The organism is Mycobacterium branderi (assembly GCF_010728725.1).
In the GTDB taxonomy this organism is placed as follows: Bacteria; Actinomycetota; Actinomycetes; order Mycobacteriales; family Mycobacteriaceae; genus Mycobacterium; species Mycobacterium branderi.
Genome location: NZ_AP022606.1, coordinates 2,802,455 through 3,725,200 on the forward strand (window position 1 = coordinate 2,802,455; position 922,746 = coordinate 3,725,200).

The 922,746-nt window shown below is 66.4% G+C and carries 717 protein-coding genes, 10 tRNA genes, 3 rRNA genes, 1 other RNA gene and 24 pseudogenes (1 of these 755 running past the window's edge); 428 read left to right on the forward strand and 327 right to left on the reverse strand.

Annotation, left to right across the window (positions count from 1 at the left end; translation table 11 throughout):
• The first annotated feature begins 469 nt into the window (after nt 1-469).
• Nucleotides 470-775, forward strand: a complete 306-nt coding sequence (locus G6N47_RS14410) for a hypothetical protein (RefSeq protein ID WP_083134399.1) — start codon at nt 470-472, stop codon at nt 773-775.
• A gap of 9 nt (nt 776-784) precedes the next feature.
• Here the strand turns inward: G6N47_RS14410 and G6N47_RS14415 are convergent, their stop codons facing one another.
• On the reverse strand, nt 785-1,783 hold the full coding sequence (locus G6N47_RS14415; RefSeq protein WP_083134398.1) for a diacylglycerol/lipid kinase family protein: 999 nt from the start codon (nt 1,781-1,783) through the stop codon (nt 785-787).
• Nucleotides 1,784-1,948: 165 nt separating this feature from the next.
• Here G6N47_RS14415 and G6N47_RS14420 point away from each other — a divergent pair, with 165 nt between their 5' ends.
• Nucleotides 1,949-2,818, forward strand: a complete 870-nt coding sequence (locus G6N47_RS14420; protein WP_083134397.1) for an oxidoreductase — start codon at nt 1,949-1,951, stop codon at nt 2,816-2,818.
• Nucleotides 2,819-2,890: 72 nt separating this feature from the next.
• Nucleotides 2,891-3,787 (forward strand): DMT family transporter, encoded by an 897-nt coding sequence (locus G6N47_RS14425; protein ID WP_083134396.1) that lies wholly within the window; start codon nt 2,891-2,893, stop codon nt 3,785-3,787.
• Here the strand turns inward: G6N47_RS14425 and G6N47_RS14430 are convergent.
• Nucleotides 3,784-5,355, reverse strand: a complete 1,572-nt coding sequence (locus G6N47_RS14430; RefSeq protein WP_179966384.1) for a PucR family transcriptional regulator — start codon at nt 5,353-5,355, stop codon at nt 3,784-3,786. The two genes, G6N47_RS14425 and G6N47_RS14430, sit on opposite strands and share 4 nt — an antisense overlap.
• 83 nt (nt 5,356-5,438) lie before the next feature.
• On the opposite strand from G6N47_RS14430, the gene pruA reads away from it, so the two are divergent.
• Complete coding sequence (gene pruA / locus G6N47_RS14435) at nt 5,439-7,070, forward strand: L-glutamate gamma-semialdehyde dehydrogenase (protein ID WP_083134395.1); 1,632 nt, start codon at nt 5,439-5,441, stop codon at nt 7,068-7,070.
• 55 nt (nt 7,071-7,125) lie between these two features.
• A complete protein-coding gene (locus tag G6N47_RS14440; protein WP_083134407.1) occupies nt 7,126-8,133 on the forward strand; it encodes a proline dehydrogenase family protein in 1,008 nt (335 codons plus the stop codon).
• A 9-nt stretch (nt 8,134-8,142) separates the two neighbouring features.
• Here the strand turns inward: G6N47_RS14440 and G6N47_RS14445 are convergent, their stop codons facing one another.
• The 4 genes from G6N47_RS14445 to G6N47_RS14460 are packed head-to-tail and all read right to left on the reverse strand — an operon-like array spanning nt 8,143 to nt 10,444.
• On the reverse strand, nt 8,143-8,379 hold the full coding sequence (locus tag G6N47_RS14445) for a hypothetical protein (RefSeq protein ID WP_083134394.1): 237 nt from the start codon (nt 8,377-8,379) through the stop codon (nt 8,143-8,145).
• On the reverse strand, nt 8,376-9,827 hold the full coding sequence (locus tag G6N47_RS14450) for an MFS transporter (RefSeq protein ID WP_083134393.1): 1,452 nt from the start codon (nt 9,825-9,827) through the stop codon (nt 8,376-8,378). Before G6N47_RS14450 ends, G6N47_RS14445 begins: the two co-directional genes overlap by 4 nt.
• 48 nt (nt 9,828-9,875) lie before the next feature.
• Nucleotides 9,876-10,250 (reverse strand): type II toxin-antitoxin system VapC family toxin, encoded by a 375-nt coding sequence (locus tag G6N47_RS14455; protein WP_083134392.1) that lies wholly within the window; start codon nt 10,248-10,250, stop codon nt 9,876-9,878.
• On the reverse strand, nt 10,247-10,444 hold the full coding sequence (locus G6N47_RS14460; protein WP_083134391.1) for a type II toxin-antitoxin system VapB family antitoxin: 198 nt from the start codon (nt 10,442-10,444) through the stop codon (nt 10,247-10,249). The genes G6N47_RS14455 and G6N47_RS14460 overlap by 4 nt, the downstream gene beginning before the upstream one ends.
• Before the next feature lie 124 nt (nt 10,445-10,568).
• On the opposite strand from G6N47_RS14460, the gene G6N47_RS14465 reads away from it, so the two are divergent.
• Complete coding sequence (locus tag G6N47_RS14465; protein ID WP_083134390.1) at nt 10,569-11,402, forward strand: esterase/lipase family protein; 834 nt, start codon at nt 10,569-10,571, stop codon at nt 11,400-11,402.
• A gap of 119 nt (nt 11,403-11,521) precedes the next feature.
• On the opposite strand, the gene G6N47_RS14470 is transcribed toward G6N47_RS14465, so the two are convergent.
• The gene (locus G6N47_RS14470) at nt 11,522-12,121 is read right to left on the reverse strand and encodes a TetR/AcrR family transcriptional regulator (protein WP_083134389.1); all 600 of its coding nucleotides are present in this window, start codon (nt 12,119-12,121) and stop codon (nt 11,522-11,524) included.
• Between the two features lie 44 nt (nt 12,122-12,165).
• On the opposite strand from G6N47_RS14470, the gene G6N47_RS14475 reads away from it, so the two are divergent.
• From G6N47_RS14475 to G6N47_RS14485, 3 genes are all read left to right on the forward strand, one after another.
• A complete protein-coding gene (locus G6N47_RS14475; protein WP_083134388.1) occupies nt 12,166-12,996 on the forward strand; it encodes an alpha/beta fold hydrolase in 831 nt (276 codons plus the stop codon).
• A 176-nt stretch (nt 12,997-13,172) separates the two neighbouring features.
• On the forward strand, nt 13,173-14,585 hold the full coding sequence (locus G6N47_RS14480; RefSeq protein ID WP_083134387.1) for a WS/DGAT/MGAT family O-acyltransferase: 1,413 nt from the start codon (nt 13,173-13,175) through the stop codon (nt 14,583-14,585).
• A gap of 54 nt (nt 14,586-14,639) precedes the next feature.
• On the forward strand, nt 14,640-14,969 hold the full coding sequence (locus tag G6N47_RS14485; protein ID WP_083134386.1) for a cupin domain-containing protein: 330 nt from the start codon (nt 14,640-14,642) through the stop codon (nt 14,967-14,969).
• A 15-nt stretch (nt 14,970-14,984) separates the two neighbouring features.
• On the opposite strand, the gene G6N47_RS14490 is transcribed toward G6N47_RS14485, so the two are convergent.
• Nucleotides 14,985-15,860: a universal stress protein gene (locus G6N47_RS14490; protein WP_083134406.1), complete on the reverse strand. Its 876-nt coding sequence runs from the start codon at nt 15,858-15,860 to the stop codon at nt 14,985-14,987.
• A 243-nt stretch (nt 15,861-16,103) separates the two neighbouring features.
• Here G6N47_RS14490 and G6N47_RS14495 point away from each other — a divergent pair, with 243 nt between their 5' ends.
• Complete coding sequence (locus tag G6N47_RS14495) at nt 16,104-17,096, forward strand: Acg family FMN-binding oxidoreductase (protein WP_083134385.1); 993 nt, start codon at nt 16,104-16,106, stop codon at nt 17,094-17,096.
• 3 nt (nt 17,097-17,099) lie between these two features.
• Here G6N47_RS14495 and G6N47_RS14500 read toward each other — a convergent pair whose 3' ends face one another.
• The 7 genes from G6N47_RS14500 to G6N47_RS14530 form a co-directional block, all read right to left on the reverse strand.
• Complete coding sequence (locus G6N47_RS14500; RefSeq protein ID WP_083134384.1) at nt 17,100-18,785, reverse strand: GAF domain-containing sensor histidine kinase; 1,686 nt, start codon at nt 18,783-18,785, stop codon at nt 17,100-17,102.
• Nucleotides 18,778-19,464, reverse strand: a complete 687-nt coding sequence (gene dosR / locus G6N47_RS14505) for a hypoxia response regulator transcription factor DosR/DevR (protein ID WP_083134383.1) — start codon at nt 19,462-19,464, stop codon at nt 18,778-18,780. The genes G6N47_RS14500 and dosR overlap by 8 nt, the downstream gene beginning before the upstream one ends.
• On the reverse strand, nt 19,461-20,306 hold the full coding sequence (locus G6N47_RS14510; protein ID WP_083134382.1) for a universal stress protein: 846 nt from the start codon (nt 20,304-20,306) through the stop codon (nt 19,461-19,463). Before G6N47_RS14510 ends, dosR begins: the two co-directional genes overlap by 4 nt.
• A gap of 11 nt (nt 20,307-20,317) precedes the next feature.
• On the reverse strand, nt 20,318-21,298 hold the full coding sequence (locus tag G6N47_RS14515) for an Acg family FMN-binding oxidoreductase (protein WP_083134381.1): 981 nt from the start codon (nt 21,296-21,298) through the stop codon (nt 20,318-20,320).
• A 112-nt stretch (nt 21,299-21,410) separates the two neighbouring features.
• A complete protein-coding gene (locus G6N47_RS14520; protein WP_083134380.1) occupies nt 21,411-22,208 on the reverse strand; it encodes a slipin family protein in 798 nt (265 codons plus the stop codon).
• Nucleotides 22,205-22,831 carry a hypothetical protein gene (locus G6N47_RS14525; RefSeq protein ID WP_083134379.1) on the reverse strand — a complete coding sequence of 209 codons (627 nt, stop codon included), beginning with the start codon at nt 22,829-22,831 and terminating at the stop codon, nt 22,205-22,207. Before G6N47_RS14525 ends, G6N47_RS14520 begins: the two co-directional genes overlap by 4 nt.
• A gap of 2 nt (nt 22,832-22,833) precedes the next feature.
• Entirely contained in the window at nt 22,834-25,173 is a 2,340-nt protein-coding gene (locus G6N47_RS14530) for a nitric-oxide reductase large subunit (RefSeq protein ID WP_083134378.1), read from the reverse strand.
• Nucleotides 25,174-25,352: 179 nt separating this feature from the next.
• Between G6N47_RS14530 and G6N47_RS14535 the strand changes: the two genes are divergently transcribed.
• The gene (locus G6N47_RS14535) at nt 25,353-26,159 is read left to right on the forward strand and encodes a universal stress protein (protein WP_083134377.1); all 807 of its coding nucleotides are present in this window, start codon (nt 25,353-25,355) and stop codon (nt 26,157-26,159) included.
• Here the strand turns inward: G6N47_RS14535 and G6N47_RS14540 are convergent.
• A pseudogene (locus G6N47_RS14540) lies at nt 26,154-26,606 on the reverse strand (hydrogenase formation protein HypD); the annotation flags it as partial. The gene G6N47_RS14535 and the pseudogene G6N47_RS14540 overlap by 6 nt on opposite strands.
• On the opposite strand from G6N47_RS14540, the pseudogene G6N47_RS29695 reads away from it, so the two are divergent.
• From G6N47_RS29695 to lipL, 4 genes and pseudogenes are all read left to right on the forward strand, one after another.
• Nucleotides 26,607-26,720, forward strand: a pseudogene (locus G6N47_RS29695) (hydrogenase nickel incorporation protein HypB); the annotation flags it as partial.
• Between the two features lie 129 nt (nt 26,721-26,849).
• Nucleotides 26,850-27,200, forward strand: coding sequence for a ferredoxin (fdxA, locus tag G6N47_RS14550; RefSeq protein ID WP_083134376.1), 351 nt, complete (start codon nt 26,850-26,852; stop codon nt 27,198-27,200).
• A 10-nt stretch (nt 27,201-27,210) separates the two neighbouring features.
• Nucleotides 27,211-27,684 carry a pyridoxamine 5'-phosphate oxidase family protein gene (locus G6N47_RS14555; protein ID WP_083134375.1) on the forward strand — a complete coding sequence of 158 codons (474 nt, stop codon included), beginning with the start codon at nt 27,211-27,213 and terminating at the stop codon, nt 27,682-27,684.
• Nucleotides 27,685-27,974: 290 nt separating this feature from the next.
• Nucleotides 27,975-29,288: an esterase/beta-lactamase LipL gene (gene lipL, locus G6N47_RS14560; protein WP_232080213.1), complete on the forward strand. Its 1,314-nt coding sequence runs from the start codon at nt 27,975-27,977 to the stop codon at nt 29,286-29,288.
• 15 nt (nt 29,289-29,303) lie between these two features.
• Here lipL and G6N47_RS14565 read toward each other — a convergent pair.
• Nucleotides 29,304-29,642: pseudogene (locus G6N47_RS14565) on the reverse strand (sigma 54 modulation/S30EA ribosomal C-terminal domain-containing protein); the annotation flags it as partial.
• Between the two features lie 296 nt (nt 29,643-29,938).
• Between G6N47_RS14565 and G6N47_RS14570 the strand changes: the two are divergent.
• A complete protein-coding gene (locus tag G6N47_RS14570; protein WP_249025621.1) occupies nt 29,939-30,367 on the forward strand; it encodes a hypothetical protein in 429 nt (142 codons plus the stop codon).
• Between the two features lie 126 nt (nt 30,368-30,493).
• Here G6N47_RS14570 and G6N47_RS14575 read toward each other — a convergent pair whose 3' ends face one another.
• The 7 genes and pseudogenes from G6N47_RS14575 to G6N47_RS14605 all read right to left on the reverse strand — a co-directional run bounded on the left by G6N47_RS14575 (nt 30,494) and on the right by G6N47_RS14605 (nt 36,809).
• Nucleotides 30,494-31,411: a universal stress protein gene (locus tag G6N47_RS14575; protein ID WP_083134372.1), complete on the reverse strand. Its 918-nt coding sequence runs from the start codon at nt 31,409-31,411 to the stop codon at nt 30,494-30,496.
• A gap of 26 nt (nt 31,412-31,437) precedes the next feature.
• Nucleotides 31,438-32,274: a slipin family protein gene (locus G6N47_RS14580; RefSeq protein ID WP_083134371.1), complete on the reverse strand. Its 837-nt coding sequence runs from the start codon at nt 32,272-32,274 to the stop codon at nt 31,438-31,440.
• 95 nt (nt 32,275-32,369) lie between these two features.
• Entirely contained in the window at nt 32,370-32,813 is a 444-nt protein-coding gene (locus G6N47_RS14585) for a hydrogenase maturation protease (RefSeq protein ID WP_083134370.1), read from the reverse strand.
• A pseudogene (locus G6N47_RS14590) lies at nt 32,810-34,094 on the reverse strand (Ni/Fe hydrogenase subunit alpha). Before G6N47_RS14590 ends, G6N47_RS14585 begins: the two are co-directional and overlap by 4 nt.
• The gene (locus G6N47_RS14595) at nt 34,091-34,849 is read right to left on the reverse strand and encodes an NADH-quinone oxidoreductase subunit B family protein (RefSeq protein WP_083134369.1); all 759 of its coding nucleotides are present in this window, start codon (nt 34,847-34,849) and stop codon (nt 34,091-34,093) included. Before G6N47_RS14595 ends, G6N47_RS14590 begins: the two are co-directional and overlap by 4 nt.
• Nucleotides 34,850-35,704 (reverse strand): FAD/NAD(P)-binding protein, encoded by an 855-nt coding sequence (locus G6N47_RS14600; RefSeq protein WP_083134368.1) that lies wholly within the window; start codon nt 35,702-35,704, stop codon nt 34,850-34,852.
• Entirely contained in the window at nt 35,697-36,809 is a 1,113-nt protein-coding gene (locus G6N47_RS14605) for a 4Fe-4S dicluster domain-containing protein (RefSeq protein ID WP_083134367.1), read from the reverse strand. The genes G6N47_RS14600 and G6N47_RS14605 overlap by 8 nt, the downstream gene beginning before the upstream one ends.
• Nucleotides 36,810-36,884: 75 nt before the next feature.
• On the opposite strand from G6N47_RS14605, the pseudogene G6N47_RS14610 reads away from it, so the two are divergent.
• Nucleotides 36,885-38,554 (forward strand): annotated as a pseudogene (locus G6N47_RS14610) (sensor histidine kinase).
• Nucleotides 38,555-38,560: 6 nt separating this feature from the next.
• Here the strand turns inward: G6N47_RS14610 and G6N47_RS14615 are convergent.
• The 10 genes and pseudogenes from G6N47_RS14615 to G6N47_RS14660 form a co-directional block, all read right to left on the reverse strand.
• Nucleotides 38,561-38,815, reverse strand: coding sequence for an acyl carrier protein (locus G6N47_RS14615; RefSeq protein ID WP_083134365.1), 255 nt, complete (start codon nt 38,813-38,815; stop codon nt 38,561-38,563).
• Nucleotides 38,816-38,822: 7 nt separating this feature from the next.
• Nucleotides 38,823-39,998 carry a dihydrolipoamide acetyltransferase family protein gene (locus G6N47_RS14620; protein WP_083134364.1) on the reverse strand — a complete coding sequence of 392 codons (1,176 nt, stop codon included), beginning with the start codon at nt 39,996-39,998 and terminating at the stop codon, nt 38,823-38,825.
• Nucleotides 39,995-40,972 (reverse strand): alpha-ketoacid dehydrogenase subunit beta, encoded by a 978-nt coding sequence (locus tag G6N47_RS14625; protein ID WP_083134363.1) that lies wholly within the window; start codon nt 40,970-40,972, stop codon nt 39,995-39,997. Before G6N47_RS14625 ends, G6N47_RS14620 begins: the two co-directional genes overlap by 4 nt.
• On the reverse strand, nt 40,969-41,940 hold the full coding sequence (gene pdhA / locus G6N47_RS14630; protein WP_083134362.1) for a pyruvate dehydrogenase (acetyl-transferring) E1 component subunit alpha: 972 nt from the start codon (nt 41,938-41,940) through the stop codon (nt 40,969-40,971). Before pdhA (G6N47_RS14630) ends, G6N47_RS14625 begins: the two co-directional genes overlap by 4 nt.
• A complete protein-coding gene (acsA, locus tag G6N47_RS14635) occupies nt 41,937-43,712 on the reverse strand; it encodes an acetate--CoA ligase (protein WP_083134361.1) in 1,776 nt (591 codons plus the stop codon). The genes pdhA (G6N47_RS14630) and acsA overlap by 4 nt, the downstream gene beginning before the upstream one ends.
• A 7-nt stretch (nt 43,713-43,719) precedes the next feature.
• Nucleotides 43,720-44,007 carry a hypothetical protein gene (locus tag G6N47_RS14640; RefSeq protein ID WP_232080214.1) on the reverse strand — a complete coding sequence of 96 codons (288 nt, stop codon included), beginning with the start codon at nt 44,005-44,007 and terminating at the stop codon, nt 43,720-43,722.
• Nucleotides 44,008-44,056: 49 nt separating this feature from the next.
• On the reverse strand, nt 44,057-46,336 hold the full coding sequence (locus G6N47_RS14645; RefSeq protein WP_083134359.1) for a heavy metal translocating P-type ATPase: 2,280 nt from the start codon (nt 46,334-46,336) through the stop codon (nt 44,057-44,059).
• Nucleotides 46,333-48,612, reverse strand: coding sequence for a phosphoenolpyruvate synthase (gene ppsA / locus G6N47_RS14650; RefSeq protein WP_083134358.1), 2,280 nt, complete (start codon nt 48,610-48,612; stop codon nt 46,333-46,335). Before ppsA ends, G6N47_RS14645 begins: the two co-directional genes overlap by 4 nt.
• Before the next feature lie 14 nt (nt 48,613-48,626).
• A pseudogene (locus G6N47_RS14655) lies at nt 48,627-49,693 on the reverse strand (IS110 family RNA-guided transposase).
• Nucleotides 49,694-49,984: 291 nt separating this feature from the next.
• Nucleotides 49,985-51,490, reverse strand: a complete 1,506-nt coding sequence (locus tag G6N47_RS14660) for a bifunctional aminoglycoside phosphotransferase/ATP-binding protein (protein WP_083132505.1) — start codon at nt 51,488-51,490, stop codon at nt 49,985-49,987.
• A gap of 129 nt (nt 51,491-51,619) precedes the next feature.
• Between G6N47_RS14660 and G6N47_RS14665 the strand changes: the two genes are divergently transcribed.
• The 8 genes from G6N47_RS14665 (at nt 51,620) to G6N47_RS14700 (ending at nt 60,295) form a co-directional block, all read left to right on the forward strand.
• Nucleotides 51,620-52,603: an Acg family FMN-binding oxidoreductase gene (locus G6N47_RS14665; RefSeq protein ID WP_083132506.1), complete on the forward strand. Its 984-nt coding sequence runs from the start codon at nt 51,620-51,622 to the stop codon at nt 52,601-52,603.
• Between the two features lie 95 nt (nt 52,604-52,698).
• Complete coding sequence (gene ppk2, locus G6N47_RS14670; RefSeq protein ID WP_264007033.1) at nt 52,699-53,496, forward strand: polyphosphate kinase 2; 798 nt, start codon at nt 52,699-52,701, stop codon at nt 53,494-53,496.
• Nucleotides 53,497-53,622: 126 nt separating this feature from the next.
• A complete protein-coding gene (gene gap, locus G6N47_RS14675) occupies nt 53,623-54,630 on the forward strand; it encodes a type I glyceraldehyde-3-phosphate dehydrogenase (RefSeq protein ID WP_083132508.1) in 1,008 nt (335 codons plus the stop codon).
• Between the two features lie 54 nt (nt 54,631-54,684).
• The gene (locus G6N47_RS14680) at nt 54,685-54,969 is read left to right on the forward strand and encodes a DUF1876 domain-containing protein (protein WP_083132509.1); all 285 of its coding nucleotides are present in this window, start codon (nt 54,685-54,687) and stop codon (nt 54,967-54,969) included.
• Nucleotides 54,970-55,187: 218 nt separating this feature from the next.
• The gene (locus tag G6N47_RS14685) at nt 55,188-55,853 is read left to right on the forward strand and encodes a chemotaxis protein CheB (protein ID WP_083132510.1); all 666 of its coding nucleotides are present in this window, start codon (nt 55,188-55,190) and stop codon (nt 55,851-55,853) included.
• A 246-nt stretch (nt 55,854-56,099) separates the two neighbouring features.
• Nucleotides 56,100-56,984 carry a universal stress protein gene (locus tag G6N47_RS14690; RefSeq protein WP_083132511.1) on the forward strand — a complete coding sequence of 295 codons (885 nt, stop codon included), beginning with the start codon at nt 56,100-56,102 and terminating at the stop codon, nt 56,982-56,984.
• Nucleotides 56,985-56,994: 10 nt separating this feature from the next.
• Nucleotides 56,995-59,733, forward strand: coding sequence for a cation-translocating P-type ATPase (locus tag G6N47_RS14695; protein WP_083132512.1), 2,739 nt, complete (start codon nt 56,995-56,997; stop codon nt 59,731-59,733).
• Entirely contained in the window at nt 59,693-60,295 is a 603-nt protein-coding gene (locus tag G6N47_RS14700; protein WP_139799558.1) for a hypothetical protein, read from the forward strand. The genes G6N47_RS14695 and G6N47_RS14700 overlap by 41 nt, the downstream gene beginning before the upstream one ends.
• A gap of 33 nt (nt 60,296-60,328) precedes the next feature.
• Here the strand turns inward: G6N47_RS14700 and G6N47_RS14705 are convergent, their stop codons facing one another.
• The 6 genes from G6N47_RS14705 to G6N47_RS14730 all read right to left on the reverse strand — a co-directional run bounded on the left by G6N47_RS14705 (nt 60,329) and on the right by G6N47_RS14730 (nt 65,243).
• Nucleotides 60,329-61,144 carry a universal stress protein gene (locus G6N47_RS14705; RefSeq protein ID WP_083132514.1) on the reverse strand — a complete coding sequence of 272 codons (816 nt, stop codon included), beginning with the start codon at nt 61,142-61,144 and terminating at the stop codon, nt 60,329-60,331.
• Between the two features lie 39 nt (nt 61,145-61,183).
• Nucleotides 61,184-62,329 (reverse strand): site-2 protease family protein, encoded by a 1,146-nt coding sequence (locus G6N47_RS14710; protein WP_083132515.1) that lies wholly within the window; start codon nt 62,327-62,329, stop codon nt 61,184-61,186.
• 62 nt (nt 62,330-62,391) lie between these two features.
• Complete coding sequence (locus G6N47_RS14715; RefSeq protein WP_083132516.1) at nt 62,392-62,826, reverse strand: CBS domain-containing protein; 435 nt, start codon at nt 62,824-62,826, stop codon at nt 62,392-62,394.
• An 82-nt stretch (nt 62,827-62,908) separates the two neighbouring features.
• On the reverse strand, nt 62,909-63,805 hold the full coding sequence (locus tag G6N47_RS14720) for a universal stress protein (protein WP_083132517.1): 897 nt from the start codon (nt 63,803-63,805) through the stop codon (nt 62,909-62,911).
• A 38-nt stretch (nt 63,806-63,843) separates the two neighbouring features.
• Nucleotides 63,844-64,509 carry a PIG-L family deacetylase gene (locus G6N47_RS14725; RefSeq protein WP_083132518.1) on the reverse strand — a complete coding sequence of 222 codons (666 nt, stop codon included), beginning with the start codon at nt 64,507-64,509 and terminating at the stop codon, nt 63,844-63,846.
• Nucleotides 64,510-64,517: 8 nt separating this feature from the next.
• A complete protein-coding gene (locus tag G6N47_RS14730; protein ID WP_372517464.1) occupies nt 64,518-65,243 on the reverse strand; it encodes a peroxiredoxin in 726 nt (241 codons plus the stop codon).
• 416 nt (nt 65,244-65,659) lie between these two features.
• Here G6N47_RS14730 and G6N47_RS14735 point away from each other — a divergent pair, with 416 nt between their 5' ends.
• Together G6N47_RS14735 and G6N47_RS14740 are read left to right on the forward strand one after the other, a co-directional pair.
• Nucleotides 65,660-66,091: an MmpS family transport accessory protein gene (locus G6N47_RS14735; RefSeq protein ID WP_083132519.1), complete on the forward strand. Its 432-nt coding sequence runs from the start codon at nt 65,660-65,662 to the stop codon at nt 66,089-66,091.
• Entirely contained in the window at nt 66,088-68,994 is a 2,907-nt protein-coding gene (locus tag G6N47_RS14740) for an MMPL/RND family transporter (protein ID WP_083132520.1), read from the forward strand. The genes G6N47_RS14735 and G6N47_RS14740 overlap by 4 nt, the downstream gene beginning before the upstream one ends.
• 8 nt (nt 68,995-69,002) lie before the next feature.
• On the opposite strand, the gene G6N47_RS14745 is transcribed toward G6N47_RS14740, so the two are convergent.
• Both G6N47_RS14745 and G6N47_RS14750 read right to left on the reverse strand, forming a co-directional pair.
• A complete protein-coding gene (locus G6N47_RS14745) occupies nt 69,003-69,989 on the reverse strand; it encodes an NAD-dependent epimerase/dehydratase family protein (RefSeq protein ID WP_083132521.1) in 987 nt (328 codons plus the stop codon).
• A 188-nt stretch (nt 69,990-70,177) separates the two neighbouring features.
• Complete coding sequence (locus G6N47_RS14750; protein WP_083132633.1) at nt 70,178-70,549, reverse strand: carboxymuconolactone decarboxylase family protein; 372 nt, start codon at nt 70,547-70,549, stop codon at nt 70,178-70,180.
• Between the two features lie 144 nt (nt 70,550-70,693).
• Here G6N47_RS14750 and G6N47_RS14755 point away from each other — a divergent pair, with 144 nt between their 5' ends.
• Complete coding sequence (locus G6N47_RS14755) at nt 70,694-70,942, forward strand: metal-sensitive transcriptional regulator (protein ID WP_083132634.1); 249 nt, start codon at nt 70,694-70,696, stop codon at nt 70,940-70,942.
• Nucleotides 70,943-71,010: 68 nt separating this feature from the next.
• On the forward strand, nt 71,011-71,424 hold the full coding sequence (locus G6N47_RS14760) for a DUF302 domain-containing protein (protein WP_083132522.1): 414 nt from the start codon (nt 71,011-71,013) through the stop codon (nt 71,422-71,424).
• Between the two features lie 378 nt (nt 71,425-71,802).
• Here the strand turns inward: G6N47_RS14760 and G6N47_RS14765 are convergent, their stop codons facing one another.
• On the reverse strand, nt 71,803-73,896 hold the full coding sequence (locus G6N47_RS14765; protein WP_083132523.1) for an adenosylcobalamin-dependent ribonucleoside-diphosphate reductase: 2,094 nt from the start codon (nt 73,894-73,896) through the stop codon (nt 71,803-71,805).
• Between the two features lie 24 nt (nt 73,897-73,920).
• Nucleotides 73,921-74,604, reverse strand: coding sequence for a hypothetical protein (locus G6N47_RS14770; RefSeq protein ID WP_083132524.1), 684 nt, complete (start codon nt 74,602-74,604; stop codon nt 73,921-73,923).
• 171 nt (nt 74,605-74,775) lie between these two features.
• On the opposite strand from G6N47_RS14770, the gene G6N47_RS14775 reads away from it, so the two are divergent.
• From G6N47_RS14775 to G6N47_RS14795, 5 genes are all read left to right on the forward strand, one after another.
• A complete protein-coding gene (locus tag G6N47_RS14775) occupies nt 74,776-75,207 on the forward strand; it encodes an HSP20 family small heat-shock protein (RefSeq protein ID WP_083132525.1) in 432 nt (143 codons plus the stop codon).
• A gap of 85 nt (nt 75,208-75,292) precedes the next feature.
• Nucleotides 75,293-77,326: an erythromycin esterase family protein gene (locus tag G6N47_RS14780; protein ID WP_179966385.1), complete on the forward strand. Its 2,034-nt coding sequence runs from the start codon at nt 75,293-75,295 to the stop codon at nt 77,324-77,326.
• Between the two features lie 24 nt (nt 77,327-77,350).
• Nucleotides 77,351-78,334, forward strand: a complete 984-nt coding sequence (locus G6N47_RS14785) for a 1-phosphofructokinase family hexose kinase (protein WP_083132527.1) — start codon at nt 77,351-77,353, stop codon at nt 78,332-78,334.
• Nucleotides 78,335-78,415: 81 nt separating this feature from the next.
• Nucleotides 78,416-79,717 (forward strand): acyltransferase family protein, encoded by a 1,302-nt coding sequence (locus G6N47_RS14790; RefSeq protein WP_083132528.1) that lies wholly within the window; start codon nt 78,416-78,418, stop codon nt 79,715-79,717.
• A 126-nt stretch (nt 79,718-79,843) separates the two neighbouring features.
• Nucleotides 79,844-82,519, forward strand: coding sequence for a GH92 family glycosyl hydrolase (locus tag G6N47_RS14795; protein WP_083132529.1), 2,676 nt, complete (start codon nt 79,844-79,846; stop codon nt 82,517-82,519).
• On the opposite strand, the gene ligD is transcribed toward G6N47_RS14795, so the two are convergent.
• Together ligD and G6N47_RS14805 are read right to left on the reverse strand one after the other, a co-directional pair.
• The gene (gene ligD / locus G6N47_RS14800; protein WP_232080215.1) at nt 82,503-83,495 is read right to left on the reverse strand and encodes a non-homologous end-joining DNA ligase; all 993 of its coding nucleotides are present in this window, start codon (nt 83,493-83,495) and stop codon (nt 82,503-82,505) included. The two genes, G6N47_RS14795 and ligD, sit on opposite strands and share 17 nt — an antisense overlap.
• A gap of 6 nt (nt 83,496-83,501) precedes the next feature.
• The gene (locus tag G6N47_RS14805; protein ID WP_083132636.1) at nt 83,502-84,875 is read right to left on the reverse strand and encodes a nicotinate phosphoribosyltransferase; all 1,374 of its coding nucleotides are present in this window, start codon (nt 84,873-84,875) and stop codon (nt 83,502-83,504) included.
• Between the two features lie 216 nt (nt 84,876-85,091).
• Between G6N47_RS14805 and G6N47_RS14810 the strand changes: the two genes are divergently transcribed.
• Together G6N47_RS14810 and G6N47_RS14815 are read left to right on the forward strand one after the other, a co-directional pair.
• The gene (locus tag G6N47_RS14810; RefSeq protein WP_083132530.1) at nt 85,092-85,460 is read left to right on the forward strand and encodes a SpoIIAA family protein; all 369 of its coding nucleotides are present in this window, start codon (nt 85,092-85,094) and stop codon (nt 85,458-85,460) included.
• A 137-nt stretch (nt 85,461-85,597) separates the two neighbouring features.
• Nucleotides 85,598-87,397, forward strand: a complete 1,800-nt coding sequence (locus tag G6N47_RS14815; RefSeq protein WP_372517465.1) for a sensor histidine kinase — start codon at nt 85,598-85,600, stop codon at nt 87,395-87,397.
• Here G6N47_RS14815 and G6N47_RS14820 read toward each other — a convergent pair.
• Nucleotides 87,339-88,226, reverse strand: a complete 888-nt coding sequence (locus G6N47_RS14820; protein WP_083132531.1) for a universal stress protein — start codon at nt 88,224-88,226, stop codon at nt 87,339-87,341. The two genes, G6N47_RS14815 and G6N47_RS14820, sit on opposite strands and share 59 nt — an antisense overlap.
• Nucleotides 88,227-88,448: 222 nt before the next feature.
• On the opposite strand from G6N47_RS14820, the gene G6N47_RS14825 reads away from it, so the two are divergent.
• Both G6N47_RS14825 and otsB read left to right on the forward strand, forming a co-directional pair.
• Nucleotides 88,449-89,429, forward strand: a complete 981-nt coding sequence (locus tag G6N47_RS14825) for an Acg family FMN-binding oxidoreductase (RefSeq protein WP_139799560.1) — start codon at nt 88,449-88,451, stop codon at nt 89,427-89,429.
• A gap of 22 nt (nt 89,430-89,451) precedes the next feature.
• Complete coding sequence (otsB, locus tag G6N47_RS14830) at nt 89,452-93,099, forward strand: trehalose-phosphatase (protein ID WP_083132532.1); 3,648 nt, start codon at nt 89,452-89,454, stop codon at nt 93,097-93,099.
• Here otsB and G6N47_RS14835 read toward each other — a convergent pair.
• A complete protein-coding gene (locus tag G6N47_RS14835) occupies nt 93,068-94,486 on the reverse strand; it encodes a WS/DGAT/MGAT family O-acyltransferase (protein WP_083132533.1) in 1,419 nt (472 codons plus the stop codon). The two genes, otsB and G6N47_RS14835, sit on opposite strands and share 32 nt — an antisense overlap.
• 111 nt (nt 94,487-94,597) lie before the next feature.
• Here G6N47_RS14835 and G6N47_RS14840 point away from each other — a divergent pair, with 111 nt between their 5' ends.
• The gene (locus G6N47_RS14840; protein ID WP_083132534.1) at nt 94,598-95,038 is read left to right on the forward strand and encodes a pyridoxamine 5'-phosphate oxidase family protein; all 441 of its coding nucleotides are present in this window, start codon (nt 94,598-94,600) and stop codon (nt 95,036-95,038) included.
• Nucleotides 95,039-95,056: 18 nt separating this feature from the next.
• Here G6N47_RS14840 and G6N47_RS14845 read toward each other — a convergent pair whose 3' ends face one another.
• The 5 genes from G6N47_RS14845 to G6N47_RS14865 form a co-directional block, all read right to left on the reverse strand.
• Entirely contained in the window at nt 95,057-97,453 is a 2,397-nt protein-coding gene (locus tag G6N47_RS14845; RefSeq protein ID WP_083132535.1) for a cation-translocating P-type ATPase, read from the reverse strand.
• 143 nt (nt 97,454-97,596) lie between these two features.
• Nucleotides 97,597-98,064 carry a hypothetical protein gene (locus G6N47_RS14850; RefSeq protein WP_083132536.1) on the reverse strand — a complete coding sequence of 156 codons (468 nt, stop codon included), beginning with the start codon at nt 98,062-98,064 and terminating at the stop codon, nt 97,597-97,599.
• A gap of 274 nt (nt 98,065-98,338) precedes the next feature.
• The gene (locus G6N47_RS14855; RefSeq protein WP_083132537.1) at nt 98,339-98,611 is read right to left on the reverse strand and encodes a DUF1918 domain-containing protein; all 273 of its coding nucleotides are present in this window, start codon (nt 98,609-98,611) and stop codon (nt 98,339-98,341) included.
• 106 nt (nt 98,612-98,717) lie between these two features.
• Entirely contained in the window at nt 98,718-99,599 is an 882-nt protein-coding gene (locus G6N47_RS14860) for a 3-oxoacyl-[acyl-carrier-protein] synthase III C-terminal domain-containing protein (protein WP_083132538.1), read from the reverse strand.
• Entirely contained in the window at nt 99,583-100,686 is a 1,104-nt protein-coding gene (locus tag G6N47_RS14865) for a 3-oxoacyl-ACP synthase III family protein (RefSeq protein WP_083132639.1), read from the reverse strand. Before G6N47_RS14865 ends, G6N47_RS14860 begins: the two co-directional genes overlap by 17 nt.
• A gap of 257 nt (nt 100,687-100,943) precedes the next feature.
• Here G6N47_RS14865 and G6N47_RS14870 point away from each other — a divergent pair, with 257 nt between their 5' ends.
• On the forward strand, nt 100,944-102,590 hold the full coding sequence (locus G6N47_RS14870) for an NAD-dependent malic enzyme (RefSeq protein ID WP_083132539.1): 1,647 nt from the start codon (nt 100,944-100,946) through the stop codon (nt 102,588-102,590).
• 25 nt (nt 102,591-102,615) lie between these two features.
• Nucleotides 102,616-103,524, forward strand: coding sequence for a universal stress protein (locus tag G6N47_RS14875; protein WP_083132540.1), 909 nt, complete (start codon nt 102,616-102,618; stop codon nt 103,522-103,524).
• Between the two features lie 49 nt (nt 103,525-103,573).
• On the opposite strand, the gene G6N47_RS30435 is transcribed toward G6N47_RS14875, so the two are convergent.
• A complete protein-coding gene (locus G6N47_RS30435; protein ID WP_428839062.1) occupies nt 103,574-104,248 on the reverse strand; it encodes an Rv1733c family protein in 675 nt (224 codons plus the stop codon).
• Nucleotides 104,249-104,326: 78 nt separating this feature from the next.
• Here G6N47_RS30435 and G6N47_RS14885 point away from each other — a divergent pair, with 78 nt between their 5' ends.
• Both G6N47_RS14885 and G6N47_RS14890 read left to right on the forward strand, forming a co-directional pair.
• Nucleotides 104,327-105,148 carry a universal stress protein gene (locus G6N47_RS14885; RefSeq protein ID WP_083132542.1) on the forward strand — a complete coding sequence of 274 codons (822 nt, stop codon included), beginning with the start codon at nt 104,327-104,329 and terminating at the stop codon, nt 105,146-105,148.
• Nucleotides 105,149-105,208: 60 nt separating this feature from the next.
• Complete coding sequence (locus G6N47_RS14890) at nt 105,209-106,090, forward strand: universal stress protein (protein ID WP_083132543.1); 882 nt, start codon at nt 105,209-105,211, stop codon at nt 106,088-106,090.
• A gap of 17 nt (nt 106,091-106,107) precedes the next feature.
• On the opposite strand, the gene G6N47_RS14895 is transcribed toward G6N47_RS14890, so the two are convergent.
• From G6N47_RS14895 to G6N47_RS14915, 5 genes are all read right to left on the reverse strand, one after another.
• The gene (locus G6N47_RS14895; protein WP_083132544.1) at nt 106,108-107,949 is read right to left on the reverse strand and encodes an AMP-dependent synthetase/ligase; all 1,842 of its coding nucleotides are present in this window, start codon (nt 107,947-107,949) and stop codon (nt 106,108-106,110) included.
• Complete coding sequence (locus G6N47_RS14900; protein ID WP_372517466.1) at nt 107,946-108,167, reverse strand: hypothetical protein; 222 nt, start codon at nt 108,165-108,167, stop codon at nt 107,946-107,948. Before G6N47_RS14900 ends, G6N47_RS14895 begins: the two co-directional genes overlap by 4 nt.
• 769 nt (nt 108,168-108,936) lie before the next feature.
• The gene (locus G6N47_RS14905) at nt 108,937-109,341 is read right to left on the reverse strand and encodes a group III truncated hemoglobin (protein ID WP_083132546.1); all 405 of its coding nucleotides are present in this window, start codon (nt 109,339-109,341) and stop codon (nt 108,937-108,939) included.
• Nucleotides 109,334-110,005, reverse strand: a complete 672-nt coding sequence (locus tag G6N47_RS14910; RefSeq protein ID WP_083132640.1) for a helix-turn-helix transcriptional regulator — start codon at nt 110,003-110,005, stop codon at nt 109,334-109,336. Before G6N47_RS14910 ends, G6N47_RS14905 begins: the two co-directional genes overlap by 8 nt.
• A gap of 174 nt (nt 110,006-110,179) precedes the next feature.
• On the reverse strand, nt 110,180-110,461 hold the full coding sequence (locus G6N47_RS14915; protein WP_083132547.1) for a DUF1876 domain-containing protein: 282 nt from the start codon (nt 110,459-110,461) through the stop codon (nt 110,180-110,182).
• Nucleotides 110,462-110,750: 289 nt separating this feature from the next.
• On the opposite strand from G6N47_RS14915, the gene G6N47_RS14920 reads away from it, so the two are divergent.
• On the forward strand, nt 110,751-111,272 hold the full coding sequence (locus G6N47_RS14920) for a GNAT family N-acetyltransferase (RefSeq protein ID WP_163659653.1): 522 nt from the start codon (nt 110,751-110,753) through the stop codon (nt 111,270-111,272).
• A gap of 103 nt (nt 111,273-111,375) precedes the next feature.
• Entirely contained in the window at nt 111,376-112,770 is a 1,395-nt protein-coding gene (locus tag G6N47_RS14925; RefSeq protein ID WP_083132549.1) for an acyl-CoA synthetase, read from the forward strand.
• A gap of 66 nt (nt 112,771-112,836) precedes the next feature.
• On the opposite strand, the gene dapD is transcribed toward G6N47_RS14925, so the two are convergent.
• On the reverse strand, nt 112,837-113,781 hold the full coding sequence (gene dapD, locus G6N47_RS14930; RefSeq protein WP_083132550.1) for a 2,3,4,5-tetrahydropyridine-2,6-dicarboxylate N-succinyltransferase: 945 nt from the start codon (nt 113,779-113,781) through the stop codon (nt 112,837-112,839).
• 42 nt (nt 113,782-113,823) lie between these two features.
• On the opposite strand from dapD, the gene dapE reads away from it, so the two are divergent.
• On the forward strand, nt 113,824-114,894 hold the full coding sequence (gene dapE, locus G6N47_RS14935; RefSeq protein WP_083132551.1) for a succinyl-diaminopimelate desuccinylase: 1,071 nt from the start codon (nt 113,824-113,826) through the stop codon (nt 114,892-114,894).
• Here the strand turns inward: dapE and G6N47_RS14940 are convergent.
• A complete protein-coding gene (locus G6N47_RS14940; protein ID WP_083132552.1) occupies nt 114,873-116,963 on the reverse strand; it encodes an ATP-binding protein in 2,091 nt (696 codons plus the stop codon). The two genes, dapE and G6N47_RS14940, sit on opposite strands and share 22 nt — an antisense overlap.
• A 75-nt stretch (nt 116,964-117,038) precedes the next feature.
• Here G6N47_RS14940 and G6N47_RS14945 point away from each other — a divergent pair, with 75 nt between their 5' ends.
• From G6N47_RS14945 to G6N47_RS14975, 7 genes are all read left to right on the forward strand, one after another.
• Nucleotides 117,039-117,587: a TIGR00730 family Rossman fold protein gene (locus tag G6N47_RS14945; RefSeq protein ID WP_083132553.1), complete on the forward strand. Its 549-nt coding sequence runs from the start codon at nt 117,039-117,041 to the stop codon at nt 117,585-117,587.
• A gap of 45 nt (nt 117,588-117,632) precedes the next feature.
• The gene (gene fadD6, locus G6N47_RS14950; RefSeq protein ID WP_083132554.1) at nt 117,633-119,408 is read left to right on the forward strand and encodes a long-chain-acyl-CoA synthetase FadD6; all 1,776 of its coding nucleotides are present in this window, start codon (nt 117,633-117,635) and stop codon (nt 119,406-119,408) included.
• 69 nt (nt 119,409-119,477) lie between these two features.
• Complete coding sequence (folP, locus tag G6N47_RS14955) at nt 119,478-120,302, forward strand: dihydropteroate synthase (protein WP_232080340.1); 825 nt, start codon at nt 119,478-119,480, stop codon at nt 120,300-120,302.
• The gene (locus G6N47_RS14960) at nt 120,299-121,219 is read left to right on the forward strand and encodes a glucosyl-3-phosphoglycerate synthase (protein WP_083132556.1); all 921 of its coding nucleotides are present in this window, start codon (nt 120,299-120,301) and stop codon (nt 121,217-121,219) included. The genes folP and G6N47_RS14960 overlap by 4 nt, the downstream gene beginning before the upstream one ends.
• 15 nt (nt 121,220-121,234) lie before the next feature.
• On the forward strand, nt 121,235-121,540 hold the full coding sequence (locus G6N47_RS14965; RefSeq protein ID WP_083132557.1) for a DivIVA domain-containing protein: 306 nt from the start codon (nt 121,235-121,237) through the stop codon (nt 121,538-121,540).
• Nucleotides 121,537-122,103: a DNA-3-methyladenine glycosylase I gene (locus G6N47_RS14970; RefSeq protein ID WP_083132558.1), complete on the forward strand. Its 567-nt coding sequence runs from the start codon at nt 121,537-121,539 to the stop codon at nt 122,101-122,103. Before G6N47_RS14965 ends, G6N47_RS14970 begins: the two co-directional genes overlap by 4 nt.
• A gap of 158 nt (nt 122,104-122,261) precedes the next feature.
• Nucleotides 122,262-122,429 carry a DUF3117 domain-containing protein gene (locus G6N47_RS14975; protein ID WP_003406247.1) on the forward strand — a complete coding sequence of 56 codons (168 nt, stop codon included), beginning with the start codon at nt 122,262-122,264 and terminating at the stop codon, nt 122,427-122,429.
• 3 nt (nt 122,430-122,432) lie between these two features.
• Here the strand turns inward: G6N47_RS14975 and glgA are convergent, their stop codons facing one another.
• Nucleotides 122,433-123,596 carry a glycogen synthase gene (gene glgA, locus G6N47_RS14980; protein WP_083132559.1) on the reverse strand — a complete coding sequence of 388 codons (1,164 nt, stop codon included), beginning with the start codon at nt 123,594-123,596 and terminating at the stop codon, nt 122,433-122,435.
• An 85-nt stretch (nt 123,597-123,681) separates the two neighbouring features.
• On the opposite strand from glgA, the gene glgC reads away from it, so the two are divergent.
• On the forward strand, nt 123,682-124,896 hold the full coding sequence (gene glgC / locus G6N47_RS14985; protein ID WP_083132560.1) for a glucose-1-phosphate adenylyltransferase: 1,215 nt from the start codon (nt 123,682-123,684) through the stop codon (nt 124,894-124,896).
• 28 nt (nt 124,897-124,924) lie between these two features.
• Here the strand turns inward: glgC and G6N47_RS14990 are convergent, their stop codons facing one another.
• The 5 genes from G6N47_RS14990 to G6N47_RS15010 all read right to left on the reverse strand — a co-directional run bounded on the left by G6N47_RS14990 (nt 124,925) and on the right by G6N47_RS15010 (nt 129,574).
• Nucleotides 124,925-125,599 (reverse strand): methyltransferase family protein, encoded by a 675-nt coding sequence (locus G6N47_RS14990; RefSeq protein ID WP_083132561.1) that lies wholly within the window; start codon nt 125,597-125,599, stop codon nt 124,925-124,927.
• 11 nt (nt 125,600-125,610) lie between these two features.
• Nucleotides 125,611-127,248, reverse strand: a complete 1,638-nt coding sequence (locus G6N47_RS14995) for an ABC transporter permease (protein WP_139799563.1) — start codon at nt 127,246-127,248, stop codon at nt 125,611-125,613.
• Complete coding sequence (locus G6N47_RS15000) at nt 127,245-128,177, reverse strand: ABC transporter ATP-binding protein (RefSeq protein WP_083132562.1); 933 nt, start codon at nt 128,175-128,177, stop codon at nt 127,245-127,247. Before G6N47_RS15000 ends, G6N47_RS14995 begins: the two co-directional genes overlap by 4 nt.
• Complete coding sequence (locus G6N47_RS15005; RefSeq protein WP_083132563.1) at nt 128,167-128,805, reverse strand: TetR/AcrR family transcriptional regulator; 639 nt, start codon at nt 128,803-128,805, stop codon at nt 128,167-128,169. The genes G6N47_RS15000 and G6N47_RS15005 overlap by 11 nt, the downstream gene beginning before the upstream one ends.
• Before the next feature lie 100 nt (nt 128,806-128,905).
• Nucleotides 128,906-129,574 carry an O-methyltransferase gene (locus G6N47_RS15010; RefSeq protein WP_083132564.1) on the reverse strand — a complete coding sequence of 223 codons (669 nt, stop codon included), beginning with the start codon at nt 129,572-129,574 and terminating at the stop codon, nt 128,906-128,908.
• A gap of 187 nt (nt 129,575-129,761) precedes the next feature.
• On the opposite strand from G6N47_RS15010, the gene sigE reads away from it, so the two are divergent.
• The 4 genes from sigE (at nt 129,762) to tatB (ending at nt 132,969) form a co-directional block, all read left to right on the forward strand.
• Nucleotides 129,762-130,514: an RNA polymerase sigma factor SigE gene (gene sigE / locus G6N47_RS15015; protein WP_083132642.1), complete on the forward strand. Its 753-nt coding sequence runs from the start codon at nt 129,762-129,764 to the stop codon at nt 130,512-130,514.
• Between the two features lie 104 nt (nt 130,515-130,618).
• Nucleotides 130,619-131,005 (forward strand): anti-sigma E factor RseA, encoded by a 387-nt coding sequence (gene rseA, locus G6N47_RS15020; protein WP_083132565.1) that lies wholly within the window; start codon nt 130,619-130,621, stop codon nt 131,003-131,005.
• A 74-nt stretch (nt 131,006-131,079) separates the two neighbouring features.
• The gene (gene htrA, locus G6N47_RS15025) at nt 131,080-132,582 is read left to right on the forward strand and encodes a serine protease HtrA (protein WP_083132643.1); all 1,503 of its coding nucleotides are present in this window, start codon (nt 131,080-131,082) and stop codon (nt 132,580-132,582) included.
• Nucleotides 132,583-132,969 carry a Sec-independent protein translocase protein TatB gene (tatB, locus tag G6N47_RS15030; protein ID WP_083132566.1) on the forward strand — a complete coding sequence of 129 codons (387 nt, stop codon included), beginning with the start codon at nt 132,583-132,585 and terminating at the stop codon, nt 132,967-132,969.
• An 11-nt stretch (nt 132,970-132,980) separates the two neighbouring features.
• Here tatB and G6N47_RS15035 read toward each other — a convergent pair whose 3' ends face one another.
• The 4 genes from G6N47_RS15035 to G6N47_RS15050 form a co-directional block, all read right to left on the reverse strand.
• On the reverse strand, nt 132,981-134,129 hold the full coding sequence (locus G6N47_RS15035; RefSeq protein WP_083132567.1) for an Mrp/NBP35 family ATP-binding protein: 1,149 nt from the start codon (nt 134,127-134,129) through the stop codon (nt 132,981-132,983).
• Nucleotides 134,130-134,154: 25 nt separating this feature from the next.
• A complete protein-coding gene (locus G6N47_RS15040) occupies nt 134,155-135,555 on the reverse strand; it encodes a lytic transglycosylase domain-containing protein (RefSeq protein WP_083132568.1) in 1,401 nt (466 codons plus the stop codon).
• Nucleotides 135,556-135,771: 216 nt separating this feature from the next.
• Entirely contained in the window at nt 135,772-136,308 is a 537-nt protein-coding gene (locus tag G6N47_RS15045) for a DUF1003 domain-containing protein (RefSeq protein ID WP_083132569.1), read from the reverse strand.
• Nucleotides 136,305-137,600 (reverse strand): magnesium transporter MgtE N-terminal domain-containing protein, encoded by a 1,296-nt coding sequence (locus G6N47_RS15050; RefSeq protein WP_083132570.1) that lies wholly within the window; start codon nt 137,598-137,600, stop codon nt 136,305-136,307. The genes G6N47_RS15045 and G6N47_RS15050 overlap by 4 nt, the downstream gene beginning before the upstream one ends.
• Before the next feature lie 24 nt (nt 137,601-137,624).
• Here G6N47_RS15050 and G6N47_RS15055 point away from each other — a divergent pair, with 24 nt between their 5' ends.
• Nucleotides 137,625-138,581 carry an HpcH/HpaI aldolase/citrate lyase family protein gene (locus G6N47_RS15055; protein WP_083132571.1) on the forward strand — a complete coding sequence of 319 codons (957 nt, stop codon included), beginning with the start codon at nt 137,625-137,627 and terminating at the stop codon, nt 138,579-138,581.
• A 1-nt stretch (nt 138,582) separates the two neighbouring features.
• Here G6N47_RS15055 and G6N47_RS15060 read toward each other — a convergent pair whose 3' ends face one another.
• Both G6N47_RS15060 and G6N47_RS15065 read right to left on the reverse strand, forming a co-directional pair.
• Nucleotides 138,583-139,020: a DUF4190 domain-containing protein gene (locus G6N47_RS15060; protein ID WP_083132572.1), complete on the reverse strand. Its 438-nt coding sequence runs from the start codon at nt 139,018-139,020 to the stop codon at nt 138,583-138,585.
• Nucleotides 139,020-139,355 (reverse strand): DUF4190 domain-containing protein, encoded by a 336-nt coding sequence (locus tag G6N47_RS15065; RefSeq protein ID WP_083132573.1) that lies wholly within the window; start codon nt 139,353-139,355, stop codon nt 139,020-139,022. Before G6N47_RS15065 ends, G6N47_RS15060 begins: the two co-directional genes overlap by 1 nt.
• Nucleotides 139,356-139,497: 142 nt before the next feature.
• Here G6N47_RS15065 and G6N47_RS15070 point away from each other — a divergent pair, with 142 nt between their 5' ends.
• From G6N47_RS15070 to G6N47_RS15095, 6 genes are all read left to right on the forward strand, one after another.
• Nucleotides 139,498-140,025, forward strand: a complete 528-nt coding sequence (locus G6N47_RS15070) for a general stress protein (RefSeq protein WP_083132574.1) — start codon at nt 139,498-139,500, stop codon at nt 140,023-140,025.
• Nucleotides 140,026-140,121: 96 nt separating this feature from the next.
• Nucleotides 140,122-141,528, forward strand: a complete 1,407-nt coding sequence (locus G6N47_RS15075; RefSeq protein WP_083132575.1) for an extracellular solute-binding protein — start codon at nt 140,122-140,124, stop codon at nt 141,526-141,528.
• Nucleotides 141,525-142,409: a carbohydrate ABC transporter permease gene (locus G6N47_RS15080; protein WP_083132576.1), complete on the forward strand. Its 885-nt coding sequence runs from the start codon at nt 141,525-141,527 to the stop codon at nt 142,407-142,409. The genes G6N47_RS15075 and G6N47_RS15080 overlap by 4 nt, the downstream gene beginning before the upstream one ends.
• Before the next feature lie 4 nt (nt 142,410-142,413).
• Nucleotides 142,414-143,238, forward strand: coding sequence for a carbohydrate ABC transporter permease (locus tag G6N47_RS15085; RefSeq protein WP_139799567.1), 825 nt, complete (start codon nt 142,414-142,416; stop codon nt 143,236-143,238).
• 4 nt (nt 143,239-143,242) lie between these two features.
• On the forward strand, nt 143,243-144,421 hold the full coding sequence (locus G6N47_RS15090; protein ID WP_083132577.1) for an ABC transporter ATP-binding protein: 1,179 nt from the start codon (nt 143,243-143,245) through the stop codon (nt 144,419-144,421).
• A complete protein-coding gene (locus G6N47_RS15095) occupies nt 144,402-145,040 on the forward strand; it encodes a suppressor of fused domain protein (protein ID WP_083132578.1) in 639 nt (212 codons plus the stop codon). Before G6N47_RS15090 ends, G6N47_RS15095 begins: the two co-directional genes overlap by 20 nt.
• Before the next feature lie 60 nt (nt 145,041-145,100).
• On the opposite strand, the gene corA is transcribed toward G6N47_RS15095, so the two are convergent.
• Nucleotides 145,101-146,204 (reverse strand): magnesium/cobalt transporter CorA, encoded by a 1,104-nt coding sequence (corA, locus tag G6N47_RS15100; RefSeq protein WP_083132579.1) that lies wholly within the window; start codon nt 146,202-146,204, stop codon nt 145,101-145,103.
• 161 nt (nt 146,205-146,365) lie between these two features.
• Between corA and G6N47_RS15105 the strand changes: the two genes are divergently transcribed.
• The 3 genes from G6N47_RS15105 (at nt 146,366) to G6N47_RS15115 (ending at nt 149,390) form a co-directional block, all read left to right on the forward strand.
• Nucleotides 146,366-147,355, forward strand: coding sequence for a malate dehydrogenase (locus tag G6N47_RS15105; protein ID WP_083132580.1), 990 nt, complete (start codon nt 146,366-146,368; stop codon nt 147,353-147,355).
• Nucleotides 147,356-147,450: 95 nt separating this feature from the next.
• Nucleotides 147,451-148,545: an NAD(P)-dependent malic enzyme gene (locus tag G6N47_RS15110; protein ID WP_083132646.1), complete on the forward strand. Its 1,095-nt coding sequence runs from the start codon at nt 147,451-147,453 to the stop codon at nt 148,543-148,545.
• Nucleotides 148,542-149,390, forward strand: a complete 849-nt coding sequence (locus G6N47_RS15115) for a glycine betaine ABC transporter substrate-binding protein (RefSeq protein ID WP_372517467.1) — start codon at nt 148,542-148,544, stop codon at nt 149,388-149,390. The genes G6N47_RS15110 and G6N47_RS15115 overlap by 4 nt, the downstream gene beginning before the upstream one ends.
• Before the next feature lie 31 nt (nt 149,391-149,421).
• Here the strand turns inward: G6N47_RS15115 and G6N47_RS15120 are convergent, their stop codons facing one another.
• From G6N47_RS15120 to G6N47_RS15130, 3 genes are all read right to left on the reverse strand, one after another.
• Entirely contained in the window at nt 149,422-150,252 is an 831-nt protein-coding gene (locus G6N47_RS15120) for an SDR family NAD(P)-dependent oxidoreductase (protein WP_083132581.1), read from the reverse strand.
• A gap of 141 nt (nt 150,253-150,393) precedes the next feature.
• Nucleotides 150,394-154,077, reverse strand: a complete 3,684-nt coding sequence (locus G6N47_RS15125; protein ID WP_083132582.1) for a multifunctional oxoglutarate decarboxylase/oxoglutarate dehydrogenase thiamine pyrophosphate-binding subunit/dihydrolipoyllysine-residue succinyltransferase subunit — start codon at nt 154,075-154,077, stop codon at nt 150,394-150,396.
• Between the two features lie 142 nt (nt 154,078-154,219).
• The gene (locus G6N47_RS15130; RefSeq protein ID WP_083132583.1) at nt 154,220-154,972 is read right to left on the reverse strand and encodes a hypothetical protein; all 753 of its coding nucleotides are present in this window, start codon (nt 154,970-154,972) and stop codon (nt 154,220-154,222) included.
• A 146-nt stretch (nt 154,973-155,118) separates the two neighbouring features.
• Here G6N47_RS15130 and G6N47_RS15135 point away from each other — a divergent pair, with 146 nt between their 5' ends.
• Together G6N47_RS15135 and G6N47_RS15140 are read left to right on the forward strand one after the other, a co-directional pair.
• The gene (locus G6N47_RS15135) at nt 155,119-155,679 is read left to right on the forward strand and encodes a PadR family transcriptional regulator (RefSeq protein WP_163659657.1); all 561 of its coding nucleotides are present in this window, start codon (nt 155,119-155,121) and stop codon (nt 155,677-155,679) included.
• A complete protein-coding gene (locus G6N47_RS15140) occupies nt 155,676-157,469 on the forward strand; it encodes an MFS transporter (protein ID WP_083132585.1) in 1,794 nt (597 codons plus the stop codon). Before G6N47_RS15135 ends, G6N47_RS15140 begins: the two co-directional genes overlap by 4 nt.
• Here the strand turns inward: G6N47_RS15140 and G6N47_RS15145 are convergent.
• Together G6N47_RS15145 and G6N47_RS15150 are read right to left on the reverse strand one after the other, a co-directional pair.
• Nucleotides 157,466-160,858: a TM0106 family RecB-like putative nuclease gene (locus G6N47_RS15145; RefSeq protein ID WP_083132586.1), complete on the reverse strand. Its 3,393-nt coding sequence runs from the start codon at nt 160,856-160,858 to the stop codon at nt 157,466-157,468. The two genes, G6N47_RS15140 and G6N47_RS15145, sit on opposite strands and share 4 nt — an antisense overlap.
• 91 nt (nt 160,859-160,949) lie before the next feature.
• Nucleotides 160,950-161,525, reverse strand: coding sequence for an LppP/LprE family lipoprotein (locus tag G6N47_RS15150; protein WP_083132587.1), 576 nt, complete (start codon nt 161,523-161,525; stop codon nt 160,950-160,952).
• 45 nt (nt 161,526-161,570) lie between these two features.
• On the opposite strand from G6N47_RS15150, the gene G6N47_RS15155 reads away from it, so the two are divergent.
• From G6N47_RS15155 to G6N47_RS15165, 3 genes are read left to right on the forward strand one after another with little or no spacing between them, the layout of a single operon-like run.
• The gene (locus G6N47_RS15155; RefSeq protein ID WP_083132588.1) at nt 161,571-163,226 is read left to right on the forward strand and encodes a DEAD/DEAH box helicase; all 1,656 of its coding nucleotides are present in this window, start codon (nt 161,571-161,573) and stop codon (nt 163,224-163,226) included.
• Nucleotides 163,223-164,362, forward strand: coding sequence for an acyltransferase family protein (locus G6N47_RS15160; protein WP_083132589.1), 1,140 nt, complete (start codon nt 163,223-163,225; stop codon nt 164,360-164,362). The genes G6N47_RS15155 and G6N47_RS15160 overlap by 4 nt, the downstream gene beginning before the upstream one ends.
• Before the next feature lie 51 nt (nt 164,363-164,413).
• Nucleotides 164,414-165,142: a siderophore-interacting protein gene (locus G6N47_RS15165; protein ID WP_083132590.1), complete on the forward strand. Its 729-nt coding sequence runs from the start codon at nt 164,414-164,416 to the stop codon at nt 165,140-165,142.
• Here G6N47_RS15165 and G6N47_RS15170 read toward each other — a convergent pair.
• From G6N47_RS15170 to G6N47_RS15185, 4 genes are all read right to left on the reverse strand, one after another.
• Entirely contained in the window at nt 165,126-165,701 is a 576-nt protein-coding gene (locus G6N47_RS15170; RefSeq protein WP_083132591.1) for a TetR/AcrR family transcriptional regulator, read from the reverse strand. The two genes, G6N47_RS15165 and G6N47_RS15170, sit on opposite strands and share 17 nt — an antisense overlap.
• On the reverse strand, nt 165,701-166,924 hold the full coding sequence (locus G6N47_RS15175; protein ID WP_083132592.1) for a cytochrome P450: 1,224 nt from the start codon (nt 166,922-166,924) through the stop codon (nt 165,701-165,703). Before G6N47_RS15175 ends, G6N47_RS15170 begins: the two co-directional genes overlap by 1 nt.
• 31 nt (nt 166,925-166,955) lie before the next feature.
• Complete coding sequence (locus G6N47_RS15180; protein WP_083132593.1) at nt 166,956-168,536, reverse strand: FAD-binding oxidoreductase; 1,581 nt, start codon at nt 168,534-168,536, stop codon at nt 166,956-166,958.
• A gap of 89 nt (nt 168,537-168,625) precedes the next feature.
• Entirely contained in the window at nt 168,626-169,945 is a 1,320-nt protein-coding gene (locus G6N47_RS15185) for an FAD-binding oxidoreductase (protein WP_083132647.1), read from the reverse strand.
• 109 nt (nt 169,946-170,054) lie between these two features.
• Between G6N47_RS15185 and G6N47_RS15190 the strand changes: the two genes are divergently transcribed.
• Genes G6N47_RS15190 through G6N47_RS15205 form a run of 4 tightly spaced genes read left to right on the forward strand, consistent with a single transcriptional unit; the run spans nt 170,055 to nt 172,609 of the window.
• The gene (locus tag G6N47_RS15190; RefSeq protein ID WP_083132594.1) at nt 170,055-170,300 is read left to right on the forward strand and encodes an antitoxin VapB family protein; all 246 of its coding nucleotides are present in this window, start codon (nt 170,055-170,057) and stop codon (nt 170,298-170,300) included.
• Entirely contained in the window at nt 170,285-170,689 is a 405-nt protein-coding gene (locus tag G6N47_RS15195) for a type II toxin-antitoxin system VapC family toxin (RefSeq protein WP_083132595.1), read from the forward strand. The genes G6N47_RS15190 and G6N47_RS15195 overlap by 16 nt, the downstream gene beginning before the upstream one ends.
• A gap of 52 nt (nt 170,690-170,741) precedes the next feature.
• Entirely contained in the window at nt 170,742-171,551 is an 810-nt protein-coding gene (locus G6N47_RS15200; RefSeq protein ID WP_083132649.1) for a uracil-DNA glycosylase, read from the forward strand.
• A 20-nt stretch (nt 171,552-171,571) separates the two neighbouring features.
• Entirely contained in the window at nt 171,572-172,609 is a 1,038-nt protein-coding gene (locus tag G6N47_RS15205; protein ID WP_083132648.1) for an LLM class flavin-dependent oxidoreductase, read from the forward strand.
• On the opposite strand, the gene G6N47_RS15210 is transcribed toward G6N47_RS15205, so the two are convergent.
• From G6N47_RS15210 to G6N47_RS15220, 3 genes are read right to left on the reverse strand one after another with little or no spacing between them, the layout of a single operon-like run.
• The gene (locus G6N47_RS15210; protein ID WP_083132596.1) at nt 172,606-173,055 is read right to left on the reverse strand and encodes a nitroreductase family deazaflavin-dependent oxidoreductase; all 450 of its coding nucleotides are present in this window, start codon (nt 173,053-173,055) and stop codon (nt 172,606-172,608) included. The two genes, G6N47_RS15205 and G6N47_RS15210, sit on opposite strands and share 4 nt — an antisense overlap.
• A gap of 4 nt (nt 173,056-173,059) precedes the next feature.
• Nucleotides 173,060-173,494 carry an HIT family protein gene (locus G6N47_RS15215; RefSeq protein ID WP_083132597.1) on the reverse strand — a complete coding sequence of 145 codons (435 nt, stop codon included), beginning with the start codon at nt 173,492-173,494 and terminating at the stop codon, nt 173,060-173,062.
• 13 nt (nt 173,495-173,507) lie between these two features.
• Nucleotides 173,508-174,659, reverse strand: a complete 1,152-nt coding sequence (locus tag G6N47_RS15220; RefSeq protein ID WP_083132598.1) for a MalY/PatB family protein — start codon at nt 174,657-174,659, stop codon at nt 173,508-173,510.
• Nucleotides 174,660-174,678: 19 nt separating this feature from the next.
• Between G6N47_RS15220 and G6N47_RS15225 the strand changes: the two genes are divergently transcribed.
• Nucleotides 174,679-176,070 (forward strand): amidase, encoded by a 1,392-nt coding sequence (locus tag G6N47_RS15225; protein WP_083132599.1) that lies wholly within the window; start codon nt 174,679-174,681, stop codon nt 176,068-176,070.
• Here G6N47_RS15225 and G6N47_RS15230 read toward each other — a convergent pair.
• Nucleotides 176,065-176,559, reverse strand: a complete 495-nt coding sequence (locus tag G6N47_RS15230; RefSeq protein WP_083132600.1) for a DNA-deoxyinosine glycosylase — start codon at nt 176,557-176,559, stop codon at nt 176,065-176,067. The two genes, G6N47_RS15225 and G6N47_RS15230, sit on opposite strands and share 6 nt — an antisense overlap.
• 39 nt (nt 176,560-176,598) lie before the next feature.
• On the opposite strand from G6N47_RS15230, the gene G6N47_RS15235 reads away from it, so the two are divergent.
• Together G6N47_RS15235 and G6N47_RS15240 are read left to right on the forward strand one after the other, a co-directional pair.
• The gene (locus G6N47_RS15235) at nt 176,599-177,705 is read left to right on the forward strand and encodes an adenylate/guanylate cyclase domain-containing protein (RefSeq protein WP_083132601.1); all 1,107 of its coding nucleotides are present in this window, start codon (nt 176,599-176,601) and stop codon (nt 177,703-177,705) included.
• A 269-nt stretch (nt 177,706-177,974) separates the two neighbouring features.
• Nucleotides 177,975-178,523, forward strand: a complete 549-nt coding sequence (locus tag G6N47_RS15240) for a hypothetical protein (RefSeq protein WP_083132602.1) — start codon at nt 177,975-177,977, stop codon at nt 178,521-178,523.
• A gap of 7 nt (nt 178,524-178,530) precedes the next feature.
• On the opposite strand, the gene G6N47_RS15245 is transcribed toward G6N47_RS15240, so the two are convergent.
• The 3 genes from G6N47_RS15245 to G6N47_RS15255 form a co-directional block, all read right to left on the reverse strand.
• Complete coding sequence (locus G6N47_RS15245; RefSeq protein ID WP_083132603.1) at nt 178,531-179,832, reverse strand: trypsin-like peptidase domain-containing protein; 1,302 nt, start codon at nt 179,830-179,832, stop codon at nt 178,531-178,533.
• Nucleotides 179,833-179,908: 76 nt separating this feature from the next.
• Nucleotides 179,909-181,807, reverse strand: a complete 1,899-nt coding sequence (locus G6N47_RS15250; RefSeq protein WP_083132650.1) for an ABC transporter ATP-binding protein — start codon at nt 181,805-181,807, stop codon at nt 179,909-179,911.
• An 8-nt stretch (nt 181,808-181,815) separates the two neighbouring features.
• Nucleotides 181,816-183,561, reverse strand: coding sequence for an ABC transporter ATP-binding protein (locus tag G6N47_RS15255; RefSeq protein ID WP_083132604.1), 1,746 nt, complete (start codon nt 183,559-183,561; stop codon nt 181,816-181,818).
• Nucleotides 183,562-183,663: 102 nt separating this feature from the next.
• Here G6N47_RS15255 and G6N47_RS15260 point away from each other — a divergent pair, with 102 nt between their 5' ends.
• Complete coding sequence (locus G6N47_RS15260; protein WP_062539543.1) at nt 183,664-184,212, forward strand: DUF3558 domain-containing protein; 549 nt, start codon at nt 183,664-183,666, stop codon at nt 184,210-184,212.
• Nucleotides 184,209-184,754 carry a DUF3558 domain-containing protein gene (locus tag G6N47_RS15265; protein ID WP_083132605.1) on the forward strand — a complete coding sequence of 182 codons (546 nt, stop codon included), beginning with the start codon at nt 184,209-184,211 and terminating at the stop codon, nt 184,752-184,754. The genes G6N47_RS15260 and G6N47_RS15265 overlap by 4 nt, the downstream gene beginning before the upstream one ends.
• Before the next feature lie 21 nt (nt 184,755-184,775).
• On the opposite strand, the gene G6N47_RS15270 is transcribed toward G6N47_RS15265, so the two are convergent.
• The 3 genes from G6N47_RS15270 to G6N47_RS15280 form a co-directional block, all read right to left on the reverse strand.
• Entirely contained in the window at nt 184,776-185,174 is a 399-nt protein-coding gene (locus tag G6N47_RS15270) for a hypothetical protein (protein WP_083132606.1), read from the reverse strand.
• Nucleotides 185,171-185,806, reverse strand: a complete 636-nt coding sequence (locus tag G6N47_RS15275; RefSeq protein WP_083132607.1) for a nucleotidyltransferase domain-containing protein — start codon at nt 185,804-185,806, stop codon at nt 185,171-185,173. Before G6N47_RS15275 ends, G6N47_RS15270 begins: the two co-directional genes overlap by 4 nt.
• 288 nt (nt 185,807-186,094) lie before the next feature.
• Nucleotides 186,095-186,592: a SixA phosphatase family protein gene (locus G6N47_RS15280; RefSeq protein ID WP_232080219.1), complete on the reverse strand. Its 498-nt coding sequence runs from the start codon at nt 186,590-186,592 to the stop codon at nt 186,095-186,097.
• Nucleotides 186,593-186,685: 93 nt separating this feature from the next.
• Here G6N47_RS15280 and G6N47_RS15285 point away from each other — a divergent pair, with 93 nt between their 5' ends.
• From G6N47_RS15285 to G6N47_RS15295, 3 genes are read left to right on the forward strand one after another with little or no spacing between them, the layout of a single operon-like run.
• Nucleotides 186,686-187,831, forward strand: coding sequence for a metallophosphoesterase family protein (locus tag G6N47_RS15285; RefSeq protein ID WP_083132609.1), 1,146 nt, complete (start codon nt 186,686-186,688; stop codon nt 187,829-187,831).
• Nucleotides 187,828-190,440 carry an AAA family ATPase gene (locus G6N47_RS15290; protein ID WP_083132610.1) on the forward strand — a complete coding sequence of 871 codons (2,613 nt, stop codon included), beginning with the start codon at nt 187,828-187,830 and terminating at the stop codon, nt 190,438-190,440. The genes G6N47_RS15285 and G6N47_RS15290 overlap by 4 nt, the downstream gene beginning before the upstream one ends.
• 43 nt (nt 190,441-190,483) lie before the next feature.
• The gene (locus G6N47_RS15295) at nt 190,484-192,085 is read left to right on the forward strand and encodes a GMC family oxidoreductase (protein ID WP_083132611.1); all 1,602 of its coding nucleotides are present in this window, start codon (nt 190,484-190,486) and stop codon (nt 192,083-192,085) included.
• A 43-nt stretch (nt 192,086-192,128) separates the two neighbouring features.
• Here the strand turns inward: G6N47_RS15295 and G6N47_RS15300 are convergent, their stop codons facing one another.
• Genes G6N47_RS15300 through G6N47_RS15315 form a run of 4 tightly spaced genes read right to left on the reverse strand, consistent with a single transcriptional unit; the run spans nt 192,129 to nt 197,518 of the window.
• Nucleotides 192,129-193,784, reverse strand: a complete 1,656-nt coding sequence (locus G6N47_RS15300; protein ID WP_083132612.1) for an ABC transporter family substrate-binding protein — start codon at nt 193,782-193,784, stop codon at nt 192,129-192,131.
• On the reverse strand, nt 193,777-195,618 hold the full coding sequence (locus G6N47_RS15305) for a dipeptide ABC transporter ATP-binding protein (protein WP_083132613.1): 1,842 nt from the start codon (nt 195,616-195,618) through the stop codon (nt 193,777-193,779). The genes G6N47_RS15300 and G6N47_RS15305 overlap by 8 nt, the downstream gene beginning before the upstream one ends.
• Nucleotides 195,615-196,544 (reverse strand): ABC transporter permease, encoded by a 930-nt coding sequence (locus G6N47_RS15310; RefSeq protein WP_083132614.1) that lies wholly within the window; start codon nt 196,542-196,544, stop codon nt 195,615-195,617. Before G6N47_RS15310 ends, G6N47_RS15305 begins: the two co-directional genes overlap by 4 nt.
• Complete coding sequence (locus G6N47_RS15315; protein WP_083132615.1) at nt 196,541-197,518, reverse strand: ABC transporter permease; 978 nt, start codon at nt 197,516-197,518, stop codon at nt 196,541-196,543. The genes G6N47_RS15310 and G6N47_RS15315 overlap by 4 nt, the downstream gene beginning before the upstream one ends.
• A 168-nt stretch (nt 197,519-197,686) precedes the next feature.
• On the opposite strand from G6N47_RS15315, the gene G6N47_RS15320 reads away from it, so the two are divergent.
• The 5 genes from G6N47_RS15320 to G6N47_RS15340 all read left to right on the forward strand — a co-directional run bounded on the left by G6N47_RS15320 (nt 197,687) and on the right by G6N47_RS15340 (nt 202,360).
• Nucleotides 197,687-198,178, forward strand: a complete 492-nt coding sequence (locus tag G6N47_RS15320) for a beta-class carbonic anhydrase (protein WP_083132616.1) — start codon at nt 197,687-197,689, stop codon at nt 198,176-198,178.
• A gap of 203 nt (nt 198,179-198,381) precedes the next feature.
• Entirely contained in the window at nt 198,382-199,311 is a 930-nt protein-coding gene (cysD, locus tag G6N47_RS15325; RefSeq protein WP_083132617.1) for a sulfate adenylyltransferase subunit CysD, read from the forward strand.
• A complete protein-coding gene (gene cysC, locus G6N47_RS15330; protein ID WP_083132618.1) occupies nt 199,311-201,155 on the forward strand; it encodes an adenylyl-sulfate kinase in 1,845 nt (614 codons plus the stop codon). Before cysD ends, cysC begins: the two co-directional genes overlap by 1 nt.
• Nucleotides 201,152-201,880 (forward strand): 3'(2'),5'-bisphosphate nucleotidase CysQ, encoded by a 729-nt coding sequence (locus G6N47_RS15335; protein WP_083132619.1) that lies wholly within the window; start codon nt 201,152-201,154, stop codon nt 201,878-201,880. The genes cysC and G6N47_RS15335 overlap by 4 nt, the downstream gene beginning before the upstream one ends.
• A 9-nt stretch (nt 201,881-201,889) precedes the next feature.
• Nucleotides 201,890-202,360: an Rrf2 family transcriptional regulator gene (locus G6N47_RS15340; protein WP_083132620.1), complete on the forward strand. Its 471-nt coding sequence runs from the start codon at nt 201,890-201,892 to the stop codon at nt 202,358-202,360.
• A gap of 3 nt (nt 202,361-202,363) precedes the next feature.
• Here G6N47_RS15340 and G6N47_RS15345 read toward each other — a convergent pair whose 3' ends face one another.
• Both G6N47_RS15345 and G6N47_RS15350 read right to left on the reverse strand, forming a co-directional pair.
• Nucleotides 202,364-202,753 (reverse strand): VOC family protein, encoded by a 390-nt coding sequence (locus G6N47_RS15345; RefSeq protein ID WP_083132621.1) that lies wholly within the window; start codon nt 202,751-202,753, stop codon nt 202,364-202,366.
• Between the two features lie 84 nt (nt 202,754-202,837).
• Complete coding sequence (locus G6N47_RS15350) at nt 202,838-203,251, reverse strand: VOC family protein (RefSeq protein ID WP_139799565.1); 414 nt, start codon at nt 203,249-203,251, stop codon at nt 202,838-202,840.
• 39 nt (nt 203,252-203,290) lie between these two features.
• Here G6N47_RS15350 and G6N47_RS15355 point away from each other — a divergent pair, with 39 nt between their 5' ends.
• Both G6N47_RS15355 and G6N47_RS15360 read left to right on the forward strand, forming a co-directional pair.
• Nucleotides 203,291-204,169, forward strand: a complete 879-nt coding sequence (locus G6N47_RS15355; protein WP_083132623.1) for an LLM class flavin-dependent oxidoreductase — start codon at nt 203,291-203,293, stop codon at nt 204,167-204,169.
• Between the two features lie 31 nt (nt 204,170-204,200).
• Nucleotides 204,201-205,295: a sulfite oxidase gene (locus tag G6N47_RS15360; protein WP_083132624.1), complete on the forward strand. Its 1,095-nt coding sequence runs from the start codon at nt 204,201-204,203 to the stop codon at nt 205,293-205,295.
• Between the two features lie 16 nt (nt 205,296-205,311).
• Here the strand turns inward: G6N47_RS15360 and G6N47_RS15365 are convergent.
• A tRNA-Arg gene (locus G6N47_RS15365) sits at nt 205,312-205,384 on the reverse strand.
• Nucleotides 205,385-205,498: 114 nt separating this feature from the next.
• Here G6N47_RS15365 and argS point away from each other — a divergent pair.
• The 22 genes from argS (at nt 205,499) to G6N47_RS15475 (ending at nt 228,767) form a co-directional block, all read left to right on the forward strand.
• Nucleotides 205,499-207,151, forward strand: coding sequence for an arginine--tRNA ligase (gene argS / locus G6N47_RS15370; protein ID WP_083132625.1), 1,653 nt, complete (start codon nt 205,499-205,501; stop codon nt 207,149-207,151).
• A 35-nt stretch (nt 207,152-207,186) separates the two neighbouring features.
• Complete coding sequence (gene lysA, locus G6N47_RS15375; protein ID WP_232080344.1) at nt 207,187-208,566, forward strand: diaminopimelate decarboxylase; 1,380 nt, start codon at nt 207,187-207,189, stop codon at nt 208,564-208,566.
• A 3-nt stretch (nt 208,567-208,569) separates the two neighbouring features.
• Entirely contained in the window at nt 208,570-209,895 is a 1,326-nt protein-coding gene (locus G6N47_RS15380) for a homoserine dehydrogenase (RefSeq protein WP_083132627.1), read from the forward strand.
• Nucleotides 209,892-210,974, forward strand: coding sequence for a threonine synthase (gene thrC, locus G6N47_RS15385; RefSeq protein ID WP_083132628.1), 1,083 nt, complete (start codon nt 209,892-209,894; stop codon nt 210,972-210,974). Before G6N47_RS15380 ends, thrC begins: the two co-directional genes overlap by 4 nt.
• Nucleotides 210,975-211,919, forward strand: a complete 945-nt coding sequence (thrB, locus tag G6N47_RS15390) for a homoserine kinase (RefSeq protein ID WP_083132629.1) — start codon at nt 210,975-210,977, stop codon at nt 211,917-211,919. It abuts the gene before it with no gap.
• A gap of 269 nt (nt 211,920-212,188) precedes the next feature.
• Complete coding sequence (gene rho, locus G6N47_RS15395) at nt 212,189-213,946, forward strand: transcription termination factor Rho (protein WP_083132630.1); 1,758 nt, start codon at nt 212,189-212,191, stop codon at nt 213,944-213,946.
• A gap of 80 nt (nt 213,947-214,026) precedes the next feature.
• Entirely contained in the window at nt 214,027-215,631 is a 1,605-nt protein-coding gene (gene fadD1, locus G6N47_RS15400; RefSeq protein WP_083132631.1) for a fatty-acid--CoA ligase FadD1, read from the forward strand.
• 104 nt (nt 215,632-215,735) lie between these two features.
• Nucleotides 215,736-215,978 (forward strand): 50S ribosomal protein L31, encoded by a 243-nt coding sequence (rpmE, locus tag G6N47_RS15405; RefSeq protein WP_083132651.1) that lies wholly within the window; start codon nt 215,736-215,738, stop codon nt 215,976-215,978.
• 327 nt (nt 215,979-216,305) lie between these two features.
• Nucleotides 216,306-217,379, forward strand: coding sequence for a peptide chain release factor 1 (prfA, locus tag G6N47_RS15410; protein WP_083134776.1), 1,074 nt, complete (start codon nt 216,306-216,308; stop codon nt 217,377-217,379).
• The gene (gene prmC / locus G6N47_RS15415; RefSeq protein ID WP_083134775.1) at nt 217,376-218,224 is read left to right on the forward strand and encodes a peptide chain release factor N(5)-glutamine methyltransferase; all 849 of its coding nucleotides are present in this window, start codon (nt 217,376-217,378) and stop codon (nt 218,222-218,224) included. The genes prfA and prmC overlap by 4 nt, the downstream gene beginning before the upstream one ends.
• Nucleotides 218,217-218,870, forward strand: coding sequence for an L-threonylcarbamoyladenylate synthase (locus G6N47_RS15420; RefSeq protein ID WP_083134774.1), 654 nt, complete (start codon nt 218,217-218,219; stop codon nt 218,868-218,870). Before prmC ends, G6N47_RS15420 begins: the two co-directional genes overlap by 8 nt.
• A 7-nt stretch (nt 218,871-218,877) precedes the next feature.
• Nucleotides 218,878-220,062, forward strand: coding sequence for a glycosyltransferase family 4 protein (locus tag G6N47_RS15425; RefSeq protein WP_083134773.1), 1,185 nt, complete (start codon nt 218,878-218,880; stop codon nt 220,060-220,062).
• Between the two features lie 227 nt (nt 220,063-220,289).
• Nucleotides 220,290-220,757, forward strand: a complete 468-nt coding sequence (locus G6N47_RS15430) for an ATP synthase subunit I (RefSeq protein ID WP_083134772.1) — start codon at nt 220,290-220,292, stop codon at nt 220,755-220,757.
• Nucleotides 220,750-221,505 carry a F0F1 ATP synthase subunit A gene (atpB, locus tag G6N47_RS15435; RefSeq protein ID WP_083134771.1) on the forward strand — a complete coding sequence of 252 codons (756 nt, stop codon included), beginning with the start codon at nt 220,750-220,752 and terminating at the stop codon, nt 221,503-221,505. The genes G6N47_RS15430 and atpB overlap by 8 nt, the downstream gene beginning before the upstream one ends.
• Before the next feature lie 88 nt (nt 221,506-221,593).
• The gene (locus tag G6N47_RS15440) at nt 221,594-221,839 is read left to right on the forward strand and encodes a F0F1 ATP synthase subunit C (protein WP_099539703.1); all 246 of its coding nucleotides are present in this window, start codon (nt 221,594-221,596) and stop codon (nt 221,837-221,839) included.
• A 9-nt stretch (nt 221,840-221,848) separates the two neighbouring features.
• A complete protein-coding gene (locus tag G6N47_RS15445) occupies nt 221,849-222,382 on the forward strand; it encodes a F0F1 ATP synthase subunit B (protein ID WP_083134770.1) in 534 nt (177 codons plus the stop codon).
• Nucleotides 222,383-222,387: 5 nt separating this feature from the next.
• Nucleotides 222,388-223,728 (forward strand): F0F1 ATP synthase subunit B/delta, encoded by a 1,341-nt coding sequence (locus tag G6N47_RS15450; protein ID WP_083134769.1) that lies wholly within the window; start codon nt 222,388-222,390, stop codon nt 223,726-223,728.
• 46 nt (nt 223,729-223,774) lie between these two features.
• Nucleotides 223,775-225,427: a F0F1 ATP synthase subunit alpha gene (gene atpA, locus G6N47_RS15455; protein ID WP_083134768.1), complete on the forward strand. Its 1,653-nt coding sequence runs from the start codon at nt 223,775-223,777 to the stop codon at nt 225,425-225,427.
• 6 nt (nt 225,428-225,433) lie between these two features.
• Nucleotides 225,434-226,357, forward strand: coding sequence for a F0F1 ATP synthase subunit gamma (locus G6N47_RS15460; RefSeq protein ID WP_083134767.1), 924 nt, complete (start codon nt 225,434-225,436; stop codon nt 226,355-226,357).
• A gap of 23 nt (nt 226,358-226,380) precedes the next feature.
• Complete coding sequence (atpD, locus tag G6N47_RS15465) at nt 226,381-227,910, forward strand: F0F1 ATP synthase subunit beta (protein ID WP_083134766.1); 1,530 nt, start codon at nt 226,381-226,383, stop codon at nt 227,908-227,910.
• Between the two features lie 32 nt (nt 227,911-227,942).
• Nucleotides 227,943-228,308, forward strand: coding sequence for a F0F1 ATP synthase subunit epsilon (locus G6N47_RS15470; RefSeq protein WP_083134765.1), 366 nt, complete (start codon nt 227,943-227,945; stop codon nt 228,306-228,308).
• Between the two features lie 15 nt (nt 228,309-228,323).
• Nucleotides 228,324-228,767: a DUF2550 domain-containing protein gene (locus tag G6N47_RS15475; RefSeq protein ID WP_045380045.1), complete on the forward strand. Its 444-nt coding sequence runs from the start codon at nt 228,324-228,326 to the stop codon at nt 228,765-228,767.
• 11 nt (nt 228,768-228,778) lie between these two features.
• On the opposite strand, the gene G6N47_RS15480 is transcribed toward G6N47_RS15475, so the two are convergent.
• Nucleotides 228,779-229,369 carry a cob(I)yrinic acid a,c-diamide adenosyltransferase gene (locus G6N47_RS15480; RefSeq protein WP_083134764.1) on the reverse strand — a complete coding sequence of 197 codons (591 nt, stop codon included), beginning with the start codon at nt 229,367-229,369 and terminating at the stop codon, nt 228,779-228,781.
• A 59-nt stretch (nt 229,370-229,428) separates the two neighbouring features.
• Here G6N47_RS15480 and murA point away from each other — a divergent pair, with 59 nt between their 5' ends.
• The 4 genes from murA to rrf all read left to right on the forward strand — a co-directional run bounded on the left by murA (nt 229,429) and on the right by rrf (nt 235,990).
• Nucleotides 229,429-230,682 (forward strand): UDP-N-acetylglucosamine 1-carboxyvinyltransferase, encoded by a 1,254-nt coding sequence (gene murA / locus G6N47_RS15485; protein WP_083134763.1) that lies wholly within the window; start codon nt 229,429-229,431, stop codon nt 230,680-230,682.
• 222 nt (nt 230,683-230,904) lie between these two features.
• Nucleotides 230,905-232,439, forward strand: a 16S ribosomal RNA gene (locus G6N47_RS15490).
• Between the two features lie 252 nt (nt 232,440-232,691).
• A 23S ribosomal RNA gene (locus G6N47_RS15495) occupies nt 232,692-235,802 on the forward strand.
• Nucleotides 235,803-235,875: 73 nt separating this feature from the next.
• A 5S ribosomal RNA gene (gene rrf / locus G6N47_RS15500) occupies nt 235,876-235,990 on the forward strand.
• The 16S, 23S and 5S rRNA genes sit together here, the layout of an rRNA operon.
• Nucleotides 235,991-236,030: 40 nt before the next feature.
• On the opposite strand, the gene G6N47_RS15505 is transcribed toward rrf, so the two are convergent.
• The 3 genes from G6N47_RS15505 to G6N47_RS15515 form a co-directional block, all read right to left on the reverse strand.
• Nucleotides 236,031-236,528: a methylated-DNA--[protein]-cysteine S-methyltransferase gene (locus G6N47_RS15505; RefSeq protein WP_083134665.1), complete on the reverse strand. Its 498-nt coding sequence runs from the start codon at nt 236,526-236,528 to the stop codon at nt 236,031-236,033.
• Nucleotides 236,525-238,012, reverse strand: coding sequence for a DNA-3-methyladenine glycosylase 2 family protein (locus G6N47_RS15510; protein WP_083134666.1), 1,488 nt, complete (start codon nt 238,010-238,012; stop codon nt 236,525-236,527). The genes G6N47_RS15505 and G6N47_RS15510 overlap by 4 nt, the downstream gene beginning before the upstream one ends.
• 63 nt (nt 238,013-238,075) lie before the next feature.
• Nucleotides 238,076-239,680, reverse strand: a complete 1,605-nt coding sequence (locus tag G6N47_RS15515) for an adenylate/guanylate cyclase domain-containing protein (protein ID WP_083134667.1) — start codon at nt 239,678-239,680, stop codon at nt 238,076-238,078.
• Between the two features lie 49 nt (nt 239,681-239,729).
• On the opposite strand from G6N47_RS15515, the gene nucS reads away from it, so the two are divergent.
• Together nucS and G6N47_RS15525 are read left to right on the forward strand one after the other, a co-directional pair.
• Nucleotides 239,730-240,401 (forward strand): endonuclease NucS, encoded by a 672-nt coding sequence (gene nucS, locus G6N47_RS15520; RefSeq protein ID WP_083134668.1) that lies wholly within the window; start codon nt 239,730-239,732, stop codon nt 240,399-240,401.
• 3 nt (nt 240,402-240,404) lie between these two features.
• Nucleotides 240,405-240,701: a hypothetical protein gene (locus tag G6N47_RS15525; protein ID WP_083134669.1), complete on the forward strand. Its 297-nt coding sequence runs from the start codon at nt 240,405-240,407 to the stop codon at nt 240,699-240,701.
• Here G6N47_RS15525 and mce read toward each other — a convergent pair.
• Nucleotides 240,698-241,174 (reverse strand): methylmalonyl-CoA epimerase, encoded by a 477-nt coding sequence (gene mce, locus G6N47_RS15530; RefSeq protein WP_083134670.1) that lies wholly within the window; start codon nt 241,172-241,174, stop codon nt 240,698-240,700. The genes G6N47_RS15525 and mce overlap by 4 nt on opposite strands.
• 80 nt (nt 241,175-241,254) lie before the next feature.
• Here mce and G6N47_RS15535 point away from each other — a divergent pair, with 80 nt between their 5' ends.
• Nucleotides 241,255-242,436 carry an acetyl-CoA C-acetyltransferase gene (locus G6N47_RS15535; protein ID WP_083134671.1) on the forward strand — a complete coding sequence of 394 codons (1,182 nt, stop codon included), beginning with the start codon at nt 241,255-241,257 and terminating at the stop codon, nt 242,434-242,436.
• Nucleotides 242,437-242,537: 101 nt separating this feature from the next.
• On the forward strand, nt 242,538-243,449 hold the full coding sequence (locus G6N47_RS15540) for a tetratricopeptide repeat protein (RefSeq protein ID WP_083134672.1): 912 nt from the start codon (nt 242,538-242,540) through the stop codon (nt 243,447-243,449).
• A gap of 5 nt (nt 243,450-243,454) precedes the next feature.
• Here the strand turns inward: G6N47_RS15540 and glgB are convergent, their stop codons facing one another.
• Both glgB and G6N47_RS15550 read right to left on the reverse strand, forming a co-directional pair.
• A complete protein-coding gene (glgB, locus tag G6N47_RS15545) occupies nt 243,455-245,650 on the reverse strand; it encodes a 1,4-alpha-glucan branching protein GlgB (RefSeq protein ID WP_083134673.1) in 2,196 nt (731 codons plus the stop codon).
• A 7-nt stretch (nt 245,651-245,657) separates the two neighbouring features.
• Entirely contained in the window at nt 245,658-247,736 is a 2,079-nt protein-coding gene (locus tag G6N47_RS15550; protein WP_083134698.1) for an alpha-1,4-glucan--maltose-1-phosphate maltosyltransferase, read from the reverse strand.
• A 144-nt stretch (nt 247,737-247,880) separates the two neighbouring features.
• Here G6N47_RS15550 and G6N47_RS15555 point away from each other — a divergent pair, with 144 nt between their 5' ends.
• Nucleotides 247,881-250,493, forward strand: coding sequence for a glycosyltransferase family 1 protein (locus G6N47_RS15555; RefSeq protein ID WP_083134674.1), 2,613 nt, complete (start codon nt 247,881-247,883; stop codon nt 250,491-250,493).
• Here the strand turns inward: G6N47_RS15555 and G6N47_RS15560 are convergent.
• Together G6N47_RS15560 and G6N47_RS15565 are read right to left on the reverse strand one after the other, a co-directional pair.
• Entirely contained in the window at nt 250,462-252,438 is a 1,977-nt protein-coding gene (locus tag G6N47_RS15560) for an ATP-dependent DNA helicase (protein ID WP_083134675.1), read from the reverse strand. The two genes, G6N47_RS15555 and G6N47_RS15560, sit on opposite strands and share 32 nt — an antisense overlap.
• A 21-nt stretch (nt 252,439-252,459) precedes the next feature.
• Nucleotides 252,460-253,800: a nicotinate phosphoribosyltransferase gene (locus G6N47_RS15565; RefSeq protein WP_372517551.1), complete on the reverse strand. Its 1,341-nt coding sequence runs from the start codon at nt 253,798-253,800 to the stop codon at nt 252,460-252,462.
• Here G6N47_RS15565 and clpS point away from each other — a divergent pair.
• The 11 genes from clpS to rdgB all read left to right on the forward strand — a co-directional run bounded on the left by clpS (nt 253,785) and on the right by rdgB (nt 261,159).
• Nucleotides 253,785-254,087, forward strand: coding sequence for an ATP-dependent Clp protease adapter ClpS (gene clpS, locus G6N47_RS15570; protein ID WP_083134676.1), 303 nt, complete (start codon nt 253,785-253,787; stop codon nt 254,085-254,087). The two genes, G6N47_RS15565 and clpS, sit on opposite strands and share 16 nt — an antisense overlap.
• A gap of 9 nt (nt 254,088-254,096) precedes the next feature.
• Nucleotides 254,097-254,669, forward strand: coding sequence for an oxidative stress transcriptional regulator AosR (aosR, locus tag G6N47_RS15575; protein ID WP_083134677.1), 573 nt, complete (start codon nt 254,097-254,099; stop codon nt 254,667-254,669).
• The gene (locus tag G6N47_RS15580) at nt 254,666-255,715 is read left to right on the forward strand and encodes a P1 family peptidase (RefSeq protein WP_083134678.1); all 1,050 of its coding nucleotides are present in this window, start codon (nt 254,666-254,668) and stop codon (nt 255,713-255,715) included. The genes aosR and G6N47_RS15580 overlap by 4 nt, the downstream gene beginning before the upstream one ends.
• 12 nt (nt 255,716-255,727) lie before the next feature.
• Nucleotides 255,728-256,162 (forward strand): Mov34/MPN/PAD-1 family protein, encoded by a 435-nt coding sequence (locus G6N47_RS15585; protein ID WP_139799767.1) that lies wholly within the window; start codon nt 255,728-255,730, stop codon nt 256,160-256,162.
• Nucleotides 256,162-256,446 carry a MoaD/ThiS family protein gene (locus tag G6N47_RS15590; RefSeq protein WP_083134679.1) on the forward strand — a complete coding sequence of 95 codons (285 nt, stop codon included), beginning with the start codon at nt 256,162-256,164 and terminating at the stop codon, nt 256,444-256,446. The genes G6N47_RS15585 and G6N47_RS15590 overlap by 1 nt, the downstream gene beginning before the upstream one ends.
• Nucleotides 256,443-257,402: a cysteine synthase gene (locus G6N47_RS15595; protein WP_083134680.1), complete on the forward strand. Its 960-nt coding sequence runs from the start codon at nt 256,443-256,445 to the stop codon at nt 257,400-257,402. The genes G6N47_RS15590 and G6N47_RS15595 overlap by 4 nt, the downstream gene beginning before the upstream one ends.
• Nucleotides 257,393-258,049, forward strand: coding sequence for a rhomboid family intramembrane serine protease (locus tag G6N47_RS15600; RefSeq protein WP_083134681.1), 657 nt, complete (start codon nt 257,393-257,395; stop codon nt 258,047-258,049). Before G6N47_RS15595 ends, G6N47_RS15600 begins: the two co-directional genes overlap by 10 nt.
• Nucleotides 258,046-258,867: a glutamate racemase gene (gene murI / locus G6N47_RS15605; protein WP_083134682.1), complete on the forward strand. Its 822-nt coding sequence runs from the start codon at nt 258,046-258,048 to the stop codon at nt 258,865-258,867. The genes G6N47_RS15600 and murI overlap by 4 nt, the downstream gene beginning before the upstream one ends.
• 73 nt (nt 258,868-258,940) lie before the next feature.
• Nucleotides 258,941-259,717 (forward strand): cyclic nucleotide-degrading phosphodiesterase, encoded by a 777-nt coding sequence (locus G6N47_RS15610; RefSeq protein WP_083134683.1) that lies wholly within the window; start codon nt 258,941-258,943, stop codon nt 259,715-259,717.
• 18 nt (nt 259,718-259,735) lie between these two features.
• Nucleotides 259,736-260,515 (forward strand): ribonuclease PH, encoded by a 780-nt coding sequence (rph, locus tag G6N47_RS15615; protein ID WP_083134684.1) that lies wholly within the window; start codon nt 259,736-259,738, stop codon nt 260,513-260,515.
• Between the two features lie 47 nt (nt 260,516-260,562).
• Entirely contained in the window at nt 260,563-261,159 is a 597-nt protein-coding gene (gene rdgB, locus G6N47_RS15620) for an RdgB/HAM1 family non-canonical purine NTP pyrophosphatase (protein ID WP_083134685.1), read from the forward strand.
• Between the two features lie 73 nt (nt 261,160-261,232).
• Here the strand turns inward: rdgB and G6N47_RS15625 are convergent, their stop codons facing one another.
• From G6N47_RS15625 to G6N47_RS15635, 3 genes are read right to left on the reverse strand one after another with little or no spacing between them, the layout of a single operon-like run.
• A complete protein-coding gene (locus G6N47_RS15625) occupies nt 261,233-261,562 on the reverse strand; it encodes a DUF3817 domain-containing protein (RefSeq protein ID WP_083134686.1) in 330 nt (109 codons plus the stop codon).
• Complete coding sequence (locus G6N47_RS15630; protein WP_083134687.1) at nt 261,559-261,939, reverse strand: hypothetical protein; 381 nt, start codon at nt 261,937-261,939, stop codon at nt 261,559-261,561. Before G6N47_RS15630 ends, G6N47_RS15625 begins: the two co-directional genes overlap by 4 nt.
• A 16-nt stretch (nt 261,940-261,955) precedes the next feature.
• Nucleotides 261,956-262,699 (reverse strand): LAGLIDADG family homing endonuclease, encoded by a 744-nt coding sequence (locus G6N47_RS15635; protein ID WP_083134688.1) that lies wholly within the window; start codon nt 262,697-262,699, stop codon nt 261,956-261,958.
• Nucleotides 262,700-262,782: 83 nt separating this feature from the next.
• On the opposite strand from G6N47_RS15635, the gene G6N47_RS15640 reads away from it, so the two are divergent.
• Nucleotides 262,783-262,866 (forward strand) — tRNA-Leu (locus G6N47_RS15640).
• A 358-nt stretch (nt 262,867-263,224) separates the two neighbouring features.
• The gene (locus tag G6N47_RS15645) at nt 263,225-264,466 is read left to right on the forward strand and encodes a hypothetical protein (RefSeq protein WP_083134689.1); all 1,242 of its coding nucleotides are present in this window, start codon (nt 263,225-263,227) and stop codon (nt 264,464-264,466) included.
• Nucleotides 264,467-264,592: 126 nt separating this feature from the next.
• Here the strand turns inward: G6N47_RS15645 and G6N47_RS15650 are convergent, their stop codons facing one another.
• The 3 genes from G6N47_RS15650 to G6N47_RS15660 form a co-directional block, all read right to left on the reverse strand.
• Nucleotides 264,593-265,015, reverse strand: coding sequence for a lipoprotein LpqH (locus G6N47_RS15650; protein WP_083134690.1), 423 nt, complete (start codon nt 265,013-265,015; stop codon nt 264,593-264,595).
• 302 nt (nt 265,016-265,317) lie between these two features.
• Entirely contained in the window at nt 265,318-266,160 is an 843-nt protein-coding gene (locus G6N47_RS15655) for an SDR family oxidoreductase (RefSeq protein WP_083134691.1), read from the reverse strand.
• 95 nt (nt 266,161-266,255) lie between these two features.
• Nucleotides 266,256-267,545, reverse strand: coding sequence for a TetR/AcrR family transcriptional regulator (locus G6N47_RS15660; RefSeq protein WP_083134692.1), 1,290 nt, complete (start codon nt 267,543-267,545; stop codon nt 266,256-266,258).
• Between the two features lie 216 nt (nt 267,546-267,761).
• Between G6N47_RS15660 and G6N47_RS15665 the strand changes: the two genes are divergently transcribed.
• The 6 genes from G6N47_RS15665 (at nt 267,762) to G6N47_RS15690 (ending at nt 274,706) form a co-directional block, all read left to right on the forward strand.
• Nucleotides 267,762-269,390: a nitric oxide reductase activation protein NorD gene (locus tag G6N47_RS15665; RefSeq protein ID WP_083134701.1), complete on the forward strand. Its 1,629-nt coding sequence runs from the start codon at nt 267,762-267,764 to the stop codon at nt 269,388-269,390.
• Nucleotides 269,387-270,202, forward strand: a complete 816-nt coding sequence (locus G6N47_RS15670) for a CbbQ/NirQ/NorQ/GpvN family protein (protein ID WP_083134693.1) — start codon at nt 269,387-269,389, stop codon at nt 270,200-270,202. Before G6N47_RS15665 ends, G6N47_RS15670 begins: the two co-directional genes overlap by 4 nt.
• 88 nt (nt 270,203-270,290) lie before the next feature.
• Nucleotides 270,291-271,403, forward strand: coding sequence for an ABC transporter substrate-binding protein (locus G6N47_RS15675; protein WP_083134694.1), 1,113 nt, complete (start codon nt 270,291-270,293; stop codon nt 271,401-271,403).
• A gap of 3 nt (nt 271,404-271,406) precedes the next feature.
• Nucleotides 271,407-272,531 carry a spirocyclase AveC family protein gene (locus G6N47_RS15680; RefSeq protein WP_083134695.1) on the forward strand — a complete coding sequence of 375 codons (1,125 nt, stop codon included), beginning with the start codon at nt 271,407-271,409 and terminating at the stop codon, nt 272,529-272,531.
• Nucleotides 272,524-273,489 carry an SDR family oxidoreductase gene (locus G6N47_RS15685; RefSeq protein ID WP_083134696.1) on the forward strand — a complete coding sequence of 322 codons (966 nt, stop codon included), beginning with the start codon at nt 272,524-272,526 and terminating at the stop codon, nt 273,487-273,489. The genes G6N47_RS15680 and G6N47_RS15685 overlap by 8 nt, the downstream gene beginning before the upstream one ends.
• The gene (locus tag G6N47_RS15690; RefSeq protein WP_083134697.1) at nt 273,489-274,706 is read left to right on the forward strand and encodes a cytochrome P450; all 1,218 of its coding nucleotides are present in this window, start codon (nt 273,489-273,491) and stop codon (nt 274,704-274,706) included. Before G6N47_RS15685 ends, G6N47_RS15690 begins: the two co-directional genes overlap by 1 nt.
• Before the next feature lie 103 nt (nt 274,707-274,809).
• Here G6N47_RS15690 and G6N47_RS15695 read toward each other — a convergent pair.
• Nucleotides 274,810-276,035, reverse strand: a pseudogene (locus tag G6N47_RS15695) (IS110 family RNA-guided transposase).
• Nucleotides 276,036-276,405: 370 nt separating this feature from the next.
• Between G6N47_RS15695 and G6N47_RS15700 the strand changes: the two are divergent.
• Together G6N47_RS15700 and G6N47_RS15705 are read left to right on the forward strand one after the other, a co-directional pair.
• A complete protein-coding gene (locus tag G6N47_RS15700; protein WP_083133699.1) occupies nt 276,406-277,890 on the forward strand; it encodes an aldehyde dehydrogenase family protein in 1,485 nt (494 codons plus the stop codon).
• A 3-nt stretch (nt 277,891-277,893) separates the two neighbouring features.
• Complete coding sequence (locus tag G6N47_RS15705) at nt 277,894-278,964, forward strand: phosphotransferase family protein (protein ID WP_083133698.1); 1,071 nt, start codon at nt 277,894-277,896, stop codon at nt 278,962-278,964.
• Between the two features lie 10 nt (nt 278,965-278,974).
• Here the strand turns inward: G6N47_RS15705 and G6N47_RS15710 are convergent, their stop codons facing one another.
• Nucleotides 278,975-279,796, reverse strand: a complete 822-nt coding sequence (locus G6N47_RS15710) for a mycofactocin-coupled SDR family oxidoreductase (RefSeq protein ID WP_083133697.1) — start codon at nt 279,794-279,796, stop codon at nt 278,975-278,977.
• A complete protein-coding gene (locus tag G6N47_RS15715) occupies nt 279,793-280,962 on the reverse strand; it encodes an acyl-CoA dehydrogenase family protein (protein WP_083133696.1) in 1,170 nt (389 codons plus the stop codon). The genes G6N47_RS15710 and G6N47_RS15715 overlap by 4 nt, the downstream gene beginning before the upstream one ends.
• A 48-nt stretch (nt 280,963-281,010) precedes the next feature.
• Between G6N47_RS15715 and fabG the strand changes: the two genes are divergently transcribed.
• From fabG to G6N47_RS15740, 5 genes are read left to right on the forward strand one after another with little or no spacing between them, the layout of a single operon-like run.
• The gene (gene fabG / locus G6N47_RS15720) at nt 281,011-281,793 is read left to right on the forward strand and encodes a 3-oxoacyl-ACP reductase FabG (protein ID WP_083133695.1); all 783 of its coding nucleotides are present in this window, start codon (nt 281,011-281,013) and stop codon (nt 281,791-281,793) included.
• 2 nt (nt 281,794-281,795) lie between these two features.
• Complete coding sequence (locus G6N47_RS15725; protein WP_083133694.1) at nt 281,796-283,013, forward strand: acetyl-CoA C-acetyltransferase; 1,218 nt, start codon at nt 281,796-281,798, stop codon at nt 283,011-283,013.
• Nucleotides 283,014-283,015: 2 nt separating this feature from the next.
• Nucleotides 283,016-284,203 carry a CoA transferase gene (locus G6N47_RS15730; RefSeq protein WP_083133693.1) on the forward strand — a complete coding sequence of 396 codons (1,188 nt, stop codon included), beginning with the start codon at nt 283,016-283,018 and terminating at the stop codon, nt 284,201-284,203.
• A gap of 12 nt (nt 284,204-284,215) precedes the next feature.
• The gene (locus G6N47_RS15735) at nt 284,216-285,409 is read left to right on the forward strand and encodes an acyl-CoA dehydrogenase family protein (RefSeq protein WP_083133692.1); all 1,194 of its coding nucleotides are present in this window, start codon (nt 284,216-284,218) and stop codon (nt 285,407-285,409) included.
• Nucleotides 285,406-286,095, forward strand: a complete 690-nt coding sequence (locus G6N47_RS15740) for a GntR family transcriptional regulator (RefSeq protein WP_083133691.1) — start codon at nt 285,406-285,408, stop codon at nt 286,093-286,095. The genes G6N47_RS15735 and G6N47_RS15740 overlap by 4 nt, the downstream gene beginning before the upstream one ends.
• A 5-nt stretch (nt 286,096-286,100) precedes the next feature.
• On the opposite strand, the gene G6N47_RS15745 is transcribed toward G6N47_RS15740, so the two are convergent.
• The 8 genes from G6N47_RS15745 to G6N47_RS15780 form a co-directional block, all read right to left on the reverse strand.
• Nucleotides 286,101-286,538 (reverse strand): type II toxin-antitoxin system VapC family toxin, encoded by a 438-nt coding sequence (locus G6N47_RS15745; protein WP_083133690.1) that lies wholly within the window; start codon nt 286,536-286,538, stop codon nt 286,101-286,103.
• A complete protein-coding gene (locus G6N47_RS15750) occupies nt 286,535-286,789 on the reverse strand; it encodes a type II toxin-antitoxin system Phd/YefM family antitoxin (protein WP_083133689.1) in 255 nt (84 codons plus the stop codon). The genes G6N47_RS15745 and G6N47_RS15750 overlap by 4 nt, the downstream gene beginning before the upstream one ends.
• A 99-nt stretch (nt 286,790-286,888) precedes the next feature.
• Nucleotides 286,889-288,391, reverse strand: coding sequence for a class I adenylate-forming enzyme family protein (locus G6N47_RS15755; protein ID WP_083133688.1), 1,503 nt, complete (start codon nt 288,389-288,391; stop codon nt 286,889-286,891).
• On the reverse strand, nt 288,384-289,943 hold the full coding sequence (locus tag G6N47_RS15760) for a class I adenylate-forming enzyme family protein (RefSeq protein ID WP_083133687.1): 1,560 nt from the start codon (nt 289,941-289,943) through the stop codon (nt 288,384-288,386). The genes G6N47_RS15755 and G6N47_RS15760 overlap by 8 nt, the downstream gene beginning before the upstream one ends.
• Nucleotides 289,933-291,354, reverse strand: a complete 1,422-nt coding sequence (locus tag G6N47_RS15765; RefSeq protein ID WP_083133711.1) for a class I adenylate-forming enzyme family protein — start codon at nt 291,352-291,354, stop codon at nt 289,933-289,935. The genes G6N47_RS15760 and G6N47_RS15765 overlap by 11 nt, the downstream gene beginning before the upstream one ends.
• Nucleotides 291,354-292,133 carry an enoyl-CoA hydratase/isomerase family protein gene (locus G6N47_RS15770; protein WP_083133710.1) on the reverse strand — a complete coding sequence of 260 codons (780 nt, stop codon included), beginning with the start codon at nt 292,131-292,133 and terminating at the stop codon, nt 291,354-291,356. The genes G6N47_RS15765 and G6N47_RS15770 overlap by 1 nt, the downstream gene beginning before the upstream one ends.
• A complete protein-coding gene (locus G6N47_RS15775; protein ID WP_083133709.1) occupies nt 292,130-292,933 on the reverse strand; it encodes an enoyl-CoA hydratase/isomerase family protein in 804 nt (267 codons plus the stop codon). The genes G6N47_RS15770 and G6N47_RS15775 overlap by 4 nt, the downstream gene beginning before the upstream one ends.
• A gap of 13 nt (nt 292,934-292,946) precedes the next feature.
• Nucleotides 292,947-293,765, reverse strand: a complete 819-nt coding sequence (locus G6N47_RS15780) for an enoyl-CoA hydratase/isomerase family protein (protein WP_083133686.1) — start codon at nt 293,763-293,765, stop codon at nt 292,947-292,949.
• Between the two features lie 122 nt (nt 293,766-293,887).
• Between G6N47_RS15780 and G6N47_RS15785 the strand changes: the two genes are divergently transcribed.
• Genes G6N47_RS15785 through G6N47_RS15795 form a run of 3 tightly spaced genes read left to right on the forward strand, consistent with a single transcriptional unit; the run spans nt 293,888 to nt 296,218 of the window.
• Nucleotides 293,888-294,556 (forward strand): hotdog family protein, encoded by a 669-nt coding sequence (locus G6N47_RS15785; RefSeq protein ID WP_083133685.1) that lies wholly within the window; start codon nt 293,888-293,890, stop codon nt 294,554-294,556.
• Between the two features lies 1 nt (nt 294,557).
• Nucleotides 294,558-295,343: a FadR/GntR family transcriptional regulator gene (locus G6N47_RS15790; protein WP_083133684.1), complete on the forward strand. Its 786-nt coding sequence runs from the start codon at nt 294,558-294,560 to the stop codon at nt 295,341-295,343.
• The gene (locus G6N47_RS15795) at nt 295,340-296,218 is read left to right on the forward strand and encodes an enoyl-CoA hydratase/isomerase family protein (RefSeq protein WP_083133683.1); all 879 of its coding nucleotides are present in this window, start codon (nt 295,340-295,342) and stop codon (nt 296,216-296,218) included. The genes G6N47_RS15790 and G6N47_RS15795 overlap by 4 nt, the downstream gene beginning before the upstream one ends.
• A gap of 76 nt (nt 296,219-296,294) precedes the next feature.
• Here the strand turns inward: G6N47_RS15795 and G6N47_RS15800 are convergent, their stop codons facing one another.
• Nucleotides 296,295-297,071, reverse strand: a complete 777-nt coding sequence (locus tag G6N47_RS15800; protein WP_083133682.1) for a TetR/AcrR family transcriptional regulator — start codon at nt 297,069-297,071, stop codon at nt 296,295-296,297.
• A gap of 129 nt (nt 297,072-297,200) precedes the next feature.
• On the opposite strand from G6N47_RS15800, the gene G6N47_RS15805 reads away from it, so the two are divergent.
• Complete coding sequence (locus G6N47_RS15805; protein WP_083133681.1) at nt 297,201-297,998, forward strand: SDR family NAD(P)-dependent oxidoreductase; 798 nt, start codon at nt 297,201-297,203, stop codon at nt 297,996-297,998.
• Nucleotides 297,999-298,007: 9 nt separating this feature from the next.
• Complete coding sequence (locus G6N47_RS15810) at nt 298,008-299,015, forward strand: dihydrodipicolinate synthase family protein (RefSeq protein ID WP_083133680.1); 1,008 nt, start codon at nt 298,008-298,010, stop codon at nt 299,013-299,015.
• A gap of 6 nt (nt 299,016-299,021) precedes the next feature.
• Here the strand turns inward: G6N47_RS15810 and G6N47_RS15815 are convergent, their stop codons facing one another.
• Nucleotides 299,022-299,342, reverse strand: a complete 321-nt coding sequence (locus G6N47_RS15815) for a hypothetical protein (RefSeq protein ID WP_083133708.1) — start codon at nt 299,340-299,342, stop codon at nt 299,022-299,024.
• Nucleotides 299,343-299,521: 179 nt separating this feature from the next.
• Between G6N47_RS15815 and G6N47_RS15820 the strand changes: the two genes are divergently transcribed.
• From G6N47_RS15820 to G6N47_RS15845, 6 genes are read left to right on the forward strand one after another with little or no spacing between them, the layout of a single operon-like run.
• Nucleotides 299,522-300,343 (forward strand): enoyl-CoA hydratase, encoded by an 822-nt coding sequence (locus G6N47_RS15820; protein ID WP_083133679.1) that lies wholly within the window; start codon nt 299,522-299,524, stop codon nt 300,341-300,343.
• Complete coding sequence (locus G6N47_RS15825) at nt 300,340-301,542, forward strand: amidohydrolase family protein (protein ID WP_083133678.1); 1,203 nt, start codon at nt 300,340-300,342, stop codon at nt 301,540-301,542. Before G6N47_RS15820 ends, G6N47_RS15825 begins: the two co-directional genes overlap by 4 nt.
• 3 nt (nt 301,543-301,545) lie before the next feature.
• A complete protein-coding gene (locus G6N47_RS15830; protein WP_083133677.1) occupies nt 301,546-303,165 on the forward strand; it encodes an acyl-CoA synthetase in 1,620 nt (539 codons plus the stop codon).
• On the forward strand, nt 303,162-303,986 hold the full coding sequence (locus G6N47_RS15835; protein WP_083133676.1) for an amidohydrolase family protein: 825 nt from the start codon (nt 303,162-303,164) through the stop codon (nt 303,984-303,986). The genes G6N47_RS15830 and G6N47_RS15835 overlap by 4 nt, the downstream gene beginning before the upstream one ends.
• 2 nt (nt 303,987-303,988) lie before the next feature.
• Nucleotides 303,989-305,023 (forward strand): acyl-CoA dehydrogenase family protein, encoded by a 1,035-nt coding sequence (locus G6N47_RS15840; RefSeq protein ID WP_083133675.1) that lies wholly within the window; start codon nt 303,989-303,991, stop codon nt 305,021-305,023.
• 10 nt (nt 305,024-305,033) lie between these two features.
• Nucleotides 305,034-306,197 carry an acyl-CoA dehydrogenase family protein gene (locus G6N47_RS15845; RefSeq protein ID WP_083133674.1) on the forward strand — a complete coding sequence of 388 codons (1,164 nt, stop codon included), beginning with the start codon at nt 305,034-305,036 and terminating at the stop codon, nt 306,195-306,197.
• 229 nt (nt 306,198-306,426) lie between these two features.
• Here the strand turns inward: G6N47_RS15845 and G6N47_RS15850 are convergent, their stop codons facing one another.
• Nucleotides 306,427-306,669, reverse strand: coding sequence for a hypothetical protein (locus G6N47_RS15850; protein ID WP_083133673.1), 243 nt, complete (start codon nt 306,667-306,669; stop codon nt 306,427-306,429).
• Nucleotides 306,670-306,863: 194 nt separating this feature from the next.
• On the opposite strand from G6N47_RS15850, the gene G6N47_RS15855 reads away from it, so the two are divergent.
• From G6N47_RS15855 to G6N47_RS15865, 3 genes are all read left to right on the forward strand, one after another.
• Nucleotides 306,864-307,286, forward strand: a complete 423-nt coding sequence (locus G6N47_RS15855) for a MarR family winged helix-turn-helix transcriptional regulator (protein ID WP_232080220.1) — start codon at nt 306,864-306,866, stop codon at nt 307,284-307,286.
• 219 nt (nt 307,287-307,505) lie between these two features.
• Nucleotides 307,506-310,115, forward strand: a complete 2,610-nt coding sequence (locus G6N47_RS15860) for a helix-turn-helix transcriptional regulator (protein ID WP_083133707.1) — start codon at nt 307,506-307,508, stop codon at nt 310,113-310,115.
• 268 nt (nt 310,116-310,383) lie between these two features.
• A complete protein-coding gene (locus G6N47_RS15865) occupies nt 310,384-310,878 on the forward strand; it encodes a MarR family winged helix-turn-helix transcriptional regulator (RefSeq protein WP_083133671.1) in 495 nt (164 codons plus the stop codon).
• A 17-nt stretch (nt 310,879-310,895) separates the two neighbouring features.
• Here the strand turns inward: G6N47_RS15865 and G6N47_RS15870 are convergent, their stop codons facing one another.
• From G6N47_RS15870 to G6N47_RS15880, 3 genes are read right to left on the reverse strand one after another with little or no spacing between them, the layout of a single operon-like run.
• A complete protein-coding gene (locus G6N47_RS15870; protein ID WP_083133670.1) occupies nt 310,896-312,044 on the reverse strand; it encodes a thiolase family protein in 1,149 nt (382 codons plus the stop codon).
• On the reverse strand, nt 312,041-313,255 hold the full coding sequence (locus G6N47_RS15875) for a CaiB/BaiF CoA transferase family protein (RefSeq protein WP_083133669.1): 1,215 nt from the start codon (nt 313,253-313,255) through the stop codon (nt 312,041-312,043). Before G6N47_RS15875 ends, G6N47_RS15870 begins: the two co-directional genes overlap by 4 nt.
• A gap of 21 nt (nt 313,256-313,276) precedes the next feature.
• Nucleotides 313,277-314,485: a cytochrome P450 gene (locus tag G6N47_RS15880; RefSeq protein WP_232080345.1), complete on the reverse strand. Its 1,209-nt coding sequence runs from the start codon at nt 314,483-314,485 to the stop codon at nt 313,277-313,279.
• A 59-nt stretch (nt 314,486-314,544) separates the two neighbouring features.
• Between G6N47_RS15880 and G6N47_RS15885 the strand changes: the two genes are divergently transcribed.
• Together G6N47_RS15885 and G6N47_RS15890 are read left to right on the forward strand one after the other, a co-directional pair.
• Entirely contained in the window at nt 314,545-316,011 is a 1,467-nt protein-coding gene (locus tag G6N47_RS15885) for a coniferyl aldehyde dehydrogenase (RefSeq protein WP_264007130.1), read from the forward strand.
• Nucleotides 316,008-316,853: an acyl-CoA thioesterase domain-containing protein gene (locus G6N47_RS15890; RefSeq protein WP_083133666.1), complete on the forward strand. Its 846-nt coding sequence runs from the start codon at nt 316,008-316,010 to the stop codon at nt 316,851-316,853. Before G6N47_RS15885 ends, G6N47_RS15890 begins: the two co-directional genes overlap by 4 nt.
• Here G6N47_RS15890 and G6N47_RS15895 read toward each other — a convergent pair.
• The 4 genes from G6N47_RS15895 to G6N47_RS15910 form a co-directional block, all read right to left on the reverse strand.
• Nucleotides 316,850-317,386 carry a hypothetical protein gene (locus G6N47_RS15895; protein WP_083133665.1) on the reverse strand — a complete coding sequence of 179 codons (537 nt, stop codon included), beginning with the start codon at nt 317,384-317,386 and terminating at the stop codon, nt 316,850-316,852. The genes G6N47_RS15890 and G6N47_RS15895 overlap by 4 nt on opposite strands.
• 58 nt (nt 317,387-317,444) lie before the next feature.
• Nucleotides 317,445-319,094: an acyl-CoA synthetase gene (locus tag G6N47_RS15900; protein ID WP_083133664.1), complete on the reverse strand. Its 1,650-nt coding sequence runs from the start codon at nt 319,092-319,094 to the stop codon at nt 317,445-317,447.
• A 115-nt stretch (nt 319,095-319,209) separates the two neighbouring features.
• Nucleotides 319,210-319,827 carry a cysteine hydrolase gene (locus tag G6N47_RS15905; RefSeq protein WP_083133663.1) on the reverse strand — a complete coding sequence of 206 codons (618 nt, stop codon included), beginning with the start codon at nt 319,825-319,827 and terminating at the stop codon, nt 319,210-319,212.
• 48 nt (nt 319,828-319,875) lie between these two features.
• Nucleotides 319,876-320,868: a Rieske 2Fe-2S domain-containing protein gene (locus G6N47_RS15910; RefSeq protein ID WP_083133662.1), complete on the reverse strand. Its 993-nt coding sequence runs from the start codon at nt 320,866-320,868 to the stop codon at nt 319,876-319,878.
• Between the two features lie 73 nt (nt 320,869-320,941).
• Between G6N47_RS15910 and G6N47_RS15915 the strand changes: the two genes are divergently transcribed.
• Complete coding sequence (locus tag G6N47_RS15915) at nt 320,942-321,385, forward strand: nuclear transport factor 2 family protein (RefSeq protein ID WP_083133661.1); 444 nt, start codon at nt 320,942-320,944, stop codon at nt 321,383-321,385.
• Here the strand turns inward: G6N47_RS15915 and G6N47_RS15920 are convergent.
• Entirely contained in the window at nt 321,382-322,296 is a 915-nt protein-coding gene (locus G6N47_RS15920; RefSeq protein ID WP_083133706.1) for an LLM class F420-dependent oxidoreductase, read from the reverse strand. The two genes, G6N47_RS15915 and G6N47_RS15920, sit on opposite strands and share 4 nt — an antisense overlap.
• Nucleotides 322,297-322,367: 71 nt before the next feature.
• On the opposite strand from G6N47_RS15920, the gene G6N47_RS15925 reads away from it, so the two are divergent.
• Genes G6N47_RS15925 through G6N47_RS15940 form a run of 4 tightly spaced genes read left to right on the forward strand, consistent with a single transcriptional unit; the run spans nt 322,368 to nt 326,363 of the window.
• Nucleotides 322,368-323,369 (forward strand): NAD-dependent epimerase/dehydratase family protein, encoded by a 1,002-nt coding sequence (locus G6N47_RS15925; protein WP_232080346.1) that lies wholly within the window; start codon nt 322,368-322,370, stop codon nt 323,367-323,369.
• Nucleotides 323,370-324,494, forward strand: coding sequence for an alpha/beta fold hydrolase (locus tag G6N47_RS15930; RefSeq protein ID WP_083133659.1), 1,125 nt, complete (start codon nt 323,370-323,372; stop codon nt 324,492-324,494).
• The gene (locus G6N47_RS15935; protein WP_083133658.1) at nt 324,475-325,521 is read left to right on the forward strand and encodes a TIGR03857 family LLM class F420-dependent oxidoreductase; all 1,047 of its coding nucleotides are present in this window, start codon (nt 324,475-324,477) and stop codon (nt 325,519-325,521) included. Before G6N47_RS15930 ends, G6N47_RS15935 begins: the two co-directional genes overlap by 20 nt.
• 5 nt (nt 325,522-325,526) lie before the next feature.
• On the forward strand, nt 325,527-326,363 hold the full coding sequence (locus G6N47_RS15940; RefSeq protein ID WP_083133657.1) for an SDR family oxidoreductase: 837 nt from the start codon (nt 325,527-325,529) through the stop codon (nt 326,361-326,363).
• Between the two features lie 15 nt (nt 326,364-326,378).
• Here the strand turns inward: G6N47_RS15940 and G6N47_RS15945 are convergent, their stop codons facing one another.
• The gene (locus G6N47_RS15945) at nt 326,379-327,875 is read right to left on the reverse strand and encodes an acyl-CoA carboxylase subunit beta (protein WP_083133656.1); all 1,497 of its coding nucleotides are present in this window, start codon (nt 327,873-327,875) and stop codon (nt 326,379-326,381) included.
• Nucleotides 327,876-327,931: 56 nt separating this feature from the next.
• Here G6N47_RS15945 and G6N47_RS15950 point away from each other — a divergent pair, with 56 nt between their 5' ends.
• The 5 genes from G6N47_RS15950 (at nt 327,932) to G6N47_RS15970 (ending at nt 333,260) form a co-directional block, all read left to right on the forward strand.
• Entirely contained in the window at nt 327,932-328,918 is a 987-nt protein-coding gene (locus G6N47_RS15950) for an LLM class F420-dependent oxidoreductase (RefSeq protein WP_083133655.1), read from the forward strand.
• An 11-nt stretch (nt 328,919-328,929) separates the two neighbouring features.
• The gene (locus G6N47_RS15955; RefSeq protein ID WP_083133705.1) at nt 328,930-330,150 is read left to right on the forward strand and encodes a cytochrome P450; all 1,221 of its coding nucleotides are present in this window, start codon (nt 328,930-328,932) and stop codon (nt 330,148-330,150) included.
• A gap of 81 nt (nt 330,151-330,231) precedes the next feature.
• Nucleotides 330,232-332,544 carry an FdhF/YdeP family oxidoreductase gene (locus G6N47_RS15960; RefSeq protein ID WP_083133654.1) on the forward strand — a complete coding sequence of 771 codons (2,313 nt, stop codon included), beginning with the start codon at nt 330,232-330,234 and terminating at the stop codon, nt 332,542-332,544.
• Nucleotides 332,541-332,972, forward strand: a complete 432-nt coding sequence (locus G6N47_RS15965) for a VOC family protein (RefSeq protein WP_083133653.1) — start codon at nt 332,541-332,543, stop codon at nt 332,970-332,972. The genes G6N47_RS15960 and G6N47_RS15965 overlap by 4 nt, the downstream gene beginning before the upstream one ends.
• 81 nt (nt 332,973-333,053) lie before the next feature.
• The gene (locus G6N47_RS15970) at nt 333,054-333,260 is read left to right on the forward strand and encodes a DUF2191 domain-containing protein (RefSeq protein WP_083133652.1); all 207 of its coding nucleotides are present in this window, start codon (nt 333,054-333,056) and stop codon (nt 333,258-333,260) included.
• Nucleotides 333,261-333,615: 355 nt separating this feature from the next.
• Here the strand turns inward: G6N47_RS15970 and G6N47_RS15980 are convergent, their stop codons facing one another.
• From G6N47_RS15980 to G6N47_RS15995, 4 genes are all read right to left on the reverse strand, one after another.
• Nucleotides 333,616-334,773: a Zn-dependent alcohol dehydrogenase gene (locus tag G6N47_RS15980; protein ID WP_083133651.1), complete on the reverse strand. Its 1,158-nt coding sequence runs from the start codon at nt 334,771-334,773 to the stop codon at nt 333,616-333,618.
• Complete coding sequence (locus tag G6N47_RS15985; protein WP_083133650.1) at nt 334,770-335,972, reverse strand: cytochrome P450; 1,203 nt, start codon at nt 335,970-335,972, stop codon at nt 334,770-334,772. Before G6N47_RS15985 ends, G6N47_RS15980 begins: the two co-directional genes overlap by 4 nt.
• 147 nt (nt 335,973-336,119) lie before the next feature.
• Complete coding sequence (locus G6N47_RS15990) at nt 336,120-336,647, reverse strand: hypothetical protein (RefSeq protein ID WP_232080347.1); 528 nt, start codon at nt 336,645-336,647, stop codon at nt 336,120-336,122.
• A gap of 89 nt (nt 336,648-336,736) precedes the next feature.
• The gene (locus tag G6N47_RS15995) at nt 336,737-337,498 is read right to left on the reverse strand and encodes a hypothetical protein (RefSeq protein WP_083133649.1); all 762 of its coding nucleotides are present in this window, start codon (nt 337,496-337,498) and stop codon (nt 336,737-336,739) included.
• Nucleotides 337,499-337,631: 133 nt separating this feature from the next.
• Here G6N47_RS15995 and G6N47_RS16000 point away from each other — a divergent pair, with 133 nt between their 5' ends.
• Both G6N47_RS16000 and G6N47_RS16005 read left to right on the forward strand, forming a co-directional pair.
• Nucleotides 337,632-338,765: an acyl-CoA dehydrogenase family protein gene (locus G6N47_RS16000; RefSeq protein WP_083133648.1), complete on the forward strand. Its 1,134-nt coding sequence runs from the start codon at nt 337,632-337,634 to the stop codon at nt 338,763-338,765.
• The gene (locus G6N47_RS16005; protein WP_179966453.1) at nt 338,762-339,982 is read left to right on the forward strand and encodes an acyl-CoA dehydrogenase family protein; all 1,221 of its coding nucleotides are present in this window, start codon (nt 338,762-338,764) and stop codon (nt 339,980-339,982) included. Before G6N47_RS16000 ends, G6N47_RS16005 begins: the two co-directional genes overlap by 4 nt.
• A gap of 60 nt (nt 339,983-340,042) precedes the next feature.
• Here G6N47_RS16005 and G6N47_RS16010 read toward each other — a convergent pair whose 3' ends face one another.
• Both G6N47_RS16010 and G6N47_RS16015 read right to left on the reverse strand, forming a co-directional pair.
• Nucleotides 340,043-341,236: an amidohydrolase family protein gene (locus tag G6N47_RS16010; RefSeq protein ID WP_083133647.1), complete on the reverse strand. Its 1,194-nt coding sequence runs from the start codon at nt 341,234-341,236 to the stop codon at nt 340,043-340,045.
• Between the two features lie 83 nt (nt 341,237-341,319).
• On the reverse strand, nt 341,320-342,333 hold the full coding sequence (locus tag G6N47_RS16015) for a hotdog fold thioesterase (RefSeq protein ID WP_083133646.1): 1,014 nt from the start codon (nt 342,331-342,333) through the stop codon (nt 341,320-341,322).
• 203 nt (nt 342,334-342,536) lie between these two features.
• On the opposite strand from G6N47_RS16015, the gene G6N47_RS16020 reads away from it, so the two are divergent.
• Together G6N47_RS16020 and G6N47_RS16025 are read left to right on the forward strand one after the other, a co-directional pair.
• Nucleotides 342,537-344,078 (forward strand): MFS transporter, encoded by a 1,542-nt coding sequence (locus tag G6N47_RS16020; protein ID WP_083133645.1) that lies wholly within the window; start codon nt 342,537-342,539, stop codon nt 344,076-344,078.
• 236 nt (nt 344,079-344,314) lie between these two features.
• Nucleotides 344,315-345,586 carry a glycosyltransferase gene (locus tag G6N47_RS16025; RefSeq protein ID WP_083133644.1) on the forward strand — a complete coding sequence of 424 codons (1,272 nt, stop codon included), beginning with the start codon at nt 344,315-344,317 and terminating at the stop codon, nt 345,584-345,586.
• Between the two features lie 74 nt (nt 345,587-345,660).
• Here the strand turns inward: G6N47_RS16025 and G6N47_RS16030 are convergent, their stop codons facing one another.
• Nucleotides 345,661-346,395, reverse strand: coding sequence for an O-methyltransferase (locus G6N47_RS16030; protein ID WP_139799655.1), 735 nt, complete (start codon nt 346,393-346,395; stop codon nt 345,661-345,663).
• Nucleotides 346,396-346,499: 104 nt separating this feature from the next.
• Here G6N47_RS16030 and gmd point away from each other — a divergent pair, with 104 nt between their 5' ends.
• The 3 genes from gmd to G6N47_RS16045 are packed head-to-tail and all read left to right on the forward strand — an operon-like array spanning nt 346,500 to nt 349,201.
• Nucleotides 346,500-347,522 (forward strand): GDP-mannose 4,6-dehydratase, encoded by a 1,023-nt coding sequence (gmd, locus tag G6N47_RS16035; protein WP_083133702.1) that lies wholly within the window; start codon nt 346,500-346,502, stop codon nt 347,520-347,522.
• Nucleotides 347,519-348,487, forward strand: a complete 969-nt coding sequence (locus tag G6N47_RS16040; RefSeq protein ID WP_139799660.1) for a GDP-L-fucose synthase family protein — start codon at nt 347,519-347,521, stop codon at nt 348,485-348,487. Before gmd ends, G6N47_RS16040 begins: the two co-directional genes overlap by 4 nt.
• A gap of 39 nt (nt 348,488-348,526) precedes the next feature.
• Nucleotides 348,527-349,201, forward strand: a complete 675-nt coding sequence (locus G6N47_RS16045) for a methyltransferase family protein (protein ID WP_083133641.1) — start codon at nt 348,527-348,529, stop codon at nt 349,199-349,201.
• 259 nt (nt 349,202-349,460) lie between these two features.
• On the opposite strand, the gene G6N47_RS16050 is transcribed toward G6N47_RS16045, so the two are convergent.
• The 5 genes from G6N47_RS16050 to G6N47_RS16070 form a co-directional block, all read right to left on the reverse strand.
• The gene (locus G6N47_RS16050; RefSeq protein WP_083133640.1) at nt 349,461-349,787 is read right to left on the reverse strand and encodes a hemophore-related protein; all 327 of its coding nucleotides are present in this window, start codon (nt 349,785-349,787) and stop codon (nt 349,461-349,463) included.
• Nucleotides 349,788-350,071: 284 nt separating this feature from the next.
• Nucleotides 350,072-352,987 (reverse strand): MMPL/RND family transporter, encoded by a 2,916-nt coding sequence (locus tag G6N47_RS16055; RefSeq protein ID WP_083133638.1) that lies wholly within the window; start codon nt 352,985-352,987, stop codon nt 350,072-350,074.
• A 22-nt stretch (nt 352,988-353,009) separates the two neighbouring features.
• Nucleotides 353,010-355,895, reverse strand: coding sequence for an MMPL/RND family transporter (locus G6N47_RS16060; protein ID WP_083133637.1), 2,886 nt, complete (start codon nt 355,893-355,895; stop codon nt 353,010-353,012).
• Entirely contained in the window at nt 355,892-356,311 is a 420-nt protein-coding gene (locus G6N47_RS16065) for an MmpS family protein (protein ID WP_083133636.1), read from the reverse strand. Before G6N47_RS16065 ends, G6N47_RS16060 begins: the two co-directional genes overlap by 4 nt.
• 466 nt (nt 356,312-356,777) lie before the next feature.
• Complete coding sequence (locus tag G6N47_RS16070; RefSeq protein ID WP_083133635.1) at nt 356,778-358,181, reverse strand: hypothetical protein; 1,404 nt, start codon at nt 358,179-358,181, stop codon at nt 356,778-356,780.
• A gap of 283 nt (nt 358,182-358,464) precedes the next feature.
• Here G6N47_RS16070 and G6N47_RS16075 point away from each other — a divergent pair, with 283 nt between their 5' ends.
• The 7 genes and pseudogenes from G6N47_RS16075 to G6N47_RS16105 all read left to right on the forward strand — a co-directional run bounded on the left by G6N47_RS16075 (nt 358,465) and on the right by G6N47_RS16105 (nt 365,859).
• On the forward strand, nt 358,465-359,313 hold the full coding sequence (locus G6N47_RS16075; RefSeq protein WP_083133634.1) for a phthiotriol/phenolphthiotriol dimycocerosates methyltransferase: 849 nt from the start codon (nt 358,465-358,467) through the stop codon (nt 359,311-359,313).
• Between the two features lie 71 nt (nt 359,314-359,384).
• Nucleotides 359,385-360,224 carry a class I SAM-dependent methyltransferase gene (locus G6N47_RS16080; protein ID WP_139799653.1) on the forward strand — a complete coding sequence of 280 codons (840 nt, stop codon included), beginning with the start codon at nt 359,385-359,387 and terminating at the stop codon, nt 360,222-360,224.
• 634 nt (nt 360,225-360,858) lie between these two features.
• A pseudogene (locus G6N47_RS16085) lies at nt 360,859-361,971 on the forward strand (DegT/DnrJ/EryC1/StrS family aminotransferase); the annotation flags it as partial.
• 119 nt (nt 361,972-362,090) lie between these two features.
• Nucleotides 362,091-363,362: a glycosyltransferase gene (locus G6N47_RS16090; RefSeq protein ID WP_083133633.1), complete on the forward strand. Its 1,272-nt coding sequence runs from the start codon at nt 362,091-362,093 to the stop codon at nt 363,360-363,362.
• Nucleotides 363,363-363,508: 146 nt separating this feature from the next.
• A complete protein-coding gene (locus tag G6N47_RS16095; RefSeq protein ID WP_083133632.1) occupies nt 363,509-364,156 on the forward strand; it encodes a class I SAM-dependent methyltransferase in 648 nt (215 codons plus the stop codon).
• 86 nt (nt 364,157-364,242) lie between these two features.
• Nucleotides 364,243-364,983 (forward strand): FkbM family methyltransferase, encoded by a 741-nt coding sequence (locus G6N47_RS16100; RefSeq protein ID WP_083133631.1) that lies wholly within the window; start codon nt 364,243-364,245, stop codon nt 364,981-364,983.
• A gap of 6 nt (nt 364,984-364,989) precedes the next feature.
• Nucleotides 364,990-365,859 (forward strand): glycosyltransferase family 2 protein, encoded by an 870-nt coding sequence (locus G6N47_RS16105; protein WP_269476095.1) that lies wholly within the window; start codon nt 364,990-364,992, stop codon nt 365,857-365,859.
• Nucleotides 365,860-365,885: 26 nt separating this feature from the next.
• On the opposite strand, the gene G6N47_RS16110 is transcribed toward G6N47_RS16105, so the two are convergent.
• Nucleotides 365,886-366,701, reverse strand: coding sequence for a GAP family protein (locus G6N47_RS16110; protein ID WP_083133629.1), 816 nt, complete (start codon nt 366,699-366,701; stop codon nt 365,886-365,888).
• Nucleotides 366,702-367,162: 461 nt separating this feature from the next.
• Between G6N47_RS16110 and G6N47_RS16115 the strand changes: the two genes are divergently transcribed.
• The 4 genes from G6N47_RS16115 to G6N47_RS16130 all read left to right on the forward strand — a co-directional run bounded on the left by G6N47_RS16115 (nt 367,163) and on the right by G6N47_RS16130 (nt 372,628).
• Entirely contained in the window at nt 367,163-368,476 is a 1,314-nt protein-coding gene (locus G6N47_RS16115) for a hypothetical protein (RefSeq protein WP_083133628.1), read from the forward strand.
• A gap of 186 nt (nt 368,477-368,662) precedes the next feature.
• Nucleotides 368,663-369,931: a glycosyltransferase gene (locus G6N47_RS16120; protein WP_083133627.1), complete on the forward strand. Its 1,269-nt coding sequence runs from the start codon at nt 368,663-368,665 to the stop codon at nt 369,929-369,931.
• A gap of 148 nt (nt 369,932-370,079) precedes the next feature.
• Nucleotides 370,080-371,339: a glycosyltransferase gene (locus G6N47_RS16125; RefSeq protein WP_083133700.1), complete on the forward strand. Its 1,260-nt coding sequence runs from the start codon at nt 370,080-370,082 to the stop codon at nt 371,337-371,339.
• A gap of 14 nt (nt 371,340-371,353) precedes the next feature.
• Nucleotides 371,354-372,628 carry a glycosyltransferase gene (locus G6N47_RS16130; protein WP_083133626.1) on the forward strand — a complete coding sequence of 425 codons (1,275 nt, stop codon included), beginning with the start codon at nt 371,354-371,356 and terminating at the stop codon, nt 372,626-372,628.
• An 18-nt stretch (nt 372,629-372,646) separates the two neighbouring features.
• Here G6N47_RS16130 and G6N47_RS16135 read toward each other — a convergent pair whose 3' ends face one another.
• Nucleotides 372,647-373,729 carry an NAD-dependent epimerase/dehydratase family protein gene (locus G6N47_RS16135; protein ID WP_083133625.1) on the reverse strand — a complete coding sequence of 361 codons (1,083 nt, stop codon included), beginning with the start codon at nt 373,727-373,729 and terminating at the stop codon, nt 372,647-372,649.
• A 232-nt stretch (nt 373,730-373,961) separates the two neighbouring features.
• Between G6N47_RS16135 and G6N47_RS16140 the strand changes: the two genes are divergently transcribed.
• The gene (locus tag G6N47_RS16140; RefSeq protein WP_083133624.1) at nt 373,962-375,122 is read left to right on the forward strand and encodes an acyltransferase family protein; all 1,161 of its coding nucleotides are present in this window, start codon (nt 373,962-373,964) and stop codon (nt 375,120-375,122) included.
• A 38-nt stretch (nt 375,123-375,160) separates the two neighbouring features.
• On the opposite strand, the gene G6N47_RS16145 is transcribed toward G6N47_RS16140, so the two are convergent.
• The gene (locus G6N47_RS16145; RefSeq protein WP_083133623.1) at nt 375,161-377,344 is read right to left on the reverse strand and encodes an acyltransferase family protein; all 2,184 of its coding nucleotides are present in this window, start codon (nt 377,342-377,344) and stop codon (nt 375,161-375,163) included.
• A gap of 538 nt (nt 377,345-377,882) precedes the next feature.
• On the opposite strand from G6N47_RS16145, the gene G6N47_RS16150 reads away from it, so the two are divergent.
• The 4 genes and pseudogenes from G6N47_RS16150 (at nt 377,883) to G6N47_RS29700 (ending at nt 396,678) form a co-directional block, all read left to right on the forward strand.
• The gene (locus G6N47_RS16150) at nt 377,883-378,983 is read left to right on the forward strand and encodes a class I SAM-dependent methyltransferase (RefSeq protein ID WP_083133622.1); all 1,101 of its coding nucleotides are present in this window, start codon (nt 377,883-377,885) and stop codon (nt 378,981-378,983) included.
• A gap of 451 nt (nt 378,984-379,434) precedes the next feature.
• Nucleotides 379,435-379,665, forward strand: a complete 231-nt coding sequence (locus tag G6N47_RS16155; protein WP_062538383.1) for an MbtH family protein — start codon at nt 379,435-379,437, stop codon at nt 379,663-379,665.
• A gap of 23 nt (nt 379,666-379,688) precedes the next feature.
• Nucleotides 379,689-382,150 (forward strand): annotated as a pseudogene (locus tag G6N47_RS30160) (AMP-binding protein).
• Nucleotides 382,132-396,678: an amino acid adenylation domain-containing protein gene (locus G6N47_RS29700; RefSeq protein WP_408633079.1), complete on the forward strand. Its 14,547-nt coding sequence runs from the start codon at nt 382,132-382,134 to the stop codon at nt 396,676-396,678. Before G6N47_RS30160 ends, G6N47_RS29700 begins: the two are co-directional and overlap by 19 nt.
• 5 nt (nt 396,679-396,683) lie before the next feature.
• Here G6N47_RS29700 and G6N47_RS16165 read toward each other — a convergent pair whose 3' ends face one another.
• Nucleotides 396,684-398,096, reverse strand: a complete 1,413-nt coding sequence (locus G6N47_RS16165; protein ID WP_083134651.1) for a condensation domain-containing protein — start codon at nt 398,094-398,096, stop codon at nt 396,684-396,686.
• A gap of 322 nt (nt 398,097-398,418) precedes the next feature.
• Here G6N47_RS16165 and G6N47_RS16170 point away from each other — a divergent pair, with 322 nt between their 5' ends.
• Nucleotides 398,419-399,333, forward strand: a complete 915-nt coding sequence (locus G6N47_RS16170; RefSeq protein ID WP_139799764.1) for a sulfotransferase family protein — start codon at nt 398,419-398,421, stop codon at nt 399,331-399,333.
• A gap of 13 nt (nt 399,334-399,346) precedes the next feature.
• On the opposite strand, the gene G6N47_RS16175 is transcribed toward G6N47_RS16170, so the two are convergent.
• Nucleotides 399,347-400,144, reverse strand: a complete 798-nt coding sequence (locus G6N47_RS16175) for a GAP family protein (protein WP_083134653.1) — start codon at nt 400,142-400,144, stop codon at nt 399,347-399,349.
• A 166-nt stretch (nt 400,145-400,310) separates the two neighbouring features.
• On the opposite strand from G6N47_RS16175, the gene G6N47_RS16180 reads away from it, so the two are divergent.
• From G6N47_RS16180 to G6N47_RS16190, 3 genes are read left to right on the forward strand one after another with little or no spacing between them, the layout of a single operon-like run.
• Entirely contained in the window at nt 400,311-401,579 is a 1,269-nt protein-coding gene (locus G6N47_RS16180; RefSeq protein ID WP_083134654.1) for a glycosyltransferase, read from the forward strand.
• 40 nt (nt 401,580-401,619) lie between these two features.
• A complete protein-coding gene (locus G6N47_RS16185) occupies nt 401,620-402,927 on the forward strand; it encodes a hypothetical protein (protein ID WP_083134655.1) in 1,308 nt (435 codons plus the stop codon).
• A 40-nt stretch (nt 402,928-402,967) separates the two neighbouring features.
• Nucleotides 402,968-403,975, forward strand: coding sequence for a Gfo/Idh/MocA family protein (locus tag G6N47_RS16190; protein ID WP_372517543.1), 1,008 nt, complete (start codon nt 402,968-402,970; stop codon nt 403,973-403,975).
• A 7-nt stretch (nt 403,976-403,982) separates the two neighbouring features.
• Here the strand turns inward: G6N47_RS16190 and G6N47_RS16195 are convergent, their stop codons facing one another.
• A complete protein-coding gene (locus tag G6N47_RS16195) occupies nt 403,983-405,608 on the reverse strand; it encodes a GMC oxidoreductase (RefSeq protein ID WP_083134657.1) in 1,626 nt (541 codons plus the stop codon).
• Nucleotides 405,609-405,779: 171 nt separating this feature from the next.
• Between G6N47_RS16195 and G6N47_RS16200 the strand changes: the two genes are divergently transcribed.
• Nucleotides 405,780-406,592, forward strand: a complete 813-nt coding sequence (locus G6N47_RS16200; protein ID WP_372517542.1) for a TylF/MycF/NovP-related O-methyltransferase — start codon at nt 405,780-405,782, stop codon at nt 406,590-406,592.
• A 15-nt stretch (nt 406,593-406,607) separates the two neighbouring features.
• On the opposite strand, the gene G6N47_RS16205 is transcribed toward G6N47_RS16200, so the two are convergent.
• The gene (locus tag G6N47_RS16205) at nt 406,608-407,396 is read right to left on the reverse strand and encodes a GAP family protein (RefSeq protein ID WP_083134658.1); all 789 of its coding nucleotides are present in this window, start codon (nt 407,394-407,396) and stop codon (nt 406,608-406,610) included.
• Between the two features lie 178 nt (nt 407,397-407,574).
• Between G6N47_RS16205 and G6N47_RS16210 the strand changes: the two genes are divergently transcribed.
• From G6N47_RS16210 to G6N47_RS30455, 11 genes and pseudogenes are all read left to right on the forward strand, one after another.
• Nucleotides 407,575-409,011 carry a non-ribosomal peptide synthetase family protein gene (locus G6N47_RS16210; RefSeq protein ID WP_232080221.1) on the forward strand — a complete coding sequence of 479 codons (1,437 nt, stop codon included), beginning with the start codon at nt 407,575-407,577 and terminating at the stop codon, nt 409,009-409,011.
• Nucleotides 409,012-409,198: 187 nt separating this feature from the next.
• Nucleotides 409,199-410,500, forward strand: coding sequence for a nucleotide sugar dehydrogenase (locus G6N47_RS16215; RefSeq protein ID WP_232080222.1), 1,302 nt, complete (start codon nt 409,199-409,201; stop codon nt 410,498-410,500).
• A 14-nt stretch (nt 410,501-410,514) separates the two neighbouring features.
• Nucleotides 410,515-411,480, forward strand: coding sequence for an NAD-dependent epimerase/dehydratase family protein (locus G6N47_RS16220; protein WP_232080223.1), 966 nt, complete (start codon nt 410,515-410,517; stop codon nt 411,478-411,480).
• A 77-nt stretch (nt 411,481-411,557) separates the two neighbouring features.
• Complete coding sequence (locus tag G6N47_RS16225; RefSeq protein ID WP_083134661.1) at nt 411,558-412,829, forward strand: glycosyltransferase; 1,272 nt, start codon at nt 411,558-411,560, stop codon at nt 412,827-412,829.
• A complete protein-coding gene (locus tag G6N47_RS16230; protein ID WP_083134662.1) occupies nt 412,826-414,091 on the forward strand; it encodes a glycosyltransferase in 1,266 nt (421 codons plus the stop codon). The genes G6N47_RS16225 and G6N47_RS16230 overlap by 4 nt, the downstream gene beginning before the upstream one ends.
• 348 nt (nt 414,092-414,439) lie before the next feature.
• Nucleotides 414,440-432,907: pseudogene (locus G6N47_RS16235) on the forward strand (amino acid adenylation domain-containing protein).
• Nucleotides 432,858-433,610 (forward strand): annotated as a pseudogene (locus tag G6N47_RS30165) (condensation domain-containing protein); the annotation flags it as partial. The pseudogenes G6N47_RS16235 and G6N47_RS30165, both read left to right, overlap by 50 nt.
• A 95-nt stretch (nt 433,611-433,705) precedes the next feature.
• The gene (locus tag G6N47_RS30440) at nt 433,706-435,436 is read left to right on the forward strand and encodes an AMP-binding protein (RefSeq protein WP_456299303.1); all 1,731 of its coding nucleotides are present in this window, start codon (nt 433,706-433,708) and stop codon (nt 435,434-435,436) included.
• Between the two features lie 14 nt (nt 435,437-435,450).
• Complete coding sequence (locus G6N47_RS30445) at nt 435,451-437,358, forward strand: condensation domain-containing protein (RefSeq protein ID WP_456299300.1); 1,908 nt, start codon at nt 435,451-435,453, stop codon at nt 437,356-437,358.
• A pseudogene (locus G6N47_RS30450) lies at nt 437,345-438,562 on the forward strand (condensation domain-containing protein); the annotation flags it as partial. The gene G6N47_RS30445 and the pseudogene G6N47_RS30450, both read left to right, overlap by 14 nt.
• 135 nt (nt 438,563-438,697) lie before the next feature.
• Nucleotides 438,698-446,636 (forward strand): annotated as a pseudogene (locus G6N47_RS30455) (amino acid adenylation domain-containing protein); the annotation flags it as partial.
• Nucleotides 446,637-446,701: 65 nt separating this feature from the next.
• Here G6N47_RS30455 and G6N47_RS16260 read toward each other — a convergent pair.
• A complete protein-coding gene (locus tag G6N47_RS16260) occupies nt 446,702-447,376 on the reverse strand; it encodes a methyltransferase family protein (protein ID WP_083134354.1) in 675 nt (224 codons plus the stop codon).
• 594 nt (nt 447,377-447,970) lie between these two features.
• Between G6N47_RS16260 and G6N47_RS16265 the strand changes: the two genes are divergently transcribed.
• The 3 genes from G6N47_RS16265 to G6N47_RS16275 are packed head-to-tail and all read left to right on the forward strand — an operon-like array spanning nt 447,971 to nt 472,004.
• On the forward strand, nt 447,971-448,201 hold the full coding sequence (locus G6N47_RS16265) for an MbtH family protein (protein WP_083134353.1): 231 nt from the start codon (nt 447,971-447,973) through the stop codon (nt 448,199-448,201).
• An 18-nt stretch (nt 448,202-448,219) separates the two neighbouring features.
• A complete protein-coding gene (locus G6N47_RS16270) occupies nt 448,220-471,031 on the forward strand; it encodes a non-ribosomal peptide synthetase (RefSeq protein ID WP_083134352.1) in 22,812 nt (7,603 codons plus the stop codon).
• Between the two features lie 16 nt (nt 471,032-471,047).
• The gene (locus tag G6N47_RS16275) at nt 471,048-472,004 is read left to right on the forward strand and encodes a TauD/TfdA family dioxygenase (RefSeq protein ID WP_083134351.1); all 957 of its coding nucleotides are present in this window, start codon (nt 471,048-471,050) and stop codon (nt 472,002-472,004) included.
• A gap of 152 nt (nt 472,005-472,156) precedes the next feature.
• Here the strand turns inward: G6N47_RS16275 and G6N47_RS16280 are convergent.
• The 5 genes and pseudogenes from G6N47_RS16280 to htpG form a co-directional block, all read right to left on the reverse strand.
• Nucleotides 472,157-472,342: pseudogene (locus G6N47_RS16280) on the reverse strand (Txe/YoeB family addiction module toxin); the annotation flags it as partial.
• A 29-nt stretch (nt 472,343-472,371) separates the two neighbouring features.
• Nucleotides 472,372-472,800, reverse strand: coding sequence for a PIN domain-containing protein (locus G6N47_RS16285; RefSeq protein WP_179966387.1), 429 nt, complete (start codon nt 472,798-472,800; stop codon nt 472,372-472,374).
• Between the two features lie 327 nt (nt 472,801-473,127).
• Nucleotides 473,128-473,802 carry a methyltransferase family protein gene (locus G6N47_RS16290; RefSeq protein ID WP_083134349.1) on the reverse strand — a complete coding sequence of 225 codons (675 nt, stop codon included), beginning with the start codon at nt 473,800-473,802 and terminating at the stop codon, nt 473,128-473,130.
• A 56-nt stretch (nt 473,803-473,858) separates the two neighbouring features.
• A complete protein-coding gene (gene pks2, locus G6N47_RS16295) occupies nt 473,859-480,131 on the reverse strand; it encodes a sulfolipid-1 biosynthesis phthioceranic/hydroxyphthioceranic acid synthase (RefSeq protein ID WP_232080350.1) in 6,273 nt (2,090 codons plus the stop codon).
• Between the two features lie 303 nt (nt 480,132-480,434).
• Nucleotides 480,435-482,363, reverse strand: a complete 1,929-nt coding sequence (gene htpG / locus G6N47_RS16300) for a molecular chaperone HtpG (RefSeq protein WP_083134347.1) — start codon at nt 482,361-482,363, stop codon at nt 480,435-480,437.
• Between the two features lie 176 nt (nt 482,364-482,539).
• Between htpG and G6N47_RS16305 the strand changes: the two genes are divergently transcribed.
• Nucleotides 482,540-484,276: an AMP-binding protein gene (locus G6N47_RS16305; RefSeq protein WP_083134356.1), complete on the forward strand. Its 1,737-nt coding sequence runs from the start codon at nt 482,540-482,542 to the stop codon at nt 484,274-484,276.
• Between the two features lie 2 nt (nt 484,277-484,278).
• Here the strand turns inward: G6N47_RS16305 and G6N47_RS16310 are convergent, their stop codons facing one another.
• The 6 genes and pseudogenes from G6N47_RS16310 to G6N47_RS16330 form a co-directional block, all read right to left on the reverse strand.
• Entirely contained in the window at nt 484,279-485,736 is a 1,458-nt protein-coding gene (locus G6N47_RS16310; protein WP_083134346.1) for a class I adenylate-forming enzyme family protein, read from the reverse strand.
• Nucleotides 485,733-486,662, reverse strand: a complete 930-nt coding sequence (locus G6N47_RS16315; RefSeq protein WP_083134345.1) for an acyl-CoA dehydrogenase family protein — start codon at nt 486,660-486,662, stop codon at nt 485,733-485,735. The genes G6N47_RS16310 and G6N47_RS16315 overlap by 4 nt, the downstream gene beginning before the upstream one ends.
• Nucleotides 486,659-487,807 carry an acyl-CoA dehydrogenase family protein gene (locus G6N47_RS16320; RefSeq protein ID WP_083134344.1) on the reverse strand — a complete coding sequence of 383 codons (1,149 nt, stop codon included), beginning with the start codon at nt 487,805-487,807 and terminating at the stop codon, nt 486,659-486,661. The genes G6N47_RS16315 and G6N47_RS16320 overlap by 4 nt, the downstream gene beginning before the upstream one ends.
• A gap of 3 nt (nt 487,808-487,810) precedes the next feature.
• Entirely contained in the window at nt 487,811-488,248 is a 438-nt protein-coding gene (locus G6N47_RS30335) for an acyl-CoA dehydrogenase family protein (RefSeq protein WP_408633080.1), read from the reverse strand.
• Nucleotides 488,249-488,278: 30 nt separating this feature from the next.
• Nucleotides 488,279-488,902, reverse strand: a pseudogene (locus G6N47_RS30340) (acyl-CoA dehydrogenase family protein); the annotation flags it as partial.
• Nucleotides 488,899-489,936 carry an acyl-CoA dehydrogenase family protein gene (locus G6N47_RS16330; RefSeq protein ID WP_083134342.1) on the reverse strand — a complete coding sequence of 346 codons (1,038 nt, stop codon included), beginning with the start codon at nt 489,934-489,936 and terminating at the stop codon, nt 488,899-488,901. The pseudogene G6N47_RS30340 and the gene G6N47_RS16330, both read right to left, overlap by 4 nt.
• Nucleotides 489,937-490,006: 70 nt before the next feature.
• Between G6N47_RS16330 and G6N47_RS16335 the strand changes: the two genes are divergently transcribed.
• Nucleotides 490,007-490,828 (forward strand): LLM class flavin-dependent oxidoreductase, encoded by an 822-nt coding sequence (locus G6N47_RS16335; RefSeq protein WP_083134341.1) that lies wholly within the window; start codon nt 490,007-490,009, stop codon nt 490,826-490,828.
• A gap of 9 nt (nt 490,829-490,837) precedes the next feature.
• Here G6N47_RS16335 and G6N47_RS16340 read toward each other — a convergent pair whose 3' ends face one another.
• On the reverse strand, nt 490,838-491,551 hold the full coding sequence (locus G6N47_RS16340; protein ID WP_083134340.1) for an SDR family oxidoreductase: 714 nt from the start codon (nt 491,549-491,551) through the stop codon (nt 490,838-490,840).
• Nucleotides 491,548-492,363: a FadR/GntR family transcriptional regulator gene (locus G6N47_RS16345; protein WP_083134339.1), complete on the reverse strand. Its 816-nt coding sequence runs from the start codon at nt 492,361-492,363 to the stop codon at nt 491,548-491,550. Before G6N47_RS16345 ends, G6N47_RS16340 begins: the two co-directional genes overlap by 4 nt.
• Nucleotides 492,364-492,466: 103 nt before the next feature.
• Between G6N47_RS16345 and G6N47_RS16350 the strand changes: the two genes are divergently transcribed.
• Nucleotides 492,467-494,806 carry a CaiB/BaiF CoA-transferase family protein gene (locus G6N47_RS16350; protein ID WP_083134355.1) on the forward strand — a complete coding sequence of 780 codons (2,340 nt, stop codon included), beginning with the start codon at nt 492,467-492,469 and terminating at the stop codon, nt 494,804-494,806.
• A 12-nt stretch (nt 494,807-494,818) separates the two neighbouring features.
• Here G6N47_RS16350 and G6N47_RS16355 read toward each other — a convergent pair whose 3' ends face one another.
• Nucleotides 494,819-495,556: a GAP family protein gene (locus tag G6N47_RS16355; protein WP_083134338.1), complete on the reverse strand. Its 738-nt coding sequence runs from the start codon at nt 495,554-495,556 to the stop codon at nt 494,819-494,821.
• Between the two features lie 810 nt (nt 495,557-496,366).
• Between G6N47_RS16355 and G6N47_RS29710 the strand changes: the two are divergent.
• Both G6N47_RS29710 and G6N47_RS16375 read left to right on the forward strand, forming a co-directional pair.
• Nucleotides 496,367-532,484: pseudogene (locus G6N47_RS29710) on the forward strand (non-ribosomal peptide synthase/polyketide synthase); the annotation flags it as partial.
• Nucleotides 532,485-532,514: 30 nt separating this feature from the next.
• Complete coding sequence (locus tag G6N47_RS16375) at nt 532,515-533,699, forward strand: pyridoxal phosphate-dependent aminotransferase (RefSeq protein WP_163659802.1); 1,185 nt, start codon at nt 532,515-532,517, stop codon at nt 533,697-533,699.
• Between the two features lie 3 nt (nt 533,700-533,702).
• Here the strand turns inward: G6N47_RS16375 and G6N47_RS16380 are convergent, their stop codons facing one another.
• Nucleotides 533,703-534,455, reverse strand: coding sequence for a class I SAM-dependent methyltransferase (locus G6N47_RS16380; RefSeq protein ID WP_083134742.1), 753 nt, complete (start codon nt 534,453-534,455; stop codon nt 533,703-533,705).
• Nucleotides 534,455-535,738, reverse strand: a complete 1,284-nt coding sequence (locus tag G6N47_RS16385; RefSeq protein WP_083134741.1) for a cytochrome P450 — start codon at nt 535,736-535,738, stop codon at nt 534,455-534,457. The genes G6N47_RS16380 and G6N47_RS16385 overlap by 1 nt, the downstream gene beginning before the upstream one ends.
• A gap of 90 nt (nt 535,739-535,828) precedes the next feature.
• On the opposite strand from G6N47_RS16385, the gene G6N47_RS16390 reads away from it, so the two are divergent.
• Nucleotides 535,829-536,020, forward strand: a complete 192-nt coding sequence (locus tag G6N47_RS16390) for a ferredoxin (protein WP_083134740.1) — start codon at nt 535,829-535,831, stop codon at nt 536,018-536,020.
• Here the strand turns inward: G6N47_RS16390 and G6N47_RS16395 are convergent, their stop codons facing one another.
• Nucleotides 536,021-537,253, reverse strand: a complete 1,233-nt coding sequence (locus G6N47_RS16395) for a cytochrome P450 (RefSeq protein WP_083134739.1) — start codon at nt 537,251-537,253, stop codon at nt 536,021-536,023.
• A gap of 73 nt (nt 537,254-537,326) precedes the next feature.
• On the opposite strand from G6N47_RS16395, the gene G6N47_RS16400 reads away from it, so the two are divergent.
• From G6N47_RS16400 to G6N47_RS16420, 5 genes are read left to right on the forward strand one after another with little or no spacing between them, the layout of a single operon-like run.
• Nucleotides 537,327-538,436, forward strand: coding sequence for an aromatic ring-hydroxylating oxygenase subunit alpha (locus tag G6N47_RS16400; protein ID WP_083134738.1), 1,110 nt, complete (start codon nt 537,327-537,329; stop codon nt 538,434-538,436).
• On the forward strand, nt 538,436-539,986 hold the full coding sequence (locus G6N47_RS16405; RefSeq protein WP_083134737.1) for an AMP-binding protein: 1,551 nt from the start codon (nt 538,436-538,438) through the stop codon (nt 539,984-539,986). Before G6N47_RS16400 ends, G6N47_RS16405 begins: the two co-directional genes overlap by 1 nt.
• Before the next feature lie 17 nt (nt 539,987-540,003).
• Nucleotides 540,004-540,420, forward strand: coding sequence for a nuclear transport factor 2 family protein (locus G6N47_RS16410; RefSeq protein ID WP_083134736.1), 417 nt, complete (start codon nt 540,004-540,006; stop codon nt 540,418-540,420).
• Nucleotides 540,393-540,938 carry an FAS1-like dehydratase domain-containing protein gene (locus G6N47_RS16415; RefSeq protein ID WP_372517526.1) on the forward strand — a complete coding sequence of 182 codons (546 nt, stop codon included), beginning with the start codon at nt 540,393-540,395 and terminating at the stop codon, nt 540,936-540,938. The genes G6N47_RS16410 and G6N47_RS16415 overlap by 28 nt, the downstream gene beginning before the upstream one ends.
• Nucleotides 540,935-541,369: a MaoC family dehydratase gene (locus G6N47_RS16420; protein ID WP_083134735.1), complete on the forward strand. Its 435-nt coding sequence runs from the start codon at nt 540,935-540,937 to the stop codon at nt 541,367-541,369. Before G6N47_RS16415 ends, G6N47_RS16420 begins: the two co-directional genes overlap by 4 nt.
• Nucleotides 541,370-541,427: 58 nt before the next feature.
• On the opposite strand, the gene G6N47_RS16425 is transcribed toward G6N47_RS16420, so the two are convergent.
• Entirely contained in the window at nt 541,428-542,888 is a 1,461-nt protein-coding gene (locus tag G6N47_RS16425; protein ID WP_083134734.1) for an aldehyde dehydrogenase, read from the reverse strand.
• 67 nt (nt 542,889-542,955) lie between these two features.
• Here G6N47_RS16425 and G6N47_RS16430 point away from each other — a divergent pair, with 67 nt between their 5' ends.
• The gene (locus tag G6N47_RS16430) at nt 542,956-544,110 is read left to right on the forward strand and encodes a lipocalin-like domain-containing protein (protein ID WP_139799775.1); all 1,155 of its coding nucleotides are present in this window, start codon (nt 542,956-542,958) and stop codon (nt 544,108-544,110) included.
• Here G6N47_RS16430 and G6N47_RS16435 read toward each other — a convergent pair.
• The gene (locus G6N47_RS16435) at nt 544,062-545,213 is read right to left on the reverse strand and encodes an aromatic ring-hydroxylating oxygenase subunit alpha (protein ID WP_083134733.1); all 1,152 of its coding nucleotides are present in this window, start codon (nt 545,211-545,213) and stop codon (nt 544,062-544,064) included. The two genes, G6N47_RS16430 and G6N47_RS16435, sit on opposite strands and share 49 nt — an antisense overlap.
• A 40-nt stretch (nt 545,214-545,253) precedes the next feature.
• On the opposite strand from G6N47_RS16435, the gene G6N47_RS16440 reads away from it, so the two are divergent.
• On the forward strand, nt 545,254-546,108 hold the full coding sequence (locus G6N47_RS16440; RefSeq protein WP_083134732.1) for a MerR family transcriptional regulator: 855 nt from the start codon (nt 545,254-545,256) through the stop codon (nt 546,106-546,108).
• Here G6N47_RS16440 and G6N47_RS29425 read toward each other — a convergent pair whose 3' ends face one another.
• Nucleotides 546,109-547,650 (reverse strand): serine/threonine-protein kinase, encoded by a 1,542-nt coding sequence (locus G6N47_RS29425; protein WP_197945481.1) that lies wholly within the window; start codon nt 547,648-547,650, stop codon nt 546,109-546,111.
• 205 nt (nt 547,651-547,855) lie between these two features.
• Between G6N47_RS29425 and G6N47_RS16450 the strand changes: the two genes are divergently transcribed.
• A complete protein-coding gene (locus tag G6N47_RS16450) occupies nt 547,856-549,064 on the forward strand; it encodes a Fic family protein (RefSeq protein ID WP_083131637.1) in 1,209 nt (402 codons plus the stop codon).
• Nucleotides 549,065-549,106: 42 nt separating this feature from the next.
• Here G6N47_RS16450 and G6N47_RS16455 read toward each other — a convergent pair whose 3' ends face one another.
• A complete protein-coding gene (locus G6N47_RS16455; protein ID WP_083131482.1) occupies nt 549,107-550,684 on the reverse strand; it encodes a serine/threonine-protein kinase in 1,578 nt (525 codons plus the stop codon).
• Nucleotides 550,685-550,812: 128 nt separating this feature from the next.
• Between G6N47_RS16455 and G6N47_RS16460 the strand changes: the two genes are divergently transcribed.
• The 4 genes from G6N47_RS16460 to G6N47_RS16475 all read left to right on the forward strand — a co-directional run bounded on the left by G6N47_RS16460 (nt 550,813) and on the right by G6N47_RS16475 (nt 563,076).
• Nucleotides 550,813-551,535, forward strand: coding sequence for a DUF1906 domain-containing protein (locus G6N47_RS16460; protein WP_083131483.1), 723 nt, complete (start codon nt 550,813-550,815; stop codon nt 551,533-551,535).
• Nucleotides 551,536-552,025: 490 nt separating this feature from the next.
• Complete coding sequence (locus tag G6N47_RS16465) at nt 552,026-561,292, forward strand: type I polyketide synthase (protein ID WP_083131484.1); 9,267 nt, start codon at nt 552,026-552,028, stop codon at nt 561,290-561,292.
• Complete coding sequence (acpS, locus tag G6N47_RS16470; RefSeq protein WP_083131485.1) at nt 561,289-561,681, forward strand: holo-ACP synthase AcpS; 393 nt, start codon at nt 561,289-561,291, stop codon at nt 561,679-561,681. The genes G6N47_RS16465 and acpS overlap by 4 nt, the downstream gene beginning before the upstream one ends.
• Before the next feature lie 69 nt (nt 561,682-561,750).
• Complete coding sequence (locus G6N47_RS16475) at nt 561,751-563,076, forward strand: dipeptidase (RefSeq protein WP_083131486.1); 1,326 nt, start codon at nt 561,751-561,753, stop codon at nt 563,074-563,076.
• Here the strand turns inward: G6N47_RS16475 and bcp are convergent.
• A complete protein-coding gene (gene bcp, locus G6N47_RS16480; RefSeq protein ID WP_083131638.1) occupies nt 563,073-563,546 on the reverse strand; it encodes a thioredoxin-dependent thiol peroxidase in 474 nt (157 codons plus the stop codon). The genes G6N47_RS16475 and bcp overlap by 4 nt on opposite strands.
• A 109-nt stretch (nt 563,547-563,655) precedes the next feature.
• On the opposite strand from bcp, the gene G6N47_RS16485 reads away from it, so the two are divergent.
• The 3 genes from G6N47_RS16485 to G6N47_RS16495 all read left to right on the forward strand — a co-directional run bounded on the left by G6N47_RS16485 (nt 563,656) and on the right by G6N47_RS16495 (nt 564,638).
• Nucleotides 563,656-563,883, forward strand: coding sequence for a DUF3618 domain-containing protein (locus G6N47_RS16485; protein WP_062538427.1), 228 nt, complete (start codon nt 563,656-563,658; stop codon nt 563,881-563,883).
• A gap of 128 nt (nt 563,884-564,011) precedes the next feature.
• Nucleotides 564,012-564,224 (forward strand): hypothetical protein, encoded by a 213-nt coding sequence (locus tag G6N47_RS16490; protein WP_232080224.1) that lies wholly within the window; start codon nt 564,012-564,014, stop codon nt 564,222-564,224.
• Between the two features lie 3 nt (nt 564,225-564,227).
• Nucleotides 564,228-564,638, forward strand: a complete 411-nt coding sequence (locus tag G6N47_RS16495) for a PIN domain-containing protein (protein WP_083131488.1) — start codon at nt 564,228-564,230, stop codon at nt 564,636-564,638.
• A gap of 43 nt (nt 564,639-564,681) precedes the next feature.
• Here G6N47_RS16495 and G6N47_RS16500 read toward each other — a convergent pair.
• Nucleotides 564,682-564,754, reverse strand: a tRNA-Lys gene (locus G6N47_RS16500).
• Between the two features lie 143 nt (nt 564,755-564,897).
• Between G6N47_RS16500 and G6N47_RS16505 the strand changes: the two genes are divergently transcribed.
• Nucleotides 564,898-566,088, forward strand: coding sequence for a L,D-transpeptidase (locus G6N47_RS16505; RefSeq protein WP_083131489.1), 1,191 nt, complete (start codon nt 564,898-564,900; stop codon nt 566,086-566,088).
• Nucleotides 566,089-566,091: 3 nt separating this feature from the next.
• Here the strand turns inward: G6N47_RS16505 and G6N47_RS16510 are convergent, their stop codons facing one another.
• Both G6N47_RS16510 and G6N47_RS16515 read right to left on the reverse strand, forming a co-directional pair.
• On the reverse strand, nt 566,092-567,171 hold the full coding sequence (locus G6N47_RS16510) for an NAD(P)H-dependent amine dehydrogenase family protein (protein WP_139799460.1): 1,080 nt from the start codon (nt 567,169-567,171) through the stop codon (nt 566,092-566,094).
• A gap of 14 nt (nt 567,172-567,185) precedes the next feature.
• Entirely contained in the window at nt 567,186-568,181 is a 996-nt protein-coding gene (locus G6N47_RS16515; protein WP_083131490.1) for a Rieske 2Fe-2S domain-containing protein, read from the reverse strand.
• 59 nt (nt 568,182-568,240) lie between these two features.
• Here G6N47_RS16515 and G6N47_RS16520 point away from each other — a divergent pair, with 59 nt between their 5' ends.
• Complete coding sequence (locus tag G6N47_RS16520) at nt 568,241-568,876, forward strand: TetR family transcriptional regulator (protein ID WP_083131491.1); 636 nt, start codon at nt 568,241-568,243, stop codon at nt 568,874-568,876.
• 16 nt (nt 568,877-568,892) lie between these two features.
• Here the strand turns inward: G6N47_RS16520 and G6N47_RS16525 are convergent.
• Both G6N47_RS16525 and orn read right to left on the reverse strand, forming a co-directional pair.
• Nucleotides 568,893-568,968 (reverse strand) — tRNA-His (locus G6N47_RS16525).
• A gap of 35 nt (nt 568,969-569,003) precedes the next feature.
• Nucleotides 569,004-569,651: an oligoribonuclease gene (gene orn, locus G6N47_RS16530; RefSeq protein WP_083131640.1), complete on the reverse strand. Its 648-nt coding sequence runs from the start codon at nt 569,649-569,651 to the stop codon at nt 569,004-569,006.
• 105 nt (nt 569,652-569,756) lie between these two features.
• Here orn and G6N47_RS16535 point away from each other — a divergent pair.
• Nucleotides 569,757-571,161, forward strand: a pseudogene (locus G6N47_RS16535) (helicase HerA-like domain-containing protein); the annotation flags it as partial.
• 209 nt (nt 571,162-571,370) lie between these two features.
• On the opposite strand, the gene cmrA reads toward G6N47_RS16535, so the two are convergent.
• Entirely contained in the window at nt 571,371-572,177 is an 807-nt protein-coding gene (gene cmrA, locus G6N47_RS16540; RefSeq protein WP_083131641.1) for a mycolate reductase, read from the reverse strand.
• Nucleotides 572,178-572,226: 49 nt separating this feature from the next.
• Here cmrA and G6N47_RS16545 point away from each other — a divergent pair, with 49 nt between their 5' ends.
• Nucleotides 572,227-573,561, forward strand: coding sequence for an MFS transporter (locus tag G6N47_RS16545; protein WP_083131493.1), 1,335 nt, complete (start codon nt 572,227-572,229; stop codon nt 573,559-573,561).
• Here G6N47_RS16545 and G6N47_RS16550 read toward each other — a convergent pair.
• Both G6N47_RS16550 and G6N47_RS16555 read right to left on the reverse strand, forming a co-directional pair.
• Nucleotides 573,558-574,298 carry an MmpS family transport accessory protein gene (locus G6N47_RS16550; protein ID WP_083131642.1) on the reverse strand — a complete coding sequence of 247 codons (741 nt, stop codon included), beginning with the start codon at nt 574,296-574,298 and terminating at the stop codon, nt 573,558-573,560. The two genes, G6N47_RS16545 and G6N47_RS16550, sit on opposite strands and share 4 nt — an antisense overlap.
• Nucleotides 574,299-574,305: 7 nt before the next feature.
• Nucleotides 574,306-574,935, reverse strand: coding sequence for an SACE_7040 family transcriptional regulator (locus G6N47_RS16555; protein ID WP_083131494.1), 630 nt, complete (start codon nt 574,933-574,935; stop codon nt 574,306-574,308).
• Between the two features lie 82 nt (nt 574,936-575,017).
• Between G6N47_RS16555 and G6N47_RS16560 the strand changes: the two genes are divergently transcribed.
• The 8 genes from G6N47_RS16560 (at nt 575,018) to G6N47_RS16595 (ending at nt 584,390) form a co-directional block, all read left to right on the forward strand.
• Nucleotides 575,018-576,568, forward strand: a complete 1,551-nt coding sequence (locus tag G6N47_RS16560; protein WP_083131495.1) for a carboxyl transferase domain-containing protein — start codon at nt 575,018-575,020, stop codon at nt 576,566-576,568.
• Between the two features lie 5 nt (nt 576,569-576,573).
• Nucleotides 576,574-578,553 (forward strand): acetyl/propionyl/methylcrotonyl-CoA carboxylase subunit alpha, encoded by a 1,980-nt coding sequence (locus G6N47_RS16565; protein WP_083131496.1) that lies wholly within the window; start codon nt 576,574-576,576, stop codon nt 578,551-578,553.
• A gap of 55 nt (nt 578,554-578,608) precedes the next feature.
• Entirely contained in the window at nt 578,609-579,769 is a 1,161-nt protein-coding gene (locus G6N47_RS16570) for an acyl-CoA dehydrogenase family protein (RefSeq protein WP_083131497.1), read from the forward strand.
• Entirely contained in the window at nt 579,766-580,260 is a 495-nt protein-coding gene (locus G6N47_RS16575) for a MaoC family dehydratase (protein ID WP_083131498.1), read from the forward strand. The genes G6N47_RS16570 and G6N47_RS16575 overlap by 4 nt, the downstream gene beginning before the upstream one ends.
• The gene (locus tag G6N47_RS16580; RefSeq protein ID WP_083131499.1) at nt 580,250-581,068 is read left to right on the forward strand and encodes an HpcH/HpaI aldolase/citrate lyase family protein; all 819 of its coding nucleotides are present in this window, start codon (nt 580,250-580,252) and stop codon (nt 581,066-581,068) included. Before G6N47_RS16575 ends, G6N47_RS16580 begins: the two co-directional genes overlap by 11 nt.
• Nucleotides 581,069-581,134: 66 nt before the next feature.
• The gene (pdhA, locus tag G6N47_RS16585) at nt 581,135-582,229 is read left to right on the forward strand and encodes a pyruvate dehydrogenase (acetyl-transferring) E1 component subunit alpha (protein ID WP_083131500.1); all 1,095 of its coding nucleotides are present in this window, start codon (nt 581,135-581,137) and stop codon (nt 582,227-582,229) included.
• Nucleotides 582,226-583,257 (forward strand): 3-methyl-2-oxobutanoate dehydrogenase subunit beta, encoded by a 1,032-nt coding sequence (gene bkdB / locus G6N47_RS16590; RefSeq protein ID WP_083131501.1) that lies wholly within the window; start codon nt 582,226-582,228, stop codon nt 583,255-583,257. The genes pdhA (G6N47_RS16585) and bkdB overlap by 4 nt, the downstream gene beginning before the upstream one ends.
• Nucleotides 583,254-584,390 carry a dihydrolipoamide acetyltransferase family protein gene (locus G6N47_RS16595; protein WP_083131502.1) on the forward strand — a complete coding sequence of 379 codons (1,137 nt, stop codon included), beginning with the start codon at nt 583,254-583,256 and terminating at the stop codon, nt 584,388-584,390. The genes bkdB and G6N47_RS16595 overlap by 4 nt, the downstream gene beginning before the upstream one ends.
• Here the strand turns inward: G6N47_RS16595 and G6N47_RS16600 are convergent.
• Nucleotides 584,361-585,152: an enoyl-CoA hydratase gene (locus tag G6N47_RS16600; protein ID WP_083131503.1), complete on the reverse strand. Its 792-nt coding sequence runs from the start codon at nt 585,150-585,152 to the stop codon at nt 584,361-584,363. The two genes, G6N47_RS16595 and G6N47_RS16600, sit on opposite strands and share 30 nt — an antisense overlap.
• A gap of 275 nt (nt 585,153-585,427) precedes the next feature.
• Here G6N47_RS16600 and G6N47_RS16605 point away from each other — a divergent pair, with 275 nt between their 5' ends.
• Nucleotides 585,428-586,897, forward strand: a complete 1,470-nt coding sequence (locus G6N47_RS16605; RefSeq protein ID WP_083131643.1) for a wax ester/triacylglycerol synthase family O-acyltransferase — start codon at nt 585,428-585,430, stop codon at nt 586,895-586,897.
• Here G6N47_RS16605 and G6N47_RS16610 read toward each other — a convergent pair.
• Nucleotides 586,859-586,932 (reverse strand) — tRNA-Arg (locus tag G6N47_RS16610). The genes G6N47_RS16605 and G6N47_RS16610 overlap by 39 nt on opposite strands.
• 172 nt (nt 586,933-587,104) lie before the next feature.
• On the opposite strand from G6N47_RS16610, the gene lipQ reads away from it, so the two are divergent.
• From lipQ to G6N47_RS16660, 10 genes are all read left to right on the forward strand, one after another.
• A complete protein-coding gene (gene lipQ, locus G6N47_RS16615; protein WP_083131504.1) occupies nt 587,105-588,364 on the forward strand; it encodes an esterase LipQ in 1,260 nt (419 codons plus the stop codon).
• A 160-nt stretch (nt 588,365-588,524) separates the two neighbouring features.
• Nucleotides 588,525-590,051 (forward strand): wax ester/triacylglycerol synthase family O-acyltransferase, encoded by a 1,527-nt coding sequence (locus G6N47_RS16620; RefSeq protein ID WP_083131505.1) that lies wholly within the window; start codon nt 588,525-588,527, stop codon nt 590,049-590,051.
• A complete protein-coding gene (locus tag G6N47_RS16625; RefSeq protein WP_083131644.1) occupies nt 590,048-591,646 on the forward strand; it encodes an HAD-IB family hydrolase/lysophospholipid acyltransferase family protein in 1,599 nt (532 codons plus the stop codon). Before G6N47_RS16620 ends, G6N47_RS16625 begins: the two co-directional genes overlap by 4 nt.
• On the forward strand, nt 591,643-593,982 hold the full coding sequence (locus G6N47_RS16630; protein ID WP_083131506.1) for a glycerol-3-phosphate 1-O-acyltransferase: 2,340 nt from the start codon (nt 591,643-591,645) through the stop codon (nt 593,980-593,982). Before G6N47_RS16625 ends, G6N47_RS16630 begins: the two co-directional genes overlap by 4 nt.
• A 19-nt stretch (nt 593,983-594,001) precedes the next feature.
• Nucleotides 594,002-595,981: a cytochrome c oxidase assembly protein gene (locus G6N47_RS16635; protein ID WP_083131507.1), complete on the forward strand. Its 1,980-nt coding sequence runs from the start codon at nt 594,002-594,004 to the stop codon at nt 595,979-595,981.
• A 188-nt stretch (nt 595,982-596,169) separates the two neighbouring features.
• Nucleotides 596,170-596,619, forward strand: a complete 450-nt coding sequence (gene ssb, locus G6N47_RS16640; protein WP_083131508.1) for a single-stranded DNA-binding protein — start codon at nt 596,170-596,172, stop codon at nt 596,617-596,619.
• A gap of 181 nt (nt 596,620-596,800) precedes the next feature.
• Complete coding sequence (ettA, locus tag G6N47_RS16645) at nt 596,801-598,477, forward strand: energy-dependent translational throttle protein EttA (RefSeq protein ID WP_083131509.1); 1,677 nt, start codon at nt 596,801-596,803, stop codon at nt 598,475-598,477.
• 49 nt (nt 598,478-598,526) lie between these two features.
• The gene (locus G6N47_RS16650; RefSeq protein WP_083131510.1) at nt 598,527-603,332 is read left to right on the forward strand and encodes an NAD-glutamate dehydrogenase; all 4,806 of its coding nucleotides are present in this window, start codon (nt 598,527-598,529) and stop codon (nt 603,330-603,332) included.
• 44 nt (nt 603,333-603,376) lie between these two features.
• A complete protein-coding gene (locus G6N47_RS16655; RefSeq protein ID WP_264007111.1) occupies nt 603,377-603,793 on the forward strand; it encodes an acyl-CoA thioesterase in 417 nt (138 codons plus the stop codon).
• Nucleotides 603,781-604,425 (forward strand): hypothetical protein, encoded by a 645-nt coding sequence (locus G6N47_RS16660; RefSeq protein WP_083131511.1) that lies wholly within the window; start codon nt 603,781-603,783, stop codon nt 604,423-604,425. The genes G6N47_RS16655 and G6N47_RS16660 overlap by 13 nt, the downstream gene beginning before the upstream one ends.
• 4 nt (nt 604,426-604,429) lie before the next feature.
• Here the strand turns inward: G6N47_RS16660 and G6N47_RS16665 are convergent, their stop codons facing one another.
• Both G6N47_RS16665 and G6N47_RS16670 read right to left on the reverse strand, forming a co-directional pair.
• Nucleotides 604,430-605,995, reverse strand: a complete 1,566-nt coding sequence (locus G6N47_RS16665) for a glycoside hydrolase family 13 protein (RefSeq protein ID WP_083131512.1) — start codon at nt 605,993-605,995, stop codon at nt 604,430-604,432.
• On the reverse strand, nt 605,995-606,393 hold the full coding sequence (locus tag G6N47_RS16670; protein WP_045380678.1) for a globin: 399 nt from the start codon (nt 606,391-606,393) through the stop codon (nt 605,995-605,997). Before G6N47_RS16670 ends, G6N47_RS16665 begins: the two co-directional genes overlap by 1 nt.
• A 134-nt stretch (nt 606,394-606,527) precedes the next feature.
• Here G6N47_RS16670 and G6N47_RS16675 point away from each other — a divergent pair, with 134 nt between their 5' ends.
• The 4 genes from G6N47_RS16675 to G6N47_RS16690 all read left to right on the forward strand — a co-directional run bounded on the left by G6N47_RS16675 (nt 606,528) and on the right by G6N47_RS16690 (nt 608,532).
• Entirely contained in the window at nt 606,528-607,163 is a 636-nt protein-coding gene (locus G6N47_RS16675; RefSeq protein ID WP_083131513.1) for an HNH endonuclease, read from the forward strand.
• Nucleotides 607,164-607,201: 38 nt separating this feature from the next.
• Nucleotides 607,202-607,423 carry an aa3-type cytochrome oxidase subunit CtaJ gene (gene ctaJ, locus G6N47_RS16680; protein WP_083131646.1) on the forward strand — a complete coding sequence of 74 codons (222 nt, stop codon included), beginning with the start codon at nt 607,202-607,204 and terminating at the stop codon, nt 607,421-607,423.
• On the forward strand, nt 607,410-607,877 hold the full coding sequence (locus tag G6N47_RS16685; protein WP_083131514.1) for a DUF5130 domain-containing protein: 468 nt from the start codon (nt 607,410-607,412) through the stop codon (nt 607,875-607,877). The genes ctaJ and G6N47_RS16685 overlap by 14 nt, the downstream gene beginning before the upstream one ends.
• 151 nt (nt 607,878-608,028) lie before the next feature.
• Entirely contained in the window at nt 608,029-608,532 is a 504-nt protein-coding gene (locus tag G6N47_RS16690) for a cupin domain-containing protein (RefSeq protein ID WP_083131515.1), read from the forward strand.
• 7 nt (nt 608,533-608,539) lie between these two features.
• On the opposite strand, the gene pepN is transcribed toward G6N47_RS16690, so the two are convergent.
• On the reverse strand, nt 608,540-611,098 hold the full coding sequence (gene pepN, locus G6N47_RS16695; protein WP_083131516.1) for an aminopeptidase N: 2,559 nt from the start codon (nt 611,096-611,098) through the stop codon (nt 608,540-608,542).
• A 118-nt stretch (nt 611,099-611,216) separates the two neighbouring features.
• Here pepN and G6N47_RS16700 point away from each other — a divergent pair, with 118 nt between their 5' ends.
• The 4 genes from G6N47_RS16700 (at nt 611,217) to G6N47_RS16715 (ending at nt 613,636) form a co-directional block, all read left to right on the forward strand.
• On the forward strand, nt 611,217-611,828 hold the full coding sequence (locus tag G6N47_RS16700) for an Rv2466c family mycothiol-dependent reductase (protein WP_083131517.1): 612 nt from the start codon (nt 611,217-611,219) through the stop codon (nt 611,826-611,828).
• 81 nt (nt 611,829-611,909) lie between these two features.
• Nucleotides 611,910-612,392, forward strand: a complete 483-nt coding sequence (locus tag G6N47_RS16705; RefSeq protein WP_083131518.1) for a ribose-5-phosphate isomerase — start codon at nt 611,910-611,912, stop codon at nt 612,390-612,392.
• Between the two features lie 4 nt (nt 612,393-612,396).
• Complete coding sequence (locus G6N47_RS16710; RefSeq protein ID WP_083131519.1) at nt 612,397-613,191, forward strand: Fpg/Nei family DNA glycosylase; 795 nt, start codon at nt 612,397-612,399, stop codon at nt 613,189-613,191.
• 91 nt (nt 613,192-613,282) lie between these two features.
• Nucleotides 613,283-613,636 carry a hypothetical protein gene (locus tag G6N47_RS16715; RefSeq protein WP_163659665.1) on the forward strand — a complete coding sequence of 118 codons (354 nt, stop codon included), beginning with the start codon at nt 613,283-613,285 and terminating at the stop codon, nt 613,634-613,636.
• Nucleotides 613,637-613,702: 66 nt separating this feature from the next.
• On the opposite strand, the gene G6N47_RS16720 is transcribed toward G6N47_RS16715, so the two are convergent.
• The gene (locus G6N47_RS16720; protein WP_083131520.1) at nt 613,703-614,887 is read right to left on the reverse strand and encodes a serine hydrolase domain-containing protein; all 1,185 of its coding nucleotides are present in this window, start codon (nt 614,885-614,887) and stop codon (nt 613,703-613,705) included.
• Nucleotides 614,888-614,918: 31 nt separating this feature from the next.
• Nucleotides 614,919-614,989, reverse strand: a tRNA-Gly gene (locus G6N47_RS16725).
• Between the two features lie 126 nt (nt 614,990-615,115).
• On the opposite strand from G6N47_RS16725, the gene G6N47_RS16730 reads away from it, so the two are divergent.
• The 4 genes from G6N47_RS16730 (at nt 615,116) to clpP2 (ending at nt 617,932) form a co-directional block, all read left to right on the forward strand.
• Nucleotides 615,116-615,189: transfer RNA gene (locus tag G6N47_RS16730), tRNA-Pro, on the forward strand.
• A gap of 51 nt (nt 615,190-615,240) precedes the next feature.
• On the forward strand, nt 615,241-616,608 hold the full coding sequence (tig, locus tag G6N47_RS16735) for a trigger factor (RefSeq protein ID WP_083131521.1): 1,368 nt from the start codon (nt 615,241-615,243) through the stop codon (nt 616,606-616,608).
• 107 nt (nt 616,609-616,715) lie between these two features.
• Nucleotides 616,716-617,300, forward strand: coding sequence for an ATP-dependent Clp protease proteolytic subunit (locus tag G6N47_RS16740; protein ID WP_083131522.1), 585 nt, complete (start codon nt 616,716-616,718; stop codon nt 617,298-617,300).
• Nucleotides 617,297-617,932: an ATP-dependent CLP protease proteolytic subunit ClpP2 gene (gene clpP2, locus G6N47_RS16745; RefSeq protein WP_083131523.1), complete on the forward strand. Its 636-nt coding sequence runs from the start codon at nt 617,297-617,299 to the stop codon at nt 617,930-617,932. Before G6N47_RS16740 ends, clpP2 begins: the two co-directional genes overlap by 4 nt.
• Here clpP2 and mmuM read toward each other — a convergent pair whose 3' ends face one another.
• Nucleotides 617,933-618,790, reverse strand: a complete 858-nt coding sequence (gene mmuM, locus G6N47_RS16750; protein WP_083131647.1) for a homocysteine S-methyltransferase — start codon at nt 618,788-618,790, stop codon at nt 617,933-617,935.
• Nucleotides 618,791-619,034: 244 nt separating this feature from the next.
• Here mmuM and clpX point away from each other — a divergent pair, with 244 nt between their 5' ends.
• From clpX to G6N47_RS29715, 5 genes are all read left to right on the forward strand, one after another.
• Complete coding sequence (clpX, locus tag G6N47_RS16755) at nt 619,035-620,312, forward strand: ATP-dependent Clp protease ATP-binding subunit ClpX (protein ID WP_083131524.1); 1,278 nt, start codon at nt 619,035-619,037, stop codon at nt 620,310-620,312.
• 310 nt (nt 620,313-620,622) lie between these two features.
• The gene (locus G6N47_RS16760; protein ID WP_083131525.1) at nt 620,623-622,581 is read left to right on the forward strand and encodes a 2-oxoacid:acceptor oxidoreductase subunit alpha; all 1,959 of its coding nucleotides are present in this window, start codon (nt 620,623-620,625) and stop codon (nt 622,579-622,581) included.
• Entirely contained in the window at nt 622,578-623,645 is a 1,068-nt protein-coding gene (locus G6N47_RS16765; RefSeq protein ID WP_083131526.1) for a 2-oxoacid:ferredoxin oxidoreductase subunit beta, read from the forward strand. Before G6N47_RS16760 ends, G6N47_RS16765 begins: the two co-directional genes overlap by 4 nt.
• A 1-nt stretch (nt 623,646) precedes the next feature.
• Nucleotides 623,647-624,261 carry a molybdenum cofactor guanylyltransferase gene (gene mobA / locus G6N47_RS16770; protein WP_264007105.1) on the forward strand — a complete coding sequence of 205 codons (615 nt, stop codon included), beginning with the start codon at nt 623,647-623,649 and terminating at the stop codon, nt 624,259-624,261.
• Nucleotides 624,262-625,240: 979 nt separating this feature from the next.
• Nucleotides 625,241-625,798, forward strand: a complete 558-nt coding sequence (locus G6N47_RS29715; protein WP_083131648.1) for a transglycosylase family protein — start codon at nt 625,241-625,243, stop codon at nt 625,796-625,798.
• Between the two features lie 50 nt (nt 625,799-625,848).
• Here G6N47_RS29715 and G6N47_RS16780 read toward each other — a convergent pair whose 3' ends face one another.
• Nucleotides 625,849-627,000 (reverse strand): FAD-dependent monooxygenase, encoded by a 1,152-nt coding sequence (locus G6N47_RS16780; protein ID WP_083131528.1) that lies wholly within the window; start codon nt 626,998-627,000, stop codon nt 625,849-625,851.
• A 43-nt stretch (nt 627,001-627,043) separates the two neighbouring features.
• Here G6N47_RS16780 and G6N47_RS16785 point away from each other — a divergent pair, with 43 nt between their 5' ends.
• The 7 genes from G6N47_RS16785 (at nt 627,044) to ndk (ending at nt 635,876) form a co-directional block, all read left to right on the forward strand.
• On the forward strand, nt 627,044-629,032 hold the full coding sequence (locus tag G6N47_RS16785) for a S9 family peptidase (RefSeq protein ID WP_083131529.1): 1,989 nt from the start codon (nt 627,044-627,046) through the stop codon (nt 629,030-629,032).
• A complete protein-coding gene (locus tag G6N47_RS16790; protein ID WP_083131530.1) occupies nt 629,029-630,282 on the forward strand; it encodes a saccharopine dehydrogenase family protein in 1,254 nt (417 codons plus the stop codon). Before G6N47_RS16785 ends, G6N47_RS16790 begins: the two co-directional genes overlap by 4 nt.
• A gap of 91 nt (nt 630,283-630,373) precedes the next feature.
• Nucleotides 630,374-630,949, forward strand: coding sequence for a DUF937 domain-containing protein (locus G6N47_RS16795; RefSeq protein WP_083131531.1), 576 nt, complete (start codon nt 630,374-630,376; stop codon nt 630,947-630,949).
• 56 nt (nt 630,950-631,005) lie between these two features.
• Nucleotides 631,006-633,639: a valine--tRNA ligase gene (locus tag G6N47_RS16800; RefSeq protein ID WP_083131532.1), complete on the forward strand. Its 2,634-nt coding sequence runs from the start codon at nt 631,006-631,008 to the stop codon at nt 633,637-633,639.
• On the forward strand, nt 633,636-635,018 hold the full coding sequence (gene folC, locus G6N47_RS16805; RefSeq protein ID WP_083131533.1) for a bifunctional tetrahydrofolate synthase/dihydrofolate synthase: 1,383 nt from the start codon (nt 633,636-633,638) through the stop codon (nt 635,016-635,018). The genes G6N47_RS16800 and folC overlap by 4 nt, the downstream gene beginning before the upstream one ends.
• Complete coding sequence (locus tag G6N47_RS16810) at nt 635,015-635,392, forward strand: DUF4233 domain-containing protein (protein ID WP_083131534.1); 378 nt, start codon at nt 635,015-635,017, stop codon at nt 635,390-635,392. The genes folC and G6N47_RS16810 overlap by 4 nt, the downstream gene beginning before the upstream one ends.
• 73 nt (nt 635,393-635,465) lie before the next feature.
• On the forward strand, nt 635,466-635,876 hold the full coding sequence (gene ndk / locus G6N47_RS16815; RefSeq protein ID WP_083131649.1) for a nucleoside-diphosphate kinase: 411 nt from the start codon (nt 635,466-635,468) through the stop codon (nt 635,874-635,876).
• Between the two features lie 18 nt (nt 635,877-635,894).
• Here ndk and G6N47_RS16820 read toward each other — a convergent pair whose 3' ends face one another.
• Complete coding sequence (locus tag G6N47_RS16820) at nt 635,895-637,901, reverse strand: transposase (RefSeq protein ID WP_083131535.1); 2,007 nt, start codon at nt 637,899-637,901, stop codon at nt 635,895-635,897.
• Nucleotides 637,902-637,908: 7 nt separating this feature from the next.
• Between G6N47_RS16820 and G6N47_RS16825 the strand changes: the two genes are divergently transcribed.
• From G6N47_RS16825 to proB, 6 genes are all read left to right on the forward strand, one after another.
• Nucleotides 637,909-639,087 (forward strand): transposase family protein, encoded by a 1,179-nt coding sequence (locus G6N47_RS16825; RefSeq protein ID WP_163659667.1) that lies wholly within the window; start codon nt 637,909-637,911, stop codon nt 639,085-639,087.
• The gene (locus tag G6N47_RS16830) at nt 639,023-641,716 is read left to right on the forward strand and encodes an Rne/Rng family ribonuclease (protein WP_083131537.1); all 2,694 of its coding nucleotides are present in this window, start codon (nt 639,023-639,025) and stop codon (nt 641,714-641,716) included. Before G6N47_RS16825 ends, G6N47_RS16830 begins: the two co-directional genes overlap by 65 nt.
• 152 nt (nt 641,717-641,868) lie before the next feature.
• Nucleotides 641,869-642,180 (forward strand): 50S ribosomal protein L21, encoded by a 312-nt coding sequence (gene rplU / locus G6N47_RS16835; protein ID WP_083131538.1) that lies wholly within the window; start codon nt 641,869-641,871, stop codon nt 642,178-642,180.
• An 18-nt stretch (nt 642,181-642,198) separates the two neighbouring features.
• Nucleotides 642,199-642,459 carry a 50S ribosomal protein L27 gene (gene rpmA, locus G6N47_RS16840; protein ID WP_083131539.1) on the forward strand — a complete coding sequence of 87 codons (261 nt, stop codon included), beginning with the start codon at nt 642,199-642,201 and terminating at the stop codon, nt 642,457-642,459.
• A 59-nt stretch (nt 642,460-642,518) separates the two neighbouring features.
• Nucleotides 642,519-644,006, forward strand: a complete 1,488-nt coding sequence (gene obgE, locus G6N47_RS16845; RefSeq protein ID WP_083131540.1) for a GTPase ObgE — start codon at nt 642,519-642,521, stop codon at nt 644,004-644,006.
• On the forward strand, nt 644,003-645,100 hold the full coding sequence (gene proB, locus G6N47_RS16850) for a glutamate 5-kinase (protein ID WP_083131541.1): 1,098 nt from the start codon (nt 644,003-644,005) through the stop codon (nt 645,098-645,100). The genes obgE and proB overlap by 4 nt, the downstream gene beginning before the upstream one ends.
• Before the next feature lie 5 nt (nt 645,101-645,105).
• Here the strand turns inward: proB and G6N47_RS16855 are convergent, their stop codons facing one another.
• A complete protein-coding gene (locus G6N47_RS16855; protein WP_083131542.1) occupies nt 645,106-645,738 on the reverse strand; it encodes a TetR/AcrR family transcriptional regulator in 633 nt (210 codons plus the stop codon).
• 59 nt (nt 645,739-645,797) lie between these two features.
• Between G6N47_RS16855 and G6N47_RS16860 the strand changes: the two genes are divergently transcribed.
• On the forward strand, nt 645,798-647,042 hold the full coding sequence (locus G6N47_RS16860) for a cytochrome P450 (protein WP_083131543.1): 1,245 nt from the start codon (nt 645,798-645,800) through the stop codon (nt 647,040-647,042).
• On the opposite strand, the gene G6N47_RS16865 is transcribed toward G6N47_RS16860, so the two are convergent.
• Nucleotides 647,005-647,853: an NAD-dependent protein deacetylase gene (locus G6N47_RS16865; RefSeq protein WP_083131544.1), complete on the reverse strand. Its 849-nt coding sequence runs from the start codon at nt 647,851-647,853 to the stop codon at nt 647,005-647,007. The genes G6N47_RS16860 and G6N47_RS16865 overlap by 38 nt on opposite strands.
• 10 nt (nt 647,854-647,863) lie before the next feature.
• Complete coding sequence (locus G6N47_RS16870; RefSeq protein ID WP_083131545.1) at nt 647,864-648,406, reverse strand: cysteine hydrolase family protein; 543 nt, start codon at nt 648,404-648,406, stop codon at nt 647,864-647,866.
• Between the two features lie 58 nt (nt 648,407-648,464).
• Here G6N47_RS16870 and G6N47_RS16875 point away from each other — a divergent pair, with 58 nt between their 5' ends.
• The gene (locus tag G6N47_RS16875; RefSeq protein WP_083131546.1) at nt 648,465-650,507 is read left to right on the forward strand and encodes an NAD(+) synthase; all 2,043 of its coding nucleotides are present in this window, start codon (nt 648,465-648,467) and stop codon (nt 650,505-650,507) included.
• A 3-nt stretch (nt 650,508-650,510) separates the two neighbouring features.
• Here the strand turns inward: G6N47_RS16875 and G6N47_RS16880 are convergent, their stop codons facing one another.
• From G6N47_RS16880 to G6N47_RS16900, 5 genes are all read right to left on the reverse strand, one after another.
• Nucleotides 650,511-650,903, reverse strand: a complete 393-nt coding sequence (locus G6N47_RS16880) for a PIN domain-containing protein (RefSeq protein ID WP_083131547.1) — start codon at nt 650,901-650,903, stop codon at nt 650,511-650,513.
• Nucleotides 650,900-651,121, reverse strand: a complete 222-nt coding sequence (locus G6N47_RS16885; protein ID WP_083131548.1) for a ribbon-helix-helix domain-containing protein — start codon at nt 651,119-651,121, stop codon at nt 650,900-650,902. Before G6N47_RS16885 ends, G6N47_RS16880 begins: the two co-directional genes overlap by 4 nt.
• 127 nt (nt 651,122-651,248) lie before the next feature.
• Nucleotides 651,249-651,857 (reverse strand): methyltransferase family protein, encoded by a 609-nt coding sequence (locus G6N47_RS16890; protein ID WP_083131549.1) that lies wholly within the window; start codon nt 651,855-651,857, stop codon nt 651,249-651,251.
• Nucleotides 651,854-652,681 carry an enoyl-CoA hydratase/isomerase family protein gene (locus G6N47_RS16895; protein ID WP_083131550.1) on the reverse strand — a complete coding sequence of 276 codons (828 nt, stop codon included), beginning with the start codon at nt 652,679-652,681 and terminating at the stop codon, nt 651,854-651,856. Before G6N47_RS16895 ends, G6N47_RS16890 begins: the two co-directional genes overlap by 4 nt.
• Before the next feature lie 14 nt (nt 652,682-652,695).
• Nucleotides 652,696-653,547, reverse strand: a complete 852-nt coding sequence (locus G6N47_RS16900) for a ribokinase (RefSeq protein ID WP_083131551.1) — start codon at nt 653,545-653,547, stop codon at nt 652,696-652,698.
• A gap of 85 nt (nt 653,548-653,632) precedes the next feature.
• On the opposite strand from G6N47_RS16900, the gene G6N47_RS16905 reads away from it, so the two are divergent.
• The 9 genes from G6N47_RS16905 (at nt 653,633) to G6N47_RS16945 (ending at nt 661,631) form a co-directional block, all read left to right on the forward strand.
• Complete coding sequence (locus G6N47_RS16905) at nt 653,633-654,880, forward strand: glutamate-5-semialdehyde dehydrogenase (RefSeq protein ID WP_083131552.1); 1,248 nt, start codon at nt 653,633-653,635, stop codon at nt 654,878-654,880.
• Between the two features lie 10 nt (nt 654,881-654,890).
• Complete coding sequence (locus G6N47_RS16910) at nt 654,891-655,766, forward strand: AAA family ATPase (protein ID WP_083131553.1); 876 nt, start codon at nt 654,891-654,893, stop codon at nt 655,764-655,766.
• Nucleotides 655,766-657,211, forward strand: a complete 1,446-nt coding sequence (locus tag G6N47_RS16915; protein WP_083131554.1) for a vWA domain-containing protein — start codon at nt 655,766-655,768, stop codon at nt 657,209-657,211. The genes G6N47_RS16910 and G6N47_RS16915 overlap by 1 nt, the downstream gene beginning before the upstream one ends.
• Nucleotides 657,157-658,164: an alpha/beta fold hydrolase gene (locus G6N47_RS16920; RefSeq protein WP_083131555.1), complete on the forward strand. Its 1,008-nt coding sequence runs from the start codon at nt 657,157-657,159 to the stop codon at nt 658,162-658,164. The genes G6N47_RS16915 and G6N47_RS16920 overlap by 55 nt, the downstream gene beginning before the upstream one ends.
• Nucleotides 658,165-658,471: 307 nt before the next feature.
• Nucleotides 658,472-659,065, forward strand: coding sequence for a nicotinate-nucleotide adenylyltransferase (gene nadD, locus G6N47_RS16925; protein WP_264007113.1), 594 nt, complete (start codon nt 658,472-658,474; stop codon nt 659,063-659,065).
• Nucleotides 659,062-659,430 (forward strand): ribosome silencing factor, encoded by a 369-nt coding sequence (rsfS, locus tag G6N47_RS16930; RefSeq protein WP_083131557.1) that lies wholly within the window; start codon nt 659,062-659,064, stop codon nt 659,428-659,430. Before nadD ends, rsfS begins: the two co-directional genes overlap by 4 nt.
• The gene (gpgP, locus tag G6N47_RS16935; RefSeq protein ID WP_083131558.1) at nt 659,427-660,089 is read left to right on the forward strand and encodes a glucosyl-3-phosphoglycerate phosphatase; all 663 of its coding nucleotides are present in this window, start codon (nt 659,427-659,429) and stop codon (nt 660,087-660,089) included. Before rsfS ends, gpgP begins: the two co-directional genes overlap by 4 nt.
• Entirely contained in the window at nt 660,079-660,801 is a 723-nt protein-coding gene (octT, locus tag G6N47_RS16940) for a diglucosylglycerate octanoyltransferase (protein WP_083131559.1), read from the forward strand. The genes gpgP and octT overlap by 11 nt, the downstream gene beginning before the upstream one ends.
• Nucleotides 660,798-661,631 carry a DegV family protein gene (locus G6N47_RS16945; RefSeq protein ID WP_083131560.1) on the forward strand — a complete coding sequence of 278 codons (834 nt, stop codon included), beginning with the start codon at nt 660,798-660,800 and terminating at the stop codon, nt 661,629-661,631. Before octT ends, G6N47_RS16945 begins: the two co-directional genes overlap by 4 nt.
• Nucleotides 661,632-661,709: 78 nt before the next feature.
• Here the strand turns inward: G6N47_RS16945 and G6N47_RS16950 are convergent, their stop codons facing one another.
• The 4 genes from G6N47_RS16950 to G6N47_RS16965 form a co-directional block, all read right to left on the reverse strand.
• Complete coding sequence (locus tag G6N47_RS16950) at nt 661,710-662,198, reverse strand: pyridoxamine 5'-phosphate oxidase family protein (RefSeq protein ID WP_232080225.1); 489 nt, start codon at nt 662,196-662,198, stop codon at nt 661,710-661,712.
• 121 nt (nt 662,199-662,319) lie between these two features.
• Nucleotides 662,320-665,202 (reverse strand): MMPL/RND family transporter, encoded by a 2,883-nt coding sequence (locus tag G6N47_RS16955; RefSeq protein WP_083131562.1) that lies wholly within the window; start codon nt 665,200-665,202, stop codon nt 662,320-662,322.
• Nucleotides 665,199-665,618 carry an MmpS family transport accessory protein gene (locus G6N47_RS16960; protein ID WP_083131563.1) on the reverse strand — a complete coding sequence of 140 codons (420 nt, stop codon included), beginning with the start codon at nt 665,616-665,618 and terminating at the stop codon, nt 665,199-665,201. Before G6N47_RS16960 ends, G6N47_RS16955 begins: the two co-directional genes overlap by 4 nt.
• Before the next feature lie 191 nt (nt 665,619-665,809).
• Nucleotides 665,810-666,853, reverse strand: coding sequence for an NAD(P)H-dependent amine dehydrogenase family protein (locus tag G6N47_RS16965; protein WP_139799463.1), 1,044 nt, complete (start codon nt 666,851-666,853; stop codon nt 665,810-665,812).
• Nucleotides 666,854-666,889: 36 nt separating this feature from the next.
• Between G6N47_RS16965 and G6N47_RS16970 the strand changes: the two genes are divergently transcribed.
• Both G6N47_RS16970 and G6N47_RS16975 read left to right on the forward strand, forming a co-directional pair.
• Nucleotides 666,890-668,092 carry an enhanced intracellular survival protein Eis gene (locus tag G6N47_RS16970; protein ID WP_083131564.1) on the forward strand — a complete coding sequence of 401 codons (1,203 nt, stop codon included), beginning with the start codon at nt 666,890-666,892 and terminating at the stop codon, nt 668,090-668,092.
• A gap of 417 nt (nt 668,093-668,509) precedes the next feature.
• A complete protein-coding gene (locus tag G6N47_RS16975) occupies nt 668,510-669,250 on the forward strand; it encodes a hypothetical protein (protein WP_456299301.1) in 741 nt (246 codons plus the stop codon).
• A 24-nt stretch (nt 669,251-669,274) separates the two neighbouring features.
• On the opposite strand, the gene G6N47_RS16980 is transcribed toward G6N47_RS16975, so the two are convergent.
• Genes G6N47_RS16980 through G6N47_RS17000 form a run of 5 tightly spaced genes read right to left on the reverse strand, consistent with a single transcriptional unit; the run spans nt 669,275 to nt 677,322 of the window.
• Nucleotides 669,275-669,925 (reverse strand): GAP family protein, encoded by a 651-nt coding sequence (locus G6N47_RS16980; protein WP_083131566.1) that lies wholly within the window; start codon nt 669,923-669,925, stop codon nt 669,275-669,277.
• A 31-nt stretch (nt 669,926-669,956) separates the two neighbouring features.
• The gene (locus tag G6N47_RS16985) at nt 669,957-671,690 is read right to left on the reverse strand and encodes an AMP-binding protein (protein ID WP_083131567.1); all 1,734 of its coding nucleotides are present in this window, start codon (nt 671,688-671,690) and stop codon (nt 669,957-669,959) included.
• 37 nt (nt 671,691-671,727) lie between these two features.
• A complete protein-coding gene (gene pe / locus G6N47_RS16990) occupies nt 671,728-672,858 on the reverse strand; it encodes an acyltransferase PE (protein WP_083131568.1) in 1,131 nt (376 codons plus the stop codon).
• 44 nt (nt 672,859-672,902) lie between these two features.
• Nucleotides 672,903-675,893, reverse strand: a complete 2,991-nt coding sequence (locus G6N47_RS16995) for an MMPL/RND family transporter (RefSeq protein WP_264007108.1) — start codon at nt 675,891-675,893, stop codon at nt 672,903-672,905.
• Between the two features lie 7 nt (nt 675,894-675,900).
• Entirely contained in the window at nt 675,901-677,322 is a 1,422-nt protein-coding gene (locus tag G6N47_RS17000) for a condensation domain-containing protein (RefSeq protein WP_083131651.1), read from the reverse strand.
• 293 nt (nt 677,323-677,615) lie between these two features.
• Between G6N47_RS17000 and G6N47_RS17005 the strand changes: the two genes are divergently transcribed.
• On the forward strand, nt 677,616-688,496 hold the full coding sequence (locus G6N47_RS17005; RefSeq protein ID WP_083131570.1) for a type I polyketide synthase: 10,881 nt from the start codon (nt 677,616-677,618) through the stop codon (nt 688,494-688,496).
• 13 nt (nt 688,497-688,509) lie between these two features.
• Here the strand turns inward: G6N47_RS17005 and G6N47_RS17010 are convergent, their stop codons facing one another.
• From G6N47_RS17010 to G6N47_RS17025, 4 genes are read right to left on the reverse strand one after another with little or no spacing between them, the layout of a single operon-like run.
• On the reverse strand, nt 688,510-688,932 hold the full coding sequence (locus G6N47_RS17010) for a PPOX class F420-dependent oxidoreductase (protein WP_083131571.1): 423 nt from the start codon (nt 688,930-688,932) through the stop codon (nt 688,510-688,512).
• A 2-nt stretch (nt 688,933-688,934) separates the two neighbouring features.
• Complete coding sequence (locus tag G6N47_RS17015) at nt 688,935-690,026, reverse strand: acyl-CoA dehydrogenase family protein (RefSeq protein WP_083131572.1); 1,092 nt, start codon at nt 690,024-690,026, stop codon at nt 688,935-688,937.
• An 8-nt stretch (nt 690,027-690,034) separates the two neighbouring features.
• Complete coding sequence (locus tag G6N47_RS17020; protein WP_083131573.1) at nt 690,035-691,192, reverse strand: acyl-CoA dehydrogenase family protein; 1,158 nt, start codon at nt 691,190-691,192, stop codon at nt 690,035-690,037.
• A 51-nt stretch (nt 691,193-691,243) separates the two neighbouring features.
• A complete protein-coding gene (locus G6N47_RS17025; protein WP_083131574.1) occupies nt 691,244-692,230 on the reverse strand; it encodes an NAD-dependent epimerase/dehydratase family protein in 987 nt (328 codons plus the stop codon).
• A gap of 240 nt (nt 692,231-692,470) precedes the next feature.
• Here G6N47_RS17025 and G6N47_RS17030 point away from each other — a divergent pair, with 240 nt between their 5' ends.
• Genes G6N47_RS17030 through holA form a run of 3 tightly spaced genes read left to right on the forward strand, consistent with a single transcriptional unit; the run spans nt 692,471 to nt 695,828 of the window.
• Nucleotides 692,471-693,307 carry a ComEA family DNA-binding protein gene (locus G6N47_RS17030; RefSeq protein ID WP_083131575.1) on the forward strand — a complete coding sequence of 279 codons (837 nt, stop codon included), beginning with the start codon at nt 692,471-692,473 and terminating at the stop codon, nt 693,305-693,307.
• Between the two features lie 47 nt (nt 693,308-693,354).
• A complete protein-coding gene (locus tag G6N47_RS17035; protein WP_083131652.1) occupies nt 693,355-694,869 on the forward strand; it encodes a ComEC/Rec2 family competence protein in 1,515 nt (504 codons plus the stop codon).
• An 8-nt stretch (nt 694,870-694,877) separates the two neighbouring features.
• The gene (holA, locus tag G6N47_RS17040; RefSeq protein ID WP_083131653.1) at nt 694,878-695,828 is read left to right on the forward strand and encodes a DNA polymerase III subunit delta; all 951 of its coding nucleotides are present in this window, start codon (nt 694,878-694,880) and stop codon (nt 695,826-695,828) included.
• 60 nt (nt 695,829-695,888) lie between these two features.
• On the opposite strand, the gene rpsT is transcribed toward holA, so the two are convergent.
• Nucleotides 695,889-696,149 carry a 30S ribosomal protein S20 gene (rpsT, locus tag G6N47_RS17045; protein ID WP_083131576.1) on the reverse strand — a complete coding sequence of 87 codons (261 nt, stop codon included), beginning with the start codon at nt 696,147-696,149 and terminating at the stop codon, nt 695,889-695,891.
• A 167-nt stretch (nt 696,150-696,316) separates the two neighbouring features.
• Here rpsT and G6N47_RS17050 point away from each other — a divergent pair, with 167 nt between their 5' ends.
• Both G6N47_RS17050 and G6N47_RS17055 read left to right on the forward strand, forming a co-directional pair.
• On the forward strand, nt 696,317-696,973 hold the full coding sequence (locus G6N47_RS17050; protein ID WP_232080226.1) for a hypothetical protein: 657 nt from the start codon (nt 696,317-696,319) through the stop codon (nt 696,971-696,973).
• A 93-nt stretch (nt 696,974-697,066) separates the two neighbouring features.
• Entirely contained in the window at nt 697,067-697,495 is a 429-nt protein-coding gene (locus G6N47_RS17055) for a CBS domain-containing protein (protein WP_083131577.1), read from the forward strand.
• A gap of 4 nt (nt 697,496-697,499) precedes the next feature.
• Here the strand turns inward: G6N47_RS17055 and G6N47_RS17060 are convergent, their stop codons facing one another.
• Complete coding sequence (locus tag G6N47_RS17060; RefSeq protein WP_083131578.1) at nt 697,500-698,087, reverse strand: type II toxin-antitoxin system PemK/MazF family toxin; 588 nt, start codon at nt 698,085-698,087, stop codon at nt 697,500-697,502.
• On the opposite strand from G6N47_RS17060, the pseudogene lepA reads away from it, so the two are divergent.
• Nucleotides 698,078-700,043: pseudogene (lepA, locus tag G6N47_RS17065) on the forward strand (translation elongation factor 4). The gene G6N47_RS17060 and the pseudogene lepA sit on opposite strands and share 10 nt — an antisense overlap.
• A gap of 3 nt (nt 700,044-700,046) precedes the next feature.
• Here the strand turns inward: lepA and G6N47_RS17070 are convergent.
• Entirely contained in the window at nt 700,047-702,047 is a 2,001-nt protein-coding gene (locus G6N47_RS17070) for a glycoside hydrolase family 15 protein (protein WP_083131579.1), read from the reverse strand.
• Between the two features lie 112 nt (nt 702,048-702,159).
• Between G6N47_RS17070 and G6N47_RS17075 the strand changes: the two genes are divergently transcribed.
• From G6N47_RS17075 to G6N47_RS17095, 6 genes are all read left to right on the forward strand, one after another.
• A complete protein-coding gene (locus G6N47_RS17075; protein WP_083131580.1) occupies nt 702,160-702,354 on the forward strand; it encodes a hypothetical protein in 195 nt (64 codons plus the stop codon).
• Nucleotides 702,355-702,465: 111 nt separating this feature from the next.
• Nucleotides 702,466-702,558 (forward strand): Ms4533A family Cys-rich leader peptide, encoded by a 93-nt coding sequence (locus tag G6N47_RS30345; protein WP_372517527.1) that lies wholly within the window; start codon nt 702,466-702,468, stop codon nt 702,556-702,558.
• 114 nt (nt 702,559-702,672) lie between these two features.
• On the forward strand, nt 702,673-703,701 hold the full coding sequence (locus tag G6N47_RS17080) for a sulfate ABC transporter substrate-binding protein (protein WP_083131581.1): 1,029 nt from the start codon (nt 702,673-702,675) through the stop codon (nt 703,699-703,701).
• 46 nt (nt 703,702-703,747) lie between these two features.
• Nucleotides 703,748-704,578 (forward strand): sulfate ABC transporter permease subunit CysT, encoded by an 831-nt coding sequence (cysT, locus tag G6N47_RS17085; RefSeq protein WP_083131582.1) that lies wholly within the window; start codon nt 703,748-703,750, stop codon nt 704,576-704,578.
• Complete coding sequence (gene cysW / locus G6N47_RS17090; protein WP_083131583.1) at nt 704,575-705,390, forward strand: sulfate ABC transporter permease subunit CysW; 816 nt, start codon at nt 704,575-704,577, stop codon at nt 705,388-705,390. Before cysT ends, cysW begins: the two co-directional genes overlap by 4 nt.
• The gene (locus tag G6N47_RS17095) at nt 705,387-706,424 is read left to right on the forward strand and encodes a sulfate/molybdate ABC transporter ATP-binding protein (RefSeq protein ID WP_083131584.1); all 1,038 of its coding nucleotides are present in this window, start codon (nt 705,387-705,389) and stop codon (nt 706,422-706,424) included. Before cysW ends, G6N47_RS17095 begins: the two co-directional genes overlap by 4 nt.
• Before the next feature lie 69 nt (nt 706,425-706,493).
• Here G6N47_RS17095 and G6N47_RS17100 read toward each other — a convergent pair whose 3' ends face one another.
• From G6N47_RS17100 to G6N47_RS30350, 4 genes are all read right to left on the reverse strand, one after another.
• Entirely contained in the window at nt 706,494-707,186 is a 693-nt protein-coding gene (locus tag G6N47_RS17100) for a sirohydrochlorin chelatase (RefSeq protein WP_083131656.1), read from the reverse strand.
• Nucleotides 707,183-707,911, reverse strand: coding sequence for a phosphoadenylyl-sulfate reductase (locus G6N47_RS17105; RefSeq protein WP_083131585.1), 729 nt, complete (start codon nt 707,909-707,911; stop codon nt 707,183-707,185). The genes G6N47_RS17100 and G6N47_RS17105 overlap by 4 nt, the downstream gene beginning before the upstream one ends.
• A complete protein-coding gene (locus G6N47_RS17110) occupies nt 707,908-709,575 on the reverse strand; it encodes a nitrite/sulfite reductase (RefSeq protein WP_083131586.1) in 1,668 nt (555 codons plus the stop codon). Before G6N47_RS17110 ends, G6N47_RS17105 begins: the two co-directional genes overlap by 4 nt.
• 114 nt (nt 709,576-709,689) lie before the next feature.
• Nucleotides 709,690-709,803 carry an Ms4527A family Cys-rich leader peptide gene (locus G6N47_RS30350; RefSeq protein WP_369126343.1) on the reverse strand — a complete coding sequence of 38 codons (114 nt, stop codon included), beginning with the start codon at nt 709,801-709,803 and terminating at the stop codon, nt 709,690-709,692.
• A gap of 148 nt (nt 709,804-709,951) precedes the next feature.
• Between G6N47_RS30350 and G6N47_RS17115 the strand changes: the two genes are divergently transcribed.
• The 3 genes from G6N47_RS17115 to hemW are packed head-to-tail and all read left to right on the forward strand — an operon-like array spanning nt 709,952 to nt 712,051.
• Complete coding sequence (locus tag G6N47_RS17115; RefSeq protein ID WP_139799466.1) at nt 709,952-710,485, forward strand: Mce protein; 534 nt, start codon at nt 709,952-709,954, stop codon at nt 710,483-710,485.
• Entirely contained in the window at nt 710,482-710,862 is a 381-nt protein-coding gene (locus G6N47_RS17120) for a transglycosylase family protein (protein ID WP_083131587.1), read from the forward strand. The genes G6N47_RS17115 and G6N47_RS17120 overlap by 4 nt, the downstream gene beginning before the upstream one ends.
• A 31-nt stretch (nt 710,863-710,893) precedes the next feature.
• Nucleotides 710,894-712,051 carry a radical SAM family heme chaperone HemW gene (gene hemW, locus G6N47_RS17125; protein ID WP_083131588.1) on the forward strand — a complete coding sequence of 386 codons (1,158 nt, stop codon included), beginning with the start codon at nt 710,894-710,896 and terminating at the stop codon, nt 712,049-712,051.
• On the opposite strand, the gene G6N47_RS17130 is transcribed toward hemW, so the two are convergent.
• The gene (locus tag G6N47_RS17130) at nt 712,048-712,698 is read right to left on the reverse strand and encodes a TetR/AcrR family transcriptional regulator (RefSeq protein WP_232080228.1); all 651 of its coding nucleotides are present in this window, start codon (nt 712,696-712,698) and stop codon (nt 712,048-712,050) included. The genes hemW and G6N47_RS17130 overlap by 4 nt on opposite strands.
• Nucleotides 712,699-712,837: 139 nt before the next feature.
• On the opposite strand from G6N47_RS17130, the gene G6N47_RS17135 reads away from it, so the two are divergent.
• The 3 genes and pseudogenes from G6N47_RS17135 (at nt 712,838) to G6N47_RS17140 (ending at nt 713,772) form a co-directional block, all read left to right on the forward strand.
• Nucleotides 712,838-713,152: a hypothetical protein gene (locus tag G6N47_RS17135; protein WP_083131589.1), complete on the forward strand. Its 315-nt coding sequence runs from the start codon at nt 712,838-712,840 to the stop codon at nt 713,150-713,152.
• 74 nt (nt 713,153-713,226) lie between these two features.
• Nucleotides 713,227-713,333 (forward strand): annotated as a pseudogene (locus G6N47_RS30355) (Rv3717 family N-acetylmuramoyl-L-alanine amidase); the annotation flags it as partial.
• Between the two features lie 175 nt (nt 713,334-713,508).
• The gene (locus G6N47_RS17140) at nt 713,509-713,772 is read left to right on the forward strand and encodes a hypothetical protein (protein WP_083131590.1); all 264 of its coding nucleotides are present in this window, start codon (nt 713,509-713,511) and stop codon (nt 713,770-713,772) included.
• A 49-nt stretch (nt 713,773-713,821) separates the two neighbouring features.
• On the opposite strand, the gene G6N47_RS17145 is transcribed toward G6N47_RS17140, so the two are convergent.
• The gene (locus G6N47_RS17145; RefSeq protein ID WP_083131591.1) at nt 713,822-714,913 is read right to left on the reverse strand and encodes a Zn-dependent alcohol dehydrogenase; all 1,092 of its coding nucleotides are present in this window, start codon (nt 714,911-714,913) and stop codon (nt 713,822-713,824) included.
• A gap of 49 nt (nt 714,914-714,962) precedes the next feature.
• Between G6N47_RS17145 and G6N47_RS17150 the strand changes: the two genes are divergently transcribed.
• From G6N47_RS17150 to G6N47_RS17175, 6 genes are read left to right on the forward strand one after another with little or no spacing between them, the layout of a single operon-like run.
• On the forward strand, nt 714,963-716,405 hold the full coding sequence (locus G6N47_RS17150) for an aldehyde dehydrogenase family protein (RefSeq protein WP_083131592.1): 1,443 nt from the start codon (nt 714,963-714,965) through the stop codon (nt 716,403-716,405).
• Between the two features lie 37 nt (nt 716,406-716,442).
• Nucleotides 716,443-716,706, forward strand: coding sequence for an antitoxin (locus G6N47_RS17155; RefSeq protein ID WP_083131593.1), 264 nt, complete (start codon nt 716,443-716,445; stop codon nt 716,704-716,706).
• On the forward strand, nt 716,703-717,098 hold the full coding sequence (locus G6N47_RS17160) for a type II toxin-antitoxin system VapC family toxin (RefSeq protein ID WP_083131594.1): 396 nt from the start codon (nt 716,703-716,705) through the stop codon (nt 717,096-717,098). The genes G6N47_RS17155 and G6N47_RS17160 overlap by 4 nt, the downstream gene beginning before the upstream one ends.
• 60 nt (nt 717,099-717,158) lie before the next feature.
• The gene (locus G6N47_RS17165; protein WP_083131595.1) at nt 717,159-718,355 is read left to right on the forward strand and encodes an amidohydrolase family protein; all 1,197 of its coding nucleotides are present in this window, start codon (nt 717,159-717,161) and stop codon (nt 718,353-718,355) included.
• Nucleotides 718,340-720,061 (forward strand): N-acyl-D-amino-acid deacylase family protein, encoded by a 1,722-nt coding sequence (locus tag G6N47_RS17170; RefSeq protein ID WP_083131596.1) that lies wholly within the window; start codon nt 718,340-718,342, stop codon nt 720,059-720,061. The genes G6N47_RS17165 and G6N47_RS17170 overlap by 16 nt, the downstream gene beginning before the upstream one ends.
• Nucleotides 720,058-721,266 carry a cytochrome P450 gene (locus G6N47_RS17175; RefSeq protein ID WP_083131597.1) on the forward strand — a complete coding sequence of 403 codons (1,209 nt, stop codon included), beginning with the start codon at nt 720,058-720,060 and terminating at the stop codon, nt 721,264-721,266. The genes G6N47_RS17170 and G6N47_RS17175 overlap by 4 nt, the downstream gene beginning before the upstream one ends.
• Here the strand turns inward: G6N47_RS17175 and G6N47_RS17180 are convergent.
• Complete coding sequence (locus tag G6N47_RS17180) at nt 721,263-721,463, reverse strand: hypothetical protein (RefSeq protein ID WP_083131598.1); 201 nt, start codon at nt 721,461-721,463, stop codon at nt 721,263-721,265. The genes G6N47_RS17175 and G6N47_RS17180 overlap by 4 nt on opposite strands.
• 349 nt (nt 721,464-721,812) lie before the next feature.
• Here G6N47_RS17180 and G6N47_RS17185 point away from each other — a divergent pair, with 349 nt between their 5' ends.
• The gene (locus tag G6N47_RS17185; protein ID WP_083131599.1) at nt 721,813-723,162 is read left to right on the forward strand and encodes a salicylate synthase; all 1,350 of its coding nucleotides are present in this window, start codon (nt 721,813-721,815) and stop codon (nt 723,160-723,162) included.
• On the opposite strand, the gene G6N47_RS17190 is transcribed toward G6N47_RS17185, so the two are convergent.
• The 7 genes from G6N47_RS17190 to G6N47_RS17220 form a co-directional block, all read right to left on the reverse strand.
• Nucleotides 723,159-724,370, reverse strand: a complete 1,212-nt coding sequence (locus G6N47_RS17190; protein ID WP_083131600.1) for a sodium-dependent bicarbonate transport family permease — start codon at nt 724,368-724,370, stop codon at nt 723,159-723,161. The genes G6N47_RS17185 and G6N47_RS17190 overlap by 4 nt on opposite strands.
• Nucleotides 724,371-724,550: 180 nt before the next feature.
• Nucleotides 724,551-725,462, reverse strand: a complete 912-nt coding sequence (locus G6N47_RS17195) for a MerR family transcriptional regulator (RefSeq protein ID WP_083131601.1) — start codon at nt 725,460-725,462, stop codon at nt 724,551-724,553.
• Nucleotides 725,462-726,952, reverse strand: a complete 1,491-nt coding sequence (locus G6N47_RS17200; RefSeq protein ID WP_083131602.1) for a flavin-containing monooxygenase — start codon at nt 726,950-726,952, stop codon at nt 725,462-725,464. Before G6N47_RS17200 ends, G6N47_RS17195 begins: the two co-directional genes overlap by 1 nt.
• A gap of 3 nt (nt 726,953-726,955) precedes the next feature.
• On the reverse strand, nt 726,956-727,876 hold the full coding sequence (locus G6N47_RS17205; protein ID WP_083131603.1) for a reductase: 921 nt from the start codon (nt 727,874-727,876) through the stop codon (nt 726,956-726,958).
• Between the two features lie 19 nt (nt 727,877-727,895).
• Nucleotides 727,896-728,738: an SDR family NAD(P)-dependent oxidoreductase gene (locus G6N47_RS17210; protein WP_083131604.1), complete on the reverse strand. Its 843-nt coding sequence runs from the start codon at nt 728,736-728,738 to the stop codon at nt 727,896-727,898.
• A 2-nt stretch (nt 728,739-728,740) separates the two neighbouring features.
• Nucleotides 728,741-729,715: an alpha/beta hydrolase gene (locus tag G6N47_RS17215; protein ID WP_083131605.1), complete on the reverse strand. Its 975-nt coding sequence runs from the start codon at nt 729,713-729,715 to the stop codon at nt 728,741-728,743.
• A 57-nt stretch (nt 729,716-729,772) separates the two neighbouring features.
• The gene (locus G6N47_RS17220) at nt 729,773-731,356 is read right to left on the reverse strand and encodes a (2,3-dihydroxybenzoyl)adenylate synthase (protein WP_083131659.1); all 1,584 of its coding nucleotides are present in this window, start codon (nt 731,354-731,356) and stop codon (nt 729,773-729,775) included.
• Nucleotides 731,357-731,487: 131 nt separating this feature from the next.
• Here G6N47_RS17220 and mbtG point away from each other — a divergent pair, with 131 nt between their 5' ends.
• Nucleotides 731,488-732,774 carry an NADPH-dependent L-lysine N(6)-monooxygenase MbtG gene (mbtG, locus tag G6N47_RS17225; protein ID WP_083131606.1) on the forward strand — a complete coding sequence of 429 codons (1,287 nt, stop codon included), beginning with the start codon at nt 731,488-731,490 and terminating at the stop codon, nt 732,772-732,774.
• 7 nt (nt 732,775-732,781) lie between these two features.
• Here mbtG and nbtC read toward each other — a convergent pair whose 3' ends face one another.
• The 4 genes from nbtC to G6N47_RS17245 all read right to left on the reverse strand — a co-directional run bounded on the left by nbtC (nt 732,782) and on the right by G6N47_RS17245 (nt 738,537).
• On the reverse strand, nt 732,782-735,790 hold the full coding sequence (gene nbtC, locus G6N47_RS17230) for a nocobactin polyketide synthase NbtC (RefSeq protein ID WP_264007114.1): 3,009 nt from the start codon (nt 735,788-735,790) through the stop codon (nt 732,782-732,784).
• A 7-nt stretch (nt 735,791-735,797) separates the two neighbouring features.
• Nucleotides 735,798-737,105: a beta-ketoacyl [acyl carrier protein] synthase domain-containing protein gene (locus G6N47_RS17235; protein WP_083131608.1), complete on the reverse strand. Its 1,308-nt coding sequence runs from the start codon at nt 737,103-737,105 to the stop codon at nt 735,798-735,800.
• Entirely contained in the window at nt 737,102-737,860 is a 759-nt protein-coding gene (locus G6N47_RS17240) for a thioesterase II family protein (RefSeq protein WP_083131660.1), read from the reverse strand. Before G6N47_RS17240 ends, G6N47_RS17235 begins: the two co-directional genes overlap by 4 nt.
• A 71-nt stretch (nt 737,861-737,931) precedes the next feature.
• A complete protein-coding gene (locus G6N47_RS17245) occupies nt 737,932-738,537 on the reverse strand; it encodes a GNAT family N-acetyltransferase (protein WP_232080230.1) in 606 nt (201 codons plus the stop codon).
• A 95-nt stretch (nt 738,538-738,632) separates the two neighbouring features.
• Here G6N47_RS17245 and G6N47_RS17250 point away from each other — a divergent pair, with 95 nt between their 5' ends.
• Genes G6N47_RS17250 through G6N47_RS17260 form a run of 3 tightly spaced genes read left to right on the forward strand, consistent with a single transcriptional unit; the run spans nt 738,633 to nt 751,563 of the window.
• The gene (locus G6N47_RS17250; RefSeq protein WP_083131609.1) at nt 738,633-743,624 is read left to right on the forward strand and encodes a non-ribosomal peptide synthetase; all 4,992 of its coding nucleotides are present in this window, start codon (nt 738,633-738,635) and stop codon (nt 743,622-743,624) included.
• On the forward strand, nt 743,606-748,135 hold the full coding sequence (locus G6N47_RS17255) for a non-ribosomal peptide synthetase (RefSeq protein WP_179966389.1): 4,530 nt from the start codon (nt 743,606-743,608) through the stop codon (nt 748,133-748,135). Before G6N47_RS17250 ends, G6N47_RS17255 begins: the two co-directional genes overlap by 19 nt.
• A complete protein-coding gene (locus tag G6N47_RS17260; RefSeq protein WP_083131611.1) occupies nt 748,132-751,563 on the forward strand; it encodes a non-ribosomal peptide synthetase in 3,432 nt (1,143 codons plus the stop codon). Before G6N47_RS17255 ends, G6N47_RS17260 begins: the two co-directional genes overlap by 4 nt.
• Here the strand turns inward: G6N47_RS17260 and G6N47_RS17265 are convergent, their stop codons facing one another.
• On the reverse strand, nt 751,564-752,922 hold the full coding sequence (locus G6N47_RS17265; protein WP_169717258.1) for a SagB family peptide dehydrogenase: 1,359 nt from the start codon (nt 752,920-752,922) through the stop codon (nt 751,564-751,566).
• A gap of 156 nt (nt 752,923-753,078) precedes the next feature.
• Between G6N47_RS17265 and G6N47_RS17270 the strand changes: the two genes are divergently transcribed.
• Together G6N47_RS17270 and G6N47_RS17275 are read left to right on the forward strand one after the other, a co-directional pair.
• Nucleotides 753,079-753,570 carry a hypothetical protein gene (locus tag G6N47_RS17270; protein ID WP_083131612.1) on the forward strand — a complete coding sequence of 164 codons (492 nt, stop codon included), beginning with the start codon at nt 753,079-753,081 and terminating at the stop codon, nt 753,568-753,570.
• Between the two features lie 43 nt (nt 753,571-753,613).
• Nucleotides 753,614-754,126: a hypothetical protein gene (locus G6N47_RS17275; RefSeq protein WP_083131613.1), complete on the forward strand. Its 513-nt coding sequence runs from the start codon at nt 753,614-753,616 to the stop codon at nt 754,124-754,126.
• Here the strand turns inward: G6N47_RS17275 and G6N47_RS17280 are convergent.
• The 3 genes from G6N47_RS17280 to G6N47_RS17290 all read right to left on the reverse strand — a co-directional run bounded on the left by G6N47_RS17280 (nt 754,123) and on the right by G6N47_RS17290 (nt 755,964).
• Nucleotides 754,123-754,992 carry a sigma-70 family RNA polymerase sigma factor gene (locus G6N47_RS17280; RefSeq protein WP_083131663.1) on the reverse strand — a complete coding sequence of 290 codons (870 nt, stop codon included), beginning with the start codon at nt 754,990-754,992 and terminating at the stop codon, nt 754,123-754,125. The genes G6N47_RS17275 and G6N47_RS17280 overlap by 4 nt on opposite strands.
• Nucleotides 754,989-755,585, reverse strand: a complete 597-nt coding sequence (locus G6N47_RS17285) for a carboxymuconolactone decarboxylase family protein (RefSeq protein ID WP_083131664.1) — start codon at nt 755,583-755,585, stop codon at nt 754,989-754,991. Before G6N47_RS17285 ends, G6N47_RS17280 begins: the two co-directional genes overlap by 4 nt.
• Nucleotides 755,586-755,652: 67 nt before the next feature.
• Nucleotides 755,653-755,964 carry a type II toxin-antitoxin system VapB family antitoxin gene (locus G6N47_RS17290; RefSeq protein ID WP_083131614.1) on the reverse strand — a complete coding sequence of 104 codons (312 nt, stop codon included), beginning with the start codon at nt 755,962-755,964 and terminating at the stop codon, nt 755,653-755,655.
• 181 nt (nt 755,965-756,145) lie between these two features.
• Here G6N47_RS17290 and hrcA point away from each other — a divergent pair, with 181 nt between their 5' ends.
• The 8 genes and pseudogenes from hrcA (at nt 756,146) to era (ending at nt 763,355) form a co-directional block, all read left to right on the forward strand.
• Entirely contained in the window at nt 756,146-757,189 is a 1,044-nt protein-coding gene (gene hrcA / locus G6N47_RS17295; RefSeq protein WP_083131615.1) for a heat-inducible transcriptional repressor HrcA, read from the forward strand.
• Between the two features lie 38 nt (nt 757,190-757,227).
• Nucleotides 757,228-758,364 carry a molecular chaperone DnaJ gene (gene dnaJ / locus G6N47_RS17300; protein WP_083131616.1) on the forward strand — a complete coding sequence of 379 codons (1,137 nt, stop codon included), beginning with the start codon at nt 757,228-757,230 and terminating at the stop codon, nt 758,362-758,364.
• Between the two features lie 6 nt (nt 758,365-758,370).
• A pseudogene (locus tag G6N47_RS17305) lies at nt 758,371-759,247 on the forward strand (16S rRNA (uracil(1498)-N(3))-methyltransferase).
• A 7-nt stretch (nt 759,248-759,254) separates the two neighbouring features.
• Complete coding sequence (locus tag G6N47_RS17310) at nt 759,255-760,310, forward strand: PhoH family protein (protein ID WP_083131618.1); 1,056 nt, start codon at nt 759,255-759,257, stop codon at nt 760,308-760,310.
• A 7-nt stretch (nt 760,311-760,317) separates the two neighbouring features.
• Nucleotides 760,318-760,854 (forward strand): rRNA maturation RNase YbeY, encoded by a 537-nt coding sequence (ybeY, locus tag G6N47_RS17315; protein ID WP_083131665.1) that lies wholly within the window; start codon nt 760,318-760,320, stop codon nt 760,852-760,854.
• Nucleotides 760,851-762,149: a hemolysin family protein gene (locus G6N47_RS17320; RefSeq protein WP_083131619.1), complete on the forward strand. Its 1,299-nt coding sequence runs from the start codon at nt 760,851-760,853 to the stop codon at nt 762,147-762,149. Before ybeY ends, G6N47_RS17320 begins: the two co-directional genes overlap by 4 nt.
• A gap of 49 nt (nt 762,150-762,198) precedes the next feature.
• Nucleotides 762,199-762,462: a cytidine deaminase gene (locus G6N47_RS17325; protein ID WP_232080356.1), complete on the forward strand. Its 264-nt coding sequence runs from the start codon at nt 762,199-762,201 to the stop codon at nt 762,460-762,462.
• Nucleotides 762,459-763,355 carry a GTPase Era gene (gene era / locus G6N47_RS17330; protein WP_083131621.1) on the forward strand — a complete coding sequence of 299 codons (897 nt, stop codon included), beginning with the start codon at nt 762,459-762,461 and terminating at the stop codon, nt 763,353-763,355. The genes G6N47_RS17325 and era overlap by 4 nt, the downstream gene beginning before the upstream one ends.
• A gap of 4 nt (nt 763,356-763,359) precedes the next feature.
• Here era and G6N47_RS17335 read toward each other — a convergent pair whose 3' ends face one another.
• Together G6N47_RS17335 and G6N47_RS17340 are read right to left on the reverse strand one after the other, a co-directional pair.
• Nucleotides 763,360-763,797 carry an LGFP repeat-containing protein gene (locus tag G6N47_RS17335; protein WP_083131622.1) on the reverse strand — a complete coding sequence of 146 codons (438 nt, stop codon included), beginning with the start codon at nt 763,795-763,797 and terminating at the stop codon, nt 763,360-763,362.
• A 29-nt stretch (nt 763,798-763,826) separates the two neighbouring features.
• Nucleotides 763,827-764,870, reverse strand: coding sequence for an oxygenase MpaB family protein (locus G6N47_RS17340; RefSeq protein WP_139799467.1), 1,044 nt, complete (start codon nt 764,868-764,870; stop codon nt 763,827-763,829).
• Between the two features lie 62 nt (nt 764,871-764,932).
• Here G6N47_RS17340 and G6N47_RS17345 point away from each other — a divergent pair, with 62 nt between their 5' ends.
• Complete coding sequence (locus G6N47_RS17345; protein WP_169717259.1) at nt 764,933-765,577, forward strand: TetR/AcrR family transcriptional regulator; 645 nt, start codon at nt 764,933-764,935, stop codon at nt 765,575-765,577.
• A gap of 1 nt (nt 765,578) precedes the next feature.
• Here the strand turns inward: G6N47_RS17345 and G6N47_RS17350 are convergent, their stop codons facing one another.
• Nucleotides 765,579-767,036 (reverse strand): amidase, encoded by a 1,458-nt coding sequence (locus tag G6N47_RS17350; RefSeq protein ID WP_083131667.1) that lies wholly within the window; start codon nt 767,034-767,036, stop codon nt 765,579-765,581.
• A gap of 62 nt (nt 767,037-767,098) precedes the next feature.
• Here G6N47_RS17350 and recO point away from each other — a divergent pair, with 62 nt between their 5' ends.
• Genes recO through G6N47_RS17365 form a run of 3 tightly spaced genes read left to right on the forward strand, consistent with a single transcriptional unit; the run spans nt 767,099 to nt 769,171 of the window.
• Nucleotides 767,099-767,914, forward strand: coding sequence for a DNA repair protein RecO (recO, locus tag G6N47_RS17355; RefSeq protein ID WP_083131624.1), 816 nt, complete (start codon nt 767,099-767,101; stop codon nt 767,912-767,914).
• Nucleotides 767,889-768,770 carry a decaprenyl diphosphate synthase gene (locus G6N47_RS17360; RefSeq protein WP_083131625.1) on the forward strand — a complete coding sequence of 294 codons (882 nt, stop codon included), beginning with the start codon at nt 767,889-767,891 and terminating at the stop codon, nt 768,768-768,770. Before recO ends, G6N47_RS17360 begins: the two co-directional genes overlap by 26 nt.
• The gene (locus tag G6N47_RS17365) at nt 768,770-769,171 is read left to right on the forward strand and encodes a hypothetical protein (RefSeq protein ID WP_083131626.1); all 402 of its coding nucleotides are present in this window, start codon (nt 768,770-768,772) and stop codon (nt 769,169-769,171) included. Before G6N47_RS17360 ends, G6N47_RS17365 begins: the two co-directional genes overlap by 1 nt.
• Here G6N47_RS17365 and G6N47_RS17370 read toward each other — a convergent pair.
• Both G6N47_RS17370 and G6N47_RS17375 read right to left on the reverse strand, forming a co-directional pair.
• The gene (locus tag G6N47_RS17370; RefSeq protein ID WP_083131627.1) at nt 769,168-769,560 is read right to left on the reverse strand and encodes a Fur family transcriptional regulator; all 393 of its coding nucleotides are present in this window, start codon (nt 769,558-769,560) and stop codon (nt 769,168-769,170) included. The genes G6N47_RS17365 and G6N47_RS17370 overlap by 4 nt on opposite strands.
• Nucleotides 769,557-769,934, reverse strand: a complete 378-nt coding sequence (locus tag G6N47_RS17375; RefSeq protein ID WP_083131628.1) for an ArsR/SmtB family transcription factor — start codon at nt 769,932-769,934, stop codon at nt 769,557-769,559. Before G6N47_RS17375 ends, G6N47_RS17370 begins: the two co-directional genes overlap by 4 nt.
• A gap of 110 nt (nt 769,935-770,044) precedes the next feature.
• Between G6N47_RS17375 and G6N47_RS17380 the strand changes: the two genes are divergently transcribed.
• Nucleotides 770,045-771,436, forward strand: a complete 1,392-nt coding sequence (locus tag G6N47_RS17380) for a glycine--tRNA ligase (RefSeq protein ID WP_139799469.1) — start codon at nt 770,045-770,047, stop codon at nt 771,434-771,436.
• A 26-nt stretch (nt 771,437-771,462) separates the two neighbouring features.
• Here the strand turns inward: G6N47_RS17380 and G6N47_RS17385 are convergent, their stop codons facing one another.
• Entirely contained in the window at nt 771,463-773,454 is a 1,992-nt protein-coding gene (locus tag G6N47_RS17385; protein ID WP_083131629.1) for a TPM domain-containing protein, read from the reverse strand.
• A gap of 48 nt (nt 773,455-773,502) precedes the next feature.
• On the opposite strand from G6N47_RS17385, the gene G6N47_RS17390 reads away from it, so the two are divergent.
• Together G6N47_RS17390 and dnaG are read left to right on the forward strand one after the other, a co-directional pair.
• Entirely contained in the window at nt 773,503-774,762 is a 1,260-nt protein-coding gene (locus tag G6N47_RS17390) for a deoxyguanosinetriphosphate triphosphohydrolase (RefSeq protein ID WP_083131630.1), read from the forward strand.
• 92 nt (nt 774,763-774,854) lie between these two features.
• Nucleotides 774,855-776,738 (forward strand): DNA primase, encoded by a 1,884-nt coding sequence (gene dnaG, locus G6N47_RS17395; RefSeq protein ID WP_083131631.1) that lies wholly within the window; start codon nt 774,855-774,857, stop codon nt 776,736-776,738.
• 16 nt (nt 776,739-776,754) lie between these two features.
• On the opposite strand, the gene G6N47_RS17400 is transcribed toward dnaG, so the two are convergent.
• Nucleotides 776,755-776,997 carry a hypothetical protein gene (locus tag G6N47_RS17400; RefSeq protein WP_372517528.1) on the reverse strand — a complete coding sequence of 81 codons (243 nt, stop codon included), beginning with the start codon at nt 776,995-776,997 and terminating at the stop codon, nt 776,755-776,757.
• A gap of 129 nt (nt 776,998-777,126) precedes the next feature.
• Between G6N47_RS17400 and G6N47_RS17405 the strand changes: the two genes are divergently transcribed.
• Together G6N47_RS17405 and G6N47_RS17410 are read left to right on the forward strand one after the other, a co-directional pair.
• Nucleotides 777,127-777,199, forward strand: a tRNA-Asn gene (locus G6N47_RS17405).
• A gap of 710 nt (nt 777,200-777,909) precedes the next feature.
• Entirely contained in the window at nt 777,910-779,016 is a 1,107-nt protein-coding gene (locus tag G6N47_RS17410) for a transposase (RefSeq protein WP_139799470.1), read from the forward strand.
• Nucleotides 779,017-779,490: 474 nt separating this feature from the next.
• On the opposite strand, the gene G6N47_RS17415 is transcribed toward G6N47_RS17410, so the two are convergent.
• The gene (locus G6N47_RS17415) at nt 779,491-781,407 is read right to left on the reverse strand and encodes an acyl-CoA dehydrogenase family protein (RefSeq protein ID WP_083131634.1); all 1,917 of its coding nucleotides are present in this window, start codon (nt 781,405-781,407) and stop codon (nt 779,491-779,493) included.
• A 56-nt stretch (nt 781,408-781,463) separates the two neighbouring features.
• Between G6N47_RS17415 and G6N47_RS17420 the strand changes: the two genes are divergently transcribed.
• The gene (locus G6N47_RS17420) at nt 781,464-782,159 is read left to right on the forward strand and encodes a VIT1/CCC1 transporter family protein (RefSeq protein WP_083131635.1); all 696 of its coding nucleotides are present in this window, start codon (nt 781,464-781,466) and stop codon (nt 782,157-782,159) included.
• Here G6N47_RS17420 and G6N47_RS17425 read toward each other — a convergent pair.
• Together G6N47_RS17425 and G6N47_RS17430 are read right to left on the reverse strand one after the other, a co-directional pair.
• Entirely contained in the window at nt 782,140-784,680 is a 2,541-nt protein-coding gene (locus G6N47_RS17425) for an ATP-binding cassette domain-containing protein (protein WP_163659671.1), read from the reverse strand. The two genes, G6N47_RS17420 and G6N47_RS17425, sit on opposite strands and share 20 nt — an antisense overlap.
• 88 nt (nt 784,681-784,768) lie before the next feature.
• On the reverse strand, nt 784,769-785,257 hold the full coding sequence (locus G6N47_RS17430) for a MarR family winged helix-turn-helix transcriptional regulator (protein ID WP_083133358.1): 489 nt from the start codon (nt 785,255-785,257) through the stop codon (nt 784,769-784,771).
• A gap of 126 nt (nt 785,258-785,383) precedes the next feature.
• Between G6N47_RS17430 and G6N47_RS17435 the strand changes: the two genes are divergently transcribed.
• Together G6N47_RS17435 and G6N47_RS17440 are read left to right on the forward strand one after the other, a co-directional pair.
• Complete coding sequence (locus G6N47_RS17435; protein WP_083133357.1) at nt 785,384-787,420, forward strand: ABC transporter ATP-binding protein; 2,037 nt, start codon at nt 785,384-785,386, stop codon at nt 787,418-787,420.
• Entirely contained in the window at nt 787,417-788,247 is an 831-nt protein-coding gene (locus tag G6N47_RS17440) for an energy-coupling factor transporter transmembrane component T family protein (RefSeq protein ID WP_083133356.1), read from the forward strand. The genes G6N47_RS17435 and G6N47_RS17440 overlap by 4 nt, the downstream gene beginning before the upstream one ends.
• Here G6N47_RS17440 and G6N47_RS17445 read toward each other — a convergent pair.
• From G6N47_RS17445 to G6N47_RS17455, 3 genes are all read right to left on the reverse strand, one after another.
• On the reverse strand, nt 788,244-789,563 hold the full coding sequence (locus G6N47_RS17445; protein WP_083133355.1) for an ABC transporter substrate-binding protein: 1,320 nt from the start codon (nt 789,561-789,563) through the stop codon (nt 788,244-788,246). The two genes, G6N47_RS17440 and G6N47_RS17445, sit on opposite strands and share 4 nt — an antisense overlap.
• A gap of 61 nt (nt 789,564-789,624) precedes the next feature.
• Entirely contained in the window at nt 789,625-790,440 is an 816-nt protein-coding gene (locus tag G6N47_RS17450) for a carbohydrate ABC transporter permease (RefSeq protein ID WP_083133354.1), read from the reverse strand.
• Nucleotides 790,427-791,290 (reverse strand): carbohydrate ABC transporter permease, encoded by an 864-nt coding sequence (locus tag G6N47_RS17455; protein WP_083133353.1) that lies wholly within the window; start codon nt 791,288-791,290, stop codon nt 790,427-790,429. The genes G6N47_RS17450 and G6N47_RS17455 overlap by 14 nt, the downstream gene beginning before the upstream one ends.
• Nucleotides 791,291-791,323: 33 nt before the next feature.
• On the opposite strand from G6N47_RS17455, the gene G6N47_RS17460 reads away from it, so the two are divergent.
• The 8 genes from G6N47_RS17460 (at nt 791,324) to G6N47_RS17495 (ending at nt 798,507) form a co-directional block, all read left to right on the forward strand.
• Entirely contained in the window at nt 791,324-792,841 is a 1,518-nt protein-coding gene (locus G6N47_RS17460; RefSeq protein ID WP_083133352.1) for a TldD/PmbA family protein, read from the forward strand.
• Nucleotides 792,838-794,202 carry a metallopeptidase TldD-related protein gene (locus G6N47_RS17465; RefSeq protein ID WP_083133351.1) on the forward strand — a complete coding sequence of 455 codons (1,365 nt, stop codon included), beginning with the start codon at nt 792,838-792,840 and terminating at the stop codon, nt 794,200-794,202. Before G6N47_RS17460 ends, G6N47_RS17465 begins: the two co-directional genes overlap by 4 nt.
• Nucleotides 794,203-794,209: 7 nt before the next feature.
• Nucleotides 794,210-795,025 carry a carboxymuconolactone decarboxylase family protein gene (locus tag G6N47_RS17470; RefSeq protein ID WP_083133350.1) on the forward strand — a complete coding sequence of 272 codons (816 nt, stop codon included), beginning with the start codon at nt 794,210-794,212 and terminating at the stop codon, nt 795,023-795,025.
• 37 nt (nt 795,026-795,062) lie between these two features.
• Nucleotides 795,063-795,139, forward strand: a tRNA-Ile gene (locus G6N47_RS17475).
• A gap of 292 nt (nt 795,140-795,431) precedes the next feature.
• Nucleotides 795,432-796,685, forward strand: a complete 1,254-nt coding sequence (locus tag G6N47_RS17480) for a cytochrome P450 (RefSeq protein WP_083133349.1) — start codon at nt 795,432-795,434, stop codon at nt 796,683-796,685.
• Nucleotides 796,678-797,319, forward strand: coding sequence for a TetR/AcrR family transcriptional regulator (locus G6N47_RS17485; protein ID WP_083133348.1), 642 nt, complete (start codon nt 796,678-796,680; stop codon nt 797,317-797,319). The genes G6N47_RS17480 and G6N47_RS17485 overlap by 8 nt, the downstream gene beginning before the upstream one ends.
• A 182-nt stretch (nt 797,320-797,501) precedes the next feature.
• Nucleotides 797,502-797,858 (forward strand): type II toxin-antitoxin system prevent-host-death family antitoxin, encoded by a 357-nt coding sequence (locus G6N47_RS17490; protein WP_083133347.1) that lies wholly within the window; start codon nt 797,502-797,504, stop codon nt 797,856-797,858.
• Between the two features lie 13 nt (nt 797,859-797,871).
• Complete coding sequence (locus G6N47_RS17495; protein ID WP_083133346.1) at nt 797,872-798,507, forward strand: zeta toxin family protein; 636 nt, start codon at nt 797,872-797,874, stop codon at nt 798,505-798,507.
• Between the two features lie 12 nt (nt 798,508-798,519).
• On the opposite strand, the gene G6N47_RS17500 is transcribed toward G6N47_RS17495, so the two are convergent.
• The 4 genes from G6N47_RS17500 to G6N47_RS17515 form a co-directional block, all read right to left on the reverse strand.
• Nucleotides 798,520-798,774: a hypothetical protein gene (locus tag G6N47_RS17500; RefSeq protein ID WP_083133345.1), complete on the reverse strand. Its 255-nt coding sequence runs from the start codon at nt 798,772-798,774 to the stop codon at nt 798,520-798,522.
• Nucleotides 798,775-798,792: 18 nt separating this feature from the next.
• Entirely contained in the window at nt 798,793-799,209 is a 417-nt protein-coding gene (locus tag G6N47_RS17505) for a ferritin-like domain-containing protein (protein ID WP_083133344.1), read from the reverse strand.
• 170 nt (nt 799,210-799,379) lie between these two features.
• Nucleotides 799,380-799,757, reverse strand: a complete 378-nt coding sequence (locus tag G6N47_RS17510; protein WP_083133343.1) for a type II toxin-antitoxin system VapC family toxin — start codon at nt 799,755-799,757, stop codon at nt 799,380-799,382.
• The gene (locus G6N47_RS17515; protein ID WP_083133381.1) at nt 799,754-800,011 is read right to left on the reverse strand and encodes a ribbon-helix-helix domain-containing protein; all 258 of its coding nucleotides are present in this window, start codon (nt 800,009-800,011) and stop codon (nt 799,754-799,756) included. The genes G6N47_RS17510 and G6N47_RS17515 overlap by 4 nt, the downstream gene beginning before the upstream one ends.
• A gap of 147 nt (nt 800,012-800,158) precedes the next feature.
• Between G6N47_RS17515 and G6N47_RS17520 the strand changes: the two genes are divergently transcribed.
• A complete protein-coding gene (locus G6N47_RS17520; RefSeq protein WP_083133342.1) occupies nt 800,159-800,935 on the forward strand; it encodes an esterase in 777 nt (258 codons plus the stop codon).
• A gap of 5 nt (nt 800,936-800,940) precedes the next feature.
• Here the strand turns inward: G6N47_RS17520 and G6N47_RS17525 are convergent, their stop codons facing one another.
• Nucleotides 800,941-801,834, reverse strand: a complete 894-nt coding sequence (locus tag G6N47_RS17525; RefSeq protein WP_083133341.1) for an IclR family transcriptional regulator — start codon at nt 801,832-801,834, stop codon at nt 800,941-800,943.
• Nucleotides 801,835-801,898: 64 nt separating this feature from the next.
• On the opposite strand from G6N47_RS17525, the gene G6N47_RS17530 reads away from it, so the two are divergent.
• The 4 genes from G6N47_RS17530 to G6N47_RS17545 are packed head-to-tail and all read left to right on the forward strand — an operon-like array spanning nt 801,899 to nt 806,106.
• The gene (locus G6N47_RS17530; RefSeq protein ID WP_179966391.1) at nt 801,899-802,837 is read left to right on the forward strand and encodes an SDR family oxidoreductase; all 939 of its coding nucleotides are present in this window, start codon (nt 801,899-801,901) and stop codon (nt 802,835-802,837) included.
• Nucleotides 802,834-803,613, forward strand: a complete 780-nt coding sequence (locus G6N47_RS17535) for an acetoacetate decarboxylase family protein (protein ID WP_083133340.1) — start codon at nt 802,834-802,836, stop codon at nt 803,611-803,613. The genes G6N47_RS17530 and G6N47_RS17535 overlap by 4 nt, the downstream gene beginning before the upstream one ends.
• A gap of 2 nt (nt 803,614-803,615) precedes the next feature.
• Entirely contained in the window at nt 803,616-804,830 is a 1,215-nt protein-coding gene (locus G6N47_RS17540) for an amidohydrolase family protein (RefSeq protein WP_083133339.1), read from the forward strand.
• A 13-nt stretch (nt 804,831-804,843) separates the two neighbouring features.
• Nucleotides 804,844-806,106, forward strand: a complete 1,263-nt coding sequence (locus G6N47_RS17545; protein WP_083133338.1) for an amidohydrolase family protein — start codon at nt 804,844-804,846, stop codon at nt 806,104-806,106.
• A 26-nt stretch (nt 806,107-806,132) separates the two neighbouring features.
• Here G6N47_RS17545 and G6N47_RS17550 read toward each other — a convergent pair whose 3' ends face one another.
• From G6N47_RS17550 to G6N47_RS17575, 6 genes are all read right to left on the reverse strand, one after another.
• On the reverse strand, nt 806,133-806,621 hold the full coding sequence (locus G6N47_RS17550; RefSeq protein ID WP_083133337.1) for a hypothetical protein: 489 nt from the start codon (nt 806,619-806,621) through the stop codon (nt 806,133-806,135).
• A 1-nt stretch (nt 806,622) separates the two neighbouring features.
• Nucleotides 806,623-806,943, reverse strand: a complete 321-nt coding sequence (locus G6N47_RS17555; protein WP_232080231.1) for a helix-turn-helix transcriptional regulator — start codon at nt 806,941-806,943, stop codon at nt 806,623-806,625.
• Between the two features lie 46 nt (nt 806,944-806,989).
• Nucleotides 806,990-808,468 carry a biotin carboxylase gene (locus tag G6N47_RS17560; RefSeq protein WP_139799632.1) on the reverse strand — a complete coding sequence of 493 codons (1,479 nt, stop codon included), beginning with the start codon at nt 808,466-808,468 and terminating at the stop codon, nt 806,990-806,992.
• A 30-nt stretch (nt 808,469-808,498) separates the two neighbouring features.
• Nucleotides 808,499-809,188 carry a Type 1 glutamine amidotransferase-like domain-containing protein gene (locus tag G6N47_RS17565; protein ID WP_232080232.1) on the reverse strand — a complete coding sequence of 230 codons (690 nt, stop codon included), beginning with the start codon at nt 809,186-809,188 and terminating at the stop codon, nt 808,499-808,501.
• Between the two features lie 363 nt (nt 809,189-809,551).
• Nucleotides 809,552-809,938 carry a DUF2237 family protein gene (locus G6N47_RS17570; protein WP_062541088.1) on the reverse strand — a complete coding sequence of 129 codons (387 nt, stop codon included), beginning with the start codon at nt 809,936-809,938 and terminating at the stop codon, nt 809,552-809,554.
• A 2-nt stretch (nt 809,939-809,940) separates the two neighbouring features.
• Nucleotides 809,941-810,912 (reverse strand): aldo/keto reductase, encoded by a 972-nt coding sequence (locus G6N47_RS17575; protein ID WP_083133334.1) that lies wholly within the window; start codon nt 810,910-810,912, stop codon nt 809,941-809,943.
• 73 nt (nt 810,913-810,985) lie between these two features.
• On the opposite strand from G6N47_RS17575, the gene G6N47_RS17580 reads away from it, so the two are divergent.
• The 5 genes and pseudogenes from G6N47_RS17580 (at nt 810,986) to G6N47_RS17600 (ending at nt 816,076) form a co-directional block, all read left to right on the forward strand.
• The gene (locus tag G6N47_RS17580; protein WP_083133333.1) at nt 810,986-811,765 is read left to right on the forward strand and encodes an SDR family oxidoreductase; all 780 of its coding nucleotides are present in this window, start codon (nt 810,986-810,988) and stop codon (nt 811,763-811,765) included.
• 24 nt (nt 811,766-811,789) lie between these two features.
• Nucleotides 811,790-812,224 (forward strand): SRPBCC family protein, encoded by a 435-nt coding sequence (locus G6N47_RS17585; protein WP_083133332.1) that lies wholly within the window; start codon nt 811,790-811,792, stop codon nt 812,222-812,224.
• A gap of 8 nt (nt 812,225-812,232) precedes the next feature.
• Nucleotides 812,233-813,413, forward strand: a pseudogene (locus G6N47_RS17590) (acyl-CoA dehydrogenase family protein).
• 23 nt (nt 813,414-813,436) lie between these two features.
• Complete coding sequence (ngg, locus tag G6N47_RS17595; RefSeq protein WP_083133331.1) at nt 813,437-815,218, forward strand: N-acetylglutaminylglutamine synthetase; 1,782 nt, start codon at nt 813,437-813,439, stop codon at nt 815,216-815,218.
• 168 nt (nt 815,219-815,386) lie between these two features.
• A complete protein-coding gene (locus G6N47_RS17600; RefSeq protein ID WP_083133330.1) occupies nt 815,387-816,076 on the forward strand; it encodes a sensor domain-containing protein in 690 nt (229 codons plus the stop codon).
• Nucleotides 816,077-816,081: 5 nt separating this feature from the next.
• On the opposite strand, the gene G6N47_RS17605 is transcribed toward G6N47_RS17600, so the two are convergent.
• The 4 genes from G6N47_RS17605 to G6N47_RS17620 all read right to left on the reverse strand — a co-directional run bounded on the left by G6N47_RS17605 (nt 816,082) and on the right by G6N47_RS17620 (nt 821,047).
• The gene (locus tag G6N47_RS17605) at nt 816,082-816,675 is read right to left on the reverse strand and encodes a hypothetical protein (protein WP_083133329.1); all 594 of its coding nucleotides are present in this window, start codon (nt 816,673-816,675) and stop codon (nt 816,082-816,084) included.
• 60 nt (nt 816,676-816,735) lie between these two features.
• Nucleotides 816,736-818,322: a Na+/H+ antiporter gene (locus G6N47_RS17610; RefSeq protein WP_083133378.1), complete on the reverse strand. Its 1,587-nt coding sequence runs from the start codon at nt 818,320-818,322 to the stop codon at nt 816,736-816,738.
• Between the two features lie 45 nt (nt 818,323-818,367).
• A complete protein-coding gene (locus G6N47_RS17615; RefSeq protein ID WP_083133328.1) occupies nt 818,368-820,137 on the reverse strand; it encodes a serine/threonine-protein kinase PknD in 1,770 nt (589 codons plus the stop codon).
• Nucleotides 820,138-820,276: 139 nt separating this feature from the next.
• The gene (locus G6N47_RS17620; protein WP_083133327.1) at nt 820,277-821,047 is read right to left on the reverse strand and encodes a cutinase family protein; all 771 of its coding nucleotides are present in this window, start codon (nt 821,045-821,047) and stop codon (nt 820,277-820,279) included.
• A 284-nt stretch (nt 821,048-821,331) separates the two neighbouring features.
• On the opposite strand from G6N47_RS17620, the gene G6N47_RS17625 reads away from it, so the two are divergent.
• Genes G6N47_RS17625 through G6N47_RS17645 form a run of 5 tightly spaced genes read left to right on the forward strand, consistent with a single transcriptional unit; the run spans nt 821,332 to nt 824,684 of the window.
• A complete protein-coding gene (locus G6N47_RS17625; RefSeq protein ID WP_083133326.1) occupies nt 821,332-821,856 on the forward strand; it encodes an OsmC family protein in 525 nt (174 codons plus the stop codon).
• Nucleotides 821,857-821,861: 5 nt separating this feature from the next.
• Nucleotides 821,862-822,929: an acyl-CoA dehydrogenase family protein gene (locus G6N47_RS17630; RefSeq protein WP_083133377.1), complete on the forward strand. Its 1,068-nt coding sequence runs from the start codon at nt 821,862-821,864 to the stop codon at nt 822,927-822,929.
• Entirely contained in the window at nt 822,926-823,543 is a 618-nt protein-coding gene (locus tag G6N47_RS17635; protein WP_083133325.1) for an RNA polymerase sigma factor, read from the forward strand. Before G6N47_RS17630 ends, G6N47_RS17635 begins: the two co-directional genes overlap by 4 nt.
• Entirely contained in the window at nt 823,534-823,800 is a 267-nt protein-coding gene (locus G6N47_RS17640; protein ID WP_083133324.1) for a hypothetical protein, read from the forward strand. Before G6N47_RS17635 ends, G6N47_RS17640 begins: the two co-directional genes overlap by 10 nt.
• Nucleotides 823,800-824,684: a formate/nitrite transporter family protein gene (locus G6N47_RS17645; protein WP_083133323.1), complete on the forward strand. Its 885-nt coding sequence runs from the start codon at nt 823,800-823,802 to the stop codon at nt 824,682-824,684. The genes G6N47_RS17640 and G6N47_RS17645 overlap by 1 nt, the downstream gene beginning before the upstream one ends.
• On the opposite strand, the gene G6N47_RS17650 is transcribed toward G6N47_RS17645, so the two are convergent.
• From G6N47_RS17650 to G6N47_RS17670, 6 genes are all read right to left on the reverse strand, one after another.
• Nucleotides 824,681-825,025 (reverse strand): hypothetical protein, encoded by a 345-nt coding sequence (locus G6N47_RS17650; protein WP_083133376.1) that lies wholly within the window; start codon nt 825,023-825,025, stop codon nt 824,681-824,683. The genes G6N47_RS17645 and G6N47_RS17650 overlap by 4 nt on opposite strands.
• A 67-nt stretch (nt 825,026-825,092) precedes the next feature.
• A complete protein-coding gene (locus G6N47_RS17655) occupies nt 825,093-825,791 on the reverse strand; it encodes a hypothetical protein (RefSeq protein WP_083133322.1) in 699 nt (232 codons plus the stop codon).
• Nucleotides 825,788-825,916, reverse strand: a complete 129-nt coding sequence (locus G6N47_RS30075; protein WP_264007110.1) for a hypothetical protein — start codon at nt 825,914-825,916, stop codon at nt 825,788-825,790. Before G6N47_RS30075 ends, G6N47_RS17655 begins: the two co-directional genes overlap by 4 nt.
• A 17-nt stretch (nt 825,917-825,933) precedes the next feature.
• Complete coding sequence (locus tag G6N47_RS17660) at nt 825,934-826,716, reverse strand: CbbQ/NirQ/NorQ/GpvN family protein (RefSeq protein WP_083133321.1); 783 nt, start codon at nt 826,714-826,716, stop codon at nt 825,934-825,936.
• Nucleotides 826,713-828,233: a nitric oxide reductase activation protein NorD gene (locus G6N47_RS17665; RefSeq protein WP_083133320.1), complete on the reverse strand. Its 1,521-nt coding sequence runs from the start codon at nt 828,231-828,233 to the stop codon at nt 826,713-826,715. Before G6N47_RS17665 ends, G6N47_RS17660 begins: the two co-directional genes overlap by 4 nt.
• 127 nt (nt 828,234-828,360) lie before the next feature.
• Nucleotides 828,361-828,969 (reverse strand): TetR/AcrR family transcriptional regulator, encoded by a 609-nt coding sequence (locus G6N47_RS17670; RefSeq protein ID WP_083133319.1) that lies wholly within the window; start codon nt 828,967-828,969, stop codon nt 828,361-828,363.
• A gap of 201 nt (nt 828,970-829,170) precedes the next feature.
• Here G6N47_RS17670 and G6N47_RS17675 point away from each other — a divergent pair, with 201 nt between their 5' ends.
• Together G6N47_RS17675 and G6N47_RS17680 are read left to right on the forward strand one after the other, a co-directional pair.
• Nucleotides 829,171-829,875, forward strand: coding sequence for a hypothetical protein (locus tag G6N47_RS17675; protein ID WP_083133375.1), 705 nt, complete (start codon nt 829,171-829,173; stop codon nt 829,873-829,875).
• Between the two features lie 48 nt (nt 829,876-829,923).
• Nucleotides 829,924-830,265 (forward strand): hypothetical protein, encoded by a 342-nt coding sequence (locus G6N47_RS17680; RefSeq protein ID WP_083133318.1) that lies wholly within the window; start codon nt 829,924-829,926, stop codon nt 830,263-830,265.
• Here G6N47_RS17680 and G6N47_RS17685 read toward each other — a convergent pair.
• The 3 genes from G6N47_RS17685 to G6N47_RS17695 are packed head-to-tail and all read right to left on the reverse strand — an operon-like array spanning nt 830,238 to nt 831,274.
• Nucleotides 830,238-830,660 (reverse strand): hypothetical protein, encoded by a 423-nt coding sequence (locus tag G6N47_RS17685; protein WP_179966392.1) that lies wholly within the window; start codon nt 830,658-830,660, stop codon nt 830,238-830,240. The genes G6N47_RS17680 and G6N47_RS17685 overlap by 28 nt on opposite strands.
• A 38-nt stretch (nt 830,661-830,698) precedes the next feature.
• On the reverse strand, nt 830,699-830,920 hold the full coding sequence (locus G6N47_RS17690; protein ID WP_083133317.1) for a hypothetical protein: 222 nt from the start codon (nt 830,918-830,920) through the stop codon (nt 830,699-830,701).
• 30 nt (nt 830,921-830,950) lie between these two features.
• Nucleotides 830,951-831,274: an MmpS family transport accessory protein gene (locus tag G6N47_RS17695; RefSeq protein WP_083133373.1), complete on the reverse strand. Its 324-nt coding sequence runs from the start codon at nt 831,272-831,274 to the stop codon at nt 830,951-830,953.
• A gap of 293 nt (nt 831,275-831,567) precedes the next feature.
• Here G6N47_RS17695 and G6N47_RS17700 point away from each other — a divergent pair, with 293 nt between their 5' ends.
• Both G6N47_RS17700 and G6N47_RS17705 read left to right on the forward strand, forming a co-directional pair.
• Complete coding sequence (locus tag G6N47_RS17700; protein ID WP_083133316.1) at nt 831,568-832,641, forward strand: NAD(P)H-dependent amine dehydrogenase family protein; 1,074 nt, start codon at nt 831,568-831,570, stop codon at nt 832,639-832,641.
• A 51-nt stretch (nt 832,642-832,692) separates the two neighbouring features.
• A complete protein-coding gene (locus tag G6N47_RS17705; protein WP_083133372.1) occupies nt 832,693-834,435 on the forward strand; it encodes an Hsp70 family protein in 1,743 nt (580 codons plus the stop codon).
• Here G6N47_RS17705 and G6N47_RS17710 read toward each other — a convergent pair.
• The 3 genes from G6N47_RS17710 to G6N47_RS17720 are packed head-to-tail and all read right to left on the reverse strand — an operon-like array spanning nt 834,432 to nt 836,769.
• Nucleotides 834,432-834,695, reverse strand: coding sequence for a hypothetical protein (locus tag G6N47_RS17710; RefSeq protein ID WP_179966393.1), 264 nt, complete (start codon nt 834,693-834,695; stop codon nt 834,432-834,434). The genes G6N47_RS17705 and G6N47_RS17710 overlap by 4 nt on opposite strands.
• A 39-nt stretch (nt 834,696-834,734) precedes the next feature.
• Nucleotides 834,735-835,823: a class I SAM-dependent methyltransferase gene (locus G6N47_RS17715; protein WP_083133315.1), complete on the reverse strand. Its 1,089-nt coding sequence runs from the start codon at nt 835,821-835,823 to the stop codon at nt 834,735-834,737.
• Nucleotides 835,816-836,769 (reverse strand): SDR family oxidoreductase, encoded by a 954-nt coding sequence (locus G6N47_RS17720; protein ID WP_083133314.1) that lies wholly within the window; start codon nt 836,767-836,769, stop codon nt 835,816-835,818. The genes G6N47_RS17715 and G6N47_RS17720 overlap by 8 nt, the downstream gene beginning before the upstream one ends.
• A gap of 90 nt (nt 836,770-836,859) precedes the next feature.
• On the opposite strand from G6N47_RS17720, the gene G6N47_RS17725 reads away from it, so the two are divergent.
• A complete protein-coding gene (locus G6N47_RS17725) occupies nt 836,860-837,564 on the forward strand; it encodes an SHOCT domain-containing protein (RefSeq protein WP_083133313.1) in 705 nt (234 codons plus the stop codon).
• Nucleotides 837,565-837,572: 8 nt separating this feature from the next.
• Here G6N47_RS17725 and G6N47_RS17730 read toward each other — a convergent pair whose 3' ends face one another.
• Both G6N47_RS17730 and G6N47_RS17735 read right to left on the reverse strand, forming a co-directional pair.
• Nucleotides 837,573-838,190, reverse strand: coding sequence for an MBL fold metallo-hydrolase (locus G6N47_RS17730; RefSeq protein ID WP_083133312.1), 618 nt, complete (start codon nt 838,188-838,190; stop codon nt 837,573-837,575).
• A complete protein-coding gene (locus G6N47_RS17735) occupies nt 838,187-839,272 on the reverse strand; it encodes an S-(hydroxymethyl)mycothiol dehydrogenase (protein WP_083133311.1) in 1,086 nt (361 codons plus the stop codon). The genes G6N47_RS17730 and G6N47_RS17735 overlap by 4 nt, the downstream gene beginning before the upstream one ends.
• A gap of 99 nt (nt 839,273-839,371) precedes the next feature.
• Between G6N47_RS17735 and G6N47_RS17740 the strand changes: the two genes are divergently transcribed.
• Nucleotides 839,372-840,196 (forward strand): serine hydrolase domain-containing protein, encoded by an 825-nt coding sequence (locus G6N47_RS17740; protein ID WP_083133310.1) that lies wholly within the window; start codon nt 839,372-839,374, stop codon nt 840,194-840,196.
• A 112-nt stretch (nt 840,197-840,308) separates the two neighbouring features.
• Nucleotides 840,309-840,821, forward strand: a complete 513-nt coding sequence (locus G6N47_RS17745) for a DUF3145 domain-containing protein (protein ID WP_083133371.1) — start codon at nt 840,309-840,311, stop codon at nt 840,819-840,821.
• A gap of 30 nt (nt 840,822-840,851) precedes the next feature.
• Here the strand turns inward: G6N47_RS17745 and G6N47_RS17750 are convergent, their stop codons facing one another.
• Nucleotides 840,852-841,772, reverse strand: a complete 921-nt coding sequence (locus tag G6N47_RS17750; RefSeq protein WP_083133309.1) for a diacylglycerol kinase — start codon at nt 841,770-841,772, stop codon at nt 840,852-840,854.
• Nucleotides 841,769-843,349, reverse strand: a complete 1,581-nt coding sequence (locus G6N47_RS17755) for an FAD-binding oxidoreductase (protein ID WP_179966456.1) — start codon at nt 843,347-843,349, stop codon at nt 841,769-841,771. The genes G6N47_RS17750 and G6N47_RS17755 overlap by 4 nt, the downstream gene beginning before the upstream one ends.
• 41 nt (nt 843,350-843,390) lie before the next feature.
• Between G6N47_RS17755 and G6N47_RS17760 the strand changes: the two genes are divergently transcribed.
• The 6 genes and pseudogenes from G6N47_RS17760 to G6N47_RS29725 all read left to right on the forward strand — a co-directional run.
• Nucleotides 843,391-843,954, forward strand: a complete 564-nt coding sequence (locus G6N47_RS17760; protein WP_083133307.1) for a TetR/AcrR family transcriptional regulator — start codon at nt 843,391-843,393, stop codon at nt 843,952-843,954.
• Nucleotides 843,954-845,486 carry a glycerol-3-phosphate dehydrogenase/oxidase gene (locus G6N47_RS17765; protein WP_083133306.1) on the forward strand — a complete coding sequence of 511 codons (1,533 nt, stop codon included), beginning with the start codon at nt 843,954-843,956 and terminating at the stop codon, nt 845,484-845,486. Before G6N47_RS17760 ends, G6N47_RS17765 begins: the two co-directional genes overlap by 1 nt.
• 46 nt (nt 845,487-845,532) lie before the next feature.
• Nucleotides 845,533-846,132 (forward strand): TetR/AcrR family transcriptional regulator, encoded by a 600-nt coding sequence (locus G6N47_RS17770; protein WP_083133305.1) that lies wholly within the window; start codon nt 845,533-845,535, stop codon nt 846,130-846,132.
• A gap of 78 nt (nt 846,133-846,210) precedes the next feature.
• Nucleotides 846,211-847,812 (forward strand): FAD-dependent monooxygenase, encoded by a 1,602-nt coding sequence (locus G6N47_RS17775; RefSeq protein WP_083133304.1) that lies wholly within the window; start codon nt 846,211-846,213, stop codon nt 847,810-847,812.
• 23 nt (nt 847,813-847,835) lie between these two features.
• Entirely contained in the window at nt 847,836-848,528 is a 693-nt protein-coding gene (locus G6N47_RS17780; RefSeq protein WP_163659675.1) for an SGNH/GDSL hydrolase family protein, read from the forward strand.
• Between the two features lie 10 nt (nt 848,529-848,538).
• Nucleotides 848,539-848,840 (forward strand): annotated as a pseudogene (locus tag G6N47_RS29725) (SAM-dependent methyltransferase); the annotation flags it as partial.
• On the opposite strand, the gene G6N47_RS17785 reads toward G6N47_RS29725, so the two are convergent.
• Nucleotides 848,837-849,712, reverse strand: coding sequence for a LysR family transcriptional regulator (locus tag G6N47_RS17785; RefSeq protein ID WP_139799630.1), 876 nt, complete (start codon nt 849,710-849,712; stop codon nt 848,837-848,839). The pseudogene G6N47_RS29725 and the gene G6N47_RS17785 overlap by 4 nt on opposite strands.
• 88 nt (nt 849,713-849,800) lie before the next feature.
• Here G6N47_RS17785 and G6N47_RS17790 point away from each other — a divergent pair, with 88 nt between their 5' ends.
• Nucleotides 849,801-850,550: an SDR family oxidoreductase gene (locus G6N47_RS17790; RefSeq protein ID WP_083133302.1), complete on the forward strand. Its 750-nt coding sequence runs from the start codon at nt 849,801-849,803 to the stop codon at nt 850,548-850,550.
• Nucleotides 850,551-850,572: 22 nt separating this feature from the next.
• Here the strand turns inward: G6N47_RS17790 and G6N47_RS17795 are convergent, their stop codons facing one another.
• The 7 genes from G6N47_RS17795 to aceE form a co-directional block, all read right to left on the reverse strand.
• Nucleotides 850,573-851,994 (reverse strand): acyl-CoA carboxylase subunit beta, encoded by a 1,422-nt coding sequence (locus G6N47_RS17795; protein ID WP_083133301.1) that lies wholly within the window; start codon nt 851,992-851,994, stop codon nt 850,573-850,575.
• 33 nt (nt 851,995-852,027) lie between these two features.
• The gene (gene kasB, locus G6N47_RS17800; protein ID WP_083133300.1) at nt 852,028-853,287 is read right to left on the reverse strand and encodes a 3-oxoacyl-ACP synthase KasB; all 1,260 of its coding nucleotides are present in this window, start codon (nt 853,285-853,287) and stop codon (nt 852,028-852,030) included.
• 81 nt (nt 853,288-853,368) lie between these two features.
• Nucleotides 853,369-854,619 (reverse strand): 3-oxoacyl-ACP synthase KasA, encoded by a 1,251-nt coding sequence (gene kasA / locus G6N47_RS17805; RefSeq protein WP_083133299.1) that lies wholly within the window; start codon nt 854,617-854,619, stop codon nt 853,369-853,371.
• Complete coding sequence (gene acpM, locus G6N47_RS17810) at nt 854,616-854,963, reverse strand: meromycolate extension acyl carrier protein AcpM (protein ID WP_045378203.1); 348 nt, start codon at nt 854,961-854,963, stop codon at nt 854,616-854,618. Before acpM ends, kasA begins: the two co-directional genes overlap by 4 nt.
• Nucleotides 854,964-855,033: 70 nt before the next feature.
• Nucleotides 855,034-855,942, reverse strand: coding sequence for an ACP S-malonyltransferase (locus G6N47_RS17815; protein ID WP_083133298.1), 909 nt, complete (start codon nt 855,940-855,942; stop codon nt 855,034-855,036).
• 129 nt (nt 855,943-856,071) lie between these two features.
• Nucleotides 856,072-857,379, reverse strand: coding sequence for a PucR family transcriptional regulator (locus G6N47_RS17820; RefSeq protein WP_083133297.1), 1,308 nt, complete (start codon nt 857,377-857,379; stop codon nt 856,072-856,074).
• A 58-nt stretch (nt 857,380-857,437) separates the two neighbouring features.
• Nucleotides 857,438-860,227, reverse strand: coding sequence for a pyruvate dehydrogenase (acetyl-transferring), homodimeric type (gene aceE / locus G6N47_RS17825; RefSeq protein ID WP_083133370.1), 2,790 nt, complete (start codon nt 860,225-860,227; stop codon nt 857,438-857,440).
• A 192-nt stretch (nt 860,228-860,419) separates the two neighbouring features.
• Here aceE and G6N47_RS17830 point away from each other — a divergent pair, with 192 nt between their 5' ends.
• From G6N47_RS17830 to G6N47_RS17845, 4 genes are all read left to right on the forward strand, one after another.
• Nucleotides 860,420-860,917, forward strand: coding sequence for a hypothetical protein (locus G6N47_RS17830; RefSeq protein ID WP_232080359.1), 498 nt, complete (start codon nt 860,420-860,422; stop codon nt 860,915-860,917).
• Between the two features lie 69 nt (nt 860,918-860,986).
• Entirely contained in the window at nt 860,987-861,406 is a 420-nt protein-coding gene (locus tag G6N47_RS17835; protein WP_083133296.1) for a DUF3052 domain-containing protein, read from the forward strand.
• Complete coding sequence (locus tag G6N47_RS17840) at nt 861,406-861,867, forward strand: peroxiredoxin (RefSeq protein WP_083133295.1); 462 nt, start codon at nt 861,406-861,408, stop codon at nt 861,865-861,867. Before G6N47_RS17835 ends, G6N47_RS17840 begins: the two co-directional genes overlap by 1 nt.
• Before the next feature lie 129 nt (nt 861,868-861,996).
• Nucleotides 861,997-862,068 (forward strand) — tRNA-Val (locus G6N47_RS17845).
• 46 nt (nt 862,069-862,114) lie between these two features.
• On the opposite strand, the gene G6N47_RS17850 is transcribed toward G6N47_RS17845, so the two are convergent.
• Together G6N47_RS17850 and G6N47_RS17855 are read right to left on the reverse strand one after the other, a co-directional pair.
• Nucleotides 862,115-862,798 (reverse strand): cutinase family protein, encoded by a 684-nt coding sequence (locus tag G6N47_RS17850; protein ID WP_179966394.1) that lies wholly within the window; start codon nt 862,796-862,798, stop codon nt 862,115-862,117.
• Between the two features lie 46 nt (nt 862,799-862,844).
• Nucleotides 862,845-863,240, reverse strand: a complete 396-nt coding sequence (locus G6N47_RS17855) for a VOC family protein (protein ID WP_083133294.1) — start codon at nt 863,238-863,240, stop codon at nt 862,845-862,847.
• 104 nt (nt 863,241-863,344) lie between these two features.
• Here G6N47_RS17855 and G6N47_RS17860 point away from each other — a divergent pair, with 104 nt between their 5' ends.
• Nucleotides 863,345-863,488: a hypothetical protein gene (locus G6N47_RS17860; protein ID WP_163659677.1), complete on the forward strand. Its 144-nt coding sequence runs from the start codon at nt 863,345-863,347 to the stop codon at nt 863,486-863,488.
• 3 nt (nt 863,489-863,491) lie between these two features.
• Here G6N47_RS17860 and G6N47_RS17865 read toward each other — a convergent pair whose 3' ends face one another.
• Nucleotides 863,492-864,298, reverse strand: a complete 807-nt coding sequence (locus tag G6N47_RS17865) for an oxygenase MpaB family protein (RefSeq protein ID WP_083133293.1) — start codon at nt 864,296-864,298, stop codon at nt 863,492-863,494.
• A 35-nt stretch (nt 864,299-864,333) separates the two neighbouring features.
• Between G6N47_RS17865 and G6N47_RS17870 the strand changes: the two genes are divergently transcribed.
• Entirely contained in the window at nt 864,334-865,272 is a 939-nt protein-coding gene (locus G6N47_RS17870) for a cobalamin biosynthesis protein (RefSeq protein WP_083133292.1), read from the forward strand.
• Here the strand turns inward: G6N47_RS17870 and G6N47_RS17875 are convergent.
• From G6N47_RS17875 to G6N47_RS17885, 3 genes are read right to left on the reverse strand one after another with little or no spacing between them, the layout of a single operon-like run.
• Nucleotides 865,244-866,032 (reverse strand): SURF1 family cytochrome oxidase biogenesis protein, encoded by a 789-nt coding sequence (locus G6N47_RS17875; RefSeq protein WP_083133291.1) that lies wholly within the window; start codon nt 866,030-866,032, stop codon nt 865,244-865,246. The genes G6N47_RS17870 and G6N47_RS17875 overlap by 29 nt on opposite strands.
• Entirely contained in the window at nt 866,032-866,520 is a 489-nt protein-coding gene (locus G6N47_RS17880) for a low molecular weight protein-tyrosine-phosphatase (protein ID WP_083133290.1), read from the reverse strand. The genes G6N47_RS17875 and G6N47_RS17880 overlap by 1 nt, the downstream gene beginning before the upstream one ends.
• The gene (locus tag G6N47_RS17885; RefSeq protein WP_083133289.1) at nt 866,513-867,139 is read right to left on the reverse strand and encodes an HAD-IA family hydrolase; all 627 of its coding nucleotides are present in this window, start codon (nt 867,137-867,139) and stop codon (nt 866,513-866,515) included. Before G6N47_RS17885 ends, G6N47_RS17880 begins: the two co-directional genes overlap by 8 nt.
• Nucleotides 867,140-867,220: 81 nt before the next feature.
• Between G6N47_RS17885 and cobC the strand changes: the two genes are divergently transcribed.
• From cobC to G6N47_RS17905, 4 genes are read left to right on the forward strand one after another with little or no spacing between them, the layout of a single operon-like run.
• Complete coding sequence (cobC, locus tag G6N47_RS17890) at nt 867,221-868,252, forward strand: Rv2231c family pyridoxal phosphate-dependent protein CobC (RefSeq protein ID WP_083133288.1); 1,032 nt, start codon at nt 867,221-867,223, stop codon at nt 868,250-868,252.
• Entirely contained in the window at nt 868,249-869,376 is a 1,128-nt protein-coding gene (locus tag G6N47_RS17895) for a Nif3-like dinuclear metal center hexameric protein (protein WP_083133287.1), read from the forward strand. The genes cobC and G6N47_RS17895 overlap by 4 nt, the downstream gene beginning before the upstream one ends.
• Nucleotides 869,373-870,107 carry a zinc ribbon domain-containing protein gene (locus tag G6N47_RS17900; RefSeq protein ID WP_083133286.1) on the forward strand — a complete coding sequence of 245 codons (735 nt, stop codon included), beginning with the start codon at nt 869,373-869,375 and terminating at the stop codon, nt 870,105-870,107. The genes G6N47_RS17895 and G6N47_RS17900 overlap by 4 nt, the downstream gene beginning before the upstream one ends.
• A complete protein-coding gene (locus tag G6N47_RS17905; RefSeq protein ID WP_083133285.1) occupies nt 870,104-871,186 on the forward strand; it encodes a bifunctional RNase H/acid phosphatase in 1,083 nt (360 codons plus the stop codon). Before G6N47_RS17900 ends, G6N47_RS17905 begins: the two co-directional genes overlap by 4 nt.
• 4 nt (nt 871,187-871,190) lie before the next feature.
• On the opposite strand, the gene G6N47_RS17910 is transcribed toward G6N47_RS17905, so the two are convergent.
• Nucleotides 871,191-871,907, reverse strand: coding sequence for a 2OG-Fe(II) oxygenase (locus G6N47_RS17910; protein WP_179966395.1), 717 nt, complete (start codon nt 871,905-871,907; stop codon nt 871,191-871,193).
• A gap of 42 nt (nt 871,908-871,949) precedes the next feature.
• Here G6N47_RS17910 and rnpB point away from each other — a divergent pair.
• Nucleotides 871,950-872,348, forward strand: an RNA gene (gene rnpB / locus G6N47_RS17915) — RNase P RNA component class A.
• A gap of 6 nt (nt 872,349-872,354) precedes the next feature.
• Here the strand turns inward: rnpB and G6N47_RS17920 are convergent.
• Together G6N47_RS17920 and panB are read right to left on the reverse strand one after the other, a co-directional pair.
• Entirely contained in the window at nt 872,355-873,806 is a 1,452-nt protein-coding gene (locus tag G6N47_RS17920) for a CYTH and CHAD domain-containing protein (protein ID WP_083133284.1), read from the reverse strand.
• A 31-nt stretch (nt 873,807-873,837) separates the two neighbouring features.
• Complete coding sequence (gene panB, locus G6N47_RS17925; protein ID WP_083133368.1) at nt 873,838-874,677, reverse strand: 3-methyl-2-oxobutanoate hydroxymethyltransferase; 840 nt, start codon at nt 874,675-874,677, stop codon at nt 873,838-873,840.
• A 182-nt stretch (nt 874,678-874,859) separates the two neighbouring features.
• On the opposite strand from panB, the gene G6N47_RS17930 reads away from it, so the two are divergent.
• The 12 genes from G6N47_RS17930 to mddA all read left to right on the forward strand — a co-directional run bounded on the left by G6N47_RS17930 (nt 874,860) and on the right by mddA (nt 889,737).
• Nucleotides 874,860-876,251 carry a WS/DGAT/MGAT family O-acyltransferase gene (locus G6N47_RS17930; protein ID WP_083133367.1) on the forward strand — a complete coding sequence of 464 codons (1,392 nt, stop codon included), beginning with the start codon at nt 874,860-874,862 and terminating at the stop codon, nt 876,249-876,251.
• A gap of 52 nt (nt 876,252-876,303) precedes the next feature.
• A complete protein-coding gene (locus tag G6N47_RS17935) occupies nt 876,304-877,869 on the forward strand; it encodes an alpha/beta hydrolase (RefSeq protein ID WP_139799629.1) in 1,566 nt (521 codons plus the stop codon).
• 72 nt (nt 877,870-877,941) lie between these two features.
• On the forward strand, nt 877,942-879,471 hold the full coding sequence (locus tag G6N47_RS17940) for an alpha/beta hydrolase (protein ID WP_139799634.1): 1,530 nt from the start codon (nt 877,942-877,944) through the stop codon (nt 879,469-879,471).
• A gap of 20 nt (nt 879,472-879,491) precedes the next feature.
• Nucleotides 879,492-880,832 carry a type I glutamate--ammonia ligase gene (gene glnA / locus G6N47_RS17945; protein WP_083133282.1) on the forward strand — a complete coding sequence of 447 codons (1,341 nt, stop codon included), beginning with the start codon at nt 879,492-879,494 and terminating at the stop codon, nt 880,830-880,832.
• A 39-nt stretch (nt 880,833-880,871) separates the two neighbouring features.
• Nucleotides 880,872-883,838, forward strand: a complete 2,967-nt coding sequence (locus G6N47_RS17950; RefSeq protein WP_083133365.1) for a bifunctional [glutamine synthetase] adenylyltransferase/[glutamine synthetase]-adenylyl-L-tyrosine phosphorylase — start codon at nt 880,872-880,874, stop codon at nt 883,836-883,838.
• A gap of 33 nt (nt 883,839-883,871) precedes the next feature.
• Nucleotides 883,872-884,477, forward strand: coding sequence for a PaaI family thioesterase (locus G6N47_RS17955; protein ID WP_083133364.1), 606 nt, complete (start codon nt 883,872-883,874; stop codon nt 884,475-884,477).
• Nucleotides 884,474-885,334, forward strand: a complete 861-nt coding sequence (locus G6N47_RS17960; protein ID WP_083133363.1) for a TIGR03619 family F420-dependent LLM class oxidoreductase — start codon at nt 884,474-884,476, stop codon at nt 885,332-885,334. The genes G6N47_RS17955 and G6N47_RS17960 overlap by 4 nt, the downstream gene beginning before the upstream one ends.
• A 164-nt stretch (nt 885,335-885,498) precedes the next feature.
• Nucleotides 885,499-886,863, forward strand: coding sequence for a 13E12 repeat family protein (locus G6N47_RS17965; RefSeq protein ID WP_083133281.1), 1,365 nt, complete (start codon nt 885,499-885,501; stop codon nt 886,861-886,863).
• 66 nt (nt 886,864-886,929) lie between these two features.
• Entirely contained in the window at nt 886,930-887,454 is a 525-nt protein-coding gene (locus G6N47_RS17970) for a GNAT family N-acetyltransferase (protein ID WP_083133280.1), read from the forward strand.
• Nucleotides 887,455-887,512: 58 nt separating this feature from the next.
• Nucleotides 887,513-887,746: a hypothetical protein gene (locus tag G6N47_RS17975; RefSeq protein ID WP_045378126.1), complete on the forward strand. Its 234-nt coding sequence runs from the start codon at nt 887,513-887,515 to the stop codon at nt 887,744-887,746.
• Complete coding sequence (locus tag G6N47_RS17980) at nt 887,743-888,864, forward strand: epoxide hydrolase family protein (protein WP_083133279.1); 1,122 nt, start codon at nt 887,743-887,745, stop codon at nt 888,862-888,864. The genes G6N47_RS17975 and G6N47_RS17980 overlap by 4 nt, the downstream gene beginning before the upstream one ends.
• A gap of 108 nt (nt 888,865-888,972) precedes the next feature.
• Nucleotides 888,973-889,737: a methanethiol S-methyltransferase gene (gene mddA / locus G6N47_RS17985; protein WP_083133278.1), complete on the forward strand. Its 765-nt coding sequence runs from the start codon at nt 888,973-888,975 to the stop codon at nt 889,735-889,737.
• Nucleotides 889,738-889,751: 14 nt separating this feature from the next.
• Here the strand turns inward: mddA and G6N47_RS17990 are convergent, their stop codons facing one another.
• Genes G6N47_RS17990 through glnA (G6N47_RS18005) form a run of 4 tightly spaced genes read right to left on the reverse strand, consistent with a single transcriptional unit; the run spans nt 889,752 to nt 892,593 of the window.
• Nucleotides 889,752-890,189, reverse strand: a complete 438-nt coding sequence (locus G6N47_RS17990) for a VOC family protein (RefSeq protein ID WP_083133277.1) — start codon at nt 890,187-890,189, stop codon at nt 889,752-889,754.
• A 31-nt stretch (nt 890,190-890,220) separates the two neighbouring features.
• Nucleotides 890,221-890,661, reverse strand: coding sequence for a helix-turn-helix transcriptional regulator (locus G6N47_RS17995; protein WP_083133276.1), 441 nt, complete (start codon nt 890,659-890,661; stop codon nt 890,221-890,223).
• Nucleotides 890,658-891,131, reverse strand: coding sequence for a DoxX family protein (locus G6N47_RS18000; protein ID WP_083133275.1), 474 nt, complete (start codon nt 891,129-891,131; stop codon nt 890,658-890,660). Before G6N47_RS18000 ends, G6N47_RS17995 begins: the two co-directional genes overlap by 4 nt.
• Before the next feature lie 25 nt (nt 891,132-891,156).
• On the reverse strand, nt 891,157-892,593 hold the full coding sequence (gene glnA / locus G6N47_RS18005; protein ID WP_083133274.1) for a type I glutamate--ammonia ligase: 1,437 nt from the start codon (nt 892,591-892,593) through the stop codon (nt 891,157-891,159).
• A gap of 174 nt (nt 892,594-892,767) precedes the next feature.
• Here glnA (G6N47_RS18005) and G6N47_RS18010 point away from each other — a divergent pair, with 174 nt between their 5' ends.
• Nucleotides 892,768-893,220: an RDD family protein gene (locus G6N47_RS18010; protein WP_083133273.1), complete on the forward strand. Its 453-nt coding sequence runs from the start codon at nt 892,768-892,770 to the stop codon at nt 893,218-893,220.
• Here the strand turns inward: G6N47_RS18010 and G6N47_RS18015 are convergent, their stop codons facing one another.
• The 5 genes from G6N47_RS18015 to sucB form a co-directional block, all read right to left on the reverse strand.
• The gene (locus tag G6N47_RS18015) at nt 893,221-893,973 is read right to left on the reverse strand and encodes a DUF4191 domain-containing protein (protein WP_083133272.1); all 753 of its coding nucleotides are present in this window, start codon (nt 893,971-893,973) and stop codon (nt 893,221-893,223) included. It abuts the gene before it with no gap.
• Between the two features lie 4 nt (nt 893,974-893,977).
• A complete protein-coding gene (gene lipA / locus G6N47_RS18020; RefSeq protein ID WP_083133271.1) occupies nt 893,978-894,910 on the reverse strand; it encodes a lipoyl synthase in 933 nt (310 codons plus the stop codon).
• On the reverse strand, nt 894,907-895,593 hold the full coding sequence (gene lipB / locus G6N47_RS18025; RefSeq protein WP_083133270.1) for a lipoyl(octanoyl) transferase LipB: 687 nt from the start codon (nt 895,591-895,593) through the stop codon (nt 894,907-894,909). Before lipB ends, lipA begins: the two co-directional genes overlap by 4 nt.
• Before the next feature lie 66 nt (nt 895,594-895,659).
• The gene (locus G6N47_RS18030) at nt 895,660-896,568 is read right to left on the reverse strand and encodes a TIGR01777 family oxidoreductase (RefSeq protein ID WP_083133269.1); all 909 of its coding nucleotides are present in this window, start codon (nt 896,566-896,568) and stop codon (nt 895,660-895,662) included.
• Between the two features lie 4 nt (nt 896,569-896,572).
• The gene (gene sucB / locus G6N47_RS18035) at nt 896,573-898,309 is read right to left on the reverse strand and encodes a 2-oxoglutarate dehydrogenase, E2 component, dihydrolipoamide succinyltransferase (RefSeq protein ID WP_083133362.1); all 1,737 of its coding nucleotides are present in this window, start codon (nt 898,307-898,309) and stop codon (nt 896,573-896,575) included.
• Nucleotides 898,310-898,513: 204 nt separating this feature from the next.
• On the opposite strand from sucB, the gene G6N47_RS18040 reads away from it, so the two are divergent.
• Complete coding sequence (locus G6N47_RS18040; protein ID WP_083133268.1) at nt 898,514-900,274, forward strand: SDR family oxidoreductase; 1,761 nt, start codon at nt 898,514-898,516, stop codon at nt 900,272-900,274.
• A 74-nt stretch (nt 900,275-900,348) separates the two neighbouring features.
• Here the strand turns inward: G6N47_RS18040 and G6N47_RS18045 are convergent, their stop codons facing one another.
• Both G6N47_RS18045 and G6N47_RS18050 read right to left on the reverse strand, forming a co-directional pair.
• A complete protein-coding gene (locus G6N47_RS18045) occupies nt 900,349-901,869 on the reverse strand; it encodes a leucyl aminopeptidase (RefSeq protein WP_139799628.1) in 1,521 nt (506 codons plus the stop codon).
• A gap of 11 nt (nt 901,870-901,880) precedes the next feature.
• Nucleotides 901,881-902,969: an adenylate/guanylate cyclase domain-containing protein gene (locus G6N47_RS18050; protein WP_083133361.1), complete on the reverse strand. Its 1,089-nt coding sequence runs from the start codon at nt 902,967-902,969 to the stop codon at nt 901,881-901,883.
• A 22-nt stretch (nt 902,970-902,991) separates the two neighbouring features.
• Between G6N47_RS18050 and gcvT the strand changes: the two genes are divergently transcribed.
• Nucleotides 902,992-904,086, forward strand: a complete 1,095-nt coding sequence (gene gcvT, locus G6N47_RS18055) for a glycine cleavage system aminomethyltransferase GcvT (RefSeq protein WP_163659679.1) — start codon at nt 902,992-902,994, stop codon at nt 904,084-904,086.
• A gap of 22 nt (nt 904,087-904,108) precedes the next feature.
• Nucleotides 904,109-905,215 carry a branched-chain amino acid aminotransferase gene (locus G6N47_RS18060; RefSeq protein WP_083133265.1) on the forward strand — a complete coding sequence of 369 codons (1,107 nt, stop codon included), beginning with the start codon at nt 904,109-904,111 and terminating at the stop codon, nt 905,213-905,215.
• Here G6N47_RS18060 and G6N47_RS18065 read toward each other — a convergent pair.
• Genes G6N47_RS18065 through G6N47_RS18080 form a run of 4 tightly spaced genes read right to left on the reverse strand, consistent with a single transcriptional unit; the run spans nt 905,212 to nt 908,197 of the window.
• Nucleotides 905,212-905,946 carry an adenosylcobinamide-GDP ribazoletransferase gene (locus tag G6N47_RS18065; protein ID WP_083133264.1) on the reverse strand — a complete coding sequence of 245 codons (735 nt, stop codon included), beginning with the start codon at nt 905,944-905,946 and terminating at the stop codon, nt 905,212-905,214. The genes G6N47_RS18060 and G6N47_RS18065 overlap by 4 nt on opposite strands.
• Nucleotides 905,943-906,989, reverse strand: a complete 1,047-nt coding sequence (gene cobT, locus G6N47_RS18070; protein WP_083133263.1) for a nicotinate-nucleotide--dimethylbenzimidazole phosphoribosyltransferase — start codon at nt 906,987-906,989, stop codon at nt 905,943-905,945. Before cobT ends, G6N47_RS18065 begins: the two co-directional genes overlap by 4 nt.
• Nucleotides 906,986-907,522: a bifunctional adenosylcobinamide kinase/adenosylcobinamide-phosphate guanylyltransferase gene (locus G6N47_RS18075; RefSeq protein WP_083133262.1), complete on the reverse strand. Its 537-nt coding sequence runs from the start codon at nt 907,520-907,522 to the stop codon at nt 906,986-906,988. The genes cobT and G6N47_RS18075 overlap by 4 nt, the downstream gene beginning before the upstream one ends.
• Before the next feature lie 6 nt (nt 907,523-907,528).
• A complete protein-coding gene (locus G6N47_RS18080) occupies nt 907,529-908,197 on the reverse strand; it encodes a DUF3043 domain-containing protein (RefSeq protein WP_083133261.1) in 669 nt (222 codons plus the stop codon).
• A 157-nt stretch (nt 908,198-908,354) separates the two neighbouring features.
• Here G6N47_RS18080 and G6N47_RS18085 point away from each other — a divergent pair, with 157 nt between their 5' ends.
• A complete protein-coding gene (locus tag G6N47_RS18085) occupies nt 908,355-909,428 on the forward strand; it encodes a glycerate kinase family protein (RefSeq protein ID WP_083133360.1) in 1,074 nt (357 codons plus the stop codon).
• Between the two features lie 59 nt (nt 909,429-909,487).
• Nucleotides 909,488-909,844: an iron-sulfur cluster assembly accessory protein gene (locus tag G6N47_RS18090; RefSeq protein WP_045378061.1), complete on the forward strand. Its 357-nt coding sequence runs from the start codon at nt 909,488-909,490 to the stop codon at nt 909,842-909,844.
• A 1-nt stretch (nt 909,845) separates the two neighbouring features.
• On the opposite strand, the gene G6N47_RS18095 is transcribed toward G6N47_RS18090, so the two are convergent.
• The gene (locus G6N47_RS18095) at nt 909,846-910,529 is read right to left on the reverse strand and encodes an Rv0361 family membrane protein (protein ID WP_083133260.1); all 684 of its coding nucleotides are present in this window, start codon (nt 910,527-910,529) and stop codon (nt 909,846-909,848) included.
• Nucleotides 910,530-910,650: 121 nt separating this feature from the next.
• Here G6N47_RS18095 and G6N47_RS18100 point away from each other — a divergent pair, with 121 nt between their 5' ends.
• The gene (locus tag G6N47_RS18100) at nt 910,651-911,625 is read left to right on the forward strand and encodes a carbohydrate kinase family protein (protein WP_083133359.1); all 975 of its coding nucleotides are present in this window, start codon (nt 910,651-910,653) and stop codon (nt 911,623-911,625) included.
• 7 nt (nt 911,626-911,632) lie between these two features.
• Here the strand turns inward: G6N47_RS18100 and asnB are convergent, their stop codons facing one another.
• Nucleotides 911,633-913,552 carry an asparagine synthase (glutamine-hydrolyzing) gene (asnB, locus tag G6N47_RS18105; RefSeq protein ID WP_083133259.1) on the reverse strand — a complete coding sequence of 640 codons (1,920 nt, stop codon included), beginning with the start codon at nt 913,550-913,552 and terminating at the stop codon, nt 911,633-911,635.
• 166 nt (nt 913,553-913,718) lie between these two features.
• On the opposite strand from asnB, the gene ctaC reads away from it, so the two are divergent.
• The 4 genes and pseudogenes from ctaC (at nt 913,719) to G6N47_RS18125 (ending at nt 916,918) form a co-directional block, all read left to right on the forward strand.
• Nucleotides 913,719-914,771, forward strand: coding sequence for an aa3-type cytochrome oxidase subunit II (gene ctaC, locus G6N47_RS18110; RefSeq protein ID WP_083133258.1), 1,053 nt, complete (start codon nt 913,719-913,721; stop codon nt 914,769-914,771).
• A gap of 18 nt (nt 914,772-914,789) precedes the next feature.
• Complete coding sequence (locus G6N47_RS18115; RefSeq protein ID WP_045378049.1) at nt 914,790-915,209, forward strand: cytochrome c oxidase subunit 4; 420 nt, start codon at nt 914,790-914,792, stop codon at nt 915,207-915,209.
• A 193-nt stretch (nt 915,210-915,402) separates the two neighbouring features.
• Nucleotides 915,403-916,283, forward strand: a pseudogene (locus G6N47_RS18120) (MmpS family transport accessory protein).
• Nucleotides 916,283-916,918, forward strand: a complete 636-nt coding sequence (locus tag G6N47_RS18125; RefSeq protein ID WP_083131992.1) for a DUF2561 family protein — start codon at nt 916,283-916,285, stop codon at nt 916,916-916,918. The pseudogene G6N47_RS18120 and the gene G6N47_RS18125 overlap by 1 nt, the downstream one beginning before the upstream one ends.
• A gap of 50 nt (nt 916,919-916,968) precedes the next feature.
• On the opposite strand, the gene qcrB is transcribed toward G6N47_RS18125, so the two are convergent.
• Genes qcrB through ctaE form a run of 4 tightly spaced genes read right to left on the reverse strand, consistent with a single transcriptional unit; the run spans nt 916,969 to nt 921,243 of the window.
• Nucleotides 916,969-918,609, reverse strand: coding sequence for a cytochrome bc1 complex cytochrome b subunit (gene qcrB, locus G6N47_RS18130; protein WP_083131991.1), 1,641 nt, complete (start codon nt 918,607-918,609; stop codon nt 916,969-916,971).
• On the reverse strand, nt 918,606-919,802 hold the full coding sequence (qcrA, locus tag G6N47_RS18135; protein ID WP_372517468.1) for a cytochrome bc1 complex Rieske iron-sulfur subunit: 1,197 nt from the start codon (nt 919,800-919,802) through the stop codon (nt 918,606-918,608). Before qcrA ends, qcrB begins: the two co-directional genes overlap by 4 nt.
• Nucleotides 919,799-920,635, reverse strand: coding sequence for a cytochrome bc1 complex diheme cytochrome c subunit (qcrC, locus tag G6N47_RS18140; protein WP_083131990.1), 837 nt, complete (start codon nt 920,633-920,635; stop codon nt 919,799-919,801). The genes qcrA and qcrC overlap by 4 nt, the downstream gene beginning before the upstream one ends.
• The gene (gene ctaE, locus G6N47_RS18145; RefSeq protein WP_045382917.1) at nt 920,632-921,243 is read right to left on the reverse strand and encodes an aa3-type cytochrome oxidase subunit III; all 612 of its coding nucleotides are present in this window, start codon (nt 921,241-921,243) and stop codon (nt 920,632-920,634) included. Before ctaE ends, qcrC begins: the two co-directional genes overlap by 4 nt.
• 133 nt (nt 921,244-921,376) lie before the next feature.
• On the opposite strand from ctaE, the gene trpD reads away from it, so the two are divergent.
• Nucleotides 921,377-922,381, forward strand: a complete 1,005-nt coding sequence (gene trpD / locus G6N47_RS18150) for an anthranilate phosphoribosyltransferase (RefSeq protein WP_232080360.1) — start codon at nt 921,377-921,379, stop codon at nt 922,379-922,381.
• Here the strand turns inward: trpD and G6N47_RS18155 are convergent.
• Nucleotides 922,319-922,746: pseudogene (locus G6N47_RS18155) on the reverse strand (DEDD exonuclease domain-containing protein) (its annotated part continues 1,381 nt past the right edge of the window); the annotation flags it as partial. The gene trpD and the pseudogene G6N47_RS18155 sit on opposite strands and share 63 nt — an antisense overlap.

The window sequence follows — 922,746 nt, forward strand, 5'->3', positions numbered from 1 at the left end:
TGAAGTGGGTGCGGCATTTACGGGCGGTGTGTCGATGTGTTTCTGCTCACTGAATCAACCCCAACAGGGCGCTATTAGTCCATAGATACTGCGATCAGTAGCTCAGTGGATCATAAATTCCCAGGTAAGACGTCTTTAATTCTGCGGATACGCTATTACTGGACTACTGAAACGTAATTTTCTGTAACCGCTGATATTTCGCGTCCGGTTTGTGCTCTGGCCCGGCCGACCGGCTTTTGGTCGTCGCCGGATTAGTAGAAATGTGTGCAAGAAAGATCCATAGCGCGGTCGGTATATGGACAAATCCCCGCAACCCCAGCAAACACTGTCTGTCATCGCCGAGGGCGATGGCTCCTGGGTTGCCGCCCGTCGGCGACGCCAGGCAACGGCATCGACCCGCGGCGCTACAGAAGTCATAATGTACTGAGATACGGATTACTGAGATACGTTGCCGAGAAGGAGGCCGACGATGAGCGGTATCAGAGGCGACGACGGGCGGCCTCGCGCCGCAGGTGGGCGGGTCACACCCGCGGTGGCGGCGGCGCCGACCGAACCGTTCGCCATCGGCCGGACACGGACTGCCCGAACACGACGGACGGTCGATCTTTCAGCCGCCCAGCACCGGGCCCTCGACATCTGGCAGCGAGAAGCCGCCGACCGGCTCGGACTCGCCCGCGTCACCGGACAAGAGGTCCTCGTTGCACTCGTCGACCAACTGCTGAGCGACCCGAAGCTCTCCACGCAGATCATCCGCACCATCCGCGCTCGGCGGTGAAGGGCGCGGCTAGCCGTGCGCTACCGGGGCGACGCGGATGCGCGGCCCGGCGCGGGCGACAAGCCTGACGATGCCGTCGAACCGCTCGCCGTCGATGATCGGTGACAGCGGCTCGTCGTCGGCCTCGATGATCATCTCTTTGCCGTTGACGTCGCGGACCCCGCTACCGCGCAGCCTGCCGTAGGTGAGCGCTGCGGGAAGCTGCACGACAATGCTCGACGGCCTGATCTCCCCGGCCTGGAAATGCAGCGCGCCGGGTTCGGACGCCCGTGGGAACAGCCGGAACGGACCCCCGATGCGCAGGTCGATCGCGCCGGCGTGCAGCACCCGGTGCGTCCGGGTCGGAACCTCCTCGCCGTCGATGACGACGCGGGCATGCGTCGGCGCGAACAAGTGGGCCGCCCAGTTCTCCCTGTCCATGTGGCCGGGAGCGACCTTGTTGGTGATGTAGTCGCCGAAGGTGCGACCGATCACCCGGGCGACGGCCGCACGGCCGTGATCGGGGTTGGCGTAGTACTTGTCGTAGAACCGGTTGCCCACACCTCCGGCGGCCATCCCGAAGCACAGCCGGTGAAACGGCGCACCGTCCGCGGTTGCGCCGTCGAGCTCCAGGGTGTCGAGCGACATTTCGGGCGGGAACCTGTCTTTGGCCGCGGCAGCGGTCAGTGTGCGAACGATCGCGTCGGCGCGCCCGCGCACCCGTGCCTTGCGCGCGACGGCGTTGACGCTGCCGCCGTTGGTGGGCACGAAAGCCGGCCATTGTTCCGGATCGCCGACGCAGTGCTGCATTTCGTTGACCAACCAGTGCAGGGCGCCGTCGCCGCCGTCACCCACCAGATGCGTGACCCGCGGATGGAGCTCCTCGATGACCTTGCGGAGCTCCTCGATCGAGGCGGTTTCGTGCACTTCGCCCCACGGCCCGACGATGCGGCGCAGCTCTTCGCTGCGATCTCCCCGCGCGGCCAGGTTCTTGCGTGCGCGCGGATTGACGATGACGCCTAAATACATCCGCAGATCTCCGTTGAGGGAATGCTCCTCGGCGGGTGCGCGGGTGCGCTCAGGTGGGATTTCGCACGCATCCCGTGGACGATACCTGCGACGGCGTTTTCGCCGGGCAATCGGCTGACCGGCGGCGGTGTTCGACGCTCATGCGGACTCATTACTGTGTCTGCCATGCCTGGTTGGACCGCAGCAGACCTGCCCTCGTTCGCCGGACGCACTGTCGTCGTCACCGGCGCCAACGCCGGGCTGGGTGAGGTGACCGCCCGCGAGCTGGCTCGTGTCGGTGCCCACGTCATCCTCGCGGTGCGCAACACCGAAAAGGGTGAGGCCGCCGCCCGGCGCATGACCGGAGACGTCGAGGTACGTCGGCTCGACCTGGAAGATCTGTCGTCGGTGCGGGCTTTCGCCGACGGCGTGGACGCGGTCGACGTCCTGGTCAACAACGCCGGGATCATGGCCGTCGACCACGCGCTGACCGTCGACGGCTTCGAGCGCCACATCGGCACCAACCACCTCGGCCACTTCGCGCTGACCAACCTGCTGTTGCCCAGGCTCACCGACCGCGTGGTGACGGTGTCGTCGCTCATGCACATGTTTGGCTACATCAGCCTCAAAGACCTGAACTGGCAGTCCCGCCCGTATTCGCGGTGGCTGGCCTATAGCCAGTCCAAACTGGCCAACCTGCTGTTCACCAGTGAGCTGCAGCAGCGCCTGCAGACCGCCGGCACGTCGCTGCGGGCGCTGGCCGCCCACCCCGGCTGGTCGCATACCAACCTGCAGGGCCAGTCCGGACGCACAGTCAGCGACGCGGTGGTACTGGCCGTCGACCGGGTGGTGTCCACCGATGCCGACTTCGGTGCCCGGCAGACGTTGTACGCGGTGTCGCAGGATCTGCCCGGCGACACCTACGTCGGCCCGCGGTTCGCGTTTTACGGTTCCAGCGGGCCGACCTGGCGTAACTGGCCGGCGAAGCGGTCGAGCACCGCGGCGGCGCTCTGGGAGTTGTCCGAGCAGCTGACCGACACCAAGTTTCCGCTCTGAGGGTGCACAGACGTCGCGGTTTCGCCGCGAAGCTCGTCGAGCACACTTGTGAGCACTAGGCAAGGAGGTCAGATGTCGAATACGGATATCGCGGGGTTTCTTGCGCTCTGCGCCGCGCTGGCCGCCGCGATCGGCAGTGTGGTCCGCCAGCGGATCGCACAGCAGATCACCGACGAACAGGTCGGCCACTTGGCGCTATTCGGGATGTTGGTGCGCGACGGCCGGTGGTGGCTCGGCGGTTTGGGGGACGTCGCCAGTTACTGCCTGCTTGCCGCTGCACTCGACAAGGGGTCGGTCATGTTGGTCACGGCACTGCAGGTGACCGTGCTGCTGTTCGCCCTGCCCATCTATGCGCGGGTGACCCGTCATCGGATTACTCGCCGGGAGTGGATCTGGGCGGTCGTACTGGCCGCAGCCTTGGCGGTTGTCGTCACGGTCGGTGATCCGACGGCCGGCCAATCCCGCGGCTCGCTGGAAACCTGGATCGTCGTGGCCCTCGTGATGGGCCCGGCATTGGCGTTGTGTGTGGTGGGCGCCCGGATCTGGTCGGATCGCCCGGCCGCGGCGGTCCTGCTGGCGGCGGTGTCGGGTTCGGCGTTGGCGCTCTTCGCGGTGCTGACCAAGGGCATTGTCGACGTGCTCGAACACGGGGCAGGTGCGCTCTTGCGAACCCCGGAGTTGTATGCCTGGATCTTGGCCGCGGTGGTCGGAATGATCTTCCAGCAGTCGGCTTTTCGGGCCGGCGCGCTGACGGCTTCCCTTCCGACGATCACCGTGGCGAAGCCGGTGGTGGCCACGGCGCTGGGGATCCTCGTGCTCAAGGAGACCTTGGAAGCCGATGGGCCGGAGTGGCTTTTGCTGGTGGCGGCGGCGGTGCTGGTGATCGTGGCGACCGTTGGCCTGGCACGCGGAGAGGCCGCCACGATGACGGCCGGCGCCGGGCACGACGCGAAGGTCGACGCGCTTTAGCGCTCTGTGGCCCGCAGGCTCAGCGAAAGCACCAGCCGCACATCGGGTTCGGCGAGCGACGTCGACAGCAGCCGTTCGATCCGGCGGACCCGGTAGCGCACGGTGTTGGGATGCACGTGCAGCTGCTGTGCCGCCGCGCCGACATCGCCGAAGCTGTCCAGGTACGTGCGCAGCGTTTCGGCCAGCGCCGGCTCACGGGTACGTAGCTCGCGGACCCGTGGGTCGACGAGCCGGTCGTCGGCACCGACCATCGTGACGATCTCGTCGAGCAGCACGGTGGTGCGCGCCTCGGCCAGCGAGCTGACCTGACCGATCGAATCCGGGTGGCGCGCAGCGCTATCCAGCACGCGGTCGACCTCGGCACGGGCCGCGGCCACCCCGGCCAGTCCGTTGACGGGCGCTGCGATGACGGCCCGCAGGCGCAGCCCCAGCTCGGTGTGCAGAGAGCCGATGGTGCCGCGAACCCAGGATGCGACCGACGCGGGTTTGGCGGTGTGGGGAAGCAACACATATGTCCGCGAGCCGCTCGACGTGACCTGGGCGTCGGCGCGAAAAGCGCTGGCGCTCAATGCGATTATGTCGGGCAGTCGGGTGTGTCGATCGGCGGAGTCGACGCCGAGAAGTGCGGCGCTGCCGTCGGCGGCAATGCCCAGTTCGTGGGCGATGTCGCTGGTGTCGAGGCGTTCCTTGTCGGCCAGGCCCAGCAGCTGCTGGACCCGCAGCGCGTGCGTCGAGGGCCGCGCCGCCAGCCGCGACATGGTCCGGGCAGCCAGCACCGCGGCGCCGCGCAGCACTTCCTCGGCATCGTCGGCCAGCGGCCGCGAGCCGCGCTGCACCCAGATGGTCCCGACGAACGCAGGAGGGCGCCGCGCGTCGACCGGTGGCTGGTGAATGCCGATCGCCAGCCGCGAGCGCAGGCCCAACTCCGGGCGCTCCTTGACGTGCACCACCTCGTCGCCCGCCCGCAGCGCGTCGAAGATGCCGGCGCGGCTGATCCACTCCAGATGCTCGGGCGGACCGGCGCGGCCGAGGATCGACAGCCGCCGCAACTCGTCGGCCTCGTCGTTGGACGCCGAATAGGCCAGCACATGCGACTGCTCGTCCTCGATGCTGACCATGCCGTGGATGCGGTCGGCCACCGACTGGGCCAGACCGAAGAGGTCTGTCCCCGAGTCGTAGCGGGGGTCCGTTCGATGATGCTCCAAGACGTGATTGACCAAGCGGTACAACCGTTCCCAGCGGGCCCGCGGGTCCACGGCGACCACCGCTGACCCGGCCTTGGCGGCACGACCCACCAGCGCACCGGAGGGCTGCTTGGCGAAGATGGCCACCGGCGCACTCGACTGCGTGCCGATCCAGCGCTGCGCCTCGTCGTCGCTGACGCCGAGCAGGAAAAACACGTCGGCCGAATCCGCGCCCGGCGCCAGGCCGAGACGTACGTCGTCGGAGTCGATCAGCGCCGCCGACGCCACCGGCAGATCCAAGCCGCGCGGGGCGTCGACCAGGCTGACCATGGTCGCGTCCAGGGCCAGCAGCAACTGGCCCAGCCCGACGCCCGTCACCCGCATATTGTGCGATTCTACTGTCGAAAGCCCCTCGGGTTGTCTGATCGGCCAAAGGCTGTGCGCTTCTTGGCGGGGATCCTGAGGGCATGGACGCGATCACTGATGTTCCGCTGCCCGTCAACGAACCGGTTCACGACTACGCGCCGCGTTCACCGGAACGCGGTCGGCTGCTTACAGCGCTGAGCTCGCTTGCCGACAACCCGATCGACCTGCCGCATGTGATCGCCGGCGAGCATCGGATGGGCGGCGGCGAGCGGATCGACGTCGTGCAACCACACCGCCATGCCGCCCGGCTGGGCACGTTGACCAACGCGACGCACGCCGACGCCGCGGCGGCCGTCGAGGCCGCGATGGCCGCGCGGTTGGATTGGGCCGCAATGCCGTTCGACGAGCGCGCTGCGATCTTCTTGCGGGCCGCAGACCTGCTGGCCGGGCCGTGGCGGGAAAAGATCGCGGCCGCAACCATGCTCGGCCAATCCAAGACCGCCTACCAGGCCGAGATCGACGCGCCCTGCGAGCTGATCGACTTCTGGCGGTTCAACGTCGCGTTTGCCCGCCGGATCCTGGCGCAACAGCCTCTGAGCGGGCCCGGCGAATGGAACCGCACCGACTACCGGCCGCTGGACGGATTCGCCTACGCGATCACGCCGTTCAACTTCTCCTCGATCGCCGGGAACCTGCCCACCGCTCCGGCGTTGATGGGCAACACCGTGGTGTGGAAGCCGTCGATCACTCAGACTCTGGCGGCCTATCTGACCATGCAGCTGCTCGAGGCCGCCGGGTTGCCGCCGGGGGTGGTCAACCTGGTCACCGGCGACGGCTACGCGGTTTCCGATGTGGCGCTGGCGGATTCGCGGCTGGCCGGTATCCACTTCACCGGGTCGACGGCCACCTTCCAACGGCTGTGGCGCGAGGTCGGCGCCAACATCGACCGTTACGTCGGCTATCCGAGGCTGGTAGGCGAGACCGGTGGTAAGGACTTCGTGGTGGCGCACGCGTCGGCGCAGCCGGATGTGCTGCGCACCGCGTTGATCCGCGGCGCGTTCGACTACCAGGGCCAGAAGTGCTCGGCGGCATCGCGGGCGTTCATTGCGCATTCGGTGTGGCAAAAGATGGGCGACGACTTCCTGGCCGCCACAGCCCAATTGCGCTACGGCGACATCACCGACTTCACCAATTTCGGCGGGGCACTGATCGACAGTCGGGCGTTCACGAAGAATGTGGACGCCATCGAGCGGGCCAAGGGTGCGGCCGGTGTCACCATTGCCGTCGGCGGCGAATACGACGACAGCGAAGGCTATTTCGTGCGCCCGACGGTGCTGTTGTCCGACGACCCGACCGACGAAGCGTTCGCCACCGAGTACTTCGGCCCGCTGTTGTCGGTGCACGTCTACCCTGACGACGCCTACGAGCGGATCCTCGACGTGGTCGACACCGGATCGCGTTACGCCCTGACCGGGGCGGTGATCGCCGATGACCGCGACGCGGTGCTGACCGCGCAGAACCGGTTGCGATTCGCCGCCGGCAACTTCTATGTCAACGACAAGCCGACGGGAGCGGTGGTGGGACGTCAGCCGTTCGGTGGTTCGCGGGGCTCGGGCACCAACGACAAGGCGGGTTCGTCGTTGAATCTGCTGCGCTGGACGTCGGCGCGCACGATCAAGGAGACGTTCGTGCCGGCCACCGAGCACCTGTACCCGCACATGGCGGCGGACTGATGGCCGGGCGATCACAAGCGCGGCGAAGCCGGGCGCAGTGGGTCGCCCGCAAATGATGTCCGGGCGATCACAAGCGCGGCGAAGCCGGGCGCAGTGGGTCGCCCGCAAACCCCGCATTTTCGCCAGGACGGTGCGTCCGGCGGTCCTGGCGGCGAGCCGCTCGCACCGGTTGCGGCGCGCCGCGGAGCGGTTACCGGTAACCAGCAAGGTGGTGCACCGGTTCGTGCCGGGGGAGACGCTCGACTGTGTGCTGGACAGTGTTGCGGCGCTGCGGGATTCGGGACGCTTTGTCAGCGTCGACCACCTGGGTGAGGACGTCGCCGACGTCGACGCCGCCACCGCGAGCATGCAGGCCTACCTCGACCTGCTGGATGCGCTGGGCGGGCGGCCCGACGCGGTGCACGACGGGGCCCGTCCGCTGGAGGTGTCGGTCAAGCTTTCGGCGCTGGGCCAGGCGTTGGAACGCGACGGCGAGAAGATTGCGCGCGAGAATGTCCACACCATCTGTGCGCGCGCCCAGCGGGTCGGCGCCTGGGTGACCGTGGATGCCGAAGACCACACCACCACCGATTCCACCTTGTCCATCGTTTCCGATCTGCAGGACGAATTCCCTTGGCTGGGCGTGGTTTTGCAGGCCTATTTGCGACGCACGCTCGGCGACTGCCGCGACTTCGCCTCCGCTCGGGTGCGGTTGTGCAAAGGCGCCTACGACGAGCCGGCGTCGGTGGCCTACCGGGATGGCGCCGCCGTCACCGCCTCGTACTTGGACTGCCTTCGGGTGCTGATGGCGGGATCGGGATACCCGATGGTGGCCTCGCACGACCCGGTGATCGCCGACGCGGCGGCGGTGGCAGCCCGCGAAAGTGGCCGGGGGGCTGCCGATTTCGAATACCAGATGTTGTACGGCATTCGCGACGGCGAGCAGCGGCGGCTGGTTGGCGACGGCTACCAGGTGCGGGTGTATGTGCCGTTCGGTACCCAGTGGTACGGGTATTTCATGCGACGTCTGGCCGAGCGGCCGGCCAATCTGGGGTTCTTCCTGCGGGCGCTGAGGCAGCGCTGAGAACCGTTGTCAGGACCGACGCGCCTTGCGCCACAACCGAAGTGGCAGCAATCCGATCGGCGGCGCCCGGTTGCCCAACTCGCCGGTGCGGTCAAACGCCGCGGCATACCGGCGCGCCTCCTCGGCGGTGCGGTATGCCTTGCTGCCGGCGTGTCCGCATCCGCGCTCGCATTCCCAGTGCAGCGTGCGGCCTTCGGCGCGAAATCGCGGTCGATGCCCGACCAGCCGGCACACCCACGGCGTCATGCGGCATCCGCGGTAGTCAGCGGCATCGCGAGGTCCTCCAGTTTCTGGCCCTCGGCCTTGACGCCCAAGATCAGCTCGACCACGCCGCCGATCGCCATGACGGCCGCACCGATCAGAAATGACAGGGCGGCCTGATGCCGGTCCCCGGATTCGATCAGGTCGCCGAACAGCAGGGGGCCGGTGATTCCGCCGATCGCGGTGCCTACCGCATAGAAGAAGGCGATGGCCAACGCCCGGGTCTCCATCGGGAATATCTCGCTGACCGTCAGGTATGCCGCGCTGGCGCCGGAACCGGCCAAAAAGAAGCACAGCATGAGCACGGCGAGAAACGTCCAGACGCCGCCGAATTGGCTCACGAAGATGCCCGCCAGTACCACCGCCAGCGCGGCGGAGCCGAGGTAAGTCAGCGAGATCATCGGTTTTCGCCCGACCGAGTCGAACAGCGGCCCGAGTAGCACCGGCCCGGCGAAGTTGGACAGCGCCCACAGGATGAAAAACACTGGCACCATGCCGGAGGCCACCGAGTAGAACCCGCTCAACAGGGTGCCGAGGTTGAAGGTGACCCCGTTGTACATGAACGCTTGGCCGATGAACAGCGCAAGACCGAGGACCGCGCGGCCAGGATAGAGCGTGAAGGCCACCTTGGCGATCTCGGCGAGCGAGATGGTCTTGCGCTGCCGGATGGTCAGCGATCCCTCCGGTTCCGGCAGCGATTCCTGCATCTCGAGCTCGACCTCGTCCTCGATACCACGGACGATCTCCTCGGCCTCCTCTTCACGGCCGTGAATGAAAAGCCAGCGCGGGCTTTCGGGAACACTGCGGCGCACCACAAGCACCGCCAACCCGAAGACGGCGCCGATGCCGAACGAGATTCGCCACCCTATGCCGATCGGGAAAATGGACGTGTTCAAGAAAAGCAGCGCGCCGGCCGCGCCCAGCGCCGATCCCAGCCAGAATGAACCGTTGATCGCCAAGTCGACGCGGCCGCGGACCCGCGCGGGGATCAACTCGTCGATCGCCGAGTTGATCGCGGCGTATTCGCCGCCGATGCCGGCACCCGCGAAGAACCGCGCAGTGAAGAAGTACCAGGGTGCGAAGGAGAATGCCGTCGCCGCGGTGGCCGCCAGGTAGATCACCAGGGTGGTGACGAACAGCTTCTTACGACCGAAGCGGTCGGTGAGCTGACCGAAGAACAGCGCACCGCTGCAAGCACCGGCAATGTAAAACGCTGCGGCGACGCCGATTTGCGCGATGCTGATCTTGATGCCGCTGCCAGGCTCGGTGAGTCGGGCCGCGACGTTGCCCACCATGGTGACCTCGAGGCCGTCCAGAATCCAGACGCCGCCCAATCCGACAACCACCCGCCAGTGGAACCGCGACCAGGGCAGGCGATCCAGCCGGGCGGGGACCTGTGTGGTGATCGTGCCCGTCTGTACGCCTTCGCTCATTGCAGCCCTCCCGGTCGGTGTGCGGCACATACCCGAAACCATCGTGTTCTATCCGGACTCGGCGAGAGAAGGCACTCCGGTGTCGCGGCACACAGCGATCAGCCGCTTGTCGCGGGTCCACAGCCGCGCCCCGCCGACGAGCGACACCGACCCGAGGAGGTGAGCGTCCACCGCGCTCAGGCCACGCCCGAAGAGCCTGCGGCGGTCGACGAGCGTCATCACCTCGGCGTGCGTGAGAACGGGAAATCGATGCAAACTGCCGAGTAGTTCAATGACTATGGCGCGCTGTTTGATCGATCCAAGCGCCAATTCGTCGATCACGTATGGGTGACATCCGACTTCGTCTGCATTCAGGAGAGCGACCAATCGGGGGTCCGTGTGGTGGAGATGATCGATCCACACCGAGGTGTCGACGAGGATCACCCGGCGGAGCCCCGTCGCCGGGGCGCCGCAGCGGCCTCCTTCTCCGACCCTCCGAGAGCGGCCAGTCGACGGGCGCTTTCGACACGTATCAGGGTCGTCAACCCGTTGCGCAGCAGCACCGACTTCTCGGTGATTCCCGTCAGCTCGCTCGCGCGGGCCAAGAGTTCGTCGTCGATCGTCACCGTCGTCCTCATCGGGGCTCCTCGCATCTAAATCAGCATCATTTGATGCTACTAATGATGTCAGCTGCGAGCCGTCCTGCCAATACTCGCGGCGAACACCCGCGCATCGCGCCCGACTGATGGCAGGCTGGCAGTTATGTCGGAGCAGATCTTCGAACCCGCCGAGAGGCGACCAGGCGCCCCACCGTTGTCGCTGTCGCTGACCGATCCGGCGCGTGCGGCGGTCGAGTTCGGGCTGCTGCTCGGGTCGCTGCCGCTGCGGCGCGCCCTGCCGGTCGGCGACGGCCATCCGGTTCTGGTGCTGCCCGGCCTGCTGGCCGGCGACGGGTCGACGCTGGCGTTGCGCCGTATCCTGCGCGGCCTGGGATACCGGGTACACGGCTGGCGGCTGGGCCGCAACATCGGTCCGACGGCCCAGGCCGTCGCGGGCATGGGCGAGCGCCTGCACGACTTGCACACCCGATACGGCACGCCAGTCAGCGTGATCGGCTGGAGCCTCGGCGGCATCTACGCGCGGGCCATGGCGCGGCGCCGGCCGTCGTCGGTACGCCAGGTGATCACCCTCGGCAGCCCCTTCCGTCTCACCGACCAAAACCAAAGTCGTGCCAGCGCGGCGTTCAACCGCTTCTCTCATTTGCACGTCGAGCGGGCTGCCGCGCCGCTCGACCTGGAAACCGAGCCCCTGCCGGTCCCCGCGACGTCGATCTACTCCAGATACGACGGTGTGGTCGCCTGGCAGGCGTGTCTGGATCTGCGCTCGCCGCGCGCGGAAAACATCTCCGTGATCGGCAGCCACTTCGGCTACGGCCACAACCCCGCCGTGGTGTGGGCTGTCGCGGACCGACTGGCGCAGCCGCGCGGCGAGTGGGCCCCGTTCCGGCCACCGGCTGCCCTGCGGCCACTGTTCCCAAGGCCCGACTGGCCGGCCGAGCGGTCCGGGCCGGACGGTTCGCGGGTGAATTTTGCGTAGAACGCTCAACGGTTCGCGCTGAACCCCAGCCGGCACCTAACGGCAAGTTGTCAAGGCCTGTGGATCGGGTGTTTGGCCACCCGAAGCGGGCATGTTGACATGAGCCTTCGGGAACCGCGTCAGCCGTTGTAGCGCAGGCCTTCGAGCAGGCGGCGCACGGCTGCGCCGATGTCTTGGCGGGCGCGTAGCGGATTTTCCGCTCCGGCTATCGCCGCCACCGCCTGGTTGCTGAGCCCCATGAGGAGTAGCGCGAGGGGCGCCACGGGCTGGGGCGCGAGCACACCGTGTTCGAGGAGGAGAACCAGGCCGGCCTGAATGTTTGCGATGGTGTAGCGGGCGTTGCGCTCCTGCCACTTTCGCCATCCGAGTACGGCGGGGGCGTCCACAACGCGGATGCGCTGAAGCGGCTCATCGACGGCGGTGTCGAGGACCGCCTCCCATCCGGCCACGAACACCGACCATGGATCCTCGCCTCGCTCGATGGCCGCACTCGCCGCGGCACGGACCTGCGAACTGACCCTTTGCTCTGCGCGGTCGAAGACCTCTTCAAAAAGCGCCGATTTGTCGGCGAAGTGGTGGTAGAGCGAGCCACGGGTCACGCCGCTGCGGCGGACGATCTCCTCGGTACCGGTTTGGTGGTACCCGCGCTCACCGAACAACTCGGTCGCCACCGCGATGAGCCGTTCGCGCGCGTTCAGGGTTTCCTTGACTGCGGCCATACAGTCTGTATGGTATCAACATACTGCCTGTATGGAGGTGCGCCATGACGGCCCACGCCACCAATTCCGATCTGGTGTCCACCTGCCTTGGGCCGCTGCACATTGGGCGCTTCGGTGCGGGCCCACCGGCGGTGTTATGGCACAGCCTGTGGGTCGATTCGCGTAGCTGGGGTCCGCTGGTTGACGCGTTCGCCGCCCATCGTCAGGTGGTGACGATTGACGGACCCGGATATGGCCTCAGCAGTCCGATTCGCCGTGACTTCACTCTCGAGGACTGCGTGCAAGCTGCCTGCGAGGTGCTCGATGCACTCGGTGTCACCGAGCCGGTGGATTGGGTGGGCAATGCGTGGGGCGGGCATGTCGGGATCACGCTGGCGGCTACCCGGCCACACCGGTTGCGCAGCCTAGTGACGATCGCCGCACCGGTCACTCCGGTCGGTCGGACCCAACGCTGGACGCAAACGTATCCACTCGCGTTGCTTTACCGACTACTGGGCCCGAACCGCTTGCTCACCAAGGTGCTGTTCGACGTGCTACTCGGTTCCGATGCGATTGCGGCACAGCCTGATCGGGCTGCGGAGATGATGGCTGCCTTCCGGGCGGCCGACCGCGAATCGATATGGCGCACCATCCGATTCATGCACAGTTGGCGCCCGCTCACCGACAAGCTCCGAGCCGTCACCGTTCCGACCGTGCTGATCACCGGCGACCTCGGCGGCCAGCACTGGCGACCAGCTGACGCCCAGGCCGCTGCCGCGACGATGCCGACCGCGCGAGCAGTGGCCGTCACCGGCTCGGGACACGTCGGCCCGCTGCTGGTCGACGTCGACCAAATCGCCAGTACTGTCATCGATTTCTGGAATTCGATCCCATAGCGCCCGGGATAACTGTCCGGTCCCGACTGGCTCTTGCCTCCAGCGAGAGCTTCTGATCGTTACTCGCGGGGGCAACACGGTAAGTCAACGCACAATCGGGACCTTTGGCCCTGCTGGCATGGTCGATCCGTCAGATGCTGGTACTAGCAGTTACGCATAACCCGGGAGGTCGAGCCGTGGACCACTTGACAACTTTGGACGCGGGATTTCTCCACGCCGAAGATTCAGACCAGCGCGCGAATTTGGCGATTGGTGGGCTTGCGGTTATCGAGGGGCCGATGCCAGATCACGATTCCCTGATGTCGACCCTGGCCCAACGGATCGGTACCTGCCCGAGATTCGCTCAGCGGATCCGATTGCGCCCGTTCGACCTTGGCGCACCGCAATGGGTGGACGATCCCCGTTTCGACATCGCCCACCACGTACGACGTATCGCGCTGCCACATCCGGGCACCGATCGAGAGTTGTTCCGCGCCATTGCCGATGTGATGTCATGGCGGCTGGACCGAAGTCGCCCGCTCTGGGAGATCTGGGTCATCGAGGGGTTGGCCGATGGCCGTTGGGCCATGCTGATGAAAGTCCACCACTGCATCGCAGACGGTATAGCGACCGCCCACATGCTTGCCGGACTGTCCGACGGCGGTATTCGTCACAGCTTCACGGGTCAGATTCGCGCCGCCAAAGAGGGCCAGACACAGCGACTTTCGCCGCCCAAGGCCGGCATTAATCCGATCGCGTTGATGAGCGAGGTGTGGAGCACATCCACCTCTGTCGCGGCGAACGTCCTAAGGAGCGCCCGCGGCGCCGCGGAACTCGCCACAGGACTGATGCGCCCGTCTGCCGGCCCATCTCTGAACGGCCCGATCACCAGCCTGCGCCGCTACAGCGCGGCGCGCGTCTCGCTCAGCGACGTCAAGGAGATCTGCGAAGCGTTCGACGTCACCGTCAACGATGTCGCTTTGGCCGCACTGACGGAGAGTTACCGCGCCTTGCTGACCCGCCGCGGTGAACAGCCGCTGCCGGATTCGCTGCGCACGCTGGTGCCGGTGTCGGTGCGCTCCGCCGCGGCCCTCGGCAAGGCCGACAACCGGGTTTCGGTGATGCTGCCGTATCTGCCGGTCGAGGAGAAGAGCCCGATTCGGCGGTTGAGAATGGTCCATTCCCGGCTGTCCAAGGCGAAGGCCACCGGACAACGCCAAGCTGGAAATGCGTTCGTATCGATGGCCAACGCCATTCCATTCGCTCTGACGGCGCCTGTGGTGCGGTTGTTGACCCGGTTGCCCCAGCGGGCCGTCGCCACGTTGGCCACGAATGTCCCAGGCCCGTCTGAACCGCTAAAGATCATGGGACGCACGGCGATAGCGGTGATGCCGGTTCCGCCGATCGCCATGCGCCTGCGGAGCGGCGTCGCGATCCTCAGCTATGCCGACGGCCTGTTCTTCGGCATTCTTGCCGACTTCGACGCCATGCCCGACGTCGACGAACTGGCCCGGGGTATGGAAGTCGCGGTAGCCCGCCTGGTAGCAAGTAGCAAACGGCGCAAGCGAGTACGCGAGGATCACGGGCTGACGCTGGTGGTGAGCGCCTGAGTACCAAATCATCCGCGGTTGACTCAGGTGGCCGGTTCGAATGAAATAGTGCGTGTGCAGCGGATTTCATTGGAGGCTTTGGCCCGACAACAGCTGGAATTGGCGGCATCTCATGGCGGTCGAGCCGCCGACACCGTCGTCGGAGGCCATGAACGCGTGCTGCGCCAGACCGTTATCGCTTTGCTTGCGGGGACGACGCTGTCGGAACACGCAAATCCTGGAGAAGCCACCGTTTATGTTTTGCGCGGTCGTGTCCGACTGGCCGCCGGCACTAATTCATGGGACGGCCGCACAGGCGATCTGCTCAAGGTGCCCGATGCCTCACACAGTTTGGAGGCAGTGGAAGATTCCGCAGTGTTGTTGACCGTCGCGAAACTACCTTAATTGTCTTGTGGCGAGCTATGACTGGCGCGCCACGATCACCGGTATGCGCGCCGAGTGCACCACCGCGGCACTGACGGAGCCGAGCAGCATGCCAGCGAAGCCACCGCGGCCGTGACTGCCGACCACTACCAGCTGCGCGATCGCTGACTGTTCGATGAGCTGGCGCGCCGGCCGATCGCACACCACCATGCGACCCACTTTGACGTCGGGGTAGCGCTCCTGCCAGCCCGCCAACCGCTCGGCCAGACTCAGCTCTTCCTGTTGTTTGACGATCTCCCAATCCAGGCCTGGCAGCTCGAAGATTTCCCGGTCGCTCCAGGCGTGCAGAGCCAGCAGCTCGACACGTCGCCGGGAAGCCTCGTCGAAGGCGATCGCCGTCGCCAATTCCGAGGCCGGCGACCCATCGATACCGACCAGCACCGGCGCGTCACTCAGTGGCGGGTTTTCGTCGTGCACCACCGCGACCGGGCAATGGGCGTGATAAACCAATCCGGAGCTGACTGACCCCAGCAGGAAGCTGGTCGGCCCGCCGCCTCGCCGGCAGCCGACCACGATCATTTCGGCCTCTTTGGAAAAGTCGACGAGCGTCAGGACCGCCGCAGCGAACAGCATGTAGCTGTGGACCTCTGGTCGCCCGGCCGCCGCAGCATTTTCCCTGGCGATGTCGACGGCGTCGTCGAGGAACGCCCGCCCTCGCTTTGCCAGCCACTCCTCAAAATTCGGCACCGGAGCATGCGGCCACGTCGACAGGGCCGCATCTACCGCGTGAACCAGTGTCAACGGCACATCGCGCATCGCAGCCTCGTGCACCGCCCAGCGGACAGCCGCCTGCGAGGCGACCGAGCCGTCAACCCCGACGACTATTCCCGGATGCTTGATTGAAGCCGGCATCATTTGGTCCCTTCGGTCGTCGGCAAGCGGAAGCATGCACTACCGACGGTAGGGCGATAACCGGCGTGGGTCAGGGGCCTTTTGTCACTCACCTGGATGGCCCTAATGCTCGTCGGTGATGGCTATGCGCCGTCGATTCGCCCGATTTCCCAAGTCCTTTCAACCTGGGGTCTTCCGTCCCTAGTCCGAGCGCTCTGGCCGCGACAGGGTGGAGGAGAGCCGACCGAATAAGAGGTATCAGAAATGAGCGCAACGTTCCCGGATGCCGAGACCATCCGGACCGCCCTTACGTTGGCGACGCAGGCGCCGTCGGTGCACAACACCCAGCCGTGGTTGTGGCGTGTAGGCGACAAGAGCATCCACCTCTACTCCAACAAGGACTTACAACTACACAGCACCGATCCGGACGGTCGCGACCTGATGATCAGCTGCGGGATATCGTTGAACCACTGTGTTGTTGCCTTCGCGGCGCTGGGTTGGCTGGCCAAAGTACACAGGTTCCCCAATCCCGCTGACAACAACCATCTCGCGGCTATTGAGCTCATGCGGTGTCCCGCGACTGACACCGATATCGCGCTGGCAGCGGCGATTCCGCGCCGGCGTACCGACCGGCGGCGCTACAGTTCACAACCGGTACCCGCAGTAGACATCACATTGATGGGTTCGCGTGCTGCACGCTTAGGTGTGATGCTGCGCAAAGTGGAAGCACTCGGTCATCTGAGCGCTCTCGTAGCGCAGGCCGCTCTGCGGCATGCCGAAAGCGCGGACTACCTCTACGAATTGACGACGTGGAGCGGAAGATACGCCTCTCAGGCCGGCGTACCGGCCCGCAACGCCCCCCAGCGAGACCCGGAAGCGGCTATCCCGAGACGCGCGTTTGCGGGTCCCGCACTACACGAGTCAATGGGGACCGCACCTACCGTAGACAACGCGGTCGTTATGGCGCTTGGCACCCGTGACGACGACGCCCTGGCGCGGCTGCGCGCCGGAGAGGCTACGAGCCTCGTCCTGCTGACGGCCACATCGTTGGGGCTGGCAAGTTGCCCTATTACTGAACCGTTGGAAATCCCCGAAATTCGCGAGGAAGTGCGCACCGACGTCTTCGGGACCAGTGGATTCCCGCAGATGCTGCTGAGGGTGGGTTGGCCACCCGCTGGCACCGATCCGTTACCGGCGACGCCGCGTCGGCCGCTAGGAGATGTCGTCACTCGACTGGACGGCACGCCGTTCGAGTAGCGGCTAGGGCAGCGGCACCGACCAATGCAGAGCGGTGCCGCCGTCGGGTGCGTTGGTGATCGTGAACTCGCCACCGGCCTCCTCGGCGCGACGCCGCAGGTTGGCCAAACCGCTTTCGGTGACCGGCCCAGCGATGCCGCAGCCGTTGTCTACGACGTCGATACCCAACTCGTCTTCTACCCTGACGTCGATGGTCACCTCTGTCGCATTGGCGTGCCGCACCGCGTTGCTGACGGCTTCGCGTACCACGGCTTCGGCGTGATCGGCTAAGTCGGAATCGACGACCGACAGCGGTCCGACGAACTGAACCGTGGTGCGTACCCCCGAATCGGCGAATTGGGCGATCGCCGCGTCGAGGCGCTGGCGCAAATGGCCGGTACCGGCCGGGCCGCCGTGCAGGTCGAAGATTGCTACGCGGATCTCTTGAATGACGGCCTGCAAGTCGTCGACAGCATTCGAAAGTCGCTGCCGGACTTCGGGATAGCGTGCGCGGGGGATGGTGCCCTGCAATGCCAGTCCTACTGCGAACAGGCGCTGGATGACATGGTCGTGCAGGTCACGCGCGATGCGGTCACGATCAGTCAGGACATCGAGTTCGCGCATGCGGCGCTGCGTGGTGGCCAGTTGCCACGCCAGCGCGGCCTGGTCGGCGAACGCTGCCATCATTGCCAGCTGTTCGTCGTCGAAGGGGGCCGCACCGCTCTGCCGAAGCACTACCACCACCCCGGCGATGGTGTCGGCAGCGCGGAGCGGCAGCAACAGAGCGGGTCCACCGTCTACGCCGTCGAAGTCGATGTGTTCAACCCGTTGCGGTTCGCGCTTGGCGAAGGCACCGCCAACTGGTGTATCCGCCACCGCAATCGTCTGTCCAGCAACGGATGTCGGCGCTTCGCCCACCGTTTCGGCCACCAGAAGCTCGGTTACGTCGTCGGTTGCGGTCTGGTCATCGGCGGGGATGGCGACCAATGCCGCGGTGGCGCCAGTCAGCTTGAGCGCCTCGTCGGCGACACGTCGAAAGACCGTCGCTGGTTCGGCGCCGGAGAGCAATTCTGTCGCAATGTCGCGAGTCGACTCAATCCATGCTTGACGCGCCCTGGCCTGTTGGTACAGCCGGGCGTTCGCGATTGCGATCCCCGCCGCCGCCGCCAGCGCCTGCACCAGCACCTCGTCGTCCTCGCTGAACAGCTGCCGGTTGGCCTTCTCCGCCAAATACAAGTTGCCGACGACGTCGTCCCCGACCCCGATCGGCACCCCGAGAAAGGTGCGCATCGGTGGATGGTGCGGCGGAAAACCCACCGACACTGGATGATCGGCGATGTTCGCCAGGCGTAACGGTTTAGGGTCATCGATAAGCAGGCCAACCACACCGCGGCCCTCGGGGAGATGACCGATGCGACGGACCGTCTCTTCGTCTATCCCCTCGTAGACAAACTGCACCACTCGCTTGTCCTGGTCGTGTACCTCAAGTGCCCCATACCGGGCGTCGACGAGTTTGATGGCCGACTGCACGATCGACCGCAGGGTCGTGTCGATATCGAGGCCGGAGGTGACCACCAACATCGCTTCGACCAACCCGTCGAGGCGGTCGCGGCTTTCCACGATCTGCTCGATACGGTCTTGCACTTCGACGAGAAGTTCTCGCAGCCGCAGCTGGGAAAGCGTGTCACGAAGAGGGGAAGTGCTATCCATCGACGTGGCGCGGGCGGTCGAGCTTGGATGCGAACACCGCCGCCTGGGTGCGCCGTTGCATGCCGAGCTTCGCCAGCAAACGGGAGACGTAGTTCTTCACGGTCTTCTCGGCGAGGAACATCCGGTCGGCGATCTGTTTGTTGGTCAACCCTTCGGCCAACAGATCGAGCAGCACGCGTTCCTGCTGTGTGAGCCCGGACAGTGGGTCGGGCCGCTCGGCTTCGCCGCGAAGTTTGGCCATCAGCGCCGCCGCTGCGCGGTTGTCAAGCAGCGAGTGTCCCGCACCGACCTCTTTGACGGCGTGCGCCAATTCCATGCCTTTGATGTCTTTGACGACGAATCCGCTGGCGCCGGCCAGAATGGCGTCCAGCATCGCCTCGTCCGAGCTGAATGAGGTCAGCATCAGGCAGCGCAGCTCCGGCATTCGAGACAGCAGGTCGCGGCACAGTTCGATGCCGTTGCCGTCGGGCAAGCGCACATCTAGCACGGCAACGTCGGGCTGCAGCGCCGGCACTCGTGCCAGGGCTTCGCGCACTGAACCGGCTTCACCGACGACCTCCAGTTCGGGGTCGGCGCTCAGCAGGTCGATCAGGCCGCGTCGGACCACTTCGTGGTCGTCGACCAGGAAAACCTTGACCGGGGCGGCGGTGGTGGGCACATCGGATTCGCCAAGGTTCATAACCACCACTTTCGGTCGCAAACCATCACGGTGCAACCCGCGGCATCCAGGGCGGCCCGGCCGGAGGGCGCCAAGAGGACATCGAGTGGACCGGGCCGCAAGGGGTCCACCACGACTAGCTGGACTGGCGTTGCGGCGCGCTGCAGATGCTCGAGGTAATTGAGCAAGCCGTCATGCTCGGGCACCAGCTGGATGTCGAGATCGGGAAGGTTTCTCCGCCAGTGGGTGAAACGGTGTTCAAGTTGTACGCCGTCCCGGCTCCGCCCGGGTACCGCGGCGGCGTGCGGCATCCTGAAAACGCGCACCGGCGCGGCGCGAAGGCGCGCTTCGGCGACACTGTGCTCGAGCACCGTGTTGTCGGCCGGTGATCCGTCCACGACTGCGAGGATCAAACCTGCGTCGTGCCGTTTCAAGCCGGCGGTTGCCGGCACGATTGCCATTGGGCAATGCGCCGAAGCCGCAACCGCAGCCGCCGTCGAGCCGAGGCGGCCCTGCGTGGCGTGTACAAAACCTGCCGAGCCGACGCAGAGCAGGGCTGCCGAGCGGGATGCCTCGACCAGCGCGGTGACCGGGTAGCGATGCACGATGTCGGCCTCCAGCTTGACCGGCTTGCCCGTCGACTCGACCCTGGCCAGCACCTCCTGGACCGCATTCTCGGCGGACGCGGCTTCAGTAGCCTTGTCGTCCGGATCGTTGCTGACGGACTCGATCGCATACAACAGCTGCAGTGGAACGTCGCGATCGATCGCCTCATCGACGGCCCACATCGCCGCTTGTATGGCTGAGCGTGAACCGTCGACGCCGACGACAACAGATGGGGATGGGGAGTATGGGTCACGCATTGCGGGTCCTTTCAGCTCTGCACACGGAAGACGTCTTCGAGCGGTCGCCGCGGTGTGGGCGGCGGTATTTCTGCCATGGCCGGTGCCACGCCCACCCGTATCAGGGCTTGTGGGACGGTGTCGTGCTCCATGCACGACTTGACCATGTCGCGGGTGACATGGACTTCGGTGATATGGGTCACCGTGCAGGTGGCCAAACCGGCCATGGTGCATTCCAGCAGAACCGCCGACAACGTTTCGCCGGTTGCCAATGCGTCGGCCGGGGTGTCGGCATCGGTGGACAGCAACAGAATCGCCGCGTGGTCTTCGGGGACTTCGGTGCGCCTTTCGCCGTTGTGAGTGAACGGGAACACTCGCGCCACGTCGACCCGGTCGCTTTCGGCGGCGGACACCAGCGCACTGTACGGAATACCCTCTGATGCTTCGAATGGCGCTGTCCACCAGCCTAATTCGGCGTGATATGTCGAATCGTATAGTCGCAGCGACTCGGCGAGCTGGGATGCGTCGGCCAGGCAGCGGTGCAGGTCGTCGGGCATCACATGCAGATAGACGGCGTCACCGTCGACAGCGTTGCGCAGCACGGGCTCAAACGATGCCCAGTTTGTTGGAGCGGTGAACGGCAGCCGATCGGTGCGTCGCAGCAGGATCGCGTCGGCGCGGCGACGATGGCCCTCGGTCACGTAGTCCATCGGGGTGAAGGAAATAGTCGCCAAGTGGTTCGGGTCGTTGGGATTCGGGAACCGGTCGACATGAGATCGCCACCCGACGGCGGCCATCGCCACCCGAAGGTGGTCGAGCGCGGCGCCGCAACTGATCAGCGCTTGCCGGCGTGACCGGTCGTAGTTCACAACCCGGTTAGGCTCGAGGAACAGCCGCAGTCCAGCGCCGTCGAAAACCCATTGCCAGGGCTGGGTGTTGTGCAGTGACGGGGCGCGGCATGCTAAGTGCACCGCATCCTTGACGACGTCGGTTTCTACCATCGCGGCAGGCATCTGGACCTCCGATTTCTACCTGCCCTAAGCGTTCTCCGAAACCGGACGCGGTTACAGGGCCATTGGTCCCTGGCCCGGTGGCCCTTTGGCCCGGGTGAGCGTTCACACCTGTTTAGCGCCGGTCGTTCAGCGCGCTTGAAATGTCTTCCAACACCTCTGGGTGTTTCAAGAATGGCGTGATGATGTCGACAGGCAGTGGGAACACGACGGTCGAATTCTGGTCGGCACCAAGCTCCAATAGCGTTTGCAGGTAGCGCAATTGAAGTGACGCCGGATTTTTCGACAATGTCTCGGCGGCTTGGCGCAATTCCTCGGACGCCTGGAGTTCGCCGCGTGCGTTGATGACTTTCGCCCGCCGTTCGCGTTCGGCTTCGGCCTCCCGGGCCATCGCCCGCTGCATCGATTCGGGTATTTCGACGTCCTTGATCTCGACAACCCGCACCTGCACCCCCCATGGCTCGGTCTGCTTCTCGATGATCGTGCGCAGGTCGCTGTTGAGGTCTTCGCGGTGTGCCAGCAGGGTGTCCAGATCCGCGCGGCCCAGCAGCGAGCGCAGCGTGGTCTGGGCGATCTGTGAGGTCGCGACGGCGTAGTTCTCCACAGCCAGGATGGCTTTCGACGGGTCCATGACCTGGAACATGACGACGGCGTTGACGCGGGCCGGGACGTTGTCTCGGGTGATGACCTCCTGCGGCGGGATGGTCAGGGTGACGACCCGTTGATCTACCCGAATCATCCTGTCCACCAAAGGGATCAGAAACCGCAACCCCGGCCGGTACAGCGGCCGGACGTGTCCCATCCGGAAGACGACCCCGCGCTCGTATTCGCGCAGCACCACGAGGGAGAAGTATGCCAGCACGGCAAGTACGGTGAGCGCGACCACCGCAACCGCGATTACCCCGGCGCTCACTGCGGGCCGTCCTGCTTCTGCTTCCAGCCGCCCCACCGGGTGGAGTATCGGTCGATCGCCGCCGCCACCTGCTCCTCGAGACCGGTGCGGTGCGGCAGGTATTCGGGAGCGTTGGACGGGCTGTTCCACAAGTGCCGCGCCAGTGGCAGCCCAACGATCACGACAACCAGGGCAGCGCCGCCCAACATCAGCACGTCGACTGGAGTGTGGTGGCCGATCAGCATCGCCAGCGGCATGATGACGCCCAGCGCTGCCACGAAACAGGCGATGCCGCGGTGGAACCGGCCGGCGTCCGAGTACGGCCACGGATCGATCTCCCGGGTGATCTCCCGGCCGTGATCCGACGTTGTGCATGTCGACTTCACTGGGCAACCGTTGCATACCACCGGCAGCGCCCGGTACCGCATCACCCGGTGTTGCGGGTCGAACGACGTCGGCCACAGCCACTGGTCCTGGGGGCACACCCAGGCGTCGTGGTCGGGCCGGTAGACGAATTTGCCGGTGCGCCACCGCGCGGCGACCCCCGACACTCGCTTGGCCATCGCGTCGAAGCCCCATCCGACGGTCACCAGGAACAATGCGTATCCGGCGACCAGCCACACCGACGTGGCGGGCGCAGCCATCGTCACTCCTTCGCCGGCGCCGCGGACTCGGCTTCCGCGGCAGGGGTTGTCTCGGTGTAGAGCGGATGTTCCGGCAACTCCTGGGCCACCGAACCCGATCGGAAGTTGCGGACGGCTGTCCACGCGATCCAGATGAAGGGCAGCACACCGCCGAGAATCAGAATCAGATCACCGGGCATTCGCAGCCACTCGAGCACCGAGTTGCCCGGCCGGGTGATGTAGCCCAACGAGCGGGCCTCGAAATAGCCCTCGTTGACCGAGTGGTAGAGCTGCATCACGCCCAGCGGCAACAACGTTGCGAACACCATCCAGGCCAGCCCGATGTTCATGCCCCAAAACGATAGTCGTGCAAGCTTTTCCGGCCACTTCTCGGCCGGGATGATGTAGCGGAACGCGAACATCGCCAGGCCGACTGCGAGCATGCCGTAGACACCCATCATGGCGGCGTGCCCGTGGTTGGCGGTCAGCGCGGTGCCGATTTGGTAGTAGGACACCACTGGCAGGTTGATCAGGAACCCAAAGATGCCGGCGCCCAGGAAGTTCCAGAAGCCAACGGCCACCAGGAACATCACCGCCCAGCGGTGGGGGAAGGGCTTGGCGTCACCGGACTGCTGGCGCGACCCGAGCTGCAGGAACGCCCACGCCTCGACGGTCAGGAACGTCAGCGGGATGACCTCGGCGGCCGAGAAGAACGCGCCGAGCGCCATGTGCTCGACCGGGGTGCCCGAGAAGTACAGGTGATGCATGGTGCCGATCACGCCGCCGGCGGAATACAAGATGATGTCGAGGAAGATCACCCCGAGCGCAATCCGTTCCCGCACCACCCCGAGCAGAACGAAGATGTAGGCCACCATCACGGTGGTGAACAGCTCGAGGAAGTCTTCCACCCACAGGTGCACCACCCAGAATCGCCAGAAGTCCGCCACCGAGAAGTGGGTCTTGCTGCTGGCCAGCAGGCCCACCGCATAGAACACCGGGATAGCCAGCCCGGCGAAGAAGAACATCCACGGCATGTTGAGTTTCGATTCGCCCCGCAGCCGGGCCCGCATCCCGCGCCAGATGATCGCGATCCACAAAAACAGGCCGACGATCAGCAGGATCTGCCACAACCGCGGCAGGTCGAGGTATTCCCATTGCTGGGAGAACAGCGACCCTTCCGGGATCATCCCGTAGATGGACAGCGCTTCGGTGATCAGGGAGCCGAATACGACCAGCGCGACCGCGCCCAGTAACCCGTACGCCAGCCAACTCTGGCGTTTCGGCTCCCGGCGGGCGATGAATGGCACCAGGAAAATGCCGCCGGCCAGAAACGCCGCCGCGGTCCAGAACAGGGCCAGCTGCACATGCCAGGTGCGGGCCAGGTTGTAGGGCAGCACCCGGGCCAGGTCCAAACCGAAGAAATTCGACAGGTCGGCCCGGTAGTGCTCGGCGGCCGCGCCCACCAATGTCTGCGCCAAGAACAGCACCGACACGATCGCGAAGAACCAGACCGTGGCGCGCTGAGCCGGTGTCAGGCCCACCTCGCCCGGCTCGCGGAACGACAACGTGGTTGCCTGCTCGCCGTGCCAGCCGACCTGTTGGCTCCAGCGGCCGTACACGGCGAACATGATCCCGATGCCGCCCAGCAGCGCGATCAGAGACAACGCAGAGAACACGATCACCGACGCGGTTGGGCCGTTGTCGACCCGGGGCTCCGATGGCCAGTTATTGGTGTAGCTGTAGACGTGGCCGGGTCGCTGCGCCGCGGATGCCCAGGCAGTCCAGGCGAAAAACGAAGTCAGATCATGGATCTCGGCCTTGTCGGTGATCAGGCGCGGCAGCAGACCGTATTTGGTGGAGTCCTCGCCGAAGAAGGACGCGTAGTGCCGCTGGATGTTGTCGAACGCCCGGGTCTGCTTGTCGGTGAACACCAGAGTCTTGGTGTCCGGGTTGTAACGGTTGGTGCGAAACTCGGCGACCACCCGATCGTGTGGCTCGCTGACACCTTCTGCCCGGTATTGGCCGGCGACGTCCTCGGTGGCCATCCGCAGGTATTCGGCGGTGCGGTCGGGCCCCAGGTAGGCGCCGTGGCCGAGCACGGAACCGTACTCCATCAGACCGCGAGCTTGGAACAGTTCCTGGCCATGAGTGATGTCGTCCTTGGTGAACAACACCTGACCGGACTGGCTGACAACCTTGTCCGGCATCGGCATCGACGCTGTGTAGGCCCGGTAGGCCAGGATGCCCAGCACCAAGAATCCGAAGATCAACACCAGGGCCACACCCTGGGCCCAGCCCTTGCCGATCAGTGGCTGTGCAGTCGCGCCATTCGAAGCCGGCGATTGAGCCGGTTTGGTTGCCATACCGGTGACCCTCCTCGACCGTGGGCGGATTGCCCGAATTTAACTCGTTTGTGACGCGCGACACGCCGGATTGGCAGGTATTGACCATTGCCGGAGAACGGGGGACCAATGGCCCTGGGGAACGCCATTTTCCGACGCCTAGCTTGAAATCAGCAAAGCACTCGGCAAAGGAGGACGTGATGCGCGACATACGTCCAGCCCCCTCAATGGTTGTTGGCATCGACGGATCACTGGCGGCAACGCACGCGGCTTTGTGGGCGGTCGACGAGGCCGTCAGCCGGGATATCCCGCTGCGACTGGTCTACGTGATCAATCGTGCAGACGGTGGCGGTGTCGACGACCACAGCCGACTGGCGTCCGGTCGTGCGGCGTTGCGTGCAACGCAACGGGCAGTTGAGAAGACCGGTCAACCGGTCAAGGTGGAAACCGACATCGTGTGGGGAACGCCGCTTACGAAACTGGCCGAGGAATCGCGTTCGGCGGTGATGGTCTGCATCGGTTCGATGGGGATGAAACACGCTTGTCACGGCGAGGGTTCCGTCGCGTCCGCCTTGCCCGGCATCGCACGGTGCCCGGTCGCCGTGATCTGTGGCTCTGTGCACCGGCCGGCAACTTTCCGCGTCGGCGCCGTTGCCGTCGAAGCAAATGACGATAGGGCGCTTCAACAAGCCTTCGAGGAGGCGAGACTACGCGGAGCGCCGTTGCAGGCCATCGCCTCGTGGGAGGCGGAGGCGCCCGACGACATCATCGACGGGAACCGGTTGGCCGAAGCGCAACTGAATCGCCGGATCGCCCGCTGGACGCGGCAGTATCCCGACGTGTCGGTCGAGGCAATCGCGGTTCGCGGCAGCGTATGTCGCTATGTAGCCGAGAACGCGGGATCCATCCAGCTTCTCGTTTCGGGTGTGCGCAGTCGCGGGTGCGATGCGGGCAAGCCGGCCGCGGTCAATTGTTCAGTGCTGACCGTGAACGGTAACCACTTATAGGATGCGGGATTCCACCAGCTTGACCGCGTCGCGGTGCATGCGGCCGAAGTTGTAGTAGGCGGCGCAGGCGTCTTCGGGGGACACCATGCAGGTGCCGATCGGGGTCTCCGGAGTGCATGCGGTGCCGAAAACCTTGCATTCCCAGGGCTTGAGCACACCCTTGAGCACTTCACCGCATTGGCACGCCTTGGGGTCGGCGACCCGCACGCCGGGCATGTCGTAGCGCAGCTCGGCGTCGAAGTCGGCGAAGTCGTCGTGCAGCCGCAGCGCGCTCTGCGAGATGAAGCCCAGGCCGCGCCATTCGAAGTGCGGGCGCAACGCGAATACCTTGCCCATCAATGCCAGCGCGGCCGGGTTGCCGTTCTCGGGCACTACCCGCCTGTACTGGTTTTCCACCTCGCAGCGGCCCTCGCGGATCTGGGTCAGCAGCATCGCGACCGACGCGATGTTCGTGAGGTCAATCCGACGGCGACGATTCTGCCGGTCAGTGCCCGCACTGGTGCAGGTATGACAGCTTGGTTGGCCTGGCTGCGGCGATTCGTGGCAAGCGGCGTGGCCTGACAGTTATTGACGCGCCGGTGGCTGTGATGGCCAGGCAGCCTGGCGAGTGCCTGTTGAGGACTTTGGTCCCTGCAGCACAGGGCTTCCGGCTCCGGTTCTCGACGTTCGCCTCTCGCTAGCTTCTGAGGCATGACATACGTGATCGGCAGGGCATGCGTGGACGTCATGGAAAAGTCCTGCGTCCGGGAATGCCCGGTGGACTGCATTTACGAGGGCGCCCGGTCGTTGTACATCAACCCCGACGAGTGCGTGGACTGTGGTGCATGCAAACTAGCGTGCCGGGTCGGCGCGATCTACTACCAGACCGATCTGCCCGACGACGAGCAGCAATACCTCGCCGACAATGCCGCGTTCTTCGCGGAGACGCTTGCCGGCCGCGACGCACCGCTCGGCTCCCCCGGGGGCGCGGCCGCAATCGGCCGGCTGGGGGTCGACACGCCCTTGGTCTCGGCAATGCCACCACGCGTCAGGCCCGGCTGAGGGAATCGTCATGGTGCTGCGACGCGAGCTCGAAGTCCTTGAGCGCCAACAGTGTATGGCATTACTGCAGAAGGTCCGAGTGGGTCGCTTGGTCTTCACTGAGCATGCGCTTCCTGTGGTGCAGCCGGTGAATTTTCGGTTGTGGCACGACGATATCGTGCTCCGCGTTGGCGGCGGCGCAAAGCTCGACGCTGCGGTGCACAACGTTGTCGTGGCGTTCGAGGCAGACGAGCTCGACCCGGATCTGCGCACCGGGTGGAGTGTGACTGTCGTCGGGCACGCGCAGCTGATCACATCCGTCGACGATCTGGTGGAGCTGTCCGGGGTGTTCTTGCAGCCGTGGGTTGAGGGCCGGCGCGACTACTTCGTGCGCATTCTGACAGAGCAGGTGACGGGCCGCCGGATGCGAACACCGGTGGAAGCGACTGACAGCGGCCGGCTTTCGGCACTAGCGCCAAGGGGCGACACTGCATCGAATTGTTGAGCGAGCGCTTCGCAACCGACCGCGTATCTTGACGGCTTTGCCGCCTCACCTGGTCTGCGTGCTGGCGCATCTTTTTGTGCGTCGCTGGGCGGCTCAAGCCTTTTCTCCAGACACCAGGCACTGGTGGAGCCCGGCGATTCCACGCTATTGTCAACGGACGGCGCCACATTCACCAGTTGAGCATGGAAGTCATGAGTGACTTTCGGCCTTGCCCTACGGTGACTTACGACCGTGATCACCAAGCCATCCGGCACTCGCGTCGCTTGCTGCGATGGTCGATTCTGAGCTTTGTGGCACGCGTACGCATTCATCGTTTCGGTGGCAGGCTGCCGGGCGGGGTTTACGGCGCGGCTGATGCGAACTTTGCTTGCGCTGTCCGTAGTTTCGCCGACTTATTCCCGACTCGCCGACTCGGTGGCGGCGCGCTGTCCGTGTACCTCGACGGCTGGCCGGTAGTTGACGTGTGGACCGGGTGGGCAGACCGCCGTGGCACTGTCCCGTGGTCGGAGAACACCGGCGCGATGGTGTTTTCGGTAACCAAGGGGTTGGCTTCGACGGTGATCCATCGGCTTGTCGACCGCGGATTGCTCGCGTACGACGTGCCGGTCGCCGAGTACTGGCCGGAGTTCGGCGCGAAAGGCAAGTCCGCCATCACCATTCGCGATGTCATGCGGCACCGCGCCGGCCTGTCACACCTGGGCGGCGCCACCGGCGCCGAATTGATGGACACCCACACCATGGAGGCCAGGTTGGCGGCAGCGCCAGTGGGGTGGCTGCTCGGCAAGCCGGCCTATCATGCCCTGACCTACGGGTGGCTGATGTCTGGTCTGGCTCGGGCGGTTACCGGCAAGGGAATGCGTGAGCTGATCCGCACGGAGCTCGCCCAGCCGCTCAACACCGACGGGCTGCATTTGGGCCGTCCACCGGCCCACGCACCGACTCGCACGGCACAGATCATCGCGCCGCAGCGCAGTAGGGCCAACCCGCTGTTCAACTTCGTGGCACCGAAGATCGCCGCCTTCCCGCTGTCGGCCGCGTTCGGCGCAATGTACTTCCCGGGCATGAAAGCTTTTGTCCAAGGCGATATGCCGATGCTCGACGGTGAGCTGCCGGCGGCAAACGGGGTGTGTACCGCACGCGCGCTGGCCCGGTTGTACGGTGCGGTTGCCAACGGCGGCCAGCTCGACGGAACACAGTTCCTGTCGCCCGAACTGGTAGCCGGATTGACCGGCAGGCTCAGCCTGCGGCCCGACCACAACCTCTTGCTGCCGTTGGCCTGGCACATGGGATATCACGCGATCCCGCTACCCATCCCGGGTGTGCTGCCCGGATTCGGTCACGCCGGTATGGGCGGATCGATCGGGTGGGCCGATCCGGCCAGCGGGATGGCGTTCGGCTTCGTGCACAACCGTTTGCTGACCCCGATGGTCTTCGACCAGGCGACGTTCATCGGGCTGGGTGCACTGCTGCGGCGCGGTGTCGCTGCGGCGCGACGGCATGGCTACTACATCATGCCCGAATTCGGGGCGCCGTTCCCCGAATCGGCGAACGGCTCCGCCGGGGGAGCCGCTATGCCGACCCGCGGAGTCCGGCGGTTGGGTTGACGGTGATTCTCCGCATCAATTGCTTGGCGAAATCAACCCGTAGTGCCCGTCGTAGCGGTGATACAGCACGCCGGCACGGCCCTCGGCCACGTCGATGAAGAACAAAAACGGCAGCCCGAGCAAACAGAGCTCTTCCTTAGCCCGCTGTAGGGTGAGCCGCGGAGCGGGCTGCGGGCTTAAGGTCACCGGCAGCTCGAAGGGCGCGAGCTCTTCGACCGAGGGTTTGAGCTGTGCGACACGGTAACCGGTTGGCCCCGCCCTGTACACGACACTGGCTTGCCGCGTGCCCTTCTCGGTGAATAGGTGGAAGTCGTAGTCGAGCAGCTCCATCTCCTGCACGGCCTCGTCGAGTGTTCGGGTTGTCGTTATCTCGACTTCTCCTCGGGCAGCTGGAGTTTGGCTCGCAGCCTGCGACCAAGATCAGGCCCTCAGTTGCAGCGCGCAGATGCCCTTGACCGTGCTCGCGGCGTTTGGAATTCATGCCACAACATGCCATCTGCCAGCGAACTGACGAACGCCCCGCACGAAGGGACTTCGGTCCCTATCGCCGGGATTCCCTCGCCTGCTCCGATGGGTGATAGGCCCCAAGGGCCAGTAGTACAGGAGGTATCACAATGAATGCTTCACCGCAATCGCAGGTCCGGACACGCATGTTTGCCCGTGTGCTTGGCCCATTCTTGGTTGTTGTCGACGTGACTGCATTGGCACGCGCGTCGGACATGCGGGGACTGCTCTCCGACTTCGAGGCGAACTCCCTGTGGACCTGGGTCACAGGCGCCTTCATCCTGCTCTTCGGCCTCATCGTCGTTGCTGCGCACCAATACTGGCGTGGTGCCCCGGCGATCATCGTCTCCCTGCTGGGCTGGCTTATCGCGCTGCGCGGGTTGATCCTGCTGGCCTTCCCCAAGGCTTTCGTTTCGCTCGCCAACAGCATGATCGACGCCCAAGGTTGGTGGATGACCGCCTGCGCCGCTTTCGGTGTGGTCGGACTGTACCTGACCTACGTCGGCTGGATGCCGGTCAGCGGACCGGAATCACGAGCACCTAGCTCGGCGGCGAATCTGCGCCGCGCTGCGTAACGCTCGCACAGGGGACGCCTAGTGCCGCCAGGGGCGATGAGGATTCATCGAGTTTGACGCTGGCGCGAAGAAGTGCGAGTGACCAGCGCGCTCACGTCGATCTCGCTTACCGAACCCTATGCGTGATCACTCGGCGATTGGGGTGCGCGGACGCGCCACGATGACCGGTATGTGCGCGGCGTGCACCATCGCATTAGCCACGGATCCGAGCTGCATACCGGCGAAGCCGCCGCGACCGTGGCTGCCCACCACAAGGAGTTGCGCAGACTCGGAGTGGTCGAGCAAATGCCGTGCCGGGTGTTCTGCCACCACTACCCGGTGCACGATGACGTCGGGGTAGCGTTCTTGCCATCCGGCCAAACGCTCGGCCAGCGTCTCCTCCGCGACGGATTGGGCATCGGGCCACGGCGCACCAGGAATGTAGTCAAGACGATCGGCATCGGTGAAGGCATGCAGCGCAACCAGTTCCACGCCGCGCCACGATGCCTCCTCGAATGCGATCGCGGTAGCCAATTCCGAGCCCGGTGAGCCGTCGATGCCGACCAGCACCGGCGCGTGCGAGAGCGTGTTCGGCAGGATGGTGTCATCGTGGATAACCGCCACGGGGCAATGGGCATGATGGACAAGCGCGGTGCTCACCGAGCCGAGGAGCCCACGGCGCAGCGCCCCGTAGCCGCGGGAGCCGACGACGACCATGCGAGCCAGCCCGGACAGCTCGATCAGGGTGGGCACGGGCGGGCAGAAGAATACGCGGGTGTGCACCGTCAATTTTCCGCTGCCGGCGCTAGCGTCAACCACCCGCATTGCCTGATCGATCACCTGCCGGCCACGCTCCTCTTGGATCACCCCGAAATCCTCGGGCAGCGGGGTCGTCACCAATCCCAAACCGCCCCACCCGCGCAATGGGGTTGTGACGATGTGGATGAGATCAAGCGGAACCGAACGCATCAATGCCTCGCGAACTGCCCAGCGGACCGCCGAGTGCGAGTGCTCCGACCCATCGACGCCAACCAGGATTCCGTCGCGTCCAAACCTCTCGGGCATATCGGTGTGCTCCCTAGCATCCGGTTTCAGTGCCGCACCGCGACATCGGCGAACCTCTGGTCGGGTAGACCATCGGGCTGGGCCAACCTCGAAGCGGACGACTCACGCATCAGGAAGCCGGTGAGTTCTCCGATCGCGCTCATCAGGGGGGCGGGAAAGACGACAGTCGTGTTTTTCTCTACTCCGAGTTCGGCGAGTGTTTGCAGATTGCGCAGCTGCAACGCCAGCGGGTGCTCCATCATCGTGTCTGATGCATCGCCCAGCGCGGCGGCGGCACGCGCTTCACCCTCGGCGGCAATGATTTTGGCTCGCTTCTCGCGTTCCGCCTCGGCCTCGCGGGCCATCGCGCGCTTCATGCTATCGGGAAGCTGAATGTCCTTGAGCTCGACCAGGGTGACCTCGACACCCCATTCGACAGTAGTGGTGTCGAGGATTTGGCGGATGCTGCCGTTGATCTTCTCCGTTTGGGCAAGCACCTCGTCGAGGGAATGCTGCCCGACGACATTGCGCAGGGTGGTCTGCGCAATCTGATCGATGGCGGCGTGGACGTTTTCGATCACGACAACCGATTTGCGGGCATCGACGACGCGGAAGTAGGCGACTGCGGCGATGTCTACGCTGACATTATCGCGGGTGATGATTCCCTGCGACTGAATCGGCATGGTCACGATGCGCATCGAAACCCGCAACATCCGGTCGATGACCGGGATGATCAATCGCAGCCCGGGTTCGCGAACGCCGATGACCCGGCCGAGCCGGAAATGTACACCGCGCTGATATTGCTGCACCACGCGAATCGAAGCGATTATCAACAGCGCCACGGCAACCGCGAGGGCCGTGAGGGCTGTCGCGTTCTGGTTCACGACGACTCCAATCTGTCGATCCGACTCAGCTCATCCGACCATTTGCTCCGGGCCATTCGATAGGGACCGAAGTCCCACTTTTCTTGCTCGCGCGGTCAGCCGCGGAACTCGGCCAGTATCGCGTCGACGACTTTGGGCACTGCGGCAGCGACCGCCGGAGTCAGTCCGACACCGTGTCCGGTATCGGCAACATCAACCGTGAACACCACCAGTTCGCCGGGCATTCGGCCCAACGCCCGGCCTAGCGCGACGGTTTGCGCCAGTCCGAGCGCATGGGAACTCACCACTACTTCGGGATCGAGCTCGGCTGCCGCAAAGCGCCGGATACAGCCAGGTGTCGGGCCCACCGCCGCATCCACCACAAGGGCCCGGGCAGCCTTGTTCCACGCCTCGAGCAGCGCGGCGGGTTCGCCAGTTGCGGTCACGGCGCGCAAACCAGGCACACCACACTCTGCGATCTGCTCTGCAACCACGACGCCGACGCCGTCATCGCGGCGGAAGCTATTGCCGATCCCGATAACGACCGCAGTTTCGGTCAATGCCGCTCGACTGTCAAGGTCAGGAAATGCGCCGAACACGAGATGCAGGGATCGTAGTTGCGAATCGCCCGCTCGCACAACGAGGTCAGCGTCGCGTCGTCCAACGATGCGTTGGCGGCCACCAGTTGTGCCATGTCATGTTCAATGGCGGTCTGGTTCTGCGATGTAGGGGGGGATGATTGTCGCCGCCCGGATCAGGCCGTCCGCGCCGATCTCGTAGCGGTGATATAGCAATCCGCGCGGCGCCTCGCTGACACCGTGGCCGACGCCGGCGCGGGCGGGCACCTCGACGAACGGCCGGGACGGTCGCTGATACTCGGCGATGATGCGCAGCGCCTCCTCGATCGCGTACACCACTTCGACGGCACGAACAATGATGCTGCGGAACGGATTGCGACACTCATCGCCGAGTCCCGCCTCGGCAGCGGCTTGCCGGGCGGTCGGTGACAAAGTAGTCGAATTCAGCGAGTAGCGGGCCAACGGCCCCGTCAGAAAGCGGCCGCCGTCGAGTGTCGCGTGCAGCGCGGTCGAGTGCGGCACTTGCAACTCGGCCACGTGGTCGCCGAACTCGGCCACCGGGAACGCCGCTCCGGCGCTGCGGGCAATAAACCCGTTTTCGATCGCGTACCGATCTGAGGTCAGCGCTAACAGCTCATGGTCGAGTTCGGCGTCGGGGAAGTCGAATTCGGCGACGGTGCGAACGGTGTAGAGCGCATCCTCCATCGCATGGCGCAGCATCTCGGCCAGCGGTTTGAGCTCATCGGGCGACGGCACCGAATAAAAGCCGCCCAACCGCACGTTGATGGGATGGATGGCCCGGCCACCGAGCTGCTCCATCAACCGGTTGCCGGCTTTCTTCAGTGCCAGTCCCCGCTCGACGAATTCGCGGCGGTCCTTGGCGAGGCTGATCGCATCGGGATAGCCGAGAAAGTCCGGCGCGTGCAGCAGATAGATGTGCAGCACGTGACTGTGGATCCACTCGCCGCAGTACAGCAGGCGGCGCAGCGCCACCAGCTCGGGATCAACCGTTATCCCGCACGCATTTTCAATCGCGTTGCACGCGCTGACCTGGTAAGCCACCGGGCAGATGCCGCAGACCCGGGCGGTGATATCCGGCGGCTCGGTATACGACCGGCCGCGCAGGAAAGCCTCGAAAAACCGTGGTGGCTCATAGATGTTCAGCTCGGCGGACTCGACCGCGCCGTCCCTCAGCCTGACCCGCAGTGCGCCTTCCCCTTCGACACGGGTCAGCGCCCCGACGTTGAGGATGCGGGTGTTCACCGGTCGTTTCGCTTCCCGGCGAAGGTGGCGACGTTGAATGTCGAAAACACCCGTTCCACCTCCCCGTCGGACATTCCGTCGCGGCGCAGCAGCGGGACCAGGGCCGCGGAATTCGGAGTGGCGGCAGGACCGAAGCACCCGTAGCAGCCTCGCCGATACGACGGGCACAACGCCCCGCATCCGGCATGGGTTACCGGACCCAGGCACGGGATGCCATCGGCGACCAGAACACATGTCACTCCACGCATCTTGCACTCGGTGCATACCGTCTTGGCGGGCAACCGCGGTTTCCGGCCAACCAGCAGCGCGGCGAGGGTTTCCAGCAGCTGACCCCGATCGATCGGGCAGCCCTGCAACTGGTAGTCGACCGTGACGTGCGCCGAGGCTGGCGTCGAAGTAGCCAGTGTCTCAATGTATTCCGGTTGTGCGTAGACGACCGATGCGAACTCCTCGACGTCGGCGAAATTGCGCAACGCCTGCACACCGCCGGCGGTGGCGCAGGCACCGATCGTGACCAGCACCTTGGACTGCTCGCGGATCTCTCTGATGCGCCGCTCGTCGGCAGGAGTGGTGATCGACCCCTCGACCAGCGACACGTCGTAGGGCCCGCCGACCACCGCGCTGGAGGCTTCCAGGAACGTGTTGATCTGCACCTGCTCGGCGATCATCAGCAGTTCGTCTTCGCAGTCCAGGAAGGTCAGCTGGCAGCCGTCGCAGGAGGCGAACTTCCACACGGCCAACGTCGGAGGACTCATCTACAACTCCTTGATCCGCAGTAGCGGTTCGGCAACCTCGTAACTGACAACGGGGCCATCGCGGCATAGGAGCAGCGGTCCCAGCTGGCAGTGGCCGCACCAGCCGATGCCGCATTGCATGTTCCGCTCCAGCGAGACTCGAATGTCACTGGGCGCTATGCCCTTGTCGAGCAGTGCTTGGGCGGCAAACCGCATCATGGCCTCTGGCCCGCAGATCAACGCGGTAGTAGCAGATGGGTCCAGTGTGAGAGCGCGTAGCGGTTCGGTGACCAAGCCAACCGTCCCCGACCAGCCGGATTCGGTGGTATCGACGGTCAGTTCAACTTCGAGAGCGGAATCTTGCGCCCATGCGGCGGCCTCCGTACGAAACAAGAAGTGCTGTGGCGTCCGCGCTCCGGCGATCAGTACCACCCGGCCGTATCGGGACCGCTCGGCCAGCACCTGCAGTATCACTGGGCGCAGCGGGGCCAGCCCGCAGCCCCCGGCGACGATCACCAAATCCCGGCCGGCGCAAGATCCCAAGTCCCAATCCGTGCCAAACGGTCCGCGAACCCCGAGGATCGTGCCCACCTCAGCATCGTGCAGCGCGCGGCTGACCGCTCCGACCAATCGGATAGTGTGTCCGAGGGTGCCCTCGAAGTAGGACGGAACGTCGCTCACCGACATCGCGATCTCACCGACCCCGAAGGCGTACAACATCATGAACTGGCCCGGCGCCGGTCGTGGCAGTCGCTGCGAAAGTGGTTCCAGCCGAAGCGTTGCCGATTCGAAATTCTCGACGACCCTGCTGCGGACCCGATGCGGGACCGGCGCCATCGCCGACGTCGGCGACGGCCACGCCGCGACGTCAGTCATCGCTCGGCCGCCAACGATCGTCGTCGGCAAGTCCGGCGAGCGCGTTCATTTCCTCGGTGATGTCGATTCCGGTGGGACACCACGCGATACAGCGTCCGCAACCCACACAGCCGGTGCTGCCGAACTGGTCATGCCAGGTCCCCAGTTTGTGGGTGATCCAATGCCGATAGCGTGACTCACCCGATTTCCGCACACTGTCGGGATGGGTGTAGGTGAAGTCGAACTCGTAGCACGACGCCCAGTGCATCCAGCGTTCGGCGTGCTCGCCGGAGAGGTCGGTGACGTCTTCGGTGCTGGTGCAAAAACAGGTGGGGCACACCATCGTGCAGTTCCCGCAGGTCAAACATCGGCCGGCCACGTCTTCCCAGCGCGGTGACTCCCGCGAGACAATCAGCAGCTCACGCAAGTCACCTTCGGGCATTTGGCGACCCATGTGATTGGCTGCTTCGCTGACATCGCTTCGGGCCGAATCGATTTCGTTCTGCTCGGCGTCGCGGTGGGGCAGCGCGGCAAGCACGTCAGCACCGTCGTCGCTGCCGACGTCGACCACATAGTGACAGCCGTCGTCGTCGATGCGCTCGGTGAGCGCGAGATCGTAGCCCGGGCCCACCTCGGGGCCAGTCCCCATCGATGCGCAAAAGCACAGTCCGCCCGGTTCGGTGCAGTTGACCGCCACCACGAAGATCCGCCGTAGCCGGCCGACGAAGCCCTGGTCCGGGTGGGCGCCGACGCCGAGGACACCGTTGAGGATCTTGATCGCCGACAGGTCGCATGCCCGCACCCCGATGAAGGCGTACCGCGGCGGCTCTTCCGGTGGGGTTCCGTCGGACGACCACAGCCGCTGTCGTGACGGGTGCAAAAACTGCTTCCATGACTGCGGACCGGCCGAATGGCCGAAGAGCGCATTGTCGTCGCGTCGGCGCAGTCGATAACGCCCGCGCGCGACGTCGACGCCCCAACCGCGCGGCAGATCGTCGGCGGAACTCAGCTCGCCCAATACGATCGCGTCGTCGGAGCGCCTGGGGCCCACCACCCGGTATCCGCGGTCGATCAAGGTGGATATCAGGTGTTCTAGTCCGGTGGCGTCGATCACCGCACTGCCCATTGCTCTATGGTGCCGTGAGCCGGTTCGTAAGATAGGGCCTTTGGGCCATTGCTCGGCTAGAGTTATTTTGACGTCATGGCCAGCGACCAGGATGAATCCGCGTTCACCCGGCTGGGCGAGCGTGACCTGGTGCGCCGAATGCACGAGCAACTCGACGAGTTGCTGGCGGCCCGCGACCAGATGGAACAACTCCTGCGAATCATCGTCGACATCGGCTCTGACCTGAACCTCGACGTGACATTACGTCGCATCGTCAAAGCGGCGATGGAATTGACAGGTGCCCGATACGGGGCGTTAGGAGTCTACGGATCCGCGGGCGGTCTGGTCTCATTCGTCCAGGCCGGCATCGATGCCGAAATGATACGGAGGTTGGGCAGTCCGGCGGTCGACGAGGTCGTTCGTGTCGACGATCTGACAGCTCATCCGCACATCGGCCTTGGTCAAGACGACGACTCCTCGATGCGGGCGCTCCTCGGTCTGCCGATTACCCTTCGTGGAGTCGTCTTAGGCAGCCTCTACCTGGGCGACGACCGGGCGGGCCGGGTGTTCTCCGACGCCGACGAGGCCGCCGCGCGGGCGCTGGCCGCGGCTGCGGCCGAGGCCATCGACAACGCGCAGTTATTCGAACGCGAACGCGCAACGGCCAAGTGGATTCGGGCCAGCCGCGAGATCCTGACCGCTCTGCTGTCCGCGGAGCCGCAGACCGGGCCACTGCAACTGATCGTGGACCGAGCACTGGAATTGACCGATGCCGAGCAGGCGATACTGCTGATTCCGAGCGAGGCGGACCTCTCCGCCGACGAGGTCGACGAGCTTATCGTCACCGCGATGGCCGGCCAGTACGCCCCGGAGGCGATCGGACAGGCAGTACCGGTGGAGGGTTCTACGATGGGCGGGGCAATCCGTCGCGGCCTACCGCTGATCACGAACTCGTTCCTGTATCCGATCGAGGGGTTCACCGATGTCGGTGAACGCTCCGCGATTGTGATGCCGCTATCCGCGAACGGCTCGGTGCTCGGGGTGATCGCCGTGGCCCGCGAGGCCGAAAAGCCACCGTTCAGCGACGATTATCTCGAACTGGTCAGCGACTTCGCCAGGCACGCCGCGATCGCGTTAGCTCTGGCGGCGGGCCGCGAGCATGCCCGCGAACTCGCGATTCTGGCCGACCGCGAGCGGATCGCCCACGACCTGCACGACCACGTGATCCAGAAGCTGTTCGCGGCAGGTCTTGATTTGCAGGGCACCATCGCTCGGTCCCATTCGCCGGAAATCGTCAACCGGCTGACCCACACAGTCGACGACCTGCAGGGCACCATCGAAGACATCCGGGCGACGATCTTCAGGCTGCAAACACCCGGTGAGCTCGGCGTGGATTTCCGGGAGCGAATCCAGAACAGGATCGCCGAGTTGACCGAAGACCGTGACATCGCGACCACGGTGGATATCGCAGGAACGCTGACTGCCGTCACCGGCAACCTGGCCGATCACGCCGAGGCCGTTGTCACCGAAGCTGTCAGCAACGCCGTTCGTCATGCGCAGGCCAGCCGGCTGACCGTTCGGATCGAGGCGAATCGCCGGTTGGTCATCGAGGTCAGCGATGATGGCCGTGGCATTCCGCCAGGCAACCAACGTCGCAGCGGCCTGGCCAACATCGAGCGCCGGGCCGCGCAAGTCGGCGGCGAATGCTCGATCACCATGCCAGCCGGGGCGGCACCCGGCTGTACTGGGCGGCACCGCTGTCGTGAGCAGCATCACCCGGGCGCCCCGTGCTCCTCGACGTAACGAACGACGTCTGTAAGGGTCCGCAGCGATCCATAGTCGGCCTCGGGAATGTCGACATGCAGACGCTTGTGAATTCCGACCAGGAAGTTCAGCCAGTCCATCGAATCAAGATCAACTTGGTTGCGCAGCAGTACGTCGTCTTCGATCTCGGCCGGATCCACTTCGGGGGCGATGTCCGTTAGCACCGACAAGACTTCGGCGCGAAGGCTTTTCATGCTCGTCATGGCGCACTCATTTCTCCAGTTCTTGCGGATGTTGGAGCAACTCGTCGATGGCCGCGAGGAACAACGCCCCGCGGTGGCCGTCGGTGGCGCGGTGATCCGCCGAGAGCGTGGCTTGCACGGTGGTGACGACCCGGATTCCGCCGTCGATGACGCACACCCGCTGCGCCGGTTTGCCGAAACCCACCAGCGCCACCTGGGGCGGGTAGATCACCCCGAAAACCGCGTCCACCCCGCGGTCGCCGAGATTGGTGACGGTGATGGTGGGGTCCGACATCTCCGAGCTGCGCAGCGAGCCGGCCCGGGCCCGCGCGACCAGATCGGTCAGATCGCTCATCAAGTCGTCGAGCTTTTTGTCCGGCACGTCGTGGATGGCCGGGGCGACCAGCCCGCCGCCGCGCAGGTTGATCGCCACGCCGACGTGTACTCCGGTGGCGGGCTGGAAGGTGTCGCCCTGCCAGAATCCGTTGAACTCGCCGAACTGCCGGGCCGCCAGCCCGACGGCCTTGAGCTGCAGCACGGCCGGCAGCACCCGCTCGGTGATCGGGCGCGCCGCGTTGCGCTGGGTCAGCCACGCCAGCGCCTTCTCCAGCTGGATTTCGTGCGAAAGGTAGTAGTGCGGAATCTCGCGTTTGGATCGGCTCATCGCGGCGGCGATCGAGCGTCGCATCGCGGCGCCGCGATCGGCCGCGGCGGCCTTGGGCTGCTGCGGCTTTCCCGACGCGGCGGCGTGCTCGACGTCGTGGATGGTGACCGCTCCCTGTGGGCCGGTGCCGCTGACCGTGGTGACGTCGATCCCGAGCGACTCGGCGAGCCGCCGCGCGGCCGGGGACACCCAGCGGCGGTGCGGCGGCGCGGGTTTCGTGCCCGTCGGCGCAGACTTTGCCGGTGGTTTGGCCGGTGCCGCGGCTTTGCGTGCTACGCGTTTGCGCGGCGCGGGCACGGTTTCGCCGGGTTCCAGCAGCGTGGCCAATACCGTTCCAACTCCGACAGTTTCACCGACTCCAACCAAGAGCTCGTGCACGACGCCGTCGTGCCAGCATTCGACTTCCACTGCCGCCTTGGTGGTTTCGACGACGGCGACAACCTGGCCGCGCGACACCGTGTCGCCCGGTTTGACCAGCCATTCGTTGAGTGTTCCCTCGTCCATGTCCGCGCCGAGCGCGGGCATCTTGAACTCGATCATCCGCCGTCCCCGAGCAGGCTTTTCACGGCGGCGACGATCGTGTCCGGCTGCGGAAGCGCGGCCTGTTCGAGGTGCTTGGCGTACGGCATCGGCACTTCTGCGCTGCATACCCGGGCGATCGGCGCGTCGAGGTCGAAGAACGCGCCCTCGACGATTCGCGCGCTGACCTCCGCGGCCAGACTTCCCGAGCGCCACGCTTCGTCGATCACCACCGCGCGGTGCGTCTTACGCACCGACTCCAGGATCGTGTCGGTGTCGAGCGGCCGAAGTACCCGCAGATCGATCACCTCGCAGTCGATTCCGGCCAGGGACAACTCGTTGGCGGCATCCAGCGCCTTGGGCAGCGACCCGCCATAGGCGATCACGGTAGCGTCGGATCCGCTGCGCCGCACGGCCGCCCGCTCGATGTCCGTGGGGGTGAGCGCGTCGACGTCGCTGGCGGTGTTGTAGAGCTGGACGTGTTCGAAGATCACCACCGGATCGGGGTCGGCCAGCGCCGGGGCGAGCATGCCGTATGCGTCGGTCACCGTCGCCGGGGCGACCACCTTGATGCCCGGGATGTGCGCGTACCAGGGTTCGAGGCTGTGCGAGTGCTGGGCGGCCAGCTGTCGGCCTGCCCCGGTTGCCATCCGGATGACGATCGGCACCGAGAACTGCCCGCCGGACATGTGCCGCAGCGCCGCGGCGGTGTTGACCACCTGGTCGAGCGCCAGCAGGCTGAAGTTAACGGTCATCACCTCGACGATCGGGCGCAACCCGCCCAGCGCCGCACCGATTCCGATACCGACGAAACCCAACTCCGACAACGGCGTATCGCGCACCCGGTCCTCACCGAACTCGTCGAGCAGCCCCTTGGACGCCGCGTAGGTGCCGCCGTAGCGGCCGACGTCCTCACCCATCAGCACCACCCGCGGGTCGTCGCGCAACGCGTCGCGCAGGGCGTCGTGTACGGCGGTGCGGTAGCTGGTCTTCATCGCGACGGCTCCGGTGTCAACACGTCGCGCTCGAGGTCGTCGACGCTCTCCCAGGTTCCGGCTTCGGCGAAGGCCACCGCGTCGGCCACTTCACGGTCGGCGGCCTGCTCGATCGCCGCGACGTCAGCGTCGTCGAGGGTGCCGTCGCTCAGGCACTGGTCGGTGAACGCGGGGATCGGGTCGCGCTGGCGCCACTGCGCGACTTCGGCTTTGTCCCGGTACAGCTCGGGATCGAACATCGAATGGGCCCGGAACCGGTAGGTGCGGAATTCGATGAAGAACGGCCCGCCGGTGCCGCGGATGTGATCGACGCCCTGCCGGGTGGCGTCGCGGCAGGCCAGCACGTCCATCCCGTCGACCGCGATGCTGGCAACGTTGTACGACGACGCCTTGACCGTGAGATCGGTCTGTGACTGAGCACGATGCAGCGCGGTGCCCATCGCGTAGAAGTTGTTCTCGCACAAGAACAATACCGGCAGTTTCCACAGCGCGGCCATGTTCAGCGACTCGTGGAACGCCCCCTCGGCGACCGCGCCGTCGCCGAAGTAGCAGGCGGTGACCCGGTTACGTCCCAGCATCGAGTCCGCCAGCGCCAGGCCCACCGCGAGCGGCAGCCCGCCGGCCACGATGGCGTTGCCGCCGTAGAACCGGGTGGCGGCGTCGAACAGGTGCATCGACCCGCCCCGGCCTCGCGAACACCCTTCCTGCTTGCCGAACATCTCGGCCATGATCGAGTTCATGCCGATGCCGCGCAGCAGCGCATGCCCGTGCTCCCGGTAGGTGGCCACCACTGCGTCGTCGGGATCCAGCACGGAAAGCGATCCAGCGGCGACGGCTTCTTCTCCGACATACAGATGCAGGAATCCGCGTATCTTGGCTTTCCCGTACAGCTCTGCGCACTTTTCTTCCATGCGGCGCACCCGCACCATCGACGACAGCAGCGTTCGGGCCAGTTCGCGGTCGGTCATGACCGTACTTTCTCCGCCGGTGGCTCGACGGTGGAGGTGTCACCCTCGGGCAGCCCCAATTCGCGGGCCTTGAGCAGGCGGCGCATGATTTTGCCGCTGCGGGTGTGCGGCAGCGTGTCGACGAACTCGATTTCCTTCGGCGCAACGGTGGCGCCGAGCCGCTTTCGGGCGTGTCCCAACAACTCCCGGCGCAGCTCGTCGTTCGCGGTGAAGCCGGTTTTCAGCAGCACGAACGCCTTCACCACTTCGCCCACCATGGGGTCGGGCTTGCCGATCACCGCCGCCTCGGCGACCGCCGGATGGTCGGTCAGCACATTCTCCACCTCGAACGGCCCGATCAGATGCCCGGCCGACTTGATCACGTCGTCGGCTCGCCCGACAAACCAGAAGTAGCCGTCGGCGTCTCGTTTCACCAGATCACCGGTCAGATACCAGCCATCGGTGAAACACTTGCGGTACCGCTCGTCCTCATGCAGATAGCCGCGGAACATTGACGGCCAGCCGCGCGCCAGCGCCAACTCGCCCTCGACTCCGGGTTCGTCGATGACCGTGACGGTGCCGTCGTCGTCGCGGCGCACCACACACGCGTCGACGCCGGGAAGTGGCCGGCCCATCGACCCGGGTTTGATGTCGAATGCCGGGGTGTTCGCGATCATGATGCCGCCGGTCTCGGTCTGCCACCAATTGTCGTGAATCGGCAAGCCCAGCACCTGTTTTCCCCAGATGACCGCTTCGGCGTTCAGAGGCTCGCCGACACTGGCGATGAACCGCAGCCGCGGGAAGTGGTACCGCTTGGGCAGCTCCGGCCCAGCCTGGATCAGCATGCGCACCGCGGTCGGGGCGGTGTACCAGACCGTCACATTTTGGGACTGCAGAATGCGGTACCAGCGCTCGGCGTCGAACTCCGCCTGGTCGACGATCGAGGTGACACCGTGCAGCAGGGGGCTGATCACACCGTAGGAGGTCCCGGTGACCCAGCCGGGATCCGCTGTGCACCAATAGATGTCATCAGGGTGAAGGTCCAGTGCGTACAAGCCGGTCACGTAGTGCATCGCGACGGCGCCGTGCACATGCAGCGCGCCCTTGGGTGTTCCGGTGGTGCCGCTGGTGAAGTGAAGTAACGCCGGATCGTCGGCGGTGGTGTGCTCGATCGGGGCGGTGTCGTCGGCGCCGGCTATCCATTGCGAAAAGTCGAGAGTCCCGGGTACGGGGCCGTCATCGACGACGAAGATATGCCGCACCGTGCTGAGCCGGCCGCGGATGCCGGCGATCTTGCGTTGGTAGAGCGCCTTCGTTGTGACGAGGACTTTCGCCTCACCGATGCCGATCCGGGTGGCCAGTGGTTCCGGACCGAAGGCCGAGAACAGCGGCGAGACCACGCAGCCGGCGCGCAGCGCACCCATGATCGTGATGTACAGCTCGGGTGTGCGGCCCATGATGGTGAACACCCGATCGCCCTTGTTGACCCCGAGCGAACGCAACACGCTGGTGAACTGACGGGACAGCGCGGCAAGCTCCGCGTAACTGAGGTCGCGGGTGCTCAACGCGCCATCCCAGCTGGTCTCGTTGACGAACCGCAATGCCGTCCGCGTCGCCGATGCGCCGTCCGCGTGCCGGTCCACCGCGGCGTAGGCGATGTTGCAACCGTCACCGCCCATCCCGGCGCACAGCGCCGGCGCGGCCGACCAGGCGAAGGTCGCCCGCGTCTGCTGGTAGTCGGTCAGATGCGGGGTGACCGGCCAGTCGGCGGGCGTCTTGCGGATGAGCTTCACGGTGGTCCTAGACGGCCTTCCCGTTGCCCCTTGCCGATGCGATGTTGGCCATCGCGCGGTCCAACAGTGCCGCGCAAAGTGTTCCGTCGTTGGCCACGTTGCTCAAACCTCTGTGCAGCAGGTAGGTGTGTAAACGCCGGTCGATCGGCCAGTTGGCAAAGCGAGGCCCCGCATACTCGGAACCGAGAAACTCCCGTGCCAGTGCATCCAATTCGGCTTCAAGTGATTCGACGGCAGGTTGCGGCATTATTGTTCCTCTCCGTGCGCTGACCCTTCGATAGTCGTTCTCGGCCATCGCGAGGACCTAGTGCCGAAAGTCATCAGGCCAACGGGTAGTCGTGCTCTCAAGTGGTGCGGCTTGGCAGCAGAACGAAGTAGTTCTCCTCTTCTTCGGCGAAGTGCAGTGTCAGCAGCGCATGCAGCCCGTAAAGGCAGGCCAGCAGGTCATCGATCTGGTCGTCCCCAATACGGCCCCGGGCTTGGGCGATCTGGACGTGCGAGTGCAACTTGCGGGCCAGCCGGTCGATTTCGCCGTGCATGCGGCTCATCGTCGCGGTGGCCTCGGGACTGCCCAGCGGTGCGGCCAGCGCGGGATAAAGGTTGCGGTCCTCAGCGTGCTCGTGCGGCAGCAGTGTCTGGTGGAGAAACTCGTCAGCACTGCACAGGGCGGTTAGCGCCGCGCGGCGTTCCCCGCTGCCCAGTAGCTGGGCGGCATCGCGGAACATCGCGAGGCTTTCCCGCATCCGGTCATGCTCGGTGGAAAACCTGCGGATCAGCTCCTCGGCCTCCGCTCCCAGCGCCGGTGGGGCATCGGCGCCGCGCAGCGCACGCAGAGCATTGAGAATCACCGCGACGTCGATGGCCTCTTGTAGGAGGGCTCCGATGGCAGGCGCAAGCACGCCGGCCGCCGCGAATCCCATCGCGAGTAGCGACAAACCCATCCCGACAACCGCGCTCTGCAGCGCGATCCCCCGCGAGCGGCGGGCGATCACCATCGCGTCGGCCAGCCGGTCGAGCCGGTCGGTAGTCAAGACGATGTCGGCAGCTTCCGAGCTCGCCGTGGCGCCGTGCGCGCCCATTGCCACGCCGACCGTTGCCGCAGCCAGTGCCGGCGCGTCGTTCACCCCGTCACCAACCATCACAGTGACCGCCCGCTGCGCTTCGGCTTGGACGCCGGCCACCTTGTCGGCGGGAGTCTGGCGCGTCCGTACCTCATCGAGTCCCAGGACAGCCCCGATCTGTTCGGCGGGACCCGGCCGATCGCCGGTGAGCATGATGGCCCGGGTTATACCCGCCGCACGTAGCCGCCGGATCGTGCGCCACGCGTCCGGCCGCAGCGGGTCTGCCAGCAAGATCGCGCCTGCCAACCGGCCATCGACAAATACCCACGCCACCACAGCGCCCTCCGGGGCGGCGCGGGACAGCGCCGCCAGTGCCCATGGCGGCGGCTTCGCAGGCAGCTCATGGCCGCCGACGCTGACCTTGTGCCCGTCGACGGTCGCCGTGACGCCTCGACCCGCTTCCTCGACGGCGTCTACGGGCATACTCAGCGACAGCCCGCGGAGCGCCGCTTCGTCGACGATCGCACGAGCAAGCACATTCGGTGAGAACTGGTCGGCGGATGCGGCAAGCCGAAGCACCTCGGCGACCGTCCAACCGGGGGCCACCAGAATCTCGGTGCCACGCGGGCGGCCCCCTGTCACCGTTCCGGTCTTGTCCAGCACCAAAGTGGTGGCACGGCCCAGGTTTTCCAGGACTGCGCCGCCGCGCACCACGAGTCCGAGGCGCGACGCTCGCGACATCCCTGACACGATCGCCACTGGTGCGGCCAAGATCAGCGGGCACGGTGTCGCGACGACGAGCACCGCGACCGCGCGGGTGGGCACCCCGCTGAGCAGCCACGCTGCGCCGGCCACCAGCAGCGTCGCCGGCACGAACCACGCGGCGACGCGATCGGCAAGTCTGACCACGGGTGCGCTTTCCGCGGCGGCCTGCTGTGCCAGGCGCACGATGCCGGCATAGGTACTGTCCGCGGCGGCGGCCACTGCCTTGATCTCGATGACGGCGCCGGCGTTGATGGCGCCGCTGCAAACCCGCTGACCCGCATGGCGCCGCACTGGAACGGACTCGCCAGTGAGCGCGGACTCGTCGAAAACGGCTGAGTCAGAAACGATTTCCCCATCCACGGGAACCATTTCACCGGTGCCGACCACCAGCAGGTCACCAGCCACCACGTCGTCGAGCGGCACGGAAGCGACGTCGTCGGCGTTGCGGCGCCACGCCTGCTGCGGGGCCCGTTCGAGCAGCGAATTCAGGTCTTTGGCCGCCCGGCGCTCCGCTCCGGCTTCCAGCGACCGGCCGGTGGCGAGCATGACACCGATCAGGGCACCAGCCAGGTATTCTCCGACCGCGAGCGCGCCGGCCAGTGAGAGCACCGCGATGATATCCACACCCAGTCTTCCGCGGCGCAGCGCTGTGACCGCCCACCAGGTCGCGGGTATGATCGCAATGATTGTGCCTGCAGCCCAGCATGTTTCGGCAGTGGCGCGGGCCCCCAATAGCCAGGCTATGCAGCCGCTGGCGAGTGCCGCGAGCGTTACTGCCAGCGGAGTGCGAACCGTCACCGGGTGTCGCCTCGTGCCGACTCCAGTAGCAGGCGCTGCTCGGCGGCGGCCACTGTGCGCCGGGCCGCAGCCGCGGCGTCCGGGTTCACCGAAACCGATGTGATGCCCATCCGGACCAGGTGTTCGGCGAACATCGGGTTGGTGGACGGCGCCTGCCCGCACAGCGAGGACGAAATGCCGAACCTTCTTGCCGTGCCGATGATCTGGCCGATCGCGTCGAGTACCGCTGGGTCGGATTCGTCGAACAGCTCGGCGCAGACGTCCGAGTCCCGGTCGACGCCCAGCATCAGCTGGGTCAGATCGTTGCTGCCGATCGATACCCCGTCGACACCCATCCCGATGTAGCTGGGCAGCCAATGCATCACCGACGGCACTTCGGCCATCACCCAGCGATGCAGACCGCGCTGGCGGCCGAGCGGGCTGGCGTCGACCAGCGACAAGCACTCCTCGAGCTCCCAACGGGTCCGCACGAACGGAATCATCAAATGCAGGTTGGGGTTTTGCTCACGAACTCGGGCGATCGCCTCAAGCTCGAGCGCAAACAGGTCCGGTTCTTTGACGTAGCGATAGCAGCCGCGATAGCCGATCATCGGGTTGTGCTCGACGGGTTCGTACTGCTCACCGCCGAGCAGACCGCGGAATTCGTTGCTGCGGAAGTCGGTCGTGCGATACACGACTGGTCGGGGTTTGAATGCAGCAGCAATGCGGCCTACGGAGCCCACCAGCGCGTCAACCAAGCCGGCTTGCTCACCACGCGCAATGAGGTCCCGCGGGTGACGCCCGGAAAGTGCTTGGGTGAGCATGAATTCGGCGCGCAACAGCCCCACGCCGTCCACGTCGTGTGCGGCGACCGTCTCCGCCGTGTCTGGCATCGCCAGATTGACGTAGATCTTGGTAGCGGTGACAGGTCCAGCGGCGACGGGCGAGGTGACGGCCCGGTCGATAACCGCGACTCGCGGTGTGGCGGCGCGTCCGCTGGTGACCTCTCCGCGGGTGCCGTCGACAGTGACCATCGTCCCGTCGCGTAGCTCGGTAGTGGCGCGTCGCGCACCGACCACGCACGGCACGCCGAGTTCGCGTGCCACGATCGCGGCGTGACAGGTCATGCCGCCGGTTTCGGTAACCAGCGCAGCAGCCCGCCGGATGGTGGGCAGCCAGTCGGGATTGGTCATCGGGGCGACCAGCACCTCGCCGTCGACCAGCCGAGTGCCCTCTTCGGGCCGCGTGAGCACCCGCACCTGCCCCGACGCTGTCCCCGGCGCGGCCGGAAGGCCACGTACCAGAACGGTGCCCTGCCCGGAATCGCCGCGGCCAGCACCGCCCAGGACCGTGATCGGCCTGGCTTGCACCAGCCAGGTTTTGCCCGACGAAATCGCCCATTCGACGTCTTGCGGGCAACCGTTGTGCCGCTCGGCGGCGATCGCCAACTCAGCGATCTCGCGTAGCGATCCGTCGTCGAGAACGCGCGAGTTGGCTTGTGCTGCATCGAGTTCCACGACAGTGTCGGTGCCGTCCGGACCAGGCACGATCTTGAATGCCTGATATCCGACCTGGGAGTCGACGACCCCTACCGTCTGCTTGTCGACGACATAGGTGTCGGGTTGCACCTTGCCGGACACCACCACTTCGCCCTGTCCGAACGCAGCTTCGATGACGACGTGATCGGCTCCGGTGCTGGGGTCCTTGGTGAATGCGACACCGGCTTGCTCGGGTGCGACCATTTGTTGGACCACCACTGCCATCGCCGGATCAGCGGTGAACCCGCGGCTGGCCCGGTAGGTGAGCACGCGCGGCGTGAACAGTGACGCCCAGCAGCTCTGGACCGCATCGATGAGCGCGTCGGTGCCGGCCACGTTTGTGATTGTCTTGTTCATCCCGGCGAAAGAGGCATCGCGGCCGTCTTCTCCGGTGGCTGAGGACCGCACCGCAACCACGACATCGGTGCCGAGCCGCCGGTATGCGGTGACTACTTGATCGCGAACGACGTCGTCGACGCCCGCTTTGGCCACCAGCGCACGCATGCGATGACAGAGCTCGTCCAGGCGAGCAGCGTCCCCGACGCATGCCAACGCCTCGCTGTGCAACGCGGCAAGGTCTGTGTCGACGCCGCCCGCCACCATCGAATCCAAATAGCCTGTCCGCATCAGTACGAAGCCGCCCGGAACCGGTAGGCCTGCAGCCACCAGCTCGCCCAGGTTGGCGCCTTTGCCACCCGCGTCGTCGGCGTCGCCGATGCGCAGCGAGGCGATATCACGTACATAGGTGTGAGTTCCCATGAGTTTCTCCTATGTCAAGCCGCTGCGGGTTGGCAAGGCTGGGTTCGGTTTTGGTGGTCGGTGTTTAGGTGGCCGAAGACGACGCGGGCCAGGCGGCGTTTGAGGCAGCGCAGGGCTTCGGTTTTGGAGTCGCCGGCGGCGATGCGGTGCCGGTAGTAGGCCTGTCCGACGCCTGGAAGGCGGATCTGGGTGACGGCGATGCGGTGCAGGGCGGCGTTGAGTTGGCGGTTGCCCGAGCGGGTCATGCGCACCCGGCCGGCGGTATTGCCCGACCACACCGGGACGGGCGCCACTCCGGCATGGCGGGCAAAGGCGGCCTCGCTTTTGAACCGGGTTACCCCGGCGGCCTCGCCGACCAGTTTGGCAGCGGTCAACTCCCCACAGCCCGGAAGGGAAAGCAGCGCTGGGGCGACGGCGCGGACACGCTCACCGATTCGTTTGGCCAACGCGTTGATGGTTTCGGTGAGCCGGGTGATGTCGGCAAGCTCATCGCGGGCGAGCTCGGCGACCAGTCCGGGCACGCTGGCCAGCCAGTCGCCCAGGATTCGGCGATGCTTAGGCAGGTCCAGCGAACGGGCCTTCGGGGCGTGTTCGGGATCGAGTTCATGCACCCGCCACAGCAACCGGTTGATCGTCGCGGTGCGTTGGGCCACAAGGACTTCGCGGCGATCCACCAATAACTTCAACTCCCGTGAGACCTCGTCATGCGAAGCGACCGGCAGATCCGGTTCGCGCAGAAACCCCCGCGCGACTGCTAACGCATCGATCGGGTCAGACTTGCCCCGCGTGCGCGCGCTAGGGTTTGGGCCATCAACTTCGGCGGCACCCGCACCACCTGTTGACCGGCGGTCAGCAGATCACGTTCCAGCCGCGCCGATAGGTGCCGGCAATCCTCGATCGCCCACACCACATCGGTGCCGAAGCGTTCCCGAGCCCACATCACCGCCTCGGCGTGCCCAGCCGTGGTGGCTTTGACGACCTTCTCGCCGAGCTTGCGGCCCACCTCGTCGACGGCGACGAACGTGTGGGTGCGCTTGTGCACATCGGCTCCAACAACAACCATGGAGGTTGCCTCCTTCACTGTGAGGTGACGGTTGGGCCGGTCGGCGGACAAACCTCAGTGGGGGCGATGCCACGCTCCTATCAAGTCACGCCGGCCGGTCCTTCACACCTGATGCCGACAAAACGCATGCACGCCAACCCGAAGGCGGCACCGACGCTACGAGCCAGACACCAGGTGATCAGGATCCAACCACCGCAACAAGCGGCGACCTCACCCTGACACTGATTGTGACGCTAGTGACGCTCCGCGCTCGAGGTAGCGGCCAGTGGACACCATCGCGTGTGACCAAAGTCCTTTGTGGTGGCCTGTTTACCGCGTGCGCTGCCCGGCGAAATGCCATAGCTCCTCGGCAGTGCGAACTGCTTCCGCCGGGGGCCGGCTGGTGTCGACGGTGTGCGCCTCCGGCCATTGCCGAGCATTGTCGGCCAACGCGCAGGCGATTTCCGGAGTTGCGTCGGAAATATTGCCGGCCTTCCGTGCCTCGACTCGTCGTGCGGCGGTATGCACCGCTGTGTCGCACCGCAATTCGAGGATGGCAGCATGTGTTTGGGCGGCAAGCTCTCGCGCCTGCTGGCGGCGGCGGGGATCTCGCCAGGTGCCATCGAGGATCACCGATCGGCCGTTGGCCAGAAGGAGGTGGGCTCGGCGCAACACCTCCTCGTAGACGGCTCGGACATTCTCGTCGGCGTACAGCCGGGCGTTGAGCACGCCTGCCTCTCCACGGATAGCACCCGAACTTTGCATGTCTCGGCGCACTTCGTCGGTGGAGACCACATGGGCCCCGACTTGCCGCGCCAATCCCTGCGCCAGGGTGGTCTTGCCGGTGCCGGGCCCACCACCGACCACAACCATGCGCACCCTGCCCGCCTGCAGGTGCTGCTGCGCGATATCCATGTGACGCAAGGCATCCGCGGTGGCATCAAGATGCCCCTGGGCGAACCGCACGCAATCGACTTTGGCCCGCACCAGTGCCCGGTATGCAATGTAGAAATCCTTCAGCGACTGCGGTGCTGGGTCCGCGGCCAGCCGGCTGTAGTGGTCCAGGAAGAATTCGGCGAGATCCTTGTGGCCCAAAAATTCCAAATCCATGGCCAGAAACGCGGCGTCGTCGAGCATGTCGACGTATCGAAGGTGATCGTCGAATTCCAGGCAGTCCAATATCTCCGGGCCGTCGGGCAAGCAGAAGATGTCGTCGGCGAGCAAGTCGCCGTGTCCGTCGACGATCCGCCGCTCTGAGATGCGCTCGGCCAGCAGCATCCCGCGACCGGCGAGGAATTGCGAGGCCAGGTGATCTACCGCGTCGAGACGCTGCCGGTCCAAGATCGTGTCGGCGAATCGCTGCAACTCTGTAATGTTGGTCGTCCAGCGCGTTTTGACGGCATCGACGGTCCCGTGCGACGCGATGGATCGACCACGCCGGGCGGTTTTGTGGAAACGGGCCAGCACCTCGGCAATCGCGATCAGCGCGTCGGTGACCGGTTGGCCGCCTCGCACCATGGTTGCCAACCGGGACGAGTCGGGGTGGCGCCGCATGACAACCACTGGCTCGGCTGCGACGTTGCAGGGCATGTTCAGGTGGGCGACACCCAAGTAGCTGGCCGGGGCCAGCCTCCGGTTTAGTTCTACCTCACGCTGGCAGACCTCCTCACGCCGTTCCGGCGTGCTGAAATCGAGGAAGTCGGTGCGTACCGGTTTCTTGCATTTGAAGGCCAGGTCGCCGACTAGCACCACAAGCCCGGTGTGGGTTTCGCGCACAGTCGCATACGGCTCGGCCGGTGTTAGCGGCGGTTGACCTCGTCCGTCGGTGTGACCCATGAGCACAGTGTGCTTCGTAAGCGGGCCTGAGCGAAGCGGTCGCAAGACCCCGTCAGCCAGGGACCAAGGACCCTGGCATCTGTTATATCGATTGGCAAAGGTCAAGCACAGAGAAGGACGGATGATGGTATGACGAAAACTGCGGTGGCCACCGAAGTGATCTCGCGTGCCGTTGAATTGGCTTGTCGCGCTCCGTCGCTCCATAACAGCCAACCGTGGCGGTGGGTGGCTACAAGTACCACCGTCGAGTTGTTCGTCGATCCGCACAGGGTGGTGCGCTCCACGGACAGTTCCGGGCGAGAGGCACTGATCGGCTGCGGTGCCGTGCTGGACCACTTCCGGACCGCGATGGCTGCCGCCGGCTGGAACACCCGTATAGACGAGTTCCCCAACCCGAACAAGCTCGAACACCTCGCGTCAATCGACTTCGCCCCGCTCGATGATGTGAGGCAGGTATGGCGCGACCGCGCCGATGCAATTTCACGTCGCCGCAGCGATCGCCTGCCGTTTCGGACACCCAAGGATTGGGAGTCGGTGGAACCCGCACTGCGCAGCTGGTTCACCGACAGTCTGGCCGAGATCGACGTGTTGGCAGACGATGTGCGCCCGCAGCTGGCCCAAGCGTCGCGGCTAACCGAGTCCCTGCGCCGCTACGACGACTATTACCATCACGAACTGCAGTGGTGGACAGCGCCTTGCCGAGTGTCAGAGGGAATTCCACCCAGCGCGTTGGTGTCGCGGTCAGAACGCGATCGAGTCGGCATCGACCGGTCATTCCCACCCCGTTGGTACGGCGAGCGACGAATCACGGTTGCCCAGGATGAGGCAAAGATCCTCGTGCTGTCCACGCCTGATGACACTCGTGCAAACGCATTCCACAGCGGTCAAGTGCTATCAGCGGTGCTGCTGGCATGCACGGTAGCGGGCCTGGCCACATGCCCGCTCACCCATATCACCGAGCTGGAGGCCAGCCGCAACGTCATCAGAGATCTGATCGGACGAAATGTCATGCCGCAAGTACTGATCCGGGTTGGAACGGCGCCGGATGTCGACGACATTCCACCGCCCACCCCGCGGCGGCCTGTGTCCGAAGTTTTAGAGATTCGTCGCTGAGGGCTACGGCAGCAACTGAAGTGAACGAAGTAGGCGCCGGCGGCGCGTCGGCAAAAACCAAGAGGCATAAGACATCGAAGCAGTCGAAGCCGAAGATCCCTAACGGCATCTATGCGGCCGAAATGTTCCGGTTGCAAACAGAGTTCGTCAAGTTACAGGAGTGGGTCCGCCATTCCGGCGCTCGTATCGTGGTGATCTTCGAAGGCCGTGACGGCGCCGGCAAGGGCGGCACGATCAAACGAATCACCGAATACCTCAATCCGCGGATCGCTCGGATCGTCGCGCTGCCTGTACCGACCGAGCGCGAACGCGGCCAGTGGTATTACCAGCGTTACGTCGGGCATCTACCGGCCAAGGGGGAGATCGTGCTGTTCGATCGGTCCTGGTACAACCGTGCAGGTGTCGAGAAAGTCATGGGTTTCTGCACCCCGCAGGAACATGCGCTGTTCCTGCGGCAGACACCAATCTTCGAGCAGATGCTGATTGAAGATGGGATCGTGCTGCGGAAGTATTGGTTTTCGGTGTCGGAGGAGGAGCAACTGCGCCGATTCAAAGCGCGCCGCAGTGACCCGGTCCGCCGATGGAAACTGACCCCGATGGACCTGGAATCGGTCTACCGGTGGGAAGACTATTCGCGAGCCAAAGACGAAATGATGGTGCACACCGACACCCCGGTAAGCCCGTGGTATGTCGTGGAGTCTGATGTCAAAAAGCATGCGCGGCTGAACATGATGGCTCATCTGCTGTCCACGATCGACTATCGGGAGGTGGAAAAGCCGGTGGTCGAGCTGCCCGCACGTCCGGTGGCGACTGGCAATTATCACCGTCCGCCGCGCGAATTGTCGACTTATGTCGACGACCATGTGGCAACGCTGCTGGGCGACCGCGAATAGTCGGCCTGACCAACGACCTTCCGAAGCGAGGACTTCCGGCTCTGCCACCGCGTTGCGTCACGTGGTCGGATCGAAAGGTCAATTGCCGCAGCGAAGAACTAGCCAACGGGTAGGGAGGTGGGCGCTATGGCGGTGGTAGCCATCAACGGCTTCGGACGGATCGGTCGGGCCACGCTGAAAGTCCTGGCGGAGCTGGATGGCATCCGCGTGGCGGCGATCAACGATGTTGTGCCCGTCGATAGCCTGGCTTACCTGCTGCGCTACGACAGCGTGTATGGCCGCTACCAGCGGTCGGTCTCCGTCGACGGCGACGCTTTGGTGCTCGACGGTCGGCGGATTCCGGTGTACTCGCGCTACGATCCTGCCGAGCTGCCGTGGTCGGAATTCGGTGTCGACCTGGTCTTCGAGTGCAGCGGTGTGTTCCGACGGGAACCGGAGCTCGTCGGCCACCTGAAGGCAGGTGCCAAGTTCGTGCTCCTATCGGCGCCCGCCCGCACCGAGTCCGTCACCACGGTGGTGCACGGAACAAACCGCGCAGCCCAAGATCAACAGATCATCTCCTGCGCCAGCTGCACCACCAATTGCATCACCCCGGTGATGGAAATCCTGCAGCGTCGAATCGGGGTGGCCCGCGCGGTCATGACCACGGTGCACGCGTACACGGCAAGTCAGCAGTTGATCGACGGGCCCAGCAAGGACGCGCGCCGCGGACGGGCGGGCGCGCTGAACATGGTGCCCGCTTCCACCGGCGCCGCGTTGGCCACCACGCGCGCGCTGCCTGATTTGACCGACCGGTTCGACGGTGTGGCGGTGCGCGTGCCCATACCAGTCGGCTCGATCGCCGACATCGTGGCGGTGACCACGCGGCCCACGAACACGGACGAGATCAACGAGATTTTTTGCGATGAGGCCGATAGCGACCGCTACCGCGGGATCGTCGGCGTCGCCAAAGATCCGATTGTGTCGACCGACATCGTGGGTGATCCCCGGGCGTCGGTGATTGACGCCGCGATGACCCGCGTCGTGGACGGCACCCTGATCAAGATCATGGCCTGGTATGACAACGAGTGGGGCTTCACCAACCAGATGGTCCGCACCGCGTTGGCCGTGCTAGGCATCGATCACAAACTCTAAACGTCCCAAGTCATTTGGGATTTACATTCGCCACGATCACTCCGGAGGCAGCAAATGAAAGAGAAGGAATCGACATCCCAGACCAAGCATTGGGCAGTCGAGATCTCGATTGACGAACACCGCAAGCGCACTCGCGCGAGGGCGCGGCTGCACTGGCGGGGCAGGCAGCTGACTGGTCTTGGTATCGCCCGGGTCAACCCCAGCGACCGCAACATTCCGGAGATCGGCGACGAGCTGGCCGTCGCCCGTGCGCTATCCAATTTGGCCGACGAGTTGTTCGCCGCCGCGGCGTATGACATCCATACCGCCACCCACGAACCGGTTGTGCTGGTGCACTGAGCGTTTAGGTCCCGCTCGGCCTCGCGTGCAATCGGCGCTGGTGTACGGACGCATCACCGTCGGTCAGCGGCTAGAAGACCCGGCTTTGGTGGCCGAAAAGGCCTTTCGTGACGTAGATGTGGGGGCTTAAGGCCCTTGGGTCCGGTCTGTGGGCGACCCATGCTGGAGACGCTATGGAGATTGTCTCGAAGCAGAATGCGGTGAAGGTGTGATTCGGCATGGCACGCACAGGGACGGCGTCAGAGGGTGTGGTGGCGGTTGGCGCGTCTGCCGGCGGCATCGAAGCACTCACCGAACTGGTGGCAAGTCTGCCGCCCGACTTTCCGTTCGCGGTGATGGTGGCGATTCACATGTGGGCAGGAGGACCCTCAGTGCTGGCCGAGATCCTTGATCGCAGTGGGCCATTGGCGGCGACGGCGGCCACCGACGGTGCCATCCTGGAACCCGGACGCATTTATGTAGCGGTGCCCGACAATCACCTGCTGGCGCGCGACCACCGAGTAATGCTGTCGGATGGTCCGTCGGAAAGCGGTCGGCGGCCCGCGATCGATGTGCTCTTCCGTTCGGTCGCACTCGATTATGGCTCGCGAGCGATCGGCGTTCTGATGTCCGGCCTGCTTGACGACGGTGTTGCCGGATTGGGGGCGATCAAGGCGGCCGGCGGAACAGCGGTTGTTCAGGACCCGATGGATGCGCTTTTTCCCGACCTGCCCCGCAACGCTCTCGAGTCCGGAGTGGCAGACTATGCGCTTGCCGCGAAGGACATCGGTGGTCTTCTTGGACAGCTGGGCGATCGTGGTGTCCAGGATGAGGAGATGGGCCCCGACGGGCGGTCCGCGGTCTCGGTCGACCCAGAACAGGTCGGGTTGCGATGCGCGTCCTGAAGAACAAGTCCAAGCCGTGGCGCAGGCTTGCTGAAAAGCCTTGCTCGGGGCCAGATCTCGTATGTCAGCGGACCGAATGGGAGAAGTGAAAATGTCCGATAATCGCTACCTGGAAGCTATCAAGCATCTGCTGTTTGCAGAGACGTACTTTCGTCGTCGGGAAGAAGCTGAAGCTGCCGAGTCGAAACGACGACCATCCCACGAAAACCCTCAGAGATAACACCGAGTGGGTGGAGGGAGAATGGGATGACCGAAGGGACGACGAAATACGGGATATTGGTCGCGGTCGACGGTTCAGCGGAATCGCGGGCCGCGGTGAGCTGGGCGGCGCGCGAGGCATCGATGCGCGACGAAGTCATCACGCTGACGCATGTTGTGCAACCCGTAGTTGTGAGCTGGCCGGTGGCGGCAGAACAGGTCGCTGTCGCGAAATGGCAAGAGGACAACGCGCGCGACGTTATCGTGCAGGCCCGCAATGATTTGACCGACGCCATGGATAAATCGCAGTCGCCGGAGGTACAGAGCGAGCTTCTGTACGCAAATCCCGTGCAGGCGCTCGTCGACGCCTCCCAGGACGCTCGGATGGTAGTGATGGGAAGCCGCGGGAGGGGTGCGTTCGGGCGCCTGCTGTTGGGTTCGGTCAGCAGCGGAGTGCTCCACCATGCCCACTGCCCTGTGGCGATTATCCATGCCGGCAAAGCGTCAGTAAGGGATCCGGACGGCCCGGTGTTACTGGGCATCGACGGTTCGCCCGCGTCCGAAGCTGCCACCGCCTTCGCGTTCGAGGAGGCGTCGCTGCGCGCGGTGTCGCTCGTTGCGTTGCACGCATGGAGCGATGTCGCGGTCTTCCCGATCCTGGGCATGGATTGGCGCGCGTATCGGGATCAAGGGGAGGAGCTGCTGGGTGAACGTCTGGCCGGCTGGCAGGAACTGTACCCAGATGTGCGAGTCGAACGGCGACTCGTCTGTGATACGCCGGCTCGCTGGCTGATCAAGGAGTCTCAGCACGCGCAGCTGGTTGTGCTGGGTAGCCGCGGCCGCGGCGGTTTCAGCGGCGCGCTCCTCGGCTCCGTCAGTTCCGCAGTAGCGCAGTCGGCGGAGATCCCGGTAATCGTGGTCCGGACCCAGTAGCGCGATAGCGATGGCCGATACGCTCAACGCCACCCACGAACCGCCCTGGCAGCTCGTACATGGCCGGGTATCCACCAAAACCGGTCTCAGCTCACGGGAGGCCGCACGTCGTCTGCAGGTGTACGGTCCGAACGAATTGCCGGCTGCTGCCGGTCGACACTGGTTGCGCAGTCTGTCCCGGCAGTTCACCCATCCGCTGGCGCTGTTGCTCTGGGTCGCGGCTGCGCTGGCCGCGGTGTCGAAATCCCTTGTGCTCGCTGCCGCCATCGTTGGGGTGATCATCCTGAACGCGGTGCTGGCATTTGTCCAGGAACAACACGCGGCACGCGCCGTGGAGGCATTAAGCGCGTATCTGCCGCAACGAACCTGGGTGCTACGCGGCGGACGCCGGACCCAGGTGCTTAGCCGTGAACTCGTGCCCGGCGACGTTTTGTTCGTCGAAGAAGGTGACCGGATTCCGGCTGACGCTCGGCTAGTCAGGGGCAGCCTCGAAGTCGACATGTCGGCGCTGACTGGCGAGTCCAACCCCGTCGAGCGCGCCGCCGGCCACGTCGGTTCTGCAGAACGCTCCATCGATTCGCCGGTTCTGGTGTTCAGCGGAACCACCTGCGTGGCCGGCTCGGCGACCGCGATCGTGTACGGCACCGGCAGCCATACCGAGCTGGGTCGCATCGCCGCATTGTCTCGGAAGGTCCGTACCGACATGAGCCCGTTGGAGCGGCAGGTCCGTCGGGTGGCGTGGCTGATTTCCGGTGTCGCAATTGCGGTGGGCGTGTTGTTCCTGCCGCTGGGCTTGCTGGCAGGCCTGACTCTCAACGCGGCGTTGCTGTTTGCGATCGGGCTCCTTGTGGCCAACGTTCCGGAAGGGCTCCTGCCCACAATCACTCTGGCATTGGCTGCCGGGGCCCGCTCGCTGGCCCGGCAAGGCGCGGTTGTCAAACGGTTGTCGTCGGTGGAGACTTTGGGATCCGTTGCGACGATCTGTACCGACAAGACGGGAACCCTGACGCAAAACCGGATGCAGGTCGTCGACGTGGCGGCGGCGGATGACGATCACGCTCTGCTCGGCGCGGCGGCGCGGTGTACGACCGCCACGTTGGGGGCTAACCAAACCGGGGACCCCACCGAGATCGCATTACTCGAATATGCGGCTCTAAATGGCATCAGCGTGGATGTCGCGACGCGAGATAGCCAGCGTCACAAGCTTTTCCGCTTCGAACCCCAGCTGATGCGGATGTCTACCCTGGACAGGGTAAACGGTCGATTGGCCCTGCATGTCAAGGGTGCGCCGGAGCGCATAATGCCGCTCTGCGAGCTCGACGTCGCGCAGCGCGCGCTGTGGGAGCACCGGGTAGATGAAATGGCCGAGCGTGGATTGCGGGTGCTGGCGATCGCAACCCGCGATATGACCGGCGAAAACCCTGATGCCGACCGCGACACTGCTGAACAGCAGCTGGCGTTTCTCGGTCTGATCGGTATTCTCGACCCGCCGCGGCCCGAAGTGTCTGCCGCCGTGCGGCAGTGCCATACCGCCGGGATCCGGGTGCATGTCGTCACCGGTGACAATGGGCGGACTGCTTCCGAAATCGCACGCCGGATCGGCATAGGCGCCCACCGCGTGGTCGATGGGGTCGAACTGGACCGGATGAGCGAGCCACAGCTTGACGAATTACTCACCAGCGGTGAGGAAATCATCTTCTCCCGGGTCTTGCCGGAGGCGAAGCTACGCATCGCCGATGCGCTGCACCACCTCGGCACTGTCGTGGCGATGACCGGCGACGGTGTCAACGACGCACCGGCCCTACGTCGTGCCGACATCGGAGTCGCCATGGGCCGCAGCGGTACCGACGTCGCACGCGAGGCAGCCACGATGGTGATCACCGACGACAACTTCGCCACGATCACCGCGGGTATACGCGAGGGGCGTCGCGTCTTTGCCAACATTCGTAAGTTCGTGCTGTACATCTTCGCGCACGCGGTGCCTGAAGTGGTGCCGTTCATGGTCTTTGCGCTCTCTGGCGGTGGTATTCCCCTGCCGCTTACCGTGCTGCAAATACTCGCCATCGACCTCGGAACCGAAACCCTCCCGGCGTTGGCCCTCGGCCGTGAGCCGGCCGAGCCAGGTCTGATGCATCAACCGCCACGCCGCCAATCGGAAAACGTGATCACGCGTCAAATACTTTGGCGCGGCTGGGGGTTGATGGGGCTTCTCTCAGCCGCGCTGGTTATGGCGGCCTTTTTCGCGGTGTTGTTGGACAGCGGTTGGCATTTGGGTGACACCATCAGAGACGGGACACCGCTTCACCGCGCATACCTCCAGGCGACCAGCATGTCGTTCGCGGCAATCGTCGCATGCCAAGTTGGCACGGCGTTTGCCTCTCGGACTACTTGGGCGTCGCTGCGCTCGGTAGGGCTTACCACAAATCGATTCCTGCTCGGTGGGATTGCTTTCGAATTGACTTTCGCCGCGATGGTCGTCTATTGGCCGCCACTGCAATACATATTCGGAACCGCGGCGCTCGACGGTTGGATGCTGCTGATGCTCGTCCCGATGCCGCTGGCGGTCTGGGGCGCCGACGAGCTCTATCGTTGGTGGTCGCGATCCCGGGACCAAAGAACCCGTCAGCTGGAGGCTAACGACCCTGCTGGCCCACGGGTCGTAACGCATACCGTCGATTGTGCGCAACGTAACCGAACGGGAGCACGACATGGTGAGTTATCCCACCGGGCAGCCCGGCTCGCCAGGTGAGCAACCATATTGCCAGGGGAGTTTCCCCGTCACATCGGCTGTTCCACCGCCCAGAACCGCGTCGCGCCGCCGGACAAAATGGCTCATCGCCGCCGCAGGGATCACCGCGGTCCTCTGGGTCGCAGGCGGGGCGGCCGGCATCGTCATGACCAAGAGCGCGGAGCACGCCCGGGCCCCGCAACCGACGATGTCGAGTACCGCTGCAATGCAGCAATGGTGGTCAGCGGCACAAGACGATTTCACCGAGACGCAGAGGGCGGCAGGAGACGTGCAGGCTGCGATGAACGTTTTCCGGCCAGGCGCACTGGCGGCAGCCTGCCAGCGTGTGCACGATTCTGCCGAGGTTGGGCTGAAGAGCCATCTCCCCAGTCCCGATGCTGAACTCACCGCCGAACTCCATGCGGCGATCGAGGATTATCACTCCGCGGCACATCTGTGCCTTGCCGTCGTTGCCGGATCACCGGTCAACTATGACGGCGAGTTCCTCTCATCGATGGCTCAAGCTGATAAGCATCTGCGAGCGGCCCGGAACATCATCAAAAGGATACTCACCAGCGTCTGATCCGCTGCTGCCGCGCGTGGGTTCGGCGCGAGTTCAGTCACGGACGATCAGTACCGAGGCTTCGGTATGCCGGAAGACCGGATGCTGCTTGGACCCGATGATCTGTGCGAGCCGGTCGGCGTCGTCGCTGCTGATAACGGCGAGCGGGGCCCAGTTGTCGTCGTTGTCGTGCAAAAACCGGGCAACGTCGGTTCCTGTGGCGACGGGGTAAACATGGACGTCCGGATACCAGCGCCGCCAGGGTGTCAGGCGCTCGTCGAGTTCGTCGGGCGCGGTGCCGGCGATCCCTCGCTGCGTGACACCGATGGCCAATACCGGCAGCTTGCGCAGCTGTGCTTCGCTCATGGCTTGGTCGACGACGAGGTCCTCGTTACTTGCTTCGTCGACTGCGACCACGATCCAATCGATATCTTTCCGCGGTTGGTCCGGCCGCGAGCGGATCACCGCCACCGGGCAATGCGCCTGCTCCGCCACACTTGTCGCCGTCGAACCAAGCAGGGCCCGGGAATAGCGACCGATGCCCACAGAACCGACGCAGAGCATATCGGCATCGTGTGATTCCGAAACGAGGACGGCAGCGGGCTGCCCACGCCGGATTTCGGTTTCGACCTTCACCGGCAAACCCATGGCTTCAACCGCGGCCTGGGCTGCACCAACCGACGTTTCGGCGTGCTTGAGATCGCGATAGTAGTCGTCGTTAGAGGAATGGGTGGCCTTCATGACCGCAAGCAGCCGTAGCGGGATACCCCGGACGCGGGCTTCATCGACGGCCCACTCAGCGGCGTGGATCGATGCTTGCGAGCCGTCCACACCGACGATGACCGCCGATCGTATCTCACTGGCGTTCATGGCTTCTCCTGCTTCTTGCTCGCCCGGGCCGATGCACGATCAATGCGTCTCGACGGAGTCCGCGCGGGGCCGCGCGAGCCGATACACATCGACCAACCGGGTGAGATCACTTGCAGTGACGATGCCGACGACACGACCTTCGTCGACTACCAGGGCGCGACTTTGCTGTGTGGCGCTCAGACGTTCCAGCAGCGCGGTGACCGGTTCGTTCGGTGCCGCCGTCGGCACGCGGTCCAGCGGCACGGCGATCTCGCCCACCAGGGTTTCGCCCCGCCGACCCGGCGGGACCTGACGCAGTTGGGTCAGCGTGACGAGCCCAGAGATCGATCCATCGCGATCCTGGACGGGATACGCAGAGTGCCGGTCACCGAGCAGATAGCGTTCGATGAAATCCGCTACCGTGATCCCGGCGGGTGCTGTATGCGGATGGGCGGTCATCGTATCGGCGACGCGCACTCCAGTGAGCGCATTTCGCGCCAAGATCTGCGTTTCATCGGTGTGTGCGGCAGTGAAGATAAACCATCCGATAAACGCCAACCAAATACCGGCAACAAAGGCTCCCGCCAGGAATTCCACGAATCCCAAGCCGATCAGGACGAGGGCGAGAGCCCGCCCCGCCCGCGCTGCGCCGACGGCAGCGCGAACGGGGTCACCGTATCGTCGCCAAAGCCACGCGCGCAGTACCTGACCACCGTCCAACGGTGAGCCCGGCAGCAGGTTGAACAGGCCCAGCAGCAAGTTGATCCCGGCCAGCCACCAGAACACGCTCGTCGCGATGTCGGGGCCGCCGATAGTGGCCAATCCCGCAGCGGCAGCAGCGAATCCCGCTGCCAGCGCCAAACTCGTCACCGGACCTGAAACGGCGATCCGGAAGGCTGTCTGCGGCGTCTTCGCTTGACCGCCCAGTCGGGTGATACCGCCGAAAAGCCACAGCGTCACATCGATCACCTTGACACCGGCACGCCGGGCGACAATCGCGTGCGCGAGCTCGTGAGCCAACAACGAGGCCAACAGCACCACAGCCCCGCAGGCGCCGGCGAACCAGTAGGTCGCAGCCGAGTACCCCGAAACTGCGCTGGGCAGAGTCGAAGCCAGGCTCCAGGTGAACAGCCAGAGGATGACCAGCACACTCCAGTTTGCGGTTACCGGAAACCCGGCGATTCTGCCCAGCGGAATACCGCCCATCGATCAGACCTCCAAAGGCATTGTGGTGCAAAGCTGTTGCGATGTACCGGTGATATCCACTGCTAGTGGCTGGTGAGGGCCTTGGGGGAAGACATCGCCTTGACGAAGCGTACGATTGCGTATTCAGGCAACAGACGTGCGATGTCGGCCTGAGCGACGATGCCGACCAGCCGGTGGCTCTCGATAACCGGCAACCGGCGGATCTGGTGTTCCTCCATGATGTCGAGCATTTCCTCGATGCTCGCATCCGCGTCGATGTAGTAAACACTGCCTTGTGCCAGCTCGCCCGCCGTCGTGGTCGTCGGATCCAGGCCCGCAGCCACGCATTTCGTGACCAGGTCGCGGTCTGTGATCATGCCGTGTAACCGGTCGTCGTCGCCGCAAATCGGCAAGGCACCCACATCGAGGTCTCGCATGTGTTGTGCTGCAACGGCTAACGTGTCGTGTTCACCGATGCAAGTGACATCGGTAGTCATGATGTCGCGTGCGGCGGTCATGGTGTTCTCCTCAGGTTGTGGGCCTCTAAGTCACAAGCTAAAGAGCAGGCCGACCTATCTGTAGGGTCGTTAGTCCTCTGAATCAGCGGCGACGGGCCACGATCACCGGTACCCGCGCTGCTTGTGCCACCGCCGTGCTCACCGATCCCAGGAGCATGCCTGCGAATCCACCCCGGCCATGACTGCCGACGACGACGAGCTGGGCGGACTTGGCGGCGTCGAGCAGGTGCCGGGTCGGGCGGTCCGCCACGATCCGACGATCCACGCTGACGTCGGGGTAGCGCTCCTGCCAGCCCGCCAGACGCTCGGCCAAAACTTCGACTGCGCCGGCCTGCTGGGCCGACCATTCGGTGCTGCCGATGTCGAACTCGTCGGCATCGCTCCAGGCGTGCAGCGCTATTAATTCCACGCCCCGCCAGGAAGCCTCGTCGAAGGCGATCGCGGTCGCCAACTCTGACGCCGGCGAACCGTCGATGCCGACCACCACCGGCAGTTGGCAAGGCTGCAACGACGGCGGGTTCTCGTCGTGAATCACTGCGACGGGGCAGTGGGCGTGATGGACCAATCCGGTGCTGACTGACCCCAGCAGAACCCGGTCCAGCAAGCTCTGGCCCCGGCAGCCCACAACCAGCATCCGCGCGTGCTTGGACAAGTCGACAAGCTCGGAAACGGGTTGGCCCAACAGCACTTCGCGATCAATCTGGGTTGGACTGAATTCGAGGCCGTCGACGATGCGTGTAGCACCGGCGATGATTCTCTGGCCCGTCACTTCTTGCTCAGGGCTGATTTCAGCAACGGCAGAGGCCGGGGGTCTACCAAACGCCGTCGGGCCCCAAGGCGCTGCGAAAATGACGTGTACGAACGTGAGCGGAAGCTCGCGCATCGCTGCTTCACGGACGGCCCACAGTGCCGCCGCCGTGGACGCGGGTGACCCGTCGACTCCGACTACGATTCCCTGGGGTGGCAAGCGGTTTGACATTTTCGACCTTCCTGTTTGGGGTTGGCCCGGACACAGTCCTACGCGTGAAGCCAACGCAGGTATTCGAAGGGGCCCAGTAGCTCGAGGCGTCGCCAGAGCGCGCTGGTCGGCAGGGCCTGACTGGCGTGGAGGCACACTGCCTGGTTCTGCCGGCTTCGATCGACCGGGACGACGAGGTCGATATCTGCGAGTCCATGCCCGATGAACGACATGCCGTATTCGCGATTGAGGATGTCCGCAACGGTGTCGGGCAGCGTCCAACCCAGCGTTGGCAGCGCAAGCTTCCTTGCGACCGCGGTTGCAGCAGCTGTTGCCTGCCGATGATCCGGGTGCCCGGTGACTCCCGTTGGGTCGAACACGAGCAAGCCTTGCGCACTGACCCTTTCCGCGAGGGCGATGGTCGGGATGGCCAACTCGTCACTGGACTTGTCGGCCAAATGCCCGTCGGGGTAATGCAACAGCTCCACCGTGGACACGCCGAGCGCTTTGGCCGCCGCGGCAAGTTCACCGGCCCGGATCTCGCCCAGGTCGCCCGCCACGCCTTGCAGAGTCGACGCCTCACCTCGGGTCAGGGAGAGCACAGCCAACTCCGCGCCGCGCTCAGCAAACGTAGATAAGATGGCACCCAGACCGAAGGATTCGTCGTCGGGGTGTGCGACCACGGCGAGAACGGATCGCCACGCGGGCAGTCCATTGGCGATCATTGGAACATCTACATGATCCGGATGGCGGATTCGACTTCCTGGGCGGACAGTTCTTTGGTGCAGAAGAACCAGTCCTCGCAGTTGATGCCCTCAGCGGACCCTTCCATTCGTTCCTGCGCGGCAGCCGAGGAGTCGGCCGTCGGCACGATGACCGGTTCGCCGGGACGCCAATCCGCCGGAGTGGCGACGCCAAAGTGCTCGGTTGTCTGCAGCGCCTTGACGATACGGAGTAACTCCTCGAAGTTGCGCCCCAGGCTCAGTGGGTAGTAGATGATCGCGCGGATCGTGCCCACCGGGTCGACCACGAAGACCGCCCGCACCGCCTTCCTGGAATCCTCACCCGGCATGATCATGCCGTATTTTCGCGCGATTTCCATTGAGACGTCCTCGATCAGCGGGAAGGTGACGTCGACGCCGGCGAAATCACGGAAGGTGATCTTCTCCCTGATCGTTCGCAGCCAGGCGATGTGGCTGTACAGCCCGTCGACGGAGAGGCCCACAAGCTCGGTGTTGTATGCGGCGAACTGCTCCTGCATCGACGCAAACGTGACGAACTCGCTGGTGCAAACCGGCGTGAAGTCAGCGGGGTGAGAAAACAAGATCACCCACTTACCCACGTAGTCGGCCGGAAAATGGATGTGGCCCTGGGTGGTGACCGCTGTGAACGCGGGAGCCGGGTCACCGATGCGTGGCATCTTGGTCGTGATGGCAGGCGCCTCTGTAATCGTGGTCATCGTCACGGTTCCTTCCTTGCGAAGCAGGGCATGCTAGCGACGCTAAGCAGCCGCCGGGATCGAATCAGGAGGCTTTGGTCCTCAACCGGTGGGCACTAGGGCCTACACCACTGCTGCACAACTACTTTCGCTGGTGCCGGGTCACCGGCTCACGTCGGGCGTGGGATCAACCCGTCGGCGGCGGGAAGGGCGTCGGCTGCGATCCGCCGCCGCCAAGCGCGGTGCGCACTGTCGAGATATCGGCGCGGAAGCCGTAGCCAATCCGAATGCAGCCACTCCAAATTATATACCCGGTGGGGTATAGTACCTCTCATGTGACGGAGGAGCCGAATGGGACGAATGACTCTGTTCGGCGCAGCGCAACGGGCGTGAAACTAGTTACCGAGGGCCGATGCCGCGAGCGAAGGGAAAGGTCCATGCTCACGATTCTCAAGCGCACGTGGGTACCGCTCGTGGTGGTGGCGGCGGTTGCTCTCGGCGGCGTTGCCGTCGACCGGCTGCGCGGTGTCTTCGGTTCCGACGAGATCTTTTCCGCGACCGGCAGCAGCGCCGAACCGTTGGTGCCCTTTCACGTCAAGGAGGTGACGTACGAGGTTTTCGGCCCCCGCGACACGACGGGCAGCGTGAGCTATTTGAACAAGGGCGCCCAACCCGAACAAGCGAGCTTCACCGCGCTGCCGTGGGCCCACACGATCACCACGACCGTGCCGGCCGTGATCGCCAACCTGGTGGCACAGGGCAACAGCGACAACATCGGATGCCGCATCACGGTCAACGGTGAGGTCAAAGACGAGCAAACCGGCGTCGGCCACCACGCCCAGACCTTCTGTTTGGTGAAAGCCGCATGATCACCGATCATCACGCCCGTCCGAAATTCATGCGGTTCGTCCGCAGGTTTGCGGTGCCGATCATCGTGGCCTGGCTGCTGCTGACGGTCGCCGTGAACGTGCTTGTGCCGCCGATCGAATCGGTCGCGAGAAGCCACGCCGTGACGATGTCGCCGCAAGATGCGCCGGCGATGATCGCCGCCAAGCGCATCGGCGCGAAGTTCCACGAATCGGATTCCGACAGCATCGCGATGGTGGTATTGGAAAGCGACCAACAACTCGGCGAGCACGCGCACCGGTACTACGACGGGCTGGTGGAAAAGCTGCAGGCCGACTACCAACACGTGCAGCATGTCCACAACGTGTGGGGGGATCCGCTGACTGCTGCCGGCGTTCAGAGCCGCGACGGCAAAGCCGCGTATGTCCAACTCAATCTGGCCGGCAACCAGGGCAGCACCTTGGGCAACGAGTCGGTCAAGGCGGTCCGCGACGTCGTCGACGGTTCAGCGCCGCCTCAGGGACTCAAGGTGTACGTCACCGGACCGGCGGCGCTGACCACGGACATGAACGAAGCCGCCGATAAGAGCATGTTCAAGATGATGGGTGTAACCGGCGTGGTCATCATGATCATGCTGTTCATCACCTACCGTTCGATCAGCACGGTGCTCCTCGTTCTGGTGATGGTCGGTTTCGAAATGGGTACGGCGCGAGGCGTTGTCGCGATCCTCGGGAACTACGGCCTGCTGGGGTTTTCCACATTCGTGGTGGCCATGCTGTCCTCACTGGCGATCGCGGCGGGAACCGACTACGCGATATTCCTCATCGGCCGATATCACGAGGCACGGCAGGCCGGCGAAGACCGGGAAACGGCGTACTACACGATGTTTCGCGGGACCTACCATGTCATCTTGGGCTCCGGGCTGACGATCGCCGGCGCGACTTTCTGCCTGCACCTGGCGCGACTGTCGTACTTCAAGGCGCTGGGCATCCCGTCCGCGCTGGGGCTGCTCGTGGTGATAGCGGGAGCGCTGACCGTGGGGCCGGCCGTTGTCGCGGTGGCCAGCCGGTTCGGGCTGCTGGAGCCGAAGCGGATGGCCAAGACCCGCGGGTGGCGGCGCATCGGCGCCGCGGCCGTGCGTTGGCCCGCTCCGGTGTTCGCCACTTCGTTGGCCATCGCCATCGTCGGCATCCTGATCATGCCGAGCATGAAGGTCAGCTACAACGATCGCTTCTACATACCCCACGCTCTGCCCTCGAACGTCGGATATACGGCGGCAGAGCGCCACTTCAGCGCAGCCACAATGAATCCCGATATCCTGATGGTCGAAAGTGATCACGATATGCGGAACACCGGCGACATGATCATCTTGGATCGGATTTCCAAAGACATCTTCCGTTCACCGGGAATCGCGATGGTGCAAAGCATCACCCGGCCGTTGGGCGGGCCGATTGAGCACACGTCAATACCGTTCCAGATCAGTGCCGGGTCGATTCCGATACGAGAGAACCTGCAGTTCATGAAGGACCGGTCGGCCGACATGCTCACGATGAGCAACGACCTCGGTGCCATGATCAGCTCGATCGAGCGCATGTACGGCCTGATGGGACAGATGAGCGATACCACGCATCACATGCTCGGCGACATGAACGAAATGAAGGCCACCGTGGACGAGATGCGGGACCATCTAGCAGATTTCGACGATTTCGCGCGACCGTTCCGCAGCTACCTGTACTGGGAGCCGCACTGCTTCGACATTCCCGTCTGCTGGGCGTCGAGATCGGTGTTCGAGGCAATCGACGGTGTCGACAAGTTCAGCGACGACATGAGAGCGCTTTTGAACGACGTGAGCAGCATCGACACGATACTGCCGCAGATACGCCAACAGTTCCCGCCGATCATCGCCGTCGCGCAATCCATGCGCGCCAGCTTGCTGACCATGCAGAGCAGCTTCTCGGGTTTGATCACGCAAATGTCGAAGATGACCGACACGGCGAGCGCGATGGGTGAGGCGTTCGACGCCTCCAGGAGTGGCGACTACTTCTACCTGCCGCCAGAAGCATTCGACAATCCTGACTTTCAGCGCGGTCTGAAACTCTTCCTGTCGCCGGACGGCAAGGCCGCGCGGTTCATCATCACCCACGACACCGACCCGGCAACCCCGGCAGGCATCTCGGCGGTTATGCCGGAACTGACCGCCGCGCATCAAGCGGTGAAGGGTACCAACCTGACCGACGCCAAGTTCTACCTCACCGGCACTGCGGCCATCTACCGCGATATCCAGTCGGGTTCGCACTACGACCTGCTGATCGTCGGAATAGCTGCGCTCACACTAATTTTCGTCGTCATGGTGATGATCACCCGTGCCCTGGTCGCCTCCCTGGTGATCGTCGGAACGGTGTTGATCTCGCTGGGCGCAGCCTTCGGGCTCTCGGTCTTGGTCTGGCAGTACATTTTCGGGCTGGCGCTGAACTGGATTGCGCCCGTGTTCGGGTTGATCATCCTGCTGGCCGTCGGCTCCGACTACAACCTGCTGCTGGTGTCGCGGTTCCAGGAGGAAATAAGCGCGGGACTGAAGACCGGCATCATCCGTTCGGTGGGTGAAACGGGCCAAGTCGTCACCGCGGCGGGCCTGGTGTTCGCCTTCACCATGATGTCCATGGTCGCCAGTGATCTGCGCTCCATCGGCCAAGCCGGCAGCACGATCGGGCTGGGCCTGCTGTTCGACACCCTGGTCGTGCGCTCGTTGATGACGCCCTCGATTGCCGCGCTATTGGGACGCTGGTTCTGGTGGCCGCTGCGGGTGCGCCCGCGCCCGGCCAGCTCCATGCTTCGCCCGTTCGGACCACGACAGCTGGTGCGGTCCCTGCTTCTGGGTGAGAACGGGGAGGTGGCAAAAACCAACCTCCAGAGCTCCGCCCGTTGACGCCCGGGTCACAGCGATGCGGTCAGCGCCTGCAGCGCCTGGGCGGCGGTGTATCGCGGCGTCCAGCCGAGTTGCGTCTTGGCCTTGGTGGTGTCCATCACCAGCGGCGTGCGCAAAGTTTGCAACCACTCCACGAAGGACGGAACGAACGGTAGCCACGCGATGGCCGCAGCCGCGAACGTCGCTGCGGCGGCTGGTATTCGCACTGGCCGCCCGCCGAGCGCCGCGATCACCCGGGACGTGGATACCACGCCGTCCCCGGCGATGTTGTAGGCACCCGGCGGCGCCGCGGTGGTGACCGCGCACGCGATGGCCGTCGCGACGTCGGTGGGATGTACCAGCTGCAGCGGAGTGCCGGGGTCGGGGATCAGCGGCTTGAGAATCGGCAGCATCCGGGTCGCGCCGGCCAGGTAGGGGACCTGGTTCCACGGCATCGCCTCGGCCAGTAGGCGTGCTCCGGGGCCGGCGACGATGCACGGGCGCAGAACGAATGCCTGCAGCTGTGATCCGGTGGTGGCTTCGGCGAGCGCGGCTTCGCAGGCCGCCTTCTGTGCGGAATAGTAGTGCGCCGCTGAGCCCCGGGGCGGGACCTGCTCGGTGAGCGGAACGGGATTGTCGGAGTGGTAACCGTATACGGCCACCGACGAGGTGTACACCAGGCGACGCGGGCGCCCGTGAGCGGCACCGGCTGCACAGGCTTGGAAGACGTTGCGACAGCCGGTCAGGTTGACGCGTCGAGTCTCCTTGCGGGAGCCCATGATGACGAATGCGAGATGGAGCACCACATCGGCGTCGGCAATCAGCGCGGCCACCGCGTCGGGATCGCCGATGTCGCCCTGTTGGTAGCTGGTCTTCGTCCAACCCAGTGACGACGGGTCGAAGGGCCGGCGCGCCATGCCGACGATGCGGTCCACCGCCGGATCGCTTTCCAAGGCCAGCACCGCCGCGGTGCCGATCTGTCCGGTGGGGCCGGTGACGGCCACGCTCAGTCCCATGAAATACCGCCTTCGCTAAGGCGCTGAAGGCTTTTCAGAAAGTTGTTTTCGTCTTCGAGCATGCGCCGGTCACCGGTCGAGAGCGCAGAGTCTTTAGTCCCCGCCGTCGGCGCTCAAGGTCCCGAAACGACCGCTCGGTATCGACGGTCGGTTGACATCCTTAGCTGTGTCGGGAATAGGCGGTGAACTCAGCCCGCCGTGGTGCCGACCTCGGCGTCGGCGAATTCGCAGAACGCGTCGTACGCGCGAGCGCCGTAGATAGTGGCCGGCCCGCCATGCATTTGAATGCTGACGCCGATGGCCTCGGCGGCTTCCTGTCTTGTCGCTCCAGCGCGGGCCGCCCCCCGGGCGTGTGAGGCAATGCAGCCGTCGCATCCGGCCACAATGCCGATGGCCAGCGCGATGAGCTCCTTGGCCTTCTTGTCCAATGCGCCAGAAGCCAGTGCAGCCGTCTGCATCTCTGCGAATCCGCGGTAGACCTCCGGGATCATTTGCCGCAGAGCGCGGTGCTGGGGATTCAGGTCGTTGAGTACGTCGTGGTAGTGGTTGTTGTCGTTCATGTGCTCCATGATACGGATACCCTAGGGGGTATACAAGTCGAAAGTGGACTTTGCGTGTCACGGCAATCGGTTATACCCCCTGGGGTACGATGGTCTTGTTGGATTACAGAAGGGGCGTAAGCAGTGAAGCGTGACGAAGAGAGCATGACCGCGGTGCTCAACCGGTTGCGGCGAGCGCAAGGACAACTCGCCGGGGTGATCTCAATGATTGAGCAAGGCCGGGACTGCAAGGATGTCGTGACGCAGTTGGCGGCGGTATCTCGCGCGCTGGACCGGGCCGGATTCAAGATCGTCGCAAGCGGCCTTCGGGAGTGCATCAGTGGTAGCGGCCGGAGGGGCGCGTCAGCGCTAACCGAGGCCGAACTGGAAAAACTGTTCCTCGCTCTGGCCTAAGCCTCACCGAGCATGGCCCGGTCCAATATCGTCCGTCGAGAACGTCCTTTGACATTCAAGGAGTACCAATGACTTTGGCTTTGAGCACTAGACTTCACACTTCTTTCCAGGACGCCGTGGAGCGGACCAGTCAGGCCCTGGCTGATCAAGGTTTCGGCGTGCTGACCACAATCGACGTCAAGGCCACGCTGAAGCAAAAGCTTGGTGAGGACATGGAGGACTATCTGATCCTGGGCGCCTGCAACCCGGCGTTGGCGCACCGGGCCCTAGCGGTGGATCGCCAGATCGGCCAGCTATTGCCGTGCAACGTCGTGGTGCGAGCCGACCCCCACGGCGACGCAGTTCTCGTCGAGGCCATGGACCCGCAAATCATGGTCCAGGTGACCGGGCAACCAGGAGCGCTGCAGGATGTCGCCGACCAAGCCGCCGCCAAACTCCACGCCGCCATCAGCGCACTCGGCCAAGCCGGTGAGACAAACTAGCGCCATGCGACAAAACCGATCCGCGAGGGCGACTGTGCCCCAAGCATTCCGGAGGCCGCCGGCCACCATCAGCGGCAGCGCGACTCCGGTCGTGGACGGCCTCACGGTACAAAAGCCGGGTGGTCAGTCACTTTGCGGGGCAATAGGGGATCTGCTCGAAGGCGGATTCCCCGTCTTGGGACGGTGGGTCAAACGAGGTCCTACTGAACCTCATTACTTCCTGCCCTTCGAGCAGATCGCAATACCTACTGTCCGCTTGCACCGTTCTGGGCTGTAGGGCCGAAGGTCCTTTCGTCTACGTCCGAAGGTCCCGGCGTACGCTGGCACGCATTGGTCGGGTCGACGGTCATCCCAAACCGCGGGTAGGTCTGCGCCCGCTCAGAATTCACAGATGCGGCCAACACAGCCGCCGGCGAAGTCGCTGTCGGCCTGCGGAATTGCGGGTTCCGGCGCGGCGAAGCTGAGTACCTGGCCTTGGCGGCTGCCGTAGCGGTAAACGGTGATGCCCTTGGCTTTTGCCTTCCAAGCAGCCAGGTAGATCCGGCGAATATCCTCGACGGTCGCGTCGGCGGGCAGGTTGATCGTCTTGGATACGGCTGCGTCGACATGGCGCTGGATGGCGGCCTGCATGCGTAGATGCCACTCGGGTGCGATCTCGGCTGCGGTGGGGAAGGCCGCCCGCACCTCGGCCGGCAGGTGCGGATAACCACGCACGCCGCCACGTTGTGCGATCTCGGTGATCAGTTCGTCGCGGTAGAAGCCGCGGTCGCGAGCCAGCCGGTCGAAGCACGGGTTGACCTCCAGCAGGTGCCTGCCCATGATCGCGCGGGTGAAGGCGATCGCGAACATCGGCTCGATCCCGGCGGTGGTGCCGGCGATCAGTGAAATCGTGCCGGTCGGGGCGATCGAGGTGATCTGAGAATTGCGCAGTGGCCCAGAGCCAGCCCACCGGCTGTCAGCGATCGCCGGAAACGAGCCACGCTCGTCGCCAAGTTGCGTCGACACGATGTGTCCCGCCTGCTGGATGCGGCGAGTGACTCGGCCGGCCAACCGTACGCCCTGTTCGCTGTCGTACGGGATGCCCAGGCTGGCCAGCATTTCTGCTAACCCCATGACACCCAGCCCGATCTTGCGCGTCGCCCGGGTGGCTTCGCCGAGTTCGGCAAAGGGGTAACGGCTGACGTCGATGACGTCATCGAGGAACCGAACCGCCAGCCCCACGACCTCGGTCAGTCGATCCCAGTCGACGCGTCCGTGGCTGGTCATGCGGGCCAGGTTGATAGACCCGAGGTTGCAGGACTCGTAAGGCAGAAGTGGTACCTCGCCGCACGGATTAGTCGCCTCGATTCTGCCCAGGCCGGGCAGCGGGTTGGCGCGGTTGATGGTGTCGACAAACACCAGTCCCGGGTCGCCGCAAGCATGCGCCGCTTCGCAAATCGCGGCGAACAGCTGCGCTGCGCGCACCCGGGCGACCGTTTTGCCGGTTCGGGGATTGACCAAACGGTGGGTGCCGTCGCGTTCGACGGCCCGCAGAAACGCGTTGCTGACACCGACGGAAAGGTTGAAATGGGTGAGCTCGTACGGTGATTGGGCCTTGGCAGTGACGAAATCGTAGATGTCTGGGTGCGAACAGTCCAGCACGGCCATGCACGCACCGCGGCGACGCCCGCCCATCGAGACCACGCTCGCGGCGGTGTCGTATAGCCGGAGGAACGATACTGGGCCGCTGGCCGTGCCGCCGGTGCCGGCCACGCGATCGCCCGCCGGCCGCAGATGGGTGAAGGTGTAGCCGGTGCCACCACCGGCACGTTGAATCTCGGCTGCGTGCCCGAGTGTGGTGAAAATCGAACGAATCGAATCCTCGACGGGCAGAACAAAACATCCCGCGAGCAAGCCAAGATCGGTGCCGGCGTTCATCAGCGTCGGCGAATTCGGCAGGAACTCCAGTCTCCGCAGCCGCGTGGAAAATTCTTCAGCCCAGCGCCGCGATGAGCCGCGCTGGTAGCGGTCCTCAGCGGCGGCGACAAAGGTCGCTACCCGGTCCATCATCTCGCCCGTCGACTCCACCGGGCGGTCGTTTTCGTCGCGGAGCAGGTAGCGTTCCCGCAGCACGGTCGCCGCTGCCAAACTCAGCTTGAGCTCATCGCGTACCTCCAACAGCTCTTTGGCCGAACGTAATTCGGCGCGGCGCTGCCGGTACAGGATGTATGCGCGCGCCACGTCGTCGAAGCCGGCCGCAGAGAGCTTCTCCTCGACGAGATCCTGAATTGCCTCGACGGTCGCGGTGTCCCGCCGTCGCTGTGCCAGCGAATCGGCAACCGCGGCAGCCACGCCGGCGGCCAGGTCCGGATCCGGCCTTCCGGTTTCGCGTGCCGCCCGCGCGATCGCGGTTTCGATCCTGGCCAGGTCGAAGGTCACCAGCCGCCCGTCGCGCCGGCGGACCCGCGCCGGCCACCGGACAGCAGGGCGCATTGTTCTCATCGTTCGAGTATCGGACTATCGAGCAGGCTCGGCGCTACGCGACTGCGTCGCGGCGCCTTCATTCTCCAATTGTCGACGCCGGTTCTCGGCGCGGCGCTTGATGCCGGTGAGCATGCCGCGCGTCAGCAATGCGGTAACCGGGCCGGCGAATTCGACCGCAAGTACCTCTCCGGGGTGGCGCATTCCAGCCCGGCGGCGAATGACCAGCCGGCAACGGTCCTCCCAGTGCGGCATGACGTGGAACGACCACACCGAGTCCCAGGGGAGCTCGGGAGGCCTAGCCCGCAAGACAATCCGCTGTTTCGGTACCAAGTCCGCCACACGCAACACCACGCCGTCGCGCAGACCCATCCAGCCCTCGGGTGCCAGTCGGACGGCATCGCCGACGTCGAGCCGCTGCCACTCCGGGTGGATACGATGAGCGTTGCGGAATCGCAGTCGGATCAAATTCTCCAGCGCCTCGAAGCTATAAAGACCACCGCGATCCTGGCCCATCTGCACCAGCCAGGGCCAAACCTCATCGACGGACGCATCGATCGATACCGCCTCGGTTGTCTGCACCGCCGGGGCTTTCACCAGCTCGTCGCCGGGCAGGGCCATTTTGCACTCTTCTTTGGTGGCCCCCCAATTGCGGTAGTAGCGACGGGCAGCGTACAAGCATGCACCTAACAACCCCAGCCGAACCACGGTGTGCCTCATGGCACAACGCTTTCCAGACGTGCCACGGGTTCGATAGGGCCGGAAGTCCTCTGTTGCCCGGGAGTTAACCAATGGCCCGGTGACGTAGGACTTCCGCCCCTACTGCGGCGTCGGGTCGGGGTGGTCGAATCGCTGCGTAACCAAATCCGATCTGTCCGAAGGAGGCAAACTATGACCGCCCTTCCCGTTCAGCGTCAGCCGCGCTCGCGATTTCGGGAGTTCTCTGAGCTGTTCGCGGCGTTTCCGTCGTTCGCCGGGCTTCGTCCTGTTTTCGACACCCGGTTGATGCGGCTCGAAGACGAGATGAAGGAGGGCCGCTACGAGGTGCGCGCCGAGCTCCCCGGGGTTGACCCGACCAAGGACGTCGACATCACCGTGCGCGACGGACAGTTGACCATCAAGGCCGAGCGCAGCGAGAAGAAGGATTTCGACGGCCGTTCGGAGTTTTCCTACGGCTCGTTTGTCCGCACCGTGACACTGCCGCCCGGCGCCGACGAAGATGACGTCAAGGCAACCTATGACAAGGGCATCCTGACGATTTCGGTGGCGGTTTCGGAGTCCAAGCCCGCCGAAAAACACGTGCCGATCGCGGCAGCGAGCTGACGTGATTCCCAGCGGGCCCGCGGCGGTTTCACTTGCCACCGCGGGCCCGCACCACCGCAATACCGCAGGTTGGTGAGCACCCACGATGACCAGAGGGATCCGCACCCGAAAATCCGTAAGGGACCGGATGTTTCGCGACCGCCGTGAGGCCGGCCGCGTGTTGGCCGGTCTGCTAGAGGCTTACCGCGACCGACCCGACGTCGTTGTCTTGGGCCTGGCCAGGGGAGGAGTGCCGGTCGCGTGGGAGGTCGCTGCCGCGTTGCACGCGCCCCTGGACACATTCATCGTGCGCAAGCTGGGTGTGCCAGGCCACGAAGAATTCGCGGCCGGCGCACTCGCCAGTGGTGGTCGCGTCGTAATCAACGACGACGTGGTGCGAGGCCTGCAAATTACTCCCCAGCAGTTGCGGGATGTCGCCGAGCGAGAAGGACGCGAGCTGATCCGGCGGGAAGCGGCCTACCGCGACGGCCGCAAACCGATCGACGTGGCCGGCAAAACCGTCATCCTCGTCGACGACGGACTGGCCACGGGCGCCAGTATGTTCGCCGCGGTGCAAGCCCTGCGTGAGGCCGAACCGGCACACATCGTCATCGCTGTACCGGCTGCGCCCGAGTCCACCTGCCGCGAATTCGCGGGCCTCGTCGACGACATGGTGTGCGCGTCGATGCCGACCCCGTTCCTGGCGGTCGGAGCATCGTTCTGGGATTTCCGACAGGTCAGCGACGACGAGGTCCGTACGCTACTGGCCACCTCGACGACCGGGGTGGCGACGACGTCGGTTGCGGAGACGGCAGCTGAGATCATCGGGCGAGTCGCCGTCGACGCGCCCGGTGGTGTACCACCGGGGGAGGTGTTGTCCGATTTGATCGGCGACGCGCGGATCGTGCTGATCGGCGAAAGCACGCACGGCACCCAGGAGTTCTATCAGGCCCGGGCCGAGATCACGAAGTGGCTGATCGACGAGAAGGGGTTCTGCGCGGTGGCCGCGGAAGCGGACTGGCCGGACGCCTATCGGGTCAATCGGTACGTGCGTGGTCAGGGCACGGACACCACCGCCGAAGAGGCATTGCGGGGATTCGAGCGCTTCCCCTCGTGGATGTGGCGCAACGTCGTGGTCCGCGACTTCGTCGAGTGGCTAAGGGGCAACAACCGGCGACGCGAAGCACAGTATCGTCGCCAAACGGGTTTCTACGGTCTGGATCTCTACAGCTTGCATCGGTCGATGCACGAGGTGGTCTCCTACCTGGACCGGATCGACCCGATGGCCGCGGCTCGCGCGCGGGCCAGATACGCCTGCTTCGACCATTCATCGGCCGACGACGGTCAGGCGTACGGATTTGCGGCCGCCTTCGGTGCCGGCCCGTCGTGTGAGCGGCATGCCATTGAGCAGCTCGTCGACATCCAGCGCAACGCGCTCGACTATGCACGCCGCGACGGACTGCTTGCCGAGGACGAGCTGTTCTATGCGGAGCAGAACGCACAGGTAGTACGCAACGCCGAGCGTTACTACCGCGCAATGTTCGGCGGTCGCGTCACGTCGTGGAACTTGCGCGATCAGCACATGGCCCAAACGCTGCAGGCGCTACTCGCGCACCTGGACCGCCACTACGAGGTACCGCCGGCGCGAATCGTGGTGTGGGCGCACAATTCCCATGTCGGCGATGCCCGCGCGACCGAGGTATCCGCGGACGGCCAGCTGACGCTCGGTCAGCTGGTCCGCGAACGCTACCGCGACGACTGCCGGCTGATAGGGTTCACCACCTACACCGGCACCGTGACCGCAGCCAGCGAATGGGGCGGGGCGGCCGAACGAAAGACGGTCCGCCCAGCGCTACCCGGCAGCGTGGAAGAGATGTTCCACGAGACCGGCAAGAGCGCGTTCATGGTGTCTTCCGACAGTGACGCTACGGCAGCGTTGGATATGGTCAGGCTGGGTCGTGCGATCGGTGTGATCTATCTGCCGGCGACGGAAAGACAAAGCCACTATTACCATGTTCGGCCCGCGGATCAGTTCGACGCGATGCTCCACATCGAGAAGACCGAGGCGCTCGAGCCGCTGGAAATGACCAGCCAATGGATCACCGGCGAGACACCCGAGACCTACCCAACAGGCCTGTAGGCCGCGCGCATCGGAGCAACCCGAATGATCAAACGCATTGCGCTCAACGGACATCGAGCCACGATCGTAACGTTGACGATGAATCCTGCCCTCGACATCACGACCAGCGCCGATCGGGTGCTGCCTACTGACAAGATCCGCTGCCGCGGTACTCGCTACGACCCTGGCGGCGGCGGGATCAATGTGGCGCGCGTCGCGCGTGTACTCGGTGCATCCGTGTCGGCGGTCTTTCCCGCCGGCGGACCAGCCGGCGATATGCTAGCGAATCTACTTGTCGGGGAACAGGTTCCGTTCCACAGGGTCAGAATCGCTAGCTCCACCCGGGAAAGCCTCACCGTCAATGAAGAAAGCAGTGGGCAACAATATCGGTTCGTGCTTCCTGGACCGCAGTTGACTTTCAGCGAACGCGCGCAATGCCTCGACGAACTTCGCATGGCGGCCAGTTCTGCGAGGTTCGTGGTGGCAAGCGGCAGCTTGCCACCAGGCGTGCCCGCGGAGTTCTATCAATCGGTAGCAGATGTCTGCCGGGAACTCGGTGCGCGACTGGTTCTCGACACGTCCGGCACCGGCTTGCAGCACATCACATCCGGGGTATACCTGCTCAAACCTAGCGTGCGAGAACTACGTGAGTGCATCGGGCGTGACCTCGGCACCGAGGCAGAGCAAGTCGACGCTGTGCAAGAGCTGATTGCGCGGGGCGTCGCCGAGGTCGTCGTGGTGTCGCTGGGCGCCCAGGGTGCCTTGTTGGTCACGAAACAAGGGGCCCAACGGTTTCCGGCGATTCACATGCGTTCCGGTAGCGGGGTGGGTGCGGGAGATGCGATGACCGCTGCGGTTACGGTCGGATTGTGCCGCGGATGGCCGCTCGCCAAGTCGGTCCAGTGCGGGATCGCCGCCGGTGCCGCGATGCTGATGACACCGGGGACGGCCGTCTGCCGCCGTGACGACGTCGAGCGTCTTTTCGAACTCGCCGCCGAGCCGGTGGATCTCAGCTCAGTGAGCCGCTAGCTGCTCCGATGCCGCTGGCAGCTCCGAGAAAGGCTCAGAGGAGGTTGATATGACGATAGCCCCTCTGACTTGCGACCTCTGATGGGCCACGCAAACACCACGCGCCCGGTTCGCGATCTGGCGGTGGACTTTTACCGGGTATCGGGCGTGGCCCTCATTGTGCTGGGACATTGGCTGTTGTCCTGCGTGACATACCACGATGGGGACTTCGGTCGGCAGAACCCGCTCATCGATTTGCCGTGGACACAGTGGCTGGTGTGGCTATTCCAGGCGGTGCCGGTGTTCTTCCTGGCCGCCGGCTACGCCAGCGCGGTGTCTTGGACGCATCGGTGTGCCGACGGTATGCGACAGCACGCCTATATTCGGCATCGACTGGCCCGAGTACTCGGCCCGACGGCCGTGTACGTCGGGCTGGTGTCGACAGTTGTGGTGATTCTTGGCATCCGGGGTGTGGCCCGTTCCGCGCTGGATTACGCCGGTTGGGCGCTAGCGATGCACCTGTGGTTCCTCGCCGTCTACCTGCTTGTGGTGTCGTTGACACCCATCGCGATTGCCGCACAACGCCGTTGGGGACTGTTGGTGCCGGCTGCGTTGGCGGTTGGGGTCGTGGTGGTGGACATCGGCTCGGTCGGCGCCCACGTGCCCTATCTCGGCATGGTGAACTACCTGCTGTGCTGGGGGACGCTCTACCAGCTCGGGATCGCTTGGCGTGAAGGGCTGCTGGTGGGCCGTAGATCCCTGCTGCTCGCAGCCGGGTCGGCAGTCGCACTGGCACTGCTGATCTGGCTGGGACCTTACCCGATCAGCATGATCGGCGTGCCCGGCCAAGCGGTGCAGAACTCGTCGCCGCCCACGGTGGCGATGCTGGCGTTCGGGTGTGCACAGGCCGGCGTAGCCATGGCGGTGGCACCTCTGCTCAACCGTGTGCTGCGCCCCAGTCCAGCCCAATGGATCCTGCGCACCGCTAACAACAATGTGATGGCGCTTTACCTGTGGCACATGGTGCCGGTCATCATCGTGGTGCTGGTCGGCTACCCGACCGGGTTACTGCCGCAACCGATCGAGGGAACCGCGGCGTGGTGGCTGGCCCGGCTGGAGTGGGTGCTCGTCCTCTGTGTCGCGACAGGGGTTGAGATGGCAGTGTTGAGTTGGCGGCGAGGCTTTTTCGCAGCACCACTACCCGTGTTCGGTGCGCCGGTCGCACATCGCTGGGTCGAACCGATCATGCTGGCCGGGGTCGCGATGGCGGCGTATGGCCTGGGGCTGTTCTCCGCTACGGGTTTTGCTCCAGGGGGCCATTTTCCGTGGGTCACCGGCCTTGCCTTCGGTGTTGGGCTGGTCCTGGTGGCGCTGCGAACCGCAGAGATCGATCGTCCCGGATGACGCTTTCCGTGGGCCTGAGCAAACTGCCTGCCAGGCAACTGAATCAGCGCGTTGCGGCACATCACCGGTGCGGTTGAGAGAAGCTTGAGGTGGCGGTTAGGGGCGGCTCGAGAGGAACAGGCAGCTATGCGGTCGCGGAGGGCCATTGCCGCGCTGACAGGCGTGGTGATTCTCGGCGTCATGCTGATCAGCGCCCCGCCCACGGCTTACGAATACGAGCCCGTGTTCGTCGCGAACCCGGTCGAGTACGTCGACACCCTGATCGGTACCGGGACGGGAGGCGAGACGGTCGGGGAGATCAACGACTTTCCTGGCCCCTCGGTGCCGTTCGGTATGGTGCAGTACTCGCCGGACACGGTCGACACCTACGCCGGTTACGACTACGGCGTCGAACGCTCCACCGGATTCAGCATGACCCACGCCTCAGTGGGTTGCGCAGCGTTCGGGGATATTTCGATGCTGCCGACCACTACCGCGATCGGCACGCAGCCGTGGGAAGCCGCCGAACAGATCGCTCACGGCGACGCCGAGGTAGGTGTGCCCGGGTATTACACGGTGCGGTTCCCCAAAACCGGTGTGACTGCGGAACTCACCGCCACCACCCGTACCGGCGTCGGACGATTCAGCTACCCGCACAACGGTCGGCCCGCCCTGCTCTACGTGCGCTCCGGTGGGTCACTCGCGGGCAACTCGGCAGCGAGCATCCAGGTCGTCCAGGACAACACCACGATCACCGGATCGGCAACCAGTGGGGGATTCTGCGGCAAAAGCAACGTCTACACAGTGTATTTCGCGATGAAATTCAGCCGGCCGTTCACGTCGTATGGCACCTGGGACGGCTACTCGGTGTATCCCGATGCCCGCAGCGCGTATTCGAGTTATCGAGGGTCCAGCGGGGGGTACGTGGAGTTCCCGGCCGGCTCGGTGTTCGAGGTCCGGACCGCGTTGTCCTACGTCAGTGTGGACGGGGCGCGTGCGAACCTTGCCGCCGAGGGCGGCGCGAATTTCGACGATGTGCGCGCCGCCGCATCGAGCGAATGGAACGCGGCGCTATCGCACATCCGGGTGGCCGGCGCCGATGACAGCGACCTGACGACCTTCTATACGGCTCTTTATCATTCGTTGTTGCATCCCAACACCTTCAACGATGTCGACGGTCGCTACATCGGATTCGACGGTGTCATCCATACCGTGGCCAGGGGGCATACCCAGTACGCCAACTACTCCGACTGGGACACGTACCGGGGTGTCGCCGCCCTGCACGGACTGCTGTTTGCGGAGCGAGCCAGCGACATGGCGCAATCGCTGGTGAACGATGCCGAACAGAGCGGGGCGTTTCCACGTTGGGCGCTGGCGAATACCGCGACCGCGGAGATGACCGGAGACAGCGTGGTACCGCTGATCGTCAACCTGTATGCGTTCGGCGCCAGGGACTTTGACGTCAACACGGCACTGCGCTACATGGTCGACGCGGCAACCACGGGCGGCGTCGGGCGGGGCGGTTATGTGGAGCGGCCGGGAATCGCCACCTACCTGCAGCGCGGCTACCTGCCGACGACAGGGACGTCTTGCTTGAGGGGTTCGATTCCCGGCACCTCGATCACCCTCGAGTGGTCGGTCGACGACTTCGCGATCTCCCGGTTCGCCGATGCGCTGGGCAATTCCGCTGCCGCCACGGAATTCCAGAACCGCGCACAGTATTGGCAGAATCTGTTCAACCCCACCACCCACTACATCTCTCCGCGCAATGCCCTCGGTTTCTTTCCCGAGGGTCCCGGGGTGGTTAAGCCCGCTCCGGGCTGTTTCAGCCAGCTCGGATACGACGAGGGCAATGCCGAGCAATACATCTGGTGGGTGCCGCACAACATCGCCGGCCTGGTGACCGCGCTGGGCGGCCGAAAGGCGGTCGCCGATCGGCTGGACCGCTTCACCAAACGGCTCAACGCGGGTCCCGACCAGCCGTATCTGTGGATCGGTAACGAGCCCGACTTCGGGGTGCCGTGGCTATACAACTACATCGGTCAACCCTGGAAGACCCAGCGCACGGTCGACCGGGTGCGTAGCAAACTATTTGGCCCCACACCCGACGGGGCGCCGGGCAACGATGACCTCGGCGCGTTGTCCAGCTGGTACGTCTGGGCCGCACTCGGGCTGTACCCGGCCACCCCGGGGACATCGATCCTCACCGTGAACACGCCGCTGTTCGATCGCGCCGAAATCGAGCTTCCCGCAAGCAAATCCATCCGGATCTCCGCGCCGGGGGCTTCCGGGGCGCATCGCCTGAAGTACATCGACGCTCTCAGCATCGACGGCCGGCCCACCGGTCAGACGTCACTTCCCGAGTCGATCGTCCGCACCGGTGGCGAGCTTGGCTTCGCACTCTCTGCCAAACCCAACACGGTCTGGGGCACCGCCGAATCCGCCGCGCCACCGTCGTTCGGTGCGGGCAGCGTGGCCGTGACCGTCAACGTCAGGCCGGCCGTCGTCGCGATTGCGCCGGGAGCCACCGGAACCGTGACCGTAGACGCGCAACGGATGATCGAGGGGCCAGACGACTACACCGTCACCGGCACGTCCTATACCGCGGGGATCACGGCATCACCGGTATCCGGTGCCTTCGCCCCCGACGGATCCGCCAGCCGGAGCCTCACGATTGCGGTGGCCCAGTCCGCGCCCCACGGCTACCACCCGGTCGATCTCACCACCGTCGTCGGCGGAACCGGTAGGACCTTTATGCTCTCGGTCGCGGTTGGCCAGGCCGGCGTGGACGAATGGCTGACCGGCCTCAGCGTGTCTCCCTGACCACCTGGCGAGGGTCCTTGTCGGTACGTAGGCCGGTGTAGCGCGGGTGGCGCAGCTTGCTATCGCGTGTCCATTCGGTAAAACCCACCTGTGCAACGAGTTTTGGCTGTACCCAGTGGATGTCGGCGGAGCGGACCGTCCCACGGGTGAAAGGCGAGGCGTCCCGCTCGATGGCAGACAACCGCTCGTGCAGGCTTCGCAACGTGACCGTGTCGAAGCCGGTCCCCACCTTGCCGGCATACACCAGGTCGGTCCCCTCGTAGTAGCCCACCAAGAGCGCGCCGAGCCCGACTCGACTACCCTTCGGCGCGGTATAGCCGCCGATGATGAATTCCTGGTCGTGAACGCACTTGAACTTCAGCCAATTTGGCGAGCGCCGGCCCTCGTAGGGCGAGTCGGCCCGCTTGGCGATGACGCCTTCATCGCCGCGCTCGCATGCTTCCCGGTAGGCGTCCTCGCCGTCTTTGACGCGGTATGTCGTATGGCGCAGCGGATCGTGAAACTCAAATGCGTTGTAGAGCAGCTGTTTCCGCCAAATCAGTGGCAGGGCAGTGGTGGCCTTGCCGTCGAGGTGCAGCACGTCGAACAGGTAGTAAAACACGGGTATGCCGCTGCCCAGGGCCCGGTCGGGATCGGTGATACCCAGTCGGCCCTGCAGTCGCGCGAAGCTCGTGTGCCGTCCTTTGAAGGCCACGATTTCGCCGTCGACAACAAACCGGGGAGCGGCCTGCGCGCGCAGCGCATCGACGAGTTCCGGATAAGTCGCGTTGAGAACCTGGCGATTGCGGGACATCAGCCGCACCCGCCGGCCGTCGCGATACGCCAGGCACCGCTCCCCGTCGAGCTTGGGTTCGAAGATCCATCGCGGATCAGAGAACCGCCGCTGCGTCAGCGTCGCCAGCATCGGAGCGCGCCAGTCGGGGACCGCCTCGTCGTGCAGCAAGGTGCGCACCTTGGCGGGCAGTTCGGTAAACACAGCGATTCAGCCAGCATACGTTGAGATGTTCTTTTCCCAGGTACGACGCAGCCTTTCAAGCTCGCATTCAATCCCCGGGCTGACGTCGACCGGATATGGCCCCCCACTGCGGTCGAGCGAACGAAGCTGAGCCGGGAGCGCGTCAACCTGGGAACGCGCGCGTTGTCGCACCGCCTCCAGACTGAAATCGTGCCCAGAGAGACGTCGGCCATTCTTCATGACTGGCACCAGCAACGGCTCGCCGTCGAGCTGTTCGTCGGGCTTACCGATCGTGTCGCCGGCGAAGACTCCGTGATCGAGCCTGCGCAAAACCTGCTTTCGCCCCGGGTATATCACCTTGCCGCTGGAGAACTTGGTGCGCCCGACGCCGTCGTACTCGACGAGCTTGTAAGCCATATCCAACGCAGGCGCATCTTGGGCGACCACCACCTTGGTACCAACCGCGAACCCGTCGATCGGGCAGTCGTCGTCCATCAGCGCCGCCACCCGATACTCGTCAAGACCCGACGAGGCAAAAATTCGGACCTGGGTCAAACCTGCGGCGTCGAGCTTGGCGCGCGTCGCCTTCGACAGCGCACCGAGATCCCCCGAATCGAGCCGGATTGCGCGCACATCGAAGCGATCCCCGGAACGCTCTGCGAGCTTGACGACCTGATCGACCCCACGCAGCGTGTCGTAAGTGTCGACGAGCAATGTGGTGCCTGGATAGAGCCGAGCGAACGCCTCGAACGCGTCGAGCTCGTCATCGAACGCTTGGATGAAGCTGTGCGCCATGGTGCCGTACGCGGGAATTCCGTAGAGGCAGGCGGCGAGCAAGTTCGACGTGCCCGCCATGCCGGCCAGGTAGCCGGACCGGGCGACCTTGACAGCGGCGTCGGTGCCGTGTGCGCGCCGGGCTCCGAAATCCACGACTGTCCGCCCCCGAGCGGCTTCGACCACCCGGGCCGCCTTGCTCGCGATCACACTTTGCAGGTGGATCTGGTTCACCACAAGTGTTTCGGCAAGTTGGGCTTCGGCAATCGGCGCGATCACCTGCACGATCGGCTCGTGCGGAAAGACCAGAGTCCCCTCCGGCACCGCCCACACGTCCCCGGTGAAACGTACGCCGGCGAGCCGATGCAGGAACGCGGGGCTAAACAGGCCCAATCCCCGCAGGTACTCAATGTCATCCGGCTGGAAGCGCATCGCTTCGAGGAAGTCGAGCACGTCCGATAGGCCAGCGGCCATCACGTAGGAGCGGCCTTGCGGGAGTTTGCGGAACATCGTTTCGAAGACGGCCGTGCCCGACATCCCTTCGGCCGCATAGGCCTGCGCCATGGTGATCTCGTAAAGATCCGTGAACAGCGCACTGACGTGCTGCGGGAGCGTCCTGACGGTCATCACGGCCACCTGGTTAGCTGCCACGCGTTCATTGCGATACCTCCGTGTCGAACGGGTTGTCCGCTGAGATGGCAACCGCGCCAGAGTTATCCGACCATTTCGCGCGAGTCCGACGGTAGGGACGTAAGTCCTGCCCCTTCAGGCCGTTTGTCGGTTGGGCAGGCACCGTCGACTCGGGCAGCATGACTGAGGTGACGAGCGAGGAAGGAGAATTCGATGATCGAAGTACTGCCAGATATGCCAAAGGGAGTCACCGGTATTCGGGTGTCGGGCCGGCTGCGTGGTGACGACCTACGCGAGTTCCGGCCTGCCATCGAGGAGCTGCTGAAAACCGGCGAGGTCAGGATCGTGGAAGTCATCGCGTCCGACTACGAGGGCTTCGGGCCCGGCGGATTGGTCGAGGACCTGAAGCTGGGTTTTGGCGCTGTCTTACAGCATCATTCGGCTTTCAAGCGAATCGCGGTAGTGTCCGACAAGGAATGGGTCGTCCATACCTTGCATGCGCTGGCGTGGATGATCCCCGGCGAGCTGGCCGTGTTCGGCCTCGACGAATTCGAGCGTGCAAAGGAATGGGCGGCCGGCTGAACGCTCTGGCCCGTGCGAGCGTTGTAGCTGTGTCAGCCCGCTTGATGGCAGCGGTACTAGTACGTACCAGGGCGGCATCGTCGGACAGCAATCCTATTGTGCATGCGTAGAGCGTGCGCCGGTGCCACAATCCTGGTGTGACCGACGACTTCCGCCAGTACGGGGATCGCGGGATGCACCCCCTTCGCGAGACCCTGTCGCAACTGCGCCTGCGTGAGCTGCTGGTCGAAGTGCAGGCCCGTGTCGAGGAAATCGTCGAAGGCCGTGACCGGATTGACGGGCTGGTCGAGGCGATGCTGGCTATCACGTCGGGTCTTGAGCTGGACGCGACGTTGCGCAGGATCGTGCATACCGCGAAAGAACTGGTTGACGCCGAGTACGGCGCCCTCGGAGTACGCGGGCAGGGCCACGACCTGGTCGAGTTCGTCTACGAGGGCATCGACGAGGACACCCGCGCGCTCATCGGGGAGCTTCCGCAGGGCCGCGGTGTTCTCGGCGTGCTGATCGACGACCCGAAACCAATTCGGTTGGACAACATCCAACAACATCCGGCGTCCGTCGGCTTTCCGCCCAATCACCCACCCATGCGAACTTTTCTCGGTGTTCCGGTGCAGATTCGCGACGAAGTGTTCGGCAACCTCTACTTGACCGAAAAAAGGAACGGTCAACCGTTTAGTGAGGACGACGAGGTTCTGGTGCAGGCTTTGGCCGCCGCGGCCGGTATCGCGATCTCCAACGCCAGACTTTACGAGCAGTCACGAACCCGTCAGGTCTGGATTACGGCAACGCGCGACATTGCCACGGAAATGCTGTATGGCGCCGATCCCGCGACGGTGTTCCGGCTGGTCGCCGACAAGGCGCTGCTGCTGACCAAGGCCGCAGCCACCCTGGTTGCGGTGCCCGCCGACCCCGATATGGCTTCCTCGGAGGTCGTCGAACTGGTGGTCACCGATGCGGCGGGTGCGGTGTCGATCCCGGTCGGTGGAGCCGTGATTCCGGTGCACGGCACACCCGTCGGTGAAGCGTTCCGGCTCCGGACCCCGCGACGATTCGACGACTTGGATCTGGGCATCGACCCGCTCATTCCCCCAGGTCCCGCACTGGTACTTCCGCTACGTACCAGCGACGCGGTCGCGGGTGTGCTTGTTGCGCTCGGCCACCCTCGCACACACCAGTTCGACGACGAGCAGCTCGACATGTTGGCCGCGTTCGCCGACCAGGCCGCACTGGCGTGGCAGCTCGCGAGCTCTCAACGCCGGATGCGGGAACTCGACGTGCTGACCGACCGCGACCGGATTGCACGGGACCTGCACGATCACGTTATCCAGCGTCTGTTCGCCGTCGGACTCACGCTGCAGGGAGCCGTACCGCGAGCGCGGGTACCGGAAGTGCAACAACGCCTCTCCGAGAGCATCGACGATCTCCAACAAGTGATCCAGGAAATCCGTACGGCGATCTTCGACCTGCACACCCCACCGGCGGCCGGCAGCCGGCTGCGGCAACGGCTGGAGGAGGCGATCGCCCAATTCTCCGGCAACGCCCTACGGACCACCGTCGAGTTCATCGGCCCGCCGGCAGTGGTGGACGCAGACGTCGCTGATCATGCGGAAGCCGTTGTGCGGGAAGCGGTCAGCAACGCCGTCCGGCACGCCCACGCCACCGTACTCAACGTCATTGTCAATGTCGGAGACGACCTGTGTATCGAAGTCGCCGACAACGGTCTAGGCATGCCGCAGAAGATCAACGGTGGCGGTTATGGCCTGAGGAACCTGCGCCGTCGTGCTGCCGAAATCGGTGGCAGCCTGACGATCGAGACCCCACCCGACGGTGGGACGGTGCTGCGGTGGTCGGTGCCACTGCACTCATGGCGATACGCTGCTACGCCTCGCGAGCAACGATCACCGGCATCCGGGCCGAGTGGGCCAGCGCCGCACTGACCGAGCCCAGCAACATACCTGCGAATGCACCCCAGCCATGACTGCCCACAACCGTCAGCTGCGCCGATTCCGACTGCTTTATCAGGTGGTAAATGGGGTGGTCACACTCCACCAGGCGTCGCACGGTCACGTCGGGGTAGCGCTCCTGCCAGCCGGCCAAACGCTCGGCGAGGATCTCCTCCGCTTGCGGTTTCATCGCGGGCCAGTCGATGGCGGGGAAATCGTTCACTTCGACGTCGCTCCAGACGTGCAGCGCGACGAGCTCCACACCTCGCCACGAGGCTTCGTCGAAGGCGATCGCGGTCGCCAGCTCCGACATCCGCGAACCGTCAATCCCCACGAGCACCGGGGCTTGCGCCGGATGCGGCATCAACGGGTCCTCGTCATGGATGATCGCAACTGGGCTGTGCGCGTGCTGGATCAGGTTAGAACTCACCGAGCCCAGTAGGGTTCGGGCTACTGCCCCTCGCCCCCGGGAGCCGACCACGACCAGCTGGGCCTCTTTGGACAAGTCGACCAAAGCAGGAACGATGGGCGCGAACAACACCCCGCTTTCGATCTTGACCGGACCGCCGCTCCGGCTGCTTTGCTGCGCGATCTTGACGGCGTCGTCGATGACCTCCTGCCCCCGCTCTACCTGCCACCGCGCAAAGGCTGTAGGCATCGGCGCTTTGGGCAGCGTCACCCCTAGAGGCTTGACGGCGTGCACGATCGTGAGTGGCACGTTGCGCATCGCGGCGTCGCGTGCCGCCCAATCGACGGCACAGTTCGAGGCAGGTGATCCGTCGACGCCGACCAAGATGCCCGAATAGCTTGTCGGGGCAGACATTTTGCATCTCCTTACAGCTAGGACGAGGCCACAGGGGCCGCTGTCGCCAACGTTAGGAGCATGCGATTCGGTGGTTGAGGAGGCTTAAGTCACTCGAAACGTGGCCATAAGCCCTTGGTGCGGACCGGGTCAGTGCTCTGCCCAATGGGACCAAGGACCCTGGAGGGCGAATGGGGCGATGGCTAGCGTCGACGTCAGAGAACCTCAACCAAGGAGCCCGACATGTCTCGAGCGGCCCCGGACATCGCGGTCATTGAGAGAGCGGTGTTGCTGGCGTGCCGCGCTCCATCCGTGCACAACAGCCAGCCGTGGAACTGGGTTTCCAATGGACAAGTGCTGCAACTTTTCCTCGATCGGCATCGGCGGGTGCCTAGGGCGGATCGTTCCGGTCGAGAAGCGATCATCAGTTGTGGTGCTGCCCTTGATCACCTTCGCATCGCGATGATGGCGGCAGGTTGGCACGCAATTGTCGATCGGTTTCCCAACCCCAACAACTTGGACCATTTGGCGTCAATCGAATTCGCAGCGCTCGATTTTGTCACCGACGCCGCCCGTCAGCGCGCAGACGCGATCCTGCAACGCCGAACCGATCGGCTTCCACTAGGGCGTCCGACCTACTGGCCGGCTTTCGAACCAGTGCTGCGCAGCCGTGTCGACGAAAGCATCGCGATGCTTGACGTGCTCGACGATGACGCCCGGCCGCAACTGGCCAAAGCCTCGCAGCTCACCGAAGCGCTGCGCCGGGACGATGCTTCGTATCATGCCGAACTCCAATGGTGGACATCGCCATTCGCGTTATCTGAGGGTGTACCGCCGGAGGCGCTGGCATCCGCCTCGGAACGGCGGCGGGTGGACGTGGCGCGCGATTTCCCCGCTCGTGGCCTTGGCGAGCGCCGCAGCGAGGTCGCAGTGGATTGGGCGAAGATCCTTGTGCTGTCCACCGCGGAGGACAGCCGACGCGACGCGCTTGGTTGCGGCGAAACTCTGTCCACTGTGTTACTGGAGTGCACGATGGCCGGCTTGGCCACGTGCACGCTGACCCATCTGATCGAACTGGACCAAAGCCGTGACATCGTGCGTGGGCTTATCGGCGGGCGCGGGGAGCCACAGGTGTTGATTCGCGCTGGTATAGCACCACCCATGGAAGACCTGCCTGCACCGACGCCGCGACGGCCGCTCGGCGAGGTACTGGAAATCCGTTAGTTCCGGAGTTCGAGCGATGGATATGGCGCCGGTGACGGTCGATCCGCGCTACTACGATGCGGTGGTCTTCGACCTTGACGGCGTAGCGACCGATGCAGCGGTGGCCGCTTCCGTCGTCGCGTTCGTACGCAAGTTGCGTGACGCCGGGGTGCGCGTCGGCATCCATTCATCTTGCCCTGATTGGCGGCAAGGCTTCATTACTCCCGGTATTGGCGACATTTCTCCCGTTGAAGTCGACGGCGCTGTAACGCTGGATGCGACTGTATTGCTCGAAACCGCAAGACGCCTTGATGTGGCGGCCGGCCGGTGCGTCGCTATCGAAGGCTCCGCCGCCGGCGTGAGCGCGGGCCGTGATGCCGGGTTCGGCCTCGTTATCGGTGTCGATCGAACTGAGCATGCCGACGAGTTGCGCCGAAGCGGTGCGGATACGGTGGTGGGCGACCTCGCTGCTATTGCAGTGCGCGCCGGTGACCGTCGGATGCCAACGCTTCCCGATGCGTTGCAATCCTACGGCCAAATCGCCGCGGCGGCCGCGACGCGACGCCTTGCGGTCCTGCTGGACTTCGATGGAACTCTGTCGGACATCGTCGACGATCCCGACGCTGCAACGTTGGTCGAGGGTACCGCAGAGGCACTCAAGGCGTTGGCCGCCCAGTGCGAGGTCGCTGTGCTGTCCGGACGTGACCTGGCCGACGTCGCCGCGCGTGTCGGACTGCCCGGTATCTGGTACGGGGGCAGTCACGGCTTTGAGTTGACGGCACCCGATGGCTCACGGCACCGGTACGAGGCCGCCGCGTCGGCCGTCGAGGTGCTTGGAAGCGCGGCCGCCGAATTGCGGGAACGGTTTGCGCATTCACACGGTATTCGTGTGGAGCACAAGCGGTTCGCGGTGGCTATTCATTACCGCCACGCCGCCCCGGAGGTAGTTCGCGAGGTGACAGCCACCGTGCGCGCGGTAGGGCTGCGCAGCGGCCTTCAGGTCACTACCGGACGCAAAGTCATCGAACTTCGACCGGACGTCGCGTGGGACAAAGGGACGATGCTGGAGTGGATCCTGCATCGGATTGCCCAGCCCGATCCACTCTTACCGGTCTACATCGGTGACGATCTCACTGACGAGGACGCTTTCGACGTGGTGCGAGACATCGGCGTCGGGATCGTCGTGCGCCACGACGAGGACGGTGACCGTCCCTCGGCTGCCCGGTTCGCGTTGGACGGCCCCGACGCGGTGCGCGAATTCCTCTATCGGTTGGCGCAGGAGCTAGCGGCAGCGCACGACCAAAGCAGCAATCCGTGGACTTTCACGTTCGGAGGTTATGACCCGGGCGCCGAGCCGCTGCGCGAGGCATTGTGCACGGTGGGCAACGGCTACTTCGCCACTCGCGGCTGCGCGCCGGAGTCGTCTGCCGGAGAAGTTCATTATCCGGGCACCTACGCCGCCGGCATCTACAATCGCCTCACCGACCGGATCGAGGGCCGGACCGTCAGCAACGAAAGCCTTGTAAACCTGCCGAACTGGCTGCCGTTGACATTTCGGATCGGGGCCGGGCCGTGGCTCGACACCGACAATGTCGAGCTGTTGTCCTATCTGCAAACTTTGGACCTGCGCGGGGCGACATTGACCACCGAGTTCCGCTTCCGCGACCCTGAAGGCCGGGTCAGCTCGGTGACCCAACGCAGATTCGCGTCTATGCATCAACCCCATGTAGCCGCCCTGGAAGCGACGGTGAGAGCTGAGAACTGGTCCGGCACAATAGAATTCCGCTCCGCCATACACGGTGACGTGCAGAACCGGTTGGTGAAACGTTACCGGAATCTGTCCAGCAAGCACCTCACAGTGACCCAGGCGCGCGAGTTGTCCGGCGACTCAGTGCTTTTGGGAGTTGCCACCGTGACGTCCCGGATACGGATCGCCATCGCGGCGCGCACCACCGTGTGGTGTGGCGACAAACCGGCACGGGCCGATTATCGCCTAGTGCGGGATCCGGCGCGCATCGGCCACGATATCGCGATCAACCTGATGGCCGGGCAATCGGTGACCCTGGAGAAGGTCGCCACCATTGTCACCGGCCGCGACCGAGCGATATCCCGACCGGCCGACGAGGCTGAACAACAGCTACGCCGCCTCGGTCGGTTCGCCCAGCTTCTGCGAAGTCACACGCTGTTGTGGGGACATCTGTGGGAACGATTCAACGTCGATATCGGCGACAACCCCGACGAACTTCGCATTGTGCGCCTGCACTTGTTGCACCTCTTGCAGACCCTGTCACCACACACTGCTGACCTCGACGTCGGGGCGCCGGCGCGCGGCCTGCACGGCGAGGCCTACCGCGGGCACATCTTCTGGGACGAATTGTTGATCTTTCCCGTCCTGAACATGCATCTGCCGATGGTCACCCGATCGCTTTTGCAGTATCGCTATCGGCGGCTGCCGCAGGCCCGCCGCGCCGCCGCTGAGGCCGGTTATGCCGGCGCGATGTTTCCCTGGCAATCGGGCAGTGACGGTCGCGAAGAAAGTCCGGAGCTGCACCTGAACCCGCGTTCGGGCCGATGGAACCCCGATCCCAGCGCACGCGCCCACCATAGTGGTATCGCCGTCGCCTACAACGTCTGGCAGTACTACCAGGTGACCGGCGACACCGACTACCTGGTCGACTACGGAGCGGAGATGCTCGCCGAAATCGCCAGATTCTGGGTGAGTTTGGCCAGTTTTGATACTGAACGCGAACGCTACGCGATCCGCGGCGTCATCGGGCCCGACGAGTTTCACTCGGGCTACCCGGGGCGCATCTACGACGGTGTCGACAACAACGCCTACACCAACGTGATGGCAGTCTGGGTGATCGTACGCGCCATGGAAGCACTCGAGTTGCTGCCGTTGTCGGACCGACTCGATCTATTGGAAAGGCTCAGTATCGACGGTCCGGAACTCGACCGGTGGGACGACGTGAGCCGGCGCATGTTCGTGCCGTTTCACGATGGCGTGATCAGCCAATTTGAGGGCTATGAGCAGCTTACCGAGCTGGATTGGGCCGCGTATCGCAGGCGATACGGCAACATCGGTCGTCTGGACCGGATTCTGGAGGCTGAAGACGACAACGTCAATTACTACAAGGCATCGAAGCAAGCCGACGCGCTGATGCTGTTCTATCTGCTCTCCGCCGACGAGCTGCGCGAACTGTTCGGTCGGCTCGGCTATCGATTCACCCCTGACCAGATCCCGAAGACCATCGACTACTACCGATCCCGCACCTCACACGGATCGACCTTGAGCGCCGTCGTGCATTCGTGGGTGCTGACCCGCGGTGACCGCGACCGGGCGCTGGAATATTTCCGGCAGGCCCTGCTGTCCGACATCGCCGATATCCAGGGTGGCACAACCGCCGAGGGCATTCACCTGGCGGCCATGGCTGGCAGCGTCGACTTGATCCAGCGATGTTTCACCGGTCTGGAATTCCGCTCCGATCGCATCGTTCTCAGTCCGTTGTGGCCAGAATCCCTAGGGAAGCTCGCATTTCCGCTGCGGTATCGCGGCCACCGCCTACACTTGGAGGTACACGGCCGTCGCGCCAAGGTCAGTTCGGATTCCGAACAGAGTTACGGGATCGACATCGAGTGCCGTGGTGAGGTGCAACGCGTCATGCCCGGGCATACCGTCGAGTTCGGGTGACGGGTCGTGTGCGCTGGCGTCGACGACGCCGACTGAGCGCCGCTAGTCGTGCCACCGCATGTTCGATACCAGTACTGAGTCGATCGACGTCGGGGGCGCTGTCGTGGTCGGCGGTGATACCGAAGATAAAACTGTCCGCATAGCTCACCATTGCGATACCCGTGCGCAGGCCCAGCGCAATCGGTGGTACCGGCAAAACTTCCAGCACCTCGCGGCCCAACAGTTTTTGCCGACTACGAGGTCCGGGGACATTAGTGGCCAAGGCTGACACCGCACGCTGCGGCAACCGGGTTAAGAATCGAACTGTCCAGGCGGACAATGCAAACGGGACTGTGTTGGCCATCGACAGGAATGCGGTGGCACCTTCGCGCTGGCCACTGTCCTTGGCTGTCATCAGGCGAGAGTGTATGAGTTCAAGCTGCCTGACCGGATCCGGCTCGTCGACCGGTAATAGCGGTAGCATCGCTGAGGCTCGATTGTCGGTTCGGTGAAAGTCTTTCATCGACCGGACTGACACCGGAACCAGGGTGCGCAACGAATCGTGTCGGGGCTGTTCACCCCGGCCGATCAGCAGATTGCGGTAGCTGTCGGTGATCGCGGCCAATGCCACATCATTGATCGTGACATCGAAAGCGCGGCAAACCTTTTCCATCTCGGCGAGTTTGACTCTCGCCGCAGTGTAGCGCCGCAGCGTGGTCAACGGTCCCGTCAGCGACGACTCCGGCCGCGAACTCAGCAGACTCGTGGTCAGCTCAATCACGCCCACCGCGGCGTGTTGTGCGGCAGCGGTTGCCGCGACCGCGGCATGCCACGTACGGGACAACCAGGCCATCGGGTTCGTGTTCGTCGGGAGTAGGGGCAGGGCGCGTCCTTCCGGTTCCCTGGCAGCGCGAATGTTTTTCGCGAACGTATCGCCCGGGCCGCTGTCACTGAGCTTCGCCAGCATCTGGGTGGTGGCAATGCCGTCGGCGATGCAGTGGTGGAGTTTCACAAGGACCGCCCACCGGTCGTCGGTGAGGCCTTCGATGATCCAGCACTCCCACAGTGGGCGCTCACGGTCGAGGCGCTGCTGCATGAGAGTCGCGATCATCCGGAACAGCTCAGCATCGTCGCCGGGGTCTGGCAGTGCGACACGATATACATGATGCGAGATATCGAAATGCCGGTCCTCCACCCACTCCGGTGGGCCGAGGTCGAATGGATGGGTATGAAGTGTCTGCGTGCAGCGGGGAATTGCGCGTACCCGCTTGGCGAAAGCGGAGACGAACTCGTCATACCGGGGAGCCGGCCCAGCGACTACGGACACCGCACCGATCGCCAAGCTCACGTGCGGATCTGAGTCCTCGGCCTCAAGAAAGCTGGCGTCCAGCGCTGTCAGGCGCTCCATGACGCCACTGTCCGCCCGGCACGCCGCCAATAGCAGGGTCGGAAGTCCTCATGTTGGAGGACAAAAGATGCTGTAAAAGCCGGCCGCGGCGGTCATATCGTTGACAACGTGATGAACAAGGAATCGGGTTGCGAGCCGGTCACGATCCTTTCAGTCAGCGAAAGTTGGGATCTCCTGGGCAGTGTGGCGCTTGGGCGCCTCGTCACAAGCGTCGAGGGCCAGACCGAGATCTTTCCGGTCAACTTCGTTGTACAGCGACGAACCATCCTCTTTCGCACCGCGGAGGGAACCAAGCTGGTCAGCACCGCCATCAACAATAACGTTCTTTTCGAGGCCGACGACCACAATGCGGCCGAGGGCTGGAGCGTGATCGTGAAGGGTACGGCCCGCACGCTGCATACCGACGAGGAGCTAAAAGACGCTCAGCGGGCACAACTGCTGCCCTGGACCGCCACGCTCAAGCAGCATTACGTTCGTATTCTTCCGACTTCGGTGACGGGCCGCCGTTTCCGGTTCGGCCCCGAACCCAGCCCGGAATCCACTTTCGCCTAGAAGCCGGTGGCGCGAGAGTCACACCTCCGACTGGCGCCACAAGCGCGGCGATGCTCCGCGCGTCGAGGCTTGCCACCACCACAGTGCTTCGACAATCGCTGCGCCGAAAACGCCAATCTCCAGCGCGGCAGCGGTCAATGCGACATTCGACGGATCGAGCCCGAACTTGTGCTGTGTCAGCGGAATATTGAAGATCACGACGTACGCCGCACCCGACAGCGCAACCAATGCCACCCGCCACCAGCTGTAGGGCCGGGCCACCACCGCCAGCACCCACACAGCGATCACCAGCAGGGTGATCAACGCTGAGGTCGACGCCTGCATCTGCTGCGCACGGGTGGCCGCGGGCCCTCGGAAAGCCAACAGGTAACACGCAAACGTGGCGATCCCGGCGACCGCGCCGTTGGGTACCGCGGCCATCATTACCCGGCGAACGAACCCGGGTTGGGCGCGTTCGTTGTTGGGCGCCAGCGACAGAATGAATGCGGGGACCCCGATGGTGAACCACGCCGCGATCGTCACCTGAATCGGCTCGAACGGAAACATCAGCGACTTGGCACCCGTCGCTTTGGCGACCAGGCCGGCCATGCCAACCAGCAGCGCCAACAGCACCGAGTAGACCGTCTTGGTAAGAAACAGGTTGGCTACCCGCTCGATGTTGCCGATCACCCGGCGGCCTTCGGCCACCACATACGGCAAGGTGGCGAACTTGTTGTCCAGCAGCACGATCTGGGCGACCGCCCGCGACGCGGAGCTGCCGGCTCCCATTGCAACGCCGACATCGGCGTCCTTGAGAGCCAGCACGTCGTTGACACCATCCCCGGTCATCGCGACGGTGTTGCCGCGCGATTGCAGTGCCCTCACCATCGCGCGCTTCTGGTCCGGCCGGACCCGGCCGAAGGCGGTGTACCTCTCCAGCATTTCAGCCAGTTGACCCGCGTCGGCGGGCAAGTCACGAGCGTCCACCGCATTCCCGGCAAGGCCCAGTGCTGATGCCACCGCGCCCACTGAGACGGCATTGTCACCGGAAACCACCTTTACGGAAACACCCTGTGCACCAAAGTAATCCAAGGTTTCACGGGCGTCGGCGCGGATACTTTGCTGCAACACGACCAATGCGGCCGGGATGACTGGGCTTGGTGCGTCTGGATGGTCGACCGGCAGGTCGATGCGGCCCAGTAGTAGTACCCGTAGTCCGCGTGATCCGAGCTGCTCGGCCCGCTCGGCGACCGCTGAGGATGAGTCCAGCAACACGTCGGGTGCCCCGAGTACCCAGTTGCCGTGCTCGCCAAAGGAGAGCCCACTCCACTTGGTGGCCGACTTGAACGGAGTGCTGGCTGTGACGGTCCAGCCGGGCGGGTTGTTGTAGGCGTCGGCGATGGCCTGGATGCTGGCATTGGGGCGGGCATCGGAGGCGGCCATCGACGCCAGGACATCCGTGAGCGTGTCCATATCCGCCGTGTTCAGCTGCTGCAGATCGGTTACATGCATCCGGTTTTCGGTCAATGTGCCGGTTTTGTCGGCGCATACCACGTTGACCCGCGCCAGGCCCTCGATGGCGGGGAGTTCTTGGACCAGGCATTGTCTCCGTCCGAGGCGAACCACGCCCACGGCGAACGCGATCGAGGTCATCAACACCAGGCCCTCGGGAACCATCGGGACCAGTGCGCCCACCATACGCAATACCGACTGCCGCCAGCCGACGTGCGTGGTGAACAGCTGGGTATAGATGATCAGCAGCCCGGCCGGAAGCAGCAAATAGGTGATGAACTGCAGGATCTTGTTGATTCCGGTCCGCAGCTCGGAGCGCACCAAAGTGAACTTCCTGGCTTCTTCGGTCAGCCGCGCGGCGTAGGCGTCGCGTCCGACCTTCGTGGCCCTGTAGGCGCCGGCACCCGCGACGACGAAACTGCCGGACATCACGGCGTCGCCGGGCGCCTTCAAAACCGAATCGGCCTCCCCGGTGAGCAGTGACTCGTCGACTTCGAGTCCGGACTCCTCGACGACCACACCGTCGACGACGATCTGATCACCCGGGCCCAGCTCGATGATGTCGTCGAGCACCACCTCGTTAGGTGACAATTCACGTGTTTCGGCTGCGCGGCGCACCCGCGGTTTGGCCTGTCCGACGATCGCGAGTCTGTCCAGCGTCTGCTTGGCGCGCAGTTCTTGAACCATGCCGACAAAGCTGTTGGCGATGATCAAAACTCCGAACAAGCCGTTGATCAGCGAACCCGTCGCCAGCACGATGGCGAACAGTATCCCCAGGATCGCGTTGATCCGGGTGAAGACGTTGGCCCGCACGATATCGGCCGCGCTGCGGGTCGCCCGGCTGGGAAGATCGTTGGTCTTGCCGTTGGCAACTCGTTGGGCCACCTCGGCGTCGGTGAGTCCGGCAGCGAGCGAAGCGGTCATGAAGCGCAAGCCTATCGAGCAAGCACGGTGATCCGTCGATTCCAGAGCCTAAAGTCACTCACGGCATCTGGCGTCGACCTCTGGCGCACGACGTGACTCCCTGCGACCTGAGTGACCGCGGACGCCAGTCGTGCTGTTCAACATCACGCGGCACGCGGCACGTCGGGCGTCGAACGGGTCGTCTGGGATGTGGGCCGACTCGGTGCAGGAACCCAACCAACGTAGGTCAAGTACAAACCGATCAGGCCCATAATGGCGAAGCCGGCCCACCACCAGCTGGTTGCGTCAAGCGCAGAGTCGGCGAGCGAGACATAGGTCTGGGGAAAAGCCATCAGGAACAGGCCCTTGAGCACCGTCAACCATCCGAGCGCGGAAACGATGATGGCGGCGGCACCACGCCAGTACTGATGAAGCGCAACGACAACCAGGCCGCTCAGCAGAATGAACGCGCCAGTGACCCAAGGCCACACGGAGTTTGCGCCGAACTCCGAAAGGAGCGTTCGCATGTCGGAGGTGCGGGCCACAGTCGTCGCAATCACCAGGACGAGGAACGGACCGATCACCCGGGCGAATTGGCGCGTCCTGGGCTGAGCCTGTTGCAAAGTACTCATTACCTATACCTCTTTCTGGTATTCGAATCCCATTGCGATAGCTCACTACTTGGCGGCCGGTCGGGGAAGGGACGGAAGTCCCGACTTGCTTGGACGTTCGTCAATTCCGCGACCCGCGCCCGAAGGGATGGAATGGCACTTCCGCGACAACGGATGCCGGCACCATGCCCACAGCGCTGACAACACGATGTATGTCTGCAACCGAGTCAGCTGCCGGTGTTCCGGGATACGCGAGTACATCCGGGCAGTCCCGATGTGCGTCGCACGGACCAGATTAATCATCGTCGGAACGGTTGTGTCGAATTGCAGCTTGCACCAAGGCGAATCGTGACCGAGCCCGCTCATCAGCCGCCTGTTGTTCCGCCGGGGTGACCACAATCGCATCAGGCCCCGGGAAAAACAGAGCATGGTGGCCGTTGTCGACCCAGCGCACCATATAGGGAGGTGAGCCGTCTGCGCCCCGCACCTCGGTGATCAACCCGCGGTGCTCCTCGTGTTCATTGGTCCTGCCCTTGACCACCAACCAATCACCCACGTTGGCCTTCATCACATATCCCTTTCGCCCGGATTGGCTTCCAGCATTGCAACGCCGTGAACCCGCGTGGTAGGGCATTACGCCACACGCGAACCGAGTCGAAAGCCTCTTGGGCGCACTAGTTCCCGAAGGGCTGGCAATACAGCGCGGCTCCGGCGGTGATCCCGGCGCCCGCCGCGACGAGCAGCACCCGAGCGCCGGCCGGAAGGCGACCGGTGATGCGGTGTAGCGCTGCCGGCAGTGAGGCGGTGTGGACCTTTTCGTCAGCCGCGACGGTGATCCGTTCGAGCGGAAGGCCGAGTTGGGCGGCAAGGGCCGCGCGGTACCCGCGAAGGGCTGGCGCTGCGACGACCGCGTCGATGTTGTCGAGTTCGAGCGACGACTTGGTAAGGCAGCCGCGTGCCGCCTCGGCGGCGACGGCGGCGATCCGCTGTTCGGCGGTGGGGGAACCATCAAACCGAAGCACGTTGCGCGCATCGCCGAGTCCGACTGTGGCACGGAAGGTCTCACCCTCGTCGGGGCAGTTGGCCCAGTGAAATTGGCTCAAGCCGTCGCCGTTGCTGCTCCACCCGCACAATAGGGCCGCACCGGCCGGGGAGAAGGGGAAGTGTTCGCTCATACCATGTCCTGGGTCGGCATCACCGGTCACGACGAGAGCGCAGTCGATCGTGTGTGACCGAAGGAATCCGTCAACGACCTGCAGCGCGGTCAGCACGCCGCAGGTGCCGTTCGCAATGTCGAAGGAGAACGTGCCGTGCGCGCCCGCGTGCGGATTTTCAGGGTTGGCGCCGATGTCCTCTTGGATCAGTGCGGCAAGGGCCGGTTCCCCAAGGTTGCGGTCGCGGTAGATGCCGGCATTGACCAGGAGGTCCACGTCGTCGGCGTTCCGTCCGGCCCGTTGCAGGCATTGTCTGGCTGCCGAGACCGTCAGCCGCAGCGCGCTGTGGCGGGTGCGCCACCGGCCGCCGGTGACGTCGAGCCGCTCAATGACCGTGCCCATAGCGCTTCACCAAATCCTCGTCGAGGGTGAGCAGCACGACGCCGATCTCCAAACCCGATGCCAAAGCGATCAGCGCGACGGTCTCTCCCGGTTGAATGTGCCCGGCCTCCAGTTCTTCGACCAGGGCCACGGTATGGGTGGTAGAGGCGGTGTTTCCGTATCGGTCTACGGTGATAACCGCATCATGACGGGGGGACTCGCCGAACGACGCCGACACCGCCGCCATGCCTTTGCGGATTGCCCGGGCAGAGGTCTGATGGGTGATCACATGGTCTATGTCGTGAATCGAAATGCCAGCGGCCTCGAGGACTTCGTGCAACAGCAGCGGAGTATTCGAGATCGCCGCACGATGAATGCCCCGAGAATCGGTGAACATTCGGGCGCCCGGATCGCGGCCCTTGGGATAGGCCAGGCACAGTCGACTGTAGTCGGCAACGGTGGTGAACCCGGCCAGCCGTATCCCAGAGGATCCAACTGGTGCACGTTCAAGCAGCAGCGCCGCACCCGCGTCGCCCAGCGTCAGCGAGGCCAGCTCTTTGCTCATGATGTTGCGTATGTGCTTGGCGGCGTTCTGTCCGAGTTGGGAAATGTATTCCCCACTGATCACCAGCCCTCGCTCGACGGCGCCCTGCCGGATCCAGTTGTTGAGTACTGTGACACCGGTCAACATTCCGGCGCACGCATTGGAAACGTCGAATGTCATGGACTTCCCGGCGCCGATCGCCCGGGCCACGGCGCTACTCATCGACGGTTCCAGCCATTGGGTAAGTCCGCCGCGGAACTTCGTGATACTGCAGTTGATCACCACGTCGATCGACGCCGGGTCCTGCTGGGCCCTGGCCAGGCAATCGAACGCTGCCGAGGTCGCGAGACTGTAGGAGTCCTCGTCTCCGATCGAGATCCGGCGCTCATATATGCCGGTCAGTCTTTCGAGGTCGATATGTGTGTGATGCTTTGTGGTGGACATCAATTCGTGAGTCGTCAGATGTGTCGGCGGCAGATATCGGCCGGCGCCGGCTAGCCGGGTACTGAAGGGTGCAGTGGCCCCGTCGCCAGAGACGTCCATCACCAGCCAATGAGTGCCCATCAGGACGGTCACCTCCTTCGCATGGCCGCCGCACCGAACTCGAACTCGACGCTAGAGAGTCTGTGCCGGGACACCAGGGTCGTAGGTCCTCGAGTAAATGGGCCTTCTGACTTGATTGCGCAATGCACAGCGGTACCTGGGGCACCTTGCCGGTCCAGAGTCCAAGGACCCTAGCGACGGCTCGATTGCGGCCATATCGTCAAAACGGCGTAATAAGCGCAGCGCATCGGTCGCAGCAGTTGCCGAAAGGATGTCCGATGACTGACGGCTGTGTGCCGCAGATCCCCTTAGCTCTGGTCACGCCGAGCCTCAATCGAGGCGTCGGCTTTACCCACGAGGAACGGCGACGGCTGGGGCTGACGGGGCGGCTGCCGCCGGCAGTGCTCACACTTGACCAACAGGCAGAGCGCGTATGGCATCAATTACAAAGCGTATCTACGGATTTGGCCCGCAATCTTCTTCTCGAACAACTTCACTACCGCCATGAGCTGCTCTATTACAAGGTGCTGATCGATCACCTGCCTGAATTGATGCCGGTGGTGTACACGCCCACGGTCGGCGAGGCCATCCAGCGTTTCTCCGATGAGTATCGCGGGCAGCGGGGGCTTTACCTATGTATCGACCGACCCGATGAGATCGCCGAATCGTTCCAAACGTTCGGCCTCGGACCTGACGATGTCGATTTGATCGTGTGCACCGACGCCGAATCAATCCTGGGCATTGGCGACTGGGGTGTGGGCGGTATTCAGATTGCCGTGGGAAAGTTGGCTCTCTACACGGCGGGGGGCGGTATCGATCCGCGGCGCAGCATCGCGGTGTCACTTGACGTCGGCACCGACAACGAGCAGCTGCTTCGCGACCCGTTCTATCTGGGCAACCGCCATGCCCGGCGACGCGGGCCCGAGTACGACCGGTTCATCAGACGCTACATCGAAACCGCTCATCGGCTATTCCCCCGGGCGATGCTGCATTTCGAAGACTTCGGGCCGGCCAACGCGCGGGCGATCCTTGGCACATACGGTGGGAAATACTGCGTGTTCAACGATGACATGCAGGGAACCGGTGTGGTGGTTATGGCCACTGTGCACAACGCGCTGAAGGTGACCGGCATCCCGATGCGTGACCAGAAAGTGGTTGTATTCGGCGCCGGAACGGCCGGCATCGGGATCGCCGACCAGATCCGGGATGCGATGGTGGCCGATGGCGCGAGCGTCGAAGACGCCGTGTCGAAGATCTGGCCGATCGACAAGCAGGGCCTGCTCTTTGACGATATGCACGATCTGCGTGATTTCCAGGTTCCCTACGCAAAAAGCCGCCAGCGACTCGGAGTGCGCGCCGGGAACCGGGTGGAATTGGTCGATGCCATCAAGATGGCCGCGCCGACCATTCTCGTGGGCTGCTCGACGGTGCATGGAGCTTTCACTCGCGAGGTCATTGAGGCGATGATGGCATCCTGCGAGCGACCGCTGATCCTGCCGCTGTCAAATCCCACCTCGCGCATGGAATGCACACCGGCCGACGCCTTGGCGTGGTCGGAAGGCAAGGCGCTGTTGGCCAGCGGTAGTCCGGTGCCTCCGGTGGAATACTCCGGGATTACCTACGCGATTGGCCAGGCCAACAATTTGTTGGCGTTTCCGGGCATAGGCCTGGGTGTGGTTGTCGCCGGCGCAAAACGGGTGACCCAGAGGATGCTGCACGCCGCAGCGAAAGCAATTGTGCGAGAAGCTGACCCGATGACTCCCGGCGCTTCACTCTTGCCGGATGTCCAAAACCTGCGAGCGGTGTCGGCAATTGTGGCAGAGGCGGTCTATCACGCCGCCGTCGATGATCAGGTTGCTACCGAGACATACGACCATGTCGCGCAAGCCATGCGGGAAGCGATGTGGCGGCCGAAATACGATTAGACATCCAAGGAGGCATGAGCCAAAAATGTCCAGTCGCGCAATACATTTGGACATCGTGGTAGGTGTCGACGGTTCACCAACGTCTAGTAGTGCTGTTCGTTGGGCCGCGCACGAGGCCAGGATGCGGAAGGTGCCGCTTGTTCTTGCTCACGTCGTGGTTACACCGGCCTGGGGTCCAGCGCCTTGGCTCTTGTCGACTGCCCCGCTGCCTCTTCCTGCCGAGGACGACCGCGCCCTGGATGCCTCGGGCAGAAAGATTATCGCCGATGCCATCAAGATCGTTGAAGAGAGCAGCCGCGATGGTGCGCTTCCGCAAATCAAGAGCGAGCTGTTCTACTCGGTGCCGGTATCCACGCTTGTTGCCATGTCCAAGAAGGCGCAAATGGTGGTGGTCGGCTCTCGTGGGCAGCATGCCTTGCATCGCCTATTGCTCGGCTCGGTCAGCACCGGGTTGGTCCATCACGCGCACTGCCCGGTGGCAGTCATTCACGACGCGATCCCGCCCGCGCCGGACCGTTCCAAGCTGCCGGTGCTGCTGGGCATCGACGGGTCGCCGGTTTCCGAATTGGCAACTGAGATCGCATTCGACGAGGCATCGCGGCGCGGCGTGGACTTGGTTGCCCTGCACGCCTGCACAGACGCCGACGTGTCAAGCGTTCTGTCCATGGAATGGTCTGCCCGGCAGGCTATCCCGCAGGAGACGCTTGCGGAGCGGCTTGCCGGCTGGCGCGAGCGTTATCCGGACGTCGCCATTCATCCCCGAATCGTGTGGGACAACCCCGCCCGCCATCTGCTCGACCAATCCGACTCAGCCCAGCTCGTTGTAGTCGGCAGCCACGGCCGCGGCGGATTCGCCGGAATGCTGCTGGGATCGGTCAGCACGGCGGTGGTCCATGCGGCCCGCGTTCCGGTGATTGTGGCTCGCCAGCGCTAACGGGACGTTGCGCAGCTTTTGCGCTACCAGCAGATGCAGTTGCGAGGATTCATTGTGCCCAGTTGGTGCGCCCACCGTCGCCCTCGACGAGGTTCCAGATCTCCTGTTCCCACTGGACGTCACGCATGTGGCCGACATGGGTGCGCACGGCATCCACCGCCCACATGGCGGCCAACACCACGCTCAACCAAGTCACGATCGCAATAACCGCCGCGTCGGTTGTTGCGCGCGATATCGGCGTTGGTGAGGCGACCCGCTTACCGTCGTCGTCTACCCAAATATGCAGTAGCTCACCGGCTTTGACGTCACTATCCCAGGTGAGACTGCCAGCGTGGTCCGTGTCGTTCAGTCGCCATCTCGCGTAAACGGTGTAAGGGATCTCCGGGGAAGGCATGGCGTTGGCGTCATCGATAGCGATCGCCACGACGGCATGTCTCGTACGGGCCTGCTCGGCGTATTGCTGAGTGCGAGCGTCGTGTACCACGGTGCCGAGTGCGCCCGCACAAGCAGCGGCCAGCAAAACGACCAAGACGGACAGTGCGAGTACGGCTGCCTCAATGCGATCGCTCCTTCGGACGAGTGGATTGCGGCTGAACATCTGAAGAACCGGCCAACTCGCAGGACGAAGCACGAAAGTCTCCATGGCTACTCCAACAGCGTTCCCGTTTCGAGCTCCAGGATGCTTGGCCCACAAGTAACCTCCGTAGAGTCGAATGTCCACCATCGAAAGGGCCCTATGGCTCCTGTCCGGCGGCCGGCCGACCGATAGCGTCGATGTCGACCAACAGATCGGGAGTATGCAATGGCCAATGTGGAATCGCCCGGACCGATTGTCGTTGGTATCGATGGTTCGGAGGCGGCGAAGAAAGCCGCCGAATGGGCGATCAGGGAAGCTATCCACCAAGATGTTCCGCTTCGGCTAGTCCACGTCATCCAACGGGCAAACGTAACCAGCCAGCCGATCGAGACATTCGCGCTCGAACTTGAGTACGCGCAAGGTGCTCTGCGTGACGCCTCTGCGATGGTCGAGGGTGCCGGTATGCCGGTGAAGTGCGAGACAGCTGTGCTCAGAGGCGATATCGATTCGGTGCTCGTCACCGAGTCGAGCGAGGCAAGCCTGATCTGCGTCGGATCGGTGGGCATCGGGCAAGTCGCGCGAAAATTGCTCGGTTCGACTGCCGCCGCACTTGCCGAACACGCACACTGTCCCGTGGCGATTATCCGCCACGACGAACGTGAACCGTGGCGCCAGAACGGCTTTATCGTGGTGGAGGTTGCTGACTACGCCGGCAACGATGACGTCATGCGCTGGGGCATGGAGGAAGCTCGGGTGCGCTCAGCTCCGCTACTGGCCGTTGGGCTACGGCGGTGGACGAATTTCGAGATCGGCTATGCCGGCCTCTATCGTCGCCTCGACCCTTGGCTGCGGCAGTACCCCGACGTGCAAGTGGAAGTCGCTGCCACGCGTATGAGCCTGGCGCGATACCTCGAAGGTTACCGCGACACAATTCAACTCGTCGTCATTGGCAGCGAAAGTGCAGGGAACGCACCGCACCTCCTGGGTCCGCACAGTCCGGCACTCGTTGCTCACGCCGATTGCTCCGTGCTCATTGTGCGGCCGTGATGCCACTGGACGCTTTCGCTATTCGGATGGTTCTGCGGTAGAAGAGATGAGGGGCACGGAATGCCTGACACGACAATGAGATACGGCGTAATAGTCGGTGTTGACGGGTCAGCTGAATCCGACGAAGCGATTGCCTGGGCGGCCCGCGAGGCCATAATGTTCCACTTGCCCCTTACTTTGCTGCACGTTGCTGCACCAGTGACTGTCTGGCCGCTTGGATCGGTGCAAGCAGACATCATTGGATGGCGGAAAGACACCGCACAAGCCGTAATCGACGAATCCTGCAAGACGCTGCGCGCGAACGCGACTGAGCTGGAACTACCTGACGTGCGCACCGAGGTGGTTGATGCGAAGGTGGTGCCGACGCTGGTGGATGCGTCGAAGGATGCGCGGATGGTCGTGGTGGGCAGCGTGGGAATGGGTGCGGTCAGCGGCATGCTGCTGGGCTCGGTCGCCACGGGCCTGATCAGCCATGCGCATTGTCCAGTCGCCGTGATCCATGCGGAGCAGGGCGCGACGCCCGCCCGGGATGCACCGATTCTCTTAGGTATTGACGGATCGCCCGCATCGGAAGCGGCGACCGCGCTGGCCTTCGAGGAAGCCTCGCGACGAGGGGTTGAGCTGCTGGCGCTACATGCGTGGAGCGATGATAATGGGCTGTTAGCGATCCTCGGGAGGGGCTGGGAAGATCGCGAAACCCAGGGCCACGAGGTGCTTGCAGAACGGTTGGCCGGCTGGCAGGAGCGATATCCCGATGTGCGCGTGGAACGGCGGCTGGTGCCGGATGCTCCCGCTCGCTGCTTGCTTGACGAGTCGGAACACGCACAGCTCGTGGTGGTCGGCAGCCACGGCCGCGGCGGGTTTTCCGGCATGCTCCTAGGTTCGGTCAGCTCGGCGGTGGCCCACGCGGCGAAAGTTCCGGTAATCGTGGTGCGAACCTAGCAAGCGCACTACTCGAATCATTCCTCGTAAAGAGCCGACAACTGCTCGGCGAACTTCTCGACGACAACCTTGCGGCGTAGCTTCATGCTGGGCGTCAAGTCGCCGGCCTCGATGGAAAGTTCGCGGTCGATGATCGTGAACTTTTTGATCTGCTCCCAGCGATTCAGTTCCTCGTTGAGCTCGTCGATGTACCCGATGATTAGTTCCCGCGTCTGCGGATCGCGTGCAATCTCGCTGAACGACTTACCCGCCAGCCCGTGCGTGGCGGCCCAGTGGGTGATCTCCTCGTCGTCGAGGGCGACCAGCGCCACGCAGTACGGCTTGCCCTCCCCGTAAATGATCAGCTCGGCCACGTATGGGCAGACGCCCTTGAATCTCGCGGTAATCGCCGAGGGCGCAACGTATTTGCCCTGCGAGGTCTTGAACATGTCTTTCTTGCGGTCGGTGATCCGCAGAAATCCGTCGCCATCAATTTCACCGATGTCGCCGGTGTGCAACCAGCCGTCTTGGTCGAGTGCCTGGGCCGTGGCGTCGGGCAGGTCGTGATAACCGCTCATCACACCGGGACCCTTCAGCATGATCTCGCCGTCGTCGGCAATCTTTACCTCGGTGGCCGGAAACGGCCAGCCAACAGTTCCGAACCGGTATGCGTGGGGACGGTTGATAAACGACGCGGCAGCCGTCTCGGTGAGGCCGTAACCTTCGAGCACGATGATGCCGATTGCGTCGAACCACTGCGCCACGTCCCGGTCCAGGGCCGCGGCCGCGGAGACGAAAAACCGCAGCCGGCCTCCGAACCGTTCCCGGATCCTGGCAAACACCAGCCGGTCTGCGGCCTTGTAGGCCAACGACCAGGACAACGACGGCTTCTTGCCTGCTTGCCGTGTTGCCGACACCTTCAAGCCCACCCCGAGCGCCCACTCGAAGACCCTTTTGGCCACCCAACCCCGCTCGGCGATCATCTGCTCGACGTGAGCATGCGCCTTTTCGAAGATCCGCGGCGCCGCACCCATGATGGTCGGATGTAGGGCCCCGAGGTTGTCGACAATTCTGTCGACGCGACCATCGATCGCGGTCGGAAACCCGATCTGTAGCGGCAGCGCCAGCATGACCTTGCCGAATGCGTGGGCCAACGGGAGCCACAAGAAATTGAGGTCGTCGGGACCGAGGATCCCGAGAGCGTCGATAGCTGCTGCGGTGTAAGTCCACGCGCCATGGGTCAGCCGCACACCCTTCGGCCGTCCAGTAGTGCCCGACGTGTAAATGAGACTCGCAAGGTGGCCGGGTCCGACGGTTGCGGTGCGCTCCTCCACGGCCTTGGGGGAGTCAGCGAGCAATTGCTTGCCCCGCTGCTCGAGTTCGTCGAGGGTGATCACCCAGTCGCCGTCACCTTGGCCGTCGATGATCACGACCTTGCCTACGTCCGGCAGTTCGGCGCGATGCTCGAGCAGCTTGTCCAGCTGCGTCTGGTCTTCGGCGGCCACGACACGGCTGCCGGAGTTGGCGACGATATATGCGACATCGGCGTGGATAGTGGTCGGGTAGACGGTGGTGGTGGCCGCGCCGGCGCACATCACGGCGAAGTCGATGAGAACCCACTCGTAACGCGTCGACGATGCCAGCGCGACCCGGTCTTCGGGGGCGATCCCCAGCGAGATCAGCCCAGCGGCGATGTGGCGCACCCGTTCGCCGACCTGCTGCCAGGTCACGCTTTCCCAGCCGTGGTCTTGCGGATACCGGAAAGCCTCTGCCTGCGGGGTGGCGGCGATGCGGTCGAGGAACATCCGTGCTACCGACGGTGCCCGCTTCTCGATCTTGGCGACGTCGGGATGCTCGATGGGGGCGAAAAGCTTCTTCATACCGGGGTTGTGACGCTGACGTCGATAGACAAATGAGTGCCGATGGTATGTGCGGCCGCCCAGTCGCCGGTTCGCACTGCGTATGAGAAATCGTCGGCCAGCGGGCTGTGGACGCCCAACTCCGCCAGCCACGCCGATACCGTGGCCGCGATCTGCTCTCCGGGTACCCGGGCCGTCCGGTTTTCGTGAAGACAATCGGTCAGCTGGTAGACCGTCATCGTCTGCATGCCTCTGTGTGACTTGTGGAGAGGCCACCGCCATCTGAGGTGATGGTCATCCGTAATTGACGAACCCACCGACGGGGCTGGGACGGCAGAGACGTCGGTCTGGTGCGTCATCGCGCCCGTGACGGCAGCGAATGAACCTGGTGACGTTCCGGTCATGCGTGCGAGGCGGGCTGCCGAATTCATGATCGCCTCCTCATCGAGCTGTATCGGAAGATCCGATCATTTCCGCTGGTTTGGGCAATAGGGCCAAGAGCACCGATCCAATAGGGCTTCTGTCGCGCTTGGAAGAGCCGAAGTGCTAGTCCAAATAGGGTCTTTGGTCGGTGGCCAGCTGCGGGGCTACGCGGTCATCAGTGACGTTCGGCGAGTGCGCGGGGTCGAAAGGCTCTTTTCGGAAACCGCGACAGCGCGAAATGTGATGACTACCAACGCTGCAAAGGATTCGGAGTTGTTCGGCAAGATCAAGCAAGTGGCCGGCACCGGAGCCGTCGTTGTCGGCGTCGGGTGGGTAAGTGTCGCAAGCCTGCCTGTGGCGCACATGCAGCCGATGCGTATCCCCACTGGCGAATTCAACGCCTGTCCCAGCGGCGACGTCGCAGAGCTCCAATACGTGCGGGATCCTCGTGATCCGAATGCGTTCTACGTCTGTGCGGGTGGAGTGCCGCAGCAGCACCGGCGGTGTCGATCAGGGTTCATATTGAACATGCACAGGACGCCGCCCGTATGTCTTCAGTTCACTAATCCCTACAAGCCTTAGCGGTCAGCGCGCGACCAGTACGTCGAGTTCAGCCGCATCGCGGCCCGTCAGCCGGCGGTGCATGGCCCAAGCGATTCGGGCGGCCTGAACCTTGGCGCGCTCGGCGACTGGCCCGCAATACATCTCGTCGACGGTGTCATGCCAGGTGGTCAGCCAACGCACGAAGTGATGACCGGACAGCGGGGTGCGATGGTGCACACCTCGATGAGCATCCAGCGCGCTGCCGCGGTAACGGCCAGCCCGAAACAGCACCGTTTCCCAGAAGTCGCACATCACCGGGATGTGCGAATCCAGCCCTCTGGCACGCACTTCCGTGAATGCCTCGGCGAGGATGTCGTCGTCGAGTACCCGGCCGTAGAACCGCCGCAGCAGGCCCTCAATATCGTTGCGATTGCATAGATCAGTCATGGGCGATCACCCGGGCGATGCACAGTTCGGGTTCGACGAAAGGCTCGAGCTCGGCCCGAAGTGCCGGCCGCTTCGGATTAGTGCCGAGCAATCCCTCCAGCAGTCCACGGTGCAGCGCGCATCCCACCTCCGGGTGAGCGGCAGCCAGTTCGCGTACCGGGCAGGCGTGCAGGCGGATGGTTCGCCTGGTTGGATCTTCAGTCGGAATCAATTCCGGCCCGAATCCCATCCGGTCGAAAACGTCTGCTGTCAAGGCTGTCCGCCGATCAAGAACGTCCCCTGGCGAGTCGGCTGGCTGTGTCAAGCCTGCGGCGATGCGTTGGGCCCAGCGCTTTCCGGCGCGCTCCGCGCGGCACCGACGCTTGTCGACCGTCGCGCCGAGTTCCAACGAAAGAATCTCGGCGAGAGTTTGGTAGCCCAGCTCGGCCTGTCTGGCGATGTAGCCGGTGCGGGGACGGCCAACTCCCGTCGGACTTAATCGTGTGCGTGCGACGACACCTTGCTCGCACAGCGCGTCGAGGTGGAAGCGGACGGTAGTCACATGCAGTTTCAGCTTCTCGGCCAGGGCGGGCGCGTCGACCGGCCCGTCGTGTTCGCGGACCAGCTGAAGAATGCGGTCACGTTGCCGATTACGCGGTCTGCGGGCGGACTGCTGTTTGCCCACCACCGTTGTCTCCCGCCTCCGGGTATTTAGAGGAATTGTTTCCTCGATATTAATGGCTGTCGCGCCTGTCGTCGACGTCCCCGGGCGGTAATCTCGCTCACGTATTGCTGGCCTCGTTGAACCTCGCCGAACGGGATGACGACGACGCGGTGGGCTGGTCAACTCTGGCGTCGGCTAGTGGAAGATAACCACCGGTTCGTGCGTGATGTCGTTGATGTCGGAGGCTGTTGCGGCGAACAACTGGTCCGCCAGATCCGTCAGGGCTCGTGCGACCGCAAGTTGGTCGCCAATGGCTGGGACATCGCGGTCGGCCGGATTGCGATGCGCCAGACCGGTTCCGGTCAATTCACGACCTCGCCAGTGAACCGTAGCCTTGGCGCGGGTATCGTTCGGATGCTGGTCTACTGCGACCTCAAATGTCCACTTCTTCTGGCGTTGCGAATCGTCCTTATTCATCGCTGGTCTCCTGCCGTTGTCGAGTAGCCTCTTCGAATCTGACCATTTCCACCAGTCGGCCACTAGAGCCCAAGGTCCCGCGGGCGAGAGGTCGTTTGTTCGCATTCGGCATCGCATGCAGCGTTCGTCGCGAACGGTTGTGCCTGGAGAGCTGAGAGGGGCCGGTCAAGATCGAACCCAAGTCGTGGAGGGCACGATAAATGGGGTCTAAGGTCCCTGCCTATTCGCTCCGAGGAGCAATAACTTGGTGTCAAGTGTTTTGGCTGTTCGATCGTTAGAGGAGAAGTCGTTGGATACGCAAGCGGCGGAGTCTGCGGCGACGGTTACGCTGCTCGACGGGCGACACGTGCAGCTGCGTCGCCTTTGTGCCGGCGACGCCAGCGCTGTCCTGGCGCTCCACCAGAACCTCTCCGATCGTGATCGTCTTTTTCGTTTCTTCACCCTTCATCCCAGGCATCTGGATGAGCTTGTCCGGCAACTGACTACGCAGGGAGACAAACAAACCGCGATTGGTGCGTTCGAGGACGACCGCCTGATCGGAGTGGCAAACTTCGTGGTGTCTGACGATCCCAGTGTGGCTGATGTAGCGATTGTGGTGACTCATGAGGAGCACTTGCACGGTGTGGGTACGGCTTTACTAAAGCACCTTGCCCACCTCGCTCGTTCCCAGGGAATTCAACGCTTTCTGGCTGATGTCATGGCAGAAAACACACTCATGCTCCAAGTATTGTCCTACTTCGGCTGGCCGAGTCACCGACTAGATTTCGGATCGGTTCTTCACGTCGAGGTCGAATTGCCCGAGAGCTTCTAACGTGAGCGAATGGCCGCCTGCTCCGCGACGCATCGCGCTTGCACCGACAATGGAACTCATGTACTTGGGAGCGTGACGGTGCCGAGCAGGTAACCTCGCTCACGTGTTGCTGGCCTCGCTGAACCCCGCCGCTGCTACCGATCTGAGCGATGCGGTGACGATCGGCGGCGTCACGTTCAGCCGCAGCGACCTGGTCGGCGCCGCGACATCCGTCGCCGAACGGGTCGGGGGTGCGGATCGGGTCGCGGTGCTGGCCACGCCGAGCGCGCCCACCGTGCTGGCGATCACCGGCTGCCTGCTGGCCGGCGTACCGGTGGTGCCGGTGCCCGCCGACGTCGGGCAGGCCGAGCGACGCCACATCCTCACAGATTCGGGTGCCCAGGCGTGGCTAGGGGAGGCGCCCGAGGAGACCGAGGGCCTGCCGCACATTCCGGTGCGGCTGCATGCCCGCTCGTGGCATCGCTATCCGGAGCCGGCGCCGGAGTCCACCGCGCTGATCATCTACACATCGGGTACGACCGGTCCTCCCAAGGGGGTGCAGCTGAGCCGGCAGGCGATCGCCGCCGACCTGGACGCCTTGGCCGAAGCGTGGCAGTGGACGGCCGACGACGTCCTGGTGCACGGGTTGCCGCTGTTTCATGTACACGGTCTGGTGCTGGGGCTGCTCGGCTCGCTGCGCGTCGGAAACCGCTTCGTGCACACGGGAAAACCGACGCCGGCGGCCTATGCTCAGGCCGGCGGCACGCTGTATTTCGGCGTGCCGACGGTGTGGTCGCGGGTGGTGGCCGACCCGGCCGCGGCCGAGGCGCTGCGAGGCGCGCGGTTGCTGGTGTCCGGCAGTGCGCCGCTGCCTGTGCCGGTGTTCGACCAGTTGGTTCGGCTCACCGGCCATGCGCCCGTCGAACGCTACGGCAGTACCGAGTCGCTGATCACGCTGTCGACCCGCGCCGACGGCGAACGCCGCCCCGGCTGGGTGGGCCTGCCGCTGGCCGGCATCGAGACTCGGCTGGTCGACGACGCCGGCGGCCCGGTGCCGCATGACGGGGAAACCATTGGGCGGCTTCAGGTTCGGGGGCCGACGCTCTTCGATGGCTACCTGAACCGGCCGGACGCCACCGCCGAGGCGTTCGACGCCGACGGCTGGTACCGCACCGGGGACGTCGCCGTCGTCGACTCCGGCGGTATGCACCGCATCGTGGGCCGCGAGTCGGTCGACCTGATCAAGTCCGGGGGTTACCGCGTCGGTGCGGGCGAAATCGAGACGGCGCTGCTGGGGCATCCGGGTGTGCGTGAGGCGGCGGTGGTCGGGTTGCCCGACGAGGATCTGGGCCAGCGGATAGTCGCTTTCGTTGTGGGCGACGTGGACTCGGGTGCGTTGATTGACTATGTCGCCCAAGAGCTTTCGGTGCACAAGCGACCGCGTGAGGTGCGCGTCGTCGACAGCTTGCCGCGCAACGCGATGGGCAAGGTGCTCAAGAAAGAGCTGCTGAGCTCTTAGCGCCGAGAGTGAAACCTACGACGGTGCCACGGCGTGTCGCGTCGCCGATTTCACAGTCGGCAGAGGTTAGTTCGCGTGCAGGTCGGCGTTGAGTGCAATGCCCTGGCCGTCGCGCGAGACCACCTCGACGGCGCCGGTCAGCGAATTGCGGCGAAACAGCATGTTGCTGCCGCCGGACAGCTCGCGTGCCTTGACCGAGCTGCCGTCGGGCATCGCGACCTTGGTGCCGGCGGTGACGTACAGGCCCGCCTCGACCACACAGTCGTCGCCCAGCGAGATGCCCAGCCCCGAGTTGGCGCCGAGCAGGCAGCGTTTGCCCACCGAAATGACCTCACTGCCACCGCCGGACAGCGTGCCCATGATCGACGCGCCGCCGCCGACATCGGAGCCGTCGTCAACCACCACGCCCGCCGAGATGCGGCCCTCGACCATCGAGGCGCCCAGCGTGCCGGCGTTGTAGTTGACGAAGCCTTCGTGCATCACCGTCGTGCCCGCCGCCAGATGCGCGCCGAGGCGCACCCGGTCGGCGTCGGCCATGCGCACCCCGGTCGGCAACACGTAGTCGACCATGCGGGGGAACTTGTCGACGCCGTACACGGCGACCGGCCCGCGGCGGCGCAGCCGCGCCCGCACTGTCTCGAAACCCTCGACGGCACAAGGGCCTTGGCTGGTCCACACCACATTGGTCAACACGGAAAAGAAGCCGTCGACGTTGAGGCCGTGCGGCGCGACCAGCCGGTGCGAAAGCAGGTGCAGCCGCAGATACGCGTCGTAGGCGTCGGTCGCCTTGTCGTCCAGCGAGCCGATCACGGTGCGCACCGCGACGGTCTCGGTGCTGCGAGCGTCGTCGCGGCCCACCAGCGCAGCCAGCTCGTCGGGCACCTCGGCGACCGACAGCCGCACGGTGCCACTCTCGCCGCCGTCGATCAGTTCCGGTGCGGGAAACCAGGTGTCGAGGACCGACCCGTCGGCGGCCAGCGTCGCCACCCCAATACCCGAAGCTCCAGTCACGGTGGCAACGCTACTAGATGCCCGGCGGCTACCCTTGAGACCGTGCTGGACCTACGCGGCGACCCGATCGAGCTGACCGCGGCGTTGGTCGACATCCCCAGCGAGTCGCGGCACGAAGCCCGCATCGCCGACGAGGTCGAGGCGGCGTTACGAGCCCAAACGTCCGGCTTCGAGATCATCCGCAACGGCGAGGCCGTGCTGGCCCGCACCCAACTGGGCAAGCCCACCCGGGTACTGCTGGCCGGCCATCTCGACACCGTCCCGATCGCCGACAACGTGCCCAGCCGCCGCGACGGCGACATCCTGCACGGTTGCGGCACCGTCGACATGAAGTCCGGCGACGCGGTCTTTTTGCACCTGGCCGCCACCGTGCCCGAACCCGCCCACGATCTGACCCTGGTGTTCTACGACTGCGAGGAAATCGAAGCCGCCGCAAACGGTTTGGGCCGCATCGAGCGTGAGCTGCCGGACTGGCTGGCCGCCGACGTGGCGATCCTGGGCGAGCCCACCGGCGGCTACATCGAGGCCGGCTGTCAGGGCACGCTGCGCGTCGTCGTGCACGCAACGGGCACCCGCGCGCATTCGGCGCGATCGTGGTTGGGCGACAACGCAATTCACAAGCTGGGTGCGGTGCTGGACCGGCTCGCGGCGTACCAGGCCCGCGATGTCGAGATCGACGGTTGCACCTATCGCGAGGGGCTTTCGGCGGTGCGCATCGAGGGCGGGGTGGCCGGCAACGTCATCCCCGACGCGGCGTCGGTGACGGTCAACTTCCGCTTCGCGCCGGACCGGTCGGCGGACGCCGCGCTGCAACACGTGCATGAGGTGTTCGGCGGGCTCGACGTGCGCATCGAACAGACGGATTCGGCGGCGGGCGCGCTGCCGGGACTCGCCAAACCCGCCGCCAAAGCTCTGGTCGAGGCGGCCGATGGGCGGGTCCGGGCGAAATACGGCTGGACCGATGTGGCCCGGTTCGCGGCCCGCGGCGTTCCAGCCGTCAACTACGGGCCGGGCGACCCCAACCTGGCGCACCGCCGCGACGAGCGGGTGCCGGTCGAGCAGATCACCGCCGCCGCCGAGATGCTGCGGCGCTACCTGACCAGCTTTGCCTGAGCAGCCGCGTCGGCGGCGGCGGGCTGCAGCCCGGCGTCGGCCAGATCGGCGGCCACCTCGGCCAGCGCCGCGGAATCACCGGCAGCCAGCGCCCGGGCATGCGCCAGCGTGAGCCTGCCGAGCACACAGTTCACCTCGACGGCCAGCCGTTCGGCGCGATACACCGCCCGGGTGTCGCCGAGCCGCGCCGCGTCGGCCAGCGCACGCAGCGTGATCGCCGACTGCCCGCCGCGCTCGGCCGCCTGCGCGGCTTCGCGGGCTGCCTCGATCGCGCCGGTGGTGTCGCCGCGAGCCGCTTTCGACCACGCCTTGGCCAGCGCCAGCTCCGGAGTGAAGAGCGCCGACTTCAGGCCGTGCCGCGACTCGGCCCGGCTCAAAGCCTTTGCCGCTTCGGCTTGTTCGCCCTGTTGGCCCAGCGCCTGTGCCAGCAGCATCAGCGACAGGGGGCCCCACGAGTAGCCGGTCCGCGCCAGCGTGTCGGCGGCCGGCCCTAGCAGCGACACCGCAGCGTCGAAGTCACCCTGGGCGATCGCCGCATAGGCGACCAGCACCTCGCCGATCGCGCGGCCCGGCTGCTGCAGCTCGGCGAAATCGGTGTAGCGCTGCGCCACCGTGCGCGCCGCATCCGGCCGGCCCGCCATCACCAGCGTCGTGACCAGCGCGAACCCGCTGGTGAACCGCAGCAAACCGGGGTGCTCGCCGGCCAGCGCCCGGCCCGCCAGCGCCTCGACGTCGTCGAACCGCCCGATGCGGGCCGAGCACAGCGCCGCCGTCGACGCCGCCCATCCGACGCCGACCTGGTCGGCGTGCGGCGACGCCAGGACCTCGCCGGCGATCCGCAATGCGCTCAGCGGCGTGCCGGCGTTCATCGCGAACGTCGCCGCCAGCGCGTCGAGGGTGGCCCGGGCGGTCGGCGACGCGACCCTGTTACGGGTGGTGCGCAGAAACGCGGTGGCGCGTTCCGGCTCGTCGAGCATCCAGAACTGGTTCGCCGCCCGCGGCAGCGCCCACGCCATCAGCTCGCCGTCGGTCAGGGTGTCGGGGTCGACCTCGGCCAGCACCGCGCCGGCCTCTCGGCCGCGACCCTGCCACCCCAGCGCGTAGCCCAACGTCAACCGCGCCGCCAGCGCGCCCGATCTGTCCAGCGCCGCGCGGGCCAGCCGTTCGGCCAGAACCAGCGCGCCGAGCCGCAGCGCTTGCTGTGCGGCGCCCGAGAAGTCCTCAAAATGTGCGTCGCTGTCGATCGCCAGCGCTGCGAGTCGCAGCTGGTCAACGATGTGGTCGGAGCGACGGGCGGACAGCTGGCCGACGACCGCCGTGCGCAGCGCCCGCGCGTCTGCCGGCCCCAGCCCGGCGCGCACTCGTTCGGTGTAGAGCGGGTGGCCCGCATGGACCATTTCGCCGTCGGCGGCGCTCACTGCGCCCGCTGCTTCGGCCTGCTCGACGGCCTGTTCACCGGCCAGCCCCGCCAGGTCGCTGCGGACCAGCGGTTCGGCGACGGCCAGATAGTCCAGCGCCGTGCGAACCGGGGCAGCCAGGCCGCTCAGATACTCGTCGACCAGCCCGGGCAGCGGGGCAGTCCGGTCCGGCGGCTCGACCTCGATGCGGGTGAGCAGGTCGTCGGTCCACAGCGCGGCCACCGCATCGGGTAGCTCGCTCTCGGAGCGGACGGTGACGATCAGCCGCGCCGAGCGCTTCAACGCCAACTGGTACACCAGTCCCGCCGACAGACTGTCCAGCTCGTGCGCGTCGTCGACCACGACCAGCAGATCGCCGCCGGCCACCAGCGAGTCGTGCGCGGCGCGCAGCAGCGCGGCGGGCCGGCCGATCTCCGCCACGTCGACGAGATGCCCGAACGCGCCGAACGGCACCATTCGCAGCGACGGGGTGCCCGTCACCCACCGAACCGTCGACGGCCGGCGCGCGGTGAACCTGTCCGCGGCCGCCCGAGCGGTCAGCGTCTTGCCGGCGCCGTCGGCCCCGACCAGTACCGCACCGGACCGGTCGAGTGCGGCCGCCACCTGATCCAGCACGGCTTTGGCCGGCGCGGCAACCCACCCAGTCGGCATCGCCGGATTTTATTGCCCGTCGCATGCCTGGCACGGCGATAGGCCGAAATACGCGCCTGGATTAGGTTTCGGTGTGTGACTGGCAAACAGTGGGCAGTCTGTGTGTACTGCGCGTCCGGGCCGACGCACCCGGAGCTGCTGGCGCTGGCCGCCGCGGTCGGCGAGGCGATCGCCGAGCGTGGCTGGACGCTGGTGTGGGGCGGGGGCAACGTCTCGGCGATGGGCGCGCTGGCCACCGCCGCGCGGACCCGCGGCGGATGGACCGTCGGCGTCATCCCGAAGATGCTGGTCCACCGCGAGCTCGCCGACACCGATGCCGACGAGCTGATCGTCACCGACACGATGCGTGAACGTAAGCAGGTGATGGAGGACCGCGCCGACGCGTTCCTGGCGCTGCCCGGCGGGATCGGCACCCTCGAGGAGCTGTTCGAGGCGTGGACCGGGGCCTACCTCGGCATGCACGACAAACCAGTGGTGATGCTCGACCCGAGCGGTCACTTCGACGGGCTTCGGGCGTGGCTGTACGGGCTGGTCGACAGCGGGTACGTGTCGCAGGCGGCGCTGGACCGGCTGGTGGTCGTCGACGAGCTGGATGCGGCGTTGGCCGCGTGTTCACCCGCCTGAACGTTGGGGGTTAGGCTGGCCGCCAAGTTCGTCAGAGGGGAAACAGTGGCTGAACACGACGCCCGCAAATCGGTCGGGCTAGTCGACATCGCAAGCCGGGTGCCGAGGGTAATAGCCGACTTGCCGGTGATGGCGCGCGGGGTGCTGACCGGGCTGGTGGCCCGGCCGACCTCCAAGACGTCGATCGGCAAGGTGTTCCAGGACCGCGCCGCCCGCTACGGCGACCGGGTCTTCCTGAGGTTCGGTGACCAACGGCTGACCTACCGCGAGGCCAACGCGACCGCCAACCGGTATGCCGCGGTGCTGGCCGCGCGGGGTGTCGGGCACGGCGACGTCGTCGGGATCATGCTGCGCAACTCGCCCAACGCGGTGCTGATGATGCTGGCCGTGGTCAAGTGCGGCGCGATCGCCGGCATGATCAACTACCACCAGCGCGGCGAGGTGCTGGCCCACAGCCTGGGTCTGCTCGACGCCAAGGTGCTGGTCTCCGAATCCGACTTGGTAGACGTCGTCGCCGAATCCGGCGCGCCCGGCGCCGAGCCGCTGACCATCGAGGAGATGGAGCGCCTGGCCGCCACCGCGCCGACCACCAACCCGCCGTCTGCCTCGGCGGTGCTGGCCAAGGACACGGCGTTCTACATCTTCACCTCGGGCACCACCGGACACCCCAAGGCCAGCGTGATGACCCACCGCCGGTGGCTGGCCGCGCTCGCCGCGTTCGGCGGGTTGGGTTTGCGGCTGAAGAGCAGCGACACCCTGTACAGCTGCCTGCCGCTCTACCACAACAACGCGCTGACGGTCGCGGTGTCGTCAGTGATCAACTCCGGTGCGACGCTGGCGCTGGGCAAGAAGTTCTCGGCGTCGCAATTCTGGGACGAGGTGATCGCCTACGACGCGACGGCTTTCATCTACATCGGCGAGGTCTGCCGCTATCTGCTCAACCAGCCGCCCAAGCCGACCGACCGCGCCCACAAGGTGCGGCTGATCGCCGGCAACGGCCTGCGCCCGGAGATCTGGGAGGAGTTCACCACCCGGTTCGGCATCGAGCGGGTGTGCGAGTTCTACGCCGCCAGCGAGGGCAACACCGCGTTCATCAACATCTTCAATGTGCCCAAGACAACCGGGATCTCGCCGTTGCCGTTGGCCTACGTCGAGTACGACCCTGACACCGGCGCCCCGCTGCGCGACGAGAACGGCCGGGTGCGCCGGGTGCCGCCGGGTGAGCCGGGTCTGCTGATCAGCCCGGTCAACAAACTGCAGCCCTTCGACGGCTACACCGACCCGGCGGCCAGCGAAAAGAAGTTGGTGCGCAACGCTTTTCGTGAGGGCGACTGCTGGTTCAACACTGGTGACGTGATGAGCCCGCAAGGTATGGGACATGCCGCTTTTGTCGACCGGCTCGGCGACACGTTCCGGTGGAAGGGCGAAAACGTCGCCACCACCGAGGTCGAGGCGGCGGTGGCGGCGGAAAAATCCGTCGAGGAGTGCGCGGTATTCGGGGTCGAGATCCCGCGCACCGGCGGGCGGGCCGGGATGGCCGCCGTCAAACTGCGCGACGGCGCCGAGTTCGACGGCAAGGCGCTCGCGCGCGCGGTGTACGACCGGCTGCCGGTGTATGCGCTGCCGCTGTTCGTGCGGGTGGTGGACTCGATGGAGCACACCACCACGTTCAAGAGCCGCAAGGTCGATCTGCGTGAACAGGGCTACGGGCCGGGCATCGAGGATCCGCTGTACGTGCTGGCCGGCCGCGACGAGGGCTACGTGCCGTTCTACGACGACTACCCGGACGAGGTGGCGGCCGGTAAGCGGCCGCAGGGGTAGGCCGGGCACGATAGACGGGTGCAGTCAACGCTCTGCGGCCGCCCGGTCGCCGGTGATCGCCCGCTGATCATGGCGATCGTCAACCGCACCCCGGATTCGTTCTACGACCGCGGCGCTACCTTCACCGACGACGCGGCCAAGGCCGCCGCGCACCGGGTCATCGCCGACGGCGCCGACGTCGTCGACGTGGGCGGCGTCAAGGCCGGTCCCGGGCAAAACGTCGACACCGCCACCGAAACCGCGCGGGTGGTGCCGTTCATCGAATGGCTGCGCGACGCCTACCCCGAGCAGCTGATCAGCGTGGACACCTGGCGTTCGGACGTGGCCCGGCAGGCCTGCCGGGCCGGCGCCGATTTGATCAACGACACCTGGGGCGGCGTCGACCCCGAAATGCCCGCCGTCGCAGCGGAATTCGGGGCCGGTCTGGTGTGCTCGCACACCGGCGGCGCGCCGCCCCGAACCCGGCCCTTCCGGGTCAGCTACGGAACGACCACCCGCGGCGTGGTCGACGACGTGATCCGCGAAGTCACCGCCGCCGCCGAGAAGGCCGTCGCCGCCGGCGTGGCCCGCGACCGGGTGCTGATCGACCCGACTCACGACTTCGGCAAGAACACCTTCCACGGCCTGGCGTTGTTGCGCCACCTGGAAGATCTTGTTAACACCGGATGGCCCGTGCTGATGGCGCTCTCCAACAAGGATTTCGTCGGGGAGACTCTGGGCGTGGAGCTGACCGAACGCCTGGAGGGAACGCTGGCGGCCACCGCGCTGGCCGCCGCGGCCGGCGCCCGGATGTTCCGGGTGCACGACGTCGGGCCCACCCGGCGGGTGCTGGAAATGGTGGCGTCGATCCAGGGGCGACGGCCGCCGACACGGACGGTGAGAGGACTGGCGTGACTGAGCTTCTCGCTGCCTTGCCGGGTGACACCTGGCTGTCGGACCGCAGCTGGATCCGCCCGAGCTGGACGGTCGACGAATTAGTGGCCGCCAAGGCCGGCCGGACCATCTCGGTGGTGCTGCCCGCCCTCAACGAGGAAGACACCATCGAATCGGTCATCGATTCCATCTCGCCGGTGGTCGGCGGGCTGGTCGACGAGCTGATCGTGCTCGACTCGGGCTCCACCGACGACACCGAGATCCGCGCGATCGCGGCCGGCGCGCGCGTCGTCACCCGCGAGCAGGCTCTGCCCGACGTTTCGTCGCGGCCCGGCAAGGGCGAGGTGCTGTGGCGCTCGCTGGCCGCCACCAGCGGCGACATCGTGGTGTTCGTCGACTCCGACCTGATCGACCCGCACCCGATGTTCGTGCCGTGGCTGGTCGGCCCGCTGCTCACCGGCGACGGCGTTCACCTGGTCAAAAGCTTCTACCGTCGGCCCCTCAATGGCGAAGGCGCCACCGGCGGCGGGCGGGTCACCGAACTGGTCGCGCGCCCGCTGCTGGCGGCGCTGCGGCCCGAGCTGAGCTGTGTGCTGCAGCCGCTCGGCGGCGAATACGCCGCCAGCCGCGAACTGTTGATGTCGCTGCCGTTCGCGCCCGGCTACGGCGTGGAGATCGGCCTGCTGGTCGACACCTACGACCGGCTGGGCCTGGACGCGATCGCCCAGGTCAACCTCGGTGTGCGGGCGCACCGCAACCGGCCGCTGGCAGAGCTGGGGCCGATGAGCCGTCAGGTGGTCGCCACGCTGCTCTCGCGCTGTGGCATCCCCGACTCCGGCGTGGGCCTGACCCAGTTCTTCGTCGACGGCGACGGCTACAGCCCGCGCACGTCGGCGGTGTCGCTGAGCGACCGGCCGCCAATGAACACCATGCTTTAGGGCAATATCGGTGCCGTGGCGTTGGTATTGCTCTATCTGGTGGTGCTGATCCTGGTCGCGATCGTGCTGTTCGGCGTGGCCAGCCTGCTGTTCGGCCGCGGCGAGCAGCTGCCGCCGCTGCCCCGGGCGACGACGGCGACGGTGTTGCCGGCGTCCGGCGTGACCGGCGCCGACGTCGACGCCGTCAAGTTCACCCAGGTGCTGCGCGGCTACAAGACCAGCGAAGTGGACTGGGTGCTGGACCGCCTCGGCCAGGAACTTGACTCGCTACGCGGCCAACTCGCTTCCATGCATGCCATCGAGGAGAAAGACCCGGAGTGACCGACGCGCTGGTCCGCTGCGGCTGGGCTGTCGGGGAGCTCTACCGCGACTACCACGACAACGAATGGGGCCGCCCGGTGCGCGACGGCGTCGCGTTGTTCGAGCGGATGAGCCTGGAGGCATTCCAGAGCGGCCTGTCGTGGCTGACGATCCTGCGCAAGCGGGAAAACTTCCGGCGCGCGTTCGACCGCTTCGACATCGAGACCGTCGCGCGCTACACCGACGCCGACGTGGCCCGGCTGATGGCCGACGAGTCGATTGTGCGCAACCGCGCCAAGATCGAGGCGACGATCGCCAACGCCCGCGCCGCCGCCGACCTGGGACCCGAAGACCTCGCCGAACTGCTGTGGTCGTTCGCGCCGGCACCCCGGCCCAGGCCTGCTGATCCCTCCGAAGTGCCTTCGGCGACTGCGGAATCCACCGCGATGGCGCGCGAATTGAAGCGGCGCGGCTTCCGCTTTGTGGGACCGACCACCGCCTATGCCCTGATGCAGGCGACCGGGATGGTCGACGACCACCTGCGCAGTTGTTTTGTGGCACCGATCACCCGCGCAGACAGTTGAACCCGGGTCTTGTGCACCCCGTCGTCGTCCATAGGGAACAATGGGGGAGTGAATTGGCAGTTCAACGCCGGGTATGGCCGGGATTTCACTGGCGGCGCGTACCCGGCGCCGACCAGGTCCGCGACGGCGGGCCCGTTCGAAGCTGGAGGGAGCACTCGATGGCGGCGATGAAGCCCCGGACCGGTGACGGTCCACTGGAAGCGACCAAGGAGGGGCGCGGCATCGTGATGCGGGTACCGCTGGAAGGCGGTGGCCGACTCGTCGTCGAGCTGACGCCCGACGAAGCCGCCGCACTGGGTGACGAACTCAAGGGCGTCACCAGCTAAGCGTCACGCGCAGACCTTCCGATAGATCTCCAACGTCTGCTCGGCGATGTGCGCCCAGGAGAATTCCGCGATGCAGCGCTGGCGTCCCGCCTGACCGAAGCGCTCCGCCCTCTCCGGATCGGCGAGCAGAGCATTGACCGCCTCGGCCAAATCCGCCGGATAATCGGCGGGTTCGCCGGGGTTGTAGTGCACCAGTAGCCCGCTGACGTGATCGGCAACCACTTCGGGTATCCCGCCGACGTCGGAGGCCACCACCGCCGTCGCGCAGGCCATGGCCTCCAGGTTGACGATCCCCAACGGCTCGTAGACCGAAGGGCACACGAAAACTGTTGCAGCCGAAAGTATCTCGCGTATTTTGCCGATTGGGAGCATCTCGCGGATCCAGAACACCCCGGTTCGCGTGCGGGCCAGGTCGGTGACCGCCGCGGTGACTTCGGCGGCAATCTCGGCGGTGTCGGGCGCTCCCGCGCACAGCACCACTTGCGCGTCGGCGTCGAACCGGTGCGCGGCGGCCAGCAGATGGGCAACGCCTTTCTGACGTGTGATCCGCCCGACGAATGCGACGACCGGCCGCTGCGGGTCGACACCCAGCTCGGCCAGGATCGACCCATTCGGGTCGCGCCCCACCGGGTACCACACGTCGGTGTCGATCCCGTTGCGCACGACGTGAACCCGGCTGGGGTCCAGTGCCGGATAGACCCGCAGCACGTCGTCGCGCATGCCGGAGCTGACGGCGATGACGGCGTCCGCGGCCGTCGCCGCCGTGTGTTCCACCCAGGACGACAGCCGGTAGCCGCCGCCGAGCTGTTCGGCCTTCCACGGCCGCGACGGCTCCAGCGAATGGGCGGTCAGCACGTGCGGGATGTCGTGGAGGAGGCCGGCCACATGTCCTGCCAAGCCGGTGTACCAGGTATGGGTGTGCACCACGTCGGCACCGGCGGCCGCGTTGGCCATCAACAGATCAGCCGACAGCGTCGACAATGCCGGGTTGGCGCCCTGCAATCGGGGGTCGGGCTGATACGCCGCGGCCGTCGGGCGGGGCGCCCCCATGCAGTGCACGTCGACCCGGCACAGGTTGCGCAGGTGCGCAACCAACTGGGTGACGTGCACCCCGGCGCCGCCGTACACCTCGGGCGGATACTCCCGCGTCATCATCGCCACCCGCATATCCGGCACGGTAGCTCAAATTGCTTGACGGACAGTCGGTCGATTGCCCTGGCAGCGGTTCGAGGTGGCCGATAGGTTTGAACCCATGAGGGAAGCGCCACACGTGCTGGGCATTGTCCTGGCCGGTGGGGAGGGCAAGCGGCTGTATCCGCTGACGGCGGACCGGGCCAAGCCGGCAGTTCCCTTCGGCGGCGCCTATCGGCTGATCGACTTCGTGCTGTCCAATCTCGTCAACGCCCGCTACCTGAGGATCTGCGTTCTCACGCAATACAAGTCCCATTCGCTGGACCGTCACATCTCGCAGAACTGGCGACTTTCCGGTCTGGCCGGCGAGTACATCACCCCGGTGCCGGCGCAGCAGCGGCTGGGCCCGCGCTGGTACACCGGCTCGGCCGACGCGATCTACCAGTCGCTCAACCTGATCTTCGACGAGGACCCCGACTACATCGTGGTTTTCGGCGCCGACCACGTCTACCGGATGGATCCGGAACAGATGGTCCGGTTCCACATCGACAGCGGGGCCGGGGCGACGGTGGCCGGGATCCGGGTGCCGCGCGCGGAGGCGACGGCGTTCGGTTGTCTCGACGCCGACGATTCCGGGCGCATCCGCAGTTTCGTCGAGAAGCCGGCCGACCCGCCCGGCACTCCTGACGACCCGGAATCCACCTTCGTCTCGATGGGCAACTACATCTTCACCACCAAGGTGCTGATCGACGCGATCCGCGCCGACGCCGAGGACGACCACTCCGACCACGACATGGGTGGCGACATCATCCCGCGGCTGGTGGCCGACGGGCTGGCCGCGGTCTACGACTTCTCCGACAACGAGGTGCCCGGCGCCACCGACCGTGACCGCGCTTACTGGCGTGACGTCGGAACCCTGGATGCGTTCTACGACGCGCACATGGACCTGGTGTCGGTGCATCCGGTGTTCAACCTCTACAACAAGCGCTGGCCGATCCGGGGTGCGACGGAAAACCTGGCGCCGGCCAAGTTCGTCAACGGCGGCTCCGCGCAGGAATCGGTGGTGGGCGCGGGCAGCATCATCTCGGCGGCCTCGGTGCGCAATTCGGTGCTGTCGTCGAACGTCGTCGTTGACGACGGTGCGATCGTGGAGGGCAGCGTGATCATGCCGGGCACCCGGGTCGGCCGCGGCGCGGTGGTGCGCCACGCGATTCTGGACAAGAACGTGGTCGTGGGACCCGGCGAGATGGTCGGAGTGGATCTGGAGAAGGATCGCGAGCGCTTCGCGATCAGCGCCGGCGGGGTGGTCGCCGTCGGCAAGGGCGTCTGGATCTAGCCCTGCCCTCGCGGCAGACGTTCCGTCGTCACCACACGTAGGGCACCAGGCGGTAGTGCACCTGCTCGGCGTACTCGCGGTATCCCGTCAGCTCGTGGGTGAGCAATTCTTCTTCATCGCGAATTCGAATGGCAAGCACGGCAATGCCGGGAATGAGGAACAGAAGTCCCCAATACGAGCCGAGCGCCAACGGAATGCCCACCATCATGATCACGTTGCCGGTGTACATCGGATGCCGGACCAACCCGTACAGGCCGGTGGTGATCACCTTCTGGTCCGCCTCGACGGTGACATTGGCTGCGGCATAACTGTTCTGGATGACCACCAGCATGGCCACACCCAGTCCGATCGCGACCAGGACATCGCCGACAAGGCACACCGTGGCGGGCACCGACGACCAGCCGAAGCGGTGGTCAAGCGCACTGAGCACAATCGTCCCCAGCATCGACAACAACGCGATGGAGATGATGATCCTTTGCAGCACTCTGGTTTCCGCGAGCGGGCCGGCGCGCAGGCGCCGCTCCAGGGCGGCCGGGTTGGTGCGCATCAAGTAGATGCTGGGAATCCAGGTGGAGACCGTGAAGACGGCAAGAAATACCCACGCCTGCCAGTAATGCAGGGTGCCCGCCGGCCAGAACAGCATCAGGCCGAAGGCAGCAAATCCGATGACAGCTGAAAGTAGCGTTTTGGCAAGCGTTTTCATGATAACATCCTCTAGTTGCGCAGATCGCGACGCCGGAATGCCGCCGCTCCCAGCGCAATCAGTGTCGTGTCGATCGCCAGCAACCACAGCAGCGGAACAGCGGTGAAGTCACCGCCGCCCACCCGCGGAATGTGCGCGAACGGTTCGATGTCGAGCAGCCACTGCGGAAAGCCGGCCAGTGAACCGATCAGATACAACGCGACGAACGCCACCAGCACGCCCCACGCCACCGGTGTGAACCGCGGCGCCACGCCGAATAGCGCGGCCGTGACCGCGGCCAGCAGCCACACTGCCGGAAGCTGTGCGGCCGCGGTCCCGATCACTGTGGACACCTTGCCGGCGACGTCGTCAGCGGCGAGGCCATAGGCCAGTCCGGCGGTGAGCCCGGCGAGCAGCAGCGCAGCGGCGGGCCCGATCAACGCTATCCCCAGATGACTTGCCAGCCAACGGGTTCGGCTCGTCGCGCCGCTCAGCAGCGTCTCGGCGCGCTGGCCGGTCTCCTCCTGGTGCAGGCGCAAGGATAGCGAGATGGCGAATGCCGCCGCGGCCATGCCCAGCATGCAGAACGCCACCGCGAGGAACGCCCGCTCCAGCGCCGTGGTGCCACCCATCCGTGCGACGATGTCGCGGACCGAGGCGCTGCCGCCGATTTCGTCGCCGATGCCGTGCACGATGCTGCCGACCAGCAAGCCGTAGAGGCACAGCCCGACGGTCCACAGCACCAGTGAGCCGCGGTCGAGCCGCCATGCCAGTCCGCCGGCGCCCTGCAACGTCGGTGCGGCGCTCGCCGGCCCCGGGCGTTCGGCGATCAGCCCCGCGCCCACGTCCCGGCCGGCGAGCAACCGGTAGGCCACCATTGTGAGCACCGCGGTCGTCGCTATGTGCAGCAGTAGCACCCACCACCGCTCACCCGCGTACGGCCGGGCCTGCAGGGACCACCCGAGCGGCGAAAGCCACGACAAGGTTCCCGAGCCGGCGTCGCCGACCGCGCGCAATGTGAACGCTGCGGCCAGCACGGAAAACGCAGTGCCACGGGCGAATCGGGCGCTGGGTGACAATTGAGCGGCCACCGCGGCCACGGCGGTGAATACCAAGCCGGAGCCGGCCAGTGCCGCCCCGAACGCCAGCGACCCGCCTGGTGCGACGTTGGTGGTGAGCAGCCCCGCCGCACCGATCGCGCCGGTGGTGACCGACGCGCCGAATGACAGCAGTAGGGCCGCCGTCAGGTTGGCGTAGCGGCCCACCACCGTCGAGTCGAGAAGCTCGGCGCGGCCGGTCTCCTCGTCGGCGCGGGTGTGCCGAATCACCGTGAGGATCACCGCCACCGCGATGAGCAGATGGAACATGCCGGCCTTCCAGATCCCGACGGCGCCGATGTTGTCCGCGTAGACCTGGCCGTAGAGTGCACGCTGGGCAGGGCTGGCCATGATCGAGGCCGCGAACGCGTCACGCGCTGCCTGATCCGGGTAGACCTTCTCGATAGAGCCGACATACACAGTTGCCAGCGGTACCGACAACAGCAAGACCCACAGCGGCAGCACAATCCGGTCGCGACGCAGGTAGAGCCGCAGCATCCCGAGTGTTCCGGTGAAGGGCGAGCCACGTTGCGGCGCTTTGTGTATGGGCCGGTCCAGAGTGGCGGTACTCATGCCCGCACCTCCTGTTGGCTGCGGCCACGCTGTCCGTCGCCATAGTGGCGCAAGAACAGCTCTTCCAGAGTTGGCGGCTGGCTGACCAGGCTGCGCACACCGGCATCGCCCAGAACCCGGATGAGTTCGCCGAGGCTTTCGCTGTCGACCTGGGCGTGCACCGTGTTGCCGTCGATGCTGACGTCCTCGACGCCGCGGATACGGGTGAGATCACCAGGGTCGCGGATCATTTCGGCCTTGATCGAGGTGCGACTGAGATGACGCATCGACTCCAGCGAGCCGCTCTCGACGGTCTTGCCGGCTCGGATGATCGTCACGCGCTCGCACAGGGCTTCGGTCTCGGCGAGGATGTGGCTTGACAACAGCACGGTGACGCCGCGGGCCCGCGCCTCGGCCACGCACTGCTGGAATACGTTCTCCATCAACGGGTCCAGGCCGCTGCTGGGCTCGTCGAGCAACAGCAGCCGCGCATACGACGAGAAGGCCGAAATGAGAGAAACCTTCTGCCGGTTGCCCTTCGAGTATGTGCGCGCCTTTTTGTGTGGATCCAGGTCGAATCGCTCGATCAGCTCCGCGCGGCGTTTTTCGTCGAGGCCGCCGCGCATGCGGGCCAGCAGGTCGATCGTTTCACCGCCGGTCAGGTTGGGCCACAGGGTCACATCGCCTGGTACATAAGCGATCTGTCGATGCAGCTCGACGGCGTCGTGCCACGGGTCGCCGCCGAGCAGGCGGGCGGTTCCGCTGTCGGCTTTGACGACTCCGAGCAGAATGCGAATCGTCGTCGACTTCCCGGCGCCGTTGGGTCCGAGGAAGCCGTGCACCTCGCCCTCGCGGACCGTGAGATCGAGGCCGTCGAGCGCTCGAACGGCACCGAAATCCTTTGTCAGATTGCGGATTTCGATAGGGGCCCGGCCGTGGTCAACTGACATTGGCTTCTCCTTGTTCGGCTTGAGCGAGGAATGCTTCGTACATGGTCTTGTCCGCCATGAGTCCTTCGGTGTAGAGCTCGAGGGCGGGCAGGATCATGTCGCGGGCGTAGTCGCGCAATACGGCACGAATGTCCGTGGCGTTGTCGTGCAACTGCAGATACATCAGAAACCCACCGCCGCCGGTGATGGCGAGGTATTTGGCACGGGCCTTGGGGTCGCGACTGGGTTTGAGCGTGCCGATGCGCACCCCTTCGTCGAGGTAATCCTCAGCATCGTCGATCATCTTGCGCCACAACGTCTTTGCCAGGTCGCCGCCTTCCTGCATGCTGCGCATCAGGTAGGCCATCAGCGGCGCATAGGACTCGATCTCGGCCAGCGCGGCGAACCAGGTAGCAGGATCGGTGGACCGCATTGCCTCCAACTTCCCGCTGCGGACCTCGTCGGCGATGTAGTCGTCGCAGGCCCTGCGCAGCCCTTCCTTGGAGCCGAAGTGGTGGATGACCAGGGCGGCGCTCACCCCGGCGGCATCGGCGATCGCCCGCAGTCCGACGCCGAAACCCTGCTGTCCGAATTGCTCGATCGCGGCGTCGCGGATCCGCGCCGCTGCGGTCAAGTCGGCTGAACGCATGTTCAGTACATTAAACGCGCGTTCAGCCGCCGTCAAGCATGGACGCGCGAGCAGACACAAAATTGCATGGATGAGGGCTGAAGAATGTGCTCGGCAGTAACTAGTCGCGGACGGCGGCCAGCAGGCCGTCGCCGAGCGGCACCAAGGCCGGTGTGAGGCGCTCGTCCTCGGCGATCAGCCGTGCCGCCTCGCGCACTGCGGTCACCTCGGGGTCGTGGGCAGCGGGATCGCCCGCCCGTCCGCCCAGCGCGGCCCGGTGGATGACGATCAGCCCGCCGGAACGCAGCAGCCGAACCCCCTCGACGACGTAGTCGGGTTGGTCGATCGGGTCGGCGTCGATGAACACGAGGTCGTAGGAGTCGTCGGCCAGCCGGGTCAGCACCTCCTGCGCGCGGCCGCTGATCAGCCTGGTGCGTGACGGCCCGACGCCCGCGTCGCTGAACGCCTGCTTGGCGATGCGCTGGTACTCGGGCTCGATGTCGATCGTGGTCAGCACCCCGTCGTCGCTCATCCCGGACAGCAACCACAGTCCGCTGACGCCTGCACCGGTGCCCACCTCGACGAGGGCTTTACCGTTGCTGAGCTTGGCCAGCAAGCTCAGCAACGCGCCGACCGCCGGGGTGACCGCGCCCGCACCGATGTCCATGGCGCGCTCCCGGGCCGCCGCCAAGATCGCATCCTCGGAGATCGACTCCTCGGCATGGGCATAGATGGCCGCGGCACGACTGGACTGGGCCGCCTGGCCGGGTGGGTGGTCGGTGCTGGCCATGCCCCGCAGCGTAGAGCCAACCCCGGCCACGGTCAGGCAGGCGCGCCCCTAACGAGCCGACACGCCCGGACGCCAACGCCGTTCAACGTCACAAAGTCCCAGCGCCGACGCGGTGCCGGCCGGGTTTCTCAGCGAAAGCTCAGTCGCGTCACATGCCGGCCACACCCCGATAGGCAACGGTATGTACATGGATCGCGGAGGACGCTGGGCCGGGAATACAGCATGCAGTCTCGGCGTTGCCCGCGGTGACGCGCTGCCATATGGCAGCGGGACCAATTCGGAGGATCTGACCATCACCACCCTGATGAGCCCGGCGAGCATGTCGCACCCTGAGCGCTACCGCGACGCCGACTGGGTTGAGCCAACTGACGAGCCGTACGGCACCGCGATCTTCGACGCGACCGGTGACAAGGCGGCGATGCCGTCGTGGGACGAACTGGTACGTCAACACGCCGACCGTGTCTACCGGCTGGCCTACCGGCTGTCCGGCAACCAGCACGACGCCGAGGACCTCACCCAGGAAACCTTCATCCGGGTCTTCCGGTCGGTGCAGAACTATCAGCCGGGTACCTTCGAGGGCTGGTTGCACCGCATCACCACCAACCTGTTCCTCGACATGGTGCGTCGACGTGGCCGCGTCCGGATGGAGGCATTGCCCGACGACTACGACCGGGTGCCCGCCGACGAGCCCAACCCCGAGCAGATCTACCACGACGCCCGCCTGGGTCCGGATTTGCAGGCCGCGCTGGATTCGCTGCCGCCGGAGTTCCGCGCCGCGGTCGTGTTGTGCGACATCGAGGGCCTGTCCTATGAGGAGATCGGCGCCACCCTCGGCGTGAAGCTGGGCACGGTAAGAAGCCGTATCCACCGTGGCCGGCAGGCGCTGCGCGACTACCTGGCGGCGCACCCCGAGCACGCCGACCGTTCCGCCACCGCCTGACGACACTCGGCCTTCCGGGCTGTTCAGTGGTATTGCGCACCGGGGTAGCGCGCTACATTCGAGGTAGTGCCGTGCATTCGCGCGATACCGAGAGGAGCTTGGCGATGGTCGACCGGGGACATGTGTTCCGCCGTGCGTTCTCCTGGCTTCCCTCCCAATTTGCCTCGCAGAGCGACGCACCGGTCGGCGCGCCCCGCCAATTCGGCTCCACCGAGCACCTGTCCACCGAGGCCATCGCGGCGTTCGTCGACGGTGAGCTGCGGATGACCGCACACCTGCGCGCCGCCCACCACATTTCGCTGTGTCCCGAGTGTGCCACCGAAGTCGAGGATCAGAGCCGAGCGCGCGCCGCGTTGCGCGATTCCAGCCCGATCAGTATCCCCAGCTCACTACTGGGGTTGCTGTCCCAGATCCCGCAGACGCCCCCCGACGACACGTTCTCCGACCCGTTGGCCGGCGGCAGCGCGCGTGACCGGCGTAAGCGCCGGTAGGGTGGATTAGCCGGTGTCAGACGCCGTGCTCGTACCCACAGCGGGTGTTTCTCCAGCGCTCGGAAGAGGATGACGTGACCTCCGACCAAGACAAGTACGGCGGCCACCGGCTGGCGCCGCGACCCGTTTCGCGGCCACCGGTCGACCCCGCGTCGCAGCAGACGTTCAGCCGCCCCAACGGCGTGCAGGGCTCGTTTGTGGCGGAGGCGGTGCGCCCGCCCAAGTACCGCAACCAAAGCGAATTCACCCCGCACGACGAGCCGGCCGACCCGGTGCTCGCCGAGGCCTTCGGGCGCCCGTTCCCGGACGCCGAATCGCTGCAGCGCCACCCCACCGATGCCGGCGCGCTGGACGCCGAAAAAGACCAGGATCAGCCCTCAGACGCCGACGACCCGTGGCGCGACCCGGGAGCGGCCGCCGCGCTGGGTAGCCCTGCGCTGGCGCCGTCGCCTCCGCGTGGTGCCGCGGGGCTCGGCGGCAAACTCGGTGTGCGCGACGTGCTGTTCGGCGGCAAGGTCTCCTATCGGGCGCTGGCCGTCCTGATCGCCATCGCGCTGGTCATCGGGATACTCGGCGGCTGGGTCGGTCGCAAGACCGCCGAACTCGCCGAGGCGTTCACCACGTCGAAGGTGACGCTGTCCACCAGCGGCAACAAGGAAGAGCCGGCCGGCCGGTTCGCCAAAGTGGCCGCCGCGATCGCCGACTCGGTCGTGACGATCGAATCTGTCAGCGACCAGGAGGGCATGCAGGGCTCCGGGGTGGTGATCGACGGCCGCGGCTACATCGTCACCAACAACCACGTCATCTCCGAGGCGGCCAACAACCCCAGCCAGTGGAAGACGAGCGTCGTGTTCAACGACGGCAAGGAAGTACCCGCCAACCTGGTGGGCCGCGACCCCAAGACCGACCTGGCCGTGCTCAAGGTCGACAACGTCAACAACCTGACGGTGGCCCGCCTGGGCGACTCGGACAAGGTGCGTGTCGGCGACGAGGTGCTGGCCGCCGGTGCGCCGCTCGGGCTGCGCAGCACCGTCACGCACGGCATCATCAGCGCGCTGCACCGCCCGATCCCGTTGTCGGGTGACGGCTCGGACACCGACACCGTCATTGACGCGGTGCAGACCGACGCCTCGATCAACCACGGCAACTCCGGGGGCCCGCTGATCGGGATGGATTCCCAGGTGATCGGCATCAACACGGCCGGCAAGTCGCTGTCCGACAGCGCCAGCGGGCTGGGTTTCGCGATCCCGGTCAACGAGGCGAAAGAAGTGGCGCAGACGCTCATCAAGGACGGCAAGATCGTGCACCCGACGCTGGGGCTGAGCACGCGCTCGGTGAGCAATGCCATCGCCTCCGGCGCTCAGGTGGCCAACGTGAAAGCCGGCAGTCCCGCGCAGCAGGCCGGGATTTTGGAGAACGACGTCGTGGTCAAGGTCGGCAACCGGCCCGTCGCCGACGCCGACGAGATGGTTGTTGCGGTGCGCCAGTTGACAATTGGTCAGGATGCCCCCATCGAGGTGGTGCGCGACGGGCGGCACGTGACGCTGACGGTGAAGCCGGGTCCGGACAACAGTTAAGTGTTCGCCAACGTCGGCTGGGGGGAGATGCTCGTCCTCGTGGTGGTCGGGCTGGTGGTCCTCGGCCCCGAGCGGCTGCCGGGTGCAATCCGCTGGAGCGCCAACGCTCTTCGGCAGGCCCGCGACTACCTCAGTGGGGTGACCGAGCAGCTGCGCCAAGACATCGGACCCGAATTCGACGATCTGCGTGAGCCGTTGAGCGAGTTGCAGAAGCTGCGCGGTATGACGCCGCGGGCGGCATTGACCAAGCATCTGTTCGACGGCGACGATTCGCTGTTCACCGGCAAGTTCGACCGGGTGGAGGAAGGTGTTCCGCCGCCAACCGCCTACCCGCCGTCCCCCGAGCCGCTCGACGGGCCCGCGCCGTTTGATGCCGACGCGACGTAGCGCACAGTCGCTCAGTGCTTGGTCGGATCGAGGCCCAACGACATACCGGCCAGCCCTCGCCGCCGCGACGACAGGGCGTCGGCGACCCGGCGCAGTTCCTTGCCCACCGCCGAATCCGGCGCGCTGAGCACGATCGGCACGCCGGAGTCGCCGGCGGTCACCAGCGCGGGATCCAGCGGGATCTGCCCCAGCAGCGGCACGTCGGCGCCGACCGCGCGGGACAGCCGTTCGGCCACCTGCTGGCCGCCGCCCTCGCCGAACACCTGCAGCTGCGAACCGTCGGGCAGCATCAGCCAGGACATGTTCTCCACCACGCCGACGATGCGCTGACGGGTCTGCAAGGCGATGCTGCCCGCGCGTTCGGCGACTTCGGCCGCCGCGTGTTGCGGTGTGGTCACGACCAGGATTTCGGCGTTGGGGATCAGCTGCGCCACCGAGATGGCGATGTCGCCGGTGCCCGGCGGTAAGTCGAGCAGCAGCACGTCGAGATCGCCCCAGTAGACGTCGGCGAGGAACTGCTGCAACGCCCGGTGCAGCATCGGCCCGCGCCACACCACCGGGGTGTTCCCCTGGGTGAACATCGCGATCGAAATCACCCGCACGTCATGGGCGATCGGCGGCAGGATCATCGATTCGACTTGCGTGGGCCGGTCGGTGGTGCCCATCATCCGGGGGACCGAATGGCCGTGGATGTCGGCGTCGAGCACGCCCACCGACAAGCCGCGCGCGGCCATCGCCGCGGCTAGGTTGACCGTGACCGTCGACTTACCGACGCCGCCCTTACCGGAGGCGACCGCATAGACCCGAGTCAGCGACCCCGGCTGGGCGAACGGGATGACCGGCTCACGGGCGTCGCCGCGCAGCTGCTTGCGCAGTTCGGTGCGCTGCTCGTCGCTCATCACGTCCAGGCCGACGGTGACCGCGCCGGTTCCGGGCACGTCGGCGACCGCCTGGGCGACCCGCTCGCTGATTTCCGTTTTCTTCGGGCACGCGGCCGTGGTCAGGTAGACCTCTACATGCACGGCGCCGTTCGGCCCGACGTCAACGCTCTTGACCATCCCGAGTTCGGTGATCGGGCGCCGCAGTTCGGGGTCGATCACCTTGGCCAGCGCCGCGCGGATCGCGGCCGTGAGGTCGGCGTCGTCGTGGGTTTCAGACATCACCGCCGAGTGTAGGCGGCGTCGGTCAGTTGGCCGGACCTGGCAGGGGGCCCGGGCCCGACGCGGGGTTGGTCGCCGCCGGAGGCTGCGGTGCGCCCTGCTGGGGTGGACCCGGCGCGGCGGGCGGGGCGCCGACCTGCGGGCCGGCCGCCGGCGGGGCCGCAGGTGATCCGGGTGCTGCCACCCCCGGGGGCGCGGGAGGCAGACCGGCCGGCGGCGGCGCAACCAACGGTGGTTGGCCGGGCTGCTGGCCGGGCACCGCCTCCTGCGGCCCGATGCAGATCACCGTGCAGCTCGACGAGCGGGCAGGCAGCTGTTGCTGTTGTTGCTGCGCCCACGGCCACATCGGCTGCTGGCCGGCGGCGGCGGATTGGCTAAGGTCGATCAGCGGCATCTGCGCCAGCGGGTCGGTCGAGGGCAGGCCGTGGATGTTGAGCGGCAGCCCGGGCCCGATGCCCTCGGCATTCTCCAGGTGTTCCAGATGCATGTCGGCCAGCGGCGGCGGGGCTCCTGTGAGCGGCGGCAAGTCGACCGGCACCACGCCGGTGGCATAGGCAGCCGCCCAGCCCAACACGTTCTGCGCGTAGGGCATCGAGTTGTTGTAACGCAAGATCGCGGACAGCACCTGCGACGAGTCGCGCAGGTCCAATCCGCCGCTGCACAGATAGCGGGCCGCGGCCAGCGTGGAGTCGTAGAGGTTCTGCGGATCGGCGACGCCGTCGCCGTCGCCGTCGGAGGCATACCGCGCCCAGGTGCCGGGCAGGAACTGCATCGGCCCCATCGCGCGCGCGAACGTGACCCGGCCCGGCGCTGTGCTTTGGACAATGACCTCGTTTCCGGGCAACGTGCCGTCGAGGGCGGGGCCATAGATCGGCCGCACCGCCGTGCCGCGCGCGTCCGTGGCACCGCCGTTGGCATGCATCGATTCGATGCGGCCGATCCCCGCCAGCAGGTTCCAGCTGATCCCGCATGCCGGGGCGTTTGCGGCCATGATCCGCTCCGCGTTGCGGTACGCGGACAGCGCCATCGACGGAATCCCCAGGGCGCCAGGCGAATTCACCACGACGGTCGGCGGCGGCGCCGACACGGTGGCCGCCGCGATGTGGAAGGCCTTGAGGGGCCGCACCAGCGAGACGACCATCGGGCCCGACGGGTCACTGGAGACCGGCGCGACCGCGGCAACCGGGGTGATGCCGGCATTGCGCACCGTTGGCATCGGCGCGCGGAAGGGTGGGGCGGCGGCGCCCACGGCTCCGGCGAAAACCAGTGCGACGATCACGGCCACACCGAAGACCGGGGTCTGCGTCACACCGCTGAGCTGCCGCGGCAGCGCCGCTCTGAATACCGGGGCCTGGGTCAGACGGCGCAGCTGCCGTCGCACCATTGCAAGGGCCGGGTGTGCACCCCAGCGTCCCCCTATGCGCACTCGACCGTCCTTGAGTATTCGAGCCTTATCCGGGCGCTCCCGACGCCCGAAGTGGGCCTCGTGAACTAAGTCACCATACATAACAGTTGTGACCGCTGTGGCGGCAATGGCGGAGTATGTGATCGCAGATTCCGCGCGATCGCGCCGCGCTTGCGATCGCGCTGGGCTGTTGAGCGCGACCCGCTGCGCCCGGCTTCGCCGCGCTTGCGATCGCGCTCAGGATTTCCTGGCGCGGCCGTCTACACCGTCACCCGTGCCCGCCGGCTCGCTGATGTCGGCCTGGCGATCTTCCAGCAGGCTTCGCAGGCTCTCCAGTTCGTGGCGCAGGTAATCGCGGGTCTTGGCCACCTCGCCGATCGCCAGCCGCAACGCGGCCAGCTCGCGGGCCAGGTATTCGGTGTCGGCCTTGGTCTGGGCGGCGCGCCGACGATCCTCTTCGAGCGCTACCCGGTCGCGGTTCTCCTGCCGATTCTGGGCCAGCAGAATCAGCGGCGCGGCATACGCGGCCTGGGTCGAGAACGCCAGGTTGAGCAGGATGAACGGGTAAGGGTCCCAGCGCAGCCCGACCGCGAAAACGTTCAGCGCAATCCAGGCCACCACCACGACGGTCTGCAGCAACAGGTAGCGGCCAGTGCCGAAGAACCGGGCAACCGATTCGGTGACCTGACCCACTGCCTCGGGATCCACCCGCGGCGCGAGCGTGCGCGACGTGCGTGGCGTGTACAACCGCGCCCGCGCCGACGTTTTACTCACGACGCTCCTCCGGCCACATCCAGCGCCGGCTCCTCGCTGCTGGCCCGCCAGTCGTGCGGCAATAAGTGGTCGAGCACGTCGTCGACCGTCACCGCCCCCAGCAGGTGGTTCTGCTCGTCGACGACCGGGCCGCAGACCAGGTTGTACGCCGCGAAGTAGCGCGTCACCGCGGGCAGTGAGGTGTCCGGTGTCAGGCGGGGCAGATCGGTGTCGACGATGCCGCCGGTCAACGCGGCCGGCGGCTCGCGCAGCAGCCGCTGCAGGTGCACACAACCCAGGTACTGACCGGTCGGGGTGGCGGTCGGCGGGCGCACCACGAAGACCAGCGACGACAACGCCGGAGTCAGGTCGGGATCGCGGACCCGGGCCAGCGCCTCGGCGACCGACGTGTCCGGTGTCAGCACCACCGGATCGGATGTCATCAAGCCGCCCGCGCTGTCGGGGGAGTGGGTCAGCAGCCGTCGTACCGGATCGGACTCGTCGGGATCCATCCGGCGCAGCAACACCTCCGCCTCGGTGGGGTTCATCATGCCGAGCAAGTCGGCGGCGTCGTCGGGATCCATCTCCTCGAGCACCATTGCGGCCCGTTCGGTGCCCAGCTGCGTCAGCACGTCGGCCTGGTCCTCCTCGGGCAGTTCCTGCAGGATGTCCGCCAGCCGGTCGTCGTCGAGCGCCTTGACCACCTCGTAGCGCCGCTTGGGCGGCAGCTCACGCAGGGCGTCGGCCACCTCGATCGGCCGCCCCTCCTCGAACTGGTGCAGCAGCTGCGCCACGCCCTGCCCGGGCATCGCCAGCGCGGAGGGCGTCAGGCCAATCACGTTGTGCCAGTCGACGACGTAGACGCCGCCACGCCGACCCAGCCGCCGCATGCTGCGCACGGCGACGCGGGTCACCATCCAGTCGCGGGTTCGGGTCTGTTCGATGCCGAGATCGGTGATCACCACGTCGGTATCGGCCAGCTGCGGCAGTTCGGGATCGTTGACCCGCACCTTGGTGTCCAGAACCTGGCCCAGCACCAGCACTTCGCCCGGCCGCTGCTCGAACCGATGCAGCGACACGCTGGTGGTGTTCAACGTCACCGCGTTGGGCTCGATTGCGGCGACGCGTCCGATCGGCACGAAAATCCTTCGGCGCGAAGGCAATTCGACGACGAGGCCGAGCACGCGCGGCTGTTGGCGCACGATGCTGATGCTGACGACGACGTCGCGCACCCGGCCGAGCGACTCGCCCATCGGGCCCAGCACCAGCATTCGCGCCAGCCGTGCCACGTACACCCGGTTGATCGACGTCATGGTTCAAACTGTAGGAGTGAAACGGTGAATAACGCCTATCGACCCCGCCGGACCTGCCTGTCGGTTCCCGGTAGTAGCCAGAAGATGATCGACAAGGCCAAGGGATTGCCGGCCGACGAGGTCTTTCTCGACCTCGAAGATGCCGTCGCACCGGACGCCAAGGAACCGGCCCGCAGCCGGGTGGCCGCTGCGCTCGCCGAGCCGGGGTGGGCCGGGCAGTTGCGTGGCGTGCGAGTCAACGGCTGGACGACGCCGTGGACCCACGCCGACGTCATCGAGGTGGTCTCGGCCGCGGGCCCGCAACTCGATGTCGTTGTGCTGCCGAAGGTTTCCGACGTCTCGCATGTCACCGCGCTGGATCTGCTGCTGACCCAGTTGGAAACCATCCACGGACTCCCGGTGGGCGGCATCGGCATCGACGCGCAGATCGAAGACGCCCGCGGCCTGCTCAACGTTGACGCGATCGCTGCTGTCCCGCGGGTGCAGGCCCTGGTGCTGGGTCCGGCGGACCTGATGGCCAGCCTCAACATGCGCACGCTGGTCGTCGGCGAGCAGCCCGAGGGCTACGACGTCGGCGATGCCTACCACCACGCGCTGATGACGATTCTGGTGGCGGCGCGCGCGCACGGCATCGCCGCCGTCGACGGGCCGTACCTGAAGGTGCGCGATGTCGAGGCCTTCCGGCGGGTGGCGGGCCGGTCGGCGGCGCTGGGCTACGACGGCAAATGGGTCCTGCATCCCGACCAGATCGCGGCCGGCAACGAGATCTTCAGCCCGCGCCAGGACGAGTACGACCACGCCGAGCTGATCCTGGAAGCGTACGAATGGCACACCTCGAGTGCCGGTGGCGCCCGCGGCGCGGTGATGCTCGGCGACGAGATGATCGACGAGGCCAGCCGCAAAATGGCATTGGTGATCGCGGCCAAGGGACGCGCGGCGGGCATGCAGCGCCGGTCGGATCCGTTCGTTCCGCCTGCCTAACTCAAGAGCGGGTCATGATGCTCAGGCCCACAAACAAAAGCCCGATGATGGCCAGCACCAGCAGCGCGAAGATGGCCGCACCCACCGCAATGCCGGCGATCGCCAGCCCGCGGCCCTGTTGGTGGGTGTGCTTGATCTGGTTGAGCGCGACGACGCCCAGCACGACGCCGACCAGCGGGATCAGCAAACCGAGGTAGCAGAAGAACGTCAGCGGTACACCCAGGAAGATGCCGGCGATCGACGTGGTCAGCGACGCGATCGCCAGACCGTTCGTTCCTGCCGGGCCGTAGGGGTATCCCGGTGGGCCGCCGTACCCGAACGGACCACCCGGATACGGCGGTGGTGGCGGATACACCGGATAGTTCACCGGCGGGTTGGGGTCGACGGGGTTCCACGGGTATTGCTCTTCGCCCGGGTACGGCTGGTTGGGGCCGGTCACTAGCGCAACCGGACGGTCATGAAGAAAACGATGCCGACCACCAGGGTCCCGATGCCGACCACGATGCCGGTGACGGCCAGGCCGTAACCCTGCTGCCGAGTCTGCTTTATCTGGTTGACGGCGACGGTGCCCAACACAATGCCCACGATGGAGCCGACGCCGCACAGCAGGCCGACCAGCGACGCGACCAAGGAAGCTATCGCCAGGGTGTTGGTTCCGGGCTGTTCTGGATAGCCGTCGTAGCCGCCCTGCGGATAACCGGGCGGCCGGTAGGCCGGCGGCTGGTTGGGCCCGTCTGGCGCTCGCTCGCCGAACTCGCCGCCGGGAACTGTCATGGCGTTCAACCTAAACGATGCGGGCGACGGGCGGCCCGGACTGGCAGAGCCCGCCTGCGGCGCGAGCCTCTACCGTATGTGCTGGTAGAAGATCGAAGGCGGCCCGCTGCCACCCGGCACGTCGGCAGAGGAGAATAACAGCATGACCAGCCCTTACCAGCCCGGACAGGTTCCCGGCTCCACACCCGCCACCCCGGCGGCCGGGCGGCGTGGCGCACCCGGACTGCCGACCCCGCCCAAAGGCTGGCCGGTTGGGTCGTACCCCACCTATGCGGAAGCGCAGCGAGCCGTCGACTACCTGTCCGAGCGAGCATTTCCGGTGCAGCAGGTAACGATCGTCGGTGTCGACTTGATGCAGGTCGAACGGGTCACCGGCCGGCTGACCTGGCCGAAGGTTCTCGGTGGCGGCGTCTTGAGCGGCGCCTGGTTGGGGCTGTTCATCGGCTTGGTGCTGGGGTTTTTCAGCCCCAACCCGTGGGCGGCGCTGGCCACCGGTCTGATCGCCGGGGTTTTCTTCGGCCTGATCACGTCGGCGGTGCCCTATGCGATGGCGCGTGGCACCCGGGATTTCAGTTCGACGATGCAACTGGTCGCCGGCCGCTACGACGTGCTGTGCGATCCGCAAAACGCCGAGAAAGCCCGCGACCTGCTCGCCCGCCTGGCGATCTGACCCCTCACGACCGTGGCATGCATACCGGGCGTGTTGCATCTCACGTGTAGCCGGCTCTACCGTTCTGCCGCGGGCGACGAGAGAAAGGCGGGTGCCGTGGTTGGTCGCGGGCGGGCACGCCAACTGGCCGCGGCCGTGCTGGCGGCGCTGACCACCGCCTCGGTTTCGTCGTGCGGATCGTCCGACACCGGTGTGGTGGTGAGCCTCTACACGCCGGCCAACGAAGCCGCGACACTCACTGCGCTCGCCCGGCGTTGCACCGACCAGCTCGGCGGCCGGTTCACCATCCGGCAGTTCAGCCTGCCCCGATCGGCGGACGACCAGCGGCTGCAGTTGGCCCGCCGGCTCACCGGCAACGACCGCACCCTGGACGTGATGGCCATCGACGTGGTGTGGACCGCGGAGTTCGCCGACGCGGGCTGGGCGCTGCCGCTGTCCGACGACCCCTCCGGCCGGGCCGAGGCCGACGCCACCGCCGACACGCTCCCGGGCCCGCTCGCGACCGCCCGCCGTCGACACAAGCTCTACGCGTCACCGCTGACGACGAATACCCAATTGCTTTGGTACCGCGCAGATTTGATGGACAAACCACCGACCACCTGGGATGGCATGGTGGCCGAGGCGACGCGGCTGCACGACGCCGGCAAACCGAGCTGGATCGCGGTGCAGGCCAAGCAATACGAGGGGCTGGTGGTGTGGTTCAACACGCTGCTGGTCAGTGCCGGCGGCCAGGTGCTGTCCGACGACGGCAAGGCCGTCACGCTGACCGACACCGCGGCCCACCGCGCGGCGACCGTCCGGGCGCTGCAGACCCTGAAGTCGGTGGCCACCGCGCCCGGCGCGGACCCGTCGATCACCCAGACCGACGAGGGCGCAGCGCGATTGGCGCTCGAGCAAGCCAAAGCCGCTCTGGAGGTCAACTGGCCGTTCGTGCTGTCCTCCATGCTCGAGAACGCCATCAAGGGCGGTGTGGCGTTCCTGCCGCTGAATCGGCGTGCGGACCTGGCGGGCAGCATGGACAGCGTGGGCAATTTCGATCCGACCGACGAGCAGTTCCGTGCGGCCTACGAGGCCGCCAAGTCGGTGCTCGGCTTCGCGCCTTATCCGGGTGTGCAGTCCGGTCGGCCGGCCAAGGTGACGATCGGCGGATTGAACCTGGCGGTGGCCAAGACGACTCGCCACAAGGCGCAAGCCTTCGAGGCGGTGCGCTGCCTGCGCAGTCTGGCCAACCAGAAATACGTCTCGATCGAAGGCGGCCTGCCGGCGGTGCGCGCGTCGCTGTATTCCGACCCGCAGTTCCAGGCGAAGTACCCGATGTATGACGTGATTCGCCGACAACTCACCGACGCAGCCGTGCGCCCGGAGACACCGCTGTACCAAGCGGTGTCCACCCGGATCTCGGCGACGCTGGCCCCGATTACCGCCATCGATCCGGAGAAGACCGCAGACGCGCTCACCGAGCAGGTGCAGAAGGCCATCGACGGTAAGGGTTTGATCCCATGACCGCGACCGAGGGCCGGCGCTCGGAGCGCCGGTTGGCGTTTGCATTGGTGGCGCCCGCGGTGATTCTCATGCTGGCGGTGACGGCGTACCCGATCGGCTACGCGGTGTGGTTGAGCTTGCAGCGCTTCGGTTTTGCCACACCGGGCGACGCCAAGTTCGTCGGTCTGGCCAACTACCAGACCATCTTGACCGACCGGTTGTGGTGGACGGCGTTCGTGGTCACGCTGGCGATCACCGTGGTTTCGGTGTCGCTCGAGTTCGTGTTGGGCTTGGCGTTGGCGTTGATCATGCACCGGAGCCTGTTCGGCAAGGGCGTGGTGCGCGCGGCGGTGCTGATCCCGTACGGCATTGTCACGGTGGCCGCGTCGTACAGCTGGTACTACGCCTGGACGCCGGGCACCGGGTATCTGGCCAACCTGCTTCCGCAGGGCAGCGCGCCGCTGACCCAGCAGATTCCGTCGCTGGGCATCGTGGTGCTCGCCGAGGTCTGGAAGACGACGCCGTTCATGGCCCTGTTGCTGCTGGCCGGGTTGGCGTTGGTGCCCGACGACCTGCTCAAGGCCGCGCAGGTCGACGGCGCGGGTGCCTGGCGACGGCTGTTCAAAGTCATCCTGCCGCTGATCAAACCGGCGATCCTGGTGGCGCTGCTGTTCCGCACCCTGGATGCCTTCCGGATCTTCGACAACATCTACGTGCTCACCGGCGGCTCCAACAACACCGATTCGGTGTCGATGCTCGGCTATGACAACCTGTTCAAAGGCTTCAATGTTGGCCTGGGCTCGGCGATCTCGGTGCTGATCTTCCTCAGTGTGGCGATCATCGCGTTCGTCTTCGTCAAGGTGTTCGGCGCCGCCGCACCGGGCGGTGATGGCCGTGGCTGAGCGGATCGGCACACGGCGCGCGACCGCCTGGGTGGTGGCCGACGCGCTGGTGGTGATCTATGCGCTGTTCCCGGTGTTGTGGATCTTGTCGCTGTCGCTCAAGCCGACGTCAACGGTCAAAGACGGCAAGCTGATCCCGTCGTCGGTGACGTTCGACAACTATCGCGCTATTTTCCACGGAAACTTCTTCAGCTCGGCGTTGGTCAATTCGATTGGTATCGGCGCGATTACCACCGTGATCGCAGTGGTCATCGGCGCCATGGCTGCTTATGCGGTGGCGCGGCTGGATTTTCCCGGCAAAGGGCTGTTGATCGGCGCGGCGCTTTTGATCGCGATGTTTCCGCAAATTTCGCTTGTCACACCGATATTCGACATCGAACGCAGCGTCGGCCTGTTCGACACCTGGCCGGGGCTGATCATCCCGTACATCACTTTCGCGCTGCCGCTGGCCCTCTACACTCTGTCGGCGTTTTTCCGGGAGATCCCGTGGGATCTGGAGAAGGCGGCCAAGATGGACGGCGCCACACCGGGCCAGGCATTCCGCAAGGTGATCGCGCCGCTGGCGGCGCCGGGAATCGTGACTGCGGCCATCCTGGTGTTCATCTTCGCCTGGAACGACCTGCTGCTCGCGCTGTCGTTGACCGCGACCAAGGCCGCGATCACCGCCCCGGTGGCCATTGCCAATTTCACCGGAAGTTCGCAATTCGAGGAGCCAACCGGATCAATCGCGGCCGGTGCGATGGTCATTACCGTCCCGATCATCGTTTTTGTTCTAATCTTCCAACGACGGATAGTTGCCGGATTGACGTCTGGCGCTGTGAAGGGATAGCTCGATGGCCGAGATTGTGTTGGAGCGGGTGACCAAGAGTTACCCCGACGGCGCGACGGCCGTAAAGGATCTGAGTATTACCATCGCCGACGGCGAATTCCTCATCCTGGTCGGGCCTTCGGGCTGCGGCAAGAGCACGACGCTGAATATGATTGCCGGGCTGGAGGATATCTCGTCGGGGGAGTTGCGGATCGGCGGCGAGCGGGTCAACGAGAAAGCCCCCAAGGACCGCGACATCGCGATGGTGTTCCAGTCCTACGCCCTGTATCCGCATATGACGGTGCGCCAGAACATCGCCTTCCCGCTGACGCTGGCCAAGATGAAGAAGGCCGAGATCGCCCAGAAGGTCGAGGAAACCGCGAGAATCCTTGACTTGACCGATTTTCTGGATCGCAAGCCTTCGCAGTTGTCGGGTGGTCAGCGCCAGCGGGTGGCGATGGGCCGCGCGATCGTGCGTCATCCCAAGGCATTCCTGATGGACGAGCCGCTGTCCAACCTGGACGCCAAGCTGCGAGTTCAGATGCGCGGCGAGATCGCCCGTCTGCAGCGACGGTTGGGCACTACCACCGTCTACGTCACTCACGACCAGACCGAGGCCATGACGTTGGGTGACCGGGTGGTGGTGATGCGCGGCGGCGTGGCCCAGCAGATCGGCACTCCCGACGAGCTCTACGAGCGGCCGGCGAACTTGTTCGTGGCCAGCTTCATCGGCTCGCCTGCGATGAATTTCTTCCCCGCCACCATGACGCCCACCGGCGTGAGCCTGCCGTTCGGCGAGGTGACGCTGACCCAGCCGGTCCACGACGTGCTCGCAGCGCACCCGACGCCGCAGAACATCATCGTCGGCATCCGGCCGGAGCATCTGCAGGACGCCGCGCTGATCGACGCCTATCAGCGCCTCAGCGCGTTGCTTTTCGAGGTCAAGGTCGACATGGTCGAGTCGCTGGGCGCCGACAAATACGTGTACTTCACCACCGAGGGCGCGGCCGTGCATTCGAAGCAACTGGCCGAAGAGGAATCCGACGGCGTCGAGCACGAATTCGTGGCGCGGGTCCCGTCGGCGTCGAAGGCCGCAAAAGGGCAGTCGCTCGAATTAGCTTTCGACACACTGAAATTGGCAATCTTCGACGCCGATTCCGGTGTCAACCTGACGGTTCCACCGAGTGACACAGATTCTGGCTGAAGTCCGTAAACACCTGCGCGCGCAGTTCGCCGACGCGGAGCCCGATGTCGCGCGCGTGACCTTCCTGGGCACCGAGCCCATCGAGGTGCTGCGATTCCCGCCGGACAGCGACGGAATAGTGCACTACGTGTCGCTGGGTTGTTCGCGGCATCCGATGGTCGACCCGACAGCTGTTCTGGCCGATCCATTGCGGGGTCCGCGTGCGGAAGTCGTTCTGCGCCTGCGTGATCCGAGTGGCGATCGCAAGCGCGGCGAAGCCGGGCGCAGCGGGTCGCCACCATGGGCCCGGCCGATCACCGGGTTGGCTCGCAGCTTGGCCGTGGTCGCGGCAGCGCCGGCGGTCGAGGGTGTGGTGCTGGTGCCGGACGCCTTGATCGACCTCGGCTCGCCGCTGTGGGCGGGGCCCGCGCCGTTCACCGCGGTGTTGTTGGGCCGCAGCGACATCGGCGAGTTGCCGCTGGAGCCTCCCCGCGAGCCGGTGACCTTTCTCTCGGCGACGCCGATCACGGCGACCGAGGCGGCGTGGGTGCGCCTCAAAGGCGCCGATGCCATGCGGCAGGCATGGCAGGCCGACGGCGTCGACGTCCTGGATCCGAACCGCCGCGCTTCTTCTGCGTGAGCAGACGCAGAATCGCATGAATTCGCCTGCGGTAACGCGATTCTCTGTCTGCTCGCCAAACTAGAGCCAGTCTCTGCGCCGGAAGTTGCGGTACAAGAGCAGACACACCGTCGCCATGAAGACCATCACCACCGGATAACCCCATTTCCAACTCAGTATGGGCATCCAGTCGAAGTTCATCCCGTAGATCCCGGCGATCATCGTGGGCACCACCGCAAGGCCTGCCCAGGCCGATATCTTGCGCATGTCGATGTTCTGTTGCATGCCGACCTGAGCCAGCGCCGCCTGCACCAGTGAGGTCAGCATTTCGTCGTAGCTGGTGATCTGGTCGGCGGCCTGAGTCTGGTGGTCGGCGACGTCGCGCAGGTAGCGCCGGACTTCCTTGGAGATCAGGTCCTTGTGCTCGGTCTGCATCCGCTGGAACGGCACCGACAACGGGCTTACGCACCGACGCAATTCGACGACTTCGCGCTTGAGTAGATAGATCGGTTCGACGTCGATGTTGTGGCCGGGCGTGAACGCGACTTCCTCGAGGTTGTCGATATCGGTCTCGATGAGATTGGTCACCTCGAGGTAGTGGTCCACCACGTAGTCGGCGATCGCGTGCATCACCGCGTAGGGGCCCAGCCGCAGGTGACCCGGATCGGCGTCCATGCGTTTGCGAACCTGGGAGAGCCCGCCGTGTTCGCCGTGGCGGACGGTGACCACGAAGTTCCTCCCGACGAAGATCATGATCTCGCCGCTTTCGACCACCTCGCGGGCCAGCACCACCGAGTCGTGCGGGACGTAGTTCACGGTCTTGAGAACTAAAAACAGCGTCTCGTCGTAGCGTTCCAGCTTGGGCCGCTGATGGGCGTGCACGGCGTCCTCGGCGGCCAGCGGGTGCAGGCCGAAAACGTCTGCGACGTCTTTCATCTGCGTTTCGTCAGGTTCGTGCAAGCCGATCCAGACGAAAGCCTCCCGGCCGGCCTGTTCGACCTCACGTACCTTGGCCAGCGCCTCGGCGTGCGTGTAGGGACCGGGCAGCCGCTCGCCGTCGACGTAGACGCCGCAGTCGACCATGACGTGCTCGACGGGCGAGGCGACGGGCGGTGTGCCCGGCGCGGCGGCCTTCGGCCGGGCGGCCGGTCGCAGTGATGGCGATAACGCGCGAAACGATGGCATCGAATCACCTCCGTCGTCAGCGCAGCACGGGCCAAGCGTCGGCAATGCTACGCGTCCTGGCAGATCAACACCTGTGAGCCGCTGCGGGCGACCCGAGGTTTGTCTCCGGCATCCGTGCGCTAGTTTCGACGCGACGCAATACTGCCCAAGGAGCAACCGACGTGAGCACAACACCCCTCAAGGTCGCCGTCACCGGCGCCGCCGGCCAGATCGGCTACAGCCTGTTGTTCCGCCTGGCGAGCGGCTCGCTGCTGGGCCCGGACCGCCCGATCGAGCTGCGGCTGCTCGAGATCGAGCCTGCCCTCAAGGCGCTCGAGGGTGTGGTCATGGAGCTCGACGACTGCGCGTTCCCGCTGCTGGCCGGCGTCGAGATCGGGGCGGACCCCAACAAGATCTTCAGCGGCATCAACTTAGCGCTGCTCGTGGGCGCGCGGCCGCGCGGCCCGGGCATGGAGCGCAGCGACCTGCTGGAGGCCAACGGGGCCATTTTCACCGCCCAGGGCAAGGCGCTCAACGAGGTTGCCGCCGACGACGTCCGCATCGGCGTGACCGGAAACCCGGCCAACACCAATGCGCTGATCGCAATGAGCAACGCGCCAGACATCCCCAAGGAGCGGTTCTCCGCGCTGACCCGGCTGGACCACAACCGCGCGATCTCGCAGCTGGCGAAGAAAACCGGCGCCAAGGTGACCGACATCAAGAAGATGACGATCTGGGGCAACCACTCGGCCACGCAGTATCCCGACATCTTCCACGCCGAGGTGAAGGGCAAGAATGCGGCCGAGGTCGTGGGCGATCAGTCCTGGATCGAGAACGATTTCATCCCGACCGTCGCCAAGCGCGGCGCGGCGATCATCGACGCACGCGGCGCCTCGTCGGCCGCCTCGGCCGCGTCAGCGACCATCGACGCCGCCCGGGACTGGCTGCTGGGCACCCCCGACGGCGACTGGGTGTCGATGGCCGTGGTGTCCGACGGGTCTTATGGAGTGCCGGAGGGCCTGATCTCGTCGTTCCCGGTGACCACCAAGGGCGGCGACTGGAGCATCGTGGGCGGGCTCGAGATCGACGACTTCTCCCGTGGGCGAATCGACAAGTCGACCGCCGAGCTCGCCGACGAGCGCAAGGCGGTCACCGAACTGGGCCTGATCTGAGCCGCAGTACGCTCAGGGACGTGTCCGAACCAGGCCCACACATCGTCTTAGAGGACGAGGAGATCTTCGAGGCGCACCAAGCCGGGAAGCTTTCCATGCAGTTGAGGGCCCCGCTGGACTCCCAACGCGCGCTGTCGATCGCCTATACCCCGGGCGTGGCACAGGTCAGTCGCGCGATCGCCGCCGACCACACACTGGCCGCTCGCTACACCTGGGCGCACCGCCTGGTGGCCGTGGTCAGCGACGGCAGCGCGGTCCTGGGTCTCGGCGACATCGGCGCCGCGGCAGCGCTGCCGGTGATGGAGGGCAAGTGCGCGCTGTTCAAGGCGTTCGCGGGCCTGGACTCGATCCCGATCGTCTTGGACACCAAGGACCCGGACGAGATCGTCGACACCTTGGTGCGGTTGCGGCCGACGTTCGGCGCGGTCAACCTCGAGGACATCTCCGCGCCGCGGTGCTTCGAAATCGAACGCCGCCTGATCGACGCGCTGGACTGCCCGGTCATGCACGACGACCAGCACGGGACTGCGATCGTGGTGCTGGCGGCGTTGATCGGCGCGACCAAGGTGCTCGGCCGCGACATGGCCTCGCTGCGGGTGGTGATCTCCGGTGTCGGCGCGGCGGGCTTGGCATGCGCGAAAATCCTGATGTCCGTGGGCATTTCACACATCACGTTGCTGGACTCGCGTGGGATTTTGCACCCCGGGCGCGACGACCTGACCACCATCAAGGCCGACCTGGCGCGGTCCACCAATCCCGACGGCCTCACCGGCGGCATGGTCGAGGCGCTCAAGGGCGCCGACATGTTCCTGGGTGTGTCGGGCGGCGTGGTTCCCGAGGAGCTGATCGCAACGATGGCTCCCGACGGCATCGTGTTCGCGCTGTCGAACCCCGATCCGGAGATCCATCCCGACGTGGCGGCCCGGCACGCCGCGATCGTCGCCACCGGCCGCAGCGATTTTCCCAACCAGATCAACAATGTGCTGGCCTTCCCCGGGGTCTTTCTCGGCGCGCTGGACGCCGGCGCTCGCCGGATCACCGAGGCGATGAAGGTGGCTGCGGCGGAGGCGATCGTCTCGGTCGTCGCCGACGACCTCGCGCCGGACCGGATCGTGCCGAGCCCGCTGGACCCGCGGGTGGGACCGGCGGTGGCGGCCGCGGTGGCAGCAGCCGCCGATACCGCCGAGTGACCGCCAGCAAGTTTGCCGCGCTGGCGCTCGCCGCGTCCGTTGCGCTGGCCGCCTGCGGCGATATGCAACACCACGCGCGAGAGCTGGTCGTCGGTTCTCGCGCGGACGCTGCGTCGGTGCTGCTCGCCGACATCTATGTCGGGGCGCTGCGGTCGTATGGCTTCCCGGCGCGCAGCGAGCCCGCCCCCGACCCGCTGAGCAAGCTGGATTCCGGGGACTTCACCGTCGTACCCGGGTTCACCGGGCAGGTGTTACAGGTGTTCGAGCCGGGCGCCAAGGTGCGCTCCGACGAACAGGTCTACCGGGCGATGATCGGCGTGCTGCCTGAGGGGATCGCCGCCGGCGACTACGCGACCGCCGCGGAGGACAAACCCGCGCTGGCGGTCACCCAGTCGACAGCGAAAGCGTGGGGCGGCACCGAACTAAGCCTGTTGCCCCGCCATTGCGACGGCCTGGTTGTCGGGGCGACCGGCGGCAGCCAAACTCCCACCGCGGTGAGCCGATGCCATCTGCCCGCTGCACGCCAATTCCGAGACGACGCAACGATGTTCGCTGCGCTGCGGGCCGGGCAGCTTACCGCGGCGTGGACAACCACGGCTGATCCCGACGTGCCCGGCGATCTGGTGGTGCTGGGCGACGGGAAGCCGGCGCTGGTGCAGGCCGAGAACGTGGTGCCGCTGTATCGCCGCAACGAGCTGGTCGACCGCCAGCTGCTAGCCGTCAACGAGGTGGCCGGTGTGTTGGACACCGCCGCGCTGGTCGACATGCGGCGGCAGGTGGCCAAGGGGGCCGACCCGCAGGCGGTGGCCGACGCGTGGCTCGGTGAACACCCCTTGGGGCGCTAGTTGCCTTTGCCGCTTGCTCGTCCTGCGCTGGTCAGCGAGTCGAGGGCATCGCGCGGCCCATCACCGCCGAGAACAGCCGCTGATAGCCAGAACCAGTCGCCCTCACGAGCAGATCAAGCACCTTGGCGTCCGGACCGACCAGCACCCGGGCCTTGTTCTTGCGCACTGCTTCCAGGATGATCCGCGCGGCTCGCTGCGGGCTGGTGCTGGCCAGGCGCTTGTCGAAGAACTCGGTCAGCTCGTTGACGTCTACCCCCTCGGCGGCGGTGGCGTTGCGGGCGATCGCGGTTTTGATGCCGCCGGGGTGCACGGTGGTCACCTTCACGGGATGGCCAGCCAGGATCATTTCCTGCCGCAGCGCCTCGGTGAAGCCGCGCACGGCGAATTTGGCCGAGTTGTAGGCCGCCTGCCCCGGCACGGAGAACAACCCGAAAACGCTGGAGACGTTGACGACGTGCCCGTCGCCGGAGGCAATCAGGTGCGGCAGAAAGGCTTTGGTGCCATTCACGACGCCCCAGAAGTCGACGTCCATCACCCGTTCGATGTCCTTGAACTGGCTGACCTCGATGTCGCCCGTGAACGCGATCCCGGCGTTGTTGTAGATCTGGTTCACCTTGCCGAAATGCTCGTTGACCGCGTCGGCGTAGACCAGGAAGGCCTCGCGCTCGGCGACGTTGAGGCGGTCCGCCTTGACAGGCGCGCCGATGGCCTTGAGGCGCTCCTCGGTCTGCGCCAGCCCTTCGGTGTTGATGTCGCTGATCGCCAACTTGGCGCCCGAACGGGCCAGCTCGACGGCCAGCGCTTGGCCGATTCCCGAACCGGCGCCGGTGACCACGGCCACCTTCCCGGCAAACCCCTCCATGGAGACTCCTTACTCAGTTAGCTCTCGATGAGGCTAGCCGGTACCTGGGGTACCGCGGCCAGCGACCCCGCGAGCGTGCACAGAATGCCGCACCCCCGCGGCGTGTCGTGGACAAACACGCACGCTCGCCGCGAAACAAGATCAGCCGAAGGCCAGGTCGATGATCTCCTGCTGCTCGACGGCGTGCACCTTCGACGAACCTGACGACGGCGCCGACATCGCGCGACGTGAAATCCGTTTGATGCCAGTCAGTTTGTCCGGCACCATTTCGGGCAGCTCCAGGCCAAACCGCGGCCATGCGCCCTGGTTGGCGGGTTCTTCTTGCACCCAGAAGTACTCGTTGACGTTCGGGTAGCGGTCCAGCGTTTCGTTGAGCCGCCGCCGCGGCAGCGGCGCCAGCTGTTCGATGCGCACAATCGCGACGTCGTCGCGGTTGTCCTTGGCCTTGCGGGCGGCCAATTCGTAGTACAGCTTGCCGCTGGTCAACAGGATCCGCTTGACGTTGCCGCGATCGCCGACGCCGTCCTCGTAGGTCGGTTCTTCGAGCACCGAGCGGAACTTGATCTCGGTGAAGTCCTTGAGGTCGCTGACCGCGGCCTTGTTGCGCAGCATCGACTTCGGCGTGAATACGATCAGCGGCCGCTGGATGCCGTCGAGTGCATGCCGGCGCAGCAAGTGGAAGTAGTTCGCCGGGGTCGACGGCATCGCGATCGTCATCGAACCCTCCGCCCACAGTTGCAGGAAGCGTTCGATGCGGCCCGACGTGTGGTCGGGACCCTGGCCTTCGTGCCCGTGCGGCAGCAGCAGCACCACGTTGGACAGCTGCCCCCACTTGGCCTCGCCGGAGCTGATGAACTCGTCGATGATCGACTGCGCACCGTTGACGAAGTCGCCGAACTGCGCCTCCCACATCACAAATGCGTCCGGGTTGCCCACCGTGTAGCCGTATTCGAAACCGACAGCGGCGTATTCGGACAGCGGTGAGTCGTACACCAGGAACTTGCCGCCGGTTGGGCTGCCGTCGGGGTTGGTGGCGAGCAGTTGCAGCGGGGTGAACTCGGCACCCGTCACCCGGTCGATGATCACCGAATGCCGTTGCGAGAACGTGCCGCGCCGAGTGTCCTGACCCGAGAGCCGCACCAACTTGCCTTCTGCCACAAGCGAACCCAGCGCCAGCAACTCGGCGAACGCCCAGTCGACCTTGCCCTCGTAGGCCATCTCCCGGCGCTTCTCCAGGACCGGCTTGACGCGCGGGTGCACGGTGAACCCTTCCGGCATCGCCAGGTGGGCATCCCCGATACGCGCCAGCAGCGACTTATCCACCGCCGTCGAGAGCCCCGCGGGAATCATCTGGTCGGACTCCACCGATTCGCTGGGCTGCACGCCGTGCTTTTCCAGTTCGCGGACCTCGTTGAACACCCGCTCCAACTGGCCCTGATAGTCGCGCAGCGCGTCTTCGGCTTCCTTCATCGAGATGTCGCCGCGACCGATCAGCGCTTCCGTATAGCTCTTGCGCGCACCGCGTTTGGTGTCGATCACGTCGTACATGTACGGGTTCGTCATCGACGGGTCGTCGCCCTCGTTGTGGCCGCGGCGGCGGTAGCACAGCATGTCGATGATGACGTCCTTGTGGAACTTCTGCCGGAAGTCCACCGCCAGCCGCGCCACCCACTCGCAGGCTTCGGGGTCGTCGCCGTTGACGTGGAAGATCGGCGCCCCGATCATCTTCGCGACGTCGGTGCAGTATTCGCTGGACTTGGAGTGTTCCGGCGAGGTGGTGAAGCCGATCTGGTTGTTGACGATGATGTGGATGGTGCCGCCCACCCGGTAACCGGGAAGCAAAGCCAGGTTCAGCGTCTCGGCCACCACACCCTGCCCGGCGAACGCGGCGTCGCCGTGCAGCATCAACGGCACCACCGAGAAGCCGTCGTCGCCGAGGCCCTTGTCGAGCAGATCCTGCTTGGCCCGCACCAGCCCCTCCAGCACTGGGTCGACGGCCTCGAGGTGCGACGGGTTGGCGGTCAGCGACACTTGAATGTCGTTGTCGCCGAACATCTGTATGTAGACGCCGGTCGCGCCGAGGTGGTACTTGACGTCGCCGGAGCCGTGCGCCTGTGCCGGGTTCAGGTTGCCCTCGAACTCGGAAAAGATCTGCGAGTAGGGCTTGCCCACGATGTTGGCCAGCACGTTGAGCCGCCCGCGGTGCGGCATGCCGATGACCACTTCGTCGAGACCGTGTTCGGCGCACTGGTCGATCGCGGCGTCCATCATCGGGATGACGGTCTCGGCGCCCTCCAGCGAGAAACGCTTCTGCCCAACGTATTTGGTCTGCAGGAAGGTTTCGAACGCTTCGGCGGCGTTGAGCTTGGACAGAATGTACTTCTGCTGGGCGACGGTCGGCTTGTCGTGCTTGACCTCGATCCGCTCCTGCAGCCACTTCTGCTGTTCGGGTTCGAGGATGTGGGTGTACTCCACACCGACATGCCGGCAGTAGGCATCGCGCAGCACCGACAGCACGTCGCGCAGCTTCTTGTACTCTGCGCCCGCAAAGCCATTGACCTTGAACACCCGATCGAGGTCCCACAGCGTCAGCCCGTGGGTCAGCACGTCGAGGTCGGGGTGGGAACGGAAGCGGGTGTTGTCCAGCCGCAGCGGGTCGGTGTCGGCCATCAGGTGACCGCGGTTGCGGTAGGCCGCGATCAACTCGACGACACGGGCATTCTTGTCGACGATCGAGTCCGGGTTGTCCGGGCGCCAGCGCACCGGCTCATACGGGATGGACAGCTCACGGAAGATCTCGTCCCAGAAGCTGTCGGACAGCACCATTTCGTGGATGGTCCGGAGGAAGTCGCCGGATTCCGCGCCTTGGATGATGCGGTGGTCGTAGGTCGACGTCAGCGTGATCAGCTTGCCGATCCCGAGTTCGGCGATGCGTTCCGGGCTGGCGCCCTGGAATTCGGCCGGGTATTCCATGGCGCCGACGCCGATGATGGCGCCCTGGCCGGCCATCAGCCGCGGCACCGAGTGCACGGTGCCGATGGTGCCTGGGTTGGTCAGCGAAATCGTCACGCCGGCAAAGTCTTCGGCGGTCAGCTTGCCGTCGCGGGCCCGTCGCACAATGTCTTCATACGCGGTGACGAACTGCGCGAAGCGCATTGTGTCGCAGCGCTTGATCCCGGCCACCACCAACGAGCGCTTACCGTCCTTGCCCTGCAGGTCAATTGCCAGGCCCAAATTGGTGTGCGCCGGAGTGACCGCGCTGGGCTTGCCGTCGACCACAGCGAAGTGGCGGTTCATGTTCGGGTACTTCTTGACCGCCTGCACCACCGCGTAACCCAGCAGGTGGGTGAACGAGATCTTGCCGCCGCGGTTGCGCTTGAGCTGGTTGTTGATGACGGTCCGGTTGTCGATCAGCAGCTTGGCCGGGATGGCCCGGACACTGGTGGCCGTCGGCACATCCAGCGACATGGACATGTTCTTGACGACGGCGGCGGCGGCCCCGCGCAGCACCTGGACCTCGTCGCCCTCGGCGGGCGGGGGACCGGCCGGCTTGGCGGACGTCACCGGTGCGGTGGTTGCGCCGTTGCCCGGGGTGGCGGTGGTGACGGGTGGCGCGGCGGGCTTGGGCGCCGGCGCCGGCTCGGGGGCGGCGGTAGCCGTGGTAGCCGGTTTGCCGTCACCGGTGTCGGTGGTCGGCTCGGGGTTGTAGTCGACCAAAAACTCATGCCAACTCGGGTCGACCGAGGAGGGGTCGTCGCGGAATTTGCGGTACATCTCCTCGACCAGCCATTCGTTCTGACCGAATGGTGAACTCGTACTGCTCACGGCAGCTGCTCGCCTCGATTCCTCTGTCTGGCAAGCCCGCTACTCACGACACTTGCCCCTCAACTGCGCCTGCTGTGCCGGCGCAACTCCCAGCTGCGGCGGACTTGACGATGGCCGCCCCATAAAGGCTAGCTCTTTGCCGCTAACCCGCGTCGCGAACCGTCGGCAGCAGGTGCAGCGTCACCGGCCAGCGTGCCGGGGGCTCGCCGAATGCCTTGCGGGCGTTGCGCACGATCTTCTTGCCGACCAACCGGTTGCCGATCGCCCCGACCAGTGCGCCGATTCCCACCGGCAGCAGCTTGCCGAACAGCAGCGCTCCGCGCCGCAGCGTGTAGCGCTTGACGGCGTATTTGAGCAACCGCGAGTTGAGTTGCGACACGGCGGGCATCGGCAGCGACGCCACCCCGTCGGACAGCCACGCGCCGCTGGTGCGGCCCGGCCCGATCAGTTCGGCGAGCGCGTGCTTGCTGTCGTCGCCGACCAGGATGGACAGCACCAGGGCGCGGCGGCGCTCCCGGTCCTCGATCGGGACGCCATGCACGGCGGCGACGGCTAACGCGAAGAACGCGGTGGCCTCGAGGAACACGGCGGTCTCCCCGGCGGCTGCAGAGAGCGCGGCAAGCGTGCCGACCCCCGGCAGCGCCGCCGCCGAACCGACCGCGGCGCCGCTGGCCATCACCGCGGCGAGGTAACGCTTCTCCAGCTTCGCGACGACGGTGGCCGGTGCGGCCCCCGCGCTGGCGCGCCGCAGCCGGTCCACGTAGGCCTTGGCGGCCGGTCCCTGCGACCGGGACGCACGTTCGATGACATGCGCCAACGCGCGAGCGGACGCTTTGGGTTTGCCGTTGCCGGCTGTCTGCGGGTCCGCCGTCGACCCGCTCCGTCGGGCGTTCATGGTGCCTCCGTTAGCTGGAATGGCGTCACTTCAGGCTAGCGCCGGCACAGTCGAAGGCGGGGGAGGCGTCGCATCCGATTACTCCACCCGGAATAATCCGGTCCGGTTATTCCGGGATGCGGCGAGCCGAACGGGGCGGATGGTCGATGGCCTACGAATTGACGGCATTGGGTATCTCGGTGTTGGCGCTGCTGCGGCAGCGGCCGATGCACGGCTACGAGATGTTCCAGACCTTGGTCCGCCGGCAAGCGGACCGCATCGTGAAACTCCGGCCGGGTTCGCTGTATCACGTGGTGGACCGGCTGACCGAGGAGAAATTGGTTCGCCGCGCCGCAACCACCCGGGCAGGCAACCGGCCCGAGCGCGCCGTCTACGAGATCACCGACGCCGGGACCGAGGCGCTGAGCGAGCGCGTACGCGAGTTCGTGGCGACGCCGGGCGACGAGTTCCCGCAGTTCGTTGCGGCGCTCGCCGCGATCGATACTCTCGATCTGGATGCCGCGACGACTGCGGTCGACGATCGGGTCGGGGCTTTGGAGGCCCGCGCCGCCGAGATCACAGCGCTGCGGGACGCGGGGACCACGCCGGGCGCCGGCTATCGGGTCGCCTTCGACTACTTGCTGGCGGCAACGCGGGCCGAAATCTCGTGGCTGCGCGGATTTGCCGACTCGCTGCGGGTGAACAGCCGAGACGAGGTGCCGACATGACCACGGCGACGAGCAGGGCGCGCGCCCAGCGCACCGCTGCCGTGACGTCCAGGAACCGGGGGAATACCCCGAACCCGTGGCACGCGCTTTGGGCCATGATGGTCGGCTTTTTCATGATCCTGCTCGACTCGACCATCGTCGCCGTTGCCAACCCCAGCATCATGGCCAAGCTGGAAACCGGCTACGACACGGTGATCTGGGTGACCAGCGCATACCTGCTCGCGTACGCGGTGCCGTTGCTGGTGGCCGGTCGACTCGGAGACCGGTTTGGTCCCAAAAACCTGTATCTGGGAGGGCTGGCCGTATTCACCGTCGCGTCGTTGTGGTGCGGCGTGTCCGGCAGCGTCGGCATGTTGATCGCTGCGCGGGTGGTACAGGGCGTCGGCGCCGCATTGCTGACCCCGCAGACCCTGTCGACAATCACCCGCATCTTCCCGCCCGAGCGTCGCGGCGTGGCGATGAGCGTGTGGGGCGCCACCGCCGGCGTCGCCACTTTGGTGGGCCCGCTGGCCGGCGGTGTCCTGGTCGACGCGATGGGCTGGGAGTGGATCTTTTTCGTCAACGTCCCGATCGGCGTCATCGGCCTGGCATTGGCGGCCTGGCTGGTTCCGGTCCTGCCCACCCATATGCATCGCTTCGATCTGGTCGGCGTCGCCTTGTCGGGGGTGGGGATGTTCCTCATCGTCTTCGCCCTGCAGGAGGGCCAGTCCGCGGGCTGGGCGCCGTGGATCTGGGCGGTGCTCGTCGCCGGCATCGGGTTCATGGTCGCGTTCGTCTACTGGCAGTCGATCAACACGCGCGAGCCGCTGATCCCGCTGGACATCTTCCGCGACCGCGACTTCAGCCTGTCCAACCTCGGAGTGGCGGTCATCGGATTCGCCACGACGGCGATGATCCTGCCGCTGATGTTCTACGCGCAGGCGGTGTGCGGACTCTCGCCGACACGCTCGGCGCTGCTGACCGCGCCGATGGCGATCACCAGTGGCCTGCTCGCCCCGGTCGTCGGCAGAATCGTCGACCGCACTCATCCGCGGCCGGTGGTCGGTTTCGGGTTCTCAGTTCTGGCCATCGCGCTGACCTGGCTTTCCATCGAGATGACGCCGGGCACGCCGATTTGGCGGCTGGCGTTGGTGTTCGTCGTCATGGGCGTCGGGATGGCGTTTGTCTGGCAGCCGCTGGCCGCCACGGCGACGCGCAACCTGCCGGCGCAGCTGGCCGGCGCGGGTTCGGGGGTGTACAACGCGACACGGCAGGTCGGCGCCGTGCTGGGCAGTTCCAGCATTGCCGCGTTCATGACCCTGCGGATCACCGCGGAGTTGCCGCCGATGCCGGGCGGCCTGCACCCCGAGGCGACCGAGGACCGCGGGGCGCTGCAGTTGCCGGAGTTCCTGCGTGAGCCGTTCGCCGCTGCGATGTCCCAGTCGATGCTGCTGCCGGCGTTCATCGCGCTGTTCGGGGTGGGCGCAGCGCTGTTCATGGTCGGCTTCACCGCGTCGCCGGCCCGTCAATCGCAGCCAGTCGAGGGCGACGCCGGGACCGAGCGGATCCGGGTGATGCCGAACGTTTCGGACGATTTCGACGACTACGTCGAGTACGTGGTGCCTCGTGCACCCGAGCCGCGCGTCGACGAGCACGATACCGAGCCGATCGGGTTCGCGCACAACGGTTTCCATGTGGACGATGCGCAGCGCGTCCGGCCCGTCGCGGAGTTCCCGCCGCCACCGCGCAGCAGGCACTACCCCGCCGATCCCGATGACGCGCCCGGCTACGGCCGACACTCGTACGACTAGCCGTCGGTCAAAGCCAGGAATGCGCCCAGCTCGACCAGCCCCGACGGCGTGGCGGGCAGGTACTCGGTGAGCGTCTCCGCCCGCACGATCAGTGCCGCGTACTGCGCACGGCTGACCGCAACGTTCAACCGATTCCGGTTGAGCAGGAACGGGATTCCGCGCGGGATGTCCTCGATGGACGACGCGGTCATCGAGATGAGGACCACCGGCGCCTGCGCGCCCTGGAACTTGTCGACGGTCCCGACGCGGACGTCGCCGAGACCGGCGGTCGCCAGTCGCTGCCGCAGCAGCACCACCTGGGCGTTGTAGGGCGCCAGCACCAGCACGTCGGTGGCCCGCAGCGGCCGGGTGCCGTCCTCGTCGGTCCAGGACGAGCCCAGCAGTCGCCCGATCTCGTCGGCAATCGCGTCGGCCTCTTCCGGGCTCTCCGTCGAATTGCCCTCGTGGCGCACCGAAAGCACCTGTACCCCAGGAGAATAGCCGTCGAGACGACGCGCGGCGGTGCGTTCGACATGGGAATGCAGCCGTCCCTCGTAGGCAAGCCTCGACACCGGCCCGCAGATCGCGGGATGCATCCGATAGGACCGGTCCAGGAAGTAGCCGCGTTCGGCCGGCAACGTGCGCTGGTTCTCGACCAGCCACCCGAGTGCCGACGTGTCGACCGGTTCGGGATGGGTGCCCTGGCTGACTTGCGGCAGCTGCTGTGGATCACCCAGCAGCAGAAGGTTTCTGGCCGCCGGTGCCACGGCGATGGTGTTGGCCAGGCAGAACTGGCCGGCCTCGTCGATCACCAGCAGGTCCAAATTGCCCGGCGGCACCCGAGTGCTGTTGGCGAAATCCCATGCGGTGCCCCCGATCACGCACCCCGCGGTCCCGGCGACGAAGCCGGCGTACTCGTCCTCGTCGATGTGCTGCCAGGTCGGATCGTCACGGTCGTGTCGCTTCTTGGCCACCCGCTGCGGATCGATCCCGACCGCGACCGCGCAGTCGAAGAGGTTCTCCACCACCGCGTGTGATTGTGCGACCACACCGATCCGCCAGCCGTGTTCGGCGACCAGTTGCGTGATGGCGCGCGCCGCGGTGTACGTCTTGCCCGTCCCCGGCGGCCCGTGCACCGCCACGTACGACGAATCCAGGTCCAGCAGCGCCGCGACGATGTCCGCAGCGGTGTCGGTACTGCGTGGCAGCGAGGCGCCGCTGCCCAGGCGGGGGGCCCGTCGCAGCAGAATGTCGACGATGGCGGTGTCGGGGAGTCGCGGCAGCGCGGCAGCGACCTCGGCCGCCGTGGCCTCGATCGATTCCCGCAGCTTCGTCGTCGCGATCGGCGGCCCGGGTGCAAGCGCGAAGGGTAATTGATGAAACATGTTGCCGTTCTTGGGTGTTCGTTCCAGGACCACCACCTCGGTGGGCACCGCCGGGTCGTCGGCCTCGACGACCTGGGCGTGGCCGGCCGCGCGACGGTCGGGATCGTCGGTCATGCCTTCGGGCGCCGGGGGCTCGTAGAGCGCGAACACTGTCGAGCTGAGTTCGCCGCGGGCCAGCTCGCCGGTCAGCCGCACCCTGCGCTGCGGCTTGCGGGCGCGCGGCGGCTGATGCCAGTCCACCGCCACGGCGGCTTTGTCGACGACGAAAACGTCGCTGTTGTCGGCCCATTCCTCGAGCGGATAGTTGAGCCGGTCGAAATGCGCCCACCAGAACGGCTTGTCCTCGCGCCGGTGATAGCCGCGCGCCGCTGCAAACAGCGCGACCGCCGTCTGCTCGGGAGTGCGGTCCCCGACGGACGCGAAATCCGCCAGTGTCACCGCCAGCGCGTCGTGTTGCTCGACGCTGCCGCCATCTGAGACAGGTTGGGCGCCAAGCGGTGTGATGCCGCATTCGAAGGCCCGCATCAGCAGCCAGTCGCGCAGTGCCCGGGTTGACCGGCAGTCGTAGTGGTTGTAGTCCTCGATCTCTTTGAGCACCGTCGCGGCTTCGTCGTCGCGGCCGTCGGCGCGCAGCTCGCAGAACCGGGCGTACTGGGTGATCGAATCGGCGGCGGTGGTCACGTCCCCGGAACGCAGCTGCCGCCCCATGAACAGCGGCTCGAGCGCCTTGAGGCTGAACGAGTCGGCCCCCACCCGGAAACTCTTGCGCACCAACGGATACAGGTCCACCAGGATGCCGCTGCGCAGCAGATCGTCGACGTCGTCCTCGCCGACGCCGTGCCGACCGGCTAGCCGCAGCAGCGCGGTCTTCTCGTAGGGGGCGTAGTGGTAGATGTGCATGTTCGGGTAGCGCTTGCGGCGCTTGGCCACCATCGCCAGAAAGTCCGTCAACGCCTGCCGCTCGTCGGCGCGGTTATGCGCCCACAGGGGGCGGAAACCGCCGCCGGCGTCCAAAACTCCGAACAGATACTCCAGACCCCACTGCCTGCCGTCGGCGGTCCACAGCGGGTCGCCCTCGAAGTCGAAGAACAGGTCGCCGTCGTCGGGGTCCGGTAATAACGCCAGCGGCTGTGGATCGGCGATCTCGAACTGCGGCTCGCCGGTCTCGCGTTCGACCACCTGCAGCCTGGCTTGCGCGGTGAGCTTGGCGAGCGTGCGGGGCGCGAAGCCGGGCACCGGCCCGGCGTGGCCGGCCAATTCGGCAACAGTGGTGACGCCCGCGTCGATCAGCTTGGCTCGCTGGCTGACGCGCATGCCGGCGACCAGCAGCAGGTCGTCGCTGAGCCGGACCTGCTCCTCACACTCCGGGCAGCGGAAACACGCCCGCACGCGTTCGTCCTCCCAGCGGACCGGTTCGGTTGCGGCGTAATGCTCGTCGAGCAGCCGCTGCACCAGCGCGCGTTGAGAGCGATAGACCGGGATCAGCTCGTCGACCGCGTAGCGTAAGACGGTGCCGTCGCCGAGGATCAGTTCGGCGTCCGGCGCCACCGGCACGCCCGAGCGGCTCAGCGTGTCGGCGTAGGCGGCCAGTTGCAGCAGCGCGGTGACCTTGGCCGAGCGGGCCAGTTTGGTGTCGGCGACGCGGTATCGGCCGTTGTCGCGGACCAGGAAGTCGGCGAACCCGACGAAGCGGCCGTCGAACATCGCCGCCTGGTACACCACCGGTGCGCCGTCGGCGATCGCGCGCCGAGTGGCCTCGGCGGCGGCGGTCAGCCCGGCGATCGTGTAGGCCGGACGACCGATGACGGCGACCGCGTCGCCGAATTCGGCACGGAACTCCTCGAGTTGCCGTTGCTCGTGCTCGCGGCCGAGATCGGCAGTGCGGGCGAGCAACTCGTCCTCGACGGTGACCGCGGGCCCGCGGCCCAGCTTCGCATCGAAGGCGCGCAGCAGCGCGTATTCGCAGCGGGACGCGGCCGCGAGATCCGACGCGCTGTAGATCACGCCGTCGTCGGTGACGAACACAGGGCCACCCTAAGTGAAGGCACCGACAACGCCGCGGACCTTTCGCCCGCGAGCGTGCGCAAACCCGGGAACGCTCGAGGCGCAAAAGGGGTCAGCTGGCCGTGTTGCCGATCAGCTCGACCCCGTTGCCATTCCAGTGGAACTTCACCACGCTGGCCAACCCGCTGATACCGCTGGCGGCGGTCAGCGCCACCGTGTCGCCGGTGGATTGCGACGTGTCCACGCCGTTGAACCCGTAGGTGTCGGGCACTCCTTGCGGGATGTATTTGCCGAGATGAAACATCACCGCCCTGGTGTTGGGGTTCGCGGCGTTGGTATTGGCCTTGACGATCACCGCCGACAGCTGGGCGCACTGGTTGTAGTTGCCCGCCAGCGGCTCGGGATTCCACGGCTGCTGGCTGCGCGGGTCACGCGGCAGCTCGGAGACCGCCCTGGCGATGGCGGGGTCGGCGAGGTCGATCGCGCAGGGGTCGGCGGGCGCGGCGGAGGAGGTGGGCGGCGGCGGGGCAGCGCGTGACGCGCCCGGTGTGCTGGCCGGATGGGGGGTGCTGGCCTGCGGCGTCTTGGCGACGGTCGAGTCGCCCGATCCGCAGCCGGTCAGCGTCGACGTGGTCAGCACGGCAGCAACGGTCAACCGCTTCCACACAACGCTGCACCGTACCGGCATCGGACTCGCGGGTGTGGCAGGCGCGGCCACTAGACTCCTTGGGAAATGGCTTCCCCGGACGACGCGCCCGTCACATTCGCCGACCTGCAGATTCACCCCGCGGTGCTGCAGGCCGTCGTCGACGTCGGCTACGAGTCGCCGTCGGCCATCCAGGCGGCGACCATTCCCGCGCTGATGGCGGGCTCCGACGTGGTGGGCCTGGCGCCGACCGGCACCGGCAAGACAGCGGCGTTCGCCATCCCGATCCTGTCCAAGATCGACACCGCCAGCAAAGCGACCCAAGCGCTGGTGCTGGCACCCACCCGCGAGCTCGCGCTGCAAGTGGCCGAGGCGTTCAGCCGCTACGGCGCCCACCTGCCGCAGATCCACGTGCTGCCGATCTACGGCGGCTCGTCGTATGCCGTGCAACTGGCGGGGCTCAAGCGCGGCGCGCAGGTGGTGGTCGGTACCCCGGGCCGCGTCATCGATCACCTGGAACGCGGGACACTGGATCTGTCCCGAGTGGACTATCTGGTGCTCGACGAGGCCGACGAAATGCTGCAGATGGGCTTCGCCGACGACGTCGAGCGCATCCTGTCCGACACCCCGGAGTACAAACAGGTCGCGCTGTTCTCGGCGACGATGCCGCCGGCGATCCGCAAGCTCACCGCCAAGTACCTGCACGAGCCGCTCGAAGTCACCGTCGAAACCAAAACCGCTACGGCGGAAAACATTTCGCAGCGTTACATCCAGGTCGCCGGCCCCCGCAAGATGGACGCGCTGACCAGAGTGCTCGAGGTCGAGCCGTTCGAGGCGATGATCGTCTTCGTACGCACCAAGCAGGCCACCGAGGAGGTGGCCGAAAGGCTGCGCGCGCGAGGGTTTTCCGCGGCAGCCATCAACGGCGACATCGCGCAGGCGCAGCGGGAGCGGACCATCACCGCGCTCAAGAATGGCAGCATAGATATCCTGGTCGCCACCGATGTGGCCGCCCGTGGACTGGACGTGGACCGGATCTCGCACGTGCTCAACTACGACATCCCGCACGACACCGAGTCGTATGTGCACCGGATCGGCCGCACCGGCCGGGCCGGACGGTCGGGCACCGCGCTGCTGTTCGTCTCGCCGCGGGAACGCCATCTGCTCAAGGCAATCGAGAAGGCGACGCGGCAAAAACTCACCGAGGCCGAGCTGCCCAGCGTCGAGGACGTCAATGCGCAGCGGGTGGCCAAGTTCGCCGACTCGATCACCGACACGCTCGGCTCGCCGGGAATCGAGCTGTTCCGCAGTCTGGTCGAGGATTACGAACGCGAGCACGACGTCCCGATGGCCGACATCGCGGCGGCGCTGGCGCTGCAGTCCCGTGACGGCGACGCGTTCCTGATGCAACCGGAGCCACCGCCCGAGCGGCGCCCGAAAGAGCGCCGCGACAAGCCGGTCCGCAAGCCGAAAGACGGCTTCGCCACCTACCGCATCGCCGTCGGCAAGCGGCACAAGGTCGGCCCGGGAGCGATCGTCGGCGCCATCGCCAACGAGGGTGGTTTGCACCGCAGCGATTTCGGCCACATCACGATCGGGCCGGACTTCTCATTGGTGGAGTTGCCGGCCAAGCTGCCGCGCTCGACGCTCAAAGCGCTTGAGCGCACCCGTATTTCGGGAGTACTGATCAATCTGCGGCCCGACAATCGTGGCGCCAAGCCCCGCCGGAAACACGCCGGATGACGGTATTTGACGCCACCACCGACCAGGGCGGACTCGAGCAGGTCTCCGGCCCGGACCGGGTCGCGTCGCTGACCGGTATCCGCGCGGTCGCCGCCCTGCTGGTGGTCGGCACGCACGCCGCCTACACCACCGGCAAGTACACCCACGGCTATTTCGGACTGGTCTGTGCACGCATGGAGATCGGGGTGCCGATCTTCTTTGTGCTGTCCGGGTTTCTGCTGTTTCGCCCGTGGGTGCGCTCGCTCGCCACCGACGGCCCGTCGCCGTCGGTGAGTCGCTATGCGTGGCATCGCGTTCGGCGCATCATGCCGGCGTACGTCGTCACGGTGCTGGCCGCCTACGTCGTCTACCAATTCCGCACCGCCGGGCCCAATCCCGGCCACACCTGGATGGGGTTGTTCCGCAACCTCACGCTGACGCAGATCTACACCGGCAACTACCTGGACTCGTACCTGCATCAGGGCCTCACCCAGATGTGGAGCCTCGCAGTGGAAGCCGCGTTCTACGTGGTGTTGCCGCTGCTGGCCTACCTGCTGCTGGTGTGGGTGTGTAAGCGTCGGTGGCAGCCGGTGCGGATGCTCGTGGCCCTGGGCGCGTTGATGTTGATCACCCCGGCGTGGATTGCCTTCGTGCATGCCGCCACCTCCGTGCCCAACGGGGCGCGGCTATGGCTGCCCACCTATCTGGCTTGGTTTCTCGCCGGCATGATGCTGGCGGCGCTGCAGACGATGGGCGTGCGCTGCTACACGATCGTCGCGCTGCCCCTGGCGATCATCAGCTACCTGATCGTCTCCACCCCGATCGCGGGCGCCCCGACGACGTCGCCACAGGGGCTGCCCGAGGCGCTGGTGAAGTCGGCGTTCTACGCCGCCATCGCCGCGCTGGCAGTCGCGCCGCTGGCACTCGGTGACCGCGGCTGGTACAGCAAGCTGCTGGCGAGCCGGCCGATGGTGTGGCTCGGCGAGATCTCCTACGAGATCTTCCTGATCCATCTGGTGACGATGGAGATCGCCATGGTCGAGGTGGTGCGCTACCCGGTCTACACCGGCTCGGTGGTCAACCTGTTCGTGGCGACGCTCGTGATCACTATCCCACTGGCCTGGCTGCTGCACCGGTTCACCCGCGTGCCGAGCTAACTGTGTTAGGTTAACCTTCCCTAAGTCGTGAGGGAAGGTAGCTTGACGCAGATGGCCGAACAAAAGGGATCCCGTGGCTTCGCGGGCGCGGTGCTGAAGCTGTTGCGAGCCGGTGACTACCGGCTGACGGTGACCGGTAAGCGGGAGATCAGCCCGCACTACCTGCGGCTGGGCTTCGACGCCGGCGGCATGCTCGCCGAGCACCCGGTGCACCCGACCATGTGGATCCGGATGTGGTTCGCCGACGGCGACAAACAGCATCAGCGCGGGTACACGCTGGTCGACCCCGACCCCGCCGCCGACACCTTCGACATCGAGTTCGCGCTGCACGGCGGGATTGCGTCGCGGTGGGCGCAGGACGCGCAACCCGGCGACACCATCGAGGCGACGGTGTTGGGCAGCAAGTTCGCCATCCCCGAGCCACCGCCCGCCGGGTACGTCATCGTCGGCGACACCGCGTCGCTGCCGGCGATCAACTCGCTGCTGTCGGCGATCGGGGACGCGCCGGCACAGGTTTTCCTCGAGGCCGGCTACGACGACGACAAGGACTTGCCGGTGGCCCGCGACGCGAACATCACCTGGGTGGACCGCAAGAACGCCGGCGAAGCGCTGGTGCAAGCGGTGCGGTCGGCGGCGTTCGACGCGGGCGACCACTTCGGTTGGGTGGCCTGCGACCACCGCACGACGCGGTCGGTGGTCAAGGTGCTGCGCGACGAGTTTGGCATCCCGCGCAATTCCATTGCGTCGCGGGCGTATTGGATGGCTAACCGGGGAGCGTAGTCCCCACCACGATCGGGGCGACGAACTCCTCGATCATCGCCTGTTCGTCGGCTTCGTCACGGCCGGGGAAGATCAGCAGCGACACGATGACCCGCACCAGCCAGCGGGCACGGCGTTCGGCAGCAGCCGGGTCCTCGGGCCCGAGCGAGGTGACGAATGCCGCAACCATTGTCGTGATCACCTCGGACCGGTCGGCCATCTCACCACCGATCGGCGACTTGGCGAACCATGCAGCCAGGGCCGGACTCTGTCGTACCAATGCGATCGAGCGGGTGATACCGGCGATCAGCCGGTCGTGGGGATTGTCGATGTCGGCGAGGCTCTCGGTCATCCGGCGGTACACCGCGTTGGCCTCGCGATGCACGTACGCGGTGTACAACGCCTCGCGATTCTCGAAGTAGCGATAGAGCGTCGCACGCGAACATCCTGCGGCGCTGGCGATTTCGTTCATCCCCACCGTGCTGGGATCCTGGCGGGTGAAGAGCTGCTCGGCCGCGTCGAGAATCCGGTCCGCGGCCACCTCGGTGCGCCGCTCCGCCAGCCAGTCGGTGCGGGGCATCACGACCTGACCTTGAACGGCACCGACAGCGGACGCCGCACATAGCTGCCTGCCGACCATACGATGCCGGATTCGTCGACTTCGAATTCCGGACAGCGCGAAAGCAATTCGGTCAGTGCCACCCGCGACTGCATCCGGGCCGCGGCCGCGCCCAGACAGTGGTGTGCGCCGTGACTGAAGGTCAGGATGTTGCGCGGGCAGCGGCGCACGTCGAGCTCGCCGGCATCCGCCCCGTATTGGCGCTCGTCGCGGTTACCCGAGCCGTAGAGCAACAGCACCTTGCGGCCGGCCGGCACGGTTGTGTCGCCGATCGTCACGTCGCGAGTGGTGGTGCGGGCCAGACCTTGCACCGGCGAGGTCAGCCGCAGCAGTTCGTCGACCGCGTCGGGAATCAGGTCGGGGTCGTCGACCAGCAGCTGTCGCTGGTCGGGCCGCTGGTGCAGCAGTTGCACTGAGCCGCCCAGCATTCCGGTGGTGGTGTCGTTGCCGCCGGTGACCATCGTGAAGGTGAACGCCAGCACCGACAGCGTGCCGGCGATGTCGCCGTCGGCGCCGACCCCCGCCGCCACCAGGTGCGAGATCGTGTCGTCCTCGGGTTCACGGCGGCGCCGCTCGATCAGCCCGGTGAAATAGGCCATCATCGACCCGACCGCGTCGCCGGCGGATGCAACGCCGGCCTCGGCGGCGTTGGCCGCGACGATGGCCTGGGTCCAGCCGTCGAACTGGGCCCGGTCCTCCTCCGGAACGCCCAGGTAGTGCGCGACGACCATCGACGGTAGCGGCTTGAACAGCTCGGCAACGATGTCGCCGCCGCCCTCGGCGCGCAGCCGCTCGAGGCGCTGCACGACGAACTCGCGCACCTTCGGCTCCACCGCCTCGACCTGCCGGGGCGTGAAACCGCGCGACACCAGCGTGCGGAACTCGGTATGCACCGGCGGGTCCTGCATGACCATCGGCGGATTATCTTGCAGCCCAATGAGTTCCATGTCGCCGTAGGTGACGGTCAGCCCGTGGGCGGACGAGAACGTCTCGTGGTCGCGCGCGGCTGCCCAGATGTCGGCGTGCCTGGACAGCACGTAGTAGTCCTCGTCGGGCCTGCCCGCCGGCACCACGTGGTGCACGGGGTCGTGATCGCGCAGCGCTTTGTACATCGGCCACGGGTTGGGCCAGGTGTCGGCCGTCGCGAGCTCAAACCGGGCCTCGTGAGACAAACTCGTCGTCATGTCTTATTTGTACGACAGTCCTGCCTATCTGTCAACCGCCGATCAGCACGCCGGGGTTGAGGATCCCTGCAGGATCCAGTGCGGCCTTAGCGGCGGCCAGCGCGCCCGCGAAGGGGTCGGGGCGTTGCCGGTCATACCAGGGTCGGTGGTCGCGGCCGACGGCGTGGTGATGGGTGATGGTGCCGCCGGCGTCGATGATCGCTTGCGAGACAGCGGCTTTGATATCGTCCCATTGACTGACCGTGCTGCCCCAACGACCGGCTGCGTAGATGCCGTAGTAGGGCGCCGGGCCGTCGGGGTAGACGTGGGTGAACCGGCACGTCACGACGCCGGCGCCGCAGACCTCGGCGATGGCGGCGCGCGCCGCGTCGGTCACGGCTTGGTGCAGCGACTCGAAACCGTCCCAGGTGCAAGCGGTTTCGAACGTTTCCACGACCATCGAGCGGCGAGCCAGGGCGTCGCGCTGGTAGGGCATCCGCAGAAACGCCGAGCGCCAGGTCGATGCGGCATCATCGGTTTGCGAATCTTTGCTGCGCCTGGCCGTGACGGTGCCGCCGTGGTCGGCGGCCAGTTGCAGCGCGCGCTCCAGCCAGACGTCGACGGGATGGTCCGCGGATTCGAACGCGACGAGCAACAGGCCTCCGCCGGCAGTGACGCCGGCGTTGATGAAAGCCTCGGCGGGATCGAGAAGCCGGCAGTTAGCGGGGTACAGCCCGGCTTGGGCGATCGCCCGGGTCGCCGCGACCGCCTGCTGGTGCTGCTCGAAGGTGATCGACGCGGTGACTTGCCAGCGGGGGCGGTGTTGCAGCCGCATCCAGGCTTCGGTGATGATGCCGAGAATTCCCTCGGAGCCGAGAAACATCCGGTCCGGCGACGGCCCCGCACCCGAGCCGGGCAGTCGCCGCGACTCGACGACGCCGGATGGAGTGACGAGCCGCATCGACTGGGTGAGGTCGTCAATGTGGGTGTAGAGCGTGGCGAAGTGCCCGCCGGCCCGGGTGGCGAGCCAGCCGCCGAGGGTGGAGTAGGCGAACGACTGCGGGTAGTGCCGCAGGGTCAGCCCGTGCGGGCGCAGCGCATTCTCCAGGGCGGGCCCATAGATGCCGGCCTGGATCCGCGCCGCGCGACTGACTGGGTCGACGTCGACGACGCGGTCGAGGTGGCCGAGATCGAGTGAGACTGCGGGCCCGTCGAACCGGGGCTCGATGCCCCCGACGACCGAGCTGCCGCCGCCGTATGGGATCACGGCCGTCGCGGTGGCCGAACACCAATCCAGCAGGTCGACCACGTCCTGCTCGGTGCGAGGCCGTGCGACGAGGTCCGGCACGTGCGCAACCTGCCCCAGCAGGTTGCGCACCACGTCCCGGAACGCCTTCCCCCGGGTATGCGACAGCCGGTCGACGGGGTCGTCGTCGCACAAACTCGCCAGCGTGGCCGGCGGACGGACCCGCGCTGCAGCGATATCCAGCGTCGCCGGGTCCGGTGGGGCATGGTCGGTGAAGTCGTGGCCGGGCAGCAGGGCCGCGGTACGCGCCACCAGATCGGCGCACTCGGCCGCCGTCAGTTCCTCGGCGCTAGCGCCCCAACCCCACCAGGATCGCGCTGTCGACATGTGAATTCCTCCCTCGACCCGCTGCCGAGTGGGAATCTGACGACGCGACACGCGGCCCAGCCGTCGCCAAATTCACAGTCGGCAAGAACTCAAATGCCCGAGCCCGGGTTGAGGATGCCCAACGGGTCGAGCGCGTCCTTGATGCGGCGGTTGAGCGCCATCGCGTCCGGACCGAGCTGGTCGGCCAGCCACGGCCGCTTCAACCGGCCGACGCCGTGCTCACCGGTGATCGTGCCGTCGAGGCGCAAGGCGAGGTCCATGATCTCGCCGTAGGCCAGCTGCGCGCGTTCGGTCATGGCCGGGTCGTCGTGGTCGTAGACGATCAGCGGGTGGGTGTTGCCGTCGCCTGCGTGCGCGATCACGGAGATCATCAGTTCGCGCTCGGCGGCGATCCGGGCTATCCCGCTCACCAGGTGGGCCAGCGCCGGCACCGGCACGCCGACGTCTTCGAGCAGCAGCGGGCCCTTGGCCTCTACCGCGGGGATGGCGAACCGGCGGGCGGCGACGAACGCCTCGCCCTCTTCTGGGTCGTCGGTCGAAAACACTTCGGTCGCATCGTGTTTGGTGAACACCTCGGCGATGAATTCGGTGTCCTCGCTGCCCGCGCGGCCCCGTTCGTCGGAGCAGGCCAGCAGCATCGCGGCCGCGCCGCGGTCCAGGCCCATCCGCAGCTTGTCCTCGACGGCGTTGATCGCCACCGAATCCATGAATTCCAGCATCGCCGGACGAATCCGGGAACTGACCGCGAGCACCGCCTCGGCGGCGGCTTCCACAGACGCGAAATTGGCGACCACCGTGCAGGACCGGGGTTGCGGCGGCACTAGCCGCAGTATCACCTCGGTGATCACGCCGAGGGTGCCTTCGCTGCCGACGAACAACTTAGTCAGCGACAGCCCGGCCACGTCCTTGAGCCGGGGGCCGCCCAACCGCACCGCGGTGCCGTCGGCCAACACCACCTGCACGCCGAGCACGTAGTCGGTGGTGACGCCGTACTTGACGCAGCACAGCCCGCCGGCGTTGGTGGCGATGTTGCCGCCGATGCTGCAGATCTCGTACGACGACGGGTCGGGCGGGTACCAGAGCCCGTATTCGGCGACGGTCTTTTTCACCTCGGCGTTGAGCAGCCCGGGCTGACACACCGCGGTGCGGGTGACCGGGTCGACGACGATGTCGCGCATCTTCTCCGTCGACAGCACGATCCCGTTGTCGACGGCGGTGGCCCCGCCGGAGAGGCCCGTGCCGGCGCCGCGCGTCACCACCGGCACCCGATTCGCGCTGGCCCACCGCATGACGATCTGCACGTCCTCGGTGCGGCGCGGCCGCACCACCGCTAGGGGCTTTCCGGCCGAGGGGTCGAACGCGCGGTCCTGCCGATAGCCCTCGGTCACCGCCGGGTCGGTGACCACCATGCCTTCCGGCAGTTCGGCGGTTAGCTGGGCCAAGGCATCCACAACGCGATCCTACGAGGTAGCCGACCTCCCCATTGCATACACAGATCCATGCATGTATACATGCACCATGGCGACCAAGACGATCTCGATCGATCTCGAGGCGTACGAGCGCCTTCGGGAGGCCCGGCGTTCGCCGAACGAATCGTTCTCCCAAGTCATCAAGCGTGCGCACTGGCGTAACGAAGTCCCCACCGCCGCAGCGCTGCTCGGTGCCCTCGCTGAGCTACCGACCATTGGTGACGACGTACTCGAGCGCCTCGATCAAGCGCAGCGCATGGACACGCCACCCGAGGACCAGTGGCGCTCCGGCTGAGCATCGACACGACGTTCCTCATCGACCTGCAACGAGAGCGATCCGCGGGTGATGCCGACGGCCCGGCGCATCGGCTCCTGAAACGCTCCCCGGATGCCGAGCTGTTTTTGTCGACGATCGCATTGGGCGAGTTCGCTGAAGGGTTCGACCAAGCCGACAACCCGGTCGTCACAGCAGTACGCGAAGGACACACCCTGGTCCCGGTCGACGATCAAACGTCGTTCGTCTACACGAAAGTCGTTCGCGGGCTACGCAGTCGCGGCGAGCTGATAGGCAGCAACGACCTCTGGATCGGTTGCACCAGCCTGCGTTTGGGCGTTCCGATCGTCACCGCGAACGTCGCGGATTTTCGGCGTATCGACGGCCTGGGCATCGTGCAGTACCGGTGACGTCCTGGTGCAGAGTAGAGCGGTGAAGCTCGCCCATCCGCGTACCGGAGCGATGTTCGAGTCGCCGGTGCCGCCCGGCACCGGCTGGCCCGGCGACCCCGCCACCCCGGATACGCCGATCGCGTCGACGCCGGCGCAGGTCGTCGCGATGGCCGAAGCCGCCGAGGCGCCTGGGCAGCTCGACGCGGAGGTGTCGGTATGCCGGGCCTGCCCGCGACTGGTCGAGTGGCGCGAACAGGCCGCGCGCACCAAGCGCCGGTCGTTCGCCGATCAGCCGTACTGGGGCAGGCCGGTGCCGGGCTGGGGCGCCGAGCGCCCCCGGGTGCTCATCGTCGGGTTGGCGCCGGCCGCCCAGGGCGGCAACCGGACCGGCCGGGTCTTCACCGGTGACCGGTCCGGCGACGTGCTCTATGCCGCGATGTATCGGGCAGGGCTGGCGAATTCACCGATCAGCGTGGACGCCGCCGACGGCCTGAGGCTCATCGGCACTCGGGTGGCCGCGGCCGTGCGCTGCGCGCCGCCGGACAACGCGCCGACACCGGTCGAGCGAGCGACCTGCGCGCCGTGGCTGGCCGCCGAGTGGCGACTCACCGGCGGCGACGTGCGGGTCATCGTGGCGTTGGGGGGCTTCGGCTGGCGGTCGGCGCTGGAGATGGTCCGCTCCGGCGGCGGTCAGGTGCCGCGGCCGCAGCCGAAGTTCGGCCACGGCGCCACCGCCGCACTGCAGGCCGGTCACGGCGAGGTCACGCTGCTCGGCTGCTATCACCCCAGCCAGCAGAACACCTTCACCGGCAAACTGACCACCGCGATGCTCGACGATGTCTTCGGCCGGGCCGCGGCGCTGGCAGGACTATCCGAATGACCGAAGGCGTTGACGCCGACATGCGGCTATCCGTCCTCGACCTCGTCCCGGTCCGCACAGACCAGACCACCGCCGACGCGCTGGCGGCCACCGTGGCCCTGGCGCAGACCGCCGACCGGCTGGGCTACACCCGGTACTGGGTCGCCGAACACCACAACATGCCGTCGGTCGGCGCCACCAGCCCGCCGGTGCTGATCGCCTACCTCGCCGCCCAGACCACACAGCTGCGGCTGGGCTCCGGTGGCGTGATGCTGCCCAACCACGCGCCGCTGGCCGTGGCCGAGCAGTTCGCGCTCCTGGAAGCCGCCGCGCCCGGCCGCATCGACCTCGGCATCGGCCGTGCCCCCGGCTCGGACCCGGTGACCTCGTACATGCTGCGGGGCGCGGCCGGCCGCGACGATCGTGACATCGACCAGTTCCCCGACTACCTGGACCATGTGCGGGCGATGATGAGCCGAAGCGGTGTGCGGGTGCAACTGCGCGACGGGGACTACGTCCTCAAGGCCACCCCCGCCGCGGCCACCGAGCCGCGGCTGTGGCTGCTCGGCTCGTCGCTGTATTCGGCCCGGCTGGCGGCGGCCAAGGGCTTGCCGTATGTGTTCGCGCATCACTTCTCGGGCAAGGGGACCGAGGAGGCGCTCGAGCTGTACCGTTCGCAGTTCGTGCCCAGCGAGCTGGCCGCCGAGCCGACCACCTTTCTGACGGTCAACGCCGTCGTTGCCGAAACACGCGACGAGGCAACGGCTTTGATCCTGCCGAACCTGCAGATGATGGCGCGGCTGCGCACCGGCCAGCCGCTCGGGCCGCTGCACCTTGTCGAAGACGCGCAACACGTCGAGCTCACCCCGCCACAGCAGCACATCGTCGAAAGCGGCCAGAAGCGTGCCGTTCTCGGCACCCCCGCGGAGGCCGCCGAGCAATTGCGGGCGCTGGCCGAAAGATTCGACGTCGACGAGGTGATGGTGCACCCGGTCGCGTCGGCCCACCGCGGCACCGACCCGGCCACCTCGCCGGGCCGGGAGAAGACGCTCGAGTTGCTGGCGAAAGAACTGTTCTAAGCAGAAGGCGTCAGCACGATCACCGGGATCGGCCGCGACGTCCGCCGCTGGTAGGCCTTGTACCGGTTGGCGTTGGGCTTGTTGACGATCTCCCACAGCCGGTCATAATCGGGGTCGCCGGGCATGACCCGCCGCGCGGTGACACCGAAACGCTTTGGGCCGACGTTGATTTCGACGTCAGGACGCTTGCGCAGGTTGTGGTACCAGCCGGGATAGGTGTCGGCGCCGCCGTTGGAGGCGACGATCAGATACGAATCGCCGTCGCGGGCGTACGTGAGGGAGGTGGTGCGCGGCCGGCCGGTTTTCGCGCCTGTCGTGTGCAACAGCAGGCTCGGCGGCGCCCCCGGTATCCGATGACCGACCCAGCCGTTGGTCTTCTGGTAGATCATGTCGTGGATACGCAAAAGCCGGATGCCCACCTGCTCGATCGGCGTGAGGTTACTCATCGGCTCAGTCTGACTGCCGGGCGTCGATCCGCGCCAGCGCGTCGCGCAGGATCTGTCCGGTGGACTCGCGGTCGGGGTCGCGGCGCAGCAGCATTCCCTTGGCGACCGACAGCTTGTCGCCGTTGCGCCGCGGCAGCACATGCAGGTGGATATGGAACACCGTCTGGAAGGCGTCACGCCCGTCGTTGATCGCGATATGCGTGGCGTCGGCCAGCTCTGTGGTGCGGGCCGCCTTGGCGATGCGCTGCCCGATCGTCACCATGTCGGCCAGCGTCTCCGGCGGGGTGTCGGTCAGATCGACGGTGTGGCGCTTGGGCAGCACCAGGGTGTGGCCCCGGGTGAACGGGCGGATGTCGAGGATCGCCAGGTAGTTGTCGTCTTCGCAAATGCGGATGGCGGGCGCCTCGCCGGCGACGATCGCGCAGAACACACAAGACATAAGGCCACCGTAGTCAGGCCGACAGCGCCGCGGCCATCGCCTCGATCGCGCGGTCCAGGATCCGCCGGGTGGTCGCGAAGTTCAGCCGCGCGAAACCGGAGCCGACGCTCGCGCCGAACGGAATGCCGGGCGACAGCGCCACCTTGGCCTTGGCGAGCAGGTAGTCGGCCGGCTCGGCGGGCAGGTCGAGCGCCCGGAAATCCACCCACGACATGTACGTGGCCTCCGGGGTATTGATTTTCAGCCCCGGAACCGCCTCCGGCAGCGCCCGGGCCAGGTGGTCCCGGTTGGCCCGCAGATACCCCAGCAATTCGTCGAGCCAGCCGGCGTCACCCTCATACGCCGCGATGTTGGCACGAATGCCGACCGTGGCCGCGCCCATCTTGTGCAGCATGTTGATCCGGTCCCACTCGTCGATGTCGCGGGGATTGGACAACACCACCTGAGCGCACATCAGCCCGGGAAGATTCCAGCCCTTGGAGGCCGACAGCAGCGTGACCACCGTGTCGGCGGCGGTGTCGGACACCGACGCGGAGGCAACGTGCGGCCGGTCGTACACCAGCGGTGCATGGATCTCGTCGGCGATCACCCGGGCGTTGTGCCGGGCCGCGATATCGACGATCGCGCGGAGCTCGTCGGCGGTGAAGGCGGTGCCCAGCGGGTTGTTCGGATTGCACAGAATCAACGACCCCGCCCCGCCGGCGAATGCGGCGTCCAGCGCATCCAAATCCAGCACATACCGTCCCGAATCCTGTTGCGGCGACGGGATTTCCACGCGTTGGCGGCCGGTGACCCGCAGCACGTCGAAAAACGGCATGTAGGCGGGGACGGGCAGCACCACGGGGCTTTCCGGGCGGGTGAGGAAGTTGACGACAGTCTGCATGCCCTTGAGCACGTCCGGAACGACGCGAACCCACTCGGGTTCGACGTGCCAGCCGTAGCGGCGCCGGCACCAGTCGGCGGTGGCCCGCGGCAGTGTGTCCTCGCCGACCGGCGGGTAGCCGAACTCCTCGTTGGCAACACAGGCGCGCACCGCGTCGCGCACCGCCGGCGCGGTGGGGAAGTCCATTTCCGCGATCCACAACGGCAACACGTCGGGTGCAAACACGTTCCACTTGATCGTGTTGCGCGCGCGGAGCTGATCTTCGGTCAACAGATCGAACATGTCAGTAGTCTGCCTGCACATGGACCCCCGTGAGTTGGCGTTCGCCGGCGCGGCCGAGCAGGCGCGGATGTTGGCGGACGGCGTCGTCACCGCGCCCGCGCTGCTCGAGGTGTATCTGGAGCGCATCGCCCGGCTCGACCCGCAGCTGCGCTCCTACCGCGTCGTGCTGGCCGACAGCGCCCGCGAGGAGGCCGCCGCTGCGCAGCGCCGCATCGACGCCGGTGAACGCCTGCCCCTGCTGGGCGTGCCCATCGCGATCAAGGATGACGTCGACATCGCCGGGCAGACAACAACTTTCGGTACCAGCGCGCACGGGCCGGCGGCCGCGGAGGACGCAGCCGTGGTGCGCGCGCTGCGCGAGGCCGGCGCGGTGATCCTCGGCAAGACCGCGGTGCCCGAGTTGATGATGCTGCCGTTCACCGAGTCGGTCAGCTTCGGCGCCACCCGTAACCCCTGGGACGTCTCCCGCACGCCGGGCGGCAGCAGCGGCGGCAGCGGCGCCGCGGTGGCCGCCGGGCTGGCCCCGATGGCGCTGGGCTCCGACGGCGGCGGCTCGATCCGTATCCCGTCGACGTGGTGCGGGGTGTTTGGTCTCAAACCGCACCGCGACCGGGTCTCCGTGTCGCCGCACGACGACGCCTGGTGCGGACTCTCCGTCAACGGCCCGATCGCGCGCTCGGTGCGCGATGCGGCGCTGTTCCTGGATGCGACGACGACATTGCCGGCCCCCGACGGCGGATTCGTCGCGGCGGCGTCGCGAGCTCCCGGCCGGCTGCGAATTGCGTTGAGCACCAAGGTGCCACCGCCGTTGGTGATCCGGGCCGGCAAGCAACAGCGGGGGGCCGTCGAGCAGGCGGGCCGGCTCCTTGCCGACCTGGGCCACGACGTCGTCGCCCGCGATCCTGACTACCCGCCCGCGGCGATTGTCGGCAACTACCTGCCCCGCTATTTCCGCGGCATTTACAACGACTTTCGCTTGTTGGCCCACCCGGAGCGGTTAGAGGCCCGAACCCGCAACATGGCCCGCATCGGCTCGTTGTTCTCCGAGCGGCGGATGGCGGCGGTGCGCGCGGCGGAGGCGGCGCTGGCCGCCAGAATCCAGACAATCTTCGACGACGTCGACGTGCTCGTCACTCCCGCCAATAACACCGGACCGTCCCGCGTCGGCGCCTATCAGCGCCGCGGCGCGGTGTCGAGCTTGCTGCTGGTGTCGGCTCAGGTGCCGTTCTTCGAGATCTGGAATCTGACCGGCCAGCCGGCCGCTGTGGTGCCGTGGGGACTCGACGCCGACGGCTTGCCAATGTCGGTGCAGCTCGTCGGCCGGCCCTACGACGAGGCCACGCTGCTGGCGCTGTCCGCCCAGATCGAAGCGGTTCGGCCGTGGGCGCATAGACGTCCGCCGGTGTCATGACTGCACAATCACTCGCCAGGCGGCGAGTTTGTCGCCGGCTCGCATCGCACGAGCCGGACTGCTCGACGGCAGCAGATGGTAGGTCATCGGCCGGTCGACAGCGGCCAGCCGGCGAAACAGCGTGGCCGCCCTCTGCCCGTTGAAGCACACCGTGGTGATTCCGCGGTAGCGGTCGAATAGCCGATTAAAGTCGTTGACTACCAATCCCTTCCGGGCTATCCGCGCGTCGGCGCTACCGACTCGGCGGCACTTGTCCACCACATCCCACAGCGCGATCCCGTGCGATTGCAGTGCGGCCAGCCGACTTTCGTAGGCCAGGCCCGCATCGATGCCGAACAGCTCAGCCATCATCGGCCAGAACGCATTTCGCGGGTTGGCATAGTACTGGCGGCGCGCAAGGGACTGGACGCTGGGAAAAGATCCGAGGATCAGCAACCGCGCGGCGTCGTCGACCACCGGCGGGAATCCTTGCAGAAGCGGTGTGGGCATCGACCCACATGATGCCCCGCCGCGTTATACGTTGACGGCGTGGACGTGCCCGAAGATCTGCTCGCCGGTCTGGAGGGCTCCGCACGCGACGAGCGGGCCGAGCTGATCGAGTGGCTGCTCGGGCGGGGCTTCATCGTCGACGAGATCCGGGCCGGGGATCCGCCGATGTTGCTGGCGTCGCGGCGAATCCTCGGCGACGACGGCGTCTACGTGTCGGCGCGGGAAATCAGCGAGCGCTACGGCATCGACCTCGACCTGCTGCAGCGCGTGCAACGCGCCATCGGACTGGCCCGGGTGGACGACCCCGACGCGCCCGTGCACATGCAGGCCGATGGCGCGGCCGCCGCCCACGCGCAACGCTTCCTCGAGGTCGGCCTGGAGCCCGAGCACCTGGTGCTCGTGGTTCGGGTGCTGGCCGAGGGCCTTTCGCATGCCGCGCAGGTCGTGCGCTACACCGCGCTGGCCACCATCCTGCAGCCGGGCGTGACCGAGCTGGAAGTCGCGAAGCGCTCGGAAGCGCTGGTCAGCCAGATCGCGCCGCTGCTGGGGCCGTGGATCGAGGACATGCTGTTCATGCACCTGCGGCACCAGATGGAAACCGAAGCCGTCAATGCCAGTGAACGCGCTGCCGGCAGGGCACTTCCGGGTGCCCGGGAAGTCACCGTGGCGTTTGCCGACCTTGTCGGTTTCACCCGGCTGGGGGAGGCCGTGCCGCCCGAGGACCTGGTGCAACTCGCCAACCGGCTGGCCGATCTTGCCCGCGACGCGGCGGTCCCGCCGGTGCGCTTCGTCAAGACCATCGGCGACGCGGTCATGCTCGTCAGCCCCGAACCGGCCCCGCTGCTGGATGCCGTACTCAAGCTGGTCGAGGTGACCGACACCGACAACGAGCTGCTGCGGCTGCGGGCCGGCATCGCCACCGGGCTGGCGGTGAGCCGGGTGGGCGATTGGTTCGGCAGCCCGGTGAACATGGCGAGCCGGGTGACCGGGGTGGCCCGGCCGGGCACTGTGCTCGCGGCCGAATCGACACGAGAGGCTCTCGGGGACTCCGCGGGATTCAGCTGGTCGTTCGCCGGTGGCCGTCACCTCAAGGGCATCAAGGGCGAGGTGAAACTGTTCCGCGCCCGGCGCGGCGACAGCACCTAGTCCAGACATGAGGGCAGGCCCGGAGGGCACTGGGGCTGCGTCTCACATATCCTGCGCGGCCGGCTCTCTTACCCCTTACACCGGCTCTTTGGATCAGCCACTCTCGGGCCTGCTTCGCTGTCAAAGCTACAACGTTCGACGCGTCATATCAATGGTTTTCGCGCATGGGGGCGGTATCGCCACCGCCGGCCATCACCGCGCGCAGGGCGGAGTTTCGCTCGCGGTGAAACACTCTTTCGGCCCGGTTGTAATGATGTAATCATGTAAACATGAGACACCATCACACACACCGGCGGCCCGGCGGCTGGCAGCAGGCCCAGCAACCCGACGCCAGCGACGCTGCCGAGTGGTTCGCCGGACGCCTGCCCGACACCTGGTTCGACGGCGATCCGACCGTGATCGTCGACCGTGAGGAGATCACGGTGATCGGCAAGCTGCCCGACAGTTCCGAGAAGGACGAGAGTGAGGCACGCACGTCCGGCCGCGTCTCCCGGTTCCGTGAAGAAACTCGGCCAGAGCGGATGAACATCGCCGACGAGGCGCAGGAACGCTACGGCCGCAAGGTTTCCTGGGGCGTGGAGGTCGGCGGCGAGCGAACCTTGTTCACCCACATCGCGGTACCGGTCATGACGCGCCTCAAGCAGCCCGAGCGGCAGGTGCTCGACACCCTGGTCGACGCGGGAGTGGCCCGATCCCGATCCGATGCGTTGGCCTGGACGGTCAAGCTGGTAGGCGAGCACACCGAAGAGTGGCTGGCCAAGCTGCGCGATGCCATGTCGGCCGTCGACGACCTGCGGGCGCAGGGACCCGACCTGTAAACCGCGGTCAGGACACGGGCTTACCGCAGCGCGGGCAGAAGCGGTCCAGCTGCCGGCGCGGCGCGCCGCACGCCGGACAGACTTTGATCTCGGTGGTCACCGAGTCGCTGCCGGGCACTGGGTTGCTCGGCCTCGGAATCGGTTGGGGCGGAACCGGACCGGCGGGGCCGCGTGGCGGCGGCGGAGGCGGAGGGGGGTTAGGCGCGGCCCAGCCCTGCACCGGCGACGGCGGCGGAATCGGGTAGCCGGGCATTGGCGGGCCGCCTATGCCCGCAAATTGCGGCCTGCGCCGGCGTCGTCGCACCAGCAGCATGAGCAACAGGAGTGCTCCGACGCCAACCAGCGCCACCCCGCCGACGATGTACCACAGGTTGCCCAGTCCGGTATCGGGCGGAGCCGGGGGCTTGACAAGAGTTACGTTGTGCGACAACGCAAATGATCGAAGGTCGGGTGTGTTGGTGATGAAGTTGAAGCCGGCTGCCGTGGTCAGGCCCCGGCTGTTCACGCCAACTACCTGGCCGTCCTTGTTGACGGTCGGCCCGCCCGACATCCCGGGCGCGAGTTCGGTGCTGACCTCAATTTGCACCACCCCCGACGGCGTCACTTGATTGCTGGAGATGGTGCCGGATTTGAACGACGCCCGCGCGATCTGGCTTTGGTCGGCGATGTCCTGGATATCACCGGGGAACCCGATCGACGTCACCGGATCACCGACTTGCGGTGCGTTCTGCGCGATGACCAGCCCGGGGGTGGACCTGGTCATGTTGGGGACGTGCAGCAACGCGACATCGCCGGCGTCGGGCGCCTTGAAGTCGACGACCTCGACGGTGGTGGGACTGGTGATCGTGGCACCGTCGACCCCGTTCGGCTGGATAGCCCGGACGGTGCGCTCGACGGGCGAACCGCCCATTGCGCCTTCGACACGCCAGTTGGCGTACGCCTGGTCTTTGAACTTGGTCGCCTTCTGATCGTGCAGAAAACCATCGAGGATGACCAGCCGGCCCTGCCCGGGATCCACGCAATGGCCGGCCGTGACGATCTGCGCCGATGTGCTGACGTACCAGCCGGTGCAGGTCACCGAATACTTCAGCGGTTTGGTCCAAAAGCCCTCACCGTCTGCATCGGCACTGGGTGGCACTTGGACCGCGCCGACCCATTGCGTCACGAGAAACACGATGGATTTCTCTAAGCTGCTCAGGGCTTCTTTGTTGTCCGATGACGCAGCGGGGGCTCCGACCAGCCCGACAGCGGCAGCCAACAAAGAGGCCGTGAACAGGCGCAATCCGCGGCTGATGAACGTGGCCACCATGCGGTTTACCTTAATCCACCCGCAATCGGTGAGTTTGCAGAATTCTGCTCTCCGGGTGGCAGATTGCCCAGACTCCTCAGGCCTGCGTCATCGCGTAGTACGCCCCGCGACGCGCCATCAGCTCGGCGTGATTGCCGTGCTCGACGATCTTGCCCGCTTCCATCACCAAAATGACGTCGGCGTCTCGGATCGTTGAAAGCCGATGGGCCACAAGGAAGCTCGTTCGGCCGCGACGAAGCTCGCGCATTGCGTGCTGGACGAGCAGTTCGGTGCGGGTGTCCACCGAGCTGGTTGCCTCGTCGAGAATCAGCAGTTGGGGCCGGGACAGAAATGCCCGGGCAATGGTGATCAGCTGCTTTTCGCCGGCGCTGATGTTGCCGCCGTCGTCGCTGACCCGGGTGTGGTATCCGTGCGGCAGCGTGTGCACGAATCGGTCGACGTAGGCCGCCTTGGCGGCCTCGATCACCTCGTCCTCGGTGGCATCGGGCCGCCCGTAGGCGATGTTCTCCGCGATGGTCCCGCCGAACAGCCAGGTGTCCTGCAGCACCATGCCGATCCGCGACCGCAACGAGTGCCTGCTCACCGATGCGATGTCGACGCCGTCGATCAGGATCCGGCCCGAATCCACGTCGTAGAAGCGCATCAACAAATTCACCAGGGTCGTTTTGCCTACCCCGGTGGGGCCGACGATCGCGACGGTGCTGCCGGGTTCGGCAACCAGCGACAGGTCGTCGATCACCGTGGTGCCCGGGCGGTAGGCGAAGCTGACATGCTCGAATTCGACGCGGCCGGTGGGGCTTTGCCCGTTGAGCGACGGCAGCGACACCGAGCGGTCGGGTGACTCTTCGGGCTCGTCGAGCAACTCGAAGACCCGTTCGGCGCTGGCCACCCCGGATTGCAGCGTGTTGTACATCGCGGCCACTTGGCCCAGCGGCCAATTGAATTGGCGGACATACTGGATGAACGCCTGAATGCTGCCGACGGTGATCTGGCCGGTCGCGACCTGCAGTCCGCCAACCACCGCCACCGCGACATAGCTGAGATTGCCGATGAACGTCGTCGCCGGTGACACCAGCCCGGAGAAGAACTGGGCGCCGAAACTCGCTTGATACACATCGTCGTTGAGGCGGCGGAACTGCTCTTCAGCCCGCGCTCGATGGCCGAAGGTCTTGACCAGCGTGAAACCGCTGTAGGTTTCCTCGATGTGGGCGTTGAGCCGTCCGGTGTTGGCCCACTGCGCGACGAACAACCGTTGCGAACGCCGGGTGATCGCCCGGGTGGCGAAAAGCGACAGCGGCACGGTCAGCACGGTGAGCGCGGTCAGCAGCGGCGAAATGCTCAGCATCATCACCAGCACGGTCGTCACGGTCAGGAACGCGGTCAACAGCTGGCTGATGGTCATCGACAGCGACGTCGCGACGTTGTCGATGTCGTTGGTGACCCGGCTGAGTACTTCGCCGCGCTGCCGGCCATCGAAGTAGGCCAGCGGCAGCCGGTGCAGTTTGTCCTCGACATCGGAGCGCAATGCCCGCAGGGTCCGCTGGACCGTCAGGTTCAGCAGCCGGGCTTGCGCCCAAACCATCGCTGCGGCAATCAGATACAGCGCCAGCGCCAGCGCCAGCGTCCGGGCCACCGCGGCGAAGTTCACTCCCTGGCCCGGGACCACATTCATCCCGGACAGCAAATCGGCGAAGGTGTTGTTGCCGCGTGCCCGCGCCGCCGCGACGGCTTGCGCCTTGGTCATGCCGGCTGGCAACTGGCGGCCGATCACGCCGTTGAACAACAGGTCGGTGGCGTGGCCGAGGATCCGCGGCACCACCACGCCGATACCGGTGCCGACGACACTGAGCGCGATCACCGCGGCGGCCAGCCCGCGTTGCGGCGCCAGACGTTTCACCAGCCGCACGGCCGAGCCCGTGAAGTCGCGGGTGCGTTCCGTCGGAGCCTGCACCACACCGCGGATCGGCCGGTCCATCGACGCGGTCACCGCTGGCCTCCCACCCCACTGCCCACCGACTGCGACTCGGCGAATTCACGATAGGCGGGGCAGTCGACCAGCAGCGATTCGTGCGTGCCCGCACCGACCACCCGCCCGTCGTCCACGACGACCACCTGATCTGCCTGAGCCACAGTCGAAATACGTTGCGCGACAATGATCACCGTCGCGTCGGCGGCGAACTCGCGCAACGACGCGCGGACCTGGGCGTCGGTGTGCACGTCGAGCGCGGAGAACGCGTCGTCGAACAGGTAGATGGCGGGGCGGCGGATCACCGCCCGCGCGATCGCCAGCCGCTGCCGCTGACCGCCGGAGAAGTTGACGCCACCCTGAGCCACTCGCATCGCCAGCCCGTCGTCGTGTGCCTGCACGAACTCGTCGGCGGCCGACACCCGCAGTGCTTCCCACATCTCGGCATCGGTGGCGTCGGCTTTGCCGTAGCGCAGGTTCTCGGCGACGGTGCCGGAGAACAGATAGCCGCGTTGCGGCACCAGCCCGATGCGCGCCCACAGCCGCTCGATGTCGTGGTCGCGCACGTCGACGCCGTCGACCAGAACTGCGCCGGCGGTCACGTCGTAAAGCCGGCAGATCAGCGAGACCAGTGTCGACTTTCCCGAACCCGTGCTGCCGACGATCGCGGTGGTGGTACCTGGTCGGGCAGTCAGCGAGACTTCCTGCAGCACAGGGCGATCCGCGCCGGGATAGCAAAACGTCGCGTTCTCGAGGCGCACCACGCCCCAGGCCTCGGCCGCGGGCGGCAGCGGCTGGTCCGGAGTGCTGATCGCGGGACGGGTGGCCAGCACCTCGGCGATGCGGTCCGCGCACACCGAGGCCCGCGGCCACACCATCATCATCGTCGTCGCCATCAACACCGACATCAGGATCTGGGTGAAGTAGACAAGGAAGGCGATCAGCGAGCCCACCTGCATCTGGCCGGCATCGATGCGCAGGCCGCCGAACCAGATCAGCGCGACGGAAGAGCAGTTGACGGTCAGCGTGGTGACCGGCAACATCAGCGCCTGCCAATTGCCCGCGGCCAGCGAGGTGTTGGACAGCGCCAGGTTGGCTTCACCGAATCGCCGTCGCTCGAACGGTTCGCGGGCGAATGCCCGGACCACCCGGACACCGGACAGTTGCTCGCGCATCACCCGGTTGATGTTGTCGATGAGCCGCTGCATGCTGCGGAAGAGCGGCAGCGTGTGCGAGACGATCCAGTAGTTGGCCACCGCCAGCACCGGGACGCTGACCAGGAGCAGCCACGACAGCCCCGCGTCCTGGTGGATGGCCATGAAGATTCCGCCCACGCTCATGATCGGGGCGGTCACCAGCACCGTGCAGGTCATCTGCACCAGGAACTGGATCTGCCGGATGTCGTTGGTGGTGCGGGTCAGCAGCGACGGCGCGCCGAACCGGGCGGTCTCGTGTGCGGAGAACGTGATGACGTGGTGGAACATCGCCGAGCGCAGATCCCGGCCGAATCCCATCCCGGTCCGGGACCCGAAGTAGACCGCGCCGACGGCGCACAGCACCTGCAGCCCGGTGACCGCGAGCATCACCCCGCCCAAGCGGACGATCGTCGCGGTGTCGCCCTTGGTGACGCCGTCGTCGATGATCGCGGCGTTGACCGTCGGCAGGTATAGCGACGCCAGCGTGCTGACCAACTGCAGCGTCATCACCGCCGCGACCAGCCAGCGATACGGCCGGACGTACTGGCGCAGCAGTGCCAGGAGCATCTGGTAACTGTATTAGAAAGACCTGGTCAGCGTGGTGTCTGGGTCGGCCACAGATGCTGCCGCTACAGTGCATGCTGTGACGAGAAGCAGGTGCGTGTAGCGGTGCGGCGCAGTGTGGCGGCGCTGGCCCTAGCGGCAGCGACCTTGATCCCGACGGTGGCCGCATGCTCCGGTTCCGACTCCAACCAGGCCAAGTCGACGGAGTCGTCGGCCCCGGCGTCCGGAGAAGGACATCACGGCCCGTTCTTCCCGCAGTGCGGCGGCGTCACCGACGAGACCGTTGCCCAGCTCACCCAGATCACCGGGCTGATCAACACCGCCCAGAACTCGGTGGGTTGTCAGTGGCTGGCCGGCGGCGGCATCCTCGGCCCGCACTTCTCCTTCTCGTGGTATCGCGGCAGCCCGATCGGCCGGGAACGCAAAACCGAGGAGTTGTCGCGCTCGAGCGTCGAAGACATCAACATCAACGGTCACGGCGGCTTCATCGCCATCGGCAACGAGCCCACGTTGGGTGACTCCCTGTGCGAGGTCGGAATTCAGTTCAACGACGACTTCATCGAATGGTCGGTCAGCTTCAACCAAAAGCCGTTCCCCGATCCGTGCAACATCGCCAAAGAGCTAACGCGCCAGTCGATTGCGAATTCAAAATGACCAGGCGGATTCTGATTGTTGCGGCCGCACTGCTTACCGCGCTGGCCGTGGTGACCGGCTGCACCAGGTCGGTCGGCGGCACCGCGGTCAAGGCCGGCTCGGGCGACACGCAGCGCAACAACACCTCAGAACAGCAGTACCCCAACCTCCTCAAGGAATGTGAGGTGCTGACCACCGACCTGCTCGCCAAGACGGTCGGCGCCGACCCGCTCGATATCCAGAGCACCTTCGTCGGTGCGATCTGCCGCTGGCAGGCGGCCAACCCTGCGGGTCTGATCGACATCTCCCGGTTCTGGTTCGAGCAGGGCAGCCTGGCCAACGAGCGCAAAGTCGCCGAGGGCCTCAAGTATCAGATCGAGAACCGGTCGATCGCAGGTGTGCAGTCGATCGTGATGCGGCCCAACGACCCCAACGGCTCATGCGGGGTGGCCAGCGACGCCGCCGGGGTGGTCGGGTGGTGGGTCAACCCGCAGGCACCCGGGATCGACGCGTGCGCGCAGGCGATCAAGCTCATGGAGCTGACGCTCTCGACGAACTCGTAGGTTCTTGTCGCGGCGTAAACCCTAATCCCGACGACTGCCCGGTATCGAAGTACGACGAGCGGCCTCAACAAGCACTTCGGCCGCGCGCCTGGCTTTCTTGCGCTTGTCGGTGGTGGCTGATCGGTGGGTATAGGCCACCTTCGACTTAACATTCAGCAGAGCGCGCAAGTGCTTTTCCGTCTTGGGTTCCGACTGCGCAAGTAACGAAACCGCCTCATTGTGATTCTCACCGACCGCGTACTTTCCCAGTCGCGCACAACATATGACGTCCGCCGCAGCGATGCCCGCGAGAACAAACAGGTTCATCGACGCATCTGGCATCTCGTCCTCGATGTAGAGAGCGGCATCAAGAAACTCGGTGGCGTTCTTCAGCCGACCTAGCCGGATAGTTTCCGAACACGCCTTGGTTCTTCCGGTCATCGACTTTCGCGCTCTCTTGAGGTCTGCCGGATCTCCTTTAGTAGCCAGGCTCTTGATCCCGCGACGGTCAGTCCGTGATCGAGGACGTCGTGGACCATTGGTTCACCTCGAGCATCACGCAGCTCGGCGATCGTGTACTCGACGACACGAGCGTCGTTTCCAGTCCACTTACTGACCGTCGCGGCGAGCTCGTTAACCTGGCGCGTCCACAAGGGTTGCGGCGTCTTGTCATCCTCTACCAGGAAGAGGTCCACATCGCTGTGAACGGTCATGGTGCCGCGTACTGCGGAACCGAATACCGCCGCGTATTTCGGGGGACGCTCCCAGTTGCTGAGTTCCAGCTCGAGTCGGGCCAGGAAGGTGTTTGTCAGCTTTGCGAGCGCAAGGATCGGCTCTGCCGCCAAGTGTTCGGCGTTGAGCCGATAAGCGAATGCATTGCCCACCCGGTCGGCGTGCACCACGCCTTGTAGGGCCAGCCGTGAAAGGACCTTGCGGATGCCCTCTTCCGAGAAATTCTTCAGGATGCGATGAATCTGTCCGGTGGTGAACGTGCCCTCGTAGGTCGCGAGCACAGTGAGGACGTCGCCGTCCAATGTCGGTGTCACCGTCGTGAACGGACGGTTCAGCTCCATTGGGCACCTCCCATCGCCACCAACTATAGTTGACAAACCCGTACTTTTATTGGCTTTGCCGTATTATTGTTGGCTAGAGGCTGAGTCGCCGTGCGCCGGCAACCGCGGGCCCGGGACACGTGCTTGCGTGCACGCAATGGATTACCGAGCAGCATCGGTGTCGATAGCGCCATGAGGCTGTGCTGGGCTCCTCCGCCAGATCGCCATGTGCGTCGTTCAGCAACGACGCGCTAGGGGAATGGTTTACAGAAAGCCGCGCGAGCCAGAAATGCTTGGTTGATTCGGGAACTAACGAGGCACGTGAAAGTCGACCAGCGCGGCGCCGCCCAGCTCCAGATCGGCCCATGGGCCGGCCACCTCGAGCACCGCGATGGCTGAGGTCGGGAACTTCTCCGAAATCGCTTCGAGCGCATCGGCATTGGTGCCTTCGGCGCCGGCCAACCCGATGGCCACATCTGACGTGGTCGGCTCGTGCCCGACGACGAGCAAGACGGTCACCTCGTCGGGAACACCGTTGATTTCGTCGAGCACCATTCCCGGCGTCGCGCCGTACAGGCGATCGACATAACGTACCGGCGCGTCGATACCGCTGCGCGCCAAGGTTTGCCGCGCGCGAGTCGCCGTCGAGCACAACACCAAGTCGATCGACGGCAGGGTGGCCCGCAGCCAGTCGCCGGCCAGCGCGGCCTCTCGTTCGCCCCGCGGCGCCAGCGGCCGCTCGTGGTCGGCTACCCCGTCCGGGTACGCCGACTTCGCGTGCCTCAGCAAGACCAGAGTTCCCGTCACCCGACCCACGGTAGGGCATGCCGATCGAGGTCCCCGGGCTTGTCGGTGGCCGGCCATACACTCGCGATGCCTGGCTAGAGAAGGGATGGGAGCATGCGGTTCATCCACACCGCCGACTGGCAACTCGGCATGACCCGCCACTTCCTGGCCGGCGAAGCCCAACCCCGGTATTCGGCGGCCCGCCGCGACGTGGTGGCCGGGCTCGGGGCGCTGGCCGTAGAGGTCGGCGCCGAGTTCGTCGTGGTCGCCGGCGACGTCTTCGAGCACAACCAGCTCGCCCCGCAGGTCATCAGTCAGTCGCTGGAAGCCATGCGCGCCATCGGAATTCCGGTCTACCTCCTGCCCGGCAACCATGACCCGCTCGACGCGTCGTCGGTGTACACCAGCGCGCTGTTCAAAGCCGAACGCCCGGACAACGTCGTGGTACTCGACGGCGCCGCCGTGCATGAGGTGCGGCCCGGGCTGCAGATCGTCGCCGCGCCATGGCGGTCCAAATCGCCCACCACCGACCTGGTCGCCGAGGTGCTCGACGGCCTGCCTGCCGATGGAGTCACCCGCGTCCTGGTCGCGCACGGCGGCGTCGACGTGCTCGACCCCGACCCCACCAACCCGGCACTGATCCGCTTGGCCGCGGTGCAGGACGCGCTGGCCCGCGGCGCCGTCCACTACGTCGCGCTGGGCGACAAGCATTCGGTTACCGAAGTTGACGCCCGCATCTGGTATTCCGGGTCGCCGGAGGTCACCAATTTCGACGACATCGAACCCAATCCCGGTCACGTGCTCGTCGTCGACGTCGACGAGAACGATCCGCGCCGCCCGGTCACCGTCGACGCCCGCCGGGTCGGCCGCTGGCGGTTCGTCACCCTGCGCCATCAGGTCGACAACAACCGCGACATCGCCGATTTGGATCTGAACCTGGACCAGATCGCCGACAAAGACCGCACAGTGGTCCGCCTGGCGTTGGTCGGGTCGCTGACGGTCACCGACCGCGCCGCCCTGGATGCCTGCCTGGACAGGTACTCGCGGCTGTTCGCCTGGTTGGGCACTTGGGACCGACACACCGACCTCGCCGTGATCCCGGGCGACGGCGAATTCGACAACCTCGGGATCGGGGGCTTCGCCGCCGCCGCGGTCGACGAGCTGGTCGCGACCGCACGCGCTGGGGACGACGAAACCGCCGACGATGCCCAGGCGGCGCTGGCGCTGCTGCTGCGGCTCACCGATCGGGGTGCGGCATGAGGCTGCATCGACTGGTCTTGCGCAATTACCGCGGCATCGGCCACCGCGAGCTCGATTTCCCCGACCACGGGGTGGTGGTCGTGTGTGGCGCCAACGAGATCGGTAAGTCGTCGATGATCGAGGCGCTGGATCTGCTTCTGGAATCCAAAGACCGCTCGACCAAAAAAGACGTCAAGCAGGTCAAGCCGACCCATGCCGACGTCGGCTCGGAGGTCACCGCCGAAATCAGCACCGGCCCTTACCGTTTCGTCTACCACAAGCGCTTCCACAAGAAACCGGAGACGCAGCTGACGGTGCTGGTGCCGCACCGCGAACAGCTGACCGGCGACGAGGCGCACGAGCGGGTGCGGGCCATGCTGGCCGAGACGGTGGACATCGAGCTGTGGCGTGCCCAACGCGTCCTGCAGGCGGATTCGACGGCGGCGGTCAACCTGTCGGGCTGCGACGCGCTGTCGCGGGCACTCGACGTCGCGGCCGGTGACGCCGCAACCCTGTCGGGTACCGAACCGGTGCTGATCGAGCGAATCGACGCCGAATACGCCCGCTACTTCACCCCGACCGGTCGTCCGACAGGGGAGTGGTCCGCGGCGATCGCTGCGCTCGACGACGCCGACAGCGAAGTCGAGCGGTGTGCGGCGGCGGTCGCCGAGGTCGACCAGCGGGTACAACGGCACGCCGCGCTGACGGCCGAACTGGCCGAGTTGTCGCAGCAGCGGCAGGTGGCCACGGCCCGGCTCACCGCCGCCCGAACTGCCGCCGACAAGATCGCCAAGCTCACCGAGCAGTTGCGGGAAGCCAAGCTGATCGCCGCAGCCGCAACCGCAACCAGCACCACGTCGATGGCCGCGCACACCGAGCGGCTGCGGCTGCGCACCGAAATCGATACCCGCACCGCGGCGGTCGCCGCGTCGGAAGCCGAGGTTCGCGAGGCCACCGAGGCGGAGTCGACGGCACGCGAGGTCGTCGAGGCCGCCGACGCCGTCGTCGAGGAGGCCGAGGAGGCCCTGTCGGCCGCGCAGCAACGGGCCGAGTCCGCCCGTCGCATCGTCGACGGGCTGGCCCGCCGCGACGAAGCCGAGCGGTTGGCGGCCCGGCTGGCCAAGATCGACGCCGCCCAGCGCGAACTCGACCAGGTCAACGCCGAGCTGGCCGCAATCACGTTGACCGACCAAGCATTCCAGCGGATCGAGCAGGCTGCCGCCGCCGTCGACCGCGCCGAAGGACAGCTCGCGCTGATCTCGACGACGGTGGAATTCACCGCGGTCAGCGACATCGAACTCGCCGTCGACAACCAGCGAGTGCCGTTGCCGGCCGGGCAGAGCTGGTCGATGACCGCCGGCGCCGGCACCGAGGTCGAGGTTCCCGGGGTCTTGACGGCGCGGTTCAGCCCCGGCGTCACCGCAGTCGAAGTGCAAGCCAAATTCGCGGGGGCGCAAGAGGAATTTGCCGCCGCACTGGCCGCCGGGCAGGTGGCTGACGTCGCGGCGGCGCGTTCAGCCGACAAGCTGCGCCGCGAACTGCAGCAGGCCCACGATCGGCTGACTGCCACCCTGACCGCGCTGTGCGGTGACGACGACGTCGACCAGCTGCGCTCGCATCTGGCAGGGCTGCGTGCCGAACCGCTTCCCGACGACGCGACGGACAGCGCGGCCGCCGCCGCCGAACTCGACGCCGCCGAAGCCGCCCGCGCCCAGGCCGCCACAGACTGCGAAACGCACCGGCGAGTCGCGGCGGCCGCGGCGCGCAAATTCACCGAAATAGCCACGCAGGCAAAGCTTTTGTGCGACAAAGTGGCCAGTCAGCGTACTGATCTGGCCGCCGTCGCCGACCGGCTGGCCCAGCAGCGCGCCTCGGTAGCAGACGACCAACTGGCAGCCACCGCCGACGCCGAGCTGCGTGCCGCGCAAACCGCCGAACGGCGGGTTGCCGAGCTCTCCGAACAACTGGCCGCCGCGGCACCCGATGCCGTCGCAGCGGAATTGGCCGAGGCCGCCGACGCGTCCGACGCGCTGCGCGCCCGCCACGACGAGGCCGCACGGGTGCTGCACGAGATCACCGTCGAGCTCGCCGTATTCGGCACCGAAGGCCGCCAGGGCAAGCTCGACGCTGCCCAGATCAAACGCGAACATGCCCACAGCGAATACCTGGGGGTGCAGCGACGAGCCCGCGCCGTGCAGCTGCTGCGGTCGGTGATGACGCGTCACCGCGACACCACCCGGCTGCGCTACGTCGAGCCGTTCCGCGCCGAGCTGCAGCGACTCGGCCGCCCGGTGTTCGGGCCCAGCTTCGAGGTCGACGTCGACAGCAACCTGTGTATCCGCAGCCGCACTCTCGACGGCTGCACCGTCCCGTACGAGTCGTTGTCCGGCGGAGCCAAGGAGCAACTCGGCATCCTGGCCCGGCTGGCCGGGGCGGCGCTGGTCGCCAAGGAGGACAGCGTGCCGGTCCTCATCGACGACGCCCTCGGGTTCACCGATCCCGAACGGCTGGCCCGGATGGGCGAAGTATTCGACACGTTGGGCGCAAACGGCCAGGTGATCGTGCTGACATGCATGCCCGCCCGCTACGACGCCGTCAAGGATGCGCACCGCATCGAATTGAGCGCCTAACGCCCGGCGCCGACATACACTCACCCGCAATAGGGGGTGAGCGATGGACCTGAACTGCGATTACGTGGTCGTCGGCACGGGGTCGGCGGGGGCGGTGCTCGCCAATCGGCTCAGCGCCGACCCGGCGGTTTCGGTGGTGGCGCTGGAGGCGGGGCCGCGCGACGCCAACAAGTTCATCCGCATCCCCGCGGCATTCTCCAAGCTTTTCCGTACCGAGGTGGACTGGGATTATCTGACGGAGCCGCAGAAGGAGCTGGCCGGCCGCGAGATCTATTGGCCCCGCGGCAAGATGCTCGGCGGATCATCGTCGATGAACGCGATGATGTGGGTGCGCGGGTTCGGCGCCGACTACGACGAGTGGGCCGCCAAGGCAGGCCCGGAATGGTCCTATGCCGAGGCGCTGAGCTACTTTCGCCGCATCGAAAATGTCGCCGATGCTTGGCATTTCGTCAGCGGCGACGAGAGCGGAGTGACCGGTCCGCTGATCCTGTCCCGCCAGCGCAGCCCGCGCAGCTCGACCGCGGTCTGGCTGGCCACCGCGCGAGAATGCGGATTCGGCAGTGCCCACCCGAATTCCGCTGCCCCGGAAGGCTTCTGCGAAACCGTCGTCACCCAGCGCAAGGGCGCCCGGTGGAGCACCGCCGATGCCTACCTCAAACCAGTGCTGCGCCGCAAGAACCTCGACGTGCTCACCGAAGCGACCGCCACGCGGGTACTTTTCGACGGCAACCGCGCCACCGGGGTGGAATTCGACCAGGACGGCGGGCGCCGCGTCGTGAATGCCCGCCGCGAAGTCGTGCTGTGCGGCGGTGCGATCAACACACCGCAGCTGTTGATGCTCTCCGGGATCGGCGATTCCGACCACCTCGACGAGCACGGCATCGACACCGTGCACCACGCACCCGAGGTGGGTCAGAACCTGCGTGACCACCTTGTCACCCCGCTGGGCTTCGACGTCGAGCAGGACAGCCTGTTCGTCGCCGAGAAGCCCAAGCAGCTGGTCAACTATCTGTTGCGGCGGCGCGGCATGCTGACGTCCAATGTCGGTGAGGCCTACGGGTTTGTCCGCAGCCGACCTGAGCTCGAGCTGCCCGACCTGGAGCTGATTTTCGCGCCGGCACCCTACTTCGACGAGGGAATCGGCGAGCCGTACACCGGGCACGCGGTGGTGTTCGGGCCCATCCTGCTCAAGCCGCACAGCCGCGGGCAGATCCTGCTGCGATCGGCCGACCCGCTCGCCAAGCCGATCATCGACCCGCGCTACCTCTCGGACCCCGACGGCGTCGACCGCGCCACGATGATGGCGGGCCTGCGGATCTGCGCGCAGCTCGCCGAAACCTCGCCGCTGAAGGGCCTGCTCGGCGCCATCGCCCGGCCGCGGGGTGCCACCGAACTGGATGACGCCACCCTCGAGGAGGCGCTCAACACCTGCTCGCACACCCTGTACCACCCGGTGAGCACCTGCCGGATGGGCAACGACGACGCCAGCGTCGTCGACCCGCAACTACGGGTCCGCGGTGTGGAGGCGTTGCGGGTGGCCGACGCGTCGGTGATGCCGAGCATCATCCGCGGCCACACCCATGCGCCTACAGTGCTGATCGGCGAGAAGGCCGCCGACCTGATCTCCTCGAGCGGCCAGTTATGACACGCTTTTTCGTCGGACGCGTGCAATAAGTGGCCACTGGGCACTACCGGGTGAACCCGATCGCGGTATAGACCACGTCGGCAAGCCCGTGCGCGCCGAAGTTGGCCAGCGTGCTGCGCACCGCGATGTCGCCGGGTGACTGGAACAGCGGCAGGTTGAAGCCTTCCTGCCAGATCATCGTGTCGACCTGGTTGGCCAGCGCGCGCGCCTTGTCTGGATCCAGCTCGGAGAGCGTCTGCGCGATCTTGGCGTCGATTTCGCGATTGCCGATCTTGCCGAAATTGCTGTCCCCGTCGGAGGTGTAGATCTGCGGCAGCGCGGACAGCGGGAAAGCGTTGCCTACCCAGCCGAATTGGGTGATGTCGAAGTCGCCGACGGACACGTGCTGGCTGAAGAATCCGGTACCTGGCTTGGGGTCGAGCTGCAACTTGACCCCGATCTGCGCCAGGTTCTGCTGAGCCACCAGGGCGATTTGCCGGGCCGATTGCCCGTCGTAGAACACGTCGCGGATCACCAGCGGTTTGCCGTTCTTCTCCCGCACCGCCCCGTTGAGCTTCCAGCCCAACGCGTCCAAATCCCGGCGGGCCTGCTCGGGGTTGTAATCGGCTGGCGCGCTGTTGTTTTGGTAGCCCACCTGGCCGGCGACGTAGACGTGATTGTTCAGCGGCGCCGGATGGGCCGTCAGACCATGCTGCACGACGTCGACGATCGCCTGGCGGTCGATGCCTCGGCAAATCGCCAGCCGCAACTTCTCGTCGGCCACAATCGATCCGGGTGCGCCGTTGAATGTGAAGTGGTACCAGGTGGGGGCCGGAGCGCTACGGATCACGATTCCCGGCGTGCGCTGCGCGGTGACCATGTCATCGAGGGTGCTCACTCCGGCCGCATCGATCGCGTTGTTCTGCAGCGCGGGAATGACGGCCGCGGCGTCGAGCACCAGGAACGTGATGGAGTCCAGCCGCGGTTTGGCGCCCCACCAACGCGGATTGCGGGTCAGCACAATGCGCTGCGCGGTCCGGTCGATGGTGGTCACGATGAACGGTCCGGCCGACGGACCGGGCGCGTTGAGTTGGCCCTTGTTGAAGACGTCCGGGTTCGCGGTCATGCTGCGTGGCTGCATCCCGCCGGCGAACATCCCTCGCCACTCCGCGTACGGTTCGGCGAAAGTCACGATCGCCTGGCGATCGTCCACGCCTCGGGTCACCGACTTCACCCGCTCGAATCCTGCTCTGCTGGCGATCAGGTAGCGCTTGTCGCGGCCGCTGCACGCGTCGACCTCGGATTTGAGGTCTTCCCAGGTGATCGGGGTGCCGTCGCTCCACACTGCCTTCGGATTGATGGTGTAGGTGACGACCTGAGGTGTGGTGCTGGTCAATTCGACGTTGGTGAAGTAGTCGGTGTTGAGCTTCAGCGAGCCGTCGGGCTGGGTGATGAACGCGCCCGGCAGCGTCGGCGCGACAATGGAGCCGACGTCGGCGGTGTTGCCGTCGATGCTGAGCTCGTTGAAGTTTTCCGGGAACGATGTCAGCGCAAGCCGCAGGTTCCCGCCGTCGCGCAGCGTCGCCGGATCTCTCGGGTTGATGTCGCTGGTGCTGCCGACCCGCGCGGCGTGGGTCTGTCGAAGGTCGCGGTACCCGCTCGAGCAGCCGGTGACGACCAACAGCACCACCGCCGCCAGCACCGCGAGCCGGCTAGGCATCGGCGTGGGCCCGCGGGACCGCGGCCAGTAGTCGTCGGGTGTACTCGTGCTGCGGATCGGTGAAGACCTGCTCGCCGTCGCCCTGTTCGACGATCGTTCCCTTGTACATCACCGCGACCCGGTGAGCCAGGTGCTTGACCACCGAAAGGTCATGCGACACAAACAGATACGACAACCCGAACTGCTCCTGCAGGTCCAACAACAGGTTGATGATCCCTGCCTGTATCGACACGTCGAGCGCCGACACCGGCTCGTCGAGCGCAAGAATCTTCGGCTGCAGAGCCAACGCCCGCGCAATGCCGATTCGCTGCTTTTGCCCGCCGGAGAACTCGGCGGGATAGCGGCTGGCATCGGCGTGGTCCAGCCCGACGATGTCCAGCAACTCGGCGACCCTTTCCTCGCAGCGGCGCCTGTCGAACCCATTGGCTACTAACGGCTCGGCGATGACGTCGAAGACCGGCAGCCGGGGGTCCAGGGAGGCGACCGGGTCCTGGAACACCACCTGCAGCTCCGTGCGGAGCCTGCGGCGGGCACTTGAGTCCAAGGCCGCGACGTCGGCGCCGAGTATCTCGATGGACCCCGCCTGCGGCCGGGCGAGGTCGAGAATTTGGGACAGCGTGGTCGATTTGCCCGAACCTGATTCGCCGACAATGCCCAGCGTGCGGCCCTGCTCCAGGGTGAAGCTGACGCCGTCGACCGCGCGCACCTCGCCGACCCGCCTGCGGAACACCACACCCTTGGTCAGCGGGTAGGTCTTGACCAGATCCGCCACTTGCAGCACGACCGGCGGTTCGCCGGCCGCGGTATCGGTGTACGACGGTCCGGTTGACACACCGAAGATTTCGGCCGCACTGCGGCCGGCGACATGGTCGGTGCGAATGCACGCCGCCCGGTGGCCGTCGGCAATAGTGACCAGATCCGGTTCCGCTGACCGGCATTCGTCGATGGCCAGCGGACAGCGCGGGGCGAAGGTACAGGCGCCGGGGGACAAAGACGTCATCGTCGGCGGCGCGCCGGGAATCGGGATCAGCCGGGTGCCCTGCGGGGCGTCGAGGCGCGGCACCGAACCCAGCAGCCCGACGGTGTAGGGCATCCGGCGGTCGCGGTAAATCTCGTCGACAGTAGCGATCTCGACAGGCCGCCCGGCGTACATGACCAGCGCCCGATCCGCGAACTCCGACACCACACCCAAGTCGTGGGTGATGATCAGCACGCCGGCGCCGGTGACGTCGCGCGCGGTTCGCAGCACGTCGAGGATCTGCGCCTGCACGGTGACATCCAGCGCGGTGGTCGGCTCGTCGCAGATCAGCAGGTCCGGATCGTTGGCGATCGCGATCGCGATCACCACCCGCTGGCGCTCACCGCCGGACAGCTCGTGTGGGAAGGCCTTGGCGCGGTGCTGTGGCTGCGCGATACCGACCAACTCGAGCAGTTCGACGGCGCGCTTGCGGGCATCGGCTCGGCCGATCCCGCGGTGGTGGACCTCGACGGCCTCGGCGATCTGGTCACCGACGGTGTAGACGGGCGTCAGCGCCGACATCGGGTCTTGGAACACGGTGCCGATGGTCTTGCCGCGGATCCGCGACATCGCCTGGTCGGACCGCCCGACCAACTCCTCGCCGTGCAACCGCACCGATCCTGACACCCGGGCGTATTCCGGGAGCAATCCGACGACGGCCATCGCGGCCGTGGTTTTGCCGCAACCGGACTCCCCGACGATGGCGACCACTTCGCCGGGGTCGATGTGGTAGCTGGTGCCGCGCACGGCGGGTACGACCACGTCCTCGGTTTCGAAGGTCACGGTCAAATCCGTTACGTCGAGCAGCGCGGTCATTTCGCACGCCGCTTTCTGCGGCGCGCTGCTCCGCTGCTGGGATCAACCGCGTCGCGCAGCCCGTCGCCGGCGAGGTTGGCGCACAACACGATCAGCACCAGCGCCCCGGCCGGGAACAGGAAAACCCATGGGAATGTGGCGGTCGACGGTGTGCCGTCGGCGATCAATGTGCCCAGCGACACGTCGGGAGGCTGGACGCCGAATCCCAGGAAACTCAAGCCGGTTTCGGCGAGGATCGCGGAGCCCACGTTGAGCGTGCCGTCGATGATGAGGATCGAGGCGACGTTCGGCACGATGTGCCCGATGATGATGCGGCGGCTCGACACGCCCATATACCCTGCCGCACGGACGAATTCGCGTTCTCGCAGGCTCATCGTCAGGCCGCGCACCATCCGCGAGCTGACCATCCAGCCGAACGCTGCCAGCAGCACGATGAGCCACAGAATGTGACCGGACTGCTTGGTGCGCGGCGTGACAATGGCGATCAGGAGAAAGCTCGGAACCACCAGCAGCAGGTCCACCAGCCACATCAACGCCCGGTCGCGCCAGCCGCCGAAATAGCCCGCCACCGACCCGACCGTGGCGGCGATGCTGGTGGAGATCACGGCGACACAGAAACCGATCAGCATCGACTTCTGCATGCCCCGCAGCGTGCGTGCCAACAAATCCTGGCCGAGCGCGTTGGTGCCGAACCAGTGCTGCAGCGACGGTGGCTGCAGCAGCGCGTCATAGTCCAGCGCGGTGTAGCTGTAGGGGAGTAGCGGCGGCAGCGCGTAGCAGCCGATGAACAGCAGAATCAACAGAACCAGCGCAACCACGGCAGGCTTGTTACGGATGAACCGGCGCACCAACAGGTTTCGCCGCGAGGCGAACGCCGCCGGGTGAACACCGGACCGGACTGCCGTCGTCTCTGCCGGCGCGGTCATGACACCCGAATCCTGGGATCCAGCATCGCGTAGATGACGTCGGACAGCAGCCCGGCGATTAGAATCGCCGCCCCGGTGAACACCGTGATCGCGACGACGACGTTGGTGTCCTGAGTCGAGATGCCTTGCACCACCCAGTCGCCCATGCCGTGCCAGCCGAAGATCTTCTCGACGAACACCGCGCCGACGACCAGGCCGCTGACGCCGTACGCGAACAAGGTGGCCATCGGGATCAGCGCGGTGCGCAGGCCGTGTTTGAATAGCGCGCGTCGGCGGGTCAGGCCTTTGGCGCGGGCGGTCCGGATGAAATCCTCGCCCAGCACGTCGAGCATCGCGTTGCGCTGGTAGCGACTGAAACCCGCGATCGCGCCGAGCGCGAGCGTCAGAGTCGGCAACACGATGTGCTGGATGCGGTCGACGATCCGGTCCCATGCGCTGCCGAACGGAATGGGCGAGGTCTCGCCGGTATAGAGGAAGATCCGCACGCCGGTGAGCATGTTGACTCGGAGCCCGGCCAAGATGAGCAGGCCCGCCAGCACGAACGACGGGATGCTCAGGATGAGCAACGACAGCACCGTGACCACCCGGTCGCTCAGCTGATACTGCCGGATCGCGCCCCAGGCGCCCACCACGACGCCGATCACGGTGCCCAGCACGGAGCCGATCACCACCAGGCGCAGACTGACGCCGATCCGCCGCCACAGCTCCTCGGAGACGGGATGGCCGGTCACCGTGGCGCCGAAGTCACCGCGAACCGCGCCGGAAACCCAGTTGGCGTACCGGACGGGTACCGGTTTATCCAGGCCAAGCTCAACGACTTTGGCGTGAATGGCCTCCGGCGGCGGCTGTGGGTGCCGCTGGACGAAACTGTCCAAGGGATGAAACGTCACCGACGCCAGGCAGAACGCCAAGAACGACGCCAGCGTCAGCAGCACGAGATAGTTCAGCAAGCGACGCGCCAAGAAGCGGATCATGCCTGCCGGCCTCGCCCGTGTCGCATGGGCACAGGGTAAGAGATGTGCTCGCCGGCTGCCGCGAACAGATGCGATCCCGCTGATTCGTACCGGTGAACGCCAACGGCTGAATTGTTAGAATCAGCCACCCGAAATGCTCGATCCAGCAAACAACGCAAGGAGATTGGCGTGACGGTTACCGACGACTATCTGGCCAACAACGCCCAATACGCGAGCTCCTTCAGCGGTCCGTTGCCGATGCCGCCGAGCAAACACGTGGCGATCGTCGCATGCATGGATGCCCGGCTCGATGTGTACCGCGCGCTGGGAATCAAAGAGGGCGAGGCGCACGTCATCCGCAACGCCGGCGGCGTCGTCACCGACGACGCGATCCGTTCACTGGCGATCAGCCAGCGATTGCTGGGCACTCGCGAGATCATCCTCATCCACCACACCGACTGCGGGATGCTCACCTTCACCGACGACGACTTCAAGCGCGCCATCCAGGACGAGGTCGGCATCAAACCTGCCTGGGCCGCCGAGGCCTTCCCGGAGCCGGCCGAGGATGTGCGCCAGTCGCTGCGCCGCATCGAAGCCAACCCGTTCGTCACCAAGCACGAGTCATTGCGTGGCTTCGTGTTCGACGTCGCCACCGGCAAGCTCAACGAGGTCACGCTCTAGCGCGTCGAGTGTGAACCCTGGGCGCCGACTGTGAATCGTCGGCGGCCCCGGTCGCACAATTCCCGCCCTCACCGCACACTCGAATCCCTCAATTCACACTCGATCGGGGTTGTTGACACCGGCCGCCCGTCTCGGTAAATTCCCGGTAAGGCTCATAAATCAGGCCAATCTACCCAACTTTACCAGGAATAGGCGAAGGCTCTATGACCAGCCAAGCAACAGCCAGCCCGACAGCCGGGCAGTACGAGTTGAGCCATCTGCGCTCGCTGGAGGCCGAGGCCATCCACATCATTCGCGAGGTGGCGGCCGAATTCGAGCGCCCGGTGCTGCTGTTCTCCGGCGGCAAGGACTCGATCGTGATGCTGCACCTGGCGCTCAAGGCGTTCCGGCCGGGCCGGCTGCCGTTCCCGGTGATGCACGTCGACACCGGCCACAACTTCGACGAGGTCATCGCCACCCGCGACGAGTTGGTCGAGCAAACCGGGGTGCGGTTGATCGTGGCGAAGGTGCAAGACGATATCGACGCCGGCCGCGTCGTCGAGACCATCCCGTCACGCAACCCGATCCAGACGGTGACTCTCCTTAGAGCCATTCGCGAGAAAAAGTTCGACGCGGCATTCGGCGGCGCCCGCCGTGACGAGGAGAAGGCGCGGGCCAAGGAGCGGGTGTTCAGCTTCCGCGACGAGTTCGGCCAGTGGGACCCCAAAGCCCAGCGACCCGAGCTGTGGAACCTCTACAACGGCCGCCACCACAAGGGCGAGCACATCCGCGTCTTCCCGCTGTCGAACTGGACCGAGTTCGACGTGTGGTCCTACATCGGCGCCGAGAAGGTCATGCTGCCGTCGATCTACTTCGCCCACCGGCGCAAGGTGTTCGAGCGCGACGGGATGCTGCTGGCCGTGCACCGGCACATGCAGCCCCGTCCCGACGAGGAGGTGTTCGAGGCGACGGTGCGCTTCCGCACCGTCGGTGACGTCACCTGTACGGGATGTGTGGAGTCGACGGCGGCCACGGTCTCGGAGGTGATCGCCGAGACGGCGGTGTCGCGGCTGACCGAACGTGGGGCGACCCGCGCCGACGACCGGATCTCCGAGGCAGGCATGGAAGACCGCAAGCGGCAGGGGTACTTCTGATGACGACATTGCTGCGTATCGCGACGGCCGGCTCCGTCGACGACGGCAAGTCCACCCTGATCGGGCGGCTGCTGTACGACTCCAAGGCCGTGATGGAAGACCAGTGGGCATCGGTGGAAGCCACGTCGAAGCAACGCGGCCACGACTACACCGACCTGGCGCTGGTCACCGACGGGTTGCGCGCCGAACGCGAGCAGGGCATCACGATCGACGTCGCCTACCGCTATTTCGCCACGCCCAAGCGCAAATTCATCATCGCCGACACGCCCGGCCACGTTCAGTACACCCGCAACATGGTGACCGGGGCGTCCACGGCCCAGCTGGCGATCGTGCTAGTCGATGCACGCCACGGTCTGCTGGAGCAGTCGCGCCGGCACACCTTCCTGGCGTCGCTGCTGGGTATCGAGCACATCGTGCTCGCGGTCAACAAGATGGACCTGATCGACTGGGACCAAGAAGCTTTCGAGGCCATTCGCGACGACTTCCACGCCTTCGCCACGCGCCTCGATGTGCATGACGTGCTCGCCATCCCGATGTCGGCGCTGCACGGCGACAACGTGGTGACCAAGTCCGACAAGACGCCGTGGTACGACGGACCGGCGCTGCTGTCGCACCTCGAGGAGGTGTTCATCGCCGGTGACCGCAACCTGGTCGACGTGCGGTTCCCGGTGCAGTACGTCATCCGGCCGCAGACCCGCGAGCATCACGACTACCGCAGCTACGCAGGCTCGGTGGCCAGCGGTGTGATGCGTCCCGGCGACGAGGTCATCGTGTTGCCGGCAGGCAAGACCAGCCGCATCACCGAAATCGAAGGGCCCACTGGGCCGGTGGACGAAGCGTTTCCGCCGATGGCGGTCTCGGTGCGACTCGCCGACGACATCGACATCTCGCGCGGGGACATGATCGCCCGCGTCACCAACCAGCCGCGGGTCACCCAGGAGTTCGACGCGACGGTCTGCTGGATGGCCGACGGCTCGGCGCTGGAGGCGGGGCGCGAGTACCTTGTCAAGCACACCACCCGCACCACGCGGGCGATCGTCACCGGGCTGGACTACCGCCTCGACGTCAACACGCTGCACCGTGACAAGAGCGCAACGGCGTTGAACCTCAACGAACTTGGCCGCATCTCGCTGCGCACCCAGGTGCCGCTGCTGCTCGACGAGTACACCCGCAACGCCAGCACCGGGTCGTTCATCCTGATCGACCCGGCCACCAACGGCACGGTGGCGGCCGGCATGGTGCTGCGCGACGTCGCCGGGCGCACGTCGAGCCCCAACACCGTGCGGCACAAGTCGCTGGTGACCGCCGAGGACCGGATGGCACGGGGCCGCACGGTGTGGTTCACCGGGCTTTCCGGTTCGGGAAAGTCGTCGGTGGCCATGCTCGTCGAGCGCAAGCTGCTCGAAAACGATGTTCCCGCTTATGTTCTCGACGGCGACAACCTGCGCCACGGCCTGAACGCCGACCTGGGCTTCTCGATGGCCGATCGCGCCGAGAACCTGCGCCGGCTCGCACACGTCGCGACCCTGCTCGCCGATTCCGGCCACACCGTGCTGGTGCCGGCGATCAGCCCGCTCGCCGAGCACCGCGAACTGGCCCGGCAGGTGCACGCCGAAGCCGGGCTCGACTTCTTCGAGGTGTTCTGCGACACCCCGATCGAAGACTGCGAAAAGCGGGATCCCAAGGGCCTTTACGCCAAGGCGCGTGCCGGTGAGATCACCCACTTCACCGGGATCGACAGTCCCTATCAGCGGCCCAAGAACCCGGATCTGCGCCTGACACCCGCAATGTCGGTCGACGAGCAGGCGCAGCAAGTCCTCGATCTGCTCAAGTCGCGCAGGTGAGCGATCACGAGCTGGCGGCGCGGCTGGCCAGCCTGGCGGGCGAGTTGCTGCTTGCCGTGCGCGAGGAATTGGCCGGGGCGACCGAGGCGGAGCGAAAAGCGGCGGGGGACAAGCGTTCCCACGATTTTCTGATCGAGGCTCTGGAGCGCGAACGGCCTGCTGACGCGGTGCTGTCCGAAGAGGGCGCCGACAACCGGGTGCGGCTGAGCTCGGAGCGGGTGTGGATCGTCGACCCGCTGGACGGCACGCGCGAGTTCTCCGAACTCGGCCGCGAGGATTGGGCCGTGCACGTCGCGCTGTGGCAATCCGGCGAACTGGTCGCGGGAGCCGTCGCGCTGCCCGCGCAGGGCATCACGCTGGCCACACCCGACGTCGCGTCGCCACCGCCGCATTCGGGCCCGCCCCGGGTGGTGGTGTCCCGCACCCGCCCGCCGGCGATCGCACTGCAGGTACGCGACCACCTCAACGGCACGCTGGTGGAGATGGGGTCGGCGGGAGCGAAAGTCGCCGCGGTCATTCAAGGCTTGGCCGACGTCTACGTCCACGCCGGTGGGCAATACGAATGGGATTCGGCCGCACCGGTCGCGGTGGCCCGCGCCGCGGGTCTGCACACCTCGCGCATCGACGGGTCGCCGCTGGCCTACAACCAGAGCGACCCGCTGCTGCCGGATCTGGTGGTGTGCCGGCCCGAATACGCCGAGGCGGTGCTGGCCGTCACTGGCTAACCTCAGATCATGCGGATGTCGGCCAAGGCGGAGTACGCAGTGCGGGCGATGGTGCAGCTCGCAACGGCCGACAGCGGCACGCTGGTCAAGACCGAAGACCTGGCGAACGCCCAGGGGATCCCGCCGCAGTTTCTGGTCGACATCCTGTCGGACCTGCGCACCGATCGGTTGGTGCGCAGCCACCGGGGCCGAGACGGCGGCTACGAGCTGGCGCGTCCGGCCACCGAGATCAGCATCGCCGACGTGTTGCGCTGCATCGACGGGCCGTTGGCCAGCGTGCGCGACATCGGTCTGGGCGACCTGCCCTATTCCGGTCCCACCGCGGCGCTGACCGACGTGTGGCGGGCGCTGCGGGCCAGCATGCGCTCGGTATTAGAGGAAACGACGGTTGCCGACGTCGCCGCGAATGCCCTGCCCAAGCATGTCGGCCAGCTCGCCGACGCGTATCGGGACCAGGAACGCAAGCGCCACGGCAGGTAGCGCTCAGCCACCCGAGCCGTAGGGGCGGGTGATGATCTCCAGGAAATGACCGCCGGGGTCTTGGAAGTACACGCCGCGGCCACCGTCGTTGTGGTTGATCTCGCCGGGGTGCTGCGCGCGGGGATCGGCCCAGTGCTGAATTCCGCGTGATTGGATCTTGCCGTAGATGGCGTCGAAGTCGTCCTCGGAGACCAGAAACGCGTAGTGCTGTGGCCGGATGTCCTCTGTCTCGGGTACATCGGCGTAGTCGAGGTCGACGCCGTGTTCGAGTTTGACGGTCAGGAAGTGGCCGAACGGCACCGGATCCGGTAGCCCGAACAACTCGGTGAGAAACTCTGCGGACTCCCGCTTGTCGCGTGCGGCGACGATGGTGTGGTTCAAAGCAATAGGCATCTCTCCATTCTGCGCGAGCGTGAGTGTTTGTCCGTCGATACGCCGCGTCTGATGTCATTCTGCGCACGCTCACGGGGGTGGCGACTACTTCGGCGCGGTCAGCTCCAGGGCGATGTTGTCCGGGTCGCGGAACTCCAGGATGTACGACGGCCCGATGTCTTTGACCGGCTCATGGTGGATACCCAGCTCGTCGAGATGCGTTGCTGCAGCGTCTAATTCGTCTCTGTCAGCGCATCGGAACGCGATGTGGTCCAGGCCCACACGATCTTCGTCGAAGCGGTCGCTGGCAACCGGCCGCAGCCCGATCAGCGCGCCACCCAGGTCGTAGATGACGCCACCGAACAGAAAACCCAGTTGGTTGCGGGTCGCTTCGTCGGCGTTTTCGGGAAGCTCGACCAAAACCGGCCAGCCGAAGACGCTCTCGTAGAACTGCCGGGATCGCTCGATATCGGTGACGGTGAGCCGGACATGCGCGATGGAGGTGGTGGTGATGGCCACGCGGCACATGCTGCCAGAATCGCGGTCGTGCAGATAGGGATGACCATGCCCGTGATGGAACCGGACTTGGATGCGCGCGTGCTCCGTGACTGGGCTTGCGCGATCGACGAGGGCCCGTTCTCGTCGCTGTGCTGGGGTGAGCGCATCGCGTTCGACAACCCGGAGACGTTGACGCTGCTGGGCGCACTGGCCGCCTGGACCGATCGGGTACGCCTGGTGACGACGGTGATCGTGCCCCAGTTGCACGACCCGGTCATGCTGGCGAAAGCCCTGGCCACCGGCGACATGTTGTGTGATGGGCGGCTGACCGTCGGCATCGGTGTCGGCGGCAGGACTGAGGATTACGAAGCAGTTGGCGCAGATCCGGCGACGCAGACGATGCACGGCATGGCCGAGCGGGTGGCGGTGATGAAGCGCGTCTGGGCGGGGGAGAAGATCACCGAGTCGGTGCTGCCGGTCGGGCCGACGCCGGTTCAGTCGGGCGGCCCGCCGCTGCTGGTCGGCACCATCGGCCCGAAGACCGTCCGCAGCGCCGCTGCCTGGGCCGACGGGCTGGCCGGCACCACGTTGGACCTCGACGTCGCCAAGCAAAACGAGCTGTTCGATGTGGCGCGGATGGCGTGGGCCGAGGCGGGCAAGCCGAAACCTCACCTGGCGACGTCGTTCTGGTTCGCGCTCGGCCCCGCCGACGACGCCCGCCAGCAGATGCATCGGCATCTGCGCCGCTACATGAACTGGATACCGGCGGAGTATGTCGACGCGATGGCGCCGACGACCGGATTTGCCGGCAGCGACGACGAACTGGTCGCGGTGCTACGGAAGTTCGAAGCGATCGGCACCGACGAAATTCAGCTCATCCCAACCAGTTCGGATCTGGTCCAGCTGCGCCGGGTAGCCGAGGTGGTTGCCGGCCTTTAAGTCGGCGGTTGCCACCAGGCAAGCTGGACAGATGTGGGGTAAGAGCGCCGCCGCCGTCATCGTGCACGGCCAGTGCCCGTTTAATGCGGAAGCGGCTCCCGTGGCGCTGGCCAGTGACGGAATCACACCGCTGGACGTCTTCTACTGCCGCAACCATGGCCCCATCCCCGACATCCCGCCCGACCAGTGGCGGCTCACCGTCGATGGACTGGTCGCCAACCCGCTCAGCCTGACCTTCGATGAGCTGACCAGCAGATTTCGTGCGCACACGGTCGTCGCGACCCTGCAGTGCGCAGGAAACCGTCGGGCCGAATTCAGCGAGATCCGCGAGATCGTCGGCGAGGACCCGTGGGGACCGGGGGCGACATCGACGGCCGAATGGCGCGGTGTGCGGTTGGCCGACGTTCTCGACGCCGCCGGGGTCCGTCGCGCCGGTTTACACGTTGCGTTCGTGGCGCCCGACGTGTCGCCGCTGGCTGTTCCGGCCCAGCCCTTCGGCGGCTCGATCCCTGTCGAGAAGGCCAGCTCGGAAGAGGTTCTGCTGGTTTTCGAGATGAATGGCCAGCCGCTCCCGAGAATCCACGGCGGTCCCGTGCGGGTACTGGTACCGGGATACATCGGGGCCCGCAGCGTGAAATGGGTCAACACGATCACCGTGCGAGAAACGCCGTCGCACAACTACTTTCAAGCCGTTGCCTATCGAATCCTTCCCGCCGATGCCGATCCAAATACCGCAGGACCGGACGAAGGCATCTCGTTGTCGTCCGTGGCGCTGAATTGCGACATCCTGGTTCCGGAGAACGGTGCTGAGATCCCCGCAGGGCCGTTAACCATCCGCGGTTATGCCCTTACCGATGGCGATCGCGGCATCGCCCGCGTCGACGTGTCTCTCGACGACGGGCGCAGCTGGCGTCAGGCCACACTCGAGCCGGCGCTCAGCCGGTGGGCGTGGCGGCATTGGTCGCTGACCGTGAATGCCGAGCCGGGGCCGCTGACGGTGACGGCTCGGGCATGGGACACGGCCGGCAACACCCAACCTGAATCGGCGGCATCACTGTGGAACCCCAAAGGCTACGGCAACAACTCGTGGCCCCGGACGCACGTCGAGGTCAAAAACCACGTCTGACCTGCGGAAACGTGGGTGCCCCCGGCAGGATTCGAACCTGCGGCCTTCTGCTCCGGAGGCAGACGCTCTATCCCCTGAGCTACGGGGGCGCATGCGCGAGATGCTGCGCCAATGGGCCCAGCCAGACTAGCGCATCAAAGCGGACAGCCGACCACCGGAACGGATTCGGGTCGTGAACACCTCAGCCAATAGGATGGAGCCTCGTGACCCCCGCTGACCTGGCTGAGCTGCTCAAGGACACCGCCACCGCGGTGCTGACCGAGCGCGGCCTCGACACCGACGCGCTGCCGGCCACGGTCACCGTAGAGCGGCCACGCAACCCCGAGCACGGCGACTACGCCAGCAACCTGGCGATGCAGGTCGCGAAAAAGGTCGGCGCCAACCCGCGCGAACTGGCCGGATGGCTGGCCGACGCGCTCGCGCAGACCGACGGCATCGCCTCGGCCGAGGTAGCCGGACCGGGCTTCATCAACCTGCGGCTGGCCGCGTCGGCGCAGGGCGTCATCGTTAACAACGTCATCGACGCCGGCGCCACATACGGCCACTCCGACACCCAGGCTGGCCACAAGATCAACCTGGAGTTCGTCTCGGCCAACCCCACCGGCCCCATCCACATCGGCGGCACCCGCTGGGCGGCCGTCGGCGACGCCCTCGGCAGGTTGCTGACGACCCAAGGCGCCGACGTCACACGCGAGTACTACTTCAACGACCACGGCGCGCAAATCGACCGGTTCACCAACTCGCTGATCGCCGCTGCCAAAGGCGAGCCGACGCCCGAGGACGGTTACGCGGGCAGCTACATCACCGACATCGCCGCACAGGTGCTTGAAAAAGCACCTGACGGACTACAACTCCCTGAGGCACAGCAGCACGAAACGTTTAGGGCGATCGGCGTCGACTTGATGTTCACCCACATCAAGCAGTCGCTGCATGACTTCGGCACCGACTTCGACGTCTACACCCACGAAGAGTCGATGCACACCAGCGGCCGGGTCGCCCAAGCCATCGAGAAACTCCGCGAAAACGGCAACATCTACGAGAAGGACGGCGCAACCTGGTTGCGCACCAGCGCATTTGGCGACGACAAGGACCGCGTCGTGATCAAGAGCGACGGCCGGCCCGCATATATCGCCGGCGACCTGGCCTACTACCTCGACAAGCGCCAGCGCGGCTTCGACCTGTGCATCTACATGCTCGGCGCCGACCATCACGGCTACATCTCCCGGCTGAAGGCCGCCGCGGCCGCCTTCGGTGACGACCCGGCGACCGTCGAGGTGCTCATCGGACAGATGGTCAACCTGGTCCGCGACGGCCAGACGGTCCGGATGAGCAAGCGGGCCGGCACGGTGATCACGCTCGACGACCTGGTCGAGGCGATCGGTGTCGACGCTGCCCGCTACAGCCTCATCCGCTCCTCGGTGGACACCCCGATCGACATCGACCTCGCGCTGTGGTCCTCGGCGTCCAACGAAAACCCGGTCTACTACGTGCAATACGCGCATGCCCGGCTCTCGGCGCTGGCCCGTAACGCCGCCGAACTCGGCCTCATCCCGGACACCAGCCACCTCGAACTGCTCACCCACGACAAAGAGGGCACGCTGATCCGCGGCCTGGGCGAGTTCCCCCGGGTGCTCCAAACCGCTGCGTCGCTGAGAGAGCCGCATCGGGTGTGCCGCTACCTGGAAGACCTCGCCGGCGACTACCACCGGTTCTACGACTCCTGCCGGGTATTGCCGCAAGGCGACGAGGAACCCAACGAGCTACACACCGCGCGACTTGCGTTGTGCCAGGCCACCCGTCAGGTCATTGCCAACGGCTTGGCAATCCTTGGCGTCACCGCTCCGGAGCGAATGTGAGCGCACATCCGGCCGGCCCACGACACGCCGAAGAAATCCATCACGCGGGCGCACCACCGCGGCCGCAGACCTCGCAGGAACTGCTCAACCTTGCGCCGAACGTCTGGCCGCGCAACGCCGTTCGCAACAAGGACGGCGACGTCAGTATCGCGGACGTGACGGTGACCGAGCTGGCGCGGCGGTACGGCACCCCGCTTTTCGTCATCGACGAAGACGACTTCCGCTCACGCTGCCGCGAGATGGCCAAGGCATTCGGCGGCGGGGAGAACGTCCACTACGCTGCCAAGGCGTTCCTGTGCACCGAAATTGCCCGCTGGATAAATCAAGAAGGTCTGTCGCTCGACGTGTGCACCGGCGGCGAGCTGTCCGTCGCGCTAGAAGCCGGCTTCCCACCCGAGCGAATCGCCTTTCACGGCAACAACAAATCGGTCGCCGAGCTGACCGCCGCGGTCAAGGCCGGGATCGGGCATGTCGTGCTGGACTCGATGACCGAGATCGAGCGCCTCGACGCGATCGCCGCCGACGCCGGCGTGGTCCAGGACGTGCTGATCCGGGTCACCGTGGGAGTGGAGGCACACACCCACGAGTTCATCTCCACCGCCCACGAGGACCAGAAGTTCGGGTTGTCGCTGACCAGCGGCGCGGCGATGGCCGCCGTGAAACGCGTCTTCGCCACCGACAACCTCAGACTGGTTGGGCTGCATAGTCATATCGGTTCGCAGATCTTCGACGTGGCGGGGTTCGAGCTGGCCGCACACCGCGTCATCGGCCTGCTTCACGACATCGTCGCCGAGTTCGGTGTCGACAAGACGTCGCAGATCTCAACCGTCGACCTCGGTGGCGGTCTTGGGATCTCGTACCTGCCACCCGACGATCCGCCGCCGCTCAGCGATTTGGCGGCCAAGCTCGGCGCGATCGTGCGCAATGAATCCGCTGCGGTCGGCCTGCCGGCGCCCCGGCTCATCGTCGAACCCGGCCGGGCGATCGCCGGGCCCGGGACCATCACGCTCTACGAGGTCGGCACAGTCAAGGACGTCGACGTGAGCGCGACGGCACGGCGCCGCTACGTCAGCGTCGACGGCGGCATGAGCGACAACATCCGCACCGCGCTCTACGCCGCGGAGTACGACGTCCGGCTGGTCTCCAGGACCAGCGACGCCGAGCCAACGCTGGCCCGCGTGGTCGGAAAGCACTGCGAGAGCGGCGATATCGTCGTGCGTGATGCCTGGGTTCCGGCAGACCTGCAACCCGGCGACCTGGTGGCCGTGGCGGCAACCGGCGCATATTGCTACTCGCTGTCGAGCCGCTACAACCTGATCGGCCGCCCGGCAGTGGTGGCCGTGCGCGACGGACAGGCCAGACTGGTCCTGCGCCGGGAGACGGTCGATGACCTGTTGAGCTTGGAGGTGAGGTGAGGCGTGAGCGGTAACGGAAAGCCGGTCGGTGTAGCGGTGCTGGGCTTGGGCAATGTCGGCAGTGAGGTTGTCCGCATCATCGAGGACAGCGCCGACGACCTCGCGGCCCGGATCGGTGCCCCCTTGGTGCTGCGCGGAATTGGTGTGCGCCGGGTGGCCGCCGACCGCGGCGTGCCCATCGAGTTGCTCACCGACAACATCGAAGAGCTGGTATCCCGCGAGGACGTCGACATTGTCGTCGAGCTGATGGGGCCGGTCGAACCGGCGCGCAAGGCGATCCTGTCGGCGCTCGAGCACGGCAAGTCCGTCGTCACCGCGAACAAGGCGCTGCTGTCGATCTCCACCGGCGAACTCGCCCAGGCGGCCGAAACCGCCAACGTCGACCTGTATTTCGAGGCCGCCGTGGCGGGTGCCATCCCGGTCATCCGCCCGCTGACCCAGTCGCTGGCAGGCGACACGGTTCAGCGGGTGGCCGGCATCGTCAACGGCACCACCAACTACATCCTCTCCGAGATGGCCAGCACCGGCGCCGACTACGCCGCTGCGTTGGCCGACGCGAGTGCGCTCGGCTATGCGGAGGCCGATCCCACCGCCGACGTCGAGGGTTACGACGCCGCCGCCAAGGCCGCCATCCTGGCGTCCATTGCCTTTCACACTCGCGTTACCGCCGACGACGTCTACCGGGAGGGCATCACTCACATCACTCCCGACGACTTCGAGTCGGCGCGCGCGCTGGGCTGCACCATCAAACTGCTGGCCATCTGTGAACGCGTCAAGGTCGACGGTGGCCAGCAACGCGTTTCGGCGCGGGTCTATCCCGCGCTGGTGCCGTTGAGCCATCCGCTGGCCGCGGTCAACGGCGCCTTCAACGCGGTGGTGGTCGAGGCCGAAGCCGCCGGTCGATTGATGTTCTACGGCCAGGGTGCCGGGGGAGCGCCGACCGCCTCGGCGGTAACCGGAGACTTGGTGATGGCCGCCCGCAACCGTGTGCTGGGCAGCCGCGGCCCACGGGAGTCCAAATACGCTCAGCTGCCGGTCATTCCGATAAGCCTCGCTTCGACCCGCTACTACGTCAGCATGCACGTCGCCGATGAGCCCGGCGTATTGTCCTCGGTGGCAGCAGAATTCGCCAAACGGGAAGTGAGCATCGCCGAAGTCCGGCAGGAAGGCGTGGTCGACCAGGGCGGCCAGCGGGTCGGGGCTCGCGTCGTCGTCGTCACCCACCGGGCCACCGACGGCGCACTGTCCGAAACGGTCGCCGCGCTGGAGGATCTGGATGTGGTGCAGGCCGTGGCCAGTGTGCTGCGGCTGGAAGGAACCAACCCATGAGTGTGCCGAAGACCAGCACCCATCAGCCGTGGCCGGGTGTGATTGCGGCCTACCGTGACCGGCTGCCCGTCGGCGACGACTGGACCCCGGTCACCCTGTTCGAGGGCGGCACCCCGTTGGTCCATGCGACCGGGCTGTCCGAGTTGACCGGCTGCACAGTGCATCTGAAGGTCGAGGGCCTCAATCCCACCGGCTCGTTCAAGGACCGCGGCATGACCATGGCGGTCACCGACGCGGTGGCCCGCGGCCAAAAGGCCGTGCTGTGCGCGTCGACGGGAAACACCTCGGCGTCGGCGGCCGCCTACGCTGCGCGCGCGGGCATCACCTGTGCGGTGCTCATACCACAGGGCAAGATCGCAATGGGCAAGCTGGCCCAGGCGGTGATGCACGGCGCCAAGATCATCCAGATCGACGGCAACTTCGACGACTGCCTGGAACTGGCCCGCAAGATGGCCAACGATTTTCCGACCATCTCACTGGTCAACTCGGTCAATCCGGTGCGCATCGAGGGCCAGAAGACGGCGGCATTCGAGATCGTCGACGCGCTCGGCGTCGCGCCTGACGTGCATGCGCTGCCGGTCGGCAACGCCGGCAACATCACCGCGTACTGGAAGGGCTACACCGAATATCACCGCGAGGGTGTCATCGACAAGCTGCCCCGCATGCTGGGAACCCAGGCGGCCGGCGCGGCGCCGCTGGTGCTGGGCCAGCCGGTGAGCAAGCCCGAGACCATCGCCACCGCGATCCGCATCGGCTCGCCGGCGTCGTGGACGTCGGCCGTCGAGGCGCAGCAGCAGTCTGGCGGGCGCTTCCTGGCTGCCACCGACGACGAGATCCTGGCCGCCTACCACCTGGTGGCCCGCTCCGAAGGGGTCTTCGTGGAGCCGGCGTCGGCGGCCAGCATCGCCGGTCTGCTCAAATCCATCGAGGACGGCTGGGTGCCGCGCGGCTCGACCGTCGTGTGTACGGTGACCGGCAATGGCCTCAAGGATCCCGACACCGCACTGAAAGACCTGCCGAGCGTGTCGCCCGTACCCGTCGACCCCGTCGCCGTCGTCGCGAAGTTGGGGCTCGTTTAGATGACCCCGGTGCTGCCTTCCGGGCTCTTGGCCAGCGCCGTCGTCGCGGCGTCGACCGCCAATCTCGGCCCGGGCTTCGACAGCATCGGCCTGGCGTTGAGTCTTTACGACGAAATCGTCGTCGAGACAACGACTTCCGGCTTGACCGTGCACGTCGAAGGTGAGGACGCCGAGCAACTCTCGCGCGGCGCCGATCACTTGGTGGTCCGGGCCGTCGAATGCGGCCTGCAGGCAGCCGGCGTCAGCGCTTCCGGCCTGGCCGTGCGATGTCGCAATGTGATCCCGCACTCTCGCGGGCTCGGCTCGTCCGCCGCGGCGGTGGTCGGAGGCCTCGCGGCAGTGAACGGCCTTCTGGCGCAAGTAGATTCGACTCCGCTCAGTGAAACGCAACTCATCCAGCTGGCCTCGCAGTTCGAAGGCCATCCGGACAACGCCGCGGCCGCAGTGCTCGGTGGCGCGGTGGTGTCGTGGACCGACAGCACCCGCGAGCCGCCCGGCTATGCCGCGGTGCCGTTGCGGCTCCACCCCGACATCCATCTGTTTCCGGCGATTCCCGAGGCCCGCTCGTCGACCGCGGAGACTCGGGTGCTGCTCCCCGCGCAGGTCAGCCACGGCGACGCGCGCTTCAACGTGAGCCGCGCTGCGCTGTTGGTCGTCGCCCTCACCGAACGGCCGGACCTGCTGATGGCCGCCACCGAGGATGTGCTGCACCAGCCCCAGCGGGCGCCCGCGATGCCGGCGTCGGCGGAATACCTTCGGCTGTTGCGGCGTTACGGCATTGCAGCTGTACTTTCCGGTGCCGGACCTGCGGTGATCGCACTGAGCACGGAGCCGGAGTTGCCCCCCGAGGCCATCGAGTACGGCATGGCAAACGGGTTCATCGTCCGCGAGATGAGCGCAGGCGACGGAGTTCGCTGGAGTTCTGGAGTTGCGGTTCCCAGTTGACGTCGACAGGCGGGAGACGGGTTTCTTGCTTCCGGCAAAAAAGCGGGTTATCCTCGGAGCCGTCCAGCAATCGCAGCTTCTGCATCATGCATAGACACTGCGTGCCACCAGGACAACCACCAATTCTTCTCGTGGACGATGGTTCGCCATTTAACTTGCCAGTCTTGGCGATCACCGTTGCAGAGTCGATGGTTGGCAGCACTCGGCGATTTGGCTGAATGCAACGAACCCCTCGCGTGATCCGATCAGCGAGGGAAGAAAGGAAATCCGTGACTGATACGGACCTCATCACGGCTGGCGACAGCACCCAGAACGACAAGCTGTCGAATTCCGTGACCCCAGACACTCCCACCGCTTCGGACGCATCCACGCCGGCGGTGAATACCAAAGACGGTTCGCTGTCCACGATGGTGCTTCCCGAATTGCGTGCGCTGGCCAACCGGGCCGGCGTCAAGGGCACCTCGGGCATGCGCAAGAACGAACTGATCGCGGCGATCCGGGAAATCCAAGGACACGCCAACGGCGCGGCGGCCAAAGAGGACGACAAGGCCGAACCGGCGGCTGCGCAAACCGATACGGTCTCCGACGAGGCTCCCCGCCGCGAACGACGCAGCGCTCCTCGCGATGCCGACTCCGCCGCTGCCGAGCAGGGCGACAAGCAGACCGAGACACGCGACCAGCAGGACACCAAGACCGACGAGCGCGAGTCGGACAAAGGTGCGGACCAGCAGGGCGGGCAGCAGAACCGCGGCGGCTCGAACCAGCAAGACGACGACGGCGAAGGACGCCAGGGCCGGCGGGGCCGCCGGTTCCGGGAGCGCAGGCGCCGCGGCGAGCGGTCCGGTGACGGCGGTGAAGCCGAACTGCGTGAAGACGACGTCGTCCAGCCTGTGGCCGGCATTCTCGACGTCCTGGACAACTACGCGTTCGTGCGCACCTCCGGCTATCTGGCCGGCCCGCACGACGTCTACGTGTCGATGAACATGGTGCGCAAGAACGGCTTGCGCCGCGGCGATGCCGTGACCGGCGCGGTGCGGGTGCCCCGAGAAGGGGAAGGCGGCGGGCAAAATCCCCGGCAGAAGTTCAACCCGCTGGTGCGTTTGGACACCGTCAACGGCGGGCCTGTCGAAGACGCCAAGAAGCGTCCGGAATTCGGCAAACTCACCCCGCTGTACCCCAACCAGCGGCTGCGCCTGGAAACCACCCCCGAACGGCTCACCACCCGGGTGATCGACCTGATCATGCCGATCGGGAAGGGCCAGCGTGCGCTGATCGTGTCGCCGCCGAAAGCGGGTAAGACGACGATCCTGCAGGACACCGCCAACGCGATCGCCAAGAACAATCCGGAATGCCACCTCATGGTCGTGCTCGTCGACGAGCGGCCCGAGGAGGTCACCGACATGCAGCGCTCGGTCAAGGGCGAGGTCATCGCCTCGACCTTCGACCGGCCACCGTCCGACCACACCTCGGTTGCCGAGCTGGCCATCGAGCGCGCCAAGCGGCTGGTCGAGCAGGGCAAGGACGTCGTGGTGTTGCTCGACTCGATCACCCGGCTGGGCCGCGCCTACAACAACGCCTCACCGGCGTCGGGCCGCATCCTGTCCGGTGGTGTGGACTCCACCGCGCTGTACCCGCCCAAGCGATTCCTCGGCGCTGCGCGCAACATCGAGGAAGGCGGGTCGCTGACCATCATCGCCACGGCGATGGTGGAGACCGGATCCACCGGTGACACAGTGATTTTCGAAGAGTTCAAGGGCACCGGTAACGCCGAGCTCAAACTGGACCGCAAGATCGCCGAGCGACGGGTGTTCCCCGCGGTCGACGTGGCCCCGTCCGGTACCCGCAAGGACGAATTGCTCTTGTCGCCAGACGAATTCGCGATCGTGCACAAACTGCGCAGGGTGCTCTCAGGGCTGGATTCGCATCAAGCGATCGATCTGCTGATCTCGCAGCTGCGCAAGACCAAGAACAACTACGAATTCCTGGTGCAGGTGTCCAAGACCACTCCGGGCATGGACAACGACTAACTGGACGTAGCACATCACTGCCAACCGCCAAACCGCCGTCCCGCTAACCAATTGACGTCGCGCCGGTAAGGTGCGAGTCCGTGGCGGACACTCTGCAGCAACTGCTTCGCGAACGCGTTGCCGACGACGGTCCGGCCGTGAAGTACGGCGACCGCGTGTGGAGTTGGCGCGAGCATCTCGCCGGCGCCTCGGCCGTCGCCGCCACCTTGATCGGCATCGCCGACCGCCAACGCCCACTGCATGTCGGCGCGCTGCTGGGCAACACACCGGAGATGCTCACCGCGACGGCGGCGGCTGCGCTGGGCGGCTATGTGCTGTGCGGCATCAACGACACCCGCCGCGGCGAGGCCCTGGCCCGGGACATCGTGCGGGCCGACTGCCAGATCCTGCTCACCGATGCCGCGCACCGCGGCCTGCTCGACGGTCTGGAGCTGCCCGGAGTACGGGTCTTCGACACGTCGAGCGGCGATTGGGCGAAGCTGCTCGCAACGGCCGGGCCGCTTACCCCGCAACGCGAGGTCACGCCCACCGACACCTTCATGATGATCTTCACCTCAGGCACCAGCGGCGAGCCGAAGGCGGTGCAGGTGACCCACCTGACCGTGCTGTTCGCCGGCACGACGCTGATCGAGCGGTTCGGGGTCACCCACTCCGACGTCTGTTATCTGTCGATGCCGCTGTTTCACTCCAACGCACTGTTGGCCGGCTGGAGCGTGGCGGTGGGCTCCGGGGCTGCGATGGTGCCGGCGACCTTCTCGGCGTCGCGTCTGCTGGCGGACCTGCGCCGCTACGGCGCGACGTACATGAACTACGTCGGCAAGCCGCTGGCCTACGTGCTGGCCACTCCCGAGCAGCCCGACGATCACGACAACCCGCTGCGGGTGGCGTTCGGCAACGAGGCCAGCGACCGCGACATCGCCGAGTTCAGCCGGCGGTTCGACTGCACGGTGTGGGACGGCTTCGGCTCCACCGAAGGCGCGATCATCATCACCCGCGAGGACGGCTGTCCGCCCGGCTCGCTGGGCCGCGGCTTTCCCGGCGTGGCGATCTACAACCCCGAAACGCTCACCGAGTGCCCTCCCGCCCGATTCGACGACGACGGCGCCCTGACCAACGCCGAGGAGGCGATCGGCGAGCTGGTCAACACCACCGGCGCCGGGCTGTTCGCCGGCTACTACAACGACCCGGACGCCACCGACGCGCGGCTGCGGGACGGCATGTACTGGTCGGGTGATTTGGCCTATCGCGACGACGACGGCTGGATCTATTTCGCCGGGCGCAGCGGGGACTGGCTGCGGGTCGACGGGGAGAACATGACGACGGCGCCCATCGAGCGCATCCTGCAGCGGTTGCCGGCGATCAGCCAGGTCGCGGTGTATGCGGTGCCCGACGAGCACGTCGGCGACCAGGTGATGGCCGCGATCGTACTGGCCGACGACGCCGAGTTGACACCGCAGGAGTTCGGCGAGTTCCTGGCCGGCCAGCCCGACCTTTCACCCAAGGCCTGGCCGCGCTACGTGTGGATCACCGACAGCCTGCCCAGCACGGCGACCAACAAGATCCTCAAGCGGGAGCTGCGGGCCCGCGGCACCGCGGTCTACGGCGGGGTGCTGTGGACGCGTGCGCCCCGCGAGAGGACCTATGGTGCTCGGGAATGCGCGCCGACGTCCCCGCGTTTGGGCTGAGGGCGGCTGAGCTGGCATAATCAACCGCCAACCCCTCAGGTTCCGGTTCACGTCCCATGACTGTGATGCGGGCGACCCGGCGGCCGACGATTGAAGAGGAAACCATGAAAACAGGCATTCACCCTGCGTACGTCGAGACCACCGTGGTCTGCGGGTGCGGCAACACTTTCACCACCCGCAGCACCAAGGAGAGCGGCCACATCGTGGTCGAGGTCTGCTCGCAGTGCCACCCGTTCTACACCGGCAAGCAGAAGATTCTGGACAGCGGCGGTCGTGTGGCCCGCTTCGAGAAGCGCTACGGCAAGCGCAAGGCCGGCGCCGACAAAGAGCCCAACGCCGACAAGTAGCGCCGACGCCCGAACCTGTCGCGGAACCCCGCGCAGGTCGGGCGTCGTTTTGTGTTCGGAGGTTCACATGACGCCGCGCCGGCGACGATGCAGAGCGAAGCGATGAGGAGGAGCGGCGCATGACGCCGCGCCGGCGACGATGCAGAGCGAAGCGATGAGGAGGAGCGGCGCATGACGCCGCGCCGGCGACGATGCAGAGCGAAGCGATGAGGAGGAGCGGCGCATGACGCCGCGCCGGCGACGATGCAGAGCGAAGCGATGAGGAGGAGCGGCGCATGACGCCGCGCCGGCGACGATGCAGAGCGAAGCGATGAGGAGGAGCGGCGCATGACGCGAAGCGTGCAAGCTATCGACGCGCTGCTGGCCGAACACGCCGAACTCGAGCGTCAGCTGGCCGATCCGGAACTGCACAGCAATCCGGCCAATGCCCGCAAAGTCGGCCGTCGCTTCGCCCAGTTGGCGCCGATCGTCGCCACCCACCGCAAACTCGAGACGGTGCGCGGCGACCTGGAGGCCGCACGGGAGCTGGCCGCCTCCGACGACTCGTTTGTCGCCGAGGTCGCCGAACTCGAAGTGCGGGCCGCCGAACTGGACACCCAGCTCACCGACATGCTGGCGCCTCGCGACCCGCACGACGCCGACGACATCCTGCTCGAGGTGAAATCCGGTGAGGGCGGCGAGGAATCGGCGTTGTTCGCCGCCGATTTGGCCAGGATGTACATCCGCTACGCCGAGCGGCATGGCTGGACGGTGACCGTCCTGGACGAGACCACCTCGGATCTGGGCGGCTACAAGGACGCCACACTGTCGATCGCCAGCAAGGGCGACTCCGCCGACGGCGTGTGGTCGCGAATGAAATTCGAGGGCGGCGTGCACCGCGTACAGCGCGTGCCGGTCACCGAATCCCAAGGGCGCGTGCATACTTCGGCGGCCGGCGTGCTGGTCTATCCGGAGCCCGAGGAAGTGGGGGAGGTGCAGATCGACGAGTCGGACCTGCGCATCGACGTCTACCGCTCGTCCGGCAAGGGCGGGCAAGGTGTCAACACCACCGACTCGGCGGTGCGTATCACCCACCTGCCCACCGGCATCGTCGTGACCTGCCAAAACGAGCGTTCCCAGCTGCAGAACAAGACCCGTGCCCTGCAGGTGCTGGCCGCCCGGCTGCAGGCGATGGCCGAGGAGCAGGCGCTGGCCGACGCCTCCGCCGATCGGGCCAGCCAGATCCGCACGGTGGACCGCAGCGAACGCATTCGCACGTACAACTTCCCGGAGAACCGCATCACCGACCACCGCATCGGCTACAAGTCACACAATCTGGATCAGGTTCTCGACGGCGACCTCGACGACTTGTTCGACGCGCTGAGCGCCGCAGACAAGCAGTCCCGACTGCAGCAGGCATGACTCAACTGCGGCACGCGATCGACTCGGCTGCTGCGAGATTGGCGGAAGCCGGAATCGACTCTGCCCGTTACGACGCTGAGGAGTTGGCCGCGTATCTGGCCGGCACCGAGCGCGGACGCCTCCCGCTGCTGGACTCACCCGGCGACGAGTTCTTCGCCCGCTACCAGTCGGTTATCTCGGAACGTTCGCGACGGGTGCCCCTGCAACACCTCACCGGCACGGTGGCCTTCGGGCCAGTGACGCTGAACGTCGGGCCAGGCGTGTTCATCCCGCGTCCGGAAACCGAGGCCATGCTGGAATGGGCTACCGCGCAACGTCTTCCCATCCCGCCGGTCATCGTCGACCTCTGCACCGGATCCGGCGCGCTGGCCGTCGCGCTGGCGCACTACTGGCCGTCGGCCCGGGTGCTGGGCGTCGACGACTCCGCCGTCGCCCTGGACTACGCCCGACGCAACACCGCCGGCACGGCGGTGAAACTGCTGCGCGCCGACGTCACCACCCCCGGCCTGCTCAGCGAGCTCGACGGCCACGTCGACCTGGTGGTGGCGAACCCGCCATACGTTCCTGACAACGCCGAGCTGGAAGCCGAAGTGGCACAACATGATCCGCCCCATGCGGTGTTCGGTGGCCCGGACGGGATGACGGTGATCACCGCGGTCACTGCGCTGGCCGGTCGGCTGTTGCGTCCGGGCGGCCTGTTCGCTGTCGAGCACGACGACACCACCTCGGCGCAGACATCTGAATTAGTCACCGGCACAGGGCTTTTCGACGAGATCGTGGCGCATGCTGATCTGGCCCGCCGGCCCAGGTTCGTGACCGCCCGCCGAAAGGGCAGCTATGACTGACGTTTTCGACTGCACCGACCCCGACCAGCGTGCTCGCGGAATCGCTGCGGCGGCCGGCGCGGTCAAGAACGGCCGGCTGATCGTCATGCCGACCGACACCGTCTACGGCATCGGCGCCGACGCCTTCGACAGCGCAGCAGTCGCCGCGCTGCTTGCGGCGAAGAGACGCGGTCGGGACATGCCGGTCGGAGTGCTGGTCGGCTCCTGGAACACCATCGACGGCCTGGCCCTCAACGTGCCACAGGGGACTCGGGACCTCATCCGCGCATTCTGGCCCGGCGCGCTCAGCCTGGTTGTCCAGCAGGCTCCGTCGCTGCAGTGGGACCTCGGCAATGCCCGCGGCACCGTGATGTTGCGGATGCCGCTGCACCCGGTTGCCATCGACGTGCTGCGCGAGGTCGGTCCGATGGCGGTGTCCAGCGCCAACGTCTCCGGGCAGCCGCCCGCCGTCGACGCCGACGATGCCCGTCGGCAACTCGGAGATTCCGTCGAGGTCTATCTCGACGCGGGTCCCTCCGCGCAGCAGGCGGCGTCGACGATCTTGGACCTGACCGGGCCGACCCCGCGCATCCTGCGGCCCGGGCCCGTGAGCGCAGACGCCATCGCCGCGGTGCTCGGGGTGGACGCCGCAGCTTTGATGGGCTGATCGGGTCATGCAGTACGGTCGCGAAGTGGTCAGCGTGCTTGCGCTTTCGGATCGCGGCACCGGCGTCCCGTTGCGCGAGCTTGCGCTGGTGGGGCTCACCGCCGCGATCATCACCTACTTCGCTACTGGACCGGTCCGTGTGATGGCGACCCGGTTCGGTGCGGTGGCCTACCCGCGCGAACGCGACGTCCATGAAACGCCGACGCCCCGGATGGGCGGACTGGCCATGTATCTCGGTGTCATCGCAGCTGTCTTTCTCGCATCCCAGCTTCCGGCGCTCACGCGCGGCTTCGTCTATTCCTCCGGCATGCCCGCCGTGCTGGTGGCCGGCGGCGTGATCATGGGCATCGGTCTGATCGACGACAAGTGGGGCCTCGACGCGCTGACGAAGTTCGCCGGCCAGATCACCGCGGCCAGCGTGCTCGTCACCATGGGCGTCGCCTGGAGCGTGCTCTACATCCCGGTCGGCGGCGTCGGAACCATCGTGCTGGACCAGGCTTCGTCGATCCTGCTGACGCTGGCGCTGACCGTGTCGATCGTCAACGCGATGAACTTCGTCGACGGCCTCGACGGACTGGCCGCGGGTCTCGGGCTCATCACCGCGCTGGCAATCTGCATGTTTTCCGTCGGCCTGCTTCGTGACCACGGCGGCGACGTCCTGTTCTATCCGCCCGCGGTGATCTCGGTGGTGCTTGCCGGGGCCTGCCTGGGATTCCTGCCACACAACTTCCACCGGGCCAAGATCTTCATGGGCGACTCCGGGTCGATGCTGATCGGCCTGATGCTGGCGGCCGCCTCGACAACGGCAGCGGGACCCATTTCGCAGAACGCCTACGGCGCCCGCGATGTGTTTGCTCTGCTGTCCCCGTTCCTGTTGGTGGTAGCGGTCATGTTCGTGCCCATGCTCGACATGTTGCTGGCGGTGATTCGTCGCACCCGCGCCGGTGTGCACTTCTCCACCCCGGACAAAATGCACCTGCATCACCGCCTGCTCCAGATCGGTCACTCACATCGCCGCGTGGTCCTACTCATCTATCTGTGGGTGGGCATCGTCGCGTTCGGGGCGGCGAGCTCGATTTTCTTCGACCCGCGTGAGACCGGAGTGGTGATGCTGGCCGCGATCGTTGTCGCGATCATCGCCACGTTGATCCCATTGCTACGACGCGGCGACGACGTCTACGACGAGGAGTAGTAGGGTCGCCTTCCGTGTGGTACGGTGCAGCTAGAACCCGAAATAAACCTCGCGGGTTGCCGGCCACCGGCCGTCGGATTCAGTTCCGATCGCGCCGACCTACGACCGACATGGGGAGCTACTCCTTGGGTGATTCGAGCGCGGTATTTGCCCTCCGATACGCTGTGGCGGGCCACGCACGAATCAACCAGGCCACTCTTCCCCCGAGCGAGGACTGAGGTGCAGCTGTGACAACGCCAGCGCAGGACGCGCCGTTGGTGTTTCCGTCCGTTGCGTTCCGGCCGATCCGGCTACTTGTCATCTCCGTTGTCCTGACCGCTGGGGCGATCGCCGCGGCCGGTTGGCTCGACCATCCGATGCTCGGCGTCTTCTTCGGGATCGGGCTTCTGATGGGTTTGCTCAACGCCCTCGGTGTGCGGCGTTCGGTCGCGGTGATCACCGCCGACGCGCATCCGCTGAAAAAGAAGATGGCGTTGAATTCGGCGGGGCGGCTCCTGGTTATCTCCGTGATCGGACTGATCATCGCGTTTGCCTTCCGGCCGGAGGGGTTGGGCGTAGTTTTTGGACTGGCGCTTTTCCAGGTGCTGCTTGTGCTCAGCACCGCTCTGCCGGTTTGGCGGAAGATGCGCGCGGGAACCGTCGAGCCGGCTGCGGGCGGCAGCGGTACTGAGGGGAGGGAAGGCAGTGATGACTGAGGCGCTGCTGGCCGAGGCAAACATCGAAGTCGGCGAGCACACCACCGCCAATTGGTTCGGGCTGACGGTCAACACCGACACGGTCCTGTCGAGCGCCATCGCCGCGGTCATCGTGATCGCGCTGGCATTCTTCCTGCGCGCCAAGGTCACCTCGAGTGGTGTGCCGGGCGGTGTGCAGCTGTTCTTCGAGGCGATCACCATCGGCATGCGCAATCAGATCGAGAGCGCGATCGGCATGCGGATCGCCCCGTTCGTGCTGCCGCTGGCGGTCACGATCTTCGTCTACATCCTGATCTCCAACTGGCTCTCGGTGCTGCCGCTGCAGTACACCGACGCTGCCGGTCACACCACCGAGTTGCTCAAGTCGGCCGCGGCGGACATCAACTACGTGCTGGCTTTGGCGCTCTTCGTGTTCATCTGCTACCACGCGGCCGGTTTCCGTCGGCGCGGCATAGTGGGACACCCGGTCGGGGTGCTCAAGGGTCACGTCGCTTTCATGGCCCCCTTTAATCTCGTCGAAGAGGTCGCAAAGCCGATCTCGTTGTCGCTCCGACTTTTTGGCAACATCTTCGCCGGTGGGATCCTGGTCGCGCTGATCGCGCTCTTCCCGCCGTATATCTTGTGGGCGCCCAACGCCATCTGGAAGGCATTCGACCTGTTCGTCGGGTTGATCCAGGCCTTCATCTTCGCGTTGCTGACGATCTTGTACTTCAGTCAGGCAATGGAAATGGAAGAAGACCACGGGTAGACGATTCACGAGTTCGCCTGAGGCAAGGACCACTACAGGAATCTGGTAGACCGCTACCAGACGTCAAGGAGGATATGGAATGGCAGGACTGGACCCACAAATCGCAGCCGGCGCGCTCATTGGCGGCGGGCTGATCCTGGGCGGCGGCGCTGTCGGCGCGGCTATCGGTGACGGCATCGCCGGTAACGCGCTGATCTCCGGTGTAGCCCGGCAGCCCGAAGCCCAGGGCCGGCTGTTCACCCCGTTCTTCATCACCGTCGGTCTGGTGGAGGCCATGTACTTCATCAACCTGGCATTCATGGCGTTGTTCGTCTTCGCCACACCAGTCAAGTAATCCGCAGGAATGGGTGACATGAGCGCTACCGTCCTGGCCGTCGCAAGCCGGGCCGCCGAGGAAGCAGAAGGCAACAACTTCCTCATTCCCAACGGAACCTTCTTCGTCGTGCTGATCATCTTCTTGATCGTGCTCGGCGTGATCGGCACCTTTGTCGTGCCGCCGATCATGAGGGTGCTCCATGAGCGCGAGAACATGGTCACCAAAACCCTGGAGGACAACAGGAAATCGGCTGAGCAGTTCGCCGCTGCCCAGGAAGATTTCGAGAAGGCGATGTCCGAGGCCCGGGTGGAAGCGTCGGCCGCCCGCGACAATGCCCGGGCCGAAGGACGCAAGGTCATCGAGGACATGCGCGGTCGCGCCGAAGAACAGGTGGCCGCGACGCTTCAGGACGCTGCAGAGCAACTCAAGCGGGAGGGCGACGCCGTGGCTGCGGAGCTGCGCTCCCGGGTCGAGGGCATGGCCACCACCCTGGCCAGCCGCATCCTGGGCGTCGAGATCACCACCTCCGTCACGACGACCGCCACCGGGTCGAGGCGGTAAGGCCGATGTCGACTTTCATCGGGCAACTGGCCGGGTTCATCGCCATCGTGTTGTTGGTTTGGCGCTATGTCGTGCCGCCGGTGCGCAAGCTGATGGTCGAGCGGCAGGAAACCGTTCGGCAACAGCTGGAAGACTCGGCGGCTGCCGCCAAGCAGCTGGAGGAAGCCAGCCAGGCTCACACCAAGGCTCTCGAAGACGCCAAGGCTGAGGCCAAGCGGGTCACCGAGGAGGCGCGCACCGACGCGGAACGTATCGCCGAACAATTGCGCGCCCAGGCCGACCTCGAAGTCGAGCGCATCAAGACCCAGGGTGCCAAGCAGGTCGAGCTGCTGCGCGCGCAGCTGATCCGCCAGCTGCGAGCAGACATCGGCGCCGAATCCGTGCAGCGCGCAGGCGAGTTGGTGCGCGGCTACGTGGCCGAACCGGAGCAGCAGGCGGGCACCGTCGACCGTTTTCTCGACGAACTCGAGGCGATGGCGCCCTCAGCAGCCGAAGTCGAGTATCCCGTCCTGGCCAAGATGCGTTCGGCCAGCCGACGTGCGCTGGCCGCCCTCGTTGACCGGTTCGGCGAAATCGCCGAGAACCTCGACGACGACGGATTGTCCACCCTCGCCGACGACTTGGCATCGGTGGCATCGTTGCTCAATCGCGAGATCGTGGTCACCCGGTATCTCACCGTGCCCGCCGAAGATGCGGGACCCAGAGTCCGTCTCCTCGAGCGGCTGGTGTCCGGGAAGGTGGGAGAGCCGGCGCTCGAGGTCCTCAAGAGCGCAGTCGCCGAACGTTGGTCCACCGGTTCTGATCTGGTCGACGCCGTGGAACACGTTGCGCGTCATGCACTGTTGATGCGCGCCGAACAAGCCGGTCAGGTCGACGAGGTGGAAGACCAGCTGTTCCGGTTCAACCGCATCCTCGACGCCGAGCCGCGTCTGGCCATCCTGCTGGGCGACTACTCTGCCCCCGCCGAAGGACGGGTTCGGCTGCTGCGCAAGGTGCTCGACAGCGCGGACACCCCCGTCAACCCGGTCGCATCGGCGCTGCTCTCCCAAACCGTCCAATTGCTGCGCGGGCAATCTGTCGAGGACGCCGTGCTCCAACTCGCCGAAGTGGCGGTGGCCCGCCGCGGCGAGGTCGTCGCACACGTCAGCGCTGCAACCGAACTCAGCGACACCCAGCGCAACCGCATCACCGAGGTGCTGAGCCGTATCTACGGCCACCCGGTGACGGTGCAGATGCAGATCGATCCCGAGCTACTGGGCGGACTGTCGATCTCGGTCGGCGACGAGGTGATCGACGGGACGCTGTCGTCTCGTCTCGCCAAAGCGCAGACCCAGCTACCGGACTGAACAACCACCTAATCACCACAATCAACAAGCAGGAAGACGAAAAGCCATGGCAGAGTTGACAATCTCCGCTGACGACATTCAGGGCGCGATCGAGGAATACGTAAGCTCCTTCACCTCCGACACCGCCCGGGAAGAGGTCGGTACCGTCATCGACGCGGGCGACGGTATCGCGCACGTCGAGGGCCTGCCGTCGGTGATGACGCAGGAGCTGCTCGAATTCCCCGGGGGGGTCTTGGGCGTCGCGCTCAACCTCGACGAGCACAGCGTCGGTGCGGTGATCCTGGGTGACTTCGAGAAAATCGAAGAGGGCCAGCAGGTTAAGCGCACCGGCGACGTGTTGTCGGTCCCGGTCGGCGACGGGTTCCTGGGCCGGGTGGTCAATCCGCTCGGTCAGCCGATCGACGGTCGCGGCGACATCGAAGCGCAGGAACGCAGGGCGTTGGAGATCCAGGCGCCGTCGGTGGTGCAGCGTCAGGGCGTCAAAGAACCACTGCAGACCGGGATCAAGGCCATCGACTCGATGACCCCGATCGGGCGCGGCCAGCGCCAGCTGATCATCGGCGACCGCAAGACCGGCAAGACCGCGGTGTGCGTCGACACCATTCTCAACCAGCGTCAGAACTGGGAATCCGGCGACGAGCAAAAGCAGGTGCGCTGCGTCTACGTCGCCATTGGGCAAAAAGGCACCACGATCGCGTCCGTTCACCACACCCTCGAAGAGGGCGGTGCGATGGACTACACGACGATTGTCGCCGCGCCCGCATCGGACTCCGCCGGCTTCAAATGGCTTGCGCCATACACTGGCTCGGCGATCGCTCAGCACTGGATGTATGAGGGCAAGCATGTGCTGATCGTGTTCGACGACCTTTCCAAGCAGGCTGAGGCATACCGCGCGATCTCGCTGCTGCTGCGCCGCCCGCCGGGCCGCGAAGCCTACCCGGGCGACGTGTTCTATCTGCACTCGCGGCTGTTGGAGCGCTGCGCCAAGCTCTCCGACGAGCTCGGCGGCGGCTCGCTGACCGGCCTGCCGATCATCGAAACCAAGGCCAACGACATCTCGGCCTACATCCCGACCAACGTCATCTCGATCACCGACGGGCAGTGCTTCTTGGAATCCGACCTGTTCAACCAGGGTGTGCGACCGGCGATCAACGTCGGCGTGTCGGTGTCCCGGGTCGGTGGCGCCGCACAGATCAAGGCTATGAAAGAAGTAGCCGGGTCGCTGCGACTGGACCTGTCGCAGTACCGCGAACTGGAGTCGTTCGCGGCCTTCGCCTCCGACTTGGACGCCACATCCAAGGCGCAGTTGGCCCGTGGTGAGCGCTTGGTCGAATTGCTCAAGCAGCCGCAAAACCAGCCGGTACCGGTTGAGGAGCAGGTGGTTGCGATCTTCCTCGGCACCGGCGGTCACCTGGATTCGGTTCCGGTGGAAGACGTTCGGCGCTTCGAAAGCGAGTTCCTCGACCACGTTCGCGCTTCCGAAGAGGCCATTCTGTCCGAGATTCGGGAATCGCAGAAGCTCAGCGACGAGTTGGCCGACAAGCTGACCGAGGTGGTCAACGAGTTCAAGAAGGGCTTCGCGGCGACGGGCGGCGGCTCGGTGGTGCCCGACGAGCACGTCGACGCCCTTGACGAAGACAAACTGGCGAAGGAGGCGGTGCAGGTGCACAAGCCGGCGCCGCCGAAGAAGAAGAAGTAAGCGAAAATGGCTGCCACACTTCGCGAACTGCGGGGTCGGATCCGCTCCGCCGGGTCGATCAAAAAGATCACCAAGGCGCAAGAAATGATCGCTACCTCGCGCATCGGCAAGGCGCAGGCTCGGCTGGAGGCTGCCCGCCCGTACGCCACGGAAATCACCCGGATGCTCACCACCCTGGCCGAGGAAGCGGCTTTGGACCATCCGCTGCTGGTCGAGCAACCGGAGCCCAAACGTGCCGGGGTGCTGGTGGTCTCGTCTGACCGCGGCCTCTGCGGCGCGTACAACTCCAGCGTCTTGCGCCGAGCCGAGGAGCTCTTCTCGCTGCTGCGGGAGGAGGGCAAGACGCCGGTGCTCTACGTCGTGGGTCGTAAAGCGTTGAATTACTACACGTTCCGCAACTGGGACATCAGCGAATCGTGGACGGGGTTCTCGGAGCGACCCAGCTATGAGAATGCGGCCGAGGTCGCCGAGACGTTGGTGAATGCGTTCATGGCCGGGGCGGCGGAAGGCGGTGAGCCACAGGGACAGGGTGGTCCTGCCCCCGTCGACGAGCTGCACATCGTCTACACCGAGTTCAAATCGATGATGTCGCAGTCCGCGGAGGCGCACCGGATTGCGCCGATGGTTATCGAGTATGTCGAGGAAGAAGCCGGACTGCACACGCTGTATTCATTCGAGCCGGATGCCACGACGCTGTTCGAGTCGTTGCTGCCGCGGTACCTGACCACCCGGGTATATACGGCGATGCTGGAGTCCGCGGCGTCCGAGTTGGCGTCACGCCAACGGGCAATGAAATCAGCGAGCGACAACGCCGACGATCTCATCAGGGATCTCACGCTGCAGGCTAACCGCGAGCGGCAGGCACAAATCACCCAGGAAATCAGCGAAATCGTCGGTGGCGCAAACGCGCTCGCCGAAGCCGCTGGATAAGCCCCTCTAGGAAGCGAAGAGATATGGCTGCTACCCAACAGACTCAAAAGTCGAACAACGCCAAGACCAACGACAACAACGGGCGCGTGGTGCGGGTGACCGGACCCGTCGTCGACGTCGAGTTTCCGCGCGGGTCCGTGCCGGACCTGTTCAACGCGCTGCACGCCGACGTCACCTTCAAATCACTGGCGAAGACGCTGACACTCGAAGTGGCCCAGCACCTCGGCGACAACCTGGTGCGCACCATCTCCCTGCAGCCCACCGATGGGCTGGTGCGCGGGGTCGAGGTGATCGACACCGGCGCCTCGATTTCGGTTCCCGTCGGCGACGGAGTCAAGGGCCACGTCTTCAACGCGCTGGGTGACTGTCTGGATGACGAGGGCTACGGAAAAGACTTCGAGCACTGGCCCATCCACCGCAAGCCACCGGCGTTCGACGAGCTGGAGCCTCGCACCGAGATGCTCGAGACCGGCCTGAAAGTCGTCGACCTCCTGACGCCCTATGTACGCGGCGGCAAGATCGCGCTGTTCGGCGGTGCGGGCGTGGGCAAGACGGTGCTCATCCAGGAGATGATCAACCGCATCGCTCGAAACTTCGGCGGTACTTCGGTTTTCGCCGGCGTGGGTGAGCGGACCCGCGAGGGTAACGACCTGTGGGTCGAACTGGGCGAAGCCGACGTGCTCAAGGACACCGCGTTGGTGTTCGGCCAGATGGACGAGCCGCCCGGCACCCGTATGCGGGTGGCGCTGTCGGCGCTCACCATGGCCGAGTACTTCCGCGACGAGCAGGGCCAGGACGTGCTGTTGTTCATCGACAACATCTTCCGGTTCACCCAGGCCGGTTCGGAGGTGTCGACGCTGCTTGGCCGGATGCCCTCGGCGGTGGGTTATCAGCCCACGCTGGCCGACGAAATGGGTGAGCTGCAAGAGCGGATTACCTCGACGCGCGGCAAGTCGATCACCTCGATGCAGGCGGTGTACGTCCCCGCCGACGACTACACCGACCCCGCGCCTGCGACCACCTTCGCCCACCTTGACGCCACCACCGAGCTGAGCCGGTCGGTGTTCTCGAAAGGCATCTTCCCGGCAGTGGACCCGCTGGCGTCCAGCTCGACCATCCTCGACCCGGCCGTGGTCGGCGACGAGCACTACCGGGTGGCGCAGGAAGTCATTCGGATCCTGCAGCGCTACAAGGATCTTCAGGACATCATCGCGATTCTTGGTATCGATGAGCTCTCCGAAGAGGACAAGCAGCAGGTGCAGCGCGCACGGCGTATCGAACGCTTCCTCTCGCAGAACATGATGGCCGCCGAGCAGTTCACCGGTCAGCCGGGTTCCACGGTGCCGGTGAAGGAGACCATCGAGGCCTTCGACCGGCTCTGCAAGGGCGAGTTCGACCACGTCCCCGAGCAGGCCTTCTTCCTGATCGGTGGTCTGGACGACTTGGCCAAGAAGGCGGAGACGTTCGGCGCCAAGCTGGACGGCGGCGGTTCGAAGAAGTCCGGCGCCAAGAAAGACAATGGCGGCAACGGGACAGCCAAAGACGGCGACTGAGCGAGGGTTCAGCGGCGAAAGGTTAGTGTGAGATGGCCGAATTGGACGTCGAGATCGTCGCCGTCGATCGCAAGATCTGGTCGGGCAAAGGGACTTTCGTCTTCACCCGGACCACTGTTGGCGAGATCGGCATTATGCCAAGGCATATTCCGTTGGTAGCCCAGTTGGTCGACGACGCCATGGTGCGTGTCGAGCGTGAGGGCGAAAAGGATTTGCGCATCGCGGTGGACGGCGGCTTCCTATCGGTCACCGAGGAAGGCGTCAGCATTCTCGCCGAGTCCGCGGAATTCGAATCCGAGATCGACGAGGCGGCCGCGAAACAGGATTCCGAGTCCGACGATCCCCGCGTCGCGGCCAGGGGCCGCGCCAGATTGCGCGCGCTCGGCGCGCTCGACTAAAGGGGCTCGCGGCCGATGAGCGCGCCCATGGTCGGCATGGTCGTGCTCATCGCCTTGTTGGGACTTGCGGTCCTGGCATTGAGTTTTCGGCTGTGGAAGCTGCGCCAGGGCGGTACGGCTGCCATCATGCGCGACATTCCCGCCGTGGGCGGACATGGCTGGCGCCACGGCGTAGTCCGCTACCGCGGCGGCGAGGCCGCGTTCTACCGGCTGTCGAGCGTTCGGCTATGGCCGGATCGCCGACTCAGCAGGCGTGGTATCGAAATCATTTCGCGGCGCGCACCTCGCGGAGACGAGTTCGACATCATGACCGAAGAGATCGTCGTACTCGAACTGCGTGACACAACCCAGGACCGAAGGCGGGGTTATGAAATCGCTTTGGACCGAGGCGCGTTGACGGCATTCTTGTCCTGGCTGGAATCGCGTCCCTCACCACGCGCACGCCGCCGCAGCACCTGACGTCCTAGCGCCTATGTGGCGGACTGCTCGGATTGTCCGCCGCCCGGCTGCCAGAGCACGTCGCCCTCCGGGTTGGCCAGCCGGGACAGGATAAACAGCAAGTCCGATAGTCGATTCAAATACTTTGCCGGCAGCGGGCTGACATCCGAGGGGTGCGAGTTTATGGCACACCATGCCGAACGTTCGGCTCGGCGGACCACAGTGCGCGCGACATGCAGCAGCGCCGAAAGCTGCGAACCCCCAGGCAGCACAAAGGAATTCAGTGCCGACAGTCCTTCGTTGAACTCGTCGCACCAACGCTCCAGCCGGTCTATGTAGGGCTGCGTGACACGCAGTGGAGGGTGTTTCGGATTTTCTACCACCGGCGTGGAAAGGTCGGCACCCGCATCGAACAAGTCGTTCTGGATCTGCCGCAACACCTCGACGATGCGCTGCTCGGGGTTTCCCAACGCGATCGCGGCGCCGATAGCCGCGTTGGCCTCGTCGCAATCGGCATAGGCAACCAGCCGGGCGTCGGTCTTGGAGACCCGCGAAAAATCGCTCAATCCCGTCGTCCCGTCATCGCCGGTGCGGGTATAGATGCGGGTCAGATGTACTGCCATGGTTCAAAACGTTACCGGGCTGACTGACAGGGGCGATACCGCTCACTAAACTAACGCGGGTGGCGGAGCGTTTCGTGGTGACCGGTGGCAACCGGTTGTCGGGCGAAGTTGCTGTTGGGGGCGCCAAAAATAGCGTTCTCAAGTTGATGGCCGCAGCGCTGTTGGCCGAGGGCACCAGCACCATCACCAACTGCCCCGACATTCTTGACGTCCCGTTGATGGCAGAGGTGTTGCGAGGCCTCGGCGCCACCGTCGAACTCGCCGGCGACACCGTCCGGATAACATCCCCGGACGAGCCGAAATACGACGCGGACTTCGCCGCCGTGCGTCAATTCCGAGCATCAGTCTGCGTATTGGGGCCGCTGGTTGGTCGATGCAAGCGGGCCAAGGTTGCGCTACCTGGCGGTGACGCCATCGGCTCACGTCCGCTGGACATGCACCAGGCCGGCCTGCGGCAGTTGGGCGCACGCTGCAACATTGAGCACGGCTGCGTGGTTGCGCAAGCAGAAATGTTGCGCGGCGCGGAGATTCAGCTGGAGTTCCCTTCGGTGGGAGCCACCGAGAACATCTTGATGGCTGCTGTTCTGGCCGACGGAGTCACCACAATTCACAATGCGGCGCGCGAGCCGGACGTGGTCGACCTCTGCACGATGTTGAATCAGATGGGCGCACAGGTCGAAGGCGCGGGCTCACCGACGATGACGATTACCGGTGTCCCGCAGCTGCATCCCACCGAGCATCGGGTGATCGGGGATCGGATCGTAGCCGCCACCTGGGGGATCGCCGCAGCCATGACCCGCGGCGACATCACGGTGTCCGGGATCGACCCGGCGCATCTGCAGGTCGTACTGCACAAACTGCACGACGCCGGCGCCACCGTCACCCAGACCGACAACAGTTTCCGGGTGGTGCAGTACGAGCGCCCCAAGGCCGTCAATGTCGCGACGTTGCCGTTCCCGGGATTCCCGACCGATCTGCAGCCGATGGCGATCGCGTTGGCTTCGATCGCCGACGGAACGTCGATGATCACCGAGAATGTCTTCGAAGCGCGATTCCGGTTCGTCGAGGAGATGATCCGCCTCGGCGCCGACGCTCGCACCGACGGACACCACGCCGTCGTGCGTGGTCTTCCGCAACTGTCCAGCGCGCCGGTGTGGTGTTCCGACATCCGCGCCGGTGCCGGGCTGGTACTCGCCGGGCTCGTGGCGGACGGCGACACCGAGGTCCACGACGTCTTCCACATTGATCGCGGATATCCGTTGTTCGTGGAGAACCTGGCCAGTCTCGGAGCTGAGATCGAGCGGGTAGAATAGCGAGGACTTAACGACTCCTGCTGGTCCTAGAGCGGAGCAGTTACCGGAGTTGACCGGGCCTTTGTCGCGGAGTATAGTGGCAGGGTTGCCTGTTCATGGGTGTTGTTTGAGAACTCAATAGTGTGTTTGGTGGTTTTGTTTGTTGTTGTTTTTGCCATGCCTTGACTGCCCCGTGGTTGGGGTGTGGTTTTTGTTTTGTTGTAGTCAGGTTTCTCTGATTTTTGTTTGGAGAGTTTGATCCTGGCTCAGGACGAACGCTGGCGGCGTGCTTAACACATGCAAGTCGAACGGAAAGGTTCTTTCGGGAACACTCGAGTGGCGAACGGGTGAGTAACACGTGGGTGATCTGCCCTGCACTTCGGGATAAGCTTGGGAAACTGGGTCTAATACCGGATAGGACCACATGCTGCATGGTGTGTGGTGGAAAGCTTTTTTGCGGTGTGGGATGGGCCCGCGGCCTATCAGCTTGTTGGTGGGGTGATGGCCTACCAAGGCGACGACGGGTAGCCGGCCTGAGAGGGTGTCCGGCCACACTGGGACTGAGATACGGCCCAGACTCCTACGGGAGGCAGCAGTGGGGAATATTGCACAATGGGCGCAAGCCTGATGCAGCGACGCCGCGTGGGGGATGACGGCCTTCGGGTTGTAAACCTCTTTCACCATCGACGAAGCTTCAGCGTGTTGTTGGGGTGACGGTAGGTGGAGAAGAAGCACCGGCCAACTACGTGCCAGCAGCCGCGGTAATACGTAGGGTGCGAGCGTTGTCCGGAATTACTGGGCGTAAAGAGCTCGTAGGTGGTTTGTCGCGTTGTTCGTGAAATTCCCTGGCTTAACTGGGGGCGTGCGGGCGATACGGGCAGACTGGAGTACTGCAGGGGAGACTGGAATTCCTGGTGTAGCGGTGGAATGCGCAGATATCAGGAGGAACACCGGTGGCGAAGGCGGGTCTCTGGGCAGTAACTGACGCTGAGGAGCGAAAGCGTGGGGAGCGAACAGGATTAGATACCCTGGTAGTCCACGCCGTAAACGGTGGGTACTAGGTGTGGGTTTCCTTCCTTGGGATCCGTGCCGTAGCTAACGCATTAAGTACCCCGCCTGGGGAGTACGGCCGCAAGGCTAAAACTCAAAGGAATTGACGGGGGCCCGCACAAGCGGCGGAGCATGTGGATTAATTCGATGCAACGCGAAGAACCTTACCTGGGTTTGACATGCACAGGACGGCATCAGAGATGGTGCTTCCCTTGTGGTCTGTGTGCAGGTGGTGCATGGCTGTCGTCAGCTCGTGTCGTGAGATGTTGGGTTAAGTCCCGCAACGAGCGCAACCCTTGTCTCATGTTGCCAGCGCGTGATGGCGGGGACTCGTGAGAGACTGCCGGGGTCAACTCGGAGGAAGGTGGGGATGACGTCAAGTCATCATGCCCCTTATGTCCAGGGCTTCACACATGCTACAATGGCCGGTACAAAGGGCTGCGATGCCGTGAGGTTTAGCGAATCCTTGTAAAGCCGGTCTCAGTTCGGATCGGGGTTCGCAACTCGACCCCGTGAAGTCGGAGTCGCTAGTAATCGCAGATCAGCAATGCTGCGGTGAATACGTTCCCGGCCTTGTACACACCGCCCGTCACGTCATGAAAGTCGGTAACACCCGAAGCCCATGGCCTAACCCGCAAGGGAGGGAGTGGTCGAAGGTGGGATCGGCGATTGGGACGAAGTCGTAACAAGGTAGCCGTACCGGAAGGTGCGGCTGGATCACCTCCTTCTAAGGAGCACCACGAAATGGGGTGCGCACTGGGCGCATTCCGAGCCGTGAGGAGTTCTCGCCTGTAGTGGGTGGGGGCTGGGTGCACAACAACGTTGAAAACAAGATCGCCGGCACACTGTTGGGTCCTGAGGCAACACCTGTGTGTTGTCGCCTCGCTTGGTGGTGGGGTGTGGTGTTTGAGTTGTGGATAGTGGTTGCGAGCATCTGAAAGCAAAAGCTGTTGTTTGACGGTTTTTGTCGAGTGTTTTGTGTGTAAGTGTGTTAGGGCGCATGGTGGATGCCTTGGCATCAGGGGCCGATGAAGGACGTGGGAGGCTGCGATATGCCTCGGGGAGTTGTCAACCGAGCGTGGATCCGAGGATGTCCGAATGGGGTAACCCGGCACCAGTGATGTGGTGTCACCACACGTTGAATGTATAGGCGTGTGGGGGAACGCGGGAAGTGAAACATCTCAGTACCCGTAGGAGAAGAAAACAAGTGTGATTCCGTTAGTAGTGGCGAGCGAACGCGGAGGATGGCTAAACCGTATGCATGTGATACCCGGCGGGGGTTGTGTGTGCGGTGTTGTGGGGCGTTTTCGTTTCGGGTCCGCCGGCCTGGGCGGGAGTGAGAAATCGTGGTGTTAGTCGAAGTGGCCTGGGATGGTCTGCCGTAGACGGTGAGAGCCCGGTAGGCGAAAACATCATGGCTCCTGTGGAAGCGTTCCCGAGTAGCAGCGGGCCCGTGGAATCTGCTGTGAATCTGCCGGGACCACCCGGTAAGCCTGAATACTTCCTGATGACCGATAGCGGATTAGTACCGTGAGGGAATGGTGAAAAGTACCCCGGGAGGGGAGTGAAAGAGTACCTGAAACCGTGTGCCTACAATCCGTCAAAGCCTCTTTGTGGGGTGATGGCGTGCCTTTTGAAGAATGAGCCTGCGAGTCACTGACATGTCGCGAGGTTAACCCGTTGTGGGGGAGCCGCAGCGAAAGCGAGTCTGAATAGGGCGTATCCCCACGTGTGGGGTGTAGTGGTGTGTTGTGGACCCGAAGCGGGGTGATCTACCCATGGCCAGGGTGAAGCGCGGGTAAGACCGCGTGGAGGCCCGAACCCACTTAGGTTGAAGACTGAGGGGATGAGTTGTGGGTAGGGGTGAAAGGCCAATCAAACTCCGTGATAGCTGGTTCTCCCCGAAATGCATTTAGGTGCAGCGTTGCATGGTTCACTGCGGAGGTAGAGCTACTGGATGGCCGATGGGCCCTACTAGGTTACTGACGTCAGCCAAACCCGAATGCCGTAGTGGGAAGTGTGGCAGTGAGACGGCGGGGGATAAGCTCCGTGCGTCGAAAGGGAAACAGCCCAGATCGCCGGCTAAGGCCCCTAAGCGTGTGCTAAGTGGGAAAGGATGTGCAGTCGCAAAGACAACCAGGAGGTTGGCTTAGAAGCAGCCATCCTTGAAAGAGTGCGTAATAGCTCACTGGTCAAGTGATTGTGCGCCGATAATGTAGCGGGGCTCAAGCACACCGCCGAAGCCGCGGCAACGGCCCTTCGGGGTTGTTGGGTGGAGCGTCCCTCACCAGCGAAGCCACAGGGTGACCTAGTGGTGGAGGTGTGGGGAGTGAGAATGCAGGCATGAGTAGCGATAAGGCAAGTGAGAACCTTGCCCGCCGGAAGACCAAGGGTTCCTGGGCCAGGCCAGTCCGCCCAGGGTGAGTCGGGACCTAAGGCGAGGCCGACAGGCGTAGTCGATGGACAACGGGTTGATATTCCCGTACCCGTGTGTGCGCGCCCGTACCGAATCAGCGGTACTAACCACCCAAACGGTGCGTGATCGGTGATCTTCGGATCAGTGACGCGTGCCTGCTGCGTGGGATCTTCGCTGGTAGTAGGTAAGCGATGGGGTGACGCAGGAAGGTAGCCGTACCAGCCGATGGTGGTGCTGGGGCAAGCCCGTAGGACGAACGATAGGCAAATCCGTCGTTCATGAGTCCGAGAGGTGATGCATAGCCGATTGGGGTGAATTCGGTGATCCTATGCTGCCGAGAAAAGCCTCTAGCGAGTGCACACACGGCCCGTACCCCAAACCGACACAGGTGGTCAGGTAGAGAATACCGAGGCGTACGAGTCAACTATGGTTAAGGAACTCGGCAAAATGCCCCCGTAACTTCGGGAGAAGGGGGACCCCAACACCGTGAACCCACTTGCTGGGGGAGCGGGATGGGGTGGCACAAACCAGTGAGAAGCGACTGTTTACTAAAAACACAGGTCCGTGCGAAGTCGCAAGACGAGGTATACGGACTGACGCCTGCCCGGTGCTGGAAGGTTAAGAGGACCGGTTAACCGAAGTAATTCGGTGAAGCTGAGAATTTAAGCCCCAGTAAACGGCGGTGGTAACTATAACCATCCTAAGGTAGCGAAATTCCTTGTCGGGTAAGTTCCGACCTGCACGAATGGCGTAACGACTTCTCAACTGTCTCAACCATAGACTCGGCGAAATTGCACTACGAGTAAAGATGCTCGTTACGCGCGGCAGGACGAAAAGACCCCGGACCTTCACTACAACTTGGTATTGATGTTCGATGCGGTTTGTGTAGGATAGGTGGGAGACTGTGAAACCAGAACGCCAGTTTTGGTGGAGTCGTTGTTGAAATACCACTCTGATCGTATTGGACATCTAACCTCGAACCCTGAACCGGGTTCAGGGACAGTGCCTGGCGGGTAGTTTAACTGGGGCGGTTGCCTCCTAAAATGTAACGGAGGCGCCCAAAGGTTCCCTCAACCTGGACGGCAATCAGGTGGCGAGTGCAAGTGCACAAGGGAGCTTGACTGCAAGACGGACATGTCAAGCAGGGACGAAAGTCGGGACTAGTGATCCGGCACCCCCGAGTGGAAGGGGTGTCGCTCAACGGATAAAAGGTACCCCGGGGATAACAGGCTGATCTTCCCCAAGAGTCCATATCGACGGGATGGTTTGGCACCTCGATGTCGGCTCGTCGCATCCTGGGGCTGGAGCAGGTCCCAAGGGTTGGGCTGTTCGCCCATTAAAGCGGCACGCGAGCTGGGTTTAGAACGTCGTGAGACAGTTCGGTCTCTATCCGCCGCGCGCGTCAGAAGCTTGAGGAAACCTGTCCCTAGTACGAGAGGACCGGGACGGACGAACCTCTGGTGCACCAGTTGTCCCGCCAGGGGCACCGCTGGATAGCCACGTTCGGCCAGGATAACCGCTGAAAGCATCTAAGCGGGAAACCTTCTCCAAGACCAGGCTTCTCACCCTCTAGGAGGGATAAGGCCCCCCGCAGACCACGGGATCAATAGACCAGACCTACACACCCGGCAACGGGCGCAGGGAACTGGCACTAACCGGCCGAAAACTTACCCACACGCAACCACACCACAACCCCCACAACCCCACCCCACCACCAACAACTAAACTAGAATAGAATTCAATAAAGTTACGGCGGTCCATAGCGGCAGGGAAACGCCCGGCCCCATCCCGAACCCGGAAGCTAAGCCTGCCAGCGCCGATGATACTACCCACCCCGGGTGGAAAAGTAGGACACCGCCGAACACCCACAAAAAGGGCACCCACAAGGTGCCCTTTTTCAATTCTAATCGAAAAGCGTGAGAGTCGCGGATTTATGGCGTTTCTCTAATTCGAGAAGTGATCGCTTACGGTCCAAACCGCCGCCATAGCCGGTAAGGCTTCCGCTCGCGCCGATTACCCGGTGGCACGGCACGATAATGGCAATAGGGTTACGGCCATTGGCCAATCCGACCGCCCGTGCCGCGCCAACAGCCCCAATCTGTCTTGCGATTTCGCCGTAGGAGCGAGTTTCGCCGTAGGGGATCGTCGTAAGCGCGTGCCAGACTCGGCGCTGAAACTCGGTCCCGGCCATGTCGAGTCTCAGCTCGAATTCGGTGCGATTGCCGGCGAAATATGCTTCAAGTTGATCGACGGCGTCCTGAAATGCGTCCTCATCGAGCGTCCAGTCAGCACGGCTGGGCTCATACGTCTGATCGACCATGCGCAGGTTTGTCAAGACGTCGCCGCGCCCGGCCAGCGTCAGCGGGCCAATCGGGCTGTCGATGGTGCGGTAGTGGATCATGCGATCTCCTTTGAGGGCCAATGGTTCACCGGATGGTCCAGCGTCGTCCAGAGATGCTGGGTGGCGTAGGACCGCCATGGGCGCCACCGCAGGCTGCGCTCGATGAGCGCCCGCTGATCCGCCGGTAGACCCAGCTGTTTGGCGGCCAGTCGCAGTCCGAGGTCGCTGGCCGGAAAAGCATCCGGGTCGCCCAGTGCACGCATGGCAATCACTTCGGCCGTCCAAGGACCCACGCCGGGCAACATCAGCAGCTGCTGGCGGGCCGCCTCCCAGTCGCAACCCGAGTCGAGCACCACGCGGCCGTCGGCGAGTCCCGCGACCAACGCCGTCACTGTGCGTCGCCGCGCCTTGGGCACCGCCAGATGAGCCGGGTCGATCTCGGCCAGTTGCTCGACCGACGGGAAGGTGTGTGACAGGCTGCCACCGGCATCCGGTACCGGTTGCCCGTAAGCGGCGACCAGCCTGCCCGCGTGGGTGCTGGCGGCTTTTGTCGAGACCTGTTGAGCCAGCACGGCGCGGATGGCCAGTTCGCTTTCGTCGACGGTGCGAGGAATGCGTTGGCCCGGCGCCTTGGCTACCACCGCGGCGAGCTCAGGGTCAGCCGTCAACACGTCGATCACCGCCTCGGGGTCGGCGTCGAGGTCCAACAGCCGTCGGCACCGGGCGATCGCCGTCGTCAGGTCGCGGAAGTCGTCGAGCACCAGCTGGCAGCGGACGTGATCGGGTGCCGGCGCGAGGCTGACGACGCCGTTGCCCGCCGGGAGTCGCAGTGAGCGGCGGTACATGCCGTCGCGCACTTCTTCGCAGCCGGGGACCGCGCCCGCGGCCAGGTGACCGAAGACGCCTTCGTAGGCGAACGGTGTCCGTACCGGCAGGCGCAGTGTCACCGACCCCGGTGAGGTGTGGTTGCACCCGAAGTGGGCCGCGGCCCGTTGGCGTAACGCGGTGGGAGTGCTGTCGCACACTGCCCGCAGCGTCTCGTTGAACTGGCGGATGCTGGAAAATCCCGCGGCGAACGCGACGTCGCTGAATGGCAGGTCGGTCGTCTCGATCAGCACGCGGGCGGTCTGCGTGCGCTGAGCGCGGGCCAGCGCGAGCGGTCCCGCGCCGAGCTCGGCCTGCAGCAACCGCTCCAGCTGACGCGCGGTGTAGCCGAGGCGGGCGGCCAGGCCGCCGACGCCTTCGCGGTCCACGGTGCCGTCGGCGATGAGTCGCATTGCCCGCGCGACGACGTCACCGCGCACGTTCCATTCCGGCGAACCCGGCGACGCGTCCGGCCGGCACCGCTTGCACGCCCTAAAGCCGGCCCGCTGGGCGGCCGCCGCGGTCGGGTAGAACCGCACGTTCCGGGCAAACGGTGGCCGCACGGGACAGCTGGGCCGGCAATAGATGCCGGTGGTTAATACGGCGGTGACGAACCAGCCGTCGAACCGGGCGTCCTTGGACTGCACGGCCCGATAGCAGCGGTCGAAGTCTTCATGCACGATTCGACCATTACACCTGGGCGCCGACAGCACTAGCGGAAAAGCGACATCAACGTGATGGCGCTAGGCGAGGGTGGCCAGCCGGGTGGGCTCGTCGTGGCCGCGGAGCGTGACAGTCTCACCGAACGACCAATGGGCACGCTCCTCGTCGCTGGCGCACTCGATCGCATCCGACGACGCCAACAACCGCGTGGGTTGCGACTTGGCCAGTTCGCTGAGCCGCGCCGCTTCGTTGACCGGCTCACCGATCACCGTGTATTCGAATCGTTCCTTGGCGCCGACGTTGCCGGCGACCACCTGTCCCGCCGCCACCCCGATGCCGGCTTGGCACTCCGACACCTCGCGCTCCAGCCGCTCGGCGATGGCGCGAGCGGCGGCCAGCGCGTGGTCCTCGGGATGCTCCAGGCGATTTGGCGCACCGAAGATGGCCAGTGTCGCGTCACCTTCGAACTTGTTGACGAGTCCGCGATGGCGGTCGACCTCGTCGACGATCACCGCGAAGAACCGGTTGAGCAATTTCACGATCTCCGTGGCCGGTCGCTTCGTCACCAACTGCGTCGAAGCGACGATGTCGACGAAAATCACTGCCACATGGCGTTCTTCGCCACCGAGCTGGGGCCGCTCCCGTTCAGCGGCCGCGGCCACTTCGCGACCGACATGGCGGCCGAACAGGTCGCGCACGCGTTCGCGCTCTCGCAGTCCGTTGACCATCGCGTTGAAACCGCTTTGCAATTCCCCGAGTTCGGTGCCGTCGAACGCCACCAAATCGACCTTCAGGTCGCCCTGTTCGACGCGCTTGAGCGCGGCGCGCACAACCCGCACGGGTGTTGCGATGAGCCAGGACAGCAGCCACATCAGCGTGAATCCGAACACCAGCGTGGCCGCCGACAAGATCAGCACCGCCACCCCGAACTGCGTCTCGGTCATGTTGCGCAGTACCAGCGCGAAAAACGCGGTCAGCGCGATGCCGATCACTGGCACACCGGAACCCAGCATCCACACCATCATGGTCCGGCCCATGATGCCCGGGGCGAAACGCCGTGGCGGCGGCCCGGCCTCGAGCGCCTGGGCGGCCACCGGCCGCAGCGTGAACTCGAAAATGAGATAGCACGCTGTGGCGACCAAGACACCGCAAAAGCTCACCGAAAACAGGGTTTGCGGAATGAACAGGCTGTTGGTCAGCCCGTAGAGAGTCGTGAACAGCGCCGCTCCCATACCCCACAGGATGAAGTTGACGGCCGCCGCCCGCGCCGGAGCCTGGAAGGTGTTGCGCTCGTCGGACCCGCTGGGCTTGCGTTCTTCGATCGCCCAGCGCAGTACGCCGACCGTGCGCCGGGTGATCCAATAGGTACCCAGTACCAGCGCGACCCCGATATAGGCCGGCACGGCCGCGAAGGTGAGCCATGCGGGCGCGTCGGAAAAGACGCTGGGTACCGGAAAGGCGATGCTGAGCAACAGCAGATCCACGCCGATCCCGATCAGGTTCACCCCGACGATGAACACCGTGAGGATGACCTGAATGCGCACCCGCCGGCGCCGTTGGCTTTCCGATACCTTGCCGAGCAGCCAGGAGCCGTACGCCGGGGTCTCGGGTAGCCGACCGCTCTGCCGGGTCACGCGCTCCAGCAGCCGGCCCAGCCGTTGGGCCAGTGTTCTCTGGGCCATCATGGTGGCGTCAGCCTAATTTGTCCGCTCGACGGCCCTTAAGGTGAGTCGCGTGCGTCTCGTGATCGCCCGGTGCACGGTCGACTACCTGGGCCGGCTCACCGCCCATCTGCCGTCCGCGCGTCGGCTTCTGCTTTTCAAGGCGGACGGCTCGGTGAGCGTGCATGCCGACGACCGGGCCTACAAACCGCTGAACTGGATGAGCCCGCCGTGCCGGCTCACCGAGGAGCTCGACGGGCCGCAGCCGGTCTGGGTGGTCGAGAACAAGGCCGGGGAGCAGCTGCGGATCACAGTCGAGGAGATCGAGCATGACTCCTGTCATGAGCTGGGCGTGGATCCCGGGCTGGTCAAGGACGGCGTCGAGGCGCATCTGCAGGCGCTGCTCGCCGAACATGTCGAGCTGCTCGGCGCCGGATACACCCTGGTGCGTCGGGAGTACATGACCCCGATCGGGCCGGTCGATCTGCTCTGCCGTGACGAGCAGGGCCGCTCCGTCGCTGTCGAGATCAAGCGGCGCGGCGAGATCGATGGTGTCGAGCAGCTCACCCGCTACCTCGAATTGCTCAACCGCGACAGCTTGCTGGCACCGGTGAGCGGGGTATTCGCGGCGCAACAGATCAAGCCACAGGCCCGGACTTTGGCCATCGATCGTGGAATCCGTTGTCTGACATTGGATTACGATCAAATGCGAGGCATGGATAGCGACGAATACCGGCTATTCTGAAATATGGCCCGGCGTCGCACACCACCACGTCGGCAGCAGCCGGCAAGGCCGCTGCCGGGTATGCGACGGCTGGAAACCGGGCCTGACGGCTACGAGTACGAAGTGCGGCCCGTTGCCGCCGCTCGAGCCGCCAAGACATACCGATGCCCGGGCTGCGACCACGAAATCCGTTCCGGGACAGCACATGTGGTGGTATGGCGCGCTGATGCGGGGGAGGCCGCGGTGGAAGACCGCCGACACTGGCACACGCCGTGCTGGGCCAACCGCGCAACCCGCGGGCCTACGCGCAAGTGGACTTAGTGGGCCGAATCGGCTGCCGGCTCGACCAACTCGATCAAAACGCCGCCGGCGTCTTTCGGGTGGATGAAGTTGATCCGCGAATCCGCGGTGCCGCGCCGCGGCGCGTCGTAGAGCAGCCGGACGCCCTGGCTGCGCAGCCGCTCGGTCAGCGCCTCCAGGTCGCTGACCCGGTAGGCCAGTTGCTGGATGCCCGGCCCGCGCTTGTCGAGGAATTTCGCGATCGCCGACGACTCGTCGATCGGGGCCATCAGCTGGACCTGCGCGCTGCCGACCGGAGCGCCGCGCACCGAAAGCATCGCCTCGCGGATGCCCTGCTCGTCGTTGACTTCCTCGTGCAGCACGATCATGCCGAGGTGGTCGTGGTACCAGGCGATCGCCGCGTCGAGGTCGGGCACCGCGATGCCGACGTGATCGACCGCCGTCACCAACGCGCTGGCCAGCGTACGACGGACATCAACGTGTTCGGTGGTCATAACGTCACGGTAACCTGACGGGAAAGATTGCGCTTCATCGGCCACAAAATCGGCCGTTTTCGCCCCTTTCGGAGGTTCTCATGACGACGTCGGTGATAGTTGCTGGAGCACGGACGCCCATCGGCAAGTTGATGGGCTCGCTGAAGGATTTCTCGGCCAGTGACCTGGGCGCCATCGCGATCGCCGGCGCTCTGGAGAAGGCCAAGGTGCCCGCGTCGGCGGTCGAATACGTGATCATGGGCCAGGTGCTGACGGCAGGAGCCGGGCAGATGCCCGCCCGTCAGGCCGCGGTCGCCGCCGGCATCGGTTGGGATGTGCCCGCGCTGACCATCAACAAGATGTGCCTGTCCGGCATCGACGCGATCGCCCTGGCCGACCAGCTCATCCGGGCAGGCGAGTTCGACGTCGTGGTCGCCGGCGGCCAGGAGTCCATGACCAAGGCCCCGCATCTGCTGATCGACAGCCGGGCCGGCTACAAGTACGGCGATGTGACGGTGCGCGACCACATGGCCTACGACGGGCTGCACGACGTGTTCACCGACCAGCCGATGGGTGCGCTGACCGAGCAGCGCAACGACACCGACAAGTTCACCCGCCGCGAACAGGACGAGTTCGCCGCGCGCTCACACCAGAAGGCGGCCGCCGCCTGGAAGGACGGCGTCTTCGCAGACGAGGTTGTGCCGGTGAATATCCCGCAGCGCAAAGGGGATCCGCTGGAGTTCAACGAGGACGAAGGCATTCGCGCCAACACCACGGCGGAATCGCTGGCCGGCCTCAAGCCGGCGTTCCGCAAGGACGGCACCATCACGGCGGGGTCGTCGTCGCAGATCTCCGACGGTGCGGCCGCGGTCGTCGTGATGAACAAGGCCAAGGCCGAAGAACTCGGGTTGTCGTGGTTGGTGGAGATCGGAGCGCACGGCGTGGTGGCCGGTCCGGACTCGACGCTGCAGTCGCAGCCCGCCAACGCAATCAAGAAAGCGCTTGGCCGCGAGGGCATCTCGGTCGACCAACTTGACGTGGTGGAGATCAACGAGGCGTTCGCAGCGGTGGCGCTCGCGTCGACCAGGGAACTGGGTGTCGACCCCGAAATCGTCAACGTCAACGGCGGCGCGATCGCGGTCGGTCATCCGATCGGCATGTCGGGTGCGCGCATCACGCTGCATGCGGCTCTCGAATTGGCGCGCCGCGGCTCCGGCTACGGCGTCGCAGCCCTGTGCGGCGCCGGCGGTCAGGGCGACGCGCTGATCCTGCGGGCCGGCTGATAGTTGCTGGCGTTGCCCCGGGAGGGCGGCTGTGATTTTGGTCACCGAAGCCCCGCGACCGGGTGGCGGGACACCGGTGGCGTCGTGCCAGACTTGACGACGTGAGCCGTCCCCGACCCCCGATTGGGCCCGCCCTCGCGGGAGCGGTCGACCTGTCCGCACTCAAGCAGCGGGCCCAGCAGAGTTCATCCGCAGGCCGCGACGCCGGCGCCGGCTCGGGGAAGCCGGCCGGGGTCGAGATCACCACCGCCAACTTCGAAGACGAGGTGTTGGTCCGGTCCAATCAGGCGCCGGTCGTGGTGTTGTTGTGGTCGCCACGCAGCGATGTGTGCCTGCAGCTTGCCGAGATCCTGGGCGGTCTGGCCGCCGACGACGGCGGCAAGTGGTCACTGGCGACCGTCAACGTCGACACCGTTCCCGAGGTGGCCCAGATCTTCGGCATCCAGGTGGTGCCGACCGTGGTGGCATTGGCCGCCGGGCAGCCGCTGTCGAGCTTTCAGGGCATGCAGCCGGCCGACCAGCTACGCCGCTGGGTGGACTCGCTGCTGTCGGCGACCGCCGGAAAGCTCAGCGGCGCACCCGATTCCGAGGGCGCCGAGGAAGTCGACCCGGCGCTGGCGCAGGCACGCCAACAGCTTCAGGACGGTGACTTCGTCGCGGCGCTCGACTCGTATCAGGCGATCCTGGACGCCAATCCCAACCATGCCGAAGCCAAGGGCGCGGTCCGCCAGATCGCTTTCCTGATGCGCGCGACGGAACAGCCGCCGGATGCGGTGGCGGTCGCCGACGCGGCGCCCGACGACATCGACGCCGCCTTTGCTGCCGCCGACGTGCAGCTCCTCAACCAGGATGTGACCGGCGCCTTTGACCGGCTGATCGCCCTGGTGCGACGGACTTCCGGCGACGAGCGCACGAAAGTTCGCACCCGGCTCATCGAGTTGTTCGAGCTGTTTGATCCGGCCGACCCTGAAGTGATCGCCGGCCGGCGCAACCTCGCCAACGCGCTGTACTGAGCGCCTTACTCAGGTTCCAGCCAGAGCGCCGAGTTGGGCGGCAACACCAGCACCGCCGACGCCGGGCGGCCGTGCCATGGCTCGTCGGTCGCTTCGACGCCGCCGAGGTTTCCGATACCGCTGCCGTGGTAGTCGGCCGCGTCGGTGTTGAGCACCTCGCGCCAGCGGCCGGCCGTGGGTAGGCCGAGCCGGTAGTTGCTGTGCTCGACGCCGGCGAAATTGAACACGCACGCCATGACCGAGCCGTCGCTGCCGTAGCGCAGGAAGCTCAACACGTTGTTAGCCGAGTCGTTGGCGTCGATCCAGGAGTAGCCGTCGGGGGTGGTGTCCTGACTCCACAGTGCCGGGCGGCTGCGGTAGATCGTGTTGATGTCACGCACAAAATGCAGGATGCCGGTGGAGAAGCTGTTCTCGTCGAGCTGGAACCAATCCAGACCGCGCTCCTCGGACCATTCGGCGCGCTGCCCGAATTCCTGTCCCATGAACAGCAGCTGCTTGCCGGGGTGGGCCCACTGGTAGGCCAGCAGGCTGCGCAGCCCGGCCGCCTTGAGGTGGTCGTTGCCGGGCATGCGTCCCCACAGCGTGCCCTTGCCGTGCACCACCTCGTCGTGGCTGAGCGGCAGCACGAAGTTCTCGCTGAACGCGTACAGCATCGAGAAGGTGATCTCGTGGTGGTGATAGCTGCGATGCACCGGGTCGTGGCTGATGTAGTCGAGCGTGTCGTGCATCCAGCCCATATTCCACTTCATCGAAAAGCCAAGGCCGCCAACATTGGTCGGTCGTGACACACCGGGCCATGACGTCGACTCCTCGGCGACGGTGACGATGCCCGGCGCCACCCGGTGCGCGGTGGCGTTCATCTCCTGCAGAAACTGCACTGCTTCCAGGTTTTCCCGGCCGCCGTAGATGTTCGGCGTCCAGCCGCCCGCGGGCCGCGAGTAGTCCAGGTAGAGCATCGAGGCGACGGCATCCACCCGCAGGCCGTCGACGTGGAACTCCTGCAGCCAGTACAGCGCGTTGGCCACCAGGAAATTGCGAACCTCTGGGCGGCCGAAGTCGAACACGTAAGTGCCCCAGTCCAGTTGCTCGCCACGCTTGGGGTCGGAGTGCTCATAGAGCGGCGTGCCGTCGAACCTGCCCAGCGCCCAGGCATCCTTCGGGAAGTGCGCGGGGACCCAGTCCACGATGACGCCGATGCCGGCCTGGTGCAGGGTGTCGACCAGGTAGCGGTAGTCGTCGGGTGTGCCGAATCGCGACGTCGGCGCGTAATAGGACGTGACCTGGTAGCCCCACGAGCCCGCGAACGGGTGCTCGGCGACCGGAAGCATCTCGACATGGGTAAAGCCATGCGCCACAACGTAATCGGTCAGCTCACGCGCGAGGTCGCGGTAGCTCAGCCCGGGCCGCCATGATCCCAGGTGGACCTCGTAGGTGCTCATCGGCTCGAAAACCGGGTTGCGCCGGACGCGCTGGGTCATCCAATCGGAGTCGCCCCAGGTGTAGTCGCTGGCGTAGACCCGCGACGCGGTGTGCGGCGGCACCTCGGTGGCGAACGCGAACGGGTCGGCCCGGTCGGTGACGCTGCCGTCGGCGCCGTGCACCCGGAACTTGTAGAGGCCGTCGAGCGGGAAGTCGGGCCAGAACAGCTCCCACACACCGGAGGAGCCCAGTACCCGCATCGGTGCGTCGTTGCCGCCCCAGTGATTGAATTCCCCGATCAGGCTGACGCCCTTGGCATTCGGCGCCCACACGGCGAACGACACACCCTCGACGACACCGTCGGCGGTGGTGAACGAGCGGCGGTGCGCGCCCAGCACCTCCCACAGCCGCTCGTGGCGGCCCTCGGCGAACAGGTGCAGGTCCACTTCACCCAGCGTCGGCAGGAAGCGGTACGCGTCGGCGACGGTCTGGGGGTCAGCGCCGTCGTAGCTCACCTCCAGCCGGTAGTCGATGAGGTTGGTGAACGGCAGCGCGACGGCGAACAGACCGGAATCGATGTGTTGCAGCGGATAGCGGTCCCCGCCGACGAGTGCGACAACTTCGGACGCGTGCGGCCGAAATGCCCGCACCACGGTGTGATTACCGTATTCGTGGGCACCCAGGATGCTGTGCGGGTCGTGGTGCACGCCGGCTACCAGGCGATCCAGATCACTGGGCTCGGGCGTCAGGTGAGTCCTGGCGAGTTGGTCGGTCGGGGTCATTGCGGCGTCACCTCCGGCGCAGCAGCGGGTATCGGGCTTCGGACGGGATCAGCGGCATGTTGATGATGTGGGCGACCGCCCGGGCAGGATCGATGCGCACGTAATTGGCTTGGCCCCACTGGTATTCCTCACCCGTTATCTCGTCGCGCACCCAGAACCGTTCGTAGGGCTCCATACCCAGTGCGGCCATGTCCAACCACAACGTCGCCTCTTCCGGTCCGAACGCATTGAGCGTCACCACCACCAGCACGCAGTCGCCGGTGGTCGAGTCGAACTTGCTGTAGGCCAGCAGCGCGTCGTTGTCGATGCTGTGGAACCGAATGGTGCGCAACTCACGCAGCGCCGGATGCAACCGGCGAATGTTGTTGAGCCGGGCGATGAACGGCTCCAGCGACCTGCCCTCGGCCAGGGCACCCGCGAAGTCGCGGGGCCGCAACTCGTACTTCTCCGAGTCCAGGTATTCCTCGCTGCCTTCGCGCACCGCCCGATGCTCGAAAAGCTCGTAACCGGAATACATTCCCCAGGCCGGGCTCATCGTCGCGGCCAGCACCGCCCGAATCGCGAACATGCCCGGGCCGTTGTGTTGCAGCACGGCGTGCAGGATGTCGGGAGTGTTGACGAACAGGTTGGGTCGGCGGAAGTCGGCGAGTTCGGCGATCTCCTGGCCGAATTCGGTGAGTTCCCACTTGGCGGTGCGCCAGGTGAAATACGTGTAGGACTGGGTGAAGCCGAGTTTGGCGAGCCCGTACTGGCGGGCCGGCGGCGTGAACGCCTCCGACAAGAACAGCACATCGGGATCGGCTGCTTTCACCTGAGCAATCAGCCACGCCCAGAAATTCGGCGGCTTGGTGTGCGGATTGTCGACCCGAAAGATCTTGACGCCGTGGTCGATCCAATGCCGCACCACGCGCAGCACCTCGTCGTAGAGGCCCGCCGGGTCGTTGTCGAAGTTGAGCGGATAGATGTCCTGGTACTTCTTCGGCGGATTTTCCGCGTAGGCGATGGTGCCGTCGGGCAGTTCGGTGAACCACTCGCGGTGTTCGCGCGCCCACGGATGATCGGGCGCGCACTGCAGCGCCAGATCCAGCGCCACCTCCATCCCGAGGTCGCGGGCGGCCGCCACGAAGTCGTCGAAGTCGTCGATGGTGCCCAGCGCCGGATGCACCGCATCGTGGCCGCCCTCGTCGCTGCCGATCGCCCAGGGTGATCCGACGTCGCCCGGTACGGCGGTGGCGGTGTTGTTGCGGCCCTTGCGGTGGACCTTGCCGATCGGGTGGATCGGCGGCAGGTACACGACGTCGAAGCCCATCTCCGCGATGCGGGGCAGCGCCGCCGCGGCGGTGGCGAAGGTCCCGTGCACCGGGTTGCCGTCGGCGTCCCAACCGCCGGTCGACCGCGGGAACATCTCGTACCACGCGCCGAAGCGGGCCTCCGGGCGGTCCACCCAGACCCCGTACTGGTCGCCGCGAGTGAGCAGGTCGCGCAGCGGATACTGCGCCAGCAGTTCCTCGACCCGGGGGCTCAGCGCGGCGGCCGCGCGGGTCAGCGGATCGCCCGGTTTGCGCAGCGCGGCCGCGGCCGTCAGCAGGGGTTCGCGTTGGCTGCGCGGCACGCCGGTGGCCGCCCGTTCCAGCAACCGGGCGCCGACCAGCAGGTCGTTGGACAGCTCCGTCTCGCCCTGGCCGGCGTCCAGCTTGGCCACGACCGCGTGTCGCCAACTGTGGATCGGGTCACCCCAGCCGTCCACCCGGAAGGTCCACAGCCCGACGCTGTCGGGGACGAACTGTCCGTGGAACACGTAGGGCTCTTCACCCATCGTCATCGGCAGCAGCAGTGGCTTGACCCGCGTCGTCGTCTCGAGCGCGTCCTTTTCGGCCACCTGCACGGCCTTGACCCGCCGTGTCTCGCTGACCTGCGGGTAATGGGGTCCCAGGTAGCGAACCACCAGCGTGGCCGCCACGGCCTCATGGCCTTCGCGCCAGACCGATGCCCGGACCGGAACCACCTCGCCGACCACGGCCTTAGCCGGGTACGCGCCGCAGGACACGACGGGCTGGACGTCATCGATCTCGACACGACCTGGCACCGCGACTCCGCCCTCCTTTTCGGGGACATTCGGGAACACCCCTTGCGCCCAATACCCACCGTAGTGTCGGGCCACACCCGGAGCCGGCTAAGCGGCCGCTGTCGACACGTCGGCGCAGGCCCGTCGTCAGTAAGGTATGGATCCGTGAAAGCCCTCCGCCGGTTCACCGTCCGCGCGCATCTGCCCGAACGTCTGGCGGCGCTGGAGAGGCTGTCGACCAACTTGCGGTGGTCATGGGACACGCCGACGCAGGATCTCTTCGCGGCCATCGACGCGGAGCTCTGGACGCAATGCGGGCAGGACCCGGTGGCGTTGCTGGGCGCGGTGCGTCCCGCACGCCTCGACGAATTGGCGGCCGACGGCGAGTTTCTGGACCGGCTCGACGGGCTGGCGGCCGATCTGGACGATTACCTGACCAGGCCGCTGTGGTATCAGCATCAGCAAAACGACGGCGTCGCAATGCCTTCCGGGATCGCCTACTTCTCGATGGAGTTCGGGGTAGCCGAGGTGCTGCCCAACTATTCGGGCGGCCTGGGAATTCTGGCCGGCGATCATCTCAAGTCGGCGTCGGATTTGGGTCTGCCGTTGATCGCCGTCGGCTTGTACTACCGGTCGGGGTATTTCCGTCAGTCGCTGACCGTGGACGGCTGGCAGCAGGAGACGTATCCGTCGCTGGACCCGCAGGGCTTGCCGCTGCGGCTGCTCACCGACGCCGATCGCCACCCGGTGTCGGTGGAGCTGGCGCTGCCCGACGCCGGCCGGCTGCGGGCCCGGATCTGGGTCGCACAGGTCGGCCGCGTCCCGTTGCTGCTGCTGGACTCCGACATCCCGGAAAACGAGCACGACCTGCGCAGCGTCACCGACCGGCTGTACGGCGGCGACCAGGAGCACCGCATCAAACAGGAGATCCTCGCCGGGATCGGCGGCGTGCGGGCGATCCGCGCCTTCGTCGACATCGAGGGGCTGGCCTCGCCGGACGTCTTCCACATGAACGAGGGCCACGCCGGCTTCCTCGGCGCGGAACGCATCCGTGAGCTGGTCACCGACGCCGGACTGGATTTCGATACCGCGCTGACCGTCGTGCGCTCCAGCACCGTGTTCACCACCCATACCCCGGTGCCCGCCGGCATCGACCGGTTCCCGATGGAGATGGTGCGGCGCTACTTCGACGACACCCGCGACGGCTCCGTGCTGCTGCCCGGGGTCGCGACCGAGCGGATCCTGGAGCTGGGCGCCGAGGAGGACCCGGAACTGTTCAACATGGCCCACATGGGTCTGCGGCTGGCGCAACGGGCGAATGGCGTCTCGCTCCTGCACGGCCGGGTGAGCCGGGTGATGTTCAACGGGCTCTGGCGGGGCTTCGATCCCGACGAGGTGCCGATCGGGTCGATCACCAACGGTGTGCATGCGCCCACCTGGGCCGCGCCGCAGTGGCTGCAACTGGGCCACGAGCTGGCGGGCTCGGACTCGTTGACCGAACCCGAGGTGTGGCAGCGTCTCCAGGGTGTCGACGCCGGGCACCTGTGGTGGATCCGCTCGCAACTGCGGGCGTTGCTGATCGACGACGTCCGGGCGCGGCTGCGCCGGTCCTGCCTGGAGCGCGGCGCGTCGGAGGCCGAATTAGGCTGGATCACAACGGCTTTCGACCCCGAGGTGCTCACCGTCGGGTTCGCCCGCCGGGTGCCGACCTACAAGCGGCTGACGTTGATGCTGCGCGACCCGGATCGGCTCGAGCGGCTCCTGCTGGACGAGGAAAAGCCGATCCAGCTGATCGTCGCCGGCAAGTCGCATCCCGCCGACGACGGCGGCAAGGCGCTGATCCAGCAGGTGGTGCGGTTCGCCGACCGGCCGACGGTGCGTCACCGCATCGCGTTTTTGCCCGACTACGACATGTCGATGGCGCGACGGCTGTACTGGGGCTGCGATGTATGGCTGAACAACCCACTGCGCCCGTTGGAGGCCTGCGGCACGTCGGGAATGAAAAGCGCGCTCAACGGCGGGTTGAACCTGTCCATCCGCGACGGCTGGTGGGACGAGTGGTACGACGGCCAAAACGGCTGGGAGATACCGTCGGCCTCGCGGATGGCCGACGAGGACCGCCGCGACGACCTGGAGGCCGCCGCCCTCTACGACCTCCTGGAGCACTCAGTGGCGCCGACGTTCTACGAGCGCGACGACCGCGGGGTGCCGCCGCGGTGGATCGAAATGGTGCGGCACACCTTGCAGACGCTCGGGCCGAAGGTACTGGCCTCGCGGATGGTGCGCGACTACGTCGAGCAGTACTACCGGCCGGCGGCCCAGTCCCTGCGCCGCACGGTCGCGGTCGACGCCGACGGCGTGGTGAGGTTCGACGCCGCCCGCGAGCTGGCCGCCTACCGGCAACGCGCTCTTGCGGCCTGGCCCAAGATCCGCATCAACGACGTCGACAGCACCGGGCTGCCCGACACCCCGGTGCTCGGCTCGGAGCTGACCCTGACCGCGACCGTGCAGCTGGCCGGTCTGGCGCCCGACGAAGTGACCGTGCAGGCGGCGGTCGGTCGGGTCGACGCGGGCGATGCGCTGCAAGACCCCGTCACCGTCGAGATGTCGCACACCGGCACCGCGTTCGGCGGCGACGAGGTCTTTTCGACGACGATGCCGCTTCCGGTGGCCGGGTCGGTCGGCTACACGGTGCGGGTGCTGCCGCGCCACCCGATGCTCGCCAGCGACGCCGAGCTGGGCCTGGTCACGCTGGCTGAACGCTCGGCGACGGAGTAACCGGGCGGTCCTGTAACGCGGTCCGCAGCCGCACCAGCGCCTCGCGCACCTTCGCGGGGTCAGTGGTCGCCCAGAACGGCGGCAGTGACGCGCGCAGGTAACCGCCGTAGCGCGCGGTGGCCATCCGGGAGTCGAGCACCGCGACCACTCCGCGGTCGTCGACTCTGCGCAGGAGCCGTCCCGAGCCCTGCGCCAGCAGCAGCGCGGCGTGGCTGGCGGCGACCGCCATGAAGCCGTTGCCGCCGTGCGCGGTCACCGCGCGCTGCCGCGCGGAGAGCAGCGGGTCGTCGGGCCTCGGGAACGGGATGCGGTCGATGATCACCAACGACAGCGACGGACCGGGCACGTCGACGCCCTGCCACAGCGACAGCGTGCCGAACAGCGACGTGGTGTGGTCGGCGGCGAACTGCTCGACCAGCGCGCCGGTGGCGTCGTCGCCCTGGCAGAGCACCGGGGTCTCCAGCCGTTCGGCCATGGCCTCGGCGGCCGCGCGGGCCGCCCGCATCGACGAGAACAGGCCCAGCGTGCGGCCGCCCGCGGCCGCGATCAGCTCGGCGATCTCGCTCAGCTGCTCGGCCGAGCCGGTGCCGTCGCGGCCGGGCGGCGGCAAGTGGGCGGCCACGTAGAGGATCCCCGCCTTGGCGTGGTGAAACGGCGAGCCGACGTCCAGCCCACGCCAGCCGTCGTCTCCGGCGAGACCCCACGCGCTGGCCATCGCGTCGAAGCTGCCGCCGACCGTCAGGGTCGCCGACGTGAGAACGGTGGTGGATCGCTCAAACACGCTGTCGCGCAACAACTCTGCCACCGACAGCGGCGCCACCTTCAGCACGGCGCGATTGTCCTCGCGCTCCAGCCAGACGACGTCGGTGCGATCGGGGATCGGCGGGGCGAACGACGTCAGGATCCGGGCGGCGGTGTCGGCGATCTCGGCGAGGGCGGCCACCGCCTCGGCGCGCGCGGCCGCCGCCTTCGGGTCGCTGGGTGCGGTGTCGATCGCGGACCGGGCCTTGCCCGCCGCGTCGCGGAGCGCCGCCAGATAGCTGGCCAGCTCGTCGTCGAGCCGGTCGATACGCCCGGGTGACGCGTCGTGGATTGCCGACGAGAACGTCGCCGTCGCGGCCTCGAGCCGTTCGGACAGCTCGGGGTCGATCAGCCGCGCCGCGCGCCGGTGGGCGACCGCCAGGGAAGTGGCCGACAGCTCGCCGGTGGCTACCGCGGTCACGCGGTCGGTCAGCTCGTGCGCCTCGTCGACGACCAGCAGCTGGTGTTCGGGCAGGACGGCCGACCCGGAGACGGCGTCGATGGCCAGCAACGCGTGGTTGGTGACGACGATATCGGCCTGGCCGGCCTTGGCGCGGGCCCGTTCGGCGAAACACTCGCCGCCGAAGGGGCAGCGCGCCACGCCCAGGCATTCGCGGGCGGACACGCTGACCTGGGCCCACGACCGGTCGGCCACGCCCGGCTTCAGGTCGTCGCGGTCGCCGGATTCCGTCGTCGACGCCCACGCGGTGAGCCGCTGCACATCGCGGCCCAGCGCGGTGGCTGCAACTGGCTCGAAAAGCTCGTCCTGCTCCCCGTCGTCTGCGGCCCCGTTGTGAATCTTGTTGAGGCACAGGTAGTTACGCCGCCCCTTCAGTAGCGCGAACCGCGGCCGGCGGGGCAGTTCGTCGGCGAGCGAGTCGACCAGCTGGGGCAGATCGCGGTCGACGAGTTGGCGTTGCAGCGCAATTGTCGCCGTCGACACCACGACGGTAGTGTCGTCGGATACCGCCCGAACAATGGCAGGAACCAGGTACGCCAACGACTTTCCGGTTCCGGTGCCCGCCTGCACCGCGAGATGCTCGCCGGTGTCGAAGGCGTGCGCAACCGCGGTGGCCATCTGCAGCTGACCGCTGCGCTCGCTGCCACCGAGCGCCGCCACCGCAGTGGCCAGCAGAGCGGGCACCTCGGGCGTGGCTACTCCTGGTTATCGGTGTGAGGCCGGGATTTGCGTGGTCGGGATCGCGGGATCGCCGTGCGACAACATCAGACCCTCCCAGGGCAAGCTTCGCAAGCCCGACGCCACCAGCTTGCGCGCCACGCCGAGATCCGCCTCGGCCACGGGTTGGCCGTCGCGCACCAGCGGGACCGTCAACGCCCGGCACGGCTCGGCGGTGTCGGGTGGCTGACCCGCGGGATACACGATCTCTTCGGTGATCGTGCCGGTCGGGCGGCTCGTCCGCACAGCTTGTTTGCGCCCGCCGTGCGACTCCTTGTGGGTGCTGCGCTTCTGCACCGGGATCCCGTCGACCTCGACAAGCTTGTAGATCATGTTCGCGGTCGGCGCCCCCGAGCCGGTGACCAGCGACGTGCCCACCCCGTAGCTGTCCACCGGTTCCGCCCGCAGCGCGGCGATCGCGAACTCGTCGAGGTCACCGGAGACCACGATCTTGGTCTGCGTCGCGCCGAGCCGGTCGAGCTGCTCGCGGGTTTGGCGGGCCAGCACGCCCAGCTCGCCGGAGTCGATGCGGACCGCGCCGAGTCCGGTCCCGGCGGCCGCGACGGCGTTGGCGACGCCGGTCGTCACGTCGTAGGTGTCGACCAGCAGGGTGGTGTCAGCACCCAGCGCCTCGACCTGGGCGCGAAAGGCGGCCGGCTCGTCGGGGCCGTCCGGGCCGGTGTGCAGCAGGGTGAACGCGTGGGCGGCGGTGCCTTCGGCGGGTATGCCGTAGCGCCGCTGCGCTTCGAGGTTCGAGGACGCCGTGAAGCCGGCGATGTAGGCGGCCCGGGCCGCCGCGACGGCGGCTTGCTCGTGGGTCCGTCGGGAGCCCATCTCGATCAGTGGCCGGTCGGCCGCCGCGCTGACCATCCGCGCGGCCGCCGATGCGATCGCGCTGTCGTGGTTGAAAATCGACAACGCCAGTGTTTCCAGCACGATGCATTCGGCGAAACTGCCATGCACCGAAAGCACCGGCGATCCGGGGAAGTACAACTCGCCCTCGGCGTAGCCGTCGACGTCGCCGCGGAACTGGAATCCGCGAAGGTACTCCAGGGTGTCGTCGTCGAGAAATTCCGCCAGCGACGTCAGCGCGGCGTCGTCGAACCTGAAGTGCGGCAACGCTTCCAGGAAGCGGCCGGTGCCGGCGACCACGCCGTAGCGCCGCCCGTCGGGCAGCCGGCGGGCGAACAACTCGAAGGTGCTCCGCCGCGCCACGGTGCCGTCGCGCAGCGCGGCCGCCAGCATCGTCAACTCGTATTTGTCGGTCAGCAACCCAAGGGTCACGACGCAACGGTATCGGTATCCTGGAAGCCATGGTTGCGTCAGCACCGACCAAGCCGGGAACCAGTGGTTCGCAGCAGGTTGATCCCGTCGACGTCACGGCCAGTCCGTGGGTCACGATCGTGTGGGACGACCCGGTCAACCTGATGAACTACGTGACGTACGTCTTCCAGAAGTTGTTCGGCTACAGCGAACCGCATGCCACCAAGCTGATGTTGCAGGTGCACAACGAAGGCAAGGCGGTGGTGTCGTCGGGCAGTCGGGAAGAGATGGAAGTCGACGTGACCAAACTGCATGCCGCGGGCCTGTGGGCCACCATGCAGCAGGACCGGTGAGATCGAGGCGTGCGCAAGTGGAAGCGGGTTGAGACCGCCGACGGTCCCCGTTTTCGGTCCGCGTTGCTGCCGCACGAAGCGGCACTGCTCAAGAGCCTGGTCGGCTCGATGATGGGCCTGCTCGACGAACGCGAATCCTCTTCGCCGCGAGACGAACTCGAGCAGATCACCGGCATGAAGACCGGCAACGCCGAACCCCCGAACAACGAGACGCTGCGGCGGCTCTTACCGGATTTCTCCAAACCCGACGAGGATGCGCCGGACGCCGCGGAGGCGCTGAACGCTGCCCTGCGCAGCCTGCACGAGCCCGAGATCATCGAAGCCAAACGTGTTGCGGCACAGCAACTTTTGGATACCGTTCCCGACGACGGCGGCCGGTTCGAGCTGACCGAGGACGCCGCCAACGCGTGGATCGCCGCCGTCAACGACGTCCGTTTGGCGTTGGGCACCATGCTCGACATCCGCCCCGACGGGCCGGATCGGCTGCCCGACGACCATCCGCTGGCCCCGCACCTCGACGTCTACCAGTGGCTGACCTTCCTGCAGGAATATCTCGTGCTGGCGCTGATGGGGTCCCGGTGAATTCGGTCACCGACGTCGGCGGCATCCGCGTCGGACACCACCACCGACTGGACCCCGACGCGACCCTCGGTGCCGGGTGGGCGAGCGGCGTCACCGTCGTCCTGACCCCGCCGGGCACCGTGGGCGCCGTCGACTGCCGCGGCGGGGCACCCGGCACCCGCGAGACCGATCTGCTCGACCCGGCCAACACCGTGCGCTATGTGGATGCGGTGCTGCTCGCCGGCGGCAGCGCCTACGGGCTGGCCGCCGCCGACGGCGTGATGCGCTGGCTGGAGGAACACGATCGCGGTGTGGCGATGGACGGCGGCGTGGTGCCGATCGTGCCGGGCGCGGTCGTCTTCGACCTGCCGGTCGGCGGCTGGGATTGCCGGCCGACCGCCGAATTCGGCTACGCGGCCTGCGAAGCGGCCGGCGCCGATTTCGCCCTCGGCAGCGTCGGCGCCGGAACCGGGGCCCGCGTCGGGGTCCTCAAGGGCGGCGTCGGAACGGCGTCGGTGACGCTCCCGTCGGGTGTCACGGTCGGGGCGGTCGCGGTCGTCAACGCTGCGGGGGAGGCGGTCGACACCGACAGCGGGCTGCCGTGGCTGGCGTACCTGATCGACGAGTTCGGCCTGAAGCCGCCGCCGGCGGAGCAGCTCGCGGCGTTCGCGCAGCTGAACGCCGAGCAGAGCCCGCTGAACACCACGATCGCCGTGGTCGCCACCGACGCCGCGCTCAGCCCGGCCGCGTGCCGCCGGGTCGCCATCGCCGCCCACGACGGCCTGGCCCGGACCATCCGGCCTGCGCACACTCCGCTGGACGGCGATACGGTATTCGCGCTGGCCACCGGCGCCGTCGAGGTGCCGCCGGCCGAAACACCGGCTGCGCTCTCCCCGGAGACCGCGCTGGTCACCCAGGTCGGCGCGGCGGCGGCCGATTGTCTGGCCCGCGCGGTGCTGGACGGTGTGCTGGCCGCCGAGTCGGTGGCCGGAATACCGACCTACCGCGACCTGTTGCCCGGAGCGTTCGAGCGCGCCGGTGACGATGCAGAGCGGAAGCGATGCTGAGGAGCGGCGCTAATGACCGAGAAGGAGCCTGACGTGCTGGTGATTCGTGCCGACCTGGTCGACGCGATGGTCGCCCACGCCCGCGCCGACCATCCCGACGAAGCCTGCGGTGTGCTGGCCGGCCCGGAGGGCTCGGATCGCCCGGAGCGGCACATTCCGATGGTCAACGCCGAACGCTCGCCGACGTTCTACCGCTTCGACTCGGCCGAGCAGCTCAAGGTGTGGCGCGCGATGGACGAGGCCGACGAGGCACCGATCGTGATCTACCACTCGCACACCGCCACCGAGGCATACCCCAGCCGCACCGACATCAGCCTCGCCGCCGAACCCGATGCGCACTACGTGCTGGTGTCCACCCGCGAACCCGAGCAGCACGAGCTGCGCAGCTACCGCATCATCGACGGCGTCGTCACCGAAGAGCCCGTCACCATCGTTGAGGAGTACTGATGAGCGTCACCGTGTCCATCCCGACCATCCTGCGTACGCACACCGGCGGCGAGAAACGCGTCGAAGCCAGCGGCGACACGCTGAAGGCGGTGATCAGCGACCTGGAAGCCAACTACTCGGGCATCTCCGAGCGTCTGGTCGACTCGGCTAATCCAGGCAAGCTGCACCGGTTCGTCAACATCTACGTCAACGACGAGGACGTGCGGTTCTCCGGCGGGCTGGACACCGCGATCGCCGACGGCGACTCGGTGACGATCCTGCCCGCCGTCGCCGGTGGCACATGAGATACGACTCGTTGCTGGAGGCGCTGGGCAACACCCCGCTGGTCGGCCTGCCGCGGCTGTCACCACGCTGGGACGACGAGCCGCATGTGCGGCTGTGGGCCAAGCTCGAAGACCGCAATCCGACGGGCTCGATCAAGGACCGGCCCGCGCTGCGGATGATCGAGCAGGCCGAGGCCGACGGGCTGCTCGCGCCGGGCGCGACGATCCTGGAACCCACCAGCGGCAACACCGGTATCTCATTGGCGATGGCGGCCCGGCTGAAGGGCTACCAGCTGATCTGCGTGATGCCGGAGAACACGTCGATCGAACGACGCCAACTGCTGGAGCTCTACGGCGCGCAGATCATCTTCTCGCCCGCCGAGGGCGGGTCCAACACCGCGGTCGCCAAGGCCAAGGAGCTGGCGGCGGCCAACCCGTCGTGGGTGATGCTCTACCAGTACGGCAACCCGGCCAACACCGACTCGCACTACTACGGGACCGGCCCTGAGCTGCTGGCCGACCTGCCGGAGATCACCCACTTCGTGGCGGGGCTGGGGACGACGGGCACGCTGATGGGCACCGGGAGGTTCCTGCGGGAGCACGTCCCCAATGTGCGGATCGTCGCCGCCGAGCCCCGTTACGGCGAGGGCGTCTACGCGCTGCGCAACATCGACGAGGGGTTTGTGCCGGAACTGTACGATCCCGAGGTGCTGACGACCCGCTACTCGGTCGGCAGCGTCGACGCCGTGCGCCGCACCCGGGAACTGATCGAGACCGAGGGCATCTTCGCCGGAATCTCGACCGGCGCGGTGCTGCACGCCGCGCTGGGGGTGGCCGCAATGTCGGTCAAGGCCGGCGAGCGTGCCGACATCGCGTTCGTCGTCGCCGACGCCGGATGGAAGTACCTGTCCACCGGCGCTTACGCCGGTACCTTGGACGAAGCCGAGGACGCGTTGGAGGGCCAGCTATGGGCGTGAGCCGACCGGTGGTGCCGCCCGCCCAGCAGCCCAAGAAGCGCTCGACGGTGGTGGTGGGCGCGGCCACGATCATCAGCTTCGTGGTGCTGCTCTACGTCGTCGAGCTCTTCGATCAGCTCGGCGGACATGAGTTGGACCGCAACGGAATTCGCCCGCTGGAGACCGACGGGCTGTGGGGCATCATCTTCGCGCCGCTGCTGCACGCGAATTGGGCGCACCTGGCCGCCAACACCGGCCCCGCATTGGTCCTCGGTTTTCTGGTGACGCTGGCCGGGCTGTCGCGGTTTCTGTGGGCGACTGCGATCGTGTGGATCGTAGGTGGCTTCGGCACCTGGCTGATCGGCGACGTCGGCTCGCCGTGCGGGGAGACCGACCACATCGGCGCGTCGGGGCTGATCTTCGGGTGGCTGACCTTTCTCTTGGTGTTCGGGTTCTTCACCCGCTCGGGCTGGCAGATCGTGATCGGGATCGTGGTGCTGTTCCTGTACGGCGGAGTGCTGTGGGGCGCGGTGCCGGTGCTCAACGTGTGCGGCGGTGTGTCGTGGCAGGGGCATCTGTGCGGCGGCATCGCTGGGGTGCTCGCGGCCTACCTGCTGTCCAGCCCGGAACGCAAGGCCCGCGAACGCCGTCGGGCATTGCCGCGATGAAGAGCTCGATGGCGCCCGTCGGGATCTTCGACTCCGGCGTCGGCGGGCTCACGGTCGCGCGCGCGATCATCGACCAACTGCCCGACGAGGACATCGTCTACGTCGGGGACACCGCCAACGGCCCCTACGGTCCACTCACCATTCCCGAGATTCGTGCGCACGCGTTGGCCATCGGCGACGACCTGGTCGAGCGCGGGGTCAAAGCCCTTGTCATTGCGTGCAATACGGCGTCCTCGGCCTGCCTGCGCGACGCCCGCGAACGCTACGACGTGCCAGTCGTCGAGGTCATCCTGCCCGCCGTGCGCCGCGCTGTCGCCGCCACCCGCAACGGCCGCATCGGGGTCATCGGCACCCAGGCCACCATCACCTCGCACGCCTACCAGGACGCGTTCGCCGCCGCCCGCGACACGGAGATCACCGCGGTGGCCTGCCCGCGTTTCGTCGACTTCGTCGAACGCGGCATCACCAGCGGACGCCAGGTGCTGGGCCTGGCGGAGGGATACCTCGAGCCGCTGCAGCGCGCGGGCGTCGACACCTTGGTGCTCGGTTGCACGCATTACCCATTGCTGTCCGGGCTCATCCAACTGGCGATGGGTGACACCGTCACGCTGGTTTCCAGCGCCGAAGAGACCGCCAAGGAGTTGCTGCGGGTGCTCACCGAACGTGACCTGTTACGCCCGCACGATGCGCCGCCGGCGAGCCGCGTCTTCGAGGCCACCGGCGACCCCGAGGCGTTCACCAGGCTGGCCGCGCGGTTTCTGGGACCCGCCATCACCGGCGTCCAGCCCGTCCATCGTCACGTCGGTATATCGAGATAGTCGCCGTCGCGTAGTAAAGCCGTGATGTTTTCGCCAACAGGGTGCCGAACATGGCACAGTAGTCAGCGTGCGAATGACCGTCCTCGGCTGCTCCGGCAGCGTGGTGGGTCCTGATTCGCCGGCATCGGGATATCTGCTGCGGGCGCCGGACACTCCACCGCTGGTCATCGACTTCGGGGGAGGCGTCCTGGGGGCGCTGCAACACCAAACCGATCCCAGCGCGGTGCATGTGTTGTTGTCGCATCTGCACGCCGACCACTGCCTCGATCTGCCCGGGCTGTTCGTGTGGCGTCGCTACCACCCGACACCGCCGACGGGCAAGGCATTGATGTACGGCCCGAGCGACACCTGGTCGCGGCTGGGCGCGGCGTCGTCACCGTACGGCGGCGAGATCGACGACTTCTCCGACATCTTCGACATCCACCACTGGGTAGACAACGAGCCGGTGACGCTGGGCACGCTGACGGTCCTGCCGCGGGTGGTGGCACACCCGACCGAGTCGTACGGCCTGCGGTTCACCGATCCCGACGGGGTGTCGTTTGTCTACAGCGGCGACACCGGCTACTGCGATGCGCTCATCGACCTGGCCCGCGACGCCGACGTCTTTCTGTGCGAAGCGTCGTGGACGCACTCGCCGCATCGTCCGGGCGGCCTGCATTTGTCGGGCACCGAGGCCGGCCGGGCGGCGGCGGAAGCCGGTGTGCGGGAGTTGCTGCTCACCCACATTCCGCCGTGGACGTCCCGCGAGGACGTGATCAGCGAAGCCAAGGCCGAGTTCGACGGGCCGGTGCATGCGGTGGTGTGCGGCGAGACGTTCGAGATCATGCACACGGGCAGCCCCGCGAGCTGAACGGTTACCCTTGGCGGCGTGTCCAGACGAGAAGACGGCCGCCTTGACGACGAGCTTCGCCCGGTGGTCATCACCCGCGGCTTCACCTCACATCCCGCGGGTTCGGTGTTGGTCGAATTCGGCCACACCAAGGTCATGTGCGCGGCAAGCGTCATCGAGGGAGTGCCGCGCTGGCGCAAGGGCTCCGGGTTGGGTTGGCTCACCGCCGAATACGCGATGCTCCCCGCGGCCACCCACACCCGCTCTGACCGCGAGTCGGTGAAGGGTCGCCTCGGCGGTCGCACGCAGGAGATCAGCCGGCTGGTCGGCCGGTCGTTGCGCGCCTGCATCGACCTTGCGGCGTTGGGGGAGAACACCATTGCGATCGACTGCGACGTGCTGCAGGCCGACGGCGGCACCCGCACCGCCGCGATCACCGGCGCCTACGTCGCACTGGCCGACGCGGTGACCTATCTGTCTGCGGCCGGCAAGCTGTCCGATCCGCGGCCGCTGTCGTGCGCGATCGCCGCGGTCAGCGTCGGCGTGGTCGACGGTCGCATCCGGGTGGACCTGCCCTACGAGGAAGACGCGCGCGCCGAGGTCGACATGAACGTCGTCGCGACCGACACCGGGACGCTGGTCGAGGTGCAAGGGACGGGCGAGGGTGCGACGTTCCCGCGCTCGACGCTGGACAAGCTGCTCGACGCCGCGCTGGCCGCGTGCGACAAACTGTTCGCCGCGCAGCGCGAAGCGTTGGCGTTGCCCTATCCGGGTGTGCTGCCCGAAGGCCCTCCGCCGCAGAAGGCGTTCGGAAGCTGACGCGTCGGCGACGATGCAGAGCGCAGCGATGAGGAGGAGCGGCGCCGGTGCCTGAGCTGCTGGTGGCCAGCCGCAACCCGAAGAAGCTGGCCGAGCTGCGGCGGGTGCTGGACGCGGTGGGGCTGACGTTGGAGTTGGTTTCACTCAACGATGTCGCGCCGTTCGAGGAATCGCCGGAAACCGGTGCCACATTTGAAGATAACGCGCTGGCCAAGGCTCGTGATGGGTTTGCCGCCAGTGGGTTGCCTTGTGTCGCAGACGATTCAGGGCTGGAAGTGGACGCGTTGAACGGCATGCCCGGGGTGTTGTCGGCCCGATGGGCCGGTGTGCATGGCGACGACGCCGCCAACACCGCGCTGCTGTTGGCTCAGTTGCGCGACGTGCCCGAGGAGCGGCGCGGCGCGGCGTTCGTGTCGGCATGCGCGCTGGTGTTCGGGTCGGGCGAAGTCGTGGTGCGGGGCTCGTGGCCGGGCAGGATCGCGTACGAACCGCGCGGCGGCGGCGGCTTCGGCTACGACCCGGTCTTCATCCCCGACGGCTCGGACCGCACGGCGGCGCAGCTCAGCCCCGACGAGAAGGACGCGGCATCGCACCGCGGCCGTGCCCTGAGGCAGTTGGTGCCGGCGTTACGTGAGCTGTCATAGCCGCGCCGTCGCGACTGTGCCGTTTCATACGCGACACGCCGGTGTGGCCGTATCAAACCGCAGAGTCGACGGGCTATAACCCAAAGCGCGCCTTGACGTTTCGGGTCTGGAAGTGCTCGACGATGATGCCAAGCAGCGGAATGGTGCCGGCCAGCAGCACGCCGATCGTCTTGCCAATGGGCCAGCGGACCTTGACCGCGAGGTTGAACGCGGCCAACACGTAGACGAAGTACACCCAGCCGTGGACCACTTCGATCCACCGGATCTCGTGGTGGAAGACCAGATGCGACACGATCTCGTAGCACAGTGCGATCAGCCAGATGCCCGTCGTCCAGGCCATGACGCGGTAGCCCAGCAGCGCGGTGCGGATCTTTTCAACCGGCACGGTCCCCGGTGTGGTCATGTGGTGGTCCTCTTCTGTCTCTGGTGGTCGGATTTCGCCAGCTCGGCCAGGTAAGCGTTGTACTCACGCAGTGCGGGATCGTCGTCCGCTTGGGCTACCGGTTTCGGTCGCTCCGGTAGAAGTCCGTCGGGTATCTCCGTCATGGCGTGGTCGTGCGGCGGCTCGGGCGGCGCTTCTTCGTAGCGGACGAATTTGCGGTAGGCGTACACACAGAACCCGGCGAACAGCGGCCACTGCAGTGCGTAGCCCAGGTTCTGGAAGGTGCCCGACGCCGATTGAAACCTCGTCCACTGCCACCAGCCCAGCGCCAGACAACCGCAGGCAGCGACGATCACGAGCGCGACGAGCGCCCATCTCCGACGTCGTGTAGTGGACACGATTAGACGGTACCGCTCACCCCTTCGGTCCGACGAACTCGTCGAGTCGCGCGACCGCCGCCTTGCGGTAGATCGCGACCTGGTATTTGCTCGGCAGAGTCCACGGAATCCCGAGGTCGTCGAGCGCGGCACAGAACAAGCCGCGGATATCGTCGGAGCGGTTCGAGAAGTGATAACGGACGCTTCGGACGCCGCGGTCGTTGGCCACCACGCGGCAGCCGTCGCTGTCGATCAGGCCGCGGATGAACTCTTCGGTGGCCTGCTTAACGAGCACTTCCTGCCAGGGCTCCAGTCGGATCGGTCTCAAGTGTTTTTTACCGGGGCCGTGCTGCGGCAAAAGGCACGGCCAGTGCTTGGAGTAGAGCGTCACTTCGATGCAATTATCCGAACGACATAGCATTGCGGCGCGCTGACCCGGCATCAGCGCGTCGATCGCATTGCGGCAGCGGTCGACGATGCCGGGGTACTTGGCGTCAAGTGTGATCCTTAGCTGCCATGCTCGAGGATGTCGTGAGATGCAGCCATCACCCAGATACAGGCCGAGCAGATAGCAGTACGCAGTTGCCGGCAGTTCGGAAAAGTCATGATCAATGCTGCAGCCTAACGACGAACTCGTGCTCCTCGCCAGGAGTGGCACTCTGCCGGAGCGCCACTCCCACACCGTCCTTCGCGGTATCCCCGTCTGACGGGCGATCGCGCAGTCGTTCATTCCGGTTGAGATCAGGCGCTGAACAGCTTCGAATTCGTCCGCGGATCGCATGGCCCCTCCTGGCGTTGGAACTCAAGGTAGGCCGCGCCACCGACAGATGGCTCGCTCGATTGCAGCGATAGGATCGTTGGCCTGCGGGCGTGGCGAAACTGGCAACCGCTCGGGTTTTAGGTGCCCGTGCTCGAAAGAGCTTGAGGGTTCGAGTCCCTCCGCCCGCACAACATGTGGACTGCAGCGCATGCAAGCTGTCTTGCAGCGCAAGCACATTCGTCCCCCGGACTGATACCTCGACCGGCCTTCCTGCCTCGGACTGCACCGCCCGCTCGTCGTTGAGCTAGCTCGCCTAAGCAGTCAAAAAGCACCCGACTTGTAAAGACATCTTGGCCACAAGCGAGTGGTTATCCCGCCGTCGCGAGGGCTGTGGCAGTACGCTACAGCCGGTATCTCCTCGAAGGAGAGGGATCATGCAGTGGTTGCGGTGGTCTCCGAGAAAATAGGGGGCCGGGTCGGCATCCGCGGGCGGCGAGGGCGTCCGCGGGGTCCGTTATTACCGCGGCGCGGTTCTAGGACGCGGCCATGATGAACTGGCCAGACAGCGCGGCTGTGGCTTTTGCGGTGCCACTGACGATCGGGCTGGCCGGCCTGGCCCTAGGCGTAGTGGATTTCTTCAACGGCCCGAAGAAGGCGGTTGCGCGACCGGCACACGTCACGCCGGCCCCGCCGAAACGCAGCCGCCAACCGCGCGACAGCCACGCGAGGCCACCGACCCCGCGAAAGCTGCCGCGAGTCAAGTTGAGAGCCGAGGATCGGGCGCAGGCACGAGCCGGCGCAGCAGACGCTCTGGCCGATGAAGCGCGGGCGCGGGCAGGGGCGGCGGAAGCCGAAGCGCTAGCCGCCGAAGCCGGAGTTCTGGCCGCTGAAGCGGAAGCGCTGGCTGCTGAGGCGCGGGCGCAGGTAGAAGCCGGCGAATCGGAAGCTTTGGCCGCTGACGCGCGAGTGCGGGCAGAAGCCGCCGAAGCCGAAGCTTTGGCCGCCGAGGCGCGGGCGCGGGCAGAAGCCGCCCAAGCCGAAGCGCTAGCCGCTGAGGCCCAGATGCGGAGGCGGGCGCGGGCCGAAGCCGCTGACGCCGCGGCTGTAGCCGCCCAGGCGAGGAAGCGGGCAGAAGCTGCCGAAGCTGAAGCCGCTTCCGCCCAGGCGCGGGCGAGGGCGGAAGCGGCAGAGGCCCAAGCTGTGTCGACCCAGGCGCGGGCGAGAGCGGAAGCGGCTGAGGCTCAAGCCGTGTCGGCGCAGGCGCGGGCGCGCGCCGAAGCCCACCAAGCCGAAGCGCTGGCAGCCCAGGCCAGGTCGCGACGACGGGAGCGGGCGGAAGCCGCTGATGCCGAAGCTGTGGCCGCGCAAGCACGGAAGCGTGCAGAAGTTGCAGAGGCCGAAGCCGTGGCAGCCGAGGCGCAAGCGCGGGCAGCGGCGGGCGAAGCCGAAGCGCTGGCCGCCCGGGCCCGGGAGCGGGCAGAAGCCGCTGAGGCCCAGGCTGTGTCGGCACAGGCGCGGGCGCGCGCCGAAGCCCGCGAAGCCGAAGCGCTGGCCGCCGAGGCACGGTCGCGAGCACGGGCGCGGGCGCAAGCCAGCGAAGCAGAAGCGATGGCGGCCGAAGCGCGAGCGCGGGCAGAAGCCGCCGAAGCTGAAGCCGTGGCTGCCCAGGCGCGAGCGCGGGCAGCGGCGGGCGAAGCGGAAGCCCTGGCCGCCGAAGCGCGGGCGCGGGCGATCAGGCTGCGGCTTGAGGCGGACGCGATTGCCAAAGGGGCTCCTCCGCCCGATTAAGCACGGTAACCCTCAGCGATTGCGACCGCCGCGCTGGACGAGCCAAAGGCTTAACAGAACGGAGGCGATCACCGCGACGCTGAGCAGGATGGTGCTTGTCATTGCAGTAAATCTATCCGGTGACGATCAACAACTCACTTCGATCTTGAAGTCGGCCGTGGCTGGCGTGTTGACATTGTTCGGGTCAGTCCCCTGGGCAGTGCCCGTGATGGTGTAGGTGTCTCCGGCAAAAGCTGCCTTGGCCTTGCCAACTCCAGCGTCGGCAACGCCGGTGAAGCCGTCGAAGTTGTCGATGTGCACCGACTCAGGTTTGGGCTTGTCCGCATCGAGTCGCACGACCGCTTGGACGTGTGCAGGCGCCGCGCCGATGTCGGCGGTCAGCAACCACTGCACCTGACTACAGGAAACCGCATGCGATGTCCGAGTGGTGTTGTTGACGGTGACCCGTGCCGTTTTCTGCGGCACCTTCTCCGAGTGCATGAAGCAACCGGAAGTCCCTAGCGCCAGCACCGAAGCCGTCACCGCGGCCGCGACGAACCGGACCCGCACCGGCTACCTCCATTCCCACGGGTACGTCGCACGTCTTTCTACCAGTGCGCCGTCACTTTTGGGCGGCTGTTGGTCGAATCGGGGAAGCGGCTGCCGCCATCGTGTTGGAACAAAGATTAGGTGGTATCGGCCTGCGGCGTCGAAGACGGACATCTACCCCGTCGGGCAGCGGAGCTGCGACCAAGCGGCGGCCGGCCATGTATTGTGATTTATCGCGCAGGCAGATCCCCTGGGGCTCAAGGAGTTTCCTGTGGAATCCGTCGATGTACGAGGGCGCCGCTCACGTTGCCCCGCCACGCGCTCTAGGCGAGCGAAACGCGGCCCATGATCAGATCCATGATGGGCTTTCCGGGCGGGAATGCTCCGGTGAGCGAGGACATCACGTGCCCGTTGTCGACGAGCAGGGTCACACCGCTGATGCCGCTTGCCGCCTGGCTGTTGAGGAAGCACATCGTATTGGCCATCTGCTCGGGAGTGTGGACCTGGCAGCCGGTGGCGTCCCGGTAATCCTGGGCGAAGGTGAGCCACAGGTCGGCGTTGGCGCGGGCCAGCGGCGTGTCGGTCGGTCCGGGGCAGATGGCGTTGATGCGCACGCCCTCTTTCAGCAGGGGGAAGGCCTGCGTCGCCACGTAGGCATTGATGGCCTTTTTGCTGAAGCCGTAGTGGATGATGCCCTCCGGCTCGTGGGCCGCGACCCATGCATCGGCCGATTCGTAGTCGGGGGTGGCCAAGAATTCCTGAAGTAGCGGCAAGTCGTTCTCCCAGCCCATCCCGGCGACCGACGAGATAAAGCAGATTGCCGACCCGCGCGAAAGCTTGCCGTCGGCCCGCACCCGGTCGATGAGATGGCGGTGACCGATGAAGTTGACTCTCATCAGCTTTGGCCCGTCGGCAACGCCGGCGGCCGAGAAGATGGCGTCGATGGGCCCGTCGACCTGGTCGATCGCGGAGTCGATCGATGATCGGTCAGACAGATCGACTCTCACCTCGTGGGCAGCCTCGTAGGAGACCGGCGCGTAATCCATCACAATCACCTCGGCGCCGAGGGCGGCTGCCGTCTGGGCGGCGGCTGCGCCCATGCCGGTGGCGCCACCCACGACGAGCACTCGCTTGCCGTCGTACCGGAATTGCTCGATGCCGGTCATTGCTCTCCCTCTTCTCGTGGCCCGCCACTCTGCGGGCACGCAAAAACTCTACGGGGAACATATTTTTGGTTCAATACCCGATTTCGGGCTGGTGGTTAAGCGGCGTCCCGCTGCGCGACGCCGCGCACGACCGTGTCACGGGCATGGACAAGGGCCACGGTCTTGCCCTGGTCCCGCACGATGTTCTCGGGCATCCAAATGACATCCATCACGCATCTGGCGAGCATCTCGATGGAAGGAGTCTCGACACGGATATCACCCGACCGAATCCCTTCGGACAGCAGGGTTTTGAGCTGCCGCAGGCGTGTGGTGAACAGCAGACCGGGATTCGGCGTATCGGGCGGGGATTGGCGCATCCAGGCCAGCTGGATCTTCCACTCATCCGGAAACTGATCCAGCGCGTTGATGTTGACCCAGGCCAGCGCGTCCAGCTTCTCGACGGGCGTCGCATCCGCGCGAAGGACACTGACGAAGCCACCCCCGGCTTTCTTGCCGAACGACTCCATGATCGAGGCAAGTAGCTCGTCCTTCGAGCCGATCAGCCGATAGACGGTCCCGGTGCCCAGACCCGCCGCCGAAGCGATGTCGCGGATCGTGGTGACTTCATATCCTTTGCGGCCGAACTCGGCTCGGGCAACCGCACGGACATGTGCCGCCTTGTCGTTGGCCCCTTCGGTCTCTTCCGGCCATGTCTTGATCGCCGCTTCCGCGGCCACAAATGCATTGGAGCGATCCAACTCTTGATCGCTGTGCTCGCGACTGGCCAGCCCCTGCAACATGATGCGGCACAGCAGCGCGGCGGCCTGATCGGCGGCGGCAGTGTGGCGGATGACGTCCAAGCCGACGTGCATCATCGACTGGCACAGCCGGTCCGCCAGCGTCGGAAGATCGATGTCTGCCCGGATGTAGCCGCTCCACCTTCCCGCGCGCAGAGTTTGCAGCATCGCCTGCTGAACGGCATTCGGGGGGTGGCGCAGCAAGTCGACCAGTTCCCGATTTGCGCTCGGCGCCTCGTAGAACGACATCTGTAGCGCCGCACGATGCGCCACAGCGCAGCGTGCGATTGCCGAGCCCAGCTCGGTGATCGTTTCGGAGACCGGCCGCGAGCCCGGCTCGTCCAATTTCTGGTACGCGACGTCGCCGATGCGTTCCAGATCCGCGTAATAGCGCCGGACCAGTTCGACCAGAATCGCTTCTTTGGACTCGAAATGGTGATACAGGCTTCCCGGCAGAATGCCCGCGGCGTCGGCGATTTCCTGCAGCGAGGTACGTAACCCGGAGGAGGCGATCAGCGACGCGGCGGTTTGGAGGATCTCGGTCCGGCGCGTTCCGTCGTCGTAGGCGCCGCTGGAGGCTGCCGCCTCGGCTGATTGCTGGCGCCCCACGTCACCTCCACAGCTCCCGCTAGAGGACCTACTGACCGAATGTTTGGTTAAACGCTACCAGACAGTAGCTACTTTGCCGGGAGTCCGGCGTCGAGCGGAGTTCATTGACTGCGGACAGCACGGACTCTAGGGTGGAACAGATATTTGGTCAGTAATTGGGCGGTGAGGGAGTCCTTGACAAACCACACTGCAACCGATGCCGTGCAGCGGTGGAGCATGCTGGCGTCTGCGATTGCCGGCCGCAGTGTCGAGGTCGCGGCAGCCCGTGCAGGTGAGCTGGCGTGGACGGACGGCAGGACGATATTTCTTGACGCCGACGCCGGCCCGCGGCACCGGTTGCAAACAGTGGCGGTTCAAGCCTGTCTCTTGGCGGAAGGGAGCCTGCAGCCGGCCATCGCACGACGGCTGGGTCGGCGGACTGCCCTGGCCGCGCGATACCTTGCGATAGAGGGACATCGGGCGCTCGCGGCCAACGAGGAGCTGCTGCCGGCCGCGGTGTCTTTGCTTGTGGACCGCGACGTCGCGGGCCGCAGTGACTCGCCGGCATCCTCGTTAGCCTTGGCGAGAAGCCGCGCACTCGACAGTCAGCCGCCAGCAGTATTCGGAACCATCCATCCACGAAAGCTGTTGGCTGCCAGCAAGAGTCGAGGCACGGACGAACACGGTAAGCATGTTGCCCAACAGCGCAAGCCCTTGGCAGAGCTCGAGGACTCCGATCCGGAAGACGTCGCGGACTGGTTCTCCAGCCCGGTCGGCGGCGGAGGTGCTCTCGGCCGGTGGCTCAAAAAGATGCTGGACTCGGTGCGCCGGCTCAACGGCAATGGACCACCCGGCGCGGACGCACCGACGCACCGGTTGCGATCGGGCATACGCGGTGGCGGCTCTGCCGTCGTATCGAACGCGACGGTAGGCGTCGACAAGTACCACCTCGTCGGCGAGGCTGCGGGAATCAAGTACCCCGAGTGGGACTTTCGCCACAAGCAATATCGGCCGAACTGGTGCACCGTGCAGGAAGTCGCGCCTCGACCCAGCGACGCCACGTCGGTCAGCGTGTCCGACGGGTACCGGTTGCGTCGAGCACTCGCCCGACTCGCGGTCGGGCTCGATCGATATCACCGCCAGGTTCAGGGCGACGACGTCGACATCGACGCGGCTGTCGAGGCGCGGGTGGAGACCATCGCCGGGTCGGCGCCCGACGAAGCGGTCTACCTCGACAGTCTGCGACGCCGCCGCGACCTTTCCGTCCTGATCCTTCTTGACATCTCGGGTTCGTCAGCCGAACCGGGAACGATCGGCCATACCGTGCACGAGCAACAGCGCACCGCAGCCGCCGCGTTGACCGCGGCGTTGCACGATCTGGGAGATCGGGTGGCGTTGTACGGTTTTCATTCGCAAGGGCGATCCGCGGTGCATCTGTTACCGGTGAAACGGTTCGACGACGATCTCGACGCCGTGGCGATGCGGCGTTTGTCCGGTCTGACGCCCGGCGGCTATTCGAGATTGGGTGCGGCGATCCGGCATGGCGCCGCCGTATTGGACCGTCGGGGAGGCACGCCGCGGCGGTTGCTGGTCGTGTTGTCCGACGGGCTGGCGTACGACCACGGTTACGAACGCGATTACGGCGCGGCTGATGCGCGTCGGGCGCTGGCCGAGGTCCGCCGGCGGGGCACCGGCTGCCTGTGCCTGACCATAGGAGCGGCTACCGACGTCGCCGAGTTGCAGCGAGTATTCGGCAGCGCCGCGCATGCAACTATTCCGCGGCTCGACCAACTGAACCAACTGATCGGGCCGCTGTTCCGGTCAGCGCTGGCCTCGGCAGACCTTCGACGACGGATGGTGGCATGACAAGCCAAACACACGGACCACGGCCGTACTACGTGCCTGTCGGCAACGAGGAGCAGGTGTTCAAAGCGGCGTTCCGCCAAGGCATGTCGGTAGTGCTTAAAGGTCCCACGGGTTGCGGAAAGACGCGCTTCGTGGAGGCCATGGCGTACGACCTGAACCGGCCGCTGATCACGGTGGCCTGCCACGACGACCTCACCACCGCAGACCTGGTGGGCCGATTTCTACTGCGCGGCGGCGAAACCGAGTGGGTCGACGGGCCGTTGACGCGCGCCGTGCGCGAGGGCGCCATCTGCTACCTCGACGAGGTGGTGGAGGCCCGCCAGGACACCACCGTCGTGCTCCATCCGCTGGCTGACTACCGCCGCCAGCTTCCCATCGAACGGCTGGGGGTGACGCTGGATGCGGCGCCCGGCTTTTGCTTGGTGGTCTCCTATAACCCGGGATACCAAAGCGTTTTGAAGGATCTCAAGGACTCGACGCGTCAACGCATGGTGGCCATCGAGTTCGGTTTTCCGACACCCGACGTCGAGGAGAAAATCGTTGCCTGCGAGGCAGGCGTCGATCACGAGACCGCAGTCGAGCTGGTGCGGTTCGGGCAGGCGATTCGGCGTCTGGACACCGCGGGGCTGCGCGAGGTGGCCTCGACCCGGGTGCTGATCGCCGCCGGGCGGCTGATCGCCGAAGGACTGAGCCCCCGCGAAGCGGCTCGGACCGCCATCGCCGGGCCTCTCACCGACGATGCCGCAGTGACCAGTGGCCTGGACAAGATGATCGACGTGTACCTGCCGGGGCAAGGCGGACACGATGATTGACGACCCGACGCGAGCCGCGCTAGGGTCTGAACAAATTTTAGGTTCCATAGTGGGTCGGCGGCCGTAGCGCTGCACCAATGGAGGTGAAATGTCCTACGAGAGCACCGCAGAACCGATCAAGATCGGCTACCTGATGGACTTCAGGTTGCCTGAAGGTTTTCCGAAGACGTACTTCGAGGACCTGACGCAGCCGTTCGACCTCGTCTTCAAGCAAGCAGGCGAACAAGGCCTGCTCGACCGACCCATCGAGATCATCTACCGCGAGGTGGAAGGTCTGCCGAAGGGATCGGTCAAGGCGGTCATCGACGCCTACGGCGAACTGTGCGACGAGGGATGCCTGGCCGTCTTCGGCCCGAACATCACCGACAACGTCGTGCCCACCCGGGAAGCCATCGAGGAACGCTTCAAGGTCCCGGCCATCAGCGTCACCGGATCCGATGCGGCGCTGGGAGAGTGGGTCTTCTCGTTCCCGATGGGGTCGCTGACCGACGAGCCGATCTTCTGGTCGGACTTGCTTGCCAAAGGCGGGCACACTGAGGTGGGCGTTCTAGTCGAACAATCGCTGGTCGGCAAGACTTATCTGGAGAACTTCCGTAAAGCCTGCCAGCGCAAAGGTATTCGCATCGTTGCCGAGGCGGCCATCGCGCAGACGGCGCAAGATGTCAGCGAGGCCGTCCGAATCGTTCACGACGCCAAGCCGAGCGCGCTGGTGCACTGCGGCTTCGGGTTCGGGATTGTCTTCATCAATCCGGCACTCGAGGCGCTGGACTGGAATCCACCGCGTTTCACCAGCACCGCGTTCCAAAACGCCTGGCTCAACCCGATCATGTGGAACGGGTTCATGGGTTGGACCGGCGTGGACCAGTACGACGAGGGCAACATGGTCGGGCAGAAGTTCCTCGACGAATACCACCAGGCCTACGGCCGCCGCCCGGAATGGTGTGTGCCCGTTGTCAACCGCGACGTCGCGATGACGTTGGTGCGCGCATTGAGCGACGCGCATCCGCTGAGCCCGCGCGGGGTCAAGGAGGCCCTCGAGCGGGTGAAGATGATGCCCGCCGCCTCCGGCGCACCGGGTACCCGCGTGTCGTTCGGGAACTGGACCCGGCGGGCCTGGATGGGTGCCGGCTACCTGGTGGCGCGCAAGCTCGATCCCGACGGCGTCAACTCCCATCTCGTCGACCGCTTCGGAGAGGAATAGCCGATGACTGCTGAACAGACAACACCTTCGGCGACAGCTCCGACCGTCGAGCCCAGACGAGGATCGCCCTGGACCTGGGTATGGGTAGTAGCCGCGCTAAGTGTGCTCGGATTCTTTCTCGCCAATGCCCGCACGGGTTTGGAGTCCGACCGGGTTCGTAATCCGGCGGTCACCGGGACACCGCGACCAGTGCAAGTGCTGTTCGGATTCCAACACTGGCTCGGGCTCCTGGAGGCGTTCACCGTTGTCGTGATGGCTCTCATCGCGGTCACCTACGTGATCGCGTGGCGCCGCCACCCGTATCACCCGGTGCTGTTGATGGGCATCGTCACGACCTTGATCGTCTGGCAGGACCCCATCATGAACTGGGCGCCGTTCGCGGTTTACAACCCGCAGTTGCATCACCTGCCCGAGGACTGGCCACTGGTGTCACTGTCACCGACCGTCGAGCCGTTGTTGGTCCTGGGCTACATCATGTTCTACCTGGGGCCCTACTTTCCGGGCATCTGGCTGCTGCGCCGGATCCAGGCCCGTCGGCCCGTCGATTCATTCGTGTGGCGCCATCCCTTGATCAGCCTGGCGATCTGCATCCTCCCGTTCGGGATGGCGCTGGACGCGGCACTGGAGATCACCCTGGTCCAAACCGGGATGTACATCTATTCCCAGGTCCCGATCGGGTCGATTTTCGTCGGCCAGACCCACCAATTCCCCTTCATCATCGAGATATTGGCGGTCAACTTCGTGATGGTGCCGGCCGGGGTGCTGCTCTACCGCGACGACACCGGCCGCACCGCGGCCGAGAAATTGGCGCAGCGGGCGAAAATCTTCGCCAGCCGTCCCACCCTCGGGATGTTCGTGGTGATGCTGGTCCTGATCAACGTCGGCTACTTCTGCTACGGCGGTACGTTCGCCCTGGTCAAAATGGCCCACCTGTCACGTACCGTCGCCTGCCCCTGGCCGTATCCCGAAGCCAAAATCTATGACCCACAAGGCTTTTACGAAAAAGAAGGCCAACCCGGTCCGTACTCGGTGGGCATCTGGTCGACCTGGTTGAGTGGTCAACCCAACGGACGCCCGAACGTCGAACTACCGGCTGACGGCGGACGGTGCGGGCCGGGCAATGGGTGATCCGCGCAGCGTCGTCATCACCGGTGCATCGCGCGGGCTGGGATTCGCATCGGCCGTGCGCTTGTATGGCGAGGGGTGGCGGGTGGTCGCGGCGATGCGGACACCCGACTTGGGGATTCCGCTTCTACGAGAGGCGACGGGGGCCGGCGACGACGACGACCGGTTGATCGGAGTGCAGTTGGACTTGTTGGACAGCGCCTCGATCACCGCTGCGGCCAAGGCGATTGAAGAGGCCGTCGGGACGCCCTACGCGCTTGTGCACAACGCCGGGATCTCCGCCGCCGGAATGGTGGAGGAGACCGATATGTCGTTGTGGCAGAGGCTATTCGCCACTAGCGTCCTCGGTCCCGTCGCGTTGACTCAGGCTCTGCTTCCGTCGATGCGAGCGGCGGGCGAGGGACGCATCGTGCTGGTTTCCAGCGTGGCCGGGGTACGTGGTCAGCCCGCCACTGCGCCGTATTCGGCAGCCAAGGGAGCATTGGAGCGCTGGGGTGAGTCGATGGCGTGCGAGATCGCGCCGTTCGGCCTCGGTGTCACCGTCTTGGTCGCCGGCGCCTATGACACCGAGATCATCACCGACGCGGGCACCACGGACGACCGCGACTTAGCCGGCCCGTACGCCCGGCTGCATCACACGATGAACACGCGCGGACGGTTCGCCATGCGCCTTGCCAGACCACCGGAGCGGTTCACCGACGGCCTGCTCAAGGCGCTGGACGACCGGGCGCCGTTCCGTCGCCGCGGTGTGGGCCCGGATGCTTCGATGCTGTTGGCTCTCAACAGGGTTCTTCCGTCGTCGGGTATGCACCACCTGTCGCGGATCGTGCTCGGCATACCCAGGCAGGGATCAATGCGGGGCGGGGCATGGCCATTGACAGCGAGCCAAAAGGCCATGGTCTGGGCCGCACGCGTTCTTCCGGCACCGCTGTTACGGCGCTTGGCACCAAAGGAGCAGTGATGGAACAGCTTTTCGACGACCTGGAAGACTTCGGCGCCTTCGACGACGCGATCTCCGGCGATGTGCGCGACCCCTACACCGAATTGGCGCGGCTGCGCCGCGAGGAGCCGGTGCAGCGACTCGAGACGTCGGGCGCGCTTCCGCACGAGGAATCGCTGCCGATCTTCATCGTGTATCGCCACGAGGACATCCAGCAGATGCTTCGCGACAACGAGACGTTTTCGTCGGCGGCTGTCATCGCGGCGTTCGGCCCCGTATTGGGGGAACACGTCATGCTCGGCATGGACGAGCCGATCCACGGCCGACTGCGGTCGCTCGTGTCAAAGGCCTTCTCGCAGAAGTCATTGGCGCGCTGGCAGGACGAGTTGGTCGCCCGGGTGGCCAACAGCCTGATCGACAACTTTGCACCTAACGGCAAGGCGGATCTGGTCAAGGAATTCACCTTCGACTACCCGAGCCAGATCATCGCGGGACTGCTGGGCCTGCCGGAAAAGGACTACCCACAGTTCCAGCGGTGGTCGATTTCGCTGCTGAGTTGGCTGATGAACCCCGAGCGCGGGCTCGCGGCCTCGGCCGCCCTGTGCGACTACTTCGCGCCCATACTCGAGGCCCGCCGGGCCGAGCCGAAGGACGACCTGATCAGCGCGCTCGCTGCGGCCGAGATCGACGGGGAGAAACTCGCGGACGAGGAGATCTTCTCGTTCCTTCGACTGCTGCTGCCCGCCGGCGTAGAGACGACCTATCGGGCGCTGGGCAGCCTGCTTTTGGCGCTGCTGTCCGACCCGGAGCAGTTGGATGCCGTCCGCGCGGATCGGTCGCTGCTGCCACAGGCGATCGAGGAGGGCGTGCGGTGGGAGTCACCGTTGCTGACCATCACCCGGGTGGCGACTCGCGACACCGAACTCGGCGGCGTGGCGATCCCGGCCGGCGCGACGGTGATGCCGATGCTCGGTTCGGCGAACCGGCAAGAGGACCGCTACCCCGACCCGGACAAGTTCGACATCCACCGAGAGGCCCGGGCGCACCTGGGCTGGGGCCACGGCGTACACGTGTGCCTCGGCATGCATTTGGCACGGCTCGAAATGCGCACGGCCATCAACCTTTTGCTCGATCGGCTGCCAAACCTCCGACTGGACCCCGATGCGGACGATCCGCACATCCGCGGTCAAGTTTTCCGGTCGCCGACGTCGGTCCCGGTTCTGTTCGACCCCCAATAGGCGGCCCCGCAAAGGTTGCACCTTGCCAATCGGTTAGTTTCCAGTAAGGCTCTCCATAGGGTCCTCTGACGAGTTAGAGAAAGACATCTCACGAAGTTAAGAGTCAAGCCACGAGCGAGAGAGGAGGTGGAAACGCCAGGTGTTCGTTGTAGAGCCGGCCGGTCTGCAGGCAGTGGTGGAGTTGGCCGAGAAACTTGTTGAACAGGTGCCGTTGGGCTTGGTGGTTCCAGTCTCCGGCGGCGCGGCGGGCATCGTAGTGGCGACGCGCGCCCGGCGAGGCGCGCAGCGATCCCAGTGCCCAGATCGGGCCGACGGCGGCCAGTCGCCGGTTCTTGATGTGGCGGTGCAGGACAACGGTTTTCTTGCCGCTGGCGCGGGTGATGGGGCGGATCCGGCGAAGGCTTTGAGTCCGCGGGCCTCAGCGAAGCGGGTTCGGTCATCGCCGATCTCGGCGAGCACCCGGGCGCCGGCCAACATCCCCAGGCCGGGGAAGCTGGTGATGATCTTGGCGTCCGGGTGTTGCTCAAAATGGGCGATCGCCGCCTCGGCCAGCTCGTCGGCCGCGGTGCAGGCGGCCTCGAGTTGGCGCAACAACGCCGCCAGTTGGATGCCCATCGCGTTTTCCACGGCCGGCGGTTGGTGCAGGTAGGTGTCGGTGAACACGGCGCGCAACCGCTCGATATCGCGGTCGAGATGGCGTCGGCGGCCAGCTTTGGTCAGCAGTCGGCGCAGCCGGGCGGGAGTCAGCGTCGCCGCCTGCGTTGGGGTCGGCGCAGCGGCCAAGATGGTGCGGGCGTCGGCGCGGGCCAGTCCACCCTCGGGCAGCCCGGCGAACGCGGCGATGGCGGCCGGGTAGAAGTCTTTGAGCAGGTCGCGGATCTGGTTGCCGATCTGCTGACGCGCCCAAACCGCATCTTGCTGGGCGCGGGCGAGCACCCGGATGGCTTGGGCCAGCTCGGTGTCGGCGGGCAGCGGTCGGTGCGCGGCGGCATCGGTGCGCACGATATTGGCCAGCAGCACCGCATCGGTGGCATCGGATTTGGCCCCCGACACTGCATGCCGTGCCCGGTACCGCGAGGCCGCCAGTGGGTTGATCGGGTAGATCACCCGGCCGGTTTCGCGCAGCGCGGCCACCCACAGTCCGCGATCGGTTTCGATCCCCACCGGGATTGGATGCGCGGCGCTGTCACCGGCCTCAGCCAGCAGCGTCAACAGAGCCGCGAACCCGGCCGCATCATTGCTGACCCGTCCGCGGGCCACCACACGCCCGTCGTCGTCGATGACGGCGACATCGTGATGTTCAGTGGCCCAATCAATTCCACAAAACAAGCCCAAGGTGTCATCACTCCTTCGATCGATGGTTATGCCGTCACCGGTGGACTCACGCGGCGCCCTAATCGCGGGACTCTTAGGTCCGTCATCTCACTAGCCGTCCGTGACTCCAGCTCACCGCAGGACCTCGTTCTATCGAAGAGCTCAAGGCTCGGGAAACACAGTCGGGAGGTCAACCCTGCGGTGGGCTCGGGCAACGGCATCCCACCACCACCGGAGGTGATCTGCCGCCAGGCGCGCCGTTCTTTCTCTAGACGTCGAGCGTCGGGACAAACCAGGCATCACCTGACAGCAGACCAACCAGGAAACAGACCCTGGTCGCCACCACGACCAGCAATCCATCCCTACTAAACGATTAGTGACAGACATGACTGAGGCTGTAAAGGTCCGCTTCGAGTCCAAGATGATGATCGACGGCAAGCTCGTCGATGGGCAGGCCGGCACTTTCACCAACATCAATCCGGCAACCGAAGAGCCGCTCGGCGAGGTCGCGGACGCGTCGAAGGAGGACATGCACCGGGCCATCGACGCCGCCCGGCGGGCTTTCGACGAGAGCGATTGGTCGACCAACCGCGAACTGCGCAAGCGCTGCCTGTTGCAGCTGCACGACGCGATCGAAGAGGAGAAGGAAGAACTGCGCGAGGAACTCATCCTCGAAGTTGGCTCTCCCCGGGCGATCACGTTCGGCCCGCAGCTGGACGCCCCGCTGGCAGATGGCCTGAAGTACCCCGCCAGGCTGATCGACGAGTACGCCTGGGAAACCGACCTCGGCGACAGGGTTATCAGCCTCACGGGCACCAACACGTCCGTCAAGGTCTGGCGGGAGCCGGTCGGCGTGGTCGGCGCGATCGTGCCGTGGAACTTCCCGTTCGAGGTCACCATCAACAAGCTCGGCCAGGCGCTGGGAACCGGCAACACCGTGGTGCTCAAACCGGCGCCCAACACCCCGTTCAACGCGACCCGGCTGGGCCGGCTGATCGCCGAAAAGACCGACATCCCCGCGGGTGTCGTCAACGTTGTCACGGCATCGGATCACTTTGTGGGCGAGGAGCTCACACTGTCACCAAAGGTTGACCTGATCTCGTTCACCGGCTCCACCGTGGTCGGCCAGCGGATCATGGAAAAGGGCGCGGCGACCATGAAGCGGCTGTTCCTCGAGCTCGGTGGCAAGTCGGCCACCATTGTCTTGGACGACGCCGACTTCGGGCTGGCGTGCGCGATCGGCATCGCGCCGTGTATGCACGCCGGGCAGGGCTGCGCCAACCCCACCCGGATGCTGCTGCCACGGTCCCGCTACGACGAGGGCGTGGCGATTCTCAAGGGCATCTACGAGAACGTCACGTGCGGCGACCCGCAGGATCCGGGGACGCTGTGCGGTCCGGTGATTTCGGAAAAGCAGCGTGACCGCGTGATGGGCTACATCCGCAAGGGTGTCGAAGAGGGCGCTACCGCGCTGGTCGGCGGACCGGATGCACCGACCGGATTCGACAAGGGATTCTTCGTCCGGCCAACACTTTTCACCGACGTCGACAATTCGATGACGATCGCGCAGGAGGAGATCTTCGGCCCAGTCCTCTCCGTCATTCCCTTCGACGACGAGGAGGACGCCATCCGGATCGCCAACGACAGCATGTACGGGTTGGCCGGCAACGTGATGTCGGGCTCGCTGGAACGTTCACTGGCGGTGGCGCGCAGGATCCGGGCCGGCTTCATGGGCGTCAACGGCGGTGCTCCGTATGGCGCCGACACGCCGTTCGGCGGGTACAAGTACAGCGGGGTCGGCCGGCAGAACGGCGTCGCCGGCTTCGACCAGTACACCGAGATCAAGTCTGTGGGATACCCCGCGGGCTGACGAATGTTGGCCATTCCCCGCTACCCGGACGACGTCACCTGTGAGTGGCTGTCGGCTGTCCTCAGCAGTGACCGGACGCCGGTCGAGGTCTCCCACGTCGATGTCACGGCGATCGGCACCGGTCAGACCGGGGCGACCTACCGGGTGTCGGTGCGCTATGCGCGCAATCCTGATGGCCTGCCGGATACGTTTGTGATCAAGCTGCCGGCCCAGGACGACACGGTGCGCGACCGCGTCACGATCGGCTACCGCAGCGAATGCGCCTTCTACTCCGCGGTGGCCGACCGCGTCCAAGTGCCAGTGCCGCACTGCTTCTACAGCGAGATCACCGACGACGCAGTGGAATATGCGCTGCTGCTGGCAGACCAGGCACCTGCAGTGCAGGGCGACCAACTTGCGGGCTGCGGTGAGCAGGAGGCGCGGCTGGCGGTCACCGCACTGGCCGGCCTGCACGGGCCCAGTTGGTGCGACCCGGTGTGGCTCGACTTCGCCGGCATCGCATTCGCGCGCCCGGACGAGGCATCGGCCCAGGGTCTCGGTGAGGTCGCACAGATGAGCGCGGACATCACGCTGGACAAGCTCGGTGACCGGATGAGCGCCGCAGACCGTGAGACCTTTACCGCGGCAATGGGTTTGGTGACGCCCTGGCTGCTGGCCGAGCGGGACCGGTTTGCCTTGCTGCACGGCGATTACCGGCTCGACAACATGCTGTTCGACCGCGAAGCCAACACGGTCAGCGTGGTGGACTGGCAGACGCTAGGCGTCGGCCTTCCCGCGCGTGATCTCGCCTACTTCACCGCCACGAGCCTCAAGCCGCAACTACGCGCAGCGATCGAGGCGGATCTCGTTGACAAGTATCACCGGGCACTCATCGGCTACGGCGTCACCGACTACGACCGCGAAACCTGTTGGCGCGATTACCGACTCGGCATGCCGCAAGCGCTACTGATCTCTGCCCTGGGGTTTGCATTCGCCACCGCCACCGACCGCGGTGACGAGATGGTGCTGACGATGCTGGCGCGCGGCTGCCAAGCGATCCGAGACCTAGGCACGCTAGACCTAATCGGGAAATAGCCGACGGGGATCAGTATTGCGTAGAGCCCTGATCGACTGGGATCGCCGCCGCGGTGACATTGCGAGATTCGTCGCTGGCCAGCCAGCAGACCGCGTCGGCGATGTCTTCCGGCTCGGCCACCCAACTCGGCAGGAACGGCGTCAGCATATGAGCCAACTGCGGATTTGTTTCTGTGGTGGCGGTGATCGCGGCAACCATGTCACCGCTTCCCATCGCGGTGTTGACCGGGCCAGGATGCACGCTGTTCACCCGGATCGAATGCTTACCCAACTCGGCAGCGAATGCGCGGGCCATCCCGGCCACGGCGTGCTTGCTAGTCGCGTAATGCACCATGAACGGCTGGATCTTGAGACCGGCGGCCGAGCTGATCAAGATGATCGACCCACCGCGGCCCCCGTCGATGATCTTCGGCGCGCCGGCCATCACGGAGTTCCACGTGCCAGTTACGTTGACCTCCATGACATCCCGAAAGTCTTCGGGAGTAATGTCGTTCCAGGCTTGCGGCGCCGAAATACCGGCGTTGGCGACGATGATGTCCAGCCGCCCCAGCGTGGCCACCCCGTCGTCGACCGTGTCGCGCAGTCCGTCGAAGTCACGAACGTCGATTTCTGTGGCCAGGATTCGACGACCGGTGGCCTCGACTAGCCGAACGGTCTCGGCCAAATCTTCGGGGCTCGCCGAATCGTAAGGGACGCAGGGCGGTAGCTTGCCTGCCACGTCGACCGCGATGATGTCGGCGCCCTCACGGGCCATCCGCACCGCATGCGCGCGGCCTTGTCCCCGTGCCGCACCGGTGATGAACGCTACCTTGCCCGCGAGCCGACCGCTCATGCTCGTTGTCCTTTCGACGCCGCCCTCACCAGATTCGATCCGACGATCAACCGCTGAATCTCACTGGTTCCCTCGTAGAGTCGCAGCAGGCGAACGTCGCGATAGATTCGCTCCACCGGAACCTCGCGCATGTAGCCGCTGCCGCCGTGGATCTGCACGGCGAGATCGGCGACTTTCCCGGCCATTTCGGTGCAAAACAGCTTCGCTGCCGACGGCGCGATCCGGCGGTCTTGATCGGTGATCCACAACCGGGCGGCCTCACGCACCAGCGCGCGTCCGGCCATCACTCCGGTCTGCTGGTCGGCCAACATCGCTTGCACCAACTGGAAATTGCCGATCGGTGTGCCGCCCTGCGTCGCGGTGGCCGCATAGGTCACCGATTCGTCGAGTGCCCGCTGTGCCGTTCCCACGGCGAGCGCGGCGATGTGGATCCGGCCGCGCGCCAGCGACGTCATCGCCGCCCTATAACCCAGGTCCTCGCTGCCGCCGACAAGTGCGCCGGCTGACACATGCACATTGCTGAGACTCACGTCGGCCGTCCAGGCGCCCTCTTGGCCCATCTTCGCGTCCTTGGTGCCGACCTGGACGCCGGGTGTGTCGGCAGGGACCAGGAAAACCGCGATGCCGGGGCCTTTGTCATCGGCGGGCCGAGTACGGGCGAATACCACGAACAAATCGGCTACGGGCGCGTTGGTGATGAAACGCTTCTCTCCGGAAATCACCCAATTGTCGCCGTCGCGAACGGCTTTGGTGCGCAAGCCTGCGGGGTTGGAGCCGGCCCCGGCTTCGGTCAACGCGAAGGATGCGACGACCTCGCCGGAGGCCATCGCGGCCAGCCAGCGGGACTTCTGCTCGTCCGTGCCGAACCCGACCAGGACCTGACCCGCGATGCCGTTGTTGGTGCCGAACATCGAGCGCAACGCCAGTGACGTGTAGCCGAGTTCCATCGCGAGCTCGACGTCCTGCGCCAGGTTCAGTCCGAGCCCACCCCAGTCCTGGGGGATGGCGTACCCGAACAAGCCCATCTGCTTGGCCTGGTCGCGCAGGTCGTCGGGCACCCGGTCGTTGGCAAGGATCTCCTGCTCGCGCGGGACGACGGCGCTGCGGACGAACTCGCGGGTCTGCGCCAGGATCTGCTGGAAATCGTCGTCGTCGACCGTCGCCATGGAGCTCCTTCCGGACCGCTACCCGCCGGCGATCATATATGAAATAGGATGTCTGAGATTACGGAGGGTCGACGGGAGGACGGTGATCAGGTGTCGTTGTTGACTGGTCAGACGGCGGTCGTCACGGGCGGTGCGCAGGGCCTGGGATTCGCGATCGCCGAACGGTTCGTCGCCGAGGGAGCGCGGGTAGTGCTCGGCGATGTGAATCTCGGGTCGACGGAGGCGGCGGCGAAGCATCTCGGCGGGGACGACGTGGCATTGGCGGTGCGCTGCGACGTCACCGTCGCCAGTGACGTTGACGCGTTGGTTGCGACCGCTGTCGAGCGGTTCGGCGGCCTGGATGTCATGGTCAACAATGCTGGGATCACCCGTGACGCGACCATGCGCAAGATGACCGAGGAACAGTTCGACGAAGTGATCGCGGTGCATCTGAAGGGCACCTGGAACGGCACCCGCAAGGCGGCGGCGATCATGCGGGAAAACAAGCGTGGCGCCATCGTGAATATGTCGTCGCTGTCGGGCAAGGTCGGTCTGGTCGGGCAGACCAACTACTCGGCGGCCAAGGCCGGCATCGTCGGCATGACCAAGGCCGCCGCCAAGGAACTGGCGCACCTCGGCGTGCGGGTCAATGCCATTGCGCCTGGATTGATCCGCTCCGCGATGACGGAGGCTATGCCGCAACGTATTTGGGATGAGAAGGTGGCCGAGGTGCCGATGGGCCGCGCCGGCGAGCCGGCCGAGGTGGCCAACGTCGCCCTTTTCCTGGCGTCGGAGCTGTCGTCGTACATGACCGGCACCGTGCTGGAGGTCACCGGCGGGAGGTTCATGTAGCCATGCGTACCCCTGTGATTTGCGAACCGGTTCGCACGCCGATCGGCCGCTACGGCGGGATGTTCAAGTCGCTCACTGCCGTCGACCTCGGCGTCGCCGCGCTGAAGGGGTTGCTGGACCGAACCGGCATTGCGCCCGAATCGGTGCAGGACGTCATCCTCGGGCACTGCTACCCCAGCAGCGAGGCGCCGGCGATCGGTCGCGTGGTGGCCCTCGACGCAGGGCTGCCGGTCACGGTTCCCGGCATGCAGGTCGACCGCCGCTGCGGCTCGGGTCTGCAGGCGGTCATCCAGGCCGGTTTGCAAATCGCCAGCGGTGACAGTGATCTCGTCATCGCCGGCGGCGCGGAAAGCATGAGCAACGTCGTCTTCTACTCCACCGACATGCGCTGGGGCGGCGCGCGCACCGGCATCCGGGTGCACGACGGGCTCGCCCGGGGACGCACCACCGCCGGCGGCCGTCACTACCCGGTACCGGGCGGAATGCTGGAGACGGCCGAGAACCTGCGCCGCCAGTACGACATTTCGCGGCAGGAACAGGACGAGCTCGCGGTGACGTCGCATCGGCGGGCGGTGGCCGCGCAGAAGAACGGCATCTTGGCCGAGGAGATCATTGCGGTCACTGTGCGCAGCCGCCACGGCGATGAGCTGATCGATACCGACGAACACCCGCGCGCCGACACCACAGTGGAATCGCTCGGCAAGCTCAAACCCGTTCTGCTGGGCGATGATCCGGATGCGACGGTGACTGCCGGCAATGCCAGTGGGCAAAACGACGCGGCGTCCATGTGCGTGGTGACAACGCCGGAGAAGGCCGACGAACTGGGGCTGACGCCGCTGGTGCGCCTGGTGTCGTGGGGGGTTGCGGCGGTACCGCCGAACGTCATGGGCATCGGCCCGGTTCCCGCCACCGATATCGCGCTCGCCAAAGCGGGCTTGCGACTCAGCGACATCGACCTGATCGAACTCAACGAGGCCTTCGCCGCGCAAGCGCTTGCGGTGATGCGGGAGTGGGGGTTCACTGCGGCCGACCGGGAGCGCACCAACGTGCACGGTTCCGGGATTTCGCTGGGCCATCCGGTCGGCGCGACGGGCGGGCGGATGCTGGCCACACTGGCTCGCGAGCTCCGTCGCCGCGGAGCTCGCTACGGCCTGGAGACCATGTGCATCGGCGGCGGCCAGGGCCTGGCCGCGGTGTTCGAACGGGTTGCGTCCCAGTGACTATGCCGTTGACGGACCTCACCGTCGTCGAGGTATCCAGCTTTGTCGCCGCGCCGCTGTGCGGGATGACGCTCGGCCAGCTGGGCGCCGACGTGATTCGGGTCGACCCGATCGGCGGTGCCTCCGATGTGCATCGCTGGCCACTGGCGGCCAGCGGGGCGTCGATCTACTGGACCGGATTGAACAAGGGAAAGCGCTCGGCGACAATCGATTTGCGGTCCGCCGACGGCCAGGAGCTGGTTCAGCGGCTCGTTACAGAGGGCGACGGCGTCGTGGTGACCAACGCCGCGGGCCTGTCTTGGCTGTCGTATGAACAGTTGGCTGCGCTGCGCTCCGATGTGATCCATGTGCAGTTGCTCGGCCGGGGTGACGGGTCCACCGGTGTCGACTACACCGTCAATGCGGCGACGGGATACCCGTGGGTGACCGGTCCCCCCAACCATGCCGGGCCGATCAATCATGTGTTGCCGGCCTGGGATGTGTGCTGCGGGCTGTATGCCGCTCTGGCCGTGACGGCCGCGGTGCGTCGTCGTGACCAAACGGGGGCGGGAGCCCAGATCAGCATTGCGCTCGAAGATGTCGCGCTGGCCACGGCCGGCAATCTGGGCTTGCTGACCGAACCCCAAGTCAACAGTACCCAACGCGAACGGCTGGGCAATGCGATCTACGGTCAGTACGGCCAGGATTTCACCAGCAGCGACGGCGTCGCTTTCATGGTCGTCACGCTGACCGGCCGGCACTTCCGGGATCTCGTCGAGGTAACGGGGACCGGTGTTGCAGTGTCGGCGCTCGCCGAGGCGCTGGGCGCTGACTTCAGCGCCGAGGGAGACCGCTACCGGTATCGCGATGTGCTGAGCGGGTTGTTCGCAACCTGGTTCGCCGACCAGACCGCGGCGCAGATCACCGAGGCGCTGTCGGCGACCACCGTGCTCTTCGAGCGCTACCGCACCTTCGCAGAGGTCGCCGACGACGAGAAGGTGACGGCCAATCCGTTGTTTACCCGGCTGCACCAAGACGGCCTCGGCGACTATCTGGCACCGGGCCTGCCCGCCGCATTCGACGGTCGCCACCCGGCAAGCAAACCCGCACCCGCGCTGGGCCACGACACCGCTGACGTGCTCACCGAGCGGCTCGGGTTGAGTGCCGCTGAGGTGGAGCGGCTGACACGCGCGAAAACGATCGCCTGCTAGGAGGGGTACGTCATGACCAAGCTGGCCCAGACGGTGGGTCTTACCGAATTTCAGAGCGAGATCGTCGCGACGGTACGCCAATTCGTGGAGAAGGAAGTCATTCCCAACGCGCCGGAACTCGAACGCACCGATAGCTATCCGCAGGACATTGTCGACCAGATGCGGGAGATGGGTCTGTTCGGTCTGATGATCCCGGCCGAGTACGGCGGGCTGGGCGAGTCGTTGCTGACCTATGCGCTGTGCGTCGAAGAGCTGGCGCGGGGCTGGATGAGCATCTCCGGGGTGCTCAATACGCACTTCATCGTGGCCTACATGTTGCGCCAGCACGGCACCGACGCGCAGAAGCAGCGGTTGCTGCCGCGGATGGCGACAGGGGAAGTGCGCGGGGCGTTTTCGATGTCCGAGCCGGAGTTGGGTTCCGACGTGGCGGCGATCCGCACCCGGGCGGACCGCAATGCCGACGGCACCTACACGATCAACGGCCAGAAGATGTGGCTGACCAACGGCGGCAGCTCGACGTTGGTGGCGGCGTTGGTGCGCACCGACGAAGGAGCCGACACGCCGCATCGCAACCTGACGGCGTTCCTCATCGAAAAGCCGGTCGGATTCGGCGAAGTCGCACCAGGTCTGGTGATACCCGGCAAGATCGACAAGTTGGGCTACAAGGGCATCGACACCACCGAGTTCATCTTCGACGGCTATGTGGCCAGCCCCGACGACATCCTCGGCGGCGTCCCCGGGCAGGGCTTTTACCAGATGATGGACGGCATCGAGGTCGGCCGGGTCAACGTGTCGGCGCGGGCGTGCGGGGTGGCTCTGCGGGCGTTCGAGCTTGCGGTGCGCTACGCGCAGCAGCGCCATACCTTCGGCAAGCCGATTGCCGAGCATCAGGCCATCGCGTTCCAAATCGCCGAGATGGCAACCAAAGTGGAAGCCGCGCACCTGATGATGGTCAACGCAGCCCGGCTCAAAGACTCCGGCGAGCGCAACGACGTCGCCGCGGGCATGGCGAAATACCTGGCCAGCGAATTCTGCTCGGAAGTCACCCAGCAGAGCTTCCGCATCCACGGCGGCTACGGATACTCCAAGGAATACGAGATCGAGCGGCTGATGCGCGACGCCCCGTTCCTACTCATCGGCGAGGGAACCAGCGAGATCCAAAAGCAAATCATCAGCAAACGACTGCTCGCCGAGTACCGACTGTGAACATCCCCGAGTTCGCCGCGCGGCCGCAGCTGTCGGAAGACGTTGCGCGCTATGTCCGCAAGCGGATTTTCGACGGCACTTACTCCGCCGGAGAGTACGTGCGGCTCGATCAATTGGCTGCGGAGCTGGGGATCAGCGTCACCCCGGTACGTGAGGCGCTGTTCGAGCTGCGCGCCGAGGGCCTACTGGCACAACAGCCCCGACGTGGGTTCGTGGTGTTGCCGGTGACCGGGCGCGATCTCGCCGACGTCGCCAACGTCCAGGCGCACGTCGGCGGTGAACTTGCCGCACGCGCAGCGGTCAACATCACCGAGGACCAGTTGCGCGAACTGAAGGAAATCCAGGCGCAGCTGGAGGACGCCTATGCCGGCGGCGACGACGAGCTCACCGTGCGTCTCAATCACGACTTTCACAGGGCCATCAACGTTGCCGCCGATTCGCCGAAGCTGGCGCAACTGATGTCCCAGATCACCCGTTACGCACCGGAATCGGTGTTTCCGACCATTCCCGGTTGGCCGGATCAGTCGATCAAAGACCACCGCCGGGTGTTGGCTGCGTTGGCGAAACATGACGCAGAGCTGGCCCGCAAAGCGATGTCGGAGCATCTCGCCGCCGGGGCTAAGCCATTGATCGAACACCTCGTCGAGCACGGGGTCGTCGACGAAACCAACAGCCCGAAGTCATGAGCGCCCTATGGCGTTGCCTCCTGGGTGGTGTCGTAGGTTGCCATGCCGACCTCCAACCATGCGTTCAGCAACTGTTGGTCTCCTGACGCGGCGACGACATCCTCGTCATCGAGCTGCTCCGCCGACGCACAGTGAACAGCGTCATAGCCGCGCAGCGAAAGACGGTGCGCCAGCTCAGCTGCCTGAATCACGACTTGCTCGTCCACTTCGATGATGTCCATCTCTGACCACATCTGGTCTAGACGTCGACGGGCCTGCCGGTGCTGATTTTCGGTCAGGCGTCGCATCCGTCGCGCCTGTGCCAATGCCGCGGCGGCTTCCACGTAAAGCAGCCTCGACGACACAACTACGTCGGCGTCATCCCAGAACCGCCGGCACGCGCCGCTGGTTGGCTCACCGATAAGCAAAGGTACGAACGCGGAGGTGTCCAGATAGCCGATCACCTACGCTGCTCGCCGATCAGGTCGCTGACCGTTCCGCCTGTTGACAAAGGGGCCGGAGCGGGTCGTTTGCGCTTTCGCGCGCGCTGGATACGCCCCTCCTCGCGCAGCTGCTCCAGCTTCGTGGGGCGTTGTACCGGCACGATGCGCGCGATCGGACGTCCGTGATCCGTCACAGTTACGATGCTGCCTTCGCGGACCTCCGCGAGGTGGCGGCTCAGCTGGTCGCGCAGCTCCCGAACACCGACTTCCATGCCCACCCCTTCACCAATGTGGCTATATTTAGCTCTTACATTATAGCCATAAGAACTGGTCCGATGTGGCGACTGGGATAGCGCAGCTGATCCGCTCGATCAAGCCTGCTCGGTGAGCATCTCCCGCAACCGTCCGACGTCGACTTTGCCGGTGGCGCCCCGCGGAACCGCATCATCCGAATCCACCAAAAGCCACACCGTCGGTACCTTGAACGAGCTGAGGAGTGTGCGCGCCGATGTGCGGAGCTGTTCGACGGTCCTGTCGGCGGTCACCACGACGGCGCCGACGCGAACACCTTGGGGGCCGGGCACATTGGTGACATAGGCGGCTTCGACTCCGTCGATCTCCCGCAGAGCGCGTTCGACCTCGCCGGGATAGACGGTGGCGCCGCTGACTTTGAACATGTCGTCGGACCTGCCGTGGTAGAACAGGAACCCGTCTTGGTCCAGACGGCCGAGGTCGCCGGTGGGGTAGAAGCCGTCGGCGGTGAACACATCCTCGCGGCTGCGCCGGCAGATGCCACGCAGCGTATGCGGTCCCCGAATCTCGATCGTTCCAACGGTTCCCGCTTGAACCGGCTCTCCGGTGTCGGTGTCGGTGATACGAACCTCCATCCCGGGGAAAGGCTTTCCGCAACTGCCCCAGGCGGATCGCGGCATATCGGTGTCGGCGGGATAGCCGCAGTAGGGGCCGAACGCCTCCGTCATGCCGAACAGCGTCGCCCGCGCTCCGGGTTCCGATCGTTGCTCGGGCGGCAGCAATGCCTCCAGGCTGCCTGGGCGCAGCGCCGACAGGTCAGCCGACCCCGCATGGCGCGCCAGCGTTTCGGCTTGGTCGGGCCAGCCACGAAACAGCGTCACCCGCTCACGCTCGAGCAGCCGCAGCGTGGTTTCCGGCCGGGGAATTTCCTCGGTCACCAGCGTGGCGCCGGCCAATAACGCGGAGAGCACACCGCCGCCGAAGCCGCCGACCCAGAAGAACGGCATCGGCAGATATAGCCGGGTATCCGCGTCGATGCAGCGGCTGGCCAGACCGGATTTCACGGCGCCCAGCGCGCTACCGTGCGAATGCACCACGCCTTTCGGCGGCCCGCTGCTGCCGGACGTGAACATGATGACCATTGGGTCGCTGGGTGTCACCGTCTCGGCCAGCGAGTCGACGACCCGCGCGGCACGCTCGGTCGCGGGGAGCGGCGCCAACTCGTCAGCGGTCCACACTTGCCGCAGCGCAGGGAGTTGGTCACGCTGAAGGCCGTCGAGATAGCGGTGCCCGCGGAATTCCTCGACGCTGACCAGAAATTGCACCGAGGCGACCCGGAGCTGCGCTGTCAACTCCCGCGACTGCAACAGCGTGCTCAACGGCACCAGTACCGCGCCGATGCGGGTCAACGCGATCGCGATCTGCACCCAGCGTGCACCGTTGGGCATGATCAGCCCGACCCGGGTGCCTTTCCCAACGCCGGCCTCGATGAACGTCGCGGCCAAATCACGCGTGCTCGCGTCGAGTTCGTTATAGCTGAGCCGGCTGGCAGGATCGATCACCATCGGTTTGGCGTCGTGCTCGGCGCGGACGCGTACCACCCGGTCGACGGTGTCAGTCATCGAACACCTTCTGCAACCGACGCAGATCGACCTTGCCACTGGCCAACAGGGGAATGTCGGCCGGCCGCACCGCCGCAAAGCGCTTGGGAATCTTATAGGTCGACAGTTCGGCGCGCAGTTTCTCACGAAGTGCCGCTTCGTCGAACGAGGTGCTATTGTCCACGGCTACCACCGCCGCAACCACCTGCCCGCGTTCCGGATCGGGAATGCCGAGCACATGCGCGACGGCGCCCCCGGTGACTTTGGTGATCGCCTTTTCCACCTCGGCCGGTGAGACGTTGGCGCCCGCCGCTTTGATCATCGAGTCGCGACGGCGGATGAAATACACGAACCCGTCCCGGTCGACGGCCACCAGGTCACCGGTGTGGAACCAGCCGTCGGCGTCGAAACATTCTTCACGACTGCGTTTGTAGTACCGCTGCATGAGATACGGTCCGCGGAGGCACAGTTCGCCGAGTTCACCCTCCTGTACCTCTCGGCCGAACTGGTCAATGACCTTCATATCGAAGCCGGGCGCGGGCTTACCGAACGATCCGCGCCGATTCTCGGGCTGGTCGCTTTCGTCGCCGCTGAGCAGCACGACGCTGCCGGCTTCGGTGAGCCCCAGCATGTTGTGCCGCAGCTCGGGGTCGGCCGGCCGCACCTCGGGGGCCATGATCGGATACAGGTTGCCGCGTCGCATCGACGACAGGTCGCGACCAGCGAAACTTGGATGCCGCGCCAGGTGAGCGACCCCGGCGACGAAACCGTTGGTGATCGTGGGTCTTTCAGCTTCGAGCAGGTCAAGCGTTGCGGCGGCGTCGGTCGCGTTGGAGCACACCAAGGTGCATCCGGCGACCAACGTGGCGAGCACCGCGAACCCGAAACCGCCGATCCAAAAGAACGGCGAATTGCAGAACAGCTTGTCGTCGGCGGTCAATCCGCGGATCTCGTTGAGATTCTTCTGGTGGCCGAGCAGCGCAGCGTGCGTGTGTACCACCCCTTTAGGCGCACTGGTGGTACCCGAGGTGTAGATGATCGCCAGCGGATCTGATCTGTCGACGTCGTCTTCCCGCGCCGTCAGCAGCCGATCGTCGGCCAACCCGCACACATCGTCGGTAGCGAAGAGCACACGGCGCAGCTGCGGCACCCGGGGGCTGAATAACCGGTCAGCAGAGTCGAACTCGACATCCGAGAGCACCTCCGCCAGCCGTCGCCGGTAGTCGTGCGAGCGGTACGACGGGGCCGCGAGGAGGATCTCGACGTCGCTGTCGACCAATTGCTCGCGTAACTCCGACGCAGTGACGAACGTGGAGAACGGGACGACGACCGCACCGATCCGCGCCGCCGCCAGCATCGCCACTAGGAACGCAACGCCGTTGGGGTACAGCAGCCCCACATGAGTCCCCTTGCCGGCGCCGAGAGCGACGAGCGTACGAGCCAGCAGCGCCGAGCGCCGTTCGGCCTCGCCGTAGCTGATGCGCTCGGCGTCGCAGACCAGCAGCGGATGCTCTCCGCGCGCGCTCGCCTGGCGCCGTAGGACTTGGCTTACGGTGGGCGAGTCAGCCCGCACGAGCCGACTCGTTGAAGTAGGCGCGCACCGCAGCGAGGTCCGGCTTGCCCGAGGGCGTTCGCGGAATTTCGTCGACGATCGCGATGTCGGTGGGGATCTCGTAACGGGCCAACCGCGCCCGAAGATAGTCGGCCAACGCGGCAGCGTCCGCGGAGCCTGGCTCGCGTAGCTCCACCATCGCGACCGGCGTCTCCCCGAGGCGGTCGTCGCGCCGCCCGACCACCGCTGCGCCCGCCACTGCCGGGTGGCTCTCCAGGGCCAGCCGCACGTCGTCGGGCATCACCTTGAAACCGCCACGGATGATTGCCTGGTCGGAGCGCCCGACGATCCACAGAAAGCCGTCGGCGTCGATGCGTGCCATGTCGGTGGTGCGCATCCACTCCGCCGACGGTCCCAGCTGCCCGGGTTTGACTTCGAGCAGCCCGACTTCGCCGGGGCCGAGCGGTGTGCCGTCGTCGCCGACCACACGCAATTGCGCGCCGAGGCTGGCGCGTCCCACGCTGCCCCGCTTGGCCGTCCAGTACTTTTGGTAATCGGCCAACGTCCAGCCGGCGACTCCGCCCCCGAATTCCGTTGCAGCATAAGAGGTCAACACGGGAATACCGAATTTGTCATAAAACGCATCCGCGTCATCAGCCGACAGCGGGGCAGTGCCCGACGTCACCGCTCGGATGCTCTGCAGATCCTCGCGCGTCAAGTCGGAGTGCAACACCATGCGCAGGGCTGCCGGCACCAGCGACACCGCCCGCGGCTTGTGCCTGCGCACGGCGTCGGCCCACCGCTCGAGCTCGAACCGCTCCAAAAGCACGAACGGCCTTGCCTCCGTCACGCATTGCAGTACCCGGAACACTCCGCCGATATGTACCAGCGGCGAGTTGACGATTGCCACGCCGCGGCGCAGCTCCGTGGGTGCCGGCGTCCGGTTGCCCTCGGGGCCCATCACGCTGTGGGCCAGCATGTCGTAGGTGAGGTCAATTCGTTTGGGCGGTCCGGTGGTTCCGCTGGTCAACATCCGCACGGCGACCCCGGGCCGTCGGGTGCCCTCTGCGGCGCCAGACCTCACTACCGCCAGCTCACCGATCGGTTCCGCCGAACGGGCGAGATCACTGGGCTCGCCGATGATCAATGGGAGAGCGAGCTGTTCGATGTCGGCCTTAGTGCGGGCGTCGCCGCGCGACGGGTTGATGGTGACGACGGTCGCGCCGCTCAGCAGTGCGCCCAGCAGCGCGGCGACATGAGCCGGCTTGTTGCGCAGCAGGATGCCGATCTGTCCGGTTCCGGCGAGCGAACGGAACGCGGCTGCCGTCTCGTCGAGCTCGCGCCACGACAACCATTGGCCCTCATACTCGATGGCCGGCGCGTCGGGTTGCAGAGCGAGAACGTCGGCGATGCGCCGACTGAGCCGATGCATCACCGGATCCTCGGCTGCACCGCGGCGCGGCCTTGCGCGGCGAGTTCGGCGGTGCCGATCGGGTTACCGAGTCGCGTGTAGATGAGGTTCTGTTCCATAGCCGCGCGATAGGGCTTGTCGAGCGATTCCCAGACGGCCTTGACCGTGCCCTGGGTCGCCGACGGTGGTTTGGCCGCAATGGTCGCGGCGATCTCGTGTGCGCGGGCCCAGAGTTGCTCGGGGGAGACCACTTCGGAGACCAATCCGATCCGCAGCGCGGTGTCCGCCCCGACGCGTTCGTCGTTGCCCATCAGCGCCATTCGCAGCGTTTCGCCCAGGCCGATGCGGCGCATCAAACCGATGGGCTCCAGCGCGCAGACCAGACCCGCCGATACGTGCGAGTCGAAAAACGTGGCGTCCGTGGAGCAGATCACCACGTCGGACTCGTTGACGAAGTAAAACGCGCCGGCCGTGCACATGCCTTGCACGGCGCACACCACGGGTTTCCACATCTTCTGCCACTTGGGGCTGAGCAGTTCGCCGGGATCCTCGTGGTTCCAGATGTTGTCCGGCTGGCTATACGGCGTCTTGATGTCGAGTCCGGCGCTGAATGCGCGGTCACCCGCCGCGCGCAGCACCACCGCGTTAACCGCGTCTTCGGCCTTGACGGCGCGCCATGCGTCGGCCATCTCCTCGCACATCGTGCGGTTGAATGCGTTGAGTTGCTCGGGCCGGTTGAGCGTGATCGTGGCGACCCGGTCGTCGGGATCAACGTCAAGCAGGATGGTTTCGAAGCTCATCGGCACTGCCATTCCGGTGCCCGCTTTTCGACGAAGGCTTTGGGACCTTCGAGCGAATCCTCGGTGTGCAGGTTGCGTTCGCGGAAGGATTCGGCGAGCATCTCGGCTTCGTGCAGTGGCAGATCCAGGCCTTTGAGGATCGCCAAGCGGGTGCCGCGCACGGCCAGCGGTGCGTTGGAGTTCACGATGTCGGCGATCTCGTGGGCGCGTTCCAATAACCGGTCATGCTCGACGATTTCGCTGATCATTCCCAGCTCGTAGGCCCGCTGAGCGCTCATCCGCTCGTGCTTGCCCATCAGCGCCATCCGCAGCGCGATCGAGCGCGGCAACACTCGCGCCACCCTGACCACCTCGCGCCCCGCCACCAGCCCGATGCTGACGTGCGGGTCGAAGAACGTCGCCTTGTCGGATGCGATGACGATGTCTCCGGTGGTGACCCAGTCGAGCCCGGCGCCGCAACATATTCCGTTGATGGCGGCCAGCACCGGCTTTGCCATCGCGCGAAACGGCGGTGTGCCCTCCTGCGGCGCCTCCCACTGTTCGTAGGTCGACAGATACGGCCGTTCGTTGATCACCTTTCCGTCACCGGGTATGGCTTTGACGTCCGCGCCGGTGCAGAACGCCCGTCCGGTGCCGGTCACGATGAGAAGCCAGATGTTGTCGTCGTTTTCGGCCTCGTGGTAGGCGGCGCGCAACTCGGTGATCATGTGCGGGCTGAGCGCGTTGAGGGCGTCCGGGCGGTTCAAGGTGATCGTGGCCTTGTGCCCGTCGACCTCATACTTGATGGTGTCGAACGACATGGTCTTCCCTTCGTCAGCGCCCACGAAAATCGGGCTCCCGGCGTTCCCGAAACGCGGCCAGGCCTTCTTTGAAATCACCGGTGCGACAGGACAGCTCGAGGTTGAAAAGTTCCTGCGTCATCGACTGGCTCAGCGTCGCGTGCTGACCGTAGTGGATGGCCTGCTTGGCCAGCCCGATCGCCACCGTGGGCCCGGATGCCAACCGCGCCACCAACTCTTCGGCTGTTGCGTCGAGGTCCGCCGGGCTGACGGCGCGGTAAATCAAGCCCCAGTCGGCGGCGTCCTCGGCGCCGACTTGCTCACCGAGCAGCAGCATCTGCTTGGCTCGGGTCAACCCGACCAACCGCGGCAGCAGCCAGCTGGAGCCCGAATCCAGGCTGAAGCCACGGGCCAAAAACGGCTCCCAGAACAGCGCATCCGACGCGGCCACCGTGAAGTCGGCGGCCAACGCCAGATTGCAGCCCAGGCCGACGGCCCATCCCCGCACGGCGCATACCACCGGCAGCTGGATGCTGTGGAGGAGTTCGATAACCCGGTGGGCGGCGTGGGGGATACGACGGACCAGATCGCCGGTGCGTGGTCGTTGGCCGGCTTCGTTGGTGGCGACCCAATCAGCCCCTGCGCAGAAGTGGTCGCCCGCGCCGCGAATGAGGATGGCGCGCAACGAGTCGTCGGTCGCAGCGTCGGTCAGCGAGTGGACGAACGCGTTGATCATCGAATGGCTCAAAGCGTTGCGCCGCGACGGCCGGTCGAGCGTGAGCCGCAAGACCGGCCCGTCCCGACGCACCGTGAGCGAGCCGTCATCGGCCGTGGGATGGAGCTCTTGACTCACCGTTGAATCCGCCCTTCCCCGCCGCTACGGTTAGCCCTACAGTAGGCAATACGATTGCTGCCCTGTATAACTTAGCAAGGAAAGCCGCTCGGCGGAACATCCGCGTCGGGAAAGAGGACACAATGGCGCAGGCCAGCGGGCCCGGAAGCGCCCGGTTCGGCGAACAACCGCTGCCCCAGACCGTCGCCGCTGCCGGCGCCATCCGGCGCCTGAGCTCGTTGCTGCTGGCGCTGGAACATCCGCATCCCGCGGTGGACGCGATGCTCGTGCAATGCACCGAATGGGAACGTGAGTTGGCCGCCGCGGTACCGCCGGACAGCACACCCCGGATCGGTGACGACGACGACGGCAGTCGGCGGGTATATCTCGACCACGCCACCGACATCGGCGCGTTCAACCCGTGCTTTCCCGAATATCGGTTCGATCACCTCGACGGCCGGACCGCGTCGGGCCGGGTCACCTTCCCGCTGGTGTACGAAGGCCCGCCGGGCCTGGTACACGGCGGGTTTCTGGGTGTCTTCTTCGACTGTGTCATCCAGCACCAGAACTGCGTCAGCGGGCTGTCCGGCAAGACACGTTCGCTCAACGTCACGTTCCGGCGGCCGACACCGATACTCACCGAACTACGCTTCGACATCACCCGCTCCGAGGTCGAGCGGGGCATCACGTCAACGGCGCGGCTAGCGCTCGACGACGAGGTGCTGTGCACCGGCGAGGTCAACACGCTGGCGATGCCGCCAGAGAGATTGACCGGATACGGGTTCGGCATGCGACGAGCCGAGAAGTCCTGACATGGCGCACATTCGCCAACCACGTGTCGCCGAAATCGTGGCGTCGCGATTGCGCGACGACATCCTGTCCGGACGGCTCAAGGAAGGCGACGTGCTGCCGTCCCAGGAGAGCATGTTCGGCGAATTCGGGGTGAGCCCCCCGGCGCTCCGCGAGGCGATCCACATTTTGGAGGCGGACGGGCTGATCTCGGTGCGCCGCGGCAACGTCGGCGGCGCGGTGGTGCATCAGCCGACGGCCGAACGCACGGCACAGATGATCAGCATGGTTTTGCAGGCGCGGGCCGCGACACCCGCCGACGTCAGCGAAGCGCTGCTGCATCTGGAACCGATCTGCGCCGGCATGTGCGCTGCCCGCGAAGACCGGATGACCGAAGTGGTGCCCTATCTGCAGGCTGAAATCGACACGCAGGAAGAACAATTCGACGATATCGAGCGCTACGTGCCCAATGCCCGGCGGTTCCATGAGGCGCTGGTCTCCCGATGCGGCAACGAACCGATGATCCTGCTGATCGGCTCGCTGGAACTGATCTGGTCCGCGCACGAGTCGTCGGTGTGGAGCGACGACGGCATCCACGCGCCGATGGCAGGCAAAACCAGGCGCGCCGCATTACGTGACCATCAGCGTCTGCTCGACGCCATCCGCGACGGCAGTGCGGCGCGAGCGGTCCGGCTGGCACAAGACCACCTGGCCGCCGCGCGTCGCAACACTCTTGCCTTCGGCACCGACAAAACCATTGAGGCCAATCGGATGTCGAATGGCGGGCGCAGAAAGGAGTCGCTCAGATGACAGCCGCAGACGACCGCGTCCTCTTCGAGGTCGATCCCGCAAAGCGAATCGCCACGATCACGTTGAACAATCCCCAGCAACGCAACTCCTATGACGCCACAATGCGCGACGCCATTGCGCGCTACCTGGATCGGGTTGCCGACGACGACGACCTCACCGTGGTGCTCTTGCGCGGAGCCGACGGCGTTTTCAGCACCGGTGCCGACATGAACAACGCATACGGCTGGTACGGCGAGCGCGGCAAGCCGGATGCCAAAAGCCGTCCCAGTCAGCGCCGCCGGCTGGCGGTGGATCGCAAATCGTTTGGCTTTTACCACAACCTGATGGGTTTTCCGAAGGTCACCGTCGGGGAGATCAGCGGCTACGCACTCGGCGGGGGCTTCGAGATAGCGCTGATGACCGACATTTCGGTGATCGCGCGCGACACGAAAATCGGTATGCCCGCCACCCGCTTTCTGGGTCCGGCGCTGGGCAGCCTGCATATGTTCTTCCACCGGCTGGGGCCGGTGCTGGCACGGCGGTTACTTTTGACCGGCGACATCATCGAGGCCGGCACCGTCGAACATCTCGGAATCTTCACCGACACGTGCGATCGCGGCATGGTCACCAAGCGGGCACGGTATTGGGCGGAGAAGGCCGCGAAAATGCCCGCCGATGGCGTGGTTATCGCCAAGGAGGCGTTCCGGCTCGTCGAGCAGAGTCAGGCGTACCAGGGGGAGGAGGTGGCCAGCTACCTGTTCCACGCATTCGGAACGAACTTGCAATTCGCGCCTGGGGAATTCAACTTCGTCAAGACCCGCGCGCAGCACGGAACCAAAGAAGCATTCCGGTTACGCGACGAACACTTCGACGTCCCGGAGCCCGACGCGCCGTAGACGCCGAGCGCCGAACGTGTAATCAGGGCGAGAAAATGGCCGAAATTTCACCCTCAGTGCACGTTGGGTGCGTGCGTCAGCGTGCCGACTTAGTTCGTCTCGGCTTAGCTGGTTTGCGTTGCCGGGCAGCTGGTTTCGATCTCTGTTCGATCAACCGGCTGGCGTGGTCGAGGATGCACTCCAGCCCGTATTCGAAGTTGTTGTCGTCGGGAGCGCCGATGTGGTAGCCCTTTGCCGTCATCTTGGCAAGCAGCGGCGTGGTTTCGGCGTCGATGACCATGGCGTCCTCGATGGTGCGCCCGCCATTCTCGGTCGCCTGGTTCTTCTGGTGCAGCCGATGCAGGACCACCGATCCGCGAACATGCACCGACACCGCGGAGTAGGTGTCGAACGCCTCCTCCGGCGACAAGCCCGCTTCGACCAGACCCGCGATCGCCTTCTCGATTTCCTGAACTCCCAGTCTCGCTGCTTTGGGACTCAGCGCGGACCGAATCAAAATCAGGTCGCACAGGATCGGGTTGCCCAGGAATGTCTTCCGCATCGAGCGGGCGTGATTGCGCAACGTTTCGCGCCAGTCGCTGGCTTCGACGTACGGTGTGGCGAACACGTACTTGCTCAGCGCGCGGTCGGTCATCGCGTTGAGCAGGTCGTCCTTTTTCCGGAAGTACCAGTAGATGCTGGTGACTCCCACGCCGAGGTGCTTGCCGAGCAGCGGCATGCTCAGGTTGTCGATCGACACCTGCTCGGCGAGCTCGAACGCACCGCTGATGATGTCGTCGGGATTGATGGATCCGCGTTCGCGTCGCTGACGCTTTTCGGCGGTCGCTTGCTTGGCCACGAGGGGCACCTCCATCGACTTCAATGCTGTGCGGGCCGGTGAATCGAATCTACCGGCAGTTTGCTCACCGAACTGCGCCGTTGCAGCCGTGTCGCCGCTACCATCAACTACTGTAATACCTATCGTAGGGGTTTTGATAAGCAGATGGATCTAGGACTGGCGAACGCCGCCGCGGCTGTCGTCGGTGGCGGACGCGGCATGGGTCTGGCCACGGCGCGGTGTCTGGCTGACGACGGTGCTCGGGTAGCGATTATCGCGCGCTCGCGAACCGACCTCGACCGGGCGGCAGCGGACTTGGCCAGTCGGGGCAGCCCCGACGCGTTCGGGCTAGTGGCCGACATCACCGACGCCGGCGAGGTGGACAAGGCGTTCGCCGAGTTGGGCGACCGGTGGGACGGCGAACTCAACATCCTGATCAACGCGGTCGGTCCGACGGTGCGGGGCGACTTCGAATCGCTCACCGACGACCAATGGCGCCAAGCCGTCGACGAGGGCGCGATGGGAATGGTGCACTGCGTCCGCTCGGCGCTTCCCCTGCTGCGCAAGGCGGCCTGGGCGCGCATTGTCAACTTCTCCGCGCATTCCACGCAGCGGCAAAGCGTCGTGCTGCCCGCCTACACGGCCGCCAAGGCGATGCTGACGAGCATTTCCAAGAACCTGTCGTTGCTGCTCGCCAAGGACGAAATTTTGGTCAACGTGGTCTCGCCGGGCAGCATCGCATCCGAGTCACTGGTCGGCTGGGCCAAGTCGGTCGGTGTCGACGGCGACAACCCGTATCGGTTGATGGACGCCATCGCCAAGCACTTCGGGCATCCGGCGCACCTGCCCCGCGCCGGGCTGCCCGACGAAATCGGTCCCGTCGTCGCGTTTTTGGCGTCGCGACGCAACTCCTACATGACCGGGGCGAACATCAACGTCGACGGCGGCTCGGACTTCACGTAAGGAGGCGACATGGCGACGGCAGCTGAGGCACGCGTGTGGGCGCGTAGCGCGTTGCGGGGAATCGGCGACTCGTTGTACACGCCGTTTTGTGGGGCCGACGGCGACGACATCGACTGGGACGCGTATCGGACGCTGGTGCGTTACTGCGTCGGCGACCTCGGTCATCCAATGTTGTGGTGCACCAGCGGTATCGCCGAGTTCTGGTCGCTGACGCTCGACGAGCGTAAGCAGTTGCTGGAGGTGGCGATCGAGGAGGGCCGCGCCGCCAACCCCGACGTCGTCATACAGGCGTGCACGGCGGCCATGTCGGCCAAGGACTGCCTGGATTTGACGCTGCATGCCCAACAGGCCGGCGCCGACATCGCCTACATCCAGACGCCGATGATGGAAACGCACGGCGGCGAGGGTGTGCTGCGCTTCTTCAAATACATTGGCAGCCATACGGATATCGCGCTAGGAATGTTCAATTCGCCGTCGTCGGGCTACGTGCTGACCCCGGCCGAAAGCGCGCGCATCTATGACGAGGTTCCCGCTGTCTGCGCCACCAAGGAGGGCGCATTCCGGCCGGCCGCCAGTCGTCTGCTGCACGAACTGGCGCCTGGCCTCGTGCTCTGGGAATGCGACAAAACGGTCTACCGGGCCGGGTGGCTGCGCGACGGCATCGTCTGCCCGGCGCAGCTGGGCACCGCCGGTTACCTGTTTGAAACCCCGCAGCGACGGCTGCTCTCCGGGTACTGGGACCTGATCGTCAACGACAAACTCGTCGAGGCGATGGACTACGGACGGGAATCGGGTCTGGACCAGTTCGACATGGACCTCGGATCGTGGTTCATCTGCTATCCGGGGCGGCCCGACTATTTCACCCACTGGGGTGGTGCGTTCAAGTACGCCGCGTCGCTGATGGGCCTGCCGATCGGGGACTACCCGCATTCCCGGCCGCCGCAAGCCAAGCTGCCGCCGGAAGCCAAGGTTCAGATCGAAAACGCCTACCGGCGGCTGGGACTGGTCGGGGCGTAAGCCGACTCAATCCTGGTCGGCGATCAGCCGTTCGAGAAGTTCGACGATGTGCTGCTGGCCGGCGGCCGCCGTGTCGAGCTTGCCGTGGATTACATCGACATGCCCCCGCAGGTCGGTGATGTCTTCGCGTACGGCGTTGAAGCTGGCGGTGGTGGCGCGCCGGAAGTCACGCAGCTCGTCGCGAAATTCGGTGACATCGCGGTCGGCCGCGCCGGCGAGGACACGCGCCGCAGCGGCGTCCTGTTCGCTTGCCCGAACCCGCTCGCTGAGTTGGTGCACCTGCGACTCCAACTTGGTCACGCGAGCTTCCAGGTTGTCGGGCGGCATGCTCGTGAGCTTACCGAGTTTGCGTCGCGCTGCCATGCACTCGGCCACCGCAATCAAATCCGACTGCTGACCAGCAACTGACGGCGCATCCGGCGCCCGCCGTCACTTGCGAGGCCCCGCTATCGAAAGGTATACAGTATGAGTAATTATTTTCGTCGGACAGCCGCCAGGAGCGTCATGTGAGCACACCTGATCATGACGCGGTGCTCTACGAGAAGACACCGACCGGTGTCGCCGTCCTGACTCTCAACCGCCCGGACCGGCTCAACACCTGGGGCGGCGACATTGCCACCGCCTTCTACGCCGGCATGGACCGCGCCGAGGCCGACCCGGAGGTCCGAGTGATCGTGGTGACCGGTCGGGGCAAGGCATTTTGCGCCGGCGCCAACCTGGGGTCGACGGCAACGGTGGGGGAGTCGCTGGGCAACGGTGAGCAACGTGATCTGTCGGAGCTGGTCGGCGACCGGCAACCGTACTACCTGACCACGCTGAGCAAGCCGGTGATTGCCGCTGTCAACGGCGCCTGCGTTGGTATCGGGCTCACCCAGGCACTGATGTGCGACGTCCGATTCGCCGCTGCCGGAGCCAAATTCGCCGCATCGTTCGCACGCCGCGGCCTGATCGCCGAGTACGGCATCTCGTGGATACTCCCGCGGCTCACCGGCTGGGCCGTCGCTCTTGACCTGTTGCTGAGCGGCCGGACCTTTCTGGCCGAGGAGGCCGCCGAGCTGGGTCTGGTCAAGGAAGTCGTGGCCCCGGAAAATCTGCTGCGGCGCACGATGGACTACGCCGAAGACATCGCCCGCAACTGCTCGCCGGCATCGATGGCCGTCATCAAACGGCAGGCCTACGGTGATGCCATGCGCGACGTCGCCGAGGTCAGCGCCCGGGCCGAAATCCTTCTGCAGGAATCGCTGCAACGCCCGGATGTCATCGAAGGAATCACAAGCTTCTTGGAAAAACGGAGCCCCAATTTTCCCGGGCTGAAAGGATCATCATGACGAACTTGGGCTATCAGGCAATCGACGTCGACAACCATTACTACGAGCCGCTGGACGCGTTCACCCGTCACCTGGACAAGAAGTTCAAGCGGCGCGGCGTGCAGATGCTGAGCGACGGCAAGCGCACCTGGGCGGTGATCGGGAACCGCGTCAACCACTTCATCCCCAACCCCACCTTCGACCCGATCATCGTGCCGGGCTGTCTGGACTTGTTGTTCCGCGGCGAAATTCCCGAAGGCGTCGACCCGGCGTCGCTGATGAAGGTCGAGCGGCTGGCGGATCACCCCGAGTACCAGAACCGCGACGCCCGCATCCGCGTGATGGACACCCAGGGCATCGAAACCGTGTTCATGCTGCCGACATTCGCGTGCGGCGTCGAGGAGGCGCTCAAGCACGACATCGAGGCGACGATGGCATCGGTGCACGCGTTCAATCTGTGGCTCGACGAGGACTGGGGCTTCGACCGGCCCGACCACCGAATCGTTGCGGCGCCGATCATCTCACTCGCCGATCCGGCCAAGGCGCTCGACGAGGTCGAGTTCGTGTTGTCACGCGGCGCCAAACTGGTGCTGGTCCGGCCGGCGCCCGTGCCCGGAGAAATCAAGCCGCGATCGCTGGGCGACCGCAGCCACGACCCAGTCTGGGCCCGGCTGGCTGAGGCGGGCGTTCCGGTGGGATTCCATTTGAGCGACAGCGGTTATCTGCACATCGCGGCGATGTGGGGCGGCAAGTCGACATTCGAGGGGTTCGGCGAGAAGGATCCGTTAGACACCGTGCTTCTCGACGACCGCGCGATCCACGACACGATGGCCTCGATGATCGTGCACGGTGTGTTCACCCGGCATCCCAAGCTGCGGGTGGTCAGCATCGAAAACGGTTCGTACTTCGTGTACCGACTGATCAAGCGACTGAAGAAGGCGGCCAACAACTATCCGCGGCACTTCCCCGAGGATCCGGTGGAGCAGCTGAAGAACAATGTGTGGATCGCGCCGTATTACGAGGACGATTTACCGGCGCTGGCCGAGACCATCGGTGTCGACAAGATCCTCTTCGGGTCGGACTGGCCCCACGGCGAAGGCCTGGAGAACCCGGTGGCGTTCACCGAGGAACTCGCCGGCTTCAGTGAAACCGATATCCGAAAGATCATGCGCGACAACTCATTGGATCTGCTGGGCGCCAAGGTGGGATCGGCGGCCTAAGCGGTGCCCGAGTGGACCATAGGCGCGGTGCTCGACGCCATCGCCGACGCCATTCCCGAGCGGACGATGACGGTGTGCGGCCACCGCCGCAGCACTTTCGCGGAATCCGCGGACCGAACCCGTCGGCTGGCAAACTTCCTCGCAGGCAACGGGTTCGGGACGCATCGTGAGCGGGACAGCCTCGAGCGCTGGGAGTGCGGCCAGGATCGGGTAGCACTGGTCATGCACAACGATCTGTACCCCGACATGGTGGTCGGGTGCCTGAAGGCACGCACTGTTCCGGTGAACGTCAACTACAACTACACGCCGCGTGAAGTCCTCGAACTGTTCGACTACATCCGACCGAGGGCAGTCATCTACCACCGGTCATTGGGCACGAAGTTCGCCGAGGTGTTCGGTGATACCGACCTGTTGGTGTCCGTCGACGACGGCAGCGCGGCGCCCGAGTTGCCCGGCGCTGTCGAACTGAATGACGCACTGGCGCAAGGTGATACCGACCAGTCTGTGACACCGTCGCCGGACGACGTGCTGATGATTTGCACCGGAGGCACCACGGGTCGCCCCAAGGGCGTCCTGTGGCGCCAATCCGATATCTACGTGTCCTCGATGGTCGGCGCCGACCATGAGTCAACGGTCGACATCCAGGACAAGGTACGGGGACCGGCCGGGGCGCCGTGGTTTGCGGTGTCTCCGCTGATGCACGCGGCCGGGATGTGGACGGCGTTCTCGGCGATCATGCATGGCATCCCGGTCGTGCTGTACGACACCAGCAAGAAGCTCGACCCGCGGCTGGTGTGGCAGACCGCCGAACGGGAGAAGGTCGGCATGATGACGATGGTCGGCGACGCCTACGCCGCGCCGCTGGTCGAGGAACTTCAACGGGGCAGCTACGACCTGTCGTCGCTGTCTGCGATCGGCACCGGCGGCGCCGCGACCAACCCCAAATACCAACGGGCGCTGCTGGAATCACTGCCGCAGATCACGCTGATCAACGGCTACGGCTCGTCGGAAACCGGAAACATGGGCTTCGGCCACAGCCGGCACGACGCGCGAACCGACACCTTCACACTCCGCGACGGCGGGCTGATCCTGTCCGAGGACTGCACACGGTTCCTGGGGCCGGGTGACCCGGAGGTCGGCTGGGTGGCCCGGGCGGGCCGCATTCCGCTCGGCTACTTCAACGACCCGGACGCCACTCGCCGGACCTTTCCGGTGGTCGACGGCCGGCGAGTGGTGATCTCCGGGGATCGGGCCCGCTTTGAGGCCGACGGCACGCTGCGGTTGTTCGGCCGTGATTCGTTGGTGGTCAATACCGGCGGCGAGAAGGTGTTCGTCGAAGAGGTCGAAGAAGTTCTGCGGGCGCACCCGGCCGTCGCCGACGCATTGGTGGTGGGCCGGCCGAGCGAGCGCTGGGGCGAAGAGCTCGTCGCGCTCGTCGCAGTGCGGAATGGCGCCGGCCCCGAGCGTGACACGCTGCACGCCCATTGCACGACGCAGCTGGCGCGGTTCAAGGCGCCCAAGGAGTTCATCTTCGTCGAGCAGGTTCGCCGCTTGGGCAACGGCAAACCCGATTACCGGTGGGCGAAAAGGCAAGTGACAGAAAAGGCGCCGATGTCGACATGAAAGCGATCGATTGTCTGGTCAACGTGCATTTCGGCGAAAGCGAGAAGCAGCCCAGCTGGATGCTCAAGGTCCGCGACGACTACTTCAAGGGCCCGAAGTCGATGTTCGAGCCGGTCGACTTGGCCGAGCTGCTCGACGAGATGGACGAACAAGGCGTGCAGAAGGCGATCCTGATGGACTCGCTGGCCAAGCCGTCGGTGACCGCGCGTAAGTTCGTCGAGGCGAAGCCGGAACGCTTCGCCTTGGCGATGGGCGGCATGAACCTACTGCGGCCGATGCCGTCGCTGAAGGAACTCAGCGCGATCGTCAACGACCTCCCGGTCGCATATGCGGCTGTCGGGCCGAGCTTTTGGGGTGACGGCCAGTACCCACCCAGCGACGCCGTCTACTACCCGCTCTACACGAAATGCGCCGAGCTGGAGCTGCCGCTGTGCATCAACACCGGACTGCCCGGCCCTCCCATTCCGGGAGAGGTACAGAACCCCATCCACCTCGACCGGATCTGCGTGCGGTTCCCCGAACTCAAGCTGTGCATGATCCACGGCGCGGATCCCTGGTGGGACATCGCAATCCGGCTTCTGATCAAGTATGCCAACTTGCGCCTGATGACGTCGGCATGGTCGCCCAAACGACTGCCGGAGAGCCTTCTGCACTACATGCGGACCCGCGGACCCAACAAGGTGATCTTCGCCTCGGACTGGCCGGTGCTGAAAATGCGCCGCGTCGTGCCGGAAGCGTGCGCGCTCGATCTCCCGGCCGAGGTGCTGGAGAATTATCTGTACCACAACGCAGCGGAATTCTTCTTCGGACAGGAGCAGTGATCATGGACCGCTTCGAGCTGCGCAGGCTGGACTACAGCCTGTCCGAAGACCACGAGGCGCTGCAAGCCGCATACCGTGATTTCTTCAGGTCGTACTGCCCGATCGAAACCGTCCGTGCCGCCGAGCCTTCCGGCTTCGACAAGAACCTGTGGGAGCGGTTGTGCGCCATGGGCGCGACGACGATGGCGCTGCCGGAATCCGTCGGCGGTGACGGGGCGACGCTGGTGGACCTGACGCTGGTGGCCGAGGAGATCGGCAGATCGCTGGCGCCGGTCCCATGGATCGACCATGTCTGTGCCGCAAGGCTTCTCGTCCGGCTGGAAACCGTGGACCCGGACATCGTCAACGGCACGCAGCTGGCGGCGCTGGACCCGCAAGTCGACAGCACCGCGGGACCCAGGTTGATCCCGACCGGGTCGATCGCCGACCAGGTGATCCTGCGTGACGGCCAGGACATCGTGCGCCTGACGTTCGCGACCCGGCCCGCGAAGGTCGACAACATCGGTCGGCTGCCGATCGCCTGGGTCGATCCGGCCGCTGCGGACACCCGAACTGTGCTGGCCACCGGTGCCGATGCGCTGGCGAAGTACCGTCGCGCGCTTGACGAGTGGCGACTCTTGACCGCCGCGGCGTTGACCGGCCTGGTCGAAGAGACGATGAACATCGCCGCCGAATTCGCCAAATCCCGTTACACGCTGGGTGTTCCGATCTCGACCCTGCAGGCGATCTCCCATCCGCTGGCCAACATGGCGATCACCGTGCAGGGGGGACGCAACCTCGCTCGCCGCGCCGCGTGGTTTTTGGACAACGAACCCGACGAGCGACCCGAGTTGGCGCCGTCGGCGTTCGTGTTCATGGCCGAGGAGGCGGCCAAGGCCGCGACCATGGCGGTACACATCCAGGGCGGCCTGGGAGTTTCGGCCGAAGCCGCCGCAACGGCGTATCTGGTCCGGGCCAGGGGATGGCCGCTGGCCGGTGGGGATCCGGGCGCTAGCGCACGTCAGGTCGCCGAAATCGTTGCGGCGCGGGAAAGCTAGGAGCACAGCGGTGGATTTCTCACGGGTTCAGCTGTCCGACGAAGACAAGGCCTTCCTCGAGGAAGTACGCACGTTTCTGGCCACTCATGTCACCGATGACGTCAAGCGGCGCGATCGCGAGACCGGCGACAACTTCGACGAAGGCGTGCACCTGGCGCTGGGGGAGGCCGGCTACCTGGAAGCGGAATGGAAGCCGGCGTCCGAGGGCGGTTTTTCCCGGGTGCGACGGCGGATTTGGGAATTGGAGAAGCGCCGCGCACACGTGCCGTGGGTGACGTGGGGGACCACCGCGATGGTGGCGCGGTCGGTGGCGAAGTTCGGCTCGAAGAAGTTGCAGGACGAGGTGCTGCCCGGTGTCTTCAGCGGGCACGTCCGGCTCTGCCTGGGCTACACCGAACCCGAGGGCGGCTCGGATGTGGCCACCTGCAAGACCCGCGCGGTGCGCGACGGCGACGGCTGGATCATTAACGGCTCCAAGATGTTCACCACCGGCGCGCACAACTGCCAATACGTTTTCCTGATCACCAACACCGACCCGGACGCGCCGAAGCACCAGAGCCTGACCATGTTTCTGGTGCCGCTGAATTCGCCCGGCATCGAAATCCAGGGCATCCGCACCATCGACGGCGATCGCACCAACATCGTGTACTACAGCGATGTCCGCGTCGACGACAAATACCGGCTCGGCGAGGTCAACCAGGGCTGGACGGTGCTGCGCGAACCGCTCAACGTCGAACACGGCGCCGTCGCGGCAGCTCCCGACGGGCTGCAGGACGTGTCGATCATGATGCACCAGGCCGGGTTCATGGCCGAGGCGGTCGACAAGGCGGCGGCGCGGGTGGGCCGACGCCTGATCGACGACGGCTCGGTGGCATTCCGATTGGGCCGCAGCGTCGCCCGGATGGAAGCCGCGCTGTCCACCCCGGGCATCTTCGGCCGCGTCGCGATCGCCCAAACGATGCGCGACATCTCGCCGGACCTCATGGACATCCAAGGAGCAGCCGCGGCCCTGCCGTTCGGCACTGACGGCGCCACCGACGACGGCGCGTCCGAATACGTCTACCGGTTTGCTCCGCTGGTCGGCATCTACGGCGGCACCCTGGAGGTGTTCCGCAACATGATCGCCCAGTACGTCCTTGGCCTCGGCAAGCCGGCCTACGCCAAGCCCCAGTAGCGCGAGCACGCTCGCGGCGTCGAGACCGGCCCGCCCCCGCCTGTCACGAAAAATGGCTCGCGAGTGTGAATCTGCTGCGACTCTCGTCGGCGTGTCGTCGCAACAGCTTCACGCTCGGCGTGGCTAGGTGGTGAAGTTTTAGTGGAGTTCGAGTTTTCGTTAGGCCAGCGAGCCGAGCCCGGTCACGTGTGACGCGACCGGGCTCGCTCGCGATCCCGCCGTTAACGAACTACGGCACGAACGGCATCATGTGGTCGGGCATGAAGAGCATTTCGTGACCAGTAGGTGCGACGAACGACTCGCCGCCACTTGGGGCGACGTTGACGCTCGGGTCAAAGCTGGTGGTCACGATGGTCGTGCCGCCAGCAGTCTCCACCGCGTGACTGAAGATGGTGTAGTCCGTCGCGGTGCCCGTAACTCCGGCTGTGCTTCCGGGGTTTTGCGCGGAGGCCGAGTCGAAGCTGCCGAACACAACGTATGCGCCCGGCGATACGGCCTCGTTGTTTGGTGGGCCAACGCTTGTGACCGGCCCCGTGTTGAGGGCCGTCGCCGAGCTGTAGTTAGCGTCTGCAATGGAAGCCGTACCGTTGTTGCCGTTGACCGTATCGAAGACGACCGGCTGGGTGGCAGCACCGGCTGCGCCAGCTCGGCTTCCACTCCACCACCGTGTTCGCCGAGCAGCTTGCGACCCTCGATCTAACCGCGGCGCACGCGGGCATCCTGCGGGCTATCGCGGCAGAATCGGGCCGCAGTCAGCATGACCTCAGTGCTTATCTGGGCGTGGTGCCTGCTCGGTTGGTTGGTTACCTGGACGAGCTCGAGGAGCGCGGATACCTCGAGCGTCGCCGCAACTGCGCTGATCGCCGGCGCAACGCGCTGTACATCACCGCCGAGGGAAAGAAACTGTTGCGTAGGGTTGTTGGGCTGGCCCGTCAGCATGACGACCAGCTCGGCGCCGCGCTCGGCCCGGAAAACACCTGTGTATTGCTGGATCTGCTCACGACGGTGGCCAGGCACCAGGGCCTTACGCCGTATGTCCACCCTGGTTATGGCGCTCTGGACCGGTGGATGGCTCAGTCGCGCCCGTGACCCCGACGGGCCGCGGTTTTCGGCCCGCAGGCCAAACATCTCCTATACAGCTCGATTAATTGGAATGATGTCAATTAATTTTTGGCCGGTGCGTACCTGCAATTGTGGTATTCGGCATAAACCGCCGATGGAGCCGCAGTAGCGTTTGCAAAGGACCTTGCTCTTAGAGAGGTTCGGCGTCGGGTGCAAGCGCGTAGCAGCTGGTCGGGGTGGCCGTTGGTGGGCCGCGATGATGAAGTTCGCCAAGCGTTGGCGGCACTTGAAAACGATAGTGAATTTCAGGGTGTCGTGTTGGTGGGCGACACCGGGACAGGCAAATCGGCACTGGCTCATACGCTCGCGGAGGCCGTCGAGCGGCGCAAAAACACGGTGCGGTTTGTGCTGGGCACCGAAACCAGCAAGGCGGTGCCATTAGGTGCGTTCTACTGGCTGATGACGCTTGATGCGGTACGCGAACCTGCCGTGATGCTCGCTGCTGCGCAAAGAACCCTGGAGCAGGAAAAGGATCTTATTGTCGTCGTCGACGACGCCCACTTGCTCGATCCGTTGTCGGCGACGTTGGTGTATCACCTTGCAGCGCTTGGTGATACCCGACTCATCGTGACAATCTGCTCCGGCAACCCCGTGCCCGATGCGGTGACGGCACTCTGGAAAGAGCGAGTGTTGCTTCGCCTGCACCTCGAAGGGTTGACCTGGCAACAGACGGAAGAGCTTGCTCGCGCCGTGCTCGACGACGCGGTCGACGCTCGGCTTGTCGACGAATTGCATCGCCAGACGGCGGGAAATCCGCTGATGCTACGCAGCCTGCTGAGCGAGGCCCGCGAGGCTGGTGTGCTGGTGCGGTCGAAACACGGCTGGCAGCTGCGAGGTGCGCTGCATGCGGACCGCGACCTTTCCGATCTTCTGGAGGTCCGCCTGCAATCCCTGGCTGCCGAGGAACTCGAGGCAATAGAGGTGCTGGCTGCGGCGGAGGCCCTGAGCTGGGAAACCTTGCGTGGGATTTGCGATGCCGACGCGGTGGCACGTCTGGAACGCGGCGGAATGATCCACGCGGTCGACGACGAATCACACACCGTGGTTCGGTTGGCAAACCCGCTGCTCGGTGAAGTGGCCCTCAAGCGCGGTGGACTCGTGCGTGCGCGGCAGCTCAACGGCATGTTGGCACAACATCTTCGGAAGAAGATGCAGGACAAAGAGCAGCAGTCAAGATCGCCTGACGTGCGCACCCGGATACGGGTGGCCCAGTACATGATGCGAAGCGATCTGGCGCCAGACCTCGACCTGATCGTCGAGGCCGCGGCGAGTGCGGTGGCCATGTCGAACGTGGCCCTTGGCGAGGAGCTGGCTCGATTCGCCTTCGACCATGGTGGTGGGCTGCCGGCAGCCATCGTGCTGGGCGAGACCCTGAGATGGCAGGGGCGGGCCGACGAGGCCGAAGCGGTGCTCGCCGACGCTGCCCCCTCCGATGACGCCGCTGGGTGGTTGACCGTCCAGTGGGGTTGTCTGCGGGCCGCGAATCTCTTTTTCGGTTGCGGGCAGGTTGAGCAGGCACGGCTATTACTTGGTCGGATGAAGGATCGCGTTGACACCCGGGAGATGACCGATCTGGTCACGGCCATGGAGGCGGCGTTTGCCTGCTTTTCCGGTGATATCCCCACGGCGATCGAGCTCGGGTTGCCGCTGTGCGCATCTGATCAGCAACCGTTGACGATGACGTGGGCGGTTATCTCGACCGCCTGGGCATTGGCGCTCGCTGGCCGGGTCGACGAGGTTCACCGGATAGCGAATGCCGGCGGCGCTGAGGTGCTCGGCCAAATGGGACCGCACCGCTTCGTGATCGCGATGGCCGAGGTCATGGCGGCGACGGTCGCCGGTGATTTTCCAGCGGCCGACCGGGTTTGGGAGCGCTACGGTCCCACGGCCACGCTGGGTCCTGAGGCAGGCGCCTTCGTGCACGCGATACTCGGATTCGTGCACCTTGGTCGCGGTGCACTGCCATCGGCATGTGCTGCGTTTCGCGACTCTCTCTCGGCGATGCCTCAAGGTTTTCGCATTGGGGTGATGGCGGTGGCGGCCTGGGACGCGCAGGCTGAAGGCGCGCGAGGGGATAGTGCGGCTGCCGCCGCCGCCCTGCGCACTGCGGAGGAGGCATACGGACCTCAGGTCGCGGTGTTCTTACCGAAACTCGAGCTTGCCCGCGCGTGGGCGCGGGCCTCAGTCGGCGAGACGACGGCCGCCCGGACGCATGCGATGCGTGCCGCGCAGGTCGCCCAACGATCCGGGATGTACGCCATCGAGATGCGCGCACTGCACACCGCTGTCCGCTTCGGTGATCGATCGTGCGCCGCGCGGCTCGAGGAACTTGCCACGATGCTGAACACTCGCCTAGCCAAAGTGATCGCTACCCATGCTCGCGCCCTTTCCAGGCACGACGGTGATCTGCTCGACCTCGCGGCCGCCGGGTTCGCCGATCTGGGCGCAAAGGCGCTTGCCGCCGACGCTGCTGCCCAGGCAGCCGACGAACACACCCGCAAAGGCGACCATGGCAAGCAAGTGGCGTCGTCCACCCGGGCATACGGGCTGGCCAGCCAGTGCGGGCTCCATACACCGGCAGTCGAGGTTGCGGCTCACCCGGTCCCGCTCACCGACCGCGAGCACGAGATCGCGATGCTGGTCGTGGCCGGTCTGTCCAACCACCAAATCGCCGAACGGCTCGTTGTCTCGACGCGGACGGTGGAGGGACACCTCTACCGCATATTCGCCAAGCTTGGCATCAACAACCGCAATCAGCTCATCCACCTGATGAGCCTGGAGCGGTCGGGACGCTAAAGCCGGCCGGGGGTTGAAAACTCTTGCTAGAACTAACGCGACCGAATTGCGAAGTCGCACCACTACTCTAATTGGGCGTAACAGCCACTCTACTTCGGTCAATTTGCTGACAGGAGTTCAAGGGACCGTCAGGCTCCGGTGCATCACAGGTAGTTGAGGTGGCCAGGCGGGCTGTGGAGCGCCTGCGTACAAAACAGGTAGTGCACTACTCGTGCGCATTTCGGCATTACAGGCGAACCTGACCCGAGTACACGGGAGGAGTGGTTCCATGATGGCTGAACCTCGTCTGACACATACAGATGGCGTGGGTTTTCTTCTGGCCCAACTCGGCCACCATGCGGCCAACCTGTTCGCCGAACAGATGGCAACGATCGAGCTGAGCCTGACACAAGCGGGCATCTTGCGTGCCATTGCCGCGATGCCCGGCACCAGTCAGCATGCTCTTGGTGCTTACCTGGGCGTGTTGCCCGGTCGTCTAGTCGCCTACGTCGACGAGCTCGAGGAGCGCGGGTATGTCGAACGCCGGCGCAACCCACTTGACCGCCGCCTACATGCCCTGTATCTCACAGAATCCGGAAAGAAGCTGATGCGCAAGTTGTCCTGTCTTACGCGCCAGCACGAAAGCAAGCTCACTGCCGGACTTGACCCCGAAGAATGCGGCGCGCTGCGCGACCTTCTTGTCACGGTGGCTCGACACCGGGGACTGAGGCCGCATTCCCACATTGGTCATGGCGCCCAGCACGTGGCTATCGCGGCCGGATGAAGTAGCGCGCTGCCTCGTCACCTGGTCAGCACCGTCGCAGCGGCCGTGCCCGGCGCGCCGTAGAGCTGGGCGAACCCGACGCGCGGCTTGCCGGCCACCTGCCGATCGCCCGCCTCGCCGCGCAATTGCCTTACCAGCTCGTGGATTTGGCGCAGACCGGACGCTCCGATCGGCTCGCCGTTGGCGATCAGGCCGCCGTCGGTGTTGACCGGCATGGCGCCGGTGATCTCGGTGGCGCCGTCGGCCAATAGCTTTTCCTGGTCGCCGTCGGCGCAGAATCCGCATTCGGCCATGTGGATGATCTCTGCGCCGGCGTCGGTGTCCTGTAGCTGGATGACATCGACGTCTTCCGGTGCGACGCCGGCCTTTTCGAACGCCGCCCTGGCGGCGTAAACGGTCGGCGACACGTCCTCGTCGACCGGCGCGAACGTGGTGTTCACCTCGTAGGCGCCGTAGCGGCGGGTGCGCACCTCGACCGCCCGCACAAAGACCGGCGTGGACGTGTAGCGGTGTGCGATGTCCGCGCGGCACATCACCACCGCGGCCGCACCCTCGTCGGGTGCGCAGAACATGTACTGGGTCAGCGGATAGTTCAACATCGTAGAGCCAAGGATCTCCTCCTCGGAGATCGGCTTGCGGCGGAATGCATTCGGGTTCAGCGCGCCGTTACGGAAGTTCTTGGCCGCCACCTTGGCGAGCGTCTGCTGCGAGATGTTGTGGTCGTGCAGATAGCGGTTGGCTTTCATGCCGAAGAACTTGGTGGTCAGATACTGCCCGTTCTCCGCATACCAGCGTGGCATCCCTACCAGTGCGGGATCCTCGGTGAAGGCGCCGCGCGGATGCTTGTCCAGCCCGACGGTGATCCCGATGTCATAGTCGCCCAACCGAATTCCGTCGACGCAGGCCTTGGCGGCGCTGGCCGCCGTCGCGCACGCATTGAACACGTTGGTGAACGGAATGCCCGACAGCCCGACCATGCTGGCGATCGCATCGGGATTTGCCACCGTCCAGCTGCCGCCGGTGGCGGCCTGAATGTCGGACCATTGCACACCCGCGTCGGCGACAGCGGCGAAGATCGCGTCTACGCCCATCTGCATCGCCGACTTGCCCTCGAAGCGGCCGAACGGATGCAGACCCACTCCGATGATCGCCACGTCACTAGTCACGCTATGGCTCCTGATTCCTTCAGTTCTGCAATCCGGTCCCAGTCCATGCCGAGTTCCATCAGCACGATCTCGGTGTGCTCCGACGCCTGCGGGGCCCGGGTGGTGGCGAGCGGCTCGTGGTTGAACTGGACCGGCCCGCGCACAACCTTGAACGGCGGCCCGCCGTCGGTGGCGTCGACTTCGACGATCATGTCGTTGGCAATGGCCTGCTCGTCCTCGGCAAGGTCAACCAGGCTCTGGCACGGCGCCCACTGGCCCTTCATGGTCTTCAGGTGCTCGCGCCAATACTCAAACGGCTTGGCCCCGATAGCTTTTGCAATCAACTCGCTGGCCGCGTCGGCGTTCTGCATCAGTGGCAGCACCTCGGCGAAGCGGGGATCGTCGGCCACCTCGGGAATGCCGAGGTGTTCGAAGGTGTCCCGGATGTGGCCGGTCGGGCTGACGATGCACAGGTTGATCGTTCCGCCGTCGGAGGTTTGGTAGTTGCCCAGGAACGGATTGACCGGCGAGCCGCCGGACTGCGGCATGGCGGCGCGCATGGTCTCGCCGGTATCCATGCCCTGGGTCACGCTGGCGCCGGCCGCCCACCAGGCGGTGCTCAAAAGGGACACGTCGACCTCGAGGGCTTCGCCGGTGCGTTCGCGGTGCAGCAGCGCGGCGGCGATGCCGCCGGCGATGTTCATGCCGCCGATCGAGTCGCCGAAGGCCGGAATCCCTTGCGCCAGCGGGGCACCGAGTTCCGGCGGTGTCAACGCGTGGCCGATGCCGCTGCGGGTCCAAAACGCCGTGCCGTCGTAGCCGCCGACGTCGCGCTGCGGACCCTTGTCGCCGTATGCCGTGCCACGCGCGTAGACGATATTCGGGTTGACCGCGCGGATGTGCTCGACGTCGAACCTGTTCTTCTGCCGCGCGGCCGGCAGGTAATTGGTCAGAAACACATCGGACGTCCGGGCGAGCTCATGCAACACGTCCTGCCCGCCCGGGGTGGACAGGTCGATGCCGACGCTGCGCTTGCCACGGTTGGGATGTTCGATGAGTGGATGCCGGTCGGGATTGAGCTGGACGCCGCCCATGTTGAGGAAGCCGCGCTGGGTGTCGCCACGCACCGGGTGCTCGACCTTGATGACGTCAGCGCCCCAGTCGGCGAGGATCGCGCCGGCAGCGGGCACGAACGTGAACTGCGCGACTTCCAGGACCCGGAAACCCTCCATAACTTTGACCATTTCCGAAACCTACTTGGCGTCGAACGTCACGGGAAGCGCGGTGGGAGAGCGGAATGGCTGGCCGTAGATGTGCGGGTCGGTGTCGGTGACGAGCTGGATGTTTGCCAGCCGATCCAGCAAGCATTCCAGTGCCACTCGGGTCTCCATGCGGGCCAAATGTAAACCCAGACAGGTGTGTTCGCCGGCGGCAAAGGAGATGTGCGGCGTGTGCGGACGGAAGATGTCGAATTCTTCTGGCCGCTCCCAGCGTTGCTCGTCGCGGTTCGCCGAACCGATGCACACGTCGACCACCGATCGGGCCGGAATCTTGACCCCTTCCAATTCGGTGTCCTCGGTGGTGAACCGCTGCACCGTCGTCAACGGCGTCTCGAAGCGCAGCCCCTCTTCGATAGCCTTGGGAATCAGCTCGGGATCCGCTTGCACCGCGGCGAATTGCTCGGGGTGGGTGAGCAACATGTAGAGCAGATTGCCCGACGAGCGATACGTGGTTTCCAGCCCGGCGGGCAGCAGAAGGCGCAGGAACGAGTAGATGGCTTCGTCGCTGAGTTTCTCGCCGTCGATCTCCGCGGTGACCAGATCGCCGATGATGTCCTCGGTCGGGGCGGCTTTGCGGGCCTCGATTTGCTCGAGGAAATAGTCCTTCAGCGCCGCTGACGCCTCGAAGGCGCGTTCATAGCCAACGGTGTAGCTGATCAATTCCACTGCGCGCCGATGGAACATCGGTAGGTCTGTCTCCGGCAGGCCGAGCAGCTTGGCGATGACCCGGGTAGGGAACTCGAACGTGAACTGCCGGACCAGATCCGCCTCGCCGGCATCGATGAATTCGTCGATGAGCGCATTACAGATCGGCCGCACAATCGTCGGCTCCCAGCGCGCGAGGGCCTTCGACTTGAACGCAGCGCTCACCAGGTTGCGGTGTTCGCGATGCTTCTTGCCCTCCATCGCCAAAATGGTGGGGCCCATGAACAGGCCAATCGTGGTGTCGTACATCTTCGAGCTGAACACCCGGCCGTCGCGGAGAGCTTTGTTGACCGCGTCGAACGACACGGCGGCGAAGGATCTTTTGGGCCGCAGCGACTCAGGGGTTTTCGAATAATCCATGACCGTGCCGTCGAACACCCCGGCCGCTCGGCGTTTCTGCGCGAAGTACGGGTAGGGGTCGCGGAGGTAGCCGACGGGTTTGTCGTCAGTGGCGGCGTCTTGAACTTGACTTTCCACGGCTGCTCTCCGGCTCGGGTAGGCGATCATACTGTAAAGATTACAGTAGACTATATCGGGTGGAGTCATCTGAGCATCCGGGCATCCGCGCAATGTTGGAGCGCCAGCGGCAAGCGTTCGCGGACGAGGGACCGCCAAGCCTCGAGGTCCGGCGTCACCGCATCGATCGGCTGATGGCACTGCTGCTAGACAACAGCGACGCCTTCATCGAGGCGATGGCCGCCGACTACGGCACCCGGTCGAAGGCGGCGTCGTTGTTCACCGAGATCGTCGGCATCATCTCGGTTGTCGAGCACACCAGAAGCCATGTGGCGCAATGGATGCGTCCGACGAAGCTGATGCGGGTCGCGCGGTTGTGCGGCCTGCGCGCCGAGGTGCAGCCGACACCGTTGGGCGTTGTCGGCATCATCGGCCCGTGGAATTTCCCGGTCAACCTCGTGGTCTTGCCCGCGTCGGCGGCGTTCGCGGCGGGCAACCGGGTGATGGTCAAGATGTCGGAGATCACCGCGCACACCGCGGAGTTGATGAAGGCGACCGCGCCGAAATACTTCGATCCGACCGAGCTCGACGTCGTGACCGGCGGCCCGGACGTCGCGGCCGCGTTCGCGGCACTGCCGTTCGACCACCTGTTCTTCACCGGCTCGCCGTCCGTCGGTGCGCTGGTGCAGCGGGCAGCCGCCCGCAACCTGGTCCCGGTGACACTCGAGCTCGGCGGCAAGAACCCGGTGGTCGTCGCGTCGAATGCTGACATCCGGCGATCGGCTACCCGCATCGCCCGCGCCCGCATGGTCAACGGCGGACAGGTCTGCGTCTGTCCCGATTACGTCATGGTGCCCGACGAACACGTCGACACCTTCGTCGACACCGCACGCGAAACCCTGCGCGGAATGTTCCCGACCATCATCGGCAACGACGACTACTGTTCGGCCGTCAACCACGCCAACTTCGACCGGGTCATCCAGCTGGTCGAAGACGCAGCGGCCAAGGGTGCAACGATCGAAACCATTGCACCCGAAGGCGAGTCACTGCCAGACCGGGCCAGCCGAAAGATCGCCCCGACGATCGTGCGCGGCATCGACGATGGCATGCGGATCGCTGACGAGGAAATCTTCGGTCCCGTGCTGGCCGTTACGGGATATTCGCGGCTGAGCCAGGCGATCGACTACATCAACCAGCGGCCGGCGCCGCTGGTGGCCTATTGGTTCGGACCGGACGACGACGACTTCCGCACGTTCATACGGAGCACCCGCAGCGGCAGTGTCGCACGCAATGACTTTGCCGCACAAATGATTCCCTCGGCCGCGCCGTTCGGGGGAGTGGGCCGCAGCGGAATGGGCGCCTACCACGGCAAGGCCGGCTTCGACACGTTCAGTCATTACCGCACCGTGGTGGGAAACGATCTGCCGTTTTCCATCACCGGGACCGCGGCGCCACCATTCGGCATGCCGTTGCGGCTGGGCGCCAACGCAGCCATGCGGATGGCTCGGATGCGCACCCGCCGCCGACTCAAGGAGACATCTCGATGACTGAGCCGAAGACCGTCGCGCCTGATCTCGAGCCGACGGCGTCCCCCGCGTACTTTCTGCGTGACGAAAACCGCTACGTGCCAACCGCAATCGCACGTGGCGGGTGGGGCCCGACAATCAGCGGGCATGTCGTCGGCGGCCTTCTGGCCTGGGCGGTCGAACACGCGGTCGACGACCCGGATTTGCACCCCGCGCGGCTGACCGTCGACCTGCCCGCGCCCACCGCACTGGAACCGGTGGAGGTGCACACTCGCGTCCACCACGACCGGCGGCGGTTGCGGCTCGTGGAGGCTGTGCTCATGCAGCGGGGAGCCGCCGTGGCGCGGGGGAGCGCACTGTTTTTGCGGCGCGGCCAGCAGCCGGAGGGAGATGTGTGGTCACCACCCGTGCAGATGCCGCCGCTACCTGTCGAGCAGAACGGCGACCACCCGTCGCTTTTCATCCGGACCTACGGCTGGGGCGCCGGGGTTCAGAATCCCGAGCCCGGATGGGATGACGCGCCCGGACCGAAATACACCTGGTTGGAGGAGACGCATCCGTTGGTCGACACGGAACCGCTGACCGCGTTCACGCGCGCGGCGATGGCCGGCGACGTCACGGCCGCCATCGCCAATTGGGGAACGCGCGCGTTGCAATTCATCAACGTCGACTACACCCTCACGCTGAGTCGCCTGCCTGAAGGGCCTCACATCGGCTTGGCCTCACTGGTGCACTACAGCAACGACGGGATAGCCGTCGGCTCCGCCGTGCTCGTCGACCGCAATGGTCCGGTGGGGAGTGGAATGTCTGTTTCGTTGGCGCACTCGGGGTTTCGCCCGCCGTCTGCAATGCCGCCGACCTAGAGCCAGCCGGTCCGCGCGGCAGCAACCGGCTCTGCGGGGGCGGGCGCCAGTTCGCCGTCGCGTACGCCGTCAAGCAAGCGTTTCACTGCGGCGACGATGTCCGGCGCAACCGCGGCGAGGCCGGTCTTATCGGCTTCGCTGATCTCGTCCGGGTCGATGCCTGCCCGCACAAGCACGGCGGCCGGGTCGGCCAGCTGACCGGCCAGCCAGGACACCGGGTTGGCCGACAGCTCGGGGACGAAGTGCCGGCGTCCGGGTTCCCAACCGTTGAATCGCGGGTGGTGATGGGCCCGATCCAGCGTGCCGGGCGGGCTTTCGGTGGATCCGAAAAGGTCCACCCGCCAGACCGGGCGGCCGAGGGTGATCGGGACGCCGGCGTAGATGGAACCTTGGGGCTCGGCCCGGTCGACGACGCGGAGCTCCAGTCGGACACCCCGTTCCGGTGTTTCCTGACCTTCCAGCGGAGTGGGGTCGACGAAGTACATATCGGCGATGACGACACCGAGGGTCTCGAATCCGAACGCTGCAAACATCGCGTGCCTTTCCTGAGTACCTCTTCGAGCGTAGACCCAGGCTGTGGTAGGTGATTGCCTAGCTGTTGCTGATCGCCTGCTCGCGTGCCCACCGGTAATCGGCCTTGCCCGACGGGCTGCGCTCGATGACCGGCCGGAACACCACCGCTTTGGGAAGCTTGTAGCGCGCCAACGACTTTGCGGCGTGCGCAATCAACTCCTCGGCGTCGGCTTGCGTGCCGTCGCCGAGTGCGACGACGGCGACGACCTCCTGGCCCCAGCGTTCGCTCGGCCGTCCGGCGACCACCACGTCGGCCACTGCGGGATGCGACGCGATCGCTGTCTCGACCTCCTCGACGAAGATCTTCTCGCCGCCGGAGTTGATGCACACCGAGTCGCGGCCCAGCAGTTCGATTGAGCCGTCTTCGCGGTGGCGTGCCCGATCGCCCGGAACCGCGTAACGGACGCTGTCGATGACCGGGAACGTCTTGGCGGTTTTGGCGGCGTCGCCCTTGTAGCCAAGCGGAACGTAACCACACTGCGCGAGCCAGCCCATGCCGTCATGGCCGGGCGCCAGCACCGAGCCGAGATCCTCGGCGACCACGAACGTATCCGGGCCGGGGTTGAACGTGCCGGTCGACACCGCGCCGGTTGTCGACAGGTGGCTCATCTGGGCACCGGTCTCCGACGATCCGACGCCGTCGACGACCATCGCATTGGGCAGCGCCTCGATCAGTCGCTGCTTGACGTACGGGGTCAGCAGCGCGCCGCCGTTGGCGATCACCGCTAGCGACGACACGTCCGCGATGCCCTTTTCGATGGCGGCGAGCAGTGGCCGGGCCACCGCGTCACCGACCACCGTCACCACCGACACCTTCTCGCGTTCGATCGTGCGGACCACGTCGTCGCCGTCCAAATGGTCGACGACAGAGGGGAATACGACGGTCTGCCCGGTGGTCAGCGCCGTCATCACCGTCCACTGCGCGGCGCCGTGAATCAGCGGCGGCAACACCATCAGCTTGGTGCCCGGCCCGGCGGTGACGCCCGCGACGATCTCGTCGAGGGAGCCGAAGGGCTCACCGGTCACCAGATTTCGGCCGCCGAACGACGTCATGAAGATGTCGTGCTGGCGCCACAGCACGCCTTTCGGCATCCCGGTGGTGCCGCCCGTGTACAGCACATACAGGTCGTCGGGCGAGTGCCGCACCGGTGGTGGGGTCGGCGAACTGGATCCGACGACCTTCTCGTAATCGACTGCGCCATAAATCAAGTCGTTACCGGAGTCGTCGGCGATCTGGATGAGCACCCGCAGCTGCGGAAGATCCGGCAGCACTTCGGCCACCCGCGGCGCGAACGCGGCATGGTAGATCAGCGCCGTCGCGCCGGCATCGGCGAGCAGGTATTGCAACTCGCTTTTGACGTAGCGGAAGTTGACGTTGAACGGGGCGACCCGCGCGGTGAAGGCGCCGAGCAACCCTTCGACGAATTCGTTTCCGTTATACGCGTAGAGCCCGACGAGGTCCTGGCCCACCTCGTGCCCGGCGAGCGCAGAGCGTTCGGTGTGGCAGCCCAGCCCACGCGAATGCAGGTAGGTCGCGAGCCGATTGGACCGCTCGAGGATCTGCGCATACGTGTAGCGCTTGTCGCCCTGGACGACGAACTCCCGGTCCGGGATGGCCGCGGCGACGGCCGCCGCCACGTCCGGCACCGTGAATTGGGTCTCTGACATCGTGCCTCTCACGGTTGGTGGGGGAGCAGGCGGACCATGCAGGTCATACAAAAGTGGTATCACGCCGCCGTGCAGCGTGTTCTTGCCGCCCACGTGGTAGCGGGTGAACCGCCGGTCACGACGTCTTCCACGCGCTGAGCAGCTTGTCGGTCGTGGTGATCGTGGCGAGCAGCGACAGCGAGTTGTCGATGACCGCGGCGCCGTACTCGGCCGGGACGCCGGCAACCGCATCGCGCGGTACGACGACGCGGTAGGCGGCGTTGACGGCGTCCATGACGACGTTCGGGATGGCGATGTTGAGCGAAACCCCGACCACGACGATCGTGGACACCCCGAGATTGCGCAGGATCGCGTCGAGGTCGGTGCCGCCCATCGGCCCGACGCCGTGCCAGCGGCTCAGCACCAGATCGGTTGGCTCCGGACCCAATTCGGGCAGCAGGGAAGCTCCGGGAGTGCCCGGCGCGATGTCGACATCGGCGCGGCCGATCGCGAAGATCTTGGCGTTGTGGTTGGAGCCGAGCCCATCGGGTCGTCGCTGCACCAGGCAGTGCACGACCCGCACCCCGGCAGCCCGGGCCGCCGGCAACAACCGCACAATATTGGGCAGCGCAACACGGCGGGCCTCCCTCGCCAGCACCGCCAGCCCGGCGTCGGGCCCGATCACCGCGCCCTGGCACTCCTGGGTGATGATCGCGGTGTGGGCGGGGGCCGCGAGCTCCTCGAGCTCAGTCAATGGCGCCGCTCCTCCTCATCGCTTCGCTCTGCATCGTCGCCGGCGCGGTCATGCCGGGACGTCGTAGAACTGTGTCGCCCACTTCCGCAGCGCCATATAGCCTTTCGCGTCGGTCTTGGACAGGGGAGGGTGCTCGACGTACTTCTGGTAGCGCCAGATTCGCAGGTCGTCGAAGACAGTGGACAGAAACTGCTTTTCGATGACCTCGCGTAGCTTGCCGGACGGCACGTCGGCGGTGTCGCCGGGGTTGCGTGGCCACCAGATGGAGTAGAACAGGTCGGAACACTCGTCGTCGACCGGCGTGCAGGTGAAGATCAGCCGATGGTTCTGCGCGCCTTCGAAGACGCTGATCGCCCCACCGAGTCCGAACAGGTGGCTGTGGAACCGCAGCGCGAGGTCGTCGGGGTTGTCGCTGCCGGCATCCGGCCAACCAGCGACGAATTGCCATTCGTGGTCCACGATCTTCCAGTCCAGCACCCGGGGCGTCACCGTCGCGTGGTGTACGTACTCGAAATGGGCGCTGTCCGGGGCATTTTCGGCCACGATCTGCGGATGCACCGGTTCGCGTTCCGCACGGCGGGAGAACTCCGGATATGCGCGGTAGTAGGCCGCGGGGTCGGTCTCGAATTGCGGGAATTTGCCGAAGATGTCCGGCATCTCCCACTGCGGGTCTCTGCCGTGCGGTTGATGCCAGATGAACACGCAGTCATGCTGTTCCATGACCGGGTAGACGCGTAACTTAAGTGCGCGATTGGGCCGCTCCGGCTGGTACGGAATGTATTTGTTGCAGCCGTCGGGGCCCCAGCGCCAGCCATGGAAGGGGCATTCGACGCAGTCGCCGACCACCTTGCCGCCGTGGCCGATGTGTGCGCCGAGGTGCTTGCAGTGCGCTTCCAGGACGTGGAGCTCACCGCCGTCGTCGCGGTAGGCCACCAGATCCTCGCCGAAGTAGTGCAGCGGCCTGACCTCACCAATCGGAAAGTCCGGCGACCAGCCGATCATGAACCAGCCGGTGACCTTCCAGGTGAATGGGACTTTCACGCCGTCGCCTCCCGCATCCGTGCCCAGATACTAAGAACATTACAGTAGAGATTTCAGGCGTAGAGGAGGCACGGTGGACGACGAACTCGAGGCGATCCGGCAGCTGAAGGCGCGCTACTGCCGTTTCCTGGACACCAAGGATCTCGACTCGTGGCGCAGTGTGTTCACCAGCGATGTGGTGGTCACGCTGGACATGGCGGTCTCCACCGGCGGCGCCGACCCGCTGACCGCCCCGCCGATCGAGGGCGTCGACAACTTCGCGCCGACGGTGATGGGCGGTCTTGACGGCGTGGCGACCATGCACCACTGCCACACCCCGGAGCTCACGCTCACCTCGGCCACCACGGCCACGGGCGTCTGGGCGATGGAGGACTGGCTGATCTTTCCCGACGGCCGGGAGTTGCACGGCGCCGGTCACTACCACGAGACCTACGTCAAGCAGGACGGTGCATGGCGGATCAAGACCCTGCATCTGACCCGAACCATCCTGCGGGTGTCGGGTGATTCGCCTGACTAGGGCTTCTTGATGACCGCTTCGCCGAAGAAAGTGATGAAGTCCAGTGCGGCCTGCGGGCTGGAGCCGTCGACATGCGCGACGGCCCAGTTGGCGCCGTAGCCGGCCAACTCGTCGAGCACATCGAGCGCCTGCCGCAGCGATGCGGCGTCGTCGAGGTCGATGTGCGGACAGACCACCTGGACGTCGACCGACATCGGATCGCGGCCGGCGTCGGCCAGCCGTCCGCGCAGCTCGTCGAGGACGGCACCGAATTGGGCGGCGTCCTCGATGGCCGCAGTGCGGATCACGGACGCCATTCCCGCCGAGGTGATCAGCGGCATCCAGCCGCTGCCGTAGTCGACGACGCGCCGCAACGCGGCCTTGCCGTTGCCGCCGATCCAGATCGGCGGGTGCGGCCGTTGCGCCGGAGGCTGTAACCACACCGGTCCGACCGCGTCGAAACCGCCGCCGCTGACCGGAGTTTCGGGATCGGTCCAGATCGACCGCAGCGCGCCGAGTGTTTCGTCGAGCAGCTCGGCGCGCCGGTCGAAGTCGACGCCCACCGCGGAGAACTCCGAGCGCAGGTAGCCGGCACCGACGCCGGCGATCAACCGGCCGCCGGAGACCACGTCGAGGCTGCCCAGCGCCTTCGCCGACAGATACGGGTTGCGAAACGGCAGCACGTACAGGTTGGTCATCAGCTTGACGTTGCTCGTCACCGCGGCCATGAAGCTCAACGCCGCGATCGGGTCCAGCGTGTTGTGTCCGCCGTTGCGGCGCCACTTGACCGACGGCGCCGGGTGTTCGCTGAGCGCCACCGCCGAAAATCCTGCAGACTCGGCATGTACTGCGACGTCGCGAATCACGTCCGGTCGCAGGAAATCATCGACAGCATCGGGAAGTTCGCTGGGGTATTCCAGCGTGTACTTCATCGACTCCACTCCTGCGGGCCCCGGATCAGATACTGTAACCGCTACAGTAACATCCGGTCGTGGGAGCAGCGATGGAAAGTCATACCCGGCGCCGAGCGCTCGTCATGGGCGCGAGCGGCTTCGTGGGTTCACACGTCACCCGCCAGCTCGTCGAGCGCGGCGATGACGTGCGGGTGCTGCTGCGGCGAACCAGCTCGACGCGGGGAATCGACGACCTGGATGTCGAGCGTCACTACGGCGACATCTTCGACGAGCCGGCGGTGCGCGGTGCGATCGCCGACCGCGACGTCGTGTACTACTGCGTCGTCGACGCCCGTGCGTCGCTGCGTGATTCGACTCCGCTGTTCGCCACCAATGTGGAGGGGCTTCGTCGCGTCCTCGACATTGCGGCCGGGGCGAACCTGCACCGCTTCGTGTTCCTGAGCACGATTGGCACCGTCGCGGTCGGCTCCGCGAACAACCCCGCCGACGAGGACACGCCGTTCAACTGGCACGGCAAGGGCGGCCCCTATATCGAGTCTCGCCTGCAGGCCGAGCAGCTGGTTTTGCAGTACGCGCGAGAACGCGGCCTGCCAGCGGTGGCGATGTGCGTCTCCAACACCTACGGTCCGCGAGATTGGCAGCCAACACCGCACGGTTCGCTCGTGGCGCGGGCCGCGATGGGGAAGATGCCGTTGTATGTCAGGGGTGTGGCAGCCGAAGTGGTCGGCATCGAAGATGCGGCCGCGGCATTGCTGTTGGCCGGGGAGCACGGCCGCATCGGCGAACGCTACATCGTCTCCGAAAGCTTCATGACCATGCGCGAAACCCTCGAGACCGCCGCCAACGCCGTCGGCGCCGCTCCGCCGCGCATCGGTGTCCCGTTGTCGCTGGTTTCGCTTCTCGGTTATGCGACCAGCGTGGGCGGCAAGCTGCTACACCGCGATTTCCCGGTGAACGCCACCACCGTGCGATTGATGCGGCTGACCTCGCCCCTGGATCACAGCAAGGCCGTCCGCGAGCTGGGCTGGCAGCCTCGTCCGACGGCCGACGCGATACGGCGCGCGGCCAAGTTCTACGTCGAGCGCACCTAGATGTCCTACCGCGCACTCGACGTCACCCGCGACCTGGCCCTCGTGCTGCCGCGCGCGCTCTCCGGCATCGCCGCATCCACGAGATGGTCCCCGGCCTCGCCTTGCGGTATCCGCCAGCTCGGCGACGTGGTGATGGACGAGCTTGTGCTGGCGGGCTTTTCGCTGTTGCCGGTCGATTTGGCGGTGCGGCCGCTCGACGCTTGCGCCGCAGCGGCCGAGCAGCTGTCCGCGCTGGGAACCGACGGTGCGCACGCCGACCCGCACGCGTTGCGGGTGCGGTCAATTCGGCGTCGTCGCCTCGGGATGCTCGCCTACGAGCAGGTGACCTACGAACACGACCCCGCGTTGCCGAGCACGCTGGAGGCGGCGGGCTTGGGTGGCCCCGCGACCGCGGTGATGCACCTGTGCCGGCACCGCGACGGGCCGCGGCCGTGGTTGGTGTGGGTGCACGGCGCCGGGCAAGGCCGACCCGACGACCTGTTGGTGTCGCGGGCCGGCCGGCTGCAGCGACGGCTTGGCTTCAACGTCGCGGTCCCGGTGCAGCCGGGCCACGGCAGCCGGCGCGGCCAGTGGCCGCCGTATCCGGACATGGATCCACTGACCAACGTCGCCGGCATGACGCGCGCCGTGTCGGAGGTTCGGGCCGTCGTGCGATGGGTGCAGCCGCAGGCGACAGCGGTTGTGGTATCCGGGGTTTCGATGGGCAGTGCGGTGGCAGCACTGGTCTCGCACTTCGAGAAGCGGGTCGACGCGGCTGCGCTGTACACGCCGATCCTGGGCCTCAACGCGATGATCGCGCGGCACCTGGCACGCTGGGGCGCGTCGCGTAACGGCGTCCGGCAACTCCTGGAGTCACCGGTGGTGTCGGCGCTGACGTCGGTGATCGACCCGCTGACCGTCGAACCTGCGCCGCCGCCGCATCGCCGGCTCATCGTCGGGGCGTGGCATGACCGGATGGCGATGCGCGAGCCGGCGCTGGCCTTGCAGGAGCGGTGGGGCGGCCAGTTCTATTGGTACGACGGCAGTCACGTCGGCCACGTCTTCTCCCGCCGCGTGCAGGCGGTTTCGGAGCGATTTTTGCGCGAAGTGGTGAAGGAGTTGGGCATTGAGCGATCGGGTACTTGACGAGCTGGGCTACTACTTGCTGGCCGGCGCCGGCGGTGACGGGCCGGCGACGTTGATGGACGAGGCGCGCCGCGGCGAAGAGCTGGGCTTCGGCACCGCGTTCATCTCCGAACGCTGGAATGTCAAGGAGGCGTCGTCTCTGGTCGGCGCGGCGTGCGCGGTCACCAGCCGCATGCAAATCGCCACGGCCGCAACCAATCACAACACCCGCCATCCGCTGATCACCGCGTCGTGGGCAACGACCATGCATCGACTGTCCGGCGGGCGGTTCACGCTGGGCATCGGCCGCGGGATCGGCGCTATCTACAGCGCATTCGGCATCCCGCCGGTGACGACCGCGCAGATGGAAGACTGGGCTCAGGTCATGCGTCGGCTGTGGCACGGCGAGGTGATCTTCAACCACGACGGCCCGATGGGCAAGTACCCGGTGCTGTCCCTCGACCCCGATTTCGACGAGGACATCCGGCTGGCGTTGGTGGCGTTCGGACCGAAGTCGCTCGCCCTGGGCGGCCGGATGTTCGACGACGTCATCCTGCACACCTATTTCACGCCCGAAACGTTGCAGCGCTGCGTCAAAACCGTCAAAGGCGCGGCGGAAATGGCGGGCCGCGACCCGTCGAACGTGCGGGTGTGGTCGTGTTTCGCAACGGTGGGTGACCACCTTCCCGAGGAGCTCCGGCTCAAGAAGACGGTCGCGCGATTGGCGACCTACCTGCAGGGCTACGGCGATCTGATGGTGCAGACCAACAGCTGGGATCCCGCTGTGCTGCGACGCTTCCGGGAAGATCCGGTGGTGACCTCGATTGCCGGTGGCATCGACCACAAGGCCACGCCCGAGCAGATCGAGCACATCGCGACGTTGATTCCCGACGAGTGGCTGGAGCCGTCAGCCACCGGATCGGCGCAGCAATGTGTCGACCGCATCCGCAAGGAGTTCGACTACGGCGCCGACGCGGTGATCATGCACGGCGCCACGCCCGACGAACTCGAACCGATCCTCGCCGCATACCGCGCCGTGCGACCATGAGCGGTATGTCGAAGTACCTCAAGGACAAGGTCATTATCGTCACCGGAGCCGGAAGTGGCTTCGGGAAGCTGATCTCCGAAAAGTGCGCCGCCGGCGGAGCGAAGGTCGTCGGCGTCGATGTCAACGGTGAGAGCCTGACCGAGGTTTTCGACGGGATCCGGGCCGCTGGTTTCGTAGGCGCGTCCCACGTCGCCGACGTCACCGACATGGCCCAGCTCAAAGCGGCGGCCGAAACCGCCGTCGACACCTACGGCGCGATCGACGTCATCGTAAACAACGCAGGCGTGATGCCGCTGGCCTTCTTTGCTGACCACGAACGCGCATGGGAGAAGTGGCACAAGGCAATTGACATCAACATCAAGGGCGTGATCAACGGCATCTCGGCCGTGTACGACACGATGATCGAGCAGGGCCGAGGTCACGTCGTCAACATCTCGTCGATCTACGGCAACGCCGGGACCGAAGGCTCCGGCGTCTACAGCGCGACCAAGGCGGCCGTGGATGCGCTGTCGGAGTCGTTGCGTGTCGAGGCCCAGGGCAAGATCAAGGTGACGAACGTCAAGCCGACCGGTGTGCTGGGAACCAATCTCGCCAGCTGGGTCGTCAACGAAGCGGCGGTGATCGGCATTGTCGGACAGAAGGCCGCCCAATTCCTGGAGAACGTCGCCAATTTGACGAACGGAGCACTTTCGCCGGAGCAGACGGATATCGACTCGATGCAGTACTGGCTGATCACTCCGGACGACCTGGCGAACGCCGTCGTGCATGTCATCGACCAGCCGTGGGGGATCAACATCAGTGACGTCACGGTGCGGGCCAGCGGCGAGAACTACGTCTACTGAGCCGGCGAGCGTGAACTACGGCAGGATGACCGTCCGCGACACCGGCTCGGCGATCGCTTGGCGGCTGTGCAGGCCGCGCTGCAGCGCGGCGAGCAGCGCGTCGCGGGTCTCGCGGGGGTCGATGAGCTCGTCGAAACCCATGTGCTCGGCCGAGCGATACGACGCCTGCAACTCGGCGTTGCGCAATCGGGCCGACAGGTCTTCGCCGGCGTGCGACGCCCGGCTCAACGCGGCGGCGCTCATCGCGCCCATCGTCGCGCCGGGATAGGCAAATGTGGCTACCTGCGAGTCGAATCCGAGCAGCGACATCACCATCGACCCGAACCCGTAGGCCTTGCGTAACGTCAGATGCAGTTTCAAAGTGGTGGCCGCCGTCTGGGCGGCGAACATTCGTGCACCGGCGCGCAGTACTCCGGAACGTTCCGACCGGCTGCCCGGCAGCATCCCGGGATTGTCGGCGAGGAAGACGATCGGCAGATGGAACGAGTCGGCCACCATGATGAAATGCGCTGCCTTGTCGGCGGCGTCGGCGTCGATCGAACCGGCCAGCACCTGAGGCTGGTTGGCCACCACCGCCACCGGATGGCCACCGAGATGCGCCAAAGCGCAGATGATCGCCCGGCCGAACTGCGGCTGCACCTCGAACCAGTCGGGCCGGTCGAACACCACGTCGAGCACCGCTCGCATGTCGTAGACGCGGCGGTTGTCGCGCGAGACGATGTCGAGCAGCTCGGGTGTGAGCCGCGGTCCGGTGGTTTCGTCGTCGGGCAGCGACGGCGGATACGACCACGCACTGGACGGGAAATACGACAGATACCGCCGGACGGCGTCGAGCACCGCTTCGTCGTCCTCGGCGACGTTGTGGATCACCCCGCTGGGCAACGCGACGTCCGGGCCGCCCAGGTCCTCCTTCGAAATGTCTTCTCCCGTTGACTCTTTCACCACGGGCGGGCCGGCGGTGAAGATGGCACCCTGGTTGCTCATGATCCGGAAATCGCACACCGGGGCCACCAGCGCGCCGTGGCCGGCCGACGGCCCCAGGACCGCGGCGACGGTAGGGACCCGCCCCGAGCACTGCGTCTGGGCGAGCAGGTCGGTGGGGCTGCGCCCGTAATGCCCACCGGTCGGGCGGAAGCCGGCGCCCTCCAGCAGCATCACCAACGGAATCTTGTCCCGCAGCGCCAATTCGGCGATGCGGTACCGCTTGGAGTTACCGCCGGGCCCGATGCTGCCCGCCAACGTAGTGAAATCCTCGGCGCCCACCATCACCGGTGAGCCGTTGACCAAGCCTGAGCCCACGATGATCGCGTCCGCGGCCGCCTCACCGCCGACCAGCGTGCCCAATTCGCGAAACGTGCCCGGGTCCAGCAGGCGCTCCAACCGTGCCCGCGCGTCGAGCTTGCCTTTGCCACGGTGCTTGGCGAGCCGCTCCGGCCCGCCCATGCCCCGCGAGTACTGACGACGGCGATCGAGATCGTCGAGCGTGTCTTCCCAGTCGGGCGGCTTCGTCATCGTCGTATCCTAACGTCCGTTGATCCTACTGAAGTGCTTACTGTAGTGTCAGCGAGATGAAGGTCGACGGTGGCCTGTTCAGCGACCTCGCTCGGGTGCCGGAGTTGGCGCGCACTCTCGAGGGACAGGGCTACGACGGCTGCTGGACCGGGGAGATCAACCACGACCCGTTCCTGCCGCTGCTGCTGGCCGCCGAACACACGTCGCGACTGGAACTGGGCACCAGCATTGCGGTGGCGTTCGCGCGCAACCCGATGACCGTCGCCAACCTCGGCTGGGACCTGCAGACCTACTCGCAGGGCCGCTTCATCCTCGGGCTCGGTACACAGATCAAGCCGCACATCGAAAAACGCTTCAGCATGCCGTGGAGTCACCCGGTGCGGCGGATGCGCGAATTCGTGCTGGCGCTGCACGCGATCTGGTCGGCCTGGCAGGACGGCACCCCGCTGCGCTTCGAGGGCGAGTTCTACACCCATAAGCTGATGACGCCGATGTTCACCCCCGAGCCGCAGCCCTACCCGGCGCCGAAGGTATTCATCGCCGCGGTGGGCGAGGCGATGACCGAGATGTGCGGCGAAGTCGCCGACGGCCTACTGGCCCATGCCTTTACGACCACACGCTACCTACACGAGGTGACAATGCCGGCGCTGCGACGCGGCATGCAGCGCTCCGGCTGTGACCGGGCCGACTTCGAGGTGGCGTGCCCGGTTTTCGTGGCGACCGATGAAGACACCGCCAGAATCCGCAAGCAGATCGCCTTCTACGGGTCGACGCCCGCCTACCGCAAAGTCCTCGAGCTGCACGGCTGGGGTGATGTAGCGACCGAGCTGCATCAGCTTTCGCTGCAAGGCAAGTGGGATGCGATGGGTTCGCTGATCGACGACGAGATGCTCGGCGTGTTCGCCGTCGTCGCACCAGTCGAAAAGCTGGCCGCCGCGCTGCGCAGTAGGTGCGACGGCGTGATCGACAGGGTGATGCCGTCTCTTCCGCACAGCCTCCCCGAGACAACCGTTACTGCCGTATTGAAGGAGTTGCGACAGTGAGCACACAGACGATGGACGACGCCGCCAAGCTGCTGGCCGATCCGATGGCCTACACGGACGAGCCGAAACTGCATGCGGCGCTGGCCCATTTGCGCGCCAACGCTCCGGTGTCGTGGGTTGACGTGCCTAACTATCGGCCGTTCTGGGCGGTCACCAAGCACGTCGACATCATGGACATCGAACGCGAGAACATGCTGTTCACCAACTGGCCGCGTCCGGTGCTGGTGACCAGGGAATCCGACGAATTGCAGGCCTCCGTCAGGGTGCGCACGCTGATTCACATGGATGACCCGCAGCACCGGGTGGTACGGGCGATCGGCGCGGATTGGTTTCGTCCGAAGGCGATGCGGGCCTTGAAGATTCGCGTCGACGAGCTGGCCAAGATCTACGTCGACAAGATGGCGGCCGCCGGGCCGGAATGCGATTTCGTGCAGGAGGTCGCGGTCAATTACCCGCTCTACGTGATCATGTCGCTGCTGGGTATCCCGGAGGCGGACTTTCCGCGGATGCTCAAACTCACCCAGGAGTTATTCGGCAGCGACGATGCCGAATTCAGGCGCGGCACCACCAACGAAGACCAACTGCCCGCACTGCTGGATATGTTTCAGTACTTCAACGGCGTGACCGCGTCGCGGCGCGAACACCCGACCGAGGACCTGGCATCCGCGATCGCCAACGCCCGTGTCGACGGTGAGCCGCTGTCGGACATCGACACGGTGTCCTACTACCTGATCGTCGCCACCGCCGGCCACGACACCACCAGCGCGACGATCTCCGGCGGCCTGCACGCGCTGATCGAAAATCCGGACCAACACCAGCGGCTGGGCGACGATCTCGGGTTGATGCCCTTGGCCACCGAGGAGATGATCCGCTGGGTCACCCCGGTCAAGGAGTTCATGCGGACCGCCGCCGAGGACACCACGGTGCGCGGTGTGCCGATCGCCGCGGGGGAGTCGGTGCTGCTGTCGTATGTGTCGGCCAACCGCGACGAGGACGTCTTCGCCGACCCGTTCCGCTTCGACGTCGGCCGCGACCCCAACAAGCACCTGGCCTTCGGCTACGGCGTGCACTTCTGTCTGGGCGCGGCACTGGCTCGTATGGAAGTCAACAGCTTCTTTACCGAGCTGCTGCCGCGACTGAAATCCATCGAGCTCACCGGGGATCCGCAATTCATTGCCACCACCTTTGTGGGTGGGCTCAAGCACCTGCCGGTGCGCTACTCATTCCGATAGCCGTCCGAGACCGCACCACTATCCCTTTCGCGCGCGTCATCAATCGATGACGCGTTTTGAGGAAGTACCGGCTCGGGCAAGATGGACGTCGTGAAGGATCGCGACGTCGAGGTTCGCTACGACGAGCACGCGGTGGTGGCGGCGGGACCCAAACGCGAAGCCGCCGGGGTGAAGGCGGTGCTGGTGTCGCTGCAGCGCGGGCTGGCCTCGATGGGCGCCGTGCGCACCGCGGCGGCGCTGGCGCGGGTGAATCAGCGACACGGTTTCGACTGCCCGGGCTGCGCCTGGCCGGAGGAGCACGGCGGCCGCAAGCTCGCCGAGTTCTGCGAGAACGGGGCCAAGGCGGTCGCTGAGGAGGCCACCAAGCGGGTGGTCACCGCCGACTTCTTCGCCCGGCATTCCGTCGCCGACCTGCAGGCGCGCCCGGAGCACTGGCTTTCCCAGCAGGGCCGGCTCGCCCAGCCTGTGGTGCTGCGCCCCGGCGACACCCACTACCGGCCGATCGACTGGGACGACGCTTACCGGCTGATCGCCGACGAACTGCGCGGCCTCGACAGTCCGGACGAGGCGGTGTTCTACACCTCGGGGCGCACCAGCAACGAGGCGGCGTTTCTGTATCAGTTGATGGTGCGCAGCTTCGGCACCAACAACCTGCCCGACTGCTCCAACATGTGCCACGAGTCCTCGGGCGCGGCTCTGGTCGACGCGATCGGCGTCGGCAAGGGATCGGTGACCGTCGAGGACATCACGCTGGCCGACCTGATCGTCATTGCCGGGCAGAACCCGGGCACCAACCATCCGCGGATGCTGTCGGTCCTGGAGAAGGCGAAAGCCAACGGCGCCAAGATCATTGCGGTCAACCCGCTGCCCGAGGCCGGGCTGATCCGGTTCAAGGATCCGCAGAAGGTGCACGGGGTGGTCGGGCGCGGGGTGCCGATCGCCGACGAGTTCGTCCAGATCCGGCTCGGCGGTGACATGGCGTTGTTCGCCGGGTTGGGCCGGCTGCTGCTGGAGGCCGACGACCGCGCGCCGGGCAGCGTGGTGGACCGCGAGTTCATCGCCGCACACTGCTCGAACTTCGCCGAGTACGAAGCACATACCCGCGCCGTCGACCTCGACACCGTGCTGGAAGCCACCGGCATTTCGGCAGAGCAGCTGCACCGTGTCGCCGACATGATGGCGCAGTCGCAGCGCACGATCGCGTGCTGGGCAATGGGGCTGACCCAGCACCGCCACGCGGTGCCGATGATCGCCGAGATCGCCAACCTGCTGTTGATGCGCGGCATGATCGGCAAGCCGGGCGCCGGCCTGTGCCCGGTGCGCGGACACTCCAACGTGCAGGGCGACCGCACGATGGGCATCTGGGAGAAGATGCCCGAGACGTTCCTCGCCGCACTCGACGCCCAGTTCGGCATCGTCAGCCCGCGCAAGCACGGCCTGGACACCGTCGACGCGATCCGTGCCATGCGCGACGGGCGGGCCAAGGTGCTCATGGGCATGGGCGGCAACTTCGCGTCGGCGACACCGGACACCGCGGTCACCGAGGCCGCGCTGCGCAGCTGTTCGCTGACCGTGCAGGTGTCGACGAAGCTGAACCGCAGCCACCTGGTGCACGGAAAGACGGCGTTGATCCTGCCGTCGCTGGGCCGCACCGACCGCGACATCCAGGGCGGCGTCAAACAGCAGGTGTCCGTGGAGGATTCGATGTCGATGGTGCACCTGTCACGGGGCAGCCTGCACCCGCCGAGCGACCAGGTGCGAAGCGAGGTAGCGATCATCTGCCAGCTGGCCCGCACCCTGCTGGGCCCGCAGCACCCGGTGCCGTGGGAGCGGTTCAACACCGACTACGACACCATCCGCGAGGCGATCGCCGCCGTCGTGCCCGGCTGCGAGGACTACAACACCAGGGTGCGCCAACCCGACGGGTTCCAGCTGCCGCATGCGCCACGCGATTCCCGCGAATTCCCTACCAGCACAGGCAAAGCCAACTTTGCGGTCAACCCGCTGCAGTGGGTGCCGGTACCGGAGGGACGGCTGGTGTTGCAAACGCTGCGCAGCCACGACCAGTACAACACCACGATCTACGGCCTCGACGACCGCTACCGCGGCGTCAAGGGCGGCCGACGGGTGGTGTTCGTCAACCCCGCCGACATCGCGAAGTTCGGCATAAAAGCCGGCGACCGGGTGGACCTGGTGTCGGAGTTCACCGACGGTGACGGCGCGGTTCAGGAGCGCCACGCCAAGGACTTCATGGTGGTCGAGTACTCCACCCCGGTCGGCAACGCCGCCGCCTACTATCCGGAGACCAACGGGTTGGTGGCGCTGGACCACGTTGCGGCCCAATCCAATACGCCGGTGTCCAAGGCGATCGTGATCAGACTAGAGCCGGCATGACCGGCCTGGATCACGTCGGCCTGTGTACGGCCGATCTCGAAGTCTCGCTGAAGTTCTACCGCGACGGTTTGGGGCTCGAGGTCTTGGCCGACTTCACGCTGGACGCCGATCTGGAACCGCTGCTTGGTGTGGCGACCAGCCATGTTCGGACGGTTTTCCTGGGTGCGCCCGATGATGGTGGCATGCTCGAGCTCATCGACCTCGGCGAGCCGCGGCCGGAACCTCCGGGTTCTGGTCTGCCACACCGCGGGCTGTTTCTGGTGTCGTTCGTGACGCCGGTGCGCGCGGCGCTGGATCGGCTGGCGGCATTGGGCATGGGCGGAGCGCCAAGGATGATGACCGGACCCGACGGGAGTGTCAATGCCACCGTCGTGGATCCGGACGGCGTCACGGTCGAGCTGCTCGACCGCCCTGTTGCTCAGGTCTGAAATCGACGACGCCACAACGCTGCGGTGGTATATACGTCCAGCAATAGGTATGTATATATTCGCCCCGGAGGGGTGGTTCGCATGACCAAGCGACTGATCGACCTAGACGACGATCTCATTGCCGCGGCACAGAGTGAACTGAATACCACGGGTGTTTCGGACACCGTGCGAATGGCGCTGCAGCAGGCGGCAGCACGGTCGGCCCGGGCGCGCCAGATCGAATGGCTTGAGCAGGGTGGTCTGGACAGCATGGCCGACCCCGATGAACGCGGCGAAGTGTGGCGCTGATCGCGCGTATTTGATCGACACCAGCGCCGCAGCGAGAATGCGCCATCCAGAGGTGTCTCGCCGTTTGCGGCCGCTGATCGAAGGCGGCTTGGTCACCACCACAGCATCGCTGGACGCCGAAGCGCTCTACAGTGCACGCGGGCCGGCCGAATACGAACAGCTCTAGGCGGACCGCCGCATCGCGTACGAGTATCTCCCGACCAACGACGAGCATTGGCCGACCTGCTCACTGCCACCCTTGCCGCCGCGCACCGACTCATCGTTGTCCACTACGACGCTGACTTCGAGACAGCCGCAACGGTATTGAGGTTCCAGCACCGCTGGGTGCTACCGCGAGGGACCATCTAGACGCGGGTCAGTCAGTTGCGAAATCGATGACGCCGCGGATTATCTCGCCGCCCCGCAGATCGGCGTAGGCGTCGTTGATGTCGTCGAGGCGGTAGCGCCGCGTGATCATCTCGTCGAGCAGGAGCTGGCCGGTCTGGTACAGCCGCGCCAGCCGGACGACGTCGGCCCTCGGGTTGCAGGACCCGAACACCGTGCCGGCCAACGTCTTGTTCATCAGGATGAAGTCCTGCAGGTCCAGGTTGACCTTGCGGGTCAGCTGCGACGTCATGCCTGTGAGCACACAGGTCCCGCCCTTGCGGGTGAGCTTCAGCGCGCCGCGGACGTCGTCGGGCGTGATTAGCGACGGCGAGACCACCACCGCGTCGGCCATCACCCCAAAGGTCAAGTCGCGCACCAGATCCAGGGCCTCGGCGGCGGTCGCCGCGCTGTGGGTGGCGCCGAACCGCCGCGCGGACTTCTGCTTGAATTCCACCGGGTCGACCGCGACGATCTGCGCCGCGCCGTTGATGCGGGCGCCCTGGATGGCGCCGGTGCCGATGCCGCCGGCCCCGATCACCACGAGGGTGTCGCCACCGCGGACCCCGCCGCGGTTGACCGCCGACCCGTATCCGGTGGGAATCGCGCATGCCAACAGCGCGGCGGACACAAGCGGCAGCTCGGGATCGATCTTGACCAGCGAATCTGCCGCCACCACGGTGTGTTCGGCGAACGCGCCGATCTTGGAGATATGCCCCAGCGGCTTGCCGTCCGCGGTGTGGTGGCGAAACGTCCCGTCGGTCGGCATGCCCGGGGTTAGCGTGCCGATGCCGGCGTCGCACAGATATTCCATTCCCGTTGCGCACCAACGACATTGCCCACACACCGCAACGAACGAGGTCACCACGTGATCGCCGGGCGCGAATTCGGTGACCCCGTCGCCGACGTCACGGACGATGCCGGAACCCTCGTGGCCGCCGATCGTCGGGAACATGGTCGGCAGCCCGAGCGAGCGCAAGACGTCGTTGGGCGCGGACATGTCACCCTTGAGGATGTGGTCGTCGGAGTGGCACAGCCCGGCGGCGGCCATCTCGACCAGCACCTCCCCGGCGCGGGGCGGGTCGAGCTCGAATTCCTCGACAGACCAAGGGCCTCCGACGTCGTGCAGGATCGCCGCGCGGCTTTTCATGACACCGGCGTGAAGGTGACCGGAAGTTTGTTGGGGGAGCGGAACGTGAGTCCCACGATCCTGGCGTCGTCGTCGGGCGTCAGCGCCAGATTCGTGACCCGGTCGAACAAGCTGTTCAACATGATCCGGGTTTCCAGCCGGGCCAGGTGCATGCCGAGGCACATGTGGATTCCGCCGGCGAATGCCAGATGCGCCTGCCGGGGCCGGTGGATATCGAAGGTGTTGGGATCGGTCCAGCGGCTTTCGTCGCGGTTGGCCGAACCCATGCACAAGTCGACCTGTGCGCCGGAAGGGATTGTCTGCCCGCCGATTTCGACGTCTTCGGTGGTGGTGCGCGGAACATTGGTCAGCGGCGTTTCGTACCGCAGTCCCTCTTCGATCGCCGCAGGGATCAGGCTGCGGTCCCGGTACACCTCCGCCAACTGCTCCGGATGAGTGAGCAACAGATACAGCAGATTGCCCGACGAGCGGTAGGTGGTCTCCAGGCCGGCGGGCAACAACAGCCGCAGGAACGAGATGATGGCCTCGTCGGTCAGTTTCTCGCCATCGATTTCGGCGCTCACCAGGTCGCCGATGATGTCGTCGGTGAGTTTGCGCCGTCGTTGCTCGACCTGGTCGAGGAAGTAGTCGTAGAGGTCGATCGACGCCTTGAGTCCCGCCTCGATGTCGACCGGGATCGAGATGAGGTCGAACGACAACCGGCGGAACAAGTCGAGATCCTCGCGCGGCAGCCCGAGCAGCGTGGCCGCCACGCGGGTGGGGAATTCGAACGTCACAGCCTGGACCAAATCGGCTGCGCCGTCGTGCTTGATCTCGTCGACCAGCTGATCGCAGACCGGCCCGATCACCGCCGGTTCCCAGCGCTCCAGCGCGGTGGCCCGAAATGCCTTGGCCACCAGGTTGCGATGATCGTGATGCTCTTTGCCGCCCATCGCCAGAATGGTGTGCCCGATGACCAGGCCGATGGTCTGGTCGTAGCCGTGCGAGCTGAACACCCGGTCGTCGCGGAAGGCGTGGAAGACGTCGTCGTAGCCGAACAACACCCATTCATCGCTTGGTTTGAGCTCCTCCGGGAGCTGCGATTGGTCCGTGAGCGAACCATGCCAGACCGGTTCGGTGCGCCGCTTGTACTCGAAAAACGGATACGGGCTGGTTTGGCCGGTGAAGTCGAGCGTGACGGTGCTGATTGCCATCAGCATCCTTCCTGAGCAGCCGGGGCCGGGAACTGAATATAGCTATCATAGTATAAATAGCAACGTAGCCCAACGACGGCTGTGCGCACCGCAGCACAGGAGAGCCTCAGCCGCCGATGTCCTTGCCGCGGCCGGGAATTCAGAGTTGTCTTATTAGACTGGTTCGAATTTCGTGATCAGCCACGTGTTGTCGACTTTGGTCATCGACACCAGCACGCTGCTGGCCGCCATGGCCGGGTCGGGCCGGTCCTTGCTGATCGTGCTCTGGTTGACGAAGACCAGCACGACCGCCGAGTTCGGATGCATTTCCGTCACTGCGGCCTGCACCACCTGGGCGGTGGTGGTCACCGCTTTCTCCTTGGCCGCGGGAGTCACGATCTGCCGGGTGAACTCGTCGTAGTAATTCAGGAAGTCGCCCGTGAGGTGTGACTTGGCGGCCGCGAAATCCTGGTCGAGCGTTTCGGGTTTGTAGGTCAGCAGCGCGACGGTGCCGTCCTTTGCGGCGTTGACCGCCGCCTGCGCGGCGGCGTGGTCGGTCTGCTGGTCGGGCCGGTACTGCTTGAAATACAGCCATGCCGCCAACCCGGCGGAGGCCAGCAGTAACAGCACCAACACGACCGGAACGACCTTGACTCGCAGCGTGATCTTCCCGCGAGTGGCCTTCGGCGGTGCTTGCTTCACGTCGGTGGCTTTGTCGATCTCCACGCCTTCGGTGGCCTCGACGTCACGCGTCTCGTCGGCGTTTTCCGTCTCGGTCTTGTCGTCCACGTTCACAACACGAACTCGACTTTCGACATCTTGATCTGATCGCCGTCCCGGGACACGGTGACGCGTAACCGGAACGATCGCGGTTCTTCTTTGGCGCCAGCGGCATTGGTGACGCGTTCGTTGGCCAGCACCAGGACGACGGCGGAATCCTTGCCCGTCGATTCGATCCCGGTTGTCTTCGCCGAACCTTCGGTGACGACCTTGGACTGCTCGACGACCGAGGTGAAATCGGCTGCGCGCTTTTGAAAGTCGTCGCGGAATTCGCCGGTGGAGCTGTCGATGACCCGCTGGACGTCCTCTTTGGCCTTGTGGAAGTCCAGCGACATCATGTTGACCACGCCTTGCCGGGCCGCCGCCATAAACGCGGCATCTCGCTGGCGTTGCTGATCGACGGTGTGGTGGTGCCACAGCATGTATCCGCTGGCGCCGAGCAGAGCGCAGATCGCGACGATCGCGGCGGCGGCCAGCGTCCTGGCCGCGATGCGCGCCCACCGCCGGGGAGGTGCTGTGACGGCCGGCGACTCGGCTGGTTCGGTGGGCTCGGGGCTAACCTCGTCCGTCTCGGTGGTCTCGGCCTCGGTGTCCTCGGCTGGGGCCTTGGCCTCAGCCTCGGCCTCGCGGCGCAGTCGAATGGCCCGCGCCCGGGCGCGCGCCGCGGCGGCCAGCGCTTCGGCTTCGGCGGCTTCGGCCTCGGCCTGCTCGGCCAGCGCGAGGGCGTCCTCTTTCGTCTTGGCGTCGTCGGGCCGGTCTGCGTCGTCAGCCACGGCCGACCCACCTTCTCAACGTCATTATCGACTGAACTCCGGTATCTCTTACTGTACGGCTCATTGCTACCATCGGGGGACCAGCGAACCCCCGACTGGGACCGATCGGCGAAGGAAGGCCGTAGCCCGCACCATGACTGCCGTCGACTCCCCCGAAAAGATACTCTTCGCCTCCACCACCCAAGCATTTCTCCAAAAAGAGGTGCCGCTGAGCCGGGTGCGTGAGCTGCATGCAGCGGGTATCTCGTTCGACCGGGACTGGTGGCGACGCGCCGCCGAGCTGGGCTGGGCGGGCCTGCTGGTCCCCGAGGAGCTGGGCGGGGGCAGCGTCTCGGAGAGCGGCGTCGCGGATCTGGCCATGGTCGCCGAACTGCTCGGCAAGACCGTCGCTCCGGGGCCGCTCTATCCGGTTAGCGTCGTGCTGGCCGGGCTGGTGGATTGCGCCGAGCCGGAAACCCATGCGGCGACGATCGAATCGCTGATAGCCGGCCAGACCGTGGCGTCCTGGGCCGTCTATGAGCCAGGCCGGGGCTGGGCGCCGCACCAGCCGTCGGTGACCGCCACCGCGACCGGCTCGGGTTACCGCATCGACGGTGTGAAGGACCGCGTGGAGGCGGGCGCCCAGAGCGATCTGCTGTTGGTGGTGGCGCGCGGCGACGACGGTGTGCGGCAGTTCCTGGTGCCCACGGATGCGCCCGGGGTGAGCGTCGAGCCGCAGCAGTCCATCGATTTGGTCAAGCAGTACGCCCGGGTGCGATTCGACGGCGTGCCTGTTGAGGCCGCGGTCGGCAGCGCTGCCGAGACCGCCGCGCTGATCGAGCGGCAAAGCCAGATCGCGCAGGTGCTGCAGTGCGCCGAAGTGGTAGGGATCTTGCAGACGGTGTTCGACTTCACCGTGCAGTGGGCGCTGGACCGGCACACCTTCGGCCGACCGTTGGCGTCGTATCAAGCGCTGAAGCATCGCTTCGCGGATATGAAGATGTGGTTGGAGGCATGCCGGGCGACGACGGGCGCGGCGGTCGCCGACATCGCCGCTCGCTCACCAGAAGCCGGGTTGTCGGCCAGCATCGCCAAGTCCTACGTGGGCGAGATGTCGCCGCAGATCGTGCAGGGCTGCGTGCAAATGCACGGCGGGATCGGGGTGACCTGGGAGCACGACCTACACCTGTATCTGCGTCGAGTTGCGTTGTACCGCTCCATGTTCGGCACACCCGAAGATCACAACCTGGCGGTGTACGCGTGGAAGGAAGCCGCGAGGTCGGCGTGATGGCCGAATCCGTTGAGCAGTTCCGTGCGCGTGCCCGGGCCTGGTTGGCCGAGAACATGCCGCGGATCGACCCGGCCGCTCCGCCGGCTGCGCATCGCGACGACGAACGCAGCTGGCGCCGGGCCCGGGAACTGCAAAAGCGGCTCTACGGCGGCGGTTTCGCCGGTATCTGCTTTCCTCGCGAATACGGCGGGCTGGGTCTGGACTACGAGTACCAGAAGGCGTTCGACGAGGAGAGCGCTAATTACGAGATGCCGCTGATCCTCAACACGCCGACGTTCACGATCTGCTGCGCGACGCTGCTCGACACCGGCAGCGAGGAGCAGAAGAAGCAACACATCGCGGCGGCGCTGCGTGGCGACGAGGTGCTGGTGCAGCTGTTGAGTGAACCCAGCGGGGGATCGGACCTGGCTGGTGTGCTCACCCGCGCCGACCGCAACGGCGATCGCTGGGTGATCAACGGCGCAAAAACGTGGAGCACCAGTGCTTTTGCCGCCGACTACGGGTTGTGTTTGGCGCGCACGAACTGGGACGTGCCCAAGCACGACGGCCTGACCATGTTTTTGGTGCCGATCGCTCATCCCGGAATCACGTTGCGGCGCATCACTCAACTCAACGGCTCGACGGAGTTCTGCGAAGAGTTCCTCGACAACGTGGATGTCGGCGACGACGCGGTCGTCGGCGAGGTCAACAAGGGGTGGGTGGTGGCGTCGCGGCAGCTCTATCACGAGCGCCGCGCGGTGGGGCAGAGCTCCGAATTCGCCAGCGGCACAGGCAGTGAGGGCGGCCGGTCGACGCCGGTGGACTATGTGGCGCTCATCGAGAAGACCGGGCAGGCCGGCAACGAGCGGCTGCGGGAGATGGCCGGGCGGGTGCTGGTGCATCGCGCGGTCAGCGACCAGTTGTCGGACCATGTGTATCGCAGCGTGCGCGACGGCACACTGCCGCCGGCCGGTGGCACGCTGATCCGGCTCTTCCACGCCGAGACGGTGACGTTGGATATGGACACCGGGTTGGCGATCACCGGGTCGACCGGGGTGGTCGGCGAGCCGGGGCAGGGCCTGGAGACCGGGCTGCGGTATCTGGCCCGCCAGACGGTCTGCCTGGGCGGCGGCACAACGGAGATGGCGCGCAACGTGATTGGCGAGCGGGTGCTGAACTTCCCGCGCGAGTACGCCGCCGACCGCGGCGTGCCGTTCAAAGACGTCCGACGCTGAGCAGACGCAGAATCGCACTGTGCTGGAACGAAACGTGCGATTCTGCGTCTGCTCGCGCGGTTAGGCGGGTACCGGCTTGGCGATCTTGAATAGCTCCATCATGTTGCCGCCCATGATCTTTTCCACGTCGGCCTGGTCGAGTTCGGTGAGCTCGTCGACGAACGTAAGCGGATCGGCGAGGCCTTCGGGATGCGGCCAGTCCGAACCGAACACCACCCGATCCGAGCCCACCATGCTGACGATCTCGGCGAACCGATCCTCCCAGAACGGGCTGATGTAGATGCACCGCTTGAAGGCCTCGATGGGATCCTCGCTGAACGCGTTGGGCATCTTCTTGTAGACACCCTTGAGTGCCTTGAACAGGTGCGGCACCCACTCAGCGCCGTTCTCGATGGAGAGGATTCGCAGTTCCGGGTTGCGGGACAACGCGCCGTGGCAGATCAACGCCCCCATCGCGTCCTCGATCGGGCGATGGCCCATCACCAGCATCCGAAACGCGGTCGGCCGGAACGGCAGGAACTCGTCACCGGGTTCCCACACGTTCGCGAATTCGGCGTACCCACTGTCGGATGCGTGCATCGATACGGGGATGCCCGCCTTGACGCAGGCCTGCCAGAACGGGTCGAACTCCTCCAAGCCGAATGAGCGGGTGCCCTTGTAACCCGGGACCGGCGCGGGGCGGACCAGCACCGTGCGCGCGCCGCGCTCCAGACACCACTCGAGTTCTTCCAGGGCCCGCTCGACGATGGGCAGGGTGATTACCGGGGTGGCGAAGATGCGGTCCTTGTAGTTGAACGACCACGTCTCGTACATCCATTGGTTGAGCGCGTGGATGACGTCGTGGGTCATCTCCGGGTCGTCCTTCATGCGCTCTTCGACCAGGCTGGCCAGCGTCGGGAACATCAGCGCGTAGTCGACGCCGAGCTCGTCCATGACCTCCAGCCGCGGGCCGGGCTCGCGGAAGGCGGGAATCGCCTTCATCGGCTCGCCCATGATCTCGCGGAAGCTCTTGCCGCCGCTGCCGTGCCGGAAGTACTCCTCCTGGGCGCCGGGACGGGCCACCACCTCGAAGGTGGGGTTGGGAATGTATTCGCTGATGTGGCCGCGGACCACGATCTTGGTCCGGCCGCGGACCTGCACGTAGTCGATGACGTGCTTGCGGTTGTCCGGCAGGAACTTGGTCAGCGCCTCCTGCGGCTCGTACATGTGGTTGTCAGCATCGAACACCGGAAAGGACAGTTCGCGAGACGGCATGGCGACTCCTTGCAGTGGTGGCCCAGCGTAGTGGTAATGACATTACCACCCTAATCCGTAATGCGTAACAGTCGGCGGCGCTTTCAGGACTGACCGGCGTCTCGGCGGCTGACGACCGCGAAATTCACCGTTGCGGTGGCGGCGAGTTCGTCGTCGCCGTTGCCGAAAATGTCCACCTGGGTGACGACGGCGCGCCGGCCGGCCCGCAGCACGCGAGCGACCGCCCGGGCCGAACCCGCCGTGATCGGCCGCAGGTAGCGGATGAACAGGTCGGCGGTGGTCAGCCCTGCGCCGGCGGGCAGGTAGTTCAGCCCCAGCTGTCCGCCGGCGACGTCGGCGAGGGTGGCCAGCAGGCCGCCCTGCACTGCTCCGGAGGTGTTGACCACCTGCGGGCTGACCGGCAATTCCATCGCGTAGCCGTCGTCGGTGGCGGCGTCGCGTAGCCCGATTTGGTCGAACAATTCACTCAGCGTGGGTGGCGTCACCTCGTGCTCGTCGTCGGCGCCGAGCGCCCGGATGCAGAACTCGTACAACTGTGCGGCGTCGATCGGCGCGCCACTCAATTCCGCGCCCAGCCAATGCAATCGCTGTGCGCCCAACACGGTCTGCATGACGATCGCGGCCGCGGCACCGATATCGATGCCCGGCCGGAAAACCCCTTCGGTGATGCCGCGCTGCACGATGTCGCGAATCAGCTGGTGCAGCGGTGAGAGCACCCGGGCGTAGTCGCGGGGGCGGGTTTCGGCCAGATGCTGGTTGTACAGGCTCAGTGCCCGGTTGAGGCTGTCTTGCTTGCTTGATTCCGGCTGGGCGCTGATCCGGTCGATCACCAGCTTCATCGCCGCGGTGCTGTCAAGCCCGGTGGTTTCGGCGCGCCAGGACCGTGCCGTCTGGGCCATGGTCCTGTCGAACAGGGCGAGCAGCAACTCGTCCTTGCTGGCGAAATGCTGGTAGAACGCCCGCAGCGACGTCTTGGAGCGGGCAACCACTTCCTGGACGGTGAAATCGGTGCGCCCGGTTTCGCCGAGAATTTCGACCGCTGTCTTGATGAAGCGCTCGCCGCGCGTTACTTCGACTTCCTCGTCCGGGCCGGCCATCGCGCTCTCCTCTTTCCGCCGCGCAACAAAGGCGCTTCGAGAATGAGATTACCGCAGCTGATCGCGGATCGTCGCATGCCCTCGTACCCTGGCAAAGAATTTTGCAAAGCGCTTGGCGCAGGCCAAGTTCGTACGTTTCAGCGGCTGCGACCCATTCGCAATTTCGTCCGCGGCTGCGAGGGGTTCGAGTAGGGTAGCCCGCTATGGCGGCTCGCGAGGATGCAGAGCAAGCATGCACGACCGAGCGCATGGAACGAGCGACCCCGATGTCCGTCGACAAGCCCACGCGACTGCTGTCGCGCCGATTCGTCGACGTGGTAATCGCGCTCGGCGGAATGCAACTGATGGTGACGATGGATGGCTCTATTGCTGTTGTGGCGCTTCCTAAGATCCAGAACGACCTAGGTCTGTCCGATGCCGGGCGAAGCTGGGTGATCACCGCCTATGTGCTGACCTTTGGCGGTCTGATGCTGCTTGGCGGACGCCTTGGCGACACCATTGGCCGCAAACGGACATTCCTCGCAGGGGTAATCCTGTTCACCGCCGCCTCGGCGATGTGCGGCATCGCGTGGGATGAGGGCAGCCTTGTTTTGGCCCGACTACTGCAGGGCGTGGCCGGCGGGATCACCGCACCGATTTGTATGGCGCTGACGGCGACCATGTTCCCGAAGGGCCCCGTGCGCAACGCCGGGATGGCGGTATTCGGTGCGACCGCGAGTTTCAGTTTGGTGGCAGGCCTAGTTGTTGGTGGGGCACTGAGCGAAGTGTCATGGCGGTTGGCGTTTTTGGTGAACGTGCCGATAGGGCTGCTGGTGATTTACCGCGCCCGCGCCACGCTGGAGGAAAGTCAGACGGCGCGGATGAAACTGGATGCCGCTGGAGCTGTGCTGGCCACGTTGATCTGTACCGTTGCTGTTTTCGGCTTCTCGATAGGGCCGGAAAAGGGCTGGCTGTCACCGACGACGATCTGTGCGGGCGTGGCGACGGTGGCCGCTTGCGTAGCATTCGTCGTGGTGGAGCGCAGGGCAGAAAACCCCATCGTCCCGTTCAACCTGTTCTTTGACCGCAACCGCCTGGCAACGTTCGCGGCCATCTTCCTGGACGGCGGGGTGCTGTTCACTCTGACCGTCCTGGTCGCCGTCTATGTGCAGGACATCATGGGCTACAGCGCGCTGCGCGCAGGCTTCGCCTTCATCCCGTTCGCGGTTGCCGTTAGCGCGGGCGCAGGTGTGTCGTCACGGCTGGTGACATGGTTTCCGCCGCGGATGGTCGTGATCGCCGGGAGCATCCTGGTGCTAGGTGCAATGCTGTTCGGGTCGACGCTCGACCGCGGCGTCCCGTATTTCCCGAATCTGGTGATGCCGCTTGTCGTCGGCGCATTCGGTATCGGCTTGATCGATCTGCCGCTTGCGCTATCAGTGATCGCCAGCGTCGGCCTCGACCGGATCGGACCGACATCGGCGATCTCGCTTATGCTGCGGTGCCTCGGCGGCCCGGTGGTGCTGGCAGTCATCCAGGCCGTTATCACGCTGCGCACGCTGCAGCTGGGCGGGACAACGCGACCGACGAAAGACTTGAACGCAGTCCAGTTGAATGCGCTGGACCATGGCTTCACCTATGGTCTGCTCTGGCTGGCCGGGGTGGCCGTCCTCGTCGGGGGAGTGGCGCTACTCATTGGTTACACCGCGCAGCAGGTGGCTCGTGCCCAGGAAGTCAAGAAGGCCATCGACGCCGGGGAGTTGTAACTCGTCGCCGGCGAGGGGCTTTGAACACGCTGCCAACTTTGGATACTGCTCCGATTCACGCTTTGTCAGCAAATCGCCATTGCAAAACTGGCATGGGGCGCTTGCCCAAACCTTCTGAATGTCAGGCCGATAGCGCGGTTAGCGGGTTATACTTCCGGGCGGTTGTGCCGCGGAAGCGAGGTCGGCGCTTTCATTTTCGCAAAATGTGCACGGAAAGTGTAAAGGCCAGGATCGTAATGAAAATTGTGGTCGCAAGCTATGGCACGCGCGGCGACATCGAGCCCAACGCCGCGGTCGCCCGTGAACTGATGCGCCGGGGTCATGAGGTGCGCGTGGCCGTCCCTTCGGACCTGGTTGGCTTTGCCGAATCGCTCGGGTTTGCGGCGGTAGCCTACGGACCTGATGCGCAGGCCTCGCTGGACGTGCACCATGAGTTCTGGACATGTTTCTTCCGCAGCCCTTGGAGAATCCCGGATCTGATCAGGTTGTACCGCGAAGCCGCCGAGCTGCTTACCCAGTGCTGGGAGGAGGCGACCAAGACCCTGGTGTCGCTGGCCGAAGGAGCCGACCTACTGTTCACCGGCTTGGTTTTCGAGCGACTCGCTGCCAACGTTGCTGAGTACCACGACATTCCGTTGGCCACACTGCATTACAACCCGAAGCGGGTCAATGGCCAGCTACTGCCATTCCTGCCGGCGGCACTAAACCGCTCGCTGACGAAGGCCAGCGAGTGGATGGTTTGGCGCGCAAGCAAAAAGCTCGAGGACACCCAACGCCGTGAACTGGGCCTACCGACGGCGACTTGTCCTGCGCCGCAGCGGATCAGCGAACGCGGATCGCTAGAAATTCAGGCATATGAGGAGGTGTGTTTTCCCGGACTGGCAGCCGAATGGGCGAAATGGAAGGGTCAACGGCCGTTTGTCGGGACGCTGACGATGGAGTTGCCGACCGATGCCGATGACGAGGTCTTGTCGTGGATTGCCGCAGGAACACCGCCGATCTACTTCGGCTTTGGCAGCATCACGGTTAAATCCTCGGTCGACACGGTTGCCATGATCAGCGCGGTCTGCGCCGAGTTGGGCGAGCGGGCGTTGGTTTGCTCGGGCAGGGGAACAGACTTCAGCCACATACCCCATCAAGACCACGTCAAGGTGGTGGACAACATGAACCACTCAGCGATCTTTCCGGCATGCCGCGCGGTCGTGCACCACGGCGGCGCGGGCACCACGGCTGCGGGTTTGCGCGCCGGTGTTCCGCAATTGATGCTCTGGACGGCGCTCGATCAGATGCTGCGCGGCGCTGCAGTTAAACGACTGGACGTGGCAGTCACCCGGCGTATTTCCGGCATTACCCAGAAGTCGCTGCTCGCTGACCTTCGCCGGATCCTTGCGCCCGATTACGGCGCCCGGGCACGGGAGATCGCGACCCGGGTGCCCAAGCCGGCCGAAAGTGTCGCGGCCGCCGCCGATGCAATAGAGAATTTCGCCCATCTTAGGCGCGTTGGCTGACCGACCGCGACGGAGCGGTAAAAGACGAAAAAGGCTGGTGTTAAACGCTTCTAGGGCCTGTCCGCGCGGAGGCCTCAGGCGGGCCTCAGCAACTCAATACGGCTAAGTTGCTCCTGCGTCTCCGGATCGTTGCACAAGACGATGCAGCCGCGCTTGTATCCAGTTTCTTGCTCGGCCGGTAGGCTCGGATAGAACCTGAACATGTCGGTGCGCCCCAGGGCGTCGAGGTATTCGGCATTGAGGACAGCACCGGGGCCGTAGTCGTCGTAGTGATACGAATCGCCGGGTACCGCGAAGTCGTCGACCATGATTATCGAGCGCTTCCACGAGCCGAATATCGTGTCGATCTCGTCCGCCAGCGGCAGGTCGAAATGCCAGTGCGCATCAAGGTAGAAGAAGACATTGTCTTTGGGGAACGCAGGGTCGGTGGCCAGCTGGCGCAGCAATGCGCGGCTATCGGCCAGCACAACGTGCACCCTGTCACTCGCCGAACGGAATCGTTCTTCGGCGAAGGCGTAGAAACGCGGCGTTACTTCCGCCGTATACACCGGAACACCGAATTCGGCAAAGAACTCCGTCGTCGTTCCGCGGAACGTGCCCGTTTCGACGATCGCGACCGGCCGTAGCTCCGCAAAGATCTGCCGAAAGAGCTTCTGCCTGCCAACCTGGCCGTTCATCGGACCACCCCAACTGGAACGCGCCGACCGCCTGAACCGGTATTCAAGTCGGCCCATTCTGGCGCCACCGAAGCCGTAAAGTCGAGACAGAACAGAAACAACGAATCGGCGGCCGGACGAATAAGCGGTCACGGCCTCGTAGCGTACCCGTCGCCGGGCCACGCGTGCGGTACTTTGAAGCCAGCCAGAAAGGCCGTTTGCGACAAGCATTCACCGACAACGGAAGTGGCAATCCAGTGAAGCGAGCTCTGATAACTGGGATCACCGGCCAGGACGGCTCATATCTTGCCGAGCTGTTGCTGAGCAAGGGATACGAGGTTCATGGCCTGATCCGTCGAGCTTCGACGTTCAACACGTCGCGGATCGACCACCTGTACGTCGATCCGCACCAACCTGGCGCACGACTGTTCTTACACTACGGCGATCTCACCGACGGCACCCGTTTGGTGACATTGCTCGCCACCATCGACCCCGACGAGGTGTATAACCTTGCGGCGCAGTCGCATGTGCGGGTCAGCTTCGACGAACCGGTACACACCGGCGACACCACGGCAATGGGATCGATCCGACTGTTAGAAGCGGTGCGCCTGTCCGGGGTGCACTGTCGCTTCTACCAAGCGTCATCGTCGGAGATGTTTGGCGCGTCGCCGCCACCGCAGAATGAGCAGACGCCGTTCTACCCGCGCTCACCGTATGGTGCGGCAAAAGTTTATTCGTACTGGTTGACTCGCAATTATCGTGAGGCGTACGGATTGTTTGCGGTGAACGGTATCTTGTTCAACCACGAATCTCCGCGGCGCGGTGAGACATTCGTGACTCGCAAGATCACCCGGGCTGTCGCGCAAATTAAGGCAGGCATCCAGTCCCACATCTACCTGGGCAATCTCGATGCGGTCCGCGACTGGGGGTATGCGCCTGAGTATGTCGAAGGGATGTGGCGGATGCTGCAGACTCCCGAGCCGGAAGACTTCGTCCTCGCCACTGGGCGGGGTTTCAGTGTGCGAGAGTTCGCCCAGACCGCGTTCGAACATGCCGGACTCGACTGGCAAAGACATGTGAGGTTTGACGAACGCTACCTGCGACCAACTGAGGTGCATGCACTGATTGGCGATGCAACCAAGGCCGCCCAATCACTTGGCTGGAAGGGTTCGATACACACCGCAGAACTGGCGCGCCTGATGGTGGACGCAGACGTTGCCGCGCTGGAATGCGATGGCACGCCATGGATCGACAAGCCGATACTGCCCGGTTGGAGCTGAGGATGGGCACTTCGGTGGGCATCCTTGACCGCGCGTCTCCGGTATACATCGCGGGACACCGAGGGCTGGTCGGGTCTGCGCTGGTAAACAAGTTTCGGACGGAGGGATTTACCAATCTCCTGGTGCGGTCACGCAGTGACCTCGATCTGACGGATCGCGCCGCGACGTTTGACTTCATTCTCGAATCGAAGCCCCAGGTGATCATCGATGCGGCGGCCAGGGTCGGCGGGATCATGGCGAACAGCACACACCCTGTCGACTTCCTCTCCGAAAATCTCCGGATACAGGTCAACCTGCTCGATGCTGCGGTTGCCGCGCGCGTGCCGCGGTTGCTGTTCCTCGGATCCTCTTGCATCTACCCGAAATACGCCCCGCAGCCCATTAAGGAGACTGCGCTCCTTACCGGGCCCTTGGAGCCGACAAATGACGCGTACGCGATCGCGAAAATCGCGGGCATCATTCACGTCCAATCGGCCAGGCGGCAGTATGGCCTGGCCTGGATTTCTGCCATGCCGACGAACCTGTATGGCCCGGGTGACAACTTTTCCTCATCCACTTCGCACCTGCTGCCGGCGCTTATCCGCAGGTATGACGAGGCCAGGGCTAGCGGCGCGCCCGAGGTGACGAACTGGGGCACCGGAACCCCCCGCCGTGAACTACTGCACGTCGACGATCTGGCGAGCGCGTGTCTGTTCCTCCTCGAACATTTCGATGGGCCGAATCCCGTCAACGTTGGGACAGGCATCGATCACACCATCAGCGAAATCGCCGACATGGTGGCCCTAGCCGTGGGTTACGAGGGCGAAACCCACTGGGACGCAAGGAAACCGGACGGAACGCCACGCAAACTGTTGGATGTCTCGGTTTTGCGGGAGGCGGGCTGGCAGCCCACAATCCCGCTGCGGGAGGGCATCGACGCAACGGTGGCGTGGTACCGCGCCAATGCCGACGCGGCAAGGAAATAAGTACGTGGGCAGAGGTCCGGATCGACGTCGGGAGAAGCCTTGAAATTCATTCCCAAAATGTTGGTATTCGGGCTTGTTCAGCTCGTCGCATTTGGATCGATGCTGTTTTTGCCAGCGGGTACGTTTGATTACTGGCAAGCGTGGCTTTTTCTGGCGGCGCTTACGCTTTCGACCTGGATTTCCGGCGTCTACTTGCTGCGCAAGCATCCTGCCGCGCTTCAGCGGCGGATGGGTGGGGGGCCAATCAGAGAGAGCCGAACGGTGCAGAAGTTCATCATGGGCGGCGTGTGGTTGTCGTTAGCAGCGATGGTCGTGGTCAGCGCCCTCGACCATCGCTGCGGTTGGTCGTCAGTTCCCACGGCAGTCTGTTTGGGTGGCTATGCGTTGGTCGCTGCTGGACTGGTGGTGGCGATGCTTGTGGTCATCCAGAATAGCTATGCAGCCGCAACCGTACAGGTCGAAGCAGGCCAGCAGGTCATTTCCACCGGCCTGTATGGGTTGGTGCGGCACCCTATGTATGCCGGCTATGTGATCATGATGGCCGGCATACCGTTTGCACTCGGTTCCTACGTGGGACTCGTGTTCGTCGTGCCTGGCTTCATTGCACTCACGTTGCGAATTCGCGACGAGGAGAAGCTGCTCCAGGAAAAGTTGGACGGATATCGTGAGTACACACAGCAGGTTCGCTACCGCTTGGTGCCATGGATCTGGTAACAGCCGTATGACTCGCAGCGGAAATACTGAGCAGTCCCCGGACCCATCGGTAAGTACCCGCTAGCCAGGGTTAGCCGGCATATGCCGATCCACCGCGATAGGGTTGCAGCACCCTACGGCACCGCGGCGACCTGTACTACCGCTGATGGTGCCCAAAAGTAGCGCCGCTGTAGGCCCCCTAGCGACCGGGCGAAGGTGTTGCCATGAAAGCAGACGTGGTTAGGCCGGATGGTCTGCTTCGTAGGTATCCGGCGGTCCCTCAGTAGTTATTGCAGGTGGCGGCAATCTGTTGGATAACGCCGAAGTACGGCGAGCCCTGAATCTGCTGGGCCATCTGCGCGCGTCGACTCGGTGGCGCGGCGAGGAACTGACGCAACGCGGACTGCGCGGGCGGTGATGCGTTGAATTGCGCTGCAGCGTCCGGGTTCTCCGCGTTCAACGCCGCCACTGCCTGCGGGTAGGTGCAGGTTGTGTTGACGATCGGGTCCAGAGCGGGGTCTGCGGACGCGATTCCGGCTCCGGCGGTCAAGGACAGTGCCAGACCGCCAATGGTCACCGTCAGCCTGGTCAACGACAGTTTCGTCATTTATGGTCTCCTCCCAACTGATTCCACCGACTCTAACGGCTCGGCGCAAACCTTGCCTCGGCTTTTCGCAACCCGCTAGGGCGCCGACCGCCCCGAGCCCCACGACGAAGATCTTTCGGGCGTTGTCGCGTAACCACATCGTGCAACTGTTGTACAGCCAGGCTCACCTGCTTGGGCTGCCCCTCTGGATGCCGATGCAAACATTCTGACAGGCAAAGTGTTTGCAAATTCGATGCGAACAGCAACGCCGCGTGCGTATCCGCGGCAGCGGATAACGGTGGGGGTCAACCCCGAGGGACCGCTCTTGGGATAGGGGCCGTGATCGCGTCATCGTCCGCGTCCCTCAGCAGCACGGATCGAACCAACGGCCGCGGCCCGTACGGGCGAAGCAAGGCGCTCGCCGGGCGTGGGCGCACCACTTGTGGCCACCAGAACCAACGTCCGAGCAGCGCGGCAATCGACGGCGTCATGAACGAGCGCACAACCAACGTGTCGAACAACAGACCGAGACCGATCGTGGTACCCACCTGAGCGATGATGGTCAGGTCACTGACTGCCATGGACATCATCGTGAAGGCGAACACCAATCCCGCGTTCGTCACGACCTTCCCGGTACCACCCATTGCGCGGATGATGCCCGTGTTTATTCCCGCGGCGATTTCCTCTTTCATTCGTGATACCAACAGCAGGTTGTAGTCAGACCCCACCGCCAACAGGATGATCACCGACATCGGAAGCACCATCCAGTGCAATTTCATACCGAGAATGTATTGCCAAATCAGCACCGACAGCCCAAAGGACGCACCCAACGAAACTGCCACCGTGCCCACAATGGCCAACGCGGCGATAAAGCTCCGCGTGATGATGAGCATGATGATGAAAATGAGGCACAGCGAACCAACTCCGGCGATCAAGAGATCATATTTGGAGCCGTCTCCCCAGTCTTTGTAGGTCGCCGCCGTACCGGCGACATAGATCTTGGCGTTCGACAGAGGTGTTCCTTTAAGGGCTTCCTCGGCGGCCGTCCTCACCTTGTCGATACGTCCGGTGCCCTCGACCGACGCGGGATCGCCGCGCTGCGAAATAATGAACCGCGCAGCCCTACCGTCGGGGGAAAGGAAGGAACTCATCGCACGTTTGAAGTCTGCGTTCTCGAAAACTTCCGGGGGCAGGTAGAAGGAATCGTCGTTCTTGGCGGCGTCGTACGCCTGGCCCAAGGCCATGGCGTTATCGCTCATTTCGTCCATCTCATTGAAGACCCCGGACATGGTGCTGTGCATCGTCAACATCATGGTCCGCATGCTCTGCATGGTTGCGATCATGGTCGGGAAATTTTGGAGCAGCTGAGGCATCAGCACATCGATTTGATCGAGATCTTTGATGAGGTCACCCATTTTATCGGTGAGCTCATCAACACCATCGATACCATCGAAAATCGATCTCAGCGACCAGCAGATCGGGATGTCATAGCAATGCTTTTCCCAATAGAAGTAGCTGCGGATCGGCCGCCAGAAATCCTCGAAATCCGCGACGTGATCCCGCAATTCATCGGTGATGAGCTTCATTTCCTTTGTGCGGGTGATTGTGGAATGCGTGATGCTGTTCATCTGTTGCATCAGGCCGTATAGGTGCTGCATGATGGCGATCATCTTCGCCATGTCGTCGGCCTGCTTGAGCATGTCGCCCGTGCGCGCCTTCACATACTGCATGATTTCTAGCTGCGTCGCATTTTGCATGCTGAGCAGAAACGGTATCGACGTGTGGCCAATCGGCGTTCCTTCGGGCCGGGTTATACCCTGTACCCGGGAGATTCCCGGCACGCGAAAGACGCCCTTGGCTAGTTTGTTCAGCACCAGAAAGTCTGCCGGATTACGCATATCGTGGTCCGACTCGATCATCAGAATATCCGGCATCATCCGCGATTGGGAGAAATGACGGTCAGCCGCCGCGTATCCCATATTGGCGGGAAGGTCCTGCGGGATATACAGCCGGTCATTGTAGCTCGTCTTATAGCCCGGGAGCGTCACCAGACCAATCAGCGCGATCGCGCAAGTGGCGGTCAGAATGGGCGCAGGCCAGCGGACAATCGCGGTGCCGACCCGGCGCCAGCGACGGACCCCGATCATGCGCTTAGGGTCGAATAACCCAAAGCGGCTGCCGAGGCCGATCACTGCCGGAACCAGCGTCAGCGCAACCGCGACGGCAACAAACATGCCGATGGCGCAGGGGACGCCCATGGTCTGGAAGTAGGGCATCCGTGTGAAGCTCAGACAGAAGAGTGCCCCAGCGATGGTCAGACCGGAGGCCAACACCACTTTGGCGACGCTGCGATATGTGGTGTAGTAGGCAGCTTCCGGGTCCTCGCCGGCCTGTCGCGCCTCTTGATATCGACCGAAGAAGAATATCGCGTAGTCGGTTCCGGCCGCGATGCCGAGGGATACCAACAGGTTAATGGCAAATGTCGAAAGGACCAGAATATTGTTATGACCGAGAAACGCGACGATTCCGCGGGCCGCGCCTAATTCGATCCCGACCGTGACCAACAGCAGAACCACGGTGATGACCGAACGGTACACCAGGAGCAGCATCGTGAAGATCATCGCGACGGTTACCGCGGTAATCTTCAAGATGGATTTGTTGCCGCTGTGCTGCATATCGGTAATTAGCGGTGCGGCACCGGTGACATAGGCCTTCACCCCGGGGGGCGGCGGCGTGTGCTTGACCAGATCCCGGACCGCCGCGACGGACTCTTCGCCCAACGGCGTGCCCTGATTTCCGGCCAGGTTCAATTGCACATATGCGGCCTTGCCGTCGGGGCTCTGGGCACCCGCCTGCGTCAGACGATCTCCCCACAAATCCTGGACGTGCTGAACATGCTTGGAGTCATCTCGTAACTTGCCGACCAACTCGGCGTAGTACTTGTGAGCGTCTTCGCCGAGCGGCTGCTGCCCCTCCAGCACGATCATCGCGAAACTGTCTGAATCCGACTCTTGGAAGTCCTTGCCCATCCGCACCATCGCCTGGACGGACGGCGCGTCAGGGGGACTCATTGAGACGGAATGCTGTTGCCCGACTCGCTCGAGCGATGGAACCGCGAAAGTCACAAGCAGTGTCAGTGCCACCCAACCCAGGATGACCAGCACCGAAAACCGGTGAATTACCCGGGCTATCAACGATGGCCGGGTGTGTTCGGTGCTCATGCGGTGTTCACCAAGCACCCGCTTAGTCCTTCAGTAACAGGGAACGGACCAATGGGCGGGGTCCGGTTGGCCGAAGTAACGCACTGGCGGGGCGGGGGCGCACTTGTTGCGGCCACCAGAACCAGCGTCCCAATAGTGCGGCGATGGACGGCGTCATGAATGCGCGCACAACCAGCGTGTCGAAAAGAAGACCGAGGCCGATGGTGGTACCGAGCTGACCGACGATGCGGAGGTCGCTGACCACCATGGACATCATGGTGAAGGCGAACACCAGTCCGGCGTTCGTCACGACCTTGCCCGTACCGGCCATGGCGCGGATGATGCCTGTATTTATTCCGGCGGCGATTTCCTCTTTCATTCGTGATACGAGCAGCAGGTTGTAGTCAGAACCCACCGCCAAAAGGACGATCACCGACATCGCCAGAACTACCCAGTGTATTTGGACGCCGACAAGGTATTGCCACACGAGTACTGACAGCCCAAATGATGCTCCAAGCGAGAGCGCTACGGTACCCACGATCACCAGAGCGGCAATGAAACTTCGCGTCATGATCAGCATGATGATGAAAATCAAGCAGAGCGCTGCGACTGCCGCGATCAACAGATCATATTTGGAGCCGTCGATGATGTCTTTCACCATCGCCGCCGTGCCGGTGAGGTAAATCTTGGCATCTTCCAGGGGTGTGCCTTTGAGCGCCTCCTCGGCCGCGGTTTTTATTGCATCAACCCGCGAAACGCCCTCAACTGTCGCAGGATCGCCGCGTTGGGAAATGAGCATGCGGGTCGCCTTCCCGTCGGGCGACACGAAGACTTTCAAGATTCGTTGGACATCTTTGTTTTTCAAGACTTCCGCCGATATGTAGAACGAGTCGTCGTTCTTGGCGGCGTCGAAAGCCTTCCCCATGGCGGTCGCGTTGTCGCTCGAGTCCTCCATTTGGTTGAAGATCCCGGACATAGTGCTGTGCATCGTCAGCATCATGGTCCGCGTGCTCTGCATGGTCGCGATCATCGGCGGGAACTGGGTCAGCAGCTGCGGCATGAGCAGATCAAGCTGGTCGAGGTCTTTCACAAGGTCTTCGAGCTTGTCGCTCACCTCGTCAATCCCGTCAATGGAATCGAAGATGGATCTGAACGACCAGCAGATGGGGATGTCGTAGCAGTGCTTTTCCCAGTAGAAGTAGCTCCGGATAGGCCTCCAGAAGTCCTCGAAATCCGCAATGTGATCCCGCAGTTCTTCGGTGATAGCAACCATTTCGTGCGTCTCGCCGACCATGTGATGAGTCGTGGCGACGAGCTGTTGCATCAGCGCGTACATGCGCTGCATCAGGCTGATCGTCGTTGCCAAATCGTCTGCCTGCTTGAGCATGTCATTCATGCGGGCTTTCTGGAACTGCATATTCTGCAGCTGACTCGCCTGTCCCATGCTCATCATGAACGGTATCGACGTGTGCTGGATCGGTTCGCCAGTTGGCCGAGTTATGGCCTGCACGCTGGAAATGCCTGGAACGGCAAAGACGCCCTTCGCCAGCTTGTTCAAAACCAACATATCGGCCGGGTTGCGCATATCATGATCAGCTTCGATCAACAGGATCTCGGGCGTCATCATGCGCGCCTGGGGGAAATGCCGCTGAGCAGCGGCGTATCCCAGATTGCCGGGGATGTCTTTGGGGATGTACTGCTGGTCGTCGTAGTTAGGTTTGTATCCGGGCAACGCCAGCAGCCCGACAAGCGCGACTGCCATTGTCGCGGCGAAAATGGGTGCGGGCCAGCGGACGATCGCCGTGCCTATCCGTCGCCATCCATGGCCCCTGACATTGCGCTTGGGCTCGAACAGCCTAAACCGGCTGCCGAGTGCGATAACTGCCGGAACCAGGGTGAGCGCCACCGCGACGGCGACGACCATGCCCACCGCGCACGGGACGCCGATGGCTTGGAAAGCGGACAGTCGGGTAAAGCTCAGGCAGAAAAGGGCGCCGGCGATTGTCAGACCGGAGGCCAGGACAACGCGCGCGACCCCGTGGTAGGTGGTGTAGAAAGCAGTTATCCGGTCTTCGCCGGCCTGACGAGCCTCTTGATAGCGACCGAAGAAGAATATGCCGTAGTCGGTTCCGGCCGCGATCGCCAGGGACGTCAGCAGATTGACGACGTAGGTGGTTAGGCCACCAATAAGCTGATGATGACCGAGAAATGCGACTGCACCACGGGCTACCTGCAGTTCTATCCCGACCATGAGCAATAGAACAATGACGGTGACAACCGAGCGGTAGACGAGCAGCAACGTCGTAAAGATCACCGCGAGGCTCACCACGGTGATTGTGATGACGGTCCGGTCCCCGCTGTGGCCCATATCCGCCGCGATTGCCGCCGGGCCGGTTACATACACCTTGAGCCCGGGCGGTGGCGGCGTGCGCGCCACGATGTTTCGGACGGCTTCGGTGGATTCGTTGCCTAGGGTTTGGCCCAATTCACCCGCGAGGTCCAATTGGACATATACGGCCTTACCGTCGGCGCTTTCCGCGGCGCCCGCCGTGAGCGGATCCCCCCAGAAATCTTGAACGTGCTGCACATGCTTCGGATCGTCCCGGAGCTGACGAATCAAATGGCTGTAGTAGTGGTGCGCCTCGTCGCCCAGGGGTTGCTGGCTTTCCAGGACGATCATCGCCACACTGCCGGAAGTAGCTTCCTTGAAGTCCTCCACTACGCGGTTCGCCGCCTTGAATGAGGGCGCGTCGGGAGGACTGAGCGATACCGTGTGTTCTTTTTCGACTTGCTCTAATGAGGGAACCGTGGCGCCCACGAGGAGGATGAGCGCCACCCACCCCAAAATGATCGGCACCGAAAATCGATGGATCGTCCGCGCTGCGAATGGCGGCGCGGTGTGCTGGTTGCCCGGGTAGATGTTGCTCATGCGGCCTTCAGCAGACAGAAGGTAAAGGCGTTCACTTCGTGCGAAACTCGTTCGGCTTTGACTTCACCGTCGACGGAGATGCGGCAGCCGATGCTGTTGCTGTCGCCCTGCGCCACAACGCTTCCCACGGCCGTCGCCTCGGTTGTCGCCATGTCCAACGTCCATGGCAAGTGGGCCCCCTCGATTCGTTGCGGATCGGCATTGACGTCGAAATAGCTGATGTCGGCCGTGGTTCCCGGCGGCCCGAAAATTTCGTACTTCAGGTGCTTGGGGTTGAACGGCTTGGTGTCGTTGACTTTGGTGTCGGCATACGACGGGCGTTTCTCATTGCCGAATACATTGTGGAGTCGTGTCACGGTAAACCCTCCGCCGGCGATGACGACCAGTATGACCAGCGGAATCCACACCCGTCTCAAAACGCTGAAAATCGCGAATCCTCTCCACCCGTTTCCATACCCGACGTCATGTCACCCGGCCGCCCATGCAACTACACATCGGTCACGACACGCCAGACCGGCATCTCGAGTGCGATGAGCGTCGCAGGCCAGCCGTGCGGCGATCACCTCAAACGAGCGGCCCCCGCGGGAGCGCGACCAGATCTTGACGAGTAAATCATGATGGCGGCCTCCATAACGGCTTGTTCCCGACGCGATATCGGATCGTAATGCATGGCACGTGCGTAACGGGGCGGTACGGCGCTATGCGCCCGTCATGGACTCGGCACATAGTGCCTTCCTAGTGCTCGACCAGTGCCCGGATGTACCAGCCAATCGAGTCGGAATGCCGTCGAACAGCGGCACGCCGTCGGTGTCCGCGGGCTTGAACAGAGCGCCACCAGGTTCCCTGCGGAGCATGTCTGCGCGCGGCCGCCACCGGCGCTCGCTAGTCGATCTCGCCGGTCAGGCCGAACTCGGCCAGCGTCTGCGCGGCCAACTCACGTAAAGCGGACTTTGTGTTCTCGGCGCCTGGTTGATAAGCGACGACGGTGATGAAGACCTTGCCACTGAGGCGCCCGGACAACACAGTCAATTGACCGCCAATTCGCTCAAGCCACTGCCGCGTTATGCGCTGCCCGGTCACGCGTGCAGCGGCGTACTCGGCGTCAGTGCCATCGAGGCGTGACAGCACCGAGCCGAGGTCGCCCAGAGTAGAACAGAACACCGGCCGATCAGGGTCGGTGAACCCGGCATCGACCATCCGCTTCATTGCCCGTTTTGGTGTGAAGGGTGTCAGCCAAAGCACTTGGGACGACTCATCTGCCGCTTCCCGCACCGATCCCAGCGCCTCCCTGATCGCGGCACGGGCGTCACCCAAATCCGTTGTTACGTGGGTCGGGTCGACACTGACGCGCGCATACGACAATGCGAACGCGCGCGTGTCACCCTCGACTCGCTCGCTTATGGGCAGTTGCAATGTCACAGCGCCGTCGCTGGCTCGTCGACGTCCCACGCGCTCTCCGAGCTTCGCAGCCAGCCCCGCGGCCAGCGTGTTACTCGTTCCGCCAAGCGCTTTCGCACGCGCGTCCCATTCATCCAGGCCGACGTAGATAGTGATGGTGGGCACGACGACCACGTCGTCGCCGTCAGTTCCATGGACCGCGACGGGTCGCGGTGCCGGTGATTGCGCCACCTCAAGCCGGCCACGGCGGGCCAATTTTGCCGCCGAGACGACCGCCCGGACAACCTCGGGTATGTCCTGCGCGGTTTGGCGAGCGTCCTGGACGACGGCGCGCAGCCGACTTCGCGAATGCGGCGGCGGGTAGCCGAGGTCGTGCGTGTTGCCCAAGATCGCGTCGGCAAGCACGAGGGCAAGCCCAAGGCCGTCGATTAAGTAGTGGGCGAGCACCAAGCTGACCGCGGTCGAACCGTCGGTAAGTGGGAGCACGCCAAGATGCCAACCCGGGCCCCGCTCAGGATCGACTGGTAGTTGAGAGCGTTCATCGGCCCAGTCGCTGAGTTCCGCCCGTGGCCGGGCGCGCTCAGCGATATCGATGTCCGATGGGCCCCGATCTACAACCCACCGATGCCGGCCGAACGGGAGCGGAGAACGCTCGATGCGCCGCCCCAACAACCCGTAACCAAGATTGCGGTGAAAACGCCTCAACCCGTCGAGGTTGATGCCGTGCTCATAAACCCATACGACTTCGATGATTACCTTCTGGCTGGCTGCCCGATGCCCTGCAAATAGGGCTTGGTCCACCAAGGCGAGCCGATTGTCCGGTCGCGCAACGTGATTGGATGTGTGGCTGCGGAAGGACTCGCGTGCAGGACGTAACCGAATCGGCACGGATCAGCCCCTTAGAACACGGGATTCGCCCGTGGTGCCCAGTGGGGTGTACACCTGACCATTAAGGGTGCCTCTGCCCGAGACGGCGTGGCCCGTGGTGGGGTCCAACCGATCCATGAGCTGAGATTATCTGATTCGCCGTGGCGGGATGGGCGAGCGCCGATCGGTGTCCGCCGACCCGCGCGAGCGCTTTAGGTAATCGAGTCCGGCACCCGCGGCAGGGGTCTACATTCCGGTGGACGGGTTGTTGACGCATGGCGTCGTTATAGAAGGGGGAGTGTTGATGGCCACCACCATCGCACGCGCGTTACGCGACGGCGTGATTGAGCCCGCCACGAAGGCAGTCATCTATTCCGCGCAGAGACGGCTATATCGCTATCTGACTGGCCGTGTCGCCGACGATGCGGTGTTCCTCAACTACGGCTACGAGCAAGACCCGCCGATGGGCCTGCCGCTGGATGCCGCCGACGAACCCGAGCGGTACCCGATCCAGCTGTATCACGCCACCGCCACCCAGGCTGGGGGCCTCGCCGGCCAGCGGGTACTAGAGGTGGGCTGCGGGCATGGCGGCGGCGCCTCGTATCTGACGCGCGCGCTGGCACCGGCTTCCTATATCGGAATGGATGTCAATGCCGCCGGTATCGAGTTCTGCCGCCGGCGCCACCAGGTGCCAGGACTGGATTTCGTTCACGGCGACGCGGAAAACCTTCCCTTCCCTCCCGATTCGTTTGATGCGGTCATCAATGTCGAGTCATCGCACTGCTACCCGCATTTCGACCGATTCCTCGCCGAGGTCTCCCGTGTTTTGCGGCCCGGCGGGAAGTTCCTTTACACCGACCTACGTCAGCGATCCGTGTGCGCCCAATGGGAGGCAGAGCTGAACAGTGCGCCCGGCCTGCAAGTGGTGTCGTGGCGAAACATCGACGCCGAGGTCCTGCGGGGGATGACACTGAACTCGGAGCGAATGCAGGCATCGATGGAGAACGCGGCACCGCGTTTTTTGCGGCGTTGGGTGCGCGACATGCTGCCCGTACATGGATCGGCGATCTATCGAAACATCCAGAGCGGACGAGACGCATACCGGATGTACTGTCTGACCAAGGAGACGAACCGCCCAGCTGAGCCACAGTAATTGCATGGGTTGAAACGCACAAAATCTGACCGAGAGACCACGATCAACAATCAGAGAAAAGCACGAGGAATATGACCGGGCTGACAACCGCGACCAAGATTCGTTGGTCCATCCGATACGTCGTTTTTCTATTGCGTATCGGGAGTAGACACCCTTCCGTATTGTGGCACTTCCTCACATGCAACTTGCGCTATCTTCTGGTTAAACTTGGAGTTGTCCCCAGTGCGGCGAGACACATTGCGGAGGTTCGCGCTGCATTCGAGGAGCATGCCGCGCAGGGTCAGTTCAAGGAACGATGGTTTGATATGAATGACGTGATCGTCACTCAATGGTGTGGTGTTTTTTCCAAAATTTTTGATCGTGTAGACCCCTTGCGGATCCTTGAAATCGGATCGTGGGAAGGCCGGTCGAGCCTGTTTCTTTTGACCTACTTTACCCAAGGCCACTTAACCGCAGTAGACACATGGGCCGGCATCGACTATTACTTGTACAACGCAACTCCAGACGCGCGGGACCTGGAAGCGCGATTCGACGGCAATCTTGCCCCGTGTGCAGCCCGCCTTACAAAGCGCAAGGGGTCATCCTTACATGTGTTGCCGCAACTGCTGGATGAACAGCAAGAATTCGATCTGATTTATGTCGATGGATCCCATTTTGCCGACGATGTTTTGATGGATGGGATCACGGCATGGCGCTTGTTGAAACAGGGCGGAATAATGATTTTCGATGACTTTTTATGGCCGTGCTATCCGCGCGCTCGGGCTAACCCCTGGTGGGCAATCGATCAGTTTTTGACATACCATCCCGGCGAATACAAGGTCCTAGCCGCCTACGACCAAATAATTCTGCAGAGAAAAACAAAGTTTACCGATCGTGTGACCGCTGATCTCACCGCTGTTCAATGGCAATGATTGCGCACGTGTAACAGGCAACAACTGCGTCAAGAGAACAGGTGTAACGGCGACGTCCGCGATCAACCGATGACTGCGCACATGAGGCACCGGTCCGCTGCGGACTCCGCGGTTAAGGAAGCCCGCCCTGCGGCCTAAGCAGCCGAATCGTAATCGACGGCGAGACTGCGACGCGCGGTTCGCGGCCAGTAACGTCGTTGGACAGATGTTGAAGACCAGGGTTGGATCCGCGTCAGAGATAAGCTTCGCCAGTGCCGCGAGCCCACATATTCAGCATGTGTGCAAAAGGCCGTACAAGCTGCGCCTTTATTGAACTTGGTCGAATTAGGCCTATCGAAAACTAATTTGCTGAAGTTTGGTCATTTGACTCGAAATTCGGCGAACGTGGCGTACCTTCTGCGCAAAGCCCCCGCCTGGGAGCTTCGAGTTCCCTGAAAAGGGGGGAGCGGGTTGGAGCGGCTGATGGCCCGCGTCGACGAGTTTCGCCCTGCGTCGACGGCGTTCAATGAGCGCACGGGTTACGGTGGGGCGCTGCTGAGCGATGGCGGCGTCGCTAGGTCAACGACGCCGCGGAGCGGGCCATCCCCGGGTGCTCCTGCACCAGCACTTGTCCGGATTCGGGATCGGTGGCTCGATGCCCGCTGAGATCCCGTTTATCCGTCCAAGCTTTCCCACGCCAGCCGAACTCGCCGAGGAGTTCGACGACATCGTCAGCGCCAACTGGTACACGAATTTCGGCCCGAAGGAACGACGGTTCGCATCGGCGCTCGGCGAGTATCTCGGGCCCGACCTGCATGTCGCCACCTTCGCGAACGGCACGATGGCGTTGATCGCAGCGCTTCATGCCGCCGTTGGCCCCGGAACACGTGACCGCTATCTGCTAATGCCGTCATTCACCTTCGTCGCTGTGGCCCAAGCTGCGCTGTGGGCCGGTTACCGGCCGTGGTTCGTCGACATAGACGCCGACACCTGGCAGCCAAGCGCCCCCTCGGCACGGGCCGTCTTGGAGCGCTCCCGCGACCTGATCGCGGGGATCGTGCTCCCCAACGTGTTCGGCGTCGGTAACCCGGATATCGATGCCTGGGAGGCGTTCGCCGCCGAGTGGGAGTTGCCGATCGTGCTCGACTCCGCCGCTGGCTTCGGCTCCGCGTACACCGACGGGCAGCGCCTCGGCGGGCGCGGCGCCTGCGAGATCTTCTCTTTCCATGCCACGAAGCCGTTCGCGGTGGGTGAGGGCGGCGCGCTGGTCTCTCGCGAGCCCCGGCTGGTCGAGCAAGCGCGCACGTTTGCAGACTTCGGCTTCACCGGGCGGCAGACCACGCAGCTCGGGATGAACGGGAAGCTGCCGGAACTCAGCGCGGCGATCGGACTGCGCCAACTCCGTGGGCTCGACGATCGTTTGGCCAGCCGCCGCACCGTCTTCGAGCGCTATCGCGCCGAACTGACTCCCGTCGGTCTGCGGTTTCAGCCCAATGCTGATGCTTCCTCGGTCTGCTTCGCCAGCGCATGCTGCGAGTCCGCGGACCACAAGGCCGCGGTGCTCGCCAAGCTGCGGCGATATGCGATCCGGGCCCACGACTATTACAACCCACCGCAACACCTGCACCCATACTTCATGGCCAACCCCCGGTTGGTGAGGTCAGCCGACCTCACCAACACGGCGGATGTCTGCTCTCGGATCGTCTCGTTGCCAGTTCACCACTACATGGCCTCGGACGACGTCGCCCGCGTCGTTGCCGCGGTGCAGCGGGGCTCGCAGCTCGTCCACGCGCCTGTTGGCCTGCGAACCGGTCGAAGTAGTAGGGGCAACGACCGTTACTCCGGGGCTTGCCAACGCGCACAGGAAGTGGAGGGTTCGGAGCCGCGATGAAATTTGTGTTGGCAGCCTGGGGAAGTCGCGGCGAGATTGAGCCTTGTGCCGCTGTCGGTCGTGAGCTGCTGCGCAGAGGCCACGACGTGTGCATGGCCGTACCGCCTGACTTAGCCGACATCGTTGAGGTGGCTGGGATTGCGGCGGTCCCGTACGGGCTCGAGATGCAGGCGGTGATTGATGCATACCGTGACTTCTGGACGAGCTTGTTTCGCAATTTCTGGAAGATCAGGGATGTCAGCAGGTTGGGGCGCGAAGTGGTGGAACCCGGTAAGCGGTGCTGGGAGGAGTTGAGCAGGACCTTGACGTCGCTGGCGGACGGGGCCGACCTGCTGTTCACCACCCTGTCTTTCGAGGATGCCGCAGCCAATGTCGCGGAGTACCACGACATTCCGTTGGCCACGCTGCACTGGTTTCCGTTGCGGCCCAATGGCCAGCTCCTGCCATTCCTACCGAAAGGGTTGTGCCGCTCCGCGATGACGTTTTACGAGTGGCTGACGTGGCGCATGACGACCAGGAAGCTCGAGGACGCGCAGCGCCGTGAGCTCGGTTTGCCGAAGGCGACAACGCCCGCGCCGCGACGGATGATCGAGCGTGGAGTACTGGAAATCCAGGCCTACGACGAGGTTTGCTTTCCGGGGCTGGCCGCCGAATGGGCGCGATTCGACGGCCAGCGGCCCTTTGTCGGCACCTTGACTCTGGAGTTGCCCACGGATGCCGACGACGAGGCCTTGTCGTGGATTGCGGCGGGAACACCGCCGATTTTCTTCGGTTTCGGCAGCATCCCGGTTGCGTCTGCTGCGGATACGCTGGCCATGATCAGCGAGGCTTGCGAGGAGTTGGGCGAGCGGGCATTGGTTGGCGCCGGCTGGACTGACTTCAGCGACGTCCCCCAGTGGGAGCATGTCAAGGTCGTGGGCGAGTTGAATTACGCAGCGATCTTTCCGGTCTGCCGCGCGGTCGTGCACCGCGGTAGCTCGGGTATCACCGATGCGGGCTTGCGTGCCGGGGTGCCCACGTTGATCCTGTCGACGGACCTCAACCAGACGCTCACAGGTGCGATGGTCAAACGGTTGAAAGTAGGCACGGCGCGGCGCTTTTCGAGCGCTACTCGTAAATCGTTGATCGCTGACCTGCGGACGATCCTCGGCCCGGACTATGTTGCCCGGTCCCGCGAATTCGCCAGGCGGATGACCAAATCGGCCGAGAGCGCTGTCGCTGCTGCTGATCATCTGGAAAACTTCGCCCGACTGCGGCGTGTCGGCTGATCGGCGAAGGCTTGCGTGCCGGCATCGAGATAACAGTGGTGTGGTACCGCACCAACGTCGGTGCGGCGGGGCAGTGACCCTTTGTGGCTCGTACCGACAGGCTGGTGTTCTCGACCGCTGCCCTACCATCAACCGTTATGTCGAGGATGAGGCAAAAGCTCATCGATATCGCGCTGAAGTTGGTCCGCAGTAGAAACTCACTCGAGCCCAACCGCCTTGCCGCTGCACACGGCTGGTTCCGGGGCATGCACCTGGTATCACCACCCGCAATCGCCAAGCGACGGCACCTGCTCAATACGCTGAAATCGCGGGGGCACAGGATCTTCGTCGAGGCCGGCACGTACAAAGGTGAAACCACCGCATTTTTGATACCGCACACGGATCAAGTCTTCTCCGTCGAACTACATGACGAGCTCTATGCCGCAGCCCAACAGCGGTTCGCCGATCATCCCAATGTCACCGTCATCCATGGTGATTCGCTCGTCGAGATCCCGAAGATCGTCGCAAATTGCTCGACCCCGCCGCTGGTGTACCTAGACGGGCATTTCTCCGGCCCTGGGACAGCCGAAGGTCAGGAGATGGAGCCTGCAGAGTCGACCCTGCGGCGCCTCGCCGACGTAACTCCGGCGGGCAGCACCATCGTGATTGATGATCTCCGTCTCTTCGGCTCCGGACTCGCCGGATTTCCCCAGCTCGACGCGATCACGGCGGCCGCGCGCTCGACATTCCCCACCGCAGTGATCCGCGCCGGCCTGGACTCGATCGTCGTCGAGATCCCTGGACAAAATGGTTGAATTCAGCGAGCGCGGCGAATCTCGAGGCAGCCGCCGACCCTCGCGTCCATCTCCCCGGTGCGCTATTTGGGTGTTAATGTTGTGCAGTGCATTTGTTGGACAGTGCTCGATTGATCGCCCGTAGCGCTGCTTTCGAGGTATCGCGACGCTATTCCGAGCGGAACTGGAAGCGTCAGATTGTGCAGCAGCTGGAATCGCATCGCGTAAATGTCGTTCTGGATGTAGGCGCCAACTCGGGACAATACGCTGCCGACCTTCGCAAGGCGGCTTACAAGGGTCGTATCATATCGTTCGAACCCTTATCTGGTCCATTTTCGGTTTTGGCGAGGAGAGCATCGGCAGATCCGCTTTGGGACTGTCGGCAGTATGCGCTAGGCGACGTTGATGGAACGATCTCGATAAATGTCGCCGGCAACGCCGGTCAGAGCAGTTCCGTCCTGCCCATGCTGAAAAGCCATCAAGACGTCTATCCACCAGCAAATTATATCGGGGTCGAAGACACGCCGATACATCAGCTCGATTCCGTCGTATCAGAAATTTTACAGCCGGATGATGTTGCCTTTCTCAAGGTCGATGTTCAAGGATTTGAGAAACAGGTGCTGGCCGGTAGCAAGTCAACCGTCGATGACCGCTGCGTTGGCTTGCAACTCGAACTATCGTTCGTACCTTTGTATGAAGGCGGTATGCTCGTCCGTGAGGCGCTCGACCTCGTACATTCTTTGGGCTTCACGCTGACGGGGTTGCTGCCCTGCTTCACCGATTTCCGCAATGGTCGAATGCTTCAGGCCGACGGGCTCTTCTTTCGTGAGGAAGGACCGAGTCTTTGAGCCGAAATTTCTGGGACGAAGCGGTACGCCGGGCTGACCGCTGCTAACGTGACAAGTGGTATGACCGCACCGATGTTTTCGATCGTCGTCCCCACATTGAACGCAGCGGCAACTCTGCATACTTGCCTTGACAGCGTCATATGCCAAACCTGCGGTGATTTCGAGCTCGTCGTGGTCGACGGCGGCTCGACCGACGAAACCCTAGACATCGTGAACGGCTTGGCCGCCGATCTCGGTACGCGCCTGGTCACTCATTGCGGCCCGGACCGGGGTGTCTATGACGCCATGAACCGCGGGGTCGGCATGGCTACGGGGTCGTGGTTGCTCTTTCTGGGCGCCGACGACACCCTGCACGAGGCGACCACCCTGGCGCGCGTGGCCGCCTTCATCAACGAACACCAGCCGAGTGATCTGGTCTATGGCGATGTGATCATTCGCTCAACCTGGTCCCGCTGGGGTGGGGCCTTCGACCTTGACCGCCTGCTGTTTGAGACGAACATCTGCCATCAAGCGATCTTCTACCGCCGCGACCTGTTCGCCGGCATCGGACCCTACAACCTGCGTTACCCGGTATGGGCCGACTGGGACTTCAACATCCGCTGCTTCTCCAACCCAGCACTTGTCACGAGATACATGGACATCGTGGTTGCTCACTACAACGACATGACTGGGGTCTGTGCCAGCAAGGGCGCGGACAAGGAGTTCAGAAAGCGGCTGCCCGTGTTCTTCTGGTGGTCAGCCTTCGAGACCTGTCGCCGACAGGTAGCGCTCTTGAGGCGAAGGGATGCCTGGCGGCAAGCGCCGCTGGCTGTGCGTCAACAGCTGATCAGGACCAGGGCCGCGCGGGAGGCCAGATCGGACTCCTCCGGACACTGACCACGCGGTGTCACACACGACGGTTCTTAACCGCCAGCTGCGGCGCTGCCCATGCCGGTGCCCACGAGGGCGAGCCCGCCCACTGCGCACATAGCTATCAGGATCTTTCGACGGTGCGTCCGCGCCCAATCGTGCAGCCGTTGCACGATCGCCTGGGTTTTGGCTGGCGCGGTCAGATAGCTGGCGAGCGTGAATTCGATAACCGCAAGCATCCCGATGACGAACGCGACGGCGGCAACGGCCTGCGTCCCGGTCGCAGCTCCCGATGCGACGATAAACGCGAGGAGGAACAGAACCCCGTCTAGTGGCGGCCCCGTTCCGAGGCCGAGCGCGCCCGCAACCCACAAGGATCCGTTTTCCCACGCGTTGTGGGCACGGTGGAGTAACCGCCGGAATGCAGATACACCCTCGGACGGCACATCTTGTGGGCGGCCGAACAGTCGTGAGATTGCACTCGGTTTATCCGAGTCCAGCACCTGGGTCGAGGTACCACCGCGCGCTGCGGGTGCATGCGCCCGCTGGCGCCGACGCGTTAACGAATGCACCGCCAGCAGGGCACCGATCGATAGCGCCACCACACCCATCGCGAGTTGAATGTGCTTGACCGTCGGATTTGTGGCCAAATTGTCCGCAAAAGATTTCAGCATGGGTGTGTTGTGCAGCATCGTCAGCGGCAGCACCACGGTGAAAATGCATGCGATCAGGTTTCCGGCCCCGTATGCGAGCAGGTTTTGTACAGGCCTGGGCCGGGAGATCACGAGAAGGGCCAGGCCGAGACGCATCGGATCAAACCCCGTCAGAAGCCCGGAACTCAACCCCACCAACACCAGTGAGCTCCACATGGCCGGAACACTACCTTGGTGGCACGGGTCCGTTGATTGTTCTATAGCTCTGAGCGTTGTTTAGGTCGTTGACGCACGGGCTGTAGCAGGCAGTGACGGCCGGCCCGGCGGCCAAGGGCGTCTCATAGGTGGCTCATAGCGAAGACGTCAGGTGATCGTAACCGTCCAAAATGTATGTGGGACACGGCGTTCGCTCATGACCAGTCGACCGCTGCTCGGAGCTCGGCGTTGAACCGACCTATAGTGGCCAGGAAAGGGCGGGTCGTGCATTGTGCACGGCTGGTTGAGAGACATGCTGCTGATGCCGAATTGATCAGATTGGTTAACGGGCCTGATCGGTTCTGATCGTTTGTTGGACACCACCCCCGTTCCGTCCATATCCCAAGTGACGTGCGATGGTTTGGTCGTTACTGAAGGTAAAACGGCATCTACGGCTAACGATGAGAAAGTACGGTACGCAAATGGACAACCTGCTCGACCCGCTCGACCAGGCCATGTTTGAGTTCGGGCGAGCGACAGGAGTTACCGTCGTCATTCAGGCTGTTTGGGTGTACAACCGTGCTGTTGATATCGAGGGTCTGCGGAAGTTTCATGACCATCTTCAGCGGGGGCGGTTGTCTCGCCGTATCGAACGTTCGCCGTTGCCGTTCGGTCGGCACCGCTGGGTCGCGCCCAACGGCTCGCCCACACTCGAGGTGGTCTCATCCGCGCGGCCGCGCGAGGAATTCGACGCGTGGCTGACCGAGCAGGCCAGGATCGCGCTGGATTGCGAGCGGGGACCGGGATGGCATCTGGCGGTGCTGCCGTTCACCGATGGGGGTGCCGGGGTGAGCCTGCTCGTGCCGCACTCCATCACCGATGGTCTGGGGTTGTTCGAGGCGCTGGCCGATGCCGCGCTGGGCCGCGACGACCCGGTTAGGTGGCCTGCGGCCGGATCGCGCCGGCGGTGGCAGGCCGTGCGCGAGGATGCTCGCCAAACCGCGCGCGATGCCCGCGCGATCGGCCGCGGCGTCGCCGCCGCAATACGGGTGGCCCGTAGCAGTCGCAGCAAAGCTGGACCTGCCGCCCCGCTGCCTGCGCTTCCCCCCTGCGCATCCGACCGATCAATCACGGTCCCGATTGCGACGATGTTCGTTGATGCCGACGAGTGGGAGGGCCGTGCAGACTCACTCGGCGGCAGCAGCGCGACGCTGCTTGCGGGATTGGCGGCTCGGCTCGCCGAACGACGGGGACGGGTCACCGCCGACGGCTTGGTCGACTTGAGGATCCCATTCAACGAGCGCACCGCTGGCGATACTCGCGCCAACGCCGTCAGCAATGTCGACATCATGGTCGACCCGTCCACCGCGGCCACCGACCTGCGCCAGATCCGTGCCGCCATGAGAGAGGCGCTGATGCGCCACCGGGAAGTGCCAGACGACGAGCGGGCAATGTTTTCTGCCGTTCCTCTGGTGCCTAAGCGGCTCATCAGGAACATCAGCGGTAATGGGGTCGGCGTCGTCTCAACCAGCCTTGGGGTGATCAATCCGGCGGCCACCAGGCCGGATGGCACGGACGCCGATTACCTCGGCATGCGGATGCATTACCCGACCGTGACCGAGGCGATGGTGCACCGGTTCGGTGGACTGCAGATCATGGGGGCCGGAAGAGCGCATGAACGAGTCTTTGTGTCAGCACTTGCTTATCAGCCGGGCCGTACCAACACTAACGATGCTTTGCGGCATGACCTTGCGAGCGTCCTGAAGGAGTTCTCCCTCACCGGCACGCACCTCTGAGCGCTCGCACGGGATGCTTTGTCCTGCAGCACAACTCGCCGAGCGCTAGTAGATAGTCCAACCACAATCGCCCTGCTTTCGCGCCCAAAAGCCGAAAAACCCTACCAACAATCCGAGAATTCGGAATAATAACCGACGCCCTGACGCCGACCACGCCCACGCGAAGTGAAAGGTCAGGACCGCGCAATGAAGTTTGTGCTGGCAAGCTGGGGAAGTCGTGGCGATGTCGAGCCCTTCGGGGCTGTTGGTCGTGAACTGCAGCGCCGCGGACACGAAGTGTGCATCGCCGTCCCGCCGGATTTGGTTGGTTTCATCGAGGCGGCCGGTGTTACGGCGGTCGGCTACGGACCGGATTTGCGTGGCATCGCGGACGCGCACCGCGACTACTGGACGTGTTTCTTCCGCCACTTCTGGAAGCTCGGGGATTTGAACAAGCTGCGGAGCGCAGTTTGGGAGCCCGTCGCTGAGCGCTGGGAGGAGATGAGCTCGACGCTGACATCCCTGGCGGACGGTGCAGACCTGCTGTTCACTGGCCTGAATTTCGAGAACGCCGCGGCCAACGTGGCCGAGTACCACGACATTCCGCTGGCAACACTGCATTTCTTCCCGTTGCGGGCGAACGGCCAACTCCTCCCATTCTTGCCGGCGCCGTTGGGCCGCGGCGCAATTTCAGTGTTCTGGTGGATGTCTTGGCTTGGGAGTAAGAAGCTCGAGGACACGCAGCGCAGCAACTTGGGCCTGCCGAAGACAAAGGGGTCGGCGCCGCGACGGATCACCGAGCGCGGATCGCTGGAAATCCAGGCCTACGACGAGGTTTGCTTCCCCGGGTTGGCAGCTGAATGGGCCAAGTGGAATGGCCAACGGCCCTTCGTCGGTTCGCTGACGATCGAGTTGCCGACAGATGTCGACGACGAGGTTGTGTCGTGGATCGAGGCGGGCACTCCGCCGATCTTCTTCGGCTTCGGTAGCATCCCGGTGGTATCTCCCGCCGAGAAGGTCGCCATGATCAGCGCGGCGTGTGCGCAGTTAGGTGAGAGGGCGCTGGTATGCGCCGGTTCGAGCGACTTCAGCAATGTCCCCCATTTCGAGCACGTCAAGGTAGTGGACACGCTGAATTACGCCGCCGTCTTTCCCGCATGCCGTGCTGTCGTGCATCACGGCGCCCCAGGTACCACCGCCGCGGGGCTGCGCGCCGGAATCCCCACGTTGAGCCTTCCGACAGACCTCGATCAGACTCTGTGGGGGGCTGCGATCAAACGATTGAAGGTGGGCACGGCTCGGCACTTTTCGACCGCCACGCAGGAAACACTGGTCGACGACCTTCGAACCATCCTTGCCCCGCAGTACGCCGCCCGGGCGCGCGACATTGCCTCGCGAATGACCAAACCAGCCGAAAGCGTTCTGACCGCAGCCGATCTCGTGGAAAAGTTTGCCCGCGTGGGCCGCGTTGGCTGAGCGGTTTTCTCGGCACGGACCTAGGTAAGCGTTGCCGCACGCCGAATGCGTGAACCGGATCAGGGCTGCGCAGGAGGCGCTCGACGGGCGGGTGAAGCCCGTCGGTTCGCTGAACTCGCACGACAAGCGAAAGGCTAGGATCTCCGCAATGAAATTTGTGCTGGCATGCTACGGATCTCGTGGCGATGTCGAGCCTTGTGTCGCCATCGGCCGTGAGTTGCTGCGGAGAGGGCACGAAGTGCGCATGGTCGTGCCGCCTGACCTGGTTGGATTCGCCGAGTCGGTCGGGCTCTCCGCAGTCGGTTGCGGACCTGATATGCGGGCGGTTCTGGAGGCGCACCGCAAGTTCTGGACATGTCTATTCCGCAACCCATGGCGGGTGCGGGATCTGATCGCTTTCCGGCGGGCCGTCGGGGAGCCGATCATCCAGTGCTGGGAAGAGATGAGCACGACGCTGAGGTCGCTGGGGGACGGAGCGGACCTGCTCTTCACCGGCCTGAATTTCGAGGACGCGGCCGCCAACGTCGCGGAGTATTACGACATCCCATTAGCCACGCTGCATTACTTCCCGCTGCGGCCCAACGGCCAACTGCTCTCATTCCTGCCGGCGCCGCTGGGCCGCTCCGCAATGAGGGCATTCTGGTGGCTGTCGTGGCGGGGTACGAAGAAGGTCGAGGATGCACAGCGACGCGAACTCGGCCTGCCCAAGGTCCCGGGACCGTCGCCGCGGCGCATCAGCGAACGCGGATCGCTGGAAATCCAGGCCTACGATGAGGTTTGCTTTCCCGGGCTGGCAGCCGAATGGGCGAAATTCGGTGACCAGCGGCCGTTTGTCGGCGCGCTGACGATGGAGTTGCCGACGGACGCCGACGACGAGGTCGCGTCGTGGATTGCCGCGGGAACACCGCCGGTGCTGTTCGGCTTTGGCAGCATCGCGGTCGAATCTCCGGCCGCCACGCTTGGCATGATCAGCGAGGCGTGCGCGCGATTGGGTGAGCGGGCGCTGGTGTGCTCTGGCGGAACTGATTTCAGCGGCGTCCCCCATTCGGGCCATGTCAAGGTGGTGGACGTGGTCAATTACGCGGGTGTTTTCCCGGCCTGCCGCGCGGTGGTGCATCACGGTGGCGCGGGCACCACGGCCGCCGGGCTGCGCGCCGGAGTCCCCACGTTGATTCTCTCGACGGACCTCGATCAGACGCTTTGGGGAGCCCGGGTCAAACGATTGAAGGTGGGTACCGCCCGGCGCTTTTCGACCACCAACCAGCAAACGCTCCTTGACGACTTGCGCACTATCCTCGCTCCGGAGTACGTCGCCCGAGCGCGCGAGATCGCGACTCGGATGACTAAACCCGCCGAAAGCGTCGCGGCCGCGACCGATCTCGTGGAAAATTTTGCGCGCGGGAAGTGAGGGGTGGAGCTGCGATGAAATTTGTGCTGGCGGCCTATGGGACCCGCGGCGATGTCGAGCCTTTCATCGTTGTCGGTCGGGAGCTGGTGCGTAGAGGACACGAAGTGCGCGTGGCAGTGGCGCCCAACCTGGTTGGCGACGTCGAGGCGGCCGGGCTTCCGGCGGTCGCTTACGGAATGGATTCGCAGGCCGTGATCGACATGCACCGTGACTTTTGGACGAGCCTCTTCCGCAACTTCTGGAAGATCCGGGAAGTAATCCGGCTGTGGCGCGAAATTTGGGAGCCCGGTATTCAGTCGTGGGAGGAGATGAGTGCGGCTCTCACTTCGTTGGCAGAAGGGGCCGACCTGCTACTCACCGGCATCAGTTTCCAGGAGGGCGCGGCCAACATCGCTGAGTACTACGACATTCCGTTGGTCACGCTGCACACGTTCCCGATGCGGGCCCACGGCCAGTTCATTCCGATGCTCCCGGCGCGGCTGGCCCGCTCCCCGATGACGGCACTCGAATGGGCGCATTGGCGCATGACAAGAAAGATCGAGAACGCGCAGCGCCATGAACTCGGTCTACCCAAGGCGACACGGCCCTCGCCGCGACGGATCGCCGAACGCGGATCGCTGGAAATCCAGGCCTACGACGAGGTTTGCTTTCCCGGGCTGGCCGCCGAATGGGCCAAATTCGGTGACCAGCGGCCGTTTGTCGGCGCGCTGACGATGGAAACGCCCACGGAGGCCGACGCCGAGGTCGCCTCATGGATCGCGGCGGGAACACCGCCGGTTCTCTTCGGCTTCGGCAGCATCCCGGTCGGCTCGCCCGCCGAGACGCTCGCCATGATCAGTGCGGCCTGCGCGCATCTAGGCGAGCGCGCGTTGGTGTGCGCCGGCTGGAGTGACTTCAGCGACGTCGCGGAGATCGAACACGTCAAGGTGGTGGGCGCGGTGAATTACGTGTCGATATTCCCGGCCTGCCGCGCGGTGGTGCACCATGGCGGCGCCGCCACCACCGCCGTGGGCCTGGGCGCCGGAGTGCCCACGTTGATCCTCTGGACGTGGCCCGACCAGTCGCTGCGGGGAACTGCGGTGAAACGATTGAAGGTGGGTACTGCCCGGCGCTTTTCGACCACCACGCAGGAATCGCTGATTGCGGATCTGCGCACCATTCTTGCTCCGCAATGCGTCGCGCGGGCCCGCGAGATCGCGAGCCGGATAGCCAAACCCGCCGAAAGCGTGGTGGCCGCCACCGATCTCGTCGAGAACTTCGCCAGGCAGGGGCGTGTTGGCTGCCGCTAGACGTAGCGATGCACTGACCTACATTGCATGATCGCTTGGAACGCAAGGCAATTCATCCTGCCCACCGATCCATTCGAGCAGCGCACGCAGACCGCCCTCAAGTGACCAATTCGGATGCCAGTCGAGCTCGGTTTTGGCCGGCTCGATGCTGCAGCTAGCGGCGCGTACGTCACCGTCCCGAAATTTCGCTACGACAACCGGTTCGGGGGCATCGCAGATGGCGGCGAGCTTGAGAGCAAGCTCGTGGATGGTGGTCGCGTTGCCCGAGCCAATGTCTAGACAGCGTGACTGCGCCGCAGGCCCTTGCAGCGTCGCGAACAGTGCGTCGACTACATCGTCGATAAATACGAAATCGCGCACGATGCGACCGTCTTCATAGACTTCCAAAGGGCGCTGCTCACACGCCAACCGCGCGAAGAGAGCTACGATCCCGGTGTACGAATTGGACAACGACTGGCCCGGCCCGTAAACATTCTGCAGCCGCAGCACACTCAGACTTGCGTCATGTGCGGTCGTCCAAGCGGTCAACATGTGCTCCTGAGCGAGCTTGGTCGCGGCGTAGATGTTGGTGGGTCGTGGCTCAGTTCGTCCTGCGCGACTCGGAAGCGGCACGGCTGCTTCGCCGGTGGGCCCTTGCGGATCCCAGATTCCGGCGAGCAACTGAGCGTGAGTGCGAGGCCGCGGATAGAAGACTTCTTTGCCGGATTGCCAAGCGCCCTCGCCGTACACCGCCCGTGACGACGCCAGCACGAACTGGTCGGGTACGTGTCCGGCGCGGCTCAAGGCGTCAAGAAGCTGGGCCGTGCCTGCGACGTTCACCGAGGCATGACGTGTCGCCTCGGTGAGCGACTGTGCGGTTCCGGTCTCCGCCGCCAAATGCACGATCTGCGAAGGACGAAATAGCCGAAGCACCGCATCCCAGTCGGGCGCATGGGTGACATCGCCGGTGAACAACCGCACAGATGGCGGCAGGTCGATCGTGGCGTGTCCGGCGTGCACTTGCGGGTGCAAGACGTCCATCACGGCGACGTCGCAACCGTCTTTGACGAGACGGTGCGAGAGCGCGGACCCGATGAATCCTGCCCCACCGGTGACGAGCACGGACGTTGACAAGAGCCGAGGCCTCCGGTTCGTCTGTTGAGCAGTAGTGACCGACTGGCGTCTAGAGCGCGGTCGGATTCGATCATATCTGGCAAGGGCCGACCGGCATCGGGATCAGCGCCCGGGTAACGAGAAATCCCATTGTGCTGCCGGTGAGGCGAGCGCGAACTCTAAACTTGCTGCGTTGGCGGAGCATCGATTGCCGGCCACAGCGGATGCGGACGGGGGAGCCATGAAACTCGGCCAGGAATTCGACCCGCGAAACAACGCGCTGAACGCCTGGCGGTTAACGTTGGCGACTGGAGTTATCCTCTCCCACTCGTTCGGGCTCACCGGCCACGGGCTCACCGGATACCCCGCATTCGACAAGCCGGCTAACCAACTCCTCAGAGACGTATGGGTCGACGGGTTCTTCGCGATCTCGGGATTTCTCATCACATGGAGCTGGTTCAACAAGCCGCAGCTGCGCACCTATTTCATCGCTCGCGGCCTTCGCATCTTGCCAGGGTTGTGGGCCTGCCTGATCGTGACCGCGTTCCTGATCGCCCCGATCGCGGTGGCGATTCAGGGTGGTTCGGCCGCAAGGCTGCTGCTGTCAACCGCACCGATCGAGTACGTCCTGAAAAACTGCGCAGTGGTGATGCTTCAGTTCGATATCGGCGGAACACCGAGCGGGATCCCCTGGCCGCACGAGTGGAACGGTTCGCTGTGGACCCTCCTGTGGGAGGTGTTGTGCTACATCGCTGTTGCCGTTCTCGGTGTCGTCGGACTCCTGAGTCGCCGGTGGTTTATTCCTGTGGCATTGGCACTCGCGCTAACGTGGTCGGCGCTTCTGCCCTCGTGGGTTTTGTCTTTGTTGGAAGAACCAGCCGACACGCCGCGACACATCGAGGCTGCCAAAGACCCCGCGATCATCGCGCTGGTCATGCAGGCGATCGCCGCGCGTTTCGCGGTGATGTTTCTGGCTGGTGCGCTCCTCTACCGGCTCCGAAACGTGATTCCTGCTCGATGGTCACTTGTCTCGGTGAGCCTGGTCATCGTGCTGGCGGCGAGCCTGTTTCCTAATTACCGCTTGCTCGGCGCCGTTCCACTGGCTTACTTGATCATCGCTTCGGGTGCCCTGGTTCACAACAAGCGATTGAGGCTGCGCACAGATCTGTCCTACGGCGTCTACATTTACGCATTTCCGATCCAGCAGTTGCTAGTCATCTGTGGGCTCGGCATTCTGAATCCGATCTTGTTCGCGGTCGTCGCAACATTCGCCACCGTACCCCTCGCCGCAATGAGCTGGTTCCTGGTCGAAAAGCGCGCTCTATCCTTGAAATCCCGGCTCAGGCGAAGAAATGGGGTCCCGGCGCAGGAAGCTCAGCCTGGGCAGACGGTCTCGGGTTAGACTATCGACCGTCGGGTCGCATTTGCGTTTTGCCAGGGTTACTTTCGCGCGAGAGCGCGGTCGGCAAGCGCCCCGATTACCGGCGTCAACACTCGTGAGTAGCCGCGCGCCACGTGATTCCTGTCGAAGTAGACCAAGGTGTTGCCCACGATGACGGGGCAGCGGTCGGCTGTGCAGAATAGCTCGGTGAGATCGACGTACTCTCCGCCACCGGCTGTGGTGGCAGTCGACTCAGCCGTGATGCCGGTTGCGTTGACCGCGGTCGACCGTAGCGGCGAGCAGGCCGTTACGTCGTCGAGATGCGCCGACAGGCAAAGCGGCACCGTCGACTGGGGATCCGGGATCGGCCCGAGGACCAGCACCCGTGCGCTGGTATCGCGCAGTTGCTGTACCAGGTGGGCCAGGCCGTCGATCCAGGCCGGGTCATATGACGTCAATCCCGACGGAAAGCCATGGGCGGCACCGTAGCGCCGCCACAAGCTGAGCACGACGAGTCGGGGGTGCTCGATGCGCAGCCGGTCGATGATCTGGCCGCGCCACTTCTCGCACTCGGTGTACTCCCGGTGAAGTAATGGGTTGATGAGCGGCACGTTCATCAATGGGCAAGCTGCCTTGCCCAGCGTCTCTAGCCGCCAGTGCCGCTGCGCGGCGAGCTGCTGGAAGGCCGGGTTCCACATCGCCGCGTTCGAGTCGCCGACCAGTGCCACTGTGGTCGCCGAGGTGGTGTCGCCGGTCGCGCATTCCGGCTGTGCGACTTGGTAGAACTGGCGCGCACAGCTGTCGACGTACGTGGCAAATCTCTCGGCTGCCACGTTGGCAAGCGGCGGATCCAGGTTCGACGGTACGGCCTTCAGGCCGGCAGCTGCCGCGACCGCGTCCTGCACTTGCGCGAACGCGTGCCGGACCGCCGCGTCGTAGGCGTTGACGTTGTGGCCCGCCGGCACGGGTGCCGCATTGACGGTCAGCGTTGCAGCCGGCGCACCACGGCCGACCGGGGCCGGCACCACTACCAGCAGCGCCACTGCTACACAGACCGCTACGGCGGTCGCGACACCGCCAAGCGCAAGGCTGCGGAGAGGAGAGCGGCGAACAGGAGCGGCGAATCGCAACGGATTCTCGATCAAATGCAGTGTGACAACGGCCAACCCGGCCGAAACGAGTGCCGCAGTTAGCCTTCCGGCCAGCCCCAGCGGGTGGCCCAGCAACGGCGGCGCGAGCAGCAGCACCGGCCAGTGCCACAGATACCACGAATACGACACCCGGCCGATCGCCCGCATCGGCCACAACGACAGGACGCGACCGCATCCCCGAGAAGCCGAACCGCAGCCAGCGCCGATCACCAGTGCCGTGCCCAGCACGGGCAACAGTGCGGCCGTACCCGGATACAGCGTCCCGGTGCCCAACACGGTGCATGCCAGCAGGACGAGGGCCAGCCCTCCCCATCCCGCGATCGCTGCCGGTAGCGGCGGTAAGCGGTGCCACTGGTCGGCCGTGAGGGCCACTAGTCCGCCGACAGCCAACTGCCAGGCCCGGGTGGGCAACGAATAAAACGCCACAAAAGGTATCCAGTAGGTGATCGCCAGCGATAGCGCAAACGACACCGCCGCGACCAACGCAAGGACTACGAGATACGGAGTTGCTGAAGACGTGTGGTGCGCCGTGCGGCGTCGACGCGCGCGTCGGATGAGCCAGGCCGTGCCGATTATCAGGGGCGGCCACACCAGGTAGAACTGCTCTTCTACACCCAAAGACCAGTAATGCAGAAACGGCGATGGCGGCATCTCGCTGAAGAAGTAGTCGGCTCCTTGGACCAGAAACCGGTAGTTGCTGACATATAACGCGCTGGCGATGCCGTCGCCGAAGACGGTCCGAGCCTGCAACGGGGGCAACAGAATTGCCGCGCCGATCGCGGTAACGACACCTACCGTGGCCGACGCCGGCAGCAATCGGCGGGCCCGCGCTCCATAAAAGCCGCGCAGTCGGACGGTGCCGGCGGTGCGCACCTCGCGGAAGAGCAGACCGGTGATGAGGAAGCCCGAGATAACGAAGAAAACGTCCACGCCGACGTACCCACCGCCGACGCCGGGAACCTCAGCATGAAAGAGGACAACGGCCAACACCGCGACTGCGCGCAGGCCCTCGATGTCTCGGCGAAAATCCTTCTGGGGCGCGCGCCCGGCCTGCACCCCCTTGATGGGGCTAACGGTGTCATCCAGGCGCATGGCGGCATTGTCGCATTCCCCGCAGCACCGAAGGGGTGGATTCGAATCGAATACGTTGGCGGATCCGCGCTGGTCACGGTTTCATGGCCGGCTGTCCCCGTGAGCTGCAGGCGAGGATCGACGCGACAGTTTACCGGTGAAGCCAACCCAAGCTTGGATCTCAAGGATGAAGTCGCCCAACCGATCTCGAACGCCGGTGCACTGAGTCGCGGATCTCGCTGCGGCGCCTTCACCGGCCATCATCAGCTACCCGGCAATCGGATGTACAGCAAGCACCCGACGACGCACGAATCGAGAGGTCGTTACGGCGACATGGTGTAAAGTCCCGCTCTATCAAGAGCTTTGCACACGGCGCCGCACACCCCGGTGTGTACATGTCGTTGCGAGAGCGAATGCTGCAGTTGTGGTCGGCCGCGTCGTACGGCGAGCGATACACCACCCACGAAACAAGAGGGCACACTACATCGATGGTCCAGAGCCGCGAGGTTGAGGCGTTGCGCGTTCAGTCCGACCTAGCCCAGAACCTGCAGGCGAACCGATGGGTGTAGTCGATAGGCGCGTCGCAGATCGGACGACCCTCCATCGGGTCTGGAAAGCGATTCTCGTCGGTATCGCGCTCAGTGTGGCTTTAGCATGCTACTTTCTACCGGCTCTGGCCGTCGCCATCGGCCTCGTTGTGCTAGTCGTTCTCTGCGCACGCGTTTTCTACCGGGATCGCGACCGCTACATCCCGAACTTATATGCCCGGGACACCACGGCCTATGACGACGCATATCGTGCATTTATCGGCCGCACGCTTTCCGGCCTGCGCCGGTGCAGGATTCGAGGCCACACACTGTTGTGGGAAGCATCCCGCCTGCCGGAGCCAATCGGAAAGAATTCCGACGAACTTCTTCTCGATCTAGGCGTCTGGATTGGCTGGTCCACGCGACTCATATCCGATGCCTCCGGACGCATGGTGTACGGCTTCGATACCTTTACGGGCCTTGTTGAAGACTGGCAACTCGAAAACCAGGTCCTGAAGCGCGGCACGTTCTCGCTATCAGACCCGTTAGCGCAACGTGCGATGCGAGAAACAGGCGTCAGTTTGCATGACGGCGTACCCGCCGCGCTCGGTCGCAACGTCGAATTCATCAAGGGGAGCACCTATGACACGTTGGCACCATTCCTGGCGGACCGACCGGCCGCGTCGATCCGCCTGTTCCACATGGATTTGGACACATATGAAAGCTGTCTCCATGCACTAGAAACCTGTAAGGACCGGTTTATCGAAGGCTCCATACTTGTCTTTGACGAGTATCTTGTTACTAGTGGCGAAATGCGCGCTTTCTACGAATTTCAAGACCGTTACCAGCTGAACTGGCGATACCGAGCCTGGGGCCTTGAGATCATGGAGATGAATGTCGAGATGATCCGTGCCCGCCGGAAGCGTGTGTTGTATTATCTGCTCTGGATCGCATCGTATTGGTTGGCCGGAGAGGGCCGCTATGTCTGGACCTGCTTTGGCAGGCCGTTTTGGCGATTCTGGTTGGGTGCGCCGATAGGAGATATCCTTTTCATGCTCGGTGCAGCTGGGCAGCGGAAGTCGGTCAGCCTTGAGATCACCGGTCTGGGTAAACTTCGTTCCGCTTCGTCGTAAAGGCGTGAGAAGATAACTAGCTCATGCCGACAAATTGATGCGCTGAGAAATTCGAGCTGATCGATGATCCAAAGCGCGCGGCAGGAAAGGAGCTCCGGGGTCCGCCGCCGGCTCAGCGGCGGGGCGCACGCTAGTCTGTTCGCGCGCTACCTGGCGAGAACAGCAAACGCTGCTAGCGAGTAATCGACTACTCTACTTCGCGCCGCCAGAGGGGATGGTCCTCGCGAGGCCAATGGCCGCCTGTAGCGAACCGCGAGGCGAAGGCTGTCGCTGCTGGTCACGACCCCAGCAGTTACAATCGTCGCGAGCGCATGCCAGGAGCAAAACGCTGAGCTGCGTCGGGCACCTTGGGATGATCTGAGGAACTTTGCCGAAAACTGGACCCACTCTGTTGGCTCCAGTAGAGTTTGGACCTGTTGTGCTCGTGTCGATTAGACAGCAGGGGGACCTCGTGAGCGTCAATCCCTTTGACGATGAAAATGGAAGCTTTTTTGTGTTGGTCAATGATGAGGAGCAACACAGCTTGTGGCCGACCTTCGCCGATGTTCCCGCCGGTTGGCGGGTCGTTTACGGCGAAGCCGACCGCGCCGCGTGTCTGGAATACATCGAACAAAACTGGCCCGACATCAGGCCGAAAAGCCTACGCGAAAGGCTAGCGAAGAGTCAGGGATCTGATAGCTAGACCGTCCGGGTTCGGTGAGTCCGATGGAAATTGATGACGAGGCACTGCCGCTCTCGCGCGGGCAACTCGACATCTGGCTTGCTCAGGAGACGGGCAGCTTTGATGAAGAATGGCATATAGTCGCACATGCCATAATCGAGGGTGCCGTTGAACGGAATGTGCTTGAACAAGCAATCCGTCGCGTGGTGGCAGAGGCCGAGCCGATCAGGGCCGGCTTTTTCGAGGTGGATGGCCAGGTTTTTCAGAAACCAATTGACAACCCCGAGGTCGAGCTCCCATTCTACGATCTCACGCACCTTTCGGATCCGCTGCAGGAGTTTCGCCGGATAGCCGAGTCGATCCGGCGCACTCCAATGCCGCCGTCTGGGCCGCTATTTAAATTTGCGCTGTTTCAAACGCGGGCGAACCAATCCTATTGGTTCTTGTGCTTCCACCATCTGGTGACCGACGGGTTCGGCACAGTGCTTTTCGCCAACCGGGTAGCCGCGGTCTATTCAGCCATGATTGCCGATACACCCGAGCCGCCAGCCTTTTTCGGCTCGCTGCAGGATTTGGTTGCATGGGAGACCGAATACCAGGAATCTGAGCAGTACGCCGAGGACTTAGCGTATTGGAGTGAGAACCTCCCGCCGGAAAGTGCGCCAAATTCCGGCCTGTCGCAATCGGTCGACCAACGCGACTCGTCTGCGGTTTCTGATTCTGTTCAACTGGATCCTCGGGTTGTCACCAGCGTCCACGAGTTGTCTGACATCTTGGGGATGCGGCGGTCATCGGTGATCACGGCGGCCTGCGCGCTACTGGTGCGAGGGTGGTGTGCCGAGGGCTCACAGGTGGTGCTCGACTTTCCAGTGAGCAGGCGAACAAGTCCGGAGTCTGGAACGTTTCCCGGAATGGTTTCCGGCGTTGTCCCACTGGTGTTGACGGTTTCGCCGGGATCGACGGTTGCCGATTTTTGCGAGCATGTCGACGCGCGGATACGCGAGGCGCTGGCGCATCAGCGGTTCCCGGTGCCCGCCCTAGAACGCAAAGCCCATCACCGGGGTCCAGGGCGGCCACGCAATAGGGTCGGCGTGAATTTCGTGCCGTCGATAAATGTTCTGCCCTTCGCTGATACGCCGGCAACAGGAGCGGTTACTCGTTTCGGCCGCGTCGACCATTTCGAACTGTTTTTCTTGAGCGCCGACGGCCAACTGTCCTTGAGCACGGCGGGCGCCGCGCAGCCATGGTCGAGCTTCGACGTCCCCGATCTGGCAAGGCGGTTGGAGCGGGTGTTGGTGGGGATGGCGGCTGATCCGGGTGGGTTGGTGTCGTCGGTGGGTGTGGTGGATGAGGTTGAGTGTGCCCGGTTGTTGGGGTGGGGTAATTGGGGGGTGTTGAGCGCGCCGTCGGTGTCGGTGGGGTCGATTCCGGCGGTGTTTGGTGAGCAGGTGTTGCGTGCGCCGGAGGCGGTGGCCGTCAGTTGTGGTGACCGTTCGGTGACGTATCGGGAGCTTGATGAGGCGTCGAATCGGTTGGCGCGCTTGTTGGTTGCTCATGGGGCGGGTCGTGGGCAGCGGGTGGGGTTGTTGTTGCCGCGTTCGGTTGAGGCGGTGGCGGCGATTTTGGCGGTGTTGAAGTCGGGTGCGGCGTATGTGCCGATTGATCCGGCGGTGCCGGTGTCGCGGGTGGCGTTTGTGGTTGGTGATGCGGCGCCGGTGGTGGTGGTTACGTCGGGGGGGTTGGTTGATCGGCTGGATGGTTTGGGTGTGCCGGTCATTGATGTGGATGACCCGGTGGTGGATGCCCAGTCCGGTGTGGGGTTGGCGGTGCCGGCTGCTGATGATTTGGCGTATGTGATTTACACCTCGGGTACGACGGGTGTGCCCAAAGGGGTTGCGATTTCTCATCGCAACGTGATCGAGCTGATGGCGTCGCTGGGCGAGGGCTTGGAGTTGGCCGGGCAGGTGTGGTCGCTGTGGCATTCGTTGGCGTTTGACGTCTCGGTGTGTGAGATGTGGGGTGCGTTGCTGCATGGGGCCGGTTGGTGGTGGTGCCCGAGTCGGTGGCGCGTTCGCCGGAGGATTTCCACGCGTTGTTGGCCGCCGAGCAGGTCAGTGTGTTGAGTCAGACGCCGTCGGCGTTTTATGCGTTGCAGACTGCTGATGCGTTGGCGCCGGAGTTGGGTCGTCAGCTCAAGTTGGAGACGGTGATCTTTGCCGGGGAAGCGTTGGAGCCGGCGCGTCTTGGGGGGTGGTTGCAGCGTCATCCGGGGGCGCCGCGGTTGGTCAATATGTATGGCACTACCGAGACGACGGTGCATGCGTCGTTTCGTGAGATCGGCGCCGGTGATGTCGATGGTGTGGTGAGCCCGGTGGGGGTGCCGTTGGCGCATCTTGGGTTTTTTGTGCTGGATGGGTGGTTGCGTCCGGTGCCCGCGGTGTGGTGGGTGAGTTGTATGTGGCCGGTGGTGGTGTCGGGTTTGGGTATGTGGGCCGGGCGGGGTTGACGTCGTCGCGGTTTGTGGCGTGTCCGTTCGGGGGGTCGGGGCAGCGGATGTATCGCACCGGGGATTTGGTGCGTTGGGATGCTGCGGGGCAGTTGAGCTATTTGGGGCGTGCCGATGAGCAGGTCAAGATTCGTGGGTATCGCATCGAGCTTGGTGAAATCCAGGCAGCCTTAACCGGTTTGGATGGGGTCGGGCAGGCGGCGGTGATTGTGCGTGAGGACCGCCCGGGTGATAAGCGGTTGGTGGGGTACATCACCGGCAGCGCTGATCCGACCGACGTACGCCAGCGGCTGGGCGAACGGTTGCCGGCCTATATGGTGCCGGCGGCCATTGTGGCGCTTGATGTTATCCCGTTGACGGTCAACGGCAAGCTGGACAAGCGGGCGCTGCCGGCACCGGAATATGCCGACGCCGATCGCTACCGCGCCCCGGCCAACGCCATCGAAGAACTGCTGGCCGGCATCTACGCCCAAGTCCTGGGCCTCGAGCGAGTCGGCGTCGACGACTCCTTCTTCGAACTCGGCGGCGATTCCATCTTGTCGATGCAGGTGGCGGCGCGGGCCCGGGCTGCCGGTCTGTTGTGTCGGCCGCGTGATGTGTTCGTCGAGCAGACGGTGGCCCGGCTGGCCGGTGTGGCCGTGTTGGCCGATGGTGAGGCCGGCCCGGTCGACGAGGGCACCGGGCAGGTCGCGCCTACCCCGATCATGCGCTGGCTGGCCGACATGCGCGGCCCGGTGGATCAGTTCAACCAGACGATGCTGTTGCACGCCCCGGGCGGGGTTTCCGAGGCCGATGTGGTGGCGCTGTTGCAGGCGCTGCTGGATCGACATGCCATGTTGCGGGCGCGCGTCACGGATGGCGGCGGGGATTGGTCACTGTGGGTGCCCGAGGCCGGGTCGGTCGATGCGCGCGATTGCGTGCACTCGGTGGATGTGTTGTCGGTGCAGGCGGTGGCGGCTGCCCGGTCGCGGTTGGACCCGGCGGCCGGGGTGATGCTCAGCGCGCTGTGGGTGGCCTCGGCGGGCCAGCTGGCGTTGATCGTTCATCATCTGGCCGTCGATGGGGTGTCGTGGCGAATCCTGTTGGAAGACCTCAACACTGCGTGGGCGCAGCGCCGGGCGGGCCAGCCGGTGGTGTTGCCCGCAGTCGGTACGTCGTTTGCGCGGTGGTCGTCGCTGCTGGCCGAGTACGCGCATGCGCCCCACGTCGCGCAACTGGTGGGGACGTGGCGGCAGGCGGCGACGGCGCCTGCGGTGCTGCCGGCGGTGCGCCCGGAGGTCGATACCTATGAAAGCGCCGGGCACTTGTCGACGGAGCTGGATGTGGAAACCACCCGCATGCTGCTGGGGGAGGTACCGGCGGCGTTTCATGCCGGGGTGCACGACATCCTGCTGATCGCGTTCGGGTTGGCGTTGACGGAGTTCTTCCACACTGGTGGCGCGCCGATCGGCGTCGACGTGGAGGGTCATGGCAGGCACGAGGAACTCGCTGCCGATGTCGACCTGTCGCGCACGGTGGGCTGGTTCACCACCAAATATCCGGTGTCGCTGAATCTGACGGGGCTGTCCTGGGGGCAGGTGGTGGCCGGCGAGGCCGGGCTGGGAGCCGTACTCAAAGACGTCAAGGAGCAGTTGCGCGCCCTGCCTAACGAGCTGACCTACGGTGTGCTGCGTTACCTGAACACCGAGGTCGACTTGGCCGGCTCGGACCCGCCGATCGGCTTCAACTACCTTGGGCGGCTTGGTGTTTCGGCTGCCGAGGTCGGCGACGATGTATGGCGAATCAGCGATGAGGGCTTGTCGTTGACCGCTGCCGGTGCGGCGCTGCCGATGCCGCTGGCCCACACGGTAGATCTCAACGCCGCCACGGTGGACACCGATTCCGGTCCGCAGCTGCAGGCCAACTGGATCTGGGCGCCGTCCGCCTTGGATGAGTCGCAAATCGGTGAGCTGAACCGGTTGTGGTTCGAGGCGCTGGCCGGGATCTGCGCGCATGTGCGCCGCGGCGGAGGCGGGCTGACGCCCTCGGATATCGCCCCCGCCCGCCTGAGCCAGCGCCACATCGACCAGTTGGCCCAGCACTACCAGATCGCAGACATCCTGCCGCTCACGCCGCTGCAGCAGGGGTTGCTGTTTCACACCCGCACCGCCCTCGAGGGTGGCGAGGACTTGTATGTGCTGCAACTGAATCTCGCGTTAAGCGGCCCGCTCGACCAGCACCGGTTGCGTGAGGCGGTGCACCACGTCGTCGACCGGCACCCGACTCTGGTGGCCCGATTCTGCGAACAATTCGACGAGCCGGTGCAGATCATCCCGGCCGATCCCGCGCCGGGATGGCGCTACCTGGAACTCGATGCCGACCCCGATGAGATTCAGCGAGTCTGTGCTGCCGAGCGCGCCGCGGTCCGTGACCTAGCCGAGGAGCCGGCGTTTCGGGCGGTGTTGATTCGCACGGGCGATGAGCGACACCAGTTGGTGGTGACGGTTCATCACATGGTCGCCGATGGGTGGTCGTTGCCGATTGTGGTGGGCGAGATTTTCGCCGGCTATGGCGGGCAACGGTTATCGGCAGCCACGCCGTACCGCCGCTTTGTGGACTGGCTGGCCGAACGCGACCATGACGCGGCACGCGCCGCATGGGGTGAGGTCTTGGCCGGTTTTGACACACCCACGTTGATGGCCGAGCCGGGCCGGTCGGAGTCGGGGCGGCGCGGTGTGGCCTCGTTCACGGTGCCGGCCGAGACCACCCGGGCGCTGGGCGAGTTGGCCCGCGCACGGCACGTCACGGTCAACACGGTGCTGCAGGGCGGCTGGGCGGTGCTGCTGGCCACGTTGACCGGCCGCCACGACGTGGTTTTCGGTACCACGGTGTCGGGGCGGCCCGCTGAGCTGCACGGCGCCGAGTCGATGGTGGGAATGTTGATCAACACGGTGCCGGTGCGCGCACACATGACCGCGGCCACCACCACCATCGACTTGTTGAATCAGTTGCAGCACAACCACAACCACACGCTTGAGCATCAGCATGTGGCGCTTGCCGACATCCATCGCCTCGTCGGTCATGACCACCTGTTTGACACCCTGTTTGTATTCGAGAACTATCCGCTCGACACGACCGCGCTGTCGAAGAGCGGCGGCGTGGCGATAACCGAGTTCAGCAACTGGGAATACAACCACTACCCGCTGGCCGTGCAGGCCCTGCCGGGTAATGAACTCGGTTTGCGCGTCGAATACGACACCGAGCTGTTCAGCCCCGCCGACATCCGCACGCTCATCGCGCGGTTGGAGCGGGTGTTGGTGGGGATGGCGGCTGATCCGGGTGGGTTGGTGTCGTCGGTGGGTGTGGTGGATGAGGTTGAGTGTGCCCGGTTGTTGGGGTGGGGTAATTGGGGGGTGTTGAGCGCGCCGTCGGTGTCGGTGGGGTCGATTCCGGCGGTGTTTGGTGAGCAGGTGTTGCGTGCGCCGGAGGCGGTGGCCGTCAGTTGTGGTGACCGTTCGGTGACGTATCGGGAGCTTGATGAGGCGTCGAATCGGTTGGCGCGCTTGTTGGTTGCTCATGGGGCGGGTCGTGGGCAGCGGGTGGGGTTGTTGTTGCCGCGTTCGGTTGAGGCGGTGGCGGCGATTTTGGCGGTGTTGAAGTCGGGTGCGGCGTATGTGCCGATTGATCCGGCGGTGCCGGTGTCGCGGGTGGCGTTTGTGGTTGGTGATGCGGCGCCGGTGGTGGTGGTTACGTCGGGGGGGTTGGTTGATCGGCTGGATGGTTTGGGTGTGCCGGTCATTGATGTGGATGACCCGGTGGTGGATGCCCAGTCCGGTGTGGGGTTGGCGGTGCCGGCTGCTGATGATTTGGCGTATGTGATTTACACCTCGGGTACGACGGGTGTGCCCAAAGGGGTTGCGATTTCTCATCGCAACGTGATCGAGCTGATGGCGTCGCTGGGCGAGGGCTTGGAGTTGGCCGGGCAGGTGTGGTCGCTGTGGCATTCGTTGGCGTTTGACGTCTCGGTGTGTGAGATGTGGGGTGCGTTGCTGCATGGGGGCCGGTTGGTGGTGGTGCCCGAGTCGGTGGCGCGTTCGCCGGAGGATTTCCACGCGTTGTTGGCCGCCGAGCAGGTCAGTGTGTTGAGTCAGACGCCGTCGGCGTTTTATGCGTTGCAGACTGCTGATGCGTTGGCGCCGGAGTTGGGTCGTCAGCTCAAGTTGGAGACGGTGATCTTTGCCGGGGAAGCGTTGGAGCCGGCGCGTCTTGGGGGGTGGTTGCAGCGTCATCCGGGGGCGCCGCGGTTGGTCAATATGTATGGCACTACCGAGACGACGGTGCATGCGTCGTTTCGTGAGATCGGCGCCGGTGATGTCGATGGTGTGGTGAGCCCGGTGGGGGTGCCGTTGGCGCATCTTGGGTTTTTTGTGCTGGATGGGTGGTTGCGTCCGGTGCCCGCGGGTGTGGTGGGTGAGTTGTATGTGGCCGGTGGTGGTGTCGGGTTTGGGTATGTGGGCCGGGCGGGGTTGACGTCGTCGCGGTTTGTGGCGTGTCCGTTCGGGGGGTCGGGGCAGCGGATGTATCGCACCGGGGATTTGGTGCGTTGGGATGCTGCGGGGCAGTTGAGCTATTTGGGGCGTGCCGATGAGCAGGTCAAGATTCGTGGGTATCGCATCGAGCTTGGTGAAATCCAGGCAGCCTTAACCGGTTTGGATGGGGTCGGGCAGGCGGCGGTGATTGTGCGTGAGGACCGCCCGGGTGATAAGCGGTTGGTGGGGTACATCACCGGCAGCGCTGATCCGACCGACGTACGCCAGCGGCTGGGCGAACGGTTGCCGGCCTATATGGTGCCGGCGGCCATTGTGGCGCTTGATGTTATCCCGTTGACGGTCAACGGCAAGCTGGACAAGCGGGCGCTGCCGGCACCGGAATATGCCGACGCCGATCGCTACCGCGCCCCGGCCAACGCCATCGAAGAACTGCTGGCCGGCATCTACGCCCAAGTCCTGGGCCTCGAGCGAGTCGGCGTCGACGACTCCTTCTTCGAACTCGGCGGCGATTCGTTATCGGCGGTGCGCCTTGTCGCAGCGATCAACACCGGTCTGGATGCCGGACTCGAGGTGCGTGCGGTGTTCGAGGCGCCCACAGTTGCGCAGTTGGCGCACCGCATCGGCGGCGCGGCGCGTCGGCTCGAGCCGTTGGCAGCGGTGCAGCGGCCGGCAGTGATCCCACTGTCGTTCGCCCAGCAGCGGTTGTGGTTCATCGACCAGCTGCAGGGACCCTCACCGATGTACAACATGGCGACCGCGTTGCGGCTGCGCGGGCGCCTTGACGTCGATGCATTGGGCCAAGCGCTGCGCGACGTGGTGGGCCGCCACGAGAGCCTGCGCACCCTGTTCGTCGCGCCGGAGGGCATTCCGCACCAGGTGGTAATACCGCCCGAGCGGGCCGATTTCGGGTGGGACGTCGTTGACGCCACCGCGTGGTCGCGAGCCCGGCTGGATGAAGCCGTAACCGCGGCAGCGCATCACACGTTCGATTTGGCTTCTGAAACCCCCTTGCGGGCAAGGCTTTTCCGCGTCCGCGACGACGCGCACGTGCTGGTAATCGTCGTGCACCACATCGCCGCCGACGGCTGGTCCATCACCCCGCTGGCGCGTGACCTGGGCGCGGCATATGCCAGCCGGTGCAGCGGAGAACCCCCCGAATGGGGCGAATTGCCGGTGCAGTACGCCGATTACGCGCTGTGGCAACGCGACCAGTTGGGCGATCTCGACGAGAGCGATAGCCCGATCGCCGCGCAGTTGGCGTTCTGGGAGGACGCGCTGGCCGGGTTGCCAGAGCGGCTGCAGTTGCCCACCGATCGGCCCTATCCGCCGGTTGCCGACCACCGCGGCACCCGGGTAGCGATCGACTGGCCGGCCGAATTGCAGCAGCGGGTGGCGCGAGTGGCCCGCGAGCACAACGCGACCAGTTTCATGGTGATGCACGCCGCCCTGGCTGTGCTGCTGGGAAAGCTCAGCGCCAGTGCCGATGTGGCGGTGGGATTCCCGATCGCGGGGCGCCGTGACCCCGCCCTCGATGAGCTGGTCGGGTTCTTCGTCAACACCTTGGTGCTGCGGGTTGATCTAACCGGCGATCCCACGGTCGCCGATCTGCTCGCTCAGGTGCGCGCGCGCAGCTTGGCCGCCTACGAACACCAAGACGTGCCGTTCGAGGTGTTGGTGGAGCGGCTCAACCCGACCCGAAGCCTGACCCATTCCCCGTTGGTCCAGGTGGCGTTGGCCTGGCAGGACCGGGATCCCGCTACCGGATTGGCGCTTCGGGATCTGCATGTCACGCCGATGCCGATCGATACTCGCACCGCCCGAATGGATTTGGTGTTTTCGTTGGGCGAGCGTTGGGACGAGGCCGGTGCCCCCGCCGGGATCCGCGGCGATGTGGAGTTTCGCACCGACGTATTCGACGCGGCCAGCATCGAGGCGCTGATCGAGCGGCTGCGGCGGGTGTTGTTGGCGCTCACGGCTGATCCCACGCGCGCGCTGTCATCGGTGGATCTGCTCGGTGAAGACGAGCGTGCCCGGCTGGACGTCTGGGGTAACCGGGCGGTGTTGACCGCGCCGATGACCGCGGTGTCGGTGCCGGTGTTGTTCACCGAGCAGGTGGCCCGTGTGCCCGAGGCGGTGGCGATCAGCTGCCAGGGCCGCACGATGACGTACCGCGAACTCGATGAGGCGTCGAACCGGTTGGCGCACCTGTTGGTTGCGCACGGTGCGGGCCCGGGTCAGTGTGTGGCGCTGCTGTTTTCGCGGTCGGTCGAAGCCATCGTGGCGATCATGGCGGTACTCAAGTCCGGCGCGGCGTACCTGCCGATCGACTCAGGGCTGCCGTCGGCCCGCATCGAGTTCATGCTGGCCGATGCCGCGCCAATGGCCGCGATCACCACCGCAGCTCTGGCCGACCGGCTCGGCGGCCAGCACGTGGCGGTCATCGATATCGACGACCCCCGCATCAACGCTTATCCCGCAACGGGTTTGGCGGCACCGGCGGTCGACGACGTCGCCTACCTGATCTACACCTCCGGCACCACCGGGGTGCCCAAGGGCGTGGCCATCACCCACCGCAACGTCACTGCGCTGTTGGAAACCCTGGACGCCGGGCTGCCCGCCGCCGGAGTGTGGTCGCACAGCCACTCGTTGGCCTTCGACGTCTCGGTGTGGGAGATCTTCGGTGCGCTGCTGCGCGGCGGCCGGGTGGTGGTGGTGCCCGAATCGGTGGGCGCCTCCTCGGAGGACTTGCACGCCGCGTTGGTCGATGAACGCGTCAGTGTGCTGACCCAGACTCCGTCGGCGGTGCAGGTGCTCTCCCCGCAAGGGTTGGAGTCGGCGGCGTTGGTGATGGTCGGCGAGGCATGTCCGGCCGAGGTGGTGGACCGCTGGGCGCCGGGGCGGGTGATGGTCAACGCCTACGGGCCCACCGAGACCACGATGTGCGTGGCGATCAGCGCGCCGCTGACACCGGGGTCGGGAGTCCCGATCGGCTCCCCGGTGTCGGGCGCGGCGTTGTTCGTGCTCGACAGCTGGTTGCGGCCCGTGCCCGTCGGGGTGGTGGGTGAGTTGTATGTCGCCGGCGCCGGGGTGGCGTTCGGCTACGTGGGCCGGGGTCCGTTGACGGCGTCGCGATTTGTGGCCTGCCCCTTCGGAAGTGCCGGATCGCGGATGTATCGCACCGGAGACTTGGTGCGCTGGCGCGCCGATGGGCAGCTGGATTACCTGGGCCGCATCGATGAGCAGGTGAAGATTCGCGGGTATCGCATCGAACTCGGCGAGGTTCAGGCGGCGCTGGCCGGATGTGACGGTGTCCAGCAGGCGGTGGTGATCGCCCGCGAAGACCAGCCCGGTAACAAGCGCCTTGTCGGCTACGTCACCGGCACCGCCGATCCCGCCCAGATACGCGGCGCGCTCGCTGAGCGACTCCCGGCCTATATGGTTCCCGCGGCTGTAATGGCGCTTGACACATGGCCTTTGACGCCCAACGGCAAACTCGACACCCGGGCCCTGCCGGCCCCGGACTATCACGATGCCGGTTACCGCGCTCCGAGCAGCCCCACCGAAGAGATCCTGGCGGGCATCTACGCGCAGGTTCTCGGCCTCGAGCGTGTCGGCGTCGACGACTCCTTCTTCGACCTGGGTGGCGACAGCATTTCGGCGATGCGGCTGGTTGCGGCGATCAACACCAACCTCGATGCCGGCCTTTCAGTGCGGGCGGTGTTCGAGGCGCCCACGGTGGCCCAGTTGGCGCCCCGAACCGGTCGGACCGCACGGCGGCTGCAGCCGCTGACCGCGCGGCAACGGCCCGCGGTGGTGCCGTTGTCATTTGCCCAAAACCGGCTGTGGTTCATCGACCAGTTGCACGGCGCCTCACCGGTTTACAACATCGCGACCGCGCTGCGGTTGGGCGGGCCGCTGGATGCCGACGCGCTAGGACGGGCGCTTACCGATGTGGTCGGCCGCCATGAAAGCCTGCGCACTCTCTTCCCGGCAGTGGAAGCAACACCACGGCAGGTCGTCACCCCGACTGAGCGGGCCGACTTCGGGTGGGAGATCGTCGACGCGACCGGGTGGTCGGCAGACCGGCTGGATGACGCCATCGGCACGGTAGCGCGCTACACGTTCGAGCTTGCTACCGAAATCCCCTTGCAGGCAAGGCTTTTCCGCGCTGCCGGCGACGAGCACGTGCTGGTGATCGTGGTGCACCATATCGCCGCCGACGGCTGGTCGATTACTCCGCTGGCGCGTGACCTGGCGATCGCTTACGCCAGCCGGTGCGCGGGGCAGTCCCCGGAGTGGGCCGAGCTGCCGGTGCAGTATGTCGACTACACGCTGTGGCAGCGTGAGCAATTCGGCGACATCGACGACGACGACAGCCTGATCGCCACGCAACTGGCGTTCTGGGAGCAGGCTTTGGCCGGAATGCCCGAGCGGCTGCAACTGCCCACCGATCGGCCTTATCCGCCGGTTGCCGATCAGCGCGGCGCCACGGTGGCGGTGGAATGGCCGGCCGAGCTGCAACAGCGTGTGGCCCGGGCGGCCCGGGACCACAACGTCACCAGCTTCATGGTGGTTCAGGCCGCGCTGGCGGTGCTGTTGTCCAAGCTCAGCACGAGTTCCGATGTGGCGCTGGGCTTCCCGATCGCCGGACGCCCCGACCCGCTGCTGGACGACCTGGCCGGGTTCTTCGTCAACACCTTGGTGCTGCGGGTTGACCTGGCCGGTGACCCCACGGTCGAAGAACTGCTGGCGCAGGTGCGGCAACGGGGAGTGGCCGCCTACGAGCACCAGGACGTGCCGTTCGAGGTGTTGGTGGAGCGGCTCAACCCGATCCGAAGCCTGACCCACCACCCGCTGGTCCAGGCGATGCTGGCCTGGCAGAACTTCACCGGGCAAACCGACCCCACGGCCGGGGTGGGGTTGGGTGATCTGCAGGTCACGCCGTTGCCGTTGGATACCCGCACCGCCCGGATGGATCTGACATTCTCCCTGGCCGAACGCTGGAGCGAGACCGGGGAACCCGCTGGCATCGGCGGCACAGTGGAATTCCGTACCGACGTGTTCGACGAAACCTCCATCCAGACACTGATCGAGCGATTGGAACGGGTGTTGGCGGCGATGACCGCCGAGCCGGCCCGGCCGTTGTCTTCGATCGATCTGCTGGACGCCGCCGAACATGCCCGCCTGGACGAGATCGGCAACCGCGCGACATTGACCCGGCCCGCACCGTCGCCGGGCTCGATTCCGGAGCTGTTCGCGGCACAAGTGGCTCTCGCCCCCGACGAGGTGGCGGTGACCTTCGACGGCGTGCCGATGACCTATCGGGAACTCGACGAGGCGTCCAACCGCTTGGCGCATCTACTGGCCGAGCGGGGTGTGGCAGCGGGACAGCGTGTGGCCCTGCTGTTTTCGCGCTCGGCCGAGGCGATCGTGGCCATCATGGCGGTGCTGAAGACCGGGGCCGCATATGTGCCGATCGACCCGGTCATGCCCGCGACGCGGATGCAGTTCATGCTCGCCGATGCCGCGCCGATCGCCGCAGTCACCACCGCGCAGCTGCGCTCGCGGCTCGACGGATACGACCTGACGGTCGTGGATGTCAACGACCCCGCGGTGGATGCCCAACCCGGCACCGCGTTGCCGGCGCCGGCCCCCGACGACATCGCCTACCTCATCTACACCTCCGGCACCACCGGGGTGCCCAAGGGCGTGGCCGTCGCGCACCGCAACGTCATCGAGCTGCTGGAGGCACTAGACACTGAGCTCGAGCTGTCACCGGGACAGGCGTGGTCGCAGTGCCATTCGTTGGCGTTCGACTTTTCGGTGTGGGAAATCTTCGGCGCGCTGCTGCACGGCGGACGGGTAGTGGTGGCACCCGATTCGGTGGTCCGCTCGCCGGAAGACTTGCACGCCTTGCTGGTTGCCGAACAAGTGAACGTCCTGAGCCAGACCCCGTCGGCGTTTTATGCACTGCAAACCGCCGATGCGCTGGCACCCGAGCTGGGCCGAGCGCTCAATCTCGACGCTGTGGTGTTTGGCGGGGAAGCCCTTGAGCCACAACGCCTTCGGACGTGGTTTGACAACCACCCGGGTTTGCCGCGCATGATCAACATGTATGGCATCACCGAGACCACCGTGCATGCCTCGTTCCGGGAGATCGTCGACGCCGACGTCGTCCGCAATGCCAGCCCCATCGGGGTGCCGTTGGCACATCTGGGCTTCTTCGTGCTCGACGGGTGGATGCGCACGGTTCCTGTCGGAGTGGTCGGGGAGTTGTATGTGGCCGGCGCCGGGGTGGCCTGCGGGTATGTGGGCCGTGCCGGGTTGACCGCGACGCGGTTTGTGGCCTGTCCCTTTGGGGCGCCGGGAACGCGGATGTATCGCACCGGAGATCTGGTGTCCTGGGGCGCCGATGGGCAACTGCGGTATCTGGGGCGCGCCGACGAGCAGGTCAAGATCCGCGGGTATCGCATAGAACTCGGCGACGTGCAGGCAGCCCTGGCCGGCTGCGAAGGGGTGCAGCAGGCGGCGGTGATCGCCCGCGAAGACCACCCCGGTGACAAGCGGCTGGTGGGTTATGTGACCGGGACCGTCGACGCCGCCGCGGTGCGCAGCGCGGTGGCCGAGCGGCTGCCGGCATACATGGTGCCGGCCGCGGTGGTGGTGATCGAGGCGCTGCCGCTGACCCCCAACGGCAAACTCGACACCCGCGCCCTACCTGCACCCGAATACCAGAGTGGCGATCGTTTCCGCGCGCCGGACAACGTCACCGAGGAGATCCTGGCCGGCATCTACGCCCAGGTGCTCGGCTTGGAGCACGTCAGTGTCGACGAGTCGTTCTTCGAACTCGGCGGGGACAGCATTTTGTCGATGCAGGTGGTGGCGCGCGCCCGCGCCGCCGGACTGGTCTGCCGGCCGCGCGATATTTTCGTCGAGCAGACCGTGGCCCGCCTGGCCCGGGTGGCCCGGGTGGCCGACGGCGAGAGCGGCCCCCTCGACGACGGCAGTGGTCGGGTGGCCGCGACACCGATCATGCGCTGGCTGCACAGCATGGACGGCGCGGTTGAACAGTTCAACCAGACGATGCTGCTGCAAGCCCCGGCGGGAGCCACCGAGACCGATGTGGTTGTGCTGCTGCAGGCCTTGCTGGATCGGCATGCCATGCTGCGGGCGCGTACCGACGACGACGGATTGACCGTGCCGGCGCCCGGTTCCGTCGATGCCGGGGACTGCCTGCAGACCGTTGACGCGCTCTCCGACGAGGTGCTGGTGGCGGCGCGCGCTCGGCTGAACCCGGCCGCCGGGCTAATGCTCAGCGCGCTCTGGGTTGCCTCCACGGAGCAGCTGGTGCTGATCGTTCACCACCTGGCCGTCGACGGGGTGTCGTGGCGAATCCTGTTGGAGGACCTCAACATCGCCTGGACCCAGCGTCGCAGCGAGCAGCCGCTTGCATTGCCGGCGACGGGCACCTCGTTTGCGCGATGGTCCTCGCTGCTCGCCGAGCACGCGCGCCAGCCGGAGGTGGTGCAGCAGGCGGGCGTGTGGCGCCGGGTGGCCGCAGCGCCCGCAGCGTTGCCGCCAGTGCGCCCGGAGGTCGACACGTTTGCCACCGCCCGGCATCTGACGGCGACCTTGGACGTCGACGCCACCCGCATGCTGCTGGGCGAGGTGCCGGCGGCGTTTCACGCCGGGGTGCACGACATCCTTTTGATCGCGTTCGCCTTGGCGTGGACGGAGTTCTTGGACAATCCCGGCGCGCCGATCGGCATCGACGTCGAGGGGCACGGGCGCCACGAGGAGCTCGCCGCCGATGTAGACCTGTCCCGCACCGTGGGGTGGTTCACCACGAAGTATCCGGTGGCCTTGACGGTCGGTGGACTGGACTGGACGCACGTCAAGGCCGGTGACACCGGACTCGGCGCGCTGATCAAGGACGCCAAAGAACAGCTTCGCGCCCTGCCCGATGCTTTGAGCTACGGCGTGCTGCGCTATTTGAACCCCGATGTCCAGTTGGACGCGGCCGACCCACCGATCGGGTTCAACTATCTGGGGCGTCTTGGTGCCGCGGGAGCCGACAGGTCCGGCGATGGCTGGCGGGTCTGCCAGGACGGCGCGGCGATCACCGGCGCCGCCACGGCGGTACCCATGGCGTTGGCGCACACGGTAGAACTCAACGCCGGCACGGTCGACACCGACTCGGGCCCGCAGCTGCACGCCGATTGGATGTGGGCGCCCTCGGCGCTCGACGGCGCCCAAGCTAACCGGTTGAGCCAGTTGTGGTTTGAGGCACTGGCCGGGATCTGCGCGCATGTGCGAGACGGCGGGGGCGGGCTGACCCCGTCGGACATCGTTCCTGCCCGTCTTAGCCAGCAGCAGATCGACGAGTTAGCGCGGCGATACCCAATCGCCGATGTGTTGCCGCTGACCCCTTTGCAGCAGGGGCTGCTTTTCCACGCCAGTGCAGCGCAAGGCAGCGATGACGATGTGTATGCGGTGCAGCTCGATTTCACGTTCACCGGCCCGCTGGACCCCGACCGCCTGCGCGACGCGGTGCACGCGGTGGTCAACCGGTATCCCAACCTGGCGGCCCGATTCTGCGCACACTACGACGAACCGGTACAGATCATCCCCCGAGATCCCGTGGCGCCGTGGCGATACGTCGAGCTCGACGGCGGCGACATCGAGGAACAGATCCAGCGCCTGTGCGCCGCCGAACGTGCCGCGGTCTATGACCTCGCCGATCAGCCGGCCTTCCGAGCGGCGCTGGTCCGAACCGCACCAGATCGGCACCGGTTTGTGCTGACCAATCACCACATCCTGGCGGATGGCTGGTCGATGCCGATCCTGCTCTGGGAGATATTCGCCGGCTACTTCGGGCAGCGACTGTCCGCCGCTGCGCCATATCGCCGCTTTGTCACCTGGCTGGCCGATCGGGATCGGGCTGCCGCCCAAGCGGTTTGGCGTGATGTGCTGGCCGGTTTCGGCACGCCGACATTGGTGGGGCCACCGGATCGGTTGGGGCTGGGGCCACGAGCCATTGCATCGTTTCAGGTATCGGCGGAAACCACGCAGGCGATCAACGACCTGGCCCGCTCGTCACACACCACCGTCAACACGCTGCTGCAGGCCGCCTGGGCTGCGGTGTTGATGTGGCTGACCGGTCAGCGCGACGTGGCGTTCGGTGCCGTGGTCTCGGGGCGGCCGGCCGAGGTGGTCGGCGCGGAATCGATGGTGGGGCTGTTGATCAACACGGTGCCGGTGCGGGCGACCATCACCGCGGAGACCACCACCACCGACTTGCTGGATCAGCTGCAGCGCACGCACAACGACACATTCGAGCACCAGCATCTCGGGCTGAGCGACATTCACCGACTCACCGGCCAGGAAAGACTGTTCGACACCGTTTTGGTTTACGAGAATTATCCGATCGACACCCCGGCATTAGCAGAGAACCTCGAGACGACGATCGCCCAGTTCACCGTTCGCGACTATTACCACTACCCGCTGGCCCTGCAGGCCGTGCCGGGCAGCGAACTGGACCTGCGCGTGCAATACCGCACCGACGTGTTCGACGAGGTAAGCATCGAGGTGTTGATGGAGCGGTTCACAACCGTGTTGATGGCCATGACCGCCGACCCGGCACGGCCGTTGTCGTCACTGGACCTGCTTGACGGAAGTGGGCGTCCCCAGTTGATCTCGGCGGCGCCGGCACTCCAAAAGCGCGGCAACGGCAACGGTTATCGCAATCCGGCTAACCTCGTCGAGCAGATCCTGGCCGACATCTACGCCCAGGTGCTGGGAGTCGACCATGTCGGGGTCGACGAGTCGTTTTTCGATCTGGGCGGCGACTCGCTGTCGGCGATGCGGGTGATCGCCGCGATCAACTCGGCCCTTGATACCCGGCTTGCGGTCTCGGCCTTGGTCGACGCGCCGACCGTCAGAGGCTTGAGCCAGGCGGTGGCGGACGTCTCTGCTGCGAGTCCGGCCAGCGATTCATAATTCGTCTAGTCGATCGTGCCGGTCAGGTCGAACTCAGCCAGCGTGCGCGCCGCTAATTCGCGCAACGCGGACTTGGTATTTTCCGCGCCCGGTTGATAGGCGTTGACCGTGAGGTAAACCCGGGCCCCTCCAGTCCGCCAGGATTGCAGCGTCATTTGGCCGCCCACCCGCTCGAGCCACCCTCGGCTGAATCGCTGCCCCGTTGCTCGTGTCATGACGAGTTCCCCGTCGGTGCCGTCGAGGCGGCACACCAACGGACCGAGGTCGCCGAGATTAGAACACAGCACGGGAACGTCGGGGTCGCTGAAACCCGCGTCCACCATCCGCTTCAAGGCTCCCTTCGGCGTGAACGAAATCAGCGAACGCAACAGCAACGACTCGTCCGGCGTCTCGCGGACAGTTCTCAGCGCCTGCTTGATGGCAGCGCGGGCATCGCGCAGGTCCGTCGCGACCCGGGTCGGGTCGACGCTGACAATCGCAATGGACATCGCGTTCGCACGGGTGTCACCCTCGGTGCGTTCGTTGATGGGCAGGTGCAACGTGACGGTGCCGTCACCGTCACGCCGGCGCCCCAGGCGCTCAGCCAGTTTCGCGGCGAACCCGGCGACCAGCGTATGACCCGTTCCGCCGAGAGCTTGCGCGCGGGCATCCCACGCATCCGAATCGACGTGAATCGAGACGGCAGGTACGACGACGATGTCCTCACCGTCGCCGCCGGACAGAGCAAGGGGTCGCGCCGTCGGTCGGGCGCTATCGCGCCGCGCACGGGCCTGCCTTCGCGCCAGCCTTGCCGCCGCGAAAAACGCTCGGGCAACGTCGGGCACATCCTGCGCTGTCTGCCGGATGTCCTGAACTACCGCGCGTCGTCGAGTGCGGGAACACGGCGGCGGGTAGCCAAGGTCGCGCGTGTTGCCAAGTGCCGCATCAGCGATCGTGAGGGCCAGACCGAGGCCGTCGACCAAGTAGTGAGAAAGCACCAGACTGACCGCGGTCGAGCCATCCGTAAGAGGAAGGACGCCGAGGTGCCAGCCGGGCCCGCATTCCGCGTCGATAGGCAGCTGTGAACGTTCGTCGGCCCAGTCGCTGAGTTCAGCCCGCGGGCGGGCACACTCGGCGATATCGATATCGGCCGGCCCCCGATCCAAGACCCAGCGGGGTCGGCCGAACGGCAACGGCGAGCGCTCGATGCGTCGCCCCAACAATGTGTCACCGAGATTGTGGTGAAAACGCTTGAGCCCGTCGAAGTCTATGCCGTGTTGATACACCCATACGCATTGGATGACCAGGTTCAGGCCGGCCGCTCGATGTCCCGCAAACAAGGCTTGGTCCACCAACGCGAGCCGATTGTCCAGTCGCGCAGCACCATTGGATGTGCTGCTGTGGGGAGACGCGCCCGCGCGTCGTGTCCGGAGCGGCACCGATCAACTCCGGCGGCGGAGGGCGGCACTGGGTGTGACGGCGTCGGCGTCCTCGACATTCATGAACCGTAGAGTAGCCGGATATCCGAATATCGGTGATCCAATCCGGAACTGTGCACTATGGTGCATGTATGAGCTACAGCCTGTGGCCTGCCGTCGAGCGCGCCGCAGTCGCTTGTTCATACCGACGGTACCGGTCCGGCCTTGTGCCGGACCATTTTTTGGGGGAAGAGGTCTCGCGCAGGGGGTCGAACACCGAGCTCTGGTGGTGAGCCCCGCCGCGGACCGGGGGCCTGCTGCCCGACCGGTCGCCCTGTTCGTGATGGGGGTGAACCGGTCCGGAACGTCGGCGCTCACGCGGGTCCTCTCGCTGTGTGGCGGTGCGCTCCCGGCCGGGCTGGCCGGGGCCAACTCGGGCAATCCGCTTGGCTATTGGGAACCGCGCGCGGCACACCGCATCAACTACAGAATCTTGCGCCGCCACCGTAGCGTGTGGTTCGACCCGACGTTGCGTTTGCAAGAGCAGGATGCGTTCGACGGCGAGGAGAAGGCTGCCTACGTCGCCGAGATCGGGGAGTTTCTCGCCACGCTGCCGGCCGCGCCGCTCGTAGTCATCAAGGACCTGAACATCACCGCGCTGGCCGGCCTGTGGTTCGAGGCGGCACGCCAGCTCGGATTCGGCATCGTGACAGTGATAACCGTGCGCCACCCGCAGGAGGTCGCCGCGTCGCTCGCGGCGTTGAATCGAACCTCGCCGCAACTCGCGAGCGCTTTGTGGCTGAAATACACCCTGCTCGCCGAGAGGAACACGCGCGGCATGCCGCGCGTGTTCGTCGATTACGCCAACCTTCTCGATGATTGGCGCCGTGAAGTGAAGCGGATCTCGGCGGCGCTCGCAATCGATCTCGACGCCCGGGATGAAGACGCAATCGATGAATTTCTCAGACCGGAGTTGCACCGCCAGCGATTCGCCGGCCAGGTGACAGAGCCGTTCGGCTCGAACTGGATTTCCGTTGTGTACGAGGCGCTGTGCGCGGCCGCGCGCGACGAGGCATGGGATGAGTCTGCACTCGATCGCGTTTTCGACGCGTATCAGGCGAGCGAACGTGGTTTCCGGACGGCAGCGGAGGATTTTCACCGCCTGCACCGGTTCAACTGGCTCGTCCGCCCGACCATCCTGAACCTGCTCTATGAGGTGCTCGCGATCGCGCACCGGCGCAGGGGACCCTGGGCCTAACCGGCAGGCGGCTTCAGAGTATGCCCAGGCCTTTGCTTAACTGAAGGAACCCGACCACTACCAGGATCGCTATCACGACCTGCCGGCGGCGTGCCAGCGCCCAGTCGTGCAGTGGGCGCAGCAGCGCTTGGGTTTTGGCCGGCGCAACCAGGTAGGTGACCAGGGTGATCTCGATAACCGCGAACATCCCAATGACAAACACGATGGCCGCGACGAATTGTGTGCCGATCGGAGCTCCCGAAGCCACGATCATCGTGTCGACGAACAGCACCAAGAGGGGTGGTGGCAAACCGCCGATGCCGAAAACGAACGCGACCCATAACGAGCCGTTCTCCCAGGCAGTTTGGAGGCGGCCGAGCAGCCGCCGCAACGGCGACCCGCCCTCCGCCGCCGCGTCCTGCGGGAGGCCCAACGGTGAGAACTCGGTCGGTCGATCCGAATCGAGTACCAAGACCGACGTGTTGCCGCCCGGTGTCGCCAGCCGCGCCCGCTGACGCGACGCGGAGCGCATTGCCATCACGGCTGCGATCGATAGCGCGACCACACCTATGCCGAGCTGAATGTGCCGGACTGTGGAGCTCGCGGCGCTGGCCGGAATGGTCGAATCATGCGCGAAAGAGGTGAACGTCGGTGTCGAGTGCAGCACGACCAGCGGAACCAGCACACACACAAGATTGACGATCAGGCCGCCGACCAAGTAGGCCAGCAGGTTTTGCAGGGTCCGCGGCCGGGAGACCATCAGAAGGATGACCGCGAGCAGCACCGGGTTGAACCCCACCAGCAACGCCAGCCCGAGCAGTGAGCCCCACACGGCCGGAACCCTATAGCACGCTGCGCCCAGACCGGCCAGACTTGCAGATTTCAGGTCGAAAGTAATCGATATCGAGTTATGCTGCCGGGCGGCTGAGGCGCGGAATGCGAGGCCGCGGTTTTCATTTCGCAGAACGCGCACGGGAAGCGAGAGGCCGGGATCCGCGATGAAGTTTGTGCTGGCAAGCTATGGAACTCGCGGCGACGTCGAACCCTGTGTCGCTGTCGGCCGTGAGCTGCTGCGTCGCGGCCACGACGTCCGCATGGCCGTCCCGCCCGACCTGGTTGGCTTCGCCGAGTCGGCAGGGCTTACGGCGGTCCCCTACGGACTGGACATGCAGGAGCCGTGGGAAGTGACGCGCAACTTCTGGGCGTACTTTTTCCACAACTTCTGGAAGATCCGGGATCTGATCCGGCTGTGGCGCGAGGGTTGGGAGCTGTTCGCCCGGTGTTCGCGGGAGACGAGCACCACGCTGAAGTCACTGGCGGATGGGGCGGACTTGCTGTTCACCGGCCCGGGTTTCGAAAACGTCGCTGCCAATATCGCGGAGTACTACAACATTCCGTTGGCGACGTTGCACTGGTTTCCGCTGCGGGCCAACGGTCAGCTGGTTCCGGTCCTGCCGGCCACGCTGGCGCGGTCGGTGATGACGGTGTATGAGTGGCTGGCCTGGCGCCTGAACAAGAGGCTCGAGGACGCGCAGCGCAGCGACTTGGGCCTGCCGAAGGCTAAGGCTCCCGCGTCACGACGGATAGCTGAACGCGGATCGCTGGAAATCCAGGCCTACGACGAAGCTTGCTTTCCCGGGCTGGCAGCAGAATGGGCTAAAGAAAATGGCCGACGGCCCTTTGTCGGCACGCTGACAATCGAGTTGCCGACGGATGTCGATGACGAGGTCACCTCGTGGATTAAGGCGGGCAGCCCGCCGATTTTCTTCGGCTTCGGCAGCACAACGGTCGAATCCCCGGCCGAGACGCTCGCGACAATCAGCGGGGCGTGCGCGCAGTTGGGTGAGCGGGCGTTGGTGTGTGCCGGCTGGAGCGACTTCAGTGACGTGCCCGACGTCGAGCACGTCAAGGTCGTCAGCGAGATGAACTACGCCGCTACCTTTCCGGCCTGCCGCGCCGTCGTGCACCACGGTGGGACGGGCACTACCGCCGCCGGCCTGCGTGCCGGAGTTCCTACGCTGATCCTCTGGATGTTGCCGGATCAGCGGATCTGGGCAGGCGCGGTCAGCCGACTGAAAGTCGGTACCGCCCGGCGCTTTTCGAGCACTACCCCCGAATCGTTGGTTGCTGACCTGCGCCGGATCTTGGCGGCGGACTACGCCACCCGGGCCCGTGACATTGCGGCCCGGATGACCAAACCCGCCGAAAGCATCGCAGTAGCCGCCGATCTCGTGGAAAACTCCGCCCGCCTCGGACGCGTCGGCTGACGGCGAAGTTGCCTCCAAGGGGTCGAAGTATGGTGAGGCAATGGACAACCTGCTCGACCCGCTCGACCAGACCATGTTCGATCTTGGCCGGGCAACAGGAGTAACCGGGCTGATCCAGGCTGTTTGGGTGTACAACCGTGCTGTCGATATCGAGGGTCTGCGGAAGTTTCACGGCCATCTTCAGCGGGGGCGGTTGTCTCGCCGTATCGAACGTTCACCGTTGCCGTTCGGTCGGCACCGCTGGGTCGCGCCCAACGGGTCGCCCACACTCGAGGTGGTCTCATCCGCGCGGCCGCGCGAGGAATTCGACGCGTGGCTGACCGAGCAGGCCAGGATCCCGCTGGATTGCGAGCGGGGACCGGGATGGCATCTGGCGGTGCTGCCGTTCACCGATGGCGGCGCCGGGGTGAGCCTGCTCGTGCCGCACTCCATCACCGATGGTCTGGGGCTGTTCGAGGCGCTGGCCGATGCCGCGCTGGGCCGCGACGACCCGATCAGGTGGCCTGCGGCCGGATCGCGCCGGCGGTGGCAGGCCGTGCGCGAGGATGCTCGCCAAACCGCGCGCGATGCCCGCGCGATCGGCCGCGGCGTCGCCGCCACGGTAAGGGCGGCGCGGCGTGCCCGTGATACCGCCCCACCCTTGGCCACCAACGCAGCTGCGCCTGCTGGTACCGACGATCCCATCATGCTTCCGACAGCGACGGTGTTCGTGGATGCCCGTGAGTGGGACGCCCGCGCCCACGCACTCGGCGGGACCAGCAATGCGCTGCTCGTCGGACTAGCCGCCCGGCTTGCCGAGCTGCGGGGGCGGCTCACAGCGGATGGCATGGTCGCCATGAGGATTCCGGTCAGCGACCGCACCGTCGGCGACAGGCGCGGCAATGCCGTCAGCAATGTCGACGTCAGGGTCGACCCCGCCGCCGCGACGACGGATCTGCGGGAGATTCGGGCCGCGGTCAAACAGGCGCTGACGCGCCACCGGGAGGTGCCCGACGACGAACGGGTGATGCTGTCGCTCGTTCCGCTGTTGCCTCAGGGCCTCCTCAGGGTCACGGGCAGCGCGACCAGCGTCATCGCCACCAACCTCGGTATGGCCGACCCTGCCGTCACCCGGGCAGACGGCCGCGACGCCGACTACTTCGCCGCGAGGCTTCTCTACCAGGGCGTGAGCACCGCACTGATGCATCGGTTGGGCGGACTGCAGGTTTTGCCCTCGGGACGAGCACACGGGCAGGTCTTTGTCTCGGCCATCGCCTATCAGCCGGGCGGCCCCAACTCGAATGACGGCCTACGGCACGACCTTTCGATTGTTCTGAAAGACTTCTCGCTGACCGGCACACATCTGTGAAGCTGTTGAATTGTCCCTCATCGAGGGACCAGGTGCTAGCATCCGGTCCGTGTCTGGACGCGCGGCCCCGGTGCGGATCGGCGTCCTTGGCGCAGCTCGCATCGCCCCGTTGGCTCTGATCAATCCCGCGCGGGGACACTCCGAGGTTGTGGTGGCTGCGGTGGCGGCACGCGACGTGTCCCGTGGTCAAGCCTTTGCCGCCAAGCACGATATCGGTCAGGTGCATGACAGCTACGAGGCGCTGATCGCCGATCCGGACCTCGATGCCGTGTACAACCCGCTGCCGAACGGCTTGCACGGCAGGTGGACCCGTAAGGCGGTTATCGCCGGCAAGCACGTGTTGTGCGAAAAGCCGTTTACCGCCAATGCCGTCGAGGCCCGCGAGATCGCCGAACTGGCCGCGAAGTCGGACCGGGTTGTGATGGAGGGGTTCCATTATCGCTATCATCCGTTGACTTTGCGCGCCGAGGAGATCATGGCCTCGGGGGAGTTGGGCAAGCTGCAGCGGGTAGAGGCGGCGATGTGCTTTCCGCTGCCGAAGTTTTCCGATATCCGCTACGACTACTCGCTTGCCGGTGGTGCCCTGATGGATGCCGGCTGCTATGCGGTTCACATGGTTCGCACATTCGGCGGCTCGACCCCGGAAGTTGTTTCGGCACAGGCGAAGTTGCGCGATTCCAAGATCGACCGCGCGATGACGGCGCAGTTGAGTTTCGTCGGCGGGCACACCGGCCAGGTCCGCTGCTCGCTGTGGTCGTCGAGCCTGCTGCGGTTCAGCGCGAAGGTAGTCGGCGATCGCGGGGAGCTGCGTATGCCCAATCCTGTGGCACCCCAGGTGTTCAATCGGCTCACGGTCCGAACGGCCGACGGCAAGCGGGTAGAGCGCTTCCCGCGCCGCGCCTCGTATGCGTATCAGCTTGACGCATTCGCCGGGGCTGTATTGCGTGGCGAGCCGGTGAAGACATCGCCGCAGGACTCGGTCGAGAACATGGCCGTCATCGATGCGATCTATCGCGCTGCCGGGCTTCCGCTGCGTGAGCCGGCCTGAGACCCGATCAGGTGGCGAACTGCACTTGGTCGATGTGGTCGGCAACCCGCAGGGCGTTGGCTGCGATCGTCAGACTGGGGTTCAATCCGGTGCTGGACGGGAAAAACGAGGCGTCCACCACGTAGAGGTTGTCGACCTCGTGTGCCCGATTGTGTGGGTCGAGCACACTGGATTTGGGATCGTCGCCGAAGCGGCACGTGCCGCACGCGTGCGCCAGGTTCTGGTTGTTCTTGGCGGTCGGGAACGTGATTTTTCGAAGCGGCTCCAGCGTTTCCTTCAGCTGCCGCAGAAATGCTGCCCGGCGCTCCATTTCGCTTGCGTGGCAACGATATTGAATCCGCACCCGCGGGTTGCCGTCCCCGCCCGGCAGGACGCGGTTGTCCAGATACGGCAGGTCCTCCATGATCGCTGCCAGCACCAGCCCGCCGTTGAAGTACTCGTAGATGCGGCGCGTCGCCGGGCTCATCAGGCGCAGCGCCTTCGGCCGCCAGCCGGGCTGGTTGGTCATCACGTCCACGGGCGGCATCGAGCCAGCCGACTGCAGGGTGCCGTACTTCTGCCCGTCCCGAAAATAGAAATCGTTCAGCCCGATCTGCTTGCTGGGTGCAGTGACCTTGCGGCCGGGCTGCGGCCAGACGGCGATGTAGTCGATCAGGTGACGCATCAGGTTGCGCCCCACCCAGTCTGAGCTGTTGGCCAATCCGTGCGGCCAATCACCCGAACGGGAATTGAGCAACAGCACGGGAGTGGCCAGCGCGCCGGCGGCCAGCACCACCACCTTGGCCTTCAGGGCAAGCGCGCCGTAGCGATGCTCGCAGATCACCTGCCGGACGTGAGTGCGGTCCGCGTCGAGGCGCACGGCCCGACATTGGGCCAGCAGTCGGGCGCCGTACTCGGTAATGGCCGGCAGCAGGCAATTGCGCGCGGCGTCATTCTTGCACGACTGGTCACAGAGATAGCCGTCACAGGTGGTGCACCCGTCGGTGTAGTCACATGCCATCGGCAGGTGGTACGGATGCAAGCCGCGGCCTGCCAGGTGGTCGAACAGCGGCTGGTTGTCTGCCGAAAACGGCGGTGGTGCAGGCAAACCCGCGTCGGCTGCCTCCGGCCGGAGCGGATCGGGCTGGCCGCGAACCCCCAGCAGCCTCTCGGCAGCCGAGTACCACGGTCGCATTTGCTCGTAGGTGACCGGCCAGGCCTCCGGCACCGTGGATTCGCCGGGGTCAGGGAAGTCCTGCCGCGGACTGAAGTCGCGAGCGAAGAATCGTTCACAGACCATGCCATAGATGGCCGACGAGCCTCCTGTTCCGCTGCCCATCAACGGCACAAACCGCCGCGGGAAGCGCCCGCTGATGTCTTCGGCTTCGTCGGTCGAGCGTCCGGCGCGAGCCAACGCATCGCGATAGGTCTTTGCGGAGCGACACGCCAGCGGCTCGGCCAGTTCGGGCATCGAAGAGCGAATCGTTCCGGGCACCCAAGGGAGTGTCGAGCGGCCCTTCTCGACGAACAGCACTCTGCGCCCTGAGCGGGCCAGCGAATAGCCGAGCATCGCGCCACCCATGCCGGTGCCCACGACAACGACGTCCCACACAACGTCTTCTGCCTCGCGAGAATTCAACTCGCCGTCAGCCAAATCGACTTCCTAGCGGAGGGGCCCAAGCTTTGCCCGGTTCGGGCGAATCACGAACGTACCATTCGTTGCCACGCGCAGATGCGTTTTCGGCATTCTGAATTCCCTTCGCCGCGAACTACTCCCAGCAACGAAACGCACACCTCGAAAGAATGTCATGCCTTTGATGCTGCTATGGTTCCCGCCATGGCAATCGGGCGGCCGCTTAGGGCTCGCCTCGCGCAGTGGGCGGTGCGCGCTCCGTTGCGCGCTCCGTACCGGCTTACGCGTGTTGTTTTACCCGGTGCCTACGCGAGCGACGGGCTGATCAGTATTCACCGCCACGCGTTCCTCGACGACCCCGCGTTCCAGCGTGCTTACCAGCGAGGCGTGCGCGCTCTTGGCGGCAAGGACTTTTATCAGTGGCAGTGGCGCGTGCACATCGGGCTATGGGCAGCGGCCAACGCCAGCCGGCTTGATGGTGATTTCGTCGAATGCGGGGTCAGTTACGGGTTTTTGAGCAGCGCCGTGATGGAATTCCTCGATTGGGATCGCCTGGGCAAAACGTTCTACCTGTTGGACACGTTCGCCGGACTGGACCCGCGCTACATCACCGCCGCCGAACGCCCGGCCAAGACGCTGAGGAAAAGTCGGCGATGGCTGCGCAACGGTTTCTATGCGAGCTCGGCCGACAGCGTCCGCGCCAATTTCGCGCAGTGGCGTAACAAGCGGATCGTCGTCGGGGCGGTTCCGGAGACGCTCGGCCAGGTCGACGCGAATGCGGTGGCGTTCCTCCATATCGACATGAACTGTGCCGCACCCGAAGTCGACGCTCTGCGCTTTTTCTGGCCGCGCCTGTCTCCCGGTGCTTTCGTGCTGCTGGACGACTACGCGTTTCTCGGAGCAGATGAGCAGCGACTCGCCATGGATGAATTGGCGAGCGAATTGGGCGTGCCGATCTGCGCATTGCCAACGGGCCAGGGCCTTCTCACCAAGCCCGCAGGATAAGACGCGGAGCGCAGTTCAGATGCTGCCGATGCCGTTGACCACCAGCGAGACGCCGCCCACAGCGAAGATGCCGATGAGGACGTGCTGACGGTGGGCCAACGCCCAGTCGTGCAAGCGTCGCAGTACCGCTTCGGTTTTCGCCGGCGCGATCAGATAGCTGAGAAGGGCGAGTTCGGCAATCGCAAGCACCCCGACGACGAATGCGATCGCGGCGCCCACCTGTGTGCCGATCGCAGCTCCAGAGGCAACGATGATCGTGAGGACAAATACCAGCAGCTCGGGCGCCACCCCTCCGAGCGCAATGCCGATCACGAATGCGACCCACAAGGACCCGTTTTCCCACGCGGTGTGGACGCGGCCGAGCAGTCGCCGGAACGGCGAGCCGCCCTCCGTCGCAGCGTCTTGCGTGCGGCCCAGCAGCCGCGAGAGTAGGTCCGGCGGATTCGACTCCCGCCCAGCCGTCGGCGCGTCGCCGGCTGGTGCCATCGCATAGGCTCGCCGCTGCGCCCGCAGGCGCACCGTCATCACCGCAGCGATCGCCAATGCGACCACACCGATACCGAGCTGAACGTGGCGGACGGTGGAGCTCGTGGCCAGGTGGTCCGCAAAAGATCTGAACGTCGGCGTGACGTGCAGCAGTGTCAGCGGAATCCCCACCGCGGGGATGAACGTCGTCACGCAGCCGGCCCAGTAGGCGAGCAGGTTTTGCGTGGGCCGTGGCCGGGAGATCACGAGAAGGGTGATGGCGAGACGCAGCGGATCAAGACCAACCACCAGCCCCAGCACAAGTACGGAGCCCCACATGGGCCGGAACACTACCCTGTGGGTTTCCCAGGTAGTAAGTGGCACCTGAGGCGGCTGAGACCGCTGACGACTAAGTGGACGTCGCAAATGTTGCCGCGGCCGCGACGCCTCCGCACATTCGCATGACTTTCGAGGTGAAACAGGTCGTCAGCGAACGTTACGGCAGTATCGTGCGCCAATGAGCAACGTGCTGGACCCGCGCGATCAGGTCTGGTTCGACTACGGGCGAGCCACCGGAGTCAGCACCCTGGGGCAGTGGGTCTGGGTGTACAACCGTCCGATCCACCTAGACGGTCTGCGACGGTTCCACGACCATCTTCAGCGCGGACGCTTATCTCGCCGCATCGAACGGTCGCCGTTGCCGTTCGGCCGCCACCGCTGGGTATCAGCCGACGGGTCCTCCGACATCGAGTTGGTCGCCACGGCCCGCCCGCGAGAAGAATTCGACGCCTGGCTCAGTGAGCAGGCCAAGTCCCCGCTGGATTGCGAGCACGGACCCGGATGGCGCCTCGCTGTGCTTCCGTTTACCGACGGCGGCACCGGACTGAGCTTGCTGACCTCACATTGCCTCACTGATGGCCCCGGCCTCTGTGAAGCGTTGGCGGATGCCGCGGTTGGCTGCGACGACCCGATCAGCTGGCCTGCCGCCGCATCGCGGCGGCGGTGGCGGGCGCTGCACGAGGATGCGCGCCAAGCGGTGCGCGACACTCCCGCTGTCGGCCGCGCCGTCGTCGCCGCCGTACGGTTGGCCCGGCGCAGCCGCGGTGATACCGGGGCGGCGATGACGTCAACGCCACTCATGGTGCCCGCCGGCGGCGACGAACCCGTCACGCTCCCCACGGCGATGATCTTCATCGATGCCGACGAGTGGGACGCCCGCGCACACTCACTCGGCGGGAACAGCACCGCGCTGCTTGCGGGAGTGGCGGCTCGCCTCGCCCAACGAGTGGGGAGGGTCACCGCAGACGGCTCGGTCAGCTTGGTGATGCCAGTCAACGAACGCGCCGCCGGCGATACTCGCGCCAACGCCTTCAGCGACGTCAACATCAGGGTCGACCCTGCATCTGCCACGACGGACCTGCGTGAGATCCGCGCCGCAATCAAGCAAGCCCTGATGCGCTACCGGGAGTTAGCCGACGAACAGCGGGCGCTCTTCGCTGTCATTCCCTTGCTACCCAAGCGACTCTTCAAGGTCGCCGGCACCGCGACAAGCGTCGTCTCATCCAACCTCGGAGTGATCGGCCCGGCCGCCAGTCGGCCAGATGGCACAGACGCCGACTACTCCGCTGTGCAGAATTCGTACCGGGGTATGACCGAGGCGATGCTGCACCGGTTGGGTGGACTGCAGGCTTTGGTCTCGGGAAGAGCCTGCGGACGCGTCTTTGTCTCGGTCATGGCTTATCAGCCGGGTCGTCTCAGCTCGAATGACGGCTTAAGGCATGAGCTTTCGAGCGTTCTGGAGGACTTTTCGCTCACCGGAACGTATCTGGGCGAGTCCTCGAATCAGCCACCATCGAGGAAATCACCACGCCGAATCGACGACACAGGCGCTCGATCCGCTCCACGGGGGTTTCGGCATCATTCGGCTCGGCCCGCGTCACCGCCAATTCAGTAGCGCGTGATTTTTAGCGGTGCTCGTGTGCTGATACTCGTGCAGGAGCACGGCAGGGCATGGCACTCTGTGAAAGTGTTTGGAGCGGGGGGCCTGACGAGTTAGGCGGGCGATGCCTGAAGGCGTGTTCGGACGTAGCGACGCTGAGATCGACCTCTTGGTCCGTGGCAAGCAGTCAGGGATCGCAGTTGTGGGCTTCGGCTACATCGGCACAGTGATCGGGGCCGTGCTGGCTTCTCGCGGTTGGCCCGTCACGGGAATCGACGTGAGACAGAGCGTCGTCGACGAAATCAACCTCGGCAAGACCACTGTGCCAGAACCAGGGCTCGATGAGCTCGTCGCCAACAGCGTACGAGTCGGGCGGCTCCACGCCACAACCGATTTCGGCGTCCTCGCGGACAACGACTTCGTCATTGTCAACGTCGGTACGCCGCTTGACGACTTCGAACCCGTCGTCGACCACATCAAGGCAGCGGCGCGGTCTGTGGGAGAGCATCTACATGCCGGTCACCTGGTCATCCTCAAAAGCACGGTGCCACCCGACACCACCCAGAATCTCGTCCAGCCGATCCTCGAAGAGGTCTCAGGACTGCAAGCTGGGGTCGACTTCGGGTTGGCGTTTTGTCCTGAGCGATTGGCCGAGGGCCGAGCCATCTACGAACTGACGTCGATCCCGATCGTCGTCGGCGCCATCGACGAGCGCAGCGCCCGTGCATGCGCCACACTGTGGCGCCACACCCTGGGCGTGGACTCCGTTGTCGTCGACGATCCGCGGACCGCAGAGATGGTCAAACTGGCGGACAACCTCTGGATCGACCTCAACGTCGCACTGGCGAACGAGCTGGCCAAGGTATGCGACCGGATCGGGATGGACGTCCTTCAAGTCATCGACGCGGCCAACACGATGCCGAAAGGCAGCCACGACGTGAACATCTTGATGCCGAGCATGGGCGTAGGCGGCTACTGCCTGACGAAGGATCCATGGTTCGTCCACCACTTAGGCCAAACCGTGGGCTTGGACCTCGCGATTCCGCGGACGTCGAGGACCGTCAACGACACGATGCCCGCCTACACCTACGAGCTGCTCGAGCAGCTCCTCGCCGATCAAGGCAAGGCGATCGAGACGAGCAAGATCGCGGTGCTGGGCATTGCGTTCAAGAACAACACCGGCGACTGCCGCCTCACGCCGACCAAGCACTTCGTCGCCCTGCTCGAGGAGAGCGGCTGCGAGCTTTCGGTCCATGATCCGTGGGTGACCGACGACGAGGCCGCCACGGTGACAAGGATCCCGCTGACCGCAGACATCGAGTCGGCGGTCGAAGATGCCGATGCCTTGGCGGTCCTCGCTGCCCATCGAGACTTCCACCAGGTTCCGTTGGTCCGGCTCGCGGATTTGGTGAGCACCAACTGCGTGTTCCTCGACGGACGCAACAGCTTCGACCCGGCAGCAGTGCGTGCCGCGGGCTTCGTCTACAAGGGCATCGGTCGATAGTGTCCAACGTCCTGGTGACAGGCGGCTACGGCTTCATCGGATCACATTTGGTCTCCGCACTGCTGCGCCGCGGCGACACCGTCACGGTTTTCGACCTTGCAAAGGACACCCGCGACAGCGCTGTCGACTTCGACCGCCATGCCAACTTCCGGTTCGTGCGCGGCGATGTCACTGATTTGTCTGCCCTGGAAAAAGCACTGATACCCGGCGTCGACACCGTCTTTCACCTAGCCGCCGTCGTCGGCGTCAAAAGATACCTCGAAGACCCGCTTCAGGTTATCGACGTCAACGTGACCGGCACTCGCAACGTCCTCGAGCTGAGCCAGCGGCATGGAGCTCATGTGGTGTTGGCCAGCACGTCTGAGGTATTCGGCAAAAACCCGAACCCACCGTTCGCCGAGGATGACGACCGTGTGCTCGGTTCGACGAGGACGGCGCGGTGGAGTTATAGCACGAGCAAGGCGATGGCCGAGCATCTCGCTTTCGCGATGCACACCACCTACGGACTGCGGGTGACGGTGGTCCGCTACTTCAATGTCTACGGCCCGCGGCAGCATCCGATCTTCGTGATCTCCCGGACCATCCACCGGATTCTCAATAATCGCCGACCGTTGCTCTACGACGCAGGCGAGCAGACTCGTTGCTTCACTTACGTGGACGACGCCATCGCCGGCACCTTGCTTGCGTCGGAGAGCAAAGCGGCGGTCGGCCAGGCATTCAACATTGGCAGCATGACCGAGACGACGGTGCGCGATGTGGTCGCATTGGCGATCAAGATCGCGAACGTCGACTCGGTGTCCAGCGCCGAATCTATTGATACTGCAGCACATTACGGGGCTCGCTACGAGGACATCCCTCGTCGTATCCCGGATTCGACCAAGGCGCAGCGGGAGCTGGGATGGCGCCTGGAGGTCGATCTCGAGGAAGGGATCCGTCGCACCATCGATTGGGCGCGGGCCAACCCGTGGTACCTGTTGTGACCCGACCGGGATCCTGTTGCGATCGCCGGATACATTTCGCAGCACGCGCACGGTAGATGAAGGGCTAAGGATCCGCGATGAAGTTTGCGCTGGCGTTCTATGGAACTCGCGGCGATGTCGAGCCGGGCGTTGCCGCAGGGCGCGAGCTGCTGCGCCGCGGGCACGACGTGCGCTTGGCCGTTCCGCCAGAACTGGTTGGGTTCGCCGAATCGGCCGGGGTTGCGGCGGTGCCATACGGGCCGGACGCGCGGATGTGGCAGGACTTGCACCGCGACTTCTTGACGTGTTTGTTCCGTAACCCTTGGCGGCTTCGGGATCTGAAAACGCTGTGGCGCCAGGATCGGGGACTGCTTGCCCAGTGCTGGGAGGAGACCAACGCGACGTTGAAGTCGTTGGCGGACGGGGCCGACCTGGTCTTTACCAGCGTGCTTGGCGAGGAGCCCGCTGCCAATGTCGCGGAGTATTACGGCATTCCATTGGCCACGCTGCATGCTTTCCCGTTGCGGCCCAATGGGCAGCTCGCTGCGATTCCGGCGCCGTTGGCGCGCTCAGCGATGAAGCTGTCCGAGGGGTTCGGTCGGCCGTTGACGAAAAAGCTCGAGGACACCCAGCGCCGTGAACTGGGCTTGCCGAAGGCTACGGGCCTGCCGTCGCGGCGAATCAGCGAACGGGGAGCGCTGGAGATCCAGGCTTACGACGAGGTTTGTTTTCCCGGGCTGGCGGACGAGTGGGCATCGGTGGATGGCCGACGGCCGTTTGTCGGCACGCTGACGCTGGAGATGGCGACGGACGCCGATGACGAGGTCGCATCGTGGATCGCCGCGGGAACGCCGCCGATCTTCTTCGGCTTCGGCAGCACTCCGGCCAAATCTCCGGCCGAGACGATCACGATGATCGGAGCGGCGTGTGCGCAGTTGGGTGAGCGGGCGTTGGTGTGCGCCGGCGGGACGGACTTCAGCGGGGTGTCCACTGCCGAGCACGTCAAGGTGGTGGGCGAAATGAACTACGCGGCGGCCTTTCCGGCCTGCCGCGCAGTGGTCCACCACGGTGGTACGGGCACCACGGCCGCGGGTCTGCGGGCCGGCGTGCCCACGTTGATCCTGTCGACGTGGGGCGACCAAACGATTTGGGGTGCTGTGGTCAAGCGACTGAAAGTCGGTACCACGCGGCGCTTTTCGAGCACTAGCCAGAATTCGCTGGTCACAGACCTGGGCCGGATCCTGGACCCGCAGTATGTCGCCCGGGCCCGTGAGCTCGCCACCCGGATGACCAAAGCCGACCAAAGCGTTGCGGCCACCGCTGATCTTGTCGAGAACTTCGCCGCACGGAAAGTGAAGGGCCCGCGATGAAATTTGCGCTGGCAAGCTACGGAAGCCGCGGCGATGTGGAACCGTGCGTCGCCATCGGCCGCGAGCTGGTGCGCCGCGGGCATGACGTGCACATGGCCGTCCCGCCTGACCTGGTGGGCTTCGCCGAGGCGGCCGGGCCTGCGACGGTCGCTTTCGGGCCCGAAGTGCAACCCATCTTGGACGCGCATCGCAGCTTCTGGACCTACTTCTTCGGCAACTTCTGGCGGATACGGGATCTGATCAGGTTGCGGCGCGAAATCGCCCAGCCGGTCATCGAGCGCTGGGAAGAGATCTGCGCGACGCTGACGTCGCTTGCGAACGGCGCTGACCTGCTTGTCACCGGCCTGAATTTCGAGCAGCCCGCTGCCAACGTCGCCGAGTACTACGGCATTCCGTTGGCGAGCGTGCACATTTTCCCGGTGCGGGCCAGCGGCCAGTTCTTGCGGTTCGTGCCGTCGTGGCTGGGCCGCTCCGCCATGAGGGTCTTTTGGTGGCTTTCGTGGCGGCTGGCCAAACGGGTTGAGGACACGCAGCGTCGCGCGCTAGGCCTGTCGAAGGCCACGAGTTCTGTGCCGCAGCGCATGGCCAAGAACGGATGGCTGGAAATCCAAGCCTACGACGAGGTTTGCTTCCCGAGGCTGGCTGCCGAATGGGCGACGCTCGATTGCCGGCGGCCGTTTGTGGGCGCGCTGACGATGGAGTTGCCCACCGACGCCGACGAAGAAATCGCGTCATGGATCGCGGCCGGGACACCGCCGATCTACTTCGGCTTTGGCAGTGTCCCGGTCGAATCTCCGGCCGCGACGCTCGGCATGATCAGCGCGGTGTGCGCGCAGTTGGGCGAGCGAGCGTTGGTGTGCGCCGGCTGGAGCGACTTCAGCGACGTCCCCCATTTCGAGCACGTCAAATTGGTCGGCGCGGCGAATCTCGCGGCCGTCTTTCCGACGTGCCGCGCGGTCGTGCATCACGGCGGCACCGGCACGACCGCCACCGGCCTACGCGCCGGAGTGCCCACGTTGATCCTCTCGACGGACATCGACCAGACGGTGTGGGGAAGTCGGGTCAAACGACTGAAGGTCGGCACCTCCCGACGCTTTTCGACCACCACCGAGAAAACGTTGGTCGCGGACCTGCGGCGGATCCTGGCTCCGGATTACGTCAGCCGTGCCCGCGAGATCGCCACCCGGATGACCAAAGCGACCGAAAGCGTCGTGGCGGCTGCTGATCTCGTGGAGGAATTCGCTCGGCGTAATGGTCGATGACGTGAAAGCCTGTCTCTTGCGCCGACGAATTCTCTAATCAAACTCCAATAATTCTCCAATAAGCCATCCTTGCCGCTACGACACCTCGACTTGCTGTTGCCGGGCAGCACCGGGAGCGCCGCTCACGCCTTTGTGAGGCAGGTCACATTCCGGGAACCTGGAAGCTTTTACAAAAAAGCGGACCAAAGCTGTGGCCTCCAGTATGGTTCGTTCGACGCGTGTCGACTAGACGTCTGGAGAGCTGGTGAGCATCGATCTGACCGAACAGCTGGACCGATATATGACAGAAGAGTCTGGGGGGACGTTGGCTGGGGGCGGGCTTTCACACCGTAAGTGGTGAAAGCCTCGATGGCACTTGATGATCGTGCATTGCCGCTTACGCGGAGCCAGCTCGACATCTGGCTTGCGCAGGAAACGGGCACCTTAGACGCCAAGTGGCAGCTGGGCATGCTCGGGCGAATCGAGGGCGTCCTCGACCCCGAGTTGCTTGCCAAGGCGGTCCGTCAAGTGGTGGCCGAGGCCGAACCGCTCAGAGCTACCTTTTTCGAGGTTGATGGCCGCGTTTTCCAAAAGGCCGTTGATTATCCGGACGTCGAGCTCGCTCGCTACGACCTCACGGGCTCGCACGACCCCGCGCGAGACGCATATCGGCTGGCGTATTCGATTCAGCGCACGCTGATGCCGCTGACCGGGCCGCTATTCAAATTTGCGCTGTTCCAAACCGCGATCGATGAATTCTATTTGTTCGTGTGCTGCCATCATTTGGTGATAGACGGGATCGGCATTGGCCTTATTTCGCATCGGATTGCGACCGTCTATTCTGCGATGGCCTCGGGGACGCCGGTTCCGCCCGCCTTTTTCGGGTCGCTGAGAAGCTTGGTCGAATGCGAGTCGGACTACGAGGCCTCGGCCGATTACCTCGCTGACAAGACCTATTGGGCCAACAACCTTCCGCCTGAAAGCCAACCGCGTTACCAGCCGGCGCGTACGGCCGGCGGGCGCGACGCCGGCGAGTCCTCTGCGCCCGTTCAATTGGGCCCCGACGTCGTTGCGGAGATCACCCAATTGTCGCGGGCGCTGGGGGTGCGTCGAGCCTCGGTGATCACCGCGGCCTGCGCGCTGCTGGTGCGAGGGTGCGACGTCGAGGGCTCGGAGGTGGTGTTCGACTTTCCGGTGAGCAGACGGGTGCTTCCGGAAACCACCACGGTGCCCGGGATGGTTTCCGGGGTTGTACCACTGGTTTTGAAGGCTTCCCCATGGCAGGCGGTGGCCGCTTTTTGCGAACACGTCGATGCGCGAATGCAGGAGGCGCTGGAGCATCAGCGTTTCCCAGTGCGTGTTCTCGAGAACAGGTCGCGGCCGCGCGGCTCCCAGCAGCCGTCGAATCGGGTTCTCCTGAATTTCATTCCGACCACGCGCCTAGCGGATTTCGGCGGTGCGGCTGGATCTGGAGCCGTCACCCATTCTGGCTTCGAGGATCAGCTCGAGCTGTGGTTTATCCGCGCCGAGGATCAACTTTTTCTCGACACCGCCGGGCCGGGACAATTGCTTGCCGATTGTGATGTCCACGGTCTAGTGGGCCGGCTGGAACGGGTCATGCTCGCGATGACCGCCGACCCGGCGCGAGCGCTGTCGTCAATCGAGGTAGTGGATGCCGGTGAGCGCGCCCGACTGCACGGGTGGGGCAACGAGGCGGTGTTGACTGCGCCGCCGACTGCGCCGTCGTCGATTCCGGCCCTGTTTGCCGCGCAGGTCGCCCGCGTTCCCGATGCGGTGGCGGTGACCTTCGAGGGCCTGTCGATGACATACCGGCAACTCGATGAGGCGTCGAACAGGTTGGCGCACCTGCTGACCCACCACGGTGTGGGCCCCGGCCAGTGCGTCGCGCTGCTGTTGCCTCGCTCCGCTGAAGCGGTCGCGGCGATTTTGGCGGTCCTGAAGACGGGGGCGGCCTATGTGCCGATCGATCCGGCGGTCCCGGCGGCCCGGGTCGAGTTCGTCGTACGCGATGCCGCGCCCGTCGCAGCAATCACCACTGCCCGGTTAGCCGATCGGCTGGATGGTTTCGACGTACACGTCATCGATGTCGATGACCCGGCGATGAGTGCGCAGCCCAGTTCTGCTTTGCCGGTGGCGACTGCTGATGACGTCGCGTACGTCATCTACACCTCGGGCACCACGGGCGTGCCCAAAGGAGTGGCCGTCACCCACTCCAACGTGACTCACCTGCTGGAATCCGTCGACGACGACGTGGAGCGCACCGCGGTGTGGTCGCAGTGGCATTCGTTGGCTTTTGACGTCTCGGTGTGGGAAATCTTCGGTGCGCTGCTGAGCGGTGGGCGACTGGTGGTGGTGCCCGAGGTGGTGGCCCGCTCGCCGGAAGACTTCCATGCCTTGCTTGTCGCCGAACAAGTCAACGTATTGAGCCAGACGCCGTCGGCGTTTTATGCGTTGCAGACTGCTGATGCGCTGGCACCGGAATTGGGTCGTCAGCTCAAGCTCGAGACGGTGGTGTTTGCCGGGGAAGCGCTTGAGCCGCAACGTCTTCGGACGTGGAGCGACAACCACCCGGGATTGCCGCGTCTGATCAACATGTACGGCACCACCGAGACCACGGTGCATGCATCGTTGCGCGAAATCACTCCTGGCGACATCGACAGTCCCGCCAGCCCGGTGGGGGTCCCGTTGGCCCACCTCGGGTTTTTCGTGCTGGACGGATGGTTGCGTCCGGTGCCCGCCGGTGTCGTCGGCGAGCTGTATGTGGCCGGTGCCGGGCTGGCATATGGCTATGTGCGCCGCGCGGGGTTGACGTCGTCGCGGTTTGTGGCGTGCCCGTTCGGGGCGCCGGGGCAGCGGATGTATCGCACCGGGGATCTGGTGCGTTGGGATGCTGATGGGCAGTTGAGCTATTTGGGGCGCGCCGACGAGCAGGTCAAGATCCGCGGATATCGCATCGAACTCGGCGAGGTGCAGGCCGCGCTGAGTGCGCTTGAGGGAGTAGATCAGGCCGCGGTGATAGCCCGCGAGGACCGCCCAGGTGACAAGCGGTTGGTGGGATACGTGACCGGCACCGTCGACCCGGTGACCGCGCGTGCCGCACTGGCCGAACGGTTGCCCGCCTATATGGTGCCGGCGGCCATTGTGGCGCTTGACGTTATCCCGTTGACGGTCAACGGGAAACTCGACAAGCGGGCGCTGCCGGCACCGGAATACGCCGACGCCGATCGCTACCGCGCCCCGGCCAACGCCATCGAAGAACTGCTGGCCGGCATCTACGCCAAAGTCCTCGGGCTCGAGCGAGTCGGCGTCGACGACTCCTTCTTCGAACTCGGCGGCGATTCCATCTTGTCGATGCAGGTGGCCTCGCAGGCACGCGCCGCCGGTCTGTTGTGTCGGCCGCGTGATGTGTTCGTCGAGCAGACCGTGGCCCGGCTGGCCCGGGTGACCCGGGTGGCCGACGCCGCTGGCGGCCCCGTCGACGAGGGCATCGGACAGGTGCTGGCCACCCCGATCATGCGCTGGCTGGCCGGCGTGCCCGGCCCGGTGGATCAGTTCAACCAAACGATGCTCTTGCAGGCCCCGCCGGGGGTGAGCGAGGCCGATGTGGTGACGCTGTTGCAGGCGCTGCTGGATCGGCACGCCATGTTGCGGGCGCGCGTCACGGATGGCGGCGACGGGGATTGGTCACTGTGGGTGCCCGACGCCGGGTCTGTGCAGGCTGGCGACTGCCTGCACTCGGTGGACGTGTTGTCGGTACAGGCGGTGACGGCGGCGCGATCCCGGTTGAACCCGGCCGCCGGGGTGATGCTCAGCGCGCTGTGGGTGGCCTCGGCGGGCCAGCTGGCGTTGATCATTCATCATCTCGCCGTCGACGGGGTGTCGTGGCGAATCCTGTTGGAAGACCTCAACACTGCCTGGACCCAGCACCGGGCGGGCCAGCCGATCGCGTTGCCGACTCCGGAGACGTCGTTTGCGCGGTGGTCATCGCTGCTCGCCGAGTACGCGTGCCACCCGGATGCGCTGGCACAGGTCGAGGCGTGGCGGCAGGCGGCGACGGCGCCTGCGGTGCTGCCGGCGGTGCGCCCGGAGGTCGATACCTATGAAAGCGCCGGGCACCTGTCGACGGAGCTGGATGTGGAAACCACCCGCATGCTGCTGGCCGAGGTGCCGGCGGCGTTTCACGCCGGGGTGCACGACATCCTGCTGATCGCGTTCGGGTTGGCGTTGACGGAGTTCTTCCGCGCTGGTGGGGCGCCGATCGGCGTCGACGTGGAGGGTCATGGCAGGCACGAGGAACTCGCTGCCGATGTCGACCTGTCGCGCACGGTGGGCTGGTTCACCACCAAATATCCGGTGTCGCTGAATCTGACGGGGCTGTCCTGGGGGCAGGTGGTGGCCGGCGAGGCCGGGCTGGGAGCCGTACTCAAAGACGTCAAGGAGCAGCTGCGCGCCCTGCCTAACGAGCTGACCTACGGTGTGCTGCGTTACCTGAACACCGAGGTCGACTTGGCCGGCTCGGACCCGCCGATCGGCTTCAACTACCTTGGGCGGCTCGGTCTTTCGGCCGCCGAGGCCGACGATCTTTGGCGAATCAGCGAGGAAGGCGTGTCGCTCACCGGCGCCGCATCCGCGGTGCCCATGCCGCTGATGCACACCGTGGAGCTCAACGCCGCCACGGTGGACACCGATTCCGGTCCGCAGCTGCACGCCGACTGGATCTGGGCGTCCTCGGTATTGGATGAGGCGCAAATCGGTGAGTTGAGCCGGTTGTGGTTCGACGCACTCGCGGGGATCTGCGCGCATGTGCGCCGCGGCGGAGGCGGGCTGACGCCCTCGGATATCGCCCCCGCCCGCCTGAGCCAGCACGAGATCGACGAACTGCAGCGGCACTACCGGATCGCCGATGTGTTGCCGCTGACCCCGATGCAACAGGGCCTGCTGTTTCATGCCAGCACCGCGCAGGGCAACGACGACGTCTACGCGATGCAGCTGGAGATCACGTTGAGCGGCCCGCTCGACCAGCAGCGGCTGCGCGACGCCGTGCACACCGTGGTGACCCGGCATCCCAACTTGGCCGCCCGATTCCGCCAACAATTCGACGAACCGGTGCAACTCATTCCCGCCGATCCCGAGATGCCATGGCGCTACCTGGAACTCGACGCCGACATCGACGAGCAGATCCGGCAGGTGCGTGCGGCCGAACGCGCCGCGGTATGCGAGTTCGCCGACCAGCCGGCGTTTCGGGCCGCGCTGCTTCGCACCGCCGAAGATCGGCACCTGCTTGTGCTGAGCTATCACCACATCGTGCTGGACGGGTGGTCGCTGCCGATCCTGGTGCAGGAAATATTCGCCGGCTATCACCAGCAGCGGCTCGCCCCCGCAGTGCCGTACCGCCGCTTCGTCACCTGGCTGGCCGAGCGCGACGTTGCCAGCGCCCAAGCGTTGTGGCGCAACGTGTTTGCCGGTTTTGACACCCCCACCTTGGTCGGCCCGCCAGATCGGCTGGAGCCGGGGCGGCGCGCCGTCGCCACCTTCGGGGTACCCGAGCCGATCACGCGCGCCCTCGCTGAGCTGGCGCGGGCGCATCACACCACCGTCAACACCGTGCTGCAGGGCGGCTGGGCGTTGCTGCTGACCACGCTGACCGGACAGCACGACGTCGCCTTCGGTATCGCGGTCTCTGGCAGGCCAGCCGAGATCGCCGGCGCGGATTCGATGGTGGGCCTGTTCATCAACACGGTGCCGGTCCGCGCGCAGATCACGTCTGCAACCACTACCGCAGATCTGTTGGGACGGCTGCAAGCTGCGTACAACGACACACTCGAGCATCAGCATCTGGGACTCGGCGACATTCACCGCGTCACGGGCCACGACCAGCTGTTCGACACCCTATTCGTGTTCGAGAACTATCCGATCGACACGGGCGCCTTGTCGGGCGCCGACGGGTTGACCATCACCGAATTCAGCAACCACGAGTACAACCACTACCCGCTTGCGGTGCAGGCCCTGCCCGGCGAGCAACTAAGCCTGCGCGTCGAATACGACACCGACCTGTTCGGCCAGGCCGGCATCCAGACACTGATCGAGCGGCTGCAGCGCACACTGGTCGCGATGACCGTCGACCCGGCCCGGCGGCTCTCGGCGATGGATGTCTTGGATGCCGGTGAGCATGCCCGGCTGCGTGAGTGGGGCAACCGGACCGTGTTGACCCGGCCCGCACCGCACGCAGCATCGGTTCCGGAGTTGTTCACCGAACAGGTCGCGCGCACTCCGCAGGCAGTGGCGGTCAGCTACGAGGGCCGTTCCATGACCTACCGCGAGCTCGACGAGACGTCGAACCGGTTGGCGCACCTGCTGGCCGACCACGGCGTAGGCCCGGGACAGTATGTGGCACTGCTATTTTCGCGGTCGGCAGAGGCCGTCGTCGCCATCCTGGCAGTGCTGAAGACCGGGGCGGCCTACCTGCCGATCGACCCGGCGTTGCCGCTGGCGCGCATCCTGTTCATGGTGGCCGATGCCGCACCGATCGTCGCGCTCAGCACAACCGGGCTGCGATCCCGGCTGGACGGATGCGACCTGCGAGTCATCGATATCGATGATCCCGCACTGGAGGCCCAGCCCGTCACCGCGCTGCCGGCGCCGGCCCCCGACGACGTCGCCTACCTGATCTACACCTCGGGTACCACCGGCGTGCCCAAAGGGGTTGCCATCACTCACCACAACGTGGCTCGACTGTTCGACACCGTGGACGCCGACCTGCAGGCATCGGGCGTGTGGTCGCAGTGGCACTCGTACAGCTTCGACGTCTCGGTGTGGGAGATCTTCGGCGCGCTGCTACACGGCGGGCGACTCGTGGTGGTCCCCGAGCCGGTGGCCGGCTCGCCGGATGACTTGCACGCCTTGCTGATTGACGAACGAGTCGACGTTTTATGCCAGACGCCTTCGGCAGCGGGGATGCTCTCGCCGCAGGGTTTGGAGTCGGCGGCGTTGGTGGTGGCCGGAGAGGCCTGCCCACCCGAGCTGGTGGATCGGTGGGCTTCGGCGCGGATGATGATCAACGCCTACGGTCCCACCGAGACCACCGTGTACGCGGCGATCAGTGCGCCGCTGACAGCCGGCTCGGGAGTCGTGCCTATCGGTGCGCCGGTAGCAGGAGCGGCGCTGTTCGTGCTCGACGGTTGGCTGCGCCCGGTGCCGCCCGGTGCAGTCGGGGAGCTGTACGTGGCCGGCGCCGGCGTGGGATGTGGCTACGTGCGGCGACCCGGGTTGACCGCGTCGCGGTTTGTGGCCTGCCCATTCGATGGGTTCGGTGAGCGGATGTATCGCACCGGCGATCTGGTGCGGTGGCGTACCGATGGCCAGCTGGATTATCTGGGCCGTGCCGATGAGCAGGTCAAGATCCGTGGGTATCGCATCGAACTCGGTGAGGTGCAGGCGGCGCTGAACGCGCTCGACGGCGTGGACCAGGCGGTGGTGATCACCCGCGAGGATCGCCCCGGCGACAAACGGCTGGTTGGCTACATCACCGGCACCGCGGACCCGGCCGGCACACGCGAGAAGCTGTCCGAGCGGCTGCCAAGCTACATGGTGCCCGCCGCAGTGGTGGCGATCGAGACGCTGCCTTTGACGGTGAACGGCAAGCTCGACAAACGGGCCCTGCCGGCCCCCGACTACAACCGCGGTGACTATCGCGCGCCGGCCAACGCGGTCGAGGAGATCCTCACCGGCATCTATGCCCGAGTTCTCGGGCTCGAGCGGGTCGGGCGCGACGACTCCTTCTTCGAACTCGGCGGGGATTCGCTGTCCGCAATGCGTCTGGTTGCCGCAATCAACAAATCTCTGGGTGCCGGGCTTGCGGTGCGTGCCGTGTTCGACGCGCCCACGGTCGCCCAGCTGGCGCTGCACATTGGTGACGGCGCGAGGCGGCTGGAGCCGTTGGCAGCTATGCCGCGACCGGCGGTGGTGCCCTTGTCGTTTGCCCAATCCCGGCTCTGGGTTCTGGACCAGGTGCAGGGGCCGTCCCCGGCCTACAACATGACGACAGCATTGCGGCTGCGGGGACCGCTGGATGTCGACGCCTTGGGTGACGCGCTACGCGATGCGGTGAGCCGCCACGAAAGCCTGCGGACAGTGTTTTCGGCGCGCGACGGAATACCCCAGCAGGTGGTCCTGCCTGTCGAGCAGGCCGATTTTGGCTGGGACGTCGTCGACGCCACCGGGTGGCCGGACAGCCGGCTGCAAGAGGCCATCGACGAAACGGCACGGCACACCTTCGACTTGACCGCTGAAATTCCTTTGCGGGCGAGGCTTTTGCGTCTTGACGAGGATGAGCATGTGTTGGTGGCGGTGGTGCACCACATCGCCGCCGACGGCTGGTCGATCACTCCGCTGGTGCGTGATCTGGGTGCGGCCTATGCCAGCCGGCGGGCGGGCCGGGTGCCCGAGTGGGCGCCGTTGCCCGTGCAGTACGTCGACTACACGCTTTGGCAGCGCGCGCAATTCGGCGATCTGGACGACAGCGGGAGTCCGATCGCCGCACAGCTGGCCTACTGGCAGGACGTCCTGGCCGGCCTGCCGGAGCGGCTGCAGTTGCCCACCGATCGGCCCTATCCGCCGGTGGCCGATCACCGTGGCGCCGGCGTGGCGGTGGACTGGCCGGCCGAGTTGCAGCAGCGGGTGGCGCGGGTGGCCCGGGAGCACAATGCGACGAGCTTCATGGTGGTGCAGGCCGCGTTGGTCGTGCTGCTGGCCAAGCTCAGCGCGAGTCCTGATGTGGCGGTGGGTTTCCCGATCGCCGGGCGCCGCGACCCCGCCCTCGACGAGTTGGTCGGGTTTTTCGTCAACACGCTGGTGCTGCGGATCGACATGTCCGAAGACCGCAGTGTCGCTGAGCTTTTGGTTCAGGTGCGACAGCGCGCCCTGGCTGCCTACGAACACCAAGACGTGCCGTTCGAGGTGCTGGTCGAGCGGCTCAACCCCGCGCGAAGCCTGTCCCATCATCCGCTGGTGCAGGTGGCGTTGGCATGGCAGAACCAGCCGGCACAGCTGACCTTGGCCGATCTGGAGGCCACGCCGGTTCCTGTGGAAACCCGTTCTGCCCGCATGGATTTGGTGTTCTCCCTGACCGAGCGCTGGACCGAGGCCGGTGCGCCCGCCGGGATCGGCGGGGAGGTGGAGTTCCGAACTGACGCGTTCGGCGCGGCCAGCGTCGAGAAGCTGGCCGCGCGGCTGCGGCGTGTGCTGGAAGCCATCACCGCCGATCCGGGGGCGATGTGGTCGTCGGTGGATCTGCTCGACGAGAGGGAGCGTGCCCGGCTGGATGCGGTGGCCAACCGGGCGGTGCTGACCCGGCCCGAACCGTCGGCGCCGTCGATTCCCGAGTTGTTCGCAGCATGGGTGGCCCGCGCACCGGAGGCAGTGGCAATTCGCTGCCAAGGTCAGTCGATGACCTACCGCGAGCTCGACGAGGCGTCGAACCGGTTGGCGCACATGCTTGTTGCCGAAGGCGCGGGATCGGGGCAGTGTGTGGCACTGCTATTGTCGCGGTCCGTCGAGGCGGTCGTGGCGATCCTGGCGGTACTGAAAACCGGGGCAGCATATCTGCCGATCGACCCCACCGTGCCGGCGGCCCGCATCGGGTTCGTGGTTGGCGATGCCACACCGGTCGCCGCCGTCACCACCGCGGATTTGGCGGAACGGCTGGCCGGGTTCGACATGCCGGTCGTCGACGTCGACGACCCCTGCATTGGCGCGCAGCCCGCCACAGCACTGCCTGCGCCAGCCGCAGACGACATTGCCTACCTGATTTACACCTCGGGGACCACCGGAGTTCCGAAAGGCGTTGCGGTCACCCACCGCAACGTCACCCGTTTGCTGGGGTCGTTGGATGCGGGTCTGCCGGCGACGGGGGTGTGGTTGCACGCTCACTCCCTGGCGTTCGACGTGTCGGTGTGGGAGATCTTTGGCGCGTTGTTGCGTGGCGGTCGGGTGGTGGTGGCGCCCGAGGCGGTGACCGGTTCCCCGGAAGAGTTGCGCGCCCTGCTGATTGACGAACAGGTCGACGTGCTGACGCAGACTCCGTCGGCCCTGCACGTGCTTTCGCCTGAGGACTTCGACTCCGTGGCACTGGTGACGGTCGGTGAGGCATGTTCGGCCGAGGTGGTGGACCGGTGGGCGTCGGGGCGGTTGATGGTCAACGCCTACGGCCCCACGGAGACCACGATGTGTGTCGCGATCAGTGCCCCGCTGACGCCGGGGTCCGGGGCGCCGCCGATCGGTTCGCCGGTGCCGGGTGCGGCGTTGTTCGTGCTCGATGGCTGGCTGCGGCCGGCGCCGGTCGGTGTGGTCGGCGAGTTGTATGTGGCCGGCGCCGGGGTGACCGCCGGGTATGCGGGACGTAGTGCGTTGACGGCGTCGCGGTTCGTGGCGTGCCCGTTCGGCGGTGCGGGGGCGCGCATGTATCGGACCGGCGATTTGGTGCGTTGGCGCGCAGATGGGCAGCTGGATTATCTGGGCCGCGTCGACGAGCAGGTCAAGATCCGCGGTTATCGCATCGAGCTGGGCGAAATCCAGGCCGCGCTAATCGCTTTGGACGGCGTCGAGCAGGCGGCGGTGATCGCGCGCGAGGACCGCCCGGGTGACAAGCGCCTGGTCGGCTACATCACCGGCACCGCCGACCCGACCGACATCCGCGCCCAACTCGGTGAGCGGCTGCCGGCGTACATGGTGCCGGTCGCGATCATGGCGCTGGACAGTTGGCCGTTGACACCCAACGGCAAACTCGACACCCGCGCCCTGCCGGCCCCCGAATACACCACCGGCGACCGGTACCGCGCCCCGGCCACGATGGTCGAGGAGGTCCTGGCCGGCATTTACGCCCGAGTGCTCGGGCTGGAGCGCGTCGGCGTCGACGACTCCTTCTTCGATTTGGGCGGGGACAGCATCTCGGCGATGCAGGTGGTGGCGCGAGCGCGGGCCGCGGGTCTGCTGTTCCGGCCGCGCGATGTGTTCGTCGAGCAGACTGTGGCCCACCTGGCACGGGTGGCCGACACAGCCGGTGCCGGCGGCCCGGTCGACGAGGGCGTAGGCGAGGTCATCCCAACCCCGATCATGCGCTGGCTGAACAGCATTGACGGCCCGGTGGATCAGTTCAATCAAACCGTGCTGATCCAGGCCCCGCCAGACGCATGCGAAGCGGATGCAGTGCTGCTGTTGCAGGCGTTGCTGGATCGGCACGCCATGCTGCGCGCGCGCATCGACGACGGCGGCTGGGTGCTGACAGTGCCCGAGGCCGGATCGGTGGACGCACACGCTTGCCTGCACACCGTCGACGCATTGTCCGACGAGGGGCTCGTCGAGGCGCGGTCGCGTTTGAACCCTTCCGCCGGGGTGATGCTCAGCGCGCTGTGGGTGGCCTCGACGAGCCAGCTGGCATTGATCGTTCACCACCTGGCAGTCGACGGGGTGTCGTGGCGAATTCTGTTGGGAGACCTGAACATTGCGTGGGCCCAGCATCGCAGTGGGAAACCGGTGGCGCTGCCGGCCAGCGGAACGTCATTTGCCAGGTGGGCGAAGCTTCTCAGCGAGCACGCCCACGCTCCGGACGTCGTCGCCCACGCGGAAGTCTGGAAACAGGTGGTGGCGACCCCGCCGGCACTGCCAGCGGTTCAGCCGGACGTGGATACCTATGCGAGCGCCGGCCATCTGTCAGTCTCGCTGGATGCCCAGACGACAACGATGCTGCTCGGTGACGTAGCGGCGGCGTTTCACGCCGGGGTGCAGGACATCCTGCTGATCGCATTCGGGTTGGCGTTGACGGAGTTTCTGGGCACTGGTGACGCACCGATCGGCATCGACGTCGAGGGCCATGGCCGCCACGAAGATCTGGCACCCGACGTCGACCTGTCGCGCACCGTCGGGTGGTTCACCACCAAGTACCCGGTGGCGCTGAAACTGGGCGGACTGCGCTGGAGCCAAGTGATCGCCGGTGAGGCGGCGCTCGGGGCGGTGATCAAAGACGCCAAAGAGCAACTGCACGCTCTCCCGGACGGCCTGACCTACGGCGTGCTGCGTTATCTGAACAGCGATGTCGACCTGGCGCAGCCCGAGCCGCCGATAGGATTCAACTACTTCGGGCGTCTTGGCGCCGGTATCGCCTCCCGCGAAGTTTGGCGGATCTGCCAGGAAGGCCTGTTGTTCGCGGGCTCGAGCGCGGCGATACCGATGCCGTTGGCGCATACCGTGGAGCTCAACGCGGGCACCGTCGATACCGACGCCGGCCCGCACCTGCACGCCGACTTAGCTTGGGCGCCATCGTGTTTCACTGAAACTCAGGCCAGCCGGCTGAGCCGGCTGTGGGTCGACGCCCTGTCCGGAATCTGTGCGCACGTGCGGGCCGGTGGCGGCGGCCTCACCCCGTCGGATATCGCCCCGGCCCGCCTGAGCCAGCCGCAGATCGACGAGCTCGAGCGCCACTATCCCATCGTGGACGTATTACCGCTGACGCCCTTGCAGCAGGGCCTGCTCTTTCACGCCCGCAGTGGGCACGACCGCGATCTCTATGCGGTGCAACTGGATATCACCTTGAGCGGCCGGCTCGATCATCAACGGCTACGCGATGCGGTGCACGCGGTGATCAACCGCCATCCGCAACTGGCGGCCCGATTCTGCGAACAGTTCGACCCGCCGGTGCAGCTCATCCCGGCCAATCCCGAAGCCCCTTGGCGATACGTCGATCTTGAGAATAACGCCGCCCCCGACGAACAAATCGAACAGCTCTGCGCCGCCGAACGCGCCGCGGTCTGCGACCTGGCCAATCCGCCGGCTTTTCGGGTCGCGTTGATCCGCACCGCGCCGGAACGGCACCGCTTCGTGCTGACCAATCACCACATCGTGCTCGATGGTTGGTCGCTGCCAATCCTGCTGCAGGAAATCTTTGCCGGCTATCACGGACAACGGCTGCCCGCCGCGGTGCCATTCCGCAGGTTCATCACGTGGCTGGCCGAGCGTGACCATGAAGGTGCCCGCACTGCCTGGCGCGAAGTGCTGGCGGGATTTGACACCCCCACTCTGGTCGGCCCGCCGCAAAACCCAAAGCCGGCGCAGCGAGGCGTCCTCTCATATCGACTGCCCGAGAACATCACTGGCTCGCTCAACGAACTGGCCCGCGCACACCACACCACGCTCAACACCGTGCTGCAGGCCGGCTGGGCGCAGCTGCTGACGTGGCTGACCGGCCAGCACGATGTCGCATTCGGCACCACGGTCTCCGGCCGGCCCGCCGAGGTGCCCGGCGCGGACTCGATGGTCGGTTTGCTGATCAACACGATACCGATGCGGGCGCGCATCACCGCCGAAACCACAACCGTCGAACTGCTCGACCAACTGCAGCGAGTCCACGCCAACACCCTTGAGCACCAACATCTATCGCTGAACGAGATTCACCGCATCACCGGCCACGACCAACTGTTCGACACCCTGATGGTGTTCGAGAACTACCCCATCGAAACCAGCGCAATGTCGGGGGTCGACGGGCCGGCCATCACCGGGTTCACCAGCCGCGAATCGACCGACTACCCGCTGACAATGCAAGCCATCCCCGGTCACGAACTTGGCCTGCGTGTCGAATACGACACCGAGGTGTTCGACCCCGAATACATCGAATCACTCGTCGGCCGGTTGGAGCGGGTGCTGGCGGCGATGACCGCGAACCCGACCCGAGCGCTCTCGTCGATGGATCTGCTCGATGCTGACGAGCACGCCCGGCTGGACGGCTGGGGTAATCGGGCAGTGCTGAACCGGCCTACGTCCGGAGCGACGATTCCGGTGTTGTTCGCCGAACAGGTGACCCGCACACCGGATGCGGTGGCACTGAGCTGCCAGGGTCGCTCGTTGACGTATCGGGAGCTGGATGAGGCCGCGAATCGGTTGGCGCACTTGCTCGCTGAGCGAGGTGTAGGTCCGGGCGAGCGGGTGGCGCTGCTGTTTACCCGATCGGCCGAGGCGGTCGTCGCAATTCTGGCGGTGCTCAAGTCCGGTGCGGCCTATCTGCCGATCGACCCAGCGGTACCGCCGGCCCGCATCCGGTTCATGATCGACGACGCCGAACCGATCGTCGCGATCACCACCGCTGAGCTCGCCGGGCGACTCGACGGCTGTGAGATACAGGTTGTCGATGTTGATGATGCTGGGCTTGGTGGGCAGCCTGTTACGGCGCTGCCGGCACCAGCGCCCGACGACCTCGCCCACATCATCTACACATCGGGCACTACCGGTGTCCCTAAAGGCGTTGCCGTCACCCACCACAACGTCACCCGACTGTTCGACTCGTTCGACGCCGGCCTGCACCCACACGCCGGACAGGTGTGGACACAGTTCCATTCGTATGCGTTCGACTTTTCGGTGTGGGAGATCTGGGGCGCACTGTTCTTCGGTGGCCGGCTGGTGGTGGTCCCCGATTCGGTGACACGCTCAGCAAAAGACTTCCACGACTTACTCGTCACAGAGCGCGTCAGCGTCCTGACGCAGACTCCGTCGGCGCTGAGTGCGTTGTCGCCGCAGGGTTTGGAGTCGGCGGCATTGGTGGTCGGAGCTGAGCCGTGTCCCACCGCATTGGTGGATCGCTGGGCGCCGGGGCGGGTGGTGCTCAACGTCTACGGCCCCACCGAAACAACCGTGTTCGCAACGGCCAGTGTGCCATTGGCACCAGGGGCGGGGACGCCGCCGATCGGTTCATGCGTGCCAGGCGCGGCGTTGTTTGTGTTGGATGGGTGGTTGCGGCGGGTGCCGGTGGGGGTGGTGGGGGAGTTGTATGTGGCTGGTTTGGGGTGGGGGTTGGGTATTGGGGGCGGGCTGGGTTGTCTGCGGCTCGGTTTGTGGCGTGTCCGTTTGGTGGGGTTGGGCAGCGGATGTATCGCACGGGGGATTTGGTGCGGTGGCGTGGTGATGGGCAGTTGGAGTATGTGGGGCGGGTTGATGAGCAGGTCAAGGTTCGTGGGTATCGGATTGAGTTGGGGGGAGGTTCAGGCTGCGTTAAGTGGTTGTGCGGGGGTGGATTCGGCGGTGGTGGTGGTTCGTGAGGACCGTGCTGGTGATCGGCGGTTGGTGGGTTATTTCACTGGTGATGCGGATTCGGGTGGGTTGCGTGAGCAGTTGGCGGCGCGGTTGCCGGGGTGGATGGTGCCTGCGGCGGTGGTGGCCCTTGATGCGATCCCGTTGACGGTTAACGGCAAGCTTGATGTTCGGGCGTTGCCGGCGCCGGATTACCGTGGGCAGGTGTATCGGGCTCCGGCCGGCCCGACCGAGGAGATCTTGGCCGGTATCTACGCCCAGGTGCTCGGGCTCGACAGGGTCGGCGTCGACGACTCCTTCTTCGATTTGGGTGGGGACAGCATTTCGGCGATGCGTTTGGTGGCGGCGGTTAATGCTGTTTTGGGTGTTGATGTTTCGGTGCGTGTGGTGTTTGAGGCGCCGACGGTGGCGCGGTTGGTGCCGCGTCTTGGTGAGGGTGGGGGTGGGTTGGCGCCGTTGACGGCGGTGCAGCGGCCGGCGGTGGTGCCGTTGTCGTTTGCGCAGTCTCGGTTGTGGTTTGTCGATCAGTTGCAGGGGCCTTCGCCGGTTTACAACATGGCGGTGGTGTTGCGGCTGGTTGGGCGGGCTGATGTGGGGGCGTTGGGTGCGGCGTTGGCCGATGTGGTGGGTCGTCATGAGAGTTTGCGGACGGTGTTCCCGGTGGTTGGCGGTGTTGCCCGGCAGTTGGTGGTGCCGGTGGAGCGGGCTGATTTCGGTTGGCAGGTTGTTGATGCGACTGGGTGGCCGGTAGGCCGGTTGCAGGAGGCGGTCGAGGCGACGGCGGGGCATTGTTTTGATTTGGCTGTCGAGATTCCGTTGCGGGCGCGGCTTTTCCGTGTTGGCGATGACGAGCATGTGTTGGTGGCGGTGGTGCACCATATCGCTGCTGATGGGTGGTCGGTTACTCCGTTGGTGCGTGATTTGGGGGTGGCGTATGCCGCTCGGTGTGCGGGGCGGGCGCCGGGGTGGGCGCCGTTGGCGGTGCAGTATGCCGATTACACGTTGTGGCAGCGCGCCCAGTTCGGTGATTTGGATGATCCGGACAGTGTGATTGGTGCGCAGTTGGCGTATTGGCAGGATGCGTTGGCGGGTATGGCTGAACGTGTTGATCTGCCTACGGATCGGCCGTATCCGGCGGTGGCTGATCAGCGTGGTGCCCGGGTGGAGGTGGATTGGTCGGCGCAGTTGCAGCAGCGGGTGGCGCGGGTGGCCCGGGAGCACAATGCGACCAGTTTCATGGTGGTGCAGGCGGCGTTGGCGGTGTTGTTGGCCAAGCTGAGCGCGAGTTGCGATGTGGCGGTTGGTTTCCCGATTGCCGGGCGGCGTGATCCGGCTTTGGATGAGTTGGTCGGGTTTTTTGTCAATACGTTGGTGTTGCGGGTCGATGTGGCCGGCGATCCGAGTGTTGCTGAGGTTTTGGGGCAGGTGCGGGCGCGCAGCCTGGCCGCTTATGAGCATCAGGATGTGCCGTTCGAGGTGTTGGTGGAGCGGCTCAATCCGGCTCGGAGCTTGGCGCATCATCCGCTGGTGCAGGTGATGTTGGGTTGGCAGAACGTGCCCGGGGGTGGCGGGGATGCTGTTGGCGGGTTGGCGTTGGGTGATATGCAGGTCAGCGAGGTGCCGATCGACACTCATACCGCCCGCATGGATCTGTCGTTTTCGTTGGCCGAACGTTTCACCGACTCCGGTGAGCCCGCCGGGATTTGCGGGATGGTGGAGTTTCGCACCGATGTGTTTGACGCCGCCAGTGTTCGGTTGTTGGTGGAGCGCTTGGAGCGGGTGCTGGCGGCGATGGCCGCGGACCCGACCCGAGCGCTCTCGTCGGTGGATGTGCTGGGTGAGGCTGAGCATGCCGGGTTGGATGTGGTGGGTAATCGGGCGGTGTTGAGCCGGCCGGTGACGGCGGTGTCGGTTCCGGTGTTGGTGGCCGAGCATGTGGTGCGCGCTCCGGAGGCGGTGGCGATCAGCTGTGGTGCGGTGTCGTTGACGTATCGGGAGCTGGATGAGGCCGCGAATCGGTTGGCGCATCTGTTGGTTGGCCGTGGGGTGGGTGCGGGGCAGTGTGTGGCGCTGCTGTTGGAGCGCTCCGCGCAGGCGGTGGTGGCGATGCTGGCGGTGCTCAAGTCTGGTGCGGCTTATCTGCCGATCGATGCGGCATTGCCTGATGCGCGGGTCGAGTTCATGCTCAGCGATGCCGCGCCGGTCGCGGTGATCACCACGGCCGCGTTGGCGCAGCGGGTGGCCGGGTATGGGGTGGCGGTTGTCGATGTTGATGATGTTGGGCTTGGTGGGCAGCCTGTTACGGCGCTGCCGGCGCCGGGCGCCGACGATATTGCGTATCTGATTTACACCTCGGGCACGACCGGGGTGCCCAAAGGGGTGGCGGTCACCCACCGCAACCTGGCTCACTTGGCGCGGTCGATGCCCCCGGATCTGCCGGCGGCGCAGGTGTGGACGCAGTGTCATTCGTATGCGTTCGACTTTTCGGTGTGGGAGATCTGGGCTGCCCTGCTTGGCGGTCACCGGCTGGTGGTGGTGCCCGAGTCGGTGACAGCTTCTCCAGATGAGTTTCACGACTTGCTGATTGGTGAACAGGTCAATGTGTTGACGCAGACTCCGTCGGCGGTGGGTGCGTTGTCGCCGCAGGGTTTGGAGTCGGTGGCGTTGCTGCTCGGTGGTGAGCCGTGCCCGGCCGAGGTGGTCGATCGCTGGGCGCCGGGGCGGGTGGTGATCAACGCCTACGGGCCCACCGAGGCCACCGTGTATGCCTCGATGAGCACCCCGTTGCCGGTCGGCGCCGATGTGGTGCCCATCGGTGCGCCGGCATCGACCGCGGCGTTGTTTGTGTTGGATGGGTGGTTGCGGCGGGTGCCGGTGGGGGTGGTGGGGGAGTTGTATGTGGCTGGTTTGGGGGTGGGGGTTGGGTATTGGGGGCGGGCTGGGTTGTCTGCGGCTCGGTTTGTGGCGTGTCCGTTTGGTGGGGTTGGGCAGCGGATGTATCGCACGGGGGATTTGGTGCGGTGGCGTGGTGATGGGCAGTTGGAGTATGTGGGGCGGGTTGATGAGCAGGTCAAGGTTCGTGGGTATCGGATTGAGTTGGGGGAGGTTCAGGCTGCGTTAAGTGGTTGTGCGGGGGTGGATTCGGCGGTGGTGGTGGTTCGTGAGGACCGTGCTGGTGATCGGCGGTTGGTGGGTTATTTCACTGGTGATGCGGATTCGGGTGGGTTGCGTGAGCAGTTGGCGGCGCGGTTGCCGGGGTGGATGGTGCCTGCGGCGGTGGTGGCCCTTGATGCGATCCCGTTGACGGTTAACGGCAAGCTTGATGTTCGGGCGTTGCCGGCGCCGGATTACCGTGGGCAGGTGTATCGGGCTCCGGCCGGCCCGACCGAGGAGATCTTGGCCGGTATCTACGCCCAGGTGCTCGGGCTCGACAGGGTCGGCGTCGACGACTCCTTCTTCGATTTGGGTGGGGACAGCATTTCGGCGATGCGTTTGGTGGCGGCGGTTAATGCTGTTTTGGGTGTTGATGTTTCGGTGCGTGTGGTGTTTGAGGCGCCGACGGTGGCGCGGTTGGTGCCGCGTCTTGGTGAGGGGTGGGGGTGGGTTGGCGCCGTTGACGGCGGTGCAGCGGCCGGCGGTGGTGCCGTTGTCGTTTGCGCAGTCTCGGTTGTGGTTTGTCGATCAGTTGCAGGGGCCTTCGCCGGTTTACAACATGGCGGTGGTGTTGCGGCTGGTTGGGCGGGCTGATGTGGGGGCGTTGGGTGCGGCGTTGGCCGATGTGGTGGGTCGTCATGAGAGTTTGCGGACGGTGTTCCCGGTGGTTGGCGGTGTTGCCCGGCAGTTGGTGGTGCCGGTGGAGCGGGCTGATTTCGGTTGGCAGGTTGTTGATGCGACTGGGTGGCCGGTAGGCCGGTTGCAGGAGGCGGTCGAGGCGACGGCGGGGCATTGTTTTGATTTGGCTGTCGAGATTCCGTTGCGGGCGCGGCTTTTCCGTGTTGGCGATGACGAGCATGTGTTGGTGGCGGTGGTGCACCATATCGCTGCTGATGGGTGGTCGGTTACTCCGTTGGTGCGTGATTTGGGGGTGGCGTATGCCGCTCGGTGTGCGGGGCGGGCGCCGGGGTGGGCGCCGTTGGCGGTGCAGTATGCCGATTACACGTTGTGGCAGCGCGCCCAGTTCGGTGATTTGGATGATCCGGACAGTGTGATTGGTGCGCAGTTGGCGTATTGGCAGGATGCGTTGGCGGGTATGGCTGAACGTGTTGATCTGCCTACGGATCGGCCGTATCCGGCGGTGGCTGATCAGCGTGGTGCCCGGGTGGAGGTGGATTGGTCGGCGCAGTTGCAGCAGCGGGTGGCGCGGGTGGCCCGGGAGCACAATGCGACCAGTTTCATGGTGGTGCAGGCGGCGTTGGCGGTGTTGTTGGCCAAGCTGAGCGCGAGTTGCGATGTGGCGGTTGGTTTCCCGATTGCCGGGCGGCGTGATCCGGCTTTGGATGAGTTGGTCGGGTTTTTTTTGTCAATACGTTGGTGTTGCGGGTCGATGTGGCCGGCGATCCGAGTGTTGCTGAGGTTTTGGGGCAGGTGCGGGCGCGCAGCCTGGCCGCTTATGAGCATCAGGATGTGCCGTTCGAGGTGTTGGTGGAGCGGCTCAATCCGGCTCGGAGCTTGGCGCATCATCCGCTGGTGCAGGTGATGTTGGGTTGGCAGAACGTGCCCGGGGGTGGCGGGGATGCTGTTGGCGGGTTGGCGTTGGGTGATATGCAGGTCAGCGAGGTGCCGATCGACACTCATACCGCCCGCATGGATCTGTCGTTTTCGTTGGCCGAACGTTTCACCGACTCCGGTGAGCCCGCCGGGATTTGCGGGATGGTGGAGTTTCGCACCGATGTGTTTGACGCCGCCAGTGTTCGGTTGTTGGTGGAGCGCTTGGAGCGGGTGCTGGCGGCGATGGCCGCGGACCCGACCCGAGCGCTCTCGTCGGTGGATGTGCTGGGTGAGGCTGAGCATGCCGGGTTGGATGTGGTGGGTAATCGGGCGGTGTTGAGCCGGCCGGTGACGGCGGTGTCGGTTCCGGTGTTGGTGGCCGAGCATGTGGTGCGCGCTCCGGAGGCGGTGGCGATCAGCTGTGGTGCGGTGTCGTTGACGTATCGGGAGCTGGATGAGGCCGCGAATCGGTTGGCGCATCTGTTGGTTGGCCGTGGGGTGGGTGCGGGGCAGTGTGTGGCGCTGCTGTTGGAGCGCTCCGCGCAGGCGGTGGTGGCGATGCTGGCGGTGCTCAAGTCTGGTGCGGCTTATCTGCCGATCGATGCGGCATTGCCTGATGCGCGGGTCGAGTTCATGCTCAGCGATGCCGCGCCGGTCGCGGTGATCACCACGGCCGCGTTGGCGCAGCGGGTGGCCGGGTATGGGGTGGCGGTTGTCGATGTTGATGATGTTGGGCTTGGTGGGCAGCCTGTTACGGCGCTGCCGGCGCCGGGCGCCGACGATATTGCGTATCTGATTTACACCTCGGGCACGACCGGGGTGCCCAAAGGGGTGGCGGTCACCCACCGCAACCTGGCTCACTTGGCGCGGTCGATGCCCCCGGATCTGCCGGCGGCGCAGGTGTGGACGCAGTGTCATTCGTATGCGTTCGACTTTTCGGTGTGGGAGATCTGGGCTGCCCTGCTTGGCGGTCACCGGCTGGTGGTGGTGCCCGAGTCGGTGACAGCTTCTCCAGATGAGTTTCACGACTTGCTGATTGGTGAACAGGTCAATGTGTTGACGCAGACTCCGTCGGCGGTGGGTGCGTTGTCGCCGCAGGGTTTGGAGTCGGTGGCGTTGCTGCTCGGTGGTGAGCCGTGCCCGGCCGAGGTGGTCGATCGCTGGGCGCCGGGGCGGGTGGTGATCAACGCCTACGGGCCCACCGAGGCCACCGTGTATGCCTCGATGAGCACCCGTTGCCGGTCGGCGCCGATGTGGTGCCCATCGGTGCGCCGGCATCGACCGCGGCGTTGTTTGTGTTGGATGGGTGGTTGCGGCGGGTGCCGGTGGGGTGGTGGGGAGTTGTATGTGGCTGGTTTGGGGTGGGGGTTGGGTATTGGGGGCGGGCTGGGTTGTCTGCGGCTCGGTTTGTGGCGTGTCCGTTTGGTGGGGTTGGGCAGCGGATGTATCGCACGGGGGATTTGGTGCGGTGGCGTGGTGATGGGCAGTTGGAGTATGTGGGGCGGGTTGATGAGCAGGTCAAGGTTCGTGGGTATCGGATTGAGTTGGGGGAGGTTCAGGCTGCGTTAAGTGGTTGTGCGGGGGTGGATTCGGCGGTGGTGGTGGTTCGTGAGGACCGTGCTGGTGATCGGCGGTTGGTGGGTTATTTCACTGGTGATGCGGATTCGGGTGGGTTGCGTGAGCAGTTGGCGGCGCGGTTGCCGGGGTGGATGGTGCCTGCGGCGGTGGTGGCCCTTGATGCGATCCCGTTGACGGTTAACGGCAAGCTTGATGTTCGGGCGTTGCCGGCGCCGGATTACCGTGGGCAGGTGTATCGGGCTCCGGCCGGCCCGACCGAGGAGATCTTGGCCGGTATCTACGCCCAGGTGCTCGGGCTCGACAGGGTCGGCGTCGACGACTCCTTCTTCGATCTCGGCGGCGACAGCATCCTGTCCATGCAGGTCGTGGCGCGGGCTCGTGCCGCCGGACTGATATGCAAGCCACGCGACATCTTCGTCGAGCAGACCGTCGCCCGGCTGGCCCAGGTGGCCGTCGTCGCCGACAGCGGCGATGTATCGGTTGACGAAGGCGTGGGCGAGGTCGTCGCTACTCCAATCATGCGATGGCTCAACAGCATCGGCGGCCCGGTTGAGCAGTTCAACCAGACGATGGTGGTGCAGACCCCGAAGGGGATCAGCCAAGCCGACGTCGTCGTCGTCCTGCAGGCCCTGCTGGATCGGCATCCCATGCTGCGGCTGCGCGTCGACGATGACGGCGCCGCGTGGTCATTGCAAGTGCCCGAGGCGGGTTCGGTGGACGCCGCTGAGCGCCTGCATCCGGTGGAGGCGCTATCCGACGAGGCGCTGATCCAGGCGCGGGCCCGGCTGAATCCCGCCGCCGGGGCGATGCTCAGCGCGCTGTGGGCGCCCGACACCGCACAGCTGGTCTTGATCATCCACCACCTGGCCGTCGACGGAGTGTCGTGGCGAATCCTGTTGGAGGACCTCAACATCGCGTGGGCGCAGCATCGCGCCGGGCAGGAGGTGCGATTGCCGGTGACCGGCACGTCGTTTGCCCGGTGGGCTGCACTGCTGGCCGAGCACGCCTATGCCGCCGAAGTCGTTGAGCAGGCTGAGGTTTGGCGAACAGTGACGGCCGCCCCCGCCGCGCTGCCACCCGCGTGCCCCGACGCGGATACCCACGCGAGCGCCGGGCACCTGTCGGCGGCGCTGGAGGACGTGGAGATCACCCGCATGCTGCTCACAGAGGTGCCGGCGGCGTTTCGTGCCGGAATCCAAGACATCCTGTTGATCGCATTCGGGTTGGCGGTGGCGGAGTTTCTCGCCACAGGTGGCGCGCCCGTCGGCATCGACGTCGAGGGCCACGGACGCCACGAGGACCTGGGCCCCGATGTTGACCTGTCGCGTACCGTGGGATGGTTTACCACCAAATATCCGGTGTCGCTCAATGTGGGTGGGCTGCGCTGGGCGCAAGTGACCGCCGGCGAGGCGGCGCTGGGGACGGTGGTCAAAGACGCCAAGGAACAGCTGCGCGCCCTGCCGGACCCGTTGACGTATGGCCTGCTTCGGTACCTGAACACCGACGTCGACCTGGACGGGTCCGATCCGCCAATCGGATTCAATTATCTCGGGCGGCTAGGCGCAGCAGCGACCGACGTGTCCGGCGACCTGTGGCGCATCAGCCCAGAGGGCTTGTCTCTCACCGGAGTTGCCGGCGCGGTGCCGATGCCGCTGGGGCACACCCTGGAACTCAATGCCGTCACTGTCGACACCGACGCCGGCCCGCACTTGCACGCCAACTGGACGTGGGCAGCCTCGGTTCTGGGCGAAGCACAGGTAAACCGCCTGAGCCGGTTGTGGTTTGACGCCCTGACCGGTATCTGCACGCACGTGCGATCCGGCGGCGGCGGGCTGACGCCATCGGATGTCGCGCTCGCCGGGCTCAGCCAACAACAGATCAACGAGCTCGAGAGGCAATATGCAGATCGCTGACGTGTTGCCGCTAACCCCCCTACAGCGGGGGCTGCTGTTCCATGCCAGGGCCGCGCAGGGCAACGACGACGATGTCTACGCGATGCAGCTGGACATCACCGTGACCGGACCGCTTGACGCCCAACGGCTGCACGACGCCATGAACAATGTGGCCAGCCGCCACCCCAACCTGGCGGCACGCTTCTCCGAAAAGTTCGACACACCAGTGCAAATCATCCCGGCTGATTCGGTGGTGCCCTGGCGGTATCTCGAGCTGGACGGCCAAAACCCCGACGTCGAGGACCAGGTGCAGCGGACCTGCGCCACCGAACGCGCCGCGGTCTGCGACCTGGCCGACCAGCCCGCCTTCCGGGCGGCGTTGATCCGCGTCGCACCCGATCGGTACCGGTTTGTGCTCACCGCTCACCACATCGTGATCGATGGCTGGTCGCTGCCGATCCTGCTCCGCGAAATATTCGCCAGCTACTACGGCCAGCGCCTGCCACCGGCCGTCCCGTACCGCAGATTCGTTACCTGGCTCGCCGATCGAGACCTCGACGCTGCCCACGCGGCGTGGCGCGAGGTGCTCGACGGTTTCGACACCCCAACGTTGGTCGGGCCGCCGGACCGGCTGGGGGCAGGGCGGCGACACTTCGCTTCGTTCCGGCTGTCCGAGGAGACCACCCGCGCCGTCAGCGAGTTGGCGCGCGCATGCCACACGACGGTCAACACCGTGCTGCAGGGCGCCTTCGCGCAGCTGCTGATGTGGTTGACCGGCCAGCACGACGTCGTCTTCGGTGTCGCGGTCTCGGGTCGGCCGGCCGAGGTGTTCGGCGCGGAATCGATTGTCGGGCTGTTGATCAACACCGTGCCGGTGCGGGTGCGCTTCACCCCCGCAACCACGACCACCGACCTGCTCGACCAGTTGCAGAGCGCCCACCACAAGACGCTCGAACATCAACACTTGGCGCTCAGCGAAATTCACCGCGTCACCGGCCACGACCAACTGTTCGACAGCCTCTTCGTGTTCGAAAACTATCCCGTCGACACCGCGGCGCTGTCCAGCGTCGACGGGCTGGCCATCACGGAGGTCAACAACCGCGAATACAACCACTACCCGCTTACCGTGCAAGCCCGCCCAGGCGACGAACTGCACCTCCGAGTCGAATTCGACGCGGATGTGTTTGGTGTGGGGGGTGTTGGGGTGTTGGTGGGGCGGTTGGAGCGGGTGTTGGTGGCGATGGCGGCTGATCGGGGTGGGCGGTTGTCGTTGGTTGATGTGTTGGATGTGGGTGAGCGCGGTTTTTTGGGTGGGGTTGGTAATTGGGGGGTGTTGGGGGGTTCTGGGGGGCCGGGGGTGTCGGTGCCGGTGTTGTTTGCCGAGCAGGTGGCTCGTGCGCCGGAGGCGGTGGCGATCAGCTGCCAGGGTCGCTCGGTGACGTATCGGGAGCTGGATGAGGCGTCGAATCGGTTGGCGCATTTGTTGGTTGGTCGTGGGGTGGGTGCGGGGCGGTGTGTGGCGCTGTTGTTGCCGCGGTCGGTTGAGGCGGTGGTGGCGGTGTTGGCGGTGCTTAAGGCGGGGGCGGCGTATGTGCCGGTTGATCCGGGGGTTCCGGTGGCGCGGTTGCGGTTTGTGCTCGGTGATGCCGGCCCGGTCGCCGCCATCACCACCGCTGAGTTGGCGGGGCGGCTTGATGGCTGCGGTGTGGCGGTGATCGATGTTGATGATCCGGGGCTTGGGGCGCAGCCGGGTTGGGCGCCCGCGGCGCCGGGGGCCGATGAGGTGGCGTATGTGATTTACACCTCGGGCACGACGGGGGTGCCGAAGGGGGTGGCGGTTACCCATCGCAGTGTGGTGGGGCTGTTGGAGTCGATCGGCGGCGAGTTGGAGCTGTCGGCGGGTCAGGTGTGGTCGCAGTGTCATTCGTTGGCGTTTGACTTTTCGGTGTGGGAGATCTTTGGCGCGTTGTTGCATGGTGGGCGGTTGGTGGTGGTGCCCGATGCGGTGGTGCGTTCGCCTGAAGAGTTGCATGCGGTGCTGGTTGGCGAGCAGGTCAATGTGTTGAGTCAGACGCCGTCGGCGTTTTATGCGTTGCAGGCAGTCGATGCGCTGCAGCCGGAGTTGGGGGCTCAGTTCAAGCTTGAGACGGTGGTGTTTGGTGGGGAAGCCCTTGAGCCGCAGCGTCTTCGGACGTGGCTGGGTGCTCATCCGGGGTTGCCGCGGCTGATCAACATGTATGGGATTACCGAGACGACGGTGCATGCGTCGTTTCGGGAGATCGTGGCCGCTGATGTGCAGGGCAGCGTCAGCCCGATTGGGGTGCCGTTGGCTCATCTGGGGTTTTTTGTGCTTGATGGGTGGTTGCGTGCGGTGCCGGCCGGTGTGGTCGGTGAGTTGTATGTGGCCGGTGACGGGGTGGCGTGTGGGTATGTGGGCCGGGCGGGTTTGACTGCGGCGCGGTTTGTGGCGTGTCCGTTCGGCGGGGTCGGGGCTCGGATGTATCGCAGCGGGGATTTGGTGCGCTGGCGCGCCGATGGGCAGTTGGAGTATGTGGGGCGCGCCGATGAGCAGGTCAAGATCCGCGGGTATCGCATCGAGCTCGGCGAGGTCCAGGCCGCGCTGGCCGAGTGCGACGGGGTAGCGCAGGCGGTGGTGATCGCCCGCGAGGACCGTCCCGGTGATAAGCGTCTGGTCGGGTATGTGACCGGTCGTGTCGATGCGGGCGGGTTGCGTGCCCGACTGGCCGAGCGGTTACCGGGCTACATGGTGCCCGCGGCGGTGGTGGTCCTTGACGCGTTGCCGTTGACGGTCAACGGCAAACTCGACAAACGGGCCCTGCCCGCACCCGAATACAGCGACACCGACCGCTACCGCCCCCCGGCCACCCCCACCGAAGAGATCCTGGCCGGCATCTACGCCCAAGTCCTAGGCCTCGACCGCGTCGGAGCCGACGACTCCTTCTTCGACCTCGGCGGCAATTCGTTGTCGGCCATGCGGTTGGTCGCCGCGATCAACACCGGCCTGGCCGCCGGCCTTTCGGTGCGCGCAGTGTTCGAAGCACCCACAGTGGCCCAGTTGGCTCCCCGAATCGGCGGGGATACGGGTCGGCTGGAGCCGCTGGCAGCTGTCGAACGACCGGCCGTGGTGCCGTTGTCCTTTGCCCAGCAGCGACTGTGGTTCATCGACCAATTGCACGGCCCCTCACCGGTGTACAACATCGCCGTGGGTCTGCGGCTCTGCGGGCGACTGGATGTCGACGCCCTAGCGACAGCGCTGGCCGATGTGGTGGGCCGCCACGAGAGCCTGCGCACACTGTTCTTGGCGCCCAAGGGAATACCCCAGCAAGTGATCGTCCCCGTCGAGCAGGCCGAGTTTGGTTGCGACGTCGTCGATGCCACCGCATGGCCGGTAAGCCGACTACAGCAGGCCATCGAGGAGACGACCCGGCACAGTTTCGATTTGGCGGTCGAGATCCCGCTGAGGACAAGACTTTTCGCCGTTTCCGGCGATGAACACGTACTGGTGGTTGTGGTGCACCACATCGCGGCGGATGGCTGGTCGATCGTCCCGTTCGTGCGCGATCTCGGGGTGGCCTACGCCAGCAGGTGCGCGGGGCAGGCCCCCGACTGGGCGCCGTTGGCGGTGCAGTATGCCGACTACACGTTGTGGCAGCGCGCCCAGCTTGGCGATCTCGACGACAAGAACAGCCGCATCGCCACGCAGCTGGCCTACTGGGAGGACGCGTTGGCCGGCATGCCCGAGCGGCTGCAGCTTCCCACCGATCGCCCTTACCCGGCCGTTGCCGATTACCGCGGCGCCAGGGTGGCGGTGGAGTGGTCGGCCGAGCTGCAACAGCAGGTGGCGCGGGTGGCCCGGGAGAACAACGCGACCAGCTTCATGGTGGTGCAAGCCGCGCTGGCGGTGCTGCTGGCCAAGCTCACTGCGAGTTCCGATGTGGCCATTGGGTTTCCGATCGCCGGGCGCCGCGACCCCGCACTTGACGAGTTGGTCGGGTTTTTCGTCAACACCTTGGTGCTGCGGGTTGATCTGACCGGAGACCCCACCGTCGCAGAACTACTCGCCCAGGTGCGACAGCGCAGCCTGGCCGCCTACGAGCACCAGGACGCGCCGTTCGAGGTGCTGGTCGAGCGGCTCAACCCGGCCCGATCGCTGGCCCATCACCCCCTCGTGCAGGTGATGTTGGCCTGGCAGAACCTACCCGGAATCACCGGCGACGCCGCCGCCACGCTGGGTTCGGGTGATCTGCACGTCACCCAGATACCAATCGAAACCCACACCGCCCGCATGGATCTGACGTTCTTTCTGGCCGAACGCTGGAGCGAGGACGGAGAGCCCGCCGGTATCGGCGGGATCGTCGAATTCCGCACCGATGTGTTTGGTGTGGGGGGTGTTGGGGTGTTGGTGGGGCGGTTGGAGCGGGTGTTGGTGGCGATGGCGGCTGATCGGGGTGGGCGGTTGTCGTTGGTTGATGTGTTGGATGTGGGTGAGCGCGGTTTTTTGGGTGGGGTTGGTAATTGGGGGGTGTTGGGGGGTTCTGGGGGGCCCGGGGTGTCGGTGCCGGTGTTGTTTGCCGAGCAGGTGGCTCGTGCGCCGGAGGCGGTGGCGATCAGCTGCCAGGGTCGCTCGGTGACGTATCGGGAGCTGGATGAGGCGTCGAATCGGTTGGCGCATTTGTTGGTTGGTCGTGGGGTGGGTGCGGGGCGGTGTGTGGCGCTGTTGTTGCCGCGGTCGGTTGAGGCGGTGGTGGCGGTGTTGGCGGTGCTTAAGGCGGGGGCGGCGTATGTGCCGGTTGATCCGGGGGTTCCGGTGGCGCGGTTGCGGTTTGTGCTCGGTGATGCCGGCCCGGTCGCCGCCATCACCACCGCTGAGTTGGCGGGGCGGCTTGATGGCTGCGGTGTGGCGGTGATCGATGTTGATGATCCGGGGCTTGGGGCGCAGCCGGGTTGGGCGCCCGCGGCGCCGGGGGCCGATGAGGTGGCGTATGTGATTTACACCTCGGGCACGACGGGGGTGCCGAAGGGGGTGGCGGTTACCCATCGCAGTGTGGTGGGGCTGTTGGAGTCGATCGGCGGCGAGTTGGAGCTGTCGGCGGGTCAGGTGTGGTCGCAGTGTCATTCGTTGGCGTTTGACTTTTCGGTGTGGGAGATCTTTGGCGCGTTGTTGCATGGTGGGCGGTTGGTGGTGGTGCCCGATGCGGTGGTGCGTTCGCCTGAAGAGTTGCATGCGGTGCTGGTTGGCGAGCAGGTCAATGTGTTGAGTCAGACGCCGTCGGCGTTTTATGCGTTGCAGGCAGTCGATGCGCTGCAGCCGGAGTTGGGGCTCAGTTCAAGCTTGAGACGGTGGTGTTTGGTGGGAAGCCCTTGAGCCGCAGCGTCTTCGGACGTGGCTGGGTGCTCATCCGGGGTTGCCGCGGCTGATCAACATGTATGGGATTACCGAGACGACGGTGCATGCGTCGTTTCGGGAGATCGTGGCCGCTGATGTGCAGGGCAGCGTCAGCCCGATTGGGGTGCCGTTGGCTCATCTGGGGTTTTTTGTGCTTGATGGGTGGTTGCGTGCGGTGCCGGCCGGTGTGGTCGGTGAGTTGTATGTGGCCGGTGACGGGGTGGCGTGTGGGTATGTGGGCCGGGCGGGTTTGACTGCGGCGCGGTTTGTGGCGTGTCCGTTCGGCGGGGTCGGGGCTCGGATGTATCGCAGCGGGGATTTGGTGCGCTGGCGCGCCGATGGGCAGTTGGAGTATGTGGGGCGCGCCGATGAGCAGGTCAAGATCCGCGGGTATCGCATCGAGCTCGGCGAGGTCCAGGCCGCGCTGGCCGAGTGCGACGGGGTAGCGCAGGCGGTGGTGATCGCCCGCGAGGACCGTCCCGGTGATAAGCGTCTGGTCGGGTATGTGACCGGTCGTGTCGATGCGGGCGGGTTGCGTGCCCGACTGGCCGAGCGGTTACCGGGCTACATGGTGCCCGCGGCGGTGGTGGTCCTTGACGCGTTGCCGTTGACGGTCAACGGCAAACTCGACAAACGGGCCCTGCCCGCACCCGAATACAGCGACACCGACCGCTACCGCCCCCCGGCCACCCCCACCGAAGAGATCCTGGCCGGCATCTACGCCCAAGTCCTAGGCCTCGACCGCGTCGGAGCCGACGACTCCTTCTTCGACCTCGGCGGAGACAGCATTTTGTCGATGCAGGTGGTGGCGTTGGCCTTTGCCGCCGGAGTGGTCTGCCGACCGCGCGACATCTTCGTCGAGCAGACCGTGGCGAGGCTGGCCCGGGTGGTCACCGTGGGTGGCGGCGCGGGTGGCCCGGTCGACGACGGCACCGGGCAGCTGCCCGCGACCCCGATCATGTGTTGGTTGCGCGGCCAGCAGGGCCCGATCGAGCAGTTCAACCAGACGGTGGTTTTGCAGGCACCCGAAGGAGTGACCGAGGCCGACGTGGTGGTCGTGCTTCAGGCCCTGTTGGATCGCCACGCCATGTTGCGGCTGCGCGCCGAGGACGACGGCGCCGGCGGCTGGTCGTTACAGGTGCCCGAGGCGGGCACGGTGGATGCGGGCGCTTGCCTGCAGTCGGTGGACGTGCTCTCCGAAGAGGCAGTGGTAGCGGCGCGGTTGCGGCTCGACCCGGGTGCCGGGGTGATGCTCAGCGCGTTGTGGGTGGCCACCACTGGCCAGCTGGTGGTGATCGCTCACCACCTTGCGGTCGACGGGGTGTCGTGGCGGATTCTGTTGGAAGACCTCAACATTGCCTGGGCCCAGCATCGCGGCGGGCGCCAGGTGACATTGCCGGTGACGGGAACCTCGTTCGCGCGGTGGGCATCACTGCTGGCCGAGCAGGCGCGCCGCCCCGAGATCGTCGACCAGGCGCAGGCATGGCGGCAGGTGGCGGCAACCCCGGCTGCGGTGCCGTCGGTGCGCCCGGAGGTCGACATGTTCGCCACTGCCGGACACCTGGCGGAGTCGTTGGATGTCGAGACCACCCAGATGCTGTTGGCCGAGGTGCCGGCGGCGTTTCACGCCGGGATACACGACATTCTGTTGATCGCGTTCGCGTTGGCCTGGGCGCAGTTCTTGGGCAAGCCCGGCGACCCGCTCGGCATCGACGTCGAAAGCCACGGGCGTGACGAGCACCTGGCCGCCGATGTCGACTTGTCGCACACCGTGGGGTGGTTCACGACGAAGTATCCGGTGGCGCTCACCGTCGGTGAGCTGTCCTGGGCGCAGGTGGTGGCCGGCGAGGCGGAGCTGGGAGCGGTGATCAAGGACGCTAAGGAGCAGCTTCGCGCCTCTCCGGACCCGGTGACCTATGGTCTGCTGCGGTATCTGAACCCCGACGTCGAGCTGACCGGGTCCGAGCCGCCAATCGGGTTCAACTATCTGGGGCGCCTCGGTGCGCCGGCAGCTTACGCCTCCGGTGACGTGTGGCGGTTCAGTCAGGAGGACCTCTCGCCGGCCGGCGCCGCGACGGCCATCCCGATGCCATTGATACATACGGTGCTGCTCAACGCCGGGACCATCGACGACGCCGAGGCCGGACCGCAGCTGCAAGCCAACTGGGTGTGGGCGCCCTCGGCCCTGGATCGGGGCGCGGTCACCCGGTTGAGCCGCTTGTGGTTCGAGGCTCTGGCCGGCATGTGTGCGCATGTACGGCGCGGCGGCGGCGGGTTGACGCCGTCGGATATCGCGCCCGCACGCCTCAACCAGCAGCAGCTCGACGAGCTGCAACGGCAATACCGGATCGACGATGTGTTGCCGCTGACCCCGCTGCAGCAGGGGCTGCTCTTTCATGCCGGCGTCGCGCAGGGCATCGACGACGTGTACGCGGTGCAGCTGGACATCACGCTGCACGGCCCGCTCGATCCCCATCGGCTGCACGACGCGATGCACACGGTGGTCAGCCGTCATCCGCACCTGGCGGCCCGATTCTGCGCAGAATTCGACGAGCCGGTGCAGATCATCCCGGCCGATCCCGTCGTGCCTTGGCGCTATGCGGAATTGGATGCCCAGGATGCCGATATCGACGAGCAGATCCAGCGGCTGTGCGCGGCCGAACGCGCCGCCGTGTGCGACCTTGCCCACTTGCCGGCCATCCGAGCGGCGTTGATCCGCACCGCGGCAGACCAGCACCGGTTCGTGCTCACCAATCACCACATCGTGCTCGACGGCTGGTCGACGCCGATCCTGCTGAGCGAAATATTCGCCGCTTACAGCGGGGAGCCCCTGCACTCGGCCGCGCCGTATCGTCGGTTTGTCGCCTGGTTGGCCGGTCGGGATCATGCTGGCGCCCAAGCTGTTTGGGGCAAGGTGTTGGCCGGTTTCGACACACCGACACTGGTGGGTCCACCGGATCGGCTGGGGCTGGGGCCGCGAAGCGTTGCCACGTTCCACGTGCCGGAGACGACCACACGTGCCGTCAGCAAACTGGCCCGCTCATGCCACACCACCGTCAACACCGTGCTGCAGGCCGCCTGGGCAGTGCTGCTGAGCTCGCTGACCGGTCAGCGTGACGTCGCCTTCGGCGCCGTGGTCTCCGGTAGGCCGGCGGACGTGGCCGGCGCGGAATCGATGGTGGGCCTGTTGATCAACACCGTCCCGGTGCGGGCGAACCTCGCCGCGGCGACCACGCCCGCAGACCTGCTGGCCCAGCTGCGCGACACCAACAACGACACGCTCGAGCATCAGCACTTGGCGCTCAACGAGATTCACCGCCTTACCGGTCTGCCCAGACTGTTCGACACCGTGTTCGTCTTCGAGAACTACCCGATAGATACTCCCCTGCTGGCGCACAAACTCGAAACGACCATCACCGAGTTCAGCGTCCGCGACTACTACCACTACCCGCTGGCAGTGCAGGCCGGGCCCGGCAAAGAATTGGAGCTTCGCGTCCAATTCCGCACCGATGTGTTCGACGTGGCCAGCATCGCGGCGCTGATGGAGCGGTACACGCAGGCGTTGGCGACCATGACCGCAGACCCGACGCGGCCGTGGACGTCGATGGATCTGTTCGACGAGGGTGAGCGGCGCTATCGGGCGGCGCCGACCCCCGTCGAAAACCGCGACGCCCGTTGTGATTATCGCGCGCCGGCTACCCGTGTCGAGCAGATCCTGGCTGACATCTACGCCCGAGTGCTGGGCCTGGACCGGGTCGGGGTCGACGAGTCGTTTTTCGACCTTGGCGGGGACTCGCTCTCGGCGATGCGCGTAATCGCCGCGGTCAACTCGGTCCTTCAGACGCGCCTGGCGGTGTCCGCCTTGTTCGATGCGCCGACCATTACCAGCTTGAGCCGGTTATTGGCTGAAGTTCCTGCCGCGAACCCGCCCGGCAATCAGTAACATTGCGGCGGCCGCTACCACATACACGGCACCAGGCGATAGCGGACTTTCTGTGCGTACTCGCGGTATCCCGCCAACTCTTCCCGGAGCATCTTTTCTTCGTCGCGGATGCGCAAGGCCAGCACAAAAAGGCCGGCGAGGACGCCGAGAAGTCCCCAGTAGGAACCGAGCGCAAGGGGAATAGCGACCATCATGATCACATTGCCGGTGTACATGGGGTGGCGCACCAGCCCATACAGGCCGGTGGAGACCACTTTCTGACCGTCCTCCACGCGGACCGTCGCGGCAGCGTGGCTGTTTTGGACGACCACCAGCATCACCACGACGAGGGCAACCGCGACCAGCGCATCACCAAGCAAGCAGACCGGCGTCGGCACCACCGACCAGCCGAAGCGATGGTCGAGGGCGCTGAGCACGAATATGGCCGCCAGCGACGAGAACCAGCCGGCGCTGATGACCTTCTGCGCCATTCGGGTCTCCGCGCCCGGGCCGGCCCGCATTCGCCGCTGGAGCGCAACGGGATTCGTACGCAGCAAGTAGACGCCCGGAATCCACATCGAAAGAGTGAACACCGCCAGGAAAACCCACGCTTGCCAGTAATGGAATGTGCCTGCCGCGAGAAAAATCAACAAGCCGAACGCCGCGGGCTCAACGAGCCCGAATACCAACGTTTTAGGAAGGGTCTTCACCGAGCCTCCTTACCGTCCATCCGGTTCTGCACGCTAACAGTGCGCGTGGGGAGCCGGAAAGGCGCTATACCCGCCGGCTCGATTGCCGCCACCGCAACAGTGTTGCAAGGATGAAAATACCGGTAGCCGCGCGCAGGATTTGCGTGAATCGTTCAGGTCGTCGCGGCGGTGAACCGTTGTCCGGCAACAAACTTAGCGTCCAGGTGTTTGCCAGCGTGTGTCGGAGGCCGGACGGCGATGGCGAACCGGTTGACGAACGACTGGTCGATGGGGTAGAGCGCAACGAGGTGGGCGCATTACAGCTCACCGGGCCGGCAATTTCCGCGCGAGGTAGCGAGCGTCGTCTGTGTCGCCTGCGGCGTGTCTCCGTTGACAAAGTGGCACTAAAGCAGACAACGAAACACCACAAAGCCAAACCGTTGCGCGCGGCGGGGGAGCGAAAGCAGGCAGCGCGCAAGCGGGTGTCGCGTATCAATTTCATGCGACATCGGGAGCCACACCAGGGACTTTGCCGAAACACCGGACCGACCCTCTGGGACTTCAGTACAGTTTGGAACGGTTACACTCATGTCGACTAGGCGCTCTGGAGAGCCGGTGAGCATCAATCCGTTTGACGACGACAATGGCAGCTTTTTTGTCTTGGTCAACGACGAAGAGCAACACAGTCTGTGGCCGACCTTCGCCGATGTACCCGCCGGTTGGCGGGTCGTTTACGGAGAAGCGGACCGTGCTGCGTGTCTGGACTACATCGAGCAGAACTGGACTGATATACGGCCCAAGAGTCTGCGCGACAGGCTGGCAGAAGGTCGAGCTTTTGTTCAGTAAATCCGTGGGGGGAGCCGAATGGAACTTGGTGACCGCGTCTTCCCGCTGACGCGGGAACAACTGGATATCTGGCTTGCGCAGGAAACAGGTCAGTCCAGTACGGGGTGGCAGCTAGGCCTGTTAGGGCTGGTCGAGGGCACGATCGAGCCTGATTTGCTCGAGTGGGCGATCCGGCGGACGGTGCGCGAGGCCGAACCGCTTAGAGCGTCCTTTTTCCAGGTGGACGGCCAGGTCTTCCAAAAATTAGTTGACGACCCACACGTCGAGCTTGCTCGCTACGATCTCACCGCGTCCGAGGATCCGGTCGCAGAAGTCCATCGGATAGCCTCGTCAATCCAACGCATCCCGATGCCGCTCAGCGGGCCGCTGTTCAAATTTGCCTTATTGCAGACACGGGCCGATGAGTTCTATTTGTTCGCGTGCTGCCATCACATCGTTGTCGACGGAATCGGTCTCGGGCTTATTTGCCATCGGTTCGCGGCCGTATATTCTGCCATTGCCTCGGGGGCGTCGATTCCGCCGGCTTTTTTCGGGTCGCTGAATGATCTGATTGATTGCGAAACAGAATATGAAGCCTCCGCCGACTATCGCAACGATGAGGCGTATTGGGCCGAGAACCTGCCGCCGGAAAGCGAGCAGGATTATCGGTTGGCGGGTACCGAGGCAGACGCGCGTCAGCCGGATGAATCTTCACCACCGGTTCGATTGAATCCATCCGTCGTTGCCGCTGTCGACGAGTTGGCGCAAAGGTTGGGGGTGGATCGGCCGTCGGTGATGACGGCGGCGTGCGCCCTTTTGGTGCGCGGCTGGAGCCTCGACGGTTCGGAGGTTGTGCTCGATTTTCCGGTGAGCAGGCGGGTGCGTCCGGAGACGAAGACGGTGCCCGGGATGGTGTCCGGGATCGTGCCGTTGGTGTTGAAAGCCTCGCCGGGATCTGCGGTCTCCCACTTTTGCGAACATGTGCACGCGCGAATGCAAGAAGCGCTGCAGCATCAGCGGTTCCCGGTGCACGTTCTCGAGAACAAGATGCGTCGCGGCTCTGGGCAACCGTCGAATCGGGTCGTGGTCAATTTCATTCCGACCACACGCATGGGGCAGTTCGGTGGCGCGCCGGCATCGGCCACACTGACCCATGCCGGGCTGGCGGACCAGTTTGGAATGTTCTTTTTCGGCTCGGGCGATCAGCTATTCCTCAGCACGCCGGGAGCCGGCCGGTTGCTTCCCGACTGTGATGTCAGCGATTTAGCCGAGCAATTGGAGCGGGTGTTGGTGGCGATGACCGCCGACCCGCAGCGGCCGCTGTCGTCGGTGAATCTGCTCGACGAGCGACAGATCACCCGGTTGGACGACATTGGTCATCGGGCGGTGCTGAGCCGGCCCGCGACCAAGGTGTCGATTCCGGCGTTGTTCGCCGCGCAGGCGAGCCGGACACCGGAAGCCGTGGCGCTGGTGTGCGGCGACCGCTCGTGGACCTATCGCGAGCTTGAGGAGGACGCCAACCGGTTGGCGCACCTGCTTGCCGAGCGGGGTGCGGGTCCGGGGCAGTGCGTCGCGCTGCTGTTGGGTCGCTCGGCCGAGGCCGTCGTGGCGATCCTCGCGGCGCTCAAGACCGGTGCGTCCTACATGCCCATCGACCCGGCGCACCCGCAGGCGCGGATCGAGTTCATGCTCGCCGACGCCGCGCCGATCGTCGCGATCACCAGCGCGCGGCTGGTCGACCGGCTGGCCGGGTGCGACATGCCGGTCATCGATGTCGATGACCCCGTTGTCCGCCACCACCCCGCAACGGCGCTGCCGGAGCCGGACCCGGACACCGTCGCGTACGTCATCTACACCTCGGGCACCACAGGTGTTCCCAAGGGTGTGGCGGTGGCCCACCACAACGTCACGCAGCTGCTGGAGACGCTCGATGCCGGTCTGCCGCGGCCAGGCGTGTGGACGCAATGGCACTCCCTGGCGTTCGACGTGTCGGTGTGGGAGATCTTCGGCGCGCTGCTGCGCGGTGGACGGCTGGTGGTGGTGCCGGAGTCCGTGGCGCGCTCCGCGGACGACTTTCATGACTTGCTGGTTGCCGAGCACGTCGACGTCTTGAGCCAGACTCCCTCGGCGGTGGCGGTGTTGTCGCCGCAGGGCCTGGAGTCGACGGCGTTGGTGGTGGCGGGTGAGGCCTGTCCGGCCGAAGTGGTGGACCGCTGGGCACCCGGACGGGTGATGATCAACGCCTACGGCCCCACCGAGACGTTCTATCCGGCGATGACCGCGCCGTTGGCCCTGGGCTCAGGAGTGCCGCCGATCGGTTCGCCCGTGGCGGGGGCGGCGTTGTTCGTGCTCGATGGCTGGTTGCGTCCAGTACCTGCCGGCGTGGTCGGCGAGTTGTATCTGGCCGGCCGGGGCGTGAGCTATGGGTATGTGCGCCGGGCCGGGCTGACCGCGTCGCGGTTTGTCGCCTGCCCGTTCGGCGGTGCCGGGGCTCGGATGTATCGCACCGGGGACCTGGTGCATTGGCGCACCGACGGGCAGCTGCAGTACGTGGGGCGCGCCGACGAGCAGGTCAAGATCCGCGGGCATCGCGTCGAACTCGGTGAAGTCCAAGCGGCCCTGACGGGGCTGGACGGGGTCGAGCAGGCGGCGGTGATTGCCCGCGAGGAGCGCCCCGGCGACAAACGCCTGGTGGGTTATGTGACCGGCACGGCGGATCCTGCCGAGCTACGAGCCGCGCTCGCCGAGCGGCTGCCGGCCTACATGGTGCCGGCCGCGGTGGTGGTGTTGGAGGAGCTGCCGCTGACGGTCAACGGCAAACTCGACAAGCGGGCTCTGCCGGCACCGGAGTACACCGCCGGCGGATATCGAGCGCCGGGCAACCCGGTCGAGGAGATTCTGGCGGGCATCTACGCGCGGGTGCTGGGCGTGGAGCGGGTCGGGGTCGACGACTCGTTCTTCGACCTGGGCGGGGATTCACTGTCGGCGATGCGGATGGTGGCCGCCGTCAACAGCAGCCTGGACGCCGACCTCGCGGTGCGCACCGTGTTCGAGACGCCCACGGTTGCCCAGTTGGCATCGCGGATCGAAGTGGGTGCCAGCCGGCTGCCGCGGCTGACGGCCGCCCAGCGGCCCGCGGTGATTCCGTTGTCGTACGCCCAGAGCCGGTTGTGGTTCATCAACCAATTGCAAGGACCGTCAGCGGTTTACAACATGGCAGCGGCGTTGCGGCTGCGCGGGCGACTTGACGTCGACGCGCTGGGTGCGGCGATGGGCGACGTGGTGGGCCGACACGAGAGCCTGCGTACGCTGTTCCCGGCGGTCGACGGCACACCGCAACAAGTGGTCATCCCCGCCGAGCAGGCCGACCTGGACTGGCAGATCATCGATGCCAGTGGCTGGCCGACAAGCCGGCTGGACGAGGCCGTCGGCGCCGTGGTCCGGCACACATTCGACCTGGCCACCGAAATCCCTTTGCAAGCAAGGCTTTTCCGCGTCAGCGATGACGAACATGTGCTGGTGGCCGTGGCGCACCACATCGCCGCCGACGGGTGGTCGATCACCCCGATGGTGCGGGACCTGGGTGCCGCCTACGCCAGCCGGTGCGCCGGACAGGCCCCGCAGTGGGCCGCGTTGCCGGTCCAGTACGTCGACTACACGCTGTGGCAGCGAGAGATCCTCGGTGACCTGGCAGACGGCGACAGCCCGCTGGCCGAGCAGCTGGCCTACTGGGAGGAAGCGCTGGCCGGCATGCCGGAGCGGCTGGAACTGCCCACCGATCGGCCTTACCCCGCGGTTGCCGATCAGCGCGGGGCCACCGTATCGGTGGACTGGCCCGCCGAGTTGCAGCAACAGATTGCCCGGGTAGCCCGCGAGCACAACGCCAGCAGTTTCATGGTCCTGCAGGCCGCGCTGGCGGTGTTGCTGTCGAAACTCAGCTCGAGTTCCGATGTGGCCGTTGGGTTTCCGATCGCCGGGCGCCGCGATCCGGCACTGGATGACCTGGTCGGGTTCTTCGTCAACACGCTGGTTCTGCGGGTCGACCTGACCGGTGATCCCAGCGTGGCCGAGCTGCTGGCTCAGGTGCGCCAGCGCAACCTGGCCGGCTACGAAAACCAAGACGTGCCCTTCGAGCTGCTGGTCGAGCGGCTCAATCCCGTTCGGAGCCTGGCCCATCACCCGCTGGTGCAGGTGGTGTTGGCCTGGCAGAACTTCCCCGGGCACGCCAACGAACCCACCGGCGGGTTGGCGTTGGGTGATCTGGAGGCCACGCGGCTGCCGGTGGACACCCGCACCGCCCGCATGGACGTGACGTTCTCGCTGGCCGAGCGCTGGAGCGACTCCGGCGAGCCGGCGGGCATCGGTGGGGACGTCGAGTTTCGCACCGACGTGTTCGACGCCGACACCATCCGGGCGCTGATCGGGCGGTTCGAACGGGTATTGACAGCGATGACCGCCGACCCTGCGCGGCGGCTGTCGTCGGTGGATCTGCTCGACGGCCCCGAGCACGTCCGCTTGGAGGAGTGGGGCAACTGGGCGGCGCTGACTCGGCCGGTGACCGCGGTGTCGGTTCCCGCACTGTTCGCTGCGCAGGTGGGGCGGACGCCGGATGCGGTGGCGCTGCGCTGCGACGGCCGGTCACTGTCCTACCGCGAGCTTGACGAAGCGGCTAATCGGTTGGCGCACTTGCTGGTTGACCATGGTGCGCGCCCGGGCGCATGCGTGGCGCTGCTGTTGCCCCGTTCGGCCGAGGCGATCGTGTCGATGCTGGCGGTGCTCAAAACCGGTGCGACGTATCTACCGCTCGACCCGGAACATCCGCAGGGGCGGATCGAGTTCGTGCTCGCCGACGCCGCACCGGTGGCGGTGATCACCACCGCCGGTCTTGCCGAGCGGGTAGCCGGGCATGACGGGGTGGTCGTCGATGTGGACGACCCTGCGATCGGCACCCAGCCTTGCAGCGCACTGCCCGGACCGGTCCCCGCCGACATCGCCTACATCATCTACACCTCCGGCACGACCGGAGTCCCCAAAGGGGTAGCGGTCGGCCATCACAACGTCGCCCAAATACTTCCCCCCGTCGACTTTGGCTTCAACCCTGGGCCGGGTCAGGTGTGGAGCCAGTGTTTTTCGCACGCCTTCGACTTCTCGGCATTGGAGATCTTCGGCTCGCTGTTACACGGCGGACGGCTGGTGGTGATACCGGACTCGGTGACGCGTTCCCCCGCCGATTTGCACGATGTGCTGGTTGCCGAGCGCGTCAACGTCATTGGTCAAACCCCTTCTGCCGCAGCGATATTGTCCCCGCAGGGGCTGGATTCAGCGGCGTTGATTGTCGGCGGTGAGCCATGTCCGCCCGAGGTGGTGGACCGGTGGGCGCGCGGGCGGGTGATGATCAACGGTTACGGTCCCACCGAGACCACGGTGTATGTGGCCGTCAGTGCGCCGTTGACACCAGGGTCGGGCGGGCCGCCGATCGGCTCGCCGGTGGCGGGTGCGGCGTTGTTCGTGCTGGATCGCTGGTTGCGCCCGGTGCCCGCCGGAGTGGTCGGTGAGCTCTACGTGGCCGGTGCCAGGGTGGCGGTTGGGTATTGGCGCCGGGCCGGCTTGACGGCGTCGCGATTTGTGGCTTGCCCGTTCGGAGGCGCGGCAGCGCCGGGAACACGTATGTATCGCACCGGGGATCTGGTGCGCTGGCTCCGTGATGGTCAGCTCGACTATGTGGGCCGGGCCGACGAGCAGGTCAAGATCCGCGGGTATCGCATCGAGCTCGGTGAAATCCAAACGGCCATGGCCGCCTGCGACGGGGTGGATCAGGCCGTGGTGCTCGCCCGCCAGGACCGCCCAGGCGACAAGCGCCTGGTGGGTTATTTCACCGGCACGGCAGACCCAGCCGATATCCGCGCGGCGCTGGCCGAGCGGCTCCCGACCTACATGGTTCCGGCCGCGGTGATGGTGTTGGGGGAGCTGCCGTTGACGCGCAACGGCAAAGTCGATACGCGCGCCCTGCCCGCACCCGAGTACAGCGCCGCCGGGTATCGCGCGCCGAGCACCCCTGTCGAAGAGATCCTGGCCGGTATTTGCGCAGACGTGCTCGGCGTGGAGCGAGTGGGGGTCGACGACTCGTTTTTCGACCTGGGCGGGGATTCGCTGTCGGCGATGCGCCTGATTGCCGCGATCAACGCCAGTCTGGACGCCGATCTTGCGGTGCGTGCCGTGTTCGAGGCACCTACGGTCGCCCAGTTGGCGTCGCGCATCGAAGTCGGCGCCGGCCGGCCGCGGTTGGTGCCCGCGCAGCGGCCCGCGGTGGTTCCGCTGTCCTATGCGCAGCAGCGGTTGTGGTTCATCGACCAACTGCAGGGGCCGTCGGCGATCTACAACATGGCGGCGGGGTTGCGCCTGCGCGGTCAACTGGACGCCGACGCACTGAGGGCGGCGCTGGCCGATGTGGTGGGCCGGCACGAAAGCCTGCGCACGCTGTTCCGGGCGGTCGACGGAACACCCAGGCAGGTGGTTATCCCTTGCGACGACGCCGATTTCGGGTGGGAGGTCGTCGACGCGAGCGGCTGGCCGGCAAGCCGGCTGGACGATGCCATCGAGGCAGCAGCATGCCTGACGTTCGACTTGACAAGCGAAATCCCTTTGCGGGCAAGGCTTTTCCGCGTCACCGACGAGGAACACGTGCTGGTGATCGTGGTGCACCACATCGCCGCGGACGGCTCGTCGCTGAAACCGCTGGCCGCCGACCTGGGCATGGCGTACGCCAGCCGGTCGGCGGGGCATGCCCCCGGCTGGTTCGAATTGGCAGTGCAGTATGTCGATTACACGCTGTGGCAGCGTGCCCACCTCGGTGACCTGCAGGATCCGCACAGCCCGATCGCCGCCCAGCTGGCGTACTGGGAGCAGGCGCTGGCCGGCATGCCTGAGCGACTTGATCTGCCGACCGACCGGCCCTACCCGCCGGTTGCCGATCAGCGCGGCGCCAGCGTGGTGCTGGAGTGGTCCGCAGAGCTGCAGCAGCGGGTCGCCCGAGTGGCTCGCGAGCACAACGCGACCAGCTTCATGGTGATCCAGGCGGCGCTGGCGGTACTGCTGTCGCGGCTCAGCGCCAGCAGCGACGTCGCGGTGGGCTTCGCGGTCGCCGGCCGCGACGATCCGGCCCTTGACGACCTGGTCGGGTTTTTCGTCAACACCTTGGTGCTGCGGGTGCAAGTCCCGGGTGATGGCACCTTCACCGAACTCTTGGGCCAGGTTCGGGCACGCAGTTTGGAGGCGTACGAACACCAAGACGTGCCTTTCGAATTGCTGGTGGAGCGGCTCAATCCGTCCCGGTCGTTGGCTCATCATCCCCTGATTCAGGTGATGGTGGCCTGGCAGAATTTCGCCGGCCACACGGACCCGGCTGCCGGTTTGGTGTTGGATGGCCTCGACGTCACGCCGATGCCGGTGGACACCCACAGCGCCCGGATCGATTTGGCGTTTTCGGTCGGCGAGCGTTTCACCGAGGCCGGGGAGCCCGCCGGTATCGGCGGGGCGGTGGAATTTCGCACCGACGTGTTCGACGCGGAAAGCATCGAAACGCTGATCGAGCGGTTGGAGCGGGTGCTGGTGGCCATGACCGCCGATGCCACCCGGCAGTTGGCCTCGGTCGACCTGCTCGACGAGCCCGAGCACGCCCGGCTGGACGAGCTCGGCCACCGGGCCGTGTTGACTGCGGCCGCGTCGTCGCCGGCGTCGATCCCGGTGTTGTTCGCCGCCCAAGCGGCGCGGACTCCGGATGCGGTGGCCATCAGCTGTGAAGGCCGCTCGCTGACCTACCGCGAGGTGGACGAGGCGGCTAACCGTTTCGCGCACCTGTTGGCCAGCCGTGATGTGGGGCCGGGGCGCGTGGTGGGGTTGCTGGCGGAGCGGTCGGCCCAGGCCGTCGTCGCGATCCTGGCGGCGCTGAAGACCGGCGCGGCCTACCTTCCCATCGATCCGGCGCACCCGCGGGCGCGGATCGCGTTGATGCTCGCCGACGCCGCGCCGGCGGCGGTGATTGCCACCGCCGAACTGGCCGGGCGCCTGGAAGGTCACGACGTGCTCGTCGTCGACCTCGACGATCCCGCCGCTGCGACGCAGCCCAGCACCCCATTACCGGCCCCGCGCCCCGACGACATCGCCTACATCATCTACACCTCGGGCACCACCGGGGTGCCCAAGGGCGTGGCCGTCACTCACCGCAACGTCACCCAGCTGGTGGAGTGGTCGGAGCCACCGCTGCCGACTGGCGCGGCACGGGTGTGGGCGCAATGCCATTCCTATGCCTTCGACCCGTCCGTCGAGGAGATCTGGGGCACGCTGCTGCACGGCGGCCGGCTGGTGGTGGTGCCCGAACCGGTGACGCGCTCGCCGGACGACTTCCACGCCCTGCTGGCCGCCGAACAGATCACCGTGTTGAGCCAAACCGCGTCCGCGGTAGCGATGCTGTCCCCGCAGGGCCTGGATTCCCTGGCATTGATCGTGGGCGGTGAGCCCAGCCCGGCCGAGGTGGTGGACCGCTGGGCGCCCGGGCGGGTGATGGTCAACGCCTACGGCCCGACCGAGACCACGGTGTGTGCATCCCGGAGCGCGCCGTTGGCGCCGGGGTCCGGGGTGCCGCCGATCGGCTCGCCGGTCGCGGGGGCGGCGCTGTTCGTGCTCGACGCCTGGTTGCGGCCGGTGCCCGCCGGGGTGGTCGGCGAGTTGTACGTGGCCGGTCGCGGCGTGGCCTGCGGCTATTGGCGGCGGGCCGGGTTGACCGGGTCGCGGTTCGTGGCCTGCCCGTTCGGGGCGCCGGGAGCCCGGATGTATCGCACCGGCGACCTGGTGCGTTGGCGTGCCGACGGTCAACTCGACTATGTGGGCCGCGCCGACGAGCAGGTCAAGATCCGCGGATATCGCATCGAACTCGGCGAAATCCAGGCCGCCCTGCTCGGCCTGGTTGGGGTGGAGCAGGCGGCGGTGATCGCCCGCGAAGACCGCCCAGGCGACAAGCGGCTGGTCGGTTACGTCACCGGCACCGCGGACCCGGTCGACGTCCGCGCCGCGCTCGCCGAGCGGCTGCCGGCCTACATGGTTCCCGCCGCGGTGGTGGCGATGGAGGCGCTGCCCCTGACCGTCAACGGCAAACTCGACACACGTGCCCTGCCCGCGCCCGAATACACCGATGTCGAGCGATACCGCGCACCCAGCAGCGCGGTCGAGGAGATCCTGGCCGGCATCTACGCCCAGGTGCTCGGCGTCGAGCGCGTCGGCGTTGACGACTCCTTCTTCGACGCGGGCGGCGACAGCATTTTGGCGATGCAGGTGGTGGCGCGCGCCCGCGCCGCGGGCCTGATGTGCCGGCCCCGTGATGTTTTCGTCGAACAGACCGTAGCCCGGCTCGCCCGCGTGGTCACCGCCGCCGACGGCGAGCCCGGCGCGGTCGACGAGGGCGTCGGGCCGGTGATCCCGACGCCAATCATGCGCTGGCTCAACAGCATTGACGGTCCCGTGGATCAGTTCAACCAGACGATGCTGGTGCAGGCCCCGGCCGGGGTCACCGAGGCCGACGTCGTGGTGCTGTTGCAGGCGCTGCTGGATCGGCACGCCATGCTGCGGGCGCGCGTCGACGACGGCGGGGGCGACTGGTCGCTGACCGTGCCCGAGCCGGGTTCGGTGGATGCGCGCGATTGCCTGCAGTCGGTCGATGCGTTGTCCGACGAGGCAGTGGTCAAGTCGCGGTCCCGGTTGAACCCGGCCGACGGCATGATGCTCAGCGCGCTCTGGGTGGCCGACAGCAGTCAACTGATGCTGATCATTCATCACCTGGCGGTCGACGCGGTGTCGTGGCGGGTGCTGTTGGAGGACCTCAACACGGCCTGGGCCCAGCACCGCGGCGGGCAGCCAGTGGTGTTGCCGCCGTGGGGGACTTCGTTTGCCCGGTGGGCGGCGCTGCTGAGTGAGCACGCGCATGCCCCGGAGGTGGTGGAGCAGGCCGACGCCTGGACACAGGTGGCGGCGGCCCCGGCCGTGCTGCCCGCGGTACGCCCAGACGTGGACACGCTGGAAAGCGCCGGGCTCCTGTCCGTGTCGCTGGATCCCGAAACCACCGCCACGCTGCTCGGCGAGGTGTCGGCCGCGTTTCACGCCGGGGTGCACGAAATCCTGTTGATCGCATTGGCTTTGGCCGCGGCGGAGTTCGTCGGCAACGGCGGCGCCCCGATCGGCATCGACGTGGAGGGTCACGGGCGTCACGAGGAGTTGGGCGCGGACATCGACTTGTCCCGCACCGTCGGCTGGTTCACCACCAAGTACCCGGTGTCGTTGACGGTCGGCCGGCTGGACTGGCAGCAGGTGGCCGCCGGCCAGCCCGTGCTGGGAGCGCTGGTCAAGGACGCCAAGGAGCAGCTGCGGGCCCTGCCGCACCCGTTGACCTACGGTCTGCTGCGCTACCTGAATCCCGATGTCGACCTGGGCGGGTCCGATCCGCTGATCGGGTTCAACTATCTGGGGCGGCTGGGCGCCGCGGCGGGCGAGGGCTTCGACGAGCTGTGGCGGATCTCCCCGGACGGATGGGCGCTGACCGGCGTCGCCGCGGCTGTTCCCATGCCGCTGGTGCACACCGTGGCGGTCAATGCCGGCACCGTCGACACCGGCACCGGCCCGCAGCTGCACGCCGACTGGAGGTGGGCGCCGTCGGCGCTCGACGAGGCTCAGGTCAGCCGGCTGAGCAGGCTGTGGTTCGACGCCCTGGCCGGTATCTGCGCGCACGTGCGCAGCGGCGGCGGCGGGCTGACACCGTCGGACATCGCGCCCGCGCGGTTGACCCAGTCGCAGATCGACGAACTGCAGCGGCAGTACCAGATCGCCGACGTGTTGCCGCTGACCCCGCTGCAGCAGGGCCTACTGTTCCTCGCCGGCACCGCCCAGGGCGGCGACGACGTGTACGCGGTCCAGTTGGCGATCACGTTGAGCGGCCCGCTCGACCCTGATCGCCTGCGCCACGCGGTGCAAACGGTGGTCAACCGGCACTCCAACCTGGTGGCCCGATTCTGCGACCAGTTCGACGAGCCGGTGCAGATCATCCCGGCCGATCCCGTCGCGCCGTGGCGCCATGTCGAGCTGGACGGCGGCGACGTCGAGGACCGGGTGCAGCAGGTGTGCGCCGAAGAGCGTTCCGCCGTTTGCGATCTGACCGGCCAGCCGGCCTTCCGGGCGGCGTTGATCCGCGTCGCACCCGATCAGCACCGGTTTGTGCTGACCAATCACCACATCGTGTCCGACGGCTGGTCACTGCCCGTGCTGTTGCGGGAGATTTTCGCCGGCTTCAGCGGGCAGCGACTGCCCGCGGCCGGGTCCTATCGCAGCTTCCTCGCCTGGCTGGCCGATCGTGACCTCGACGCCGCCCGCGCCGCGTGGGGCGATGTGCTCGCCGGTTTCGACACGCCCACTCTGGTGGGCCCGGCGCACAAGATGGGGTTGGGGAGCCGAGGGGTCAAGTCGTTCACGGCGGCCGAGGAGACCACGCGGGCGGTCAACGATCTGGCGCGGTCTTGCCACACCACCGTCAACGTCGTGCTGCAGGCCGCCTGGGCGCAGCTGCTGATGTGGCTGACCGGCCAGCACGACGTCGCCTTCGGCACCACGGTCTCGGGCCGGCCGACCGAACTGGCCGGCGCGGACTCGATGGTCGGCCTGTTCATCAACACCGTGCCGGTGCGGGCGCGCATCACGGCGGCCACCACCACCGCAGAGCTACTCGACCAACTGCAACACGCCCACAACCACACACTCGAGCACCAGCACTTGGCGCTCAACGAGATTCACCGCATCACCGGCCACGACCAACTGTTCGACACCATCTACGCCTGCGAGAACTACCCGATCGACACCGGCGCATTGGCGGGCGAACACGAGTTGGCCGTCACCGGCTTCACCAGCCGCGAATTCAACCACTATCCGCTGACGATGCAAGCCCTGCCTGGCCGCGAACTGGCCTTCCGGCTGGAATACGACACCGACGTGTTCGACGCGGCGAGCATCGAGGCGCTGCTCGGCCGGTTGCAGCGGGTGTTGGCGGCCATGACCGCCGACCCTGAGCGGCGGCTGTCGTCGATGGATCTGCTCGACGACGGTGAGCGCGCGCGCTTGAATGACTGGGGCAACCGGGCGGCGTTGGCCCGGCTTGCGACCGGGACGTCGGTTCCCGAGTTGTTCGCCGCGCAGGTGACCCGTAATCCCGACGCGGTGGCGATCAGCTGCCAAGGCCGCACGATGACCTATCGCGAGCTCGATGAGGCGTCTAATCGGTTGGCGCACTTGATGATCGGCCATGGTGCGGTTACTGGCGCGTGCGTGGGCCTGCTGTTGTCGCGGTCCGCTGAGGCGATCGTGGCGATGTTGGCGACGCTCAAGACTGGGGCGGCATATCTGCCGATCGATCCCGGGCATCCACCGACCCGCATCGGTTTCATGATCGATGACGCCGCGCCGGCGGCGGTGATCACCACCGCGGAGCTTGCCGACCGGCTGCACGGGTTCGATGTTGCGGTCGTCGACGTCAACGACGTTGGTGTCCAACCGAATACAGCGCCGCCGTTGCCGGCGCCCGATGACGTCGCTTACCTGATCTACACCTCAGGTACCACCGGGGTGCCCAAAGGCGTTGCCATCACTCACCGCAACGTCACCCAGCTGCTGTCGTCGCTGGATGCGGGACTGCCGGCGGCAGGCGTGTGGTCGCACGCCCACTCCCTGGCCTTCGACGTGTCGGTGTGGGAGATCTTCGGCGCACTGCTGCGCGGCGGGCGCGTGGTCGTGGTGCCCGACGCCGTGGTCGGCTCGCCAGATGACTTGTGCGCCTTGGTGACTGGTGAACAGGTCGATGTCCTGACCCAGACCCCGTCGGCCGTGCGGGTGCTGAACCCCGAGGCGCTGGACTCTGTGGCGGTGGTGACAGTGGGTGAGGCCTGCCCGGCCGAGGTGGTGGACCAATGGGCACCCGGGCGGGTGATGGTCAATGCTTACGGGCCGACCGAGACCACAATGTGCGTGGCCATCAGCGCGCCGCTGACACCCGGCTCCGGTGTGCCGCCAATCGGGTCGCCGGTGGCCGGGGCAGCGCTGTTCGTGCTCGACGCGTGGTTGCGCCCGGTGGCGGCTGGGGTGGTCGGCGAGTTGTATGTCGGCGGCGCCGGAGTGGCAGCCGGCTACGTGCGGCGGCCAGGGTTGACGGCATCTCGTTTCGTGGCCTGCCCGTTCGGCGGTACCGGCGGGGCGCGGATGTATCGCACCGGGGACTTGGTGCGCTGGCGCTTTGACGGCCAGTTGGATTATCTGGGCCGCGTCGACGAGCAGGTCAAGATCCGCGGATACCGCATCGAACTCGGCGAAGTCCAAGCCGCGCTGGCCAAGCTGGACGGCGTCGAGCAGGCGGTGGTGATCGCCCGCGAGGACCGCCCCGATGACAAGCGGCTGGTCGCCTACATCACCGGCATCGCAGATCCGGTCGAGCTCCGCGCACAGTTGGGTGAACGCTTGCCGGCCTACATGGTTCCGGCCGCGGTGGTCGTACTCGACGCAATGCCGTTGACGCCCAACGGCAAACTCGACACCCGCGCCCTGCCGGCACCCGAATACAGCGCCGGCCGGTACCGCGCTCCGGCTAACGCGGTCGAGGACGTGCTGGCCGGCATCTACGCCCAGGTGCTCGGCCTCGAGCGGGTCGGCGTCGACGACTCCTTCTTCGACCTTGGCGGGGACAGCATTTCGTCGATGCAAGTGGCGGCGCGGGCGCGTGCCGCGGGGTTGATATGCCGGCCGCGCGATGTGTTCGTCGAGCAGACCGTGGCCCGGCTGGCCCGGGTGGTCGCCACGGCCGAAGCGCATAGCGGTCCGGTCGACGACGGTGTCGGCGAGGTCGCTGCGACCCCAATCATGCACTGGCTGAACAGCATTGACGGCCCGGTCGATCAGTTCAACCAGACGATGCTGGTGCAGGCCCCCGTGGGGGCCACCGAAGCCGACGTCGTGGTGCTGGTGCAGGCGCTGCTGGATCGGCACGCGATGCTGCGTGCACGCGCGGGTGACGGGATGCTGACCGTGCCCGAACCGGGGTCGGTCGATGCGCGCGATTGCCTGCAGACCGTCGACGTGCTCTCCGACGAGGCGCTCATCGGCGCACGGTCGCGGCTGAACCCCGCCGACGGGGTGATGCTTCGCGCGCTGTGGGTCAGTTCGACCAGCCGGCTCGCGCTGGTCGTTCACCACCTGGTCATCGACGCGGTGTCGTGGCGAATCGTGTTGGAGGACCTCAACATTGCGTGGGCCCAGCACCGTGGCGGGCAGCAGGTGGCGTTGCCGGCCTGGGGAACCTCGTTCGCCCGCTGGGCATCGCTGCTCACCGAATACGCGCACCGGCCCGACGTGGTGGAGCAAGCCGATGCCTGGAAGCAGGTGGCGGCGGCCCCGAGCGCGCTGCCCGGCGTCAGACCGGACGTCGACACCTACGAGAGCGCCGGACATTTGTCGCTGTCGGTCGATGCCGACACCACCGAGATGCTGCTCGACGATGTGTCGGCGGCGTTTCACGCCGGCGTGCATGAAATCCTTTTGATCGCACTGGCTTTGGCGGTAGCGGAATTCGTCGGCAACGGCAGCGCGCCGATCGGCATCGACGTGGAAGGCCACGGGCGTCACGAAGAGCTGGGCGCCGACGTCGACCTATCGCGCACGGTGGGGTGGTTCACCACCAAATACCCGGTGTCGCTAACGGTCGGCGGGCTGTCCTGGGCCCAGGTCGCGGCCGGTGAGGCGGCACTGGGGGCACTGATCAAGGACGCCAAAGAGCAGCTTCGCGCCCTGCCACACCCGTTGACCTATGGCGTGCTTCGCTATCTGAACGACGACGTCGACCTGGACGGGTCGGATCCGCCGATCGGGTTCAACTACCTGGGCCGCCTGAACTCCGCCGGCGACGCGGTCGGGGAGGGCTGGCTGCCCTGCCAGGACGCGTTGTCGTCCATCGGCGCCAGCGCGGCGATACCGATGGCGCTGGCCCACACCGTGGAGCTCAACGCCGGCACGCTCGACACCGATGGCGGCCCCCGGCTGCACGCCGACTGGCGTTGGGCGCCTTCGGCTCTCGACCAGGAAGCGATCGGCGAACTCAGCGGCCTGTGGCTGCAGGCCCTGGCCGGCATCTGCGCCCACGTGCGAGCCGGCGGCGGCGGGCTGACCCCGTCGGACGTCGCACCGGCGCCGGTAACCCAGCAGCAGATCGACCTGCTGCAGCGGCAATACGACATCGCCGACCTGTTGCCGCTGACCCCGGTGCAGCACGGCCTGCTCTTCCACGCGAGTACCGGGCACCACAGCGACGACGACGTCTACGCGCTGCAGCTGGATTTCACCGTCGTCGGCCCGCTCGACCCGCACCGGCTGCACGAGTCCCTGCAAACGGTGGTCAACCGGCATCCCAACCTGGTTGCGCGATTCTGCGACGAGTTCGACGAGCCGGTGCAGGTCATCCCCGCGAATCCCGTTGCGCCGTGGCGCTATGTCGAGCTGGACGGCGGCGATGTCGAGGACAAGATGGAGCAGCTGCGCGCCGCCGAACGCGCCGCGGTATGCGAAGTGCACGGCGGTCCGGTGTTCCGGGCGGCGCTGGTCCGCACCGCAGAAGATCGGCACCGGTTCGTGCTGACCAATCACCACATCGTGCTCGACGGCTGGTCGATACAGATCCTGCTGCGGGAGATGTTCGTTTGCTACTACGGCCAGCCGCTGCCTGCACCCGCGCCGTATCGCAGCTTCCTTACCTGGCTGGCCGGCCGTGACCTCGACGCCGCGCGCGCCGCATGGCGTGACGTGTTCGCCGGCTTCGACACCCCCACACTGGTCGGGCCCGCGCAACGGTTGGAGCTGGGCACTCGGGGCGTCAAGTCGTTCCAGATCGCCGAGGACACCACGCGGGCCGTCAGCGAGCTGGCACGCTCCTGCCACACCACCGTCAACGTCGTGCTGCAAGCAGCATGGGCGCAACTGCTCTGCTCGCTGACCGGTCAGCACGACGTCGCATTCGGCACCACGGTCGCGGGCCGGCCCGCCGATGTCGCCGGTGCGGAGTCGATGGTGGGCCTGTTCATCAACACCGTGCCGGTACGGGCCCGCATCACCGCGACCACCAGCGCCGCCGACCTGCTGGACCAACTGCAACGCGCCCACAACCACACGATCGACCACGAGCACCTGGCGCTCAGCGAGATCCACCGGGTCACCGGCCAGGAGCAAATGTTCGACACCCTGCTGGGCTACGAAAACTACCCCCTGGACGCGGCCGCGCTGTCCGGGGACTACGAACTGGCCGTCACCGAGATCACCAGCCGCGACTACAACCACTATCCGATCGCGATCCGGGCCATGCCGGGCCGCGAACTCGGGCTGCGCGTCCAATTCGACACCGACGTGTTCGACCCGAACAGCATCGAGGCGTTGCTCGGTCGGTTGCAGCGAGTGTTGGTGGCGATGACCGAGAACCCCACGCGGGCACTGTCGTTGGTGGATCTGCTCGATGCCGACGAGCACGCCCGGTTGGACGGCTGGGGTAACCGGGCGGTGCTGACCCGGCCCGCGACCGGAGCGTCGGTTCCTGAGCTGTTTGCCGCCCAGGTGGCGCGCACCCCGGACACGGTGGCGCTGTGCTGCGAAGGCCGCACGATGACCTACCGCGAGCTCGACGAGGCCGCGAACCGCTTGGCGCACTTGTTGACCGAGCAGGGTGCGGGCCCGGGACAGCGTGTGGCACTGCTGTTTTCCCGGTCGGCCGAGGCGATCGTGGCGATGCTGGCGGTGCTCAAGACCGGCGCGGCGTACCTGCCGATCGACCCGGCGCTGCCCGCGGCGCGGATCGGGTTCATGCTCGGCGACGCCGCGCCGATCGCCGCGGTCACCACCGCCGAGTTCGCCGGGCGACTCGACGGCGCAGACATGGCGATCATCGACGTCGCCGACGCTCGAATCCAGACCTATCCGACCACCGCTCCGCCGACGCCGGCCCCCGACGACATCGCCTACGTCATCTACACCTCGGGCACCACCGGTGTGCCCAAAGGCGTTGCGGTTACCCATCACAACGTCACGCAGCTGATGGCGGCACTGGATGCGAGCATGACCGCGCCGGGACCGGCGAAGGTTTCGACGCAGTGGCACTCCTACGTTTTCGACGCCTCGGTCCGGGAAATCTGGGGTGCGCTGCTGCACGGCGGACGACTTATCGTGGTGCCCGAGTCGGTGACACGCTCGCCGGACGACTTCCACGCTCTGCTGGTCACGGAACACGTCGACGTCGTCAGCCAAACCCCGTCTGCGGTGGCGGTGCTGTCGCCCGAGGGCTTGGGATCGGCGGCATTGCTGGTCGGCGGCGAGGCCTGCCCGGCCGAGCTAGTCGACCGGTGGGCGCCCGGGCGGGTGATGATCAATGCCTACGGCCCCACCGAGACCACGGTGGACGTGACCGTCAGTACGCCGCTGACGCCGGGCTCGGGTACGCCGCCGATCGGCGCGCCGGTGCCGGGGGCGGCGTTGTTCGTGCTCGACGGGTGGCTGCGGCCGGTGCCGGCCGGTGTGGTCGGCGAGTTGTACGTGGCCGGCCGCGGCGTCGCCTGTGGCTACCTGAATCGAACGGGCTTGACCGCATCGCGGTTCGTGGCCTGCCCGTTCGGCAGCCCGGGAACACGGATGTATCGCACCGGCGATCTGGTGCGCTGGCGCGACGACGGCCAGCTGGATTACCTGGGCCGCGCCGACGAGCAGGTCAAGATCCGCGGGTACCGCATCGAACTCGGCGAAATCCAAGTGGCACTGGCGAATTGCGACGGTGTGGAGCAGGCGGCGGTGATCGCCCGCGAAGACCGCCCCGGCGACAAGCGCCTGGTGGGTTACGTCACCGGGACGGCAGACCCGGCTGTGCTGCGCGGCCAGCTGGCCGACCGCCTGCCCGAGTACATGGTCCCCGCCGCGGTGGTGGCACTGGAGCAGCTGCCGCGGACGGTCAACGGCAAACTCGACATTCGCGCGTTGCCGGCGCCGGAGTATCTGGACACCGATCGTCACCGCGCCCCGGCCAACGCGGTCGAGGAGATCCTGGCGAGCATCTACGGCCGGGTCCTGGGTGTCGAGCACGTCGGCGTGGACCAGTCGTTCTTCGACCTGGGCGGGGATTCGCTGTCCGCGATGCGGATGGTCGCCACGATCAACTCCAGCCTGAACGTCCGCCTGTCGGTGCGCACGGTGTTCGAGGCGCCGACGGTCGCCGAGTTGGCGCTGCGGGTCGGTGGCGACGAGGGCCGGCTCGAGCCGTTGGTGGCGGTGGAGCGCCCGGCGGTGATTCCGTTGTCGTACGCGCAGAGCCGGTTGTGGTTCCTGGACCAGTTGCACGGGCCGTCCCCGGTGTACAACATGTCGGCCGCCTTGCGCCTGCGCGGGCCGCTGGATGCCGATGCATTCGGCGCGGCGCTCGCCGACGTGGTGGGCCGCCACGAAACCCTGCGCACGCGGTTCGCGGCGCCCGACGGGATACCTCAGCAGCTGGTGGTACCCGCCGAGCAGGTCGACTTGGACTGGCAGGTCATCGATGCCGGCGGCTGGCCGGCGGACCGGCTGAGTGAGGCCATGGAAGCCGCGGCCCGTCACCCGTTTGATTTGGCAACCGAGATCCCGTTCCTGGCAAGGCTTTTCCGTATCGCCGACCACGAGCACGTGCTGGTGGCCGTCGTGCACCACATCGCCGCCGACGGCTGGTCGATCACTCCGCTGGTGCGTGACCTGGGTGTGGCCTATGCCAGCCGGCGGGCGGGACGGGCGCCCGCGTGGGCGCCGCTGCCCGTGCAGTACGCCGACTACACGCTGTGGCAGCGCGCGCAGTTCGGTGATCTCGACGACACCGACGGCCCGCTGGCCGCGCAGCTGGCCTACTGGGAGGACATCCTGGCCGGGATGCCTGAGCGGCTGCAGCTGCCCACCGATCGGCCTTACCCGCCGGTTGCCGATCAGCGCGGTGCGATCGCGATGGTGGATTGGCCGGCCGAGCTTCAGCAGCGGGTGCGTGCGGTGGCCCGCGAGCACAATGCGACCAGCTTCATGGTTATCCAGGCCGCCTTTGCGGCGCTGCTGTCGAAGATCTGCGCCACCAGCGATGTGGCCGTCGGGTTCCCGATCGCCGGGCGGCGCGACGCGGCGCTCGACGAATTGGTGGGCTTTTTCGTCAACACCTTGGTGCTACGCGTCGACCTGACTGGTGATCCGACCGTCGCCGAACTGCTGGCCCGGGTGAGGCGGCGCAGCCTGGCCGCCTACGAGCATCAGGACGTGCCTTTCGAGGCGCTTGTCGAGCGGCTCAACCCGACCCGAAGCCTGACCCATCATCCGCTGGTCCAGGTGTCGTTGGCCTGGCAGAACCTGCCCTGGCATGCCGGTGGCGCCGAGGCCGGGCTGACGCTGGGTGACCTGGAGGTCACGCCGCTGCCGACGAACGCCGACACCGCGCGGATGGACCTGACGTTCTCTCTGGCCGAACGCTGGACCGACGCCGGTGAGCCGGCCGGGATCAGCGGGGCGGTCGAATTTCGCACCGACGTGTTCGATGCGGCCAGCATCGAGTCGCTGATCTGGCGGTTCGAGCGGGTGTTGGCGGCGATGACCGCCGACCCGGGGCGGCGGTTGTCGTCGGTGGATCTGGTCGACGAGGCCGAGCAGGCCCGGCTGCACGGCTGGGGTAACCGGGCGGTGCTCTCCCAGCCTGTGACTGCCGTGTCGGTCCCGGAGTTGTTCGCCGCGCAGGTGACCCGCGCGCCGGAGGCGGTGGCGATCAGCGGTGCGGGCCGCACGATGACCTATCGCGAACTCGACGAGGCGTCAAACTGCTTGGCGCACTTGCTGATTGGGCAGGGTATTGGTCCGGCTTCATGCGTCGGATTGCTGTTGCCCCGGTCGGTCGAGGCCATCGTGGCAATCCTGGCGGTACTGAAGAGCGGGGCTGCCTATCTGCCGATCGACCCGGTGATGCCGGCGGCCCGGATCGGGTTCATGCTCGACGACGCCGCACCTGCCGTGGTGATCACCACAGCCGATCTGGCCGACCGGCTCGACGGGTTTGACGTGACGGTCGTCGACGTCAACGACGTTGGTGCCCAACTGAATACGGCACTGCCGCTGCCGGATCCCGACGCCATCGCCTACCTGATCTACACCTCGGGTACCACTGGGGTGCCCAAAGGCGTTGCCATCAGCCACCGCAACGTCACCCAGCTACTGGGGTCCCTGGATGCCGGCCTGCCGGCGGCGGGAGTGTGGTCGCACTCGCACTCGCTGGCGTTCGACGTGTCGGTGTGGGAGATCTTCGGTGCGCTGCTGCGCGGTGGCCGGGTGGTGGTGGTGCCCGAGTCGGTGGTGGCTTCGCCCGAGGACTTCCACGACCTGCTGGTCACCGAACGGGTCAGCATGCTGACCCAAACCCCGTCGGCGGTGAAAGCACTTGCCCCCGAGGGGTTGGAGTCGGTGGCGCTGGCGACAGTCGGCGAGGCGTGTCCGGCCGAGGTGGTGGACCGCTGGGCGCCGGGGCGGGTGATGGTCAACGCCTACGGCCCCACCGAGACCACGATGTGCGTGGCGATCAGCGCGCCGCTGGCAGCGGGATCCGGTGCGCCGCCGATCGGCTCGCCGGTGCCCGGGGCCGCGTTGTTCGTCCTGGACGGGTCGTTGCGGCCGGTGCCGGCCGGCGTCGTCGGCGAGTTGTACGTGGCCGGCCGCGGCCTCTCGTATGGGTACGTGGGCCGCGCCAGTTTGACGGGGTCGCGGTTTGTGGCTTGCCCGTTCGGCGAGCCCGGGGCCCGGATGTATCGCACCGGGGACTTGGTGCGCTGGCGCGCCGACGGGCAGCTGGATTATCTGGGCCGGGCCGACGAGCAGGTCAAGGTCCGCGGGTATCGCATCGAGCTCGGTGAAATCCAGGCCGCCCTAACCGCTTTGGACGGGGTCGAGCAGGCGGTGGTGATCGCCCGCGAGGACCGCACCGGCGACAAGCGTCTGGTGGGCTACGTGACCGGCACCGCCGACACTGCGGTGCTACGCGCTCAGCTGGCCGAGCGGCTGCCGGCCTACATGGTGCCGGCCGCCGTCGTCGCACTCGACGCAATGCCCTTGACACCCAACGGCAAACTCGACACCCGCGCCCTGCCGGCGCCGGAATACCTCGACGGCGAGCATTACCGGCCCCCGTCCAACGCCATCGAGGAAATTGTGGCCGGCATTTACGCCGAGGCGCTCGGACTCGAACGCGTGGGCGTCGACGACTCGTTCTTCGACCTGGGTGGGGACTCGATGTCCGCGGTGCGGGTGATCGCCGCGATCAACAAAGCCTTCGACATTCACCTCACCGTGCGTGCCCTGTTCGACGCGCCGTCCGTGAGCACCCTGAGCCGGCTGCTGGTGCGCAAGCCCAAGGCCAACGGGCCCAGCTTTGCCTCAGTGCATGGCTCGGCGAACGCCACCGAGGTGCACGCCCGCGACTTGACGCTGGACAAGTTCATCGACGCCGCCACACTGTCCGCGGCCCCGGCGCTGCCGGGCCCCAGCCCCGAGGTGCGGACGGTCCTGCTGACCGGGGCGACCGGTTTCCTGGGCCGCTACCTGGCGCTGGAATGGCTGGAGCGGATGGAGTTGGTGGACGGCACGCTGATCTGCCTGGTACGGGCGAAAACTGATGAAGATGCCAGGGCCCGTCTGGACAAGACCTTCGACAGCGGAGACCCCGAACTGCTGCTGCACTACCAGGAACTGGCCGAGGACCACCTCGAGGTCATCGCCGGCGACAAGGACGACGTCAACCTCGGCCTGGACCAGCGGACCTGGCAGCGGCTGGCCGACACCGTCGACCTGATCGTCGATCCCGCCGCCCTGGTGAGCGGCGTGCTGCCGTACAGCGAGCTGTTCGGTCCCAACGTCGTGGGCACCGCTGAGCTGATCCGGCTCGCGCTGACCACCAAACTGAAGTCCTACACCTATGTGTCGACCGCCAATGTCGGTGACCAGATCGAGCCCGGCAAGTTCACCGAGGAAGCCGACATCCGGGTCGTCAGCCCCACCCGCACCGTCGACGACACCCGCGCCAACGGGTACGGCAACAGCAAGTGGGCCGGCGAGGTGCTGCTGCGGGAGGCCAACGATCTGTGCGGGCTGCCGGTCGCGGTGTTCCGCTGCGACATGATCTTGGCCGACCCCACCTACGCCGGTCAGCTCAACGTCGCCGACCTGTTCAGCCGGATGGCGCTGAGTCTGGTCGCCACCGGCATCGCGCCCGCCTCCTTCTACCGGCTCGACGCCGACGGCAACCGGCAGCGCGCGCACTTCGACGGGCTGCCAGTGGGATTCGTCGCGGAAGCGATCGCCACACTGGGCGCCCAGGTGTTCGACGGGTTCGAGACCTACCACGTGATGAACCCGCACGACGACGGGATCGGGCTCGACGAGTACGTCGACTGGCTGATCGAGGCCGGTTACCCGATCGAGCGCGTCGCCGACTTCGGGGAGTGGTTGCGGCGGTTCGAGGCCGCTCTGCGAAACCTGCCCGAACGGCAGCGCGAGCACTCGGTGCTGCAGACGGTGCAGACCGTGTTGCGCAATTACGCGGACGTGCAGCCGCCCGAGCCGACGAACGGTCCTCTGGCGCCCGCCGACCGGTTCCGTGCTGCCGTGCAAGAAGCGAAAGTCGGCCCTGACAACGACATTCCGCACGTTTCGGCGCCGGTCATCGTCAAATACGTCACCGACTTGCAACTGCTCGGACTGATCTGATCAAGGAGGGTGGAGCGTGACCGATACGCAGACACGGACCCTGCCGCGCGTCATGTCACCGGAGCACATCGGGCAGGACCTGCTGCGATGGCTCACCGACAGCCGCGAGACGTGGGAACCCGCGTTGCGCGACAGTGGCGCCCTGCTGTTTCGCGGCTTCGGGGTGGACAGCCCCGAGGCGCTGCGCAGCTGCATCGAGGCGACTTCCACGGAGTGGGCGAGCTATCGCGAGCGTGCCACCCCGCGGACCGCCGTCGGGGACAACATCTTCACCTCGACGGAGTATCCGGCCAAAGAAGTTATCCCGTTGCACAACGAGAACTCCCACTGCACGTCGTGGCCGCAGAAGCTGTACTTCTGCTGCGTGACGCCGGCCGCCACGGGCGGGGAGACACCGCTCGCCGACTGTCGAGACGTACTCGCCGCGATCCCGGCGGCAATCCGCGACGAGTTCGCCGAGCGGGGATGGCGGTACCGGCGGCACTTCGGGCTCCTCGGATTCAGTTGGCAGGACGTGTTCGGTTCGAGCGAGCGCGATCAGGTGGAGGCCTATTGCCGGGAGAACGCGATGGACGTCGAATGGGGTGCCGACGACTCGCTGACAGTCACCTACGTACGCCCAGCCATCCACGAACACCCGATCACCGGAGAGCAGCTGTGGTTCAACCACGGGCTGTTCTTCAACCCGTTCTCGCTGGATCCCGAAATACGTGAGGTGCTCATCGATTCCGTCGGGGTCGAAGGCCTGCCCTACAACACCACCTACGGCGACGGGGAGACCGTGCCCGAGCCCGTGCTGCAGGAAATCGCCCAGGCGTACCGCGCCCACACCCGAACCTTTCCGTGGCAGCGCGGGGACTTGTTGCTCGTCGACAACATGCTCGTTGCGCACGGGCGCCGGCCGTTCACCGGGGACCGGCGCATCCTGGTCGGCATGGCCGACCCCTGGCCGCCCGACGTCCGGTCCGCGTAAAGCACACGGCGTCAGGCGCATTCAGCCCGCGGATGGTGGCCGATGGCGGTGACGTCGGCGGGATTGACTCTAGGAGCCACAATGCCGGGGGCCCGACCGGCTCAGACGGGTTGTCGAATCGAGGTAACGACGACGGTCCGGCGAGGCGCTCGTCAATAGTGGTATCGGGCTTTGAGGACCTTGACTTCGTCTTCGTCTGCTCGGTACACGAGCCGATGCTCGTCGTCGATCCGCCGGGACCAGTACCCGGAGAGTTCGCCCTTAAATGGTTCTGGCTTTCCAATCCCCTTGAATGGGTCGCGCTGTATTTCTCCGATGAGTCGGGTAATCCGACGGGACAGCACTGTGTGCCTCGAATTCGGGGCCCTCAAAGGCTTCCGCGCCTGGCCAGCCAGACACTTGGGAAGCGAAGATCGGTCTTTTCTGCGAGGGTGTCGTAGTCGTGGTCGTAGTGCAGCACACCAACACTGTGCCGATCCGCGAGCGCGGCGATGATGAGATCGACGGGCGGCAGGCGATGGTGCCCAGCCCGGGCGAGTTGGCGCTGTGCGTCGATCGCACGCCGCTCGACCTCGGTGTCGATGTGCAGCATCGGCAGTGCCATCAACTCGTTCAGCAGTTCACCGTGATCGGTCGCGTTGCGCGCCGAGTACCCGGCTTCGAGCAGGAACGGCAGGCAGACGCCGATCAGGCGCTGCTCGAGCGCGTCGGCGATCTCCTGTGCCCGGCGCTCCGCCAGCGCTGGCGATGCGAGGCGGACGAAAGCTGAATTGTCCAGCAGCAACTCGACGCTCAACCGCGGGCCCATCCGGTGCGACGTGCCATCTTTGCGGCATCGACGTCGACCGGAAGGCTGCGCGACCGTACTCGGTCAGCCAGTCGTCGCCGAAGCTTTGCGTCGCTATCGCGCTCGGAGCGGATCGATGCGAGCTTTACAGCGGCGCCAAGGACGACAAGCTCGCTGAGTTCGACGCGATCCGTGCCCAACTCACGACGAAGTTCGTCCAGGGCCGCCTCTACAGGCGGTGTCTCGGTGATCGCATGACGGCGACGTTTTGTAGGCACAGTACGAGTGTAACACCAGTGCGACACCGAACGAGCGTGGTCGAGATCGGGTCAGCTGTCACCACATGCACGGCACGAGGCGGTAGCGAACCTTCTGCGTGTACTCGCGGTAACCGTCCAACTCCTCGTGGAGCAGCTTTTCTTCGTCGCGGATACGCAAGGCAAGCGCCACAACGCCGGGGATGACGAAGAGGAGACCCCAGTAGGAACCAAGCGCAAGGGGGATACCGATCATCATGATCACGTTGGCGGTGTACATGGGATGCCGCACCAACCCATACAGACCAGTGGACACCACCTGCTGGCCCGACTCGACGCGGACTGTTGCGGACGCGTAGCTGTTCTGAATGATCACCAGCATCGTCACACCGAGTCCGACCGCCACCAAAAGATCTCCGGCCAAACAGATCGCCATCGGTACTGCGGACCACCCGAAGCGGTGGTCAAGCGGGCTGACTATGAACATCGCCGCCAGCGACAACCAGGCAACGCCCATGCTAAGCCGTTGAGCCATCCGGGTCTCCGCCCTTGGCCCACCACGCATTCGGCGTTGCAGCGTCTCGGGTTTCGCGCGCAGCAAGTAAATACTGAACGCCGATGTCGAGCCGACGAACACCACGACGAACACCCACGCCTGCCAGTAGCTGAGCGTGCCGGCAAGCAAAAACAACAGCAAGCTCAACCCGACCAGCCGAAGAAGCGCGAATAGCAACGTCTTAGAGGTAGCGCTCACGCATTATCCTTCCCGCCGCTCGCCATCATTGACGGCACGCTAGCAGGTCAGCTCGCTTACGCCGGCGCGAGCTTTTCGCGCAACAGTTCTGCCAGGCCGCGAATGGTGCCGATGGAGGTGAGGTCGGCGGGGTTGATGCGTATGCCGGTTTCCGATTCGATGCGGGTACGCAGTTCGAGAGCGCCCAGCGAGTCCAGGCCGTACTCGGGTAGCGGACGGTCTGGGTCGATGCTGCGGCGCAGGATCAGGCTGACCTGATCGGAGATCATGCGCCGCAGTCGGGTGGGCCATTCGTCTGGGGGTAGCTCGTCGAGTTCGGCGAGGAATTTGCTTGTGCCCGCGGCGTTTTGACCCGTCGAACGGAACGCTTCGGCGAACGGGCTGCGTTCGGCGAACGCGGCCAACCATGGTGCGCCGGTGACGGGCGCGTAGCCGCTGTACGCGCGGTCGTGGCGCAGCAGCGCCTCCAGCGCGTAGGCGCCCTCCTCGGGAGCGATGGCCATGCCGGCACCGCCCTCCGCCAGGTCGGTGGCGCGCCCGATCTCGGCCCAGGCACCCCAGGCGATCGCGGTCGCCGGCAGGCCCTGAGCCCGGCGCCAGCGGGTGAAGGCGTCCAGCCAGCTGTTGGCCGCGGCGTAGGCGCCCTGCCCCGGCGAGCCCACCAGCGCGGCCGCCGAGGAGAACGAGCAGAACCAGTCCAGCGGCTGCTGGGCGGTGGCGGTGTGCAAGTTCCACGCGCCGTAAACCTTTGGCGCCCAGTCACGTTCGACGAGTTCGTCGGTGATGTTGGTCAGGGTGGCGTCCTCGATCACCGCCGCCAGATGCAGCACACCGCGCACCGGCAGCCCGGTAGCGGTCGCGGCCGCGACCAACCGCTGCGCCGTCTCGGCCTGCGCGATGTCGCCGTTCTCCACCACCACATCGGCACCGAGTGCGCGGATGCGCTCGATGGTGTGCGCCGCCTCGGGTGTGGGCTGCGAGCGCGACGACAACACGATGCGTCCGCAGCCGGACGCGGCCATCTTCTCGGCCAGGAACAAGCCCAGGCCGCCGAGCCCGCCGGTGACGATGTAGGCGCCGTCGCCGCGGAACACCGGCACTTGCGCTGGCGGCACCACCACCCGGCTGTGCCCGGTGTGCGCGATGTCGAGCACCAGTTTCCCGGTGTGTTCGGCGGCGCTCATCACCCGAATAGCCATGGGCGCCTCGGCCAGCGGGTAGTGCGTGCTCTGTGGCATCGGCAACGTGCCGTCGGCGGTGAGCCGGTACACCTTCTCCAGCACTTCGCGCAGCCGGTCCGGGTGGGTGACGGTCATCAGCGCCAGGTCGACGCCGTAGAACGCGAGGTTGCGCCGGAACGGGAAAAGCCCCAGCCGGGTGTCGCCGTAGATGTCGCGCTTGCCGATCTCGATGAACCGGCCCCCGTAGGCCAGCAGTTCCAGGCCCGCGCGTTGCGCGGCGCCGGTGACCGAGTTGAGCACGATATCCACGCCGTAACCCCCGGTATCGCGGCGAATGCCGTCGGCGAACTCCAGGCTCCGCGAGTCGTAAACATGCTCAATCCCCATGTCGCGCAACAATTGCCGGCGCTGCTGGCTGCCCGCGGTGGCGAAGATCTCGGCACCGGCGGCGCGCGCGATCGCGATGGCCGCCTGGCCCACCCCGCCCGTTGCGGAGTGGATCAACACTTTGTCGCCGCCGTTGATGCGGGCCAGATCGTGCAGGCCGTACCAGGCGGTGGCGTGCGCGGTGGTCACCGCCGCCGCCTGGGCGTCGGATAGCCGGGCGGGCAGCGGTACGGCCAGGCGCGCGTCGCAGGTGACGAAGGTGCCCCAGCAGCCGTCGGGGGACAGACCCCCGACATGGTCGCCCACCTTGTGGTCGGTCACGTCCGGCCCGACCGCCGTCACCACCCCGGCGAAGTCGGTGCCCAGCTGCGGCAAATGCCCCTCGATGGCGGGGTAGCGGCCGAACGCCACCAGCACGTCGGCGAAGTTGATGCTCGAGCAGTTGACCGCGACCTCGATCTTCCCGGGGCCAGGCGGAACCCGGTCGCGCGCAACGAGTTCCATCGATTCCAGATCGCCGGGCGTGCGGATCTGCAAATGCATTGCGTCGCTTTCGTGGTTGGCGACGGTGGTTTTGCGGTCCTCGGGCAGCAGCGGAGCCGCGGACAACCGCGCCGTGTACCACGCGCCGTTGCGCCAGGCGGTTTCGTCCTCGTCGGAGTCGACCAGCAGTTGGCGTGCCAACTGCTCGGCGTCGACGGCGTCGTCCACGTCGATCTGGCTGGCGCGCAAGTGCGGATGCTCGGTGCCGATCACCCGCATCAAACCGCGCAGCCCGGCCTGCTCCAGGTTGGGCTGGTCGCCGGCCAGCACCACTTGCGCGTTGCGGGTCACCAGGTAGACCCGCGGCGACTCGCCGGGAGCCTCCGGCAGTTCGCGGGCGATCCGCACCAGATGCTGTACATACTCGCGGCCCAGCTGCGGGGAGTGGTCCAAGGCGTCACCGTTTTTCGGTCCCGTCAGGATCACCACGCCGGTGAAGCCACCGGGACTCAACTGGTTTTCCAGCTGTTTGCGGTTGGATTCATGGTCGGCATGCGGCGGCCAGCACATCGTGGTGCATTGCGCACCAAGGTTTTTCAGGGCATCGGTCAACCTGGTGGCCACCACGTCGGCGGTGGCAGTGGTGCTGATCAGCAGCCAGCTGCTGGCATGGTCCTGGTCGGCCTCGGGCAACTCGCGGAGCCGCCATTCCAGGCTCAGCAGCCGCTCGTTCAAAGTCCGTTCTTTCTGGGCGCTTCCCGAGACCCGGGCACCCCATCGCGCCCCCTGCAGGGTGAGAAGGACTGCGCCGTTTTCGTCGAGCAGTTCGAAGTCGGCCTCGACGCCGGTCGAATCGGCTTTGTTCACGCGGGTGTAGCAGTAGCGGGCATTGCGAACCGGACCGTAGACGCGTATCCGCCGGGCACCTTGCGGCAATCCCAGCACTTCTTCGCTCAGAGCCTTGACCCCCGGGTGCGACTCGATGCACTGGAAGCAGGTGTCCAGCAGTGCCGGGTGCACGCCGTATGCGTCTTGCTGCGAACGGATTTGACGCGGCAGCGCGACTTCCGCGAGCACGGTGTCGGCCCCCTCGTCGCCGGTGTGCACGACGCCCAGAGCGGCGAACGCGGGACCGAACTGAACACCACGCTGGTCCAGACGCGCGCGCACGTCGGCGCCGTCTTCGCGACCAGGGTGCGCGGCAAGCAGCGCCGGGATATCCCGCGCGGGCGGCTGCTCGTCGTCAACGGCATGCAGGGCCGCGGTGGCGTGTCGCACCTGTTGACCGCCGGGGTTCGTCTCCACGGTGAAGTCGAGCACGCCCGGCGACGAAACCGACGCCGAGGCGCCGACCGTGGTCTGCTCGTCCAGCCGCAGCGCCGCCTCGAAGCGGATGTCGCGGACCTCTGCGGCCTCGCCCAGCACCTCGCGCGCGGCCGCCAGCGCCATCTCGCAGTACGCGGCGCCCGGCATTACCGCGATATCGCGGATCCGGTGATCGCCCAGCCATGGCTGGGCGCCGGTACCGACCTCGCCTTGCCACACGTGGCGCTCCGGCTCCTCGTGCAGGCGCACGTGCGGACCCAGTAGCGGATGCACGGAAACAGTGCAGCCGCCGTGTATTTGGGTTTCCTGACCGTCGCGGCTCCACATCAGCGGACGGTGCGTCCAGGTCGGCAGCGGCGCGTCCACCAGGCGCCCACCGGGATACAGCACCGAAAAGTCCACTGCGGCACCAGCACTGTGCAGGTCGGCCACGAAGCTGCGCAGGCCGTGCGGCAGCGTCTGCTCGCGGCGCATACCGGCGAGCGCGGCCAGCGGCATGTCGAGGCTTTGGGCGGTCTGCTGGAGAGCGTGGGTCAGCAGGGGGTGCGGCGCCACCTCGGCGAAGACCCGGTAGCCGTCCTCCAAAGCGGCCTGTACAGCCGCCGAGAACCGCACCATGCGGCGCATGTTGCTGGCCCAGTAGCGGGCATCGCAGACCGGTTCTTCTCGCGGGTCGAACAGGGTCGCGGAGTAGAACGGAACTTCCGGGGTCATGGGGTTGAGGTCTGCCAGTGCCTGGGTCAGATCATCGAGGATCGGGTCGACTTGCGGCGAGTGGAAGGCGACGTCGGTGGGGACCTCGCGGGCCATCACATCACGCTGCTCCCAGGCCGCGACCAGGTCGCGAACCGTCTGTGCGGCACCGGCGATCACCGTCGACTGCGGCGAGGCCACGATCGCCACCACGACGTCGTTGATGCCGCGGGCCGTGAGCTCCGAAAGTACTTGCTGGGCAGGCAGTTCCACCGTTGCAGTGGCTCCGGTGCCGGCGACGCGGGACATCAGCTGCGAGCGGCGGCAGATCACCTTGAGCCCGTCTTCCAACGACAGCGCGCCCGCGGCCACCGCGGCCGCGGCCTCGCCGAGCGAGTGCCCGATGACCGCGCCCGGACGCACCCCGTAGGCCCTCAGCGTCGCGGCCAGCGCGACCTGCATGGTGAACAGCGTCGGCTGGATCCGCTCTTGGTTGGTCACCACCTGCGGCGCCGAGATCGCTTCGGTCACCGAAAATCCCGACTCGCGGGCAATCACCGGCTCGGCCTCCGCGACGGTGGCGGCAAACACCGGTTCGTCGGCCAGCAGCTGCGTGCCCATGCCCGCCCACTGCGAACCCTGCCCGGAAAACACCCACACCGCTCCGCGGTTGTCTTGTCCGACCGCGGGCTGATACGGCGTGTCGCCGTCGGCGACCTCGCGCAACGCCTGGGTGAGTTCGGTGCGGCTGCTCGCAATGACGGTGGTGCGCACCGGGCGATGCGCGCGCCGGCGTGCCAATGTGTAGGCCAGGTCCGGCAACGCGATGTCTTGGTGGGCTTGCAGCCAATCGGCCAGCCGGCCTGCGGTGCGGCGTAGTTCGTCGGCCGAGGTGGACGACAGCGGGAACAACAGCGGTTCGGTTGCACCTTGGGCGTGCCCGTTTTGCGCTGCGGTTTCGCGCGGCTCGGGGGGTTGCTCCACGATGGCATGGGCGTTGGTGCCCGAGAATCCATACGCCGACACAGCCGCCCGCCGGGGCACCCCGCCGTTGCGTGGCCACGGCGTATTCTCCTGCGGCACAAAAAGGTTGGTGTCTATTTGAGTGAGCTCGTCGGGCAGCTGAGTGAAGTGCAGATTGCGTGGAATAACGCCGTGCTGCAGGGCGAGGACGGTCTTGATCAACCCCAGCGTCCCGGCCGTGGACTGGTTGTGGCCGAAGTTGGTCTTCGCCGCGCCCAGCGCGCAGGGTCCGTCGATGCCGTAAACCTCAGCCAGGCTGGCGAATTCAACCGGGTCACCGGTGGGGGTGCCGGTGCCGTGGGTCTCCACCATGGCCACGCTGCCCGCATTCACGTTCGCGACAGCCAACGCGGCCCGATAGGCCGCGGCTTGGGCCGCGCGCGACGGCGCAGTGATGGTCGCCGTGCGGCCGTCGTTGTTCAGGGCCGTGCCGCGCACCACCGCCAAGATCCGGTCGCCGTCGCGCAGCGCATCCGGCAGCCGCTTGAGCACCACCACGGCAGTGCCCTCGCCCGGCACAAACCCGTCGGCGGTGACGTCGAACGCGTGGCAGCGCCCGGTCGGCGACAGCATGCCGCCGGCCGACCCCGCGGAGAACTTTCGCGGATCCAGCGCCACCGCCGAACCGCCCGCCAGGGCAAGGTCGCATTCGCCGTCGTGCAGGCTGCGGCACGCCATGTGCACGGTGACCAGGCCGGCCGAGCAGGCTGTGTCCACCGTCAGTGCGGGACCGTGCAATCCCAGGGCATAGGAGATTCGCCCGGAGGCCATGCAGTAGCCGTTGCCCAGGAACCCGTAGGGACCCTCCAGTGCGTGGGCGTCGGCGGCCAGCAGCTGGTAGTCGTTATGCCCCAACGCCACGTACACGCCGGTGCGGGAGCCGGCCAGCTTTGCCGGGTTGAGCCCTGCGTGCTCGACTGCCTCCCACGATGTTTCCAGCAGCAACCGGTGCTGCGGGTCGATCGCGGTGGCCTCCGCCTCGCTGATCCCGAAGAAGTCGGCGTCGAAGCCGGCAACGTCGTCGAGGAACGCGCCCCATTTCGAGACCGAGCGGCCCGGTACCCCTGGCTCGGGGTCGTAGTGTTCGTCGACGTCCCAGCGGTCCGGGGGAACCTCGGTGACCAGGTCGTCGCCGCGCAGCAATGCCTCCCACAACAGCTCGGGGGAGTCGATGCCGCCGGGAAGCCGGCACGCCATGCCGATGATGGCAACCGGAGTGACCGTCGTGGTGCTCATCGTGGGGGAAGAGTCCGCCGCTTCGCGTGCACCGTCATCGATCGCTCCGTACGAAACCATTCCGCCTCCTGCAACGACTGGGTGGCTTGGTCCGCCGCATGGCTCAGGCCGTGGCGTTCCTCGACCCCCCGGGGTGCCAAACGTCATGTGTCAACTGATGTCGTTACCCGCGTCACGGGCTTTCATACACGTCAGCGACGGCAGTCGCGACGCTATTACGCACCTGCCGAAGATGTGGGTGTTCGACCGAACCGTTATCCAGCCGTGATGTTTGCTCAGGTAGGCCGAATTCCAGGTCATGCCCTAGACGGTGCGAGTCAGGCGGTCGGCGAGTAGTGCGGCGAACTTTGCCGGGTCCTCGGGTATGTCGCCTTCGGCGAGAAGGGCGGCGCCGTAGAGCAATTCGGCGGTCTGGGCCAGTGAGGGATCCTCCCCGCCGCGCTCCTTGTGGGCTTGCTGCAGACCGGTGACCAGCGGATGGTGGGGATTGAGTTCCAGAATGCGTTTGCTGGCCGGTACCACTTGCCCGGAGGCCCGGTAGAGGCGGGCGAGCGCCGGGGTGATGCCGAAGGCGTCGGTGATCAGGCAGGCCGGCGACTCGGTCAGCCGGGTGGACAGCCGCACCTGTTTGACGTGATCACTGAGGGTCTCGGTCAGCCAGGCCAGCAGGCCGGCGAACTCCTTTTCCTGCTCTTCGCGCTCGGCCTCGCTCTTTTCGTCCTCGGAGTCGAGGTCGACCTCGCCCTTGGCCACCGATTGCAGCGGTTTGCCGTCGAATTCGGTCACCGACCCGACCCACAGCTCGTCGACGGGGTCGGTGAGCAGCAGCACCTCGTAGCCCTTGGCCTTGAACGCCTCCAGGTGCGGCGACTTCAGAAGTTGGTCACGCGACGTGCCGGTGGCGTAGAAGATTTGCTCCTGACCGTCCTTCATGCGCTCGACGTACTCGGTCAGGGTGGTCGGTTGCTCGTCGCTGTGGGTGGAGGCGAACGACGAGATGCGCAGCACCGTGTCCTGGTTGTCGTAGTCGGACATCAGGCCCTCTTTGAGCACCCGGCCGAACTGGGTCCACAGCGTGCGGTAGTCGTCGGGCCGCTGGGACTGGATGTCCTGGACTGCAGAGAGGACCTTCTTGGTGAGCCGGCGACGAATCGCGGCGATCTGCCGGTCCTGCTGCAGGATTTCGCGGGAAACGTTGAGCGACAAGTCCTGTGCGTCGACGACGCCCTTGACGAAGCGCAGATAGTGCGGCAGCAGCTGGTCGCAGTCGCCCATCACGAAGACCCGCTTGACGTACAGCTGCACCCCGACCTTGGCGTCGCGGTTGAACAGGTCGAACGGGGCGTGGGTGGGGATGAACAACAGCGCCTGGTATTCGAAGGTGCCCTCGGCCTTCATCGCGATGACCTCCAGCGGGTCATCCCAGGCATGCGCGATGTGCTTGTAGAACTCCTTGTACTCCTCCTCGGAGACCTCGTCCTTGGACTTCGCCCACAGCGCCTTCATCGAGTTGAGCGTCTGGGTCTCGATCGTGACCTGCTCTTCACCGCCCTCTTCGGTGGCGGGGGTGCGCTTCTCCACCTCCATCCGGATGGGCCAGGCGATGAAGTCGGAGTACTTCTTGACCAGCTCCTTGATCTTCCATTCCGAGGTGTAGTCGTGCAGGCCATCCTCGGCGTCCTCGGGCTTGAGGTGCAGCGTCACCGACGTCCCCTGCGGGGCGTCCTCGACGGATTCGATGCTGTAGGTGCCGTCACCGCTCGACACCCACCGGGTGGCCGCGCTTTCGCCGGCCTTGCGGGTGAGCAGCTCGACCTTGTCGGCAACCATGAATGTCGAGTAGAAGCCGATTCCGAACTGGCCGATCAGCTCCTCGGAGGCGGCGGCGTTTTTCGCCTCACGCAGCTTCTGGCGCAGCTCGGCGGTGCCGGATTTGGCCAGGGTGCCGATCAGGTCCACCACCTCGTCGCGCGTCATACCAATGCCGTTGTCGCGCACGGTCAGGGTGCGCGCTGGCTTGTCGGTCTCGATCTCGATGTGAAGATCGGACGTGTCGACATCGAGGTCCTTGTTGCGCAGCGCTTCTAGCCGCAGCTTGTCCAGCGCGTCTGAGGCGTTGGAGATCAACTCCCGCAGAAACGAGTCCTTGTTGGAGTACACCGAGTGGACCAGCAGATCCAGCAGCTGGCGTGCTTCGGCCTGAAACTCCAACTGCTCCACGTGTGCAGTCATCTGACTTCCGTTCTACAACACAATCTTCCGCTACCGGATACCGCAAAAATAATACCGGGGACGTCGCGGCACTGGGCGCCTGACCTGGAGAGCCGTCTGCGTCTGCGCCGAATGGTCGTCAACTTAGATGAACTTTTCGACCGTACGGCGGCAACGGTCGCGGTAACGTGACGGCCGTGGTGGACACCATTTTGGACTTGCTGCGCGAGCGCGCCGGTCTGCAGGCCGATGACACGGCAGTGACCTATATCGACTACGAGCAGGATTGGTCCGGGGTTGAGCAGAGCCTGACGTGGGCGCAGCTGTACCGGCGGACCCGCAATCTTGCGCGGGAACTCGAATCTCGCGGGTCGACGGGTGACCGCGCACTCGTCGTTGCACCGCAGGGTCTCGAGTACATCGTCGCGTTTCTCGGCGCGTTAGAGGCGGGACAGATCGCGGTTCCACTGTCGGTTCCACTGGGCGGCGTCAGCGACGAGCGGGTGAGTTCGGTGCTGCGCGACGCGTCGCCGTCGGTGATTCTCACGACGTCCGCAATCGCAGGCACCGTGACCCAGTACGTCGAGTCGGAGTCCGGCGAATGCGCTGCGTCGATTGTCGAAGTCGACTCGCTGGACCTGGACGCCCGCGGCTCGTCCGGCCCCGGCCTCGAAAACCACCCGGGCACAGCGTATTTGCAATACACGTCCGGGTCGACCCGTACGCCGGCGGGCGTCGTGATGTCGCACCGCAACATCCTGGCCAATTTCGAACAGATTATGGCCGCCTACTTTCCGCAATACGGAGGAGTGCCCCCAGCGGACACCACGATTGTGTCCTGGCTGCCCTTCTATCACGACATGGGCTTGTACCTGGGAATTTGCGCGCCGATCATGACCGGGAAGCCCGCTGTGCTGATGAGCCCGGTGGCCTTTTTGCAGCGGCCGGCCCGGTGGATGCAGTTGATGGCAAGCAACTCTCGCGCGTATTCGGCCGCGCCGAACTTCGCGTTCGAGCTGGCGGCGCGCAAGACGTCGGACGAGGACATGGCCGGGTTCGATCTCTCCGACGTGCTCGTCATCGCCACCGGCAGTGAACGGGTACACCCGGCGACGCTGCGGCGGTTCACTCAACGGTTCGCCAAGTTCAACCTGCGGGACGAGGTGATCCGGCCGTCGTACGGGCTCGCGGAGGCAACGGTGTACGTGGCGACGCCCACGGCTACCGAGCCGGCGACCATTGTGCGGTTCGAATCCGAGAAGCTGACCGCCGGAAAGGCGGAGCGATGCGAAAGTGGGGGCGGCACACCGCTGGTCAGCTACGGGGTGCCGGATGCGCCGATGGTTCGCATCGTCGATCCCGACACCCGTGTCGAGTGTCCGGCGGGAACGGTCGGTGAAATCTGGGTGCACGGCGCCAACGTGGCGATGGGCTACTGGCAGAAACCGCAGGAGACCGAAAGCACGTTCGGTGCAAGGCTTGTCGCTCCCTCGGAGGGCACGCCCGAGGCGCCCTGGCTGCGGACCGGCGACTCGGGATTCCTTTTCGACGACGAGCTGTTCATCATCGGCCGCATCAAGGACCTTCTGATCGTCTACGGGCGTAACCACTCTCCCGACGACATCGAAGCGACTGTCCAGGAGATCAGCGGGGGCCGCTGCGCGGCGATCGCGGTTCCGGACGAGCACACCGAAAAGCTGGTGGTGATCATCGAGACCAAGAAGCGGGGCGACTCGGAGGAGGAAGCGGCGGCCAAGCTTGCTGCCGTCAAGGGTGAAGTCACCTCGGCGATCTCCAATGTCCACGGTCTGGCCGTCGCGGATCTGGTTCTGGTGCCGCCCGGTTCGATACCGATCACCACCAGCGGCAAGGTCCGGCGGGCGAGTTGTGTTGAGCAGTATCGGCAGGGTCAGTTCGCCCGGGTGGACGCCTAGAATCACCCGCCTCGGGCTTCGATCATCGCCGAGCGGTTGATTTTGGTGGCCGCGGTGCGGGGTATCTGGTCGACGAACTCGACCGTCTTGGGCACCTTGTAGGCGGCGAGCCGGGTTTTCGCGAAGTCGATCACCTGCTGCTCGGACAGCGGCGCGGTGGCTTGCACGACGGCGTGCACCCGTCGGCCCCACTGCGGATCGGAGAGCCCGATCACGACGACGTCGGCGATCTGGTCATGTTCGGCGAGTGCGCATTCCACTTCTGCCGGAAAGACATTGGCGCCGCCGGTGATGATCATGTCGGCGCGGCGGTCGGCGACGTAGAGGTAGCCGTCGGCGTCAAGGTGGCCGATGTCGCCGGCGGACCGGAACCCGTCGGGTGTCGACGGCAGCGGCGGCGCCCCGCCCAGGTAGCGGTAGCCGGCGCTCATCGGCGCCCGGAGGTAGATCTCGCCGAGCTCGCCGGGCGGCAGCGTATTGCCCTGCGGGTCGAGGATCCGGATCTCGGTGTCCCGGAAGCCGCGACCGACACTGCCGGGGTGGGCCAGCCACTCGTCGCCGCGCAGCGCGGTGAGCCCGAGGTTCTCGGTCATCCCGTAGGCCATCACGATCTGTTCGGGGGACAGCAGGTGAAACCAGGTATGCATCAGCGCGTGCGGCATCACCGCGGCGCCCGCCAGGATCCACACCACGCTGGACAGGTCGCGGGTTTTTATGCCGGGCAGCGCGGCGATGCGGCTCAGCATCGTCGGTGTGGCGGTGAAGTTGGTGATCCGATAGCGTTCGATCGCGTCGACAACCATTGCGGCGTCGAACTTTTCCAAGACCACCAGCCGGTCGCCGCCCAACAGGTTGTTCAGCGGGGCGAAGCCGTTGGTGTGGTACATCGGCCCGGGCACCAGGATGGTCTGCGGCAGGTCCACCGAAGTCCAGGCCGCCAGAAACGGTGTGGACAGCAGCGGCGTCCACAGCGCCGGCGCCAGGTTCAGGATCACTTTGGGCAGGCCGGTCGACCCGCTGCTGCAGATGCCGTTGACGGTGGGGGAAACGACGGCGGGCAGCGGCTCGTCGGATTGGTCTTTGGCTTTGGACGCCAACTTCTCCCGGCTTTGTTCGTCGACAACGACGGCCGCGTCGATCACGCCGAGCACGCGGGAGCGTTCCCAGTCGGGCAGATCCCAGCGCATCGGGACGGGGACTGCGCCGAGCTTCCAACAGCCCAGTGCGGCCAGGACCAGTTCCTGGGAATTCGGAATGGCCAGCGCGACAAGCGAACCGGCATCGGCACCGGCGTCTGCCAGCGCGCGACCCCACTGGTTGGCCCGAGTATCGAGCTCGGCGAAGCTCAACGTGCGCGCGGCGCCGTCGGACGCCAGCGTGGTCACGGCCGGCGCCTCGCCGAGTTCCTGCGCGAGCTGCTGGAGCCGCAGCCCGAACGGCACTCCTTCTTCCTGGCTCATGCTGGCACTGTAAACAGCGTTTCCAGGTCGCCGCTGCGCACGTCGGGGATCAGCCGCAGCGCAAGCACTTCGGTGCTCACTGGCAACCGGATGAGCGGCTGGGTGTGCCGGTCGAGCACGCTGACGTCGGACTCATCGCAGAACCCCAGCGCGCCGAGCAGTTGGTGCGATGTGCGCAGCAAGTGGCGTGCGGTGTCGGCGGCCTTGAGCCGTAGCATCGTTGCATCCGCCGAGCGTACCTGTGCCGGCACCGAATTGACCCGCCAGATCGTGTATTTGGCGAGCTCCTCGAGTCCCCGCGCGGCGACCGACGCGTCCGCGACCGCGAACCGGACGGCCTGGAAGTCGGCCAGCGGCTTGCCGAACTGGATACGGCTGCGGACGTGCTCGCAGGTGATCTCCAGCAGCCGCTCCACGGCGCCGAGGATCCGCCACGACCCGAGCACCAGGTGCAGGTCGACGTCGGCGGTCGGCACGGTGCCGTCGGGCTCGCCGAGTGTGGCCGGCACCAGAAACGGGCCGAGCTTGGCGTTGGTGCGCGACGACGGCTGCGGCCGGTAGCGGGTTCCGTCCAGGTCCGCAGCGAGCCACTCGCCGGGCAGATCGCCGTGGTCGATCCGCGGCGCCTCGGGGTTGACCAGCGCCAGCCGGGCGCCGTCGACGGCCAGCAGCTCCTCGACCAGCGGGTAGGGCAGCGCGGCGGCGCCGGCCGCCCGGCACAACACCGCGGCGGCCAGCAGGTCGTCGGGTCCGGAGCGGACGTCGAGGTCGAATGCGCCGACGTCGGCCAGTGCTTTTCGCGCGTGGCGGCGGACGTCGTCGTCGGTCTCGGCGCGCAACGCCGCCTGCGGCCCGCCGAACCTTGTCAGCCGCTTGGCCGCGACGGCGGCAAACTCTTGAATGTCTTCCGGCAGAGCAGTATTCATCGATGTTCTCCCAGTACCTCGCGTGCGACGAGCATGCGCTGCACTTCGATGGTGCCCGACGCGACGGTGGCCGCCTGGGCATAGCGCCAATGGTCCTCGGCGGCGCCGTGCAGCGGCGCTGTGGTGCCGCTGTCCAAAGCCGTCGGCCCCAGCACGTCGAACAACAGCTCGGCAACCTGCTGGTCGCAGGTGGTGGTGGCGATGCGGGCGGCGCTGGCGGCTGGACCGGCCGCGGGATCGTCCTGCAGCGACACCGCCCGATAGGCCAGCAGCCGGGCAACCCGCAGGTCGATCAACGCTTTGACCCAGCGCGCGCGGATGGATTCGGGCAGCCGGTCCCAGTCGTCGCCGAGTTCGGTCTGCATGCGCATGAGCAGCGATTCGCACCTGGCATACCGCGCGATGCCCACCCGCTCGAACGCGAGCGCCTCGCGCATCACCCGCCAGCCGTCGCCGACCTCGCCCAGCACGTCCTCGGGGGATACGCGGACGTCGTCGAGGAAGACTTCGTTGAGGTGGTGGGGCCCGAGCATGGAGCGGATTGGTCGCACAGTGATCCCGGGCCGGTCCATCGGCACCAGGAAAAGGGTGAGCCGCTTCGGTTTCGGCGCGTCGGGGTCGGTGCATGCCGCCAGCACGCACCACGACGCCATCTGCGCGTACGACGTCCACACCTTTTGCCCGGTGACCCGCCAGCCGTCGCCGTCGGGCACCGCGCGGGTACGCAGCGACGCCAGGTCAGTTCCGGCCTCGGGTTCGGAAAAGCCTTGGCACCAGATCACTTCGCCGGCGGCGATCGCCGAGAGATGGCGTTGCTTTTGCTCCGGCGTCCCGTAACGCATGAGGGCGGGCCCGACCCAGTTGATGCCCATGTACTGCGCGCCGCGCGGCTCGTGGTGGGCCCACATTTCCTCGCGCAGCACGGTCTGCTGCCAGATCGAACCACCGCCGCCGCCATGCTCTTTCGGCCAGGCCAGGGCCAGCAACCCGTCGGAGGCCAGCAGCTTGCAGAACGACTCGGTGGTCGCCAGATCGCGCGGGTCGTCGGTGCAGGCACCCAGAAAGCCTTCGGGGATGTGCGTAGCGATCAAGTCCCGCAGGCGTTGTCGCAGTGAGACAGCGTCGGGGCCGAGGTCGTAATCCATTCGTCATCCCTTCGGCAGTCCGAGCAGCCGCTCGGCGATGATGTTGCGCTGGATTTCGGAGGTGCCGCCGTAGATCGTCGCCGCCAGCGCGTCCTGGCGTTCGAAGAGCAGGTCGGGGTCGGTGCTCGAGGCGGGACCGGCGGCCGCCGCGCTCAATTCCCAAACACGTTGCAGGGTAACCGATCCGAGCAGCTTGAGGATGTCGGCTTCCGGGCTGGGCCGGTTTTCCAGCTCGTTGTGCAGCGCACGGTAGCCGGTGGCGCGCAAGGCCTCGGCGTCGGCGAGCAGCGACCCGAGCTCAACCAAGTCGGGCGCTTTCTGCGCGAGCGTGAACTGGAGGCCGCGCTGGATCTCCACCCAGTTCATGATCCAGATCATCTGGCGCTCGTGATGCAGCGACGCCAGCGCGACATCCCACCCGCCGTTGCACGGGCCCAGCAGGTTGGCGACCGGAACCTCGACGTCGTCGAGGAATACCTCGCAGAACGTCTCGTCGGACACCGACGCCATCCGGATGGGCTCGATCCGAACGCCGGGTGACTGCAGGTCGAGGATCAGACACGAGATCCCGCGATGCTTGGGGGCTTGCGGGTCGGTGCGGGCATACAGCGTGCACCACCGCGACAGGTGTGCCTGGGTGGTCCAGATCTTGTGGCCGTTGACCCGGAACACGTCACCGTCACGCTCGGCGCGGGTGCGCAATCCGGCGAAGTCCGAACCGGCTTCCGGCTCCGACATTCCCAGCGCCCACCACTCGTCACCGCGCAGCAGCGGAACCAGCAACCGCTCGATCTGCTCGGGCGTCCCGAACTGGCGAATGGCCGGGGCCGCGACGTTGGGGCCGGCGATGTTGGGCAGTTTGGGCGCCGAGCGCATGGCGGCCTCGAGCCGGATCTCCATGGCGTCGCGAAGGCCCAGCGAGCGGCCGCCGTGTTCGCGCGGCCAGGTCGGCTGCAGCCAGCCGGCCTCAAAACATGCCCGCTGATAGTCGCGGCGCAGCCCCAGGTCCCAGCGGTATTCGCGATACCCGGTGTAGTAGTCGTCGGGCAGGAAATCCGTCAACCACGCGCCGAACTCGGCGACCACGTCACTCATGCGGCGCCTCCTGCGAATCGGCGGCCCACCTGGTGGTAGAGCGCGCGGCTGTCGCCCAGCGCGGCGGCACCCTGCCAGGCGTGCCGCAGATACAAATGGATGTCGTGCTCCCAGGTCTGCGCGAGTGCGCCGTGCACCTGGACCGCGTTGCGACAGCAGCCGACCGCCGCGTCGCCGGCGGCTGCTTTGGCCAGCGCGGCGGCGGTCCAGGAGTCGGGGCGGGCGGCGGCCGCATAGGTGAGGCTTCGGGCTCGCTCCAGGGCGACGTAGTTGTCGGCCAGCGCGTGCTTGACACCCTGGAACGCGCCGATCGGCTTGCCGAACTGCTGCCGGGATTTCGCGTGCTCGACGGAACGAGACAACGCGGCGCTGGCCACGCCGACCAGGTCGGCGGCCGCAGCGAGAAGCGGTGTAGCTAAAGCGGTTTCGACGTCCACCACCGCGACGGCCAGTGGTGTGGTGTCGATGTCCACGTCTGCGACGGGCTGGGCGGGATCGGTGCACTCGCCCGGCGTGACGGCGACGCCGTCACCGATGCGCGCCACCGCGGCCACCACGCCGTCAGTCGTGTCGGCCAACGTGACGAGCAGCTCTGCGCTGGAAGCCCACGGCACGGCGACCGCACGGCCGCGCAGGCGTCCATCGCGCAGCGTCATCGGCACACCGGGCAGCCGATGCCCGGGCGGATGTACGGCCAGGGTGGCGACGACGCCGCCGCTGATGTCGCGCAGCACGTCGTCGAGACCGGCAGCACGCAGCACGCCCCCGGCGAGGCCGACGCATGCCAGCAGCGGGATCGGCGCAATGGCCGCACCGCACTCTTCCAGCACCACGACCAAGTCGAGGCGGCCGAAGTCGGAGTCGGGGGCCGCGAGTTCGGTCCAGCCGAGGTCGACGACCGTCTTCCACACAGTGCGCCAGCACTCCGGATCGATCATCGCCTGCCGCGCGACGCCCGGTGGACACTCGGCGCGCAGCACGTCGCGCACGCTGTCGCGCAGCGCCAGCTGCCCGGAACTCAGACCCACTTCCATAACAGGCCTAACATAGCAAAGATAGCAATACTAGGCACCAGCAGCGGGCCGCTACGTATGGTGGTCAGCCATGACCGAGTGGTATCTGTTCCTGCCGCAGGTGCGGTTGCCGATCGCCGACATCGTGGTGCGCGCGCGCCACGCCGAGGCCAGCGGGTTCGACGGGATCGCGTTCATCGACCATCTCGAGGCCCCCGGCCTGCCCGACGAAAGCATCTGGGAGGCAATGGGTATCGCCACCTGGGTGGCCGCCAAGACCGAGCGGTTGCGGATCGGCCACCTGGTGCTCTGCGACGCATTTCGCCATCCCGCGGTGCTGGCCAAGCAAGCGGTCACACTGTCGGCGGCATCCGACGGCCGATTCGAGCTGGGCCTGGGCTCCGGCTCGTGGCCCGCCGAGTTCGCCAAATTCGATGTCGGCCAGCAGGATCCGGGCGCTCGGGTGGAACAACTCGGGCGTCATCTCGATCTGCTCACGCAGTATTGGGACACTCAGCAGCCCCAGCCGGCGCATCGGATACCGCTGCTCCTCGGCGGAACCGGGCGCCGCACGATGGAACTCGTTCGTCGACACGCCGATTGGTGGAATATGCCCGCCAATCACCTCGATCGGCTGCCGAAGTTGATCCCGTCCGCCGGCTCGGCGCGGGTGTCGGTGCAACAGATGGTGGGTTTCGTCCGCCGCGGCGCCGACCCGGACGCGGTCCGCGAGGTGAGCACCCGGCGATTCGGCTACCTGGGCAACGGCCTTGTCTGCGGTGACGCCGGTCAGCTCGTTGAACACTTCGCGGGCCTGGCCGCTCAGGGGGTCGAACGGTTCTACGTGTGGTTCGCCGACTTCGCCGCCCCCGAATCGCTGCGCGAATTCGGCGAAACGGTGATCACCAGGTAGCGCGTCTGCTCACCCTCGTTGACGTCGCCGCGCCTCGGTAGGCACCACCGGGTCGCGGGCGAACGGGCCGCGGCGCACGGCGTTGAGCCGGATCTCGGGCAGATCCACCGACGGGTCTACGGTGTCCAGCCACGCGACCGCCTCGGCAACGTCGGAGACCTGGATCGCATACATCTCGAACGGAACATCTTGCAGCATCTCGGTTTCCACCGGGCCTGGCGTCACGATGTGCACGGCGATACCGTCCCGGTCGACCTCCAGAGCTAGCGCGCGGGCGAACGCGTTCATCCCGGCCTTGGACGCCGAGTAGGCGGTGCGGGCCATCATCGGCTCGTGCGCCGCCGACGAGGAGATGAACACCAGCCGCGAACCGGCGCGCATCCGCGGCAGCACCGCCGCGGTCACCACGAAGCACGAGTCCAAGTTGGCCGAGATGATCGCCTGCCACTGCTCGAAGGTCTGCTTGCGCGCGTAGGTGCCGCCCAGCATCCCGGCGGCGTGCACGACGAGATCGATGGTCTCCAGCGGGCTTATCGCCCGCTCGAACCCGACCGGATCCGACGCGTCGGCCACCAGGTAGCGCGCGCCGATCTGCTCGGCCGCGGCCCGCAGCGGCGCTTCGCGCCGTGCCGAGAGCACCACGTCGTAGCCGCGTTCGTGAAGCTTGGCCGCACACGCCTTGCCGATTCCACCGCTGCCGCCGGTGACGAGGGCGGTTCTCACGGCCCGGGCCGCGGGCGCGACAACGCCTGCGGTGACAGCGCATAGATCCGTTGATCGGTCCGGCCGGCCAGCACGTGGCTTTGGGTGTCGGCGAGGTGCCGTGCGGAGATGCGACGGGCCCGCTCGACGTCGCCGGCTTCGATCATCTCGGTGAGCTTGACATGCGTGTTGAGCGCGGCGCGGCGCTGGCTCAGCGACGGGTAGGTGCCGCGGGCCGCGCTCTCGTCGGCCCACTGTTGCTCGTGGCTGCTCCACAGCGTTTCCAGCGTGCCGACGACGGCGATGATGGTGCGGTTTCCGCAGCCGCGCACGACGAGATCGTGGAAGCGGCGGCCGATTTCGGTGAATTCGGGCCCGTCGTCGAGATGCTCGGCCATCGCCTCGTTGACCTGCTTGAGCTCGGGCACCAGCGTGTCGGCGCGGTCAGGCCGTTGCGCGGCCAGCGCTGCGCAGGCGGGTTCGAGTTCCAGCAATGCCGCGCCCAGATCGGCCACGCCGACCGACTCGCTTTGCAGCAGCAGGCCGAGCATGTAGGCGGCGCTGGTCTTCGCCGGTGCATGGACGACGGCGCCGCCCCGGTTGCCCCGTCGCACCGACACAAGACCCTCAGTCTCCAAAATCCGCAACGCTTCCCGCAACGAGACCAGGCTGACGTTGAACTGCTCGACGAGCACTTCCTGCCGCGGCAGCAGGTCGCCGTCGGCCAACTCGCCATCGATGATCTGGCGGCGCAACTCGTCGGCGACGATCTCGGCAATCCGCGGCGCCGACAGCCGGCGTCGTGCCTCGGGCCCAATTCCCAAAGCCGTCATCCGATCTCGGCAGCGACGCAGGACACAGCGGCGATCATCCGGCTATTTTAGCAGTAATGGCACAATAGTCAGGGTGAACGGCGGACCGACACCGTTGCAGGACATGCGCGTCGTCGAGATCAGCGACCGCATTGCCGGCAGTTACTGCGGCAAGCTGCTGGTCGACGCCGGCGCGGACGTCCGGAAAATCGAACCGCCACAAGGAGATCCGTTGCGGCAGTTCACCGCGAGCGGCTCGCCAGCGGCTACGGATTCACCGCTGTTCGGCTATCTCAACGCCGGAAAGCGCGGCCTGACCTGCGCGCCGAACTCCGAGCGGTACCGCGCCGAGTTGGCCGGCGCCGACGTGGTGGTGGTTTCCGCCAACCGGTCGCGGGCCGCCGAGCTGGCGATAGATCCACAAGCTCTGCTCACGCGGTGCCCGCAGGCGATCGTCGTGACGATCTCCGACTTCGGCTGGACCGGGCCCTACACCGACCGCGCCGCAAGCGAATTCACGCTGCAGGCCTGGGCCGGGTCGACCGGTTTCCGCGGCGATCCCGCGGGTCCGCCGATCGCCATCGGCGGCGACTTGGGGGAGTACATGGGCGGCGCGTTCGCGGCGTTCGGCGCGCTGGCGATACGCCGCCGCGTCGAGGGCGGCGGACCGGGCGAGCATCTCGACATGTCGATGCTCGAGGCGATGACTCTGATGCAGAGCAGCGAATGGCTGCACTCCCAGCTGTTGCAGGTTCCGCCGGTATCCCGCACCGTCGAGGTGCCCTCGATCGAGCCGGCCAAGGACGGCTATGTCGGGATCACGATGGTCACCGGCCAGCAGTGGCTGGACTTCGCCGCGATGGTCGAATGCCCCGAGCTGACCGAGATCCCCCAGTTGCGGTTCCAGATCGGCCGTTGGGAATACCGCGATTTCATCCGTGAGCGAATCGGCCCATGGCTGGCCGAACGCACCGTCGACGAGATCGTCGAACTCGGCCAGCTGTTCCGGCTGCCGATCGCTGCGCTGGGCAACGGCTCGACGATCCGCGACATGGCCTACATGACCGAACGCGGCGTGTTCATCCGCAATCCGGCCGGCTTTCATCAGCCCCGCACCCCGTGGCTGATGTCGCGATGCCAACCGGCGCCGCTGCGCAGCGCGCCGAAACTGGGGGAAGCGGACGGCGAAAGACCTTGGTCGCCACGGGAATCCGCGATCGAGAAGCCGGAGCACCGACTGCCCCTCCAGGGCGTTCGGATCGTCGACCTGACCGCGTTCTGGGCCGGCCCGGCCGCCACGCATCTGCTTGCCGCATTCGGCGCAGACGTCGTCAAGGTCGAGTCCATCCAGCGCCCCGACGGCATCCGCTATTCGGGCGGCATGCGCACCGACGTCGACGACTGGTGGGAGTACGGCTGGGTGTTTCACGCCATGAACACCAACAAGCGGTCGGTGACCCTGGACCTGGGATCAGACGACGGCCGTCGTCTCTTCATGTCGCTCGTTGCCGGTGCCGACGTGGTGATCGAAAACTTCTCGCCGCGGGTGATGGAGCACTTCGGGCTTACCGCGGATGCGCTGCTGGCGGTGAACCCGCGGCTGGTGGTGGCGCGCATGCCGGCGTTCGGGCTGGAAGGCCCGTGGCGCGACCGGGTCGGTTTCGCGCCGACCATGGAACAGATCGCCGGACTGGCCTGGGTGACCGGGCTGCCGGACGGTCCGCCGGTCGCCCCGCGGGGCGCCTGCGACCCGCTGGCCGGAGTTCACGCCGCGTTCGCCGTGCTGGCGGCGCTGGACCACACCGGGCGCACCGGGGAAGGCCAACTCGTCGAGCTGCCGATGATCGAAACAGTGTTGAACGCCACCGCAATTCAGCCCATGGAAGCCGAGGTCTTCGGCGTGACACTGAGCCGGCGGGGTAACCGCGGACATGGTTCGGCCATCCAGAATCTCTACCGCTGCGCCGGTGACGACGATTGGATCGCCGTGACAGTGGCCACCGACGAGCAGTGGCGTGCGCTGGTCGCGCTGATGGGCGGGCCGTCGTGGTGCGACGACGGGCGTTTGGATACCGTGGCCGGCCGACGGGCCTGCGCCGACGAGATCGATCGCCGGCTGGCCGACTGGCTCGCAGGCCAAGAGCTGGCCGCTGCGGTGGAAAGCCTTGCCGCAGTGGGGATTCCCGCTGCGCCGGTGGTGTCGCCGTCGCTGGTGACGGACAACCCGCAACTGCACGACCGCGGGTTCTTCGAGTCGCTTGAACATCCCCGAATCGGCACGGCGCTGTATCCGCGTCCGCCGTTCGCCCCGCTCACCGGACACTCGCGGTGGCTGCTGCGCCCGCCGCCCACCCTGGGTGAGCACAATGCAGAAGTACTTCGCGGCTTGTGCGGGTTGAACGACGCCGACCTCACCCGGCTGGCATCGGCCGACGTGATCGGCACCAGACCCAAGGGCGTATGACCGAGCGCAACGTCAGACGATGCCGACGCCCTGCGCCACCTGGGAAACCCCGACCACGGCGAAGATCGCAATGAGGACGTGGTGACGATGAGCCGACGCCCAGTCATGCAGCCGTCGTAGCACCGCTTGGGTTTTCGCCGGCGTGGCCAGGTACGCGACGAGGATGACCTCGACGACCACATACAGCAGAACGAGGTAGGCGACCGCTGCGGCGGCCTGCGTCCCGATCGCGGCTGCGGAGGCAACGATGATCGCGGCCACGAAGAGAACCCCGTCGACCGATACCGATACAACCCCGATGACCCATGCGACCCACAACGACCCGTTCTCCCACGCATCCTGAGCGCGGCCCAGCAGCCGCCGGATTGCGATCGGTGCATCGGAGTCCGCCGCCATGCTCGACGGGTTGTTTCCCGGTGCCACCAGGCGCGTTCGCTGCCGGGACAAGTAGCGCACCGTGATCAGCGCGGCGATCGACAAGGCAAACACACCTATCCCGAGTTGGATGTGCCGGACGGTGGAACTCGCGGCCGCGGTGCCCGACTCGTGCGTAACAGATTTGAACATCGGTGTGGAGTGCACGACGACAAGCGGGACAAGCAGGACGGGAACGCTCAACGTCAGTCCGCCAAGCCAGTAGGCGAGCAAGTTCAGCACGGGCCGTGGCCGAGAGATGATCAGGAGAGTCAGACCGAGACGCACCGGATGGAGTGCCCCCAGGAGCGCCAGCCCCAATACGGAGCTCCACATGGCCCGAACACTACCTTGTTGCCTCTGTGTTCTCCGTCGGGAGTTTTGAGGTTGGAGTGCTGCGCGGTGCAAAAGGGAGACCTGAGGAAATTGCGCAATCAGAGCACAACAGATTCACAAGAAATGCTCATTTAAGGTGCGCGACGGTGGCCGATTTAGTGTTATCCGACACGCGACGAATTGCTTGTTATGTGACATGCGGCGAATTAGCGCGAACGGAGTGCGATATTTTCCGGCCAAAAGCACATGTTTATCCCGATGTCCAGGGGGTAGCCTCGGGGCATGCCGACCAGCAGTACCGCGGTGCGGTCGTCGCTGTTCAGCTTGTTGGGGGGGCGTAGGGGACAACCAACTCGCCTGAGTTCGGTGCCCACCTCTTGCCGGCTGGCCGACGGCGGGGTGCCAGCAGATAGCAAGCGCCGCAGTATCTTTCGTGCGTATGCCGCGGGCGACTCGAGGGTCGTGGCGGCAGGGCCGAGATGGTCGGCGGGTCCGCCCGGGACCTCGCGTAATTTCCTCCTCGGTGGCATTTCCGTCCCATTTTTAATTAAACGAATGCCAAATACGTTGACGACGAGGAATGGCGCTGCTTATGAGCGACCTTCGCTCATGTTCCGGCGGTGGACTGGCGGGTGGTTAACGCCGAGCGGGCGCGCGCTAAGAGGCTGGACTATGTGGAACGCAATTGTCGCGAAATAGGGCCGAACTGTTTTGCATGAAAGGCCGGCGCGGGTTCGCGTATGTGATACATAGATGGGGTTCTCCCTCGCAGGGAGCCCTTCAATGGGGGGATGGTACAGGAGCACTTCAATGGAGGTTTCTGGCCGATACTTTCCGCTGACGCGGGGTCAGCTCGACATATGGCTTGCGGCTGAAACCGGGCATTGCGGTGCGAAGTGGCAGCTGGGCGTACTTGCGCGGATCGAGGGCACGATCGAGCCTCGTGTGCTGGAGCGTGCGGTCCGCGAAGTGGTGCGCGAGGCCGAACCGCTGAGAGCCGCCTTCTTCGAAGTGGACGGGCAGGTTTTCCAGCGGGCGGTTGATTACCCCGAGGTTGAGCTTGCCCGCTATGACCTCACTGGTTCGCAAGATCCGGCTCGAGACGCCTATCGGCTGGCGGCGTCGATTCAGCGCACGGTAATGCCGCTGAGCGGCCCGCTGTTCAAATTCGCGTTATTCCAGACAGCGGCCGACGAATTCTATTTGTTCGTGTGCTGCCATCACATCGTCATTGACGGAATCGGCGTCGCCCTGGTTTCTCATCGGATCGCCGCAGTGTATTCTGCGCTGGCTTCCGGTGCGCCGGTTCCGCCGGCTTTCTTCGGCTCTCTGCAAGATCTGGTGGAATGCGAGTCGCAATACGAGGACTCCAGCGATTATCTCGACGACCAGGCCTATTGGGCGAGCAATCTTCCGGCGGAAAACCCATCACGCAACCGGTTGGCACCCGCGCCGTCCGGCGATCCGGCCGATTCTTCTGTGCCGGTTCAATTGGATCCCGTCGTCGTTGCCGAGCTGCGCCGGTTATCGCAGGCGTTGGGAGTGCGACGGGCGTCGGTAATTACCGCGGCCTGCGCACTTTTGGTTCACGGTGGTGACGTCGAGTGCTCGGAGGCGGTGCTCGACTTCCCGGTCAGCCGCCGGGTGCGCCCGGAAACGGCGACGGTGCCCGGCATGTTGTCCGGGACGGTGCCGTTGGTGTTGACGACGTCGCCGCAGACTTCGGTTGCGGAGTTTTGCCGGCATGTCGATACGCGAATGCGAGAAGCGCTGCAGCATCAGCGGTTCCCCGTGCATATTCTGGAGAAAAAGGCGCGCCTTGGCGCTTCCGGGGAGGCATCCGGCCGGGTCATTGTTAATTTCATTCCGGCGACCAGGTTAGCGGACTTTGATGGTGCTCCCGGATCGGGTGCCGTCACCCATTCTGGTTTCGAGGATCAGCTCGAACTATGGTTTATTCGGGGCGGTGAGGAGCTTTTTCTCGACACCGCCGGTCCCCGGCAATTGTTCTGCAATTGTGAAACCCGCGATCTAGTCGAGCGCTTGCAGCGCGTGTTGGTGGCGATGACCGCTGACCCCGGCCGGTTGTTGTCGTCGGTCGATGTCGTCGATACCGGCGAGCGCGCCCGTCTCGGTGAGTGGGGCAACCGGGCGGTGTTGACTCAGCCCGCGACGGCGTCCGCGTCGGTCCCGGTGTTGTTCGCCGAGCAGGTGGCCCGCACCCCAGATGCGGTGGCGCTGATGTGCGACGGACGGTCGCTGACGTACCGGGAACTGCAGGAGGCCGCAAACCGGTTGGCGCACCTGCTGGTCCGACACGGTGCGGGGCCGGGACGGTGTGTGGCGCTGCTGTTTTCGCGGTCAACCGAAGCGATCGTGGCGATCCTGGCGGTTTTGAAGTCCGGCGCCGCGTATCTGCCGATCGACCCGGTGGTGCCGGCGGCGCGCATCGCGTTCATGCTCGCCGATGCCGCGCCCGTCGCCGCGGTCACCACCGCGGACCTGCGCTCCCGACTCGACGGGTGCGACGTGGCGGTCATCGATGTCGACAACGCCGCTATTGACAGGGAACCCAGCACACCACTACCTGCGCCGTCCCCCGAGGACATCGCCCACATCATCTACACGTCGGGCACAACCGGCACCCCCAAAGGCGTGGCGGTCACCCACCACAACATCACCCGACTGTTCGACTCACCCGATGCCGTCTTGCAACCCGAGCCGGGACAGGTGTGGACGCAGTGTCATTCGTATGCCTTCGACTACTCGGTGTGGGAGATCTGGGGTGCCCTGCTGCACGGCGGCCGGCTGCTGGTGGTTCCGGAGCCGGTGACTCGCTCCCCGCGAGATTTCCACGAGCTGCTGGTCAGCCAACGGGTCGGCGTGTTGAGCCAAACCCCTTCGGCGCTAGGTGTTTTGACGCCCGAGGGGTTGGATTCGACGACGTTGGTGGTCGCCGCGGAGGCGTGCCCGGCCGAGATGGTGGACCGGTGGGCGCCGGGGCGGGTGATGGTCAACGCCTACGGGCCGACCGAGACCACGGTTTATGCGTCGATGAGTGCGCCGTTGAGGCCGGGGTCGGGGTCGCCGCCGATCGGGTCGCCGGTGCGGGGGGCGGCGTTGTTCGTGCTCGATTCCTGGCTGCGCCCGGTGCCGACGGGTGCGGTGGGCGAGTTGTATGTGGCCGGCACCGGTGTGGGAGTGGGGTATGTGCGCCGAGCACCGTTGACCGGGTCGCGGTTTGTGGCGTGCCCGTTCGGGGCTTCCGGGCAGCGGATGTATCGCACCGGGGATCTGGTGCGCTGGCGGGTTGATGGGCAGCTGGACTATCTGGGGCGCGCCGACGAGCAGGTCAAGATCCGCGGGTATCGCATCGAACTCGGCGAAATCCAGTCGGCCCTAAGCGCTTTGGACGGGGTGCAGCAGGCTGTGGTGATCGCCCGCGAGGACCGCCGCGGCGACAAACGCCTGGTGGGCTACGTCACCGGCGCCGTCGACACCGCGCAGGTCCGCGAGGAGCTGGCAAAGCGGCTGCCCGACTACATGGTGCCCGCTGCGGTGGTGGCCCTCGACTCATTGCCGCTCACGCCCAACGGCAAGCTCGACACGCGCGCCCTGCCGGCGCCCGAATACACCGGTGGCGGATCCCGGACCCCTGCCAACGTCGTCGAGGAGATCTTGGCCGGCATCTACGCCCAAGTGCTCGGACTGGAACGCGTCGCGGTCGACGACTCCTTCTTCGATTTGGGCGGGGATTCGCTGTCGGCGATGCGGGTGATCGCCGCCATCAACACCAGCCTGGACGCCGGCCTTGCAGTGCGCGCGGTGTTCGAGGCGCCGACGGTGGCTCAGTTGGCGTCCCGTATCGGCGTGGGCGCGGGCCGGCTCGAACCATTGCGGCCGGCGGAGCGACCTGCGGTGGTGCCGTTGTCGTTTGCCCAGCAGCGGTTGTGGTTCATCGACCAGTTGCAAGGTCCCTCACCGGTTTACAACATCGCGGCGGCGTTGCGGCTGCGCGGCAACCTGGATACCGACGCGCTGCATCACGCATTGGGCGACGTGGTCGCTCGCCACGAGAGCCTGCGCACGCTGTTCATGGCACCTGAGGGGATTCCACGACAGGTGGTCATCCCGGCCGAGCGGGCCGAATTCGGGTGGGACGTCGTTGAAGCCGCCGAGTGGCCGGCGAGCCGGCTGCAGGACGCGATCTCCTCGGCAGTTCGCTACACGTTCAACCTGGCGACTGAGATCCCTTTGCGTGCAAGCCTTTTCCACGGTGTCGACGACGAGCATGTGCTGGTGGTGGTGGTTCACCATATCGCCGCCGACGGCTGGTCGCTGAGGCCGCTGGCCGCTGATCTGGGTGCAGCCTATGCCAGCAGGTGTGCCGGCCGGACTCCCGAGTGGGCCGAGTTGCCAGTACAGTACGTCGATTACACGCTGTGGCAGCGGGCGCAGTTCGGCGAGTTCGACGATCCGGACAGCCCCATCGCCGCGCAGCTGGCCTACTGGGAACAGGCCCTGGCCGGGATGCCCGAGCGGCTGGAGCTGCCGACCGACCGGCCTTATCCGCCGGTTGCCGATCACCGCGGCGCCAGCGTGACGGTGCAGTGGCCGGCCGACTTGCAGCAACGGGTCCGCAATGTGGCTCGTCAGCACGACGCGAGCAGCTTCATGGTGGTTCAGGCCGCCCTGGCAGTGCTGCTGGCCAAGCTCAGCGCCAGTTCCGATGTGGCCGTGGGGTTTCCGATCGCCGGGCGCCGCGATCCGGTGCTCGACGAGCTGGTGGGGTTTTTCGTCAACACCTTGGTGCTGCGCGTCGACCTCTCGGGTGACCCCACTGTGGCCGAGTTGCTGGCCCAGGTGCGGCGGCGCAGCCTGGCCGCCTACGAGCACCAGGACGTGCCGTTCGAGGTGCTGGTCGAGCGGCTCAACCCGACCCGCAGCCTGACCCATCACCCGTTGGTCCAGGTGCTGTTGACGTGGCAGAACTTCCCCGGGCACACGAGCGGTCCCGCGGCCGGACTGAACCTGAGGGAGCTGGAGGTCACGCAGCTGCCGGTCGACACCCAAACGGCCCGCATGGATTTGGTGATTTCGCTTGCCGAACGGTGGACCGAAAGTGGCGAACCCGCGGGGATCAGCGGGGACGTCGAATTTCGCACTGACGTGTTCGACGCTTCCAGCGTCGAGGCGCTGATCGAGCGGTTCGAGCGGGTGCTGGCGGCGATGGTCGGCGACCCGGGCCGGCCGTTGTCGTCGGTCGATCTGCTCGACGAGCCCGAGCGTGCCCGGTTGGACCAGGCTGGTAACCGGGCGGTGTTGACCGCGGCCGCACCCGCCACGGTGTCAATTCCGGACTTGTTCGCCGCCAGGGTGGGCGAGGCCGCGGATGCGGTAGCGCTGGTAAGCGGTGAGCGTTCATGGACTTATCGCGAACTTGACGAGGCGGCCAACCGGTTGGCGCATCTGCTGGCCGGTCACGGCGCCGGCCCGGGACAGAGTGTGGCCCTGCTGTTTTCGCGGTCGGCCGAGGCGATTGTGGCAGCTTTGGCGGCGCTGAAGGCCGGCGCCGCCTACCTGCCGATGGACCCGGCGTTGCCGGACGCGCGAATTGCGGTCATCCTTGCCGACGCTGCGCCGATCGCCGCGATCACCACTGCGGACCTGCGCACGCGGCTGGACGGGTTGGATGTGACCGTCGTCGACGTCAACGACCCCGCCATCGCCGCACAGACGGGTACCGCCCTGCCGTCGCCGCGCCCCGACGATGTCTCCCACATCATTTACACCTCGGGCACCACAGGCGTCCCGAAGGGGGTGGCCGTCAGCCATCACAATGTGACCCAGTTGTTCGACTCACTGGACGTAGGTCTGCCCGCACCGGGGGTGTGGTCACAGTGGCATTCCTACGGTTTCGACGTTTCGGTCTTCGAGATCTGGGGTGCGCTGCTGCGAGGCGGGCGATTGGTGATGGTGCCCGAGTCGGTGGCCCGCTCACCCGAAGACTTCCACGCGTTGCTGGTCAGTGAGCAAGTCAGCGTCTTGAATCAGACACCATCGGCTGTGGCCACGTTGTCGCCGCGGGATTTGGACGGGGTGGCCTTGCTGGTGGGCGGTGAGCCGTGTCCGCCCGAGGTGGTGGATCGCTGGGCGCCACGGCGGGTGATGATCAACGCCTACGGGCCGAGCGAGACGTGGTACACGGCGTTGAGCGCGCCGCTGAGGCCGGGTTCGGGTACGCCGCCGATCGGGTCGCCGGTGCCGGGCGCGGCGTTGTTTGTCCTGGACAGGTGGTTGCGCCCGGTGCCCGCCGGCGTGACGGGCGAGCTGTATGTCGCCGGTCGGGGTGTCACGTATGGGTATTGGCGGCGGGCCGCTTTGACCGGGTCGCGGTTTGTGGCGTGTCCGTTCGGGGCTGGCGGGCAGAGGATGTATCGCACCGGTGATCTGGTGCGCTGGCGCGCGGATGGCCAGCTCGACTATGTGGGCCGCGCCGACGGTCAGGTCAAGGTCCGCGGGTATCGCATCGAACTCGGCGACGTGCAAACTGCCCTGGCCGACTGCGACGGGGTGGAGCAGGCGGCGGTGATCGCGCGCGAGGACCATCCCGGCGACAAGCGCCTGGTCGGTTATGTCACCGGGAAGGCGGACCCGGCACAGATCCGCGACAAGTTGGCCGAGCGGCTGCCGGCCTACATGATCCCGTCCGCGGTCGTGGTGTTGGACTCGTTGCCGCTGACGGTCAACGGCAAACTCGATACGCGCGCCCTACCGGTACCCGAATACACCGGCGCTCGGTACCGCGCTCCTACCAACGCTATTGAGGAGATCCTGGCCGGCATCTATGCCCAAGTCCTCGGGCTTGAGCGTGTCGGCGTCGACGACTCCTTCTTCGATCTGGGTGGGGATTCGCTGTCGGCGATGCGGGTGATCGCTGCGATCAATACGTCACTGGATGCCGGCCTTTCGGTGCGCGTCGTGTTCGAGGCGCCCACGGTGGCGCAATTGGCTCGGCGTGTCGGTGTGGGCGCGGGCCGACGGGAGCCGTTACTGCCGGTTGAGCGGCCGGCCGTCGTGCCGTTGTCGTTCGCGCAGAACCGGTTGTGGATCCTGGACCAATTGCAGGGCCCCTCACCGGTTTACAACATGGCCGCGGCGTTGCGGTTATGTGGCCGCCTTGATGCCGACGCGTTGGAGGCGGCGCTGGGCGATGTGGTGGGTCGCCATGAGAGCCTGCGCACACTGTTCGTCGCTCCCGACGGGATACCCCGGCAGGTGGTGGTGCCTGCCGAGCGCGCCGATTTCGGCTGGGAGATTGTCGATGCCGGCGGCTGGTCGGAAGGCCGGCTGGATGAGGCGATCGGTGCGTCGGCCCGTCATACGTTTGATCTGTCCGCCGAAATCCCATTGCGGGCACGCCTTTTCCGCGTAACCGAGGTCGAGCACGTACTGGTGGCGGCCGTGCACCATATCGCCGCGGATGGTTGGTCGATCACGCCGCTCGTGCGCGATCTGGGTGTGGCCTATGCCAGTCGGTGCGCCGGGCAGGCTCCGGACTGGTCACCGCTGCCTGTGCAGTATGTCGATTACACGCTGTGGCAGCGCGCCCAGTTCGGTGAGCTCGACGATCCCGATAGCCCGATCGCCGCGCAGCTGGACTATTGGGAACGGGCGCTGGCGGGGATGCCGGAGCGGCTGCAGTTGCCGACCGATCGGCCTTATCCGTCAGTGGCCGATTATCGCGGGGCCAGTGTGGCGGTGGAGTGGCCGGCCGAGTTGCAGCAGCAGGTGGCGAGGGTGGCCCGCGCGCACAACGCCACGAGCTTCATGGTGATCCAGGCTGCCTTGGCGGTGTTGTTGTCGAAGCTCAGCGCCAGTTCCGATGTGGCGCTGGGATTTCCGGCCGCTGGGCGGCGCGACCCGGCACTCGACGAGCTGGTGGGGTTTTTCGTCAACACCTTGGTGTTGCGGGTCGATGTCACCGGGGATCTGGCCTTTGCGGAGTTGCTGGCGCAGGTGCGGGCGCGCAGCCTGGAGGCTTTCGAGCACCAGGACGTGCCGTTCGAGGTGTTGGTGGAGCGGCTCAACCCGACCCGAAGCCTGAACCATCATCCCTTGGTGCAGGTGGCGTTGGCCTGGCAGAACAACGAGCCCGCGAGGCTGGCTTTGGGTGATCTGCAGGCCATACCGCTGCCCGTCGAGACGCGCAGCGCCCGTATGGATCTCACATTCTCCGTGAGTGAGCGTTTCACCGAGGCGGGTGAGCCTGCGGGGCTTGGTGGTGCGGTGGAGTTTCGCACCGATGTGTTCGACGCGGGCAGCGTCGAGGCGTTGATCGGGCGGTTGGAGCGGGTGTTGGTGGTGTTGGCTGCTGAGCCGTCGCGTCGGTTGTCGTCGATTGATGTGCTCGACGAGACGGAGCGCGTCCGGTTGGACGGCTGGGGTCACCGGGCGGCCTTGACCCGGCCCAGCGCTGCTGCGGTGTCGGTTGCGGGGTTGTTTGCCGTGCAGGTGGCTCGGATGCCGGATGCGGTGGCGGTTCGTTTCCGGGGCCGGTCGTTGACGTATCGCGAGTTGGATGAGGCGGCGAATCGGTTGGCGCACTTGCTGGTTGCTCAGGGTGCGGGGCCGGGGCGGTGTGTGGGGCTGTTGTTGTCGCGGTCGGCGGAGGCGATTGTGGCGATGTTGGCGGTGCTCAAGACCGGGGCGGCTTATCTGCCGATCGACTCGTCGCTGCCGGCGGCGCGTATCGAGTTCGTGCTCGATGATGCCGCGCCGGTGGCCGTGGTCACCACCGGCGAGCTGCGGGGGCGACTGGACGGGTTCGGTGTGGCGCTCGTCGATGTCGATGACCCCGGCATCGAGGCCCAGCCCGCCACTGCGTTGCCGGTGCCGCACCCGGATGAGGTTGCGTACTTGATTTACACGTCGGGCACTACCGGTGTGCCTAAGGGTGTTGCGGTGACGCATCGCGGTGTGACGCAGTTGTTGGGGTCGTTGGATGCGGGTCTGCCGGCGGCGGGGGTGTGGTCGCATAGTCATTCGTTGGCGTTTGACGTGTCGGTGTGGGAGATCTTCGGTGCGTTGTTGCGTGGTGGCCGGGTGGTGGTGATACCCGAGGAGGTGGCGCACTGTGCGGAAGACTTGCATGCGTTGCTGGTTGCCGAGCAGGTCAGCGTACTGACTCAAACCCCGTCGGCGGTGGGTGTTTTGACCCCGGAGGGGTTGGAGTCGGCGGCGTTGGTGGTGGCCGGGGAGGCGTGCCCGGTTGAGGTGGTGGATCGCTGGGCGCCGGGGCGGGTGATGCTCAACGCCTACGGGCCGACCGAGTCCACGATGTGTGGCGATCAGCGCCCCGTTGACAGCCGGTTCCGGGTCGCCGCCGATCGGGTCGCCGGTGGCGGGGGCGGCGTTGTTTGTGCTCGATGCGTGGTTGCGTCCGGTGCCGGCCGGGGTGGTCGGGGAGTTGTATATCGCCGGCGCCGGGGTTGCCCTCGGTTATGTGGGTCGGGCGCCGTTGACGGCGTCGCGGTTTGTGGCCTGCCCGTTCGGGACTCCCGGGATGCGGATGTATCGCAGCGGGGATGTGGTGCGCTGGCGCCCTGATGGGCAGCTGGAGTATCTGGGGCGCGCCGATGAGCAGGTCAAGATCCGCGGGTATCGCATCGAACTCGGTGAAATCCAAGCAGCCTTAAGCGCACTCGATGGGGTGGAGCAGGCGGTGGCGATCGCCCGCGAGGATCGCCCCGGCGACAAACGCCTGATCGGCTATGTCACCGGCCACGCCGACCCGGCGCAGATCCGCCAGAAGCTCGGTGAGCGGCTGCCGGCCTACATGGTGCCGGCCGCGGTGGTGGCCCTCGACGCGTTGCCGTTGACGCCCAACGGCAAACTTGACATTCGCGCCTTGCCCGCACCGGACTACACCGCTGGCCACTATCGGGCCCCGGGCAACGCGGTCGAGGAAGTGTTGGCCGGCATCTACGCCCAGGTGCTCGGTATGAAGCGGGTCGGGGTCGACGAGTCGTTCTTCGATCTGGGCGGCGACAGCATCTCGGCGATGCAGGTGGTCGCGCGCGCCCGGGCGGCGGGTTTGATGTGTCGGCCCCGTGATGTGTTCGTCGAGCAGAGTGTGGCCCGGCTGGCCCGGGTGGTCAGCAGCGCCGGTGAGACCGGCCCGGCCGACGAGGGCCTGGGCCAGGTGGTGGCCACCCCGATTATGCGCTGGCTGCACAGCATTGACGGCGCGATAGATCAGTTCAACCAGACCGTTCTGCTACAAGCCCCCCACGGCGTCACCGAGGCCGACGTGGTGGTGCTGGTGCAGGCGCTGCTGGATCGCCACGGCATGCTGCGGGCCCGGCTCAACCCCGACGGGCAGTCGTTGACCGTGCCCGAGGCCGGCACGCTCGAGGCCCGCGACCGCGTGCGAACAGTCGACGAGCTCTCCACCGAGGCGCTGATCGCGGCGCGCTCGCGGCTGGACCCGGCCGACGGGGTGATGCTTCGCGCGCTATGGGTAGCCCAGAGCCGGCAGCTGGCGTTGATCATTCACCATTTGGCCATCGACGCCGTGTCATGGCGAATCCTATTGGGAGACCTCAACGTCGCCTGGACCCAACGCCGCAACCGACAGCCGGTGGTCTTACCGGCCTGGGGCACTTCGTTTGCGCGGTGGGCGTCGCTGCTCACCGAGTACGCCAGCCGCCCCGAGGTCGTGGAGTTGGCCGATGCCTGGAAGCAGGCGGCGGGAGCCTGGACCGCTCTGCCGGCGGTGCGCCCCGAGACCGATACCTACGAAACCGCGGGACATTTGTCGGTTTCGCTGGACGCCGAAACCACCCGCACGCTTCTGGACGAGGTACCAGCGGCCTTCCACGCGGGGATGCACGAAATCCTATTGATCGCTTTCGGTTTGGCGGTTGCGCGGTTTGTCGGAAACGGCAGCGCGCCGATTGCCATCGACGTGGAGGGCCACGGCCGCCACGAGGAACTGGCCCCCGACGTGGACCTGTCACGCACGGTGGGGTGGTTCACCACCAAATACCCGGTGGCATTCGCGGTAGGCCGATTGGACTGGGCGCAAGTGCATTCCGGCGCAGCGGACCTCGGGACGATGCTCAAGTACGCTAAAGAGCAGCTTCGCGCCCTGCCCCACCCGCTGAGCTATGGGGCGCTGCGTTATCTGAATCCCGATATTGGTCTGGACGGGCAGGATCCGTCGATCGGGTTCAATTATCTGGGTCGGCTGGGCGCCTCGGATGAGGTGTCCGGCGAGGTGTGGCGGGTCTGCCCCGACGGCATGTCGGTTACCGCCCCGGCCGCGGCGATACCGATGCCGCTGGCGCACACCATCGAGCTCAACGCCGGCACCGTCGACACCGACGTGGGCCCGCGGCTACACGCCGACTGGAGATGGGCGCCCTCGGCTCTCGATGAAGCACAGGTAAATCGGTTGAGCCGGTTGTGGTTTGAAGCCCTGGCCGGCATTTGTGCCCATGTGCGAGCCGGTGGCGGCGGGCTGACGCCCTCCGATATTGCTCCCGCCCGGCTGGACCAAGAGCAGATCGATGAGTTGCAGCGGCAATACGAGCTCGCCGACATCTTGCCGCTGACCCCGCTTCAGCAAGGGCTGCTCTTCCACGCCGGCGCCGCTCAAACCGGTGACGACGACGTGTATGCGGTGCAGCTGCAGATCACCTTGAGCGGTGCGCTGGATCCCGATCGTTTGCGCGAAACGTTGCACATGGTGGTCAACAGGCATCCCAACTTGGTGGCCCGCTTCTGCGATCGGTTCGACGAGCCGGTGCAGATCATTCTCGCCGAACCGGCCGTGCCCTGGCGCTACCTCGAACTGGACGGCGGCGACGTCGAGGAGCAGATCCAGCAGCTGTGCGCCGCCGAGCGGGCCGCGGTCTGCGATCTCGGTTACGAGCCCGCCTTCCGGGTGGCGCTGATCCGTATCGGGCCCGATCGGCATCGGTTTGTGCTGACCAATCATCACATCGTGCTCGACGGCTGGTCATTGCCAATCCTGTTGCGAGACATCTTCGCCGGCTACAGCGGACAGCCGCTACCGGCCGCCACGTCGTATCGGAAGTTTGTTACCTGGCTGGCCGACCGTGACCTCGACGCCGCCCGCACCGCCTGGCGCGAGGCACTCGCCGGCTTCGACACCCCGACGCTGTTCGCCCCGCCGGATCGGTTGTCGCTGGGCGCCCGTAGCGTTGAATCGTTTTGGGTGTCAGCCCAAACCACAGCGGCCGTCACCGAGCTGGCGCGCTCGTCTCACACCACCGTCAACACCGTGCTGCAGGCCGCTCTCGCGCAGCTGCTGTGCTGGCTGACCGGTCAACACGATGTCGCCTTCGGTGCTGCCGTCTCGGGCCGGCCCGCCGACCTGGTCGGCGTCGACTCCATGGTGGGTCTGTTCATCAACACCGTGCCGGTGCGGGCGCGCATTACCGCGACCACCACCACCGCAGACCTGCTCGAGCAGCTACAAAACGTCCACAACGACACACTCGAGCACCAGCACTTGGCGCTCAACGAGATTCACCGCGCCACCGGTCATGACAAACTGTTCGACACCGTTTTCGCCTACGAAAACTACCCACTGGACGGTGCCGCCTTGGCGGGCAACGAGTTGGGCATCGGCGATGTCAGCATTCGCGAATACACCCACTACCCGCTGACAGTGCAAGCCCTGCCCGGCAGTGAAATCGGCTTCCGGGTGGCATACGACACCGATGTGATCGAGGCAGACACCATCGCATCACTCATCGGGCGGTTCGAGCAGTTGCTGGCGGCGATGGCCGCCGAGCCGACCGGCCGGTTGTCGTCGATCGACCTGCTCGACGCCGCCGAGCACGCCCGCCTCGACGAGATCGGTCACCGGGCGGAATTGAGCCGGCCGCCGAGCACACCGACGTCGGTTCCGGCGTTGTTCGCCGCCCAGGTCGCCCGTACCCCGGACGCCGTGGCGATCAGCTGCCAAGGCCGCTCACTGACCTACCGCCAGCTTGACGAGGCCGCCAACCGGTTGGCTCACCTGCTTGCCGAAAACGGTGCCGCCCCGGGACAGTCTGTGGCACTGCTGTTTTCGCGATCGGCCGAAGTTATCGTCGCAATCCTGGCGGTGCTCAAAACCGGAGCTGCCTACCTGCCGATCGACCCGTCGCTGCCGGCGACCCGAATCGGGTTCATGCTCGACGACGCCGCACCGATCGCCGCGATCACCACCAGTGGGCTGGCCAAGCGGCTCGACGGGCATGACGTCGCGGTCATCGACGTCGACGATCCTGCTGTGCGCTCCCAGCCCAGCACCGCGCCGCCGCCGCCGGCCCCCGACGACATCGCCCACATCATCTACACCTCGGGCACCACCGGAGTTCCGAAAGGTGTGGCGGTCACCCATCACAACGTCGCTCGGCTTTTCGAAACATGCTGTGCCGGTTTGAAATTAGAACCGGAGCAGGTGTGGACCCAGTGTCATTCGTATGCCTTCGACTTCTCGGTGTGGGAGATCTGGGGTGCCCTGCTACACGGCGGGCGGCTGGTGGTGGTGCCCGAGTCGGTCGCCGGGTCACCAGATGACTTCCAGTCCTTGTTGTCCGCTGAAGAAGTCAGTGTCTTGAGCCAAACCCCGTCTGCAGTGGCGGCGCTCTCACCGCAGGGGTTGGAATCGACGGCGTTGGTGATCGCCGCCGAGCCCTGCCCCGCCGAGGTGGTGGATCGGTGGGCGCCCGGACGGCTGATGGTCAACGCCTACGGTCCCACCGAAACCACGGTGTACGCGGCGATCAGTGCGCCGCTGAGGCCGGGCTCGGGTGCGCCGCCGATCGGGGCGCCGGTGCCGGGGGCGGCGCTGTTCGTGCTCGACGGCTGGTTGCGCCCAGTCTCCGCGGGTGTGGTCGGGGAGTTGTATGTGGCCGGCACCGGGGTGGGAGTGGGGTATGTGCGCCGAGCGCCGTTGACGGCGTCGCGGTTTGTGGCGTGCCCGTTCGGGGCTTCGGGGCAGCGGATGTATCGCACCGGCGATCTGGTGCGCTGGCGGGCCGACGGACAGCTGGATTACCTGGGCCGCGCCGACGAGCAGGTCAAGATCCGCGGGTATCGCATCGAACTCGGCGAAATCCAATCGGCCCTAAGCGGTTTGGATGGCGTGCAGCAGGCGGCGGTAGTCGCCCGCGAGGACCGTCCCGGCGACAAGCGCCTCGTCGGCTACGTCACCGGCGGCGCCGATCCGGCCCAGATCCGCGATCAGTTGGCCGAGCGGCTGCCGGCCTACATGGTGCCAGCCGCTGTCGTGGCACTCGACTCGATACCGTTGACGCCCAACGGGAAACTCGACAAGCGCGCCCTGCCGGCACCCGAGTACACCGGCGCCGACCGCTACCGCGCCCCGGCCACCGCGGTCGAGGAGATCCTGGCCGGCATCTACGCCCAAGTACTCGGCGTCGAGCGTGTCGGGGTTGACGACTCGTTCTTCGACCTGGGCGGAGATTCGTTGTCGGCGATGCGCCTGATCGCCGCACTCAATACGGGCATGGATGTCGACGTCTCGGTGCGCACCTTGTTCGAGGCGCCCACGGTGGCCCAGTTGGCGTCCCGTATAGGTGAGGCTGCGGGTCGGCTCGAACCATTGCGGCCGGTCGAACGGCCACGGGTGGTGCCGTTGTCGTTTGCCCAGCAACGATTGTGGTTCCTCGAGCAATTCCAGGGCCCTTCACCGGTTTACAACATGGCAGTGGCATTGCGGCTCAGTGGACGGCTCGACGCCCACGCCCTCGGTGTCGCGCTTGCCGATGTGGTGGCCCGCCACGAGAGTCTGCGCACAGTGTTCGGCAGCGTCGAGGGGGTGCCCCGTCAGATCGTTGTCCCTGTCGAGCGTGCCGATTTTGGGTGGGACGTTGTCGATGCCACCGGGTGGCCGGAAAGCCGGCTGGATGAGGCCATCGACGAGGTGGCCCGTCACACGTTCGACTTGGCAGTCGAGATCCCGTTGCTGGCAAGGCTGTTCACTGTCAGCGCTGACGAACATGTCGTGGTTGCAGTGCTGCACCATATCGCCGCGGATGGCTGGTCGATCGCGCCGCTCGTGCACGATCTGAGCTCGGCCTATGCCAGCCGCGCCGCGGGGCGGGTCCCCGACTGGGCACCGTTGCCAGTGCAGTACGTCGATTACACACTCTGGCAACGCGCCCAGTTCGGTGACCTCGATGACAGTGGTAGCCCAATCGCCGCGCAATTGGCCTACTGGGAGGATGCGCTCGCCGACATGGCTGAGCGCCTTGACCTTCCGACCGATCGGCCCTACCCGCCGGTCGCTGATCACCGCGGCGCGAGCCTGGTGGTCGACTGGCCGGTCGAGTTGCAGCAGCGGGTGGCCCAGGTGGCCCGTGAGCACAACGCGACCAGTTTCATGGTGATCCAGGCGGCGCTGGCAGTCTTGCTGTCCAAGCTCAGTTCCAGTTCCGATGTGGCCGTGGGGTTCCCGATCGCAGGCCGCCGCGACCCGGCACTCGACGAACTGGTCGGGTTTTTCGTCAACACCTTGGTATTGCGAGTCGACCTTGCCGGGGACCCAACCTTTGCCGAGCTGCTGGCCCAGGTGCGGCGGCGCAGCCTGGCCGCCTATGAGCACCAGGACGTGCCGTTCGAGGTGCTGGTCGAGCGACTCAACCCGACCCGCAGCCTGACCCATCACCCGCTGGTGCAGGTGGTGTTGGACTGGCAGAACCTTCCCGGGCGCGGCACCAACTCCGCCGCCGGCTTGGCTTTGGGGGACCTGCAGGTCACGCCGATGTCCATCGAGACCCGCACCGCCCGCATAGATTTGGCGTTCCACTTGACCGAACGCTGGAACGAGTCCGGTGACCCCGCCGGCATTGGCGGCGACGTGGAGTTTCGCACCGACGTCTTCGACGCGGCCACCATCCGTTCGCTGACCGAGCGGCTGGAGCGGGTGTTGGTGGCGATGACAGCCGATCCCGTCCGGCGGTGGTCGTCGGTGGATGTGCTCGACGAGCGTGAACATGCCCTGTTGGATGAGGTCGGCAATCGGCAGGTATTGACCAAACCGGTGACCGGGTCCGGGTCGATTCCGGTGTTGTTCGCCGCGCAGGTGGCCCGCACCCCGGATGCGGTGGCGATCAGCTGCCAAGGCCGCTCGTTGACGTACCGCGAGCTCGACGAGGCCGCGAACCGGTTGGCGCACCTGCTGGTCCGACACGGTGCGAGGCCGGGACGGTGTGTGGCGCTGCTGTTTTCGCGGTCAACCGAAGCGATTGTGGCGGTACTGGCGGTGCTCAAGGCCGGGGCGGCCTATCTGCCGATCGACCCGGCGCTGCCCGCGGCCCGCATCAAGTTCATGCTCGACGACGCCGCCCCCGTCGCCGCGATCACCACCACGGACCTGGCCGCGCGGTTACACCGGCACGACCTGCCGGTCATAGATGTCGATGACCCCGCCGCAAAGAGCCAACCGGACACGGCACTGCCCAGCGCCGGCCCAGGTGACATCGCTTACCTGATCTATACCTCCGGCACCACCGGGGTGCCCAAAGGCGTTGCCGTTACCCATCGTAACGTCACCCAGCTGATGGAGTCCCTGGATGCGGGTCTGCCCGTGATGGGAACGTGGGCACAGTCGCATTCCTTGGCGTTCGACGTGTCGGTGTGGGAAATTTTCGGCGCGCTGTTACGCGGCGGGCGGCTCGTGGTGGTGCCCGAAGCGGTGGTCCGCTCACCGGAGCACTTCCACGACGTTCTTGTCGCCGAACAGGTCACGGTGCTCACCCAGACACCATCTGGGATAGGGGTGTTGGCGCCGGCGGGGTTGGAGTCGACGGCATTGGTGCTGGCCGGGGAGGCCTGTCCGGCCGAGGTGGTTGATCGGTGGGCGCCGGGGCGGCTGATGGTCGACGCCTACGGCCCGACCGAGACCACGATGTGCGTGGCGATCAGCGCGCCGCTGAGGCCGGGGTCGGGATCGCCGCCGATCGGGTCGCCGGTGGCGGGGGCGGCGTTGTTCGTGCTCGACGCCGGGTTGCGTCCGGTGCCGCCCGGGGTGGTCGGCGAGTTGTACGTGGCCGGCACCGGGGTTGCCCTCGGTTACGTGGGACGCGTGGAGTTGACGGCGTCGCGGTTTGTGGCATGCCCATTCGGCGGGTCCGGGACACGGATGTATCGCACCGGGGATTTGGTGCGCTGGCGGCCCGACGGACAGCTGGACTATCTGGGGCGCGCCGACGAGCAGGTCAAGATCCGCGGGTATCGCATCGAACTCGGCGAAATCCAAGCCACCCTAAGCTCATTGGACGGGGTGCAGCAGGCAGCGGTGATCGCCCGCCAAGACCGCCCCGGCGACAAACGCCTCGTCGGCTACATCACCGGCACCGCCGACCCGACCGAGATACGCGACCAGTTGGCCGAGCGGCTTCCGGAGTACATGGTCCCGGCCGCGGTAGTGGTGTTGGAGGCATTGCCGCTGACCCCCAACGGCAAACTGGACGTCCGCGCCCTGCCGGCACCCGAACACACCCCGGGTGGATATCGTGCTCCCACCAACCCCGTCGAGGAAATCGTGGCGGGCATCTACGCGCAAGTGTTCGGACTCGAACGCGTCGGGGCCGACGAGTCGTTTACCGACCTCGGCGGAGATTCACTATCGGCGATGCGGGTGGTCGCCGCGATCAACACCAGCCTGGGTGCTGATCTTTCGGTGCGCAACGTGTTCGAGGCGCCGACGGTGGCCCAGCTGGCATCTCGTATCGGCGCGAGTGCGGACCGGGTCGAACCATTGCGGCCGATGGAGCGGCCCGCGGTGGTGCCGTTGTCGTTTGCCCAGCAGCGGCTGTGGTTCATCGACCAGTTGCAAGGTCCCTCACCGGTTTACAACATCGCGGTGGCATTGCGGTTAAGTGGACCCCTCGACGCCGATGCCCTGCATGCGGCGCTGGCCGACGTGGTGGGCCGCCATGAAACCCTTCGCACCTTGTTCGTCGCAGCCGAGGGCATCCCTGCACAGGTGGTGGTACCCGCAGCACAGAGTGATTTCGGGTGGGATGTTGTCGATGCCACCGGCTGGCCCGGCGACCAACTGGATGCGGCCATTGGCGCGGCCACGCGTCACACGTTCGACCTGTCAACGGATGTCCCTTTGTGGACAAGGCTTTTCAAGCAAAGCGCTGACGAGCACGTGTTGGTGGCCGTGGTGCACCACATTGCCGCCGACGGCTGGTCGATCGCACCGCTGGTGCGTGATCTCGGACTGGCCTATGCCACCCGGTGTGCGGGGCAAGCCCCGGACTGGGACCCGCTGGCGCTGCAGTACGCCGACTACACGCTGTGGCAGCGAGAGCAGCTTGGCGATCTCGACGATCCCGACAGCCCCATCGCCGCGCAACTCGCCTATTGGCAAGATGCCCTGGCCGGGATGCCTGAGCGCATTGAGCTTCCTACCGATCGGCCCTACCCACCGATCGCCGACCAGCGCGGCGCCAGCATCGCGGTCGACTGGCCAGCGGAACTGCAGCAGCAGGTGACCCGGATGGCGCGCCAACACAAGGCGACCAGCTTCATGGTCATGCAAGCCGCCCTGGCGGTCCTGCTGGCCAAGCTCAGCGCCAGTTCCGATGTGGCCGTGGGGTTTCCGATCGCCGGGCGGCGAGGCCCCGCGCTCGACGAACTGGTCGGATTTTTCGTCAACACCTTGGTGCTGCGCGTCGACCTTTCGGGTGACCCCACGGTGGCCGAGTTGCTGGCCCAGGTGCGTCGGCGCAGCCTGGCCGCCTACGAGCACCAAGAGGTGCCGGTCGAGGTGCTGGTCGAGCGGCTCAACCCGACCCGCAACCTGACCCATCACCCGTTGGTGCAGGTGTTGTTGGCCTGGCAGAACCTGCCCTGGCTGCATACCAACACCGCCGCCGAGCTGGCCTTGGGCGACCTGGACGTCACGCCGCTGCCGATCGAGACACAGTCTGCCCGCATGGATTTGGTGGTTTCACTGGCTGAACGGTGGAGCGCGGACGGCGAGCCGGCCGGGATCAGCGGGATGGTGGAATTTCGTACCGACGTGTTCGACACGGCCACCGTCGAGACGCTGATCGAGCGGCTGCGGCGGGTGCTGGCTGCGATGGCCGGGGACCCGGCGCGGTCGTTGTCGTCGATTGACGTGCTCGACGAGCCCGAACACGCCCGCGTGGATGAGTGGGGTCACCGGGCGGTGTTGACCACACCGACGACTGCGCCGGTGTCGGTTCCGGGGTTGTTCGCCACTCAGGTAGCGCAGACGCCGGATGCGGTGGCGCTGGTGTGCGGGGAGCGTTCGTGGACTTATCGCGAGCTCGATGAGGCGGCCAACCAGTTGGCGCATCTGCTGGCCGGCCACGGGGCCAGCCCGGGACAGTCTGTGGCGCTGCTGTTTTCGCGGTCGGCCGAGGCGGTCGTCGCGATCCTGGCGGTGCTCAAAACCGGGGCGGCTTATCTGCCGATCGACCCGGCACTGCCGGCGGGGCGAATCGCGTTCATGCTCGCCGATGCCGCGCCCGTCGTCGCGGTTACCAATGCGGATCTCCGATCGCGCCTCGACGGGTTTGAATTGCCGGTTGTCGATTTCGGCGACCCCCGCATCGAGGACCAGTCCGTAACAGCGTTGGTGCCGCCGGCGCCGGATGACATCGCCTACCTGATCTACACCTCGGGCACTACCGGTGTGCCCAAGGGCGTGGCACTCACCCACCGCAATGTCACCGGGCTGCTCGGATCGCTGGATGCTGTCCTGCCCGCGACGGAGGCATGGTCGCATAGTCATTCGCTGGCTTTCGACGTGTCGGTGTGGGAGATCTTCGGAGCGCTGTTGCGTGGTGGCCGGTTGGTGGTGGTACCGGAGTCGGTAGCCGGCTCACCCGAGGACTTCCACACCGTGTTGGTTGCCGAGCACGTTGGTGTGCTCACCGAAACACCCTCTGCGGTGAGCGTTTTGTCGCCTGACGGGCTGGAGTCGACGGCGTTGGTGGTGGCCGGGGAGGCGTGTCCGGTCGAGGTGGTGGATCGCTGGGCGCCGGGGCGGCTGATGGTCAATGCCTACGGCCCGACCGAGACCACGATGTGTGTGGCGATAAGCAGGCCGTTGAAGCCTGGGTCGGGGACGGTGCCGGTCGGATCGCCCGTACCGGGGACAGCCCTGTTCGTACTCGATTCCTGGTTGCGCCCCGTGCCGCCAGGTGTGATCGGCGAGTTGTATGTGGCCGGCACCGGGGTGGGGCTTGGGTATGTGCGCCGGGCGCCCTTGACGGCGTCGCGGTTTGTGGCCTGTCCCTTCGGTGGTACCGGGACACGGATGTATCGCACCGGCGATCTGGTGCGGTGGCGCCCCGACGGCCAACTGGATTATCTGGGCCGCGCCGATGACCAGGTGAAGATCCGCGGGTATCGCATCGAACTGGGCGAAATCCAAAGGGCTCTGGTCAGTTTGGACGAGGTGGAGCAGGCGGCGGTGATCGCGCGTGAAGACCGTCCCGGTGACAAGCGCCTGGTCGGTTATGTCACCGGCATGGCCGACCCGGCCGAAATACGCGACAAGCTGGCCGAGCGGCTGCCGGCCTACATGATCCCGTCCGCGGTCGTGGTGTTGGACTCGTTGCCGCTTACGCCCAACGGCAAACTCGATACGCGCGCCCTGCCTGCTCCCGAATACACCACTGGCGGGTATCGGGCCCCAGCCACAGCTGTCGAGGAGATCCTCGCCGGCATCTATGCTCGAGTCCTCGGGCTGGAGCGTGTCGGCGTCGACGACTCCTTCTTCGACCTTGGCGGCGACAGCATTTCGGCGATGCGGGTGATCGCCGCGATCAATACGTCACTGGATGCCGGCCTGTCGGTGCGCGTCGTCTTCGAGGCGCCCACAGTTGCCCAATTGGCCCGGCGTATCGGCCTGAACGCGAGTCGGCTGCCACGGCTCACGGCGGTGGAGCGGCCGGCCGTCGTGCCGTTGTCGTTCGCGCAGAACCGGTTGTGGATCCTGGACCAATTGCAGGGCCCCTCACCGGCTTACAACATGGCGGCGGCGCTGCGGCTAAGCGGGCGACTCGATGTCGACGCGCTGGGTGCGGCGCTGGGCGATGTGGTGGGCCGCCATGAGAGCCTGCGCACACTGTTCGTGGCTGCCGACGGGATACCCCGGCAGGTGGTGGTGCCTGCCGAGCGCGCCGATTTCGGCTGGGAGATTGTCGATGCCGGCGGCTGGCCGGAAGGCCGGCTGGATGAGGCCGTCGGTGCGACGGCCCGCCATACGTTTGATCTGTCCGCCGAAATCCCATTGCGGGCAAGGCTTTTCCACCTCGCCGAAGACGACCATGTGCTGGTGATGGTGGTGCACCATATCGCCGCGGATGGTTGGTCGATCACGCCGCTCGTGCGCGATCTGGGTGTGGCCTATGCCAGTCGGTGCGCCGGGCAGCCCCCCGGGTGGGCCGAGTTGGCTGTGCAGTACGTCGATTACACGCTGTGGCAGCGCGCCCAGTTCGGCGAGTTTGACGATCCCGACAGCCCGATCGCCGCGCAGCTGGACTATTGGGAACGGGCGCTGGCGGGGATGCCCGAGCGGCTGCAGTTGCCGACCGATCGGCCTTATCCGTCAGTGGCCGATTATCGCGCCGCCAGTGTGGCGGTGGAGTGGCCGGCCGAGTTGCAGCAGCAGGTGGCGAGGGTGGCCCGCGCGCACAACGCGACCAGCTTCATGGTGATCCAGGCCGCGCTCGCAGTACTGCTGTCGGAGCTCAGCGCCAGTTCCGATGTGGCCGTGGGATTCCCGATCGCCGGACGTCGCGATCCGGCACTCGACGAGCTGGTGGGCTTTTTCGTCAACACCTTGGTACTGCGCCTGGATGTGGCGGGCGACCCCACTCTTGCCGAGTTGCTGGCGCAGGTGCGGGCGCGCAGCCTGGAGGCTTTCGAGCACCAGGACGTGCCGTTCGAGGTGTTGGTGGAGCGGCTCAACCCGGTGCGCAGCATGGCTCATCATCCGCTGGTGCAGGTGATGCTGGCCTGGCAGAACCTTCCCGGGCAGAACAACGCCGCAGCGGGAATGGCGTCGGATGATCTGCAGATCAGCCCGATCCCGGTGGACACTCACACCACCGCCGGTATGGACGTGGCGGTTGCCTTGGCGGAGCGTTTCACCGAGGCGGGTGAGCCTGCGGGGCTTGGTGGTGCGGTGGAGTTTCGCACCGATGTGTTCGATGCAGAGACGATCGAGGCGTTGATCGGGCGGTTGGAGCGGGTGTTGGTGGCGTTGGCCGTCGAGCCCGAGCGTCGGTTGTCGTCGATTGATGTGCTCGACGAGACGGAGCGCGTCCGGTTGGACGGCTGGGGTCACCGGGCGGCCTTGACCCGGCCCAGCGCTGCTGCGGTGTCGGTTGCGGGGTTGTTTGCCGTGCAGGTGGCTCGGATGCCGGATGCGGTGGCGGTTCGTTTCCGGGGCCGGTCGTTGACGTATCGCGAGTTGGATGAGGCGGCGAATCGGTTGGCGCACTTGCTGGTTGCTCAGGGTGCGGGGCCGGGGCGGTGTGTGGGGCTGTTGTTGTCGCGGTCGGCGGAGGCGATTGTGGCGATGTTGGCGGTGCTCAAGACCGGGGCGGCTTATCTGCCGATCGACTCGTCGCTGCCGGCGGCGCGTATCGAGTTCGTGCTCGATGATGCCGCGCCGGTGGCCGTGGTCACCACCGGCGAGCTGCGGGGGCGACTGGACGGGTTCGGTGTGGCGCTCGTCGATGTCGATGACCCCGGCATCGAGGCCCAGCCCGCCACTGCGTTGCCGGTGCCGCACCCGGATGAGGTTGCGTACTTGATTTACACGTCGGGCACTACCGGTGTGCCTAAGGGTGTTGCGGTGACGCATCGCGGTGTGACGCAGTTGTTGGGGTCGTTGGATGCGGGTCTGCCGGCGGCGGGGGTGTGGTCGCATAGTCATTCGTTGGCGTTTGACGTGTCGGTGTGGGAGATCTTCGGTGCGTTGTTGCGTGGTGGCCGGGTGGTGGTGATACCCGAGGAGGTGGCGCACTGTGCGGAAGACTTGCATGCGTTGCTGGTTGCCGAGCAGGTCAGCGTACTGACTCAAACCCCGTCGGCGGTGGGTGTTTTGACCCCGGAGGGGTTGGAGTCGGCGGCGTTGGTGGTGGCCGGGGAGGCGTGCCCGGTTGAGGTGGTGGATCGCTGGGCGCCGGGGCGGGTGATGCTCAACGCCTACGGGCCGACCGAGTCCACGATGTGTGTGGCGATCAGCGCCCCGTTGACAGCCGGTTCCGGGTCGCCGCCGATCGGGTCGCCGGTGGCGGGGGCGGCGTTGTTTGTGCTCGATGCGTGGTTGCGTCCGGTGCCGGCCGGGGTGGTCGGGGAGTTGTATATCGCCGGCGCCGGGGTTGCCCTCGGTTATGTGGGTCGGGCGCCGTTGACGGCGTCGCGGTTTGTGGCCTGCCCGTTCGGGACTCCCGGGATGCGGATGTATCGCAGCGGGGATGTGGTGCGCTGGCGCCCTGATGGGCAGCTGGAGTATCTGGGGCGCGCCGATGAGCAGGTCAAGATCCGCGGGTATCGCATCGAACTCGGTGAAATCCAAGCAGCCTTAAGCGCACTCGATGGGGTGGAGCAGGCGGTGGCGATCGCCCGCGAGGATCGCCCCGGCGACAAACGCCTGATCGGCTATGTCACCGGCCACGCCGACCCGGCGCAGATCCGCCAGAAGCTCGGTGAGCGGCTGCCGGCCTACATGGTGCCGGCCGCGGTGGTGGCCCTCGACGCGTTGCCGTTGACGCCCAACGGCAAACTTGACATTCGCGCCTTGCCCGCACCGGACTACACCGCTGGCCACTATCGGGCCCCGGGCAACGCGGTCGAGGAAGTGTTGGCCGGCATCTACGCCCAGGTGCTCGGTATGAAGCGGGTCGGGGTCGACGAGTCGTTCTTCGATCTGGGCGGCGACAGCATCTCGGCGATGCAGGTGGTCGCGCGCGCCCGGGCGGCGGGTCTGCTGTGTCGGCCCCGCGATGTGTTCGTCGAGCAGAGTGTGGCCCGGCTGGCCCGGGTGGTCAGCAGCGCCGGTGAGACCGGCCCGGCCGACGAGGGCCTGGGCCAGGTGGTGGCCACCCCGATTATGCGCTGGCTGCACAGCATTGACGGCGCGATAGATCAGTTCAACCAGACCGTTCTGCTACAAGCCCCCCACGGCGTCACCGAGGCCGACGTGGTGGTGCTGGTGCAGGCGCTGCTGGATCGCCACGGCATGCTGCGGGCCCGGCTCAACCCCGACGGGCAGTCGTTGACCGTGCCCCAGGCCGGCACGATCGATGCCCGCGACCGCCTGCACACCGTCGACCAACTCTCCACCGAGGCGCTCATCGCGGCGCGCTCGCGGCTCAACCCCACCGACGGCACCATGCTCAACGCGCTCTGGGCGCCCGACAGCCGCCAACTGGTGCTGACCATCCACCACCTAGCCATCGACGCCGTGTCCTGGCGCATCCTGCTCGAAGACCTCAACACCGCCTGGACCCAACACCACAACCAACAACCCGCGACATTACCGGCGACCGGGACGTCGTTCGCGCGCTGGGCGGCGCTGCTGGAGCAGCACGCACATCACCCGAAGGTCATGAGCCAAGCCGACACCTGGCGGCAGATCGCGGCAACCCCGGCCACCCTCCCGGCGGTGCAGCCGGCGGTGGATACATTTGCCACTGCGGGCCAGCTGTCCGTGTCGCTGGACGCCGAGACCACCCGGATGCTGCTTGGCGAAATACCGACGGCGTTTCATGCTGGGATGCACGAAATCCTTTTGATCGCCTTCGCTTTGGCGCTGACGGAGTTTGTGGGCGACCCCGCCGCGCCGATCGCCATCGACGTGGAGGGCCACGGCCGCCACGAGGAACTGGCCCCCGACGTGGACCTGTCACGCACGGTGGGGTGGTTCACGACTAAACACCCGGTGTCGCTGGCCGTCGGCGGGTTGAAGTGGGCGCAGGTGACGGCCGGCGAGGCCGCGCTGGGGCCGGTGATCAAGGACGCCAAGGAGCAACTGCGGGCCCTGCCCGACGATCTGACGTACGGGCTGCTGCGGTATTCGAACCCCGATGTTGAGCTCCCCGAATCGGATCCGGTGATCGGGTTCAACTATTTGGGGCGGCTCGGCGCCCCCGCAACCGGCGCCGACACTGACGCATGGCGAATCAGCGGGGAAGGCACGTCGGTCATCGGCGCGGCCACGGCGATCCCCATGGCGTTGCCACATACCGTCGAGCTCAGCGCCGGCACCGTCGACACCGACACCGGCCCGCGACTGCATGCCAACTGGACCTGGGCGCCCTCCGCACTCGATGAAGCCCAGGTAAACCGGTTGAGCCAGTTGTGGTTTGAAGCCTTGGCCGGCATCCGGACCCACGTCAAACACGGCGGCGGGGGATTGACCCCCTCCGATATCGCGCCGGCCCGGTTGAGCCAGCAGCAGATTGACGAGCTGCAGCGGCAATACGAGATCGCCGACGTCTTGCCGCTGACCCCGTTACAGCGGGGCCTGTGCTTCCATGCCACCGCTCAAACCGGCGACGACGACGTGTATGCGGTGCAGCTGAATATCGCGTTGAGCGGTCGGCTCGATAGCCACCAGCTGCGCCATGCCGTGGATACCGTGGTGCACCGGCATCCAAATCTGTTGGCGCGCTTCTGCGATCAGTTCGACGAGCCGGTGCAGATCATTCCCGCCGACCCGGCCGTGCCCTGGCGTTACGTCGAGATCGACGGCGACAACCCCCAAGAGATCCAGCGCTTGTGCGCCGCCGAACGCGAGGCGGTTTGTCACCTCACCGACCAGCCGGCCTTCCGGGCGGCGCTGATTCGCACCGCACCTGACCGGCACCGGTTGGTGCTGACCAATCACCACATCGTGCTCGACGGCTGGTCACTGCCGATCCTGCTGGGCGAAATATTCGCCAGCTTCAGCGGACAGCGACTGCCCGCGGCCGCGTCGTATCGCAGGTTTGTGGACTGGCTGGCAGGTCGTGACCTCGACGCCGCCCGCACCGCCTGGCGCGAGGTACTCGCAGGCTTCGACACCCCCACACTGGTGGGCCCGGCACAGACGCTGGGGCAGGGCCACCGAGGCGTCAAGTCCTCGCAGCTGTCCGAGCAGACGATGCGGGCGCTCACCGACCTGGCGCGGACGCATCACACCACCGTCAGCACCGTCTTGCAGGGTGCCTGGGCGCAGCTGCTCTGCTGGCTGACCGGGCAGCGTGATGTCGCCTTCGGTGTCGCGGTTTCGGGTCGACCCCCAGACGTCGTCGGCGCGGACTCGATGGTGGGCCTGTTGATCAACACCGTGCCCGCCCGCGCCAACATCACCACGACAACGACCACCGCAGATCTGCTCGAGCAGCTGCAAACCGAGCACAACAACACACTTGAGCATCAGCACTTGGCGCTCAACGAGATTCACCGGATCAGCGGACACGACCAGCTGTTCGACACACTGTTCGCCTACGAAAACTACCCTGTGGATACTGCCGCGTCGACCGGCGACCACCAGGTGGCCGTCACCGACTTGTCGGTATGGGAATCCACGCACTACCCGCTGACGCTGGTGGCCATGCCGGGCCAGGAACTGGGCCTCCGCATCGAATACGACGCCGACGTGTTTGACGAACGCAGCATCGAGGCGCTGATCGCGCGGTTGGAGCGGGTGTTGGTGGCAATGACCGTCGAGCCCACGCGGCGGCTGTCGTCGATCGATCTGCTCGACGAGGCTGAGCACGCCCGCCTCGACGAGATCGGTCACCGGGCGGAATTGAGCCGGCCGCCGAGCACACCGACGTCGGTTCCGGCGTTGTTCGCCGCGCAGGTGGCATGTACCCCGGATGCCGTGGCGATCAGCTGCCAGGGCCGCTCACTGACCTACCGCCAGCTCGACGAGGCCGCCAACCGGTTGGCGCACCTGCTGGCTGGCCACGGTGCCGCCCCGGGACAGTCTGTGGCACTGCTGTTTTCGCGATCGGCCGAGGCAATCGTGGCGATCCTGGCAGTGCTCAAAACCGGAGCTGCCTACCTGCCGATCGACCCGTCGCTGCCGGCGACCCGCATCGGGTTCATGCTCGACGACGCCGCACCGGTCGCCGCCGTCACCACGGCGGACCTACGACCGCGGCTCGACGAGTTCGACGTGCCCGCTTTCGATGTCGATGACTCCCGCATCAAGGCCCAGCCCGCCACAGCGTTGCCGCCACCGTCCCCCGACGACATCGCCCACATCATCTACACCTCGGGCACCACCGGCGTGCCCAAGGGCGTCGCGATCGCCCACCACAGCGTCGCCCGGTTGCTGCACTCACTGGATGCGGGGCTGCCCGCCGAAGGCGTGTGGACGCAGTGGCATTCCTATGCCTTCGACGTGTCGGTGTGGGAGATCTGGGGTGCCCTGCTACACGGCGGGCGGCTGGTGGTAGTGCCCGACTCGGTGGCCCGCTCCCCGAAAGACTTCCACGACCTACTGGCCGCCGAACACGTGACCGTGTTTACCCAGACCCCCTCGGCGGCAAGTGTTTTGGCGCCCGATGGTTTGGAGTCGACGGCGTTGGTGGTAGCCGGAGAGGCGTGCCCGGCCGAGCTGGTGGATCGGTGGGCGCCCGGTCGGGTGATGATCAACGGCTACGGCCCGACCGAGACGACGGTGTACGCGACGTTCAGTGCGCCGCTGAAGCCGGAATCGGGAACGGTGCCGATCGGGGCGCCGGTGCCGGGGGCGGCGTTGTTTGTCCTTGATGGGTGGTTGCGCCCGGTGTCCGCCGGTGTGGTCGGCGAGCTGTATGTGGCCGGCACCGGGGTGGGAATCGGGTATGTGCGTCGGACGGGTTTGACGGCATCGCGGTTTGTGGCGTGCCCGTTCGGGCCCTCGGGGCAGCGGATGTATCGCACCGGAGATCTGGTGCGCTGGCGCGCCGACGGTCAACTGGATTACCTGGGCCGCGCTGATGACCAAGTAAAGATCCGCGGGTACCGCATCGAACTCGGCGAAATCCAGTCGGCACTAAGCAGTTTGGATGGCGTGCAGCAGGCGGTGGTGATTGCCCGCGAGGACCGTCCCGGCGACAAGCGCCTCGTCGGTTACATCACCGGCGGCGCCGATCCGGCCGAGATCCGCCAGCAGCTCGGTGAGCGGCTGCCGGCCTACATGGTTCCGTCTGCGGTGGTGGTGTTGGATTCGTTGCCGCTCACCCCGAACGGCAAGCTCGACAAACGGTCCTTGCCGGCACCGGAATTCGCCCTTGTTGGCTATCGGGCTCCGGCTACCGCGATCGAGGAGATCCTGGCCGGCACCTACGCTCAAGTGCTCGGACGGGAGCGGGTCGGCGTTGACGACTCGTTCTTCGATCTGGGTGGGGATTCGCTGTCGGCGATGCGCCTGGTCGCGGCGATCAACACCAGCCTGGATGCGGGCGTTGCGGTCCGCACCGTGTTCGAGGCGCCCACGGTGGCCCAGTTGGCAGCCCGTATCGGTGAGGCTGCGGGTCGGCTCGAGCCGTTGCGGCCGGTGGAACGGCCGACGGTGGTGCCGTTGTCGTTTGCCCAGCAGCGACTGTGGGTGCTCGACCAATTGCAGGGTCCTTCACCGGTTTACAACATCTCGGCGGCGTTGCGGTTAAGTGGCCGGCTCGATGCCGACGCGCTGGGTGACGCACTCGCCGATGTGGTGGACCGTCATGAAAGTCTGCGCACACTCTTCGTGGCTCCCGACGGGATACCCCGGCAGGTGGTGGTGCCTTCCGAGCGCGCCGATTTCGGCTGGGAGATCGTCGACGCGACCGCCTGGCCGAAAGACCGCTTGGGTGAGGCGATCAGCGAGACGGCGCACTACACATTCGATCTGGACACCGAGATCCCTTTGCGGGCGAGACTATTCCGAATCAATGACGACGAGCATGTGCTGGTGGCGGTGGTCCACCATATCGCCGCCGATGGTTGGTCGATCATGCCGCTAGTGCGCGATCTGGGTGTGGCCTATGCCAGCCGCTGCGCCGGGCAGCCCCCCGGGTGGGCCGAGTTGCCTGTGCAGTATGTCGATTACACGCTGTGGCAGCGCGCCCAGTTGGGCGACCTCGACGACGCCGACAGCCCGATCGCCGCGCAGCTGGCCTACTGGGAGCACGCGTTGGCAGGGATGCCCGAGCGGCTGCAGTTGCCGACGGATCGACCCTATCCGCCGGTTGCCGATCAGCGCGGAGCCAGTGTGGCGGTGGATTGGCCCGCCGAGTTGCAGCAGCGGGTGGATGCGGTGGCCCGTGAGCACAATGCCACCAGTTTCATGGTGATCCAGGCGGCGCTGGCAGTCTTGCTGGGCAAGCTCAGCGCCAGTTCCGATGTGGCCGTGGGGTTTCCGATCGCCGGGCGGCGCGACCCGGCACTCGACGATCTCGTCGGGTTTTTCGTCAACACCTTGGTGTTGCGGATCGACCTGAGCGGGGATCTGGCCTTTGCCGAGTTGCTGGCGCAGGTGCGGGCGCGCAGCCTGGCCGCCTACGAGCACCAGGACGTGCCCTTCGAAATATTGGTGGAGCGGCTGAACCCTGTCCGCAGCATGGCTCATCACCCCTTGGTGCAGGTGGTGTTGGCCTGGCAGAACAACCAGCCTGCGACCCTGGCGTTGGGTGACGTGCAGGTGGCGCCGATGCCGGTCCAGACTCAATCGGCGCGGATGGACCTGACGTTCTCGTTGGGCGAACGCTGGACCGAGGCCGGGGAACCCGTCGGGATCGGCGGCGCGGTGGAGTTCCGCACCGATGTGTTCGACACCGACACTGTCGAGACGTTGATCGAGCAATTGCGGCGGGTATTGGTGGCGATGACTGCCGAACCGACGCGGCGGCTGTCGTCGGTCGATCTGCTCGACGAGACTGAGCGTGCCCGGTTGGACGGCTGGGGTCATCGGGCGGCGTTGACCGCGGCAGCGCCTGCGTCGGTGTCGGTTCCCGCGTTGTTCGCCGCGCAGGTGGCATGTACCCCGGATGCCGTGGCGATCAGCTGCCAGGGCCGCTCGCTGACCTACCGCGAGCTCGACGAGGCCGCCATCCGGTTGGCGCACCTGCTGGCCGGGCAGGGCGTGGGCCCGGGACAGTGTGTGGCGCTGCTGTTTTCGCGGTCGGCCGAGGCGATCGTGGCGATGTTGGCGGTGCTCAAGGCCGGGGCGGCTTATCTGCCGATCGACCCGTCGCTCCCGGCGGCCCGCATCAGCTTCATGCTCGACGATGCCGCGCCCATCGCCGCCGTCACCACCGCCGAGCTGGCCGGGCGGCTGGAGGGCCGCGACGTGGCGCTCACCACTGTCGACGACCCCCGTATCCGGACCCAGCCCACCACCCCGCTGCCGATGCCGGCCCCCGATGATGTCGCTTACCTGATCTACACCTCGGGCACCACCGGCACACCCAAGGGGGTGGCGGTTACCCACCACAACATCACCCAGCTGATGGGCTCTCTGGATACCCAGCTGCCCGTAGAGGCATGGGCGCAATGCCATTCGTATGCCTTCGACGCCTCAGTCGAAGAGATCTGGGGTGCGCTCTTGCACGGCGGGCGGCTGGTGGTGGTGCCCGAGGAGGTGGCGCACTCACCGGAAGACTTCCAGGCATTGCTCGCTGCCGAACAGGTCAGTGTGCTCACTCAAACCCCATCGGCAGTAAATGTTTTGGAGCCTGAGAGGTTGGAGTCGGCGGCGTTGGTGGTGGTTGGCGAGGCGTGCCCGGCCGAGGTGGTGGATCGCTGGGCGGCCGGTCGGGTGATGCTCAACGCCTACGGCCCGACGGAGACCACAGTATGTGCGTCCAGAAGTATGCCGCTGAAGCCGGGATCGGGTATGCCGCCGATTGGGTCACCGGTGGCGGGGGCGGCATTGTTCGTGCTCGACGCCTGGCTGCGTCCGACACCTGCTGGGGTGGTCGGGGAGTTGTATGTGGCCGGCACCGGGGTTGCCCTCGGTTATGTGGGCCGGGCGGGGTTGACAGCGTCGCGGTTTGTGGCCTGCCCGTTCGGTGGGTCCGGGATGCGGATGTATCGCACCGGGGATCTGGTGCGTTGGCGCGGCGACGGGCAGCTGGACTATCTGGGCCGCGCCGATGACCAGGTCAAGATCCGCGGGTATCGCGTCGAACTCGGCGAAATCCAAGCCACTCTAGGCTCATTGGACGGTGTGCAGCAGGCAGCGGTGATCGCCCGCGAGGACCGTCCCGGCGACCAGCGCCTGGTCGGTTATATCACCGGCAGCGCAGACGCCACCGAAGCGCGCATCCAACTCGGTGAGCGGCTGCCGGCCTATATGGTGCCGGCGGCGGTGGTGGCACTCGACGCATTGCCGTTGACGCCCAATGGCAAGCTTGACACCCGGGCGTTGCCGGCACCGGACTACTCCGCCGGTGAATATCGCGCCCCGAGCAGTGCGGTCGAGGAGATGCTGGCCGGCATCTACGCGCAAGTGCTCGGATTGGAGCGGGTCGGGGTCGACGAGTCGTTCTTCGACCTGGGCGGCGACAGCATTCTGGCCATGCAGGTAGTCGCGCGCGCCCGTGCGGCGGGTCTGCTGTGTCGGCCGCGCGATGTGTTTGTCGAGCAGAGTGTGGCCCGGCTGGCGCAGGTGGTCCGGATAGGCGACGCTGCGGACGACGTAGTCGATGAGGGCCTCGGCCAGGTGGTGGCCACCCCAATCATGCGGTGGCTGCACAACATTGACGGCGCGGTGGATCAGTTCAACCAGACCGTTCTGCTACAGGCCCCCGCGGCAGTTACCGAGGCCGATGTGGTGGTGCTGCTGCAGGCGCTGCTGGATCGCCATGCCATGCTGCGGTCCCGGCTCAACGCCGACGGTTGGTCGTTGACCGTGCCCGAGATCGGCTCGGTCGATGCCCGCGATTGCCTGCAGACCATCGACGCGCTCTCCAACGAGGCGCTGATCGCGGCGCGGTCGCGGCTCAATCCGGCCGCGGGGGTGATGCTTCGCGCGCTATGGGTGGCCGAGAGCCGGCAGCTGGTGCTGATCGTTCACCACCTGGCCATCGACGCGGTGTCCTGGCGGATTGTGGTGGAAGACCTCAACATTGCCTGGGCCCAGCATCACAGCGGCCAGCCGGTGGTGTTGGCGGCGACCGGAACGTCGTTCGCTCGCTGGGCCTCGCTGCTTCAGCAGCACGCACGCCACCCGCAAGTAGTGGATCAGGCCGACACCTGGCGACAGGTGGCGGCAACCCCGGCTCTGCTGCCGGCTCCGTCGCACGATACCTATGAAAGCGCCGGGCACCTATCGGTATTGCTGGACGCGGAGACCACCGGGACATTGCTCGATGAGGTCCCTGCGGCGTTTCATGCCGGGCCGCAGGAGATTTTGTTGATCGGGCTTGCCTTGGCGGTGACAGAATTTGCGGGCAACGGCAGCGCGCCGATTTCCATCGACGTCGAGGGCCACGGCCGCCACGAGGAGCTGGCCCCCGATGTGGACCTGTCCCGCACGGTGGGCTGGTTCACCACCAAATACCCAGTGGCGGTGACGGTCGCCGGGCTGAACTGGGCGCAAGTCGCGGCCGGTGAGGCCGCACTGGGTGGATTGGTCAAGGCCGTCAAGGAGCAGCTTCGCGCACTGCCCCACCCCATCACCTACGGGCTGCTGCGCTATCTGAATGCCGACGTGGATCTCGTCGGCTCGGATCCGCCAATCGGATTCAACTATCTGGGGCGCATGGTCGCCTCGACCCCCGAGGCGCCCGCCGATCTGTGGCGGCTGTGCGAAGGCGGCGTCCCGGTCGCCGGCGCCGCCGCCGCAACGCCGATGACTTTGGCACATACGTTGGAACTCAACGCCGCCGCCGCCGAAACCGACACTGGCGCACAGCTGTACGCCGATTGGACCTGGGCGTCGTCGGTTCTCGATGAAGCACAGGTAAATCGGTTGAGCCGGTTGTGGTTTGAAGCCCTGGCCGGCATTTGTGCCCATGTGCGAGCCGGTGGCGGCGGGCTGACGCCCTCCGATATCACTCCCGCCCGGCTGGACCAAGAGCAGATCGACGAACTGCAGCGGCAATACGAGCTCGCCGACATCTTGCCGCTGACCCCGCTTCAGCAAGGGATGCTCTTCCACGCCAACACCGCGGAGCACAGCGACGACGACGTGTATGCGGTGCAGCTGCAGATCACCTTGACCGGTGCCCTGGATCCGGATCGCCTGAGCAATGCCTTGCGCACAGTGGTCAACAGGCATCCAAACCTGGTGGCGCGCTTCTGCGACCGGTTCGACGAGCCGGTGCAGATCATCCCCACCGAACCGGTGGCGCCCTGGCGGTATATCGAGCTCGGCGGCGACAACCCCACCGAGATCCAGCGGCTGTGCGCCGCCGAGCGGGCCGCGGTGCGCCAGCCCACCGACCAGCCGGCCTTCCGAGCGGCGCTGATCCGCACTGCACCGAATCGGTACCGGTTGGTGCTGACCAATCATCACATCGTGCTCGACGGCTGGTCGCTGCCGATCCTGCTGCGGGACATCTTCGCGGGGTACAGCGGACAGCCGCTACCCGCGGCCGCGCCCTATCGCCGGTTTGTGAGCTGGCTGGCCGACCGTGACTTCGACGCCGCCCGCGCCGCCTGGAGCGAGGTACTCGCCGGCTTCGACACCCCGACCCTGGTAGCGCCGGCGCGCCGGATTACGTTGGGGCAGCGAAGCATTCGATCGTTCCGGGTCCCCGAGGCGACGACGGGCGCGCTCACCGACCTCGCCCGCTCGGGCCACACCACCGTCAACACCGTGCTGCAGGCCGCCTTCGCGCAGCTGTTGACAGCACTGACCGGCCACCACGACGTCGCCTTCGGCACCACGGTCTCGGGCCGGCCCGCCGAGGTGGTCGGCGCGGACTCGATGGTGGGCCTGTTGATCAACACCGTGCCGGTGCGGGCCAACATCACGGCGACGACAACCACCGCAGATCTGCTCGACCAGTTGCAGACCGAGCACAACAACACACTGGAGCATCAATACCTGGCGCTGGGCGAGATTCACCGGCTCACCGGCCAGGAGCAGCTGTTCGATACCCTGTTCGTCTACGAGAACTACCCGATCGACACCGGCGTGCCGCTGGGCGGCCACCAGGACCTGACCATCACCGACTTCACTGTGCGGGAATCCACCCACTACCCGCTGACGGTGCAAGCGCTGCCTGGCCCACAACTGGGTTTCCGCGTCGAATACGACACCGATGTGTTCGACGAGGACGGCATCGACGCGCTCATCGAACGGTTCGAGACGGTGTTAGAAGCGATGACCACCGAGCCCACGCGGCCGCTGTCGTCGATCGACCTGCTCGACGAGCCCGAGCACGCCCGCCTCGACAAGTTCGGCAACCGGGCGATGCTGACCCGGCCGTCGGCAGCGCCTGCACCGGTGTCGATTCCGGCGTTGTTCGCCGCGCAAGCGGCCCGCACCCCGGACGCCGTCGCGGTCAGCTGTGCAGGTCGCTCACTGACCTACCGTGAACTGGACGAGGCCGCCAACCGGGTTGCGCACATGCTGGCCGACCACGGCGCGGGCCCGGGACAGTCTGTGGCACTGCTGTTTTCCCGGTCGGTCGAGGCGATCACGGCGATCATCGCGGTGCTCAAAACCGGAGCGGCGTATCTGCCGATCGACCCGGCGCTGCCGGGGACGCGGGTAGCTTTCATGCTCGCCGATGCCGCGCCGATCGCCGCGATCACCACCACCGAACTGGCAGACCGTCTGGAAGGCCATGACTTGCCGGTCGTCGACGTCGACGACCCTGAAATCTCGGCCTATCCCGGCACGGCCTTGCCTGCGCCCGGGCCCGGCGACCTCGCCCACCTGATTTACACGTCGGGCACCACCGGTGTGCCCAAAGGTGTGGCGGTCACCCACCACAACGTCATCCAGCTGTTCGACTCGCTGGACGTCGGCATCGAACTGGGACCACGGCAGGTGTGGACGCAGAGCCACTCATACGCCTTCGACTTCTCGGTGTGGGAGATCTGGGGCGCGCTGCTGCACGGCGGGCGGCTGGTGGTCGTGCCCGAGTCGGTGGCCCGCACCCCGCAAGCCTTCCACGACCTGCTGACCACGGAACACGTCAGCGTTCTCACCCAGACCCCCTCGGCTGTAGGTGTTTTGGCGCCGGAAGGGTTGGAGTCGACGGCGCTGGTGATCGGCGCTGAGGCCTGCCCGGCCGATCTCGTGGATCGGTGGGCGCCCGGACGGGTGATGGTCAACGTCTACGGCCCCACCGAGACCACAATGTGGGCGTCCAAGAGCGCGCCGCTGACGCCGGCATCCGGTGCGCCGCCGATCGGTTCGCCGGTGCCGGGTGCGGCGTTCTTCGTGCTCGACGGCTGGTTGCGTCCGGTGCCGACCGGTGTCGTCGGCGAGTTGTATCTGGCGGGCCGCGGCGTGGGCTGCGGGTACTGGCACCGGTCCGGGTTGACCGCGTCGCGGTATGTGGCGTGCCCGTTTGGGGCTCCCGGGCAGAGGATGTATCGCACCGGGGATCTGGTGCGCTGGCGTCCCGACGGCCAACTGGACTATCTGGGCCGCGCCGACGAGCAGGTCAAGATCCGCGGGTATCGCATCGAACTCGGCGAAATCCAATCGGCGCTAAGCGGTTTGGACGGGGTCGAGCAGGCCGCGGTGATCGCACGAGAGGACCGCCCCGGCGACAAACGCCTCGTCGGCTACGTCACCGGCACAGCAGACCCGGCCCAGATCCGCGAGAAGCTGGCCGAGCGGCTGCCGGGCTACATGGTCCCGGCCGCAGTGGTGGCCCTTGACGCAATGCCGTTGACGCCCAACGGAAAACTCGACACCCGCGCGCTGCCCGCCCCTGAGTACAGCGTTGGCCATTACAGTGCCCCGGCCACGGCTGTCGAGGAGACCCTGGCCGGCATCTACGCCCAAATACTCGGCGTCGAGCGCGTCGGCGTCGACGACTCGTTCTTCGACCTTGGCGGCGATAGCATTTCGGCGATGCGCCTGGTGGCCACCATCAAGGTCGCGCTGGCCGCCGATGTCGCGATACCCACCGTGTTCGAGGCGCCCACGGTACGAGGTTTGAGCCAGCGGATCCAAACAGATACGGCTTCGCTGCCCGACGTGCTTCCGGTCCAGACTCTGAAGAACGGCACCGGCGTCCCGCTGTTCTGCATTCATGCTGCCAGCGGTGTGAGCTGGCCCTACCAGGCCCTCGGCGCTCACCTGGACTGCCCGATCATCGGCCTGCAACAGACCCTGCAGGGCGAAGAAGACGAACCCCGGTCAATTCGCGAAATGGCCGAAAACTATGCCGACCGAATCCAGAACATCTATCCGAGCGGGCCTTACAAGCTTCTCGGCTGGTCGTTCGGCGGCGTCGTCGCCCACGAAGTCGCCGTCGAACTTCAGCGACGCGGGCGCGTCGTCGCCGGCCTTGTCCTCCTGGACGCTCAACCCGCCCTCGATAGCAGCATGCTTAGGCCAAATGCTCTGGCCGAGAAGGACATACTCGAAGAAGTCTTGCGGCTCTGTCGCATAGACGTTCCGGAGCAAGACGAGCCGCTGACGTACGAGCAGGCAGAAAAACTAGTAGGCGAGCGCGGTGCCGGAGAGCTTGGCCGATACCGCCAGGTTCTGGATTCGATCGTCCGACACACCAACGACAACGTGGCGCTGTATCAAGCACACCAGCCCGATGTATTCGAGGGCAACGTCGCCATATTTGCTGCCGCGCATCGGGGCTCGTATCTTCGGCGAAGCTGGCGGCCCTATGTGGCCGGCGGCCTCGCCGTGCACCCGACCGACTGCACGCATCAAGAAATGCTGACTGCGCAAGCGCTCAGCAAGTACGCCAACCAACTCGGACAAGTCGTCGCGCCCGTACACGTCCCGCGTCCGGCCACCGTGGCGGTGTCCCGGCTACAGCCGTACGCGGCCCCAGCCTTTGCCGAAATGTCAGCGCTGGGCGCGCACAACGGCACGGTGGATCTCGGGGTCGGATATCCCGACGAGGACGGACCCCCCGCGATGCTGCAGGCGGCCCAACACGCGATTGCCGACGGCTTCAACCAGTACCCGCCCGGAACGGGCATCGCGGCCCTGCGGCAGGCCATCGCCGGCCAGCGCAAGCGGCATTTCGGCGTCGAATATGACCCGGACAGCGAGGTATTGGTGACGGTCGGGGCCACCGAGGCCGTCGCGTCGGCGGTGCTGGGCCTGGTCGAGCCGGGGTCTGAGGTGGTGTTGATCGAGCCGTTCTACGACTCGTATTCGCCGGTGGTAGCGATGGCCGGTGCCCGGCGGGTGATCGTGCAGTTGGTGCCCGACGGCAATGGCTTCGCCCTTGACGTCGACGCGCTGCGGCGCGCGGTGACACCACGGACCAGAGCGCTGATCGTCAACTCGCCCCACAACCCGACCGGCTTGGTGCTGACGGCGGACGAACTTGCCGCCGTTGCGGAAATCGCGGCGGACGCCGACCTGCTGGTGATCAGCGACGAGGTGTACGAGCAGCTCGTATACCCCTCGCCCCGCGGGCACCGCCACCTGCCCCTGGCCGGCTTCGACGGCATGGCCGAGCGCACCATCACCGTCTCGAGCGCGTCCAAGATGTTCAACTGCACCGGGTGGAGGATCGGATGGGCTTGCGGCCCAGCGGAACTCGTAGCCGGGGTGCGCACGGCCAAACAGCACCTGAGCTACGTGGGCGGCGCGCCGTTTGAGCACGCGGTGGCCTTGGCGCTGAATTCCGAGGATGCCTGGTTGGTGGCACGGCGAAACTTGCTGCGGGCCAGGCGTGATCGGCTGGCGACTGCTTTGGCCCAGCTCGGATTCGGCGTTCACGACAGCGCGGGCACCTACTTCCTGTGCGCCGACCCGCGTCCGCTGGGTTACGACGACAGCACGGCGTTCTGCGCCGCGCTGGCCGACAACGCGCAGGTGGTCGCGATGCCGATGTCGGACTACTGCGACTCGGCGGCCGAACATGCTGCGGTGTGGAATCACCTGGTGCGCTTCAACTTTGCCAAGAAAGACACCACCCTTGACGAGGCGATCAGGCGACTCGCCGCGCTCCGGAACGGGCGGTAGCGATCAGCCCCGGCTGGCCAGCACGATCTGCGGCTTGAACGGGCCGCGGCGCAACTCGACCGTGATGGCCGGATCGGCATGGCGGGCAAGCGCCCGCAGCGCCGACGGACTGTAGGCGCGCAGCGAACTGATGAATCCGTCGTGCGCACTCGGTCGTATCGGCGCCAATGGCAGGCGAAATGCCAACCCCACGAGGTGCAGCCATGACGGCGGGCGCGGCAAGTCGATGATCAACAGCTTGCGCGCGGCGCGAGCGCCTTCGGCCAGCGCCCGACTAGCCATGGCCGGCGCCAGGTGGTGGAAGGACAGCGCGAACACCGCTAGGTCGTAGCTCCCGTCGGGCGCGTCGATGGCGGTGGCGTCCATCTCTCGCACAGTGGCGCGCGGGTGACTGCCAAGGTCACTCGCAGCGATGGCGGCCACCGACGTGGGCTCGACGTCGGTGACCGTCACCCGGGCCGTGGGATGCATGGTCAGCAGCGCGCGCGATATGCCGCCCAGGCCGGCACCCAGTTCGAGGATCTCGGGATCGGTCACGTCGGTCACCTCGCCCAGCGCGATGCGCGCGAAGTTCTTGTGCCAACCGAGAATTCGTCCGCTGCGGTCCAGGGAGCGGATCACTTTGTCTTTCTTGTCGCCGACGTCGTCGCGGTCCAGATATTCCAGACGGTCGGTCTGCAACCGCCGGTCCAGCCACGACGCGTCCGGGCCGCCGCGCGGCATGCTGTCGATGTCGAAGGTCGCCATGTTGCCCATCATGACGTCTTTGGGGCAGCTTCTGGAGGCGAAGCAGGCACGACCGTCACCTCGGCGACTTCCTGACCGTGCAGAAAGTTCGACTGCCGCAGCACTTCGCGGCCCGTTACCGCGATCGAGGAAACACTGCGCGCCAGAACCCTCAGCAGACAGCGCAACTCGAGGCGGGCCAACACTGCGCCCACGCAGTAGTGCGGACCGCCGCCGAACGACAGATGCGGGTTGGGGTGGCGGTCCAGCACAAATCGCTCCCCGTCGGGGAAGACACCCTCGTCACGGTTGGCAGAAGGTATCCACAGCACGACCCGGTCGCCGGATCGAATCTCGGCCTCGCCCAAGGATATGTCGGCGGTGGCGGTGCGCAGCACATGCCCCGGGGGCGACGTCCACCGGAGGATTTCTTCCACCGCCGAATTGATCAGCTCCAGATCCTCGCGCAGCCGCCGCCAGCAATCGGGATCCTGAGCGAAGGCGACCATGGCGCCGGATACCGCCAGCGGGGTCGTTTCCAGCCCGCCGGTGAGCATGCCGTCGCAATTCAGCAAGATCTCGTCGTCGCTGAGCGGGCGGCCGTCGACGGTTGTCTGCGACAGCGCGGTGACAAAGTCGTCCTGCGGGTCAGCCCGGCGCTGCTGCAGCAGCTCGTCGAGATACATGAACAGTTCACCGTGGGCTTCGGCGGAGTCTTGCGCAACATTGGTGGCGTAGGCGGCGTCGATCAATTTGCCCAATTTCGCCCAGTCCGCATGCGGAATTCCCAGCACTCGGGCAAGCACCTGGCGCGCGATGACGGCGCCCAGGTCTTTGACGGCGTCAAAAGAGCACCCGCCCGCAATCAGCTCGGCAAGCAGCTTCTCGATGTCGTCCTCGATCGCGGATTGCATCCGGTCAACCGCGGAACTCGACAGCCACGCCGAATGTGCGGCGCGCAATCTGCGGTGATTGGCGCCGTCGGTGACGACCAGCATTTTTCCCGACGCCAACGCGACCGCGCGGGCGTTGGAGCCCAGGCGCATGCCCGAGCCCGAGGCGAAGTCTCGAGGATTCTGCAGCACTTCACGCGCTAACTGGTGAGTGGTGACGGACCAGAATTCGCCGTGGGTGGCCGAGTGGGTCCAGGCGACCGGATGCGCGCGGCGCGCCGCCTCCCACACCTGGTATCGATTGGGCGCAGCGTGAAACGACGGGTCGGCCGGGTCGCCAGATGTTGCGTCCAGCTGCCACATGGGCCAGCGCCCGTTCAGCGCACGCGACGGGTGTTGGGGCGCGTCCCTTTGATCCATGCTCGAAATCGAGCGTAACCAGCCGGGCGCGAATCGGTCCAGTACGCACGCGTACCCTCGTCGTTACCTTTGAAAGACAAGGAGCATCGGATGCGAGTAATCGTCGACGAGTCGCTGTGCGAGGCCAACGGGTTCTGTGAATCGTTGGCCCCGGATGTGTTCGAAATCGGCGACGCCGACGTGGTGCAGATTGCCGACGGCGATGTGCCTGAGCACTTGGAGATCGACGTGCGCGCCGCCGTCGACCAGTGTCCGAAAGCCGCTCTGCGGCTTATCGATTGATCACCGTAACGCGATCGACATCTCGTCGTAGATCGACATGTTGGTAACCAGGCTGGGGTAAGCAACTTTCGGCGGACCCAGCTCGATGCGGTCGGCCCGCAACAGCAGCTCGTCGAACACCGCGCGCAGCTCGGCGCGAGCCAGGAACGCGCCCAGGCAATGGTGCGGGCCGCCGCCGCCGAACGCCACGTGCGGGTTGGGCGCCCGGCCGATGTCGAAGGCGAACGGCTCGTCGAACACTTCCTCGTCGCGGTTCGCCGAGCGCAGCATCGACACGATGCGCTCACCGGCAGGGATGTGCTGGCCGTCGAGCTCGATGTCGACTTTGGTGGTGCGCGTCCAGTACGCGACCGGGGTGGCCCAGCGCAGCACCTCCTCGACGGCGCCGGCCCGCACCGACTCCTCGGCGCGGTAGCGCTCGATCTGATCGGGGTTGGCGACGAACGCCTGCAGCCCGGCGGCCAGCGCGTTCTTGGTGGTGTCGCTGCCGGCGAAGGCCAGCACGAAGAAAAAGATCTCCAGCTCGTTGGCGGGCAGCCGGAACTGCTCGCCGTCGTCTCCGACGATCTCCGCCGAGGCCAGCGTGCTCCAGATGTCGTCGGCCGGATTGCGCCGCTTCTCCGCGGTGAGCGCGAGTGCGTAGCCGAAGATCGTGCCGTAGAGATCCAGTTCTTCCTGCTCGGTCAGCCGGGCCTTGGGGGAGCGGGCGGTCAGGATGCGGTCGAAGACGCCGAAGATACGGGGCCGGTCTTGATCCGGGATGCCGATGATGTCGCCGATCACCGTCATCGGGAGCGCGTCGGCGACGTCGGCGATCCAGTCGCCGCCGCCGCGAGCCAGCAGGTCGTCGACCATCCGCGCGGCGCGGGCGCGGATGCCGTCCTCGAGCTTGGCGATCGCGCGCGGAGTGAACGCGCTGGAAATGAGCTTGCGGCGCTTGCTCAACTCGGGCGGGTCCATGTTGATGATCGTCGGGTACGACGAGAACGTGTCGAGCGGCTGGACGAGCGGGCCGTCCTTCGCCGTGAACGAGTCGGCGTCACGGTGGATGCGCACGGCGTGCCGGTGTTTGGTGGTGATCCAAAACTCGCGTTGGGCGCCGACCTTGGCCGCTCCAGGAGTCAGCTGGTGGCGGAAAAGCGGCCGGTTGCGCCGCAGGTCTGCGAATAATGCGTCGGGAAAACCATTGCGCCACAATGCGAAGTCCGACAGGTCCAGTTCGGCTGTGGTCACACTGAACCTCCGAGCGTTGACGTTCAATACTTAAAATAGTAAAAATAGACCGAGACTTCCAGGTGGAGAGGTAGTGACGCACACTGTTTCGGACGCAGACCCGTCGGAACGCGAATTCGGGTCGACGGGTATCGCGCTGTCCAAGTACCGCTTCCCGACCGGGTGGTTCATCGTCGGATTCGCTTCTGAGCTGGCGTGCGGCGAGGTCAAGCGCGCGCACTACTTCGGCGAGGAGCTGGTGCTGTTTCGCACCGAGTCCGGTGAGGTGCACGTGCTCGACGCGTACTGTCAGCACCTCGGTGCGAACATGGGCGTCGGCGGCACCGTGGAGGGCGAGAACATCGTCTGCCCCTGGCACGGTTGGCGCTGGCGCGGCGACGGCACCAACGCGCTGATCCCGTACAGCAAGATCGGCTGCAAGCAGAACGTGCGCATCCGCACCTATCCGGTCACCGAGTGGTACGGCTTCATCCTGGTCTGGCACGAGCGCCACGGCCGCGCGCCGTACTGGCAGCCGCCGGTGCTGCCCGAATTGGAGACCGGCGAGTACTACCCGCTGCACCCGCACAGCCGAATGCTCAACCGGGTCAAGGTGCACGCGCAGATGATCATCGAAAACGCCGCCGACCCATATCACGTGCAGTACGTGCATAAGGCCGCCAACCCGGCGAACACCGCGTCGTTCGAGGTATCCGGCTATCACCTGCACGCCACGGTCAACGCTCACTTCGGGGGCGGCCGCGCGCAGACCTGGCTGACCCCGAACGGCCCGGTGGACGCCAAGATCATCTACGACAACTACTCGCTCGGGCTGGGCGTGGTCCGATTCCCCAGCGACCTGGTCGCCACCATTCAGGTCACGGGACAGACCCCGGTCGACGAGGACTACACCGACTACTTCTACACCCAGGCCTCGGTGCGCGAGCCCGGCGACACCGGCGACAGGCCTACCGGCCGCGCCGCGAGATTCCTTGCGCTGCAACAAGAAGTGATCAAACAGGATTTCTTCACCTGGGAGAACATGAAGTATTTGGAGAAGCCGAACCTGGCGCCCGAGGAAGCCCGCGACTATGCGGCCCTTCGCCGTTGGGCGCATCGCTTCTACCCTGGCGAACAACCCTGTGCCGACGACTTCGGATACACCCCTGACGGTCAGCCCGACCCGGCAGCCGCGCACGCCTGATGCCGATCGGGCCGGCTGATTTCGGCGTCGAACGATTCAGCGTCCCAGCGGTGCTCGACCGTCGCGCCGAGCAGTGTCCCGACCGGGTGATGATGTCGGTGGCCGGTACGCCGGTGACCTTCGAGCAGATGCGACAGCGATCCCGCGCGGCGGCGAAGGTATTGCGGGACAAAGGCATTGGCCGAGGAGATTGCCTGGCGCTGTTCACCGCGACCTGCCCGGAGTGGATCTACTTCTGGTTGGGTGCGGCGCGGATCGGCGCGGTGACGGCCGCCGTCAACGCCGCTTACAAGGGTGAGTTCCTTCTGCATGCGCTGCGGCTCTCGCAAGCCAAGGCGATCCTCACCGACGCCGAGCGACGCCCACGCGTCGACGCGGTGGCTGACGGGCTGCCGATGCTCAAAGAGCTGCTGATGCAAAGTGATTCGCTCGACGAGCGTGGTGCAGTAGCGGATGACCCGGCTGACGCCGGCGAAATCGGATCGCTGTTTTTCACCTCCGGCACCACCGGCGCGTCGAAAGCGGTTGCCACCAGCTGGCACTACCTGTTCACCGCGGCGGCGACGGTGGCGTCGGCGTGGAAATTCAGTGCGGGCGAGGTGCTGTGGACGGCGATGCCGTTGTTTCATCTCAGCGCGGCGCCGTCGGTGCTGGCGCCGATGCTGGTCGGCGGGACCACCGTGCTGGCGCCGGCCTTTCATCCCGGTTCGGTGTGGGACGAGGTGCGCGCGTGCGGGGCGGTGGGCTTCGCCGGCGCCGGCGCCATGGTGTCGATGCTTCAGAACCTGCCGCCCGACCCGCGCGACGCGCAGCTGCCGCTGCGGTTCATCTCCGCCGCGCCGATCGATGCCGGGCTCTATCGCGACGTCGAAAAGCGGTACGGCTGCCGCATCGTCACCATGTACGGCCTGACCGAGGCTTTCCCGATCACCGTCAAGGGCGTCGACGAAGGCGGGGTGCCGGGAACGTCGGGCCGGCCCAACCCGAGCTTCGACGTGGCAATCCTCGACGCCAACGGCGATCCGGTGCCGGCCGGGATTGTCGGCGAGATCGCCTGCCGGCCCAGGTATCCGCATGTGATGAGCGAGGGTTATGTCGGCAGCGGCGGGGCGGTCGAGCCGCACCCGCAGTGGTTTCGCACCGGCGACCTCGGTGTGCTGGACGACGAGCAGAACCTGACCTACCTGGACCGCGTGAAGGATTCGCTGCGCCGCCGCGGCGAGAACATCTCGTCGGTGGAAGTCGAATCAACCGTGCTGCGCCACCCGGCGGTCGCCGAGGCGGCAGCGGTCGGGGTGCCCAGCGAGTTGGGCGAGGATGACATCCTGCTGGTCGTGACGCTGCAGCCCGAGTCGTCGCTGGACTACGTCGAGTTGCTGGACTTCTGCTCGGCGCGGATGCCGTACTTTTGCGTGCCCCGCTATGTCGAGGTCGTGGACGAGATTCCCAAGACCGTCATCGGGCGGATACGCAAAGATGTGTTGCGGGCCCGCGGACTCGGTCCGGGAGCCTGGGACCGGGAACGTCACGGATACATCGTCAGCCGGTGAGGTGGGGAGGAACCACGATGAGCATGACCTACCAGCAGCAGTACCTTCTCGACGGCGCGACGGGACGCGACGCCATCCTGGATCTCACCGCCCGGCACAACCGGTGCTACTCCGACGGCGACCGCGACGGCTGGATCGCGACGTTCCGGCACTCCGGCGCCAGTTACGTCCGCGGCGGTGAGGAGTTCACCGACCTGCGCGCCGCCTTCGACGGCGGGGGCGGGCAGCGGCTGGTCAGCGTCGATCACGAGATCAGCGTCGACGGCGTCAACGCCACGCAGCGCTGCGTCGCGCTGCTTTACGCTGTTGGCGACGACGGCGTCCCCGCGCTGCGGGCCACCGGCATCTATCAGGATCGGCTCATCTACGAACGCGGCGGCTGGTACTTCACCTCCCGTGAGCTGCAATGGGATTCGGCGCCGGCCCGGGTATGACGGGTATTCAACTCGCCTTCGGCACCTACGAGGACGCGTTGCGCATGGTCGGGACGGTGTCCGAACCGCGCACCGCGGGCAGCGCGGTGACCGCGGCGCGCATCCAGATGTTCGCGGCGCTGGTGCGCGACGCCAACCCGTCCTACTGGGACGCCGAATTCGCCGCCGCGACCTGGGGCGGCCTGCTGGCGCCGCCGGCGCTGTTGATGAGCTGGCTGATCCCGCCTCCGTGGCTGCCGACGGGGGAGCCGCGGGTAACGGCGATCGCGCTGCGGGTGCCGCTGCCCGGGACCACGTTCGTCAATGCGGCCAACGAGGCCGAATTTCTGCTGCCCATCGTCGACGGTGACTTGCTGACCGTGGTCGAGGAGGTCGTGTCGGTGTCACCGGAAAAACGGACCCGCCTCGGCGTCGGGCATTTCGTCGAGACGCTCGACACGTTCACCCGCCAGGACGGTGCTGTGGTGGCCCGCAACCGAAACACGTTGTTCCGCTTCACCCCTGAGCCGGCGTCATGAGCGTGCAGTGGGATCAACTCGCTGTCCCGGTGGAGCTTCCGGTTGTGCTCGACGACATCGACTATCAGCGGGTGGTGATGAACTCCGGTGCCACCTGGGACTACTTTCCCGGCCACTTCGACCCTGGCTATGCCTATAACCAAGGCCACCCAACGATTTTCGTCAACACCATGCACCTGGCCGGGTTCGCCGACCGCATCGCGACCGACTGGGCCGGTCCCGACAGCCGGGTGATACGCCGCGCGATGCGCCTCGTCGCGCCGATCTATGCCGGCGACACGATGGTCGGGCGGGGACGCGTCGTCGCCAAGCGCACCGACGCCGGTGTCGACCCGCCGCGGCATCTGGTGGACCTGCAGATCGAGGTGAGCAACCAGCGCGGCGAATTGTGCTGTCCGGTCGAACTCACGCTGCAGCTACCTCCCTCGTAGGCGCCGAGTGTGGGCTGGGGGCACGCGAATTCGCGGGCAGGCTCAACTCCGCACTCGGCTAATTCAGCGGGCTCTTGCTGACCACCGACTGCAGCTCGACGTACTCGGCCAGGCCTTCGGGGCCGAACTCGCGCCCGATGCCCGATTGCTTGAAACCACCGAACGGGGTGGCGATGTCGAGCATGTACATGTTGATGCCGTAGGTGCCGGCGCGCACCGCCGAGGCGATCTCCATGCCGTGGGCGGCATCTGCCGTCCACACCGACCCGGCCAGACCGTAGTCGCTGTCGTTGGCGATGCGCACCGCGTCGTCCTCGTCGGTGTAGGTCAGCACGGTCAGCACCGGGCCGAAGATCTCCTCGCGCGCGATGCGCATGTCGTTGGTGGCATCGGTGAACAGCGTCGGCCGCACGTACCAGCCGCGGTCGCTCGGCGGATCCTCGCCGCCTAGGACAATGCGGGCGCCCTCTTTGCGTCCGGACCGGATGTAGTCCTGCACCCGGCGCTGCTGGCGTTGGGCCACAAGCGGTCCGATGTCGGTGGCCTCGTCGAACGGATCACCTACCTGCAGTCCGGACATCATGTCGGCCAGCGCATCGACGACCTCGTCGCGGCGGCGTTCGCTGACCAGGATGCGGGTCTGCGCGACGCAGGCCTGCCCGTTGTTCATCAGCCCGGCGGTCTTGAGCCCGGCGACCGTCTTGTCGATGTCGGCGTCGTCGAGGATGATCGCCGCCGACTTGCCGCCCAGTTCCAGGCTCACCCGTTTGAGCTGCTCCCCACAGATGGCGGCGATGCGCCGGCCCACGGCGCTGGATCCCGTGAACGCGATCTTGTCGACGCCGGGGTGGCGGACGAGCGCCTCGCCGACGTCAGGTCCGCCGGTGACCACCGACACCACCCCGTCGGGCAGGCCGACCTGCTCGAGCATCTCGGCCAACCACAGTGCGTCCAACGGTGTTTCCGGTGCCGGCTTGACGACCACCGTGCAACCGGCGATCAGCGCGGGAATCAGCTTGGGCATGATGAGGAATTGCGGCACGTTCCACGGCACGATCGCGCCGACCACTCCCACCGGTGCACGACGAACGAGCACCTCGCCGCGCACACCCTGGCGGCGTTCCGTCCACGAGAAGTCACGCGCGGCCACCAGCGCCAGGTGCATCATCGACGCCGCACCGGCCCCTTGACCGAGCCGGCTGAAACTGCGCGGCGATCCCATCTCGGCGGTGATCAGATCGGACATTTCGTCGACGTGGGGCGCGTAGATGGCGGCGAGCTCTTCGATCTTGGCCATCCGCTCGCGCGGTTCCAGCCGCGGCCACGGCCCGTGATCGAAGGCATGCCGGGCGGCGGTCACGGCGGCGTCGACATCCTCGGGACTGCCGGCCGGCGCCTCACCGATGGGCTCCTCGGAGTGCGGCGAGATCACCGTGAGCCGGCCCCCGTTCACGGGTTTGCGCCACTGTCCGCCGATGAAAAGCTCGTCGTAGCAACGATGGTCAAGCAGCTCGGGCATGCGGCACCGCCTCCTGACATGGCTATTACTGCTAACATAGCAAGAAAACGTGGGAACAGGAGTCCATGTGGGCGACGACTGGCGCTGTTACCCGTTTTCCCTGGTGCCCGACGACCCGATGCTGGAATTCCCGGCTGCCGAAGGCGAGCACCCCGGCCAGGAGTCCGACACCTGGTTCATCGCCGGCGAACTGGATGGCGTGTCGGGCCGGTCGTTCGCGTTCCTGACCATCTTCAACAAAAACCGCCCCGGTGGATCGGTGATCGCCGACTTCTACACGATGGCGCTATTCGACTGCGACGCAGGCACATACGGCACCTACACCGACTACGACATGCCGCCGCGCAATGCGGCCACCCCGAAACTATCCGCGACGGCGGACCACCTCGACATCCGCTACGCCAGCAGCGCCGGCACCGGCACCTGGACCACCTGCCGCGACGACGACGGCCATCTGCTGCCCTACACTTACCGGGTCGACGTGGTCGGCGTGGATCAGGCGGGCCGGTCGATGGGCTTGGAGCTGGCGGTCACGCCGACCCGCAAGCCGGTTCCGCTCGGCGCAGCCAAGTACGGCGGCCGGATCGCCTGCTTCGGCCAGGACGACACGTATTCGTATTTCCAGACCCGGATGGCGATGACCGGGACGCTGCGCTGGGGCGACGCCCATGAACGTGTCAGCGGCAGCGCCGGGCACGTCGACCGGCAGTGGTTTCCGCGCTATGCCGGCGGCGGCGGGACCGGGGGAGACCCGCGTGCCCGCTCCCACGAGTGGCGCACGATCAATCTGGACAACGGCGTCGACCTGAGCATCTGGCGACAGTTCGACCGCACCAATCACAATGCGCTGCAGCCCTTCTCGGGGGTGACCGTCAGCTACCCGGACGCACCACCGCAGTGCGCCGAGGACGTCGACGTCACCGTCGACAGCTACGTCCGGTGGCCGGATTCGATCCGTCCCCTGGTGCCGCCGCTCTCGCAGGTCCGCTACATGCCCGACCGTCACCGACTCACCTGCGCCACCTTGCAACTCGACCTCACCGGCGAGCCGCTGGTGGCCGCGCCGGCGCATGCGTTGCCCATCGAATACATGGAGGGGCCGTACCGCTACCGCGGAACGCTGCGCGGAAAACCGGTGAGCGGCTTCGGGTTCTACGAGCGCTCGCTGGCGCTCTACCGGGACTGGGAACTTGCCGACATTGCGTCGGCCCAACTCTTATGACGATGCTGCAACCCGGGTTCGTTGCGGCCGAACAACAAGTGGTCGCGCACGCCCGATTCGAGGTTGGCCTGTAACCCCTCGACCAGCCGGTAGTCTTCGTCGCGCACGGTGGCGTGCGCATAGTCGAACACGGCCTGGGCACCGGCCGCCACGGACTCGTCGGAGGTGTCCAGCGGCGTCGAATTCTGGTGCACGGTAACCGATCTGCCCGGCTTGTCGCCCGGATAGATTCGGAACAGTTCACCGTTGGCGATCGTCACCGACAGCACGATGTTGGGGAACAGCGCGTAGATCACCACCATGTTCTGGAACGGATCCCACTGTTCTTCGGGTACGTTCTCCAACTCGAGGATGGAGTTGAGCGGGAAGATCAACCGGTGATGTGCGCCGAACGCGTCGAAGACCGTGCAGTTGCTACGCGCGATCGTCGCGAAGGTCTGGCGGTGCACGGTGGCGAAGTGGTAGTTCTCCGAAAAGGTGTCGACCGCGAGCTTCCAGTTGATCGGGGAGTCGAGGACCTTCTCGCCCAGCGGTGACCACCGTCCGATGCCCCACGAGTCGAGTTCGTCGGCCAGCGGACCCAGGTGCGCGGCGACGTCCAGCTCGGCATCGGGTTGCAGTGAGACCCAAAGGAATCCGGCGAACTCAGTGGCCGGCAACTCGGTGAGCCCGTCGGATTTCACGCCCACCCCCGGAAAGCCCTCCCGGCCGGGCACTCCCACCAGTCGCCCGGTGTTGTCGTAGGTCCACGCGTGATACGGGCAGCTGAACCGCTTTGCCGTGCCGCAGCCGCTCACCACCTGCGACTGCCGATGCAGGCACACGTTCTCGAACGCCTTGACCGACCCGCCGGATATCCGGGTCAGCAGGATTGATCGGCCCATCACGGTTTTGGTGCAATATGCGCCCGGCGCCGGCAATTCGGAGCCGTAGCCGACCAGCTGAGGGCTGGCCAGCAGCATCGCGACGTCACGGTCGTGGCGGTCGAGTGACGTGTATTCCCGCGCGGCAACGGTCTGCTCCGTCGGCGCCAGGTCGGTCGTGTTGTCGCGCGCCAGTTTGACGGCGCGTCGAGTCAAGTCGATCAGCTGGTCGCGCTCCATGCTCTCAGTACAGACCTTGTCATGGTTGTAAGGTCAAGCTGTGGCTGAGCAGTTGCTGATCGGCGACGTCACGGCCTTGACCGGGATCGCGCCGGGCCGCATCCGCCACTACGAGAAGATCGGGCTGCTGCGGGCCGAGCATCTGTCCAACGGCTACCGCGTCTTCGACGTCGGGCAGGTGCTCGACCTGCTGCGCATCGATTTGCTCCGAAGCCTCGGCCTGGCCATCAAAGACATCCAGCGACTGGCCGACCAGAACACCTTGGCCGATGTCCTCGGCAACCACCGCGCGCTGCTGGCCGCCCAGCGTGACCGGCTCGATCAACTGATTGCGGCCATCGACGCCGCCACCGGTATCCACGACGCCGACGTCCTGCGTCAACTGGCGACCTCGCATCGCGACAGCATCGGTGTCATCGGTCGGCTGAGCACCCCGTTGTCGCCGGCAACCGCCGCGATGTACGCCCAACTGTTCGACGGCTGGCAGCTTCCGGTGCCAGCGCTGTTCGGCCAGATGGTGCTGCCGCCGGCAGCCAGCACCCTGCTAGAGGAACTCGCCGAGACGCCGGGACGCGAGGTGTTGTTCGACCGACTGCGAAAGCTTGCCGGCGAGGTCGTCGGGCTCGGCGAAAACAACGCCGCGGCAACCGAATTGGCGCACACGTGGATCGACCGGCAACTCGCTGACCCGCTACCCGACGACGTGGTCGGCGTGCTGCGGTGCGTACAACCGCTGCTGGGGCACGACCCGGTCATCGTCCAGGGATTTCGAACCTGGGCGGCGTCGATCAACCCCGCCGCGGCTCATTTCATCGACGAGCTGACCCGCGAGACCGCCCGCCGCGGCCTGGAAACGGTCAGCGTCATCGTGCTGCCGCCGGCGCGGCGCGGTTAGTCAGCCACCCGGTGGCTGCCAGGCGAATCCGCCGGGTGTGTCGACGCAGCTGACAGGTGTACCCGAGTTGGAGGTGGTCGTTGTGCCGGCCTGCTGGGGGCCGCAGGGCATGCCGACGGCCGGCCGGGTGTCCAGGGGAGGCGGGGGCGACGAAGAGGTGGTTGTCGGGGCGGTGTGCGTCGCGGCCGGCGCCGACGTGCTCGTGGGTGGCGTGGTGGTCGCGGCAGACGACGGCACGGCGCTGATCTCCGGCGGCAACGGCGGCGGCGCGGGTACCACAGGGGCAGCGGGGGTGGGCGGCAGGGTAGCCCTCGGTGGCGGCGGGGCAGCGGGCCGGACGGTGGTCACCGGCGCCGGTGTTTCGACGCCTGGCGTGTCGTGGAACGAGCGCGAGCGCAGCAGCATGACCGCGAAGTAGCCGAGCAGCGCGACGGCCACGATCGTCAGGGCGAACGCCCCTGTTTGCAGCAGCTTGCGCCGGCGCGCTGTCGCCGAGGTGTCGGTGTTGGTCGCGCGGGATACCGCTGGTTCGAAGAACGGGGCGGAGTCGTCGAATTCAGTGTCGTGCCAGACATCTGGCGAGCCTTCGTCGGTTTCGTCCGTCGTCGTGTCGGACACTGCAGGTTCGGGGAACGTGGCCGCATCGTCGAATTCCGCGCGGTCATCTGCAGGCATGGCGTCTGGCGCCGGCCATCCGAGGACGGCAGTGGCGTCGGCATCTGGCAGGTCGGACCGGTGATTGGTCTCGAGCGCTTCGGCGAAGTCTCGACAGTGCGGGAACCTGTCGGCCGGCGCTTTGGCGAGTGCGCGGGTGAAGGCCTCGTCGAAGTACGCCAGCTCCGGTTTGACATCGCCCGGCCGCGGCGGTGACTCATTGAGGTGCTTGCTGATTACCACGGCCGGGTTGTGATGCGCGAACGGCGGCGAACCCGTCAACAGATGAAAAGCGGTGCACGCCAACGCATATTGGTCGGCACGGCCGTCGACTGAATCGTCCATCAGCTGCTCGGGCGCGGCATAGCTGACGGCGCCGATGGTCATGTCCGTCTGCCGGGGCACACCCAAATCTGCCAGCAGGATGCGCCGCTTACCCGATTCGGGTTTGGTCAGCAGGATGTTGCCGGGCTTCACATAGCCGTGCACCAGCCCATGGTCGTGGGCGTAGTCAAGCGCCTCCGCGATCGCGGTGACGATCTCGCGAACCTCGTCGGGCGGGACGCCGTCGGGATAGGCATCGCTGAGCAGCCCAGTCGCATCCGCGCCGTCGACGTAGTCCATCAAGAGCCACAGCCGGCCCTCGAACTCGCCCCGGTCGTACAGGCCGACGATGTTCGGGTGCCAGAGCGTGGCCGCCAGATCAGACTCACGGTAGAACCGTTCCTGGTACACCGGGTCGGCCGATACGTCGGCGGGCAGAATCTTGAGCGCGTGACGGCGCGGCAGCCTCGGCCGCTCGGCCAGATAGACCTCCCCGTGCTGGCCAGATCCCAGCGGCCGAACAATGCTGAATCCGGCGGCCGTCGCACCAGTGACCAGCGGCATGGGGAGGATCGTACAAGCTGGTGCTCGCCCGGCAGAATTTCAGGCTTCGTCAACCGGGACGCCACCAGAGCTATGGGAGTTGTGCATCTGGCCACAACTGCCTCGGGACGTGTCAGGGGGCGCCGGGACGGGCAGTGCGAACTAAGTGATGCTGACATAGAGACATAGCATCACATAATCAATTAACTGATGCTATGGTTGGATGATGGCATCAGTTAGTGGGGGCACCGCGGTTGGGTACGAGACCCTTACCTGGGAGATGCCTGCTGAGGCAGGCTACGGCCGGTCTCATCTGCGCGCTGAGCTTCGCCAATCCGGCAAGTACAAAGCTGCAGTACCGGCTGTCATCGCCGACCTGGACGTCGTCCTGCCTCCGGCTGTTTTGGCTGATGCCGAGGAAGCTGGCCAGCAGATCACCCGGTTCGATGCGGAACTCGGGGAGGAGATCGCACCGTTCGCGTCAGTGCTGCTCCGGACGGAGTCAGCGGCCAGTTCCAAGATCGAGAACCTGACGGCCTCCGCGCGTGCTATCGCCGAAGCCGAAACTTTGGGAGATGCCAGCCGGCGTAATGCCGCGATGATCGTCGCTAATACCGAGGCAATGCAGGCGGCCGTCGCCCTGGCAGACCAAATTGACAGTGACGCCATCCTCGCAATGCACTCCGCGCTGATGCGTTCCAGCGAGCCCAGCATGGCGGGGAAGTGGCGCACTGAGCAAGTCTGGATCGGCGGAGGAGATTTCGGTCCGCATGGCGCCGATTTCATTGCGCCCCACCAAGACAAGGTCCCCGCGGCTATTGCCGACCTGATCCAGTTCGTCAAACGCGGTGATGTTCCGATGCTGCCACAGATTGCCATAGCGCACGCCCAGTTCGAGACCATCCACCCCTTCCGGGACGGCAACGGGCGCACCGGCAGGGCGCTGATCCAGGCGATGCTGCGGAACAAGCGGCTGACTCTCCAGATGACAGTGCCCGTCTCGGCCGGATTGTTGACTGACACCGGCGCCTACTTCCGCGCACTCGATCGCTACCGAGAGGGAGACCCCGCGGCGATAGTCGAAAGGCTTTCAGCCGCATCAGTTCTGGCGGTAGTCAACGGTCGGCGCCTGGTGTCGGACCTGCGGGCGATCAGGGAAGGCTGGCGATCGAAGATCACGGCCCGCCGAGACTCGGCTGTGCACCGTGTCGCGGACCTTCTGCTCAAACACCCAGTCATCAACGCACAACTGCTTCAACGCGAGCTGAACATCTCGACCGGCAATGCGCGCCGCTACCTGGACCCGCTTGCTGAGGCCGAAATCATTGTCGAATTCACGGCGCGTAACCGTAACCGCGCCTGGCGCGCTCCCGAAGTTCTGGGAGCGCTCGATGCATTCGCCGAACGGGCGGGACGGCGCGGGCTTCACGCGTAGCAGCGAGACGCCCGCGGTGCACGCTGCGGGCAGGCCCGGAGTCTAGGGCCAGCCGCTGGTGGGCGGCCGCAGGCCTGACCCCTCGGCACGCCCCTTGCGGACCCACGGCGTGCACCCCGCGGTGCTGAACCGCGCGACCAGCGGCCCGATGACCACGTCCTGCGCGTCGCTGCCGGCCTCCAGCAGGTTGCCGGCGTTGTCGTAGGTGCGCCAGGAGCAGCCGGCGCCGGCGACGCCGTTTGCCGCCGCGTAGACGCCCGGCGACATCTCCCTGGGAACCGCATACGTGCCGGGCGGGATGAACGGCCCGGTGGACCCGGGTGCGCCGGCCAGGACCGCCGCCGCGGCCTCGCATTTGCCGCGCGGAAACTCCTTGAGGCAATTGCGCCAGCCGTATGCGCCGGCGATCAGCGGATACATCCGTTCCACCTCGGCGTTGGGTTGCCACAACGAGCCATGCCGAACGCTCATACAGCGAATCGGCGTGTTCGAGTTCGAGAAGGTGGTCGTGTTGATTTCCTCACGGGCACACGGTGCGCCGATCGGTGGTCTGCCGTGGTCGGCTGCCAGAACCGCCGGCGGTCGTGGCTGTCCGAGTACGCCGGCCACATGGGCGGTGGACGGCGCCGATCGCCGTGCGTCGCTTGGCCGCGTCCCGGTGACGATGACCGACCCGGTCAGCATCATGGTCACGAGCGTCGGCACGACGACGGCGGCGCGCACCAGCCGATTGATCCGCGGCGCCGACGGCTTCCCGGCCGCCGGCCGACGGCGCCGCCGCTTGCGCCGATCCCCCTTGAGCGCCTTCGCGAAATCCCGGCAGCAGGCGAACCTGTCGGCGGGGTCTTTGGACAGCGCGCGGGCCAGCACGGCATCGAGGTGCGCCAGTTCCGGCTTGATGTCGCTCAGCTTGGGCGGGACCCCGTTGAGATGCTGGCCGATCACCACCGCGGGATTGCTGTGCCGAAACGGCGGTGACCCGGTCAGCAGATGAAACGCGGTGGCGGCCAACGCATATTGGTCGGCCCGCCCATCGATGGGGGCGTCCACTAGCTGCTCGGGTGCCGCGTAGCTCATGGTGCCGACGGCCATGTTCGTCACCGTCAGGCCGCTGATGTCGTCCAGCCGCCGGGCGATCCCGAAGTCCGCGAGCAGGATTCGCCGCCACCCACAGACCGGCTGGGTGATCAGAATGTTGCTGGGCTTCACATCGCGGTGCAGCAGGCCGCTGTCGTGTGCGTAGTCGAGGGCGTCGGCGATCGCGCTGACGATCTCGACGACCTCATCCTCCGGCATTCCGTCGGGATAACGCTCGTGCAGCAGCTTGGCGGCGTCGGGGCCGTCGACGTAATCCATCGAAATCCACAACTGGCCGTCGAATTCGCCCCGGTCGTGCAGGCCGACGATGTTCGGGTGCCACAGCGCCGCGGCCAGATCGGCCTCCCGGTTGAACCGCTCGCGGAACTCCGGGTCGGCTGACACGTCGGCGGGAAGCACCTTGAGCGCATCGCGGCGAGGCAATCTCGGGTGCTGGGCCAAATAGACCTCACCCATCCCGCCCGACCCAAGATGCCGGACGATGCGGAAACCGGCACACGTCATGTCGCTCGCCAACGGCATGGGCGAATACTACCGATGTAATTTGGGCCGTCGCAGCAGTCACCGCCGAGGCGCAATATGACTACTGATACAGGCGTGGCTTGTGGCGTTGATGTGGTAATTGATGCATTTGTCGTACTCTGTGGTTCGTGCCAGTGTCCCGGCGCGAGGTGCTCAAATGCGCGGCCGTGACGCCTGCCCTGATCGGTTTGGGCGTCGCGGCCTCGTCGCTGCGCGCCGCGATCGCCTCGGCCGGCCCACTGGGTGTGCTGTTGGACTATGCGGCCGGGGTGATCCCCGCCAGCGACATCAAGGCCGCCGGCGCGGCAGGGTCGATCCGCTACGTGTCCGATCGCCGGCCCGGCGGCGCCTGGATGCTCGGCAAGCCGATCCAACTGGCCGAAGCCCGTGACCTGTACGGCAATGGGCTCAAGATCGTGTCGTGCTACCAGTACGGCAAGCAGGACACCGCCGATTGGCTGGGCGGCCAGAATGCGGGTGTCGCGCACGCGAAGCGGGGCTGGCAGCTGCACACCGCCGCGGGCGGCCCCACCGGCGCGCCGATCTACGCCTCCATCGACGACGATCCGTCCTACGAGCAGTACAAGCAGCAGGTAGCGCCGTATTTGCGGGGCTGGGAGTCAGTGCTCGGCCATCAACGCGTCGGCGTCTACGCCAACTCGAAGACCATCGACTGGGCGCTGCAGGACGGCCTGGGCTCCTACTTCTGGCAGCACAACTGGGGTTCGCCGCGCGGATACACCCATCCGGCTGCCCACTTGCACCAGGTGGAGATCGACAAGCGCAGTGTCGGCGGCGTCGGGGTCGACATCAACCACATCTGCAAGCCGCAGTTCGGTCAGTGGGACTGACGCGACCGCTTTCACACCTGACTCGCGGGTAAGGTTCCAGCAAACTTTTGAAACGCCGTCTGGCGGCTCGATTTTCATCGCCGGCGGCGCGGCCCGGCGGACGACGCGCCGCGGCGCGCGCAGTGAAGCCGAAAATTCGAGCATAACGATTTGATAACAATACTGCCTTGATCTGCGCCGTTGTGCCTACTCGACCGTAACCACCTGCACGCAGCAGGTTTGTTCCGCGCGCTGGCGGGCGCGATTCCACGCAGTGTTACCCACGTAACCGCTACCCGTGCGTAGAACTCGCCAGTAACCGATCTGGCCGGAAAAATCCCAGGGTTCTTATGACACTCTTATTGCAGCCGATGCAGTCCACCGCCCCCTTGGGCCGGCCGCCGCGGCCCCCAGGTCAGCGGGGAATCGGCCGGATTCGACGGGGAATCAGACGACGCCCAGGGCAGCGCAGCTCTGAGAGACAAGCGATACGTACAGGGAGATACGCAACGTGACGATCCACGAGCACGACCGGGTGTCCGCCGAGCGCGACGGAGCGACCGCCGAGGCCACGCACGGCACCCACGCTCTGGTCGATCGTCTGACCGCCGGCGAGCCGTACGCGGTCGCGTTCGGTGGCCAGGGCAGCGCTTGGTTGGAGACCCTGGAGGAGCTGGTGTCCTCGGCCGGCATCGAGTCGGAGCTGGCGACGCTGGTCGGCGAGGTGGACCTGCTGCTCGAGCCCGTCGCCAAAGAGCTGGTCGTGGTGCGCCCCATCGGCTTTGAGCCGCTGAGCTGGGTGCGCGCGCTGGCCGCCGAGGACCCGGTTCCGTCGGCCAAGCAATTGACCTCGGCCGCAGTGTCCGTGCCCGGCGTGCTGCTCACCCAGATCGCCGCGGTACGCGCGCTGACGCGCCAGGGGATGGACCTGTCTGCGACGCCGCCGGTGGCCGTCGCCGGGCACTCGCAAGGCGTGCTGGGTGTCGAGTCGCTGAAGGCCGCCGGCGCCCGCGACGTCGAGCTGCTGGCCCTGGCGCAACTCATCGGCGCCGCCGGCACCCTGGTTGCGCGCCGGCGTGGCATCTCGATCCTCGGCGACCGCCCGCCGATGGTGTCGGTGACCAACGCCGACCCCGAGCGCATCTACCGGCTGCTCGAAGAGTTCGCCCAAGATGTTCGGACCGTGTTGCCGCCGGTGCTGTCCATCCGCAACGGCCGCCGATCGGTCGTCATCACCGGAACCCCCGAGCAGCTGTCGCGCTTCGAGCTCTACTGCAAGCAGATCTCGGACAAAGAGGAAGCCGACCGCAAGAACAAGATCCGCGGCGGCGACGTGTTCGCGCCGGTTTTCGAGCCGGTCCAGGTCGAGGTGGGTTTCCACACGCCGCGGCTCTCCGACGGCATCGACCTCGTCGGCGGCTGGGCCGAAAAGGTCGGCATCGACGTCGAGCTGGCGCGCGCGATGACCGAAGCCATCCTTGTCCAACCTGTCGACTGGGTCGACGAGGTGGTCTCGCTGCACGAGGCCGGCGCCCGCTGGATCCTTGACCTGGGTCCCGGCGACATCCTGACCCGGCTGACCGCGCCGGTGATCCGCGGCCTGGGCATCGGCATCGTGCCGGCGGCCACCCGAGGCGGCCAGCGCAACCTGTTCACCATCGGCGCCGTGCCCGAGGTGGCACGCCCGTGGTCGAGTTACGCCCCGTCCGTGGTGCAGCTGCCCGACGGCCGGATCAAGCTCTCGACGAAGTTCACCCGGCTCACCGGCCGCTCGCCGATCCTGCTGGCCGGCATGACGCCGACCACCGTCGACGCCAAGATCGTCGCCGCCGCGGCCAACGCCGGGCACTGGGCCGAGCTGGCGGGCGGCGGGCAGGTCACCGAAGAGATCTTCAACGACCGCATCGACGAACTGGGCGGTTTGCTCGAGCCCGGCCGCACGTATCAGTTCAACGCGCTGTTCCTCGACCCGTATCTGTGGAAGCTGCAGGTCGGCGGAAAACGCTTGGTGCAGAAGGCCCGTCAGTCCGGCGCGCCGATCGACGGGTTGGTGGTGTCCGCCGGCATCCCCGAGCTTGAAGAGGCCGTCGAGCTGATCGACGAGCTGAACGAGATCGGCATCAGCCACGTGGTGTTCAAGCCCGGCACCGTCGAGCAGATCCGCTCGGTCATCCGCATCGCCACCGAGGTGCCGACCAAGCCGGTGATCATGCACATCGAGGGCGGGCGCGCCGGCGGGCATCACTCCTGGGAAGACCTCGACGACCTGCTGCTGGCGACGTACTCCGAATTGCGGTCGCGGCCCAACATCACCGTCTGCGTCGGCGGCGGCATCGGCACCCCGGAGCGGGCGGCCGAATACCTCTCCGGGCGCTGGGCGCAGGCGTACGGTTTCCCGCTGATGCCGGTCGACGGCATCCTCGTCGGCACCGCGGCGATGGCCACGCTCGAGTCCACCACTTCGCCGTCGGTCAAGCGGATGCTGGTCGAAACCCAGGGCACCGACCAGTGGATCAGCGCCGGAAAAGCCCAGGGCGGCATGGCATCCAGCCGCAGCCAGCTCGGCGCCGACATCCACGAGATCGACAACACCGCCTCCCGGTGCGGACGGCTGCTCGACGAGGTCGCCGGCGACGCCGAGGCAGTCGCCAAGCGCCGCGACGAGATCATCGCCGCGCTGAACAAAACCGCCAAGCCGTATTTCGGCGACGTCGGCGAGATGACCTACCTGCAGTGGCTGCAGCGCTACGTCGAACTGACCATCGGCGAAGGCAATTCGACCGCCGACACCGCTTCGCCGGGCAGCCCATGGCTGGCCGACACCTGGCGCGACCGCTTCCAGCAGATGCTGCAGCGCGCCGAAGCGCGTTTGCATCCCAAGGATTTCGGCCCGATCGAGACACTGTTCGGCGACTCGGAGTTGCTCGAACGCCCCGACCAAGCGATCGATGCGCTGCTGGCCCATTACCCCGACGCGTCAAGCGTGCAGCTGCACCCCGCCGACGTCCCGTTCTTCGTCACGCTGTGCAAGACGCTGGGCAAGCCGGTCAACTTCGTGCCCGTCATCGACAAGGACGTCCGCCGTTGGTGGCGCAGCGATTCGCTGTGGCAGGCGCACGACGCCCGCTACGACGCCGACCAGGTGTGCATCATCCCCGGCACCGCGTCGGTGGCCGGCATCACCCGGATGGACGAGCCCGTCGGCGAGCTGCTCGACCGCTTCGAGCAGGCCGCCATCGACGAGGTGCTCGCATCCAACGGTCAACCGGCGCCGGTGACCGCGCGCCGGCAGGGCCGCACCGACGTGACCGGGCCGCTGGCCGTCGTCCTCGACGCCCCCGACGTGCTGTGGGCCGGCCGCGCCGCCACCAACCCGGTACATCGCATCGCCGATCCCGCAGACTGGCAGGTGCACGAAAACCGCACCGCCACACACTCTTCCACCGGAGCACGGCTGCAAACTGACGGCGAGCAGGTGGTGTTGAGCGTGCCGATCTCCGGCACCTGGATCGACATCCGCTTCACGTTGCCCGCCTGCACCGCCGACGGCGGAACCCCGGTCATCGACACCGACGACGCGGCCGCCGCGATGCGGTCGGTGCTGGCGATCGCCGCCGGCGTCGACGGGCCCGACGCCCTGCCCGCGGTGCACCGCCCGGCGACGATGCAGAGCGCGAAGCGCGATGAGGAGGAGGCGGGCAATTACTGCGGGACGGCCACCGTCACCGTCGACTGGAACCCCGAGCGGGTCGCCGACCACACCGGCGTCACCGCCACCTTCGGCGAGCCGCTGGCCCCCGGCCTGACCACCGTGCCCGACGCGCTGGTCGGCAGCTGCTGGCCCGCCGTGTTCGCCGCCATTGGCTCGGCCGTCACCGACACCGGTGTCCCGGTCGTCGAGGGCCTGCTGAGCCTGGTGCACCTGGACCACGCTGCACACCTGGTCGGCAAGCTGCCCACGGTGCCGACCGAATTGAGTGTCACCGCAACGGCTTCCACCGCCACCGACACCGAGGTCGGCCGGGTCGTCCCGGTATCGGTGACCGTCGCCGACGCCGACGGCAAGACGCTGGCCACCCTCGAGGAGCGCTTCGCGATCCGCGGCCGCACCGGTGTCGCCGAGCTGACCGACCCGCTGCGTGCCGGCGGCGCGGTGTCCGACAACGCCACCGACACGCCGAGGCGCCGCCGCCGCGATGTCACGCTGGCCGCACCGGTCGACATGCGCCCGTTCGCGGTGGTCTCCGGCGACCACAACCCGATCCACACCGACCGGGCCGCCGCGCTGCTGGCCGGACTGGAATCGCCGATCGTGCACGGGATGTGGCTCTCGGCCGCGGCCCAGCACGTGGTGACAGCCACCGACGGCAAGGCCCGCCCGCCGGCGCGGCTCGTCGGCTGGACCGCGCGCTTCTTGGGCATGGTCCGCCCCGGCGACGAGGTGGACTTCCGGGTCGACCGGGTCGGAATCGACCAGGGCGCAGAGGTTTTGGAGGTCAGTGCAAAGATTGGCCCGGATCTCGTCATGTCGGCGACGGCCCGGTTGGCAGCGCCCAAGACCGTCTATGCGTTTCCCGGCCAGGGCATCCAGCACAAGGGTATGGGCATGGAGGTCCGGGCCCGCTCCAAGGCTGCCCGCAAGGTCTGGGACTCGGCGGACAAGTTCACCCGCGAAACCTTGGGCTTCTCGGTGCTGCACGTGGTGCGCGACAACCCGACCAGCATCATCGCGTCGGGCGTGCACTACCAGCACCCCGAGGGCGTGCTGTACCTGACCCAGTTCACCCAGGTCGCGATGGCGACCGTGGCCGCTGCCCAGGTCGCCGAAATGCGCGAGCAGGGCGCGTTCGTGGAAGGCGCCATCGCCTGCGGGCACTCCGTCGGCGAATACACCGCGCTGGCCTGCGTCACCGGCATCTACGAGCTGGAAGCGTTGCTGGAGATGGTGTTCCACCGCGGCTCCAAGATGCACGACATCGTGCCGCGCGACGAGCTCGGCCGCTCCAACTACCGGCTCGCCGCGATCCGCCCGTCGCAGATCGACCTCGCCGACGCCGACGTGCCTGGGTTCGTCGCCGAGATCGCCGAGCGCACCGGGGAATTCCTGGAGATCGTCAACTTCAACCTGCGCGGCTCGCAGTACGCGATCGCCGGCACCGTCCGCGGCCTCGAAGAACTGGAGGCCGAGGTCGAGCGGCGACGCGAAATCACCGGCGGCAAGCGGTCTTTCATCCTGGTGCCTGGCATCGACGTCCCGTTCCACTCGCGGGTGTTGCGGGTCGGCGTGGCCGAGTTCCGCCGGTCGCTGGACCGGGTCATGCCGCGCGACGCGGATCCCGACCTGATCATCGGCCGCTACATCCCGAACCTGGTCCCGCGCCCGTTCACGCTCGACCGCGACTTCATCCAGGAGATCCGCGATCTGGTGCCGGCTGAGCCGCTCGATCCGATCCTCGCCGACTACGACACCTGGCGTCGCGAGCGGCCCCGCGAGATGGCGCGCACCGTCTTCATCGAGCTGTTGGCCTGGCAGTTCGCCAGCCCGGTGCGCTGGATCGAAACCCAGGACCTGCTGTTCACCGAGGAGGCCGCCGGCGGCCTGGGGGTGGAGCGCTTCGTCGAGATCGGCGTGAAGTCCGCGCCGACCGTCGCCGGGCTCGCCACCAACACCCTCAAGCTGCCCGAATACGCGCATTCCACAGTCGAAGTGCTCAACGCCGAGCGTGACGCCGCGGTGCTGTTCGCCACCGACACCGACCCTGAGCCGGAGCCGGAGATCGAGGAAGCGGAGCCCACTGCGGAATCTGCTGCGCCGCAAGCCGATGCGGCCCCGGCGCCCGCGCCGGCTACGGCCCCGTCCGGGGCTCCGCGACCCGACGACATTCCGTTCGACGCGGCCGACGCCACGCTGGCGCTGATCGCGCTGTCAGCCAAGATGCGCATCGACCAGATCGAGCCGCTGGATTCCATCGAGTCGATCACCGACGGCGCGTCGTCACGGCGTAACCAGCTGCTGGTCGACCTGGGCTCGGAGCTGAACCTGGGCGCCATCGACGGCGCCGCCGAGGCCGATCTGGCCGGGCTGCGCTCGCAGGTCACCAAGCTGGCCCGCACCTACAAACCTTTCGGCCCGGTGCTTTCCGACGCGATCAACGACCAGCTGCGCACCGCGTTCGGCCCGTCGGGCAAGCGACCGGCCGCCATCGCCGAGCGGGTCAAGAAGACCTGGGAACTCGGCGACGGCTGGGTCAAGCACGTCACCGTCGAGGTCGCGCTGGGCACCCGCGAGGGCACCAGCGTGCGCGGCGGCGCACTGGGCCACCTGCACGAGGGTGCACTGGCCGACGCCGCTTCCGTCGACAAGGTCATCGACGCCGCGGTGGCGGCAGTGGCTGCGCGCCACGGGGTTTCGGTGGCGCTGCCGTCGTCCGGCGGCGGCGGGGCGACCGTCGACGCCGCGGCGCTCTCCGAATTCACCGACCAGATCACCGGCCGCGACGGCGTTCTCGCCTCGGCGGCCCGCCTGGTGCTCAACCAGCTCGGACTCGACGACCCGATCAGCGCGCCGGCGACAGCCACCGACGCTGAACTGATCGACCTGGTCACCGCCGAACTCGGCGCGGACTGGCCGCGGCTGGTGGCGCCGGCCTTCGACGCCAAGAAGGCCGTCGTGTTCGACGACCGATGGGCCAGCGCCCGCGAAGATTTGGTCAAGCTGTGGCTGGCCGACGACGACGACATCGACGCCGACTGGGCGCGCCTCTCCGAACGGTTCGAGGGGGCCGGACACGTAGTGGCGACCCAGGCCACCTGGTGGCAGGGCAAGGCGCTGGCCGCCGGGCGGCAGATCCACGCGTCGCTGTACGGCCGGATCGCCGCCGGCGCGGAGAACCCCGATAAGGGCCGCTACAGCGACGAGGTCGCCGTGGTGACCGGCGCGTCGAAGGGCTCGATCGCCGCATCCGTCGTCGGCCAGCTGCTCGACGGTGGCGCCACCGTCATTGCGACGACCTCGCGCCTGGACGACGAGCGGCTGGCGTTCTACCGCGCGCTGTATCGCGACCACGCCCGCTACGACGCCGCGCTGTGGGTGGTGCCGGCCAACATGGCGTCCTACTCGGACATCGACGCGCTGGTCGACTGGGTGGGCAGCGAGCAGACCGAAAGCCTTGGGCCGCTGTCGATTCACGTCAAGGACGCGCAGACCCCGACGCTGCTGTTCCCGTTCGCGGCGCCGCGGGTCGCCGGCGACCTGTCGGAGGCCGGGTCGCGCGCCGAGATGGAGATGAAGGTGCTGCTGTGGGCCGTGCAGCGGCTCATCGGCGGGCTGTCGGCCATCGGCGCCGAGCGCGACATCGCCTCGCGGCTGCACGTGGTGCTTCCGGGCTCGCCCAACCGCGGCATGTTCGGCGGCGACGGCGCCTACGGCGAAGCCAAGTCGGCGCTCGACGCCGTGGTCACCCGCTGGCACGCCGAGTCGTCGTGGGCACAGCGGGTCAGCCTGGCGCACGCGCTGATCGGCTGGACCCGCGGCACCGGGCTGATGGGACACAACGACGCGATCGTCAGCGCCGTCGAAGAAGCCGGTGTCACAACGTATTCCACCGACGAGATGGCCGCCATGTTGCTGGGGCTGTGCGACATCGAGTCCAAGGCGGCCGCCGCCAACGCGCCGCTGAAGGTCGATCTCACCGGTGGGCTCGGCGATGTCGAGCTGGACATGGCGGAGCTGGCCGCCAAGGCCCGCGAGGAGATGACGTCCGAGGCCGCGGCCGAGGACGACGCCGCGCCCGAGGGCACCATCGCCGCGCTGCCGTCGCCGCCGCGCGGTTACACGCCGGCGCCGCCGCCGGAGTGGGACGACCTCGACGTCGACCCGGCCGACCTGGTGGTCATCGTCGGTGGCGCGGAGCTCGGGCCGTACGGCTCGTCGCGCACCCGCTTCGAGATGGAAGTGGAAAACGAGCTGTCGGCTGCCGGGGTGCTGGAGCTGGCCTGGACCACCGGTCTCATCCGCTGGGAAGACGATCCCCAACCCGGTTGGTACGACACGGAATCCGGCGAACTCGTCGACGAAGCCGAGCTTATCGAGCGCTACCACGACGCGGTGGTGGAGCGCGTCGGGATCCGCGAGTGGGTCGACGACGGCTCGATCGACCCCGACCACGCCTCACCGCTGCTGGTGAGTGTGTTCCTGGACAAGGACTTCACGTTCGTGGTGTCGTCGGAGGCCGAGGCGCGCGCGTTCGTGCAGTTCGACCCCGAGCACACCGTCATCCGGCCGGTGCCCGACTCCACCGACTGGCAGGTGACTCGCAAGGTGGGCACCGAGATTCGGGTGCCGCGCAAGAACAAGCTGTCGCGCATTGTCGGCGGCCAGATCCCGACCGGCTTCGACCCGACGGTCTGGGGCATTCCGCCGGACCTGGCCAGCTCGATCGACCGGCTGGCGGTGTGGAACATCGTCGCCACCGTCGATGCGTTCCTGTCCGCCGGGTTCAGCCCGGCCGAGGTGATGCGCTACGTGCACCCGACGCTGGTGGCCAACACGATGGGCACCGGCATGGGCGGCGGCACCTCGATGCAGACCATGTACCACGGAAACCTGTTGGGCCGCAGCAAGCCCAACGACATCTTCCAGGAAGTGCTGCCGAATATCGTTGCCGCGCACGTGGTTCAGTCCTATGTCGGTAGCTACGGCGCGATGATCCATCCGGTCGCCGCGTGCGCGACGGCCGCGGTGTCGGTCGAGGAGGGCGTCGACAAGATCCGGCTGGGCAAGGCCGAACTGGTGGTGGCCGGCGGCATCGACGACCTGACGCTGGAAGGCATCATCGGCTTCGGTGACATGGCGGCCACTGCCGACACCGGCATGATGCGCGGCCGGGGGATCAGCGACTCGAAGTTCTCGCGGCCCAACGACCGGCGCCGGCTGGGCTTTGTGGAAGCCCAGGGCGGCGGCACCATCCTGCTCGCCCGTGGCGACCTGGCTTTGAAGATGGGTCTGCCGGTGTTGGCCGTGGTGGGCTTCGCGCAGTCGTTCGGCGACGGGGTGCACACGTCGATTCCCGCGCCTGGCCTCGGTGCGCTGGGCGCCGGTCGTGGCGGCAAGGACTCGCCGCTGGCCCGCGCGCTGGCCAAGCTCGGCGTCGGCGCCGACGACGTCGCGGTGATCTCCAAGCACGACACCTCGACGCTGGCCAACGATCCCAACGAGACGGAACTGCATGAGCGGCTTGCCGATTCGCTCGGCCGCTCGCCCGGCGCGCCGCTGTTCATCGTGTCGCAGAAGAGCCTGACCGGGCACGCCAAGGGCGGCGCGGCGGTCTTCCAGATGATGGGGCTGTGCCAGATCCTGCGCGACGGCGTCATCCCGCCCAACCGCAGCCTGGATTGCGTCGACGACGAGCTGGCCGGCTCCGGGCACTTCGTCTGGGTCCGCGACACGCTGCGGCTCGGCGGCAAGTTGCCGCTCAAGGCCGGCCTGGTGACCAGCCTGGGCTTCGGGCACGTGTCAGGCCTGATCGCGCTGGTGCACCCGCAGGCGTTCCTGGCCACGCTGAGCCCGGAACAGCGCGACGAGTACCGGCAGCGCGCCGATGCCCGGCTGCTGGCCGGTCAGCGGCGGCTGGCGTCGGCGATCGCCGGCGGCAAGCCCATGTACGAGCGGCCCGCCGACCGTCGTTTCGACCACGCGACGGCGGAAAAGCCACAGGAAGCGGCGATGCTGCTCGACGCGGCGGCGCGGCTGGGCGACGGGGACGTCTACCAGCGGTGAGCATCGTCGGAGTGGGGATCGACTTGGTTTCCATCCCGGAGTTTGCCGACCAGGTCGATCAGCCCGGCACGGTGTTCGCGGAAACCTTCACACCCGGTGAGCGGCGCGACGCCTCAGACAAGAGCTCGTCGGCGGCGCGGCACCTGGCCGCCCGCTGGGCGGCGAAGGAGGCGGTGATCAAGGCGTGGTCGGGCTCGCGGTTCGCGCAGCGGCCGGTGCTGCCGGAGGGCATTCATCGCGACATCGAGGTGGTCACCGACATGTGGGGCCGGCCGCGGGTCCGGCTGACCGGTGCCATTGCCGAGCACTTGAAAGACGTGACGATCCACGTATCGCTGACCCACGAGAAGGACACCGCCGCCGCGGTAGCCATCCTCGAGATTTCGTAAGCGTCAGCGTGCGTGTCGGCGGGTCTACGCACGCTCGCGCGGGATTGGCGACCCGCTAGCCTCGAAACCATGAGCGATTTGGCCGAGCGCGTCCGCGAGGTGCTGCCGTCGGTGCGACGGGACCTGGAGGACCTTGTGCGCATCGAGTCGGTGTGGGCCGACCCGGCCCGGCGCGAAGAGGTGCACCGCAGCGCCCAGGCCGTTGCAGACCTGTTGGCACAGGCCGGTTTTGGTGACATACAGATCGTCAGCGCAGACGGTGCTCCGGCGGTCATCGCCCGGCATCCGGCGCCGCCCGGAGCGCCCACTGTGCTGCTCTACGCCCATCACGACGTGCAGCCCGAAGGTGACCATTCCCAATGGGTGTCGCCGCCGTTCGAGCCGACCGAGCGCGACGGCCGGCTCTACGGCCGCGGCACCGCCGACGACAAGGCCGGCATCGCAACGCATTTGGCGGCGTTTCGGGCACACGACGGCAAACCACCGGTCGGTGTGACGGTATTCGTCGAAGGGGAGGAGGAATCCGGGTCGCCGTCGCTACGACGGCTGCTGGCCGCCCATCGCGATACCCTGGCCGCCGACGTGATCGTGATCGCCGACTCCGACAACTGGAGCACCGACGTTCCCTCGCTGACGGTGTCGTTGCGCGGTCTGGCCGACTGCGTGGTCGAAGTGGCCACTCTCGATCACGGACTGCACTCCGGCCTGTGGGGCGGCGTCGTTCCGGACGCGCTGAGCGTGCTGGTGCGGCTTTTGGCCAGCCTGCACGACGACGACGGCAACGTGGCGGTGGCCGGTTTGCACGAAAGTGCCGTTGCCGCCGTCGATTACCCCGCCGAGCGGGTGCGATCCGAGACCGGGCTGCTCGACGGTGTCAGCGAGATTGGTTCCGGCTCAGTGCCGCAACGACTTTGGGGCAAGCCAGCGATCACGGTCATCGGCATCGACACCACATCGATTGCGGCGTCGTCGAACACGCTGATCCCGCGCGCTCGCGCCAAGGTGAGCATGCGGGTCGCTCCCGGCGGCAACGCCGAAGCGCACCTCGAGGCGCTGCGCACCCATCTGGAGCAGCACGCACCGTGGGGCGCGCACGTGACCGTCACGCCCGGTGATGTCGGTCAGCCGTACGCCATCGACGCCAGCGGGCGCGTCTACGACGCCGCGCGCGCCGCGTTCCGGCAGGCCTGGGGCACCGAGCCCGTCGACATGGGAATGGGCGGGTCGATTCCGTTCATCGCGGAGTTCGCCACCGCATTCCCGCAGGCCACAATCCTGGTCACCGGGGTCGAGGACCCGGCCACGCAGGCGCACAGCGTCAACGAGAGCCTGCACCTCGGGGTGCTGGAACGGGCGGCGATCACCGAAGCGCTGCTGTTGGCCAACCTGGCCTAGACCGACAGGTCGCGCCGCAGTTTGGCCACGTGGCCGGTGGCCTTGACGTTGTACTGCGCGACGGCGATCTTGCCCTTCTCGTCGACCACAAACGTCGAGCGGATGACGCCCTGGGTTTCCCTGCCGTACAGCTTCTTCAGCCCGTACGCGCCCCACGCGGTCAGCACCTTGCGGTCAGGGTCGGACAGCAGCGGAAACGTCAGCCCTTCGGCGTCGCGGAATTTAGCCAGCTTGGCCGGTTTGTCAGGGGAGATGCCGACGACGTCGATGCCGGCGTCGTTGAGTTCGCGCAGATTGTCGCGAAAGTCACAAGCCTGCTTGGTGCATCCGGGCGTCAACGCGGCCGGGTAGAAGTACACGACGACGCGACGGCCGCGGTAGTCGGCCAGCGACACCGTGTTGCCGTCGGCGTCGGGCAGGCTGAAAGCGGGAGCTTTGTCGCCGGGTTGCAGGCGTGGAGTCTCGGTCAACACGGTCCCTTTCTACTCACCGGAGCATCGGCCCAGCGCCGGCTGCCATTAGGGTAGTGCGGGTGCGCCCGGGCCAAGCCTCAGGTGCAGGAGGACAGGGAGGACAACAGTGGCGGACCGGGATCCCGACACCATCAAGCAGGAGATCGACCAGGCCCGCGAACAGCTGGCCTCGACCGTCGATTCACTGGCTGAGCGGGCCAATCCCCGCCGCATCGCCGACGACGCCAAGGCCCGGGCGATCGCGTTCGTCAAGAAGCCCGCGGTGGCCGTCTCACTGGCCGGTATCGCGGCTCTGGCCGCCGTGCTGGTGGTCCGCAGGATCCGCAACCGCTGAGCCGCTAGCCGCAGCCCTACAGCTCATCTCGAAGTTCCACGATCGTGACAGCATCGCCTGCGAGCCAGAATGGACTGTGATCCAGTGCTACACTGATTCACATGACCACGAGGAACATTACCCTATCGATGCCGGACGAACTCGTCCGTCGTGCGAAAATCCTCGCCGCGCAACGCGATACCTCCGTGTCCGGACTGGTGGCGCGGCTGCTGGAACAGCTTGTCGGTGACGTCCGCGACTATGACGACGTCGCGGCGCAAGAGCACCGCTTGATGCAGGAAGGCATCGGCTTGCGGGTGGGCGACATCGCCTGGTCACGCGACGAGGTCCATGAGCGCTGACCTATGGAGTTCGTCGACACGAATGTCCTTCTATACGCCTACGACACCGCGGCAGGACAGCGTCATGACGCGGCCGCCGACCTTGTCGCCCGTCTCTGGCGCGAGAGAAACGGTGCAATCAGCGTGCAGGTGCTGCAGGAGTTCTTCGTCAATGCCACCCAGAAGGTCGCTGCGCCGCTCACACCCGAGGCAGCGATCGACCGGCTTCGCAGCTTGTCCCGGTGGCGCGTCCATTCGCCGCTGGCGGACGATGTGGTTGCCGCGGCCTCGTTGTCGCAACGGCATCAGCTGTCATTCTGGGATGCGATGATTGTGCGCAGCGCCACCGAGCTTCGCTGCGGCACCCTTTGGTCGGAGGACCTCAACGACGGCCAGCTCATCGAAGGTGTTCGTGTGCGCAATCCGTTCGAGTGAGCCGCCATAGCGCTCAAAGGGTGTGGCTGCGCGTCGGCCTCGGTGCGCCGTCAGGGTTTCGAACCCCGGACCCGCTGATTAAGAGTCAGCTGCTCTACCAACTGAGCTAACGGCGCCTGGATTTTCTAGCCACGCAACCATAACAAGCCCGCCGCCGCGGGGTGAAATCCCCGACGGGGAGAACGGTGGTTGCTCGTGCAGCCACTAGAATACTCGCCAGTAGTGCCGGGTCGGTGGGTCACAAGGGGGACAAAGCTAGATGGCAGGTCATCGCGGCTGGTTGGCCGCGCTGATGGTCTCTTTTGTCGTATTGGGCCTCGGCGCGTGCAGCAGCGGCGGCAACAAGCCCCCGGAAAACGCCATCTTCGACAAGGGCACCCCTTTCGCCGACCTGCTGGTCCCCAAGCTGACCGCCTCGGTGACCGACGGCGCCGTCGGGGTGGGCGTCGACGCGCCGGTGACGGTCAGCGCCGACAACGGTGTGCTGGCCTCGGTCACGATGGTCAACGAGAACGGCCGATCGATCGACGGTCAACTCAGCCCCGACGGTGTGCACTGGAAGACCACCGAACCCCTCGGCTACAACCGCCGCTACACCCTGACCGCCAAGGCACGCGGTCTCGGCGGTGTGGCCACCCGCCAGATGACCTTCGAAACCCAGTCGCCGGATTACCTCACAATGCCGTACGTCGTGCCCCGCGACGGCGAGGTCGTCGGCGTCGGCCAGCCGGTGGCGATCCGGTTCGACGAGAACATCGGCAACCGCGAGGCGGCCGAAAAGGCCATCACGGTCACTACCGATCCGCCCGTCGAGGGCGCGTTCTACTGGCTGAACAACCGCGAAGTGCGTTGGCGGCCAAAGGATTTCTGGAAGCCCGGCACGTCGGTCAACGTGGCGGTCAACACCTACGGCGTCGACCTGGGCGACGGGTTGTTCGGCGAAGACAACATGAGCACCCACTTCACCATCGGTGATCAGGTCATCGCGACCGCCGACGACACCACCAAGACGCTGACGGTGCGGGTCAACGGCGAAGTGGTCAAGACGATGCCGATCTCAATGGGCAAGGACAGCACCCCCACCGCCAACGGGATCTACATCATCGGCGAGCGGTTCGCCCACATGATCATGGACTCGTCGACCTACGGGGTTCCGGTCAACTCGCCCAACGGGTATCGCACCGAAGTGGATTACGCGACGCAGATGTCCTACAGCGGCGTGTTCGTGCACTCGGCGCCGTGGTCGGTGGGCGCCCAGGGCCACACCAACACCAGCCACGGCTGCCTCAACGTCAGCCCCAGCAACGCGCGATGGTTCTACGACCACACCAAGCGCGGCGACATCGTCGAGGTGCTGCACACAGTGGGCCCGACGCTGCCCGGCACCGAAGGGCTCGGCGACTGGAACATCCCGTGGGACCAGTGGCACGCCGGCAACGCCAAGACATGACCGTCATCGCTTGAACCGTCCGGCGAAGCCGCGCAGCGGAAGGTCTGCGCTGGTGAGCAGTCCGGGCGGTGCCGCGACGACGGACGCGATCGCGTTGAGCGCCGGCAGCCCGGTGACCGTCATCCCGATCGAGGCGAACGACGCCGGATCAGACAGGTCCACACCGGGTTTGGGAAAGATCATGTGCTTGTTGTAGATGCACGGATCGCCGTTGATCTGGGTGATGTAGCAGCCCTTGATATCCCAACTCGGGTCGGTGTGCGGGGTCATCTGCCACTCCAGATGCGTTTCGATGCGCGGAATCCCGTCCACCATGCCCTGGTACTTGATGTAGTTCGCGCCAAGCGACCCCTTCGGCAGCCGATACCAGCCCAGATCAACGTCTTTGGTGCACGCGCCCAGTTCGTAGTTGAACGTGACCTCGTCGAGGTGTAGGTCGAAGCAGTCGGCCATCATCAGCACGCTGTCGGCGAAGACGCGGGTGTACTTCTCCAGCATCCCCGGGACTTCCGGGTCGTCGACCGGCCGACCGTATCCGACTTCTTTCCACGTGTCGGCCGAATGGTGACAGGACACGTCGACCGATTCGATCGTGATGATGTTCTCGATCTCTGCGACGTCGGCCGAGCACACGATCCCGAGGATCTGGTTGAGGCCAGGGTTCATGCCCGTGCCATAGAAGGTCGCGCCGCCCTTCTCGCACGCCTCCTGCAAAAGCTGCGTCACGGGTTTGCCGGACGGATGGGGATGATTGGTGTCGCGGTGCCAGCCGGTGATCCAGTCGGCGGTTGTCACAACGTTGATGCCCGCTTCGAGTACGCGGACGTAGAGATCTTCGTCGGGGAAGACCCCGTGAAAAGTCAGCACGTCGGGTTTGGCGGCGATGATGTCGTCGACCGATCCGGTCGCGATGACGCCGATGGGCGCGAGGCCGGCGATCTCCCCCGCATCGCGACCGACCTTTTCCGGTGTGTAGCAGTGCAATCCGACCAACGCGAGATCCGGATGGTTGCCGATGCGCTTGATCATTTCGGTGCCGACATTGCCGGTGGCGACCTGGAAGACACGGATCGGTTTCTGCACTGCCGTAGGCCTTTCTAAACGGAGCTTGTGGTGGCTGGGGGATAGAACTGGGTGGCCCACTTGCGGATTGCGGTGAAGCCCTCGTTTTCGGCGGCGGCCAGCGCGGGGCGGTCGGAGTACCGCTGGTGCTGCCAGATGTTGACGTCGGCAAGGAACTGGTCGATGACGTCTTGAGCGAATTGTTGTGCTCTGGCTTCGGCTTTGGGGGAATCGTTGCCGGGAGTGCGGCCGATGTAGACCATGAACCGCACATCGGAGGTGTGCTCGTCGACCGGGGTGATCGCCGAGATCGTGCGGTTGTCGACCATGCCCCAGCTTTTCGTCACCGCCACGCCCAATCCGCCATTGATCGCCTCGACACCGCTTGTGACGTCGTCGATCGACTGGCCATCGTCACCTTCGAAGGTGATTGTGAAGTCGACGTAGGACACCGGCTCGTCGAAGTCGTGGCGGGTGAACACCGGGACGATCGGCGTCTGGTGGACGAACTTGAAATGCGCGAAATCCACGCCGTTTTCAAGCACATATTGCGGATGCAGTTCCAGCTGTGGGCGGTACAGCCGGGCTTGCGGGTAGTAGTCAGCGGCGCTGGTGTCGTCGTCAAAGCTGGCGAACACGTCGGGAACGTCGAAGTACGGCTGGCGTCCCTCGATGTCATGCCAGATAAAGACGGATTCGTTGCGCTCCACCACGGGATACGTGCGGATGCGACGCCCGCGGTTGGGGCGGTCCTGATACGGGATGCAGACATTGCGACCCTCGTGGTTCCACTGCCAACCATGAAACGGGCATTGGATGACCTCGCCGTCGACCCGCCCGCCGTATCCGAGGTGCGCACCCAGGTGCTCGCAGTAGGCGTCCATGACCGTCAGCAGGCCCGATTGGGCGCGCCAGGCGACCATTTCGCGCCCGAAATACGTCATCCGGTGGACGTCGCCGATGCCGATCTCGTCAGACCAGGCGACCTGAAACCACCCGCTGGGCGTCATCGACAGAGGCGGTTTGGCCATGGTCTAGCGGAGTCCCTTCCCATCGACACCAGAATCATAGGGGACTCTATGATAATTTCATGGTTCGTTCAACGAAAGCCGACAGCGCTCGCCGGCGGCCCAACCGTCGAGGAACGGCGACCCGTGAGAACCTGCTCGAAGCTGCGCTAAGGGCGTTGGCCTCGGGAGATCCTGGCACGATCTCCGCCAACTACATTGCGCGAGAGATCGGCGCGACGTGGGGCACCGTGCAGTACCAGTTCGGCGACACCGACGGATTCTGGGCAGCGGTGCTGCGTTACACGGCCGAGCGACGAGCCGATCTCTTCGCCGATCCGGACACTTCGCGCAGCCTGCGTGGGCGCGTAGCCGACATCATCGACACGCTTTATGACGGCCTGACCAACCGCGATTCACGAGCAATTGAGCATCTTCGGGCCGCGCTGCCGCGCGATCCTGCCGAGCTTGAGCGGCTCTATCCGCAGACGGCATCCGAACTGTATTCGTGGGGGCAAGGGTGGTTGGAAACGTGTCAGAAGGCATTCGCCGACCTGCACATCGATCCTCGTCGCGTTCGCGAAGTGGCGTTTCTGATTCCCGGCGCGATGCGGGGCATTGCCTCCGAAAGGCAACTTGGCACCTACTTCGACCTTGACGAAGCTCGCCGCGGCCTGACCAACGCGATTGTGGCCTACCTCGATGACCGCGATCGATGAAGTGCCGTCCGGCTCTTGGGGTGGCTGACGGGACTCGAACCCGCGACACCCAGGATCACAACCTGGTGCTCTACCAGCTGAACTACAGCCACCATTGCCGCCAGCCCAGCCGGCGGCGACGTCGATACTAGCCGCTCGGGTGCTCGGCAGCCGAATCGATTCCCTCCGCCGAGTTCACCGGCGCCCCCAGCTCGGCGGCTACCGCCGCGATCTCGCTGGTAGCCGGTCCCGGCGGCGGCACGAACGCGGTCCGTCGGTAGTACTGCAGTTCGCGGATCGACTCGTGAATGTCGGCCAGCGCGCGGTGCGCCAGACCCTTGGCCGGCTGCCCGTAGTAGATGCGCGGGTACCAGCGCCGGCACAACTCCTTGATCGAGCTGACGTCGATCATCCGGTAGTGCAGGTAGGAATCCAGAGCCGGCATGTCGCGGGCGATGAAGCCGCGATCGGTCGCGATCGAATTGCCCGCCAACGGCGCTGTCTTGGGTTGTTTAACGTGCTCCCGGATGTAGTCGAGCACCATCGTTTCCGCGGTCGCCAGGTCGACGGTGGAGGCGCGCACCTCGTCGATCAGCCCCGAACGGGCGTGCATGTCCCTGACCACGTCGATCATCGACGACAAGGCCGCATCGTCGGCGTGGATCACCACATCGATACCGTCGCCGAGGATGTTCAACTCGCCATCGGTAACCAGGACGGCGATCTCGATCAGCTTGTCCGTGCGCAGGTTAAGCCCGGTCATCTCGCAGTCGATCCACACCAGGTGGTCACGCACAGCGTTCACAACCAACACACGTTAGCCGCAGCACCTGCCGACACGCGCAGCTGGCAGTAATGTCGACCAGTGCTGGCATGAATCAGGGGAGAGGACACGCGCGTTATGAGCAGCGAATCGACAGCAACCCCCGCAAAGCAGATCGCGGCCGGCTACGCCGTCGACGGCCAGGCGCTGGAGCTGGGCACCGTCGTCGTCGACGGCACCGCCGATCCCGCCGCCCAAGTCCGCATCCCGCTCGCCACCGTCAACCGGCACGGTTTGGTGGCCGGGGCCACCGGTACCGGCAAGACCAAAACGCTGCAGCTGCTCGCCGAGCAGCTCTCGGCTGCGGGCGTGCCGGTGCTGATGGCCGACGTCAAGGGCGACCTGTCCGGCCTGTCCAAGCCGGGAGAGAGCAGCGACAAAATCACCGCGCGCGCCAAGGAAACCGGCGACACGTGGGAGGCGAGCGCCTTTCCCGTGGACTTCTTGTCGTTGGGCACCAAGGGAATCGGTGTTCCGGTGCGGGCCACCATCGAGAGCTTCGGCCCCATCCTGCTGGCGAAAGTCTTGGGGCTCAACGCAACTCAAGAATCGACACTGGGCCTCATTTTCCGCTATGCCAAAGATAAGAACTACGAGCTGCTGGACCTGAAAGACCTGCGCGCGGTGATCAGCAAGCTCACCAGCGACGAGGGCAAGCCCGATCTGAAAGAACTCGGTGGCGTCTCCGCGCAAACGGCTGGCGTCATCCTGCGTGCCCTGGTCAATTTGGAAGGCGAAGGTGCCGACACCTTCTTCGGTGAGCCGGAACTAAAACCCAAGGACCTCTTGCGTTTTGACGACAAAGGCCATGGGGTCATCTCCCTGCTGGAGCTGGGCGACCAGGCAGCACGCCCGGTGCTGTTCTCCACCTTCCTGATGTGGGTTCTGTCCGATCTATTCAAGTCCCTGCCCGAGATCGGCGACGTCGACAAACCCAAGCTGGTGTTCTTCTTCGACGAGGCCCACCTGTTGTTCAGCGAAGCGTCAAAGGCGTTTCTGGAGCAGGTCGAGCAGACCGTCAAGCTGATCCGCTCTCGCGGTGTCGGCGTGTTCTTCTGCACCCAGCTGCCCACCGATATCCCCAACAGCGTGCTGTCGCAGCTGGGCGCGCGCATCCAGCATGCGCTGCGCGCGTTCACGCCCGACGACCAGAAGGCGTTGACGAAAACGGTTCGTACGTATCCGAAAACTGATGTCTACGACCTCGCTTCGGCGTTGACTTCGCTCGGCATCGGCGAAGCGGTGGTCACGGTGTTGTCGGAGCGCGGCGCCCCGACCCCGGTGGCGTGGACCAGGCTGCGCTCACCCCGTTCGCTGATGGCCGCGATAGGCGACGAGGCGATCGGCAAGGCGGCGCAGGTCAGTCCGCTGTGGACGACGTACCATGACACCGTCGATCGCGAATCCGCCTACGAGAAAATCGAAGCCGAAAAGAAGCAAGCCGCCGAGGCGGGCCCGCCCGCGGAGGCGCCATCGAAGCCCGCGGCGGTCGAGAAGAAGCCCGGCTGGTTCAGGCGGTTCATCAATAGCAAGGGCTTCCAGACTTTCCTCAACGCGCTTGGCCGGGAACTCGTGCGCAGCATGATGGGCACCAGCCGACGGCGCCGCTGACTTAGGCTCCGCGAAAGTGCAACTAGCGACGCGTTGTTCGAGAGCGAGCGTCGGCAGTTGCACTTTCGCGACGAAACAAACCTATCCGCCGCCCAGCTTCTTGTAGAAGCTGCCGACGATCGGCGCGACGATCGCGCGCGGCGCGTACCCACTGGCCACCGACATCGCCTTGGATGTCAGGCCTGGAACGACGCGCATCTTGTTGCGCTCCAACGCATCCAGCGACACCTTGGCTGTGTGCTCGGTCGAAATCCACAGGAAGTCGGGCACCAACCTCTCCACCAGCGAGGCCTCGGACTCATCGGGTAGCTCGGTGCGCACCGGCCCGGGCGCCAGCAGGGTCACATGCACACCGGAGCCGCGCAGTTCGCCGCGCAGCGATTCGCTGAAAGTGTTCGCGAACGCCTTGGTGGCCGCGTACGTCGCGTTATAAGGAATCGGCGAATTGCCCGCCGCCGAACCGGAAATCAAGATACCGCCCGCCCGGCGCTCGACCATGCCCGGCAGCACAGCCAGCGTAAGATCATGCACCCCAAGGACATTCAGCTGCACCTGAGCCTTCTCACCTTCAGGGTCAAGGCCGGCCACTGGGCCGAACGTCGCAGTGCCCGCGTTGGCGCACAGAACCGAGACGGGACGGGCGGCCAGCTCGTCGCACAGTTTCGCCCGGTCTGCCGGGTCGGCCAGGTCGGCCGGCCGCACATCCACGGCGACTCCGTACTGGGAGACCAGGCGCGCGGCAAGCTCGTTGAGCAGGTCCTCGCGTCGCGCCGTGACGATCAGGCTGTGGCCGCGCGCGGCCAATTCGGTGGCCAGCGCTTCGCCGATGTTCTGCGATGCGCCGGTGACAACAGCCCGCGCATCGGGGCTGGGAGCGGGTACAGGCATGCGGCCCATCGTAAGCATGCGGGTCGCTACCAGCGGTTACCCTCCCAGCATGGGCAACCCGGAGCCGGGCGGGCGCGCACCCGGGCGATCCGGGGTGCTGGCGTGGGCGCTGTGGGACTGCGGCGCCACCGGCGTGAGCGCGATCGTGGTGACCTTCGTGTTCTCGGTGTATCTGACCAGCACCGTCGGCGAGGGCATGCCCGGCGGCAGCTCACCGGCCAGCTGGCTGGGACGCGCCTTGGCCGTCGCCGGGTTGACGATCGCGCTGCTGGCGCCCGTCATCGGCGTGTGGGTGGAATCCCCTCGCCGCCGGCGCACCGCGCTGATGCTGCTGACCGTCCTCGCCGTCGTCCTGACCAGCGCAATGAGCCTCATCCGCGACCAACCCGCCTACCTGTGGCCCGGCCTGGCGCTGCTGGCCGGCACCGCCGCCTGCGGCGATCTCGCCAGCGTCCCGTACAACGCGATGCTGCGTCAGCTGTCCACCCCGCAGACCTCCGGACGGATCTCCGGGTTCGGCTGGGCCGCCGGCTATGTCGGCAGCGTCGTGCTGCTGCTGATCGTCTACCTGGGCTTCATCTCCGGCACAGGCGACACCCGCGGGCTCCTCCACCTGCCCAGCGGCGACGGCATGAACGTGCGCGCCGCGATGCTGCTGGCCGCCGCCTGGCTGGCACTGCTGGCCCTGCCGCTACTGCTGACCGCCCACCGGCTGCCCGCATCGACTGAGACGGCGCCAGCCGCTAAGGGCGTACTGGGCGGCTACCGCAGACTGTGGGCCGACCTGACCGCCGAATGGCGGCGCGACCATAACCTGGTGTACTTCCTGCTGGCCAGCGCCGTCTTTCGGGACGGCCTGGCCGGGGTGTTCACCTTCGGTGCGGTCCTCGGCGTCAATGTGTACGGCATCTCGCAGGCCAACGTGCTGATCTTCGGAGTGGCCGCCAGCGTGGTCGCCGCATTCGGCGCGGTGCTGGGCGGGCTGGTCGACGACCGGCTCGGATCCAAGACCGTCATCGTGGGGTCACTGGCCGCGATCATCACGATGGGGCTCACCTTGATGACGCTGTCGGGTCCACGCGCGTTCTGGGCGTGCGGGCTTCTGCTGTGCCTGTTCATCGGCCCGGCGCAGGCTTCGGCGCGCACGCTACTGCTGCGAATGTCCAAACACGGCAAGGAAGGTGTTGCCTTCGGGCTCTACACGATGACCGGGCGGGCGGTGTCTTTCCTTGCACCGTGGCTGTTTTCGGTCTTCGTCGACGTGTTCGGCGCGGTCCGCGCCGGGATGGGCGGGCTGTGCCTGGTCCTCGGCATCGGGCTGGCGGCCATGGTGATGGTGCGCGCACCGCGCCGCGCCGCCGTCGTGCCGCAAAGCGCCGGTTAAGAGGGCGCGTCGCAGACGGTCAAACCCGAGCCGGTGTGCTCGCGCACCTGGACACCGGCCACCGTGACCGTGCACGTGACCTTGTTGCCGATGTTGATGATCGTGACGTTGGCCTTGCGATCGCCGGACTTGGGCAGGCTGACTTGTTTGCTCCACGGCAGCGCCACGTTGAACTCGGTCTGCATCACGCCGCCGGTATCGACGTAGGTGATGCTGATTGCCCGGCCCTCCCCGCTGACGTTGTAGACGACTGCCTCTTCGCCGGCGGCACTGGTGGTCTCGCTCGATTCCGACGGCTCCGACGTCGACGTAGTGGCGCTGGGCGCCGATGTAGTTGTCGACGGCGACGCCGCCGACCCGGACGTCGTGGAACCCGGCATTGCGGGCAACGGCTCGACCGCGGTCTGTTTTCTGGCCGCGCCGTTGGCGATCACCAGCGCGATGACGAGCGCCGCCACCAGCAACGCCGCGGCCGCCACGGCGACCCACAACCAGCGCGGCGGCTTCGGCCGCCCGGGCGGAGGCGTGGTCGGCTGATCCGGCAGCCAGTACTGCGGCAACTTCTCGGTCGGGTTGGTTTCGGTCGGTCCCGGGCGCGGCGGAGAACCCTGGTAGTACGGCGTTTGACCGGCGTAGGCGGGGTCGTTGTACGGCGAATAGGGCTGGCGGAGCCGCTCGGTCGGTTCGCCGCCGGGCCGAGCCGGACGGGTGTAGTCGGGTCGACGCGGATCGTTCATGCCCACCTCACCCTGGCAGGGTACCTGCCCTGGCGGTCAACGCGGCGACGGTCATCGCCCGCATCACCGCCCGCGACCGCGCGGCCCTGCTCTCGGCGCGCTTCATGCTGTGCGGGGTCGAGTTCAGCAGCCCGAACACGGCATGCGCCATCAGCCGCGCGTCGGCTTCGGCAAGGCCGGGTTCCAGCTCGCGCAGCACACCGACCCACACCTCGACATACTGCCGCTGTGCCCGTCGCACCTGACGCTCGGCGGTCGCGGGCAGATGCGCGAGATCGCGGTCCTGGATGCGGATCAAATCCGGTTCACCCAAGGCGAATTCGAGGTGGAAGTCGATCAGGCCGTCGAGAGCCTCGGCCGGGTCAGCACTGCGGGACTTCACGTCTCGGGCGCCTGCGAGTAGCCGGGTGCTGATGCCGACGAGCAACTCGACCAGCAGCGACTCTTTGTTGGGGAAGTGCCGATAGATAGCCGGACCGCTGACGCCGGCCGCCGCGCCGATGTCCTCCAGCCGCACCGCCAGGAACCCGCGCTCGGCGAACAGTCGCTCCGCTGCCGCCAGCAGTTGCGCCCGCCGGTCGGACTTGAGCTGGCTACGGCGGTTGACTGCCTGGCCGGCTGGGGCAGACGGTGCCATGAACGGCCTCCTAGACAGTTCGGTTAATCTCCACTAACATAGCACGAGTTAGTCATCATTAACCGAAATCGGCGGGTAGCGGATGACCACTGCAGTCGTGAATCGCGAGGCGCACCAGGCGCTGGTGGCCCAGCTGCGCGAGAAGCTGGCCGTGGCCGCGCTCGGTGGACCGGAAAGCGCGCGCGAGCGACACGTGGGCCGCGGCAAGCTGCTGCCGCGCGACCGGGTCGACGGTCTACTCGATCCCGGCAGCCCACTGCTGGAAGTAGCGCCTCTAGCCGCCAACGGCATGTACGACGACGAGTGTCCCGGCGCGGGCATCATCACGGGGATCGGCAGGGTCTCGGGCCGCGAGTGCATGATCGTCGCCAACGACGCGACGGTCAAAGGCGGGACCTACTATCCGATCACCGTCAAAAAGCACCTGCGGGCCCAGGAGATCGCCGGGCAGAACCGGCTGCCCTGCATCTATTTGGTCGACTCCGGCGGCGCGTTCCTGCCGCGACAGGACGAGGTGTTTCCCGACCGCGAACATTTCGGCCGAATCTTCTACAACCAGGCCAACCTGTCCGCCGAAGGCATCCCTCAGATCGCCGCAGTGCTCGGATCCTGCACGGCCGGTGGGGCTTACGTTCCCGCGATGAGCGACGAGGCCGTGATCGTGCGAAACCAGGGCACGATCTTCCTCGGCGGACCGCCGCTGGTGAAGGCCGCCACCGGAGAAGTCGTCACCGCCGAAGAGCTCGGCGGCGGCGACCTGCATTCCAAGACCTCTGGCGTCACAGACCATCTCGCGCACGACGACCGCGACGCACTCAACATCATTCGGCGCATCGTTGCCACCTTGGGACCGCGGGGGCCGCGCGCCTGGGACGTGCTGCCGACCGTCGACCCGATCGCCGAGCAGACCGAGCTCTATGACGTAGTGCCCGTCGACCCCCGGATTCCCTACGACGTACACCAGGTGATCACCCGCATCGTCGACGGCGGCGAATTCGGTGAGTTCAAAGCGGAATACGGCACCACGTTGGTCACCGGATTCGCCCGCATCCACGGCCATCCCGTCGGGATCGTCGCCAACAACGGCGTCTTGTTCGGTGAATCTGCTTTGAAGGGCGCTCATTTCATCGAACTCTGCGATAAGCGCATGGTGCCGCTGCTGTTCTTGCAGAACATCTCCGGGTTCATGGTGGGCCGCGACTACGAGGCCGGCGGCATCGCCAAACACGGCGCCAAGATGGTCACCGCGGTGGCCTGCGCGCGGGTGCCCAAGCTGACAGTGGTGATCGGCGGCTCCTACGGGGCGGGTAACTATTCCATGTGCGGGCGGGCGTATTCGCCGCGGTTCCTGTGGATGTGGCCGAACGCGCGAATCTCGGTGATGGGCGGCGAGCAGGCCGCATCGGTGCTGGCAACAGTCCGTGGCGAGATGACGGCCGAGGAGGAAGAGGCATTCAAGGCGCCCATCCGCGCGCAGTACGAACACCAGGGCAACCCGTACTACTCGACGGCGCGGCTGTGGGACGACGGGGTGATCGACCCTGCTGACACCAGAACAGTTGTGGGGCTTGCACTTTCAGTAGTCGCCAATGCGCCAGTCGAGCCGGTCTCCTACGGCGTGTTCCGGATGTGAGTGTGATGGGTTTCGATACAGTTCTGGTCGCCAACCGCGGAGAGATCGCCGTCCGGGTGATCCGCACGTTGAAGGCGATGGGCATCCGGTCGGTGGCCGTCTACAGCGACGCCGACGTCAACGCGCGTCACGTCGCGGAGGCGGACGTCGCCGCGCGCCTCGGTCCCGCACCGGCTCGCGACAGCTACCTCAACATCGCCGCGGTCCTCGACGCCGCCGTGCGCACCGGCGCGCAGGCGGTGCACCCGGGATACGGCTTCCTCTCGGAGAACGCGGATTTCGCGGCGGCGCTGAGTGCGGCCGGGTTGACCTTCATCGGCCCGCCCACCAATGCCATCCAGACGATGGGCGACAAGATCGCCGCCAAGGCCACGGTGTCGGAGTTCGGCGTGCCGGTGGTGCCCGGCATCGCCCGGCCGGGCCTGACCGACGCCGAACTGATCGCCGCCGCCGAGGAGATCGGCTACCCGGTGCTCGTCAAGCCGTCGGCCGGTGGCGGCGGCAAGGGCATGCGGCTGGTGGAACGGGCCGCGGACCTGCCCGCCGCACTGAGCGGCGCTCGCCGCGAATCAGCCGCCGCCTTCGGTGACGACACGTTGTTCCTGGAGCGATTTGTGCTGCGGCCCAGGCACATCGAGGTCCAAGTACTGGCCGATACCTACGGCAACGTGGTGCATCTCGGCGAACGGGAGTGCAGCCTGCAACGGCGGCACCAGAAGGTCATCGAGGAGGCGCCGTCGCCGCTGCTGGACGCGGCGACACGGGCCCGGATCGGCGCCGCCGCCTGTGACACCGCGCGCAGTGTGGACTACACCGGAGCCGGCACGGTCGAATTCATCGTCTCCGCCGACAAGCCGGAGGAGTTCTTCTTCATGGAGATGAACACCCGGCTGCAGGTCGAGCACCCGGTCACCGAGATGGTCACCGGCTGGGACCTGGTCGAGTGGCAGGTGCGCATCGCCGCGGGGGAGAAGCTCACCGCGACCCAATCCGACATCACCCTGCACGGTCACGCGATCGAAGCCCGGATCTACGCCGAGGACCCGGCCCGCGGATTCCTGCCGACCGGTGGCGACGTGCTGACGCTGGTGGAGCCGAAAGACCCTGGGGTGCGGGTTGATTCCGGCCTGTCGGCCGGGATGGTGGTCGGCAGCCAGTACGATCCGATGCTGGCCAAGGTGATCGCCCACGCCGCCGACCGGCCCGCCGCGCTGAGAGCGCTGGACCGAGCGCTGGCCGACACCGCGGTGCTCGGGGTGGTCACCAATGTGGAGTTCGCCCGGTTCCTGCTCGCCGACCCCGACGTCGTCGCGGGGCGGCTGGACACCGGACTGCTGGACCGGCGAGCCGGCGATTTCGTCGCGGCGCCGGCGTCGGACCAACACTTCATCGCCGCGGCGGCCTACCGCTGGCTGGGGCTGTGGCCGGTGCCCGGCGCCGACCTGTGGCAGGTGCCCTCCGGCTGGCGCGTCGGCGCCGCCGCGCCCGTCAGTGTGCGGCTGCGGGCCGGCGAGCGCACCGACCACGTGCACATCACCGGCACCCCCGCCGACGCGACGGGCCGCATCGAAGACGGCGAAAACCATTCGCTGCAAGCATATCTGGCGGACGGGCGGCTGGTGCTGACACTCGACGGCGTGCGAACGGAGTACGCCGTCGCGGCGGCGGAGCACCAGATCTGGCTGCACGGTGCCGGGACCACCGCCGTGCTCGAGGAGGTGCGGGAAGCGCCGGTGCGCCCCGACGACGCGCACAGCGGCGACGCCGAATTGACCAGCCCGATGCCGGGATCGGTCGTCGCAGTAGGGGTCGACGACGGCGTCGACGTGCAGACCGGGGCGATGGTGGTCACCGTCGAGGCGATGAAGATGGAGCACGCGCTGGCGGCGCCTGTCGACGGTGTGGTGGAGCTTCTCGTCGCGGTCGGCGATCAGGTCAAGGTGGGCCAGCCGCTGGCCCGGATCAAGGCGAACACGAAAGGCTGAGCATGCCACACGCTGGCGACGATGCAGAGCGAAGCGATGAGGAGGAGCGGCGTCAATGACACAGTTCATTGCGACCGGGATGCTTCCCGACGAGTATCAGCAGTTGGCCAAGACGGTCCGCGACTTCGCGCAGAGCGTCGTCGCGCCGGTCGCGGCGCGCCACGACGCCGAGCATTCCTTCCCCTACGAAGTGGTGGCCGGGATGGCCGAGATGGGGTTGTTCGGGCTGCCGTTCCCGGAGGAGTGGGGCGGCATGGGCGGTGACTACTTCGCGCTGTGCCTGGCGCTCGAGGAACTGGGCAAGGTGGACCAAAGTGTGGCCATCACTTTGGAGGCCGGGGTGTCGCTGGGCGCCATGCCGGTGTACCGCTTCGGCACCGAGGCGCAGAAGCGAGAGTGGTTGCCGCAGTTGGCCAGTGGCCGCGCGCTCGGCGCGTTCGGGCTGACCGAGCCCGGCGGCGGTAGCGACGCCGGCGCCACCAAGACCACCGCACGCCTCGACAACGGCGAGTGGGTGATCAACGGATCCAAACAGTTCATCACCAACTCCGGCACCGACATCACCAAGCTGGTCACCGTCACCGCCGTCACCGGCGAACAGGGCGGCCGCAAGGAGATCTCGTCGATCCTGATACCGGTGCCCACACCGGGTTTCACCGTCGAACCGGCCTACGACAAAGTGGGCTGGAAGGCGTCCGACACCCATCCGCTGACGTTTCAAGACGTGCGGGTGCCGCAGGAGAACCTGCTCGGCGAACGCGGCCGCGGCTACGCCAACTTCCTTCGCATTCTCGACGAGGGCCGGATCGCGATCGCCGCGCTGTCCACCGGCGCCGCACAGGGCTGCGTCGACGAGAGCGTCAAGTACGCCCGTGAGCGTGAGGCTTTCGGTCGGCCGATCGGCCGGTATCAGGCCATCGAGTTCACCATTGCCCGGATGGAGGCCCGCGCGCACACCGCTCGCACCGCCTACTACGACGCCGCGGCACTGATGCTGGCCGGTAAGCCGTTCAAAAAGCAGGCGGCGATCGCCAAGCTGGTCGCCAGCGAGGCGGCGATGGACAACGCCCGCGACGCCACCCAGATCCACGGCGGCTACGGGTTTATCAACGAGTTCCCGGTCGCCCGGCACTACCGCGACAGCAAGATCCTGGAAATCGGTGAAGGGACCAGCGAAGTGCAGTTGATGTTGATCGCCAGGGAGGTGGGGCTGTGACGAGTCCCGAGCAGCGCGCCGTCGTCCAGCGCGGGCTGTGGTTCGAGGAATTCGAGATCGGGGTGCGCTATCTGCACCGGCCCGGCCGCACGATCACCGAGGCCGACAACGTGTTGTTCACGACGTTGACGATGAACACTCAAGCGCTGCACCTGGATGCCGCGTTCTCCGACGCGCTGCCGCCGTTTCACCAGCGGCTGGTCAACTCGATGTTCACCCTCTCGACATTAGTGGGATTGTCGGTCGCGCAGCTGACCCAGGGCACCATCGTCGCCAACCTCGGATTCTCCGAAATCGCCTTCCCCAAGCCCCTTTTCCACGGCGACACGCTGTACGCCGAAACCGAGATCACCGACAAACGTGAATCCAAGAGCCGCCCCGGGGAGGGCATCCTCACGTTCGCCCACACCGGACGCAACCAGCACGGCGACGTCGTCGCCACCGCGACCCGCAAAACCCTGGTGCGCATGAGGCCGGCCGATGACGCTTGACAATCCGGGCCCGGCGTGGCTGTTCTGCCCGGCGGATCGCCCGGAGCGCTTCGAAAAGGCAGCGGCCGCAGCCGATGTCGTGATCCTCGACCTCGAGGACGGATGCGCTGCCGCGGATCGGCCGGCGGCGCGCAAGGCCCTCGTCGACGTTCCGCTCGACCCGGCCCGTACCGTCGTGCGGGTCAATCCGTCCGGCACCGACGATCAGGCACACGACCTGGAAGCCCTGTCCAACACGCGTTACGACACCGTGATGCTGCCCAAATGCGAAGCGCCCGAACAGGTCACCGCGTTGGCGCCGCGGGACGTCATCGTTCTCGTCGAGTCACCGTTGGGCGCGCTGACCGTCACCGACAACGTCCGCGCCGACAACGCCATCGCGGTGATGTGGGGCGCAGAGGATCTGTTCGCCGTGCTCGGTGGTACGGCCAACCGCTACCCGGACGGCACCTACCGGGAGGTGGCCCGGCATGTGCGCTCGCAGTCGCTGCTGGCGGCCAAAGCCTACGGCCGCCTGGCGCTGGACTCGGTCTACCTCGACATCAAGGATCTCGACGGGCTGCGCGCCGAGGTCGACGACGCGGTCGCGGTCGGCTTCGACGCGAAGGTTGCTATCCATCCCAGCCAGGTGCCGGTGATCCGGGCCGGTTATGCCCCAACACCCGAGCAGGTGCAGTGGGCGCGACACGTGCTCGCCGCGGCCGCCGATGAACGCGGTGTCTTCGCATTTGAAGGCATAATGGTAGATGCGCCAGTGTTGCGGCGAGCCGAGCGAATCGTGCAACTGGCGACTGACTCAGGCTCGTAGCAGTCCCGGTTGTCCGGGTTTGCTCTGGCCCGCCGCGCACCCGCGTGACCGCGGGAAGGAGGCGGTGTGACCGAGCTTGCGCAGACGCCGACGACGGTCGACCTCGAGCCGGTGCAACTGGTCGCACCGGACGGGACGCCGACCGCCGAAGACCGTTACAGCCGGGAGCTTCCGGACGAAGCACTGTGCTGGCTCTACGAGATGATGGTCGTCACCCGCGATGTGGACACCGAACTGGTCAACCTGCAGCGCCAGGGCGAATTGGCGCTGTTCGCGCCGTGCCGCGGCCAGGAGGCGGCGCAGGTCGGCGCGGCGGCCTGTCTGCGCAAGGCCGACTGGCTGTTTCCGCAATATCGCGAATTGGGCGTGTTTTTGGTGCGGGGTATTGCGCCCAGCCACGTCGGCGCCATGTGGCGCGGAACCTGGCACGGCGGCTTGGAATTCACCAAGAAATGTTGCGCTCCGATCTCGATTCCGGTCGGCACGCACGCCTTACACGCCGTCGGGGCGGCGATGGCCGCGCAGCGCCTCGGCGAGGATTCCATAACGGTCGCCTTCCTGGGCGACGGCGCCACCAGCGAAGGCGACGTGCACGAGGCGCTGAACGTGGCGGCCGTTTTCGGAGCACCGTGCGTGTTCTACGTGCAGAACAACCAGTGGGCGATCTCGGTGCCGCTGTGCCGGCAGACCGCAGCGCCGTCGATCGCGCACAAGGCGATCGGCTACGGGATGCCCGGTATCCGGGTGGACGGCAACGACGTGCTCGCCTGCTACGCGGTGATGGCCGAGGCGGCGGCGCGGGCCAGGGCCGGCGGCGGGCCGACGCTGATCGAGGCCGTCACCTACCGACTTGGCCCGCACACCACCTCCGACGACCCGACCCGCTACCGCAGCCGCGACGAACTCGAGCACTGGCTGGCGCTCGACCCGATTCCGCGCTACCGGGCCTATCTTGAGGGCCGGGGGCTGTGGTCGGAGCGGCTGGCGGGCCGTGTTGCCGCCCGGTCCCAGCGGCTGTGTACCGAGTTGCGCGACATGCTGTTCGGTGCGCCTGACGTCGACATCGACGAGGTGTTCACCACTGTCTACGCGGAGATGACGCCCGCATTGGAGGCGCAGCGCCGAGATCTGCGGGTGGAACTGGGGGAGGAGCCGCGATGACGCAGATCGTCGAACCCCCCACTCGCGCCGCGACATTGCCAGGTGCCGAGAAGACGCTGACCATGGTGGCCGCGCTCAACCGCGCGCTGCACGACGCGATGGCCGCCGACGACCGGGTGCTGGTGTTCGGCGAGGACGTCGCCGCCCAGGGCGGGGTGTTCCGGGTCACCGAGGGGTTGGCCGAGACGTTCGGTTCCGATCGCTGCTTTGACACACCGCTGGCGGAGTCCGCGGTGATCGGCATTGCGGTGGGCCTCGCGTTGCGCGGCTTTGTGCCCGTGCCGGAAATCCAGTTCGACGGGTTCGCCTATCCGGCGTTCGACCAAATAGTCAGCCATCTGGCCAAGTACCGTACCCGCACCCGCGGCGAAATCGGCATGCCGGTCACCGTGCGGATCCCGTCCTTCGGCGGTATCGGTGCGGTCGAACACCATTCGGAATCCACCGAGTCGTACTGGGCGCACACCGCCGGTCTGAAGGTCGTGGTCCCATCGTCGCCGTCGGACGCGTATTGGCTTTTGCGCCATGCCATCAACTGCCCGGATCCCGTGATGTTCTTGGAGCCCAAGCGGCGCTACTGGGGCCGCGAAATCGTCGACACCCAGCGGCCCGGGCCACCGATCGGGCAGGCGGTGGTGCGCCGGGACGGCGCCGACGTCACCGTGCTGACCTACGGCGGCCTGGTGACCACCGCGTTGGCTACCGCGGAAACCGCTGCTGCCCAACGGGGTTGGAGTCTGGAAGTGGTCGACCTGCGGTCGCTGGTGCCGCTGGACTTCGACACCGTGGCCGCGTCGATCCGCCGCACCGGACGCTGCGTCGTGCTGCACGAAGGGCCGCGAAGCCTCGGCTACGGCGCCGGGCTGGCCGCCCGCATCCAAGAGGAGATGTTTTACGAATTGGAGGCCCCGGTGTTGCGCGCGTGCGGGTTTGACACCCCCTACCCGCCGGCGCGGCTCGAAAAGCTGTGGCTGCCCGGGCCCGACCGGCTGATGGACTGCGTCGAGCGCGCCCTGGAGCTGCCGTGAGCGTCAAGCCGTTCGTCGTACCCGATCTTGGCGAAGGGCTCGAGGAAGTGACGCTGTCGAACTGGAACGTCGCCGTCGGTGACGACGTCGAAATCAACCAGCCGCTGTGCTCAGTGGAGACTGCCAAGGCAGAAGTCGAAATCCCGAGCCCGTATGCGGGGCGGATCGTCGAAATACATGGCGCCGAAGGCGATGTCCTGCCGGTCGGCGCGCTGCTGGTGCGTATCGACACCGCGTCTGGCGCCCCGTCAAACGGCGAATCGCCCACGCGCACACCGGTCCTCGTGGGATACGGCGCCGACGACACACTCGACGCCAGCCGCCGCCCGAAAGCCAAGCCGTCGGTACGCAAACTGGCCGCCGAATTGGGTGTCGACCTGACCGACGTGCCACCCGGTCCGGACGGCCTGATCAGTCGCGAAGCGGTGCTGGCGGCTGCCGAGCACGCGGACGTCTCCTACGACGTGCTGCCGGTGCGGGGCGTGCAGGCGGAGATGGCTCGACGAATGACGTTGGCCCACAGCCAGATTCCCGACGCCCATGCCAGCGTGCAGGTGGACTGCACCAATCTGTTGCGGCTGCACGATCGGCTGCAGGTGACGCCATTCGCGCTCACCCTGCGGTTCGTGGCCCTCGCGCTTCAACACCACACGATCCTCAACTCCACCTGGGTCGACGGCCCCGACGGGCCGCAGGTGCACACCCACCGTGCCGTGCATCTGGGTTTCGCGGTCGCCGCACCCCGGGGTCTGCTGGTGCCCGTCGTCGCCGACGCGCACCAGATGACCACCAGGCAGCTCGCCGACGCGGTGGCCCGGCTGACCGAACAGGCGCGCGCCGGCACGCTGAAGCCCGCACAGCTGACAGGCTCCACGTTCACCGTCTCTAACTTCGGTGCGCTCGGACTCGACGAGGGCGTGCCGGTGATCAACTATCCGGAGGCGGCCATCCTGGGGATGGGCTCGCTCAAGCCGCGGCCGATGGCCCTCGACGACCAAGTCGTCGTGCGTCCCCAGATGACCTTGACCTGCGCATTCGACCACCGTGTTGCCGACGGCGCGCAGGTCGCCGCGTTCCTGGGCGAGCTGCGGGGCCTCCTCGAGTCACCGGAGACGGCGCTGCTGGACCTCTAAAGCGTGTTGCCCCGGGGCCGCGGCCAACCGGGCCGCGAACTCTGGTGAGCGGATCGACGCGGCCTGCGGGCCCAGCTCGGTGTCCTTGGCCAGCTCGTGCTGCTCGTCGTCGAGCGATCCGGGGCTGGCGGTGGCGCGCATGGTGGCCTTGGTCGCCAGCACAACCTCCCGCGGCGCCGCAGCGGGCCCGGCCGCCAGTTCCAGGGCAGCGGCCACCGGGTCGTCGGCAACGGACAGCGCAAGGCCGTGGCGCACAGCGGATTCCGCGTCGAAGCGCATGCCGAACAGCAAGGCGGCGCGGGCGACTTGCGGACCCACGGCGCGCTGCAGCATCCACGTCGCACCGCCGCCGGGGTGCAGGCCGAGCTTCTGGAAGCGGGCGTCGAACAACGCGGCCGGTCCGGCGATGCGCACATCGGCGGCCAGCGCCAGGTTCAGCCCGGCGCCGACCGCCGCGCCGTTGACCGCCGCGATCGTCGGCAGCGTGCACTTGCCGACGGCCATGAACCCGTCGTAGAGGGCCAGCAGCCCTTCCTCGGTGGCTTCGCCCAGGGCGCTGAGGTCGGCACCCGCGCAGAACGCCTTGCCGGCCCCGGTGACCACGACGGCGTGCACGTCCGAATCTGCCTCGGCCCGCTCGACCGCGGCCCGCAACTGGGCCGACATCGCGGCGGTGACGGCGTTACGCCGTTCCGGATCGTTGACGGTGATCAGCGCGACGCGGTTGTCGACGCGGTAGAGAACCAGATCGGGCTGGGTCATGTGCCACCTCCGCGAGCTCAGAGTAGTGGGACACCCATCGGCGCCCCGCACCCAGCGTGCCGTCGACGAGCATGCTTCGTTGCCATGCAAGCGTCGCCGGTCAACGAAACCGCGGACTGCGGCCTCTATTCGACACATTTCCAATGTAATTCGTGAACTGGTGACGTGCTGTCCGACGATCCAGCGAATCCGCACAATTAGCTCCGCCCACGCTTCGGCCGGTCTAGCTTGAGCTTGGCAGCGGCCTGACGCTGTTGAAAGGCGGAACAGGAGCGATGGTTGACGCCGCCGAAATGCCCAGCGAGCTGGGACCCGCCGACTATTTGATGCATCGGCGCGAAGCCCATAGCCATGCGCGGTTGGGCAGCATGGGAGTCGTTTTCCTCGACGCGGCGCCGGACTGGAACCGGTTTCGCGCCCATTTCGAAGATGCCTCCCGTCGGGTGCCGCGGCTGCGGCAGAAGGTCGTGGTGCCCACCCTCCCGACGACCGCACCGCGCTGGGTGGTGGATCCGGACTTCGACGTGAACTTTCACGTGCGTCGGATGCGTGTGCCCAAGCCTGGCACTCCGCGGGAAGTCTTCGACCTGGCCGACGAGCTGCTGCGGTCACCGATGGACACGTCGCGACCGCTATGGATCGCCACGTTGGTGGAGGGCCTTGCCGACGGTACGTCTGCGCTGCTTTTCCGCATCGGCCATGCGCTCACTGACGGGATCGGCGCCCTCGAGATGTTCGCGCAGATCCCCACTCTGGAGCGCGATCCGCCCGCCGAGCCGCCACCTCCGGTACCGATTCCGCAGAATCTGTCCCCCGACGACCTGATGTGGGAGGGCATCAGACGCCTGCCCCGAGCCCTCGTCGAGGGAGTCCGGCACGCACTGTGGGGCGCATTGCGCGCGGTTGGCCGGTTGATGCGCAATCCGGTGTCGGCGCTGGTGGGCGGCGTGGGCTACGCCCGGTCGGCGGCGCGAGTGATGAGCCGGCCCGTCGAGCCGTCACCGTTGCTGCGCCAGCGCGGCTCGGTACGCCGCAGCGAAGCGCTCGACATCCGTCTCTCCACCCTGCACAGCGCCGCCAAAGCCGGCGGCGGTTCTTTGAACGACGCCTATCTGGCCGCCCTGTGCGGCGCGCTGGGGCGCTACCACCGGGCGCTCGGCGCGCCGATCGACGCGCTGCCGATGGCGGTGCCGGTGAACGTGCGCGGTGAAGCGGACCTCACCGCCGCCAACCAGGTCACCAGCGTCATGCTGGCAGCCCCGGTCGGTGAGGAAGATCCCGTCACTCGCATGGGCAAGATCCGTGTACAGATGACACAGCGCCGAAACGAGCCCGCGCGGGACGTCAGCCACTCGATTGCACGCCTGGTGAGCGTTTTGCCGGCGGCCCTGCTGAGCGCGATGAGCAGCGGGGGATTCGTCGATGTGGTGGCCAGCAATGTGCCGTCGTACCGCGGCGATATCTACCTCGCGGGGGCGAAAGTGCTACGGCAGCATGGTCTCGCGTCGGTGCCCGGCGTCGGAATGGTCGTGGTGCTGTTGTCTGCCGGCGAGTGGTGCACCGTCACGGTCAACTACGACAGAGCCGCCATCCGGGAAGAGGAATTGTTTGCCCGGTGCCTGCGTGAGGGTTTCGACGAGATACTCACGCTGGCGGGTCAACCGGCGCCCCGCCGGGCCGGCAGCGTTCGGCCACCCCTGACGAGGTGCCCCCGGCAGGACTCGAACCTGCGACCACAAGATTAGAAGTCATGCGCTCTGTCCAGCTGAGCTACGGGGGCCGGAAAGACTTACGCGCAGGTCAGTGTATCCAACGCCGCGACACGCCAAGTCCCGACGCGCAACGCCGATCGAAATCCCCTTGGCGGAATTGGTGATTCGCTAACCTGTGACGCGCGACACACGTACGCTGACCGGGCGACGTATGGGCCGACGTCAAGGAGTGGCGTTGCCATGAGCATGGCTATGAACGTGACCACAAGGTGCTCACGGGCTGGCGCCCTGGCACTGCGTCACGGCGCGCAGCTGGCGGCCGAAGCGGTCGACACCTATCGCGCCGCCGCCCTGCTGCTGCAGGGTTCGCCGTTCGCCGTCGCCTGGTTCGCGGGATGGCTGTCCGCCGAGTTCTCGCCGCAGGTACTGACCGGCCACGCCCTGTCAGGGGTGACTCCGCTGTCGGTCGGCCGAGTCGCCACCACGTGGGCGGCGCAACGCGCGGACCGCATCCTGTCCGCGGCGCTCGAGGAATCCTTCGGCCCCCACTACCGCGCCCGGGTGTCGCATCCGGTTACCGATCAGCTCGAGTGTGCGCGCCGCGGAGGACTATTACACGCGGCGGGCCATCGTCGTCGTTACGCATCACAGACCTCGGACATCGCCTACGGGCCGGCGGGGCGGGACAACCTGCTCGACATCTGGCGCCGTCCGGACTTGCCCGACGGCTGCCGGGCGCCGGTGCTGCTGCAAATCCCGGGCGGCGCGTGGACCGTCAACGGCAAACGGGGACAGGCATATCCGCTGATGGGCCGGATGGTCGAGCTCGGCTGGATCTGCGTGTCGATCGACTACAGCAAGAGCCCCGGCAAGGCGTGGCCGGCACACATCGTCGATGTCAAGCGGGCCATCGCGTGGGTGCGCGAGAACATCGCCGACTACGGCGGCGACCCGCATTTCGTCGCGGTCACCGGAGGTTCGGCCGGCGCGCATCTGGCCTCGTTGGCGGCGCTCACCGCCAACGACCCGCGGCTTCAGCCCGGCTTCGAGGACGCCGACACCACGGTCCAGGCGGCCGCGCCCTACTACGGGGTTTACGACTTCACCGATCCCGAGAAAATGCACGAACTGATGCTGCCGTTTTTGGAGCACTTCGTGATGCAAAAGCGCTACACCGACGATCCCGGGTTGTTCGAATTCGCGTCGCCGATATCCCACGCGCACAGCGCCGCCCCGCCATTTTTCGTGCTACACGGCGCCAACGATTCGTTGATTCCCCGGGCGCAGGCGCAAACGTTTTGTTCTGCACTGCGCGAGGCCGGTGCCGCCACCGTGTGCTATGCGGAGCTACCCAACGCCCACCACGCATTCGATATCGTCGGGACCGTCCGCTCACGCCTGACGGCCGACGCCGTCGCCGATTTTCTGGGTGTTGTGCATGGACGTTATCTGCGCTCCCGCAGAAGCGCGGCGCGCAAACACGCCACATCCGCGAGCTGAAATTCCAATTCGCTCCGCGGGCAAAGTATTTCGTACGACTTTTGTTGTCATATTGCGTATCCGCGCAATCGCTACCGTCATCACGACAACCGGACTAGCGTTTAGGTAGGCGTGGCGAAACGAGAGGCTGGAGCGGCGATGCCAGAACGGGGACGAGCCGGTGGCTGAGTCCGTCGACGCGGCGGGGTTGCCCACCGCGCTCGGCGCGGTCGACTATCTGCTGCACCGTGGGGAAGCCAACCCGCGGACCCGCTCGGGCATCATGGCCCTGGAAATCCTCGACACCACGCCGGACTGGGAGCGGTTCCGGACCCGTTTCGAACACGCGTCGCGGCGGGTGTTGCGGCTGCGCCAGAAGGTGGTCGTGCCGACGCTGCCGACCGCCGCGCCGCGCTGGGTGGTGGATCCCGACTTCAACCTGGACTTTCATGTGCGACGGCTGCGCGTCGCCGAACCCGGCACGCTGCGCCAGGTATTCGACCTGGCCGAGGTGATGCTGCAGTCGCCCCTGGACATCGCCCGGCCGTTGTGGACGGCCACCTTGATCGACGGCCTGGCCGACGGCAGGGCCGCGACGCTGTTGCACCTGAGCCACGCCGTCACCGATGGTGTTGGCAGCGTGGAGATGTTCGCCCACATCTACGACCTGGAGCGTGATCCGCCGCCCGGACCGCCACCGCCGCAACCCATTCCACAGGATTTGTCCCCCACCGACCTGATGCGCGAGGGTCTCAACCACCTGCCCGAGGCCGTGGTCGACGGGGTTCGGGGCGCGCTGTGGGGCGCGGCGTCCATGGTGGGCCGGGCGGTGCTGCGGCCTGCGTCCACGGTGGCCGGCGCGCTGAGCTATGCCCGCTCCAGCGTGCGGGTGGTGAGCCGGGCCGCCGAGCCGTCGCCGCTGCTGCGCCGGCGCAGCCTGGCCACCCGCACCGAGGCCATCGACATCCCGCTGTCCGACCTGCACCGGGCCGCCAAGGCCGGCGGTGGGTCGATCAACGACGCCTATTTGGCCGGGCTGTGTGGTGCGCTGGGCCGCTACCACGAAGCGCTCGGCGTGCCGATTGCGACGCTGCCGATGGCGGTGCCGGTGAACCTGCGGGCCGAATCCGATCCGGCCGGCGGTAACCGGTTCACCGGCGTCAACCTGGCCGCGCCGGTGGGCACCGCCGATCCGGTGGCCCGGATGCGCAAAATCCGCGCCCAGATGACGCAGCGCCGCGACGAACCGGCGATGGACGTCATCGGTTCGATCGCACCGGTGCTCAGCGTGTTGCCGGCACCGTTGCTCGAGTCGATGACCGGCTCGGTGGTGGCATCGGACGTGCAGGCCAGCAATGTGCCGGTCTATCCGGGCGATACCTACCTCGCCGGGGCAAAAGTCTTGCGGCAGTATGGAATTGGACCATTGCCGGGCGTAGCGATGATGGCGGTGCTGATCTCTCGCGGCGGGTACTGCACCATCACTACCCGCTACGACCGGGCCGCGGTGCGCCATGAGGATTTGTGGGCCCGATGCCTGCTGGAGGGTTTCGACGAGATCCTCGCGCTGGCCGGCGAACCCGCGCCGCACCCGGTGCCCGCGTCGTTCGACGCCGAGGCGCCGAACACGTCGACCCGATCGGTGTCCGGCTCATGCGCGCCGGCGACGATGCAGAGCGAAGCGATGCGGAGGAGCGGCGCCGAATGACCGCCACGGAAGAACGCAAGCAGCCGCGCGACCTTCGGCTGCCCGGATCGGTTGCCGAGATCATGGCCAGCCCGCCCGGCCCCAAGATCGGGGCGTTCTTCGACCTGGACGGAACTCTGGTCGCGGGTTTCACCGGCGTCATCCTCACCCAGGAACGCTTCCGGCGTCGCGAGATGGGCGTCGGTGAGCTGATCGGCATGATCCAGGCCGGCCTGAATCATCAACTCGGACGTATCGAATTCGAGGAGCTCATCCTCAAGGCGTCGTCGGCGCTGCGCGGTCGTCCGCTATCGGATATGGAGGAAATCGGCGAGCGGTTGTTCGCGCAGAAAATCGAGAGCCGGATCTACCCGGAAATGCGGGAGTTGGTGCGCGCCCACCTTGCTCGCGGCCACACCGTAGTGCTCAGCTCGTCCGCGCTGACGCTGCAGGTCGAGCCCGTGGCGCGCTTCCTCGGCATCCCCAACACGCTGACCAACAAGTTCGAAACCGACGAGAACGGGATCCTCACCGGCAAGGTGGTCAAGCCGATCCTGTGGGGGCCGGGCAAGGCGGCGGCCGTGCAGCAGTTCGCCGCCGAGCACGGTATCGACTTGAAGGACAGCTACTTCTACGCCGACGGCGACGAGGACGTCGCGTTGATGTACCTGGTCGGCAACCCCCGCCCGACCAACCCCGAAGGCAAGATGGCTGCGGTCGCCCGCCGTCGTGGCTGGCCGATTCTGCGTTTCACCAGCCGCGGCAGCGTCGGAATCACCGGACAATTACGGACTTTGGCCGGTATCGGCTCGATGGTTCCGGTCGCCGCCGGTGCGCTGGGGATCGGCCTGCTGACCCGAAGTCGTCGCCGGGGCGTGAACTTCTTCACCTCCACCTGGTCGCAGCTCCTGCTCGCCGCCAGCGGCGTGCACCTCAACGTGATCGGCACGGAGAATCTGACCGCGCAACGCCCGGCCGTGTTCATCTTCAATCACCGCAACCAGGCCGACCCGGTGATCACCGCCGCACTGGTGCGCGACAACTGGATTGGCGTAGGCAAGAAGGAATTGGCGAGCGACCCGATCATGGGCACGCTCGGCAAGCTGCTGGACACCGTCTTCATCGACCGCGACGATCCGACGGCCGCGGTGGAGTCGCTGCACGAGGTCGAAGAGCGCGCGAAAAGGGGACTGTCGATCGTGATCGCCCCCGAGGGCACCCGGGTGGACACCACCACCGTCGGGCCCTTCAAGAAGGGGCCGTTCCGCATCGCGATGGCCGCCGGAATTCCGATCGTGCCGATCGTAATCCGCAACGCGGAGATCGTCGCCGCGCGAAACTCCACCACGATGAATCCGGGCACGGTGGATGTCGCTGTGTTCCCGCCGATTTCCGTCAGCAACTGGACTGTCGACACGTTGCCGGACCGGATTGCCGAAGTGCGCCAACTGTATTTGGACACGTTGGCCGACTGGCCGGTCGACCAGCTGCCCGATGCCGCCCTGTATACCCGGGTGACCAAAGCGCCGCCGCGTAAACGCGCCACCAAGAAGGCCGCCAAGGCGCCGGCGAAAAAGGCCGCCAAGACGCAACCCAGGCCGAAGGGCCGATCGTGAGGAAGCCGGGCGCCGAGATCGGCACATTCACCACCACCGACGACACGCTGGTGCTGGCGTCTATTTCTTCTCCGGTCGAGGCGGAGCTGGTCTCGGAGTGGCTGGAGCAGCAACGAAAGAGATACCCGGACACCAAGATCGACATACTGCAGTTGCCGCCGCGTAATGCCGAGCCGGCCGCGCTGGCACAACTCGTCGTGCAGTTGGAGGCCGACGAGGACCGCTCGATCGTGCCGGTGCGGGTGTTCTGGCTGCCGCGTGCCGGCGCGTCCGCGCTGAGCAGAGTGGTGGCGCTGCTGCCGGGACGCGACCCCTACCACCCCAACGAGCGTCAGCAGCGCCACGTGGTGCGCTCCGAGCCGTCCCGGGCCCGAGTGGTGGCCGGGGAGCCGGCGAAGGTCTCCGAGCTACGGCAGCAGTGGCGCGACCTCACTGTTGGCGAAAACCCCAGGGACTTCGCGCATTTCGTCACACGCAGGGCCATCTTGGCGCTGGAACGCGCCGAATACCGGATCCTGGGCCCGCAATACAAGTCCCCGCGGCTGGTGAAGCCGGAGATCTTGGCCTCCGCGCGATTCCGCGCCGGCCTGGAGAAGATCCCGGGGGCCTCCCTCGAGGAAGCCGGCAAGATGCTCGACGAGCTGGCCACCGGCTGGAGCCGAGTGTCGGTGGACCTGGTGTCGGTGCTGGGCCGGTTGCTCAGCCGGGGCTTCGACCCCGAAATCGACTACGACGAATACCAAGTGGCGGCGATGCGCGCAGCGCTCGAGACTCATCCGGCAGTGCTGCTCTTTTCGCACCGGTCCTACATCGACGGTGCGGTCATGCCGGTCGCCATGCAGGAGAACCGGCTGCCGCCGGTGCATGTGTTCGCCGGCATCAACCTGGCGTTCGGAGTGATGGGTCCGCTGCTGCGCCGCTCCGGCGTCATCTTCATTCGACGCAACATCGGCGACAACCCACTCTACAAATACGTGCTCAAGGAGTACGTGGGCTATGTCGTCGAGAAGCGGTTCAACTTGAGCTGGTCCATCGAGGGCACCCGCTCCCGCACCGGCAAGATGTTGCCGCCCAAGCTGGGCCTGATGAGCTATGTGGCCGACGCCTACCTGGACGGCCGCAGCGATGACATTCTGCTGCAAGGTGTTTCGATCAGCTTCGACCAGCTGCACGAGACGGCCGAATACGCGGCCTATGCGCGGGGCGCGGAGAAGAAGGCCGAGGGCGTCGGCTGGCTGTACAACTTCATCAAGGCCCAAGGCGAGCGCAGCTACGGCAAGATTTACGTCCGCTTCCCCGAGGCAGTCTCGATGCGGCAGTACCTTGGTCCGGCGGGCGGCCCGACAGCCACCGATCCGGCCGCCAAACGTCTTGCGCTGCAAAAGATGTCGTTCGAGGTTGCGTGGCGCATTCTGCGGGCCACGCCGGTGAACGCCACGGGTCTGGTGTCGGCGCTGTTGCTGACCACGCACGGAGTGGCGTTGACCCTGGGCCAGCTGCACCACACATTGCAGGATTCGCTGGACTACCTGGAACGCAAGCAAACCCCGGTGACCACCAGTGCGTTGCGGCTGCGCACACCCGAGGGCGTCCGCGCTGCGGTGGACGCGCTGTCCAACGGCCATCCGGTCACCCGGGTCGACGGCGGGCGAGAACCGGTGTGGCGCATCGCGCCCGAGGACGAGCACGCTGCGGCGTTCTACCGCAACTCGGTGATCCACGCGTTTCTGGAAACCTCGATCGTCGAGCTGGCGCTGGCATATGCCCGACGCGCCGAGGGCGATCGAGTGGAAGCCTTCTGGTCGCAGGCCATGCGGCTTCGCGACCTTCTGAAATTCGACTTCTACTTCGCCGATTCGGCGTCGTTCCGGGCCAACCTCGCCGAAGAGATGGCCTGGCACGCCGATTGGGAAGCCCACGTCGGCGCGGGCGGCGACGAAATCGACGCGATCCTGTACGCCAAACGTCCGCTGATGTCGGATGCGATGCTGCGGGTGTTCTTCGAGGCCTACGAGATCGTCGCCGACGTGCTGCGCGACGCCCCGGCCGACATCGGCGAAAAGGAACTGACCCAGTTGGCGCTCGGCGTCGGTCGGCAGTACGTCGCGCAGGGCCGGGTGAGCAGCAGCGAGCCGGTGTCCACGCTGCTGTTCGCGACGGCACGCCAAGTGGTCGCCGACCAGCATTTGCTGGAGCCCGCCCCGGACCTGGCCGAGCGGCGAACCGCCTTCCGTAGTGAACTGCGCAGCATTCTGCGGGATTTCGACCACGTCGCGCAGGTCGCGCGCAAACAGTTCATTGCCCGGGAGGTCGCGGCGCGACGGGCGGCGCGGTAACCGGCCATACGCTGTAGGTATGACGGAAGTCCGGCGGCGTGCGGTGGTGTGGCCGCTGCTGGTCGGCGTGGCCGCGCTGGCGGGCTGCACCACCGCTGGGATCGCGGCGTTGTCGCTGGCCGACGCGCTGAGCGCCACCGGGCTGCCCGATCCGGGCCCGGTGACCACCCTTGGGCTGCCGTTCGTGCGGGCGGCCGGGGAAATCGCCGCGGTGCTGGCCGTGGGGTCGTTCCTGTTCGCCGCATTTCTGGTGCCGCCGCAGGACAGCGGAGTGCTGGACGCCGACGGCTATCGCGCACTGCGGCTGGGCACGGTCGCCGCCGGGGCGTGGGCGGTGTGCGCGGCGCTGCTGGTCCCGCTGACCATTTCCGACGTGTCGGGCCAGCCGCTGAGCGCCCACCTCAACCCGGTGAACCTCTGGTCGCTGGCCAGCCTGATCAACGTCGCCACGGCATGGCGGTGGACCGCGTTTTTGGCCGCCGCGGTGATGCTGGCCAGTCTGCCGGTGCTGCGCTGGTCGCCCACGCCGGTGCTGCTCGCCGGGTCGCTGGTCACCTTGGTGCCGCTCGGGCTGACCGGGCACTCGTCGGCCGGCGGGTCACATGACCTGGCCACCAACAGCCTGCTGATCCACCTGGTCGCCGCCGGCCTGTGGGCCGGCGGTCTGCTGGTCCTGCTGGTCCACGCGATTCGCGGCGGCGAGCACACCGACCTGGCGGCGCGGCGGTTCTCGACGCTGGCGTTGTGGTGCTTTGCCGCGATGGCGCTCAGCGGAGTCGTCAACGCCCTGGTCCGCGTTGTTCCGGCGGACCTGCTGAGCACCGGCTACGGCCGGCTGGTGATCGCCAAGGTCGTCGCACTGTGTCTGCTCGGCGCCGTCGGCTGGCGCCAGCGCCGCGCGGGAGTCGTTGCGCTGCAAGCAGATTCAAGTGCGCGCTTTACTCTGGTCAGGTTGGCGGCAATCGAGGCCGCGGTGTTCGGCCTGACTTTCGGTATCGGCGTCGGGCTGGGCCGCACCCCGCCGCCACCGCCACCGATCCTCAACCCTTCGATACCGGAGGTCGCGATCGGCTACGACTTTGACGGGCCGCCCACGGTGGCCCGGGTGCTTTTCGACTGGCGCTTCGACCTGATCTTCGGCACCGCGGCGATCGTGCTCGCCGGGCTGTATCTGGCAGGGGTGCGCCGGCTTCGCCGCCGCGGCGACAGCTGGCCGCGGGGCCGGACGATCTCGTGGCTGCTGGGCTGCGCCGTGCTGCTGTTCGCGACATCGTCGGGAGTGGGCCGCTACATGCCGGCGATGTTCAGCATGCACATGGCCGACCACATGCTGTTGTCGATGCTGGTGCCGGTGCTGCTGGTGCTGGGGGCGCCGGTCAGCCTGGCGTTGCGGGCGCTGCCCCCCAGCGATCCGCCGGGCATGCGGGAATGGCTGCTGGCCGCGCTGCACAGCCGGCTCTCCCGGTTCCTCACCAACCCGGTGATTGCCACCGCGCTGTTCGTCGGCGGGTTTTACGGGCTCTACCTGGGCGGCATCTTCGACGCCGCGGCGGGCAGCCACGTCGGCCATCTGCTGATGAACGTGCACTTTCTGCTCAGCGGCTACCTGTTCTACTGGGTGGTGATCGGCGTCGACCCCACGCCGCGGCCGATCCCGCCGCTGGCCAAGGTGGCCGTGGTGTTCGCGTCGCTGCCGTTGCACGCCTTCTTCGGGGTGGTGCTGATGAGCACCCGCGATGTACTCGGCGAGAGCTTCTACCGGTCGCTGCATCTGAGCTGGCACGCCGACCTGCTCGGCGACCAGCGACTCGGCGGTGGAATCGCTTGGGCGGCAGGTGAATTCCCGCTGGTGATCGTGATGATCGCCTTGCTGGTGCAGTGGACTCGCAGCGACCAGCGCACTGCCCGGCGGCTGGACCGCGCCGCCGAGCGCGACGACGACGCAGAGCTGGCCGCCTACAACGCGATGCTGGCCGAGCTGGCCCGCCGCGACCGCTAGCTTTTGTGCGCTGACTCTGCGTGTACCAGGAAAAAGTTCGAGTAGCTTGCCTGGTCAGCGCAGAGCCAATGGCTATGCACAGTCGCGACATTCTGCACAGGGTCACCCGGTTGCGGCGCGACTCGTTCCTGCTTGTCGGCGGTCGGCGGCTCAATGGCGGCAGCAACTCCAACCGAAAGGAATGAGCAATGTTCGAAACCCCGCTGACCGTCGTCGGCAACATCGTGAACGATCTGCAGCGCCGCCAAGTCGGCGACCAGGAGGTGATCAAGTTCCGGGTCGCCAGCAACTCGCGCCGACGCGGCGCCGACGGCACCTGGGAGCCCGGTAACTCGCTGTTCGTCACCGTCAACTGCTGGGGCCGGCTGGTCACCGGCGTGGGCGCGTCGCTGCGGAAGGGTTCGGCCGTGATCGTGGTGGGACACGTCCACACCAGCGAATACGAGGACCGCGACGGCATCCGGCGCTCGACTCTGGAGATGCGCGCGACGTCCGTGGGTCCCGACCTGTCTCGCTGCATCGCCCACATCGAAAAGACGGTCGCAGTCGAAACGGACACCGCGACTATCTCGGCAGCCGAAGCCGAGGCCGACGACGCCGAACCCGAGCCCGAGACCGGGTTGCCGCTATCGGCCTAGGAGCGCCACCGCGGCAGGTGCCCGTCCGGCGACGACGAGCGCTGCGCAGCAGCGCGAGAAGGAGCCGGACCATCTGCCTAGGATGGTCGGCGAGCAACCTAGCGGCGATCGCAAGCGCGGCGAAGCCGGGCGGGCGGGTCGCCGCCATCAGACTCGCAAACCAGAGAGGTAACACTGCTGCATGGCTGAGTTCATCTACACGATGAAGAAGGTCCGCAAGGCGCACGGCGACAAGGTCATCCTCGACGACGTCACGCTGAGCTTCCTGCCGGGAGCCAAGATCGGCGTCGTCGGCCCCAACGGGGCGGGCAAGTCGAGCGTCTTGCGGATCATGGCCGGCCTGGACAAGCCCAACAACGGCGATGCGTTCCTGGCCACCGGCGCCACCGTGGGCATCCTGCAGCAGGAGCCGCCCCTGGACGAGACCAAAACGGTCCGCGGCAACGTCGAAGAGGGGCTTGGCGACCTCAAGGTCAAACTCGACCGGTTCAACGAGGTCGCCGAGCTGATGGCCACCGACTACACCGACGAGCTGATGGAAGAGATGGGCCGGCTGCAGGAGGAGCTCGACCACGCCGGGGCCTGGGACATCGATTCGCAACTCGAGCAGGCGATGGACGCGCTGCGCTGCCCGCCGCCCGACGAGCCGGTGACGCACCTGTCCGGTGGCGAGCGGCGCCGCGTAGCGCTGTGCAAGCTGCTGCTCTCCAAACCCGACCTGTTGCTGCTCGACGAGCCGACCAACCACCTCGACGCCGAAAGCGTGCAGTGGCTCGAACAGCACTTGGCCGCCTACCAGGGCGCGATCCTGGCGGTCACCCACGACCGCTACTTCCTGGACAACGTCGCCGAATGGATCCTCGAACTCGACCGTGGCCGCGCCTACCCCTACGAGGGCAACTACTCCACGTATCTGGAGAAGAAGGCCGAGCGGCTCGCGGTGCAGGGCCGCAAAGACGCCAAGCTGCAAAAACGCCTGCAAGACGAGCTGGCCTGGGTGCGTTCGGGCGCCAAGGCCCGGCAGGCCAAGAGCAAGGCCAGGCTGCAGCGCTACGAAGAGATGGCCGCCGAGGCCGAAAAGACCCGCAAGCTCGACTTCGAGGAAATCCAGATACCGCCGGGCCCGCGGCTGGGCAACGTCGTAGTCGAGGTCGACCATCTCGACAAGGGCTTCGAGGGCCGCACGCTGATCAAGGACCTGTCGTTCACGCTGCCCCGCAACGGCATCGTCGGCGTCATCGGCCCCAACGGCGTCGGTAAGACCACGCTGTTCAAGACCATCGTCGGGCTCGAGCAACCCGACAGCGGCACGGTCAAGGTGGGCGAGACCGTCAAGATCAGCTACGTCGACCAGGCCCGGGCCGGGATCGACCCCAAGAAAACCGTGTGGGAAGTCGTCTCCGACGGGCTGGACCACATCGAGGTGGGCCAAAGCGAGATCCCTTCGCGCGCCTATGTTTCGGCGTTCGGATTCAAGGGCCCCGACCAGCAGAAGCCGGCCGGCGTGCTCTCCGGCGGCGAACGCAACCGGCTCAACCTGGCGCTGACCCTCAAGGAGGGCGGCAACCTGATCCTGCTCGACGAGCCGACCAACGACCTGGACGTCGAAACGCTGGGCTCGTTGGAGAACGCGCTGGAAAAGTTTCCCGGCTGCGCAGTGGTGATCTCCCACGACCGCTGGTTTTTGGACCGGACCTGCACCCACATCCTGGCGTGGGAGGGCGACGCCGACAACGAGGCCAAGTGGTTCTGGTTCGAGGGCAACTTCGGCGCCTACGAGGAGAACAAGGTCGAACGGCTCGGCGTCGAGGCGGCCAGGCCGCACCGAGTGACGCACCGCAGGCTCACCCGCGACTAAGGTCGGCGATACCAGCGCTGGTACGCGTGCGTAGTCAGGAGCAGTCGGCATGACGGGTGATCCGCGGGCTACCCGCGCCGACTGGACCCAATTCACGGCTGCGGACGACATCCCCGACTGGATCACGACCGCCTACGCCGACACCTACCGCGGCTCGCACGACGACGCCGCTGACACAGACCGGCCCGCCGGCCTGGTGGGCACGGCCCTGCTGGGCGCGCACTACCAACTGGGCCGGCACCGCCGTGCCGGGGAAAGCCGCGTCGCCGTCTATCCGGCCGACGATCCGGCCGGATTCGGCCCGGCACTGCAAGTCGTCACCGACCACGGCGCCATGCTGACCGATTCGGTCACCGTTCTACTCCACCGGCTCGGGGTGGCCTACGCGGCGATCATGACCCCGACATTCAGCGTGCACCGGGACGACACCGGAAATCTGCTCAGCGTCGAGCCGGCGACCGTCGAGGGCGCCGGGCCCGAGGAGACCTGGCTGCACGTGCAACTCTCGCCGTCGGTCGACCGCAAGGCCCTGGCAGAAGCCGCGCGCCTCCTGCCCGGCGTGCTCGCCGACGTGCGCCGGGTCGCCGCGGATTCCGCCGCAATGAGCACTGCGCTGAAGGATCTGGCTACCGATGTAGAAACCGATGCCCAAGGCCGCTACCGGGGGTCCGATCGCCGGGATGCCGCCGCCCTGATGCGCTGGCTGGCCGATGGGCACTTCGTCCTGCTCGGCTACCAGCGTTGCGCGGTGCGCGACGGCCTGGTGACGACCGACGAATCCAGCGGCCTCGGCGTGCTGCGCGGGCGCAAAAGCACCCGCCCGCGCCTGACCGCCGAGGGCGAATTGCTGGTGGTCGCCCAGGCGACCGTCGCCAGCTACCTGCGCTACGGGGCCTACCCCTACGTCATCGCGGTCCGCGAAAACGCGACGGGCGGCGCCCTCGAGCACCGCTTCATCGGCCTCTTCACCGTCACCGCGATGAACGCCGACGTACTCGAGATCCCGATGATCTCCCGCCGGGTCCGCCAGGCACTGGACCTGGCCGGAACTGACGCCAGCCATCCGGGTCAGCTGCTGCTCGACGTCATCCAAACTGTCCCGCGCTCAGAGCTTTTCGCGCTGAGCGCGGCACAGCTGCTGTCGATGGCCAAGGCGGTGGTCGATCTCGGACCGCGGCGGCGCACACTGCTGTTCTTGCGTGCCGACCGCCTCGAGCACTTCGTGTCTTGCCTGGTGTACCTGCCGCGCGATCGCTACACCACCGCCGTCCGCTTGGAGATCGAAGACATCCTGGTCCGCGAGCTCGGCGGCACCAGCCTCGAATTCACCGCCCGCGTCAGCGAATCACCCTGGGCGCTCTTGCATTTCATGGTCCGCCTGGCCGACGGACCCGGCAGCGTCGATACCTCGGAAGCAAATCGGCAACGAATCCAGGCGATGCTGACCCAGGCAACCCGCACCTGGTCCGACCGGCTGCTCAGCGTCGCGGCCGAGGGCTCCGCCGTCTCCCAAACGGTGGCCGAGCATTACGCGGCGGCGTTCCCGGAGGCCTACAAACAGGCCGTCGCCCCGGTGGACGCCATCAACGACATCTTCGTCATCGAAGAGCTGGCCGAGAACTCGGTCAAGCTGGTGTTCTCCGACCATGACGAAGACGACGGGATAGCGCTGCTCAGTTGGTATTTGGGCGGACGGACGGCGTCGTTGAGCCGACTGCTGCCGATGCTGCAGTCCATGGGTGTGGTGGTGCTGGAGGAGCGTCCATTCACCGTCACCCGGGCCGACGGGTTAGAGGTGTGGATCTACCAGTTCAAGATCTCGCCGCATCCCACGATTTCACTGGCCGCCGAGGGGCCCGAGCGGGAAGCCGCCGCGCAGCGGTTCGCCGACGCGGTGACCGCGATCTGGCAGGGCCGCGTGGAGATCGACCGGTTCAACGAACTGGTGCTGCGGGCGAACCTCACCTGGCAACAGGTCGAGGTGCTGCGCGCCTACGCGAAGTACTTGCGGCAGGCTGCTTTTCCCTACAGCCAGCCCCACATCGAATCGGTGCTCAACGAGAACCCGCACACCGCAGCGGCGTTGGTGGCGCTCTTCGAGGCGCTGTTCGACCCGTCGGACACATCCACGAGCCGTGACGCGCAAGCGGCGGCCGCCGCCGTCACCGAGGACATCGACGCCCTGCAGAGCCTGGACACCGACCGGATCCTGCGGGCGTTCGCGTCGCTGATCCAGGCGACGCTGCGAACTAATTACTTTGTGACACGCAAAGATTCGGTGCGAGCCAAAAATGTGCTGTCGGTGAAGCTGGACGCCCAACTGGTCGACGAGCTGCCGCTGCCGCGGCCCAAGTTCGAGATCTTCGTGTACTCGCCGCGTGTCGAGGGTGTGCATCTGCGCTTCGGCCACGTCGCGCGTGGCGGGCTGCGCTGGTCGGATCGCCGGGACGACTTCCGCACCGAGATCCTGGGCCTGGTCAAGGCGCAGGCCGTCAAGAACGCCGTCATCGTGCCGGTCGGCGCCAAGGGCGGATTCGTCGTCAAGCGGCCGCCGCTGCCCACCGGCGACCCGGCCGGCGATCGCGACGCCGGCCGTGAGGAGGGCGTCGCCTGCTACAAGATGTTCATTTCCGGGCTGCTGGAGATCACCGACAACGTCGACCACACCACCGGTGAGGTCAGCGCTCCACCCGAAGTGGTGCGCCGCGACGGCGACGACGCCTACCTGGTGGTCGCCGCCGACAAGGGCACCGCCGCGTTCTCCGATATCGCCAACGACGTCGCCAAATCCTACGGTTTCTGGCTGGGCGACGCGTTCGCCTCCGGCGGGTCAGTCGGCTACGACCACAAAGCCATGGGCATCACTGCGCGCGGCGCGTGGGAAGCCGTCAAGCGGCACTTCCGGGAAATGGGCGTCGACACCCAAAGCGAGGACTTCACCGTCGTCGGCATCGGCGACATGAGCGGCGACGTGTTCGGCAACGGCATGTTGCTGTCCAAGCACATTCGGCTGGTGGCGGCCTTCGACCACCGGCACATCTTCCTCGACCCGGATCCCGACGCGGCGCGCTCATGGCAAGAGCGGAAGCGGCTGTTCGAGCTGCCCCGCTCCAACTGGGGCGACTACGACACGTCGCTGATCAGCGAGGGCGGCGGGGTGTTCAGCCGCGAGCACAAGGCGATTCCGATCAGCGAGCAGGTCCGCGCCGCGCTGGGCATCGACGACGACGTCACCGAGATGGCGCCGCCCAACCTGGTGCGCGCGATCCTCAAGGCGCCGGTGGATCTGCTCTACAACGGTGGAATCGGCACCTACATCAAGGCCGAAACGGAGTCCGACGTCGACGTGGGAGACCGGGCCAACGACGCCGTGCGGGTCAACGCAAACCAGGTGCGGGCCAAGGTGATTGCCGAAGGCGGCAATCTCGGCGTCACGTCGCTGGGCCGTGTCGAGTTCGATCTGTGCGGCGGCCGGATCAACACCGACGCTCTTGACAACTCGGCCGGTGTGGACTGCTCCGACCATGAGGTCAACATCAAGATCTTGATCGACGCGCTGGTCACCGCCGGCAAGGTCAAGCCCGACGAGCGCACCGGGCTGCTGGAGTCGATGACCGACGAGGTCGCCGAATTGGTGTTGGCTGACAACGTCGACCAGAACGATCTGATGGGCACCAGCCGGACCAACGCCGCAAGCCTGCTGCCGGTGCACGCCGACCAGATCCGCTACCTGGTCGCCGAACGCGGGCTCAACCGGGAACTCGAAGCGCTGCCGTCGGAGAAGGAGATTCACCGGCGCGCCGAAGCCGGCCTCGGGCTGACCTCACCCGAGCTCGCCACGCTGATGGCGCACGTCAAACTCGGACTGAAAGACGAACTGCTGGCCACCGACCTGCCGGACCAGGAAGTGTTCGTCGCCCGGTTGCCGACCTACTTCCCGACGGTGCTGCGGCAGCGATTCGGCAGCGAGATCCGCTCGCACCAACTGCGTCGCGAGATCGTTACGACCATGCTGGTCAACGATTTGGTGGACACCAGCGGCATCACGTACGCGTACCGGATCACCGAGGACGTCGGGGTGAGCCAGGTCGACGCCGTCCGCGCCTATGTTGCGACCGATGCGATTTTCGGAGTCGGGGAGATATGGCGGCAGATTCGGGACGCGGACGTGCCGGTTACGCTGTCCGACCGGATGACGCTGGATACCCGGCGGCTGGTCGACCGCGCGGGACGCTGGCTGCTCAACTACCGTCCGCAGCCGCTGGCGGTCGGTGCCGAGGTCAACCGATTCGCCAAGGATGTGAAGGAGCTGACGCCGCGGATGTCGGAGTGGCTGCGCGGCGACGACAAGGCGATCGTGGAAAAGGAAGCCGGTGAATTCATTTCGCAGGGCGCGTCCGAGGAGCTGGCCTACATGGTGGCCACCGGGCTGTACCGGTACAGCTTGCTGGACATCATCGACATCGCCGACATCGACGACCGTGACGCCGCCGAGGTCGCCGACACTTATTTCGCGCTGATGGACCGCCTGGGTACCGACGGACTGCTGACCGCGGTGTCCGAACTGCCGCGCAGGGACCGGTGGCATTCGTTGGCCCGGTTGGCGATTCGCGACGACATCTACGCGTCGTTGCGGGCCTTGTGTTTCGACGTGCTGGCCGTGGGTGAACCGGATGAAAGTGGGGAAGAGAAGATCGCCGAATGGGAACACACCAGCGCGTCGCGGGTCGAGCGGGCGCGCCGGACGCTCACCGAGATCTACGAGAGCGGCCAAAAGGATCTGGCGACATTGTCGGTGGCAGCGCGCCAGATTCGGCGTATGACACGAACGAGCGGACGGGGATCGTCAGGGTGACCGCCAGCGACGATGCAGAGCGAAGCGATGAGGAGGAGCGGCGCATAGATACCACAGGATTCGTCGCACCGGTTCCGGTGCGCTGGTCGGACATCGACATGTACCAGCACATCAACCACGCGACCATGGTCACGATTCTCGAAGAGGCCCGCGTCCCGTTCCTGCGCGAACCCTTTGGTGCCGACATCACCACGATCGGCCTGTTGATCGCCGACGTGCGGGTGACCTACAAAGACCAGCTGCGCCTGGCGGATTCGCCGCTGCAGGTGACGATGTGGGTGAAGCGGTTGCGAGCGGTGGATTTCACCATCGGCTACGAGGTGCGCTCGGTCAACGCCGATCGGGCGTCCAAACCGGCCGTGATCGCCGAAACACAGTTGGCCGCAGTCCATATCGACGAACAGCGGCTGGTGCGGCTCACGCCGCAGCACCGGGAATATCTGCAACGGTGGCTGCGGTAGCCGAGCGGGGGCTGTGGCTGGACCCGGCACACCGCGCGGATCTGGCGGCATTCGTCGAGCGGGCGTTGCGGCTGGACGACGCCGCGGTGATCCGGCTGCGCGCCCGCTCCGATCAGGTGGTGACCGCCTGGGTGGCCACGGGTTTCGACGTGCTGGCCAGCAGGGTGGTGGCCGGTATTGTGCGACCAGACGATTTGTCCGTGGCCGCAGACCAATTGGCGCGCGGGCTCTCGGCGATGGACAGTGCCGGCTACGTCGATCCCGGCTTCCCGATGGATTCCGCGTGGCGCGGGGCATTGCCGCCTGAGAAGGGTTTCGCTCACCTCGACGATGTGCCGGCGCGGCTGATGCTAGATCTGGCGCAGCGTGGCGCCGCGTTGGCCAAGGAGCACGGCAGCGCCCACGGCCCTCCGGCGTCGCTGCTCGACCAGGAAGTGGTGCGGGTCAGCGCCGGCGACGTCAGCGTCGGTGTCCCGATGCGCTGCGTATTCGCCCTTACCGCAATGGGTTTCCTGCCGCAATCACCGGATGCCGTCGATGCCGACGAAATCGTCCGGGTTCGGATTCTGCCGACCTGGTTGCGGCTCGATGCGCGGTTCGGCTCGGTGTGTCGCCACCGCGTGCTGCTGTAGCGCCTTACACCAGCCACGCCGCGGCATTCGGCGGCAAATGACCGTCGGACACCGGCGTGCTGGCCAGCAATACATCACCGTCCGGCAGTCGCAGCGGTCGCTTGCCCGCGTTGAGTGCGCACACCAGCCCACTCGGCCGCTTGAACATCAACGCTCCGCGCGGTGCGGGCAGCCACTCGATCTCGCTACCGCCGAATTCTTCACGCTGCCTTCGCAATTCGAGAGCACGACGGAAGAACGCCAACGTCGAGCCGGCGTCGGCCTGTTGCTTCTCGACGGTCAGCGCTGCCCACTGCGGCGGCATTGGCAACCAGGTGTCAGGCGTCGTCGAAAACCCGAACGGGGGAGTCTCACCGGACCATGGCATCGGAACGCGGCACCCGTCGCGTCCGCGTTCGGTGTGGCCGGAGCGTTCCCACGTCGGATCCTGCAGCACCTCGTCGGGCAGCTCGACGTTGGGCAGACCAAGCTCCTCGCCGTTGTAGATGAACGCCGCTCCGGGCAGTGCGAGCATCACCATCGCCATCGCCCGCGCGCGGTTCAGCCCCACCGCCCCGCCGCCATAGCGGGTGACCTCCCGGTCGACGTCGTGGTTGGACAAAGTCCAAGTGGGCGTGGCGTTCTCGATCGCCGCGGCAGCAAGCGAGTTCTCGATCGCGTCGCGGATGGCGGCGGCTCCGAAGCGCGCCTGCACCAGCCGGAAATTGAAGCCGAGGTGCAGCTCGTCGGCCCGCAGGTACTCCGCCCAGCGGGCGTTGTCGTAGACCCAGACCTCGCCGATGGTCACCGCGCCCGGATAGTCGTCGACCACCCGGCGGATGTCACGGTGAATCGCGTGCACGCCGGCGTGATTGAACCGCGGGTCGTCGTCTTTGTTGCGCAGCATCCGGTTGTTCTCGACCGACGCCATGTCCGGCAGGTCCGGCGGCTTGGCCATCCCGTGTGCCACGTCGATGCGAAAACCGTCGACCCCGCGTTCCAGCCAGAACCGCAACGTCTTCTCGAAATCGTCGAAAACCTCCGGGTTGTCCCAATTCAGGTCCGGCTGTTCGGCGTCGAACAGATGCAGATACCACTGCCCCGGGCTGCCGTCGGGTTCGACGACGCGGGTCCAGGCCGGCCCGCCGAACACCGACTCCCAGTTGTTCGGCGGCTCGGCGCCGCCGGGACCGCGGCCGTCGCGGAAGATGTAGCGCTTGCGCGCGTCGGTTCCGGGGCCCGCGGCCAGCGCGGCGGCAAACCACGGGTGCTGCGAGCTGGTGTGGTTGGGGACCAGGTCCATGGTGATCTTGATGCCGCGGTCGTGGGCCGCGGTGATCAGCCGCTCCAGGGCAGCTAGCCCGCCGAACAGCGGGTCGACGTCACGCGGATCGGCGACGTCGTAGCCGTGGTCGGCCATCGGCGACACGGTGACCGGGTTGATCCAGATCGCGTCGATGCCCAGCTGCACCAGGTAGTCCAGGCGCGCCGTCACCCCGTCCAGGTCGCCGATGCCGTCGCCGTTGCTGTCGGCGAAGGAGCGGGGATAGACCTGGTAAAAGACTGCGTCGCGCCACCAGGGAGCCGCCATCAGAACGGCGCGTTGACCAGCGAGTGCGCGGCCATTTCCAGGTAGTCGAGCAACTCTTTGCGGTGTGCGTCGTCGAGGGTCTGCGAGTCGATCGACGCGACCGCGATGTGCATGCACCGTAACCAGGCGTCGCGCTCGATCGGCGAGATGCGAAACGGGACGTGCCGCATCCGCAGCCGCGGATGACCGCGCCGTTCGGAGTAGGTGCGCGGCCCGCCCCAGTACTGCTCGAGGAACATCCGCAGCCGCTCCTCGGCGCCGGCCAGGTCGTCTTCGGGGTACACCTCACGCAGGATCTCGTCCTGCGGCACCAACTCGTAGAAGCGCGACACGATGGCATGAAAGGTCTCGGCGCCGCCGACGGCGTCGTAAAAGGACTGCTGTTGTACCGGTTCCATCGCTTCCCATTGTGGGGCATCGCGGCGCCTGGTCGATGGCCCGCACCCGTTGTTCATCGGATTGACCAGCGCACACCGCCCAATTTGGCATGCGATCGGCGCCGAATCATGGTGGACTGTTCGGCGGAGGACGTATGGCGCAGCATAAGAGACGCCGCGGCCACCGCAGTTCCGGTGCCGCGGCCAGCCCGGCCGGTGCATGCCTGCACAGTGTCGACAGTCGTCCCTCCGTCCAGCACGACACCGGGTCTCTGTGGAATCGCCGGCGGGTGCTGCTGCTGAACTCCACCTACGAGCCGCTGACCGCGCTGCCGATGCGACGCGCGATCATCATGCTGATCTGCGGCAAGGCCGACGTCGTGCACGACGATCCGGCCGGGCCGGTCATTCACTCGGCGACCAGGGCGATCGCGGTGCCCTCGGTGATCCGGCTGCGCTGCTACGTCCGGGTGCCGTACCGCGCCCGGGTCCCGATGACCCGCGCCGCGCTGATGCACCGCGACCGGTTCTGCTGCGCCTACTGCGGCGCCAAGGCCGACACCGTCGACCATGTGGTGCCCCGCAGCCGCGGCGGCGATCACTCCTGGGAGAACTGCGTGGCGTGCTGCTCGACATGCAACCACCGCAAGGGTGACCGGCTGCTGACCGAGCTGGGCTGGTCGCTGCGGTTGGCGCCGACGTCACCGAAGGGACAGCACTGGCGACTGTTGTCGACGGTCAAGGAGCTCGACCCGGCCTGGGCGCGGTATCTGGGTGAGGGGGCCGCCTAGCTCGCTCGCGATGGGATACGGTTTGCGTCGTGAGCATGATGGAGATCCACCTCTACTTCGTGGGAATCCCGCTGCTGCTGGTGCTCGTACTGGTGGCCTTGATCTGGTCGCATAAGGGCGCGCACCCGGCGACCTACAAGATGTCCGAGCCGTGGACGCATCCGCCGATCCTGTGGGCTGCGACCGACGAGAAGATCGGCGGCCACCACGGCCACGACACGGAGTTCAGCGTGGGAGGTGGCGCCAGTGGCAAGTGGTGAAGTCGCAACCGTTGCTCCGCCCGAGCTGCCCGGCGGCTGGGTGGTCACTGCAAGCGGGCGCATCTCCGGGGTCACCGAGCCCGGAGACGTCTCGGTGCATTACCCGTTCCCGATCAAGGACCTGGTCGCCATCGACGACGCGCTGACCTACGGGTCGCGGGCAGCCGGCGCACGGTTCGCCGTCTACATCGGCGACCTGGGTGACGACACCGCCGCCCGGGCCCGCGAAATCCTGGCCAAGGTGCCGACGCCGGACAACGCGGTGCTGATCGCCGTCTCGCCCGACCAGCACGCGATCGAGGTGGTCTACGGATCGCAGGTCCGCGGCCGCGGCGCCGAATCGGCCGCGCCGCTGGGTGTGGCCGCGGCCGCCTCCGCGTTCGCCGACGGTGACCTGATCGACGGACTGGTCAGCGCGGTGCGAGTGATCAGCTCCGGCATCTCGCCGGCCTAGCCCCCTTTGGCCGCGAGCGTGCGCGTCTGTACACGACACGCCGACGACGCGCGGCATTTTGCGCACGCTCGCGAGTCAGACGGCATACGCCAACGGCACCCACACAAACCTCGACGTAGACAAATAGGGTTCGCTGCCGTCTGATCTGTGCATGACCTTTCACGACGAACGTGGCGCGGCAGCGCCCGCGTTCTTGACTCCTGAGACTCAGCAGGTGGTGCGGTTTCTGGGCGGCCTCATCCGGGTGCGGGCCGGCGGCGATGCGACGGTCGGGCAGCTGGCGATCCTGGAGCATCAGGCAGAGCGCGGCTACAACAGCCCCATGCACCGGCACAACGCCGATGAGGAGACGTTCCTTGTGCTCGACGGAGAACTACGCGTCGAGGTGAACGGCGAGGCGCAGGCCGTGGGTGCTGGTGCGGTCGCGTTTCTGCCGCGCCGGCTTCCGCACGCCTTCGTGGTGACCAGCCCCCAGGCCCGGTTCCTCACCCTGCATACCCCAGCTGGGTTCGAGCGGTTCACGCTCGCCGCCGGCACGCCGGCCGAGACCGCGGGCACGCCGGCCGCCGACGAGTTGCCGCCCGACCCGGCGGCCCTGGCCGCGATGGCCGCGTCCTACGGCATCGAGATCGTGGGGCCACCTCCAACCCCGTGACCCATAATCAGCCCGCGTCGAACCGACGCGCCCGCAGTGCCCGCTTGACACCGTCCTGCCCCTCGAGCACCAGCCTCCGCAGCGCCGGCGGCACCTCCGGGTCGGCGAGGAACTCGTCGGCGGCGGCGACACCGTCGTCGCTGATGTCCCACGACGGGTACAGGCCGATGACCACTGTCTGCGCCACCTCGCTGGACCGGCGCTCCCATACCCCGGGGATGTCGGCGAAGTAGCGCGCGGTGAACGGCTTGAGCAACTCGGCCTGTCCCGGTGAGACGATGCCGGCGATGATCGACCGGCCGGTGACGTTCGGCAGCGTGTCGTCCTCTACCACCGTCGTCCACGCCTGCTCCTTGACTGCTGGCTGCGGCCGCGCCGCGGAGGCTTGCGCGGCGTGCCGCTTGCCGGCAGCGGTCGGATCGCGCTGAACCTCGGCGTCGATGACGTCGGAGTCGACCACGCCGGATCTGGCCAGTGCGACGACGATGCGCCAGCGCAAGTCGGTATCCACATCCAGGCCGGCCAGTCCCACGTCGGCGGGATCGCCGTCCAGCAGTGCCGACAACACGTCCGAGTGCTGTTGCGAAAGCACCGACGAGCACAGCGCATTGACGAAGGCCAGCTGGTGATCGGAGCCGGCGTCGGCGCCGCGCGCCAGTTCCAGCAACCGATCCGCGAACGCCGGCCACCCTTCGGAGCTAGCCCAACCCGGCTCCGCGTAGGAGCCCAACGCGGTCTGCGCCTGCAGCAAAAGACGTTGCGCGACACCGACTTCGGTTTCGGCGACGACACCGCGTGACACGAGCGCCACGAAGTCGCGCGCCTTGAATTCGGCCTCGCGGGTCATCTCCCACGCCGCCGACCACACCAGCGTGCGAGGTAACGGCTCGGCGATGTCGGCAATCCGCTCCAAGGCAGTGTCCAGCGACGAAGGGTCGAGCCGCAGCGAGCAATAGGTCAGGTCGTTGTCGTTCACCAGTACCAGTTGTCCGCGCGAAACACCAACGAGCGCAGGGACTTCCGTGCTCGGCCCGGTCACGTCGAGCTCTTCGCGATGCACGCGCACCAACCGGCCGGCGCCGTCGTCGTCATAAATGCCCACCGCGAGCCGGTGCACCCGGGTCTCACCCGCACCCGGCTCGGCGCCGCTCTGATTCACAAAGAACCGGGTGAAGCGGCCGTCGGCGTCGACGTCGAAATCGGCGCGCAGCGTGTTCAGCCCGGTGGTCTTGAGCCATTGCCGTCCCCAATCGGAAAGGTCTCGCCCCGAAGCCTTTTCCAGTGCGCTGAGCAGGTCGTCGAACGTCGCGTTGTCGAAGGCGTGCTCGCGGAAGTAGTCCCGCAGCCCGGCCAGGAATTGCTCCAGGCCGACGTAGGCGACGAGCTGCTTGAGCACGGAAGCACCCTTGGCGTAGGTGATGCCGTCGAAGTTCACCTCGACCGCGGCAAGGTCGGGAATATCGGCGGCCACCGGGTGCGTCGACGGCAACTGGTCCTGCCGGTAGGCCCACGACTTCTCGGCGTTGGCGAACGTGGTCCACGCCTGGGTGTATTCGGTGGCTTCGCTTTGGCACAGCACCGACGCGAAGGTGGCGAAGGATTCGTTGAGCCACAGGTCATCCCACCACCGCATCGTGACCAGATCGCCGAACCACATGTGCGCCATTTCGTGCAGCACCGTTTCGGCGCGCCGCTCGTAGGCGGCCCGGGTAACCTTGCTGCGGAAAACCAGGTCCTCCACGAAAGTGACGGCACCGGCGTTTTCCATTGCGCCGGCATTGAACTCGGGTACGAACAGCTGGTCGTACTTGCCGAACGCGTAGGGCACACCAAAGTGCTTGTGGTAGAAGCCGAATCCCTGCTTGGTCTCGGTGAACAGGCGTTCCGGATCCATGTACTGCGCCAGCGACGCCCGGCAGAAGACACCCAGCGGGATCTCGCCGTGCTCGTCGCTGTAGGTGTCTGTCCATTTCGCGTAGGGCCCGGCGACCAGCGCCACCAGGTAGGTGCTCATCCGCGGTGTGGAGGCAAAGGTGTGCAGACCGCGCTCGGTACTGACGGGGGCCCCGTTGGAGACCACCTGCCAGTGCGCCGGCGCGGTCACGGTGATATCGAACGTCGCCTTGAGGTCGGGCTGGTCGAAGCAGGCGAACATTCGCTTGGCGTCGGCGGTTTCGAACTGCGAGTAGAGGTACACCTCGTCGTCGACGGGGTCGACGAAGCGGTGCAGACCCTCGCCGGTGTTGGTATAGCGGCAGTCGGCGTCGACGACGACGACGTTGTGCTCGGCCAGGCCGGTCAGGGCGATACCGGTCGATTCGTCATACGCCGACACGTCGAGGTCGCGGCCATTGAGGGTGGCACTGCGAATTCGGTCGGCGGCGATGTCGATGAAGGTGTCCGCGCCGGCCAGCGCGTCGAACTCGACGGTCGTGATCGAGCGGAAGGTGCGTTCGCCGGGCCCGCCGTTTCCATCGGTGAGATCCAGGTTGATCCGGTAGCTGCCGACGGTGATCAGCGCGGCGCGTTCGACTGCTTGGTCACGGGTGAGGTTGGGAAGAGCCACGGGTCCAACGTAGCGGCCGGGCGCAGCGGGTCGCCGCGATAACCCGGTCTCGGGAACAGGCGTGCCGCGGCTACGGTTGTGCTGGACGGTTATCTGCACCGCCGACGAGAGGACCCCCATGCCCGAGAAGTCAGTCGCCGATTTCTGGTTCGATCCGCTGTGCCCATGGGCATGGATCACGTCGCGCTGGATCCTGGAGGTCGAAAAGGTCCGCGACATCGACGTGAAATTCCACGTGATGAGCCTGGCGGTGCTCAACGAAGGCCGCGACGACCTCCCCGAGGAATACCGCGAACGGCTGGCGAAGGCATTCGGGCCGGTGCGGGTTGCGATCGCCGCCGAGCAGGTTCACGGTGCCAAGGTGCTCGCGCCGCTGTACACGGCGATGGGCACCCGCATTCACGACGAAGACAACAAGGACCTCGACGACGTCATCAAGCAGTCGCTGGCCGAGGTCGGACTGCCGGCCGAGCTGGCCGACGCCGCCGAGAGCGACGCCTACGACGAGGCGCTGCGCAAGAGCCACCACGCGGGGATGGACGCCGTCGGCGAGGACGTCGGCACGCCGACCATCCACGTCAACGGCGTGGCCTTCTTTGGCCCTGTGCTGTCGAAGATCCCGCGCGGCGAGGAGGCCGGCAAGCTGTGGGACGCCTCGGTGACATTTGCCTCCTACCCGCACTTCTGGGAGTTGAAGCGGACCCGCACCGAACGGCCGCAATTCGACTAGCGCGAGCCGGCGCAATCCCGGGAATTTGCGCGGTGTGTCGGCCGGGGACGCGCACGCTCGCGGCAGTGAAAGAATGTCGGGATGCGCGTCTACCTCGGTTCCGACCATGCCGGCTATGAGCTCAAGCAGCAGATCTTCGAACACTTGCAGAAGGCAGGCCACGAGCCGATCGACTGCGGCGCGTTCAGCTACGACGCCGAGGACGACTATCCGGCATTCTGCATCGCCGCCGCGTCGCGCACGGTGGCCGATCCCGGCAGCCTGGGCATCGTGCTCGGCGGATCGGGCAACGGCGAGCAGATCGCGGCCAACAAGGTACCCGGGGCCCGCTGCGCGCTGGCCTGGAGCGTGGAAACCGCGACACTGGCACGCGAACACAACAACGCGCAGCTGATCGGTATCGGCGGGCGGATGCACACCGTCCCCGAGGCGCTGGCCATCGTCGACGCGTTCGTCAGCACGCCGTGGTCGGAAGCCGAACGCCACCAACGTCGTATCGACATCCTGGCCGAATACGAACGCACCCATCAGGCGCCGCCGGTGCCCGGCGCCCCGGCCGAATAACGCTGTGCCCGAAGGTCATACCCTGCACCGGCTGGCGCGGCTGCATCAGCGGCGGTTCGCCGGCGCACCGGTTGCAGTGTCAAGCCCTCAGGGCCGGTTCGCGGCAGCGGCGGCCGCCGTCGACGGCCGAGTGCTGCGACGCACAAGTGTGTGGGGCAAGCATTTGTTCCACCACTACGCGGACGGCCCGATAGTGCATGTGCACCTTGGCCTTTACGGAACCTTCACCGAACACGCCACTCCGATGCCGGCGCCGGTCGGTCAGGTGCGGATGCGGATGGTCGGCACCGAGTACGGCACCGACCTACGAGGGCCGACGGTGTGCGAGCTGCTCGACGACGCCCAAGTGGCCGACGTGGTAGCCCGGCTCGGCCCCGACCCGTTGCGCCGCGACGCAGATCCACAGTGGGCGTGGACGCGGATCACCAAGTCCCGCAGGCCAATCGGCGCACTGCTGATGGACCAGACGGTGATCGCCGGTGTGGGCAACGTCTATCGCAGCGAGTTGCTGTTCCGCCACGCGATCGACCCTTATCGGCTCGGCCGGGCGATCACCGAAGCCGAATTCACGGCGGCGTGGACGGATTTGGTCGCACTCATGAAAGTGGGCCTGCGCCGCGGCAAGATCATCGTGGTACGCCCCGAGCACGACCACGGCGCCCCGTCGTATCTGCCCGACCGCCCGCGCACGTATGTGTACCGGCGCGCCGGCGACCCGTGCCGGGTGTGCGGGACGACGGTGCGTACCGCGGAACTGGAAGGCCGCAATGTCTTCTGGTGCCCCGAATGCCAGCGATAGCTCACGGCGTTGATCAAGGTTGGCGCGCAACGCATTCCATTCAAAACTTACTCACATCTGGCGCACAGGTTCGTTTGATACGAAGGACTGCGTGAAACGAATCGCACACATCACCGCAGCAACAGCCGTCGTCGCCGTCGGTCTGGGGTTGGCTGGTGTCGGCGCCGCATCGGACGCCCACGCCCAGCCCGGCCCCTTCCCGCAATGGTGCCCGGGTGACTTCTGGGACCCTGGCTGGGGGCCTAACTGGGACTGGAACGGCTGCCACGAAAACTGGCGCGGGCCCGGACCCAACCCACATCCCGACCCGCACTGGGGACCCGGCTGGGGACCTGGCGGGCCGCCGCCCGGTGGCCCCGGATGGCACCCCGGTCCCGGTGGCCCCGACGACCACCCCGGCGGGCCCGGTGGCCCAGGGGATCACCCCGGCGGACCCCGCCACTAACCGCATCTGACTACCGCAAGCGACGGTCGCGGCCAACGCCGCGACCGTCGCTTGCTGACGTCGAGGTCAGTTTCCCTTGACGCCCAGCGCGGCGTAGATCTCGCCGGACATCGCGACACTGCGCGGGTCGGCATTGGCCTTGGTGGCGTCGAACCGATTCATCACATACGCGTAGCCGATTCGATGTTCTAAGTCGACGAACCCGAACGAGCCGCCCAACCCGCCGTGCCCGAAGATCCGCGGATTGGGTCCGTTGACGCAGCGCTGGTTGAGCATGTAGCCCAGGCCCCAGCCGTGGTCGGCGACCCGCGGACCCAGCACCAGGTCGGTTTCGAAGCCACCCTGCGGCACCCGGACCAGCTCCATGTGGCGGCGGGACAGCAGCTTCTCCTGGGCGAGCGCGTTGTAAAACGTCGCCAGCCCCAGCGCCGACACCTGCGCATTGGTGCCCGGGAATTCCAGTGCGCGCCACCGCGTCAAGTCATTGGAGCCCAGCTCGTCGTCGGGGGCGAACCCCATCGAAACCGCCAGCCCCGCCTTGGGGTGCTGATCCAGCGAGGTGGGGTAGCCCGGGGCATTGACATCGGCCAGCATCTTGCGGATATGCGGCTTGTTCACCAGATCGGCGCAGCGGTGCTGCTGCGCGGCGGGCAGGCCGATATGCACGTCGATCCCCATCGGCTCGGCGATTTCGGTACGCAGGTACTGGCCGATCGTTCGGCCCGTGACGCGGCGCACCACCTCGCCGAGAATGAACCCGAACGTGGTCATGTGGTAGCCCTGCGCGGTGCCCGGCTCCCACCACGGTTCGGCGGCGGCCAACTGCTCGCAGACGAAATCCCAGTCGGCGACCTTCTCCCACGGCATCCGGGTGCGCGGGCCGATCACCCCCGACCGATGGCTCATCACCATCGCGATGGTGATGGCCTCTTTGCCGGCCTGCCCGAACTCCGGCCAATACCGGGCTACCGGCGCATTCAGATCGATCACGCCACGCTCGACGAGCTGGTGCACGCACGTGCTGCTCAGCCCTTTGGTGCCCGAAAGCACGGTGGCCAGGGTGTCTTCCCGCCAGGGCCGTTCGCCAGCCGCGTCCGCGGAGCCGCCCCACAGATTGACCGCGAGAGCACCGTCCACCCAGGCGGCGACAGCGGCGCCGACCTCGCCGCGCAGCGCGAAGTTCTGGCGGAACGCGTCGCGAACCTTCTCGAAACCCGACGCGCACATGCCCTGGATTTCGACGTCGCTCATTGAGCCTTCCTGCCGGGTTACCCCCGCTTCGAGCGGGCGACGGGAATCGAACCCGCGTCGCTAGTTTGGAAGACTAGGGCTCTACCATTGAGCTACGCCCGCATGCACAACTCGAGCCAGACTGTACGGCGCGTCCGACATCAAATCCAAATGACGCCGTCCCGTGACCTTGCCGTGAGGTCGCTGCCGGGGACTGCGTCGCCGGGCCGTAGGATCGCGAGGTCACCGCGGGGTGTAGCGCAGCTTGGTAGCGCATCCGCTTTGGGAGCGGAAGGCCGCAGGTTCAAATCCTGTCACCCCGACTCCGCACCGAGCGCCGAAGCCCATCAGAACCGAGATCGAGGAGCACAGCCGTGAAAAGCACCGTCGAGCAGTTGAGCCCGACCCGGGTTCGGATCAATGTCGAGGTGCCGTTCACGGAGCTCGAACCCGACTTCGACCGTGCTTACAAGGAGCTGGCCAAGCAGGTGCGACTGCCCGGTTTCCGTCCCGGCAAGGCGCCGGCAAAGTTGCTCGAGGCGCGCTTCGGCCGCGAAGCGATGCTCGACCAGGTCGTCAGCGAAGCCCTCCCCAGCCGCTACAGCCAGGCGGTGACGGAATCGGAGGTCCGCCCGCTGGGCCAGCCCGACATCGAGGTGACCAACAAGCAATACGGCCAGGAGCTGACGTTCACCGCCGAGGTCGACGTCCGCCCGGAAATCACGCTGCCCGACCTCAGTTCGTTGAAGATCACCGTCGACCCCATCGAGGTCAGCGACGCGGACGTCGACGCCGAGCTGCAGTCGCTGCGGGCCCGGTTCGGCACGCTCACCGGGGTCGACCGGCCCGCCGCCAACGGCGACTTCGTCTCGATCGACCTGTCCGCCACGGTCGACGGCGAGGACGTGCCGGAGGCGACGACGCAGGGGTTGTCCCACGAGGTCGGGTCCGGCCAGTTGGTCGAGGGGCTCGACGAAGCGATCGTCGGGCTCTCGGCGGGCGAATCGAAAACCTTCACCACCAAGCTGGCCGCCGGCCCGCACGCCGGGAAGGACGCCGAGGTCACCGTGACCGTCGGGTCGGTCAAGGAACGCGAACTGCCCGAGCCTGATGACGAATTCGCCCAATTGGCAAGCGAATTCGACACCATCGAGGAGCTGCGGGCCAACCTGGCCGAGCAGGTGCGACGGGTCAAGCGCATCCAGCAGGCGGAGGCAATCCGCACCGCCACGCTCGACGCCCTGCTCGAGCAGGTCGACATGCCGCTACCCGAGGCGGTCGTGCAGGCTCAGGTCGACGACGCGTTGCACAACGCCATCCACCGCTTCGACCACGACGAAGCCAAATTCGCCGCGGCGCTTGCCGAGCAGGGCTCGTCGCGCGAGGAGTTCGATGCCGACACCCGCGCCGGTGCGGAGAAGGCCATCAAGACCCAGCTTCTGCTCGACGCGCTGGCCGACGACTTGGACATCCAGGTGGGCCAGGACGACCTCACCGAGCGGCTGGTGATGACCGCGCAGCAATACGGGGTGGAGCCGCAGCAACTGCTGACCTATATCCAGCAGAACAACCAGTTGCCGGCCATGTTCGCCGACGTGCGCCGCGGCCTGACCATCGCCGCGGTGGTCGAGGCGGCCACGGTCACCGACACCGACGGGAATGTGATCGACACCAGCGAGTTCTTCGGTCGGCGCACGGAGGGGGCCGACGAGGCCGACGAGCCGGCGGACGACGTCGAGTGAAGCTCTGAGCGAACGCGGGCACTTGGGGGAGTGCACCACGGCGCCGGTTGGTTAGTGTCGAACATAGACGAACACGAGAAAGCAGGTAGTCCACTGTGAGCGGTGACATGCGTTCGAACACGCAGGGTCTGAACCTCGTCGACTCGGTCTATGAGCGCTTGCTCTCTGAGCGCATCATCTTCCTGGGTTCTGAGGTCAACGACGACATCGCCAATCGGCTCTGCGCGCAGATTCTGCTGCTCGCCGCCGAAGACCCGACCAAAGACATTTCGCTGTACATCAATTCCCCGGGCGGATCGATCAGCGCCGGCATGGCGATCTACGACACGATGGTGCTCGCCCCGTGCGACATCGCCACCTACGCGATGGGCATGGCCGCCTCGATGGGCCAGTTCCTGCTGGCGGCTGGCACCAAAGGCAAGCGCTACTCGCTACCGCACGCCCGCATCCTGATGCACCAGCCGCTGGGCGGCGTGACCGGCAGCGCGGCCGACATCGCCATCCAGGCCGAGCAGTTCGCCGTCATCAAGAAGGAGATGTTCCGGCTCAACGCGGAATTCACCGGCCAGCCGATCGAGCGGATCATGGCCGACTCCGATCGCGACCGCTGGTTCACCGCTGCCGAAGCCCTGGAATACGGGTTCGTCGACCACATCATCACCAACGCCCCCGTCAATGGAGAAGCCCGATGACTCCTCAGATCCAGCCGCAGGCTCGCTACATCCTGCCGTCGTTCATCGAGCACTCGAGTTGGGGCGTCAAAGAATCCAACCCGTACAACAAGCTGTTCGAGGAGCGCATCATCTTCCTCGGCGTCCAGGTCGACGACGCGTCGGCCAACGACATCATGGCGCAGCTTCTCGTGCTGGAGTCGCTGGATCCCGACCGCGACATCACGATGTACATCAACTCCCCGGGCGGCGGATTCACGTCGCTGATGGCGATTTACGACACCATGCAGTACGTGCGCGCCGACATCCAGACGGTGTGCCTCGGGCAGGCCGCCTCGGCCGCGGCGGTGTTGTTGGCCGCCGGTACACCCGGTAAGCGGATGGCGCTGCCCAACGCGCGGGTGCTGATTCACCAGCCGTCGCTGTCGGGCGTGATTCAGGGCCAGTTCTCCGATCTGGAAATCCAGGCCGCCGAGATCGAGCGGATGCGCACGCTGATGGAGACGACGCTGGCCCGCCACACCGGCAAGGAGGCCGAGGTGATCCGCAAGGACACCGACCGCGACAAGATCCTGACCGCCGAAGAGGCCAAGGATTACGGGATCATCGACACCGTGCTGGAGTACCGGAAGCTCTCGGCGCAGCCGGCGTAATCACCGCAGCGCGGCGGCCAGCTCGGCGATGTCGGCCGGCCGCACCCGGCAGCACCCGCCGATCACCCGCGCTCCCGCCGAAACCCATTGCGGCACAAGCTGGGCCGAGAATCGCGACGGCCCGACCCAGGCGCGGCGGGCGCCGTTCCAGCGCTCTCCGCTGTTGGGATAGACGATGACGGGTTTGCCCGTCTCGGCCGCCATCGAGATCGCCGGCAGCACGTCGTCGGGTGAGCAGCAATTGACCCCGACCGCGACGATCTCCGGCACACCCGCCGCCACCGCGAACGCCTCGGCCAGCGGCTGCCCGGCCCGGGTAAAGGCGCCGTCGATCGTGTAGCTCAGCCAGGCCGGCACCCCCAGCCCACGGACCAGGTTCACCAGCGCCTCGCCCTCGTCGACGTCGGGCACTGTCTCCAGTGCAAGCACGTCGGCGCCGGCCTCGGCCAGCACCTCGAACCGCGGACGATGCCAGGACTCCAACCGCGCCACGGAAAGCCCGTATCGCCCGCGGTATTCCGACCCGTCGGCCAGCGCCGCGCCATACGGCCCGATCGATGCGGCAACCCAGGGACCCGCTGCTCTGGCCAGCTCGACGCTGCGGCGCAGCAGCCGAACGGCGTCCCTCCGGTCGATCCCGCGAGCGGCGAAACCGTCGAACGAGGCTTGATAGCTGGCCGTGGTCGCATACATCGCTCCCGCGCGGAAGAACGCTCGATGCACAGCCTCGATCTCCGCTGGCGCGTCCACTAACAGCCTCGCCGACCACAACGGGTCGGAAAGGTCGTTGCCGCGCGCCTCCAGCTCGGTGGCCAGGCCACCGTCGCCGATCAACACGGTATCCTCGGGCACGGCCATTCCCACGGGCCCAGGGTAGGGCCCGCGAATCGGTCCAGTAACGGCCGCGACACGCCAGGGACACGGCGGCGCGTTACGAGGCGCGCCAAGCGCCGTGAGGCGATATGTTCGCAGCAGACAGGCACGAATATCACTGACGCGATTCGGCCTTAACGGTCGCGTCGCGCCGGAGCAAGCGGGTAGCGTCGGGAAATACACGCGGCATACCACACGAACGGTGAACAGGAAGTAGGCCCCCAGCACCATGGCGCGCATCGGAGACGGCGGTGACCTGCTGAAGTGCTCCTTCTGCGGGAAGAGCCAAAAGCAGGTCAAGAAGCTCATTGCGGGCCCCGGCGTATACATCTGTGACGAGTGCATCGACCTGTGCAACGAGATCATCGAAGAGGAACTCGCCGACGCCGACGACGTCAAACTCGATGAGCTGCCCAAGCCGGCCGAGATACGCGAATTCCTGGAGGGCTACGTCATCGGCCAAGACACCGCCAAACGCACACTGGCGGTCGCGGTCTACAACCATTACAAGCGCATCCAGGCCGGCGACAAGACTTCCCGTTCCGGCGAGCCCGTCGAGCTGACCAAGTCCAACATCCTGATGCTGGGACCCACCGGCTGCGGCAAGACCTACCTGGCCCAGACGCTGGCCAAGATGCTCAACGTGCCGTTCGCCATCGCCGACGCCACCGCGCTGACCGAGGCCGGATACGTCGGTGAGGACGTCGAGAACATTCTGCTCAAGCTGATCCAGGCCGCCGACTATGACGTCAAACGCGCCGAGACTGGCATCATCTACATCGACGAGGTCGACAAGATCGCGCGCAAGAGCGAGAACCCGTCGATCACCCGCGACGTCTCCGGCGAAGGCGTGCAGCAGGCGCTGCTGAAAATTCTGGAGGGCACCCAGGCGTCAGTGCCGCCGCAGGGTGGGCGCAAGCACCCGCATCAGGAGTTCATCCAGATCGACACCACCAACGTGTTGTTCATCGTGGCCGGCGCATTCGCCGGGCTGGAGAAGATCGTCTCCGACCGGGTCGGCAAACGCGGGCTGGGCTTCGGCGCCGAGGTCCGCTCCAAGGCCGAGATCGACACCACCGATCACTTCGCCGAGGTGATGCCCGAAGACCTGATCAAGTACGGGCTCATCCCGGAATTCATCGGCCGACTGCCGGTGGTCGCGTCGGTGACCAACCTGGACATGGACTCACTGGTCAAGATTTTGTCCCAGCCGAAGAACGCGTTGGTCAAGCAATACACTCGGCTCTTCGAAATGGACGGCGTGGAACTGGAATTCACGCAGGATGCGCTGGAGGCCATCGCCGAGCAGGCGATCCACCGCGGCACCGGCGCCCGCGGCTTGCGGGCGATCATGGAAGAAGTGCTGCTGCCGGTGATGTACGACATCCCCAGCCGCGACGACGTCGCCAAGGTCGTCGTGACCAAGGAGACGGTGCAGGACAACGTGTTGCCGACGATCGTGCCGCGCAAGCCGTCGCGCACCGAGCGACGCGACAAGAGCGCCTGATTCGCGGCCCCGGCGGGGTGCTAGCTAATGTTACTCATGCGTAGGTTTTGTTCTTAGACTTCGCATTCCAGCAAAAGTGATGAACACCACACTTCGCACCTGCACGCTTCCACGCCGCGCGTCTGACCTCGATTTTTGGACCGATAGCGCTACTGTGGTGATGGGCGCTGGCGTGAATGAAACCCTAAGAGCAGTGCAATAATCGGTACTGCCAGTGACATAAAACGCGGCCGGGGCTCACTCCGACGGCAGGTACCGGCAGGCGCACCGCAGAGTGCCCGTGCGATAGACAGCGACGGAAGGCGGGGACGTGGGTCCGAACGACAACGGAGCCAGGTCAGAATCTCATTCAGCCGGCACGGCCGCAGCCAAGCGGCAGAAGCTGGAACAAGTCGTCATTCGTTTCGCCGGGGACTCCGGTGACGGCATGCAACTCACCGGTGATCGGTTCACCTCCGAGGCCGCGTTGTTCGGCAACGACTTGGCCACCCAGCCCAACTACCCGGCCGAGATCCGCGCCCCGCAGGGCACCCTGCCCGGCGTCTCGTCGTTCCAGATTCAAATCGCCGAGTACGACATCCTCACTGCCGGTGACCGCCCGGACGTGCTGGTTGCGATGAACCCGGCTGCACTGAAGGCCAACATCGGCGACCTGCCGCGCGGCGGGCTGGTGATCGCCAACTCCGACGAGTTCACCAAGCGCAACCTGGCCAAGGTCGGTTACCAGGACAACCCGCTGGAGTCCGGGGAGCTGTCCGAATACGTCGTGCAGGCGGTGCCGATGACGACGCTGACGCTGGGCGCCGTCGAGGCCATCGGCGCCTCGAAGAAGGACGGCCAGCGGGCCAAGAACATGTTCGCGCTCGGTCTGCTGTCCTGGATGTACGGGCGGCCCATCGAAACCAGCGAGACCTTCATCCGCGAGAAGTTCGCCCGCAAGCCCGACATCGCCGAGGCCAACGTGCTGGCGCTCAAGGCCGGCTGGAACTACGGCGAGACCACCGAGGCGTTCGGCACCACCTACGACGTGTCTCCGGCGAAGCTGCCGGCGGGGGAGTACCGGCAGATCTCCGGCAACACCGCGATGGCGTACGGGATTGTCACCGCCGGCCAGCTCGCCGACATCCCGGTAGTGCTCGGCAGCTATCCGATTACGCCGGCCTCCGACATCCTGCACGAGCTGTCCAAGCACAAGAACTTCAACGTCATCACCTTCCAGGCCGAAGACGAGATCGGCGGCGTCTGCGCCGCGTTGGGCGCGGCCTACGGCGGCGCGCTCGGGGTCACCAGCACCTCGGGGCCGGGCTTGTCGCTGAAGTCCGAGGCCATCGGGCTCGGCGTGATGACCGAGCTGCCGCTGCTGGTGATCGACGTGCAGCGGGCCGGCCCGTCGACCGGCATGCCGACCAAGACCGAACAGGCCGACCTGCTGCAGGCGATGTACGGCCGCAACGGCGAATCGCCCGTCGCGGTGTTGGCGCCGCGGTCGCCGTCGGACTGCTTCGAGACGGCGGTGGAGGCGGTGCGCATCGCGGTGTCCTACCACACCCCGGTGATCGTGTTGTCCGACGGCGCAATTGCCAACGGCTCCGAGCCGTGGCAGATCCCGGACGTCAGCACCCTGGAACCCATCGAGCACACCTTCGCCAAGGCCGGTGAACCGTTCCAGCCGTACGCCCGCGACCCAGAGACCCTGGCGCGGCAGTTCGCAATTCCCGGCACTCCGGGCTTGGAGCACCGCATCGGCGGCCTGGAGGCGGCCAACGGGTCGGGCAACATCTCCTACGAGCCGGCCAACCACGACCTGATGGTTCGGTTGCGCCAGGCCAAGATCGACGGCATTCGCGTCCCCGACCTCGAGGTCGACGACCCGACCGGTGACGCCGAGTTGTTGCTGATCGGGTGGGGCAGCACCTACGGCCCGATCGGGGAGGCGTGCCGGCGGGCGCGCCGCAGGGGCATCAAGGTGGCGCACGCCCACCTGCGGTATCTCAACCCGTTCCCGGCCAACCTGGGCGACGTGCTGCGCCGCTACCCGAAAGTGGTGGCGCCAGAGATGAACATGGGCCAGCTCGCGCTGCTGCTGCGCGGGAAGTATTTGGTGGACATCCAGTCGGTCACCAAGGTGCAGGGACTGTCGTTCCTGGCCGACGAAGTGAGCCGCCTTATCAGCGCCGCGCTGGGCGGCACGCTGGCCGAGATCGAGGAAGACAAGGCGATGGTCGCCAGAATGGCAGCGGCGACGGTTGGAGCAGGAGCTGACGCATGACGGACCTGATCGGCCACGACCTGGGGTTGAGCGCGCTGAGCGGGGTGCCCACCACTGACCAGCCGCAGAAGGCCAAGGACTTCACCAGTGACCAGGAGGTGCGCTGGTGCCCCGGTTGTGGTGACTACGTCATCCTCAACACCATCCGCAACTTCTTGCCCGAGCTCGGGCTGCGCCGCGAGAACATCGTGTTCGTCAGCGGTATCGGCTGCTCCAGCCGCTTTCCGTACTACCTGGAGACCTACGGTCTGCATTCCATCCACGGTCGCGCGCCGGCCATCGCGACCGGGTTGGCGCTCGCCCGCGAGGACCTGTCGGTGTGGGTGGTCACCGGCGACGGCGATGCGCTCTCGATCGGCGGCAACCATTTGGTGCACGCGCTGCGGCGCAACGTCAACCTGACGATCCTGCTGTTCAACAACCGGATCTACGGTCTGACCAAGGGCCAGTATTCGCCGACCTCCGAGGTCGGCAAGGTCACCAAGTCCACCCCGATGGGATCGCTCGACCAGCCGTTCAACCCGGTGTCGCTGGCGCTGGGCGCCGAAGCGAGTTTCGTGGGCCGCGCGCTGGACTCCGACCGCAAGGGGTTGTCGGAGGTGCTGCGCGCCGCGGCCACCCATCGCGGGTCGGCCCTGGTCGAGATCCTGCAGGACTGTCCGATCTTCAACGACGGCTCTTTCGACGCGCTGCGCAAAGAAGGCTCCGAAGAGCGGGTGATCAACGTCCACCACGGCGAGCCGATCATCTTCGGCGCCAACGACGAATACTGCGTGGTGCGTTCCGGATTCGGCCTCGAGGTGGCCAAGACCGCCGACGTCAGTGCCGACGAGATCGTCGTGCACGACGCGCACACCACCGACTCGGCCTACGCGTTCGCGTTGTCGCGGCTGTCCGACCAGAACCTCGAACACACCGTGATGGGCATCTTCCGTCAGGTCAGCCGGCCCACCTACGACGACGCCGCACGTGCGCAGGTGACTGCTTCCGCGGCGACTGCCCCACCGGACCGCTCCGCACTGCAAGCGTTGCTGCGGGGGCGCGACACCTGGACCGTCGCCTGACGTGGCAGCCGCTCCGGGCTCGTTAGCAGGGGTAGTGCTGGCGGGGGGCGCCTCTCGGCGGATGGGCCGCGACAAGGCCACTCTTGCGGTACCCGAGGAGATTGCGGCGTCCGGCGGTGCCACGACCATGGTCGAGCACGTGGTCGGGATCGTCGGGAAGCGCTGCCAGCCGGTTTTCGTGGTCGCCGCGCCGGGACAGCCGCTGCCGGAGCTGCCGGCGGAGATACTGCGTGACGAGGTGCGCGGGCTGGGTCCGCTGTTGGCGACCGGACGCGGACTTCGGGCCGCTCGCGAGGCCGGCGCCCAGCGGGCGTTCGTGTGCGCCGTCGACATGCCGCTGCTGACCGTGGATTTGATCGACATGCTGGCCGACCGGGCCGCCGAGGTGGATGCCGAGGTGACGTTGCCGTGGGACGGCCGTGACCATTACCTGGCCGCGGTGTACCGGACCGACCTGGCCGACCGGGTCGACGCGCTGGTGGCCGCCGGCGAACGCACCATGCGTGCGCTGGTCGACAGCATCGATGCTCAACGGATCGTGGTGCCCGACTCCCGGCCGCTGAGCAATGTGAATTCGGCGGACGATCTGCGCTCGTTGCTGCAGTCCGGCCGCTGAGCGCCCACAATTCGGCGTTATTGTCGTCAATTCTTGGCTAAATTCTCGGCTCAAACAATGAATAATTCGCCGCCGGAATTGCAATAATTGGCTATTAGTGCCAAGAATTGCGCGCATGGGGTGGACGCGAGGTCGGCAAGAGGCGGTTGATATTCCCTTGCGGTAGAAGGGATTACAGCCGGTCAAAGCTTGACCCGGCGCCGATACGAGGTGAAAAATTCGCTGGTTTCGCGCGGCGAATCGGTATCCAGTCACGCCGTCGCCCGCTGCCAGCACAGGCTCGCGGGTTTCTTCGCGGATCGGCATAGTGGTTTCGAAATCCGTTGTGGCACAGCATGGTTGGCGAACATAAGTGCTGAAACCGGTGGTAGCTCTCAGGTCTGAATGAAGTTTGAAATGAAAAAGCCTGCAGTGCAGTGGATCTGAGTAATCCAGTGCATTGGCCAGTAGCGGGTCCGCGAACCGCACGGTCTCGGCGCGATAGCCGGCACGGGACGCGTACGGCCTTGCTGACACCGTGTCAGCCGCCAAACCGGCAGTTTGCGCCCCGAAAATCGGTGGCCTAGCTCACAATTTATGCGTGATTTGGCTCACGGCGCGACGCTGAGTTTCCCGGTTTGACGCCGACGAAAAAGATATCCGTGACCTGGGAAGACAATTAACAGTGCCGGCCATAATGGGGTCGTTACCGAACCGAGATATGCGTGTCGCGTGAGATGACGAATGCAATCCGGTCTCGTACGGTCCGTGTCGGCCCTAAACGGCCACCCAAAATCGAATCCACGGACCCGCGTGTGAGCGGGGCTGCGAACGGCACGGCCGTCGCGCAGCCATCGGGCACTAGCCCGCCGGACGAACCACGTCCCCGCTGTCGTGCCTGAACGAGACGGCACGTTCCAAAGCACCAACCAGCCTGCACAGGCACCCCAAGCCCACGTCGTGGGCTTGCTTTGGCGCGCGCACCGCGAAAGGAACGATGTTGAAGAACGTCCACAAGACGCTCATCATGGCCGCTATCACCGGGGCGCTTGCCGCTGCGCCGCTCGCGCCCTTCGCCGCGACCGCCTACGCGGAAGGCGAGGCCTGGGACTCGAACGCCGCACTCGGCACTATGCGCGACGCGGCGCCCGCGGAGGATCTCCCTCCGGCCCCTGAGGACCTGCCCCCGGCCCCGGAGGACGTCCCGCCGGCTCCCGAGGACCTGCCCCCGGCTCCGGAGGACCTGCCCCCGGCACCCGAGGCGCCCCCCGCCCCGGAGGCCGCTCCCGAGGAGCCCGCTCCGGCTCCGGCGCCGGTGAAGAAGGCCTACAGCGTGAACTGGGACGCCATCGCGCAGTGCGAGTCCGGTGGCAACTGGTCGATCAACACCGGTAACGGCTTCGTGGGTGGTCTGCAGTTCACCCCGAGCACCTGGCGTGCCAACGGTGGCTCGGGCTCCCCGGCCAGCGCGAGCCGCGAGGAGCAGATCCGGGTGGCCGAGAACGTTCTGCGTACGCAGGGCATCGGCGCCTGGCCGGTCTGCGGCCGGCGCGGCTGACCTAACGGCTACACAAGACGGTGCCGGGCCTTCGGGCCCGGCACCGTCGTCTATTCAGGACCAGGCAACACGAACGCCGTCCGCGCCGCCACCGTCGCCAGATGCCGGGTCAGCACCCTCTCCGGCATCAGCACGCTGGCCCGCGCGGCGATGGCGCTCAGCATCGCGGGACGGGCGTTGATCACCCGCCCGATCAATGCCGCCTCACGGACGATCGAGGCGACCCGCTGTCTCCGGAAGGCGGCGAACCGTGCGAACGCCGTCGGCAGGTCGCCGTCGCGCCGGACGCAGGCGGCCAGTGCCGCGGCATCTTCGAGTGCCTGGCACCCGCCCTGGCCCAGATGTGGGCGCATGGGATGGGCTGCGTCGCCGAGTACCGCGACCGGACCACGAGCCCAGCACCGGGCACGACTGCGGTCATAGAGGTCATTGCGCAAGATGTCGGCGGGTGCCGTCGCGGCAAGCATGCTCGGGACGGGCTCCGGCCAGCCCGCCAGCTTTCTCTGTAAGTACGGCAACTCGCCGCCGGGCGACACCCGTCCTTCCGGCGCCCGTTCGGTGGTGAACCAGTAGGTGCGGTCTGGCCCCATCGGGACGTGGCCGGTTTGCACACCGGGCCCGAGAGTCTCGCCGGCCAACTCCGGGTCCATGGCGCAGGACGCGACCCCGCGCCACGCGGTATAGCCCGCGTAGCGGTGTGTCAGCGGGCCGTTGAGGTGCCGCGCCACCACCGAGCGGGTGCCGTCGGCGCCGACGACCGCATCAGCGGTGCGGGCCGTGCCGTCGGACAGCTCGAGTCGAACCTCTCCGTTGACGGCGACGGTAGCAACGGACCGCCCGTATTCCACCGTGCCGGGCGCCAGTGCTGCGGTCAGGATGTCCCGCAGCACCGAGCGCTGCACCACCACCATCGGTTCCCCGAGAGCGGTGACCAACCGTTCGTTGGCGGGACGGCGCAGCCACGAGCCGTCGCGCCAGCGCAGCGCGCCGGCGGTGACACGACCACCGGCCTGGCGGACCTCGTCGCCGACGCCGATGTGGTCCAGCGCGGCCAGCGCGTTGGGCCAGATGCTGATCCCCGCCCCGGCCGATGTGTCGGTGCGTTCCTCGACCACCGAAACCTCGCGGCCACACCGCTGCAGAGCCACCGCGCTGGCCAGACCCGCGATGCCCGCGCCTACGACCACGATGCGTTGCGCCACACGGCCGAACCTATCGTGTGCACGGCTGTGCTACCCAAGACGGATGAGCGCAACGCCATTCGACGACCTCGACGACTACCTCGCCCTGCCGCGGGTTTCCGGCTTGGCCGTGTCGGTCGACGGGTCGCGACTGGTGACCACGGTCACCGAGCTCGACGACAAACGCGCCGAGTACGTGAGCGCGATCTGGGAAGTCGACCCGGCGGGCCGCGCGCCCGCGCGCCGGCTGACCCGCGGTGCGCGCGGTGAGTCGTCGCCGGCCTTCACCGTCGACGGCGACTTGCTGTTCGTGTCGTCGCGCCCGACATCCGATGACGACAAACCGCCGGCCTCGCTGTGGCGGTTGCCTGCCGCCGGCGGGGAAGCGGTCGAAGTGCTCGGCATGCCCGGTGGAGTCACCGCGGTACGCGCCGCGAGCGGCGCCGACAACACCGTGATCGCCGCGCCGCTGCTGCCCTCGGCCGACGGCGTCGACGGCGATCGGCGGCTGCGGGATCTGCGCAAGGAATCGAAGGTGACCGCGATCCTGCACGACGGGTTTCCGGTTCGGTTCTGGGACAAGGATCTTGGCCCCGACCAACCGCACTTCTTCGACGCGTCCGGCCCGCGTGACCTGACCCCGAATCCGGGCGGCGCGTTGCGCGAGGCCGGCTACGACATCAGCGCCGACGGCCGGTTCCTGGTGACGACATGGCGGGTGGCCGGGCCGGGGCCAGCGCAACGGTCCGTGCTGGTGCAGGTCGACCTGGCGTCGGGCGAACGCAGCGTGATCGCCGACGATCCGGATGCGGACCTGGAACATCCCGCGATCTCACCGGACGGGTCGGCCGTGGCGTTCACCCGCGAAACGATCTCCACGCCCGAACAGGCGCCTCGAACGACGTTGCAATGCTTGCGATTCGGCGAGAAGCCCGTGACGCTGGCGGAGGACTGGGACCGCTGGCCGTCCTCGGTGACGTGGTCGAGCGACGGCACCGCGCTGATCGTGACGGCCGACCAGGCCGGGCGCATCCCGGTGTTCGCCGTCGACGTCGCCACCTCGGCGGTCACCCAACTCACCGACGACGATTTCGGCTACACCGACGTCGTCGCCGCGCCCGGCGGGGTGCTGTACGCACTGCGCAGCTCCTATGCGATGCCGCCGCACCCGGTGCGAATCGCTCCGGGCGGCGCCGTCACCGTGCTGCCCTGCACCGAATTGCCCACTCTGCCAGGGACATTGACCGAGATCAGCGCGAAGGCCCAAGACGGGACGAAGGTGCGGTCGTGGTTGGTGCTGCCCGAGGACACCGCGCCCGCGCCGCTGTTGCTGTGGATTCACGGCGGGCCGCTGGGCAGCTGGAACGGCTGGTCGTGGCGCTGGAACCCGTGGCTGATGGCCGCGAAGGGCTACGCGGTGCTGTTGCCCGACCCGGCACTGTCCACCGGCTACGGACAGGCGTTCATTCAGCGTGGCTGGGGCGCGTGGGGCGGGTCGCCGTTCGAGGATCTGATGGCCGCCACCGACGCCGCGTGCCGGCATCCGCGCGTCGACGCCGCCCGCACGGCCGCGATGGGCGGGTCGTTCGGCGGCTACATGGCCAATTGGGTGGCCGGCCACACCGACCGGTTCGCCGCGATCGTCAGCCACGCCAGCCTGTGGGCACTGGACCAATTCGGCCCGACTACCGACGTGGCCTACTACTGGCGTCGCGAGATGACCCCGCAGATGACCGCCGCGCATTCACCGCACCGATTCGTCGAGGCGATCACCACGCCGATGCTGATCATCCACGGCGACAAGGACTATCGGGTACCGATCGGCGAAGCGTTGCGGCTGTGGTACGAGTTGCTCGCGCAATCCGGGCTGCCTGCCGCCGACGATGGCACTAGCCCGCATCGGTTCTTGTATTTTCCGTCAGAGCACCACTGGGTGCTGGCACCGCAGCACACCAAGGTCTGGTATCAGGTGGTGCTGGCGTTCCTGGCCGAACATGTGCTCGGGGAGACCGGCGAGTGGCCCGAAATCCTGGGAGTAGCGTCGCCCTCGTGAGCCAAACGCGTGAGTTCGACATCGTCGTGTACGGGGCGACCGGCTTCGTGGGCAAGCTGACCGCCGAATACCTCGCCAAGGCAGGCGGCGACGCGCGCATTGCACTGGCCGGCCGCTCTACCGAAAGACTGGCCAAGGTGCGCGAAACCCTGGGCGCTGCCGCACAATCCTGGCCGTTGCTGGAGGCCGACGCGTCCAAGCCGTCCACGCTGGATGCGATGGCGGCGCGGACGCAGGTGGTCATCACCACGGTCGGGCCGTATACCCGCTACGGGCTGCCGCTGGTCGGTGCCTGCGCCGCCGCGGGCACCGACTACGCCGATTTGACCGGCGAGGCGATGTTCGTGCGCAACAGCATCGACCTGTACCACAAGCAGGCCGCCGACACCGGCGCCCGGATCGTGCATGCGTGCGGATTCGATTCCATCCCTTCGGATTTGACCGTGTATGCGCTCTACCGAGCGGCCGGCGACGACGGCACCGGCGAGCTCGTCGACACCGACTTCGTGTTGCTTCGCTTCTCCGGTGGCCTTTCCGGCGGCACCATCGCGTCGGGGATGGAGATGATGCAGATGGCCTCCAGCGACCCCGACGCGCGACGGCAGGTCGCCGACCCCTACACACTGAGCCCCGACCGCGGTGCCGAACCCGACCTCGGGCCGCAGCCCGATCTGCCGTGGCGCCGAGGACGCGACATCGCGCCGGAGCTGGCCGGCAGCTGGACTGCGGGTTTTCTGATGGCCCCGTACAACACCCGAATTGTGCGGCGCAGCAACGCATTACTCGACTGGGCCTACGGCAGAAAATTCCGCTACAGCGAGCATATGAGCGTGGGAACCTCGTTCGTCGCGCCGGCGGTGTCGGCCATCGTCACCGGCATGACGAACACGACGCTCGGCTTGGGCAACCGCTATTTCCGGCTGCTGCCTCGCCGGCTGGTGGAGCGTCTGGCGCCAAAACCGGGCACTGGTCCCAGCGCCGCCGCCCGCGAGCGCGGCTACTACCGTGTCGAGACCTACACGACCACGACCACAGGCGCCCGCTATGTGGCGAAGATGGCCCAGCAGGGCGACCCTGGCTACAAGGCGACGTCGGTGCTGCTCGGCGAGAGTGGCCTCGCGCTGGCCTTGGACCGCGACAAGCTGTCCGACCTGCGTGGGGTGCTCACACCTGCGGCCGCGATGGGTGACGCGCTGATGGCACGCCTCCCGGCGGCGGGGGTGTCGCTGAGCACCGCGCGGTTGAATTGAGCGGCGCTGAACCGCTGTCCGACAAGATCAACTGGACTACTGTCATCACCGAATGACGACAACAACCCAGCGACGTTAGGTGGACGGGTCCATGGCCGGCCTTGATGATCTCTTCGCCCAAATTCCCACAAGTGACATTGCAGGCAAGCTCGGCGTCGACGAATCCGAAGTGAACAGCGCGGTTCAGCTGCTGGTGCCGGTGCTGGTCGGCGGTGTGCACCAGAGCGCGCAGGATCCCGACAACGCCTCGGCGATCGAGTCGGAGGCCAGCAGTCACGCCGCGCGAGGCTTACTGGACACCGGCGTCAACCACGTCGACGAGAACCAGGGTCAGCAGGCGATCGCGAGAATATTCGGCGGCAACGACACCAGCCAGGTCGCCGCGGCGCTATCGGGTTCCGGAGCCGGCAATGCCGACTTGATCCAGAAGCTGTTGCCGATCCTGGCCCCGATCGTGCTGGCCTACATCGGCAAGCAAATGACGCAGCAGAAGGGCGGGCCGGCCCCGGCGGAGGAGAAAGCGTCCGGCGGCGCGCTCAACGACGTTCTGGGCAGCATCCTCAGTGGCATGTCCGGCAGCCGCAACAAGTCGCTGGGCGGCGTGTTGGGCGACGTGCTCGGCAGCAAAGCGGGCGATATCCTCGGCGGACTTTTCGGCAAGAAGTAACGCGGCCCACAAGGGCGGAGGTCGAGGCGGCCGTTCGCCCTCCATAGAATTGACCGGTGACCAGCCCGAGCCGCGCCGCCGATGCCCTGCCCAAGTCGTGGGATCCGGGCGCGGTCGAGAGCACCATCTACCAGCGGTGGGTGGACGCCGGCTACTTCACGGCGGATCCGACCAGCACCAAGCCCGGATATTCGATCGTGCTGCCGCCGCCGAACGTGACCGGTGAGCTGCACATGGGCCACGCGCTGGACCACACGCTGATGGACGTGTTGACCCGCCGCAAGCGGATGCAGGGCTACGAGGTGCTGTGGCTGCCGGGCATGGACCACGCCGGCATCGCCACCCAGATCGTGGTGGAAAAGCAACTCGCCGTCGACGGCAAGACCAAAGAGGACTTCGGCCGCGAGCTGTTCGTCGACAAGGTCTGGGACTGGAAGCGCGACTCCGGCGGCACGATCGGCGCCCAGATGCGCCGGCTCGGCGACGGCGTCGACTGGAGCCGCGACCGGTTCACCATGGACGAGGGCCTGTCCCGCGCGGTGCGCACGATCTTCAAGCGGCTCTACGACGCCGGCCTGATCTACCAGGCTGAGCGGCTGGTCAACTGGTCTCCCGAGCTGCAGACCGCGATCTCCGATCTCGAAGTCCGTTACGAGGACGTCGAGGGTGAGCTGGTGTCGTTCCGTTACGGCTCGCCCGACGGGCCCAGCATCGTGGTCGCCACCACGCGGGTCGAGACGATGCTGGGCGACACCGCGATCGCGGTGCATCCCGACGACGAGCGGTACCGCGATCTCGTCGGGCTCAGCCTGCCGCACCCGTTCGTCGACCGCCAGCTCGTCATCGTCGCCGACGAGCACGTCGACCCCGAATTCGGCACCGGCGCAGTCAAAGTCACACCTGCGCACGATCCGAACGACTTCGAGATCGGCCTGCGCCACGAGCTGCCGATGCCCACCATCATGGACAGCAAGGGCCGGATCGCCGGTACCGGAACCCAATTCGACGGCATGGACCGCTTCGAGGCCCGGGTCGCGGTACGCGAGGCGCTCGCGGAGCAAGGCCGCATTGTGGCCGAGAAGCGGCCGTATTTGCACAGCGTCGGTCACTCGGAGCGCACCGGCGAGCCGATCGAGCCGCGGCTGTCGCTGCAGTGGTGGGTGCGGGTGGAGTCGCTGGCCAAGGCCGCCGGCGACGCAGTACGCAACGGCGACACCGTGATTCACCCGGCCAGCTTGGAGCCGCGGTTTTTCGGCTGGGTCGACGACATGCACGACTGGTGCATCTCCCGGCAGCTGTGGTGGGGGCACCGCATCCCGATCTGGCACGGCCCCAACGGCGAGCAGGTGTGCGTCGGCCCCGACGAAACCCCGCCCGAAGGCTGGGAGCAGGATCACGACGTCCTGGACACCTGGTTTTCGTCTGCGCTGTGGCCGTTCTCCACGATGGGCTGGCCCGAACGCACCCCTGAGCTGGAAAAGTTCTATCCGACAAGCGTTTTGGTCACCGGCTACGACATCCTGTTCTTCTGGGTAGCCCGGATGATGATGTTCGGCACCTTCGTCGGCGACGACGACGTCATCACCCTGGACGGGCGGCGCGGCCCGCAGGTGCCGTTCACCGACGTGTTCCTGCACGGGCTCATCCGCGACGAGTTCGGCCGCAAGATGAGCAAGTCGAAGGGCAACGGCGTCGACCCGCTGGACTGGGTGGAGCAGTTCGGCGCCGACGCGCTGCGCTTCACCCTGGCCCGCGGCGCTAGCCCGGGCGGCGACCTGTCCATCGGCGAGGACCATGTCCGGGCGTCGCGCAACTTCGGCACCAAGCTGTTCAACGCCACCCGGTTCGCATTGATGAACGGTGCGGCGCTGGCGCCACTACCCGAGGAGCTGACCGACGCCGATCGCTGGATTCTGGGCCGACTGGAAGAGGTTCGCGCCGAAGTGGATTCGGCGTTCGACCGCTACGAATTCAGCCGGGCGTGCGAGGCGCTCTACCACTTCACCTGGGACGAATTCTGCGACTGGTATGTGGAGCTGGCCAAGACGCAACTGGCCGAAGGCCTCAGCCACACCAACGCCGTGCTGGCCGCGGTGCTGGACACCCTGCTGCGGCTACTGCACCCGGTGATCCCTTTCATCACCGAGGCGTTGTGGCAAGCGCTCACCGGTCAGGAGTCGCTGGTGATCGCCGACTGGCCGCGAGCATCCGGCATCGACTTGGATCCTGTTGCGGCACAACGCATCACCGATATGCAGAAGCTGGTGACCGAAATCCGGCGATTCCGCAGCGATCAAGGCCTGGCCGACCGGCAGAAGGTGCCGGCCCGGCTCTCGGGGATCGACGACGCCGACCTGGGTGGCCAGGTGGGCGCCGTGACGTCACTGGCCTGGCTGACCGCGCCGGACGCGCAGTTCAGCCCGTCGGCGTCCCTGGAGATTCGCCTCGGCGGCGGGACCGTCGTCGTCGAGCTCGACACCTCGGGCACCATCGACGTCGAGGCCGAGCGCCGCCGCCTGGAAAAGGATTTGGCAGCCGCGCAAAAGGAATTGGCCGGCACCAGCGCCAAACTCGACAACAGTGCCTTCTTGGCCAAGGCGCCCGCGGCCGTCGTCGACAAGATCCGCGACCGCCAGCGGGTGGCCCAAGAAGAAGTCGACCGGATCACCAGCCGCCTGGCCGGAATGTGAACGCTCCGACCCCGGACGAAATCGCGTCGCTGCTGCAGGTCGAGCACCTGCTCGATCAGCGTTGGCCGGAAACCAAGATCGAGCCGAGCCTGACTCGCATCAGCGCGCTGATGGACCTGCTCGGCTCGCCGCAGCGCAGCTATCCGTGCATTCACATCGCGGGCACCAACGGCAAAACCTCGGTGGCGCGGATGGTCGACGCGCTGCTGACCGCGCTGAACCGCCGGACCGGCCGCACCACCAGCCCGCATCTGCAGTCGGCGGTCGAGCGGATCGCGATCGACGGGCAGCCGATCAGCCCGGCCCGCTACGTCGAGACATACCGGGAGATCGAGCCGTTCGTGCAGATGATCGACCAGCAGTCGCAGGAGGCCGGCGGACCGGCGATGAGCAAGTTCGAGGTGCTCACCGCGATGGCGTTCGCCGCGTTCGCCGATGCGCCGATCGACGTCGGGATCATCGAGGTCGGGCTGGGCGGGCGCTGGGATGCCACCAACGTGATCGATGCGCCGGTCGCGGTCATTACCCCGATCAGCGTCGACCACGTCGACTACCTGGGCGACGACATCGCCGGGATCGCGGGAGAGAAGGCGGGCATCATCACCGGGTCCGACACCGTGGCAGTGATCGGCCGACAGCGGCCAGAGGTGATGGAAGTGCTTCTGGCGCAATCGGTTCGGGCTGACGCCACAGTGGCCCGCGAGGATTCGGAGTTTGCGGTGGCCGACCGCCAGATCGCCGTCGGCGGACAACTTTTGACGTTGCAGGGCCTTGGCGGGGTGTACTCCGACGTCCACCTGCCGCTGCACGGTGAACACCAGGCCCACAACGCGGCGCTGGCGCTGGCGGCGGTCGAGGCGTTCTTCGGCGCCGGCAAGGACCGCCAGCTCGACGTCGACTCGGTTCGGGCCGGGTTCGCCGCTGTCATCAGTCCGGGCCGGCTGGAGCGGATGCGCAGCGCCCCGACGGTGTACATCGACGCCGCCCACAACCCGGCCGGGGCCGCGGCCTTGGCCCAAACCCTGACCGACGAGTTCGACTTCCGGTTCCTGGTCGGGGTCATCAGCGTGCTGGCCGACAAAGACGTCGACGGGATCCTGGCCGCGCTCGAGCCGGTGCTGGACCGAATCGTGGTCACCCACAACGGATCTCCGCGGGCCCTGGACGTCGAGTCGCTGGCGTTGACGGCCGAGCAGCGGTTCGGGCCGGACCGGGTGCTGAGCGCCGTCGACCTGCGCGACGCCATCGACACCGCCACCGCCCTGGTCGACGAGGCCGCCGCGGAAGGCGAAGAATTCTCCGGAACCGGCATCGTCATCACCGGCTCGGTGGTTACCGCCGGGGCGGCCCGCACGTTGTTCGGCAAGGACCCGGCATGACGGCCCCGGACCCGTGGAAGAGCTTCCGCGGCGTGATGGCCGGAACGCTGATCCTCGAGGCGATCGTCGTGCTGCTGGCGTTGCCGGTAGTCGGCGCGGTCGGCGGCGGGCTGACTCCCGTCGCGCTGGGCTATCTGATCGGCCTGGCCGTGCTCCTTGTCATGCTCGCCGGGCTGCAGGGTCGGTCGTGGGCGATCTGGGCGAACCTCGCGGTGCAGGCGGTGCCGATCGCCGGCTTTCTGGTGTATCCGGGGGTCGGGTTCATCGGGCTGCTCTTCGCCGGCGTGTGGGCGCTGATCGCCTACTTTCGCGCCGAGGTGCTGCGCCGGCAGCGGCGCGGCATGTTGCCAGGCCAGCAACAGCCGCCCGACTGATCGGCCAGGTACGCTGTCCGCCGTGCGCGCCGGCGACGATGCAGAGCGCAGGGATGAAGAGGAGCGGCGCATGGTGGACGAGCGGACTCTGCTGTTGATCAAGCCCGACGGCGTGGAGCGGCGCTTGGTGGGCGAGATCATCGCCCGCATCGAGCGCAAGGGCCTGACGTTCGCCGCCCTGGAATTGCGCAACGTCGCCGACGAGCTGGCTCGCAAGCACTACGCCGAGCACGAGGGCAAGCCGTTTTTCACGCCGCTGCTGGAATTCATCACGTCGGGGCCGGTGGTCGCGGCCATCGTCGAGGGGCCGCGAGCCGTCGCGGCGGTCCGCCAGCTCGCCGGCGCCACCGACCCGGTGGAGAAGGCCGCGCCGGGCACTATCCGCGGCGACTTCGGCCTCGAGACGCAGTTCAACCTGGTGCACGGCTCGGACTCGGCTGAGTCGGCCGCGCGTGAAATCGCACTCTGGTTCCCGGAGGTCTAAGAGTTGACCCGTTATGGGTCATGCGGCGCCAATCAGCTTGGGTGCTGGTTGTTTTCGGCTGGTCCCGCGACGTCCAGGCGTGCCTGGTCTGTTCGGGGGTAGGGCGGGTGCCGCTTGTTCAGCAGAGGCCACCGCAGGGTGGTGGTGGCTGCCGGTCCTGGCCGATCCTTCACCGTGTGGTGTTGGTGGCTGGTACCGGTTGACTGAACCCTCCCACTCTTGCTGGGAGGCCAGCCCATCGCGCAGGGCGTGGGCAAGTCGGTACTCAACCCGCGCGGTGCGCGGATCGTCTGGGTTGGCGAACTCGACGCAGGCCGCCAACGCCGCGGAGACGATGTCACGGTCGTCGTGCAGCCCGCAGTGTGGACAGTCATGGGTGCGCTGCTGCAACGTTTTGGGGACACGTGCGCCGCACAGACAGTGTTGGTTCATCGCGGTGGGGTGGGTGCCAGCGCGGTAGAACTGGCCGCCGGTGGCAACACATTCGGTTTGCAGCGCGGCCACCAGCATGCCGGGGCTAAACAGTGCGATCCGCTTGCCCCACAACCTCGCCCACGTCGAAATGCGGCAATCCTCCACGGTGATCGTGTTGCCGTGCGCGGACACGATCGTGGCAGCGACCTGGCTGGCGCGGGCCTGCTTGGCCTGGCTGGTACTGCGTGATTCCGCGGCGTGATCAGCACGGGTGCGCTGATAGCGGCGCGACAGTGTGTCGTGGCGGTAGGCGCGCAGCGGCACCCCGTCGGCGCGGGAATGCCGCGCCCCACCCGGGTTGCTGACCTGGCGGGTGGGTAGTCGGGCCGCCGCGCGGCGTTCCGCACGCTTGTGCTGGCGCACCGACGGGCCGTACTGATCGGCGTTGGTGTTGCGCCGGGAGCGATCCAGGGCTTTTTGCCGCGCCCGGGTTTTCTTCGCAGCGCCAGCGGCGGCCTTCTGCTGGGCTGGGGTGCAATCGACCCGCCCGACAACCAGCCTCTCCGGGTGATCATGGGGGAACGACACGACCGAGAAGTTGGACACGTTGGCGTCCACCCCGGCCCGCCGGCCGGCCGCAATCTCACCGCGGCGCGCGATGGTCGACGGTGACTGATACCCGCGGCCGTGGATGAGCAGGTGTGCGTAGTAGCGCCAGCCACCGGGGGCTTTGCGGTCGCCTACCCGCACCAGGTCGATCTTGTGCCACACCCGAGGATCGGCCAGGAAATGAGCCAGATGCGGCCACTGGCCCGCACCCTGGGGCAACCGTACCGGCATCACGAGATCACCGGCGGGCAGCCCGGTGAACACCACCGCCAACATCCCGTCGTGATCCCACCACGACTTACTCGCGGGCCGCGACGGCACCCGCAGGCGAGCCGGCTGCGCCAGAATCGACGTACCTCCCGGCTGGCCGGCCGCCTGGTGCGCGGTGCTCACCTCAGCTGGCAGTTGCCGGTCCCGATAGGTGTCCAGGTGACCATCCAAGGTGCCCACCAGACGGTAAGTCTCCCACGTCGGCTGGTCTTTGGTGTGCGAGCGCGCCCGCCCGGGAATACGGGTGAAATCCCACCACGAACCGACCCGCGGCGGGCCATGGCGGCGCCCCGACGAGTCGGCGAACAGGTGCCGGTCGATCGTTTCCCACACCTCGTCGGCCACATGCAGGCCGACCGCCTTGGTTAGGTGATCACGCATCCACCCACTGGCCTCAATATGGCGTTTCGCCGCGGCTTCAATGCCCTTGCGGGACAACCCCAACCGTTCCCGCAATGCCTTGGGGTCTTGCGCACGTTCATGATGGGCCGCCCAATACACGCGACACCGCGCCGCAGCGTCGCGCTGCAGCGCCCGGCGTAGCCGAAACACCGCCTCCCACTGCCGCTCCAACCGCCGGCGGGTGCGCTCATCGGAGACATCCAGCTCCAGCTGGATCACCGCCACCGGCCCGTCGTATTTGAAGTTCGGCGCCTTCGACTTACCCCGCCGCCGCGCCAGAACCACCTCACCGCTGCTAACCGGGGTGGCGTCGGGGCGCGTCGCTGCCATGTGGGGTATGAAACCATCACCTACCGACAACAACCCGCTGCCACAGCGATGGCGAAACCTGCTGGCGCTTACCGGCCTAACTCAGGGCCAGGTCCATATCGTCTGCACCCTGGCACAACAGCGCTTGTCGACCGCACCGGGGCGCCCCTGGACCCTGCCGGTGGCGGTCAGGGTGCTGCTGGTGCTGATCCATTTGCGCACCAACCTAACCACCCGCGCACTGGCGGCGCTGTTCGGCACCAGTCAATCGACAGTGGACCGCGTCATTCACCACCTAGTACCAGTGCTGGCCGGTGCACTACAACCCACTGCGGACAACAGCGATCGCCCGTGGATCATCGACGGCACGCTGATCCCTGTGCACGACCAATCCATCAGCGCGGTGAGCAACAACTACCGGCGCAGCGTCAACAGCCAGATCATCATCTGCGCTCACCGGCGCCGCGTGCTCGCGGCAAGCCAATGCTGGCCGGGTAACCGCAACGACGTCATCGTGGCCCGCCACACCGTGCTGCCGCTGCTCGATGGTCGTGTCGTCCTCGGCGACGGCGGATACCGCGGCATCACGTCGATCACCACCCCGCGACGTGACCGCTCCGGCCGCATCATCCGTGACGACTACTACCGGGCGCATCGCCGGCTCAAGGCCCGCGTCGAGCACGTCATCGCCCGGCTCAAAGACTGGCAGATACTTCACCAATGCCGCCGCCGCGGCCACGCCATCAACCACAGCCTCCAAATCGTCGCCGGACTCTGGAACCTCAAAGCCCCAGACAATAACGGGTCAAGTCTTAGCCAAGGCGCAACCATCTTTTGGTCTTCTCGTCGGAGGGGTCGGCCCCGAACCGGCCGTATGGGATACTGGAGCACGGGTGAACGTCGCCGGACCGGCTCAGGACCGTTGACTGACGCCCGAATGAAGACTTCGACAAGCGCGACCACCGCTACCCGCGATGCGGCGCCGACTGTCCAGCCATCATTCAGACCGGGCGCCGAGCGAGTTCGACAAGAGCCGCTCGGCGCGAGACCAGCACAAGCCCGGGAGGAAGTAACCCGGGCACATAGCGAAGCCCTCGCGTGGCCGCGTCTGCACGACGCGCCCGGGGGCTTGAGGAGATTACGTGATAGACGGTGCCCCATCCTCAGACCTTCCAGAAAACCCGTCCGAGCGCGAGGACCTGCCTGACCGGCTGAGGGTCCACTCGCTGGCCCGAGCGCTGGGCACGACCAGCAGACGGGTGCTCGACGCGCTCACCGAGCTCGACGGCCGGATCCGCAGCGCGCATTCCACCGTCGACCGCGCCGACGCGGTCCGGGTTCGCGATCTGCTGGCCGCCGCACCGGCCCCCGACGCCCAGGTCGGCGAGGCGGCCGAACCCGAGTCGCGCCTGATGCTGGAGACGACGGCCGAGCGCCCCGAGTACATGCCGTTGTTCGTCGCGCCGCAGCCGATCGAGATCGCCGACGACTCCGACGACGCCGACGATTCCGACTCCGACGACGACACCGACGAAAGCGACGAGGAGCAGGCCGACCGCCCGGCCGGCCGGCGCCGCCGCCGGGGCCGTCGCGGCCGTGGCCGCGGACGCGGTGAGCAGGGCGCAGGAGACGCCCGCGGGCAGGGTGACGACGGCGACGACGACCAGGATTCCGGGGAGGCCGACGACACCGACGACACCGACAGCGACGACAACAACGCGACCGAAACCGCGACCCGCCGCCGGCGGCGCCGTCGTCGCCGCAAGTCCGGGTCCGGCGACGACACCGACGACGGCCCGTCGCCCGACGATCCGCCCAACACCGTCGTCCACGAGCGCGCACCGCGCGCCGACAAGGACGCCGCCGACAGCGACAGCGGCGAGATCCAGGGCATCAACGGCTCGACGCGTCTGGAAGCCAAACGGCAGCGCCGCCGCGACGGGCGTGACGCCGGGCGGCGCCGCCCTCCGGTGCTGACCGAGGCCGAGTTTCTGGCCCGCCGCGAGGCGGTCGAGCGGGTGATGGTGGTGCGCGACAAAGTGCGCACCGAGCCGCCGCACCCCGGCGCCCGCTACACCCAGATCGCCGTGCTCGAGGACGGCATCGTCGTCGAACACTTTGTGACCAGCGCGGCCTCGGCGTCGCTGGTGGGCAACATCTACCTGGGCATCGTGCAGAACGTGCTGCCGTCGATGGAGGCGGCGTTCGTGGACATCGGCAGGGGTCGCAACGGTGTGCTCTACGCCGGTGAGGTCAACTGGGAAGCCGCCGGGCTGGGCGGTGCCAACCGCAAGATCGAGCAGGCCCTCAAGCCCGGCGACTACGTCGTCGTCCAGGTGAGCAAGGATCCCGTCGGCCACAAGGGCGCCCGGCTGACCACCCAGGTGTCGCTGGCCGGCCGCTACCTGGTGTACGTGCCGGGCGCGTCGTCGACGGGGATCAGTCGCAAGCTGCCCGACACCGAACGCCAGCGGCTCAAGGAGATCCTGCGCGAGGTGGTGCCGCCCGACGCCGGGGTCATCATCCGTACCGCGTCCGAGGGCGTCAAATCCGAAGACATCCGCGCGGACGTCAACCGGCTGCAGGAGCGGTGGGCGCAGATCGAGGCCAAGGCCGCCGAAACCAAGGAGAAGGCGGCCGGTGCCGCGGTCGCGCTCTACGAAGAGCCCGACGTGCTGGTCAAGGTCATCCGCGACCTGTTCAACGAGGACTTCGCCGAGCTGATCGTGTCTGGCGACGAAGCCTGGAACACCATCAACGAATACGTGAATTCGGTTGCGCCCGAACTTGTTTCGAAACTGAACAAATACGAGTCTGCCGACGGCGGCCCGGACGTGTTCGCCGTGCACCGCATCGACGAGCAGCTCGCCAAGGCGATGGACCGCAAGGTGTGGCTGCCCTCGGGCGGGACGCTGGTGATCGACCGGACCGAGGCGATGACCGTCGTCGACGTCAACACCGGCAAGTTCACCGGATCTGGCGGCAACCTCGAGCAGACCGTCACCAAGAACAACCTGGAGGCGGCCGAGGAGATCGTGCGTCAGCTGCGGCTGCGCGATATCGGCGGCATCGTGGTCATCGACTTCATCGACATGGTGCTCGAGTCCAACCGCGATCTGGTGCTGCGCCGGCTCACCGAGGCGCTGGCCCGCGACCGCACCCGCCACCAGGTGTCCGAAGTGACGTCGCTGGGTCTGGTGCAGCTGACCCGCAAGCGGCTGGGCACCGGGCTGATCGAAGCGTTCTCCACCACCTGTCCGCACTGCAGCGGCCGCGGGATCACGCTGCACGCCGACCCGGTCGACTCCACCTCGGCGACCGGCCGCAAGTCCGAGGGCAGGCGGGGCCGGCGGTCCAAGAAGGGCAAGGCCGACGAGGTGCCCGTGGCCAAGGTGCCCGCGCACGCGCCGGGTGAGCACCCGATGTTCAAGGCGATGGCCGCGGCGAACGGCCGCCACGACGGCGACTCCGAGGACGCCGAGGCGCCGACACCCGGCGAAGAACCCGACACGCAGGCCGAAGAGGAAGTCGCTCGTGAGGTTGCCGACGAGGATCTGGACGACACCGACTTCGACGAAACAGAAGACGAGGACGAGGTCGAGCTCGACGACGACGAGGACATCGAGGAGGACCTCGACGACGAGGACGACGAAGACCTCGACCTCGACGACGACCTCGACGTCGACTCGGAGGACTCCGACGAGCCCGAGGAGTCCGATTCCGATTCCGAGGACGAGGACGCCGCAGACCAGCCTGTCGTCGCGTCGGTTGTCGAGCGGCCGCGCCGACGTCGGGCAGCGGCTCGTCCGGCGGGGCCGCCGATCCACGAGGACTAGCGGGTCGCCGCCATTGGCTTGAGCCGGTTTGATCCTGTAGCCGCTGGTCACGTATCCTTGACCAGTTGTCGCCAGGCTCTGCTAGGCGAACCCCCAGACCCACCTCGCGCACCCTCGGGTAGCGCGCGCCCGAAGAAGAGGTAGACGTAACGATGGCGACCTACGCAATCGTCAAAACCGGCGGCAAGCAGTACAAGGTCGCAGTCGGAGACGTCCTCAAGGTCGAGAAGCTCGACTCCGAGCCCGGCGCGAAGGTGTCGCTGCCGGTCGCGCTGGTGGTCGACGGCGCCAACGTCACCACCGACGCCAAGGCGCTGGCCAAGGTGAACGTGACCGGCGAGGTGCTCGAGCACACCAAGGGCCCCAAGATCCGTATCCACAAGTTCAAGAACAAGACCGGCTACCACAAGCGTCAGGGTCACCGTCAGCAGCTGACGGTCCTGAAGGTCACCGGCATCAAGTAGCAGCGGAGGCGACAAGACATGGCACACAAGAAGGGCGCTTCCAGCTCACGCAACGGCCGCGATTCAGCCGCCCAGCGGCTCGGCGTGAAGCGGTTCGGCGGCCAGATCGTCAAGGCCGGCGAGATTTTGGTGCGGCAGCGCGGCACCCACTTCCACCCGGGCGTCAACGTGGGCCGCGGCGGCGACGACACGCTGTTCGCCAAGGCGGCCGGTTCCGTGCAATTCGGGGTCAAAAGGGGCCGCAAGACCGTCAGCATCGTCCCAGCCGGCCGCGACTAAGCCGTGACGGCCGTGCCATCTGCGCGGCTGCCCACGCTCGACGAGTAAGAGGATGCCCGATGCCTCGGTTTGTCGATCGCGTTGTCATCCACGCGCGGGCGGGCTCCGGCGGTAACGGCTGCGCCTCGGTGCATCGCGAGAAATTCAAGCCGCTCGGCGGTCCCGACGGCGGTAACGGCGGCCGCGGCGGCAGCGTGATCCTGGTTGTCGACCCGCAGGTGCACACCCTGCTCGACTTTCACTTCCATCCGCATGTCGTCGCGCCATCCGGCAAGCAGGGGATGGGCGGCAACCGCGACGGCGCCGCGGGCGCCGACCTGGAAGTCAGGGTTCCCGACGGCACCGTCGTGCTCGACGAGAACGGCCGGCTGCTCGCCGATCTGGTCGGCGCCGGCACCCGCTTTCAGGCCGCTGCCGGCGGCCGCGGCGGGCTTGGCAACGCCGCGCTGGCGTCACGGGCCCGCAAGGCGCCGGGCTTCGCGCTGCTCGGCGAAAAAGGGCAAGCCCGCGATCTGACCCTCGAGCTCAAGACCGTCGCCGACGTCGGGCTGATCGGATTCCCGTCGGCGGGCAAATCGTCTCTGGTGTCGGCTATTTCGGCGGCCAAGCCGAAAATCGCCGACTACCCGTTCACCACGCTGGTGCCCAACCTCGGGGTGGTCTCGGCGGGGGAGCGCACCTACACCGTCGCCGACGTGCCGGGCCTGATCCCGGGCGCATCGGCCGGCCGCGGCCTGGGCCTGGACTTCCTGCGGCACATCGAGCGATGCGCGGTGCTGGTACATGTAGTGGATTGCGCGACCGCTGATCCCGGCCGCGACCCGGTCTCCGACATCGACGCGCTGGAAGCCGAGCTGGCCGCGTATAAACCCACGCTGCAAGGGGATTCGACGCTCGGCGACCTTGCGGAGCGGCCGCGAGCGGTAGTGCTCAACAAGATAGACGTGCCGGAGGCCCGCGAATTGGCCGAGTTCGTCCGCGACGACATCGCCGCGCGCGGCTGGCCGGTGTTCAACGTGTCGACGGTGGCGCGAGAAGGCTTGCAGCCGTTGATATTCGCGTTGGCCGATATGGTCGACGAATATCACGCCGCGCAGCCTGTGCTGGTGCCGCGACGGCCGGTGATCCGGCCGATCCCCGTCGACGAGACCGGTTTCACCGTGGAGCCCGACGGGCACGGCGGCTTCGTGGTACGCGGCGAGCGGCCCGAACGCTGGATCGCGCAGACCAACTTCGACAACGACGAGGCGGTCGGCTATCTGGGCGACCGGCTGGCCCGGCTCGGCGTCGAGGACGAGCTGCTGCGACTCGGCGCCCAGCCGGGATGCGCAGTCACCATCGGCGACATGACATTCGACTGGGAGCCGCAGACAGCCGCGGGCGTCGATGTCCCGTTGTCGAGCCGCGGCACCGACGCGCGCCTGGAGCGCTCCGAGCGCGTCGGCGCCGCCGAACGCAAGGCCGCCCGCCGGCAACGTCGCGCCGGCGACGATGCAGAGCGCAGCGATGAGGAGGAGCGGCGCAACAGCAGAGGCCACGAAACATGAGCGCACGCGAGGCCATCCGCGCGGCGCGCCGCGTCGTCGTCAAGGTCGGCACGACAGCATTGACCACGCCCACCGGGATGTTCGACGCCGGCCGGCTGGCCGGGCTCGCGGAGGCCATCGAGGCGCGGATGAAGGCGGGCTCCGATGTCGTGATTGTCTCCTCCGGTGCGATCGCGGCAGGTATCGAGCCGCTCGGATTGTCGCGTCGCCCAACAGATTTGGCGACCAAACAGGCGGCGGCCAGCGTCGGGCAGGTGGCGCTGGTGAACTCGTGGAGCGCCGCGTTCGCCCGATATCAGCGCACGGTCGGCCAGGTGCTGCTGACTGCGCATGACATTTCGATGCGGGTGTCGCACACCAACGCCCAGCGCACCCTGGACCGGCTGCGGGCCCTGCACGCGGTGGCGATCGTCAACGAGAACGACACCGTGGCCACCAACGAGATCCGGTTCGGCGACAACGACCGGCTCTCGGCGCTGGTGGCGCACCTTGTCGGCGCCGACGCGCTCGTGCTGCTCTCCGATATCGACGGGCTTTACGATGCCGACCCCCGCAAGGGGCCTGCGCGGTTTATCGCGGAGGTGTCCGGCCCGGCCGACCTGGACGGTGTGATCGCCGGGCAGGGCAGCCAACTGGGTACCGGCGGAATGGCGTCGAAGGTGTCTTCGGCGATGCTGGCCGCCGATGCGGGCGTTCCAGTGCTTCTGGCCGCCGCCGCCGACGCTGGCACCGCACTGGCCGACGCGTCGGTCGGAACGGTGTTCGCCGCTCGGCCCGACCGGATGTCGGCGCGGCGGTTCTGGGTGCGCTACGCCGCGGAATCGGCTGGCTCGCTGACGCTGGACGAGGGCGCGGTGCGCGCGGTGCTCGGACAACGCCGTTCGCTGCTGCCCGCGGGGATCACGGCAGTCTCAGGCCACTTTCACGGCGGCGACGTTGTCGACTTGTGCGGCCCCGACACGGTCATGGTGGCCCGCGGGGTCGTCGCCTACGACGCCGCCGAGCTGGCCACGATGATGGGACGCTCGACGTCCGAGCTGCCCGCCGAACTGCGCCGGCCCGCTGTGCACGCCGACGACCTGGTCGCCTTCTAAGCGGGCTACCTCACGGGCTTCAGATATAAGGCGCCCCAAATGATTTGGGTCAACGCCTGCGCCAACTCGGCGTCGTATTCGCCGGGCGCGCCCGGAAGCTCCTGCTGGCAGGTCCGCTCGACCATCCACGTCAGCCCTTTGGCGGTAGTGGCTGCCGGCAGCGTGTGCCGGATGGAACCGTCCGCCTGGCCGTCCTCGATGACCCGGGTCACCCGCCCCGAAATCCGGTCGAGCTGATCGCGGTAGGCCGCGCCGACCAATGGGTCGTAGCCGGCCATTTCGTTCAACGCGACCAGTAGCGGTTGGTGACGCCGATAGGTGGCGATGATGCCGGTGATCGCGGCACGGACGTCGTCGGGATCGCGCCGCGACGCCACGCTCCACCAGCGCTCGGCCGCATCGGCGAGATCGCCGAACACCTGGCCGGCGAGCCGGCGCACCAGATCACCCTTGTCCTCGAAGTAGACGTAGAAGCTGGCGCGTGACATGCCGGCCTCGGTGGCCAGCCGGTCCACGGACAGTTCGGTGAAGCTGGCGCCGTCGCGCATCAGCCGCTCCGTGGCTTCGAGCAACCGGCGCTCGATCTGCTCGCGCCGCTCCTGCCGCTTGACCTGCGGCTTGCGGGTTACCGAGGGCATGCATCAAAGAATAGCTGACATCTTGACTAGACACTATGTCTAGACCTATTGTCGCCGCTATGACTGTCCGCACTTACGACCCGATCGACTTGTCCTCGCGCGCGTTCTGGTCGACGACTGCCGCGGACCGGGAACGCTCGTTTGCGGTCCTGCGAGCCGAACGACCGGTCAGCTGGCACCCGCCGGTCGAAGACGCCATGCTGAACGACCCCGATGACCCCGGATTTTGGGCGGTCACGCGACACGCCGACATCGTCACCGTGAGCCGCACCAACGAGGTGTTCCTGTCCGGCAGGGGCGTGATGTTCGAGAATTACCCCGAAGAACTGCTCGAATCGACGCAGTCCTTCCTGGCCATGGACCCGCCACGGCACACCATGCTGCGCAAGCTGGCCACTGCCGCGTTCACGCCACGGCAGGTCCGGCGGATCGAGGACTCCATCAAGGCCAACGCCAAGACCATCGTCGAAGAACTGAAGGCCGCCGGCAGCGGCGCCGATTTCGTCGAACACTGCGCCAAGGAACTGCCGCTGCGCACGCTGTCGGACATGGTCGGCATTCCCGATTCCGAGCGCGAGCGGGTCGCACACGCCGCGGACGCCCTGGTATCGACAAACGACCCCGTGTATCTCGACGGCCGTAACCCGTTGGAGGTCATGTTCGAAAACGTGACGTATCTGCATCAGGTCGCTGGCAGGTTGGCCGCAGAGCGACGTGACCATCCCGGCGACGACCTCTTCACCAGCCTGGTCAACGCCGAGGTCGACGGCGATCGCCTGACCGACGCCGACGTAGCCGCGTATTTTGTGTTGCTTGCCGTGGCCGGCAACGACACCACTCGCCAGACCACCAGCCATGCCCTGCGGGCGCTCACCGACTTTCCCGACCAACGAGCCTGGCTGCTGGAGGATTTCGACAACCGCATCGGCATGGCGGTCGAGGAGTTCATCCGGTTCGCGTCACCGGTGATGAACTTCCGGCGCACGGCCGCAACCGATTACGAGCTGGGCGGCCAGACCATCCGGGCCGGCGAGAAAGTCGCGATGTTCTATGCGTCCGGCAACTGGGACGACCGGGTTTTCGACCGCCCGGAGCGGTTCGATCTGAGTCGAGACCCCAACCCGCACGTCGGTTTCGGCGGCGGCGGACAGCACTACTGCCTCGGGACACACGTGGCGCGGGCGCAACTGCGTGCCATCTTCGGTGAGTTGCTAAGGCAGCTGCCCGATATCGAAGCCGGTGATCCCGAATACCTGGCGGGCAGCTTCATTCACGGCATCCGCAAGATGCCCTGCACGTTCTGAGCTCGTCGGCCAACAGGGTCAGCAACTCCGAGCAGCCGCCGTCGACCTTGACGGTGGCCAGCTCGTCGCCACGGGTAGGGCCGCGGTTGACGATCGCGATCGGCATCCCGCGTGCGGCGGCGTGCCGCACAAACCGGTAGCCGGAATACACGGTCAGCGACGACCCAGCCACCAGCAAGGCATCGGCATCGTCGATCAACGAATATGCCTGTGCGACAAGGTCTTTGGGCACACTCTCACCGAAGTAGACGATGTCGGGCTTGAGCATCCCGCCGCAGGCCCGGCAGTCCAGGTAGCGGAACGAGGCGGTGTCGGCGACGACGGCGTCGGCGTCGGGAGCCACCGCCAGCCCGCCGACGGCCTCCGCTCGCTCGAGGAATCCGGGGTTGAGTGCCTCCAGCTTTTCGGCCAGCGCCGCACGCGACATCGTCAGCCCACACCGCAAACACACCACCTGCGCATAGCTGCCGTGCAGGTTCACTACCGTCCGGCTGCCGGCCTTGGTGTGCAGCAGGTCGACGTTCTGGGTGATCACACCCGCCACCACCCCGGCGCGCTCCAGCGCGGCCAGCGCGTGGTGCCCGGCGTTGGGCATCGTGTCGTGCATGTGTCGCCAGCCGACATGGTTGCGGGCCCAATACCGTTGCCGGAACAGCGGATCGGAGGTGAACTGGCGAATCGTCATGGGATTGCTGGGCGGCGAATCCGGCCCGCGGTAGTCGGGGATCCCCGAGTCGGTGGATATCCCTGCGCCGGTCAGCACCGCCACCCGGCGACCGGCCAACGCGGCGACCAGCTCGGGGGATTCCACCCAATCGAGATTAGCCGTCCAGACAGTCCGCCGCCGTGGTCAGCGCGGCTTCCATGTTGGCCTCCATCATCTTGCACGCCGCCGCGCCCAGCTCGGCGTCGATGTGGGCGACCGCATCGCGCGGCACTACGACCGGAAAGTGGCGCACATAGGCGTCCAGCGCGCTGTAGAGGATGCACTGTTCGGTGACCTGCCCGGTTAGGATCAACCGCTTGGTGTCCAGCCGGCCCAGCAGATACGCCAGCGGCGTGGAATAGAACACGCTGTGGCGCACCTTGGTCACCTGCCGGCTGCCCTCGGCCGGCACGATCGGCCGCACCAGATCCGGACGCGCGCCGTCGAGCGCCGAGCGGACGATGTCGGAAAACTCGGCGGTGAAATCGCCGTAGTTGTCGTTGACGTAGACCAGGTCGACATCGTCGCGCTCACGTGCGCGGCGGACTAGATCGGCCAGCGGATCGATGATTTCTTCGACATTGGGTATCAGTAGTTCGGCGTCGGAATGCTGGTAGTCGTTCAGCATGTCGACGACCAGCACAGCGGTGTCGCTCATGATCAGTTGATACCCAATGGGCAACTATTGACACCGGCCGGGCGACAATGGGAAGACGATGGACTTCTACAACGCCTACAGCCAGGGCTTCGTCCGGGTCGCCGCGTGCACACACCACACCACGATCGCCGACCCGGCGGCCAACGCCGCCGCGGTTCTGCGGATGGCCCGGGAATGCCACGACGACGGCGTCGCGCTGGCCGTCTTCCCGGAGCTGACACTGTCCGGCTACTCGATCGAGGACATCCTGCTGCAGGACGTGCTGCTCGACGCGGTCGAGGACGCGGTGGTCGACATCGTGGTGGCCTCCACCGACCTGTTGCCCGTGCTGGTGATCGGTGCGCCGCTGCGCTACCGGCACCGCATCTACAACACCGCCGTCGTCATCCACCGCGGCGCGGTTCTCGGCGTGGCGCCCAAGTCGTATCTGCCGACCTACCGCGAGTTCTACGAACGGCGCCAGATCGCGCCGGGCAACGACGAGCGCGGCATCATCCGGATCGGCGACATCCAGGCCCCGTTCGGGCCCGACTTGTTGTTCACTGCCTCGGACGTGCGCGATTTCGTGTTGCACGTCGAAATCTGCGAGGACATGTTCGTTCCGATTCCGCCGAGCGCAGAGGCGGCGCTGGCCGGTGCGACGGTGTTGGCCAACCTTTCCGGCAGCCCGATCACGATCGGCCGCGCCGAGGACCGCTGCCTGCTGGCGCGTTCCGCATCGTCGCGCTGCCTGGCCGCATACGTCTACGCCGCCGCCGGGGAAGGGGAGTCGACCACCGACCTGGCCTGGGACGGCCAGACGATGATCTGGGAAAACGGGGTATCGCTGGCGATGTCGGAGCGCTTCCCCAAAGGGGAGCGACGCTCGGTGGCCGATGTCGACCTCGAATTGCTGCGCTCCGAACGGCTTCGGATGGGCACCTTCGACGACAACCGTCGCCACCACCGCGATCTGTCAGGGTCCTTCCGGCGCATCGACTTTCGGCTGGATCCGCCGGCCGGCGACATTGGCCTGCTGCGCGAGGTCCAGCGGTTCCCGTTCGTGCCGTCCGACCCGAACCGGCTGGAACAAGATTGCTACGAGGCCTACAACATCCAGGTCGCTGGGCTCGAGCAGCGGCTGCGCGCGCTGGACTACCCCAAGCTCGTCATCGGCATTTCCGGCGGATTGGACTCGACGCATGCGCTGATCGTCGCCGCCCATGCGATGGACCGCGAAAACCGGCCTCGCAGCGACATTCTGGCGTTCACGCTGCCGGGGTTCGCTACCGGCGAGCGCACCAAGAAGAACGCGATCAGGCTGTCGCGGGCGCTGGGCGTCACGTTCGAGGAAATCGACATCAGCGACACCGCCAAGCTGATGCTGACCAACATGAATCACCCGTTCGCGCGCGGCGAAGAGGTCTACGACGTCACCTTCGAGAACGTCCAGGCCGGCCTGCGCACCGACTACCTGTTCCGGTTGGCCAATCAGCGGGGCGGCATCGTGCTGGGCACCGGCGACCTGTCCGAGCTGGCGCTGGGCTGGTCCACATACGGTGTCGGCGACCAGATGTCGCATTACAACATCAACGGCGGAGTGCCGAAAACGTTGATCCAGCACCTAATTCGGTGGGTGATCTCGTCGGGGCAATTCGACGAGGAGGTCTGCGACACCCTGCAGTCGGTGCTCGACACCGAGATCACCCCCGAACTGGTGCCGGCCGGCGAGGACGAGGAGATCCAGAGTAGCGAAGCAAAGGTCGGACCGTATGTGCTGCAAGACTTTTCACTATTCCAAGTCCTGCGCTTCGGTTTCCGGCCGTCGAAGATCGCATTTTTGGCCTGGCATGCGTGGAGCGACCCGGATCACGGCAGCTGGCCGGCCGGCTTCCCAGACGACAAGCGGCCGTCGTATTCGCTGAGCGAGATCCGGCACTGGCTGCAGGTCTTCGTGCAGCGCTTCTACTCGTTCAGCCAGTTCAAGCGCTCCGCACTTCCCAACGGGCCCAAGGTTTCTCACGGCGGATCGCTGTCCCCGCGGGGGGACTGGCGAGCACCGTCGGACATGTCCGCGCGCGCCTGGCTCGAGGAGATCGACCGCGACATCCCCGAGGAGTGACGGTCAGGGTCTCAGCTCGACGAATCCGGCTGCGCTGAAGTCACCGTCGAATGCGTAGGCATTGTGGACCTTTTTCTTACGCATCAGCGCGAAACTCGTCGCGTCGACGAACGAGTACTCTCGCTCGTCGTGTCGAGCCAGCCATAACCAGGCTTGCTCCTCCAGTTCTGCCGTGATGTGCTCGACCCGAACGATGGCGCTGTACCGGATCGCGGCCGCGGCCGCTGCGGCCCGATGACCGCAACGCCGGTTGAGCAGCGTCCAGGTTTCGCCCAGGACATGATTCGATGTCACCACGACGGGAGGCCTGCTGGCCCAAAGTTCCTTGGCAATGTCATGTCGAGCGTCCGTCGCGTTGCCGAGCGCAGCCCAGAAGGACGTATCAACGAAGGTCATTCGCGCGGCCCGTAGACGGCCTCATCAACTGATGCGGACAAGTCGGCACCGCTGTCGAATGATCCGATGAAGTCGTCGACTGGGTCTCGGTGGGGCTTGCGAAGGCGATCGGCCACGTACTCCCGGATGAGAGCTGCCTTCGACTTGCGCCGCCGCCGGGCTTCAACTCCGAGCGCCTGGTCAACGTCCTCTTCGATATATATCTGCAGCCGCTTCATGGTTCAGTTATACGCCATATTGGCAGATGATGTATACATCGCAGTTTGCGGCCGTATGCCTCATATTCGCTCGTGATGCGGAAGCGAACAGCACACTCGATGGCCTGCGGTGAAACCGAACCGCTGATTAACGATGGATCAACCCCACGCCGGCGATGAATCGGCCGACACTGGCCGTGTAGGCACGGCAGGCGTCACCGTGTTTGCTCAGGAGGTACGGTTCCTCGACGCGGCGGACCTGCAGCTCGATGGCGGCGACGAGTAACGCGAACCCGACGATCGCCACAAAATTGGGTGCCACCAGTGCGATCCCCGCCGCGAACGCCAGCATCGCGGTGTAGGTGGGATTGCGCACCCGGCCGAACACGCCGGTGCTCACCAGCGCGGTGGTCTCGCTGTCATCCACACCGATGCGCCACGAGTCACCCATGTCGATTTGCGCCCAGACCAACAGCATGATGCCGACCACCGCCGCGACGATGCCGACGATGTGGATCCATGCCTCGTGCACAAAGGGCGTGACGACACCGCATAGTTGCAGTACCGGTCCGGCCACCGCCACCACAAGGGCGGCGACGAAGCCCACGCCAGCGAGCCATTCCGTCGAACCAATCCGGCCACTGATACCGCGGAAGCCGGTCGAGCCGGTACGTCGTCGCTGTAACCAACTGCGCCAACCGAATCCGAGCAGACCAAACACGGCCCACAGTGTCAGCGCGACTGCCGCTTCGGTCACAACCGGCCGTCCACCCGCAGATCGGGATGCACCCAATTCGGCGACCGCCGTTCGCTGAACGCGAGGAAGCCCTCGACGGCCTCGGGTCCCTCGATGCTGGCCTCCATACCGATGCGGTCGTAGAGCCCGAGGTAGTTGTCCAGGCTTGCTTTGACGACCCGTCGCGCGCCGGGCGCGGTGCGGCACGCTTGGCCGAGAACCTCGCGCGCGGCGTCCATCAACTCGTCATGCGGCACCATCCGCGCGACCATGCCCCATTCGACGGCCTCCGCCGCAGACAGGGTCCGCCCAGTGAACATCAGGTCGCGGGTCCGCACCGGCCCGATGATGCGCGCCAGCATTTGGCTGTAATAGGTGTCGGCGATGCCGCGGTACAACTCCGGCACCCGAAACGTCGCCCGATCACTGACGACGGCGACGTCGCTGCACATCGCGATCTGCAGGCCGCCGCCCTGGCACAAGCCGTTGACCGCGGACACCACCGGCTTGGCCGATTTGCGCAGCGTGTCAAACGGTGTCACATCCAGCGACAGCGCCGAGCCCCACTGCATCCAGTTGTCGTCGCGGCCGCCTCCGCCCAGGTCGCCGCCCGGCGCGAACACGTCACCGGTTCCGGTGATGATCAGCCCGGCCAGGTCCGCGTCGGCGTTGACCCGGCTGACGGCGTAGCGGATGCCGAAATACATTGCCGGCGTCATGGCGTTGCGCGCCTCCGGCCGGTCAAGCGTGACGATCGCGAACGGGCCTTCGCGGGTGAATTTCAGGAACTTGGTGCCCAACCAATCGCCGTCGGGCGGGCGTGGGCTGCTGTCGGCGCTCGGCATCAAAGGACGATAACTCAGTTACCGAAGGCCGCATCGTCGATGGCCTTGCTCAGCGGAGCGCACTCGCCGGCGCCGGGGACCAGCGTCGCCAGGGCACCCGCCGCGCAGGCCCGCCGCAGCGCGTAGTCGCGACCGGTCAGCCACCCGGCAGCCAGCACGCCGGCGAACACGTCGCCCGCGCCGGCAGTGTCGACCGCCTGCACCGCCGGCGCGGCAACCGTGAAGTCTCCGTCGGCCCCGGTGTAGGTTGCGCCGGCCGCGCCGCGGGTGATCACGCGATGCTCCACCGGCCAAACCCAGTGCTCGGCTTCGGTTTCGTTGACGATCAACACGTCGGTGAACTCAGCCAGCTCGTGCGGGTCACGGCCCGCGGGCGAGGCGTTGAGCATGACGATCGTGCCGGCTGCGCGTGCTTGCCGGGCGGCCGCCGCGGCGCTGGCTACCGGAATCTCCAACTGCAGCAACAACACATCGCAATCGGTGATGATCGCACGGACCGCGGCCGAGTCGATCGTCAAGTCGCCGTTGGCGCCCGGCGCCACCACAATGGCGTTCTCGCCGACGGAATCCACCATGACGACCGCCGCCCCGCTGGGCCCGGGCACGCTGATCAGCCCTTCCGTACCCACGCCGTTGCAGGCCAGGTGGTTGCGCAGCCGCTCGGCGGCCGGGTCGTCTCCCACCGCACCGACGAACTGCACCCGAGCGCCGGCGCGGGCCGCCGCCACCGCCTGATTGGCGCCCTTGCCGCCGGGCGTGGTGCGCGCCGATGTCGCCAGCACCGTCTCACCAGGGCGCGGCAACGTCTCGACGTCGAACACGCTGTCCATATTCACGCTGCCCACCACGCAGACCCGTGCCGCCACCCCGCCGACGTTATGGAGTCGCCCCGGGTTACACAACGAGTCAGCCGCCTCGTCGCAGTTCCTCGACGCCCGATACCCTGGGCTGATGAGTGTGCACGCCCCGCCGCGGCCCGACCTGCGCCAAGAGGTGCACGACGCCGCGCGCCGGGCCCGGGTCGCCGCCCGGGTGCTGGCCACGCTGCCGACCGCGGCCAAGGACCACGCGTTGCGCGCCGCCGCCGACGCGGTGGTGGCCCACGTCGACCAGATCCTTTCAGCCAACGCCGACGACCTGAACGCCGCCCGGGCCGCCGGCACGCCGGAGGCCATGCTGGACCGGCTGGCTTTGAACCCGGGGCGCGTCGACGGCATCGCCGACGGGTTACGCCAAGTCGCCGGCCTGCCCGACCCCGTGGGTGAGGTCCTGCGCGGCTACACCCTGCCCAATGGGTTGCAGCTGCGCCAGCAGCGGGTGCCGCTGGGCGTGGTCGGCATGGTTTACGAGGGCCGGCCCAACGTCACCGTCGACGCGTTCGGTTTGGCGCTCAAATCCGGCAACGCCGCACTGCTGCGTGGCAGCTCGTCGGCCGCCAAGTCCAACGCGGCACTTGTCGATGTACTGCGCGCCGCGCTGACCAGCGAGGACCTGCCGGCCGACGCGGTGCAGCTGCTTTCCGCCGAAGACCGCTCCACCGTCACCCATCTGATCCAGGCCCGCGGGCTTGTCGACGTGGTGATCCCGCGCGGGGGAGCCGGCCTGATCGACGCTGTAGTGCGTGACGCGCAGGTGCCGACAATCGAGACCGGTGTCGGCAACTGTCACGTCTACGTCGACGGAGCCGCCGACTTGGACGTCGCGGAAAAGGTGCTGCTGAACTCCAAGACCCGCCGGCCCAGCGTCTGCAATGCCGCCGAGACGCTGCTGGTCGACACGGCGATCGCCGGGCAGGCGCTGCCCCGGCTGGTCGGGGCGCTGCAGGACGCCGGGGTAACCGTGCACCTCGACGCCTCCGACGACGAGCTGCGGCGCGAGTTCCTATCGATGGACATCGCCGTGGCGGTAGTCGACGGCGTCGACGCGGCGATCGAGCACATCAACGAATACGGCACCGGCCACACCGAGTCGATTGTGACCACGAATATGGCTGCGGCGCAACGCTTTACCGAGCGAGTCGATGCGGCGGCGGTGATGGTGAACGCGTCGACGGCGTTCACCGACGGCGAGCAGTTCGGTTTCGGCGCCGAGATCGGCATCTCCACCCAGAAGCTGCACGCCCGCGGCCCGATGGGGCTGCCGGAATTGACCTCAACCAAGTGGATCGTCTGGGGAGACGGCCACACCCGTGTTCCCTAGGAGAATCCCTGTGACCGTTCCCGCACGGCCTGTGCCCCTCTTCGCCGACATCGACGACGTCGGCCGGCGGCTGGCCGAAACCGGCTACCTGCCCGACACCGCCACCGCGACCGCGGTCTTCCTGGCCGACCGGCTGGGTAAGCCGCTGCTGGTCGAAGGGCCCGCCGGCGTCGGCAAGACGGAGTTGGCCCGCGCCGTCGCACAGGCCACCGGGTCGGGCCTGGTCCGGCTGCAGTGCTACGAGGGCGTCGACGAGGCCCGCGCGCTGTACGAGTGGAACCACGCCAAGCAGATTCTGCGCATCCAGGCCGGCTCCGGCGACTGGGACCAGACCAAGACCGACGTGTTCTCCGAGGAATTCCTGCTGTCCCGGCCGCTGCTGACCGCGATCCGGCGCACCGAGCCGACCGTGTTGCTGGTCGACGAAACCGACAAGGCCGACATCGAGATCGAGGGACTGCTGCTGGAGGTGTTGAGCGACTTCGCAGTGACGGTGCCGGAGCTGGGCACCATCACCGCGGAGCGGGCGCCGTTCGTGGTGCTGACCTCCAATGCCACCCGGGAGCTGTCCGAGGCGCTCAAGCGCCGCTGCCTGTTCCTGCACATCGACTTCCCCAGTCCGGAGCTGGAGCGGCGCATCCTGTTGTCCCGTGTTCCCGAGCTGCCCGCGCACCTGGCCGAGGAACTGGTGCGCATCATCGGCGTGCTGCGCGGCATGCAACTCAAGAAGCTGCCGTCAGTTGCCGAGACCATCGACTGGGGCCGCACGCTGTTGGCGCTGGGCCTGGACACCATCGACGACGCGACGATCGCCGCCACGCTGGGCGTCGTGCTCAAACACCAATCCGACCAGCAACGCGCTGGCGCAGAGCTTCGACTGAACTGATGGCCGTCCGCCGCGTCCGCCCCAGCCAGCCGCTGGCCCCGCACGGGCTGCCCGGCCACCTGGTCGAGTTCGTGGAAGCTCTACGCGGGCAAGGTATTTCGGTTGGCCCGTCGGAGACTGTGGACGCCGGTCGGGTGATGGCGGTGCTCGGGCTGGGCGACCGGGAGGTGCTGCGCGAGGGCATCGCCTGTGCGGTGCTGCGCCGCCCCGACCACCGCGAGACCTACGACGCGATGTTCGACCTGTGGTGGCCGGCCGCGTTGGGTGCACGGGCGGTGGTGACGGACGACGTCGAGGACGAACTTCCCGATTTGCAGCTGCCGGCCGACGACATCGAAGCCATGCGTCAGATGCTCGTCGACCTGCTGACGCAGAACGCCGACCTGGCCGACATGGACGAGCGGCTGGTCGCGATGATCGCCCAAATCGTGGAGGCCTACGGCAAATACAGCTCCAGCCGCGGCCCGTCGTACTCGTCGTATCAGGCGCTCAAGGCGATGGCGCTGGACCAGCTCGAGGGGCGGCTGCTGGCCGGGCTACTGGCGCCCTACGGCGACGAGCCCACTCCCACGCAGGAGGAGATCGCCAAAGCGCTTGCTGCGCAGCGGATCACCCAGCTACGCAAGATGGTCGACGCGGAAACCAAGCGTCGTACCGCCGAACAGCTGGGCCGTGACCACGTTCAGATGTACGGCATCCCACAGCTTTCCGAGAACGTCGAATTTCTGCGCGCCTCGGGTGACCAGCTGCGCCAGATGCGCCGGGTGGTGGCGCCGCTGGCCCGCACATTGGCCACCCGGTTGGCGGCCCGGCGGCGTCGCGCCCGCGCGGGCGCGATCGACCTGCGCAAGACGCTGCGCCGCTCGATGTCCACCGGCGGCGTCCCGATCGACCTGGTGCTGCGCAAGCCGCGCCCTGCCCGTCCCGAATTAGTGGTGCTGTGCGACGTGTCGGGTTCGGTCGCCGGGTTCAGCCACTTCACGCTGCTATTGGTACATGCTCTGCGCCAACAGTTTTCGCGTGTGCGCGTCTTCGCCTTCATCGACACCACCGACGAGGTTACCCATCTGTTCGGACCCGACGCCGACTTGGCGGTGGCCATCCAGCGGATCACCCGCGAGGCCGGGGTCTACACCCGCGACGGGCATTCGGATTACGGCAACGCGTTCGTGTCGTTCACCGAGCAATTCCACAATGTGCTGTCGCCGCGCAGCTCACTGCTGGTGCTCGGCGACGGCCGCACCAACTACCGCGACCCGGCGACTGACGTGCTGTCGCATATGGTGACCGCGAGCCGGCATGCGCATTGGCTCAACCCCGAGCCCAAACACCTTTGGGGCAGCGGCGATTCGGCGGTGCCGCGCTACCAAGAGGTGATCACCATGCACGAATGCCGGTCGGCCAAGCAGCTGGCCGGCGTGATCGACCAACTGCTGCCCGTGTGACCTCCCTTCTGCCGCGAGCGTGCGTGTCCCAGTGGCGTGCCATGCTGGCCGCTATGGCTCGCCCATCAGCGTTCCAATCCGATAGCGCGCGCGCCGACTACTGCCGGCTGTACGACGAGGCAATCGCGCTCTCGCCGGTCCCCGTCGACGAATCGGACGTCGAGACCTCTTTCGGCACAACACACATCTTGACCGCCGGCGATCCCTCGAAACCGCCGCTCGTCGCACTGCACGCCATGTCGATGGGGTCGACGATGTGGCTGCCGCTGCTGCCTGCGCTCACCGCTTCCCATCATGTGCGAATGCTCGACTCCGTCGGAGATGTCGGCAAGAGCGTGGCGACGGGTGTCTTGTCTTCGCCCGCTTGCGTGATCCAATGGATCAACGAGGTCCTCGACGAGCTCGCCGTTGAGCGCGCCGCGTTCGTCGCGGCATCCTTGGGTACGTGGATGGCGACGCACTACGCGGTCGCCCGCCCAGAGCGCGTGGAACGGCTGGCGCTCGTCGGCCCCGCCGGCATCGTCACTTCGCAGCACACCCGCTGGCTTGTTCGGGCATTCATGGCCGCTCGCATTCGGCCGACGCGGGCAAAGATCGAGGCCTTCGTCGATTCCTTGGCGATGAAGTCGACACAACAGAAGATGCGTACCGACCCGTGGCGGCCGATCGTGCAACAGTTGATCGTCGGACTGGAAACCTTCCGGCGCAATCTGCACGAGCCGCGGCCGGTGCGCTGCAAGATTGAGCCGCTTGCGGCGAGCGGCGTCCCCGTTCTTGCACTAGTGGGACGGGACGAGAAGCTGCACGACGGCGCGACGATGGCGCGCCGCTTCCGCCAGAAACTGCCGGGCGCCCAAGTGCGGCTGGTTGACGACGCCAATCACCTCATCTTCATCGACCAGCAGGACCTCGTAACGAAGCAGCTCGGAAAGTTCCTCAGCGCCGCGAGTTAGCGCTGGTCGGCATCGCGTAACCCGCGCACGACGGCGTCGTCAATCTTGCACCCGCTACCCGGGACGGTAAGGCGGCCGTCGCGTTCGTGGAGCAAATCGCCGGCCGCCGGCGCCGTACCGACCTAACCGCTCGCCACGCCCACTCGATGGCCGCGCACATGACCCAAACCCTACCCGGCGACAGGTCCGGCACCCGCTCGCGAGCGTGCATAGTTGCACGTGATCAGTGGCGGTATCGACGTACAACTACGCACGTTCGCGGCTAAGCGACGCTCCAGTAAGCTGGCAAATCGTGCGAAAGCGGCGGCTGGGAGTGATGGGTGGGACATTTGATCCCATCCACAACGGCCACCTGGTCGCGGCCAGCGAAGTGGCTGACCGGTTCGACCTCGACGAAGTGGTGTTCGTGCCGACCAGCCAGCCTTGGCAGAAGAGCCGGCAGGTCAGCGGGGCCGAAGACCGCTACCTGATGACCGTCGTCGCCACGGCGTCCAACCCGCGCTTCTCGGTGAGCCGGGTCGACATCGACCGCGGCGGCCTCACCTACACCAAGGACACGTTGCGGGATCTGCACACGCTCAACCCCGACTCCGAGCTGTTCTTCATCACCGGCGCCGACGCGCTGGCGTCGATCCTGTCCTGGCATGACTTGGAGGAGCTGTTTGCGATGGCGCGGTTCGTCGGGGTCAGCCGGCCCGGCTACGAACTGGGCCGTGAACATCTCGCGGATGTCCTCAAGGGGTTGCCCGACGACGCGCTCACCTTGCTCGAGATTCCGGCACTGGCGATCTCGTCGACCGACTGCCGCCGCCGCGCCGCCGAGGGTCGGCCGTTGTGGTACCTGATGCCCGACGGCGTCGTGCAGTACATCTCGAAACGAGAGCTCTACCGCAAACCATGACGGCCACCAAGGAAGCCATCGACATGGCGACGGTGGCCGCGAACGCCGCCGCGGCCAAACTCGCCGACGACGTCGTGGTCATCGACGTCTCCGGGCAGCTGGTCATCACCGACTGCTTCGTGATCGCGTCGGCGTCCAACGAGCGGCAGGTCAACGCGATCGTCGACGAGGTCGAGGAGAAAATGCGCCGGGCCGGTTACAAGCCCGCACGCCGCGAGGGTGCCCGCGAAGGCCGGTGGACGCTGCTCGACTACGTCGACATCGTCGTCCACATTCAGCACCAGGACGAGCGCGACTTCTACTCCCTTGACCGGCTCTGGCGTGACTGCCCGACCGTGGACGTGAACCTGGAGAGCACGCCGTGAAAATCCGCCGGCTGCTGATGCTGCGGCACGGGCAGACCGACTTCAACCTCGGCAGCCGGATGCAGGGCCAGCTGGACACCGAACTGAGCGAGCTGGGTCGCGCGCAGGCCGTCGCCGCGGCCGAGGTGCTGAGCAAGCATCAGCCGCTGCTGATCGTCACCTCGGATTTGCGGCGCGCCTACGACACCGCCGTGGTCCTGGGGGAGCGCACCGGCCTGCGGCTGCGGGTCGACAACCGCCTGCGCGAAACGCATCTCGGCGACTGGCAGGGCATGACGCACACGCAGATCGACGCGGCCGCGCCCGGGGCCCGGCTGGCCTGGCGCGAGGACGCCACCTGGGCGCCGCACGGCGGGGAGAGCCGGGTCGACGTGGCCGGCCGCAGCATGCCGCTGATCGACGAACTGGTCACCGGCGAACCGGACTGGGGCGCCGACGAGCGACCGGTGGTGCTGGTCGCCCACGGCGGCCTGATCGCCGCGCTGACCGCGGCGCTGCTGCGGCTGCCGGTCGAAAACTGGCCCGCGCTGGGCGGAATGGGCAACGCCAGCTGGACGCAACTGTCCGGCCACTCCGACGACGACGCCGGCTTGGACGCCATTCGCTGGCGCCTCGACGTGTGGAACGCTTCGGCACAGGTCGCAGGCGATGTCCTCTGAGTCGCGGTCGGTACTGCTGATTTTCGCCGACTCGCTGGCCTACTACGGCCCGACCGGTGGTCTGCCCGCCGACGACCCACGAATCTGGCCCAATATCGTTGGCGCACAACTGGGTTGGGATGTCGAACTGATCGGGCGCATCGGATGGACCTGCCGCGACGTCTGGTGGGCGGCCACCCAGGACCCGCGTGCTTGGGCCGCGTTGCCGAAAGCGGGCGCGGTGATCTTCGCGACCGGCGGGATGGACTCGCTGCCGTCGGTGTTGCCGACGGCGCTGCGCGAGCTGATCCGCTACGTGCGCCCGCCGTGGCTGCGGCGCTGGGTGCGCGACGGCTACGGCTGGCTGCAGCCGCGGCTGTCCCCGTTCGCCCGGGCCGCACTGCCGCCGCACCTGAGCGTCGAATACCTCGAAGCGACCCGCGGCGCAATCGATTTCAATCGCCCGGGCATCCCGATCGTGGCGTCGCTGCCGTCGGTGCACATCGCCGAAACCTACGGCAAAGCCCATCACGGCCGGCCGGGCACGGCCGCGGCGATCACCGAATGGGCGCAGCAGCATGATATTCCGCTGGTCGACTTGAAAGCTGCTGTGGCTGAACACATCATGAGCGGTCGCGGCAACCCCGACGGCATCCACTGGAATTTCGAGGCTCACCAGGCGGTCGCCGAGTTGATGCTTAAGGCGCTGGCCGAAGCCGGCGTCAAGTCATGACCGTCGTAGTCGTCACCGACTCGTCGTCGCGGCTGCCCGACGACCTGCGGCGCAAGTGGTCGATCCGCCAAGTGCCACTGCACATCCTGCTCGACGACACCGACTTGCGCGACGGCGTCGACGACATTCCCGACGACGTCCACCTACGTCCCGGGGCGACCACCGCCGCGGCCACCCCGGCCGAACTCGCCGAGGTGTACCGACAGGCGCTTTCCGACAGCGGCGGCGACGGGGTAGTGGCGGTGCACCTTTCGGCGGCGCTGTCGGGGACGGTCGGCGCCGCCGAGACGACGGCCGCCGAGATCGGTTCGGGGGTGCGGGTCGTCGACTCGAGGTCGACGGCGATGAACACCGGTTTCGTTGCGCTGGCCGCGGCCCGCGCCGCGGCCGATGGCGCCGACCTGGACACCGTCACGCAGGCCGCCGCGGCCGCGGTGGGCCGCAATCACGGCTTCATCGTCGTGCACCGGCTGGACAACCTGCGGCGCAGCGGACGGATCGGCGGCGCCGCGGCCTGGCTGGGCACCGCGCTGTCACTCAAGCCGTTGCTGCGCATCGACGACGGCAAACTCGTTCTGGCGCAACGTGTTCGCACCGCTAGCAAGGCGGTGGCGGCGATGATTGACCGGGTCTGCGACGTCGTCGGCGATCGCCCTGCGGCGCTTGCGGTGCATCACGTGGCCAATCCCGACGGCGCCGACGCCGTCGCCGCTGCGCTGGCCGAGCGGCTGCCGGCGTGCGAACCGGCGATCGTGAGCGACCTGGGCCCGGTGCTGGCGCTGCACGTTGGTGCCGGCGCGCTCGCCGTGTGCGTGGAGGTTCCCGAGTAGGCGGTCATTCGACGAAATTTCGGCATAGCGTCTCACGGTTCTCGCCGGCCTACTGGTGGATAGCCGCAGCAGGTCCATTCAGAATCGCCAATGTGTGGCGCCACCGGGGTCGACCGTGGCGAGTGCTGTGGCGGCGCGCGGGGCCAGTCGGTAGACGAACCACGGTGGCGGTCCAGCGGATTGTGCGCTGTAGTCCGCCGTGATGGCGCAGCCGGTTTCGTCGACACGCGCCGGCCATCCCTCGGCTGCCCACCGTGCCGCCATGTCCGCCACGATGGACGGATCGGTGACCTGTTGCGCCGAGCCTTCCACCACGAGGTCGAATTCCCGTGTGGCGAGACTTAGCGCGCACCGCGCATCTCGGGCGATATTTCGCGCCTTGCGGGTTTGCTTGCCGGTTTCAAACCAGAACGCGCCGTCCACCCACAGCGTGCCGATACCCGTAATGTGTGGACTGCCGTCTGAATTGATTGTCGTCAGCCAGCAAGTGTGCCGGTCCGGACCACCGGAACCGGGAGCTTGACCGAAGCCCTTGTCCAGCCGGGCCGCCACATCATCCCATTCCATGATCGGCAAGCTATACAGGTCTGCGAGATTCCTAGCGTCCATAACAGTGTGACCTGTTGCGGATCGAAAACTCGTCGCGGTGCGAAATCCGCTCTAGCGGAGCGCAACTGGTGATCGCCGCCTAGCGGTTCGCCGGGACCGGTAGCGGCGCAGTGTCGTCGCTGAGCGGTTCAGGCTGTCGCCGCCGGGCATGGTCCCCGCGGGGGTGGACCACCCGCGGCCACCAGAACCAGCGGCCCAACAGCGTTGCCATCGACGGCATGAACAACGTGCGCACGACCAGCGTATCGAGCAGAAGACCGATGCAGACCGTGGATCCGAACTGGCCCAGCACCCGCAAATCGCTGCCGAGCATGGCGGCCATGGTGAACGCGAACACCAAGCCCGCGGCCGTCACCACCCCGCCGGTGCCGGCCATCGACCGGATGTACCCCGTCTTGAGGCCGTTGTGGATCTCCTCCCGGAATCGGGAGACCAGTAGCAGGTTGTAGTCGGATCCGACGGCCAGCAGGATGATGACGGACAGCGCCATCACGATCCAGTGGATCTTGATGCCGAACAGGTCCTGCCAGATGAGCACCGAGAGCCCAAACGATGCGGCAATCGAACTGGCCGCGGTGCCGACGATGACCAGCGCGGCGACCACGCTGCGGGTGAGCAGCAGCATGATCATGAAGATCAGTGTCAGCGAGGACACCACCGCGATCATCAGGTCATATTTGGCGCCGTCGTGCATGTCGCGGAACGTCGCCGCCGTCCCGCCGAGAAAAACCTTGGCATCCGACAGCGATGATTGCTTCAGCCCCTCCTGGGCGGCGGTTCGCTCCGCATCGACGCGCGAAATCCCTTCCGGCGTCATGGGATCGCCCTGATGCGTGATGAAGAAGCGAGCGGACTTGCCGTCCGGCGACAAGAATTGCACCAGACCGCGCTTGAAGTCCGGGTTGTCGAAGGCCTCGGGGGGAAGGTAGAAGAAGTCGTCGTTTTTGGCGCCGTCGAAACTCTGTCCCATGACGATCGCGGTGTCGCTCATCGACTCCATCTGGTTGATCATCGCCTGGAACGTGCTGTGCATGGTCAGCGTCAACGCATGAGTGGTCTTCATGCTCTGGATCTGCGGCGGCAAGATCGCGACCATTTCGCGTTGCAGGGCATCCATACTGTGGATGTCCTTTGACATGCGACCGAACTGTTCGTCGAGCTGATCGATGCCGTCCAGGGCGTCGAAGATCGACCTCAACGACCAGCAGATCGGAATGTCGAAGCAGTGCTTTTCCCAGTAGAAGTAGCTTCGGATCGGCCGCCAGAAATCGTCGAAATCGGCTAGGTGGTCCCGCATTTTGTCGGTGACCGCGACCATGTCGTCGGTGACACTGGACATGTCGTGGGTGGTGTCGGACAACCCCTTGGTGATGTCGAGCATGCGTTCCAGATAGTTGATCGTGACCTGCATTTCGTCGGCCATCTTGAGGATGTCGCCCATGCGGTCCTTCAGAAACGCCATGTTCTGCATGAGCATCTGGCTTTGCATGCTGTTCTGGAACGGTATGGAACTGTGCTGAATCGGAATGCCGAGCGGGCGGGTGATGTCCTGCACCATTACGATGCCGTGCACGCGCAGCACGTTTTTCGCCACTCGATCCAGCACCAACATGTCAGCCGGATTGCGCATGTCGTGATTGGCCTCGACCATCAACAAGTCCGGGTTCATTCTGGCCTGGGAGAAATGCCGGTCCGCGGCGGCATAGCCGATATTGGACGGTGCACTGGTCGGCAAGTAGTAGCGGTCGTTGTAACTGGTGACATAGCTGGGCAGTCCCAGCATGCCGACCAGCACCACCGCCCCGCTCACAGCCAGAATCGGTGCGGGCCAACGCACTACCGCGGTGCCGATGCGCCGCCACATGCGCCCCCTGGCCGCCCCCTTGGGCTCGAAGAGACCAAAACGGCTGCCCACGAAAAGAACAGCCGGACCTAACGTGAGGCCGGCCGCCACCACGACCAGCATCCCGATCGCCGCCGGTGCGCCCATCGTGTGGAACCAGGGCAGCCGGGCGAAGCTGAGGCAGTACACCGCGCCGGCGATCGTCAGACCCGACCCCAACACGACCGGGGCCACCCCGCGAAATGTTGTGTAGTAGGCGGTTTCACGATCCTCGCCGGCTCGGCGCGCCTCTTGATAGCGGCCGATGAGGAAGATCCCGTAGTCGGTGCCGGCGGCTATCGCCAGCATCGTCAGGATGTTCGCCGCAAACGTGGTCAGCCCGAATGCGTTGTGGTAGGCCAAAACTGCGACGATGCCTCGTGCCGAAGCCAGCGCGACCCCGGTCATGAAAAGTTGGACCACCGTAGTGACAAGCGAGCGGTAGACGAGGAACAACATGACCGCGATCGCGCCCAGAGTGAACAGCGTGATCTTGGCAAGGCTGGCATTGCCGATCACGTGCATGTCATCGGACAGCGCTGCGGGGCCGGTCACATGGGCCTGCACACCGGGCGGCGCCGGCGTCCGCTTGATGACATTCCGGACGGCCTCGACGGATTCGTTGGCCTGGGTGGTGCCCTGGTTGCCTGCGAGATTGAGCATCACGTAGGCGCCCTTGGCGTCGGAGGCCTGGACGCCCGCGGCCGTTAGCCGGTCGCTCCAGAAGTCCTGAATGTGCTGCACATGTTCGGGGTCGTCGCGCAGTTGGCGAACGATGTCGTTGTAATAGCGGTGTGCGGCGTCGCCGAGCGGCTCCTGGCCTTCCAGCACCACCATGATCGTGCTGTTGGAGTCGAATTCCTTGAAGTTGTGGCCCAGACGCATCATCGCCGTCATCGACGGTGCGTCCATCGGTGCCATCGGTGCCGAGTGCGCCTCGCCCACGACTTCCAGCGACGGCACGATGGTGTTGACGACGATCGTCAAAAAGACCCAGCCCAGGATGATCGGCACCGCCAACCACCGGATTGTGTGTGGGATAACGGGCCGGTGGGGGCGGGTGTTCATCTCGGTGCTCATGCGGACTTCACCAGGCAGAAGGTCTGGGCGTTTTCGCCGTTAACGGTTTTCTCTTCGCGGACCACCCCGTCGATGGTGATGCGGCAACCGATTCGATCGCCGTCTCCTTGGGCCATGATGTTGGCGCTGACGGCGGGCAGGGTCGTGCTGATCGTGAATGACCATGGCAACGGTGCTCCGTCAACCTGGTGCGTGTTGGCTTCCGCGTCCCAATAGTTGATGCTCGCCGTGGTCCCGGCAGGACCCCAGACGTCATAAGTCACGACCTTGGGGTTGAACTGCACGATCTCGATCCCGGCGCCGGCACCGGCGTTGAGATCCTGCGAACCGAAGATGCGGTGGAGCCGCGACACGACCAGACCGGAGACGGCGAGTACCACCACCAGGACGATGGGGATCCATGCCCGTTTGGCCATCCTGGCAATCGCACTCACGTCGTCACCTCCAGGTCCACCGTGGCCTCTCGCGCGAACTCGCCGCCGTTGTCCGCGCTGTCAACGGAACCTTCGCTTGCCTAAGTATCGTAAACCGTAGAGCACGGAACCGTTCACCGGGTCCCGGGCCTTCGCGCGGCGACCTACTGCACCCGGCTTCGCCGCGCTTGTGGTCACCGCGATACCCGACCGGTGATCGGCGGCAGGTCGGCCAGCGTCACGATGCCCGGTCTTGCTGCCACCACCGCGGGGACGGCATTGGTAACCGGCATCGCGGTGTAGATCATTCCCAAACCCATGAAGCCGGGCTCTGTCCAGTCCTTCGGCGGCAGGCAATGAATCACCGTGCGCATATTGGGCAGCCCGAAGACCTGGATGACGTGGCCGTGTTCGAGCGGCTTGGGCGGCGTCACGTGCTCGCCCATGATCCAGTTGAACCCGACGCTGACCACATTGCGATCGCCCACCCAGCCGCGGTGATAGCCGTAGACGCTGCCGACGGTGCCGGCGGGGATCTTCATGAAGCCCAGATCGGTGTCGGCGGTGGCCGCTGTGAAGGTGACATCGAACGTCATCTTGTCGAGCTTCGCCCCGATGGCGTCGGCCATCATCGCCGCCGCCTCGGCGAAGACCTCGCTTTCGGCCCGCACGCTATCGGCCAACCCCGGGGTCTCGGGATCTTGGGAGAAGCCCATCGCCGTCTGGGTGCTCGCCGACTCATACGTCGAGCAGTCCACCGACTCGGTGATGCGGATCTCGTCGACGCGTTCGCAGCAGCCGGACAGCACCATCCCCACCATGTTCGTGATTCCCGGATGTGCGCCGCTGCCGAAGATCGTCGAGCGGCCGCGCTGGCAGGCGTCCACAATGCGCTGCCGGTCTTCGGGCGACTGTTTGCCGCCGGTGATCCATGCCGCGCTGGAGCACACGTTCACGCCCGACTCGAGCAGCCGCACCAGCTCATTGATGTTGGGCCACAACGGGTTATAGCAACAGGCGTCGGGTTTCAGCGCCAGCAGCGCCTCGATGTCGTTGGTCGCCGTCACGCCCGTCGGCTGCGGCCAGCCGGCCAGTTCGGCGGCGTCGACGCCGACCTTGTCCTGTCCGTGGGCGTACACCCCGACCAGCTCCATGCCCGGTCTGCCGATGATGGCGTGCAGCGATCGCCGTCCGATGTTGCCGGTGGTCCATTGAATAACGCGCAGCGGTGTGGTCACCGCCCCACGATATTCGGGTGCGATCGGCCGCTGTTTGTGCCACTGTCGAAATCCGTGACTTTGCCGCAGCCGCTGATCTTGCGTACCGCAACCGACGACGACTGGGCGGCGATCGTGCTGCTCGACGACACGAGTTTCGGGACGTCGATGCACCCGGACTCGCTGGCGGCGTGGCGCACGCTGATGCCCGACGACTCCGTCGTGGTGGTCTGCGACCGCGACGATGTCGTCGGCGCTGCGCTGTGTTTCGATGTGCAGCTGACCGTGCCCGGCGGAGCAGTGCTGTCGGTGGGCGGAGTCGGCGGTGTGGCCGTGTCGCCGACCCACCGCCGGCGCGGGCTGCTGCGCGCCATGCTCACCGAATTGCACAGGCGCATAGCCGGTTCCGGATATCCGATCGCGGCGTTGACCGCCAGCGAGGGCGGCATCTACGGCCGGTTCGGCTACGGCCCGGCCACCATCGATCAGGAGCTGACCATCGACCGCCGCTTCGCGCGCTTCCACGACGACGCGCCCGATCCTGGCGGCGTCCGCCTGATCCGGCCGGCGCGGCACCGCGACGAACTCGCCGCCGTCTACGAGCGCTGGCGCCGGCAGACACCGGGCGGGCTGACGCGTCCGCCGGCGTTATGGGACGACTTACTGGCCGACCGAGAAAACACGCGCGGGGGCGGCACCCCGTGGTTCGGGCTGCTGCATCCCGACGGCTACGCCTTGTACCGGGTCCATGGCGACGACCACCTCGTGGTACGGGTGTCCGAGTTAAGGGCGGTGACCACCGACGCGCACGTCGCGCTGTGGCGAGCGCTGCTGGGCCTGGACCTGATCGAGACCGTGGTCGTCGAGACTCATCCGGCCGACCCGTTGCCCTACCTGTTGGCCGACAGCCGGCTGGCCCGCACCACTGGACGCCAGGACGATCTGTGGTTGCGGATCATGGACGTCCCGGCTGCACTCGAGGCGCGCAGCTATTCGGCGGATTTGCACACCGTCCTCGAGTTGCCCGGCGGCCGGTTCGCGCTGGACATCGACAACGGTCGCGCACGGTGCGCGCCCAGCGATGCGCCGACCGAGGTCGAGATGGACCTCGACGTGCTGGGCAGCCTGTATCTGGGAGCGCATCATGCGTCGGCACTGGCTGCAGCGAACCGGTTGCGCGTCAAGGACTCTGCGCTGGTGCGACGGCTCGAAGCGGCGTTCGCCAGCGATGTACCCGCTCAGTTGGGTTTCGGCTTCTGAAGTTGGCGTGGGCCACGGTTAGTCGAGGGCGCGGGCGACGTTGACAATCGGACCCCCGCTGCGGTACTTACTCATGAGTAAGCTACCGAAGCGTAAGTAGCGAGGACGTGTTCATCGACGTGGCATTGCTGTGGTTACCGGAAATCCGTCTAACGGTCATGAGAGCAACGTGCGGAGCTACCGCGAAGCAGGCAGGCGCTTACTTTGATGGACGCCTACGGTAACTCGGACCCGGCGTCGGCGCGTGCAGTGGGGGAATGGGTACGGCGGAGTAATTCTTTGCCGGTCGAGAATGTTCCGGTTGCCTCGATTCGCAATTCCTACACACCCCGGAAGAGCAAGACGAACGAGCACTACGTCAAGATCTTGGCGCAGTCGCCGTTGCCATTACCCCCGATAGTCGTTCATCGGGGTTCGATGTGGGTGATCGACGGCGTGCATCGGCTGCGCGCCACCGAAATGCGCGGCGAGGCCACGATACCGGCGAGGTTTTTCGACGGCAATGACGCGGAAGCTTTCGCGCTCGCCGTACATCTGAATGTCACCCATGGCCTGCCGTTGACCCTCGCCGAGCGAAAGGCCGCGGCGCAACGAATCGTGCGGTCCTACCCACACTGGTCAGATCGGTCGATCGCGCTGATCACGGGAGTGTCGAACAAGACGGTAGGCAAATTGCGGGGGTGTGCAACTGAGGAAATTTCCCAGTTGGGCCCACGGCTCGGCCGAGACGGAAAGGTGCGGCCGGTAAGTCCCGTCAACGGACGGCGACGTGCCGCCACATATTTGTCGATGAATCCGCACGCGTCGCTGCGGGAGATAGCGCGCGAAGCGGGCGTCTCGGTCACCAGGGCACGCGATGTGCGTCAGCGTATCGGCAAAGGTGCGAATCCCCTGCCCGATAACCGCGCTGAGACGTACGTGCCTTCGAAAGTCCAAGGGCACGATCTCCTTCAACGGCTGAGAAAAGACCCGGCAGTCAGATCCTCTGAGAGAGGACGCGCGCTGCTGCGCCTGCTGTCCACAGTCGTGTTGGCAATTAGCGCCTGTAATGAGTTCGCTGAAGCTGTTCCCATCCACTGCTCGGGCACGATCGCCGAAATAGCAAGGAAATATGCTCGTGCTTGGCAGGAAATCGCGGACCAATTCGACGTTTCCTAGCTCACGAACGCTCGACCGGATCAATCAGAGCCCGGCCATGCCCACCGCGACGAACCCAGCGCCCAACGCGGCCAGCAGAAGTGCGACGTCCCGGCGCCGCCGCGATCGAATCCAGTTGTGCAGCGCGTCCACCGATCTGGCGGTTGCCCTGGGCGCCAACAGGTAAGCCAGCAACGGAATCTCGATCAGTGCGAACGCCACCACGTTGAACATCAACAACACGGCCACCTGGGTCAGGGCTGCCGCGCCGGAAGCGAGGATGACTGCGAGCGCCGCGAGATAGTCGACCGACGGCAACGCGATGCCGAGACCGGCGATGCCCGCGACCGACAGCGAATCCCCGCTGAGCAGGCGCCTGCCCGGCGCCGCCAACCGTGCCGGGCGCGCACCCAACCGCCCGCGGACGTCGATGGCTACGAATACCGCGATCGACAACGCCAGCAGCCCGATGAGGATCTGAACTTTGGGCACGGTGAAGTAGGTAGACCCGAGCAGGCTGCGCCGAAAGACGAACAGCACCACCAGACCCACGGTCGTTCCCATGACGAAACCGCCGCTGAGAAACGCCAGCAGTTGCAGTGCGGGCCGCGGCCTGTTCAGCATCAACACGGTCATCCCGACCCGGAATGGTTCGATGCTGACGGCCAGGGCCATGACCAGAACTGTGACCAGCATTGGGATTTCGGGGTGCGCCCGGCGCGGCCCGCTAAGCGTCCAACCGGGCGAATTGGTCCCGCCGGTACTGCTCGACGCAGGCGGCGCGCCGAATCTTGCCGCTCGTCGTGGTGGGAATCGAGCCGGGCGGGACCAGGACGAGGTCCCCGACGTTCAAGCCGTGTGCGTTGGATATCGCGGAGGTGACGTCGTTCTTGATGCTGCTGAGCCAGTGCATTGCGTCCTCGTCGGCCTCGCCGCGCTCCTTGAGCTCGATAACGGTCACCAGCTTCTCGGTGCTGTTGACCGGAACCGATATCGCCGCGACCCGGCCACCTGTGATCTCTTGGACCGTCGTCTCGATGTCCTCGGGATAGTGATTGCGCCCGCGGATGATCAGCAGATCCTTGATGCGCCCCACAATGAACAGCTCACCCTCGTAGACAAAACCGAGGTCGCCGGTCCGCAGCCAGGATCCGTCGGGCGTGCCCGGCGAAGGGTCGGCGAGCGTTGCGCCGAAGCAGCGCTGCTCGTCGGGCTCTTTGCGCCAGTAACCCTCGGCGACGTTGTCGCCGTGCACCCAGATCTCGCCGACCACGTTCTGCGGGCACTCGCGGTGTGTGTCGACGTCGACGATCCGCAGCATAGGGGATTGCGGCAGTTGGTATTTGACCAGCGTTGTGCCGGTCGCGGCCGCACACCGCTCCGCGCGGTTCGCGCCCAGCTTCTCGCTGTCGAAATGAACCGCCGGGGACGACTCACTCCATGTGCCAGCCGCGACGAAGACGGTCGCCTCCGCCAAGCCATAGGAGGGACGCAACATATGGTCCCGAAAATTGAAGTGCGCGAACCGATCGACGAAGCGTTGCAAGGTGGCCGGCTCGACGCGTTCGGCGCCGCTGATGATGCCCAGCACGTCCCCGAGGTCGAGTCCGGTCAGGTCAGCGTCGGTTGTTTTGCGGGCCGCCAAGTCGAACGCGAAGTTCGGCGCAGCTGACCACGCGTGAGGGTTGCGGGCCAGCGACTGAACCCATCGGGCCGGCCGCTCCAAGAACGAAACCGGACTCGTCAGCTCGCCGCGGTAGCCGCCCAGGATTGGTGCGCAGATTCCGAGCACCAAGCCCATGTCGTGGTAGAAGGGCAACCAGGACACGATCGTGGCTTCGGTTGGGGCTTTGCGGTCGGCGAAGAAGCTGCGCATCAGCTGCTCGAAATTCGCCTGGAGGTTGCGGTGCGAGACCATGACCCCGGTCGGCAGTCGCGTCGAGCCCGAGCTGTACTGCAAATATGCGATGCTCGGCAGATCCGCTGTCCGAACACTTGGTTCGCCGTCCGCGTCCAGATTCATCGAATCGATTTCGACGATCTTGGGCACCGAGTCCATGTGTGCGTCGTCGACGTACTGGGCGACATCGTCGGCGACAGCGGACGTTGTGAGAACAACGGAGGGCGATGTATCGGCAAGGACGGCGCCCACCCGCTCGTGGCTCGAGCCGCGGTGCGGCAAGGGGAGTGGCACGGCGATGAGTCCAGCCTGCATGGATCCCAGAAACGCCGCAATGTAATCGAGAGACTGAGGCGCCAGGATGACTGCCCTGTCGCCGGCCGCCCCATGAAAGCTGAGCTCGCTGGCCACATTATGCGTTCGGCGGGACAACTGCGACCAGGTCAGACTCTCGGGCGCACCCGCCCAGTCGTCGTCGTAATCGGTGAAAGTGAACGCGATGTCGTTGGGCCGCAGGCTCGCACGTCCGTGCAGCATCGAAAGGATGGATGACTGAGGCATAAGGGTCACGTCATGTCCGTAGGGGGTCGGGTCGATGTCAGTGGTCAGACGGTCCTGCGGTGTGCGACAACACGGACATGGCACCGCTGAGTATCTGCGAGAGCGGGTCGGCGCCGCCACCGAATGTCGCCTGGTTGGCCGGCGCGGTGACTTCCGCCGGGTCGAACCCGTGCACCGGGTCCACTTGAACCGGAGCGGTCGCCGGGTCGTCGTTTCGTGAGTAGCCCGCGTTCACCCGGGGCATCAGGATCGCGTCGAGCTTGTTCAGCGTGTCTTCCGGAATCCCGATGTAGGCCAGGGGCATGACAAGCGGGAGGTGCTTTTCCGGAACCATGATCGTGGTGTCCCTGGCGCCCCGCGAGTTGATCGTCGTCCGGATGTTCTGCGGCGGCACCATGCTCGGGTTCGTGAAGGCCACCGCGGTGTGACCGGTTGCGAGGCCCATCAGTGTGTTGCCCAGGGCAAACAAGTTGTCCGGACGGTCGGGGAAGTCCGCGATCGAGTCGTAGGCGGCCACGAACCGGTATGTGTCGTACTGGCTGTCATACGGCGGTTGCATGGTGTAGTCGAGTGCGGGAACGACGCTGCCGACCGGAAACATCGCGGTCAGGAAGCTCTCCCCGAATGCGTGGCGCCCGACCGGGTCGCCGAACGTCGCGAAGTTCAGTTGGTCCGATGGGGGAGCGGCCGGGTCCTTGGCCAGCCGAGCCTGCGCGCCGTCGACCACGAAAGCGCCCTCGGACAAGCCGATCGCCGTGCCGGGGCGACCGGTGCGGATCGCCGCATCGAGGTTGTCTACTCCCACGTCGACGGATTCGCCGACGCTGGGGCCGTCCAGACCCAGGCCGGGCAGCAGCTTTTCGCCGAACTTGCCGATGCCCGGGAAGAATCGTTCCAGGACGTGGCCCTGCACCTGGCCCGCCGGGTAGCGCACGATTTCGCGCTTCTGGCCGGGAAACCATTGGGCTCCCTCCTGACGGATGTACTCGTCGTAGGGGATGCCGAGAACGTGGGCGCCGCCAAGGGCGAACGCGGTCTGATCGCCCGGCGCGCCGGGAGTGGGCGGCCCGCCGACGGGCGTGTCGTCAGCCGACGCGGTCCTGACGCCGAAATAGCCTGTGGCGCTGACAGTTACCAGCGCCGTGACTCCTGCGAGGAGTTTCTTCATCGCTACTCCTGACCGCTCGGCATCGCCTCGTAGTTTCACATACATCAGGTGTGCTCGCGAACCCGCGCTCCCAGTCGTGACGGCCACCAGTTCGCCCGCCCCACGAGCGCGGCGATGGCGGGAACCGTGATGGTGCGTACTACGAAGGTGTCCAGCAAAATTCCCACACCGATCACAAAACCGCCTTGGACCACGGTGCCGATGCTGGAGAACAACAGCCCGCACATCGAAGCAGCGAAGATCAGACCCGCCGCGGTGATCACGCCGCCGGTCGAGCTCAGGGTGCGAATGATGCCGTAACGCATGCTGCGTGACGACTCCTCACGCATTCGGGAGACAAGCAGCATGTTGTAGTCGGCGCCGACCGCGACCAACACCACGAATGCCAGCGGCGGCACGCTCCAATGCAACTGCTGGCCGAGGATGAATTGAAAGAAGAGGGTGCCGATGCCCACCGCCGACAAGTACGAAATGACCACCGAAGCAACCAGATACAACGGTGCGATAATCGCACGCAGGAGCGCCGTCAAGGTCAGTAGCACGACGACGAGGGTCACCGCGATGATGAACCGGATGTCGTGTCGGTAGTAGTCGCGGGTGTCTTTCAGTCCCACGGTGTATCCCGCCATCGATACCGTAGCGTCCGCCAATGCGGTATTCGGTTGGGCCCCCCGGGCGGTCTGGGTGATCGTGGTGACCTGATCCATCGCTTCGCTGCTGAACGGATTCAGTTTGGTTTGAACCAGGTACCGCGCCGAGTGGCCATCCGGCGAGATGAAGACCTTGGCGGCGTTCTCGAACGCCTTCAAGCGCAGCAACTGGGCCGGGATGTGGAACCCGGCCATTGCCGGTTGTGCGGCATCGCGTTTCAGCGACAACAAGAAGGCCGACGCCTGATCCAGGCCGGTGCCCAACTGTTTGACCTGATCGACGAGTTGCGTCACCGCCTCCGCCACTTGCCGGCTCCCGCCGGCGAATCGGTTCGCGCCGTCTTGCATGCTGTTCAGGTTCGCCTGCAGGCCACCGGGTTGGTCCATTCCCATGGAATGCATCACCTTGGTGAGGTTTGTCAGTGCCCCACGCACGCGCTCCACCGAGGCATTCAGCGACTTTTTGTCCGGGATCGCCTGCAGTTGCGTCCACAGATCGTTGATCGCGTCCAGGTCTTCCTGGTCGCGCCCGCCAACAAGCCGTTCGAACGTTCCGCGAGTAGCGCTGCAGGACTCGTCGAGATCGCAGACCGGGTTGCCCTGCAACGCCGTCAGCACTGGTCCTATCCAGGCAAACATGTTCTTGCCGGCCGAAAAGTTCCAGCCCATGGCATTGGTGAGCGAGTTGACGTGGTCGACGAGCTTGGCCGCGGTGTCGACCTCCTTGACCAAAGTGTCACCGCTGTATTGGTTTTTCATCGACGAGAAGGAGTCGACCACGTGCTGGACACTGGCGGCGAGCTGGCTGACCTGGCCGCGCACATGGTTGAGGTTGTCGGCTAGCGTGCCGGCCCCGTCGGCCAGCCGGTTGAGGTCGTCGGTGTGGTCGTTGATCAGTGTGGATCCGTCGGCCAGGACGGTGCCGATGGCGCCGGCCTGGTACGTGGCTTTGAATTCATTCGGCACAGCTCCGGTGGGACGCGTGATGCCGCTGACCGCAGCGATATTCGGCAGTTGGCTGACTCGCTGCGCCATTTGCTCCAAGTCCGCAAGTGCCTGCGGTGTGCGCAGGTCACGCGGCGAGGAGACGAGGATGTATTCCGGAATCGACTGATTCACCGGAAAGTGGCGATCCAGCGCGGCATATCCGACCGAACTCGGCGCCGACGACCGCACGGCCTTGCGATCGTCGTAGTTGTAGTGCACGAAGGCGGCGCAGCCGGCCAGCGCGATCAACACCAGCACGCTGGCAACTAGATGGACCTTCGGCCTGCGAACAATGCGAATGCCCGAGCGCCGCCAGAACCGCGCGGTCAGCTCGCGGCGCGGCTTGACCCAGCCCCGTGGTCCGGCGAGCACCAGAATGGCCGGCAGCAACGTCACCGCGGCAAGAAATGCCACGCCGATCCCGATCGCCGAGGACGTTCCGACGGTCTTGAACACGCCCATTCGGGCGAAGCTGATGACCAGAAAAGTGATTCCGACGGTGGCGGCGGACGCGGCGATCACCTTTCCGATCGAGACCATCGCCCTCTTGACCGCCTGGTCGAAATCCGCCCCCAGCCGCAAATGGTCGTGATAGCGGCTGATCAGAAACACCGCGTAATCCGTTCCGGCGCCGGCCATTATCGCGCTCAAAAATACGATGGACTGGTTGGAGACGCCCGAGCCCGTCAGTTGGGAGTATCCGGCTACCACGGCTTGTGCGATCACCAGGGACAACCCGATCGTCAGCAACGGCAGCAGCATGGTGACCGCGCTGCGGTACACCACCAGCAGCACGATGAGCACCAGAACCGCGATCGCCAGCTCAATCGGCATGCGATCCCGGTTGCCCGAAACGGTAAGGTCGGCCACGGTTGCCGCGGGGCCGGTGAGATTTGCGGTCAGTGTTGTTCCGGCTGGGGCCTGTTTCAAGGCGGTTTCGACGATTTCGCTGATCCGGTTGAAAGCGGCATAAGACTGTGGAGTGCCCAACTCGCCCGCAACCCCGACCGGCAGCACCCACGCCTTGTGGTCCTTGCTGGTCACGGCCGAGCGCAGCGGCGGCGTGCTGACGAAATCCTGCAACATCACGACATCTCGGGTGTCCCGGCGCAGCGCGTCCACCAGTTTGCGATAAACGGCTTCATCGGCGGGGCCAAGCCCCTTGTCGTCGGTCAGAACCACCAGCAGGAGATCTTCTGAGCCCGATTCGTGAAACGCCTCGGCCATCTTTCGGGCGGTGACGCTCGACGGTGCATCGCTGGGCAAGATGGCGAGCGGATGTTTCTGGGCCATCTGGCCCAGGGACGGAAACGTCAGTGGGAGTGCGACGGCCATCGCGACCCAGAGTCCTATCACTACCCAGGGCCACCGCACCACAAAGTCGGCTAGCCGTTGCACATTGCCCTCACGCGACGCGTCCCCAGTGCCCGTGGTTGGCGACCCGCACACACACGGACTTCAGCGCCTCCATGTACCGGATGACCGATTTCTCGGCGACGGGGTTATCGGGATACATGATCGCCATCACCGTGCCCTCCCCGTACCGGAAGATGTAGATGGTCAGTTGATAGGAATACCGGCCGTCTGAGTAGATTCCGATGTTGTTGGCAAGTCCCAGGTCGGCGGCCGCGAGCACGGCGTTGAGCGGGGCGGCGTTGCCGTGAAAGAAGTTCGACACCGGAAAGTTCGGTTGTGGCCAGCTCAACCACGGCGCCAGTTCCAGCACCCGGTAGTACGGCACCTTTGCCATGTCCAGACCTGAGTCGAACGAAGCCTGTGCGGTCCACGCGGCGTCGCCGAAAGACGCCGCGGCTATCGGCACGGTAATCGGGATCAAGCCGGTAAACCAGCCCTGTGTCATGAAGTTGTCCGTACCGCTGCGGGAATCTCGGGGAGTAAGACCGTAGTAGGTTGGCGCACCCGTGAACTCGTGCTCCACCAGGGCGATGCAGGCAAACAAGCCGCCGACGAAGCGTGCGCCCACCGCTGAGCATGCCGATTCGAATCGCTCGGTCTGTTCGGCATCCATCAGGAGTTCGGAGACCAGGTCGCTGGCACACGGCTCCGAGGGGTTACCCAATGGGAGCGGGAATTCAGGAAAGCCGCCATTGTTGTTCTCGGCGAACTCGATCCACGCGCGCACCGCGGGTGAATCTGTGGTTAACGTTGAGGTGTACTGGCGTTCGCGGACACAGAAGTCGTCGTAGCTGCCGGGCTCGGGAAGCGCAAGCGCCTCACCGCCGGCGCTCAACGCCGAATACATGCCGTTGGCCTCGAGCATCGTGGTGCCGATCAGCGTCGCGTCCCCGTGCACATGATCCATTGCAGCAAAGAACGTGAAGTGGTTCTCGCTTTGGACAATCCCGAAGCTGAAACAGCCCCACTCCAGCGGATTCGGGATGGCCACGACGTGAGCGCGGACCTCGTCGGCGGTCATCTGGCCGTGCGTCCGCGGCGCGAACTCGATATCTGCGGGATCGCTGATGGTGCGCCTGGCGAATTCGCCATTGCCCATGTGCTCGAACCAGCTGCGGAACGTGTCGTGCCGACGCAGGTAGGCGTTGAGGGCCTCGTTCATGGCGGAAATGTCGCACCGCCCAGGCACTTCGCAGGTGGCGATGATCTGCCGGGAGAAGTCCAGCCCCGCGGCGGTCCGCTCATGGTAGTTGCGAAGATGTTGGCCCTGCATGTAACTGACTGGCACCGAGCTCACCGGTGCTTGTCGGACCTTTGCCAGAGCCATGTCCGTCGGGTGCCACGAAGTGACGACGCCCGGGGTTAACGTCCAATCGTCGAGCGAGCCGATCGTAATCTTCCCGATGCGCAAGACTTCGTCCTCCTCGGTGTGGTCGGCTCGTCGGGTCAGGCTGGCGGCGAGACCCAACATAGCGTTCTTCGCAGTGGGTGTCGCCCAGCGTCAGTCGCTGCGACCGCACAGGGTAAATCACCCGGCACAGAATGCTTGTCCGCAGCCATACCTTGCGGTACGGTGCGCGGCACCGGTGCCGGCAACGCACTTGCAATCCTGGCCCGCGGCAGCAATTCTGATGCGCGACCGAGCCGCGCGCGGATGCGCGCGACGACCGAATCGTCACCGTCCCCAACAGAGAGGTCAGCCGTATGGCATCCGCCGAAGGCGAGCAGCAGTCAAGTTTCGCGATCGTCGGCTACGCGGCGCGTTTCCCCGGTGCGGCGAACACGGACGAGTTTTGGGACTTGCTGCGGCACGGCCGGGACGCGGTATCGGAGGTGCCGCAGGAGCGGTGGGACGCCGATGAATTCTTCGACCCGGATCCCGACGCACCCGGCAAGGTGGTGACCCGGCGGGCAGGTTTTGTCGACGACGTAACGGGGTTCGACGCACCGTTTTTCGGAATGTCGACGCGCGAGGTCCGGTTGATGGACCCGCAACATCGGATCTTGCTGGAGACCGCGTGGCGGGCCGTGGAGCATTCGGGCACCGCGCCAACCGCTTTGGCGAATACCAACACCGGTGTATTCGTGGGCTTGTCCACGCACGACTACTTGGGGATGGCATCCGACGAGCTGACCTACTCCGAAATCGAAGCCTATATGGCGATCGGCACGTCGAACGCCGCAGCGGCCGGGCGGATCAGCTACCGGTTGGGGCTGCAGGGCCCGGCGGTCGCCGTCGACACGGCGTGCAGCTCGTCGTTGGTGGCAATCCACCAGGCATGCCAAGCGCTTCGCTTGGGGGAATGCGACCTCGCGCTGGCCGGCGGCGCGAACGTCTTGCTCACGCCCGCAACGATGATCACTTTTTCCAGTGCGCACATGCTCGCACCCGACGGCCGGTGCAAAACCTTCGATGCGGCTGCAGACGGCTATGTCCGCGGCGAGGGTTGCGGTGTCATTGTTCTCAAGCGGCTCGAGGACGCGATTCGCGACGGCGACCGGATCCGCGCCGTGATCCGCGGCAGCGCGGTCAATCAGGACGGCGCATCGGGTGGTTTGACGGTGCCCAACGGTGTTGCTCAGCAACGGGTTATCGCCGAGGCGCTGAAGCGCGCCGGCCTGGCCGCCGGCGACGTCGGGTACCTGGAGGCGCATGGCACCGGGACGTCGCTGGGCGATCCGATCGAGGCCCAGGCCGCGGGTGCGGTGCTCGGTGCCGGGCGCGACGCGAGCCGGCCGCTGTTGATCGGCTCGGTGAAGACGAACATCGGTCATCTGGAAGCCGCCGCCGGGATCGCCGGTGTGCTCAAGGTGGTCCTGTCTCTCGAGCACGGGTTGCTGCCGCAGCACCTGCATTTCCGCAATCCGTCGCCGCACATTCCCTGGGACCGGCTTCCGCTGCAGGTGGTGCAGGAGGCGACTGCCTGGGAACGCAACGGGCAGCCGCGTATTGCGGGCGTCAGTTCGTTCGGGTTCGCCGGGACCAACGCACACGTCATCCTCTCCGAGGCGCCCGAGGAACATGCGGAGCGCGCTGTGGCACCGCTTCCGGTCGATCAGCGGCGCTTCCGCATACTTCCGCTGTCGGCGCGCACTCCCGCCGCTTTGGTGCAGCTCGCCGATCAATACCGCACCTGGTTGAGCTCGCACCCGGAGGCCACGTTGGCCGACGTGTGCTTTACCGCCGGGGTCGGACGAGCTCACCTGGAGCACCGGGCCGCGTTGGTGGTCAACTCGCGAGAATCTGCCGGCGAATTGCTCGCAGCACTCGCCGACGACCGTCCGGCGCCCGGGTTGGTGCGCGGAGTATCCGACGACGCGCCGAAAACGGCGTGGCTGTTCACCGGTCAGGGCAGCCAGTACCCGGGCATGGCCCGCGAGCTGTTCGACACCGAGCCGGTGTTCGCCCAAACCCTGACCCGGTGCGCCGACGTGGTCGCAGACGTTCTCGAAAAACCGTTGCTCGACGTGATTTTCGACCCGGAGGGCGACGACACGCTGCGACAGACGTCGTACGCGCAGCCTGCGCTGTTTGCGGTGGAGATGGGCCTGGCCCGGCTGTGGCAGTCCTGGGGCTTCGAACCCGACGTGGTGGCGGGCCACAGCGTGGGCCAGTACTCGGCGGCGTGTGTTGCGGGCGTGCTGCGCCCCGAGGACGGCATGCTGCTGATGGCCGAGCGCGGCCGCCTTTTCGGCAGCTTGCCCGCGGGTGGACGGATGGCCGCGGTGTTCACCGCCGCCGAGCGTGCAGAGAGCCTCACCGACGAGTTCCCGAGCCTCTCGGTGGCCGCCTACAACGGCGCCAACACCGTATTGTCAGGACCCGCACAGGATCTGGAGCAGGCGGTGTCGGCGCTTCAGGCCGACGGTGTCCGGTGTGACTGGCTCGACACCAGCCATGCGTTCCACTCGGCGCTGCTCGATCCCATCCTCGACGAGTTCGAGTCATATGCAGACCAGTTCACTTACAGTTCGCCGCAACGCATTCTGGTGTGCAACCGCACCGGCGGCACCCTCGGCCGGAGCGTGAAACTGGACGGCAACTACTGGCGTCGCCACGCGCGGCAGCCGGTGGAATTCGCCAAGAGCGTGCGCACCCTTGCCGATCTGGGCTGCAAAGTGCTGCTGGAGATCGGCCCGCAGCCGGTGCTCACCGCCGCAGCGTTGCGGGCATGGCCTGACCCGGCCACCACGCCGCGGGCCATCGCGTCGTTGCGCCGCAACACCGCCGACCACCGGCAGATCACCGAAGCCCTTGCCGACGCGTACGTTTTGGGCCACCAGCCGGACTTCGGCGCTGTCATGGGCCCGGCGCGCAAGCTGGACCTGCCGACCTATCCATTCCAGCGTCGCCAGTACTGGTTTCGAGACAATCGACCCGAGCGTGACCAACAACAGAACGGCGCGGCGCAGTCGCAGGCCATTCGGCTGCTCGAGGATGGCCGGATCGAGGAGCTCGCGGCCCTGATCGACGCCGCGAGCGACGATCATCAGACCCTGAACGTGCTGGCAAAGCTTGCCGCACAACACAACCAGCAGCGCAAAACCCAGTCGATCTCGGATGCCCGCTACGAGTTCCGGTGGGAGAGACCTACGATCGCCGATGCGCAAGGCCGCGAGGAATGCACGTGGCTCGTTGTCGGCGACGATCCCGAGGTCGTCCAGCCTTTGGCTGATGCGTTGAGTGCGCGCGGACACCAGTATCGGTCCCTCGGGTTGCCGATGTCGGATGCGGACGAGGAACAGCTTGTGGCCGCGCTGCGCGCCGCGGCGGAAGGCGAACCGGCCCTACGAATCCTGCATGTCGCGGCCGTCGGCCCCGACACCACACCGTCGATGCGGTCGCTGTTGCGGATGCAACACCAAATTCTGCGCGGAACACGGCGACTCTTCCGTGCCGCAGTCGCCGCCGAACTGCGCTCACCGATTTGGCTGGTGACCCGCGGCGCGCAGCGTGTCACCGACGCCGACACCGTGTCACCGGATCAGAGCTGCCTCTGGGGATTCGGCCGTGCCGCCGCACTGGAGCATCCCCAGGTATGGGGCGGACTGGTGGATCTGGCCGACGGTACCGAGCAGGAATGGTCGCGGCTGATCGATCAGGTAGGTGCCCCCGCGCGTGAGTCGGCCATCAGGGACGACCAACTGGCCCTGCGTGATCAGGTGGTCTACGTTCCACGGCTGGTTCGACGAGTTGGACAGCCCAGCGCTACACCACTGGAACTGCGCGGTGACGCAACGTATCTGGTGACCGGAGGGCTCGGCTCGCTCGGGCTGGAAATCGCCGGATACCTGGCCGCGCACGGTGCGCGTCATCTGGTGTTGACCGGCCGACGCTCGCCCGGCGAAGCGGCCCAACGACGTATCGACGCGTTGAGCGAACAGTACGGTTGCGAATTCCGGGTCGCCGCCGCCGATGTCGCCGACGCGCACGACGTGGCACGCCTGTTGGCCACCGTGCAGGCCGAACTGCCGCCGTTGGCCGGCATCGTTCATGCCGCGGGCGAGGTCGGTACCACCCCGCTGAGCGCCCTCGACGACGCCGAGGTGGATCGTGTTTTCGCCGGGAAGGTATGGGGCGCGTGGCATTTGAGTGAAGCGGCCACTGACCTGCAGCTGGACTTTTTCCTGAGCACCTCCTCGATCGCGTCAGTATGGGGAAGCTTCGGTCAGACCGCCTACGGCGCCGCTAACGCTTTCCTCGACGGGCTGGCCTGGCGGCTGCGCGAGCAAGGCGTTCCCGGGATCAGCGTGAATTTCGGTCCGTGGTCGGCGGGGATGGCTGACGCGCAGGCTCGCGCGCGACTGGATCAACGCGGAGTCCGGACGCTATCGCCTGCCGATGCGCTCGCGGGAATGGCCGATGCCATGGCGTCGTCGGTGCAAGCCGTTGTGGCACGCATCGACTGGGCCCGCTTCCTGCCGCTCTACCAGCAAGCGGGCAGGCGCGCATTCCTGGCGGAGTTGGAAGGCGAGGTGCCCAGTGCGGTGCCGGCGACGACGCCGTCGGGCAAGCCCGAACTGGTCGAGCGGCTCACGCATGCTCCCGTGCAGCAGCGCAGGAAGCTCATGACGGATTACCTGCGCAACGCGGTGGCCGAAGTGACGCGCGTCGATGCCGCCGAGATCCGGGAGGACGCCGGGTTTTTCGATCTGGGCATGGATTCGCTGATGGCCGTGGAATTGCGTCGCCGCATCGAGCAAGGAGTGGGCAGGGAAATCCCGGCGACGCTGGCGATGGACTACCCCCGCCTGTCCGACGTGGTGGATTACCTGCTCGGCGACGTGCTCGAGCTGAGCGAAAAGGCTTCAGCACCACAGCCGGCGTCGGTAGCCACGACGCGCACCGACGAGCCGATCGCGATCGTCGCGGTGTCGTGCCGTTTCCCGGGCGCGCCCAATCCGGAGGCGTTCTGGGAGGTGTTGTCCGGCGGTGTCGACGCGATCCGGGAGGTCCCGGAGGACCGGTTCGACATCGACGAGTTCTACGACCCTGATCCAGACAGTGCGGGCAAGACCTACACGCGCTTCGGCGGATTCCTCGACGGGATCGACGGATTCGATCCGGAATTCTTCGGCATCTCGCCACGCGAAGCCGTCTGGATCGAGCCGCAGCAGCGGCTGATGCTCGAAACGGTATGGGAGGCTCTCGAAAGGGCGGGGTACGCGCCGTCCGCCTTGCGCGGCAGCCGAACCGGCATCTTCGCGGGCGTGGCGGCCAACGAATACGCCCATCTGCTCTCCGCCGAGTCGATCGACAAAATCGAGCCCTACTTCATCACCGGCAATGCGCTCAACGCGATTTCCGGTCGGGTTGCCTTCGCCTTGGGGTTCGAGGGGCCGGCGGTGGCGGTCGACACCGCGTGCAGCTCGTCGCTGGTCGCCGTCCATCAGGCCTGCCAGGCATTGCATTCCGGTGACTGCGATCTGGCGCTGGCCGGCGGTGTGAATGTCCTACTGAGTCCGGTAACCGTGGTCGCGGCCTCACGAGCCAGGATGCTATCGCCCGTCGGGCGGTGTAAGACGTTCGACGCCTCCGCTGACGGCTATGTCCGCAGCGAGGGCTGCGGGATTTTGGTGCTCAAGCGGCTCAGCGACGCGGTGCGCGACGGCGACCGGGTTGCCGCGGTGATCCCGGGCAGCGCGGTCAACCAGGACGGCGCGTCCAGCGGCTTGACAGTGCCCAATGGTGGTGCACAGCAACGGCTTATCGCCACGGCGCTGGCGCGTGCCGGCCTGACCGGCGGCGACGTCGACTACCTCGAGGCGCACGGGACGGGTACCCCGCTGGGTGATCCGATCGAGGCGCAGGCCGCCGGCGCCGTTTACGGCGACGCCCGTGACTCGGGCCGCCCGCTGCTGATGGGATCGGTCAAGACCAACATCGGTCACCTCGAGTCGGCATCGGGGGCCGCAGGTCTGATCAAGGTCGTGCTGTCGCTGCAGCACGGAGTGCTGCCGGCCAGCTTGCACTTCGACAATCCGTCGCCGCACATCCCGTGGGATTCGCTGCCGGTGCGGGTCGTGGACAAGCCAACTCCGTGGCAGGCCAACGGCAGGCCGCGGCGCGCGGGCGTCAGCTCGTTCGGATTCACCGGCACCAACGCGCACGTGCTGATCGAAGAGGCACCACAACCGGCAGCCACCGCGGAGCCCGAGGCGGACGATCACGATGATGCGGTGAGCGTTCTGCCGCTCTCGGCACGGTCGCCAGAAGCGTTGGTGGCGTTGGCGCAACGCTACGGCTCCTGGTTGGACAGCCATCCGGACGTCGACGTCGCCGACGTGTGCCTGACAGCCGGGGTGGGACGATCGCATTTCGAGCACCGGGCCGCGCTGGTCGTGGATTCCGTGCGGGCAGCACGAGACGGCTTGGCCGACTTGGCCGACAACCGTCTGCGGCCCGGTGTGCTGCGTGGCGAGTGCGCCGACCGGCCGACGACGGCGTGGCTGTTCACCGGTCAGGGCAGCCAGTACCCCGGCATGGCGCGCGAGTTGTTCGACGCCGAGCCGGTTTTCGCGGAAGCGGTGACACGCTGCGCGGACGCGGCCAGCGAGATCCTGCCGCGACCGTTGCTGGAGGTGCTGTTCGCCGCCGACAGGGAGACCGCAGAGACGTTGCGGCACACCTCGTTTGCGCAGCCGGGGCTTTTCGCCGTCGAGATGGGCCTGGCCCGGCTATGGCAGTCGTGGGGCATCGAGCCCGATGTGGTGCTGGGGCACAGCGTCGGCCAATACGCCGCGGCGTGTGTGGCCGGGGTGTTCAGCATGGAGGACGGGGCGCGGCTGATGGCCGAGCGGGGCCGGCTGTTCGGCAGCCTGCCGGAAGGCGGGCGGATGGTCGCGGTGTTCGCCGACGCCAAGCAGGTCGAGGCGGTCGCCACCGGATTTCCGCGAGTGTCGGTTGCGGCCTACAACGGCCCCAACACGGTGCTGTCGGGTCCGGGCGAGGATCTAGAGCAGATAGTCGCCACGTTTGGCAACGACGGAATCCGCTGCAGCTGGCTGGAAACCAGTCACGCCTTCCATTCGGAGTTGCTGGAGCCGGTACTCGGCGAGTTCGAGTCGTACGCCGCACGTTTGCAGTTCGCTGCGCCGACGTTGCCGCTGGTCTGCAACCGCACCGGCACCGTGCTCACCGCGGCAACCCCCCTCGACGCGGGGTATTGGCGGCGGCATTCCCGCCAGCCCGTGCAGTTCGCCGAAAGCGTGCGCACTGTGGCGGCGCTGGGATGCTCGGTGTTGATGGAGATCGGTCCGCAACCCGTGCTGACGGGGGCGGCGGTGCAGGTCTGGCCGGAACACCTGGCCGCGCCGCGCGCGATCGTTTCCCTGCGCAAGGGCGTAGGTGACCGGCGTCAGATCGCAGATGCGTTGGCGGGGGCCTATGTCAGCGGCCATCGCCCCAAATTCGATGCGTTGCATCGCCAGCCTGGCCGCAGGCTCGAGCTGCCCACCTACCCGTTCCAGCGCCGTCGCTTCTGGCCCAAGACCTCGGGTATCGCCGTGGATGGTGCCGCTGCATCCGGAATTCTCGGAACTGCAAAGGATCTCGCCTCGGGCGACTCCGTGTACACCAGCAGGCTGTCCGTCAAATCGCAGCCGTGGCTTTCCGATCACGTCATCTACGGCACCGTGGTCGTTCCCGGGGCGACGTATGCGGCGATGGCGCTGGCCGCAGTCGGTCCGCCGGCGCGGGTCAAGGACGTTATTTTCTACGAGCCGATCATCTTGCCAGAGAAGGACTCCCGCGAGGTGCAGCTGACGTTGCATCCCATCGAGGACGGGGGGTGGAGTTTCCGTGTGAACAGCCGCCCGTACGGCGTCCGTGATGCCGAATGGTCGTTGAACGCCGACGGCACCGTCGTCAGCGGTGTCGATGACGAGCCGGCACCCGATCCGGCAGACTCGATCGAGTCGGCAATCGAGCAGTCGGAGCGCATGCGTCCGCACGAACTGTTCGAGTCTTTTGCCGCCAGCGAGCTGGAATGGGGGACTACCTGGTCCGGTTCCCTGAAGTCGCTGTGGGTCGGCGAGGGTGAGGCGATCGGCGATATCACCGTCGGCGATGAACTCGCCGAACACCTCGGAACCGAGCCGATGCACCCGGTGCTGCTCGATCTGTGCACCGGCGTCGTCTTCCCGGCGTTCCCGGCGATTACCGCGGCCGAACAGGGGTTGAACGATCTGCTGTTGCCACTGCGCTACGGACAAGTGATGCTGCGGGAAAAGATGCCCCGGCGGTTCTATTGCCGCGGGAAGTGGCATGCCAGCGCCCTCGACAGCGAAACCCAAGTCTTCGATATCGATTTCGTCGACCGAGATGGCCGCCACCTGGGCGGGATTCGCGAGTTCACGGTCAAGCGCGCGCCTCGGGAGGCGTTGTTGCGCGGGCTGGGCGGCGATTCCACCAGGCTGCTGTACAGCCTCGGCTGGCACGAGGTACCGCCCCAACCGTCGGGTGAGGGCCTCGGAAATGCCAGTGGCACATGGCTGGTCGCCGGATTCGACGAGCTCGCAGCTGAGCTGCCGGGCTGCATCTCCTATGACCGCAAGACCGATCCAGAACTGGCGGGGAAGCTGGTCGCACAAGCTCACGAGCGCGGGATGCCGATCTCCGGGATCGTCTGGCGCGCCGCCGGGCCGAGCGCAGACGAGTCGAGCGCTGAAGCTGCCGCGCGACTGGAGAACGAGATCGCCCACCTGCTGAGCGTGGTGCACACGCTGCAGGCCGATGAGGCGGTCAAACTTCCCAACGGGCTGTGGATCGTCACCGAACGAGCCGTGGCAACCGAATCCGGCGAGCGGGTCGATGCGCTGCAGGCGGCGCTGTGGGGACTCGGGCGCACCGTCATCAACGAGGAACCGGCCCTGCATTGCAGACTGGTCGATTACGACGGCTCGAACGAGGCTGTGCACGCACTGGCCGGTCTTCTGAGTGCACCAGCCGGCGAGCCCGAACTCGCACTGCGGCAAGGGAAGCTGTTGACACCCCGGTTGCTGCAATGGTCACGCAGTGGTCACCTCGCGGTACCGCGTGCAGCCGACTACGTCCTGGCGCCGACTGAACGCGGCGCGATCGACAACCTGCGGGTGAGCGAGACCGAAGTGGCGCCGCCGGACGAGGGTTGTGTACAGGTGCGGGTTGAGGCCGGTGGGTTGAACTTCCGGGAGGTGCTCAATGTGCTGGGCCTCTACCCGGGTGATCCGGGCCCACTCGGCGGCGACTTCGCCGGCGTCGTCACACAGTTGGGTGACGGCGTCACCGGGCTCGAGATCGGCCAACGTGTCTACGGCTTCATGCAGGGCGCGTTCGCCAGCCGGTTCAACGTGCCGGTTCAGTTGCTGGCGCCGCTGCCCGACGGGCTGAGCGCCGTAGAGGCGGCGACGATTCCCGCCGCCGCACTCACCGTCCGTCTCGCGTTCGACTGGGCGCAGCTGAAGCCCGGTGACCGTGTGCTCATCCACGCCGCGAGCGGTGGTGTCGGATTGGCCGCGATCCAGATGGCGCAGCGGAAAGGCGCGACCGTCTTCGCCACCGCGAGTGCGTACAAACGCGCGACGCTACGCCGGCTGGGCGTGGAATACGTCTACGACTCGCGCAGTACGGATTTCGCCGATCAGATCCTGGCCGATACCGGCGGCGCGGGTGTCGACGTGGTGCTCAACAGCCTGACCAACGAGGGGTTCATCGAAGCAACGGTTCGGGCCACCGCCCAGAATGGCCGTTTCGTCGAGATCGCCAAGCGCGACATCTGGACGCGCGAACAGATGGCGACGGCCCGTCCCGATATCGCTTACGAGATCGTCGCGTTGGACTGGGCCTGCGTGCAAGAGCCTGAGCGCATTCGTCACCTGCTGGACGAGGTGTCGGACGGGTTGGCCAGCGGCGAGTGGACCCCGCTGCCCGCCGAGATCTACCCGCTGACGGAAGCCAAGACGGCGTTCCGCCGCATGCAGCAGGCGCGGCATATCGGCAAGATCGTGCTGCAAATGCCGAAACCGCTACAGCCGCGCGGTGATCGAAGCTATCTCGTCACCGGCGGACTCGGCGCGATCGGCCTGCACATGGCGTCGTATTTGGCTCAACTCGGCGCCGGCGACATCGTGCTGACCAGCCGACGCGAACCCGATGCGGACGCGCAGCGGACAATCGAGGACATCACCGAGCGCTACCGCTGCCGCATCCACACCTTCGCTGCCGACGTCGGCGACGAGTCAGAAGTCGCGAAGCTGCTGGAGCGGATTCGTGCCGAGTTGCCGCCGCTTGCAGGAGTGGCGCATCTGGCGGGCGTGCTCGACGACGCCCTGCTGTCCGAGCAGAGCGTGGAGCGGTTCCGAACCACGTTGGCGCCCAAAGCATTCGGCGCCTACTACTTGGACCGGTTGACGGCAACCGACGAGCTCGACTTCTTCATCGTGTCCTCGTCGGTGTCCAGCTTGCTCGGCTCACCCGGCCAGGCCAACTACTCGACCGCCAATGCGCTTCTCGACGGGCTGGTCGCGCAACGCCAAGCGCGAGGCTTGCCGGCGACCGGCGTCAACTTCGGTCCCTGGGCACAAGGGGGCATGGCCTCCTCAGAGGCCGCTCGCGCCAATCTCACTGCGCAGGGCCTGATTCCGCTGGAACCCTCGGCGGCCCTCGGCGCGCTCGGCGAGGTTGTGGCCACCGGAACGGCGCAGGCCACCGTCATCAAGGCCAACTGGCAGCGTGCCCTGAAGGTGCTGGGCAGTTCACGTCCACCGATTCTGGACCTCGTATTGCCGAGTGCCGTCGGGGAGACGACCGGCGATGCTGAGTTGCTGCGGCAACTGCAGGAGATACCAGTGGCGCAGCGCGCCGCCTTCATCACCGAATTCCTGCAGCGCGAGGTGCAGAACTTTCTGCGGCTCGCCCAACCGCCCGCTGCCACGAGTCGGTTCTTGGACCTGGGCACGGATTCCCTGATGGCGATCGAGCTCCGAAACCGGTTGCACAGCCAGTTCGGTGGCATGTTCACGATCAACGCCACCGCGGTATTCGACTATCCGACCATTGGCGGGCTCGCGGAGTACCTGGCCGGTCAGCTGCCCGAATCGGACTAGGCGCTCGCGATACTCAGTCGGCGATGTTGAACGCGGCGACGACCTTGGTGGGGCGGACTCGCACCACCAGCTCGCCGGGAACGGCGTTGCGCCGGCCGAACTCGATCGCGCGGTGGATTCCCATGTAACGCCCGCCGATCCGCGTGGCGATGTCGAGCAGCTCGGGTGCATCCTCGGCCGTCGTGGCGATGCCCTGCACCTGGACGAACGAGTAGGGCGGATGCGGGTCGTCCACGCAGATCACCACGCGTGAATCCCGGGTCAGCGCACGGCCTTTCGCGGTATTACGACCGGTGGTGAACACCAGCTCGCCGTCGTCGACGATGAACCACACCGGAGCGACCAGCGGACGGCCGTCGGAGGCGACGTAGCCCAGCATGCCGGTGCGGGTGCCCGCCGACAGGAATTCGATGATTTCCGTAGAGAGTTCGGTCATGCCTACAGGGTGACGACGTCGTAGTCGCCGACCTGGTCGGCGAGGACATGCAGTTGGGCCTGCGACGAACCCAACGTGTGCTCGATCGCGGTGAGCCGGGCCGCATAGTGGCCGACCGGATATTCCGCGGTCATGCCGATGCCGCCGTGCAGCTGGATCGCTTCTTGCCCGATGTGCCGGCCCGAGCGGCCGATCTGCAGTTTGGCCCGCGCCGCGATCACCGGGTCGAGGTTGCCGTCCGCGATCGACATCGCCGCGTAGTAGTTCATGCTGCGGGCCAATTCGAGCGAGACGTACATGTCGGCCGCCCGCTGGGTCAGGGTCTGGAAGGTGTTCAGCGTGACGCCGAACTGCTTGCGGGTCTTGAGGTAATCGGTGGTCAACCGAAGCGCTTCTTCCATGGCGCCGACCGCCTCGGCGCACAACGCCGACTGAATACGGATCACCGCATTGCGGATGGCCGTCGATGCGTCACCCGCGTCTCCCAACGGTTCGCCCGGCGTCTGGTCCAGGTCGATCTGCGCGCCGCGCTGGCCGTCGAACGTCTGATACGGATGCCGGGTGACGGCACCGGCATCGACCACAAAGAGTCCGGTCCCGCCGTCGGGCAATGCGGCGCTGACCACGAGGGTGTCGGCGCAGTCGCCGGCCAGCACAGGGTTCTTCCGTCCGGACAAAACCCACGAATCGCCCTGGCGCACAGCCTTTGTCGCGTCGCCACCGCGCGGCTCGAGGTGCGCGAACGCCAGCAGCCGCTGGCCGGCCGCCACCTCGTCCAGGAGCTGCTTTTGCGTCTCGGTGCCCAGCTCGGCGATGACCGCGCCGGGGCCCAGCGCCGCGTGCACCACCGGTTCCGGGGCCAGCCGGCGTCCGATTTCGGTGAGGACCACCATGATTTCAAGCTGGCCCGCCTCGGCGGGGTCGAACCCGAGACCGAGTATTCCGGTGTCGGCCAGCTGGCTCCACACCTCGCGGCTCCAGCCCAGCTCGGTGTCGACGACCTTGAGCCGGCTTTCGGGATCGTAGCTGCGGGCGAGCAGGTCGCGGGTGGTGTCGCGCAGCAGCACCTGCTCGTCGCTCAACTGAAAGTCCATGGCTGACCTCACAATCCCAGGATCGTCGACGCGATGATCGTGCGTTGAATCTCGTTGCTGCCGCCGTAAATCGACGTCTTGCGGTAGTTCAGGTAATGCGGTGCGCTGCGCTGTGCCCATCCCGGTGACGCAATCTCGTCGCCCGCGTCGAACGGCAGCGCATCCGGGCCGGCGACCTCGACCAGAAGTTCGGTGGCCGTCTGCTGCAACTGGCTGCCCCGCAGTTTGAGCACCGACGACGCCGGGTTGGGCTTACCGCCCGACGAGCTCGACGTCACCCGCATCTGGGTGAGTTCCAGTGCCAGCACGTCGTTTTCGGCTTCGGCGAGCCGGGCCGCGAACAGCGGGTCGTCGAGCAGGCCGGTCTCGGTGGCGCGTTGCTTGACCTCGGCGAGGCGGACCTTGGTGCGGCCCACTCCGGCGATACCGGTCCGTTCGTTGCCCAACAGGAACTTCGCGTAAGTCCAACCTTGGTTCTCCTCGCCGACAAGCTGGTCGGCGGGCACTCGGACGTCTTCGAAGAACACCTCGTTGACCTCGTGGCCGCCGTCGATCAGCTTGATCGGCCGCATCGTGATTCCCGGGGTGTCGAGGTCGATCAGCAGGAACGAGATGCCGGCCTGCTTCTTGGGTGCCTGCGGGTCGGTGCGCACCAGGCAGAAGATCCAGTCCGCGTACTGGCCCAGCGTGGTCCAGGTCTTCTGCCCGTTGACGACATAGCTGTCGCCGTCGCGTATCGCGGTGGTGCGCAGCGACGCCAAGTCCGAGCCAGCTTCGGGTTCGGAGAATCCCTGGCACCACCAGATGTCCAGGCTGGCGGTGGGCGGCAGGAAGCGTTGTTTGGTCTCCTGCGAACCGAACTCGGCAATCACCGGGCCCACCATCTTGGCGTTGAAGTTCAGCGGTTCGGGCACGCAGGCCAGCTGCATCTCGTCGAGCCAGATTTGATGCTGGGCCGGCGTCCAGTCCTTGCCGCCCCATTCGACCGGCCAGTTGGGCACCGCCAGCCCGTGCTCGTGCAGGATCTTGTGACTGGCGGCAATGTCGTCACGGTTGACCTGCCCCAGGCGGACTCGCTCGCGGACATCGGCCGGGATCTGGGTCGTGTAGAAGGTGCGCAGTTCGTCGCGGAAGGCGGCTTCCTCCGCGGTGAGCGCCAGCTGCATGGCAGTCTCCTGTGGTTGGGTAACTCTGCCCTGCACGTTAGCCGGTTGCTTTCACAGCGACGCCGCAAGAGCCTCCAATGTCTCGGCCGACGTGTGGCGCGGCGTCCAGCCCAGCTGCGTTTTGGCCTTGGTGGTGTCCATCACCACCGACGTGCGCGCGACATGCAGCCACTCCGCCGCCGAGGGCACGAACGGCAGCCGGGCGATCACCGCCGAGGCCGCCGTCGCCGTCGCGGCCGGGACCCGCACCGGCCGGCCGCCGAGCGCTGCGGCCACGTCGGAGACGGACACCACGCCGTCGCCCGCGATGTTGTACGCCCCCGGTGGCGCCGAGCCCGTCGCCGCCAGCGCGATCGCCGTCGCGACGTCGTCATGATGCACCAGCTGCAGCGGGTTGCCGGGGTCGGGAACAGGCGGTTTGAGCAGCGGCAACACCCGGATTGCGGTGGCCGCATACGGGATACGGCTCCACGGCATCGCGTCGGCCAGCGCGTGTGCCTGTGGTCCGGCGACGATGCACGGCCGCAGGATGTACACCTCCAGCGGTGAACCCGCGGTGATCTCGGCGAGGGCGGCTTCGCAGGCGGCCTTCTGCGCGGAGTAATAGTGCTCGGGTGAGCCCCGCGGTGGCACGTCTTCGGTGAGCGGGACCGGATTGTCGGCGTGATACCCGTACGCGGCCACCGACGAGCTGTACACCAGCCGGCGGGGGCGCCTTTCGACGGAACCGGCCGCGCAGGCTTCGAAGACGTTGCGGGTGCCGGCCAAGTTCACCCGCGCGCTTTCTTCGCGCGAACCCATGATGATGAACGCCAGGTGGACGACGACGTCGGCGTCGGCGACGAGCGCGTCCACCGCGTCGCGGTCGGTGATGTCGCCCTGCCGGTAGGTCGTTTTGGTCCAGCCGCGAGACGACGGCTCGAACGGGCGACGGGCCATGCCGATGATGCGGTCGACGGCCGGGTCACGCTCGAGCGCGGCCACCGCGGAGGTGCCGATCTCGCCGGTCGGCCCGGTGACCGCGACGGTGAGCCCCATCTCAGGACCGCCGACGCGACCGTCGGCGCCACCACACGATGCCGACGACGGTTACGCCGGCAACCGAGGCGACCACGACAAGGGGCGGCCTGGCAGCGTCCTTGAAACTCATTGCGCCCGGCTACCCGCGTGGTCGATCGTCAAACCTGGGTTGTCCACAGTTGGGTGTTCCTCCACAGCTCGGCCTCGGCATGCCGCGCGGCGAGCGCTGGTGACGGTCGGCGCACCTACCGTCGGCGCATGCGAACAGAACTGCCTGCCGAGCGACTGCACCGGCGCCTTGGCGCCCAACCCGGCGCCGGGGACGACGCGACCGACGACGAGGGCGAGGGAGACCCGAATTCACTGCTGCCACGGTGGGTTCCGGACGGTTCGGCGCAGCAGAGCCTGCTTGCCCGGGTGCGCGCCGATCCCGGTCGTGCCGGCGCAATCGCGTTGGCGGTGATCGCGGCGATCGCCGTGCTGGTCACCGTCTTCACGCTGGTGCGCGACCGGCCCGCGCCAGTGGTGTCGGCCAAGTTGCCGCCGGTGGAGATGGTGTCGTCAGCGACCCGTAGTCCGAGCGCCAGCCCGTCGGCCGGGCCGGCGCAACCCGTGGTGGTCAGCGTGGTGGGCCTGGTGCACAGCCCGGGATTGGTCACCTTGGCACCCGGTGCTCGGATCGCCGACGCGCTGAACGCCGCCGGCGGCACCGTGGACGGCGCCGACACAATCGGGTTGAACATGGCCCGCCAAGTCGGCGACGGCGAGCAGATCGTGGTCGGCGTCGCGCCGCCGAAAGGCCAACCCGCCGCGCTGGGTAGTTCAGTCAACCCGGGCTCGGCCGCGCCGGCTGCACCTGCGGCGCCGGGCAAGCCGGCCCGGCCCACTTCGGCGAAGCCGGGCGAGGTCATCGACCTGAATACCGCGACGGCGCAACAACTGGACACCTTGCCCGGCATCGGGCCGGTTACCGCTGCCGCGATCGTGGCGTGGCGCGAGGCCAATGGCAAATTCAACAGCGTCGACCAGCTCGCCGAGGTCGACGGCATCGGCCCGGCGCGGCTGGAAAAGCTGCGTGCACTGGTCCGTGTCTGACTGCAGTGCACGACCCGTTCGGCGGTCCGGTGCCGGCGCGGCTGGATGTGCGTCTGGTGCCGCCCGCGCTGACCGCCTGGCTGGTCACGGCCGCCGGAATCGTCTGGCCCGTTGGCAATCTGCTTGCGGCCCTGGGGGTTCTGACCGCGGTAACCGGTGCGCTGTCGGCGCGGGCAGCGCGACTGCGCACCATCGGCATCGGCCTGGCCGCAATCGGTGTGGTGGGGGCGGGGTTCGGCTTCGCGATCGCGTTGCGCGCCAACGCGGTCGCGCGCCACCCGATCACCGCGGCGTTCGGAACGGCCACGCGGGTGACGGTCACACCCAGCGAGAGCGCACTGTCGTTGGGGCGCGGTCGGCTGATGTTCCGTGCCACTGCCCAGCGGCTCGGAGACCACGAAACCAGCGGTCGTGTAGTGGTTTTCGCGTCCGCGGCAACCTTCCATGACGTGATGGTGGGCCAGCCGGTGCAGTTTCGGGCGCGGATCACGCGTCCCACCCGCCATGACCTGACGGTTGCGGTGGTCAACGCGATCGGAGCGCCCACCACCGGCACCGCCGCCCCGGTGCATCGTGCCGCGCACGCCGTGCGTGATCGGTTCGCCGCCACGGCGCGTCGCGTGCTGCCGGCCGATCAAGCCGCGATGCTGCCGGCGCTGGTGCTGGGCGACACGTCGACGGTCGCCGCCGTCACCGGCCAGGAGTTCCGGACCGCCGGGCTGACCCATCTCACCGCGGTGTCGGGCGCCAATGTCACGATCGTGTGCGGCGCGGTGCTATTCAGCGCGCGGCTGATCGGCCCGCGTGCGGCGGTCGCGCTGGCCGCGGTCGCGCTGCTGGTGTTCGTGATCGTGGTGCAGCCGACGGCCAGCGTGCTGCGTGCGGCGGTGATGGGCGCCATCGCGTTGGCGGGCGTATTGAGTTCGCGGCGGCGACAGGCCATTCCGGCTCTCTCGGCCACCGTGTTGCTACTGATGGTGCTCGCGCCGCAGCTGGCGGTCGCTGTCGGTTTCGCGCTGTCGGTGGTCGCCACGGCCGCGCTGGTGGTCATCGCGCCGGCCTGGTCGGCGCGTCTGGTGTCGGCCGGCTGGCCCAAACCGCTGGCCGACGCGGTCTGCGTGGCCTGGGCCGCACAGGTAGTGACCGCCCCGTTGGTGGCGGGCATTTCGGGGCGGGTCAGCCTGGTGGCCGCGGCAGCCAACCTCGCGGCCGCGGCGCTGATCGCCCCGATCACCGTGCTGGGCAGCGCAGCCGCCGCGCTGTGCATGGTCTGGCCGCCCGCCGCGCAGCTATTGATCCGGTTCACCGGTCCGGAGCTGTGGTGGGTGCTGCACGTCGCGCACTGGGCGGCAGGCGTGCCGGCCGCCAGCATGCCTGTTCCGTCCGGCGCTGCAGGCGTGGTGCTCATCGCTGCTACTGGGGTGCTGACCGTCGTGTTGTGGCGGTGGCGGTGGTTTCGCGTGGCGATGGCCGTCGGTGTGGTCTGCCTCGTGGCCTGGTCACTGTCGGGCTTGATGCCGACCGGATCGTTGTCGGCGCTACATGAAACGATCGAACGGTGAACCAGGCGTTGCACCTCGTGCTGGGAGACGAGGAACTGCTGGTCGAGCGCGCGGTGGCCGCTGTGCTGCGGTCGGTACGTCAGCGGTCTGGCACCGACGACATTCCGGTGAGCCGGCTGCGGGCCGGCGAGGTCGGCACCTACGAACTCGCCGAACTGCTGAGCCCGTCACTGTTCGCCGACGAGCGGATAGTGGTCCTCGAAGCGGCGGGTGAAGCGGGCAAGGAGGCGGCCGAATTGATCGTCGCGGCCGCGGGCGATGTCCCGGCGGGCACCGTGCTGATCGTCGTGCACTCGGGCGGCGGGCGGGCCAAGGCGCTGGCCAATCAACTGAAAACGCTTGGGGCGCAAGTACATCCGTGCGCTCGGATCACCAAACCCAGTGAACGTGCCGACTTCGTCCGCAAGGAGTTTCGTTCGCTGCAGGCCAAAGTCGACCAGGAGACGGTCAACGCTCTGCTCGACGCCGTCGGCTCGGATGTGCGCGAACTCGCCTCGGCGTGTTCACAATTGGTCGCCGACACCGGGGGCCGTGTGGACGCCGCCGCGGTGCGGCGCTATCACAGTGGCAAGGCCGAAGTGAAGGGCTTCGACATCGCCGACAAGGCAGTGGCCGGTGATGTCGAAGGGGCCGCCGAAGCGCTGCGGTGGGCGATGATGCGCGGCGAACCGCACGTGGTGTTGGCTGATGCGCTGGCCGAGGCGGTGCACACCATCGGCCGGGTCGGGCCGCTGTCGGGTGATCCCTACCGGCTGGCCGGGGAGCTCGGCATGCCGCCCTGGCGGGTGCAGAAGGCGCAGAAACAGGCGCGGCGGTGGTCACGCGACATGGTGGCGACCGCGATGAAATGGGTGGCCGCGTTGAACGCCGACGTCAAGGGCGCCGCCGCCGACGCCGATTACGCGCTGGAAGCCGCAGTGCGGAGGGTCGCCGAACTGGTCGCCGATCGAGGCCGCTGAGCGCACAACAAACGAAAGCACCCTGAACCGGTGGTCGCAAGGTGCTTTTTGGGTTTGGGCTCAGAGCTTGTTGAACGCGCGGGCCAGCGCCGACTTCTTGTTGGCCGCCTGGTTCTTGTGGATGACGCCCTTGCTGGCGGCCTTGTCCAGCTTGCGGCTGGTCGACGCCAGCAACTCGGCGGCCTTGTCCTTTTCGCCGGCCTCGGTGGCCTCGCGGAACGCGCGAACAGCCGTGCGCAGCGACGATTTCACCGACTTGTTGCGCAGTCGCCGGCGCTCGTTGGTGCGGTTGCGCTTCTGCTGCGACTTGATGTTGGCCACGCGGTAGTTCCTTCGTCGATCTCAACGGGAGTATTTGGGCTGCACATGCCGGGTCAGGCGGCAGCGAGTGACCAGGTTATCAGTAGCCGCGGCGTTCTCCCAAAGCAGAGCCCACTGGCCTGCGGAAACGGCCGTCGAACAGGCGATCGGCGCCATAGTGTGCGGTTATGGATGCCCGCCGCCCGCTGCTGGCTCTGTGGGCCGCGATCTGCATCGGCCTGCTGTTGGGGGCTGTGGCGATCGGAGTCTCGCTCGGCGGCGTCATGCCGCTGCCGTACGGGCCGGCCGCGCCGGTTCAGCAGTACGTGGCCGAACAGCCGATGGCGGTGCAGGTCATCGCCGTCGGCGTCTTCGCCTCTGCGGTGCCGCTGGCCGTCTACGCTGCGACGGCCGGCGCTGGGCTGCGTGAGCTCGGGGCCGACGTGTCCGGGGCAATCGCGTTGACCGGCGGTATCCTCGCCGCCGGCACACTCGGTTCGACGGGCCTGGTGGGCTGGGTGCTGTCGCGCCCGGACACAAACAACGACGCCGCGCTGGTTCGGGCGCTGTATTACCTGGCGTTCCTCCTTGGTGGGCCGGCGCACATCGTGGCGCTCGGCCTGCTTGTAGCCGGGATCTCGGCGCCGGGATTGACGCTGGGACTACTGCCGCGACCGCTGGCCTGGATCGGCCTGGCGCTCGCTGCCTTTGCCGGACTGGCGACGCTGGTGCTGGTGTGGCCGGCCCTGGGAGTGATGCTGCCGATCGCCCGGGTTTCGGCACTGGCATGGCTCTTGGTGGCCGGCGCCCGCCTGGGCCGCAACCACAGTCGCCCGGCGCGCTGACCTGGGCCGGCAGTGCCCATTTCCACCAGCCGCTTTCACGCCGACTGAGTTGGCCGTAGCCTGGTGTGAACCGGATCACAACGGGAGGTCCCGATGCGGATAGCGGACGTGCTGCGTAACAAGGGTGCGGCGGTGGTGACGATCAATCCCGAGGCAACGGTGACCGAACTGCTTGCGGGGCTTGCCAGGCACAACATCGGCGCGATGGTGGTAGTCGGGCCCGACGGTGTCGTGGGAATCGTCTCCGAGCGTGACGTGGTGCGTCAGCTGCACACCCACGGGCCATCGGTTCTTTCTCGCCCGGTCTCCAAGATCATGACGGCCGTCGTGTCCACCTGTAAGAAGGCCGACAGCGTCGATGCCATCAGCATGCTGATGACCGAGAACCGGGTGCGCCATGTACCCGTGATCGACAACGGGAAGCTGATCGGGATCGTCAGCATCGGTGACGTGGTGAAGAGCCGGATGGAAGAGCTGGAGGCCGAGCAGGCGCAGCTGCAGTCCTACATCACCCAGGGTTAGAGCCTCAGCTCCACGAGTAGTCGGCCCGCAAGCGGGCGGCCACCACGTCGAACATCTCGCGTTGCAGGATCGCGCCCTCGCGGCGGATGCCCTCCTCGGGGACGTCCAGCACCCGGTCCAGCCGCACCCAGCTCGGCCGGCCGTCGTCGTCCCAGCTGCCGCTGCCGATGCCGACCCAATCCCGGTCGTCGGCGTGCCGTTCCTGACTCGACAGCATCAGGCCCAGCAACGTCTGCCGGTCACGGCCGACCACCAGCACCGGGCGGTCCTTGCCGCGGGTGGGGTCCTCCTCGTAGGCCACCCACGTCCACACGATCTCGCCGGGGTCGGCACGACCGTCGAGGTTGGGGGCGTACACCAGCTTGCGGGCCCGGTGCGCGGTGGGAACGCTGGTGCGAGTGACCGGCCTGCCCGCCGCGATCTCGATGGGCGGTGACGAGGCGGTGCCGGCGATGACGTCCATGCCGAGCTTGATGCCGCGCTGGATGGCCGGCGAGTTCTGCAGCTGGCGGATGATTTTGGGCGCCTCGCTGAATACCAGGTTTTCCAGGTTTCGCTGAAAACGCTGCAACGTCCTCCACTGTGACGCCATGTTCGCAGGATAGGACGCCCGGCACGATTGTGTCCCGAGGGCGCTGCCTCGATACCCTGGACGTACCCGCGCCGCGCCGCACCGCACCCGTCGTACCAGGAGATTCCCATCAGCAGCTTCGCCGACCAGACCTTCACCGCGCCGGCGCAGATTCGGAACTTCTGCATCATCGCCCACATCGACCACGGCAAGTCCACGCTGGCCGACCGGATGCTGCAGCTCACCGGTGTGGTCGACGAGCGGTCCATGCGCGCGCAATACCTCGACCGGATGGACATCGAGCGGGAACGCGGGATCACGATCAAGGCGCAGAACGTGCGGCTGCCGTGGCGAGTGGGCGATACCGACCACGTGCTGCACCTGATCGACACGCCGGGCCACGTCGACTTCACCTACGAGGTCTCCCGCGCGCTGGCCGCCTGCGAGGGCGCGGTGCTGCTGGTCGACGCCGCGCAGGGCATCGAGGCGCAGACGCTCGCCAACCTCTATTTGGCGCTGGACCGCGACCTGGTGATTATCCCGGTGCTCAACAAGATCGACCTGCCCGCCGCCGACCCGGACCGCTACGCCGGCGAGATCGCCCACATCATCGGCTGCGAGCCCAGCGACGTCTTGAGGGTCTCCGGCAAGACCGGCGAGGGCGTGCCCGAACTGCTCGACGCCGTCGTCAAGCAGGTCCCCCCACCGCAAGGTGACGCCGAAGCCCCAACGCGGGCAATGATTTTCGACTCGGTGTACGACATCTACCGCGGCGTGGTGACCTATGTGCGGGTGGTCGACGGCAAGATCACACCGCGCGAGCGCATCGCGATGATGTCCACCGGCGCCACCCACGAGCTGCTGGAGGTGGGCATCGTCTCGCCGGAGCCCAAGGCCAGCGACGGCCTGGGTGTGGGGGAGGTCGGTTACCTGATCACCGGCGTCAAAGACGTCCGGCAGTCCAAGGTCGGCGACACGGTGACGACGGCTCGGCACGGCGCCACCGAGCCGCTGACCGGCTACCGCGAGCCCAAGCCGATGGTGTACTCGGGCCTGTATCCCGTCGACGGCTCGGACTACCCGGATCTGCGCGACGCGCTGGACAAGTTGCAGCTCAACGACGCGGCGCTCACCTATGAACCGGAAACGTCGGTGGCGCTGGGCTTCGGATTCCGTTGCGGCTTTTTGGGTTTGCTGCACATGGAGATCACCCGCGAGCGCCTCGAACGCGAATTCGACCTCGACCTGATCTCGACCTCGCCCAACGTGGTCTACCGGGTGATCTTGGAAGGGGGAAGCGCCGACGGCATCCTCGTCACCAATCCGTCGGACTGGCCGGAGGGCAAGATCCGCACGGTCTACGAGCCCGTCGTCAAGACCACGATCATCGCGCCCAGCGAATTCATCGGCACCATCATGGAACTCTGCCAATCCCGGCGCGGCGAGCTGGGCGGCATGGACTACTTGTCGCCCGAGCGGGTGGAGCTGCGCTACACGATGCCGTTGGGCGAGATCATCTTCGACTTCTTCGACTCGTTGAAGTCACGCACCCGCGGCTATGCCAGCCTGGACTACGAGGAGGCCGGCGAGCAGGAAGCCGCGCTGGTCAAGGTCGACATCCTGTTGCAGGGCGAGGCCGTCGACGCATTCAGCGCGATCGTGCACCGCGACGCGGCGGCCGCCTACGGCAACAAGATGACTACCAAACTCAAAGAACTGATCCCGCGTCAGCAGTTCGAGGTGCCGGTGCAGGCCGCGATCGGCTCGAAAATCATTGCGCGAGAAAACATTCGGGCGATCCGCAAGGACGTGCTGTCCAAGTGCTACGGCGGCGACATCACCCGCAAGCGCAAACTGCTGGAAAAGCAGAAGGAAGGCAAGAAGCGGATGAAGACCATCGGACGGGTCGACGTGCCGCAGGAAGCCTTCGTCGCCGCGCTGTCGGCCGACGCGGCGGGCGACAAGGCCAAGAAGTAGCGGCTACATCGGCGCGTTGGCGGGCTGGAACACCCCGGTGGAGTCGGCCTCTTCCTCGGCGCGGATCACGTGCACGACCGCGTTGATCAACGCCAGGTGGGTGAACGCCTGCGGGAAGTTGCCCAAGTGCCGGCCGGTGCGTGCCTCGATCTCCTCTGCGTAGAGGTGCAGCGGGCTGGCGAACGACAACAGCCGTTCGCATAGATACTTGGCGCGGCTCACCTCGCCGATCTCGACCAGCGCCGACACCAGCCAGAACGAGCAGATCGTGAACGTGCCCTCCTCGCCGGTGAGCCCGTCGTCGGTCTCCTCGACCCGGTAGCGCAGCACCAGGCCCTGTTCGGTGAGGTTGTCGGCGATCGCCAGCACCGTCGCGCGCACCCGCGGGTCGTCCGGCGGCAGGAACCGGGTCAGGACCACCATCAGCAGCGAGGCGTCCAGCGCGTCGGTGTTGTAGTGCTGCTTGAACACTCCGTTCGCGTTGACCCCGTGGTGGAGGATGTCGGCCTTGATCTCCTCGGCGATTGCCCGCCACTGCTGGGCGTAGCTCTTCTCGCCCTGCCGCTCGGCCAGCTTGGCGCCGCGGTCCAGCGCGACCCAGCACATCACCTTCGACGACGTGAAGTGTTGCGGTTCGCCGCGCACCTCCCAGATCCCGCGGTCGGGTTCCCGCCAGTGCTTTGCCGCCTCTTCCACCTGCTTCTTCAGCACCGGCCACAGCGTCTCGGGGATCTGCTCGCGGGATTTGGAGTGCAGGTAGAACGAGTCGAGGATGCTGCCCCAGATGTCGTGCTGTTCCTGGTTGTAGGCGCCGTTGCCGATCCGGACCGGGCGGGCGTGGTCGTAGCCGGACAAGTGGTGCAGTTCGGATTCCTCGAGGCTGCGTTCGCCGCCGACGCCGTACATCACCTGCAGCGGATGGCGCTCACCGTTGTTGGCGCCGGACACGTCGGCGATGAACGCGAAGAAGTCGTCGGCCTCACGGTCCAGACCAAGCGTGTACAGGCCCCACAGCGCGAACGTCGAGTCGCGAATCCAGGCATAGCGGTAGTCCCAATTGCGTTCGCCCTGCGGGGTTTCCGGAAGCGAGGTGGTGCTGGCCGCCAGCAGGGCGCCGGTTGGCGAATACGTCAAACCCTTCAGCGTCAGCGCGCTGCGCTGCAGATACGCCCGCCATGGATGGTCGGGGAAGTTGCCGATGTTGATCCACTGCCGCCACGACTCGGTGGTCTGCCACATCTTGTCGGCGGCCTCTTCGTAGGTCTGCGGCGCGGGGTGCTTGGACCAACTGAGCGCGACGAACACGTCGTCGCCTTCCTTGAGCCGAGTGCGCGCCCGCGCTTCCCGGCCCTCCAGCCCGATCCGCAGATTGGTGGTCAGCCGCAGCGTCGGATGGGCGTCGGGGTTTTGTTTGGCCCGCGCGATCGCTTCGCCGTAGGCGCTGGCCGAGTATTCCCAGGCGGCGCCCACCCGGTGGTAGTCGAACGCCGGCTCGCAGCTCATCATCAGCTCGACGGTGCCGGACACGCAGCGCACAGTCCGCAGCAGGATGTGCTCGGCATCCCAGTCCATCGGGGTGCGACGATGTGTGCGGGACCGCCGCTCGATGTCATGCCACGGCCCCATGACCAGCGCGTCACGCACGATCAGCCAGCCGGTGTGGGTTTGCCAGGTGGTCTCCATGATCAGGCTGCCGGGCAGATAGCGCCGCGCCGAGGGCACCGAGACGCCGTACGGGCCGAGCCGGAAGTGGCCGGCACTGCGGTCCAGGATTGCGCCGAAGACGCTCGGCGAGTCCGGCCGCGGCACGCACAGCCACTCCACCGAGCCGGCCGGCGAAATCAGGCAGGTCGTCTCGCAGTCGGACAAAAACGCATAGTCGGCAATCGGCGGGAAGGGGTTCCGCAGCGAGCCACCGGGCGTGACCGGCACCGGGGACGTGATGGTGAACGGCGCGGCTCGGTCCTCGGAGGTGTCGTCGGCAGACTCGGCATGCAGGACCATGCCGACATCATCATCTGCCGACCACGCCGGCGTCCACTAGGGGCGGGGCGTGTCCGGGCGGTCCGAGTCGGCCGCGTTGGTTTCGCCCGTCGCGGGGAATAGGGTGAGCTCGATGGACGGGTTCCTCAGTTGGTGGGACGGCGTCGAGTTGTGGTTGTCCGGACTCGGGTTCGTCCTGCAGACCATCGTGGTGATGCCGGTTGTGCTGGCGTTGGCCTACCTCATTGCGCTGGTGCTGGACTCGATGCTGGGCCGCGGCATCCGGCTGATGCGCCGCGCCCGTCATGCCGACGAAGGCCGCGGGTGACCGGCATGCCACGCTCGCAGGTGACGTTGGTGCTGGTCACCCTGGTGGTGCTGGTGATCGTCACCTGGTGGCTGACGCGCTGATTCGGCGGATTCTGTTAGGCTTCGCGCCATGCCTACAGCGACCGGCAACAAAGAGTGCTATGTCTTGGCGCTCATTGCCGTGGGGAATTGCGCTGTAGCCGACGTGCACTGTTGTCGCTGACTGAAATACCCGCGCGCGGTCTGGCGTCGGAGTCGGCGGAATTCGGCAATTCAGACCTGAGCCTTTCCGGAGCGACGGGTATTGAGATCCGAAAGCCCGGCACGGAAAGGTCCAATGCTCAACCTCGTCAAAGGTTCGTCGCGCGTCATCGCCCTCGCGCTCGGCGTCGGCGTGGTGGCGGCGTGCCACGGTGGCGCCAGCGACGTCGTCGGCGGCGGCGGGCCCGGCGATGCGCGCACCAGCATCACGCTGGTCGCCTACTCGGCACCGGAACCGGGGTGGAGCAAGGTGATTCCGGCGTTCAACGCCTCACAGGAGGGCAAGGGCGTGCAGGTGATCACCTCCTACGGCGCCTCGGGCGACCAGTCGCGCGGCGTCGCCGCCGGCAAGCCCGCCGATATCGTCAACTTCTCGGTCGAACCCGACATCACCCGGCTTGTCAAGGCGGGCAAGGTTTCCAAGGATTGGGACAAAGACGCCACCAAGGGCATTCCGTTCGGTTCGGTGGTGACGTTGGTGGTGCGGCAGGGCAATCCGAAAAACATCAAGGACTGGGACGATTTACTGAGGCCCGGCGTGGAAGTCATCACACCAAGCCCGTTGAGTTCGGGGTCGGCGAAATGGAATCTGCTGGCTCCCTACGCGGTCAAGAGCGAGGGTGGGCGAAATCCTCAGGCGGGCGTGGACTTCGTCGACAAACTGGTGAGCCAACACGTCAAATTGCGCCCGGGCTCGGGGCGCGAGGCCACCGACGTGTTCGTCCAGGGCAGCGGCGACGTGCTGATCAGTTACGAGAACGAGGCCATCGCCACTGAGCGGCAAGGCAAGCCGATCACCCACGTCAACCCGCCGCAGACCTTCAAAATCGAGAACCCGCTGGCGGTGGTGACCAACAGCACCCACCTGGACACCGCGACCGCGTTCAAGAACTTTCAGTACACCGAGCAGGCTCAGAAGATTTGGGCGCAGGCCGGTTTCCGTCCCGTCGACCCGGCCGTCGCCGCCGAGGTTCGCGGCCAGTTCCCGGTGCCGCTCAAGCTGTGGACGATCACCGATCTGGGCGGCTGGGACACCGTGGATCCACGGCTGTTCGACAAGAACAGCGGCAGCATCACCGGAATCTACATGCGGGCCACCGGATGATCGCGCCCGCGACGATGCAGAGCGAAGCGATGAGGAGGAGCGGCGCATGACGACGGCGACGCTGACACCCAATCTGAGCGCCGCGCGCCGCGGCGGCACATCGCTGCGCGTCGGGGTGGCGATGGGGTGGCTGTCGGTGATTGTGCTGCTGCCGTTAGCCGCGATCGGCTGGCAAGCCGTCGGCGGCGGCTGGCGTGCGTTTTGGCTGGCGGTCAGCTCCAATGCCGCGCTGGAGTCGTTCCGGGTGACGCTGACGATTTCGGCCGGGGTCACGCTGTTGAACCTGGTGTTCGGCATGTTGATCGCCTGGGTGCTGGTACGCGACGATTTCCCGGGCAAGCGCCTGATCGACACCATCATCGACCTGCCGTTCGCGTTACCGACCATCGTCGCCAGCCTGGTGATGCTGGCGCTTTATGGTCCGCACAGTCCGGTCGGCCTGCATCTGCAACACACCGGCTGGGGTGTGGCGGTGGCTCTGGCGTTCGTCACGCTGCCGTTCGTGGTGCGTGCCGTGCAGCCGGTGCTGCTCGAAATCGACCGCGAGGCCGAGGAAGCGGCGGCGTCGCTGGGCGCCAACAACGCGACGATCTTCACGTCGGTGGTGCTGCCGTCGCTGACGCCTTCGCTGTTGTCCGGTGCGGGGCTGGCGTTTTCGCGGGCCATCGGTGAGTTCGGCTCGGTCGTCCTGATCGGTGGAGCGGTGCCCGGGAAAACCGAAGTGTCCTCGCAGTGGATCCGCACCTTGATCGAGAACGACGACCGCACCGGGGCCGCTGCGATATCGATTGTGCTGCTGGGCATTTCGTTCGTGGTGCTGTTCATCCTACGCACGTTGGGGGCGCGCGCGGCCAAGCGTGAGGAGTTGTCGGTATGACGACCTCGCCGCGCGTCCGCTATGTGCTGCGCTCCGTCGCGCTCGGTTATATCGCCGTGCTGCTGATCGTGCCGGTGGCGCTGATCCTGTGGCGCACCTTGTCGCCCGGCCTTGGTCAGTTCTATGCCTGGGTCAGCACTCCCGCGGCGATCTCGGCGCTGCAGCTGTCGCTGCTGGTGGTCGCGATCGTGGTGCCGCTGAACGTGATCTTCGGCATCCCGACGGCATTGATGCTGGCGCGCAATCGGTTCCGCGGCAAGGGTTTGCTGCAAGCAATCATCGACCTGCCGTTCGCCGTCTCACCCGTCATCGTGGGCGTGGCGCTGATCGTGCTGTGGGGATCGGCCGGCGTGCTGGGCTTCGTGGAGCGAGATCTCGGACTGAAGATCATCTTCAGTCTGCCGGGAATCGTGCTCGCCAGTGTTTTCGTCACGCTGCCGTTCGTGGTCCGCGAAGTCGAACCGGTGTTGCACGAACTTGGCACCGATCAGGAAGAGGCGGCGGCAACGCTGGGTTCGTCGTGGTGGCAGACGTTTTGGCGGATCACATTGCCGTCCATCCGGTGGGGACTGACCTACGGCATCGTGCTGACCATTGCCCGAACGCTCGGCGAGTACGGCGCGGTCCTGATGGTGTCGTCGAATCTGCCGGGGAAATCGCAGACATTGACGCTGCTGGTATCCGACCGCTACAACCGGGGCGCCGAGTACGGTGCCTACGCGTTGTCGACATTGCTGATGGCGGTATCGGTGGTAGTGCTGATCGTCCAGGTGCTGCTGGACGTCCGGCGGGTAGGCAAGGAGGTCGCATGACCAACAACGCGATCATCGTGCAGGGCGCCAACAAGCGCCATGGCAACTTCGTCGCGCTCGACAACGTCGACTTTACGGTTCCCGCCGGCTCGCTGACGGCGCTGCTGGGCCCCAGTGGATCCGGCAAGTCGACGCTGCTACGCGCCATCGCCGGACTCGACCAGCCCGACACCGGAACCATCACGATCAACGGCCGCGACGTCACCCGGGTGCCGCCGCAGCGGCGCGGCATCGGATTCGTGTTCCAGCACTACGCAGCGTTCAAGCATTTGACTGTGCGCGACAACGTCGCGTTCGGGTTGAAGATCCGTCGCCGGCCGAAGGCCGAGATCACCAAGAAGGTGGACAACCTGCTGGAAGTGGTGGGGCTCAGCGGATTTCAGGACCGTTACCCCAACCAGCTCTCCGGCGGGCAGCGTCAGCGGATGGCACTGGCTCGCGCGCTGGCCGTCGACCCCCAGGTGCTGCTGCTCGACGAGCCGTTCGGCGCGCTGGACGCCAAAGTCCGCGAGGATCTGCGGGCCTGGCTACGCCGACTGCACGACGAGGTGCATGTCACCACCGTGCTGGTGACCCACGACCAGGCCGAGGCGCTCGACGTCGCCGACCGCATCGCGGTGCTCAACAAGGGCCACATCGAGCAGGTCGGGTCGCCGGCCGAGGTCTACGACACCCCGGCGAACGCCTTCGTCATGTCGTTTCTGGGAGCGGTGTCGTCGCTGAACGGCACTCTCGTCCGGCCGCACGACATCCGCGTCGGCCGCAGACCCGATATGAAGATCGCCGCCAGCGACGCCGCCGCCGAGTCCGCCGGCGTCGTTCGCGCCACCATCGATCGGGTGGTCATGCTGGGCTTCGAAGTTCGCGTGGAATTGACCAACGCCGCCACCGGCGGGCCGTTCACCGCACAGATCACCCGCGGCGACGCCGAGGCGTTGGCCCTGCGGGAGGGGGACACCGTCTACGTGGCCGCCACCCGGGTACCGCCGATCGCGGGGGAAGTCAGTGCACCGGTAGCCGACGCGTTGGCGTAGCGTTGGCCGAGTGTGAATTGCGCGACGCGACACGCCGAAAACTCGTCGCCGAATTCACAGTCGAAGGCGTCAGGCGGCGACGGCCTCGGCCAATGCTTCGTCGTAGCGGTCCAGCACGGTTTCGGCGACCAACCGGTGTGCGCCCAGGGTTGCGGCCATCGGAATACCGTTGTCGCCCGCATAGTCGGACACCCGGTCGAGCAGTCGCCCCGGTGCCAGGAACCACGGCGCGATGACCACCTGCCGGGCGCCGCGCCGGCGCAAGTCCTCGACACCGTCGGCGATCGAGCCAGGGGAGGTGGCGAACGCCGTCGTCGCGGCTGCCCAGTGAGTGCCCGCCGACAGCTTCGCCGACACAGATGCGGTGCGGGCGTTCGCCACCGCATGCGACGACCCGATCGCGACCACCAGCACGCCGAGCCCGATGTCAGCGCTGGAAACGCCGACACCGCTTAGCCTTTCGCGCAGCACTGCCACCAGGCGATCGTCTTCGCCGAGCACCTCCGCCTGCCGCACACCGGCAAAACCCGTGATCTGCCTTGGGATGTCGATGCGGGCGTGATAGGCGTCGGCGAGCAAAAACGGGGTGACCACCGCGCCGGGCGTCAGCACCTCAGGCAGGCTGGGTGTGTTCAGCTCGCAGAACGCGACGCGCACGTCAAGGCCGGGCCGCAACAGCCGCAGCCGAGCGGCGACCGCCTGGGCATTGGCCGCCGACCGCGGGTCCGCACTGCCGTGCGCGGTCAGTACCAGACAAGTCACGACGCGTGCAGCCCGCATTCGATCTTGCCGGTCCCTTGCCAGCGTCCGCTGCGTGGATCGGCGCCCTCCGCCGGCTTGGCCGTGCACGGGGCGCAGCCGATCGACGGATACCCTTCGTAGACAAGCGGATTGACCAACACGTCGTTCTCGGCGATGTAGTCGTCCATGTCTTGATCGGTCCATGCGGCCAGTGGGTTGACCTTCACCAGCTTGAAAGCCTCGTCGAAGCTGATCAGCGGTGCATTGGCCCGGGTGGGCGCCTCGACCCGGCGCAGGCCGGTCACCCAAGCGGAGTAGCCGCGCAGCGCCTTGGACAGCGGCTCGACCTTGCGCAGCCGGCAGCACTCGTTGGGTTCGCGGGCGAACAAGTCCTTGCCCAGCAACTTGTCCTGCTCGGCGACGGTGTGCTCGGGCGTGACGTTGAGTACCCGGATGTCGTAGACCGCCTCGACCGCGTCGCGGGTGCCGATGGTCTCCACGAAGTGATAACCGGTGTCCAGGAACAGCACTGGCACGTCCGGGCGCACCTTGGCCGCCATATCGACCAGCACCGCGTCCTGCATATTCGAGGCCACCACGTAGTTACACGTCGCCGCCCCACGCGGACCGTGCACCCCGCCGAAGTTCTCGTCGGTCCAACGCAGCAGATCGGTGGCGCTGGCGCCCTCCAACTCGGCCGCGCCGCGCGCCGCCAGGTCCCGGAGCTCCGCTTCGGTGAAGGTCATCGCAGATCCGCCTCGTCGGCGCGGGCCGCCCACGTGGCGAACCGTTCCCCTTCGTCGCGCTGTTTGACGAAGTTGCGCACCACCCGGTCGATGTAGTCGGGCAGCTCGTCGCTGGTGACCTTGTGCTGGCGCAGTTTTCGGCCGAAGCCGCTGTCCAGTCCGAGGCTGCCGCCCAGGTGCACCTGGAAGCCCTCGACGGAACCGCCGTGGCCGTCGTCGACCATCTGGCCCTTGAAACCGATGTCGGCCACTTGAATTCGCGCGCAGGAGTTCGGGCAGCCGTTGATGTTGATCGTGATCGGCACGTCGAGCTGGGCGTTGATGTCCTCCAGCTTGCGTTCGAGCTCGGGCACCAGCACCTGCGAGCGGCCGCGGGTTTCTGCGAACGACAGCTTGCAGAACTCAATTCCGCTGCAGGCCATGAGGTTTCGCCGCCAATGCGACGGCCGCGACGGCAGCCCCAGCGCGTCCAGGCCCGCAACCGTCTCGTCGAGCCGCTCGTCGGGGACGTCGAGAATGATCAGCTTCTGATACGCGGTGAACCGGGCCCGGTCGGAGCCGGCGCGCTCCATCAGGTCGGCCACCTTCGACAGGGTGGTGCCGGACACCCGCCCGGCGATCGGAGCCACGCCAATCGCGTTGAGCCCGTTCTTCAGCCGCTGCACACCGACGTGGTCGATCGGATGCTTGACCGGTTCGTGAGCGGGGCCGTCGATCAACGGTCGCTTGAGGTACTCCTGTTCGAGAATTTCGCGGAACTTTTCGATACCCCAGTCCTTGATCAGGAACTTCAGCCGCGCCTTGGAGCGCAGCCGACGATAGCCATAGTCGCGGAACACGCACGTGACGGCTTCCCACACGTCGGGCACCTCGTCGAGCGGCACCCAGACACCGACCCGCTTGGCCAGCATCGGGTTCGTCGACAACCCGCCGCCGACCCACAGGTCCAGGCCCGGCCCATGCTCGGGATGGTTGACGCCGATGAACGACACGTCGTTGATCTCGTGCGCCACATCCTGCAGACCCGACACCGCGGTCTTGTACTTGCGCGGCAGGTTTGCGTACTCGGGCTTGCCGACGTAGCGGCGCACGATCTCGTCGAGCGCGGGGGTGGCGTCGAGCACCTCGTCGAGGGAGTCACCGGCCAACGGCGAGCCGAGCATCCCGCGGGGGCAGTCGCCGCAGGCCTCGGTGGTCTGCAGGCCAACGGCCTCCAGCCGTTTCCAGATCTCCGGCACGTTTTCGATCTCGATCCAGTGGCACTGCAGGTTTTCCCGGTCGGAGATGTCGGCGGTGTCACGCGCGAATTCGGTGGAGATCTCGCCCAGGGTGCGCAGCGCGGCGGCCGAGAGTGCCTTGCCGTCGGTGCGCACCCGCATCATGAAGTATTTGGCCTCGAGCAAATCGGCGTTCTCGTCGCCGGTCCAGGTGCCGTCGTAGCCCTCTGCGCGCTGGGTGTAGAGGCCCAGCCAGCGGAACCGGCCACGCAGATCGGTCTTGTCGATGCTGTCGAAACCCTGCTGCGCATAAATGTTTTCGATGCGGGCCCGCACATTCAGCGGCGCGTCGTCGAACTTGAGCTGTTCGGTGGGATTGAGCGGATCACGCTCGCCCATCGCCCACTGGCCTTCGCTGCGGCTCTTGGCCGGGCGGGTGGTCGTCATTCGGCGGTCTCCTTTGCGGAGGAGCCGGCGTGGACCGCGCGGATCACCGGTTGGCTGTCCCGGCGGCGCAGATCCGGCAGCCAGCTGCAAGTACAGGTGGGCGGGTCTACGACATCAAGGCAGACAGCGACAGCTGCAGACACGCTTGAGATCGATGTGCCGGCGCGCAACCAGGGCAACCCCAGACTCGGTGCAATAGGCGACGGTCACCCGGCCATTGTGCCACACACTCCGGCAGGCCGTTTCAGCAGGCCGAAGTTTTGGTCACCGTGAGCGAAAAGCCTGCAGAGGCGCGTGTCGATCGCCGAAAAAGCCGCTGAACTGGCTCAAACTACCTGCGTGCACGCCGTTCGGCGCGGGCAGGTAGGCGGTTGACATGAATGAAGTCGAGCCTTCGCACGCGGGCGCTCGTGACGAAGGCCACTCGAAGCCCAAGCGAGCACACCTACGCTGGCTGGCCGCCGCGGCGTTGGCGGTCGCGCTGACCGGAGCGGCGGGCTATGTGGGCCGGGTGCAATTCGAGCGACACCAAACGGACGTCGCCGCACAGCAGGCAGTGGCCGCGGCGGTGAAATACGCCGTCGCGTTGACGAATTTCGACAGCCAGGCGATGGACCGCAATATCGCGGTGATTCGCGACGGCGCAACCGGTGAATTCAAACAGCGCTACGACAAATCCCATGGGCTGCTGCGCACGGTGTTGCTCGACCACCAGGCAAACGCGCAAGGCCAGGTCGTCGAATCGGTGGTCAAGTCCGCGAGCACCAACAGGGTCGAGGTTGAGCTGTTCGTCGAGCAACTGGTGAGCAATATCGAAGCTCCGGACTCGGTGGTCGACTTCAGCAGCATCAACATGACCATGGAGCGAGTCGACGGCCGGTGGCTGGCCAGCAAGGTGCAACTGCGATGAAAGCCAAGGCCAGGCCGGCGGCGATCGTGCTCGCGGCGGCGTCGGTCATACCGTTCAGCAGCCTGGCTTCCGCGGACACCGTCAACTGGGACGCCATTGCCCAATGCGAATCGGGCGGTAACTGGTCGGCTGACACCGGCAACGGTTTTTACGGTGGCCTGCAGATCAGCCAGGCGACCTGGGAGGCCAACGGCGGCGTGGGCTCACCGGAAAATGCCTCCCGTGCCCAGCAGATCCAGGTGGCGCAGCGGATTTATGAGACGCAGGGGCCCAAGGCGTGGCCGGGATGCGCCTCTCCTGCTCGCAGGGTGGCGCCGGTCGGTTCGCTGAATCACCTGTTGACCTACATGTTCACCCAGCTCGACGGGCCCAGATAGCACCCAGTCGGCGGTGGGATGATGTCGTGGCATGACGGCCGACCTGCCCGACGTCCAACTGAGCCCGGGGGCGCCCTTCGGGGTGTATGTGCACGTGCCGTTTTGCCTGACTCGCTGCGGGTATTGCGACTTCAACACCTACACCCCGGCGGAATTGGGTGGGGTCAACCCAGACGCCTGGATGCAGGTACTGGGCTCCGAACTCGAGTTGGCGGCCGCGCGGCTCGGCGGCCCAACGGCCGACACCGTGTTCCTCGGGGGCGGGACGCCGTCACTGCTGGGCGCGGAGCGGTTGTGCACGCTGCTGGAGATGGTTCGCCAACACTTCGGTGTCGCCCCGGACGCCGAGGTCACCACGGAGGCCAACCCCGAGTCGACGTCGCCGGAGCTCTTCGAGGCGCTGCGCGAGGCGGGCTACACCCGGATATCGCTGGGCATGCAGTCGGTGGCGCCGCGGGTGCTGGCGACGCTGGATCGCGTGCACTCGCCGGGACGGGCGGCGGCCGCGGCAGGTGAGGCGCTCGCGGCCGGCTTCGAGCACGTCAACCTCGACCTGATCTACGGCACGCCGGGCGAGTCCGACGACGACGTATGCCGGTCGGTGGACGTCGCGATCGACGCCGGCGCCGATCATGTGTCGGCCTACTCGCTGATCGTGGAGGAGGGCACGGCGTTGGCGCGACGGATCCGCCGCGGCGAGCTGGCCGCCCCCGACGACGACGTGCTGGCTCGTCGCTACGAGCTGGTCGACGAGCGGCTGCGCGCCGCCGGGCTGGACTGGTACGAGGTGTCCAACTGGAGTCGTCCGGGTGGGCGGTGCCGGCACAACATCGGCTACTGGGACGGCGGGCAGTGGTGGGGCGCAGGGCCCGGAGCGCACAGCTTCGTCGGCGCGACGCGCTGGTGGAATGTCAAGCACCCCAACACTTATGCGCAACGGCTGGCCGACGCGGCGCTGCCGGTGGCAGGCTTCGAGCAACTCGACGACGACGCACTGCATACCGAGGAGGTCATGTTGCGTCTGCGGATTCGCGACGGGCTGCCGCTGGACATCTTGGATGCCGGGGAGCGGGAACGCGCCGCGGTCGCCGTCGGCGACGGCCTGCTGCAGCGCGATGGTGAGCGGCTGGTGCTCACCGACCGCGGACGGCTGCTCGCCGACGCGGTGGTGCGCGCACTGCTCGATTAGGACAGCGGCACGGAGGGATCCACCTCGATGCCGAAGCCGCGCAGATGGTGGTCGATGATCACCCAGGCCTGGGCGGTCAGCCGGTCGATGAGTTGCTCGCGGGTGCCGACCGGCCGGCTCAACCAGCGCAGCACGGACGCGTCGACCAGCCCGATCAGCGCGACCAGAGTCGCTTCGGCGGCGTCGGGATCTTCGGCGAAACGCGGAAAGTAGCGCGCCCCCGCCGCGGCCAGCTCGGCGGCGAAGTCGCTGCGGTCGACCCGCTGCCGCTGCGAGTTGCGCTGATAACCGCGGCTGACCAGGAAGCGGTACAGGTTCGGGTGGCGATCCGCCCAGTTGACCTGGGCGGCGATCGGTGCCCGGATCACGTCGAGCGGCGTCCCGGAGAGGTCGAGCCCGCCGCGGATCTCGGCGCGCAGCTCCTGGTAAGCGTTGCGGGCCAGCGCGAGGTCGAGATCGTCCTTGGAAGAAAAGTGGCGGTACACGTTGGGCCGGGCCAGCCCGGCACGCTGGGCAATCTGGCCGGTCAGCGCACTCGGCCCGTATTCCTCGATCGCGGCTCGTGCCGCTGCCAGGATTTGCTCGCGCCTCGCCGACGCCGGGGAATCCCCGCCGTGTCGAGATGACCCCGGGATCCGGGTGGCCACGGGCCCACTTTATCGGCGTTTAGCCTGGCGGACCGGTGATACGCACTGTATCGTCGGACCGCGATACGCCTTGTATCACATTGCCGAGCGAAGGACATCTGACGAGACACCCAGGCGCGCTTGCTTTTCGGAGATCAGCATGAGCCAGCCGATCAATGCCACGTACGACGCGTTCATCCGGGTAGCGGCATGGTATTTCGCGAACCCGCCCGCTACCTGGTGCATTGCCCGACACCCGGCCGGCTGGTGCGTCACCGCCGCCGACGGTACCTACATCAGCTCGCACCGGACCAGACGCGACGCGATCGCCAACCTGACCGACGGCCCTTACGCCAAAGCCCATTACGCCACCCTCGACTGGTACCTGGGCTACTCGAACGACCCGACCATGCGGCCGCTGACCGACGCCGAACGCGCCGCGGTTGACGAGATCCTGTCCTGGCCTGGCTATTAGGGCGTTTAAGCAGACCACGCTGCGCGCTCTGCGTCCGGCGAACGCCGTTTCAAGTCACCAGCGCCCGCTGCGGCGCGCAATATATTGGCTCGCAAGGTTATCCGGGCACTCTGGCCTCGCCAGGCTAAGCCTGCCGCAGTATCCGGCGATACTGATCGAACGGGGCAACATGAAGAATGCCGCACAAAACAGAATTGGGCGACACGGTCTTTCGTTGTGAATTGGTGACGCGAACGCGATCTAACAGTTCTGCGAACTCGATAACCTTGGGCGCGCGGGGGATTAATTGGTTGGGCGGTGAAATCACGTCAATCCAAGGGGGTTCACATTGAGCATCGCGACGACGGCGGGTAACGATGGGTGACACACGGCGCCCGCATCGGCGGCGTCGGTCGGGCCGAAATGCCAGCGCGGACTTGGCGGTCGACGCACGGGTGTGTGTCTTCCCGGGCACCGATCACGAAAAACGGGGCCTAGTGGTCGAAGACTTTGGTGACTCCCCGGGATACGCGGTCGATGTGGGTACCAGCCACATCGCGGATCCGGCGCGACGATGGGCCGTACGACTCGATGACGGCGACTTGGTTTTCGTCGACAGTGACGACCTCGCCTCCGAGTGAGCCCTGATCCGAGCGCCTCGTAGGATTCCTGCGGACCTCGGGCAGCCCCTCACGCCGTCTGGTCGAAGCAGACGACGCTGCGCGCTCCGTGGCCGGCCGCCATGTCGGCGAACGTCGCCTCGACGTCGTCGATTCCGATGCGTCGCGTCACCAGCGCCTCGAGGTCGAGTCGGCCGCGGCGCGCCAGCGCGGCCAGCATCGGAATGTCGCGGGCCGGGTCGCTGCCGCCATAGACGCTGCCGCGAATTGTCTTGCCGTCAGCCATCATCGACAGCGCGGGAAAGCTCACGGTCTCCTCGATGCCGGCGGCGCCCACGATGGTGATCGTGCCGCCGCGGCGGGCGGCGTCGTAGGCGGCGCGGATGGTGACCGGCTTGCCGACCACTTCGATCGCATGGTCGACGCCCTCGCCGCCGGTCAGTTCGCGCACCGCGGTCACGAGATCGGTAGCACCGGTGTCGATGGTGTCGGTGGCGCCGTTGGCCGTTGCGGTCGGCAGCTGGCCGGCCACCCGGTCGGCGGCGATGATCGGCGCCGCGCCGGCTAGTCGCGCGCCTTGCACTGCCGCCAAACCCACGCCGCCGCAACCGATTACCAGCACGCTCTGGCCGGGCCGGACCGCCGCGGTATGCAGCACCGCGCCGACACCGGTGATCACCGCGCAGCCCAACAGCGCGGCGTGGTCGAGGCGTAGCGAGCGGTCGACGGGCACTGCCGCAGCGGCGGGTAGCAGCGTCTCCTCGGCCAGCGTGCCCGCGCCCATGGCCGGCCACACCGGCCCGGCGCCGTCACGCGCGTACGGCTCACCGAAGCCGTGGTCAAGACCATGCGGGCACAGCTGGGCATCGCCGCGCAGGCAGTGCGGGCATGACCGGCACGGCACGTTCCAGGTCAGCACGACGTGATCGCCGGGCGCGACGCTGCCGACGGCGTCGCCGACCTCGGTGACAACCCCCGCGCCCTCGTGGCCCAGCGTGCACGGCAGCAGCGCCGGCATTCCGCCGTCGCGCACCGACAGGTCGGTATGGCACACACCGCTGGCGGCCAGCCGCACCCGCACCTCGTGGCTCGCGAGCGGTCGCAGCGTGAGCTCTTCGACCGCGCTCGGTTGTCCGATCTGACGCAGCACGACCGCCCGCATAGCGACCTACGATGGCGACACGACCGCACCAGGTCAAGGAGGCAGCGCGATGCTCACCATCGACGGCGAGGCCCGACCCGGCGCGACCACCTACCCGGTGCGCAATCCGGCGCGCCCCGCCGAAGCCGTCGGAGACGCCCCGGCCGCCGACCGCGAGCAGCTCGACACCGCGGTGCGCGCGGCGCGGCGGGCGGCGCCCGGGTGGCGCGCCCTGGATGTCGCCGAGCGGGTCGCTGCAGTCACCGCGGCGGCGTCAAAGGCGGCCGAGCACCTCAGCGCCCGAGACGGTGCCCGGCTGTACACCCGCGAGCACGGCAAGGTGTTGCCGGAAGCCCGCTTCGAAATCGACACCGCCCCCGTGCTGGCGTCGCTGCTCGGCTCGATGGCCGAGACGGCGCTGGCGCCCGAGCACATCGACCCGCACCAGGCCTACCCTCGGCTGCACCGCGAGCCGTATGGCGTTGCGGCGCTTGTTCTTCCATTCAATTGGCCGCTGGCTTTGGCGATCACCAAGCTGTCTTCGGCGCTGGTTGCCGGCAACACCGCCGTCGTCAAGGTGCCGCCGACCTGTCCGCTGGCCGCCCTGCAGCTCGGCGCGGCGTTCGCCGCGGCGCTGCCGCCGGGAGTGGTGAACGTGCTCGCCGGCCCGGGCAGCGGCCTGGCCCAGGCGCTGGTCACCCACCCGGGCATTGACGTGATCTCGCTGACCGGCGGGGTGGCCACCGGGCGCGCGGTGATGGCAGCCGCTGCGTCGCGGCTCACTCCGGTGCTGCTCGAGCTCGGCGGCAACGACGCCGCGATCATCGGCCCGGATCTCGAAATCAGCGACGAGCTCGTCGAGCGCCTGGTGACCGCGACCTACACCACCGGTGGTCAGGTGTGCATGGCGATCAAGCGGCTGTACGCGCCGGCGGATCGGGTCGGCGAGCTGGCCGACGCGGTACTGGCACGCTGCCAAAAGGAGGTGGTCGGCGACGGCCTGGCCGAGGAGACCACGTTGGGCCCGCTGCACACCGCCGCCGGCCGCGACCGGGTACAGGCTCTGACGGACGACGCGCGCGTGCACGGCGCGACGGTCCGCACCGCCGGCCGCATCCGGGAGGCCGACGCCGACTCCGGCGGCTACTTTGTCTTGCCCACGGTCGTCACGGGTTTGGCGCCCGACGCGGCACTGGCCACCGAGGAGCAGTTCGGTCCGGTGCTGCCGATCTTCGGCTACCAGAACATCGACGACGCGGTGGACGCAGCGAACGCCACCGAGTTCGGGCTCACCGCGTCGGTGTGGACCGGCGACGACGCGCTGGCCGACCGGGTCGCCACCCGGCTGGTCGCCGGCACGGTCAGCGTCAACTGCCACGGCATGGCCGCCCAGGACCCGCGGCTGCCGTTCGGCGGTGTCGGCCAGTCCGGTCTGGGCCGCGAGCTCGGGGTCGACGGCATCCGGGCGTTCACCCAGCCGCGGGCCTTCGTGCGACAGCCGGCGCCGCGGTAACCGCCTGTGACCCCTATGAGTCATCTATACTCATATCATGAGTAAGCGTCTGCAGGTTCTGCTCGATGCCGACGAGTGGGAAGAGCTGCAAAAGACCGCGCGTCGGCACCGAACGACTGTCTCCGATTGGGTTCGCCGCACGTTGCGCGAAGCACAGCAGCGAGAGTCAAGCGGCGATCTCGACGCCAAGCTGCGTGCCGTACGTACCGCCATGCGTTATGAGTTCCCGGCGCCCGACATCGAGCAGATGCTCGAGGAGGCCGAGCGCGGATACCTGGAGCCGCCGGAAACCTCCGAGTGATTCTCGTCGACGCCAACATCCCCATGTACCTGGTGGGCGCTTCTCGTCCGCACAAGCTGGATGCGCAACGGCTCCTGCGATCCGCACTCTCCGCCGGCGAGCGGTTGGTTACCGACGCCGAGGTATTGCAGGAAATCTGCCATCGGTACGCGGCCATCAACCGGCGTGAGGCGATTCAGCCCGCCTTCGACGCGATCCTCGGGGTGGTCGATGATGTGCTGCCAATCGGCCAAACACACATCGAGCACGCGAGGGATACCCTGTTGCGATATCGACACTTATCCGCGCGGGACGCGGTGCATATTGCCGTCATGGCACACCACAACATTGCCCAAATCATGAGCTTCGACCGCGGCTTCGATGCTTACCCGGGGATCACCCGGCTGGCCTAACTTCGCTGTCATTGCATAGATAGCATTGACAGCCGCAAAAACCCGTCGTTAGCTTCAGGTATGGGGCTGCTGCCGGACCCGTCTCCGCGCGAGCGACGGCACGTGGTGATTTCGGTCGACGACCACGTCATCGAGCCCCCGGACATGTTCGACGGGCGATTGCCCACCGCGCTGGCCGATCGGGCGCCGCGGATCGTCGAGACCGACGGCGGACGCCAGGTGTGGCGCTACGAGGATTGCGACTACCCCAACATCGGGCTCAACGCGGTGGTCGGGCGGCCGCCGGAGGAATGGAGCATGGAGCCGGCCCGTTTCGACGAAATGCGCCCAGGCTGTTGGGATATCAAAGCGCGCATCGCCGACATGGACCTGGCCGGCATTTGGGCGTCGCTGAACTTCCCGTCGTTGATCGCAGGTTTCGCCGGCACCGTGTTCTGGAAGAGCAAAGACCCCGAGCTGGGTCTCGCCGTGTTGCGGGCCTGGAACGACTGGCATCGAGAGGTGTGGGCCGGCAGCTTCCCGCAGCGCATCATCCCGCTGCAGTTGCCATGGCTGGCCGACCCGCAACTGGCCGCCGACGAAATCCGCACCAATGCCGCCCGCGGCTTCAAAGCCGTCAGCTTCCCCGAGTTGCCCGCCCAATGCGGGCTGCCGAGCCTGCACACCGGAGTGTGGGATCCGTTCTTCGCCGCCTGCGAGGAGACCGACACCGTGGTGTGCCTGCACACCGGATCGGCGCAGTGGGCGCCAATTCCCGCGCCGGACACTCCTTTTGAAACCATCACCACGCTGTTTCCGGTCAACGCGTTGGTCGCGTGCGCCGACATGCTGTGGTCGGGGATCCCGGTGCGCTTCCCGAGGCTGAACATCACGCTGGCCGAGGGCGGGCTCGGCTGGGCGGCGATGCTCGGCGACCGTGCCGACTACGTGCTGGCCCACTCCGCGTCCGGGCAGGAGGGCGGCTCCTGGAGGAGCGACCTGCTGCCCAGCGAGGTGCTGCGGCGCAACTTCTGGTTCTGCTCGATCGACGACCCGCATGCGTTCGGCGCCCTGGACGCCGTCGGCGCCGACCGCATCCTGGTGGAAAGCGACTACCCGCACGCAGATTCGACGTGGCCCGACACCCAGGACGTGATCGCTCGCAACGTTGCCGGGTTGTCCGCCGACGACGCCGCCCGCATCACCCACCGCAACGCCGCGGGCCTCTTCCGCCACCCACTACCGGACGACGGCTGGCTGACATGCTCGACCTGTTGATCCGCGACGCGGAAATCGTCGACGGCACAGGCACGCCCGCCCGGCACGGGAACGTCGGCGTCAAGGATGGGTGGATCGTCGCCGTGGGGGAGACCGACGAGCTGGCTGCGAAAACCATTGACGCGCAGGGGCAAGCACTGGCACCCGGCTTCGTCGACCTGCACACCCACTACGACGCGCAGCTGTTCTGGGATCCGACGGCGAGCCCGTCGCTGCAACACGGCGTTACCACGGTTTTCGGCGGCAACTGCGGATTCACGCTGGCGCCCGCCGCCGCCGAGCAGCACGACTACCTCACCCGAATGCTGGCCCGTGTCGAGGGCATGCCGCTAGAGGCACTGCGGGCCGGCCTGGACTGGGAGTGGACGTCGTTCGGCGACTGGCTGAAACGGCTGGACGGCCACATCGCGGTGAATGCCGGTTTCCTCGTTGGTCATTCGGCATTGCGGCTGGCGGCGATGGGTGACGACGCGGTCGGTGGCACGGCGACGCCGCAACAGATCGACCGGATGGTCGCGCTGCTCAACGACGCGGTAACCGCTGGGGCGCTGGGGTTCTCGACGTCGCAGTCGCACACCCACAACGACGACTCCGGGCAGCCGGTGCCATCACGGGCGGCGTCGCGTCAGGAATTGCTGGCCCTGGCCGGTGGTCTCCGCTCCCACCCGGGCACCACGTTGGAGGCGATCATCCCCGGTTGCCTGTCGGGATTCACCGACGACGACATCGGCTTGCTCACCGACATGTCGCGGGCCGCCGACCGGCCGCTGAACTGGAATGTGCTCGGGGTGTCGGCGGCCAATCCGGCCGGGTACCAGGGCCAGCTGCGCGCCTCGGAAGTCGCCGCCGAAAACGGCGGGCGGGTCGTCGCGCTCACGTTGCCCCACACGATGAGAATCCGACTGTCGTTTCACACCGGCTTCGTGCTCGACGGGCTGCCCGGGTGGCGCGAGGTTATGCACCTGCCGGTGCCCGAGCGGCTCACGGCGCTCCGCGATCCCGAGGTGCGCAGACGCCTCAACGAAGGCGCCCAGTCCGAGGCCGCGGGCATTCTGCGTGGGCTGTCGCACTGGGAGCAGCTGATCATCGTCGAAACATTCGCGCCCGAAAATGCCGACGCCGCAGGGCATTCCGTAGGAGAAGTCGTCGCCGCGCGGGGCTCAGAGCCGTTCGACACGCTGTGCGACATCGTGGTCGCCGACGAGCTGCGCACCGGGCTGACGCCGCCGTCGAGCGGTGACGACGCCGCCGACTGGCGGGTACGTGCCGAGGTGTGGCGGCACCGCGACGCGGTCATCGGCGGCTCCGACGCCGGGGCACACCTGGACATGATGTGCGGCGCCATTTATACGACATCGCTGCTCGGGCACGGGGTTCGGGAGCATCAGGTGGTGACGCTCGAGGAGGCGGTGCGGCTGATCACCGACGTTCCGGCCCGGCTCTACGGACTGGCCGGCCGCGGCCGGATCGCGCCCGGCTGGCACGCCGACCTGGTGCTGTTCGACCCGGCCACTGTTGGCCACGGGCCTGAGCGCACCCGTTACGACCTGCCCGCCGGTGCGCCCCGGTTGGTCGCCGATGCTCGTGGGATCAGCTCGGTGCTGGTCGGCGGGGTCGAGGTGTGCCACGACGGCGTGGCCACCGGAGCGATGCCCGGGACCGTGCTGCGGTCCGGGCGCGACACCGAGACGGTGAGGGCGGCATGACCGTCGACGAGTTCGACCCCGCCGAGCTGCAGGGCAGCCTGCTCATGCAGGTCGAAAACGTGCACGAGCGGCTCCGCGAGGCGCGTGCCAAGCACCGGGTCATGGTCGGCAACCCGTTCAGCGAAACATCAAGCCAGACACTGGGTTCCGCGGGCATGACGGTATTGGGTTACGACGAGTGCCAGACGGTGCTGACCCATCCCGACACGTTCTCGTCGGCGATCTACGAGCAGATCATGGGCCCGGTCATGGGCCGCACCCTGCTCGAACTCGAAGGCGCCGAACACCGGGCCAGCCGCGCGCTGGTGTCCCCGTCGTTCCGGTCGGCGCTGCTGGAGCGGTGGCGCAGCGAGCTGGTGGAAGTCGTGGTGCACGAGCTGATCGACCGGTTCGCACCGCGGGGCCGTGCCGAGCTGGCTCGGGAGTTCACGTTTGCCTTCCCGGTGCAGGTGATCGCCCGCATGATGGGTCTGCCGCGCGAGGATTACCTGCGCTTCCAGCGGCTGTCGATCGAACTGCTCAACGTGGTCTACGACTGGGAGTGCGGGATTGCCGCATCGGCCGAACTGAAGGCGTATTTCGGGGAAATCCTTGCCGCGCGGCGCCGTGACCCGCAGGACGACCTGATCAGCACGCTGGCCGAATCCGAGATCGACGGCGCCCGCCTGACCGACGACGAGATCTTCGCGTTCCTGCTGCTGATCCTGCCGGCCGGCGTCGAGACCACCTACCGCGCCTCCGGCAACCTGCTGGTCGGCCTGCTCACGGAGCCCCTGCTGTGGGAGGCGGTGCGCGCCGACCGCGGCCTGGTTCACGGCGCCATCGAGGAGGCGCTGCGCTGGGAGCCGCCGATCACCACGGTGATGCGCAGGGCGGCACACGATTGCGAACTGGGCGGGGTCGCGATTCCGGCCGGCACCAACGTCAGCGTCAGCGTCGCGGCCGCCAACCGGGATCCGGCGCGCTACCCCGATCCCGATCGGTTCGACCCCACCCGAAAAGGCATCGCGCACTTGACGTTTGGCGGTGGCCCGCATCTGTGTCTGGGCATGCACCTGGCGCGGATGGAGTCCACGGTCGCGATCAACGCGCTGCTCGACCGGCTGCCGGATCTGCGACTGGATCCCAGCGAACCCCCGCCGCACGTGGTGGGGGTGGCGTTCCGCTCGCCGGCGGCGCTGCCGGTGCAGTTCAGTCCGAGCTAGGCTGACGCCTTCTTGAGCCCCGCGCCCTTGACGCGGTGCGTGACCGAAGCCCACGCCGACGGCGAGAAGTGGGTGGTGACTTCCTCGAAGCCGTCCACCCGAGAAACGGTGAGCACACCGGTGTCATGGTTGATCGAGAGCTGGTCGCCGTCGTTGGCATGCACTTCTTCACCGTCGAGAAGCCGGATTATGAACACGGCGGTTGCCCCTCTCTTCGTGATTGGCGTCGGTTGTGGATCTGGCCAGTGGTTGGGCTGCCCGTGATGCTATGAATGGCCTCCTTCTGGACGCGATCCACCGCGGGACTGGGGACTGAACGTTGCGCAAACGTTCGGTGACCAACCAATCACAGTGACGGTCGACCCGCGTACGTCGCGTCGCGCGCCTAGACAACGCATCGAGGCTCAAGGGCGTGCTCAGCGCCGGTCTAGCAGCGCCGACGGCACTTAAAGTCATCGCTACTCAAAGTGCCGCGCGCCCGTGGCCGGGGGCGATGTCGAACCGGAGCTGCCCACCGGTGGATAGGTTAGGCTACATTTACTAACCGTGACCGAGGTCAGTGTCGAGACAAGTCCCGCAGGCGCCCCGTCACAGTCGTTCCGGTTACCCCCTGGCATCGCGCCGGCCGACCTGGCCGCTGAGCTGGCTGCGGCGCTGCCGGAGCGCGACGGGGAGGAATACCTGCTCTACGAGCATGATGGCCAGTGGGTGCTGGCCATCGGCGTCTTGGCCATGGTCGAGCTGGACCGAGACGAGCTGCGCGTCATCCGCGACGGTGTCACCCAACGTCAGACCTGGACCGGCCGGCCGGGACCGGTTCTCGGCGAAGCGGTCGATCGCCTGCTCCTCGAGACCGACCACGCCTTTGGCTGGGTCGCATTCGAATTCGGCGCCTACCGCTTCGGGCTGCACGACCGCCTGGCGCCACACACTCCGCTGGCTCGGGTGTTCTGGCCGCGCACCCGCATAGTCGTCACACCGCAGACGGTGCAGATGTCCGACGCCGACGAGCGCCAGCGCGACGTGGTCGACCGGCTCTTGCGCGACGGCCTGCCGGCCACGCCGTCGGCATCGGCGATCGACGTGGGCGGTGACGCCACCGGCTATCACGCCCGGGTAGCCGCGGCCATCGGCGAGATCGCGACCGGCAAATACCACAAGGTGATCCTGTCCCGGTGCGTCGACGTGCCGTTCAAGCTGGACTTCCCATCCACCTACCGGCTGGGTCGTCGGCACAACACGCCGGCGCGGTCATTTCTGTTGCGCCTCGGCGGTGTTCGTGCCGTGGGCTACAGCCCCGAGCTGGTGACGGCCGTACACCGCGACGGCGCCGTGATCACCGAGCCGCTGGCCGGCACCCGGGCGCTGGGCCGCGGTGCGGCGTGTGATGGCCAGGCTCGCGTCGACCTCGAGTCGAACTCCAAAGAGATTGTGGAGCATGCTATTTCGGTTCGCAGCTCGCTGCTGGAGATCAGCGAGGTCGCGACGCCGGGCAGTGCGGTGATCACCGATTTCATGACCGTGCGCGAGCGGGGCAGCGTGCAACATCTCGGCTCGACTGTCCGTGCGCGGCTTGACACTTCGAAAGACCGGATGGACGCCCTCGAGACGCTGTTTCCCGCGGTCACCGCATCGGGCATTCCCAAGGCCGCAAGCGTCGATGCGATCCTGCGTCTCGACGAGAGTCCGCGCGACCTGTATTCCGGTGCAGTGGTGATGTTTTCGGCTGATGGCGGACTTGATGCGGCGCTGACGCTGCGGGCGGCCTACGAACGGGACGGGCGAACTTGGTTACGCGCGGGAGCAGGCATCATCGAGGCTTCGCAGCCCGACCGCGAATTCGAGGAAACCTGCGAGAAGCTGACCACGCTGGCGCCGTATTTGGTTCCGCGCTAACCGAACCACTGACCCACCACGCGGGAAATCTCGATATACAACGGGATCCCGATCGTGACGTTGTAGGAGAACGTCAATCCCAGTGACGCGGCCAGCGGCAGTGTCGGGCTGGCCTCCGGAATCGCCAGACGCTGCACCGCGGGAACCGCGATATACGACGCCGCGCCGCAGAGCACCGCGAACAGGATGTACGTTCCCGGTTTGAACTGGGCGTGGGTGAGGTGCGCATAGCCGTGCGCGGTGATGATGCCGAGCGTGGCGAAAAGGTTCGGCGCCAGCAGTCCGAAGAAGATGAACCCCGGCCCGGCAGCTTTCAGGTCCTTGAGCCTGCGGGAGGCCGTCATACCCATCTCGAGCAAGAACAGGCACAGCGCACCCTGGAAGGCCGTCACGAACACGCTGTCGTCGTCGTGCACGACCTTGGCTCCCTGCAACCGACTGACCAAGCCGATGACGATGCCGCCGAAGAGCAGGTAGAGACCCGGATTGAGCAGGACCTCCCTGAGCAACTGGACGGTGGCCATGCGCGGTTTTTTGCCGTCTGCGGCGGCATGGTCAGGATGCTCGCGGCGTTCCAGCGCAAGCTCGGCTTCCTGCTCGATCGCGCGTTCGCGGGTCTCGAGGTCGTCGCCGGGAGCCGGCCGGGCGGCCGCCCCGGGACCTAGTCTCACCGGCGGGGTGTACCCGGGCTCGCCCGGCATGTTGCCCGCCGCGTCCATTGCCCTGTGCCGCAGTCGAGCCGCCAGGTACAGCGCAACCAGGCAGCCGGGCACCTCCATGACGGCCAGCATGACCGGCATGAAACCGTTGAAAGCCATTCCGACGGTGCCAAGCACGCCGGTGCAGGTCGCGAATGTTCCTGCCGAGTCCGACCCGTAGTAACCTGCGACGGTCGCCTTGTCGATCCGGCGCATTGTTGTCAGCCGGTTCAGCAGCTGGTAGGCGAGCAGCCCGATCAGGAAGTTCAGTGCGAACCCCAGCACAATGAATCCCGCGATGTTGGCGACGCTCGATGCATGAATCGTGGCGAGCTCTTCACCCCCGTGCCAGCCGATGGCCAGCAAGAGGTACATCGTCAGGCCCTGGTAAATCACGTAGGGAAATTCGAACTCCACCTTGAGAATTGGGATGAGGAACCCGAGATAGAAAAACAGCAGCAGCGGCTTGAACAGATTGTGGGTGAAGTTCTGCCAGAACTCGAGCAGCATCAGGTTTCTCTCCCTTCCCTTATCAGGGGGCGGCGGCGGGCGCATTCCCGCCGCGTGGCGCTAAGAGCATAAACAGGCCAAGCTGGGGATTAGCTTGGGGCTGCGCTTCATGAGAATGAACCTCTTGTCAACGTCGGATGACCGATTGCTCACCAGCAGGCCAACGCTGGGCGAACAGACTCAGTCTGCGGGGGCCGATGACCGCTCCATGTAGTCGGCGAGGATGCTGCTGACCAGCGATTCGATCGTCGATTCGATCGACGACGCGAGGGTTGCGGTGACCGACGCGACGGCCTGGGTGCGGAACCGCACCAACATGGTGATCAATTCGGCGATTTCGGTGTCGGCGGGCAGAGCCTCGCCCGGTTTGACGCGGTCGGCGACGTGTTCGGCACCCGCCTGCACCAGCAATTCGCTGATCTGGTCGACCAGCGGCACGATTTGCTCGTGCAGATCGATCAGCTTGTCCATGCTCACGCCGTAACCGCGGATCTCGTTGAACGCCTCGATCAATTTCGGCCGGACGATTGTGGCCTGCTCGCCGTCGACCCGAATCACACCCAGCCTCACCAGCCGGTCGAATGCCGCCGCATCGTTGATACGCCGCTGCGCGTCGGAAAGCGGTATGGTTTCCGGTTTTTCGGTGGTCCAGGTCCCGACGATCGCGGTCTCCAGGCCCAGCACGTCGCCGAGATTCTTGCCTTCCTCCCAGGCGCTGAGCATTTCCCGCACGTGCGCGATGTTGTATCCCCGGTCGAGCATCGAGGTGATCAGCCGCAGCCGGGTCAGGTGGGTGTCGTTGAACAGCGCGATCCGGCCCACGCGCAGCGGCGGCGGCAGCAGCCCGCGATCGCGGTAGACCCGAATGTTGCGGGTGGTGGTCCCGGCCAGCCGGGCCAGGTCGTCGATCCGGTATTCCCCGGAGACCGGGGATCCGTGCGGGTGACGTACCGCCGCGTCGAACAGTTGGGACACCGCGGTTTCGATGACTTCCCGGGATTGACGCCGAACACGTTTCGGCGCGCGCCGCAGGTTGGCCAGCACACCCGCGATGGTGCCGGTCTCCGCTCGTGGCTGCCGGTCGGGAGCCATCAGGCCGACGAACTGACCCGAACGTCGGCGGGCCGTGCCGCCGCCTGGTAGTCGGCAAACCGGAAATCCCGCATCTGTCGAAGATACTGGGTGGCGAATCCCGGGTACATCGACGCGTTGAAACCATCCTTGGTGAGATACCAACTGCGGCACCCGGACATCCACGTCGTCTTGGTCAGCCGCTTCTGGATGCGTTGGTTGTATCGGCGTTGGACGTCGGCGCGCACGTCGAGGTAGCGCAGGTCGCCCTCGAGGATGGTGGTGATGCCGCGCACCGCGTAGTCGAGCTGGCCCTCGATGTAGACCAGCAGCGAATTGTGGCCGGGCCCGGAGTTGGGGCCGGTCATGAAAAACAGGTTCGGGTAGCCGTGGGCGTTGATGCTCTTGTAAGCCTGTGCGCCGCTGGCCCATTCGACGGCCAGCGACCGGCCGCCGAGCCCGGTGACGGGGAACGGCGGACCGGTCAGATGCACGTCGTAGCCGGTGGCGAACACGATGCAGTCCAAGTGATGCTCGACGCCGTCGCTGGTGCGGATCCCGGCCGGGCTCAGCGTCGCAATCGGCCAGTCGATGAGTTTGCAGTTCTCGCGTTGCAGTGCAGGGTAGTAATCGCTGGAGACCAGCATGCGTTTGCAGCCCGGCGCGAAGTCGGGCGTCAGCTGCCGGCGCAGCCACGGGTCTTTGACCGCCAGCCGCAGATGGGCCTTGCCGAGGCGCGCCACCAGGGAGGTCAGCGGGGTCTTCCACACCAGCGCGGTGGCGCTGGCCTCATGACCCCAGAACAACGCCTGCCGGGCAAGCTCTTGGGCTGCAGGCGCTTTCGCGAACAAAGTCTGCAGGGCTGGTGGTGTGGCGACGTCGAGGCGCGGCAGCACCCAGCCCGGTGTGCGCTGGAACACCTTGACGAACTCGGCTTGCTTGACCAGTTCGGGAATGATCTGGATGGCGCTGGCACCGGTGCCGACGACGGCGACCCGCTTACCGGCGAAGTCGTAGTCGTGGTCCCACCGCGCACTGTGGATTTTGTGCCCACGGTACGTATCGAGGCCCCGGATGTCGGGGAAGCTGGAGTCCGGCAGTGGGCCCGACGCCAGAATCACCGTGCGCGCACGAAACCTCTTGCGCCCGTCCGTGGTTGCCGTCCAGACCCCGGCGCCTTCGTCGAACGACAACCCGTTGACTTCCTGGCCGAACCGGATGCGACGGCGGAGGTCGAACCGGGTGGCCATGTCTTCGATGTGACGGCGGATCTCTTCGGCGGGGGAGTAGGTACGCGACCAGTTCGGGTTCTTGACGAACGAGAACGAGTACAGCAGCGACGGGATGTCGCAGCTGGCGCCGGGATAGGTGGTGTCTCGCCAGGTTCCGCCTACTTGGTCGCTGCGCTCGAGGATGACGAAGTCGTTGACGCCTGCCTCGGCCAACTTGATCGCGGCGCCCAGGCCGGTGAAGCCGGCGCCGACGATCAGCGTTGCGTAAGTCTGGGCCATCGGTTACGCCGCCGGCTCGTAGGTCAGCTCTTTGAACCAGCTGGGCACCGGTTTGAGCAGCTGCCGGGGATAGCGATCCGACAGCCACACCATGGAATTGGCCAGCAGATGGTAAGGATGCCGCGGGTTGACCACCATGGCGGCGTGGCGTTTGAGGACCTGATAGGTCGGCACCCGCCAGGTGGCCTCACCCCGCTCGCCGAGCTGCTTGAAGCGTTTGACCGCATTGTAGAGCCGCTCGGGTTCCATGCCCATGTCGGCGAGCTCGTTGCGCACCCGGTTGAGCAGCGGCAGATACATCAGTGCGCCGATGATCAGGCCCGGCGAGGCGACGTTGCCGACGAAGTCGATCGCCAGCTTGCGTGCCTTGGCATGGCCGATCATGTTGAGCACCTCGAAGTCGACTGCCAGATGCCGAGATTCGTCGTTGTTGATCTTCTCGAACACCTGGTGGCAGACCGGGTCCTCGACCTCGTCGAGCAGGAACTTCAGCAGTGCCCCATCGAGCGCGACCTCCAGCATCGGGATGACGGTGCCCAGGATCGACAGCGACATGCCGTCGGCGTAGGTGTCCAGCCACTGCATGGCCAGCCGGATGTTGACGTTCGGCTCGGGCATTTCGCCGTCGTCGAGCATGCCCCACCGCTTCATCAGCGCCAGCTCGGCGTTGGCGTGGCGTTGCTCCTCGGCGTGGAAATAGCGGTAGATCTCGGCCAGTGTCGTCGTCGGCGCCTTCTTGGCGAGCGCCGCGAATCCGCGGGCGCCGATGTTCTCGATCCAGCACAGGTCGGCCATGAAAGCCTTGAGCTTGGGCCGGAACTCGTCGCTGATCGTCTCGGCGCCGGGTGCGTCCCAATCGATGTCGGCCAGCGCCCATTGCCGGTCCTTGATCTTGGCCAGCATGGTGTCCATGTCGATAGTCACAGGCTTCTCCTTCGCGACGTCATGGCAGGCCGGCCCGGGACACCAGGCCGACTGCCCGGGTATAAGCGCCTGGCGCAAGGCGTTTGATGTTCCAGCCGATCTTGGCGTCCCATTGCGGCATGCAGTACAGGTCGCCGCGGTCGTGGGCGTCCAGGCAGATGCGCGCAACCTTGTCCGGTGAAAAGCCGGTCCAGCGCATCAGTTTGGCGGCCAGTTCGGTGGATTCGGCGGTGATCCGGCCGGACTCGACGATGTTGGTCTTGACGAAGGTGGGGCACAGCACGGTGACTTTGACGCCGCTGCCCGACAATTCGGCGGCCAGCGTTTCCGACAGCGATAACACACCGGCCTTGCTGACGTTGTAGGCGGCCATGCCGGGGGCGGCGCCGAATGCTGCGGCCGAGGCGACGTTGATGATGCCGCGCGGCGGTTTCGACGGTTCGGCGTCCCGCAGGATCGGAGCGAACACGTGGCAGCCGTGGATCGGCCCCCACAGGTTGACGCCGAGGGTCCAGTGCCAATCATCAAGGGAGACTTCGCCGATGGGCATACCTCCTGCGCCGACCCCGGCGTTGTTGATCACCAGGCTGGGTGGGCCGCCGAACCAGGACTGCGCCTTGGCGGCGAGTTCGGCTACGTCGTCGTACTGGGAGACGTCGCAGTGGATGGGAATGGCGCGGCCACCCTGGGTCGTGATTTCGTCTGCCGTCGCGGTGGCGGCGGCTTCGTCGATGTCGCTGCAGACGACGGCGCCGCCACGGCGGGCGAGTTCGATGGCGAACGCCGCCCCGATGCCGCTGCCGGCCCCGGTGACCACCGCCGCAGCATTGTGGCTGGTTTTGGGAGACTTTCGGCCGAGCATCGCTAGCTAGCCCTTTCGACGGTGTCGACGTTCAGGGCATCGGTGATGAAGTGCGCCGCATAGGCCATCGCGTTGCGGGCTTCGGGGGATAGCCGGGGCAGTGCCTGGAATACATGCGCCTGATCGGGCCACACCTGCAGTTCGCAACGTCCGCCGCCGGCCGTGATCTCGGCGGCGAGGCGCTCCGCGTCGGCGGCCAGCATTTCGGCGCCGCCGGCCTGGATCAGCGTCGGCGGCAGCGCCGGACCGCCCGCGACGTCGAGGCTCAGCCGACAGTGCGCGGGATCGGTGCCGCCGCAATACAACTCGACCAACCGTAGGGCGTCGGCGGCCCGGATGGCCGGGTCGGGCCGGCGTCGCTCACGCTCGGCGGCCGACGCGAAGGTCAGGTCGATCAGCGGGGAGAACAACACCAGTGCGGCCGGGCGGCTGGCGGCGACCTCCGGTTGGAGCAGCAGATCCACCGTGAGGTGTCCGCCGGCCGAATCGCCGGCCACCACAATGCGTTCCGCTGGTATCCGGTGCGACAGCCAATCCCATCCCGCGCGTACGTCGTCGGCGGCGGTGGGGAAGCGGTGTCGCGGCGCGAGCCGGTAGTCGATGCTGAACACCGGCAGCCCGGTCAGTCGTGACAGCCAGGCCGTCAGTCGACGGTGGGTGCGCGGCGAGCACAACGCATATCCGCTGCCGTGGACGTAGTACACGACTGCGTCGGTGCGCCGGCCGCCGGGTCCACGCACCCATTCGCCGACGACGCGACGCCCGTCCGAAAGTGTGGTGTCGGTCGGCTCGACACGGGCTCCGGCCAGCGACGGCCCGAAGGCATCCATGATGCCGGCCACGATCTGGCGCGACAGCCACAGGCCCCAGGCCCGCTCGGGCGGTAGCACCGCGCTGATCTGTCGCAAGGTCAACGCGCTCACGACCGCCGCAGCGCGGGATCGCAGCGATCCGCGCGCCGGAACATCGTCCGTCATGCGACTCAGTCAACCGCCAATGGTGACATTAGTCAATGGCAACGTCGGCGTGTCCGCTCAGTCCTGCAGTTGCGCCGCGATCCTCTTCTTATCGACCTTGCCGATCGCCGTGGTCGGCAGGGCCGTCATCGCCACCAGGGTGTCGGGCCGGGTGTGGATGGCCACGCCCCGGCCGTCCAGGTAGCGGTTCAACTCCGCCAGGGTCACCGGCATGCCACTGAAAACGACTGCGGCGCAGATCTTTTCGCCCAGATACTGGTCGGGTAATGGGACCGCCGCCGCTACCCGGATCGCCGGGTGGGCGAGCAGGTGTTCCTCGAGGTCGGCGGCGGAGACCGTCTCGCCGGCGCGGTGGATGACGTCTTTGACCCGCCCCGTCACCTCGAGGTAGCCGTCGGCGCGGCGGCGGACCCGGTCGCCGGTGCGGTAGAAGCCATCGGGCGTGAACGACCGCTCGTTGGCCGCGTCGTCGCGAAAGTAGCCGTTCAACGTGTAGGGCCCGCGCACCAGCAGCTCGCCCTCCGGTACCTCGGCGCCCCCGTCGTCCACCACCCGCAGCTCGTCGGCCTCGCACAACGGCCGGCCCTGAGTGTTCTCGACGAGCTCGGCCTGGTCGTCGAGGCGGGTGTAGTTGAGCAACCCTTCGGCCATCCCGAACACCTGCTGCAGCCCCGGGGTCAGGGTGGTGCGGATGTGGCGCGCGTCGTCGGCGGCGAGTTTGGAGCCGCCGACCTGCAGCAGCCGCAACGACGTCGGCGTGACCGGCTCCCACTCGCACGCTTGCGCCCACAGCTTGGCGAGCGGCGGCACCAGTGCGGTGACCGTGACACGGTGGTGGGCGATGGTGGCGAACGCGGACTCCGGGCTGGGATCGGCGGCGAACACGGTGGTGGCGCCGACGCTGATCGCGCCGAGCAGGCCGGGGCAGGCCAGCGGGAAGTTATGGGCGGCCGGCAGTGCCGCCAGGTACACGTCATCGCTCGTCAGCCGGCACAGCTCCGCGCTTGCGGTGACGTTGTAGACGTAGTCGTCGTGGGTGCGGGGGATGAGTTTGGGCAGCCCGGTGGTGCCGCCGGACACCAGCAGTAATGCAGGACGTGTTGTGTCGCAGTCGTTCCCGGGCGGGTCGCCTGCGGGCAGTTCCGCAAAGGACATGAACGGTCCCGGCTGTCCGTCGACGACGACGTGACGCAGCTGCGGATGTGCCGCGACCAGCTGCTCGGCCATCGCGCGGTAGTCGAACCCGGCCGCGTTGTCGGCGACGACCAACCCGACCGCGCCGCTCACCTGGGCGAAGTGGCTGAGCTCGGTGAAGCGATGCCCCGGTAGACACATCACCGGGATCGCACCGGCACGCAGCAGGCCGAAGAACGCCACGGCGAACCGACACGAATTCGGCAGGTCAAGCAACATCCGGTCGCCGGCCGCGATACCGATCGCCGCAAACCCGCCGGCCACGGCGTCGACGCGCCTGTCCAGATCGGCGAAGGTGTAGCTGCGGTCGGGATCGACGACGGCGATGCGGTCCGGCCAGGCCGCGGCGGCGTCCCGCAACAGCGAATCAACGGTGCGGCCGGTCCAATACCCGGCGGCGCGGTAGCGGGCCGCTCGATCCGGCGGAAACGGAACGAATCCATCCAACGGAAGGGCGACAGCCACTCCGCGACTCCCTCCGGGCAACGGTGTTCTGGTTCTGGGACATCGTGTAGCGTACAGAAAGTTAGGGAAGCCTGGGCTAATCAGCGGGGTGCGATTGTGGGTGGTGCTCTCCGATGAGCGGGACACTCGCGATCGTCGGGGCCGGCGCGAAGGCGGTGGCCGTCGCCGCAAAGGCGGCCGCGCTGCGCCAGATGGGCGTCGAGACCGTCGACGTCGTGGCGATCGAACGGTCCAGCGTGGCGGCCAACTGGCGGGCCGGCGGCGGCTGGACGGACGGGCTGCAGCGGCTTGGCACCAGCCCGGAAAAAGACGTCGGCTTCCCGTACCGCTCGGCGCTGGTCCCCGGCCGCAACGCCGAGCTCAACGAGCGGATGACGCAGTGGAGTTGGCAGTCGTATCTGGTTGCCACTGACCAATTCGTCGGCTGGGTCGACCGCGGGCGGCCGGCGCCGACACACAACACCTGGGCGCAGTATCTGCGCTGGGTCGCCGATGTGGCCGGCTTGAACGTCATTTACGGCGAATTGGAGAAGATCTCGATCGATGGGTCGCGATGGATGCTGCACACGCACGATTCGCGCCTGCCCGCCGACACCCTGATGATCACCGGTCCGGGCCAGCCGGAGCGATCCATCCTTTCCGGTGATCCGCGCATGTTGTCGATCGCACAGTTCTGGCAGCGCACCGCATGCAAAGACCGGATCACCGCCGAGAACGTCGCGGTCATCGGCGGTGGAGAGACCGCGGCGTCCATGCTCAACGAGCTGTCGCACCACCGGGTTTCGACGATCACCGCCATCTCGCCACAGGCGACGTTGTTCACCCGCGGGGAGGGCTACTTCGAGAACTCGCTGTTTTCCGATCCGACGAACTGGCGCAGCCTCACCCGCGCCGAACGGCGCGAGTGTATTGCCCGCACCGACCGCGGTGTTTTCTCCTCGCGTGTTCAGGAGTCGCTGCTTGCCGACGAGCGGATCAAGCATCTGCGCGGGCGGGTCGTTCACGCGGTCGACCGGGACAACCGGATCTGGATCACGTTGCACACCGACCGTGGTGGTGAACGAACGGAAACCGTCCACGGCTTCGACCTGGTGATCGACGGCTCCGGCGCCGACCCGCTGTGGTTCCTGCCGCTGCTGAGCCAGGACGCCGTCGACAGCCTGGAACTGTGGCTGGGCGGACCGCTGACGGGCGAACGGCTGGAGGAGTCCATCGGCCCCGACCTGGCCGTTCGGGGGGCCACCCCGAAATTGGTGCTGCCCAACCTGTCTGGTCTCAACGAGGGCCCGGGCTTTCCCAACCTGAGCTGCCTGGGGCTGCTGTCCGACCGTGTCCTCGGCGCCGAAATCGGCGTCACCGAGCCGTCGATCCAGAGAAGCGCCGAGTACCAATCCGTTTAGTGCTGGACTAGCCGCCGAGCCGGGCCAGAACGTCCGCGATCGACGCCCCGCCGAGCAGATCCGACACCTCCAGGTCATAGTTGAACTCGCTCTTGACGCGGCGGCGAAACTCTAACGCCTGCAACGAATCCAGGCCGATCGCGACCATCGGTACTTCCGCGTCGATCGCTTCGACGCCGTCGACGCCGATGGCTCCGGCCAGCAGGCTGGTCAGCCGCTGCTTGAGATCGCCGCTCTCGACCGGCGCGGCAACCGGGCCGGCGGCCGCCGGGGCAACCAGCTCGGAGATCAGCGGACCGTAGCCGTAGGCCGCCAGCACCGGTTGCGCGCGATCCAAATCGAACGCCGCGACAATGGCGTTGTCCCGAAGCCCGGTCAGTCCCACCGCGAGCGCGTCGGCCGGGCGCATCGGCAGCAGACCGGTGGCGGTCACCTTCGCCAGGCCGGCGGCATCCAGACTGTGGACCGTCCACTGACCCCACTGCACCGACACGCAATCGAGACCCTCGGCGCGCAACCGGTGCGCCATGGCGTCGAGCATTCGATTGGCAGCGGCGTAGACAATCTGGCCGCGACCGCAGATTGTCGCCGCCGCCGACGAACACAGCACGATGCGGCAGGTGCCGGTCCGCGGAAATGCGTGCAGCAGGCGCCAGATGCCGACCACCTTGGCGTGCAACGCACCCTCGACCTTGTCGGCGGTGACGTTCTGCCATTCGATATCCGAATATGCCAGCGCCGCATGGATTATCAGATCCGCCGGCACGTCGCCGTGGTTCTCGGCCAGTCGCGACACCGCCGCCTCGTCGCCGACATCACATGTGGGCGTCTCGATCCGCGTCGAGGTGGCCGAGCGAATCTGCCGCAGTCGATCGGCGACTGCCGCGGTTTCTCCCGAGCGGCTCACCAGCGTGATCCGGCGTGCGCCGCGGCGAGCGAAGTGTTCGCAGAATTCCAGCCCCAGATTGCCGGTACCGCCGGTGATCAGCACGTGCTCGGGAGGATTCGCCTCGGCAGCGTCGCCCGCCGTGCCCTGGGTGATCCGCTTGGCGTACAGACCACCGTCGCGCAGCGCGAGCTCGGACTCCTCCTTCGTGTGCAGCGCTGCAAGGATTGCGGTCGCGGATTCCGCAGATGGCGGTCCGGCGGGCAGGTCGAGGTGGCGGAAGCTCACCCGCGGAAATTCGGCGCCGATACTGCGGAAGCCGGCGCTGGCCGCCGCGTGCACCAGATCCGGCGGCGGATCGCCGGCGACCACCTTCTCGCCGCCCACGGTCACCAGCCAACAGTCCGTAACCCTGTCGGTGATGACCGGCCACCAATCGCGATTCCCGAAGAACGACGCGACCTCGGTCGCTGCTGCGGCGTCGTCCTGTTTGGGCGATGGCGGCACGATAATGACGTAGGTGTCGAGATCTGCTGCGCTGTCATGGTTTTGGGGGTCAACGACGCGTGCGGTGGCGCCGGCGTCTCCCGCTGCCGCACCGAGTGCGTCGGCCAGTTGGGAGCAGGACCCGGTGTAGTCGACGATGCCGATAGCGCGCGGCGGTATCAGTGAGCGCTGCGCCAGACGGATCCACTGCTCGGCCAGCAGTTGCGGCCGGGGGTGTTCTGCATTGGGCGTGGCGCTGGGCCGGCTCTCGGATGCCCCGCCGTCATAGGGCAGCCACAGCGGCACTTCGTTCATACGGGTGTTGGGGAAATCGGGGAGCGGCAGCGGAGTCGGGCCGGCCGACTCGGTGCCCAGGCTTTCCCATCGGTAATCCAGGTCATGGACCGCCAGCAGCGCCAGACTGCGGGTGAAATCGCGGAGGCTGCGGGCATTTCGGTTCGACGTGCCGATCACCATGGTCGTGCGGTCGCCGACGACGCCACTGAGGTTTTCCTCGATGGCCAACTGCAGCGTCGGATGTTCGGCCAATTCGACGAAGGTGTCGGCGCCGAGCGGCAATGCCGCCGCGACCGCCTTGTCGAATCGAACGGTGTTGCGCAGGTTCCAGAACCAATAGTGGTCGACCGGTAGGTCGGTGCCGAGCGGGCCGCCGAGGGTGGCACCCACGCAGGGGATGTCCGTGTCGCGGAAGGCGGGGTTCTGCAGCTGGCGCTGCGCGGCGGCGCGGACCTTCTCGGCAAGCGCATTGATCATGCTGGTGTGCGCGGGGTAACGAACCCGGATGATCCGCGCGAACGTGCCCCGCTCAGTGAGTGTGTCCACGATGCGCTGCACCGCGTCGCGCTCACCTGAGATTCCGGTCATTCCAGGCGAATTGACGACAGAGAGCTCTGCCCAGCCTGTGCTGCGCGCAAGTTCACTTTCGCAGGTGTCGCGGTCGGCGGCCAGAACGGCCATGGCGTAGTCACCGGTGATGAACTCGTCGGCCGCGTGTGCCCGGATTTCCACAAGCTGCACGGCGTCGGCCAGGGTGATCGCGCCGGACACATAGGCCGCGGCGATCTCGCCCTGGCTGTGCCCGATCGTGATCTTCGGTTCGACACCGAATGACCGCCACATCGCGGCCAGGCCCGCCATTTGGGCGAACAACGCGGGCTGGACCGTGGCGGCGGTGTCTTCGGCCGGAAGACCGTCTGTCAGAAGGTAATCCAGCGGCGATTCGCCGCTGACGCTGCAGAAGGCGGCCACGCAGCCATCGACCTCGGCGCGGTACGCGGGCACCGATTCGTAGAAGATTCGGCCCATCCCGGGTCGCTGGCCGCCCTGACCGGGAAAGACAAAGGCGACATTGCGCATTGTGGCGGGGGTGTCATTGCACACCACCGAACCATGTTGGCGGCCATCGGCAATTGCGGTACACGCGTCGAGCAACTCGTCGCGGTCGGCGACCATGGCCAACGCCCGATACGGGCGTGCGGTCCGGGTGCGAAACAGCATGGCGGCGATAGCATCTGGTGCTGTCTGCGGGTGAGTCGTCGCATAGCCGAGCAACGCGGCGGCCTCCTCGCGAACCAGGTCCGGTGTCGGCGCGGACAGCAGGATGGGAACGGTGCCGTCGGGCAGCCGGTAGCTACGAATCGTCACTGGTCTCACTCACTGGCATGGCGATGATGGCGTGCGCGTTGGCGCCTCCGGCCCCAAACGACGACGCGGCACCGTAACGGACACCGTCCTTGGGTTCCCACCGGTGCAGCTTGGTGGCCAGTCGCATACCGACGAGATCCCAGTCCAGCTTGGTGGTTGGGTTGTCCGAGAACAGGGTTGGCGGAATGCAGCCGTGCTGCCCTGCGAGCAACAGCTTGATCAGTCCAAGAATGCCGGATGCCGCTTGCGCGTGTCCGGCATTCGACTTGATCGAACCCAGCAGCGCGGTGGATCCCGCTGCGCCGTAAGTCTTGAAGAGCGCGAGCAGTTCCACCGGATCGCCCGCGAGGGTAGCGGTGCCATGGCCTTCGACCATGCCCACATCCGCCGGGTCGATCCCCGCCGCGTCGAGCGTCTTGCGAATGAGCTGTTCTTGGGCGCGTACCCGCGGCACCAGGATTGGCTTGCCCTTCCCGTTGTGGTTGGTGCGGATGGCCAGGATGCGCCCGTAGACGGGATGTCCCAGTTCCCGTGCTCGCGACTCCCGTTCGACAAGAACCACGCCCGCACCTTCGCCCCAAACGGTGCCGCTGGCGTCGTCAGCGTACGCTCGGCAGTGACCGTCCTCGGAAAGCGCGTTGAGCCGCGCGAACTCGAAAAATGCGCCGGGAGAACCCATTACGCACACCCCGCCGGCGAGTGCCCAGTCGCATTCGCCGGTCTGCACCGCAGTGGCGGCCAGGTGCAGCGCGGTCAACGAGGATGCGCAGGCCGAGTCGACACACATCGACGGACCGGTCAGGCCGAGGCTGTGCGAGATGCGGCCGGCCGCACCCAGTTGTCCCAGGCTGGCGATCCGGTGGCCGCTGTAGGCGTCGGCGGTCGCCGCGCGCGGGCCGTACTCCATCGGCGACATTCCGATGAAACAGCCACCCTCCTCGCCGTCGAGCGTGCCGGGGTTGATTCCGGAATTCTCCAGCGCCTTCCACGCCACCCGCATCGCCACCCGCTGCTGGGGATGCATCACCAGTGCCTCGCGGTAGGTGATGCCGAACAGCGACGGGTCGAACATCGCTGCGCCGTCGAGGAATCCGCCGGCGTCGCACACCCGGCCCCAGCCGTCGAGCCGGGACACCGACAGCAGCTGATCGAGCGGCCAGCCACGGTCCCGCGGGAACGGAGTGATCAGCTCTCGCGATTCGGCCAGCGCCGACCACAACGCAGCGGGAGTGTCGACTCCGCCGGGCGCCTCGACCGCCATCCCGGAAATGACGACAGGGTCGTCGGTGGTCACGCGCTCTGCTCGCAATACCCGGGCGCCGCCAACAACTTCGCCACCGCGTCGAGGTGATCGGCGAGATAGAAGTGCCCGCCGTCGAACACGGTGACGGTCGCGGTGTCGGTGTGCTTGCCCCACCCGTAGAGATCGCCCAGCGTGACATAGGGGTCCTGATCGCCGCCCATCGCCTGAATCGGCGCGGCCACCTTGACGTCTGCGGCGCAGTCGTAGGCATCGAAGGCTTGGTAATCCGCCTTGATCACCGGCAGCGCCAGCCTCATCAGCTCGCGGTTGGCGAACACGTCCGTCTCGGTGCCCTCGAGCGTCGCGAGGTGGTTGAGGATGGCCTCGTCGTCGGTGGGGTGCGGTGGCTTGGCCGCGACGTGGCTGGGCGCCACCGCGGCGGAGACGTTGAGTTGGCGCACGTCGATCCCGCTGGACTCGGCGATCCGCACGAACTCGAACGCGATCAACGCGCCCATGCTGTGACCGAAAGCGACGATGGGTACGCCGCGGTTGTGCTCCGAGCGCGAAAACTCCTCGAACGCCGCGGCCGCCATCGCCGGCAGGGAGAGCAACGGCGCTTCGCCGGCCCGGTCCTGGCGCCCCGGGTATTGAAAGACGAGGACGGTAAACGTGCTACTGAGGACTTTGGAGAAATCGCGGTAGGCCGATGCGCCGGAGCCGGCATGGGGAAAGACCAGCAGGACGGGCCGCTCGGGCGAATCGGGTTTGTGGAACTGCCTGATCCAGCCCAACGTGCGCGGCATGGGCACCACCTCTCGATCGCCTGACTCCGCGGCCCCAAAACTTAGCGAAGGCTAACATAAGCTGCGGCCCGTTAGGGCTGCTCCCGATCGCGGACCATGAGGGCCGCACGCTTGTCCGGCAGGTCTACGACCGCGAGGCGGTAAAACCCCGCCCGCTCGAGCATCCGGACCACCCGCTCGTTGGTGACGTCAGGCTCGGTGACCACCCGGGTGGCATTCGGATCGGCATCGAGCAGCCAGGTAGAGATTGCGTCCATCAGCCTCGCGGCCAGCCCGCGGCCCCGGTACCGGGCCGGACCCAGCAGCATGTGAAAGCCGACGTCATGCGCACGGGCCGGGTAGTACCGGGCCAGCGGATCAAGGTCGGCGCGATAGAGCTCCCAGTAGCTGATCGGCACCCCGTCGAGTTCACCCAGGACAGGGACGGAGTGCGCGCTGCGGTCCTGTTCGCGCAGATACGAGCCGATTCGGTCGCGAGGCCAGGGTTTCCGCCAGAACCGGGCCACCTCGGGATCGTTCATCCAGGCATGCATCAGGTCGAGGTCGCCACCCGGGTCCAGCCGGCGCAGTGAGAACTCCCCGGAAAACGTGCCATGGTCCAAGGCCAGCCGGCGGTGCTGCAGGTCCAGCGAGGCCACGCTGGCACTCTCCGCACCGGATCGGTCGACGTAGGTCACTGGCTCTCCTTCGGCTTGGTTAGCATAGCCTATGCTAAGGCGATGCTTTGGTGGCTGACGCGACTCGTGCGAACCGGACTAAGTGAGACCAGTCGATGACGGACAACGCCCAGACCGTGCAGGACCGCCGCAGGGAACTGCTGCGTAAGCGCATCGCCCAAAGCGGTGTGACGCCAGGCCATTCGAGCGAGCACGCGGTGATCCGCCCCGGCGAGCGTTACCGGCTGTCGAGCGGCCAGCGCCGGATGTGGTTTCTGCAGGCCATGGATCCATCGGACTCCACGCTGAATATCTGCGTCGCCTACCGGTTGACCGGTCCGCTGGACGAGGGCCGGCTGCGCAACGCTGTGAACGACGTCGGTGCGCGCCATGCGATTTTGCGCACCACCTATCGTGTCGACGGCGAGGGCGAGCCGTATCAGGAATTCCACGATGACGTCCAGATACCTTGGCGCACATGCGATCTCACTGGTGTATCCGACGCCGAACGGCAACTCGAGGTGCTGGCGTCCGGCGACTTCGGCAGGCCGTTTGACCTCGGCAGCGAGCTTCCGCTGCGGGTAACCGTGGTGCATACCGGCGCCGACGAATCCGTGCTGCTTCTTGTCGTGCACCACATCTGCTGGGACGACGACTGCTGGGAGTTGTTTTTCGGCGAGCTGAGCGCCGCGTACAACGGGCAGCCGAAGGGCGGCCAACCGCCACAGTATGTCGCCGTCGAGGTGCTCGAGCCCCCGGCCGAATCCACCGCGGCCGACATCGAGTACTGGCGAAAGTCCTTGCAGCCGTTGCCCGAACCGGTGGAGTTGCCCGGCCCGGCGGCGGCAAACCCGTCGCGGCGGGCCGAACGCCGGACCCGCGCAGTGCCCGCCAACCTGTTCAGCCGCGTCGAAGCCTTTGCCCGCGAGCACGCCACCTCACCGTTCACGGTGTTGCTGGCAGCGTTCGGGGTGCTGATCCGTCGCTACACGGGCGCGGCGGACTTTGTGGTCGCCGTCCCGGTCACCGAGCGCCGGGCCGCTGCGCAGAACGCCATCGGCTATTTCGGCAACACGCTGCTGCTGCGGCTGGCCGCCGAACCGCACGATTCGTTCGCGTCATTCGTCGACACCGTTCGTGAAACATGCCTGGGCGGCTTTGCCCACCAGTCCGTCGGCATCGACAGGGTTGTCAACGAGGCGCACCCGGAGCGGACATCGGGCCGCGACGGGATGGATCATCTGGTCCGGCTGGGCTTCAGCATGCGCAAGAGCGTCGGCGGATTCTCGTTGGACGGCATCGTCGTTCGGCAACTCGAGCTCGGCGCCGTCACCGCGCCGGTGCCACTCGCCATGGCGGTCGTGCTCGAGCCCGACGGCGTGTTCACCGAGATCGAGTACCAGGTCGACGTGCTGCCTGCAGAACTCGTCGACCAGATGCTGGCCCACTACCTCCATCTGCTGGACAACGCACTGCGTGCGCCGGGACACCGGGTCACCAGCCTGGACATGCTCGGCCCCGGCGAGCGTGCCGCCGTTCTGGCACAGTCTCACGGCGAACTCGTCGCCACACCGCCCACCACGCTGGGCGCCATGCTCGAATCGGTTGCGGCCGCCACGCCGGACGCGGTCGCGCTGGCTTCCGACGACGCAGAGCTGACCTATGCTCAGCTGCATCAGCGCGCGAATCGCTTGGCGCGCTGGCTGATCGGCAAAGGAATCGGCACTGAAGACGTCATCGGCCTACGGTTGGCCACCTCGATCGAGTTCATCGTCGCCGTGCTTGGCGTCCACAAGGCCGGTGCCGCCTATCTACCGATCGACCCGGCATACCCGGAAGACCGCATCGACTACCTGATCACCGACACCCGTCCGCGCATGGTCATCGGTCGACCGCAACTCGACGCCGCCGAAACCGCCGCAGCTCACTTGCCGGACGCCACCATCACCGACGCCGAGCGTGTCCGCCCGCTGCACCCGGACAACCTGGCCTATGTCATCTACACGTCGGGCTCGACCGGGCGGCCCAAAGGGGTGGCCGTCTCCCATCGTGCGATTGCCGAACACGTGGACGGCTTCATCGCCGAGTGGAGCATGACCGCCGAAGACCGAATGCTGCAGTCGTCGTCGGTGAGCTTCGACGCGTCATTGCCCGACATCTTCATGACGTTGTCGATCGGTGCCCGGCTGATCGTTCCCAAACCCGAGGCGTTCGGCGACATCGGCTACATCGCCGATCTCATTGACCGCCACGGCATCACGGTGGTGCACATGGTGCCCTCGCTGCTCGCTACGCTACTGGCACTGCCGGAGGTCAAGCAGTGGCGACAGCTGCGGCACGTGCCGGTAGGCGGAGAAGCGCTGCCGGGGCAGGTCGCGGACAAGTTCGCCACCTACTTCGACGCCGAGTTACGCAACCACTACGGCCCGACCGAGGCAGTGGTGTGCTCGACGCACAAGCTGGTCGAGCGGTCGTACGGGACCGGCGTCGTGCCCATCGGCGTGCCGAACCGCAACGTATACGCCTACGTTCTCGATCATGAGTTGCAGCCGGTGCCCGCGGAAGTGGTCGGCGAACTCTACCTTGGCGGTGCGCAATTGGCGCGCGGCTACCTCGGGCGGCCGGGCCTGACCGCCGAACGGTTCGTCGCCGACCCGTTCAACGCCGGAATGCGGCTGTATCGCACCGGCGATCTGGTCCGCCGGAATATGGCGGGGGAGTTGGAGTTTGTCGGCAGGGCCGATGAACAGGTCAAGGTACGTGGCTTTCGCATCGAACCGGGCGAGGTCGAGTCCGCGATCACGTCGCATCCAGCGGTGCAACAGTGCCTGGTCCTCGCAACCGACACCGAGGCGGGGCCGATACTGGCTGCCTACGTGGTGCCGCGGGCGCAGCTGAACCTCGACGAGTTACGCGATTATGCCGCCACGCTGCTGCCGGATTATATGCTGCCCAGCGCCTTTGCGATGATCCCCGAGGTTCCGCTGACCGTCAGCGGAAAGCTGGACAAGCGCGCGCTGCCCGCACCGACGCCGATTGCGGCGCGCGCCTACCGTGAGCCGGCGACCACGACCGAGCGCCGGATCTGCACGATCTTCGCGCGGCTGTTCGGCTGTGAGCGGGTCAGCGCCGACGACTCGTTTTTCGAATTGGGCGGTCACTCGCTGCTGGCCGCACGACTGGTCGCGCAAGTCCGCGCCGAATTCGGCGTGGAACTCGCGGTTCGTGCAGTGTTCGACACGCCGACGCCGGCCGGATTGGCGGCCCGGCTCGTTGAGCAGTTCCGTGCGGAGTTCGATATCGACCTCGATGATCTGGACACCGGCGAGACATTCGACGACGCGGCAGATTCGGGACGCCCGGAACTCGTCGCCGCCGCGCGCCCCGAGCGCATCCCGTTGTCCTACTCACAGCTCGCCGCCTGGTTTCAGTACCGGATGGAAGGGGCGCGCGACGCGTTCAACCTGCCACTGGCGCTTCGGTTCAGCGGTCCGCTGGACACCACCGCGCTGGCCGACGCGCTGAACGACGTCGTAGCTCGCCATGAGGCGTTGCGGACCAATCTGGCTGAGCACGAAGGGATTCCCTACCAGTTCGTCCACCCGAGATTGGAGCTGGAGCTACCCGTTCGGCACGTCGGCGCGGCTCACGTCGACGAGACGATCGCCGAGTTGCGCCGCGCAGTCTTGACACCCGAGGCCGGACCATTGATCCGGGCGACCCTGCTGGCGGTCGACCCGCAGACCCATGTGCTGCTGGTGATCGTTCATCACATCGTCAGCGACCACGCGTCGCTCGGAATCATCTACGACGACCTCGTCACGGCCTACCGGGCCCGGCTGGCAGGGCAGCCGCCGCAATGGAGCACATTGCCGATCCAGTTCGTCGACTACGCGCTGTGGCAGCGCAACGCCTTTGACGGGCCCGGCGGGTGGGGCCGGCACGAGATCGACTATTGGCGCGAGGCACTGGCTGGCCTGCCCGACGAGACCTCGATAGTGCCCGACCGCGAACGCCAACCGGTGGTGGGAAAGCGCGGGGAGGTAGTGACGTTCACGGTCTCCGCGGCCCAGCGTTCGGCCCTGGCCCGACTCGCCGAGCACAACGGGGCCACCGAGTTCATGGTGTACCAGGCCGCCGTTGGGGTAGTGGTGCACAAGCTGGGTGGCGGCACCGACATCGCGATGGGCAGCCCGGTCGCGTCCCGCGTCGACTCGGCCACCACCAACCTGGTCGGTCTTTTTGCCAACATTGTGGTGCTGCGCAACGACCTGTCCGGCGACCCGAGTCTGCGGGCCACGGTGGCGCGCAGCCGCGACATGGTGCTCGACGCGTTCGCGCACCAGGAGGTCCCCATCGAGCGCCTGGTCGAGGCCGTCAAACCGGCCCGCTCCCGATTCCGGAACCCCTTGTACCAGAACACCATCCATTTCCGCGGCCAGGACTGGGTAACGACGCCTCGCGATCTCACCGCAACGGGGCAAACCACCGTCGTGGCGCTTCCGATGGATTTCGACGTCTCGCTGCTGGACCTGGACGTCAGTATGCACGTGACGTCGCACGGGGAACTCGAGGTGCGCGTTGTCGCCAACGCCGATCTCTACGAGCCGCAGACCGTTCGGCTCATCGCCGATGCTCTCAAAGCCGCCCTCGACGCCTTCGCGACGACCCCGGATTGTCCGGTATCGACTGTGGAGCTGCTGGCATCGGCCGACTTGGCGAAAGTGCTTGCGCCGCCGACTACGGCGGGCGCCGGGCCGTCGCAGCCGGCGGCCCGCGGTTCCGCGGAAACCGAGCAGCGGCTGATCGCGATGCTAGAGGAGTTGCTCGACATCGCCGGTGTCGAGCCCGACGACAACTTCTTCGCGCTCGGCGGCGACAGCATCATTTCCATCAAATGGTCGGCGCAGGCGTCCGCGCAGGGACTGGCGCTGACACCGGCAATGGTTTTCGAGCACATGACAATCGGGGAGCTGGCCGCGGCGGTCGATGCGGCAGCGCCTCAGGATGGTTCGACGTCCGAGCAGGAGTACACGCCGATGAGCGCATCCGGCCTGAGCACTGACGCGTTGGCCGAACTCACCGCGGCATGGCAAGAGCAGTCGTGAGCAGCGCTCCGCCGCAGATCGAGGACGTGCTGGCGCTCACGCCGCTGCAGGAAGGGCTGTTTGCGCTGTACCGGCTGGCCGAGGACAGGGTCGACCTCTACAGCATGCAGTTCGTGGTCGACATCGACGGGCCGGTCGACGTGGAGTTGCTGCGCCGCAGCGCGCAGGCCATGCTGGACCGGCATCCGAATCTGCGCGCCGCCTTCTGGGATCGCGGGGTGGAAAAACCGGTTCAGATCGTGCCCGCCGAGGCACAGTTGCCGTGGTCCGAACGCATTGCCGCGCCAACCGAATTCGAGTCCATCGCCCGATCGGAGCGGCGTCGCCGGTTTGATCTGAGCCGCGGCCCGGCATTGCGCGTCCTGCTGCTCCGCGTGCCCGGCGAGACCAGGCGACGGATGATCTTCACCGCGCACCACATCGTGGTGGACGGCTGGGCGCTGGCGGTGTTCTTCACCGAAATGCTCGCCGTGTACCGGGCCGGGGGATCGTTGGAGGCCCTGCCGCCGGCGCGTCCCTATCGCGACTACATCGTCTGGCTCGCCGGGCAGGACAAGGCGGCGGCATTCGATACGTGGCGAGAGTATTTGCAACGCGTGTCCGGGCCGCTGATGGTGGCTGACACCAGCGTCGTTGCCGGAGAGCGCATCCCGGAGAAGGCGTCACTGCTGCTGCCCGCCGCCGATACGACGCGGCTGCGGCAATGGGCAAGTAGTTCGGGGATCACGCTCGGCACCGCGGTCCTTTTCGCCTGGGCGGTCGTGCTCGGCAGGATCACCGACCGCCGCGACGTCGTGTTCGGCACCATCGTTTCCGGCCGCCCCGAGAACTTGACCGGTGTCGAAAGCATGGTCGGATTGTTCATCAACGCCGTGCCGGTCGTGCACCAGGTCAGCGACACCGAATCGGTGGTCGGGCAGTGCTTCCGGTTGCAGCGCGAGTTGTCGACGATGCGCGACATCGGCTACTTCAGCCTGTCGGAACTGCAACGCGCGCACGGCCATCCGAACCTGTTCGACAGCATGTTCGTGTTCGAGAACGCGCCCATCGAGGACGCCATCAAAACGGTGACCGAACCCGACGGCGCCCGCTTCACTCCGGTGGAGATGGAAAGCCTGACGCACTATCCCCTGACCGTCGTCTCGCACCTGAGCGGCGACGCGCTCATGGTGGTCGTAGAGGCGATTCCTGAAGCGCTGCCGCATCTTCCGGCCGCCGAGCTCGGCGAACGACTGCTTGCGGTGCTGCGTCAACTGCCCGATATCGGCGAGCGCACTCCCGACGCCCTGGACATCCTTACCGCAGCCGAGCGTCACGTCGCGGCGCGGCCGGCGCCGGCTGTAGAGCGCGCGACGGTCTGGGAGATTTTCGAACAGCAGGTGCGCGCGACCCCGGAGGCCGACGCGCTGAGCACCGCCAGCGGTGAGCGGTACACGTATTCGGACCTGCATGGACAAGCATGCCGGCTGGCGGGCGAGCTGGCCGCTCACGGCGTGGGACCGGAAACGGTGGTCGCGCTGGCGCTGCCGCGCTCGCCGCGATACATCGTCGCCATCCTGGCTGTGCTCGCCGCCGGTGGCGCCTACCTGCCGGTCGACGTCACCCTTCCCGAGACGCGCATTGAATCCATTGTGGCCCAGGCTAACCCGATCACGGCGATCGCCGAAGCCGGCTGCCACAAGCTGCTTCCCGCCGGGTTACCGTCGCTGCTTCTCGATGATCACGCCGTCGCCGAACGCGTTTCGCGCCGCGCCGCTGTCGGACCCGCCGCTGCTCGCCACCCCGAACACAGCGCATACGTCATCTTCACTTCCGGTTCCACCGGTGAACCCAAAGGCGTTGTCGGCACGAACATTGCGCTACTCAACTATTTCGCCGATCACCGGGAGCGCGTCTACCGGCCGGCCTTGGAGCAGCTTGGGCGCCCGCTGCGGATCGCACACGCCTGGTCGTTCAGCTTCGACGCCTCCTGGCAGCCCATGGTTGGCCTGCTGGACGGCCATGCGCTGCACCTGTTCGACGCCGACGAGATGCGCGACGCCGACCGACTGGTGCGTGGACTGGCCGCCCACCGCATCGACATGATCGACACCACGCCGTCGATGTTCGTCCAACTCCGTGCCGCAGGGTTATCGGACGCGCCGCTGTCAGTCCTTGCGCTGGGCGGCGAAGCGATCGACACCGCGCTGTGGGACCAACTGCGCGCGCTTTCGCCGACCGCGGTCTACAACTGCTACGGGCCCACTGAGGCGACGGTCGAGGCGGTGGTGGCGCCGGTCCAGGATTACTCCGCGCCGACGATCGGTACGCCGAACGCCGGAACCGTTGGCTACGTGTTGGATTCGGCATTGCGGATGGTGCCCGCTGGTGTCATCGGCGAGTTGTACCTGTCGGGCGCGCAGCTGGCCCGCGGGTATGCCGGCCGGCCGGGACTGACCGCGGGCCGTTTTGTGGCCGACCCCTTGCGTCCGGGACAACGCATGTATCGCACCGGTGATTTGGTCCGCCGGCTGCCGCACGGCGGCTACGCCTACGTCGGCCGCAGCGACACTCAGGTCAAGATCCGCGGCTACCGTGTCGAAGTCGGCGAGATCGAGGCTGCGCTGCGCGCCCGACCCGAGGTGCACGACGCGGCGGTTGCGGTGCAGCGGCGCGGCGGTGGTGCCCAACTGGTGGGCTTTGTGGTGTGGCATGAGAACACCGCAGGCGACCCGGTTCTGTTGCGGGCCAGGCTCACCGAGCTGTTGCCGCTGTACATGGTGCCGGCGCGGATCGTGGAACTGCCTGCGCTGCCGGTGAACAGTAACGGCAAACTCGACGGCCACGCGTTGGATCGGCTGGCTGAGGAAGCGCTTTCGGGCGCCGGCGACGGCGCGCTGTCGGCAACCACCACGACGGAACGGTTGCTGTGCGAAGTCTTCGAAGAACAGCTGGGCGGCACGGCACCACACATCGACGACGACTTCTTCTCGCTCGGGCTGGACAGCATCGTGGCTATCTCGTTGGTGCACAAGATTCAGCGGCGCGGTCTCACCGTGAGTCCACGGATGGTGTTTGCCTTCCCCTCGATTCGCCAACTCGCGGCCGCCATCGACGATGGCATTGGCTACCCCGCAGCCGCCGAAAGTGCCGAATACGGCGAAGTGCCGCCGTTGCCCATGGTGTCCTGGCTCTACGAGTACGGCAACTACCGCCGCTTCACCCATACAGTCTTGCTGAGGTTGCCCGACGACATCGACGAATCGTCGATCCGCTCGATGCTGCAGTTGCTACTCGACGGGCACGACACGTTGCGCTCGATCCTGCACGACACTCCAGACGGACCGCGGCTGGTCACCCGTGAGCCCGGTGTGATCAGCGCTGCCGACGTGCTGACCCGCGTCGAGCTGCCGGCCGACGCCGAATTTCTCGGCGCTATCACACATTACGCACGCCAAGCCAACGACCAGATCGATCCCCGTCGCGGCGCCATGCTGCGGGCGGTGTGGCTGCACGGCACCGATCGCGCGCCGGTACTGCTGATCAGTGCCCACCACTTGGTGGTCGACGTGGTCTCCTGGCACGTCATGCTGGGAAATCTCGCTGAGGCGTGGCGCGCCGTGCAAGCCGGTGCGGCACCGAAAGCGCTGCCGGAGTTCACCTCCTACCGGCGGTGGTCGGAACTGATGTGGCGGCGGGCCGCGACGGCGGAGGTAGCGGCGCAGCGCGACTACTGGGCTGGGCAGGTCCGCGACCCCGACCCCGCGCTGGGTGTACGCCATCCGGATCCCAACCGCGACACCTGGTCCACCCTGCGTGTGACCCCCGTGATCACTCCGGTCGAAACGACCGAGCGTGCGCTCATCCGCGCGGACCGTGTTCGCGAATTCCTGCTCACCGTCACCGCAATGGCCGTTGCGAGTTGGCGCCGCGTTAGGGGGCAGGACCCGTCGTCGGGCACGCTGCTTGCCCTGGAAAGCCACGGGAGAGCCGACGCCATCTTGGACACCGACACCACCAACACCGCCGGCTGGTTCACCACGGCGTTTCCGGTGCGCCTCGGATCGGGCAGGTGTGCGGTCGACGTCGAGCAAGCCGAAAGTGACCCGGGCGCTGCCCGAGCGCTCTACGATTCGGTGGCCGCGCATCTGACCGTAATCCCCTACGAAGGACTGGATTACGGGCTACTTCGCTACGTCGAGCGGGTCCCCGAATTGCAGGAGGCCGCCGAACCGCAGATCCAGTTCGGGTATCTGGGTCGGTTGGACCTCAGTGGTGTCAGCGATCAGCCGTGGTCATTGCTCACCGAGCCCTACATCGGCGCGCTTCCGATCGACCCCGAACCTGACCTGCCGCTGCGGTTCGCGCTGAACATCAGCACGCTGGTGGGAACCACCGGGCAAGGCTCGCAGCTGATCACCAACCTGCGCTGGAGCAATGCCCTTTTCGACGCTTCCGACATCGACCTGCTGGCAGGTTTCTGGCGGCGCGGCATCGAGGCGCTGACCGTCGGACTGGAGAGCACGCCATGATCAGCAAGGACGAGATCAGGGCGACGGTGGCGGCCCAACTCGATTGCGCCCCAGCAGATGTGGCCGACCACGACGACCTCATCCAACTGGGACTCAACTCGATCCGGATGATGGCGCTCGCGGGAGGCTGGCGCAAACGCGGGGCCGACATCACCTTCGCCCAACTCGCGGCCAACCCCACCGTCGACTCGTGGCACGACCTGCTGATGGAGGGAATGGCCGGCGCGGCACAGCCGGTTCCCAACCAGCCCGTCGCCTCCGAGGACGCCCCCTTCCCGTTGGCAACCATGCAGCACGCGTATTGGATCGGACGTTCCGACGAGCAGCAACTCGGCGGGGTAGCGGCCCACCTCTACGTCGAATTCGACGGCGGCGCAGTGAACCCCGCGCAACTGGACAAAGCGGTGGCGAACCTCGTCGCCATTCATCCGATGCTTCGCACCCGGTTCCTCCCGGATGGGACGCAGCAGACCATGCCCAGGCCGGGGCGGCCGGTGTTCAGCGCCGTCGACCTGCGCGGGCAGAGCCCCGAGGCGGTGGACGCCGCGCTCACCCAATTGCGCGACCGGAAAACCCACCAGCGCTTGGCAATTGCAGAAGGACAGGTTATCGACGTCACGTTGACCATCTGTGACCAGGGCCGCACCCGCCTGCATCTGGACATCGACATGCTGGCCGGTGACGCCATGAGCTACCGGGTGCTGGTTTCCGACCTGGCCGAGCTATACCGGGGCGCAGCGGTGCGGGCGCCCGGCTACACCTACCGGCGGTACCGCACCGAGCGCACCGTTGACGGCGCCGCACGTGAGCGTGATCGGCACTGGTGGCAGCAGCAGATAGCTCAGCTGCCCGCTGCACCCGAACTTCCCACCGTCGCCACGGCATCGCATCGCACCGTCCGATACGCGCACTGGTTGGGGCCGGAGTCAAAGCAGCGGCTACTTGCCGGTGCGCATCGCCGCGGCGTCACACCAGCGATGGCCGTCGCGGCGTTGTTTGCCGACACCATCGGCGGCTGGTCGGCGCAGAGCAGGTTCCTGCTGAATGTGCCGTTGTTCCATCGCGACTCGGTGCACCCCGACATCGACCGGGTGGTGGGCGACTTCACCTCGTCGGTCATGCTCGACGTCGACGTCACCGAGAACATGTCGGTCACCGACCGCGCCCGCGACATTCAGCGCCGGATGTACGAAAGTGCTGCCCACGCCGCCTATTCCGGGCTTGACGTGCTGCGTGATCTGGGACGATACCGCGGTGAGCCGGTGCTGGCGCCCGTCGTGTTCACCAGTGCGCTCGACCTCGGGGAGTTGTTCGCCGACACCGTCGTCGACACGTTCGGTGAGCCGGTGTGGATTGTCTCGCAGGGCCCCCAGGTATTGCTCGACGCTCAAATCACCGAACTGCAGGACGGATTGCTGCTCAACTGGGACGTGCGCGAGGCGGCGTTTCCGCCGGGGCTGATCGACGCCATGTTCGCCAGATTCACCCGCGCCGTCGAGCGCCTTGCCGATAGCGATGCGGGGTGGGACGCCGAGGCGGCGGTGCGGTTGCCGAGCGACCAGGCGAAGATACGCGCGGCGGTCAACGCGACCGACGGCCCAGTCAGCGCCAGGTGCCTGCACGAGGCCTTCTTCGACTATGCCGCCGCCACCCCGGAGGCGCCCGCGGTGGTGTGGGGACTCGGCGAGGACGCGGGCGCATGGAGTTACCGGCAACTGGCAGAACGTTCACTGGCGGTCGCGGGCGCATTGCGTGCCCGAGGTGTGCGTCGCGGTGACGCCGTCGCCGTCCAACTCCCCAAGGGACGCGACCAAATACTGGCCGTGCTCGGGGTACTCGCGGCCGGGGCAACATATGTGCCGATCGGATTCGATCAGCCAATTGCGCGGCGCGCCAAGATCCTTCAGACAGCCGACGTCGTCGCGGCAATCACCGCCGAGACCGTCCAGATGGACTCGGTTCCCTGTATGTCCATCGAGGCCGCGGCCAACCACTCCGCACCGCTGCCGGCGCCCGTCTTACCCGACCCTGACGACATCGCCTACGTGATCTTCACCTCCGGCTCGACGGGGCTGCCCAAGGGCGTCGATGTGCGCCACAGCGGCGCGATGAACACGATCGACGCCGTCAACGCGTGGTTCGGCGTCGGCAGCGCCGACCGGGTGCTTGCATTGTCCGCGCTGGAGTTCGATGCGTCCGTCTACGACATGTTCGGCATGTTCTCCGTGGGCGGCTCGCTGGTAGCGGTCGACGCCGAACAGCGTGCCGCGGCCACCACCTGGGTGGAATTGCTTCGCCGGCATCGGGTTTCGATTCTCAACTGCGTGCCAAGCATGCTCGACATGATCTTGGAGCTCGGCGGCGATCAGCACGGCGACTCGTTGCGGGCAGTCACCCTCGGCGGTGACTGGGTCGGCGCCGACCTTGCGCGCAGACTCGCCCGGCAAGTGCCGGGATGCCGGTTCGCCGGACTGGGCGGTGCGACCGAGACATCCATCCACCACACCATCTGCGAGGTCGTCGGCGAACCACCACCGCAGTGGGCGACGGTGCCGTTCGGCATTCCGTTGCGCAATGTGCGGTGCCGGGTCGTCGCGCCGTCGGGCCGCGACTGCCCCGACTGGGTAACCGGCGAACTGTGGGTGGGCGGCGCGAATGTCGCGGCGGGCTACCGCAACGACCCGCAGCGCACCGCGGAGCGCTTCGTCGAGCATGGCGGTGTTCGCTGGTACAAAACCGGTGACATGGCCAGGTATTGGCCGGACGGCACCATCGAGTTCCTGGGCCGGGCCGACAACCAGGTCCAGATTCGCGGCTACCGCGTCGAACTCGGCGAAGTGGAGAGCGCGTTGCGCACGGTGCCCGGAGTGCGCCACGCCGTCGCTGCGGTGGTCGGTGACGCCGCACCGACACTGGTCGCCGCGATTTCCGGCAATCCGACCGGCGATGTCTCCGCGGCTGTGTCGGATCTGCTGCCGGGCTACATGGTTCCCAAGCGCATCGTGGCATTCGACCAAATGCCGTTGACGGCCAACGGAAAGCTGGACCGCAACGCGGTGACCAGGCTGCTCGAACCGGGAACCACCGACACCGCAAACGGTGCGCCAGGTAACGACGTCGAAGCGGCGCTCGCCGCGATTGTCGCGGAGGTACTGGGCGTGGATTCGGTTGGGGTACACCATGATTTCTTCGCCATGGGCGGTGATTCGGTGCTGGCCACCACCGTGATCGCCCGGCTGCGCGACTGGCTGGAAATCGATCATGCGGTGGTGGCCGATCTCTTTGCCGCGCGAACCGTCGCAGGGTTGGCCGAGCGGCTGGGCCAGCGGGAGGCTGGGCGCGGTACGCCGGATCGCCTGGCGGTGATCGCGCGTGCCTACCTCGAGGTTGCGGCGTTGACCGACGAAGAGGTTCTCGCGCAGGAGTAGTCAGGCAACTGAGCCGACGATGATGCTGCCGACGTTGCATTCCTGGCGTTCGTCGACTCCCGTGGCGGCGACGAACGCGGCGGTATCGCCGAATCCCTGGGCGCACGCGCCCAGGCCCATCGCGGTTGCCGCCAAATAGATTGTCTGCATCAGGACACCGACGTCTTTCAGGATGGCGGCATAGCCGATCTGCTCGTAAGTCCACATGATGCGGCCGCTCCGTGCCGCCATCGCGACGAGTACCTGCGGCTCGGCGCCGCCGGTCAACGTCGCCGAAGCCGGTTTGACCAGGCGGGACACCGCATTTGACTCCGCGCCGGCCACCGGCCGCAGCACGTGGTCGAACGAGTCGTAGTGGTACATGCCCGGCTCCAGTCCGCCGACGTTGCGCACCACCGGGTACAGCTCGAGTTCGTAGAGACCGCCGCCGGACGGGTAGGGCCGCGACAGCAGTTCCTCGCCCGGGCCGACGAGCTGGGTTCGCCTGGTGCGTGCTGTGCGGTACAACAACTCGCCGAGTTGTTCGACGGTGATGGGACTGGTGTCGTCGAAAGTTCTGGTCGAAACACGGTCTTCGAGAACGGTTGTCAGCGTCGGGTCTTCGGTTCGTTTGGCCGTGAGGTCGGGGACGAACAGGGCGATCGGTTGGCCGGGATAGTTCGGCCGGCGCGCCGAGGGTTGCGGGAATCGGTCCTTGGCCCACTTGGTAGGTCCGAAATGCTCCCAGGTGACAGTGCGCTCACCGAGCGTGCTGCGGCGGTGAAACCACAGATCCGGTGTGCTCCAGGCCAGCGACTCGAAGCTGGCGTCTTCCTCGCCGGCCGGTCGCCGGAAGCCACACCAGTGCAGGTCGTCGACGAACTGGGCGGCGACGGCAGCCGGTACCCGGGGGTCGGTCGGCACCGGCCCGTCCAGCAGCGTGAGCAGACTCGGATCGTGGATCCGTAGATCGCACCACCCGAGCGGATGCTCGAGCGCAAATCCGCCTGAATCCCGGTGCAGGACAGCGAATTTCGACAGGATGCTATCCGGCGGCGATGACTCCGGGCGTGCTGCGGGCTGGCCGAACGGCAGTATGGAGTACAGCTCGCGTACGCCGTCGCGCACCGTAATGGTCAGCCAGCCGCCGGCAGTGAGCTGATCTACCAGTGCGACGACGTCGTTGCTGTCCGACAGTTCGGAAATGGTTGTCGGGCCGAGGTTGAGCGTCTTGAGTGCGTGCAGCTGCCCCGGGCTCAGTCGGGTCAGCTTTTCGCTGCGGGGAGGATTCAGCAGCACCGCGCCCGCGGGTGTGGTCAGGCAGGTGACGCCGGACCGAAATGCGTAGGTGGTCTGATCGGGGTAGCTGACGGTGGACAATCCGCGACCTCTTTCGCTGCCTTCACGGGATTCACCGTGCCAAGCCCATGAGCGTAGGGCAGCGGCGAGCTCGTGTAACACGACGGGCCGGCAAAACGACACACCAGTATCAGCATCACCACCAACAACAGCTACGTCCGACCCGAAGGGACACCCATGACCCTGAAAGCCCTCGCCACCGGTGTGGCAGCCGTCGCCGCGATCGGCGCCGCAGCCGCCGGCCTGACGTCCAGCTACCCGACGACATCCCAGGTGCAGCCCGTCGTCTTCAGCGTGCCGTTGCCGCTCGACCAGACCACAGCTTTGCCAACCGTCGGCCAGCTTTCCACCGTGCTGACCAGCCTCGCCGACCCCAACGTCCCGTTCGCGAACAAGTCCGGGCTGGTCGAGGGGGGCATCAGCCCGTCCGAGGCTGCGCTGGCCGACCACGCGCTGCAGAAGGCGGCCAAAAAGGGCCAGTTGCCGTTGACGTTCGGCATCTCGAACATCCAGGCTGCCGCTCCGGGGAGCGCCACCGCCGACGTGGCGGTCTCGGGTCCCAAACTTACGGCACCGGTCACGCAGAGCGTCACGTTCGTCAACCAGGGCAGCTGGGTGCTGTCACGCGACTCGGCCATGACGCTCCTCCACGCGGCCTCTGGGCACTAGTCTTCGCTGTGATACTGCCGACACCCGAATCGAAGGGACATCCATGACTGTCAAAGCTCTCGCTACCGGTGCGGCGGCCGTCGCCGCGATCGGTGCCGCAGCAGCCGGATTCGCGCCTGCCAACCCGGCCCCAGTGCCGGTGCTGCCCGTGGTCTTCAGCGTGCCGTTGGACCCGCCGCCAGCCCCGCCGCCGGGGCAGGAGCAGCTGCCCAGCGCTGACCAGTTGGCAAACCTGTGCAACCAAGTCACGGATCCTGGCGTGAGGTACACCGAGAAGAACAATCTCGTCCAAGGCGGCATCCCTCAGAATGAGGGCATGGTGGCCGACCACGACCTGAGAAAGGCCTACCGCAACGGGAACTTCCCGGAGCAGTTCAACGTGACGAACATCGCGCCGGCCGGGCCGAATGCGGCCAGCGCCGACGTGGCTATCTCGGGTCCGAAGTTCGCCGGACCCGTCACCAAGCAACTCGCGTTCGTCAACGAAGGCGGCAACTGGATGCTTCAGCATGACGCCGCGATCGCGCTGATCCAGGCGGCCACCGCCACCAATTAGCGGGACAGCGCGCTCAGGTCGATCCGCGCGAGGCGTGCGGGGTCGGCCAGCACGTCGATCGCGGCGATGCGGTTGCCGCGTACCACGAAGCCCATGATCGCGGCCGGATGGCCGGCGACGAAGATCACCGCGCCGGCGGCGCCGTTGACGGTGGCGGCGCGCGCTTCCCGCTCCGGGGCGGCGTAACTGCGTGCCAGGCCGGCCACCGCCGACGCGCCTCGCACCCAGCGGGTTTGGTCGGGGCCGAAGTCGCCGCGCAGCACCACATCCGGATCCAGGACCGCAACCAAGCGGTCGAGGTCGCCGGCGCGCCCGGCCGCGAAAAAGGCGTCGACGACCGTGTGTTGAGCGCTCAGGTCGGCGTCCGGATCGGGTGCGGCGTCCTGGATGCGCCGCCGCGCGCGACTGGCCAGTTTGCGGGCCGCCTCCGGCGACCGGTCGACGATCCCCGCGATCTGGTCGAACGGCACCGCGAAGACGTCGTGCAACACGAACGCCAGCCGCTCGGCCGGCGGCAACGTGTCCAGCACCACGAACAGGGCCAGCCCGACCGCGTCGGCCAGCAGCGCCTGGTGTTCGGGATCGAATTCGCCGACCGCGTCGACCACCGGATCCGGAACATGGGCGACGAGTTCCTCGGCCCGACGGGCGCGCCGGCTGCGCAGCGTGTTCAGGCAGATCCGCGCCACCACGGTGGTCAGCCACGCATCGAGGTTCTCGACGTCAGCAGCCCCGTCGCGGCTCAGCCGCAGCCACGCCTCCTGCACCGCATCCTCGGCGTCGTCGACCGAGCCCAGCATGCGGTAGGCGAGCGCGCCCAGCTGCGGACGAGCCGCCTCGAATCGTGCCGCCAGCGAGGCCGTCACCGGCTGGCCGCGTCCGGCAGCGCACACACTCGGCCCTCGGAAAAGCCGGACGACCCGATCCCGAGCGCCAGGTTGAACCGGGCCCGAAAGTTGCCCAGGTTGATGACGTGGGTGAGGGCGACGAGTTGCGGGGTGTCGAAGTATCCGCGCAACGCGTCGAAAAGCTCGTCGGTGACCTCGACGGGCGTGCGGCTCATCGCCGCGGCGTAGTCGAGGATCAACTTCTCGACATCGGAGAAGCACGGGGCCCTCTTGTAGTCGGACAGCGCGAGCAATTCCTCGTCGGTGATGCCCCACTCGCGTGCGATCTGCGAACCCAAGTCGATGCAATACTCGCAGCGCACTGTGGTCGCCGCCTTGAGCTCGGCAAGTGCGCGGTGGCGGGCACTGAGCATGTCCAGTTTCGACTCCGCCAGTTCCAGCCGCCCGATCGCGTTGAGCAGCTTGGGGATGTGGGCGTACATCCGAAGGGGTTCGAGCATCGTCGCGGTTTGCAGTCCAGTCATCTGCTTGAACCGACGCTTGGTGAAGAAGAAGGCGATCCGGGCGCCCAGCCCGGCGTCGCGGTCGGAGACTCCGGTAAGTCGTGGCATGGTGTCCTCCTGCTGCAAGTGGTCTCACTTAGCTCGACACCCGGAGCCGCCGAAACGTGACCGCTGACTAAGCGTGCTGACCGGCCCCGTCCATGTCCAGCAGCCGCGCATGCAGCACCGTGCGATTCCGCAGTGCCGCGCGCACCGCCCGATGCAGGCCGTCCTCGAGGTAGAGGATGCCCCGCCACTTCACCGCGTGCGGGAACAGATCACCGTAGAAGGTGGAGTCTTCGGAGAGCAGCCGATCCAGGGCGAGCACGGTGGTCGTGGTGACCAGCTCGTCCAGCCGGATCTGGCGCGGCGGTATCTGCGACCACTCCCGATACGACAGGCCATGGTCGGGGTACGGCTTGCCTTCCCGCACTCCTTTGAAGATCATTCGCCGACCGTCTCCGGTGCCCGGTCCGACGTGAGCATGGTTGTTAAGGCTAGCCCGCCGCCGATGCGGGCCGAAAGGCCCGGGGAGAAGGCGGGCGATTCAACACAGCCCTCGATTGCCGATGACCGTAACCCGCTGCTGATCACCGTAAAATGGACGCGGTCAAGGAGGTGGACTCGGAATGGGAAGTGCCGACGAGCGTCGCTTCGAAGTGCTGCGCGCCATCGTCGCCGACTTCGTCGCCACCAAAGAACCCATTGGCTCGAAGTCGTTGGTGGAGCGCCACAACCTCGGAGTGTCCTCTGCCACTGTGCGCAACGACATGGCGGTCCTGGAGGCCGAGGGCTACATCACGCAGCCGCACACCAGCTCAGGACGGGTACCGACGGAGAAGGGGTACCGCGAGTTCGTCGACCGGCTACACGACGTCAAGCCGCTGTCGTCGGCGGAGCGGCGCGCCATCCAGAGCTTCCTCGGGTCCGGTGTGGATCTCGACGACGTGCTGCGCCGCGCGGTGCGGCTGCTGGCCCAGCTGACTCGCCAGGTGGCCATCGTGCAGTACCCGACGCTGTCGACGTCGACCGTGCGGCACCTGGAAGTGATCGTGCTGACACCCGCGCGGCTGCTGATGGTGGTCATCACCGACACCGGCCGGGTCGACCAGCGCATCGTCGAGCTCGGCGACGTCATCGACGACCATCAGCTCTCCCAGTTGCGCGAGATGCTCGGCCAGGCGCTGGAGGGCAAGAAGCTCTCGGCCGCCTCGGCCGCGGTGGCCGACCTGGCGGGGCAGCTCAATGGGCACGGCGGGCCATCCAACAGCCTGTCGGACGCCGTCGGCCGTTCGGCGACCGTGCTGCTGGAGTCGCTGGTCGAGCACACCGAGGAACGGCTGCTGCTGGGCGGCACCGCCAACCTGACCCGCAACACCGCCGACTTCGGTGGCTCCCTGAGGTCGATCCTGGAAGCCCTCGAGGAGCAGGTGGTCGTGCTGCGCCTGCTGGCCGCCCAGCAGGAAGCCGGAAAGGTCACCGTGCGGATCGGCCACGAAACCGAAGCCGAGCAGATGGCGGGTGCGTCGGTGGTGACCACCGCGTACGGCACGTCCGACACCGTCTACGGCGGGATGGGCGTGCTGGGGCCCACCCGGATGGACTATCCCGGAACTATCGCTAGTGTCGCTGCGGTTGCTATGTACATCGGCGAAGTGCTGGGTGCTCGATGACCGCGCACTCGTCTAGCGCTGCGTAAGAAAGGTCAGGCGTGGCACGCGATTACTACGGCTTGCTCGGCGTCAGCCCGAACGCCAGCGATACGGAGATCAAACGCGCCTATCGCAAGCTGGCGCGGGAACTGCATCCCGACGTCAACCCCGACGAAGCGGCTCAGGCGAAGTTCAAGGAGATCAGCGTCGCCTACGAGGTGCTGTCCGACCCGGAGAAGCGACGCATCGTCGACATGGGCGGGGACCCGCTGGAGAACGCCGCGACCGCCAACGGCTTCCCGGGCTTCGGCGGCCTCGGCGACGTGTTCGAGGCGTTCTTCGGAGGCGGCTCCACCTCCCGTGGTCCAGTCGGCCGGGTCCGGCCCGGCTCGGATTCGCTGCTGCGGATGCGGCTGGATCTCACCGAGTGCGCGACCGGGGTCACCAAGCAAGTCACCGTCGACACCGCGGTGCTGTGCGACCGCTGCCAGGGGCGGGGCACCAACGGCAATTCCGGCCCGGTGAAATGCGACACCTGCGGCGGCCGCGGCGAGGTGCAAACCGTGCAGCGCTCGCTGCTGGGGCAGGTGATGACCTCGCGGCCGTGTCCGACCTGCCGCGGCGTCGGTGAGGTCATCCTCGACCCGTGCTACCAGTGCGGCGGCGACGGCCGGGTGCGGGCCCGCCGGGAGATCAGCGTCAAGATTCCCGCCGGTGTCGGCGACGGCATGCGAGTGCGGTTGGCGTCTCAGGGCGAGGTCGGGCCCGGCGGGGGACCGGCGGGCGACCTCTATGTCGAGGTGCACGAGCAGCCGCACGACATCTTCATGCGCGACGGCGACGACCTGCACTGCACAATCTCGGTGCCGATGGTCGACGCCGCGCTGGGTACCACGGTGAGCCTCGACGCGATCCTCGACGGGCTCACCGAGATCACCGTGCCGCCGGGCACCCAGCCCGGCTCGGTGGTCACGCTGCGCGGTCGTGGAATGCCGCACCTGCGTTCCGGGGTGCGCGGCGATCTACATGTGCACGTCGAGGTGGTGGTGCCGGATCGGCTCGACCACCGCGACGCGGAACTGTTGCGCGAGTTCAAGAGCCGCCGCGGCCGTGACGTCGCCGAGGTCCGCTCGACGCACGCCGGCGCCACCAGCGGATTGTTCAGCCGGCTGCGCGAAACCTTCACCGGTCGCTGACTTCTTGTGCCGGGCCTGTTTTACGTCGACGCGCTGCCCGAGACCGGTGGACTGGCCGTCGTCGGTGGCGACGAGGGCTTTCACGCCGCGACCGTGCGGCGGATCCGTCCGGGCGAGCAGCTGATGCTCGGCGACGGCGCCGGCGGCCTGGCCAGCTGTGTGGCGGAGCAGGCCGGGCGCGACGGCCTTACCGCCCGGGTGGTCGACCGTTGGAGCGTCGCACCCGCTCAGCCGCCGGTGATGGTGGTGCAGGCGTTGCCGAAGTCCGATCGCTCCGAGTTGGCGATCGAGCTGGCCACCGAGGCGGGCGCGGATGCGTTTGTGGCGTGGCAGGCCGCCCGCTGTGTGGCCCGCTGGGACGGGGAGCGCCTGGACAAGGGGCTGCGACGGTGGCGGGCGGTGGTGCGTTCCGCAGCCCGGCAATCCCGTCGGGCGCACATCCCGCCGGTCGACGGGCTGTTGTCGACGGCGGAGCTGGTCGAGCGGGTGCGCAGCGGAGGGTCTGTGGTGTTGGCGCTGCACGAGTCGGCGACCGAAAGGTTGACGGATATCGATGTGGCGCAAGCCAATTCGCTGACTCTGGTGGTGGGCCCCGAAGGCGGCATTGCGCCCGACGAGATCGGCGCGCTCACTGACGCGGGTGCCGTCGCGGTCCGACTGGTGCCCACCGTGTTGCGGACGTCGACGGCGGCCGCGGTGGCGCTGGGCGCGCTGGGAGTGCTGACGCGGCGGTGGGATTGACCCCCACTCGCCCGACTGTGAATTTCACGACGTGACACGCCGCAGCGGCGTCGTCAGATTCACACTGGAGACCAGGAACGCTGCCGGCGGTAAACTTGACTACCGAGCGTCGTCACCCGACAACCCAGAAAGCAGGCATTAGAACCCACGTGACGCCCCGCGAGACCAACGCCGCTGACCCCTCTTCGTCTCAGGTTCGCAGCAGCATCGATGTTCCGCCCGACCTCGTCGTGGGCTTGCTCGGTTCGGCTGACGAAAATTTGCGCGCACTCGAACGGATCCTGGCCGCCGATCTGCATGTGCGCGGCAACGCCGTCACCCTGGCCGGTGAGCCGGCCGACGTCGCACTCGGCGAGCGGGTGATCTCGGAACTGGTGACGATCGTCGCCACGGGCCACGCCCTGACACCGGAGGCGGTGCGCCATAGCGTCGCCATGCTGGTCGGCACCGGTAACGAATCGCCGGCGGAGGTGCTCACGCTCGACATCCTTTCGCGTCGCGGCAAGACGATTCGGCCGAAGACCCTCAACCAGAAGCGCTACGTCGACGCGATCGACGCCAACACCATTGTCTTCGGGATCGGGCCAGCCGGAACCGGTAAGACGTATCTGGCGATGGCCAAGGCGGTAAACGCCTTACAGACCAAACAGGTCACCCGGATCATCTTGACCAGGCCGGCGGTGGAAGCCGGTGAACGCCTGGGCTTTCTGCCGGGCACACTGAGCGAGAAGATCGACCCGTATCTACGGCCGCTCTACGACGCGCTCTACGACATGATGGATCCAGAGCTGATCCCAAAATTGATGAGCGCCGGGGTAATTGAGGTCGCGCCGCTGGCATACATGCGTGGTCGCACGCTCAATGATGCGTTCATCATTCTCGACGAGGCGCAAAACACCACGGCCGAGCAGATGAAGATGTTCCTCACCCGGCTAGGCTTTGGCTCCAAAGTCGTTGTCACCGGCGACGTTACGCAGATCGACCTACCGGGCGGCGCGCGCTCCGGACTGCGCGTCGCGGCCGACATCCTCGAGGGCATCGACGACATCCACCTCGCGGAGTTGACCAGTGCCGACGTGGTGCGGCACCGGCTGGTCTCCGAAATCGTGGACGCCTACGCCAAATACGAGGAGCCCGGCCTGACGATGAACCGGGCCGCGCGGCGCACCGCTAATGCCCGCGGGGCCACCCGGCACCGCCGGTGAGAACGCCATGAGCATCGAAGTATCCAACGAATCGGGCGTCGACGTCTCCGAGGCCGAACTGATCAGCGTCGCCCGGTTCGTGCTGGCCAAGATGGACGTCAACCCGGCCGCTGAGCTGTCGATGATGCTGCTGGACACCGCGGCGATGGCCGATCTGCACATGCGCTGGATGGACCTGCCCGGCCCCACCGACGTGATGAGCTTCCCGATGGACGAACTCGAGCCAGGCGGTCGGCCCGATGCGCCCGAGCCGGGGCCGGCCATGCTGGGCGACATCGTGCTGTGTCCGGAGTTCGCTGCCGAACAGGCCGCTGCCGCAGGGCATTCGCTGGGCCACGAATTGGCGCTGCTGACCATCCACGGCGTGCTGCACCTGCTGGGGTACGACCACGGCGAGCCCGACGAGGAAAAGGAAATGTTCGCGCTGCAACAGCGCCTGCTCGAGGAGTGGGTCGCCGATCAGGTCGAGGCCTACCACCTGGACCGGCAGAGCGAGAAAGACCGCCGGTTGCTGGACAAGTCAAGGTATTTCGACGAACCGTGAACGTGTTTGCTCCGTTGCTCGGCGCAATCGTATTGATAGGCGTGGGCGGGCTTTTCGCGGCGATCGACGCGGCGATCAGCACGGTGTCGATGGCCCGGGTCCAAGAATTGGTCCGCGACGGGCGCCCTGGGGCGGTGCGGCTGGCCAAGCTGATGGCCGACCGGCCGCGCTACATCAACCTGGTGGTATTGCTTCGGATCACCTGCGAAATCACCGCCACCGTGTTGTTGGTGGTTTTCCTGCGTGCCAGCCTCAACTTGGAGTGGGGCCGAATCGCCGCCGCCGCAATCATGGTGGTGACCAGCTTCGTCGTGATCGGGGTCGGCCCGCGCACCCTCGGTCGCCAGAACGCCTACTCCATCGCACTGGTGGCGGCTTTGCCGTTGCAGGCGATCTCCTGGCTGTTGATGCCCATCAGCCGGCTGCTGGTGGTCCTCGGTAACGCCCTGACCCCGGGCCGCGGCTTTCGCAACGGGCCGTTCGCGTCCGAAATCGAGCTGCGCGAGGTCGTCGACCTGGCCCAGCAACGCGGTGTGGTTGCCGCCGACGAGCGACGAATGATCCAGTCGGTCTTCGAACTCGGCGACACGCCGGCGCGCGAGGTGATGGTGCCGCGTACCGAGATGATCTGGATCGAAAGCGACAAGTCGGCCGGCCAGGCGACCTCGCTGGCCGTGCGCAGCGGGCATTCCCGCATCCCCGTGGTCGGCGAGAACGTCGACGACATCGTCGGCGTGGTCTACCTGAAAGACCTTGTCCAGCAGACGTATTACTCGACCAACGGCGGGCGGGACACCACGGTGGCCCAGGTCATGCGGCCGGCGGTGTTCGTGCCGGACTCCAAACCGCTCGACGCGCTGCTGCGGGAAATGCAGCGGGACCGCAACCACATGGCGTTGCTGGTCGACGAGTACGGCGCGATCGCCGGGCTGGTGACCATCGAGGATGTGTTGGAAGAGATCGTCGGCGAAATCGCCGACGAGTATGACCAGGCCGAGACGGCACCGATAGAAGCCTTGGGCGACAACAAGTTTCGGGTATCGGCACGCCTGCCTATCGAGGACGTCGGCGAGCTGTACGGCGTCGAATTCGACGACGACCTCGACGTCGACACGGTCGGCGGGCTGCTTGCACTGGAGTTGGGCCGGGTCCCGCTTCCCGGCGCCGAAGTGGTATCACATGGATTGCGGTTGCGCGCGGAAGGCGGCCCCGACCACCGGGGCCGGGTCCGCGTCGGCACGGTCTTGCTGAGCCGCATCGACTCCGACGGACAGGAGGCCAACGGTGACCGCTGAGCCGCTCGACGCCGAAGACGCGAAACTGGTGGTGCTGGCCCGATCCGCGATGGCCCGCGCCGAGGCCGGCAGCGGTGCAGCGGTGCGCGACGCCGACGGCCGCACCTACGCCGGTGCGCCGGTGAACCTCTCGGCGCTGCAGCTGACCGCGCTGCAGACGGCGGTGGCCGCGGCGGTGTCCAGTGGCGCCGCCAGTCTGGAGGCCGCCGTGCTGGTGGCCGGGTCGGCCGACGACGCCGGTATCGCCGCGGTCCGGGAGCTTTCCCCGACAGCGGCGATCATCGTCACCGACCGCGACGGTGTCGTCGTGTGAGCGAATTCCATTCCGGCTTCGTATGTTTCGTCGGCCGGCCGAACACCGGCAAGTCGACCCTGACCAACGCGCTCGTCGGTTCCAAGGTCGCGATCACGTCGAATCGGCCGCAGACCACCCGGCACACGATTCGCGGGATTGTGCATCGGGAGAACTTCCAGATCATCCTGGTCGACACACCAGGGCTGCACCGGCCGCGCACCCTGCTGGGCAAGCGGCTCAACGACCTGGTTCGCGACACCTACTCTCAGGTCGACGCCATCGGGTTGTGCATTCCCGCCGACGAGGCGATCGGCCCGGGGGACCGGTGGATCGTCGAGCAGATCCGCTCCATCGCACCCAAGACCACGCTGGTTGTCGTCGTCACCAAAATCGACAAGGTCTCCAAGGACAAGCTGGCCGCTCAACTCGCCGCGGTCGGCGAACTCGTGGACCACGCCGAAGTCGTGCCGGTGTCCGCGGTGACGGGCGAGCAGATCGACGTACTGATCGACGTGCTGGCCGCCGCATTGCCGCCGGGACCGGCGTTCTACCCCGACGGCGAGCTGACCGACGAGCCCGAAGAGGTTCTGATGGCCGAGTTCATCCGCGAGGCGGCCTTAGAAGGCGTGCGCGACGAGTTGCCGCATTCGCTCGCGGTGGTGATCGACGAGGTCGAACCACGGGAGGGGCGTGACGACCTGATCGACGTGCACGCGGTGCTGTATGTCGAACGCGACAGCCAGAAGGGCATCGTGATCGGCAAGGGCGGTGAGAGGCTGCGGCACATCGGCACCGTCGCGCGCGGTCAGATCGAGAAGTTGCTGGGCACCAAGGTCTATCTCGACCTGCGCGTCAAGGTCGCCAAGAACTGGCAGCGTGACCCCAAACAGCTTGGCCGGCTGGGATTTTGATGCTCTAGCGGGTCACGATCTGGGGCTGGCCGCCGGTGTCGGTGATGGTGCCGTGCTCGAAATCGGCCACCGACCCGCCGGGGATCGGCCGTGGGTCGCTCACCGGGTAGCCCAGCGGCCCGTCGGGGCCGCCGTTGCCTTCCCAGGCCGCACGGATGGCGCCCGACAGGACGTGGGCCCCGCTACGCGGCGACCAGTAGATCACCCCGGTCTGAAACTTGCTGTACTGGCCGCCGTTTGGCGCCGGCAGCTCATTCGAGATCGGCGTGCCCAACGGCCCGCTCGGCCCACCGGCGTCGGCGTACTTGCGCAGAATTTCGCCCTGCACAACGTATTGCCCGCTGGGAGTGGGGATTCGGCTAGTCGACACCGGTGTCCCGGACTCGGCCAGACTCGACGGGTCGACACTATTGCAGCCGGCGGCCACCAGCGCAACCGCCATGCACGCCAGGACTTTTCGATGACAAACCATCAACCGATCGACCCCAGAATCGCCTGTGATTCGATCAGACCGTCGTCGCTGGGCGCGCTGCCTTCGGCGAACACTCGCCGATACTGTTTGGCACGCCACTCCCGATGCGCCTCGGCCGGCTTGTCGTAGCCGTAGCGGGCGCGCGCCTCGGCGGGGGAGACCACGACCGGGTTACGCGGCGGTACCCCGAGCAGCACAGGAGCGACCACCGGCACGGTCGCGGGTGACAGCAGCCGCAATACCCACAGCCGAATCACGGGCGGGCTGGCATTGAGCGCCGCGAACGCGATCCGCAGCATCGGGACGACGGCGACGTCGGCGACTCGGGGCTGTTTCAGGCCGCCCATGGCGCGCATCCAGTGCGGCATCGTGGCCATCACGCCGGCTCGCAGGCTGCGGTTGATGATCCAGGTGACCGGCGCAAGGTAGCGCGGCAGCGGCGAGATCAACTCGGCGCCGTTGATCAGGTGCTCCATCGCCTGGCGGGCGATCGGCGAACCGGACAGTTGCGGACGCATCCGCTCGAAGTAGGCCCGGACGCCCGCCCGGCTGCGCGGCACATCGGCCGGATCGCAGGTCTGCAGCTCCGCCGCAACCGCGCATTCCTCCCAGTAACGAGCCTCCTCCTCGGCGGAAAGCTTGCCGGGCCCGTACTTCTCGTAGGCGTAGAGAATCGAGTGCCACGCGGTCAGGTGGATCCAGAGCTGGGACTGCGGATCGTTCGCGTCATAGCGCTGCCCGCTGTACGGCTCGGTGCCGATCGCTTTGGAATGGACCTTCACCAGCACGTCGGCGGCCTGAGAGGTGGAGCGGGAGTCGCTGAATGCCACCATCGCGAAATAACGCAACGTGCGGTCGTAGCGGGTACGCGGCCGGTTGTAGATGTCATGGGTGTGGTCGACGGACGCGACGAGCGCCGGGTCGAGTTCCTCGATCACCACCGCACGGATGAACCCGACGGTCAGGGACGTCGGATAGCTCCACACTTTCCAGGTGACGGAGTCCGGACCGAAGAAGCCGTAGTCCTCGGCGGGCTGAGGCATGAGCGTTGTCCTTCCGCGTGCCGTGTTGGCGCGATTCCTACAAGACTGTAGCATTTTCCTTCATGGGTGAAGCAACCGTTTCCCGGCCGGCACTTCACCGGCCCCGCGCGGCCCATCTGGGCCCGCAGCGGCGCCGCCCGCAGGTGCTGGACGCCGCCAAAGAGATTGCGCTGCACGGCGGTTTCCCGGCCGTGACCATCGGCGCGGTCGCGGAGCGGCTCGGCGTGACCCGTCCCGTCGTCTACGCGTGCTTCCCCGACAGGATCGAACTGATCAAGGCCCTGCTGGCGCGCGAGGAGCAGAAGCTGCTGACCGGGATGCTGGCCGCCTATCCCACGCCGGGCCGCTATACCAGTACGCAGGAGGCGTACGTCCGGGGCATGCAGGCCTGGCTGCGCACGGTCGCTGACCAGCCCGACACCTGGCGCACGCTGTTCTGCTGCAATCCCGGCCCCGACGTCGCCGAGCTGTTCGCGCGTGGACGCCGCAGGGCGGCCGAGCAATTCGCCGAGCTGGTCAAGCCCGACCTGCAGCGCTGGGGGACCGAGGACGTCGAGCACAAGCTGCCCGTCCTCGTCGAACTGTTCGTCTCGATGAGCGAAGCCGGGGTGCGCAGCCTGCTCGCCCCGGACAACACCTACACCCCCGACGAACTCGGCGAGCTGGTGGGACGCGCCGCCTATCGGGCCATCCGGGAACTGGCCTAAGTCACGCCCGGCCGCTGGACACCGGCGGCGTATCGGTACCGGTGTTCCACCACACCTGCGGCTGCTTGGCGGCCCAGCCGCCGACCGCTTCCAATTCGGCGGCCAGCGATACCAGCAGCGGCTCGCTGTTGGCCGGCCCCATCAGCTGCACGCCGATCGGCAGCCCCTCGGAGGTGAATCCCGCCGGGATGTTGATCGAAGGCCAGCCCAGCAGATTCCACGGCCAGGTCACCGGGCACGCCGCGATCATGACCCGATCGGTTTGCAGGCCGCTCAGCCCGTCGAATGCGTGCACGGGGGGAGGTGGCTGGGCCGTGGTCGGCGCCAGCACGACGTCGACGAAGCGGAAGATCGAGCCCACCCGACGCTGGTCGGCCGCTTCGTGTGCACGGGCGGAGCGCAGGATCCACCGCGACAGCAGCCGGCCCATCCGCATGTTGGCCAGGGTGCGTTGATCCCATTCGACGCCGTCGCCGAGCCGCTCGGCCCAGTCCAGCAGCCCCGAGGTGGACCGGGACAGGAAGTTCCACGACAACCGCAGCCCGTAATCCGGGTTGGCGGGCACTGTGCTGTGGCCGAGCAGCTTCAGTTGATCGGCCACCGACTGCACCGCTGTGCGGATCTCGGGATGCAGTTTGGCCGGAAAACCGGTGAACGGGAACCGGGTTGACACCGCGATGCGCAGTTCGCCGGGTGCCGTGCCCACGTGGTCGGACACCCGCACCGGCGGCGGCTTGTGCAGATCGCCCTCGGCGTTGCCGGAGACGGCGTCGAGCACCAGCGCCGCGTCCTCGACCGTGCGGGCCAGCACACCGTTGACCGTGATGCCGTTGAACGCCTCCGGCAGCGGCCAGGTCGAGATGCGGCCGCGCTGCGGCTTGATGCCCACCAGGTGCGTCCACGCTGCCGGGATGCGGACACTGCCGGCGCCGTCGGAGCCGATCGCGGCGGCCACCAGGCCGGCGGCCACCGCCGCTGCGCTGCCGCCGGACGACCCACCCGGCGTGTGCTTGCGTGACCACGGATTGCGGGTATGGCCGAATCCGGGGCCGCTGGTAAATGGCCACTGTCCCAGCTCACAAGTGTTGGTTTTGCCGACGATCACCGCGCCGGCCGCCTTGAGCCGGCGCACCACTTCGGCGTCGGCGGCGGCGGGCGGCACAAACCCCGACGTGCCGAAAAAGGTGGCGACGCCCGCAATGTCAGTGTCGTCCTTGACCGCGATCGGCACTCCCAGCAGCGGTGCCTGGTCGCCGGCGGCGCGGCGACGGTCGGCCTCGGCCGCGTCAGCCAGCGCCGTCTCGGTGAGCACCACCCGGAAGGCGTTCAGTGTGGACTGGCTGAGGTCGATGGCGTGCAGCGAGCGGCGGACCAGTTCGTCGGAGGTCACCTCGCCGTTGGCCAGCTGGTAGAGCTGCTCGGTCAGGGTCTGGAAGCGGTGGGTAGCGGTGTTACTCATCGGTACCGACATTATCGGCGCGTGGTCCCGGGGATGTCTCAGCGCGATGACAGACTGATCTGATGCGGCTGTACCGGGACCGGGCGGTGGTACTGCGCCAGCACAAGCTCGGCGAGGCCGACCGGATCGTCACCCTGCTCACCCGCGACCACGGACTGGTCCGCGCGGTGGCCAAGGGTGTTCGCCGTACCCGCAGCAAGTTCGGCGCGCGGCTCGAGCCGTTCGCCCACATCGACGTGCAACTGCACCCGGGCCGCAACCTCGACATCGTCACCCAGGTCGTGTCGCTGGACGCGTTCGCCACCGACATCGTCAGCGACTACGGGCGCTACACCTGCGCGTGCGCAATGCTGGAGACCGCCGAACGCCTGGCCGGCGAGGAGCGGGCACCGGCCCCCGCGCTGCACCGGCTCACCGTCGGCGCGCTGCGGGCGGTCGCCGACGGGCGGCGGCCCCGCGAGCTGGTACTGGACGCCTACCTGCTGCGGGCTATGAGCATCGCCGGATGGGCGCCGGCGCTGACCGAATGCGCCCGCTGCGCCACGCCCGGCCCGCATCGGGCGTTTCACATCGCCGCCGGCGGCAGCGTGTGCGGCTATTGCCGCCCGGCCGGCGCCACCACGCCGCCGATGGGTGTGCTGGAGCTGATGTCCGCGCTGCGCGACGGCGACTGGGAGGCGGCCGAGGCCGCGCCGCAAGCGCACCGCAGCCACGTCAGCGGATTGGTGGCCGCGCATCTGCAGTGGCATCTCGAGCGGCAGCTGCGCACATTGCCGCTGGTGGAGCGGGTCTACCGGGTTGATCGAACGGTCGCCGACCGCCGGATCTCGCTGGTCGGGCAGGATGTGCCCCATGGTGCGGAATCAGAAGCCGGCTGACTTCCCGCAACTGCCCCCGGCCCCCGACGACTACCCGACCTTCCCGGACAAGTCCACCTGGCCCGTCGTCTTCCCGGACCTGCCTCCCTCGCCCGACGGCGGCCCGTGCCGCCCGCCGCAGCACACGTCGAAAGCCGTCGCGCCGCGAATTCCGGCCGACCAGTTGCCACTTCACGTGGCCATCGTGATGGACGGCAACGGACGCTGGGCCACGGGTCGCGGACTACCTCGTGTCGAAGGCCACAAAATGGGGGAGGCTGTGGTCATCGATGTTGTCTGTGGCGCAATCGAAATCGGGATCAAGTGGCTGTCCCTGTATGCGTTCTCCACCGAGAACTGGAAGCGCTCGGCTGAGGAGGTCCGTTTCCTGATGGGGTTCAACCGCGACGTGGTGCGACGCCGGCGGGTCAACCTCAAGGCGATGGGTGTCAAGATCCGGTGGGTCGGTTCGCGACCGCGGTTGTGGCGCAGCGTCATCAAGGAATTGGCGATCGCGGAGGAAATGACCCGCGACAACGACGTCATCACCGTCAACTACTGCGTCAACTATGGTGGCCGCACCGAAATCACCGAAGCGGCAAGGGAAATCGCACGCGAAGCCGCCGCAGGCAAGTTGAACCCGGAACGGATCACCGAGGCGACGGTTGCCCGTCACATGCAGCGCCCCGACATCCCCGACGTCGACCTGCTGCTGCGGACCTCCGGCGAAAAGCGCTCGAGCAATTTCATGCTGTGGCAAGCGGCTTACGCCGAGTACATTTTTGCCGACAAGTTGTGGCCCGATTACGACCGGCGCGACCTGTGGGCGGCTTGCGAGGAATACGCATCGCGACATCGTCGGTTCGGGAGCGCGTGATGCCTGAAGGACCTGAGTTGCAGCAACGGCTGACGGCGGTGCTCGGTGAGATCCTGCCCGTCGAAGAAGAAGCCGACGGCGCGCTGACCATCCGTCACGACGGCACCTATGCGTCGCTGCGGGTGGTGGGCATTGTGGAGGGCCTCGACCTGATCTCGCTCACCCAGGTTTTGGCGTGGGATCTGGTGCTGGCCAAGAAGATTCGCGATCAGGTGGCCGACGCGGCGCACAACACACTGCTGGGCTCGGTGGCGCTGGTGGAGAAGGAGTCCGGCAAGTCCGCCGATGTGATGTTGCGCTACAACTTTCCGGGCAACGGGCTTACCGACGAGGCGCTGCGCACCTTGATTCTGATGGTGCTGGAGCGGGGCGCCGAGATCCGCCGCGCGCTAACGGCTTAGCCCTGGCATGCTTCGCACGTGCCGAAGATCTCGATGGTGTGGCTGACGTCGGAAAACCCGTGCTCGGCCGCGACCTGCGCAGCCCACGTCTCTATGTCGTTACCGCCGACCTCGACCGTCGACCCGCAGCTGCGGCACACCAGGTGGTGGTGATGGTCGTCCGAGCAGCGCCGGTAGACGGACTCGCCGGTGTCGGTGCGCAGCGTGTCGAGCAGTCCTGCCGCAGACATCGACTGCAGTGTGCGGTACACGGTCGTCAGGCCGATGTTCTCGCCGCGCCGGCGCAACTCGTCGTGCAGTTCCTGGGCCGAGCGGAAGTCGTCGAGGCTGTCCAGCAGCGTCGAGATCGCCGCCCGCTGCCGGGTGGCGCGCACGCTGGGGCGGGTCACGAGTTGTCCTCACCTGCGTGGGCGACGGCGTCGATCACGATGTGCGCGAGGTGATGATCGGCCAACCGGTAGAGCACTTCGCGTCCCGACCGCTCCCCGGCCACCACGCCCGCCGCCTTGAGGATCTTCAAGTGCTGGCTGACCAGCGGCTGCGGCACACCCAGCGCGTCGACCAACTCGTGCACGCAGCGCTGCGATTCGCGCAACTGCAGCACGATCGCGATGCGCACCGGCGCGGCGAGCGCCCGCAACAACTCCCCGGCGGCGTCGAGAATCTCCCGCGGAGGTGGCGCCGGGAACCCGGCCGATCCGCCGTGCTCGTGGCTTTCGACGAGCTCGTCGCCGTCGGCGGCCGTTGATGTGGTGGGGGACATGTTGGTTCCACTGTCACATGCGTAATGACGCATGTCAAAGACTGCGGGGTGGCTCGCTACGATGGCGGTGCTCACCGCCCCCTCATCCCTAGACCATCCGTAGACAAGGAGTGCAGCACCTCGTGGCGTCCGTCATCGACACCGTCGTCAACCTGGCCAAACGGCGGGGGCTGGTCTATCCCTCCGGGGAGATCTACGGCGGCACCAAATCGGCGTGGGACTACGGGCCGTTGGGAGTCGAGCTCAAAGAGAACATCAAACGGCAGTGGTGGCGTGCGGTGGTGACCGGCCGCGACGACGTCGTCGGCCTGGATTCCTCGATCATCCTGCCCCGCGAGGTGTGGGTCGCGTCCGGTCATGTCGAGGTGTTCCACGACCCGCTGGTCGAGTCGCTGATCACCCACAAGCGGTACCGCGCCGATCACCTCATCGAGGCATACGAGCAAAAGCACGGGCACCCGCCGCCCAACGGCCTGGCCGACATCCGCGACCCGGAGACCGGCGAGCCCGGCCAGTGGACCGAGCCGCGCGAGTTCAACATGATGCTCAAGACCTACCTCGGCCCGATCGAAACCGAGGAGGGGCTGCATTACCTGCGGCCCGAGACCGCGCAGGGCATCTTCGTCAACTTCGCCAACGTGGTGACGACGGCGCGCCGCAAGCCGCCGTTCGGTATCGGGCAGATCGGCAAGAGCTTTCGCAACGAGATCACGCCTGGCAACTTCATCTTCCGCACTCGCGAGTTCGAGCAGATGGAAATGGAGTTCTTCGTCGAGCCGTCGACCGCGCCGGAGTGGCACCAGTATTGGATCGACACCCGGCTGCAGTGGTACATCGACCTGGGCATCAACCCGGAGAACCTGCGGCTGTGGGAGCACCCGAAGGACAAGCTCTCGCACTACTCCGACCGCACGGTCGACATCGAGTACAAGTTCGGCTTCCAGGGCAATCCGTGGGGCGAGCTGGAGGGTGTGGCCAACCGCACCGACTTCGACTTGTCCACGCATTCAAAGCATTCCGGTGTCGACCTGTCGTTCTACGACCAAGCCAGCGACACCCGGTACGTGCCGTATGTGATCGAACCGGCGGCGGGGCTGACCCGCTCGTTCATGGCGTTTCTGATCGACGCCTACAGCGAGGACGAGGCGCCAAACGCCAAGGGCGGCATGGACAAGCGCACCGTGCTGCGGCTGGACCCGCGGCTGGCGCCGGTGAAAGCCGCGGTGTTGCCGCTATCCCGGCACGCCGATCTGAGCCCGAAGGCGCGCGACTTGGCCGCCGAGTTACGGCAATGCTGGAATGTCGAGTTCGACGACGCCGGCGCGATCGGAAGGCGCTACCGGCGCCAGGACGAGATCGGCACGCCCTTCTGTGTGACGGTGGACTTCGACACGCTCGACGATCAGGCAGTGACTGTGCGCGAGCGTGACGCGATGACACAGGAACGGGTGGCGATCGACGCCGTCGCCGACTATCTGGCCAAGCGCCTCAAGGGCTGCTAAGGCGCGGAACTCGCGCCAAGGGGGACTCAGAACCTTCCGCCGCCGCCCATGAAGCCGCCGTCCGACGAGCCGCCGAAAGATGTTGGGCCCCAACCGCTGTCGCCCCAGCCGCCGCCCCAGCCGCTGTAACCGCCGCGCATCGCCCCGCCGAGCAGGTCACCGATGATGATCCCGCCCATCATCGCGCCCATGTCGTTGCCGCCGTACCGCCCGGCGTAGGCACGCTGAACCGACTGGACGTCGTCGTTGGCCAGCGACTGCGCCCGGGTGGCCAGCGCCGCGGCGCTGTTGGCGTGGGCAATCGCGTCGCTCACATCGGTCGCCCGTTTGTCAAGGGCTGCTTGCAATTGCCGGTTTGCTTCGGCAAGCCGGGTACGCGCTTCCGGCCCGATGCTGCCGCGGCGGGTGTCGATGAATTCCGACACCGCCCGCACCCGCGACTGCGCGGTGAACAACGCCTGTTCCAGTGTGCGGTTGAGCCGTTCGGCGGTCGCCTGCTCTTCGGCGACGGTGGCCAGCAGCCGGTCCAGATCCGCGTCGGCCTTGGTCAGCCGGGTGAACGCGCCCAGCGGATCGGTGGAGCCGCCGGCGCGGGCGGCGTCGACGGCGCTGACCGCGGCATCGCGCGCGCCGGCCAGTTCGCGGGCGTGCTGGGCCTTGACCTTCTGGGCCAGATGCGTGTTGGCCTGCTCGATGCCGGACTGGATGTCGGCGATCAGCGACGGCAGGGTGGCGACGGCGTGGTGGATGTCGCTTTCGGCGCTGTCGACGGCGTCGAGCAGCGCCCGGGCCTGCCGCAGCGACGACTCGGCGGCGCGCACGGCGTCGACCAGCCCGGTCTGCGCGCCGCTGATTGGTCGCGCCGCCAAGTCGCGCGCCCGGGTGATGTTCTGCTCGGCGAAGGCGAGCCGCTCCTTGGCTGAGGCGACGTTGCCGGACACCGAAGTCAGTGCGGCGGCGTCGAATTCGTCGTGCAGTGCGGCCAATCGCTGCTCCGACGGGGAAATCCGCGCGGTCAGCTCGACCAACTGCTGGGTGAGCCCGTCGAGCCGCGTCGGCGCGTTGATCAGTAGGTCGCGCAATTGCTCGAAAGCTTCGCGCTGCTCTTCGAGTCCGCGATCGGCCCGCGCCGCCGAGACGACCACCCGGGTCAACAGCTCACGCCGTTGTTCCGGGGTTTCCGGTATTGCGTCGTCGAGTTGCTGGCGAACGGAAAAGGCTTGCGCCAAAGCCTCTTTCGCTTTGTCGACGGCACGGGTGAACGGCTCGGTCCGCTGTTCGCCGAATTCCTCGACCGCCAGCGCCAGCTCGTTGGCGCTGGTGCGCACCGCGTTGTCGACGTTGACCACGATCGACCGCGACAAACCGTCGAGGGCGTCCAGCGGCACGGCGGCCAGCGCGTCGGGGTCGGTCGGATCGACCCGTCGCGCCGCCTCCAACTCGGCGGCGAGCCGTCGCCGTCGCCGATACCGCATCACCAGCAGCAAGGCCAGGACCGCGATCGCGACCACGCCCAGCGCGATCAACAGCGGCACCCAATTCGGTGCGCCGGGCGCGGGGTTGAGCCCGTTGGCCGCGGCAACCACCGCGCCGCTCCAGTCGCCGCGATGCAGCGCGGGCTCAATCCCGTTGCGCCGCAAGTCGTCGACCTGGCTCGAGCTGACGCTTTTCACACTCGACGGCACCAAAAACGCGTACGCATGGTCGACGGTGGCCACCGCCAGCAGCGCGTCGTTGCCGTCCAAGTCGCTGGTGCGCCAAGTGCTCTGCGCCCAACTCGATGGATCCTGACCCGAGAAGTCGTCGACGTAGACCACCCAGAGCCGGATGTGGCGGTCGCCGTAGAGCTTGTTCACGGCCGACTCGACCGCGCCGCGGCCCGAGCCGCTCAACGCGCCCGCCTTGTCGGTGACGTAATCGGAAAGCCGGAAGGGCGGGTCGGCGGCGGCCGACGGCGCCAGCAGCACTCCGGTGGTCAGGGTCGCCAGCAACACGGCCAGCAGGCGGACAACGCGCATGCTCGCCAATCTAATGCGGGCTGGACCCAGCTGGCAGACTGAGCGTCGATGACCCCGCAGGATCCCTACAGCGCGTTCGACCGTGAGCGGTTGGTGGCCGAAGCGCCGAAGACCGCCGGCTTGCCGGGCACCGAGGGCCAGCACCGCACCGACTTCGCCCGGGACCGCGCGCGGGTCTTACACAGCGCCGCCCTGCGCCGGCTTGCCGACAAGACGCAGGTTGTCGGGCCCCGGGAAAGCGAGACCCCGCGAACCCGGCTGACCCACTCGCTGGAGGTCGCCCAGATCGGGCGGGGCATGGCGATCGGGCTGGGCTGCGACCCGGACCTCGTCGACATGGCCGGCCTCGCGCACGACATCGGGCATCCGCCGTATGGGCACAACGGCGAGCAGGCCCTCGACGAGGTCGCCGCCCCCTGCGGCGGCTTCGAGGGCAACGCACAGAACTTCCGGATCCTGACCAGTCTCGAGCCCAAAGTCCTTGACTCGCAAGGCCGTAGCGCCGGGCTGAACCTGACCCGGGCCGCACTGGACGCGGTCACCAAGTATCCGTGGACCCGGAGCATCGGCAAACGCAAGTTCGGCTTCTACGGCGTCGACAGTGAGCCAGCCGCGTGGGTACGCGAACGAGCGCCGGCCGAACGGGCGTGTCTGGAAGCGCAGGTGATGGATTGGGCCGACGACGTCGCATATTCGGTGCACGACGTCGAGGACGGGGTCATCTCCGGCCGCATCGACCTGCGGGTGCTCGCCGACGACGACGAAGCCGCGACGCTGGCCAAACTGGGCGAGCGCGAATTTGCAAAGGTGCGCGCCGACGACTTGATGGCCGCCGCGCAGCGGCTGTCGGGGCTGCCGGTGGTGGCCGCGGTCGGCAAGTACGACGGGACGCTCGCGGCGTCGGTGGCGCTCAAACGGTTGACCAGCGAGCTGGTGGGCCGGTTCGCCTCGGCGGCGATCGCGGCCACCCGGGCGGCGGCCGGACCCGGCCCGCTGGCCCGCTATCGGGCAGACCTGCACGTGCCCGACCTGGTGCGCGCCGAAGTCGCGGTCCTGAAGATCCTGGCGCTGCAGTTCATCATGTCCGACCCGCGGCATTTGGAAATGCAGGTCGCCCAGCGCGAACGGATTCACCGGGTGGCGCAGTGGCTCTCGGCAGGCGCGCCGAGAACCCTCGACCCGGTGTTCGTGCCGGCGTTCAACACGGCCGCCGACGACGCCGCCCGGCTGCGGGTCATCGTCGACCAGATCGCCTCGTATACCGAAGGACGACTGGAACGGATCGAGGCTGGGCACCTCCCCGGGTGAGGGTGCGCAGTTGTACGTCGATACCGCGAAAAACACGTACAACTGTGCACGCTCGCCGAAAGGAGGGGGGTGCCGCGCCTTACACTGACCCGATGGCCGGCCGCATCTCCGATCGCGATATCGCCGCCATCCGTGAACGAGTCCGCATCGACGAGGTCGTCGGCGACTACGTGCAGCTGCGCCGCGCCGGCGCCGACTCGCTGAAGGGCCTCTGCCCCTTCCACGACGAGAAGTCGCCGTCGTTTCACGTGCGGCCCAACCACGGTCATTTCCACTGTTTCGGCTGCGGCGAAGGCGGCGACGTCTATGCGTTCGTCCAGAAGATCGAGCACGTCAACTTCGTCGAGGCCGTCGAGCTGCTGGCCGATCGGATCGGCTACACGATCACCTACACCGGCGCGGCCACCAGCGTGCAGCGTGACCGCGGCAGCCGCAGCAGACTCATCGCCGCCAACGCGGCCGCCCAGCAGTTCTACGCCGAAGCCCTGGAATCCGCGGAGGCCGCGCCGGCTCGCCAGTATCTGACCGAGCGGAATTTCGACGGCGACGCCGCCCGCCATTTCGGCTGCGGCTTCGCGCCGTCGGGCTGGGACTCGTTGACAAAACACTTGCTGCGCAAGGGGTTTGAGTTCAAAGAGCTGGAAGCGGCGGGGCTTTCACGGGAAGGCCGCCGCGGACCGATCGACCGGTTTCACCGGCGGCTGCTGTGGCCGATCCGCAGCGCCGCCGGCGAGGTGATCGGGTTCGGCGCGCGCCGGCTGTTCGACGACGACCCGATGGAAGCCAAGTACGTCAACACCCCCGAGACGCTGCTGTACAAGAAGTCGTCGGCGTTGTTCGGCCTCGACCTGGCCAAGCGCGACATCGCCAAGGGCCATCAGGCCGTCGTGGTCGAGGGATACACCGACGTGATGGCGATGCATCTGGCGGGAGTGACCACGGCCGTCGCGTCCTGCGGCACCGCATTCGGCGACGAGCACCTGTCGATGCTGCGCCGATTGATGATGGACGACAACTTCTTTCGCGGCGAACTGATCTACGTGTTCGACGGCGACGAAGCGGGCCGGGCCGCCGCGCTCAAGGCGTTCGGCGGCGAGCAGCACCTGGCCGGCCAGTCGTTTGTGGCCGTTGCCGCCGACGGCATGGATCCCTGCGACCTGCGGTTGGCCCACGGCGACGTCGCACTGCGCGACCTGGTGGCCCGGCGAACCCCGTTGTTCGAGTTCGCGATCCGCAGCGCGCTGGCCGAAGTCGACCTGGACAGCGCCGAGGGCCGGGTGGCCGCGCTGCGGCGCTGCGTGCCGATGGTCGCCCAGATCAAAGACCCGATGCTGCGCGACGAGTACGCGCGCCGACTCGCGGGCTGGGTCGGCTGGGCGGACGTGGCGCAGGTGCTCGGCCGGGTGCGCGAGGAGGCCAAAGGGGGCGGCAGGCCCCGTCGTCGCGCCGCGACGGCATCCGCCGAGCCGGCCGCGGTACGCCCCGATCCCCGTGACCCGACGTTGTGGCCGCAGCGGGAGGCGCTCAAATCGGCGCTGCAGTATCCGGCGCTGGCCGGCCCGGTGTTCGACGCGCTGACCGTCGAGAGCTTCACCCATCCCGGCTACGCCGCCGTGCACAGGGCGATCGACGCGGCCGGCGGCACCGGCGCCGGCATCACCGGGGGCCAGTGGCTGGACGCGGTGCGCCGGCAGGCGACGTCGCCGGCAGCTGCCGGTCTGATCAGCGAGCTGGGCGTCGAAACCATCCGGGTCGACGACGACGACAAGCTGCCGCGCTACATCGCCGGGGTGCTGGCCCGGCTGCAGGAGGTCTGGGTGGGCCGCCAGATCGCCGAAGTCAAGTCCAAGCTGCAGCGGATGTCACCGGTCGAGCAAGGCGACGAGTATCACGCCTTGTTTGGCGACCTGGTCGCGATGGAGGCCTATCGGCGCAGCCTGCTCGAGCAGGCCAGCGGCGACGACCTGACGGCCTAACGGGTCGTCGCGGGGCTTACCGAGCGTTCCGTTGCGGCTCGACGACGGTGGTCGCCTCGTCGATCTCGGTCAACGTCACCATCCGCGCGTCGGGCGAGACCCGGTTGGCGATCTTGCGCCGCCCCGCTTCGATCACCGATTTGGCGGCAGGACTGCTGGTCAGGGCGCGATAGGTGCCGACGATCTGCTCGTAGCGGCGGCGGCCGGCCTTAGCGCCCAACACGTAACCCAGTCCCAGCACGACGAAATACCGGATCAAAACGGCCCCCTCCAGGAAACGGTGCGTGGCTCCATCCTGCCTCACGTGTCCAGACCGCGTCGGCTGGCGGCGGTGACTTGGCGAAGCTGTGGGCCCGTAAGCTAGAGTCATCCCTCGTCGTACGGGCAGTCCCCTGTAGCTCAACTGGCAGAGCATTCGGCTGTTAACCGAAGGGTTGGTGGTTCGAGTCCACCCGGGGGAGCTACTGAACAGGGGAGCTACTGAACGCCCGCGTTGGCTCCGGATGCAGATCAGATTACGACCGCATCGATGTTGTCGGTGCTTGGTGCCAGCATGTGGTGTATGAGCGAGCCTGCGCGGTTACGGCGGATGGCCGAGCCGATGGTGGCAGCAGTCCCGACGGGTGTGCGCGTTCGTACCAGAATTCATGTGAGCGCGGACGAAGCGGTGGCATTGACCGCAATCGGGGTGTTCCTCGGATCCGTGTATCGAGCTGAGTTGGCGGGCCGCATCCGCTGCGGTGTCCTAGATCGTGCTGGCCGAGCGGCTTGGCGGGCCGGGCGTAAGCGCGCAGTTACCGCTGTGTCGTCTTCGCGTTGGGCAGGGACTATCACCCGGGCCGTGGAGGACCAGTTTCAGCTGGGGATGCGAGGTTTGGCAGCGCATGTCGCGGACCTTAAAGCGGCGGTGAGCGTGTTGTCTGAGCGGTGCGCGCTGCACCCCGGTGAACGCAGCACTGCAGAGGCGGGTCATACAGTTATCGCCTCGGCTCAGGGGAGTGGGCGGCGCGGTTATCGGAGCGCGGCGGAGCGGTTCACCAAGACACGCCGACTCGCTGTACTGAGGGGACGTTTGCGCGCCGCGGAGGATGCATTAGCGGAGGGTCGCCCATCGATGGTGGTCGGCGGCACCCGCCTCTGGCGCCAACGCCACAATCTTGCTCACTCTGACATGACTGAGCTGCAGTGGCGACAGCAGTGGGATGCGGTCCGGATGTTCATCACCGCCGACGGCGAGGCCGGCAAGGTCGGGGGCAACGAGACGATCCGCGTCGATCCGCAAGGCTGCCTGCGGGTCAAGGTCCCCGCGGCATTGACGGCAGAATTCGGCCCGCATGTGGTGATCGAACAGCCGGTGCATTTTGCATACCGCGGCGATGAATGGGCTGAGCGAGTGGCATCCCGGCAGGCAGTGCGCTACGACGTCCATTTCGACGCTGACAGAGGCCGCTGGTATTTGGACGCCTCTTGGAGGACTAGTCCCAAACCGGTACCCAGTCTGGAGGAGCTGCGCGCCGAGCGGGTGCTGGGTGTGGATTTAAACGCCGACCATTTGGCCTGCTGTGTACTTGACGCGTCGGGCAACCCGATTGGAGAACCGAACAGCATCGAGGTTGTTACCGCGGGGCTAGCCGCGTTACACCGCGACGGACGTGTGCGCGCAGCCATCGTCACACTCCTGAATTTGGCTCAGCAGCACAATTGCGGTGCGATTGTGATTGAAAACCTCGGCTTTACCGACTGCCGCGCCACTGGCCGCGAAACCCTAGGCCGGGGAAAGCGTGGAAAACGGTTGCGGCGCACCGTGGCCGGTATCCCGACCGCCAAGTTCCGCAGGCGCCTGATCGGCATGGCGGCACGACGGGGAATCAATGTGATCGGGGTTGATGCGGCCTATACCAGCCGCTGGGGTGCTCAGCACTGGATCCAACCCCTGCGGCAGCAGACTTCCGACCCGACCACCGTCACTTCCCATCATGGGGCGGCGGCGGCGATCGGCAGGCGTGGTCTCGGATTGGCAATCCGGCGACGACCGGCAGGGCCCCGCACCGGACAGAGGACCGGTGCGGGCAAACCACCGGTCAGGCCGAGCCGTCATCTGAGCACCACGCGGCGATACAGCAGTTCTGACCCACCGACATGCCCGCAGCGAGGCGTATCGGTCCGTCGGAAAACACCTATCGCACGCGGCCAGCACCGTTCGGGCCGCAGTGAAGCAGTACGCACTCCTGCTCACTCATCAGGAACGGTTGAAGGTTCGAGTCCTTCCGCGACTTGACAACAAGCCAGACGGCCCTGTCATCACTCGTGGTTGTTCACCACGAACGGTTGGTGGTTTGCGTCCGACGGTCCCTGCGGCGCTGAGCCCTGTTGCTTCTACGTCTACTGCTGCGCCACTTCCCGCCGCTTCTCCTCGGACATCTCATAGAACGCCCACGCACACCAGGCCGCCGGCTGGACGTAGAGCTTCACCGGGTCGCGCCGATCGCGGAAAACGGCCGGGACCGCGACGGCCCGTCGATGGTCGCCGACGTACTCAGTTCTGAGCGATCCCTTCGATGTTCGCCGACTTGTACAACTCGTAGGTCAGCGACTCTTTCGGCAGTCCTTGCAGCGCGAAAAACCCCGCCATCTGGCTACTCCGTTGCTCGGTGGTCGACCTCCGGCCGAGCAGACACAGTAGCTCCTCGCGCCGGTATGAATTGGGGCACTTTGCGTCTGGTGGTCGGGCAGTGCGCGGCGAAGACCACTGCTAGTCCGGCAGGTTCTCCGGATGAAGCATCTCGGCGTAGCGCAGCGGCTCGGGGATCCCGAACCCGTCGACCAGCGTCTCGGCGTAGGGCCGCAGCCGGCGGCAGCGGTCGTTGATGCCGCGGGTGACCGCCTTGGCCCTCTCGGTGGATAGATACCGGTGCTCGATATACCACGCCTTGTCGTCTTCGATAACCGTCAACGCGTACAGGTCGCACACCAGATCGAGGATCTCGCGGGCCTTTTCGTCCTCGCACGAGTCGATGCCCGCGACGAACGCCTCCAACACCACCCTGTCGATGTGCGCCGACGCGGCGTGCAGCACGTGATCCTGCACCGCGTTGAACGCGTCGAACGCCGACATCTCGTTGGACTTTGCCTGCAGCCGTCGCGCCACCGAGGACAGCAGGTATTCCTCGCGGTCCTCGAACATCTTGACCTGGGTGCCGCGGTTGAACAGGCTGCCCTCTTCCTCGCTGTCCTGGCGGGCGTCGATGATCCGTTGCATGATCGCCTCGGCGGCCGTGCGTTTCATCACCCGGTCGCTAACGGCATTGGCCGCGAAGCGAACCCACTCCACGGGACTCATGCTGCGAATGTCGTCCGCGTAGGCCGTCAGCAACTCCTTGGCCACCAGCTGGGTCAGCACGTGGTTGTCGCCCTCGAAGGTGGTGAACACGTCGGTATCGGCCCGCAGCGCGATCAGCCGGTTCTCGGCCATGTAACCGGCGCCGCCGCACGCCTCGCGGGCTTCCTGAATAGCCTTCGACGCGTGCCACGTGTTGGCCGCCTTCAGCCCGGCCGCACGGGATTCCAGTTCGCGCTGCTCTTCGGCGTCGGGAGCGTCCGCGGTCTGGATGTCGTGGCACTTGGCCACCAGCTCGTTCTGCGCGAACTGCAGAGCATAGGACTTGGCGATCAGCGGAAGCAGTCGGCGCTGATGCACCAGGTAATCCATGATCAGCACCTCGTGCTCGTCGTCAGGTGCAGTGAATTGCCTGCGCTGCAACGCATATCGGGTGGCGATGTCCAATGCCAGCCGAGCCGCGTTGCCGGCGCTGCCGCCCACACAGACTCGCCCGCGGATCAGGGTGCCGATCATCGTGAAGAACCGGCGACCCGGATTCTCGATCGGCGAGCTGTAGGTGCCGTCCGGCGCGACGTCGCCGTACTTGTTCAGCAGGTTCTCCCGCGGTATGCGCACGTGGTCGAACACGATGCGACCGTTGTCCACACCCGGCAGGCCACCCTTGTAGTGGTTGTCCGAGGTCGTCACACCGGGCAGGTCGTTGCCGTCGGCGTCGCGGATCGGCACCAAAAAGCAGTGCACGCCATGGTTCTCGCCGCCCGTGATCAGCTGCGCGAAAACCGCTGCAATGGTGGCGGTTTCGGCGGCGCCGCCGATGTACTCCTTGCGCGCCGACGGGGTGGCGGAGTCGATGACGAACTCTTGCGTCTGCGGGTCGTAGGTGGCGGTGGTCTCCAGCGACTGCACGTCGCTGCCGTGGCCCCATTCGGTCATCGCGAAGCAGCCGCGCAGCTCGAGGTTGATGATCTTGGGCACATACCGTTCGTGGTGGCGTTCGGTGCCCAGATTCTCCACGGCCCCGCCGAACAGACCCCACTGCACGCCGGCCTTGACCATCAGCGACAGGTCCGACATGGCCAGCATCTCGATCATCGTGATGGCCGCGCCGACGTTGCCGGTGCCGCCGTGTTCCTTGCGGAACCCGTCGTCGGCGGCGCCGGCGTCGGCCATGATCTTCATCTGCTGCGCTACTTTGGTACGGGCGATCACCGTGTTGGGCGTGTAGTGGGGGGCGAAGATCTCGTCGGTGAGCCGCTCTCGCATCTGGTTCTTCACGTCACGCCAACGGCCGTCGAGCGTGTTGCGCAGATGTTCGGCAATGGTGGTCATACCCCTGACCGTAACGCGGTCGAGGCGGCGACAGGCCGGTGAGTTTAGATATCGCCATGACGCAGTACGACGTCGGCCACACCCACTCCGACGTAAGCGGTGGTTGGTTGCGGGCGGCCAGCTTCGGCGCCATGGACGGTTTGGTCAGCAACTCGGCGCTGATCGCCGGCGTCGCCGCCAGCGCCGGCACCCAGGCCGTCGTGCTCAGCGGTATCGCCGGCCTGCTGGCCGGCGCCTTTTCGATGGCGCTCGGCGAATACACGTCGGTGACCACCGCCAACGAGCAGATCGATTCAGAGGTCTACGTCGAACGTCGCGCGCTGCGCACCCGCCCGCATGCCGAGCGGGCCGAGCTCGTGGGCATGCTGGTGCAGCTGGGCCTAACCGAGCACACCGCCGAGGTCGCCGCCGACGAGATCCACCGCGACGAGAAGGGCGCGATCACCTTCCATCTCGCGCAGGAGCTCGGTGTCAACCCCAGCCACAGGCCGTCGCCCTGGCTGGCGGCTATGTCGTCGTTCGCGATGTTCGCCGTCGGCGCGGTGATCCCGCTGATTCCCTACCTGCTCGGTTTCGAGTCGCTGGCGGCGGGGCTGGCCTGCGCGGGCGTCGGTCTCTTGATCGCGGGCGGCGCTGCGACCCGGTTCACCCGCAAACCGATCTGGTGGGGGGCGTCGCGCCAGTTGCTGTTCGGTGCTGTCGCCATCGCCGCCACTCATGCCGTCGGCAAGCTCATCGGGATGGTGGTGTGACGGTGGTTTCGACGCGCCGCAGCCGCCACCGCACGAAAACGGCGCCCAACACTCCGAAACCGACCAGGATCGCCATGTCGAGCAGCCACCAGCCCGCCGAGTGGGTCCACGACTCGTCGTAAGTTGCCAACAGGTTGATTGCATGCACGTCGACGGTGGACGCCGCGGCCGCAAAACCCCACTGCGACGGCACCAGCCAGGCGAGCTGCTCCAAGCCGAAGCGGCCGGCCAACGGAAAAGCCCCGCCGGAGAACAGCAATGAGGCCAAGATCAACAGCACCGTCAAAAGCACCAACTGTTCGGTGTACTTCGCCAGCGACGAGAGCACCAGTGCGACGATCACCGAGACGATGGCGGTGGCGGCCAAGCTGACGTAGAGCTCGAAGACCGGACTGCCCAGCAGGACCGCGCCTTTGACCGGCGCACCCTTGCCGGCGACCGCGGCGGTGGTGATGATCGCGGTCTGCACCAGGGCGGCGAGCCCGTAGACGATGATCTTGGCGGCGAGGTAGGCAGACGTCGACAACCCGTCGGCCTGCTCACGCTGGAAGATGCGGCGCTCGCGGAAGACATCCCTGATGGCCAGCGCGGTACCCATCACGACCGCACCGAGATTCAGCACCGAGATGATCTCCAGAGCCTCGTCCGGGCTGTCGCCGTACGGGTCGGCCTGGCCCAGCCCTGCTTGGCCGGGCACCAGCAACGCCAACGCGCCGAACAGCACGGGCAGAATCGTCAGGAAGATGAAATAGCGCTGATCGGCGACCAGGAGCCAGGCCTGGCGCCGAGCGGCGACGGCGATTTGCCGCCACACGCCGAGGTGTTCCGGTAGGCCAAGCGGCTCAACGGGTTTCGCGGCGGCAGGCGGCTCCTGACCGCGCGCGAGGAATTTCTGGTGGGCCCCGTCCGGGTCGGTGGTGACCTGCGCCAAGATTTCGGGCCAGCTGGTGTCGATCTCTGCGGGCGGCCCGGCGAAGGCGGTGGTGCCGGCCGAGGTGAGCACCAGAACCTGGTCGCAGACGTCGAGGTGGTCGACCGCCGAGGTCGACAGCACCACGACGCGGCCGGCCTCGGCAAGACGTCGCAATATCGCCAGGATCTGATGTTGACCCGCGGCGTCGAGCCCGGCGGTCGGGTCGTCGAGAACCAGTAGCGACGGTTGGGTGATCAGTTCGGAGGCCAGCGAGGCGCGCTTGCGTTGCTCGACCGACAGCTTGCCGACCTGGATGGTGCGCAGCGAATTCAACCCCAGCTCGCCGATGACCCGGTTGACAATTCTGCGGCGCTCGTCGGCCGAAGTACTTGGGGGCAGCCGTAATTCGGCGGCGTAGCCCAACGCCTGCTCGACCGTGAGTTGACGATGCACGAGGTCGTCCCGCGGCACGACGCCGATGTAAGGCCGGATCGCGTCGTACTCGCCGTGCACATCGTGGCCACCGAGGGTGACGGTCCCGTAACTGGGCCGCGCGGCGCCGCCGAGCAGATCGATCAGGGCGGATGCCGCGGCGGGCGACGGCCCGACGATCGCGGTCAGGGTGCCCGGCGCTGCGCTGAGCGACACGTCGGAGAGCACCGGTTGTCCTTCGGTGCTTAGCCATAGCCCTCGGGCCTGCAGTGCACCAAGTTCCGGCGCTGGGCGTTGCGACGGGGTCTCGCTGCCGGCGGCCTCGGCGCGCGGCAACCGACTTGTCGGCGCCGTTTCGTGCGGCCGTGGCTCGGGCCGGTTCGGGATCAGCCGCTGCATGGCTCCGGTCACGCGCCCGACCAGGTTCTGCCCCTTGCGTTGGGCAGTCTGCGGCCACGATGGCTGCGATTCCGGTTGTGGCTCGGGAGGTTTCGGGTGAACTTCAGGCGGCGGCGGCGGTGGCGGTGGTGTGGGTGGCGGAGGTGGTGGTGGAGGCTGCGGCGGTGGCGGCTGAAAACGCGTGGTGGGCAATTGAGATGGCGGTGCCGGCGCGGCCGGTCGCGGCTCGGGTGACGGCGGCCGGGCCGGCTCTTGCCGGGGCCGCGGCAAGCGGAATCGCTGTGTAGGCGCCTGGGAGGGTGGGCTTTTCGGCTGATCTGCCGGCGGCGGCTGGACCCGCGGCGGTCCGGGCCGTGCGGGCATCCGCGGCGGGGCGGGCCGCTGCGGTGGCGGGGGAGCCGGCCTTGGCCGACCGCGTGGCGGAGGTGCTGGTGCTCCTCTGGGCGGCGGCGGTGGGGCGGGCACGCCCAGTTGGAACACCAGCCGGGGTCCGCGTCGCGGATCACCCAGTGTGATGGCACGGCCGTCGCGGATGAATACGGTCGACATGCGCACGCCGTCGACGTAGATGCCGTGTTGGCTGCGGTCCAGCGCCACCCACTGGCGGCCGTCGTGGTGCAGCACCAGGTGGGTGGGCGAGGTGGTGGTGTCCGTGCCGTCGAGGTGGATATCTGAGCGGGTGTCGCGGCCGACGGTCACGTCGCGGCCGGCGGGGAAGGTGTAGCGCTTCGATCCGACCCAGACGGTCAACGGGGAAGCCTGCGCCTCCGGCCGCATGATCACCACCTTTCGCACCCATCGTTGTGGGCCGATCAACGGTTTGTCTACCCGCCATCATGCGCCCACAATCGCGGCGGCCCGGCGGTCAGCGGGGGCGGGTCGGTGGCGCGGCGTCGTCGAGAAGCCGATGCAGGACGGCAACAGCCTCGGCCAGCGTCTTGCGGTCGGCGGGATCGAGCCGGCCAAGTTGCGGCTCGATCGCGGCGGCCCGATCCGCCCGAACCCGGTTGAGGGTGCGCAGCCCCTCCGGCGTGATGCGGATGCGTACCGCCCGCGCGTCGCCGGGGTCGACGGCCCGGGTGACCAGGCCGGCGTCTTCGAGCCGTCGTACCTGGGTGGTCATCGTGGGCTGCGAGCAGTGATCCACCATGGCCAAATCGCAGATCCGCGCCTCGCCCTGGGCGTCGATGGTGGACAGCAGCCGCGCTTGCGCCGCCGGCAACGGCATCTGGACCCGTTGGGTCGCGTAGCGGTTGAGCCGGGCGACCACTGCCAGCAAATCCGCACCCAGGCCTGGGACGGCCTCGACGGTGTCGCGGCCCGAGGGGGGCCGTGCAGTCGCGGATGATGTCATGCCTCCATAATTGCATAGCTTGGCTATGTACACCACCTGTCGGGCGAGTTCGCGGCGGCAAACACCGGACCGGCGCCACGGCGTGCGAACACCGCACACCCGCCGACACCTGGCAGAATCAGTGAGATGACCGCCGCTGCCACAGCGATTCCTGCGCGACGGGCGCGATCGCTGCGCCCTGGTGAACTCGCCCAGGCATCGGTGATGGCCGCCTTGTGCGCCGCAACCGCAATCATCGCGGTGGTCGTCCCCTTCGCGGCCGGCCTGGCGCTGCTGGGCACCGTTCCGATGGGTCTGCTGGCCTACCGTTACCGGTTGCGTGTGCTGATCGCGGCGACCGTGGCCGCTGGGATCATCGCCTTCCTGATCGCGGGCATGGGCGGCTTCATGACCGTCGTCCACAGCGCCTACATCGGCGGGCTGTGCGGAATCGTCAAGCGCCGGCGCCGTGGCACCCCGACGGTGATCGCCGCGTCTTTGGTGGCCGGCGCAGTGTTCGGGGCGGCGGTGGTGGCCGCGCTGGCGGTGCTGGCGCGGCTTCGGCATCTGATCTTTGCCGCGATCGCCGCCAACGTCGACGGGATCGCGGCGGTCATGACGCGGTCTGGCTTGGAGCAGTCCGCCGTCGGCCTCAAGCGCTTCTTCGCCGCCGCGGCGCATTATTGGCCGTGGCTGCTCCTGGGCAACTTCGTCATCTCGATCATGATCGTGTCTTTGATCGGCTGGTGGGCACTGTCACGAGTGTTGGACCGGATGCGCGGCATACCCGACGTGCACAAACTCGACGCGCTGGCCGAAACCGGGCCTATTGCACCGGTTCCGGTGCGCCTGGATGGGGTTCGCTACCGCTACCCAGGCACCCACCAGGACGCGCTGCGGCCGGTGAGCCTGGAGGTCGACGTCGGCGAACACGTCGCGGTCACCGGCGCCAACGGTTCGGGCAAGACCACCCTGATGCTGATCCTGGCCGGGCGGGAACCCACGTCGGGCACCGTCGAACGTCCCGGTGCGGTCGGGCTGGGCCGGGTCGGCGGAACCGCGGTCATCATGCAGCACCCCGAAAGCCAGGTGCTGGGAACGCGTGTCGGAGACGACGTGGTGTGGGGACTGCCGCCGGGCACAACCACCGACGTGGACCGGCTGCTGGCCGAAGTCGGGCTCGACGGGCTCGCCGAACGTGACACCGGGAGCCTCTCTGGCGGAGAACTGCAGCGGCTGGCGATGGCGGCGGCGCTGGCGCGCGAGCCGGCGTTGCTGATCGCCGACGAGGTCACCAGCATGGTCGACCAGCAGGGCCGCGAAGCGCTGCTGGGCATCATGTCCGGCTTGACCGAGCGGCACCGCACCGCCCTGATTCACATCACGCATTACCACGACGAGGCCCAATCCGCCGACCGCGCAATCAATCTCAGTGATTCACCGGACAACACAGAGATGGTCGAGACCAGGGCCGCGCCGGCTGCTACCGTCTCCGTCGACCACTCGGACGCCGCGCCGGTGCTCGAGTTGACCGGCGTCGGCCACGAATACGGCAGTGGCACACCGTGGGAGACCACCGCGCTGCGCGACGTCAGCTTCTCGGTGTATCCGGGCGACGGGGTTCTGATCCACGGCGGCAACGGATCCGGTAAGTCCACGCTTGCGTGGATCATGGCCGGGCTGACAGTGCCCACCACCGGCACTTGCCTGCTCGACGGGCGGCCCACCCACGAGCAGGTCGGCGCGGTGGCGCTGTCGTTCCAGGCGGCCAGGCTGCAGTTGATGCGCAGCCGGGTGGATCGGGAGGTGGCCTCGGCGGCCGGCTTTTCGCCCGACGACCACGACCGGATCGCCAACGCACTGGCCGTTGTCGGGTTGGATGCCGCGCTGGCGGGGCGGCGTATCGACCAACTCAGCGGCGGCCAGATGCGCCGCGTGGTGCTGGCCGGCCTGTTGGCCCGTTCGCCGCGCGCGTTGATCCTCGACGAGCCGCTCGCCGGGCTGGACGCGGTCAGTCAGCGCGGCCTGCTGCGGCTGCTGGAGGATCTGCGCCGCGAGCAAGGGCTGACCGTGGTGGTGATCTCGCACGACTTTGCCGGCATGGAGGAGTTGTGCCCCCGCACACTGCATCTGCGCAACGGCATGCTCGAGGCGGCGTCGGCGACGGCCGGAGGTGTGTCATGACGACCGCTGCGCCCACCCGCCGGCCGTCGCGGCCGGTCTTGCTGTTGCGCCCGATACCGCATGGCTCGCCCGTCCACGACCTGTGGGCCGGCACCAAACTGATTGTGGTCTTCGGCATTTCGGTGTTGATGACGTTCTATCCGGGCTGGGCGTCGATCGCTCTGGTGGCCGCACTGGTGCTGGCGGCGGCCCGCGCCGCCCGTATTCCGCGTGGTGCCCTGCCGTCGGTGCCGCCCTGGCTGTGGATCCTGCTGGCGTTCGGCGGGATCACCGCGGCACTGGCCGGCGGTGACCCGATGATCCACCTGGGCGCTGTTTCCCTGGGGCTCGGCGGGCTGTTGAACTTCCTGCGCATCACCGCGCTGTCGATCGTGTTGCTCGGCTTGGGTGCGATGGTGTCGTGGACCACCAATGTCGCCGAAATCGCGCCTGCCGTTGCGACATTGGGCCGACCGCTGCGATTCCTGCGGATTCCGGTCGACGAATGGGCGGTCGCGCTGGCGCTGGCGTTGCGGGCATTTCCGATGCTGATCGACGAGTTCCGGGTGCTGTACGCCGCTCGGCGGTTGCGGCCCAGGGAGGTACCGACGTCGCGGCGCGGGCGTCGGCGACGCCGATGGGTGGAGCTGGTCGACCTGCTCGCGACAGCCGTCACGGTGACACTGCGGCGCGCCGACGAGATGGGCGACGCGATCACCGCCCGCGGCGGCACCGGTCAGATCTCGGCCGCCCCGTCGCGGCCGAAGAAGGCTGACTGGGTGGCGCTTTCGATCACCGCCGTGGTGTGCGCCGCCGCGTTGGCGGCGGAATTGATGCTCGGCGTCTAACGGCGTGCGGCGGCATTGGCCGCATCCTGGGCTTCGCGCAAGATCGTCGCCACGTCGCCGCGGCCGAGGAACATCTCGTCGAAGTACGGTGTGAGCGCTTGGTACCCGGCGGGGAAACCCGCGCCGCCCGGTGCCGCGATCCGCGGCCCGTTCAGCACCGCGAAAAACGGTGTGACGTCGACGCCCTTGCCCGCCCAGTAGTCGAAGTACACCCGCTGAGCCGACCGCACCGCGGGGATGGCGCTGCCCTGGCGACCCAGATATTCGTTGCCCAGCTTACTGCCCATCCAGTCCAGCACCTGTCGTACCGCGGCCGGGTTTTCGGAAGCCGAATTGCCTGCTGCGGCAATGCCATTGGTGACGCTGACCCGGCCCTTCGGGCCGGCGGGCAGCACAGCGATTCCCCAGCGGAAACCGGCCTGCTCGGCCACCGCCGCCAGGTTGTAGGTGCCGGACTGGAACAGCGCCATCCTGCCGGCCAGGAACTGGTTGCGGGAAAAGTCGTTGTTGGCGTTGGTGTCCGAGGCCGGCGGTGCGACGTGGTCGTCGTTGATCAATTGGACCAGGTAGTTGAACGCGGTGCGAGCGCCGGTGTTGTCGAACGCGAACCGGTCACCGATCTGGAAAACCCCGCCCGCGGACCCGATGTAGTTGAGGTAGATCCCCTGCGGGTCGTTGGCTGCGTTGTAGCCCCACTGCCGGACCCGTCGCGGGTCGAAACCCGCTGTGCGCGCTGTGTGTCCGGCGGCATCGACGGTGAGCCGGGCCAGCAGCGGTCGCAGCGTGTCGCCGTTGTCGGTGCTCCATCGCACGGTGCTGAGCTGTGCGGGGTCGACGCCGGCCTTGGCGAGCAGGTCGGCGTTGTAGTACACGGCAATGCCGGCGTCGGTCAGTTGCGGTACCCCCCACAGGGTTCCGGCACGGGTGAACTGGTCGACGACCGACGGTTCCCAGTTCGGCTTCGCGTCGATTTTCATCAGCCGTCCGCTGTCGGCGTAGGCGGCGAGGTAGGCATTGGACAACCAGAAGATGTCGTCGGCGCTGCCGCCGGCCACGTCGGTGCGCAGGGTGTCGAAATAGGTGGCGTAGGCCACCACGTTGGTGCGCACCTCGATGTCGGGATGGGCGCGGGTGAACGCTGCGAACGACTGCCGGTAGGCCGCGGCGACTTGCTCGTCCCACAGTCGAACGGTCACCACGGTTTTGCCGCCGCGCGGGGTGGCCGAGATGTCCAGCAGCACCGCCGCCGCGGCTAGTAGCGCCGCCACGAGTACGACTGCGGCGGCAACCAGCGTGGAACGCCTCGGGCGGGTCATCGAGATTGCGTCCAGGGTCGTGAATCGGCGAAAACCACAGCCCTCAGCGCAATCTCGACAGTCATTTGAGCCCGGTGACGACGATCGAGCGCACGATGTGACGCTGGAACACCAGGAACAACACGATCAGCGGCACGATCGCCACCGTCGTCGCGGCCATCACCAGCGTCCACTGTGCGTTGTAGCGGGACTGCAGTGCAGCCGTCGCGACCGTCAACACCCGCCACTTGGCCCCGCTGGTGATCACCAGCGGCCACATGAAGTTGTTCCACTGCGAGACAACCGTGATCAGCATCAGGGTGATCAGGATCGGTCTGCTCGCGGGCACAATCACATGCACGATCACATCCAGTGTGTTGGCGCCGTCCAGGCGTGCGGCGTTGACCAGGTCGTCGGGAATCGCGCGGAAGTACTCACGCAACAGGAAGATCGCGTACGGCGAACCGAACACGAACGGCAACACCAACTCCCAGAACGTGTTCCGCAGACCCACTTGGGCCATCATCAAATACAGCGGCACCACTGTCACGGTCGCAGGCACCATCAACGTTGCGATGTAGACCCAGAACAGCGCGTCACGGCCGGGAAAGCGCAGCCGCGCAAAGGCGTATGCGGCTAGCACCGAAAAGCTCAGCTGGCCAAGCAGGATCACCAACGTCATCAACGCGGTGACCGCCAGCGCCCGGCCGAAACCTGCGCCGCCCAGGTCGGCGTAGTTGGCCAGCGTGGGCGGGCGCGGCCAGGACAGCGGTGTGCCCGTCGCGAACTGTCGAGCCGAGGTGAACGACGTCAGCAATCCCAGCGCGAACGGCGCCAACGTGATCAGCGCGCCGAGCCCCAGCCCGGCGTACACCGCCGCCGCCCTAGACGAGGTCATAGCTGATTCGCCGCCGGAAGTACAAGTGCTGGACGACGGTGACGCCGACCAGGATCACGAACAACACCACCGCCATCACCGCGGCCCGCCCGATCGCCGCCGCCCCGAACGCTTCGACGTAGATGCGGTGCGCAACCAGGTCGGTGCGTCCGGCCGGACCGCCACCGGTCAGCGCGTATACTGTATCGAAAACCTGTGCGGCGCTGACGATTCCAGTGACGAGCACGAAGAACATCGTGGGCCGCAGCATCGGCAACGTGATCCGCCAGAACCGCTGCCACGCCGTCGCCCCGTCCGTCAGAGCCGCGGCGTGGATCTCGGCGGGGATCGCCAGTATGCCGGCCACGAAGAACAGCGCGACGTAGCCGACGTTGGTCCACACGATCACGGCCGACACCACCGGCAACGCCAGACCGGGATCGGTGAGCCACTCGACGCGGTGCCCCAGCACGGTGCTGACTGCGCCGTCGGTTGGCGCCAGGATCCAGCGCCACAACACCGCGATCGCCAGCGGCGCGCAGATCCACGGCACCACGTAGAGCGTGCGGAACGCCCCGGTGCCGGGTAACCCCCGCGCCAGAAGCGTCGCGGCCGCTAACCCGAGCACCGTCTGCGCGGGAACCACGATCGCCACGAAAAACAGCGTCACCAGCAGCGAGTTGCCGAATGTCGAATCGCCGAGCACCGAGCGCCAATTGGCCAGCCCCACATACTCGATGGGACCCAGCAGATCCCAGCGATGCAGGCTCAGCCACACCACGACCAGGATCGGCAGCAGCAGGAACGTGACCACGCCGAACAGGCTGGGGGCCAGCAGTGCGTACCCCAGCGCAGTCGACCGTCGCGCCATGGGTGTATTAAAGCCGCTCGCTACGGTGGAGTCGTGACGCCGAACCGGGGAATCGACGACGACTTTCTCGACCTGCCCCGCCTCGAGTTGGCCGACGCCGCGCTGTCGGCGGCCACGGCGGCGGGGGCGAGCCATGCGGACCTGCGGGTTCACCGCATCACCACCGAAGTAGTCCGGCTGCGCGACGGCGAGCTGGAGACGGCGGTGACCAGCCGCGAACTGGGGTTGGCGGTCCGGGTGATCGTCGACGGCACCTGGGGATTCGCCTCGCACGCCGAACTGTCCGCGCCCGTCGCCGCGGAGACCGCGCGGCGCGCCGTCGCGGTGGCCACCGCGCTGGCGCCGCTGAACGCCGAGCGCATCGAGTTGGCGCCCGAGCCGGTGTATCGCGACGCCACCTGGGCGTCGAGTTACGAGATCGACCCGTTGACAGTGTCCACCGCCGCCAAAGTCGCCGTGCTGGCCGAGTACTCGGGCCGGTTGTTGGCCGCCGACGGGGTCGACCATGTGACGGCCGGGGTGACGGCCGTCAAGGAGCAGACCTTCTACGCCGACACGTTCGGGTCGACGATCACCCAGCAGCGGGTGCGGATCATGCCGGGCTTGGAGGCGGTCAGCGTCGACGCCGCGGCAGGGGAGTTCGACACCATGCGCACGCTGGCTCCGCCAACGGCCCGGGGCTGGGAGGTGGTGGCCGGCGACGAGGTGTGGAACTGGAGCGACGAACTGACCGAGATCCCGGCGCTGCTGGCCGAGAAGGTCAAAGCGCCCGGCGTGACGCCCGGCCGTAAAGACCTGGTGATCGACCCGACCAACCTGTGGCTCACCATCCACGAATCCATCGGGCACGCCACCGAATACGACCGCGCGATCGGCTACGAAGCCGCCTACGCCGGAACATCTTTCGCCACTCCCGACAAGCTCGGTAGCCTGCGCTACGGCTCACCGGTGATGAACGTGACCGCCGACCGCACCGTCGAATTCGGTTTGGCCAGTATCGGTTACGACGACGAGGGAGTGGCAGCGCAAAGCTGGGATCTGGTGCGCGACGGGATCTTCGTCGGCTACCAGCTCGACCGGGTGTTCGCGCCGCGGCTCGGGGTGCCGCGGTCCAACGGCTGCTCGTACGCCGACTCGCCGCATCACGTGCCGATCCAGCGGATGGCCAACGTGTCGCTGCAACCGAGCGCGGACGAGCTGACCACGGCCGATCTGATCGGCCGTGTCGACGACGGCATCTACATCGTCGGCGACAAATCCTGGTCAATCGACATGCAGCGCCACAACTTCCAGTTCACCGGGCAGCGGTTCTTCCGGATTCGCAATGGGCAACTGGACGGGCAGCTGCGCGATGTGGCCTATCAGGCCACCACCACCGACTTCTGGAATGCGATGGAAGCCGTCGGCGGGCGGTCAACCTGGCGGCTGGGCGGGGCATTCAACTGCGGCAAGGCCCAGCCGGGACAAGTCGCCGCCGTCAGCCACGGCTGCCCGTCGGCGTTATTTCGCGGTATCAACGTGCTCAACACTCGTGCAGAGGCGGGCCGATGATCGGTGCGCAGCAGGTTGTCGACGCGGCATTGGGTGCGTCGCGGCGCGCCGACGAGACGATCGTGATCGTCGCTGACCGCAGCGAGGCGTCGCTGCGGTGGGCCAACAACTCGATGACCACCAACGGTGTGTCGACCAGCCGCAAAACCACGGTGATTTCGATTGCGCGCCAAGGCAACAGCGCACGGGTTGGCTCGCTCAGCACCGCCGAGGTAGACCCGTCGCTGATCCCGGCACTGGTAGAAAAGTCGGCGGAGGCCGCCCGCTCCGCGCCCGAGTCCTGCGACGCCGCCCCGCTGCTGCCCGGCATTGGCGTGCCCGAGAATTGGGATGCTCCAGTACCCGCCACCGGGGCGGAGGTGTTCGCCGACGTCGCGGGTGCATTGCGGCGGGGATTTGGCGGCGGGGATCAGTTGTACGGCTTTGCCCGCCATGAGCTGCAGACGACGTTCGTGGCGACGTCGACCGGGTTGCGCCGGCGCTACACCCAGCCCACCGGTTCGGTGGAGATCAACGCCAAGCGCGGCGGAGCCAGCGCGTGGGCTGGTGTGGGCACTGCTGACTTTGTCGACGTGCCAACGGATTTGCTTTTGGAGCAGCTTTCTACGCGATTGGGCTGGGCGGGACGGATTCTGGAGCTGCCCGCGGGGCGCTACGAGACCATCATGCCGCCGTCGACCGTGGCCGACATGATGATCTATCTGGGCTGGACGATGAGCGGTCGCGGCGCGCAGGAGGGCCGCACGGCGTTCTCGGCGCCCGGCGGCGGAACCCGGGTGGGGGAGCGGCTCACCGACATGCCGCTGACGCTGTACTCCGACCCCTTTGCACCCGGGCTGGAGTGCGGACCGTTCGTGGCCGCTGCCGGTTCGTCGGAAACGGTGTCGATCTTCGACAACGGCATGGACATCGGTCGGGTGGACTGGCTGCGCGACGGCGTGATCAACGCGCTGGCCTACCCGCGGGCCGCGGCCGCCGAGTTCGGCGCCCCAGTGGCCGTCGCCGCCGACAACCTGCTGATGACGGGCGGCCACTCCACGCTCGGGGACATGATCGCCGAGACTGAGCGCGGGCTGCTGCTGACCACGTTTTGGTACATCCGGGAGGTGGACCCCACCACGTTGCTGCTGACCGGGCTGACCCGCGACGGGGTGTACCTCGTCGCCGACGGCGAAGTTGTGGGGGCGGTCAACAACTTTCGGTTCAACGAGAGCCCGCTGGATCTGCTGCGGCGGGCAACCCAGGTCGGCGCCAGCGAGGTGACGCTGCCGCGGGAGTGGGGCGATTGGGCCACCCGGGCGGCCATGCCGTCGCTGCGAATCCCGGACTTTCACATGTCGTCGGTCAGCCAGGCGCAATAATTCTGCGATGAGCGGATTGTTGACGCCGTTGGTGGCGCTGCCCGGCGGAGCTGTAGTACGAGGAGTGTGCGCGCGGGCGTTGTCGTTACCGCCGCTGCCGGGCGCGGTGGACGGGCCGCAGTCGGATGCCGAAAAGGTGGTTGCCGAGTTCGCCGAACAATTCAGCGTCGACGTGTCGATGATCAGCGACGAGCAGCGGTCGCGGTTGTCATCCGCCTTGGGGGACAAGACGTTTGGCGCCGTGGTGCAGATGTATATCGCCGACTTCGTTCCCCGCGTGCGCGCCGGGCTGGAAACGCTTGGGGTCGGCCAGGAGCACCTGGGGTGGGTTACCGAGCCGATTGCCTGGGATCGCTCCACCGATCCGGCCGACGCGGTGTTCAACGGATTTCTGCCGGCGGTGGCGCGGCTGCGCGAACTCGACGCGCTGACTTCGGAGTTGATCCGGTTGAGCGGGGCGGCTCAGCACAACTGCCGGTTGTGCAAGTCTCTGCGGGAGACGACGGCGCTGGCGGCCGGCGGCTCGGAGCCGCTGTACGGCGACATCGAGCGCTTCGAGGCGTCGGCGTTGCTGACCGATCGGCAGAAGGCGGCGCTGCGATATGTCGACGCACTGATCTGGTCGCCGGCGCACATCGACCGAAGCGTTGCGGCGGCGGTGCGGGCGCACTACTCGGAAGCCGAGGCGGTCGAGCTGACCTTCGATGTGATGCGCAACGCCAGCAACAAGATCGCCGTATCGTTGGGTGCCGACGCGCCGCGGGTTGAGCAGGGCACCGAGGAATATCTGCTCGACGCCGACGGCCAGACGGTGTTCAGCTGACGGCACACGGACATGGCAACATGGTGCCGTCACCCACGGGGCGGTAGCTCAGTTGGTTAGAGCCGCGGACTCATAATCCGTTGGTCGCGGGTTCGAGCCCCGCCCGCCCCACCATAATTCTGTATGACCTCGGCTGATGGTTGACATTTCAGCTTCGGGTGATGCCTGAAAGCCGAGAAGGTAGGAGTGTCGCGGCAAACGCTGCACACCTGGCTGGGCCCCGCGAAGCTTCCCCTGATGTGCCGATCCGACATCAAGTGACAACTCGTATGACCATAGCAGTTGACAAGTTTGTTTACCTCGGAATATCCCGCCTAGTCTTGACGGGGTTTGAGTAGTGGTCATACATTCGTGGCATACATGTCCATAACCCGCCTGTCTGGGCGCAACGGAAGTTGAGACATCGATGAACGTGGACAGCACCGCTCCCAACGTTTTCGACGCCGGCCTCCCCACGCTCAATTACAGCCTCACCGCCACTCCGCACGACATTCTTGAGGATGTCCGAAAGGCGCAATCGTGCGCGCCCATTGCCATCGGACCCCTCGGCCCGGAAATCCTGTCCTACGGTTTGGCTCGGGATATATTGCGCGACAACAGATTCCGCCTACCGCCCGGTATCACTCTGGCGGCGCAGGGCATCACCTCGGGTCCGTTGTACGACAAGATGGCGAATAGCCTCCTGGGCCTGGACGGTGCCCCACATGTTCGGTTACGCAAATTGGTTTCCAAGGCGTTCACGCCGCGCGCGACAGCACGTCTGCAAGACACGATTTACGAGGTGGTGAACGGGCTGATCGATCGGGTGGTGGACGCCGGGCGGTGCGACGTCGTGACCGACATCGCGCGTCGCTACCCCACCCCGATCATGTGCGCGCTGCTCGGTGCGCCTCGCGAGGATTGGCATCTGTTCGTAGATTGGACTGAGCAGATCTTCAAAGCCTTCAACTTCCAGCCGGATGCCACCTTCGATGAGTCTGCGATCATGCGCGCATGGGGTGAACTCGACGCCTACGTCGACCACATGGTCGCCGCCCGCCGAAACAGTCTGACCGATGATCTGCTCTCCGAACTCATCCGCGCTGAAAGCGACGGTGACCGTCTCAATCTCGACGAACTCCGCATGCTGGTGGCCGGCTTCTTGATGGCGGGGACGGATACGACGCGGAACCAACTAGCCGCATCGGTGCAGGTGCTCTGCGAGCATCCAGATCAATGGGCGAAGCTGCGCAACCATCCAGAACTTGCCATGCAGGCGGTCGAGGAGAGCATGCGCCACTCGCCCGCGGCCTGTATCGTCCCGCGGACTGCCACTGACGACGTTGAATTCGCCGGATACACGTTCCCGGCAGGAACCTTCGTACTCGTGAATACCTTTGCAGCCAACCGTGATCCAGCGATCTATGACGATGCTGACCGCTTCGACATCGCGCGGAAGGACGTGCCCCCAATTCTGACCTTCGGCGGTGGCGCGCACTACTGTCTCGGGGCGAACCTCGCACGCCGCGAACTGGCGGAAGCACTCACAGTCCTCACCCGTCGCCTCCCCGCCACCCACCGCGTCGGTCCGGCACCGTGGAAATCCCTGCTGGGAATGACCGGTCCGACAACGCTTCCGATCGAATTCACCAGCGAAAGGCTTGTGACGGCGGATGCGTAGTCGTGGCTGGGCGGGTTTGACACCCTCATCGGACGAGGAGGCGATTTCGCGAATTCTGACTGCGGTAGACGAGGAGGTCGCCGAGCACGGATCGGCGATACGTCTTGCCGACGTTGCCCGCAGGCTCGGTGTCACGCGCCAGACGGTGTACCGCTACTTTCCCAATGCTGACGCGCTGCTCATCGCCAGCTCAATGCGTGCAGTCGACGGGTTTATTGACCAAGTCGTAGAACACGTTCGCGGACTCAACGATCCCGTCACCGCGATTGTCGAAAGCCTGTCGTTTGGAATCGAGAACCTCGCTGGTGATCCACAGCTGGTGAATTTGCTGACTCGGCGGATTGAGGGCGAGGCGATCATCTCGATGACGTCCGACACGGCGATCGCATTCTGTTTGTCGGTCTTCCACCGCCTCGAAGTGGATTGGAAGCTTCATGGCTTCAACAGCGCCGGGCTTCATGAACTTGCCGAAATGACCCTGCGCACAGTGCAATCCCTCCTGACCGATCCCGGCCAGCTGCCGCGCGACGGAATTGAACTACGCCGCTTTATTGCGCGATGGCTCGGTCCAGCGATCCTCTATCCCCGGATGGCGTCGCTGTCGGCCTACCAACGACACGCATCATCGGACTGACGCATCGAAGCAGAAACGCGCCTGTCGCTGTCGCAACGCGGTTCATGATTAGTTCGCGGCTGCTAACAGCGTGCGTCCGTCACTACAGCCACCGGCGTGGGATCCGCACAAAACACGCAAAATAGACAGATCAGCTAAAATAGACCCAGCATGCAGGCCTTAACCGAGGGAGAGCGCCCACCATGTCCACGGTCACATACCGCAACCGCGACGGGAAGCTCGTCGATGTACCCGTGGTCGCCGCCACCCGTCTCAAAAACGAGTTCGGCACAGTCTTCGAACAGGCCGCCGTCGGTGGCGCCGTGGTGATCACCAAGCATGACGTCCCCAAGGCGGTGCTGTTGTCGTATGCCGAGTTCGAGGCGTTGACTGCATCGGCCACACCACCGCTCGACGATCTGGCTGAGCGCTTCGACAAGCTGCTGGCCACCATGCAGACACCGAAAGCCAAGGCCGGAGTCGCTGCGGCCTTCGACGCCACACCGGAGGAATTGGGTGCCGCCGCGGTGAAAGCGGCGCGCACCGCCCGGTCGCGGTGATCCTGGGTGGCCCATGGTTCCCAAAACCACTACGCGGGCCCAGATACACGTGTTGGCGGGCGTCAACGGAGCGGGCAAGAGCAGCATCATCGGCGCGACGATCCGCGATAAGGGCGGTGAGTACTACAACCCGGATGAGGCCGCACGCGAGATCATGGCGGCTAACCCAGGACTTACCCAGATCGAGGCTAACGCGGCGGCATGGGAACAGGGTCGAAAGCTCTTGGAGCGAGCGATTATTCAAGGCCTCGACTTCACCATTGAGACCACATTGGGCGGCAGCACGATTCCGGGGCTGCTGACCAAAGCCGCCAAGCGTGGCATCGAGATCCACGTCATCTATGTCGGGCTCGGCAGCGCCGATGCCCATATCCAGCGGGTGCGACAGAGGGTCCAAGCTGGCGGACACGACATCCCCGAAGCCGACATCCGTCGTCGCTATCGCCACAGCCTGATTAATCTCGTGACATTGCTTCCGATGCTCACCGAGCTTCGGGTGTATGACAATTCCGCGACCGCGGATCCCGCGACCGGGCAGGCACCCAAGCCGGTCTTGGTACTGCACACGAAGCGCGGTCGCATCGTCGGGCCGGCCGATCTGACCGCCACACCGGATTGGGCCAAGCCCATAGTGGGTGCCGCGCTATAGCGGGTCTGGAGGCTAATCCTTGGTGTGCGGTGTAGGACTCTGCGGTGATTCCCACTTCGATTCCGGATGCCTTCGCACCAAGGTGCCTGCGGCTAGTTGGAGCTGGAAGGTTTCACCGTCGTCGTCCTCGAGCGTGACGACGCAGCCGTCGTCGCCCGAGTCCTTGAACACCACTTTGTAGAGCTGTTCGCCAGAGCCGCGCTCGACAGCGATCATGTCGCCAGGTGTGACGTCGTCGATGCGGTCGTCGCCGAATACTTCAGGCATAAGTCGATGTGGGAGGGTTCAGCCGCCGAGTGCGTCTTCCAGTTCCCGCACGTGATCCTGTGTTTGCTGCAACAACGGCCGTAGCGCCTCGGCGACATCCGGCAATCCCAGGTCGGTCGCGTCCATCACGCGCTGGCGGTAGCGGTCCAGCTGACGCCGTTCCAGTTCCACATCAGCCTTCAACGCCGACGCGCCGTCGGTAACGTCGGGCACACCGGGCACTGTCACGGTCGGCGTACCGCCGAGGAAATCGATCTGCTGAGCGAGGATCTTCGCGTGCTGCAGCTCTTGGGCGAGGTGCCTGTCCAGTTCCTCGGTGATCGAGTGGTATTCGGGTCCTTTGATCGTTGCGATGTGCTGGGTGTACTGAACGATCGACTGATACTCCGTAGCCAGATCCTCGTTGAGCCGTTCGAGAAAAGTGCTGGTGTCCATCTGGCTAGGTTTCACCGAAGACCACGGGCTGAAACGTAGTCGCCGTGCCAGCAGGGGAGCAGCGCTGCGGCCCAGTTTCCGGTTCGTCGAACGTGGGGGATATGGACGAAAAGTGGTCGGATTGTGTACTTTCCCCCACGCTCGACGCGCCCTGACGGCCCAAAAAGAGGTCAGTACGGCGGCTCCAACGTGGTGAACATCGGAAAATGACGCACGTTGGTCGTGAGCAGGTCGGCGTCGATGACAATTGCGGTGGCCGCGATCACGTAATCAACAGCACCGATACCGCTGTGGCTTCGTCGGTAACGACGGGCAAGCCGTCCGGCGACGCGGGCGATTTCCTCGGTTACTGCGGCCCAACGCAGGGCAGAGCAGAATTCTTCGAGCGCATCGAGCTCTTTGTCGCGTACGCCTGCATGGAGCTCGAATCGGACTAATTCGCTTGCTACTAAGTCTTCGCCGCTTCCGACAACCGTCGCCAGAAAGTCGACAGCGGCCGGCTCGCCGCGCAAGTGGTCGACAGCGATCGTCGTGTCGAGCAGCTTCACGCCAGGCCGAGCCGGCTCAGGCGTTCGTTGAGGTCGCCGCGAACCGCGTCGACGTATTCGGCGCCAGTGGAGTCACGTCTACGCCAGCTGCCGGCACTTCGCTTCAGCGCGGCCACCCGGTCTTCTTTGCTTCCGCTGCCGTACGTGGCGCGAATCGCCCGACGGATGAGTTCGGAGCGCGATGCACCGCTTGATCGTGCGGCGCGATCGAGAAGCTCGACCTCCTCGTCCGTCAGGGTGATTTGCGTGCGCATGACGTCATCATACATCTAGTGATGTATACCGGCCTTCGCCGCCCTGTCACCCGAAGCCCGGGCTTGGACTACGGTATGCAGCGGTAACTCCGCCCGCTGTCTCACGTCCGCGGCGCGGTGCCGCGTTTGCTTGGAGGGATTTGAACCATGCGCTTGTTCAGCGTGGCCATGCTCGCCGCAGCCACCACGATCTTCGGCTCTGCCGGCATTGCCGCGGCTGCCCCGAAGGACTACTGCGCCGACCTCAAGGGCGCCAATACCGGCAAGACGTGTGAGATCCAGCTCTCCGACCCGGGGTACAACGTCGACATCAGCATCCCGCTGGATTACCCCGACCAGAAGTCGGTCGCCGAATTCATCTCCCAGACGCGCGACGGGTTCCTCAACGCGGCCAAGTCGGGCGCGCCCCGCGATACACCGTATGAGCTGAAGATCAAGCCGACGGAATACAGCTCGGCGATTCCCCCGCGCGGTACGCAGGCCGTCGTGTTCAAGGTCTCCCAAAGCGTCGGTGCCCCGCATCCGCAGATGTACAAGGCGTTCAACTGGGACCAGACCTATCGCAAGGCGATCACCTACACCGCCGCATCGGACGACAAAGAACACACGCCGTTGTGGCGGGTGGACGATCCGCTAAAGACCGTCGCGCCGATCGTCCAGGCCGAACTGCAGAAGCAGCAGGCACCGCCGCCCCCGCCGGCGCAGCCGGGACAGCCGGCGGCGGCCACGACGACGACTGCGCCGACACTACCGCCCGTGCCGATCGCGACGACCGCGCTGTACAACCCGGACAACTACCAGAATTTCGCGGTGGTCAATGACGGGGTGTATTTCTTCTTCGACCAGGGCGTGCTGCTGCCCGACTCAGCCGGGGCGCCGCAGGTGCTCGTGCCCCGATCGGCGATCGACCCGATGCTGGCGTAACACTCTCAGCCGGTACGCGATTCTCCGGTCAAGGCAGCGCTTAGGCGGCGAGTCGCAGAAGCGAGCTGCACCCCCAGACGGGTGACCGCCGCACCGCTCATCGGCTCGGCGCTGGGAACCAGGCTGAGCATGAGGGCGATGCGCGACTCCTGCTCAAGGATCGGCGAGTCGATGTGGCTCACCTCGTAGGTGCGGTCGGGGTCCAAGTTCACCGGAAACCACTCCTCGGTGTGGATGAGTTCGTCGGTCAACGCCTGCGCCAGCTGGCTCAGCCGAGCGGAACGTACCTCGGCGCTACGCACGAGCTGCGCCAGCTCCCGCAGGCGCAGGTCCGGAAGGATATGTAGCCCAACGGCATAGCCGCGTTGGTTGGCGGCGGCCAGAGCCTGGCGATAGCGATCGCGGACGTCCGCGGGTAACGCGGCCAGCCAGCGCTCCCTAGCATCTGGCCCGGACCACGCAACGATCGACGCCCCATATGGCGGGCGGTGGGGGAACTGGGTGCCGATGGGCATCGGGTGACCGCCGCCGTGAGGGCTGCGGACCTGATCGACGACGGTGGCGCAGTCGTCGCCGACCGAGAAGGCAATGCAGTGTGCGCCCGTCGCGGCCGACAACTCGGCCATCGCCGAGCGGGCCAATACCAGGGCCGGATAGTGGCTTTCGGCCTCTCGCCCGAGCCGGACCAGAGCGGGACCGAGGTGGTAGGTCTTGCGAACCGGGTCTCGTAACAGCCAGCCGGCCCGGAGCAGCTCGGACAGCATCGAGTGGCAGCTGGCCTTATGCACGCCCAGATGCCGCGATACCTCGGCCAATGTCATCCCCCGGTTCCCGTCACTTGCCAGATGCTCGAACAGGTTCACGACCCGTTCGGTCTGAGGGGAGGGGCGCGGAGCCATAGGCCAATGGTCGCATAATGCGACTGCTTGCGGTGGCATGCGCGACCGTGTGACCATTGCCACAATGACTGACCTTCAGGGCAGAGTGGCGGTCGTAACCGGCGGAGCCGGTGGCATCGGCCGGGCGATGGGCAGGCGGTTCGGCCGCGAGGGCATGAAGGTGGTGCTGGCCGATGTCCTCGCCGAACCACTCGACGAGGCAACCCGGGAATTGGTGGACGAGGGCGTCGAGGCGACCGGGGTGGTTGCCGACGTCACCGACTACTCCTCGGTCGAGTCGCTCGCCAAACAGACCCTCGATCGCTTTGGCGCGGTGCACGTGGTGTGCAACAACGCCGGCACCGGCGCGGTCTCCGAGGGTTATATGTGGGAACACGACCTGGCCGACTGGCGGTGGGGAATCGACGTCAATGTGCTGGGCGTCATTCACGGCATCAAGGCTTTCGTGCCCATCCTGCTCGAGCAGGGCGAGGGACATGTTGTCAACACCTGCTCGGGCAACGGCGGATTCGCGCCAATTGCCAAGGGCGCCATGGGCGGACCCGCGACCGCGGTCTACCCGATGACGAAGGCCGCGGTGCTGTGCCTGACGGAAAGCCTCTACAGCCACCTGCAGATGACGGGAACTGAGGTCAAAGCGCATGTCCTTTTTCCCGGCGGCTTTCTGAACACCGGCATCTGGGAGTCGTGGCGGCACCGGCCCGAGCGTTACGCGGCGACCCAGGAACGCCGCACCCCCGAGCACACGCTGAAAGACGTCGTGGCCCGTTTCGAGAACGCCGGCGCGCGTGTCGAGTTCACTCCGCTAGAGACGGTCGCGGACCAGGTGGTGGAGGGAATCCGGGCGGACCGCTTTTGGATGATGGGCCCACCCACCCCCACCGAGGACGTCGTGAGCCGCAAGGCGGCATCGATCCTTAATCGCAGTAACCCCGACTACCTGGTCGACGTTCTCGGCCAGAGCGCCGAGAAGCAGCCGCAAACCAAAGGAGTAGCAACATGATTCGCTACGGTCCCCGCCCGCCCGAAGCGCAGGTCGACCACGAGATCGACGCCACCAAGGCGCCCATCGCCACCGAAGCGGTGACTGTCACGTACCTCACCGACCCGGAGATCGTCGCTGCCGTCTTACCTAAGCCACTGGAGCCGGCGGCCGAGCCGTTGGTGCGTGTTCAGCTGCAGCGGGTCCGCATCGAGGGCAGGCCACCGTTCGGATCGGCGGTGTTTTCGGTGACCGCCCGGCACGGCGACCTGCAGGGCGACTACCCCCTCTTCATGCCCCAGTCCACCGAACAGTCGGTCACGGGCGGACGCGAAACATTCGGCGAGCCAAAGAAATTAGCTCACATTGAGGTTGAACGCGACAAAGACCTCGTTAGCGCCACCGTGGACCGCCTCGGCTACCAGCTCATCAGACTCGACGGACAGGTCACCGGCCCGGCGGCCCTGCCGCCCGACCAGGTGAACACCGAGTTCTACTTCAAGTTCCTGCGTGCCCCCGACGGCAGCGGCATCACCGACCCCCACCTGGTCTACGGCGAGTACCACCGCCACTACGAGCTGCTGGAAAACATCGACGGCACACTCGAACTGGGGGAGTCGCCGCTGGATCCGGTGGCCGACATCGTAATTCGCCACATCACGTCGATCACCTGGTGTCGCCGACGCACGGTACAGGTGGGACGCATCGCGGAGCGGGTGCCGGCCGAATGGCTGCTGCCCTATGTGCACCAGCGCTACGACGACGTGGCACTGCTCGCGGCGCCGGCGAGGGTATAGCCATGGAGCGGTACCCAGTCATCTCCGCCGACTGCCACGCCGGCGCGGACCTGCTCGACTACCGCGAGTACCTCGATCCGCAGTATCGAGACGAATTCGACGGCTGGGCAAAGACATACGTCAACCCGTTCGGCGACCTCACCGAGCCCGACGCCGAGCGCAACTGGAACAGCGATCGACGCAACGCCGACCTGGATCGGGAAGGTGTTGCGGGCGAGGTCATTTACCCCAACACCGTGCCGCCGTTCTTCCCTCAGGCCAGCCTGGCCGCACCCCCGCCGGAGACCGCCCGAGAGCTCGAGCTGCGCTGGGCCGGGCTACGGGCACACAATCGGTGGCTGGCCGACTTCTGTTCTTTGTCTCCCGAGCGTCGTGCCGGGGTGGGCCAGATCCTGCTCGGAGATCTCGACGAGGCGGTCGCCGAGATAGCACAGATCGCCAAGTTGGGGCTGCGCGGCGGGGTGCTGCTGCCCGGTGTCGTGCCCGGCACCGGCATCCCGCCGCTGTACGCCGAGCACTGGGAGCCGCTGTGGGCCGCGTGCGAAGACGCTTGTGTGGTGGTCAACCATCACGGCGGTAGCGCCGGGCCGAGCCCGACCGACGGGTGGGGCAGCTCGTTCGCGGTGTGGGTGTACGAGACGCACTGGTGGGCACATCGTGCGCTGTGGCACTTGATCTTCAGTGGCGCACTGGATCGTCATCCAGACCTCACTGTGGTCCTCACCGAGCAGGGCGCCGGTTGGATACCGGCGACCCTCGACTCACTGGACGTGGCGGCGGGCCGGTACGCGCGAGCCAGCTCGGCGATCGCTCGCTTCGCCGGGCCCACGGCCGGCTCGCTGTCCCTTAAGCCCAGCCAGTATTGGGCTCGCCAGTGTTACGTCGGTGCCAGCTTCATGCGACCCGTCGAATGTGCCGAGCGCCGCCGAATCGGCGTCGAGAAGATCCTGTGGGGAAGCGACTACCCACACTTCGAGGGCACCGCTCCCTATACGCGGGAGGCGTTGCGGCACACCTTCAGTGATGTTCCGGCCGACGAGGTGGCGGCCATGGTCGGCGGGAATGCGGCGGCCGTGTACGGCTTCGACCTCGAGGCCCTCGCGCCGTTAGTCGACCGCATCGGGCCGACCGTGGCCGAGGTCGCCGAGCCGTTGGCGGCCGTGCCCGCCGACGCGCGCAGCACCGTCTTCGAACCCGACCCCATCCGTGCCTGGTAGCGAAAGGACCAAAGTGGAGCCCTACACCATCATCTCCGCGGACTGTCACGCCGAGCTCCCGACCGAGCGGTACCGCGAATACGTCGACCCCGAATACCGGGAGGACTTCGAGGCATACCTGGCCGAGAAGGAGGCCGCGGCGCGGGCCGGCGGGTTCATCGACGAGGAGTTCGCCGAGCAGTGGTTCTCCGAGCATGGCGAGGGTATCGCCGGCGGATGGGATGTCGCCCTGCGCGACAAGGAACTTGACGGCGACGGCGTGGTCGGCGAAGTCATCTTTCCCGACGCCGACGCGGTGACCGGGGTCGCCGGGGCGCCGTTCGGTGCGGGGTTGGGCCAGTCGGGCGACCTCGACCCGGGCCGCGCGATGGCCGGTGCGCGCGCCCACAACCGCTGGTTGGCCGAGTTGTGCAGCCACAGCCCCGAGCGGCGGGCCGGGGTTGCGGTTGTGCCGATATTGGCGGACGTCGACGCGGCCGTCGCCGAGATCACGCGAGCCGCAGAGTCCGGGCTGCGCGGCGGCATTCTGATCCCCGCGCGCTGGGTCGGCTACCCGCCGTACCACGACCGTCGCTACGACAAGGTCTGGGCTGCTTGCCAAGACCTGCAGATGCCGGTCCACACCCACTCCGGTCCGGCGCCGCAAGAGGAGTACGGAGGGCACCTGGGCATCTACGTGACCGAGGTGCGCTGGTGGGGGGCCCGGCCGCTGTGGTTCGCGTTGTGGTCGGGGGTGTTCGAGCGCTTCCCCCGGCTGAGGTGGGGAGTCACAGAGTGTGGTGCGTTCTGGGCCAACGATCTGCTGTGGCTGATGGACACGCGGTATTTGCGTGAGCACTCGGCCAAGAAGATGAGCCATCAGATGGAGGGCGATCTGACGATGCCGCCCTCGGCCTACTTCGACCGCAACTGCTTTATCGGGGCCACCACCACCGAGCGCAGGGAGCTGGCGCGGCGCTACGAGATCGGCGTGGCGAACATGCTGTGGGGCAACGACTTTCCACACCCGGAGGGAACCTGGCCGCACACCCGCGGCTGGCTGCGTCGCTCCTTCTGGGACGTGCCCGTCGAGGAGACCCGCCAGATGCTGGGTTTGGCGGCGGCCGAGGTTTACAACTTCGATCTGGACGCGTTGGCTCCGTTGGCCGAGCGCATCGGCCCGACGCCCGAGGACCTCGGCCAGGACGATGCGGTGAGTATTCCCAAGTGGGAGACGGCCCGCGAGGTAGGACGTCACTGGTTGACGGGTGCTGAGCCTTTGCCCGACCTTGTGTAATCCGTTGGCGGACGGACAGTCTGGCGTTAATCTCGTTGTCGGGCGAGGATTTCGCGCAGGGTCGGTAGTGTTCGTTGGTCTTTCGGTCGGTTCGCCGCTTGCTTGGACCGGATGACGTCGCTGAGCGACGCGATGCGCACCTCTACCCCGTAGAGGTGGACCCGGGCTGCGTCGCGACGTAGGTCGGCGTAGCCATCCGTTCCGGATGGCTTGAATGTCACGTCAAGATCGCCGGCGTCCGTGGTGAGATTCCAGATTTGTGCCGCCGCCAGTGCCTCACCGTCGCAGCGGAAGGGAAGTCCTCCGGGTTCAGAGTCGGTGCGGACTCGTGCATTGAGTTCGCGCAGCGCATCGGCCAGTTTGTCGAGGTTTCGCCGGTCCATTTGCGGGGTGATGTCGGCGTCTTCGGTCGGAAATGGTGAGCCGTGGTAAACGGCGGCGAGGCCGCCAATCAGTATGTAGGCCACCTTGTTTCGGTGCAGTACCTCGAGGATGCGGGGCAGATCGAGTTCCACATCAACCCCGTCCGCCCTGACGCAGCTCGGCAAGCTGCCGTGTTATCCGAGCGTGGCGGTCCATACGCTCTTGGCCGCTAAGCGACGCAAGACGCGCGGCCTGCGCCAGGTCGCTCTCGCCGTGCGGCACAAGCATGACCTCGAGGTCGAGGCCACACAGTCGGACCAGCCGACGGACGTCGTCGAGACTGATTGCGGTGCGCCCGGACTCCCACCGGGCGATCGCCGACTGGGTCGTGCCGGCGCGGCTTGCGAGCTCGGCCTGCGTGAGGCCCGCTCGTCGGCGCGCCTCGCGAACTAGATCGCCACCGTAGGAACCCACGAACCTAATATAGCAGTTCTGCTATATCGATAGCCAGTCGCAACGATCACGCTCGCGCGACGAGCCGCGGCACGATCGGCTCACCCGGTGTCAGCCGTGTCGACGCGAACTGCCCCTTGATGCCCTCGACCCAACGCCGACACCGTTCGGTGAGCTTGTAGTCCTTGGTCTGCAGGTGCCCGCGGGTGACGAGCACGCCGAGTTCGGCGCCCTTGCAACGCACGTCGCCCGGCGCCGCGATCCGCATGTAGAAGGCTTCGGCCTCGGTCAGCGTGGCCCAGTCGTTGGCGGAACGTGCAAAGGAGACGCGCCCGTCGTCGTCAAGGCGCCACACACCCGTGCGCGGGGCCGCGGTGATGAGCTCGACGTGTGGCGAGGTCTCCCAAATCATCAGCTGTCCCCACACATCGTCGCCGCCGTAGCCGCGCTCCCAACGCGCGTTGATCTCGTCGATATCGAGCTCGTAATCCACATCCATGTACTCGAGCAGGTGAAAGAGAAACAGCGGCATGTCGGCGTAGGCCTCGGTGGTCAAGTTCGTCATCGGGCTGACACCGCTCAGCCGCGGGTTCACCTCGCCGAGATACAGCTCGCCAGAATCCCGGTCGTGCAAAAGGTCCACCTCGAAGTAGCCGCGATACCCCTCGCGGCGCATGCGGTCGCCCAGCTTTCGCACCATTTCTCGCGCGGTGTGCGTCTGTTCAGGCGTCAGCGCCCCGCGCCACACGTCGTTGCCGCACCAGCCGCCCTTGTACGGGGTCAGCTCCGGGTAACCGACCAGACTCGTCATCGCGGGACCGACCACGGTGCCGTGCCGGGTCACGGCGCCCTCCAGGCACACCTCAACATTGCGGATGCGCTTCATCACCTTGAGTTCCTGCCCGACCACGTCACCGGCGTGACGGTCCCAGTCGCGCTGACCGCGCACGAAGAACGTCGTGGTGCCGGCGTCGCCGTAAGCACACTGGACGACGAGGTCATCGCCCAGACCCGCACCGTGGGCAAGCGCCAACAGCTCGTCGTAGGAGCCGGCCCGCCCGATCACGTGAGGCACGCTGGCTACCCCGGCCTTCTCGGCCAGCCTCGTCATGACGATCTTGGAGCCCAGCCGATGACGCAGCTCCGCCGACGGTTGCATGACCTCGAGTCCCACCTCGCGGGCCAGGGCGTGGGTTGCTTCGTCGAGCATCACAAAGCAGGCCTTGCCGCCGGGCCCCCGATGCGCGATGAAATCGAGCGTCTCGGGATCCCGCAGCAGGTAATTGCACACATCCTCCATGGAGTCGAAATCCATGCGGTTGCGCCGTCGCGGCACGAACACCCGCGGATGTTCGCCCTCGAAAGAGTCAAAGTACGTGAGGTAGAAGAAGTTTCGTATCCAACGGTCGATGCCGAGCAGGTTGAACGGCGTCGGCGAGATGAAATACAGCGGCACGGTGTTGGTGTGAAAGAACGCACGGACGTCCGAGATGCCGTTGAGCGTGCGGCGCGGCTCGGACTCAGGCCCGCTGGTGCGCATGTCCATGCCACAAGTGTGCACGGCCGACCCGGCCGGTTACGCGTCTTCGGCGTACAACAGCGAGTGCGTAACGCCAGTGCCGTCGAAACGGAATTCGTGCGCGGGCCGCCGTAGCGGCTCGATGGTGATATCCGGGTGCACGACCACCCCGCCGCCGGAAGGCAGTCCGAGTCCGGTGGCCCCGCCCTCCAGCGACTGGATGGTGCTTGCCAGCCGCGCCCACTCGGAACGCTCGTCGTGGGTGTCGATGACCAGCGGCGCAAGCTTGAACACGTCGAGCAATTCGGATTCCTCGACGATTCCATACCGCCCGAGTTGGACCGCCCCGGCCGAAATCCCCACCAGCACCGCCCCTTGGGTGTACCGGTCGAGGATCACGTCCTTCATGCCGGTTTTCTCGAACGTGTTCCAGCCCATGCGCACATCGCCGCCCGCGAGCACGATCAGCTCGGCGCGCTCCAGGAAGGCGCGGTCATCGGGGCCGAACGACGAAGCGATCATGCGACGGTCGGTGATTCCAATCGGTTCGATCGCCGCCTCGAAAATCTCGTAGAACTCCGGACGATCGCCGTTGGAGGCGCCGATGTAGGCCGCGCTAAACGGTGTGTCCCAAGCAAATCCGTCGAGCGCTGCCTCGAGGAGCAGCCGGTCCTGCCGCTTCCAGAACAGCAGCTGGCTGTCCGCCAGCAGATAGAGCGGTTGCAGCTGTGGCGCCGACTCAGACACCGCGCCGCGGAGGCCTAACCTCCTCCGTAGGTGGGTCCCTTTACGCCATCGCGGTACGTAACGCATTGGCCTGCGGTGCAACACGTTTCGATAAGGACCGGAGCGGCGCCCCAATGGGGTTGCACTTCCTGCGACGTGTAGTCGCCGCCCGTGTTACGACAGTTGTCCTCGACATCCGTGACTGCGCTGGCAAGTGGCGCACCCGAGATCATCACCGCGACCGGGATTGCGAACACAGCCGCGCGCATCGCGGTGGATACAAGACGCTTCATGATCCTCCATAACTCGGCGTAGGTGCCGAGGCCATTCCTTGTGTAATTGACGGCGAGTTTACCGGCCCCGGATGGCGCTGGGACGTCGTACTTACAACTCGCCCAGGTCGTCGGGCACGTCGACGGCGTACTCCCGCAGCACCTCCAGCGGCACCGCCTCCAAGGTGCGTTCGTGGGTGGAGGCCAGCACCACAGGCGCGGCGTAGCCGTCGTGGTGGGCGCGAAGCCAGTTCAGCGCGGTCACACACCAGCGATCGCCGGGCGTGAGGCCGGGGAAGCGATACTCGGGTCGCGGCGTCACCAGGTCGTTGCCGATCGAGCGCTGGTGCTCCAGAAACTCGGCGGTCACCACCGCGCAGATGGTGTGCAGGCCGATGTCCTCGGGACCGGTCGCGCAGCAGCCGTCGCGGTAGAACCCGGTGAGCGGCTCGGTGCCGCACTCTTCCAGCGGCCCGCCCAGCACATTGCGCTCGAGCATCGTCAGCGACGCAGCAGCTTCTCGCGGACCGTGTCGGTGACAAAGCGCCCCATCGAGACCGGCCGGAACGCGCGGGCGGCGTCGGTAAGCGCGTCGCGGGAATCCGCGGGCAGCTCGATGTCGGCGGCGGCGACGTTGAACTCGAGCTGCTCGACGCTGGACGCCCCGGGAATGGCGACCACGCCCGGCAAGCTGACCAGCCACGCCAGCGCCACTTGTGCCGGCTTGGCGTTCACATCGGCGGCGACGGCGCGCAGCGTCTGCAGCAGCGGCTCGATGCGACGAAGGTTCTCGGTGCCGAAGAACGGGTTGATGGCCCGGACGCCGCCGGGACGGTTGTCGACGCCGTACTTGCCGCCCAGAAGTCCTTGCGCCAGTGGGCTGTACGCGATCACGATGCGCTTCTCGCGCTCCGCGAACGGCACCAGGTTGTCCAGCGCGCGGGGGTACGCGAGCGAGAAATGCACCTGGTTGCTGATCACCGGCCGGCCGAGCGCGGCGTCGGCCTTCTGCCATCGCGCAAGCGAGTAGTTCGACACGCCGGCCGCGCCGATCGCGCCGCTGTCGAGCAGACCGCGCATCCCGGGCATGATCACCGAATCGGGGACTACCGGGTTGGGTTGGTGAACCTGGTAGAGCGGGATGCGGTCGAGCTGCAGCCGGCGCGCGCTGGCACGCTCGCGCTGCTTGACCACCGGGGGTAGCGGCGCAACCGGCATGATCTTGCTGGCAACCGCAACCTCGGCACGCTTGTCGCCGAGCGCTTCGCCGAGAATCCGTTCGCTCTTGCCGAACCCGTACACCTCGGCGGTATCAAACAGCGTGACTCCCAACGCAAGAGCACGCTGCACGATCTCGCGCGCCGCACCCGTGGCGTACTGGTCCCCGTAGCCCCACTCCCGCGAGCCGAACTGCCAGGTGCCCAGCCCGATCCGGCTGACTTTTCCGATTCCCTCGACGTCCAGATATTTCATATCGCTCACGGTACTGACACCCACGGCGATCTGTACGCTGTGCCTGCAGCGGGCGTTACAAGAGAGGGCGAATATGTCAAGGACAGTAGTGATCGGCGCATCGAGTGGGCTGGGGCGTTGCATCGGCGTCGGTCTTGCGCAGCGGGGTGCTCAGGTCGCGCTTCTCGCCCGGCGTCGCGAGCGCATCGAAGCCGCGGCCAAGGAGGCCGGGCCGAGCGCGACCGCCATCGAATGCGACGTCACCGACGAGGCGTCGTGCCGGGCGGCGATCAACCAGGCCGCCGACGCGCTCGGCGGCATCGACCACCTGGTGTACACGCCCGCCGTTGGGCCGCTGGTCCGCATGGTCGACACCGACGCCGCCACCTGGCGGCGCGTCTTCGACACCAACGTCATCGGCGCGGCGCTGGCGACCGCGGCGGCGATGCCGCACCTGAGCGCCTCCGCCGGCAAGGCGATCTACCTCTCGTCCGACGCCGGCACCTTCGGGCCACCCTGGCCAGGGCTGGGCGCGTACGGCGTCAGCAAGGCGGCGCTGGAACGACTCGTGGAGGCTTGGCGCGCCGAACATCCCGACATCGGCTTCACCTGCCTGATCGTGGGCGAGTGCCCGGGCGGCGAAGGCGACGCGCAAACCGGCATGAGCGTGGGCTGGGATCCCGAACTCGCCAAACAGGCTGCACCGCTGTGGTTGTCGCGCGGCTGCATGCCCGGCAAATTGATGCCGGTCGAAGACCTCATCGAAGTGGTGCACACGATCCTGCACACCGATGCGGCCACGTCGATGCCGCTCGTGGTCGCCCGCGGCGGGCCCGCCGGCTCTCCAGCATTCGCCGATTCCGGCCAGTCGTAATCTCATAGCCAGACAGGAGGCCTCATGATCGAGCTTCGAGTCGAACGGACAATCGCCGCATCCCGTGAACGGGTCTTCGACTGGCTGGCTGACCCGGCCAGCCTGACCGCCGCTCCGCCGATCTTCCGGGCTTTCTGGGAGAAGGGCGCGACGGTTCCCGGCGTGGGCGCGGTGCGACGGGTGATCGGGCTGGGCACCTGGTTCCGCGAAGAGATCACGGCCTACGACCCGCCGCGCAGCTATTCCTATCTGATCCTCCGCTCGTTTCCGCCGTTCGAGCACGAAGGCGGCACGCTGACATTCACCCCGAGCGGCGACGGCACGCACGTCGACTGGATCACCCGCTACACCCACCCGGCGTACTTCGGCGGAAGTCTGATGGAACCGGTCAGCTCCCGGCTGCTGCGCTCGAGCTTCAACGCGATCCTGGCCGGCGCCGCCAAAGCACTGGAAGGCTAGCGACCCTGGTGACGTCGACAGCGAGTACTCAGCTCGTCGCGTTGGCCCGGGGCATGCGGGAGCTGGTGCGCGCCGAGGCCGCCGAATCGGAGCGCCAGCGCACCCTCACCGCCCCGATTGTCGAGGGGATGTGGGCCAGCGGGCTGTTATCGGCGTTCAATCCCGTCGCGGCCGGCGGCGTCGAACCGTCGTTTGCCGAGATGATCGAGACCTGGATCGAAATGGCTTGGCAGGACGGGTCGTTCGGCTGGGTGGGCATCGCGAACCTGCCGTCGACGTTCGCCGCGGCGTGCTACCTGCCCGACGAAGGCTTCGCCGAGGTGTTCACCGCACACGACAACCGCGTCACGCTCGGCGGCCAATTCTTCCCCAACGGCCAGGGGCTCGCCGTCGACGGTGGCTACCGGCTGAGCGGATCGTGGAATTTCGGCTCGGGCATTGGGCATTCGCAGTACATTGCGGCCGGGTTCCTGCCACTCGACGACGGCGAAATGCGCTGGGTCAGCGACGGTGTCCCCGACATGCAGGTGGCTGTCGTTGCACGCGACGACATCTCAATCGACGACGGCTGGTATGTCCAGGGGCTCAAGGGAACCGGATCCTACGACTACAGCGCCGACGACGCGTTCGTCCGGAAAGCCGGACGTTTCCGCTGTTTCGCCGGGAGCCGTATCGCGGCTCGTCGCCGGCCACCCGCATGGGACTGATGTCGGTGACCGCCGCCGGTCATGCGTCATGGGCGCTCGGGGTCGCCAAGAGCATGCTCGACGACGTCACCGAGCTGGCGGCCACCAAATACCGGATGAGCGACATGGGGGAGTCGCTGGCCAGCCGCCCGACGTTCCAGAAAGGCCTCGCCCAGCACGTCGCGGCGTGGCGCGCCGCGCGCCTGCTGGTTCTCGACGCGTTCGGCACGGCCGAGGCCGCCGTCGCCGCCGGCGCGGAGCTGACCCCGACCTTGCGGGCCGACATGCGGGTGGCCGCCGTGCACGCGACCGACACCGCCCGAAGTTGCGCGGAGTGGGCACATTTGGCGGCCGGCACCACCGCGATCCGCGAAGGCAGCCGCTTCGAGCGGGCATTCCGCGACATGTACACCGGAACCCAGCATGCGTTCATCAGCGAAAAGGTCGCGATCGACGCTGCGCGGATCTGGCTCGGCATCATCGACGACCAGTTCGGCCTCTGAGCGAAGTGGGTAGACAAGGCGACATGAGCACCATCGATCCCTCGGACGAGGCGATCACACTGAGCCTGCACGACGCGCCGCCGGCTCACCTGATGGATGCGATGGTCAAAAATGTCGAGCTCGAATTGGGTTGGGGCCGACTCATTTTCGGCCAGACCTTCCCCGATTCCGAGAGTCTGGCCGAGGCCCTGCGGCGGGAAGAACCCGGGCGGCGTGACATCTGCATCTATCCCCGCGAGCCGCACGTCGTCGTCGCCCGATCGCCCAGCGAGTTCTTCATCGACCCCAGCCACACCTATCGGCTGCGCTTCAGAGACTCGCCCCAGGAAGCTGCCCCGCCGCCCGGCGTGACAGTGCGCACGCTGAACGAGCGGGCCGACGCCGACGCGATGAACCGCGTCTACGTGCGCTGCGGAATGGTGCCGGCACCGGTCGACGTGACCTGGAACAACCACCTGCACGCCGAGGCCGTGACATACCTGGTCGCGATCCGCGACGACGACGGCGCCGTGGTGGGCACCGCCACCGGCGTCGACCACGAGCTGCTGTTCTCCGATCCGGAGCGAGGGTCGAGCATGTGGACCCTGGCCGTCGACCCGGCCGCGGCACTTCCCGGGATCGGCGAAGCCCTGACCCGGGTGATGGCCGAGCACTTCCGCCGCAAGGGCCGCGCCTACCTGGACCTGTCGGTCGCCCACGACAACGACGCCGCCATCGCGCTCTACGAGAAGCTGGGTTTTCGCCGCATCCCGGTGATGGCGATCAAGCGCAAGAACGCGATCAACGAGCCGCTGTTCACCCCGCGCCCGGAAACGATCGACGACCTCAACCCCTATGCGCGCATCGTCGCCGACGAAGCGCTGCGCCGCGGAATCCGGGTGGAGGTCCTCGACGCGGAGACCGGCGAGATGCGGCTGAGCCACGGCGGCCGCAGCGTGATCACCCGAGAATCGCTGTCGGAGTACACCTCGGCCATCGCCATGAGCCGCTGCGACGACAAGCGCCTGACTCGCCGGCTGGTCAAAGAGGCCGGCATCACCGTGCCGCAAGCCCGCCTGGCCAGCTTCGACGAGGACGACTACGCGTTTTTGGCCGAGGTCGGCGAGGTCGTCGTCAAACCGACGCGCGGCGAGCAGGGCAAGGGCATCACTGTCGGCATCACCGCCCAGGACGGCCCCGACAAGCTCGCGGACGCGGTGGCCCGCGCACGGGAGCAACACCCCGAGGTGCTGATCGAGCAGCGCGTAGCAGGTGACGACCTTCGCCTGGTGGTGATCGACGGCAAGGTGGTGGCCGCCGCGCTGCGGCTACCGCCTGAAGTCATCGGCACCGGCGACCGCACCGTGCGGGAGCTGATTGCCGCCGAGAGCCGGCGCCGCTCGGAGGCCACCGGTGGTGAATCGCGCATCCCGCTCGACGGCGTCACCGAGGCGACGGTCGCCGAGGCCGGGTGGGCGATGGACGACGTGCTGCCAGAAGGCACCCGGCTACGGGTGCGTCGCACCGCCAACGTGCATCAAGGCGGCACGATTCGCGACGTCACCGCGCAGGTCAACCCCGAATTGTGCCGGGTCGCGGTGGCGGCGGCCGAAGCGATCGGTATCCCGGTGACCGGCATCGACCTGCTGGTACCCGACGTCACCGGCAAGGACTACGCCTTCATCGAAGCCAACGAGCGGCCGGGACTGGCCAACCACGAGCCGCAACCAACGGCCGCGGCGTTCATCGATTTCTTGTTCCCTGGTCAGCCCGCCCCGCCGACGGCGTGGACTCCTGACGAATCGCAATCCGACGGCGGCAATTAAGGCCATTCCCGCACATAATTCAAACCCGCTGAGAGCACCTGGCAGAGCAGGAAATTCGGCAATTCGCTGGCGTTTGCCCCCACATGTCGCGGTAGGCTCGGCAACACGCAAGTTCTCGTCGGCGCAGCGGAAATCTGTTTTCGCAACGGCAGGAATGGGGGTGTGCAGATGCGCTATTTGGCGACCGCGTTCGCCGTGGCGGGCATCTGCATTCTCGCCACTGGTTGCGGCGGCGGCGGAAGCCAGGGCGCCAAGTCGACGACGACCACCACCACGACGCTCATACCTCGCCCCGTCGTGGAGCGCGAGCTCGACGGGTTGCTGCTCGCCCCCGAGCAGATCAACCCCGTGATGGGGGCGACCGAATTGAAACTCACCAGGAAACACGACCAGATGTCCGACGACAGCGCCCTGATGGAACCCAGGGAATGCCTGGCCATCGACAGCTCGGCGCAGGCCCAGGTCTATGCGGACAGCGGATTCACCGCGATCCGCGATCAGGCGTTCAACGACGGCGACAACTTCACCCATTACGCCGAGCAGGCCGTGGTGTTGTTTCCCACTGCCAAGCAGGCCGCCGCGTTCTTCAACAACTCGGCCAAACAGTGGCCGGCTTGCCACCAATACCGCCACCTTCAGTCCGGGACGGAGTGGACCGCCGGGCCGATATCCAACGCCGACGACGTCTTGAGCGTGGTTGCGACGCAACAGAATGCCCGAGCCGGTGGTTGGGCCTGCGGACGCGCGCTGGCGCTGAAAAACAACGTCATCGTCGACATCAACACCTGCAGCCCGGAACCCAAAAACTCGGCTGTCGACCTCGCTAAGCAGATCGCCGCGAAAGTGCCTCTGCGGTAAGGCCGTTAGGCGTGGAGCCGCTGCTTGATGGCGGCGTCTTGTTTCTTGCCGACATCGCTGACGAAATCCGGCGGCGCGGACATGCCGCTGGGGCCGTCGAATTCGAGTGTGACGAAAGCCCTGCCCTCGGTGAACAGCAACACCGTGATGCCCTTGGACTTGTCGGGCGCATCCCCTGAGATCGTCGTGCCGCCGGCGCCGACGTCCGTCGCGACAGGCGCCCCGGTAATCGCGCCGGGCGGCGCCGACTTGGCCGCATCGAGCGCGTTCGCCGCCGCGGCGGGATCCGGCAGGATCACGATGGTGTCGCGGATGACGTGACTGCCGTCGTCGTCGGTGAACGTGATCGCCGCGCCCTGCTGGCCATTCGGGTCCCGGGTCGGCGGGCTGGCGGTGAAGGTGTCGGGTGCGTTGATGTCTTTCGGCCCGATCAGCAGCTTGGTGTAGTCGGTGGGTGATGCCGGCGCCGAGGCGTGGCTGGTTGCGGTCGGCTTGGCTGACACGGAGGTGGCGGTCGACGACTTCGAATTGTTGTGGCAGCCGGCTACCAGCGCGGCCGCCACAGCGACTCCGGTGGCCGCCATCAGTGGAATCCTCATTGCGTGGCTGCTCCTTTGCTGCAACGTCATCGCCGAACTATATCCGGCTGCGAGTCGGTGCTATTCAGTGTCGGCCGGGTCGAGAAGTCGCACCTCCTCGAGGTCCATCGCGGTCTGCAGCTCGCGCAGCACGATGTCGTCGATGCGATTTCGGTCTCGCAGCTCGGTGACGGCCCGGCGCTTGTGTTCGAGCACACCGAGACGTACCCGTCGCACCAGGTCGTTCTGCTCGGCCGCGGCGTTCGGCGCCGAGGCGTCGGTGGTGACCAACGCGGCGTGTTCTTCGTATTCCTTTCGCAGACGGCTCAATAGCTCCTCGCCGACACCGAGTTCGCCGGCCACCAGTGGCAGTGCCTCGAGCGCGGCTTCGGCACTGCGAGCACGGGCCAGCTGCAATTCGTCGGCGTGCGCAGCGTCTTCGGGCAGCCGGGCCCAGCGGACCACGATCGGCAGTGTGCTTCCCTGGACCAAGACGGTCACCAGGATCACGACCGACACCACGAAGATGATCAGGTTGCGGTCCGGGAACGGCTCGCCGCTGCGCGTGGTCAGCGGGACGGCCAGCGCCGCGGCAAGCGACACTGCGCCACGAAATCCCGCCCAGCTCGACACCGCGCGCTGACGCCAGTCGACGCGACGGGCGCGCTGCACCTCGCGCCGGTCCAGTGTGCGCAGCAGCATGGTGGTGATTTCGCTCCAGGCAATCCGGGTCGCGACGACGACGCCGGTGACGGCGAGCGCCAGTAACACCGCGCGGCCGAGCCCGCCGTCCAGGTTGTCGATGCCCCGCACCGCGCTCGGAAGCTGGACTCCGACGAACACCCACAGCGAGCCGTTGATCAGGAATGTCGAAATGTCCCAGAACGCGAACGACTGCAGCCGCGACCGGGCCCGGATCACCCGTGGGCCGACATAGGTGAGCACGAGAGCGGCCACTAAGACCGCGACGACGCCGCTGCAGTGAACCGACTGGGCAAGCAGAAACGCCGCGAACGGCGTCAGCACGCTCAGAGCTCCCTCCTCCAGCGGCGCGTCGAGTCGGCGGCGCAGCATGGTCACCGCCAGGCCGACCACGAGCCCCGCGGCGATACCACCGAGATAGGAGCCGACGAATCGGCCGACCAGAGCGGCCGGGCCGATCGCGGGACTGCCGGTCGCGACGGCAACCGTCACCGCAAACAGCACCAGCGCGGTGCCGTCGTTGATGATGCTCTCTGCGCGCAGCACGGTGAGGGGCCGGCGCGGCAACTGCTTGGCCAGCCCGGCCACGGCGGCGGCGTCGGTCGGCGAAAGCACCGCGCCCAATACCGCGGCCGCGTGTGATTCCATGCCGAGCGCTCGCGCGGTCCACGACACCGCGACGGCCGTGGCGATCACCAGGCCGACACTGATCAGCACGATCACCCGCAGGTTCGCCCGGATCTCGCGGAAGCTGGTGTTCATGCTTTCCCAGTAGAGGATCGCGGGCAGGAACAGCAGCAGCACGATTTCGCCGTCGAGCCGAATTCCGCCGAACCGGGGGATCAGTCCGAGCAGGGCGCCCAACAGGATGAGCAAGACGGGCGGACCGACGCGATAGCGCTTGCCCAGCACCGTCCCCACGATGACGGTGGCAAACAGCGCTACGACAACGACGAGTCCGAACACCAGCACATCTTCCTGTATGGGTTCGGTAACGCGCTGCGCGGCGGCTCAGTTTTGCCGCAGGGCCACTACCTGATTGCTGTGGCCTGCCACGTAGACGGTGCCCATGTTGTCGACCGCCAGACCCCACGGGTTGTCGAGCCCGGTGAAGGGCAGTTCGATTTGCGTCGTAGATCCGACGGGAAGTTTCAGCGCGCGGTTGTTCTGGCTATCGGTGACATATACGGCGCCGTCGCTGTCGACTGTCACACCTCCGGGTTCCTTGAGGCCCGTCAAGGGGAGGGCCGCTTGGGTATTCGATCCCACCGGCAAGGCCAGCACGCGGTTGTTGCCGCCATCGGCCACGTAGACCGTTCCGCTGCTGTTCACGACCACACCAGTGGGAGCACTCAGTCCGGCGAAAGGCAGTACGGTTTGCCGCTTCGAGTCGATGTCAAGCGCCACCACCCGGTTCTTGTCGGTATCGGTGACATACACGATGCGGCTACTGGTCACGGTCACACCGGTCGGGTTGCCGAGATCGGTGAAGGGAAGTTCGGTTTGGGTGGTCGACCCGGCGGGAAGGACGACCACCCGCTTGTTGCCGGAGTCGGTGACATAGACGCTGCCGGTGTTGTCCGCCGTCACACCGGTCGGATAGTTCAGGCCCTCGAACGGTAGGACGTGCGCGGCACTCGCCCCCGCCGGCAATGCCAGCACCCGGTTGTGCGGGGTATCGGCGACATACACCGTGCCGCCGTAATCCACCGAAACCCCTTCGGGTTCCCGCAGACCGGTGAACGGCAGCGTCACCTGGTGGTAATCGCCGGCTCCCGCGCTGCGATGGCCGATGGCCAGGGCCGCGCCGGCGATGACCGCTGCGACGACGAGCGCGGCGGCTGTCGAGATCACGACGGTTTTACGGCGCCACCACGGCGGCGACGCTGCCTGCGGTGGCGGGGTCTGCCTTTGGTCGCGGCTGGCAATCCGCGGCTGTGTGGGAGCCGATGCGTGCGGCGAAGCGACGGGTGTGGTGATGGCCTCCCGGGCGGCGCGCGCCAGCTCCACGGCAGTGCCGAAGCGCGCGGCGGGGTCTTTGGCCATGCCCCGGGCGATGACCATGTCGAAGCCGCCAGGCAATCCGGGGTTGGTGGTCGACGGTCGCGGCGGGGGAGTTGTGACGTGGTTGGTGATTTGTTGCTCGAGGCGATCCCCCGGGAACGGGTAGCGCGCGGTCAGGCATTCGTAGAGCACGCAGGCCAGCGAATAGATGTCCGAACGGGCGTCGACGTGTCCGGCGCTGAACCGTTCCGGAGCCATGTAGTGGTAGGTGCCGATCACGTCGCCGGCCGCCGTCAACCCCAATTCGCCCGCGGCGCGGGCGATTCCGAAATCGATCAGATATGCGAAGTCGTCGTGGTCGAGCAAAATGTTGGAGGGCTTGACATCCCGGTGCAGCAGCCCGACTTTGTGTGCGGCGTGCAAAGCCTTGGCGACCTGCTCGACGATGCGCACCGCGCGCTCCGGCGGCAGCGGGCCGCGGGCGAGGACGGACTGTAGGTCGGGGCCCTCGATCAGCCGCATGTCCACGAAGAGCCGTCCGTCGATTTCCCCGTGGGTGTGGATCGGGATGACATGTGGGCTGTTCAGTCGCGCCGCTGCATGGGCTTCCCGCCGAAACCGTTGTTGGAACACGCCGTCTTTGGACATCTCGGCGGGTAGGATCTTGAGCGCGACGATCCGATCGATCGAAGTGTCGTGGGCCCGCCACACCTCGCCCATGCCGCCGCGGCCCAGCAATTCGATGAGCCGGTACTTTCCGAACGAGGTTCCCTGCAACGAAGCCCTCCACAGCAACCTGCCAGCAACGTGCCAGCACCTTAGCGCGCCGCGAATAGCGGTCGCAGGCTTTTCCCCGCGCTACCGAGGCGGACGGCAACTCAGCCCGGACAAGGAGATTCGCCCGGCGCCGGCCGAATTACGCGCCTGGTTCCTGGTCGTCGGCGGGTGGCGGTGGTGGCGGCGCCGGCGCGGGCACGGGCACGGACGGCGGGCTCTGGCCCGGAGGCGGCGGTGGGCCCAAGTGATTTGCGGCGAACGCCGCCCCGCGGTCGATCATCGCCCCGTCGCCTGCGTAACTATCGTGCGCGGCGAAATTCATTCCGTCGGAGCAAACCGGGTCCTCGGGTGCGCACAATTTGATGGTCTTCGCCTGGTAGGCCGGGCCGATGACGACCGGCGGCTGGCCGAGGAAGTTCATGGCCCGGACGTTGGGCATGGCGAAAAGCACGACGGCGGCAACGTGGTCGGCGATCTTGGGGTCCAGCGGTTTCGGCACCGTCGCCGGGTCGACGCCGTCGGGCACCGAGGCCGACGTGACGAAGCCGGTCACTGCCGCGCCCTGCGAATAGCCGCCGAGCACCATCTTGGTGTTGGGACACGTGTTCGCCATCGAAACGACATGAGCGCCCGCGTCGCGAATACCGTCGAGCCCGGTCGCCCACTCCTCGCTGGCGGGGTAGTTGACGGGGTAGACGTCGAGCGACCTTGCGCCCAGTCGCGGGCGCAGCGAGTCGACGAATGCTTGGCCGGTCGGCCCGACACCGGGTGGCTCGCCGGTACCGCGGGCGAACACCACCTGCACGTCAGGGCACGGTTGGGCGGGTGCGGACGCAACGCCGAGGCTCGGCAGCGCTCCCGTCGATACGACTGCACCACAAAGGAATCGGGCGGTAAGACGTCCTCGCATGGCTCTTATGGTGCCATATTGCGTCGCAACGCCCTGCATCGAATCACCGTCGCACGCCCGCCATTTCTTCACCACGATTCAAAAGCTCGACGACACTGCCGCCCGAGCACAGGATCTGCGTCGAGCGCCCCGAAAGTGCACGTAGGCGTCCCGCGGCGGGTGCGTTTCAGCGGTGTGACGATTCGTGTCTTGCCCGTAAATGATTCGGCGCCGCCATCACGCACCGGCGCTTGCTGAGCACTAAACCGGCGAAGGCAGAAATCTTCGTGACTGGGAGGACTTTCATGACCGATGGTCTTGTCATCGACGCCGAGGGTCTTGACCGGCTGTCATGCAGCGCCAGGGCTGAGCCCGGCGCGGGCAAAAAGACCCTCAAAGCCAAGACGGTGTGTGAGGCCGGTTTCCGCAACCTGACGTACGTCCGCAACCTGTCGCCGGTGCTGGTTGGCGAGCCACCCGCGCTGCTGGGCGACGACTCGGCCCCCAATCCGTCGGAGACCGCGTTGGCCGCGCTGGGTTCTTGCATCTCGGTCGGGTTGCTGGCCAACGCGACTCATCACGGCGTGACGCTGACGAAGATCGAAGTCGAGATGGAAGGTGACATCGACATCTCCGCGGTGTGGGGTGTCGGTGATACGCCCGACGACAAAATCCCCGGCTTCACCGAGGTTCGCTGCAAGGTCACCCTCGCCGGCGATACCGACGAGAAAACGCTTCAACGGATTCACGACAACGCCATCACCTGGTCGCCCGTCGTGAACACCTTCCGGCGTCCTGTGATCGTCGAGTCGACGCTCGTCACCTCATGAGAGCCCTGACAGTGACGGCCGACACCCCGGCAGGTGGCCTCGACAACGCGTTGCTTTCCGACATCGCTGCGCACGCCGCGGCCCTGGATCTGGGTGAGGAGAGCTCGCGGCGCAGTTTCGCGGCGCTCGGCGAGGCGGGGCTGCTCGGTCTGGGCGCCCCGGGCAACACCGATGGTCGGCTGCCTGCGATGGCAGCGGTCATCGGCGAGATCGCCGCGGAGTGCATGAGCACGGCGTTCTCGGTGTGGGCGAACCGGATGGTGGTGGAATACCTGCTGACCGCTGAAACCGCTTACAGCACAACGGTAGTCCAGCCGTTATTGCGCGGCCAGGCCCTCGGTGTGACGGCCATGGCGTCCGCTTTCAAGGATGCGGCAGGCTGCGGAGCCCTTGAGCTGCGGGCGGCGTCGGTCGAGGGGGGATACGAACTGTACGGCCCGATCAGGTGGGCCAGCAACCTCTACCCCGACTCCTTGCTGGTGACCGCGGCGCGCGGCGAGAACGGCGAAAAGCTCGTCGCCGCACTGCCGCTCGACACACCGGGCATCACTGTGGGAGACCAGTTCGATCTGTTGGCGCTGGGCTGCACCGCGTCGTCGTATCTCAAGCTGAAGGGCGTCCGAATCGCGACTGAGCAAGTGCTGTCGACCGACTTCGCGGAATTCATCAGTACGGTTCGCCCCACCTTCCTGGTCCTGCAGTCCGCGATGTGCCTGGGGCTGGCCTCCACCGCCCTGCAGCAGGGCCGGCTCGGGTTGGCCGGGGTCAACTCGGTGTTCGCCGCCGAGGTCGACTCACTCGCCGGCAGGCTCGCGCTGGCCGAGACGACGCTGGCGAGTTTTGCCGCGGCGGTGGGGACTCCGAGTCAGCCGACGAAGAAGGACCTGCTTTCGCTTCGCCTCGACGCAGCCGAAATCGCCAGCGCCAGCGCGGCATTGGAGATCCGAACCGCTGGCGGCAAGGGATACGCCAGCAGGACTTCGGCAAGCCGACGCTACCGGGAAGCGGCCTTCATTCCGGTCCAGTCCCCGTCCGAGGCGCAGCTGCGATGGGAACTCGGCCGGTGCGCATGACGTCGGTGTCCGTGCCGCTCGACGGTACCGACCCGCACGTGGGCGGTATCCCGCTGGCCGACCTGGTGCGCGATTTTCACAAGCAGATGGTGAACTTCGCTCGCACTATGGTGGATTCACCCGCGGGTGCCGAAGAGGCCGTGCAGGAAGCGTGGTTGCAGATTCTGCAGTCGGCGCATTCGTTCGAGGGCCGCTCCTCGGTGGCGACGTGGCTGTTCGCCGTCGTGAAAAACACCGCGTCGCGGCACCGTCGCCATGAATCACGGATCCGCAAGCACGAGCTGCTGGCTCAGGAAGCCGCCGATCCGCTGAGCGGGCGGATGCATCCGCCCGGGCATCCCGATGCCGGCCACTGGAGCGTCCCGCCGTCGAGGCGGTTCTTGCCCGAGGACGAGACCGTGACCCGAGAGCTGGTGGGTCAGGTGCGCGCTGCTGTGGCGGCATTGCCTGCGCGGCAACGCCAACTCGTGATTCTCCGCGATCTCGTCGGGATGACGCCCGACGAGGCCGCCGAGATTCTGGAAGTGTCCGGGCCGGCGCAGCGCGCTCTGCTGTATCGCGCTCGCGGAAACCTGCGCAACGAACTGGAGAGGCGCTATCTGGAATGCCCGTGAACCAAGACCACCTCGTGCCCGCGATCGACTGCACCGACTTCGTCCTGCTCGTCGAGGACCTTCTCGACGCAGAGCCGGATCGGTGGGCGGCAGTCGTGACCAAGCATCTTCGGGATTGCCCGCCCTGCCTGATTTACCTGCAGCAGATGCGTGATCTGCGGATTCTGCTCAACCACGTCTTCGACGGGGAAAAACTCAGCGACGAGCACATCGGCGGAGTCCTCAACGCGCTCACCGGGTTCCGAGAGGTGCGCTGATGTCACAAATCGTTTCGTTGCCAGAAGACTTCCGCGCACCTGCGCAGGCGCCCAGCCTCCGCCCGACGGACGATCCGTTCGAGCTCTTGAGTGTCGGCGCCATGGTGCGCCGAGTCGCCGACATGGCGGTCGACAAGGCATCTCACCCATGGGCGTTCCTGGTTCGTTCTCTGGTCGGCGGCGCGATGGTTGCATTCGGGGTGCTGCTGTCGCTTGTGGTCAGCACGGGAGTCAAAACGCCTGGGGTGGCGAGCCTATTGATGGGTCTGGCATTCGGTATGTCGTTCGCGCTGATTTTGGTGTCCGGCATGTCGCTGATCACCGCCGACATGTCCGCTGGGCTGCTGGCGGTGCTGCAGCGGCGAATGAGCGTCGTTGCCTACGGCCGACTCATCCTGATCGGCTTGGCGGGCAACACCATTGGCGTGCTGGTGTTCGCGACCATTTGTGCGGCGGCGGGCGGCCCTTACTTGGGCGGATTCGCCGAGCGGGCCGCAGCTGTCGGTGTGCAGAAGGCCGGTCAGCCGTTTGGGACCGCACTTCTGCTCGCCGTGTTGTGCACATGGTTCCTGCAGACCTCGATGTGCCTGTTCTTCAAGGCGCGAAGCGACGTCGCGCGCATGGGCTTCGCGTTCTACGGGCCGTTCGCGTTCGTGATCGGCGGCACCCAACACGTCATCGCCAACGTCGGGTTCATCGGACTGCCGTTGCTGCTATCGGCTTTCCACGGCACGGCGCCGCACACCGTGATCGGTTGGGGTTTCGGCAGTCACGGTCTCGCCACAAACCTGTGCGTCACCACCCTCGGCAACCTCATCGGCGGCACGGTCTTTGTTGCCGTGCCCTTTCAGCTCGTGGCCTGGCTGCAGCAGCCGGCACGTTAAGAGCCGCCTTGGCGGGCGAGTCGCTGGTCGTGGATCTTGACCAGTTCACGGAATCCGATCCGGTGGTACTGCGGAACCGGCTGCACTCCCCATTTGTCCCGCGCGGTGTGCTGGCCGGCGGCTTCGGGCGCGCCGCCGAACGGCGCACCGGACAGCGGGTAGGGGTACTTGCATTCCAGCGTGTCGTCGGAGTAGCGGACCTTCATCAGCTCGCTGCAGATGTCGCGCAGTGGCAGTGTCGGCCAGCCGTAGTAGACGGCCATGAACGGAAGAGTGAAGGCGCCTTCGATGACCAGAGCGACCAGGCACACGAACACGCCACGTTTGAGCCACTTGTGCATGCGCGCGAAAGTCGGTGTGGTGCCCAGCGGAAGGTTTTCTGACGACGTAGTCACGGCAACGCTCCTTCTAGTCGGAGAAGATTTCTCGGTTCACGGTGTGCAGGTAGGGGATGGCCAGGAACGGCGTGATGTAGAAGATGTCGTAGAGCCACCAGCCGACGACCGGGAACACGACTCCGGCGTAGCGCACGTCGGCGTACATGGTCATGTTGAACACGTAGCCGATCCAGATCACCACGCCCATCCAGCAGGTGATGATCAACCACTGATGGCCCCACCGCTTCATCTGTAGAAAGCCGATCGCGGCTGCCATCCGCATGCTGAACACGGTGAGGATGAGCCCGACCTCCCAAGCCTTTTCACCGGGTCCGGCCGCGCCACCGATCCACAATTCGTTGTAGTGCCAGAAGTAGCCGGCGTCGAACATGTTGCCCCACCCGGTCATCAGCACCCGATCGATCAGCGTGTGGTTGGCGACGAGGTCCAGCGACCAGCCCAGGCTGTTGAGGGCGCTGTCGATCAGGACCAGATAGCCGATCAGGGTGACGATCATCGGCCGAACCGACAGCCCGGCGCGTTGGGCCTGCCGCTGCAGCCACACCCCGCGCAGGAAAACGGGCAAACCGACCAGGCCCAGGGCCCAGGTTCCCATCAGCACGGTTCCGGCGATCAGCCACTTGTCGGCGTGCCGCTGGGCGGCGCGGCTCTCCTCGTGATGCTGGTCGTAGCTGCTCTCCGAACTTCCGCGCAGCACAGGCACATTCATAGGTGCCACCAGCCGCGCGCAAACGACATGTACAGCTGGACGGCGAACATCAGCAGCAGGTAGCCGTAGATGAAGATCTGGAAGACGATCATGGCCCGCTTGCGTCGCTGGTCTTGTTCGTTCATCAGGTGCCGCTCCCTTCTCAAAGTGATTGCGCGTCAAGCAGGCTGGCGGCCGCGACCTCGCGCAGCCCGTCGGTGATCGCGCCGTCGTTGCTCAGCGGCGCCAGGATGCACGCCTGGGCGGCTTCCATTTCGGTTGCGCCGGAGGCGATCAGTTGCGCCGCGGTGACCAGGACCCTGGTCGACGGCGGCTCGAAGTGGAACACGTCGTCGGCGGTGCGGATGCTGGTTGCGCAGCCGACCAGCCGGCGGGCGACCGCCATATCGATGCCCGATTCGGTGACCAGTACCTCGGCTTCCCGCTCGGGTGGCAGGTAGTTCATCGCGATTGTGACAAACCGTTGCCGCAACGAGGGTTTCAGTTCCTTGAGCGAGCTGCGGTAGGCCGGGTTGTAGGAGCAGACCAGCATGAACGAATCGGGCGCGTGGATCACCGTGCCGGCGCGGTCCAGGTACAAGCAGCGACGATGATCGGTGAGCGAGTGCAGGATGGCCAGCGAGTCGTGACGCGCTTCGACCACCTCGTCGAGGTAACAGATTGCGCCGTCCTTGACCGCCCTGGTCAGGGGCCCGTCGGTCCAGGCGACGTCGCCGCCGGTGACCAGGAACCGGCCGACCAGATCGGAACTGGTCAGGTCGTCGTGGCAGCTGATCGTCACGACCGGGCGCTCCAGCAGCCCGCCCATGTGTTCGACGAGCCGGGTTTTGCCGCAACCCGTTGGGCCGGTGAGCATTACCGGCAGCCGCCGCTCGAATGCCCGCTCGAACAATGCGACTTCGTTGCCGGTGGCGTAGTAGTTCATGCGGCCACCAATTCTCGATGGACGTGCGCCAGCACGCGGGGGAGTTCCTCGACGCGCCGGATCCGTTGGGAGCGGCGGGGTCCGAACACCTCGGGTAGCGGGTCGACGCGGGTGGGGCCGACGCCGAGGTAGTAGACGGCGACCCCGGCTTGGCGTGCTTCCTCGGCGGCGTGGGCGGTGTCGGCCCAGGCGTAGCGGCCCTCGTAGCCTTCGTCGGACATCAGCCCGTCGCCGATGACGATCAGCAGGCGCCGTTCGGATGGCTGCGCCAGCAGCCGGCTGGTCAGGTGGCGAAGCGGGGCGCCGAGCCGGGTGTAGCCGCCGGTCACGAGACCCATGCCGCTCGGTGCGACGAAGTGAGTGTCGTCAAAGTCCTTGAGGCAGCGGACGTCAACGTGATGGCGGGTGTTGCCGCTGAACACGAAGATGCCGTGCCGCTCGCGGGCGAGCGTCATCGCCCGCGACAGCGCGTCGGCGCAGGCGAGTTCCAATTGGAACAGCCGTCCGCCGTGCACGCCCAGCGACGAGCTGCCGTCCAGCAGCAGCGCGGTGGTGACGTCGCGGCAGGCGGGCAACAGGTCGCGGAACACCCGGGGTTGCGATGCCTGCCCGGTGATGGTGTCGATGTAGTGGGCGACGTAGGAGTCGACGTCGAGATCACAGCCGTCCTCCAGGCGGTTGGTCATCGCGCGGTGGGTGTGTTCCTCGAACCATCGCCGCAGATTGGCCGCATCGGCCGGTGCTTGGTGTCCGCGGGCGGTGTGTTTGCGTTCGAGGACCGCGACGTGGTCGGCGAGAAAGCTTTCGCGCCAGGCGTTCCACTCCGGATAGGGGATACCGGGGCGTTGGTCCGGGCGGATTTCGATGTCGTCGTCCTCGGGGCGGCTCGGTGGCGGGAGGTTGGGATTCCGCACGCCGCCGTCGCCGCCGACGGGAACCGAGTAGGCGCGCGGGGTGTCCTTTCGGGTGCTGCTCCAGGGCATCCGGCCAAATCTGCGTCGGGCGGCAGAGATCAGGCCGTTGCGACTCGAAACAGCGAGCGGCAGTGCGCCCAGCAACGGATGACAGACCAACGGTTGTCGTGAGCGCGCCAGGGCAATGGCGCGATCGAGCATCGTCGGCGCGTCGAGGTCGTGTGGCGCGATTTGAAGGTCAGGCAATGCCCGTCGCAGTTCGGGCAACAGTCCGGGCCACGTGGTGGCGATCCATCCCAGGGCCACGCCGGCTTCGACGAGAGTCAGCGCGTTGCGTTCGCGGGCCGACAACGTGTCCAGCCGATAGGTGGCGATTCGGTCCTTCGACGGTGAACACTGCAGCGCCACACCGCATGTCAGGGTACGTCGCGTCCAATCGGACGGTACCGGGAATGGCACGTGGACGACGCGCCGGCCGGGGCTCAGTCCGAAACCGCGGTGCACACCGGTGACCAGCCGGGCGTCGTCGCGACGCCGTTCGGACAGCACCACCGCCGTCACCGCGCAACTGCGCTCCAGAGACAACGCCCCCGTATCAGCCATGGCTCAAAACGTGCCGATGTTGGCGAACACCCAGTACCAGAACGCGATTACCGCGCCGGTGCCGCCCCAGGCGGCGATGTAACGCACGATGTCTTGCCACACGACCAGACCTCCGTATTCTGATGGGTTATCGCGCTTCGAGCCCGCGAAGGGTGGTGGCGACGAACTTCTGCAGCAAGTCGTCGCGAATCGATGTCATGTGATGGGTCGTGGTCAGCACCGCGTAAAGGCCCAGCAGGAAGAACACCGCGCTGCTGAACGCATCCACCTCGGGGTAGGTCTCGCCCCGGTCGCGTGCACGTTCGATCTCGGCAACCACCAGCACGATCAGCGGGTGGTCACTCCACTGTTCGTTGGGCGGTCGGGTCGATGAGAAGTGCAGTGCCAGAAAGTCTTTGAAGAGCAGATCGCCGAGCCGCTTCTCCAGCCCCGCGACCAGGCGCACCACTTCGGTCAGCGTCGCGGCGAGGTCGTGCCGTTTGTCGAGGAAGCGGGCCAATTCGGTGGCCATCCGTGCTTCTTCGCGGGCTTCCACCTCGAGCAGCACGTGCTCTTTGGTGGGGAAGTGGAAGAAGAACGTGCCGTGCGCGACCCCCGCGGCCGACACGATGGCGCCGACGTCCGCGCCGGCGAGACCGGAGCGCTTGAACTCGGCGACCGCGGCACCCAGGATGCGCTGCCGGGTCTGCAGCCGCTGCGCCTCGCGGGCGGACGGCTTGTCCTGCACTCCAGTCATGGTGCGACCTTTCTAACCTATTGACTGATTAGAGTCAATGAGGGGATCCGTCAGCTGCATTGAGGCTTGTACTATAGCATTGAATTACAACAATATTGCCTGCACTGTCTCGGTCCGGCGTGCTCTCTTTACTGAGTGAAGTCATTGACATGGAAGGTGTCGCGACGCTACAAAGACACGGTGAATCTGCTCGCGTTGAAGCTGCGACATCGCAGCGAAGCCGGCGCGCCGGGCGATGGACTCGGCTACGACGAGCAGGTGGAAGAGGCCCGGCTAGCGCAGCGGCAAGCCGACCGATGGCTGATTGCCGGCACGCTGCTGATGGGCACGATGATCATCGGCTTCGTCGGTTTACCGCTGTTCCTGCGCGGGGTGTGGCTGCAGCGTCGGGCTCAGCAGTCTGGCCTGTCGGTCCGGCCGGTGATGGTGACGGTGCTCGGCTACCTGATCATCCTCGATGCCGGGCTCAATACGCTGGGTTGGTCGATCGACCTGATCGCCAACCATGCGCTGTTGACCCGGGTGATCCTGACCGCCTGGGGCAACTTCTTCGACGCCGGCTACTTCTGGCACTACAACGAGTTGTGGATCGGCGGCGCGGCCGGACCCGGCGAAAAGGGCTGGGAGGTAGGGCTGATCCTCACCGTGTTCACGATGCGCATCGCCGCGGCGATCGGCTTTTTGCAGATGAAGCGCTGGGGCCACCAGTGGATGATCATCACCTGCTGGATGGGTGCGGTGATCTGGATCGGCTACGTGTTCAACATGACCATGTACGCCGACGTGCGCTACGCCGGGGTGGTGCTGCCGGTCGTCGGGTGGTGGCTCTACGACATCTTCTACATCACGCCGTTCCTGGCCATCCCTTACCTACATACGGTCAACCGGGAAATCTTCTCCGACTGACGTGTCGGTGCCCAGTCCTACTCTCGCAGTCGAGGAGAGGAGGACCCCATGGCGCAACTCATCGGTTGGCTGTTCGCGGTGGCGCTCGTTGTCGCGGTCCTACGGGTGATCTGGCCGTTCATCGTGCTGGGCATCGCCGTGTACCTTGCGGTCAAAATCGCAAGGGGCGTCGCCGACCACTACGCGCAATTGATTGCCGCCCGGCGGGCCGACCGGGATGCGCTGTGCGCCAGGGCAGATCGCCAACACGCTCAAGTCCTGCGCGGCAATCCGGCCGGCGTCTACGGCGACTATCCTGCGGCCGACCTCGGCGAATTCAATCCGGTGCTGTGGGTCTGCAACCAGCCGCCGGCGCGTCGCAGCTACCAGCGCACGAGTGTGAACGGGTAGGACTCCGTCCCGCCCGGGCCGCCACCGCAGCTCGAGTCGTAGCTGGACTCCACCGAGCCGGACAGCGTCGCCGCATCCCACGAGTAGGTGTCGTGTGAAGGAAGGAAGTAGACCACGCAGCGCACACCATCGGGTATGTCGACGCTCATCGTGTACCGGCCGTTGGCGAGATGGGCATCCCCGTCGTAGGGGGCCGCCTGCCCGTTGGGCTGCGGTATCGCCTGGATGTGCACGCATCCCGGTTGCATGCAGGGGCGGATCGCCCAGATCCATGCGTGGCCGGGGTCTCTCGGCGTCTGCATCGCGTAGTTGCCGATCTGCATCTCGGCCTGTGAAACCGGGGCGACGGTAACCGCTATCGCGGTGAGCACCACGCCGAGAGCCAACGTCTTCACGGATCTGGATAGTAATCGCCGTCGGGTGCCGGCGGCGCCTATTCGAAGTCCGGCCCGATCGACCGATCCTGCGGCTCCCCGGGGCGATGGTTGGGCTCGGCCGCGACGCGCGTCCAGGTGCCGGGCGGGTAGTAGTCCGACCATTGGCCGGGCTCCGCGTAGTGCACACCGAGCACCCCACCGGTCAGGAACTCGTACCTGTCGCCGTCGCCGCAGTCGGCAGCGCCCTGGTCGCCACCGAGCCACACTGTGAAAGCCATATCTGGAGTATTGCCCGCTCGATCGGCCTACTACTGCGAGCAGACGGTTCTCGCGGGCTGCCCGTGCGCTGTGGCGCTACTGACGACCTTGCCGTCGAGCGAAATCGTGCAGGTGATTGCGCCGGGTCCTTGCGCGCTGATCACGAACACTTCGGTGCCGAACGCGGTGAACTGCGTCGACCATGGCAGCTTCACGTTGGCCTCTTGGCGCTGACCGGTGTCGGTCTGGTACGAGATGTATTCGGCCACAGGGGGACCGCTGATCTGGTAGCGGACCTTTGGCACCGTGGGCAGCTGCGGGGTTGCCCTGGCTGCGCCGACGCCGCAGATTCCGGCGGTGGCTGCCAGCGTCATGAGGGCAGCCACGAAGACCCGGCTGCGGTGCAGGGCTACGCAATAAGTGCTGAGCATCGTCAGGGCCCCTTTCGCGACGAAACACCGGGAAAGACCGCAGATACCCGGAGCGTATTGACGGCGACAGGCGGCGGGCGGGGAACGAACGATCGTGATAGAAACGCGAGCTTTTCGTTATGAGCTCGTGATCGACGTGTGCTATTGGACGCATGTGAAATTTCGCGGGTCGGCTCTAAAAACCTTGTAGCAGAGCGCCTTTGCCACCGGCTTGGCGACGCGCGTAGGGTGGCGTGATGTCCAAACGCGTCGTGGTCTGGGGTACCGGCTTCGTCGGCAAGATGGTGATCGCCGAGATCGTCAAGCATCCGCTGTTCGAGTTGGTCGGTGTCGGCGTCAGTAACCCTGAGAAGGTGGGCCGCGATGTCGGCGACATCTCCGGGCTGGCCGAGCCCGTCGGCATCACCGCCACCGACGACGTCGACGCACTGATCGCGCTCAAACCCGACGCGCTAGTCCACTACGGGCCGACCGCCGCGCACGCCGAGGCCAACATCGCGCTGATGACGCGGTTCCTGCGCGCCGGCATCGACGTCTGCTCCACCGCGATGACGCCTTGGGTGTGGCCGACCATGCACCTCAACCCGCCCAACTGGATCCAGCCGATCACCGAGGCGTGCGAGCTGGGGGAGTCGTCGTGCTTCACCACCGGCATCGACCCCGGTTTTGCCAACGACCTGTTCCCGATGACTCTGATGGGCGTCTGCTCGGAAGTGCGCACTGTACGGGCCTCCGAGCTGCTCGACTACACCAACTACACCGGCGACTACGAAAACGAAATGGGCATCGGCCGGGAGCCGGAGTTCCGGCCCGTGCTGGAAAACCGCGAGGTGCTGATCTTCGCCTGGGGTGCCACCGTCCCGATGATCGCGCACGCCGCCGGCATCATGCTCGACGAGATCACCACCACCTGGGACAAATGGGTGACGCCCACCGAACGCAAGACCGCCAAGGGCGTCATCCAACCCGGACAGGTTGCTGCGGTGCGGTTCACGATCAACGGCGTCTACCAAGGCAAGACGCGCATCCAACTCGAACACGTCAACCGGATCGGCCACGACGCCGCGCCGGACTGGCCGTCGGGCACCAAGGACGACGTCTACCGCGTCGACATCGAGGGAACGCCAAGTATCTTCCAGGAGACGGCATTTCGGTTCACCGACGGTTCCGGGCGCGACGCAGCCGCCGCCGGATGCCTGGCCACGGGGATGCGGGCACTCAATGCGGTACCCGCCGTCAACGAGCTGTCCCCGGGCTGGGTGACTGCGCTCGACCTTCCGTTGATCGCCGGGGCGGGCACCATCCGCTAGACCGTTACATTAGTGCCCGGCGTGCAGACGCGTACGCCGTGGGAGGACGAGATGGCAGACGCAGAACGGCCGGCGATAGGGCTGTCGGTGGGAGCCACCAACCTTGCCGCCGTCACCGCCGAGCGGGCGGTGACCCGCAAACCCGTGCTGACCTTGTACCGGCACCGTCCGCCCGAAGTCGGTGTGCCGTCGGAGAACCCGAAGCTGACCGAGCCCGGGGTGGTGATCAGCGACTTCGTCGACCGGGTGGGCGACCCGGTCGGCATCGCCGCATCCGACGGCTCGACGCACCGCAGCGAGACGCTGCTGGCCGATGGGTTGCGGGCGCTGGCCTACGCCGCGACCGACGGGCGGGCGCTGCCGGCGGCGGTCGCCATCACGCATCCGGCGCACTGGGGACACCCGGCGGTGGGCGCACTGGACGCCGCGCTGCGCCGGGTACCCGAATGGTCGACGGACGGTGTGGCGCTGCTGCCGGATTCCACGGCCGCGTTGACCGCCCTGCAAGCCAACCCCGGGCTGCCGACCCGCGGGATCATCGCGCTGTGCGACTTCGGGGGCACCGGCACCAGCCTCACCCTGGTCGACGCCGCCGGCTACCAACCCGTCGCACCCACGGTGCGCCACACCGACTTCTCCGGTGACCGGATCGACCAGGCGCTGCTGGCCCATGTGATGGCGGATCTGTCCGCGGCCGGTTCGGTCGACACCTCGGCCACCTCGGCGATCGGCTCGTACACCCGATTGCGCGGCGCGTGCCGACGCGCCAAAGAGGAACTCTCGTCGACCACGGCGACCACGCTGAGCGCCGAGCTGCCCGGGTACCGCGGCGACGTCCGACTCACCCGAGCCGAACTCGACGAGGCGATCCGCCAGCCGTTGGCCGGATTTCTCGCAGTCATTCAGGAAACATTGCAGCGCAATGGGATTCGCGATCTCACCGCGGTCGCCTCGGTTGGCGGCGGGGCCAGCATCCCGGCGGTCACCACGACGCTCTCCGAGCATCTGCGGCTGCCGGTCATCACCACACCGCGGCCACACATGACAGCTGCGATCGGCGCGGCATTGCAGGCCGCGCGCGGCCCAGCCGACAACAGCGCGACCGCGCTCGCGCCCGCGGCCACTCAGGCCGGACCGGTCGTCGAAGCTCCCACGATGGCCGAAATTGCGCCGGAGCCCAGCCCCGAACCGGCGCTGGCCTGGTCGGAGGCCGACGACGAGTCCGGCATCATGCCCCTGCTCGACGGCGAATACCCGGCAGCCACCGCCGAGACGACGTCCGCTCGCCCGCAACGGACCTCCGACCGCGACAAGCAGCCCGTCGACACCCGCACGGTTGGCATGCCCTGGTATCGCCGGCCCGCGGTGGTCGTCGTCGGCACCGCGCTGGTGGTGTTGGCGATCATCGCCGCCGTGATGATCGCCATGCGCCATACCTCCGGCGGCGGACCGATCGCTCCGCCCCCCGGCGTGAGCACCACACCGGCACCGGGGACCTCCGCGCCCGGCACCGAAAGCCAGGCCCCGTCGTCGGCGACGACAGACACCCAGTCGCCGAGCAGCGAGTCGCCGTCGTCGACTGAGTCGGCGACCACGCCGTCGACCACGACGGAGGCGCCGACCACCACGACCACAACCGCGCCGACGACCACGCAAGCGCCGACCACCACGGCACCCACCACGACCCAGGCGCCTACCACCACCCAGGCTCCGGTGGTGCCGACAATCCCGCGGATCCCGCGGATTCCGGGTATCCCGCAGTTTGCGCCCCAGCCGGCACTGCCGGGCGGCTAATCCGGTGGTTCCTGTGTGTCCGGCGGGTTGTCGTCGGCGTGCGGCTTCTCTTCGGGGTCGCCGAATTTCGGGTTGCCCTCGTCATCGAGCCACTCGTTGACCGCGGTCCCGGTGATCGTGCGGTCAGTCCCGGGCATCACCGCCGTCGGGCGCTGATCGTCGTAGGACTTCGCCATCTCGGCGGCCTGTTCCTTGTGTTCCTCGGTGACCTCGGGCGCCTCGGTCTGCTGCTGAGGTTCTTCCTCGTCCTGCGGGCTCATAACCAGACGACTACCCGCCGCTCCGCGGCTTCCAAACGGTCAGTGCGATCTTCCGTGTTTGACCAGCACCACCGAGGCGAGCGGAATTTGCATCGGAGCCGGTGCGCTCGACAGCCGCCCGGCGACGGCGATCTCGAGGTGATCGACAAACTCCGCGGCACGCGGATCGGCGGGACCGCCGTCGAGCGAGGCGGCCAGCGTCGGGAACACCGCCGCCCGGGCGAACGCCGCCCACTGCGCGCCGAACGCGGCGGCGTCATGGTCGACCTGGTAGCGAGCCCAGAACCGGTCCTCGGCATTGAACACCTCCAGGTGTTCGATGGACAGGCCCTCGAAGCGGCCTTTGGGTGCGAACGGGGCGCGAAAGTCCTTCTCGGCGCGGGCGAAGGTCGGAATCGTCATGCGCCGCAACTCATCAGCGCTGAGCAGGCCACCGCGATGGTGAGCCTGCAACGCGGCCACGATCGCGTCCAGCAACGGCCGGTAGCCGAATTCGCCGTCGTCGCCGACGGCCATCGTCAGCACCACAAGCCGCCCGCCGAGGCACAGCTCACGGCCCCGGAACGCCAGGAACGCCTGCCAGTCCTGGGCGGCCTGGTGGGCATACGCCGCGCGGGCAGCCTCGTCGCTGCTGTAGGCGACCTGTACGTGGTCCGGCAGCTCGGTCGGTGTCCGACTCAGCCACATCGTCGCCCAGGACGTCCAGCCCAGGTTGACGCTGCCGGACGGCAAAATCTGCGCGTAGTAGGACCGGCCGATCGCCGACGAGAAGCTCGCCGGGTCCTTGTGCACGTAGCTGTCCGGGTCCTCGGACAGCGTGCGAAACAGCGCGGTGAAATCGTTGCCGGGTAGGTCGGTGTGGGTGACCAGGATGGCGTGCTCGGGGCGGGTGCGACGACGGATCGCTGCGATCGCGGCGCACACCGGCAGCAGCGAGTTGTGGCCGGTGGCCGCGCCGTAGTCCGCGATGACAATCGGTTGCGGCGGCTTGGGCAGCGGTACCTCAGCAGCGGCCCGCTCGAACAGCGCGACGGCCGGCGCCAGCCCGGCGGCCTGCAGCCGCGACGACGGGGTATAGGTCGCACTTTCCTCCGGCTCTGGCCGGACGACGATGCTCGATTCACGCATCGGGGTAGCTGACTCCGGTGAGCTGCTCGGAGACCTCCCACAGTTGCCGGCAGTCGGCGTCGTTGCGGGCGCGGGCGGGCACCTTGGCTCTCGTCACGCCGCCGCCGGCGGCCTCGTAGATCCCATGCGGCCCGTAGAACGCGCCGCCCTCGGCTTGCGGACTGGTCGCGGCGTACAGCGCGGGCAGAATGCCCTCGTCGATCTCCTGCCACAAAAACGGAGTCAGCCGCCAGGAGATCTTGTAGAGCCGTTCCATGATCGACGGTGTCGCCCGGCCGTGCGACGGGCCGCTGGTCTGAAGGTTGGTCTTGGTGAGCCCGGGGTGTGCGGCGTTGGACACGATGCCCCAACCGGCGTTGCGGCTGCGGCGGTCCAACTCGAGCGCGAACATCAGCACCGCCAGCTTCGATTGGCCGTAGGCCTGCATCGGCGCATAGGACTTCTCGAATTGCAGGTCGTCGAAATGGATTTTGCCGCTTCGGCGGGCGGCGATGCTGGATAGCGAGACGACGCGTGCACTGCCGGCGGCGCGCAGCAGCGGCAGCAGGTGCGCGGTGAGCGCAAAATGGCCGAGATGGTTGCTGCCGAACTGTAATTCGAATCCGTCCGCGGTGGTGTCGCGGTGCGGCGGTGTCATCACGCCGGCGTTGTTGATCAGGATGTCGATCGGGCGGCCTTCGGAGTTCAGCTGCTCACCCAACGCGGCGACGCTGGCCAGCGACGACAGGTCGAGGGGCTTGATGGTCAAACTGGCGTCGGGCACCGTGGCACGGATCTGGTCGATGGCGGCCTCGCCCTTGGCGCGGTTGCGGATCGCCATGACGACGTCGGCGCCGGCCGCCGAGAGCCGGCGCGCAAGCCCGAAGCCCAGGCCGCTGTTGGATCCGGTGACGACGGCGAGTTTTCCGGACAGGTCCGGGACTTTGGCGACGAGATCGGTGGCCACGTCAGTCAGCGTACCGAGGCAGGATCGATGCCGGATGGTGTAGCAACTGTTTCGCTCTCAACCCCCGGTCCGCAGTGAGACACTGCTTCGATGCGCGGCAGACGATTGGCGAAGTTTTCGCTGACGGTCGCCATCCTCGGCATGGTGGTTGCGGTAGGCGGCTTCGTCGTCGTCTTGGTGAGCACGTTGTTTCTGGACCAGTACAACGCCTACGGCGAGGTACCGATCCCCGGGGAGGGCAGCCTGCAGTTGCCCGCCGGTGATGTCAATATCAGCCTGCACACCGTCGTGATCAGCAGTCCCAGCGGTGGCGGCCTGCCGGTGCCGCCGCTCGGGGTAAGAATCACGCCACCCGACGGTGTGGCACAACCGGTGGTGACCGAAAGCATCGGCGGTACAAGGACAGTCAACAATGACGCGCATGTGCGGGTGTGGGTGGCACATATTGCCGCCGAGGGCACATACGACATCACAACCGAGGGCCAAGTCAACGGATTCGTCCGGCCGCGATTGGCGTTCGGGCACAACAGGTCTTACGGCCATCTCGTGTGGTGGTTCGGTGGCATGTTTGTTGTGGGCCTGATCGGTTCGGTGATGTCGGGGCGGTGGCTGACCCGCACCGCGCGCAAACCGGTGGCGGCGATGCCCCAGGGGCCTCCGGCAACGCCCTACCCGCCCAGCGACGAGGGTGTCCGCGTCGAGCAGCTCAAAACACTGGCAGCGCTGCGAGATTCGGGAGCGCTGACCGAAGCGGAGTTTCAGGCCGAGAAACGCCGCATCCTCGACGGGCGCTAGACACAGGGTCAGTGCCCCCGGGCCACCCACTCGTCGTAGTGCACGATCTCGTCGCCCACGGTGGTTGTGTCGCCGTGGCCGGTGTAGACGACGGTGTCGCCCGGCAACGTGCCGAGCCGGCCCGAGATCGACTGCAGGATTGTCGGGAAGTCGGAGAACGAGCGGCCGGTCGCGCCCGGCCCGCCCTGGAACAACGTGTCGCCGCTGAAGACCGCGCGCAGGTCGGGGGCGTACCAGCACACCGACCCGGGGGAGTGACCGGGGGTGTGCAGGGCGCGCAGCTCCGTGCCCCCGACGCTTAAGGTGTCGCCGTCGGCGACGCTGCGAAAATCCTTGTCCGGATGGGTTATTCGCCACAGCACGTCGTCGCCGGGATGCAGCAGCACCGGCGCGTCGAGGGTTTTGCCGAGCTGGGGAGCGACGGTCACGTGGTCGTTGTGGCCGTGCGTACACACCACCGCCACCACGTTGCGCCCGCGGACGGCCTCTACGATCGGGGCGGCGGTGTGGGCGGCGTCGAACACCACGACATCGGAGTCGTCGCCGACGATCCAGATGTTGTTGTCGACTTCCCAACTGCCGCCGTCGAGTTCGAACGTGCCGTGGGTGACCACCCGCTCGATCACAGCATCACCACCGAGCGCAGCACTTTGCCGTCGTGCATCTTCTCGAACGCCTCCTCGATGTCGCCGAGCCCGATGCGTTCGGACACGAACTTCTCCAGCGGCAACCGGCCTTGCAGATAAAGGTCGATCAGGGTGGGGAAGTCACGCTCGGGCAGGCAGTCGCCGTACCACGACGACTTCAGCGCCCCGCCGTGCGAAAAGAAGTCCAGCAGCGGCATCTCGAGCCGCATGTCTGGTGTTGGAACACCCACCAGCACAACGGTTCCCGCGAGGTCGCGGGCATAAAATGCCTGCTTCCACGTTTCGGGCCGGCCGACAGCGTCGATCACCACGTTGGCGCCGAACCCGTCGGTCAGATCCTGGATCGCCTTGGCGACGTCTTCGCTGCGGGCGTTGACGGTGTGGGTGGCGCCGAAGCCCCGAGCCCAGTCCAGTTTGGTGTCGTCGGTGTCGACGGCGATGATGCGCCGCGCGCCCACTAGCGCCGCCCCGGCGATCGCGGCGTCACCCACACCGCCGCAACCGATTACCGCGACCGTGTCGTCGCGGGTGACGCCGCCGGTGTTGATCGCGGCGCCGATCCCGGCCATCACCCCACAGCCCAACAGGCCGGCCACCGCCGGGTCGGCGGCCGGATCGACCTTGGTGCACTGTCCCTGGTGCACCAGCGTCTTGTCGGCGAACGCTCCGATGCCCAGCGCCGGCGTCAGCTCGGTGCCGTCGGCGAGCGTCATCTTTTGTTCGGCGTTGAAGGTGTCGAAGCACAGGTGCGGCCAGCCGCGTTTGCAGGCGCGGCATTGACCGCAGACCGCGCGCCAGTTGAGGATCACGAAGTCGCCGGGTGCCACCGCGGTCACGTCCGGCCCGACGGATTCGACTGTGCCGGCGGCTTCGTGGCCGAGCAGAAACGGGTAGTCGTCGGTGATGCCACCTTGGCGGTAGGTCAGGTCGGTGTGGCAGACCCCGCACGCAATGACGTCGACAACCACCTCGCCGGGGCCAGGATCGGGGATGACGATGTCGACGACCTCGACCGGATCGCCCTTCTTTCGCGAAACCACGCCGCGCACTGTCTGACTCATGGGGTCCAACCTATCCGCGTTGATTCTGCGCCGACCGCGCGGCCTACTCGATCTTTTGCGTGGTGTGCGCGGAATCAACGACATATAGGCTGCTGCGCGATGGCTGCACTCGACGCGCTCGACGACTGGCCGGTTGCGACTGCCGCCGCGGCGGTCGTCGGGCCCTCCGGCGTTTTGGCCGCGCACGGCGACACCGACCGCCCATTCGTGTTGGCGTCGGTGACCAAGCTGTTGGTCGCGCGCGCCGTGCAGGTCGCGATCGAAGAAGGGGTGGTCGAACTCGACACCCCGGCCGGCCCGCCGGATTCCACCGTCCGCCACCTGCTGGCGCACGCGTCCGGGTTGGCGATGCATTCCGACCACATCCTGGCCAAGCCGGGCACCCGCCGGATGTACTCCAACCAAGGATTCACCGTGCTGGCCGAGACGGTCGCGCAGGCCTCCGGCTTCGAGTTCACCCAGTACCTGAGCGAAGCGATCTTCGAGCCACTGGGGATGGCCGCCACCCGGCTCGACGGCGGCGCGGAGGCCGCCGGCTTCGGCGCAATCTCGACCGTGGCCGACCTGGCGGCGTTCGCCGCCGACCTGCTGTGCCCGACGACCGTGTCGGCGCCGATGCACGCCGACGCGATCTCCGTGCAGTTCCCCGGTCTGGACGGCGTCCTGCCCGGATACGGCGTGCAGCGGCCCAACGACTGGGGGCTGGGTTTCGAGATCAAGGGGTCCAAGTCGCCGCACTGGACGGGGGGCGAAAACTCGTCGCGCACCTTCGGCCATTTCGGGCAGTCGGGCACGTTTATCTGGGCTGATCCGGAGGCCGAGCGGGCGCTCGTGGTGCTCACCGACCGCGATTTCGGGGAGTGGGCGCTGCCGGTATGGCCGGCGCTGTCGGATGCCGTGATATCAGATCACCGCGCAGACTAGCGCAACAGGGGTCTCACAAGGCACAATAGACACGCAAGACACACGAATACTGCTCGTCGGGTTCACCAGGTCGTTGGGGAAGACGTCCCTCGTGGAGCCGAAGGAGCAGCAGATGCGTGCGTCGAACCAGTTCGCCGACGCGACGACTGGCGTGGTCTACATCCACGCCTCGCCCGCCGCGGTGTGTCCGCATGTCGAGTGGGCGCTGTCGTCGACCCTGAACGCCAAGGCGAACCTGAAGTGGACTCCGCAGCCGGCGATGCCTGGGCAGCTGCGGGCGGTTACCAACTGGTTCGGCCCGGTCGGCACCGGCGCACGGTTGGCCAATGCGTTGCGCTCCTGGTCGGTGCTGCGCTTCGAGGTCACCGAGGACCCCAGCCCCGGCGTCGACGGTCAACGGTTCAGCCACACCCCGCAGCTGGGCCTGTGGAGCGGGACGATGAGCGCCAACGGCGACATCATGATCGGGGAGATGCGGCTGCGGGCGATGATGTCCGAGGGCGCCGATGCGCTGGCCGCCGAGTTGGATTCGGCGCTGGGCACCGCGTGGGACGAGGCGCTCGAGATCTACCGCGACGGCGGCGACGGCGCGGAGGTGTCCTGGCTCAGTCGGGGTGTGGGCTGAGTCTGATTTGCCCGGCTCCTCCTCATCGCGCTACGCGCTCTGCATCGTCGCCGGGCTAAGGATTTTCAGCGCGCCGGGCACGGCCGAGATCTCGGCCGGCAGTGGGCAGGCGAATTCCCCGTCGGCATAGGCGTTGATGCCCGGTGACTCCACCTCGACGGTGGTGGCGCGAGCCGTGGTCACCGCGTCGAGCTCGACATGCGTGCCCTTGTACACCGTCGGGAACAACCGGATCAGGCGTGTGCGCGACGCGGAATGCACCATCGTGATGTCGAGCAGGCCGTCGGCGTGATTCGCGTTGGGGCAGATCCGCATTCCGCCGCCGTAGCTGCGGGTGTTGCCGAACGCGGCCAGCGTGAGGTCGGTGGCGATCTCCTCGCGGCCGTCGAGCACCAGCCGAAACGGCAAGAGCCGCAAACCAGACAGCTCGGCGAGCATGGCCAGGTTGTAGCGCATGCGTCCCCGCGGCCAGCGCATCCGATTGGCCCGATCGGTGACCAATGAATCGAATCCGGCGGCGGCGACGGTACCGAACCATTTCGTGGCACCGCTTTGGTCGCGGATCCGGCCTAAGTCAACGGTCTCCGTCCAGCCGTCGGCGACGATGTCTGCGGCCGCGGCGGGATCCTTGGTGGGCAGCCGGAATTCGCGGGCGTGATCGTTGCCCGTGCCCGCCGGAATGATTCCCAGCGGAATGTCGGTGCACGCCAAGACTTGCAGTGCATCGGAAATCACGCCGTCGCCGCCGGCAACCACCACCGCATCGGTGCCGCGCTCCACCGCGTCGCGCAGCAGCCGGCGCGCGTGTTCGGCGTCGGTGCCGACGATTTCGACGACATCGATGCCACGCTGGTGCAGTCGGGCGATCGCCTGTTCGGCGGCGTGCGGCGCGTTGCCGTGTCCCGAGGCCGGATTGGTGAGCAACGCCACCTGCGTGAGTTCGTGCTTCACGGAATGAGCTTGCCCGGGTTGAGAATTCCGGCGGGATCGAGCGTCGACTTGACCGCGCGCAACACCTGCACGCCCAGCTCGCCCACCTCGTCGCGCATCCACGGCCGGTGGTCGGCGCCGACGGCGTGATGATGGGTGATTGTTCCGCCGGTGGCCATGATCGCATCCGACGCTGCGGCCTTGGCTTTGCGCCACTGTTCGATCGGATTGCCGCGTTGCCCGGCGACGACGGTGAAATAGAGCGACGCGCCGGTGGCATACACATGCGAAATGTGGCACAACACCAAGGCGGGCGTGCCGGATTCGGCGAGCGCCCGGGTCAGCGCATCGGTGACTGCCGCCTTGAGCGTCGGGATGTTCGACCACGTGGTGGCCGTTTCGAGTGTTTCGCAAAGCGCGCCGGCGGCCAGCAGCGAATCCCGTAGGTACGGCGCCGAAAACCTGCCTTGTTCCCAGGCGCGTGCCGGAGCTTCGCCGAGTGACGTACCGCCGTTCGCCTGGAGCAGTGCCCGGGTCTCGGCGTGCCTGCTCTCTGTATGTGCCGCCGTGCCCTCGAACACGGTGATCGCCAGGCAGCCGCCCGTGATTTGTTGCTCGCCGATCGCGTCGGTGGTGGCGAGGTTCACGCCTGTCTCAGCCTCGTCGGAAAGCCGGATGACGGTCGGGCCGGTGCCGGTTTGGGTAACGGCGCGCAATGCGGCGGTGCCGGTGGCGAAGTCGGGGAACGACCAGGCTTCGTAGCGGGTGACTTCGGGCAGCGGGTGTACGCGGACCCGCACCCGGGTGATGACGCCGAAGACTCCCTCTGACCCCATCAGCAGCTGGCGCAGGTCGGGGCCGGCCGCTGATGCCGGGGCCCGGCCCAGATCCAATACACCCGCCGGCGTGATTGCGCGCAGGCCGCGAACCATGTCGTCGAATCGGCCGTATCCCGCCGAGTCCTGGCCCGACGACCGGGTGGCGGCGAACCCGCCGAGGCTGGCGAACTCGAAGCTCTGCGGAAAATGCCCAAGCGAAAAACCGTGTTCGGCGAGCAGCCGCTCGGCCCCCGGGCCGGTGACGCCGGCGCCGAACTCAGCCTCGCCGGAGATTTCGTCGAGAGCGAGCAATTGGTCGAAGCGCCGGAGATCCATACAGACAACGGCTTTGAACGAGCCGCGGATCGGGTCGAGCCCGCCGACCACGCTTGTTCCGCCGCCGAAAGGCACGACGGCGATAGCGTGTTGTGTGCAGTACTGCAGGATGGCGGCGACGTCGTCCTCGGAGCCAGGCAGTAGTACCGCATCGGGTGCATCCTGCTCACCAGAGTCCTTGCGGCGCAACAGATCCAGCGTCGACTTGCCGCCGGCGTGCAGCAGCCGGTGGTGGTCGTCGGTGTGGCAGTAGTCGGTGCCGGTGATCGCGGCCAGCGCGTCGCGGTCTTCGTCGGACAGCGTCGATGGGCGCAGTTGCACCTGGTCGGGCTCGAGTTCCGCAGCGGGTGTCCCAGTGACGCCGAGGGCCTGCTCGAGCAGCGACCGGATTGAATCGGAGAGCGGCTTGGCCGCAGCCGGGTCGCCCCAGGCATTCCACTTCATCGGCGGCAGCAGCGCGTCAGGCATGCGTTACAGTATTACATATGCTGTCAATCAGTAACGCCGCGGTGGATGACCGGATCCTGGCCGCCGCCGCGAGCTGTGTGCGAGATTTCGGGGTGGAGCGGGTGGCGCTGGCCGAGATCGCGCGGCGGGCCGGCGTCAGCCGACCGACCGTGTACCGCCGCTGGCCCGACACCCGCTCGATCCTGGCCGACCTGCTGACCAGGCACATCACCGGCGCGGCGCGCGACGTACCGGCCCGCGGCGAGGGCCGCGAAGCGCTGGTGGAGCGAGTGGTGGCGGTGGCCGAACGGCTGCGCCGCGACGAGCTGGTGATGGCGGTGCTGCGGTCGGAGCTGGCGATGGTCTACATCACCCAGCGGCTCGGCACCAGCCAACGCCTGCTGATCGACGGCCTCGCCGACAACCTTCGCGCCGCCCAACGCAACGGCAGCGTGCGGCCCGGCGACCCGCGCCGGCTGGCCGCGATGGTGCTGCTGATCACCCAGTCCACGATCCAATCCGCCCAGATCGTCGAGCCCATCCTGAACGCCAAGGCGCTGGCCGCCGAACTCACCCACGCCCTGAACGGATACCTGTCCTGATGTCGACTGCCCTGAACGCGGCGCGGCGCACCGCCGACCTGACCGCCTTGGCCGACGGCGCGCCGCTGGATCTGCTCGTCATCGGCGGCGGCATCACCGGAGCCGGCATCGCCTTGGACGCAGCCTCCCGCGGCCTGTCGGTGGCGCTGGTAGAAAAGCACGATCTGGCGTTCGGCACCAGCCGGTGGAGTTCCAAACTGGTGCACGGCGGCCTGCGCTACCTTGCCACCGGCAACGTCGGCATCGCCCGGCGCAGCGCCGTCGAGCGCGGAATCCTGATGACCCGCAACGCTCCTCATTTGGTGCGTGCGATGCCGCAGCTGGTCCCGTTACTGCCGTCAATGGGCCGTGCCGAGCGGGCCTTGGTGCGCGCCGGATTCCTGGCCGGCGATGTGTTGCGCAAGGCGGCGGGCACGCCGTCATCGGTGTTGCCGCGGTCACGGCGTATTTCGGCGCAGCGCGTCATCGAGATGGCCGCAACCGTGCGGCGCGACGGCCTCGACGGCGGCCTGCTCGCCTACGACGGGCAGCTGATCGACGACGCCCGATTGGTCGTGGCCGTCGCGCGCACCGCCGCGCAGCATCGTGCTCGCATCCTGACCTACGTGGCCGCATCGGAGGCCACCGGCTCGTCGGTACGGCTGACCGACCAGCGCAGCGGCGAATCGTTCGACGTGTCGGCCCGCGCCGTCATCAACGCGACCGGGGTGTGGGCCGGCGAGATCGACCCCGCATTGAAGTTACGGCCCAGCCGCGGAACACATCTGGTCTTCGACGCCGAAACTCTTGGCAATCCGACTGCGGCGCTGACCATTCCGATACCCGGTGAGCTCAATCGGTTTATCTTCGCCATGCCCGAGCAGCTGGGCCGGGTCTACCTCGGCCTGACCGACGAAGACGCCTCTGGCGCGATTCCCGATGTACCGCAGCCCAGTCCGGCCGAGATCGACTTTCTGCTGCAAACAGTCAACAGGGCACTGGAAATCACGCTCGACGACTCTGACGTCATCGGCGCCTACGCCGGTCTGCGGCCGTTGATCGACACCGGTGCAGGCCGCACAGCCGACGTTTCGCGTGACCACGCGATCGTAGAGTCGGACTCCGGCGTGATCAGCGTGATCGGGGGCAAGCTCACCGAATACCGGCGCATGGCCCAAGATGTCCTCGATCACGCTGTTGAGCGTCGCGGACTCACAGCGGGCGTGTGCCGGACCCCTGACCTCCCGCTGCTCGGCGCCCTGGCAAACTCCGGGTCGGACGTCGCGCTGACCACCGACCTGCCGGAGTCGTTGATCGCCCGCTACGGGGCCGAAGCGGCCAACGTCGTCGCGACCGCTAGCTGCGAACGGCCCACCGACCCGGTCGCCGACGGCATCGACGTGACCCGCGCGGAATTCGAATACGCGATCACCCATGAGGGCGCGTTGGACGCCGGCGACATCCTCGACCGCCGAACCCGTATCGGACTGGTCCCCGCCGATCGGGAACGCGTTGTCGGAGTGGCCGACGAGTTTTTGGGCCGCTTCGGCTGATACTCTGGACGGAACTGATTCGTATCGGCTAGGACGGGACGGCAAGGTGACACGTAGCAGGCGTCCTGCGCGACTCGATCGGTCGCTTGACACGGCCATCCTCGACGCCGCGCTGGCTGGGGTGGCCGAACTCGGATACGACCGGCTGAGCATGGACGACATCGCGTCTCGCGCCGGCGTCGGCAAGGCTGCGATCTATCGCCGCTGGCCCTCGAAGGCCGTGGTGGTAGCCGAAGCGATCGCGCACTGGAGACGACGACTGGGGCCCGTCGAGCCGCCCGACACCGGCAGCCTGCGCGGCGACATCGAGACGCTGATTGCTGCCATGCCGGAGCTCAATGAAACTGATTCCAGTACAATGCAAGTCGTCGTCGGGGTGGCGACGGCCGCGATGCACAACCCGGTCCTGGCGGCTGCCATGGACGACCTTGTGCTGTCGCCGCCGCGGCATGCGATCCGGACGCTGCTCGACCGCGCGGTGGCCCGTGGCGAAATCCCGGCCGGCCGCGACCTGAGCCTGATCCCCGACGTGGCCCTGGGCCTCAATGTCCTGCGCGTGATCACAGGACGGCCGATCGACCGGGTCTATGTCCGGCGCGTGCTCGAAGACGTGATCCTGCCGCTCGCGGGCGCACCGCCGCAGTAACGGTTGCGCGTTGCGCTTGGGCGTGCCACTCTGGTCGCTATACGGAACTAATTAGTTCCGTGTAGAAGGGAGTAGGCGATGGACGTCACGCGTGTTCCGGTTCTGATCGTCGGCGCTGGCGCGGCCGGTCTGACCACGTCGGCCCTGCTCGCCAAGCATGGAGTGCCGTCCTTGCTAGTTGAGAAGCGTCGTGAGGTGTTCATCTATCCGAAGGCGCGCAACCTGAGCTTCCGCAGTCTGGAAATCCTGCGCGGCCTCGGCCTGGCGGACCAGGTCCACGCGGTGGCCGACGGTGTCTCGGACATGATCGCCAAGCCGGCGCTGAACAGCACCGAACAGTGGCAAGCGATGGACGTCGACGCGATCTTCGCGCCTTTCGACGGGCTGAGCCCGGAGCCGTCCGGGCAATATTGTCCCCAGAGTGAATTCGAGCCGATGCTGCTTGCGCACATCCGCGGGAACGGCAGCCAGGTGCGCTACGGCACCGAGTTGTGCTCGTTCGAACAGAACGACAGTGGCGTGACAGTCGTTGTGCGCGACCGGGATTCGGGGGCTTCGGAGACGGTGCGTGCCGACTATCTGGTTGCCGCCGACGGGGTGCACAGCCCGATCCGCGACGCGCTTGGTGTGCCGACCTCCGGCTACGGCGCACTGCCGATTTACGTCGTCTTCATCTACTTCCGGGGGCCCTGGCGCAGGTTCGTCCCACAGCTCGGCGACGGCGACGCCGTACAAGTCCGAAACGCCGACGTGGAAGGCATATTTCTGCCGGTCCGCGACGACTTCGGCATGTTCATCACCACCTACTTTCCCGACAAAGGCGAGACGGCAGCACAATTCACCGCGGATCGCTGCCGCGAGATGCTCACCAAGGCGATAGGTGAGCAGATCGATATCGAGGTCGTCGATGTGGCGTCATGGCAACCCTATGAGCGGGTGGCCGACCAATTCCAAAGCGGCCGAGTCTTTCTCGTCGGTGACTCGGCCCACACCATGCCGCCGTTCAAGGCCGGGGGCGCCAACACGGCAATGCAGAGCGCCCACAACCTGGCCTGGAAGCTGGCCGCGGTCTTGGACGGTACCGCCGATCCCGCGTTACTGGCCACCTACCACGCCGAGCGACACCCGGTAGGCCGGTTCAACGCGCGCCAATCGCTGACGGGGCCGGCCCTGGCGTTCCTGAAGTTGGATGACAGCCGGCCGCAGATACCACCGGAGGAAGAGGCGCCGATGTTCGCGCTACTCTTAGGCTACCAATACCGCTCGACCGCTGTAGTTTCCGACGAACCGGCGTATTCCGACATCGCCTTGGTCGACGAGCTGCGCGGGCAACCCGGCACCCGAGTCCCGCACGCCTGGGTCGTCGACGCCGGAAAGCGCGTCTCGACCCTCGACCTGCTCGGCCCCGGATTCACGCTGCTCACCGGAGACGACGGTGCCTCATGGTCCGACGCCGCGACCTCCGCCTCGAAAGCCCTGGGCGTCCCAATCAGCTTGCGGCGCATCGGGACTGGGGTCGACGTCGACGGCACATGGTCTGCCGCCACCGGCCTGGCGTCCGACGGGGCATTGCTGGTGCGTCCCGACGACTTCGTCGCCTGGCGCGCCGACGCCCTACCGCAATCGCCGGAAGACGACCTCAGTCAGGTGATGTGTCAGATCCTCGGCCGGACGCAGTGAGCGCGTCGGAAACGGTAGCCTGCGTGGGCTCGAGCACCACTGCGTCGAGAGGAACCTACAAATGGATCGACGAGTTGGCAAATCGGCCGCAGAATAGCCGATTTCGCTTCGTGAACCTCGGCGTGGGTGGGGACCTGTCTTTCAACACCGTTAGACGCCTGCACCGGGTGATCAGCCTGCAGCCGGATCGGGTGATCGTCCTCATTGGCACGAATGACATTCTGGCCAGCGTCTTTCCGGGTTTCAGGCGGTTCGTTCGCGTCGTCAAGCGGGTATCCGAAGAACCGACTTCGGGCAGGTTCGAAGAGAACCTCGACGTCATCGTGAGCAGGCTACAAGCTGATACGCTGAGTTCGTTTGCGCCGGTGGGAGAAGAGCCCGATTCGCGTGATCCTGTTCAGCGACGGCTCAACGAGCTGGTCGCCGCCTATAACGCGATCGTTCGCAAGGTCGCGTCGAGTCAACACGCCGATTACATCCCGTTCTACGAGGCTTTTCACAACCAACTCGTGCGGGCTGGGACAGCCAAGCCCTTTACCCGTTTCTCGTTCGCATCCTTCTACCGCGATTACCTGTTGCGCGAAATGATTCTGCGGCAAAACTTTGACGAGATCGCTCGCATCAACGGCTGGCAGTTCCACATTGACGGCATTCATCTGAACACCCCGGGCGGCCAAATCCTCACCGATGCCGTACAGAAGTTCTTGGACGCCTAGAGGTGTATGTGTCCTCGACCTCGGCTGCGGACGTGGCGCGGTCTTGCTGGCAGCCGCCAAGCTGATCCCGCGCGGTCGCGCTGTCGGAGTGGATATTTGGCGAGCCGACCAGACCGGCAACTCGATGGATGCCGCACTGGCGAACGCCGAAGCCGAGGGCGTCGCCGACATCGGCTTCACCCGCCTGTATGCCCGGCGGCTACGCGAACTCGGCATGGCAGAAGTCGAACGCCGGGATCTCGGCTGGCGCGCCTGGTGGGGTCTGCCATTCATCCGCACCACGCCGTCACCGCTGCCAAGCCAGGGCGCTAGCCCAGAATCAGATCCCGCACCGCCGAGCTGGTATGCGGCTGCCACAACGCCTGCAGCGGCACCAGGACCGGCCCGTCGATGTCGACGACGGTGACCGCGCCGCCGATCGCCGGTCCCGGTGGAGAGGTGACGAACGCGACGGCGTCGTCGGTCAGCGGCGCCACCTCCGGCGGGCAGCCCTGCACCCGGCTGACCCGGTATTGAGGTTCGAAACCCGCTCGGCGACAGACGTTTACCAGGAAATCGCTGTAGTACGACGTCCCGGGCGGTGCCCACAGCACGATGCTCTCGTCGGCAAGATCAGCGATCGGGATATGCGTGCGCGCGGCGAGTGGATGATCGCTGCGCACCGCGACGCGAAGTGTGTCGTAGCGGGCAACTGAGCTGGCCAGCCGCTCTTGCGGAACCACGCCGCGGCGCAATCCGAGATGGACCGTGCCGTCTTGCACTCCGCTCACCAGCCGGTCCGGAAAGAGTTGCACCACGGTGAAGGACGTCATGGGCGACGCCGCGATCGCCGGTTGCAGCAGTCGATACACCTCGCCGTTGCTGATGGCGGGGGAATGGCCGACGACGAACTCGTCGGGCTGGGAGCTGGCTGCGGCGCGAGTGTGGTGGGCGACGGTCTTTGCCGCGGCAAGCAGCGCGCGTCCCTCGTCGAGCAGTGTTTGGCCGGCAGGTGTCAGCGAAATCCGGCGGCCGGCCCGCACCAGCAGCGACGCGCCGATCTCCCGTTCCAGTTGTTGCACCGAACTACTGAGTGCCTGCTGAGACAAGTGCAGGTTCTCAGCCGCCCGGGTGAATCCCGCCGCTTCCACCACCGCGACGAAATGACTCAGGCGACGGAGGTCGGGAACCGCGATGTCCGACATTCAGCCCAGCCTAGCTACAAGCGTTGGTTGTTAAAAGCCCGGCAATCGCTGTTTTTCATTTGTGCATGCGCGGCCTAGATTCATAGCCATGAGCAACCTGACAGGAAAATCCGCAGTGGTGGCCGCCGGAGCCAAGAATCTGGGCGGGCTGATCTCGACGACGTTGGCTGAGAGGGGTGTCAACGTCGCGGTGCACTACAACAGCGCATCGTCCGAGCCGGACGCCGACAAGACCGTGGCGGCCGCGCAAGATGCTGGCGCCAAGGCGATCAAGGTGCAGGGTGATCTCACCGAGCCGGCCAACGTGGCCGCATTGTTCGACGCGGCGGTGGACGCGTTCGGCGGTGTCGACATCGCGATCAACACCGTGGGGAAGGTGTTGCGCAAACCCATCATCGAGACCACCGAAGCCGAGTACGACTCGATGTTCGACATCAACGCCAAGGCGGCGTACTTCTTCTTGCAGCAGGCGGGCAAGCGGCTGAACGACGGCGGTTCGGTGATCACGATTGTGACTGCGCTGCTCGCGGCCTTCACCGACGGCTACTCCACCTACGCCGGCGCCAAGAGCCCGGTCGAGCACTTCACCCGCGCCGCGGCGAAAGAGTTTGCGCCGCGTGGTATTTCGGTGAACAACGTCGCGCCCGGGCCGATGGACACGCCGTTCTTCTACCCGCAGGAGACACCGGAGCGCGTCGAGTTCCACAAGTCGCAGGCGATGGGCAACCGGCTGACCCGCATCGAGGACATCGCCCCGCTGGTGGTGTTCCTGGCCGACGAGGGCCACTGGGTGACCGGCCAAACCATCTTCGCCAACGGCGGCTACACGACCCGGTAGAGGACGCGCCGAAAAGTGCTACCTACAGCGGGATGTTCTTGTGGCGGCCGCGGCGTGCGGGCGCCTCGGCCAGCGCCTGGGTCAGCTTGCTGCGGGTGTGCGCCGGGTCGATCTTCTCGTCGACCACGCCGATGTCGATCGCAGAATCGACGCCGCCGGCGATCCGCTCGTGCTCCTCGGCCAGCTTGTCGTGCAGCGCTTCACGCTCGTGCTCCGGCGCGGCCGCCAGCTTCTTCTTGTGCAGGATGCCGACGGCCGCCTTGGCGCCCATCACCGCGACCTCGGCGTCCGGCCATGCGAACACCTTGGTGGCGCCCAACGACCGCGAGTTCATCGCAATGTAGGCCCCGCCGTAGATCTTTCGGGTCACCAGGGTGACCCGCGGCACGGTCGCCTCGCCGAACGCGTGCAGCAGCTTGGCGCCGCGACGCACCACACCGCCCCACTCCTGGTCGACGCCCGGCAGATAGCCAGGCACGTCGACGATCACCACCAACGGAATGCCGAACGCGTCGCACAGCCGCACGAAACGCGCTGCCTTCTCGGCACTTTCGGAGTTCAGGCAGCCGCCCAGCCGCAGCGGGTTGTTGGCCAGCACACCGACCGTGCGGCCCGACAGCCGGCCCAGCCCGACCACCATCGACGGCGCCCACTTGGCCTGGAACTCGTCGAACGGCACGTCGTCGTCGAGCAGCGCCGTCACGATCGGGTGCACGTCATAGGCGCGGCGCGGCGACTCCGGCAGCAACGCGTGCAGGTCGGTGTCCTGGGCCTCGGCCTTGGCGCGGTCGAAATGCCCTTGCTGGCAGAACAATCCGACCAGCCGGCGACCACGCTCGTAGGCGTCGAGCTCGTCGTCGGCGACGATGTGGCAGACCCCGGACTTCTTGTGGTGGGTGTTGGGCCCACCCAGCGACGCCATGTCGACGTCCTCGCCGGTGACGCTGCGCACCACGTCCGGCCCGGTGACGAAGACCCGGCTGTCCGGTGCCATCACGATGACGTCGGTCAGCGCCGGCCCGTAGGCGGCGCCGCCGGCGGCGAAGCCGACCACCACCGAGATCTGTGGGATGTACCCGGAGGCCCGGATCATCGCCTCGAACACCAGGCCGACCGCGTGCAACGCCCGCACGCCCTCGGCCAGCCGGGCACCGCCGGAGTGCCAGATACCGACGATCGGGCTCTGCTCTTCGATGGCGGTGTCGTAGGCGTTGACGATGTGGGTGCACCCCTCGATGCCCATCGCACCGCCCATCACCGTCCCGTCGGTGCAGAACGCGATGGTGCGCACCCCGTTGACGGTGCCCGCGGCGGCCAGCACCCCGGAGCGGTCACGCTCGTGCAACAGCTCCACGCTGTCGTCGTCGAAGAACGTGGTCAGGCGTAGTAGCGGATCGCGGGGATCGAGCGACTCACCAACCGCCTCCGGGGCCATGATCGTCATCGCAGGTCTCCTCCTCGAGGCGGCGCCTCGGTATCAGTACCGGCCAAATGCCAGGGCTACGTTGTGTCCACCGAATCCGAACGAGTTGTTGATCGCGTACTGGTAGTCACCGGTTCGCGGCTTGCCCGCGACCACGTCCAGGTCGATCTCGGGGTCGAGGTTCACCAGATTCAGTGTCGGCGGAATGATCTGGTCCCGCAGCGCGAGCACGGTCAGGATCGACTCCACCGCGCCGACCGCGCCGACCGAGTGGCCCAGCGCCGACTTGGGCGCGTACACCGCGGCGTTCCCGCCACCCGGGCCGAGCGCATTGTTGATCGCCTTGCCCTCGGCCAGGTCGCCGACCGAGGTGCCGGTGGCATGAGCGTTGACGTGGGTGATGTCGGCCGGCGTGAGGTCGGCCAGCTGGATCGCCCGCGTCATCGCGTGCCCGGCGCGCTCGCCGTTGGGGTCCGGGGCGACCATGTGGAAGCCGTCGGAGGTGATGCTGGCGCCCATCAGCCGAGCCAGGATGTTGGCGCCCCGGGCCTTGGCGTGCTCCTCGGTCTCGATGACCAGCAGCGCGCCGGCCTCACCGAACACGAAGCCGTCGCGGTCCTTGTCGAACGGGCGGCAGGCACCCGGCGGGTCGTCGTTGTTGGTCGACATCACGATGCGCATCTGAGCGAACCCGGCGATGGGCACCGCCTCGATCTTGGTCTCGACGCCACCGCAGATCGCGATGTCGGCCTCGCCCAGCACGATCTGCTGCCAGGCGCGGGCGATGCCCTCCGACCCTGAGGCGCAGGCCGACACCGGGGTCATCACTCCGGCCTTGGCGTGCCGCTCCAGCCCGACAGCCGCGGATGCGCCGTTGGGCATGTACATCTGCACGGCCAGCGGCGAGACCGCCTTCATGCCGCGCACCCGCATGTCGTCGTAGCTGAAGACCAGCTCCTCCGTCGAACCCATCCCGGTGCCGATCGATACCGCCAACCGGTTGGTGTCGACCTCGGGCGCCCCGGCGTTGTCCCACACCCGACGACCCAGCACCGTGGCCATCTTCTGCAGGTAGCCCATCCGGCGGTTCTCGATACGGTTCAGCTGGCTGTCGAACTCCTCGACGAGGTGTCCGCCGATCCGAACCGGCAGGTTGTACTCCTCGACGAACGGGTCGTCGAGTGTGCGAATCCCGCTTTGCCCGTCAAGCAGCAGCTTCCAGGTGGTCTCCGCATCGGTTGCAAGGGCAGTCGTCATGGCAATGCCAGTGACGACGACATTGGGGAAGCCTTTCCCCGTGGCCAACGATGCCATTGGTTTTCCGAAAGTTCCTTTCGTGCTAGTCCGGCTCCTCTTCGGGCCGTTTCCGGCCCGAAGCGTCACCGGACGTCGTGCTCAGTACCGCCCGAAGGCGAGCGCGACATTGTGCCCGCCGAACCCGAACGAGTTGTTGATGGCGTACTTGTACTCGCCATCACGGGGTTCGCCGGCCACCACGTCGAGATCGATCTCCGGATCCGGGGTGTGGTAGTTCAGCGTGGGCGGGATGACGCCGTCGCGCAGCGTCAGCACGGTCAACACCGACTCCAACGCGCCGACCGCTCCGATCGAGTGGCCCAGCGCTCCCTTCGGCGCGTACACCGCGGCGTGCTCACACCCCGCGGCCCGAATGGCGTTGGCCTCGGCGGTGTCACCGATCGGCGTGGCCGTGGCGTGCGCGTTGATGTGGTCAATGTCCTTGGCCGACAAGCCCGCCAACTCCAGCGCGCGCGTCATCGCCCTACCGGCACGCAGACCGTCCGGAGCCGGCGCCACCATGTGGAAGGCATCCGACGTGATGCCGGCACCCATCAAGCGGGCCAGCGGCGTGGCGCCGCGGGCCTTGGCGTGCTCCTCGGTCTCGATGACCATGAGCGCGCCGGCCTCGCCGAACACGAAACCGTCGCGGTCCTTGTCGAACGGGCGCGACGCCCCTTCGGGATCGTCGTTGCGCGTCGACATGGCCCGCATCATCGAGAACGCCGCGATCGGCAGCGCCTCGATGCCGCCCTCGACACCGCCGCACACGGCGATGTCCGCGTCACCCATGACGATCTGCCGCCACGCGTGCGCGATTGCCTCCGAACCCGACGAACACGCCGACACCGGGGTCATCACCCCGGCGCGGGCGCCCAGCTGCAGACCCACGGTCGCCGCGGCGCCGTTGGGCATGATCATCTGCACGGCCAGCGGCGACACCTTGCGGGGGCCGCCCTCGTTCATCAGGTCGTAGCTTTCGACGATCCGCTCGGCGCCGCCCAGCCCGGTGCCCACCACGACGGCGAACCGGTCGGGGTCGACCTCGGGGCTGCCTGCGGTCTCCCACAGCTGGCCGCCGAGCAGCTTGGCCATCCGCTGGACATACGACATGCGTCGCAACTCCAGCCGGCCCATGTGGTCGTCGACGGGCTCCTTGAGGTGTCCGCCGATCTTGACCGGCAGATCCCACTTGGAGACGAACTCGTCCTCGAGGACGTGGATGCCGCTCTCGCCGGCCAACAAACCCTTCCACGTGCTCTCGATGTCCGGCGCGATGGATGTCGTCGCCGTGACGGCGGTCACCACAACACTGGGGTAACCGCCGTTAGCAGTGGAAGGTTGACTCACTTGCTCTCTGCTTCCAGCCTGGCGCGGACGGCCTCGACCTTGTCGGGGTTCTCCGCCTCGATCTTTTCGCGGATGGCAGCGGCAGCCTCGGGGTTCTCTTCCTCGAGCTTCTGGATGTAGTTGACGACGTCACCGACGGTGCGCAGGCCTGCGAGGTCCTCGTCGGGGATCTTGACGCCGTACTTGTCCTCGGTCTGCACCGCGATCTCGACCATCGACAGCGAGTCGATGTCCAGGTCGTCGACGAACGACTTCTCCGGCGTGATCTCGGACGGCTCGATGCCGGTGACCTCTTCGATGATCTCGGCGAGACCGGCGATGATTTCTTCCTGAGTGACGGGCACGGTGAGCTTCCCTTCGTAATGTGTTGTGTTACTGGATGAAACGTGCGATATGCGGTTGTACTGGCGAGGTTTACAGCTCTGTCAACCCGTCCAGGTCTGCGGGGGATTTGACGGCGTGCGTCGGGACCCCACGAAGTTCGCGCTTGGCGATGCCCGCGAGAGCGCCCGCGGGCGGGAACTCGACGATCGCGGTGACATTGCGCTGACGCATGGTCTCCGTGCACAGATCCCAGCGCACCGGGCGGGTCAGCTGCGCGACGAGTTTCTCCATCGCGTCGGTGCCCGACGATACCGGTGCTCCGTCGCGGTTCGACAGCAACGTCGTGGTGGGCTCGGCCGGCGTGATCTTCGCCGCCGCCGCCGCATAGCCGTCGAGCGCCGAACTCATGAACTCGGTGTGGAAGGCGCCGGCGGTGGCCAGCGGGCGCACCCGGGCCTTGGCCGGCGGGTCTTCGGCCAGCTTCTGCAGCGCGTCCAGGCGGCCGGCGGCGACGATCTGGCCGGCGGCGTTGCGGTTGGCGGCGACCAGGTCGAGCTGCTCGAGCCTGCCCAACACCTCGGCCTCGTCACCGCCCAGCACCGCCGACATGCCCGTCGGCTCGTCGGCGCAGGCCTTGGCCATCTCCGCGCCGCGGGTGGCGGCCAGCGAGACGGCGTCATCAGCCGAGATCACGCCGGCGATCGCGTAGGCCGCGATCTCGCCGACGGAGTGGCCGGCCACAACGGTGGCGGTGCCGGTCAACAAGCCGCGCCGGGTGAGCTTCTGGTGGGCCAGCAGGGTGGCCGCCACGACCAGCGGCTGGGTGATCGCGGTGTCGGTGATCTCCTCGGCCGAGGCGGTGGTGCCCAAGCGGGCAAGGTCCAGGCCGCTGGCCGTCGACCATGCGGCAAGCTGGTCCGCCGCGCCGGGCAACTCCAGCCACGGCGACAGCATTCCGGGAGTCTGCGATCCCTGTCCGGGGGCAAGCAACGCAATCACGTGTTTAAGAGAACACTGTGAAGACAGTTTTGCGCGGTGTAACAGATTATGAACCTTGTCTTAGGTTTTTGTGGAGACCCCACAAAATCGCTTCGGATGCGATCTGTTTGATATCGTGCCGCAACTTGCTCACTCGACGCGGTGCCCGGCCGAGGGCTCGACCAGGTCCTTCGCCACCGGCGTGGTGACCGGTGTCACAGTGTTGCTTGTGCTGCTGGTGTGCTGCGCCTGGTAGGCGAGGTGACCCACGGTAGCTGCCACCCGAAGGACGTAGGCGTCTCGGGGCTGGGTGGGGTCGCGCCCGGTGAAGTCGGCGATCCGGCGCAGTCGGTAGCGCACGGTGTTTGGATGAACGAACAACTTGCGGGCACACGCCTCGATGGCACCGCCGCAATCCAGATACGCGTCCAGCGTCTCGGTGAGCGTGGGTCCGGCGTCGGCAAGTGGCCGCATCACGTCCGTGTGCAGCGCCGCGATCGCCGAGGCGTCGCCCATCAGCGCCCGCTCCGGCAGCAGCTCGCGGGCCAGTACCGGCCGCGGGGCGCCGCTCCACCCGGCGACGGCGTTCATCCCGGAGATCGCCTCGCTGGCGCTGTGGTAAGCCGCGGTCAGCATCGGCGCGGTCGGCCCGATCACCACCGGGCCGTCGGAGAAGGCGGCCATCAGGTCGCCGAAGAACTTCTCGGTCGGCGTGAGCTGGCCGGAGACGATCGCCACCAGCCACGTGCCGTGCACGTCGGTGAGCGCGGCCCGGCCGTGACGGGTGGCGATGTCACGGACGTCCTGGCTGGCGTGGGCGTCCCGGCCCGGCGCCGGGGTGCCCACCACCACGGTCGCCGGCGCATTTGTGTCCCAGTTCAGGGCGGCCGCGCGCGACAACAGCTCGGGGCCCGTGTCGCCGCGCACCACCGCGTCCACCACGCTGGCCTCCATCCGGCTGTCCCAGGTGCCGCGGGCCTCGGCGGCGTCGGCGTACGACGTGGCAGCGGTGAACGCCAGGTCGCGGCTGTATTTCAAGATGCCGACGGTGAGCGCGGTGACCTCCTCGTCGGAGCGGGCCACCATCGGGACGACTTCCTCGAAGAACTCCATCGTGATCCGCACCATGTCGACGGTGTGACGCAATGCGATCCGGTTTCGCAGCTCCTGCGGCACCAACTCGAAGGCCTGTGCGGTGTAGCCGATATTGCTGCGCGGGTCGCGCATCCACTCGACGAAGTTCACCACCGCGGTCTGCACCACCAGCGCCACGCTGGCGCGTTGGGAGGCTTCCAGGTCGGCGAAGAACGGCAACCGGTCCTGCATCGCCGAGACGGCCTCGGTCGCTATCCGGCCCGAAAGCTGTTTGAGCCGCCGCAGCAGCGACTCGGGGGCCACGTCCAGCAGCTCGAGCGTCGTGCGCGGCAGCGCGAACTGCCCAATATCCTTGTCGGCCACCCCTAAAAGCTACGCCGCTTTTCTGGATGTTTCCGCTAACTGGCGGGGTGGCGAGCCGTTACGCCACCCCCGGGTCGGACGTCTGCCCGGGTGCGGCCTGCACGTCGTCGATCTTGTACTGGCGCGCCGCCGCAGTCGGCACAGCCGGGTCGATCTCGCCGTCGCGGGCCAGTGCCTCCAGCACCGCGACCACCTGCGATTCGGCGTCGGTGTTGAAGTAGCGGCGGGCGGCGGGCCGGGTGTCGGAAAAGCCGAACCCGTCGGTGCCCAGCGTGACGTAGGTGTTGGGCACCCACGGCCGGATCTGCTCGGGCACCGCGCGCATCCAGTCCGACACCGCGACGACGGGCCCGCTCGCCTGCGACAGCGCCTTGGTGACATAGGCCTGGCCGGCCGGTCGGTCCGGGTGGCGCAGCTTCTCCCGCTCGATGGCGATCCCGTCGCGGTTGAGTTCGCTCCAACTGGTCACCGACCACACGTCGGCGGCGACATCCCACTCGGCGGCCAGCATGTCGGCGGCCTTGAGCGCCGACGGCATCGCCACCCCGGAGGCCAGGATGTGCGCGGTGTTGGCCCGGGCTGCCGTGGCCGGCCGATACCGGTAGATGCCCCGCAGCAGGCCCTCCGGGTCGAAGTTCTCCGGCTCGGGCGGCTGCACGTACGGCTCGTTGTAGACGGTGATGTAGAAGAAGATGTTCTCCGGGTTCTCGCCGTACATCCGGGCCAGCCCGCTTTCGACGATGTAGGCGATCTCGTAGGCGAACGCGGGGTCGTAGGAGACCACCGCGGGGTTGGTGGCCGCCAGCAGCAGCGAATGGCCGTCGGCGTGCTGCAACCCCTCGCCGGTGAGCGTCGTGCGTCCGGCGGTGGCGCCGAGCAAAAAGCCGCGGGCCATCTGGTCGCCGGCCGCCCACAGCCCGTCGCCCGTGCGCTGGAACCCGAACATCGAATAGAAGATGTAGATCGGGATCATCGGCTCGTTGTGCGTCGCATACGAGGTGCCGGCGGCGGTGAAGCAGGCCACCGAACCGGCTTCGTTGATGCCCTCGTGCAGGATCTGGCCGACTTCGCTTTCCTTGTACGCCAACATCAATTCGGCGTCCACGGCGGTGTACAGCTGGCCGTTGCGGTTGTAGATCTTGAGCGACGGGAACCAGGAATCCATCCCGAAGGTGCGGGCCTCGTCGGGAATGATCGGGACGATTCGCGGCCCAATCTCCTTGTCGCGCAACACTTCCTTGAAGGTGCGCACCGTCGCCATGGTGGTGGCCACCTCCTGGTTGCCCGACCCCTTCTTCAGCGCCTTGTAGGTGTCGCGACCGGGAAGCGTCAGCACCTTGGACTTGGTGCGGCGCTCGGGAACGAAGCCGCCGAGGGTGCGCCGGCGGTCGAGCAGGTAACGGATCTCGGGGGCCTCCGAGCCGGGGTGGTAGTACGGCGGCAGGTAGGGGTCTTCCTCCAGCTGAGCGTCGCTGATCGGGATCCGCATGGAATCGCGGAAAGCCTTAAGGTCTTCCAGCGCAAGCTTTTTCATCTGATGGGTGGCGTTGCGGCCCTGGAAGTGCGCGCCCAGCGAGTAGCCCTTGATGGTCTTGGCGAGGATCACCGTCGGCTGGCCCTTGTGGTCGACGGCGGCGCGGTAGGCGGCGTAGACCTTGCGGTAGTCGTGGCCGCCGCGCTTGAGGTTCCAGATCTCGGCGTCGGTCATGTTCGCGACAAGCGCCTTGGTGCGGGGATCGCGGCCGAAGAAGTGGTCGCGCACATAGGCGCCGTCGTTGGCCTTGTAGGTCTGGTAGTCACCGTCGGGCGTGGTGTTCATCAGGTTGACCAGCGCGCCGTCGCGGTCGGCCTGCAGGAGCGCGTCCCACTCGCGGCCCCAGATCACCTTGATGACGTTCCAGCCGGCGCCCCGGAAGAACGATTCCAGCTCCTGGATGATCTTGCCGTTGCCGCGTACCGGGCCGTCGAGACGCTGCAGGTTGCAGTTGATCACGAAGGTCAGGTTGTCCAATCCCTCCAGCGCGCCGACGTGAGCGAGGCCCCGGCTTTCCGGTTCGTCCATCTCTCCGTCGCCCAAAAAGCACCACACGTGCTGGTCGGAGGTGTCCTTGATGCCGCGGTCGTGCAGGTAGTGGTTGAACCGGGCCTGGTAGATGGCGTTCATCGGCCCCAGGCCCATCGACACGGTGGGAAACTCCCAGAAGTCGGGCATCAGCCGCGGGTGCGGGTAGGACGGCAGCCCGCCGCCGGGGTGACTGTGCTCTTGGCGGAAGCCGTCGAGTTGCTCGGCGGTCAACCGGCCCTCCAAGAAGGCGCGCGCATAGATGCCGGGGGAGGCGTGGCCCTGGATGAAGACCTGGTCCCCGCCGCCCGGATGCGACTTGCCGCGGAAGAAGTGGTTGAAGCCGACCTCGTACAGCGCGGCCGAGGAGGCATACGTCGAAATGTGGCCGCCCACACTGACTCCCGGCCGCTGGGCGCGGTGCACCATGATCGCCGCGTTCCACCGGATCCAGGTCCGGTAGCGGCGTTCGACGTCCTCGTCGCCGGGGAACCACGGCTCCAGCTCGGTCGGGATCGTGTTGACGTAGTCGGTGGACGTCAGCGCCGGAATGGCGACCCGCTGCTCGCCGGCACGTTCCAGCAGCCGCAGCATCAGGTAGCGGGCCCGCGACGGCCCGGAGCGCTCCAGCAGCTCGTCGAAGGACTCCAGCCACTCCGACGTCTCTTCCGGGTCGATGTCGGGCAGATACGACGCCACACCTTCACGGATCACCCGAACCCGGTCGTGTTCGCTTGCGGTACTTGAGTTTTTCGCCAGATCGTGGCGTACGAACTCGGTAGTCAACTCACTACTCCTTGCGTGGCGGTTCAGCTGCTTGTGGCCCATCCCCGCCGTGTTGTTTTCGGTTGTATCCCCCTATCGTGCCGCACAGCAGCCCCTACCGCGTAGGGGCCTTCGCAACCGGTAACGTCAGTCGGTGTGCTGGTCCGATTGCGCATTGGCCTGCTGGTACTCGGCAGTGTCGCGGCGACGCTGATGGCGATCGTCGGGTGCACCAGCGTCACCGAGGGCACCGCGACCGTCGACACCGCCGTCGCGCCGGCCTACCGGGCGTCGGTGTCGGCATCGGTGTCTGCGTCGTCGGCGACCTCGCGGATCCGCGAGACACAGCGCCAGCAGTCGCTGACGACGCGGGCAGTGGTCAAGGCGTGTGAGTCGTTTGCCAACAGCAGCAAGGACGCCATCGAGAAGGTGAATGCCTTTGTCGGGGCGTTCAATCAGGGCGGTGATACCGCCGCCGCCGAGGGCCCGGCCATCGACGCGCTCAACAACAGCGCCGACGTCGTGGCTCAAAGCATCAGTGACCCGTTGTCGCAGGAGCTGCGCGAGGCGCTCAACGCCTACGTCGACGCTTCCCGGGACGTGGCGAAGGCCATTCGCGCCCACGCGCCCACATCGGAGTTCAACCAGCGCGTCGATCAGCTCAACGACACCAAGTCCAGAACCGTGAAGGCGTGCCTTGCATACTCGTGACGCCGATTGCTGTGCGACGATAGTGCGCATCGCACGGCGTGTTGATGCACAAGACTAAGGAGGCGCACGGTGGTGGCGGCGGACGCCCCGAGCTACGCCCGCAAACTGGGCATCCAGAAAGGCCAAGTTGTCCAGGAGTGGGGCTGGGATGAGGACACCGACGACGACATCCGCGCCGACGTCGAAGAAGCCTGTGGGAGCGAACTGCTCGACGAAGACACCGACGAGGTAGTCGACGTCGTGCTGTTGTGGTGGCGCGACGGCGACGGAGATCTGGTGGACACCTTGATGGACGCGATCACCCCGCTGGCCGACGACGGCGTGATCTGGGTGCTGACTCCCAAGACCGGCAGGCCCGGGCACGTGCTGCCCGCCGAGATCGCCGAGTCGGCGCCCACCGCCGGCCTGATGCCGACGTCGTCGGTGAGCCTGGGTGACTGGAGCGCGAGCCGGTTGGTCCAGCCCAAGTCACGGGCGGGTCGGCGCTGATGCTCAGTGTCGGAACCGAGGCACCGGATTTCACCCTGCGTGACCAGAACCAGCAGCCGGTCACCCTGTCCGACTACCGCGGCGAGAAAAACGTTTTGCTGGTGTTCTTCCCGCTGGCCTTCACCGGGATCTGCCAGGGCGAGCTCGACCAGCTACGTGATCACCTGCCCGACTTCGAGAACGACGACAGCGTGGCGCTGGCGATCTCGGTGGGTCCGCCGCCCACCCACAAGGTGTGGGCCGCCGGAAGCGGTTTCCTGTTCCCGGTGTTGTCGGACTTTTGGCCGCACGGCGCGGTCAGCCAGGCCTACGGCGTGTTCAACGAGAACGCCGGCTACTCCAACCGGGGCACCTTCGTCGTCGACCGGTCCGGGATCATCCGGTTCGCGGAGATGAAGCAGCCGGGCGAGACTCGCGATCAGCGGCTGTGGACCGACGCGCTCGCGGCACTCAAGGCGTGACTTGGGCACCTCGCCCGAGCGTGCGTGTTTGTACTCCGACACGACGCCCGGCGCGTACAAACATGCACTCTCGTCGCCGGTTTGGCGCGTTTTGGGCGCCAGGGCCCAGCCGTGTAGCGTGCGCGGCACGGGCGCGTAGCTCAGTGGTAGAGCTCTGGTTTTACACACCAGCGGTCGGCGGTTCGATCCCGTCCGCGCCCACTCGGTAAATCCGGCGTGTAAGTGCAGGTCAGCTCCTACACCTGGACTAGAGGTGATTCGCGACGAAAGCCGCAGCCTGACTGGGCATCCCGGATTGCTGATAGGAAAGGTGCGCCGGGGAGAACTGCTCTTCTGGCGTCGGCGGTGCCAGGGCCCCGCCCGGCGTGCAAATCGGATCGCCGGGCGCGCACAAGTCAATGGCCTTGGCGCCATACCACGGGCTGATCGCGTCTATCGGCGCGCCCAGATACCTGTCCGAAGGATTTCCGAAGACGGCTAACGCGGCCACGTGATCGGCCACGTCCGCCGGCAGCGATGCAGGGACAAAGCCCGCAACCGGAAATTGGGCGATGGTGATCAGGTCTATCACCATCGCGCCTTGGGAATATCCACCGAGCACCAGCCTGGTGTTGGGGCAGTTTGCCGCCATGGACTGGACGTGAGCGCTCGCATCGCTGGCCCCGGCGGACGCGGATGGGGCCCAGTCGTCAGTGGCGGGGTAGCTGACCGGATATACCCCGACGGATCTCCCGCCGACCTGTGGGCGCAGTGCGTCGATAAATGCCTGTCCGACCCCGCCGACACCAGGCGGCTCGGTGGTCGCGCGCGCGAACGTCACCTCGACGTCGGGACAGGCAGCAGCGGATGCCGGAGCAACGTCGACCGGTGCGCTGAGCAGCGCCACCAAGGTGGTGACTGCCGCGGCACCAGCGATTTGCCTTCGGTTCACGTGCAAATGCTGACATATCGCGGCGGCTATGGGATCCCCTTCCCGGTCAACCCGGGGGCGCGAAGAACTCCAGCGCGATCCCGTCGGGATCGCGAAAGCTCAGGCCCGAGCCATAGCCGGCGTCCACGATCCCGCCGTGCTGGATGCCGAGTTCGCCCAGCCGCGTCATCCACGTCTCCAGCTCGGCGCGGTTGGCGCAGCCGAAGCCGACATGGTCGAGGCCGACGCGGAACTCGCTGAATCGCTCGTCGGGTGCGGAACGCTCATGCTGATGAATTCCGAACAGCGTGCCACCGTCGAGCAGCCACACCAGATGCCGGAAGCCGCCGGGGGTGTGCTCGTCGAGCACTGGGTCCGAGCCGAATAGTCGCCGATACCACGGCCCGCTGACCTTGACGTCGCGCACGGTGATCGCGACGTGGTTGAGCGCAGGGAATGCCATTTCGTTCCGCCTCTCTGTAGGCAATGTGACCTGGATCGCAAATTCGCGTTGATGAGGTCAGCAACACATTTACTAAGGTCGGCTAATCGGTCACGATAGTTAGTATGACTTCACAGTTGACGCCCGAACGTACAACGACCCGTCCCCGCAAGACCGAGGAAACCAACGAGCGCATCTTGCTGCAGCCGTGGTTCTGGACGGCGGTGCTGTGCATGATTGCCATGGTGCTGCTCGTGATGTTCGGCTAAGAGTTACACGATTCGCCAGCCGCGCCGGGCGCGGAATCGCATGTCCCACAGATAAAGTCGATAGCCGAATATCCAAACCGGGTGCGGAATCAGCCGGTCGGCCAACCGCAGCGCCCTGAGCAGCCACTCGAACCGGCGCTGCTGGGATTGCGACCAGTCCAGCTGCATCATCGCCCGGAACTCGGGGGCCAGAAAACCCGTCGTGGCGAACAGGTTGAACCGGCCCAGCATGCGCAGTGGCCACGGCAGAAACACCATCGACGCCACCCCGCGAAGGTGCTCGCGCACCGGGGGATCGATGTGCAGCTCGTCGAGGGTCCGCTTCCAGTACTCGTCGAACGCGACCCGGTCCGGCGGCCACATGCCGTCACGCACCTGCAGCGTGGTGCCCAGCCGCTTGGCGTCGTGATAGACGGCGTCGGCGCTGGCGTCGTCGAGCGGGCCGTGCAAAAACTCGTGCTGGTCGACGAAATAGCGGTACAGGCAGGCGGCCACCCACATCTGCAGCCGCGGGTCAAAGGCGTTGTAGGACACCGGGCTTGACGGTCGGGAGCGCACTTGCCGGTGCGCGGTGTCGACGGCCGCGCGGATCAGTTCGCGGTCTTGTTCCGTCCCGATGGTGGCAACGGCCAGATAGGTGCCGGTGGTACGGGCCCGCTTGAACGGATGATTGTAGACGTTGCCGGACTCGACCGGGCTTTCCAGGACGCCGTAGCCCACGCCGGGCAACGACAGCTGCATGATCACGTTCGCGGCGGGCAGCAGCGTCGCCGCGGGGTTCAGCAGGTCGGCGACACGTGATCGCTTCATGAACCCGAGTAGACCACGTATGAGAGGCTGCCGGGGTGTTTGGGCGGACCCGACTGGTGGGTGTGCTGGCGGGCTACCTGGCCGATTTGGTGCTCGGCGACCCGAGGCGCGGCCACCCCGTCGCGGGGTTCGGCGCAATGGCCGCGGCATTGGAGCGGTTCACCTACCGCGATTCCCGGGCCGCCGGTGCATTGCACGTCGGCATGCTCGTGGGCGCGCTGGGCCTTTTCGGTGTGACGGTGCAGCGCTGCGCCGGGCGGCGTGGCCCACTGTGGTCGGTCGCCGTAACCGGAGCGGCCACCTGGATCTCGCTGGGCGGCACGTCGCTCGCCCGCACCGGATCGGCGATGGCGGAGCTGTTGAGCCGCGACGACATTGACGGGGCCCGGCGGCTGGTGCCGTCGCTGTGTGGCCGCGACCCGGAGCTGCTCGACGCCGCCGGGTTGGCCCGCGCGGCGGTGGAGTCGGTTGCCGAGAACACGTCCGATGCGCAGGTGGCGCCGTTGCTGTGGGCCGTCGTCGGGGGAGTGCCTGGCGTGCTGGTGTACCGCGGCATCAACACGCTGGACTCGATGATCGGCCACCGTTCGCCGCACTACAACCGATTCGGTTGGGCCGCAGCACGTTTGGATGACGCAGTCAACTACGTGGCCGCGCGGGTGACCGCGGCGCTGATCGCGCTGTGCGCCCCGGCCGTCGGTGGGTCGCCGTCGGGTGCGCTGCGGGTGTGGCGCCGCGACGCCGCCCGCCATCCCAGCCCGAATGCCGGTGTCGTCGAGGCGGCGTTCGCCGGAGCGCTGGGGATACGCCTCGGCGGACCAACGCAATACCACTACGGGCTGCAGATCCGGCCCACCCTCGGCGACGGGCAGGTCCCGACGGTGGCCGACCTGCGCCGCGCGGTGCGGCTTTCACTGGCAGCGCAACTCGCGGTTTTGGCGGTTGTTATCGCCGCCGCCCGTACCGGTCGGTGAGCTTGTCGGCCGGCGCCGTCTTCTCGGCGCGGCGGGCGCGGACCTCCGCGTAGACGAAGTAGCCCAGCAGTATCGGCGCGGCGATGCCGAACGAGATCCACTGGATGCCATACGACAAAAACGGCCCGGCATCCAGATGCGGCACCCCCAGCACGCCCAGCCCGCCGGGCTGGTTGTCCACCAACTGCAGATACGACCCGGCGAGCGGCACTCCGGTCAGCTGTGCGATCTGGCTGACATCGATGGAATACACCTGCTGCACACCGTCTTTGGTGAATGGTTCCTTGCCGGGCACCGGCTGCTCGGAGTCGCGCAGCCTTGCCGTGATGCTCACCGTCTCGGCGGGCGGCGGCGGGATCGGCGGCACCCGCGAACCCTGCTCGGGCCGCACGTAGCCGCGGTCGACCAGCGCGGTGGGACCGCCGTCGACGACGAACGGCGCCAGCACCTCGAACGCCGGATCGCCGTCGACCACCCGCAACCGGGCCAGCACCTGCACGTCCGGCAGGTAATGCCCGGTCGCGGTCACCCGACGCCACTGCGCCTGCGGCGCCGACGAATCCTGCTGGGGCAACAGGGTTTTCAACTCGACAGGCGCGGTGTTCAGCGACGCTGCGATCTGGTTGTTCTCCCGCGACGTCTTGCTGTTCTTACCCAGCTGCCACGGCGCCAGCACGGAAAAACACAGGTAGGTGAACGCGATCACCACCACCGCCAGCGCCAGCCAGCCCGGCCGCAGCAAGAACGCCAGCCGTCGCATTACCGCCGGCCGTTCAGCTGCTCGTCGACCCACTTGTGCAGGCCGGGCAGGGCCGCCTCGATGGCGGCGAACGCCGCCTCGAAGTCGTCGTGGTCGCCGTAGTACGGGTCGTCGACGTCAAGGGCATAGGCACCCGAGCTCGGGTCGAACGACCGCAGCATGCGGATGCGGTCGGCGTCGACGCCCAATTGCCGCAGCAGCCACACGTGGTTGCGGGCCAGCGCCACCACCAGGTCGGCGTTGAGATGATCGAGATCGACCTGGGCGGCGCAGTGGTCGGTGGGGTAGCCGTGCGCGCGCAGCACGCGGTTGGTGCGCTCGTCGGCGGCCTTGCCGATGTGCCAGCCGGCGGTTCCGGCGCTGGTGACCCGCACGACGTCGTCGAGGCCCCGCTGCGTGATCTGGTGGGCGAACATCTTTTCCGCCATCGGCGACCGGCAGATGTTGCCGGTGCACACGAACGTGATGTGCAACTGCCGATCAGACACCCAGGGCCCTCCGCAATTCGGCGACGGTCGCGACGCGCAGCACGTCGGCGTCCTCGGCGAAGTCGGACTGCCCATAGCCCCAGCCCACCACTACCGCGTCGATGCCGTGCGCGGCGGCGCCGTCGACGTCGTGCGCCCGGTCCCCGACCATCAGCACCCGCTCGGGCAGCGGCGCCAGCTGCGCCAGCGCATGAGCCAGCACATCGGCCTTGCTGCTGCGTGAGCCGTCGACGCTGGCGCCGGCGACGACTTCGAAATGCCCGTCGAGCCCGAAGTGGGCCAGGATGCGCCGCGCCGTCGGCTCGGCCTTGGAGGTGGCCACCGCCAGCCGCACACCGGCGGCGCGCAGGTCCGCCAACAGCGGCACCATTCCGTCGAACACGCTGTTCATCGCCCAGCCGCGGGCGGTGTAGTCGGCGCGGTAGGCCGCGATCGCGGCGTCGGTGTGCTCGCCGAGCCCCATGCCGGCCAGGGTGTGGTGCATCGGCGGGCCGACGATCCGGCCGGCCAGGTCGCCGTCGGGCACGGCCGCGCCGACGTGGCGCAGCGCGTGGCGGAAGCTGGACACGATCCCGGCTGCGGAATCGGTGAGGGTCCCGTCGAGGTCGAAGATCACCATCTGCGGAGGGCTGGCTGGCACGGTCCCATTGTCTCCGACGCGCTCACCTGCACCCTCGGCAGGACCGTTAGTGTTTCAAGCGTGGCGAGTCCGGACCCGACCCCGCTTGCGGCGGCGCGCTACCACGGCGATCAGGCCGCCGAACCCGGGATGCTCGATTTCGCCGTCAATGTCCGCGACATCCGGCCGCCGGCTTGGCTGGTCGAGCGGCTGGCCGCCCGGCTGCCCGACCTGGCCCGCTACCCGGCGGTTGCCGACGAGCGTGCCGCGGCCGCGGCCGTCGCAGCGCGTCACGGCCGGGCCGCCGACGAGGTAATGCCGCTGGCCGGCGCGGCCGAGGGGTTCGCGCTGCTGCCGAACCTGCGCCCGAAGCTAGCCGCGATCATTGCGCCCTCGTTCACCGAGCCGCAGGCGGCCCTGAGCGCCGCCGGCATCCCGGTGCGAAACGTCGTGCTGGAGCCGCCGTTCGGGCTGGCCGGGTTGCAGGCGCCCGACGACGCCGATCTGGTTGTGGTGGGCAACCCGACCAACCCGACCGCGGTGCTGCATGCGCGTGAGCAGATCCTTGCGCTGCGCCGGCCCGGCCGGATCGTGGTGGTCGACGAGGCGTTCGCCGATTCGGTTCCCGGCGAACCGGAGTCGCTGGCAGGGGAATCGCTGCCCGATGTGGTGGTGCTGCGCAGCCTGACCAAGAGCTGGTCGCTGGCCGGGCTGCGGGTGGGTTACGCGCTTGGGGCGCCCGATGTGCTTGCGCGGCTGGGGTGTTCGCGGCCACACTGGCCGCTGGGCACTCTGCAGTTGACGGCGATCGCCGCCTGTTGTGCGCCGGACGCTGTGGCTGACGCCGCGGCGGGTGCTGAGCAGCTGGGGGCGTTGCGCGCGGAGATGGTGGCGGGGTTGGCGTCGTTGGGTCTCGAGGTGGTCGACGGCCGCGCGCCTTTTGTGCTGTTCACCGTTCCCGACGCGGAGCTGGCACGAAAGCAGTTGCACGCCAAGGGGATTGCTGTTCGCCGATGCGACACGTTCATCGGGCTGGACGGACGCTACCTCCGGGCCGCGGTGCGCCCAGAGTGGCCGGTGCTGGTCGAGGCTCTTGCCGAGGTGTTGCCGTGAGCGTGCGACTTGCCGACGTCATCGGCGTGCTCGACGAGGCGTACCCGCCGCGGCTCGCCCAGTCGTGGGATTCGGTCGGGCTGGTGTGCGGCGACCCCCACGATGTGTTGGAGTCGGTGACGGTGGCGGTCGACGCCACCGCCGCCGTGGTCGACGAGGTTCCCGACGGCGGTCTGCTGCTGGCTCATCATCCGCTGCTGTTGCGCGGGGTGGACACCGTGGCCGCCAGCACCGCGAAGGGCGCGCTGATTCACCGGCTGATCCGGTCCGGCCGTTCGCTGTTCACCGCGCACACCAACGCCGACTCGGCGTCGCCGGGTGTGTCCGACGCGCTGGCACAGGCACTCGGGTTGACCGTCGAGGCGGTGTTGGAGCCGCTGCCCGTAGCGACCGATCTGGACAAGTGGGTGATCTTCGTGCCGCCGGAAAACGCGGACGCGGTGCGGGGGGCGGTCTTTGCGGCGGGCGCCGGTGTCATCGGCGAGTATTCGCAGTGCAGTTGGAGCGTCACCGGCACCGGCCAGTTCTTGCCGGGCGATGCGGCAACGCCCGCCATCGGCAGCGTGGGCGCCGTCGAGCGGGTCGTCGAGGACCGGGTCGAGGTCGTCGCGCCGGCGCGGGCCCGCCGCGACGTGCTCGCCGCCATGCGCGCCGCCCATCCCTACGAGGAACCCGCGTTCGACATCGTCGCGCTGGCGGCACCGCCCACCGACGTCGGCTTGGGCCGCATCGGCACGCTGCCTGCGCCGGAACCGCTGCGCGCCTTCGTCTCCCGCGTCAACGGCGGCCTGCCGACGACGTCGTGGGGAGTGCGCGCCGCCGGCGACCCCGACATGCCGGTGTCGCGGGTCGCGGTGTGCGGTGGCGCCGGCGACTCGCTGCTGGACGCCGTGGCCGCGGCCGGCGTGCAGGCCTATGTCACTTCCGACCTGCGCCACCATCCGGCCGACGAACACCGTCGCGCCTCCGACGTCGCGCTGATCGACGTCGCGCACTGGGCCACTGAATTCCCGTGGTGTGAGCAGGCGGCCGAGGTCTTGCGGTCGGCTTTTGAGAATGCTTTGCGGGTACGGGTGTGCCCCATCCGCACCGATCCCTGGAACGTCGGGAGCAACCAGACATGAAAGCTGCGGTAGCGCAACAACGTTCGCTGCTCGAGTTGGCCGAGTTGGACGCCGAGCTGGCTCGTCTGACGCATCGGGCCGCTCACCTGCCCGAACAGCAGGACTACGAGCGGATACAGACCGACCACGGCGCAGCCAACGACCGGCTGGCGGCGCTGCGAATTGCACTGGAGGACTTGGACGCTCAGGTCGCACGATTCGAATCGGAGATCGACGCGGTGCGCCAGCGCGAGGACCGTGACCGCGCGCTGCTGGGATCCGTGGCAGACGCCAAGCAACTGTCCGAACTGCAGCACGAGCTGGAAACGCTGCAGCGCCGCCAGTCCAGCCTCGAGGATTCGCTGCTAGAGGTCATGGAGCGCCGTGAGGAGCTGCAGGCCCGGCAGGACGCCGAGCTGGCCGCAATCGACGGGTTGCAAGCCGAATTGAGCGCCGCTCAGCAGGCTCTCGACAACGCGCTTGCCGAAATCGACCAGACCCGCTGCCAGCGCTCGACGCGGCGCGAGGAGCTGACGGCGGCACTGGACCCCGAGCTGGTCGCGCTCTACGAACGGCAGCGTGCTCGCGGCGGCCCGGGGGCCGGGCCGCTGCAAGGCCGCCGCTGCGGCGCCTGCCGTCTCGAGATCGACCGCGGCGAGCTGTCCCGGATCGCCACGGCCGCCGACGACGACGTGCTGCGCTGCCCGGAATGCGGTGCAATCCTGTTGCGGGTCAAGGGTTTCGACCAGTGAAGGTCATCGTCGAAGCCGACGGCGGATCACGCGGCAACCCCGGCCCGGCCGGGTACGGGTCGGTGGTGTGGACGGCCGACCGTGCCACCGTGCTGGCCGAAAGCAAGCAGGCAATCGGCCGGGCCACCAACAACGTCGCCGAATACCGCGGGCTGATCGCGGGTTTGGAGGAGGCCGCGAAACTGGGCGCCACCGACGTCGCTGTTTCGATGGACTCCAAGCTGGTGGTCGAGCAGATGTCGGGGCGCTGGCAGGTCAAGCACCCCGACCTGGCGCAACTGCATGCGACGGCGCGCGCACTGGCGTCGCGGTTCGTGACGATCAGTTATTCCTGGGTGCCGCGCGCGCAGAACTCCTACGCCGACCGGTTGGCCAACGAAGCGATGGACGCCGCGGCGGAGATCGAATCCGGCGCGGCTGCAACCGAAACCGAACCTGCGACGGCACCCGGCTGGACCGGCGCTCGCGGTGCCGCCACTCGGCTGCTGCTGTTGCGGCACGGCCAGACCGAGCTGTCCGTCGAGCGGCGCTACTCCGGACGCGGCAACCCCGCGCTCACCGATCTGGGCTGGCGCCAAGCCGACGCGGCGGCGCGGTACCTGGCGCAGCGCGGCGGAATCGCCGCCGTGATCAGCTCGCCGCTGCAGCGCTGCTATGACACCGCGACGACGGCGGCCAAGGCGCTGGGGCTGGATGTGACCGTCGACGACGATTTGGTCGAGACCGATTTCGGCGCCTGGGAGGGACTGACGTTTTCCGAAGCGGCCGAACGCGATCCGGAGTTACATCGGCGCTGGCTGCGCGACACCAGCACCATGCCGCCGGGCGGAGAGAGCTTCGATTCGGTGCACCGGCGGGTCGTGCGGGCGCGCGACCGCATCGTCGAGGAGCACGGCGCTACTACCGTGCTGGTGGTGTCGCATGTGACGCCGATCAAGATGCTGCTGCGGATCGCCCTCGACGCCGGGCCCTCGATCCTGTATCGGCTGCATCTGGATCTGGGGTCGCTCTCCATCGCCGAGTTCTATCCCGACGGCGCGTCGTCGGTTCGTTTGGTGAACCAGACGGCGTATCTGTAGCGCGTCAGGCGGCGTCGTGAAAGATCAGACCGAGGGCGTAGCGTTCACCGGAGCGGACCACCGAAAGACCATGGCGCACCGGTGATGCCGACCAGCCGCGGGTGGAGCGCACCGGGCGGTCGCGGGTGGTGAACACAAAGCCGTGGCCTTGCGGCAGCTGGATCGCGGTGCCGCGGGACTGCGCCCGCGGCCGTTGCTCGACCAACAGAAACTCGCCGCCGGTGTAGTCGGTCTCCGGGTCGGACAGGTTGATCACCACCTGCAGTGGAAACACCAAGTCGCCGTAGAGGTCTCGGTGCAGGGCGTTCCAGTCGTCGGTCCCGTATTTCAGCATGAGAGCCGTCGGCCTGGTCTGACCGGCGGCGTGGCACATTGCCAGCCAATCGTCCAGGCTGTCCGGCCACGGCGCCTCCCTGCCGAGCCTGGCGCTCCAGTCGCGGGCGATCGGCAGCAGCCGCGGATACAGCGCCTGTTTGAGCTGCTCGATCGGCTCGGGGTACGGCTCGTGGAAATAGCGGTACTGCCCGGCGCCGTAGCGGTGTTGCCGCATGTCGATGGTCTTGCGGAACAGGTGATCCCGGTCGTAGAGGCTGCGCAGCCGCAGCGCCTCGGCGCGGGTCAGCAGTTTCGGCAGCAGCGCGCCGCCGTAGTCGTCGACCGCGGCGGCGATGCCCTCCCAGTCGCCGGCGTCGACGCGCTGTTCCCACCGGGTCGGCGGCATCAGTGCAGTATGCCAGGCGAGCGAGTACGGTAGTAGCGCGGACGAGTTGGCCGGGCGGCCGCGGCTCGCTGGCTCGCCAGTCGAGTCGAGGAAAGTCCGGACTTCACAGAGCAGGGTGGTTGCTAACGGCAACCCGGGGTGACCCGCGGGAAAGTGCCACAGAAAACAGACCGCCACCTTCGCGGTGGTAAGGGTGAAACGGTGCGGTAAGAGCGCACCAGCATTCCGGGTGACCGGGATGGCTCGGCAAACCCCACCCGAAGCAAGGCCAAGAAGACCGCACTTCGGTGCGGTCGCGCAGGCGTCCGAGGGTTGCTCGCCCGAGCCTGCGGGTAGGCCGCTCGAGGCACCCGGTGACGGTGTGTCCAGATGGATGGTCGCCGCCGCGCCGTCAGCGATGGTGGCGCGGTACAGAATCCGGCTTACAGGCCAACTCGTCCGCCTCGACTAGCGCAGTTTCTTGCGCACCGCCTTGTCGAGTTTGTGCAGCGCCTTGGGCAATTGCCGACGACAACTGTCGGCCAAATCGGCTTCCTGCTGATACAGCAGGCCGTAGGTGAAGGTGTCCTCGCCGGCCGCGCTCGCGGCATCGGCCTGTTGCTGCAAATGTATTCGGCTGACCACGCTGTCCTGGTGCTCGCCGAGCAAGGACTGAATCGCCTCCGCCCGTCGCGCCACCTTCGACACGCCGACGGCGGTCGCTGTGTACCGAAGTCGCTTGGCGCGCTTGCGGATCCGGTGCAACGCCGCATCGCGGCCCTCCTCGGGCGTCTTCGCCGCGGTCTTGGCTGCTTTGCGTACTCGTCGATAGCCGGCGTCGACCGCCGGCTTCTGGCCGGGGCCGGTCGCCGCGGGTTCGGCAACCAACGCCTCCAGTGCGTCGAGCAGCCGGAAGTATTGCGGCGAGCGCATCGCCTCCAACGACCGCCGCAGCCCCGCCCGGTAGCGGTCCGACGCGTCGTCGACCAGACGTTCCCGGACGCGTCCGCGCACCAACTCAGGCGGCAGCCGGTCGAGCGCCGCCCGGTAACGTTCCGCCAACACCTCGGCGTCGCGGGCTTCGCCCAGTACGGCAGCCAGCTCGCGCAGCTGGTCGAGCACCGACGTGTCGTCGGACACCCCGAACGACTCCGGCGAGGCCCGCAACAGGCTGCGAATCTTGCGGGTCGCCACCCGCATCTGGTGCACGGCGTCGTCGACGTCGGCGCGCACGGCGCGATCCCAGACAATCAACTGCTCGACCTGCTCGGCCACTGCCCGCCGCAGCGGATCGGCGGGTAGCTGCTGCCCGTCGTGCCCATCGAGCACCCGCGCCAACTTCGACGCATGCCGCGCCGGTGTTGCTCCGGCGTCAATCAGCCGGGCGCTTAGCAAGTCCAGCAGTTTCGTGTCGGATCCCGCTAGTTCGAGTTCCCATTCGCGCCAACGCTGTTCGCTGCAGAGATCGTCCGACGATGCGGTGACGCGGTCGTCGCAGAACTCGGCCAGCGGCTCGCCGTCGGCGCCGGACAGCAGCTGGACTTCCCGGTGCGTCGTGATTCGCGCCACCGGCCGCAGCGGGCGATCCCGCACGATGGCCAGCACCACGTCTCGCAAGTCGTCGGGCACCGTGTCGCTCAGCGGCGCCCGAACCTCGGTGCGCGCGTCGGGGCCGGCCGGCAATTTCAGATGCCATCCGGCGTCGGTGCCGCCGGTGCGGCGGCGCAACGTGATTCGATGCGACGCAAGGTCATGGTCGGGCGTATCGAAATACTGGGCGTCCAGCGTCTGCGGTGGTCGCTTTTCGATCCGGCCGATCACCGGGATGGCACCGAACGACGGCGGCAACGTCGACTCGGCGACGTCGAACTTGCGCTCCACCTCCACCTGGCGCGACGTGCTGGGGGCCTTCACCGGCATGTCGCGCTAGCCTATGCGCTCGGCGGACCGGTCAGAAACTGTGCTCGTCGGCGGGAAAAACGCCGCCGGCCACCTCTTGTGCGTATTGCGTTGCAGCACGGCGTAATTCGCCTCCGACATCGCCGAACCGCTTGACGAAGCGGGCCGTCTTGCCGCTGGTGAGCCCGGCCATGTCCTGCCAGACCAGCACCTGGGCGTCGCAGTTGGGCCCGGCCCCGATCCCGACAGTCGGGATGGTCAACTTGCCGGTGATCTGGGTGGCCAACTCGGCCGGCACCATCTCCATCACCACGGCGAACGCACCGGCTTCGGCGACCGCGATCGCGTCGGCGATGGTCTGTTCGGCGGCGTCGCCGCGGCCTTGCACCCGAAAACCGCCAAGGGTGTTGACGCTTTGCGGGGTAAAGCCGATGTGCGCCATCACGGGGATGCCGGCCGCGGTGAGCGTCGCGATTTGCTCGGCGACCCGCTCGCCGCCTTCGAGTTTGACCGCGTGCGCACCGGCTTCCTTCATGAACCGAGTGGCGCTGGCCAGCGCCGCGGTGGGGTCTGCCTCGTAGCTGCCGAACGGCAGGTCCGCGACCACCAGCGCGTGGGGCGCGCCCCGCACCACGCCGCGGACCAGCGGGATCAGCTCGTCGATGCTGATGGGCACCGTGCTGTCGTAGCCGTAGACGACATTGGCGGCGGAGTCACCGACCAGCAGTACCGGAATGCCGGCGTCGTCGAAAATCCGTGCGGTGGAGTAGTCGTAGGCCGTCAGCATGGCCCACTTGTGGCCCTCGGCCTTCATCTTCTGCAGGTGGTGGATGCGGGTCTTGGCTCGCGGCGCGGCACCGGACGCGCCACCGTAAACAGCGTGCTCAGACATCATTGTCCCTAGTGATTCGTCGGGTCGATCCTCGTGGCCCTGCCGGGTCCCCGGGTTCGTCTGACCTTGCCAGTCTGCCATCTCTGGCATCGCGGATACATAGCAAGAGCAGTTGAGTTGCTCACATCGGATCCATGAGCGATTCCCCAACCATCGAGCGGCGCCGGGCATACCATCTGCGCATGCAGCGGCTCAGCGGACTCGACGCCAGTTTTCTGTACCTGGAAACGCCCTCCCAGCCGTTGCATGTGTGCTCGATCCTGGAGCTCGACACCTCGACGATGCCGGGCGGTTACAGCTTCGACCGGCTGCGCGACGAATTGGCGGTCCGGATCAAGGCGATGCCGCAGTTCCGCGAGAAGCTGGCCGACAGTGCGTTCAACCTCGACCACCCCGTCTGGGTCGACGACGACACCTTCGACATCAGCCGGCATCTGCATCGCATCGGGCTGCCGCCGCCAGGCGGCCGGATCGAACTGTCCGAGATCTGCGGTCACATCGCGGCCCTGCCGCTGGACCGCAGCCGACCCTTGTGGGAGATGTGGGTCATCGAGGGCGTCGCGGGCACCGATGCCCAGCAGAACGGCCGGCTGGCCTTGATGACCAAGGTCCACCACGCCTGCGTCGACGGCGTGACCGGCGCGAACCTGATGTCGCAGCTCTGCAGCACCGAAGCCGACGCGCCGCCACCGGAACCGGTGGACGGCGTCGGCGGCGCCAACTCGGTGCAGATCGCAGTGAGCGGGCTGGCGAAGTTCGCGACGCGCCCACTGCACCTGGCCAACGTGTTGCCCAACACGGCGGCCTCGGTGGTGAAGACGGTGGCGCGGGCGCGCAGTGGCCAGGCGATGGCACGGCCATTCGCGGCACCGCGAACCACCTTCAACGCCAGCATCACCGCGCACCGCAACATCGCCTACGCGCAGCTGGATCTCGGGGACATCAAGAAGGTCAAGGACCACTTCAACGTCAAAGTCAACGACGTGGTGATGGCGTTGGTGTCCGGGGTGCTGCGCCAATTTCTGCTTGACCGCGGCGAATTGCCCGAGTCGTCGTTGGTGGCGATGGTGCCGGTGTCGGTGCACGGCAGGTCCGACCGGCCCGGCCGCAACCAGGTTTCCGGGATGTTCTCCAGTCTGCAAACGCACATCGCCGATCCGGCCGAACGCATCAAGGCCATCGCTGAGGCGAATTCGGTTGCCAAACAACACAGTTCGGCGATCAGCGCCACGCTCTTGCAGGACTGGTCGCAGTTCGCCGCGCCGGCGGTGTTCGGCCTGGCGATGCGGGCCTATGCCAAGACCCGACTGACCCGCAGCCGCCCGGTGCACAACCTGGTGGTGTCCAATGTTCCCGGCCCGCAGATGCCGCTGTACCTGCTGGGCTGCGAGGTCAAGGCGATGTATCCGCTGGGCCCGATATTCCACGGCTCGGGGCTCAACATCACCGTCATGTCGCTAAACGGCAAGCTGGACGCCGGATTGATCGCCTGCCCGGAGCTGGTGCCGGACTTGTGGGAATTGGCCGACGACTTTGTCGTCGGGATGGAAGAACTGCTTCTCGCGACCCGGTAGCCGGTGCCGCAGTCCCGTAGCGAGGACCCGGCGTCGGTGCATGGCAGCATAGGTGGACATGGGCCTGCCTCGCCGCGACGCGATCGCGCGCACGACGTTGATCTGGACCGCATTGGCCGCGATCGTGCTCACCGTGGCGAGCTGCACACACGTCGTCGGCGGCCGCCCGCGGATGGCCGGGCCGAAAATCGGTCAGCCGCTGGAGTGGGGACAGTGCCGGGTCTCCGGTGGCACCTCGGTCAAGCTGCCAGCCGGCGCGCAATGCGGCAAGATCGCCGTGCCGGTCGACTACGACCACCTCGACGGTGACGCCACGACGCTGGCAATGATGCGATTCCCGGCGACCGGCGACAAGATCGGCTCGCTGGTGATCAATCCCGGCGGCCCGGGTGAATCCGGGATCGAGGCGGCCGTGGGCCTCATGCAGTCGCTGCCGCCCCAGGTCCGCGAGCGGTTCGACCTGGTCGGCTTCGACCCGCGCGGAGTGGCGTCGTCGCGTCCGGCAATCTGGTGCAACTCCGACGCCGACAACGACCGGTTGCGCACCGAACCTCAGGTGGATTACAGCCCGGCGGGCGTGGCGCACATCGAAGACGAGACCAAGCAGTTCGTGCAGCGTTGTATCGACAAGATGGGCAAGAAGTTCCTGGCGAACGTCGGAACCGTCAACGTCGCACGCGATCTGGACGCGATCCGCGACGCGTTGGGCGACGACAAGCTGACCTACCTGGGCTACTCGTATGGCACGCGGATCGGGTCGGCCTACGCCGAGGCCTACCCGCAGAACGTGCGGGCGATGATCCTGGACGGGGCCGTCGACCCCAACGCGGACCCGATCGAGGCAGATTTGCGGCAAGCCAAGGGTTTTCAGGACGCATTCAACGACTACGCCGCCGAATGCGCCAAGGCCCCGAATTGTCCGCTGGGCACCGACCCGGCCAAAGCGGTCGACGTCTACCACAACCTGGTGAATCCGCTTGTCGATCCGGCCAATCCGATGAAGAGCAGGCCGGCGCACACCAAAGACCCGCGCGGCCTCAGTTACAGCGACGCCATCGTCGGCACCATCATGGCGTTGTACTCGCCGACCCTGTGGCACCATCTGACCACCGGCCTGACCGAGCTGGAAAGCCATCGGGGCGACACACTGCTGGCGCTGGCCGACATGTACATGCGCCGGGATTCGCACGGCCACTACACCAACGCCAGCGACGCGCGGGTGGCGATCAACTGCGTCGACCAGCCGCCGGTCAAGGATCGCGCCAAGGTCATCGACGAGGACCGCCGCTCCCGCGAGATCGCGCCGTTCATGAGCTACGGCAAGTTCACCGGCGACGCGCCGCTGGGCACCTGTGCGTTTTGGCCGGTGCCGCCGACGAGCAAACCGCACTCCATTTCCGCGCCGGGCCTGCCGCCGACTGTGGTGGTGTCGACCACCCACGACCCGGCGACGCCGTACAAGGCCGGTGTCGACCTCGCCAAGCAGCTGCATGGCGCCCTGCTCACCTTCGACGGGACCCAGCACACGGTGGTTTTCCAGGGCAACGCCTGCATCGACGACTACGCGACGGACTATCTGATCAAGGGCACCACGCCGCCCCAGGGCGCGAAATGCTAAGGGCTCGCCCCAAATAACGAGACCAACGTGTGACCTTACGGCCGCGCTGCGCGTGACCGAGGCATGCGACGATTGCTGGCCATGTGGCGCATGAGACGGCTGAGCTCTGCGCTGTTTTCGTTCGCCTTGCTGCAGGCGCTTGCCGTCGCGCCGGTGTACGCCACCCCCGAGCCCGATGCCGGGCAGGCACCCCGACCGGCGGCGGCGACCTGGGGCAGCTGCGGCCAGTTCGTGGAGGACGTCAGCGACATCCCCACCGCGCGTTGCACCACGGTCGCGGTGCCCGTCGACTACAGCGCACCCGGCGGCGCCCACGTTCAGCTCGCAGTGATTCGCATTCCGGCAAGCGGCCCGCGGCTCGGCTCGCTCTTGGTGAATCCGGGCGGTCCGGGAGCGTCGGCCGTCGACACCGTGGCCGGCATGGGCGCCGCTCTGGCGGACAGCGAGCTCGCCCGCCGCTTCGACCTCGTGGGGTTCGACCCGCGCGGGGTCGGCCACTCCACCCCGACGCTGCGCTGCCGCACCGACGCCGAATTCGACGCTTACCGCCGCGAACCGATGGTCGACTACAGCCCCGCCGGGGTGGCCCACATCGAGCAGATCTACCGGCAGCTGGCCCAGCAATGCGCCGACCGGATGGGCGCAGCGTTTCTGCGGAACGTCGGAACCGAGTTAGTGGCGCGCGACATGGATGTGGTCCGGCAGGCGCTGGGCGACGAGCAGATCAACTACCTGGGCTTCAGCTACGGCACCGAGCTGGGCACGGCCTACGTCGAGCGGTTCGGCAACCATGTTCGGTCGATGGTGCTCGACGGCGCCATCGACCCCACCGTCGGGCCGATCGACGAGAACGTCAACCAGGAAGCCGGCTTCCAAACCGCGTTCAACGACTACGCGGCCGACTGCGCCCGCTCGCCGGCCTGCCCCCTGGGCACCGACCCGGCCAAGTGGGTCGCCCGCTACCACCAGCTGGTCGACCCGCTCGTCGGCAAGCCGGGCAAGACGGCGGACCCGCGCGGCCTGAGCTACGCCGACGCCACCACCGGCACCATCAACGCGCTCTACGCCCCGCAGCATTGGAAATACCTGACCAGCGGGCTGCTGGGTCTGCAGCACGGCACCGACGCCGGTGACCTGCTGATGCTGGCCGACGACTACAACGGGCGCGACGACGACGGCCACTACGACAACTCCCAGGACGCGTTCAACGCGGTCCGCTGCGTCGATGCGCCGTCGCCGACCGATGCGGCCTCGTGGGTGGACGCCGACCGCCGGATCCGGCAGGTCGCGCCGTTCCTGTCCTACGGGCAGTTCACCGGGTACGCGCCACGCGACTTGTGCGCACTGTGGCCGGCACCGGCCACGTCGTCGCCGCATCCGGCCGCGCCGGTGGGGGCGGGCAAGGTCGTCGTCGTCTCGACCACCCACGACCCCGCCACGCCGTATCAGTCCGGGGTCAACCTGGCCCGCCAGCTCGGCGCCCCGCTGATCAGCTATAACGGCACCCAGCACACCGCCGTGTTGAACGGCAACCGCTGCGTGGACACCGCAGTCACGCGTTATTTCGTCGACGGGGTGTCTCCGGGCAGCCTGCAGTGCTAAGACGCGATACGCTTCGCATCATGGATCGACAGAAGGAATTCGTGCTCCGCACGCTGGAGGAACGGGACATCCGATTCGTCCGGCTGTGGTTCACCGACGTGCTCGGTTTCCTCAAGTCGGTCGCGATCGCTCCGGCCGAACTCGAGGGCGCCTTCGAGGAGGGCATCGGCTTCGACGGTTCCTCGATCGAGGGGTTCGCCCGGGTTTCGGAAGCCGACATGGTTGCCCATCCCGACCCGTCGACCTTCCAGGTGCTGCCCTGGACCACCAGCACCGGACATCACCACTCGGCCCGAATGTTCTGCGACATCACCATGCCCGACGGCTCGCCGTCGTGGGCGGACCCGCGGCACGTGCTGCGCCGTCAGCTCGGCAAAGCCAACGAGCTCGGCTTTTCCTGCTACGTGCACCCCGAGATCGAATTCTTCCTGCTGCAACCCGGTCCCGACGACGGGCGGCCGCCCGTCCCGGCCGACGACGCCGGCTACTTCGACCAAGCCATTCACGACTCCGCGTCGAACTTCCGTCGCCGGGTCGTCGAAGCGCTCGAATCCATGGGCATCTCGGTGGAGTTCACCCACCACGAAGGCGCGCCGGGTCAGCAAGAGATCGACCTTCGCTTCGCCGACGCGCTGTCGATGGCCGACAACGTGATGACGTTCCGTTACCTGATCAAGGAAGTCGCGCTGGAGGAGGGCGTGCGGGCATCGTTCATGCCCAAGCCGTTCGGGCAGTTCCCCGGCTCGGCGATGCACACCCACATGAGCCTGTTCGAAGGTGAGGTCAACGCCTTCCACAGCCCCGACGACCCGCTGCAACTGTCGGATGTCGCGAAGTCGTTCATCGCCGGGATCCTCGAGCACGCCAGCGAGATCAGCGCGGTCACCAACCAATGGGTCAACTCCTACAAGCGGCTGGTGCACGGCGGCGAGGCGCCCACCGCCGCGTCCTGGGGAGCGGCCAACCGGTCGGCGCTGGTACGGATTCCGATGTACAGCCCGCACAAGACGTCGTCGCGGCGCATCGAGGTGCGCAGCCCCGACTCAGCGTGCAACCCCTACCTGACCTTCGCGGTGCTGCTGGCCGCCGGGCTGCGCGGCGTGGAAAAGGGTTACGCGCTGGGCCCGCAGGCCGAGGACAACGTGTGGGACCTGACGGCCGAGGAGCGCCGCGCGATGGGCTACCGGGAGTTGCCGTCGAGCCTGGACAGTGCGCTGCGAGCCATGGAGAGCTCCGAGTTGGTCGCTGAAGCGTTGGGGGAGCACGTATTCGACTTCTTCCTGCGCAACAAGCGCCGGGAGTGGGCCAACTACCGCAGCCACGTCACGCCGTTCGAGCTCAAGACGTATCTCTCGCTGTAATCCTTGGCGGCGGTCGGCCCGGCGCCGTGCGATACCGTCGTGGTCGTGAGCCAACCCGCCACGCAGCGCCCGAAATTGCCCAGCGTCGGCCGGCTCGGGTTGGTCGACCCCCGCGCGAGCGCCCACCTGGCGCAACTGGGCTGGGACAGCGAAGAGGATCAAGACCACATCGACTTGCTGTGGTCGCTGTCGCGCGCGCCGGATGCCGACGCCGCGCTGAGCGCGATAATCCGGCTGGCCGAGGCGCTCGGCGACGGATGGGATGAGCTCAACACCGCGCTGCTGACCGATCGCGGGTTACGCGGCCGGCTGCTGGGTGTGCTGGGCTCGTCGCTGGCGTTGGGGGACCACCTGGTCGCCCATCCGCAGTCCTGGCGCCTGCTGCAGGGCGAGGTCACACTGCCGTCGGCCGAGCAGCTACGCCAAACCTTCCTCGAAACCTCAAGCGGCGAAAGCATCGACGAGTTGCGCACGCTGTACCGCGATCGGCTGCTGGTGCTGGCCGCTCTCGACCTGGCGCCGGCCGTCGAGGACGAGCCGGTGTTGCCGTTCACCGCGGTCGGCGCTCATCTGGCCGACATGGCCGACGCCGCGCTGGCCGCGGCGCTGTCCGTCGCCGAGCGGACGGTGTGCGGCGACGACATGCCGCCGCTGCTGGCGGTCATCGCAATGGGCAAATGCGGTGCCCGCGAACTGAACTACGTCAGCGACGTCGACGTGATCTTTGTTGCCGAGCGCGCCGAGGCGGTGAGCACCCGGGTTGCCGGCGAGATGATGCGGGTGGCGTCGGAAGCCTTCTTCGAGGTGGACGCCAACCTGCGCCCGGAGGGTCGGCACGGTGAGCTGGTCCGCACCCTCGACTCACATATCGCCTACTACCAGCGCTGGGCCAAGACGTGGGAGTTCCAGGCACTGCTCAAGGCCCGGCCCGCCGCCGGCGACCCCGAATTGGGGGAGCGCTACATAGCGGCGTTGATGCCGATGGTGTGGAGTGCTTGCGAGCGTGAGGATTTCGTCGACGAGGTGCAGGCGATGCGGCGGCGCGTCGAGCAGCTGGTGCCGGCCGACGTGCGCAGCCGCGAGATCAAACTCGGCAGCGGCGGCCTGCGCGACGTGGAGTTCGCGGTGCAGCTGCTGCAGCTGGTGCATGGCCGCAGCGACGAGTCGCTGCACGTTGCGTCGACAGTGGATGCGCTGGCCGCGCTGGGGCGCGGCGGCTACGTCGGTCGCGACGACGCGGCGAATCTGACCGCCTCGTACGAGTTCCTTCGGTTGCTCGAACACCGGCTGCAGTTGCAGCGGCTCAAGCGCACCCACATGCTGCCGGCCCTCGAAGACGATGAGGCGCTGCGCTGGCTGGCCCGAGCGGCCCACATCCTGCCCGACGGGCGCCGCGACGCGCTGGGTGTGCTGCGCGAAGAACTCAAGCGCCACAACGTGCGAGTCTCACGGTTGCACGCCAAGCTGTTCTACCAGCCGCTGCTGGAATCGATCAGCCCGGCGGGCCTGGAGTTCTCCCACGGCATGACGCCGGAAGCCGCCGAGCGTCAGCTGGCCGCGCTCGGCTACGACGGGCCGCAGAGCGCGCTGACGCATTTGTCGGCGTTGATCAACCAGAGCGGGCGTCGCGGCCGGGTGCAGTCGGTACTGCTGCCCAAGTTGCTGGACTGGCTGTCGGGCACACCGGACCCCGACGGGGGCTTGCTGTCCTACCGCCGGCTGTCCGAGGCAATGGCGCCGCAGCGCTGGTATCTGTCGACGCTGCGGGACAGCAGCGCGGTGGCCAAGCGGCTGATGCGTGTGCTGGGCACTTCGGCCTATGTGCCGGATCTGCTGATGCGCGCGCCGGAGGTCATTCAGTCCTACGGCGACGGACCGTCGGGACCGAAGCTGCTGGAAACCGATCCCGACGCGGTCGCCGGCGCGCTGGTGGCCTCGGCGAGCCGGCACGCGGACCCGGTTCGCGCCATCGCCGCCGCACGTAGCCTGCGCCGGCGTGAGCTGGCCCGCGTCGCCTCTGCGGACCTGCTCGGCATGCTCGAGGTGACCGACGTGTGCGCCGCGCTCACGTCGGTGTGGGTGGCGGTGCTGCAGGCCGCACTGGACGCGGTGATCCGCGCGAATATTCCCGCGGATGGTCGGGCCCCCGCCAAGATTGCCGTGATCGGGATGGGCCGGCTGGGTGGCCGCGAATTGGGCTACGGCTCGGACGCCGACGTGATGTTCGTCTGCGAACCGGCTGCCGGCGTGGAGGATTCGGCCGCGGTGCGCTGGTCGGTGTCGGTGGCAGAGGGTGTCCGGGCTCTGCTGGGCACGCCCAGCGCCGATCCGCCGCTGGAGGTCGACGCCAATCTGCGCCCGGAGGGACGCAACGGTCCCCTGGTGCGCACGCTGGCCTCGTATGCCGCCTACTACGAGCAGTGGGCGCAGCCGTGGGAGGTGCAGGCCCTGCTGCGTGCGCATGCCGTGGCCGGCGACGCCGAACTGGGCCGGCGATTCCTCTTGATGGCCGACAAAACCCGGTACCCCGACGGGGGAGTGTCGGCCGAGGCGGTGCGCGAAATCCGGCGGATGAAGGCGCGCGTCGACGCCGAGCGGTTGCCGCGCGGCGCCGATCCCAACACCCACACCAAGCTGGGGCGCGGGGGATTGGCCGACATCGAATGGACCGTGCAGTTGCTGCAGCTGCGGCATGCGCACGCGGTCCCCGCGCTGCACAACACGTCGACGCTCGAAAGCCTGGACGCCATTGCCGCGGCGGAACTGATCGCCGCCGACGAGGTGGAGCTGCTCCGACAGGCATGGCTGACAGCGACCCGGGCCCGCAACGCGCTGGTGCTGGTGCGCGGCAAGCCCACCGACCAGCTGCCGGGACCCGGGCGCCAACTCAACGCGGTCGCGGTGGCCGCGGGTTGGGCTAACGGCGACGGCGGCGAGTTCCTGGACAACTACCTGCGGGTGACGCGTCGCGCAAAAGCGGTGGTGCGCAAGGTTTTCGGAGATTAGGGGTAGCATCGGGTGAACATCACATACGAGGTCATGGGCGCCGACGAGCATGACCGGCTAACGGCGCTGTACGGCCCGCTGACCGACGCCGTGCGCGAGCTCATCGACGCCACCATCCGCACCGAAGCCGACGAGGACACCATCCGTGACGCCCGCAGCGCGATCCAGGCGGTGGCTCAGCGGTTGCGCAGCCGCTGGGTCGACGAGCGGCCCGCTGTGCGCTACGCCGTGGACGGGCGCCCGCTGGCGTGGGGCAACGCCGTGATCGGTCTGCGCAACCCGATATCCCCGCCGCTGACCATCCACCACGACGGCGGGCGCTGCTGGAGCAAATTCAGCCTGGGCGCGGCGTACGAAGGACCACCCGGCCTGGTGCACGGCGGCGTCTGCGCCCTGGTGCTCGACCATGTGCTGGGGGAGGCGGCCAGTGAGGGCCTGACCAAGCCGCTGTTCACCGGAACCATTACGGTGAAGTACCTGCGTGGCACTCCGCTGGGCGAGCTGCGCGCCGAAGCGGCGGTCGAGCGCTCGGAAAGCGTCAAAACGTTTGTCCGCGGCCATATTTCCGATTCAGAGGGAATCACCGTCGAGGCCGAGGGGATCTTCGTTCAGCCGGCATGGGCGCGGGACGCCGGATGAAGTTCTACGTCAGCAGCGGGTTTTTGAAGACCGGCGAGATCGTCGAAATCGCCAAGGCCGCCGACGAACTGGGCTACGACGGGATCGGGATCCCCGACCACATCGTCAACCTCGAGACATTGAGCACGCCGTACCCGTACACCAAGGACGGACAGCGGCGCTGGCCGCCGTTCACCGACTGGCCCGACCCGTGGGTGCTGGTCGGTGCGCTTGCGCAAGTCACCAACCGGCTGCGGTTCGTCACCACCGTCTACATCCCGGCGATGCGCAACCCCTATTCGGCGGCCAAAGCCATTGGCACCGCGGCCTGCCTGGCCGGCGGACGGGTGGAGCTCGGCGTTGGGGTGGGCTGGTGCGCCGACGAATTCGCATTGATGGAGCAACGATTCGAGGACCGCGGCAAACGCACCGACGAGATGCTCGAGCTTCTTCGCGCCTTGTGGAGCCCGGGCTGGGTCGAGTTCGACGGCCGGTTCTACCAGACACCGCGGTTGGAGATGGAGCCGACGCCGCCCCGGGTGCCGATCTACGTCGGCGGGCTCAGCGACACCGCGTTGCGCCGCGCCGCCCGCCACGACGGCTGGATCGGTGACCTGATCCGCACCGACCGCGCGATCGAGGTGACCGGCCGGCTGCGTGCGCTGAGGGCCGAAAACGGTTTGACGATGGACGATTTCACTATTCTGACGCCGTTAACTGATGCCTTGACCGTTGCCGACTATCAACGTGCCGAGGATGCCGGCATCACCGGCATCCTCACCATGCCATGGATGTTCTACGCGGGGCCCGATGCCACGCTGGGCGAGAAAATCGACGGCATGCGGCGCTTCCGCAAGGACCTGGCGCTCGACGGGTAGCAGCGGCCGTTGCCCTGTTTGCTGGCTCTCGAAATGGGAACTTTAGCCATGCTAACCAGAGAGCGGCGGTCCATCGCCATCAACCACTGTAACCACTTGTGTCACTTTAGTTTTGCCTGTGGAATGTGGTGGCGCCTGTCCGGCGCCCGTGATACCATTCGAACATGCGTTCGAGTAGCCGTGAGGAGATCGTCGAGGCCTTCGACGCACTCGAATCTGCCATGAAGCGCGCCCTGGATCTGTCCTTCGAGGTGTTGACCACTCCGGAATGCCTGGCCATGTTGGAGCGCTGTGAAACCATCCGCCGGCGGTTGCCGGCGGTGGAGCATCCGCTGATCAACCAGCTGGCCGAACAGGCCAGCGAGACTGAGTTGGGCGGCACGCTGCGCTTCGCGCTGGCCGAGCGGTTGCGCATCACCCCGGCCGAGGCCAGTCGGCGCATTCACGAAGCCAAAGACCTCGGGCCGCGCCAGGCGATGACCGGCGAACCGTTGGCGCCGGTGTTGCCCGCGACCGCCGCCGCCCAGCGCGGCGGGCAGATCGGCGCCGGTCATGTGGCGGTGATCCGTGGTTTCATGCACCGGCTGCCCGGCTTCGTCGACGTCGAGACCCGCGCACACGCCGAGGCCCACCTGGCCGAGTTGGCCGGGCAGCATCGCCCCGACGACCTAGCCATGTTGGCCCAGCGGCTCACCGACTGCCTCAACCCCGACGGCGACTTTTCCGACGACGAGCGGGCGCGCCGACGCGGCCTGACCCTGGGCAAGCAAGGCCCCGATCTCATGTCGCAGCTGACCGGCTGGATCACCCCGGAGTTGCGCGCCACCCTCGAAGCCGTGTGGGCCAAACTCGCCGCCCCCGGCATGTGCAACCCCGCCGACACGGCACCCGTTGTCGACGGCACCCCTTGCGAGGAGACGGCCCGCCGCGACACCCGCAGCACCGCTCAACGCCAGCATGATGGGCTGCTGGCCGGGCTGCGCGCACTGCTGGCCTCCGGAAACCTCGGTCAGCACAACGGGCTACCGGCCAGCATCATCGTCACCACCAACCTGCAAGACATCGAAGCCGGCACCGGACACGGCCTCACCGGCGGCGGAACACTACTGCCGATGTCCGATGTGATCCGGATCGCCTCCCACGCCCACCACTACCTAGCCATCTTCGACAAAGGCAAAGCCCTGGCGCTGTACCACACCAAACGTTTAGCGTCGCCCGCCCAGCGGATTGTGTTATACGCGAAGGATCGCGGGTGCACGTTCCCGAATTGCCCGGTACCGGGCTATCACTGCGAGGCACATCACTGCACCCCCTACGCCCAATGCCACACCACCGACGTCAACGACCTCACCCTAGGCTGCGGCGGCCACCACCCCATCACCGAAGACGGCTGGACCACCCGGAAAAACGCGCGCGGCGACACCGAATGGATCCCACCCCCACACCTCGACCACGGCCAACCCCGCACCAACAACTACTGGCACCCCGACAAACTCCTCCGGCCAGACGACGACGAAGACGACCCCTGAGCGCGGTGACTCGCATGAGAGGTGCCATGTCTGGGTGACCCGTCACTGCTGCGTTAGCCTGCGCGCATGTCGCTCGCTGATGAACCGATCCGGCTCGGGTTGCCCGACGCGGGCGAGATGCTCACGTTGCAACGAGCTGCCTTCGTCACCGAGGCTCAACTGCACGATGACCCGGCGCTGCCCCCGCTGACGCAGACGCTCGCAGAGCTGCGTGACGAGTTGTCGTGTCCGTCGGTGTTCGCATACGGGTACAGAGTTGGCGGTCGCCTGGTGGCAGCGACCCGGCTGGAGGTGAACGGGTCTGCCGCGGAGCTTCGTCGCACCTCCGTCGCTCCCGACCAGCAGGGGCGCGGCCTCGGGACAAGGCTGCTAACGCGCGTCGAGCACTTGATCCCGGAATTGGTGACCGCCATCGAGCTGTTCACCGGAGAACGTAGCTCGGCAAATCTCCGCCTGTATTCCCGTCTCGGCTACGTCGAGACTCACCGGACGCCGGTTGGGTCGTACTTCCTCGTGCACATGCGCAAAGTTTTGCGTGCAAACGCCCTCGGCGGCACCCGCCCAGGCGACGACCGGACGATCAGCCTGTAGTCGCCACACGCGGTCAAAACCGTTCCCTTGCTCGCGCGTTTGCCCTAACGTTGCCAGCGTGGAGTCACACGGAACCCCCGAACTCGTGCCCGTCGAGGCATTGCGCTCAGGTGACCCGATCACCGACGTCCAAGGTGGCGGTCAGCACTACACGGTTCTCGAATCCAAAGCCATCGGCGAGGGCTGCGTCGTACTCGAACTCGAATCCAAGGCCAACGACCAGCTTCGAGTGATCGAGATGTCCTTCCCAGCCGGCTACCACATGGGCAGGTCGCCTCGCCGCATTCTGTGACCCCACCCGTCACACCGTTTCGCATCGACGTCGGCAGCGAAGTTCTGGACGACCTGCGGACCCGCTTGGCGCGTACACGGTGGCCCGACGCCGAGTGCGTCGACGACTGGAGCCAGGGCATGCCCTTGGCCTACGCCCGCGAGCTGGCCGACTACTGGGCCGACGGCTACGACTGGCGGGCACGCGAAGCCGCGCTGAACCGCTTCGACCAATTCGTCACCGAGATCGACGGACTCGACATCCATTTCATCCACCAGCGCTCCCCGCACGAGGACGCCCTGCCGTTGTTGATCACCCACGGCTGGCCCGGCTCGATCGTCGAGTTCCACAAGGTGATCGACCCGCTGGTCAATCCCGACCGCCCCGAGGACGCGTTCCACGTCGTCTGCCCGTCGCTTCCCGGATACGGGTTCTCCGGCAAGCCCACCCGCACAGGGTGGGGCGTCGACAAGATCGCGCAAGCGTGGGAGACGCTCATGGGCCGTCTCGGTTATGACCGTTACGGCGCGCAAGGCGGCGACTGGGGTGCCGCCGTCACCACCCAACTGGGCCGCAACGGCGGTCGTTGCTTCGCTATTCACCTGAACATGCCCATCGCTCGGCCGCCCGCAGACAGCGCCGAGTTCACCGACGACGAGCAACGGGCGTTGGCGGCCCTTGCGCAGCACCGCCGTTGGGGCACCGGCTATTCCAAGCAGCAGTCCACCCGGCCCCAGACGCTGGGCTATGGATTGGTCGATTCGCCAGTGGCACAACTGGCCTGGATCGTAGAGAAGTTCTGGGCCTGGATGGACTGCGACGGGCATCCCGAGAACGTGGTCACCCGCGACGAAATCCTCGACAACGTGATGCTGTACTGGGCGACCGGAAGCGGCGCCTCCTCGGCGCGCCTGTATTGGGAAAGCTACAACAATTTCGGCGGCGCCGGCCGCGTCGAGCTGCCCACCGGCGTCGCCGCATTTCCCAAGGAAATCCTGCCCACGCCGCGGCGCTGGTGTGAGGCCGTCTACAACATCACGCACTGGACGACGATGCCGCGCGGCGGAAACTTCGCCGCATTTGAGCAACCGAGCCTGTTCGTCGACGACGTCCGCGCGTTCTTCGCAACAGTCCGCTGAACAACGGGCTGCCCGGGATTCGGGTAGCCGGCTACCCTATTCCGCTCGGCGCAAGACCGGAATAGTCGACTATGGATACCGCCGGGACCGGCGGGGAGGTGCACTGTCATGACCCAACCATCTACTGCCCCAAGCAAGGTCAATCGGCTATTCGCAGTCGGCTACGGCGCCGTCTGCTATCTGGCGTTCGTGGCGTCCTTCCTGTACGCCATCGGCTTCGTCGGCGACCTGTGGGTCCCACGAAGCATCGATCACGCCGTGGCCGCCCCGATCGGGGAAGCGATCGTGGTGAATGTGTTGCTGCTCGGCGTCTTCGCCGCGCAGCACAGCGTGATGGCGCGACCGGCATTCAAGCGGTGGTGGACCCGCGTGGTGCCCCCGCCGCTGGAGCGCAGCACCTACGTTCTGCTGTCGAGTTTGGCGCTGGTCCTTCTGTACTGGCAGTGGCGATCAATGCCCACCGTGGTGTGGGACGTCAGAATGCCTGCGGCCCGGTTGGTGTTGTGGGCGTTGTTCTGGCTCGGCTGGGTGACCGTGTTCGTGTCGTCGTTCATGATCAGCCATCTCGATTTGTTCGGGCTGCGCCAGGTGCTCGCGGTGTGGCGTGGAAAACCGTTGAGCGACATCACTTTTCGCGCACCGCTGCTGTATCGGGTGGTGCGCCACCCGCTGATGGTCGGATTTATTGTCGCCTTTTGGGCGGCTCCCACGATGACGGCCGGTCACCTGCTGTTTGCGATCGCCACTACCGCCTACATCCTGATCGCGATTCAGCTGGAAGAGCACGACCTGATCGCCATGCTGGGGTCGCAATACCTGGACTACCGGCGACGGGTGCCGATGCTGCTGCCGTGGCCGCGTCCACAGGGATGACGAGCTGAGCGCTGTCACACCGACGTTCGGGTCGGGTCGAATTCGAGGACCTGCGTCAAGCGGATGTTGTTGCCCGACGGGTCACGAAACGATGTGTCGATGCCGTACGGCTGTGGAGTCGGCGGGTCGTTGAACACCACGCCGCGAGCCGACAACTCGTCGTAGCTGCGCTGGCAGTCATCGGTCTCGAGGAACAGGGTTCCGCCGGCGCCCTTCGCGACGAGCTCGGCCAGAGCGGCGCTGGCCTGTGCGTCGAGCATCGGCGGTCCCGGCACCGGCATCAGCACCAGGCCGACGTCGGACTGGCCCGGCGGCCCCACTACCAGCCAGCGGAACTGCCACGCCTCCATGGTGACGTCGGAGCGGATCTCCCAGCCCAGCGTTTTGGTGTAGAACTCGGCGGCCTCGTCTTGGTCGTGCACCCAGAACTGGGTGTTGGCGATCTTGATCACTGGTTCTCCTCACTGGCTGGTATGCGCAAGCCTAGGGAACCGTCCAGCGATCGTCTTCTCGAAAAGTGCGGTTCTGCGGGCGCGCATAGGCTTTCGCGACGCACAGAGGTATCCGGACAAGGCGGGCGGCGGGCGGCCACGCCGCTCGGTAGTCGGTCGGGGTCTGGCCGAAGATTCGCCGGAAGCTCGTCGTGAAGGAGCCGACACTCTCACAGCCGACTGCACAGCAGATCCGGGCAACCGGCCAATCCGTCGTGCGCAGTAACGCCGCTGCCCGTTCCAGTCGCCGTGTCAGCAGGTATTGGTGTGGTGTCTCGCCGAATGTCCGGGCGAACTCTCTGCTGAAGTGCGCCTTCGATAATCCTGCCGCGTGCGCGAGGTCGGCTACCGAAAGTGGCTCGAAGTAGCGGCTGTCCGCGAGGTCCTTGGCCCGCAGGAGATATCGGGCAACCGGCACGGCTGTGACGGTCATGCCCGCCGGCCGAGCCGACGATTTCGTCGTAAACGCGTCCAGGGCGCGCTCGTCGACCGCCAGCCCGTACCGGTGCGGCGACGGGTGTCGACCGCGTATGCGCCCCCGCCGATGAATACCAACAGCAGAAAACCGAAGCAGTACAACACCGCAAGCTCACCCTGGTTGACCATCGGCCAGAAGCCATGCGGGAAGTGCTGGCTGAAGTAGGCGTACGCCATCTCTCCGGACGCCACGAAGGCAGCGGCCCGGGTGAACAGGCCCACCAGGATCAGCCCGGCGGTCACCGCTTCTATCCAACCCGCGTAATAAAACGGCCACTCGCCGGTCGGGACGGTGGGCCCGATCGGCCAGCCGATCAGCTTCTGCAGGCCGTGGCATAAAAACAGCAGCCCGAACACCACACGGAAAACCGCCACCGCCACAGGCGAGTACGGGCTGAGCCTGGCCTCGAGGTTGCGCGTCGTCATGCGACGACGATACGGCTACACGTGATTAAACGTCGTAGTACAGCGCGAATTCGTAGGGGTGCGGCCGGACGTTGATCGGGTCGATCTCGTTCTCGCGCTTGTAGGCGATCCACGTCTCGATCAGGTCGGGCGTGAAAACGCCTCCCTCAGTGAGGTATTCGTGGTCCTCTTCGAGGCGGTCGATCACCGCGGCCAGCGAGGTGGGGGCCTGCGGGATGTTGGCGGCCTCTTCCGGCGGCAGCTCGTAGAGGTCCTTGTCCACCGGCGCCTGCGGCTCGATCTTCTTCTTGATTCCGTCGATACCGGCCATCATCATCGCCGAGAACGCCAGGTACGGGTTGCCCGACGAGTCGGGGCAGCGGAACTCGAGCCGCTTGGCCTTGGGGTTGTTGCCGGTGATCGGGATGCGCACACACGCCGAGCGGTTGCGCTGGCTGTACACCAGGTTGATCGGCGCCTCGTAGCCCGGCACCAGCCGCTTGTAGGAGTTGACCGTCGGGTTGGTGAACGCCAGCAGCGACGGGGCGTGGTGCAGGATGCCGCCGATGTAGTGGCGGGCGGTGTCCGACAAGCCGGCGTAGCCGACCTCGTCGTAGAACAGCGGGCCGCCGTCTTTCCACAGCGACTGGTGGGTGTGCATCCCGGAGCCGTTGTCGCCGAACAGCGGCTTGGGCATGAACGTCACCGTCTTGCCGTTCACCCATGCGGTGTTCTTGACGATGTACTTGAACAGCATCAGGTCGTCGGCCGCGTGCAGCAGCGTGTTGAACTTGTAGTTGATCTCGGCCTGGCCGCCGGAGCCCACCTCGTGGTGGCCCTTTTCCAGGACGAAGCCGGCGTTGATCAGGTTGGTCAGCATCTTGTCGCGGATGTCGACGTACTGGTCGTTGGGCGCGACGGGGAAGTAACCGCCCTTCGGGCGCACCTTGTAGCCGCGGTTGGCGCTGCCGTCGAACTCGGTCTTCACACCGGTGTTCCACCAGCCCGAGATCGCGTCGACCTCGTAGAACGCGCTGTTGGTCTGAGAGTTGAAGGAAACCGAGTCGAAGATGTAGAACTCGGCCTCGGCGCCGAAGTAGGCGGTGTCGGCGATGCCGGTGCTGACCAGGTAGCTCTCGGCCTTGCGGGCGACGTTGCGCGGGTCGCGCGAGTAGGCCTCACGGGTGAACGGGTCGTGCACGAAGAAGTTCAGGTTCAGCGTCTTGGCTTCGCGGAACGGGTCGATCTGCACCGTCTCGGGGTCGGGCAGCAGGATCATGTCGGATTCGTGGATCGACTGGAAGCCGCGGATCGACGAGCCGTCGAAGGCCAGCCCGTCCTCGAACACGCTCTGGTCGAACGCCGACGCCGGGATCGTGAAGTGCTGCATCACGCCGGGCAGATCACAGAAGCGGACGTCGACGTACTGAACCTTCTCGTCCTTGATGAGCTTGATGATGTCGTCGGCCGTCTTTTCGGACACCGAAGCGCTCTCCTTTACTGAGGGCATCGAATCTAATGCGGTCATTGAGGCGCTCTCCTTTACTGGCCGTGACGGGTGGCCCGATCAGACCGTAGGGAGGTGATGTTGCCCGGCAGTCAACCCCATGTTGCGCTGACGTTACGCGACTGGTCTGCGCCCGCTTATGGTGGGGCCATGGCCCGTGACATCGCATCGTGGCTGTCCGGCCCGGCGGGCTCGTCGTCCGGGTACCCGGGTGAAACCCTCGGCCTGCCCGAGCACGGCCCCGGTTCGCTGGCCCGGCTGGGCCGCCGGCTGGCCGCGCTGATGGTCGACTGGCTGGTGGCCTACGGGCTTGCCGCGCTGGGGATGACGCTGGGATTGATTGCGCCGAGCCTGCTGTCGACGGCGGTGCTGGTCGTCTGGTTGGTGCTCGGCGTGGTCGCGGTTCGGCTGTTCGAGTTCACACCGGGGCAGTTCGCGCTGGGGCTGCGGGTGATGTCGGTCGACGGGCGGCTGCACGTCGGACTCGGCCGGGCCGCGCTGCGCGGGCTGATCATCGCGTTGGTCATTCCGGCGTTGTTCGTCGACGCCGACGGCCGCGGATGGCAGGACCGAGCGACGGGCACTGCCGTCGTCCGCAGGTAGCTAGCGCCGTCGCACTGTCCGCTGCACGCCGCGCATCTTGGCGGCGCCGGGTACCGGTCCCTTCGGCATCGCGGCTGCCCCGGCCCGGGTGCCCAAGGCGCTGAGCCGGGATTCCAGCGAGTCCATCTGCTTGACGGTGATGTTCGCCGGCAGCCGGGTCAGATGCCGTTCCAGCTTGGCCAGCGGAACCTCGCCTTCGCCGTTGCCGACGACGATGTCGTAGATCGGCACCTCGCCCACCAACCGTGCGGTGCGCTTCTTTTCCTGGGCCAGCAGCGGCTTGACCCGCGCCGGCGACCCCTCGGCCACCAGGATGACGCCGGGGCGACCGATCACGCGGTGCACGGCGTCGAAGTGACCGGTAGCGGCCACGCCCGGGGTAACGCGCCATTTGCCGCGGAGGTTGTCCAGCGCCCATGCGGCGGCGCCGGTTTGGCCCTCCGCCTTGCGGTAGACCGACCGCTGGGCGCGCCGGCCGAAAATGATGAACGCCACGAGCGCACCGAGCACCACGCCCAGCGGAATCATCGTGATCATGGTGAACCCGCCGGCGGCCACCCCGACAGCCACCGAGACCCCGACGATCAGCACGAACGCGCCGATCATGTAGGGCAGCAGCCGCTTGTCCTCTTTGCGCTGCATGGTGAACGCCTGCCACAGCTGGCTGCGGCGCTCCTTGGCGGCGGCCTTGCGGGCCGCCTTCGCCTCGGCTCTGGCGGCCTTGTTCGCCGCGGTATTACGGGATTTCGCCATTGGTTCAGGATACGGTCGGGCGTGCCTGCACAGCCTGCTGGTAGAGCCGCCCGGCACGATACGACGACCGCACCAATGGTCCGGCCAGCACCCCGGCGAAGCCCAGGCCTTCGGCGTAGCGCGAGTACTCGACGAACTCGTCGGGAGGAACCCAGCGCTCGACCGGGTGATGCCGGGCCGACGGACGCAGGTATTGGGTGATCGTGACGATCTCGCAGCCCGCTGCATGGAGATCGTCCAGCGCGGTGCGCACCTCGTCGGGCGTCTCGCCCAACCCGAGAATCAGGTTGCTCTTGGTGACCAACCCGAATTCGCGGGCAGCGGTGAGCACGTCGAGGCTGCGCCGGTAGCGGAAGGCCGGCCGGATCCGCTTGAAAATCCGCGGTACGGTTTCGACGTTGTGCGCCAACACTTCCGGGCGTGATTCGAAAACCTCTCGCAGCCGGTCGGGGTCGCCGTTGAAGTCGGGGATCAGTAGTTCGACGCCGGTGTTCGGGTTGAGCGCCTTGATGGCGCGCACGGTCTCGGCGTAGAGCCACGCGCCGCCGTCGGGCAGGTCGTCGCGGGCCACCCCCGTGACGGTCGAGTACCGCAGTCCCATCGCCTGCACGCTCTCTGCGACACGCCGCGGCTCGTCGCGGTCCAGGGCGGCCGGCTTGCCGGTGTCGATCTGGCAGAAGTCGCAGCGACGGGTGCATTGATCGCCGCCGATCAGGAAAGTGGCCTCGCGGTCTTCCCAGCACTCGTAGATGTTGGGGCAGCCGGCTTCCTCGCACACGGTGTGCAGGCCTTCGCGCCGGACCAGGCTCTTCAACTCCCTGTATTCCGGGCCCATGCGCGCGCGGGTTTTGATCCACGGCGGCTTGCGCTCGATCGGCGTCGCCGCGTTGCGCACCTCCAGGCGCAGCAACTTCCGGCCTTCCGGAGCGACAGTCACAGTGGCGATGCTACGCGGGCCGACGGTTCCCAGCTCAGCGCCAGCCGCCCGTCGAGCGCGTCGCACACCGCGTCGGCGACCGCCGACCGGACGTCGCCGACGCCGACCCGGCGGCCCAGTTCCGCCGTTATCGACGTCACTCCGGCGTCGACGATGCCGCAGGGCACGATCCGGTCGAACGCCGCAAGATCGCAGTCGCAGTTGAGCGCGAAACCGTGCAGCGTCGTCGCCCGCGACACCCGAACGCCGATTGCGGCGACCTTGCGTGCGCGCCGGCCTGGCACCCACACTCCCGACCGGCCCTCGACGCGACCCACGTCCAGGCCCAGGTCAGTGCACACCTTGATCAGCGATTCCTCAAGGCGCCGAACGTAATTGACGACGTCCAGCGGCTCAGCCAGCCCGACGATCGGGTAGCCGACGAGCTGGCCCGGCCCATGCCAGGTGATCTTGCCGCCGCGGTCGGTGTCAACAACGGGCGTGCCGTCAATCGGCCGCTCGTGCGGCAGCGTGCGCCGCCCGGCGGTGTAGACCGACGGGTGCTCGAGCAGCAGCAGGGTGTCGCTTCCACCGGCCACTCGCTCGTCGGCCAGTTCGCGTTGCAGCCGCCACGCGGCCTCGTAGTCGATGCTGCCGAGTTGGCGGACCTCGATGGGCGCGCTGCTCGAGCGAATGGAGCTCACAAGCCGAGGCTACCGCCCGCCGACGATGCGGGCCGGAACGGCCTGAGGAGGAGGCGGGCAATCGGCCTAGGCGGCGGGGCGGGTGGTCGCGTAGCGCAGTGCCTCACCAATGGTGTTGTGGTGGAACTGGAAACCCGCGCGCTCCAGGGCGGTCGGGATGACGCGCTGGCCGCACAGCAAGCCCTCGTCGGCGAACTCGCCGAGCACGGCGCGCACCGCGAAGCCCGGCACGATCAGCGGCGTGGGCCGGTGCACCGCGCGGCCGAGGGCCGCGGTGAACTCGGCGTTGGTCACCGGTGCCGGCCCGGTGAGGTTCACCGGCCCGGATAGCTTGCGGTGGGCGATGACGAACTGCAGCGCCCGTACCTCGTCTTCGAGGCTGATCCATGACATGTACTGGCGACCGTTGCCCAGCCGGGCGCCCAGGCACAGCGAGAAGAGCGGGCGCATCCGGCGCAGCGCGCCGCCCGACGGGGCCAGCACCAGCCCGGTGCGGGCCAGCACCACCCGGGCGCCGGCCTGCTGGGCCGCCCCGGTGGCCGCTTCCCAGTCCTGACACAGCTGGGCCAGGAAACCCGTTCCGGCCGAATCGGTTTCGTCGACGGCCCGGTCCTTGGTATTGCCGTAGTAACCGACGGCACTGGCGTTGACCAGTACCCCGACCCCGGCGTCGGCGACCGCGCCCGACAGCACTTCGGTGGGCGTGATGCGGCTGTCGCGCAGGTGCTGCTTGAAGGCGCCCGACCAGCGCCGCTGGCCCACGTTGACGCCGCAGAGGTTCACCACCGCGTCGACGCCGCGCAGCGCCGAAGCGTCGAATTCGCCGGCTTCGGGATCCCAGCGCACCTCGGTGCCGTTCAACGGTGTTCTTCGCACGATGCGCAGCACGTGGTAGTCGGCGGCGCGCAGCGCGGCGACCAGGGCCGAACCGATCAGCCCGGACGAACCCGCGATCGCGATGACGGCCTTGGCCACGGTGTCACAACCCCAGGTCGGCCTCGAATGCTCCCTCTTCGAGCCGATGCTTGACCGTGGTCAGGAACCGTCCGGCGTCGGCGCCGTCGATCAGCCGGTGGTCGTACGTCAGCGGCAGGTAGCAGATCGAGCGAACCCCGATGGATTCGTTGCCGGTGTCGTCGACGACCACCCGCGGCCGCTTGACGATCGCCCCGGTGCCCAACATGGCGGCCTGCGGCGGTACCAGGATCGGCGTGTCCAGCAGCGCACCCTGGCTGCCGATGTTGGTGATCGTGAAGGTGCCACCGGACAGCTCGTCGGGTTTGAGGTCGCCGGAGCGGGCGCGTGCGGCGATGTCGGCGATCGCGCGCGCCAGCCCGGCCAGCGACAGGTCACCGGCGTTGTGGATGACGGGGGAGAGCAGACCCTGCTCGGTGTCGACGGCGAACCCGAGATGTTCGGCGTCGTAGTAGGTGATCTCCTTGGTGTCCTCGTTGTAGCTGGCGTTGATGTTGGGATGGATCTTGAGCGCGTCGATCACGGCGCGGGCGATGAACGGCAGGAAGGTCAGGTTCACGCCCTCGCGTTCGGCGAACGCGTTCTTGGCCCTGGCCCGCAACGCCACGATCTTGGTCATGTCGACCTCGTGGACCTGGGTCAGCTGCGCGGTGGCCTGCAGCGATTCGCGGGTCTTCTTGGCGGTGATCTGACGGATCCGGCTGGCTTTCTGTGTGGTGCCGCGCAGGTGCGCCAGCGCGGGCGCCGGGGTCGGGGCCGCCGGTGTGGGAGCAGCGGCGGCTGCCGCCGGCTGCGCCGTGGGCGCAGGAGGCGGCGCCTTCTTGGCTTCCGCCGCGGCCAGCACATCCTGCTTGCGGATGCGACCGCCGACGCCGGTGCCGGTCACTTCGTTGAGGTCAATGTTGTTGTCCGCGGCCAATTTTCGCACCAACGGCGTGACGTACGGGGTGGTTGGTGCTTGGGCGGCGGGCGCCGGCTCGGGTTTGGCTTCCGGTTGAGGGGCCGGCTCGGGTGCCGGCTTGGCCTCCGGCTGCGGGGCGGGTTCGGGTGTTGGCTCGGGCTGCGGCGCTGGCGGGGCTTGCGGCTCGGGGGCCGGCTTGGCGGCGGGCGCCGCGGCGCCGGTGCCGATCCTGGCCAGCTCGCCGCCCACCGAGACGGTGACGTCTTCGTCGGCGGTGATGCTGACCAGCGTGCCGGCCACCGGGGACGGGATCTCGGTGTCGACCTTGTCGGTGGACACCTCGACCAGCGGCTCGTCGACCTCCACCACGTCGCCGACCTTCTTCAGCCAGCGCGTCACCGTCCCCTCGGTGACCGACTCGCCGAGTTCGGGCATGAGCACGGGCGTGGTGGCACCGGTTGCGGCGGCCTCGCCGTCCGGTGACGCCGCCGCGGGCTGCGGCTCGGGCTCCGGCTCAGGCTGGGCCGTTGGCTGCGGCGCGGGTTGTTCGGGTTGCGCTTCGGGTGCTTGCCCGCCGGCGGGTTGTCCACCGTCACCCTCGGCGGCGTCGCCGATGATGGCCAGCTCGCCGCCGACCTCGACGGTGTCGTCCTCCTGGGCGATGATCTTGGTGAGCACACCGGCCGCCGGCGACGGGATTTCGGTGTCGACCTTGTCGGTGGACACCTCGAGCAGCGGCTCGTCGAGTTCGACCGTGTCGCCTTCTTGCTTGAGCCAGCGGGTGACCGTCCCCTCGGTGACGCTCTCACCGAGCGCCGGCATCTGGACTGAGAAGGCCATCTCTGTTGACTCCTCGATCGATCGGTCGGTCGGCACGGGTCGACCTCTGGCTTACCACAGCATCCTTTCACTGCGGTGCGACCGGCACTCACCCAGGGCAGAGTCGCCTCCCCGGCGCTTGACACCCCGGGCAGTGTCGAAACACGCTTGCTACCAACGGTATGAGCTACCGGCCGTCACAGTAAGTCTCGGGTGAGGAGTGCGATGGCAGCACCACAACGGTTCGTCGACAGCGCCGACGGTGTCCGCTTGGCGGTCTACGAAGAAGGCAACGCCGACGGACCCACGGTCGTGCTGGTACACGGCTGGCCGGACTCACACGTGCTGTGGGACGGAGTGGTCCCACAGCTGGCCGAGCGCTTCCGGGTCGTCCGCTACGACAACCGCGGAGTCGGCGGATCGTCGGCGCCCAAGCGGGTTTCGGCGTACACCATGGCCCGTTTCGCCGACGACTTCGCCGCCGTCGCCGACGCGTGCAGCCCCGGTCAGCCCGTGCATGTGCTGGCCCACGACTGGGGATCGGTGGGGGTGTGGGACTTTCTGAGCCGGTCCGGCGCGGACGAGCGAATCGTGTCGTTCACCTCGGTGTCCGGGCCGAGCCAGGACCACCTCGTCGACTACATCTTCACCGGCCTGCGGCGCCCGTACCGTCCGCGCGCGTTCGCGCGGGCGCTCAGCCAGGCGCTGCGGCTGAGCTACATGGCGGTCTTTTCGATACCGGTGCTGGCACCGCTGGCTGTCCGCGCCGCGTTGTCCGGCCCGCGATTCCGCCGCGCACTGACCACGGGCGTCCCCGCCGAGCAGGTCCGTCACTCGGACACTCTTGCCGCCGACGCGGCGAGATCGCTGAAAACCTACCGTGCCAACTATTTTCGGTCGTTCACTCGTCGCCGGCGCGACCACTACGTCGATGTCCCGGTGCAGCTCGTCGTCAACACCGAAGACCGCTACGTGCGGCCCTACGGCTATGACGCCACCGCGCGCTGGGTGCCGCGGCTGTGGCGCCGCGACATCAGGGCCGGGCACTGGTCGCCGATGTCGCACCCCCAGGTGCTGGCGACGGCGGTGCATGAGTTCGCCGACCTGACCGAGGGCAAACCGCCGTGCCGTGCTCTGCGGCGCGCGCAGGTGGGCCGTCGGCGCGACTACTTCACCGACATTTTGGTGTCGGTGACCGGGGCGGGCAGCGGCATCGGCCGGGCCACCGCCTATGCGTTCGCCCGCGAGGGCGCCGAGGTCGTCGTGAGCGACATCGACGACGCCGCGGTCAAGGACACCGCCGCCGAGATCGCCGCCCGCGGCGGCGTCGCGCACGCCTATCTGCTCGACGTCGCCGACGCCGCGGCCGTCGAGGCGTTCGCCGGGCAAGTCTGCGCCGAACACGGGGTGCCCGACATCGTCGTCAACAACGCGGGCATCGGGCAGGCCGGCCGGTTCCTGGACACCCCGCCCGAGCAATTCGAGCGGGTCCTCGACGTCAACTTCGGCGGCGTGGTCAACGGCTGCCGCGCGTTCGCCCGGCGGCTGGTCGAGCGCGGTGAGGGTGGACACATCGTCAACGTGTCGTCGATGGCGGCCTACGCGCCGTCACAGCAGTTGAACGCCTACTGCACGGCCAAGGCCGCCGTGTACATGTTCTCCGACTGTCTGCGCGCCGAACTGGACGCGGCCGGTGTCGGGCTGACCACGATCTGCCCCGGCGTCATCGACACCAACATCGTGCACACCACCCGATTCGACGCGCCGTCCGGACACCTCGAGCAGGTCGAGGGACGGCGGGCCCAGCTGGAGAAGATGTTTGCGCTGCGCCGCTACGGCCCGGACAAGGTGGCCGACGCCATCGTGGCGGCCGTCAAGAAAAACAAGGCGATCCGGCCGGTGGCACCGGAGGCCTATCTGCTCTACGGCTTGTCCCGAGTGGCGCCGCAGGCGCTGCGCAGCACCGCGCGCCGCCGGTTGGTGTAGCCCGCTGGCGCCGAATGGCCAGTTATGACACGGGTTTTCGCAATTCGCGTGCAATAAGTGGCCACTCGGCGGCGCTAACCGTTTTCGGCGATGTCCTCGAGCACGGCGATCATGGTGCGGGTCGGCACGCCGGTGCCGCCTTTGGGGGTGTATCCCCACGGGCTGCCGGTGTTGTAGGCGGGCCCGGCGACGTCGATGTGGGCCCACGCCACCCCGTCGGCGACGAATTCGCGCAGGTAGACTCCCGCCACCAGCATCCCGGCGAAGCGCTGACCGCTGACGTTGGCCAGGTCGGCCACCGTCGACTTCAGGTCGTCCTTGAGCTCGTCGGGCAGCGGCATCGGCCAGCCGTTCTCGCCGACCTGCTGGGAGATCGCGGCCACCCTGTCACGGAACTCGTCGCTGCCCATCACTCCGGGGGTGCGGCTGCCCAGCGCCACCGTCTGTGCGCCGGTCAAAGTCGACGTCTCGATCAGATAGTCCGGGTTGTCCTCGCAGGCGCGCACAATCGCGTCGGCCAGGATGAGCCGGCCCTCCGCGTCGGTGTTGAGCACTTCGACTGTCCTGCCGCCGTATTGGGTCAGCACGTCGCCGGGGCGTTGTGCCGTGGCAGACGGCATGTTCTCGGCCATCGGCACGGTGGCGATCACGTCGACCGGCAGCTTCAGCTGCGCGGCCAGCGTCGCGGTCGCGATGACCGCTGCGGCACCGCCCATGTCGGAGGTCATGTGGTGCATGTTGGCGGCCGGCTTGATCGAGATGCCGCCGGTGTCGAACGTGATGCCCTTGCCGACCAGCGCCACCTTCTTGGCATTCTTCTTGCCACTTCGATGCGTGAGCCGCACCAGCCGCGGTGGACGCGACGAGCCCTTGCCCACGCCGATCACCCCGCCGTAGCCGTCCTTGGCCAGCGCCTTGTCGTCGAGCACCTCGACCTCCAGGCCGGCGGACTCACCCAAAGCCTTGGCGCGCGAGGCGAATTCGGCCGGAAACAAGTGACTCGGCGGGGTGTTGACCAGATCGCGGGCGGTGGCGACGGCGGTTGCGACCGCCGCGGCGTGCGCGGCGTCCGATTTGGCGCCGGCGGCTGTCGAGAGCGCGGTGATCTTGCGCAGCCCCGGGTCCTTGGGCGCCGTCTTGTCGCTGCGGAAGGTGGTGAACCGGTAGCTGCCCAGGATCAGGCCCTCGACCGCGCTGGCGAGATTCAACTCGCCCAGTGTGGTGACGACGGCCTCGGCTCCATTCAGCGACCGGGCCGCCGTGCCGGCAGCGCGGCGGATCACGTCGGCCGGCCACTCGTCGCGCGGCTTACCCAGGCCGACGGTCATGACGCTGCCCGCCGGAAGCGACGAGACCACCAGCCGGTGGATTTGCTCGCTGCCGCCCTTGGCGCTCAGCGCCTGCAGTCCGGCCTCGATCTCGGCGATCGCATCGGCGCCCAGGAACGCCTCGGCCGCCGCGACCCTCGCCCCGGGCCGGTCCTCGTCACCCGTCGACACCACCGGCACGATCAGCACCGACTTGCCGATCCCACGGCTCGGTAGTGAGGAGGCGACGGTGACGGACGGCGACTGGTAACCGGGTTGGGTGCTCACGGCCAACCACCCTAATCACCGGATTGGACGTGCAGGTCATAGGCCGTCACGGGTGCGTCAAAACCCTTGAGCGTCAACGGCTCCTGCAGAGTCGCCGGCCAGTCCGGCAGCGCGTCGTGCACGGCTGCGCCGACGAGGATCTGCCCCGCTGATGCGGCCGCGACCAGTCGGGCGGCCAGGTTCACCGCATTGCCGAAGTAGTCGCCGTTGAGGGTCAGCATCTCGCCGTAACCGAGTCCGGCGCGCACCTGCAGCCCGACCTCACGTGCCAGCGGGTGATCGACGAGGTCGAGCGCCGTCTTAGCCAGCCGCTCCGGTGTCGAGTTCACCCACATCACGGCGTCGCCGATGAACTTCACCACCCTGCCGCCATCGGCGTGCACCACGTCGGAGACTGTCGCGGAAAAGCCGTTGAGCAAGGTCGACAACTCCGCGGGCGTGAGCATCTGGGTCAGCGCGGTGAAGCCGGACAGGTCCACGAAACCCACCCCGCACACCACGCTCGCCGACGGGCCCGGGACCACGCCCTCGATGAAGGTCCGCACACTGGTCAGATGGTGGCGATGGACGGCGTCCATCATCGCCCCGATGCGCGGGATGAATTCAGCGACCCCGCGAAAAGCCTGGGCGGTGGTGAGTTCATCCTGAGTCTCGCCAATCCAGATCTCGGGTGCGCCGGCGCGGATCATGGACGACAGGGCCTCGGCCAGCCGGGCGACACAGGCACCGATGACACGCAGAACTCCGGAGGCGGCGTCCTCGCCGAATCGGGCTCTCAATTCCACCCAGGTCGCCAGCGCGTCGACATCGGCCTGGCTCAACGTGGGAGTGTCGGAGTCCGCGACCGTGAGCCCGAGCATGGCCCAGGCGTGCTCGACGTCCTCGACCGGCAGACCCAGCGCGTCGGCGGTCGTTCGCAGGGTGTAGATCGGCGGGCCCGACCACTGCAGGACGTCACCGGCGAGTCCGAACAGGCGGCCGCGGCGCTCGGCGTCGACCATCTCCTCGGCGCTAAAGCCGAGGCTGTCCAGATATTCGATCAGGCCTGCTCGCTCGCGAGCGTTGGCAATACCGGCAGCTTCCAGGGCATCGAAATCCACCACCTGATTAGTGTGGAGCACCGTGACTGACGTGCAGCACGGACCGCTGGAAGACCGCCACCGCGAGCTGGGCGCCAGCTTCGCGGAGTTCGGCGGCTGGCTGATGCCGGTGTCGTATGCCGGCACCGTCAGCGAACACACCGCAACCCGCTCTGCCGTCGGCCTGTTCGACGTCAGCCACCTCGGCAAGGCGGTGGTGCGCGGACCTGGTGCCGCCGAATTCGTGAACTCCGCGCTGACCAACGACCTGCGTCGCATTGGACCCGGCAAGGCGCAATACACGTTGTGCTGCAACGAATCCGGGGGCGTGATCGACGACCTGATCGCCTACTATGTCGGCGACGACGAAATCTTCCTGGTGCCCAACGCCGCCAACACCGCCGCGGTGGTGGCCGCGCTTGCGGCTGCCGCTCCGAGCGGCGTGACTGTTACCGACGAGCACCGCTCGTATGCGGTGCTGGCGGTGCAGGGACCGCGGTCGGTCGACGTCCTCGACGAACTGGGGCTGCCCGCCGGGATGGACTACATGGCGTATGCCGACGCCTCGTTTTCCGGGGTGCCGGTGCGGGTGTGCCGCAGCGGATACACCGGCGAACACGGCTACGAGCTGCTGCCGCCCTGGGAGTCCGCGGCCGTGGTATTCGACGCGCTGATGGCGGCGGTCACTCGGGCGGGCGGGCAGCCGGCGGGTCTGGGCGCGCGCGACACGCTGCGCACCGAGATGGGCTATCCGCTGCACGGCCACGAATTGTCGGCCGACATTTCGCCGCTGCAGGGCGGCTGCGGCTGGGCGATCGGCTGGAAAAAGGAGGCGTTCTTCGGCCGCGAGGCGCTGTTGGCCGAGAAGGCCGCGGGCCCGTCGCGGCGGTTGCGCGGGCTGCGCGCGGTGGGCCGCGGTGTGTTGCGGGCCGGCCTGTCGGTCCTCGACGACGACCGCAAGGTCGGGGTCACCACGTCGGGAACCTTTTCTCCCACACTGCAAGTCGGCATCGCGCTGGCGCTGATCGACACCGACGCCGGCATCGACGACGGCCGGCATGTCACCGTCGACGTGCGGGGCCGCGCCGTCGAATGCGAAGTGGTGCGGCCGCCTTTTGTCGACACGAAAACCCGGTAGCGGGCGGCTATACAATCGCAGGATGACCAGCGGCCTTCTCGAGTTCACGGTTTCTCGCACCGCAAACCCGACGGCCGACGAGGTACGGGAATCGATCCTGCGCGACCCCGGCTTCGGTCGCTACCACACCGACCACATGGTCTCGATCGACTACACCGACGGCCAGGGGTGGCACGACGCGCGGGTCATCGGCTACGGCCCGATCGAGCTGGATCCGTCGGCGATCGTGCTGCACTACGCGCAGGAGGTTTTCGAGGGGCTCAAGGCCTACCGCTGGGCGGACGGGTCGATCGTGTCGTTTCGCCCGGACGCCAACGCCGCCCGGATGCGGTCGTCGGCGCGACGGATCGCGATCCCGGAACTGCCCGACGAGTTGTTCATCGAGTCGCTGCGGCAACTGATCGCCGTCGACAACGCCTGGGTGCCGCCAGCCGGCGGCGAAGAGTCGTTGTATCTGCGGCCGTTCGTGTTTGCCACCGAGCCGGGGCTGGGGGTTCGCCCCGCCAAGCAGTACCGCTATCTGGTGCTGGCCTCGCCGGCCGGCGCGTACTTCCCGCGCGGTCTGCGTCCGGTGACTGTCTGGGTGTCGACGGAATACGTGCGGGCCAGCCCGGGCGGCACCGGCGCGGCGAAATTCGGCGGCAACTACGCCGCCTCGCTGGTCGCCCAGGCCCAGGCCGCCGAAAACGGTTGTGAGCAGGTGGTGTGGCTCGACGCCGTCGAGCGCCGCTACATCGAGGAGATGGGCGGGATGAACATCTTCTTCGTGTTCGGCAGCGGCGGCTCGGCACGGCTGGTCACCCCGGAGCTGTCCGGCGCGCTGCTGCCCGGCATCACCCGGGATTCGTTGCTGCAGTTGGCAACTGACGCAGGCTTTGCCATCGAGGAACGCAAGATCGACGTCGACGAGTGGCAGAAGAAGGCCGCCGCCGGCGAGATCACCGAGGTGTTCGCGTGCGGCACCGCCGCCGTCATCACCCCGATCGCACATGTCCGCTACGGTGACACCGAATTCACCATCGGCGACGGCGAACCCGGCGAAATCACGATGGCGCTGCGCGACACGCTGACCGGAATCCAGCGCGGCACCTTCGCCGACACCCACGGGTGGATGACCCGCCTGGGCTAGCCGCCGTCAAGCGCGGCCAGCAGCACCGCGGTCACTGTCGTGGTCAGCTCGATCGCGGCGCCCAGCACGTCGCCGCTGATGCCGCCGAACCGGCGCACGCAATGCGCCCCCAATGCCACCGAGCAGCCCAGCGCCACCAGCACCGCCGTCGGCCCGCACCACAGTTGCGGGGTCGCCCACACCGACGCCACACCCAGCGCCGCAATCCAGCCCGCGATCACCACCGCTGACTGGGTGCCGGCGACGAGAGCGCCCAGCGAGCTGCCTTCGGCCGCCGGCACCGATCGGCGGCAGGCCAGCACCGCCGCGACCCGGCCTGCGGTGACCGCGACGACGATGCCTGCCGCATTCAGCGCCGAAAAGGCGAAGCCCTGCAGCGCGATCACCAGCACCACGGCCGCCACCCCGAACGGCCCAGTCGAGCCGTCGCGCATCACCGTCCGGGCGCGCTCGGGCGGCCCGTAGCAGCCCAGCCCGTCGGCGGTATCGGCAACCCCGTCGATGTGCAGGCCGCGGGTGGCGGCCAGCAGTGCGGTCACGGCCAGCAGTCCGGCCAGGGGGTTGCCCGCGCCGAACGCCAGCGACCCGCCCCACGTCACTGCGGCGGCCAGCCCGCCCAGCGCTGCGCCGACCACCGGCAGCGCGGTGATCGCGCCGCCGCCCAGCGGGCGTCCGCCGGTCCCGGGTATCACCGTAGCGAATCCGAAAGCTGTTGTAACCGAACGGATCACGATAACGCCCGGTTGGACACGCCGGCCGCGGCGAAGGTCGACATCGACGACAGCGCGGCCACCGCGGCCCGCAGCACCGGCAGGGCCAGCGTCGCACCGGTGCCTTCTCCCAGGCGCATCCGAAGATCGAGAATCGGGTCCAACTCCAGCGCGACCAACGCCAGCGTGTGCGCCGGTTCGGGGGAGCGGTGAGCGGCTTGCCACCATTGCCGTGCACCGGGTGCCAGGCGTTCGGCGATCAGCGCAGCGGCCGTCACCGCCAACCCGTCGAGCAGCAGCGGGGTGCGCCGAACCGCGGCTTGTGCGCAGAACCCGGCGATCGCAGCCAGATCCGCGCCGCCGCAGCACCGTAACAGCCCGATCGGATCGGATTTCACGGCGCGGGCCCGGAACAGCGCGTCGCGCACCGCCGCCGTTTTGCGCATCCAGCCGGCGTCGTCGATACCGGTGCCGTAGCCGACCGCCGCGACGGGTTCGGCACCCGTCAACGCTGCCACCAAAACCGTTGCGGCCGTGGTATTCCCGATGCCCATGTCGCCGGCGATCAGCAGATCGGCCCCGGCGTCCACCTCGTCGTCGGCGATCCGCCGGCCGGCATCGATTGCGGCTCCGGTTTCGGCGTCGGTCAGCGCATCCTCGATGGCGAGGTTACCACTGCCACGCCGGACCTTGTGTGCCCCAATGTGTTCCGCCATCGGTTCGGCATCGACAGCGATGTCGGCGACCCGCACTGTCGCGCCGGCGACATCGGCCATCGCATTGATGGCCGCCCCGCCACTTTCGATGTTGGCCACCATCTGGGCGGTGACCTCAGGCGGGTACGCCGATACGCCCGTCCGCGCGACGCCATGGTCACCGGCGAACACCACCACCCGCGGGCGCTCGAATTGCTTTGGTGGGCAATGGCCCTGGCATGACGCCACCCACACCGACAGATCTTCGAGGCGGCCTAGTGCACCCGTCGGCTTGGTCAACGTGTCCTGCCGGGCGCGGGCGGCCGCCGCGGTAGCCGCGTCGGGCGGCGACACCGGACCGAACGTCATCCGCTGCCCAGGGGCTTGATCTGCACGGGCTGCCCGGCCACCACCAGCACCACCCGATCGCACAGGTCAGCCAGTCGCTGGTTGACCGTGCCCAATTCGTCGGCGAACCGCCGGCCGGACGCCGAGGCAGGTACCACCGACAGGCCGACCTCCGGACTGACCAGCACCAGCGGTGAACCGAAAGCGGCGACCGCGGCGAGCATCTCGTCGACATCGGCCAATATCGATCCGTCCTCCCAGCCGCGGCGGTCGAGGACGGCGGCCAGCCAGCCGCCGACGTCGTCGACGAGCGTCGGTACGCTCGGTGACTCGCGCAATTGCGCTGCGATGTCGTCGCTTTCGACCGTCGACCAGTGCTCGGGCCTGCGGGCCCGATGCTCGGCGATGCGCTCCAACCAGCCCGCGTCGGCTTCGGCCACCGATCCGGTGGCCAGGTAGCGCACGGGCTCAACGGGTTCCAGGGCCTCGGCGATGGCGGCCTCCGCCCACTGGGACTTACCCGACTTGATGCCGCCGAGCACCAGCGTTCGCATGGCAGATCAGGTGACTTTGCTGCCGCGCTTGACCTGTGGCCGGGGCGCCCGCATGCGGCGCAGCTGAGAAGCCCGTCCGGCCGCGTAAAGGCCTAGCTTCCAACGGCTTTCGGTGTTGTCCGGGAACTTCTCGTCAACCAGCTTGCTGACTTTGCGGCCCAGGATGATGCCGTCGATGGCCATGAGCACCATCAACACCATCATCGCGGGCGACATGTAGAACTGCAGCTGCGGAACGGCGAACATGACGAACATCAGCCCCAGCGCCGACGGCATGAACAGTCCCAGCAGGTTACGGCGCGAGTCGACCACATCGCGGACGAACCGGCGTACCGGTCCCTGGTCGCGCGGCAACAGGTAGGCCTCGTCGCCGGCCATCATGCGCTCGCGGCGCTGGGACATCTGGGCCCGGCGCGCGGCGCTCTGCGCTTTGCGTTCTTCGCGGGACAGCTTGGGCCCGGCCAGTGATTTGCGCCGCGCGCGGGCCTCCGCGGCGGTCATCGGCGCCGGGGCGACCGGGCCGCGACGGCGATCACTTCGCTTGGGGGTGGGCCGGCCCTTCGGCGCGGTGGTGCGTGATCCGCGAGAAACGCTGGAGGTGGCGACGTCGTCGTCGGCCGCGGGCGTCTCCTCCGCGGTGGCGGTCTCGTCTTTCTTGCGGCCGAGCAACTTCACAGTCGCAAGGTTACTTCGCAAGGGTGAGGCGTTGTTGTGCGGCTTTGCGGGCCCAACATCACTGCTCTGGCGGCGACCCGCCGCACCCGGCTTCGCCGCGCTTGCGATCGCCGCTACATTCTCTGGAATGAGCAGCTCGGGGGCTGATCACAAGGCCCTGCGGATCCTGATCGCCCCCGATTCCTATGGCGACAGCATGACCGCCGTGCAGGCCGCCGCTGCCATCGCCGCGGGCTGGAACAGGGCCCGGCCCGGCGACCAGATCACCATCGCGCCGCAGTCCGACGGCGGCCCCGGGTTCGTCAGCGTGCTGGCGGATCGGCTGGGGGAGTTGCGTCGGCAGCGGGTAGCGGGTCCGTTGGACGGCGAGGTGGACGCCGAGTGGGTGTACGACCCCGGCACGGCCACGGCATACCTCGGGTGCGCGGAAGCTTGCGGTTTGGCCCTGCTCGGCGGGCCGCCGACTCCGCAGACCGCGCTGGCCGCCCACAGCCGCGGCGTCGGCCAACTCGTCGCCGCGGCACTGGACGCCGGTGCGGCGCGGATTGTGGTCGGCCTGGGCGGCAGCGCCAGCACCGACGGCGGCCGCGGCCTGGTCGACGAACTCGGCGGTCTGGACGCGGCGCGTCGCCGGCTGGCCGGGGTCGAGCTCGTCGCCGCCTCCGACGTCGAATACCCGCTGCTGGGGCCGTGGGGCGCCGCCCGCGTCTTCGGGCCGCAAAAGGGCGCCGACCCCCACACCGTCGCCGAGTTGGAGCAGCGGCTCGGCGAGTGGGCCGTCGAGCTCGACACCGCGGCCGGGCGCGAGGTGAGCGCCGAGCAGGGCGCCGGCGCGGCCGGCGGGATCGGCGCAGCGCTGCTCGCGTTGGGCGCCCGCTGCGAATCGGGCGCGGCGATCATCGCCGAGCACACCGGTCTGGCCGACGACATTGCCGCCGCCGACCTCATCGTCACCGGTGAGGGGCAGTTGGACGAGCAGTCTCTGCACGGCAAGGTCGTCGGGTCGCTGGCGGCCGCGGCGCGCTCGCGGCAGCTTCCGGTGCTGGTGCTGGCCGGTCAGGTCTGCCTCGACGGGTCCGCGCAGCGGTCGGCGGGCATTGTGGCCTACGCGATCGCCGACTATGCCGGTTCGGCGCGGCTGGCCCTGGTCGATGCCGTCAACCAGCTCATGGGCCTGGCCACCGCGGCGGCAGCGCAACTCGGGAATAGCGACATAACAAGGTACCGTTGAGGCAGTGGGCTTACGCCCAATCGATTGCACTGAGCAGATTAGGCATATAGGGAGAAGCAATGACTGTTCAGGACGAGTCAGCCGCCAAGACCCACGGCGTGATTCTGACCGACGCCGCGGCAGCCAAGGCGAAGTCACTGCTGGACCAGGAGGGCCGCGACGACCTGGCGTTGCGTATCGCCGTCCAGCCGGGTGGCTGCGCCGGATTGCGCTACAACCTGTTCTTCGACGACCGCTCCCTCGACGGCGACCTGACCGCGGAGTTCGGCGGCGTGACGCTGACGGTCGACCGGATGAGCGCGCCCTACGTGCAAGGCGCTTCGATCGATTTCGTCGACACGATCGAAAAGCAGGGCTTCACGATCGACAACCCGAACGCCACCGGCTCCTGCGCCTGCGGCGACTCCTTTAACTGATCTAGTACGTGCCCGCCGTGCGCAGCACGTAGGAGCACACCAGCACCTGGTTGTGCTGCAACAGCAGTTGCGCAATGCCCTGCACGTTGTCGCGCGGCCGGCCCCCGGCCGCGGGGGTGACCCGCATGGTGAACAACACCTGCGCCTGGTAGTTCGACCAGTAGACGATCTTGTCGATCGACGTCACCTGCGCGTTGGAGAACTGCTTGCGAAAGGCGTCGCTGGACAGTTTGGCCAGCGCCTGGTCGGATCGGCGGTCGCGGACCGCGTCGTAGATGCCGCACAGCGTGTTGCGGGCAATCGCCTCGGTATCGCGGTGTTGCAGGGCGTTCAGATAGCCCTGGATCGCCGTCTTGGCCGTCGGCTCGGAAAACACCCCGGCCGACGTGGATCCGCCTTGACGCACGCCGTAGACGATCGCCGTCGTCATCGCGGCGATCACCAGCAGGGCCACCAGCGCGCCGATGACCAGCCGCCTGCGACGCCGTTTGGGGTAGGGCACCGGCGGCGGCAACATCCCGGGGTAGGCGGCCGACGGCGGCGCGGCTTCGGTTGTTTCTCCCTGATCCGCCTCCGGCGGCGGCGCGTAGCCGTGCGGGTTGGGAATGGGCTGGCTCGGGTGCGGGTCGGTGAATGGCGGTCCGTCGGCGCCGACCCCGTGGTTCGGCGAGTACGGACCGGGCATTCGGGGCTTCTCCTAAGCTGGTTGACTCCGGCGACGCTGCTCTAGGCAGGCTAGCGCAATGGCGACTCCCGCCGCGCGTAAGCTTAGCTAGACCAGCTTCCTAATGAAGGGTGGATTTTTCGTGACGATCGCGGTGACCGGTTCGATTGCAACCGACCATCTGATGCGGTTTCCGGGCCGGTTTTCCGAACAACTGCTCGCCGACCACTTGCAAAAGGTTTCGTTGAGCTTCCTCGTCGACGACTTGGTGATCCATCGCGGGGGTGTCGCCGGAAACATGGCGTATGCGATCGGCGTGTTGGGCGGTGACGTGGCCCTGGTCGGCGCGGCCGGCGACGACTTCGGCGACTACCGCCAGTGGCTGGTGTCGCACGGTGTCAACTGCGACAACGTGCTGATCTCGGACACGGCGCACACCGCGCGGTTCGTCTGCACCACCGACTTGGAGATGGCCCAGATCGCGTCGTTCTATCCAGGCGCCATGTCGCAGGCCCGCGACATCTCGCTGGCCGACGTGGTGTCGCGCGTCGGCACGCCCGAGCTGGTGATCGTCGGCGCCAACGACCCGGAGGCCATGTTCTTGCACACCGAGGAGTGCCGCAAACTCGGTCTGGCCTTCGCCGCCGACCCGTCCCAGCAGCTGGCGCGGCTGTCCGGCGAAGAGATCCGCCGGCTCATCGGCGGCGCCACCTACCTGTTCACCAACGACTACGAATGGGATCTGTTGCTGTCCAAGACCGGCTGGACCGAGGCCGAGGTGATGGCGCAGGTCGGGCTGCGGGTTACGACGCTGGGCGCCAAGGGCGTCGACATCGTCGACCGCGACGGCACCACGATCCACGTCGGTGTGGTGCCCGAGACCAGCCAGGTCGACCCCACGGGTGTGGGCGACGCCTTCCGGGCCGGCTTTTTGACCGGCCGCAGCGCGGGCCTGGGCCTGGAGCGCTCGGCGCAGCTCGGGTCCCTGGTGGCGGTGCTGGTGCTCGAGTCGACCGGCACGCAGGAGTGGGACTGGGACCGCGAGGCGGCGGTGACCCGGCTGGCCGGTGCTTACGGCGACGACGCCGCCAAGGAGATCGCGGCCGCGCTGGCTTAGCGAGCCGCTATAACTGGACCGGGTAGTGCGGCTCGGCGATCTGCGGCACCACGGAATGCTCGACGAAGATCGCGTGCCACAGCATGAAGATCAACACTGTCCACAAGCGGCGGCTGTGATCGGTTGTGCCGCAACGGTGTTCGTCAAGCATCCGGCGGACGGCGGCGACGTTCACCAGGTGGCCGGCCTGCGAGGAATCCGTCATCGCATACGCCCACTCCAGCAGCTCGCCGGCGCGCAGCCAATGCCGGATCGGCACCGGGAAACCCAGCTTGGGCCGGTTGAGCACGTGCGCCGGGACGATGGGCTCCAGCGCGCGCCGCAGTGCGTACTTGGTCGTTCTGCGAGTGATCTTGGCCTGCACGGGAAGACGGGATGCCACGGCGAACACCTCGGGATCCAGAAACGGCACCCGCAGCTCCAACGAGTTGGCCATCGTCATCTTGTCGGCCTTGACCAGGATGTCGCCGCGCAGCCAGGTGAACAGGTCGATGTGCTGCATGCGGGCCACCGGATCCCAGCCCGCCGATTGCGCGTACACCGGCGCCGTCACGTCGGTGTGGGTCCACTCCGGGCGAAATCCGGGCAGCACGTCGCGCAGTTGGTCGTCGGAGAAGCTGCGGGCGTTGCCGTAGTAGCGCTCCTCGAGGGTCAGCGATCCACGGTGCAGCAGGCTCTTGCCGCGCATGCCGGTCGGCAGCGGTTTTGACACCTTGCCCACCCCGCGGCGCAGCGGCGCGGGCAGATAGTCGAAAGGCTTGAGCGACAACGGTTCCCGATAGATGGTGTAGCCGCCGAACAACTCGTCGGCGCCCTCGCCGGACAGCACCACCTTGACGTGTTTGCGGGCCTCGCGCGCCACGAAGAACAGCGGCACCAGCGCCGGGTCGGCCACGGGTTCGTCGAGATACCAGACGATTTCGGGCAGCGCGGCGACGAACTCGTCGGGGCTGACCACCTTGGCGACGTGCCGGGCGCCGATCGCCTCGGCCGAGGCGACGGCCACGTCGATCTCGGAGAAGCCCTCCCGCTCGAAGCCCGTGGTGAAGGTGATCAGCCGGGGATTGTGTCGGATAGCCAGCGCCGCGATCGCGGTGGAGTCGATGCCGCCGGACAAAAACGCGCCGACGGTGACGTCGGCCCGCATGTGCTTGGCCACCGAGTCCTCCAGCACCGCGGTGATCTCGTCGTAGCGGGCCTGCTCGGTGCCGCGGATGATCGGCGCGACGGCGAACCGCGGCACGAAGTAGCGCGTCGTTTCGGGCGCTGCGCCGGGCCGCACCCTCAGGTAGCAGCCGGATTCCAGCCGGCGCAGCCCGCGGTGCAGGGTCTCGGGCTCGGGCACATACTGCAGCACCGTGTAGTGCTGCACCGCTCGCTCGTCGATGCCGGTGTCGAAGCCGATCACGTCGGCCAGCTCCAGCAGGCATTTCTTTTCGCTGGCCACCGCCGTGCCGGCGGTCCCGGTTGCCACGAACAGCGGCTTGATGCCGAACGGGTCACGCGCGCAGAACAATTCGCCCGCAGCAGAGTCCCACAGCGCGAACGCGAACATGCCCCGCAGCCGGGTCAGCGCGTCGGTGCCCCAGTGGTGGTAGGCGGCGATGATGGCCTCGCCGTCCCCGTCGGTGGCGAAGACCGCGCCGTAGTCGGCGGCGAGTTCGGCGCGTAACTCCAGGTAGTTGTAGATCTCGCCGTTGAACACCAGCACGTAGCGGTCAGGGGATTCCGGCGGCCCCCACCGCAGCGGCTGGTGCGAGTGCGCGATGTCGATGATCGAGAGCCGGTTGAACCCGAACACAACCGTGTCGTCGGACCAGGTGCCCGGCTCGTCGGGGCCGCGGTGGCGCATCAGGTGCGACGCGTCGTCCACGGCGCTGGCCGCGTCGTGGGCAGCCGCGCCCACAAAAGCCAGCAGTCCGCACATCGCGCCCCAGTATGCCGCACCCCGCGGACCCGACGGACGCAGCCGCAAGCGAGTAGGGGAGGTCGCGCGGCTGCGCTAGGCCGCGTGGTCTACGCTGCGTAGTATTCGACTGCTGCAGGGAGCGGCCGGCCCCGTCGGCCCAGCTCGGGATACAGGAGGCGCCAAGGTGACACCTCGCGGGGCAGGCCGGTCTGCAGGCTCCCGTCGGTTCCGTCTGCCGTTGCTGGCCGGCGCGCTGGGCCTGCTGGCGGTCACCCTCAGCGGCTGCAGCTGGCAGCAGGTGCTGGGGCTGGGCTGGCCGAACGGCATCACCCACGAGGCCGAGAGCAACCGCGAGCTGTGGCTCGGCGCGGTGATCGCCTCGCTGGTGGTCGGGGTCATCGTGTGGGGCCTCATCTTCTGGGCCGCCGCGTTTCACCGCAAGAAGGCCACCGACACCGAACTGCCCCGGCAGTTCGGCTACAACATGCCGCTGGAGCTGGTGCTCACCGTGACACCGTTCCTGATCATCTCGGTGCTGTTCTATTTCACGGTCGTGGTGCAGGAGCGGATGCTGCACCTGGCATCGGACCCCGAGGTCGTCGTCGACGTCACCTCGTTCCAGTGGAACTGGAAGTTCGGCTACCAGAAGGTCGATTTCAAGGACGGAACGCTCAAATACGACGGTGCCGACCCGGCGCGCAAGGCGGCGATGGTCTCCAAGCCCGAAGGCAAGGACAAGCACGGCGAGGAGCTCGTCGGCCCCATCCGCGGCCACAACACCTCAGACCGCACCTACCTGAACTTCGACAAGGTCGAAACCGTGGGCACCAGCACCGAAATCCCGGTCCTGGTGCTGCCGGCGGGCAAGCGGATCGAGTTCCAACTGGCCTCCGCCGACGTGGTGCACGCGTTCTGGGTACCAGAGTTCCTGTTCAAGCGTGACGTCATGCCCGACCCCGAGGCCAACCACTCGGTGAACCGCTACCAGGTCGAGGAGATCACCAAGACCGGGGCGTTTGTCGGCCGGTGCGCCGAGATGTGCGGCACCTACCACTCGATGATGAACTTCGAGGTTCGAGTGGTGCAGCCCAACGACTTCAAGGCCTACCTGCAGCAGCGGATCGCGGGCAAGACGAACGCTCAAGCGCTGCAGGCGATCAACCAGCCGCCGGTGGCCCAAACCACCCACCCGTTCGAAACCCGCCGCGGCGAGCGGTCACCCCAAGCGAGTAAGTAGGAAAGCCAGGAACCAGCGATGCATATCGAAGCCAGGCTGTTCGAGTTCGTGGCCGCATTCTTTGTCGTGACCGCAGTGCTCTACGGCGTGCTGACGCAGCTGTTCGCGACCGGCGGGGTGGAATGGGCCGGCACCACCGCGCTGGTGCTGACCGGCGGCATGGCGCTGATCGTCGCCACGTTCTTCCGGTTCGTGGCCCGCCGGCTCGACACCCGCCCGGAGGACTACGAGGGCGCCGAGATCAGCGACGGCGCAGGGGAGTTGGGCTTCTTCAGCCCGCACAGCTGGTGGCCGGTGCTGGTGGCGTTGGCGGGCTCGGTGGCCGCCGTCGGCATCGCGCTGTGGTTGCCCTGGCTGATCGTCGCCGGCGTCGTGTTCATCCTCAGCTCGGCGGCCGGGCTGGTCTTCGAGTACTACCTCGGTCCCGAGAAGCACTAAGCGGCACCGACCAGTCACTGGCAAGGTCACAATCGGGGCATCAGTTGATCCGTGACCAGCTCGCCGAGAATGCCGTGCCTGTGCCGGTTGGGTAGGGTTTGCGAGGCACAATGAGGATTATCGGAGCGCGCACTCGACCACGCAGCCGCGGCGCTGCGTGCGTTGGTGATGTAGTCGGACAGGGCAGGCAAACATGAGCGGGCCGAATCCCCCAGGACCGGACTCGGACGAACTGGAACCCGGCGTCGAGCCCAGCGAAGACCACGAATTCGGCGACGAAGCCTACGACGGGGACCACGCCGACGACAGCGTCCAGACCAGCGAGACCGAAATCTATTCGCGGGCTTACTCAGCCCCAGAGTCCGAGCACTTCACCAGCGGTCCGTACGTGCCGGTCGATCTCGACCTCTACGACTACGACAGCTACGACGAGCCGGCCGAGGAAGAAGCATCCCCGCCGCGCTGGCCGTGGGTGGTGGGCGTCGCCGCGATCGTCGCGGCGATCGCTCTGGTGGTGTCGGTGTCGTTGTTGTTCGCCCGCACCGACACGAACAAACTGGCCACCCCCGAAACCGCTCCCACGTCCACACCGCCGATGCAGGACGAGATCATCGTCACCACGCCGCCACCGGCGCCGCCTCCGCCGCCGACCAGTGAGGCGCCCCGCCACCCCCGCCCCCGACCAGCGAGCCACCGCCGCCGCCCCCGCCGCAGACCGTGACGGTGACACCCGAACCGGCGCCGCCACCGGCTACCTCCACAGCGGCCCCACCGCCGCCGCCCACCACGACCACCCCGGCCGGCCCGCGGCAGGTCACCTACTCGGTGACCGGCACCAAAGCGCCCGGCGACATCATCTCGGTGACCTATGTCGACGCGTCGGGGCGTCGGCGCACCCAGCACAACGTCTACATCCCGTGGTCGATCACGGTCACGCCGATCTCTCAGTCGGAAGTGGGATCGGTGGAGGCATCCAGCCTGTTTCGGGTCAGCAGGCTGAATTGTTCGATCACCACCAGCGACGGCCAGGTCCTGTCGTCGAACGAAAACAACGCGCCGCAGACGAGCTGCTGATGGCCGACAGATATTCCACCGGCCCGCGTGGCTGGTCCACGGTGTCGCCGACCACCGGCGACCGCATCCTGATCGGTGCGTGCGCCGCGATCTGGCTGGTGCTGGTCGGCGTGAGCGTGGCCGCCGTCGTCGCACTGGCCGACCTGGGCCGCGGCTTTCACGAGAGCACCGGCAGCCCACACTCGTCGGCGGTGCTCTACGTCATCATCGTGGTCTCCGCGCTGGTCATATTGGCGGCGATCCCGGTGCTGCTGCGGGCCCGCCGCACCACTCGACCCGACGCCTCGCGATCAGTAGTGGTGCCGGCGCGCGGTGCAGGTGGCCAGCCGTTGCGGCCGGGGCAGCCGCCGTCACGCAGTGCCATCCAGCAGGCCCGCACCGAGCGGCTGACCACGCTGCGACCCGGGTTGCCGGACGCCGTGGTGGACCGCATCTGGCTGCGCGGCAGTGTTTCGCTGATGGCCGCGATGGGGGTGGCGCTGATCGCGGTCGCGACGGCGACCTATCTGATGGCCGTCGGGCATCAGGGGGCCGCGTGGAGCGCGTATGTGATCGCCGGGATCGTCACGGTCGCGATGCCGGTGATCCCGTGGCAACACGTACGACGGCTGCGCCGCACGCTCGGCCAGCACTAGCCGCGTGAAAGCATCACGGCCACAGCACTATTCGTGGCCGTAGGCCGGGGCTAGTGTTCGCCGTTGACCGAGCCGTTGGAGCTGTCCTGGTGCTCCCGCAGCGCGGTCAGAGCGCGCTGCTCGCCGGCGTGCGCCGCCTCGCGAAGCGCCGCGTCCTCCGACGGCGGGTCGGCGAACAGCAGGCTGCCCGAGCCGGGCGAGCCGGCCGAGCCGAGCTTGTTCATCTTGTTGGGCACCGGCGCCCCTTGGTATTCCAGCGGAATCGGGTGACCGTGGTCGTCGACGGGGCCCAGCGGCTGGTGCAGTTCGATGTAGGCGCCGTGCGGCAGTCGCTTGATGATCCCGGTTTCGATGCCGTGCTCGAGCACCGCGCGGTCGCTGCGCTGCAAGCCGATGCACCACCGGTAGGTGACGAAGTAAATGAGCGGCGGCAGCACCACCGCCGAGATGCGGCCGATCCACGTCGTCGCGTTCAGCGAGATGTGGAACTTCCACGCGATGATGTCGTTCATCGCGGAGAGCGTCAGCACCATGTAGAACGCGATCGCCATCGCGCCGATCGAGGTGCGCACCGGAACGTCACGCGGCCGCTGCAGCAGATTGTGGTGCGCGTAGTCGCCGGTGAGGCGCTTCTCCAGGAACGGGTAGATGGTCAGCAGCACGAAAACCAAGCCCATGATCAGCGCGACGCCGACCGCGCCGGGGATCGTGTGGTGCCAGAAGTAGAACTCCCAGGCCGGCCAAATGCGGGCCAGGCCTTCGGTCCACATCATGTAGAAGTCCGGCTGCGAACCTGCGGAAACCTGAGATGGCTTGTAGGGGCCCAGGTTCCAGATCGGGTTGATCTGCAACAGGCCGCCCATCAGCCCGAGAATGGCGGTGGTCAGCGCGAAGAAGGCGCCGGATTTGACCGCGAACACCGGCATCACCCGCACCCCGACGACGTTGCGCTCGGTGCAGCCCGGCCCGGGGAACTGGGTGTGCTTCTGGAACCACACCAGCGCCAGGTGCACGCCGATCAGCGCCAAGATGATGCCGGGAATCAGCAGGATGTGCAGCGCGTAGAGCCGGGGGATGAGGATGTTGCCGGGGAAGTCACCGCCGATCAGCGCCCAGTGCAGCCACGTCCCAATCACGGGCATTCCCAACGTGATTGACGACAGCGCGGCCCGCAGCCCGATACCCGACAGCAGGTCGTCGGGCAGCGAGTAGCCGAAGTAGCCCTCGAACATGGCCAGGATCAGCAGCAGTGAGCCGATGATCCAGTTGGCTTCGCGAGGCCGGCGGAACGCGCCGGTGAAGAAGATGCGCGCCAGGTGAACCATGATCGCGGCGGCGAACATCAAAGCGGCCCAGTGGTGGATCTGGCGGACGAACAGGCCGCCGCGGACCTCGAAGGAGATGTTGAGCGCGGACTCGTAGGCGCGCGACATTTCCACGCCGCGCAGCGGTTGGTAGACGCCGTTGTAGGTGACTTCGGTCATCGACGGGTCGAAGAACAGCGTCAGATAAACGCCGGTGATCAGCAGAACGATGAAGCTGTACAACGCGATCTCGCCGAGCAGGAACGACCAGTGCGTCGGGAAGACCTTGTTCAGCTGGCGCCGCACCGCGGCGGCCGGGTGATACCGGGTATCGATGTCCTGTGCTTGGCGGGCCAGGAGATTGCCAACATCAACTTTCGGACTCATGAGGTGCGCTCCCAAAATGCCGGTCCGACAGGCTCAATGAAGTCGCCGTTGGCGACCAGATATCCGTCGCTGTCAATCGTGATGGGCAGCTGCGCCAACGCGCGTGCTGCCGGCCCGAAGATCGGTTTGGCGTAATGCAATGCGTCGAACTGCGACTGGTGACACGGGCACAGGATGCGGTAGGACTGCTGCTCGTAAAGCGATGAGGGACAACCCAAGTGCGAGCAGACCTTGGTGAAGGCGAAGAACTCGCCGAAGTTGAAGCTTTCCTGGCCCTTGCGCTTGACCACCCGGGGCATGTCGCCCGGTTTGATGCGGATCAGCATCACGGGGTTGCGGACGCCCATCATGATTTCGCGCAGCCGTTCCCGGGACTCATGGCTGATGCCGTCCCCGTCGGATTCGCGCCAGGGGAAGACGGTTTCCATGCCGCCGGCGTCGATGTCCTCGGGGCGCATCCGGACGAACGGCGCGCCGAGGTGTTCGCCGGTGGCGCGGGCCAGATAGATGGTCTCGCCGTGATAGCGCGGCGTCCAGCCGGACGTCCACAGCACGGCTTTCTTACCGTCGGCGGTCTGCACCACCGGTTTCCACGGGTTCTTGATCAGACCGCCGGCAAACGCGACCAGGGTGCCGAGGCCGAACGCGCCCAGCCCGATGCCCAGCGACGCGCCAATCAGCTTGCGGCGCCGCAACGTCGAGCCCTCGAACGCGTCGGTCAGGTTGGCCACCACAGTCTTGCGGTGAAGCTCAGGCGAGTCGCCGTCGTGGCGTTCCTGAATCGAAATCTCTTCGGGGATGAACTTTTTCTGGAACAGCACGGCGCCGACGGCGATCGACAGGATCGACAACCCGAACGTGAGACCGTAGAGCGGCGTGGCCAGCGTGTACAGGAAGCTTCCCTCTGCCTCCTTGGGCTTGTACTCCCAGGGCCAGAACAAGAACACCAGGAGCAACGCCAACCCGAAAAAGCCGCCCAGCAACAACCAGCGGGCCACCTGGCGGTCGGCGCGCTTTTCGGCCCTGGTTCCCGCGACCGGCCAGCGCGATTCCTTATATACCGTTTCGACGCCGTCGAGCCGGCCGCCGAGCTCGACGAGCTCCTCACGCGACATCGCGTTCAGCTCGGCGTCGGTGGGCTGACCCGGCGCGCCTTTCTGACCGGGTGTGTCGGTGCCTTTCGGCTGGCTCACGATCGTGCCCCAATCCACAGTGCGGCGCCGATGACGGCGACCATCCCGATGATCCACATCGCCATGCCCTCGGGGGCCGGTCCGAAACCACCCAGGCCGTAGCCGCCGGGCTGGCGTTCCTCGTTGACGGCCTTCACGTAGGCGATGATGTCCTTCTTGGCTTCGAAGGACAGCTGGCGGTCGGAGAACTTCGGCATGTTCTGCGGCCCGGTCAGCATCGCGGTGAGGATCTGCTGCTCGGTGGCCGGCTCGAGGTCGGGCGCGTACTTGCCCGACGACAGCGCGCCGCCCTTGCCGGTGAAGTTGTGGCACGACGCGCAGTTGAGCCGGAACAGGTCGCCGCCGCGGCCCAGATCGTCTCCGCGCAGCGACTTTTGGGCGATGCTGCCGTCCGGGTTGCGCACCACGGTCGGGCCGCCGCCGTTGGCCTGCACGTAGGCGCCCAGCGCGTCGATCTGCCCGGCGTCGAAAATCGGGTCCTTGCGGGCCGCCTGCGCTTCGCCGCGCACGGCGGGCATCCGTCCGGTGGAGACCTGGAAGTACACCGCGGCCTCGCCGACGCCGATCAGGCTAGGGCCCCGGTCGGGCACGCCCTGCAGGTTGGCGCCGTGACAGGTGACGCAGGAGGTCTCGAACAGCTGCTTGCCGGTGCGCAGCAACGCCGAGGACGACTGGTCCGCCACCGCCACCTGAGGGGTGGGGGTCAGAACGGCGGCCAACCCGCCGGCCGCCGCCAGCGCCACCAAGAGCAGCAGGCCCGCGGACAGCCGACGGCGCAACCGCCTTCTCGGTTGGGATGACCTCTGTGTCTTCAACCGGACGGCCCCTCTCATCGGATGAAATAGATCGTGGCGAACAGCGCGATCCAGACGATGTCGACGAAGTGCCAGTAATAGGAGACGACGATCGACGCGGTCGCTTGGGCGGGGGTGAACTTACTCATCGTGGTGCGGGCCAGCAGGAAGATGAAGGCGATCAACCCGCCGATGACGTGCAGCCCGTGGAAACCGGTGGCCAGATAAAAGACGCTGCCGTAGGCGCTGCCCGGGATCGTGGTGCCGTGCCCGGTCAGGTGGTAGTACTCGTAGCCCTGTCCGAGGACGAAGAACAACCCCATCAGGAACGTCACGACATACCAGCGGCGCAGGCCGAACACGTCGCCCTTCTCGGCGGCGAACACGCCCATCTGGCACGTGAACGACGACGCGATCAGCACCAGCGTGACCGGGACGGCCTGATACAGGTTGAGGTGCGTCGGCTCGGGCGGCCAGTCGCCGCCGGCCTGAGCGCGCGCCGTGAAATACATTGCGAACAAGCCAGCAAAGAACATGAGTTCGCTGGAAAGCCACACAATGGTGCCGACACTGACCATGTTTGGTCGGTTCAGCGAATGCACGCGCGACGTGATGGCAGTACCCGAGGTCCCTACAGCACTCGTCACATCCGCAAGTATGACGCTTTGTAGTTGTCGAACTCCACCCGGGGGCGGCAATTCGCCGGCGGCGAGGCGCAGCTTGGCCGTATGGGACCATCGGCGAGTGGCGGTGTCGTGGTCCCAGGTGCTCGCGGGCCTGATGGCGGGCCAGAATCTGGCCCGCGGGCAGGCCGCCTGGGCGATGGAGCAGATCATGACCGGCGCCGCGGCGCCGTCGCAGATCGCCGCGTTCGCGGTGGCGTTGACGATGAAGGTCCCAACCGCCGCGGAGGTCGGTGAACTCGCCGAGGTGATGCTGCACCACGCGCGACGGCTGCCCACCGGCGACATCGATGCCGTCGATGTGGTGGGCACCGGCGGCGACGGCGTGTCCACCGTCAACCTGTCCACGATGGCCGCGATCGTGGTCGCGGCCGCCGGTGTGCCGGTGGTCAAGCACGGCAACCGGGCGGCCTCGTCGCTGGCCGGCGGCGCCGACACGCTCGAGGCGCTCGGGGTGCGCATCGATCTGGGGCCCGACGAGGTCGCCCGCAGCGTCGCCGAGCTCGGGATCGGGTTCTGCTTCGCGCCGGCCTTCCACCCGTCGTATCGGCACGCGTCGGCTGTGCGGCGCGAACTCGGCGTGCCGACGGTCTTCAATCTGCTTGGGCCACTGACCAATCCGGGGCAGCCGCGGGCCGGGCTGATCGGCTGCGCGTTCGCCGACCTCGCCGAGGTGATGGCGACGGTGTTCGCGGCGCGGCGCTCCAGCGTGCTGGTAGTGCACGGCGACGACGGGCTCGACGAGCTGACCACCACCACGACCAGCACGATCTGGCGGGTGCAGGCCGGCACGGTCGACAAGCTGACGTTCGATCCCGCCGGATTCGGTTTCGCCCGTGCGGATCTCGACGATCTGTTGGGCGGCGACGCACAGGCCAACGCCACGGAAGCGCGGGCGGTGTTGTCCGGCGCCAAGGGCCCGGTGCGCGACGCCGTCGTGCTCAACGCCGCCGGCGCGATCGTGGCCCATGCCGGGCTATCCAGCCGCGCCGAGTGGCTGCCGGCGTGGGAGGACGGGCTGCGCCGCGCCACCGAGGCGATCGATTCCGGTGCGGCCGAACAGCTGCTCGCGCGATGGGTGCGGTTCGGTCAGCAGCTCTGACTCGGCCTGCTTTGCGGCGGCCCGCGCCGAGCGGGCCGCCGCCGCCCACGCCGCCCAGCGGCCCGCCGAGTGCAGCGGCGAGCACCAGCCGGTGTCCCCGTCGACGCTGACGATGCGCACACCGGGGGCGTCCAGCCAGCGCGCGATCAGCGCGGTCTCCTCGATCAGCGCCCCGCCCAGCGGGGCGGGGCGCGGCAGGACCACCTGCCTGCCGGCCCGCAGAGCGTCCACGACCGGCATCGGCGGCACGCCGCGGGCGGCGGTGCCGGCCGCGGCGAGCTGCCCGTAGCGGACGACGGCGAGCTGCCAGCCGCCGCGCCCGTCCGGCGCGGCGGCCACCAGCTCGGGGAGCGCGGCCAGCGCCC

Excerpts from the sequence above, each read along its gene's own strand:
- G6N47_RS14555 (WP_083134375.1), top strand. The coding sequence starts at position 27,211 with ATGGTGCTGCGACGCGAGCTCGAAGTCCTTGAGCGCCAACAGTGTATG.
- G6N47_RS17455 (WP_083133353.1), bottom strand. The coding sequence starts at position 791,290 with ATGGCGCGACGGTCGACTGCGCTGGGGTACGCACTGCTGGCCCCCAGC.
- G6N47_RS15300 (WP_083132612.1), bottom strand. The coding sequence starts at position 193,784 with ATGCCTAGCCGGCTCGCGGTGCTGGCGGCGGTGGTGCTGTTGGTCGTC.
- G6N47_RS18115 (WP_045378049.1), top strand. The coding sequence starts at position 914,790 with ATGCATATCGAAGCCAGGCTGTTCGAGTTCGTGGCCGCATTCTTTGTC.
- G6N47_RS15755 (WP_083133688.1), bottom strand. The coding sequence starts at position 288,391 with ATGACTGACACCGTCGACCGGGTGGTACGCGTCCGCGCCGAGCACGAC.
- cysT (WP_083131582.1), top strand. The coding sequence starts at position 703,748 with ATGACGACGGCGACGCTGACACCCAATCTGAGCGCCGCGCGCCGCGGC.
- G6N47_RS16185 (WP_083134655.1), top strand. The coding sequence starts at position 401,620 with ATGGACAACCTGCTCGACCCGCTCGACCAGACCATGTTCGATCTTGGC.
- G6N47_RS15675 (WP_083134694.1), top strand. The coding sequence starts at position 270,291 with ATGTCCTACGAGAGCACCGCAGAACCGATCAAGATCGGCTACCTGATG.
- G6N47_RS15690 (WP_083134697.1), top strand. The coding sequence starts at position 273,489 with ATGGAACAGCTTTTCGACGACCTGGAAGACTTCGGCGCCTTCGACGAC.
- fabG (WP_083133695.1), top strand. The coding sequence starts at position 281,011 with ATGTCTGAGATTACGGAGGGTCGACGGGAGGACGGTGATCAGGTGTCG.
- G6N47_RS17600 (WP_083133330.1), top strand. The coding sequence starts at position 815,387 with ATGCGCTATTTGGCGACCGCGTTCGCCGTGGCGGGCATCTGCATTCTC.
- G6N47_RS17435 (WP_083133357.1), top strand. The coding sequence starts at position 785,384 with ATGACCGCCGCTGCCACAGCGATTCCTGCGCGACGGGCGCGATCGCTG.
- G6N47_RS18095 (WP_083133260.1), bottom strand. The coding sequence starts at position 910,529 with ATGCCCGGTCCGTACTCGCCGAACCACGGGGTCGGCGCCGACGGACCG.
- G6N47_RS17335 (WP_083131622.1), bottom strand. The coding sequence starts at position 763,797 with ATGGCGGTTGCGCTGGTGGCCGCCGGCTGCAATAGTGTCGACCCGTCG.
- G6N47_RS15685 (WP_083134696.1), top strand. The coding sequence starts at position 272,524 with ATGGGTGATCCGCGCAGCGTCGTCATCACCGGTGCATCGCGCGGGCTG.
- rsfS (WP_083131557.1), top strand. The coding sequence starts at position 659,062 with ATGACGGCCACCAAGGAAGCCATCGACATGGCGACGGTGGCCGCGAAC.
- G6N47_RS17140 (WP_083131590.1), top strand. The coding sequence starts at position 713,509 with ATGGGTGACACACGGCGCCCGCATCGGCGGCGTCGGTCGGGCCGAAAT.
- G6N47_RS16915 (WP_083131554.1), top strand. The coding sequence starts at position 655,766 with ATGGCCGTCCGCCGCGTCCGCCCCAGCCAGCCGCTGGCCCCGCACGGG.
- G6N47_RS16080 (WP_139799653.1), top strand. The coding sequence starts at position 359,385 with ATGACCGGGCTGACAACCGCGACCAAGATTCGTTGGTCCATCCGATAC.
- G6N47_RS16855 (WP_083131542.1), bottom strand. The coding sequence starts at position 645,738 with ATGCCCTCGGTAACCCGCAAGCCGCAGGTCAAGCGGCAGGAGCGGCGC.
- G6N47_RS16870 (WP_083131545.1), bottom strand. The coding sequence starts at position 648,406 with ATGAGCGACACCGCTGTGCTGGTCGTCGACATGCTGAACGACTACCAG.
- G6N47_RS15285 (WP_083132609.1), top strand. The coding sequence starts at position 186,686 with ATGCGGTTCATCCACACCGCCGACTGGCAACTCGGCATGACCCGCCAC.
- G6N47_RS14465 (WP_083134390.1), top strand. The coding sequence starts at position 10,569 with ATGTCGGAGCAGATCTTCGAACCCGCCGAGAGGCGACCAGGCGCCCCA.
- G6N47_RS15130 (WP_083132583.1), bottom strand. The coding sequence starts at position 154,972 with ATGAACGCCCGACGGAGCGGGTCGACGGCGGACCCGCAGACAGCCGGC.
- G6N47_RS16705 (WP_083131518.1), top strand. The coding sequence starts at position 611,910 with ATGCGCGTCTACCTCGGTTCCGACCATGCCGGCTATGAGCTCAAGCAG.
- G6N47_RS14680 (WP_083132509.1), top strand. The coding sequence starts at position 54,685 with ATGAAAGAGAAGGAATCGACATCCCAGACCAAGCATTGGGCAGTCGAG.
- G6N47_RS15715 (WP_083133696.1), bottom strand. The coding sequence starts at position 280,962 with ATGGCGACGGTCGACGACGACGATTTCCAGCAGATCCTGGCGCAGACC.
- G6N47_RS16785 (WP_083131529.1), top strand. The coding sequence starts at position 627,044 with ATGAGCGCAACGCCATTCGACGACCTCGACGACTACCTCGCCCTGCCG.
- G6N47_RS16270 (WP_083134352.1), top strand. The coding sequence starts at position 448,220 with ATGGAACTTGGTGACCGCGTCTTCCCGCTGACGCGGGAACAACTGGAT.
- G6N47_RS17695 (WP_083133373.1), bottom strand. The coding sequence starts at position 831,274 with ATGACGCTGGCAGCCACCGCCGGAATCTGCGGCGTCGGCGCAGCCAGG.
- cmrA (WP_083131641.1), bottom strand. The coding sequence starts at position 572,177 with ATGCCTGTACCCGCTCCCAGCCCCGATGCGCGGGCTGTTGTCACCGGC.
- octT (WP_083131559.1), top strand. The coding sequence starts at position 660,079 with ATGTCCTCTGAGTCGCGGTCGGTACTGCTGATTTTCGCCGACTCGCTG.
- G6N47_RS17390 (WP_083131630.1), top strand. The coding sequence starts at position 773,503 with ATGACCCCGCAGGATCCCTACAGCGCGTTCGACCGTGAGCGGTTGGTG.
- G6N47_RS15480 (WP_083134764.1), bottom strand. The coding sequence starts at position 229,369 with ATGGCAGTACATCTGACCCGCATCTATACCCGCACCGGCGATGACGGG.
- G6N47_RS17155 (WP_083131593.1), top strand. The coding sequence starts at position 716,443 with ATGAGTAAGCGTCTGCAGGTTCTGCTCGATGCCGACGAGTGGGAAGAG.
- G6N47_RS16130 (WP_083133626.1), top strand. The coding sequence starts at position 371,354 with ATGAAATTTGTGCTGGCGGCCTATGGGACCCGCGGCGATGTCGAGCCT.
- G6N47_RS16050 (WP_083133640.1), bottom strand. The coding sequence starts at position 349,787 with ATGACGAAACTGTCGTTGACCAGGCTGACGGTGACCATTGGCGGTCTG.
- G6N47_RS16210 (WP_232080221.1), top strand. The coding sequence starts at position 407,575 with ATGAGCAACGTGCTGGACCCGCGCGATCAGGTCTGGTTCGACTACGGG.
- G6N47_RS15010 (WP_083132564.1), bottom strand. The coding sequence starts at position 129,574 with ATGGCCAGCACCGACCACCCACCCGGCCAGGCGGCCCAGTCCAGTCGT.
- G6N47_RS15590 (WP_083134679.1), top strand. The coding sequence starts at position 256,162 with ATGAGCGTCACCGTGTCCATCCCGACCATCCTGCGTACGCACACCGGC.
- recO (WP_083131624.1), top strand. The coding sequence starts at position 767,099 with ATGCGGCTGTACCGGGACCGGGCGGTGGTACTGCGCCAGCACAAGCTC.
- G6N47_RS17015 (WP_083131572.1), bottom strand. The coding sequence starts at position 690,026 with ATGGACTTTCAGTTGAGCGACGAGCAGGTGCTGCTGCGCGACACCACC.
- G6N47_RS16945 (WP_083131560.1), top strand. The coding sequence starts at position 660,798 with ATGACCGTCGTAGTCGTCACCGACTCGTCGTCGCGGCTGCCCGACGAC.
- G6N47_RS15735 (WP_083133692.1), top strand. The coding sequence starts at position 284,216 with ATGACCAAGCTGGCCCAGACGGTGGGTCTTACCGAATTTCAGAGCGAG.
- G6N47_RS30345 (WP_372517527.1), top strand. The coding sequence starts at position 702,466 with ATGCCTACAGCGACCGGCAACAAAGAGTGCTATGTCTTGGCGCTCATT.
- G6N47_RS15205 (WP_083132648.1), top strand. The coding sequence starts at position 171,572 with ATGCGGCTATCCGTCCTCGACCTCGTCCCGGTCCGCACAGACCAGACC.
- G6N47_RS15700 (WP_083133699.1), top strand. The coding sequence starts at position 276,406 with ATGACTGAGGCTGTAAAGGTCCGCTTCGAGTCCAAGATGATGATCGAC.
- G6N47_RS15315 (WP_083132615.1), bottom strand. The coding sequence starts at position 197,518 with ATGATCCGCTTCTTGGCGCGTCGCTTGCTGAACTATCTCGTGCTGCTG.
- G6N47_RS14900 (WP_372517466.1), bottom strand. The coding sequence starts at position 108,167 with ATGACGGTCTACCAGCTGACCGATTGTCTTCACGAAAACCGGACGGCC.
- htpG (WP_083134347.1), bottom strand. The coding sequence starts at position 482,363 with ATGACTGCACACGTGGAGCAGTTGGAGTTTCAGGCCGAAGCACGCCAG.
- G6N47_RS16120 (WP_083133627.1), top strand. The coding sequence starts at position 368,663 with ATGAAGTTTGTGCTGGCAAGCTGGGGAAGTCGTGGCGATGTCGAGCCC.
- G6N47_RS17325 (WP_232080356.1), top strand. The coding sequence starts at position 762,199 with ATGGCCCGCGCCGAGGCCGGCAGCGGTGCAGCGGTGCGCGACGCCGAC.
- G6N47_RS17710 (WP_179966393.1), bottom strand. The coding sequence starts at position 834,695 with ATGAGCCCGCAGGACGAGGAAGAACCTCAGCAGCAGACCGAGGCGCCC.
- G6N47_RS15005 (WP_083132563.1), bottom strand. The coding sequence starts at position 128,805 with ATGCGTTCAGCCGACTTGACCGCAGCGGCGCGGATCCGCGACGCCGCG.
- G6N47_RS29425 (WP_197945481.1), bottom strand. The coding sequence starts at position 547,650 with ATGCCGCTGGTCACTGGTGCGACGGCCGCCGGATTCAGCATTGTTCGG.
- glnA (WP_083133282.1), top strand. The coding sequence starts at position 879,492 with ATGGATCGACAGAAGGAATTCGTGCTCCGCACGCTGGAGGAACGGGAC.
- G6N47_RS16570 (WP_083131497.1), top strand. The coding sequence starts at position 578,609 with ATGACACAGTTCATTGCGACCGGGATGCTTCCCGACGAGTATCAGCAG.
- G6N47_RS16895 (WP_083131550.1), bottom strand. The coding sequence starts at position 652,681 with ATGCCGAGCGCCGACAGCAGCCCACGCCCGCCCGACGGCGATTGGTTG.
- G6N47_RS17645 (WP_083133323.1), top strand. The coding sequence starts at position 823,800 with ATGTCACAAATCGTTTCGTTGCCAGAAGACTTCCGCGCACCTGCGCAG.
- mddA (WP_083133278.1), top strand. The coding sequence starts at position 888,973 with ATGACCCAACCATCTACTGCCCCAAGCAAGGTCAATCGGCTATTCGCA.
- ppsA (WP_083134358.1), bottom strand. The coding sequence starts at position 48,612 with ATGGGAACTCACACCTATGTACGTGATATCGCCTCGCTGCGCATCGGC.
- G6N47_RS16955 (WP_083131562.1), bottom strand. The coding sequence starts at position 665,202 with ATGAGCACCGAGATGAACACCCGCCCCCACCGGCCCGTTATCCCACAC.
- G6N47_RS15070 (WP_083132574.1), top strand. The coding sequence starts at position 139,498 with ATGACCAGCCCTTACCAGCCCGGACAGGTTCCCGGCTCCACACCCGCC.
- G6N47_RS17885 (WP_083133289.1), bottom strand. The coding sequence starts at position 867,139 with ATGGTGATCTTCGACCTCGACGGGACCCTCACCGATTCCGCAGCCGGG.
- rplU (WP_083131538.1), top strand. The coding sequence starts at position 641,869 with ATGGCGACCTACGCAATCGTCAAAACCGGCGGCAAGCAGTACAAGGTC.
- G6N47_RS15835 (WP_083133676.1), top strand. The coding sequence starts at position 303,162 with ATGAAAGCGATCGATTGTCTGGTCAACGTGCATTTCGGCGAAAGCGAG.
- G6N47_RS15795 (WP_083133683.1), top strand. The coding sequence starts at position 295,340 with ATGACAGCCGCAGACGACCGCGTCCTCTTCGAGGTCGATCCCGCAAAG.
- G6N47_RS15340 (WP_083132620.1), top strand. The coding sequence starts at position 201,890 with ATGCGGATGTCGGCCAAGGCGGAGTACGCAGTGCGGGCGATGGTGCAG.
- G6N47_RS14665 (WP_083132506.1), top strand. The coding sequence starts at position 51,620 with ATGACGAAAACTGCGGTGGCCACCGAAGTGATCTCGCGTGCCGTTGAA.
- G6N47_RS15270 (WP_083132606.1), bottom strand. The coding sequence starts at position 185,174 with ATGACCGGAAGAACCAAGGCGTGTTCGGAAACTATCCGGCTAGGTCGG.
- G6N47_RS17965 (WP_083133281.1), top strand. The coding sequence starts at position 885,499 with ATGCGTTCGAGTAGCCGTGAGGAGATCGTCGAGGCCTTCGACGCACTC.
- G6N47_RS14755 (WP_083132634.1), top strand. The coding sequence starts at position 70,694 with ATGACCGCGGTGCTCAACCGGTTGCGGCGAGCGCAAGGACAACTCGCC.
- G6N47_RS17485 (WP_083133348.1), top strand. The coding sequence starts at position 796,678 with ATGCGTAGTCGTGGCTGGGCGGGTTTGACACCCTCATCGGACGAGGAG.
- G6N47_RS15875 (WP_083133669.1), bottom strand. The coding sequence starts at position 313,255 with ATGGAGGGTTTCCGGGTCCTGGAAGTCGCGCAGTTCACGTTCGTGCCC.
- G6N47_RS15215 (WP_083132597.1), bottom strand. The coding sequence starts at position 173,494 with ATGTCTTGTGTGTTCTGCGCGATCGTCGCCGGCGAGGCGCCCGCCATC.
- G6N47_RS14600 (WP_083134368.1), bottom strand. The coding sequence starts at position 35,704 with ATGACTGACGTCGCGGCGTGGCCGTCGCCGACGTCGGCGATGGCGCCG.
- G6N47_RS16605 (WP_083131643.1), top strand. The coding sequence starts at position 585,428 with ATGGTTGACGCCGCCGAAATGCCCAGCGAGCTGGGACCCGCCGACTAT.
- G6N47_RS14730 (WP_372517464.1), bottom strand. The coding sequence starts at position 65,243 with ATGACCACGATTACAGAGGCGCCTGCCATCACGACCAAGATGCCACGC.
- dnaG (WP_083131631.1), top strand. The coding sequence starts at position 774,855 with ATGGCCGGCCGCATCTCCGATCGCGATATCGCCGCCATCCGTGAACGA.
- G6N47_RS14740 (WP_083132520.1), top strand. The coding sequence starts at position 66,088 with ATGATCACCGATCATCACGCCCGTCCGAAATTCATGCGGTTCGTCCGC.
- G6N47_RS14875 (WP_083132540.1), top strand. The coding sequence starts at position 102,616 with ATGTCCAGTCGCGCAATACATTTGGACATCGTGGTAGGTGTCGACGGT.
- G6N47_RS15925 (WP_232080346.1), top strand. The coding sequence starts at position 322,368 with ATGGAAAGTCATACCCGGCGCCGAGCGCTCGTCATGGGCGCGAGCGGC.
- G6N47_RS17955 (WP_083133364.1), top strand. The coding sequence starts at position 883,872 with ATGGGCGCCGACGAGCATGACCGGCTAACGGCGCTGTACGGCCCGCTG.
- G6N47_RS14990 (WP_083132561.1), bottom strand. The coding sequence starts at position 125,599 with ATGAAAACGCTTGCCAAAACGCTACTTTCAGCTGTCATCGGATTTGCT.
- G6N47_RS14725 (WP_083132518.1), bottom strand. The coding sequence starts at position 64,509 with ATGATCGCCAATGGACTGCCCGCGTGGCGATCCGTTCTCGCCGTGGTC.
- G6N47_RS15955 (WP_083133705.1), top strand. The coding sequence starts at position 328,930 with ATGGACGACGCCGCCAAGCTGCTGGCCGATCCGATGGCCTACACGGAC.
- G6N47_RS16985 (WP_083131567.1), bottom strand. The coding sequence starts at position 671,690 with ATGCCTCAGTCATCCATCCTTTCGATGCTGCACGGACGTGCGAGCCTG.
- G6N47_RS15890 (WP_083133666.1), top strand. The coding sequence starts at position 316,008 with ATGACTGAGCCGAAGACCGTCGCGCCTGATCTCGAGCCGACGGCGTCC.
- G6N47_RS14605 (WP_083134367.1), bottom strand. The coding sequence starts at position 36,809 with ATGGGCAGTGCGGTGATCGACGCCACCGGACTAGAACACCTGATATCC.
- G6N47_RS15290 (WP_083132610.1), top strand. The coding sequence starts at position 187,828 with ATGAGGCTGCATCGACTGGTCTTGCGCAATTACCGCGGCATCGGCCAC.
- G6N47_RS14775 (WP_083132525.1), top strand. The coding sequence starts at position 74,776 with ATGACCGCCCTTCCCGTTCAGCGTCAGCCGCGCTCGCGATTTCGGGAG.
- G6N47_RS15250 (WP_083132650.1), bottom strand. The coding sequence starts at position 181,807 with ATGGACCGGCCGATCCGCGGTGTGGTGCAGGCTCCGACGGAACGCACC.
- corA (WP_083132579.1), bottom strand. The coding sequence starts at position 146,204 with ATGCCATCGTTTCGCGCGTTATCGCCATCACTGCGACCGGCCGCCCGG.
- G6N47_RS16390 (WP_083134740.1), top strand. The coding sequence starts at position 535,829 with ATGCGAGTAATCGTCGACGAGTCGCTGTGCGAGGCCAACGGGTTCTGT.
- G6N47_RS15170 (WP_083132591.1), bottom strand. The coding sequence starts at position 165,701 with ATGCCCCGCACCGACTGGCTGGCGGAGCGGCGCACCGAGGTGGCCGCG.
- G6N47_RS16550 (WP_083131642.1), bottom strand. The coding sequence starts at position 574,298 with ATGAACGATCCGCGTCGACCCGACTACACCCGTCCGGCTCGGCCCGGC.
- clpP2 (WP_083131523.1), top strand. The coding sequence starts at position 617,297 with ATGACTCCTCAGATCCAGCCGCAGGCTCGCTACATCCTGCCGTCGTTC.
- G6N47_RS14785 (WP_083132527.1), top strand. The coding sequence starts at position 77,351 with ATGATCAAACGCATTGCGCTCAACGGACATCGAGCCACGATCGTAACG.
- G6N47_RS16425 (WP_083134734.1), bottom strand. The coding sequence starts at position 542,888 with ATGCCCGAGCTGCTTGACCATCGTTGCTACGACGAGCTTTTCATCGGC.
- G6N47_RS17175 (WP_083131597.1), top strand. The coding sequence starts at position 720,058 with ATGACCGTCGACGAGTTCGACCCCGCCGAGCTGCAGGGCAGCCTGCTC.
- G6N47_RS17515 (WP_083133381.1), bottom strand. The coding sequence starts at position 800,011 with ATGCGCACGCAAATCACCCTGACGGACGAGGAGGTCGAGCTTCTCGAT.
- rpmA (WP_083131539.1), top strand. The coding sequence starts at position 642,199 with ATGGCACACAAGAAGGGCGCTTCCAGCTCACGCAACGGCCGCGATTCA.
- cysC (WP_083132618.1), top strand. The coding sequence starts at position 199,311 with ATGACGACATTGCTGCGTATCGCGACGGCCGGCTCCGTCGACGACGGC.
- G6N47_RS17270 (WP_083131612.1), top strand. The coding sequence starts at position 753,079 with ATGACCCTGAAAGCCCTCGCCACCGGTGTGGCAGCCGTCGCCGCGATC.
- G6N47_RS18000 (WP_083133275.1), bottom strand. The coding sequence starts at position 891,131 with ATGACGACGCGCAACCTCGAGGCCAGGCTCAGCCCGTACTCGCCTGTG.
- G6N47_RS17900 (WP_083133286.1), top strand. The coding sequence starts at position 869,373 with ATGAAAGCTGCGGTAGCGCAACAACGTTCGCTGCTCGAGTTGGCCGAG.
- G6N47_RS15680 (WP_083134695.1), top strand. The coding sequence starts at position 271,407 with ATGACTGCTGAACAGACAACACCTTCGGCGACAGCTCCGACCGTCGAG.
- G6N47_RS17255 (WP_179966389.1), top strand. The coding sequence starts at position 743,606 with ATGGCAAGAGCAGTCGTGAGCAGCGCTCCGCCGCAGATCGAGGACGTG.
- qcrB (WP_083131991.1), bottom strand. The coding sequence starts at position 918,609 with ATGAGTCCGAAAGTTGATGTTGGCAATCTCCTGGCCCGCCAAGCACAG.
- G6N47_RS14750 (WP_083132633.1), bottom strand. The coding sequence starts at position 70,549 with ATGAACGACAACAACCACTACCACGACGTACTCAACGACCTGAATCCC.
- G6N47_RS16515 (WP_083131490.1), bottom strand. The coding sequence starts at position 568,181 with ATGGCCAAACCGCCTCTGTCGATGACGCCCAGCGGGTGGTTTCAGGTC.
- G6N47_RS17150 (WP_083131592.1), top strand. The coding sequence starts at position 714,963 with ATGCTCACCATCGACGGCGAGGCCCGACCCGGCGCGACCACCTACCCG.
- G6N47_RS16405 (WP_083134737.1), top strand. The coding sequence starts at position 538,436 with ATGCCGATCGGGCCGGCTGATTTCGGCGTCGAACGATTCAGCGTCCCA.
- G6N47_RS14820 (WP_083132531.1), bottom strand. The coding sequence starts at position 88,226 with ATGTCTGCCCCGACAAGCTATTCGGGCATCTTGGTCGGCGTCGACGGA.
- G6N47_RS15185 (WP_083132647.1), bottom strand. The coding sequence starts at position 169,945 with ATGGTGGTCACCGACCCGGCGGTGACCGAGGGCTATCGGCAGGACCGC.
- G6N47_RS17360 (WP_083131625.1), top strand. The coding sequence starts at position 767,889 with ATGGTGCGGAATCAGAAGCCGGCTGACTTCCCGCAACTGCCCCCGGCC.
- G6N47_RS17575 (WP_083133334.1), bottom strand. The coding sequence starts at position 810,912 with ATGAAATATCTGGACGTCGAGGGAATCGGAAAAGTCAGCCGGATCGGG.
- G6N47_RS15840 (WP_083133675.1), top strand. The coding sequence starts at position 303,989 with ATGGACCGCTTCGAGCTGCGCAGGCTGGACTACAGCCTGTCCGAAGAC.
- G6N47_RS17540 (WP_083133339.1), top strand. The coding sequence starts at position 803,616 with ATGGAGCGGTACCCAGTCATCTCCGCCGACTGCCACGCCGGCGCGGAC.
- G6N47_RS15810 (WP_083133680.1), top strand. The coding sequence starts at position 298,008 with ATGGCGACGGCAGCTGAGGCACGCGTGTGGGCGCGTAGCGCGTTGCGG.
- G6N47_RS17725 (WP_083133313.1), top strand. The coding sequence starts at position 836,860 with ATGCGCGGCAGACGATTGGCGAAGTTTTCGCTGACGGTCGCCATCCTC.
- G6N47_RS17830 (WP_232080359.1), top strand. The coding sequence starts at position 860,420 with ATGGCGATCGTCGGGTGCACCAGCGTCACCGAGGGCACCGCGACCGTC.
- G6N47_RS16665 (WP_083131512.1), bottom strand. The coding sequence starts at position 605,995 with ATGGCGGCTCCCTGGTGGCGCGACGCAGTCTTTTACCAGGTCTATCCC.
- G6N47_RS15140 (WP_083132585.1), top strand. The coding sequence starts at position 155,676 with ATGACCACGGCGACGAGCAGGGCGCGCGCCCAGCGCACCGCTGCCGTG.
- rseA (WP_083132565.1), top strand. The coding sequence starts at position 130,619 with ATGGTCGACCGGGGACATGTGTTCCGCCGTGCGTTCTCCTGGCTTCCC.
- G6N47_RS17525 (WP_083133341.1), bottom strand. The coding sequence starts at position 801,834 with ATGGCTCCGCGCCCCTCCCCTCAGACCGAACGGGTCGTGAACCTGTTC.
- mmuM (WP_083131647.1), bottom strand. The coding sequence starts at position 618,790 with ATGGCCGTGCCCGAGGATACCGTGTTGATCGGCGACGGTGGCCTGGCC.
- G6N47_RS14410 (WP_083134399.1), top strand. The coding sequence starts at position 470 with ATGAGCGGTATCAGAGGCGACGACGGGCGGCCTCGCGCCGCAGGTGGG.
- G6N47_RS15050 (WP_083132570.1), bottom strand. The coding sequence starts at position 137,600 with ATGACGTCGATCAACCGGGTGTACGTGGCACGGCTGGCGCGAATGCTG.
- G6N47_RS14430 (WP_179966384.1), bottom strand. The coding sequence starts at position 5,355 with ATGCGGGTGACGGGCGTCGGGCTGGGCCAGTTGCTGCTGGCCCTGGAC.
- G6N47_RS17920 (WP_083133284.1), bottom strand. The coding sequence starts at position 873,806 with ATGCCGGTGAAGGCCCCCAGCACGTCGCGCCAGGTGGAGGTGGAGCGC.
- G6N47_RS16650 (WP_083131510.1), top strand. The coding sequence starts at position 598,527 with ATGACGGGTGATCCGCGGGCTACCCGCGCCGACTGGACCCAATTCACG.
- G6N47_RS16600 (WP_083131503.1), bottom strand. The coding sequence starts at position 585,152 with ATGACCCAGCCCGATCTGGTTCTCTACCGCGTCGACAACCGCGTCGCG.
- G6N47_RS17340 (WP_139799467.1), bottom strand. The coding sequence starts at position 764,870 with ATGCCTCAGCCCGCCGAGGACTACGGCTTCTTCGGTCCGGACTCCGTC.
- G6N47_RS15865 (WP_083133671.1), top strand. The coding sequence starts at position 310,384 with ATGATGGCTGAACCTCGTCTGACACATACAGATGGCGTGGGTTTTCTT.
- hrcA (WP_083131615.1), top strand. The coding sequence starts at position 756,146 with ATGGGAAGTGCCGACGAGCGTCGCTTCGAAGTGCTGCGCGCCATCGTC.
- G6N47_RS17970 (WP_083133280.1), top strand. The coding sequence starts at position 886,930 with ATGTCGCTCGCTGATGAACCGATCCGGCTCGGGTTGCCCGACGCGGGC.
- G6N47_RS17910 (WP_179966395.1), bottom strand. The coding sequence starts at position 871,907 with ATGCCGCCGACCCGGTGGGAACAGCGCGTCGACGCCGGCGACTGGGAG.
- G6N47_RS16315 (WP_083134345.1), bottom strand. The coding sequence starts at position 486,662 with ATGAATACTGCTCTGCCGGAAGACATTCAAGAGTTTGCCGCCGTCGCG.
- G6N47_RS14685 (WP_083132510.1), top strand. The coding sequence starts at position 55,188 with ATGGCACGCACAGGGACGGCGTCAGAGGGTGTGGTGGCGGTTGGCGCG.
- G6N47_RS14770 (WP_083132524.1), bottom strand. The coding sequence starts at position 74,604 with ATGAGGCACACCGTGGTTCGGCTGGGGTTGTTAGGTGCATGCTTGTAC.
- G6N47_RS14570 (WP_249025621.1), top strand. The coding sequence starts at position 29,939 with ATGTTTGCCCGTGTGCTTGGCCCATTCTTGGTTGTTGTCGACGTGACT.
- G6N47_RS14660 (WP_083132505.1), bottom strand. The coding sequence starts at position 51,490 with ATGGGTCACACCGACGGACGAGGTCAACCGCCGCTAACACCGGCCGAG.
- G6N47_RS15775 (WP_083133709.1), bottom strand. The coding sequence starts at position 292,933 with ATGTCGTTCGACACCATCAAGTATGAGGTCGACGGGCACAAGGCCACG.
- G6N47_RS17505 (WP_083133344.1), bottom strand. The coding sequence starts at position 799,209 with ATGGACACCAGCACTTTTCTCGAACGGCTCAACGAGGATCTGGCTACG.
- G6N47_RS15625 (WP_083134686.1), bottom strand. The coding sequence starts at position 261,562 with ATGACCACACCGGGGACCGTGCCGGTTGAAAAGATCCGCACCGCGCTG.
- gap (WP_083132508.1), top strand. The coding sequence starts at position 53,623 with ATGGCGGTGGTAGCCATCAACGGCTTCGGACGGATCGGTCGGGCCACG.
- G6N47_RS17795 (WP_083133301.1), bottom strand. The coding sequence starts at position 851,994 with ATGACGATCATGGCCCCGGAGGCGGTTGGTGAGTCGCTCGATCCCCGC.
- ettA (WP_083131509.1), top strand. The coding sequence starts at position 596,801 with ATGGCTGAGTTCATCTACACGATGAAGAAGGTCCGCAAGGCGCACGGC.
- G6N47_RS15825 (WP_083133678.1), top strand. The coding sequence starts at position 300,340 with ATGACGAACTTGGGCTATCAGGCAATCGACGTCGACAACCATTACTAC.
- G6N47_RS17110 (WP_083131586.1), bottom strand. The coding sequence starts at position 709,575 with ATGACGACCACCCGCCCGGCCAAGAGCCGCAGCGAAGGCCAGTGGGCG.
- G6N47_RS15190 (WP_083132594.1), top strand. The coding sequence starts at position 170,055 with ATGGCGACCAAGACGATCTCGATCGATCTCGAGGCGTACGAGCGCCTT.
- G6N47_RS15595 (WP_083134680.1), top strand. The coding sequence starts at position 256,443 with ATGAGATACGACTCGTTGCTGGAGGCGCTGGGCAACACCCCGCTGGTC.
- G6N47_RS17745 (WP_083133371.1), top strand. The coding sequence starts at position 840,309 with ATGCGTGCGTCGAACCAGTTCGCCGACGCGACGACTGGCGTGGTCTAC.
- G6N47_RS16795 (WP_083131531.1), top strand. The coding sequence starts at position 630,374 with ATGGCCGGCCTTGATGATCTCTTCGCCCAAATTCCCACAAGTGACATT.
- G6N47_RS16180 (WP_083134654.1), top strand. The coding sequence starts at position 400,311 with ATGAAGTTTGTGCTGGCAAGCTATGGAACTCGCGGCGACGTCGAACCC.
- pks2 (WP_232080350.1), bottom strand. The coding sequence starts at position 480,131 with ATGAGCACCACGACGGTCACTCCGGTTGCCATCATCGGCATGGCGTGC.
- G6N47_RS17120 (WP_083131587.1), top strand. The coding sequence starts at position 710,482 with ATGAAAGCCAAGGCCAGGCCGGCGGCGATCGTGCTCGCGGCGGCGTCG.
- G6N47_RS14890 (WP_083132543.1), top strand. The coding sequence starts at position 105,209 with ATGCCTGACACGACAATGAGATACGGCGTAATAGTCGGTGTTGACGGG.
- G6N47_RS16355 (WP_083134338.1), bottom strand. The coding sequence starts at position 495,556 with ATGTGGAGCTCCGTATTGGGGCTGGCGCTCCTGGGGGCACTCCATCCG.
- G6N47_RS17480 (WP_083133349.1), top strand. The coding sequence starts at position 795,432 with ATGAACGTGGACAGCACCGCTCCCAACGTTTTCGACGCCGGCCTCCCC.
- G6N47_RS15725 (WP_083133694.1), top strand. The coding sequence starts at position 281,796 with ATGCGTACCCCTGTGATTTGCGAACCGGTTCGCACGCCGATCGGCCGC.
- G6N47_RS14530 (WP_083134378.1), bottom strand. The coding sequence starts at position 25,173 with ATGGCAACCAAACCGGCTCAATCGCCGGCTTCGAATGGCGCGACTGCA.
- G6N47_RS15255 (WP_083132604.1), bottom strand. The coding sequence starts at position 183,561 with ATGCTCCTGGCACTGCTGCGCCAGTACGTCCGGCCGTATCGCTGGCTG.
- G6N47_RS15900 (WP_083133664.1), bottom strand. The coding sequence starts at position 319,094 with ATGTCAGAGACCCAATTCACGGTGCCGGACGTGGCGGCGGCCGTCGCC.
- G6N47_RS14710 (WP_083132515.1), bottom strand. The coding sequence starts at position 62,329 with ATGGGCGGTATTCCGCTGGGCAGAATCGCCGGGTTTCCGGTAACCGCA.
- clpS (WP_083134676.1), top strand. The coding sequence starts at position 253,785 with ATGGTTGCGTCAGCACCGACCAAGCCGGGAACCAGTGGTTCGCAGCAG.
- G6N47_RS17055 (WP_083131577.1), top strand. The coding sequence starts at position 697,067 with ATGCGGATAGCGGACGTGCTGCGTAACAAGGGTGCGGCGGTGGTGACG.
- G6N47_RS17650 (WP_083133376.1), bottom strand. The coding sequence starts at position 825,025 with ATGCACAAGTGGCTCAAACGTGGCGTGTTCGTGTGCCTGGTCGCTCTG.
- G6N47_RS15420 (WP_083134774.1), top strand. The coding sequence starts at position 218,217 with ATGACTGACGTTTTCGACTGCACCGACCCCGACCAGCGTGCTCGCGGA.
- G6N47_RS16450 (WP_083131637.1), top strand. The coding sequence starts at position 547,856 with ATGGCATCAGTTAGTGGGGGCACCGCGGTTGGGTACGAGACCCTTACC.
- ngg (WP_083133331.1), top strand. The coding sequence starts at position 813,437 with ATGAGCACCATCGATCCCTCGGACGAGGCGATCACACTGAGCCTGCAC.
- G6N47_RS15470 (WP_083134765.1), top strand. The coding sequence starts at position 227,943 with ATGGCCGAATTGGACGTCGAGATCGTCGCCGTCGATCGCAAGATCTGG.
- G6N47_RS16920 (WP_083131555.1), top strand. The coding sequence starts at position 657,157 with ATGCCGGTCGGCCAAGCAGCTGGCCGGCGTGATCGACCAACTGCTGCC.
- G6N47_RS16475 (WP_083131486.1), top strand. The coding sequence starts at position 561,751 with ATGAGCGATTTGGCCGAGCGCGTCCGCGAGGTGCTGCCGTCGGTGCGA.
- glgB (WP_083134673.1), bottom strand. The coding sequence starts at position 245,650 with ATGACCCCGACCGACCAACTCGCCAGGACTCACCTGACGCCCGAGCCC.
- G6N47_RS17075 (WP_083131580.1), top strand. The coding sequence starts at position 702,160 with ATGGACGGGTTCCTCAGTTGGTGGGACGGCGTCGAGTTGTGGTTGTCC.
- G6N47_RS17995 (WP_083133276.1), bottom strand. The coding sequence starts at position 890,661 with ATGACCGTCACAGCCGTGCCGGTTGCCCGATATCTCCTGCGGGCCAAG.
- G6N47_RS17495 (WP_083133346.1), top strand. The coding sequence starts at position 797,872 with ATGGTTCCCAAAACCACTACGCGGGCCCAGATACACGTGTTGGCGGGC.
- G6N47_RS17660 (WP_083133321.1), bottom strand. The coding sequence starts at position 826,716 with ATGAACTACTACGCCACCGGCAACGAAGTCGCATTGTTCGAGCGGGCA.
- G6N47_RS18075 (WP_083133262.1), bottom strand. The coding sequence starts at position 907,522 with ATGCGAACGCTGGTGCTCGGCGGCATCAAGTCGGGTAAGTCCCAGTGG.
- G6N47_RS17700 (WP_083133316.1), top strand. The coding sequence starts at position 831,568 with ATGTCCAAACGCGTCGTGGTCTGGGGTACCGGCTTCGTCGGCAAGATG.
- G6N47_RS14855 (WP_083132537.1), bottom strand. The coding sequence starts at position 98,611 with ATGAAGGCCAACGTGGGTGATTGGTTGGTGGTCAAGGGCAGGACCAAT.
- G6N47_RS15920 (WP_083133706.1), bottom strand. The coding sequence starts at position 322,296 with ATGAAGTACACGCTGGAATACCCCAGCGAACTTCCCGATGCTGTCGAT.
- G6N47_RS14440 (WP_083134407.1), top strand. The coding sequence starts at position 7,126 with ATGTCCGGGCGATCACAAGCGCGGCGAAGCCGGGCGCAGTGGGTCGCC.
- G6N47_RS17715 (WP_083133315.1), bottom strand. The coding sequence starts at position 835,823 with ATGCGTGAATCGAGCATCGTCGTCCGGCCAGAGCCGGAGGAAAGTGCG.
- G6N47_RS14825 (WP_139799560.1), top strand. The coding sequence starts at position 88,449 with ATGTCTCGAGCGGCCCCGGACATCGCGGTCATTGAGAGAGCGGTGTTG.
- G6N47_RS14795 (WP_083132529.1), top strand. The coding sequence starts at position 79,844 with ATGCGGTCGCGGAGGGCCATTGCCGCGCTGACAGGCGTGGTGATTCTC.
- G6N47_RS16435 (WP_083134733.1), bottom strand. The coding sequence starts at position 545,213 with ATGGAGCGCGACCAGCTGATCGACTTGACTCGACGCGCCGTCAAACTG.
- G6N47_RS14475 (WP_083134388.1), top strand. The coding sequence starts at position 12,166 with ATGACGGCCCACGCCACCAATTCCGATCTGGTGTCCACCTGCCTTGGG.
- G6N47_RS15135 (WP_163659657.1), top strand. The coding sequence starts at position 155,119 with ATGGCCTACGAATTGACGGCATTGGGTATCTCGGTGTTGGCGCTGCTG.
- G6N47_RS15805 (WP_083133681.1), top strand. The coding sequence starts at position 297,201 with ATGGATCTAGGACTGGCGAACGCCGCCGCGGCTGTCGTCGGTGGCGGA.
- G6N47_RS16545 (WP_083131493.1), top strand. The coding sequence starts at position 572,227 with ATGGGCAACCCGGAGCCGGGCGGGCGCGCACCCGGGCGATCCGGGGTG.
- G6N47_RS15220 (WP_083132598.1), bottom strand. The coding sequence starts at position 174,659 with ATGTTCGATCTGTTGACCGAAGATCAGCTCCGCGCGCGCAACACGATC.
- G6N47_RS17520 (WP_083133342.1), top strand. The coding sequence starts at position 800,159 with ATGCGCTTGTTCAGCGTGGCCATGCTCGCCGCAGCCACCACGATCTTC.
- dosR (WP_083134383.1), bottom strand. The coding sequence starts at position 19,464 with ATGAACCTTGGCGAATCCGATGTGCCCACCACCGCCGCCCCGGTCAAG.
- G6N47_RS17350 (WP_083131667.1), bottom strand. The coding sequence starts at position 767,036 with ATGAGTAACACCGCTACCCACCGCTTCCAGACCCTGACCGAGCAGCTC.
- G6N47_RS15980 (WP_083133651.1), bottom strand. The coding sequence starts at position 334,773 with ATGAAAAGCCGCGCGGCGATCCTGCACGACGTCGGAGGCCCTTGGTCT.
- G6N47_RS14810 (WP_083132530.1), top strand. The coding sequence starts at position 85,092 with ATGATCGAAGTACTGCCAGATATGCCAAAGGGAGTCACCGGTATTCGG.
- G6N47_RS14915 (WP_083132547.1), bottom strand. The coding sequence starts at position 110,461 with ATGAATAAGGACGATTCGCAACGCCAGAAGAAGTGGACATTTGAGGTC.
- G6N47_RS15710 (WP_083133697.1), bottom strand. The coding sequence starts at position 279,796 with ATGAGCGGTCGGCTCGCGGGCAAGGTAGCGTTCATCACCGGTGCGGCA.
- G6N47_RS15635 (WP_083134688.1), bottom strand. The coding sequence starts at position 262,699 with ATGCGATCCGCGGACGAATTCGAAGCTGTTCAGCGCCTGATCTCAACC.
- G6N47_RS17190 (WP_083131600.1), bottom strand. The coding sequence starts at position 724,370 with ATGCTGCTCGAGTTCTGGCAGAACTTCACCCACAATCTGTTCAAGCCG.
- G6N47_RS15245 (WP_083132603.1), bottom strand. The coding sequence starts at position 179,832 with ATGGTGGCCACGTTCATCAGCCGCGGATTGCGCCTGTTCACGGCCTCT.
- G6N47_RS17095 (WP_083131584.1), top strand. The coding sequence starts at position 705,387 with ATGACCAACAACGCGATCATCGTGCAGGGCGCCAACAAGCGCCATGGC.
- G6N47_RS15090 (WP_083132577.1), top strand. The coding sequence starts at position 143,243 with ATGGCCGAGATTGTGTTGGAGCGGGTGACCAAGAGTTACCCCGACGGC.
- G6N47_RS15600 (WP_083134681.1), top strand. The coding sequence starts at position 257,393 with ATGGGCGTGAGCCGACCGGTGGTGCCGCCCGCCCAGCAGCCCAAGAAG.
- G6N47_RS14695 (WP_083132512.1), top strand. The coding sequence starts at position 56,995 with ATGGCCGATACGCTCAACGCCACCCACGAACCGCCCTGGCAGCTCGTA.
- G6N47_RS17050 (WP_232080226.1), top strand. The coding sequence starts at position 696,317 with ATGGATGCCCGCCGCCCGCTGCTGGCTCTGTGGGCCGCGATCTGCATC.
- G6N47_RS16765 (WP_083131526.1), top strand. The coding sequence starts at position 622,578 with ATGACGGACCTGATCGGCCACGACCTGGGGTTGAGCGCGCTGAGCGGG.
- G6N47_RS16975 (WP_456299301.1), top strand. The coding sequence starts at position 668,510 with ATGTGGGTGATCGACGGCGTGCATCGGCTGCGCGCCACCGAAATGCGC.
- G6N47_RS16140 (WP_083133624.1), top strand. The coding sequence starts at position 373,962 with ATGAAACTCGGCCAGGAATTCGACCCGCGAAACAACGCGCTGAACGCC.
- G6N47_RS17500 (WP_083133345.1), bottom strand. The coding sequence starts at position 798,774 with ATGCCTGAAGTATTCGGCGACGACCGCATCGACGACGTCACACCTGGC.
- G6N47_RS14745 (WP_083132521.1), bottom strand. The coding sequence starts at position 69,989 with ATGGGACTGAGCGTGGCCGTCACCGGCCCCACCGGACAGATCGGCACC.
- G6N47_RS16230 (WP_083134662.1), top strand. The coding sequence starts at position 412,826 with ATGAAATTTGCGCTGGCAAGCTACGGAAGCCGCGGCGATGTGGAACCG.
- G6N47_RS17620 (WP_083133327.1), bottom strand. The coding sequence starts at position 821,047 with ATGCGAGGACGTCTTACCGCCCGATTCCTTTGTGGTGCAGTCGTATCG.
- G6N47_RS14640 (WP_232080214.1), bottom strand. The coding sequence starts at position 44,007 with ATGGCCGAGAACGACTATCGAAGGGTCAGCGCACGGAGAGGAACAATA.
- G6N47_RS15275 (WP_083132607.1), bottom strand. The coding sequence starts at position 185,806 with ATGGAGCTGAACCGTCCGTTCACGACGGTGACACCGACATTGGACGGC.
- G6N47_RS15310 (WP_083132614.1), bottom strand. The coding sequence starts at position 196,544 with ATGACCGCGCCGGCAGAGACGACGGCAGTCCGGTCCGGTGTTCACCCG.
- G6N47_RS15150 (WP_083132587.1), bottom strand. The coding sequence starts at position 161,525 with ATGCCGGTACGGTGCAGCGTTGTGTGGAAGCGGTTGACCGTTGCTGCC.
- G6N47_RS15525 (WP_083134669.1), top strand. The coding sequence starts at position 240,405 with ATGGCCCGGCGTCGCACACCACCACGTCGGCAGCAGCCGGCAAGGCCG.
- G6N47_RS14840 (WP_083132534.1), top strand. The coding sequence starts at position 94,598 with ATGAACAAGGAATCGGGTTGCGAGCCGGTCACGATCCTTTCAGTCAGC.
- G6N47_RS15210 (WP_083132596.1), bottom strand. The coding sequence starts at position 173,055 with ATGAGTAACCTCACGCCGATCGAGCAGGTGGGCATCCGGCTTTTGCGT.
- G6N47_RS16690 (WP_083131515.1), top strand. The coding sequence starts at position 608,029 with ATGACCTTTCACGACGAACGTGGCGCGGCAGCGCCCGCGTTCTTGACT.
- G6N47_RS16875 (WP_083131546.1), top strand. The coding sequence starts at position 648,465 with ATGGACTTCTACAACGCCTACAGCCAGGGCTTCGTCCGGGTCGCCGCG.
- G6N47_RS16020 (WP_083133645.1), top strand. The coding sequence starts at position 342,537 with ATGGCGGCTCGCGAGGATGCAGAGCAAGCATGCACGACCGAGCGCATG.
- asnB (WP_083133259.1), bottom strand. The coding sequence starts at position 913,552 with ATGTGCGGACTGCTGGCTTTTGTGGGCGCGGCTGCCCACGACGCGGCC.
- G6N47_RS17865 (WP_083133293.1), bottom strand. The coding sequence starts at position 864,298 with ATGAAGCGATCACGTGTCGCCGACCTGCTGAACCCCGCGGCGACGCTG.
- G6N47_RS16455 (WP_083131482.1), bottom strand. The coding sequence starts at position 550,684 with ATGCCGTTGGCGAGCGACATGACGTGTGCCGGTTTCCGCATCGTCCGG.
- G6N47_RS17080 (WP_083131581.1), top strand. The coding sequence starts at position 702,673 with ATGCTCAACCTCGTCAAAGGTTCGTCGCGCGTCATCGCCCTCGCGCTC.
- G6N47_RS14445 (WP_083134394.1), bottom strand. The coding sequence starts at position 8,379 with ATGACGCCGTGGGTGTGCCGGCTGGTCGGGCATCGACCGCGATTTCGC.
- G6N47_RS15895 (WP_083133665.1), bottom strand. The coding sequence starts at position 317,386 with ATGTTTGCAGCGTTCGGATTCGAGACCCTCGGTGTCGTCATCGCCGAT.
- G6N47_RS17165 (WP_083131595.1), top strand. The coding sequence starts at position 717,159 with ATGGGGCTGCTGCCGGACCCGTCTCCGCGCGAGCGACGGCACGTGGTG.
- G6N47_RS15450 (WP_083134769.1), top strand. The coding sequence starts at position 222,388 with ATGTCGACTTTCATCGGGCAACTGGCCGGGTTCATCGCCATCGTGTTG.
- pruA (WP_083134395.1), top strand. The coding sequence starts at position 5,439 with ATGGACGCGATCACTGATGTTCCGCTGCCCGTCAACGAACCGGTTCAC.
- G6N47_RS16860 (WP_083131543.1), top strand. The coding sequence starts at position 645,798 with ATGACTGTCCGCACTTACGACCCGATCGACTTGTCCTCGCGCGCGTTC.
- G6N47_RS16310 (WP_083134346.1), bottom strand. The coding sequence starts at position 485,736 with ATGAGCCAGGAAGAAGGAGTGCCGTTCGGGCTGCGGCTCCAGCAGCTC.
- G6N47_RS14860 (WP_083132538.1), bottom strand. The coding sequence starts at position 99,599 with ATGGGCACGGTCATTGAGCGGCTCGACGTCACCGGCGGCCGGTGGCGC.
- atpA (WP_083134768.1), top strand. The coding sequence starts at position 223,775 with ATGGCAGAGTTGACAATCTCCGCTGACGACATTCAGGGCGCGATCGAG.
- G6N47_RS15950 (WP_083133655.1), top strand. The coding sequence starts at position 327,932 with ATGAAGGTCGACGGTGGCCTGTTCAGCGACCTCGCTCGGGTGCCGGAG.
- ctaJ (WP_083131646.1), top strand. The coding sequence starts at position 607,202 with ATGGAGATCCACCTCTACTTCGTGGGAATCCCGCTGCTGCTGGTGCTC.
- G6N47_RS17425 (WP_163659671.1), bottom strand. The coding sequence starts at position 784,680 with ATGCGGCCGGAGGCGCAGGCTTCCCCGTTGACCGTCTGGGTCGGATCG.
- murI (WP_083134682.1), top strand. The coding sequence starts at position 258,046 with ATGAAGAGCTCGATGGCGCCCGTCGGGATCTTCGACTCCGGCGTCGGC.
- G6N47_RS16555 (WP_083131494.1), bottom strand. The coding sequence starts at position 574,935 with ATGGCACCGTCTGCCCCAGCCGGCCAGGCAGTCAACCGCCGTAGCCAG.
- G6N47_RS17960 (WP_083133363.1), top strand. The coding sequence starts at position 884,474 with ATGAAGTTCTACGTCAGCAGCGGGTTTTTGAAGACCGGCGAGATCGTC.
- G6N47_RS16075 (WP_083133634.1), top strand. The coding sequence starts at position 358,465 with ATGGCCACCACCATCGCACGCGCGTTACGCGACGGCGTGATTGAGCCC.
- G6N47_RS15960 (WP_083133654.1), top strand. The coding sequence starts at position 330,232 with ATGGACGTCGTGAAGGATCGCGACGTCGAGGTTCGCTACGACGAGCAC.
- G6N47_RS17430 (WP_083133358.1), bottom strand. The coding sequence starts at position 785,257 with ATGACATCATCCGCGACTGCACGGCCCCCCTCGGGCCGCGACACCGTC.
- G6N47_RS14780 (WP_179966385.1), top strand. The coding sequence starts at position 75,293 with ATGACCAGAGGGATCCGCACCCGAAAATCCGTAAGGGACCGGATGTTT.
- G6N47_RS15940 (WP_083133657.1), top strand. The coding sequence starts at position 325,527 with ATGTCGAAGTACCTCAAGGACAAGGTCATTATCGTCACCGGAGCCGGA.
- G6N47_RS16330 (WP_083134342.1), bottom strand. The coding sequence starts at position 489,936 with ATGGAAGTGGGTCTGAGTTCCGGGCAGCTGGCGCTGCGCGACAGCGTG.
- G6N47_RS16225 (WP_083134661.1), top strand. The coding sequence starts at position 411,558 with ATGAAGTTTGCGCTGGCGTTCTATGGAACTCGCGGCGATGTCGAGCCG.
- otsB (WP_083132532.1), top strand. The coding sequence starts at position 89,452 with ATGGCGCCGGTGACGGTCGATCCGCGCTACTACGATGCGGTGGTCTTC.
- G6N47_RS16520 (WP_083131491.1), top strand. The coding sequence starts at position 568,241 with ATGGTTCGTTCAACGAAAGCCGACAGCGCTCGCCGGCGGCCCAACCGT.
- G6N47_RS16635 (WP_083131507.1), top strand. The coding sequence starts at position 594,002 with ATGACGGAAGTCCGGCGGCGTGCGGTGGTGTGGCCGCTGCTGGTCGGC.
- G6N47_RS16385 (WP_083134741.1), bottom strand. The coding sequence starts at position 535,738 with ATGGATCAAAGGGACGCGCCCCAACACCCGTCGCGTGCGCTGAACGGG.
- G6N47_RS15160 (WP_083132589.1), top strand. The coding sequence starts at position 163,223 with ATGACGGTATTTGACGCCACCACCGACCAGGGCGGACTCGAGCAGGTC.
- G6N47_RS15945 (WP_083133656.1), bottom strand. The coding sequence starts at position 327,875 with ATGACGAAGCCGCCCGACTGGGAAGACACGCTCGACGATCTCGATCGC.
- G6N47_RS14870 (WP_083132539.1), top strand. The coding sequence starts at position 100,944 with ATGACTGACGGCTGTGTGCCGCAGATCCCCTTAGCTCTGGTCACGCCG.
- G6N47_RS15665 (WP_083134701.1), top strand. The coding sequence starts at position 267,762 with ATGCTGGCGTCTGCGATTGCCGGCCGCAGTGTCGAGGTCGCGGCAGCC.
- G6N47_RS17465 (WP_083133351.1), top strand. The coding sequence starts at position 792,838 with ATGATCGGTGCGCAGCAGGTTGTCGACGCGGCATTGGGTGCGTCGCGG.
- mce (WP_083134670.1), bottom strand. The coding sequence starts at position 241,174 with ATGACCACCGAACACGTTGATGTCCGTCGTACGCTGGCCAGCGCGTTG.
- G6N47_RS14420 (WP_083134397.1), top strand. The coding sequence starts at position 1,949 with ATGCCTGGTTGGACCGCAGCAGACCTGCCCTCGTTCGCCGGACGCACT.
- G6N47_RS16060 (WP_083133637.1), bottom strand. The coding sequence starts at position 355,895 with ATGAGCAACATCTACCCGGGCAACCAGCACACCGCGCCGCCATTCGCA.
- thrC (WP_083132628.1), top strand. The coding sequence starts at position 209,892 with ATGAGTGTGCCGAAGACCAGCACCCATCAGCCGTGGCCGGGTGTGATT.
- G6N47_RS15305 (WP_083132613.1), bottom strand. The coding sequence starts at position 195,618 with ATGACCGCGCTGCTCGACGTAACGGATTTGACCGTGACCTTCGAAACC.
- folP (WP_232080340.1), top strand. The coding sequence starts at position 119,478 with ATGGCGATCGTCAACCGCACCCCGGATTCGTTCTACGACCGCGGCGCT.
- G6N47_RS16700 (WP_083131517.1), top strand. The coding sequence starts at position 611,217 with ATGCCCGAGAAGTCAGTCGCCGATTTCTGGTTCGATCCGCTGTGCCCA.
- G6N47_RS14850 (WP_083132536.1), bottom strand. The coding sequence starts at position 98,064 with ATGAGTACTTTGCAACAGGCTCAGCCCAGGACGCGCCAATTCGCCCGG.
- G6N47_RS17195 (WP_083131601.1), bottom strand. The coding sequence starts at position 725,462 with ATGGCTCCCGACCGGCAGCCACGAGCGGAGACCGGCACCATCGCGGGT.
- G6N47_RS17215 (WP_083131605.1), bottom strand. The coding sequence starts at position 729,715 with ATGACGGACGATGTTCCGGCGCGCGGATCGCTGCGATCCCGCGCTGCG.
- G6N47_RS14995 (WP_139799563.1), bottom strand. The coding sequence starts at position 127,248 with ATGAGTACCGCCACTCTGGACCGGCCCATACACAAAGCGCCGCAACGT.
- G6N47_RS14470 (WP_083134389.1), bottom strand. The coding sequence starts at position 12,121 with ATGGCCGCAGTCAAGGAAACCCTGAACGCGCGCGAACGGCTCATCGCG.
- G6N47_RS14690 (WP_083132511.1), top strand. The coding sequence starts at position 56,100 with ATGACCGAAGGGACGACGAAATACGGGATATTGGTCGCGGTCGACGGT.
- G6N47_RS14500 (WP_083134384.1), bottom strand. The coding sequence starts at position 18,785 with ATGGATAGCACTTCCCCTCTTCGTGACACGCTTTCCCAGCTGCGGCTG.
- G6N47_RS17240 (WP_083131660.1), bottom strand. The coding sequence starts at position 737,860 with ATGCCGCGCACGTTGGGCTGGATCAGGCAGTTCCACAAACCCGATTCG.
- mbtG (WP_083131606.1), top strand. The coding sequence starts at position 731,488 with ATGAGCGGGACACTCGCGATCGTCGGGGCCGGCGCGAAGGCGGTGGCC.
- G6N47_RS17735 (WP_083133311.1), bottom strand. The coding sequence starts at position 839,272 with ATGAGTCAGACAGTGCGCGGCGTGGTTTCGCGAAAGAAGGGCGATCCG.
- bkdB (WP_083131501.1), top strand. The coding sequence starts at position 582,226 with ATGACGCAGATCGTCGAACCCCCCACTCGCGCCGCGACATTGCCAGGT.
- G6N47_RS15240 (WP_083132602.1), top strand. The coding sequence starts at position 177,975 with ATGAGACACCATCACACACACCGGCGGCCCGGCGGCTGGCAGCAGGCC.
- G6N47_RS14525 (WP_083134379.1), bottom strand. The coding sequence starts at position 22,831 with ATGGCTGCGCCCGCCACGTCGGTGTGGCTGGTCGCCGGATACGCATTG.
- G6N47_RS15120 (WP_083132581.1), bottom strand. The coding sequence starts at position 150,252 with ATGGAGGGGTTTGCCGGGAAGGTGGCCGTGGTCACCGGCGCCGGTTCG.
- cysD (WP_083132617.1), top strand. The coding sequence starts at position 198,382 with ATGACCAGCCAAGCAACAGCCAGCCCGACAGCCGGGCAGTACGAGTTG.
- G6N47_RS17860 (WP_163659677.1), top strand. The coding sequence starts at position 863,345 with ATGACTTCACAGTTGACGCCCGAACGTACAACGACCCGTCCCCGCAAG.
- G6N47_RS17775 (WP_083133304.1), top strand. The coding sequence starts at position 846,211 with ATGGACGTCACGCGTGTTCCGGTTCTGATCGTCGGCGCTGGCGCGGCC.
- G6N47_RS15930 (WP_083133659.1), top strand. The coding sequence starts at position 323,370 with ATGTCCTACCGCGCACTCGACGTCACCCGCGACCTGGCCCTCGTGCTG.
- G6N47_RS16025 (WP_083133644.1), top strand. The coding sequence starts at position 344,315 with ATGAAAATTGTGGTCGCAAGCTATGGCACGCGCGGCGACATCGAGCCC.
- G6N47_RS16560 (WP_083131495.1), top strand. The coding sequence starts at position 575,018 with ATGACCACTGCAGTCGTGAATCGCGAGGCGCACCAGGCGCTGGTGGCC.
- G6N47_RS16095 (WP_083133632.1), top strand. The coding sequence starts at position 363,509 with ATGAGGCAAAAGCTCATCGATATCGCGCTGAAGTTGGTCCGCAGTAGA.
- G6N47_RS17490 (WP_083133347.1), top strand. The coding sequence starts at position 797,502 with ATGTCCACGGTCACATACCGCAACCGCGACGGGAAGCTCGTCGATGTA.
- G6N47_RS15200 (WP_083132649.1), top strand. The coding sequence starts at position 170,742 with ATGTTCGAGTCGCCGGTGCCGCCCGGCACCGGCTGGCCCGGCGACCCC.
- lipQ (WP_083131504.1), top strand. The coding sequence starts at position 587,105 with ATGAGCATGGCTATGAACGTGACCACAAGGTGCTCACGGGCTGGCGCC.
- G6N47_RS14940 (WP_083132552.1), bottom strand. The coding sequence starts at position 116,963 with ATGCCGACTGGGTGGGTTGCCGCGCCGGCCAAAGCCGTGCTGGATCAG.
- G6N47_RS17445 (WP_083133355.1), bottom strand. The coding sequence starts at position 789,563 with ATGACCCGCCCGAGGCGTTCCACGCTGGTTGCCGCCGCAGTCGTACTC.
- G6N47_RS17260 (WP_083131611.1), top strand. The coding sequence starts at position 748,132 with ATGATCAGCAAGGACGAGATCAGGGCGACGGTGGCGGCCCAACTCGAT.
- G6N47_RS14895 (WP_083132544.1), bottom strand. The coding sequence starts at position 107,949 with ATGAAGAAGCTTTTCGCCCCCATCGAGCATCCCGACGTCGCCAAGATC.
- G6N47_RS17275 (WP_083131613.1), top strand. The coding sequence starts at position 753,614 with ATGACTGTCAAAGCTCTCGCTACCGGTGCGGCGGCCGTCGCCGCGATC.
- G6N47_RS17535 (WP_083133340.1), top strand. The coding sequence starts at position 802,834 with ATGATTCGCTACGGTCCCCGCCCGCCCGAAGCGCAGGTCGACCACGAG.
- G6N47_RS15965 (WP_083133653.1), top strand. The coding sequence starts at position 332,541 with ATGACCGGCCTGGATCACGTCGGCCTGTGTACGGCCGATCTCGAAGTC.
- sucB (WP_083133362.1), bottom strand. The coding sequence starts at position 898,309 with ATGGCCTTCTCAGTCCAGATGCCGGCGCTCGGTGAGAGCGTCACCGAG.
- G6N47_RS16880 (WP_083131547.1), bottom strand. The coding sequence starts at position 650,903 with ATGACCTTCGTTGATACGTCCTTCTGGGCTGCGCTCGGCAACGCGACG.
- atpD (WP_083134766.1), top strand. The coding sequence starts at position 226,381 with ATGGCTGCTACCCAACAGACTCAAAAGTCGAACAACGCCAAGACCAAC.
- G6N47_RS17930 (WP_083133367.1), top strand. The coding sequence starts at position 874,860 with ATGCAGCGGCTCAGCGGACTCGACGCCAGTTTTCTGTACCTGGAAACG.
- G6N47_RS30435 (WP_428839062.1), bottom strand. The coding sequence starts at position 104,248 with ATGGTGGACATTCGACTCTACGGAGGTTACTTGTGGGCCAAGCATCCT.
- G6N47_RS16110 (WP_083133629.1), bottom strand. The coding sequence starts at position 366,701 with ATGTGGAGCTCACTGGTGTTGGTGGGGTTGAGTTCCGGGCTTCTGACG.
- G6N47_RS15355 (WP_083132623.1), top strand. The coding sequence starts at position 203,291 with ATGACCATGCCCGTGATGGAACCGGACTTGGATGCGCGCGTGCTCCGT.
- G6N47_RS14765 (WP_083132523.1), bottom strand. The coding sequence starts at position 73,896 with ATGCGCCCTGCTGTCCGGTGGCCGGCGCGGGTCCGCCGGCGCGACGGG.
- G6N47_RS18010 (WP_083133273.1), top strand. The coding sequence starts at position 892,768 with ATGGCCCGTGACATCGCATCGTGGCTGTCCGGCCCGGCGGGCTCGTCG.
- rpmE (WP_083132651.1), top strand. The coding sequence starts at position 215,736 with ATGAAAACAGGCATTCACCCTGCGTACGTCGAGACCACCGTGGTCTGC.
- G6N47_RS16825 (WP_163659667.1), top strand. The coding sequence starts at position 637,909 with ATGAAACCATCACCTACCGACAACAACCCGCTGCCACAGCGATGGCGA.
- G6N47_RS16410 (WP_083134736.1), top strand. The coding sequence starts at position 540,004 with ATGAGCATGACCTACCAGCAGCAGTACCTTCTCGACGGCGCGACGGGA.
- G6N47_RS18060 (WP_083133265.1), top strand. The coding sequence starts at position 904,109 with ATGACCAGCGGCCTTCTCGAGTTCACGGTTTCTCGCACCGCAAACCCG.
- G6N47_RS16885 (WP_083131548.1), bottom strand. The coding sequence starts at position 651,121 with ATGAAGCGGCTGCAGATATATATCGAAGAGGACGTTGACCAGGCGCTC.
- G6N47_RS14975 (WP_003406247.1), top strand. The coding sequence starts at position 122,262 with ATGGCGGCGATGAAGCCCCGGACCGGTGACGGTCCACTGGAAGCGACC.
- prmC (WP_083134775.1), top strand. The coding sequence starts at position 217,376 with ATGACTCAACTGCGGCACGCGATCGACTCGGCTGCTGCGAGATTGGCG.
- G6N47_RS16420 (WP_083134735.1), top strand. The coding sequence starts at position 540,935 with ATGAGCGTGCAGTGGGATCAACTCGCTGTCCCGGTGGAGCTTCCGGTT.
- G6N47_RS16010 (WP_083133647.1), bottom strand. The coding sequence starts at position 341,236 with ATGCCGTCTCGCGAACTGTCCTTTCCGGTGTTCGATGCTGACAACCAC.
- G6N47_RS14495 (WP_083134385.1), top strand. The coding sequence starts at position 16,104 with ATGAGCGCAACGTTCCCGGATGCCGAGACCATCCGGACCGCCCTTACG.
- G6N47_RS17680 (WP_083133318.1), top strand. The coding sequence starts at position 829,924 with ATGGCGCAACTCATCGGTTGGCTGTTCGCGGTGGCGCTCGTTGTCGCG.
- G6N47_RS16125 (WP_083133700.1), top strand. The coding sequence starts at position 370,080 with ATGAAATTTGTGCTGGCATGCTACGGATCTCGTGGCGATGTCGAGCCT.
- G6N47_RS15035 (WP_083132567.1), bottom strand. The coding sequence starts at position 134,129 with ATGTCTGAAACCCACGACGACGCCGACCTCACGGCCGCGATCCGCGCG.
- cysW (WP_083131583.1), top strand. The coding sequence starts at position 704,575 with ATGACGACCTCGCCGCGCGTCCGCTATGTGCTGCGCTCCGTCGCGCTC.
- G6N47_RS16960 (WP_083131563.1), bottom strand. The coding sequence starts at position 665,618 with ATGGCCAAACGGGCATGGATCCCCATCGTCCTGGTGGTGGTACTCGCC.
- G6N47_RS17755 (WP_179966456.1), bottom strand. The coding sequence starts at position 843,349 with ATGAAGTGGAATGCCTGGGGCGACCCGGCTGCGGCCAAGCCGCTCTCC.
- G6N47_RS15175 (WP_083132592.1), bottom strand. The coding sequence starts at position 166,924 with ATGACGACGAGTTTGTCTCACGAGGCCCGGTTTGAGCTCGCGACGGCC.
- G6N47_RS15345 (WP_083132621.1), bottom strand. The coding sequence starts at position 202,753 with ATGCCTATTGCTTTGAACCACACCATCGTCGCCGCACGCGACAAGCGG.
- G6N47_RS15655 (WP_083134691.1), bottom strand. The coding sequence starts at position 266,160 with ATGACCGGCATCGAGCAATTCCGGTACGACGGCAAGCGAGTGCTCGTC.
- G6N47_RS17625 (WP_083133326.1), top strand. The coding sequence starts at position 821,332 with ATGACCGATGGTCTTGTCATCGACGCCGAGGGTCTTGACCGGCTGTCA.
- G6N47_RS17765 (WP_083133306.1), top strand. The coding sequence starts at position 843,954 with ATGTCGACTGCCCTGAACGCGGCGCGGCGCACCGCCGACCTGACCGCC.
- G6N47_RS17605 (WP_083133329.1), bottom strand. The coding sequence starts at position 816,675 with ATGAGGATTCCACTGATGGCGGCCACCGGAGTCGCTGTGGCGGCCGCG.
- G6N47_RS17025 (WP_083131574.1), bottom strand. The coding sequence starts at position 692,230 with ATGGGGCTCACCGTCGCGGTCACCGGGCCGACCGGCGAGATCGGCACC.
- G6N47_RS15165 (WP_083132590.1), top strand. The coding sequence starts at position 164,414 with ATGGCCGAACAAAAGGGATCCCGTGGCTTCGCGGGCGCGGTGCTGAAG.
- G6N47_RS15425 (WP_083134773.1), top strand. The coding sequence starts at position 218,878 with ATGCAGTACGGTCGCGAAGTGGTCAGCGTGCTTGCGCTTTCGGATCGC.
- G6N47_RS14735 (WP_083132519.1), top strand. The coding sequence starts at position 65,660 with ATGCTCACGATTCTCAAGCGCACGTGGGTACCGCTCGTGGTGGTGGCG.
- G6N47_RS16015 (WP_083133646.1), bottom strand. The coding sequence starts at position 342,333 with ATGGCCGGCCCGGACGAGGAAGTCGAAGTAACGCGCGGCGAGCGCTTC.
- G6N47_RS17145 (WP_083131591.1), bottom strand. The coding sequence starts at position 714,913 with ATGCGGGCGGTCGTGCTGCGTCAGATCGGACAACCGAGCGCGGTCGAA.
- G6N47_RS15230 (WP_083132600.1), bottom strand. The coding sequence starts at position 176,559 with ATGCCCACACCGCTTCTGCAAGGATTCCCGCCGGTGGTCGACGACGCC.
- G6N47_RS14805 (WP_083132636.1), bottom strand. The coding sequence starts at position 84,875 with ATGACCGTCAGGACGCTCCCGCAGCACGTCAGTGCGCTGTTCACGGAT.
- G6N47_RS16115 (WP_083133628.1), top strand. The coding sequence starts at position 367,163 with ATGGACAACCTGCTCGACCCGCTCGACCAGGCCATGTTTGAGTTCGGG.
- fdxA (WP_083134376.1), top strand. The coding sequence starts at position 26,850 with ATGACATACGTGATCGGCAGGGCATGCGTGGACGTCATGGAAAAGTCC.
- hemW (WP_083131588.1), top strand. The coding sequence starts at position 710,894 with ATGACGGCCGACCTGCCCGACGTCCAACTGAGCCCGGGGGCGCCCTTC.
- pe (WP_083131568.1), bottom strand. The coding sequence starts at position 672,858 with ATGAAGAAACTCCTCGCAGGAGTCACGGCGCTGGTAACTGTCAGCGCC.
- G6N47_RS14905 (WP_083132546.1), bottom strand. The coding sequence starts at position 109,341 with ATGACTGATCTATGCAATCGCAACGATATTGAGGGCCTGCTGCGGCGG.
- G6N47_RS14510 (WP_083134382.1), bottom strand. The coding sequence starts at position 20,306 with ATGCGTGACCCATACTCCCCATCCCCATCTGTTGTCGTCGGCGTCGAC.
- G6N47_RS16810 (WP_083131534.1), top strand. The coding sequence starts at position 635,015 with ATGACGGCCCCGGACCCGTGGAAGAGCTTCCGCGGCGTGATGGCCGGA.
- G6N47_RS14535 (WP_083134377.1), top strand. The coding sequence starts at position 25,353 with ATGCGCGACATACGTCCAGCCCCCTCAATGGTTGTTGGCATCGACGGA.
- G6N47_RS14620 (WP_083134364.1), bottom strand. The coding sequence starts at position 39,998 with ATGATCGAGTTCAAGATGCCCGCGCTCGGCGCGGACATGGACGAGGGA.
- kasB (WP_083133300.1), bottom strand. The coding sequence starts at position 853,287 with ATGGCATCGTTGGCCACGGGGAAAGGCTTCCCCAATGTCGTCGTCACT.
- G6N47_RS17365 (WP_083131626.1), top strand. The coding sequence starts at position 768,770 with ATGCCTGAAGGACCTGAGTTGCAGCAACGGCTGACGGCGGTGCTCGGT.
- G6N47_RS16720 (WP_083131520.1), bottom strand. The coding sequence starts at position 614,887 with ATGAGCGACGTCGAAATCCAGGGCATGTGCGCGTCGGGTTTCGAGAAG.
- G6N47_RS15065 (WP_083132573.1), bottom strand. The coding sequence starts at position 139,355 with ATGACAGTTCCCGGCGGCGAGTTCGGCGAGCGAGCGCCAGACGGGCCC.
- G6N47_RS16200 (WP_372517542.1), top strand. The coding sequence starts at position 405,780 with ATGGTTCCCGCCATGGCAATCGGGCGGCCGCTTAGGGCTCGCCTCGCG.
- G6N47_RS15800 (WP_083133682.1), bottom strand. The coding sequence starts at position 297,071 with ATGGAGGTGCCCCTCGTGGCCAAGCAAGCGACCGCCGAAAAGCGTCAG.
- G6N47_RS14460 (WP_083134391.1), bottom strand. The coding sequence starts at position 10,444 with ATGAGGACGACGGTGACGATCGACGACGAACTCTTGGCCCGCGCGAGC.
- G6N47_RS16905 (WP_083131552.1), top strand. The coding sequence starts at position 653,633 with ATGAGTGTGCACGCCCCGCCGCGGCCCGACCTGCGCCAAGAGGTGCAC.
- G6N47_RS17570 (WP_062541088.1), bottom strand. The coding sequence starts at position 809,938 with ATGCTCGAGCGCAATGTGCTGGGCGGGCCGCTGGAAGAGTGCGGCACC.
- G6N47_RS17640 (WP_083133324.1), top strand. The coding sequence starts at position 823,534 with ATGCCCGTGAACCAAGACCACCTCGTGCCCGCGATCGACTGCACCGAC.
- G6N47_RS17470 (WP_083133350.1), top strand. The coding sequence starts at position 794,210 with ATGAGCGGATTGTTGACGCCGTTGGTGGCGCTGCCCGGCGGAGCTGTA.
- clpX (WP_083131524.1), top strand. The coding sequence starts at position 619,035 with ATGGCGCGCATCGGAGACGGCGGTGACCTGCTGAAGTGCTCCTTCTGC.
- G6N47_RS15970 (WP_083133652.1), top strand. The coding sequence starts at position 333,054 with ATGACCAAGCGACTGATCGACCTAGACGACGATCTCATTGCCGCGGCA.
- G6N47_RS17655 (WP_083133322.1), bottom strand. The coding sequence starts at position 825,791 with ATGAATGTGCCTGTGCTGCGCGGAAGTTCGGAGAGCAGCTACGACCAG.
- G6N47_RS16150 (WP_083133622.1), top strand. The coding sequence starts at position 377,883 with ATGGGTGTAGTCGATAGGCGCGTCGCAGATCGGACGACCCTCCATCGG.
- G6N47_RS15475 (WP_045380045.1), top strand. The coding sequence starts at position 228,324 with ATGAGCGCGCCCATGGTCGGCATGGTCGTGCTCATCGCCTTGTTGGGA.
- G6N47_RS16415 (WP_372517526.1), top strand. The coding sequence starts at position 540,393 with ATGGGATTCGGCGCCGGCCCGGGTATGACGGGTATTCAACTCGCCTTC.
- G6N47_RS15670 (WP_083134693.1), top strand. The coding sequence starts at position 269,387 with ATGACAAGCCAAACACACGGACCACGGCCGTACTACGTGCCTGTCGGC.
- G6N47_RS18090 (WP_045378061.1), top strand. The coding sequence starts at position 909,488 with ATGACTGTTCAGGACGAGTCAGCCGCCAAGACCCACGGCGTGATTCTG.
- G6N47_RS17440 (WP_083133356.1), top strand. The coding sequence starts at position 787,417 with ATGACGACCGCTGCGCCCACCCGCCGGCCGTCGCGGCCGGTCTTGCTG.
- G6N47_RS17115 (WP_139799466.1), top strand. The coding sequence starts at position 709,952 with ATGAATGAAGTCGAGCCTTCGCACGCGGGCGCTCGTGACGAAGGCCAC.
- G6N47_RS14575 (WP_083134372.1), bottom strand. The coding sequence starts at position 31,411 with ATGCCCGAGAGGTTTGGACGCGACGGAATCCTGGTTGGCGTCGATGGG.
- G6N47_RS15750 (WP_083133689.1), bottom strand. The coding sequence starts at position 286,789 with ATGGAAGTCGGTGTTCGGGAGCTGCGCGACCAGCTGAGCCGCCACCTC.
- ssb (WP_083131508.1), top strand. The coding sequence starts at position 596,170 with ATGTTCGAAACCCCGCTGACCGTCGTCGGCAACATCGTGAACGATCTG.
- G6N47_RS15645 (WP_083134689.1), top strand. The coding sequence starts at position 263,225 with ATGATGAACTGGCCAGACAGCGCGGCTGTGGCTTTTGCGGTGCCACTG.
- G6N47_RS15610 (WP_083134683.1), top strand. The coding sequence starts at position 258,941 with ATGACCGTCCTCGGCTGCTCCGGCAGCGTGGTGGGTCCTGATTCGCCG.
- G6N47_RS17855 (WP_083133294.1), bottom strand. The coding sequence starts at position 863,240 with ATGGCATTCCCTGCGCTCAACCACGTCGCGATCACCGTGCGCGACGTC.
- G6N47_RS17010 (WP_083131571.1), bottom strand. The coding sequence starts at position 688,932 with ATGACCGAACTCTCTACGGAAATCATCGAATTCCTGTCGGCGGGCACC.
- G6N47_RS14415 (WP_083134398.1), bottom strand. The coding sequence starts at position 1,783 with ATGTATTTAGGCGTCATCGTCAATCCGCGCGCACGCAAGAACCTGGCC.
- G6N47_RS17250 (WP_083131609.1), top strand. The coding sequence starts at position 738,633 with ATGACGGACAACGCCCAGACCGTGCAGGACCGCCGCAGGGAACTGCTG.
- thrB (WP_083132629.1), top strand. The coding sequence starts at position 210,975 with ATGACCCCGGTGCTGCCTTCCGGGCTCTTGGCCAGCGCCGTCGTCGCG.
- G6N47_RS15180 (WP_083132593.1), bottom strand. The coding sequence starts at position 168,536 with ATGTCGACAGCGCGATCCTGGTGGGGTTGGGGCGCTAGCGCCGAGGAA.
- G6N47_RS17375 (WP_083131628.1), bottom strand. The coding sequence starts at position 769,934 with ATGTCCCCCACCACATCAACGGCCGCCGACGGCGACGAGCTCGTCGAA.
- G6N47_RS17345 (WP_169717259.1), top strand. The coding sequence starts at position 764,933 with ATGGGTGAAGCAACCGTTTCCCGGCCGGCACTTCACCGGCCCCGCGCG.
- G6N47_RS14845 (WP_083132535.1), bottom strand. The coding sequence starts at position 97,453 with ATGACCGCTTCGCTCGCTGCCGGACTCACCGACGCCGAGGTGGCCCAA.
- G6N47_RS15225 (WP_083132599.1), top strand. The coding sequence starts at position 174,679 with ATGGACCCCCGTGAGTTGGCGTTCGCCGGCGCGGCCGAGCAGGCGCGG.
- G6N47_RS15265 (WP_083132605.1), top strand. The coding sequence starts at position 184,209 with ATGACCAGGCGGATTCTGATTGTTGCGGCCGCACTGCTTACCGCGCTG.
- G6N47_RS14615 (WP_083134365.1), bottom strand. The coding sequence starts at position 38,815 with ATGACGAGCATGAAAAGCCTTCGCGCCGAAGTCTTGTCGGTGCTAACG.
- G6N47_RS14595 (WP_083134369.1), bottom strand. The coding sequence starts at position 34,849 with ATGAGTCCTCCGACGTTGGCCGTGTGGAAGTTCGCCTCCTGCGACGGC.
- G6N47_RS16505 (WP_083131489.1), top strand. The coding sequence starts at position 564,898 with ATGGCAGGTCATCGCGGCTGGTTGGCCGCGCTGATGGTCTCTTTTGTC.
- G6N47_RS15790 (WP_083133684.1), top strand. The coding sequence starts at position 294,558 with ATGGCGCACATTCGCCAACCACGTGTCGCCGAAATCGTGGCGTCGCGA.
- G6N47_RS17285 (WP_083131664.1), bottom strand. The coding sequence starts at position 755,585 with ATGCCACGACTTACCGGAGTCTCCGACCGCGACGCCGGGCTGGGCGCC.
- G6N47_RS14835 (WP_083132533.1), bottom strand. The coding sequence starts at position 94,486 with ATGGAGCGCCTGACAGCGCTGGACGCCAGCTTTCTTGAGGCCGAGGAC.
- G6N47_RS17030 (WP_083131575.1), top strand. The coding sequence starts at position 692,471 with ATGCGAACAGAACTGCCTGCCGAGCGACTGCACCGGCGCCTTGGCGCC.
- G6N47_RS18125 (WP_083131992.1), top strand. The coding sequence starts at position 916,283 with ATGGCCGACAGATATTCCACCGGCCCGCGTGGCTGGTCCACGGTGTCG.
- proB (WP_083131541.1), top strand. The coding sequence starts at position 644,003 with ATGAGCGCACGCGAGGCCATCCGCGCGGCGCGCCGCGTCGTCGTCAAG.
- G6N47_RS16980 (WP_083131566.1), bottom strand. The coding sequence starts at position 669,925 with ATGCTGGTCACAGTTCTGGTCATGGCCCTGGCCGTCAGCATCGAACCA.
- G6N47_RS17385 (WP_083131629.1), bottom strand. The coding sequence starts at position 773,454 with ATGCGCGTTGTCCGCCTGCTGGCCGTGTTGCTGGCGACCCTGACCACC.
- G6N47_RS17875 (WP_083133291.1), bottom strand. The coding sequence starts at position 866,032 with ATGCGACGGCTGGCGTTCTTGCTGCGGCCGGGCTGGCTGGCGCTGGCG.
- G6N47_RS15765 (WP_083133711.1), bottom strand. The coding sequence starts at position 291,354 with ATGCATCGGCTCAGTCGGCGCATCGCCGACGTTCTCGCTCTGCAACCC.
- G6N47_RS18015 (WP_083133272.1), bottom strand. The coding sequence starts at position 893,973 with ATGGCGAAATCCCGTAATACCGCGGCGAACAAGGCCGCCAGAGCCGAG.
- G6N47_RS16740 (WP_083131522.1), top strand. The coding sequence starts at position 616,716 with ATGCGTTCGAACACGCAGGGTCTGAACCTCGTCGACTCGGTCTATGAG.
- G6N47_RS17170 (WP_083131596.1), top strand. The coding sequence starts at position 718,340 with ATGCTCGACCTGTTGATCCGCGACGCGGAAATCGTCGACGGCACAGGC.
- G6N47_RS16345 (WP_083134339.1), bottom strand. The coding sequence starts at position 492,363 with ATGACGGCTTTGGGAATTGGGCCCGAGGCACGACGCCGGCTGTCGGCG.
- G6N47_RS16565 (WP_083131496.1), top strand. The coding sequence starts at position 576,574 with ATGGGTTTCGATACAGTTCTGGTCGCCAACCGCGGAGAGATCGCCGTC.
- G6N47_RS17420 (WP_083131635.1), top strand. The coding sequence starts at position 781,464 with ATGACGCAGTACGACGTCGGCCACACCCACTCCGACGTAAGCGGTGGT.
- G6N47_RS17740 (WP_083133310.1), top strand. The coding sequence starts at position 839,372 with ATGGCTGCACTCGACGCGCTCGACGACTGGCCGGTTGCGACTGCCGCC.
- prfA (WP_083134776.1), top strand. The coding sequence starts at position 216,306 with ATGACGCGAAGCGTGCAAGCTATCGACGCGCTGCTGGCCGAACACGCC.
- G6N47_RS17785 (WP_139799630.1), bottom strand. The coding sequence starts at position 849,712 with ATGTCGGACATCGCGGTTCCCGACCTCCGTCGCCTGAGTCATTTCGTC.
- G6N47_RS16090 (WP_083133633.1), top strand. The coding sequence starts at position 362,091 with ATGAAATTTGTGTTGGCAGCCTGGGGAAGTCGCGGCGAGATTGAGCCT.
- G6N47_RS14490 (WP_083134406.1), bottom strand. The coding sequence starts at position 15,860 with ATGCCGGCTTCAATCAAGCATCCGGGAATAGTCGTCGGGGTTGACGGC.
- pdhA (WP_083134362.1), bottom strand. The coding sequence starts at position 41,940 with ATGACCGACCGCGAACTGGCCCGAACGCTGCTGTCGTCGATGGTGCGG.
- G6N47_RS15535 (WP_083134671.1), top strand. The coding sequence starts at position 241,255 with ATGACGACGTCGGTGATAGTTGCTGGAGCACGGACGCCCATCGGCAAG.
- G6N47_RS17290 (WP_083131614.1), bottom strand. The coding sequence starts at position 755,964 with ATGATCTTCAAAGGAGTGCGGGAAGGCAAGCCGTACCCCGACCATGGC.
- G6N47_RS15785 (WP_083133685.1), top strand. The coding sequence starts at position 293,888 with ATGGCGCAGGCCAGCGGGCCCGGAAGCGCCCGGTTCGGCGAACAACCG.
- G6N47_RS17005 (WP_083131570.1), top strand. The coding sequence starts at position 677,616 with ATGGCATCCGCCGAAGGCGAGCAGCAGTCAAGTTTCGCGATCGTCGGC.
- G6N47_RS16000 (WP_083133648.1), top strand. The coding sequence starts at position 337,632 with ATGACTGCCGTCGACTCCCCCGAAAAGATACTCTTCGCCTCCACCACC.
- panB (WP_083133368.1), bottom strand. The coding sequence starts at position 874,677 with ATGTCTGAGCACGCTGTTTACGGTGGCGCGTCCGGTGCCGCGCCGCGA.
- G6N47_RS15110 (WP_083132646.1), top strand. The coding sequence starts at position 147,451 with ATGCAGTTGAGGGCCCCGCTGGACTCCCAACGCGCGCTGTCGATCGCC.
- G6N47_RS14425 (WP_083134396.1), top strand. The coding sequence starts at position 2,891 with ATGTCGAATACGGATATCGCGGGGTTTCTTGCGCTCTGCGCCGCGCTG.
- G6N47_RS14760 (WP_083132522.1), top strand. The coding sequence starts at position 71,011 with ATGACTTTGGCTTTGAGCACTAGACTTCACACTTCTTTCCAGGACGCC.
- G6N47_RS17135 (WP_083131589.1), top strand. The coding sequence starts at position 712,838 with ATGAGCCAGCCGATCAATGCCACGTACGACGCGTTCATCCGGGTAGCG.
- G6N47_RS17210 (WP_083131604.1), bottom strand. The coding sequence starts at position 728,738 with ATGCTCGGCCGAAAGTCTCCCAAAACCAGCCACAATGCTGCGGCGGTG.
- G6N47_RS14515 (WP_083134381.1), bottom strand. The coding sequence starts at position 21,298 with ATGCCTGCCGCGATGGTAGAAACCGACGTCGTCAAGGATGCGGTGCAC.
- G6N47_RS17070 (WP_083131579.1), bottom strand. The coding sequence starts at position 702,047 with ATGGTCCTGCATGCCGAGTCTGCCGACGACACCTCCGAGGACCGAGCC.
- G6N47_RS17840 (WP_083133295.1), top strand. The coding sequence starts at position 861,406 with ATGCTCAGTGTCGGAACCGAGGCACCGGATTTCACCCTGCGTGACCAG.
- G6N47_RS16055 (WP_083133638.1), bottom strand. The coding sequence starts at position 352,987 with ATGAGCACCGAACACACCCGGCCATCGTTGATAGCCCGGGTAATTCAC.
- G6N47_RS14790 (WP_083132528.1), top strand. The coding sequence starts at position 78,416 with ATGGGCCACGCAAACACCACGCGCCCGGTTCGCGATCTGGCGGTGGAC.
- G6N47_RS14625 (WP_083134363.1), bottom strand. The coding sequence starts at position 40,972 with ATGAAGACCAGCTACCGCACCGCCGTACACGACGCCCTGCGCGACGCG.
- G6N47_RS14705 (WP_083132514.1), bottom strand. The coding sequence starts at position 61,144 with ATGAACGCCAGTGAGATACGATCGGCGGTCATCGTCGGTGTGGACGGC.
- G6N47_RS17560 (WP_139799632.1), bottom strand. The coding sequence starts at position 808,468 with ATGGACATGCGCACCAGCGGGCCTGAGTCCGAGCCGCGCCGCACGCTC.
- G6N47_RS16950 (WP_232080225.1), bottom strand. The coding sequence starts at position 662,198 with ATGGAATGGGATGATGTGGCGGCCCGGCTGGACAAGGGCTTCGGTCAA.
- G6N47_RS16675 (WP_083131513.1), top strand. The coding sequence starts at position 606,528 with ATGGCGCAGCATAAGAGACGCCGCGGCCACCGCAGTTCCGGTGCCGCG.
- G6N47_RS16320 (WP_083134344.1), bottom strand. The coding sequence starts at position 487,807 with ATGGATTACGACCTCGGCCCCGACGCTGTCTCACTGCGACAACGCCTG.
- G6N47_RS30075 (WP_264007110.1), bottom strand. The coding sequence starts at position 825,916 with ATGAACGAACAAGACCAGCGACGCAAGCGGGCCATGATCGTCTTCCAG.
- G6N47_RS17670 (WP_083133319.1), bottom strand. The coding sequence starts at position 828,969 with ATGACTGGAGTGCAGGACAAGCCGTCCGCCCGCGAGGCGCAGCGGCTG.
- G6N47_RS16145 (WP_083133623.1), bottom strand. The coding sequence starts at position 377,344 with ATGCGCCTGGATGACACCGTTAGCCCCATCAAGGGGGTGCAGGCCGGG.
- G6N47_RS17060 (WP_083131578.1), bottom strand. The coding sequence starts at position 698,087 with ATGGCGTCACAGTGGAGGACGTTGCAGCGTTTTCAGCGAAACCTGGAA.
- G6N47_RS15155 (WP_083132588.1), top strand. The coding sequence starts at position 161,571 with ATGGCTTCCCCGGACGACGCGCCCGTCACATTCGCCGACCTGCAGATT.
- G6N47_RS14865 (WP_083132639.1), bottom strand. The coding sequence starts at position 100,686 with ATGGGCACTCATTGGCTGGTGATGGACGTCTCTGGCGACGGGGCCACT.
- G6N47_RS16205 (WP_083134658.1), bottom strand. The coding sequence starts at position 407,396 with ATGTGGGGCTCCGTACTTGTGCTGGGGCTGGTGGTTGGTCTTGATCCG.
- G6N47_RS15585 (WP_139799767.1), top strand. The coding sequence starts at position 255,728 with ATGACCGAGAAGGAGCCTGACGTGCTGGTGATTCGTGCCGACCTGGTC.
- G6N47_RS15505 (WP_083134665.1), bottom strand. The coding sequence starts at position 236,528 with ATGATCCACTACCGCACCATCGACAGCCCGATTGGCCCGCTGACGCTG.
- G6N47_RS15770 (WP_083133710.1), bottom strand. The coding sequence starts at position 292,133 with ATGAGCTTCGAAACCATCCTGCTTGACGTTGATCCCGACGACCGGGTC.
- G6N47_RS16170 (WP_139799764.1), top strand. The coding sequence starts at position 398,419 with ATGGGGGTGAACCGGTCCGGAACGTCGGCGCTCACGCGGGTCCTCTCG.
- G6N47_RS17410 (WP_139799470.1), top strand. The coding sequence starts at position 777,910 with ATGACTGAGCTGCAGTGGCGACAGCAGTGGGATGCGGTCCGGATGTTC.
- qcrC (WP_083131990.1), bottom strand. The coding sequence starts at position 920,635 with ATGAGAGGGGCCGTCCGGTTGAAGACACAGAGGTCATCCCAACCGAGA.
- G6N47_RS17105 (WP_083131585.1), bottom strand. The coding sequence starts at position 707,911 with ATGACCTTCACCGAAGCGGAGCTCCGGGACCTGGCGGCGCGCGGCGCG.
- G6N47_RS15360 (WP_083132624.1), top strand. The coding sequence starts at position 204,201 with ATGTGGGGTAAGAGCGCCGCCGCCGTCATCGTGCACGGCCAGTGCCCG.
- glgC (WP_083132560.1), top strand. The coding sequence starts at position 123,682 with ATGAGGGAAGCGCCACACGTGCTGGGCATTGTCCTGGCCGGTGGGGAG.
- G6N47_RS16335 (WP_083134341.1), top strand. The coding sequence starts at position 490,007 with ATGACCGAGTGGTATCTGTTCCTGCCGCAGGTGCGGTTGCCGATCGCC.
- G6N47_RS15460 (WP_083134767.1), top strand. The coding sequence starts at position 225,434 with ATGGCTGCCACACTTCGCGAACTGCGGGGTCGGATCCGCTCCGCCGGG.
- G6N47_RS16490 (WP_232080224.1), top strand. The coding sequence starts at position 564,012 with ATGCCGGACGAACTCGTCCGTCGTGCGAAAATCCTCGCCGCGCAACGC.
- G6N47_RS15815 (WP_083133708.1), bottom strand. The coding sequence starts at position 299,342 with ATGCCGCCCGACAACCTGGAAGCTCGCGTGACCAAGTTGGAGTCGCAG.
- G6N47_RS15730 (WP_083133693.1), top strand. The coding sequence starts at position 283,016 with ATGCCGTTGACGGACCTCACCGTCGTCGAGGTATCCAGCTTTGTCGCC.
- G6N47_RS14720 (WP_083132517.1), bottom strand. The coding sequence starts at position 63,805 with ATGTCAAACCGCTTGCCACCCCAGGGAATCGTAGTCGGAGTCGACGGG.
- G6N47_RS17530 (WP_179966391.1), top strand. The coding sequence starts at position 801,899 with ATGACTGACCTTCAGGGCAGAGTGGCGGTCGTAACCGGCGGAGCCGGT.
- G6N47_RS14700 (WP_139799558.1), top strand. The coding sequence starts at position 59,693 with ATGGTGAGTTATCCCACCGGGCAGCCCGGCTCGCCAGGTGAGCAACCA.
- G6N47_RS14715 (WP_083132516.1), bottom strand. The coding sequence starts at position 62,826 with ATGACCGCCGCACGCGACATCATGACTACCGATGTCACTTGCATCGGT.
- G6N47_RS16820 (WP_083131535.1), bottom strand. The coding sequence starts at position 637,901 with ATGGCAGCGACGCGCCCCGACGCCACCCCGGTTAGCAGCGGTGAGGTG.
- glgA (WP_083132559.1), bottom strand. The coding sequence starts at position 123,596 with ATGCGGGTGGCGATGATGACGCGGGAGTATCCGCCCGAGGTGTACGGC.
- G6N47_RS15515 (WP_083134667.1), bottom strand. The coding sequence starts at position 239,680 with ATGATGGCCCAGAGAACACTGGCCCAACGGCTGGGCCGGCTGCTGGAG.
- G6N47_RS16670 (WP_045380678.1), bottom strand. The coding sequence starts at position 606,393 with ATGGAACCGGTACAACAGCAGTCCTTTTACGACGCCGTCGGCGGCGCC.
- G6N47_RS16495 (WP_083131488.1), top strand. The coding sequence starts at position 564,228 with ATGGAGTTCGTCGACACGAATGTCCTTCTATACGCCTACGACACCGCG.
- obgE (WP_083131540.1), top strand. The coding sequence starts at position 642,519 with ATGCCTCGGTTTGTCGATCGCGTTGTCATCCACGCGCGGGCGGGCTCC.
- G6N47_RS17760 (WP_083133307.1), top strand. The coding sequence starts at position 843,391 with ATGCTGTCAATCAGTAACGCCGCGGTGGATGACCGGATCCTGGCCGCC.
- G6N47_RS16350 (WP_083134355.1), top strand. The coding sequence starts at position 492,467 with ATGCGCGTCGTCGAGATCAGCGACCGCATTGCCGGCAGTTACTGCGGC.
- ybeY (WP_083131665.1), top strand. The coding sequence starts at position 760,318 with ATGAGCATCGAAGTATCCAACGAATCGGGCGTCGACGTCTCCGAGGCC.
- cobT (WP_083133263.1), bottom strand. The coding sequence starts at position 906,989 with ATGACGTTCGGTCCGGTGTCGCCGCCCGACGCGGCTACCGCGGCGGCC.
- G6N47_RS17635 (WP_083133325.1), top strand. The coding sequence starts at position 822,926 with ATGACGTCGGTGTCCGTGCCGCTCGACGGTACCGACCCGCACGTGGGC.
- G6N47_RS17585 (WP_083133332.1), top strand. The coding sequence starts at position 811,790 with ATGATCGAGCTTCGAGTCGAACGGACAATCGCCGCATCCCGTGAACGG.
- G6N47_RS17665 (WP_083133320.1), bottom strand. The coding sequence starts at position 828,233 with ATGGCTGATACGGGGGCGTTGTCTCTGGAGCGCAGTTGCGCGGTGACG.
- G6N47_RS15985 (WP_083133650.1), bottom strand. The coding sequence starts at position 335,972 with ATGCTGATGGCAATCAGCACCGTCACGCTCGACTTCACCGGCCAAACC.
- G6N47_RS15000 (WP_083132562.1), bottom strand. The coding sequence starts at position 128,177 with ATGTCAGTTGACCACGGCCGGGCCCCTATCGAAATCCGCAATCTGACA.
- G6N47_RS17450 (WP_083133354.1), bottom strand. The coding sequence starts at position 790,440 with ATGACCTCGTCTAGGGCGGCGGCGGTGTACGCCGGGCTGGGGCTCGGC.
- G6N47_RS15080 (WP_083132576.1), top strand. The coding sequence starts at position 141,525 with ATGACCGCGACCGAGGGCCGGCGCTCGGAGCGCCGGTTGGCGTTTGCA.
- G6N47_RS16625 (WP_083131644.1), top strand. The coding sequence starts at position 590,048 with ATGACCGCCACGGAAGAACGCAAGCAGCCGCGCGACCTTCGGCTGCCC.
- atpB (WP_083134771.1), top strand. The coding sequence starts at position 220,750 with ATGACTGAGGCGCTGCTGGCCGAGGCAAACATCGAAGTCGGCGAGCAC.
- trpD (WP_232080360.1), top strand. The coding sequence starts at position 921,377 with ATGGCGGGCCAGAATCTGGCCCGCGGGCAGGCCGCCTGGGCGATGGAG.
- G6N47_RS17580 (WP_083133333.1), top strand. The coding sequence starts at position 810,986 with ATGTCAAGGACAGTAGTGATCGGCGCATCGAGTGGGCTGGGGCGTTGC.
- G6N47_RS18040 (WP_083133268.1), top strand. The coding sequence starts at position 898,514 with ATGGCAGCACCACAACGGTTCGTCGACAGCGCCGACGGTGTCCGCTTG.
- G6N47_RS15705 (WP_083133698.1), top strand. The coding sequence starts at position 277,894 with ATGTTGGCCATTCCCCGCTACCCGGACGACGTCACCTGTGAGTGGCTG.
- G6N47_RS17690 (WP_083133317.1), bottom strand. The coding sequence starts at position 830,920 with ATGGCTTTCACAGTGTGGCTCGGTGGCGACCAGGGCGCTGCCGACTGC.
- G6N47_RS14450 (WP_083134393.1), bottom strand. The coding sequence starts at position 9,827 with ATGAGCGAAGGCGTACAGACGGGCACGATCACCACACAGGTCCCCGCC.
- G6N47_RS17705 (WP_083133372.1), top strand. The coding sequence starts at position 832,693 with ATGGCAGACGCAGAACGGCCGGCGATAGGGCTGTCGGTGGGAGCCACC.
- G6N47_RS17415 (WP_083131634.1), bottom strand. The coding sequence starts at position 781,407 with ATGACCACCATTGCCGAACATCTGCGCAACACGCTCGACGGCCGTTGG.
- G6N47_RS16580 (WP_083131499.1), top strand. The coding sequence starts at position 580,250 with ATGACGCTTGACAATCCGGGCCCGGCGTGGCTGTTCTGCCCGGCGGAT.
- G6N47_RS16380 (WP_083134742.1), bottom strand. The coding sequence starts at position 534,455 with ATGGGCAACATGGCGACCTTCGACATCGACAGCATGCCGCGCGGCGGC.
- G6N47_RS14885 (WP_083132542.1), top strand. The coding sequence starts at position 104,327 with ATGGCCAATGTGGAATCGCCCGGACCGATTGTCGTTGGTATCGATGGT.
- G6N47_RS17020 (WP_083131573.1), bottom strand. The coding sequence starts at position 691,192 with ATGCAGCTGGCGCTCACCGCGGAGGAAGCCGCCTTCCGCGACGAACTG.
- G6N47_RS17200 (WP_083131602.1), bottom strand. The coding sequence starts at position 726,952 with ATGGCCCAGACTTACGCAACGCTGATCGTCGGCGCCGGCTTCACCGGC.
- G6N47_RS15295 (WP_083132611.1), top strand. The coding sequence starts at position 190,484 with ATGGACCTGAACTGCGATTACGTGGTCGTCGGCACGGGGTCGGCGGGG.
- sigE (WP_083132642.1), top strand. The coding sequence starts at position 129,762 with ATGGATCGCGGAGGACGCTGGGCCGGGAATACAGCATGCAGTCTCGGC.
- G6N47_RS17790 (WP_083133302.1), top strand. The coding sequence starts at position 849,801 with ATGAGCAACCTGACAGGAAAATCCGCAGTGGTGGCCGCCGGAGCCAAG.
- G6N47_RS15445 (WP_083134770.1), top strand. The coding sequence starts at position 221,849 with ATGGGTGACATGAGCGCTACCGTCCTGGCCGTCGCAAGCCGGGCCGCC.